The organism is Stutzerimonas stutzeri RCH2 (genome assembly GCF_000327065.1).
In the GTDB taxonomy this organism is placed as follows: Bacteria; Pseudomonadota; Gammaproteobacteria; order Pseudomonadales; family Pseudomonadaceae; genus Stutzerimonas; species Stutzerimonas stutzeri_AE.
The window spans coordinates 3,723,392-4,575,057 of record NC_019936.1; the positions used below are offsets into that span (position 1 = coordinate 3,723,392).

814 protein-coding genes, 10 tRNA genes, 3 rRNA genes, 9 pseudogenes and 1 riboswitch (1 of these 837 cut by a window edge) are annotated in these 851,666 nt (G+C 63.5%); of the genes and pseudogenes, 387 read left to right on the forward strand and 449 right to left on the reverse strand.

Annotated elements, in window-relative coordinates:
- Positions 1–130, forward strand: partial view of a TonB-dependent receptor domain-containing protein gene (locus tag PSEST_RS17200; RefSeq protein WP_015278250.1) — the final stretch only. The gene continues 1,733 nt to the left of window position 1, outside the view; only the last 130 of its 1,863 coding nucleotides appear in the window; the start codon falls outside the window, past its left edge; its stop codon occupies positions 128–130.
- Positions 131–152: 22 nt separating this feature from the next.
- On the opposite strand, the gene PSEST_RS17205 is transcribed toward PSEST_RS17200, so the two are convergent.
- The 12 genes from PSEST_RS17205 to nrdR all read right to left on the reverse strand — a co-directional run bounded on the left by PSEST_RS17205 (position 153) and on the right by nrdR (position 9,077).
- The gene (locus PSEST_RS17205; protein WP_015278251.1) at positions 153–953 is read right to left on the reverse strand and encodes a cobalamin-binding protein; all 801 of its coding nucleotides are present in this window, start codon (positions 951–953) and stop codon (positions 153–155) included.
- Positions 953–1,360 carry a hypothetical protein gene (locus PSEST_RS17210; RefSeq protein ID WP_015278252.1) on the reverse strand — a complete coding sequence of 136 codons (408 nt, stop codon included), beginning with the start codon at positions 1,358–1,360 and terminating at the stop codon, positions 953–955. Before PSEST_RS17210 ends, PSEST_RS17205 begins: the two co-directional genes overlap by 1 nt.
- On the reverse strand, positions 1,357–1,974 hold the full coding sequence (ribA, locus tag PSEST_RS17215; protein WP_015278253.1) for a GTP cyclohydrolase II: 618 nt from the start codon (positions 1,972–1,974) through the stop codon (positions 1,357–1,359). The genes PSEST_RS17210 and ribA overlap by 4 nt, the downstream gene beginning before the upstream one ends.
- Positions 1,975–2,095: 121 nt before the next feature.
- Positions 2,096–2,743, reverse strand: coding sequence for a retropepsin-like aspartic protease family protein (locus PSEST_RS17220; protein ID WP_015278254.1), 648 nt, complete (start codon positions 2,741–2,743; stop codon positions 2,096–2,098).
- Positions 2,744–2,829: 86 nt separating this feature from the next.
- Complete coding sequence (locus PSEST_RS17225) at positions 2,830–3,327, reverse strand: phosphatidylglycerophosphatase A (protein WP_015278255.1); 498 nt, start codon at positions 3,325–3,327, stop codon at positions 2,830–2,832.
- 52 nt (positions 3,328–3,379) lie between these two features.
- A complete protein-coding gene (thiL, locus tag PSEST_RS17230) occupies positions 3,380–4,342 on the reverse strand; it encodes a thiamine-phosphate kinase (RefSeq protein WP_015278256.1) in 963 nt (320 codons plus the stop codon).
- A gap of 12 nt (positions 4,343–4,354) precedes the next feature.
- Positions 4,355–4,840: a transcription antitermination factor NusB gene (gene nusB / locus PSEST_RS17235; RefSeq protein WP_003281759.1), complete on the reverse strand. Its 486-nt coding sequence runs from the start codon at positions 4,838–4,840 to the stop codon at positions 4,355–4,357.
- Positions 4,837–5,313 (reverse strand): 6,7-dimethyl-8-ribityllumazine synthase, encoded by a 477-nt coding sequence (gene ribE, locus PSEST_RS17240; protein ID WP_003289143.1) that lies wholly within the window; start codon positions 5,311–5,313, stop codon positions 4,837–4,839. Before ribE ends, nusB begins: the two co-directional genes overlap by 4 nt.
- 59 nt (positions 5,314–5,372) lie before the next feature.
- Positions 5,373–6,452 carry a bifunctional 3,4-dihydroxy-2-butanone-4-phosphate synthase/GTP cyclohydrolase II gene (ribBA, locus tag PSEST_RS17245; RefSeq protein ID WP_015278257.1) on the reverse strand — a complete coding sequence of 360 codons (1,080 nt, stop codon included), beginning with the start codon at positions 6,450–6,452 and terminating at the stop codon, positions 5,373–5,375.
- 11 nt (positions 6,453–6,463) lie between these two features.
- A complete protein-coding gene (locus tag PSEST_RS17250) occupies positions 6,464–7,126 on the reverse strand; it encodes a riboflavin synthase (RefSeq protein WP_015278258.1) in 663 nt (220 codons plus the stop codon).
- Between the two features lie 120 nt (positions 7,127–7,246).
- Positions 7,247–7,385: riboswitch (FMN riboswitch) on the reverse strand.
- Positions 7,386–7,512: 127 nt separating this feature from the next.
- Positions 7,513–8,613: a bifunctional diaminohydroxyphosphoribosylaminopyrimidine deaminase/5-amino-6-(5-phosphoribosylamino)uracil reductase RibD gene (ribD, locus tag PSEST_RS17255; RefSeq protein ID WP_015278259.1), complete on the reverse strand. Its 1,101-nt coding sequence runs from the start codon at positions 8,611–8,613 to the stop codon at positions 7,513–7,515.
- Positions 8,610–9,077, reverse strand: coding sequence for a transcriptional regulator NrdR (gene nrdR, locus PSEST_RS17260; RefSeq protein ID WP_003281766.1), 468 nt, complete (start codon positions 9,075–9,077; stop codon positions 8,610–8,612). The genes ribD and nrdR overlap by 4 nt, the downstream gene beginning before the upstream one ends.
- 112 nt (positions 9,078–9,189) lie before the next feature.
- Between nrdR and PSEST_RS17265 the strand changes: the two genes are divergently transcribed.
- Genes PSEST_RS17265 through thpR form a run of 3 tightly spaced genes read left to right on the forward strand, consistent with a single transcriptional unit; the run spans position 9,190 to position 10,803 of the window.
- A complete protein-coding gene (locus tag PSEST_RS17265; RefSeq protein WP_015278260.1) occupies positions 9,190–9,615 on the forward strand; it encodes a YbaY family lipoprotein in 426 nt (141 codons plus the stop codon).
- Positions 9,612–10,265, forward strand: a complete 654-nt coding sequence (locus PSEST_RS17270) for a class I SAM-dependent methyltransferase (RefSeq protein WP_015278261.1) — start codon at positions 9,612–9,614, stop codon at positions 10,263–10,265. Before PSEST_RS17265 ends, PSEST_RS17270 begins: the two co-directional genes overlap by 4 nt.
- A gap of 16 nt (positions 10,266–10,281) precedes the next feature.
- Complete coding sequence (gene thpR / locus PSEST_RS17275) at positions 10,282–10,803, forward strand: RNA 2',3'-cyclic phosphodiesterase (RefSeq protein WP_015278262.1); 522 nt, start codon at positions 10,282–10,284, stop codon at positions 10,801–10,803.
- 29 nt (positions 10,804–10,832) lie between these two features.
- Here thpR and yedF read toward each other — a convergent pair whose 3' ends face one another.
- Positions 10,833–11,072, reverse strand: coding sequence for a sulfurtransferase-like selenium metabolism protein YedF (gene yedF / locus PSEST_RS17280; protein WP_015278263.1), 240 nt, complete (start codon positions 11,070–11,072; stop codon positions 10,833–10,835).
- Entirely contained in the window at positions 11,041–12,267 is a 1,227-nt protein-coding gene (yedE, locus tag PSEST_RS17285) for a selenium metabolism membrane protein YedE/FdhT (RefSeq protein ID WP_015278264.1), read from the reverse strand. Before yedE ends, yedF begins: the two co-directional genes overlap by 32 nt.
- A 207-nt stretch (positions 12,268–12,474) precedes the next feature.
- Between yedE and trxA (PSEST_RS17290) the strand changes: the two genes are divergently transcribed.
- Positions 12,475–13,344, forward strand: coding sequence for a thioredoxin (gene trxA, locus PSEST_RS17290; protein ID WP_015278265.1), 870 nt, complete (start codon positions 12,475–12,477; stop codon positions 13,342–13,344).
- Positions 13,345–13,369: 25 nt separating this feature from the next.
- Here trxA (PSEST_RS17290) and PSEST_RS17295 read toward each other — a convergent pair whose 3' ends face one another.
- The gene (locus PSEST_RS17295) at positions 13,370–13,720 is read right to left on the reverse strand and encodes a hypothetical protein (RefSeq protein WP_015278266.1); all 351 of its coding nucleotides are present in this window, start codon (positions 13,718–13,720) and stop codon (positions 13,370–13,372) included.
- Positions 13,721–13,815: 95 nt separating this feature from the next.
- Here PSEST_RS17295 and PSEST_RS17300 point away from each other — a divergent pair, with 95 nt between their 5' ends.
- The 4 genes from PSEST_RS17300 to PSEST_RS17315 are packed head-to-tail and all read left to right on the forward strand — an operon-like array spanning position 13,816 to position 16,959.
- Positions 13,816–14,445 carry a DUF2796 domain-containing protein gene (locus tag PSEST_RS17300; RefSeq protein ID WP_041756767.1) on the forward strand — a complete coding sequence of 210 codons (630 nt, stop codon included), beginning with the start codon at positions 13,816–13,818 and terminating at the stop codon, positions 14,443–14,445.
- A gap of 16 nt (positions 14,446–14,461) precedes the next feature.
- A complete protein-coding gene (locus tag PSEST_RS17305; protein ID WP_015278268.1) occupies positions 14,462–15,169 on the forward strand; it encodes an ABC transporter ATP-binding protein in 708 nt (235 codons plus the stop codon).
- A 3-nt stretch (positions 15,170–15,172) separates the two neighbouring features.
- Positions 15,173–16,438 (forward strand): ABC transporter permease, encoded by a 1,266-nt coding sequence (locus PSEST_RS17310; RefSeq protein WP_015278269.1) that lies wholly within the window; start codon positions 15,173–15,175, stop codon positions 16,436–16,438.
- Between the two features lie 8 nt (positions 16,439–16,446).
- The gene (locus tag PSEST_RS17315) at positions 16,447–16,959 is read left to right on the forward strand and encodes a DUF3299 domain-containing protein (RefSeq protein WP_015278270.1); all 513 of its coding nucleotides are present in this window, start codon (positions 16,447–16,449) and stop codon (positions 16,957–16,959) included.
- Positions 16,960–17,004: 45 nt separating this feature from the next.
- Here PSEST_RS17315 and PSEST_RS17320 read toward each other — a convergent pair whose 3' ends face one another.
- From PSEST_RS17320 to PSEST_RS17345, 6 genes are read right to left on the reverse strand one after another with little or no spacing between them, the layout of a single operon-like run.
- The gene (locus tag PSEST_RS17320; RefSeq protein WP_015278271.1) at positions 17,005–18,096 is read right to left on the reverse strand and encodes a tetratricopeptide repeat protein; all 1,092 of its coding nucleotides are present in this window, start codon (positions 18,094–18,096) and stop codon (positions 17,005–17,007) included.
- Position 18,097: 1 nt separating this feature from the next.
- Complete coding sequence (locus tag PSEST_RS17325) at positions 18,098–18,811, reverse strand: energy transducer TonB (RefSeq protein WP_015278272.1); 714 nt, start codon at positions 18,809–18,811, stop codon at positions 18,098–18,100.
- Positions 18,811–19,224, reverse strand: a complete 414-nt coding sequence (locus PSEST_RS17330) for an ExbD/TolR family protein (protein WP_015278273.1) — start codon at positions 19,222–19,224, stop codon at positions 18,811–18,813. The genes PSEST_RS17325 and PSEST_RS17330 overlap by 1 nt, the downstream gene beginning before the upstream one ends.
- Positions 19,225–19,235: 11 nt before the next feature.
- Positions 19,236–19,781, reverse strand: coding sequence for a MotA/TolQ/ExbB proton channel family protein (locus tag PSEST_RS17335; RefSeq protein ID WP_015278274.1), 546 nt, complete (start codon positions 19,779–19,781; stop codon positions 19,236–19,238).
- Complete coding sequence (locus tag PSEST_RS17340; RefSeq protein WP_015278275.1) at positions 19,774–21,120, reverse strand: MotA/TolQ/ExbB proton channel family protein; 1,347 nt, start codon at positions 21,118–21,120, stop codon at positions 19,774–19,776. Before PSEST_RS17340 ends, PSEST_RS17335 begins: the two co-directional genes overlap by 8 nt.
- Positions 21,117–21,902, reverse strand: a complete 786-nt coding sequence (locus PSEST_RS17345) for a DUF3450 domain-containing protein (RefSeq protein WP_015278276.1) — start codon at positions 21,900–21,902, stop codon at positions 21,117–21,119. The genes PSEST_RS17340 and PSEST_RS17345 overlap by 4 nt, the downstream gene beginning before the upstream one ends.
- Positions 21,903–22,085: 183 nt before the next feature.
- Here PSEST_RS17345 and PSEST_RS17350 point away from each other — a divergent pair, with 183 nt between their 5' ends.
- A complete protein-coding gene (locus tag PSEST_RS17350; protein WP_015278277.1) occupies positions 22,086–22,763 on the forward strand; it encodes an OmpW/AlkL family protein in 678 nt (225 codons plus the stop codon).
- Positions 22,764–22,834: 71 nt separating this feature from the next.
- On the opposite strand, the gene PSEST_RS17355 is transcribed toward PSEST_RS17350, so the two are convergent.
- From PSEST_RS17355 to PSEST_RS17370, 4 genes are all read right to left on the reverse strand, one after another.
- Positions 22,835–23,758 carry an NAD-dependent epimerase/dehydratase family protein gene (locus PSEST_RS17355; RefSeq protein ID WP_015278278.1) on the reverse strand — a complete coding sequence of 308 codons (924 nt, stop codon included), beginning with the start codon at positions 23,756–23,758 and terminating at the stop codon, positions 22,835–22,837.
- Positions 23,751–24,635, reverse strand: coding sequence for a sugar nucleotide-binding protein (locus PSEST_RS17360; protein ID WP_015278279.1), 885 nt, complete (start codon positions 24,633–24,635; stop codon positions 23,751–23,753). The genes PSEST_RS17355 and PSEST_RS17360 overlap by 8 nt, the downstream gene beginning before the upstream one ends.
- 10 nt (positions 24,636–24,645) lie before the next feature.
- Complete coding sequence (locus tag PSEST_RS17365) at positions 24,646–25,140, reverse strand: single-stranded DNA-binding protein (protein ID WP_015278280.1); 495 nt, start codon at positions 25,138–25,140, stop codon at positions 24,646–24,648.
- A 164-nt stretch (positions 25,141–25,304) separates the two neighbouring features.
- The gene (locus tag PSEST_RS17370) at positions 25,305–26,672 is read right to left on the reverse strand and encodes an MFS transporter (protein WP_015278281.1); all 1,368 of its coding nucleotides are present in this window, start codon (positions 26,670–26,672) and stop codon (positions 25,305–25,307) included.
- A 131-nt stretch (positions 26,673–26,803) separates the two neighbouring features.
- Here PSEST_RS17370 and uvrA point away from each other — a divergent pair, with 131 nt between their 5' ends.
- Together uvrA and PSEST_RS17380 are read left to right on the forward strand one after the other, a co-directional pair.
- On the forward strand, positions 26,804–29,647 hold the full coding sequence (gene uvrA / locus PSEST_RS17375; protein WP_015278282.1) for an excinuclease ABC subunit UvrA: 2,844 nt from the start codon (positions 26,804–26,806) through the stop codon (positions 29,645–29,647).
- Between the two features lie 97 nt (positions 29,648–29,744).
- On the forward strand, positions 29,745–31,010 hold the full coding sequence (locus tag PSEST_RS17380; RefSeq protein ID WP_015278283.1) for a M14 family zinc carboxypeptidase: 1,266 nt from the start codon (positions 29,745–29,747) through the stop codon (positions 31,008–31,010).
- 69 nt (positions 31,011–31,079) lie between these two features.
- Here the strand turns inward: PSEST_RS17380 and PSEST_RS17385 are convergent, their stop codons facing one another.
- The 55 genes from PSEST_RS17385 to tyrS form a co-directional block, all read right to left on the reverse strand.
- Entirely contained in the window at positions 31,080–32,540 is a 1,461-nt protein-coding gene (locus PSEST_RS17385; RefSeq protein WP_015278284.1) for a catalase, read from the reverse strand.
- A gap of 194 nt (positions 32,541–32,734) precedes the next feature.
- Positions 32,735–33,121, reverse strand: coding sequence for a 50S ribosomal protein L17 (gene rplQ, locus PSEST_RS17390; RefSeq protein ID WP_003304056.1), 387 nt, complete (start codon positions 33,119–33,121; stop codon positions 32,735–32,737).
- Positions 33,122–33,166: 45 nt separating this feature from the next.
- Positions 33,167–34,168 (reverse strand): DNA-directed RNA polymerase subunit alpha, encoded by a 1,002-nt coding sequence (locus PSEST_RS17395; RefSeq protein WP_014821626.1) that lies wholly within the window; start codon positions 34,166–34,168, stop codon positions 33,167–33,169.
- A gap of 22 nt (positions 34,169–34,190) precedes the next feature.
- Positions 34,191–34,811: a 30S ribosomal protein S4 gene (rpsD, locus tag PSEST_RS17400; protein ID WP_003293044.1), complete on the reverse strand. Its 621-nt coding sequence runs from the start codon at positions 34,809–34,811 to the stop codon at positions 34,191–34,193.
- Positions 34,812–34,828: 17 nt separating this feature from the next.
- Positions 34,829–35,218 (reverse strand): 30S ribosomal protein S11, encoded by a 390-nt coding sequence (gene rpsK / locus PSEST_RS17405; protein WP_003281811.1) that lies wholly within the window; start codon positions 35,216–35,218, stop codon positions 34,829–34,831.
- A gap of 30 nt (positions 35,219–35,248) precedes the next feature.
- The gene (rpsM, locus tag PSEST_RS17410; protein ID WP_003289190.1) at positions 35,249–35,605 is read right to left on the reverse strand and encodes a 30S ribosomal protein S13; all 357 of its coding nucleotides are present in this window, start codon (positions 35,603–35,605) and stop codon (positions 35,249–35,251) included.
- Positions 35,606–35,734: 129 nt separating this feature from the next.
- Positions 35,735–35,851, reverse strand: coding sequence for a 50S ribosomal protein L36 (gene rpmJ, locus PSEST_RS17415; RefSeq protein ID WP_003281814.1), 117 nt, complete (start codon positions 35,849–35,851; stop codon positions 35,735–35,737).
- 29 nt (positions 35,852–35,880) lie between these two features.
- Positions 35,881–37,209, reverse strand: a complete 1,329-nt coding sequence (gene secY / locus PSEST_RS17420) for a preprotein translocase subunit SecY (protein ID WP_015278285.1) — start codon at positions 37,207–37,209, stop codon at positions 35,881–35,883.
- Positions 37,210–37,644, reverse strand: a complete 435-nt coding sequence (gene rplO / locus PSEST_RS17425; RefSeq protein ID WP_003293041.1) for a 50S ribosomal protein L15 — start codon at positions 37,642–37,644, stop codon at positions 37,210–37,212.
- Between the two features lie 3 nt (positions 37,645–37,647).
- On the reverse strand, positions 37,648–37,827 hold the full coding sequence (gene rpmD, locus PSEST_RS17430) for a 50S ribosomal protein L30 (protein ID WP_003281818.1): 180 nt from the start codon (positions 37,825–37,827) through the stop codon (positions 37,648–37,650).
- A gap of 2 nt (positions 37,828–37,829) precedes the next feature.
- Positions 37,830–38,330, reverse strand: coding sequence for a 30S ribosomal protein S5 (gene rpsE / locus PSEST_RS17435; protein ID WP_015278286.1), 501 nt, complete (start codon positions 38,328–38,330; stop codon positions 37,830–37,832).
- Between the two features lie 3 nt (positions 38,331–38,333).
- Positions 38,334–38,684, reverse strand: a complete 351-nt coding sequence (rplR, locus tag PSEST_RS17440) for a 50S ribosomal protein L18 (protein WP_003281822.1) — start codon at positions 38,682–38,684, stop codon at positions 38,334–38,336.
- Between the two features lie 10 nt (positions 38,685–38,694).
- On the reverse strand, positions 38,695–39,228 hold the full coding sequence (rplF, locus tag PSEST_RS17445) for a 50S ribosomal protein L6 (protein ID WP_014821628.1): 534 nt from the start codon (positions 39,226–39,228) through the stop codon (positions 38,695–38,697).
- 12 nt (positions 39,229–39,240) lie between these two features.
- Positions 39,241–39,633 (reverse strand): 30S ribosomal protein S8, encoded by a 393-nt coding sequence (rpsH, locus tag PSEST_RS17450; RefSeq protein WP_003293036.1) that lies wholly within the window; start codon positions 39,631–39,633, stop codon positions 39,241–39,243.
- A 179-nt stretch (positions 39,634–39,812) separates the two neighbouring features.
- Entirely contained in the window at positions 39,813–40,118 is a 306-nt protein-coding gene (rpsN, locus tag PSEST_RS17455) for a 30S ribosomal protein S14 (protein ID WP_015278287.1), read from the reverse strand.
- Positions 40,119–40,131: 13 nt separating this feature from the next.
- A complete protein-coding gene (gene rplE / locus PSEST_RS17460) occupies positions 40,132–40,671 on the reverse strand; it encodes a 50S ribosomal protein L5 (protein ID WP_015278288.1) in 540 nt (179 codons plus the stop codon).
- A gap of 19 nt (positions 40,672–40,690) precedes the next feature.
- Positions 40,691–41,005, reverse strand: coding sequence for a 50S ribosomal protein L24 (gene rplX / locus PSEST_RS17465; RefSeq protein WP_003304067.1), 315 nt, complete (start codon positions 41,003–41,005; stop codon positions 40,691–40,693).
- 11 nt (positions 41,006–41,016) lie between these two features.
- Complete coding sequence (gene rplN, locus PSEST_RS17470; RefSeq protein ID WP_003281831.1) at positions 41,017–41,385, reverse strand: 50S ribosomal protein L14; 369 nt, start codon at positions 41,383–41,385, stop codon at positions 41,017–41,019.
- A gap of 23 nt (positions 41,386–41,408) precedes the next feature.
- Positions 41,409–41,675 carry a 30S ribosomal protein S17 gene (gene rpsQ / locus PSEST_RS17475; RefSeq protein ID WP_003293030.1) on the reverse strand — a complete coding sequence of 89 codons (267 nt, stop codon included), beginning with the start codon at positions 41,673–41,675 and terminating at the stop codon, positions 41,409–41,411.
- Positions 41,676–41,677: 2 nt separating this feature from the next.
- Complete coding sequence (rpmC, locus tag PSEST_RS17480) at positions 41,678–41,869, reverse strand: 50S ribosomal protein L29 (protein WP_003281834.1); 192 nt, start codon at positions 41,867–41,869, stop codon at positions 41,678–41,680.
- A complete protein-coding gene (rplP, locus tag PSEST_RS17485) occupies positions 41,869–42,282 on the reverse strand; it encodes a 50S ribosomal protein L16 (RefSeq protein ID WP_003281836.1) in 414 nt (137 codons plus the stop codon). Before rplP ends, rpmC begins: the two co-directional genes overlap by 1 nt.
- 12 nt (positions 42,283–42,294) lie before the next feature.
- Positions 42,295–42,981 carry a 30S ribosomal protein S3 gene (rpsC, locus tag PSEST_RS17490; RefSeq protein ID WP_003289210.1) on the reverse strand — a complete coding sequence of 229 codons (687 nt, stop codon included), beginning with the start codon at positions 42,979–42,981 and terminating at the stop codon, positions 42,295–42,297.
- A 13-nt stretch (positions 42,982–42,994) separates the two neighbouring features.
- Entirely contained in the window at positions 42,995–43,327 is a 333-nt protein-coding gene (rplV, locus tag PSEST_RS17495; RefSeq protein ID WP_003103908.1) for a 50S ribosomal protein L22, read from the reverse strand.
- A gap of 13 nt (positions 43,328–43,340) precedes the next feature.
- Positions 43,341–43,616, reverse strand: a complete 276-nt coding sequence (gene rpsS, locus PSEST_RS17500; protein WP_003293029.1) for a 30S ribosomal protein S19 — start codon at positions 43,614–43,616, stop codon at positions 43,341–43,343.
- A gap of 16 nt (positions 43,617–43,632) precedes the next feature.
- Positions 43,633–44,454 carry a 50S ribosomal protein L2 gene (gene rplB, locus PSEST_RS17505; RefSeq protein ID WP_015278289.1) on the reverse strand — a complete coding sequence of 274 codons (822 nt, stop codon included), beginning with the start codon at positions 44,452–44,454 and terminating at the stop codon, positions 43,633–43,635.
- Between the two features lie 14 nt (positions 44,455–44,468).
- Positions 44,469–44,768, reverse strand: coding sequence for a 50S ribosomal protein L23 (rplW, locus tag PSEST_RS17510; RefSeq protein WP_003281842.1), 300 nt, complete (start codon positions 44,766–44,768; stop codon positions 44,469–44,471).
- Positions 44,765–45,367 carry a 50S ribosomal protein L4 gene (rplD, locus tag PSEST_RS17515; protein ID WP_015278290.1) on the reverse strand — a complete coding sequence of 201 codons (603 nt, stop codon included), beginning with the start codon at positions 45,365–45,367 and terminating at the stop codon, positions 44,765–44,767. Before rplD ends, rplW begins: the two co-directional genes overlap by 4 nt.
- 12 nt (positions 45,368–45,379) lie before the next feature.
- Positions 45,380–46,015, reverse strand: coding sequence for a 50S ribosomal protein L3 (rplC, locus tag PSEST_RS17520; protein WP_003304073.1), 636 nt, complete (start codon positions 46,013–46,015; stop codon positions 45,380–45,382).
- 82 nt (positions 46,016–46,097) lie between these two features.
- Positions 46,098–46,409, reverse strand: a complete 312-nt coding sequence (rpsJ, locus tag PSEST_RS17525; RefSeq protein ID WP_003186070.1) for a 30S ribosomal protein S10 — start codon at positions 46,407–46,409, stop codon at positions 46,098–46,100.
- A 150-nt stretch (positions 46,410–46,559) separates the two neighbouring features.
- Positions 46,560–47,753: an elongation factor Tu gene (gene tuf / locus PSEST_RS17530; RefSeq protein WP_015278291.1), complete on the reverse strand. Its 1,194-nt coding sequence runs from the start codon at positions 47,751–47,753 to the stop codon at positions 46,560–46,562.
- Between the two features lie 30 nt (positions 47,754–47,783).
- A complete protein-coding gene (fusA, locus tag PSEST_RS17535) occupies positions 47,784–49,904 on the reverse strand; it encodes an elongation factor G (RefSeq protein WP_015278292.1) in 2,121 nt (706 codons plus the stop codon).
- A gap of 30 nt (positions 49,905–49,934) precedes the next feature.
- Positions 49,935–50,405: a 30S ribosomal protein S7 gene (rpsG, locus tag PSEST_RS17540; protein WP_003280834.1), complete on the reverse strand. Its 471-nt coding sequence runs from the start codon at positions 50,403–50,405 to the stop codon at positions 49,935–49,937.
- Positions 50,406–50,503: 98 nt separating this feature from the next.
- Positions 50,504–50,875 carry a 30S ribosomal protein S12 gene (rpsL, locus tag PSEST_RS17545; protein WP_003280832.1) on the reverse strand — a complete coding sequence of 124 codons (372 nt, stop codon included), beginning with the start codon at positions 50,873–50,875 and terminating at the stop codon, positions 50,504–50,506.
- 139 nt (positions 50,876–51,014) lie between these two features.
- The gene (gene rpoC, locus PSEST_RS17550; protein WP_015278293.1) at positions 51,015–55,214 is read right to left on the reverse strand and encodes a DNA-directed RNA polymerase subunit beta'; all 4,200 of its coding nucleotides are present in this window, start codon (positions 55,212–55,214) and stop codon (positions 51,015–51,017) included.
- A gap of 65 nt (positions 55,215–55,279) precedes the next feature.
- The gene (rpoB, locus tag PSEST_RS17555) at positions 55,280–59,350 is read right to left on the reverse strand and encodes a DNA-directed RNA polymerase subunit beta (protein ID WP_015278294.1); all 4,071 of its coding nucleotides are present in this window, start codon (positions 59,348–59,350) and stop codon (positions 55,280–55,282) included.
- A gap of 213 nt (positions 59,351–59,563) precedes the next feature.
- Positions 59,564–59,932 (reverse strand): 50S ribosomal protein L7/L12, encoded by a 369-nt coding sequence (gene rplL / locus PSEST_RS17560; RefSeq protein WP_015278295.1) that lies wholly within the window; start codon positions 59,930–59,932, stop codon positions 59,564–59,566.
- A gap of 75 nt (positions 59,933–60,007) precedes the next feature.
- Positions 60,008–60,508: a 50S ribosomal protein L10 gene (gene rplJ / locus PSEST_RS17565; protein WP_003280824.1), complete on the reverse strand. Its 501-nt coding sequence runs from the start codon at positions 60,506–60,508 to the stop codon at positions 60,008–60,010.
- 192 nt (positions 60,509–60,700) lie between these two features.
- Positions 60,701–61,396 (reverse strand): 50S ribosomal protein L1, encoded by a 696-nt coding sequence (gene rplA, locus PSEST_RS17570; RefSeq protein ID WP_015278296.1) that lies wholly within the window; start codon positions 61,394–61,396, stop codon positions 60,701–60,703.
- Positions 61,396–61,827 carry a 50S ribosomal protein L11 gene (rplK, locus tag PSEST_RS17575; RefSeq protein WP_003280820.1) on the reverse strand — a complete coding sequence of 144 codons (432 nt, stop codon included), beginning with the start codon at positions 61,825–61,827 and terminating at the stop codon, positions 61,396–61,398. Before rplK ends, rplA begins: the two co-directional genes overlap by 1 nt.
- Positions 61,828–61,936: 109 nt before the next feature.
- Positions 61,937–62,470 (reverse strand): transcription termination/antitermination protein NusG, encoded by a 534-nt coding sequence (gene nusG / locus PSEST_RS17580; protein WP_015278297.1) that lies wholly within the window; start codon positions 62,468–62,470, stop codon positions 61,937–61,939.
- Positions 62,471–62,479: 9 nt separating this feature from the next.
- Positions 62,480–62,848 carry a preprotein translocase subunit SecE gene (secE, locus tag PSEST_RS17585; protein ID WP_015278298.1) on the reverse strand — a complete coding sequence of 123 codons (369 nt, stop codon included), beginning with the start codon at positions 62,846–62,848 and terminating at the stop codon, positions 62,480–62,482.
- A 42-nt stretch (positions 62,849–62,890) separates the two neighbouring features.
- Positions 62,891–62,966 (reverse strand) — tRNA-Trp (locus PSEST_RS17590).
- 51 nt (positions 62,967–63,017) lie between these two features.
- Positions 63,018–64,211 (reverse strand): elongation factor Tu, encoded by a 1,194-nt coding sequence (tuf, locus tag PSEST_RS17595; RefSeq protein ID WP_015278291.1) that lies wholly within the window; start codon positions 64,209–64,211, stop codon positions 63,018–63,020.
- An 84-nt stretch (positions 64,212–64,295) separates the two neighbouring features.
- Positions 64,296–64,371: transfer RNA gene (locus PSEST_RS17600), tRNA-Thr, on the reverse strand.
- A gap of 26 nt (positions 64,372–64,397) precedes the next feature.
- Positions 64,398–64,471, reverse strand: a tRNA-Gly gene (locus PSEST_RS17605).
- Between the two features lie 25 nt (positions 64,472–64,496).
- A tRNA-Tyr gene (locus tag PSEST_RS17610) sits at positions 64,497–64,581 on the reverse strand.
- A gap of 141 nt (positions 64,582–64,722) precedes the next feature.
- Positions 64,723–65,400, reverse strand: coding sequence for an SPOR domain-containing protein (locus PSEST_RS17615; protein WP_015278299.1), 678 nt, complete (start codon positions 65,398–65,400; stop codon positions 64,723–64,725).
- 25 nt (positions 65,401–65,425) lie between these two features.
- Positions 65,426–66,166, reverse strand: coding sequence for a type III pantothenate kinase (locus PSEST_RS17620; RefSeq protein ID WP_015278300.1), 741 nt, complete (start codon positions 66,164–66,166; stop codon positions 65,426–65,428).
- Positions 66,163–67,110, reverse strand: coding sequence for a bifunctional biotin--[acetyl-CoA-carboxylase] ligase/biotin operon repressor BirA (birA, locus tag PSEST_RS17625; protein ID WP_015278301.1), 948 nt, complete (start codon positions 67,108–67,110; stop codon positions 66,163–66,165). The genes PSEST_RS17620 and birA overlap by 4 nt, the downstream gene beginning before the upstream one ends.
- 119 nt (positions 67,111–67,229) lie before the next feature.
- Positions 67,230–67,345, reverse strand: a 5S ribosomal RNA gene (gene rrf, locus PSEST_RS17630).
- A 134-nt stretch (positions 67,346–67,479) separates the two neighbouring features.
- Positions 67,480–70,370: ribosomal RNA gene (locus PSEST_RS17635) — 23S ribosomal RNA — on the reverse strand.
- 253 nt (positions 70,371–70,623) lie between these two features.
- Positions 70,624–70,698: transfer RNA gene (locus PSEST_RS17640), tRNA-Ala, on the reverse strand.
- Between the two features lie 30 nt (positions 70,699–70,728).
- Positions 70,729–70,805 (reverse strand) — tRNA-Ile (locus PSEST_RS17645).
- 91 nt (positions 70,806–70,896) lie between these two features.
- A 16S ribosomal RNA gene (locus PSEST_RS17650) occupies positions 70,897–72,433 on the reverse strand.
- Together the 16S, 23S and 5S rRNA genes with 2 tRNA genes alongside form the textbook arrangement of a ribosomal RNA operon.
- Before the next feature lie 564 nt (positions 72,434–72,997).
- The gene (tyrS, locus tag PSEST_RS17660) at positions 72,998–74,203 is read right to left on the reverse strand and encodes a tyrosine--tRNA ligase (RefSeq protein ID WP_015278303.1); all 1,206 of its coding nucleotides are present in this window, start codon (positions 74,201–74,203) and stop codon (positions 72,998–73,000) included.
- Between the two features lie 167 nt (positions 74,204–74,370).
- On the opposite strand from tyrS, the gene PSEST_RS17665 reads away from it, so the two are divergent.
- Together PSEST_RS17665 and PSEST_RS17670 are read left to right on the forward strand one after the other, a co-directional pair.
- Positions 74,371–75,783 (forward strand): peptidoglycan DD-metalloendopeptidase family protein, encoded by a 1,413-nt coding sequence (locus tag PSEST_RS17665; protein WP_051035506.1) that lies wholly within the window; start codon positions 74,371–74,373, stop codon positions 75,781–75,783.
- Positions 75,784–75,785: 2 nt separating this feature from the next.
- Positions 75,786–76,877, forward strand: a complete 1,092-nt coding sequence (locus PSEST_RS17670; RefSeq protein ID WP_015278305.1) for an anhydro-N-acetylmuramic acid kinase — start codon at positions 75,786–75,788, stop codon at positions 76,875–76,877.
- A gap of 46 nt (positions 76,878–76,923) precedes the next feature.
- Here the strand turns inward: PSEST_RS17670 and erpA are convergent, their stop codons facing one another.
- Together erpA and argC are read right to left on the reverse strand one after the other, a co-directional pair.
- Complete coding sequence (erpA, locus tag PSEST_RS17675) at positions 76,924–77,274, reverse strand: iron-sulfur cluster insertion protein ErpA (RefSeq protein WP_003285497.1); 351 nt, start codon at positions 77,272–77,274, stop codon at positions 76,924–76,926.
- 103 nt (positions 77,275–77,377) lie between these two features.
- Positions 77,378–78,412: an N-acetyl-gamma-glutamyl-phosphate reductase gene (gene argC, locus PSEST_RS17680; RefSeq protein ID WP_015278306.1), complete on the reverse strand. Its 1,035-nt coding sequence runs from the start codon at positions 78,410–78,412 to the stop codon at positions 77,378–77,380.
- Positions 78,413–78,540: 128 nt separating this feature from the next.
- Between argC and hemJ the strand changes: the two genes are divergently transcribed.
- Together hemJ and PSEST_RS17690 are read left to right on the forward strand one after the other, a co-directional pair.
- Entirely contained in the window at positions 78,541–78,969 is a 429-nt protein-coding gene (gene hemJ / locus PSEST_RS17685; protein ID WP_015278307.1) for a protoporphyrinogen oxidase HemJ, read from the forward strand.
- Between the two features lie 131 nt (positions 78,970–79,100).
- The gene (locus PSEST_RS17690; RefSeq protein WP_015278308.1) at positions 79,101–80,057 is read left to right on the forward strand and encodes a DUF805 domain-containing protein; all 957 of its coding nucleotides are present in this window, start codon (positions 79,101–79,103) and stop codon (positions 80,055–80,057) included.
- A 16-nt stretch (positions 80,058–80,073) separates the two neighbouring features.
- Here PSEST_RS17690 and PSEST_RS17695 read toward each other — a convergent pair whose 3' ends face one another.
- On the reverse strand, positions 80,074–81,552 hold the full coding sequence (locus PSEST_RS17695) for an AAA family ATPase (protein ID WP_015278309.1): 1,479 nt from the start codon (positions 81,550–81,552) through the stop codon (positions 80,074–80,076).
- A 76-nt stretch (positions 81,553–81,628) separates the two neighbouring features.
- Here PSEST_RS17695 and PSEST_RS17700 point away from each other — a divergent pair, with 76 nt between their 5' ends.
- Complete coding sequence (locus tag PSEST_RS17700) at positions 81,629–81,970, forward strand: histidine triad nucleotide-binding protein (protein ID WP_015278310.1); 342 nt, start codon at positions 81,629–81,631, stop codon at positions 81,968–81,970.
- Between the two features lie 64 nt (positions 81,971–82,034).
- Positions 82,035–82,682 (forward strand): 2-polyprenyl-3-methyl-6-methoxy-1,4-benzoquinone monooxygenase, encoded by a 648-nt coding sequence (coq7, locus tag PSEST_RS17705; RefSeq protein WP_015278311.1) that lies wholly within the window; start codon positions 82,035–82,037, stop codon positions 82,680–82,682.
- An 89-nt stretch (positions 82,683–82,771) separates the two neighbouring features.
- Here coq7 and PSEST_RS17710 read toward each other — a convergent pair whose 3' ends face one another.
- Positions 82,772–83,194 (reverse strand): OsmC family protein, encoded by a 423-nt coding sequence (locus PSEST_RS17710; RefSeq protein ID WP_015278312.1) that lies wholly within the window; start codon positions 83,192–83,194, stop codon positions 82,772–82,774.
- Positions 83,195–83,406: 212 nt separating this feature from the next.
- On the opposite strand from PSEST_RS17710, the gene crp reads away from it, so the two are divergent.
- Positions 83,407–84,051 carry a cAMP-activated global transcriptional regulator CRP gene (crp, locus tag PSEST_RS17715; RefSeq protein ID WP_015278313.1) on the forward strand — a complete coding sequence of 215 codons (645 nt, stop codon included), beginning with the start codon at positions 83,407–83,409 and terminating at the stop codon, positions 84,049–84,051.
- Between the two features lie 45 nt (positions 84,052–84,096).
- Here crp and trpC read toward each other — a convergent pair whose 3' ends face one another.
- The 14 genes from trpC to PSEST_RS17785 all read right to left on the reverse strand — a co-directional run bounded on the left by trpC (position 84,097) and on the right by PSEST_RS17785 (position 100,224).
- A complete protein-coding gene (trpC, locus tag PSEST_RS17720; RefSeq protein WP_015278314.1) occupies positions 84,097–84,939 on the reverse strand; it encodes an indole-3-glycerol phosphate synthase TrpC in 843 nt (280 codons plus the stop codon).
- Complete coding sequence (gene trpD, locus PSEST_RS17725; protein ID WP_015278315.1) at positions 84,936–85,982, reverse strand: anthranilate phosphoribosyltransferase; 1,047 nt, start codon at positions 85,980–85,982, stop codon at positions 84,936–84,938. Before trpD ends, trpC begins: the two co-directional genes overlap by 4 nt.
- Complete coding sequence (locus PSEST_RS17730; RefSeq protein ID WP_015278316.1) at positions 85,982–86,575, reverse strand: aminodeoxychorismate/anthranilate synthase component II; 594 nt, start codon at positions 86,573–86,575, stop codon at positions 85,982–85,984. The genes trpD and PSEST_RS17730 overlap by 1 nt, the downstream gene beginning before the upstream one ends.
- A gap of 2 nt (positions 86,576–86,577) precedes the next feature.
- Positions 86,578–88,062 carry an anthranilate synthase component I gene (gene trpE, locus PSEST_RS17735; RefSeq protein ID WP_015278317.1) on the reverse strand — a complete coding sequence of 495 codons (1,485 nt, stop codon included), beginning with the start codon at positions 88,060–88,062 and terminating at the stop codon, positions 86,578–86,580.
- A gap of 179 nt (positions 88,063–88,241) precedes the next feature.
- Complete coding sequence (locus PSEST_RS17740) at positions 88,242–88,943, reverse strand: phosphoglycolate phosphatase (protein ID WP_015278318.1); 702 nt, start codon at positions 88,941–88,943, stop codon at positions 88,242–88,244.
- On the reverse strand, positions 88,940–89,614 hold the full coding sequence (gene rpe, locus PSEST_RS17745; RefSeq protein ID WP_015278319.1) for a ribulose-phosphate 3-epimerase: 675 nt from the start codon (positions 89,612–89,614) through the stop codon (positions 88,940–88,942). Before rpe ends, PSEST_RS17740 begins: the two co-directional genes overlap by 4 nt.
- Before the next feature lie 104 nt (positions 89,615–89,718).
- Complete coding sequence (gene gabT / locus PSEST_RS17750) at positions 89,719–90,999, reverse strand: 4-aminobutyrate--2-oxoglutarate transaminase (protein WP_015278320.1); 1,281 nt, start codon at positions 90,997–90,999, stop codon at positions 89,719–89,721.
- Positions 91,000–91,157: 158 nt separating this feature from the next.
- A complete protein-coding gene (gabD, locus tag PSEST_RS17755) occupies positions 91,158–92,624 on the reverse strand; it encodes an NADP-dependent succinate-semialdehyde dehydrogenase (RefSeq protein ID WP_015278321.1) in 1,467 nt (488 codons plus the stop codon).
- A 12-nt stretch (positions 92,625–92,636) separates the two neighbouring features.
- Positions 92,637–93,464, reverse strand: coding sequence for an ABC transporter permease (locus PSEST_RS17760; protein ID WP_015278322.1), 828 nt, complete (start codon positions 93,462–93,464; stop codon positions 92,637–92,639).
- Between the two features lie 60 nt (positions 93,465–93,524).
- A complete protein-coding gene (locus PSEST_RS17765; protein WP_015278323.1) occupies positions 93,525–94,778 on the reverse strand; it encodes an ABC transporter permease in 1,254 nt (417 codons plus the stop codon).
- Positions 94,779–94,841: 63 nt separating this feature from the next.
- Positions 94,842–95,873 (reverse strand): ABC transporter substrate-binding protein, encoded by a 1,032-nt coding sequence (locus PSEST_RS17770; protein ID WP_015278324.1) that lies wholly within the window; start codon positions 95,871–95,873, stop codon positions 94,842–94,844.
- Between the two features lie 49 nt (positions 95,874–95,922).
- The gene (locus tag PSEST_RS17775; RefSeq protein ID WP_015278325.1) at positions 95,923–97,032 is read right to left on the reverse strand and encodes an ABC transporter ATP-binding protein; all 1,110 of its coding nucleotides are present in this window, start codon (positions 97,030–97,032) and stop codon (positions 95,923–95,925) included.
- 148 nt (positions 97,033–97,180) lie between these two features.
- A complete protein-coding gene (locus tag PSEST_RS17780) occupies positions 97,181–97,810 on the reverse strand; it encodes a response regulator transcription factor (RefSeq protein ID WP_015278326.1) in 630 nt (209 codons plus the stop codon).
- Positions 97,807–100,224 carry a PAS domain-containing sensor histidine kinase gene (locus PSEST_RS17785; protein ID WP_015278327.1) on the reverse strand — a complete coding sequence of 806 codons (2,418 nt, stop codon included), beginning with the start codon at positions 100,222–100,224 and terminating at the stop codon, positions 97,807–97,809. Before PSEST_RS17785 ends, PSEST_RS17780 begins: the two co-directional genes overlap by 4 nt.
- Positions 100,225–100,320: 96 nt before the next feature.
- Between PSEST_RS17785 and PSEST_RS17790 the strand changes: the two genes are divergently transcribed.
- Positions 100,321–101,334 carry an alpha/beta hydrolase family protein gene (locus tag PSEST_RS17790; RefSeq protein ID WP_015278328.1) on the forward strand — a complete coding sequence of 338 codons (1,014 nt, stop codon included), beginning with the start codon at positions 100,321–100,323 and terminating at the stop codon, positions 101,332–101,334.
- A gap of 7 nt (positions 101,335–101,341) precedes the next feature.
- Here PSEST_RS17790 and PSEST_RS17795 read toward each other — a convergent pair whose 3' ends face one another.
- Genes PSEST_RS17795 through PSEST_RS17805 form a run of 3 tightly spaced genes read right to left on the reverse strand, consistent with a single transcriptional unit; the run spans position 101,342 to position 103,798 of the window.
- Positions 101,342–102,109: a TerB family tellurite resistance protein gene (locus tag PSEST_RS17795; RefSeq protein ID WP_015278329.1), complete on the reverse strand. Its 768-nt coding sequence runs from the start codon at positions 102,107–102,109 to the stop codon at positions 101,342–101,344.
- 1 nt (position 102,110) lies between these two features.
- Positions 102,111–102,782 carry an N-acetylmuramate alpha-1-phosphate uridylyltransferase MurU gene (murU, locus tag PSEST_RS17800; protein WP_015278330.1) on the reverse strand — a complete coding sequence of 224 codons (672 nt, stop codon included), beginning with the start codon at positions 102,780–102,782 and terminating at the stop codon, positions 102,111–102,113.
- Complete coding sequence (locus PSEST_RS17805) at positions 102,779–103,798, reverse strand: aminoglycoside phosphotransferase family protein (RefSeq protein ID WP_041756773.1); 1,020 nt, start codon at positions 103,796–103,798, stop codon at positions 102,779–102,781. Before PSEST_RS17805 ends, murU begins: the two co-directional genes overlap by 4 nt.
- 129 nt (positions 103,799–103,927) lie before the next feature.
- On the opposite strand from PSEST_RS17805, the gene PSEST_RS17810 reads away from it, so the two are divergent.
- From PSEST_RS17810 to PSEST_RS17860, 11 genes are all read left to right on the forward strand, one after another.
- A complete protein-coding gene (locus PSEST_RS17810) occupies positions 103,928–106,720 on the forward strand; it encodes an LPS-assembly protein LptD (protein ID WP_015278332.1) in 2,793 nt (930 codons plus the stop codon).
- The gene (locus PSEST_RS17815; protein ID WP_041757084.1) at positions 106,701–108,008 is read left to right on the forward strand and encodes a peptidylprolyl isomerase; all 1,308 of its coding nucleotides are present in this window, start codon (positions 106,701–106,703) and stop codon (positions 108,006–108,008) included. The genes PSEST_RS17810 and PSEST_RS17815 overlap by 20 nt, the downstream gene beginning before the upstream one ends.
- Positions 108,009–108,118: 110 nt before the next feature.
- On the forward strand, positions 108,119–109,111 hold the full coding sequence (pdxA, locus tag PSEST_RS17820; RefSeq protein WP_015278334.1) for a 4-hydroxythreonine-4-phosphate dehydrogenase PdxA: 993 nt from the start codon (positions 108,119–108,121) through the stop codon (positions 109,109–109,111).
- A 114-nt stretch (positions 109,112–109,225) separates the two neighbouring features.
- On the forward strand, positions 109,226–110,020 hold the full coding sequence (rsmA, locus tag PSEST_RS17825; protein ID WP_015278335.1) for a 16S rRNA (adenine(1518)-N(6)/adenine(1519)-N(6))-dimethyltransferase RsmA: 795 nt from the start codon (positions 109,226–109,228) through the stop codon (positions 110,018–110,020).
- 33 nt (positions 110,021–110,053) lie between these two features.
- Positions 110,054–110,437, forward strand: coding sequence for a Co2+/Mg2+ efflux protein ApaG (gene apaG / locus PSEST_RS17830; RefSeq protein ID WP_015278336.1), 384 nt, complete (start codon positions 110,054–110,056; stop codon positions 110,435–110,437).
- Positions 110,434–111,261: a symmetrical bis(5'-nucleosyl)-tetraphosphatase gene (locus tag PSEST_RS17835; RefSeq protein ID WP_015278337.1), complete on the forward strand. Its 828-nt coding sequence runs from the start codon at positions 110,434–110,436 to the stop codon at positions 111,259–111,261. Before apaG ends, PSEST_RS17835 begins: the two co-directional genes overlap by 4 nt.
- The gene (gene glpE / locus PSEST_RS17840) at positions 111,258–111,587 is read left to right on the forward strand and encodes a thiosulfate sulfurtransferase GlpE (RefSeq protein ID WP_015278338.1); all 330 of its coding nucleotides are present in this window, start codon (positions 111,258–111,260) and stop codon (positions 111,585–111,587) included. Before PSEST_RS17835 ends, glpE begins: the two co-directional genes overlap by 4 nt.
- 270 nt (positions 111,588–111,857) lie before the next feature.
- The gene (locus PSEST_RS17845) at positions 111,858–113,780 is read left to right on the forward strand and encodes a PrkA family serine protein kinase (RefSeq protein WP_015278339.1); all 1,923 of its coding nucleotides are present in this window, start codon (positions 111,858–111,860) and stop codon (positions 113,778–113,780) included.
- 81 nt (positions 113,781–113,861) lie between these two features.
- Positions 113,862–115,133 (forward strand): YeaH/YhbH family protein, encoded by a 1,272-nt coding sequence (locus tag PSEST_RS17850; protein ID WP_015278340.1) that lies wholly within the window; start codon positions 113,862–113,864, stop codon positions 115,131–115,133.
- A 10-nt stretch (positions 115,134–115,143) separates the two neighbouring features.
- Positions 115,144–116,691 carry a SpoVR family protein gene (locus PSEST_RS17855; RefSeq protein WP_015278341.1) on the forward strand — a complete coding sequence of 516 codons (1,548 nt, stop codon included), beginning with the start codon at positions 115,144–115,146 and terminating at the stop codon, positions 116,689–116,691.
- Between the two features lie 95 nt (positions 116,692–116,786).
- The gene (locus tag PSEST_RS17860; RefSeq protein WP_015278342.1) at positions 116,787–117,956 is read left to right on the forward strand and encodes a multifunctional CCA addition/repair protein; all 1,170 of its coding nucleotides are present in this window, start codon (positions 116,787–116,789) and stop codon (positions 117,954–117,956) included.
- A 6-nt stretch (positions 117,957–117,962) separates the two neighbouring features.
- Here the strand turns inward: PSEST_RS17860 and folK are convergent, their stop codons facing one another.
- Both folK and folB read right to left on the reverse strand, forming a co-directional pair.
- Positions 117,963–118,505 carry a 2-amino-4-hydroxy-6-hydroxymethyldihydropteridine diphosphokinase gene (folK, locus tag PSEST_RS17865; protein ID WP_015278343.1) on the reverse strand — a complete coding sequence of 181 codons (543 nt, stop codon included), beginning with the start codon at positions 118,503–118,505 and terminating at the stop codon, positions 117,963–117,965.
- Positions 118,496–118,849 carry a dihydroneopterin aldolase gene (gene folB / locus PSEST_RS17870; protein WP_015278344.1) on the reverse strand — a complete coding sequence of 118 codons (354 nt, stop codon included), beginning with the start codon at positions 118,847–118,849 and terminating at the stop codon, positions 118,496–118,498. Before folB ends, folK begins: the two co-directional genes overlap by 10 nt.
- A gap of 75 nt (positions 118,850–118,924) precedes the next feature.
- Between folB and plsY the strand changes: the two genes are divergently transcribed.
- The gene (plsY, locus tag PSEST_RS17875) at positions 118,925–119,494 is read left to right on the forward strand and encodes a glycerol-3-phosphate 1-O-acyltransferase PlsY (protein ID WP_015278345.1); all 570 of its coding nucleotides are present in this window, start codon (positions 118,925–118,927) and stop codon (positions 119,492–119,494) included.
- A gap of 14 nt (positions 119,495–119,508) precedes the next feature.
- Here the strand turns inward: plsY and tsaD are convergent, their stop codons facing one another.
- Positions 119,509–120,534 (reverse strand): tRNA (adenosine(37)-N6)-threonylcarbamoyltransferase complex transferase subunit TsaD, encoded by a 1,026-nt coding sequence (gene tsaD, locus PSEST_RS17880; RefSeq protein WP_015278346.1) that lies wholly within the window; start codon positions 120,532–120,534, stop codon positions 119,509–119,511.
- Between the two features lie 196 nt (positions 120,535–120,730).
- Between tsaD and rpsU the strand changes: the two genes are divergently transcribed.
- From rpsU to PSEST_RS18015, 27 genes are all read left to right on the forward strand, one after another.
- Entirely contained in the window at positions 120,731–120,946 is a 216-nt protein-coding gene (gene rpsU / locus PSEST_RS17885; RefSeq protein WP_003296736.1) for a 30S ribosomal protein S21, read from the forward strand.
- Between the two features lie 138 nt (positions 120,947–121,084).
- Positions 121,085–123,028 (forward strand): DNA primase, encoded by a 1,944-nt coding sequence (gene dnaG / locus PSEST_RS17890; RefSeq protein WP_015278347.1) that lies wholly within the window; start codon positions 121,085–121,087, stop codon positions 123,026–123,028.
- Between the two features lie 67 nt (positions 123,029–123,095).
- Positions 123,096–124,949 (forward strand): RNA polymerase sigma factor RpoD, encoded by a 1,854-nt coding sequence (gene rpoD, locus PSEST_RS17895; RefSeq protein WP_015278348.1) that lies wholly within the window; start codon positions 123,096–123,098, stop codon positions 124,947–124,949.
- A gap of 156 nt (positions 124,950–125,105) precedes the next feature.
- A tRNA-Ile gene (locus tag PSEST_RS17900) sits at positions 125,106–125,182 on the forward strand.
- Between the two features lie 231 nt (positions 125,183–125,413).
- Positions 125,414–127,204 (forward strand): SLC13 family permease, encoded by a 1,791-nt coding sequence (locus PSEST_RS17905; RefSeq protein WP_015278349.1) that lies wholly within the window; start codon positions 125,414–125,416, stop codon positions 127,202–127,204.
- A 91-nt stretch (positions 127,205–127,295) separates the two neighbouring features.
- Positions 127,296–128,573, forward strand: a complete 1,278-nt coding sequence (locus tag PSEST_RS17910; RefSeq protein WP_015278350.1) for a bifunctional O-acetylhomoserine aminocarboxypropyltransferase/cysteine synthase — start codon at positions 127,296–127,298, stop codon at positions 128,571–128,573.
- A gap of 68 nt (positions 128,574–128,641) precedes the next feature.
- A complete protein-coding gene (trxC, locus tag PSEST_RS17915; protein WP_015278351.1) occupies positions 128,642–129,079 on the forward strand; it encodes a thioredoxin TrxC in 438 nt (145 codons plus the stop codon).
- Positions 129,080–129,276: 197 nt separating this feature from the next.
- A complete protein-coding gene (locus PSEST_RS17920) occupies positions 129,277–130,005 on the forward strand; it encodes a beta-ketoacyl synthase chain length factor (RefSeq protein WP_015278352.1) in 729 nt (242 codons plus the stop codon).
- Entirely contained in the window at positions 129,981–130,787 is an 807-nt protein-coding gene (locus PSEST_RS17925) for a lysophospholipid acyltransferase family protein (RefSeq protein ID WP_015278353.1), read from the forward strand. Before PSEST_RS17920 ends, PSEST_RS17925 begins: the two co-directional genes overlap by 25 nt.
- Entirely contained in the window at positions 130,768–131,031 is a 264-nt protein-coding gene (locus PSEST_RS17930; RefSeq protein ID WP_015278354.1) for a phosphopantetheine-binding protein, read from the forward strand. Before PSEST_RS17925 ends, PSEST_RS17930 begins: the two co-directional genes overlap by 20 nt.
- 12 nt (positions 131,032–131,043) lie before the next feature.
- Positions 131,044–131,301, forward strand: coding sequence for an acyl carrier protein (locus PSEST_RS17935; RefSeq protein ID WP_015278355.1), 258 nt, complete (start codon positions 131,044–131,046; stop codon positions 131,299–131,301).
- Between the two features lie 49 nt (positions 131,302–131,350).
- Complete coding sequence (locus PSEST_RS17940) at positions 131,351–131,926, forward strand: hypothetical protein (protein WP_015278356.1); 576 nt, start codon at positions 131,351–131,353, stop codon at positions 131,924–131,926.
- Positions 131,923–133,599 (forward strand): acyl-CoA synthetase family protein, encoded by a 1,677-nt coding sequence (locus PSEST_RS17945; protein ID WP_015278357.1) that lies wholly within the window; start codon positions 131,923–131,925, stop codon positions 133,597–133,599. Before PSEST_RS17940 ends, PSEST_RS17945 begins: the two co-directional genes overlap by 4 nt.
- Before the next feature lie 50 nt (positions 133,600–133,649).
- On the forward strand, positions 133,650–134,411 hold the full coding sequence (locus PSEST_RS17950) for a glycosyltransferase family 2 protein (RefSeq protein ID WP_041757086.1): 762 nt from the start codon (positions 133,650–133,652) through the stop codon (positions 134,409–134,411).
- A complete protein-coding gene (locus tag PSEST_RS17955; RefSeq protein ID WP_015278359.1) occupies positions 134,408–135,352 on the forward strand; it encodes an acyltransferase in 945 nt (314 codons plus the stop codon). Before PSEST_RS17950 ends, PSEST_RS17955 begins: the two co-directional genes overlap by 4 nt.
- A complete protein-coding gene (locus PSEST_RS17960) occupies positions 135,345–136,877 on the forward strand; it encodes an HAL/PAL/TAL family ammonia-lyase (RefSeq protein ID WP_015278360.1) in 1,533 nt (510 codons plus the stop codon). Before PSEST_RS17955 ends, PSEST_RS17960 begins: the two co-directional genes overlap by 8 nt.
- Complete coding sequence (locus PSEST_RS17965; RefSeq protein WP_015278361.1) at positions 136,870–137,295, forward strand: acyl-CoA thioesterase; 426 nt, start codon at positions 136,870–136,872, stop codon at positions 137,293–137,295. The genes PSEST_RS17960 and PSEST_RS17965 overlap by 8 nt, the downstream gene beginning before the upstream one ends.
- Positions 137,292–137,903 carry an outer membrane lipoprotein carrier protein LolA gene (locus PSEST_RS17970; protein ID WP_015278362.1) on the forward strand — a complete coding sequence of 204 codons (612 nt, stop codon included), beginning with the start codon at positions 137,292–137,294 and terminating at the stop codon, positions 137,901–137,903. The genes PSEST_RS17965 and PSEST_RS17970 overlap by 4 nt, the downstream gene beginning before the upstream one ends.
- Entirely contained in the window at positions 137,893–140,241 is a 2,349-nt protein-coding gene (locus PSEST_RS17975) for an MMPL family transporter (RefSeq protein WP_015278363.1), read from the forward strand. The genes PSEST_RS17970 and PSEST_RS17975 overlap by 11 nt, the downstream gene beginning before the upstream one ends.
- Positions 140,228–141,478 (forward strand): NAD(P)/FAD-dependent oxidoreductase, encoded by a 1,251-nt coding sequence (locus PSEST_RS17980; RefSeq protein ID WP_015278364.1) that lies wholly within the window; start codon positions 140,228–140,230, stop codon positions 141,476–141,478. The genes PSEST_RS17975 and PSEST_RS17980 overlap by 14 nt, the downstream gene beginning before the upstream one ends.
- 10 nt (positions 141,479–141,488) lie before the next feature.
- The gene (locus tag PSEST_RS17985) at positions 141,489–141,995 is read left to right on the forward strand and encodes a DUF3261 domain-containing protein (RefSeq protein WP_015278365.1); all 507 of its coding nucleotides are present in this window, start codon (positions 141,489–141,491) and stop codon (positions 141,993–141,995) included.
- Positions 141,992–143,185 (forward strand): beta-ketoacyl-[acyl-carrier-protein] synthase family protein, encoded by a 1,194-nt coding sequence (locus tag PSEST_RS17990; RefSeq protein ID WP_015278366.1) that lies wholly within the window; start codon positions 141,992–141,994, stop codon positions 143,183–143,185. Before PSEST_RS17985 ends, PSEST_RS17990 begins: the two co-directional genes overlap by 4 nt.
- Positions 143,182–143,634, forward strand: coding sequence for a hotdog family protein (locus PSEST_RS17995; protein ID WP_015278367.1), 453 nt, complete (start codon positions 143,182–143,184; stop codon positions 143,632–143,634). Before PSEST_RS17990 ends, PSEST_RS17995 begins: the two co-directional genes overlap by 4 nt.
- Positions 143,631–144,359 (forward strand): 3-oxoacyl-ACP reductase FabG, encoded by a 729-nt coding sequence (fabG, locus tag PSEST_RS18000; RefSeq protein WP_015278368.1) that lies wholly within the window; start codon positions 143,631–143,633, stop codon positions 144,357–144,359. The genes PSEST_RS17995 and fabG overlap by 4 nt, the downstream gene beginning before the upstream one ends.
- A complete protein-coding gene (locus tag PSEST_RS18005; protein WP_015278369.1) occupies positions 144,359–145,591 on the forward strand; it encodes a beta-ketoacyl-ACP synthase in 1,233 nt (410 codons plus the stop codon). The genes fabG and PSEST_RS18005 overlap by 1 nt, the downstream gene beginning before the upstream one ends.
- A gap of 32 nt (positions 145,592–145,623) precedes the next feature.
- Entirely contained in the window at positions 145,624–146,064 is a 441-nt protein-coding gene (locus PSEST_RS18010) for a hypothetical protein (RefSeq protein WP_015278370.1), read from the forward strand.
- A gap of 116 nt (positions 146,065–146,180) precedes the next feature.
- On the forward strand, positions 146,181–146,471 hold the full coding sequence (locus PSEST_RS18015; protein WP_015278371.1) for a hypothetical protein: 291 nt from the start codon (positions 146,181–146,183) through the stop codon (positions 146,469–146,471).
- Positions 146,472–146,480: 9 nt separating this feature from the next.
- Here PSEST_RS18015 and PSEST_RS18020 read toward each other — a convergent pair whose 3' ends face one another.
- Positions 146,481–147,380, reverse strand: coding sequence for a LysR family transcriptional regulator (locus PSEST_RS18020; RefSeq protein WP_015278372.1), 900 nt, complete (start codon positions 147,378–147,380; stop codon positions 146,481–146,483).
- Positions 147,381–147,633: 253 nt separating this feature from the next.
- Between PSEST_RS18020 and PSEST_RS18025 the strand changes: the two genes are divergently transcribed.
- On the forward strand, positions 147,634–148,839 hold the full coding sequence (locus PSEST_RS18025) for an MFS transporter (RefSeq protein ID WP_232422586.1): 1,206 nt from the start codon (positions 147,634–147,636) through the stop codon (positions 148,837–148,839).
- Positions 148,840–148,896: 57 nt separating this feature from the next.
- On the opposite strand, the gene hemE is transcribed toward PSEST_RS18025, so the two are convergent.
- The 11 genes from hemE to PSEST_RS18080 all read right to left on the reverse strand — a co-directional run bounded on the left by hemE (position 148,897) and on the right by PSEST_RS18080 (position 164,395).
- Entirely contained in the window at positions 148,897–149,961 is a 1,065-nt protein-coding gene (gene hemE, locus PSEST_RS18030; protein ID WP_015278374.1) for a uroporphyrinogen decarboxylase, read from the reverse strand.
- A 139-nt stretch (positions 149,962–150,100) separates the two neighbouring features.
- Positions 150,101–151,519: an FAD-dependent oxidoreductase gene (locus tag PSEST_RS18035; RefSeq protein WP_015278375.1), complete on the reverse strand. Its 1,419-nt coding sequence runs from the start codon at positions 151,517–151,519 to the stop codon at positions 150,101–150,103.
- Positions 151,520–151,626: 107 nt separating this feature from the next.
- Entirely contained in the window at positions 151,627–156,075 is a 4,449-nt protein-coding gene (gene gltB / locus PSEST_RS18040; RefSeq protein WP_015278376.1) for a glutamate synthase large subunit, read from the reverse strand.
- A gap of 173 nt (positions 156,076–156,248) precedes the next feature.
- The gene (locus tag PSEST_RS18045) at positions 156,249–157,790 is read right to left on the reverse strand and encodes an AAA family ATPase (RefSeq protein ID WP_015278377.1); all 1,542 of its coding nucleotides are present in this window, start codon (positions 157,788–157,790) and stop codon (positions 156,249–156,251) included.
- Between the two features lie 10 nt (positions 157,791–157,800).
- The gene (gene aroB / locus PSEST_RS18050) at positions 157,801–158,904 is read right to left on the reverse strand and encodes a 3-dehydroquinate synthase (protein WP_015278378.1); all 1,104 of its coding nucleotides are present in this window, start codon (positions 158,902–158,904) and stop codon (positions 157,801–157,803) included.
- A 23-nt stretch (positions 158,905–158,927) separates the two neighbouring features.
- The gene (gene aroK, locus PSEST_RS18055) at positions 158,928–159,473 is read right to left on the reverse strand and encodes a shikimate kinase AroK (protein ID WP_041757088.1); all 546 of its coding nucleotides are present in this window, start codon (positions 159,471–159,473) and stop codon (positions 158,928–158,930) included.
- A 5-nt stretch (positions 159,474–159,478) separates the two neighbouring features.
- Positions 159,479–161,560, reverse strand: a complete 2,082-nt coding sequence (pilQ, locus tag PSEST_RS18060; protein ID WP_015278380.1) for a type IV pilus secretin PilQ — start codon at positions 161,558–161,560, stop codon at positions 159,479–159,481.
- Positions 161,561–161,614: 54 nt separating this feature from the next.
- Positions 161,615–162,142 (reverse strand): type 4a pilus biogenesis lipoprotein PilP, encoded by a 528-nt coding sequence (gene pilP, locus PSEST_RS18065; RefSeq protein ID WP_015278381.1) that lies wholly within the window; start codon positions 162,140–162,142, stop codon positions 161,615–161,617.
- Positions 162,139–162,762, reverse strand: a complete 624-nt coding sequence (gene pilO / locus PSEST_RS18070; protein ID WP_015278382.1) for a type 4a pilus biogenesis protein PilO — start codon at positions 162,760–162,762, stop codon at positions 162,139–162,141. Before pilO ends, pilP begins: the two co-directional genes overlap by 4 nt.
- A complete protein-coding gene (gene pilN, locus PSEST_RS18075; protein WP_015278383.1) occupies positions 162,759–163,331 on the reverse strand; it encodes a type 4a pilus biogenesis protein PilN in 573 nt (190 codons plus the stop codon). Before pilN ends, pilO begins: the two co-directional genes overlap by 4 nt.
- Positions 163,331–164,395 (reverse strand): pilus assembly protein PilM, encoded by a 1,065-nt coding sequence (locus PSEST_RS18080; RefSeq protein WP_015278384.1) that lies wholly within the window; start codon positions 164,393–164,395, stop codon positions 163,331–163,333. Before PSEST_RS18080 ends, pilN begins: the two co-directional genes overlap by 1 nt.
- A 180-nt stretch (positions 164,396–164,575) precedes the next feature.
- On the opposite strand from PSEST_RS18080, the gene PSEST_RS18085 reads away from it, so the two are divergent.
- A complete protein-coding gene (locus tag PSEST_RS18085; protein ID WP_015278385.1) occupies positions 164,576–167,005 on the forward strand; it encodes a penicillin-binding protein 1A in 2,430 nt (809 codons plus the stop codon).
- Positions 167,006–167,070: 65 nt separating this feature from the next.
- Here PSEST_RS18085 and PSEST_RS18090 read toward each other — a convergent pair whose 3' ends face one another.
- From PSEST_RS18090 to rpmE, 3 genes are all read right to left on the reverse strand, one after another.
- Positions 167,071–168,339: a malic enzyme-like NAD(P)-binding protein gene (locus PSEST_RS18090; RefSeq protein WP_015278386.1), complete on the reverse strand. Its 1,269-nt coding sequence runs from the start codon at positions 168,337–168,339 to the stop codon at positions 167,071–167,073.
- 156 nt (positions 168,340–168,495) lie between these two features.
- Complete coding sequence (locus PSEST_RS18095; protein WP_015278387.1) at positions 168,496–169,293, reverse strand: thermonuclease family protein; 798 nt, start codon at positions 169,291–169,293, stop codon at positions 168,496–168,498.
- 20 nt (positions 169,294–169,313) lie between these two features.
- Positions 169,314–169,526, reverse strand: coding sequence for a 50S ribosomal protein L31 (rpmE, locus tag PSEST_RS18100; protein WP_014821726.1), 213 nt, complete (start codon positions 169,524–169,526; stop codon positions 169,314–169,316).
- A gap of 196 nt (positions 169,527–169,722) precedes the next feature.
- Here rpmE and PSEST_RS18105 point away from each other — a divergent pair, with 196 nt between their 5' ends.
- The 3 genes from PSEST_RS18105 to PSEST_RS18115 all read left to right on the forward strand — a co-directional run bounded on the left by PSEST_RS18105 (position 169,723) and on the right by PSEST_RS18115 (position 174,463).
- Positions 169,723–171,945 (forward strand): primosomal protein N', encoded by a 2,223-nt coding sequence (locus PSEST_RS18105; protein ID WP_015278388.1) that lies wholly within the window; start codon positions 169,723–169,725, stop codon positions 171,943–171,945.
- A gap of 112 nt (positions 171,946–172,057) precedes the next feature.
- Complete coding sequence (argS, locus tag PSEST_RS18110) at positions 172,058–173,797, forward strand: arginine--tRNA ligase (protein ID WP_015278389.1); 1,740 nt, start codon at positions 172,058–172,060, stop codon at positions 173,795–173,797.
- Positions 173,798–174,463 (forward strand): SPOR domain-containing protein, encoded by a 666-nt coding sequence (locus PSEST_RS18115; RefSeq protein ID WP_015278390.1) that lies wholly within the window; start codon positions 173,798–173,800, stop codon positions 174,461–174,463.
- A 55-nt stretch (positions 174,464–174,518) separates the two neighbouring features.
- Here the strand turns inward: PSEST_RS18115 and PSEST_RS18120 are convergent, their stop codons facing one another.
- From PSEST_RS18120 to trxA (PSEST_RS18135), 4 genes are all read right to left on the reverse strand, one after another.
- On the reverse strand, positions 174,519–175,490 hold the full coding sequence (locus tag PSEST_RS18120; protein ID WP_015278391.1) for a CDP-6-deoxy-delta-3,4-glucoseen reductase: 972 nt from the start codon (positions 175,488–175,490) through the stop codon (positions 174,519–174,521).
- Positions 175,491–175,563: 73 nt separating this feature from the next.
- Positions 175,564–177,030: a 4-hydroxy-3-polyprenylbenzoate decarboxylase gene (ubiD, locus tag PSEST_RS18125; protein WP_015278392.1), complete on the reverse strand. Its 1,467-nt coding sequence runs from the start codon at positions 177,028–177,030 to the stop codon at positions 175,564–175,566.
- 123 nt (positions 177,031–177,153) lie between these two features.
- A complete protein-coding gene (gene rho / locus PSEST_RS18130; RefSeq protein WP_014821732.1) occupies positions 177,154–178,413 on the reverse strand; it encodes a transcription termination factor Rho in 1,260 nt (419 codons plus the stop codon).
- 231 nt (positions 178,414–178,644) lie between these two features.
- On the reverse strand, positions 178,645–178,971 hold the full coding sequence (trxA, locus tag PSEST_RS18135) for a thioredoxin TrxA (RefSeq protein WP_015278393.1): 327 nt from the start codon (positions 178,969–178,971) through the stop codon (positions 178,645–178,647).
- Positions 178,972–179,154: 183 nt separating this feature from the next.
- Here trxA (PSEST_RS18135) and ppx point away from each other — a divergent pair, with 183 nt between their 5' ends.
- Positions 179,155–180,657 carry an exopolyphosphatase gene (gene ppx / locus PSEST_RS18140; RefSeq protein WP_015278394.1) on the forward strand — a complete coding sequence of 501 codons (1,503 nt, stop codon included), beginning with the start codon at positions 179,155–179,157 and terminating at the stop codon, positions 180,655–180,657.
- Positions 180,658–180,762: 105 nt separating this feature from the next.
- Here ppx and ppk1 read toward each other — a convergent pair whose 3' ends face one another.
- Together ppk1 and hemB are read right to left on the reverse strand one after the other, a co-directional pair.
- Positions 180,763–182,979 carry a polyphosphate kinase 1 gene (ppk1, locus tag PSEST_RS18145; RefSeq protein ID WP_015278395.1) on the reverse strand — a complete coding sequence of 739 codons (2,217 nt, stop codon included), beginning with the start codon at positions 182,977–182,979 and terminating at the stop codon, positions 180,763–180,765.
- Positions 182,980–182,998: 19 nt separating this feature from the next.
- Positions 182,999–184,012, reverse strand: a complete 1,014-nt coding sequence (gene hemB, locus PSEST_RS18150; RefSeq protein WP_015278396.1) for a porphobilinogen synthase — start codon at positions 184,010–184,012, stop codon at positions 182,999–183,001.
- Between the two features lie 301 nt (positions 184,013–184,313).
- Here hemB and elbB point away from each other — a divergent pair, with 301 nt between their 5' ends.
- Together elbB and PSEST_RS18160 are read left to right on the forward strand one after the other, a co-directional pair.
- A complete protein-coding gene (gene elbB / locus PSEST_RS18155; protein WP_015278397.1) occupies positions 184,314–184,979 on the forward strand; it encodes an isoprenoid biosynthesis glyoxalase ElbB in 666 nt (221 codons plus the stop codon).
- Positions 184,980–185,126: 147 nt separating this feature from the next.
- On the forward strand, positions 185,127–185,594 hold the full coding sequence (locus PSEST_RS18160; protein ID WP_015278398.1) for a thioesterase family protein: 468 nt from the start codon (positions 185,127–185,129) through the stop codon (positions 185,592–185,594).
- A 4-nt stretch (positions 185,595–185,598) separates the two neighbouring features.
- On the opposite strand, the gene PSEST_RS18165 is transcribed toward PSEST_RS18160, so the two are convergent.
- The 5 genes and pseudogenes from PSEST_RS18165 to PSEST_RS18180 form a co-directional block, all read right to left on the reverse strand.
- Positions 185,599–186,054: a YaiI/YqxD family protein gene (locus PSEST_RS18165; protein WP_015278399.1), complete on the reverse strand. Its 456-nt coding sequence runs from the start codon at positions 186,052–186,054 to the stop codon at positions 185,599–185,601.
- Between the two features lie 14 nt (positions 186,055–186,068).
- Entirely contained in the window at positions 186,069–186,701 is a 633-nt protein-coding gene (locus PSEST_RS18170) for a LysE family translocator (protein WP_015278400.1), read from the reverse strand.
- A 46-nt stretch (positions 186,702–186,747) separates the two neighbouring features.
- Positions 186,748–186,998: pseudogene (locus PSEST_RS21915) on the reverse strand (TerC family protein); the annotation flags it as partial.
- Positions 186,999–187,013: 15 nt separating this feature from the next.
- Positions 187,014–187,595 carry a mechanosensitive ion channel domain-containing protein gene (locus tag PSEST_RS18175; RefSeq protein ID WP_015278401.1) on the reverse strand — a complete coding sequence of 194 codons (582 nt, stop codon included), beginning with the start codon at positions 187,593–187,595 and terminating at the stop codon, positions 187,014–187,016.
- Complete coding sequence (locus PSEST_RS18180; protein ID WP_015278402.1) at positions 187,592–189,502, reverse strand: ATP-binding cassette domain-containing protein; 1,911 nt, start codon at positions 189,500–189,502, stop codon at positions 187,592–187,594. Before PSEST_RS18180 ends, PSEST_RS18175 begins: the two co-directional genes overlap by 4 nt.
- Positions 189,503–189,570: 68 nt before the next feature.
- On the opposite strand from PSEST_RS18180, the gene PSEST_RS18185 reads away from it, so the two are divergent.
- On the forward strand, positions 189,571–190,047 hold the full coding sequence (locus PSEST_RS18185) for a TIGR02444 family protein (RefSeq protein WP_015278403.1): 477 nt from the start codon (positions 189,571–189,573) through the stop codon (positions 190,045–190,047).
- Here the strand turns inward: PSEST_RS18185 and PSEST_RS18190 are convergent.
- The 9 genes from PSEST_RS18190 to PSEST_RS18230 all read right to left on the reverse strand — a co-directional run bounded on the left by PSEST_RS18190 (position 190,023) and on the right by PSEST_RS18230 (position 198,366).
- Positions 190,023–190,853 (reverse strand): AlgP family protein, encoded by an 831-nt coding sequence (locus PSEST_RS18190; RefSeq protein ID WP_015278404.1) that lies wholly within the window; start codon positions 190,851–190,853, stop codon positions 190,023–190,025. The genes PSEST_RS18185 and PSEST_RS18190 overlap by 25 nt on opposite strands.
- Positions 190,854–190,957: 104 nt before the next feature.
- Positions 190,958–191,425 (reverse strand): Rsd/AlgQ family anti-sigma factor, encoded by a 468-nt coding sequence (locus PSEST_RS18195; protein WP_015278405.1) that lies wholly within the window; start codon positions 191,423–191,425, stop codon positions 190,958–190,960.
- 257 nt (positions 191,426–191,682) lie between these two features.
- A complete protein-coding gene (locus PSEST_RS18200; protein WP_015278406.1) occupies positions 191,683–192,174 on the reverse strand; it encodes a disulfide bond formation protein B in 492 nt (163 codons plus the stop codon).
- Between the two features lie 117 nt (positions 192,175–192,291).
- A complete protein-coding gene (locus PSEST_RS18205) occupies positions 192,292–193,512 on the reverse strand; it encodes a heme biosynthesis HemY N-terminal domain-containing protein (RefSeq protein WP_015278407.1) in 1,221 nt (406 codons plus the stop codon).
- Positions 193,509–194,687, reverse strand: a complete 1,179-nt coding sequence (locus PSEST_RS18210) for a uroporphyrinogen-III C-methyltransferase (RefSeq protein WP_015278408.1) — start codon at positions 194,685–194,687, stop codon at positions 193,509–193,511. Before PSEST_RS18210 ends, PSEST_RS18205 begins: the two co-directional genes overlap by 4 nt.
- Before the next feature lie 16 nt (positions 194,688–194,703).
- A complete protein-coding gene (locus PSEST_RS18215) occupies positions 194,704–195,474 on the reverse strand; it encodes a uroporphyrinogen-III synthase (RefSeq protein WP_015278409.1) in 771 nt (256 codons plus the stop codon).
- The gene (gene hemC, locus PSEST_RS18220) at positions 195,471–196,409 is read right to left on the reverse strand and encodes a hydroxymethylbilane synthase (RefSeq protein WP_015278410.1); all 939 of its coding nucleotides are present in this window, start codon (positions 196,407–196,409) and stop codon (positions 195,471–195,473) included. The genes PSEST_RS18215 and hemC overlap by 4 nt, the downstream gene beginning before the upstream one ends.
- A gap of 155 nt (positions 196,410–196,564) precedes the next feature.
- Entirely contained in the window at positions 196,565–197,311 is a 747-nt protein-coding gene (locus PSEST_RS18225; RefSeq protein WP_015278411.1) for a LytR/AlgR family response regulator transcription factor, read from the reverse strand.
- Positions 197,308–198,366, reverse strand: coding sequence for a sensor histidine kinase (locus PSEST_RS18230; protein WP_015278412.1), 1,059 nt, complete (start codon positions 198,364–198,366; stop codon positions 197,308–197,310). The genes PSEST_RS18225 and PSEST_RS18230 overlap by 4 nt, the downstream gene beginning before the upstream one ends.
- Before the next feature lie 207 nt (positions 198,367–198,573).
- On the opposite strand from PSEST_RS18230, the gene argH reads away from it, so the two are divergent.
- The 10 genes from argH (at position 198,574) to PSEST_RS18280 (ending at position 207,209) form a co-directional block, all read left to right on the forward strand.
- Positions 198,574–199,968 carry an argininosuccinate lyase gene (gene argH / locus PSEST_RS18235; protein WP_015278413.1) on the forward strand — a complete coding sequence of 465 codons (1,395 nt, stop codon included), beginning with the start codon at positions 198,574–198,576 and terminating at the stop codon, positions 199,966–199,968.
- A gap of 24 nt (positions 199,969–199,992) precedes the next feature.
- The gene (locus PSEST_RS18240; RefSeq protein WP_015278414.1) at positions 199,993–200,235 is read left to right on the forward strand and encodes a hypothetical protein; all 243 of its coding nucleotides are present in this window, start codon (positions 199,993–199,995) and stop codon (positions 200,233–200,235) included.
- A gap of 21 nt (positions 200,236–200,256) precedes the next feature.
- A complete protein-coding gene (locus PSEST_RS18245) occupies positions 200,257–200,736 on the forward strand; it encodes a GNAT family N-acetyltransferase (RefSeq protein WP_015278415.1) in 480 nt (159 codons plus the stop codon).
- Positions 200,737–200,777: 41 nt separating this feature from the next.
- The gene (locus PSEST_RS18250) at positions 200,778–201,926 is read left to right on the forward strand and encodes an NnrS family protein (RefSeq protein WP_015278416.1); all 1,149 of its coding nucleotides are present in this window, start codon (positions 200,778–200,780) and stop codon (positions 201,924–201,926) included.
- Positions 201,927–202,018: 92 nt separating this feature from the next.
- On the forward strand, positions 202,019–202,546 hold the full coding sequence (locus PSEST_RS18255; RefSeq protein WP_015278417.1) for a hypothetical protein: 528 nt from the start codon (positions 202,019–202,021) through the stop codon (positions 202,544–202,546).
- A 68-nt stretch (positions 202,547–202,614) separates the two neighbouring features.
- Entirely contained in the window at positions 202,615–203,058 is a 444-nt protein-coding gene (locus PSEST_RS21920; RefSeq protein WP_015278418.1) for a hypothetical protein, read from the forward strand.
- 78 nt (positions 203,059–203,136) lie between these two features.
- Positions 203,137–203,382: a TIGR02647 family protein gene (locus tag PSEST_RS18265; RefSeq protein WP_015278419.1), complete on the forward strand. Its 246-nt coding sequence runs from the start codon at positions 203,137–203,139 to the stop codon at positions 203,380–203,382.
- A gap of 139 nt (positions 203,383–203,521) precedes the next feature.
- On the forward strand, positions 203,522–206,347 hold the full coding sequence (locus tag PSEST_RS18270; RefSeq protein WP_015278420.1) for a class I adenylate cyclase: 2,826 nt from the start codon (positions 203,522–203,524) through the stop codon (positions 206,345–206,347).
- An 85-nt stretch (positions 206,348–206,432) separates the two neighbouring features.
- Positions 206,433–206,900 (forward strand): sigma factor-like helix-turn-helix DNA-binding protein, encoded by a 468-nt coding sequence (locus PSEST_RS18275; RefSeq protein WP_015278421.1) that lies wholly within the window; start codon positions 206,433–206,435, stop codon positions 206,898–206,900.
- 78 nt (positions 206,901–206,978) lie between these two features.
- The gene (locus PSEST_RS18280; RefSeq protein WP_041756778.1) at positions 206,979–207,209 is read left to right on the forward strand and encodes a FecR/PupR family sigma factor regulator; all 231 of its coding nucleotides are present in this window, start codon (positions 206,979–206,981) and stop codon (positions 207,207–207,209) included.
- 83 nt (positions 207,210–207,292) lie between these two features.
- Here the strand turns inward: PSEST_RS18280 and rnk are convergent, their stop codons facing one another.
- The gene (rnk, locus tag PSEST_RS18285; RefSeq protein ID WP_015278422.1) at positions 207,293–207,697 is read right to left on the reverse strand and encodes a nucleoside diphosphate kinase regulator; all 405 of its coding nucleotides are present in this window, start codon (positions 207,695–207,697) and stop codon (positions 207,293–207,295) included.
- Between the two features lie 160 nt (positions 207,698–207,857).
- Positions 207,858–208,190: an iron donor protein CyaY gene (gene cyaY / locus PSEST_RS18290; RefSeq protein ID WP_015278423.1), complete on the reverse strand. Its 333-nt coding sequence runs from the start codon at positions 208,188–208,190 to the stop codon at positions 207,858–207,860.
- A gap of 188 nt (positions 208,191–208,378) precedes the next feature.
- Between cyaY and lptM the strand changes: the two genes are divergently transcribed.
- From lptM to PSEST_RS18320, 6 genes are all read left to right on the forward strand, one after another.
- Complete coding sequence (gene lptM, locus PSEST_RS18295) at positions 208,379–208,519, forward strand: LPS translocon maturation chaperone LptM (RefSeq protein ID WP_003283423.1); 141 nt, start codon at positions 208,379–208,381, stop codon at positions 208,517–208,519.
- A gap of 12 nt (positions 208,520–208,531) precedes the next feature.
- A complete protein-coding gene (gene lysA / locus PSEST_RS18300) occupies positions 208,532–209,779 on the forward strand; it encodes a diaminopimelate decarboxylase (protein ID WP_015278424.1) in 1,248 nt (415 codons plus the stop codon).
- Between the two features lie 10 nt (positions 209,780–209,789).
- Positions 209,790–210,620 carry a diaminopimelate epimerase gene (gene dapF, locus PSEST_RS18305; protein ID WP_015278425.1) on the forward strand — a complete coding sequence of 277 codons (831 nt, stop codon included), beginning with the start codon at positions 209,790–209,792 and terminating at the stop codon, positions 210,618–210,620.
- Positions 210,617–211,309: a DUF484 family protein gene (locus tag PSEST_RS18310; RefSeq protein ID WP_015278426.1), complete on the forward strand. Its 693-nt coding sequence runs from the start codon at positions 210,617–210,619 to the stop codon at positions 211,307–211,309. The genes dapF and PSEST_RS18310 overlap by 4 nt, the downstream gene beginning before the upstream one ends.
- A gap of 66 nt (positions 211,310–211,375) precedes the next feature.
- A complete protein-coding gene (gene xerC, locus PSEST_RS18315) occupies positions 211,376–212,275 on the forward strand; it encodes a tyrosine recombinase XerC (RefSeq protein WP_015278427.1) in 900 nt (299 codons plus the stop codon).
- On the forward strand, positions 212,272–212,973 hold the full coding sequence (locus tag PSEST_RS18320) for an HAD family hydrolase (RefSeq protein WP_015278428.1): 702 nt from the start codon (positions 212,272–212,274) through the stop codon (positions 212,971–212,973). The genes xerC and PSEST_RS18320 overlap by 4 nt, the downstream gene beginning before the upstream one ends.
- 67 nt (positions 212,974–213,040) lie before the next feature.
- Here the strand turns inward: PSEST_RS18320 and sutA are convergent, their stop codons facing one another.
- From sutA to glnK, 5 genes are all read right to left on the reverse strand, one after another.
- Positions 213,041–213,370 (reverse strand): transcriptional regulator SutA, encoded by a 330-nt coding sequence (sutA, locus tag PSEST_RS18325; RefSeq protein WP_015278429.1) that lies wholly within the window; start codon positions 213,368–213,370, stop codon positions 213,041–213,043.
- Positions 213,371–213,448: 78 nt separating this feature from the next.
- Positions 213,449–213,874: a secondary thiamine-phosphate synthase enzyme YjbQ gene (locus PSEST_RS18330; RefSeq protein ID WP_015278430.1), complete on the reverse strand. Its 426-nt coding sequence runs from the start codon at positions 213,872–213,874 to the stop codon at positions 213,449–213,451.
- Between the two features lie 103 nt (positions 213,875–213,977).
- The gene (locus PSEST_RS18335; RefSeq protein ID WP_015278431.1) at positions 213,978–215,228 is read right to left on the reverse strand and encodes an ammonium transporter; all 1,251 of its coding nucleotides are present in this window, start codon (positions 215,226–215,228) and stop codon (positions 213,978–213,980) included.
- A 115-nt stretch (positions 215,229–215,343) separates the two neighbouring features.
- The gene (locus PSEST_RS18340) at positions 215,344–216,660 is read right to left on the reverse strand and encodes an ammonium transporter (protein ID WP_015278432.1); all 1,317 of its coding nucleotides are present in this window, start codon (positions 216,658–216,660) and stop codon (positions 215,344–215,346) included.
- 38 nt (positions 216,661–216,698) lie between these two features.
- Entirely contained in the window at positions 216,699–217,037 is a 339-nt protein-coding gene (gene glnK / locus PSEST_RS18345) for a P-II family nitrogen regulator (RefSeq protein ID WP_003096476.1), read from the reverse strand.
- 396 nt (positions 217,038–217,433) lie between these two features.
- Between glnK and PSEST_RS18350 the strand changes: the two genes are divergently transcribed.
- The 3 genes from PSEST_RS18350 to betT all read left to right on the forward strand — a co-directional run bounded on the left by PSEST_RS18350 (position 217,434) and on the right by betT (position 221,331).
- On the forward strand, positions 217,434–217,694 hold the full coding sequence (locus PSEST_RS18350; RefSeq protein WP_013981620.1) for an accessory factor UbiK family protein: 261 nt from the start codon (positions 217,434–217,436) through the stop codon (positions 217,692–217,694).
- Positions 217,695–217,730: 36 nt separating this feature from the next.
- Positions 217,731–219,227 carry a YifB family Mg chelatase-like AAA ATPase gene (locus tag PSEST_RS18355; RefSeq protein ID WP_015278433.1) on the forward strand — a complete coding sequence of 499 codons (1,497 nt, stop codon included), beginning with the start codon at positions 217,731–217,733 and terminating at the stop codon, positions 219,225–219,227.
- A 130-nt stretch (positions 219,228–219,357) separates the two neighbouring features.
- The gene (betT, locus tag PSEST_RS18360; RefSeq protein WP_015278434.1) at positions 219,358–221,331 is read left to right on the forward strand and encodes a choline BCCT transporter BetT; all 1,974 of its coding nucleotides are present in this window, start codon (positions 219,358–219,360) and stop codon (positions 221,329–221,331) included.
- Positions 221,332–221,369: 38 nt separating this feature from the next.
- Here the strand turns inward: betT and PSEST_RS18365 are convergent, their stop codons facing one another.
- Positions 221,370–223,007 carry a putative bifunctional diguanylate cyclase/phosphodiesterase gene (locus PSEST_RS18365; protein ID WP_041756780.1) on the reverse strand — a complete coding sequence of 546 codons (1,638 nt, stop codon included), beginning with the start codon at positions 223,005–223,007 and terminating at the stop codon, positions 221,370–221,372.
- 245 nt (positions 223,008–223,252) lie between these two features.
- Between PSEST_RS18365 and rep the strand changes: the two genes are divergently transcribed.
- Positions 223,253–225,262 (forward strand): DNA helicase Rep, encoded by a 2,010-nt coding sequence (rep, locus tag PSEST_RS18370; RefSeq protein ID WP_015278436.1) that lies wholly within the window; start codon positions 223,253–223,255, stop codon positions 225,260–225,262.
- A gap of 97 nt (positions 225,263–225,359) precedes the next feature.
- Positions 225,360–225,977 (forward strand): PAQR family membrane homeostasis protein TrhA, encoded by a 618-nt coding sequence (trhA, locus tag PSEST_RS18375; RefSeq protein ID WP_015278437.1) that lies wholly within the window; start codon positions 225,360–225,362, stop codon positions 225,975–225,977.
- Between the two features lies 1 nt (position 225,978).
- On the opposite strand, the gene PSEST_RS18380 is transcribed toward trhA, so the two are convergent.
- The 5 genes from PSEST_RS18380 to gap form a co-directional block, all read right to left on the reverse strand.
- Entirely contained in the window at positions 225,979–226,767 is a 789-nt protein-coding gene (locus PSEST_RS18380) for an IclR family transcriptional regulator (protein ID WP_015278438.1), read from the reverse strand.
- A 90-nt stretch (positions 226,768–226,857) separates the two neighbouring features.
- Positions 226,858–228,360: a CoA-acylating methylmalonate-semialdehyde dehydrogenase gene (locus PSEST_RS18385; RefSeq protein WP_015278439.1), complete on the reverse strand. Its 1,503-nt coding sequence runs from the start codon at positions 228,358–228,360 to the stop codon at positions 226,858–226,860.
- Between the two features lie 4 nt (positions 228,361–228,364).
- Positions 228,365–229,531 (reverse strand): iron-containing alcohol dehydrogenase, encoded by a 1,167-nt coding sequence (locus PSEST_RS18390; RefSeq protein ID WP_015278440.1) that lies wholly within the window; start codon positions 229,529–229,531, stop codon positions 228,365–228,367.
- A 160-nt stretch (positions 229,532–229,691) separates the two neighbouring features.
- Entirely contained in the window at positions 229,692–230,273 is a 582-nt protein-coding gene (locus PSEST_RS18395; protein ID WP_015278441.1) for a cyclodeaminase/cyclohydrolase family protein, read from the reverse strand.
- Positions 230,273–231,283: a type I glyceraldehyde-3-phosphate dehydrogenase gene (gene gap, locus PSEST_RS18400; RefSeq protein WP_015278442.1), complete on the reverse strand. Its 1,011-nt coding sequence runs from the start codon at positions 231,281–231,283 to the stop codon at positions 230,273–230,275. Before gap ends, PSEST_RS18395 begins: the two co-directional genes overlap by 1 nt.
- 186 nt (positions 231,284–231,469) lie before the next feature.
- Here gap and PSEST_RS18405 point away from each other — a divergent pair, with 186 nt between their 5' ends.
- The 4 genes from PSEST_RS18405 to PSEST_RS18420 all read left to right on the forward strand — a co-directional run bounded on the left by PSEST_RS18405 (position 231,470) and on the right by PSEST_RS18420 (position 235,931).
- Positions 231,470–233,005: an alpha-amylase family glycosyl hydrolase gene (locus PSEST_RS18405; protein ID WP_015278443.1), complete on the forward strand. Its 1,536-nt coding sequence runs from the start codon at positions 231,470–231,472 to the stop codon at positions 233,003–233,005.
- 2 nt (positions 233,006–233,007) lie between these two features.
- Positions 233,008–234,627, forward strand: coding sequence for an alpha-amylase family protein (locus PSEST_RS18410; RefSeq protein WP_015278444.1), 1,620 nt, complete (start codon positions 233,008–233,010; stop codon positions 234,625–234,627).
- Positions 234,628–234,637: 10 nt separating this feature from the next.
- Entirely contained in the window at positions 234,638–235,222 is a 585-nt protein-coding gene (locus PSEST_RS18415) for a 3-keto-disaccharide hydrolase (RefSeq protein WP_015278445.1), read from the forward strand.
- Between the two features lie 136 nt (positions 235,223–235,358).
- On the forward strand, positions 235,359–235,931 hold the full coding sequence (locus PSEST_RS18420; protein WP_015278446.1) for a xanthine phosphoribosyltransferase: 573 nt from the start codon (positions 235,359–235,361) through the stop codon (positions 235,929–235,931).
- Positions 235,932–235,938: 7 nt separating this feature from the next.
- Here PSEST_RS18420 and PSEST_RS18425 read toward each other — a convergent pair.
- The 5 genes and pseudogenes from PSEST_RS18425 to dadA all read right to left on the reverse strand — a co-directional run bounded on the left by PSEST_RS18425 (position 235,939) and on the right by dadA (position 239,509).
- A pseudogene (locus tag PSEST_RS18425) lies at positions 235,939–236,473 on the reverse strand (cupin domain-containing protein).
- A gap of 134 nt (positions 236,474–236,607) precedes the next feature.
- Positions 236,608–237,033 carry a c-type cytochrome gene (locus PSEST_RS18430; RefSeq protein WP_015278448.1) on the reverse strand — a complete coding sequence of 142 codons (426 nt, stop codon included), beginning with the start codon at positions 237,031–237,033 and terminating at the stop codon, positions 236,608–236,610.
- 161 nt (positions 237,034–237,194) lie between these two features.
- Positions 237,195–237,743, reverse strand: a complete 549-nt coding sequence (locus PSEST_RS18435; RefSeq protein ID WP_015278449.1) for a cupin domain-containing protein — start codon at positions 237,741–237,743, stop codon at positions 237,195–237,197.
- Positions 237,744–237,861: 118 nt separating this feature from the next.
- Entirely contained in the window at positions 237,862–238,236 is a 375-nt protein-coding gene (locus tag PSEST_RS18440) for a RidA family protein (protein ID WP_015278450.1), read from the reverse strand.
- Positions 238,211–239,509 carry a D-amino acid dehydrogenase gene (dadA, locus tag PSEST_RS18445; RefSeq protein ID WP_015278451.1) on the reverse strand — a complete coding sequence of 433 codons (1,299 nt, stop codon included), beginning with the start codon at positions 239,507–239,509 and terminating at the stop codon, positions 238,211–238,213. Before dadA ends, PSEST_RS18440 begins: the two co-directional genes overlap by 26 nt.
- Positions 239,510–239,655: 146 nt before the next feature.
- Here dadA and PSEST_RS18450 point away from each other — a divergent pair, with 146 nt between their 5' ends.
- The 4 genes from PSEST_RS18450 (at position 239,656) to PSEST_RS18465 (ending at position 244,089) form a co-directional block, all read left to right on the forward strand.
- A complete protein-coding gene (locus tag PSEST_RS18450) occupies positions 239,656–240,144 on the forward strand; it encodes an Lrp/AsnC ligand binding domain-containing protein (protein WP_003295466.1) in 489 nt (162 codons plus the stop codon).
- A gap of 103 nt (positions 240,145–240,247) precedes the next feature.
- The gene (locus PSEST_RS18455; protein ID WP_015278452.1) at positions 240,248–241,582 is read left to right on the forward strand and encodes an NAD(P)/FAD-dependent oxidoreductase; all 1,335 of its coding nucleotides are present in this window, start codon (positions 240,248–240,250) and stop codon (positions 241,580–241,582) included.
- 58 nt (positions 241,583–241,640) lie between these two features.
- On the forward strand, positions 241,641–243,188 hold the full coding sequence (locus tag PSEST_RS18460) for a phospholipase D family protein (protein WP_015278453.1): 1,548 nt from the start codon (positions 241,641–241,643) through the stop codon (positions 243,186–243,188).
- Between the two features lie 157 nt (positions 243,189–243,345).
- On the forward strand, positions 243,346–244,089 hold the full coding sequence (locus PSEST_RS18465; protein WP_015278454.1) for a hypothetical protein: 744 nt from the start codon (positions 243,346–243,348) through the stop codon (positions 244,087–244,089).
- A 6-nt stretch (positions 244,090–244,095) separates the two neighbouring features.
- On the opposite strand, the gene PSEST_RS18470 is transcribed toward PSEST_RS18465, so the two are convergent.
- The 3 genes from PSEST_RS18470 to PSEST_RS18480 all read right to left on the reverse strand — a co-directional run bounded on the left by PSEST_RS18470 (position 244,096) and on the right by PSEST_RS18480 (position 247,987).
- Positions 244,096–244,620, reverse strand: coding sequence for a DUF962 domain-containing protein (locus tag PSEST_RS18470; RefSeq protein WP_015278455.1), 525 nt, complete (start codon positions 244,618–244,620; stop codon positions 244,096–244,098).
- A 103-nt stretch (positions 244,621–244,723) separates the two neighbouring features.
- On the reverse strand, positions 244,724–246,289 hold the full coding sequence (locus PSEST_RS18475; protein WP_015278456.1) for a methyl-accepting chemotaxis protein: 1,566 nt from the start codon (positions 246,287–246,289) through the stop codon (positions 244,724–244,726).
- A gap of 171 nt (positions 246,290–246,460) precedes the next feature.
- Positions 246,461–247,987, reverse strand: coding sequence for a 3-hydroxyacyl-CoA dehydrogenase (locus PSEST_RS18480; RefSeq protein WP_015278457.1), 1,527 nt, complete (start codon positions 247,985–247,987; stop codon positions 246,461–246,463).
- Positions 247,988–248,105: 118 nt separating this feature from the next.
- On the opposite strand from PSEST_RS18480, the gene PSEST_RS18485 reads away from it, so the two are divergent.
- Both PSEST_RS18485 and PSEST_RS18490 read left to right on the forward strand, forming a co-directional pair.
- Entirely contained in the window at positions 248,106–248,549 is a 444-nt protein-coding gene (locus PSEST_RS18485) for a PaaI family thioesterase (RefSeq protein WP_041756783.1), read from the forward strand.
- 3 nt (positions 248,550–248,552) lie between these two features.
- A complete protein-coding gene (locus PSEST_RS18490) occupies positions 248,553–249,896 on the forward strand; it encodes a hypothetical protein (RefSeq protein WP_015278459.1) in 1,344 nt (447 codons plus the stop codon).
- A 3-nt stretch (positions 249,897–249,899) separates the two neighbouring features.
- On the opposite strand, the gene radC is transcribed toward PSEST_RS18490, so the two are convergent.
- Positions 249,900–250,574 (reverse strand): RadC family protein, encoded by a 675-nt coding sequence (gene radC, locus PSEST_RS18495; protein ID WP_015278460.1) that lies wholly within the window; start codon positions 250,572–250,574, stop codon positions 249,900–249,902.
- A 138-nt stretch (positions 250,575–250,712) separates the two neighbouring features.
- Here radC and coaBC point away from each other — a divergent pair, with 138 nt between their 5' ends.
- From coaBC to argB, 4 genes are read left to right on the forward strand one after another with little or no spacing between them, the layout of a single operon-like run.
- On the forward strand, positions 250,713–251,921 hold the full coding sequence (gene coaBC / locus PSEST_RS18500; RefSeq protein ID WP_015278461.1) for a bifunctional phosphopantothenoylcysteine decarboxylase/phosphopantothenate--cysteine ligase CoaBC: 1,209 nt from the start codon (positions 250,713–250,715) through the stop codon (positions 251,919–251,921).
- Between the two features lies 1 nt (position 251,922).
- On the forward strand, positions 251,923–252,378 hold the full coding sequence (gene dut, locus PSEST_RS18505) for a dUTP diphosphatase (RefSeq protein WP_015278462.1): 456 nt from the start codon (positions 251,923–251,925) through the stop codon (positions 252,376–252,378).
- 41 nt (positions 252,379–252,419) lie between these two features.
- The gene (locus PSEST_RS22535) at positions 252,420–254,993 is read left to right on the forward strand and encodes a phosphomannomutase/phosphoglucomutase (RefSeq protein WP_015278463.1); all 2,574 of its coding nucleotides are present in this window, start codon (positions 252,420–252,422) and stop codon (positions 254,991–254,993) included.
- Positions 254,994–255,008: 15 nt separating this feature from the next.
- Positions 255,009–255,911, forward strand: coding sequence for an acetylglutamate kinase (gene argB, locus PSEST_RS18515; protein WP_015278464.1), 903 nt, complete (start codon positions 255,009–255,011; stop codon positions 255,909–255,911).
- A gap of 57 nt (positions 255,912–255,968) precedes the next feature.
- Here argB and PSEST_RS18520 read toward each other — a convergent pair whose 3' ends face one another.
- The 3 genes from PSEST_RS18520 to pyrE all read right to left on the reverse strand — a co-directional run bounded on the left by PSEST_RS18520 (position 255,969) and on the right by pyrE (position 258,901).
- Positions 255,969–257,444: a DUF3360 family protein gene (locus PSEST_RS18520; protein WP_015278465.1), complete on the reverse strand. Its 1,476-nt coding sequence runs from the start codon at positions 257,442–257,444 to the stop codon at positions 255,969–255,971.
- A 201-nt stretch (positions 257,445–257,645) separates the two neighbouring features.
- Positions 257,646–258,239 (reverse strand): DUF4124 domain-containing protein, encoded by a 594-nt coding sequence (locus PSEST_RS18525; RefSeq protein ID WP_015278466.1) that lies wholly within the window; start codon positions 258,237–258,239, stop codon positions 257,646–257,648.
- A gap of 20 nt (positions 258,240–258,259) precedes the next feature.
- Positions 258,260–258,901, reverse strand: a complete 642-nt coding sequence (gene pyrE / locus PSEST_RS18530) for an orotate phosphoribosyltransferase (RefSeq protein ID WP_015278467.1) — start codon at positions 258,899–258,901, stop codon at positions 258,260–258,262.
- A gap of 85 nt (positions 258,902–258,986) precedes the next feature.
- Here pyrE and PSEST_RS18535 point away from each other — a divergent pair, with 85 nt between their 5' ends.
- Positions 258,987–259,766, forward strand: coding sequence for an exodeoxyribonuclease III (locus tag PSEST_RS18535; protein WP_015278468.1), 780 nt, complete (start codon positions 258,987–258,989; stop codon positions 259,764–259,766).
- 70 nt (positions 259,767–259,836) lie between these two features.
- Here the strand turns inward: PSEST_RS18535 and PSEST_RS18540 are convergent, their stop codons facing one another.
- Entirely contained in the window at positions 259,837–260,205 is a 369-nt protein-coding gene (locus PSEST_RS18540; RefSeq protein WP_015278469.1) for a DUF4870 domain-containing protein, read from the reverse strand.
- 17 nt (positions 260,206–260,222) lie between these two features.
- Positions 260,223–260,945 carry a ribonuclease PH gene (rph, locus tag PSEST_RS18545; RefSeq protein ID WP_015278470.1) on the reverse strand — a complete coding sequence of 241 codons (723 nt, stop codon included), beginning with the start codon at positions 260,943–260,945 and terminating at the stop codon, positions 260,223–260,225.
- Positions 260,946–261,096: 151 nt separating this feature from the next.
- On the opposite strand from rph, the gene PSEST_RS18550 reads away from it, so the two are divergent.
- The 5 genes from PSEST_RS18550 to PSEST_RS18570 all read left to right on the forward strand — a co-directional run bounded on the left by PSEST_RS18550 (position 261,097) and on the right by PSEST_RS18570 (position 265,683).
- Positions 261,097–261,960 (forward strand): YicC/YloC family endoribonuclease, encoded by an 864-nt coding sequence (locus PSEST_RS18550; protein ID WP_015278471.1) that lies wholly within the window; start codon positions 261,097–261,099, stop codon positions 261,958–261,960.
- 69 nt (positions 261,961–262,029) lie between these two features.
- Positions 262,030–262,650, forward strand: a complete 621-nt coding sequence (gmk, locus tag PSEST_RS18555; RefSeq protein ID WP_015278472.1) for a guanylate kinase — start codon at positions 262,030–262,032, stop codon at positions 262,648–262,650.
- A gap of 115 nt (positions 262,651–262,765) precedes the next feature.
- Positions 262,766–263,029 carry a DNA-directed RNA polymerase subunit omega gene (gene rpoZ / locus PSEST_RS18560; RefSeq protein ID WP_015278473.1) on the forward strand — a complete coding sequence of 88 codons (264 nt, stop codon included), beginning with the start codon at positions 262,766–262,768 and terminating at the stop codon, positions 263,027–263,029.
- Positions 263,030–263,089: 60 nt separating this feature from the next.
- Positions 263,090–265,198 carry a bifunctional GTP diphosphokinase/guanosine-3',5'-bis pyrophosphate 3'-pyrophosphohydrolase gene (gene spoT, locus PSEST_RS18565; protein ID WP_015278474.1) on the forward strand — a complete coding sequence of 703 codons (2,109 nt, stop codon included), beginning with the start codon at positions 263,090–263,092 and terminating at the stop codon, positions 265,196–265,198.
- A gap of 104 nt (positions 265,199–265,302) precedes the next feature.
- Positions 265,303–265,683, forward strand: coding sequence for a RidA family protein (locus PSEST_RS18570; RefSeq protein WP_015278475.1), 381 nt, complete (start codon positions 265,303–265,305; stop codon positions 265,681–265,683).
- 43 nt (positions 265,684–265,726) lie between these two features.
- On the opposite strand, the gene PSEST_RS18575 is transcribed toward PSEST_RS18570, so the two are convergent.
- Together PSEST_RS18575 and PSEST_RS18580 are read right to left on the reverse strand one after the other, a co-directional pair.
- A complete protein-coding gene (locus PSEST_RS18575) occupies positions 265,727–266,299 on the reverse strand; it encodes an OmpA family protein (protein ID WP_015278476.1) in 573 nt (190 codons plus the stop codon).
- A 5-nt stretch (positions 266,300–266,304) separates the two neighbouring features.
- The gene (locus PSEST_RS18580) at positions 266,305–266,766 is read right to left on the reverse strand and encodes a FecR domain-containing protein (RefSeq protein ID WP_041756790.1); all 462 of its coding nucleotides are present in this window, start codon (positions 266,764–266,766) and stop codon (positions 266,305–266,307) included.
- A 408-nt stretch (positions 266,767–267,174) separates the two neighbouring features.
- Here PSEST_RS18580 and PSEST_RS18585 point away from each other — a divergent pair, with 408 nt between their 5' ends.
- Complete coding sequence (locus PSEST_RS18585) at positions 267,175–269,148, forward strand: AAA family ATPase (RefSeq protein ID WP_015278478.1); 1,974 nt, start codon at positions 267,175–267,177, stop codon at positions 269,146–269,148.
- Positions 269,149–269,191: 43 nt separating this feature from the next.
- On the opposite strand, the gene PSEST_RS18590 is transcribed toward PSEST_RS18585, so the two are convergent.
- Positions 269,192–270,268, reverse strand: coding sequence for a GlxA family transcriptional regulator (locus PSEST_RS18590; RefSeq protein ID WP_015278479.1), 1,077 nt, complete (start codon positions 270,266–270,268; stop codon positions 269,192–269,194).
- Between the two features lie 111 nt (positions 270,269–270,379).
- Between PSEST_RS18590 and PSEST_RS18595 the strand changes: the two genes are divergently transcribed.
- A complete protein-coding gene (locus PSEST_RS18595) occupies positions 270,380–271,657 on the forward strand; it encodes a tetratricopeptide repeat protein (protein ID WP_015278480.1) in 1,278 nt (425 codons plus the stop codon).
- A 31-nt stretch (positions 271,658–271,688) separates the two neighbouring features.
- Here PSEST_RS18595 and PSEST_RS18600 read toward each other — a convergent pair whose 3' ends face one another.
- From PSEST_RS18600 to PSEST_RS18615, 4 genes are all read right to left on the reverse strand, one after another.
- Positions 271,689–272,306, reverse strand: a complete 618-nt coding sequence (locus PSEST_RS18600) for a TPM domain-containing protein (protein ID WP_015278481.1) — start codon at positions 272,304–272,306, stop codon at positions 271,689–271,691.
- Positions 272,307–272,324: 18 nt separating this feature from the next.
- Entirely contained in the window at positions 272,325–273,077 is a 753-nt protein-coding gene (locus PSEST_RS18605; protein ID WP_015278482.1) for a TPM domain-containing protein, read from the reverse strand.
- Complete coding sequence (locus tag PSEST_RS18610) at positions 273,074–273,682, reverse strand: LemA family protein (RefSeq protein ID WP_015278483.1); 609 nt, start codon at positions 273,680–273,682, stop codon at positions 273,074–273,076. The genes PSEST_RS18605 and PSEST_RS18610 overlap by 4 nt, the downstream gene beginning before the upstream one ends.
- Positions 273,683–273,768: 86 nt before the next feature.
- Complete coding sequence (locus PSEST_RS18615) at positions 273,769–274,689, reverse strand: LysR family transcriptional regulator (protein WP_015278484.1); 921 nt, start codon at positions 274,687–274,689, stop codon at positions 273,769–273,771.
- A 101-nt stretch (positions 274,690–274,790) separates the two neighbouring features.
- Between PSEST_RS18615 and PSEST_RS18620 the strand changes: the two genes are divergently transcribed.
- Positions 274,791–275,804, forward strand: a complete 1,014-nt coding sequence (locus PSEST_RS18620; protein ID WP_015278485.1) for a zinc-binding alcohol dehydrogenase family protein — start codon at positions 274,791–274,793, stop codon at positions 275,802–275,804.
- A 1-nt stretch (position 275,805) separates the two neighbouring features.
- Here PSEST_RS18620 and PSEST_RS18625 read toward each other — a convergent pair whose 3' ends face one another.
- Complete coding sequence (locus PSEST_RS18625; RefSeq protein ID WP_015278486.1) at positions 275,806–277,029, reverse strand: CaiB/BaiF CoA transferase family protein; 1,224 nt, start codon at positions 277,027–277,029, stop codon at positions 275,806–275,808.
- 121 nt (positions 277,030–277,150) lie between these two features.
- A complete protein-coding gene (locus PSEST_RS18630; RefSeq protein WP_015278487.1) occupies positions 277,151–278,332 on the reverse strand; it encodes an acyl-CoA dehydrogenase in 1,182 nt (393 codons plus the stop codon).
- A gap of 175 nt (positions 278,333–278,507) precedes the next feature.
- On the opposite strand from PSEST_RS18630, the gene PSEST_RS18635 reads away from it, so the two are divergent.
- Positions 278,508–279,410, forward strand: coding sequence for a LysR family transcriptional regulator (locus tag PSEST_RS18635; protein WP_015278488.1), 903 nt, complete (start codon positions 278,508–278,510; stop codon positions 279,408–279,410).
- A 140-nt stretch (positions 279,411–279,550) separates the two neighbouring features.
- Here PSEST_RS18635 and PSEST_RS18640 read toward each other — a convergent pair whose 3' ends face one another.
- The 10 genes from PSEST_RS18640 to glcD all read right to left on the reverse strand — a co-directional run bounded on the left by PSEST_RS18640 (position 279,551) and on the right by glcD (position 290,372).
- Positions 279,551–279,925, reverse strand: a complete 375-nt coding sequence (locus tag PSEST_RS18640) for an SCP2 sterol-binding domain-containing protein (protein ID WP_015278489.1) — start codon at positions 279,923–279,925, stop codon at positions 279,551–279,553.
- Positions 279,926–280,064: 139 nt separating this feature from the next.
- Positions 280,065–280,337, reverse strand: coding sequence for an HU family DNA-binding protein (locus PSEST_RS18645; RefSeq protein WP_003283322.1), 273 nt, complete (start codon positions 280,335–280,337; stop codon positions 280,065–280,067).
- Between the two features lie 149 nt (positions 280,338–280,486).
- A complete protein-coding gene (locus PSEST_RS18650; RefSeq protein WP_015278490.1) occupies positions 280,487–281,671 on the reverse strand; it encodes an NAD(P)/FAD-dependent oxidoreductase in 1,185 nt (394 codons plus the stop codon).
- Between the two features lie 34 nt (positions 281,672–281,705).
- Positions 281,706–281,873, reverse strand: a complete 168-nt coding sequence (locus PSEST_RS18655; protein ID WP_015278491.1) for a rubredoxin — start codon at positions 281,871–281,873, stop codon at positions 281,706–281,708.
- A 114-nt stretch (positions 281,874–281,987) separates the two neighbouring features.
- Entirely contained in the window at positions 281,988–283,691 is a 1,704-nt protein-coding gene (locus PSEST_RS18660) for an L-lactate permease (RefSeq protein ID WP_015278492.1), read from the reverse strand.
- 217 nt (positions 283,692–283,908) lie between these two features.
- Entirely contained in the window at positions 283,909–286,089 is a 2,181-nt protein-coding gene (locus PSEST_RS18665; RefSeq protein ID WP_015278493.1) for a malate synthase G, read from the reverse strand.
- 20 nt (positions 286,090–286,109) lie between these two features.
- On the reverse strand, positions 286,110–286,514 hold the full coding sequence (locus PSEST_RS18670; protein WP_015278494.1) for a heme-binding protein: 405 nt from the start codon (positions 286,512–286,514) through the stop codon (positions 286,110–286,112).
- A 73-nt stretch (positions 286,515–286,587) separates the two neighbouring features.
- On the reverse strand, positions 286,588–287,805 hold the full coding sequence (gene glcF / locus PSEST_RS18675; RefSeq protein ID WP_015278495.1) for a glycolate oxidase subunit GlcF: 1,218 nt from the start codon (positions 287,803–287,805) through the stop codon (positions 286,588–286,590).
- Positions 287,806–287,811: 6 nt separating this feature from the next.
- On the reverse strand, positions 287,812–288,873 hold the full coding sequence (glcE, locus tag PSEST_RS18680; protein ID WP_015278496.1) for a glycolate oxidase subunit GlcE: 1,062 nt from the start codon (positions 288,871–288,873) through the stop codon (positions 287,812–287,814).
- Positions 288,873–290,372: a glycolate oxidase subunit GlcD gene (gene glcD, locus PSEST_RS18685; protein WP_015278497.1), complete on the reverse strand. Its 1,500-nt coding sequence runs from the start codon at positions 290,370–290,372 to the stop codon at positions 288,873–288,875. Before glcD ends, glcE begins: the two co-directional genes overlap by 1 nt.
- Positions 290,373–290,609: 237 nt before the next feature.
- On the opposite strand from glcD, the gene glcC reads away from it, so the two are divergent.
- The 7 genes from glcC to PSEST_RS18720 all read left to right on the forward strand — a co-directional run bounded on the left by glcC (position 290,610) and on the right by PSEST_RS18720 (position 297,561).
- Positions 290,610–291,383: a transcriptional regulator GlcC gene (gene glcC, locus PSEST_RS18690; protein ID WP_015278498.1), complete on the forward strand. Its 774-nt coding sequence runs from the start codon at positions 290,610–290,612 to the stop codon at positions 291,381–291,383.
- Between the two features lie 108 nt (positions 291,384–291,491).
- The gene (locus PSEST_RS18695; RefSeq protein ID WP_015278499.1) at positions 291,492–292,046 is read left to right on the forward strand and encodes a chorismate--pyruvate lyase family protein; all 555 of its coding nucleotides are present in this window, start codon (positions 291,492–291,494) and stop codon (positions 292,044–292,046) included.
- Between the two features lie 43 nt (positions 292,047–292,089).
- The gene (ubiA, locus tag PSEST_RS18700; RefSeq protein ID WP_015278500.1) at positions 292,090–292,983 is read left to right on the forward strand and encodes a 4-hydroxybenzoate octaprenyltransferase; all 894 of its coding nucleotides are present in this window, start codon (positions 292,090–292,092) and stop codon (positions 292,981–292,983) included.
- Positions 292,984–293,103: 120 nt separating this feature from the next.
- On the forward strand, positions 293,104–293,793 hold the full coding sequence (phoB, locus tag PSEST_RS18705) for a phosphate regulon transcriptional regulator PhoB (RefSeq protein ID WP_003283304.1): 690 nt from the start codon (positions 293,104–293,106) through the stop codon (positions 293,791–293,793).
- Between the two features lie 68 nt (positions 293,794–293,861).
- Entirely contained in the window at positions 293,862–295,163 is a 1,302-nt protein-coding gene (phoR, locus tag PSEST_RS18710) for a phosphate regulon sensor histidine kinase PhoR (RefSeq protein ID WP_015278501.1), read from the forward strand.
- Positions 295,164–295,263: 100 nt separating this feature from the next.
- The gene (locus tag PSEST_RS18715) at positions 295,264–296,607 is read left to right on the forward strand and encodes a hemolysin family protein (RefSeq protein ID WP_015278502.1); all 1,344 of its coding nucleotides are present in this window, start codon (positions 295,264–295,266) and stop codon (positions 296,605–296,607) included.
- Between the two features lie 192 nt (positions 296,608–296,799).
- A complete protein-coding gene (locus PSEST_RS18720; RefSeq protein WP_015278503.1) occupies positions 296,800–297,561 on the forward strand; it encodes an outer membrane beta-barrel protein in 762 nt (253 codons plus the stop codon).
- 51 nt (positions 297,562–297,612) lie between these two features.
- Here PSEST_RS18720 and PSEST_RS18725 read toward each other — a convergent pair whose 3' ends face one another.
- Both PSEST_RS18725 and PSEST_RS18730 read right to left on the reverse strand, forming a co-directional pair.
- Complete coding sequence (locus tag PSEST_RS18725) at positions 297,613–298,509, reverse strand: peptidoglycan DD-metalloendopeptidase family protein (protein ID WP_015278504.1); 897 nt, start codon at positions 298,507–298,509, stop codon at positions 297,613–297,615.
- 142 nt (positions 298,510–298,651) lie between these two features.
- The gene (locus PSEST_RS18730; protein ID WP_015278505.1) at positions 298,652–299,569 is read right to left on the reverse strand and encodes a response regulator; all 918 of its coding nucleotides are present in this window, start codon (positions 299,567–299,569) and stop codon (positions 298,652–298,654) included.
- Positions 299,570–299,747: 178 nt separating this feature from the next.
- Between PSEST_RS18730 and PSEST_RS18735 the strand changes: the two genes are divergently transcribed.
- The 6 genes from PSEST_RS18735 to PSEST_RS18760 all read left to right on the forward strand — a co-directional run bounded on the left by PSEST_RS18735 (position 299,748) and on the right by PSEST_RS18760 (position 305,520).
- Positions 299,748–300,560 (forward strand): universal stress protein, encoded by an 813-nt coding sequence (locus tag PSEST_RS18735; RefSeq protein WP_015278506.1) that lies wholly within the window; start codon positions 299,748–299,750, stop codon positions 300,558–300,560.
- Positions 300,561–300,947: 387 nt separating this feature from the next.
- On the forward strand, positions 300,948–302,153 hold the full coding sequence (locus PSEST_RS18740; RefSeq protein WP_015278507.1) for an ABC transporter substrate-binding protein: 1,206 nt from the start codon (positions 300,948–300,950) through the stop codon (positions 302,151–302,153).
- Positions 302,150–302,950, forward strand: a complete 801-nt coding sequence (locus PSEST_RS18745) for an ABC transporter ATP-binding protein (protein WP_015278508.1) — start codon at positions 302,150–302,152, stop codon at positions 302,948–302,950. Before PSEST_RS18740 ends, PSEST_RS18745 begins: the two co-directional genes overlap by 4 nt.
- Positions 302,943–303,647 (forward strand): ABC transporter ATP-binding protein, encoded by a 705-nt coding sequence (locus PSEST_RS18750; protein WP_015278509.1) that lies wholly within the window; start codon positions 302,943–302,945, stop codon positions 303,645–303,647. The genes PSEST_RS18745 and PSEST_RS18750 overlap by 8 nt, the downstream gene beginning before the upstream one ends.
- Positions 303,647–304,534: a branched-chain amino acid ABC transporter permease gene (locus tag PSEST_RS18755; RefSeq protein WP_013981555.1), complete on the forward strand. Its 888-nt coding sequence runs from the start codon at positions 303,647–303,649 to the stop codon at positions 304,532–304,534. The genes PSEST_RS18750 and PSEST_RS18755 overlap by 1 nt, the downstream gene beginning before the upstream one ends.
- Positions 304,534–305,520, forward strand: coding sequence for a branched-chain amino acid ABC transporter permease (locus tag PSEST_RS18760; protein WP_015278510.1), 987 nt, complete (start codon positions 304,534–304,536; stop codon positions 305,518–305,520). Before PSEST_RS18755 ends, PSEST_RS18760 begins: the two co-directional genes overlap by 1 nt.
- A gap of 27 nt (positions 305,521–305,547) precedes the next feature.
- Here the strand turns inward: PSEST_RS18760 and PSEST_RS18765 are convergent, their stop codons facing one another.
- The 4 genes from PSEST_RS18765 to PSEST_RS18780 all read right to left on the reverse strand — a co-directional run bounded on the left by PSEST_RS18765 (position 305,548) and on the right by PSEST_RS18780 (position 308,899).
- Positions 305,548–306,321: a ParA family protein gene (locus tag PSEST_RS18765; protein ID WP_015278511.1), complete on the reverse strand. Its 774-nt coding sequence runs from the start codon at positions 306,319–306,321 to the stop codon at positions 305,548–305,550.
- Between the two features lie 86 nt (positions 306,322–306,407).
- The gene (locus tag PSEST_RS18770; protein ID WP_015278512.1) at positions 306,408–307,202 is read right to left on the reverse strand and encodes a thymidylate synthase; all 795 of its coding nucleotides are present in this window, start codon (positions 307,200–307,202) and stop codon (positions 306,408–306,410) included.
- A gap of 103 nt (positions 307,203–307,305) precedes the next feature.
- Entirely contained in the window at positions 307,306–308,106 is an 801-nt protein-coding gene (gene lgt / locus PSEST_RS18775; protein WP_015278513.1) for a prolipoprotein diacylglyceryl transferase, read from the reverse strand.
- Positions 308,107–308,116: 10 nt separating this feature from the next.
- Positions 308,117–308,899, reverse strand: a complete 783-nt coding sequence (locus tag PSEST_RS18780; protein WP_015278514.1) for a sulfite exporter TauE/SafE family protein — start codon at positions 308,897–308,899, stop codon at positions 308,117–308,119.
- Positions 308,900–309,058: 159 nt separating this feature from the next.
- Between PSEST_RS18780 and PSEST_RS18785 the strand changes: the two are divergent.
- Positions 309,059–309,815, forward strand: a pseudogene (locus PSEST_RS18785) (NRDE family protein).
- A gap of 6 nt (positions 309,816–309,821) precedes the next feature.
- Here the strand turns inward: PSEST_RS18785 and ptsP are convergent.
- Both ptsP and PSEST_RS18795 read right to left on the reverse strand, forming a co-directional pair.
- Entirely contained in the window at positions 309,822–312,095 is a 2,274-nt protein-coding gene (gene ptsP / locus PSEST_RS18790) for a phosphoenolpyruvate--protein phosphotransferase (protein ID WP_015278516.1), read from the reverse strand.
- A 24-nt stretch (positions 312,096–312,119) separates the two neighbouring features.
- Positions 312,120–312,599, reverse strand: a complete 480-nt coding sequence (locus PSEST_RS18795) for an RNA pyrophosphohydrolase (protein ID WP_015278517.1) — start codon at positions 312,597–312,599, stop codon at positions 312,120–312,122.
- A gap of 181 nt (positions 312,600–312,780) precedes the next feature.
- Here PSEST_RS18795 and PSEST_RS18800 point away from each other — a divergent pair, with 181 nt between their 5' ends.
- Entirely contained in the window at positions 312,781–313,434 is a 654-nt protein-coding gene (locus PSEST_RS18800; protein ID WP_015278518.1) for an HAD family hydrolase, read from the forward strand.
- A gap of 33 nt (positions 313,435–313,467) precedes the next feature.
- Here the strand turns inward: PSEST_RS18800 and PSEST_RS18805 are convergent, their stop codons facing one another.
- Positions 313,468–313,896, reverse strand: a complete 429-nt coding sequence (locus tag PSEST_RS18805; protein WP_015278519.1) for a DUF2269 family protein — start codon at positions 313,894–313,896, stop codon at positions 313,468–313,470.
- Between the two features lie 20 nt (positions 313,897–313,916).
- A complete protein-coding gene (gene ilvA, locus PSEST_RS18810; protein WP_015278520.1) occupies positions 313,917–315,431 on the reverse strand; it encodes a threonine ammonia-lyase, biosynthetic in 1,515 nt (504 codons plus the stop codon).
- Positions 315,432–315,595: 164 nt separating this feature from the next.
- On the opposite strand from ilvA, the gene rpiA reads away from it, so the two are divergent.
- Positions 315,596–316,267, forward strand: coding sequence for a ribose-5-phosphate isomerase RpiA (rpiA, locus tag PSEST_RS18815; protein WP_015278521.1), 672 nt, complete (start codon positions 315,596–315,598; stop codon positions 316,265–316,267).
- A gap of 98 nt (positions 316,268–316,365) precedes the next feature.
- A complete protein-coding gene (locus tag PSEST_RS18820) occupies positions 316,366–316,713 on the forward strand; it encodes a YegP family protein (protein WP_015278522.1) in 348 nt (115 codons plus the stop codon).
- Positions 316,714–316,746: 33 nt separating this feature from the next.
- Here the strand turns inward: PSEST_RS18820 and PSEST_RS18825 are convergent, their stop codons facing one another.
- The 4 genes from PSEST_RS18825 to PSEST_RS18840 all read right to left on the reverse strand — a co-directional run bounded on the left by PSEST_RS18825 (position 316,747) and on the right by PSEST_RS18840 (position 320,809).
- Positions 316,747–317,643 carry an SdiA-regulated domain-containing protein gene (locus PSEST_RS18825; protein ID WP_015278523.1) on the reverse strand — a complete coding sequence of 299 codons (897 nt, stop codon included), beginning with the start codon at positions 317,641–317,643 and terminating at the stop codon, positions 316,747–316,749.
- A 59-nt stretch (positions 317,644–317,702) separates the two neighbouring features.
- A complete protein-coding gene (locus PSEST_RS18830) occupies positions 317,703–318,623 on the reverse strand; it encodes an SdiA-regulated domain-containing protein (RefSeq protein ID WP_015278524.1) in 921 nt (306 codons plus the stop codon).
- Positions 318,624–318,720: 97 nt separating this feature from the next.
- A complete protein-coding gene (locus PSEST_RS18835) occupies positions 318,721–319,386 on the reverse strand; it encodes a fumarylacetoacetate hydrolase family protein (RefSeq protein WP_015278525.1) in 666 nt (221 codons plus the stop codon).
- Positions 319,387–319,414: 28 nt separating this feature from the next.
- On the reverse strand, positions 319,415–320,809 hold the full coding sequence (locus tag PSEST_RS18840) for an FAD-binding oxidoreductase (protein ID WP_041756794.1): 1,395 nt from the start codon (positions 320,807–320,809) through the stop codon (positions 319,415–319,417).
- A gap of 199 nt (positions 320,810–321,008) precedes the next feature.
- Here PSEST_RS18840 and serA point away from each other — a divergent pair, with 199 nt between their 5' ends.
- A complete protein-coding gene (gene serA, locus PSEST_RS18845; RefSeq protein WP_038665977.1) occupies positions 321,009–322,238 on the forward strand; it encodes a phosphoglycerate dehydrogenase in 1,230 nt (409 codons plus the stop codon).
- Between the two features lie 78 nt (positions 322,239–322,316).
- On the opposite strand, the gene PSEST_RS18850 is transcribed toward serA, so the two are convergent.
- From PSEST_RS18850 to PSEST_RS18865, 4 genes are all read right to left on the reverse strand, one after another.
- Positions 322,317–322,610 (reverse strand): hypothetical protein, encoded by a 294-nt coding sequence (locus tag PSEST_RS18850; RefSeq protein ID WP_015278528.1) that lies wholly within the window; start codon positions 322,608–322,610, stop codon positions 322,317–322,319.
- 152 nt (positions 322,611–322,762) lie between these two features.
- A complete protein-coding gene (locus PSEST_RS18855) occupies positions 322,763–323,140 on the reverse strand; it encodes a hypothetical protein (RefSeq protein WP_015278529.1) in 378 nt (125 codons plus the stop codon).
- 116 nt (positions 323,141–323,256) lie between these two features.
- Positions 323,257–324,330: an AI-2E family transporter gene (locus PSEST_RS18860; RefSeq protein WP_015278530.1), complete on the reverse strand. Its 1,074-nt coding sequence runs from the start codon at positions 324,328–324,330 to the stop codon at positions 323,257–323,259.
- Between the two features lie 69 nt (positions 324,331–324,399).
- A complete protein-coding gene (locus PSEST_RS18865; RefSeq protein WP_015278531.1) occupies positions 324,400–326,115 on the reverse strand; it encodes an OPT family oligopeptide transporter in 1,716 nt (571 codons plus the stop codon).
- Positions 326,116–326,378: 263 nt separating this feature from the next.
- Between PSEST_RS18865 and PSEST_RS18870 the strand changes: the two genes are divergently transcribed.
- From PSEST_RS18870 to PSEST_RS18905, 8 genes are all read left to right on the forward strand, one after another.
- Positions 326,379–326,963: a helix-turn-helix transcriptional regulator gene (locus tag PSEST_RS18870; protein WP_041757095.1), complete on the forward strand. Its 585-nt coding sequence runs from the start codon at positions 326,379–326,381 to the stop codon at positions 326,961–326,963.
- Between the two features lie 197 nt (positions 326,964–327,160).
- Positions 327,161–327,655, forward strand: coding sequence for a curlin associated repeat-containing protein (locus PSEST_RS18875; RefSeq protein WP_015278533.1), 495 nt, complete (start codon positions 327,161–327,163; stop codon positions 327,653–327,655).
- Between the two features lie 24 nt (positions 327,656–327,679).
- Positions 327,680–328,561 (forward strand): hypothetical protein, encoded by an 882-nt coding sequence (locus PSEST_RS18880; protein ID WP_015278534.1) that lies wholly within the window; start codon positions 327,680–327,682, stop codon positions 328,559–328,561.
- Positions 328,562–328,609: 48 nt separating this feature from the next.
- Positions 328,610–329,002, forward strand: coding sequence for a hypothetical protein (locus PSEST_RS18885; protein ID WP_015278535.1), 393 nt, complete (start codon positions 328,610–328,612; stop codon positions 329,000–329,002).
- A gap of 134 nt (positions 329,003–329,136) precedes the next feature.
- Positions 329,137–329,742, forward strand: a complete 606-nt coding sequence (locus PSEST_RS18890; RefSeq protein ID WP_015278536.1) for an outer membrane beta-barrel protein — start codon at positions 329,137–329,139, stop codon at positions 329,740–329,742.
- Between the two features lie 70 nt (positions 329,743–329,812).
- Positions 329,813–330,490 (forward strand): response regulator transcription factor, encoded by a 678-nt coding sequence (locus PSEST_RS18895; protein WP_015278537.1) that lies wholly within the window; start codon positions 329,813–329,815, stop codon positions 330,488–330,490.
- Positions 330,487–331,884, forward strand: a complete 1,398-nt coding sequence (locus PSEST_RS18900; protein WP_015278538.1) for an ATP-binding protein — start codon at positions 330,487–330,489, stop codon at positions 331,882–331,884. The genes PSEST_RS18895 and PSEST_RS18900 overlap by 4 nt, the downstream gene beginning before the upstream one ends.
- A gap of 76 nt (positions 331,885–331,960) precedes the next feature.
- Positions 331,961–332,404: a ketosteroid isomerase-related protein gene (locus tag PSEST_RS18905; RefSeq protein WP_015278539.1), complete on the forward strand. Its 444-nt coding sequence runs from the start codon at positions 331,961–331,963 to the stop codon at positions 332,402–332,404.
- A gap of 12 nt (positions 332,405–332,416) precedes the next feature.
- Here PSEST_RS18905 and PSEST_RS18910 read toward each other — a convergent pair whose 3' ends face one another.
- From PSEST_RS18910 to PSEST_RS18945, 8 genes are read right to left on the reverse strand one after another with little or no spacing between them, the layout of a single operon-like run.
- Positions 332,417–334,066, reverse strand: a complete 1,650-nt coding sequence (locus PSEST_RS18910; protein WP_015278540.1) for a complex I subunit 5 family protein — start codon at positions 334,064–334,066, stop codon at positions 332,417–332,419.
- The gene (locus PSEST_RS18915; RefSeq protein ID WP_015278541.1) at positions 334,063–335,559 is read right to left on the reverse strand and encodes a complex I subunit 5 family protein; all 1,497 of its coding nucleotides are present in this window, start codon (positions 335,557–335,559) and stop codon (positions 334,063–334,065) included. Before PSEST_RS18915 ends, PSEST_RS18910 begins: the two co-directional genes overlap by 4 nt.
- Positions 335,556–336,980, reverse strand: a complete 1,425-nt coding sequence (locus tag PSEST_RS18920) for a complex I subunit 5 family protein (protein WP_015278542.1) — start codon at positions 336,978–336,980, stop codon at positions 335,556–335,558. Before PSEST_RS18920 ends, PSEST_RS18915 begins: the two co-directional genes overlap by 4 nt.
- Positions 336,977–337,258, reverse strand: coding sequence for an NADH-quinone oxidoreductase subunit K (locus tag PSEST_RS18925; RefSeq protein WP_003283241.1), 282 nt, complete (start codon positions 337,256–337,258; stop codon positions 336,977–336,979). The genes PSEST_RS18920 and PSEST_RS18925 overlap by 4 nt, the downstream gene beginning before the upstream one ends.
- On the reverse strand, positions 337,255–338,163 hold the full coding sequence (locus PSEST_RS18930) for a hydrogenase subunit MbhD domain-containing protein (RefSeq protein WP_015278543.1): 909 nt from the start codon (positions 338,161–338,163) through the stop codon (positions 337,255–337,257). Before PSEST_RS18930 ends, PSEST_RS18925 begins: the two co-directional genes overlap by 4 nt.
- A complete protein-coding gene (locus PSEST_RS18935) occupies positions 338,156–338,449 on the reverse strand; it encodes a cation:proton antiporter (RefSeq protein ID WP_015278544.1) in 294 nt (97 codons plus the stop codon). The genes PSEST_RS18930 and PSEST_RS18935 overlap by 8 nt, the downstream gene beginning before the upstream one ends.
- The gene (locus PSEST_RS18940; protein ID WP_015278545.1) at positions 338,442–338,693 is read right to left on the reverse strand and encodes a monovalent cation/H+ antiporter complex subunit F; all 252 of its coding nucleotides are present in this window, start codon (positions 338,691–338,693) and stop codon (positions 338,442–338,444) included. The genes PSEST_RS18935 and PSEST_RS18940 overlap by 8 nt, the downstream gene beginning before the upstream one ends.
- A complete protein-coding gene (locus PSEST_RS18945) occupies positions 338,693–339,184 on the reverse strand; it encodes a Na+/H+ antiporter subunit E (protein ID WP_015278546.1) in 492 nt (163 codons plus the stop codon). The genes PSEST_RS18940 and PSEST_RS18945 overlap by 1 nt, the downstream gene beginning before the upstream one ends.
- A gap of 262 nt (positions 339,185–339,446) precedes the next feature.
- Between PSEST_RS18945 and PSEST_RS18950 the strand changes: the two genes are divergently transcribed.
- The 3 genes from PSEST_RS18950 to PSEST_RS18960 are packed head-to-tail and all read left to right on the forward strand — an operon-like array spanning position 339,447 to position 342,402.
- On the forward strand, positions 339,447–341,123 hold the full coding sequence (locus PSEST_RS18950) for a carbon starvation protein A (protein WP_015278547.1): 1,677 nt from the start codon (positions 339,447–339,449) through the stop codon (positions 341,121–341,123).
- A complete protein-coding gene (locus PSEST_RS18955; RefSeq protein WP_015278548.1) occupies positions 341,120–341,386 on the forward strand; it encodes a cory-CC-star protein in 267 nt (88 codons plus the stop codon). The genes PSEST_RS18950 and PSEST_RS18955 overlap by 4 nt, the downstream gene beginning before the upstream one ends.
- Positions 341,377–342,402: an ArsA family ATPase gene (locus tag PSEST_RS18960; protein ID WP_015278549.1), complete on the forward strand. Its 1,026-nt coding sequence runs from the start codon at positions 341,377–341,379 to the stop codon at positions 342,400–342,402. The genes PSEST_RS18955 and PSEST_RS18960 overlap by 10 nt, the downstream gene beginning before the upstream one ends.
- Here the strand turns inward: PSEST_RS18960 and PSEST_RS18965 are convergent.
- The 3 genes from PSEST_RS18965 to PSEST_RS18975 all read right to left on the reverse strand — a co-directional run bounded on the left by PSEST_RS18965 (position 342,397) and on the right by PSEST_RS18975 (position 344,258).
- A complete protein-coding gene (locus tag PSEST_RS18965) occupies positions 342,397–342,825 on the reverse strand; it encodes a DUF2628 domain-containing protein (RefSeq protein ID WP_015278550.1) in 429 nt (142 codons plus the stop codon). The two genes, PSEST_RS18960 and PSEST_RS18965, sit on opposite strands and share 6 nt — an antisense overlap.
- 114 nt (positions 342,826–342,939) lie before the next feature.
- On the reverse strand, positions 342,940–343,593 hold the full coding sequence (locus PSEST_RS18970) for a dienelactone hydrolase family protein (protein WP_015278551.1): 654 nt from the start codon (positions 343,591–343,593) through the stop codon (positions 342,940–342,942).
- Complete coding sequence (locus tag PSEST_RS18975) at positions 343,590–344,258, reverse strand: phosphoribosyltransferase (protein WP_015278552.1); 669 nt, start codon at positions 344,256–344,258, stop codon at positions 343,590–343,592. Before PSEST_RS18975 ends, PSEST_RS18970 begins: the two co-directional genes overlap by 4 nt.
- A 201-nt stretch (positions 344,259–344,459) precedes the next feature.
- On the opposite strand from PSEST_RS18975, the gene PSEST_RS18980 reads away from it, so the two are divergent.
- The 3 genes from PSEST_RS18980 (at position 344,460) to PSEST_RS18990 (ending at position 348,548) form a co-directional block, all read left to right on the forward strand.
- Positions 344,460–345,545 (forward strand): ABC transporter substrate-binding protein, encoded by a 1,086-nt coding sequence (locus PSEST_RS18980; RefSeq protein WP_015278553.1) that lies wholly within the window; start codon positions 344,460–344,462, stop codon positions 345,543–345,545.
- Positions 345,532–347,904, forward strand: coding sequence for a putative bifunctional diguanylate cyclase/phosphodiesterase (locus tag PSEST_RS18985; protein ID WP_015278554.1), 2,373 nt, complete (start codon positions 345,532–345,534; stop codon positions 347,902–347,904). Before PSEST_RS18980 ends, PSEST_RS18985 begins: the two co-directional genes overlap by 14 nt.
- A gap of 164 nt (positions 347,905–348,068) precedes the next feature.
- Positions 348,069–348,548, forward strand: a complete 480-nt coding sequence (locus PSEST_RS18990) for a BCAM0308 family protein (protein WP_015278555.1) — start codon at positions 348,069–348,071, stop codon at positions 348,546–348,548.
- A gap of 31 nt (positions 348,549–348,579) precedes the next feature.
- On the opposite strand, the gene PSEST_RS18995 is transcribed toward PSEST_RS18990, so the two are convergent.
- The 10 genes from PSEST_RS18995 to PSEST_RS19040 form a co-directional block, all read right to left on the reverse strand.
- Positions 348,580–349,407 carry an FAD/NAD(P)-binding protein gene (locus tag PSEST_RS18995; RefSeq protein ID WP_015278556.1) on the reverse strand — a complete coding sequence of 276 codons (828 nt, stop codon included), beginning with the start codon at positions 349,405–349,407 and terminating at the stop codon, positions 348,580–348,582.
- The gene (locus PSEST_RS19000; RefSeq protein ID WP_015278557.1) at positions 349,404–350,411 is read right to left on the reverse strand and encodes a 4Fe-4S dicluster domain-containing protein; all 1,008 of its coding nucleotides are present in this window, start codon (positions 350,409–350,411) and stop codon (positions 349,404–349,406) included. Before PSEST_RS19000 ends, PSEST_RS18995 begins: the two co-directional genes overlap by 4 nt.
- Positions 350,398–352,494, reverse strand: coding sequence for a formate dehydrogenase subunit alpha (gene fdhF, locus PSEST_RS19005; RefSeq protein WP_015278558.1), 2,097 nt, complete (start codon positions 352,492–352,494; stop codon positions 350,398–350,400). The genes PSEST_RS19000 and fdhF overlap by 14 nt, the downstream gene beginning before the upstream one ends.
- Positions 352,495–352,540: 46 nt before the next feature.
- Complete coding sequence (locus PSEST_RS19010; protein ID WP_015278559.1) at positions 352,541–353,068, reverse strand: hypothetical protein; 528 nt, start codon at positions 353,066–353,068, stop codon at positions 352,541–352,543.
- Between the two features lie 176 nt (positions 353,069–353,244).
- Positions 353,245–353,919 (reverse strand): DUF1028 domain-containing protein, encoded by a 675-nt coding sequence (locus PSEST_RS19015; protein ID WP_015278560.1) that lies wholly within the window; start codon positions 353,917–353,919, stop codon positions 353,245–353,247.
- A 67-nt stretch (positions 353,920–353,986) separates the two neighbouring features.
- Positions 353,987–354,325 carry a c-type cytochrome gene (locus PSEST_RS19020; RefSeq protein WP_015278561.1) on the reverse strand — a complete coding sequence of 113 codons (339 nt, stop codon included), beginning with the start codon at positions 354,323–354,325 and terminating at the stop codon, positions 353,987–353,989.
- A gap of 54 nt (positions 354,326–354,379) precedes the next feature.
- On the reverse strand, positions 354,380–355,648 hold the full coding sequence (locus PSEST_RS19025; RefSeq protein ID WP_015278562.1) for a PQQ-dependent sugar dehydrogenase: 1,269 nt from the start codon (positions 355,646–355,648) through the stop codon (positions 354,380–354,382).
- Positions 355,649–355,800: 152 nt separating this feature from the next.
- Positions 355,801–356,259, reverse strand: coding sequence for a DUF1456 family protein (locus tag PSEST_RS19030; protein WP_015278563.1), 459 nt, complete (start codon positions 356,257–356,259; stop codon positions 355,801–355,803).
- Positions 356,260–356,322: 63 nt separating this feature from the next.
- On the reverse strand, positions 356,323–357,711 hold the full coding sequence (locus PSEST_RS19035; RefSeq protein WP_015278564.1) for a sigma-54-dependent transcriptional regulator: 1,389 nt from the start codon (positions 357,709–357,711) through the stop codon (positions 356,323–356,325).
- Positions 357,704–359,185, reverse strand: a complete 1,482-nt coding sequence (locus PSEST_RS19040; RefSeq protein ID WP_015278565.1) for an ATP-binding protein — start codon at positions 359,183–359,185, stop codon at positions 357,704–357,706. The genes PSEST_RS19035 and PSEST_RS19040 overlap by 8 nt, the downstream gene beginning before the upstream one ends.
- Before the next feature lie 149 nt (positions 359,186–359,334).
- Between PSEST_RS19040 and PSEST_RS19045 the strand changes: the two genes are divergently transcribed.
- Complete coding sequence (locus tag PSEST_RS19045) at positions 359,335–359,727, forward strand: DUF4168 domain-containing protein (RefSeq protein ID WP_015278566.1); 393 nt, start codon at positions 359,335–359,337, stop codon at positions 359,725–359,727.
- A gap of 307 nt (positions 359,728–360,034) precedes the next feature.
- Here PSEST_RS19045 and PSEST_RS19050 read toward each other — a convergent pair whose 3' ends face one another.
- The 6 genes and pseudogenes from PSEST_RS19050 to PSEST_RS19070 form a co-directional block, all read right to left on the reverse strand.
- Positions 360,035–360,928 carry an alpha/beta fold hydrolase gene (locus tag PSEST_RS19050; RefSeq protein ID WP_015278567.1) on the reverse strand — a complete coding sequence of 298 codons (894 nt, stop codon included), beginning with the start codon at positions 360,926–360,928 and terminating at the stop codon, positions 360,035–360,037.
- 218 nt (positions 360,929–361,146) lie between these two features.
- Entirely contained in the window at positions 361,147–361,536 is a 390-nt protein-coding gene (locus tag PSEST_RS19055; protein WP_015278568.1) for a hypothetical protein, read from the reverse strand.
- A 108-nt stretch (positions 361,537–361,644) separates the two neighbouring features.
- Positions 361,645–362,190, reverse strand: coding sequence for a hypothetical protein (locus PSEST_RS19060; protein WP_232422564.1), 546 nt, complete (start codon positions 362,188–362,190; stop codon positions 361,645–361,647).
- A 326-nt stretch (positions 362,191–362,516) separates the two neighbouring features.
- Positions 362,517–362,906, reverse strand: a pseudogene (locus PSEST_RS21925) (transposase); the annotation flags it as partial.
- Between the two features lie 113 nt (positions 362,907–363,019).
- A complete protein-coding gene (locus tag PSEST_RS22180; RefSeq protein WP_015278570.1) occupies positions 363,020–363,358 on the reverse strand; it encodes a hypothetical protein in 339 nt (112 codons plus the stop codon).
- Positions 363,359–363,594: 236 nt separating this feature from the next.
- Positions 363,595–364,500, reverse strand: a complete 906-nt coding sequence (locus tag PSEST_RS19070; RefSeq protein WP_015278571.1) for a LysR family transcriptional regulator — start codon at positions 364,498–364,500, stop codon at positions 363,595–363,597.
- Positions 364,501–364,587: 87 nt separating this feature from the next.
- On the opposite strand from PSEST_RS19070, the gene PSEST_RS19075 reads away from it, so the two are divergent.
- A complete protein-coding gene (locus tag PSEST_RS19075) occupies positions 364,588–365,748 on the forward strand; it encodes a sterol desaturase/SRPBCC family protein (protein WP_015278572.1) in 1,161 nt (386 codons plus the stop codon).
- A 325-nt stretch (positions 365,749–366,073) separates the two neighbouring features.
- Complete coding sequence (locus PSEST_RS19080) at positions 366,074–366,520, forward strand: DUF2147 domain-containing protein (protein ID WP_015278573.1); 447 nt, start codon at positions 366,074–366,076, stop codon at positions 366,518–366,520.
- Between the two features lie 87 nt (positions 366,521–366,607).
- Here PSEST_RS19080 and PSEST_RS19085 read toward each other — a convergent pair whose 3' ends face one another.
- Positions 366,608–367,333: a response regulator gene (locus PSEST_RS19085; protein ID WP_015278574.1), complete on the reverse strand. Its 726-nt coding sequence runs from the start codon at positions 367,331–367,333 to the stop codon at positions 366,608–366,610.
- Positions 367,330–368,934 (reverse strand): DcuS/MalK family sensor histidine kinase, encoded by a 1,605-nt coding sequence (dcuS, locus tag PSEST_RS19090; protein WP_015278575.1) that lies wholly within the window; start codon positions 368,932–368,934, stop codon positions 367,330–367,332. The genes PSEST_RS19085 and dcuS overlap by 4 nt, the downstream gene beginning before the upstream one ends.
- Before the next feature lie 250 nt (positions 368,935–369,184).
- On the opposite strand from dcuS, the gene PSEST_RS19095 reads away from it, so the two are divergent.
- Positions 369,185–370,498 (forward strand): 2-hydroxycarboxylate transporter family protein, encoded by a 1,314-nt coding sequence (locus PSEST_RS19095; protein WP_015278576.1) that lies wholly within the window; start codon positions 369,185–369,187, stop codon positions 370,496–370,498.
- 75 nt (positions 370,499–370,573) lie between these two features.
- On the opposite strand, the gene PSEST_RS19100 is transcribed toward PSEST_RS19095, so the two are convergent.
- The 3 genes from PSEST_RS19100 to thiI all read right to left on the reverse strand — a co-directional run bounded on the left by PSEST_RS19100 (position 370,574) and on the right by thiI (position 376,008).
- Positions 370,574–372,211: a methyl-accepting chemotaxis protein gene (locus tag PSEST_RS19100; protein ID WP_015278577.1), complete on the reverse strand. Its 1,638-nt coding sequence runs from the start codon at positions 372,209–372,211 to the stop codon at positions 370,574–370,576.
- Between the two features lie 354 nt (positions 372,212–372,565).
- Complete coding sequence (gene typA / locus PSEST_RS19105; RefSeq protein WP_015278578.1) at positions 372,566–374,386, reverse strand: translational GTPase TypA; 1,821 nt, start codon at positions 374,384–374,386, stop codon at positions 372,566–372,568.
- A gap of 167 nt (positions 374,387–374,553) precedes the next feature.
- Positions 374,554–376,008: a tRNA uracil 4-sulfurtransferase ThiI gene (gene thiI, locus PSEST_RS19110; protein WP_015278579.1), complete on the reverse strand. Its 1,455-nt coding sequence runs from the start codon at positions 376,006–376,008 to the stop codon at positions 374,554–374,556.
- A 338-nt stretch (positions 376,009–376,346) separates the two neighbouring features.
- On the opposite strand from thiI, the gene glnA reads away from it, so the two are divergent.
- The 5 genes from glnA to ntrC all read left to right on the forward strand — a co-directional run bounded on the left by glnA (position 376,347) and on the right by ntrC (position 381,780).
- Entirely contained in the window at positions 376,347–377,753 is a 1,407-nt protein-coding gene (glnA, locus tag PSEST_RS19115; RefSeq protein WP_015278580.1) for a glutamate--ammonia ligase, read from the forward strand.
- Between the two features lie 161 nt (positions 377,754–377,914).
- Positions 377,915–378,469 carry a DUF4124 domain-containing protein gene (locus tag PSEST_RS19120; RefSeq protein WP_015278581.1) on the forward strand — a complete coding sequence of 185 codons (555 nt, stop codon included), beginning with the start codon at positions 377,915–377,917 and terminating at the stop codon, positions 378,467–378,469.
- Between the two features lie 2 nt (positions 378,470–378,471).
- Complete coding sequence (locus PSEST_RS19125) at positions 378,472–379,095, forward strand: DUF4124 domain-containing protein (RefSeq protein WP_419184898.1); 624 nt, start codon at positions 378,472–378,474, stop codon at positions 379,093–379,095.
- A 169-nt stretch (positions 379,096–379,264) separates the two neighbouring features.
- A complete protein-coding gene (gene glnL / locus PSEST_RS19130) occupies positions 379,265–380,347 on the forward strand; it encodes a nitrogen regulation protein NR(II) (protein ID WP_015278583.1) in 1,083 nt (360 codons plus the stop codon).
- Entirely contained in the window at positions 380,344–381,780 is a 1,437-nt protein-coding gene (gene ntrC / locus PSEST_RS19135) for a nitrogen regulation protein NR(I) (protein WP_015278584.1), read from the forward strand. Before glnL ends, ntrC begins: the two co-directional genes overlap by 4 nt.
- Before the next feature lie 88 nt (positions 381,781–381,868).
- Here the strand turns inward: ntrC and PSEST_RS19140 are convergent, their stop codons facing one another.
- Positions 381,869–382,318: a hypothetical protein gene (locus PSEST_RS19140; RefSeq protein ID WP_041756799.1), complete on the reverse strand. Its 450-nt coding sequence runs from the start codon at positions 382,316–382,318 to the stop codon at positions 381,869–381,871.
- On the opposite strand from PSEST_RS19140, the gene trmL reads away from it, so the two are divergent.
- From trmL to PSEST_RS19165, 5 genes are all read left to right on the forward strand, one after another.
- The gene (gene trmL / locus PSEST_RS19145) at positions 382,317–382,799 is read left to right on the forward strand and encodes a tRNA (uridine(34)/cytosine(34)/5-carboxymethylaminomethyluridine(34)-2'-O)-methyltransferase TrmL (protein ID WP_015278586.1); all 483 of its coding nucleotides are present in this window, start codon (positions 382,317–382,319) and stop codon (positions 382,797–382,799) included. The genes PSEST_RS19140 and trmL overlap by 2 nt on opposite strands.
- A gap of 90 nt (positions 382,800–382,889) precedes the next feature.
- Complete coding sequence (locus PSEST_RS19150; RefSeq protein ID WP_015278587.1) at positions 382,890–385,262, forward strand: FdhF/YdeP family oxidoreductase; 2,373 nt, start codon at positions 382,890–382,892, stop codon at positions 385,260–385,262.
- Between the two features lie 137 nt (positions 385,263–385,399).
- Positions 385,400–385,936, forward strand: a complete 537-nt coding sequence (gene hslV / locus PSEST_RS19155) for an ATP-dependent protease subunit HslV (protein ID WP_011911583.1) — start codon at positions 385,400–385,402, stop codon at positions 385,934–385,936.
- A gap of 90 nt (positions 385,937–386,026) precedes the next feature.
- Positions 386,027–387,370: an ATP-dependent protease ATPase subunit HslU gene (gene hslU / locus PSEST_RS19160; RefSeq protein WP_015278588.1), complete on the forward strand. Its 1,344-nt coding sequence runs from the start codon at positions 386,027–386,029 to the stop codon at positions 387,368–387,370.
- A gap of 47 nt (positions 387,371–387,417) precedes the next feature.
- The gene (locus PSEST_RS19165) at positions 387,418–387,792 is read left to right on the forward strand and encodes a gamma-butyrobetaine hydroxylase-like domain-containing protein (RefSeq protein WP_015278589.1); all 375 of its coding nucleotides are present in this window, start codon (positions 387,418–387,420) and stop codon (positions 387,790–387,792) included.
- Between the two features lie 155 nt (positions 387,793–387,947).
- Here the strand turns inward: PSEST_RS19165 and PSEST_RS19170 are convergent, their stop codons facing one another.
- Positions 387,948–388,223, reverse strand: a complete 276-nt coding sequence (locus PSEST_RS19170; RefSeq protein WP_015278590.1) for a polyhydroxyalkanoic acid system family protein — start codon at positions 388,221–388,223, stop codon at positions 387,948–387,950.
- A gap of 245 nt (positions 388,224–388,468) precedes the next feature.
- Between PSEST_RS19170 and ubiE the strand changes: the two genes are divergently transcribed.
- From ubiE to PSEST_RS19220, 10 genes are all read left to right on the forward strand, one after another.
- The gene (ubiE, locus tag PSEST_RS19175; protein WP_015278591.1) at positions 388,469–389,239 is read left to right on the forward strand and encodes a bifunctional demethylmenaquinone methyltransferase/2-methoxy-6-polyprenyl-1,4-benzoquinol methylase UbiE; all 771 of its coding nucleotides are present in this window, start codon (positions 388,469–388,471) and stop codon (positions 389,237–389,239) included.
- A complete protein-coding gene (locus tag PSEST_RS19180) occupies positions 389,239–389,862 on the forward strand; it encodes a ubiquinone biosynthesis accessory factor UbiJ (RefSeq protein WP_015278592.1) in 624 nt (207 codons plus the stop codon). The genes ubiE and PSEST_RS19180 overlap by 1 nt, the downstream gene beginning before the upstream one ends.
- Entirely contained in the window at positions 389,859–391,469 is a 1,611-nt protein-coding gene (gene ubiB / locus PSEST_RS19185; RefSeq protein ID WP_015278593.1) for a ubiquinone biosynthesis regulatory protein kinase UbiB, read from the forward strand. Before PSEST_RS19180 ends, ubiB begins: the two co-directional genes overlap by 4 nt.
- A gap of 50 nt (positions 391,470–391,519) precedes the next feature.
- Positions 391,520–391,915: a phosphoribosyl-AMP cyclohydrolase gene (hisI, locus tag PSEST_RS19190; protein ID WP_015278594.1), complete on the forward strand. Its 396-nt coding sequence runs from the start codon at positions 391,520–391,522 to the stop codon at positions 391,913–391,915.
- On the forward strand, positions 391,908–392,240 hold the full coding sequence (locus PSEST_RS19195) for a phosphoribosyl-ATP diphosphatase (protein ID WP_015278595.1): 333 nt from the start codon (positions 391,908–391,910) through the stop codon (positions 392,238–392,240). Before hisI ends, PSEST_RS19195 begins: the two co-directional genes overlap by 8 nt.
- Positions 392,241–392,260: 20 nt before the next feature.
- On the forward strand, positions 392,261–392,491 hold the full coding sequence (gene tatA / locus PSEST_RS19200) for a twin-arginine translocase TatA/TatE family subunit (RefSeq protein WP_015278596.1): 231 nt from the start codon (positions 392,261–392,263) through the stop codon (positions 392,489–392,491).
- A 66-nt stretch (positions 392,492–392,557) separates the two neighbouring features.
- Positions 392,558–392,986 carry a Sec-independent protein translocase protein TatB gene (gene tatB / locus PSEST_RS19205; RefSeq protein ID WP_015278597.1) on the forward strand — a complete coding sequence of 143 codons (429 nt, stop codon included), beginning with the start codon at positions 392,558–392,560 and terminating at the stop codon, positions 392,984–392,986.
- Entirely contained in the window at positions 392,983–393,786 is an 804-nt protein-coding gene (gene tatC / locus PSEST_RS19210) for a twin-arginine translocase subunit TatC (protein ID WP_015278598.1), read from the forward strand. The genes tatB and tatC overlap by 4 nt, the downstream gene beginning before the upstream one ends.
- A complete protein-coding gene (locus PSEST_RS19215; RefSeq protein WP_015278599.1) occupies positions 393,783–394,490 on the forward strand; it encodes a 16S rRNA (uracil(1498)-N(3))-methyltransferase in 708 nt (235 codons plus the stop codon). The genes tatC and PSEST_RS19215 overlap by 4 nt, the downstream gene beginning before the upstream one ends.
- 173 nt (positions 394,491–394,663) lie before the next feature.
- Positions 394,664–395,089, forward strand: coding sequence for a UPF0158 family protein (locus tag PSEST_RS19220; protein WP_015278600.1), 426 nt, complete (start codon positions 394,664–394,666; stop codon positions 395,087–395,089).
- Between the two features lie 8 nt (positions 395,090–395,097).
- Here the strand turns inward: PSEST_RS19220 and dtd are convergent, their stop codons facing one another.
- Together dtd and pip are read right to left on the reverse strand one after the other, a co-directional pair.
- A complete protein-coding gene (gene dtd / locus PSEST_RS19225; protein ID WP_015278601.1) occupies positions 395,098–395,535 on the reverse strand; it encodes a D-aminoacyl-tRNA deacylase in 438 nt (145 codons plus the stop codon).
- On the reverse strand, positions 395,532–396,506 hold the full coding sequence (pip, locus tag PSEST_RS19230) for a prolyl aminopeptidase (RefSeq protein WP_015278602.1): 975 nt from the start codon (positions 396,504–396,506) through the stop codon (positions 395,532–395,534). Before pip ends, dtd begins: the two co-directional genes overlap by 4 nt.
- Positions 396,507–396,584: 78 nt before the next feature.
- On the opposite strand from pip, the gene PSEST_RS19235 reads away from it, so the two are divergent.
- Entirely contained in the window at positions 396,585–397,010 is a 426-nt protein-coding gene (locus PSEST_RS19235) for a hypothetical protein (RefSeq protein ID WP_015278603.1), read from the forward strand.
- Positions 397,011–397,022: 12 nt separating this feature from the next.
- Here the strand turns inward: PSEST_RS19235 and PSEST_RS19240 are convergent, their stop codons facing one another.
- The 5 genes from PSEST_RS19240 to PSEST_RS19260 form a co-directional block, all read right to left on the reverse strand.
- Positions 397,023–397,556: a lipocalin family protein gene (locus tag PSEST_RS19240; RefSeq protein ID WP_015278604.1), complete on the reverse strand. Its 534-nt coding sequence runs from the start codon at positions 397,554–397,556 to the stop codon at positions 397,023–397,025.
- 25 nt (positions 397,557–397,581) lie between these two features.
- Positions 397,582–397,836: an outer membrane protein assembly factor BamE domain-containing protein gene (gene bamE / locus PSEST_RS19245; protein ID WP_015278605.1), complete on the reverse strand. Its 255-nt coding sequence runs from the start codon at positions 397,834–397,836 to the stop codon at positions 397,582–397,584.
- A 77-nt stretch (positions 397,837–397,913) separates the two neighbouring features.
- Positions 397,914–398,516 carry a DUF924 family protein gene (locus PSEST_RS19250; protein ID WP_015278606.1) on the reverse strand — a complete coding sequence of 201 codons (603 nt, stop codon included), beginning with the start codon at positions 398,514–398,516 and terminating at the stop codon, positions 397,914–397,916.
- Positions 398,517–398,519: 3 nt separating this feature from the next.
- Entirely contained in the window at positions 398,520–399,530 is a 1,011-nt protein-coding gene (locus tag PSEST_RS19255) for a class 1 fructose-bisphosphatase (protein ID WP_015278607.1), read from the reverse strand.
- A 180-nt stretch (positions 399,531–399,710) separates the two neighbouring features.
- On the reverse strand, positions 399,711–402,161 hold the full coding sequence (locus PSEST_RS19260; RefSeq protein WP_015278608.1) for a glycogen/starch/alpha-glucan phosphorylase: 2,451 nt from the start codon (positions 402,159–402,161) through the stop codon (positions 399,711–399,713).
- 185 nt (positions 402,162–402,346) lie between these two features.
- Here PSEST_RS19260 and PSEST_RS19265 point away from each other — a divergent pair.
- Positions 402,347–402,767, forward strand: a pseudogene (locus tag PSEST_RS19265) (YkgJ family cysteine cluster protein).
- A gap of 183 nt (positions 402,768–402,950) precedes the next feature.
- A complete protein-coding gene (locus PSEST_RS19270; protein WP_015278610.1) occupies positions 402,951–403,403 on the forward strand; it encodes a thioesterase domain-containing protein in 453 nt (150 codons plus the stop codon).
- A gap of 65 nt (positions 403,404–403,468) precedes the next feature.
- On the opposite strand, the gene cysQ is transcribed toward PSEST_RS19270, so the two are convergent.
- The gene (gene cysQ, locus PSEST_RS19275; RefSeq protein WP_015278611.1) at positions 403,469–404,287 is read right to left on the reverse strand and encodes a 3'(2'),5'-bisphosphate nucleotidase CysQ; all 819 of its coding nucleotides are present in this window, start codon (positions 404,285–404,287) and stop codon (positions 403,469–403,471) included.
- Entirely contained in the window at positions 404,284–404,850 is a 567-nt protein-coding gene (gene nudE, locus PSEST_RS19280; RefSeq protein WP_015278612.1) for an ADP compounds hydrolase NudE, read from the reverse strand. Before nudE ends, cysQ begins: the two co-directional genes overlap by 4 nt.
- 117 nt (positions 404,851–404,967) lie before the next feature.
- Between nudE and yrfG the strand changes: the two genes are divergently transcribed.
- The 4 genes from yrfG (at position 404,968) to PSEST_RS19300 (ending at position 409,976) form a co-directional block, all read left to right on the forward strand.
- Positions 404,968–405,648: a GMP/IMP nucleotidase gene (gene yrfG, locus PSEST_RS19285; RefSeq protein ID WP_015278613.1), complete on the forward strand. Its 681-nt coding sequence runs from the start codon at positions 404,968–404,970 to the stop codon at positions 405,646–405,648.
- Between the two features lie 169 nt (positions 405,649–405,817).
- Positions 405,818–408,379 carry a PAS domain-containing protein gene (locus PSEST_RS19290; protein ID WP_015278614.1) on the forward strand — a complete coding sequence of 854 codons (2,562 nt, stop codon included), beginning with the start codon at positions 405,818–405,820 and terminating at the stop codon, positions 408,377–408,379.
- An 87-nt stretch (positions 408,380–408,466) separates the two neighbouring features.
- Positions 408,467–409,315 (forward strand): formate dehydrogenase accessory sulfurtransferase FdhD, encoded by an 849-nt coding sequence (gene fdhD / locus PSEST_RS19295; protein ID WP_015278615.1) that lies wholly within the window; start codon positions 408,467–408,469, stop codon positions 409,313–409,315.
- A gap of 202 nt (positions 409,316–409,517) precedes the next feature.
- Positions 409,518–409,976: a hypothetical protein gene (locus PSEST_RS19300; RefSeq protein WP_015278616.1), complete on the forward strand. Its 459-nt coding sequence runs from the start codon at positions 409,518–409,520 to the stop codon at positions 409,974–409,976.
- Between the two features lie 118 nt (positions 409,977–410,094).
- Here the strand turns inward: PSEST_RS19300 and PSEST_RS19305 are convergent, their stop codons facing one another.
- The 4 genes from PSEST_RS19305 to PSEST_RS19320 are packed head-to-tail and all read right to left on the reverse strand — an operon-like array spanning position 410,095 to position 414,783.
- Entirely contained in the window at positions 410,095–410,526 is a 432-nt protein-coding gene (locus PSEST_RS19305; protein ID WP_015278617.1) for an acyl-CoA thioesterase, read from the reverse strand.
- 36 nt (positions 410,527–410,562) lie between these two features.
- On the reverse strand, positions 410,563–411,726 hold the full coding sequence (locus PSEST_RS19310) for an iron-containing alcohol dehydrogenase (protein WP_015278618.1): 1,164 nt from the start codon (positions 411,724–411,726) through the stop codon (positions 410,563–410,565).
- 25 nt (positions 411,727–411,751) lie between these two features.
- The gene (locus tag PSEST_RS19315; RefSeq protein ID WP_015278619.1) at positions 411,752–413,542 is read right to left on the reverse strand and encodes an acyl-CoA dehydrogenase C-terminal domain-containing protein; all 1,791 of its coding nucleotides are present in this window, start codon (positions 413,540–413,542) and stop codon (positions 411,752–411,754) included.
- Positions 413,543–413,544: 2 nt separating this feature from the next.
- Positions 413,545–414,783: a 3-hydroxyacyl-CoA dehydrogenase gene (locus PSEST_RS19320; RefSeq protein WP_015278620.1), complete on the reverse strand. Its 1,239-nt coding sequence runs from the start codon at positions 414,781–414,783 to the stop codon at positions 413,545–413,547.
- A gap of 102 nt (positions 414,784–414,885) precedes the next feature.
- Between PSEST_RS19320 and PSEST_RS19325 the strand changes: the two genes are divergently transcribed.
- The 8 genes from PSEST_RS19325 to PSEST_RS19360 all read left to right on the forward strand — a co-directional run bounded on the left by PSEST_RS19325 (position 414,886) and on the right by PSEST_RS19360 (position 422,254).
- The gene (locus PSEST_RS19325) at positions 414,886–415,785 is read left to right on the forward strand and encodes a LysR family transcriptional regulator (RefSeq protein ID WP_015278621.1); all 900 of its coding nucleotides are present in this window, start codon (positions 414,886–414,888) and stop codon (positions 415,783–415,785) included.
- Between the two features lie 191 nt (positions 415,786–415,976).
- A complete protein-coding gene (locus tag PSEST_RS19330; RefSeq protein ID WP_015278622.1) occupies positions 415,977–416,825 on the forward strand; it encodes an STAS domain-containing protein in 849 nt (282 codons plus the stop codon).
- Positions 416,825–417,187 (forward strand): STAS domain-containing protein, encoded by a 363-nt coding sequence (locus PSEST_RS19335; protein WP_015278623.1) that lies wholly within the window; start codon positions 416,825–416,827, stop codon positions 417,185–417,187. Before PSEST_RS19330 ends, PSEST_RS19335 begins: the two co-directional genes overlap by 1 nt.
- On the forward strand, positions 417,184–417,588 hold the full coding sequence (locus PSEST_RS19340) for an ATP-binding protein (protein ID WP_015278624.1): 405 nt from the start codon (positions 417,184–417,186) through the stop codon (positions 417,586–417,588). The genes PSEST_RS19335 and PSEST_RS19340 overlap by 4 nt, the downstream gene beginning before the upstream one ends.
- Positions 417,585–418,595 carry an ATP-binding protein gene (locus PSEST_RS19345; RefSeq protein WP_015278625.1) on the forward strand — a complete coding sequence of 337 codons (1,011 nt, stop codon included), beginning with the start codon at positions 417,585–417,587 and terminating at the stop codon, positions 418,593–418,595. The genes PSEST_RS19340 and PSEST_RS19345 overlap by 4 nt, the downstream gene beginning before the upstream one ends.
- Positions 418,588–419,460, forward strand: coding sequence for a sensor histidine kinase (locus tag PSEST_RS19350; protein WP_015278626.1), 873 nt, complete (start codon positions 418,588–418,590; stop codon positions 419,458–419,460). The genes PSEST_RS19345 and PSEST_RS19350 overlap by 8 nt, the downstream gene beginning before the upstream one ends.
- Positions 419,450–421,396 (forward strand): response regulator, encoded by a 1,947-nt coding sequence (locus PSEST_RS19355; protein ID WP_015278627.1) that lies wholly within the window; start codon positions 419,450–419,452, stop codon positions 421,394–421,396. The genes PSEST_RS19350 and PSEST_RS19355 overlap by 11 nt, the downstream gene beginning before the upstream one ends.
- Positions 421,397–422,041: 645 nt before the next feature.
- On the forward strand, positions 422,042–422,254 hold the full coding sequence (locus tag PSEST_RS19360) for a cold-shock protein (protein ID WP_015278628.1): 213 nt from the start codon (positions 422,042–422,044) through the stop codon (positions 422,252–422,254).
- A gap of 499 nt (positions 422,255–422,753) precedes the next feature.
- Here the strand turns inward: PSEST_RS19360 and PSEST_RS19365 are convergent, their stop codons facing one another.
- The 6 genes from PSEST_RS19365 to PSEST_RS19390 all read right to left on the reverse strand — a co-directional run bounded on the left by PSEST_RS19365 (position 422,754) and on the right by PSEST_RS19390 (position 428,205).
- Positions 422,754–423,965, reverse strand: a complete 1,212-nt coding sequence (locus PSEST_RS19365; protein ID WP_015278629.1) for an aldose 1-epimerase family protein — start codon at positions 423,963–423,965, stop codon at positions 422,754–422,756.
- 125 nt (positions 423,966–424,090) lie between these two features.
- Positions 424,091–424,651 (reverse strand): phosphoglycerate mutase family protein, encoded by a 561-nt coding sequence (locus PSEST_RS19370; RefSeq protein WP_015278630.1) that lies wholly within the window; start codon positions 424,649–424,651, stop codon positions 424,091–424,093.
- A gap of 120 nt (positions 424,652–424,771) precedes the next feature.
- Positions 424,772–425,194, reverse strand: a complete 423-nt coding sequence (locus PSEST_RS19375) for an HPF/RaiA family ribosome-associated protein (RefSeq protein ID WP_015278631.1) — start codon at positions 425,192–425,194, stop codon at positions 424,772–424,774.
- A 130-nt stretch (positions 425,195–425,324) separates the two neighbouring features.
- Entirely contained in the window at positions 425,325–425,903 is a 579-nt protein-coding gene (locus PSEST_RS19380; RefSeq protein ID WP_015278632.1) for an Sbal_3080 family lipoprotein, read from the reverse strand.
- A gap of 42 nt (positions 425,904–425,945) precedes the next feature.
- Positions 425,946–427,256 (reverse strand): NTP/NDP exchange transporter, encoded by a 1,311-nt coding sequence (locus tag PSEST_RS19385; protein WP_015278633.1) that lies wholly within the window; start codon positions 427,254–427,256, stop codon positions 425,946–425,948.
- A 31-nt stretch (positions 427,257–427,287) separates the two neighbouring features.
- Positions 427,288–428,205, reverse strand: coding sequence for an aldo/keto reductase (locus tag PSEST_RS19390; protein ID WP_015278634.1), 918 nt, complete (start codon positions 428,203–428,205; stop codon positions 427,288–427,290).
- Between the two features lie 366 nt (positions 428,206–428,571).
- On the opposite strand from PSEST_RS19390, the gene PSEST_RS19395 reads away from it, so the two are divergent.
- Positions 428,572–430,593, forward strand: coding sequence for an FIST N-terminal domain-containing protein (locus PSEST_RS19395; RefSeq protein WP_015278635.1), 2,022 nt, complete (start codon positions 428,572–428,574; stop codon positions 430,591–430,593).
- 8 nt (positions 430,594–430,601) lie between these two features.
- Here PSEST_RS19395 and PSEST_RS19400 read toward each other — a convergent pair whose 3' ends face one another.
- Entirely contained in the window at positions 430,602–432,527 is a 1,926-nt protein-coding gene (locus tag PSEST_RS19400) for a RecQ family ATP-dependent DNA helicase (RefSeq protein ID WP_015278636.1), read from the reverse strand.
- A 300-nt stretch (positions 432,528–432,827) separates the two neighbouring features.
- Between PSEST_RS19400 and PSEST_RS19405 the strand changes: the two genes are divergently transcribed.
- The gene (locus tag PSEST_RS19405) at positions 432,828–433,070 is read left to right on the forward strand and encodes a DUF2790 domain-containing protein (protein ID WP_015278637.1); all 243 of its coding nucleotides are present in this window, start codon (positions 432,828–432,830) and stop codon (positions 433,068–433,070) included.
- A gap of 90 nt (positions 433,071–433,160) precedes the next feature.
- Here PSEST_RS19405 and PSEST_RS19410 read toward each other — a convergent pair whose 3' ends face one another.
- The 3 genes from PSEST_RS19410 to hslO form a co-directional block, all read right to left on the reverse strand.
- Positions 433,161–433,763 carry a nitroreductase family protein gene (locus PSEST_RS19410; RefSeq protein ID WP_015278638.1) on the reverse strand — a complete coding sequence of 201 codons (603 nt, stop codon included), beginning with the start codon at positions 433,761–433,763 and terminating at the stop codon, positions 433,161–433,163.
- Positions 433,764–433,929: 166 nt separating this feature from the next.
- Positions 433,930–435,474: a phosphoenolpyruvate carboxykinase gene (locus PSEST_RS19415; protein ID WP_015278639.1), complete on the reverse strand. Its 1,545-nt coding sequence runs from the start codon at positions 435,472–435,474 to the stop codon at positions 433,930–433,932.
- Between the two features lie 214 nt (positions 435,475–435,688).
- Complete coding sequence (gene hslO, locus PSEST_RS19420) at positions 435,689–436,576, reverse strand: Hsp33 family molecular chaperone HslO (RefSeq protein WP_015278640.1); 888 nt, start codon at positions 436,574–436,576, stop codon at positions 435,689–435,691.
- A 196-nt stretch (positions 436,577–436,772) separates the two neighbouring features.
- Here hslO and PSEST_RS19425 point away from each other — a divergent pair, with 196 nt between their 5' ends.
- Positions 436,773–437,564, forward strand: coding sequence for a phosphatase PAP2 family protein (locus PSEST_RS19425; protein WP_015278641.1), 792 nt, complete (start codon positions 436,773–436,775; stop codon positions 437,562–437,564).
- Here the strand turns inward: PSEST_RS19425 and PSEST_RS19430 are convergent.
- Positions 437,561–437,959, reverse strand: coding sequence for an RNA-binding S4 domain-containing protein (locus tag PSEST_RS19430; RefSeq protein ID WP_015278642.1), 399 nt, complete (start codon positions 437,957–437,959; stop codon positions 437,561–437,563). The two genes, PSEST_RS19425 and PSEST_RS19430, sit on opposite strands and share 4 nt — an antisense overlap.
- Positions 437,960–438,060: 101 nt before the next feature.
- Between PSEST_RS19430 and PSEST_RS19435 the strand changes: the two genes are divergently transcribed.
- Positions 438,061–438,528: an ATP-dependent zinc protease gene (locus PSEST_RS19435; RefSeq protein ID WP_015278643.1), complete on the forward strand. Its 468-nt coding sequence runs from the start codon at positions 438,061–438,063 to the stop codon at positions 438,526–438,528.
- Entirely contained in the window at positions 438,525–439,430 is a 906-nt protein-coding gene (gene rimK, locus PSEST_RS19440) for a 30S ribosomal protein S6--L-glutamate ligase (RefSeq protein ID WP_015278644.1), read from the forward strand. Before PSEST_RS19435 ends, rimK begins: the two co-directional genes overlap by 4 nt.
- Before the next feature lie 21 nt (positions 439,431–439,451).
- On the opposite strand, the gene PSEST_RS19445 is transcribed toward rimK, so the two are convergent.
- Together PSEST_RS19445 and ompR are read right to left on the reverse strand one after the other, a co-directional pair.
- A complete protein-coding gene (locus PSEST_RS19445; protein WP_015278645.1) occupies positions 439,452–440,783 on the reverse strand; it encodes an ATP-binding protein in 1,332 nt (443 codons plus the stop codon).
- Positions 440,784–440,859: 76 nt separating this feature from the next.
- Complete coding sequence (gene ompR, locus PSEST_RS19450; RefSeq protein ID WP_015278646.1) at positions 440,860–441,594, reverse strand: two-component system response regulator OmpR; 735 nt, start codon at positions 441,592–441,594, stop codon at positions 440,860–440,862.
- Between the two features lie 225 nt (positions 441,595–441,819).
- Between ompR and PSEST_RS19455 the strand changes: the two genes are divergently transcribed.
- The 4 genes from PSEST_RS19455 to PSEST_RS19470 all read left to right on the forward strand — a co-directional run bounded on the left by PSEST_RS19455 (position 441,820) and on the right by PSEST_RS19470 (position 448,179).
- Complete coding sequence (locus tag PSEST_RS19455; RefSeq protein WP_015278647.1) at positions 441,820–444,153, forward strand: Tex family protein; 2,334 nt, start codon at positions 441,820–441,822, stop codon at positions 444,151–444,153.
- Positions 444,154–444,155: 2 nt separating this feature from the next.
- Complete coding sequence (locus PSEST_RS19460) at positions 444,156–444,545, forward strand: PaaI family thioesterase (RefSeq protein ID WP_015278648.1); 390 nt, start codon at positions 444,156–444,158, stop codon at positions 444,543–444,545.
- 110 nt (positions 444,546–444,655) lie between these two features.
- Positions 444,656–446,233 (forward strand): glutamate--cysteine ligase, encoded by a 1,578-nt coding sequence (gshA, locus tag PSEST_RS19465; protein ID WP_015278649.1) that lies wholly within the window; start codon positions 444,656–444,658, stop codon positions 446,231–446,233.
- 209 nt (positions 446,234–446,442) lie between these two features.
- Positions 446,443–448,179: an alpha/beta hydrolase gene (locus tag PSEST_RS19470; protein WP_015278650.1), complete on the forward strand. Its 1,737-nt coding sequence runs from the start codon at positions 446,443–446,445 to the stop codon at positions 448,177–448,179.
- A 34-nt stretch (positions 448,180–448,213) separates the two neighbouring features.
- Here the strand turns inward: PSEST_RS19470 and argA are convergent, their stop codons facing one another.
- The 4 genes from argA to PSEST_RS19490 all read right to left on the reverse strand — a co-directional run bounded on the left by argA (position 448,214) and on the right by PSEST_RS19490 (position 452,823).
- Positions 448,214–449,512 carry an amino-acid N-acetyltransferase gene (gene argA, locus PSEST_RS19475; RefSeq protein WP_015278651.1) on the reverse strand — a complete coding sequence of 433 codons (1,299 nt, stop codon included), beginning with the start codon at positions 449,510–449,512 and terminating at the stop codon, positions 448,214–448,216.
- 39 nt (positions 449,513–449,551) lie between these two features.
- Positions 449,552–450,712 (reverse strand): acetylornithine deacetylase, encoded by a 1,161-nt coding sequence (gene argE, locus PSEST_RS19480; protein ID WP_015278652.1) that lies wholly within the window; start codon positions 450,710–450,712, stop codon positions 449,552–449,554.
- Positions 450,713–450,841: 129 nt separating this feature from the next.
- On the reverse strand, positions 450,842–452,107 hold the full coding sequence (locus PSEST_RS19485; protein WP_015278653.1) for an inorganic phosphate transporter: 1,266 nt from the start codon (positions 452,105–452,107) through the stop codon (positions 450,842–450,844).
- 38 nt (positions 452,108–452,145) lie between these two features.
- The gene (locus tag PSEST_RS19490) at positions 452,146–452,823 is read right to left on the reverse strand and encodes a TIGR00153 family protein (protein WP_015278654.1); all 678 of its coding nucleotides are present in this window, start codon (positions 452,821–452,823) and stop codon (positions 452,146–452,148) included.
- Positions 452,824–452,936: 113 nt separating this feature from the next.
- On the opposite strand from PSEST_RS19490, the gene PSEST_RS19495 reads away from it, so the two are divergent.
- The gene (locus tag PSEST_RS19495) at positions 452,937–454,301 is read left to right on the forward strand and encodes an inorganic triphosphatase (RefSeq protein ID WP_015278655.1); all 1,365 of its coding nucleotides are present in this window, start codon (positions 452,937–452,939) and stop codon (positions 454,299–454,301) included.
- A 105-nt stretch (positions 454,302–454,406) separates the two neighbouring features.
- Positions 454,407–456,191: a GspE/PulE family protein gene (locus PSEST_RS19500; RefSeq protein ID WP_015278656.1), complete on the forward strand. Its 1,785-nt coding sequence runs from the start codon at positions 454,407–454,409 to the stop codon at positions 456,189–456,191.
- A gap of 186 nt (positions 456,192–456,377) precedes the next feature.
- Here PSEST_RS19500 and PSEST_RS19505 read toward each other — a convergent pair whose 3' ends face one another.
- The gene (locus tag PSEST_RS19505; protein ID WP_015278657.1) at positions 456,378–457,091 is read right to left on the reverse strand and encodes a murein L,D-transpeptidase catalytic domain family protein; all 714 of its coding nucleotides are present in this window, start codon (positions 457,089–457,091) and stop codon (positions 456,378–456,380) included.
- 218 nt (positions 457,092–457,309) lie between these two features.
- Here PSEST_RS19505 and PSEST_RS19510 point away from each other — a divergent pair, with 218 nt between their 5' ends.
- The 4 genes from PSEST_RS19510 to PSEST_RS19525 all read left to right on the forward strand — a co-directional run bounded on the left by PSEST_RS19510 (position 457,310) and on the right by PSEST_RS19525 (position 464,632).
- Positions 457,310–458,902 (forward strand): L,D-transpeptidase family protein, encoded by a 1,593-nt coding sequence (locus tag PSEST_RS19510; RefSeq protein WP_015278658.1) that lies wholly within the window; start codon positions 457,310–457,312, stop codon positions 458,900–458,902.
- A 187-nt stretch (positions 458,903–459,089) separates the two neighbouring features.
- Entirely contained in the window at positions 459,090–463,787 is a 4,698-nt protein-coding gene (locus PSEST_RS19515; RefSeq protein ID WP_041756804.1) for a PAS domain S-box protein, read from the forward strand.
- Between the two features lie 66 nt (positions 463,788–463,853).
- Positions 463,854–464,162 (forward strand): DUF2388 domain-containing protein, encoded by a 309-nt coding sequence (locus tag PSEST_RS19520; protein WP_015278660.1) that lies wholly within the window; start codon positions 463,854–463,856, stop codon positions 464,160–464,162.
- Between the two features lie 44 nt (positions 464,163–464,206).
- On the forward strand, positions 464,207–464,632 hold the full coding sequence (locus PSEST_RS19525; RefSeq protein ID WP_015278661.1) for an OsmC family protein: 426 nt from the start codon (positions 464,207–464,209) through the stop codon (positions 464,630–464,632).
- Between the two features lie 89 nt (positions 464,633–464,721).
- Here PSEST_RS19525 and PSEST_RS19530 read toward each other — a convergent pair whose 3' ends face one another.
- Entirely contained in the window at positions 464,722–465,825 is a 1,104-nt protein-coding gene (locus PSEST_RS19530; RefSeq protein WP_015278662.1) for a TRAP transporter substrate-binding protein, read from the reverse strand.
- 294 nt (positions 465,826–466,119) lie between these two features.
- Between PSEST_RS19530 and PSEST_RS19535 the strand changes: the two genes are divergently transcribed.
- The 8 genes from PSEST_RS19535 (at position 466,120) to PSEST_RS19570 (ending at position 472,792) form a co-directional block, all read left to right on the forward strand.
- Positions 466,120–466,665, forward strand: coding sequence for a TRAP transporter small permease subunit (locus PSEST_RS19535; RefSeq protein ID WP_015278663.1), 546 nt, complete (start codon positions 466,120–466,122; stop codon positions 466,663–466,665).
- A complete protein-coding gene (locus PSEST_RS19540) occupies positions 466,658–468,034 on the forward strand; it encodes a TRAP transporter large permease (RefSeq protein WP_015278664.1) in 1,377 nt (458 codons plus the stop codon). Before PSEST_RS19535 ends, PSEST_RS19540 begins: the two co-directional genes overlap by 8 nt.
- A 91-nt stretch (positions 468,035–468,125) precedes the next feature.
- Positions 468,126–469,328 carry a methyltransferase gene (locus PSEST_RS19545; protein WP_041757103.1) on the forward strand — a complete coding sequence of 401 codons (1,203 nt, stop codon included), beginning with the start codon at positions 468,126–468,128 and terminating at the stop codon, positions 469,326–469,328.
- Between the two features lie 100 nt (positions 469,329–469,428).
- Positions 469,429–469,504, forward strand: a tRNA-Thr gene (locus PSEST_RS19550).
- A 166-nt stretch (positions 469,505–469,670) separates the two neighbouring features.
- Complete coding sequence (locus PSEST_RS19555; protein ID WP_015278666.1) at positions 469,671–470,846, forward strand: tyrosine-type recombinase/integrase; 1,176 nt, start codon at positions 469,671–469,673, stop codon at positions 470,844–470,846.
- Complete coding sequence (locus PSEST_RS19560) at positions 470,839–471,588, forward strand: hypothetical protein (protein ID WP_015278667.1); 750 nt, start codon at positions 470,839–470,841, stop codon at positions 471,586–471,588. Before PSEST_RS19555 ends, PSEST_RS19560 begins: the two co-directional genes overlap by 8 nt.
- Before the next feature lie 92 nt (positions 471,589–471,680).
- Positions 471,681–471,896, forward strand: coding sequence for a helix-turn-helix transcriptional regulator (locus PSEST_RS21930; protein WP_041756806.1), 216 nt, complete (start codon positions 471,681–471,683; stop codon positions 471,894–471,896).
- A complete protein-coding gene (locus tag PSEST_RS19570) occupies positions 471,896–472,792 on the forward strand; it encodes a hypothetical protein (protein ID WP_232422566.1) in 897 nt (298 codons plus the stop codon). The genes PSEST_RS21930 and PSEST_RS19570 overlap by 1 nt, the downstream gene beginning before the upstream one ends.
- A 252-nt stretch (positions 472,793–473,044) precedes the next feature.
- On the opposite strand, the gene PSEST_RS19575 is transcribed toward PSEST_RS19570, so the two are convergent.
- The gene (locus tag PSEST_RS19575; RefSeq protein ID WP_015278669.1) at positions 473,045–473,263 is read right to left on the reverse strand and encodes a hypothetical protein; all 219 of its coding nucleotides are present in this window, start codon (positions 473,261–473,263) and stop codon (positions 473,045–473,047) included.
- A 402-nt stretch (positions 473,264–473,665) separates the two neighbouring features.
- On the opposite strand from PSEST_RS19575, the gene PSEST_RS19580 reads away from it, so the two are divergent.
- The 6 genes from PSEST_RS19580 to PSEST_RS19605 all read left to right on the forward strand — a co-directional run bounded on the left by PSEST_RS19580 (position 473,666) and on the right by PSEST_RS19605 (position 479,599).
- Complete coding sequence (locus tag PSEST_RS19580; RefSeq protein ID WP_015278671.1) at positions 473,666–474,034, forward strand: hypothetical protein; 369 nt, start codon at positions 473,666–473,668, stop codon at positions 474,032–474,034.
- Positions 474,035–474,077: 43 nt separating this feature from the next.
- Positions 474,078–475,565 carry a hypothetical protein gene (locus PSEST_RS19585; RefSeq protein ID WP_015278672.1) on the forward strand — a complete coding sequence of 496 codons (1,488 nt, stop codon included), beginning with the start codon at positions 474,078–474,080 and terminating at the stop codon, positions 475,563–475,565.
- 90 nt (positions 475,566–475,655) lie between these two features.
- Positions 475,656–476,183, forward strand: a complete 528-nt coding sequence (locus tag PSEST_RS19590) for a hypothetical protein (protein ID WP_157372411.1) — start codon at positions 475,656–475,658, stop codon at positions 476,181–476,183.
- A 784-nt stretch (positions 476,184–476,967) separates the two neighbouring features.
- Positions 476,968–477,912, forward strand: coding sequence for a chromate resistance protein ChrB domain-containing protein (locus PSEST_RS19595; protein WP_015275859.1), 945 nt, complete (start codon positions 476,968–476,970; stop codon positions 477,910–477,912).
- Complete coding sequence (gene chrA / locus PSEST_RS19600) at positions 477,905–479,266, forward strand: chromate efflux transporter (RefSeq protein ID WP_015275858.1); 1,362 nt, start codon at positions 477,905–477,907, stop codon at positions 479,264–479,266. Before PSEST_RS19595 ends, chrA begins: the two co-directional genes overlap by 8 nt.
- A 9-nt stretch (positions 479,267–479,275) precedes the next feature.
- A complete protein-coding gene (locus tag PSEST_RS19605; protein WP_015275857.1) occupies positions 479,276–479,599 on the forward strand; it encodes a rhodanese-like domain-containing protein in 324 nt (107 codons plus the stop codon).
- 47 nt (positions 479,600–479,646) lie between these two features.
- Here the strand turns inward: PSEST_RS19605 and PSEST_RS22185 are convergent, their stop codons facing one another.
- The 5 genes from PSEST_RS22185 to PSEST_RS19625 form a co-directional block, all read right to left on the reverse strand.
- Entirely contained in the window at positions 479,647–479,781 is a 135-nt protein-coding gene (locus tag PSEST_RS22185) for a YHYH domain-containing protein (protein WP_015275856.1), read from the reverse strand.
- A 99-nt stretch (positions 479,782–479,880) separates the two neighbouring features.
- On the reverse strand, positions 479,881–480,582 hold the full coding sequence (locus tag PSEST_RS19610) for a TraX family protein (protein WP_015275855.1): 702 nt from the start codon (positions 480,580–480,582) through the stop codon (positions 479,881–479,883).
- Positions 480,582–481,022: a YqaA family protein gene (locus PSEST_RS19615; RefSeq protein ID WP_015275854.1), complete on the reverse strand. Its 441-nt coding sequence runs from the start codon at positions 481,020–481,022 to the stop codon at positions 480,582–480,584. Before PSEST_RS19615 ends, PSEST_RS19610 begins: the two co-directional genes overlap by 1 nt.
- Entirely contained in the window at positions 481,023–482,144 is a 1,122-nt protein-coding gene (locus PSEST_RS19620; RefSeq protein ID WP_015275853.1) for a nickel/cobalt efflux protein RcnA, read from the reverse strand. It abuts the gene before it with no gap.
- 8 nt (positions 482,145–482,152) lie between these two features.
- Positions 482,153–482,446, reverse strand: a complete 294-nt coding sequence (locus PSEST_RS19625) for a metal-sensing transcriptional repressor (RefSeq protein ID WP_015275852.1) — start codon at positions 482,444–482,446, stop codon at positions 482,153–482,155.
- 106 nt (positions 482,447–482,552) lie between these two features.
- Between PSEST_RS19625 and PSEST_RS21935 the strand changes: the two genes are divergently transcribed.
- From PSEST_RS21935 to PSEST_RS19635, 3 genes are read left to right on the forward strand one after another with little or no spacing between them, the layout of a single operon-like run.
- Positions 482,553–482,930: a hypothetical protein gene (locus PSEST_RS21935; RefSeq protein WP_080602188.1), complete on the forward strand. Its 378-nt coding sequence runs from the start codon at positions 482,553–482,555 to the stop codon at positions 482,928–482,930.
- Between the two features lie 9 nt (positions 482,931–482,939).
- A complete protein-coding gene (locus PSEST_RS19630; protein WP_015275851.1) occupies positions 482,940–483,677 on the forward strand; it encodes a HupE/UreJ family protein in 738 nt (245 codons plus the stop codon).
- 12 nt (positions 483,678–483,689) lie between these two features.
- A complete protein-coding gene (locus tag PSEST_RS19635) occupies positions 483,690–484,370 on the forward strand; it encodes a hypothetical protein (RefSeq protein WP_015275850.1) in 681 nt (226 codons plus the stop codon).
- Positions 484,371–484,438: 68 nt separating this feature from the next.
- Here PSEST_RS19635 and PSEST_RS19640 read toward each other — a convergent pair whose 3' ends face one another.
- The gene (locus PSEST_RS19640) at positions 484,439–484,678 is read right to left on the reverse strand and encodes a hypothetical protein (RefSeq protein ID WP_041756808.1); all 240 of its coding nucleotides are present in this window, start codon (positions 484,676–484,678) and stop codon (positions 484,439–484,441) included.
- A gap of 105 nt (positions 484,679–484,783) precedes the next feature.
- On the opposite strand from PSEST_RS19640, the pseudogene istA reads away from it, so the two are divergent.
- The 3 genes and pseudogenes from istA to PSEST_RS22430 all read left to right on the forward strand — a co-directional run.
- Positions 484,784–486,055, forward strand: a pseudogene (gene istA, locus PSEST_RS19645) (IS21 family transposase); the annotation flags it as partial.
- A 22-nt stretch (positions 486,056–486,077) separates the two neighbouring features.
- A pseudogene (gene istB, locus PSEST_RS22425) lies at positions 486,078–486,806 on the forward strand (IS21-like element helper ATPase IstB).
- Complete coding sequence (locus tag PSEST_RS22430; protein ID WP_232422567.1) at positions 486,803–486,973, forward strand: hypothetical protein; 171 nt, start codon at positions 486,803–486,805, stop codon at positions 486,971–486,973. The pseudogene istB and the gene PSEST_RS22430 overlap by 4 nt, the downstream one beginning before the upstream one ends.
- Positions 486,974–487,009: 36 nt before the next feature.
- Here the strand turns inward: PSEST_RS22430 and PSEST_RS19655 are convergent, their stop codons facing one another.
- From PSEST_RS19655 to PSEST_RS19710, 12 genes are all read right to left on the reverse strand, one after another.
- Positions 487,010–487,627, reverse strand: coding sequence for an HAD family hydrolase (locus PSEST_RS19655; RefSeq protein WP_015278674.1), 618 nt, complete (start codon positions 487,625–487,627; stop codon positions 487,010–487,012).
- A gap of 22 nt (positions 487,628–487,649) precedes the next feature.
- The gene (locus PSEST_RS19660; protein WP_015278675.1) at positions 487,650–488,117 is read right to left on the reverse strand and encodes an HAD domain-containing protein; all 468 of its coding nucleotides are present in this window, start codon (positions 488,115–488,117) and stop codon (positions 487,650–487,652) included.
- 595 nt (positions 488,118–488,712) lie between these two features.
- A complete protein-coding gene (locus tag PSEST_RS19665; RefSeq protein WP_232422568.1) occupies positions 488,713–489,093 on the reverse strand; it encodes an antitoxin Xre/MbcA/ParS toxin-binding domain-containing protein in 381 nt (126 codons plus the stop codon).
- Between the two features lie 92 nt (positions 489,094–489,185).
- Entirely contained in the window at positions 489,186–489,569 is a 384-nt protein-coding gene (locus tag PSEST_RS19670; protein WP_041015364.1) for a hypothetical protein, read from the reverse strand.
- 77 nt (positions 489,570–489,646) lie between these two features.
- On the reverse strand, positions 489,647–489,898 hold the full coding sequence (locus PSEST_RS19675; protein ID WP_015278678.1) for a hypothetical protein: 252 nt from the start codon (positions 489,896–489,898) through the stop codon (positions 489,647–489,649).
- Complete coding sequence (locus tag PSEST_RS19680) at positions 489,891–490,160, reverse strand: hypothetical protein (RefSeq protein ID WP_015278679.1); 270 nt, start codon at positions 490,158–490,160, stop codon at positions 489,891–489,893. Before PSEST_RS19680 ends, PSEST_RS19675 begins: the two co-directional genes overlap by 8 nt.
- A 14-nt stretch (positions 490,161–490,174) precedes the next feature.
- Complete coding sequence (locus PSEST_RS19685) at positions 490,175–490,714, reverse strand: recombinase family protein (protein WP_015278680.1); 540 nt, start codon at positions 490,712–490,714, stop codon at positions 490,175–490,177.
- A 303-nt stretch (positions 490,715–491,017) separates the two neighbouring features.
- Positions 491,018–494,167 carry a type I restriction endonuclease subunit R gene (locus PSEST_RS19690; RefSeq protein WP_015278681.1) on the reverse strand — a complete coding sequence of 1,050 codons (3,150 nt, stop codon included), beginning with the start codon at positions 494,165–494,167 and terminating at the stop codon, positions 491,018–491,020.
- Between the two features lie 128 nt (positions 494,168–494,295).
- Positions 494,296–495,705 carry an ATP-binding protein gene (locus PSEST_RS19695; RefSeq protein WP_015278682.1) on the reverse strand — a complete coding sequence of 470 codons (1,410 nt, stop codon included), beginning with the start codon at positions 495,703–495,705 and terminating at the stop codon, positions 494,296–494,298.
- The gene (locus tag PSEST_RS19700; RefSeq protein WP_015278683.1) at positions 495,702–496,871 is read right to left on the reverse strand and encodes an SIR2 family protein; all 1,170 of its coding nucleotides are present in this window, start codon (positions 496,869–496,871) and stop codon (positions 495,702–495,704) included. Before PSEST_RS19700 ends, PSEST_RS19695 begins: the two co-directional genes overlap by 4 nt.
- Positions 496,871–498,292: a restriction endonuclease subunit S gene (locus tag PSEST_RS19705; protein ID WP_015278684.1), complete on the reverse strand. Its 1,422-nt coding sequence runs from the start codon at positions 498,290–498,292 to the stop codon at positions 496,871–496,873. The genes PSEST_RS19700 and PSEST_RS19705 overlap by 1 nt, the downstream gene beginning before the upstream one ends.
- Entirely contained in the window at positions 498,282–499,997 is a 1,716-nt protein-coding gene (locus tag PSEST_RS19710) for a type I restriction-modification system subunit M (RefSeq protein ID WP_015278685.1), read from the reverse strand. The genes PSEST_RS19705 and PSEST_RS19710 overlap by 11 nt, the downstream gene beginning before the upstream one ends.
- 506 nt (positions 499,998–500,503) lie before the next feature.
- Here PSEST_RS19710 and PSEST_RS19715 point away from each other — a divergent pair.
- Both PSEST_RS19715 and PSEST_RS19720 read left to right on the forward strand, forming a co-directional pair.
- Positions 500,504–500,932, forward strand: coding sequence for a hypothetical protein (locus PSEST_RS19715; protein ID WP_015278686.1), 429 nt, complete (start codon positions 500,504–500,506; stop codon positions 500,930–500,932).
- Between the two features lie 278 nt (positions 500,933–501,210).
- On the forward strand, positions 501,211–501,435 hold the full coding sequence (locus tag PSEST_RS19720; RefSeq protein WP_015278687.1) for a DUF2188 domain-containing protein: 225 nt from the start codon (positions 501,211–501,213) through the stop codon (positions 501,433–501,435).
- A 120-nt stretch (positions 501,436–501,555) separates the two neighbouring features.
- On the opposite strand, the gene PSEST_RS19725 is transcribed toward PSEST_RS19720, so the two are convergent.
- From PSEST_RS19725 to PSEST_RS19760, 8 genes and pseudogenes are all read right to left on the reverse strand, one after another.
- On the reverse strand, positions 501,556–501,771 hold the full coding sequence (locus PSEST_RS19725) for a TOBE domain-containing protein (RefSeq protein ID WP_014595507.1): 216 nt from the start codon (positions 501,769–501,771) through the stop codon (positions 501,556–501,558).
- Positions 501,772–501,791: 20 nt separating this feature from the next.
- Positions 501,792–502,592, reverse strand: a complete 801-nt coding sequence (gene ssuB / locus PSEST_RS19730; protein ID WP_015278688.1) for an aliphatic sulfonates ABC transporter ATP-binding protein — start codon at positions 502,590–502,592, stop codon at positions 501,792–501,794.
- Positions 502,589–503,373, reverse strand: a pseudogene (ssuC, locus tag PSEST_RS19735) (aliphatic sulfonate ABC transporter permease SsuC). The gene ssuB and the pseudogene ssuC overlap by 4 nt, the downstream one beginning before the upstream one ends.
- A 115-nt stretch (positions 503,374–503,488) precedes the next feature.
- Complete coding sequence (gene ssuD, locus PSEST_RS19740; RefSeq protein WP_015278690.1) at positions 503,489–504,637, reverse strand: FMNH2-dependent alkanesulfonate monooxygenase; 1,149 nt, start codon at positions 504,635–504,637, stop codon at positions 503,489–503,491.
- Between the two features lie 46 nt (positions 504,638–504,683).
- Positions 504,684–505,649 carry a sulfonate ABC transporter substrate-binding protein gene (locus tag PSEST_RS19745; protein WP_015278691.1) on the reverse strand — a complete coding sequence of 322 codons (966 nt, stop codon included), beginning with the start codon at positions 505,647–505,649 and terminating at the stop codon, positions 504,684–504,686.
- A gap of 100 nt (positions 505,650–505,749) precedes the next feature.
- Positions 505,750–506,341: pseudogene (gene ssuE, locus PSEST_RS19750) on the reverse strand (NADPH-dependent FMN reductase).
- 16 nt (positions 506,342–506,357) lie between these two features.
- Complete coding sequence (locus PSEST_RS19755; RefSeq protein WP_003284022.1) at positions 506,358–506,996, reverse strand: peroxiredoxin; 639 nt, start codon at positions 506,994–506,996, stop codon at positions 506,358–506,360.
- Positions 506,997–507,043: 47 nt separating this feature from the next.
- On the reverse strand, positions 507,044–507,619 hold the full coding sequence (locus PSEST_RS19760) for an RBBP9/YdeN family alpha/beta hydrolase (RefSeq protein WP_015278693.1): 576 nt from the start codon (positions 507,617–507,619) through the stop codon (positions 507,044–507,046).
- A gap of 257 nt (positions 507,620–507,876) precedes the next feature.
- On the opposite strand from PSEST_RS19760, the gene oscA reads away from it, so the two are divergent.
- From oscA to PSEST_RS19790, 6 genes are all read left to right on the forward strand, one after another.
- The gene (gene oscA / locus PSEST_RS19765; RefSeq protein WP_015278694.1) at positions 507,877–508,056 is read left to right on the forward strand and encodes a sulfur starvation response protein OscA; all 180 of its coding nucleotides are present in this window, start codon (positions 507,877–507,879) and stop codon (positions 508,054–508,056) included.
- A 265-nt stretch (positions 508,057–508,321) separates the two neighbouring features.
- A complete protein-coding gene (locus PSEST_RS19770) occupies positions 508,322–509,320 on the forward strand; it encodes a sulfate ABC transporter substrate-binding protein (RefSeq protein ID WP_015278695.1) in 999 nt (332 codons plus the stop codon).
- 258 nt (positions 509,321–509,578) lie between these two features.
- Positions 509,579–510,394: a sulfate ABC transporter permease subunit CysT gene (cysT, locus tag PSEST_RS19775; RefSeq protein WP_015278696.1), complete on the forward strand. Its 816-nt coding sequence runs from the start codon at positions 509,579–509,581 to the stop codon at positions 510,392–510,394.
- Positions 510,395–510,407: 13 nt separating this feature from the next.
- Complete coding sequence (gene cysW, locus PSEST_RS19780) at positions 510,408–511,283, forward strand: sulfate ABC transporter permease subunit CysW (RefSeq protein WP_015278697.1); 876 nt, start codon at positions 510,408–510,410, stop codon at positions 511,281–511,283.
- A 2-nt stretch (positions 511,284–511,285) separates the two neighbouring features.
- Positions 511,286–512,290 (forward strand): sulfate/molybdate ABC transporter ATP-binding protein, encoded by a 1,005-nt coding sequence (locus PSEST_RS19785; protein ID WP_015278698.1) that lies wholly within the window; start codon positions 511,286–511,288, stop codon positions 512,288–512,290.
- Between the two features lie 106 nt (positions 512,291–512,396).
- Positions 512,397–513,386 (forward strand): 2-hydroxyacid dehydrogenase, encoded by a 990-nt coding sequence (locus tag PSEST_RS19790; protein ID WP_015278699.1) that lies wholly within the window; start codon positions 512,397–512,399, stop codon positions 513,384–513,386.
- Here PSEST_RS19790 and PSEST_RS19795 read toward each other — a convergent pair.
- From PSEST_RS19795 to PSEST_RS19835, 9 genes are all read right to left on the reverse strand, one after another.
- Positions 513,383–514,066, reverse strand: a complete 684-nt coding sequence (locus PSEST_RS19795) for a uracil-DNA glycosylase family protein (protein ID WP_015278700.1) — start codon at positions 514,064–514,066, stop codon at positions 513,383–513,385. The genes PSEST_RS19790 and PSEST_RS19795 overlap by 4 nt on opposite strands.
- 9 nt (positions 514,067–514,075) lie before the next feature.
- Positions 514,076–514,612, reverse strand: a complete 537-nt coding sequence (locus PSEST_RS19800) for a DUF3299 domain-containing protein (RefSeq protein ID WP_015278701.1) — start codon at positions 514,610–514,612, stop codon at positions 514,076–514,078.
- A gap of 52 nt (positions 514,613–514,664) precedes the next feature.
- Entirely contained in the window at positions 514,665–514,916 is a 252-nt protein-coding gene (locus PSEST_RS19805) for a GlsB/YeaQ/YmgE family stress response membrane protein (RefSeq protein ID WP_003297756.1), read from the reverse strand.
- Positions 514,917–515,000: 84 nt separating this feature from the next.
- Entirely contained in the window at positions 515,001–516,086 is a 1,086-nt protein-coding gene (locus PSEST_RS19810) for a 5-(carboxyamino)imidazole ribonucleotide synthase (RefSeq protein ID WP_015278702.1), read from the reverse strand.
- Between the two features lie 103 nt (positions 516,087–516,189).
- Positions 516,190–516,678, reverse strand: coding sequence for a 5-(carboxyamino)imidazole ribonucleotide mutase (gene purE, locus PSEST_RS19815; protein WP_015278703.1), 489 nt, complete (start codon positions 516,676–516,678; stop codon positions 516,190–516,192).
- Positions 516,679–516,836: 158 nt separating this feature from the next.
- Entirely contained in the window at positions 516,837–519,329 is a 2,493-nt protein-coding gene (locus PSEST_RS19820) for a sensor histidine kinase (RefSeq protein WP_015278704.1), read from the reverse strand.
- Positions 519,330–519,447: 118 nt separating this feature from the next.
- Entirely contained in the window at positions 519,448–521,373 is a 1,926-nt protein-coding gene (locus tag PSEST_RS19825) for a bifunctional sugar phosphate isomerase/epimerase/4-hydroxyphenylpyruvate dioxygenase family protein (protein WP_015278705.1), read from the reverse strand.
- 69 nt (positions 521,374–521,442) lie between these two features.
- Positions 521,443–524,175 carry an AMP-binding protein gene (locus PSEST_RS19830; protein WP_015278706.1) on the reverse strand — a complete coding sequence of 911 codons (2,733 nt, stop codon included), beginning with the start codon at positions 524,173–524,175 and terminating at the stop codon, positions 521,443–521,445.
- Between the two features lie 146 nt (positions 524,176–524,321).
- Complete coding sequence (locus tag PSEST_RS19835; protein ID WP_015278707.1) at positions 524,322–525,254, reverse strand: LysR substrate-binding domain-containing protein; 933 nt, start codon at positions 525,252–525,254, stop codon at positions 524,322–524,324.
- 162 nt (positions 525,255–525,416) lie between these two features.
- Between PSEST_RS19835 and PSEST_RS19840 the strand changes: the two genes are divergently transcribed.
- Positions 525,417–526,841: an aspartate ammonia-lyase gene (locus PSEST_RS19840; RefSeq protein ID WP_015278708.1), complete on the forward strand. Its 1,425-nt coding sequence runs from the start codon at positions 525,417–525,419 to the stop codon at positions 526,839–526,841.
- Positions 526,842–526,929: 88 nt separating this feature from the next.
- Positions 526,930–528,189, forward strand: a complete 1,260-nt coding sequence (locus PSEST_RS19845; RefSeq protein ID WP_015278709.1) for a dicarboxylate/amino acid:cation symporter — start codon at positions 526,930–526,932, stop codon at positions 528,187–528,189.
- A 9-nt stretch (positions 528,190–528,198) separates the two neighbouring features.
- On the opposite strand, the gene PSEST_RS19850 is transcribed toward PSEST_RS19845, so the two are convergent.
- Entirely contained in the window at positions 528,199–529,017 is an 819-nt protein-coding gene (locus tag PSEST_RS19850) for a helix-turn-helix domain-containing protein (protein WP_015278710.1), read from the reverse strand.
- Between the two features lie 169 nt (positions 529,018–529,186).
- Between PSEST_RS19850 and PSEST_RS19855 the strand changes: the two genes are divergently transcribed.
- From PSEST_RS19855 to PSEST_RS19865, 3 genes are all read left to right on the forward strand, one after another.
- Positions 529,187–530,608, forward strand: coding sequence for an alanine/glycine:cation symporter family protein (locus PSEST_RS19855; protein ID WP_015278711.1), 1,422 nt, complete (start codon positions 529,187–529,189; stop codon positions 530,606–530,608).
- Between the two features lie 100 nt (positions 530,609–530,708).
- Positions 530,709–531,692, forward strand: a complete 984-nt coding sequence (locus PSEST_RS19860) for an asparaginase (protein WP_015278712.1) — start codon at positions 530,709–530,711, stop codon at positions 531,690–531,692.
- A gap of 124 nt (positions 531,693–531,816) precedes the next feature.
- Positions 531,817–532,626, forward strand: coding sequence for a substrate-binding periplasmic protein (locus PSEST_RS19865; protein ID WP_015278713.1), 810 nt, complete (start codon positions 531,817–531,819; stop codon positions 532,624–532,626).
- Between the two features lie 16 nt (positions 532,627–532,642).
- Here the strand turns inward: PSEST_RS19865 and PSEST_RS19870 are convergent, their stop codons facing one another.
- From PSEST_RS19870 to PSEST_RS19895, 6 genes are all read right to left on the reverse strand, one after another.
- A complete protein-coding gene (locus tag PSEST_RS19870) occupies positions 532,643–533,341 on the reverse strand; it encodes a carbonic anhydrase (RefSeq protein WP_015278714.1) in 699 nt (232 codons plus the stop codon).
- Positions 533,342–533,380: 39 nt separating this feature from the next.
- A complete protein-coding gene (gene glsB / locus PSEST_RS19875; RefSeq protein ID WP_015278715.1) occupies positions 533,381–534,289 on the reverse strand; it encodes a glutaminase B in 909 nt (302 codons plus the stop codon).
- Between the two features lie 64 nt (positions 534,290–534,353).
- A complete protein-coding gene (locus PSEST_RS19880; RefSeq protein WP_015278716.1) occupies positions 534,354–534,656 on the reverse strand; it encodes a DUF3240 family protein in 303 nt (100 codons plus the stop codon).
- Position 534,657: 1 nt separating this feature from the next.
- Positions 534,658–535,599 carry a sodium-dependent bicarbonate transport family permease gene (locus tag PSEST_RS19885; RefSeq protein WP_015278717.1) on the reverse strand — a complete coding sequence of 314 codons (942 nt, stop codon included), beginning with the start codon at positions 535,597–535,599 and terminating at the stop codon, positions 534,658–534,660.
- 196 nt (positions 535,600–535,795) lie between these two features.
- On the reverse strand, positions 535,796–537,604 hold the full coding sequence (gene oadA / locus PSEST_RS19890; RefSeq protein ID WP_015278718.1) for a sodium-extruding oxaloacetate decarboxylase subunit alpha: 1,809 nt from the start codon (positions 537,602–537,604) through the stop codon (positions 535,796–535,798).
- Between the two features lie 10 nt (positions 537,605–537,614).
- Positions 537,615–539,030 carry an acetyl-CoA carboxylase biotin carboxylase subunit gene (locus tag PSEST_RS19895; RefSeq protein ID WP_015278719.1) on the reverse strand — a complete coding sequence of 472 codons (1,416 nt, stop codon included), beginning with the start codon at positions 539,028–539,030 and terminating at the stop codon, positions 537,615–537,617.
- 239 nt (positions 539,031–539,269) lie between these two features.
- Between PSEST_RS19895 and PSEST_RS19900 the strand changes: the two genes are divergently transcribed.
- Positions 539,270–540,229 (forward strand): LysR family transcriptional regulator, encoded by a 960-nt coding sequence (locus PSEST_RS19900; RefSeq protein WP_015278720.1) that lies wholly within the window; start codon positions 539,270–539,272, stop codon positions 540,227–540,229.
- Here the strand turns inward: PSEST_RS19900 and PSEST_RS19905 are convergent.
- Both PSEST_RS19905 and hexR read right to left on the reverse strand, forming a co-directional pair.
- Entirely contained in the window at positions 540,174–540,386 is a 213-nt protein-coding gene (locus PSEST_RS19905; protein WP_015278721.1) for a PA3496 family putative envelope integrity protein, read from the reverse strand. The two genes, PSEST_RS19900 and PSEST_RS19905, sit on opposite strands and share 56 nt — an antisense overlap.
- Positions 540,387–540,487: 101 nt before the next feature.
- On the reverse strand, positions 540,488–541,354 hold the full coding sequence (gene hexR / locus PSEST_RS19910; RefSeq protein ID WP_015278722.1) for a transcriptional regulator HexR: 867 nt from the start codon (positions 541,352–541,354) through the stop codon (positions 540,488–540,490).
- A gap of 141 nt (positions 541,355–541,495) precedes the next feature.
- Between hexR and zwf the strand changes: the two genes are divergently transcribed.
- The 8 genes from zwf to yegQ all read left to right on the forward strand — a co-directional run bounded on the left by zwf (position 541,496) and on the right by yegQ (position 550,202).
- Positions 541,496–542,938, forward strand: coding sequence for a glucose-6-phosphate dehydrogenase (zwf, locus tag PSEST_RS19915; protein WP_015278723.1), 1,443 nt, complete (start codon positions 541,496–541,498; stop codon positions 542,936–542,938).
- Positions 542,939–543,555: 617 nt separating this feature from the next.
- On the forward strand, positions 543,556–544,071 hold the full coding sequence (ectA, locus tag PSEST_RS19920) for a diaminobutyrate acetyltransferase (RefSeq protein ID WP_041756813.1): 516 nt from the start codon (positions 543,556–543,558) through the stop codon (positions 544,069–544,071).
- A complete protein-coding gene (ectB, locus tag PSEST_RS19925; RefSeq protein ID WP_015278725.1) occupies positions 544,068–545,345 on the forward strand; it encodes a diaminobutyrate--2-oxoglutarate transaminase in 1,278 nt (425 codons plus the stop codon). The genes ectA and ectB overlap by 4 nt, the downstream gene beginning before the upstream one ends.
- A 10-nt stretch (positions 545,346–545,355) precedes the next feature.
- Positions 545,356–545,757 (forward strand): ectoine synthase, encoded by a 402-nt coding sequence (locus tag PSEST_RS19930; RefSeq protein ID WP_015278726.1) that lies wholly within the window; start codon positions 545,356–545,358, stop codon positions 545,755–545,757.
- Positions 545,758–545,825: 68 nt separating this feature from the next.
- Positions 545,826–546,734 carry an ectoine hydroxylase gene (thpD, locus tag PSEST_RS19935; protein ID WP_041756814.1) on the forward strand — a complete coding sequence of 303 codons (909 nt, stop codon included), beginning with the start codon at positions 545,826–545,828 and terminating at the stop codon, positions 546,732–546,734.
- Positions 546,735–546,889: 155 nt separating this feature from the next.
- Complete coding sequence (locus tag PSEST_RS19940) at positions 546,890–548,320, forward strand: aspartate kinase (protein WP_015278728.1); 1,431 nt, start codon at positions 546,890–546,892, stop codon at positions 548,318–548,320.
- Positions 548,321–548,484: 164 nt separating this feature from the next.
- Positions 548,485–548,703, forward strand: a complete 219-nt coding sequence (locus tag PSEST_RS19945) for a YdcH family protein (RefSeq protein ID WP_015278729.1) — start codon at positions 548,485–548,487, stop codon at positions 548,701–548,703.
- Positions 548,704–548,828: 125 nt separating this feature from the next.
- On the forward strand, positions 548,829–550,202 hold the full coding sequence (gene yegQ, locus PSEST_RS19950) for a tRNA 5-hydroxyuridine modification protein YegQ (RefSeq protein ID WP_015278730.1): 1,374 nt from the start codon (positions 548,829–548,831) through the stop codon (positions 550,200–550,202).
- A 33-nt stretch (positions 550,203–550,235) separates the two neighbouring features.
- Here yegQ and PSEST_RS19955 read toward each other — a convergent pair whose 3' ends face one another.
- A complete protein-coding gene (locus PSEST_RS19955) occupies positions 550,236–553,088 on the reverse strand; it encodes an EAL domain-containing protein (protein WP_015278731.1) in 2,853 nt (950 codons plus the stop codon).
- A gap of 251 nt (positions 553,089–553,339) precedes the next feature.
- Here PSEST_RS19955 and uvrD point away from each other — a divergent pair, with 251 nt between their 5' ends.
- The 3 genes from uvrD (at position 553,340) to PSEST_RS19970 (ending at position 557,713) form a co-directional block, all read left to right on the forward strand.
- Complete coding sequence (uvrD, locus tag PSEST_RS19960; protein WP_015278732.1) at positions 553,340–555,529, forward strand: DNA helicase II; 2,190 nt, start codon at positions 553,340–553,342, stop codon at positions 555,527–555,529.
- A 56-nt stretch (positions 555,530–555,585) separates the two neighbouring features.
- Positions 555,586–556,689, forward strand: a complete 1,104-nt coding sequence (locus PSEST_RS19965) for a TRAP transporter substrate-binding protein (RefSeq protein ID WP_015278733.1) — start codon at positions 555,586–555,588, stop codon at positions 556,687–556,689.
- A 181-nt stretch (positions 556,690–556,870) separates the two neighbouring features.
- The gene (locus PSEST_RS19970) at positions 556,871–557,713 is read left to right on the forward strand and encodes a Tim44 domain-containing protein (RefSeq protein ID WP_015278734.1); all 843 of its coding nucleotides are present in this window, start codon (positions 556,871–556,873) and stop codon (positions 557,711–557,713) included.
- 113 nt (positions 557,714–557,826) lie between these two features.
- On the opposite strand, the gene PSEST_RS19975 is transcribed toward PSEST_RS19970, so the two are convergent.
- Together PSEST_RS19975 and PSEST_RS19980 are read right to left on the reverse strand one after the other, a co-directional pair.
- Positions 557,827–558,777, reverse strand: a complete 951-nt coding sequence (locus PSEST_RS19975; protein ID WP_015278735.1) for an alpha/beta fold hydrolase — start codon at positions 558,775–558,777, stop codon at positions 557,827–557,829.
- Between the two features lie 40 nt (positions 558,778–558,817).
- Complete coding sequence (locus tag PSEST_RS19980) at positions 558,818–559,246, reverse strand: organic hydroperoxide resistance protein (RefSeq protein WP_015278736.1); 429 nt, start codon at positions 559,244–559,246, stop codon at positions 558,818–558,820.
- A gap of 119 nt (positions 559,247–559,365) precedes the next feature.
- On the opposite strand from PSEST_RS19980, the gene PSEST_RS19985 reads away from it, so the two are divergent.
- From PSEST_RS19985 to PSEST_RS20025, 9 genes are all read left to right on the forward strand, one after another.
- Entirely contained in the window at positions 559,366–560,202 is an 837-nt protein-coding gene (locus tag PSEST_RS19985) for an AraC family transcriptional regulator (protein ID WP_015278737.1), read from the forward strand.
- Positions 560,203–560,354: 152 nt separating this feature from the next.
- On the forward strand, positions 560,355–563,429 hold the full coding sequence (gene fdnG / locus PSEST_RS19995; RefSeq protein ID WP_015278738.1) for a formate dehydrogenase-N subunit alpha: 3,075 nt from the start codon (positions 560,355–560,357) through the stop codon (positions 563,427–563,429).
- On the forward strand, positions 563,429–564,367 hold the full coding sequence (fdxH, locus tag PSEST_RS20000; RefSeq protein ID WP_015278739.1) for a formate dehydrogenase subunit beta: 939 nt from the start codon (positions 563,429–563,431) through the stop codon (positions 564,365–564,367). Before fdnG ends, fdxH begins: the two co-directional genes overlap by 1 nt.
- A 57-nt stretch (positions 564,368–564,424) precedes the next feature.
- Positions 564,425–565,048, forward strand: a complete 624-nt coding sequence (locus PSEST_RS20005) for a formate dehydrogenase subunit gamma (protein WP_015278740.1) — start codon at positions 564,425–564,427, stop codon at positions 565,046–565,048.
- A gap of 130 nt (positions 565,049–565,178) precedes the next feature.
- Positions 565,179–566,096: a formate dehydrogenase accessory protein FdhE gene (gene fdhE / locus PSEST_RS20010; RefSeq protein ID WP_015278741.1), complete on the forward strand. Its 918-nt coding sequence runs from the start codon at positions 565,179–565,181 to the stop codon at positions 566,094–566,096.
- Complete coding sequence (gene selA / locus PSEST_RS20015; protein WP_015278742.1) at positions 566,093–567,502, forward strand: L-seryl-tRNA(Sec) selenium transferase; 1,410 nt, start codon at positions 566,093–566,095, stop codon at positions 567,500–567,502. The genes fdhE and selA overlap by 4 nt, the downstream gene beginning before the upstream one ends.
- Entirely contained in the window at positions 567,499–569,415 is a 1,917-nt protein-coding gene (gene selB, locus PSEST_RS20020) for a selenocysteine-specific translation elongation factor (RefSeq protein ID WP_015278743.1), read from the forward strand. The genes selA and selB overlap by 4 nt, the downstream gene beginning before the upstream one ends.
- A 469-nt stretch (positions 569,416–569,884) precedes the next feature.
- A complete protein-coding gene (locus tag PSEST_RS22205) occupies positions 569,885–570,058 on the forward strand; it encodes a hypothetical protein (RefSeq protein ID WP_157372419.1) in 174 nt (57 codons plus the stop codon).
- Between the two features lie 34 nt (positions 570,059–570,092).
- On the forward strand, positions 570,093–571,688 hold the full coding sequence (locus PSEST_RS20025) for an anti-phage dCTP deaminase (protein WP_015278744.1): 1,596 nt from the start codon (positions 570,093–570,095) through the stop codon (positions 571,686–571,688).
- Between the two features lie 36 nt (positions 571,689–571,724).
- Here PSEST_RS20025 and PSEST_RS20030 read toward each other — a convergent pair whose 3' ends face one another.
- A complete protein-coding gene (locus PSEST_RS20030) occupies positions 571,725–572,276 on the reverse strand; it encodes a hypothetical protein (protein WP_015278745.1) in 552 nt (183 codons plus the stop codon).
- A 57-nt stretch (positions 572,277–572,333) separates the two neighbouring features.
- Positions 572,334–572,603, reverse strand: coding sequence for a hypothetical protein (locus tag PSEST_RS22435; protein WP_015278746.1), 270 nt, complete (start codon positions 572,601–572,603; stop codon positions 572,334–572,336).
- A gap of 142 nt (positions 572,604–572,745) precedes the next feature.
- Here PSEST_RS22435 and PSEST_RS20040 point away from each other — a divergent pair, with 142 nt between their 5' ends.
- The 13 genes from PSEST_RS20040 (at position 572,746) to PSEST_RS20095 (ending at position 580,915) form a co-directional block, all read left to right on the forward strand.
- On the forward strand, positions 572,746–572,961 hold the full coding sequence (locus PSEST_RS20040; RefSeq protein ID WP_015278747.1) for a hypothetical protein: 216 nt from the start codon (positions 572,746–572,748) through the stop codon (positions 572,959–572,961).
- A 39-nt stretch (positions 572,962–573,000) separates the two neighbouring features.
- The gene (gene pflM / locus PSEST_RS22345; RefSeq protein WP_015278748.1) at positions 573,001–573,339 is read left to right on the forward strand and encodes a lysogeny maintenance protein PflM; all 339 of its coding nucleotides are present in this window, start codon (positions 573,001–573,003) and stop codon (positions 573,337–573,339) included.
- 375 nt (positions 573,340–573,714) lie between these two features.
- Positions 573,715–574,086: a hypothetical protein gene (locus PSEST_RS20045; protein WP_015278749.1), complete on the forward strand. Its 372-nt coding sequence runs from the start codon at positions 573,715–573,717 to the stop codon at positions 574,084–574,086.
- 15 nt (positions 574,087–574,101) lie between these two features.
- The gene (locus PSEST_RS20050; RefSeq protein WP_015278750.1) at positions 574,102–574,281 is read left to right on the forward strand and encodes a hypothetical protein; all 180 of its coding nucleotides are present in this window, start codon (positions 574,102–574,104) and stop codon (positions 574,279–574,281) included.
- A complete protein-coding gene (locus PSEST_RS20055; RefSeq protein ID WP_015277797.1) occupies positions 574,278–574,493 on the forward strand; it encodes a hypothetical protein in 216 nt (71 codons plus the stop codon). Before PSEST_RS20050 ends, PSEST_RS20055 begins: the two co-directional genes overlap by 4 nt.
- Before the next feature lie 10 nt (positions 574,494–574,503).
- The gene (locus PSEST_RS20060; RefSeq protein WP_015278751.1) at positions 574,504–574,713 is read left to right on the forward strand and encodes a major capsid protein; all 210 of its coding nucleotides are present in this window, start codon (positions 574,504–574,506) and stop codon (positions 574,711–574,713) included.
- A gap of 151 nt (positions 574,714–574,864) precedes the next feature.
- The gene (locus tag PSEST_RS22440; protein WP_015278752.1) at positions 574,865–576,358 is read left to right on the forward strand and encodes a virulence factor TspB C-terminal domain-related protein; all 1,494 of its coding nucleotides are present in this window, start codon (positions 574,865–574,867) and stop codon (positions 576,356–576,358) included.
- A complete protein-coding gene (locus PSEST_RS20070) occupies positions 576,358–576,684 on the forward strand; it encodes a DUF2523 domain-containing protein (protein WP_015277794.1) in 327 nt (108 codons plus the stop codon). Before PSEST_RS22440 ends, PSEST_RS20070 begins: the two co-directional genes overlap by 1 nt.
- Before the next feature lie 12 nt (positions 576,685–576,696).
- Entirely contained in the window at positions 576,697–577,881 is a 1,185-nt protein-coding gene (locus PSEST_RS20075) for a zonular occludens toxin domain-containing protein (protein WP_015278753.1), read from the forward strand.
- A 147-nt stretch (positions 577,882–578,028) separates the two neighbouring features.
- Positions 578,029–579,309 carry a hypothetical protein gene (locus tag PSEST_RS20080; protein WP_015278754.1) on the forward strand — a complete coding sequence of 427 codons (1,281 nt, stop codon included), beginning with the start codon at positions 578,029–578,031 and terminating at the stop codon, positions 579,307–579,309.
- Positions 579,309–580,349 carry a tyrosine-type recombinase/integrase gene (locus PSEST_RS20085; RefSeq protein WP_041757108.1) on the forward strand — a complete coding sequence of 347 codons (1,041 nt, stop codon included), beginning with the start codon at positions 579,309–579,311 and terminating at the stop codon, positions 580,347–580,349. The genes PSEST_RS20080 and PSEST_RS20085 overlap by 1 nt, the downstream gene beginning before the upstream one ends.
- An 8-nt stretch (positions 580,350–580,357) precedes the next feature.
- Positions 580,358–580,453 (forward strand) — tRNA-Sec (locus PSEST_RS20090).
- 144 nt (positions 580,454–580,597) lie between these two features.
- Entirely contained in the window at positions 580,598–580,915 is a 318-nt protein-coding gene (locus PSEST_RS20095) for a hypothetical protein (RefSeq protein WP_015278756.1), read from the forward strand.
- A 78-nt stretch (positions 580,916–580,993) separates the two neighbouring features.
- On the opposite strand, the gene PSEST_RS20100 is transcribed toward PSEST_RS20095, so the two are convergent.
- Both PSEST_RS20100 and PSEST_RS20105 read right to left on the reverse strand, forming a co-directional pair.
- Complete coding sequence (locus tag PSEST_RS20100; protein WP_015278757.1) at positions 580,994–581,458, reverse strand: glycine cleavage system protein H; 465 nt, start codon at positions 581,456–581,458, stop codon at positions 580,994–580,996.
- Positions 581,455–581,829 carry a DsrE family protein gene (locus tag PSEST_RS20105; protein WP_015278758.1) on the reverse strand — a complete coding sequence of 125 codons (375 nt, stop codon included), beginning with the start codon at positions 581,827–581,829 and terminating at the stop codon, positions 581,455–581,457. Before PSEST_RS20105 ends, PSEST_RS20100 begins: the two co-directional genes overlap by 4 nt.
- A gap of 147 nt (positions 581,830–581,976) precedes the next feature.
- Here PSEST_RS20105 and cfaB point away from each other — a divergent pair, with 147 nt between their 5' ends.
- Positions 581,977–583,158, forward strand: a complete 1,182-nt coding sequence (cfaB, locus tag PSEST_RS20110) for a C17 cyclopropane fatty acid synthase CfaB (RefSeq protein WP_015278759.1) — start codon at positions 581,977–581,979, stop codon at positions 583,156–583,158.
- A gap of 41 nt (positions 583,159–583,199) precedes the next feature.
- Here the strand turns inward: cfaB and PSEST_RS20115 are convergent, their stop codons facing one another.
- The 3 genes from PSEST_RS20115 to PSEST_RS20125 form a co-directional block, all read right to left on the reverse strand.
- Positions 583,200–584,051, reverse strand: coding sequence for a universal stress protein (locus PSEST_RS20115; protein ID WP_015278760.1), 852 nt, complete (start codon positions 584,049–584,051; stop codon positions 583,200–583,202).
- 14 nt (positions 584,052–584,065) lie between these two features.
- Positions 584,066–585,553 (reverse strand): SulP family inorganic anion transporter, encoded by a 1,488-nt coding sequence (locus tag PSEST_RS20120; protein ID WP_015278761.1) that lies wholly within the window; start codon positions 585,551–585,553, stop codon positions 584,066–584,068.
- Between the two features lie 292 nt (positions 585,554–585,845).
- Positions 585,846–587,060: an HD-GYP domain-containing protein gene (locus tag PSEST_RS20125; RefSeq protein WP_015278762.1), complete on the reverse strand. Its 1,215-nt coding sequence runs from the start codon at positions 587,058–587,060 to the stop codon at positions 585,846–585,848.
- Positions 587,061–587,265: 205 nt separating this feature from the next.
- On the opposite strand from PSEST_RS20125, the gene PSEST_RS20130 reads away from it, so the two are divergent.
- Entirely contained in the window at positions 587,266–589,029 is a 1,764-nt protein-coding gene (locus PSEST_RS20130; protein ID WP_015278763.1) for a sensor histidine kinase, read from the forward strand.
- Positions 589,030–589,060: 31 nt separating this feature from the next.
- Positions 589,061–590,404 (forward strand): sigma-54-dependent transcriptional regulator, encoded by a 1,344-nt coding sequence (locus PSEST_RS20135; protein ID WP_015278764.1) that lies wholly within the window; start codon positions 589,061–589,063, stop codon positions 590,402–590,404.
- Positions 590,405–590,447: 43 nt separating this feature from the next.
- Here PSEST_RS20135 and PSEST_RS22210 read toward each other — a convergent pair whose 3' ends face one another.
- The 4 genes from PSEST_RS22210 to PSEST_RS20150 all read right to left on the reverse strand — a co-directional run bounded on the left by PSEST_RS22210 (position 590,448) and on the right by PSEST_RS20150 (position 592,867).
- Positions 590,448–590,723, reverse strand: a complete 276-nt coding sequence (locus tag PSEST_RS22210) for a hypothetical protein (RefSeq protein ID WP_157372421.1) — start codon at positions 590,721–590,723, stop codon at positions 590,448–590,450.
- Positions 590,720–591,961, reverse strand: a complete 1,242-nt coding sequence (locus tag PSEST_RS20140; RefSeq protein ID WP_015278765.1) for an RNA polymerase sigma factor — start codon at positions 591,959–591,961, stop codon at positions 590,720–590,722. The genes PSEST_RS22210 and PSEST_RS20140 overlap by 4 nt, the downstream gene beginning before the upstream one ends.
- Before the next feature lie 2 nt (positions 591,962–591,963).
- The gene (locus PSEST_RS20145; RefSeq protein ID WP_015278766.1) at positions 591,964–592,320 is read right to left on the reverse strand and encodes a YciI family protein; all 357 of its coding nucleotides are present in this window, start codon (positions 592,318–592,320) and stop codon (positions 591,964–591,966) included.
- Between the two features lie 88 nt (positions 592,321–592,408).
- A complete protein-coding gene (locus tag PSEST_RS20150) occupies positions 592,409–592,867 on the reverse strand; it encodes a YybH family protein (protein WP_015278767.1) in 459 nt (152 codons plus the stop codon).
- Between the two features lie 292 nt (positions 592,868–593,159).
- On the opposite strand from PSEST_RS20150, the gene PSEST_RS20155 reads away from it, so the two are divergent.
- The 3 genes from PSEST_RS20155 to PSEST_RS20165 are packed head-to-tail and all read left to right on the forward strand — an operon-like array spanning position 593,160 to position 596,718.
- The gene (locus PSEST_RS20155) at positions 593,160–595,373 is read left to right on the forward strand and encodes a TonB-dependent receptor (RefSeq protein ID WP_015278768.1); all 2,214 of its coding nucleotides are present in this window, start codon (positions 593,160–593,162) and stop codon (positions 595,371–595,373) included.
- Positions 595,373–596,500, forward strand: a complete 1,128-nt coding sequence (locus tag PSEST_RS20160) for a PepSY-associated TM helix domain-containing protein (protein WP_015278769.1) — start codon at positions 595,373–595,375, stop codon at positions 596,498–596,500. Before PSEST_RS20155 ends, PSEST_RS20160 begins: the two co-directional genes overlap by 1 nt.
- Positions 596,497–596,718 carry a hypothetical protein gene (locus PSEST_RS20165; RefSeq protein WP_015278770.1) on the forward strand — a complete coding sequence of 74 codons (222 nt, stop codon included), beginning with the start codon at positions 596,497–596,499 and terminating at the stop codon, positions 596,716–596,718. The genes PSEST_RS20160 and PSEST_RS20165 overlap by 4 nt, the downstream gene beginning before the upstream one ends.
- Here the strand turns inward: PSEST_RS20165 and PSEST_RS20170 are convergent.
- Entirely contained in the window at positions 596,681–599,467 is a 2,787-nt protein-coding gene (locus PSEST_RS20170; RefSeq protein WP_015278771.1) for a response regulator, read from the reverse strand. The genes PSEST_RS20165 and PSEST_RS20170 overlap by 38 nt on opposite strands.
- A complete protein-coding gene (locus PSEST_RS20175) occupies positions 599,464–600,621 on the reverse strand; it encodes an acyl-CoA dehydrogenase family protein (protein WP_015278772.1) in 1,158 nt (385 codons plus the stop codon). Before PSEST_RS20175 ends, PSEST_RS20170 begins: the two co-directional genes overlap by 4 nt.
- 122 nt (positions 600,622–600,743) lie before the next feature.
- Between PSEST_RS20175 and PSEST_RS20180 the strand changes: the two genes are divergently transcribed.
- The gene (locus PSEST_RS20180) at positions 600,744–601,937 is read left to right on the forward strand and encodes a lactonase family protein (RefSeq protein WP_015278773.1); all 1,194 of its coding nucleotides are present in this window, start codon (positions 600,744–600,746) and stop codon (positions 601,935–601,937) included.
- Positions 601,938–601,948: 11 nt separating this feature from the next.
- Here the strand turns inward: PSEST_RS20180 and PSEST_RS20185 are convergent, their stop codons facing one another.
- The 12 genes from PSEST_RS20185 to flgB are packed head-to-tail and all read right to left on the reverse strand — an operon-like array spanning position 601,949 to position 612,476.
- A complete protein-coding gene (locus PSEST_RS20185; protein WP_015278774.1) occupies positions 601,949–602,986 on the reverse strand; it encodes a hypothetical protein in 1,038 nt (345 codons plus the stop codon).
- 16 nt (positions 602,987–603,002) lie between these two features.
- Positions 603,003–603,911 (reverse strand): flagellar hook-associated protein FlgL, encoded by a 909-nt coding sequence (gene flgL, locus PSEST_RS20190; protein WP_015278775.1) that lies wholly within the window; start codon positions 603,909–603,911, stop codon positions 603,003–603,005.
- A gap of 37 nt (positions 603,912–603,948) precedes the next feature.
- The gene (gene flgK / locus PSEST_RS20195; protein ID WP_015278776.1) at positions 603,949–605,328 is read right to left on the reverse strand and encodes a flagellar hook-associated protein FlgK; all 1,380 of its coding nucleotides are present in this window, start codon (positions 605,326–605,328) and stop codon (positions 603,949–603,951) included.
- Positions 605,325–606,437: a transglycosylase SLT domain-containing protein gene (locus PSEST_RS20200; protein ID WP_015278777.1), complete on the reverse strand. Its 1,113-nt coding sequence runs from the start codon at positions 606,435–606,437 to the stop codon at positions 605,325–605,327. Before PSEST_RS20200 ends, flgK begins: the two co-directional genes overlap by 4 nt.
- 8 nt (positions 606,438–606,445) lie before the next feature.
- A complete protein-coding gene (locus PSEST_RS20205; RefSeq protein ID WP_015278778.1) occupies positions 606,446–607,558 on the reverse strand; it encodes a flagellar basal body P-ring protein FlgI in 1,113 nt (370 codons plus the stop codon).
- A 12-nt stretch (positions 607,559–607,570) separates the two neighbouring features.
- On the reverse strand, positions 607,571–608,239 hold the full coding sequence (gene flgH, locus PSEST_RS20210; RefSeq protein WP_015278779.1) for a flagellar basal body L-ring protein FlgH: 669 nt from the start codon (positions 608,237–608,239) through the stop codon (positions 607,571–607,573).
- Complete coding sequence (flgG, locus tag PSEST_RS20215) at positions 608,239–609,024, reverse strand: flagellar basal-body rod protein FlgG (protein ID WP_014595446.1); 786 nt, start codon at positions 609,022–609,024, stop codon at positions 608,239–608,241. The genes flgH and flgG overlap by 1 nt, the downstream gene beginning before the upstream one ends.
- Before the next feature lie 14 nt (positions 609,025–609,038).
- Complete coding sequence (locus PSEST_RS20220) at positions 609,039–609,767, reverse strand: flagellar basal body rod protein FlgF (RefSeq protein WP_015278780.1); 729 nt, start codon at positions 609,765–609,767, stop codon at positions 609,039–609,041.
- 9 nt (positions 609,768–609,776) lie between these two features.
- The gene (gene flgE / locus PSEST_RS20225; RefSeq protein WP_015278781.1) at positions 609,777–610,967 is read right to left on the reverse strand and encodes a flagellar hook protein FlgE; all 1,191 of its coding nucleotides are present in this window, start codon (positions 610,965–610,967) and stop codon (positions 609,777–609,779) included.
- 50 nt (positions 610,968–611,017) lie between these two features.
- On the reverse strand, positions 611,018–611,683 hold the full coding sequence (locus tag PSEST_RS20230; RefSeq protein ID WP_015278782.1) for a flagellar hook capping FlgD N-terminal domain-containing protein: 666 nt from the start codon (positions 611,681–611,683) through the stop codon (positions 611,018–611,020).
- Positions 611,683–612,111, reverse strand: a complete 429-nt coding sequence (gene flgC, locus PSEST_RS20235) for a flagellar basal body rod protein FlgC (RefSeq protein WP_015278783.1) — start codon at positions 612,109–612,111, stop codon at positions 611,683–611,685. Before flgC ends, PSEST_RS20230 begins: the two co-directional genes overlap by 1 nt.
- Entirely contained in the window at positions 612,111–612,476 is a 366-nt protein-coding gene (flgB, locus tag PSEST_RS20240) for a flagellar basal body rod protein FlgB (protein WP_015278784.1), read from the reverse strand. Before flgB ends, flgC begins: the two co-directional genes overlap by 1 nt.
- Before the next feature lie 98 nt (positions 612,477–612,574).
- On the opposite strand from flgB, the gene flgA reads away from it, so the two are divergent.
- The 4 genes from flgA to PSEST_RS20260 all read left to right on the forward strand — a co-directional run bounded on the left by flgA (position 612,575) and on the right by PSEST_RS20260 (position 616,051).
- Positions 612,575–613,363, forward strand: coding sequence for a flagellar basal body P-ring formation chaperone FlgA (gene flgA / locus PSEST_RS20245; protein ID WP_015278785.1), 789 nt, complete (start codon positions 612,575–612,577; stop codon positions 613,361–613,363).
- A gap of 172 nt (positions 613,364–613,535) precedes the next feature.
- Complete coding sequence (gene lafA, locus PSEST_RS20250) at positions 613,536–614,372, forward strand: lateral flagellin LafA (RefSeq protein ID WP_015278786.1); 837 nt, start codon at positions 613,536–613,538, stop codon at positions 614,370–614,372.
- A 369-nt stretch (positions 614,373–614,741) separates the two neighbouring features.
- Positions 614,742–615,572, forward strand: a complete 831-nt coding sequence (locus tag PSEST_RS20255) for a winged helix-turn-helix domain-containing protein (protein ID WP_015278787.1) — start codon at positions 614,742–614,744, stop codon at positions 615,570–615,572.
- Complete coding sequence (locus tag PSEST_RS20260) at positions 615,569–616,051, forward strand: hypothetical protein (RefSeq protein WP_015278788.1); 483 nt, start codon at positions 615,569–615,571, stop codon at positions 616,049–616,051. Before PSEST_RS20255 ends, PSEST_RS20260 begins: the two co-directional genes overlap by 4 nt.
- A 54-nt stretch (positions 616,052–616,105) precedes the next feature.
- Here the strand turns inward: PSEST_RS20260 and PSEST_RS20265 are convergent, their stop codons facing one another.
- The 17 genes from PSEST_RS20265 to PSEST_RS20345 form a co-directional block, all read right to left on the reverse strand.
- On the reverse strand, positions 616,106–617,044 hold the full coding sequence (locus tag PSEST_RS20265; RefSeq protein ID WP_015278789.1) for an OmpA family protein: 939 nt from the start codon (positions 617,042–617,044) through the stop codon (positions 616,106–616,108).
- Positions 617,041–617,913: a flagellar motor stator protein MotA gene (motA, locus tag PSEST_RS20270; RefSeq protein ID WP_015278790.1), complete on the reverse strand. Its 873-nt coding sequence runs from the start codon at positions 617,911–617,913 to the stop codon at positions 617,041–617,043. Before motA ends, PSEST_RS20265 begins: the two co-directional genes overlap by 4 nt.
- 4 nt (positions 617,914–617,917) lie before the next feature.
- Positions 617,918–618,652 carry a FliA/WhiG family RNA polymerase sigma factor gene (locus tag PSEST_RS20275; RefSeq protein WP_015278791.1) on the reverse strand — a complete coding sequence of 245 codons (735 nt, stop codon included), beginning with the start codon at positions 618,650–618,652 and terminating at the stop codon, positions 617,918–617,920.
- Positions 618,653–618,663: 11 nt separating this feature from the next.
- Positions 618,664–619,113: a flagellar basal body-associated FliL family protein gene (locus tag PSEST_RS20280; protein WP_015278792.1), complete on the reverse strand. Its 450-nt coding sequence runs from the start codon at positions 619,111–619,113 to the stop codon at positions 618,664–618,666.
- Positions 619,114–619,149: 36 nt separating this feature from the next.
- Complete coding sequence (locus PSEST_RS20285; protein WP_015278793.1) at positions 619,150–620,298, reverse strand: flagellar hook-length control protein FliK; 1,149 nt, start codon at positions 620,296–620,298, stop codon at positions 619,150–619,152.
- Positions 620,295–620,612 (reverse strand): hypothetical protein, encoded by a 318-nt coding sequence (locus PSEST_RS20290; protein WP_015278794.1) that lies wholly within the window; start codon positions 620,610–620,612, stop codon positions 620,295–620,297. The genes PSEST_RS20285 and PSEST_RS20290 overlap by 4 nt, the downstream gene beginning before the upstream one ends.
- Positions 620,596–620,991, reverse strand: a complete 396-nt coding sequence (gene fliS / locus PSEST_RS20295; protein WP_015278795.1) for a flagellar export chaperone FliS — start codon at positions 620,989–620,991, stop codon at positions 620,596–620,598. The genes PSEST_RS20290 and fliS overlap by 17 nt, the downstream gene beginning before the upstream one ends.
- Positions 620,991–622,259: a flagellar filament capping protein FliD gene (gene fliD, locus PSEST_RS20300; protein WP_015278796.1), complete on the reverse strand. Its 1,269-nt coding sequence runs from the start codon at positions 622,257–622,259 to the stop codon at positions 620,991–620,993. The genes fliS and fliD overlap by 1 nt, the downstream gene beginning before the upstream one ends.
- A gap of 471 nt (positions 622,260–622,730) precedes the next feature.
- On the reverse strand, positions 622,731–623,171 hold the full coding sequence (locus PSEST_RS20305) for a flagella synthesis protein FlgN (RefSeq protein ID WP_015278797.1): 441 nt from the start codon (positions 623,169–623,171) through the stop codon (positions 622,731–622,733).
- Positions 623,168–623,443: a flagellar biosynthesis anti-sigma factor FlgM gene (gene flgM, locus PSEST_RS20310; protein ID WP_015278798.1), complete on the reverse strand. Its 276-nt coding sequence runs from the start codon at positions 623,441–623,443 to the stop codon at positions 623,168–623,170. Before flgM ends, PSEST_RS20305 begins: the two co-directional genes overlap by 4 nt.
- Positions 623,444–623,575: 132 nt before the next feature.
- Positions 623,576–623,998 carry a flagellar FliJ family protein gene (locus tag PSEST_RS20315; protein ID WP_015278799.1) on the reverse strand — a complete coding sequence of 141 codons (423 nt, stop codon included), beginning with the start codon at positions 623,996–623,998 and terminating at the stop codon, positions 623,576–623,578.
- Positions 623,995–625,329, reverse strand: coding sequence for a flagellar protein export ATPase FliI (gene fliI, locus PSEST_RS20320; RefSeq protein WP_014595425.1), 1,335 nt, complete (start codon positions 625,327–625,329; stop codon positions 623,995–623,997). The genes PSEST_RS20315 and fliI overlap by 4 nt, the downstream gene beginning before the upstream one ends.
- Positions 625,330–625,332: 3 nt before the next feature.
- On the reverse strand, positions 625,333–626,031 hold the full coding sequence (fliH, locus tag PSEST_RS20325) for a flagellar assembly protein FliH (protein WP_015278800.1): 699 nt from the start codon (positions 626,029–626,031) through the stop codon (positions 625,333–625,335).
- A gap of 1 nt (position 626,032) precedes the next feature.
- Complete coding sequence (locus tag PSEST_RS20330) at positions 626,033–627,100, reverse strand: FliG C-terminal domain-containing protein (protein ID WP_015278801.1); 1,068 nt, start codon at positions 627,098–627,100, stop codon at positions 626,033–626,035.
- Positions 627,072–628,748 carry a flagellar basal-body MS-ring/collar protein FliF gene (gene fliF / locus PSEST_RS20335; RefSeq protein ID WP_015278802.1) on the reverse strand — a complete coding sequence of 559 codons (1,677 nt, stop codon included), beginning with the start codon at positions 628,746–628,748 and terminating at the stop codon, positions 627,072–627,074. Before fliF ends, PSEST_RS20330 begins: the two co-directional genes overlap by 29 nt.
- A gap of 20 nt (positions 628,749–628,768) precedes the next feature.
- Positions 628,769–629,089, reverse strand: a complete 321-nt coding sequence (gene fliE / locus PSEST_RS20340; RefSeq protein ID WP_015278803.1) for a flagellar hook-basal body complex protein FliE — start codon at positions 629,087–629,089, stop codon at positions 628,769–628,771.
- Positions 629,090–629,109: 20 nt separating this feature from the next.
- Entirely contained in the window at positions 629,110–630,492 is a 1,383-nt protein-coding gene (locus PSEST_RS20345) for a sigma-54-dependent transcriptional regulator (RefSeq protein ID WP_041756824.1), read from the reverse strand.
- Between the two features lie 437 nt (positions 630,493–630,929).
- Here PSEST_RS20345 and PSEST_RS20350 point away from each other — a divergent pair, with 437 nt between their 5' ends.
- The 7 genes from PSEST_RS20350 (at position 630,930) to PSEST_RS20385 (ending at position 637,973) form a co-directional block, all read left to right on the forward strand.
- A complete protein-coding gene (locus tag PSEST_RS20350; protein WP_015278805.1) occupies positions 630,930–631,769 on the forward strand; it encodes a FliM/FliN family flagellar motor switch protein in 840 nt (279 codons plus the stop codon).
- A complete protein-coding gene (fliN, locus tag PSEST_RS20355; protein WP_015278806.1) occupies positions 631,766–632,137 on the forward strand; it encodes a flagellar motor switch protein FliN in 372 nt (123 codons plus the stop codon). Before PSEST_RS20350 ends, fliN begins: the two co-directional genes overlap by 4 nt.
- Complete coding sequence (fliP, locus tag PSEST_RS20360) at positions 632,134–632,889, forward strand: flagellar type III secretion system pore protein FliP (RefSeq protein ID WP_015278807.1); 756 nt, start codon at positions 632,134–632,136, stop codon at positions 632,887–632,889. Before fliN ends, fliP begins: the two co-directional genes overlap by 4 nt.
- A gap of 875 nt (positions 632,890–633,764) precedes the next feature.
- The gene (locus tag PSEST_RS20370) at positions 633,765–634,037 is read left to right on the forward strand and encodes a flagellar biosynthetic protein FliQ (protein ID WP_014595416.1); all 273 of its coding nucleotides are present in this window, start codon (positions 633,765–633,767) and stop codon (positions 634,035–634,037) included.
- 21 nt (positions 634,038–634,058) lie between these two features.
- Positions 634,059–634,745 (forward strand): flagellar biosynthetic protein FliR, encoded by a 687-nt coding sequence (locus PSEST_RS20375; RefSeq protein WP_015278809.1) that lies wholly within the window; start codon positions 634,059–634,061, stop codon positions 634,743–634,745.
- Positions 634,738–635,880, forward strand: a complete 1,143-nt coding sequence (flhB, locus tag PSEST_RS20380; RefSeq protein WP_015278810.1) for a flagellar type III secretion system protein FlhB — start codon at positions 634,738–634,740, stop codon at positions 635,878–635,880. Before PSEST_RS20375 ends, flhB begins: the two co-directional genes overlap by 8 nt.
- Complete coding sequence (locus tag PSEST_RS20385; protein WP_015278811.1) at positions 635,877–637,973, forward strand: flagellar biosynthesis protein FlhA; 2,097 nt, start codon at positions 635,877–635,879, stop codon at positions 637,971–637,973. The genes flhB and PSEST_RS20385 overlap by 4 nt, the downstream gene beginning before the upstream one ends.
- A gap of 27 nt (positions 637,974–638,000) precedes the next feature.
- On the opposite strand, the gene PSEST_RS20390 is transcribed toward PSEST_RS20385, so the two are convergent.
- Positions 638,001–638,342 carry a PilZ domain-containing protein gene (locus tag PSEST_RS20390; protein ID WP_015278812.1) on the reverse strand — a complete coding sequence of 114 codons (342 nt, stop codon included), beginning with the start codon at positions 638,340–638,342 and terminating at the stop codon, positions 638,001–638,003.
- A 166-nt stretch (positions 638,343–638,508) separates the two neighbouring features.
- On the reverse strand, positions 638,509–638,715 hold the full coding sequence (locus PSEST_RS20395; RefSeq protein ID WP_015278813.1) for a hypothetical protein: 207 nt from the start codon (positions 638,713–638,715) through the stop codon (positions 638,509–638,511).
- Between the two features lie 184 nt (positions 638,716–638,899).
- On the opposite strand from PSEST_RS20395, the gene PSEST_RS20400 reads away from it, so the two are divergent.
- Positions 638,900–640,321: an iron-containing redox enzyme family protein gene (locus tag PSEST_RS20400; RefSeq protein WP_015278814.1), complete on the forward strand. Its 1,422-nt coding sequence runs from the start codon at positions 638,900–638,902 to the stop codon at positions 640,319–640,321.
- A 23-nt stretch (positions 640,322–640,344) separates the two neighbouring features.
- Positions 640,345–641,292 (forward strand): methyltransferase, encoded by a 948-nt coding sequence (locus PSEST_RS20405; RefSeq protein ID WP_015278815.1) that lies wholly within the window; start codon positions 640,345–640,347, stop codon positions 641,290–641,292.
- Positions 641,293–641,394: 102 nt separating this feature from the next.
- On the opposite strand, the gene PSEST_RS20410 is transcribed toward PSEST_RS20405, so the two are convergent.
- From PSEST_RS20410 to PSEST_RS20425, 4 genes are all read right to left on the reverse strand, one after another.
- On the reverse strand, positions 641,395–642,327 hold the full coding sequence (locus PSEST_RS20410) for an AEC family transporter (RefSeq protein ID WP_015278816.1): 933 nt from the start codon (positions 642,325–642,327) through the stop codon (positions 641,395–641,397).
- 128 nt (positions 642,328–642,455) lie between these two features.
- Complete coding sequence (locus PSEST_RS20415) at positions 642,456–642,974, reverse strand: hypothetical protein (RefSeq protein ID WP_015278817.1); 519 nt, start codon at positions 642,972–642,974, stop codon at positions 642,456–642,458.
- Positions 642,975–643,035: 61 nt separating this feature from the next.
- Positions 643,036–644,208, reverse strand: a complete 1,173-nt coding sequence (locus PSEST_RS20420) for a zinc-dependent alcohol dehydrogenase (RefSeq protein WP_015278818.1) — start codon at positions 644,206–644,208, stop codon at positions 643,036–643,038.
- A 149-nt stretch (positions 644,209–644,357) separates the two neighbouring features.
- Positions 644,358–645,218, reverse strand: coding sequence for an NAD-dependent epimerase/dehydratase family protein (locus PSEST_RS20425; protein ID WP_015278819.1), 861 nt, complete (start codon positions 645,216–645,218; stop codon positions 644,358–644,360).
- Positions 645,219–645,352: 134 nt separating this feature from the next.
- Between PSEST_RS20425 and PSEST_RS20430 the strand changes: the two genes are divergently transcribed.
- The 3 genes from PSEST_RS20430 to PSEST_RS20440 all read left to right on the forward strand — a co-directional run bounded on the left by PSEST_RS20430 (position 645,353) and on the right by PSEST_RS20440 (position 649,828).
- A complete protein-coding gene (locus PSEST_RS20430; RefSeq protein ID WP_015278820.1) occupies positions 645,353–646,273 on the forward strand; it encodes a hydrogen peroxide-inducible genes activator in 921 nt (306 codons plus the stop codon).
- Positions 646,274–646,277: 4 nt separating this feature from the next.
- Positions 646,278–648,350, forward strand: a complete 2,073-nt coding sequence (gene recG / locus PSEST_RS20435) for an ATP-dependent DNA helicase RecG (protein ID WP_015278821.1) — start codon at positions 646,278–646,280, stop codon at positions 648,348–648,350.
- A 74-nt stretch (positions 648,351–648,424) separates the two neighbouring features.
- Entirely contained in the window at positions 648,425–649,828 is a 1,404-nt protein-coding gene (locus PSEST_RS20440) for an aminoacyl-tRNA deacylase and HDOD domain-containing protein (protein WP_015278822.1), read from the forward strand.
- 66 nt (positions 649,829–649,894) lie between these two features.
- On the opposite strand, the gene PSEST_RS20445 is transcribed toward PSEST_RS20440, so the two are convergent.
- From PSEST_RS20445 to gspE, 9 genes are all read right to left on the reverse strand, one after another.
- On the reverse strand, positions 649,895–650,410 hold the full coding sequence (locus PSEST_RS20445) for a type II secretion system protein M (protein ID WP_041756827.1): 516 nt from the start codon (positions 650,408–650,410) through the stop codon (positions 649,895–649,897).
- A complete protein-coding gene (gene gspL / locus PSEST_RS20450) occupies positions 650,410–651,543 on the reverse strand; it encodes a type II secretion system protein GspL (RefSeq protein ID WP_015278824.1) in 1,134 nt (377 codons plus the stop codon). The genes PSEST_RS20445 and gspL overlap by 1 nt, the downstream gene beginning before the upstream one ends.
- A gap of 3 nt (positions 651,544–651,546) precedes the next feature.
- Positions 651,547–652,536, reverse strand: coding sequence for a type II secretion system minor pseudopilin GspK (gene gspK, locus PSEST_RS20455; protein ID WP_015278825.1), 990 nt, complete (start codon positions 652,534–652,536; stop codon positions 651,547–651,549).
- The gene (gene gspJ, locus PSEST_RS20460; protein ID WP_015278826.1) at positions 652,533–653,246 is read right to left on the reverse strand and encodes a type II secretion system minor pseudopilin GspJ; all 714 of its coding nucleotides are present in this window, start codon (positions 653,244–653,246) and stop codon (positions 652,533–652,535) included. Before gspJ ends, gspK begins: the two co-directional genes overlap by 4 nt.
- Positions 653,243–653,662 carry a type II secretion system minor pseudopilin GspI gene (gene gspI / locus PSEST_RS20465; protein ID WP_015278827.1) on the reverse strand — a complete coding sequence of 140 codons (420 nt, stop codon included), beginning with the start codon at positions 653,660–653,662 and terminating at the stop codon, positions 653,243–653,245. The genes gspJ and gspI overlap by 4 nt, the downstream gene beginning before the upstream one ends.
- Entirely contained in the window at positions 653,659–654,228 is a 570-nt protein-coding gene (gspH, locus tag PSEST_RS20470) for a type II secretion system minor pseudopilin GspH (protein WP_015278828.1), read from the reverse strand. The genes gspI and gspH overlap by 4 nt, the downstream gene beginning before the upstream one ends.
- A gap of 3 nt (positions 654,229–654,231) precedes the next feature.
- Positions 654,232–654,672 (reverse strand): type II secretion system major pseudopilin GspG, encoded by a 441-nt coding sequence (gene gspG / locus PSEST_RS20475; RefSeq protein WP_015278829.1) that lies wholly within the window; start codon positions 654,670–654,672, stop codon positions 654,232–654,234.
- Positions 654,672–655,886 carry a GspF family T2SS innner membrane protein variant XcpS gene (xcpS, locus tag PSEST_RS20480; protein ID WP_015278830.1) on the reverse strand — a complete coding sequence of 405 codons (1,215 nt, stop codon included), beginning with the start codon at positions 655,884–655,886 and terminating at the stop codon, positions 654,672–654,674. The genes gspG and xcpS overlap by 1 nt, the downstream gene beginning before the upstream one ends.
- Positions 655,887–656,042: 156 nt before the next feature.
- Positions 656,043–657,557, reverse strand: coding sequence for a type II secretion system ATPase GspE (gspE, locus tag PSEST_RS20485; RefSeq protein ID WP_015278831.1), 1,515 nt, complete (start codon positions 657,555–657,557; stop codon positions 656,043–656,045).
- 521 nt (positions 657,558–658,078) lie between these two features.
- Between gspE and PSEST_RS20490 the strand changes: the two genes are divergently transcribed.
- From PSEST_RS20490 to PSEST_RS20500, 3 genes are read left to right on the forward strand one after another with little or no spacing between them, the layout of a single operon-like run.
- Positions 658,079–659,200 carry a Re/Si-specific NAD(P)(+) transhydrogenase subunit alpha gene (locus PSEST_RS20490; protein ID WP_015278832.1) on the forward strand — a complete coding sequence of 374 codons (1,122 nt, stop codon included), beginning with the start codon at positions 658,079–658,081 and terminating at the stop codon, positions 659,198–659,200.
- 13 nt (positions 659,201–659,213) lie between these two features.
- The gene (locus tag PSEST_RS20495) at positions 659,214–659,531 is read left to right on the forward strand and encodes an NAD(P) transhydrogenase subunit alpha (protein ID WP_003284152.1); all 318 of its coding nucleotides are present in this window, start codon (positions 659,214–659,216) and stop codon (positions 659,529–659,531) included.
- Positions 659,532–659,534: 3 nt separating this feature from the next.
- Positions 659,535–660,971 carry an NAD(P)(+) transhydrogenase (Re/Si-specific) subunit beta gene (locus PSEST_RS20500; RefSeq protein ID WP_015278833.1) on the forward strand — a complete coding sequence of 479 codons (1,437 nt, stop codon included), beginning with the start codon at positions 659,535–659,537 and terminating at the stop codon, positions 660,969–660,971.
- A gap of 72 nt (positions 660,972–661,043) precedes the next feature.
- On the opposite strand, the gene PSEST_RS20505 is transcribed toward PSEST_RS20500, so the two are convergent.
- Both PSEST_RS20505 and PSEST_RS20510 read right to left on the reverse strand, forming a co-directional pair.
- On the reverse strand, positions 661,044–661,634 hold the full coding sequence (locus tag PSEST_RS20505; protein WP_015278834.1) for an NAD(P)H-dependent oxidoreductase: 591 nt from the start codon (positions 661,632–661,634) through the stop codon (positions 661,044–661,046).
- Between the two features lie 120 nt (positions 661,635–661,754).
- Positions 661,755–662,744, reverse strand: coding sequence for a bile acid:sodium symporter family protein (locus tag PSEST_RS20510; RefSeq protein WP_015278835.1), 990 nt, complete (start codon positions 662,742–662,744; stop codon positions 661,755–661,757).
- A gap of 88 nt (positions 662,745–662,832) precedes the next feature.
- On the opposite strand from PSEST_RS20510, the gene PSEST_RS20515 reads away from it, so the two are divergent.
- The 6 genes from PSEST_RS20515 (at position 662,833) to PSEST_RS20540 (ending at position 667,140) form a co-directional block, all read left to right on the forward strand.
- A complete protein-coding gene (locus PSEST_RS20515) occupies positions 662,833–663,633 on the forward strand; it encodes an AraC family transcriptional regulator (RefSeq protein WP_015278836.1) in 801 nt (266 codons plus the stop codon).
- Positions 663,634–663,786: 153 nt separating this feature from the next.
- Positions 663,787–663,987 (forward strand): DUF1127 domain-containing protein, encoded by a 201-nt coding sequence (locus PSEST_RS20520; protein WP_015278837.1) that lies wholly within the window; start codon positions 663,787–663,789, stop codon positions 663,985–663,987.
- A gap of 114 nt (positions 663,988–664,101) precedes the next feature.
- Positions 664,102–664,419 carry a DUF2388 domain-containing protein gene (locus PSEST_RS20525; protein WP_015278838.1) on the forward strand — a complete coding sequence of 106 codons (318 nt, stop codon included), beginning with the start codon at positions 664,102–664,104 and terminating at the stop codon, positions 664,417–664,419.
- A 108-nt stretch (positions 664,420–664,527) separates the two neighbouring features.
- A complete protein-coding gene (locus PSEST_RS20530) occupies positions 664,528–664,824 on the forward strand; it encodes a DUF2388 domain-containing protein (protein WP_015278839.1) in 297 nt (98 codons plus the stop codon).
- Positions 664,825–664,867: 43 nt separating this feature from the next.
- Positions 664,868–665,188 (forward strand): DUF2388 domain-containing protein, encoded by a 321-nt coding sequence (locus PSEST_RS20535; RefSeq protein WP_013981319.1) that lies wholly within the window; start codon positions 664,868–664,870, stop codon positions 665,186–665,188.
- Positions 665,185–667,140, forward strand: coding sequence for a DUF4105 domain-containing protein (locus tag PSEST_RS20540; protein ID WP_015278840.1), 1,956 nt, complete (start codon positions 665,185–665,187; stop codon positions 667,138–667,140). The genes PSEST_RS20535 and PSEST_RS20540 overlap by 4 nt, the downstream gene beginning before the upstream one ends.
- A 90-nt stretch (positions 667,141–667,230) precedes the next feature.
- On the opposite strand, the gene PSEST_RS22445 is transcribed toward PSEST_RS20540, so the two are convergent.
- The 6 genes from PSEST_RS22445 to polA all read right to left on the reverse strand — a co-directional run bounded on the left by PSEST_RS22445 (position 667,231) and on the right by polA (position 677,458).
- Positions 667,231–668,187, reverse strand: a complete 957-nt coding sequence (locus PSEST_RS22445) for a hypothetical protein (RefSeq protein ID WP_015278841.1) — start codon at positions 668,185–668,187, stop codon at positions 667,231–667,233.
- Positions 668,178–670,859, reverse strand: coding sequence for a toxin VasX (locus PSEST_RS20550; RefSeq protein WP_015278842.1), 2,682 nt, complete (start codon positions 670,857–670,859; stop codon positions 668,178–668,180). The genes PSEST_RS22445 and PSEST_RS20550 overlap by 10 nt, the downstream gene beginning before the upstream one ends.
- Positions 670,856–671,431, reverse strand: coding sequence for a DUF4123 domain-containing protein (locus tag PSEST_RS20555; protein ID WP_015278843.1), 576 nt, complete (start codon positions 671,429–671,431; stop codon positions 670,856–670,858). Before PSEST_RS20555 ends, PSEST_RS20550 begins: the two co-directional genes overlap by 4 nt.
- Positions 671,428–673,482 (reverse strand): type VI secretion system tip protein TssI/VgrG, encoded by a 2,055-nt coding sequence (gene tssI / locus PSEST_RS20560; protein ID WP_015278844.1) that lies wholly within the window; start codon positions 673,480–673,482, stop codon positions 671,428–671,430. The genes PSEST_RS20555 and tssI (PSEST_RS20560) overlap by 4 nt, the downstream gene beginning before the upstream one ends.
- 184 nt (positions 673,483–673,666) lie before the next feature.
- Complete coding sequence (locus PSEST_RS20565) at positions 673,667–674,185, reverse strand: Hcp family type VI secretion system effector (RefSeq protein WP_003286458.1); 519 nt, start codon at positions 674,183–674,185, stop codon at positions 673,667–673,669.
- Positions 674,186–674,713: 528 nt separating this feature from the next.
- The gene (gene polA / locus PSEST_RS20570; RefSeq protein WP_015278845.1) at positions 674,714–677,458 is read right to left on the reverse strand and encodes a DNA polymerase I; all 2,745 of its coding nucleotides are present in this window, start codon (positions 677,456–677,458) and stop codon (positions 674,714–674,716) included.
- Positions 677,459–677,534: 76 nt separating this feature from the next.
- Here polA and PSEST_RS20575 point away from each other — a divergent pair, with 76 nt between their 5' ends.
- The 3 genes from PSEST_RS20575 to ppnN all read left to right on the forward strand — a co-directional run bounded on the left by PSEST_RS20575 (position 677,535) and on the right by ppnN (position 680,409).
- Entirely contained in the window at positions 677,535–677,819 is a 285-nt protein-coding gene (locus PSEST_RS20575; protein ID WP_015278846.1) for a DUF2782 domain-containing protein, read from the forward strand.
- A 24-nt stretch (positions 677,820–677,843) separates the two neighbouring features.
- Entirely contained in the window at positions 677,844–678,797 is a 954-nt protein-coding gene (locus PSEST_RS20580) for a homoserine kinase (RefSeq protein ID WP_015278847.1), read from the forward strand.
- Between the two features lie 238 nt (positions 678,798–679,035).
- Positions 679,036–680,409, forward strand: coding sequence for a nucleotide 5'-monophosphate nucleosidase PpnN (gene ppnN, locus PSEST_RS20585; protein ID WP_015278848.1), 1,374 nt, complete (start codon positions 679,036–679,038; stop codon positions 680,407–680,409).
- Between the two features lie 39 nt (positions 680,410–680,448).
- On the opposite strand, the gene PSEST_RS20590 is transcribed toward ppnN, so the two are convergent.
- The 6 genes from PSEST_RS20590 to PSEST_RS20615 form a co-directional block, all read right to left on the reverse strand.
- Positions 680,449–681,321 carry a DMT family transporter gene (locus tag PSEST_RS20590; RefSeq protein WP_015278849.1) on the reverse strand — a complete coding sequence of 291 codons (873 nt, stop codon included), beginning with the start codon at positions 681,319–681,321 and terminating at the stop codon, positions 680,449–680,451.
- Positions 681,322–681,677: 356 nt separating this feature from the next.
- Positions 681,678–682,385 carry a hypothetical protein gene (locus PSEST_RS20595; RefSeq protein WP_015278850.1) on the reverse strand — a complete coding sequence of 236 codons (708 nt, stop codon included), beginning with the start codon at positions 682,383–682,385 and terminating at the stop codon, positions 681,678–681,680.
- Positions 682,386–682,446: 61 nt separating this feature from the next.
- A complete protein-coding gene (locus tag PSEST_RS20600) occupies positions 682,447–684,594 on the reverse strand; it encodes an adenosylcobalamin-dependent ribonucleoside-diphosphate reductase (RefSeq protein WP_015278851.1) in 2,148 nt (715 codons plus the stop codon).
- A gap of 177 nt (positions 684,595–684,771) precedes the next feature.
- Entirely contained in the window at positions 684,772–684,927 is a 156-nt protein-coding gene (gene rpmG, locus PSEST_RS20605) for a 50S ribosomal protein L33 (protein ID WP_003284185.1), read from the reverse strand.
- 11 nt (positions 684,928–684,938) lie between these two features.
- Positions 684,939–685,175 (reverse strand): 50S ribosomal protein L28, encoded by a 237-nt coding sequence (gene rpmB / locus PSEST_RS20610; protein WP_015278852.1) that lies wholly within the window; start codon positions 685,173–685,175, stop codon positions 684,939–684,941.
- A 297-nt stretch (positions 685,176–685,472) separates the two neighbouring features.
- The gene (locus tag PSEST_RS20615) at positions 685,473–687,098 is read right to left on the reverse strand and encodes an AMP-binding protein (protein ID WP_015278853.1); all 1,626 of its coding nucleotides are present in this window, start codon (positions 687,096–687,098) and stop codon (positions 685,473–685,475) included.
- Positions 687,099–687,268: 170 nt separating this feature from the next.
- Here PSEST_RS20615 and PSEST_RS20620 point away from each other — a divergent pair, with 170 nt between their 5' ends.
- Positions 687,269–688,054, forward strand: a complete 786-nt coding sequence (locus PSEST_RS20620) for an IclR family transcriptional regulator (RefSeq protein WP_015278854.1) — start codon at positions 687,269–687,271, stop codon at positions 688,052–688,054.
- 3 nt (positions 688,055–688,057) lie between these two features.
- Here the strand turns inward: PSEST_RS20620 and PSEST_RS20625 are convergent, their stop codons facing one another.
- The gene (locus PSEST_RS20625; RefSeq protein ID WP_015278855.1) at positions 688,058–688,636 is read right to left on the reverse strand and encodes a TetR/AcrR family transcriptional regulator; all 579 of its coding nucleotides are present in this window, start codon (positions 688,634–688,636) and stop codon (positions 688,058–688,060) included.
- A gap of 100 nt (positions 688,637–688,736) precedes the next feature.
- Between PSEST_RS20625 and PSEST_RS20630 the strand changes: the two genes are divergently transcribed.
- Both PSEST_RS20630 and PSEST_RS20635 read left to right on the forward strand, forming a co-directional pair.
- Entirely contained in the window at positions 688,737–689,621 is an 885-nt protein-coding gene (locus PSEST_RS20630) for an alpha/beta fold hydrolase (protein ID WP_015278856.1), read from the forward strand.
- A gap of 145 nt (positions 689,622–689,766) precedes the next feature.
- Positions 689,767–691,125, forward strand: a complete 1,359-nt coding sequence (locus PSEST_RS20635; protein WP_015278857.1) for a spinster family MFS transporter — start codon at positions 689,767–689,769, stop codon at positions 691,123–691,125.
- A gap of 350 nt (positions 691,126–691,475) precedes the next feature.
- Here the strand turns inward: PSEST_RS20635 and PSEST_RS20640 are convergent, their stop codons facing one another.
- The 5 genes from PSEST_RS20640 to gabD (PSEST_RS20660) form a co-directional block, all read right to left on the reverse strand.
- The gene (locus PSEST_RS20640) at positions 691,476–692,618 is read right to left on the reverse strand and encodes an acyl-CoA dehydrogenase family protein (RefSeq protein WP_015278858.1); all 1,143 of its coding nucleotides are present in this window, start codon (positions 692,616–692,618) and stop codon (positions 691,476–691,478) included.
- Between the two features lie 12 nt (positions 692,619–692,630).
- Positions 692,631–693,827 carry an acyl-CoA dehydrogenase family protein gene (locus tag PSEST_RS20645; RefSeq protein WP_015278859.1) on the reverse strand — a complete coding sequence of 399 codons (1,197 nt, stop codon included), beginning with the start codon at positions 693,825–693,827 and terminating at the stop codon, positions 692,631–692,633.
- Positions 693,828–693,870: 43 nt separating this feature from the next.
- Complete coding sequence (locus tag PSEST_RS20650; RefSeq protein ID WP_015278860.1) at positions 693,871–695,976, reverse strand: 3-hydroxyacyl-CoA dehydrogenase NAD-binding domain-containing protein; 2,106 nt, start codon at positions 695,974–695,976, stop codon at positions 693,871–693,873.
- Between the two features lie 231 nt (positions 695,977–696,207).
- Positions 696,208–697,416: an HDOD domain-containing protein gene (locus PSEST_RS20655; RefSeq protein WP_015278861.1), complete on the reverse strand. Its 1,209-nt coding sequence runs from the start codon at positions 697,414–697,416 to the stop codon at positions 696,208–696,210.
- A 147-nt stretch (positions 697,417–697,563) separates the two neighbouring features.
- Entirely contained in the window at positions 697,564–699,012 is a 1,449-nt protein-coding gene (gene gabD / locus PSEST_RS20660; protein WP_015278862.1) for an NADP-dependent succinate-semialdehyde dehydrogenase, read from the reverse strand.
- Between the two features lie 313 nt (positions 699,013–699,325).
- Here gabD (PSEST_RS20660) and PSEST_RS20665 point away from each other — a divergent pair, with 313 nt between their 5' ends.
- Positions 699,326–699,778, forward strand: a complete 453-nt coding sequence (locus PSEST_RS20665; RefSeq protein WP_041756833.1) for a c-type cytochrome — start codon at positions 699,326–699,328, stop codon at positions 699,776–699,778.
- Between the two features lie 37 nt (positions 699,779–699,815).
- Here the strand turns inward: PSEST_RS20665 and PSEST_RS20670 are convergent, their stop codons facing one another.
- On the reverse strand, positions 699,816–700,517 hold the full coding sequence (locus tag PSEST_RS20670) for a cytochrome b/b6 domain-containing protein (protein ID WP_080602190.1): 702 nt from the start codon (positions 700,515–700,517) through the stop codon (positions 699,816–699,818).
- A 161-nt stretch (positions 700,518–700,678) separates the two neighbouring features.
- Between PSEST_RS20670 and PSEST_RS20675 the strand changes: the two genes are divergently transcribed.
- From PSEST_RS20675 to dctM, 31 genes are all read left to right on the forward strand, one after another.
- Positions 700,679–700,755 (forward strand) — tRNA-Arg (locus PSEST_RS20675).
- Positions 700,756–701,095: 340 nt separating this feature from the next.
- Positions 701,096–701,197 carry a type VI secretion protein gene (locus PSEST_RS20680; protein ID WP_373278835.1) on the forward strand — a complete coding sequence of 34 codons (102 nt, stop codon included), beginning with the start codon at positions 701,096–701,098 and terminating at the stop codon, positions 701,195–701,197.
- A gap of 20 nt (positions 701,198–701,217) precedes the next feature.
- The gene (gene tagH, locus PSEST_RS20685; protein ID WP_015278866.1) at positions 701,218–702,414 is read left to right on the forward strand and encodes a type VI secretion system-associated FHA domain protein TagH; all 1,197 of its coding nucleotides are present in this window, start codon (positions 701,218–701,220) and stop codon (positions 702,412–702,414) included.
- Between the two features lie 4 nt (positions 702,415–702,418).
- Positions 702,419–702,901: a type VI secretion system lipoprotein TssJ gene (tssJ, locus tag PSEST_RS20690; protein WP_015278867.1), complete on the forward strand. Its 483-nt coding sequence runs from the start codon at positions 702,419–702,421 to the stop codon at positions 702,899–702,901.
- 2 nt (positions 702,902–702,903) lie between these two features.
- Complete coding sequence (gene tssK / locus PSEST_RS20695; RefSeq protein ID WP_015278868.1) at positions 702,904–704,235, forward strand: type VI secretion system baseplate subunit TssK; 1,332 nt, start codon at positions 702,904–702,906, stop codon at positions 704,233–704,235.
- Positions 704,236–704,240: 5 nt separating this feature from the next.
- The gene (gene icmH, locus PSEST_RS20700) at positions 704,241–705,122 is read left to right on the forward strand and encodes a type IVB secretion system protein IcmH/DotU (RefSeq protein ID WP_015278869.1); all 882 of its coding nucleotides are present in this window, start codon (positions 704,241–704,243) and stop codon (positions 705,120–705,122) included.
- Between the two features lies 1 nt (position 705,123).
- Positions 705,124–708,663: a type VI secretion system membrane subunit TssM gene (gene tssM / locus PSEST_RS20705; protein ID WP_015278870.1), complete on the forward strand. Its 3,540-nt coding sequence runs from the start codon at positions 705,124–705,126 to the stop codon at positions 708,661–708,663.
- Entirely contained in the window at positions 708,663–709,394 is a 732-nt protein-coding gene (locus PSEST_RS20710; protein ID WP_015278871.1) for a PP2C family protein-serine/threonine phosphatase, read from the forward strand. Before tssM ends, PSEST_RS20710 begins: the two co-directional genes overlap by 1 nt.
- A complete protein-coding gene (locus PSEST_RS20715; protein ID WP_015278872.1) occupies positions 709,391–710,362 on the forward strand; it encodes a serine/threonine-protein kinase in 972 nt (323 codons plus the stop codon). The genes PSEST_RS20710 and PSEST_RS20715 overlap by 4 nt, the downstream gene beginning before the upstream one ends.
- Before the next feature lie 20 nt (positions 710,363–710,382).
- Positions 710,383–712,428 carry a type VI secretion system tip protein TssI/VgrG gene (tssI, locus tag PSEST_RS20720; RefSeq protein WP_015278873.1) on the forward strand — a complete coding sequence of 682 codons (2,046 nt, stop codon included), beginning with the start codon at positions 710,383–710,385 and terminating at the stop codon, positions 712,426–712,428.
- An 8-nt stretch (positions 712,429–712,436) separates the two neighbouring features.
- On the forward strand, positions 712,437–712,913 hold the full coding sequence (locus tag PSEST_RS20725) for a hypothetical protein (protein ID WP_015278874.1): 477 nt from the start codon (positions 712,437–712,439) through the stop codon (positions 712,911–712,913).
- Between the two features lie 27 nt (positions 712,914–712,940).
- Positions 712,941–715,781, forward strand: coding sequence for a hypothetical protein (locus PSEST_RS22450; RefSeq protein WP_015278875.1), 2,841 nt, complete (start codon positions 712,941–712,943; stop codon positions 715,779–715,781).
- Complete coding sequence (locus PSEST_RS20735) at positions 715,782–716,192, forward strand: lysozyme inhibitor LprI family protein (protein WP_015278876.1); 411 nt, start codon at positions 715,782–715,784, stop codon at positions 716,190–716,192.
- 164 nt (positions 716,193–716,356) lie between these two features.
- Positions 716,357–718,228, forward strand: a complete 1,872-nt coding sequence (locus tag PSEST_RS20740; protein ID WP_015278877.1) for a di-heme-cytochrome C peroxidase — start codon at positions 716,357–716,359, stop codon at positions 718,226–718,228.
- A gap of 27 nt (positions 718,229–718,255) precedes the next feature.
- Positions 718,256–719,392, forward strand: a complete 1,137-nt coding sequence (locus PSEST_RS20745) for a catalase family protein (RefSeq protein ID WP_015278878.1) — start codon at positions 718,256–718,258, stop codon at positions 719,390–719,392.
- Between the two features lie 144 nt (positions 719,393–719,536).
- Positions 719,537–720,685, forward strand: a complete 1,149-nt coding sequence (locus PSEST_RS20750; RefSeq protein ID WP_015278879.1) for an MlaE family ABC transporter permease — start codon at positions 719,537–719,539, stop codon at positions 720,683–720,685.
- A complete protein-coding gene (locus PSEST_RS20755; protein WP_015278880.1) occupies positions 720,682–721,467 on the forward strand; it encodes an ABC transporter ATP-binding protein in 786 nt (261 codons plus the stop codon). The genes PSEST_RS20750 and PSEST_RS20755 overlap by 4 nt, the downstream gene beginning before the upstream one ends.
- A 2-nt stretch (positions 721,468–721,469) precedes the next feature.
- Positions 721,470–722,408: an MlaD family protein gene (locus PSEST_RS20760; protein ID WP_015278881.1), complete on the forward strand. Its 939-nt coding sequence runs from the start codon at positions 721,470–721,472 to the stop codon at positions 722,406–722,408.
- Positions 722,405–723,028, forward strand: a complete 624-nt coding sequence (locus PSEST_RS20765; protein WP_015278882.1) for an ABC-type transport auxiliary lipoprotein family protein — start codon at positions 722,405–722,407, stop codon at positions 723,026–723,028. The genes PSEST_RS20760 and PSEST_RS20765 overlap by 4 nt, the downstream gene beginning before the upstream one ends.
- Positions 723,029–723,145: 117 nt before the next feature.
- Positions 723,146–724,222: an HlyD family secretion protein gene (locus PSEST_RS20770; protein WP_015278883.1), complete on the forward strand. Its 1,077-nt coding sequence runs from the start codon at positions 723,146–723,148 to the stop codon at positions 724,220–724,222.
- A complete protein-coding gene (gene rbbA, locus PSEST_RS20775; RefSeq protein WP_015278884.1) occupies positions 724,219–726,960 on the forward strand; it encodes a ribosome-associated ATPase/putative transporter RbbA in 2,742 nt (913 codons plus the stop codon). Before PSEST_RS20770 ends, rbbA begins: the two co-directional genes overlap by 4 nt.
- A 1-nt stretch (position 726,961) precedes the next feature.
- Complete coding sequence (locus PSEST_RS20780; RefSeq protein WP_015278885.1) at positions 726,962–728,089, forward strand: ABC transporter permease; 1,128 nt, start codon at positions 726,962–726,964, stop codon at positions 728,087–728,089.
- A gap of 201 nt (positions 728,090–728,290) precedes the next feature.
- Positions 728,291–729,361 (forward strand): dTDP-glucose 4,6-dehydratase, encoded by a 1,071-nt coding sequence (rfbB, locus tag PSEST_RS20785; protein WP_015278886.1) that lies wholly within the window; start codon positions 728,291–728,293, stop codon positions 729,359–729,361.
- Positions 729,358–730,230 carry a glucose-1-phosphate thymidylyltransferase RfbA gene (rfbA, locus tag PSEST_RS20790; protein ID WP_003303536.1) on the forward strand — a complete coding sequence of 291 codons (873 nt, stop codon included), beginning with the start codon at positions 729,358–729,360 and terminating at the stop codon, positions 730,228–730,230. The genes rfbB and rfbA overlap by 4 nt, the downstream gene beginning before the upstream one ends.
- Positions 730,227–730,772 (forward strand): dTDP-4-dehydrorhamnose 3,5-epimerase, encoded by a 546-nt coding sequence (gene rfbC / locus PSEST_RS20795; protein WP_015278887.1) that lies wholly within the window; start codon positions 730,227–730,229, stop codon positions 730,770–730,772. The genes rfbA and rfbC overlap by 4 nt, the downstream gene beginning before the upstream one ends.
- Complete coding sequence (gene rfbD / locus PSEST_RS20800; RefSeq protein ID WP_015278888.1) at positions 730,769–731,677, forward strand: dTDP-4-dehydrorhamnose reductase; 909 nt, start codon at positions 730,769–730,771, stop codon at positions 731,675–731,677. Before rfbC ends, rfbD begins: the two co-directional genes overlap by 4 nt.
- A 127-nt stretch (positions 731,678–731,804) precedes the next feature.
- Positions 731,805–733,610 carry a sensor histidine kinase gene (locus tag PSEST_RS20805; protein WP_015278889.1) on the forward strand — a complete coding sequence of 602 codons (1,806 nt, stop codon included), beginning with the start codon at positions 731,805–731,807 and terminating at the stop codon, positions 733,608–733,610.
- Entirely contained in the window at positions 733,607–735,001 is a 1,395-nt protein-coding gene (locus PSEST_RS20810) for a sigma-54-dependent transcriptional regulator (RefSeq protein ID WP_015278890.1), read from the forward strand. Before PSEST_RS20805 ends, PSEST_RS20810 begins: the two co-directional genes overlap by 4 nt.
- Before the next feature lie 344 nt (positions 735,002–735,345).
- Positions 735,346–736,341: a C4-dicarboxylate TRAP substrate-binding protein DctP gene (gene dctP, locus PSEST_RS20820; RefSeq protein WP_015278891.1), complete on the forward strand. Its 996-nt coding sequence runs from the start codon at positions 735,346–735,348 to the stop codon at positions 736,339–736,341.
- A 261-nt stretch (positions 736,342–736,602) separates the two neighbouring features.
- Complete coding sequence (locus PSEST_RS20825) at positions 736,603–737,229, forward strand: TRAP transporter small permease (protein ID WP_015278892.1); 627 nt, start codon at positions 736,603–736,605, stop codon at positions 737,227–737,229.
- On the forward strand, positions 737,229–738,509 hold the full coding sequence (gene dctM, locus PSEST_RS20830) for a C4-dicarboxylate TRAP transporter large permease protein DctM (RefSeq protein WP_015278893.1): 1,281 nt from the start codon (positions 737,229–737,231) through the stop codon (positions 738,507–738,509). The genes PSEST_RS20825 and dctM overlap by 1 nt, the downstream gene beginning before the upstream one ends.
- A 67-nt stretch (positions 738,510–738,576) precedes the next feature.
- On the opposite strand, the gene PSEST_RS20835 is transcribed toward dctM, so the two are convergent.
- Complete coding sequence (locus PSEST_RS20835; RefSeq protein ID WP_015278894.1) at positions 738,577–739,185, reverse strand: 2OG-Fe(II) oxygenase; 609 nt, start codon at positions 739,183–739,185, stop codon at positions 738,577–738,579.
- A 154-nt stretch (positions 739,186–739,339) separates the two neighbouring features.
- Here PSEST_RS20835 and PSEST_RS20840 point away from each other — a divergent pair, with 154 nt between their 5' ends.
- Positions 739,340–740,104, forward strand: a complete 765-nt coding sequence (locus tag PSEST_RS20840; protein WP_015278895.1) for a hypothetical protein — start codon at positions 739,340–739,342, stop codon at positions 740,102–740,104.
- Positions 740,105–740,110: 6 nt separating this feature from the next.
- Here PSEST_RS20840 and PSEST_RS20845 read toward each other — a convergent pair whose 3' ends face one another.
- Positions 740,111–741,049: an alpha/beta hydrolase gene (locus PSEST_RS20845; protein WP_015278896.1), complete on the reverse strand. Its 939-nt coding sequence runs from the start codon at positions 741,047–741,049 to the stop codon at positions 740,111–740,113.
- 85 nt (positions 741,050–741,134) lie between these two features.
- Here PSEST_RS20845 and PSEST_RS20850 point away from each other — a divergent pair, with 85 nt between their 5' ends.
- From PSEST_RS20850 to PSEST_RS20875, 6 genes are all read left to right on the forward strand, one after another.
- The gene (locus PSEST_RS20850) at positions 741,135–741,704 is read left to right on the forward strand and encodes a DUF6436 domain-containing protein (RefSeq protein ID WP_015278897.1); all 570 of its coding nucleotides are present in this window, start codon (positions 741,135–741,137) and stop codon (positions 741,702–741,704) included.
- 111 nt (positions 741,705–741,815) lie between these two features.
- A complete protein-coding gene (locus PSEST_RS20855; protein ID WP_015278898.1) occupies positions 741,816–743,879 on the forward strand; it encodes a TonB-dependent receptor plug domain-containing protein in 2,064 nt (687 codons plus the stop codon).
- Entirely contained in the window at positions 743,879–744,871 is a 993-nt protein-coding gene (locus PSEST_RS20860) for an ABC transporter substrate-binding protein (protein ID WP_015278899.1), read from the forward strand. The genes PSEST_RS20855 and PSEST_RS20860 overlap by 1 nt, the downstream gene beginning before the upstream one ends.
- A complete protein-coding gene (locus PSEST_RS20865; protein WP_015278900.1) occupies positions 744,868–745,659 on the forward strand; it encodes an ABC transporter permease in 792 nt (263 codons plus the stop codon). The genes PSEST_RS20860 and PSEST_RS20865 overlap by 4 nt, the downstream gene beginning before the upstream one ends.
- A complete protein-coding gene (locus tag PSEST_RS20870) occupies positions 745,656–746,480 on the forward strand; it encodes an ABC transporter ATP-binding protein (protein WP_015278901.1) in 825 nt (274 codons plus the stop codon). Before PSEST_RS20865 ends, PSEST_RS20870 begins: the two co-directional genes overlap by 4 nt.
- The gene (locus PSEST_RS20875) at positions 746,474–747,730 is read left to right on the forward strand and encodes an NnrS family protein (RefSeq protein ID WP_015278902.1); all 1,257 of its coding nucleotides are present in this window, start codon (positions 746,474–746,476) and stop codon (positions 747,728–747,730) included. The genes PSEST_RS20870 and PSEST_RS20875 overlap by 7 nt, the downstream gene beginning before the upstream one ends.
- A gap of 202 nt (positions 747,731–747,932) precedes the next feature.
- On the opposite strand, the gene PSEST_RS20880 is transcribed toward PSEST_RS20875, so the two are convergent.
- The 8 genes from PSEST_RS20880 to PSEST_RS20915 form a co-directional block, all read right to left on the reverse strand.
- Positions 747,933–748,835: an ABC transporter permease subunit gene (locus PSEST_RS20880; protein ID WP_015278903.1), complete on the reverse strand. Its 903-nt coding sequence runs from the start codon at positions 748,833–748,835 to the stop codon at positions 747,933–747,935.
- On the reverse strand, positions 748,832–749,728 hold the full coding sequence (locus tag PSEST_RS20885) for an ABC transporter permease subunit (protein ID WP_015278904.1): 897 nt from the start codon (positions 749,726–749,728) through the stop codon (positions 748,832–748,834). Before PSEST_RS20885 ends, PSEST_RS20880 begins: the two co-directional genes overlap by 4 nt.
- Positions 749,725–750,876, reverse strand: a complete 1,152-nt coding sequence (potA, locus tag PSEST_RS20890) for a polyamine ABC transporter ATP-binding protein (RefSeq protein ID WP_015278905.1) — start codon at positions 750,874–750,876, stop codon at positions 749,725–749,727. The genes PSEST_RS20885 and potA overlap by 4 nt, the downstream gene beginning before the upstream one ends.
- A 150-nt stretch (positions 750,877–751,026) precedes the next feature.
- On the reverse strand, positions 751,027–752,112 hold the full coding sequence (locus PSEST_RS20895; RefSeq protein WP_015278906.1) for a polyamine ABC transporter substrate-binding protein: 1,086 nt from the start codon (positions 752,110–752,112) through the stop codon (positions 751,027–751,029).
- A gap of 264 nt (positions 752,113–752,376) precedes the next feature.
- On the reverse strand, positions 752,377–753,474 hold the full coding sequence (locus PSEST_RS20900; protein WP_015278907.1) for a polyamine ABC transporter substrate-binding protein: 1,098 nt from the start codon (positions 753,472–753,474) through the stop codon (positions 752,377–752,379).
- 219 nt (positions 753,475–753,693) lie between these two features.
- The gene (locus PSEST_RS20905) at positions 753,694–755,052 is read right to left on the reverse strand and encodes an aspartate aminotransferase family protein (RefSeq protein ID WP_015278908.1); all 1,359 of its coding nucleotides are present in this window, start codon (positions 755,050–755,052) and stop codon (positions 753,694–753,696) included.
- Between the two features lie 85 nt (positions 755,053–755,137).
- Positions 755,138–756,496, reverse strand: a complete 1,359-nt coding sequence (locus PSEST_RS20910; protein WP_015278909.1) for a glutamine synthetase family protein — start codon at positions 756,494–756,496, stop codon at positions 755,138–755,140.
- 41 nt (positions 756,497–756,537) lie between these two features.
- Positions 756,538–757,284: a gamma-glutamyl-gamma-aminobutyrate hydrolase family protein gene (locus PSEST_RS20915; protein WP_015278910.1), complete on the reverse strand. Its 747-nt coding sequence runs from the start codon at positions 757,282–757,284 to the stop codon at positions 756,538–756,540.
- Between the two features lie 240 nt (positions 757,285–757,524).
- On the opposite strand from PSEST_RS20915, the gene PSEST_RS20920 reads away from it, so the two are divergent.
- The 5 genes from PSEST_RS20920 (at position 757,525) to PSEST_RS20940 (ending at position 762,238) form a co-directional block, all read left to right on the forward strand.
- Positions 757,525–758,898 (forward strand): glutamine synthetase family protein, encoded by a 1,374-nt coding sequence (locus PSEST_RS20920; RefSeq protein ID WP_015278911.1) that lies wholly within the window; start codon positions 757,525–757,527, stop codon positions 758,896–758,898.
- A gap of 58 nt (positions 758,899–758,956) precedes the next feature.
- A complete protein-coding gene (locus PSEST_RS20925; protein ID WP_015278912.1) occupies positions 758,957–759,607 on the forward strand; it encodes a TetR/AcrR family transcriptional regulator in 651 nt (216 codons plus the stop codon).
- A 132-nt stretch (positions 759,608–759,739) separates the two neighbouring features.
- Complete coding sequence (gene aguB / locus PSEST_RS20930; protein WP_015278913.1) at positions 759,740–760,621, forward strand: N-carbamoylputrescine amidase; 882 nt, start codon at positions 759,740–759,742, stop codon at positions 760,619–760,621.
- 62 nt (positions 760,622–760,683) lie between these two features.
- Positions 760,684–761,790, forward strand: coding sequence for an agmatine deiminase (gene aguA, locus PSEST_RS20935; protein ID WP_015278914.1), 1,107 nt, complete (start codon positions 760,684–760,686; stop codon positions 761,788–761,790).
- Positions 761,791–761,833: 43 nt separating this feature from the next.
- Positions 761,834–762,238, forward strand: coding sequence for a VOC family protein (locus tag PSEST_RS20940; protein ID WP_015278915.1), 405 nt, complete (start codon positions 761,834–761,836; stop codon positions 762,236–762,238).
- A gap of 20 nt (positions 762,239–762,258) precedes the next feature.
- On the opposite strand, the gene PSEST_RS20945 is transcribed toward PSEST_RS20940, so the two are convergent.
- Both PSEST_RS20945 and desA read right to left on the reverse strand, forming a co-directional pair.
- On the reverse strand, positions 762,259–763,257 hold the full coding sequence (locus tag PSEST_RS20945; RefSeq protein ID WP_015278916.1) for a GGDEF domain-containing protein: 999 nt from the start codon (positions 763,255–763,257) through the stop codon (positions 762,259–762,261).
- Between the two features lie 127 nt (positions 763,258–763,384).
- Positions 763,385–764,575 (reverse strand): delta-9 fatty acid desaturase DesA, encoded by a 1,191-nt coding sequence (gene desA, locus PSEST_RS20950; RefSeq protein ID WP_015278917.1) that lies wholly within the window; start codon positions 764,573–764,575, stop codon positions 763,385–763,387.
- 354 nt (positions 764,576–764,929) lie between these two features.
- On the opposite strand from desA, the gene PSEST_RS20955 reads away from it, so the two are divergent.
- From PSEST_RS20955 to PSEST_RS21000, 10 genes are all read left to right on the forward strand, one after another.
- Complete coding sequence (locus PSEST_RS20955; RefSeq protein WP_015278918.1) at positions 764,930–767,890, forward strand: PAS domain S-box protein; 2,961 nt, start codon at positions 764,930–764,932, stop codon at positions 767,888–767,890.
- 48 nt (positions 767,891–767,938) lie between these two features.
- Positions 767,939–768,325 carry a response regulator gene (locus PSEST_RS20960; RefSeq protein ID WP_015278919.1) on the forward strand — a complete coding sequence of 129 codons (387 nt, stop codon included), beginning with the start codon at positions 767,939–767,941 and terminating at the stop codon, positions 768,323–768,325.
- 75 nt (positions 768,326–768,400) lie between these two features.
- Entirely contained in the window at positions 768,401–770,812 is a 2,412-nt protein-coding gene (locus PSEST_RS20965) for an ATP-binding protein (protein ID WP_015278920.1), read from the forward strand.
- Positions 770,813–771,199, forward strand: coding sequence for a response regulator (locus PSEST_RS20970; RefSeq protein WP_015278921.1), 387 nt, complete (start codon positions 770,813–770,815; stop codon positions 771,197–771,199).
- Complete coding sequence (locus PSEST_RS20975; protein ID WP_015278922.1) at positions 771,192–772,829, forward strand: diguanylate cyclase; 1,638 nt, start codon at positions 771,192–771,194, stop codon at positions 772,827–772,829. The genes PSEST_RS20970 and PSEST_RS20975 overlap by 8 nt, the downstream gene beginning before the upstream one ends.
- A gap of 128 nt (positions 772,830–772,957) precedes the next feature.
- On the forward strand, positions 772,958–775,828 hold the full coding sequence (locus PSEST_RS20980; RefSeq protein WP_015278923.1) for a CHASE3 domain-containing protein: 2,871 nt from the start codon (positions 772,958–772,960) through the stop codon (positions 775,826–775,828).
- The gene (locus PSEST_RS20985) at positions 775,825–776,214 is read left to right on the forward strand and encodes a response regulator transcription factor (protein ID WP_011911301.1); all 390 of its coding nucleotides are present in this window, start codon (positions 775,825–775,827) and stop codon (positions 776,212–776,214) included. The genes PSEST_RS20980 and PSEST_RS20985 overlap by 4 nt, the downstream gene beginning before the upstream one ends.
- Positions 776,211–777,347 carry a YaiO family outer membrane beta-barrel protein gene (locus PSEST_RS20990; protein ID WP_015278924.1) on the forward strand — a complete coding sequence of 379 codons (1,137 nt, stop codon included), beginning with the start codon at positions 776,211–776,213 and terminating at the stop codon, positions 777,345–777,347. Before PSEST_RS20985 ends, PSEST_RS20990 begins: the two co-directional genes overlap by 4 nt.
- A complete protein-coding gene (locus tag PSEST_RS20995) occupies positions 777,337–778,461 on the forward strand; it encodes a HEAT repeat domain-containing protein (protein WP_041756841.1) in 1,125 nt (374 codons plus the stop codon). The genes PSEST_RS20990 and PSEST_RS20995 overlap by 11 nt, the downstream gene beginning before the upstream one ends.
- The gene (locus PSEST_RS21000) at positions 778,458–779,858 is read left to right on the forward strand and encodes a glycosyltransferase family 2 protein (protein WP_015278926.1); all 1,401 of its coding nucleotides are present in this window, start codon (positions 778,458–778,460) and stop codon (positions 779,856–779,858) included. The genes PSEST_RS20995 and PSEST_RS21000 overlap by 4 nt, the downstream gene beginning before the upstream one ends.
- A gap of 192 nt (positions 779,859–780,050) precedes the next feature.
- Here the strand turns inward: PSEST_RS21000 and PSEST_RS21005 are convergent, their stop codons facing one another.
- A complete protein-coding gene (locus tag PSEST_RS21005) occupies positions 780,051–781,544 on the reverse strand; it encodes an aldehyde dehydrogenase (protein ID WP_015278927.1) in 1,494 nt (497 codons plus the stop codon).
- A gap of 185 nt (positions 781,545–781,729) precedes the next feature.
- Between PSEST_RS21005 and PSEST_RS21010 the strand changes: the two genes are divergently transcribed.
- Positions 781,730–783,055 carry an aspartate aminotransferase family protein gene (locus tag PSEST_RS21010; RefSeq protein ID WP_015278928.1) on the forward strand — a complete coding sequence of 442 codons (1,326 nt, stop codon included), beginning with the start codon at positions 781,730–781,732 and terminating at the stop codon, positions 783,053–783,055.
- Positions 783,056–783,108: 53 nt separating this feature from the next.
- Here PSEST_RS21010 and znuA read toward each other — a convergent pair whose 3' ends face one another.
- The gene (gene znuA / locus PSEST_RS21015; protein ID WP_041756843.1) at positions 783,109–784,134 is read right to left on the reverse strand and encodes a zinc ABC transporter substrate-binding protein ZnuA; all 1,026 of its coding nucleotides are present in this window, start codon (positions 784,132–784,134) and stop codon (positions 783,109–783,111) included.
- Between the two features lie 64 nt (positions 784,135–784,198).
- Here znuA and zur point away from each other — a divergent pair, with 64 nt between their 5' ends.
- Genes zur through PSEST_RS21035 form a run of 4 tightly spaced genes read left to right on the forward strand, consistent with a single transcriptional unit; the run spans position 784,199 to position 786,770 of the window.
- Complete coding sequence (gene zur / locus PSEST_RS21020) at positions 784,199–784,684, forward strand: zinc uptake transcriptional repressor Zur (protein ID WP_015278930.1); 486 nt, start codon at positions 784,199–784,201, stop codon at positions 784,682–784,684.
- On the forward strand, positions 784,681–785,451 hold the full coding sequence (znuC, locus tag PSEST_RS21025) for a zinc ABC transporter ATP-binding protein ZnuC (protein ID WP_015278931.1): 771 nt from the start codon (positions 784,681–784,683) through the stop codon (positions 785,449–785,451). Before zur ends, znuC begins: the two co-directional genes overlap by 4 nt.
- A 12-nt stretch (positions 785,452–785,463) precedes the next feature.
- Entirely contained in the window at positions 785,464–786,249 is a 786-nt protein-coding gene (gene znuB, locus PSEST_RS21030) for a zinc ABC transporter permease subunit ZnuB (RefSeq protein WP_015278932.1), read from the forward strand.
- On the forward strand, positions 786,249–786,770 hold the full coding sequence (locus PSEST_RS21035; RefSeq protein ID WP_015278933.1) for a YgjP-like metallopeptidase domain-containing protein: 522 nt from the start codon (positions 786,249–786,251) through the stop codon (positions 786,768–786,770). The genes znuB and PSEST_RS21035 overlap by 1 nt, the downstream gene beginning before the upstream one ends.
- Positions 786,771–786,814: 44 nt before the next feature.
- Here PSEST_RS21035 and PSEST_RS21040 read toward each other — a convergent pair whose 3' ends face one another.
- Together PSEST_RS21040 and katE are read right to left on the reverse strand one after the other, a co-directional pair.
- Positions 786,815–788,302 (reverse strand): DASS family sodium-coupled anion symporter, encoded by a 1,488-nt coding sequence (locus tag PSEST_RS21040; RefSeq protein ID WP_015278934.1) that lies wholly within the window; start codon positions 788,300–788,302, stop codon positions 786,815–786,817.
- 200 nt (positions 788,303–788,502) lie between these two features.
- Complete coding sequence (gene katE, locus PSEST_RS21045; protein WP_015278935.1) at positions 788,503–790,638, reverse strand: catalase HPII; 2,136 nt, start codon at positions 790,636–790,638, stop codon at positions 788,503–788,505.
- Positions 790,639–790,902: 264 nt separating this feature from the next.
- On the opposite strand from katE, the gene PSEST_RS21050 reads away from it, so the two are divergent.
- From PSEST_RS21050 to PSEST_RS21060, 3 genes are read left to right on the forward strand one after another with little or no spacing between them, the layout of a single operon-like run.
- Positions 790,903–791,910, forward strand: a complete 1,008-nt coding sequence (locus tag PSEST_RS21050; protein WP_015278936.1) for a methionine ABC transporter ATP-binding protein — start codon at positions 790,903–790,905, stop codon at positions 791,908–791,910.
- Complete coding sequence (locus PSEST_RS21055) at positions 791,910–792,587, forward strand: methionine ABC transporter permease (RefSeq protein WP_014822197.1); 678 nt, start codon at positions 791,910–791,912, stop codon at positions 792,585–792,587. Before PSEST_RS21050 ends, PSEST_RS21055 begins: the two co-directional genes overlap by 1 nt.
- Before the next feature lie 58 nt (positions 792,588–792,645).
- Complete coding sequence (locus PSEST_RS21060; protein WP_015278937.1) at positions 792,646–793,416, forward strand: MetQ/NlpA family ABC transporter substrate-binding protein; 771 nt, start codon at positions 792,646–792,648, stop codon at positions 793,414–793,416.
- 354 nt (positions 793,417–793,770) lie between these two features.
- Here PSEST_RS21060 and PSEST_RS21065 read toward each other — a convergent pair whose 3' ends face one another.
- Entirely contained in the window at positions 793,771–794,754 is a 984-nt protein-coding gene (locus tag PSEST_RS21065) for a zinc-dependent alcohol dehydrogenase family protein (protein WP_015278938.1), read from the reverse strand.
- A 97-nt stretch (positions 794,755–794,851) separates the two neighbouring features.
- Here PSEST_RS21065 and PSEST_RS21070 point away from each other — a divergent pair, with 97 nt between their 5' ends.
- Positions 794,852–795,277, forward strand: a complete 426-nt coding sequence (locus PSEST_RS21070) for a VOC family protein (protein WP_015278939.1) — start codon at positions 794,852–794,854, stop codon at positions 795,275–795,277.
- A gap of 6 nt (positions 795,278–795,283) precedes the next feature.
- Here PSEST_RS21070 and PSEST_RS21075 read toward each other — a convergent pair whose 3' ends face one another.
- On the reverse strand, positions 795,284–795,820 hold the full coding sequence (locus tag PSEST_RS21075; protein ID WP_015278940.1) for a gamma carbonic anhydrase family protein: 537 nt from the start codon (positions 795,818–795,820) through the stop codon (positions 795,284–795,286).
- Positions 795,821–796,078: 258 nt separating this feature from the next.
- Between PSEST_RS21075 and prlC the strand changes: the two genes are divergently transcribed.
- The 3 genes from prlC to PSEST_RS21090 are packed head-to-tail and all read left to right on the forward strand — an operon-like array spanning position 796,079 to position 799,187.
- Positions 796,079–798,130 carry an oligopeptidase A gene (prlC, locus tag PSEST_RS21080; RefSeq protein ID WP_015278941.1) on the forward strand — a complete coding sequence of 684 codons (2,052 nt, stop codon included), beginning with the start codon at positions 796,079–796,081 and terminating at the stop codon, positions 798,128–798,130.
- On the forward strand, positions 798,127–798,405 hold the full coding sequence (locus tag PSEST_RS21085; RefSeq protein WP_015278942.1) for a YheV family putative zinc ribbon protein: 279 nt from the start codon (positions 798,127–798,129) through the stop codon (positions 798,403–798,405). The genes prlC and PSEST_RS21085 overlap by 4 nt, the downstream gene beginning before the upstream one ends.
- Before the next feature lie 5 nt (positions 798,406–798,410).
- Positions 798,411–799,187, forward strand: coding sequence for a DUF1835 domain-containing protein (locus PSEST_RS21090; RefSeq protein ID WP_015278943.1), 777 nt, complete (start codon positions 798,411–798,413; stop codon positions 799,185–799,187).
- A 155-nt stretch (positions 799,188–799,342) separates the two neighbouring features.
- Here PSEST_RS21090 and PSEST_RS21095 read toward each other — a convergent pair whose 3' ends face one another.
- Complete coding sequence (locus PSEST_RS21095; RefSeq protein WP_015278944.1) at positions 799,343–800,413, reverse strand: acyltransferase family protein; 1,071 nt, start codon at positions 800,411–800,413, stop codon at positions 799,343–799,345.
- 298 nt (positions 800,414–800,711) lie between these two features.
- Between PSEST_RS21095 and PSEST_RS21100 the strand changes: the two genes are divergently transcribed.
- From PSEST_RS21100 to PSEST_RS21125, 6 genes are all read left to right on the forward strand, one after another.
- A complete protein-coding gene (locus tag PSEST_RS21100; protein ID WP_015278945.1) occupies positions 800,712–801,776 on the forward strand; it encodes a PA0069 family radical SAM protein in 1,065 nt (354 codons plus the stop codon).
- Positions 801,777–802,208: 432 nt separating this feature from the next.
- A complete protein-coding gene (locus PSEST_RS21105; protein WP_305119417.1) occupies positions 802,209–802,439 on the forward strand; it encodes a hypothetical protein in 231 nt (76 codons plus the stop codon).
- 232 nt (positions 802,440–802,671) lie between these two features.
- The gene (coxB, locus tag PSEST_RS21110; RefSeq protein ID WP_015278947.1) at positions 802,672–803,805 is read left to right on the forward strand and encodes a cytochrome c oxidase subunit II; all 1,134 of its coding nucleotides are present in this window, start codon (positions 802,672–802,674) and stop codon (positions 803,803–803,805) included.
- Between the two features lie 12 nt (positions 803,806–803,817).
- On the forward strand, positions 803,818–805,455 hold the full coding sequence (gene ctaD, locus PSEST_RS21115) for a cytochrome c oxidase subunit I (RefSeq protein ID WP_015278948.1): 1,638 nt from the start codon (positions 803,818–803,820) through the stop codon (positions 805,453–805,455).
- Between the two features lie 88 nt (positions 805,456–805,543).
- Positions 805,544–806,119: a cytochrome c oxidase assembly protein gene (locus PSEST_RS21120; RefSeq protein ID WP_015278949.1), complete on the forward strand. Its 576-nt coding sequence runs from the start codon at positions 805,544–805,546 to the stop codon at positions 806,117–806,119.
- On the forward strand, positions 806,116–807,012 hold the full coding sequence (locus PSEST_RS21125; protein ID WP_015278950.1) for a cytochrome c oxidase subunit 3: 897 nt from the start codon (positions 806,116–806,118) through the stop codon (positions 807,010–807,012). Before PSEST_RS21120 ends, PSEST_RS21125 begins: the two co-directional genes overlap by 4 nt.
- A 4-nt stretch (positions 807,013–807,016) precedes the next feature.
- Here PSEST_RS21125 and PSEST_RS21130 read toward each other — a convergent pair whose 3' ends face one another.
- Complete coding sequence (locus PSEST_RS21130; RefSeq protein ID WP_015278951.1) at positions 807,017–807,220, reverse strand: twin transmembrane helix small protein; 204 nt, start codon at positions 807,218–807,220, stop codon at positions 807,017–807,019.
- Positions 807,221–807,290: 70 nt separating this feature from the next.
- Between PSEST_RS21130 and PSEST_RS21135 the strand changes: the two genes are divergently transcribed.
- Genes PSEST_RS21135 through PSEST_RS21155 form a run of 5 tightly spaced genes read left to right on the forward strand, consistent with a single transcriptional unit; the run spans position 807,291 to position 811,263 of the window.
- Positions 807,291–808,028 carry an SURF1 family protein gene (locus PSEST_RS21135; RefSeq protein WP_015278952.1) on the forward strand — a complete coding sequence of 246 codons (738 nt, stop codon included), beginning with the start codon at positions 807,291–807,293 and terminating at the stop codon, positions 808,026–808,028.
- Entirely contained in the window at positions 808,003–808,581 is a 579-nt protein-coding gene (locus PSEST_RS21140) for a hypothetical protein (protein ID WP_015278953.1), read from the forward strand. The genes PSEST_RS21135 and PSEST_RS21140 overlap by 26 nt, the downstream gene beginning before the upstream one ends.
- Before the next feature lie 52 nt (positions 808,582–808,633).
- The gene (locus PSEST_RS21145) at positions 808,634–809,689 is read left to right on the forward strand and encodes a COX15/CtaA family protein (protein ID WP_015278954.1); all 1,056 of its coding nucleotides are present in this window, start codon (positions 808,634–808,636) and stop codon (positions 809,687–809,689) included.
- A gap of 17 nt (positions 809,690–809,706) precedes the next feature.
- The gene (gene cyoE / locus PSEST_RS21150; RefSeq protein WP_015278955.1) at positions 809,707–810,606 is read left to right on the forward strand and encodes a heme o synthase; all 900 of its coding nucleotides are present in this window, start codon (positions 809,707–809,709) and stop codon (positions 810,604–810,606) included.
- Between the two features lie 21 nt (positions 810,607–810,627).
- Positions 810,628–811,263, forward strand: a complete 636-nt coding sequence (locus PSEST_RS21155) for an SCO family protein (RefSeq protein ID WP_015278956.1) — start codon at positions 810,628–810,630, stop codon at positions 811,261–811,263.
- Positions 811,264–811,346: 83 nt separating this feature from the next.
- On the opposite strand, the gene PSEST_RS21160 is transcribed toward PSEST_RS21155, so the two are convergent.
- The 4 genes from PSEST_RS21160 to PSEST_RS21175 form a co-directional block, all read right to left on the reverse strand.
- Complete coding sequence (locus PSEST_RS21160) at positions 811,347–812,534, reverse strand: PepSY-associated TM helix domain-containing protein (protein WP_015278957.1); 1,188 nt, start codon at positions 812,532–812,534, stop codon at positions 811,347–811,349.
- A 69-nt stretch (positions 812,535–812,603) separates the two neighbouring features.
- Positions 812,604–815,096: a TonB-dependent siderophore receptor gene (locus PSEST_RS21165; protein WP_015278958.1), complete on the reverse strand. Its 2,493-nt coding sequence runs from the start codon at positions 815,094–815,096 to the stop codon at positions 812,604–812,606.
- A gap of 100 nt (positions 815,097–815,196) precedes the next feature.
- Positions 815,197–816,159, reverse strand: a complete 963-nt coding sequence (locus PSEST_RS21170; protein ID WP_015278959.1) for a FecR domain-containing protein — start codon at positions 816,157–816,159, stop codon at positions 815,197–815,199.
- The gene (locus PSEST_RS21175; RefSeq protein WP_015278960.1) at positions 816,159–816,674 is read right to left on the reverse strand and encodes a sigma-70 family RNA polymerase sigma factor; all 516 of its coding nucleotides are present in this window, start codon (positions 816,672–816,674) and stop codon (positions 816,159–816,161) included. The genes PSEST_RS21170 and PSEST_RS21175 overlap by 1 nt, the downstream gene beginning before the upstream one ends.
- Before the next feature lie 166 nt (positions 816,675–816,840).
- On the opposite strand from PSEST_RS21175, the gene PSEST_RS21180 reads away from it, so the two are divergent.
- On the forward strand, positions 816,841–817,368 hold the full coding sequence (locus tag PSEST_RS21180) for a DUF3617 domain-containing protein (RefSeq protein WP_015278961.1): 528 nt from the start codon (positions 816,841–816,843) through the stop codon (positions 817,366–817,368).
- Positions 817,369–817,420: 52 nt separating this feature from the next.
- On the opposite strand, the gene PSEST_RS21185 is transcribed toward PSEST_RS21180, so the two are convergent.
- Entirely contained in the window at positions 817,421–817,783 is a 363-nt protein-coding gene (locus PSEST_RS21185; protein WP_015278962.1) for a hypothetical protein, read from the reverse strand.
- Between the two features lie 71 nt (positions 817,784–817,854).
- On the opposite strand from PSEST_RS21185, the gene PSEST_RS21190 reads away from it, so the two are divergent.
- Complete coding sequence (locus PSEST_RS21190; protein WP_015278963.1) at positions 817,855–818,841, forward strand: CobW family GTP-binding protein; 987 nt, start codon at positions 817,855–817,857, stop codon at positions 818,839–818,841.
- 2 nt (positions 818,842–818,843) lie between these two features.
- Here PSEST_RS21190 and PSEST_RS21195 read toward each other — a convergent pair whose 3' ends face one another.
- Together PSEST_RS21195 and PSEST_RS21200 are read right to left on the reverse strand one after the other, a co-directional pair.
- Positions 818,844–819,218, reverse strand: coding sequence for a DUF3301 domain-containing protein (locus PSEST_RS21195; protein WP_015278964.1), 375 nt, complete (start codon positions 819,216–819,218; stop codon positions 818,844–818,846).
- An 82-nt stretch (positions 819,219–819,300) separates the two neighbouring features.
- Positions 819,301–819,708 (reverse strand): SMI1/KNR4 family protein, encoded by a 408-nt coding sequence (locus PSEST_RS21200; RefSeq protein ID WP_015278965.1) that lies wholly within the window; start codon positions 819,706–819,708, stop codon positions 819,301–819,303.
- 228 nt (positions 819,709–819,936) lie between these two features.
- On the opposite strand from PSEST_RS21200, the gene PSEST_RS21205 reads away from it, so the two are divergent.
- From PSEST_RS21205 to PSEST_RS21220, 4 genes are all read left to right on the forward strand, one after another.
- On the forward strand, positions 819,937–822,207 hold the full coding sequence (locus PSEST_RS21205) for an ATP-binding protein (RefSeq protein ID WP_015278966.1): 2,271 nt from the start codon (positions 819,937–819,939) through the stop codon (positions 822,205–822,207).
- Positions 822,207–822,680, forward strand: coding sequence for a response regulator (locus PSEST_RS21210; protein ID WP_015278967.1), 474 nt, complete (start codon positions 822,207–822,209; stop codon positions 822,678–822,680). The genes PSEST_RS21205 and PSEST_RS21210 overlap by 1 nt, the downstream gene beginning before the upstream one ends.
- Positions 822,681–822,747: 67 nt before the next feature.
- A complete protein-coding gene (locus tag PSEST_RS21215) occupies positions 822,748–825,153 on the forward strand; it encodes a response regulator (RefSeq protein WP_015278968.1) in 2,406 nt (801 codons plus the stop codon).
- Positions 825,146–825,700 carry a biliverdin-producing heme oxygenase gene (locus tag PSEST_RS21220; RefSeq protein ID WP_015278969.1) on the forward strand — a complete coding sequence of 185 codons (555 nt, stop codon included), beginning with the start codon at positions 825,146–825,148 and terminating at the stop codon, positions 825,698–825,700. The genes PSEST_RS21215 and PSEST_RS21220 overlap by 8 nt, the downstream gene beginning before the upstream one ends.
- Before the next feature lie 61 nt (positions 825,701–825,761).
- Here PSEST_RS21220 and glmS read toward each other — a convergent pair whose 3' ends face one another.
- From glmS to rnpA, 27 genes are all read right to left on the reverse strand, one after another.
- Positions 825,762–827,612: a glutamine--fructose-6-phosphate transaminase (isomerizing) gene (gene glmS / locus PSEST_RS21225; RefSeq protein WP_015278970.1), complete on the reverse strand. Its 1,851-nt coding sequence runs from the start codon at positions 827,610–827,612 to the stop codon at positions 825,762–825,764.
- A gap of 2 nt (positions 827,613–827,614) precedes the next feature.
- Entirely contained in the window at positions 827,615–828,397 is a 783-nt protein-coding gene (locus PSEST_RS21230) for a DeoR/GlpR family DNA-binding transcription regulator (protein WP_015278971.1), read from the reverse strand.
- A 293-nt stretch (positions 828,398–828,690) separates the two neighbouring features.
- Positions 828,691–830,049 carry a bifunctional UDP-N-acetylglucosamine diphosphorylase/glucosamine-1-phosphate N-acetyltransferase GlmU gene (gene glmU, locus PSEST_RS21235; protein WP_015278972.1) on the reverse strand — a complete coding sequence of 453 codons (1,359 nt, stop codon included), beginning with the start codon at positions 830,047–830,049 and terminating at the stop codon, positions 828,691–828,693.
- 147 nt (positions 830,050–830,196) lie between these two features.
- Positions 830,197–830,625 carry a F0F1 ATP synthase subunit epsilon gene (locus PSEST_RS21240; protein ID WP_003303687.1) on the reverse strand — a complete coding sequence of 143 codons (429 nt, stop codon included), beginning with the start codon at positions 830,623–830,625 and terminating at the stop codon, positions 830,197–830,199.
- A 74-nt stretch (positions 830,626–830,699) separates the two neighbouring features.
- The gene (atpD, locus tag PSEST_RS21245; protein ID WP_015278973.1) at positions 830,700–832,076 is read right to left on the reverse strand and encodes a F0F1 ATP synthase subunit beta; all 1,377 of its coding nucleotides are present in this window, start codon (positions 832,074–832,076) and stop codon (positions 830,700–830,702) included.
- A 30-nt stretch (positions 832,077–832,106) separates the two neighbouring features.
- Positions 832,107–832,973, reverse strand: coding sequence for a F0F1 ATP synthase subunit gamma (gene atpG / locus PSEST_RS21250; RefSeq protein ID WP_015278974.1), 867 nt, complete (start codon positions 832,971–832,973; stop codon positions 832,107–832,109).
- 50 nt (positions 832,974–833,023) lie between these two features.
- Positions 833,024–834,568: a F0F1 ATP synthase subunit alpha gene (gene atpA / locus PSEST_RS21255; RefSeq protein WP_015278975.1), complete on the reverse strand. Its 1,545-nt coding sequence runs from the start codon at positions 834,566–834,568 to the stop codon at positions 833,024–833,026.
- Between the two features lie 15 nt (positions 834,569–834,583).
- Positions 834,584–835,120, reverse strand: a complete 537-nt coding sequence (locus PSEST_RS21260; RefSeq protein ID WP_015278976.1) for a F0F1 ATP synthase subunit delta — start codon at positions 835,118–835,120, stop codon at positions 834,584–834,586.
- Between the two features lie 12 nt (positions 835,121–835,132).
- The gene (locus PSEST_RS21265) at positions 835,133–835,603 is read right to left on the reverse strand and encodes a F0F1 ATP synthase subunit B (protein WP_015278977.1); all 471 of its coding nucleotides are present in this window, start codon (positions 835,601–835,603) and stop codon (positions 835,133–835,135) included.
- 92 nt (positions 835,604–835,695) lie between these two features.
- Positions 835,696–835,923 (reverse strand): F0F1 ATP synthase subunit C, encoded by a 228-nt coding sequence (atpE, locus tag PSEST_RS21270; RefSeq protein ID WP_003290909.1) that lies wholly within the window; start codon positions 835,921–835,923, stop codon positions 835,696–835,698.
- Between the two features lie 57 nt (positions 835,924–835,980).
- A complete protein-coding gene (gene atpB / locus PSEST_RS21275) occupies positions 835,981–836,835 on the reverse strand; it encodes a F0F1 ATP synthase subunit A (protein WP_015278978.1) in 855 nt (284 codons plus the stop codon).
- 14 nt (positions 836,836–836,849) lie between these two features.
- Positions 836,850–837,248: a F0F1 ATP synthase subunit I gene (locus PSEST_RS21280; protein ID WP_080602191.1), complete on the reverse strand. Its 399-nt coding sequence runs from the start codon at positions 837,246–837,248 to the stop codon at positions 836,850–836,852.
- A gap of 133 nt (positions 837,249–837,381) precedes the next feature.
- A complete protein-coding gene (locus tag PSEST_RS21285; RefSeq protein WP_015278980.1) occupies positions 837,382–838,254 on the reverse strand; it encodes a ParB/RepB/Spo0J family partition protein in 873 nt (290 codons plus the stop codon).
- A 9-nt stretch (positions 838,255–838,263) separates the two neighbouring features.
- The gene (locus tag PSEST_RS21290) at positions 838,264–839,052 is read right to left on the reverse strand and encodes a ParA family protein (protein ID WP_015278981.1); all 789 of its coding nucleotides are present in this window, start codon (positions 839,050–839,052) and stop codon (positions 838,264–838,266) included.
- Positions 839,053–839,071: 19 nt separating this feature from the next.
- Positions 839,072–839,719 (reverse strand): 16S rRNA (guanine(527)-N(7))-methyltransferase RsmG, encoded by a 648-nt coding sequence (gene rsmG, locus PSEST_RS21295; protein WP_015278982.1) that lies wholly within the window; start codon positions 839,717–839,719, stop codon positions 839,072–839,074.
- Positions 839,719–841,611, reverse strand: coding sequence for a tRNA uridine-5-carboxymethylaminomethyl(34) synthesis enzyme MnmG (gene mnmG / locus PSEST_RS21300; protein ID WP_015278983.1), 1,893 nt, complete (start codon positions 841,609–841,611; stop codon positions 839,719–839,721). The genes rsmG and mnmG overlap by 1 nt, the downstream gene beginning before the upstream one ends.
- A gap of 354 nt (positions 841,612–841,965) precedes the next feature.
- Positions 841,966–842,433 (reverse strand): monovalent cation/H(+) antiporter subunit G, encoded by a 468-nt coding sequence (gene mnhG / locus PSEST_RS21305; RefSeq protein ID WP_015278984.1) that lies wholly within the window; start codon positions 842,431–842,433, stop codon positions 841,966–841,968.
- A complete protein-coding gene (locus PSEST_RS21310; protein WP_015278985.1) occupies positions 842,430–842,690 on the reverse strand; it encodes a monovalent cation/H+ antiporter complex subunit F in 261 nt (86 codons plus the stop codon). The genes mnhG and PSEST_RS21310 overlap by 4 nt, the downstream gene beginning before the upstream one ends.
- A gap of 2 nt (positions 842,691–842,692) precedes the next feature.
- Positions 842,693–843,034 carry a Na+/H+ antiporter subunit E gene (locus PSEST_RS21315; RefSeq protein ID WP_015278986.1) on the reverse strand — a complete coding sequence of 114 codons (342 nt, stop codon included), beginning with the start codon at positions 843,032–843,034 and terminating at the stop codon, positions 842,693–842,695.
- On the reverse strand, positions 843,031–844,551 hold the full coding sequence (locus tag PSEST_RS21320) for a proton-conducting transporter membrane subunit (RefSeq protein ID WP_015278987.1): 1,521 nt from the start codon (positions 844,549–844,551) through the stop codon (positions 843,031–843,033). The genes PSEST_RS21315 and PSEST_RS21320 overlap by 4 nt, the downstream gene beginning before the upstream one ends.
- Positions 844,548–844,931 (reverse strand): NADH-quinone oxidoreductase subunit K, encoded by a 384-nt coding sequence (locus tag PSEST_RS21325; RefSeq protein ID WP_015278988.1) that lies wholly within the window; start codon positions 844,929–844,931, stop codon positions 844,548–844,550. Before PSEST_RS21325 ends, PSEST_RS21320 begins: the two co-directional genes overlap by 4 nt.
- 2 nt (positions 844,932–844,933) lie before the next feature.
- Positions 844,934–845,335 (reverse strand): Na(+)/H(+) antiporter subunit B, encoded by a 402-nt coding sequence (locus PSEST_RS21330; RefSeq protein WP_015278989.1) that lies wholly within the window; start codon positions 845,333–845,335, stop codon positions 844,934–844,936.
- A complete protein-coding gene (gene mbhE / locus PSEST_RS21335) occupies positions 845,332–847,641 on the reverse strand; it encodes a hydrogen gas-evolving membrane-bound hydrogenase subunit E (protein WP_015278990.1) in 2,310 nt (769 codons plus the stop codon). The genes PSEST_RS21330 and mbhE overlap by 4 nt, the downstream gene beginning before the upstream one ends.
- 274 nt (positions 847,642–847,915) lie before the next feature.
- The gene (mnmE, locus tag PSEST_RS21340) at positions 847,916–849,283 is read right to left on the reverse strand and encodes a tRNA uridine-5-carboxymethylaminomethyl(34) synthesis GTPase MnmE (protein WP_015278991.1); all 1,368 of its coding nucleotides are present in this window, start codon (positions 849,281–849,283) and stop codon (positions 847,916–847,918) included.
- Between the two features lie 73 nt (positions 849,284–849,356).
- Positions 849,357–851,027, reverse strand: a complete 1,671-nt coding sequence (gene yidC, locus PSEST_RS21345) for a membrane protein insertase YidC (protein WP_015278992.1) — start codon at positions 851,025–851,027, stop codon at positions 849,357–849,359.
- A 2-nt stretch (positions 851,028–851,029) separates the two neighbouring features.
- A complete protein-coding gene (gene yidD / locus PSEST_RS21350) occupies positions 851,030–851,275 on the reverse strand; it encodes a membrane protein insertion efficiency factor YidD (protein WP_015278993.1) in 246 nt (81 codons plus the stop codon).
- The gene (gene rnpA, locus PSEST_RS21355) at positions 851,268–851,663 is read right to left on the reverse strand and encodes a ribonuclease P protein component (protein ID WP_015278994.1); all 396 of its coding nucleotides are present in this window, start codon (positions 851,661–851,663) and stop codon (positions 851,268–851,270) included. The genes yidD and rnpA overlap by 8 nt, the downstream gene beginning before the upstream one ends.
- Positions 851,664–851,666 lie beyond the last annotated feature (3 nt).

Consider the following 851,666-nt stretch of genomic DNA (forward strand, 5'->3'; position numbering starts at 1 on the left):
CCGCGACTACGCGCTGGCGACCTACAACCGCCCAGACGGAACTAATTGGTGGGATCCGTCGCAGAATTACGGCTATCGCGAAGCGGGCCGCACCGCGCTGTTCGCCGTCACCTGGACTCCGTCACTGTAGTCGCGTTAACCGGCGCGCCCGCTCAGGGCGCTGCCGCCATCACTTCGCAGAGCTTCCCGATCGCCCCCAGCATCTGGAAGCTCGGCCGCTCCAGCCCCTTGTCGGGGACTTCCAGTAATCGCCCATCGCGCACAGCACTGAGCTGCGGCCAGGCCTGCCACTCATCCAGCTGCGCACCACTGCCGGCCAGAATGACTTCAGGATCGCGAGCAAGCACGGCTTCGATGCTGACCTGAGGCGCCGCCAGGGTCAGATCGGCGAAGACATTCTGCCCACCACACACCTCGATCGCTTCGCTGATGATCTGCTGTCCGCCGAGGGTATACAGCGGGCGATTCCAGATCTGATAGAACACCCGCAGCGGTTGCTCACGTACATACTTCCGGCGCAGCTCGACCAAGCCCTGGCGAAAACGCTCGGCCAGTCTCTCCCCTTCCTCGGCTCGATTGACGGCATTGCCGACCACGACGAATTGTTCGGCCAGCCTTTCGAGACGGGTTTGCTCGACGACCAGAACAGGAATACCGAACTGCTGCAGCTGCTCTCGCTGGCTACGCGGCACGCTGTCCGGCCAGAGCAGGACGAGATCAGGACGCAGGCTGAGCAGGGTTTCCATCTCCACCTGGCCGTAGCGCCCAACCGAAGGTACCGACTGCAGCGCGGCTGGACGCTCGCCACCATCCAGGACGCCAACCAGCCGGTCGGCAGCATCGAGTTCGAGCATGATCTCGCTGAGCGATGGCGCCAGGCTCACTACTCGCTCGGCAGCCAACGCAGGCAATGACGCCAGGGAAACCAGCGCGGCGAGTAGCAGACGTCGCATCAATGCAATTGCCGCGGAATGCGGTAGAGCACCAGCAACACCAGGCTGCCAAATACCAGCAACAGGCGAGCAACCGGCTCCATGCCGAATAGCGCACCCGCAGCGCCGAACCATGCCGGTAATGAGGCGATCAGCAGACCGCGACGGCGCACACGACGCAGATCGCTCCAAGCATCGTCCTCCACCGGGCCGTTCAGCGCCTGTTCGGTGGCGATCAGTGCATGTTTGAAGCGGGTGAAGGCTCGCAGGCTGAAGAACAGCGAAACCAGGCCGGCAGCGAAGAGCGGCAGACCCCAATCGGCAAACACCACCGATGTGCGCCCAAGCACCAGCACAGGCAGCACCATCAGCAGCGTATGCAGCCAGCCATCACGTGCGAGCTGGCGAAGGGCGGCGGCTCGCGTCACGACTGCTCGGCTTCGCCCTGGTGAATCTCGCCGAGCATGTGGCCGAGCTTGCCGGCCTTGGTGGCGAGGTATTTGCGGTTATGCGGATTGTGCGCGATCTGCAGCGGCTTGCGCTCGGCGACGCGAATGCCGAAGCCCTGCAGCGCCTTGACCTTGCGCGGGTTGTTGGTCATCAGCTTGATTTCGGCGATGCCCAGATGCTCGAGCATCGGCAGGCAGATGCCGTAGTCGCGCATGTCAGGCGCGAAGCCCAGGCGCTCGTTGGCCTCAACGGTATCGGCGCCGGCGTCCTGCAACTCGTAGGCGCGGATCTTGTTCAGCAGGCCGATGCCGCGGCCTTCCTGGCGCAGATAGAGCAGCACGCCGCGGCCCTCGTCGGCAATCGCCCGCAGGGCCGCTTCCAGCTGGAAGCCGCAATCACAGCGCAGGCTGAACAACGCATCGCCGGTCAGGCACTCGGAATGCAGACGGCCCAGCACCGGCTTGCCATCGGCCACATCGCCCAGCGTCAGCGCGACATGCTCCTTGCCAGTGTCCTGGTCGAGAAAACCATGCATGGTGAACACACCGAACGGCGTCGGCAGTTGGGAAGCGGCGACGAACACGACAGACACGGGCGGAAATCCCAGAGGCGGAAAAGCGGACATTGTAACACCAACAAAAGACGAATCAGGCCGCAGAGTTTTGCCAGCGTAAGCGCCAATCGTGCCGCTCAGCGAGCTTGGCGACCGGTTGCTAGGACGTCTTCGACTCCAGCACCAGCACGCCCTGCTCCTCGCGCCAGCTGACGCGACCGAGAAAACTCATGCCGAGCAGCGCTTCGGTGGGCGAGCCCCCCTCGACGACTACCGCTTCCACGCCGATCACTTCGATCGCACCGACCTTCACACTGTTGAGATGGACGCGCCAGGCCTTGGCAGTACCGCTGGCGGTACTCACCACCATCGGCCGGCCGTTGACCCGGTAGTCGATGCCCAACCGGCGCGCCTGATGTTCGTTGATCGCCACCGAGGTAGCGCCGGTATCGACGAGAAACTGGATCGGCTGACCATTGATCGCCCCGGCGATCCAGTAATGGCCGCCGGTGCCCTTGGCGACGCTCAGCTGAGTCTTGCTTGGAGTGGCGTAGGCGCCGCTGTACTCGCGGCTCAGGTTGTAGTGACGCTCGACGCCATCGACCCGCAGCACCGCGCCACTGGCATCGGCACTGATCACCTGAACGCCGCCCGGCCCGGTCTGGCCGACCTTGACCAGCTTGCGCTGGCCGTCGACATTGACCACCGCAGCCCCCGGAAACAGCCCGACCACCTGCACCATGGATGCGGCCTGCGCCAGAGCGGGAAGCAGCAACAGGCTGGCGAACACGATGGGGATGCTACGCATGACTATCTCCTCGAAACCAGGCCGCCCGGGCCGGAACGGCCGATCATCCATTAACCGCCGGCACGCTGCAGCGACCGGACGCACAATCAAACCAGCAGCGCCACCAGCCCCTGCATGACGACCCAGGCCGCGACGCCGGCAAGGATGTCATCGAGCATGATCCCGAAGCCGCCATGGATATGCCGATCTACCCAGCTGATCGGCCAGGGCTTGGCGATATCCATCACGCGGAAGATGACGAAACCAAGCAGCATCCAGTACCAGCCTTCCGGCACCAGCCAGAAGGTGATCCAGATGCCGACGAACTCATCCCAGACGATACCTTCGTGGTCGTGCACACCGAGTTCGCGCGCCACCTTGCCGCACAGCCAGACGCCGAACAGCATGGTCAGCCCGAGCATCAGCAGATAACCCCAGCCCGGCAGCAGTTGCCACAGCGGCACGAACGGCAGTGCTACCAGCGAACCCCAGGTGCCCGGCGCCTTGGGCATCAGCCCGGAACCGAAGCCGAACGCCAGGTTGTGCCAGGGATTGGACCAGACCAGGGTTTGCGGCTTGGCCGCGACCGGCGAGGAGTCAGTCAAAACAGCGTTCCTTATCGGGTCGGAGCAAGCGCCTGCTGGCTCGCAGCGGCGCTTACGCATTGAAATGGTTGTAGCCGCGTTCGGACACGGGCACTTCGTTGCCCGCCGCATCGAGCAGTTGCACAGCCTGGCCAGCCACCACTTGACCGATGACGTGTACCGACCAGCCCGCGTCGAGCAGCGCCGGTAATTCAGCGGGCGGCAGCGTAAAAGCGAGCAGGTAGTCATCGCCACCGGCCAGCGCGCAGCGCAACGCTTCTGCCTCACCAGCGAAACGCCGCAATGGTTCGGACAACGGCAGCCGATCGCGCTCGATCCGCAGCGCGACGCCCGAAGCCTTGGCGATATGCCCGCAGTCGGCCAGCAGACCGTCGGAGATATCCAGCGCCGCCGTGGCCTTGCCTCGCAGCGCTTCACCCAGGGCCAACTGCGGTTGCGGCGACCAGTAGCGCGCCAGCAGGTGTTCGGCGACATCCGCATCGGTTTCGGCCTGACCGAGCACCAGCGGCAACGCGCCGGCCGCTTCACCAAGCACGCCGCCGACGCAGAGCAGATCGCCGACCTGCGCGCCGGAACGAGCCAGCGCCTGGCCGGCCGGCACCCGGCCGAACACGGTGACGGTCAGGCTCAGCGGGCCACGGGTGGTGTCGCCGCCAATCAAACGCAGGCTGCAATCAAGCGCCATCGAATCCAGGCCACGGGCAAGTTCCGCCAGCCAGAGTGGATCGCCAGCAGGCAAGGTCAGGGCGAGAGTGAAGCCGATGGGCGTGGCGCCCATGGCGGCAAGATCACTGGCCGCCACGGCCAACGCGCGTTGGCCGAGCAGGAAAGGATCGCAGGGATCGGGGAAATGCACCCCGGCGACCAGGGTATCGGTGGAAACAGCCAGCTGTTCGCCGACCGGAAGCTGCAGCAGGGCACAATCATCGCCAATGCCGAGAACGACTTCGCCGCCAGCCCTGGCACAAGCGGCGGCGGCGAAGTAGTGACGGATCAGCTCGAACTCACCCAGCAAGGCGAGCAGCCCTCAGCGCTTGTGGTTGCGCACTTCGGCGCTGCGCAGCGTGGGGGCCAGCTTGTCCAGCACGCCGTTGACGAACTTGTGCCCGTCGGTGGCGCCATAGACCTTGGCCAGCTCGATGCCTTCGTTGATGACCACGCGGTAAGGCACGTCGATGCGCTGCATCAGCTCGTAGGTGGACAACCGCAGGATCGCCAGCTCCACCGGATCGAGCTCGTCCAGCGGACGGTCGAGATTCGGCGCGATGGCACCGTCGACTTCGCTTTTGCTGCGCGCGACACCGGTCAGCAGCTCATGGAAGTAGCTGCCATCAACGCCGGAGAAATCGTTGTCGACGCGAAACTGCGCCTCGATTTCGTTGAGGCTCTGACCGGCCATGTGCCACTGATACAGCGCCTGCATCGCCAGGCTGCGGGCAACCCGGCGCGTGGCGATCTTGCCCTTGGCCTTGGGCTGCGGAGCGTCCTGGCTATCGTCGTGATTCAGGCTCACTTCGCCTCCAGCTGCGACAGCAGGCTCACCATTTCCAGTGCGGAAAGTGCGGCTTCGGCGCCCTTGTTGCCGGCCTTGGTGCCGGAACGCTCGATGGCCTGTTCGATGGAATCGACGGTCAGTACGCCGAAGGCGACCGGTACACCGAATTCCATGGAGACCTGGGCCAGGCCCTTGGTGCACTCACCGGCGACGTATTCGAAATGCGGCGTGCCGCCACGAATGACCGCGCCGAGGGCGACGATGGCGTCGTATTCACCCTGCTGGGCAACCTTCTGCGCGACCAGCGGAATCTCGAAGGCACCCGGTGCGCGGATGATGGTGATGTCGTTCTCGCTGACGCCGTGGCGAACCAGCGCGTCGACCGCGCCGCTGACCAGGCTCTCGACGACGAAACTGTTGAAGCGGCCTACGACCAGGGCGTATTTGCCCTGCGGGGCGATGAAGGTTCCTTCGATGGTCTTCAGGGGCATGGGTGCTTTCTCATCTCTTTAAAGAACGAAGGCGCCGCGGACTGCGCGGCGCCTCTGATTTATTCGGCCGGCAGGTATTCTACAACTTCCAGATCGAAGCCGGATATCGCGTTGAACTTCATCGGCGCACTCATCAGGCGCATCTTGCGCACACCCAGATCACGCAAAATCTGCGAACCGGCGCCGACGGTGCTGTAAGTGGCCGGTGTCGGCGGTTGCTGACGGGTCAGCTGCGCCAGCAGCTGCGGACCGGTCAGCGGATTGCCGAGCAGCAGCACCACGCCCTTGCCCGCCTTGGCCACTTCACTCATCGCCGCGCGCAGGCTCCAGCGACCCGGTACGGTGACCAGCAGCAGATCACGCAGCGGCTCCATGTTGTGCACACGCACCAACGTCGGCTCCTCCGGGGAGATTTCGCCGCGGGTCAGCGCCATGTGCACGGTGTCCTCGACGCCGTCGCGATAGGTAACCAGGTTGAACTGGCCCAGCTCGGTTTCCAGCGGCTGCTCGGAAACCCGCTCGACGGTGCGCTCGTGGATCATGCGGTAATGGATCAGGTCGGCGATGGTGCCGATCTTGAGCCCGTGCTGCTCGGCGAACAGCTCGAGCTCCGGGCGGCGCGCCATGGTGCCGTCGTCGTTCATGATTTCGCAGATCACGCCGCTGGCCTCGAACCCGGCCATGCGCGCCAGATCGCAGGCGGCTTCGGTATGACCGGCACGCGCCAGTACCCCGCCTGGTTGCGCCATCAGCGGGAAGATGTGGCCCGGGCTGACGATGTCTTCGGCTTTCGCAGCACGCGCCACAGCAGCCTGCACGGTACGGGCGCGGTCTGCCGCGGAAATGCCGGTGGTCACGCCTTCAGCCGCCTCGATGGAAACGGTGAACTTGGTGCCGAAACCGGAACCATTGCGCGGCGCCATCAGCGGCAGTTTGAGCAATTCGCAGCGCTCGCGGGTCATCGGCATGCAGATCAGGCCGCGGGCGAAGCGCGCCATGAAGTTGATGTGCTCGGCGGTGACGCATTCGGAGGCGACGATGATGTCGCCCTCGTTCTCGCGGTCTTCGTCATCCATGAGGATGACCATCTTGCCGGCGCGGATGTCTTCGATCAGTTCTTCAGCGGTATTGAGCGCCATGGGGCGTCTCCTCAATTCTTCAGGTAGCCGTGCTCGGCGAGAAAACCTTCGGTAAGCCCCGAGGCCTTGGGTTCGGCGGCCTTGTCGCCCATCATCAGGCGCTCCAGGTAACGTGCCAGCAGGTCGACTTCCAGGTTCACCTGCCGCCCGGGGCGGTAGTCGGCCATGATGGTTTCGCCGAGGGTGTGCGGCACGATGGTCAGCTCGAACTCGGCGCCATTGACCGCGTTGACCGTGAGGCTGGTGCCATCGACGGTGATCGAGCCCTTGAGCGCGATGTACTTGGCCAGCTCGCGCGGCGCGCGGATGCGGAACTGCACGGCGCGGGCGTTATCTTCCCGCGCCACGACTTCGCCGACCCCGTCGACGTGACCGCTGACCAGATGGCCGCCAAGACGGCTGGTAGGCGTCAGGGCCTTTTCCAGGTTGACCCGGCTACCGGCCTTGAGATCGATAAAGGCGGTGCGCGCCAGGGTTTCGCGGCTGACGTCGGCCCAGAAGCCGTTGCCCGGCAGCTCGACCGCGGTCAGGCAGACGCCGTTGACGGCGATGCTGTCGCCCAGCTTGACGTCGCCCAGATCCAACTTGCCGGTGTCGACCAGCACGCGGACATCACCGCCCTTGGGCGTGAGCGCACGAATGGTGCCAATGGATTCGATTATTCCGGTGAACATGTGGCCTCCCGTGGAAGGCGGGTAAAACGCTGCATACGACGAACTCCTGTTTTTGAAAAACAGGGCGCTACAGATCGATAGGGATGCATGACGGATGCACGGACGGCGCCCATCGGGATATCCCGCTCTCTCTCATCCGGACTATACCGTCGGCCCCGGAATCACACCGAGTCTGCTGACCTTGCCGAAGCAAGCGCTCGCGGGCTAGGCCGTGGCCATTACCGCCGGTGGGGAATCGCACCCCGCCCTGAGAACGTTGGGCCGCTTGCGGCCCGGCAGCGTTTTTAACACAAATAGCGGCGCGGGGCAGCCCGATATCGCCCGATAGCAGCTATGAGGGTGCAAGACGAACGCTATCGGCAGACGCAGCCGGCATGCGTTGCCGATCAGTTGGCCGGGCGCGCCACGATCTTCCAGTCGTCGCCCACCGCACGGATGTCGACGATTTTGAGCTCGCGCGCCTCGCTCATGCGCTCGAGCGGCAGCTCCAGCAACGGCCGCGCCGAGGAGCCGAGAAACTTGGCGGCCATGAATATCTGGTATTCGTCGATCAAACCAAGACTGGCGAAGGCGCCGACCAGCCGCGGGCCGGCTTCGACCAGCACCTCGTTGGCACCACGCGCGCCCAGCTCACGCAACAATGCAGTTAGATCGACCCGCTCCTGGCCCAACACCAGCAACTCATGCCCCGCAGCAGCGAACGCACCCTCATGGCCAGCGACAGTGGTGGCGACCAGCGCCGGACCTGCCTGAAAGAACGGTGCATCCAGCGGCACGCGCAGCTGCCCATCGACCAGCACCCGCAGAGGCGGACGCTGCAGCGCCAGTGCCGTGGTTTCCGCATCCAGCCCCAGCTCATCGCCACGCACGGTCAGCCGCGCGGCGTCCATCAGCACGGTATCGGCGCCGGTCAGCACCACGCTGGAGCGGGCGCGCAAGCGCTGCACCTCGGCACGGGCGGCCGGGCCGGTGATCCACTGGCTTTCGCCGCTGGCCATCGCGGTGCGCCCGTCCAGGCTCATCGCGAGTTTGGCGCGAACGAACGGCAGGCCGCTTTCCATACGCTTGATAAAGCCGCAGTTGATCTCGCGCGCCTCGGCTTCCAGCACACCGCTGACGACTTCGATGCCGGCGCTGCGCAGTAATTGCAGGCCACGCCCAGCGACCTGCGGGTTGGGGTCCTGCATGGCCGCCACCACGCGCCCGACGCCGGCCTTGACCAGCGCTTCGGCACAGGGCGGTGTACGCCCGTAGTGGCTGCAGGGTTCGAGGGTGACGTAGGCGGTGGCGCCGCGGGCGCGCTCACCCGCCTGGCGCAGCGCATGGACTTCGGCATGCGGCTCGCCGGCGCGTACATGCCAGCCTTCGCCGACCAGCTCGCCAGCGGCGACGATCACGCAACCGACCCGCGGGTTCGGATGGGTCGAATACAGGCCTTTGCGCGCCAGCTGCAGCGCGCGGGCCATCCAGGCGTGATCGGTAGTCATTCGGGCTTCGCGGGCTCGCGGGACAGCCGCTCGATTTCCTCACGGAATTCGTTGAGGTCCTGGAAGCGGCGGTAGACCGAGGCGAAGCGGATATAGGCGACCTCGTCGAGCTTCTGCAGCTCGGCCATCACCAGTTCGCCGAGCACCCGCGACTTGATTTCGCGCTCGCCGGTGGCGCGTAGCTGATGCTTGATATGGGCGATCGCAGCTTCCAGGCGCTCGACGCTGACCGGGCGTTTCTCCAGCGCGCGCTGCATGCCGGCGCGCAGCTTCTGCTCGTCGAACGGCTGGCGGCTGCCGTCGGACTTGATCAGGCGCGGCATCACCAGCTCGGCGGTTTCGAAGGTGGTGAAACGCTCACCACAGGCCAGGCACTCGCGGCGACGGCGCACCTGATCGCCCTCGGCAACCAGGCGGGAATCGATGACCTTGGTATCGTTGGCAGCACAGAAGGGACAATGCATGGGGCTGAAATCGGTCGTACGTCGGGACGGCCATGGTAGCGCATCCGACCCGCAAGACAAGGCGACGGCTTTGCTGCTATACAACCCGCAATCGTCGTTCAGGAGGCTGTCCGTGCCGCCACGTTTTTTCGTTCTACCTGCCTTCCTGGCCCTGCTCGCCGGCTGCAGCAGTCAGCCAAGCGAAGCGCCGACCGCACCGGTCGAGCTGAGCACCGCCCCGCACTCCAAACTGCTCAACGAACTGAGCGGTAGCCTGATCGGCGCGCCGGCTGGCAGCGATGTCGAACTCGCCTTGCTGGAAGTCGATCGTCGCGACCAGCCGGACCGCCTGCTCAGCAACGTCCAGCTCAAGGGCCGCGATAGCCAACTGCCCTTCATCCTGCAGTTCAACCCCGACGCCTTCCCCACCGGCCAGCGTGTCGAGCTGCGCGGCCGGGTCACCCAGGCCGGTCAGCTGATCATGCGGCTGCCGCCGCGGACTATTTCCAGCCCAGCCAGTCAGGCGCTCGGCCCGCTGCAGCTGGTTCCTGCGCCGTGACAGCGCCGGCACCCTTACAGGCGGCACTGAACGAGCTGCTGGGCGATGCGCGTCTGGTCGTAGAGCCGCTGCCGGACACCGACCTGCGCCTCTGGCTGATCGACGCAGCCAATATGGACCGCGCCTTCAGCGCCGAGGAAACCCGACGGATTCTCGAAGACCCGCCGTACTGGAGCTTCTGCTGGGCCAGCGGCCTCGTGCTGGCGCGCTGGTTGGCCGAACGGCCGGAGTGGGTGCGCGGCAAGCGCGTGCTGGATTTCGGTGCCGGCTCAGGTGTCGCCGCCATCGCCGCCGCCAAGGCCGGCGCTGCCGAAGTGGTGGCCTGCGATCTGGACCCGCTGGCGCTCGCCGCCTGCCAGGCCAACGCCGCGCTGAATGAGGTCGAGCTACGCTATTCGCAAGACTTCTTCGGCGAGGCGGATCGCTACGACCTGATCATCGTCGCCGATGTGCTCTACGACCGCGCCAATCTGCCGCTGCTGGATCACTTCCTCAGTCGTGGACGCGAAGCGCTGGTGGCCGATTCGCGGGTGCGCGATTTCGCCCACCCGCTGTACCGGCGCCTGGACGTGCTGGATGCCTGCACCTGGCCGGATCTGGCCGAGCCGGCAGAGTTTCGCCAGGTCAGCCTCTATCACGCGACGCGCTAGTCGCACGGAGACCACCATGAGCGAGGAAAACCTGCGGCTGTTCTTCGCGCTGCCCTGCCCGCCCGAGCAGGCGGCTGCGATCTGCGCGTGGCGGGACGACCAGGCAATCGATGGCCGAGCGGTACCGCGCGACAACCTGCACCTGACCCTGGCATTTCTCGGCGCACAGCCGAAGGATCATCTCGACGCCCTTTTGCAGATGGCGGCGACGGTGCAGACCGATTCATTCAGCCTCACCCTCGACCGCCTGACCACGATCGGAAAAGGTTTCATCTGCCTGCAGCCCAGCAATACAAACCCCGCACTACTGCAGCTTGTCGAAGCGCTGAGCGAGCGGCTGGCGGCGCTTGGCGTAATTCTCGACTGCCGCCCGTTCCTGCCGCACCTGACGTTGAGCCGCCAGGCCCGGAGCCGACCGCAGCAACCGGCTCCGGACTTCAGCTGGCACGTCGATCGCTTCGTGCTCTACCGCTCACGCAATACCGAGGATGGTGTGCACTACGACGAACTGGGCAGCTGGCCGCTGGCTGCGCCATAGCAACCCAAAGGCTGCAATGGCGCTGTCGCTCAACGCGGTACTTCGATCAGAAAGCGAAACAGCGCGCCGTGCTGCTCCACCGCCAGACAATTGTAGCCCTTGGCCTTGGCATCTTCGGGAATGCCATGTACCGACTGCGAGCAATCGGTCACCACCTCGAGCAACTGCCCCGGCTGCATGGTTTCCAGGGTTTCCAGCGTAGCGATAGCGTTATACGGGCAGTGCTCGCCACGTAGATCAAGCGAGAGATTCGGTTTGGCCTGGCTCACGGGCAGGACTCCTTTTCGGTTGGAAACGACGGGCATTGAGGTGCACCAGCAACATGGCGATGGCTAGGCCGGCGAAGGTCAGCAGCAAGCCACTGGCCGGGCCGAAGCTCTCCAGCAGATTGATCTTCGGATAGGGCAGCGCCAGCGACGTGCCGAGTTCGTCCCAGTAGACCGCCACCAGCGTGCCGCCGATGACATTGCCGACGCCGACCACCCAGAAGTGCACCTGCCCTTCCATGGCGCGATACATCCAGCCGGTTTCGCAGCCGCCGGCAACGACGATACCGATGCCAAACAGCACGCCACCGATGATTGCGTTCGGCCCCATCCAGAAAATCTTCGGGCTTGCCCCTAGCGCGATGGCGCCGAAAGTACCGACGCAGGCCACAGCCATGCCCAGCAGGATGCCGTAGGCAGCGCGGGTTCGGCCGGTGGTCCAGAGATCGCGCGCGGCACTGGTAAAGCAGATCTGTGCACGCTCGATTAGCCCGCCGAACAGGAGGCCGAACAGCACCGCCATGCCGAGCACCAGCGAGGCATCGAAACGCCAGGCGGCGAAGGCGACCGCAAGCACCGCGACCGCCGTGCCGATCCGGGCCTGCACCGTGGCCCGCCGCCGCGTGCCTTCCGCATCGCCGAACAGCGAACTGGCCTGGCTACCGACCTTCAGCGGCGTGCGCAACCAGGGCAACAGGCAGATCTTCACGCCAATCCAGGCGCCACCCACGGTGGCCAGCATGAACGCCCAGGCGTGCAGCGAGAACATCGGAATGCCGGTGAAGAAAGCCGCCAGGTTGCAACCCATTGCCAGGCGCGCGCCGAAGCCGGCGACTACCCCACCGATCAGCCCCTGCAACAAGCGGCGCTTGCTGGTCGGCCAGCGCAGGCTGACGTTGTTTGCCCACAACGCCGCACACAGTGCGCCAAATAACATTCCGATGATCATCACGCCATCCACGCGATCGAGCGGAGTGCCGGACAAGCCGATCAGCTTGAAGTAACTCCACTCCTCAGGTGCGTAGCCGAACCAGGAAATGACGTGTCCACCCCAGCGAGTGAACTCGCCGGTAACGGCCCAGAAGGTGCCGGTTATGGCGAAGTAGTAAGCGGAAGCGACGCCCAGCGCGACAAGCGCGGGCAGCGGCGACCAGAAGCGCACGAGGTAGCGCTCCCGGAAGTCGGAGAGAACGGACATGTGAAACTCCTTATGACGCGCGACTGCAAACGCCGCACCGGTCTAGGAAAAGGGTTGCGCCACGATGCGCCGGCAAGAAGCCTGCGCCACCTGGCGGGCGCAACCATAGACCAATGGCAACCGCCATGCGAGCCCTTGCTTCCCGTGGCGAGCGCCCCCACATACCATGCACAGCCTTTCAGTCATTCGTCGCCCACGAGAATCCCGATGAGCCAGACGCCCTATATCTTCGATGTCACCACCGCCAGCTTCGAACAGCTGGTGCTCGAGAACTCGTTTCACAAGCCGGTACTGGTCGACTTCTGGGCCGAATGGTGCGCGCCATGCAAGGCGCTGATGCCAATGCTGGCGAAGATCGCCGAGGAGTATCAGGGCGAGCTGCTGCTGGCCAAGGTCAACTGCGACATCGAGCAGGAAGTCGTCGCCCGCTTCGGCATTCGCAGCCTGCCGACCGTGGTGCTGTTCAAGGACGGTCAGCCGGTGGACGGCTTTGCCGGTGCGCAGCCGGAATCGGCCATTCGCGCCATGCTCGAGCCCCATGTGCAGGCACCGGCGACGCCGCAGGGCAACTTGCTGGAAAGCGCCCAGGCTGCCTTCGCCGAAGGCCGTTTCGCCGAGGCCGAGACTCAGTTGCAGCAACTGCTGAGTGAAGACAACGAGAACGCTGCTGGCCTGATCCTCTATGCCCGCTGCCTGGCCGAACGTGGTGAGCTGGCCGAAGCCGAAACGGTGCTTGATGCCGTGAAAGGCGACGAGCACAAGCAGGCCCTGGCCGGTGCGCGCGCTCAGCTGACGTTTTTGCGTCAGGCCACCGACCTGCCCGAGGTAGCCACGCTGAAGAGCCGGCTGGCACAAAACGGCGAGGACGATGAAGCGGCTTATCAGCTGGCCATCCAGCAGCTGGCGCGCCAGCAATATGAGGCGGCGCTCGACGGCCTGCTCAAGCTGTTCGTGCGCAATCGCAACTATGCCGACGGGCAACCGCACAAGACGCTGCTGCAAGTCTTCGATCTGCTGGGCAACGACCATCCGCTGGTGACGCTGTACCGCCGCAAGCTCTATCAGGCGATCTATTGATCGTTCGCAACAGCAGGCGAGCCGTTCAGGACGGCTCGCCGACCCAGTGGTAGCAGGGCGAGTCGGCACCGTGCTCGACTTTCACGTCGTCGCAATGCCGCAGCCGCACCAATAGCCGCTTAGCCAGCTGTGCGTTGCCGGTCAGGGCTTCCAGTTCGGCGAGCAGCTCGGGGCCGTCCAATTTGCCAGCGCGGCGCAAACGCTCGCGAGCGCTGTGCCACAGCGCATCGACGGGCGGCGCTGCGGTCGCCGGAGCGCTACCGGTTACCACGCCGACATCGGCTAAGCCACGGGCCAGCTGCGACCAGTCCCGCTCACCAAGCTCGATTTCAAGATCGACCGGCCAATCGCCTATACGTCCGCGAATTCGAATCATGCTGCGCCTCCTGATTGATGCACGCATGCTCACACGACGGCAGCGGACTGGCCAGCGGCGCAGCAAAGTTGTTATAAGGTAACAACCCCTTTTCGATGGAGCTGACCATGCGCCACCTATTGCTTGCCGTGCCTGTGCTTCTGCTGCCTCTGAGCTACAGCCACGCCCAGGAAGAACACCATCACCATGCACATGAAGAGGCCTCCAGCCTGGGCGCGCATGAGCACGGCGCGGCGCGACTGAATGTGGCGCTGGATGGCAAGCGGCTGGAGCTGGAGCTGTTCAGCCCGGCGATGAATCTGCTGGGTTTCGAGCACGCACCGGCCAATGCAGCGGATGAAGCGAAGATCGCCAGTGCCCGCTCGCAACTGGAACAACCCCAGGCCCTGTTCGGCCTACCGGCGGCGGCAGGCTGCAGCTTGAGTGAACAGCAGTTTGCCGGCGAACTGCTCGGCTCGGCCCATGCAGGCTATCAGCGCGGTGATCAACATGATCACAAGCAGGAACATAAGCACGGTCACGACGACCATGAGGCCGCTGGCCATAGCGATATCGAAGCGCACTACCAGTTCGACTGCAGCAAACCTGACGCGCTGCAGGCCTTGGATCTGAAAGGCCTGTTCGAAAGCTTCCCCGGCACGGAAAAGATTCAGGTACAACTGATCGGCCCTAACGGCCAGCAGGGCGTGGAACTGACTCCGGCACGCTCGCAACTGCCCTTCTGAAACATTCTGGACCTCGATGACTGCTCCACTACTTGCAATCGACAGTCTCGGCTTCGCCTGGCCTCGCCAGGCCGAGTTGCTGGATATTCCAACGTTTCGCCTCGAACGTGGCGAAAGTCTCTTTCTCAAGGGCCCTTCAGGCAGTGGCAAGACCACCCTGCTGGGGCTGATCGGCGGCGTGCAGAAAGCCGGCCGCGGCAGCATTCGCCTGCTCGACCATGATCTTGGCCGCCTTTCGGCCGGTGCCCGGGATCGCTTCCGCGTCGATCACACCGGCTACATCTTCCAGCAGTTCAACCTGCTGCCTTTTCTTTCGGTGCGTGAAAACGTCGGTCTGCCCTGCCATTTTTCGCGGCTGCGTGCCGAACGTGCGCGCAAGCGTCACGGCAGCACCGATGCCGCGGCGGCGAGCCTGCTGGAGCATCTGGGACTGTCCCCGGAGCTGTTCGAGCGGCGCGCCGACGCACTCTCGATCGGCCAGCAGCAGCGCGTTGCGGCCGCTCGCGCCCTGATCGGCCAACCGGAACTGGTCATCGCCGACGAGCCGACCTCGGCGCTGGATGCAGATAGCCGCGAAGCCTTCCTGCACCTGCTGTTCTCCGAATGTCGCGCGGCCGGCGCGAGCCTGCTGTTCGTCAGCCATGACCAGAGCCTGGCGCCGTTGTTCGACCGCAGCCTGTCACTGGCCGAGCTGAACCGCGCAGCCAGCAATCCGGAGCTTTAGCCGATGTATCTCCTGCGCCTGGCCCTGGCGAGCCTGAACAATCGCCGTTTCACTGCCCTGCTGACGGTATTCGCCATCGCCCTGTCGGTGTGCCTGCTGCTCGCCGTTGAACGGGTGCGCAATGAAACCCGCGCGAGCTTCGCCAACACCATCAGCGGTACCGATCTGGTGGTCGGCGCCCGTTCCGGTTCGGTAAACCTGCTGCTGTACTCGGTGTTTCGCATCGGCAATGCGACCAACAATATTCGCTGGGACAGTTACCAACGCTTCGCCGAGCACCCGCGGGTCGACTGGGCAATCCCGATTTCCCTCGGCGACTCCCATCGCGGTTATCGCGTGATGGGCACCAGCACCAATTACTTCGAGCACTACCGTTACGGCCGCAAACAGCCACTGCAGCTGGCCGAAGGCCGCGCCTTCGAAAGCGACCCGTTCGAGGTTGTACTGGGCGCGGAAGTGGCCAGCGCGCTGGGCTACCAGCTGGATGACAGCATCGTCCTCGCCCACGGCGTAGCACGGGTCAGCCTGGTTCAACATGAGGACAAGCCGTTCCGTGTGGTCGGCGTGCTGCAGCGCACCGGTACGCCGGTCGATCGCACGCTGCACATCAGCCTTGAAGGCATGGAAGCGCTGCATGTCGACTGGCAGAACGGTATGCCGGCCCGCGGCGCGGCGCGTATCGACGCCGAGCAGGCGCGCCAGCTCGATCTTCAGCCACAGCAGATCACAGCGTTCCTACTCGGCCTCAACAGCAAGATCGCGACGTTCACCCTGCAGCGGGAAATCAACGAGTACCGCGGCGAGCCGCTGCTGGCGATTCTGCCCGGCGTCGCCCTGCAGGAACTGTGGAGCCTGATGGGTACGGCCGAGAAGGCGCTGTTCGTGGTTTCACTGTTCGTCGTGCTGACCGGCCTGATCGGCATGCTCACGGCGATCCTCACCAGCCTGAACGAGCGCCGCCGCGAGATGGCGATCCTGCGCTCAGTTGGTGCCCGTCCCTGGCATATCGCCGCGCTGCTGATCATCGAGGCGTTCGGCTTGGCATTGGCTGGAACACTGCTGGGCCTGGCACTGCTCTATCTCGGCATCGCCGTGGCGCAGTCACCGCTGCAGAGCCTCTACGGGCTGTACCTGCCGCTTGCCTGGCCGAGCAGCTATGAGTGGAGTCTGCTCGGCGCTATCCTGCTGGCGGCACTGCTGATGGGCAGCGTGCCGGCCTGGCGTGCCTATCGCCAATCGCTGGCCGATGGCCTGTCGATTCGACTGTGAGGAACCCGATGTCGCGCCTGTTGATCGCCCTGCTCCTAGCCTGCGTGCTGCCCGTGCACGCAGCCGAAGTCCGTCTGCTGCAGTGGGCAGAGCTGATCCCCGAAGGCGCGCCGCCACCACCGCCGCCGCTGGCGATACATGACATGTCGCAGCTCGCCGATGCGCTGGCTGCCGAGGCAGGGCCAGCCGCCGCGCAGCAATCACCGGCCGCGCCTGTCGTCGAAGCACTCGATGGTCAGATGGTGAAGTTGCCGGGCTATATCGTGCCGCTGGACATGACCGACGAAGGTCGCGTTACCGAATTCCTGCTGGTGCCGTATTTCGGCGCCTGCATCCATGTGCCGCCACCGCCGTCCAACCAGATCGTGCATGCCACCAGCGAACTGGGCGTGCGGGTGGATGCGCTATACGAGCCGTTCTGGATCGAGGGCCCCCTCAGCGTCGAACATGCCAGCAGCGAGCTGGCGGAGGCGGGTTACCGCATGCAGGCACAGAAGATCTATCCCTACGAGCTGCAGTAACCGCCAGTCGGCCAACGCGGCGGCGATTACGTTTTGCCAGTCTGATCAGTGTGCGCTGGCGACCTGCCGTTCGCGCTCGAAGCTGAGCTCGCCTTCGGCCCACTCGCGCCATTCGCGCACCCGACGACGCTCTGCGCCCGCCCGCTCGGCCTGCTTCAAGGCCTCGAGGCCGGCCTGCCAGCGCGCCTGTTCCAGCTCGAGCTGGGCGACGTTCATCCAGAACTTGGCGCTGCCCGTCTGGGTCGCCAACTGGCGGTAGATCTTCGAAGCTTCGGTACGCTCGCGTGCCTGCCACCAGAGCATACCCATGCGCTCCTGGCGCGTCGCGTTGCTCGGCAGCAAGCGCGATGCCAGCATGCCTTCGAGCAGCTTGGCGCCTTGCCACGGCTGGCCGGCGGCACTGGCGAGAGCGACGAGGTTGTCCAGCTCCGCTTCGCTGAAGCGCAAGCCCTTTGCATGTGCCGCGCGCAGCGTTGCCAGCGCACGATCTTCCGCACCAGCCAGCTGCTGCAGACCGGCCAGCTGACGCCAGGCCTTGGCCTGATCGGGATGGCGCAGCAACAGCTTTTTCTGCCAGCCTTCAGCCGCTTGATAGCGCTTCAGCTCGGCGTTACCGGCAACCAGAAACTGCAACCAGGTATCGCCGGCTTTCGGATTGGCCTGCACATAGCGCTCGGCCAGCGGCAGCGCCTTGGCGTGCTGGCCGAGGCCCTGATAGGACTGCACCAGCATCTGCAGCACTTCTTCGTTGGCCTGATTGGCCGAGCCCAGCAGGCTGACCACCTTGGCATAGCGACCCTCGACCAGATTCAGACGTGCCAGATTGAGCCGTTCGCCGGCGAGTAGCTCTTCATCCAGCTTGCCGCTGGCTACGGCTTTATCCAACCACTCCAGTGCCTGGCGATTGTTGCCCTCGGCCCAGGCCAGATAACCACGGCTGCGCCAGAGCAACGCCTCTTCACCGCTACCGGCCTTGGCGGTCACAGCCTCGAGCGCCTTGCGTGCTGTCGCGTAGTCGCCTTTGCTCTGCGCGGTCTGTGCGCGCTCAAGGGCCATGAACACGGCCGGGTCGATGGCCTGGGCAGCCTGGACCGAAGCAGCGAGGGAAAAGGTGAGCACAAGCAGCTGACGAAGCATCTCAGCGTTCTCCTTGCAGGCGGAAGTGCAGGGTTTTCACGGCTTCACGGGATACCGCCGCACCGTTTTCGGTACGCGGTGCGAAACGCCAACGGGCCGCGGCACGCCGAGCCTCGCGGTCAAATACGTTACGTGGCGAAGCCTCCAGCACACGAATGTTCTCCACGCGACCCTGCGGGTTGATGGTGAAGGCCAGCTTGATATGCCCTTCGATGCCCTGCTGCCGCGCACGATAGGGGTACTCGGGGCGCACATCATTGAGCGGCATCACTTCCTGCTCTGGGCCACCCGGGTTACCCGCCGCTTCCACTGCCGCAGTGGCCGGCGCTGGGGCGGCTGCAGGGGCGCTCGGCGCGGCCGTCAGACCGGACAGGCTAGGAGCCGGCGCGGTGGCGACGGAAATACCGGCGTTGATGCTCGGCAGATCGAGATCGAGCTTCGGCAGGTTGGCGTCCGGCGTCGCCATGTTCGGCGTCGGCGGTGTCGGTGGTTGCGGCGTCTTGGGTTGCGGCGGCTGCGGCGCCTGCTGGCGAGAACGCGTGGCGCTGTCTTCGTTGCGCCCGTCCATGCGCACGAAGTTGGCGATCGCCAGCGGGTCTTCCTGAATCTTGCTGCGCGGCGGATTGACCATGCTCAGCATCAGAGCGAACAGCAGCAGCGCCACCACGCAGGCGGCGACGAAGGCCAGACTGAAGCGCACCAGCCGCGGTTGCATCAACGCGCCCCCGTGCTGGCAGCCAGCGCGACGTCCTGCACGCCGGCCTGACGCGCCTGATCCATGACCTGCACCACCAGCCCGGTGCGCGCATCCTGGTCGGCCTGTACCACCACCGCGCCTTCCGGTTGATCCACACGCAGCCGCTCGACATGCGCGCGCACGCTGCGCACGTCCACTGCCTGCTTGTCGATCCAGACCTGGCCGTCGGCGGTGACGGCGATAAGAATATTGCCCTTGTCCTGCGCACTGGCGGTATCCGCCTGCGGACGATGGACCTCCACACCGGACTCCTTGATGAAGGAGCTGGTGACGATGAAGAAGATCAGCATGATGAAGACCACATCGAGCATCGGCGTAAGGTCGATGCCGGTGTCCTCTTCCTGCTGGTAATGATGACGACGCATACGCATCCCGCTAATCCTCAGTCGTGACGCAGCTGGTCAGCCAGCCGGTCGAGAGACTGGCGCGCGATACGCTCAAGGCGCGCCAGACTGAACAATCCTGTGATGGCCAGCACCATGCCGGCCATGGTTGGCAGGGTCGCCTGCCAGACACCCGCGGCCATACCGCGCGGGTTGCCGGAGCCACTCAGCGCCAGCACGTCGAATACCGCGATCATGCCGCTGACCGTGCCGAGAAGCCCGAGCAGCGGATACATCGCAACCAGGGTCTTGCTTAGCCGTAGAGGTCCGGACAATTGCTGCTGCGCTTGCGCCAGCCAGGCCGAGCGCACCGCACGCTGCCAGCTGCCAGGCTCGTCGGCCATCTGCGCCCAGGCCTGCCGGCGTGACTCCACCCAATGCGGGAAGACCCGCCGCATGAACCACAGGCGCTCGAAAACCAGCGTCCAATACAGCACGCACAGGCCTGCCAGCGCCCACATCACCACCCCGCCTGCAGTCATGAAATCGAGCAGTGCATGACCGCTATCGACCAGACTCAGCCAGTGGGCACGCAGATCAGTCACGGCGTGACGCCCCCGACAGATGCAGTGCAATCAAACCGGCACTCTGCTGTTCCAGGAGCTGGATCAGCGCTTTGCTGCGACTGGCCAGCAGGCTGTGCAGGAACAGCAGCGGGATCGCTACCACCAGGCCCAGCACGGTGGTCACCAGTGCCTGGGAGATACCGTCGGCCATCAGCCGCGAATCGCCACCACCGCTCTGAGTGATCGCCTGGAAGGTGATGATCATGCCAGTCACGGTACCGAGCAGACCGAGCAGCGGTGCGACGGCTGCAAGCAGCTTGAGCAGCGGCTGGCCGCGCTCCAGTGGCGGAGTCTCCTGGAGAATCGCCTCGTCCAGCTTGAGCTCCAGCGTCTCAAGATCCGACAACTGGGGCTTCGGCCCAAGCACGCCAATGATGCGCCCGAGCGGATTGTCGTCGCGCGGATGATTGAGCTCACGCATCTGGCTACCGACCTTGCGACCGATGCCGCCGAGATAAACCATGCGCCAGATTGCCAGCAGCAGGCCGATGGCGCCGAGCACCAGAATCACGCCACCAACCAGACCGCCTTGTTTGACGCGATCCCAGAGGTCCGGCTGGCGCTGCAATTGCGCGATCAGGGTGCCACGGCTCGGGTCCAGCGGCAGAGTGGCGAGCGCATCGGAGCTTTTCAGGTAATCACCGATCAGCCCTTGCCCCGATGGCTGGCGCGTCGGCACCAGCAGTTCGCCAGCATCGGCGTCATAGCGCAGGAAGGCATTGTCAGTAAACGCAGAGAAGCTGCCGACTCGCAGCACCGGCTGCTCACTACGTGCGCCATCGGTGCCCACCACGGGCAGTTGGATGCGCTCGACACGTCCGCTGGCAGCCAGATCTTCCAGCAGAGTCATCCAGAAGGCATCCAGATCATCGGCTGACGGCAGGGCGCGGCTTTCCGCCAGGCTGCGCAGCTGGGTCAGGCGCTCGGGATACTGGGCATTGAGCATGCTGTCCTGCCACTGACCCGCAATATCACCGGCACTTTGGCGGACCACCCCGAACAACTCACCAAGATGGCCAACGCGCTGTGCCAGAAGCTTCTCCTGCTCGGCCAGTTCGGCTTCCTGCCGGTCGAAATCGGCCTTCTGTCGTTCGGCCTCGGCCTTCTGCTCGGCCAGGGCGGCACGTGCACGGGCGAGTAGCTGCTGCTGTTCGCCGCGGTCGCGGACGAAGGCCTGTTCACGCGCCTGCATGGCGCTGACTTCCGCTGCTCGATCGCTGCGAATACGTTCGAGCAGCTGATCAGGGCTGAGCGGTTCTGCCGCATGAGCCGCAAGGGGCAACAGCGCGACCAGGAAAAGGGAAAACAGACGACTCATTGCGAGGCCTCCTCGGCCAGGGTCTTCACGGGCAGTTGCAGGTAGGCAGGTGCCTGCTGCTGACGGGCAATGGCAATGGCCTGCGTCAGCGGACGGCGGGCGCTGCCATCGAGCACTTCCCAGCTGCGCGTCTGCGCGTTCCACCAGCCGCTCTCGTGAGCATCGAGGGTCTGGTAATAGAGCATCACCCGGCCCAGCCGCAGGAACTCCACGCTGCGCGAGTCGCCGTCTCCAGGCAGCTCGCCACGCCAGGCCTCCAGCGTGCGCCCATAGTCGCTTTCGATCTGATACGCCTCGAGGATGCGGCGATACTTTTCAGCCAGGCTGACATCGGCTCGCGGGAGCAAGTCCTGCAAGCCAGCGAGACGGTCCGCGCGCTCGTCGGGCAGGAATGGCACGTCGGCAGCGATGAACTCACCCAGCACCTCGACCATACGGCTCATCTGCGGGGTTACCGCTTCCTGCGTGCGCTCGATGCTGTCCAGCTGGCGCTGAAAGCCGACCAGCTCCTTGCGCTGCGCCGCCGTCAGTTCCTGCAACTGCTTGTTGTAAGCCTTCAGCGCCTCGGTCTGCTGCAACGCACTGCGGTACTCGTTGAGCATTTCACGGGTGGCGTCGTCGAGCTGATCGATCCGCGCTTGCGAAGCCTTGGCCTCGGCAGACAGACGCTCGCTCTCATCCAGCGCAGCGTCCAGCGGAGCCGCGGACAGCGACCCGGCGTAAAGCTGCAGACAGCATGGCAGCACGGCAACCGCCAGCAGGCGGGGGATGAAGGAAGGCATTGAAGGATCCTTGGGACGGGCGTTAACTCAAAAGAGAAACATTATCATCTGTGAATTGACGCAAAGCAACCCGGGCGTTTCGTCGCAGTAGCCGACGCCCCTTTCATTGAGCTGGATCAAAAAGCGCCCGCGCTCACTCCCTACCATGGCCCCCAATCGCATTCCAACAAACGGAGCATCATCATGCGCAAGACCCTGTTCACCGCTTCCGCGCTGGCCCTGGCGCTGGCCGCCCCCTTCGCCCAGGCTTTCGAGGCCGGGGACATCATCGTTCGCGCTGGTGCGATTACCGTTGATCCGCGTGAAGATAGCAGCACTATTGCTACCGCAGTCACCGGCCCACTGGCCGGAACAAAGGCCACACTCGACAGCGACACTCAGCTCGGCCTGAACTTCGCCTACATGGTTACCGACAAGGTCGGTATTGAACTACTCGCAGCAACTCCGTTCAGCCACGACGTCGGCGTGAAGGGACTGCCAGGAAACATGGACGGCAAGTTCGGCAGCATCAAGCACCTGCCACCGACCCTGAGCGTCATCTACTACCCGCTCGATAAGACATCCGCGTTCCAGCCCTACGTCGGAGCAGGCGTTAACTACACTTGGTTCTTCGACGACAAGCTGAGCAGCCACGCCGAAGGCAATGGCTTCAATGGCTTGGACTTGAAAGATTCTTGGGGCTTGGCCGCCCAGGTAGGCATGGATTACATGCTGACCGACAACATCATGCTCAACGCTCAGGTTCGCTATATCGACATCGATACCGAAGCCACTTCCAACCATGCAGTACTGGGCAAGGTTAAAGTCGACGTCGATGTAGACCCCTTCGTCTACATGGTCGGCCTCGGCTACAAGTTCTGACGAAACCGGCCTAGCCGAATCGCAGACAAACAAAAGGCGCCTAGGGCGCCTTTTGTGTTTACGGCATCCGCTTACAGACCCAACAACCTGGCTAATCCTTCGCGCATGCTGGTTGGCGGTTCTGGCAGGCGATAGCGCTGCACCAGCCGGGCATTGTTCGCTCGCGAATGACGAATATCCCCGGACCGCGACGCCTGATAGCTCACCTCCGGCAGTCCGCCCAGCACATCACCGATCGCCTCCAGCAATTGATTCAGCGATGTAGCCTGATTAAGCCCAACATTCACCGCGCCTTCCGCCGCCTCAGGCGACTCCAGCGCCTGCACCAGCACCTCAACCAGATCGCCAACATAGACGAAATCGCGCGTCTGCTCGCCATCGCCAAACACTGCAATCGGCAAGCCCTTCTGCGCCCGCTCGGTGAAGATGCTGATCACCCCGGAATACGGTGACGAGGGATCCTGGCGCGGCCCAAAGATATTGAAGAAGCGGAACACCACCGGCTCCAGGCCATGCTGGCGACGGTAGAAATCCAGGTAATGCTCGCTGGCCAGCTTGTCCGCAGCATAAGGCGTCAGCGGCGCCTTCGGCGTGTCTTCGTCGATGGCCTGGCCTTCGCCATTGTTGCCATAGACCGCGGCACTCGAGGCGAACAGCACCCGCTTCACGCCCGCTTCACGCATCGCCTCGCACAGGTTCAGCGTGCCGACCAGATTGCTCTGATGCGTGCCAATCGGATCGTCCACCGACGCCTGCACCGATGCCACCGCCGCCAGATGCACCACTGCCCGACAACCCTGCACGGCACGACGCACGCAGTCCGCATCGGCCACGTCACCAACGATCAGCTCGACGTCCTGCGGCAGATTCTCGCGTTTGCCGGTTGAAAGATTGTCCAGCACACGAACGGCGTAGCCGCGCGCCAGCAACGCATCGACCAGGTTCGAGCCAATGAACCCGGCACCGCCGGTAACCAGAATCGGGGCATCAACCATGGCGGTAGTAGCGCTCCAGCAGGCTCGGCAGCCCCGTGCGCCAGGCGCGCGGCTTGACGCCGAAAGTGGTGAAAATCTTCTTGCAGGCAAGCACGCCATGCTGCGGCTCGGCAGCGGCATCCGAGCAATCGGCATGGGCCACGGCGGTAAGATTCGCGCTCGTTACGTCACGGTACTTGCCGGCCTCGCCGAGCAGCGCTTGTGCGACCAGCAAAGGGGTGGAGGCTTCATGCCCGCCGTAGTGATACGTCCCCCACAGCGGTGCCTGGCAGTCGAGCTGCTTCAACACAGCCAGGATAACCCGCGCGGCATCGTCCACTGGCGTTGGGTTCCCCCTGCGATCATCCGCGAGCAGTATCGGTTCGCTCTGCTCGAGCCGCTGCAGCACGCGCCCCAACACGCCGTCGCGACTGTCATCGAGCAGCCAGCCAAAGCGCAGCAGCACGTGGCGCGGACATAGCGAGCGCACGCTCTGCTCGATGCGCCAGAGCGCATGCCCCCGGGCATCCAGCGGCGCGACTTCATCCTTTTCGCTGTAGGCAGTGGTGCGCGCGCCATCGAACACGCGGTAGCTCGATGGCTGCAACAGGACGAAGTCATGATGCTGACAAAGCTCGGCGAGACGCTCGACTGCCCGCTCCTGCGCTGCGAGCGCCGGCTCGTTGGGCTGCCCGCTCTGGAACCAGTCGTAATAGTAGGCAAGGTTGACCACGACATCCGGACGGTTGTCATCGAGCAACTGGGTGAGACTGGCGGCATCCCAACCCTGGGCGGGCGGGCGCGGCGCGAGAAAGCCGATGTCTTCCTCGGCACCGAGGCGGATGAGCGCCTGGCCCAGGGCATTGCCGCCACCCAACAGCATCAGGCGCATTCGCATTCAGAGAACTCTAGAAGGGGATGTCGTCGTCGAAGCTGTCGTAGTCCGGCGCAGGCTGTTGCCGTGCAGCGGGCTGCTGCGGCTGAGCCTGCTGACGCGGCGCCTGCTGCGGCTCGCGCTGCTGCGGACGAGCTTGACGCGGGGCATCATCGGAACTGCCGCCACGACCGCCCAGCAACTGCATGCTGCCGTTCATGTCGACGACGATTTCCGTGGTGTAGCGCTTGACGCCGTCCTTCTCCCACTCACGGGTCTGCAGACGGCCTTCGATGTAGCACTGCGAACCCTTGCGCAGGTACTCGCCGGCGATCTCCGCAACCTTGCCGAACAGCACCACACGGTGCCACTCGGTGCGCTCCTGGAGCTGGCCGGTCTGCTTGTCCTTCCAGCTGTCGGTGGTTGCCAGCGTGATGTTGGTCACCGCATTGCCATTGGGCATGTAGCGGGTTTCCGGGTCGCCGCCGACATTGCCGATCAAGATGACTTTATTCACCCCTCTGGCCATGGGTAACTCCTCTTGGAACATTGAAATTAAATGGGCTCGCCGATGGCGATCCTGCTACCAGCAAACCCGATGACCGCGAATCTTACCTCAGCCACCCCTGACAACCAACCGACGCACCGTCAAGTTGCGCCGGCTTCCGCACCTGCCCGGGCAAGCGCACGGTTTCAGGCGACGAGACGATCCAGCGCTTCACGATCCAGCTGCTGAGTATCGACCTTGATGTACGCCGCTGCCTCTTCGATAACGATCAGCACATCGCTGACCCCCGTCACCTGCAACAGGTCGTCACCAAGCCCGGCGTTGGCCAGCGCACCGGTGGAGAGCGGCAAGCGCAGACTAGTCACATAAGGAGGCTCGCGCATACTGAAGGCCACCAGAAACCACAGCGCGCAGAGCGCAGCGCAACCGGCAAAGACCAACGCCAGCCCACCCTGCTGATAGAGCACGCCGCCCAGCACGCCCCCCAGGCCGGCACCGAGAAACTGGCTGGTGGAATAGACCCCCATCGCGGTGCCCTTGCCGCCGGCCGGGGCTACCTTGCTGATCAATGAAGGCAGCGATGCTTCCAGCAGATTGAACGCGATGAAGAAGCCGACCATGCCGACGACCAACATCCACAGCCCGTTACCGAACCACCAGAAGAACAGCTCGCAAATTAGCAACGCGGTAACCGCGCCCAACAGCACGCGACGCATCTGCCGCTTCTTCTCGCCATAAATAATGAAGGGAATCATCCCGAAGAAGCCCACCAGCAGTGCCGTGAGATAGACCCACCAGTGCTCTTCCTTGGGTAATGCGCCCTGCTCCACCAGCGCCAGCGGCAGCGCAACGAAGCTGGCCATCAGGATCGCGTGCAGCGCCAGAATGCTGAAATCCAGGCGCAGCAGATCGGGATGGCGCAGCGTCAGGCCGAGCGCCTGCTTGGCAACGCCCGATTCACGATGGCGCACATGGGCCTCGGCCTTCGGCAGCACGGCAACGATCACACCACCAAGCACGGCCATGCCGGCGGTTACCCAGAACAGTCCGGACAGCCCGAAGGCGCGGGTCAGCAAGGGCCCGACGATCATCGCCACGGCGAAAGAGAAACCGATGCTAACGCCGATCAGCGCCATCGCCTTGGTCCGATGCTGTTCGCGGGTGAGGTCCGAGAGCAGCGCCATAACTGCCGCAGAAATCGCCCCGGCGCCCTGCAGGATGCGCCCGGCAACTACGCCCCAGATGCTGTCCGACATCGCCGCCAGCGCCGCGCCGGCTGCGAAGATCAGCAAACCGAAATAGATGATGGGTAGGCGACCAATACGATCAGAAAGAATGCCGAAGGGAATTTGCAGCAGCGCCTGGGTCAAACCATAGGCACCTATCGCAAGACCGATAAGGGTCGGCGTAGCGCCTTCCAGGTCCATGCCGTAGGTTGCCAGCACAGGCAAAACCATGAACATGCCGAGCATGCGAAAAGCGAACACCAGTGCCAGCCCGGAAGCTGCGCGTTTTTCGCTGGCGCTCATGCGCTCGCTGTAAGGGTCCTGCATGGAGGGTCTCGCTTGTATGAACCGGCGGCGATTCTAGCAGCCCAACCCTGTTCGGCACAGGCGCGCGGTTTTGCCGCGACCATCACCCCGGCCGTATACTTTCGGGTTTCCGCCCGCCACGCGAGGCTGTTTTGGACAAGATTCTGATTCGTGGGGCCCGCACCCACAACCTGAAGAACATCGACCTCACCCTGCCGCGCGACAAGCTGATCGTCATCACTGGCCTCTCCGGCTCCGGCAAGTCCTCGCTGGCCTTCGACACGCTGTACGCCGAAGGCCAGCGCCGTTACGTCGAATCGCTTTCGGCCTATGCTCGGCAGTTCCTCTCGATGATGGAAAAGCCCGATGTCGACACCATCGAAGGGCTCTCGCCGGCGATCTCCATCGAGCAGAAATCCACGTCGCACAACCCTCGCTCCACCGTCGGCACCATCACCGAGATCTACGATTACCTGCGCCTGCTCTATGCACGAGTCGGCACGCCACGCTGTCCGGATCACGATGCGCCGCTGGAAGCGCAGACGGTCAGTCAGATGGTCGATCAGGTACTGGCACTGCCGGAAGGTCGCAAGCTGATGCTGCTGGCACCGGTCATCCGCGAACGCAAGGGCGAGCATCTGGCCGTGTTTGACGAACTGCGCGCCCAGGGTTTCGTGCGCGCCCGCGTCAACGGGCGGCTGTATGAGCTCGACGAACTACCCAAGCTGGATAAGCAGAAGAAGCACTCCATCGATGTGGTAGTCGACCGCTTCAAGGTCCGCGGCGATCTGCAGCAACGCCTGGCCGAATCCTTCGAGACCGCGCTCAAGCTGGCCGATGGCATCGCCCTGGTCGCTTCCATGGAAGAGGAAGACGAAAGCGAAGAGATGATCTTCTCCGCGCGCTTCGCCTGTCCGATCTGCGGCCACTCGATCAGCGAGCTGGAACCCAAGCTCTTCTCCTTCAACAACCCGGCCGGCGCCTGCCCAACCTGTGACGGCCTGGGCGTGAAGCAGTTCTTCGACGCCAAGCGCCTGGTCAATGGCGAACTGACCCTGGCCGAAGGCGCCATCCGTGGCTGGGACCGGCGCAACGTCTACTACTTCCAGATGCTCGGCTCGCTCGCCTCGCATTACGGGTTCAGTCTGGACGAGCCTTTCGACTCGCTGGCAGCCGATCACCAGAAGTCCATCCTGCGCGGCAGCGGCCGCGAGAGCGTCGAGTTCCGCTACCTCAACGACCGCGGCGACATCGTCAAGCGCTCGCACCCGTTCGAAGGAATCATTCCCAACCTGGAACGCCGCTACCGCGAAACCGAATCCAATTCGGTGCGTGAAGAACTGGCCAAGTACCTCAGCACCCAGCCCTGCCCAGACTGTCGCGGCACCCGCCTGCGCCGCGAGGCTCGCCACGTATGGGTTGGCGACAGGACTTTGCCGGCGGTCACGGCCATGCCCATCGGCGACGCCACTGATTATTTCGGCGGACTCTCGCTCAGCGGTCGACGGGGCGAAATCGCCGACAAGATTCTCAAGGAAATCCGCGAACGCCTGCAGTTCCTGGTCAACGTCGGCCTGGATTACCTGACCCTCGACCGCAGCGCCGACACCCTGTCCGGCGGCGAAGCCCAGCGCATCCGCCTGGCCAGCCAGATTGGCGCAGGCCTGGTCGGCGTGATGTACATCCTCGACGAGCCTTCGATCGGCCTGCACCAACGCGACAACGAGCGCCTGCTTGGCACCCTGCGTCACCTGCGCGATATCGGCAACACGGTGATCGTGGTGGAGCACGACGAGGACGCAATCCGCCTCGCCGACTACGTGGTGGATATCGGCCCAGGGGCCGGCGTGCACGGCGGGCGCATCGTTGCCGAAGGCACGCCGGACGAAGTAATGGCACACCCGGACTCGCTGACCGGCAAGTACCTCTCTGGCCGGGTGAAGATCAACTACCGACCCGAACGCACCCGCCGTGATCCGAAGAAGCTGCTCAAACTCAAGGGCGCGCGTGGCAACAATCTGCGCAATGTGGACCTGGAAATCCCGGTGGGCCTGCTCACCTGCATCACCGGCGTTTCCGGCTCGGGCAAGTCGACGCTGATCAACAACACGCTGTTTCCGATTACGGCCACCGCGCTCAACGGTGCGTCCACACTGGAAGTGGCCCCGCACGACAGCTTCGATGGCCTGCAGCATCTGGACAAGGTAGTGGACATCGATCAGAGCCCGATCGGCCGCACCCCCCGCTCCAACCCGGCAACCTATACCGGACTGTTCACGCCGATTCGCGAACTGTTCGCCGGTGTGCCGGAAGCACGTTCGCGCGGCTATGGCCCGGGACGCTTCTCCTTCAACGTCAAGGGCGGCCGCTGCGAAGCCTGCCAGGGCGATGGCGTGATCAAGGTGGAGATGCACTTTCTGCCGGACATCTACGTGCCCTGCGACGTCTGCAAGGGCAAGCGCTACAACCGCGAAACGCTTGAAGTGAAATACAAGGGCAAGAGCATCACTGAGGTGCTCGACATGACCATCGAGGAAGCCCGTGAATTCTTCGACCCGGTTCCGGCCGTTGCGCGCAAGCTGCAGACGTTGATGGATGTGGGGCTTTCATACATCAAGCTGGGGCAGAGTGCGACTACCCTCTCCGGCGGTGAGGCGCAGCGCGTCAAGCTGTCCCGCGAGCTGTCCAAGCGCGATACCGGCAAGACGCTGTATATCCTCGACGAACCCACCACCGGCTTGCACTTCGCCGACATCCAGCAATTGCTCGACGTGCTGCATCGCCTGCGCGACCACGGCAATACCGTCGTGGTGATCGAGCACAATCTTGACGTGATCAAGACCGCTGACTGGCTGGTGGATCTGGGTCCGGAAGGTGGCTCCAAGGGCGGCCAGATCATCGCCTGCGGCACACCGGAAGAAGTCGCGGGGATGGCGCAGTCACATACCGGCCATTTCCTCAAGCCATTGCTGGAACGCGACCGCTCGGCGGGTTGATCGCCGCTGCGGCAACAAGGGCAAGCGCAACGGGGTCCACTGCGGACCCCGCCGGGCAGTTGGGCGGGACATCCCAGCCTGATAAGGAGAAATCCTCATGCGTATTGCGCTCGCTGCCTGCCTGGTTGGCGCCGGCCTGTTATCTGGCCTCGCTACCGCCGCTCAACCCAACGGCCCCTGGATCACGGATGAACAGAACGTCTCGCTCGAGGCGTTCATGAGCAACCAACAGCTGTACGATCAGCTCAGCGCCATGTCGCGGCGCTTTCCCGATGCGCTGCGCCTGGAACAGGCCGGCAGCAGCAACGAAGGCCGCCCCATCTGGCTGGCCAGGCTGGGTAATGCGGACAAACCCGCGGTGATGATCATCACCCAACAGCACGGCAATGAGCCCCACGGTACCGAGGCCGCAGTCAACCTGATACAACGTCTCGCTTCGGGTGGCGCGCTGTCGCGGCGGGTGCTGGACAATCTGCAGGTGTTGATCGTACCGAGGGTCAACCCGGACGGAGCGGAGCGCTTCAGCCGCGGCAACATGGATTTCAGCGCGCCGCAGACCAGCGCTGACTGCCTGCGTGACGACGGCACGCTGGATCCCGCCAAGCTGGATCAGCGCTTGGGCGCCAACGTGACAGCCTACACCTTGGCCGACGGCCAGCGTCGCTGGAGCTATGACATCAACCGTTACCACTGGACGGACTGGAGCGACAGCACGCAGATTCGCTGCAATCCAGGCCTGGCCAGTGAGCGTCACTTCAATCCGGGGCAGAACCCAGTTCCTGAAGCGGTAGCGGTGCGCAGCATCTATGACCGTTACCGTCCCATCTGGCTGGTGGATGTACACAACCAGAACCCCGCCGTGGTACTCGACGATGTCGACCCTGAAGTGAACCGCCCCGGACGCCAGGTGACAGGCTCCATCACCTGGCCGACCCACCCTGATGTTGCGCCGGAAGCGGTAGCGCTGTCGAAACAGCTGGCAATTGTGATGAAGCAGCGCTCCCTGCAGCTTGGCTTCATGGAAATCACCAACTACTACTATGAGCACCCCAACGGCGATGTCCGCCGCGGCGGCGGCGATCCGGGCATTGCCCGAAACGCCTACGGCCTGCTGGGGACCGAGCGACTGGCCGCCGGCGAAACAGGCCCATTGGGCGGCAGCGTGCTCATGGAAATCGGCGGATTGAACAGCCGCGGCCAGAAGTCTGTCGGCATGCTGCGCAACAATGTGCGTGAAATGCTTGAGGCCGTGCTTGTCGCAACTGCCGACGGCAGCCTGACGGATATCGATCCGGCAGAGGCCGATCGCCTTCTGCCACCCGGACAGGAGAGCGATAAGCCTCTGAGCACCCCCCACGAATAGCACTGAAGAAACAAGAAAGCCCGCAGCAGTCGCTGCGGGCTTCTCGATCTTGCGTATAGCGCGATTCGCTTATACCGGCACTTCCGACAGCGGAATATCCACGGCGGCGGCAATACCTGCTCCGTAGGCCGGATCAGCCTTCAGGCAGTGGCTGATGTGGCGCATCTTGATATGACGCGCTACTCCCTGCATCGACCGAGCGGTGTTTTCGAACAACCGCTGCTGCTCATCGGCCGTCATCAAGCGGAACAGGTTGCCCGGCTGAGTGAAGTAATCAGCGTCGTCGGCACGGTAGTCGTAACGGTCCGCCGCCCCCTCGAGAGCTAGCGGTGGCTCGCTGAAGTCAGGCTGTTCCTGCCACTCGCCATAGGTATTCGGCTCGTAATGCAGACGACCGCCCTGATTGCCGTCCACGCGCATCGCACCATCGCGATGGTAGCTGTGGACCGGGCAACGCGGAGCGTTGACCGGAATCTGATGGTGATTTACCCCCAGCCGGTAGCGTTGCGCATCCCCGTAGGAGAACAGGCGGCCCTGCAACATACGGTCCGGGGAGAAGCTGATGCCCGGAACGACATTCGCCGGCGTGAATGCCGCCTGCTCGACATCCTGAAAGTAGTTGTCGGGATTGCGGTTGAGCTCGTAGTAGCCGACCTCGATCAGCGGATAGTCGGCATGCGGCCAAACCTTGGTCAGGTCGAACGGATGGTACGGCACCTTCGCGGCGTCGGCCTCCGGCATTACCTGCACATACATCGTCCAGCGCGGATATTCGCCACGCTCGATGGCCTCGAATAGATCGCGCTGCGAACTCTCACGGTCATTGCCGACGATGGCTGCCGCCTCGGCATCGGTGAGATTCTTGATGCCCTGCTGGGTCCGAAAGTGAAACTTCACCCAGAAACGTTCGTTGCTCGGACTGATGAAGCTGTAGGTGTGCGAACCGAAACCGTGCATATGACGGTAAGACGCCGGGATGCCGCGATCGCCCATGACATAGGTGATCTGGTGCAAGGCTTCAGGCAGCCCGGTCCAGAAGTCCCAGTTGTTGTTCGCGCTGCGCATGTTGGTGCGCGGATCGCGTTTTACTGCGTGGTTGAGGTCCGGAAACTTCAGCGGATCACGGAAAAAGAACACAGGGGTGTTATTGCCCACCATGTCCCAGTTGCCTTGCTCGGTGTAGAACTTCAGGGCGTAACCACGAATGTCGCGCTCGGCATCGGCGGCACCACGCTCGCCTGCGACGGTCGAGAAGCGCGCGAACAGTGGAGTGCGTTTGCCGATCTCGGAAAACAGCTTGGCTTTGGTGTAGCGGGTGATGTCATGGGTGACGACGAATTCTCCGAACGCCCCCGAGCCCTTCGCATGCATGCGCCGCTCCGGAATGACTTCCCGATCGAAATGAGCGAGCTTCTCCAGAAACCATACGTCCTGAAGCAGCATGGGACCCCGGCGGCCCGCAGTCATGGAGTTCTGGTTTTCGGATACCGGCGCACCGGCAACGGTTGTGAGCTTCGGCTTGTCAGTCATGGTTGCAGCTCCTTGGTATTCAATAGCGTCCAGGGTCTTGGTAAGTACCTGCTGGTCGAGTGCCATCATAGGAAGCAAGCGCAACGGCGACTAATGATGAAGATCAACGCCCCTTATAGAGCCAGTCTCTCAGAAATCTTGGGGCATAAAAAAACCGAGCCAAAAGGCTCGGTTTTTAATTGCTACTACCGATCTTACTCGGCGGCTTCCACTTCACCAGTGACCGGACGGTCAACCAGCTCGACGTAAGCCATAGGTGCGTTGTCACCGGCGCGGAAGCCGCACTTGAGGATACGCAGATAGCCGCCCTGACGGGTGGCGTAACGCTTGCCCAGATCGTTGAACAGCTTGCCTACGGCAGCCTTCGAACGAGTACGGTCGAAAGCCAGACGACGGTTGGCGACGCTGTCTTCCTTAGCCAGGGTGATCAGCGGCTCGGCAACGCGACGCAGTTCCTTGGCCTTGGGCAGGGTGGTCTTGATCAGTTCGTGCTCGAACAGCGACACCGCCATGTTTTGAAACATGGCCTTGCGGTGGGCGCTGGTGCGGCTCAGGTGACGGCCACTTTTACGATGACGCATGATTGAAATTCCTTACCAAACGTTCAGTTCGGTTACTGGGGGCGATCAGGCAGTGGCCTTATCGTCCTTCTTGAGACTTGCCGGCGGCCAGTTATCCAGACGCATACCGAGGGACAAACCACGCGAAGCCAGAACGTCCTTGATCTCAGTCAGGGACTTCTTGCCCAGATTCGGCGTCTTCAACAGCTCTACTTCGGTGCGCTGAATCAGATCACCAATGTAGTAGATGTTTTCCGCCTTCAGGCAGTTGGCCGAACGTACGGTCAGCTCCAGGTCGTCAACCGGACGCAACAGGATCGGATCGATCTCGTCTTCCTGCTCGATTACAACCGGCTCGCTGTCGCCCTTGAGGTCGACGAACGCAGCCAGCTGCTGCTGCAGGATGGTCGCTGCACGACGGATCGCCTCTTCGGGATCCAGGGTGCCGTTGGTTTCCAGGTCAATGACCAGTTTGTCCAGGTTGGTGCGCTGCTCGACACGAGCATTCTCGACCACGTAAGCCACGCGACGAACCGGGCTGAAAGTGGCGTCGAGCTGCAGACGACCGATGCTACGGCTTTCGTCTTCATCGCTCTGACGCGCATCAGCAGGCTCGTAACCGCGGCCGCGAGCGACCTTGAGCTTCATGTTGAGCGAGCCGTTGGCCGCCAGATTGGCGATCAGGTGATCGCCATTGACGATTTCGACATCGTGATCCAGCTGGATATCGGCAGCGGTAACAGCGCCCGCGCCCTTCTTCACCAGGCTCAAGGTCACTTCATCACGGCCGTGCAGCTTGATGGCGATACCTTTGAGGTTGAGCAGGATTTCGATGACATCTTCCTGCACGCCCTCGATGGCGCTGTACTCGTGGAGCACACCGTCGATCTCAGCCTCGACCACAGCGCAGCCGGGCATGGAGGACAACAGGATACGACGCAGCGCGTTGCCCAGGGTGTGGCCAAAACCACGCTCGAGGGGCTCGAGAGTGATCTTGGCACGGGTCGGACTGACCACCTGCACATCGATATGGCGGGGGGTCAGGAACTCATTTACCGAACTCTGCATGGATACACCTATTTTCTAGCCCTTACTTGGAGTAGAGCTCGACAATCAGGTTTTCGTTGATGTCGGCGGACAGATCGCTGCGAGCCGGAACATTCTTGAAAACACCGGATTTCTTGTCGGCATCTACTTCGACCCATTCAACGCGACCGCGCTGAGCGCACAGTTCGAGGGCCTGGGCGATACGCAGCTGGTTACGGCACTTCTCACGAACAGCCACAACGTCACCGGCCTTGACCTGGTACGAAGGGATGTTCACGGTCTGACCGTTGACGCTGATCGACTTGTGAGAAACCAGCTGACGCGATTCGGCACGCGTGGAGCCGAAGCCCATGCGATACACGACGTTGTCCAGACGGCACTCGAGCAGTTGCAGCAGGTTTTCGCCGGTAGCGCCCTTACGGCTGGCAGCTTCCTTGTAGTAACCGCTGAACTGACGCTCCAGCACACCGTAGATGCGGCGTACTTTCTGCTTTTCACGCAGCTGGGTGCCGTAGTCGGACAGACGGCCACGGCGCTGGCCATGAACACCTGGCGGAGTTTCGATGTTGCACTTGGATTCGAGCGCGCGCGCACCACTCTTCAGGAAGAGATCGGTGCCTTCACGACGAGACAGTTTGCACTTGGGACCAATATAACGAGCCATTCTTCACTGTCTCCTGATTACACGCGGCGCTTCTTCGGCGGACGGCACCCGTTATGCGGGATAGGCGTCACGTCGGTGATGCTGGCGATTTTATAACCACATGCGTTCAAAGCACGCACGGCGGACTCACGACCCGGACCTGGGCCCTTGACGTTGACGTCGAGGTTCTTTAGGCCGTACTCCAGAGCAGCCTGACCAGCGCGCTCTGCAGCGATCTGGGCAGCGAACGGAGTGCTCTTACGCGAGCCGCGGAAACCGGAACCACCGGAAGTAGCCCAGGACAATGCGTTGCCCTGACGATCGGTGATGGTCACGATGGTGTTGTTGAAAGACGCGTGGATATGGGCGATCCCATCAACCACTGTCTTTTTGACTTTTTTACGAGGACGAGCAGCAGGTTTTGCCATGACTAAATTCCTGTCGATTCGCTAACGCGATTACTTGCGGATCGGCTTGCGCGGGCCCTTACGGGTACGTGCGTTGGTCTTGGTACGCTGACCGCGAACCGGCAGACCACGACGATGACGCAGGCCGCGATAGCAACCCAGGTCCATCAAGCGCTTGATTTTCATGTTGACTTCGCGACGCAGGTCGCCTTCAACAATGAACTTGCCGACTTCGCCACGCAGCAGTTCGACCTGCTCGTCGGAAAGATCCTTGATCTTTGCTGCCGGATTCACACCGGTAGCGGCACAGATTTCCTGCGCACGGGTGCGACCAACACCGTAGATGTAGGTCAGCGAGATAACAGTGTGCTTGTTATCCGGAATGTTGACGCCTGCAATACGGGCCATTCAGTGAAACTCCAATTGACAGCTACCTACGCCCCGGAAGCCAAGAAAAGGGCGCGAGATATTAACGCTGTAATAACAAATATTCAACCCGGCAGCGCACTAGCTGCCGGGTTATAACGCCTTACACAATCAGCCTTGGCGCTGCTTGTGACGCGGCTCTGCGCTGCAGATCACGCGCACGACACCGTCGCGACGGATGATCTTGCAGTTACGGCACAGCTTTTTAACCGATGCACGAACTTTCATCACCAACTCCTAGAACCTTACGAACCACCTCAGCGGAGCATTCCGCTGCCGTAGCCCTTCAGGTTGGCTTTCTTCATCAGGGAATCGTACTGGTGCGACATGAGGTGTGATTGCACTTGAGACATGAAGTCCATGACAACCACAACAACGATCAGCAACGAGGTCCCACCAAGGTAGAACGGCACATTGGCCGCGACCACAAGGAACTGCGGCAGCAGGCAGACAGCCGTCATGTACAGGGCGCCGAACATGGTCAAACGGGTCAGCACACCATCGATGTAGCGCGCCGACTGCTCGCCCGGACGAATCCCAGGAATAAACGCACCGGACTTCTTCAGATTCTCCGCCACGTCCTTCGGATTGAACATCAATGCCGTATAGAAGAAGCAGAAGAAAATGATCCCGGCACTGAACAGCAAGATGTTCAACGGCTGACCGGGAGCGATTGCCTGCGATACGTCAGCCAACCACCCCATGCTCTCCGACTGGCCGAACCACTGCCCTAGAGAGGCAGGGAACAGCAGGATGCTGCTGGCGAAAATAGCCGGGATCACACCCGCCATATTCACCTTCAACGGCAAGTGGCTAGTCTGCGCAGCAAATACCTTACGACCCTGCTGACGCTTGGCGTAGTGCACCGCGATACGACGCTGGCCACGCTCGATGAAAACCACGAAACCGATGATCGCAACAGCCAGCAGCCCAACAGCCAGCAAAGCGATAATGTTGATGTCACCCTGCCGAGCAGACTCGAACGACTGGCCGAGCGCACCCGGCAAGCCGGCGACGATACCAGCGAAGATCAGCATCGAAATACCGTTGCCAACCCCACGCTCGGTAATCTGCTCACCCAGCCACATCATGAACATCGCGCCGGAAACGAAGGTAGTGATGGCCACGAAGTAGAAGCCGAAATCATTGCTGAACGCGACACCTTGCCCAGCCAGACCGACCGACATCCCGACAGCCTGCACGATCGCCAACACCAGCGTTCCATAACGCGTGTACTGACTGATCTTGCGCCGCCCGGCCTCACCTTCCTTCTTCAACTGCTCCAGCTGTGGGCTGACAGCGGTCATGAGCTGCATGATGATCGAGGCCGAAATGTACGGCATGATCCCCAATGCAAAAATGCTCATGCGCTCCAGCGCACCGCCGGAAAACATGTTGAACAAGCTAAGGATGGTCCCCTCGTTCTGACGAAACAGCTCAGCCAGCCGATCGGGATTGATCCCGGGAACCGGGATGTGCGCGCCAATCCGATAGACGATGATCGCCATGAACAGAAAGCGCAGACGAGCCCAGAGTTCGGACAGACCACCATTACTCAGCGCGGAGAGAGCACCTTGCTTAGCCATTTATTCCTCGAACTTGCCGCCAGCTGCTTCGATAGCCGCACGCGCACCCTTGGTGGCTGCGATACCCTTGAGAGTAACCGCGCGACCAACCTCGCCCGACAGCATGATTTTCACGCGCTGTACGTTCTGGTTGATGACGTTGGCGTCTTTCAGGCTCTGTACGGTGACAACGTCACCCTCCACCTTGGCCAGCTCGGACGTACGCACTTCAGCGCGATCCATGGCTTTCAGCGAAACGAAGCCGAACTTCGGCAGACGACGGTGCAGAGGCTGCTGACCGCCCTCGAAACCGGGAGCAATCTTGCCGCCGGAGCGGGAAGTCTGACCCTTGTGACCACGGCCACCGGTCTTGCCCAGGCCGCTACCGATACCACGACCAGGACGCAGCTTTTCGCGACGGGCACCCGGCGCAGAACGCAGATCGTTCAGTTGCATGGCTTAGCCCTCCACACGGAGCATGTAATAAGCCTTGTTGATCATGCCGCGGTTCTCAGGAGTGTCCTGAACCTCGACGGTATGACCAATGCGACGCAGGCCGAGACCCTTGACGCACAGCTTGTGATTGGGGATACGACCGCTGACACTCTTGATCAGCGTGACCTTGACGGTATTAGCCATGATCAGGAAATCTCCTCGACGCTCTTGCCGCGCTTGGCAGCAATCGACTCAGGCGACTGCATCGCCTTCAAACCCTTGAAAGTGGCGTGAACCACGTTGACTGGGTTAGTAGAGCCGTAGCACTTGGCCAGGACGTTATGCACGCCAGCGACTTCCAGGATGGCGCGCATGGCACCACCAGCGATAACGCCGGTACCTTCAGAAGCAGGCTGCATGTACACCTTGGAAGCACCATGCGCAGCCTTGGTGGCGTACTGCAAAGTAGTACCATTCAGATCGACTTGAATCATGTTGCGGCGAGCCGCCTCCATGGCCTTCTGAATAGCAGCCGGAACCTCACGGGACTTGCCACGACCGAAGCCGACACGACCCTTGCCATCACCCACTACGGTCAGTGCGGTGAAGGTGAAGATACGACCACCCTTAACAGTTTTTGCGACGCGGTTAACTTGAACCAGCTTCTCGATGTAGCCTTCGTCGCGCTTTTGCTCGTTATTTGCCATAACTTAGAACTCCAGCCCGCCTTCACGAGCAGCATCAGCCAGTGCCTTCACACGACCGTGGTACTTGAAGCCAGAACGGTCGAATGCCACCTGAGTGACACCTGCGGCTTTCGCACGCTCAGCGACCAGCTGACCGACTTTCTTGGCAGCGTCGACGTTGCCGGTGGCAGCATCACGCAGTTCTTTGTCCAGAGTCGAGGCGCTGGCCAGGACCTTGCCGCCGTCGGCCGAAAGGACCTGGGCGTAGATGTGCTGGGAAGAGCGGTACACGCAAAGGCGTACGGTTTCCAGCTCGCGCATCTTCAGGCGTGCCTTGCGAGCGCGACGCAGACGAGTTTCTTTCTTTACGCTCATTTGCTATGCCCTACTTCTTCTTAGCTTCTTTGCGACGGACTACTTCATCCGAGTACCGCACGCCTTTGCCCTTGTAAGGCTCAGGACGACGGAAATCACGGATCTCAGCAGCCACCTGACCGACCAGTTGCTTGTCGACACCCTTGATCAGGATATCGGTCTGGCTGGGGGTCTCAGCGGTAACGCCTTGCGGCAGTTCATAATCCACCGGATGCGAGAAACCGAGAGCCAGGGACAGCACTTGACCTTTGGCTTGCGCCTTGTAACCAACACCAACCAGCTGGAGCTTACGCTCGAAGCCTTGGCTGACGCCGATCACCATGTTGTTGACCAGAGCACGAGTGGTGCCGGCCATAGCACGGGTCTGCTGATCGCCATTACGACCGGCGAAACGCAGCTCACCAGATTCCTGGATGACTTCCACGGACGGATGGACATTCAGTTCGAGAGCGCCTTTTGCGCCCTTCACCGAAAGCTGCTGACCGGACATCTTGATTTCGACGCCAGCAGGCAGCTTGACGGGGTTCTTAGCAACGCGAGACATGCTTATCCCCCCTTAGAACACAGTGCAAAGCACTTCGCCGCCAACGCCGGCAGCCCGAGCAGCTCGATCAGTCATCACACCCTTGTTGGTGGAGACGATCGACACACCCAAACCACCGCGCACTTTCGGCAACTGGTCAACGGATTTGTACTGGCGAAGGCCAGGACGGCTTACGCGCTTCAGCTCTTCGATGACCGGACGGCCTTCGAAATACTTCAGCTCGATGGACAGCTGCGGCTTGGCATCGCCACTGACCTGGTATCCCGCGATATAGCCTTCACCTTGAAGAACGTTGGCCACAGCCACCTTCAGCGTGGAAGACGGCATGCTTACGACGGACTTTTCGGCCATCTGGGCATTACGGATACGAGTTAGCATGTCCGCTAACGGGTCCTGCATACTCATGGGCTCTTAGCTCCTAATACAAAAAAATAAGCCTTAAACGGCTCGTGTCGCCAACGGGCAAGCCTACAAAATTCGAGGCTCAGGCGAGCCGGGCATTCTAGAGCGTTGCCATAAACGAATCAAGCCCCATATGGGGCTTGATCGAAAAACAAACAGGACCCGAAGGTCCTGTTAGCTTATTACCAGCTGGCCTTGACCAGTCCTGGTACGTCACCACGCATTGCAGCCTGACGCAGCATGTTGCGCGACAGACCAAACTTGCGGTAAACGCCATGCGGACGACCGGTCAGACGGCAGCGGTTCCGCAGGCGCGAAGCGCTTGCATCACGGGGCTGCTTCTGCAGTGCAACCTGAGCTTCCCAACGCGCTTCCGGAGTAGATTCCGGGCTGGCGATGATAGCCTTCAGTGCAGCACGCTTCTGGGCGAACTTGGCAACCGTTTGCTGACGCTTCAGCTCACGGTTCTTCATGCTTTGCTTAGCCATGTGCCTACTCCAATCAGTTACGGAACGGGAAGTTGAAGGCACGCAGTAGAGCGCGACCTTCTTCATCCGTCCGAGCAGTAGTGGTCAGAGTGATATCCAGACCACGCAGAGCATCGATCTTGTCGTAATCGATTTCCGGGAAAATGATCTGCTCTTTGACACCCATGCTGTAGTTGCCGCGACCATCAAAGGACTTGGCATTCAGGCCGCGGAAGTCACGCACGCGCGGCAGGGAGATCGAAAGCAGACGATCCAGGAACTCGTACATACGATCGCTACGCAGGGTGACCTTGACGCCAATCGGCCAGCCTTCGCGGACTTTGAAGCCTGCAATGGACTTGCGAGCGTGGGTCACTACAACTTTCTGACCGGTGATCTTTTCCAGATCGGCAACCGCGTTGTCGATGATCTTTTTGTCACCGATCGCTTCGCCGATACCCATGTTAAGGGTGATCTTGGTAATGCGCGGAACTTCCATCACGTTCTTGAGCTGAAGTTCTTCCATCAGCTTCGGCGCGATTTCCTTCCGATAAACTTCTTTTAGTCGTGCCATGGTTATCTACCTAGCAGTCTCAAGCGTCAACCGGCTTCTGGGTCGACTTGAAGACACGAATTTTCTTGCCTTCTTCAACCTTGAAGCCAACGCGGTCTGCCTTGTTGGTCTCGCCGTTGAAAATGGCGACGTTAGAGACGTGCAAAGGCGCCTCTTTCTCGACGATACCGCCCTGAACGCCGGACATCGGGTTCGGCTTGGTATGGCGCTTGACCAGGTTGATCCCGCCAACGACCAGACGGTCGTCAGCGAGAACCTTGAGCACCTTACCGCGCTTGCCCTTGTCTTTGCCGGCGATGACGATGATCTCGTCGTTGCGACGAATCTTTTGCATGCGGCTACTCCTTACAGCACTTCAGGGGCGAGCGAGACGATCTTCATGAACTTCTCGGTACGAAGCTCACGCGTCACTGGCCCAAAGATACGGGTGCCGATAGGCTCCTGCTTGTTGTTCAGCAGAACAGCAGCATTGCCATCGAAGCGAATGATTGAACCATCGGGACGACGAACGCCGTGACGAGTGCGAACCACAACAGCGGTCATCACCTGGCCTTTCTTGACCTTGCCACGAGGAATCGCTTCCTTCACGGTTACCTTGATAATATCGCCGATGCCGGCGTAACGGCGGTGGGAACCGCCGAGCACCTTGATACACATGACGCGACGAGCGCCACTGTTATCAGCCACATCGAGCATGGATTGAGTCTGAATCATATAATTTCTCCGACCCCTAGCCCTTAGACTTCGACGGCGCGTTCAACGACGTCAACCAGCATCCAGGACTTGGTCTTTGCCAGCGGACGAGTCTCGCGGATGGTGACCTTGTCGCCGATACGGCACTGGTTGGTTTCGTCGTGGGCGTGCAGTTTGGTCGAACGCTTCACGTATTTACCGTAGATCGGGTGCTTGACGCGACGCTCGATCAGAACGGTGATGGTCTTGTCCATCTTGTCGCTGACGACGCGGCCGGTCAGCGTGCGGACGGTTTTCTGAGCTTCAGCCATGATCACTTACCTGCCTGCTGGTTGAGCACAGTCTTGACACGAGCGATGTCGCGCTTGACTTGCGAGAGCAGGTGAGACTGCCCCAACTGGCCAGTCGCCTTCTGCATGCGCAGATTGAACTGGTCCCGCAGCAGCTCGAGCAGTTGCTCGTTCAGCTGCTCAACGGATTTTTCACGAAGTTCATTCGCTTTCATCACATCACCGTCCGCTTAACAAAGGAGGTGGCGAGCGGCAGCTTTGCAGCGGCCAAGGCGAAAGCCTCACGCGCCAGCTCTTCGGAAACACCCTCGATCTCGTAGAGCACCTTGCCCGGCTGAATCTGGGCTACCCAGTACTCGACGCTACCCTTACCTTTACCCATACGAACTTCGAGGGGCTTCTTGGTAACGGGCTTGTCGGGGAACACGCGGATCCAGATCTTGCCGCCACGCTTTACGTGACGAGTGAGCGCACGACGTGCAGCCTCGATCTGGCGCGCAGTCAGACGACCACGGGAAACAGACTTCAGCGCGAACTCGCCGAAGCTGACCTTGCTACCGCGCTGAGCCAGACCACGGTTGTGGCCGGTCATCTGCTTGCGGAATTTTGTACGCTTGGGTTGCAACATTTGGCGTACCCCTTACTTAGCAGCTTTTTTACGAGGAGCAGGCGCTTGAGGTTTGAGCTCTTCATGGCGACCACCAATCACTTCGCCCTTGAAGATCCACACCTTCACGCCGATCACACCGTAAGTGGTGTGCGCTTCGTAAGTGTTGTAATCGATATCGGCACGCAGGGTGTGCAGAGGCACACGACCTTCGCGATACCACTCGGTACGGGCAATTTCAGCCCCACCCAGACGACCACTGACCTGGATTTTGATGCCTTTGGCACCAATACGCATGGCGTTCTGCACGGCGCGCTTCATGGCACGACGGAACATTACGCGGCGCTCCAGCTGCTGAGCTACGCTCTGTGCAACCAGCATGGCGTCGAGCTCCGGCTTGCGGATCTCTTCGATGTTGATGTGCACCGGCACACCCATTTGCTTGGTCAGGTCCTGACGCAGCTTCTCAACATCCTCACCCTTCTTGCCGATCACGATGCCGGGACGAGCGGTGTGGATGGTGATGCGTGCGGTTTGAGCCGGGCGATGGATATCGATACGGCTTACGGACGCGCTTTTTAGTTTGTCTTGGAGGTACTCACGCACGTTCAGATCTGCAAGCAGATAGTCTGCATACGTACGGCCGTCTGCGTACCAGACGGAGGTGTGCTCCTTGACGATTCCCAGGCGAATGCCAGTGGGATGTACTTTCTGACCCATCTGATCGACTCCGTTACTTGTCCGCAACCTTGACAGTGATATGGCAAGACCGCTTGACGATGCGATCAGCGCGGCCTTTGGCACGCGGCATGATGCGCTTAAGCGAACGCCCCTCGTTGACGAAGACGGTGGAGACCTTCAGGTCGTCCACATCAGCGCCTTCGTTGTGCTCGGCGTTGGCAACGGCCGACTCCAGCACTTTCTTCATGATCTCGGCGGCTTTCTTGCTACTGAAAGCCAGGAGGTTGAGCGCTTCGCCCACCTTCTTCCCGCGGATCTGGTCGGCGACCAGGCGGGCTTTCTGGGCGGAGATGCGAGCGCCCGACAACTTAGCGGCTACTTCCATCTTTCCTTACCCCTTAGCGCTTGCCTTTCTTGTCCGCCACATGCCCGCGATAAGTGCGGGTAGCAGCGAACTCGCCGAGTTTATGACCGACCATGTCTTCGGACACGAGGACCGGGACATGCTGACGACCGTTATGTACAGCGATGGTCAGACCGACCATTTGCGGCAGGATCATCGAACGACGCGACCAGGTTTTAACCGGCTTGCGATCATTCTTTTCCACCGCCGCTTCGACCTTCTTCAGTAGGTGAAGATCGATAAAAGGACCTTTTTTCAGAGAACGCGGCACTGTCGTATCCCTCTAGTTACTTGCGACGACGGACGATCATGTTATCGGTGCGCTTGTTAGTGCGGGTCTTCGCGCCCTTAGTCGGGAAGCCCCATGGCGACACCGGATGACGACCACCGGAGGTACGACCTTCACCACCACCGTGTGGGTGATCGACCGGGTTCATCGCGACACCACGAACGGTAGGACGAATGCCCTTCCAGCGCTTGGAGCCAGCCTTGCCCAGCGAACGCAGGCTGTGCTCGGAGTTCGAGACTTCGCCCAGGGTCGCACGGCACTCGGCCAGCACTTTACGCATCTCGCCGGAGCGCAGACGCAGCGTCACGTAGGAACCCTCACGAGCGACCAGCTGAGCCGAAGCACCAGCAGAGCGAGCGATCTGAGCACCCTTGCCCGGCTTGAGCTCGACACCGTGAACGGTAGAACCCAGCGGGATGTTGCGCAGCGGCAGGCTGTTACCAGCCTTGATCGGAGCATTGACGCCCGAAACCAGCTGATCGCCAGCGCTTACGCCCTTCGGCGCGATGATGTAGCGACGCTCACCGTCGGCATACTTCAGCAGCGCGATGTGTGCAGTACGGTTCGGGTCGTATTCGATACGCTCAACGATGGCAGGAATGCCATCCTTGTTGCGACGAAAATCGACCAGACGATAGTGCTGCTTGTGACCACCACCAATATGGCGAGTGGTAATGCGACCGTTGTTGTTACGGCCACCAGTCTTCGACTTCTTCTCGAGCAGCGGTGCGTACGGAGCGCCTTTATGCAGCTCCTGATTGACCACCTTGACCACAAAACGGCGGCCCGCGGAAGTCGGTTTGCATTTAACGATTGCCATGATGCACCCCTTCCTTACTCAGCACTGCCGGAGAAATCGAGATCCTGGCCCGGCTGAAGAGCGATATACGCCTTCTTCCAGTCGTTGCGCTTGCCCAAACCGCGAGCGGTACGCTTGGTCTTGCCCTGAACGTTCAGGGTGTTGACGGCGGCGACCTTCACGTCGAACAGGCTTTCAACAGCCTTCTTGATTTCCAGCTTGGTTGCGTCGGTCGCAACCTTGAAAACGAATTGCTTCTTGCTGTCAGCCAGCACGGTAGCCTTCTCAGAGACGTGCGGACCAAGCAGGACTTTGAATACGCGTTCCTGGTTCATCCCAGCAGCTCCTCGAATTTCTTCACAGCCGACACGGTGATCAACACCTTGTCATAGGCGATCAGGCTGACCGGATCGGAACCCTGGACATCGCGTACATCGACATGCGGCAGATTGCGCGCAGCGAGGTACAGGTTCTGATCTACAGCATCGGAAACGATCAGCACGTCGTTCAGACCCATGTCATTGAGCTTGCTAGCAAGCACCTTGGTCTTCGGGGCGTCGACGGCGAAATCTTCTACGACTACCAGACGCTCGGAGCGAACCAGCTCAGCAAGAATGGAGCGCAACGCAGCGCGATACATCTTCTTGTTCAGCTTCTGCTCATGGTTCTGCGGACGAGCGGCAAAAGTCACACCACCGCCACGCCAGATCGGACCACGACTGGTACCAGCACGAGCGCGACCGGTGCCCTTCTGGCGCCACGGACGCTTGCCACCACCAGACACATCGGAACGGGTTTTCTGCTGCTTGCTACCCTGACGACCGCCAGCCATGTAGGCGACGACAGCCTGGTGCACCAGCGTCTCGTTGAACTCACCACCAAAGGTGCGATCGGAGACTTCGATGGCCTGTGCGCCATTTACATTCAATTGCATGTGAACTCCCCCTTAACCGCGAGCCTTGGCGGCCGGACGCACGAGCACGTCACCACCAGTGGCGCCGGGCACTGCGCCCTTCACCAAAAGCAGGTTCCGCTCAGCATCGACACGCACGATTTCCAGAGACTGCACGGTTACGCGCTCGGCGCCCATGTGCCCGGACATCTTCTTGCCCTTGAATACACGACCTGGAGTCTGGCACTGACCGATAGAGCCCGGGACGCGGTGGGATACGGAGTTACCGTGGGTATTGTCCTGACCACGGAAATTCCAGCGCTTGATGGTACCGGCAAAGCCTTTACCCTTGGACTGACCGGTGACATCCACCATCTGTCCAGCCTGGAAAATCTCAGCATTGATCTGGTCACCAACCTGGAACTCCTCGCCATCAAGGCGGAATTCCCAGACGCCACGACCTGCAGCTACATTCGCCTTGGCGAAGTGACCGGCCTGAGCCTTGGTAACACGGGACGCGCGACGCTCACCAACAGTGACTTGCACTGCACGATAGCCATCGCTCTCTTCATTCTTGAACTGAGTGACGCGATTCGGCTCGATCTCGATGACCGTAACCGGAATAGAGACACCATCCTCGGTGAAAACGCGGGTCATACCGCATTTGCGACCGACTACACCAATAGTCATTTTGAAACCTCTTGAGTGTACGGGGCTTTCACCCGCTATGGCCGCCCATTTCAGAGCGTTACACGACTAAAACTCTCAGGTTTTAGCCGAGGCTGATCTGCACTTCCACACCAGCCGCAAGATCGAGCTTCATCAGCGCGTCGACGGTTTTGTCCGTCGGCTGAACGATGTCCAGCACACGCTTGTGGGTTCGAATTTCATACTGATCGCGCGCGTCTTTATTGACGTGCGGAGAAACCAGCACAGTGAACCGCTCTTTGCGGGTTGGCAGCGGAATCGGACCACGCACCTGAGCACCAGTACGTTTCGCGGTTTCCACGATTTCCTGGGTTGATTGATCGATCAGGCGATGGTCAAAAGCCTTCAACCGAATACGGATTTGTTGGTTTTGCATTTTGACCTCAGACTCCAAGTAGCCACCCTACCAGGCGCAATACCCCCGGTAAAAGGAGGCGCAATTGTACGGATGGGCCCATAGGGTGTCAATAAATGATCAACAATAGAAAAAGGCCCCCGAAGGGGCCTTCCTCATCATCGACAAATATTACTCGACGATCTTGGCAACCACGCCAGCACCAACGGTACGACCACCTTCGCGAATCGCGAAGCGCAGGCCGTCTTCCATGGCGATCGGCTTGATCAGGGTAACAACCATTTTCACGTTGTCGCCCGGCATTACCATCTCAACGCCTTCCGGCAGCTCGCACGAACCGGTAACGTCAGTGGTACGGAAGTAGAACTGCGGACGGTAGCCCTTGAAGAACGGAGTGTGACGACCACCTTCTTCCTTGGACAGAACGTACACTTCAGCTTCGAACTTGGTGTGCGGCTTGATGGTGCCCGGCTTAGCCAGAACCTGGCCACGCTCGACGTCATCACGCTTGGTGCCACGCAGCAGCACGCCGCAGTTCTCACCCGCACGACCTTCGTCGAGCAGCTTGCGGAACATCTCGACACCGGTACAGGTGGTCTTGGTGGTGTCACGCAGACCAACGATCTCGATTTCTTCCTGGATCTTGACGATGCCGCGCTCCACACGACCGGTAACCACGGTACCGCGGCCGGAGATGGAGAACACGTCTTCGATCGGCATCAGGAACGGCTTGTCGATGGCACGAACCGGCTCAGGGATGTAGGTATCCAGAGTCTCGACCAGCTTCTTGACGGCAGTGGTGCCCATCTCGTTGTCGTCTTGACCGTTCAGAGCCATCAGCGCGGAGCCGATGATGATCGGAGTATCGTCGCCCGGGAAATCGTAGGTGCTGAGCAGATCACGCACTTCCATTTCCACCAGCTCGAGCAGCTCGGCGTCGTCAACCATGTCGGCCTTGTTCAGGAACACGACGATGTACGGAACACCTACCTGACGGGACAGCAGGATGTGCTCGCGAGTCTGCGGCATGGGGCCGTCAGCAGCCGAGCAAACCAGGATCGCGCCGTCCATCTGGGCAGCACCGGTGATCATGTTCTTCACATAGTCAGCGTGACCCGGGCAATCAACGTGCGCGTAGTGACGAATGTTGGAGTCGTACTCTACGTGAGCGGTGTTGATGGTAATACCGCGAGCCTTCTCTTCCGGGGCGCTATCGATCTTGTCGAAGTCGACACGAGCGGAACCGAATACCTCGGAGCACACGCGAGTCAGAGCAGCCGTCAGAGTGGTCTTGCCATGGTCGACGTGACCAATGGTGCCGACGTTGACGTGCGGTTTGTTACGTTCGAATTTTTCCTTAGCCACGACAGTAAACCTCTTACTTAAAGGGCTGAATCAACCTTGTTTTTTAACGAGTGTTTCGACGATATTCGCCGGAGCCTCAGCGTATTTGGAGAATTCCACGGAGTAGCTCGCGCGACCCTGAGACATGGAACGGACGTCGGTCGCATAACCGAACATCTCTCCGAGCGGAACCTCGGCACGGATAACCTTGCCGGATACCGAGTCTTCCATACCCTGGATCAGACCGCGACGACGGTTCAGGTCACCCATCACGTCGCCCATGTAGTCTTCAGGGGTCACTACTTCGACCTTCATGATCGGCTCAAGCACCTTGCCGCCGCCCTTGCTGGCCAGCTGCTTGGTAGCCATGGAAGCCGCTACCTTGAACGCCATCTCGTTGGAGTCGACGTCGTGGTAGGAACCATCGAATACGGTAGCCTTCAGGCCGATCAGCGGATAGCCGGCAACGACGCCGTTCTTCATCTGCTCTTCGATGCCTTTCTGGATCGCCGGGATATATTCCTTCGGAACCACACCACCGACCACCTCGTTGGTGAATACCAGACCTTCGGTGATATTGCCCTTCTCGTCCACATCCGGAGTGGAGAAACGAATCCAGCAATGACCGAACTGACCGCGACCACCAGACTGACGGACGAACTTACCTTCGATCTCGACGTTGTCCTTGGTAATGGTTTCGCGATAGGAAACCTGCGGCTTGCCAATATTCGCCTCGACGTTGAATTCGCGACGCATACGATCGACAAGAATGTCGAGGTGCAACTCGCCCATACCCGAGATGATGGTCTGACCGGTTTCTTCGTCGGTCTGAACACGGAACGACGGATCTTCCTGAGCCAACTTACCCAGGGCAATACCCATCTTCTCTTGGTCAGCCTTGGTTTTCGGCTCCACAGCAACCGAAATCACAGGCTCCGGGAAGTCCATACGCTCGAGAATGATCGGCTTCTCGATCGAGCACAGGGTGTCACCAGTGGTGACGTCCTTCATGCCGATCAGAGCGGCGATATCACCCGCGCGACATTCCTTGATTTCTTCACGCTGGTTGGCGTGCATCTGCACCATCCGACCCACGCGCTCTTTCTTGCCCTTGACCGAGTTGATCACCGAGTCACCGGAAGACAGAACGCCCGAATAAACACGAGTGAAGGTCAGCGTACCCACGAATGGGTCGGTGGCGATCTTGAATGCCAGCGCAGAGAAAGGCTCGTCGTCGCGCGCATGACGCTCGTCGACCTGCTCTTCGTTGTCCGGATTGACACCCTGAATCGGCGGAATCTCGGTCGGCGCAGGCAGGAAGTCGATGACGGCGTCGAGAACCAGGGGCACGCCCTTGTTCTTGAAGGACGAGCCACAGACAGCCGGAACGATTTCGCAGGCAATGGTGCGCTGACGCAGACCAGCCTTGATTTCGTCAACGGTGAGCTCACCGCCCTCGAGATACTTGTTCATCAGCTCTTCGTTGGCCTCGGCCGCAGCCTCGATCATGTTGGAGCGATACTCTTCAGCCAGATCCATCAGCTCTGCCGGAATCTCTTCCTCGCGATAGCTGGTGCCCTTGTCTTCATCGTTCCAGTAGATGGCCTTCATCTTGATCAGATCGATCTGACCTTCGAAGTTCTCTTCGGAGCCGATAGCAAGCTGGACCGGGACCGGGGTGTGACCCAGTCGCTGCTTGATCTGACCAACTACGCGCAGGAAGTTGGCTCCCTGGCGGTCCATCTTGTTCACGTAGACGATACGCGGAACACCGTACTTGTTGGCCTGACGCCATACGGTCTCGGACTGCGGCTCAACGCCGGAAGTACCGCAGAATACAACCACAGCACCATCGAGAACGCGAAGCGAGCGCTCCACCTCAATGGTGAAGTCAACGTGCCCGGGAGTATCGATGACGTTGACGCGATAGTTGTCGTACTGACCGCGCGAACCCTGCCAGAAGGTTGTTACAGCAGCAGAGGTAATGGTAATACCACGCTCCTGCTCCTGAACCATCCAGTCGGTAGTCGCTGCGCCGTCGTGCACTTCACCCATCTTATGGCTGAGGCCGGTGTAGAACAGAATCCGCTCCGTCGTGGTGGTCTTGCCCGCGTCGACGTGGGCACAGATACCGATGTTACGGTAGCGGTTGATAGGGGTAGTACGGGCCACAATAAGGTCCTCGTAAAAGTTGCGCTTGATTTAGAAGCGGTAGTGCGAGAAGGCCTTGTTGGCTTCAGCCATACGGTGCACGTCTTCACGCTTCTTGACTGCAGCGCCTTTACCTTCAAAAGCATCCATCAGCTCGCCAGCAAGGCGCAGCGCCATGGATTTCTCGCCACGCTTGCGCGCAGCGTCTACCAGCCAGCGCATGGCCAGGGCATTGCGACGGGAAGGACGAACTTCGACCGGAACCTGGTAGGTAGCACCGCCAACACGGCGGGATTTAACTTCGACCAGCGGAGCGATGGCATCGAGTGCTTTTTCGAAGATTTCCAGGGGATCGCTGTTCTTGCGCTCCTTCACCTTGTCCAGTGCGCCATAAACAATACGCTCGGCAACGGCTTTCTTGCCGCTCTCCATCACGTGGTTCATGAACTTGGCCAGGATCAGACTTCCGTACTTCGGATCGTCAAGGATCTCGCGCTTGGCTGCTACACGACGTCTTGGCATTGATAAGCCCTCAAACGGTCTTCAGGTTAGCTCGGAACGGTAACTTTCAAGTCACGCCCGACCTTACTCTTATCGACTCAAATAAATAGAAATACTGCTTATTTCGGGCGCTTGGCGCCGTACTTGGAACGACCCTGCTTACGGTCTTTAACGCCGGAAGTATCCAGCGAACCGCGCACAGTGTGGTAGCGCACACCCGGAAGGTCTTTTACACGACCGCCACGGATCAGCACTACGCTGTGCTCTTGCAGGTTGTGGCCTTCACCGCCGATGTACGAGGCGACTTCATAGCCGTTGGTCAGGCGAACGCGGCACACTTTACGCAGTGCAGAGTTCGGTTTCTTCGGCGTGGTGGTGTACACACGAGTGCACACGCCACGACGTTGCGGGCAGTTTTGCAGCGCAGGGACGTCGCTTTTCTCGACGACCCGCTTACGCGGCTGACGTACCAGCTGGTTGATAGTTGCCATCTACTAGCTCCACTGTTGTCTTTCGACACAAACGAAAAATGGCAGGGCACGAAGCCCCGCCAAATTAGGGGTACGAGAGTCTAAAGAGCTTCTCGCCCACCGTCAAGGCGGACCCCGGCTCGCCGCCGGGGCCGCGCACTTAGTTACCGCTGGAGTTCAGCGCCTCGGTCAGAGCCGCTTCGACTTCATCGGCGCTTACGCGAACCGGCTTGTCAGCATCACGCTTGCGCTTGCGCTCGCTGTGATAGGCCAAGCCAGTACCAGCCGGGATCAGGCGACCCACGACCACGTTCTCCTTCAGGCCACGCAGGTAGTCGCGCTTGCCAGTCACGGCCGCCTCGGTCAGTACGCGCGTGGTCTCCTGGAAGGAGGCGGCTGAAATGAACGACTCGGTCGACAGCGAAGCCTTGGTGATACCCAGCAGGACGCGCACGTACTTGGCGACGAACTTGTCCTCTTCGCTCAGGCGCTCGTTCTCCTCCAGCACCTGAGTCAGCTCCATCTGGTCACCCTTGATGAAGCTGGAATCGCCCGACTCGGTGATTTCAACCTTGCGCAGCATCTGACGCAGAATGGTCTCGATGTGCTTGTCGTTGATCTTCACGCCCTGCAGGCGGTACACGTCCTGGATCTCGTTGACGATGTACTTGGCCAGCGCGCTGACACCCAGCAGACGCAGGATATCGTGCGGATTGCTCGGACCGTCGGAGATCACTTCACCCTTGTTTACCTGCTCGCCTTCGAAAACGTTCAGATGGCGCCACTTCGGGATCAGCTCTTCGTACGGATCGCTACCGTCGGTCGGAGTGATGACCAGGCGACGCTTGCCCTTGGTTTCCTTGCCGAAGGAAATCGTACCGCTGATTTCCGCCAGGATGGATGGCTCCTTCGGACGACGCGCCTCGAACAGGTCGGCAACGCGCGGCAGACCACCGGTAATGTCGCGGGTCTTCGAGGTTTCCTGCGGGATACGTGCGATAACGTCACCCACATTGATCTCGGCACCGTCAGCCACACCCACCAGAGCGTTAGCCGGCAGGAAGTACTGGGCCGGCACGTCGGTGCCCGGCAGCAGCAATTCCTTGCCATTGGCGTCGACCATCTTGATCGCCGGACGGATGTCCTTGCCCGATGCCGGACGGTCCTTAGGATCCATCACCTCGATGTTGGTCAGGCCGGTGAGTTCATCGGTCTGGCGCTTGATGGTGATGTTCTCTTCCATGCCGACGAAGGTCACGACACCCTTCATCTCGGTGACGATCGGGTGAGTGTGCGGATCCCACTTGGCCACCACAGCACCAGCATCAACCTTGTCGCCTTCCTTCACGGAAATGACCGCACCGTACGGCAGCTTGTAGCGCTCGCGCTCACGACCGAAATCGTCCGCAACCGCCAGCTCACCGGAACGTGAAACCGCGACCAGCGCGCCATCGGCACGTTCGACGTGCTTCAGGTTGTGCAGGCGAATGGTACCGCCGTTCTTGACCATGACGTTGTCGACAGCCGACGTCCGGCTCGCCGCACCACCAATGTGGAAGGTACGCATGGTCAGCTGGGTACCCGGCTCACCGATCGACTGCGCAGCGATTACACCTACTGCTTCACCAATGTTGACCTGATGCCCACGGGCCAGATCACGGCCGTAGCACTTGGCGCAGATACCGTAGCGGGTTTCACAGGAAATCGGCGAACGCACGACCACTTCGTCGATGCTGTTCAGCTCGATGAAGTCGACCCACTGCTCATCAACCAGCGTACCGGCAGGCACGAGCACATCGTCTGTGCCAGGCTTGAGTACGTCACGCGCGATCACGCGGCCGAGGACGCGCTCACCCAGGGGCTCGACCACGTCGCCACCCTCGATGTGCGGGGTCATGAACAGACCCTGCTCGGTGCCGCAATCGACCTCGGTGACCACCAGATCCTGCGCGACGTCGACCAGACGACGGGTCAGGTAACCGGAGTTCGCGGTTTTCAGTGCGGTATCCGCCAGACCCTTACGAGCACCGTGCGTGGAGATGAAGTACTGGAGTACGTTCAGACCTTCACGGAAGTTCGCAGTGATCGGCGTTTCGATGATCGAGCCATCCGGCTTGGCCATCAGGCCGCGCATACCGGCCAGCTGGCGAATCTGCGCAGCCGAACCCCGCGCACCCGAGTCAGCCATCATGTACATCGAGTTGAACGAATCCTGCTCGGCTTCCTTACCATCGCGATCAATGACCTTCTCTTTGGAGAGGTTGGCCATCATCGCCTTGGAAACTTCGTCGTTGGCCTTGGACCAGAGGTCGATCACCTTGTTGTACTTCTCGCCCTGAGTTACCAGGCCCGACGCGTACTGGCTTTCGATCTCCTTAACTTCCTCGGTTGCCGCATCGATGATGCGTGCTTTCTCATCCGGAATGACGAAGTCATTCACGCCGATGGAAACGCCGGAGATAGTCGAGTAGGCGAAACCGGTGTACATCAGCTGGTCGGCGAAGATCACAGTGTCCTTCAGACCAACAGTGCGGTAGCACAGGTTGATCAGCTTGGAGATTGCCTTCTTCTTCATCGGCTGGTTGACGACGTCGTAGGCCATGCCGTCCGGGACGATCTGGAACAGCAGCGCGCGGCCAACGGTGGTGTCGACGATGCGGGTGTTCTTGGTGATGCTGCCGTCGCGATCCTTGATCACTTCGTTGATGCGCACCTTCACCCGGGCGTGCAGCGAGGCTTCGCCGGCGCGGAATACGCGGTCGACTTCCTGCAGGTCAGCGAACACGCGACCCTCGCCCTTCGCGTTGATGGCTTCACGGGTCATGTAGTAGAGACCCAGAACCACGTCCTGCGACGGCACAATGATCGGCTCGCCGTTGGCTGGCGACAGGATGTTGTTGGTCGACATCATCAGCGCGCGCGCTTCCAGCTGGGCTTCCAGCGTCAGCGGCACGTGCACGGCCATCTGGTCACCGTCGAAGTCGGCGTTGTACGCAGCACAGACCAGCGGGTGCAGCTGAATCGCCTTGCCTTCGATGAGCACCGGCTCGAATGCCTGGATACCCAGACGGTGCAGAGTCGGCGCGCGGTTGAGCAGCACGGGATGCTCGCGAATCACTTCGGCGAGAACGTCCCAGACCTCGGGCAGCTCGCGCTCGACCATTTTCTTGGCCGCCTTGATGGTGGTGGCCATGCCGCGCATTTCCAGCTTGCCGAAAATGAACGGCTTAAACAGCTCGAGGGCCATCTTCTTCGGCAGACCGCACTGGTGCAGACGCAGGGTCGGGCCCACGGTGATGACGGAACGACCGGAGTAGTCCACGCGCTTACCGAGCAGGTTCTGACGGAAGCGACCCTGCTTGCCCTTGATCATGTCGGCCAGGGACTTCAGCGGGCGCTTGTTCGAACCGGTGATGGCACGACCACGACGGCCGTTGTCCAGCAGTGCATCGACGGCCTCTTGCAGCATGCGCTTTTCGTTGCGCACGATGATGTCCGGCGCCGACAGGTCGAGCAGGCGCTTCAGACGGTTGTTACGGTTGATCACGCGGCGATACAGATCATTGAGATCCGAAGTCGCGAAGCGACCGCCATCCAGCGGAACCAACGGACGCAGATCCGGCGGCAGTACCGGTAGCACGGTGAGGATCATCCACTCCGGCAGGTTGCCCGAGCCATAGAAGGCTTCCATCAGCTTCAGACGCTTGGAGAGCTTCTTGATCTTGGTTTCGGAGTTGGTCTGCGGGATTTCCTCGCGCAGACGACCGATTTCGTGCTCCAGATCGATCTGGATCAGCAGCTCGCGCACGGCCTCGGCACCCATGCGGGCGTCGAAGTCGTCACCGAACTCTTCCAGCGCTTCGAAGTACTGCTCGTCATTCAGCAGCTGACCCTTTTCCAGGGTGGTCATGCCCGGATCGATAACGACGTAGCTCTCGAAATAGAGCACGCGCTCGATGTCACGCAGGGTCATGTCCAGCAGCAGGCCGATGCGGGACGGCAGCGATTTCAGGAACCAAATGTGGGCGACCGGCGAAGCCAGCTCGATGTGCGCCATGCGCTCGCGACGCACTTTGGCCAGTGCGACTTCAACACCACACTTCTCGCAGATCACGCCGCGATGCTTGAGGCGCTTGTACTTGCCGCACAGGCACTCGTAGTCCTTTACCGGGCCAAAGATCTTGGCGCAGAACAGGCCGTCACGCTCTGGCTTGAACGTACGGTAGTTGATGGTTTCCGGCTTCTTTACTTCACCGAAGGACCAGGAACGGATCATCTCGGGCGAAGCCAGGGCAATCTTGATGGCATCGAACTCTTCGATTTGACCCTGGTTTTTCAACAGATTCAGCAAGTCTTTCAAGGCCTTTCCTCCTCACGGACCTGCGGCAACCGGCTAGTGCCGGATGCCGCGCAGGCGGTGCGTGGTTATTCGGTTTCCAGATCGATATCGATACCGAGCGAGCGGATTTCTTTGATCAACACGTTGAAGGATTCCGGCATGCCGGCCTCCATGCGGTGATCGCCGTCCACGATGTTCTTGTACATCTTGGTCCGCCCGTTCACGTCGTCCGACTTGACCGTGAGCATTTCCTGCAGGGTGTACGCGGCGCCATAGGCTTCCAGTGCCCAGACCTCCATCTCCCCGAAGCGCTGACCACCGAACTGCGCCTTACCACCCAGCGGCTGCTGGGTAACCAGGCTGTAGGAACCGGTGGAACGCGCGTGCATCTTGTCGTCGACCAGGTGGTTCAGCTTGAGCATGTACATGTAGCCGACAGTGGTGGTGCGCTCGAACTTGTTACCGGTGCGCCCATCGAACAGCTGCATCTGACCGCTTTCCGGCAGATCGGCCAGTTTGAGCATGGCCTTGATCTCGCGCTCCTTGGCTCCGTCGAATACCGGAGTAGCCATCGGAACGCCCTTACGCAGGTTGTTCGCCAGGTCCAGGACTTCCTGATCGCTCAGGTCGTCCAGGCTTTCCTGACGACCGCCGATCTCGTTATAGATCTCGTGCAGGAACTTGCGCAGCTCGGCAACCTTGCGCTGCTCTTCCAGCATCAGGTTGATCTTCTCACCCAGACCCTTGGCCGCAAGACCCAGGTGGGTTTCGAGGATCTGACCGACGTTCATACGCGACGGCACACCCAGCGGGTTGAGCACGATGTCGACCGGCGTACCGTTGGCATCATGCGGCATGTCTTCGACCGGCATGATCACCGAGACGACACCCTTGTTACCGTGACGACCGGCCATCTTGTCGCCCGGCTGGATGCGACGCTTGATCGCCAGGTAAACCTTGACGATCTTCAGTACGCCAGGCGCCAGATCATCGCCTTGCTGCAGCTTGCGCTTCTTGTCTTCGAACTTGTCGTCGAGCAGCTGACGGCGGTCGGACAGGTAAGCCTGGGCCTTCTCCAACTGCTCGTTCAGTGCGTCTTCGGCCATGCGCAGCTTGAACCACTGCCCATGCTCCAGACCGTCGAGGATCTCGTCGGTGATTACCGCGCCTTTCTTCAGGCCAGCACCGCCCTCGGCAGTCGCGCCCACCAGAGCCGAGCGCAGACGCTCGAAAGTCGCGCCTTCGACAATGCGGAACTCTTCGTTGAGGTCCTTGCGAATCTCGTCGAGCTGCATCTTCTCGATCGCCAGCGCACGAGAGTCACGCTCGACGCCGTCACGGATGAACACCTGCACGTCGATAACGGTGCCCTTGGTGCCAGTCGGCACCCGCAGCGAGGTGTCCTTAACATCGGACGCCTTCTCACCAAAGATCGCACGCAGCAGCTTTTCTTCCGGAGTCAGCTGGGTCTCACCTTTCGGGGTGACCTTGCCGACCAGGATATCGCCCGGGCCGACTTCGGCACCGACGTAGACGATGCCCGCTTCGTCCAGCTTGTTCAGCGCAGCCTCACCCACGTTGGGGATGTCCGCGGTGATTTCCTCTGGGCCAAGCTTGGTGTCACGCGACACACAGGTCAGCTCTTGGATATGGATAGTGGTGAAACGGTCTTCCTGAACCACACGCTCCGAGAGGAGGATGGAGTCTTCGAAGTTGTAACCGTTCCAGGGCATGAACGCGACGCGCATGTTCTGCCCGAGCGCCAGCTCACCCATATCGGTGGACGGACCATCAGCCATGATGTCGCCGCGCTCCACCACGTCACCCTTGCGAACCAGCGGACGCTGGTTGATGCAGGTGTTCTGGTTGGAACGGGTGTACTTGGTCAGGTTGTAGATGTCGACACCCGCTTCGCCGGTCTCGACCTCAGCATCATGGACGCGCACGACCACGCGGCTGGCGTCGACCGAATCGATCACACCGCCACGACGAGCAACCACGCAGACGCCGGAGTCGCGCGCCACGTTGCGCTCCATGCCGGTACCGACGAGAGGCTTGTCCGAACGCAGGGTCGGCACGGCCTGACGCTGCATGTTCGAACCCATCAGGGCGCGGTTGGCGTCGTCGTGCTCAAGGAACGGAATCAGCGAGGCAGCGACAGAGACGACCTGTTTTGGCGACACGTCCATCAGGGTTACGTCTTCCGGCGCCTTGACGGTGAACTCATTCAGGTGACGCACGGCAACCAGTTCGTCGACCAGTTTGCGGCCGTCCAGCTTGGCGCTGGCCTGGGCGATCACGTGGTCAGCTTCCTCGATTGCCGAGAGGAAGACGATCTCATCGGTAACTTCGCCTTCCTTGACCACACGATACGGGCTTTCCAGGAAGCCGTACTGGTTGGTGCGGGCATAAGCGGCCAGCGAGTTGATCAGGCCGATGTTCGGACCTTCCGGCGTTTCGATCGGGCACACGCGGCCGTAGTGGGTCGGGTGTACGTCACGAACTTCGAAGCCGGCACGCTCACGGGTCAGACCACCCGGGCCAAGAGCTGAAACACGGCGCTTGTGAGTGATCTCGGAGAGCGGGTTGTTCTGGTCCATGAACTGCGAGAGCTGGCTGGAACCGAAGAACTCCTTCACCGCCGCCGCAACCGGCTTGGCGTTGATCAGATCTTGCGGCATCAGGCCTTCGCTTTCGGCCATCGACAGTCGCTCTTTGACCGCACGCTCAACACGTACCAGGCCAACACGGAACTGATTCTCGGCCATCTCGCCGACACAACGGACACGGCGGTTACCCAGGTGATCGATGTCGTCGACAATGCCTTTGCCGTTACGGATATCGACCAGCGTCTTGAGGACCGCAACGATGTCTTCGCGGCTCAGCACACCGGAACCTTCGATCTCGGTGCGACCGATACGACGGTTGAACTTCATCCGACCGACTGCAGACAGGTCGTAACGCTCCGAGGCGAAGAACAGGTTATTGAACAGCGTCTCTGCTGCATCCTTGGTTGGCGGCTCGCCAGGACGCATCATCCGGTAGATCTCCACCAGAGCTTCGAGCTGGTTGGTGGTCGAATCGATCTTCAGCGTGTCGGAAATGAACGGACCACAATCGATGTCGTTGGTGTACAGGGTCTCGAAGCGGACAACCTGCGCCTTGACGATCTTCGCCATGACATCGACGGTCAACTCGGTGTTGCACTCGGCAATGATTTCGCCGGTGGCCGGATGCACGATCGCCTTGGCAACGGTGCGGCCCAGCACGTAGTCCATCGGCATCTCGAGCTCTTTGATGCCGGACTTGTCGAGCTGATTGATGTGGCGAGCGGTGATACGGCGACCTTGTTCGACGATGACCTTGCCGTTTTCGTCCTTGATATCGAAACTGGCGATTTCACCACGCAGACGCTGCGGCACCAATTCCAGCGAAAGGGTCTCGCCCTTCACATGGAAGACATTGGTGTCGTAGAAGGCATCCAGGATCTCTTCGGTGCTGTAATTCAGCGCACGCAAAAGCACCGATGCCGGCAGCTTGCGACGACGGTCGATACGAACGAAGACGGCGTCCTTCGGATCGAACTCGAAGTCCAGCCAAGAGCCACGGTAAGGAATGATGCGCGCCGAGTACAGCAGCTTGCCGGAGCTGTGAGTCTTGCCGCGGTCGTGGTCGAAGAATACGCCTGGCGAGCGGTGCAGCTGGGAAACGATGACGCGCTCGGTACCGTTGATGATAAAGGTACCGTTCTCGGTCATCAGGGGGATCTCCCCCATGTAAACTTCCTGTTCCTTGATGTCCTTGATGGCCTTGTTCGACGATTCTTTGTCGAAAATGATCAGGCGCACTTTTACACGCAGCGGGACAGCAAATGTCACGCCGCGCAGGACACATTCCTTGACATCGAAAGCCGGCTCACCAAGGCGATAGCCGACGTATTCCAGCGCTGCATTGCCGGAATAGCTAATGATCGGGAAAACGGATTTGAAGGCTGCATGCAAGCCAATGTCGCGGAACTGATCTTTGGTCGCTCCCGCCTGCAGGAATTCGCGATACGAATCCAGCTGGATGGCCAAAAGATACGGCACGTCCATCACGTGCGGTAACTTGCTAAAGTCCTTGCGGATACGTTTTTTCTCAGTGTATGAGTAAGCCATCAGCGTTCCCCAGCTTGGTCACCTGCTTGTTGGCTTCTCCCGACGGGAGCAGCCAGAAAATCTTGCGAATCCCTTGATTCGCACCACCCTGAGGTGGCTTTCCGAGGAACAGCCAGCGTGGCTGGCTTTCCATAACGGAAAAAGGCCGGTGGCAAGAGCCACCAGCCATCAGCCTTTCGCGAGTCGCTCGGGCTGTAGACGCAAGGTCGTCGCTTACTTGAGCTCGACTTTGGCGCCTGCTTCTTCCAGAACCTTCTTGGCAGCTTCGGCTTCTTCCTTCGAAACGCCTTCCTTGACCACGCCCGGGGCGCCGTCAACGACAGCCTTGGCTTCTTTCAGGCCCAGACCGGTCAGCTCGCGAACTGCCTTGATCACGTTGACCTTCTTCTCGCCAGCTTCGGCCAGAACGATGGTGAACTCGGTTTGCTCTTCGACAGCAGCGGCAGCCGGGCCGGCAGCGGCTACGGTAGCAGCAGCAGCGGTAACGCCGAACTTCTCTTCCATTGCCTTGATCAGTTCAACAACCTGCATCACGGACATTTCGGAAACGGCGTTGATGATGTCTTCGTTGGTCAGAGCCATGACTCTAGTTCCTGTATTTAGGTGACGGCCTGCGGCCATCTAATTCAAAAAGTGATTGCGAAAGTAGCCAACCGCTTAAGCAGCAGCAGCTTCTTTCTGGTCGCGAACGGCCGCCAATGTACGAGCCAGCTTGCTGGTAGCGCCTTGGATAACGCTCATCAGCTGAGAAATGGCTTCGTCGTAAGTCGGCAGAGTTGCCAGCACGTCGATCTGATTGGCTGCGAGGAACTGACCCTCGAACGCAGCGGCCTTGATCTCGAACTTGTCCTGACCCTTGGAGAACTCCTTGAAGATACGAGCAGCAGCGCCCGGATGTTCATTGGAGAACGCAATCAGGGTCGGGCCTTTGAACACGTCGTTGAGCACTTCGAACTGAGTGCCATCAACAGCGCGGCGCAGCAGGGTATTACGTACAACGCGCACGTAAACGCCAGCTTCGCGGGCCTCTTTACGGAGTCCGGTCATGGCCCCCACGGTCACGCCACGGGCATCAGCCACGACAGCGGACAGGGCAGCTTTGGCAGCCTCGTTGACTTCAGCGACGATGGCCTTCTTGTCTTCGAGTTTGATTGCCACGGGTTACACTCCTGGATGTTACCGGTTCATCCGGTCGAAACCGGACGGGATTTGGTGTCTGATTCGGTACGAATCGGGAGCACCTCTGCGTAGGCTTTTGGTTTAAGGCTTGCGCCGCCTACGGTCTTGGATAGCCCCCGCCAGGCAGGGACCCCAATCTTTCAAACGCCCCGCGAGCGGGGCGCTGCTGTCTTACGCTTCCAGGGAAGCCTGATCAATGACCAGTCCCGGACCCATAGTGGTGCTCAGGGTCACGCGCTTGACGTAAATACCTTTTGAAGTGGAAGGCTTCAGACGCTTCAGATCCGAGAGCAACGCTTCAACGTTCTGCTTCAGCTGACCAGCTTCGAAACCAACCTTGCCCACAGAGGTGTGGATAATGCCGTTCTTGTCAGTACGGAAACGTACTTGACCGGCCTTAGCGTTCTTGACCGCAGTAGCAACGTCCGGAGTCACGGTACCGACCTTCGGGTTCGGCATCAGGCCGCGCGGACCGAGAATCTGACCCAACTGACCGACCACGCGCATGGCATCCGGGGACGCGATCACTACGTCGTAATTCAGATCGCCGCCTTTCATTTCAGCAGCCAGCTCGTCCATGCCAACACGATCAGCACCAGCGGCCAGAGCGGCTTCGGCGCCTGGACCTTGGGTGAACACGGCAACGCGGACAGTCTTGCCAGTACCGTTCGGCAGAACGGTGGCACCGCGAACAACCTGGTCTGATTTGCGCGGATCCACACCAAGGTTGATCGCGATATCGAACGACTCGGTGAACTTGACTGCAGAGACTTCCGCCAGCAATTTGGCAGCGTCTTCGAAAGCATACTGTTTGCCGGTCTCGATCTTCTCGGCGATAGCCTTCTGGCGCTTGGTCAACTTAGCCATTACACACCCTCCACATTCAGGCCCATGCTGCGAGCCGAACCTGCGATGGTTCGTACGGCAGCTTCCATTTCGGCAGCAGTCAGATCAGCCTGCTTGGTTTTGGCGATCTCTTCCAACTGTGCACGAGTAACGGTGCCGACCTTCTGGGTGTTGGGACGAGCGGAACCGCTGGTGATTCCAGCAGCCTTCTTAAGCAGCACCGCAGCCGGAGTACTCTTGGTTTCAAAAGTGAAGCTGCGATCGCTGTAAACGGTAATGATCACGGGAGTCGGCAGACCTGGCTCCTGGCCCTGGGTCCGAGCATTAAATGCCTTGCAGAATTCCATGATGTTCACGCCATGCTGACCCAGAGCAGGACCAACGGGCGGCGACGGGTTAGCCTGACCGGCCTTTACCTGAAGCTTGATGTAAGCTTGAATCTTCTTAGCCATAGTTACTCCGTTACGGGTTATAACGCCTTGCGGCTCCCCATTGCTGATTTATCCCGATGACGACAAAACCCCGCAGCCTTTAGCTGCGGGGTCGGGATGCTTCGTCCAGTTAAACCTTTTCGACCTGACTGAACTCCAACTCTACCGGCGTAGAGCGGCCGAAGATCAGGACCGCGACTTGGATCCGACTCTTCTCGTAATTGACTTCTTCAACCACACCATTGAAGTCTGCGAACGGACCATCCGCCACACGCACCACCTCACCCGGCTCGAAGAGCGTCTTAGGCTTCGGCTTATCACTTCCGTCAGCAACGCGACGCAGGATAGCTTCTGCTTCTTTATCGGTAATGGGCGCCGGCTTGTCCGCCGTACCACCAATGAAGCCCATTACACGAGGCGTATCCTTGACGAGGTGCCAAGTACCCTCGTTCATTTCCATCTGGACGAGAACGTAGCCAGGAAAGAACTTGCGCTCACTCTTGCGCTTCTGCCCATTACGCATCTCGACCACTTCTTCGGTCGGAACAAGAATCTCACCGAACTCATCTTCCATGCCGGCAAGCTTGACGCGCTCAACCAGGGAGCGCATGACGTGCTTCTCGTAACCCGAGTAAGCATGCACAACATACCAACGCTTAGCCACGAGACACCCTTAACCAACAACCATGGAAACCAACCAGCCGAGAAGGGAATCAAGCCCCCACAACAGCAGCGCCATCACAAGCACCACAACGACAACGATCAACGTAGTCTGAGTGGTCTCCTGACGGGTCGGCCAAACGACCTTGCGAATCTCGCCGCGCGCCTCTTTCAGCAGCACCGCGAAAGATCGACCCTTGGAGGTCTGCAACGCGACAAACGCAGCAACCACACCAATTGCCAGAACCGCAAGGACACGATAAAGAATCGGCTCAGCGGAGTAATATTGGTTACCGACAACGGCAACCACCACCAAAGCAGCCACAACAAACCACTTCACCAGATCGAAGCGCGCGTCATTGGCTTCAGCTTTGATATTCATCTGCTAGAACCTTGTAAAGACTGCCAATTTCGTTATTGAAAATGGCAGGCCAGGAGGGAATCGAACCCCCAACCTGCGGTTTTGGAGACCGCCGCTCTGCCAATTGAGCTACTGGCCTAGAAAGAGTCAGGCCGACTATTATGCCGACCTGCTTCAAACAGATCAATCGTTATTCGACGATCTTGGCAACCACGCCAGCACCAACGGTACGACCACCTTCGCGAATCGCGAAGCGCAGGCCGTCTTCCATGGCGATCGGCTTGATCAGGGTAACAACCATTTTCACGTTGTCGCCCGGCATTACCATCTCAACGCCTTCCGGCAGCTCGCACGAACCGGTAACGTCAGTGGTACGGAAGTAGAACTGCGGACGGTAGCCCTTGAAGAACGGAGTGTGACGACCACCTTCTTCCTTGGACAGAACGTACACTTCAGCTTCGAACTTGGTGTGCGGCTTGATGGTGCCCGGCTTAGCCAGAACCTGGCCACGCTCGACGTCATCACGCTTGGTGCCACGCAGCAGCACGCCGCAGTTCTCACCCGCACGACCTTCGTCGAGCAGCTTGCGGAACATCTCGACACCGGTACAGGTGGTCTTGGTGGTGTCACGCAGACCAACGATCTCGATTTCTTCCTGGATCTTGACGATGCCGCGCTCCACACGACCGGTAACCACGGTACCGCGGCCGGAGATGGAGAACACGTCTTCGATCGGCATCAGGAACGGCTTGTCGATGGCACGAACCGGCTCAGGGATGTAGGTATCCAGAGTCTCGACCAGCTTCTTGACGGCAGTGGTGCCCATCTCGTTGTCGTCTTGACCGTTCAGAGCCATCAGCGCGGAGCCGATGATGATCGGAGTATCGTCGCCCGGGAAATCGTAGGTGCTGAGCAGATCACGCACTTCCATTTCCACCAGCTCGAGCAGCTCGGCGTCGTCAACCATGTCGGCCTTGTTCAGGAACACGACGATGTACGGAACACCTACCTGACGGGACAGCAGGATGTGCTCGCGAGTCTGCGGCATGGGGCCGTCAGCAGCCGAGCAAACCAGGATCGCGCCGTCCATCTGGGCAGCACCGGTGATCATGTTCTTCACATAGTCAGCGTGACCCGGGCAATCAACGTGCGCGTAGTGACGAATGTTGGAGTCGTACTCTACGTGAGCGGTGTTGATGGTAATACCGCGAGCCTTCTCTTCCGGGGCGCTATCGATCTTGTCGAAGTCGACACGAGCGGAACCGAATACCTCGGAGCACACGCGAGTCAGAGCAGCCGTCAGAGTGGTCTTGCCATGGTCGACGTGACCAATGGTGCCGACGTTGACGTGCGGTTTGTTACGTTCGAACTTTTCTTTAGCCATCGAGACCGTCTCCCATCGTTGAATTGAGCTAGTCACGCCACCATTAAAACAAAGGCAGATATTTACATATCTGCCTTTGGGGTTTGGAGCTCATGAGCGGATTTGAACCGCTGACCTCACCCTTACCAAGGGTGTGCTCTACCAACTGAGCTACATGAGCGAAGCATATTTCGTAACCATCGAAGCTGGAGCGGGTAGCGGGAATCGAACCCGCATCATCAGCTTGGAAGGCTGAGGTTCTACCACTAAACTATACCCGCGAACGCCGAAGCTTACGCTTGAATCTGGTGGAGGGGGAAGGATTCGAACCTTCGAAGTCTATGACGTCAGATTTACAGTCTGATCCCTTTGGCCGCTCGGGAACCCCTCCAAAGTGAGGCGGCATTTTCATCACTTGCCACCCTACTGTCAAGCTTTTTCTCATATAAATCTTGAGCTTAGCTACATTGACAGCCGCTTCGCCGAGTAACAACACAACCCCCACGGCGAAGCGGGCGCCATTCTATGCAAACTATTCGGAAGATGCAACGCCTGCGCAGGGCATTTGGCGATGCTGCAATGCCGGCATATCTTTCTTGAGAGCCTCCAAGATTTCACCATCCAGTTGATGACGACTAGCAGCGGCAATCCGCACCCAATATTTGCTGTGCATCCTCGGCAACTCTCTGACCAAGGCTGAGTAATCCACCTCGCGCAAGCGTGCCACGACTCCTTCTGCCGAGTCTTTCCGAGAGAAAATCCCCAGGGAAATGCCGTTAGCGAGATCTCCCACAGTGATGATGTAGCTATCTATGTTGCGGCTTTGCAATTCGCGCAGCTGTCGCAGCGACGCCTGCCTGGAAGCTAAAGGCGGCAGGTATACCCAATAATCCACGCCGACAGCCACGTCTAGGCGCTGCATGTCGGACTGAATGTCCAGACTCAACAGTCGCTGCTCCAGGGACTGCGCTTGTAGCTCCTCATCGAAGCCACCAAGGAACAGACAGGCGTCACCAACCGGTTCAACAGGCGTTAACTGTGACTGCCTTCTCTCTGGACTAGCAGACTCACTCAGGAGCGTGATGTTTTGCTGCGGGCGGCTATACGTGGCAAGCGGGCCGATCTCTTTGACTCGCACCGGTGCTTGGTATTGTTGCTGCCCCCAAAAGAAAACGTTCAACAGCACTAATAGTAAGAATAACCAACGCATGCAGACTCGACCTTAACTAATGCCGCTAGGGGCAAGCGACCGCCAATCCCCGGAATACCAAGTCTGGCACGTATTGGATTTGCGCAATATCGTCGATCAACGCTGCATCCCCGCCCGTGGAGTAAATAGAGAAGTCTGTCCCCAGATAAGCGCTGGCTTGCTGAATCTGGGAGCTAACAAAACTACGCAACATCAAGTAGCAACCCCGTTCTACCGCCTCAACCGTGCTGCGCCCGGGGGCATATGCGCATCGCGCCGCTGTAGCCTCCTCCATCTCGTAATTGATACGCCGCGTATGGCTATGCAACTGCTGCCGAAGCAGTGAAGCGCCCGGGCAGATATACCCCCCCAGATGCATGCCATGGCCATCGACGAAATCAACGGTGATTGCTGTTCCAAGATCCAGCACGAGCATGGCACCCGGCTTCATTTGAAAGGCGCCAACAATAGCCAGCCAACGATCCAGGCCGAGACGCGAGTAATCTACATACCCATTTACCACGCCGCCAAGCCGGGCCGAAGGGGCTGCCTGCTGCACATCAATTTGTAAGGTACCGGAAAGACGAGAACACAAATCAGCTGTCTCGGCATCACTCCTCACGCTGACCAGCCGCGCGCGGGCGATATTGGAGACAGCGGAGCCAGCAAGTACATCTAGCAACTCCGCCACCGATGCTGATGCGCCTTGCGCTACAACGTCGCCGGAGCCAGCTTGCAAAACGCGCCACTTGATCAAGCTGTTACCGCAGTCCAGCTCAAGAATCATCGGTCCAGCCTCAAGCTAAGCTCCCCACCATTGAATACGCGCTCGCTCCCTTCGATCATGAGCCTCAGGCCGCCCTGCTGATCGACCCCCACGACCACACCCGAATAGTCATGGGCTCCGGTACTGAGCGTACATTTTTGTCCCTGCCAGATATGACTGGCTTCCCATTCGTCCTTCAGCGCCGAGAACCCCATGCTGGCATGCCGTTCTAGATAGCGCTTCAGCGCCTCAGCCAACGTAACCACCAGCGCGTTCCGATCGACCATACCGATATGCTCTTTCATTGACGTCCAACGCTGGTCTATCCCCTCGGCACTGCTCATATTCACGTTGATACCAATACCGACCACTACATGGCATACGTCCGCCGGATCACCAGTCAGCTCCAGCAGGATCCCGGCAATTTTTCGGCCGTCTGCGTATACGTCGTTTGGCCATTTCAAACCTACCTGCGTAACCCCTGCGAGACGCAATGCACGCATGACCGCCAAGCCAACCGCCAGACTCATGCCGGAAAGCTGCCGCGCCCCTCCGTGGACCTTGAACGCCAAACTGCAGTACAGATTTTGCCCAAAGGGACTAACCCAGAGGCGTCCCCTCCTTCCCCTTCCCGCGGTCTGGGTCTCAGCCATTACTAGGAAGGGCGTGCGTTCCAGCGGCAATAGACGCAAAGCCTCGGCATTGGTGGAGTCTATGGCGTCGTAAAGATGCAAAGTCCAACCGAACCGCACCAGCTGTGGCGTAAGCTCTTCGCCGTTCAGCAGGGATAGCGGCTCAGCTAGGCGGTAGCCGCGACCTGGAACCTTGTAGAGCGAAAGGGATGTTTCCTCCTGCAGACGCTGTACATGCTTCCATACCGCGCTACGGCTTACGCCCAAGGCATCACCCAGCTCCTGACCAGAATGAAAGCGACCATCTTGGAGTAACTTCAACAGCCTATTCATGCCACCCCCATAACGAGGCCCGAATAATAGCGGCACCAACTCCAAGTGCCTACAGTGATTTCCAGAGCCCAAAAGCAAACCCCCGACCCGCTTGCGCGGATCGGGGGTTTGGGAAAGGAGCTTGACGATGACCTACTCTCACATGGGGAAACCCCACACTACCATCGGCGATGCGTCGTTTCACTACTGAGTTCGGGATGGGATCAGGTGGTTCCAACGCTCTATGGTCGTCAAGCAATTCAGTTGCTGCCTCGGGGTTTAGCCGCTGCAGCCAATTGGGTATGTGATTGAATCGGTATTGCGTGTTCGTGCAGATTTTCGGCTTTACTGTCGACTTACCGTCTAACAGCCAAATTGTTTGGGTGTTATATGGTCAAGCCTCACGGGCAATTAGTATTGGTTAGCTCAACGCCTCACAGCGCTTACACACCCAACCTATCAACGTCGTAGTCTTCGACGGCCCTTCAGGGAGCTCAAGGCTCCAGTGAGATCTCATCTTGAGGCAAGTTTCCCGCTTAGATGCTTTCAGCGGTTATCTCTTCCGAACGTAGCTACCCGGCAATGCCACTGGCGTGACAACCGGAACACCAGAGGTTCGTCCACTCCGGTCCTCTCGTACTAGGAGCAGCCCCTCTCAAATCTCAAACGTCCACGGCAGATAGGGACCGAACTGTCTCACGACGTTCTAAACCCAGCTCGCGTACCACTTTAAATGGCGAACAGCCATACCCTTGGGACCGGCTTCAGCCCCAGGATGTGATGAGCCGACATCGAGGTGCCAAACACCGCCGTCGATATGAACTCTTGGGCGGTATCAGCCTGTTATCCCCGGAGTACCTTTTATCCGTTGAGCGATGGCCCTTCCATACAGAACCACCGGATCACTAAGACCTACTTTCGTACCTGCTCGACGTGTCTGTCTCGCAGTCAAGCGCGCTTTTGCCTTTATACTCTACGACCGATTTCCGACCGGTCTGAGCGCACCTTCGTACTCCTCCGTTACTCTTTAGGAGGAGACCGCCCCAGTCAAACTACCCACCATACACTGTCCTCGATCCGGATAACGGACCAGAGTTAGAACCTCAAAGTTGCCAGGGTGGTATTTCAAGGATGGCTCCACGCGAACTGGCGTCCACGCTTCAAAGCCTCCCACCTATCCTACACAAGCAAATTCAAAGTCCAGTGCAAAGCTATAGTAAAGGTTCACGGGGTCTTTCCGTCTAGCCGCGGATACACTGCATCTTCACAGCGATTTCAATTTCACTGAGTCTCGGGTGGAGACAGCGCCGCCATCGTTACGCCATTCGTGCAGGTCGGAACTTACCCGACAAGGAATTTCGCTACCTTAGGACCGTTATAGTTACGGCCGCCGTTTACCGGGGCTTCGATCAAGAGCTTCGCTTGCGCTAACCCCATCAATTAACCTTCCGGCACCGGGCAGGCGTCACACCCTATACGTCCACTTTCGTGTTTGCAGAGTGCTGTGTTTTTAATAAACAGTCGCAGCGGCCTGGTATCTTCGACCGGCATGGGCTTACGTAGTAAATACTTCACCCTCACCGGCGCACCTTCTCCCGAAGTTACGGTGCCATTTTGCCTAGTTCCTTCACCCGAGTTCTCTCAAGCGCCTTGGTATTCTCTACCCAACCACCTGTGTCGGTTTGGGGTACGGTTCCTAGTTACCTGAAGCTTAGAGGCTTTTCCTGGAAGCATGGCATCAACCACTTCGCTTTCTAAAAGAAAGCTCGTCATCAGCTCTCGGCATTAAGATCCCGGATTTACCTAAGATCTCTGCCTACCACCTTAAACAAGGACAACCAACGCCTTGCTGGCCTAGCCTTCTCCGTCCCCCCATCGCAGTAACTAGAAGTACGGGAATATTAACCCGTTTCCCATCGACTACGCTCTTCAGCCTCGCCTTAGGGACCGACTCACCCTGCGTCGATTAACGTTGCGCAGGAACCCTTGGTCTTTCGGCGTGCGAGTTTTTCACTCGCATTGTCGTTACTCATGTCAGCATTCGCACTTCTGATACCTCCAGCCAGCTTCTCAACTGACCTTCACAGGCTTACAGAACGCTCCTCTACCGCTCAACTTGCGTTGAACCCGTAGCTTCGGTACCTGGTTTGAGCCCCGTTACATCTTCCGCGCAGGCCGACTCGACTAGTGAGCTATTACGCTTTCTTTAAAGGGTGGCTGCTTCTAAGCCAACCTCCTAGCTGTCTAAGCCTTCCCACATCGTTTCCCACTTAACCAGGATTTTGGGACCTTAGCTGACGGTCTGGGTTGTTTCCCTTTTCACGACGGACGTTAGCACCCGCCGTGTGTCTCCCGTGCTGACACTTGCTGGTATTCGGAGTTTGCATCGGTTTGGTAAGTCGGGATGACCCCCTAGCCGAAACAGTGCTCTACCCCCAGCAGTGATACACGAGGCGCTACCTAAATAGCTTTCGAGGAGAACCAGCTATCTCCGAGCTTGATTAGCCTTTCACTCCGATCCACAGGTCATCCGCTAACTTTTCAACGGTAGTCGGTTCGGTCCTCCAGTCAGTGTTACCTAACCTTCAACCTGCCCATGGATAGATCGCCCGGTTTCGGGTCTATTCCCAGCGACTAGACGCCCTATTAAGACTCGCTTTCGCTACGCCTCCCCTATTCGGTTAAGCTCGCCACTGAAAATAAGTCGCTGACCCATTATACAAAAGGTACGCAGTCACCTAACAAAGTAGGCTCCCACTGCTTGTACGCATACGGTTTCAGGTTCTATTTCACTCCCCTCTCCGGGGTTCTTTTCGCCTTTCCCTCACGGTACTGGTTCACTATCGGTCAGTCAGTAGTATTTAGCCTTGGAGGATGGTCCCCCCATATTCAGACAAAGTTTCTCGTGCTCCGTCCTACTCGATTTCACTTCTAAGATCCTTTCGCGTACAGGGCTATCACCCACTATGGCCGCACTTTCCAGAGCGTTCCGCTAAAATCAAAGAAGCTTAAGGGCTAATCCCCGTTCGCTCGCCACTACTAAGGGAATCTCGGTTGATTTCTTTTCCTCAGGGTACTTAGATGTTTCAGTTCCCCTGGTTCGCCTCACACACCTATGTATTCAGTGTGTGATAACCATCTTATGATGGCTGGGTTCCCCCATTCAGACATCTCCGGATCAAAGTCTGTTTGCCGACTCCCCGAAGCTTTTCGCAGGCTACCACGTCTTTCATCGCCTCTGACTGCCAAGGCATCCACCGTATGCGCTTCTTCACTTGACCATATAACCCCAAGCAATCTGGTTACTGTCTATAACGTGAAGACGACATTCGCCGAAAATTTGCATAGAGAACACGCAAATTTTACCTTGACTTGAATAACCACCAGTGAAAGTGATCACTCAAATCTACTTCTATCACATACCCAAATTTTTAAAGAACAGTTCTGGCGCAAAGACCAGAAATCAATACCCTCACCCATCATCAGATGCGCAAGCAGCACTCATTTCTGAGCTTTCAGCGATTATCGAGTTAATGGTGAGCCAAGGAGGATCGAACTCCTGACCTCCTGCGTGCAAAGCAGGCGCTCTCCCAGCTGAGCTATGGCCCCATCTACAGATCGGCCACATCCCATGACAATTGGTGGGTCTGGGCAGATTCGAACTGCCGACCTCACCCTTATCAGGGGTGCGCTCTAACCAACTGAGCTACAGACCCAATCGTCTCTCTCGGGTCGAAACCCAATCGCTTTTCGCTAGTGAATCAAGCAATTCGTGTGGGAGCTTATGAAGAAGCTGAAGTCTTCGATTAAGGAGGTGATCCAGCCGCAGGTTCCCCTACGGCTACCTTGTTACGACTTCACCCCAGTCATGAATCACTCCGTGGTAACCGTCCCCCCGAAGGTTAGACTAGCTACTTCTGGAGCAACCCACTCCCATGGTGTGACGGGCGGTGTGTACAAGGCCCGGGAACGTATTCACCGTGACATTCTGATTCACGATTACTAGCGATTCCGACTTCACGCAGTCGAGTTGCAGACTGCGATCCGGACTACGATCGGTTTTATGGGATTAGCTCCACCTCGCGGCTTGGCAACCCTTTGTACCGACCATTGTAGCACGTGTGTAGCCCAGGCCGTAAGGGCCATGATGACTTGACGTCATCCCCACCTTCCTCCGGTTTGTCACCGGCAGTCTCCTTAGAGTGCCCACCTTAACGTGCTGGTAACTAAGGACAAGGGTTGCGCTCGTTACGGGACTTAACCCAACATCTCACGACACGAGCTGACGACAGCCATGCAGCACCTGTGTCAGAGTTCCCGAAGGCACCAATCCATCTCTGGAAAGTTCTCTGCATGTCAAGGCCTGGTAAGGTTCTTCGCGTTGCTTCGAATTAAACCACATGCTCCACCGCTTGTGCGGGCCCCCGTCAATTCATTTGAGTTTTAACCTTGCGGCCGTACTCCCCAGGCGGTCGACTTAATGCGTTAGCTGCGCCACTAAGATCTCAAGGATCCCAACGGCTAGTCGACATCGTTTACGGCGTGGACTACCAGGGTATCTAATCCTGTTTGCTCCCCACGCTTTCGCACCTCAGTGTCAGTATTAGCCCAGGTGGTCGCCTTCGCCACTGGTGTTCCTTCCTATATCTACGCATTTCACCGCTACACAGGAAATTCCACCACCCTCTGCCATACTCTAGCTCGCCAGTTTTGGATGCAGTTCCCAGGTTGAGCCCGGGGCTTTCACATCCAACTTAACGAACCACCTACGCGCGCTTTACGCCCAGTAATTCCGATTAACGCTTGCACCCTTCGTATTACCGCGGCTGCTGGCACGAAGTTAGCCGGTGCTTATTCTGTCGGTAACGTCAAAACAGCAAGGTATTAACTTACTGCCCTTCCTCCCAACTTAAAGTGCTTTACAATCCGAAGACCTTCTTCACACACGCGGCATGGCTGGATCAGGCTTTCGCCCATTGTCCAATATTCCCCACTGCTGCCTCCCGTAGGAGTCTGGACCGTGTCTCAGTTCCAGTGTGACTGATCATCCTCTCAGACCAGTTACGGATCGTCGCCTTGGTGAGCCTTTACCTCACCAACTAGCTAATCCGACCTAGGCTCATCTGATAGCGCAAGGCCCGAAGGTCCCCTGCTTTCTCCCGTAGGACGTATGCGGTATTAGCGTTCCTTTCGAAACGTTGTCCCCCACTACCAGGCAGATTCCTAGGCATTACTCACCCGTCCGCCGCTGAATCAGAGAGCAAGCTCTCTTCATCCGCTCGACTTGCATGTGTTAGGCCTGCCGCCAGCGTTCAATCTGAGCCATGATCAAACTCTTCAGTTCAATACTGCTTGGGTTTTGAGAAAACCCTAAACTTGGCTCAGCAATCGCAAATCTCTTTACAAGTAAAGAGTAACTCTCGAATAAACGAGTGTTGCTTTGTGATGCTGATAATCTATCTGACCATCAGTCTTACATTCACAAGCACCCACACGAATTGCTTGATTCAGTTGTTAAAGAGCGTTTCGATCAAGTCTTTCGTCTCAACCGAGGCCGCGCATTCTACAGCAGCCTTGTTACCTGTCAAGCTGTTTTTGAAGAATTTTTCGTTTCTTCTCAACCGCTTGCGCTTTCGATCAACTCTCATCTCTCGTCAGCGGGAGGCGAATCATACAGCGTTCAAAACCGCTGTCAACCACCTCTTTCAACCGCCTCCGATCAACCTGACCGAAGCCACCAACAGGACTCAACCGCCACCCTGCCAGCCCGGCGCATTCTACTCGAATCCGCCATCCGTGCAACCCTTTTATTTCGCTAACCTTTTGATTTACAAGAGGTTTTGCTTAAGGACTGCGCCGGAAGTGGTGCGCATTATAGGAGCCTGAAAACTAACGTCAACCGTTTATTTCAGTTTTGTTCGGGCTTCAGCGTTACACGAGCAAACGCCTTCTTGCCAGCCTGGCAAACGTGCGTTGCACCGAGCTGGAATATAAAGCCACGATCCACGACTTGGCCGTCAACACGTACACCACCAGAACCCAACAAGTCACGAGCCACAGCGGCATTCTTAACAAGCGCAGCCTTATTAAGCACCGACGCGATAGGCATACCCTGATCGGATGTCAGCTCGATTTCCGGAAGATCCTCCGGCAATTCTCCATCCTTCATACGATTGCCCGCCGAGCGATGCGCCGCAGCCGCAGCTTCTTCACCGTGGAATCGCGCGACTATCTCCTCCGCCAGCTTGATCTTGATGTCGCGAGGGTTGGCCCCACGCTCAACATCCAAACGAAGCTCGTCGATCTCTGCTTGCGCGCGGAAGCTGAGCAGCTCGAAGTAGCGCCACATAAGCGCATCAGGAATGGATACCAATTTGCTGTACATGACGCCCGGCAGCTCCTGGATACCCACATAGTTGCCGAGAGACTTGGACATCTTCTTCACGCCGTCCAACCCTTCAAGCAACGGCATCGTCACCACGCACTGGGACGCCTGCCCGTATGCCCGCTGCAGCTCACGCCCCATGAGGAGATTAAACTTCTGATCGGTTCCACCCAGCTCGATATCGGCCTTGAGCGCCACCGAGTCATATCCCTGCACCAACGGATACAAAAACTCATGGATCGCGATTGGCTGATTAGTCGAGTAACGCTTATGGAAGTCGTCCCGCTCGAGCATACGTGCAACGGTGTACTGAGAGGCCAGGCGGATGAAGTCAGCTGGAGTCAGCTTGTCCATCCATGTCGAGTTGAAGGCCACCTCGGTTCGAGCAGGATCAAGAATCTTAAAAACCTGCGCCTTATACGTCTCGGCGTTTTCAAGAACCTGGTCCCGTGTCAGCGGTGGCCTCGTAGCACTTTTGCCACTTGGGTCACCAATCATCCCTGTGAAATCCCCTATAAGGAAGATCACTTGGTGCCCCAGCTCCTGCAGCTGCCGCATCTTATTAATGAGCACAGTGTGCCCGAGGTGAAGGTCCGGAGCGGTAGGATCGAAGCCAGCCTTGACGCGCAGAGGCTCGCCCCGCTCGAGCTTAGCGACCAGCTCCGACTCGACGAGCACCTCATCAGCGCCCCGTTTGATCACCGACAGTTGCTCTTCAACCGACTTCATGGCAAGCCCTATACCATTATGAAAGGGCGACAACCTTACAAGATCGCTGGGCGATTACAAGCCACAGCGTACCGGCCAGCAGATCAGCCTCAGCGAGGGTTGCCTCCGATGGGCTTTGCTTATATTTTAGACAGTTATTTCCCGTACAAAATAATGCCAGAAGCCCAATGATGCCTTCCAAATCAAAAGCTCCGAACTACCCCAAGAGCCATCTCCTGGCTGCGAGTGGTGTAGCTGCGCTGCTGAGCCTGGCGCTCCTCGTATTTCCATCACGTGAAGTCGAGGCCAAGAAGACTTTCATCGATCTGAAGCTTGAGACTTCTTCTGGGCAGATCATCATCGAGCCCGACCAGAAGGAGTCCACCCTAGCCCAGTCTCCGTTCTCCTCCGCAAGCCAGCTGGAACCTTCCGCTGAAGCCCAGCATGAGATGCTGCCAGAAGCGGATGCCGGCCAGGAAACCAGCGCTGCAGAGGATCCTCTGACAAAAACGGTTGTGGTAGCCAATGGGGATACGCTATCGACCGTATTCGCCAAAGTGGGCTTGTCACCGTCGGTAATGCACGCGGTACTTGCGAGCAGTCAGGATGCGAAGCAACTTTCACGGTTGAAGATCGGCCAGGCCTTGGAGTTCAAGCTGACCGAGAATGGCGAGCTGGCCAACCTACGCAGCAAACTCAACAGCCTGGAAACCTTGGCGCTTGAGAAAACGGCCGATGGATATGCATTCAAGAAAGAGCAGGTCAAACCAGAGGTGACCTCTGTTTATGCCCGGGGCGAGATTGACAGCAGTCTGTTCCTCGCAGCAAAGCGCGCGGGCCTTAGCCACAACCTGACGATGGACCTGGCCAACGTGTTCGGTTACGACATCGACTTCGCCCTAGACATTCGAAAGGGCGATAGTTTCGAGGTCATCTACGAAGAGAAAACTGTTGAAGGCGAACGGGTCGGGACGGGCAATATTCTCGCCGCTCGTTTTACCAACCGAGGCAAGACCTACTCCGCCGTTCGTTACACCAGCAAGGACGGTGCTACCAGTTACTACAATGCCGATGGCACCAGCATGCGCAAGGCGTTTATTCGTACGCCAGTGGATTTTGCGCGGATCAGCTCGCGCTTTTCCAACGGACGCAAACACCCGATTCTGAACAAGATTCGCGCGCACAAAGGCGTCGACTATGCGGCACCGCATGGAACACCGATCAAAAGCGCCGGTGACGGCAAGGTTCTGCTCGCCGGACGCAAAGGCGGCTATGGCAACACTGTGATCATCCAGCACGGCCAACGCTACCGCACCCTTTACGCACATATGCAGGGCTTCGCCAAAGGCGTGCGTAATGGCTCCACGGTGAAGCAGGGACAGATCATTGGCTATATCGGCACAACGGGTCTATCCACCGGCCCGCATCTGCATTACGAGTTCCAGGTTGATGGCGTGCATGTTGATCCGCTGGGGTTGAAACTACCAATGGCCGATCCGATTGCGCAGAATGAGAAACAGCGTTTCATGCAGCTGAGCCAACCGCTAATGGCACGGATGGATGAAGAGAAGGCCACCATGCTGGCCCTGAACCAGCAGTAAGCATGACTCTTTATCTGGGAGTGATGTCTGGTACCAGTCTCGACGGTCTGGACATCGCTCTCATAGAGCAGCATACCCACACCCGACTGATCGCTACGCGCTTTCAGGAAATGCCAGCCACACTTCGGCAAGAGCTGTTGGCGCTCTGCTCGACCGGAGCGGATGAGTTGGCACGGGCGGCGATTGCCGAACAACGCTGGGCTACATTAGCCGCCGAAACGATCAACCAGCTACTCTCCGACCAGCAACTGTTTCCTCAAGCAGTGCGCGCCATTGGCAGCCACGGGCAAACCGTACGCCATGAGCCTCATCTTGGCTTCACCATTCAGATTGGCAACCCAGCACTTTTGGCCGAGCTTACCGGCATCAGCGTCGTCAGTGATTTTCGCCGACGCGACGTTGCGGCCGGGGGCCAGGGCGCACCGCTCGTTCCTGCGTTCCACGAATCCGTTTTTGGCGACAAAGAGCGCATCCGCGCTGTTCTCAATATCGGTGGATTCAGCAACCTGAGCCTCCTGTGTCACGGCAGTCCCACCAACGGCTTCGATTGTGGTCCCGGCAATGTGCTCATGGATGCCTGGATCCAGCGCCATCGGAACCAGGCGTTCGACCGCAATGGCGACTGGGCGGCAAGTGGCTCGGTCGATGAGGAACTGCTAGCTGCGCTGCTGAGCGAGGAATTCTTCACGACTCAAGGACCAAAGAGCACCGGACGAGAGCTCTTCAATCTGAGCTGGCTGGACAAACACCTTGCCGAGCATGGCCACCTAAGTCCCGAGAATATCCAGGCGACGCTGCTAGAGCTGACCGCGAAGAGCATCGCCGATTCCCTGATGACGACCCAAGCAGAGACACAAGACCTTCTGGTATGTGGCGGCGGAGCGCATAACGTTGCCTTGATGCGACGACTGCAAGCATTGCTCCCCAGCTGCGACGTACGAAGTACGGAGAGTGAGGGTGTACCGCCGGACTGGGTAGAGGCGATGGCGTTCGCGTGGCTGGCGCACTGCTGCCTGGAGCGCATACCCGCTAATCGCCCAGCGGTTACTGGCGCGCGAGGTGATCGGATCCTGGGCGCGATCTATCCGGCCTAAAATGAAAACGCCGTGCATTGCACGGCGTTTCTGAAAGCGGCAAACCTCAGATCGAAAATGACTGACCACATCCACACGTGGTCGTAGCGTTCGGATTCTTGATTACAAAACGGGAGCCTTCCAGGCCTTCCTGATAATCAACTTCCGCGCCGGCCAGGTACTGATAGCTCATCGGATCGACCACGAGACTGACTCCCTCTCGCTCGATAATCGTATCGTCGTCGGCCACGTCCTCGTCGAACGTGAAGCCATACTGGAAACCCGAGCAGCCGCCTCCAGTGACGAAGACACGCAACTTCAAGCGAGGGTTGCCCTCCTCATCGACCAGGCTCTTCACCTTGCTCGCTGCCCCCTGACTGAACTGGATGGCGGTGGGCGTGAAGGATTCGACACTCATTCGGTTCTCCTGGCGTGAAACGCCCTACTGCGTTGACGGTGCATTATCGGCTTTCCTGACAAAACCGGTCAACTATTAGACCGGTAGCTCTTATTAACACCGATCAGGGCAGCAACGCCACGTTGCCAAGCCCCAGCCTTTCGTCAAGGTCGAATAGGATATTCATGTTCTGAATTGCCTGACCAGATGCGCCTTTCACAAGATTGTCGATTACCGACAACACCACAACCAGATTGCCACCTTGCGGACGATGCACGGCGATGCGGCAAACGTTGGCGCCACGAACGCTGCGTGTTTCGGGGTGACTACCTGCCGGCATCACGTCTACAAAGGGCTCGTTGGCATAACGTTGCTCGTAGAGGCGTTGAAGGTCCACGGACTTGTCTTCGACAGTGGCATACAGAGTCGCGTGAATACCGCGAATCATCGGGGTCAAGTGAGGAACGAAAGTCAGGCCGATATCGCCGCGGGCGGCACGACGCAGCCCCTGGCTGATCTCTGGCAAGTGGCGATGCCCTTTTACTGCATACGCCATCATGCTTTCGCCCGCCTCGGTAAACAACGAACCGATCTTAGCCGCACGCCCAGCACCGCTTACCCCGGACTTGCAATCTGCAATCAAGCGCGAGGCATCGGCCAATCCGTTCTCGAGCAGCGGCAGGAAACCGAGCTGCGTGGCAGTGGGATAGCAACCGGGAACGGCGATCAAGCGTGCCTTTCTGATCTGCTCGCGATTGACCTCCGGCAAGCCGTAGACGGCTTCAGGAAGCAGCTCGGGAGCACCATGGGCCTGGCCATACCACGTGGCCCATTCATCGGCATCCTGCAGACGAAAATCGGCAGACAGGTCAATGACCCGTGTTCCGGCAGCCAGCAACTCACCGGCCAATGCATGCGCGACGCCATGGGGCGTGGCGAAGAACACGACATCGCACGCGCCCAGCGTTGCAGCATCCGGGACGCTGAATGCGAGATTGTCATAGTGGCCGCGCAGATTCGGATACATGTCGGTGACTTTGACGCCATCCTCGGAGCGAGAGGTGATAACCGCCACCTCGGCCTGCGGATGCTGGGCAAGCAGGCGTAACAACTCGACGCCCGTATAGCCTGTGCCGCCAACGATACCGACCTTGATCATGACCTGCCCTCGAATGAACGTGTAAAAGCGCGATGATAAAGCTGCTTGGCGCCGGGGCCAACCGGCGGGATGACGGAGGCGATCCCAGCCACTACTATCGACGCACTCTTCTTCCCAGGATTCAACCAATGCTCTATCTGTGGCTCAAAGCCTTGCACATCATCGCCATCGTCTGCTGGTTTGCCGGCCTGTTCTATCTCCCTCGTTTGTTTGTCTATCACGCAATGAGTGAGGATCAGCCTAGCCGTGAGCGTTTCAAGGTAATGGAACGCAAGCTTTACCGCGGCATTATGCTCCCATCGATGATCGCAACCCTCGTGTTCGGGATCTGGATGGTCATTCTCAACCCCGGCCTGTTCAGCACAGGTGGCTGGCTGCATGCCAAGCTGGCCTTGGTGTTGGTGCTGGTCGGTTACCACCATATGTGCGGCGCGCAACTGAAGCGCTTTGCACGAGATGAGAACGTCCGGGGGCACGTCTTCTACCGGTGGTTCAACGAAGTACCTGTGCTCTTTCTGCTGGCCATCGTGATTCTCGTCGTCGTCAAGCCGTTCTGAGGCCAACGGCCTTTGGCCAGGCCGCCAACAAGCATTGTGTTATCCGCGTCCGAGTCCCGATTGATCGCAGTTGTGTCGAGCCGGCCAGGCTTCTAATCTGCACCATCATTTATTTGTGACACGGACGCCACATGCAAGAAGCCCACTTCAAGATCGTCTTCAATGGCGAACTGATGCCCGACATGCCAGTCGAGACGGTCAAGTCGAACCTGGCAAGGCTGTTCAAGACAGACGCAAGCAAGGTCGAACGCCTCTTCGGCGGTCAGGACGCGGTAATCAAAACAAGGCTCAGCCAACAGGACGCCGATAAGTACCTTGCCGCGCTCCACCGTGCGGGGGCGAAAGCCCGTAAGGAGCCGGAGCGCGCGGTGCCTGCGCTGAGCCTGGTGCAAACGGAGGAAGAGCGCTCAGCTGCGGAGTCGGAAAGAGCTGCAGCCAGCGTCATGACCTGTCCTAAATGCGGGCACATACAAAGCCAGTCCAGCGAATGCACGGCGTGCGGCATCATTATTGAAAAGTACCTGGCCCGTCAGGCACAGCTTCGCGACGCCTCTGCAATGCAAGGCAAAAGCACAATCCAGTCTCCTTACGCGCCGCCATCCGCAGACGTTAATGAAACCATGCCACTCCATGGCGAGCTAAAACCGCTTTCCATCTCTGGACGCATCGGTCGACTGCGCTACCTGGCATGGTCGCTGGTAGTCATGCTTACAGCGACGGGCTTGTTCGCGATAGCGGCATTGCTCATGCCGATATCCAGCACGCTCGGATTTGTTTGTGTGGCCGTGGTCGGCATCGGGATGCTGGTAGTGAGCGTCCAGATTGGTGTGCAGCGCTTGCATGACTTTGGCTGGTCCGGCTGGCTGATCCTGCTCAATCTGGTTCCGCTACTGGGCAGCCTTTTTCCGTTCTTCATGCTGCTTATGCCGGGAAATCGGGAGGTCAACCGCTACGGCTCACCTCCACCGCCCAACAGCCGCTCGGTAAAGGTGCTCGCCGCGTTGTGGCTGGTGCTGATCATCTTCGGCTTGGTAGCGGCATTGACCGTCCCGGCGCTGGTGGACATGCGCCGCGGAGCCGCCCTCTAACTTCTCCGAGCCCGGCTCAATCGGCTTGCACGGTTCGCCCTTGAGCCCATGCGCGTAATGCCTCCAAACGCTCGGCCATGACGATCGACAGCGGAGATGTCGCGCGGATGCACTCGAGCAACATTGGCTGATCGACCTGCCGCTGCTGAGCCTGGGCGGCATACACGGCACTCACAACGACCTGCTCGATTTCGGCACCAGAGAAACCACTGGACGCCTCGGCCAACAACGTCACGCCCAGATCATCAGGCCGTAGCTCGCGACGAGCCAGGTGAATACGGAAGATTTCCTCACGCGTCGCATCGTCTGGCAAGTCGACAAAGAACAGCTCGTCAAAACGGCCCTTGCGCAACAGCTCCGGCGGCAGCCGATCAATCGCATTCGCGGTGGCAACCATGAATACCGGAGCCGAACGCTCGGCCATCCAGGTCAGCAGCGTACCGAGCACCCGCTGACTGACTCCACCATCCATATCGCCTGTCGCCAGGCCTTTTTCGATCTCGTCCATCCACAGCACACAAGGCGCTATCTGCTCAGCCAACGTCAGCGCCTCGCGCAGATTGCGCTCGGTTTCGCCGAAATACTTGTTGTAGAGACAGGCAAAGTCGAGCCGCAGCAATGGTAAACCCCACAGCCCTGCTACGGCCTTGGCGGCGAGACTCTTGCCGCCGCCCTGCACACCAACCAGCATCACGCCACGCGGCAGATCATCGCCCCTCCCGCCCAGGAATGCGCCCTGCCGCTCCGCCAGCCAACGCTTGAAATTGGCCAGTCCGCCCACCTCGGCAAAACGAGCGGTCTGATACTCGAAGCTCAGCACGCCTTCGAGATCCAGCATCTGGAATTTCGCTCGATTAAGCTCGGGCAGATCCTCCTGGGTAATGGCGCCGTCATCGCAGATCACGTTGCGCGCCAGCGCCCGCGCTTCAGCATGACTGAGGCCGCGCAGGTTTTTTACAACCTGCTGCAGGGTTCGATTGTCCGTGCGTACACGGGCGCCGCGGTTGCGCTCGCTCCATAAAGTGGCTTCTTCACGAACGATGGCAAGCAGCTCCTCCTCTGCTGGTAGCGAAAGGCTGAAGCGTGCCGCATAACGCTGGACCTCTGGCGGAAGCTTGAGCGCATGCGAGACCAGCACCAGGGTCGGCGCAGTAGATGCTTCTCGCATCGCAACGTCCTTGAGTAGCCGCACCAGCTTGGGCTCGCTGAGAAACGGATGGAGATCGCAGAACACATACAGGTTTGCTCGGAGGTCATGCTTGACCAGCTTCAGCGCAACCTCAGGGGAACAACTGTCCTCACCGGCCTGCTGCTCGCCATCGAACCCTAGGTGCCGCAGCCCGTCAGTCGCAGACCACACGTACAAGCCCAGCCCCTGGCGTACGGCGAGCCCGGTCAGCGTCTCAAGCACTCTGCGCTCATCCCATGATTCGACCATCACCAGCTTGACCCGCGAATCCAGGACCAATGCGAGATCATGTATATCGTTCTTCACCCAACCTCCCTGTACGCTCACTGGCGCGTAACCGCCCTGATACACTACGTGACCGAGTCTCTCCTGGAGAACAGTCATGGATTGCTTGTTCTGCAAGATCGTGTGTGGGGATATTCCCGCACACAAGTTCTATGAGGATGATCAGGTTATCGCTTTCCATGACATTTCGGCGCAGGCACCGGTGCACTTTCTGGTAATTCCGAAGAAGCACATCGCCACACTGAATGATCTGAGCGAGGAGAACGACAAACTGCTGGCCGGGCATATCCTCTTCACCGCCCAGAGGCTGGCGCAAGAACAAGGCTGCCAGGACGGCTTCCGCGTGGTGATGAATTGCAACGACCTCGGAGGCCAGACCGTCCATCACATACACATGCACGTACTCGGGCAGCGACAGATGCATTGGCCGCCGGGCTGAGCTACCACTCCAGCCCCTGCAGCCCCAGCAACCGCTAGCGGTCTAATCTTGTTCCGGAGGACATATGACCAGCCAACGCCACTACTCCCCAGCCGACCGCCTGCTGATGCAGGCCGATGCGGCTTTGCGAACCCTGCTGCCCTTCAGCGGGCAGCCCGCACGGCCATCGCCGGCCGTGCTGAAGAACGAGAGCGAACTGAGCGAGAGCGAAACCCGTCACGTGGCAGGTTTGATGCGCATCAACCACACCGGCGAAGTCTGCGCCCAGGCGCTGTATCAGGGGCAGGCTCTGACGGCCCGCCTGCCTCAGGTGCGTCAGGCAATGGAGCAGGCCGCGGATGAGGAGATCGACCACCTTGCATGGTGCGAACAGCGCATTCGTCAACTAGGCAGCCATACCAGCGTGCTCAATCCTCTGTTCTACGGACTGTCGTTCGGTATCGGGGCGTCCGCGGGACTCATCAGCGATCGCATCAGCCTGGGCTTCGTCGCCGCGACCGAAGACCAGGTATGCAAGCACCTGGACGATCACCTCGGCCAATTGCCAGCAGAAGATGAAAAATCCCGTGCCATTCTCGAGCAAATGCGTGAGGACGAAGCACAGCACTCGACCGCAGCCATCGCGGCTGGCGGCCTGCGCTTTCCTGCGCCGATCAAGTTCGGCATGAGCCTGGTATCAAAGGTCATGACCAAGGCGACATATCGCATCTGACCATTGAAAAGGGCGCTAAGGCGCCCTTTCTGGTGATCTCGCGATGCCTGGTGACGGCTTGGCGAAATGCGCGACAGTCTGTACGTCGCTTAGCCGAGTTCGACAATCTCGTAGGCGTGGGTAATGTCGATCCCGGCACGACCAAGCATGATGGACGCCGAACAGTACTTCTCGGCCGACAGCTCGACGGCGCGCTTCACTTGCGCATCCTTCAGCGCCCGACCTTTGACGACGAAACGCAAGTGGATCTTGGTAAATACCTTGGGGTCCTCGGTAGCGCGTTCGGCCTCAACGAAGACTTCGCAACTATCCACAGCCTGCCGCGACTTTTTCAGAATGCTCACTACATCGAAGTTACTGCAGCCACCCAGGCCAAGTAGCAGCATCTCCATGGGGCGTACGCCAAGGTTACGTCCGCCGTTCTCGGGCGGGCCATCCATCACCACGACATGTCCGCTGCCGGACTCGCCAAGGAACATCGCACCGTCGACCCATTGAATGCGCGCTTTCATCGCCAGCTCCAATAAAAACAGGGCGGCTAGCTTAGCATGGGCCTTTAAATCGACAGCGTCACATACGCGACTAAAGGTGCGTTGACCCACACGTTTCGCCTGTCGCAACTTTGCAACTGCTCCGCCTTGGTCTGTTAAGCTCACGAAAGCTGAATGACAGCCACATATAACAATAATCAGTCTTTATTGAATACTTATCCGGGACCCACAGCATGGTAGCTATCTCTCTTACGCCCAAGATAAAGAATATCGACAAGTTGCTCGCCCATTGCCATAGACGGCGATACACGGCGAAGAGCACGATCATTTACGCAGGCGACCGTTGCGAGTCGCTTTTTTTCATCGTCAAAGGCTCGGTCACCATTCTTATCGAGGATGACGACGGTCGCGAGATGATCATCGCCTATTTGAATGCAGGCGACTTTTTCGGAGAGATGGGGCTTTTCGAGAAGGAAGGAACGGAAAAGGAACGCAGCGCCTGGGTCCGCGCAAAGACCGAATGCGAAGTTGCCGAACTGAGCTATGCGAAGTTTCGCGAGCTGACCCAGCAGGATCCGGACATCCTCTATGCCCTCGGCAGTCAGATGGCCGAGCGTCTGCGCAACACCACACGCAAGGTCGGCGACTTGGCCTTCCTCGACGTTACCGGCCGTGTCGCGCGCACCTTGCTCGACCTGTGCAAGCAGCCCGACGCCATGACTCATCCGGACGGCATGCAGATCAAGATCACCCGCCAGGAAATCGGCCGTATCGTCGGTTGCTCCCGCGAGATGGTCGGTCGGGTGCTCAAGAGCCTGGAAGCCCAGGGTCTCGTCTATGTCAAAGGCAAGACCATGGTGGTATTCGGCACTCGCTGATCCTTCAGACCGCTACCTGCCAGCGCGCAATGCGCGGGCAGGCGGTCACTCCGGATCGGCAGCGACAGGGGCCGCACGGCCGCGCGAACGATCAGGGTAGAACAGGCGCTGCAGCTCTACGCCAGGTTGCTCGGCGCGCATGAACGCCTCGCCCACCAGGAATGCGTAGACCTGGTTTATTTCCATCAGCTCGACATCGGCACGATTGAAGATCCCGCTCTCGGTCACCACCAGACGATCCTTTGGAATCCGCGGCAGCAGATCCAGCGTGGTTTCCAGATTGACCTCGAAGGTATGCAGGTTGCGGTTGTTGATGCCCACCAGCGGCGTTTCCAGACGCAGCGCACGTTCGAGTTCGGTAGCGTCGTGCACCTCTACCAGCACGTCCAGCCCCTGCTGCTTGGCCACCGCTGCCAGCTCGTGCATACGCGCATCGTCCAGTGCCGCGACGATCAGTAGAATGCAGTCGGCGCCAAGCGCGCGCGCTTCGATCACCTGATACGGGTCGATCATGAAATCCTTGCGGATAACCGGCAGCGAGCAAGCCGCCCGCGCCTGCTGCAGATATTCATCGGCGCCCTGAAAGAAATCGATGTCGGTCAACACCGACAGGCAAGCAGCGCCCCCGGTCTCGTAGCTGGCGGCAATCTCGGCGGGCAGGAAGGGATCGCGAATGACCCCTTTGCTCGGCGATGCCTTCTTCACCTCAGCGATAACCGCAGGCTCCTTGCTGCGCACCCGGCGCTCAAGCGCGGCAGCGAAGCCACGCACCGGATCGGCAGCTGCGGCACGCTGCTCCAGCTCACCCAGCCCGACCTGGCGACTGCGCTGCGCAACCTCCTCGAACTTGCGGGCGATGATCTTCTCCAGAACGGTCGGCACGCTCACTTTTGATTCTCCTGCTTGAATACCGCGGTGAAGGAAACCAGCTCCTCCAGCTTGTCGCGCGCCAACCCGGTGCTGAGGGCATCATGCGCCATCTCAACACCCTGCTTCAGGCTGCTCGCCAGATCGGCTGCGTAAAGCGCAGCGCCAGCGTTGAGCACGATCATGTCGGCAGCCTTCTGCCCGTTCTCGCTCTGCCGGCGCCCCAGCGCATCGCGGATCAAGGCCAGCGAGCCCTGAGCGTCCTCTACGTTCAGGCCGATCAAACTCTGGCTCTTGATGCCAAAGTCCTCGGGCTGAATGCTGTATTCACGGATCTCACCATCCTTCAGCTCGGCAACATGCGTCGGCGCGGCCAGACTGATCTCGTCCAGCCCATCCTGCGCATGCACCACCAGCACATGCTTGCTGCCCAGACGCGCCAGCACTTCGGCCATCGGCCGGCACAATGCCTTGCTGAACACGCCAAGCACCTGATGGCGGACGCCGGCCGGGTTGGCCATGGGGCCGAGGATATTGAACAGCGTACGTAGGCCGAGTTCGCGGCGCGGGCCGGCCGCGTGCTTCATGGCGCCATGATGGGCCGGGGCGAACATGAAGCCGACGCCGACCGTATCGACACTGCGCGCCACCTGCTCGGGCGTCAGGTCGAGGAAGACCCCGGCCGCCTCGAGCAGATCGGCGCTGCCGCTCTTGCCGGATACTGCGCGGTTACCGTGCTTGGCGACCTTGCCGCCAGCGGCCGCAACGACGAACGAGGCGGCAGTGGACACGTTGAAGATATTCATGCCGTCGCCACCGGTGCCACAGGTGTCGACAAGCTTGTCGGTGTCGAAACGCACCGGAGCGGCAAGCTCACGCATGACCTGCACGGCGCCGACGATCTCGTCGATGGTTTCGCTCTTCATGCGCATGCCCATGAGGAACGCACCGACCTGCGCGTCTGTGCACTGACCGGTCATGATCTGGCGCATCACCGCCTGCATTTCTTCGGTGCTCAGATCGAGCTGCCCGACGATGCGGTTGAGGGCTTCCTTGATATCCATCAGCGCATGCCTCCGGTCTGCTTCAGAAAATTCGCGAACAGCTCGTGGCCCTGTTCGGTAAGGATCGATTCGGGGTGGAACTGCACGCCCTCTATATTCAGCGTTTTGTGCCGCAAGCCCATGATCTCGTCGACCGAGCCATCCTCCAGCTGGGTCCAGGCGGTGATCTCCAGGGACTCGGGCAACGTCTCGCGCTTGACGACCAGCGAGTGGTAACGGGTGACGGTCAGGGGATTATTGAGCCCGGCGAACACACCCTGGTCATGGTGAAACACCGGGCTGGTCTTGCCGTGCATGGCCTGCCGAGCACGTACCACATCGCCACCGAAGGCCTGACCGATGCTCTGGTGGCCGAGGCAAACGCCGAGAATGGGCAACTTGCCGGCGAAATGACGGATCAGCTCCAGCGACACGCCGGCCTCGTTCGGCGTGCACGGGCCCGGCGAGACGACGATGCGCTCCGGATTCAGCGCTTCGATCTCGGCCACGCTCAGCTCGTCGTTGCGCACCACCTTGACGTCGGCACCAAGCTCGCCGAGGTACTGCACGACGTTGTAGGTAAAGGAATCGTAGTTATCCAGCATCAACAGCATGATCAGTTCTCCTGCTGGTCGCGTTCGGCCAGGGCCACCGCACGGAACATGGCGCGGCGCTTGTTCAGCGTCTCTTCCCATTCGAGTGCCGGCTGCGAGTCGGCAACGATGCCGGCACCGGCCTGCACGTGCAGCTCGCCGTCCTTGATCACCGCGGTACGAATTGCGATGGCGGTATCCATGTTGCCGTTCCAGGCGAGGTAGCCGACCGCGCCGCCGTAGACGCCACGCTTGACCGGCTCGAGTTCGTCGATGATTTCCATGGCGCGAATCTTCGGTGCACCTGAGAGCGTGCCGGCCGGCAGGATCGCGCGCAGCGCATCCATCGCCGTCAATGGCGCCTTGAGCTGGCCGGTGACGTTGGAAACGATGTGCATGACATTCGAATAGCGCTCGATGACCATCTTCTCGGTCAGCCGCACCGTGCCGGTCTCGGCGACACGACCGACGTCGTTGCGGCCCAGGTCGATCAGCATCAGGTGTTCGGCAAGCTCCTTGGCATCGCTGAGCAGGTCCTGCTCCAACGCCAGATCAGCTTCTTCGCTGGCACCGCGTGGACGCGTGCCGGCGATGGGGCGGACCGTGACCAGGCCTTCCTCGACCCGCACCAGCACTTCTGGCGACGACCCCACCACGTGGAAGTCACCGAAGTTGAAGAAGTACATGTAGGGCGTCGGGTTGAAGCAACGCAGCGCGCGGTACAGATCGATGGGTGCGGCCTTGAACGGGATCGACATGCGCTGGGAAATCACCACCTGCATGCAGTCGCCGGCGAGGATGTAGTCCTTGATGCGGTTGACCGCCTGCTCGTAATCCTCGCGGCTGAAGCTGGAACGGAAGGTCGGCTCGGCACCGTTGCTCTTTTCGAAATCCAGGCCCAGGCGCGGCGTGATCGACTGACGCAGCTTCGCCCGTAACGCTTGCAGGCGAGCCTGACCTGCCTCGTAGGCTTCCGGCTGCGACGGGTCGACCAGCACGATGCAATGCAGCTTGCCGGCGAGGTTGTCGAACACCACCACGGCGTCGGAAACCATCAGCAAGATATCCGGTGTGCCCAGCGGATCCGGGTTGGGGCAATTGCCAAGTTTGCGCTCGACATAGCGCACGCTGTCGTAGCCGAAATAGCCGACCAGCCCGCCGTTGAAGCGCGGCAGGCCTTCGACCGGCGCGACGCGGTAGCGCTGCTGGAAGGATTCGACGAAGGCCAGCGGATCCTCGACCTCACAGGCCTCGGTCTCGATGCCATCGGTGGTCACGCTGATGCGGTGATCCCGCACGCGCAGCACGGTGCGGCACGGCAGACCGATGATTGAGTAACGCCCCCACTTCTCGCCGCCCTGAACGGACTCAAGCAGATACGAGTTCGGCGCATCGGCCAGTTTCAGGTATAGCGACAACGGGGTGTCGAAGTCGGCAAGGGTTTCGAACGACAGGGGAATGCGGTTATGGCCTTCGGCGGCCAAACGCAGGAATTCTTCGCGGGTCATGTCAGCCTCGTGGTCTGAGGAGGGTTCGAACGAACAACGGCAAACGCGCCGGCCTGGCCGGCAGGAAAAGTCAGGCGCGCCAGCGCCAACGGGCCAGGGCCTTGATGACTTTCATCCATTGTCTGCGGGTGAGCACCACGAGCTGATCTCTTCGGTGGGTCAAAAAGAGTCCGGCCACACTAGCGCAGCCCCGGAGCCGAAGCAACCAGCTCACGCAGGTCGTCGAGCACCAAAGCCGGATGCTCATCAGCGATGGGCTCGCCGTGGTTGTAGCCGTAGGTAAGCGCGACACACGGGACTGTCGCGGCCTTGGCAGCCCGCACGTCATTGCGCGAATCACCCACGAACAGCGATTCGCCGGACGCAACGCCCGCCTTGTCCATAACCCAGAACAGCGCCGCCGGATCGGGCTTTTGCTGCGGCAAGGTATCACCGCCGACCAGCCAATCGAAGTAACCGGCCAGCCCCTTCTCCTCCAGCAGCGGTTCGATGAACTGCGCCGGCTTGTTTGTGATGATCGCCAGCTTCACCTCGCGCTCGCGCAGCCAGTCCAGGCATTCGCGAACGCCCGGATAGACAGCCGTCAGCTCGTGGCCGCCGGCGTACGCCTGCATGAACAGCGCCAGCGCCTCGTCGGCCAACTCGTCGGCCACACCGTCATGGTTCAGCCCACCGGCCAATGCGCGACGTACCAGCACGCGCGAGCCGTTGCCGACCCAGTCGCGCACCCGCTCGATGCCGGCGGGCTCGCGGCCGAGCAGCATCAGCATCTTGTCCACCGCCGCGGCCAGGTCCGGTACCGAATCCATCAGGGTACCGTCGAGATCGAACATCACCAGCCGTGGCAGCGTGCCGTCGAACAGTTGCTCCAGGCGAGTCATGGCCGGGCAAGCGCCAGCTCGGCGCGCATCTGGTCGATCACCGCCTTGTAGTCCGGCTGATTGAAGATCGCCGAGCCGGCGACGAAGGTATCGGCGCCCGCCGCAGCGATTTCGCGGATGTTCTTCGGATTGACGCCGCCGTCGATCTCCAGACGAATCTCGCGACCGCTGGCATCGATCAGCGCACGCGCTTCACGCAGCTTGTCCAGTGTGTTGGGAATGAACTTCTGCCCGCCGAAACCAGGGTTGACGCTCATCAGCAGGACCATGTCGACCTTGTCCATCACGTACTTGAGCACGTCCAGCGGCGTGGCCGGGTTGAACACCAGACCGGCCTTGGCGCCGCCGTCCTTGATCAGCTGCAGCGAGCGATCGATGTGCTCGGAGGCTTCCGGGTGAAAGGTGATGTAGCTGGCACCGGCTTCGAGGAAGTCGCCGATCATGCGATCCACCGGCTTGACCATCAGGTGTACGTCGATGGGCGCGGTCACGCCATGCTTGCGCAGCGCTGAGCAGACCATCGGGCCGATGGTCAGGTTGGGTACGTAGTGGTTGTCCATCACATCGAAATGGACGATGTCGGCGCCGGCGGCCAGCACGTTGTCCACTTCCTCACCCAGACGGGCGAAATTGGCGGAAAGAATCGAAGGGGCGATAGCGAACGGCTGCATGACGACCTCGGGTAGCACGGCGGAATGCCGCGCATTGTACCCGAGGGTCAGGGTTGCGGCGCGCCTGACATCCATTGCGGATGCCGGCGAGCCGCTAGGTCGGATCAGGTCAGCTCATCGAAGCACTCACCGATGATGGCCAGGCCACGGTCGAGCAGTTCGTCTTCGGCAGTCAGCGGCACCAGCACACGAAGCACGTTGTAGTAGGTGCCGCAGGACAGCAGGATCAGGCCCTTGTCCCGCGCACGGGCGACGATCTGCGAGGTCAGGGCGGCAGCCGGCCGCGCATGATCGCCGTCCTCGAACAGCTCGATTGCGATCATCGCGCCCAAACCGCGCACCTCGCCGATCTCCTTGTGCTTGGTCTGGATTGCCTTGAGGCCTGTGGTCAGCCTCTCGGCTACCGCCTTGCAGCGGTCGAGCAGCTTCTCTTCCTCGAAGACTTCCAACACCGCCAGCGCGGCTGCACAGGACAGCGGATTGCCGGCGTAGGTGCCGCCCAGCCCGCCGGGCGCAATGGCATCCATGATCTCGGCTTTGCCGCACACGCCGGCAATCGGGAAACCACCGCCAACAGACTTGGCAAAGGTGGTCAGGTCGGCGACCACACCCATCTGTTCCATGGCGAAGAAGGTGCCGGTACGCCCGGCGCCGGTCTGCACTTCGTCGGCGATCAGCAGGATGCCGTGTTCGTCGCACAGTGCGCGCAGGCGAGCCATGAAATCCTTCGGCGCGACGTTGAAGCCGCCCTCGCCCTGCACCGGTTCGATGATAATTGCGGCGATATCGCGCGGCTCGGCGTCGTTCTTGAAGATGCGCTCGATGCTGGCGATCGAGTCATCGACGCTGACGCCATAAATGGCGCAGGGGTACAGCGCACGGAAGATACCGCCGGGCATCAGGCCCATTCCAGCGGAGTACGGCGCGACCTTGCCGGTCAGCCCCAGGGTCATCATGGTGCGGCCATGGTAGGCGCCGGTGAAGGCGATCACGCCGGCACGCCCGGTGGCGGCGCGGGCGATCTTCACCGCGTTTTCCACCGCCTCGGAGCCGGTAGTGACAAGCAGGGTCTTCTTGGCGAAATCACCCGGCACCCGCGCGTTGATCTTCTCGCACAGCTCGACGTAGGGCTCGTAGGCCAGCACCTGGAAGCAGGTGTGGGTCAGCTTGTGCAGCTGGTCCTCGACCGCCTTGATGATTTTCGGGTGCAGGTGACCGGTATTCAGCACGGCGATGCCACCGGCGAAATCGATGAACTCGCGGCCTTCGACGTCGACCACGCTGCTGTTCTTCGCGTGATCGGCAAATATCGGATGGATCTGGCCGACGCCACGGGGAACGGCGGCGACACGGCGTTGCATCAGGGATTCGTTGGTCTTGCTCATAAGCTCCTCGGTAGCCGCTCATCGTCGGCACGGGTCGGAAAGAACGCCAGGAAGCGAGCGCGGCAGCATACGATGATCGACTGCCGCGCCATCCGAGGCGTTCGGATTACAGTAAAACTCCGTGCATTATTTTGCACGCCTGTTTTAGGCCGCTGGCGTCAGATGCCGCCCAGGCACAGGTATTTGATTTCCACGTATTCATCCAGGCCGTACTTTGAGCCTTCACGGCCGAGGCCGGATGCCTTCATGCCGCCGAACGGCGCCACCTCGGTGGAGATCACCCCGGTGTTGATGCCGACCATGCCGTACTCCAATGCCTCAGCGACGCGGAACACCCGGCTCAGGTCGCGGGCGTAGAAATAGGCGGCGAGGCCGAACTCGGTGTCGTTGGCCTGGCGGATCACCTCGTCCTCGTCGCGGAAGCGAAACAGCGGCGCCAGCGGACCGAAGGTTTCCTCGCGCGCCACGGCCATCTCGGACGTGACGCCGCCCACCAGCGTCGGCTCGAAGAAGTTGCCGCCCAGTGCATGGGGTTTGCCGCCGGCCAGCAGGGTGGCGCCCTTGTCGAGGGCGTCCTGCAGATGGCGCTGCACCTTGGCTACGGCCGCGGCGTCGATCAGCGGACCGGTGGTCACGCCCTCCTCCGCACCGTTGCCGACCTTCAGCCGCGCCACCGCAGCGGAAAGCTTGTCGACGAAGGCGTCGTAGATGCCGTCCTGTACGTAGATGCGGTTGGCACAGACGCAGGTCTGCCCGGCGTTGCGGTACTTGGAGATCATCGCGCCCTCGACCGCCGCATCCAGATCGGCGTCGTCGAAGACGATAAAGGGTGCGTTGCCGCCCAGCTCCAGTGAGAGTTTCTTCAGCGTCGGCGCGCACTGCTGCATCAGCTTGATGCCCACCGCGGTCGAGCCGGTGAACGAGAGCTTGCGCACGATTGGGTTTTCGCAGAGCTCGGCGCCTACCTCGCGGGAGGTCGCGGCGTCGGCGGTAATCACACTAAGCAGCCCAGCCGGAATTCCCGCACGCTCGGCCAATGCAGCCAGCGCCAGTGCGGAAAACGGTGTTTGTGGTGCCGGCTTGAGGACCATGGCACAACCGGCCGCCAGCGCCGGGCCGGCCTTGCGGGTGATCATGGCGCTGGGAAAATTCCACGGAGTGATCGCCGCGGTGACGCCGACCGGCTCCTTCTGCACTAGGATGCGCTTGTCGCCGGCATGGGCGGGAATCACATCGCCATACAGGCGCTTACCCTCCTCGGCGAACCATTCGAGAAAGGATGCCGCATAGGCCACCTCCCCCCGGGCCTCGGCCAGTGGTTTGCCCTGTTCGGCGGTCATGATCCGCGCCAGGTCTTCCTGATTCTCCAGCATCAGTTCGTACCAGCGCCGCAGGCGCGCCGCGCGCTCCTTCGCGGTCAGCGCGCGCCAGGCCGGTTGGGCTGCCTGCGCGGCTTCGATGGCGCGGCGGGTTTCGCCGCGGCCCATGTTCGGCACGGCGCCAATCAGCTCGCCGGTGGCCGGATTGAAGATTTCGGTGCGCGCGCCACTGTCGGCCTCGCACCACTCACCGTTGAGATAGGCGGTTTGGCGCAACAAATCGGGTTGCCCAAGTTGCAGAGTCATGTGCGTATTCCGTCAGGCAGGTTGTTGAGTGCGCAGCTTCTCGGCGCGGCCACGCAGCCACTCCAGAGTCAGCAGAAGGGCGATGGAGAAGCCGATCAGCAGAGTCGCCGCGGCGGCGATGGTCGGGCTGAGGTTTTCCCGTATACCGCTGAACATCTGCCGCGGCAGGGTGATCTGCTCCGGGCCGGCGAGGAACAACGTCACCACCACTTCATCGAACGAGGTGGCGAAGGCGAACAGCGCGCCGGAAATTACCCCCGGCGCGATCAGCGGCAGTGTCACGCGGAAGAACGCGGTCAGCGGTGACGCGCCGAGACTGGCCGCAGCGCGCACCAGGTTGTAGTTGAAGCCCTGCAGCGTCGCGGAGACCGTGATGATCACGAAGGGCACGCCGAGCACCGCGTGCACGAGGATCAGCGACAGGTAGCTGTTGCCCATGCCCAGCGGTGCGAAGAACAGGTAGCTGGCCACACCGATGATCACCACCGGCACCACCATCGGCGAGATCAGTATGGTCATCAGCAGCGCCTTGCCGCGAAATTCCGCGCGGGTCAGGCCGACCGCCGCCAGGGTGCCGAGCACCACGGCGAGAAAGGTCGCGGCGGGCGCGATGAGCATGCTGTTCTTCAGCGAGCGCATCCAGTCGGCCGAGCTGAACAGCGCCTCGTACCAACGCATGGAAAAGCCCTGCAGCGGATAGACGAGGAACGAGCCGGAATTGAACGACAGCGGCACGATGACCAGCACCGGCACGATCAGAAACAGCAGCACCAGGGCGCAGAGGATGCGCAGCGCGTAGTACCAGGCCCGTTCGACGGGCGACATGTAGGGGCTCAGCATGAAAGGTTCTCCTGCCCATGAAGACTCTGAAAAGGCGGCTGCACCGCGACGTGCGTCATCTCAACCCAGCCGCAGGCGGCTGGCACCGACCAGCCAGCTGTAGATGACGTACAGCAGCATGGTGGCGAGCAGCAGCAGGCCGCCCAGCGCCGTGGCCATGCCCCAGTTGATGGTGGTGTTGGTGTAGAAGGCTACGAAGTAGCTGACCATCTGATCGTTCGGGCTGCCGAGCAGCGCCGGGGTGATGTAGTAGCCGATGGAGATGATGAACACCAACAGGCAACCGGCACCGACGCCGGCAAGGGTCTGCGGGAAGTACACCCGCCAGAAGCTGGCGAACGGATGACAGCCCAAGGACACCGCGGCGCGCATGTAGCTCGGCGAGATGTTCTTCATCACGCTGTAAATCGGCAGGATCATGAACGGCAGCAGGATGTGCACCATGGCGATGTAGACGCCGGTGCGGTTGAACACCAGCTGCAGCGGCTCGTCGATCAGGCCCATCTTCAGCAACGCACCATTAATGAGACCGCCAGACTGCAGTAACACTATCCACGCCGCCACGCGCACCAGAATCGAGGTCCAGAACGGCAGCAGCACCAGGATCATCAGCAGGTTGCTCTGCCGCGCCGGCAGGTTGGCCAACAGATAGGCCAGCGGATAGGCCAGCAGCAGGCAGATCACCGTGATCACCAGGCCCATCCAGAACGTACGAGCGAAGATGTCCAGATACACCGCCTGATCCGGCGAGACCTTGGCCAGCTCACCCAGCTCGTCGATGCGGTGATCCAGCGCGGCCAGCAGGTAGTAGCCGGTCACCGCACTGTCGTTGCGCTGGATCACCTGCCAGAACGCCGGATCGCCCCAACGCTCGTCGAGCGCCTCCAGCGCCTCCTGATAGGACGCCGGCGTCTCGCGAAACGGCATCGCCCGCGCAGTCTTGGTCAGCAGGCTGCGATAGCCCGCGAGCTCCATGTTCAACCGCTTGGACAGATCGCCCAGGCTCTGTTCACGGCGCGCCTGATACAGATCCTCGGCCAGCGCCTGATAGGCCGGATCCGCTGGCAGCCCACGACCATCCCATTCGGCCAGCGCCGCCAGCGTGCGTGGCAGCGTGTTCACCACCTCGGGGTTCTCGACGCTGCGCCAGAGCAGCGAGGCGATGGGCACCAGAAAGGTCAGCAGCACGAACAGCAGCAGCGGCAGGATCAGCGCCTGCGACTTGAGCTTGTTCACCCGTTCGGCCCGTGCCAGACGCTGTTTCAGATTGGGCTCGGCGATCTCGTTCGCCGGCAGGGATATTGCTGTGGCCATGAAGACTCCGCGATTCGTTCCGATAGCTGGGACCGGCCCCGCCAATGCGGCGGGGCGCTCAGGTCAGCGTGCTGCCCAGGCGTTGAAACGCTGTTCGAGCTGCTCGCCGTAGTCGGCCCAGAAGGTCACGTCCATCGCCACCTGGTCGGCGATGTTCTCCGGCGCGGTGGGCATCTGCGCCAGGCGCTTTTCATCCAGCAACGACACGGCCTGGGTGTTCGCCGGGCCGTAGGCGATGTTCTCGGCATAGGCCTTCTGCTGCTGCGGCTCGACCGTGAAGGCGATGAATTTGCGTGCCTGCTCCTGACTCTTCGCGCCCTTGGGGATGGCCCAGGAATCGAAGTCGTAAATACCGCCGCTCCAGACGATCTGCAGATTGCTCTCGTTCTGCACGGCGGCGATGCGGCCGTTGTAGGCGCTGCTCATCACGACGTCGCCGGAAGCGAGGAACTGCGGCGGCTGCGCGCCGGCTTCCCACCACTGGATGTTCGGCTTGAGCTGATCGAGCTTTCTGAAGGCGCGGTTCTGTCCGTCCTTGGTGGCCAGCACCTTGTAGACGTCCTTGACCGGCACACCGTCGGCCATCAGTGCGAACTCGAGGGTGTACTTGGCGCCCTTGCGCAGGCCGCGCTTGCCGGGAAATTTCTCGGTATCCCAGAAATCCGCCCAGCTGGCCGGCGCGCTTTTCAGCTTGTCGGCGTTGTAGGCGAGCACAGTCGACCAGACGAAGAAGCCGACGCCGCACGGCTGGATTGCACCTTCGACGAAATCGTCCGAGTTGCCGACGATGCTCGGGTCGAGTTCCTCGAAAAGCCCCTCGTCACAGCCGCGGGACAGTTCCGGAGACTCCACTTCCACCAGGTTCCACGACACGCTGTTGGTGTCGACCATCGCCTTGACCTTGGCCATTTCGCCGTTGTACTCACCCGCGACGATGCGGCCATGCCCGGCGGCTTCCCAAGGCTGATAGAAGGCCTTGACCTGGGCCTGCTTGTTGGCGCCGCCGAAGCTCACCGCGGTGAGGCTGTTGGCAGTGGCTTGACCGGCACAGACGAGCCCGAGCGCCAGCGCGGACAGTTTCAGGTAGTTGCTCATACCAGTTCGCTCCATGATGCAGTTGTTTGGGTTTCTTGTAGGTTTCGCTTCAAGCCGCCTGCAGCGGGTCGAGTGCACGGACGTGCTCGACATGCCAGCCGATCGGCACCACGTCACCGACCCGCAGGGCGCTGTCGAACTCGGCGATCGGCTGCTTGACGAAGAAATCGCTGACCCCGCAGACCTCGAGACGGATACGGATATGGTCGCCGAGGTAGATGAACTCGGCGACGCGCCCGGTGAAGCGGTTCGGGCAATTGGCGCTGGCGCCGTTGAGCAGCACCCGCTCCGGGCGAATCGACAGGCTGACCGGCGTTCCCGCCGCACCGACGTTGACCGCCAGCGCCTCGACGGTTTCGCCACGGCCGAGCTTGACCGTGCAGCTATCACCACGCCGGTCGAGCAGATGCGCCGGCAGGCGGTTGTTCTCGCCAAGGAAGTTGGCGACGAAGGTGTTCACCGGCTTTTCGTAGAGGGTGCGCGGGTCTTCGATCTGCTGGATCTGGCCCTGATGGAACACCGCTACCCGATCGGACATGGTCAGCGCTTCGCCCTGATCGTGGGTGACGTACACCACGGTGACGCCGAGGCGTTCGTGCAGATGCTTGATCTCCATCTGCATCTGCTCGCGCAACTGCTTGTCCAGCGCGCCCAGGGGTTCGTCCATCAGCACCAGCTGCGGCTCGAAGACCAGCGCGCGAGCCAGTGCCACGCGCTGTTGCTGGCCGCCGGAGAGCTGCGCCGGATAGCGATTGCGGAAACCCTCCAGCTGGACCATCGCCAGCGCGCGCTTGACCCGCTCCTTGATGTCCGGCTTGGCCATGCCGCGCACGCTGAGCGGAAACGCCAGGTTTTCCGACACCGTCATGTGCGGAAATAGCGCGTAGTTCTGGAACACCATGCCCATGTCGCGCTTGTGCGGCGGCACGTTGTTGATCGCCCGGCCATCGAGGAGGATTTCCCCCGCCGTGGGCGTTTCGAAGCCGGCCAGCATCATCAGGCTGGTGGTTTTACCCGAGCCGGACGGCCCGAGCAGGGTGAGGAATTCGCCGCGGCGGATGTCCAGATTGAGATCCCTGACGATCAGCGACTCACCGTCATAGCTCTTCTGGATGCCGCGAAAGCTCACCAGGATATCGTTCGCCGTTGACTCGACCATGCTGCTGCACCTGCGTAACCGTTGAACCGTGGCCACAGCGTAGAAGCGCAGCGGCGGCGGAAAAATCGGTACAGCGGAGCGATTGGCCTAGGCGTGAGGGAGAGTCGCGTGTAGGGAACGCCCTACACGGCGGGTCGGTGGCTGGCGCTCAGACCAGCTTGTGTTCCATGGCGTAGCGCACCAGATCGGCCACTGAATGCGCCGCCAGCTTCTGCATCAGGCGGGCCTTGTGGGTGCTGATGGTCTTGCTGCTCAGCGCCAGCTTGCCGGCGATGTCGTTTACCGAATCGCCCTGCACCAGCCGTTCGAACACCGAGTACTCGCGTTCGGAAAGCAGCGCGTGGGGCGGCCGCGAATCGGTCAGGCCAACCTCGAAGACCATCCGGTCGGCCAGCGCCGGGTCGATGTAGCGCCCGCCACCGGCGACCTTGCGCAGTGCAGTCAGCAGCAGCGCCGGCTCGCTGTCCTTGGTCGCGTAGCCGGCCGCGCCGATCTTCAGCGCCCGCGCTGCCATCTGCGCCTCGTCGTGCATCGACAGCACGAGCACCGCCGGCGGCTGGTTCAGCGCGCGGATCCGTGGAATCGCTTCGAGGCCGTTGACGCCGGGCATGGAGATATCCAGCAGCACCACATCGCAACTGATCTGGCGCAACTGGTCGAGCAGCTGCTGGCCGCTGGCGGCCTCGCCGACCACCTGCATGTCGCGCGCCATACCGATCAACTGTTTGATGCCCTCACGGACGATGGTGTGATCCTCGGCGACCATGACCCTGATCATGACGGCAGTGCTCCAGTGCTTGCAGGTGAAGGAAGTGGCAGCGGGTCCAGCGGGACCCGTGCCGTGATGGTGGTGCCCTCGCCGGGCTGGCTGTCGATGCAGAGCTGGCCGCCGAGCATCTGGATGCGCTCGCGCATGCCCACCAGGCCGAACGAGCTGCCCGCGCTGCGCCCCGCGTCGGCGAAGCCACAGCCGTCATCGCTGACGCGCAGGCAGAGTAGGTCGCCCTCGAGCTGCAGCTGCACGCTGACCGTTTGCGCGCGGGCATGGCGCATCACGTTGGTCAACGACTCCTGAAGGATACGGAACAGGCCGATGGCCTTGGCGTTGCCCAGCGCGGGCGGGCACTCAGGCACCTCGACCAGGCAGGCCACGCCGCTGCGCTCCTCGAAGCGCCGCGCCTGCCACTCCACCGCCGAAGCGATGCCGGCGTCGAGGATCGGCGGGCGTAGCGCCGTGGCCACGTCGCGTACCCGCTGGAACAGCTGCGCGATGAGCCGCTTCATGCTTTCCAGCCGCTGCGCCAGGGCCGGGTCGAGGTCGGCGAAGCCCAGCTCGCACATCGAGGTTTCCAGCTTCAGCACGGTCAGCACCTGGCCTAGCTCGTCGTGCACCTCGCGGGCGATATGCGCCTTTTCCTCCTCGCGCACGGTCTCCAGGTGCGCGGCCAGCTCGCGCAACTGCGCGCGCGAGGCGTCCAGTTCCAGCTCGATGCGCTTGTTGTCGGTGATGTCCCAGACGATGCCGTCCCATACCTGGCGGCCATCCGGCTGGCCGCGCACGGAGGCGCGGATATCGGCCCAGCGCACCTCGCCATTGCGGTTGAGAATGCGCCCCTGCCAGCGCCAGTCCTGGCTTTTCTCAAGTGCCAGCTGCTGGCTGGCCCAGTAGCCCGCCTCGTCATCGGCGTGCACCAGGCTGCGGATGCCCTGCCCCGGCTGCAGCAGGCGCTCGGCGGAATAGCCCACCAGGCGCTGGCTGGCTTCGCTGATATAGGCGACCCGTACCGGCGCCTGCGGCCCGTCGCGCTCCAGACGGAACACCAGCCCCGGCACGTTGCCGGCCATGGCCTTCAGGCGCGCCTCGCTCTCCTGCAGTTGGGCGCTGGCGCGGCGCCGCTCGGTGATATCGGCAAGAAATACCACTAGGTATTCGCGGCTGCCGAAACGCAGAAAACTGTAGGTGACCGCCGCCGGAAAGCGCTGGCCGTCGGCGCGCAGCCATTCGCATTCGTGTACCTGGCGATCATCCTCGCCCGTGCGGGCAGCGCGCCAGCGCGCCAGCCAGGCATCCATGCCCAGCGCCGGGTCGAATCTTTCCAGCGGCTGATCCAGCAATCCGCCGGAGGAATGCCCGAGCAGCACCTCGGCGGCTTGGTTGGCGTAACGCACGCGGCTGTCCCAGTTGAGCCAGAGGATGCCGACGGTGCTGTGATCCAGACAAAACTGCGTCAAACGCTGCGCTTCTTCGGCCGCCTCGCGCAGCTCGATATCGCGCCGGGCAGTCTTCAGCCGGCTTTCCAGCACGCCATGCTGGCGCCGCTGCCAGGCCAGCATCAGCAGACAGGCCAGGAGCAGGACGCCGAGCAGCAGGCTGAGACTGCGCCAGTAGCTGACCTCGCGACCGAGATCAATGCTGCGGGTCTTGAGCCACTGTTCCTGCAACTGACTGAATTCCCGCGCCGGAAATTGCCGCAGCGCCGTATCGAGCACGGCAGCGAGTTCGGCGCTGTCACGCCGCGAAGCGATACGCAGCAGCTGCGGGTTGCCCAGATCACCGACCACCGCCAGCGAGTCGTACTCCACCTGCTGCGACAGCCGCGCGAACACCGGCTCGTCGATGACGGCATAACTGGCCTTGGCTTCCAGCACCTGACGCAGCGCATCGGCCTGGCTGGTCGCGGTCAGCACGGTGATATTGGGATAGTTGCTGGCAAGAAACTCGGTGACTGGACCCGGCCCGACGGCGGAAACCAGTTCGCTCGGATGCAGATACTCCAGGTCGATGGCGCGCGGGCCGCCACGGTCGCCGACGAGCAAGCGCGGAATGCGCAGGAAGGGATCGCTGTAATGCCACAGACGCAGGCCGGCCGGCGTCTGACGCAGGCCCGGCGCCACATCGATCAGGCCTTCGCGGGCGGCCTTCTCCAGCGCAGCCTCGTCACTGAAGCGGCGCCATTGCAGGCGCACCCCGAGGTCGTCGGCAAGATGCTCCATCAGCTGCACATGAAAGCCTGACAGGCGCCGCTGGCGCTGGTCATACTCGGCGTAGGGCGCGCCCATCACCACCCCGACGCGCCACTCCGGATGCTGCTCCAGCCAGGCACGGCTGTCGTCGTCGAGCGTCACGGCGCCAGCCGCGAACGGCAGCGCCAGGCTGATGAGAAGAACGAAACGCAGGGATAAGGCGAGCATATATTCACGCAATTGATGGGCGTGCCGACATGCTGTTGTAATGCATAACCCCTGCCGGCGCCAGCGTGGTGCCGACACCCATAGCGGAGACAATCCATGCGCTGCCTGCCTGCTTTCGTGCTTCTGTTCGGCGTCGCGCTTGGCGGCGGCGTGCCGTACATGGCCGCGGCGCAGGAGCCCGAGGCGGTTCAGGAAGCACCAGTGGATGAACCCAAGGTGCAGCGCCCGGCACCGCAAATGCGCAGCGAAGCGCTGGCCGCAGGGCTGCAACGGCAGCTCGACGCCGTCGCCCAGCTGCAACTGGGCGAGGAGGACAGGTTCCTTGCGCTCTGGCAGCCGGCGAACACGGCAAAGGCCCGCGGCGTGCTGGTCATCGTGCCCAGCGAAGGCGAAACCGCCGACTGGCCACGCGCAATCGGCCCGCTACGGCGCGGCCTTCCCGAACATGGCTGGCACACCCTGAGCCTGACGCCCGCCGATGCTGCCCTGACGCCCGGCCCGCGCATTCCCACACCACCAGCAGCGACCGAAGCGCCTGATACGCAAGAAGCACCGGACGCAGACGAGACAGGCCTGCCGTCCGAGCCCGGCAGCGCCGGTTATCTACCCGAGCAGACAGCTCCAGCGGACAGCGACGGGCCAGCGACGGAGCCGCCGCAAGCGAATGAGAATGTAGAGCAACCAAGCCATGCCGAGCGGATGCAGGCGCGTATCGATGCCGCGATCGAGCACGCCCGTACGCTGCAGGCACCGACGATCGTCCTGGTCGGCCATGGCACCGGTGCCTACTGGGCCAGCCAGTACATGGCACAGCTTCAGCCGAAGGATGTCGGCCAACTGGTGGTGATCGATCCACGTACGCCTCCGATGCCGGAGCAGCCATTGGAGGCCTATCTTGCGACGCTCGCCGTCGACGTAGGCGACTTCTATATGAACGATCGGCCGGCTGCACAGGAGCAGGCCATGCAACGACGCAACGCGGCGCGCCGTGCCGGCCACAGAGATTACCGACAGGTCGCACTGACCAATCTGACCGGCGACCGGCACTACGAACAGGAACAACTGGTGCGCCGCGTACGGGGCTGGCTGGACCGTAAGCCAGCCCGGTAGGTTGGTATCAGCGAAAGCCGCGGCGCTCGCGGATCAGGGCGTAGGCGCTATGCAGCTCGCGGGTGCGCTCGGTGGCGTCGCGCACCTGAGCGGCGTTCGCACCGGCTCCGGCCTGCTTATCGGGATGATGCTTACTCAGCAGGCGGCGGTAGGCCCGCTTGATCAGCTGCGGATCGGTATCCGCACGCACGCCCAGCAACTGCATGGCCTGCTCGTAAGCGCCACCCCGACCGGCCGGTGCCTCCTTGCGCCGAGTCGCGCCCGGATCCAGCGCCGCGACCTCGGCCGCATCCCAGCCCAACCACTTGCCCCAGAGCAGCACCAGCTCATGTTCGCGAGCGCCGATTTGCCCCTGCGCACGCGCCATGCGCCAGCAGGCCTGGATCAGACGACGATTCTCTTCACGTTGGCCGCGCAGCCGCTGCAGGGTGTCACGCAGGCCATCACCGCTGGCCTTGCCGCGATTGAACGCAGCGATGGCTTGCCGCTGCGCCGCAGCATCAAGACTCTGGCGGCGCATTTCGTCACGGGCGGCCTGGATATGTGCCGGGCTCACGCGTCCGCCACTCTTGGCCAAACGCCCCAATAGGAAGAACAGCAAATCCTGGCCTTGCAGCACTGGCTTACCGGCCAGGCGCGCACGCAGGCTGGCCCAGGAATCGAGCCCTAGCCGGCGATCCAGCACCTGCCCCAGCAGACCGCCGAGCAAAGCGCCCGGAATGCTCGCCAGCAACCAGCCGATCAGCAGCCCCAACAGCGTGATGGGCCAGAACATGTCAGCGTCGCGCCTCCAGTAGTTGCTCGACTTCAGCCAGGCGCTCGTGGGTGCCTACGTCCACCCAGAGCCCGGCATGGCACTCGCCACTCACCTGTCCATCAGCCATGGCACGTCGCAGCAACGGCGCCAGTTTGAAGGCTCCCGGCTGGCAGCCTTCGAACAGCGCCGGATGCAAAACGGAGATGCCGCTGTAGGTCAGCGCGTCGCCACTGACCTCGGGTTCCGTGACGGCCGATTCGGCCAGACTGAAATCACCCTTGGGGTGGTGTGGAGGATTATCCACCAGCACCAGATGCGCGAGCCCCGCCAGAGGGCGCCGCAGTTGGGCGAAGTCGTAGTCGGTCCAGATATCCCCGTTGACTACGAGGAACGGCTCATCGCCCAGCAGCCCCAATGCCCGATGAATTCCGCCGCCGGTCTCCAGTGGCTCGCCTTCGGCCGAATAGCGGATCGCCACGCCGAAACGCTGACCATCGCCGAGGTAGTCTTCGATCTGCTGACCGAGCCAGGCGTGGTTGATCACCAGTTCGTCGAAGCCGGCGGCCGCCAGCGCACGAACGTGGTACTCGATCAGCGGCACGCCAGCGGCGCGAACCAATGGTTTGGGCGTATGCAGTGTCAGCGGGCGCAGCCGCTCGCCCTTGCCGGCGGCCAGAATCATCGCCTTCATGCGTGCGGCGCCTGCGGCAGCTCGGCCAGCAGCTGTTGCAGCTCGGCCAGCTCTGGCCGCCGCGCCAGCACCGCCTCGATGTACGCGAAGAAGCGCGGCACGTCGGCCAGATAACGTGGCTTGCCGTCACGATGGCAGATTCGGGCGAAGATGCCGATCACCTTCAAGTGACGCTGCAGCCCCATCAGGTCACTGGCACGCAAGAACTCTTCGAGCGAATCAGGCAGCGCGACGCCGGCTGCACGCGCCTTGTGCCAGTAGCCTTTGAGCCAGGTCTGAACCTGCACTTCGGGCCAGCTGAGAAAGGCATCCTTGAACAACGAGGTGATGTCGTAGCTGACCGGACCGAGCACGGCGTCCTGAAAGTCCAGCACGCCGGGGTTCGGCTCGCTGATCATCAGATTGCGCGGCATGTAATCGCGATGCACCAGCACCCGCGGCTGCGCCAGCGCCGAGTCGATCAGCTTCTGGCAGATACGCTCCCAGGCAGCCTGCTGCGCGTCAGTGAACGTATGGCCAAGGTGGCGCTGCACATACCACTCAGGGAAGAGCTGCAACTCGCGGCGCAGCAACGCTTCGTCGTATGCCGGCATCGGCTGCGAGACAGGCTGTAACTGGAATTTCAGCAGGGCTTCGATGGCATCATCGAACAGCGCGTTGGCATTACCCTGATCGATCACGTCCAGGTATGTCTGGCGTCCCAGGTCGGAGAGCAGCAGAAAGCCGCGCTCGAGGTCGGCCGCGAGCACCTGCGGAACATGCACGCCGGCTTCATCCAGCATCTGCGCCACCTTGACGAAGGGCCGGCAGTCTTCCTGGGGCGGCGGCGCATCCATCACGATCAGGCTGCGCTCGCCGCCCTGCCAGCGGAAGTAACGGCGAAAACTGGCGTCACTACTCGCCGCTGTAAGCTGTGCGGCCGGCACTTCGCCCCAGCCGCAACGGGCGATGACTTCAGGTAGTTGCTGGTCCAGCCAGGCGCTCAGGTCCAGCAGACGTTGATCTTGATGCGGCATCCAGGGGGTCTCCACGGCGCTAGCCGATAGGCGGGTCATGCTTTATTATCCTGCATCTTTCTCAGCCCATCGAGAGGCGTGCGGCCCAGCCGGCCGATGGCTCGCCGCAAGCACGGACCAAAAAACAAGATGGCAGTCAAATACCCCGCGTTTCGTAAAAAATTCCCTCTACTGGTTACTGGCGGTCTGCTTGCATTGCAACCGGTAGCTGTACCTTTTGTCTTCGCAGCCGAACAGTTTGCCTGCCAACCCGATGCGACCGGTGGCTGGAATTGCGCTTCCAATGTGCCGAGCCAGACACTGCCGCCGCGCCCGGCGCAAAGCGGTAGCGTTGCGACCACGCCGAGCACCAGCAAGTCGACAACCGCCAAGGCGCAGGCGCCGACGGCAACCACCAAGCTGGTCACCGAAAGCAAAGGCCGCGCCCTTGCCTCGCGCAGCGCTGACTTCAGCCACCTCGACTGGGTGCCGCGCGATCAGCTGACCCCAGCCCAGCTCGCCGAAACCGGTCCGTACTGCGCCGGCACCTATGTCGAGCCGGATCGTCCTGGCAAGTTCGACACCACGCCGATGAGCGAAGCGCCGACCTATGTGTCGGCCAAGGCGACACGCTACGAGCAGGAGCAGGAAATCGCCACCCTCGCCGGCGAGGTGGTCCTGCGTCAGGGCAGCATCCAGGTCGAGGCGGACGAAGCCAGCCTGCACCAGCTGGAAAATCGCGGCGAGCTGACCGGCAACGTGCGCTTCCGCGACCGTGACGCACTGCTGGTCGGCGATCGCGCCGAAATCTTCCTCGACAGCGGCGAAGCCAAGGTGGAAAACGCCGAGTACGTCGTGCATTCCGGCAAGGTCCGCGGCAGCGCGCAATACGCCAAGCGCGAAGAGACCGCGATCATCCGCCTCAAGGATGGCACCTATACGAGCTGCGAACCGGGTGAAAACACCTGGCACCTGAAGGGCAACAACGTCACGCTGAACCCGGCCACCGGCTTTGGTTCGGCAACCAACGTCACGCTGCGGGTCAAGGATATTCCGGTGTTCTACACACCCTATATCCACTTCCCCATCGATGACCGTCGCCAGTCGGGCTTCCTCGCGCCGAGCATCGGTTCCTCCAGCGATACCGGTCTTTCGCTGCAGACGCCCTATTACTTCAACCTGGCGCCGAACTTCGACGCGACCCTGTATCCGCACCTGATGACCGACCGCGGGCTGCTGATGGAAGGCGAGTTCCGCTACCTGACCCGCAGCAGCGAAGGCCAGTTCGGCGCAGCCTACTTGGACGACAGCAACGACGACCGCAAGCTGCAGTCCGAGTACGAAGACCAGCGCTGGATGTACAGCTGGCAGAACCGTACCGGGCTGGATTCGCGCTGGCTCGCCGAGGTGGACTACACCGATATCAGCGATCCGTACTACTTCCAGGATCTGAGCACCAACCTGGATATAAATCAGCCTGATCACCTTGATCAGCGCGGCACGCTCACCTATCGCGGCAACACCTACACAGCGCGCCTGAACATGCACGCCTATGAGCGCGCCACGGTCACTGACATCACGCCTTACGAGCGATTGCCGCAGCTCACCCTGGACGGGCGCCTGCCTTTCCAGCCGGGCGGCCTGAATTTCGCTTACAAGACCGAGTTCGTCAGCTTCCAGCGCAGCCTGCGCAGCGGCAACTTCATCAACGAGGATGGGGGCGAAGAAACGTGGTACGACGAGAACCTAAGAGGTCTTAACCGCGCGGAAGGCGAACGTCTTCACTTAGAGCCCGGAGTTAGCTTACCCCTGAACTGGTCGTGGGGCTTCATCAAGCCTTCGCTGAAATACGCATATACCAAGTACGACGTGACACTCGACAACAAGGGTAAGTTTGGTGCTGGCGGCGTTGGAGCGAACTTCAACGACACACCCGACCGCAGCGTGCCAATCCTGAGTGTCGACAGCGGCTTGTACTTCGACCGCGACACCCAGTGGTTCGGCAAGGACTATCGCCAGACCCTCGAGCCGCGCATGTTCTATCTCTACGTACCGGAAGAGGATCAGGACGACATCCCGATCTTCGATACCGGCGAGAGCAGCTTCAGCTATTCATCGCTATGGCGCGAGAACCGCTTCTCTGGAAAAGATCGCATTGGCGACGCCAATCAGGTTTCGCTCGGCGTGACCAATCGCTGGGTAGAGCCCAACGGCTTCGAGCGTCAGCGCTTCAGCATCGGCCAGGCGTTTTACTTCAAAGATCGCGAGGTGCAACTCCGCGGCATCGACTACCGCACACGCGCCAGCGCCACTTCCGACGTATCGCCGTATGCGCTGGAATACATGTACCGCTACAACCGCGACTGGCGCTTCACCTCGACCTTCAACTGGGATCCGGACAGCCACAGCACGCGCTCCGGCAGTGCCATGTGGCATTACCAGCCGGAAGACAACCCAGGCAAGATCGTCAACCTCGGCTATCGCTACCGCAACGACACCATGCGTTTCGACCAAGCATCCGGAGAGTGGACCTATGGAGGGGATTACGGTCGAGAGGAATACGAAAACGACGGAAACCCAAACACCGTTTTCATCAAGGACTACTACAAGATCAACCAGCATGACTTCTCGGTCATCTGGCCGGTCGTCCCGCAATGGAGCGTCATCGCCCGCTGGCAGCATGACTACAGCCGCAGCCGCACGCTGGAAGCCTTCGGTGGCTTCGAGTACGACAGCTGCTGCTGGAAGCTGCGCCTGATCAATCGCTACTGGGTCGACTACGACGAGACCAGCCTCAACCCCGACCGCAACGACGAGCCGGACCGCGGCATCTTCCTGCAGATCGTCCTCAAGGGACTCGGCGGCGTAGTTGGCAATGCGACCGAAACTTTCCTCGACGAAGGCATCCAAGGCTACCGTGAACGTGAAGATCAAGCTTTCTGAAGTACTGCGCCCGCTCGCGCTCGGCGCTCTGCTGCTGAGCGGTGCGACTCTCGCGCCTGCGGCCCTCGCTCAGGTGAAACCATTGGACCGCGTGGTGGCGATTGTCGATAACGACGTCATCATGCAGAGCCAGCTGCAGCAGCGGATTCGTGAAGTCCAGCAGACCATCGAGAAGCGTGGTGCCGATGCACCACCGATGGATGTGTTGCAGCAGCAGGTACTGGAACGCCTGATCACCGAGAATCTGCAGTTGCAGATTGGTGAGCGCTCCGGCATTCGCATCGCCGACGAAGAACTCAACCAGGCCATGGGTACCATTGCCCAGCGCAACAACATGTCGCTGGAGCAGTTCCGCGAGGCGTTGTCGCGTGATGGTCTGAGCCTGGAAAGCGCGCGCGAGCAGATCCGCCGCGAAATGGTCATCAGCCGCGTGCGTCAGCGTCGGGTGGCCGAGCGCATCCAGGTATCCAACCAGGAGGTGCAGAACTTCCTGGCTTCCGACCTCGGCAAGCTGCAACTGTCCGAGGAGTATCACCTGGCGAACATCCTCATCCCGGTTCCAGAAGCGGCTGATTCGGCAACCATCCAGGCTGCCGAACGTACCGCGATGGATACCTACCAGCAGTTGCAACAGGGCGCCGACTTTGCCCGCCTTGCCGTGTCTCGTTCCGGCAGCGAGAACGCACTGGAAGGCGGCGACATGGGCTGGCGCAAGGCGGCTCAACTACCGCCGCCCTTCGATGCCGTAGTACGCGAGCTGTCGATCGGTGAAGTGACCGAGCCGGTGCGCACGCCGCCGGGCTTCATCATGCTGAAGCTGCTGGAAAAACGTGGCGGCGAGACGCAGGTGCGTGACGAAGTGCATGTCCGTCACATCCTGATCAAGCCCAGCGCGATCCGCAGTGAAGAGGAAGCGCGCCTGCTGGTGCAACGCCTGCGCGACCGCATCAGTGCTGGCGAAGACTTCGCCCAGTTGGCCAAGAGCTTCTCCGAAGATCCGGGCTCGGCGCTCAACGGCGGCGACCTGAACTGGATCGACCCAGCCTCGCTGGTACCCGAGTTCCGCGAAGTCATGGCGAACACGGCGAGCGGCGAACTCTCTCCGGTGTTCAAGTCGCCCTACGGCTGGCATATCCTCGAAGTGCTCGGCCGCCGTGCCACCGACGCCAGCGAGCAGTTCCGCGAGCAACAGGCGCTGAGCCTGCTGCGCAACCGCAAGTACGATGAGGAGTTGCAGGCCTGGCTGCGCCAGATCCGCGACGAAGCCTACGTCGAGATCAAGCTCTAAGCTTCAAGTAGAAGTCATACGTTAGACAGGAATGCGGGGTGTTGGCCGAAGGGTCGCCACCCCGTTTTTCATTCCGGCGGCAACCACCACCCCAATCCGAGAGTGCCTCGATGTCTGTTTCCTGCCCCTTCGTTCTCACGCCCGGCGAACCGGCCGGCATCGGTCCGGATCTCTGCCTGCTGCTTGCGCGTGAGGCCCAGCCTCAGACCCTGATAGCCATTGCCAGTCGCGCGCTGCTGGCCGAGCGCGCTGCGCAGCTCGGGTTGGCGATCGAGCTGCGTTCAGTCGACCCGCATAGCTGGCCAAGCGAACCGGCACCAGCCAACAGCCTGTACGTCTGGGACACGCCACTCGATGCACCAGTGACGGCAGGCCAGCTCGATTCGCGCAATGGTCGCTACGTTCTGGAGACGCTGACACGCGCTGGAAAAGGGTGTCTGGACGGCAGCTTCGCCGGCATGATTACCGCGCCTGTACACAAGGGCGTGATCAATGAGGCCGGCATCCCCTTTTCCGGCCACACGGAGTTTCTCGCCGAGCTGACCCACACCGAGCAGGTGGTGATGATGCTTGCCACACGCGGCTTGCGCGTCGCACTGGTGACCACGCATCTGCCGCTCAAGGATGTCGCGGCAGCAGTTACACCGGAGCGTCTGGAGCGGGTTACGCGGATACTGCACAACGATCTGGTCAGCAAGTTCGGTATTGCCCGACCGCGCATTCTGGTCTGCGGGCTGAACCCGCATGCCGGTGAGGGTGGACACCTGGGCCGCGAAGAGATCGAAATCATCGAGCCGGCGCTTGCCAGGCTGCGCGAAGAAGGCATCGATCTGGTCGGTCCGCTACCGGCCGACACACTGTTCACGCCAAAGCATCTCGAGCGTTGTGATGCCGTGCTGGCGATGTACCACGACCAGGGCTTGCCAGTGCTGAAGTACAAAGGCTTCGGTGCCGCGGTCAATGTCACGCTCGGCCTGCCGATCGTGCGCACCTCGGTCGATCACGGCACCGCGCTGGACCTGGCCGGCAGCGGCAGGATCGACACCGGCAGCCTGCAAGTCGCGCTGGAAACGGCGTACCAGATGGCCGCCAGCCAGCGCTAGCGAGCACCGCACGCGGCTCGAACGATCTTCTTGCTGCCCTCGCCTGCTAAAATACGCGCCTTATCCGTTTCTCAGCTTCAAGCTTCAGGCTTCAAGCTGCTCCCTGGAGCCCCGATGTCCGATTACCAGCACCGCGCGCGCAAGCGCTTTGGCCAGAACTTCCTGCACGACGCCGGCGTCATCCACCGTATCCTGCGGGCGATTCATGCCAAGCCGGGTGAGCGACTGGTGGAAATCGGCCCAGGCCAGGGTGCCCTCACCGAGGGACTGCTCGACAGCGGTGCACATCTGGATGTGGTCGAACTCGACCTCGACCTGATCCCGATCCTGCAGGGCAAGTTTGCCGAACGCGACAACTTCACTCTGCATCAGGGCGACGCATTGAAGTTCGACTTCAGCCGCCTGAGTGCGGAGCCGAACAGCCTGCGCATCGTCGGCAACCTGCCCTACAACATTTCCACGCCGCTGATCTTCCATCTGCTCGCCCATGCGCACCTCATTCGCGACATGCACTTCATGCTGCAGAAGGAAGTGGTGGAGCGCCTTGCGGCCACGCCGGGCGGTGGCGACTGGGGCCGTCTTTCCATCATGGTGCAGTACCACTGCCGCGTGGAGCACCTGTTCAACGTCGGGCCAGGTGCGTTCAACCCGGCGCCAAAGGTCGATTCGGCGATCGTTCGCCTGGTGCCCCACGAAACGTTGCCGCATCCAGCGCGCGACCATCGTCAACTCGAGCGCGTGGTACGCGAGGCGTTCAACCAGCGGCGCAAGACCTTGCGCAACACCCTCAAGGGCCTGCTGGATGCCGATGCCATCGCAGCAGCGGACGTGGATGGCAGCCTGCGCCCCGAGCAGCTGGACCTCGCCGCCTTCGTTCGCCTTTCCGATCAACTGACCGAGCGTAGCTAGGGCCGAGCCCTACTGCCCTCCAGCGAGCAGGCCATGTCCGAAGATAAACGTTATTGCATCGACGTCAGCGTCACGCCCCGCTATCTGGCCGCGCAATCGGAGCCGGAACAAAACCGCTATGCCTTTGCCTACACCGTAACCATCGAGAACAAAGGAGAGGTGGCAGCGCAGTTGCTGTCGCGGCACTGGATCATCACCGACGGCGATGGCCAGGTGCAGGAAGTGCGCGGCGCCGGAGTGATCGGCGAGCAGCCGCTGATCGCGCCTGGTGAACATCACGTCTATACCAGCGGGACACTGCTGGCGACCTGTGTCGGCAGCATGCAAGGCAGCTACGAGATGTTGGCCGAGGATGGTCACAGCTTCGATGCGCTCATTGCACCGTTCCGCCTGGCCGTACCCGGAGCATTGCATTGACGACCTATGCCGTCGGCGACCTGCAAGGTTGCCTCGAACCACTGACATGCCTGCTGGAGCGCGTGGACTTCAGCCCCTCGCGCGACTGCCTATGGCTGGCTGGCGATCTGGTCAACCGCGGCCCGCAATCGCTGGAGGCGCTGCGCTTCGTACGCGAACTCGGGTCGTCCGCGATCACCGTCCTCGGCAATCACGATTTGCACCTGCTGGCGGTGGCTCACAACATCGAAAGGATGCGCAAATCCGATACCCTGCAATCGATCCTGGAGGCACCGGATCGGACCGATCTGATCGACTGGCTGCGCCAGCAGAAGCTCATCCATTACGATGCCCCGCGCCACACCGCCATGGTGCATGCCGGCATTCCGCCGCAGTGGTCACTGGAAAAGGCGCTCAAGCGTGCCACCGAGGTTGAGCAGGCGCTACAGGACGATGCACTGCTGATGCCCTTCCTCGATGGCATGTATGGCAATCAACCGTCGAAATGGAACAAGGAGCTGCACGGTGTGCCGCGGCTGCGCCTGATCACCAACTATTTCACCCGTATGCGCTTCTGCAAGGCCGACGGCACCCTCGATCTGGAAGCGAAAGAAGGCGCCGATAGCGCTCCGGCCGGCTATGCACCCTGGTTCAGCCATGCCAATCGCAAGACCCGCAACGTCAAGCTGATCTTCGGCCACTGGGCCGCATTGGAAGGCCAGTGCGACGAACCGAACGTCTTCGCGCTGGACACCGGCTGCGTCTGGGGCAACGCCATGACCCTCATGAACCTCGACAGCGGCGAAATGCATCGCTGCGAATGTGAACACGGTAAACCCGCATGACCGACTTCAAACGCATCCCGCCGGAACAGGCACAGACCATGCGCAGCAGTGGCGCCGTGGTCGTGGATATTCGCGACCCGCACAGCTATGCCAACGGCCATATCAGTGGCTCGCTGCATCTGGATAACCACTCGCTGCCGGATTTCATCGCCGCGGCCGATCTCGACCAGCCATTGATCGTGACCTGCTATCACGGCCACTCCAGCCAGAGCGCAGCGGCGTATCTGGCCAATCAGGGTTTCTCGGATGTCTACAGCCTCGACGGTGGCTTCGAGCTATGGCGACATACCTATCCCAGCGAAGTCGAGCGCGACGAACAAGCGTAAAAAAATATTTCCCTTCGATCGCCCGCCACCCGCGGGCTAGGCGCCTTTAACAGCCGAACGGCAGTGCCTAAAGTCCCTCCCCGCCCTTGATCTTGCTGAATCCGAACTATCCTTGAGTTCAGGCCATCCAAATAAACGAAGCCGGGAAACGGCTGACGGATTTCAGGGTTACGACCATTAGGTGTTCGGGGGAACTCCACTGGCCGCCACTTCGGCCGGGCCCAGAGTGCCTGATGACGCGCCTATTCGTGCATCGATCGAGGTGAAGTCATGAGCATTTTCAGCCACTTCCAACAACGTTTCGAAGCGACCCGCCAGGAGGAATATTCCCTCCAGGAATATCTCGATCTGTGCAAGGCGGATCCGGGCACCTATGCCAGCGCCGCCGAGCGCCTGCTGATGGCGATCGGCGAACCCGAGCTGGTCGATACCTCAGTGGACTCGCGACTGTCGCGCATCTTCTCCAACAAGGTGATCCGCCGTTATCCGGCTTTCGAGGATTTCCATGGCATGGAGGAGTGCATCGATCAGATCGTCTCCTACTTCCGCCATGCCGCGCAGGGGCTGGAGGAGAAGAAGCAGATCCTCTATCTCCTCGGGCCGGTCGGTGGCGGCAAGTCTTCGCTGGCCGAGAAGCTCAAGCAACTGATGGAGCGTGTGCCCTTCTACGCCATCAAGGGTTCACCGGTGTTCGAATCGCCGCTGGGGCTGTTCAACCCGGTCGAGGATGCGCAGATCCTCGAGGAGGACTACGGCATCCCGCGCCGTTACCTGAGTTCTATCATGTCGCCATGGGCCACCAAGCGTCTGCAGGAATTCGGTGGTGACATTTCCAAGTTCCGCGTGGTCAAGCTGTATCCATCGATCCTCAACCAGATCGCCGTGGCCAAGACCGAACCGGGCGACGAGAACAACCAGGACATTTCCTCGCTGGTGGGCAAGGTGGATATCCGCAAGCTGGAAGAATTCCCGCAAAACGATGCGGACGCCTACAGCTATTCGGGTGCGCTGTGCCGGGCCAACCAGGGTCTGATGGAATTCGTCGAGATGTTCAAGGCGCCGATCAAGGTGCTGCACCCGCTGCTGACGGCCACCCAGGAAGGCAACTACAACAGCACCGAAGGCCTCGGCGCGATTCCTTACAGTGGCATCCTGCTGGCCCACTCCAACGAGTCGGAATGGCACAGCTTCCGCAACAACAAGAACAACGAAGCCTTCATCGACCGCATCTACATCGTCAAGGTGCCGTACTGCCTGCGCGTCAGTGATGAGATCAAGATCTACGACAAGCTGCTGACCAACAGCTCGCTGGCCCATGCCCATTGCGCGCCGGACACCCTGAAGATGCTCGCGCAGTTCTCCGTGCTGTCGCGCCTGAAGGAGCCGGAGAACTCCAACATCTACTCGAAGATGCGTGTGTACGATGGCGAGAACCTGAAGGACACCGACCCCAAGGCCAAGTCGATTCAGGAGTACCGCGACACCGCTGGCGTCGACGAAGGCATGAACGGCCTCTCCACCCGCTTCGCCTTCAAGATTCTCTCCAAAGTCTTCAACTTCGACCCGCACGAGATCGCCGCCAACCCGGTGCACCTGCTCTACGTGCTGGAGCAGCAGATCGAGCAGGAACAGTTCCCGGCAGAAGTGCGCGAGCGCTACCTGCGCTTCATCAAGGAGTACCTGGCGCCGCGCTACATCGAGTTCATCGGCAAGGAGATCCAGACCGCCTACCTCGAGTCCTACAGCGAGTATGGGCAGAACATCTTCGACCGCTACGTGCTGTACGCGGACTTCTGGATTCAGGATCAGGAATACCGCGATCCGGAAACCGGCGAGATCCTCAACCGCGTGGCGCTCAACGAGGAGCTGGAGAAGATCGAGAAGCCGGCCGGCATCAGCAACCCGAAGGATTTCCGCAACGAGATCGTCAACTTCGTGCTGCGCGCCCGCGCCAACAACAACGGCAAGAATCCGTCGTGGCTGTCCTACGAGAAGCTGCGCGTGGTGATCGAGAAGAAGATGTTCTCCAACACCGAGGATCTGCTGCCGGTCATCAGCTTCAACGCCAAGGCGAGCAAGGAAGACCAGAAGAAGCACAACGACTTCGTCGTGCGCATGGTCGAGCGTGGCTACACCGAGAAGCAGGTTCGCCTGCTGTCCGAGTGGTATCTGCGGGTGCGTAAATCGCAGTAAGCGGCTGGACGCCTGAAGTTGGAAGCACCGCGCCACGCTTCCAGCTTCAGGCCTATGGTTTCAGCCTAGCCCGGAGGGCCTATGAGCTACGTGATCGATCGTCGCCTGAATGGCAAGAACAAGAGCACGGTGAACCGCCAGCGCTTCCTGCAGCGCTACCGTGGGCATATCAAGAAAGCGGTGGAGGAAGCCGTAGGCCGGCGCTCCATCACCGACATGGAGCATGGCGAGCAGATCAGCATTCCCGGTCGTGATATCGACGAGCCGGTGCTTCACCACGGCCGCGGCGGTCGCCAGACCATCGTGCACCCCGGCAACAAGGAGTTCGTCGCCGGCGAGCGCATTCCCAGGCCGCAGGGCGGCGGCGGAGGCCAAGGCGCCGGCCAGGCCAGCAACAGCGGCGACGGCATGGACGACTTCGTCTTCCAGATCACCCAGGAGGAATTCCTCGACTTCATGTTCGAGGACCTGGAGCTGCCCAATCTGGTCAAGCGCCACCTCACCGGCACCGATACCTTCAAGACGGTGCGCGCCGGCATCGCCAACGAAGGCAACCCCTCGCGTATCAACATCGTGCGCACGCTGCGCTCGGCACACGCCCGGCGTATCGCGCTCTCAGGCAGCAGCCGCTCGCAGCTAAGGGCATTGAAGGCGGAGCTGGAGCGGCTGCGTCTGGAGGAACCGAACAACTTCGGCGACATCAAGGCCACCGAAGAGGAGATCGAACGGCTGAAAGCGCGCATCAACCGCGTGCCGTTCCTCGACACCTTCGACCTCAAGTACAACCTGCTGGTCAAGCACCCCAACCCCAGCTCCAAGGCGGTAATGTTCTGCCTGATGGACGTTTCCGGCTCCATGACCCAGGCCACCAAGGACATCGCCAAGCGCTTCTTTATCCTGTTGTATCTGTTCCTCAAGCGGAACTACGACAAGATCGATGTGGTGTTCATCCGCCACCACACCAGCGCCAAGGAAGTCGATGAAGAGGAGTTCTTCTACTCGCGGGAAACCGGCGGCACCATCGTTTCCAGCGCGCTGAAGATGATGCAGGAGATCATGGCCGAGCGTTACCCGGCCAACGAGTGGAACATCTACGCCGCGCAGGCCTCGGACGGCGACAACTGGAACGACGACTCGCCGCTGTGCCGCGACATCCTGATCAACCAGATCATGCCGTTCGTGCAGTACTTCACCTACGTCGAAATCACCCCGCGCGAACACCAGGCGCTCTGGTACGAGTACAACCAGGTCGCCGAAGCCTTCTCCGATGCGTTCGCCCAACAACAACTGGTGAGCGCCGCGGACATCTACCCGGTGTTCCGCGAACTCTTCCAGCGGCGCATGACCAGCTGAGGTGTGCAGCATGAAACGACAGCCCATTTCCACCGGCTCGGAATGGACCTTCGACCTGATTCGGCAGTACGACCGCGAGATAGGCCGCATCGCCGAACGCTACGCGCTGGACACCTATCCGAACCAGATCGAGGTGATCACCGCCGAGCAGATGATGGATGCCTACGCCTCGGTCGGCATGCCGCTGGGTTACCACCACTGGTCCTACGGCAAGCAGTTCCTGCATACCGAAAAACACTACAAGCGCGGGCAGATGGGCCTGGCCTACGAGATCGTGATCAATTCCGATCCCTGCATCGCCTACCTGATGGAAGAAAACACCATGTGCATGCAGGCACTGGTTATCGCTCATGCCAGTTACGGCCACAACAGCTTCTTCAAGGGTAACTACCTGTTCCGCACCTGGACTGACGCCAGCTCGATCATCGACTATCTGGTGTTCGCCAAGCAGTACATCATGCAATGCGAGGAACGCCACGGCATCGACGCGGTGGAAGACTTGCTGGACTCCTGCCACGCGCTGATGAACTACGGCGTAGACCGCTACAAGCGGCCGTACCCCATTTCCGCGGAAGAAGAGCGCCGCCGGCAGAAGGATCGCGAAGAGCACTTGCAGCGGCAGATCAATGACCTCTGGCGCACCATTCCCAAGGGTGCGGACAAGGGCGACGGGCAGGCCGACAGCCAACGCTTCCCGGCCGAGCCGCAGGAAAACATCCTCTACTTCATCGAGAAGCACGCCCCGTTGCTGGAGCCCTGGCAGCGCGAGGTGGTGCGTATCGTGCGCAAGATCGCGCAGTACTTCTATCCACAGCGCCAGACCCAGGTGATGAACGAAGGCTGGGCCACCTTCTGGCACTACACCCTGCTCAACGACCTCTACGACGAGGGCCTGGTCACCGACGGCTTCATGATGGAGTTCCTGCAATCGCACACCAGTGTGATCTACCAGCCCGGCTTCGACAGTCCCTACTACAGCGGCATCAACCCCTACACCTTGGGCTTCGCCATGTACCAGGACATCCGCCGGATCTGCGAGCACCCCACGGAGGAGGACAAACGCTGGTTCCCGGACATCGCCGGCAGCGACTGGCTCACTACCGTCAAGTTCGCCATGAACAACTTCAAGGACGAGAGCTTTATCCTGCAGTTTCTCTCGCCCAAGGTGATCCGCGACCTCAAGCTGTTCAGCATTCTCGACGATGACCGCAAGGACGAGCTGTTGGTCCCGGCGATTCATGATGAAAGTGGCTACCACACCATTCGCGAACTGCTCGCCGCGCAATACAACCTCGGCAACCGCGAGCCCAACGTGCAGGTGTGGAACGTCGACCGTCGCGGCGATCGCTCGCTGACCCTGCGTCACACCCAGCACGACCGCAAGCCACTTGGCGGGTCCACCGAGGAGGTACTCAAGCACCTGCACCGGCTGTGGGGCTTCGATGTGCACCTGCAATCGATACAGGACGACAAACTGGTCAACACCCATCACATGCCGCCGCGCCCAAGCAGCGAACCGGAAGCCGACAGTCGCTTTCCGGGCATGAACTTCGCCTGATCCAGACCGCGGATACGTTCCGCGCCCGCTCCCCACGCACCGCGCTGTAGCCTCAGCGCGGATATCCTTTATCCTCCGCGCCAACGGAGGTGGATATGCAAATCTATAAAGTCGGCGGCGCAGTGCGCGATCGCTTGTTGGGGCGCACGGTCAGCGAGGTGGACTGGCTGGTGGTCGGCGCCACGCCGGAAGAAATGCAGGCGCGCGGCTTTCGTCCGGTCGGCGCAGACTTTCCGGTGTTTCTGCATCCGCAGACCGGCGAGGAATACGCCTTGGCGCGCACCGAGCGCAAAAGCGGTCGTGGCTATGGCGGGTTCACTTTCCACGCCAGCCCGGACGTCACCCTCGAGGAAGACCTGCAGCGGCGCGACCTCACCATCAACGCCATCGCCGAAGACCACAGTGGCCAGCTGATCGATCCCTACGGTGGCCAGAGCGATCTACAGGCGCGCCTGCTACGCCACGTCTCCCCGGCCTTCGCCGAAGACCCGCTGCGCGTGCTGCGCGTGGCGCGCTTCGCTGCACGCTACGCCGAACTCGGTTTCCGTATCGCCGGCGAAACCCTTGAGCTAATGCGGCAGCTGGCCCGCTCCGGCGAACTATCGGCGCTGACAGCGGAGCGTAGCTGGAAGGAAATCTCCCGCGCACTGATGGAGCCACGGCCGGACGTATTCATCCAGGTGCTTCAGGACTGCGAAGCGTTGGCCGAGCTGTTCCCGGAACTCGCCGCGACCTTCGCCATGGGCAACGCCACGGGTGAGCACCTGCTCCGTGCACTTCGCCGCTGCGCCGAACATGCCCAACCACTGCCGGTACGCTGGGCCTGCCTGTTGCTCGGCGGCGCAACGCCGGACGCTGCACCGCAAGCACGCCTGCCCGCCATCGACGCACTCAACCAGCGCTGCAAGGCGCCGAGGGACTGCCAAGAGCTGGCGATGCTGCTCGGCAGGTATCACGATGACGCGCTCAACGCCAAGAAGCTGCAAGCGGATGCATTGCTCGACATGCTGCAGCACTTCGACATCTACCGCCGCCCCGAGCGCTTCGAACAGTTCGTCGCGGCGTGTGAAATGCACGCCCAGGCAGGTTCGCCGGGCAAGTTGCTCTTCGACGCCGATTATCTGCACGGCGCGGCCAACGCGGCGCGGGCCGTCGCGGTCAAACCGCTGCTGGATCAGGGGTACAAAGGCGCCGAGCTCGGCAAGGCACTCAGCGCTGCGCGCCTCGATGCCCTGCGCGCCTACTGCCGGGAAAATTCGAAGTAAGGCGATTCAGGCGCGCTGTGGAGGATAGCGGCGGATCAGATCGACAGGTGTCAGCTCGCTGCCGCGCCACTGAAACGGCACCGGCCAGAGCTGCTGGTTGATGGATGATTGCGCCCATAGATCAGCGAAGGGTTCGCCTGCAGCGGGATGCTTCACGGTCGGCGCCAGCAGCGCCAGCGGCCAGAGCACGAAGGCGTTCTTCAGAATCTCTGCCCGCGGCAACTGCAAGCCATGGAAATTGCCAACCAGCTCGCCATACAGCAGCACGTCGATATCCAGCGGCAGCCCCCTGCGATCCGGCGCGTAGCGGCCGTTGTCCGCCTCGATGAACTTGAGCCGGCGATCCAGCTCGGTCAGCGGCAGATCGGTATAGCCGGCCACCACCAGGTTGTAGAAATTGTCGCCCTTGTAGCCCACCGCGAGGCTCTCGAACACCGGCGAGCAACGCATATCCTGCAGCAGCTCGGCCAGCGCATCGAGCCCGGCATGCAGCCGCAGTTCGCGCTGCACATTGCTACCCAGGCCGAGCATGACGGGGGTCAGCGACATCCGCGTTCGATCTCCACACCCAGCGCCCGGGCACGCGCATTGACGCCGGGCTTGGTCACGCGCAGGCGCAGCCAGACGATGCCGAACTCGCTCATCAGGCGCTGCGCCAGGCGTTCGGCAAAGGTCTCGACCAGCTCGAAACGTGCCTCGGAGGCGAACTGATCGATGACGGCAGCGACCTTGGCATAGTCCAAGGCCTTGTCCAACTCATCATTCTCGGCGGCGGGACGAATGTCCCAGCCCAACGTCAGGTCCAGGTGCAGGCACTGGCGAATGCCCCGCTCCCAGTCATAGGCGCCGATTACCGTATCCACTTCCAGGCCTTCGATGAAGACTGTGTCCACGCAACATTCTCCTACGGCACGACAAGCTCGAAACGCGCCGTTAGACTCAGGGACTCCCTGCCCCGGATGGATTCCATGTTCTGGCTGCTGACATTGCTCGCGTACCTGACCGGCTCGCTGTCATTTGCCATACTGCTCAGCCGCCTGGCCGGAATGCCCGACCCGCGCGCCGGCGGCTCCGGCAATCCCGGCGCCACCAATATGCTTCGTCTGGCAGGCAAGCGATTGGCGATCTGCACGCTGTTCGGCGATCTGCTCAAGGGCCTGCTGCCCGTACTGCTGGCTGCGTCGCTGGACATGTCCGTCCAGCAACAGGCCTGGATCGGACTTGCCGCCGTCTGCGGCCACCTCTATCCGTTGTATTTCCGCTTCCGCGGCGGCAAGGGTGTCGCCACTGCTGCCGGCACCCTGCTCGCGCTCTATCCGCCGGCCGCACTGCTGGCCATCGTCGCCTGGCTGCTGGTGTTCCGCCTGACCCGGACCAGCTCGCTGGCCGCCCTCATCGCGCTGCCACTGTGCCTGCCATTGCTGGCCTGGCAGCAACCGGGCGCCCTGCTGCCGATGAGCCTGCTCGCCACACTTATCGTCTGGCGGCACCGCAGCAACGTGCGCGACCTGTTCGCGGGCCGCGAGCGGCATTTCTGACCGCCCAACGTTCATCAGATCGCCGGCAGTGTCTCCATTGACCAGCGCGGCTGCACGGTGATCGCCGGACCATCATGCTGCCCGGCGAGCAGACGCTGACAGCCAGCGTAGGCGATCATCGCGCCATTGTCGGTGCAGAAGCGTGGGCGCGCATAGAACACCTGGCCCTTGAGCTCGCCGAGCATCCGCTCCAGAGACTCGCGCAGTGACTGATTCGCGCTGACCCCACCGGCGATGACCAATGACTTCAGACCCGTCTGCTTGAGCGCCCGACGACACTTGATGGTCAGTGTTTCGACCACCGCCTGCTGGAAGGCCAGCGCGATATCGCAGCGGGTTTGTTCGGACTCATCGCCCGCGGCACGGCACTGCTGCCAGGTATTTAGGGTGAAGGTCTTCAGGCCGCTGAAGCTGAAATCCAGACCGGGCCGATCGGTCATCGGCCGCGGAAAGACGAAGCGGCCGGGGGTGCCCTGCTCGGCGAGGCGAGCGATTTCCGGCCCACCAGGGTAGCGCAAGCCCATCAGCTTGGCGGTCTTGTCGAAAGCCTCACCGGCGGCATCGTCGACCGACTCGCCGAGCAGCTCGTACTGACCAATGCCATCCACTCGGACCAACTGCGTATGGCCACCCGAGACCAGCAAGGCGACGAACGGGAATGCCGGCGGCTGCGCTTCGAGCATCGGCGCCAGCAGATGGCCTTCCATATGATGCACACCGACCGCCGGCACGCCCCAGGCCATAGCCAACGCCTGGGCACAGGAGGCCCCAACCAGCAGCGCACCGACCAGCCCCGGGCCCGCCGTATACGCCACCGCATCGATCTGGCCAGCCTCGCGACCAGCCTCATCCAGCACCTGGCGAATCAGCGGCAGCATACGCTTCACGTGGTCGCGCGAGGCGAGCTCGGGCACCACGCCGCCGTAGACGCGATGCAGGTCGATCTGGCTGAATAGCGCGTCGGCCAGCAGGCGCTGTTCGCTATCGTAAAGCGCGACACCAGTCTCGTCGCAGGACGTTTCCAACCCCAGCACCAGCATGGGTTCAACCTTTCCGGAGGGCGAATGAAGCCGTGCATATTAATCGTCGGGCCCTCCGACCGACCAGCGCTTTTCGATCAGGGGCTTTGCATTCCGCAATTGGAGCGGGTAACATCCGCAACCCTTAAAACCAGCGTGCTTGCGAGTCATTGCCGAAGCGCGTTGCCACCGGTAATCAAGTGAAGGTAAGTCCTGGATGCCCGCTGTCAAAGTTAAAGAGAATGAACCCTTCGACGTAGCACTGCGTCGTTTCAAGCGTTCCTGCGAGAAAGCAGGCGTTCTGGCCGAAGTCCGCTCGCGCGAGTTCTACGAGAAGCCGACTTCCGAGCGCAAGCGCAAGGCTGCCGCTGCAGTCAAGCGTCACGCCAAGAAAGTGCAGCGCGAGCAGCGCCGCAGCGTCCGCCTGTACTGATCCAGTACAGCTGACGCCGCATCAAGCCCGGCTCAGGCCGGGCTTTGCATTGCATGCATACTCCGCTTCGCCAGCCGGCGAATGGCCGGAGTTTTTTCATTTCCGGCTCATGCAATGCGAGCGTAATCTGACACCCTTATGGCCGGCCTGATCCCGCAATCTTTCATCGATGATTTGCTCAACCGCTCCGACATCGTCGAAGTGGTGGGTTCACGCATCCAGCTGAAAAAAGCCGGCAAGAACTACAGCGCCCTCTGTCCTTTTCATAAGGAAAAGACGCCCTCCTTCAGCGTCAGCCCGGACAAGCAGTTCTACTACTGCTTCGGCTGCGGCGCCGGCGGCAACGCGCTCGGCTTCGTCATGGACCACGACCAACTGGATTTCCCCCAGGCGGTCGAGGAACTGGCCAAGCGCGCCGGCATGGAAGTCCCCCACGAGGATAGCGGGCGCAAACACAAGCCGCGCCAACCGGTCGACTCGCCGCTCTACCCGCTACTCGCTGCTGCGGCCGACTACTACCGCCAGGCACTGAAGAGCCACCCGACCCGCAAATCGGCCGTCGAGTACCTCAAGGGCCGCGGCCTCTCCGGCGTGATCGCCCGAGACTTCGGCCTGGGCTTTGCTCCGCCCGGCTGGGACAACCTGATGAAGCATCTCGGTGGCGATGCCCTGCAGCAGAAGGCACTGATCGATGCCGGCCTGCTGATCGAGAACGCCGAGAACGGCAAACGCTACGACCGCTTCCGCGACCGCGTGATGTTTCCCATCCGCGACAGCCGCGGCCGGGTCATCGCCTTCGGCGGCCGCGTCCTGGGCGACGACAAGCCCAAGTACCTGAACTCCCCGGAAACCCCGGTATTCCACAAAGGCCAGGAACTCTACGGCCTCTACGAAGCACGCCAGACCAACCGCGATCTCGACGAAATCATGGTGGTTGAAGGCTATATGGACGTCATTGCTCTGGCCCAGCAAGGCTTGCGCAACGCCGTCGCCACTCTCGGCACCGCGACCAGCGAAGAGCATCTCAAGCGCCTGTTCCGCATCGTACCGAGCGTGCTGTTCTGCTTCGACGGCGACGCCGCCGGACGCAAGGCCGCCTGGCGAGCCCTGGAGGCGACCCTACCGAACCTGCAAGACGGCCGTCGCGCACGCTTTCTGTTCCTGCCGGACGGGGAAGACCCCGACACCCTGGTCCGCGCCGAGGGCACCGATGCGTTTCGCGCGCGCATTCAGCAGCATTCGCAGCCACTGGCAGACTATTTCTTCCAGCAACTGAGCGATGAAGCCGATCCGCGCTCACTGGAAGGCAAGGCCCACCTGGCTACGCTTGCAGCGCCGCTCATCGAAAAGATTCCAGGCTCCAACCTGCGCACACTGATGCGCCAACGCCTGGCCGAGATCACCGGCCTCAACGGCGAAGCCCTGCAGCACATGGCGGCCGCACCCGCACCGAGTCCCGGCAACAGCACACCCGAATACGACGACTCGGCGTACTACGAAACCGGCGCACACTATGCCGAAACGGACTACTTCGAGCCTCCGGAAACGCCGAAACAGCAACGCAGCGGCAAGAAGGAATGGAAGAAAGACTGGAAAAAATCCGGACAGCGACCAGACTTCAAGCCTCGCGGACCTCGCACCCCAGCCACGGTCGAACCACCGACCCTGACCACACTGCGCACACTGCTGCACCATCCCGAACTGGCGCAGAAAGTCGAAGACGTCAGCCACTTCGCAGCCGAGGACGACACCTACGCACAGTTGCTGGTTGCGCTGCTCGGCGCGCTGCAGAAGAACCCGAAGCTGCGCAGCCTGCAATTGATCGCCCGCTGGCATGGAACCGACCAAGGGCGACTTTTACGTGCACTTGCAGAGAAAGAATGGCTGATATCTGCCGATAACCTTGAACAGCAGTTTTTCGACACCATTAATAGCCTTGCCGCCCGACAGCGGGAACGCCGACTCGAGAACCTGCTGCGCAAGGCTCGCCAGGGTGAACTCAGCGCAGAGGAAAAAGACCAACTGCGTAACCTACTGAGCCGCAACGCAATACCCACGACACCGACCTCAACTGGCGCGTGAGGTCTTAGCTCAGCTATAATGCTCAGCTTGTTTTCAGCCCGCCAGAACCTTCAGTGGATAGGGTTATATGTCCGGAAAAGCGCAACAGCAGTCCCGCCTCAAAGAGTTGATCCAGCGTGGCCGTGAGCAGGGTTACCTGACTTACGCCGAGGTCAACGACCACCTACCGGAGGATATTTCCGATCCGGAACAGGTGGAAGACATCATTCGCATGATCAACGACATGGGCATCAATGTATTCGAGGTTGCCCCGGATGCCGATGCCCTGTTGTTGGCCGAAGCCGATACCGATGAAGCCGCTGCCGAAGAGGCCGCCGCCGCACTCGCTGCGGTCGAGACCGACATCGGCCGCACCACCGACCCGGTGCGCATGTACATGCGCGAAATGGGCACCGTCGAACTGCTGACCCGCGAAGGCGAGATCGAAATCGCCAAACGCATCGAGGAAGGCATTCGCGAGGTGATGAGCGCCATCGCTCACTTCCCCGGCACCGTCGACAGCATCCTCGCCGATTACGAGCGAGTAACGACCGAAGGTGGCCGCCTGTCCGACATCCTCAGCGGCTATATCGACCCCGACGATGACGGCGCTGCCGCACCTCAGGAAGTCGAACCGGAAGCTCCGCAGACCGCGGCGAAACCGGCAGCTGACGACAAGGACGACGAGGACGAGGAAGACTCCGACACCGAGGAAGAAGAAGGCGACGGCGGGCCGGATCCAGAAGTTGCACGCCTGCGTTTCGGCGCGGTCGCGGAGCAGCTGGAAAAAGCCAACAAAGCGCTGAAGAAGCATGGCCGTGCCAGCCAGCAGGCTGTCGAGGAACTCGAAGCCCTCGCCATCCTGTTCATGCCGATCAAGCTCGTGCCCAAGCAGTACGATGCACTGGTCGAGCGTGTGCGCAACGCGCTGAACCAGATCCGTGCTCAGGAACGCGCCATCATGCAGCTGTGCGTGCGTGATGCCCGCATGCCGCGCGCCGACTTCCTGCGTCAGTTCCCGAGCAACGAGACAAACCTGGACTGGGCTGAGCAACTGGCCTCAGGCAAGGGCAAGTACGCCGAAGCCATCGGCAACCGCAAGGAAGACATCCAGCGCTGCCAGCAGATGCTGATCGAACTGGAGCAGGAATGCAGCCTGGCGATCGCGGACATCAAGGACATCAACCGTCGCATGTCCATCGGTGAGGCCAAGGCCCGCCGGGCGAAGAAAGAGATGGTCGAGGCCAACCTGCGCCTGGTGATCTCCATCGCCAAGAAGTACACCAACCGCGGCCTGCAATTCCTCGACCTGATTCAGGAAGGCAACATCGGCCTGATGAAGGCGGTGGACAAGTTCGAATACCGCCGCGGCTACAAGTTCTCGACCTACGCTACCTGGTGGATTCGCCAGGCGATCACTCGTTCTATTGCCGACCAGGCGCGGACCATCCGTATCCCGGTGCACATGATCGAGACGATCAACAAGCTCAACCGCATCTCCCGTCAGATGCTGCAGGAAATGGGTCGCGAACCCACTCCTGAGGAGCTTGGCGAGCGCATGGAAATGCCCGAGGACAAGATCCGCAAGGTACTGAAGATCGCCAAGGAGCCGATCTCCATGGAAACGCCGATCGGTGACGACGAAGACTCGCACCTGGGCGACTTCATCGAAGACTCGGCCATGCAGTCGCCGATCGACGTGGCCACCGTGGAAAGCCTCAAGGAAGCGACTCGCGAAGTGCTCTCCGGCCTCACCGCCCGTGAAGCCAAGGTACTGCGCATGCGCTTCGGCATCGACATGAATACCGATCACACCCTCGAGGAAGTCGGCAAACAGTTCGATGTTACCCGCGAGCGGATCCGCCAAATCGAAGCCAAGGCACTGCGCAAGCTGCGCCACCCGACGAGAAGCGAGCACCTACGCTCCTTCCTCGACGAGTAAGACCAACAACCCCGGCTCATGCCGGGGTTGTCGTTTCTGCGGCATTGCTACCAGGCGCCGGAGCTGCCTGCGCCCGTAATGCATCAGAACAGCACGCAACGGCCACAAACCTTGGCGCATGACAAAGCCCATCGGTATAATCCGCCGGCCTTCTGGGGGCCTATAGCTCAGTTGGTTAGAGCAGAGGACTCATAATCCTTTGGTCCACGGTTCGAGTCCGTGTGGGCCCACCACCTTCAAAGCCGCGCATTGCGCGGCTTTTTCGTTTATCCCCCTTGTTGATGAGCTTTGCTCGGCAATGCCGCCATTCCGGCCCTCGCGCGGCGGTCACGCCGATTCAGCGCTAATAACCAGAACGAATATAAACATCAGGAAAGGTTTCTGGACTCTCTAAGCTGACGTCTCTATCGTGCGCCGCGGGGTCGTTGTTTCGACCTGACTACTCGCTACCCTTAAGGACGTCCATGCTTCCAGAATCGCTGCCGCTGTTGTTCGTCTGCGCCTTGCTGATCTGGGTGTTGGTGGCGTTCGTAAGGGAGAGCTGGAGCCCGGATATCGTCGTAGCGATTGCTGTGGCGGTGCTGCTGGCGACGCAGCTGCTGACGCCCGGCGAGGTGCTCGGCGTGCTGTCCAACTCGGCTCCGGTCACCATCGCCTGCATGTTCATCATTTCCGCGGCACTGGAACGTACCGGCTGCATCGATGCGCTGGGCAATTGGCTTGGCAATCTGGTGGGCACCAGCCCTACGCGGGTGCTGTTCGGCCTGACGATCACTGCGCTGGTGATTTCCGCCTGCCTGAACAACACGCCGGTGGTGGCGATCCTTACACCTGTGGCGATTTCGCTGGCCAAGCGCGCCGGCACCACGCCTTCCAAGCTGCTGATTCCGCTGTCGTACGCGACCATTCTCGGCGGCACGCTGACGATGATCGGCACCTCGACCAACATCCTCGTCGACGGGGTGGCACGCAAGGCGGGCCTGGAGCCGTTCGGCATGTTCGAGATCACCGGGGCGGGCTTGATCATGGCCGCCGCGGGCATGGTCTACCTGCTGACCATCGGCAAGCATCTGCTGCCGGAACGCGACACGCTGTCCAAGCTGCTCGGCCCGCGCTTGGATCGCAACTTCATGACCGAGCTGCGCGTGCCACCGAACTCGCCAGTGATCGGCAAGACCATCGCCGAGGCCAACCTCAACGGCGGCAGCGGCCTGCAAGTGCTGCAGGTGAATCGCGACACCCAGCTGTTCAGCCGACCGGAGCATGACTTCACCCTGACCGCCGGCGATCTGCTGATGATCCATGGCCAGGTAAAGGACGTGGTGGAGCTGCGCGAAAGTGGCCATTTGACCTTCAACCGTGGCGACGCCTTCGAAACCATCAGCAGCGAAGACGTGATTCTCGCCGAGGCCATCGTCGGCCGCGGCTCGCGCTACAGTCACCGACCGATGCGCGACCTCGACCTGTCCGCGCGCTATGGCATCAGCGTGCTCGCCGTGCACCGCCAGGACGAGAACATCCAAGGCAACTTCGACGACTTCCAGCTGCAGTTCGGCGATGTGATGCTGGTCGAGGGCACGCCGGCGCAGATCAAGCGTTTCGCCGACAACGGCGAGCTGATCAGCCTGAATGCGGTGCAGGAGCGCGCCTTCCGCCGCGACAAGGCGCCAATTGCGATCATCGCCACGCTGGCGGTCATGGTACTGGCAGCCTTCGGCGTGATGCCGATCGAAGGCCTGGCGATCATCGGTGCGGCGTCGGTACTGGCGACCCGCTGCCTGGATGTCGAGGATGCCTATAAAGCGGTGGACTGGAAGATCCTCAGCCTGATCTTCGGCATGCTGGCGATCAGCATAGCCATGGACAAGGTGGGCCTTGTGCAGCTGATCGTGCAGAACGTAACGACGCTGACGCCCTGGGCCGGGCCGCTGTTCATGCTGTCTTTCATCTACCTGCTGACCTCGCTGCTCACCGAGATGCTGTCGAACAACGCAGTGGCGGTACTGATCACGCCGATCGCCATCGGTCTGGCCCAGCATATGGGTGTCGATCCCCGGGCGTTCGTGGTCGCGGTAATGTTCGCCGCCAGCGCCAGCTTCGCCACGCCGATCGGTTACCAGACCAACACCTTCGTCTATAACGCCGGCGGTTATCGCTTCACCGACTTTCTCAAGATCGGCATTCCGCTGAACCTGCTGCTGTGGATGGTCGGCACGCTGGTGATCCCGTTGTTCTGGCCGCTTACGCCGCTTTGACGGCAAGGCTTGCCCTGGATCATTGACCGAGTAGGCGTTGGGTTTCATGCTCTCGGCCTTTGCCCCGACCAACAAGAAGAAAGGAGCGCGCATGAAACTGGAAACCCTCGCCATCCACGCTGGCTACAGCCCTGATCCCACCACCCGAGCGGTGGCGGTGCCGATCTACCAGACCACCTCCTATGCCTTCGACGACACCCAGCACGGTGCGGACCTGTTCGATCTGAAGGTACCGGGCAACATCTATACGCGCATCATGAACCCCACCACCGACGTGCTCGAACAGCGCGTCGCGGCATTGGAAGGTGGTGTCGCGGCACTCGCCGTGGCTTCGGGCATGGCGGCGATCACCTATGCCATCCAGACCATTGCCGAAGTCGGCGACAATATTGTCTCGGTGGCCAAACTCTATGGCGGCACCTACAACCTGTTCGCCCACACCCTGCCGCGCCAGGGCATCGAGGTGCGTTTCGCCGCCCACGATGACATCGCCGCGCTGGAGTCGCTGATCGACGAGCGCACCAAGGCGGTGTTCTGCGAATCCATCGGCAACCCGGCGGGCAACGTCATCGACCTCGCCGCCCTGGCCGAAGCCGCACACCGCCACGGTGTGCCGCTGATCGTCGACAACACCGTCGCCACGCCGATGCTCTGCCGGCCGTTCGAGCATGGCGCCGACATCGTGGTGCATTCGCTGACCAAGTACATGGGCGGCCACGGCACCAGCATCGGCGGCATCGTGGTCGACTCCGGCAAGTTTCCCTGGGCGCAGCACAAGAAGCGCTTTGCGCTGCTGAACACTCCCGATGTGTCCTATCACGGCGTCACCTACACCGAAGCGTTCGGCCCGGCCGCCTTCATCGGCCGCTGCCGTGTGGTGCCGCTGCGCAACATGGGCGCGGCGATTTCGCCGTTCAACTCGTTCCTTATCCTGCAGGGGCTGGAAACCCTGGCATTGCGCATGGAGCGCCACTGCGAGAATGCACTGAAGGTCGCCGAATTCCTGCAGGCCCACCCGCAGGTGGCCTGGGTGAAGTACGCCGGACTGCCGGACCACCCCGAGCATGAGCTGGCGCGGCGCTATATGGGTGGCACGCCGGCGTCGATCCTCTGCTTCGGTATCGAGGGCGGCATCGAAGCTGGTGCGCGCTTTATCGACGCACTCAAATTGGTGGTGCGCCTGGTCAATATCGGCGACGCCAAGTCCCTGGCCTGCCATCCGGCCAGCACCACGCACCGTCAACTGAATGCAGACGAACTCGCCCGCGCCGGTGTCTCCCAGGACCTGATCCGGCTGTCCATCGGCATCGAGCATATCGACGACATCCTTGCCGATCTGGCGCAGGCGCTGAGCGCTTCCAAGGGTTGAGGCAGCACGCGCCTTGATATCCGCCAGCGAGGCTCCACATTAACGGCATACCGCTGTGGAGCCTCGCCATGACCGAATCGCTGATCATCCCTTGCGCGCACTGCGCCAGCCTCAACCGCATCCCCGTAGACCGGCTACAGGACGCGCCACGCTGCGGTCGCTGCAAGGCCGAGGCGCTGCCGAACGCGCCGTTCGATCTGCAACAGAGCCAGTTTGCCAACCAGATCAAGGGCGACCTGCCGTTATTGGTGGACGTCTGGGCCAGCTGGTGCGGCCCCTGCCGCAGCTTCGCCCCGACCTTCGCCCAGGCAGCCAGCCAGCTGCATGGTCGTTGCCGCCTGGCCAAGCTCGACAGCGAGGCCAACGCGCAGCTGTCGACGCAACTCGGCATCCGCTCGATTCCCAGCCTAATCCTGTTCCGCAACGGCCGCGAAGTCGCACGACAGAGCGGAGCCATGCCGCTGCCGCAGCTAATGGCCTGGCTGGCGCAGCAGGGGATTAGATAACCAGCTGCCGGCACGCCCAGACACTCTGCAAAGCGGCGAGTTCCACAACTATTGCGACCTCCCATCAGGATATGTATCGCAATGTTTGCGTAGCCTTCATGGCACTTGGATAATGCCCGCACTTTTCGAGCGGCACTTTCAATGCAAGCAACACACGGACGTCTGTACGCCGGCCTCGTCACGGGAGCCGCGCGAGCATGAGCGCAATACGCTTCGACATCGACCAATGGCAGGCCTGGGCTCCGGGCCGTACCTGCCAGGACGACTGGTCGCGCTGGGCGTGTGCTAGCCAATGGCAGGACGATCCAGAGGCGCAGCCGGATGTATCCTTCCTACCGGCGATGCAGCGCAGGCGCTTGAGCCGACTGGCGCGAATGGTATTTGCTGTTGCCCATCCACTGGCCGAAGGCCAGCCTCCGATGCCGTTTGTGTACGCGTCGCGCCATGGCGAAACCACGCGCAATTTCGCCCTGCTCAGCGATCTGGCGGATACGCAACCGCTGTCGCCAACCCAGTTCAGCCTCTCCGTGCACAATGCCATCGTCGGGCTCTGGTCAATATTCCAGAGCGATACCAGTGAGATGACCGCTATTGCTGCGGAGGGCGACGGGCTGGAACACGCGGTGCTCGAGGCCAGTCTGCTGCTGAAGGAAGGCGCGCCCGCTGTCCTGCTGGTGATCGCCGAAGAGTCGCCCCCCGAAGCCTATCGCCCATGGATCGACGAATGCACGCCTTATGCGCTGGCCTTGCGGCTGACCAAAGGCGACAGCTGGCAACTGCAACTGCAACTGCAGGCTGCCGATGATCCAACGCCGCAGCGGCACCAGCCCCATGCCCTGCAACTGATCCGGGCCTTGCTTGGCGACGATTCCCAATTCACGCATCACTGGAAGACGCGCAAATGGAACTGGCAGCGGACTCGCTGAAGCGGCCCAACGCGCCCTGGCTATGGCGCCTCGTCGCCACCGGCCTGTCGTTCGTCCTGTTCGGCATTGGCGGTCTTTGCCTGCGGCTGATCGTATTCCCGCTGCTTTCGCTGCTTCCGGGCGATGCGGACACACATCGTCGCCGCGCGCGGCAGACGGTCAGCCGGCTGTTCTGGCTGTTCGTGCAGTTCATGTACCGCAGCGGCGTGCTCACCTATGAGGTCGAGGGCGCCGAGCGGCTGGGGCGCCCGGGTCAGCTGATCATTGCCAATCATCCCTCGCTGATCGACGTTGTGGTGCTGATCGCACTGATCCGCGACGCCAACTGCGTGGTCAAGCAGAGCCTATGGGACAATCCCTTCACCCGCGGTCCGATCCGGGCCGCGCAGTACATCAGCAACGACGGCAGCGCCGAGATGCTCGACGAAGCCGCCGAAGCCCTGCAGCAGGGCCAGACGCTGATCATCTTTCCCGAGGGCACCCGCACCACGCCCGGCCAGGCTCCACAGTTTCATCGCGGGGCGGCGGCCATTGCCTTGCGCGGCGCGCGACTGGTGACGCCGGTGGTGATCAGCGTGACACCGACCACGCTGACCAAGGCCGAGCCCTGGTACCGCATTCCCTCGCGGCGCTTCCACTTCCATCTGCGCGTCGGTGAAGACATCGACCCACAAACGTTCGCTGCCCAAGGCGCGGCGCCGATTGCCTCGCGCCGCCTCAACGACCATCTGCACCGACACTTCATAAAGGAGCTCGCATTCGATGAGCCAACTCAAGCTTGAAATCAAGCAACTGATCATCGACGCCCTGGGTCTGGAAGACCTCGGCCCGGACGACATCGTCGCCGACCAGCCACTGTTCGGCGAAGGCCTTGGCCTCGACTCGGTGGACGCCCTGGAACTCGGTCTGGCGATCCAGAAGCGCTTCGGCATCAAGATCGACGCCGACGCCAAGGACACCCGCAAACATTTCGCCAGCGTCGACAGCCTGGCAGCCTTCGTCAGCGCCAGCCGCGCCATCGCCTGAGGAGCATCTGCCGTGAACAGCCGTAACGAGATTTTCCAGACCCTGCGCGACGCCCTGGTGGAACTGTTCGAACTCGAACCCGAGCGCATCACTCTCGAGGCCAACCTCTATCAGGACCTGGAGATCGACAGTATCGACGCCGTCGACCTGATCGACCATATCAAGCGCCAGACCGGCAAGAAGATTGCCGCCGAGGAGTTCAAGGCCGTGCGCACCGTCGGTGACGTAGTGGAGGCGGTCTATCGCCTGACCAGCGCGGAAACCGCCTGACCGGCATCGCGCCAGCCCCGCAGCACAACCACGGTTTTTCGGACTCCTGATGCTTCCACGCTCATCCACCATCCCGCCCGGCCTGGCCCGCATAGCAGGCCTCGCCTTGCTGCTCGCCGGGCTGGCCTATCCGTTCGCCGTCTACTTCGGCATCGAGCACCTCTCGCCGCGGGTATTCGCTGCGCTGCTCGGGGCGCTCTGGCTTGCCCGCCTGCTGAGCAGCGAGCGCGCCGCCAGCCGCGGCACGGCCGCTGTCGCGCTGCTGTTCTGCCTTGCCCTGGCGCTACTTGATGACGGTGTCCTGCTGCGCTGGTATCCGGTCCTGATCAACGCCGCCATGCTTGCGCTGTTCGCCGGCAGCCTGTTCGTCGGCATGCCAGTGATCGAGCGTCTGGCGCGGCTGCAGGAGCCCGATCTGGCGGAAGCCGGCGTGCGCTATACGCGGCAAGTGACCAAGGTCTGGGTGGGCTTTTTTATCTTCAACGGCACCATCGCCGCCGCCCTGACGCTGTGGGCGCCGCTGGCCTGGTGGACGCTGTACAACGGCCTGATCGCCTACGGCCTGATGGGCCTGCTGTTCGCCGGCGAGTGGCTGGTGCGCCAGCGGGTCAGAGGCCGCCCATGAGCTGGATCGCCCTGTGTGAACTACTGACTTCAGGCGAATCGCGCCCGGTAACCGATGCCCCGTCGTTGTCGCTCGCCCAGGTGCAACAGCAGGCGCTGCAGCTGGCCGGTGGGCTGCAGCGACGCAACGTGCGCAGCCTGGCCGTGCACCTGGAGGATGCCGCGCAGCTGGCGATCGCCCTGCTCGGCACCTGGCGCGCCGGGGCCCGTGTGCTACTGCCGGCAGACCTGCAGCCGGCGAACCGTGAGCGCCTGGATGCACAGGCCGAGCTGTGGCTGACCGATCTGCCTGGCGATCACAGCCTGACGGACCTGTTGGGCGAGCCTTTGGGCGCCGTCGAGCTCGATCCACAACTGCTCGGCCTGACGCTCTGCACCTCCGGCTCCAGCGGCCAGCCCAAACTGATCGACAAGCGCCTGGTGCAGCTCGCCCATGAGGTCGAGACGCTGGAAGCGCTGTGGGGCGCCGACCTCGGAGCTGCCAGCGTGATCGGCAGCGTCGCCACGCAACACATCTACGGCCTGCTGTTCCGTGTGCTCTGGCCGCTGTGCGCCGGCCGTCCCATGCTGCGCCGCACCCTGCCATTCGCCGAGGACATGCAGCGGGCCAGCCGTGAACACCCGGCGTTCTGCTGGGTGGCCAGTCCCGCCCTGCTCAAGCGCATGGGCGACAACCTCGACTGGCCGGCATTGCGCCAGGTGCGCCGGGTGTTCTCCTCCGGCGGCCCATTGCCAATCGAAGCCGCGGAGCTGCTGCAACAGCGCCTTGGCCAGTGGCCTACCGAGATCTACGGCAGTTCGGAAACCGGCGGCATCGCCTGGCGCCAGGGCGGCGAGCTGTGGCAGCCGCTGCCGGGCGTCGAGCTCGGCCAGGACGATCACGGCGCGCTACGCGTGGCCTCGCCCTGGCTCGCCGGCGGGCACGTTGAACAGACCGCCGATGGCGCCAAGTTGCACGCCGATGGCCGTTTCGCCCTGTGTGGCCGGCTGGATCGCATCGTCAAGCTGGAAGAGAAGCGCGTTTCGCTGCCGATGCTGGAAAGCGCGCTGGCCGAGCACGCCTTCGTCAGCGAGGCGCGCCTGGGCGTCATCCAGGAGCAGCGGGCCTATCTCGGCGCGTTGGTGGCGCTGAGCGAGGCTGGCATATTCGCCCTGCGCAACCAGGGGCGGCGCGCCGTCACCCAGGCTCTGCGCCAACATCTGAACGACCACTGCGAAGCATTGGCCCTGCCGCGACGCTGGCGCCTGCTGCATCAGCTACCGGGCAATGCCCAAGGCAAACTGCCCCAGGCCGAACTCGACGGCCTGCTGCTGGCGCCGCGCCCGCGCGAACCGGAGCGCCTGCAGCAGCAGTGGCAGAACGACCACTGGCAGATCGAGCTGCGCGTGCCGCTGGACCTGGCGCACTTCAGCGGCCATTTCCCGCGTACGCCGGTGCTGCCGGGCGTGGTGCAGATCGAATGGGCGATGGACCTCGCGCGCGAATTGTTCAACGACTTGCCGCCCCGCTTCGCCGGCATGGAAGTGCTGAAATTCCAGCAGCTGGCTCGCCCGGGTGATCGTCTGGAGCTAAGCCTGCGTTTCGATCATGAGCGCGGAAAGCTGTACTTCGCCTATCACAACGCCGGCAAGCCCTGCTCGTCCGGCCGCATCCTGCTGGGAGTTCGTCCATGACCACGCTGAATCCCCTGCCGCCTGTAGTGGGCCAGCCGTGCACCAGCGCGATGCTCGCGCCGCCGGTCGAAGACGACTGGTTCAAGCCCTGCGCGGTGATTCCGGTCTACAACCACGAGCGCAGCCTGCCCGCTGTGGTCGCCGCACTGCGCGCGGCGGATCTGCCCTGCGTGCTGGTGGATGACGGCTCCTGCCCAGCCGCTGCAGCGGTTATCGACGAGCTGGCGGAGCAGGCAAGCGTCTTCCTGCTCCGCCATCCGCGCAATCAGGGCAAGGGTGGCGCAGTGATCAGCGGCCTGCGCGAGGCGCAGCGACTGGGCTTCAGCCATGCGCTGCAGGTCGACGCCGACGGCCAGCACGACCTGTCCGGTGTCGAGCTGTTCCTCGACCGCGCCAGCCAGGCGCCGGACGCGGTGATCTGCGGCTATCCGCGATACGACGCCAGCGTGCCCAAGGGGCGCCTGTATGCCCGCTACCTGACCCATGTCTGGGTCTGGATCAACACCCTGTCGCTGGCGATCCGCGACTCCATGTGCGGCTTCCGTGTCTACCCGCTGGAGCCGACGTTGGCGTTGCTCGACCGCGTGCGCCTGGGCCGGCGCATGGATTTCGACACCGAGATCCTGGTGCGCCTGCACTGGCAGCAGCAGCCGATGGTCTGGCTGCCGACGCGGGTGCATTACCCGGCCGATGGCGTCTCGCACTTCCGCCTCTGGCTGGACAACGCACTGATCTCCGCCATGCATGCCCGGCTGTTCTTCGGCATGCTGCTGCGCGCGCCAAAACTGCTCGCCCGGCGTCTGCAACGATGAGCGAAGCCCCAGTGCCCTCGCATTGGGCGGCGCAGCGCGAGCGCGGCAGTTTCGCGCTGATGCGCCTGACCGCCTGGGCGGTACGGGTCCTGGGTCGGCGCACCATGGCGCCGCTGCTGTATCTGATCGTGCTGTATTTCTACCTGTTCGGCCGCAGCGCCCGGAACAGCGCGCGCCAGTATCAGGGCTATCTGGCGCGCTGGAGCGGTCGCGCCGAACTGCAGCCGAGCACGCGCTCGGTCTATCGCCAGTTCATGAGTTTCGCCGAAGCGCTGTTGGACAAGCTGGATGTCTGGAGCGGGCGCGTCGGGCGGGAACGCCTGGTGATCCACGACCCGACCAACCTGCACGCCAGCCTCGCCGGGCCGCGCGGTCAGCTGCTGGTCGGCTCGCACCTGGGCAATCTGGAGATCTGCCGGGCACTGGCCGAGATCGGCGGCGAAGTAAGGATGAACGTGCTGGTACACACCCGTCACGCCGAGCAGTTCAATCGGCTACTGGACCAGTCCGGCGCCGACAACCTGCGGCTGATCCAGGTCAGCGAGCTGGTCCCGGCGACCATGCTGCAGCTGTCCCAGCGCCTGGAGCGCGGCGAGTGGCTGGCCATCGCCGGTGATCGGGTGCCGCTGCACGGCGGACGCACCGCCATGGCCGACTTCCTCGGTCAGGCGGCAGCTTTTCCCCAGGGCCCCTGGCTGCTCGCCGGCCTGCTGGAGTGCCCGGTGAATCTGCTGTTCTGTCTCAAGCAGGACGAGCACTTCCATGTGCATCTCGAACCCTTCGCCGAACGCATCCGCTGGCGCCGCGCCGACCGCGACGCGGTGATCGCGCAAGCAGTGCAGCGCTACGCCGACCGCCTCGCCGCGCGCTGCCTGGAGGCGCCCCTGCAATGGTTCAACTTCTATCCCTTCTGGAACACACAGGACCCGCGTCGTGACTGAGCCCGTGATCTTTGGCGAAAACCTTCTGCGCATCGAGGACGTGCTGGCCGTGGCGCAGCGCCGAGCGCCGGCACGGCTGCAGGCGGACGAGGCCTTTCGCAGCCGCATAGCCCGCGGCGCACAGTTTCTCGACACCCTGCTGGACCGCGAAGGCGTGATCTATGGTGTCACCACCGGCTATGGCGACTCCTGCGTGGTGGCGGTGCCGCTGCATCAGGTCGAAGCGTTGCCGCAGCACCTGTTCACCTTTCACGGCTGCGGCCTGGGCAAGCTGCTGGAGGCCGAGGCCACCCGCGCGGTGCTCGCCGCGCGCCTGCGCTCGCTGACCCATGGCATGTCCGGCGTACGCATCGAGCTGCTGGAACGCATGCAGGCATTTCTCGAGCACGACGTGCTGCCGCTGATTCCTGAGGAAGGCTCGGTTGGCGCCAGCGGCGACCTGACGCCGCTGTCCTATGTCGCCGCCGCTCTCGCCGGCGAGCGCGAGGTGCTGTATCGCGGCGAGCGCCGCAGCGCCGCCGAGGTTCACCGCCAGCTAGGCTGGACGCCGTTGACGCTGCGCCCCAAGGAGGCGCTGGCACTGATGAACGGCACCGCGGTAATGACCGGTCTCGCCTGCCTGGCCTACGCCCGCGCCGATTATCTGTTGCAGCTGGCAACCCGTATCACCGCGCTGAACGTGATCGCCCTGCAGGGCAACCCGGAGCATTTCGACGAGCGCCTGTTCGCCGCCAAGCCGCACCCGGGTCAGACCCAGGTCGCCGCCTGGATTCGTCAGGACCTGGCAATCGATGCTCCCGCTGCGCCGCTGCATCGATTGCAGGACCGCTACTCCATCCGCTGCGCACCGCATGTGCTCGGCGTGCTGGCCGACAGCCTGGGCCTGCTGCGCCAGTTCATCGAAACCGAACTGAACAGCGCCAACGACAACCCGATCATCGATGCCGACAACGAGCGCGTGCTGCACGGCGGACACTTCTACGGCGGGCATATCGCCTTCGCCATGGACAGCCTGAAGAATCTGGTGGCCAATGTCGCCGACCTGCTCGACCGCCAGCTCGCCCTGCTGGTCGACACACGCTACAACCACGGTCTGCCGAGCAACCTCTCCGGCGCGCCGGCCGCCACGGCGATGATCAACCATGGCTTCAAGGCGGTGCAGATCGGCACCAGCGCCTGGACTGCCGAGGCGCTGAAGAACAGCATGCCGGCCAGCGTCTTCTCGCGCTCCACCGAATGCCATAACCAGGACAAGGTGAGCATGGGCACCATCGCCGCCCGCGACGCGCTGCGCAGCCTGGAGCTGAGCGAGCAGGTCGCCGCGGCCACGCTGCTCGCCGCCCAGCAGGGCGTCTGGCTGCGCCAGCGCCAGGAAGACGCGCGGCCGCTGCCCGCACCACTGGCGGCCATGCACAGCGAACTGGCGGAGACCTTCCCGCCGCTGATCGAAGACCGCGCGCTGGAAGGCGAACTGCGCCTGTGTCTCGCGCAGATCCGCAACCGGCACTGGAGGCTTTATGCGTAAGGACGGCGTACTGCAGGCCGAGGTCGAGATGCTCGTGCCGTTCTTCGACGTCGACTCCATGGACGTGGTCTGGCACGGCCATTACGTCAAGTACTTCGAGGTCGCCCGCTGTGCGCTGCTCGAGCGTATCGGCCACAACTATCAGCAGATGCGCGACGCCGGCTATGCCTGGCCGATCATCGACGTACAGCTGCGCTACATGCGCGGCGCCCGCTTCAACCAGCGCATCGTGGTACGCGCCGACCTGGTGGAGTGGGAGAACCGCCTGAAGATCAACTACCTGATCCGCGATGCCGAAACCGGCGAGCGCATGACCCGCGGCAGCACCGTGCAGGTCGCCGTGGAGATCGCCAGCCGCGAGATGCTGCTGGCCTCACCACGAGTCTTCGTCGACGCGGTGGAGCGCGCACTGGCATGACGCCGTCCTTCAAGAAATGGCTGGCCGCCACCGTCCTGCTGATGGTTGCCAACACCGCCATGGCGCAGCCCTTCGACCTGCCGCAGCTCGCCGAACAGCTGAGCGGGCCGGCCGTGATACGTGGCGACTTCATTCAGGAAAAGCATCTCCGTGCCCTGCCGCAGCCGCTGACCAGTCACGGCCAGTTCGCCCTCTCCCGCGACCACGGCCTGCTCTGGCTGCTGCAACAGCCGATCCGCCAGGACTATCGCATCACGCCTCAGGGGATCGCGCGGCGCAGTGAGAATGGCTGGCAGGCGGTTGACCCGCAGGGCGGTTCGGCCCGGCAGAATCAGCTGTTCCTCGCCGTGCTGAGCGGGGACACCCGGGCCCTGCAGCGCGACTTTCAACTCGAGCTTAGCGGTGCAGCCACGGCCTGGCGGTTGCAACTGACGCCACGCGGCGCGCTGCTCAGGCAGATCTTCGCTGACATCGAGATCCACGGCGGTGAGACGGTGACTCAGATCGAGCTACACGAAGCCCAGGGTGATCGCACGCTGATCCGTCTGCTCGACAGCCAGACCGACGTCGCTCTCACGGCCAGCGAGCAGCGCGATCTTGCCGACTGAGCCGCTGCAGCCCCAGCGCTGGCCGGCCGCGCTGTTCTGCCTGGCGCTGCTCGGCCTGCTGGCGCTGAGCGCCTGGCAATGGCGCGATGGTCCGCCGCTGACCGCCAACCTGCTGCAGCTGCTGCCCAGCGACAGCCACGACGTGCTGGAACAGCTGGCGACCGAGCGCATGCAGGAGCCGCTCAAGCGCGACCTGATGCTGCTGATCCGGCATGACGACGAGCGTGAAGCCCAGCGCCTGACTGAAAGCCTGGCAGCCGAACTGCGTGGCAGCGGCCTGTTCGCCCAGGTGCGCGAGCGGGTACAGCCCGATCTGCCGGCGGTCGCCCGCCAGCTGCGCGAGCAGTCCCTCGGATTACTCGACGATACCGAGCGCCAGCAGCTCATCGAACATCCCGCGCGGTTCGTCCAGCAGCGCATCAAGCGCCTCTACGACCCGTTCGCCGCCAGCCCGCTGCCGCTCGAACAGGACTGGTTCGGCATCGCCGGCCTGGCCCTGCAACGGTTGCCGCAGCTGGGCAACCTTCGCACCGGTGGCGATGGCCATCTGATTGCCGAGCACGCCGGCCAACGCTGGGCCGTCGTGCACGCGCGCGCGCAGGGCGATGCGTTCGACGAGCGCCTGCCGCAACAGGTAGCGGCACTCGTCGAGACCGCCCGCAGCGCTGTCGAAACCGCCGGCGGCGAACTGCTCGCTGCCGGCGGTGTGCTGCATGCCGCCCATGGTCAACGCTCGGCCCGCGCCGAGGCGAGCCTGATCGGCAGCCTGTCGCTGGGTGCCACGCTGCTGCTGTTGCTCTGGCTGTTCCGCACGCCGCGCATCCTGCTCGCCGCGTTGCCGGTACTGGTCGGTGCGCTGGCGGGGGCGGCCGCCTGCGTCGCGCTGTTCGGCCAGATGCACGTACTGACGCTGGTGCTCGGCGCCAGCCTGATCGGCGTCAGCCTGGACTTCCCGCTGCACTACCTGTCCAAGAGCTGGACGCTGCAGCCCTGGCACGGCCGGCGCGCACTTGGTCTGATCCTGCCGGGACTGGCGCTGGCCCTGTTAACCAACCTGATCGGCTATCTGGCGCTGGCTTTCACGCCCTTCCCGGCACTGACCCAGGTGGCAGTGTTCTCTGCCGCCGGATTGCTCGGCGCCTTCCTCTGCACAACTTGCCTGCTGCCCGTGCTGTTCAGCGGCCATCTGACTCCTTGGCCGCACCCGCTGGGCTGGGCGCAGCGCTGGCTGCAGCTGAGGCAGGCGTTACTGGCGCGCATCGCCACGCCCTGGCTGCTGGCCGGCCTGGGACTGTTTTGTCTCGGCGGCGTACTGCAGCTGTCGTTCAAGGATGACCTGCGCCAGTGGGTCAGCCGCGCGCCACTACTGCAACAGCAAGCCGAGCGTATCGGCACGATCACCGGCTTCCAGCCCACCAGTCAGTATTTCCTCGTGCGTGCCGCCGATGCCGACGCCCTGCTCGAGCGTCAGGCCGAGCTGAGCCGCCGCCTGGACGCTCTGCAGACTGAGCAGCGGCTGGGTGGCTACCTCGCCCTGAGCCAGCTGGTTGCACCGACTGCCGAACAGGCCCGCCTGCGCCCCGCCCTGGCGCAACTGCTCGCCGCCAGCCAGCCGCTAACGGCGCTTGGCGTCGACGTCCACGCCCTGCGGACCGAAATCGAGCGCCTGCAGGCACAACCACCGGTGACCCTCGAGGCGGCGCTGACTGGCCCGTTGGGCGAACCCTGGCGCGCGCTCTGGCTTGGCAAAACGGACGACGGCGTCGCCGGGCTGATCAGCCTGCAGGGGCTGCGCGACGGTGCTGCCCTGGAGCAGATCGCCGAAGGCGTGCCCGGCACGACACTGGTCGACCAGCCGGCCCGGCTCAACCAGCTGTTTGCCGCGACCAAGCTGCAGGCCGGCGAACTCAAGCTGCTCGCCAGCCTGCTGATCTTTGCCCTGCTCTGCATCCCCTTCGGGCCGGGCGGCGCCCTGCGCTGCCTGGCCGTGCCGCTGCTGGCCGCCCTGGCGAGCCTGGCCAGCCTCGGCTGGCTCGGTCAATCACTGACCCTGTTCGGCCTGTTCGGCCTGTTGCTGGTCACCGCGATCGGCGTGGATTACGCCATTCTGATGCGCGAGCAGGTCGGCGGCGCCGCGGTCAGCCTGGTCGGCACCCTGCTGGCGGCCACCACCACCTGGCTGTCGTTCGGCCTGCTGGCCGTGTCCAGCACGCCGGCAGTGAGCAACTTCGGCCTCACCGTCAGCCTCGGGCTGGCATTCAGTTTCTTCCTGGCCCCCTGGGCCATCCATCAGCAAGACACACCAGCACAGGCAGGGAGGCCGTATGGCGCCGCTTGAGACGCAACACCGTGAAGTCGTGATCATCGGAGCCGGCCCGTCCGGCGCAATCGCCGGCGCGCTGCTCAAGCGCCAGGGCCACGACGTGCTGATCATCGAACGCCAGCGCTTTCCGCGCTTCTCCATCGGCGAGAGCCTGCTTTCGCACTGCCTGGACTTCATCGAGGAAGCCGGCATGCTCGAGGCGGTGCGCGCGGCGGGCTTCCAGACCAAGCACGGCGCGGCCTTCGGCTGGGGCGAGCGCTACACGGAATTCGATTTCCGCGACAAGTTCACCGCCGGCCATGGCAGCACCTATCAGGTCCAGCGCGCCGATTTCGACAAGCTGCTGGCCGACCAGGCCGAGCTGCAGGGTGTGGAAATCCGCTACGAGGAAGAAGTCACCGCGGCGGATTTCAGCGGCGCGCAGCCCTGGCTGCAGATTCGTCGGGCCGATGGCAGCGAATACCGCGTCGATGCCGCCTTCGTGCTCGATGCCAGCGGCTATGGCCGGGTACTGCCGCAGCTGCTGGACCTGGAAGCGCCGTCGGGCTTCCCGGTGCGCCGGGCGATCTTCACCCATATCGAGGACCGCATCGACGATCCGCGCTTCGACCGCGAGAAGATCCTCATCACCACCCATCCCGAGCTGCGCGATGTCTGGTACTGGACCATCCCGTTCAGCAACGGCCGCTGCTCGCTGGGCGTGGTCGCCAGTGCCGAGCGCTACGAAGGCCGGCCGGTGAACCTCGATGCCTGCCTGCGCGAATTCGTCCAGGAGGCACCGAACCTCAAACGCATTCTGCAGAACGCCGAATGGGACACCCCGGCGCGCCTGATCGGCGGCTACTCGGCCAACGTCAAGAGTTTGCACGGTCCGGGCTTCGCCCTGCTGGGCAACGCCGCCGAGTTCCTCGACCCGGTGTTCTCCTCCGGCGTGACCATCGCCATGCGCTCGGCGCACATGGCCGCCGCCGTGCTGCATCGCCAGCTGAGCGGTGAAACAGTGGACTGGGAGCGCGAGTTCGCCGCGCCGCTCAAGCGCGGCGTCGATACCTTCCGGACCTACGTGGAGGGTTGGTACGATTGCAGCTTCCAGGACGTGATCTACTACGAACACGCCCAGCCGGAGATCCGCCGGATGATCAGCTCGATCCTCGCCGGCTATGCCTGGGACGAAAAGAACCCCTATGTCGCCGAACCCAAACGCCGTCTGCGCGTACTGGCCGAACTCTGCTCGGCCGGTGCCGACGCGTGAGCGGATTGCAATGAGGCGACTGCTGCTCGGCCTGTGCTTCGTGCTGCTGGCGGGCTGCGCGGCGCGCGCACCGCTGCCGGTAACCACGCTAGCGCTGGATGTTCCGCTGCAGCTGCATGTGCAGCGCCGGGGCAGCGAGCCAGCCGACTGGCTGCTGGTGATCCAGCGCGAAGGGACGTCGCTGCGCTGGTCGCTGCTCGACCCGCTGGGCATTCCGCTGGCGCGCCAGCAGTTGCACAACGGCGCCTGGCACGCCGACGGGCTGCTGCGACCCAATCCGGAGGCGCGCGAGCTGTTCGCCGCCCTGCTGTTCGCCCTGACCGACCGCGACCAGCTGGCCGAGCTGTATGGCACCGCGGCCGAACAGCCCGGCGCGGGCGAGCGCCGGCTGCGCCAGGGCGACGGCCTGCGCTGGCAGGTGCACTATGGATCCGCACAGAGCTTCGAACTCGACGTGGCGCCGGGGCTGACCTATCGTGTCGCCCCCTTGCCCGACTCGACCGGAAGCCAACGATGACCGCCTACCTCGACGCCCTTGGCGTGATCTGCGCGCTCGGCAGCGGCAAGGCCGAGGTAGCCGGACGCCTGTTCGCCGGCGACACCTCCGGCATGCAGCCCCATCCGCAGCCGGTGGCCGGTCGACGCTTGCCGGTGGGCGCGGTCCGCTGCGCACTGCCGGCATTGCCCGGCGACGATCCACGTCATGCGACCCGCAACAACCAGCTGTTGCTGGCTGCCGCGCAGGAAATCGAAAGGGATATCCGTACGGCAATCGCCCGTTACGGCCAGAGTCGTATCGGCGTGGTCCTGGGCACCAGTACCACCGGCATCCAGGAAGCCGCGCAAGGTATCGCCGGCCTGCTGCAAAACGGCGCCTTTCCACCCGGCTATCACTACGGGCACCAGGAACTGGCGGCGCCGGCGAGTTTTCTCGGCGAATGGCTGCAACTGGCCGGCCCCTGCTATGCCATCTCCACCGCCTGCACTTCCAGCGCCCGCGCCCTGCTCAGCGCCAAACGTCTGCTCGACGCCGGCATTTGCGATGCGGTGCTCTGCGGCGGTGTCGACAGCCTGAGCGACCTGACCTTGCAAGGCTTCACCGCGCTGGAGGCCACCAGCGAGTCGCTGTGCAATCCCTTCTCGCGCAACCGCAACGGCATCAACATCGGGGAGGCGGCGGCGCTGTTTCTGATGACCCGCGAGCCCGGTGAGGGCGCCATCGCCCTGCTTGGCGGCGGCGCGAGCTCCGATGCCTACCATATCTCCGCCCCCGAACCACAAGGTCGCGGCGCGCTGGCCGCCATGCGCCAGGCGCTGGCCACTGCCGGCTGCACACCGGAAGAGATCGATTACCTCAACCTGCACGGCACCGCCACCGCGCACAACGACGCCATGGAAAGCCTGGCCGTCGCCACGCTGTTTCCTCAGGGTGTCGCCTGTTCTTCGAGCAAGCCGCTGACCGGCCATACCCTCGGCGCCGCCGGCGCGCTGGAGGCGGCATTCTGCTGGCTGGCGCTGTCGCGCTTCAACGCCGACCGGCAGCTGCCACCGCACCGCTGGGACGGCCAGCCGGACCCGGACCTGCCGCCGCTGCGCCTGGTCACGGCCGAGCTGCGGATGGATAGAGCCGCGCCGCGACGGCTGATGAGCAACTCCTTCGCCTTCGGTGGCAACAATATCAGCCTGATCCTGGGAGACGCGCCGTGATCGATTGGCCCCTCGCCGAACTGCTACCCCATGCCGGCGACATGATTCTGCTCGACGCTGTCGAGCGCTTCGATGAAGACTGCGTGGACACTCACCTGCTGGTACGCGCCGACGGCCTGCTCAGCGCGGCCGACGGCAGCCTGCCGGCCTGGGTCGGTGTCGAGATCATGGCGCAGAGCGTCGCCGCCTTCGCCGGCTGCCATGCACGCCAGGCCGGCGAGCCGGTCGCCCTCGGCTTCCTGCTCGGTACGCGCAACTACCAGTGCAATGTCGAAACCTTCCCGGTCGGCGCCCGGCTACGCGTCCGTGCCACCCGGTCGCTGCAGGACGACAACGGCATGGGCGTCTTCGAATGTCATCTCGACGGCCCCGGCATCCATGCCGAAGCGCGTCTGAACGTGTTCCGCCCGCCCGAAGTGGCGAGCTACCTACAAGAGTCTGCCCCATGAGTGAAACCGTCCTCGTCACCGGCTCCAGCCGCGGCATTGGCCGCGCCATCGCGCTGCGCCTGGCCCGTGCCGGCCATGACATCGTGCTGCACTGCCGCTCACGCCGCGACCAGGCCGAAGCGGTCCAGGCCGAAATACAGGGGATGGGTCGCAGCGCACGCATCCTGCAGTTCGACATCGCCGACCGTGTCGCCTGCCGTCACGAGTTGGAAGCCGATGTCGAAACCCATGGCGCCTATTACGGCGTGGTCTGCAACGCTGGTCTGACCCGCGACGGTGCCTTCCCGGCGCTGAGCGACGACGACTGGGACCAGGTGCTGCGCACCAACCTGGACGGCTTCTATAACGTGCTGCACCCCCTGACCATGCCGATGATTCGCCGTCGCCAGCCGGGGCGAATCGTCTGCATCACCTCCGTATCCGGCCTGATCGGCAACCGCGGCCAGGTCAACTACAGCGCGTCCAAGGCCGGCGTCATCGGCGCCGCGAAAGCGCTGGCGGTGGAGCTGGGCAAGCGCAGAATCACCGTCAACTGCGTTGCGCCGGGGTTGATCGATACCGAGATGCTCGACGCCGAACTGCCTATCGAAGAAATGCTGAAGATGGTTCCGGCACAGCGCATGGGCACGCCGGAAGAGGTCGCCGGTGCGGTTAATTTCCTCATGTCCGCCGAGGCGGCGTACATCACCCGGCAGGTCATCGCCGTCAACGGAGGGCTGTGCTGATGAGCGGCAGACGTGTAGTCGTCACCGGCATGGCCGGCATTACCTCGCTGGGCAGCGACTGGGCAAGCATCGAGGCCAATTTCAGCGCCAACCGCAGCGGTATTCGCCGTATGCATGAATGGGATCGCTTCACCGAGCTGAACACCCGCCTGGCGGGTCCTGTGGATGATTTCGCCGTGCCGACGCACTGGACGCGCAAACAGCTGCGCAGCATGGGCCGCGTGTCGCGGCTGTCGGTGCGGGCTGCCGAGCGGGCACTGGCCGATGCCGGCCTGCTAGACGATGCTTCGATCCGCGATGGTCGCATGGGTGTCGCCTGCGGTTCCTCCACCGGCAGTACCGAGGAGATCAAGGCCTTCGGCAACATGCTGCTGAATTCAGTGGCCGACGGGCTGAACGCCAACTCCTACATCCGCATGATGCCGCACACCACGGCGGCCAATGTCAGCATCTTCTTCGGCCTCACTGGCCGGGTGATCCCCACCTCCAGCGCCTGTACCAGCGGCAGCCAGGGCATCGGCTACGCCTACGAGGCGATCAAGTTCGGCCGCCTGCCACTGATGCTGGCCGGCGGTGCGGAGGAGCTGTGCGCCACCGAGGCCATGGTCTTCGATGCGCTCTACGCCACCAGCCTGAAGAACGACGCACCGCATACCTCGCCGCGCCCCTACGACAGCGGACGTGATGGCCTGGTGATCGGCGAAGGCGCCGGCATGCTGGTGCTCGAGGAGCTGGAACACGCACTGGCGCGCGGCGCGACGATTCATGCCGAGCTGGTCGGCTTCGGCAGCAATGCCGACGGCCAGCACGCGACCAAGCCCGAGCAGCTGACCATGCGCCGGGCCATGGAGCTGGCCCTGGAAGATGCCGGCCTCGCACCGGCGGCCATCGGCTACGTCAACGGTCATGGCACCGCCACCGAGCAGGGCGACATCGCCGAAACCCAGGCGACCCAGGCATTGTTCGGCAGCGGCATGCCGATCAGCTCGCAGAAATCCTTTCTCGGCCACACCCTGGGCGCGTGCGGTGCCCTGGAATCCTGGTTCAGCATCGAGATGATGAACCGCGACCGCTATATCCACACGCTCAACCTGGACGAGGTCGACCGGCGCTGTGGCGATCTCGACTACCTGCGGGATGCGCCGCGTGCCATGCAGCACGAGTACGTGATGAACAACAATTTCGCCTTTGGCGGGATCAACACCTCGCTGATCTTCCGTCGCTGGGCCTAGCGCTTCACCCACCAACCGCAAGGAAAAAGCCGATGAAAACAACCGCATGGATAGGCGCAGCGCTGGCGCTTCTGATGCTACCCGGCATCAGCCAGGCCCGTGACACCACCCACTACCTACCCTTCGACGCCGTGGTGGCTGAAGCCACCCAGGCCGGCCGCCTGGATGGCAGCGTCAAGTTCTACCTGGCCGGCAAGACGCCGGGCAATGCCAAGGTCGTGCGCAGCGGCGTGAGCACCAGCAAGAAGACCAACGCTTTCAACAAGACCGACGAAGGCGCCTGCAGCTGGGCCCTGCAATCGGCACTGATCGCCATGCAGCAAGCCGCCAAGGCCGCCGGCGCCAATGCGGTGGTGAACATCGCCAGCAACTACAAGCATGTCGAGTACAAGGACAGCGCCAAGTACGAATGCCATGCCGGTGCCATCATGGCTGGCGTCGCGATCAAAGGCGATCTGGCCAACGTCAAGTAAGCGTCCCCTGCCGATGCGCTGGGCAAGGCATCGGCTCCACGCGGCGACCGCCTGCTGGAACGTTTGCCGGGGCCTCCGAGTCCACTGAACATCAGTCACCTCGACAGGAGCGCCTCATGTTCGGCAAGTCCTCGCACACCTTCGAAATCAACTACATCTACCAGAACGACCCGCGCGCCGAGACCTACGACGCCGATGTCGACAGCCTGTCCCAGGGCGAAGCGGCGCGTCATCTGATCCAGCTGCACAACGCCGACGCCGAGAACAGCCTGGTGATGCCGAAGGCCGGTGCCGACGAGGCGCAGCTGCTGGAGCAGGCCGAAGTCATGGGCATCACCGACATCCGCGTCACCCGCGTGCACAAGCACGAGAAAGGCGATACACCCGGCCACTACAAGCAGCCCTGAGCGTGAGCATCAGCGCTGCGCCGACGCCTCGCTCGTCACCAGCTCCATGAAGGCCTGTGCCAGCGGTGACTGCTCCTGCCGGCGCTTGACCAGCCAGACGGCGGTGGTCGCATCCTTGTCCAGCAGGGTGCGAAAGCGCACACCGTCGATGCGGATGCGCTGGAACGACGCCGGCAGCACCGAAACCCCGAGCCCGGCGGCGACCAGGCCGATGATGGTCAGCGCCTCGTTCGCTTCCTGGGCGATGCGTGGATTGAAACCCGCGCGACGCGCCAGGCTGAGCAGCTGGTCGTACAGGCCCGTACCGTAGCTGCGCGGGAAGAACACGAAGGGCTCGTCGGCCAGATCGGCCAATGTCAGTCCTTCGTCCCCGGCATCCGCCAGCCGGTGTCCCGCATGCATCAGCGCGACCAGGGGCTCGCTGAACAGCTCAACCGTCTGCAGGCCAGCCGGCAACGCAAAGGGGCGAATCATGCCGACCTGCAGCGTCTCGTCCTGCACGGCATCGACCACCTGCTTGCTGGTCATCTCCTGCAAATCCAGATGCACCGCTGGAAAGGTGCGGCGGAAGGCCAGGATCGCCCGCGGCAGAATCGAGGTGAACGGTGCCGATGAGGTGAACCCCACCTTGAGCTCGCCAATCTCGCCCTGCTCGGCGCGCCGCGCCACGTCCACCGACTTGTCGACCTGCGCGAGCGTGCGCCGGGTTTCCTCGAGAAACAGCCGCCCCGCGTCGGTCAGCGCCACCCGCCGGTTGGTCCGATCGAACAGCCGCACGCCTAGTTCCTGTTCCAACGCCTGGATCTGCTGGCTCAACGGCGGCTGAGAGATGCGCAGCTGCTCGGCGGCGCGGCCGAAGTGAAGCTCCTCGGCGACCGCCACGAAGTAGCGCAGATGACGCAGCTCCATCAAGCCTCCTTATGAGTCGAAAAACATATCATTCAGGTCGAATAATATATTGGAAAGCTTAAACAAAGCTTCCTATCCTTTCGCCCATAAAGCCAAACAACAGCACATCCGCGCCTCCGATCAAAAAATGCGATCACAGGCGTAACGGGCCGCTTTTGGCCGGAAAAAAGCGAAACGGATAGAGGTCATCATCGTGAGCAGTACCCAGAGCGCCAGCGACGCGCCAGCAGCGACACCCGCGCCTTGCGCGCCCATCAGCCATACCGAGAAAGGCACGCCGCGCTTCGCGCGCACCGCCCTGGCCCTGTTCGCCGGCGGCTTCGCCACCTTCGCCCTGCTCTACTGCGTACAGCCGATGATGCCCATGCTGTCGCAGGCGTTCGGCATCAACGCAGCTCAGAGCAGCCTGATCCTATCGCTCTCGACGCTGACCCTGGCTGTCGGATTGCTGATCACCGGGCCGATCTCCGATGCTATCGGCCGCAAGCAGGTACTGGTCGTCTCCCTGCTCGCCGCCGCCGTGTTCACCGTCGGCAGTGCGCTGGCGCCCAGCTGGCACGGCGTGCTGCTGATGCGCGCACTGGTCGGTTTGGCACTCAGCGGGGTGGCGGCCGTCGCCATGACCTACCTGAGCGAGGAAATCCATCCACACCACCTGGGCCTGGCGATGGGGCTGTATATCGGCGGCAATGCCATCGGCGGCATGAGCGGACGGCTGCTCAGCGGGGTGCTGGTGGACTATCTGTCCTGGCACAGCGTGCTGGGGCTGATGGGTGGTCTGGCGCTGCTGGCAGCGCTGCTGCTCTGGCGCTTTCTTCCGGAATCGCGGCACTTCCGCCCGCGGCCGCTGCGCCTGCAGGGACTGTTGCAAGGCTACAGCCTGCACTTCCGCGATGCCGGACTGCCCTGGCTGTTCCTGCAGGGCTTCCTGCTGATGGGCAGCTTCGTCACGCTGTACAACTACATCGGCTATCGGCTGATCGCCGAGCCGTTCCACCTTAGCCAGACCATGATCGGCCTGCTGGCAGTGCTCTATCTGTCCGGCATCTACAGCTCGGCTCAGGTTGGCGCACTGGCCGACCGCTTCGGCCGGCGCCGGGTATTCTGGCTGGTGATCGCCCTGATGCTGGCAGGCGTAGGCCTGACCCTGTTCGACCGGCTGCCGCTGGTTCTGCTGGGCATGCTGCTGTTCACCTTCGGCTTCTTCGGCGCCCATTCGGTCGCCAGCAGCTGGATTGGCCGCCGAGCCCGGCAGGCGCGCGGCCAGGCCTCTTCGCTCTATCTGTTCAGCTACTACCTGGGGTCCAGCATCGCCGGAACGCTGGGCGGTGTGTTCTGGCATGCCGCCGGCTGGGATGGCGTCGGCCTGTTCATCGCCTCGCTGCTACTGATCGCCTTCGCCGTGGCGCTGCACTTGGCGCGTCTTCGTCCGTTGCCGGAGCCGCAGACGGTGCACTGAGCCCCTAACGCAAAACGCCCCGCTGCTGCGGGGCGTTTGCATCCAGCGGGTGAACAGTCAGCCGTGGTATCGCGCCGACAGTTCGTGCACCGACTCGATAAAGGCGCCGGCATGGGCTGGATCGACTTCCGGCGTGATGCCGTGGCCCAGGTTGAACACGTGGCCATTGCCATGACCGAAGCTGGCCAGGATGCGCCCCACCTCGGCGCGGATGGCGTCAGGCTTGGCATAGAGCACACTTGGGTCCATGTTGCCCTGCAGCGCCACCTTGTCACCGACACGGCGACGCGCCTCGCCGATATCACAGGTCCAGTCCAGGCCCAGCGCCTCGACGCCCGAGTCGGCCATCGATTCCAGCCAGAGGCCACCACCCTTGGTGAACATGATGACCGGCACGCGGCGGCCGTCATGCTCACGAATCAGACCGTCGACGATCTTGCGCATGTAGGCCAGGGAGAACTCCTGATAGGCCGCCGCCGACAGGCTGCCACCCCAGGAATCGAAGATCTGCACCGCCTGGGCGCCGGCGAGAATCTGGCCGTTGAGGTAGCTGGTGACCGACTGCGCCAGCTTGTCCAGCAGTGCGTGCATCGCCTGCGGGTTCTCGTAGAGCATCGCCTTGGACTTGCGGAAATCCTTCGACGAGCCGCCCTCGACCATGTAGGTCGCCAGGGTCCAGGGGCTGCCGGAGAAACCGATCAGCGGCACGCGGCCATTGAGTTCGCGGCGGATGGTACGCACCGCATCCATTACATAGCCCAGATCCTTCTCAGGATCGGGAATTGGCAGCGCCTCGATGTCCGCAACGCTACTCACCACCTTTTTGAAGCGCGGCCCTTCGCCGGTCTCGAAGTACAAACCCAGGCCCATGGCGTCCGGCACGGTAAGGATGTCGGAGAACAGGATCGCCGCATCCAGCGGGTAGCGGTCCAGCGGCTGCAGGGTGACCTCGCAGGCGAGTTCGGGGTTCATGCACAGGCTCATGAAGTCACCGGCCTTGGCGCGGCTGGCCCGGTATTCGGGCAGGTAGCGGCCGGCTTGGCGCATCATCCACACCGGGGTGACGTCGACAGGCTGCTTGAGCAGGGCACGAAGGAAACGGTCGTTCTTCAGGGCAGTCATGGTAGGGTTCCAGCGTAAAAGTGCCGTGCATTGTCGCAAAGCGGAAAAAAAAAGGCACGGCGAGCGCCGTGCCATTTAGCTCTGGGCTTGATTCAAATCAGGCCGCGCCGGGTGCCTGTCGACACCCGGCAGCATCGGATCAAACGCCGAGATAGTCCATGATGCCTTCGGCAGCCTGGCGCCCCTCGAAGATCGCCGTCACCACAAGATCGGAACCGCGGACCATGTCGCCGCCAGCGAAGATCTTCGGGTTGCTGGTCTGGTGCTTGAACTTACCCTGCTCGGGTGCAACAACGCGACCCTGGTTATCGATCTGAATGCCCTGAGCTTCGAACCAGGGCGCCGGGCTCGGACGGAAACCGAAGGCGATGACCACGGCATCGGCCGGCAGCACCTGCTCGGAACCCGGAATCGGCTCGGGGCTGCGGCGACCGCGGGCATCCGGGGCGCCGAGACGCGTCTCGACCACCTTCACACCTTCCACTTTGCCTTCGCCGACGATGGCGATGGGCTGGCGGTTGAAGAGGAACTTCACGCCCTCCTCCTTAGCATTCTTCACTTCACGACGTGAGCCCGGCATGTTCGCCGCATCACGACGGTAGGCGCAGGTCACGCTCTTGGCACCCTGGCGGATGGAGGTGCGGTTGCAGTCCATCGCGGTATCACCGCCGCCGAGTACCACGACCTTCTTGCCCTTCATGTCGATGAAGTCTTCGGCGGACTTCTCGAAGCCAAGGTTGCGGTTGACGTTGGCGATGAGGAAATCCAGCGCGTCGTAGACGCCCGGCAGGTCCTCACCCGGGAAGCCACCCTTCATGTAGGTATAGGTGCCCATGCCCATGAAAACGGCGTCGTAATCGGCCAGCAGCTGATCGATCGCGATGTCCTTGCCCACTTCGGTGTTCAGACGGAACTCGATGCCCATGCCGCCGAAGATTTCGCGACGACGGCTGAGTACAGTCTTTTCCAGTTTGAATTCGGGGATGCCGAAAGTCAGCAGGCCGCCGATCTCGGGGTTCTTGTCGAACACCACCGGGGTTACGCCGTTGCGCACGAGGATATCGGCACAACCCAGGCCCGCCGGGCCAGCACCGATGATCGCGACCTTCTTGCCGGTCGGCTTGACCTTGGACATGTCCGGCCGCCAGCCCATCGCGAAGGCGGTATCGGCGATGTACTTCTCAACAGAGCCAATGGTCACTGCGCCAAAGCCGTCATTCAGCGTGCAGGCGCCCTCGCAGAGACGGTCCTGCGGGCAGACGCGACCGCAGACTTCCGGCAGGGTGTTGGTCTGGTGCGCCAGCTCGGCAGCGGCGAGGATGTTGCCCTCGGAAACCAGCTTGAGCCAGTTGGGAATGTAGTTGTGGACCGGGCACTTCCACTCGCAATAGGGGTTACCGCAACCCAGGCAGCGATGAGCCTGTTCGCACGCCTGCTGCGGCTTGAAGGGTTCGTAAATCTCGACGAACTCCTTCTTGCGCTGGCGCAGCAGCTTCTTCTTCGGATCCTTGCGCCCGACCTCGATGAACTGGAAGTCGTTATTCAGACGTTCAGTCATTTCAAAACCTCTCAACAGCAGCCGTAGGCAATACATACGGCCGCAAGACAATCAGGGTAAGCGGCGGCCCCGCCAGGGCTGGGGCCGCCGCCTGAAGCGGCTTCTTGTTATTGCGGGTTGGCCCGGGTGCTCGACAGCAGCGAGGCCAGGTTGGCCGCCTTGGGCTTGACCAGCCAGAACCGACGCAGGTAGTCGTCGAGATTATCCAGCAGTTCAGCCCCCCACTCACTCGCGGTTTCAGCAACATATTCGCGCAGCACATCCTGCAGATGGCTGCGATAGGCTTCCATTGCCTCACCGGTGATGCGCTGCAGGTTGACCAGCTCGTTGTTCACCCGATCGACGAAACTGTTGTCCATGTCCAGCACATAGGCGAAACCACCGGTCATGCCCGAGCCAAAGTTGTGCCCGGTCTTGCCCAGCACGCAGACAAAGCCGCCAGTCATGTACTCGCAGCAATGATCGCCCGTGCCCTCGACGACCGCATGGGCGCCGGAGTTGCGCACCGCAAACCGCTCACCTGCGGTGCCGGCGGCGAACAGTTTGCCGCCAGTGGCGCCATATAGACAGGTGTTACCGATGATCGCCGAATCCTGCGAGCGGTAGGCCGCGCCCTGCGGCGGCGTGACGACCAGCTTGCCGCCGGTCATGCCTTTGCCGACGTAATCGTTGGCGTCGCCTTCCAGATACAGGTTGAGGCCGCCGGCGTTCCAGACGCCGAAGCTCTGGCCAGCCGTTCCCTTGAAGCGGAAGGTGATCGGCGCGCCAGCCATGCCTTGGTTGCCATGTTGACGAGCGATCTCGCCGGACACACGGGCACCGATGGAACGGTCACAGTTGCAGATCTCCAGCTCGAACTCGCCACCGCTCTTGGTATCGATGGCGGCCTTGGCCAACTTGACCATTTCTTCGGCCAGCAGCCCTTGGTCGAACGGCGGGTTCTTTTCCACCTGGCAGAACTGCGGCTTGTCGGCCGGGATATTGCTGCCACCAAGTAGCGGCGAAAGATCCAGACTGTTCTGCTTCGCCGTTTCACCTGGCAGCAGCTCGAGCAGGTCGGTCCGACCGATCAGCTCGCCGAGGCTGCGCACGCCCAGCTTGGCCAGCCACTCGCGGGTTTCTTCGGCAACGAACTGGAAGAAGTTGACCACCATGTCGACGGTGCCGATGAAGTGATCCTTGCGCAGCTGCTCGTTCTGGGTGGCGACGCCGGTGGCACAGTTGTTCAGGTGGCAGATGCGCAGGTACTTGCAGCCCAGCGCGATCATCGGCGCAGTACCGAAGCCGAAGCTTTCGGCGCCAAGGATCGCAGCCTTGATCACATCCAGACCGGTCTTCAAACCACCATCGGTCTGCACCCGGACCTTGCCACGCAGGTCATTGCCGCGCAGGGTCTGGTGGGTTTCGGCGAGACCGAGCTCCCACGGCGAACCGGCGTAGCGGATCGAGGTCAACGGCGAAGCGCCGGTACCGCCGTCGTAGCCGGAAATGGTAATCAGGTCGGCATAGGCCTTGGCCACGCCGGCGGCGATGGTGCCGACGCCCGGCTCGGCCACCAGCTTGACCGACACCAGCGCCTGCGGGTTGACCTGCTTGAGGTCGAAGATCAGCTGCGCCAGATCCTCGATGGAGTAGATGTCATGGTGTGGCGGCGGGGAGATCAGCGTCACCCCCGGCACGGCGTAACGCAGCCGCGCGATCAGACCGTTGACCTTGCCACCGGGCAGCTGGCCGCCTTCACCGGGCTTGGCGCCCTGGGCGACCTTGATCTGCAGCACTTCGGCGTTGACCAGGTATTCCGGCGTGACACCGAAACGACCGGTCGCGACCTGCTTGATCTTCGAGCTGCGCTCGGTGCCGTAGCGGGCCGGATCTTCGCCACCCTCACCGGAGTTCGAACGCGCACCGATGCGATTCATCGCCGCGGCGATCGCTTCGTGGGCCTCCGGCGACAAGGCGCCGAGCGAGATACCAGCGGAGTCGAAACGCTTGAGGATCGCATCCAGCGGCTCGACCTCTTCCAGCGCCAGTGGCTGATCGGCCAGCTTGACCTTGAGCAGGTCGCGCAGCATCGCCACCGGGCGCTGGTCGACCAGCGCGGTGTACTCCTTGAAGCGGCTGTAATCGCCGCTCTGCACCGCCATCTGCAGTGCGCTGACCACATCGGGGTTGTAGGCGTGGTACTCACCGCCGTAGACGAACTTCAACAGGCCACCCTGCTGGATCGGCTTGCGGCTGCTCCAGGCCTCGGCGGCGAGCGCCTTCTGTTCGGCCTCGAGATCCTCGAAGCGAGCCCCCTTGATACGGCTGGCGACGCCACGGAAGCTGAGCTCGACGATCTCATCGGACAGACCAACGGCCTCGAACAGTTGCGCGCCACGGTAGGACGCGATGGTCGAGATGCCCATCTTGGAGATGATTTTCATCAGCCCCTTGGAGATGCCCTTGCGATAGTGCTTGAACACTTCGTAGAGATCGCCCAGCACTTCGCCGGTGCGGATCAGGTCACCCAGCACCTCGTAGGCAAGGAACGGGTACACCGCCGTGGCACCAAAGCCGATCAAGACCGCGAAATGATGCGGGTCGCGTGCGGTGGCGGTTTCCACCAGGATGTTGCAGCTGCAGCGCAGGCCGGTGTCGACCAGACGGTGGTGAACTGCGCCCACGGCCAGCGAAGCATGCACCGGCAGCTTGCCCGGGCCGATATGACGGTCACTGAGTACCAGCAGGACCTTGCCGCCGCGTACGGCTTCCTCGGCCTGATCGGCAATATTGCGAATCGCCGCTTCGAGACCGATGCTCTCGTCGTAGTTCAGGTCGATGACCAGGCGCTCGAAGCCCGGGCGCTCCAGGTTCATGATCGTGCGCCACTTCGCTGGCGAGATCACCGGAGTGGTCAGGATCGCCCGGTTGGCGTGCTCGGCGGTTTCCTCGAAGACATTGCGCTCGGCACCCAGACAGGTTTCCAGCGACATCACGATGGCTTCGCGCAGCGGGTCGATCGGCGGGTTGGTAACCTGCGCGAACTGCTGACGGAAGTAGTCGTAGGGCGAACGCACGCGGCGCGACAGCACCGCCATGGGCGTATCGTCGCCCATCGAGCCGACCGCTTCCTGGCCCTGCTCGGCCAGCGGGCGCAGCACCTGGTCACGCTCCTCGAAGGTAACCTGGTACATCTTCATGTACTGCTTGAGCTGGTCGGCATCGTAGAAGGCCGAACCGTGGTCGTTGTCATCCAGGGTCGACTGGATGCGCAACGCGTTCTGGCGCAGCCACTTCTTATAGGGCTGCTGCGCCTTCAAATGATTGTCGATGTCGTCGGTGTGCAGCACCTTGCCAGTGAGGGTATCGACGGCAAGGATCTGGCCTGGGCCGACGCGGCCCTTGGCGAGAACGTCCTCGGGTTTGTAGTCCCAGACGCCAACTTCGGACGCGAGGGTGATATAGCCATTCTTGGTGGTCACCCAACGTGCCGGACGCAGGCCGTTGCGATCGAGCAGGCAGACCGCATGGCGGCCATCGGTCAACACCACGCCAGCCGGGCCATCCCAAGGCTCCATGTGCATGGAGTTGAACTCGTAGAACGCCCGAAGATCGGGGTCCATGGTTTCGACGTTTTGCCAGGCCGGCGGAATGATCATGCGCAGACCGCGGAACAGATCCATTCCGCCGGTGACCAAGAGTTCAAGCATGTTGTCCATGCTCGAGGAGTCGGAGCCGGTGCGGTTGATCAGCGGCGACAGGCTCTCGAGGTCGGGCAGCAACTCGTTGGCGAATTTCAGGCGACGCGCCTGGGCCCAGTTGCGGTTACCGGTGATGGTGTTGATTTCGCCGTTGTGGGCAAGAAAGCGGAACGGCTGAGCCAGCCGCCACTGCGGCATGGTGTTGGTGGAGAAACGCTGGTGAAACACGCAGATAGCAGTCGCGAGGCGCTCGTCACCCAGATCCGGGTAAAACTGGGCCAGGTCGGCCGGCATCATCAGGCCTTTGTAGATGATGTCTTTGTCGGAGAGGCTGCAGACGTAAAAGGCGCTGTCGTCGGCCAGTGCGACTTCGGCACGGCGGCGGGCGAAGAACAGCTTGATGCCGAACTCTCGCTCTTCCAGGCCTTCACCGGAAACGAATACCTGCTCGATCCGTGGCAACCGCTCGAGCGCAAGCTGGCCCAGCACGCTGGTATCGACCGGCACTTCGCGCCAGCCAACAAGGGCCAAGCCCTGTGCGGCGATTTCTTCGCTCAGACGAGCCCGAGCACGATCAGCCTTGCTGGCGTCAGGATCGAGGAAAATCATCCCGACGGCGTACTGCGCCGGCAGCTCGGTGCCAAAATGCTCAAGCGCTTTGGCGCGCAGGAAGGCATCCGGCTTCTGCATCAGCAAACCGCAGCCGTCACCGGTTTTGCCATCGGCGTTGATGCCGCCACGGTGAGTCATGCAGGTCAGGGACTGAATGGCAGTCTTTAGAAGGTGATGGCTTGCCTCGCCCTGCATGTGGGCAATCAGACCGAAGCCGCAGTTATCCTTGAACTCTTCAGGACGAAACAGACCTGCTCTCATAGGCACTCCACCAGCTAAATGCGTTGTAAATCAACCCCTTATTGACGGCGCAGCGACTCACCCCGTCATTCACGTGGGCAAAAGGGGGAGCAGTTTACAAAGCCCGCTAGATCGGCACAATTTATTTTTGCAAGCCCCAAAAAGGTGCATTGCGCACTTTTTTGGGGCGTTTTTTATCGAGACTGCGTCATTTCCTGCTGAACACTTGCAAGACTCCGCACCCATGGCTTGCCAGCCTGCAGCGAAGCGGGCAGCGACTTGACCGCCGCGACGGCAGCCGCTCGATTGGCAAAATTGCCGTAGGTAACGACGTAGAGCGGCTTGCCTTCATGTTGCTTGGCAAAATAGCGGTAGCTACCACCATGCTGCTGAACAAGCGCCTGGGCATTCTTCTCGACGCGCGTACCCAAGATCTGAACCAGATAGTTGCTTCCCGGCTGGCTCGCATACCACGCGCCATGACCTGAGCTGGCCGGTGCGGCGGCTGGCGCCGGGGGGCGCTCCGCGACATTCGGCCGCACCGGCGCCGCGAGCGCAGGAGTCGGAGCGGCGACGGGCGGTGCAGGAACCGGCTGAGCACGCTCGACCGGTGCAGGTGCAGGTGCAGGTGCAGGTGCAGGTGCAGGCATCATCGGTGCAGTCGCCCCACGAACGGAAGCTTCGCGGTCGTCCTCACCCCCGGCGGCCGCCGCGAGCGGCTCACGGATCACGGGCTGCGCATCGCCACCTAACGGCAACGACAGCGGACGCTCCTCGCCATCGAACTCGATTGCCGTCTGTCGATCCTGGCCCGCAGCGCCATCAGCCGACGAGCTATCGAGGGGCAGACTGGTAACTGCCGGCGGAAGCGGTGCCTGAGTGTCGCCGCCACGCAGCGCGAGATAGCCAACCGCAACAACCACAATCACCGCGACAGCTGCCAGCAGGTGTCGTCTAGGCAGCGGAAAGGCAATTCCGCCCGTCTTGCGGCTGCCACGGCGACTCTGCATTGCAGCAAGCAACTCGTCTCGCGCCATCTGATTGATTGCGCCAGGCCAGCCACCCGACTGCTCATGGACGCGGACGATCTGCTCCTCATTCAGGCACTCGATTCCGCTGCCAGCACCCTCGAGCCGCAGCGCAAGGTATTCCCGCGTCTCGTCTTCTTCATAGGGTTGCAAAGCGATGGCGTGATAACGCTCTTCCCCCTCGCTCAAGGCCTCCAGACGCCCAGCAAGCGCTGGCTCACCGAACAGGAATACGTGCGGGCGCGCCTCGGGACTGCCAGCAGCCAGGCGCAACAGGGTCTCAACTGCGGCCCCGGTCAGACACTCGGCGTCATCGACCAGCAGATAGACTTCCTGGCCAGTCAGGGCCAGCTGCGTCACTTGCGTCATGATGCCGTCGAAGTCGGCGGCTGGACTGCTCAACGCCTGGGCGATCTGCGAGAGCAACGCGCTGGCATCCATAGTGCCTTGAGGCGTGATGACCACGCTCTGCACCGACTGCTTGTTGCTGCTGGCCACCAAGGCCTGACGCAGCAGGGTTTTGCCACTGCCTTCCGGCCCGGTTACCAGCAGCAGTAACTGGCTATACCGAGCAAGATGATGAAGCTGCCCAAGCACCGGTTTGCGCTGCGCAGGGAAGAACTTGAAGCCCGGAACACGAGCAGCGAAGGGATCATGGCTGAAGCCATAGTGATTCAGAAACGCGTCGTCCGCAGACAAACTGGTCATGGAAATCTTCTTATGCTCCCAAAGGTTCCGTCATTGCGCCGTAATTGGCATTCAAGGTCGTCTCTAGCACATCGCGCGGGAAGTCACCGGTCACAACCGCCTCGCCGAGTTGTCGCAGCAGAACAAGACGCAGCCGGCCATCCAGCACCTTCTTGTCGACGGCCATGTGCTCGAGGAAGTCCTGCGGCCGCATTTGCGCCGGCGGAACGACGGGCAGCGCCGCGCGCTGCAGTAACCGGATAGCGCGATCGCGTTCTGCCTCTCCTATCCAGCCAAGCTGACATGACATCTCCAATGCCATCACGGTTCCCGCCGCGACGGCCTCACCATGCAGCCATACGCCATAGCCCATGTGAGTTTCGATCGCGTGACCAAAAGTGTGACCCAGGTTCAGGATGGCTCGCACCCCGGATTCGCGCTCATCGGCATTGACCACCTTCGCTTTGGCGGCACAGGAACGCTGGATAGCCTCAGTCAGCGCCGCGGAATCAAGCGCTCGAATCAGGTCGATATTGGTTTCGAGCCAGCCAAGAAACGGCTCGTCGCAGATCAATCCGTACTTGATCACTTCGGCCAGCCCTGCCGACAACTCGCGCGCAGGCAGCGTCGCCAGCGTGGTTGTATCGATAACAACCGCACGGGGCTGGTAGAACGCACCGATCATGTTCTTGCCCAGCGGATGGTTGATGCCGGTCTTACCACCGACCGAAGAGTCCACCTGCGATAACAACGTAGTGGGCACTTGAATGAAGTCGACGCCACGTTGATAGCTGGCCGCCGCGTAACCAGCCATGTCGCCGACCACGCCACCACCCAGCGCAATGATCGTGGTGTTGCGGTCATGCCTCGCCCCGAGCAGAGCGTCGAAGATGAGCTGGAGGGTCTGCCAGTTCTTGTGCTCTTCTCCGTCAGGGAGAATCACTGGAGTGACAGCGTGATTGGAAAGAGTGCGAGTCAAACGGTCGAGATACAGCGGCGCAACCGTCTCATTAGTGACAATGGCGACCTGCCGACCGCGAATCTTGTCGCTGAATAGCTCCGGGCGATCCAGCAACCTTTCGCCAATATGGATGGGATAGCTACGCTCGCCGAGATCGACCTGAAGAGTGTGCATGGGGCCCCCAAGAATAAAGGGGGCTAGGATAGCGCAGTTTCATCCTGGCTTTCACGGGGCGGTAGTGACGCAAGCCGATCGAGAATTTCCATAACCACAAGCCTCGGCGGGCGCTCGTCGGTCTCGATGATGATGTCCGCAATGGATCGATATAAAGGATCGCGAACGGCCATCAAAGCAGTCAGCACGCTGCGAGGATCGTCAGCTTGCAACAACGGCCGATTGCGATCGCGCGAGGTACGCTCGAGTTGCTGATCAACCGACGTACAGAGATATATGACCCGACCGCCCGCACGAAGCGCCTGCCGATTCTCGTCCCGCAACACCGCACCACCACCCGTGGCAAGCACCACACCCTCAAGCTGACAAAGTTCTGCAATAGCCGCTCGCTCACGCTCACGGAAGCCTGCCTCCCCTTCGACATCAAATATCAGCGGGATGCTGGCCCCGGTCCGCTGCTCGATCTCCTTGTCGGAGTCCTTGAACGGCAGACGCAGCTCTTTGGCAAGCAAACGCCCGATGGTGCTTTTTCCAGCACCCATCGGGCCTATGAGAATGATGTTCTTCAACGACGTCAACGACTCACAGCGACAGCCTGATGATTGAGAATCTTGGGAGTGAGGAAGATCAGCAGCTCGGATTTCGAGTCAGCCACAATGTCTCTCCGGAACAGGCGGCCAAGATAAGGCAGATCGCCAAGGAAAGGAACCTTGTCAACGGAACGACTCTGGGTGTTAGAGAAAACCCCGCCAATCACCACCGTCTCGCCATCATTGACCAGGATCTTGGCGTTCACCTCGTTCTTACGAATCGTAGGAGTGCCGTTCACATCGTTGGCAAAATCGGGCTCATCCTTGGTGACCTTCACCTCCATGATGATTCGGTTGTCGGGAGTGATCTGAGGGGTAACCTCTAGCGAAAGCGCCGCCTCTACGAACGTAGTCGACGTAGCACCACTGGAACTTGCCTCCTGATATGGGATTTCCGAGCCTTTCAGGATTTTCGCTGTTTCCTTGTCGGCCGTCATGACCTTTGGCTGGGATACAACCTCCCCATTGCCCGACTTTTCCATCGCGGACAGCTCAAGATCAAGGATAAGATTATCGGTTATGTATCCGATACCGATCCCAGCCGTGCGATTGGTCACACCCATGTCGACGAAAGGAAAATTACCGCTGCTTTCGTCACCGGAGTTTCCACCCTCGTCACCGAGGTCATCGTTACCGTAAACCGCACCACGCCCGTTTGCGAACAGCTGCGTTCCGCCCCACCGTACCCCAAGCGCCTTGTCGTAGTCGACGTTAGCCTCAACGATACGAGCTTCAATCATTACCTGCCTTACTGGAATGTCTAACTGCGCCACTATGCGCCGCAGCTCATCCAGCCGCTCCTGGGTCTGATAGGCGATGATATTGTTCGTCCGATCATCAACAGCCATAGAGCCGCGCTCGTCGGTCTGCCCTTGCGTATTGGTCACCGACTGGAACAACCGCGCAATATCGGCCGCCTTGGCGTAATTAACCTGAACGACTTCCCGACGCAGCGGCGCGAGCTCAGCGATCTGGCGTTGCGATTCCAGCTCCTGGCGCTCGCGCGCAGCGATTTCGTCAGCAGGCGCCACCAGCAGCACGTTTCCGACCTGACGTTTATCCAGCCCCTTGGTCTTCAGCACCAGATCCAGCGCCTGATCCCATGGCACGTTCTGCAGACGCAAAGTGATATTGCCGCTGACTGTGTCGCTCGCCACCAGGTTCAGATCAGTGAAGTCGGCGATCAGCTGCAACACGGAGCGGACGTCAATATCCTGAAAGTTGAGCGAGAGTTTTTCACCCGAATAGGCAAAACGATCTGCTTTGCGCTTATCTGCCTCATCTTCGGTGAGAGGCTTGATACTAATGGTCAGCTTGTTATCAGTCTGATACGCCAGATAGTCGTACCGCCCAGTCGGCTCGATAGCGATGCTAGCCTTGCCTGATTGAGCTGTTGAGTCAACGAACCGTACTGGGGTTGCAAAATCCTGGACGTCGAGACGAACCCGCAACGATTCGGGCAACTGCGTCTTGTCGAAAATGACGCGAATCTTGCCGCCCTGCTCTTCGATGGTGGGACTTATCGACGGATCCGAAAGACTGATAATGACGTTTCCGGCACCGTCGTCACCGCGGCGAAAGTCGATGTTCTCGATTGCCTTACCGGCTGGCGCGACCTTAACAGGCGCGGACACCGCAACGGGCGCCGCAGTCGCCGGCGACACAGCTGTACCCCCGCCAGCCCCGGCGCTTTCGCCAAGAACCACAAAAAGGTTATTGCCATCCACTCGCGTGGAGTAAGGCACAAGAGACGTCAGATTAACAATGAGCCGCGTGCGTCCTTGAGCCTCGACTACCGTCACGCTTCGTGCATTACCAACCCCTAGCTCGCGATTCTTGGCACCCAGGTTATTCGAAACGCCGGGAAGATCTAGCGCAATGCGCGCAGGCTGATCCAGTGTGTAGCCGCGCGGCGACGCCACAGGCTCGTCAAAAGCGAGCTTCAACTCAACACGATCACCAGGCAGTGCAGCGACATCAAGGGCATTGAGCTTGGCTGCAAGCAGTGCAGGCGAAATAAACGCCGCCAGCAGAGAAACGCCCAGACGTGAAAGGGTAGTGTTCATAAATTGCTTCCGTTGTGCAGACCGGTAAAGGTTTTCCATGCTTTTTGCCCCGCGCTAGGCGCGCTCTTTCAAAGTCAGACTGCGCGGGCGCTCAAGCCACCCACCCTCTCCATCAGGAACGATTTCCACTACGTCCACCCCGGCTTCGCTGATCTCGACTATCCGGCCGTGATTGCGCCCCAGATAGTCACCAATCTTGACGCGATGAACCCCGTCACCACCCTTGATAAGCGCGTACCGTCCCCCTCCATTGGTAAGCGTACCGACCATGGTGAAATTCTCGATATTGAAACCTTCAAGGAACTGCTTAACTCGAGCCTCGTCAGGCTGGATATCCTTTGATCCTCTTTGTCGCTGAGCCAGATCGAGCTTTACCGGCGGCTGAAAAGGATGACGCAAGGCCGCCGCACTATAGGTAAAGGCCTCGTACGGTATAAATGCGGGGAGCGGTTCGATAGTGCCCTTTGGCTTAGCCCTCACCTCATCCATGTACTGCTGAAGGTCGTTGAAATCGGTACCGCCGCCGCAGCCCGAAAGCAGTGCCAGGCTTAAACCCAGCGCAGTGAGTAGCCCGCCCCTCATTTCTGCAGCCCCTTGTCGTTATAGCGATAAGTCTTGGCAACAATACTCATCCGCAGCTTCGATGTAGTTTCATTCTTTTCCGGAATAATCTCGAAATCGTGCAGCGTAACAATACGAGGAAGACTTGAAACTCCGCTCACAAAAGTAGCTAAATCGTGATAACCACCTACGACTTTGATGTTTATTGGTAATTCGATATAAAACTGCTGCGCCACTTCCGGCTGAAGCTTGATTTCTTCAAACTCCAACCCACTCCCCAAGCCCGTACGAGTAATGTCCTCCAACAACCCCGGGACTTCAGTGTCGCTTGGCAGTTGCCGAAGCAAGGCTCCGAACGAAGTCTCCATCTCGGCCATCTGTTCCTTGTAAGCTTCCAGATTGGCCGCCTGGAATGCTTTAGTAGAGAACTGCTGCTTTAACGACACTTCCTGAGCGCGCTGCTGCTCCAACTGAAGCTGCATATCCTGCAGATGAAAGTAGTAACCCAGGGCAAGTACTGCAGCGAGCAAAAAAGCTCCTGCAATAAATTTAACCGGCCCTGGCCAAGAGCCGAGGTTATTTAGGTCAAGGTCCGCAAAGTCGACTTTACGAAGACTATCCAGCGAATCAGCTAGACTCATGGTTTCGCTCCTTCCGTAGAGACACCCGGCTGCGTTTGCTGCACCGTCAGCTGGAACACATTCTCTTGATCCACAGCACCAGCGGTGACTGCTTTAACTTCGTTCAGGTTGGGCGCCTGGAGCCAATCGGAAGCGTCGAGGTTTCGCATCAGATTTGAAACGCGATTATTGGATTCAGCAGCGCCGACGATTGCAATATTGCTGCCAGCCATCTTCAGCGACGTGAAATAAACCCCGTCAGGCAACGTTCTGACAAGCTGATCAAATACCCGCCCAATAATTGGCCGGTTACCTTGAAGGTCCTGAATGATCTTCATGCGCTCCAAGAGCTGTTGCCTGCGCTCTTTAAGCTCCTTGATCTCGTTTATCCGCGCATCGAGAACCGCAATTTCCTTTTTGACGAACTCATTTCGAGCGTTTTGATTCTCTATAGCACCTTGGTAATAGCGGTCACCGAGGAACACTAATCCCGCCGCGACAACAAGCACGCCGACGAGAGATGCGAGAAAACGCTGCTTTCGCTCTTCCCGTAGCTGTTCACGCCACGGGAGTAAGTTGATTTGCGCCATCAGTCGAAGCTCCTCAGCGCCAAGCCACAGGCGATCATCAATGCAGGTGCATCACTGGCCAGCGCCCCCGCGTTGACCTTGCTACTCAAAGCCATATCGGCGAAGGGATTAGCCACTAGAGTGTGGGTACCGATCTTCTGCTGAATCATGTGATCTAGACCGGGGATGGATGCGGTCCCCCCTGCAAGCAGGATGCAATCGACATCATGGAATTGCCCAGCAGCGAAGAAGAATTGCAATGAGCGGGAAACCTGCTGTACGACAGCCTCTTTGAACGGAAGAAGCACCTCGCTGTCATAGTCATCTGGAAGACCACCCTGCTTCTTGGCAAGGCCAGCCTCCTCCTGGGACAAACCGTAGCGTCTCTGTATTTCCTCGGTCAGCTGCCGCCCACCGAAAAGCTGCTCGCGCGTGTAGATTGTGCGACCGTTGTGCAAAACGCTGAGCGTGGTCATCGTCGCGCCAATATCTACAACAGCCACAGTCAACTCACCATGCCCTGAGCCCAATTGAGAGGCGAGCAGGCCGTACGACCGCTCCAGGGCATAGGCTTCGACGTCCACCACTTTCGCCGTGAGCCCAGCCAGCGCTAGCGCAGCTTCTCGAATCTCGACGTTTTCTTTACGACAGGCAGCCAGAAGCACCTCAACCCTGCCCGGGGCACGAGGAGCAGGGCCCTGAACCTCGAAGTCGATTGCGACTTCTTCAAGCGGGTATGGGATGTACTGGTCGGCCTCAATCTTAAGCTGATTTTCCAGCTCTTCGTCGGACAGCCCAGCATCCATCTCGATCATCTTGGTGATGACCGCAGAACCCGAAACAGCCACAACGGCCGACTTGCATCCTGTCTTAGCCTTGGCAACTACGCGTTGCAGAGCCTGACCAACACCCTCAAGTTCGGCGATGTTCTTTTCGACCACGGCATTCGGCGGGAGCGGCTCGACGGCATAGGCCTCGACACGATACCGATTACCCGATCGACTTAATTCGAGGAGCTTGACTGAGGTCGAACTGATATCGATCCCAAGCAGCGTGTTCGCTTTCTTAGTGAAGAGCCCTAGCACGACCGATTTCCTATCTTTATCCGCAACTTACGGATTAATTATGTTTATCCACATTAGATAACAGCCTTGACAGAAGCGCAAATGGCTACCCGGCAAAAAAAGCGCATATAATGTGAACGGTTTTCCCTTTCAGCATCGCCGCCGCTCCTCCCCTCAAAATCCTGGATTCCAAGAACCCCGATGCGTTTTTTGAAATTTCTTCTCTGGTCGTGCTTCGCAGTTTTTTGCGCCCTGTTGCTCAGCATCAGCGGTGCTTTTCTCTACCTCAGTCCGAACCTTCCCTCGGTCGACTCACTTCGCAGCATACAGCTACAGATCCCGCTACGCGTCTACAGCGCTGACGACAAGCTGATCGCAGAGTTCGGCGAGATGCGACGCTCGCCGATTCGTTTCGAAGACATTCCCCAGGAGTTCATCCAGGCGTTGCTCGCCGCGGAGGATGACAATTTCGCTAATCATTATGGCGTCGACATAACCGGCCTGATGCGCGCTGCCACGCAATTATTGAAAAGCGGACAGATTCAGACCGGTGGCAGCACCATCACGATGCAGGTGGCGAAGAACTACTTCCTCACCAGCGAACGAAGCTTCTCACGCAAAATCAACGAGATCCTCCTAGCGCTGCAAATCGAACGCGAACTCAGCAAAAACGAGATTCTCGAGCTGTACGTCAACAAGATCTACCTTGGTAATCGGGCCTACGGTATCGAGGCAGCCTCCCAGGTCTACTACGGCAAATCCATTTCTGAACTGAGCGTTGCACAGCTCGCGATGATCGCAGGACTTCCCAAGGCCCCCTCCGCATTCAACCCAGTGGTCAACCCAGCCCGCAGCAAAGAGCGGCGCGACTGGATCCTGGGGCGCATGTTCAGATTGGGCTCACTGGATGAATCTAGTTATCGGCAGGCGCTGGCTGAACCTGAGACCGCGCGATACCACGGAGCCGCTCCCGAACTGGATGCATCGTATATTGCCGAAATGGCCCGCGCAGAAATGGTCGGACGCTTCGGCAGCGCTGCATACACTGACGGGTTCAGGGTACAGACCACCGTTTCGAGCGAGCGCCAGGTAGCCGCAAACAACGCGCTCAACAGCGGACTCATTGAATACGACCAGCGTCATGGTTATCGCGGACCGGAGGCTCGCCTTGCCGATGTGCCGCGCGAGAACTGGGCGCAAGAATTGGCCAAGTATCGCGGCCTATCCGGCCTGCAACCGGCCGTAGTGACGCAAGTCGACACTGCCGGCATCCTTGCCCTAACCAGGGACGGCAAAGAACAAACGGTGAGTTGGGACAGCATGAAGTGGGCCCGCCCGCATCTCGGGATCAACAGCATGGGACCCAGACCACAGCGCCCGGCAGACGTGGTCAAGGTAGGCGATGTCATACGCATTCGCTGGCAGGATGAGGCCGCGCTGTTCAGCCAAGTACCCCAGGCACAGGCAGCTCTGGTTTCCCTCGACCCGCAAGATGGCTCGATCGAAGCCTTGGCGGGCGGATTCTCTTTTGGCCAGAGCAACTACAACCGCGCCATTCAAGCCAAGCGCCAGCCTGGCTCGAGCTTCAAACCCTTCATCTATAGCGCGGCACTGGACGCCGGTTACACCGCCGCGAGCCTGGTCAACGACTCCCCCATCGTCTTCGTCGAGCAAGGCATGGATCGCATCTGGCGCCCGAAGAACGACAACAACACCTTCCTCGGCCCGATCAGGATGCGGGAGGCACTATACAAATCGAGAAACCTGGTTTCGATCCGCCTGCTGCAGACAATGGGCATCGACCATACCGTCGATTACATCAGCCGCTTCGGCTTCAATCTGCAGGACCTGCCGCGCAACCTTTCGCTGGCTCTGGGCACTGCGACCCTGACGCCAATGGAGATCGCCACTGGCTGGACCACCTTCGCCAATGGCGGCTACAAGATCGAGCCGTACCTGATCCAACGCATCGAAGACCGCGAGGGTAATCTGGTATTCGAGGCCAATCCGGCAAGAGTCCCACCACCCGATGATCAGCCTGCGGCTGCGGTCGCCGACACCTTTGCTGCGCCGCCTAGCCGAGCGCTCGACACAGACGAGTCGACAGACGCGGGACCGCGCTATGCCGAGCAAGTGCTGGATGAGCGTACCGCCTACATCATGACCAGCATGCTGCAGGACGTTATCAAGCGAGGCACGGGGCGTCGCGCGCTGGCCATGGGCCGAAATGACATTGCTGGCAAAACCGGTACCACCAACGACTCGATAGACAGCTGGTTCTCCGGCTATAACGCCGACATCGTCACCACGGTGTGGGCCGGCTTCGACCAACCGCAGAGTCTCGGGCGCAACGAGTATGGCGGCACGGTCGCACTGCCGATCTGGATGACCTTTATGAGCGCCGTGCTCAAGGACATGCCCGAGCATCCACCGGCGGAGCCGAACGGATTGCTCAAATTGCGTATCGACCCGGTTAGTGGCCGAGCGGCCACGCCGGGCACACCCGACGCCTACTTCGAGGTGTTCAAAAGCGAAGATTCGCCGCCGCCGATGGGCGAGGTCGATCCGGGCTATCAGGCACCTGGCAGTCCGCTGCCCGCCGACGAAGCGGCGCCGCTCGATCTGTTCTGATCGCCTATCCAGTTATTCGGATCATAAAAAACCCCGCCAAGGCGGGGTTTTTTATTCAACGCTGATCAGCCGTTGAATACGTCGTGCACCGACTGCAGCGGGTAGTGCGACGGATAAGGCAGCGTTGCAACGCCGCTTTCAATCGCCGCCTTGGCCACTGCGTCGGACACCAGCGTAATCAGACGCGGGTCCATGGGCTTCGGGATAATGTACTCGCGACCGAACTCCAGGCTGTCCACTCCATAAGCGGCAGCCACTTCAGCCGGCACCGGCAGCTTGGCAAGATCGCGCAACGCGATGGCCGCTGCGATTTTCATCTCCTCGTTAATGCGCTTGGCGCGCACGTCCAGCGCGCCACGGAAGATGAACGGGAAGCCAAGCACGTTATTGACCTGGTTCGGATAGTCAGAACGACCGGTGGCCATGATCACGTCGGAACGCGTTGCATGGGCCAGCTCGGGACTGATCTCCGGATCAGGATTGGAACAGGCGAAAACAACCGGGTTGGCCGCCATGCGCTTGAGCCCGTCAGGACTCAGCAGGTTGGCACCGGACAGGCCGACGAAAACGTCGGCGCCTTCGAGGGCATCGTCCAGGGTGCGCTTGTCGGTTTCGTGGGCGAACACAGCCTTGTACTGATTCAGATCGTCACGACCGGCGTGGATCACGCCCTTGCGGTCGATCATGAAGATATTTTCGATTTTGGCACCCATGCTGACCAGCAGCTTCATGCACGAAGTCGCAGCCGCACCAGCGCCGAGGCAGACGATCTTCGCCTGCTCCAATGTCTTGCCGGCAATTTCCAGCGCGTTGAGCATGCCTGCGGCGGTGACGATGGCGGTGCCATGCTGGTCGTCGTGAAACACCGGAATGTCGCACTGTTCGATCAGCGCACGCTCGATTTCAAAGCACTCGGGCGCCTTGATGTCCTCGAGGTTGATGCCACCGAAAGTGATGGAGATACGCTTGACGGTATCGATGAAAGCCTGAGGACTTTCGGCATCGACTTCGATGTCGAAGACGTCGACACCGGCGAATCGCTTGAACAGCACGCCTTTGCCTTCCATCACCGGCTTGGATGCCAGTGGGCCGAGGTTGCCCAGGCCGAGAATAGCGGTGCCATCGGAGATAACCGCCACCAGGTTGCCTTTGCCGGTGTAACGGTAAGCCAGCTCCGCATCGCGCGCGATTTCGCGCACAGGCTCGGCGACACCCGGGCTGTACGCCAGAGACAGATCACGAGCGGTAGCGGTGGGCTTGGTCAGCTCGACGCTCAGTTTTCCCGGACGGGGTTGGGCATGGTATTCGAGCGCGGCAGTTTTCAGGTCAGTCATGTGGCATTTCCGCTTATTTTACTGGGACAGACAGGCGGTCGAGCATACGCCAAGAACAAGCGCAGTCACAAGCCAGTCGGCAAGCTGGCTGTCAAGCCCGCGCCAATACGACTTTCCGGGTAGACTCACGCCGCGCTCGGCGGAGAAACAGAGAGCTCAGCGAGACTGGCCAAGCATGGCCGGATGGGTAACCCGCAGCATCCAGCGAGCCTGGCCAGCCGCCGCCCGTCCGCGGCGATCGACTACCCAACCTCTCGGCTCGAGTCGCTTACCGGCGAGCGCATCCAGAGCGCGAAGATCGAACGCGTCGAATGCCTGCACAGGTATATGCACGACCAGCGGGCCCTCCATCTCTAGCCAGTAGCCGCCGCGATTGCGCTCTACCCGCGCCACCTTGGCTTCGATCAGCGCAAAACCTCCCTGCCTGAGTGACTGCGGGGAGCGCGGAGTCAGCTTGCGCCAGACACCCAGACGCTCATACCGCCCATGCTGCTCCGCCCGCTGATGGCAGGCCACCAATGCGGTGTTTGGCGCAATCGCGACCATGAGTCCGAGGCCCTCGGCAAGCAGCGACGCCTCGAGATTGATGCCATTGGCGTCATAGGCGTGAGCCAGGATGCGCCCGTAGCGATCCTGACGCTCACGCCCCACGACCAGCCCAACTCGGCCATCGCTGGCTTTCACCAATGCCTGCAGCCTTCGCTGTGCCGCTACAGCGTACGGCTCCGCCTTGCGCCCCTCACGCCCCAGCTCCGGCGTATTGATACCGATCAGCCGAACGCTGCGACCATCGCCCAGGCGCAGCGTGTCGCCATCGATCACCCGCGCCACATCCACCAGCGGCAGGCGCCCTGGAGACGGGCAGAAGAACGCCAGCGTTGACGCGTGCCAGAAGACGGAAACGAAAAAGGCGCCCACAAGGGACGCCTTTTTTATGTGCTCGGAAAACCTCATCGGATTCCCGGTACGCCAGCTTACTTGGCGCCGAACACACCGAAACGCTGCTTGAAGCGATCGATACGGCCGCCGGTATCCAGTACCTTCTGCTTGCCGGTGTAGAACGGGTGGCACTCGGAGCACACGTCGAGGCTCAGGTTCTTGCCCAGCGTGGAACGGGTCTTGATGACGTTGCCACAGCTGCAGGTGGCCTCGATTTCTACGTAATTCGGATGGATATCGGCTTTCATGGTGAATCCTCTAGGATTGTGTGCCGCCACCCGACCCTATGTCGAGTACCGCACGAAGTAGGGCGCGAATCATACCAGAGCGCTAGGGTGATGCAAGCGCAGGCGACAGGCGCACCGGCCCGCCGAAGATATGCTTACCATCGGCGCCAAACCGTACGATCGTTTACCATCTGCGCTCTTTGCCAAGGAACACCGCTTGCCTTCCTGCATCCTCCGCCTGGCGCTGCCCTCGCCCTTGCGCCGCCTGTTCGATTATCTGCCGCCGGCTGGCGTGTCGCGCGCCGCGCTGCAACCAGGCGTGCGCCTGCGCGTGCCCTTCGGTCGACGCGAGGTTGTCGGCATTCTGGTCGAGCTGAGCGACCAGAGCGAAGTACCGGTGGAAAAGCTCAAGCCGGCGCTGGAATTGCTGGACGCGAAACCACCGCTGCCCGCGCCGCTGTTCAAGCTCTGCCTGTGGACCGCGCAGTACTACCAGCACAGCCTGGGCGACACCCTCAGCTGGGCACTGCCGGTACTGCTGCGCCAGGGCGAACCCGCCGAGGCGCGCCAGGAGCGCTACTGGCGCCTGGCCGAAGGCGCCAGCCCCGAAGACCCGCGACTGGCTCGCGCACCCAAGCAGCGCGAAGCGCTGAAAGCCATCGCCCAGCATGCTCACGGCCTGCCGCATGCGCTGCTCAGCAAACTGCAGCTGAACAAGGACAGCCTCGACCTGCTGCTGGAAAAGGGCCTGGTACATATCGAATCACGCCGCAGCAAGCCGTCTCGCGGGCACAGTGGCAGCTGGCTGCTGCAGGCCGAACTCACCTTGAACGCACAGCAGCGCGCGGCCTTCGAAGCGGTGAGCGCCGGCCTTGGAGGATTTCAGGCGTTCCTGCTGGCCGGGGTGACCGGCAGTGGCAAGACCGAGGTCTATCTGCAACTGATTCATCGCGTACTGGAAGCCGGCAAGCAGGCCCTGGTGCTAATCCCCGAGATCAACCTGGGACCACAGACGCTCGCTCGCTTCGAGCAGCGCTTCAATGCACGGATCGCCCTGCTGCATTCCAACGTCAATGATCGTGACCGGCTCGATGCCTGGCTCGCCGCCCGCGACGGTGAAGCGGACATCATCATCGGCACCCGCTCGGCGCTGTTCACGCCGATGAAGAATCCGGGACTGATCATCATCGATGAAGAGCACGACGCCTCATATAAACAGCAAGAGGGCCTGCGTTATCACGCGCGCGATCTAGCCCTGGTGCGTGCACGGCAGGAAAACCTACCGATTGTGCTCGGCTCCGCCACACCTTCGCTGGAGAGTCTGCACAACGCCCACAGCGGGCGCTATGCGCTGCTCAAACTGACCCAACGCGCCGGCAACGCCCAGTCACCGCGCTTCCTGCGCCTGGACGTCAAGAGCCGCCCACTGGATGCCGGTATTTCCGGCCCGCTGCAACAGGCCATCGGCCAGACCCTTGCGGCTGGCCAGCAGGTGCTGATCTACCTCAACCGACGCGGCTTCGCCCCCACCCTGCTCTGCCATGACTGCGGCTGGCTCAGTCAGTGTCCACGCTGCGACGCACGGATGACCCTGCATCAACGCCACAATGAACTGCGCTGCCACCATTGCGGGCATGTCGAGCGGCCACCGCGCAATTGCCCGGACTGCGGCAAGGTGGACCTGCGCCCAGTTGGTGCCGGAACGGAACGTGCCGAAGAGCGCCTGGGCATCCTCTTTCCGGATTATCCGGTGCTGCGCATCGACCGCGACAGCACCGCACGCAAGGGTGCGATGGAGCAGATGATCGGCACCATCAATCGCGGCGAGCCCTGCCTGCTGGTCGGCACGCAGATGCTCGCCAAGGGCCATCATTTTCCGCGCGTCACGCTGGTGGCAATTCTCGATGCAGACGGAGGACTGTTTTCTGCCGACTTTCGCGCCAGCGAGCGCATGGCCCAGCTCATCGTCCAGGTCGCCGGGCGCGCCGGGCGGGCGGAAGAACCTGGCAAGGTCATCATCCAGACGCATCTGGCCGACCATCCGCTGCTGGTGCAGCTGACCGAGCAGGGCTATTTCGCCTTCGCCGAGCAGGCGCTATCCGAACGCCGCGCCGCCGGCCTGCCACCGTTCAGCCACCTGGCGCTGCTGCGCGCCGAAGCGCAGAAGCCGGGCCAGGCCGAAGCCTTCCTCGATGACGCCTGCAGCCTCGCCGAACAGCTGCTCGAGCAACTGCAACTCAACGGCGTCGAACTGCTCGGACCGGTTCCCGCACCAATGGAGCGACGCGCCGGACGCTATCGAGCTCAGTTGCTGCTTCAGGGCAACGCCAGGGCGACGCTGCACCGCCTGATGGACATCTGGACCCCCACGCTCGAACAGCTGCCCGGTAGCCGAGCGGTACGCTGGAGTCTGGATGTCGACCCGATCGACCTCTTCTGAGCGCCCGGATTAACGGCACTTTTCCCGGCCCGGGCGCTACGCACCTTGAAGCGATACCCATCGCACCCCGATAATGCCGGGTTTTCGCGCACTCTTGCGGACCGAGCCGACCATGAAAGACAGCATTCGCCACCTGATCCAGCAAGCCCTTGTTCGTCTGACCAGCGAAGGCGTGCTGCCCGATGGGCTGACACCTGCTATTCAGGTGGAGAACACCAAGGACAAGAGTCATGGTGATTTCGCCAGCAATATCGCCCTGATGCTGGCCAAGCCTGCCGGCCTGAAACCGCGCGATCTGGCCGAGAAGCTGATCGCCGCACTGCCGCAGGATGCCCAGGTCAGCAAGGTAGAAATCGCCGGACCGGGCTTTCTGAATTTCTTCCAGAACAGCGACGCCCTGGCCGGGCGCCTCGAAACGGCCCTGTCCGACGCACAGCTGGCAGTGCGTAAGGCAAGTGCTACCCAACGCGTGGTGGTTGACCTGTCATCGCCAAACCTGGCCAAGGAGATGCACGTCGGCCACCTGCGCTCGACCATCATTGGTGATGCAGTGGGCCGTGTTCTGGAGTTCCTCGGCGACGAGGTGATCCGGCAGAACCACGTCGGCGACTGGGGCACCCAGTTCGGCATGCTGCTCGCCTATCTCGAAGAAAAGCCGGCCGCCGCCGAGAGCGAACTGGCCGACCTCGAGCAGTTCTATCGCGCCGCCAAGCAGCGCTTCGACGAGTCCGCCGAATTTGCCGACCGCGCCCGTGAGCTGGTGGTCAAGCTGCAGGCTGGCGACGCACAGTGCCTGAGCCTCTGGACCCGCTTCAACGACATCTCGCTGTCGCACTGCCAGAAGCTCTACGACCGCCTCAACGTCAAACTGACCCCGGCCGATGTGAAGGGTGAAAGCGCCTATAACTCCGAGCTGCTAGGCATTGTCGATGCGCTGCGCGAGAAGGGCCTGCTTACCGAGGACAACGGCGCGCAGTGTGTCTTCCTCGACGAGTTCAAGAACGCCGAAGGCAACCCGCTGCCGGTAATCGTGCAGAAGGCCGGCGGCGGCTATCTCTATGCCACCACCGACCTGGCCGCCATGCGTTACCGCAGCCAGGTGCTGCATGCCGATCGTGCGCTGTATTTCGTCGACCAGCGTCAGGCGCTGCACTTCCAGATGGCCTTCGAAGTGGCCCGCCGCGCCGGCTTCGTTCATGAAAGCATGCAGCTGGAACACATGGGCTTCGGCACCATGAACGGCGCCGACGGACGTCCGTTCAAGACCCGCGACGGCGGCACGGTGAAGCTGATCGATCTGCTCGACGAGGCCGAGCAGCGCGCCTATGCCCTGGTCAAAGGCAAGAACCCCGAGCTCGACGAGGCCGAGCTGCGCCAGATCGCCCGGGCGGTGGGCATCAGCGCGGTCAAGTACGCCGACCTGTCCAAGCACCGTACCAGCGATTACCGCTTCAACTTCGAACTGATGCTGAGCTTCGAAGGCAACACTGCACCCTACCTGCTCTATGCCTACACCCGCGTGGCCAGTGTGTTCCGCAAGCTAGGCAAAGGCATCGACGAAAGCACCGGGCGCATCCGACTGGAAGCCGAGCAGGAACTCGCCCTGGCTGCCAAGCTCGCGCAGTTCGGTGAGGTGCTCAACAGCGTCGGCGAGAAAGGCGAACCGCACCTGTTGTGCGCCTACCTGTACGATCTGGCCGGGCTGTTCTCTAGCTTCTACGAACACTGCCCGATTCTCAGCGCCGAGCAGGAAGACCAGAAACAGAGCCGACTGCGCCTGGCCGCCCTGACCGGCAAGACCCTCAAGCAGGGCCTGGAACTTCTCGGCCTGGAAACTCTGGAGCGCATGTAAGTGGCTGCAAGGAAGAAAGCCGCGCCCAAGCGGGGCGCCAGCCGCTATCAAGCGCCAGCCAAGCAGGCCGTACCAGGCTGGATCTGGCTAGTCTGTGGCTTGGTGATCGGCGGCTTCATCGTGTTTCTGATGAGCCTCGAGCCGGGGGGCGAAGAGGTCAAACGCGTCAAGGAAGCCCCGAAGACCGCGATCAAGGAACAGCCCAAGCGCACCCCAAGCAGTGGGCAGCCAGCCAAGCCGAAATACGACTTCTATACGTTGCTGCCCGAGTCGGAGGTAATTCTGCCGCCCGAGGCCAAGCAGCCGGAACCACCAAGCACGCCGGTTACGCCGGAGGAAGCGGCGAAGATCGACGAAGCCCGCGCGCAGGCCGCCCTCAACGGCCAGGTGCCGCCACCACCGCCCACCGTGGCCAAGGCTCCGGTGACCCAGTTCTTCCTGCAGGCGGGTTCGTTCCGCCAGCAGGCGGAAGCCGATCGCGTGCGCGCGCAGATCATCCTGCTCGGCCAGGATGTGCGGGTGGAAAGCGTCAAGGTGCGTAACGAGCCCTGGTATCGCGTGCTGGTCGGGCCCTTCGGCAGCCGCGAGCAACTAAACGCCGCACAGAAGACACTCGCCGCCAGTGGCTACAAGAACCTGCTGCTGCAACAGCGGCAGACGCGCTGAACGAAAAACGCCGGGTTTCGACCCGGCGTTTTTCATTTATCCGACCACTGCAGCCTTAGTCCTCACGCGGCGCGTAGGCGAACACGTCCGCACGCATCTGATGCGGATCCATCCCCGCCTCCACCAGCGCATCGAGCGTGCCATAGACCATCGACGGCGAGCCGCTGGCATAGACATGCAGCGCTTTGAGATCGCTGAAGTCCTCTCGAATCGCTTCGTGCAGCATGCCGCAGCGCCCTTCCCAGCCACAGACGTCACTGACCACCCGATGCAGATGCAGATTGCCCATGCCCTGCCATTCATCCCAGTGCGGCAGCTGGTAGAAATCTTCCGGCCGCCGCACGCCCCAGTACAGATGCACCGGATGCACGAAGCCCGCGGCGCGGCAGTACTCGATCAGGCTGTGCATCTGCGCCATGCCGGTGCCGGCAGCGACCAGCACCAGCGGGCCATCCGGTAGCTCGGCCAGATGCGTATCGCCGAACGGTAACTGAACCCGGGCGAAGCCTTGTCGCTGCAGGAACGCCAGCAGCTCGATGGCGGACTCCTCGCGAGCCAGCACGTGCAGTTCGAGCTCCCGACCGCTCCCTGGCGCCGAGGCGAGAGAGAACGCCGACCACTCGCCATCCTCCCGCTGCAGCAGCAGATATTGGCCAGCGTGATAGCGCGGTTGCCGGCCAGCGGGCAGACGCAGACGCAGACGCACTACGTCGCCGCCGACCTCTTCGTAGCCGCTCAGCTGGCAGCTCAGCTCGCGCACCGGCAGTTCGCCGGGCGCCAGCACGCCATCCCAGAGCAGCACGCAGTCTTCCAGCGGCTCGGCCAGGCAGGCAAGCAGCTCGCCGTGATCGCGCACTTCGCCGGCCTGGCGCACACGTCCTTCGACCAGCAGCGAGGCACAGATATGGCAATTGCCGTTGCGACAGCTCTGCGGGCATTCGTAGCCCAGACGCCTGGCGGCATCGAGGAATCGTTCGCCGGGCCGCACGTCGAGCACGGCGCCGGATGGCTGCAAGGTAACTTTCATGTGCACGTCTTATCAGTGAACGGGATGACCCGCCAAGGCTTCGGGCGGGCTCGGGCCCGCCTCTTCGGTTATGTCAGTCGATACCCAGCTGCGACCAGAGTTCATCGACCCGCTGCTTCACCGCCGGATCCTGGACTATGGCGCGTCCCCATTCGCGGTTAGTCTCGCCCGGCCATTTGTGGGTGGCATCCAGGCCCATCTTCGAGCCCAGCCCGGAGATCGGTGAGGCGAAATCCAGGTAATCGATGGGCGTGTTGTCGATCATCACCGTGTCGCGCTTGGGGTCCATGCGCGTGGTGATGGCCCAGATCACATCGTTCCAGTCGCGAGCATTAATGTCGTCGTCGGTGACGATGACGAACTTGGTGTACATGAACTGACGCAGGAAGCTCCACACCCCCAGCATGACCCGCTTGGCGTGACCGGGATACTGCTTCTTCATGGTCACCACTGCCATGCGGTAGGAACAGCCTTCCGGCGGCAGGTAGAAGTCGACGATCTCCGGGAACTGCTTCTGCAGAATCGGCACGAACACTTCATTCAGCGCCACACCAAGAATCGCCGGCTCATCTGGCGGTCGGCCAGTGTAGGTGCTGTGGTAGATCGGATTCTTGCGCTGAGTGATGCGCTCGACGGTGAACACCGGGAAACGATCCACTTCGTTGTAGTAGCCGGTGTGATCGCCGTAGGGGCCTTCGTCGGCCATCTCGCCTGGGTAGATATGCCCTTCCAAGACGATCTCGGCATAGGCCGGCACCTGCAGGTCGGAACCGATCGCCTTGACCAGCTCGGTGCGCGAGCCGCGCAGCAAACCGGCGAAGGCGTATTCGGAGAGCGTATCGGGCACAGGCGTCACCGCACCGAGGATCGTCGCCGGATCGGCGCCCAGCGCCACTGCCACCGGGTACGGCCGCTCAGGATACTTCTCGCACCATTCGCGGAAATCCAGCGCACCGCCACGATGGCTGAGCCAGCGCATGATCACCTTGTTACGGCCGATCACCTGCTGGCGGTAGATACCGAGGTTCTGTCGCTCCTTGTTCGGCCCCTTGGTAATGGTCAGCCCCCAAGTGATCAGCGGTGCGGCGTCGCCCGGCCAGCAGTGCTGGACCGGGATCTTCCCCAAGTCGACGTCATCGCCCTCGATGATCACCTCGTGACAAGGTGCGTCCTTGAGCACCTTCGGCGCCATGCTGATGACCTTCTTGTAGATCGGCAGCTTGCTCCAGGCGTCCTTCAGGCCCTTGGGTGGCTCCGGCTCCTTGAGGAACGCCAGCAGCTTGCCGATTTCGCGCAGCTCGGAGACATCCTCGGCGCCCATGCCCAGGGCGACCCGTTGCGGCGTGCCGAACAGGTTGCCGAGCACCGGCATGTCGAAACCGGTCGGATTCTCGAACAGCAGCGCCGGGCCCTGCTTGCGCAGGGTGCGGTCGCAGATCTCGGTCATTTCCAGAACGGGAGAGACGGCAGTGGTGATGCGCTTGAGCTCGCCACGTTTTTCCAGGCCGCTGATAAAGTCGCGCAGATCGCGATACTGCATGCTTGAGCCTCGCATGGGCCGGCAGGGTCGGGGCGCAAAGTTTAGCCCCAGCGCCGGATTTTCCAAAACCTGCAGACAGACGAAGGCCGGGTTTCCCCGGCCTTGTGGGTAACGACGAGTCGCTTACTTGCGCTTCATGGACATGAAGAATTCGTCGTTGGTCTTGGTGTCCTTGAGCTTGTCGAGCAGGAATTCGATGGCGGCGCTTTCATCCATCGGGTGCAGCAGCTTGCGCAGAATCCAGATGCGCTGCAGCTCTTCTTCGCTGGTCAGCAACTCTTCGCGGCGGGTACCCGAGCGATTGATGTTGATGGCCGGGAACACGCGCTTCTCGGCGATGCGGCGATCGAGCTGAAGCTCCAGGTTGCCGGTGCCCTTGAATTCCTCGTAGATCACCTCGTCCATCTTCGAGCCGGTTTCGACCAGCGCGGTGGCGAGAATGGTCAGCGAACCGCCTTCCTCGATATTGCGCGCGGCACCGAAGAAACGCTTGGGCTTCTCCAGCGCATGGGCGTCGACACCACCGGTCAGGACCTTGCCGGAGCTCGGGATCACGGTGTTGTAAGCGCGCGCTAGGCGGGTGATGGAATCCAGCAGGATGACCACGTCCTTCTTGTGCTCGACCAGGCGCTTTGCCTTCTCGATCACCATCTCGGCGACCTGCACGTGGCGGGTCGGCGGCTCGTCGAAGGTGGAGGCGACCACTTCGCCGCGCACGGTGCGCTGCATTTCGGTCACTTCTTCCGGGCGCTCGTCGATCAGCAGCACGATCAGGTGGCACTCGGGGTTGTTACGGGTGATGTTGCTGGCAATGTTCTGCAGCATGATCGTCTTGCCCGCTTTCGGCGGAGCAACGATGAGGCCACGCTGGCCCTTGCCGATCGGTGCACAGAGGTCGATCACGCGGCCAGTGAGGTCTTCGGTGGAGCCGTTGCCGGCCTCCATCTTCAGACGCTCGTTGGCGAACAGCGGGGTCAGGTTTTCGAAGAGGATCTTGTTCTTCGCGTTCTCCGGCCGATCGTAGTTGATCGAGTCGACCTTGAGCAGGGCGAAGTAACGCTCGCCTTCCTTGGGCGGGCGAATCTTACCGATGATGGTGTCACCGGTACGCAGATTGAAGCGACGAATCTGGCTGGGCGAGACGTAGATGTCGTCCGGGCCGGCCAGATAGGAAGAATCCGCGGAGCGCAGGAAGCCGAAACCGTCCTGGAGAATCTCCAGCACGCCATCACCGGAAATTTCCTCGCCGCTTTTAGCGTGCTTCTTCAGCAGGGAGAAAATCACGTCCTGCTTGCGCGAACGGGCCATGTTGTCGATGCCCATCTGTTCGGCCATTTCCAGCAGTTCGGTGATGGGCTTTTGCTTGAGTTCAGTCAGATTCATAGAGAGAGTCAGGAAGGATGTAGAAAGCGATTAGCTTGAGAAGCCGCGCAGCAAGAGACGAACAGGTTCGTTGTGCTTTATGAGGCTGAAGTGCGTCGGCGACGGCGTGCAGAGGGCGACGGAAGAATGCGTCGCGAGGCCGAATTTAGCACCGTGCAGGCGAAGCGTCCACCCTGCCGATAAAAAAAGCCCCCGCGTCTGCGGGGGCTTTGGAAGAGAACGTTGGCGAACTCAGATGTTGCTGTCGAGGAAAGCTGCCAGCTGCGACTTGGACAGCGCGCCAACCTTGGTGGCTTCGACGTTGCCGTTCTTGAACAGCATCAGTGTCGGGATGCCACGCACGCCATACTTCGGCGGCGTTTCCTGGTTCTCGTCGATGTTGAGCTTGCAGACCTTCAGACGGCCTTCGTATTCCTTGGCGATCTCGTCGAGTACCGGCGCGATCATCTTGCAGGGGCCACACCATTCAGCCCAGTAGTCGACCAGTACGGGACCGTCGGCCTGGAGGACGTCCTGCTCGAAACTGCTGTCGCTGACATTGTTGATGTAGTCGCTCATGGATTTTCTCCAGGGTCGGAACGGAAAGGTCGCCATCATAGCCCTACTGTGAGCGGATCGAAAGCCGCAGACCCGCCAGCAGGCGACGAGCGCCCGCCCGCAGCAGGCCGCTGCGGCGATGACTGCGTTGGCGGATGGGGGCGATCGTGTCAGGATGTCGGGGTTTTGCATCGAGACCGCCCAATGCGCCAGAACACCGCCGATACCTTCCCCATGATCGCCGCCCTGGATCTGGGCTCGAACAGCTTTCATATGGTGCTCGCTCGCACCGCCAACGGCGAAATGCGCATCCTCGAACGGCTCGGCGAGAAGGTCCAGCTGGCTGCGGGCATTGACGAGAACCGCCTGCTCGACGAGGCTGCCATGCAGCGCGGACTGGACTGTCTGCGGCGCTTCGCGCAGATGGTCAACCACCTGCCCCAGGGCGCTGTGCGCATCGTCGGCACCAACGCCCTGCGCGAGGCGCGCAACCGCGCTACCTTCATCCGCCGCGCCGAAGAGATCATCGACCACCAGGTGGAAGTCATTTCCGGCCGCGAAGAAGCGCGACTGATCTACCTCGGCGTGTCGCACACCGTTCCGGCGAGCCAGGGCCGACGCCTGGTCGCCGATATCGGCGGCGGCAGCACCGAATTCATCATCGGTGAAGGCTTCGAGTCGCAGTTGCGTGAAAGCCTGCAGATGGGCTGCGTGAGTTATACCCAGCGCTTCTTCCGCGACGGCAAGATCACCCCGGCGCGCTACGCCCAGGCTTACACCGCTGCGCGTGTCGAGCTGATGGGCATCGAGCACGGCCTGCGCCGACTCGGCTGGCAGGAATCTATTGGTGCATCCGGCACCATCCGCGCCGTGGGGCTGGCCATCAAGAGCGGCGGCTTCGGCAACGGCGAAGTCAATCTCGAAGGGCTCGGCTGGCTCAAGCGCAAGCTGTTCAAGCTCGGCGACGTGGAAAAGATCGATATCGATGGCATCAAGCCGGATCGCCGCGGAGTATTCCCGGCGGGCCTGGCGATTCTCGAGGCGATCTTCGATGCGCTCGAGATCAGCAGCATGACTCACTCCGAAGGCGCGTTGCGCGAAGGGGTGCTTTACGACCTGCTCGGCCGTCATCACGACGAGGACATCCGCGACCGCTCGCTGAGCTTCCTGATGGAGCGCTACCACGTCGACATGGAGCAGGCCGCACGGGTCGAAGCCAAGGCGCTGGAGGCCTTCGACCAGGTCGCCGAGGCGTGGAACCTCGACCAGGACTGGCACCGCGAGCTGCTCGCCTGGGCCGCGCGCGTGCATGAAGTGGGGCTCGACATCGCGCATTACCATTACCACAAGCACGGCGCCTATCTGATCGAGCACTCCGACCTGCCGGGCTTTTCCCGTCAGGATCAGTTGATGCTGGCGCTGCTGGTGCGCGGCCACCGGCGCAATATTCCGCAGGATAAGTTCGGTGAAACCGGGGCCGACGCCGATGCCCTGGTGCGCCTGTGCATCCTGCTGCGCTTTGCGATTCTGTTTCACCACATCCGCGGCGCCAATGCCGTCTCCGAAGTACAACTGAAGGCCGACGAGCGCAGCCTTGAGCTGATCTTCCCGGCCGGCTGGCTCGGCGCCAACCCGCTGACCCGCGCCGACTTCGAGGCCGAAGCCGCCTGGCTCGCGCGCGTGGGATATGAACTGCGGATGAAATGAAACAAGGGCCCGCTGGGGCCCTTGTCGATTCAGGAATCCGGTTTTTGTCTCACCAGCCGGGCCGGCGCCACATGCCTGAAAACGAACCGTGCACGATGGCCAGTCTCAGCGCGCCGCGACCTGCGGGCCGGTGAGGCGCTCGAGCAAGGTGCTCTGCACATTGCGCGGGTTCTGATTGCCGGTGGGGCTGTTGCGCAGGTAGCTGCCGTCCGGCTGCAGGATCCAGCTCTGGGTGTTGTCGCTGAGGAAGCCTTCCAGCTCCTTCTTCACCCGCATCAACAGCTTCTTGCCCTCCACCGGAAAACAGGTCTCCACCCGACGATCGAGGTTGCGCTCCATCCAGTCGGCACTGGAGAGGTAGAGCTTCTCGTCGCCATCGTTCTGGAAGTAGAACACCCGGCTGTGCTCGAGGAAGCGGCCGATGATCGAGCGCACATGGATATTGTGCGAGACCCCGGCGATGCCCGGGCGCAGGCAGCACATGCCACGCACGATGAGATCGACGCGCACGCCCGTCTGGCTGGCCTTGTACAGCGCCTTGATCATCTTCGGGTCGGTCAGCGCGTTGATCTTCAGGATGATATGCGCCGGCCGCCCCTCGGCAGCGTGCTGCGTCTCTTGCGCGATCAGGTCGAGCAGCGTCTTCTTCAGCGTGAACGGCGCATGCAGCAGCTTCTTCATGCGCATGGTCTTGCCCATGCCGATCAGCTGACTGAACAGTTTGGAAACGTCCTCGCACAGCGCGTCATCCGAAGTCAGCAGGCTGTAGTCGGTGTACAGCCTGGCGTTGGCTGCGTGGTAATTGCCGGTGCCCAGATGCGCGTAGCGGCACAGCTCGCCGTTTTCGCGGCGCAGGATCAGCATCATCTTGGCGTGGGTCTTGTAGCCGACCACGCCGTAGATCACCACCGCACCGGCCTGTTGCAGGCGGCTGGCGAGCTGCAGGTTGGACTCCTCGTCGAAACGCGCTCGCAGCTCGATCACCGCAGTGACTTCCTTGCCGCTACGGGCCGCATCGACCAGCGCATCGACGATTTCCGAATTGGCGCCGGAGCGGTACAGCGTCTGCTTGATCGCCAGCACGCACGGGTCCTTCGCCGCCTCGCGCAGCAGGTCGACCACCGGCGTGAAGGACTCGAAGGGGTGCAGCAGCAGGATGTCCTGCTTGTTGATCACACTGAAGATCTTGTCGCTGTTCTGTAGCAGCTTCGGAATCGACGGGGTGAACGGGCTGTATTGCAGCTCCGGGTGGCTGTCCAGGCCGGTGATGCTGAACAGCCGGGTCAGGTTGACCGGGCCGTTGACCCGGTACATCTCGCTCTCGCCGAGGCTGAACTGCTTGAGCAGGAAGTCGGCCAGATGCTGCGGGCAGGTGTCGGCCACCTCGAGACGCACAGCATCACCGTAACGCCGGGAGATCAGCTCGCCGCGTAACGCGCGGGCCAGGTCCTCGACGTCCTCAGTGTCCACCGAGAGGTCGGCGTTACGGGTGAGGCGGAACTGGTAGCAGCCCTTGACGCGCATGCCGTGGAACAGGTCGTCGGCGTGGGCGTGGATCATCGATGAGAGGAAGACGAAGTTGTCGCCCGGACCACCGACCGACTCCGGCACACGAATCACCCGCGGCAGCAGCCGTGGCGCCGGGATGATGGCCAGACCGGAGTCGCGACCGAAGGCATCGACACCTTCCAGTTCGACGATGAAGTTCAGGCTCTTGTTCACCAGCAGCGGGAACGGATGGGTCGGGTCCAGGCCGATCGGCGTGACGATCGGCGCGATCTCGTCGCGGAAATAGCGGCGCACCCAGGTCTTGAGCTTGGCCGTCCAGTGCCGGCGCCGGATGAAGCGGATCTGATGCTCGGCCAGTGCCGGCAGCAACACGTCATTGAGGATCGCGTACTGGCGGTCGACCTGTTCATGCACCAGCTCGGAAATGCGTGCCAGCGCCTGGTGCGGCTGCAGGCCGTCGGCGCCGGCCTGCTCGCGGGCGAAGGTGACGCGCTTCTTCAGCCCGGCGACGCGAATCTCGAAGAACTCATCGAGGTTGCTGGAAAAGATCAGCAGGAACTTCAGCCGCTCGAGCAGCGGATAGGACTCGTCCAGCGCCTGTTCCAGCACGCGGATGTTGAACTGCAGCTGGGAAAGCTCGCGATGGATGTACAGCACGCTGTCATCCAGATTGGTCACCGGTGCGACCGGCGCTTCCTCGATGACTTCCGGCGGCGCGGAAGGCACCGCCACCGCTTCAGGCACGACCGGCTCCAGCACCTCGCTGACGACGGCGTCCTGCAGATCCTTTTCGCTGAGTCCCTGGTTGATCATCGCTTTGCCTCGAAAGGGCTCACTGGCCCCGTTTTAATTGTTGTGCCGCCTGTTTGGCGAAGTAAGTGAGGATGCCATCGGCCCCGGCCCGCTTGAAGCCGACCAAAGACTCAAGGATGACGGCCTCGCTCAGCCAGCCGTTCTGGATGGCGGCCATGTGCATCGCATACTCACCACTGACCTGATAGACGAAGGTCGGCGCCTTGAAGGCATCCTTCACGCGCCAGACGATATCCAGATAAGGCAGGCCGGGCTTGACCATCACCATGTCCGCGCCCTCGGCCAGGTCGGCGGCGACTTCATGCAGGGCCTCGTCGCCGTTGGCCGGGTCCATCTGGTAGGTGTTCTTGTTGCTCTTGCCGAGGTTGGCCGCCGAACCGACCGCATCGCGGAACGGGCCGTAGTAGGCACTGGCGTACTTGGCCGAGTAGGCCATGATGCGCACGTTGTGATGCTCGGCCACTTCCAGCGCCTCGCGGATCGCCTGGATGCGACCGTCCATCATGTCTGACGGTGCGACCACCTGGGCACCGGCTTCGGCGTGGGACAGCGCCTGGCGGACCAGCGCGTCGACCGTGACATCGTTCTGCACGTAGCCGTTGTCGTCGAGGATGCCGTCCTGGCCATGGGTGGTGAAGGGATCGAGCGCGACGTCGGTGATGATCCCCAGCTCCGGGAAGCGCGCACGCAGCGCGCGAGTGGCACGCTGGGCGATGCCGTCGGGGTTCCAGGCTTCGGCGGCATCCAGGGATTTCTTCTCCAGCGGCGTCACCGGGAACAGCGCCAGCGCCGGAATGCCCAGCGCCACCAGCTCCTCGGCTTCCTCGAGCAGCAGGTCGATGGACAGGCGCTCCACTCCCGGCATCGACGGCACCGCCTCACGGCGATTTTCGCCATCGAGCACGAACACCGGCAGGATCAGGTCATCGACCGTCAGCACGTTCTCGCGCACCAAGCGGCGGGAAAAATCATCGCGACGGTTGCGACGCAGGCGAGTAGCAGGGAACAACCGGCTGGCAGGAACGAAACTCACGACGGACTCCTGGCCCGCAAAACGGGCGAATATGACGTTTATAGGCCTGGCGCATGACGAAATGATGACAACGGCACGCCGCCGGGCCTGCGAAATCACCCCATTGTCGCCAGCCATGCCGGTGACTGCCAGTCCTTTGATCAAGCGCAAACCGGCGTGCCAGACCCGCGGCAATGAACACCGACAGCTCCGACGCATCCAACAAACATGCGGGGCTTACCTGAAGCCGTCTCAGGCATTAGCATCGAACGCATCCGCAGCGCCCACCGCAGGGCCGTTGAACTTGACCAGGAGTATCGCTATGAACAAGAAAGTCGCCGTGATCCTATCCGGCTGTGGCGTCTACGACGGCTCGGAGATCTATGAGAGCGTCATCACGCTGTTGCGCCTGGACCAGCGTGGCGTCAAGGTGCAGTGCTTCGCACCGAACATCCCGCAGATGCACGTGATCAATCACCTGAGCGGCGACGAGATGCCGGAATCGCGCAACGTGTTGACCGAATCGGCCCGCCTGGCCCGTGGCGAAATCAAGGACCTGCGCGAAGCCCGCGCCGAGGATTTCGATGCATTGATCATCCCCGGCGGCTTTGGCGCCGCGAAGAACCTGTCGACCTTTGCCACCGAAGGCGCCGCCAGCAAGGCGCTGCCTGAAGTGATCGCACTGGCCCAGGCCTTCGCCGAAGCGCGCAAGCCAATCGGCATGATGTGCATCGCACCGACCATGGCCGCGCAGATTTTCGGGGCCGGCGTGGTCTGCACCTTGGGCAGCGACGACGCCGATGCGGCCAAGGCGGTCGGCCAGATGGGCGCCGAGCATCAGGCATGCGAAGTCAGCGATATCGTCGTGGATGACAAGCACCGACTGGTCACCACCCCGGCATACATGCTGGCGCAGTCCATCAGCGAGGCCGCATCGGGCATCTACAAGCTGGTCGATCGCGTTCTGGAAATGACCACCGAGAGCTGATCTGCTCCGCAGTGCTGATAAAAATCCCGGGCCAGCCCGGGATTTTTTTGCGCGAAAGCCGCCAAAGCCGCGGCTGCTCATGCCGCTGCCCTGTTCAGCGAAGGCAGGGTCGGGCAGCTTGGTCGCTCAGCCACAGGAATGCCGATCATGAATCAAGACGATGAACTGCTCGCCGAGCAGGCCCAGGCGGTACGCCAGATGTTCGAACGCATCCCGTTCAATCAGGCACTGGGCATCGAACTCGACGAAATCTCCACTAGCCGGGTGGTGATGCACCTGCCGATGAAGCCCGAGCTGGTAGGCAATTTTGTCCACGGCATCCTCCACGGCGGGGTCATCGCCTCGCTGCTGGACGTCGCCGGCGGGGCCATGGCGATGCTCGGCGCCTTCGACAAGCATCGTCACCTGACCACGCAGGAGCGCGCCGCGCGACTATCCCGGCTGGGCACCATCGACCTGCGCATCGATTACCTGCGGCCAGGCCGCGGCACGCGCTTCATTGCCAGCGCCATGTTGCTGCGCTCGGGCAACAAGGTCGCAGTGGTGCGCTCGGAGTTGCATAACGAAACCGGTGTGCTGGTAGCCGTAGGCACCGGGACCTACCTCTGCGGCTGATCGCTCAGCGGCCTCTGGAGAGCTGCGTCAGCAAGCGGTCCAGTGCATTGGCGAAGGCCTGCCGATCGCGCTCGCTGTAGGCCGCCTGGCCGCCACCCATCTGGCCCTGGTCACGCAGGTCGGTGAACAGATTGCGCACTGCCAGGCGTTCACCCATGTTGCGCTCGTCGAACTCGCGACCGCGCGGGTCCAACGCCGCGACGCCCTTCTTCACCAGTCGATCGGCCAGCGGAACGTCGCTGCAGATCACCAGATCGCCAGGCTCGGCATGGTCGACCAGGTAGTCGTCAGCCGCATCCGGACCGCTCGGCACCACGATTAGACGCACGCAGGCGAACGCCGGCTTGACCTGACTCTGCCCGGCGACCAGCAGCACCTCGAACTTGCGCTTGAGCGCGAACTTGATCACCTGATCCTTCGCCGCCCGCGGACAGGCATCAGCGTCGATCCAGACGCGCATTGAAGTCGACTCGCTCATACGACAGCGCGCCGCACCGTTGCCAGCAGCGCCGCCGCACCGGCAAAGGCCGCGGCAAAACTGCGATTGATCAGGCGCTGCTGACGCGGCGTGCGCAATAACCGCAGTACTTTCGCCGCCAGCCCGGTGTATGCAGCCATAACGATCAGATCGACCACCACCATGGTTGCGGCCATTTCGCTGTATTGCAGCAGCAACGGCCGCTGCGGGTCGAGGAACTGTGGCAGGACTGCAAGAATGAAGACGATCGCCTTGGGGTTGCTGGCATTGACGACGAACCCGCGCAGCACCAGGCTCAGCGGCCTGCCAATGGGTCGCGGCGCGGCGGAGTCGTCCAGCGCCTGCGGTTGCGCCTGCCACTGCTTCCAGGCCAGCCACAGCAGATAGCCGACGCCGAACCACTTGATCAAGCCAAACGCCAACTCTGAGGTCGCCAGCACCGCACCGACACCCGCAGCCACCACTGCGATCTGCAGCACCAATGCCAGCTGCAGGCCGATGGCATTCCAGTAGCCACGCCAGAAGCCGTACTGCAAGCCGCAGGACATCGATGCGATGGCACCGGCGCCCGGCGACAGGCTGATCACCCAACAGGCGACGAAGAAAGCGAGCCAGGTTTCCAGTGACATTTGAATTCCTCCGTTCAGACGATTGTGCCGCAGCCGGCACTTCGATTCAGTCCGGCAAGCCCTTGCCCAGCTTCACCGGCTCCTTGAGCTTGCGCTTCATGGCGTTGCGCATGCGGATGTTCAGCGCCTCGACGCCCAGCGAGAAGGCCATGGCGAAGTAGACGTAGCCCTCGGCACATGCACACCGAAGGCTTCGGCAATCAGCAGCGTACCGACCACGATAAGGAAGGCAGCGCGACAATCTTCAGCCATGAAGTCGCTGATGGTGTCCGTAGCCAGCTTCATCACCAACACGGCATTCCATGAGAGTTGTTACTCGTTGGGGTTACGGTGGTAGAGCTGGACTTCGCTGCCACGCCAGCGGCGCACAGCCTTCTGGAAAAACAGACTGTTGGGCACCTGGACGATGGCGCCGGTGCCCGCTTCGGCCACCTCTTCGAGAGTGGTGTAGACCAAATTGATATCGATCACCCGGCCTTTGACGATCGGCTTGTCGAACGCCTCGACGATTTCCACGACGTCGCCCAGCCGGAACGGCCCTACGGTGAGAATCAGCACCGCACAAAGCAGGTTGGACAGCACGCTCCAGATCGCGAAGAAGGCGATCGCTGCCACCGCGACGAACCCGGAAATGGCCGTCCACAGCACCGTGGCAGAAACACCAAAGCGCTCCAACACCATGATCAGCGCACCGCCGATGATGAACCAGCGGATGCCGCCGCGCACCGGAATCAGCAGCTCCGGCGGCAATGGATAGCGCGACGACAGACGCGTCAGGCCGCGGGCCACAAGCCGTTGCAGTACATAGGCCACCAGCAGGATGAGCAGCACCTGCAGGCCGAGCATCCACTGCAACCGCCACTCTTCGACCATGCTCAGCCAGGGTTCGCTCATGCGCTGGCCTCCAGTTGCGCCTGCAAGGCTTCCAGCGTTTCCAGCGCTTCCAGCCAGGCCTCCTCAAGCTCGCCTTCGCGAACCTTCAACTCGGCCTGCTTGGCCAGCAGCTGGCGCAGCTCATCCTTGCGCGCCACTTCGTAAAGCGCGCTGTCGCCCAGGCTCGTTTCGAGCTCGGCCAGTTTTTCGTGCACCGTCGCCAGATCCTTCTCCAGCTTGTCCGCCTGACGCTTGTGCGGCGCCAACTGCTGACGCAAAGCGGCGGCGGCCTGACGCTGGGCGCGCTTGTCGGTCTTGTCCGCCGCGGGCTCGCCGCTGGCGACGGGCTGCTGGCGCGCCCGGTAATCAACCAGCCAGCGCGCATAATCCTCGAGATCGCCGTCGAAACTCTGCACCTGCCCGTCGGCGACCAGCAGGAACTCGTCGGTGGTGCTCTTGAGCAGATGCCGGTCGTGGGACACCACCAGCACCGCACCTTCGAAATCCTGCAGGGCCATGGTCAGTGCCAGGCGCATTTCCAGATCGAGGTGGTTGGTCGGCTCATCGAGCAACAACAGATTGGGCTTGCCCCAGGCGATCAGCGCCAACGCCAGGCGCGCCTTCTCGCCACCAGAGAAATTCAGCACCGGCTCGTCGCAGCGCACACCACGGAAGTCGAAGCCACCGAGAAAATCACGCAATGTCTGCTCACGCTCGCTGGGGGCGATGCGTTGCAGGTGCAGCAGCGGGCTGGCCTTGGGATCGAGCGAATCGAGCTGATGCTGGGCGAAGTAGCCGACGGCCAGATTCTCGCCGCGCTGCAGGCGGCCACTCAGCGGTGTGAGCTCGGCCGCAAGCGTCTTGATCAGCGTCGACTTGCCCGCGCCGTTCGGTCCCAGCAGACCAATACGTGCACCGGGCACCAGCTGCAGCTTGACCTTCTCCAGGACGACCTTTTCGCCGTAACCGAGGCGCGCTTCGGCGAGGTCCAGCAACGGACTGGATACCTTGTCCGCCTCACGGAAGCGGAAGTCGAATGGCGAGTCGACATGCGCCGGCGCCAGCTCCTCGAGCCGCTCCAGCGCCTTGATCCGGCTCTGGGCCTGGCGTGCCTTGGTCGCCTGAGCCTTGAAGCGGCGGATATAGCTTTCCATGTGCGCGCGCTGCGCCTGCTGCTTCTCGAAGGCCTGCTGCTGCTGCGCCAGGCGTTCGGCACGGGTGCGCTCGAACGCCGAGTAGCCACCACGATAGAGCGTCAGTTTGCGCTGTTCGAGGTGGATAACGTGATCGACCACCGCGTCGAGGAAGTCGCGGTCGTGGGAAATCAACAGCAAGGTGCCGGGATAGCCCTTGAGCCAATCCTCCAGCCAGAGAATCGCATCGAGATCGAGGTGGTTGGTCGGTTCGTCCAGCAACAGCAGATCCGACGGACACATGAGCGCCTGCGCGAGGTTAAGACGCATACGCCAGCCACCGGAGAAACTGCTGACCGGCAGCGTCATCTGCTCGTTGGCAAAGCCCAGCCCGGCGAGCAACTTGCGCGCACGGGCATCGGCGCTATAGCCGTCGAGGTTGTCCAGCTCAGTATGCAACCGCGCCAGAGCGTTGCCATCGTGCGCCTGCTCGGCGGCGGCCAGCTCACGCTGGACGCGGCGCAGCTCGACGTCGCCATCGAGGACGTAATCCACCGCCAGGCGATCGAGGGTATCGATCTCCTGACGCATGTGCGCGATGCGCCAGTCCGGTGGCAGCTGGCAATCGCCACCATCGGGCACCATTTCACCGCGTAGCAATGCGAAGAGGGTGGATTTGCCGGCGCCATTGGCGCCGATCAGGCCGGCCTTCTGGCCGGGGTGCAGGGTCAGCTCGGCGCCTTCCAGCAAACGCTGCGGGCCACGCTGTAGAGTGAGGTTCTGAAGTCGGATCATAATGTCGGCGAGTTTATCAGTTCGCCTGGAAAGCCAGCCGAGCTAGCCGCAAAAAAAGGCGATTGCCAATGCCTGACCTGAACCTGTGGGATTTCGCTGTGCGTTGCTACGCACAACCCGGCGTCGAGAGTGTCTGTCTGGAGCTGCAGAGCCAGGGCGCCGATGTGTGTGTGCTGCTTTGCGCTGCCTGGCTGGAAGCACGAGGGGTGGCCTGCAACGAAGAGCGGCTGCACGCGCTGCAGGAGGTCGCTGCACCCTGGCAACGGGATATCGTCGAGCCGTTGCGCGCACTGCGCCAGGCATGGCGACCAACGGCCCAGAGCGACGAAGCGTTGCGCGAACTGCGCGAGACGCTGAAGACAATGGAGCTGCAGGCAGAGCGCCACTTGCTGGCGCGGCTACAGACAACAAGCGATGACTGGGCCGCGTCTTGCGAACCCAACTTGTGGTTGAAGACGCTGGCGCCGTCGAACCACTGCCGCGCAGGCCTGGAAACTCTGCGCAGCGCGGCGTATCGGATTCAGCGGGAGCTGGACGACTTTTGAGGGCTGGCGGCTGGCTTGCGCGGAGCGGGCTTCTTCGCGGCGGGTTTGCTGGCTGGCTTGCTGGCGGCAGGCTGAGCCGATGCCTGCGCGGCGGGTGCCACTTTCTCGGCAGCCGCAGGAGCGACCACAGGCTTGGCCGTGGCGGCAGGTCGGGTACGGGCTGGTGCCTTTCCAGCAGTCGGGCGTGCTGCGGCGGGCTTGGAAGCGGCAGCACTGGCTGAAGTCTTTGCCGGCGCTTTGGCCGGAGCCTTGGCTGGGGCTTTGGCTGCTGGTTTTACCGCTGCTTCGGCGGCTTGGGTTCTGGCTGGCGTGGCCGCGGTTTTCGCAGCAGTTTTAGCGGCTGGAGCCGGCTTGCGCGCGGCCTGCCGAGGCGCTGCAGCTTTGCCGGTGGTAGCGGTCGCCTGCTGACGACTCAGTAATTCCTTGTCCGCGGCATCGGCAACCTGTCGGATGCCCTGCGCCAGTTTCAGACTCTGTTCGGCGTCGCGCTTGAGCTCGGCAAGATAGGTCAGCGTTTCGCTCTGACGACTCTGCAGCAGCGCGAGAGAGTCCTCGAGTTCAGTGAGCCGGGTGCGCGCTTTGGTCTGCGCCTTGGCTTTGCCAGCACTGCCCGCTTCGTCCAGCTTGGCGCGGGCCTTGGTCAGTTTCTCCTGCGCTTTGCCGCGCTGCTTCTGCAGCTTGGCGAGCGCACTTTCGGCATCCTTGACTGCCTGGCTGCAGGCTTTGTCCAGATGCTCGATAAGGCTGTGCGAGAGTTGTTGCAGCAGATGCAGCGGTGTAGTGACTGACTTCTTCTTCGCGGGCATGAAGGTGCCTCCTGGCGGGAACGATGCAGCCATACTAGACGGCCCGCAAGGTGGCCGCCAGCGGCCAGGAAGCGCTGCATCTGCCGCAGCGCCTGGCGCGTTGTTCAGGCCGGCGTAGCAGCTTGCTTGTGCGCGGTATGCAGCACTTCGATCAGGCAATCTTCCAGCTCGAAACGCTCATGCAACAGCTGACCAAGCTTCTTCAGCTCATCGGCCAGGCCTGGGCTGCCCAGACAGTCGCCCTTTTCGCAGCGATCATTGAAGCCCAGCGCGACCTGGGTGATGGTCTCGATACGCGGATAGATCTGCTTGGCAAGCTCGATGGCGCGCGCGTCGCCGAAGGCTTCAGCCTCGGCGAGCAATTGTTCGTAGATTTCAAAGTGGCCAGCCGAGACGTAGTCGACCAGATATTCGCAGAACTGCTGCAGACCCTGACGAGCAGCGGCGTCGTCGCGCTCGGTGTGCAAACCGTCGTACGCGTTGATCAAAGCGTGGCGCTCGTGCAGCCAACGGTCGATCAGTAGATGTACACCACCCCAGCGTTCCTGGGCATTCCGACAGCTCTCGAGCATGATGACCTCACTTCCCTAATCGATGATGCTTTACGCCATCCCGAGACGTTTTTGTCTTTCGGTATCGGCCTTTGGGTGAGTGGCGGCAGCGAATGGCAGGAATCCGTCACCGCACGAGCAGACTATGCCGCGACGCTCGATGCATCAAGCAAAATGCCGATGAATCTCGCGAGCGCACAGCGGCCCCCACGGGCCGCGCGTCCATGAGAAGACCGTGCAAGCGCAACGGGAGTTCGACAGGAAGGTAAAAGATCTGCTCAGTCGCGACGCAGCAGTTGCCACAGGCAGAGGATCGCCATGCCGATAAAGCCCAGCAGGCTCCACTCCGGGATGCTCATGCCCAGCATCGTCCAGCTCACCTCGGCGCACTCGGCGGTGCCGTGTAGCACCAGGCGGGCGATTTCCTGGAACGGCAATGCCTCCATCATGTATTCCAGGCTCGGCAGGCAGCTTGGCAGCTGGTCGGCCGGCACGCTCTGCAGCCAGATCTGCCGGATTGCCGTGGCAGCGCCGGCCAGCACGAATAGCAGGGCAAAGCCCGAGTAGATGCGGCGTCCGGTCTTGGCTGGCCCGTGAATCGCCGCGATGAGGCAGACCAGGCCGAAACCGATCACGCAGACGCGCTGAACAATGCACAGCGGACACGGCGCAAGCCCCATCACGTGCTCCATGTAGAGCGCAATAGCGATCAACAGGGCGCTGCCCAGAAAAGCGATGACGAACAGGGAACGAGGGCTGGCCAGGCGCATGGTGGCTCCGCTAGCTGGAAAAGTTCGCTACGGTAGTGGAAACCCCAGCGGCCTTACAAGCGGCGGACAGCCTCGGGGATGCGTCAGGCCCGCGCGATAGCGGACCTGACGAGCCGATCACAGAGTGGCGGGAAGATTGCGACCGAGCAGACCGACGCCCTGCTGAAACAAGCGGTTGCTGTTCTCGGTGTCACCCAACTGCGCCAGCAGACGCGCCAGCTCGGCGCAGGTTTCCGGACGATGATCGAAACGCAGGCTCGCCTCGAGATAATCGCGCGCCTTGCCCCACAGTTCGTTACGCAGGCTCAGACGCCCCAGTGCAAGCAACAACACCGGGTTTTGCGGATGATCCTTGAGCCAGCCTTCGGCGTGCGCGAGCTGACGCGCCGGATCACGGCCCTGCACCCGTCCGTAACGCTCCACCAGCCGATCATCGAACTGCCGTTTGATCGCTGCGTAGAGCACTTCTTCGGCCTTGGGTTGCGCACCCAGCCGGGACAACCCGTCGGCATAAGCGCGTACTACCAGCGGCTCGCTGCGCAGCGCGCTGGGAACGGTCTGCCAACGCTGATTCAGCGCTTCGATGCCTGCCTCGGCGGCCACTTCGGACGGCTGCCCGGCCTGCTCGACCGCTGCCGTCCAGGCCAGCACTTCGAGTTCGCTCAGGCGCGCCGGCGGCAGCACACGATGCTTGCGCAGCTCCGGCAGCAAGCGGCACAGCGCCGCCCAGTCTTCCAGCTGCACGTAGAGCTGCTGCAGCAGCGTAAGCACATAGGGGTGACGCGGATGGTCGTTCTGCAATTCGCTGAGCGAAGCACGGGCTTCGACATACTGGCCACGGGCAATCTGCAGCTGCGCCTGGGTCAAGCCGATCGCCAGCGCCGCCTCCGGCTCGCGCTCACGCGCCTTGTGCAGCAGCTCGTCGCTCTGGGCATATTCGCCCAGCTCGTTGGCTGCCCGCGCCGCGCCCAGGTAATGCACCAGCGGCTGGCGATCCTTCTCTGCCGCCAGCTGCAGGTGCGCCAACGCCGGGCCCCACTGGCCCTCGGCGAGCTCACGCAGCCCCTTGCGGGAGGCATTTTCCACACGCCGTGCGCGGTGCCGCCGCGACCATGGATTGACCAGCGCCCCCGACACCTGCAGTACGCCCAGCAACCAGTGCACGACCATGGCCAGCAACCACAGACAGCCAACCAGCGCGAGAAATATCCAGAAGCTCGATTCGTAACGGAACTGGTCGTAGGTGATCAGCACATAGCCTGCGCTCTGACTGATCGCCCAACCGAGAAAGCCTGCAATCGCAAGCAGAAGGATGAATACCAGGGCCAGGCGTTTCATGTGCGCTCTGCCTCCTGCGCCTCGGTCTGCGTTTCAGGCTGAGACGAAGCCTCGCTCGCCGGGCCTTCGTCGCGACGTTCGCGCTTCTGCACATAGGCCTGCAGAGCCTGCAACGCAGGCGCCAGATCAGGCAGGGTCACCTCTACTTCGCGCAGGGACAATGCTTCGAGGCGCTCGCGCAGACCACGCGCCTGACCGTTGTCTTCGCTGAAATGGTCCTTGAGCACTGCACTCGCCTGCTCCAGCGACTGGCGGTAGACCTTGGTGTTGCCGTTGAGCACTGCCCATTGCGCCTGCTCGATGGCCAGCGACAGCGCCAGACGCACCTGCCCCAGCGTCTGGCCGGCCAGCAGCGGCTTGACGTCGCCACCGGCATCGAAATCCACCCGCACGTAGCGAGTCAGCTCGTTGAGCCAGCGCTGCCAGCGGCTGTCCTGCGCGTTTTCCGGCACGGCCTCGCCATTGACGAACTCGGGCGCGAGCGCACTGAGCTGGTTGCTCTGTCCACGCAGCGCACCGAGCTGCAGGAACAAGCCAGTGCGATCAAGCTCCGGCAGGCTGCGCAGCGCCTCAAGGCCCTCCAGCAGTTTCTGCCGCGTGCCGTAGGCGCCGGGGTCATCCTGTTTCTGCAGGATCAGATCGGCCTCGTGCACCAGCATTTCGGCGCTCTTGATGTCCTGCATCGCCGACAGCTGCAACATCGCCATACGCAACAGATGTTCGGCCTCGGCCAGGCGCCATTCTTCGCGACTGGCGCCCAGCACCTGCTCGACACGCCCGGAAAGCCGCTGCTGATCGCTCTGCAACGTTGCCAGCAATCGACGACGTTCCTCCAGCTCGCTGGCCGACGGCAGCTGCTCCAGACGGCCCAGGCGTGCTGCCAGCTCGCGTTCGCGTTCAGCAAGCTGGCGAGTCTGCTCACCGGTGCTCTGCAACGCTTCGAGCTGGCGATCCTCGCTGGCACCAAGCTGTTTCAGCTGCCAGAGGCCATAACCGCCGAGCGCCACGCCACCCAAGCCGACCAGCAGCGCCAGTGCCGCCAGCGATTTGCCACCCGCATTGGCGCTGGCAGGTCTGGATGGAGCTGGCTTGGCGGGCTTTGCAGTCTCGACGGCTGGGGTCGGCTCACTGGCGGGGGGTTGCAGCGGTTCTTTCTTGGAATCTGCTTCGCTCACGTTTCCATCCTTTGCTTCAGGAGGCAGTCACTGCGGTTTCCCGCAACGCCGCCAGCAATGCCGCAACGCTTGCGCCACGGCAATCCACAATTCGTTTGGCGCCCAACTGCCGAGCCATCTCCGCGACCCGCGGACTGGGTACGAACAAGGTTAGCTCAAGCAATTCAGGCCAGGTATCGGCCGCCAGCTCATGCAGCGACAGCAAACCCTGCCCACTGCTGACCACCAGGCCGTTGAGCCGTTCCGAACGGACCGTAGCGGCCAGCGTGCCCGGCGGGTAAGCAGGAAGCCTACGCCGGTAGAGTTCGAGGATATCCACCTGCACGCCACGCCCGCGCAACGTCTCGGCGAGCAACTCACGCCCACCCTCACCACGCAGGATCACCACCTTCGGATCAGGTCTGGCCAGTGCCGCGTCGAGGCGCGGCAGCGCCAGCAGCGCCTCGCTGTCGTCGCCGCGCTCCGGCCAGCAGGTGTCCAGACCGTAGTCGGCGAGTATCGCGCCAGTGGCAGCACCGACGCTGAACCAGGCCTGGCCAAGCGGTGGTTGCGGCCAATAGCGGTCGAGCAGCTCGATGCCCAGCCGCGCCGCCGGTTTGCTCACCACGATGACCGCGCAGTAGCGATCCAGGTCGAGAATCGTCGCGCGCTGCTCGGCGGTTTCCGGCAAAGGCTCGATCGCCAGCAGCGGCAGGCTCGCAGTGTGAATGTCGTCTTCAGCCAATGATGCCGCGACCGGACCGCACTCCTCGGCCGGCCGGGTCAGCAGCAGACGCCAGTCATTCACTCGTGGCCAGCCTCACCGTAAACCGCCTGGAGGATCTGCTCAGCGCCCTGGTCCAGCAACTGTTCGGCAACACGCACACCCAATGCCTCGGCGTCGGCGGCCGGCGCACGCCCCTCGGCGCGCAGCAGCAGAGTGCCGTCCGGCTGCCCGACCAGCCCGCGCAGCCACAGCTGCTCGCCTTCGAGCACCGCGTAACAGGCAATCGGCACCTGGCAGCCGCCGTTCAAGCGCTTGTTCAAGGCACGCTCGGCGACGACGCGGGTAGCAGTCTGCGGATGGTTCAGGCACTCCAACAGCGCATGCAGCTCGCTGTCGCCGGTGCGGCACTCGATGCCGACCGCACCCTGACCGCCGGCCGGCAGGCTCTCATCGACGCTGATACTGGAGCGGATGCGCTCGCCGAAGCCAAGGCGGATCAGCCCGGCGGCGGCGAGGATGATGGCGTCGTACTCGCCGGCATCGAGCTTGGCCAGTCGGGTATTGACGTTACCGCGCAGGAACTGGATTTTCAGGTCCGGCCGACGCGCCAGCAGTTGGGCCTGGCGGCGCAGCGACGAGGTGCCGACCACGCTGCCGGGCGGCAGCGCATCGAGGTCGTCGTAGTGATTGGAGACGAAGGCGTCGCGTGGGTCTTCGCGCTCGCAGATGCAGTACAGGCCCAGCCCTTCGGGAAACTCCATCGGCACATCCTTCATGGAGTGCACGGCGATGTCCGCTTCGTTCTCCATCAGCGCCGTTTCCAGCTCCTTGACGAACAGGCCTTTGCCGCCAATTTTCGCCAGGGGCGCGTCGAGTAGCTTGTCGCCGCGGCTGACCATCGGCACCAAGGTGACCTTCAGCCCCGGGTGCGACGCTTCCAGGCGCGCCTTGACGTATTCGGCCTGCCACAGGGCCAGGGCACTCTTGCGGGTGGCGATGCGAATTTCGCGAGACATGGGCAATTCCAGAACAGTGAATTGCCGGCGATGATAACAGGCCGGACAACCAGCCTGGGTTGGCCGGAATCAAGTAAAGGGTGGTGTCACGCCACTGTGCCGGGGCCCGCCAGCTGCTGGAGCTGACGGTCACCGACGCCGCGAACCGTACTGGTTCAGAGGTTCTGCATCAGCTTGCGCACACCGGCCACATGCCGACGGCTCACCGTCAGCGCCTCGCCTTCGAGCCCCTTGAGGAACAGCTGGAAGTGCCCGAGCGGCGTGCGTTGCAGGCGCTCGATGCGGTCACGGAACACCAGCGCGTTGCGGTGGATACGCACGAAGCGCTCACCGAACTCGTCTTCCAGGGACTTCAACGGCTCGTCCAGCAACACTTCGCCGCCTATGTGGCGCAAGGTGACGTACTTGTGATCGGCAATGAAGTAGATCACGTGGTCCAGCGGGATCAGCTCGATGCCCTTGCGGGTACGCGCGCTGATGTGACTGCGCGGTCCGGCACCGGAAACCGCCGCCGGCCGGGTCAACGCGGCGAGCTGCACCCGGTTCGGCCGTTCCGCCTTCTTCAATGCCTCGGTGAGGTGTTCCGGGCGTACCGGTTTGACCAGGTAGCCAACCGCGCTGACCTGGAACGCTTCCAAAGCGAATTCATCATGGGCAGTACAAAAGATCACGGCCGGCGGCGCATCCGTCTCGCAGAGCTTGGCGGCAACCTGCAGGCCATCGAGCCCGGGCATGCGGATATCCAGCAGCACGACATCAGGGCGCAGTTCCTCGATCAGCGTCAATGCTTCTTCGCCATTGCTGGCAGCGGGCTCGAGGACACGATAGCCGTCGAGGTCACCTACCAGTCGGCTGAGGCGCTCGCGGGCTAGAGGTTCGTCATCGACAATCAGGACATTCATATAGATCTGGCTTCCTGCGTTTGTCTCGCACATGGATAGCGTAGACATGTGTAATGGCGGCCTTCACGGCGCTCCACGCTGAGACTCGCTAGCGGACCGAAAAGTGCCGCTAATCGTGCGTCGATGTTCTGCAAACCCTGACGTGTCCCGCGTGAAGCCTGCGTTTGAGCGACTTCGTCGAAGGGGTTGCTGACCACCAACTGAAACGTGCCATCGACATAATCGGCGGTTACGCTCACCACACCTCCCTCGATACGGGGCTGGATGCCATACACCAGTGCATTCTCCAGCAACGGTTGCAGCGTGAGCTGCGGAATCGGCAGATCGTCCGGTACGCCGTCGACCTGCCAGTCCATCTGTAGACGGTCACCCAGGCGATATTGTTCGATCGACAGATAGCGCCGCGACAGCTCCAGCTCTTCGCTCCAGGCCACCAACGTGCCGGGACGCGCCAGGCTCGCGCGAAACAGATCGGATAGATCCAACACCGCCTGCTCGGCCTTCACCGGATCGCTGGCCACCAGCGCCGCGATGCTGTTGAGGCTGTTGAACAGGAAATGCGGGCGGATACGCGCCTGCAGCGATTCGATCCGCGCGCGCAGTTCAGCCTGCTCCTGACGGCGCCATTGGCTCTGCAGATAGAAATAGCGTAGCAGCAGCCCCGACATGATCAGGCTGATCAACGCATGGCGCAGGTAGAGATTGACCTCGCCGTCGCGTGAAAGCGGCCCGCCGAGCTGGTAGATATCGGCCACCGCCGTGCAAGCCAGGGTCAAGCCGACCACCAGCGCGCAGCAGGCAAGCCCCGCGAAGGCCGCGCGGAGGCGCGCCAGCAGAGGCCGCAGCAGGCACATGGTGCCGGCCGAGAGCAGTACGATCCACTGCACGAACAGCGAGGTCAGCGCCAGACGCATCCAGTTGAAGCTGGGCTGCATCGGCTCGGCCAGCACCAGCACGAACACCAGCAGTTCGGCAAGCAGGACGAGACCGAGCAAGGCCTCGGGCTGGCACAGCTCGGGCACGAAGAAGTCGTCGGTTAGGGCAGTGGATTTCACGCGATTCGGCCTGATGGTTATCTGGTGGGCGAGTTTCCTTGGCCGCCCCGGCAACGGCAAGACGATCGCTCGTCGCCATGCTGGGATTAGTCGGGATTTGCCAGCCAGCTCACCCTTCACGGCGAGGTTCCGACGTGCCCGATCGCAGCGCCATCCCTGTTATCATCGCCGCCTTTCCTCAGCCTTCGGATTTCAGCGAGCGCATTCATGAGCACCGACAAGACCAACCAGTCCTGGGGCGGCCGTTTCAGCGAGCCCGTCGACGCCTTCGTCGCCCGATTCACCGCCTCCGTCGAGTTCGACAAGCGCCTCTACCGCCACGACATCATGGGCTCGATCGCCCACGCCACCATGCTGGAAAAGGCCGGCGTGCTGAGCGCCGATGAGCGCGACCAGATCATCGCCAACCTGAAGGACATCCAGGGCGAGATCGAAGCCGGCACCTTCGACTGGCGCGTGGATCTGGAAGACGTGCACATGAACATCGAGGCGCGCCTGACCGACCGCATCGGCGTGACCGGCAAGAAGCTGCACACCGGGCGTAGCCGCAACGATCAGGTGGCCACCGACATCCGCCTCTGGCTGCGCGACGAGATCGACATCATCCTCGCCGAGATCACCCGTCTGCAGCAGGGTCTGCTGGGCCTGGCAGAAGCCGAAGCGGACACCATCATGCCCGGCTTCACCCATCTACAGACCGCGCAGCCGGTGACCTTCGGCCATCACCTGCTGGCCTGGTTCGAGATGCTCAGCCGTGATTACGAGCGCCTGGTCGACTGCCGCAAGCGCACCAACCGCATGCCGCTGGGCTCGGCCGCACTGGCTGGCACCACCTACCCGATCCAGCGCGAGATCACCTGCGAGCTGCTGGGCTTCGAAGCGATCTCCGGCAACTCGCTGGACGGCGTTTCCGATCGCGACTTCGCCATCGAGTTCTGTGCGGCCGCCTCGCTGGCGATGATGCACCTGTCGCGCTTCTCCGAAGAGCTGGTGCTCTGGACCAGCGCGCAGTTCCAGTTCATCGACCTGCCCGATCGCTTCTGCACCGGCTCCTCGATCATGCCGCAGAAGAAGAACCCGGACGTACCCGAGCTGGTGCGCGGCAAGACTGGTCGTGTGTTCGGCGCGCTCGCCGGCCTGCTGGTGCTGATGAAGGGCCAGCCGCTGGCCTACAACAAGGACAACCAGGAGGACAAGGAGCCGCTGTTCGACGCCGCCGACACTCTGCGTGACAGCCTGCGCGCCTTTGCCGACATGGTTCCGGCGATCAAACCCAAGCGCGAAATCATGCGCGAAGCGGCGCTGCGCGGCTTCTCCACCGCGACGGATCTCGCCGACTATCTGGTGCGCAAGGGCCTGCCATTCCGCGACTGCCACGAGATCGTCGGTCACGCGGTGAAGTATGGCGTGCAGACCGGCAAGGACCTGGCCGAAATGAGCCTGGACGAGCTGCGCCAGTTCAGCGATCAGATCAGCGACGACGTGTTCGCCGTGCTGACCCTGGAAGGCTCGGTGAACGCCCGCGATCATATCGGCGGAACGGCACCGGCGCAGGTGCGCGCTGCGGTCAAGCGCGGCCAGGAGCTGCTCGCCAGCCGCTAAGCGCAAACCCGGGAAAGGACTCCCATGTTCGAACTGCTGCTACGCGGGTTAGCGTTTCTGGCCGGGGTGATCGCCGAGATCGCGCTGGCCTATCTTTTCTACACTACTGGCTGGTTTGCCTTACGGCTGCTAACGCTGGGCCGCTACCCAGATCTGCCGCTACGCGTAGCCGACCCGATGAACTCACGTAGTGCCTGGGTTGCGGCGTTTGGTTTTCTTTGCCTGATGGGCTTGCCGTTGACGTGGCTGACCTTCATCTATGGCTGATCTTCTCCGCGAGACAATTCAATGCCCCTCACCATCCGCCCCGCCACCCCAGACGACGCCGCGCTGATCCTGCGCTTCATCACTGACCTGGCGATCTACGAAAAGGCTGAGCACGAGGTCAAGACCGACGTCGCCGGCATCGAGAACAGCCTGTTCGCTGACGGCAGCACCGCTCACGGGTTGATCTGCGAGCTGGACGGCGAGCCGATCGGCTATGCGGTGTATTTCTTCAACTACTCGACCTGGCTGGGCAAGCACGGCCTGTACTTGGAAGACCTCTACGTCACCCCGCAACAGCGTGGCGTCGGTGCCGGCAAGGCAGTGCTGCGTTATCTGGCCAAACTGGCGGTGGCACGCGGCTGCGGGCGCTTCGAGTGGTCGGTACTGGACTGGAATCAGCCAGCCATCGACTTCTACGAATCCATCGGCGCCAGGCCACAGAGCGAGTGGATCAGCTACCGCCTTGCCGGCGACGCACTGTCAGAGTTCGCAGCGGGTTGATCAATCGCTCGAACGCGGCCGCGCCAGATTCCGCAACTGCGATGCCGCCGCGCAAGCCTCGCCTGCCCTTTGCCAACGCCTGGTTCTTTCCTGCTGCCGCGCTCTATGCAGCGCTCATCCTGCCGAGCTCGGTCATTGCTCTCCTCGGCCTGATTCCTGCGCTGCCCGGATTGGTTACGCCCGCCGGCCACGCTCATGAAATGATCTTCGGTTTCGCCCTCGCGGTGATCGCCGGCTACCTGCTAGGCCCGCAACCGCTACGTTTTACCCTGACCCTGCTTGGCTGCTGGCTTCTCGCGCGGGTGAGCTTTCTGCTCTGGCCGGGCTCCTGGCTGGCGCTGGCGAGCGCAGCACTCTTCGCCGCCGGGCTTGCCTGGAAGGTACTGCCGCGCTTTCTTGGCGCTGCGAAGAAGTGGCGCAACCAGACAGTCGCACCCATCGTGGCCGGGCTGGGGCTGCTCAGCGCGGCGGCCAGCGGGGGGTTAGGCGCCACCCTTGATCGATTGGCATTGCTCGAAGCGCTGCTGCTACTCGCGACGCTGATGTTCTTCATGGGCGGCCGCATCATCGCGCCCGCTGTCGCCGGCTATGCACAGAGCCAGGGTCGGCAGCTGGCTGCGCGAGTCCAGCCGAATCTCGAGGGCGCCGTGCTGATCCTGCTGGGCCTCGCCCTTGTGCTCAACCTCCTGCCCTGGTCACTGGCCCGGCAATTGACCGGAGCAGTGCTGATCAGCGCCGGCGTGCTCACGATCATCCGTCTGCTGCGCTGGCAGCCTTGGCATTGCACGCGTCCGGACCTGTTGATCCTGCTGCTCGGCTATGCCTGGCTCGCGCTCGGGTTGCTGCTGTTTGGCCTAGGCACTCTGCTGCCGCGGCTGCCGCTCAACGCAACGCTACACGCGCTGAGCGTCGGCGCACTGGGCAGCCTGACCTTCGCCGTGATGGCACGAACGCAACTGATCTACCGCTTTCGCGATCCGGCTGCGCAACCGTGGATTCAGGCCGCCGCGCTGCTGATCAGTCTGGCGGCCCTGGCCCGTGTGGTGCCCGCACTGCTTGACCAGTCCAGACCGGGCTGGTTGCTGCTGGCGGCAATAACCTGGTCGCTAGCCTTTCTTGCCCTGACGCTGCTGCTCTGGCGCTGCCGCCACGCGCACTCGGATAGCCCGCGCCGCGCCGCCGACCGCTGAGTCATTTGCCAGGAACTCTCGCAGCTTGCGCTTGACCTACATGCAGCCGGCGGCTAATTCCAGCCGCAGCGGCCGTACTCATCGAGGCCTGCATGACCGACTTGCGCACCCTGCTGCTGAACGAGGACACCCAGGGCGCCGAGCTCTTCGACTCGCCCAAGGAGCGGCTGCTGTTCTACCGTTCGGAAATCCACTTCGAATCGTCATTGCTGGCCGAGCGGACGAGCGCATACCTATCGTCGCAGTCCTTTCTGATGATCGCCTTCGCCTCATCGATGGCCAACAGCAATCCCGAGTGGGGCGATCTGTTCCGCCTGGTCGTACCGGCCATTCTCTCGGTACTCGGACTGATCACCTCGATTCACGCCATGCCCGGCATCAAGGCCAATTTCGAGGTCATTGAGCGCTGGCATCAGAAACAGGGCGAACTGCTACAGATCGAAGGTCGCGTGGGCATACTGCCGAACAACGAGTCGGCGCTGTTCGGCGAGGGCAACAGCCCGCCCGGCGGACGTCGCTACAAACGCACGCTGCTATTTTCTCTACGTACACCCATCATTTTTTCGCTGGTGTGGAGCGCATTCGGCCTGCTTTGCCTGGCATTGAGCTTTATGGACTGACACTGTCGTATGTTGCCGCGCATACTCGCATCTGCTTAGCTGCAAAACATGCAAACGGAGAAGTACCCATGTCCGAGCCCGACCGCCCACGCTTTCGCGTCGATGCCGATCGCCAGGCCGCCCATCGACGGGTACGCTACGCTGAAACCAACCGTCCGGATGACGGCAGCTGTACGATCTGTCAGCTCGATGAGGAAAATCCGGCACCGCTCGACGAGACCCCCACCATGGTGCAAGACACCCCTGAGAACGAAGAAGACGAAACCTTCGCCGAATCCCATCTGATCCAGGCCATCGAGAACCAGATCGAAGCAGGCGAGCCGGCAGCCACTCAAGCCACACTGAACAAGCTCACCCTGGTCGGCTACGAGCGCGACGAATGCCTGCAGATGATGGCGGTGGTTCTGGCACACGAAATCCGCAGCATGCTGGCCGAAGACCGACCCTTCGACGCCAACGCCTACGAGGTCATGCTACGCAAACTGCCAGAGCTGCCGGAAGCGACCGAATAAGACCTGGATCAAGGCAGGGCCACTGACAGCATCTACACTCAGCAAACAGGGCACGAGCCCACCATCCGAGGAGCGAGCATGTCGTACACCCCTGAGTTGGTCGCCGAACTGGACGTACTTCGACAGTTCAATCTGGAAAACCTGCAGGAAGGCCTGAAGGTTCATCACGACGCCAGTCCTTCGACTATCGCCGCCTTTTCACGTCTGCACGCCAAGGGCCTGATCACCCAGGCCGACGGCGGTTACCTCACCAGCCTCGGCCGTGACGCCGCCGAACAGGCACAAACGCTGCTCACCATCCTTTCGGAAACGGCCACGGCCTGAACAACCCCGTTTTACTGCGCTGCCCGGGCCGGATAATGCCGCCCCGGGCTTCGGTCGGTCGCCGCCAAGCTCCGAGCCAGCCTCAAGCCCTGCGCCTGTTGGCCGATGAACAAGGTTAGCCAGGCCTGCAAGACCCACCATGATCCGCACTCACCACCCTATCCAGCCGATTCTCGAAGACGGCATCGATCGCAAGGTCCTGACGACCCTGCGTGCGCGCTTTCTCGCAGTGAACGATGCACGGTTGAATCGTGCACTGGCCGCCATGTCGACCCGCCAGCAGCAGGTGCTCAAGCTGTTGCCGCTGCTGTTCCACGTCAATCATCCGATGCTTCCCGGCTACGTGTCGACGAACACGCCGGCGGGGCTCGCCCACTTCGAGCCGGACAGCGAACACCTGGCCGAAGCGCAGCGCCTGAGCCGTTCATTTGCCTACAGGCCCGTGCGCGGCAAGGCACCGCGACCGATCCAAGGCCTGTTCCTCATGGGCAGCCTGGGCACCGTAGCGCAGGACGAACACAGCGATCTGGACGTCTGGGTCTGTCACGATCCAGCGCTGGACGCCCAGGGACTCGACGAACTGCGCCGCAAGTGCGAACTGCTGCAAGCCTGGGCTGCGACCCAGGGCAGCGAAGCGCATTTCTTCCTGGTCGATCCGCAGCGTTTCACCCAGGGCCAGCGCGAGGCCCGGCTGACTTCCGATGACTGCGGCACCACTCAACATTATCTGCTGCTCGATGAGTTCTACCGCACCGCGCTCTGGCTCGGTGGCTGCACACCGCTGTGGTGGCTGGTGCCGGACTACGAGGAACATCGCTACGACGATTATGTGAGAACGCTGCTGGCCAAGCGCTTCGTCCGTGCCGATGAGGTTCTCGATCTCGGTCATCTCGGCCAGGTGCCGCCCGGGGAGTTCGTCGGTGCCGGGCTCTGGCAGCTCTACAAAGCCATCGCCTCGCCATACAAGTCGCTGTTCAAGCTGCTATTGGTCGAGGTGTATGCCAGCCAGTACCCGCAACTGCGCTGCCTGGCGCTGGACTTCAAACGGGCTATCTATCAAGGCCACATCGAGCTGGACGAGCTTGATCCATATATCGCTGCCTACCATGCCATCGAACGCTACCTGAGCGAACGCGGCGACCAGGAGCGCCTGGAGCTGGCACGACGCTGCCTGTACCTGAAGATCAATCGCCCGCTCAGCCGGCCGCCCGTCCATCGCAACAAGAGCTGGCAGCGAACCTTGCTCGAAAGCATGACGCGCAGCTGGCACTGGGATGAACGCCAGTTCGCCCTGCTCGATAATCGCAGCCAGTGGAAGGTGCGCCAGGTCAGTCAGGAGCGGCGCGCGCTGGTCAACGAACTGACCTATGGCTATCGCTTCCTCAGCGACTTCACCCGCCGCCTGCAGGCCGTCAGCCCGCTCACCAGTCGCGACCTGGGCGTACTTGGCCGGCGTCTCTACGCCGCCATCGAGCGCAAGGCCGGCAAGATCGAGGTGGTCAACCTCGGCATATCCCCCGACATGGCCGAGGACAGCCTGACCCTGGTGCACGGCTATGACGCAGCGGGCGACGTGCACTGGTCGCTCTACCAGGGCCAGCTCACGGCGCCGGAACTCTCCAATTTCGCGCCGCTGAAGCGCGCCCGCGAACTGCTCGCGCTGCTCGCCTGGTGCCATCGCAACGGCATTGTCGATACCGGCACCCACCTTTCGCTGTTTCCGGGCGATAGCGGCTTGAGCGAGGCGGAACTGTTCGCCCTGCTCAGCGACCTGCGTCGGGCGATGCCAATGCCACTGCCTCAGGTCGACGAAGAGGCACTGCTGGCGGCGTGCACCCCCAGTCGCGTGCTGCTGCTGATCAACGTTGGCCTGGACCCCACGCTTCAGAACGCAGCCGGGCTTGCAGGTAGCGAGGCGGTGCTTCCGAGCGCTGCGGCGGAAAGCCTTGTGCTCAGTATCGACCAGGTCACCCTCAACAGCTGGAACGAGATGCTGGTCAGCCGCTACGAAGGACCAAAGGCGCTGCCCTCGTGCCTGCGCGATTATCTGGAGAATCTCGCGCAGAGGGCGGAGTTACCGCAGCTCCAGGTATTCTGCTTCGCGCGCAACCGCGGGCAGCTCATCGCCCGCCGGGTTGAGCAGCTCTTCGATGACGCCTGCCAAAGCCTCGCCGGCGAGGCTCAAGGGCGCTACCTGTTGAAGATCCGCCAACATTTCCACGTGTTGCAACGCGATGCAGGCGAGCTGCGCCTGATCAATCTTGTCGACCGCTCAGCACTGATCGAACATCTCGGCGAAGCGCATCATGCGTACCTGCCACTGCAGCTCGACCGTGCGGCGCTGGAAGGCGACGACCTGGCGCTGATCCTCGCCCAGCAGCGGGCAGGCTGCCTGCAGCTGTTCTACCGCACGGCGGGCGAGCTTGCCGAAATCAGCGTACTGGACGAATACAACGCGCTGTGGCGCCAGCACCTGCCCTATCGCGACGAACGCTCGCTGTTGCGCCCGCTGATGCGTTTTCTCGAGTCGATGCGCTATCGACGCAAGGCGCAACAGGAGAATCAGGCCCAGCTGCTGGCTGATGCGCCCATCATCTTTTACCGCATCCATCCCGAACAGGGTTCGCAACCCGCACGACTGGAGCGCCGCCCTGCGCCACTGGAAGAAATCAACGACCCATTCTATGACGTGCAGGCCATTGTCGAATCCGGCGAGAACGGTCGGTCGCAGGTCACGCTGTACTGTAACCAGCAGGAGTTCTCCGGCCTGGAGTACGGAGCCGGGCTGTTCGCCGCGGTGGCCCGCGCCATCATCTCCCGCCGCCGTGATGGCGAGCGCTACCCTTGCTACATCACCGATCTCGACCTCACCGGCCTGCACGGCGGCGGGCGCAGCCAGACCGTGCAGTACCTGCGCTACAAGGCGCGGCTGGAGGCTGCACTGAACGCCGCCATGGACGGCTAAATGATATAGCTTCCCGCTTGATGTCATTTTGCCCTCAAGCTAGGATGCCGGGGCCATCCGCGCATTTCTTCGAGAGCGCACCATCGTGAACGAGCAAAACAACAAAACCGATCTGTTCGCGGCTGATCACAGCATCTACGTCGGCTCACCGCCGGTGAAACGAGCGCTGACAAGCCAAACCGCCATGGATGGCCACAAGACTTCGCACCGGGTCGCTCAAACCCGCGTCTGGCTGAGCAAGGCCGTGACCATCCTCCTGCATATCGTGACCAAGCCCGCGCTCGCCAAAGCGGACGACCACGCGTCTCGCTTAAGGGAGCACCGTGCCGAGCAGGTATGTGCGCATCCGGGCGAGCTCACGCTGATCGCCGCCGCTCTGGCACAGCTGCCGACGCGCACCCGTACGGCCTTCGAACTGCATCGCCTGCGTGGCTATACGCTGGAGCAGGTCGCAAGGGAACTGGACATCACTGCCGGCATGGCCCACCAGGCGATACGCACGGCACTCAGTCGCTGCGCGGCTGCGCTGGACGGAGCGACAAAGCAGCCGTAACAAGCCAAATCTGGGTTTATTCCAACTGTCGGTGATCTCTAAATGAGTGAAATTCCCGCACCCCAATGGAATTGCGCCATGGAATGGCTTATCTGGCTGCAGGCTTCGCCCGACGACCAGGAACTGCGTGCTGCCTGCGAGGCCTGGCAACGGGCCTCGCCTGTAAATGCCAGCGCCTGGCAACGAGCGGAGCAGATATGGCAGCTGACTGGGCAGCTTCCGACGGAAGTTCAACGGCAGCGGCGTCCTGGCAAAAATGCCGGCGCCTGGATTGTCAACGTCATCTGCCGTCGCCCTCGGCGAGTCTGATACGCCCGCCGTTGCAGCAGGCGCCGCCCCGCGTCAACGGAAACCCCGGCGGGATACCGATCCGATAGAACGCCAAGGCTGGGTCAGAACGGATCGCCAGCCGCCTCGGGCTGATACTCGATGGCGAGCAGGGTGAGCTTGATGATCTTGCCGGCAGGGGTTGGCCAGTCGATGTGCTGGCCGACGCTCATGCCCAGCAGCGCCGTGCCCACCGGCGCCAGGACGGAAACAGTACCTTCCTTGCCAGCGTCGTGGGGGTAGACCAGCGTCAGGTGATATTCCTTGCCGGTTCCCTCATCCAGGCAATGCACCCGCGAGTTCATGGTGACGACACCGGCAGGCATTTCGCTGCGCTCCACAATCTGCGCCCGCGACAGTTCCTGCTCGAGCGCTTCGGCAGCCGGACCGTAGTCGTCGAGGCTGTCGAGCAGCCGCTCAAGGCGCTGCAGATCGAGTTGGGTAAGGATGATCGGCGGTGCACTGGTCATGGGTTCTGGCAAGCTCCTGCGAAAAATCAAAAGACGAAAAAAGCAAAACCCCGCCCGAAGGCGGGGTTTTGTTGACCTGCGAAAGACACTATCACAGCAGCCCGAATAAGCAAGGCCCCTGCCTGCAGGCCCCGGAAAACGGGGCCTGCGCGCCGATGGCTTAGATGTCCTCGAACTCTAACGCTTCGCCGCCCTGCTCCAGCGTCACTCGCGTCAGCAGCTCACCGAGGCGCTCGCCGCTGGCATCGCACAACCACAGCTGGCCGCCCTCGTCGTAGTCGAAATGAAAGCCGCCGGAGCGCGCCGCGACCCACAACTGGCGCAACACCGGCTGACGACTGAGGATCAGCTGGCTGCCGTTGGCGAAACGCACGGTCAGCACACCCCCGGAATTTTCCAGATCGACGTCCATGCTGGTGTCATCGAATACGTCCTCGACGCTCTCCTGCACAGCATCGACCAGATCGTGATAACGGGCTTCGCTCAGGCTCATGCAACATTTCCTCGGATTGTGCTGCGCGCGACCCTGCCGCACGCGATGGCGGCGAGCTTAGCAGGGGGCGGTCGAATCAAGCGAGCCGCCAGCCAGCAATGCCGCCGGGTGACGTGCGGCTCGCATAGGCAATCCGACGGGTGCTGGGTATACTCCGGCGATTAGATTTTTCAAGGATTCCAGCCCCCATGAAGCGTCTCCTGCTTCCCTTCATCGCCCTCGCCGTCTTCGCCGCCGCGCTCAGCGGCTGCGGCCAGAAAGGCCCGCTGTATCTGCCGGATGACGAGCAGACCGTCAAAGAACGTTCCAAAGATCGTTTCGAACTCTAAAGGAGGCTGTTCATGGAGGCCTTCTCGTACCGCGACGGTCAACTCTTCGCGGAAGGCGTGGCACTGCCCGCACTTGCGCAACGCTTCGGCACCCCGACCTATGTCTATTCCCGCGCGCACATCGAGGCCCAGTACCGGGCCTATGCCGATGCGCTGGATGGCATGCCGCATCTGGTCTGCTTCGCCGTCAAAGCCAATTCGAACCTCGGCGTGCTGAACGTGCTGGCGCGCCTCGGTGCCGGCTTCGATATAGTTTCGCGCGGTGAGCTGGAGCGCGTACTGGCCGCTGGCGGCCAGCCGGACCGTATCGTCTTCTCCGGCGTCGGCAAGACCCGTGACGACATGCGTCGCGCGCTGGAAGTCGGTGTGCACTGCTTCAACGTGGAATCCACCGACGAGCTGGAGCGCCTGCAGCAGGTCGCCGCCGAGCTTGGCAAAAAGGCACCGGTATCGCTGCGGGTCAATCCGGACGTCGATGCCGGCACCCACCCGTACATTTCCACCGGTCTGAAAGAGAACAAGTTCGGCATCGATATCGACAACGCCGAGGCGGTCTATGCCCGCGCAGCCGAGCTGCCGAACCTGGAAGTGGTCGGCGTCGACTGCCATATCGGTTCGCAGCTGACCAGCCTGCCGCCCTTCCTCGATGCGCTCGATCGCCTGCTCGCCCTGACCGACCGCCTCGCCGCACGCGGCATCCAGATTCGTCACCTTGACCTCGGTGGCGGCCTCGGCGTGCGTTACCGCGACGAGCAGCCACCGCTGGCCGGCGACTACATCCAGGCCGTACGCCAGCGCATCGAAGGCCGCGGGCTGGCACTGGTGTTCGAGCCAGGCCGCTCCATCGTCGCCAACGCCGGCGTGCTGCTGACACGCGTGGAATACCTCAAGCACACCGCGCACAAGGATTTCGCCATCGTCGATGCGGCGATGAACGATCTGATCCGTCCGGCGCTGTATCAGGCCTGGATGAACGTCATCGCGGTGCAGCCGCACGAAGGCGATACGCGTCGCTACGACATCGTCGGACCGATCTGCGAGACCGGCGATTTCCTCGCCAAGGATCGTGAGCTGGCGCTGGTCGAGGGCGACCTGCTGGCGGTGTGTTCGGCCGGTGCCTACGGCTTCGTCATGAGCTCCAATTACAACACCCGCGGTCGCGCCGCCGAGGTGCTGGTGGACGGTGACCAGGCCTTCGAAGTGCGCCGTCGCGAGAGCGTTCAGGAGCTATACGCCGGCGAAAGCCTGCTGCCCACTTGAGGCCAAGATCATGCTTCTGCGCTTTACCAAGATGCACGGTCTGGGCAATGACTTCATGGTCATCGACCTGGTCAGCCAGCACGCGCACATCCAGCCCAAGCACGCCAAGCAGTGGGGCGATCGCCATACCGGCGTCGGTTTCGATCAGCTGCTGATCGTCGAGCCACCGCAGAATCCGGACGTCGATTTCCGCTACCGCATCTTCAACTCCGACGGTTCGGAAGTGGAGCAGTGCGGCAACGGCGCGCGCTGCTTCGCCCGCTTCGTGGTCGACAAGCGCCTGACCGTCAAACGCAAGATCAAGGTCGAAACCAAGGGCGGCATCATCGAGCTGGATATCCGCCCGGATGGACAGATCCGCGTCGACATGGGCCCGCCACGCCTGGTGCCGGCCGAGATTCCGTTCCAGGCCGAGCAGGAAGCCCTGTGTTATCCGCTCGAAGTCGATGGCCAGCGCGTCGAGCTGGCCGCCGTGTCGATGGGCAACCCCCACGCGGTGCTGCGCGTCGATAGCGTCGAGCAGGCACCCGTGCATGAGCTCGGACCGAAGATTGAGCATCACCCGCGCTTTCCACAACGGGTCAACGTTGGCTTCCTGCAGATCGTCGACCGCCGTCAGGCACGTCTGCGCGTCTGGGAGCGCGGTGCCGGTGAGACCCAGGCCTGTGGCACCGGCGCCTGCGCGGCCGCGGTAGCCGCCATCCGCCAGGGCTGGATGGACTCGCCGGTGCAGATCGATCTGCCGGGTGGCCGCCTGTCCATCGAATGGGCAGGTCCCGGACAGCCGGTTATGATGACCGGCCCCGCCGTTCGCGTATTTGAAGGACAGGTTCGCCTATGACCGACCAGACCCAGGGCAGCACCCCGCTTCCCGACGCCGAAGCCGTCGCCGCCTACCTGCGCGCCCATCCGGAGTTCTTCGTCGACCACGACGAGCTGATCCCGGAGTTGCGCATTCCCCATCAGCCAGGCACCGCCGTGTCACTGGTCGAACGCCAGGTCAAACTGCTGCGCGAGCGCAATATCGAGATGCGCCATCGCCTGTCACAACTGATGGATGTGGCTCGCGACAACGACCGCCTGTTCGACAAGACCCGCCGCCTGGTGCTCGACCTGCTCGACGCCAGCAGCCTGGAAGAAGTGGTCAGCGCAGTCGAAGACAGCCTGCGCCATGAATTCCAGGTCCCCTACGTCAGCCTGATCCTGTTCAGCGAAGCCACGCTGCCGGTCGGCCGCTGCGTCAGCACCGGCGAGGCGCAGCAGAGCATCGGCGGGCTGCTCGACGGCGGCAAGACCATCTGCGGCGTACTGCGCCCGCATGAACTGAACTTCCTCTTCGGCGAGGATGGTGGCAGCGTTGGCTCTGCCGCGGTGGTCAGCCTGAACAACCAGCTCGGCGTGCTGGCCATCGGCAGCCCGGATCCACAGCACTACAAGAGCTCGCTGGGCACGCTGTTCCTCGGTTATATCGCCGAAGTGCTGACCCGCGTGCTGCCGCGCTTCGGTACGCCGCTGCGCTCGGTACGCTGAGCGCAATTGCCGGCCAACGCCACGCACCACACGCGCCCGCTCGCGGCCTGAGGCTGGAGCCTGTTCATGCAGAACGAACTCGACGCCTACTTCGAACACCTGCGCAGCGCCCGGCAACTGTCGGGCCATTCGTTGGAAGGCTACCGCCGCGACCTGAACAAGCTGCTGGCCCATTGCGAGCGCGAGCAGATAGCCGACTGGCGCGGGCTACAGGGCCGCCACCTGCGCCAGCTGATCGCTGAGCTGCATCGTCAGGGCCAATCCAGCCGCAGCCTGGCACGCCTGCTGTCATCGGTGCGCGGCCTGTATCGCTATCTCAATCAGGAAGGCATCTGCCAACACGACCCGGCCGCCGGTCTGTCGGCGCCGAAAGGCGAACGGCGTCTACCGAAGCTGCTGGATACCGACCGAGCCATGCAGTTGCTCGATGGTGGCGTCGAGGACGACTTCATCGCCCTGCGTGACCAGGCGATGCTCGAGCTGTTCTATTCATCCGGTCTGCGCCTGTCGGAACTGGTTGGCCTGAACCTCGACCAGCTCGACCTGCCGGCGGGGCTGGTGCGGGTGCTCGGCAAGGGCAACAAGGTGCGCGAGCTGCCCGTCGGGCGCAAGGCGCGCGAGGCGTTGCAGGCCTGGTTGCCAATACGCGCGCTGGCCAACCCAGCCGATGGTGCGGTATTCATCGGCCAGCAGGGCCGTCGCCTCGGTGCCCGCGCCGTGCAAATGCGGGTGCGTCAGGCCGGTGTGCGCGAGCTCGGCCAGCATCTGCACCCACATATGCTGCGCCATAGCTTCGCCAGCCACCTGCTAGAGTCGTCCCAGGACCTGCGCTCGGTGCAGGAGCTGCTCGGCCATGCCGACATCGGCACCACGCAGATCTATACCCACCTGGATTTTCAGCACCTGGCCAAGGTCTACGATCAGGCGCATCCGCGCGCCAAGCGCAAGCAGGACACCGACACATGAGCATTCGCCTGATCACCTTCGACCTGGACGATACCTTCTGGGAAACCACGCCGGCCATCCAGAGCGCCGAGACCGCGCTGCGCGACTGGCTGGCGGTACATGCACCGCGCCTGGGCGAATTTCCCGTCGAGGCGCTGGGCGCTATCCGCCGCATGCTGATCGAACGGGACCCGGCGCTGCGCCACCGCATAAGCGAGCTGCGCCGACGCATCCTGCAGCACGCGTTACACGATGCCGGTTATCCCGCCGATGAAGCGGACGGGCTGGCCGAACAGGCGTTTCAGGTATTTCTCGATGCGCGCCATGAGGTGCAGATTTTCCCTGACGTGCAACCAACCCTGGAGTTTCTCGCCAATCACTACACCCTTGGCGTGATCACCAACGGCAATGCCGACGTGCGCCGCCTGGGCCTGGCCGACTATTTCCAGTTCACCCTGTGCGCCGAGGAGCTGGGCGTCGGCAAGCCGGACCCGCACCCGTTCCAGCAGGCCTTGCGACTGGGCGATGCGCGCCCGGAGCAAGCCGTGCACATCGGCGACCACGCCCTCGACGACATCGCCGGGGCGCAGCAGGCCGGCCTGCGGGCGATCTGGTTCAATCCAAAGCGCGCCGTCTGGCCGCACGACTACCATCCCGACGCGGAGATCCAGAGCCTGGCGGGGCTGCCAAAACTGCTGCATGGCTGGCGCGGCGACTGAACAACGATCCATACGCCAGACGCGAAAAAGCCCGCCGTGATGCGGGCTTTTTTGCAATTCGGCCGACTCAGATAGGACGGCTGCCGTACTTGCTGTCCGGCTTCTTCGGCGGGTCGGCGACCACATTGGGTTCGACCTCCTGCACCTGACCGCCACGGGCGAGGAACTCTTCCATGGCTCGCGCCAGCGCTTCGCGCTCTTTCTGCTTGGCTTCCAGGCTCGGCAGCTCGTCGGGCTCGACGGCCTTGGCCTTGGTCTTTTTCGCCGGCGTGGCACGCTCGCTGTCGGTGCCCTCGTCGTCGAGGCTGTCGTCGCCCTCGTCGGCGGCGCTCAGCTCCTCCCCGTCCTCCTCGTCGCTAACGTCCAGATCGTCTTGTTCTAGTTCTTCGTCGCTCATGTTCAACCTCATGGCCATGCCAAAGCGGAGTAAGTTATAGCCCAGCGATGCGGAAAGACCGACACCGCCAAAAAAAATTCAACTTGCCGTCCCGTGCAGCGTTGCCACTATCTGCCGCGCCCCACCCTGGTCGCGGTGTTCCCCGAGATAGATCCCCTGCCAGGTGCCGAGGGCCAGACGCCCCTCACTGACCGGCAGGCTCAACTGGCAGCCGAGCAGGCTGGCCTTGAAATGCGCCGGCAGATCATCCGGCCCTTCGTAGTCATGCTCGTAGCCTCCCTCACCCTGCGGCACCAGGCGATTGAAGAAGCGCTCGAAGTCACGCCGAACCGCTGCATCGGCATTCTCGTTGATCGTCAGCGACGCCGAGGTATGCCGCAGCCACAGGTGTAACAGACCGACCTGACATTGCCGCAGTTCCGGCAATGCGGCGAGCAGCTCGTCGGTGATCAGGTGGAAGCCACGTGGTCGCGCGCGCAAGGTGATCAGGGTCTGTTGCCACATGTTCGCAAAGCTCATGTTCAACGGCTGGTCGCGCGCATTCTAGCGTGGCGCCAAAAAAAACAAAGGGCGCCAAAAGGCGCCCTTGTCATGTACCACCGAATCGTTACTGACGAGTGAACTCCGGATAGGCTTCCAGACCGCACTCGACCACGTCCACACCTTCGTATTCCTCTTCCTCGCTGACGCGCAGGCCCATCACTGCCTTGATGATGCCCCAGACGATCAGGCTGGCGATGAATACCCAGAGGAAGATCGACACCAGACCCAGCAGCTGCGCACCAAAGGTGGCATCGGCATTGGTCAGCGGCACGGCCAGCAGGCCCCACATACCGGCAACGCCATGCACGGAAATGGCACCGACCGGGTCATCGAGCTTGAGCTTGTCCAGGCCGAGGATGCTGAACACCACCAGCACGCCACCCACACCGCCGATCAGCGTCGCCTGCAGGGCGCTCGGGGTCAGCGGCTCGGCGGTGATCGCCACCAGGCCAGCCAGGGCGCCGTTGAGCACCATGGTCAGGTCGGACTTGCCAAACAGCAGGCGCGCGGTGATCAGTGCTGCGATCAGGCCACCGGCGGCGCCCATGTTGGTGTTGACGAAGACCTGGGCCACCGCGTTGGCGTCCTCGATGGTGCTCATCTTCAGCTGCGAGCCGCCGTTGAAGCCGAACCAGCCCATCCACAGAATGAAGGCACCGAGGGTCGCCAGCGGCATGTTGGCACCCGGAATGGCGTTGATCTGGCCGTTCGGGCCATACTTGCCCTTACGCGCACCGAGCAGCAGAACACCCGCCAGAGCAGCAGCCGCACCGGCCATGTGCACCACACCGGAACCGGCGAAGTCGAGGAAGCCAGCAGCGTCGAGGAAACCGCCGCCCCACTTCCAGAAACCCTGAATCGGGTAGATGAAGCCGGTCATCACCACCGCGAAGGCAATGAAGGCCCACAGCTTCATGCGCTCGGCCACCGCACCGGAAACCACCGACATGCAGGTCGCGGCGAAGACGATCTGGAAGAAGAAGTCAGCGCGGGCCGAGTAGTACGGTGCATCCTCGCCACCGGCGGCGACCAGGTCGACCGCATGCTCGTCACCGATCAGGAAGCCCAGACTCGGGAAGATGCCGCCTTCCGGGCTGGAGTACATGATGTAGTAACCGACCAGCAGATACATGATCGAGGCCAGCGAGTAGAGCACGATGTTCTTGGTGAGGATCTCGGCGGTGTTCTTGGCTCGCACCAGACCGGCTTCGAGCATGGCGAAACCCGCCGCCATCCACATCACCAGCGCTCCGCAGATCACGAAGTAGAAGGTATCGAGTCCGTACTGGACGGGTATCAATGCAGTGCTATCCATGTGTCACCTCTTGCTGTCGCGCTGTGTGCGCTATTCGGTCCGCAGGCCGCCGCACGCTGCTCCGGCGGTCCTGCCCTGACCCCGGGTTGGCTCCGGGGTACTGCGCTGAAATGGGTTACAGGTTGTAGCCGCGCTCGTTGTGCAGGCTGAGGTCGAGGCCGATGGTCTCCTGCTCCTCGTTCACCCGCAGGCCCATCACCAGATCGATCGCCTTGAGGATCAGGTAAGTGACGATGCCGGTGTAGACGACGGTGAAGAGCACGCCCTTGAACTGAATCCACAGTTGCAGGCCGATGTTCTCCACTTCGCCGAAACCACCCAGCATGGGCGCGGCGAAGATGCCGGTGAGCAGCGCACCGACGATGCCGCCCACGCCGTGCACGCCGAAGGCATCCAGCGAATCGTCGTAGCCGAGCTTGCGTTTCAGGCTGGTGGCGCAGAAGAAGCAGACCACCCCGGAGACCAGGCCGATGACCAGCGCGCCCATCGGGCCGACAGTGCCGGCAGCCGGCGTGATGGCGACCAGACCGGCGACCACGCCCGAGGCAATGCCCAGCGCGCTGGGTTTGCCGTGACCGATCCACTCGGCGAACATCCAGCCCAGTGCCGCCGCCGCGGTGGCGATCTGGGTAACCAGCATGGCCATGCCGGCAGTACCGTTGGCAGCGACGGCCGAGCCGGCGTTGAAGCCGAACCAGCCGACCCAGAGCATCGCGGCGCCGATCAGGGTCAGACCCAGGTTATGCGGTGCCATCGGCGTGGTCGGGTAACCCTTGCGCTTGCCCAGCACCAGGCAGGCCACCAGACCAGCGATACCGGCATTGATGTGCACCACGGTGCCACCGGCGAAGTCGAGCACGCCCCAGTCCCACATCAGGCCGCCGTCACCGCCCCAGACCATGTGCGCGATCGGTGCATAGACCAGGGTGAACCAGATGCCCATGAACACCAGCATCGCGGAGAACTTCATGCGTTCGGCGAAGGCGCCGACGATGAGCGCCGGGGTGATGATGGCGAAGGTCATCTGGAAGGTGATGAAGACGCTTTCCGGGAAGGCACCGACCAGGCTGTCGGGCGTCAGGCCGCTGAGAAACGCGCGATCCAGACCGCCGACGAAGGAATTGAAATTGGTAACGCCCGCTTCCATTCCGGTGGTGTCGAAAGCGAGGCTGTAGCCGTAGACCATCCAGAGGATGCTCATCAGGCCGGTGACGGCAAAGCACTGCATCATCACCGAGAGAATGTTCTTCGAGCGGACCATGCCGCCGTAGAACAGCGCCAGCCCAGGGATGGTCATGAACAGCACCAGCGCAGTGGCCGTCAGCATCCATGCCGTGTCGCCTGAATCCAGCGTTGTCTCCTGCGCCAGGGCCAGGCCTGGACTTATCAGAGACAAAAGGGCTCCTAGCCCTGCGAATCTTCGCAGAGTCATGGTTTTACTCCTGGGGCGTGGGGGTTCGGAGGTGCTGCTTAAATCGCGTCGGTATCGGTTTCGCCGGTACGGATGCGGATGGCCTGTTCCAGGTTGACCACGAAGATCTTGCCGTCGCCGATCTTGCCGGTGTTGGCCGCCTTGGTGATGGCCTCGATGACGCGATCGAGCTGATCGTCAGCGATGGCTACATCGATCTTTACCTTCGGCAGGAAGTCGACGACGTATTCGGCACCGCGATACAGCTCGGTGTGCCCCTTCTGACGACCGAAGCCTTTGACTTCGGTGACGGTGATGCCCTGTACGCCAATTTCCGACAGCGACTCGCGCACGTCGTCCAGCTTGAACGGCTTGATGATGGCAGTGACTAGTTTCATGAAAACTTCTCCCGTTTAGGTGGACTTGCCCCAGAAGTACGAACCCGGCTCAAGTCTAAGCTCAGTGTCTGGCTCTTGTAACGCTCCGGCTGTTGCCGAGCCTCTGTCCGACACCACCAATCTCTCCGACGAAGCGTCGCGAATCACCGATGCACCGCAACCGGCTGGTGCATGCGTCGCTGAGGACAAAGCAGAATCGATGCCAGTTTTGCTCAAGCCCCAGGTTTGCGGGCCCGGAGATCGAAAGAGCACGCCCGACGGACGGTTCAGCCGCAGCGGCGCATCTTTTTGGTGCGCGCGTGCACCATGTGCTGCTCATTTTCTGTGCACTGCTCGCCGCAAAGGCTCAAAAAGCCGCGTGCTACACTGCGCCCCGTTCAATGAAAGGTGTTTTCCATGTTGCCGCCAAAAGCTTTTCTAGATGCCATCGGCTCCCAGGCCTCGCGCCTGTTCAACGGCGAGACGCCGCTGCCGCGTGGCGAATTCGAAGCCCAGCTCAAGGGCGTGGTACAGGGTGCGCTGAACAAGCTCGACGTCGTCAGCCGCGATGAGTTCGACAGCCAGATGGTGGTGCTCGCCCGTACCCGCGCCCGCCTGGAAGCGCTAGAGGCGAAGGTCGCCGAACTGGAAGAAAAGCTAACGCCGCCCGCGTCCTGACAGACCGGGCCGCGACACGATCAAAGGAGTGATCGAATGTCCCTGGCCATAGTTCATAGCCGCGCCCAGATCGGCGTCGAGGCACCGTCGGTGACCGTCGAAGCCCATCTGGCCAACGGTCTGCCGGCGCTGACACTGGTCGGCTTACCGGAAACCGCCGTGAAGGAGAGCAAGGACCGCGTGCGCAGCGCCATCCTCACCTCCGGCTTCGACTTTCCGCCCCGCCGTATCACCCTCAATCTCGCACCGGCCGATCTGCCCAAGGATGGCGGCCGTTTCGACCTGTCCATCGCCCTCGGCATTCTCGCCGCCAGCGGTCAGCTGCCAGCCGAACGCCTGACAAGCCTCGAATGCCTGGGCGAACTGGCGCTGTCCGGCGCCCTGCGCCCGGTCCAGGGCGTGTTGCCGGCAGCCCTTGCAGCTCGGGCTGCCGGACGCGCATTGCTGGTGCCGCGAGCCAACGCCGAGGAAGCCAGCCTGGCCTCAGGGCTCATCGTCTATGCCGCCGAGCACCTGCTCGAGGTCGCCGCGCACTTCAACGGTGTCACGCCGCTCGAACCCTACGTCGCCCAGGGCCTGCTGCGACAGGTTCAGCCCTACCCGGACCTGGCCGACGTGCAAGGCCAGCAGGCCGCCAAGCGCGGCCTGCTGATCGCCGCGGCTGGCGCCCACAACCTCTTGTTTTCCGGACCGCCCGGCACCGGCAAGACGCTGCTGGCCAGCCGTCTGCCCGGCCTGCTCCCACCGCTGGACGAGCAGGAAGCGCTGGAAGTCGCCGCCATCCATTCGGTGGCCAGCCACAGCCCACTTGAACATTGGCCACAGCGTCCCTTTCGCCAGCCCCATCACAGTGCATCGGGCCCGGCGCTGGTCGGTGGCGGCAGCCGGCCGCAGCCGGGCGAGATCACCCTGGCGCATCAGGGCGTGCTGTTTCTCGACGAGCTGCCGGAGTTCGATCGCAAGGTACTCGAGGTCCTGCGCGAGCCGCTGGAATCGGGCCATATCGTCATCGCCCGGGCGCGCGACAAGGTGCGCTTTCCGGCACGCTTCCAGTTGGTGGCGGCGATGAACCCCTGCCCGTGCGGCTATCTGGGCGATCCGAACGGGCGCTGCCGCTGCACGCCGGATCAGATCCAGCGCTACCGCAACAAACTTTCCGGGCCGCTGCTCGACCGCATCGACCTGCACCTGACCGTGGCGCGCGAAGCCACGGCGCTCAATGCGCCACCGCAAACCGGGCAGAGCAGCGCCGTGCTCGCCGCGCAGGTGGCCCAGGCCAGGCAGCTGCAACTGGCCCGCCAAGGCTGCGCCAATGCGTTCCTCGACCTCGCCGGTCTGCGCAGCCATTGCCAGCTGACGGCCGAGGACCAGGCCTGGCTGGAGCGCGCCTGCGAGCGTCTGGCGCTATCGCTGCGCGCCGCGCACCGCTTGCTCAAGGTGGCACGCACCCTCGCCGATCTGGAGCAAGCGGCGAGCATCAGTCGCCAGCACCTCGCCGAAGCGCTGCAATACCGCCCCGGCAGCCAGGCCTGAGCCGCTCTGGCGCGGGCTCTGGCTCGCGCAATCGGCCGCGGACGACCGCCGCCTTTCGCGGTCTGTGTTAAGTTGGCTGGCTTTCGCCACAGGCGGCCACTCCCCCAGACACAATCCGAAGGAGCGCAGCATGGAGGCAAAACAGCCCTCGTCTTCCCACCTCAACGCCCCGGTCTTCTATGGCTCGGCGGTTATCATCCTGGCGCTGGTGATCTACAGCGTCGCGTTCCAGAGCCACGCACAAACCCTGTTTGGCGACACCCAGGCCTGGATCATCGCCAACGTCAGCTGGCTCTACATCCTTGCCGTCGCACTCATCCTGCTGATGGTGGTGCTGCTGGCATTCAGTCGCTATGGCGACATCAAGCTCGGCCCGGACCACAGCGAGCCGGACTACAGCGCGCTGACCTGGTTCGCCATGCTGTTCTCCGCCGGCATGGGCATCGGCCTGATGTTCTTCGGCGTCGCCGAACCGGTGATGCACTTCCTCTCGCCGCCGACCGGCGAAGGCGGCACCACGCTCGCCGCGCGCGAGGCGATGAAGATCACCTTCTTCCACTGGGGCCTGCACGCCTGGTCGATCTACGCCATCGTGGCGATGATCCTGGCCTACTTCGCCTACCGCCATGGCCTGCCGCTGACGCTGCGCTCGGCGCTCTATCCACTGATCGGCGAGCGCATCTACGGGCCAATCGGCCATGCCGTGGACATCTTCGCCATCATCGGCACCGTACTCGGGGTCGCCACCTCGCTGGGTCTGGGCGTCACCCAGATCAACACCGGCCTGAACCACCTCTATGGCCTGCCGATCTCGGTGCCGGTGCAGATCGGCCTGATCATCGCCACCACGCTGTTGGCCACGGTTTCGGTGGTTACCGGGCTGGACAAGGGCGTGCGCCGCTTGTCCGAGCTGAACCTGACACTGGCAGCACTGCTGTTGCTGATGGTGCTCGTTGCCGGGCCGACGGTGTTCATCCTGCAGACTTTCGTGCAGAACACCGGTAGCTACCTGTCGGACATCGTCGACAAGACCTTCAACCTCTACGCCTACGAGCCGAACGACTGGATCGGCGGCTGGACGCTGTTCTACTGGGGCTGGTGGCTGGCCTGGTCGCCCTTCGTCGGGCTGTTCATCGCGCGTATCTCGCGAGGCCGGACGATTCGCGAGTTCGTCGCCGGCGTGCTGCTGGTGCCGACCGCCTTCACCCTGCTGTGGATGACCGTATTCGGTGACACCGCGATTCACATGATCCTCTGGGAGCACGTGACCAGCCTCGGCGATGCCATCGAACAGGACAGCTCGCTGGCGCTGTTCGCCTTCCTCGAGCACTTCCCGTTCTCCGCGCTCATCTCGCTGATCGCCATCATCATGGTGGTGGTGTTCTTCGTCACCTCGGCGGATTCCGGTGCACTGGTGGTGGACATGCTCGCCTCCGGCGGCAAACAGGGCACGCCGGTCTGGCAGCGGATCTTCTGGGCGATGTCCATGGGCGGCGTGGCCATCGCACTGCTACTGGCCGATGGCCTGACCGCCCTGCAGACCGCGACCATCGCCAGCGCCCTGCCCTTCACCATCGCGCTGCTCTGTTCGATGTGGGGCCTGCTCAAGGCGCTGCGCCTGGATGCCACCAAGCAGGGGCTGCGCTACCAGGCGCTGAGCACCTCGCCCAGCGCGCCGCGCACAGCGGGAGGCTGGCAGCGCCGACTGCGCACGCTGATGCTGTTTCCGCGGCGCGCCCATGTGGTGCGCTTCATCACCGAAGTGGTGCGCCCGGCCTACGAGGACATCGCCGAGGAAATGCGCAAGCAGGGCTATGTGGTCGAGATCAGCGAAGGCGAAGACCGTCGCCTGCGCTTCGAAATCACCCATGACGGCGAGCCGGATTTCATCTACGAGGTTCGCCCCCGCGCCTACGCCATGCCGAGCTTCGTCGCCACCAGCGATGACGACGAACGCGAGGAGCGCAAGTACTTCCGTGCCGAGGTGCACCTGAAGGAAGGCGGTCAGGATTACGACGTGATGGGCTGGAGCCGCGAGGACGTCATCAGCGACATCCTCGGCCAGTACGAGAAACACATGCACTTCCTGCACATGGTCCGCTGAATCGCTCCGGCGTCCTGGCACGGCCAGGACGCCCCCGATCAGTGCGCCACACCTGCGGACAGACGTTCGGCACTCATGAAGCTAACCAGCTCGGCCAATGGCAGCGGCTGGCTGACCAGATAGCCCTGCACCTGCTGCGCGCCGAACTGGCGCAGCAGCTCAAGCTGTTCAGCCGTCTCGACGCCTTCGGCAACCACCTCCAGGTCGAGGTTGTGCGCCAGCCCGACCATCGCCTGCACCAGCTGCAGTTTCTCCGGCCGCAGGATCATGCCGGCGACAAAGCTCTTGTCGATCTTCAGCAGCGTGATCGGCAGGCTGGACAGGTGCACGAACGACGAAAAGCCGGTGCCGAAATCATCCAGCGAGAAACGCACGCCCAGCTCGCCCAGCGCATTCATGGCGCTCTGTACCTGATCGCTACGACGCATCACCGCGGTTTCGGTGAGTTCGAATTCCAGCCAGTGCGGATCGATGCCACGCTCGTCGATCAGGCGGTTGAGGGTCGGCAGCAGCTGGCTGTCCTGGAACTGGCGAAACGACAGGTTGATCGCCATGTGCAGCGCATCGGCGCCGCCATCCTGCAGGCTTTGCAGATCACGCAGCGCCCGGGCGATTACCCAGTAGCCGAGCGGCACGATCAGCCCGCTCTCCTCGGCCATGGGTATGAATGCGTCCGGGGCCAGCAGGCCTCTTTCCGGATGCAGCCAGCGCACCAGCGCCTCCAGCCCGACGATGCGCCCGCTCTCCAGGCACAGACGCGGCTGATAGTGCAGCTCCAGCTCGCCGCGACGCAGGGCGCGGCGCAGCTCACCTTCCTGATCGGCCAGGCTGCGCGCGCTGCGGCTGACCTGCTCGTCATAGAAACACCAGGTGCAGCCTTGGCTCGCCTTGGCCTGGCGCATGGCGATCTGCGCGTGCCAGAGCAGCGGATCGGCCTTGATGCCCGCGCTGGCCCGCGCCAGACCGATGCTGCAGCCAAGCATCAGGCTCTCGCCTTCCACCCAGTAGGGTTCTGCCAATGCCTCGACGATACGATCGGCTACCGCCTCGGCGCGCTGCGGATCACCGCGGGTATCGAGCAACAGCGCGAACTCGTCGCCGCCCAGCCGCGCCAGCATGTCGCCGACCTCCAGCTGCGCCTTGAGCCGCGCCACCACCTGCAGGATCAGCCGGTCCCCGGCCTCGTGGCCCAGGGCATCGTTGACGTGGCGAAAGTTGTCCAGATCCAGATAACCCAGCACCAGGCCCTGCTCCTGGTGTTCGGCCAGGGCATCGAACAGCAGCGTCTGGAAGCCCTGGCGGTTGACGATACCGGTGTGCGGGTCCTGCTCGGCGAGCTTCTGCAGGGTGCCCTGCAGGTTGCAGCGCTCACGCACGTAGCGCAGGCAACGGCGCAGCACCTCGGGGCTCAGCTGATCGGCTACCAGCCAGTCCACCGCACCCTCCGGAGAGTCCGCTGGTTCTTCGTCGAGCAGCAGGATCAGCGGCCAGGGATAGCGCCCGACCGGCGGCCGGCATTGAGGGGTCGCCAGCAGCAGGCAGGGCGATGCGAGCAGCTCGCCGGCTGATTCGCAGCTCGCCGCGATGACCAACCGCTCCGTGCAATGCGAAGCCTGCAGGCAGTCACGCAGCCGCGTCGCCCATTCGGGACGATCGGCAAGTAACAGCAGCGGCATGGTTTGCACGGGCGCTGACAAGCGGCCTCCAGACTCGATGGGTTTGTAGACGAGCGACACGCACCCGATTCCCGCACAGTCCTTTGCAAATGCCCTGCCTCCTGCAGCGCGCACAAGACTAATCCATTATTTCGTTCAGCCAAGCCCCATGCGCGACGATCGGTGATTTATTGAGCATGCAACGGGCCAGCATCGGCGCATCAGCCTGTTAAACTCCCGCCCCCGCTTCGAATGACCTGAACTCCATGTCCCGACTCAATCCTCGGCAGCAGGAAGCCGTGAACTACGTCGGCGGCCCCCTGCTGGTGCTCGCCGGCGCCGGCTCCGGCAAGACCAGCGTGATCACCCGCAAGATTGCCTATCTGGTGCAGCAGTGCGGCATCCAGGCCCGCCATATCGTCGCCATGACCTTCACCAACAAGGCCGCGCGCGAAATGAAGGAGCGCGTCGGCAGCCTGCTCAAGGGCGCCGAGGCGCGCGGCCTGACCGTGTCCACCTTCCACAACCTGGGCATGAACATCATCCGCAAGGAATACGCGCGGATGGGCTACAAGCCCGGTTTCTCGATCTTCGATGACGGCGACATCAAGGCGCTGCTCACCGACATCATGCAGAAGGAGTATTCCGGCGACGACGGCGCCGATGAGATCAAGAACTACATCGACAGCTGGAAGAACGATCTGATCCTGCCCGACGAGGCCCTGGCCAACGCGCGCAATCCCAAGGAGCAGACCGCCGCCATCGTCTATCTGCACTACCAGCGTACGCTCAAGGCGTACAACGCGGTGGACTTCAACGACCTGATCCTGCTGCCGGTGAAACTCTTTCAAGAGCACGCCGACATCCTGGAGAAGTGGCAGAACCGCATCCGCTACCTGTTAGTCGACGAATACCAGGACACCAACGCCAGCCAGTATCTGCTGGTCAAGCTGCTGGTGGGCATGCGCAACCAGTTCACCGTGGTCGGCGACGACGACCAGTCGATCTACGCCTGGCGTGGCGCGCGGCCGGAAAACCTGATGCTGCTCAAAGAGGATTACCCCTCGCTGAAGGTGGTGATGCTGGAGCAGAACTACCGCTCCACCAGCCGCATCCTCAAGTGCGCCAACATCCTCATCGCCAACAACCCGCACGTGTTCGAGAAGCAGCTGTGGTCGGAGATGGGCCACGGCGACGAGATCCGGGTGATCCGCACGCGCAACGAGGATGCCGAGTGCGAGCGGGTGGCGCTGGAGATCCTCACCGAACACCTGCGTACCCAGCGCCCCTACAGCGACTTCGCCATCCTCTACCGCGGCAACTACCAGGCCAAGCTGATGGAGCTGAAGCTGCAGCACCACCAGATTCCCTATCGGCTGTCCGGCGGCACCAGCTTCTTCGCCCGCCAGGAAGTGAAGGATCTGATGAGCTACTTCCGCCTGCTGGTCAACCCGGACGACGACAACGCCTTCCTGCGGGTGATCAATGTGCCGCGCCGCGAGATCGGCTCCACCACCCTGGAAAAGCTCGGCAACTATGCCAGCGAGCGCGGCATCTCGATGTACGCCGCCGCTGACGAGATCGGCCTCGGCGCGCATCTGGACAGCCGCTATGCCGAGCGCCTGGCGCGCTTCAAGCACTGGATGGACAACGTCCGCCAGCAATGCGTGGTCAACGAGCCGATCGCCGCCATCCGCAGCATGGTGATGGACATCGACTACGAGAACTGGCTGCGCCAGAACGCCTCCAGCGACAAGGTGGCCGACGCACGCATGGGCAACGTCTGGTTCCTCGTCGATGCGCTGAAAAACACGCTGGATAAAGACGAAGATGGCGACATGACCATCGAGGACGCCATCGGCAAGCTGGTGCTGCGCGACATGCTCGAGCGTCAGCAGGAAGAGGAAGAAGGCGCCGAGGGCGTGCAGATGATGACCATGCACGCCTCCAAGGGCCTGGAATTCCCCTCGGTGTACATCATCGGCTTCGAGGAAGAGATTCTGCCGCACCGCTCCAGCATCGAGTCCGACACCATCGAGGAAGAGCGGCGCCTGGCCTACGTCGGCATCACCCGCGCCAAGCGCAACCTGGCACTGACCTTCGCCGCCAAGCGCAAGCAGTATGGCGAGGTGATCGACTGCACGCCGAGCCGCTTCCTCGACGAACTGCCGCCCGAGGACCTGGTCTGGGAAGGCCAGGAGGATGCGCCGGTGGAGGTCAAGGCCGCGCGCGGCAACGACGCCCTGGCGGCGATGCGGGCGATGCTCAAGCGCTGACGCCACGCCCTTCTTTTCGAGGGGCATTCAGCACCGGTTTGTATCCCGTAACCCAACCGCGGCATGCTTTGCCGATTGCGGCTTCTGGAGGGATTCGATGTACCACGGTGAACGCTTCAATGCCTGGACGCACCTGGTCGGTGCGCTGCTGGCCTGTCTGGGCGCCATTTGGCTGCTGGTGCTGGCGGCGCTCGACGGCGAGCTGGCGAAGATCGTCAGTGCCGCGATCTACGGCCTCAGCCTGATCCTGCTCTACAGCATCTCGACGCTGTACCACAGCCTGCGCGGGCGGGCGAAGGTGGTCATGCGCAAGCTCGATCACCTGTCGATCTATCTGCTGATCGCCGGCAGCTACACGCCGTTCTGCCTGGTCACTCTGGCCGGCCCCTGGGGCTGGACGCTGTTCGGCATCGTCTGGGGCCTGGCGGTGATCGGCATGCTGCAGGAGATCAAGCCGCGCTCCGAGGCGCGGGTGCTGTCACTGGTGATCTACGCGGTGATGGGCTGGATCGTGCTGGTGGCGGTCAAGCCGCTGCTGGCGGCGCTCGGCGGTGCCGGCTTCGCCTGGCTGCTGACCGGCGGCATCTGCTACACGGTAGGCATCGTGTTCTTCGTCTTCGACGACCGTTTCCGCCACTGGCACGGCATCTGGCACATCTTCGTGATGGTTGGCAGCCTGCTGCACTTCATTGCGATTCTGTTCTACGTGATCTGACTCAGCGTTGTTCGTCCAGCGCCGCCGCGCTGCCGAGCACGGCTTCCAGCTCGCGCGCCGCGGCGCGCAGCCGCGGCACGAACTCCAGCAGCTGCGCCATCGAGCAGCGAATCACCGGTGCATGGCTGAACAGGCAGGCCAGCAGCTCGCCGTCGGCATCCCGCACCGGCACCGCACAGGCGACCATGCCGTCGATGAACTCCTCGCAATCGGTGCCGAGCTGTTCTTCACGCACCCGCGCCAGATCGTCACGCAGCGCGCTGAGGTCAGTCAGCGTGTTGCGCGCCATCCGTTGTAGCGGCAAGCGCGGCAGCACCCGCTCCAGTTGCTCCGGCGGCAGCGAGGCCAGATAGAGCTTGCCACTGGCGGTGCACCAGAGCGGCGTGTGGCTGCCAATGGGCAGGTTGATCTGCAGCGGCCAGTTGGTCTGCACCCGGTCGAAATAGAGCATGTCCAGCCCATCCGGGATGGCCAGCCCGCAGGTTTCACCGATGGCTTCGGAGAGCTGGCGCAGGATCGCCTGGCGCAGCGCGTTGTGCCGGCTGCTGCGCAGGATGTTCAGCGCCGCGACGTGCAGGCGCTCGCCCGGTAACAGCCCACCGCGCAGGCCGAACTGCAGGAAGCCTTCCTTTTCCAGCGTCTGCACCAGCCGGTGCGCGCTGGCCTTGGGAATGTCCAGCCGTTCGGCCAGGGCCGTCGGGCTGAGCGGCTCCTTCGCCGCCGCAACCGCCTCGATGATTTCCAGCACGCGGGTGATGGAGGAGCCTTTCTCGCGGGGAATGCTGCGCATCGTCTGCCTTGTCGTTCGATGAGATGAGCGCCCCGCAGGGCGCGCACGAGTGTAGCGACCGGCACCATCTGTGCAACGGTGCCGCGCGGGTTACTTCATGGTCGGCATGGCGAACTCGGCACCGGCGCGGATACCGGTGGGCCAGCGCCGGGTCACGGTCTTCATCCGGGTGAAGAAGCGCACCCCATCCGGGCCGTGCATGTTCAGCGGGCCGAACACCGAGCGCTTCCAACCGCCGAAGCAGTGGAAGGCCATCGGCACCGGGATCGGCACGTTGACGCCGACCATGCCGACCTTGACGTTTTCCTCGAACTGCCGCGCGGTGTCGCCGTCGCGGGTGAAGATCGAGGTGCCATTGCCGTATTCATGGTCGTTGATCAGTTGCAGCGCCTCGTCGAAGCTCTTCACCCGCACCACTGCCAGCACCGGACCGAAGATTTCCTCGCGGTAGATGCGCATGCTCGGCGTGACACGGTCGAACAGCGTCGGGCCGACATAGAAGCCGTTCTCATGGCCCTCGACCTTGATGCCACGACCGTCGCAGACCAGCGTCGCGCCCTCTTCCACGCCCAGATCGATGTAGCCGCTGACCTTCTGCTGGTGCTCACGGGTCACCAGCGGGCCCATGTGCGGCTCGGGCTCGATGCCCAGGCCCGGGCCGGTGCGCATCTGGCCGATCTCGTCTTGCAGCATGCCGACCAGCTTGTCGGCCACCTCGTCACCGACGCACACCGCCACCGAAATGGCCATGCAGCGCTCGCCTGCCGAGCCATAAGCCGCGCCGATCAGCGAGCTGACCACCTGCTGCGGATCGGCATCGGGCATCACCACCATGTGGTTCTTCGCCCCGCCCAGCGCCTGGCAACGCTTGCCGTGGGCCGAGGCGGTGGCATAGATGTATTCGGCGATGGGCGTCGAGCCGACAAAGCTGACCGACTGCACCCGCTCATCGGTGAGCAGCACGTCCACCGCTTCCTTGTCGCCGTTGACGATGTTCAGCACACCGGCCGGCAGCCCGGCTTCGGCCAGCAGCTCGCCGAGCAGCATGGTCGCGCTGGGGTCCTTTTCCGAGGGCTTGAGCACGAAGGTATTCCCGCAGGCGATGGCCACCGGCAGCATCCACAGCGGCACCATGGCCGGGAAGTTGAACGGGGTGATGCCGACGCAGACGCCCAGCGGCTGCATCAGCGAGTTGGAATCGATGTCGCGACCGACATTGGAGGAGAACTCGCCCTTGAGCAGGTGCGGGATGCCGCAGGCGAACTCGACCACTTCCAGCCCGCGGGTGACTTCGCCCTGGGCGTCGGAAAAGACCTTGCCGTGCTCGCTGGTGATCAGCCGGGCGACGTCGTCACGGCGACGTTCGAGCAGTTCCTTGAAGCGGAACATGACCCGCGCGCGCACCAGCGGCGGCGTCTTCGACCAGCCGTCGAAGGCGGCCTGGGCGGCGGCAATCGCTTCGCGGGTTTCATCCGCCGAGGACAGCGAGACATACAGGCGTGGCTCGCCGTTGGCCGGGTTGTAGACAGTGGCGTGGCGCTCGGAGCGGCCGGCGACGGCCTCGTTGTTGATCAGGTTGCCGAGGGTCTGCATGGCTTCACTCCTGGTTCCAGACGGTTTTGTAGAGGTCGATGATTTCCGCTTCGGTAGGCACGCGCGGGTTGTTGCCCGGCGAGCCAGAGGCCAGCGCCTGGCGCGCCATGGTCTCGCGCAGCTCGAAGAAGCGCTCGCGGCTGATGCCGAACTGCTCGGGGCTCGGCACTTGCAGTTCCTGATTGATTGCACGCAGCTCGGCGAGCAGCTTGTCGTTCGCCACCCCGACACTGTCGGTTTGCGCCGCAACGCCCATCGCCCGCGCGCAGTCGGCGTAGCGCTCGGGCGCGGCGGGAATCGAGAAGGCGGTGATCGCCGGCAGCAGCATGGCGTTGGACAGCCCGTGCGGCACATGAAAGAAGGCACCGATCGGCCGGCTCATGCCGTGCACCAGCGCCACCGAGGCGTTGGAGAAGGCGATCCCGGCCAACGTCGCGCCGAGCATCATCGCCTCGCGCGCGGCGCGGTTGCCCGGCTCGTGGAAGGCTGCGCGCAGGTTCGGTGCCAGCAGACGCATGGCTTCCAGCGCCTGGGCATCGCTGTAGAGGCTGGCCTTGCGGCTGACATAGGCCTCGATGGCGTGGGTCAGCGCATCGATGCCGGTGTCGGCGGTGACCCGCGGCGGCAGCGAGAGGGTCAGCTCGTAATCGATCAGCGCGGCGATGGGCATGAAGCCGAGGCCGGCGCAGAGCATTTTCTCGTCGCTGGTCTCGTCGGTGATGATGGTGAAACGCGTCGCCTCCGAGCCAGTTCCGGCGGTGGTGGGGATGGCGATCAGCGGCAGGCCGGCTTCGCTGACATCGCGCGGGAAGCGGTAGTCGCGCATCTCGCCGCCGAACTTGCCGAGGATGCCGATGGCCTTGGCCGAATCGATCGGGCTGCCGCCACCGAGGGCGACGATGGAATCAAAATCGCCCTGGCGGACCATTTCCACACCCGCTCGAATCGAAGCAGCGGTCGGTTCGGGCAGGGTATCGGCGAAGCACTGGCTGGCGATGCCGGCCTCTCCCAGCTGACCGGCGATACGGGCGACATAGCCCAGTTCGACCATCATGCGGTCGGTGACGATCAGCGGGCGATTGCAGCCCAGCTCCTTCAGCACGCGGGCGAGTTGCTGGCTGGCGCCGGCGCCGACTTCCATCAGGCGCGGCAGAACGATGCGATGACTCATGGGCACTCTCCGAATGTGGACTGCCTGACGAAGCGGCAGCTTCTTATTTTGAGACCCTACGTCTCACTATGAATCGGAGAGTAGGTAGAGCAGGCAGCTGCCGTCAACCTGAAACGAGACCTTTCGTCTCAGGATTAGGGGTGTGCTTAGGGAAACAGGATCAGCGAGTGCTCAGACGATCACGGAGTTGATTCGATTGCTCCCGCAGGCGATCACGCGCGGACAGCACATCGGCCCGCGCCTGCGCATCCAGCTCGTCCATATCAGCCTCGACGTTGAGCAGTACGGCATCGACGCAGGCGCTCAGCAACAACACCGCTGCCTCGACATCACAGCGCAACGCCGGCTCGACCATCGGCAAGGCGCGCTCGGCGATGCCCAGCGCCTCGACGCAGGCATGTGCCGTAGCCAGCGGCACTGCACAGGCCTGTCGCGACAGTTCGGGCGCCAGCCCCTCGTCGCTCTTCAGAAACTTCGAGAAGACCGCCACATCGTCATCGGCGAAGGCACCGGGACGCCCCAGCAACGAGCGGGCTTCGGCCAGCAGCGCCTCGCAAGAAGCGCCGCCATGCGCCGCGCTGACCCGCAGCGCCTTGATGATCAGCGCCACGGCCAAGTCAGCCGTGACTGCGGTAACCGCACCGCAACCGGGCAACGCACGCTCGGCCACGGATTGGCGAAACTGCGCGAGGCTCAGCTGCCAGAGCCCCTGCCCCACGCCCGGCCGGTCGGCTTCGGCCATCAGGCCGACTTGGCTCCGTCCCAATGCAGCAACACATCGAGCATGCGGTTGGAGAAGCCCCACTCGTTGTCGTACCAGGCCATCACCTTGACCAGCTCGCCCTGCACACGGGTCTGGCTGAGGTCGGCAACGCAGGACGCCGGGTAGCCGTTGAAGTCGCAGGACACCAGCGCTTCCTCATTGCACTCCATGACGCCGGCCGGCAGCTTCTGCGCCCCGGCACGCAGGATGTCGTTGATTGCCTCGACGCTTGCCGGCGCGTTCTCGGCGATGAAGGTCAGATCGACCAGCGAGACGTTCGGCGTCGGCACCCGCACCGAGAGCCCGTCCAGACGCCCGGCCAGCTCCGGCAGCACCAGGCCGATGGCCTTGGCCGCACCGGTGGTGGACGGAATCATCGACAACGCCGCGGCACGCGCGCGGTAGAGATCGCTGTGCGCCTTGTCCAGCAGGTTCTGGTCGTTGGTGTAGGAGTGCACGGTGTTGAGCAGGCCCTGACGGATGCCGACCGCCTCGTGCAGCACCTTGGCCAGCGGCGCCAGGCAGTTGGTGGTGCACGAGGCGTTGGAGACGACGCGCTGATCGCCCAGCAGCTGGTGATTCACGCCGTAGACCACGGTCAGGTCGCCGCCATCCAGCGGATGCGAGGCGAATACGCGACTGGCTCCGGCCTGCAGGTGCTGCTCGATCATCGCGCGCTTCTTGAACTTGCCGGTGCACTCGAGCACCACATCGACATTCAGCTCCTTCCACGGCAGCTGGGTCGCATCGCGTTCGGCCAGCAGGCGGATCGCCTGGCCGCGCACCACCATCGACTCGCCCTGCAGCTCAACCGGCTCGGGAAAACGACCAAAGGTCGAATCGAAGCGGGTCAGATGCACCAGCGTCTTGTGGTCGCTGAGATCGTTGATCGCGACCACCTGTACCCGATCCTGCAACCCACGCTCGAACAGCGCTCGTACGACGGCGCGACCGATACGTCCATACCCGTTGATGGCAATACGTAGCATGCAAATCTCCTCGGAGGGGGGGGAAAGTCTGTCGTTAGCTTAGGCGGAGTATCCACCCTTGCGTTCATCGCGGACCGACCAGGATCAATTAACTAACGAACCCATGTGCCGTTGACCAGTCGTAAACCTGACAGAGCGGTCGTGCAGCATCGGCCGCGACCTGAGACGAATCAGGGGGTACATGGCATGAGCGAGACAACCCGAACACCGTGGTGGAAGGGCGCGACCGTTTATCAGATCTACCCGCGGTCGTTTGCCGACAGCAATGGCGACGGCATCGGCGACCTCAACGGCGTACTGCGCCATCTCGATCATCTGCAGCAGCTGGGCGTCGACGCCCTCTGGCTGTCGCCGATCTTCCGCTCGCCCATGGCCGATGCCGGCTACGACATCAGCGACTATTGCGATATCGACCCGCTGTTCGGCTCGCTGGCCGACATCGACCGGCTGATCGCCGAAGCCCATGCCCGCAATATCCGCGTGCTGCTGGATTTCGTGCCCAATCACACCTCGGATGAGCATCCCTGGTTCGTCGAGTCGCGCAGCTCGCGGGACAACCCCAAGCGCGACTGGTACATCTGGCGTGACCAGCCGAATAACTGGCGTGCCGCGCTCGGCGCCGGCAGCGCCTGGACCTGGGACGAGCACACCCAGCAGTACTACCTGCACCTGTTCCTCGCCAAGCAACCGGACCTCAACTGGCGCAACCCCGAGGTGGTCGAGGCGATGCACGACGTGCTGCGCTTCTGGCTCGACCGCGGCATCGATGGCTTCCGTATCGACGTCATCCACTGCACCGGCAAGGACTTAAGCTTCGCCGACGACCCGCGCTGCCAGGCCGGCCAACCGCTGTCGGACTTCAACGATCAGCCTTACAGCCACGAAGTGCTGCGCGGTCTACGCAAGCTGGTCGACAGCTATCCCGGCGACCGCATGCTGGTGGGCGAGGTGAACATCCGCTCCACCGAGCGCGTGTTGCAGTACTACGGCGCCGGCGATGAGCTGCACCTGGCGTTCAATTTCAACCCACTCGACGCGCCCTGGGACCCGGTGCTGTTTCGCACCTGCATCCGCGAGGTCGAACACTGGCTGCAACCCGCCGGCGCCTGGCCGACCTGGGTGCTGTCGAATCACGACAACGTGCGCCAGCGCAGCCGTTACCGGGGCTCCGAGCGCGCCGCACGGGCGGCTGCGGTGCTGCTGCTGACGTTGCGCGGCACGCCGTTCATCTACCAGGGCGAAGAATTGGGCCTGGAGGATGCGCATATCCGCGACGAGGCGCGCATCGACCCGGGCGGCCGCGACGGCTGCCGCGCGCCGATCCCCTGGCAGGCCGAACCGCCCCACGGCTGGCAAGGTGCGGAACCCTGGCTACCCTTCCCGCCTGATGCCGCTGAACTGGCTGCGGAACGGCAGACCGGCGCAGCGAATTCGATATTCGCGCTCTACCAGCGCCTGCTCGCCGCACGCAAAGCCAGCCCGGCGCTGCATCACGGCGACTTCGAAGAATTGGCCTCGCACCCCGAGGTACTGGCCTATCGCAGGCAGCACGGCGATGACTGCCGACTGGTCTGCATCAACTTCTCCGAGCAGCCCCATGCCCACCCGCACGCAGGCGACTGGCACGTCGAGATCGCCAGTGACGGGGTCGGAGAGAACGCGCCTTACAACGGCACCCTTAACCCGGGGCAGGCCGTTGTGCTGCGCCCAATGGAGAACTGAGCATGCGTCCACTCTGGTACCGCAACGCGGCGATCTATCAGATCGACCCCACGCTGTTTCGTGACAGCAATGGCGACGGTTGCGGCGATCTGCGCGGCATCACCGAACGGCTCGACTACATTCGCGGCCTCGGCTGCACCGCCGTATGGCTCATGCCGTTCTATCAGTCGCCGTTCGAGGATGCCGGCTACGACATCAGCGATCACCTGCAGGTGGACGAACGCTTCGGTGATCTGGCGGACATCGTCGCGCTGCTGGAAAAGGCCGAGGAACTGGGCCTGCACGTCATCATCGAGCTGGTGGTGCAGCACACCTCCATCCAGCACAAGTGGTTTCAGGAGGCGCGCCGCGACCGCAACTCGCCCTATCGCGACTACTACATCTGGGCCGACGAGCCCGACGACTTCATGGAGCCGATTTTCCCGACCGTCGAAGACAGCATCTGGACCTGGGACGAGGAAGCCGGCCAGTACTACCGCCACCTGTTCTACAAGCATGAGCCGGACCTCGACCTGACCAACCCGCGGGTCATCCACGAGATCGAGCGGATCATGTCGTTCTGGCTGCGCCTGGGCGTTTCCGGTTTTCGCATCGACGCCGCGGTGCATATGGTGCGCCAGGCTGGCGGTGGTGAACTGGAGAAGGGTTACTGGCTGCTCGAGCACATGCGCGATTTCGTCACCATGCGCCGCCCGGAAACCGTGCTGCTCGGCGAGATCGATACCGATCCGGACAAATACGTCGAATACTTCGGCGACGAAGCCGACCGCGTCACCCTGCTGCTGGATTTCTGGACCAACAATCACCTGTTCCTTTCCCTGGCGCGGCAGCAGGCCGAGCCGCTGGTGCGGGCACTGAACAGCCAACCGCTGCCGCCCAGCCATTCGCAATATGCGCTGTGGATTCGCAACCACGACGAGCTGAGCCTCGACCGCCTGGAAGAGGATGAACGCAACGAGGTGATGGACACCTTCGCCCCCGACGAGAACATGCGTGCCTACAACCGCGGTATTCGTCGACGCCTCGCGCCGATGCTCGATGGCGATGAGCGTCGCATCGCCGCTACCCATGCCCTGCTCTTCTCCCTGCCTGGTACGCCGATCATCCGCTACGGTGAGGAAATCGGCATGGGTGACGACCTCGATCGCCCTGAGCGGTTGGCCGTACGCACGCCGATGCAATGGTCCAACGAGCCCAACGCCGGCTTTTCCTGCACCAAAGGTGAACTAGCCGCGCCGGTGATCGACGAAGGCCCCTTCACCTACGAGAAGATCAACGTGTTCGCCCAGACCCTGCGTAGCGACTCGCTGATGGCGCGCACCGGCAACATGATCCGTACGCGCATCGGCCTGCGCGAAATAGGCATCGGCAAGCGCACGACCGTCGAGGTGAACGACCCGGCGGTGTTCGCCATTCGCCACGACAACGGCTCGACCGTACTCATGCTGGTCAATCTGGCGGATCAGGAAACCACAGTGGAGATCACTGACGACGACCTGCAGGACATGGTCGATGTGCTCGCCGACTGCGACTATGACCAGCCGGAAGGCACGCCGCTGAAAATCCGCCTTGGCCCGTATGGCTACCGCTGGCTGCGGCGCAAACAGCAACTGTTCGGATGAGGGCTGCAGGATGATTCTCGACGCTACGCAGTGGCGCGCCTGGCATGGCGACGAATTTCCCGAGAACAGCTGGTATCGCGACGATGAACAGCTGTGCGCCATCGTCGGCGCACCCAGGGTCGATCTGATTTCACGCGAGCGCTATGGCGATTTCATCCTACGCTTCGAATACGCCCTGCCGGTGGGAGGGAATTCCGGGGTGTTCTACCGCGTCGACGAGAGCGCCGACCTCGCCTGGCACAGCGGACCGGAGATGCAGCTGCTCGATGATGAAGTTCATCCCGACGGTGCCGAGCCGACCACGCGCAACGGCGCCCTGTACGGGCTACTCGCCACGCAGCAGGCAACCCCGATCGAACCGGGCAGTTTCATGGAAGGTGCGCTGAAGCTACGCGGTGCGGACGTCGAGCACTGGCTAGGCAATCGTATGGTGCTGAGTTATCGCCTGGACGACCCAGCCTTGCACACGCGAATCGAATCCAGCAAGTTCGCCGACAAGCCGCTGTTCGCCCAGGCGCAGACCGGACATATCGTGCTCCAGCACCACGGCGAGGCGGTGCGCTTTCGCCGCCTGTCGATCGAACCGCTGAGCTGAACGCCGACCTTGGATCGCCGCCGCGAATTGAGCGAGAATGCGCGGCTTTCCCAGGCTGCGAAACGCAGTGACGGCAGAAGCGCCCCGGCGCCTAGCGTCAGGCAAGCCGCGGCCGCCCACGCTTGAGGTAGCGTTCGTGGAACAGCTGAAAGATAAGATTCGCAGTCAGGGCATCGTGCTTTCCGACCGGGTACTGAAGGTCGACGCGTTCCTCAACCATCAGATCGACCCGGTGCTGATGCAGGCGATCGGCAAGGAATTCGCCCGCCTGTTCCGCGACGAAGGCATTACCAAGATCGTCACCATCGAGGCCTCCGGCATCGCACCGGCGGTCATGGCCGGCCTGGAGCTGGGCGTGCCGGTGATCTTCGCGCGCAAACACCAGTCGCTGACCCTGCAGGACAACCTGCTCACCGCCACGGTCTATTCGTTCACCAAGCAGGTGGAGAGCACCATCGCGGTTTCGACCCAGCATCTGTCTTCGAACGACCGCGTGCTGATCATCGATGACTTCCTCGCCAACGGCAAAGCCGCCAAGGGGCTGATCTCGATCATCAACCAGGCTGGTGCCTGCATCGCCGGCCTCGGTATCGTCATCGAAAAAGCCTTCCAGGCCGGTCGCCAGGAGCTGGAAGAAGCCGGCTACCGCGTCGAGTCGCTGGCCCGGGTCGCCTCGCTGGCCGATGGCCAAGTGCAATTCATAGACTGAGTGCAATTCATCGACTGAGCGGCGCCGCCTCGCCGCGCCATAGCGGCACCAACGCGCCCCGTGCCTGCCAGCGGATCGCTGATGGGCACGCCGACCCGGGCGATTTGCTCGCGCGCCGCGTCGTGGGTGGCCGCGTCCGGCCGCTGCATATCGTACTGCTGATCGACCGGATAGCCGGCCACTACCTGAAAGTCCTCACTCGCCTGCAGCGCGCAGTGCCCGGTCCCGGCCGGAAGCACCACGGCATCGCCAGCTTTCAGCTCGACCTCCTGTCCATGCTCACCGCCCAGCATGACCCGCGCCCAGCCGCTGGCCACGCCGAGCACCTCGTGGGCGGTGGAGTGATAGTGATGGTAGTCGTAAACCGTCCCGCGCCAGGCGGAAGGCCAGAGATGACTGTCGAACAGCCGTTCGAAGGCTTCGGCCGGAGTCGGGCCGGCCAACGGCAACTGACGATAGATCAATACGGGGTGCGGGCTGTTGGGCGTGCGTCCGTCACTGGCTAGGCGCAGCTGCTCGGGTTGTGGTGCGGAACTGGGCATGCGGGACTCCTCCGTCGCCATGGAATCCGACCGGTCGGCCGTACCGAGTTCGACTCAAGCCCTACTCACTTTGCTCCCCGCAGAAACGACAAAGCCGCCCGAAGGCGGCTTTGCTGGTGACGCTTGGCGCTCGATCAGAGGCCGGACATGTGCTGGATGGCGGCCTTCAGCTCGTCATCGGAGCAGTCGCCACAGGTGCCCTTCGGCGGCATGGCGTTGATACCACTGATCGCGTGCTTGAGCAGACCGTCCAGACCACCGGCGGCATCGGCACGCGCCGACCAGGCAGCGTTGTCACCGGTCTTCGGTGCGTTCAGCAGACCCGAACCGTGGCAGGCAGTGCAGAACTTGCCGTACACGTCGGAACCGCTACGAGCGGCACCACCAGCGGCTACGGCAGCGCCGGCACCAGCAGCGGCACACTCTTCACCTTGAATACATACGCTACCCACCGGCTTGAGGCGCTCGGCGATTGCTTCGTCGGTCGCAGCCTGGGCGCTCATTGCCCACAGGGCCAATACGGCAGTCTGTGCTACCAGGATCTTCTTAATCAGGTTCACCTTACACCCTCATTGTGGCTAGACACGCCCGCGGCCACGGTATCGCGAGCGGCGGTCAGTATAACGGCAAGCCATGCCGGCCGAAACAATACGAAAGGCCCGGCGATTCTCCGCGACGCTTTGTCGCATCGCAACTTTCGTACAAATCGAGGCCGATACGGTTAAAAGTTCGCCGGCGTCGTTGCACTGATCAACCTGGCTGGCGCGTCGAACGGATTGCGAAAACGATGCGGCTTGCTGCTCTCGAAGTAGTAGCTGTCGCCGCTTTCCAGCACATATACCTGACCGTTCACGGTCAGTTCCAGGCGGCCCTCGACCAGCATTCCGGCCTCCTCGCCCTGGTGCGAGAGCATGTCCGTCCCGGTATCCGAGCCAGGCGGATAGGTTTCGGCGAGAAAGGCAATGGCGCGCCCGGGATGCGCCTTGCCAACCAGCTTCATGCTCACCGCGCCGTCGGAGATGTCGATCAGCTCGCTGCCCTTGTAGACCACCTGGGTGTCGCTGTCCTGATCGAAGTCGGGCGAGAAGAATTCGACCAGCGACATCGGGATGCCGCTGAGCACCTTCTTCAGCGAACTGATCGAAGGGCTGACGCTGTTCTTCTCGATCATGGAAATCGTGCTGTTGGTAACGCCGGCGCGCTTGGCGAGTTCACGCTGGGACAGACCCTTGAGCTTGCGGATGGTTTGCAGTCGAACGCCAACGTCCAATACGGGAGCCCCCTTTCAAGAGCGATGCGAAGAGGGGGCTATCATGGCTACAGCGTTCAGAATTTACAACACCGCCTCCGGACGTCTGGTCGCCCGGCACACGCGGCTTAGCCGGCCTTCAAAGCACCGGGCCAGCAAGGTCGGGCATGGCAGCGATGACGGTGATCTCCACCCGCACATCCGGCGAATACATCAATGCCTGGACGGTAGTGCGTGCCGGCGCGGTACCCGGCGTAATCCAAGCGTCCCACACCTCGTTCATCCCGGCGTAATCGGCGGCGATATCCTTGAGGTGGATGGTTGCCGAAAGCAGACGGGCCTTGCTGGTTCCCGCCTCCGCAAGCAGGCGCTCGATGCTCGATAGCGTTTCGCGGGTCTGCTCGCGGATATCGCCGCTCAGGTCGTCAGCCAGTTGCCCGGACAGATAAACCGCGCCGTTGTGGATCACCGCCTCGCTGTAGCGGGTTTCAGTGTGCAGCCGCCGGATGGGCATGTTTACGTGTCTCCTTGTGCTTGCCGTAACGGAAGATATCCAGCCCGTCGGTACTGATTTGCGGACGCTTGGACGCGAGCAGATCAGCCAAAACCCGGCCGGAGCCGCAGGCCATGGTCCAGCCCAGCGTGCCGTGACCGGTATTGAGGTACAGGTTGCGATACGCGGTGGCGCCTATGATCGGTGTGCCATCGGGCGTGGCCGGTCGCAGGCCGGTCCAGAATACTGCTTCCGCCGGATCGCCGCCTTGCGGATAAAGATCACCGACGACCATTTCAAGTGTTTCCCGACGGCGCGGGTTGAGCGACAGGTCGTGCCCGGCGATCTCCGCCATGCCACCGACACGGATGCGCTGATCGAAACGGGTAATGGCGACTTTGTAGGTCTCGTCGAGCACGGTCGACTGCGGCGCCATTGCCGGGTCGCTGATCGGCACGGTCAGCGAATAGCCCTTGAGCGGGTAGACCGGCGCGCGAATGCCCAGCGGCTTGAGCATCTGCGGGCTGTAGCTGCCGAGCGCCAGCACGTAGCGGTCCGCGGTTTCCAGCTTGCCGTCGATCCAGACCCCGGCGATGCGGTCACCGGCATGCTCCAGGCGCTGGATGTTCTGCCCGAAGCGGAACTCGACACCCAGTGCCAGCGCCATCTCGGCCAGCCGTGAGGTGAACATCTGGCAGTCGCCGGTCTGGTCGTTGGGCAGGCGCAGGGCTCCGCTCAGCTTGTGCGCGACCTTCGCCAGGGCCGGTTCGACACGACCGATGGCGGCGCGATCGAGCAACTCATAGGGCACGCCGGAACGCTCCAGTACGGCAATGTCCTTCGCCGCGGCATCCAGCTGGGCCTGGGTGCGGAACAGCTGCGTGGTACCGAGCTGACGGCCCTCATAGGCGATACCGGTTTCGGCGCGCAGTTCGTCGAGGCAGTCGCGACTGTACTCGGACAGCCGCACCATGCGCTCCTTGTTCACCGCATAGCGCGCCGCGGTGCAATTGCGCAGCATCTGCGCCATCCACAGATACTGGTCGACGTCACCGGTGAGCTTGATCGCCAGCGGTGCATGGCGCTGCAACAGCCACTTCATGGCCTTGAGCGGCACGCCGGGCGCGGCCCAGGGCGAGGCATAACCCGGCGAGACCTGACCGGCATTGGCAAAACTGGTTTCCATCGCGACGGCTGGTTGCCGATCGACCACCACCACCTCGAAACCGGCTCGCGCCAGATAGTAGGCGCTGGCCGTACCGACCACCCCGCTACCCAATACCAGTACACGCATTGCAGCCTCCCGCCCGCTCGAACGGACTTTTCCGGATCACTATTGAAGCGGAGTATAAAAAGGCAGAGGCAGTGTTATTCACCATATAAAAAGCTATCTTTGGCCTTTATTCACGCCAAACGCGCTTTATTCGGAGGGCATATCCCTTGAGAACCCGCCATCAGACACGCCGCGAACTGGACAAGATCGACCGCCATATCCTGCGTATTCTGCAAGCCGAAGGGCGCCTGCCTTTCACCGAATTGGGTGAGCGCGTCGGCCTGTCGACCACGCCCTGCACGGAGCGGGTGCGACGGCTGGAGCGCGAGGGCATCATCATGGGCTACTCCGCGCGGCTGAACCCGCAGCATCTGAAGGCGGGCCTGCTGGTCTTCGTCGAGATCAGCCTGGCGTACAAATCGGGCGACATCTTCGAGGAGTTTCGCCGCGCCGTGCTCAAGTTGCCGCACGTGCTCGAATGCCACCTGGTTTCCGGTGACTTCGATTACCTGGTCAAGGCGCGGATCTCGGAAATGGCCTCCTACCGCAAATTGCTCGGCGACATCCTGCTGAAGCTGCCCCATGTGCGCGAGTCGAAGAGCTATATCGTGATGGAGGAGATCAAGGAGTCGCTTGACCTGCCGGTGCCGGACTAGAGCGTCCGGGTGCGTATCCGGACGTACCGCGAGAAGCCAGTCGCGCCACCGTCGGTCCAGCTCGCCTTTGCCCCGCGGCACCGCTCCGGTCTACCCTAGAAAGATGCAGACCTTTCATGACACTTCAGTGAATCATCGTGCATCCGCTTCGAACACCAGCGACCATGCACCTTCCTACTATGCCGCGAGCGTCAACCGCGAGCTATCCTTCGAGCCCCTGCAGGGCGAACAGCGAGCCGACGTGTGCATCGTCGGTGGCGGCTTCTCCGGCCTAAATACCGCCATCGAACTGGCCGAACGCGGGCTCAGCGTCATCCTGCTGGAAGCGCACCGCATCGGCTGGGGCGCCAGCGGGCGCAATGGCGGCCAGCTGATCCGCGGCGTCGGCCATGACGTCGAGCAGTTCACCAACATCCTCGGTGAAGAAGGTGTCGACGAGCTCAAGCGCATGGGCTTCGAAGCCGTGGACATCGTTCGCCAGCGCATCGAGCGCTACGCCATCGACTGCGACCTGACCTGGGGCTACTGCGACCTCGCCACCAAGCCGCGACACCTGAAAGGCTTCGACGAGGAATACTCCGACCTGCTGCGCCTCGGCTATCCACACCCGCTGCAGCGCGTGTCGCGTCCCAACCTGGCCACGGTGGTGGGCTCGCAGCGCTATCTCGGCGGTCTGCTGGACATGGGCTCGGGACACCTGCACCCGTTGAACCTGGCGCTCGGCGAGGCCGCTGCGGCGCAATCGCTAGGCGTGCGCCTGTTCGAACAATCGGCGGTCGAGCGCATCGAGTACGGCCCGCAAGTAGCGCTGCATACCGCCCAGGGCGTGGTGCACGCGGACAACCTCGTGCTGGCCTGCAATGCCTACCTCAATGGCCTGCAGCCGAAGCTGGCGGGCAAGGTGCTGCCAGCCGGCAGCTATATCATCGCCACCGAGCGACTGCCGGAACCGCTGCAGCGTGAACTGCTGCCGCAGAACATGGCGGTATGCGATCAGCGGGTGGCACTCGACTACTTCCGTCTCAGCGCCGATGGCCGATTGCTGTTCGGCGGTGCCTGCCACTACTCCGGCCGTGATCCGAAAGATATCGCCGCTTACATGCAGCCGAAGATGCTCGAAGTATTCCCGCAGCTGATCGGCATCGGCATCGACTACCAGTGGGGCGGCATGATCGGCATCGGCGCCAACCGGCTGCCGCAGATCGGCCGGCTGCCAGAGCAGCCCAACGTGTTCTATGCCCAGGCCTATTCCGGACACGGTCTGAATGCCACGCACCTGGCCGGGCACTTGCTGGCCGAAGCGATCGCCACCCAGGAAAGTCATGGCTTCGACCTGTTCGCCCAGGTGCCGCATCCGACCTTCCCCGGTGGCCGGGCATTGCGTTCGCCGCTGCTGGCCCTGGGCATGCTCTGGTATCGGCTGAAAGACCGTTTCTGAATTTTCCGACGAAGCGCAGCGTCCAAGCCTTGATGAACGGACGCATATCGGAGAGACCTTGCGCGCTTACCTGACGCTTCTGCTGGCTCTGCTGCTGGTCGGCTGTGCCAGCCACCCTGCACCCAGTGAGTCCTATTCGGTGGCGCCGGATGCATCGCCGCTCGGACGACGCATCCAGCAGCTCGCTGCAGAGCAGCCGCACGGCTACTCCGGTTATCGTCTGCTAGCGGAAAGCACCGAGGCATTCACCGCCCGCACCGAAATGATTCGCGCGGCGCAGCTCAGCCTGGACGTGCAGTACTACATAGTGCATGACGGCATGACCACCCGCGCGCTGATCGAGGAGCTGCTGCAGGCTGCCGACCGCGGCGTGCGAGTGCGCCTGCTGCTGGATGACACCACCAGCGATGGCCACGACTACCGCATTGGCACCCTCGCAGCACACCCCAATGTCCAGATCCGCGTCTTCAATCCGCTGCACCTTGGCCGCAGCACCGGCATTACCCGCACCATGGGGCGACTGCTGCACCTGTCGTTGCAGCATCGACGGATGCACAACAAGCTGATGCTGGTCGATGGCAGCCTGGCTATCGTCGGCGGCCGCAACCTGGGCGACGAGTATTTCGACGCCGATCAGGCCTTCAACTTCACCGATATCGATCTGCTCAGTGCTGGCCCGGTCGCCGAGCAACTGGCACAGAGTTTCGATCAGTACTGGAACAATCAGTTGAGCGTGCCCATCCAGCGATTTCTCTGGTGGCAGCCGAAACCCAGCCGGCTGGACAAGGCACGCAAACAGCTGCGTGACTACCTGCAGCAGGCGCGTCACGACAACAGCGAGCAGTACCAGCGGCTGATGCAGTACAAGCAGGATCCGCAACTGCAGCAATGGCTGGACGACCTCATCTGGGCGCCCGGCGAGGCGATGTGGGACGCGCCGGAGAAGCTGCTGGCCGAAGGCATACCGGCCACCTCACTGCTGCTGACGACCCAACTCGCACCGACCATGCAGACGGTAAGTCGCGAGCTGACCCTGGTATCGGCCTACTTCGTGCCCACGGACAGCGGCGTCGAGTATCTGGCTGATCGCACCGGCGCCGGCGTCACCGTGCGTATTCTCACCAACTCCCTGGAGGCCACCGACGTCCCGGCCGTGCACGGTGGCTACGCGCCCTATCGCGAGGCGATGCTGGAGCTCGGCGTACGCCTGTTCGAACTGCGCCGGCAACCGGAGCAGGAGCCGTCCTACAGCTTTCTCGGTGAGTCGGAGTCGAGCCTGCACAGCAAGGCGGCAGTGTTCGACCAGAATAAGGTCTTCATCGGCTCGTTGAACCTCGACCCGCGCTCCGTGCTGTGGAACAGCGAGGTGGGCGTTCTGGTGGAAAGCCAGGAGCTGGCCCGCGAGGTTCAGCGGCTTACGCTGGAGGGCATGTCGCCAGCGCTCAGCTACGAGGTACGCCTGGAGGAACGCGACGGCCGCAAGCAGCTGGTATGGATCGCCGAGGATGAGGGGCGGTTGCGCGTGATCGACAAGGAACCGGGCGGGCTCTGGCGCCGCTTCAATGCCTGGTTCGCCGAGATCATCGGCCTGGAGAAGATGCTCTAGCGTTCGCGTCCGAACACCGCACGATTGCACCGTGGCGCATTCGCTTCGGCATAAATCATTCTTTGGGGTGATACCACTTGGCCAGCGGTCCGTTAGGCTCAGGAACGCTGCTGCCACGCACGCATAGCTTCTATAAAAATAAAAAAGGAGCACGACAATGGACCGTTCCACTCGCCTCTGGCTATTGCTGATCCTCGCAATACTGCCCGGCTTCACCGAAGCGGCTCAGGCCGAACCGACCTCACCTCTGCAGAGCATGCAGATCCATGCCAACCGCGCCACCAGCAGCTTGCTGCTCTACCGCGGCGAAGGCTTCCAGAAAGCCCATCTGCTGCGCCTGGAGGAAGATATCCGCGCGCTGAACGCTGCCTTGCTGAAGGTCGCCAATCCCACCAGCGCGCTTCGCGAAAGCCACCTGGAACTGCAGACCCGGCTGCGGGAGGGTGCCAGCTTCGGCTACAAGGAAGACGACATGCCCTGGGGCTGGCCGCTGCAGATGAGCAAGGCATTGCGCGACTTTCTTACGGCCGCCCGCGCGCAGCAGGGCGCCGATACCGAGGCGGAACTGCCGGCGAAAGTGGAGTACCTGGCCGTGCAATACCTCAGCCGCGCTTATATCGGCTCGTTCGAGATCGCCCGTGAACAGCCGGACACCTACCTCGGGCAGGACGAACGCAATCTGGTGCCGGCCATCGACGCGCAGCTAGCCGGGCTGGACGGCAAGCGCGATCCCGCTCTGGCCAAGCTCAAGACCCGCTGGGATTTTCTCAAGGTAGCGCTCGAGGACATGAACAGCGCCAGCAACAACCTCACCACCGCCTCCGGCCGACCCTTCGCGCCGATCATGGTCGACCGTCATGCCCGCAGCCTCAGCGACCAGTGGATGGCCGCCAGACCCTGACCACGGTCAGCCGTGGGCGGCCGACTCGCGCAGACGCACCGGACCGACGCGCGCTTCGATGGCGAGGCGCAACGGTTCGCGCAGGCCAAGCATGAAACCGAGTTCAGCCGCGACGAACAGCGGGCCGATGATCAGTCCGGTAAGGTCATCGACGAAGGCCGGCTTGCGCCCCTCGAAATAGTGCCCGACGAACTGGATCACCCAGCCGAGCACGAACAATCCCAGCCCAACGCCCAGCCACAACGCCGTCGTCGCGCTGGCAAGGCGCGCGCCCAGCCATACGCTCAGCAGCAACACCGCGCCCATCAGCAGGCCATAACGCAGATCGAGACGTAGATAGAACAGCGCCGCCGCGAGCGAGACCAGTGCGGCCGGGCTGAGCCATAGTCCAGCCACGTCGATGCCAGGCCGCGACAGCAACACGGCAACCGCCAGCACGATCAGCGGAATGCCGATGAAATGGGTGAGCAGGTTGCGCGGGTCACGATGATAGGCCGCGTACTGCGCCAGGTGATCGGTGAGGGTTTTCATTGGCGGCATCTCCAGATTTCGCGTCCGCCAAGCTTAGTCGGTCGGTGCGCTGCCGCCCTCGTCAGCAGCCAAGGCAATCACGCCAAGATCGAGGTTGGCTGCGCTATTCCTCGGGTCGATAACCCAGTCGCAGCCCGCCCCAGTGCCGACCATTGACCATGATCGGTACCGACAGATCGTGCATCAGCTCGCCGGTATCGCGGCTGTAGGTCTGCAGCAATACCCGGCGCTGATGACTGCCACAACGCCCGCCGGTGCGATCGTTGAACAGGCGCTTGCTGCGGCTCTTGACCCGGTCGATTTCCGGATTGCCCACCGGCGGCTGGCTGAATGCACGATTGTGCGTCGGCACGTAACCTTCGGGCGTGGTGGCGATGGCATAGACCATCGCCGAATGCTGCTGCAGCAGCGGCTCCTGAACCGCCGGCAGCACCTCGTCGGCGTAGCGGTCGAAGCGGGTCTGGTATTTGACCGGATTGGTATTGGGCTGCGCCCGATAATTGCGATCGAACAGGTCATCGAGACTGACGCGTCCGGCGGCAATATCCGCCTCGAACCGTGCGGCAATCGCTGCCGCCCCCTGGCGAGCCAGATCGAACATCGCCTGGTGGTAGTCGTCGAGCTGCACCTCGGCCAGCTGTTCGCTGGCACTCTCGGCCTGCGCCACCAGTCGTTCCGCAGCCTGCTCGAGCTGCCGGGTCTGCTTTTCGCTGTCCAGCGCGTCGGCGCGCAACTGATCGAGGGCGACGAACTGACCGGTTAGGCGCTGATGGTTGTCGGCGGTGCCGGTGGTGATCTGCTCGACCTGGCTTTCGACGCTGCCGGCCAGGCCGGCGATGCCACTGAGCTGCTCGCCGGTGGCGGCAATCTGTTCGGCAGCGGCATCCAGCTCGCTGCCCTGGCGCTGGATATAGCTGACTACCGCCTCGCTCTGCTGACGAATGTCGCCCACCATGCGACCGACTTCCTCGGTAGCACTGGAGGTACGCGCCGCCAGGCTGCGAACCTCATCGGCGACCACGGCGAAACCACGCCCGGCCTCACCGGCGCGCGCAGCCTCGATGGCCGCATTCAGGGCAAGCAGGTTGGTCTGACTGGCAATGGACTGGATCACGTCGGTGATCCGGCGGATCTCTTCAGTGCGTGCCGAAAGCCCGTCGATCAACTCGCGGCTGGCGTGGGTCTGCGCACTGAGCTGCTGCATGCGCTCGATCGCCTTCTGCAACTCCGCCTGCCCGGCATCGCTGCGCTGGCGTACCGCCTGCGCAGCGTCCAGCGTATGGCGGGCGCGCTCTGCGCTGTCCTGCTCGGTAGCGGCGATGGCCTGCGCGCCGTTGGCAATTTCGCTCACGGCCTGCAGTTGCGATTGCAGCCGACTGGCCAGCTGCTCGGCGCTGTAGGCGACCTGGGCAGCCGACAAGGCGTTGTGACAGGTGTTGCGCGAGAGGTTCTTGCTCAGTTCGGCGAAGGCACGCGGCGTATCGTCAGCGCTCGCTGCGTCAGCATTCGCCGCCAGCGATGCACTGAACCAGGGCCAGAGCGCTGCGGCGAGCAACAATATCGCCGTCACTGCCAGCGGCGGAGCCAGCCAGTAATGCACAAGCAACAAACCTATGATCAACGCGGCGTGGAACGCCACGAGCTTGGGATGGCGGTAGGCGGGGCTCATGGACGGCCTCTTGTTCTTGTCGGATCGATCCGACGTTGTACCCATAGCCCCGGATAAAGAACAGTAGTGCCTTAGTAGCAACGTGCCGTCATCGGAGGCTCACTTCAGGCTTAGCGGCCGCTCCCGCACAAACTGAAGCCGTCCAGCCCCCACCGCCGGTCGGGACATCCGTCAGCGCAGCGCGGCGGGCTGATCGGCTGCGGTCAGCGGCAGCGATAGCTGCACGCGTCGACGCAACCAGGGGCTAGGACGGTAACGCGCCTCGCCGCCATAGCAGCCCTGCATGGCTTGCAGGATGGCAAGGATTCGCGCCGCACCGTAGTGCTCGGCGAATCCCAGCGGGCCTTTCGGATAACCCAGCGCCAGGGTGACCGCGCGGTCCAGCGTCTGAGGGTCGGCGATGCCCTTCTGGGCGATCTCGCAGCCCAGATTGACGATGCTCGCAACCACGCGCTGGCTGACGAAGCCGGGCGAGTCGTTGATCACCTCGACCGGCACACCATCGCTACCCAGCGCTTGCCGTGCCTGCGCTTCAATCGCCGCAGCAAGCGCTGGCTGACGCATCAGCACCCGACGTCGGTCGAAATCGCAGAACTGGTCGAGCGCGACAGAGCGCTCCGCTGGCAAACCAAGCCGGGCGATCATGCTGCTGGCATCCTCGCCCAAGGGAGTGATCAGGCAAATGGCGCGCGCCGATGGCACCTCGCCCGATTCAAGCTGCGCACCGGCCGCTTGCAACAAGGCTGCCAGCTGCGAACGCAACGCCGGATCCTGACTGTCCAACCAGAACGGCCGCTCGATGCGAACCGGCGAGAACTGTGGCTCCGGCGTACGGATCTGCTGACCGTTCTCGTAGCGGTAGTAGCCCTGCCCGGTCTTGCGTCCGAGCAACCCTGCGGCAACCCGCTGCGCCGCCTGATACGACGGCGTATAGCGCGGATCCTGATAGAACTGCTGGTACACCGACTCCATCACCGCATGGGAAATATCCAGCCCGGTGAGATCGAACAGCTCGAAAGGCCCCATGCGAAAGCCCGGCCCGTCGCGGAGGATGCGGTCGATCTGCTCGGCATCGGCGATGCCCTCGGCGAGAATGCGCTGGGCCTCGGTGCTGTAGGCGCGACCGGCGTGATTGACCAGGAAACCGGGGGTATCCGGGGTGATCGCCGGAAAATGCCCGGCGTCTTCGGCCAGCTTTACCAGCCGCTGGATGACCTGCGGATCGCTGCGCTCGCCGCGCACCACTTCGACCAGCTTCATCAGCGGCACCGGGTTGAAGAAATGAAAACCCGCCACCCGCCCCGGAAGCCGACAGGCAGCGGCAATACGCGTGACCGAAAGCGAGGAGGTATTGGTGGCAAGGACCGCGTCCTCGGCGAGCAGTGCTTCCAGTTCGACGAACAACGCCTGCTTGATCTCGAGATTCTCGACGATCGCCTCGATCACCAGATCGCAACCGGACAGATCGGCCAGCGCGGGTGCCGCCTGCATGCGCGCAAGCGTGGCGTCCAGCTCGGCAACGCTCAGCCGCCCCTTGGCCACGCCACGTTCGAGCAGCTCGCGGTTGAAGCGCAGCGCGTCACTGATCGACTCACTGCGTGAATCGTGCAGCCACACCTGCTTGCCGGCGCCGGCGAACAGTTGCGCGATCCCGCGACCCATGGCCCCTGCGCCGACGACGCCGATACGCTCAAACATGCAAACCTCCTCACGAGCAATGCGATATTTCGCAGTGCGGAACAAGATTCCATCGAATTGACCGTGAGCGTAAAGACTGCCAATCTCCAGCGCAAGTCAGCCAGCGAACCGCTCGTTCATGTCAGATCAGCCCTATCCCGCCGCCACACTTCAGCAGGTTGAAAGCTCGTTGACCGGGTTCTTCCAGGACCTCGGCTGCCGCCTGAGGGAGTACGGCCCGGAGCGCGTGGTGGTCGAGCTGCTGTTGTTGCCGCGCCACCTGAACAACGCCAGCAACCTGCACGGCGGCGTCACGGCTACCCTGCTGGACGTGGCCATGGGCCTTTGCGGGACCTGGGTGGCACAGCCGGAGCAGCGCCGTGTGGCGACTACGCTGTCGATGAGCGTCAACTTCAGCGCACCGGCTCCGGTCGGCAGCCGCATCCGCGCCGTGGCCGTCTGTCGCTCCGCGGGCCACAAGGTATTTATGGCCAGTTGCGACCTGCTCGATGAACAGGATCGGTTGCTGGCGTTCGGTGAAGGCGTCTACAAGCGCGGCAAACTGCGCAACGAGCTGCCCTGAACGATGCTCGCTCTGCTGCCACTGGCACTCGTCTGCGAGCTGCTTGCCCTGGCCACCCATCTGTCGCTACTGAGCGTGATCAGCGGTGCGCTGCTAGTACTGTTCTTCGTCTGGCACTGGTGCTCGCTGATGCCCTACCCGCGCCGGCTCGGACTGGTCACCCTGGGACTGCTCGGCTACTGGATGCTGTTCGGCCAACCCGACTGGCAGCAGGCCCAGCGAATGCTCTCGTCAGCAGCCTACTACGCCGCCTTTATCGGTGCGCTCGGCCTTGCACACTGCGCAGTCAGGCGGCTGCCACAGCTCGGTGAGCTGCATCGGCTATTGTTGCGGCTGCCCCGCGCCAGTCTTTATCCGAGCTATCTGTTCAGCACTTTTGCGATCAGCTCGGTGCTGAGCTTCGGCATGCTCAATCTCGTCTGCGGTTCGCTGGAACGCTATCTCGAGCGGCAGCCGTACAACCAGCAACAGCGCCGCGAAGGTGCCAGGGGCGTAATGGTTACGGCGCTCCGTGGTTTCGCCCTGGTGCCATTGCTGGCACCGACCAGCGTGGCCGTGGCAATCCTCACCCGCGAATTGCCCGGCCTGAGCTGGAGCGCCCTGCTACCGTTCGGCCTGCTCTGCGGCGCCATCCTTCTGGTCGTTGGCTGGCCAATGGAAAACCGCCGCTTGCGGCAGTTGCAGCCAACCGCTGAGTCGGCGCAAACGACGGCGCCAGCCGACACGGCCGACGGACTGCGCGGCCTGCTCTGCGGCAGCTTGGTCGGCGTCCTGCTGATCGCCCTGCTGGCCAACCTGACTTGGCTGTCGGCAACCCAGGCGGCCATGCTGCTGGTGCCGCTCGCTGTGACAGGGATGCTGCTGTCTCAGGGTGGAGCACCGAAGGCTGTTTATAGCGAAGTGCGCGACACCCTCGCCGGCATACGCAACGAGACCTTCATCTTCGCCTGCTCGGCCCTGCTCGGCGGACTCACTGCGGTACTGATCCCGGTCGAACGCCTGGCCAGCCACTTCAGCAGCACACCGCTGGCGCTGTTCGGACTCGGCAGCGCCGGCATGCTCGCGATCATTGCCCTGGCTCTGCTCGGCGTCGCCCCGATCATCTCTCTGAGTCTGTGTGCCGCATTGCTGGCGCAGCTGGCCGGACATGGGGTGGCGATCATGCAGCCCGCAGTGGCGCTGCTGGTCGGCTTCTCCCTGGCCATGCTGCTGTCGCCCTATGGGCCTTCCGCGCTGATGCTGGCGCGCCACGCGCAATTGTCGCCGTGGCGCATCGCCTTTGGTTGGAACGGCCGTTTCGTGCTGCTGGTGCTCGGCCCGCTGCTGTTGGTGCCATTGCTGGCGTAGCGTTCACATCCAGCCGTATTCGGCCATCGACAATGGCTCGCCGTCACCGACGATGAAGTGATCGAGCACCCGCACGTCGATCAGCGCCAGCGCCTCTTTCAAGCGCTGAGTCAGCTGACGATCGGCCTGGCTCGGCTCGGCCACACCGGACGGGTGATTATGCGTGAGGATCACCGCCGCCGCATTCTGCGCAAGGGCGCGCTTGACCACCTGCCGTGGGTAGACGCTGGCGCCATCGATGGTGCCGTGGAACAGCACCTCGAAGGCCAACACGCGATGCTTGGAATCGAGAAACAGGCAGCCGAACAGCTCGTGCGGCTCGTGGCGCAGGCGCGCCTTGAGATAGTCGCGCACCGCCTGCGGCGACTCCAGCGCCGAATCGCGGCGCAGTCGTTCGGCCAGATGCCGGCGCGCCATCTCCAATACCGCCTGCAACTGGGCGAACTTCGCCGGCCCAAGCCCCAGGTGTGCGCTGAATTGATCGAGGTCCGCCTCCAGCAGCGCGCGCAGGCTGCCGAACTCGGCGAGCAGGTTCCGCGCCAGATCCACCGCACTCTTGCCGGCGACTCCGGTGCGCAGGAATATCGCCAGCAATTCGGCGTCGGAAAGCGCGGCGGCGCCCTGTTCCAGTAGCTTTTCCCGCGGCCGCTCCGCCGCCGGCCAGTCACGTATGCTCATGTCCTCTCCCTGTCGAGCAAGCCCACTTTTCCGCTGTGGGCGCTGTGCTATCTTAGCCCGTCATTTTTCCGGGGTATCGGGCGTGTTCTGACCTGGTTCTCACTCCGGACAGTCCCTACAAGTCAACAAGGCAGGCCTATGCAGCGGCTGTATCGTAAACGCATCGTCCTGGGCGTCGGCGGCGGCATCGCCGCCTACAAGAGCGCCGAACTGGTCCGCCGGCTGCGCGACCACGGAGCTGAAGTCCGGGTGGTGATGACCCAGGGCGGGCGCGAGTTCATCACGCCCCTCACCCTGCAGGCACTCTCCGGTCACCCGGTCCATCTGGACCTGCTCGACCCCGCCGCCGAAGCGGCCATGGGGCACATCGAACTGGCGCGCTGGGCCGACCTGATATTGATCGCCCCGGCCACCGCCGACCTCATGGCCCGCCTCGCCCAGGGCATCGCCAATGACCTGCTGACCACCGTGGTGCTGGCGACCAACGCCCCGGTCGCGCTGGCACCGGCCATGAACCAGGCGATGTGGGCCGATCCCGCCACGCAGGCCAATCGTGAACTGCTGCTGGAGCGCGGTATTCGCCTGTTCGGCCCCGGTTCCGGCAGCCAGGCCTGCGGCGATGTCGGCATGGGCCGCATGCTCGAGGCGGACGAACTCGCTCAGGCCGCCGCGGACTGCTTTGCAACCGGGCTGCTGACCGGCAAACACCTGCTGATCACTGCCGGGCCGACCCAGGAAAACATCGATCCGGTGCGTTACATCACCAACCACAGCTCCGGCAAGATGGGCTTCGCCCTGGCCGAGGCGGCCGCCGAAGCCGGCGCCCGGGTCACACTGGTGACCGGCCCGGTATTCCTGCCGACGCCCGATCGCGTGCAGCGCATCGACGTGGTCAGCGCGCGCGACATGCTCGCCGCGTGCGAGGCGGCGATACCCTGCGACATCCTCGTCGCCGCCGCCGCTGTCGCCGACTACCGTCCCGAAGTGGTGGCTCCGCACAAGCTGAAGAAAGATCCCAGCACCGGTGACGGCCTGCTGCTGCAGATGGTACGCAACCCGGACATCCTCGCCACCCTGGCCAGCCGCCCGGACCGCCCGTTCTGTGTTGGTTTCGCCGCAGAGACCGAGAACCTGCTGGAGTACGCCACGCGCAAGCTGCGCGACAAGAATCTCGACCTGATCGTCGCCAACGATGTGGCCAACCCCAGCATCGGCTTCAACAGCGAAGACAATGCGGTCAGCGTGATCGACCGCCAGCAACATGAAACCCGCTTCGGCCAGGCCAGCAAGGGACACATTGCCCGCGCGCTGGTGGCCTTTATCGCCGACCGCTACAAAGAGTCCTGACATGCACGCACTCCAAGCCAAGATTCTCGACCCTCGCCTCGGCCAGGACTTCCCCCTTCCCGAATATGCGACACCGGGCTCGGCTGGGCTCGACCTGCGCGCCATGCTGCAGCAGGACACCGTCCTCGAACCGGGCCAGACGCTGCTGATTCCAACCGGACTGGCCATTCACATCGGCGATCCCGGACTCGCAGCACTGATCCTGCCGCGGTCGGGCCTGGGCCATAAGCACGGCATCGTGCTCGGCAACCTGGTCGGGCTGATCGACTCGGACTACCAGGGCGAGCTGATGGTGTCCTGCTGGAACCGCGGCCAGAGCGCCTTCACCATCGCCGTTGGCGAACGCATCGCACAGCTGATGCTGGTGCCGGTGGTGCAGGCCCGCTTCGAGCTGGTCGACAGTTTCGACAGCAGTGATCGCGGCGCCGGCGGCTTTGGGCACTCCGGCAGTCACTGAGTAACGCACCGCTTACCTTTCAGGATGATCCGAGGAGCTTCATGGCACTCTTCAAGCGCACCGCCAAGGATTCAGGCGTACTGAACCCGGCCAGTACCCGTACCAAGCCCGCCGGCGTCACCATCAAACCACTGCTAGGCGGCCTTGCCAGCGGCCTGATCGGCCTGGGCGCAGCCGCGGCGCTACTGTGGCTGGGCCTGCAAAACGCGCAACAGCAACAACAGGCGCAACTTTCCCAAGCCTGGGGCCAGAGCCAGGCCGGTGCGCTGCAGCAGGCACTGCGGCAACAGCGGGCCGAGACTCAGGCCTTGGTGGACCGCCAGCAACTGGCCGATGTGCTGCGCGGCGATGCCGAGCGCCGACGCGATGCCGAAGAGCGTCTGCTGCAGCTGCCCGGCGTTGTCGATGCCCACCTGAACATACGAGGCAGAGCCGTACCGGATACCAATCGCCCGGGGCCGCTTAACTTCGCAGCGCTCGACCTGCTACAACGCGTCGAAGCCGGCCAGTCACCGGCGCCGGAAGCCTACAAGGTCGACAACCGCTGGCTGCTGTACAGCGCCGTGCCGCTGCGTGCGGAGGGTCAGCAAGCGATACGCGGCACCCTGCTGCTGGTCAGCGACCTCGAGCGTCTTTTCGCGACGCTGCCGGCGCTGCCCGCCGAGGCTGGCCAGTTGCGCCTGACTCAGCAGTTTTCCGGCACACAGGAACAGTTGCTGCTGCAACGCGGCGCGCCGGCGGAGGGTGCCACAGCAGTGACCCTTTCCAGCGGCAACGCCAACTGGAAACTGGTCTACCTCCCCGGCAGCGAAGCCGCGCAGGCGACGCTCTCACCGCTGTTGCTGATTGGAGCCGCGCTGCTGGCACTCGCCGGCATGCTCATCGGCCTGCAACTGGTGCTTGGCAGTCAGCAACGCAAGCTGCGCGAAGACGTAATGCAGATCAGCCGCCTGTTGCAGGAACTCTCTACCGGCAAGACCATCCAAGTACCGGCCTTGAGCCTGCCGGTCCTCGACGCACTGGCCAGGAACATGGTCCGACTGCCCGTCCGCCCCGCCGGACCGGCTCCGACCCAGGCACCCGCCGCGGCTCCCGCCGTTCGGCCCGCCAAACCTACCGAGTACGTCGATCCGCGCTTGCCGGAGACCGATATTCTCGACATCGATATTCTCGACGAGGACCAGGACATTTTTGGCCTCGACACCAAGGAGCGAGAAACCGCAATGAGCAGCGCCAAAGCCCCGAACTTGCCAGCCAGTATCTTCCGCGCCTATGACATCCGCGGCGTCGTCGGCGACAGCCTGACCACCGAAACCGCCTACTGGGTCGGCCGCGCCATCGGGTCCGAAAGCCTCGCCAAGGGTGAACCCAATGTGTCGGTTGGCCGCGACGGACGGCTGTCCGGTCCCGAACTGGTCCAGCACCTTATCCAGGGCCTGCTCGACAGCGGCTGCGACGTCAGCGATATCGGCATGGTGCCGACTCCGGTGCTCTATTACGCAGCGAACATCCTCGCCGGCAAGTCCGGTGTGATGCTTACCGGCAGCCACAACCCGCCGGATTACAACGGTTTCAAGATCGTCATCGCCGGCGACACCCTGGCCAACGAACAGATCCAGACCCTGCGCAAACGCATCGAGAACAACGATCTCTCCAGCGGTGTCGGCAAGGTCGAGCAGGTCGACGTGCTTGAACGCTACTTCCAGCAGATTCGCAGCGACATCGCCATGGCCAAGCCGATGAAGGTGGTGGTCGACTGCGGCAACGGCGTCGCTGGCGTCATCGCCCCGCGCATGATCGAGGCGCTGGGCTGCACCGTGATCCCGCTGTACTGCGATGTCGACGGCAACTTCCCCAACCACCATCCGGACCCGGGCAAGCCCGAGAACCTGGTCGATCTGATCGCCAAGGTGAAGTCGGAGAAGGCCGATCTAGGTCTGGCTTTCGACGGCGATGGCGACCGCGTAGGGGTGGTGACCAACGCCGGCACCATGATCTATGCCGACCGCCTGCTGATGCTGTTCGCCAAGGACGTCGTTTCACGCAATCCCGGCGCCGACATCATCTTCGACGTCAAATGCACCCGCCGCCTGACCCCGCTGATCAGCGGCTACGGCGGTCGCCCGGTGATGTGGAAAACCGGTCACTCGCTGATCAAGAAGAAGATGAAGGAATCCGGCGCGCTGCTGGCTGGCGAAATGAGCGGCCATATCTTCTTCAAGGAGCGCTGGTTCGGCTTCGACGATGGCATCTACAGTGCCGCGCGCCTGCTGGAGATCCTCAGCCAGGACAAGCGTGACGCCGAGCAGGTGTTCGCTGCGTTCCCCTGCGATATCTCGACACCGGAGATCAACATCACGGTGACAGAGGAAAGCAAATTCACCATCATGGACGCCCTGCAACGCGACGCTCAGTGGGGCGAAGCCAACCTGATCACCCTCGACGGTGTGCGGGTCGACTATCCCAAGGGCTGGGGCCTGATTCGCGCATCGAACACCACACCGGTCCTGGTGTTGCGCTTCGAGGCCGACAGCGAGGAAGAACTCAGCCGTATTCAGGATGTTTTCCGCGCACAGCTGCTCAACGTTGCACCCGACCTCAAACTGCCGTTCTGATTTGCGGAGCCCTGCATGACCCTCAGCCGTGAAGCTGCCACCCAATTCGCCAAGGTACTGTCCGAGGCGCTGCCCTACATCCGCCGGTTCGTCGGCAAGACGCTGGTCATCAAGTACGGCGGCAATGCGATGGAAAGCGAGGAGCTGAAGACCGGCTTCGCGCGGGACATCGTGCTGATGAAGGCGGTAGGCATCAACCCGGTGGTGGTGCACGGCGGCGGTCCGCAGATCGGCGACCTGCTCAAGCGCCTGAACATCGAAAGCCACTTCATCGACGGCATGCGCGTCACCGACAGCCAGACCATGGACGTGGTGGAGATGGTCCTCGGCGGCCAGGTTAACAAGAGCATCGTCAGCCTGATCAACCAGCATGGCGGCAGCGCCATCGGCCTGACCGGCAAGGACGCCGGCCTGATCCGCGCGAAAAAGCTCAAGGCGACCCGTCAGACGCCGGAGATGACCAAGCCGGAAATCATCGATATCGGCCATGTCGGCGAAGTTACCGGGGTCAACGCGGAACTGCTGGAGATGCTGGTCAAAGGCAACTTCATCCCGGTGATCGCACCGATCGGCGTGGGCGAGAACGGCGAGTCCTACAACATCAACGCCGACCTGGTCGCCGGCAAGGTGGCTGAGGCGCTGAAAGCCGAGAAGCTGATGTTGTTGACCAATATCGCCGGCCTCATGGACAAGCAGGGCAGCGTCCTGACCGGACTGTCTACTGCGCAGGTCGACGCGCTGATCGCTGACGGCACGATCTACGGCGGCATGCTGCCGAAGATCCGCTGCGCCCTGGAAGCGGTGCAGGGTGGCGTCAATAGCGCGCACATCATCGACGGTCGCGTGCCCAACGCAGTGCTGCTGGAGATCTTCACCGACGTCGGAGTCGGCACGCTGATCACCAACGGCCAGCGCTGACAGCAACGCAACGAAAAAGGGGAGCCTGGGCTCCCCTTTTTATCGCGCGTTCGAAACTCAGAGATCGATGCGGAAGGACTCGAGCATCGCCGGGATACCCGGGAACATGCCGATACCCAGCATCACCGCGCACAGCACGATGAACACGATCGTCGGGATCACCCAACGATGCAGGTGGCTCAGCGACTGACCGCGCTCCTTGTCACCGATCAGCCCGAGGTTGTCGAGCAGCACGGTCAGCGACCAGCCGAACACCGGGTTAACCAGCGCCGAGGAAAAGATCACGATGGCCGCCGACTGCGAGGTCTTGCCTTCACGGGTCATCTGCATGCCGGCTTCCAGCAGTGGCAGGAACACGCCGACCATCAGCGCCACACTCAGCACCGGCGGCCAGATGGCCAGATCCATCGGATAGCCCCACAACGCCGCGACCACGCAGAGCAGGCCGGTGAGCAATGCACCGGCGGGAATCGGCCGCTTGGCGATCGCGGCCGGCACCATGAAAGTACCCCAGGACGACGCGAGGTTGCCGCCACCCAACGAGGTGCCGACGATCTGCCGCGCGGCCGCCACACACATGGTGTCGTCGATATTCATCAGCACTTTCTTCGCCTTCGGCGGATAGTTGAGCTGCTGAAACACGCGATGGCCGAGGAAGTCCGGCGACCACATCGCTACCGCCAACACGGCAAACGGCGCGACGGCGATGAAATGATGCAGGTCCGGCAGGCCAATCTGCCAGCCCGTGGTCTCGCCCCACCAGTACATCGGATTCAGATTGGGTATGCCCGGCTCGGTGGTAAATTCGAACGGGGCGCCCATCACGAACGCGATCAGCGCAGCCAGGGCCGAGCCCAGCGGAATCGCCAGCCAACGCATGCGGATATGCTCGAGATAGGCGTACATCACAATGGTCGCGAAGACCACGACGAAGGCGATGTAGCCCATGTCGAAGCTGTCAGCCCAGCCGAACAGCTTCTTGATCTGCGACGTGATGCCGATGAAACCTAGGTAGAGCAACAGGCCGCCGCACACACCATCACTGGTCAGCCGCGCCAGCAGACTGCCACCCTTGAACACCCCCAGGGTGAAGCCGAGCACCCCGACCATGATGCCCAACGCCATCGGGTGTCCGCCCGAAGCGACGATCAACGGAATCAATGGAATCAGCGGGCCGTGGGTACCGGCCAGGTTGGCGGTGGGATTGAGAAAGCCGGAGAACAGCACCACGAACAGCACCGCGGCGATCAGCATCTCGTAGCGGGCGTTCTCGATGACGAACTCGTTGGACAGGCCCATCGGCCCGGCGAACGCAGCGACTACCGCTGCCACCATGACGATTTTGCCGATGGTCGCCGCCATGGCTGGCACCCAGTCTTCGTACTCGAAACGATAGTCGCGAAACGGCAGGTTTATGCCCCAACGTTTCGGCGCCATGATCTCCAGTTCGTGCTCCAGGTACTCAGAGCGAGTTGCGAAATTTCCCTTCGGCTTGTGAAGCTCCTGATAACTGCGTAGGTCCCTATCATTCATGCTAGTCAGCCATACCGAAAAATTTGCGCAACGGTACAGACTGCCCCTCTTGAACTCATCCCTACCTTGAAACTATTGAGATAGAGCGGCCGTTGTGATAGCAAGCAAGCTACACATTAGGTTCCGAAAGATGGCGCTTGGCCATAAGGAATGGAAGAAACAGCTTCTACAGCCTGGACTAGAGCAGAGCCAAACGCTCGCTTATCGAGCCCGGCCAAGTAGCTCAGCGATGCGCTGGCGGTCATCAGCGAAGCTTACCTTGGCCTCGGTGCGAGCCTTCTCGAAGCGCTGGAGATCGCGCAACAGACCATGTTCTTCCTTCTCCAGATTCGATATTTGCGCCATCAGATTGTCGGGCACCTTGCGCCCGGCTCGCTCGTGATTGGCAGCCTGCTTCTGCAGGCTGCTGCGCTGGTTGCGGATTGACTGCAGGTTCCCCTGAGACAAGCCAATCACGCTGTCCAGTTCGGCAAGTTTGCGCGTTTCAGCCCGCTCTACATCCTCGACGCTGGCATACAGCCGCAGCAATTGCGCATCCGACGCATCGCGCGCCTTCTGCGCCTGCAACCGGGCAAATTCCTCGGCAGTGGGCGCCGGCGGCACCTCACGCACCACCCGCCCCTGCTCATTGAGCACCTGGTAGCCGCGGGAGATATGCTGCGGCGGCACGCCGTGGCGATCGAGCACGACTACCCCACGCTCATCAACATAGCGATACAACTCGGCAGCCGAGGCCAATACCGGGGACATGATACCCAGCAGGAGCAGCGAACGACCGGCTACCGAAATACGCATGAATGAATACCTATCCTAGTTCAGATTCCATACTGCTCGCGGTAAGCCTGTACCGCCGGCAGGTATTGTTTTAGTTGAACGTCATCGGCGAGATATTCCAGTACTTGTTCCAGGGACACAATACTGATTACCGGCATTCGATAATCACGTTCAACTTCCTGAATCGCCGACAGTTCGCCCTGCCCTTTTTCCTGGCGGTTCAAGGCAATGAGCACACCGGCCGCCTCGGCGTTTTGTGCCTGGATGATCTGCATGACCTCACGGATCGCGGTGCCTGCGGTGATCACGTCATCGACGATAAGCACACGACCAGCCAACGGCGCACCGACCAGCGTGCCGCCCTCGCCGTGATCCTTCGCTTCCTTGCGGTTAAAGCACCACGGCAGGTCGCGCTGATGCTGCTCGGCAAGCGCAATGGCGGTCGCGGCACCCAACGGAATTCCCTTGTAGGCCGGACCGAAGATCACATCGAAATCCAGACCGCTCTGCATCACTGCCGAAGCGTAGAAACGCCCGAGCTGAGCCAGCGCGCCACCGCTGTTGAATAGGCCGGCATTGAAGAAATATGGGCTGGTGCGGCCCGACTTGAGAGTGAACTCACCGAACCGCAGCACGCCGCGCTCGATGGCGAAGCGGATGAACTCGCGCTGGTACGCCTGCATGAAGAAATTTCCCGGAAAACCACTGTTTTAGCTAATTGCGGAGAGCTTGGGTTATCATACACGCACGTGTTTTTAGGGGCCATTTATGCGGATCATCAGTGTCAACGTGAATGGCATTCAAGCGGCGGCACAGCGAGGATTGCTCAGCTGGCTGCAAGCGCAGAATGCCGATGTCATCTGCCTGCAGGATACCCGCGCCTCTGCCTTGGAACTCGACGATCCGGCCTATCAGCTGGACGGTTATTTTCTCTATGCCTGCGATGCCGAGATTCCGGAGCAGGGAGGCGTGGCGCTCTACTCCCGGCTGCAGCCGAAAGCGGTTATTACCGGACTGGGCTTCGAAACTGCCGATCGCTACGGGCGCTATCTGCAGGCGGACTTCGACAAGGTCAGCATTGCCAGCCTGCTGGTGCCGTCCGGCCATGGCGGCGACGCCAATCTGAACCACAAGCTCAAGTTCATGGACGACTTCGCCCATTATCTGGACAAGCAGCGCCGCAAGCGCCGCGAGTACATTTACTGCGGCTCCCTATACGTCGCCCATCAGAAGCTCGATGTGAAAAACTGGCGCGACTGCCAGCAGGATCCGGGTTTTCTCGCGCCCGAGCGCGCCTGGCTGGACGAGATCTTCGGCAACATGGGCTATATCGACGCGCTGCGCGAGGTCAATCGCGAGGGTGATCTGTTCAGCTGGTGGCCGGATACCGAGCAAGCCGAAATGCTCAACCTCGGCTGGCGCTTCGACTATCAGATCCTCACCTCCGGCCTGCGCCGCTTCGTACGCAGCGCGCGCCTGCCGCGCCAGCCGCGCTTCTCCCAGCACGCGCCGTTGATCGTCGATTACGACTGGACGCTGAGCCTGTAAGCCCGCATTGGCGACCGGCGCGAAATGTGTCGGCCGCCGTTCAGCTGTCAACCAAAGGGCCGAAGCAGTCCTATTTGACGATCCGCCAACAGAACGGATAGCGGTAGGGCTTGCCCTCGTTGGCGCGAATGCCGGCGATCACCACCAGCACCAGCGCCACCACGCTCACCAACACCATTAGCGGAAAGCCGATGAGGATCCAGGCCAGCACTCCGCAGATCATCATCGCGATGCTGAAGGTCAGCTGAAAATTCAGCGCCTCCCTACCCTGCTGATCGACGAAGGGATCCATCTCCTTCTTCAGCTGCCAGACGATGAGCGGACCGATCACGTTGCCGATCATCGGCGCCAGAAACCAGAAGAACGCCGAATAGTGGCAGAACATCGCCCACTGGCGCGCTTCGCGACTGGGTAACGGCACAAGATCCTGATCGGTCATTTCGCGCTACCTCTTGCTCAGTCCGCCAGCGCCGCGCGCTGTAGCTCGAACAGCTGGCGCACGCCATCATGGGCCAGAGCCAGCATCGCATTGAGTTCCTCAGGATGGAACGGTGCCCCCTCGGCCGTGCCCTGCACCTCGATAAAGCCGCCCGCGTCGGTCATCACGACGTTCAGATCGGTTTCGGCCGCCGAATCTTCCAGATAATCCAGATCCAGCACCGGCTCGCCCTGATAGATACCAACCGAAACCGCCGCGATCATCTGCTTGATCGGGTCGCCCGACTTCAGACCGCCACGTTTCTTCAGCGCCTTGAGCGCATCGATCAGCGCGACCATGGCACCGGTGATCGATGCGGTGCGGGTACCGCCGTCGGCCTGGATCACATCGCAATCGACGAACAGCGTGTTTTCGCCAAGCTTGCTCATATCCAGAGCGGCGCGCAGCGAGCGACCGATCAGACGCTGGATCTCCAGCGTGCGTCCACCCTGCTTGCCTCGCGAAGCCTCACGCTGGTTCCGCTCACCGGTAGCGCGGGGAAGCATGCCGTACTCCGCAGTCAACCAGCCCTGACCCTGCCCTTTCAGGAAGCGCGGAACGCCGGTTTCGATGCTGACCGTGCAGATCACTTTGGTATCGCCGAACTCAACGAGCACCGAACCCTCGGCGTGCTTGGTGTAGTTGCGGGTGATGCGGATCGAGCGCAGCTGATCGGCGGCACGGCCACTGGGTCGCTTCATGGATACGTCCTGCTAGAGAAGAAAGTGAACGGCATTATAGAGCCCATTACCACGGAAAAGGGTCGCGGCCGTCTGGCCATCGCTGCAGTGATGGCTGGTTTTACTTTACAATCCTCCGCCTTTCGCAGCCCCCATTCGAGAGGTATCCCCGATGGTCCACAGCATGACGGCCTTTGCCCGCAGCGAGCAGGCCGGCACCCACGGCACCCTCAGCTGGGAAATCCGCTCGGTCAACCATCGCTATCTGGAGCCGCACCTGCGCCTGCCGGAAGCCTTCCGCGACCTCGAAGGCGCGGTCCGCGATGCCCTGCGCAAAGGCCTCTCGCGCGGCAAGGTCGAATGCACCCTGCGCTTCGCCGAAGAAAACAACCGCACCGCGCTGCAGGTCGACCGCGAACGCGCCAGTCAATTGATCGCGGCCGCCGAAAGCGTTGCTGCGCTGATCAGCCAACCCGCGGCCATCGATCCCCTGCAGGTGCTTAGCTGGCCAGGCGTGCTGGTTGGCGATGCGCTCGACCCGCAGGCGCTCAACCAGAGTGCTCTGCAACTGTTCCACGACGCCCTCGAACAGCTGAAGGAAGGCCGCCGCCGCGAGGGTGAGGAACTGGCCAAGCTGCTCAACGAGCGCCTGGACAGCATCCTCGAAGAAGTCGCCACGCTGCGCGAGCAGGTGCCGCAGATGCTTGCAGCCCAGCGTCAGAAGGTTCTCGACCGCTTCGCCGAGATGCGCGCCGAACTCGAGCCGCAGCGTCTCGAACAGGAAATGGTACTGCTGGCGCAGAAGAGTGATGTCGCCGAAGAGCTCGACCGCCTCAGCACCCATGTGACGGAAGTGCGCCGGGTGCTCAAGACCGGAGGTGCGGCCGGACGACGCCTCGACTTCCTCATGCAGGAACTCAACCGCGAAGCCAACACCCTCGGCTCGAAGGCATTCGACCCGCGCAGCACCCAGGCCGCGGTCAACCTCAAGGTGTTGATCGAGCAGATGCGCGAGCAGGTGCAGAACCTCGAATAACCATCAGCCGCCTTGGCGGCTGGTCTATTTTTGTCCCACAGCATTCATAGCGCTTTCCAGGAACCCGTCATGTCCGCCACCACCGGTACGCTCTATATCGTTTCCGCGCCTTCCGGGGCCGGCAAGACCAGCCTGGTCAAGGCGCTGGTCGATGCACAACCGCAGGTGCGGGTGTCGGTTTCCCACACCACCCGCGCCATGCGCCCGGGCGAGGTTGACGGGGTCAACTACCACTTCGTCAGTCGTGAGGATTTTGTCACCCGGCTGGAGCGCAACGAATTCCTAGAGCATGCCGAAGTATTCGGCAACCTGTACGGCACCTCGCAGCGCTGGCTGGAAGACACCCTCGCCGAAGGCTTCGACCTGATCCTGGAAATCGACTGGCAGGGCGCGCAGCAGGTGCGTCGATTGATGCCAAAGGCCAAGTCGATCTTCATCCTGCCACCGACCCAGGAAGCCCTGCGTCAACGTCTTAACAACCGCGGTCAGGACAGCGACGAGATCATCGAGAAGCGCATGCGCGAAGCGGTCAGCGAGATGAGCCACTACGTCGAGTACGACTACCTGGTGATCAACGACGACTTCGCGCACGCGCTGATCGACCTGCAATCGATCTTCCGCGCCAACCAGCTGATACAGACGACCCAGCAGCAACGCCATGCCCGCCTGCTCGGCGAACTGCTGGCGTAGCTCGGTTGGCGCACAGCCCGCAGAAACAGCGCTTCCATTAAGGCTGGTGATTTTTTAGACTACTCCGTCCGCTCGCCCATTCGGGCACGCTCTACCGCTACTGATGAGGAACACCATGGCCCGCGTTACCGTTGAAGATTGCCTGGACAACGTCGATAACCGCTTCGAGCTGGTCATGCTCGCTACCAAGCGCTCGCGCCAGTTGGCCACCGGTGGCAAGGAGCCCAAGGTCCCATGGGAAAATGACAAGCCGACCGTCGTCGCCCTGCGCGAAATCGCTTCCGGCCTGGTCGACTACGATGTCATTGCACAGGACGAGATCGTCGACGACGAACCGCTCTTCACCCAGTACGAGGAAGAGCCGAACGAGGCCATCTGAATAAATGCCAGGTCGAAGTCGAACCGATAACATCGAAGCCTGCTGGCAAGGAGCATTGTCTTGCCAGCCATAGACGCGCTTGCGGATCGCCTATCGACCTACCTAGGCCCGGACCAGGTGAACCTGGTTCGCCGCGCCTACTTCTATGCCGAGCAGGCCCACGACGGGCAGCGCCGGCGCAGCGGTGAAGCCTACGTCACCCATCCCCTCGCGGTAGCCAACATCCTCGCCGACATGCATATGGACCATCAGAGCCTGATGGCCGCGATGCTGCATGACGTCATCGAAGACACCGGCATTCCCAAGGAAGCCCTGGTCGCGCAGTTCGGCGAAACCGTGGCCGAGCTGGTTGACGGGGTCAGCAAACTGACCCAGATGAACTTCGAGACCAAGGCTGAAGCCCAGGCCGAGAACTTCCAGAAAATGGCCATGGCCATGGCCCGCGACATTCGCGTGATCCTGGTCAAGCTCGCCGACCGCCTGCACAACATGCGCACGCTGGAAGTGCTGGCCGGGGAAAAGCGCCGGCGCATCGCCAAGGAAACCCTGGAGATCTACGCGCCCATCGCCAACCGGCTGGGCATGCACACCATGCGCGTGGAGTTCGAGGATCTGGGGTTCAAGGCCATGCATCCGATGCGCTCGGAGCGCATCCGCGCCGCCGTACGCCGCGCCCGCGGCAACCGCAACGAGATCGTCGAGAAGATCGAACAGTCGCTGATCCACTGCCTCGAGCGCGAAGGTCTGGACGGCGAGGTGCTGGGGCGCGAGAAGCACCTGTACAGCATCTACAAGAAGATGCGCGGCAAACGCAAGGCGTTCCACGAGATCATGGACGTCTACGCCTTCCGCATCGTGGTGGACAAGGCCGACACCTGCTATCGCGTGCTCGGCGCGGTCCACAGCCTGTACAAGCCGCTGCCGGGCCGTTTCAAGGACTACATCGCGATCCCCAAGGCCAACGGCTACCAATCCCTGCACACCACCCTGTTCGGCATGCACGGCGTTCCCATTGAGATCCAGATCCGCACCCGCGAGATGGAAGAGATGGCCAACAACGGCATCGCCGCGCACTGGCTGTACAAGTCCCCCGAGGACGAAGTACCCAAGGGCACCCATGCCCGCGCCCGGCAATGGGTCAAGGGTGTGCTGGAGCTGCAACAGCGCGCCGGCAACTCGCTGGAATTCATCGAGAGCGTGAAGATCGACCTGTTCCCCGACGAGGTCTACGTCTTCACCCCCAAGGGCCGCATCATGGAGATGCCCAAGGGTTCCACCGCCGTCGACTTCGCCTATGCCGTGCACACCGATGTCGGCAATACCTGCATCGCCTGTCGCGTCAACCGCCGTCTGGCGCCGCTGTCACAACCGTTGGAAAGCGGCTCGACGGTGGAAATCGTCACCGCACCGGGCGCGCGGCCGAATCCGGCCTGGCTGAACTTCGTCGTCACCGGCAAGGCGCGCACGCATATCCGCCACGCACTGAAACTGCAGCGCCGCTCGGAGTCGATCAACCTCGGCGAGCGCCTGTTGAGCAAGGCGCTAAGCGGCTTCGAGACCAGCCTGGAAAAGATCAGTCCCGAACGCATCCAGCAGGTACTCACCGAGTACCACATGGAATACGTCGAGGATCTGCTGGAAGACATCGGCCTGGGCAACCGCATGGCCTATGTGATCGCGCGCCGGCTGATCCTGCGCGACGACGAGCAGGCGCCAGCGCTCGAAGGCCCGCTGGCGATTCGCGGTACCGAAGGGCTGGTGCTCAACTACGCCAAGTGCTGTACACCGATCCCGGGCGACCCCATCGTCGGGCACCTGTCGGCTGGCAAGGGCATGGTCGTGCACCTGGAAACCTGCCGGAACATCGCCGATGTGCGCCACAACCCGGACAAGTGCATCCAGCTGTCGTGGTCGAAGGATGTCACCGGCGAGTTCAATGTCGAGCTGCGCGTCGAGCTGGAGCACCAGCGCGGCCTGATCGCGCTGCTGGCCGGCAGCGTCAATGCTGCCGATGGCAACATCGAGAAGATCGGCATGGACGAGCGCGACGGCCGCATCAGCGTCGTCCAGCTGGTGGTCAGCGTGCATGATCGCGTGCATCTGGCCCGGGTGATCAAGAAGCTGCGCGCCATCAAGGGCGTCACCCGCATCACCCGCGTCAAGGCCTGACCTCCCCCGTCGACTTCGACCCATCAGCAAAACGCCACGGCTGGCCGCTCCTGCCGCCAGCCATTATGCTGGCGGCCCGTTGCGCAATTTCCAGAGGAGTTTCCATGAGCAAGACCGTGATCAACACCGACAAGGCCCCGGCCGCCATTGGCACTTACTCCCAGGCCATCAAAGCCGGCAATACCGTCTATCTGTCCGGGCAGATCCCGCTGGATCCGCAGAGCATGGAGCTGGTGGAAGGTTTCGAAGCGCAGGCCGTGCAGGTGTTCGAAAACCTCAAGGCAGTGGCCGAAGCAGCAGGCGGCTCGCTGAAGGACATCGTCAAGCTCAACATCTTCCTCACCGACCTCGGCAACTTCGCCACCGTCAACGAGGTGATGAGCCGCTACTGCCAGCAGCCGTACCCGGCTCGTGCCGCGATCGGTGTCGCCGCGCTGCCGAAGGGCGCGCAGGTGGAAATGGACGCGGTTCTGGTCATCGACTGATCGGATCGTATGTCGACGCGGCGCCAGCCGCCGCGTCGCTGAATCAACGCACCAGGATCTCGACCCGTCTATTGCGCGGCTCGGCAGTGGCGTCCGGCGTCGCCACCAGCAGATTGCGCTCACCGTGGGACTCCACCCGCAACTCCATCGCCTCCAGCCCCTTGGCGCGCAGTAGCTCGGCGACCGCCTGGGCGCGGCGCAGACCAACCTGTTCGTTCGCCGCACGATGCCCGAGGGTATCGGTATGGCCGATCACCGTTACCACGGGGTAATCCCGACGGCGGGCCGCCAGCAGAACGCTGTCCAGCAGCTGCTCGGCGGCGCTGTCCAGCTGACCGGATGGCGCAAGATGCAGGGTGAATCGCTCCGGCAGAGCTGGTTGAGCCGCCAGCGCGCGGTCGAAATCCGCCTTGCGCCGCACATCCGACACGGCGAATGCCTGCCCCGCGGCGATCGCGATGCCCTGTCCGGATGCGTCCAGCCGCCGCTCGCCTTCCTCGCCGAGCATCACGCCACCGAGCCCACCACCATTGTCCGCCAGCATCACGTAGGACTGCTGGGCGCAGCCAGCTAGAGACGCCATCACCAGCAGTGCCATTGTTTTCTTCAGCGACATCGGCTTCACGGCGCCACCTTCATCAGCACCTGGCCGCCGCGCACGCCGATCCGGCCGTCCGGCGTCTCGACGGAGATCGCCTGCGGATCGAGGCGGGCCATGTCGCCCGCGATCAGATTGAGGGTGCCCCGCTTGAGCGTCGCGCGCAGCCGCAGCTCATCCGCAGCCGGGGCGAAGCGATAGTCGTCCAGCGTCAGCTCGCTGTGCGGGCCGAACGACAACACGCTGCCGTCGCCGAGTATCACTCCCAGCGCGCCTTCCGCACCGGTACTCAATGCCACGCCTGGAACGATCGCCTGGCCGACCTTGGCCGCGTTGGTATAGCCACGGCTGCTGATATAGGCGGCACCTTCCACCCGCGCCACATGCCCTATGGGCTCGGGCAGGTTCTCTGCCAAGGCAGGCCCGCTCAAGAGGGCGGCGACCATACAGGAGGCTCGCAATAGGTAGTTGTGAGGACAGATCATCGAAGCTCTCATCAGAAAGGCAGTGGGAGCGATGCCGTTCGGCTCCACCGGAGTAAGGCAGTGCAAACCGGCAAAAAATCCCTCGACCGTTTCGTTTTCATGAATCGATGTATTTCAACGCAGCTTTACGAGCGCGCCCATCGGTTCCGTCGGCAACCGGTCATTCGTCGAAAACCCCCTCGCCGTTCGTCGCGCAACCATTCAGGGAGCCCCGCTTGCCGTATCCTCGCCGCTGTCGGTTGATCAATAACTGACCAGCGGTCTGGCACAGAACAGCATCCATAAGCTAGCGACCGCACGCACCTTTGCCTTGTGCGCCAGCGGGTACTCCCCGCGCCAGAAAACTGTGGTCTGCCCACTCCGGGCAGTGTTTATCGATGCGTCGGGTCTGGCCCGATTGGATGTGAAATGAAGAAACCACGCCTAATCCAGGGTCGCCGCGGCCTTGTGTTGTCCGTTCTTTCCCTGCTGCTGCTCGCGGCTGTCGCCCTCTGGCTGGTACAACCCAGCGCACCGACCGACAGCCCCGCCGCCGGCTCGGCTGCCGCCATGCTCGGCGAGCTGCAGAGCTCGCGCGAAAGCTGGGAAGCCAACCGCGGTGACCTGTCGCGGCTGATGGGTGACTTGCGCGGCGGCGCCATTGCCAGCGCCGCGCTGGGTGCCGAAGCGGTTTACGTCACCACCACCGGCGAGCAACGTTACTGGGTACCGGACCAGTCCGGGCGGGTCGCCGCTCTGCTGCTCGATCAGTACGCCGTTAGCGGCGCGGAGTTGTTCCCGCTGGCGATGTTCCAGACCGACGCGGAGAAGCCGTTCTACAAATACCTGCTGCCCTACTCGCCGATCGCCCTGCTGCTGATCGGCGCAGCGATCTTCTTCGCCATGAAGACCCGCGGCTTCGACGTGCAGCGCAAGGGCAGCGGCGTGACCTTCGCCGATGTCATCGGCGCCGCGGAGGCCAAGCAGGCCCTCAGTGACGTCACCGCCTACCTGCGCGACCCGGCCGCCTATGCGCGCCTGGGTGCCCGACCACCCAAGGGTGTGCTGCTGACCGGCGAACCCGGCACCGGCAAGACCCAGCTGGCCAAGGCGCTGGCGAGCGAATCGAATGCCAGCTTCATCCAGGTGACCGGCAGCGACTTTTCGTCGATGTACTTCGGTGTCGGCATCCAGAAGGTCAAGTCGCTGTTCCGCACCGCGCGCAAGCAGGCGCCGTGCATCATCTTCATCGACGAGATCGACGGCATCGGCAAGCGTGCCGAGCAGACGCGCTCGAGCGACGCCGAGAGCAACCGCATCATCAACCAGTTCCTCGCCGAGATGGACGGCTTCGATGGTGCCGCCGGCGTGCTGGTGCTCGGCGCCACCAACTTCCCCAACTCGCTCGACCCGGCGCTGGTGCGTGAAGGCCGTTTCGACCGTTCCATCGCCGTCGGCCTGCCCGGCCTCGATGACCGCGAAGCGCTGTTCCGCCTGTACGCCGGCAAGATCACTGCCGCGGCGGATCTGGACTTCCCGCAACTGGCACGCAACACCGTCGGCCTGACGCCGGCCGCGATCGCCTACATCGTCAACCATGCCGCCCTGCTGGCAGCCCGCGCAGGCGCCAAACAGGTCGATATGGCGCACTTCGTCGACGCGGTGGAAACCTGCCGCATCGGCGAGCAGCCGTCCGGCGTGACGCCGATGTCGCCGACCGATCGCAAGCGCATTGCCGTACACGAAGCTGGCCACGCACTGGTGGCGGCGGCACTGAATGTCGGCCGGGTGGAAAAGGTCACCATCCTGCCGCGCGGCCAGGCACTGGGCGTGACCCTGGTGACGCCGGTGGAAGACAAGCGCCTGCACATGTACTCCGAGCTGCGCAATCGCATCCAGATGCTGCTGGCCGGGCGCGGTGCCGAACAGCTGTACTTCCACGAGGTGTCCTCGGGGGCCGGACAGGATTTGCAGGAAGCCTCGAAGATCGCTCTCTCCATGGTCGGCGCGCTGGGCATGGGCCCGCGCGGCTCGCTGCTGAGCCTGCAGGCCGTGCGCGACGCGCATCTGGACAGCGATCCGCGCGAAGCGCTGGAAGCAGCCGATGAGCTGCTGCAGCAGCTCAATCAGGAGTGCCTGGCGCTGCTGCAGCGGTTGAAACCGGCGCTCGACCACATCACCGAACGCCTGCTCGCGGTGGAAACCGTGCCCGGGGAAGAGGTGCTGGCGGCCATCGAACGGTTGCCGGTGCAACATCACGAAGCCAGCGTCAGCTCGATCATCGGCCACGCGCTGAACAGCATCGACCGCGTCGCGGCCAGCGCCATGGACAGCACCGACAGCTTCGAACTGTCGCCGGTCGTATCCAGCGAGCCGGAAGACGACGGTCCGACCCGGCTCTAAGCCGGGGGCGTAACGGTCCCGGCGGGCGGCACACCCGCCGGGATCAGTGCACGGCCGGCGCCGCCTGCTGCAGGGTGGCGATGCCGGCCAGGCGCCGCGACAGTACGCCGAAGCGGCGCCGGTACTGCGCCGGCGTGAGGCCGACCTTGCGCCGGAACAGTCGACCGAAGAAGCCGGCGTCCTGATAACCGACCTCCCAGGCAATCGCCTCCACCGACAACTCACCGCTTTCCAGCAGCTGCTTGGCCTCTTCCAGGCGCAGCGTATGGATGTAATCCAGCGGCGTCAGCCCGGTGGCCAGGGCGAAGCGGCGCTGGAAGGTTCGTTCCGGCAGGCCGCTGATGCGCACCATGGCGCTCACCGGCGCCTCCTCCTCGTAGTGCTGCGCCGCCCATTCCTGACACCGCGCGATCACCGGATCGGCCAGCTGCCCAGTGCGCATCATCGCGGCGTAGGCCAGCGGACTGGTCGCGTCCCAGTCGAACAGGTTCATCCGCGCCACCTCCATCGCCTCCCGCGCACCGACGAAACGGGCAATGAGAAACAGCCCCAGCGCATGCCAGCTGCTGCCGCTGCCGGACATCACCAGGCGCTGACCGACGCCGGTACTGACCAATGCCTTGTCCGGGTGCCAGTGCACGTCCGGGTATTCGCGTCGCAAGCAATCGCAGTAGCCCCAGTGCGAAGTCCCTTCGCAGCCGGCCAAGAGCCCGGTACGCGCCAACAGCATCGCCCCGGAGCAGGCTGCGGCCAGCGTCGCCCCAGCCGCGTAGCGCTCGCACAGCCACTGCGCCTCGGGCGCATAGCGATCGTCCAGCGGCTCCCAGGGGCTGACCGCCAGGTTGCTGACGATCACCACATCGGTCGGCGGCGCATCGTCCAGACTGGTGTGAGGGTGGACCGGAATATCGTTGTAGACCCGCAGCGAGCGGCCGTCGCGGCTGACGATCAGCGGCAGGAAGGGCGACGCCACGTCGGCGCGGTGCAGCAGTTGCTGCCAGTCGCGACGGGCACCCAGCAGCAGATCGTAGAGACCGAACAGCGTCGAGGCCGTACTGTCCGGCGTCGCCAGCAGAGCGACGGTCAATGGCGGACGTTCGGCGATCTCTGAGCGGGCCATGGCGGAAATAGCCGGTTTGTTTCCAGGATGACTGGGGTCCAACGCAGACGTAACCCCGAGTATGGGCGCGTTGGCCGATGCCAACGAACCGGACTCATGGAGCATAGAACAATGAAAGACGCACACGGGTACCAACTGACCGGCTGCAACAGCGAGGCGCAGGCCCTGCTCGATCAGGCGCTCGCACAGTTCCGCTGCCTGCACGCCGACTCGCTGGCGACCACCGAAGCCACACTGCAGGCGTCGCCGGAACTGGTCATGGGCCATGTCCTGCACGCCTGGCTCTACCTGCTCGGCACCGAGGCGGCCGCGCTACCGGTGGCTCGCGCCTCGTACGAACGCGCCCTGGAGCTGCCGCACAATGATCGCGAGGGCCGTCACCTCAAGGCGCTGGGGCAACTGCTGGATGGCCGCTGGCACGCCGCCGGGCGCGTGCTGGAAGACCTCAGCATCGACTACCCCCACGACATGCTGGCGTTGCAGGCCGGGCAGCAGATCGACTTCTTCACCGGCGACGCACGCATGCTGCGCGACCGCATCGCCCGCGCCCTGCCGGACTGGTCACTGCAGCTGCCTGGCTATCACGCGCTGCTCGGCCTGTACGCGTTCGGGCTGGAAGAATGCGGCGACTATCGGCTCGCCGAACGCTATGGCCGTGAAGCGATCGCCCTGCAACCCGCCGACGCCTGGGCCCAGCACGCAGTCGCCCACGTCCTGGAGATGCAGGGACGGCGCGAGGAAGGCATCGCCTGGATGCGCGGTAATCCGGCCTGGCAGCAGGACAGCATGCTGGCGGTGCACAACTGGTGGCACCTGGCGTTGCACCACATCGAGCTCGACGATTGCGGCGCGGCCCTGGACCTGTTCGACGGCCCGGTGAATGGCCATCAGAGCACCCTGGCGCTGGAGCTGATCGACGCCAGCGCACTGCTCTGGCGGCTGCAACTGCGTGGCGTGGATGTCGGCGACCGCTGGTCCGGCGTGGCCGAGCGCTGGGCAGCGATGGCGGCGGATGGCAACTATGCGTTCAACGACTTTCACGCCGCCATGGCCTTCGCCTGCGCCGGCCGCGACGACCTGCTGGGCCTACTGCGCTCAGCCCAGCAACGGGCCTGCGCGCGGGACGACGACAACGCACGCTTCACCGGCCAGATCGGCGCTCCGGGCGTCGAGGCGGTAGTGGCGTTCGTCGAAGGCAACCAAGGGCGATGTGTGGAGCTGCTGCGCTCGATCCGCAATCAGGCGCAGCTGTTTGGCGGCAGTCATGCTCAGCGCGATCTGGTCGACCAGACGCTGATCGCCGCCGCCGAGCGCAGCGGTCAGCAACGTCTTGCGCGGGCCCTGCAGCGCGAGCGGCAACTACTCGCCGAACAACGCCGCATGCAGTGATCGGATGGCGCCCACGGGCGCCTTTCGGACGTTACGGCAGCACCACCAGGCGGTTGGGCAGCTCGTTGCGCTCATGGGTCTTCGGCACATGCTGCGCCAGCAGCGCGCCGCTGGCCTCGATGCAACCGAGAAAGCCTTCCAGCACCTGGCCCTGTTTCACCCGCTCGGTGAAACAGGCGACGATGGATTCCCAGGCGGCGTTGTCGATGCGGCTGGATATGCCGCGGTCGACGAGAATCTCCACATAACGCTCAGCTTCGGAAACGAAGATCAGGATGCCGGTATCGGCATCGGTGTGATGCAGATTGAGCTCGATAAACTGGCGCCGCGCCAGATTGCAGGCGCGCCAGCAGCGTACGGAGCGCGGGATCAGGCGGCTGGTCAGTCCCGGCATGCGAAACAGCACCGCCAGCACGATAAAGGTCGCCCACTGCACCAGCAGCAACTGCCAGGCGCCGAGCCAGCCACTGAAGAACAGCAGCGCGCCGGGTAGCAGCAGCGCGATCAGGCTGGCCCAGAGCAGCGGAATGTAGCGGTAGTCGTCTGCCTGCGCAGCCAGCACCGTTACCAGTTCGGCATCGGTATTGCGCTCGACCTGCTCGATCGCCGCGGCCACCTGTTGCAGTTCGCTTTCGCTGAGTAAGGTCATCGTTCATCCATCATTGAATTACCAGCCACCGGAAGCACCACCGCCGCCGAAGCCCCCACCGCCACCACCGAAGCCGCCACCGCCAAAACCACCACCGCCGAAGCCGCCACCACGGCCCATGCCGCCGAGCAAAGCGCCGAGCAGCAAGGCACGACGACCACCGCCGCGGCCGCCTCGCCCGCCGCCGATAACGAAGATCGCGACCAGCATGAGGAAGAAACCGAGAATCCCGAGGCCGCCGGGTTGCTCCTGCCCCAATGGCATCACCGGACGCAATTCGGCCGGCAACGGGTCGCCGCCGAGCACGGTGACAATCGCCTCCGCCCCTTCGATGATCCCGGCAGTGAAGTCACCGCGCTGGAACGCCGGCGCGATGATGCGGTTGATGATCACCGAGGACTGCGCGTCGGTGAGCCGACCTTCCAGCCCATAACCGACCTCGATGCGAATCTTGCGGTCATCGCGGGCGATGATCAGCAGCGCGCCGTTGTCCTCGTCCTTTTGGCCGATGCCCCAGGTGCGGCCGAGCTCCAGCCCGAATTCCTCGATGCTGCGCCCGCCCAGATCCGGCACCGTCACGACCACGACCTGTTCGCCCGTGGCCTGCTCGTGCCCGGCCAGCATGCTGGTCAGGCGGGCCTCGGCCTGGGTATCAAGCAGCTCGGCGCGGTCGACCACACGGCCGGTCAGCGCCGGCAGCTCGCTCTCCTGAGCGACGAGGCCAGCAGCCCAGAGCAGCAGGACCAGCAGTAGCGGGAACCTGGAGGTCATTGAAACTGCACTTGCGGCGCTTGCTCGGCGTTCTCGGCCGTGGCCTCGAAGTTCTCGCGGATCGGCATGTCGCTGTACATCACCTTGTGCCAGATGCGGCCCGGGAAGGTCCGAATCTCGGTGTTGTAGCGCTCGACCGCGGCGATGAAGTCGCGGCGTGCCACCGCAATGCGGTTCTCGGTGCCTTCAAGCTGCGACTGCAGGGCGAGGAAGTTCTGGTTTGACTTGAGATCCGGATAGCGTTCGGACACCGCCATCAACCGGCTCAGCGCTCCGGTCAGCTGATTCTGCGCCTGCTGAAACTGCTGCAGCTTCTGCGGATCATCCAGGGTGCTGGCATCGACCTGAATCGAGGTGGCCTTGGCCCGCGCTTCGACCACTGCGGTGAGGGTTTCCTGCTCCTGACGGGCGAAGCCCTTCACCGTCTCGACCAGATTGGGAATCAGGTCGGCACGCCGCTGATACTGGTTCTCGACCTGCGACCAGGCGGCCTTCACCTGCTCGTCATAGCGGGGGATGTTGTTGATACCGCAGCCGGCCAGCAGCCAGGACATGAAGACGACAACGGTCAGTTGCCAGGTGTAGCGAAAACGCTGCGTATGCATGGTGCGCTCGTCCATTCTGTTAACCAGTACGCAGATAAGAATAGCCAAGGGCCATAAGAGTTCAGGTGAAGATCAACTCCTCTGCGCTAGCTGCCCTGCCATGGCGCCCGCAGCAGTAGCCGCGCGCAACGCACCTGCAGGTGCTCATGCAGCAGCCGCACCGGCTTGCTCAGCTGCGCACGGTGCGCGCAAAGCAGGTTCAGCGGCGCGGCTTCACCGAGGCAATCGGAGAGCAGCACCTGCAGACGCCCGGCGGCGACATCATCGGCAATATCCAGCCAGGACTTGTAGGCCAGCCCGGCGCCAGCCAGCGCCCAGCGCCGTACCACATCGGCGTCATCGCTGACCCGGTCGCCGCTTACCTGCATGGTGAGCGCCCGGCGTCCTTCCTGAAAACACCAGCGGTCATGCACGCGGCCGGCGAGCATGAAGCGCAGGCAGTTGTGCCCCGCCAATTCGTCCAGCCGCTGCGGCGCGCCATGGCGCTGCAGATAGGCCGGCGAGGCGCAGAGCACCCGGCGATTGGCGGCAGCCACCGGCAGCGCCACCAGGCTGGAGTCCTCCGGCGCGCCATAGCGCAGGACGATGTCCACCGGCTGGCGAAACAGATCGGTCAGGCCGTCGCCCAGCAGCAGGCGCAGCTGCAATTGCGGATGACTCGCCTGGAATTCGTCGAGCCACGGCAGCAGCACATTGCGGCCGAAGTCGGACGGTGCCGACAGCTGCAGCACGCCGCTGATCGCCTCGCGCCCGCCAGCGAGCGCCTGGGCGCCCTCGTGCAGGCTGGCCAGTGCCGCCCGGGCATGCAGCAGATACGCCTCGCCCTCGGCGGTCAGGCGCAGGCTGCGGGTGGAGCGCACGAACAGTCGCGCACCCAGGCTCGCCTCCAGGCGCTTCAAGGCCGCGCTGGCCACTGCCGGCGACACGTCGAGCCCGCGCGCGGCCGCGGAAAGGCTGCCGCTGTCGGCCGTACGCACGAACAGCTGCAGGTCATCGATACGCAGCATTTTCAAAATCCTGTTGAAAGAGCCTCGCTTATTACCCCGTTTTTCGGCCGCGTCAAATAGCTGAGCATGCGCTTCCCGCCGAATCCATACGGAGCAACAGCATGAAAGCGGTCGCCTACTTCGAATCCCTCGCCATCGACGATCCCCGCGCCCTGCAGGACGTGGAGCTGCCCCAGCCGGTGCCCGGCCCGCGTGACCTGCTGGTGGAGGTGCGCGCCATCTCGGTCAACCCGGTGGACACCAAGGTACGCCGCAACACCCAGCCCGAGGTCGGCCAGCCGAAGGTGCTGGGCTGGGACGTGGCTGGCGTGGTCGTCGGTGTGGGCAGCGAAGTCAGCCTGTTCAAGGTCGGCGACGAGGTGTTCTACGCCGGCTCCATCGCCCGCGCCGGCGGCAACAGCGAACGCCATCTGGTGGACGAGCGGATCGTCGGGCGCAAGCCGCGGAGCCTGAGCTTCGCCGAAGCCGCCGCGCTGCCGCTGACCGCCATCACCGCCTGGGAACTGCTGTTCGAGCGCCTGCAACTGGTCGAAGGCCAGGGCGCCGGGCAGCAGTTGCTTATCGTTGGCGCTGCCGGCGGTGTCGGCTCGATCATGCTGCAGCTGGCCCGCCAGCTCACCAAGGTCAGCGTGATCGCCACCGCCTCGCGCCCGGAAACCCAGGCCTGGGCCCGCGAACTCGGCGCCCATCATGTCATCGACCATAGCCAGCCGCTGCACGCCGAGCTGCAGCGCGCCGGTTTCGCCAGCGTCAGCCATGTCGCCAGCCTGACGCAAACCGATCAGCACTTCGACCAGCTGGTCGAGGCACTGACGCCGCAGGGCCGCCTGGCGCTGATCGACGATCCAGCCCAGCCGCTGGACGTGATGAAGCTCAAGCGCAAAAGCCTGTCGCTGCACTGGGAACTGATGTTCACCCGCTCACTGTTCGAGACGCCGGATATGATCGAGCAACATCACCTGCTGCAGCGCGTCAGCCAGCTGGTTGATCTGGGCGTGCTGCGCTCTACCCTAGGCGAGCACTTCGGCACCATCAACGCGGCCAACCTGCGCCGCGCCCATGCCCTGCTGGAAAGCGGTAAGGCCAAGGGCAAGATCGTGCTGGAAGGTTTCTGAGCTAGATGACGCCGGCCGCGCGCAGGCCAGCAATCTGCTCGTCATTCATGCCCAGCAGGCGCTGCAACAGCGCCTCGCTGTGCTCGCCGAGCAGTGGCGGCGGGTTGCGGTACGCCACTGGCGAAGCAGACAGCCGCAGCGGGCTGGCCACCTGCGGCACACGGCCGGCCAGCGGGTGCGGCATCTCGACGTTCAGCCCGCGATGCTGCACCTGCGGGTCGGCGAACACCTGGGCCAGGTCGTTGATCGGCCCGCAAGGCACGCCGGCCTGCTCCAGCGCACTGACCCATTCGGCCGTGGTGCGGAACACCGTGACCTGGCGAATCAGCGGAATCAGCTCGGCGCGATGGGCGACCCGCGCGCGGTTCGTGGCGAAGCGCGGATCGGTCGCCCACTCGGGACGCCCGGCCACCTCGCAGAACTTGCGGAACTGACCGTCGTTGCCGACGGTGAGGATGATGTCGCCGTCGGCAGTGGGGAAATCCTGATAGGGCACGATGTTCGGATGGGCATTGCCCATGCGTTTGGGCGCCACGCCGGTGGCGAGGTAGTTGAGCGCCTGGTTGCCGAGGCAGGCGACCTGCACGTCGAGCAGCGCCGTATCGATATGCTGGCCTTCGCCGCTGCGTTCGCGATGTGCCAACGCGGCAAGCACGCCGACGGTGGCGTACAGGCCGGTGAGGATATCGGTCAGCGCCACACCGACCTTCACCGGCCCGGCGCCCTCCTCCGCATCGCTGCGGCCGGTCAGGCTCATCAGCCCACCGAGGCCCTGAATCATGAAGTCGTAGCCGGCGCGAGTGGCATAAGGCCCGTCCTGGCCGAAGCCGGTGATCGAGCAATAGATCAGCCGCGGGTTGAGCGCCTTCAGGCTTTCATAATCCAGCCCGTAGGCGGCCAGCCCGCCGACCTTGAAGTTCTCCAGCAGCACATCGCACTGCGCCACCAGCTCGCGGATGATGCGCTGGCCCTCGGGCCGGGTGAAGTCGACGGTCAACGACTGCTTGTTGCGGTTGGCGGTCAGGTAATACGCCGCCTCCGAGGTGTTCTCGCCGTGCTGATCCTTGAGATAGGGCGGGCCCCAATGACGGGTATCGTCGCCGGTGCCGGGGCGCTCGACCTTGATCACCTCGGCGCCGAGGTCGCCGAGGATCTGCCCGCACCAGGGTCCGGCGAGCACGCGGGACAGATCGAGAACGCGGATATGGGACAGGGCGCCGGGCATGGGCGAAACCTCGAAACTCAAGTGAACGTAGGGTGGATCGGGGCGCGTAGCTGATGCGTCACCCATCCACCGCGCGTAGCCAACGGTGGATGAAGAGAGCGTCATCCACCCTACGGCGGCGTCAGAAGAACGCCTGGATGCCGGTCTGGGCGCGGCCGAGGATCAGCGCATGCACGTCATGGGTGCCCTCGTAGGTGTTCACCACCTCCAGGTTGACCAGGTGCCGGGCCACGCCGAATTCGTCGCTGATGCCGTTGCCGCCCAGCATGTCGCGGGCCATGCGCGCGATATCCAGCGCCTTGCCACAGCTGTTGCGCTTCATGATCGAGGTGATCTCCACGGCGGCGGTGCCTTCGTCCTTCATCCGGCCGAGGCGCAGGCAGCCTTGCAGGGCCAGGGTGATCTCGGTCTGCATGTCGGCGAGCTTCTTCTGAATCAGCTGGTTGGCGGCCAGCGGACGGCCGAACTGCTGACGGTCCAGGGTGTACTGGCGTGCGGTGTGCCAGCAGAACTCGGCGGCACCCAGCGCGCCCCAGCTGATGCCGTAGCGGGCGCTGTTCAGGCAGGTGAACGGCCCCTTCAGCCCGCGCACGTCGGGGAAGGCGTTCTCTTCCGGGCAGAACACGTTGTCCATGACGATCTCGCCGGTGATCGAGGCGCGCAGGCCGACCTTGCCGTGGATCGTCGGGGCGGACAGCCCTTCCCAGCCCTTCTCCAGCACGAAGCCGCGGATCTCGCCGGCGTCGTCCTTGGCCCAGACCACGAATACATCGGCGATCGGGCTGTTGGTGATCCACATCTTGCTGCCGGACAGGCGATAGCCGCCGTCGACCTTCTTCGCCCGGGTGACCATGCTGCCCGGGTCGGAACCGTGGTTCGGTTCGGTGAGGCCGAAGCAGCCGATATATTCGCCGCTGGCGAGCTTGGGCAGGTACTTCTGTCGGGTCGCCTCGTTGCCGAACTCATAAATCGGCACCATCACCAGCGAGGACTGCACACTCATCATCGAGCGGTAGCCCGAATCGATGCGCTCGACCTCGCGGGCGATCAGGCCGTAGCACACGTAGTTGAGCCCGCTGCCGCCGTAAGCTTCGGGAATGGTCGCACCGAGCAGGCCGGTTTCGCCCATCTCGCGGAAGATCGCCGGATCGGTCTGTTCATGGCGGAAGGCTTCCAGCACCCGCGGCGCCAGCTTGTCGGCGGCGAACTGCGCGGCGCTGCCCTGCACCATGCGCTCTTCTTCAGTCAGCTGCTGATCGAGCAGCAGCGGGTCGATCCAGTTGAAGCTTGCTTTGCCGGCCATTCGGGAGGCTCCTCTTGTTGTCTTCGGCACCGCGGTCACGCGGGCGGGATAAGCTGATCCTAGGCGCAGCGACGGTGCGTCGCAAACGAGGATTTCGCACCAAACTGTGCGCTTTGATCACTTCGAGATAAGCTCTCGGCTGATTGTCAGGCTTATCCCGTGAGGTCTTTGCATAATGCGCCGCAAGATTCCCAGCACCGCCGCGCTGATCGCCTTCGAGGCCGCCGCCCGCCATGAGAGCTTCACCCGCGCGGCCGACGAGCTGGCACTGACCCAGAGCGCGATCTGCCGGCAGATCGGCGGGCTGGAGGAGTTTCTCGGCCTGGCGCTGTTCCGCCGTTCGCGGCGCGGCGTAAAGCTGACCGCGGCCGGCCAGTCCTACGCCCGCCGCATCGCCACGCAGCTGGACGCGGTGGAGCGCGATACGCTGTCGGTAATGGGCCAGCAGGGCGCGATGAGCCTGGAGCTTGCGGTGGTGCCGACCTTCGGCACCCAATGGCTGGTGCCGCGCCTCAGGCATTTCCAGGCACTGCATCCGGAAATCACGGTGAACCTGACCAACCGCACCCGGCCCTTTCTCTTCGCCGATACCGAGTTCGATGCCGCCATCTACTTCGGCGACGCCGACTGGTCCGGTACCGAGGCGCACTATCTGATGCCCGAGGACCTGCAGCCCGTCTGCAGCCCCGCCTTGCTGCACGACGGTCAGCCGTTTACCGCGCAGACGCTGGCGGACATGCCGCTGCTGCAGCAGACCACCCGACCCTATGCCTGGCGGCAGTGGTTCGACTCGTTGGGGCTGAAAGTCGCCCGCGACATGACCGGTCCGCGGCTGGAGCTGTTCTCCATGCTGGCGCAGGCGGCCGAGCATGGCATGGGTGTAGCGCTGATCCCGCCGTTCCTGATCCAGCGGGAACTGGCCGAGGGGCGGCTGGTGCTGGCGCATCCGCACGCCTACCGCAGCGAGACGCGGGCGTACTACCTGATGATTCCGGAGCGCAAGGTGGAGTCGGCGGGGCTGGTGGCGTTTCGGGATTGGTTGAAGGAGGAGGCGAGGGTTTGGCGGGAGGGGGCGTAGGGCCGGGTAGGGATGCCCAGCCGTAGGGTGGAAAACCGCGCAGCGTTTTCCACCACAGGTGGCGTGCAGGTTTGGGTCTGACGAGCCAGGTGCCAGGACATCCAGAAATGAGCGCGCCGAATCGCGGGCTCAGGGCGAAACTACTTCTTCTTTTTCGGCTTCAGGTATTTGGTCAGCCCCTGAAACCACATCACCAGCGCCGGATTCCCCTGGATCTGGATGTCCTTGTTCTGAATCCCCTGCATGAACGCCAGCTGCTTGTTCTTCGCCGTCATGGTGGCGAAACCATAGGCGGCATCCTTGAAGCCAAGCGAGAACGCCGGTTCGCTCGCCGGGCCGCGCTTGCTGGTGACGCGCTGGTTCTGCACGACGAAGTGCCGGGCGACCTTGCCGTCCAGGGTACGCAGCTGAAAGGTCAGATCCTTGTCTCCCAGCTGCTGCTGGAACTCGGGATTGGTGCGGCTGGCCTTGGCCATCAGGCGGCCAAGCATCCAAAGCAGAAAACGGAATTTCATGGTGAGGTCCCGACCGGTACGAGAAAAGGCCGCATTGTAGTGGCTTGGTCGGCTGGGGAAAGGATGGGTACGAATGGGTCCGAGGCGGACCGGGCAGTCAGGTTGACCCGGAGCCCGCTGGCTCCGGGTTGGCGCAGCGTCAGTTGACCGCGTCTTTGAGCATCTTGCCCGGCTTGAAGGCAACGGTGTTGCTGGCCTTGATGGTCACCGGTTGCCCGGTTTGCGGGTTTTTCCCGGTGCGGGCGCCGCGGTGGCGCTGAACGAAGGTGCCGAAACCAACCAGGGTCACGCTGTCCTTGCGGTTCAGCGCGTTGGTGATTTCATCCAGCACGGCGTTGAGTACCCGATTGGCCTGATCCTTGGACAGGTCAGCCTTCTCGGCAATGGCTGCGGCGAGTTCCGGTTTACGCATGGGAAGCCTCTGAGACGTTTTTGTTGTTGTGTCCGTACTGTTCACAAGAACAGCGCTAAAGGCGCTGCAACAGCTCTAGGCTGGGGCAGACTCATGGAGAATGGCACGGCGCTAGCACCTGCGCCAGTCCCTCCGGACGCCCCGCAGGCTCAGCTGGGGGACTTTAACGACAGAATTTGCGGTAGTTCCGCCAGCACCGGCGGCAGCTGCTTGTTCAGCGCCAGACGCTCCTGTACCGCCGCGCCGGTCAGGGCATAGCCGAGCAGCTGCCCAGAAGTACCGAGATAGAGCGCTTTGACATCATTACCCTGGGCTTCGACAGTCCAGTTGCCGGCACTCCCAACCGCAGGCAGGGAAACCACTACCGGGCATGCCGGGGTCTTCACTGTGACCGGCATGGGGCCGTAACTGACAAAGGTAGGATTGCCAAACAGCGTTTTAGCCAGGGCCCGCGCCCCAGCCATCAGCGGCATCACGTAGAGCAGGTTCAGCCCTTCGACTTCGGCGCAGTCGCCGACGGCATAGACGTGTTCCGCCGAGGTTTGCAGCAGGCGATCGACGACGATGCCGCGCTTGACCTCGAGCCCCGCCTCGGCAGCCAACTCGGTGCGCGGGCGCAGACCGACGGCACTGACCACCAGATCGCAGCTCCGCTGCGAGCCGTCGGACAGGGTCGCCTGCAGACCGTCGGTGCTGCGCTGCAGGCGCTCCAGCGTGGCCCCGAGGTGAAAGCGTGCGCCGATGCCCTCCAGGCCGTTGCGAACCGCCTCGGCGGCCTGTAGCGGCAGCAGACCGGGCATGACCTGCTCGCTGGGGGCGACCAGATCGACCTCGTGGCCACCGAGCAGCAGGTCGTTGGCAAATTCACAGCCGATCAGCCCGGCACCGAGGATCAGCACCCGACGCTTGCCGGCGACGGCGTCGCGGAAGCGGCCGTAATCGTGCAGGTCGTTGATCGGAAAAACAGCGTCGGCAGCATCGCCCGCAACCGGCACCTGAATCGTCTGCGCACCCCAGGCCAGTACCAGGTCGCGGTAGGGCACCGGCTCGTTGCCAATCCACACGCGCCGATTCGCCGGATCGAGACGGGTGACGCGGGTATGGATGCGAATCTCGGCATTCAGCTGTTCGGCCATGGCGCCGGCGGTGGCCATGCCCAGGTTTTCCGCATTCTTGTTGGCGGCGAAGCCGGTGGAAAGCAGCGGTTTGGAGTAGGAGCGCCCATCATCGGCGGTAATCAGCAACAACGGCGTCTGGGTGTCCAGCTTGCGGAATTCCCGGGCCAGGTTATAGCCGGCCAGGCCGGTGCCGATGATGACTACAGGTGCGCTCACGATCTTGTCCTCCAGAGAAGCGTTGCGAAAGAGATCAGCCGATGGCGATCATTTCGAAGTCCATCTTGCCGACGCCGCAGTCCGGGCACATCCAGTCTTCCGGCACATCTTCCCATGCCGTCCCAGGCGCGATGCCCTCGTCCGGTACGCCCAGCGCTTCGTCATAGATATAGCCGCACACCACACATTGCCATTTCTTCATCGCTAACCTCGATGTTCCGTCGACTGCGACGCACGCTATACCAGAACGGCGCGTCGCACCAAACCCACAAATGAAAACGGGCGGCCTAGGCCGCCCGTCACGCTACCGTCAGGCTTAGCCTGCGGCAGCCACCAGCGGATCGCTGATGCCCAGCACGTAAAACCCGATCAGGCCGATGGCGCCGGCCAGGATGAGGTAATACAGCGTCGGCAGCATGGTCTTGCGCAGGGTGATCCCTTCGCGACCAAGCAGGCCTACCGTGGCCGAAGCCGCCACTACGTTGTGAATGGCGATCATGTTGCCCGCCGCCGCACCCACCGACTGCAGCGCCACCATCAGCGCACCGGACAGGCCGAGCAGGCCTGCGGTGTTGAACTGGAACTGCGACAGCATCAGGTTGGACACCGTGTTGGAACCGGCGATGAACGCGCCCAGCGCCCCGACCGCCGGCGCGAAGAACGGATAAACCGAGCCCACGCTGTTAGCGACGAGCTGCGCCATGGCCACCGGCATGGACACCAGGTCGGAGCCATTAACGCCCGAGTTGATCAGGATCCGCACCATCGGAATGGTGAAGATCAGCACGAAGCCCGCGCCGAGCAGGGTCTTGCTCGATTCGGAAATCGCCGCGCCCAGCTCGCTGGCCTTCATCCGATGCAGGAAGAAGGTGATCAGCACCACCATGCAGAGAATCCCGCCCGGCAGGTACAGCGGCTCCAGCGTACCGGAAACGCCCGTTTCGCCGAGGATGTCCTTCCAGCCGAAGCTGAGCGACATCAGCAGCGCCTTGAAGTCCGGGAAGACCCGCGAGGCGACCAGCAAACCAGCCAGCAGCAAGTAAGGAGCCCAAGCCATCGGCACGGAGATCGGCGTCTTGCCGGCTACGTCCTCGATCTTCATCTCGATCTTGCCCATCCACTCGGACGGCCATTCCTTCGCCGGCGCGAAATCCCAGGTGTCCTTCGGCAGCAGGAAGCCGGCCTTGGCCGCCGGTACGACAATGGCCAGACCAACCAGCGCACCGATCATCGACGGGAATTCCGGACCGAGGAACACACCGGCCGCAGCATACGGAATGACGAAGGCGAGACCGGTAAAGACCGCGAACGGCGCGACTGCCAGACCTTCGGTCCAGGATTTGTTGCGACCGAAGTAGCGGGTCATGATGCTGACCATGATCAGCGGCATGAGAATCCCGCACAGCGCATGGATGATCGCGACGCGCGAGAAGATCAAGTGGAAGAACACCTCCCAGTTACTGCCCACCGCAGCCAGCTGCTCGCTGATGCCAGTCTTGTCCAGACCCGCACCGACACCGACCAGAATCGGCGTGCCCACCGCACCGAAGGACACCGGCGTGGACTGCACCATCATCCCCATGACCACCGCCGCCAGCGCCGGGAAGCCCAGCGCGACCATCAGCGGTGCCGCCACCGCCGCCGGTGTGCCGAAGCCCGACGCCCCCTCGATGAAGCAACCGAACAGCCAGGCGACGATCAGCACCTGAACGCGACGGTCAGGACTGACATTGGAGAAGCCACGCCGAATCGAACTGATCCCCCCGGAATGTTTCAGCGTGTTGAGCAGCAGAATCGCACCGAAGATGATCCAGAGGATCGCCGCGGTGAGGATCAGGCCCTGCAAGGTGGAAGCGATGACCCGGTTGAGGGTCATGTCCCAGGCCAGCAGGCCGATCAGCGCAGTGAGGACGAAAACCAGCGGCATGGCGTACTTGGCCGGCCAGCGAAAGCCGATCAGCAGCACACCCGCCAGCACCAGCGGCACGAAGGCCAGGATGGACAGTAGTGTTTGACTCATTTGTTGGGTCCCTGCGTTTTTTGTTGTGAACCGCTTCTATTGTGTCCGGGCACGCCCGGTGCTTCGCATGAAACGCCCCCACGCGGTGCGCTTCCCGACGGCCCGGCCGAAACCGTGCCGCTCATGCTCGAAAGCCCCGGACGCCAACTCGACGCCTGGGGCTGCTGTCCTGCACCGCGTGCGCCGAGCTTCCGGCAGCACGCAGTTCCCGGCCCTGTCAGGCCTGGCTGGCCTTGTAGCGCTGACGCCAGGCATGCAGCAGCGGCTCGGTGTAGCCCGCCGGCTGCTCGCGGCCCTTGAACACCAGATCCGACGCCGCCTGGAAGGCGATCGACTGAGTGTAGTCGCTGGACATGGCGCGATAGAGCGGATCGCCAGCGTTCTGCTGGTCGACCACCTTGGCCATGCGCTGCAGGGTTTCCTGCACCTGCTCGCGGCTGACCACACCGTGGTGCAGCCAGTTGGCAATGTGCTGGCTGGAGATACGCAGGGTGGCGCGGTCTTCCATCAGGCCGACGTTGTGGATGTCCGGTACCTTGGAGCAGCCGACGCCCTGCTCGACCCAGCGCACCACGTAGCCGAGGATGCCCTGGCAGTTGTTGTCCAGCTCCTGCTGCTTCTCTTCGGCGCTCCACTTGTCTTCGGCGACCACCGGGATGCTCAGCAGGTCGTTGAGCAGCTGATCGCGCTCGGCCGCCAGGTCGATCTTCTCCAGCTCGCTCTGCACGGCCTGCACGTTCACCTGGTGGTAGTGCAGCGCGTGCAGGGTGGCGCCGGTCGGCGACGGCACCCAGGCGGTGTTGGCGCCGGATTTCGGATGGCCGATCTTCTGCTCGAGCATGGCTGCCATCAGGTCCGGCATGGCCCACATGCCCTTGCCGATCTGCGCCTTGCCGCGCAGGCCGCAGGCCAGGCCGACCAGCACGTTGTTGCGCTCGTAGGACTGGATCCACGGGGTGGACTTCATGTCACCCTTGCGCAGCACCGGGCCGGCTTCCATGCAGGTGTGCATCTCGTCGCCGGTACGGTCGAGGAAGCCGGTGTTGATGAAGGCCACGCGGTGCTTGGCCGCAGCGATGCAGGCCTTGAGGTTGGCGCTGGTGCGGCGCTCCTCGTCCATGATGCCCATCTTCAGGGTGTAGCGCGGCACACCGATCAGCTCCTCGACGCGACCGAACAGCTCATCGGCGAAGGCGACTTCCTTCGGTCCGTGCATCTTCGGCTTGACGATGTAGACGCTGCCGGTGCGCGAGTTGCCCTTGCGCTGGAGGTCGTGCTTGGCGATCAGGCTGGTGAACACACCGTCCATGATGCCTTCCGGAATCTCGCGGCCGTCTTCCAGCAGGATCGCCGGGTTGGTCATCAGGTGACCGACGTTGCGGATGAACAGCAGCGAACGACCATGCAGCTTCAGCTCGCCGCCGTTGGGTGCGCTGTATTCGCGGTCCGGGTTCAGGCGGCGGACGAAGCTCGAGCTGCCCTTGGCGACTTCCTCGCTGAGGGTGCCCTGCACGATGCCCAGCCAGTTGCGGTAGGCCAGCACCTTGTCATCGGCATCCACCGCAGCAACCGAGTCTTCGCAGTCGAGGATGGTGGAAACCGCGGACTCGACCAGCAGGTCCTTAACGCCAGCAGCATCGGTCTGGCCGATCGGGCTGTTCGGATCGATCTGGATCTCGACGTGCAGGCCGTTGTTCTTCAGCAGCACGGCCTTCGGCTCGACCGCTTCACCCTGGAAGCCGACGAATTTTTCCGGCTGCGCCAGCCCGGTGACGCTGCCGTTCTCCAGGGTGACCTTCAGCTGGCCATCCTGCACGCGATAGGCGGTGGCGTCGGCGTGGCTGCCTTCGGCCAGCGGCGCGGCCTGATCGAGGAAATTGCGCGCGTAGGCGATGACCTTGGCGCCACGGACTTCGTTGTAGCCCGGGCCCTTCTGCGCGCCGCCCTCTTCGGAGATGGCGTCGGTGCCGTAGAGCGCGTCGTACAGCGAGCCCCAGCGGGCGTTCGCGGCGTTCAGCGCATAACGCGCGTTCATGATCGGCACCACCAGCTGCGGGCCGGCCTGGGTGGCGATCTCGCTGTCGACGTTGGCGGTTTCGATCTTCACCTCGCCGGGCACCGGCAGCAGGTAGCCGATGGATTCGAGGAAGGCGCGGTAGGCGGCCATGTCCTTGATCGGACCGGGATTGGCTTTGTGCCATGTGTCCAGCTCGACCTGCATGCGGTCGCGCTCGGCGAGCAGTTCACGGTTCTTCGGCGCCAGGTCATGGACCAGGGCGTCCAGGCCCTGCCAGAAGGCGGCGGCTTCGATACCGCTGCCCGGCAGGACTTCGTCTTCGATGAAACGCTGCAGATTGGCCGCGACTTGCAGGCGGCCCAGGGTTACGCGCTCAGTCATCTGTCGTTCTCCTTGTCTGTTCAGTTGGCCAGGGCGGCAACGCCGGCCTTGGCGATCTGGGCGTCCTGCGCGGCGGTCACGCCGGAGACGCCAACCGAACCGATGACCTGACCGTCAACCACTACCGGCACGCCGCCTTCCAGCGAGCAGACCACCGGCGCGGAGAGGAAGGCGCTGCGGCCGCCGTTGACCATGTCTTCGTAACCCTTGGTTTCACGACGGCCGAGGGCCGAGCTGCGGGCCTTCTCGGTGGCGATGTAGGAGGCGATCGGCGCGCAGCCGTCCAGACGCTCCAGCGCCAGCGGATGGCCGCCGTCGTCGGCGACGACGATGGTCACGGCCCAGCCATTAGCCTGCGCTTCGGCGCGAGCAGCGGCGAGGATGGTGGCGACTTCGGTCTGGCTCAGTACGGCTTTGCTTTTCATCTCGATTCTCCTGTCTTCGTATTTCGGTTGTTCGCTGGCCGCCCTGACTGGGCGACCGAACCATGAGGCGTTGCTACTGCATCGATTCCTCGACCACTTCGATCCAGTGCTTGACCGGCGTGCGGCCGGCGCCGTCGAGGTGAGTCTGGCAGCCGATGTTGGCGGTGACGATCACTTCCGGCTTGCCGCTCTCCAGCGCGTTGAGCTTGTTGTCGCGCAGCTGGTGGGAAATCTCCGGCTGGGTGATCGAATAGCTGCCGGCCGAGCCACAGCACAGGTGCGCATCTGGCACCGCGGTGAGCTGGTAGCCCAGGCGGGTGAGCACGTCTTCGACCGCGCCGCCGAGCTTCTGTGCGTGCTGCAGGGTGCACGGGCAATGGAAGGCCATGCGCTTGTCGGCGCGCACATTGAGCTTTTCCAGCTCGGCGCTGCGCAGCACTTCGACCAGATCCTTGGCCAGCTCGCTGACCCGCGCGGCCTTGGCGGCGTAGGCCGGGTCATCCTTGAGCAGATGACCGTATTCCTTGACGAAGGCACCGCAGCCGCTGGCGGTCTGCACGATGGCTTCGGCACCGGCTTCGATGGCCGGCCACCAGGCGTCGATGTTGCGCCGTGCGCGGTCCAGGCCGGCATCCTGCGCGTTGAGGTGGTAATCCACCGCGCCGCAGCAGCCGGCTTCGCGCGCCGGACTGACGCTGATGCCCAGGCGGTCGAGCACGCGCGCGGCGGCGGCGTTGGTGCTCGGCGACAGGCTCGGCTGCACGCAGCCTTCGAGTATCAGCACGCGACGGCTGTGCATGACCTGCGGGCGCGGCTTGGCCGGGCGGATCTCGCGCGGCAGGTGGTCCTTCAACGAGGCCGGCATCAGCGGCTTCAGCGCATTGCCGGCGCCCAGCAGTGCCTTGAACAGGCCCGGACGCGGGATCACCGTGCGCAGGCCGCCGCGCACGACGCGCTCGCCCAACGGGCGCTGCACCTGCTGCTCGATGAAGTCGCGGCCGATGTCCAGCAGGTTGTGGTACTTCACCCCGGACGGACAGGTGGTTTCGCAGTTGCGGCAGGTCAGGCAGCGGTCCAGGTGCAGCTGGGTGCTTTCGGTCACCTCGCCGCCTTCGAACATCTGCTTCATCAGGTAGATGCGCCCGCGCGGGCCGTCCAGCTCGTCGCCGAGCAGCTGGTAGGTCGGGCAGGTGGCATTGCAGAAGCCGCAATGCACGCAGGAGCGCAGGATGCTTTCAGCTTCTTCGGCGCGCGGCAGCTTTTTCGCCGCTTCGCTCAGATTGGTTTGCATACGTCGTCAGACCTCGGAATACATGCGGCCGGGGTTGAAGATCCCCTGCGGGTCCAGCGCGGCCTTGAGCTGGCGGTGATAACGCAGCAGCGGTGCGGCCAGCGGCTGGAACGGATTGGTTGTGGCGCCTGCGGTAAAGCAGGTGGCGTGGCCGCCGACCTCAATGGCGATACCGCGGATGGTCACCGCGTCGGCGTCGGACTTCAGCCAGCGCTGGGCACCGGCCCAGTCCACCAGCTGATCGCCCGGCAGACCCAGCGCCGGCGTGTTGTTCGGCAGCGACAGGCGCCACAGCGGGCGCGGATCGGCAAAGAACGCCAGGCGCTGTTCGCGCAGGTCGTTCCAGTAGCCGGGGTCGAGATCCTCGCCACCGATACGCTCGCGGGCCGCACCAACAGAGCCTTCGCCGCCTTCCAGACGCAGGTGCAGCGCCTGGCCGTCATGGCTAGCGGCGCTGATCGGGATCGGCTGCTGGCCCCACTCGGCAAGCTTCAGCAGTGCACGTTCGAGATCGATCTCCAGGCGTAGGCTGGTGCACAGGCGCGGCTTGGGCAGAACTTTGAGCGAGACTTCGGTGAGTACGCCGAGGCAACCGAAGCTGCCGGCCATCAGGCGCGACAGATCGTAGCCGGCAACGTTCTTCATCACCTCGCCACCAAAACGCAGGTGCTTGCCCTGGCCGGTGATGACCCGCGAGCCGAGCACAAAATCGCGCACCGAACCGCTCCACGGACGACGCGGGCCGGACAGCCCGGCAGCGATCATGCCGCCGACGGTGGCGCCCTCGCCGAAGTGTGGCGGCTCGCAAGGCAGCATCTGCCCAGCTTCATCCAGCGCGGTTTCCAGCTCCGTCAGCGGCGTGCCGGCGCGAACGGTGACCACCAGTTCGGTAGGGTCATAGCTGACGATGCCGCGGTGCTCGCGGGTATCGAGCAGTACACCGTCGGCCTGCAGCCCGAGAAAGCTCTTGCTGCCGCTGCCCTGGATGCGCAGCGGCGTGTTGGCGGCGAGCGCCTGGTTGACCTGGTCCAGCAACTGCGCGCTGGCGTCGTTGGCGATTACGGACATCAGAAACGCTCCAGTTCGGGGAAAGGCAGCTGGCCGTTATGGATGTGCATGCGGCCGAATTCGGCGCAGCGATGCAGGGTCGGGATGTTCTTGCCCGGGTTGAGCAGGCCGCTCGGGTCAAAGGCCGCCTTGACCGCGTGGAACAGCGTCAGCTCGTCGGCATTGAACTGCGAGCACATCTGATTGATCTTCTCGCGGCCGACGCCGTGTTCGCCGGTAATGCTGCCGCCCACCTTCACGCAGAGTTCGAGGATCTTGCCGCCCAGGTCTTCGGCGCGCTCCAGCTCACCGGGCTGGTTGGCATCGAAGAGGATCAGCGGGTGCATGTTGCCGTCGCCGGCATGGAACACGTTCGCCACGCGCAGGCCGAACTGCTCGGAGAGGTCGGAAATGCCCTTGAGCACACCCGGCAGCTCGCGCCGCGGAATGGTGCCGTCCATGCAGTAGTAGTCCGGCGAGATGCGCCCGACCGCCGGGAAGGCGTTCTTGCGCCCGGCCCAGAAACGCACGCGCTCGGCTTCGTCCTTGGCCAGGCGCACTTCGGTGGCACCGGCCAGCTTCAACACTTCGCTGACTCGCGCACAGTCGTCATGCACATCAGCTTCGACGCCGTCGAGTTCGCAGAGCAGGATCGCCTCGGCATCCACCGGATAACCGGCGTGGATGAAGTCTTCGGCAGCGCGGATCGACAGGTTGTCCATCATTTCCAGGCCACCGGGGATGATGCCGGCGGCGATGATGTCGCCCACCGCACGACCGGCCTTCTCCACCGAGTCGAAGGCAGCGAGCAGCACCTTGGCCACCTGCGGCTTGGGCAGCAGCTTGACCGTCACCTCGGTGACGATGCCGAGCATGCCTTCGGAGCCGGTGAACAGCGCCAGCAGGTCGAAGCCCGGCGAATCCAGTGCGTCGGAGCCGAGCGTCATGCGCTCGCCTTCGACGGTGAGGATGTCCACCTTGAGCAGGTTGTGCACGGTCAGGCCGTACTTCAGGCAGTGCACGCCGCCGGCATTCTCGGCGACGTTACCGCCGATGGAGCAGGCGATCTGCGACGAAGGGTCCGGCGCGTAGTACAGCTCATAGGGTGCGGCAGCCTGGGAGATCGCCAGGTTACGCACGCCGGGCTGGACGCGGGCGAAGCGGCCGGCCGGATCGACTTCGAGAATCTTGTTGAAGCGCGCCATGACCAGCAGGATGCCCTGCTCGAGCGGCAGCGCACCGCCGGACAGACCGGTGCCGGCACCGCGGGCGACCACTGGAACGCCGCGCTGATGACAGAGCTTGAGCAGCGTCTCGACCTGCTCGATACGCTCGGGCAGCACGACCAGCAGCGGCGTGGTGCGATAGGCGGATAGCCCGTCGCACTCGTAGGGCTTGAGGTCTTCGCTGCGATGGAGGATGTCCAGGTCAGGCAGCTGTGCCTGCAGTTCGGCCAGCAGGGCAGCCTTGTCGACCTTGGGCAACGCACCATCGACGCGTTCGTCGTAGAGAATGTTCATGGCAGGTTCCAGTTCTCGTGGGGCCACAGCCAGCGCGCACGGCTGCGGTGGAATGACGCATCTTTAACGTCGAAGGTGGGCGCCCGTCCATGCCCCAGACAACTGGTCCTACCAGTTTTTTGTAGTCAGCCGATGAAAGGCACTACCAAACGGCCTTCCAAGCGGCGCTGTTTCTGCTATCCAGCCATTCAGGGTAAACTCGCCTCAAACTGGTCCTACCAGTGGAGAACGAAGGACATGCAGAACGAAAAGCACAATGACCGTCGTCAAGTCGCCGATGTCGTCGCCGAACGCATCGAACGGCTGATCGTCGACGGCGTATTGAAAGTCGGCCAGGCGCTGCCATCGGAGCGCCGCCTGTGCGAGAAGCTCGGCATTTCCCGCTCGGCGTTGCGTGAGGGTCTGCGCGTATTGCGCGGGCGCCGCATCATCGAGACCTCTCAGGGCCGTGGCTCCTTCGTTGCCGAACTGTCCGGCAACCATGACGCCAGCCCACTGATGCACCTGTTCAACTCGCAACCGCGCACGCTCTATGACCTGCTGGAGGTGCGTGCGCTGCTGGAAAGCGAATCGGCGCGGCTGGCGGCCTTGCGCGGCACCGACGCGGATTTCGTGCTGCTACGTCGCCGCTACGAGGAAATGCTCGCCGCCCACGCCAGCGAAGAGGGTGCCGACCCTCGCGAACATGCCCGCCTCGATCATGCCTTCCACCTGGCCATCTGCGAGGCCTCGCACAACCCGGTGCTGGTGCACACCTTGCAGTCGCTGACCGACCTGATGCTGAGCACCGTGTTCGCCTCGGTGAACAACCTCTACCACCGCCCGGCGCAGAAGCGCCAGATCGACCGCCAGCACTCGCGGCTTTACCACGCGGTAATCGAGCGCCTGCCCGAACAGGCCCAGCGCGCGGCGCGCGACCATATCCACGGCATTCGCGACAATCTCAAGGAGATCGAGCAGGAAGAGCAGCGCCTGGTGCGTGCCACCATGCGCCTGGAAGGCTGGACCTGATCATTCTGTAGCGCCGCCGGCGCGACCCTACAGCCGCCGCAGGCGCCGCGTTGTCGCCTGCGTCCTGCAGCAGCCGGGACGCATGCTAGACTCGCCGCTCTTTCCGCTATGCCCGAACGCGCCGTGTCCGAATTCCTTGACTGGCTAACTGCCGACCGCCTGCCCTCCCCCCTCGATCCCGCCCTGCATGACTGGCTCTACGTCGACAAAGGCTCGCTGACCCGCCGTCTGACGGAGCTGGCCGATGGCGCGTTCAGCGTGAAGCCGCTGCACGAAGCCTGGCAGCCCCTGCGCGCCGACGAGTGTGCCGCGCTCGGCGTGCCGGCAGAGAGTGAAGGCTGGGTGCGCGAGGTGTATCTGTGCGGCCACGGCCAGCCCTGGGTGTTCGCCCGCAGCGTCGCGGCGCGCGCGCAACTGGAAGAATCCGGCCTCGATCTGCAACGCCTGGGCAATCGTTCTTTGGGCGAGCTGCTGTTCAGCGATCCGGCCTTTGCCCGCGGCACGCTTGAGGCCTGTCATTACCCCGCGCGCGGGCTACCGGATGCGTGCCGTGTCGACGGCCTCTGGGCGCGGCGCTCGTGCTTCCGCCAGAATCGACTCGGCGTGCTGGTCGCCGAAGTATTCCTCCCCGAACTGTGGCAGGCCGCCGCCGTCACGCCCTGAGCGCGCAGCTCTGCACGTCCCCTTCCGCCAAGGAGAGCCGCTGATGTATCTGAAACTGCTGCAATCGTGCAATCGCCTGCACCCGCGCGCCTGGGACTTCATCCAGCTGATGCGCCTGGACAAGCCGATCGGCACCTACCTGCTGCTGTGGCCGACGCTGTGGGCACTGTGGATCGCCGCCGAAGGCGTGCCCAGCGCGAAGAACCTGTTCATCTTCATCGCCGGCGTGATCCTGATGCGTGCCGCCGGCTGCGTGGTCAACGATTTCGCCGACCGCAACTTCGACGGCCACGTGCAGCGCACCCAGGCACGTCCGATGGCTGCTGGGCGGGTCAGCTCGCGCGAGGCCTGGACGCTGTTCGCCGTGCTGGTGGGCCTGAGCTTCGGCCTAGTACTGCTGACCAACGCGACAACCGTCTACCTGTCCTTCGGCGCTCTGGCGCTGGCGGCCTGCTACCCGTTCATGAAGCGCTACACCTTCTACCCGCAGGTGGTGCTCGGTGCGGCGTTCTCCTGGGGCATGCCGATGGCCTTCACCGCCGAAACCGGCAGTCTGCCACCGGAAGCCTGGCTGCTGTTCATCGCCAACCTGCTGTGGACGGTGGCCTACGACACCTACTACGCCATGGCCGACCGCGACGACGACCTGAAGATCGGCATCAAGTCCACCGCGATCCTCTTCGGCGAAGCGGACCGCGTCATCATTGTCACCCTGCAGGGCCTTGCGCTGTTCTGCCTGCTGCTCGCTGGCGTGCGTTTCGAACTCGGCCAGTGGTTTCACCTCGGCCTGGTGGTCGCCGCCAGCTGCTTCGCCTGGGAGTTCTGGAAGACCCAGTCGCGCAAACCACAGATCTGCTTCAAGGCCTTCCTGCACAACCACTGGGCAGGGCTGGCTATCCTCGCGGGCGTCGTGCTGGATTACGCCACCAAGGCTTAAGCCCAGGCGCGCCGAGCTAGAGCGCCGGAGCACGACAGCCGGCTGCCGTCTGCCTGTCACATGGCTGCAATAATTCCGTTATCTAATGCCGGACGACAAGAACAGACCCGAGGCTTGACCATGAACGGCAAGAGCATACTGATCGTCGATGACGAGGCGCCGATCCGGGAGATGATCGTCGTCGCCCTGGAAATGGCCGGCTATGACTGTCTCGAAGCAGAGAACACCCAGCAGGCCCACGCGCTGATCATCGACCGCAAGCCGGACCTGATCCTGCTCGACTGGATGCTGCCCGGCACCTCCGGCATCGAACTGGCCCGCCGCCTCAAACGCGACGAGCTGACCGCCGACACGCCGATCATCATGCTCACCGCCAAGGGTGAAGAGGACAACAAGATCCAGGGCCTGGAAGTCGGCGCCGACGACTACATCACCAAACCGTTCTCGCCGCGCGAGCTGGTGGCCCGCCTGAAGGCCGTGCTGCGCCGCGCGACGCCGGTGGACAGCGAATCGCCGATCGAGATCGGTGGCCTGCTGCTCGACCCGGTCAGCCACCGCGTCACCATCGATGGCAAGCCGGCCGAGATGGGCCCCACCGAATACCGCCTGCTGCAGTTCTTCATGACCCACCAGGAGCGCGCCTATACCCGCAGCCAGCTGCTCGATCAGGTCTGGGGCGGCAATGTCTATGTCGAGGAGCGCACTGTCGATGTGCATATCCGTCGGCTGCGCAAAGCGCTCGGTGAGGCCTACGAGAACCTGGTGCAGACGGTACGCGGCACCGGTTATCGTTTCTCCAGCAAAAGCTGAGCGCGCCGGGTGAGCATGCGTCCCGGCGTCTTCCATCCCATCATCGCCACCTCTCTGGAGTGCATCGGTTGAATCAGGACTGGCAAGGAGCCCTCATTCGTCGTCTGCTGCTCCTGCTCGGCGGCTGCCTGCTGCTGGGGCTGATCACCGGCGAGTACGCCTGGATACTGGTGATCGGTCTGAGCGGCTATCTGATCTGGACCCTGCGCCAGCTGCTGCGTCTGCAACGCTGGCTGCACCGTGCCGATCCCGACGAGCCGCCGCCGGACTCGGCCGGAATCTGGGGCGATGTGTTCGACAATCTCTACCAGATGCAGCGTCGCGACCTGCGCCTGCGGGGCGAGCTGCAGGGCATCATCGATCGTGCCCAGGGCTCTACCGCCGCACTCAAGGACGCGGTGATCATGCTCGACAGCGACGGCAACCTGGAATGGTGGAACCCCGCCGCCAACCGCCTGCTGGGGCTGAAGAAGCCGCAGGACGCCGGCCACCCCATCGGCAATCTGGTGCGCCATCCGGCCTTCAAGGAGTACTTCGACAAAGGCAACTACGACCAGCCGCTGGAGCTGGCCTCGCCGGTCGACGATCGCCTGCGCCTGCAGTTCAACATCACCCGCTACGGCAACCGCGAGCACTTGCTGCTGGTGCGGGACGTGACTCGCCTGCATCAGCTCGAACAAATGCGCAAAGACTTCGTCGCCAACGTCTCCCACGAGCTGCGTACGCCGCTCACCGTGATCGCCGGCTACCTGGAAACGCTGCTGGAAAATGCCGAAGCGGTGAACCCGCGCTGGCTTCGCGCCCTGCAGCAGATGAACCAGCAGGCCGGCCGCATGCAGCACCTGCTCAACGACCTGCTATTGCTGGCGCGGCTGGAAACCAGCAGCCGCCCGACCGAAAACCAGCCAGTGGCGGTGGGGCTGCTACTGCAGTCGATCATCAGCGATGCCCGCGCACTGTCCGGCAACCGCGGCCACCTGATCAGCCTCGATGCCGATCCGGCACTGCAGCTCAAGGGCAGCGAGACGGAGCTGCGCAGCGCCTTCTCCAACCTGGTGTTCAACGCCGTGAAGTACACCCCGGATGGCGGCAGCGTGCATGTGCGCTGGTGGGGCGACGAGGTCGGCGCGCACCTCAGCGTCGAGGACAGCGGCATTGGCATCGAGCAGAAACATCTGCCACGGCTGACCGAGCGCTTCTACCGGGTAGACTCCAGCCGCGCCAGCAGCACCGGCGGCACGGGGCTCGGCCTGGCGATCGTCAAGCACGTGCTGCTGCGCCACCAGGGGCGCCTGGACATCAGCAGCACTCCCGGCCGGGGCAGTCGCTTTTCCTGTCACTTCCAGAACAGCCAGGTGCCCGGCCGCTGACTGGGAATATCCGCGAGCAGCAGGAAAAATCCCGCTGCTCGCTTGAAAAGCCGGCTCGCCGCCGCCATCCTGTCGCGATCATTGGCTACCCGAACCCTTCATGGACCCCTCCCCCAGTTACGCCGCTTCTTCCTACTTCGCCGATTTCGGCCTGATTCTCTTCGCTCTGTTCCTCGTGCTGCTCAACGGCTTCTTCGTCGCCGCCGAGTTCGCCATGGTCAAGCTGCGCGCCACCAAGGTGGAAGCCATCGCCAGCCGGCATGGCTGGCGCGGACACATTCTGCGTACCGTGCACAATCAGCTCGATGCTTACCTGTCCGCCTGTCAACTCGGCATCACCCTCGCATCGCTGGGTCTCGGCTGGGTCGGCGAGCCGGCGTTCGCGCACCTGCTCGAGCCGCTGCTGGCCGGCATCGGTATCCAGTCGCCGGCGCTGGTGCATGGCATCGCCTTCTTCACAGCGTTCTTCATCATTTCCTACCTGCATATCGTCATCGGCGAGCTGGCGCCGAAGTCCTGGGCGATCCGCAAGCCGGAACTGCTGTCGCTGTGGACGGCAGTACCGCTGTACCTGTTCTACTGGCTGATGTACCCGGCGATCTACCTGCTCAACGCCAGCGCCAACGCCATCCTGCGCATCGCCGGCCAGGGCGAGCCGGGCATGCATCACGATCATCACTACAGCCGCGAGGAGCTCAAGCTGATCCTGCACTCCAACCGCGCCCGCGACCCGAGCAACCCGCAGATCCAGGTGCTGGCCTCGGCGGTGGAGATGAGCGAACTGGAAGTGGTGGACTGGGCCAACTCCCGAGAGGACCTGCTGCAGCTCGAGCACGACGCACCGCTGGCTGAGATTCTGGAAATCATCCGTCGCCACAAGTACAGCCGTTATCCGGTCTACGACAGCGCCAAGGGCGAGTATGTCGGGCTGCTGCACATCAAGGACCTGCTCCTGGCGCTGGCCGCCAATGGCGCGCTCGCCGAGGACTTCTGCCTGGGCGAGCTGCTGCGTCCGCTGGAGCGGGTGTCCAAGCACATGCCGCTGGCCAGCCTGCTGGAGCAGTTCCGCCAGGGCGGCGCACATTTCGTGCTGGTGGAAGAAGGCGACCACAAGGTGATCGGCTTCCTGACCATGGAAGACGTGCTGGAAGTGCTGGTCGGCGATATTCAGGACGAGCACCGCAAGACCGAACGCGGCGTGCTCGCCTATCAGCCGGGCAAGCTGCTGGTGCGCGGCGACACGCCGCTGTTCAAACTCGAGCGCCTGTTGGGCATCGATCTCGACCACGTCGAGGCGGAAACGCTTGCAGGGCTGGTTTACGAAACCCTCAAGCGCGTACCGGACGAGAACGAAGTGCTTCAGGTCGACGGTCTGCAGATCGTCATCAAGAAGATGCGCGGCCCGAAGATCGTGCTCGCGAAGGTGCTCCTGTTCAAGGACTAACCCGTAGCGGTAACAGACAGCTCGCGACTTACATTTTCGTTTACATACCTGCCGCTAATCTTTGATTTACAAAGAAATACGACCGCCCGTCGTGCTTGGCAGAATTAATCGCAAGTAGTTCCAGTCCACGCCATAGGCGGCTCGCTCGAGCCGCCACCGATTTCTCAATCGAATGACGATGGAGCTACCCGCATGCGCATCAATGCTTTGACCACTGCAACCGCCCTGGCCCTCGGCCTGACAGCGACCTCCCAGGCGTTCGCCCAGTCCGCCAGCGGCCCAATCTCGAATTTCGGCGTCATTGGCTCGCACAATCAGTACAAGCTGACCGTGAACGACGAAAGCGACAAGGAACGCCTCAACCAGGGCGGGCTGTACTACAACTTCGGCAACAAGATGACCGGCCAGGAAGGTTTCATCTACCAGGCAGGCATCGAAGGTCAGTACCGGGAAAAGGACGACGTGGAATACATGTCCGCCCGCGCCGATATCGACCTGGGCCTGCGCGCTGCGCTGAGCAGCAACAACTATGTCGACGTGATCGTCGGTGGCGGCTACGACTGGGGCCGCATCGAGCAGGACGACGTCGATTTCGGCCTGTTCGAGGAAGACGTCAAGCTGACCACCCGCTCGCCGTTCGCCAAGGCCGGGGTTGGCTACAACTACCTGACGCCCGATTACACCGTACGCCTGGAAGTCGGCGCCCGTTACTCCATCGAAGCGGACAGCAAGCTGAAGGTTGGCGGTGAAAGCGACACCGTCGATCTGAAGGACAAGGTCAACCCCTACGGCGAGCTGAGCGTGCTGTGGAACAAGGGCATCAACAACATGCCCATCAGCACCAGCCTGTACTACACCCAGACCCGCTACGAAATCGACAGCAACAGTGAGTTCGCCGAGAACAGCAAGCTCAAGCAGGAGCAGGTCGGCCTGAAGGTCGGCCTAGCGTTCTAAGCCTCTACGCGATACCAGCCTGCCGGATCATGCTCTGGGGGTAGCCGACGGCTACTCCCCACCCACCGCGAAGTTCGGCAGGCTGTTCACCGGCTGGGAGAAGTCGAACGGAATCGACTCGATGGCCAGGCCCACGTTGCGCTGTACCACGAAGTGCAGGTGCGGGCCGGTGCTGTTGCCGGTGTTGCCGGAACGCGCGATGCGGCTGCCGGTTTCGACCCGCTGGCCTTCGCGCACGGCCACCGAGCCTTTCATCAGGTGCAGATAGACGCCCATGGTGCCGTCGTCATGCAGGATGCGCACGAAGTTGCCGGCCGGGTTGTTGCCGCGCCCGCTCTGCTCGTTTTCGATCTTCACCACCATGCCGCCGCGCGCCGCGACGATGGGCGTGCCCTCGGGCATGGCGATATCCACCGCGTAACGGCCCTTTGGCGTGAAGTGACTGTACTGGCCGTTGGCACCCTGGGTCAGGCGAAACGGACCACCCTGCCAGGGCAGCGGGTATTTGTAGGGCTTGGGAATCAGCCGCGGATCGCCCAGCGCATGGCGCAGCTTGGGCGTGTACTTCAGCGGCCTGGAAGCATCGCGCGGTGCCAGGGTCGCCAGACGGATCTGGCTGCGCGGCGGCAATACCCAGCGGATCGGCTTGGCCGGCGCGCCAATGGCGTTCTCGACGTTTTCCAGTTTCAGCTCGATATCCACCGGCGCGAACAGGTCGTTGCGCACCAGCAGCGTCTCGCCCGCGTCATGCTTGCGGGTTTCCAGTTTCACCTGGGTGTCGAGCTTTTCCACCATGCGATCACGGAAGACGAACACCTGCGCGCCAGCCGCAGCCTGATCGCTGTAGGTCACGACGCCATTGGCGTCAGTGTATTTGTAGATGGTCAGGGCCAACGCCGGCGTGGCCAGCAGCGGCAGCCCGAGCAACAAGAGAATGCGCCCCAGCATAACGGCAGTTTCTAATGGTTATAGTGTTGGAGCGGGAAGACTAGCAGTGGCGAGCGGCCTGTGCGAGCCACCGACCGTCGGGGTGTGATGCTTGTCAGTTTGTAGAGACTGGCGGGTGCCGAACGGTCGCCCGCCGGATTGCTCAGGCACCCGGAACGAAGTGCCGCTGTGCCGTGCCGCGGGCGATCAGGCGCGACAGGTAATCCATCTTCTGCGGATCGCGATCGACGAAGCGGAACGACAGCTGCAGCCATTCGCTATCGGGCTTGGGTTCGAACGCCGCGACGGCGTGCAGATAGCCATTGAGACGGGCAACCTCGCCACCTTCGCCCTGTTCGAGGTCGAGCACGGCGCTTTCCAGTACCTGCGGCAACTGCTCGCCACGCTTGACCACCAGCAAAGCCTCCTTGAGGCTCAACGCCTTGATCACGCAGGCAACACTGCCGTTGGCCAGGCGCAGCTGGCCCTGCCCACGACCTGAAGCGGCGCCGGCCGGGGCGCTGGCAGGCGCTGCGCTGGGTTGGATCAGCGGAGAGGTCTTGGCTTCGGTCGCAGGCGCGGTAGGCGCCGCGGGGCGCACCACCTCAGCCTTGCCACCGGTCAGTGCGGCCAGCGAATCATTGGCCATGCCGGTCGCCATGCTTCTGATCGGCGCACTGGCTGCCAGCGCGTCCAGCTTGCCGGCACGACCGAGAGCCTTGCGCACCTTGCTGGTGAGCTGTTCATTGGAAAATGGCTTGCCGATGAAGTCCGATACGCCGGCCTGGATGGCCTGCACCACATTCTCCTTGTCGCCACGGCTGGTGACCATGATGAAAGGCGTGGTCTTCAGCGCATCCTGAGTGCGGCACCAGGTCAGCAGCTCCAGCCCCGACATCTCCGGCATTTCCCAATCACAGAGAATCAGATCGAAACGCTCGCGGCTGAGCATTTGTTGAGCCTTGCGCCCGTTGACCGCATCCTCGATGCGAATGCCCGGAAAGTGACTACGGAGCGCCTTCTTTACCAGATCCCGGATAAAGGGCGCGTCATCCACTACCAGTACACTGACCTTGCTCATCCTTAACTCCTGCTCGAATGGCGGCAAGCATAGCCGCAGGATCAGATCGACAAAAGCACGAGCGACCATCGTCAGCAAAGTTGTTGCGCCCGATCAACGCAGCGCACCGGCCATGGGCAGGACATGGCGCTGCCGTCGCGGCATACTTGCGGCTTTCGCCAGCTCCGCGAGGCCGCCCATGTTTCAGCAAAATCGGGTTCAGCACATTCTCGTCGCCCACGATCTCAGCTCGGACGCCGACCTCGCGCTGCAGCGTGCCGCCGGCCTGGCGCGCCAGATTGGTGCTCGCATCAGCCTGCTTTACGTGCTGGACGAGCGCGATACGGCGAGCGATGAGCAAACCGCGCGGGCGCTGCTGCAGCAACGCCTGCAGGATAACGGGCTGGAACAGCTCGAACCCTGGATTCGTCGCGGCCAGCCGGTGGAGGAAATACTCACGCAGGCCGAAGGTCTGGAGGCCGATCTGCTGGTGATGGGCCGCCACCACAAGGGCTCGAGCCAGGGATTCGCCGGCACCACGCTGGAGCGCATCATGCTTGAAAGCCTGGCGCCGTTGCTGCTGGTGATCTCCCCGGCGGACGCTCCGTATCAACGTGCCATGGCCGCGCTGGACTTCTCCCGTTGCGCCAGCCTGGCCATGCAATGCGCCTGGGAGCTGCTCGGCGATGGCGCCGAACTGCACGCGCTGCACGTCCATGAAATGGCCGAAGTGCATGGCCCCGATCCGGAAGGCCTGGCGCTGCAGCAGGAACTGTTCGATCAGCTGGTCGCGGATATCCAGCAGCAGTTGCCGGACAACGGGGCACTGCTGAGCTACAGCCTCTACCAGGGCGAACGCAGCAACTGCATGGAGGCCGCCTTGCGCGACCTGCAACCGCAACTGCTGGCACTGGGTAGTCACAGCCGCGGCGAGATGAGCAGCGCGCTGCTCGGCAGCCTGGCCCGGCAGTTTCTCGACAACCCGCCCTGTGATCTTCTGATCGCCCGCTAAGCCCCTCCCCTCAAGGCCTGCGCGCCTCGTCCCAGGAGCGCGTCAGACTTTACTGCGCGACCGCCAGGTTGCGCCCCGGCAAACCCCTGCTACGTTTAGAGCCAGAACAACAATAAGAAGAAGACGCCCATGTGCCTCGCTTCGACTCGTTTCTGGTTCAGCCTTTCAACGTCCACTCATCTGCCTTGCCGCGACCTGACGCGGGTGCCACGCACCACGCATCCGCCGCGGCACGGCGCAGTCCGCCATACCATCGCTGCCGCTATGCATTCGGCGCCTCTGGGTTCAGCGCAAACACCAACCTGCCCGGTTTTTCCCTAACCGCCCATACGGCTCGCCGCGCATGGCGCGCGTTCGTATGCCGAGCAAAACGTGAAGGAGACACGCATGAAGCTTTCAGCAATCGCAGCGGCAACTCTTACAGCAGCGGTGGCCCTACCCGCCTCGGCCGAGATTTCCGACGGCAAGGTGAAAATCGGCATCCTCAACGACCAGTCCGGCGTGTATGCCGACTTCGGTGGCAAATGGTCGTTCGAGGCGGCGAAGATGGCCGCCGAGGACTTTGGCGGCAAGGTGCTGGACGCGCCGATCGAGATCGTCACCGCTGACCATCAGAACAAGCCGGACATTGCCTCCAACATCTCGCGGCAGTGGTATGACCGCGAGCAGGTCGACTCGATCATGGAGCTGACCACTTCCTCGGTGGCGCTGGCGGTACAGGGCATTTCCAAGAGCAAGAAGAAGATCAATCTGGTAACCGGCGCCGCCACCACTGAACTGACCGGCAAGCAGTGCTCACCCTACGGCTTCCACTGGGCCTATGACACCCATGCGCTGGCAGTCGGCACCGGCGGTGCGCTGGTCTCCCAAGGTGGCGACAGCTGGTACTTCCTCACTGCCGACTACGCCTTCGGCTATTCCCTGGAAGAGCAGACCGGCAAGTTCGTCAAATCCAAGGGCGGCGAGATCAAGGGCGCAGTGCGTCATCCGCTGGCGAGTACCGATTACTCCTCGTTCCTCTTGCAGGCGCAGTCCTCCGGCGCCAAGGTGATCGGCCTGGCCAATGCCGGCCTGGATACCGCCAACAGCATCAAGCAGGCCGCCGAGTTCGGCATCGTCGCCGGCGGCCAGCGCCTCGCCGCGCTGCTCTTCACCCTCGCCGAAGTGCACGGCCTGGGCCTCGACGCCGCCCAGGGCCTGACCCTGACCGAGAGTTTCTACTGGGACCGCGACGACAAATCCCGTGAGTTCGGCGAGCGCTTCTTCAAACGCACCGGGCGTATGCCGAACATGGTCCATGCCGGCACCTACTCCGGCGTCATGCAGTACCTCAAGGCCATCGAGAAGGCCGGCACCGACGCCACCGAGCCGGTGGCCAAGGCGATGCACGAGATGCCGGTGGATGACGTCTTCGCACGCAACGCCAAGGTCGGTGCCAACGGCCGGCTGATCAGCGACGTCTACCTGATGGAGGTGAAGAAGCCCGAGGAAAGCAAACGCGCCTGGGACTACTACAAGGTGCTGGCCACCGTGCCGGGCGACGAAGCCTATATCAAGCCGGCCGACAGCGGCTGCGAGCTGGTTGGGCAATGAGCATGGCCGCCGTTCATCCCAACCCGACCGGCAACGCCGGGCGGGACGCAACCGTGATGCTCTCGGCGCGCGGTCTGCGCAAGGAGTTCGGCGGCTTCGTCGCGGTCAACAATGTCGATCTGGATGTGCGCCATGCCCAGGTGCATGCCCTGATCGGCCCCAACGGGGCGGGCAAGACCACGGTGTTCAACCTGCTGACCAAGTTCCTCCAACCCAGCGCCGGCAGCATCCGCCTGCTCGACCATGACATCACCCGCACCGACCCGGCCAAGGTGGCGCGCATGGGCCTGGTGCGCTCGTTCCAGATTTCCGCGGTGTTTCCGCACTTGACCGTACTGGATAACGTGCGCGTCGCCCTGCAGCGGCCGGGCGGGCTGGCCACGCAATTCTGGTTGCCGATGCGCTCGCTGAACCGCCTCAACGAGCGCGCCCTGCAGCTGATCGAGTCGGTCGGCCTGGCCGACAAGCGCCACGAACTGGCCGCCGATCTCTCCTACGGGCGCAAGCGCGTGCTGGAGATCGCCACCACCCTGGCGCTGGAGCCCAAGGTGCTGCTGCTCGACGAACCCATGGCCGGCATGGGCCACGAAGACGTGCACGTAGTGGCCGAGATCATCCGCGAGGTCGCCACCCAGCGCGCGGTACTGATGGTCGAGCACAATCTCAAGGTGGTCGCCGATCTTTGCCATCAGGTGACCGTGCTGCAGCGCGGCGAAATCCTGACCTCCGGCGATTACCGCACGGTCAGCCAGGATGAGCGAGTGCGCGTGGCCTACATGGGGACCGACGATGACTGAACCGCTGCTCAGCGTGCGCGACCTCAACGCCTGGTATGGCGAAAGCCATGCCCTGCACGGCATCGATCTGGACGTCCATGCGGGCGAGACGGTGACCCTGCTCGGGCGCAACGGGGTGGGCAAGACGACCGCGCTGCGCGCCATCGTCGGCATCATCCGCAAGCGCAGCGGCAGCATCCGCTTCGACGGCAAGGACATGCTGCGCGTGCCGCTGCACCGTACCGCCCGCCACGGCATCGGCTATGTGCCGGAGGAGCGCGGCATCTTCTCGACCCTTACCGTCGAGGAAAACCTCACCCTGCCGCCGGTGGTCGCCAAAGGCGGCATGACCCTGGCGGAGATCTATCAGCTGTTCCCCAATCTCGAGGAACGCCGCAAGAGCCCCGGCACCAAGCTTTCCGGCGGCGAACAGCAGATGCTCGCCATGGCGCGCATCCTGCGCACCGGCGCCAAGCTGCTGCTGCTCGACGAGCCCACCGAAGGCCTGGCACCGGTGATCATCCAGCGCATCGGCGAGGTGCTGCAGACGCTCAAGCAACGCGGCATGACCATCCTGCTGGTGGAGCAGAACTTCCGCTTCGCCAGCAAGGTGGCCGACCGCTTCTACGTGGTGGACCACGGCCAGGTCATCGACCACTTCGCCGTCGACGAACTGCCTGATCGCATGAGCATGCTCAACGAAGCCCTGGGGGTCTGATGACGACGATTTTCGATGTGCCGATCCAGGCGTTTCTCGGGCAATTGCTGATCGGCCTGATCAACGGCTCGTTCTACGCCATGCTCAGCCTGGGCCTGGCGATCATCTTCGGCATGCTGAAGATCATCAACTTCGCGCACGGCGCGCAGTACATGATCGGCGCCTTCGCCGGCTACCTGCTGCTGGCCACCCTGGGCATTGGCTACTGGCCGGCGCTGATCCTCGCGCCGATCATCGTCGGCCTGTGCAGCGCGGTGATCGAGCGCCTGGCGCTGTCGCGGCTGTACAACCTCGACCACCTCTACAGCCTGCTCTTCACGTTCGGCCTGGCGCTCGCCCTGGAAGGCGCGTTCCGCTACTTCTACGGCTCCTCCGGGCAGCCCTACGCGGTGCCCAAGGAGCTGGCCGGTGGCTACAACCTGGGTTTCATGTTTCTGCCCAAGTACCGCGCCTGGGTCGTGCTGGCCTCGCTGGTGATCTGCATCGCCAGCTGGTTGCTGATCGAGAAGACCAAGCTCGGCGCCTACCTGCGTGCCGCCACCGAGAACCCGACGCTGGTGCGCACCTTCGGCATCAACGTACCGCTGCTGCTGACCTTCACCTACGGCATGGGCGCGGCGCTGGCCGGGCTGGCCGGCATGCTTGCCGCGCCGATCTACCAGGTCAGCCCGCTGATGGGCTCGAACCTGATCATCGTGGTGTTCGCCGTGGTAGTGGTCGGCGGTATGGGCTCGATTCTCGGCGCCATCATTACCGGCTACATGCTCGGCATTCTCGAGGGCCTGACCAAGGTGTTCTATCCAGAGGCTTCCAACATCGTGATCTTCGTGATCATGGCGATCGTGCTGCTGGTGCGCCCCGCCGGCCTGATGGGGAGGGATGCCTGATGAACAGCCAGCTGAGCGTCACCCCTGCCACCAAACGGCCGCTGCTGCGCCTGGAAACCGTGCTGATCCTGATCGGCGTGATTGCCCTGGCCCTGGCGCCGTTCTACTTCTACCCGATCTTCCTGATGAAGGTGCTGTGCTTCGCGCTGTTCGCCTGCGCCTTCAACCTGCTGCTCGGCTATACCGGCATTCTCTCCTTCGGCCATGCGGCGTTCTTCGGCGGCGCCGCCTATTTCACCGCACATGCGGTGAAGGAATGGGGGCTGACGCCGGAGCTGGGCATTCTCGTCGGAGTTGCCGGCGCGGCATTTCTCGGGCTGATCATCGGCTTCCTGGCGATCCGCCGGCAGGGCATCTACTCGACGATGATCACCTTGGCGCTGTCGCAGATGTTCTTTTTCTTCTGCCTGCAGGCTTCATTCACCCACGGCGAAGACGGCATCCAGAACATCCCGCGCGGCCATCTGTTCGGCCTGATCGATCTCGAGGAACCGCTGTACATGTACTTCTTCGTACTGTCGGTGTTTCTCGCCGGCATGCTGCTGATCTGGCGGGTGATCCACTCGCCGTACGGCATGATCCTGCGCTCGATCCGCGAGAACGAGAACCGCGCCATCTCGTTGGGCTATTCGGTGTCGCGCTACAAGCTGGGCGCCTTCGTCATGTCCGCCGCGCTGGCGGGACTGGCCGGCGGGCTGAAGGCACTGGTGTTCCAGTTCGCCACGCTGACCGATGTCAGCTGGCAGATGTCCGGCGAGGTGGTGCTGATGACCCTGCTCGGCGGCATCGGCACGCTGGTCGGGCCGGTCTTCGGCGCCGCACTGGTGACCACGCTGGGCAACTACTTCGCCACCTCGGAGCTGCCGGTGACGCTGGTCACCGGGATCATCTTCATGGTCTGCGTGCTGGTGTTCCGCCGCGGGATGATCGGCGAGCTCTATGCCTCCCGGCTGGGCAAGAAGCTGGAACGCCGCGCCGACGACTGAGGCCGCCAGGCGCAGCCCCGAACAGGCTCAGCCGTTCGCTTCGAGCAGCTCGTGCAGCTCGACGAACTGCTGGCTCAGCTTGTGCCGCGGGTCCAGATAGACCAGCGGCATACAGGCCTGATGCGATTCGCGCATCTTCACCGAACTCATCAGGTTGACCGGCAGTACCGGCAGCCCTTCGCTCAGCAGTTCATCGATCATCTGCTGCGGCAGCGCAGCCCGCGGCTGAAACTGGTTGACCACGATGCCCTCCACTTCGAGTGCCTCATTGTGGTCGTCCTTCATGTCTTCGATTTCGTCCAGCAGGCTGTACAGCGCCTGACGGGAAAAGCTGTCGCAGTCGAAGGGGATCAGGCAGCGGTCGGCAGCGATCAGCGCGGAAACGGTATAGAAGTTCAGCGCCGGCGGAGTGTCGAGGTAGATGCGGTCATAGTCTTCAGCAAGGCCGTCGAGCAGTTTGCGCAGCTTGTTGATCTTGTGCTTTGCCTCCAGCTTGGGCTGCAGGTCGGCCAGTTCGGCCGTGGCGCTGATCAGGTGCAGGTTGTCGAAGGCCGTCTCGAGGATCGGCGGGCGCGCCTTCTTGCCAGCCGTACCCCCAGCGAGGATCTGCTTGAAGAAGTCAGCGATACCGGTGGGAATGTCATCGCCGGTCAACCCGGTCAGGTAATGCGTGGAGTTGGCCTGGGCGTCCAGATCCACCAGCAGTGTGCGGTAACCCTGCGATGCGCTGACCGCCGCCAGGTTGCAGGCGATGCTGGACTTGCCGACACCGCCCTTCTGATTGAACACGACCCTGCGCATGACTCGATCCTCGATAACCCTGAGCGGTCGAGTCTATACGGCAAATGTGACGCTCAGGTTATCCGCGACGGCGAACCCGACCAAAGTCAGACCGCGACGGGCGCCTTGATATGCGGGTGCGCTTCGTAACCGACCAGTTCGAAGTCTTCGAAGCGGAAGGCGAACAGGTCCTTCACCTGCGGATTGAGCTGCATGGTCGGCAGCGGCAGTGGCTCGCGGGTCAGCTGCAGGTCGGCCTGTTCCAGGTGATTGGCGTACAGATGGCAGTCGCCGCCACTCCAGATGAACTCGCCCGGTTGCAAGTCGCAGACCTGCGCCACCATCAGCGTCAGCAGCGCGTAGCTGGCGATGTTGAATGGCACCCCGAGGAAGATATCCGCCGAGCGCTGGTACAGCTGGCAGCTGAGCTTGCCGTCGGCGACGTAGAACTGGAACAGCGCGTGGCACGGCGGCAGCGCCATCTGCTCGACCAGCGCCGGGTTCCAGGCCGAGACGATCAGCCGGCGCGAATCCGGATTCTTCTTGATCATCGCCAGCAGGTTCGAAATCTGGTCGATGGATTCACCATTCGGCGCCGGCCAGGAACGCCACTGATAGCCGTAGACCGGGCCCAGCTCGCCGTTCTCGTCGGCCCACTCGTCCCAGATGCGCACACCGTTTTCCTTCAGGTACTTGATATTGGTGTCGCCCTGAAGGAACCACAGCAGCTCGTGAATGATGGATTTGAGGTGGCACTTCTTGGTGGTGACCAGCGGAAAGCCTTCGGCCAGATCGAAACGCATCTGATGGCCGAACACGCTGTAGGTGCCGGTGCCAGTGCGGTCCGTCTTGAAGGTGCCGTGTTCGCGCACGTGGCGCATCAGGTCGAGATACTGTTTCATCGATTGACTCGAAGCAGGCGCCGAAGCGCGGTGAAAAGGCTGCGCGAATAGTAAAAGCCCGGGGCCCGCTTGTCGCCTTCGCGGCGACAGGCAGACCTTCGGATCAGGCCGGAGCCCGACCAGCGTCGCGTCGGTAACCCCACGCGATCATCCCGGCACCGAGCAGCACCATCGGCACGCAGAGTACCTGGCCCATGGTCAGCCAGCCGAAGGCGAGATAGCCCAGCTGGGCATCCGGCACACGGACGAACTCGACGATGAAGCGGAAGATGCCGTAGCACACCGCGAACAGCCCGGACACCGCCATGGTCGGCCGTGGCTTGCGCGAATAGAGCCAGAGGATGACGAACAGCGCGACACCTTCCAGGGCGAACTGATAGAGCTGCGACGGGTGCCGCGCCAGCTGCTGCGGATCGGTCGGAAAAACCATCGCCCAGGGCACATCGGTGGCCTTGCCCCACAGTTCGGCATTGATGAAATTGCCGATACGGCCGGCGCCCAGGCCGATCGGCACGAACGGCGCGATGAAGTCCATCAGCTCGAAGAAGCTCTTGCCGTTGCGCCGGGCGAAGATCCAGCTGCACAGCAGCACGCCGATCAAGCCGCCATGGAACGACATGCCGCCCTTCCACACCTGCAGGATCAGGCTCGGCTGATTGAGGTAGGCGGCCAGATCATAGAACAGCACATAGCCCAGACGGCCGCCGACGATCACGCCCATGGCTACCCAGAACACCAGGTCGGAGAGTTTGTCCTTCGGCCATTCCGGTGCGAAACGCTGCACCCGCAGCGAGGCCAGCCACCAGGCGCCGCCGATGCCGATCAGGTACATCAGGCCGTACCAGTGAATCTGCAAGGGGCCGATGGCGATGGCCACCGGATCGATCTGCGGATAGGGCAGCATCCGTTACTCCTCAAACCAGAAAATTGATGCCGACGCTCAGCAGCAGCAGAGCGAACAGCCGTTTCAAAACCTTTGCCGACAACCGATGCGCCAGCTTCGCACCCAGTCTGGCGAAAAACATGCTGGTTGCCGCGATGCCGAGCATCGCCGGCAGATAGACGAAGCCCAGGCTCCAGTCCGGCAGCTGCGTCTCGTGCCAGCCGACCACCATGAAACTCAACGCCCCGGCGATGGCGATCGGCAAGCCGCACGCCGCGGAAGTCGCCACCGCCTGCTGCATCGGCACGCTGCGCCAGGTCAGATACGGCACCGACAACGAGCCGCCGCCGATGCCGAAAATCGCCGAAGCCCAGCCGATCACTACGCCGACCAGCGACAGTTCCGGCCGCCCGGGTGCTCGACCAGTGGCCTTGGGTCGCAAGTCGAAACCCATCTGTACCGCCATCGCCAGGGCGAACACACCGATGATCTTCTGCAGCATCGGCCCCTGGATCGCCGCCGCGGTCAGGCTGCCAAGAGCGGCGCCGACGAGGATGCCGAAGGTCATCCACAGCACCGTCGGCCAACGCACCGCACCCTTGCGATGGTGCGTGAGAATTGAATTGATCGAGGTGAAGACGATGGTGGCCAGCGACGTCCCGACGGCGAGGTGAGTGAGGATATCCGCGGAAAACCCCTGAGCGCTGAAACTGAACACCAGCACCGGCACGATGATCAGTCCGCCGCCCACGCCGAACAGGCCGGCCAGCACGCCTGCGAAGCCACCCAGCAGCAGATACAGCAGAAACTCCATGTGCCCCGTCCTGGCGAAATAAAGCGGCATGTTAGCGGAAAACCCGCGCCGCACGCTCGCCCGCACGCGAGCGCGCGCAGACGCACGCCCAGCCGGAGAGTGGCTCCCGGGTGCGCTGCGCCTGTACTCTTGGGGTCCGGCCGGAGAGTAGGATTGCCCATGTGCCTGATCGTCTTTGCCTGGCGCCCGGACCACAACCAGCCATTGGTGGTGGCCGCCAACCGCGACGAATTTTACGCCCGCCCCAGCCTGCCGCTGGGCCACTGGGAGGACGCCCCCCGGGATCATCGCCGGGCGCGACCTGCAGGCCGGCGGCACCTGGATGGGCATCACCGCCCATGGGCGCTTCGCCGCCGTGACCAACATCCGCGCACCTGGCCAGCCTGTCGGCCTGCGTTCACGTGGTGAACTGCCGGCACAGTACCTGCGCGCAGAGCTGTCACCCGCCGATTACCTGACTGAACTGACCGCGCGCCGCCATGACTATGCCGGCTTCAATTTGCTGGTCGGCGATCATCAGAGCCTGTGGCATCTGAACTCCCGTAGCGGCGAAGCAACGCGGCTCGGAGCGGGCGTCTACGGCCTGTCCAACGCGGGTCTGGATACGCCCTGGCCGAAGCTGCAGAAAGCTCGCGCGGCGCTGGCGGCAGGACTCGACCGGGCCGACACCGAGCGTCTGCTGGCCCTGCTCGCCGATCCGCAACAAGCCGCCGAACATGAGCTGCCGCAGACAGGCGTTCCGCTGGAGTGGGAGCGGCGACTGTCGAGCATCTTCATTAGCAGCCCAGACTACGGCACGCGCGCCAGCACAGCGCTGATCCGCCATGCGGACGGCGCCCTGGATATCCTGGAGCGGAGTTTCGGCCCGGACGGGCCGTTGAGCGAAGTGCGCTACCGCCATCCGCCGCGCGACTGAGCGGGCTCAGACGGCGGCGGACGGGTTGATCAGCTTGTCCAGCCCCAGATTGCGCAAGGTCAGCTGGACCGTACTCTGGATGACCTGCGGGCTATCGAGAAGCATGACCCGCGCCAGCAGCTGCTGGGCGGTATCCATGCTGATCTGGCGCAGCAGCCATTTCACCTTGGGCAGGTTGGTGGCGTTCATCGACAGGCTGTCGAAGCCCATCGCCAGCAGCAGCACGGCCGCAGCCGGGTCGCCCGCCATCTCGCCGCAGATGCTCACCGGTTTGCCTTCGCTGTGCGCTTCCTTGACCACCCGCTGCAGCGCTTCAAGCACGGCGGGGTGCAGATAATCGTAGAGATCGGCCACACGCGGATTGTTGCGATCGACCGCCAGCAGATACTGGGTCAGGTCGTTGGAGCCAACCGAGATGAAGTCGACCTGGCGTGCCAGCTCGCGGGTGAGATAAACCGCCGCTGGCACTTCGATCATCACGCCCACCGGCGGCATGTGCACATCAAGCCCCTCGTCGCGCACTTCGCACCAGGCGCGATGGATCAGGTGCAGTGCCTCTTCCAGTTCGCCGATGCCGGAAATCATCGGCAGCAGGATGCGCAGGTTGTTCAGCCCGGCGCTGGCCTTGAGCATGGCGCGGGTCTGCAGCAGGAAGATTTCGGGATGGTCGAGCGTGACGCGGATACCGCGCCAACCGAGGAACGGGTTCTCTTCCTTGATCGGGAAGTACGGCAGGCACTTGTCGCCACCGATATCGAGACTGCGCATGGTCACCGGCAGCGGATGGAAAGCCTCCAGCTGCTCACGGTAGATCGCCATCTGCTCCTTCTCGCTGGGGAAGCGCTCCTTGATCATGAACGGCACTTCGGTGCGATACAGCCCTACGCCTTCGGCGCCACGCTCCTGCGCACGCACCACATCGGCGAGCAGCCCGGTATTCACCCACAGCGGGATGCGATGGCCGTCGATGGTCTCGCACGGCAGTTCACGCAATACATCGAGACCTTCGGAGAGCTGGCGCTCCTGCTCGGCCAGCACTTCGTACTGCTCACGCAGCACCTTGCCCGGATTGGTGATGATCTCGCCGCGGTAACCGTCGACGATCAGTTCGATGCCGTCGACCTTCGAGTACGGCAGGTCGACCGCGCCCATCACGGTGGGAATACCCATGGCACGGGCGAGAATGGCGACGTGCGAGTTGCTCGAACCAAGCACGGAAACCATGCCCACCAGCTTGCCTTCGGGTACTTCGCCGAGCATCGCCGGCGACAGCTCCTCACTGACCAGGATCGTCTTGTCAGGATAGGTCAGGGTCTGCTGCCGGGCTTCCTGCAGGTAGGAGAGCAGGCGCCGGCCGATATCCTTGACGTCCGAGGCGCGCTCACGCAGATAGGCGTCGTCCATCATCTCGAAGCGCCGCACGTGCTCCCTGACCACCTGACGCAACGCGCCTTGCGCCCATTGTCCGGTGCGGATCACCTTGGTCACCTCACCACCGAGGGCCGAATCGTCGAGCATCATCAGGTACACATCGAACAGTGCGCGCTCTTCCTTGCGCATCTGCGTAGCGAGCTTTTCCGACAGGTTGCGCATGTCCGCGCGTACGGCTTCCAGTGCGGCTTCGAACAACGTCAGCTCGGCATCGATGTTATCGATGTGCTTGTCCGGCACCACATCCAGATCGGCCGGCGGCAGCACCACCAGGGCGGTGCCCACACCGGCGCCCGGCGCACCCGGGATGCCGATGAAGCGGGTTTCCTGGATGCCCTTGCCCTGCCGGCCAAGACCACGGATCGAGCCGGTCGCCTCGGCATGAGCAATAACACCGGCGAGCTGGGCGCTCATGGTCACCAGGAAGGCTTCTTCACCTTCATCGAACTGACGGCGTTCCTTCTGTTGGATGACCAGTACGCCCATCACCCGACGGTGGTGGATGATCGGCGCACCGAGAAAGGAGGCGTAGCGCTCCTCGCCGGTCTCGGCGAAATAGCGATAGCGCGGGTGTTCGGAGGCGTGTTCGAGGTTGAGCGGTTCTTCGCGGGTGCCCACCAGGCCGACCAGGCCTTCGTTGGGCGCCATGCTGACCTTGCCGATGGCGCGCTTGTTGAGACCTTCGGTGGCCATCAGGACGAAGCGTTCGGTTTCCGGATCGAGCAGATAGACCGAGCAGACCTGGCTACCCATGGCCTCCCTGACTCTCAGCACGATGATGCCCAACGCCGCCTTGAGGTCCTTGGCGGCATTCACTTCCTGGACAATCTTGCGCAGCGTGCCGAGCATGCTCAGAGGCTTTCTCCCCGAATCTCAGTCCCGCACCGGTAGACGCGGTGCAAGTTCTTTAAGTGCGCGACGATAGACCTCGCGCTTGAAGGTGACCACCTGCCCCAGCGGATACCAGTAGCTGACCCAGCGCCAGCCGTCGAACTCCGGCTTGCCGGTCAGGTCCATGCGCACACGCTCTTCGGCGCTGGTCAGGCGCAGCAGGAACCACTTCTGTTTCTGCCCGATGCACAGCGGCTGGCTGTGGGTACGCACCAATCGCTGCGGCAGACGATAGCGCAACCAGCCGCGGGTGCAGGCGAGGATTTTCACATCCTGCTCTTCCAGGCCAACTTCTTCGTTGAGTTCGCGAAACAGCGCTTCTTCCGGCGTTTCACGAGCATTGATCCCGCCTTGCGGGAACTGCCAGGCGTCCTGATTGATCCGCCTGGCCCACAGCACCTGACCGACATCGTTAGTCAGGATGATGCCGACATTCGGGCGAAAACCATCGGAATCGATCACGGCATACAACCTCGCAGACGCATGTCGCGGCATTGTTCCACAAAACGGCAATAAGCCGAAAGCGCGGCAAGCCGCCATTCGGCTCGTGCCTGCCGCGCGGATAAAGGCTGGTGAAGGCTGCGCCGGGAACGCTCTAGCCGTTATGCTTGGCGCTGCCCTGTCCATCCCGAGGAAAACAACCGTGCGCCTGGCTCTATTCGATCTCGACAACACCCTGCTGGCCGGTGACAGCGACCACGCCTGGGGCGAATACCTCTGCCAGCGCGGCATCGTCGATGCAAGCCAGTACAAGGCACGCAACGATGCCTTCTATCAGGACTACCTGGCCGGCAACCTCGACGTGCACGCCTACCAGAACTTCTGCCAGGAACTGCTTGGGCGCAGCGAAATGCCGCAGCTGCAGCAGTGGCATGACGAATTCATGCGCGACTTCATCGAACCCATCGTGCTGAGCAAGGGCGAGGCGTTGCTGCGCCAACATCTGGAGGCCGGCGACAAGGTGGTGATCATCACCGCCACCAACCGTTTCATCACCGGCCCGATCGCCGCACGCCTGGGCGTCGATACTCTGCTGGCGACCGAATGCGAGATGCGCGACGGCCGCTACACCGGCCGTCTGACCGACATTCCCTGCTTCCAGGAAGGCAAGGTCCAGCGGATCGAGCGCTGGCTCGCCGAAACCGAGCAGAGCCTGGAAGACAGCTACTTCTATAGCGATTCGCGTAATGACCTGCCGCTGCTGCAGCGCGTGACCCATCCGGTGGCAGTGGACCCCGATCCGCTACTGCGCCAGATCGCCACCGAGCGCGGCTGGCAGATCATCTCGCTGCGCTGAGCCCGCGCAGCAGCCATGCCCGAGCCGGTCGGATCAGACCGGCTTGGCGCCCATCAGGGCGGTGATCGCGATCAGCACGACCAGCACCAGCACCGCATAGATACCGGCGTTACGTGCCGCGGTGGGGCTGCCCGGCGCCTGCCAGACGCTGAGACGGCCAGCCAGCAGCAACACCAGGGGAATCAGCACGAGGAACAGCACGGAACTGGCCAGCAGCCAGAACTGGCCCAGCGGCCAGCCGGCCAGATGCGTCAGCCACCAGCCTGTCACCGGCAGCGACAGGCCGATTACCGCGAGCAGCGGCAGCGACAACCGCCGGGTGCGCTGCAGTTTGCGTTGCAGCACGGCCTCGTCGCCGCCGCGGCCGGCTTTCCACAGCATGATCAGGTGCACGATCACACCCAGCAGCAACAGCACCGCGGTGGCGCCATGCACGATTCGTAGGGTCAGATAGTGTTCCATTCGCGATCCTTTAAGTCAGTTCAGCCGAGAAACAGCTTGTAAGCCGGATTCTCGCTTTCGTCCCAGTAGCGGTAGCCGATCTTGTCCAGCGCGGCCGGTACCAGATGGCGCTCGTCGGCCGGCACCTGCAGCCCCGCAACTACCCGGCCGTCGGCGGCACCATGGTTGCGGTAATGGAACATCGAGATGTTCCAGCGCCCGCCGAGCTTGTTGAGAAAGTTGAACAATGCACCGGGCCGCTCGGGAAACTCGAAGCGCAGCACCATCTCGTTGCTGACCCCGACCGCATGGCCGCCGACCATGTGCCGCGTGTGCAGCTTGGCCAGTTCGTTATCGGTCAGATCGAGCACCGGGAAGCCCTTGTCGCGCAGCCCCTGCACCAGCGCGGCGCGCGGGTCGTTTTCCGGATGCGTTTGCACACCGACGAAGATGTGCGCCTCGCGGTCGGTGTGGTAGCGATAGTTGAACTCGGTGATCTGGCGCTTGCCGATCGCCTCGCAGAAAGCCTTGAAGCTGCCCGGCTGCTCGGGAATGGTGACGGCGATGATCGCCTCGCGCTTCTCGCCCAGCTCGGCGCGCTCGGCGACGTGGCGCAGACGGTCGAAATTGACGTTGGCGCCGGAATCGATGCCGACCAGCACCTGGCCACTGACACCCTCGCGCTCGACGTACTTCTTGATGCCCGCGACGGACAACGCACCGGCCGGTTCGGTGATCGAGCGGGTGTCGTCGTAGATATCCTTGATCGCCGCGCAGATCTCGTCGGTGCTGACGGTGATGACCTCATCGACATAGTGCCGGCAGATCTCGAAGGTGTGCTGACCGATCTGCGCTACCGCCACGCCGTCGGCGAACAGCCCGACCTGCTCCAGCACCACCCGCTCACCCGCCGCCATCGCCGCCTGCAGGCAGTTGGAGTCGTCCGGCTCGACGCCGATCACCTTGGTCTGCGGATAGAGGTATTTCACGTAGGCGGCGATACCGGCCACCAGACCACCACCGCCGACCGGGACAAAGATCGCGTCGATCGGCCCCTGGTGCTGACGAAGGATTTCCATTGCCACGGTGCCCTGTCCGGCGATCACATCGGGATCATCGTAAGGGTGGATATAAACGTAGCCCTTCTCTTCCACCAGCTTCAGCGAATAGGCCAGCGCCTCGGGGAAGGCATCACCGTGCAGCACCACCTTGCCGCCGCGGGCGCGTACGCCCTGCACCTTCAGCTCCGGCGTGGTGCGTGGCATGACGATGGTGGCCTTGATGCCCAACTGCTTGGCCGCCAGCGCAACGCCCTGGGCGTGATTGCCCGCCGATGCCGTGACCACGCCACGCGCCAGTTCCTCGGCCGACAGCTGCGCCAGCTTGTTGTAGGCGCCGCGAACCTTGAAGGAGAACACCGGCTGCAGATCCTCGCGCTTGAGCAGAATCTGGTTGCCGATTCGCTCGGAGAGCTGGCGGGCGGGCTGCAGCGGGGTTTCGATGGCAACGTCGTAGACGCGGGAGGTGAGGATCTTCTTGACGTAATGTTCGAGCATTCTGGCTGTCTTGGCGGGCAGTGCGGGAGAACGACGAGTCTACCCCCGCACCGCCCCTGGCGACCACCGGCAATCCGCGACGCCCTCCGCAGCGGCGGCGCACAAGACCCGCCGCCGGCAGAGGGCTATAATCCGCGCCTCGTCTCTCCCGCCCGGATTTCCTCATGACCCAGGATCAGCTCAAGCAGGCCGTCGCCCAGGCCGCCGTCGACCATATCGTCCCGCACCTCAGCGATCGCAGCATCGTCGGCGTGGGCACCGGCTCCACTGCCAACTTCTTCATCGACCTGCTGGCCAAGCACAAGGGCTTTTTCGATGGCGCCGTGGCCAGTTCCGAAGCCACCGCCGAGCGCCTGAAGCAGCATGGCATTCCGGTCTACGACCTCAACTCGGTGAGCGAACTGGAGTTCTATGTCGACGGCGCCGACGAAGCCAACAAGCACCTCGAGCTGATCAAGGGCGGTGGCGCTGCGTTGACCCGCGAGAAAATCGTCGCCGCGGTGGCCAAGACCTTCATCTGCATCGCCGACGGCAGCAAGCTGGTCGAACAGCTGGGCGCCTTCCCGCTGCCGGTGGAAGTCATCCCGATGGCACGCAGTCACGTGGCGCGCGAACTGGTCAAGCTGGGCGGCGACCCGGTCTACCGCGACGGCGTGGTGACCGACAACGGCAACGTCATCCTCGATGTGCACAACCTGATGATCGGCTTCGCCCCAGAACTGGAAGGCAAGATCAACGATATCGTCGGCGTGGTCTGCAACGGCCTGTTCGCCATGCGCCCGGCCGACCTGTTGCTGCTCGGCACCAAGGACGGCGTGCAGACCCTCAAGCGCTGACCTGCCCGAGCGAAGCGCACCAGCGCCGCATCAGGTTGGCGGCTACGCTTTGAAGTGCTGCGTCGTGTCCGACGCAGCTCATCACAGGAGGTGTCGCCATGTCCGGCAAGTTCCACTTGAAGCGAGCCAGCAACGGCCAGTTCCATTTCAACCTGCTGGCCGGTAACGGCCAGGTTGTGCTGTCCAGCGAGCAGTACAAAGCCCACGCTTCGGCGCTGAACGGCATCGATTCGGTACGCAAGAACGCAGTGCGCGAGGATGCCTTCGAGGTCAAGGAGTCCAGCAACGACAAGTTCTATTTCGTGCTCAAGGCAAGCAATGGCCAGGTCATTGGCCAGAGCCAGATGTACGCCAGCCTGCATAGCGCCGAACAGGGCTGCGATTCGGTTCGCCGTCACGCCCCGGATGCCGCCCTGCAGGACGAAAGTGCCGCGCCGGTCGCCTGATCGCTGGTGCCAGGTGACCGGCTGGTAGTCCGATCACCTGGCCGGTTTGCGAAACACGTAGAACAGATTCGGTTCGCTGACCACATACAAGGTGCCGTCCGGCCCCATCGCGATGCCCTCCGCCTGCGGCACATTTCTTTGCAGCCCATGCTTGCCCGCACTCAGCGACAGACTGCTCAGTGGCTGACCCTTGCTATCCAGTTCCACCACCAGCCGCGACTCGTCGGATAGCGCCAGCAGATGCCCGGTCTGTTCGTCGAACTGCAGGCTGGACAGGTCGCGCACGAACAGCCGGGCGTCGTGTTCGTTGATATGCACCGATGGCGTCGGTTCGGCAAAGGGAAAGCCGGAAATTTCATAGATGCGCACCGGGTCGCGCTCCTTGGCGACGAACAGGCGTTTGCCGGCCGTATCGTAGGCCAGCCCCTCGAAGCCCTTGTTGCCGTTGAGATCAATGCCCAGCGAAAGCTGCTGGGCCTGCGCCGCATCGATTAGCGTGGTCTGCTCGTTGACCTCGATACGCAGCAGGCGCTGCAGGCGCTCGTCACTGATCACGTAGACGCCCTCGGAAATGTATTCGATGGCCTCCGGATCACCGAACCCCACCAGCGGGATCGCGCGCAGCAGATCACCCTCCAGGCTGATTTCCAGCCAGTGCGGCTTGCCGTTGGTAACGGCGATCAGGCTGTTACGGTCGGGGTCGAAGGTCAGTGCCGAGAGATCGTCATCGATGCCACTGACCACTTTGCGCTGAATGGTCGCCTGGTAATCGGGCAGCCACAGCGAAGCTTCCTGAGCCTGCTCGCCCTGATGCCACTGATTGAGATGGAACCAGCCCCGCTCGAACAGGCGGTAATGAACGCCAGCGGCAACCGCCAGCAGCAACGCCACGCCCAGCAGCGCAGCCAGGAGAATTTTCAACGCACGCATAACGCCCACTTTCTTCTGATTAGAGACCGCGATTGTGCTCGGCACGGCTTACACCAAGCTTAACGGCGGCCCATGTCTCCGCGCTTGCGGCTGAAGACGTAGAAGCGGTTGGGCTCGCCGACCACATAGATGTTGCCTTCGCCATCCATCGCCACGCCCTCGGCCTGCTCGACGCCTTGCACCAGGCCGTGCAGACCGCCAAACAGCGCGATGAAGCTGCGCGGCTGACCCTGCCGATCGAGCTCAACCAGCAAGCGCGACTCGTCGGAGAGCAGCAGCGTATGACCACTGCGTGGATCGATCGTCACCGAGGACAGATCGCGAACTAGCAGCGGCTGGCTGGGCAGCGCCTCGAGCGCGCCGACTGCGCCGTCCTCACCCGGAAACGGCAGCTCGAAAAGGCCCTGCGGATCGCGCTCCTTGGCCAGCAACAGGCGTTGCGTATGCGGATTCCAGGCCAGGCCCTCGAAGCCCTTGTTGCCGGCATCGGCGAAGCCCAGCGCATAACTAGCCAGGGCGTCCAGATCGAGGCTCTCGACATCCGGTTCGAGGAAGAACACCGCCACCAGCCGGCGACGCTCATCGACGATGGCCAGACGGCCGTCACCCAGCGCTTCCACCGCTTCCGGATCGGAAAAGCCGGTCAGTGCGATACGCCGCAATACGACGCCGGCGGGGGTGAACTCGACCAGCTGCGGATGCTTGCCGGTGACGGTGAACAGCGTGCCGGTCAGCGGGTTCCAGGTCAGGCCGGAGGTCTCGTCATTCTCGAGGCCGGCCAGCGTGGTTTCCAGCGCCAGTTCGTAATCCGGCAACCAGATGCCGGCGGCGCGCTGCTCTGCAGTGACCGAGCGCTCGCCCCAGTACAGCCGCAGCTGATCGTCCCAGTGCAACAGGCGACCGGTGACGAGCAGCGCGACGAACAACAGCAACAGAGCGGCGGCGACGATCAAGCGCCAACGGGAATAACGGACGGGCATGAAGAGAGCGTTCCAGCGGGAAGGTGCCGGATTACATCACGAGAGAGGATTGCAAAAAAAGCGGCAAACGCGGCGGGTGTGTCCCGCCGCGCGGGGGTCAGAGCACGCGGCTATCGAAGCGCGACAGGCCGACCAGTTCCAGCACTAGCTGATCGCCCTGCTTGAGCGGGCCGACGCCGGCCGGCGTGCCGGTCAGCACCACGTCACCCGGCTGCAGGCTGAAATGTCCGGCGATGTGCTGCAGCAGCGGCAGGATGGCATTGAGCATCTGGCTGCTGTTGCCGTCCTGGCGGACTTCGCCGTTGATGGTCAGGCGGATGCCGATGTCGCCCAGATCCTCGACCGCGTCGCCCGGCACGAACGGCGCCAGCACGCAGGCGCCATCGAAGCTCTTGGCGATTTCCCACGGGTGGCCCTTTTCCTTCAGCTTCGCCTGCACGTCGCGCAGGGTGAGGTCGAGCGCCGGGGCGAAACCGGAGATGGCATCGCGCACCTCTTCCTCGTTCGGCTTGCGCGACAGCGGCTTGCCGATCAGCACGGCGATTTCCGCTTCGTAATGCACGGCGCCGCGGTCGCTCGGAATGCTGAAGCCGTCGTCCAGCGGTACGCTGCAGCTGCCGGCCTTGATGAACAGCAGCGGCTCGGTCGGCACCGGGTTGTTCAGTTCCTTGGCGTGCTCGGCATAGTTGCGGCCGATGCAGACCACCTTACCCAGCGGATAGTGGATCGGCGTGCCATCGGTGTAGTGGTGCTGGTAGCTCATCGAAGACTCCTGATAATCCGTGGGCCGTTCAGGCCGCGAAAATCTTGCCCGGGTTCATGATCCCGTTGGGGTCGAACACCGCCTTGACTGCCTTCATGTACTCGATTTCTGCCGGCGAGCGGCTGTACTCGAGGTAGTCACGCTTGGTCATGCCGACGCCGTGCTCGGCGGAGATCGAGCCGTTGTACTTTTGCACGGTTTCGAATACCCACTTGTTCACCGTGGCGCACTTGCCGAAGAACTCGTCCTTGTCCATCGCATCCGGTTTGAGGATGTTCAGGTGCAGGTTGCCGTCGCCGATATGGCCGAACCAGACGATCTCGAAGTCCGGGTAGTGCTCACCGACGATGGTGTCGATTTCCTTGAGGAAGGCCGGCACCTTGGCGACGGTGACGGAGATGTCGTTCTTGTACGGCGTCCAGTGACTGATGGTTTCGGAGATATACTCGCGCAGCTTCCACAGGTTCTGCAGCTGCTGCTCGCTCTGGCTCATCACGCCATCGAGCACCCAGCCCTGCTCGACGCAATGCTCGAAGGTCGCCAGCGCCTGGTCGGCACGCTCCTCGGTGGTGGCCTCGAATTCCAGCAGCGCGTAGAACGGACAGTCGGTTTCGAACGGCGCCGGCACGTCGCCGCGACCGAGCACCTTGGCCAGCGCCTTGTCGGAGAAGAACTCGAAGGCGGTCAGGTCCAGCTTGTCCTGGAAGGCGTGCAGCACCGGCATGATCGAATCGAAATCGGGGGTGCCCAGCACCAGCGCAGTGAGGTTGGTCGGCTGGCGCTCCAGGCGCATGGTCGCCTCGACGACGAAGCCCAGCGTGCCCTCGGCGCCGATGAACAGCTGGCGCAGATCGTAGCCGGTGGCGTTCTTGATCAGGTCCTTGTTCAGCTCGAGCACGTCGCCCTTGCCGGTCACCACCTTCATGCCGGCAACCCAGTTGCGGGTCATGCCGTAGCGAATCACCTTGATGCCACCGGCGTTGGTGCCGATGTTGCCGCCGATCTGGCTGGAGCCGGCGGAGGCGAAGTCCACCGGGTAGTACAGGCCCTTGTCCTCGGCGAACTGCTGCAGCTGCGCGGTGACCACGCCGGGCTGGCAGACGGCGGTGCGATCCATCTCGTTGAACTCGAGAATCTGGTTCATGTAGTCGAACGACACCACCACCTCGCCATTGGCGGCGACAGCGGCAGCGGACAGCCCGGTGCGACCGCCCGAGGGCACCAGCGCGACCTTGCGCTCGTTGGCCCAACGCACGATGGCCTGGACCTGCTCGATGCTCTTGGGGAAGACGATGGCCGAGGGCGCCGGAGCGAAATGCTTGGTCCAGTCCTTGCCGTAGGCATTCAGCGAATCGGCGTCGGTCAGCACTTTGCCGGGCTCGACCAGGGTTTTCAGCTCATCGATCAGGGCGGGGTCGGTCATCACGGGAACTCTCATACGATTCATGGTCACCCTGAGCACGCTTCAGCACAGGGGTGGGGGTGTTTCGCGGGGCTCGTATGCTAGCATACGCACCCCTTTGAAACGTGCCTCGGCAGACTCCCGACACCGCTAATGACGGGTCGGCCAGCCTTCGCTGGACACTTCAGTCCTATCCTTCGGCCTTAAGGTTTTAATGCAGATGAGCCAGACCTCTCTCGACAAGAGCAAGATCAAGTTTCTTCTTCTCGAAGGCGTGCACCAGAACGCCGTCGACACCCTCAAGGCGGCCGGCTACACCAACATCGAGTACCTCAAGGGCGCGCTGTCCACCGAGGAGCTGAAGGAGAAGATCGCCGACGTCCACTTCATCGGCATCCGCTCGCGCACCCAGCTCACCGAAGAGGTCTTCGATGCGGCCAAGAAACTGATCGCCGTTGGCTGCTTCTGCATCGGTACCAACCAGGTCAACCTGAATGCCGCCCGCGAGCGTGGTATCGCGGTATTCAACGCGCCCTACTCCAACACCCGTTCGGTGGCCGAACTGGTGCTCGCCGAAGCCATCCTGCTGCTGCGCGGCATCCCGGAGAAGAACGCCTCCTGCCATCGCGGCGGCTGGATCAAGTCGGCGGCCAACTCCTTCGAGATCCGCGGCAAGAAGCTCGGCATCATCGGTTACGGCTCCATCGGTACCCAGCTGTCGGTACTCGCCGAAGCGCTGGGCATGCAGGTCTTCTTCTATGACGTGGTGACCAAGCTGCCGCTGGGCAACGCCACGCAGATCGGCTCGCTGTACGAGCTGCTGGGCATGTGCGACATCGTCTCGCTGCACGTCCCCGAGCTGCCGTCCACCCAGTGGATGATCGGCGAGAAGGAAATCCGCGCGATGAAAAAAGGCGCCATCCTGATCAACGCTGCCCGCGGCACCGTGGTCGAGCTGGACCACCTGGCCGCCGCGATCAAGGACGAGCACCTGATCGGCGCCGCGATCGACGTGTTCCCGGTCGAGCCGAAGTCCAACGACGAGGAATTCGAAAGCCCGCTGCGTGGCCTGGACCGCGTGATCCTGACCCCGCACATCGGTGGTTCGACCGCCGAAGCGCAGGCCAACATCGGTCTGGAAGTCGCCGAGAAGCTGGTCAAGTACAGCGACAACGGCACCTCGGTGTCCTCGGTCAACTTCCCGGAAGTCGCCCTGCCGTCGCACCCGGGCAAGCACCGTTTGCTGCACATCCACCAGAACATTCCGGGTGTGATGAGCGAGATCAACAAGGTCTTCGCCGACAACGGCATCAACATCTGCGGCCAGTTCCTGCAGACCAACGAGAAGGTCGGTTACGTCGTCATCGACGTGGACAAGGAATACTCCGACCTGGCGCTGGAAAAGCTGCAGCACGTCAACGGCACCATCCGCAGCCGCGTGCTGTTCTGATGCGTTGAGCAGGCAGCACTGCCAAAAGGGAGGCTTCGGCCTCCCTTTTTCGTTTGCGCGCCTCGCCCGATCGGCTCGCTAGCTGCGCAGCACCCGGTTGCCCGCGGCGTCCACATCCGAGCCGGGTTGCTCATCACGCGGTTCGGGCATCGGCGGCACGTCCGTCTCGATCGGTGCCTGACGCGGCTGCAACACCGGTGCCTCGAGCTGCTCCGCCTCCTGCGGCTGCTCGCCCGTCTCGCCACGCGGTTCGCTGCTATCCAGCGGATGCTGGCGCGCCTTGTCCGGATGGGTGGGCCCGGTGCCGTCAGCCATGACGACCGAGGCGCCAGCCAGCGAAACCAGCAGAATGCTCAAGCGCAGCATGCTCATCGTGCACCTCCGATCAGGGTTGGTCCGCTTTCGGCATATGCGCGTCGGCAAAGGTTTCCCTAGCTGCGCCACGAGCAGCCGAGCGGTCGATGCCAGACGCGAAACGGCCCGGCAAGCGTTGCCTGCCGGGCCGTTATTGAGCACCGTTGCGATCAATAGGCGCCGCGTGCACCACCTTCGCCGCCGGTGCCCGTAGTGCCCTGCTCACCGGAGGCACCATCGCCGCCGGCATCGACGCCGGTGCCGCGATCACTCCCGGGCGTGGTCGCCGGGCGATCGCCGGAGCCCGGCATATGGCCGGTACCCGTGCCGGCGCCGCTGTCCATTCCGCTACCCGTGCCAGTTCCGCCAGTACCCATGCCGGTGCCTGTTCCGCTGCCGCCCATGGTGCCTTGCTCATGGGTACCGTGGCCCATCGAGTCATGGGTGCCGGTACCCGCATCGGTGCCAGTGCCGGTATTGCCCGCTGCGAACGCCGCGCCAGAGATCAGCCCAGCCAGAGTGAATGCGGCAATCTTGTGTATGGTCATGATGTTCTCCTGCATATCTTCAGGGGTTCACAGGTTCCGGCAGCAGGGCGCAGCAGGGGTTTCCTCGGCAGCCTTTACAAAACATGACAGAGCCCGCGAGGCCTGTTGCAGAGCGGCTATGGAGAAGAACCGTCGGTCGCGTCGCTGCGGTCGCCGAGCAGATCCTCCACATACAGCATGCGCACCAGCACCATTCCAACCGCGGCCAGCGGTGTCGCCAGCAGAAGCCCGAGCGTGCCGGCGAGCAAGCCGAACAGCAGCTGCACAGCGATAGTCAGCGCGGGCGGGATCGAAACGATGCGTTGCTGCATCAGCGGCGTGAAGACGTAGCTCTCCAGCGCCTGGACGAACAGATAGAGCCCGGCGACATAGAGCACCGTACGACCACCCTCCAGAGAGGCCAGCAGCAGCGCCGGAATCACCGCCAGCACCGGGCCGATATTGGGTATGAACGACAGCAACCCGGCAATCAGCCCGAGCACCAGGGCCAACTCGATACCCAGCAGCCAGAGACCAAGGGTGGTCAACACGCCGATCAGCAGCATTTCCAGCAGCTTGGCCAGCAGCCACGCGCGCAAGGTCGCACCGCTTTCATCGAGAATCTCGCCGGCGCGTGGGCGATAGCCGAGCGGAACCAGCTTCAGCAGCCCCCGGACATAGATCTGCGGATTGATGGCAAGGCAGATGCCGATGGCGAACGCGATGACGAAACTGCTCAGCGCGCCCGCCACCGAGCCCATCACCTTGGTCACCACGCTGAACGCGCTGGAGCCGTCAGGGAGAGAGTCTTCGAGGCGATCGCCCTGCTGCATCAGTTCGTTCGCCCAGGGCAGCTGCTCGGCACGCTCGCGCAGCTGCTCGACGGCCTGTGGCAGGGAATCGGACAACGCATCGGCCTGCTCGGCGATGTTTGGCGCGACCCACCAGCCACCGCCGCCAAGGGCGAGCAGCATCACCACGAAGAACGCCGGCATGGCAGCCTTGTAGGGCATGGAGGTGTGGTCGCTGATCCACTGGCTTACGCCGTGAATCAGTACGCCGAACAGAATCGAGGCGAACAGCAGCAGCAGAAAATCGAAGGCCAGCCAGGCGACTATGCAGAACAGCACGACTGCGGCGAGCACGGCAGCCTGCACCATGGCGCGATTGGCCAACTTCTTGGCGTCGTTCTGCGACGTGGGTGTGGACATGGTTCTCCCCCTGATGAGTACAAGGGGTACGACAGGCCACCCGGCGCTTTAATTCAGGCTCGGAGCCAATCAGCGCAGCAGTTGCCAGAGCGATGCGCCGACGCCGGCCATGCTTTCACCGGCGACCAGCCCGGCTGCGGCGACGATCACGAAACGCTCGCCAAGGCTGCGCCAACGCGAGGCGAACGCCCAGGCCAGCACTGCACCGAGAGTCATCATCAGCGAAATCGACGCCGGAATGATGAATGCCAGGCCGAGCGCCGCGGAACTCGGCAACCAGCGCAGGCGGCGCTCCGGCAGCAAGCCCTCGAGCGTCCCGAGCAGCACGCCACAGAGCGCACCAGCCAGCATCGCCCAGCGCACATCCGCAGCCAGCGCGCCGAGGCCACCGGTCAATGCTTCGGCGACCGCCTTCCAGGTGGCGACTGCCGGGGCCGGCCACTCCGGGGTGATCAGCATGCTCTGCGGGTTGGGAATCAGCAGCTGATAGGCCAGCACGCCGACCACGCTGCCCAACAGAATGCCGCAGCACTGCGCCACCGCCTGCCGCCCCGGCGCCGCACCGATGACGTGGCCGACCTTGAAGTCATTAAGCAGATCGGTGCACTGCCCCGCCGCGCCACCAGCGGTGTTGGCGCTCATCAGATTGACCGGCACCTGGCCCGGCGCGAACACACCGAAACCCAGCTGCGACAGCTGGCCGATGGCACCGATTGGCGGAATCCCGGTGGCGCCGACCACCCGCGCGGCGACCATCGCCAGCATCAGCGCCAGCGGAATCGACAGCAACGCCAGCCAGAGATCGATGCCGAACAGGCTGACCTGCAACACCAGTACCAGGAGCACCGCCAGCACGAAACCCCCGATTGGCCAACCATTTGGGCGCCGCGACTTCGGCTGTCGGGGTACCGCTGACGAGCGCGAACGCAGCAGGCGCAACCCCAGCGAAGTCAGCGTGGCGCAGACCATCAGGCTCACGCCGGGCCACAGCAGCCATTCGATCAATAAGGCGAACTGCGGCCCCTGCGCACCGGCCGGCAGGCGCACCAGGCCTTCGGCCAGCAGCCAGGGCGCGATCAACCCCCAGGCCAGCACGGCACCGAGCAACAGCGACAGGCCGACACGCAGGCCGATGATGCCGCCAAAACCGAGCAACAGCAGCGAGGGTTCGAAGCTGAACGTCAGGCGCTCCAGCTGCGCCGAAGGTGCCCAGCGCGGCAGCGTCCAGAAGAAGGCATCGATCAGCTTGCTCGCCGCCGCCAGCAGCGCCGCACTGCCCAGCACCCAGAGTCTTCGACCGGCTTCGGCGCCATGGCTGTAGATCTGCTGCAGCGTCGCCAGGGTTGCCATGCCTTCGGGAAAGCGCAGCCCCGACTCGACGATCAACGACGGCCGCAGATACCAGGCGACCCAGATGCCGAGAAAGCTCACCGAGAACACCCAGGCCATCAGCGGCAGGCTGTCCAGCTGCTGACCGGTGAGCAGCGTGTAAGCCGGAATCGGCGCCACCAGCCCGCCGGAGATGATCGACGCGCAGGACGAAGCGGTGGTCTGGTTGATGTTGCTTTCCAGCAATGACCAGCGCGGACGGCCGAACGCAACGGACATGCTCTGCCAAAAAGCGAAGCCGATCAGCAGCGCGATGATCGACATATTGAACGACCAGCCGATTTTGAGGCCGGAGTACACATTGGACGGCGCCAATAGCGCACCGAGCAACAGCCCGGTAAGCAAAGCACGCGCAGTCAGTTCCCGAGGCGAAACGGCAAGGTTGGTCGCGATCATGCGGTTACTTTAGCAGCCACTGCGGTGCAAAAACGCGCGCCCTTCCAAGCGGCTCACCCGCCCCTTGGCCGAGTTGCGCACGTGCTGGCGGGATAATGCCCGTTCGCCATCGCTCGGCTGAACTTCGCTGCAAGGTGCTGGTCGTTTAGTAACTTTTTAATCAATCACGCCCGACTGACTAGGTACCGAACATGGACGCGGAGCTTACACGGGATACTTCCTCCCCAACTGTCACGCTGCTAACCGGCAATGAGCTGCTGGGGCTGTTTTTTCGTCACTTTCTCGGCGAGCAGGCGCAAGTCGAGGTTTCGCTGGCCGGACTGGAATCGGCTGAGCACACGGGTGCCGATCTGTTTCTGGTGGACGCCGGCCATAGCGAGGCTGAACAGATTTCCAGCCTGATCGATCAGCTGGACGAGCAGACACCGGTGGCGCTGGTGAACATTGTCCCCGAACAGGCCGAACAGCTGGTGGAAAAGCACCCGGTGATTCGCGGTGTCTTCTACAGCCACGCCACCCGCGAACATCTGCTCGAAGGTATCCGCGTGCTGTTGCAGGGCGGCGACTGGCTGCCGCGCGTGCTGACCGAGCGTTTGTTGGGACAATGGCGGCGGATGCGCCAGCTAGCCGAAACCAAATCGAGCCTGACGCTGCGTGAGCGGGAGATCCTCAGCCTGGCGGGCAAGGGGCTGTCGAATGCGGAGATCGCCGAGCAGTTGTGCCTGAGCCCGCATACGATCAAGAGCCATATCCACAACCTGCTACGCAAGATCGGCGCCTCCAACCGAGCCGAGGCGGCCTACCTGCTGCGCAGTCATCTGGATTGGGACAAGACCTGCAGCGCCTGAGGACGTCACCGCGAGTGGCCGTCCGCACCGCGGATGGCACTGCAGGCGGCGCGCTCGACGCCGGCGTGTCGGTGAGATCGGCCAGGCATTAATCCCTGAATGCCGAAAATCGCTGCCTTTTTTAAATCATCGGATGGATGTTCAAAGGCTCATGTGGCGTTCAAGAATCGCGCCCACTGTCATCCGGTACAACACCAATGACCCATCCTGCCCTGCCCCGCATCACGCTCGTATTTGCACTCATTGCCGGCTCGATCGGCGCGCCGCTGCACGCTGCCGACCTGATGGATAACGGCGACCTTTCGCCGGTCGGCATTTCGAGCGCGGTTTCCGCTGCGCAGCGGGCGGTCCCGCTGTCCTCCTCACAGGCGGCCTATGTGCAGCAGATGGGCCAAGGCAACCTGGCCGACCTGCGCCAGAGCGGCCAGGCCCTGAATGCCCAGATACTGCAGCAGGGTTCGGACCAGGAAGCCTTCATCCTTCAGCACGGCGACAATCTGCTGGCCATCGTCGAACAGGTCGGCCAGGGCAACTTCGCCGACATCCGCCAGACCGGCAGCGACAACCAGGCCAGCATCAGCCAGTACGGCGCCTATAACGACGCACGCATCGAACAGACCGGGAGCGGGCTGCGCAGCACCGTCACCCAGTTCGGCATCGGCCAGCAGATCAACATCGTGCAGGGTCGATAACCGCCAGGGACCAAGGAGAAACACATGTTCAAGCCCGTCGCGATAGCCAGCTTGCTTGCCCTCGGCGCCACCCAGGCCTTGGCCGAGAACAGCATCGAACTGGAGCAACGTGGCGCGGACAACGTTGCCGAGCTGCAACAGCTCGGTCTGGTCGAATCCAGCACAATCGATGTCAGCCAGATCGGCAACCTCAATGAGGCCAGCGTCACCCAGGTCGGCGAGGCCTACTTCAAGGTCGCCAACCTCCAGCAGATCGGCAATGCAAACCTCGCCACGGTCGAGCAGACCGGACGCACCAGTACCCTGAACGCCAGCAGCGTCGGCAACGGCAACCGGATCGATGCCAGCCAGACCAGCTTCGTCAGCGCCCAGGTCGATCAGCGTGGCGACGACAACCAGCTGACCTTCCGCCAGGAGGGCTTCTTCGAAGGCGCCCAGCTGAGCGTGTCCCAGGACGGCCTGGGCAACATGGCCGATATTTTTCAGGGCGACGGCAATCGTATGACGCTCGCTCAGATCGGCAGCTACAACACGGCGGATATCCACCAGAGCGACTACCACAACGAGCTGGACTTCACCCAGAACGGCGACAGCAACCGACTGACGGTCGAACAGAACGGTTTCGGCGGCCGCATCAGCGGTTCGTCGACCGGCAGTGGCAACAGCGTCGACATCGCACAGCGCTTCATGTCCAACCAGGCCACGGTAATCCAGAACGGCAACGACAACCTGGCGAGCATCGAGCAGGGTAACTACAGCCATCAGGCAACCATCACGCAGATGGGCAGCGCCAACGAGGCGATCATTCGCCAGAGTCTGCCGACCAACGATTACACCCGTTTGCCGAGCGCCGCAGCGATCCACCAGAGCGGCATCGGCAACAGCGCGACCATCGTCCAGCAGTAACCCAGCGCCCACTCCAGCCACGGACCGGCTTCAACGGAAACAGAACGGATGCTGACCATGACCCTCGCCACCTGGCTGCTCGCCGCCGCCGCACCAACTGACGCGGCGGTAAATGCCAGCCTCGACCTGCAACCCGTCGCGGACGATCGGCTGTCCCTGGCCCTGTGCTTCAAGGGCAGCGGCCAGCAGGTCCGCTTCCGCCTCAAGGTCCGCTCCAGCGGCAAGGCTGGCAGTGCCCAGACTGCGCAGAGCGGCACGCTGATCGCCAGCCCCACGGAGCAATGCCCGCTGAACAACCGGCTCGGCATCGCGGACGACACCCGTGTCGAGGCCGAGCTGCAGTGGTGGATCGACGACGCCGAGCAGCCGCCGATGCTGCGCAGCTACCCATCAGATGAGGTCGAGGTGGACGATAACGACGGGCCACAGCAGATCGCCTAAGCGCGTGCGCCGGACCAACGGTGGCGCATGGGCCAGTCGTTCAGCGCAGGTTCAGGCTGGGTTCAGGAAGGGTTCAGTGACAACCGTTCAGGCTAGGGGCCGTCAGTATCCCGCTGCCTGAAAAGGAGTCACCGATGAAAAAACTTAGCACTCTGGCCCTCGCCACCACCCTCGGCATCTTCAGCTTCGGCGCCCACGCCGCGGAGAACTTCGCCGGTTTCACCTGGGGCAAAAGCACCGTCAACACCGACCGCTCCAGCTCGCTGAAGCAGAACATGGACGGCAAGAATCGCTTCGATGACGTGATCAAGAACAGCGGCACCTGGGGCGTGCGCGCCGGTCAGATGACCGACGAAGGCCGCTACTACATGACCTATGAAAATGTCTCCGACGATTACGGCAGCAGCCTCAAGCTGCGTCAGCAGAACCTGATCGGCAGCTACGACATGTTCGTCCCGCTGGGCGACACCACTCGCCTGTTCGGCGGTGCCAGCGCCGGTCTGACCAAGCTGGAAAACGAGTCCAAGGGCTACACCCGTGACAGCGACATCGGCTACCTGGTCGGCCTGCAGGCCGGTATCCTGCAGAAGCTCGGCGACAACACCTCGGTCGAAGCCGGCTACCGCTACCTGCGCAGCAACGCCGGTACCGAAGTCTCCGAGCGTGGCGTCGGCAAGCTGGGCTCGATCGACGTACACAGCAGCAAGCAGGCCTATCTGGGTCTGAACTATCACTTCTGATGGCCTTACGCTGACAGAACGTTGAACAACGGCCGGGCATTGCCCGGCCGTTTGCCCAGGGAGCAGAAAAATGAAAGTGCTGGTGGTGGAAGACGAGGCGCTGCTGCGCCACCACTTGCTGACGCGGCTCGGTGAAAGCGGGCATATCGTCGATGCCGTGCCCAACGCCGAAGAAGCGCTGTATCAGACCCACGAATTCAATCACGACCTTGCCGTCATCGATCTCGGCCTGCCAGGTATCAGCGGGCTGGACCTGATCCGCCAGCTGCGCAGCCGCGGCAAGGTCTTCCCCATTCTTATCCTCACCGCCCGCGGCAACTGGCAGGACAAGGTCGAAGGCCTGGCCGCCGGCGCCGACGACTATGTGGTCAAGCCGTTCCAGTTCGAGGAATTGGAAGCCCGGCTGAACGCGCTGCTGCGCCGCTCCAGCGGCTTCACCCAGGCCACCATCGAAGCCGGCCCGCTGCTGCTTGATCTCAATCGCAAGCAGGCCATGGCCAATGGCGAGCCGCTGGCGCTGACCGCTTATGAATATCGCATTCTCGAATACCTGATGCGTCATCAGCAGCAGGTGGTGGCCAAGGAGCGGTTGATGGAGCAGCTCTACAGCGGCGACGAGGAGCGCGATCCGAACGTGATCGAGGTACTCGTCGGGCGGCTGCGGCGCAAGCTCGAAGCGCAGTGCGCGATGAAGCCCATCGAAACCGTGCGCGGGCTCGGCTATCTGTTCACCGAGCGCTGCCGATGAGTCGACGCTGGCGCCGCCTCCAGGCGCGCGCTCGCAATCGACTGACCGGCGCGATGTCGCTGCGCCTGCGGCTGATGTTTGGCGCGGCGAGCCTTGCCGTGCTGTTCATGTTGGCCCTGCTACCGGCGCTGCAAGGCGCGTTTAGTCTTTCCTTCGAAAAAGTCATCGAACAGCGCCTGGCCGCCGATGCCAGCACGCTGATCACCGCCGCCCAGGTCGAAGGCGGCCGACTGCAGATGCCCGAGCGCCTGCCGGACGAGGAATTCGACCTGCCAGATGCACAGCTGCTCGGCTTCATCTACGACCGCCGCGGCGAGCTGGTCTGGCATTCGCGCTCGGCCGCCGACGAGCGCATCGACTATCGTCCGCGTTACGAGGGTGGCAGCACCGAATTCCTCCGCGTACGCGATGCGGACGGGATGGAGTACTTCGTCTATGACGTCGAGCTGCAGCTGGCTGGCAGCCGCGACAACGCCTTCAGCTTCGTCACCATGCAGCCGACCAGCGAGTACCTGAGCCTGTTCGATGAATTTCGCCGGCAACTCTATCTGTGGCTGGGCAGTGGTTTGCTGGTGCTGCTGGCCCTGCTCTGGCTCGGCCTGACCTGGGGCTTCCGTACGCTCAAGCGGGTCAGCGCCGAACTCGACCAGGTCGAAGCCAGCCAGCGCGAACGACTGAGCGATGACCACCCGCGCGAACTGCTGCGCCTGACCCGCTCGCTGAACCGCCTGCTGGACAGCGAACGGCGCCAGCGCGAGCAGTACCGCAACTCGTTGGGCGACCTCGCACACAGTCTGAAAACACCGCTCAGCGTGCTGCAGGGCGTCGGCGAAACCCTTGCGGCGCAGGCACAGAGCCGCGAGCAGGCGCAGGTGATGCAGGCGCAGATCGAACGCATGAGCCAGCAGATCGGCTATCAGCTGCAGCGCGCCAGTCTCGGCAAGAGCGGTCTGGTGCGTCACCGGGTCCAGCTGCGGCCATTGCTCGACAGCCTGTGCAGCACCCTGGACAAGGTCTATCGCGATAAACACGTGCAGGTCGACATGCAGCTCGCCGAGTCCTGCCTGGTGCCGATGGAACAGGGTGCGCTGATGGAGCTGCTCGGCAACCTGCTGGAAAACGCCTATCGGCTCTGCCTCGGCCAGATCCGCATCAGCGCCCTGCCCGATGGCGACAACCTGCTCCTGCTGGTGGAGGACGACGGCCCTGGCGTACCGGTCGACCAGCGCGCACGGATCATCCGCCGCGGTGAACGCCTCGACGGCCAGCACCCCGGCCAGGGCATCGGCCTGGCGGTGGTCAAGGACATCCTCGACAGCTACGGCGGCGAGCTCAGCCTCGGCGAGTCGCAGCTTGGCGGTGCAGCGTTTCAGATTCGCCTGCGCGCCGACTGAGCGAACGGCACTCCCGTTGCCTCCCGGCCGCTGCTAGAGTTCGCTGCCGAGCCACCTGCAGCCCTACGGAGCGCGCATGTCACTGGATGACCGCAAGAAACTCGTCCGCCAGCATATCGACCTGACCTGGAATCGCGGGCATCTGGCGCTCGCCGAGCACCTGCACAGCAAGGATTTTCTCTACAAGAGCTCGTTTATCGGCCGGCCGCTGGTCAGCGCTGAGTTCCTCGACATGGTTCGGCAGATTCGCCACGCCATGCCAGAGCTGGAAGTGGTCGTTGAGGAGTGCATCGCCGAAGGCAACCGCGTGGTCACCTGGAGCACGCTGATTGGCACCATCGAACATTCCGCATTTGGCTATCCGCCCAGCGACAAGGTGCTGAGCATTTCCGCCATGGCCTTCTGGAGCATCACGCCGACGCAGCAGGTGCAGGAGATCTGCACCATGTTCGACATGGAAAGCTTCCGTGCCCAGCTGGGGCTGGATACCCGGCCCTACGCCGAAAAATCCCAGCCCTGAGCCAGCAGCGGTTCACCAGAGCCAGCCAAGCCAGAGCAGCGCCACCAGCAGCCAGGCACTGAGTGTCAGTGCACCGCGCTCCCATTGCCGATTCCAGCGTCGCTCGCGCTGACGCCAGCGATTGCGCTTGAGGTGGATCGCGGGAACAGGCAGCGGCGGCTGGCGCAGCACCCGGGTGACATATAGCGATCCCCACAGCGCCGGATTCGGCAACCTGGCCAGGCGTGGCGGCACTCGCCAGCCACGGTGCAGCGCCCACCCGGTCAGCGTCAGAGCAGCCAGCAGCGGCCAAAGCGCTGCCCATAAGCCAGCCGGATAGAGGCCGTCCAGCAGGGGTTCACGCAGCGCCGGCCAGAGCCAGGGCAGCAGCAGCGATGCCACGCTGAGCGCCGCCCACGGCAGCCATTGACCGGCCGGCGGGCGGGCGCTGGCATGTTGCTGATCGCGCCACATCAGCCAGAGTGCACGCAACAGCAGCAGCGCGGTGGCGAAGCTGGCCAGCGTCAGCCAGGGCGCCCAGGCGGCGAAGGCGCTGTCATGCCAGGCGTCCTTGAGCAGGTACTTCACCGCCGCGCCGCTGCTCAGCGGCGCGCCCATGATCGCCAGCGCGGGCACGAGCAGCAGAAGCCAGGCCAGCCGTGGCAGACGCCCTTCGTGGACCATTCCCGCCGCGAGAAATAGCGCGCCCTTGGCCAGGCCGTGATGCACGCCGAACAGCAGTAGCACCGCGAGCAGCGCGGCCGATGGCTCCTCCAGGCTCCAGGCCAGCGCCAGAATCATCAGCATCCAGCCCATCTGGCTCACCGAAGAATAGGCCAGCACCGCCTTCGACTTGCCCGCACACAGCCCCAACGCAGCCGCATAGAACGCGCCGAAAATCCCGGCGACCAGCAGCGGCGTGCTCCAGGCCGTCAGCGTCGGATCGGCCTCCGGTACGCAACGCCAGATACCGAGGATGCCCGCCTTGAGCATCGCCCCGGAGAGCACCGCACTGGCCGGCGCCGGTGCCTCCGGATGGGCCAGCGGCAGCCAGACGTGCAGCGGCCAGAAGCCAGCCTTCAGGCCAAGGCCGAGTAGCAGTAAGGCGAGGGTCAGATGGTCGATCGGTTGCGCCTGCCAGCTGGCGAAGTCGAAGGCCTGGCCGGCGGCATGGGTGCGCAACAGCAGCCCGGCGAGCAACAGCATCTCGCCGCAGATCGCCAGCTGCAGATACAAGCGCCCCGCTCGCCGTGGCCCCGGCCCGCCGCGGTGCACGATCAGCCCGTAGGCCGACAGGCTCATGGCACTGAAGCCGAGGTAGAAACTCAGCGCGTCGGTGGCGACGATCAGCAACAGATTGCCGGCCAGCGCCAGCTGCCAGAACGCCCAGAAGCGCAACCGACGCGGGTCCCGGCGCAGGCTGCTATTGGCAAAAACCGCTGCGCAGCCCCAGAGCACGGCGGTAAAACCCAGCCAGGCGCGGGTCAGCGTGTCGTCGGCGCCCCAGCGCACTCCTTCCCACAGCCAGGGCAGCTCCAGTGCCGGCTGTGATTGCAGCGCCGCCAGCAGCGCCGGCACACACGCCAGCCACAGCCATGGCAGGCAACGCTCGCGCAGCCACAGCAGCAACGCGCCGCCAAGCAACGGTGCGAAGGGCACCAGCAACCACAGCCAGGCGCTCATATGGCGAACTCCCGCTCGACGATCAGCTGGCTCCAGCCCAGCGGGCTCAGCGCCGTCGCCGCCAACAGGCCAACCAGCAGCGACAGCAGCGCGGTAATCACCGGCGGCAGCAGCAACATCCAGTGGGTCTCGAAGCGCTCCTCGGCCCAACGATTCTCATGCCAGTCGGCCGGCTCGGCGAACCAGCCGCGCCAGAGCAGCGGCAGGAAATAGGCCGCGTTGAGCAGCGCCGAGCCGAGCAGCACCAGCAGCACCCAGTCCTGACCGACTTCCAGCGCGCCGAGGCCGAGCGTCCATTTGCTGATAAAGCCGGCAATCGGCGGAATGCCGATCATGCCCAGCGCGCCGATGGAAAAGGCCGTCATGGTCCAGGGCATGCGCCGGCCGACGCCGTCCATCTCGCGGATGCGGTGAATCCCCAAGGTTTCGGCGAAGTTGCCCGCGCAGTAGAACAGCGTGACCTTCATCAGCCCCTGATGCACCAGATGCACCAGCCCGCCCACCGCAGCGATCGGCCCGAGCAGCGCGACGCCAAGCGTCACGTACGACACCTGGCTGATGGTCGAGTAGGCCAGACGCTTCTTCAGCTCCTGCTGCTGCAAGGCGCGCAACGAGCCATAGAGGATGGTCGCCGCGGCCAGCCAGAGCAGCGGCTTGGTGAGATCCAACTGCGTCAGCGCCTCGGCGCCGAACACGTCGTAGACCACCCGCACGATGCCGAACGCCCCCGCCTTCACCACCGCAACCGCATGCAGCAACGCACTGACCGGCGCCGGCGCAACCATCGCCTGCGGCAGCCAACCATGCAATGGAATCAGCGCGGCCTTCACGCCGAGGCCGAGAATCAGCAACGCAAAGGCTACCCGCAGTCCGACGTCATGCTCGCCGACCTGCTCCAACAGATAGCCGGCGGCCTGGAAATCCGGTGTGCCGGCCAGGCTATGCAGCAGCGCCACGCCCATCAACACCAGGGTGCCGCCACCCACCGTATACGCCAGGTAGACCCGCCCGGCCCGCAGCGACTCGGGCGTACCGCGATGCACCACCAGCGGAAAGGTGGCCAGGGTCAGCAGCTCGTAGAACAGCAGGAAGCTGACCAGGTTGCCGGCCAGCGCCAGGCCCACGGTGGCGCTGACGCACAGGCTGAAGTAACCGAAGAAGCGTGAGCGCAGCGGCGAATCTTCCAGATAGCCGATGGCGTAGATCGTCGTCAGCGCCCAGAGCAGCGACGACAGCGCAACGAACAGCAGTGCCAGGGCATCGGCCTGCAGCACCAGCGGCGCGCCCGGCAGCAGCGGCACGCTGAAGCGGTACTCGCTGCCCTGGCTGACGCCGTAGAGCATGCCGCCGACCAGCAGCAGCTTGAGCGTTACGCCGAGCAGGTTGAGCGTCACGCGCAGACGCTGCTGATCCTCGCGCAGGGCGAAGATCACCAGGCCCGGCAGCAGCGAGCTGAGCACGATGCCGAGCGGCAGCAGGCCGTGCCAGTTCATCGTCCGAGCCCTCCGAGCCAGAGCAGCAGCGGCTCGCTGATCAGCGCCAGGCCCCAGACCAGCAGCGCCGGCAGCAGCGCCAACCATTGCGCCAGACGATCGGGATGGATGCTCGGCGGGTTCGGCCGGGCGCGGTCGAAACCGTGGGCGACGACGCGGAACACATAGGCAGCCGACATCAGCGTGCCGAGCAACACGCCCAGCGCCCATGGCCAGTGCTGCGGCTGTTCGAACAACGGCTGCAGCAGTAGCCACTTGGCCAGAAAGCCACCGCTGGGTGGTAGGCCGACCAGGCTGCCACCGGCCACAGCGAATGCCGCCAAGGCGATCGGCACGTTCTGGCTGGCGCCGCGCATGCCGGTCACGCGCTTGCTGCCGAGAATGCTCTGCAATTCACCGGCGGCGAGAAACATCGAGACCTTGGCCAAGCCGTGGGCCAGCACGAACAGCCACAGGGCGGCGTGCAAACGTGGTTCATTGAGGTGCAGCAGCAGCCCCAGCGCCAGCAGCGCGTAACCGAGTTGAGCCACGGTGGAATATGCCACCAGGGTCTTCAGGCGTGGCGCACGCAGTGCCGACCAGCCGCCGGCGAGCAGCGCCAGCACACCGGCGGCGCCGAACATCAGGCCGGCGTCGCGGCCGAATTCAGCCGGGGCAATCTCGCTCCAGATCAGCCAGAGGATGTACAGCGGCCCCTTGACCACCAACGCCGAGAGCAGCGCGCTGACCGCAGTCGGCGCCGCGGCGTGAGCTGGCGGCAGCCACAGGTGCAGCGGCCACAGCGCGGCCTTGAGCATCAGCCCGAGGGTCATCAGCAGCAGCGCCAGATGCGTCACCCCATCGGCTTCGCTCAGCTGCGCGAGCATGGCCAGATCGAGCACGCCGTAACGTCCGTAGATCAAGGCCACGCCCAGCAAATAGGCCAGCGATCCGGCGAGCGACAGCAACAGGTAATTCAGCGCCGGTTTCCAGGCCTTGCGTCCGGCCAGCGACACCAGCGCCACGGCGACCAGGCTGAGCAGCTCCAGCGTGACGTAGAGGTTGAACAGGTCCGCCGACAGCCACAACGCAGCCAAGGCTGCATGCAGCAGGCAGGACAGCGGCCAGTAATCTTCCTTGCCAGCAGCATGAGGGATGCGCGCCGCGTATAGCGCCACCAGCAGGTGCAACCCGGCGGTGAACACCAGTAACAGCGCCGCCAGCGGCGTCAGTCGGAAACGGATCGCCAGCCCCGCCTCCCAGCCACCGACAAGCAGGCTGCGCTCACCGTGATCGAGCACCACCTGCAGCGCCATGATCGCCGCCACCAGCGCGCCCAGGCTCAACGCGATCACCCAACGCCCGCTGCGTGCCGGGCGCAGCAGGATCAGCAGCAAGGCGCCGGCTAATGGCAGCAGCAGGCTGACCAGGGCGGCATTCATCGCTCGTGCTCCGTCGATGAAGCCAGCGCACTGCTCAGGCGCAAGGCCAGCGCCGTCGCGCTCACCGCCACCACCAGCCCGGTGACCACCAGCGCCACCAGCAACGGATCGCTCGGGTCGTGGCGCGCCGCCAGGGCGATCATCACCAGGAACACGCCGCTGCCCATCAGGTTGATCGCAATGATGCGTCGCAGGGCATGGCGCAGCGTCAGCAGCCCATGCAGGCCGAGCAGCCAGAGGGCGAAGCCGATGGCAATCCAGAACAGCGTGGCGCTCATGACTGCGCCTCCGGTTCGTCGCCGATCACCAGCAGACTCAGACTGGCGGCGATGGACAGCGTGGCCGCCGCCTCGACGAGCAGAATCAGCGGCTTGGCCCAGCCGGCCGGATACTGCAGCCAGCCATCGCCAAACCAGGCGCAGGCGGCGGCCACGCCGATGAACAGCAGCAAGCCGACCAGTACCAGCAGGCGCAGCGGCCAGAAACTCCAGTGCAAGGCCGGCAGCGCCCCCGCCAGGCGCAGCAGGACGATGCCCGCCGCCAGCAATGCGCCGGCCTGGAAGGCGCCGCCCGGCGAAGCCGCCCCGCGCCAGAGCACATAGCCGCCAGCCAGCACCAGCAGCGGCGCCAGAGTGCGGGCCCAGGCCTGCAGTAGCGGCCAGGGTTCGCTCAATCGCGGCTGCAGCGGTCCGAGCTGGCGGGCGCCGAGCAGCGCCAGTAGCAGCACCGCCAGCTCCAGCAGCGTGTCCCAGGCGCGGAAGTTGAGCAGCACCGCCGTCACCGGATGCTCGACGCCGCTTTGCGCCAGCGCCGCGTCGATCTGCGCCGGTACCGTCGGTTGCAGCTCGGCCAGCGGAGCCAGTTGTGGCAACAGCAGCATCAGCAACGGCAACACCACCAGCAGCGCGGCCAGGCGACGGCGCCGCGACAGGCGCGGTTCGCTGCCGGCCTGGGGTTGCCGCGCCAATGCGGCGAACAGCAATACGCCGGTCAGGCCGGCACCGATGGCAGCCTCGGCCAGTGCCAGATCGACGGCCCCCAGCCGCGCCCAGACCAGCGCCAGCACCAGGCCGAAGGCAATGAACAGCAGCACGCCGGCATACAGCTGGCGCACATGCAGCGCACCGCCGGCCAGCCCCAGCAGCAACAGACCGAGCACCCCATCGAGCAGCCACTCACTCATCGCCACCCTCCTCGTCAGCCTGGCGTGCCAGCAGCTGACAGGCGGTGGCACCGGAAGCCAGCACCAGCAGCCAGATCAGCAGCATCTGCGCGACCTCCAGCAGACTGCCGGCGCGCAGGGAAAGGCCAGCGACCACCAGACCGAGGCCGAGGGTGTCGGCCTTGGTCAGCGCGTGCAGGCGACTGAGGGTGTCAGGGAAGCGCAGCAGGCCGATGCTGCCGGCGGCGAAGAACAGCAGGCCGCCGCCCAGCAGTAGCCAGCTGAAGATGCTCAGCAGCTCACTCATGGCGACTGCGCCGCAACAGCTGCACCAGAGCGGCGCTGATCATCGCCGCCAATAGCGCCAGCACCAGCGCCGCATCACGCAAGCCGGGGGCGCCCTGCCACTGCGCCATGACCAGCAGCAGCGCGGCACCGGTGGTGCCGAACAGCTGCACCGCGAGCAGCCGGTCGACCCGCCCCGGCCCGCGCAGCACGCGCCACAGGCCGATGATCAGGGTCAGCAGCAACAGGGCCGAGAACAGTGCCATCAGCGCACCTCCCGGCTACCGAGCAGGCGCTCCAGACGCTGTTCGAGATCGGCGACCGTAGCCTGCCAGGGCAACCGCTCATCCAGCACATGCACACGCATCTGGTCATCCTCGATGCGCGAAGCCAGCGTGCCGGGCAGCAGCCCGACCAGGGCCGACAGCAGCAGGCGCACCCGCGGCGACTGGCTGGCGAGCGGATACGCATGCCACGCCGGCTGCAACGGGCAACGCGGTTGCAGCGCGCGGCGCGCCACGTCCCAGCCGCCGAGCAGCATGTGCTTGAGGAAAAAACCGAGGAATGCCGGCAGCGCGCCCAGGCGCATGCCCAACGGGCGCAATCCCAGCCACAGGCTCAGGGCAACGGCCAGCGCAACGGTCGGCACGCCCAGCAGCCAGCCCTGCCCGGCAGCGAACAGCGCCCAGAGAGCGGCATAGATCAGTGACCAGAAGAGCGCGTCGGTGGCTCCGCGACGCAGTGTGGCCTGTGTCATCACATCCTCCTTGGCATTCCGATCTTTGTATCAAGTCGAGGCGAAGAGTTCGCCGCTGTCCACATCCCGCAGCCAAATGCCTTGTATCAGCAGATTGCCGTTCGGCCTGGCCCGAGCGCACCCGGAACTCGGGCGGAACGTCCGTGCGCGAGGCTGGTCTGTCCTCCCTGAGGCCGCGGTGTGGACGCCCGGTCATAACAATCACCCCACGAGGGCAAAACAGGGCTGAGCTGCCGGCGAGCGGCACGCCGAGGAATCCGAGATGAGTGCAATTGCGTTGTTGCTGGTAGGCCTGATCGCCATGGCGCTGGGCTACGTTTTCTACTCGAAGTTCATCGCCGAACGGATCTACCGTCTCGATCCCCACTACCTGACGCCGGCGCATACCATGCGCGACGGCGTGGATTACGTGCCCACCAACAAGTTCGTGCTCTGGGGCCACCACTTCACCTCCGTGGCGGGTGCCGCGCCCATCGTCGGCCCGGCGATCGCGGTGATCTGGGGCTGGGGCCCGGCCTTCGCCTGGGTGATCTTCGGCACCATTTTCTTCGCTGGCGTGCATGACTTCGGCGCACTCTGGGCCAGCGCCCGCAGCCGCGGCCAATCGGTGGGCATGCTCAGTGGCCGGCTGATCGGCGCTCGCGGGCGCAGCCTGTTTCTGGTGGTGATCTTCCTCGTGCTGCTGATGGTCAACGGCGCCTTCGCCGCGGTGATCTCCAACCTGCTGGTGTCCACGCCGACCTCGGTGATCCCGGTGTGGGGCGCGATTCTGGTGGCGCTGGTGATCGGGCAGATGATCTACCGCTACAACATGAAGCTGCTCTGGCCGTCGCTCGGCGGGGTAATCGTGCTCTACGCGCTGATCCTGCTGGGCAACCAGTACCCGGTCGCCCTGCCGGACGAGATCATGGGCCTGTCGGCGAAGTCGGTGTGGATCCTGCTCTTGTTCGTCTACGCCGCCATCGCCTCGCTGCTGCCGGTGTGGGTGCTGCTGCAGCCGCGCGACTACATCAATGGCCTGCAGCTGTTCGTCGGCCTCGGCCTGCTCTATCTGGCCGTGCTGTTCGGCGCACCGGAGCTGGTGGCTCCGGCGTTCAACCAGGAACTGCCGGCCGACACGCCGAGCATCGTGCCGCTGCTGTTCGTCACCATCGCCTGCGGCGCGATCTCCGGCTTCCACGGCCTGGTCGCCTCCGGCACCACCTCCAAGCAGCTGGATAAAGAAACCGACGCCCGCTTCGTCGGCTACTTCGGCGCCATGGGCGAAGGCATGCTGTCGCTGGCGGCGATTATCTGCTGCACCGCCGGCTTCGCCACGCTGACCGACTGGCAGCAGGTCTACACCGCCTTCGGCAGTGGCGGCGTCACCGCCTTCGTGCAGGGCGGCGGCACGCTGCTGGCCAACGGCCTGGGCCTGCCGGCCGAGCTCGGCGGAACCATTCTCGCGGTGATGGCGATCCTCTTTGCCGGCACCACCATGGACACCGGCCTGCGCCTGCAGCGCTTCGTCATCCAGGAAGCCGGTGAACTGGCCGGAATGAAGGTCAATACCCTGATCGGTACGCTGATCGCCGTCGGCGTGTGCATGGCGCTGGCCTTTGGCGCCGGCTCCGATGGCACCGGCGGCATGGTCATCTGGCCGCTGTTCGGCACCACCAATCAGCTGCTGGCCGGCCTGACCCTGGCGGTGATCACCGTCATCCTGATCAAGCTGGGCCGCTCGCCGCTGTACACCCTGGTGCCGCTGGTGTTCCTGCTGGCCATGTCGATCTACGCGCTGCTGGTGCAGATGGGCCAGTTCTACCGCGCCGAAAACTGGCTGCTGCTGGGCATGGACGTGATCATCCTGATCGCCGCGCTGTGGGTGACCCTGGAAGCGGTAATTGCCATGCGCAAGGGCCGCGACCCGGCCGAGCAGGCCTTCGAGGCGCAGCCGTGAGCGAGCCGCTGAGCATTCTCGGCAAGGTTTCGGCGGGGTTGCGCGAGTTCTACGTCGCGCCCTACCGGCGCACCTTCGCCCGCGCCCGACGCGACGAGGACAACCTTTTCATGCTGCTGGTATTCAGCGAAACCCTCGGCGTGCCGAACCCGGCCGCCTGGTACACCCTGGAGCTGATGCCGGCGCTTTACGAGCGTTTCCATGACTGGCACCGGCGCATGGGCATGGAGCAGTCGCCGCTGGACCATATCGCATGCTGTTAGAGCTCGCTGCCGAGCGGCGCGTGCTGTTCTTCGGCGGCAAGGGCGGCGTCGGCAAGACCACCGTGGCTGCCGCCGCCGCGCTCGCCCAGGCCCAGGCCGGTCGCCGCGTGCTGCTGGTCTCCACCGATCCGGCGCACAACCTCGGTCACCTTTGGCACCGCCCGGTGGGCCCGCAGAAGGTGCGCCTCGCGCCCGGGCTGGACGGGCTGGAGCTGGACCCGGAGCTCACCGTGCAACAGCACCTCGATGAGGTCGGCGCCGCTCTGCGCAAGCTGATGCCGGCGCACCTGGCCGGCGAAGTGGACAAACACATGGCGCTCTCGCGCGATGCCCCGGGCATGCACGAGGCGGCGCTGCTGGAACGCATCGCTGAAACCGTCGACCAGGGCCTGGCCGAATACGACCTGCTGGTGTTCGACACTGCGCCGTCCGGGCACACCGCGCGGCTGATGGCCCTGCCGGAGATGATGGCGGCCTGGACCGAAGGCCTGCTGCGGCGCCAGGAGCGCGGCTCACGCTTTGCCCAGGTGCTGAAGAATCTCGGCCAGGATGATCGCGGCTTCGGCGAATCCATCCTCGGTCACGGCGGCGAAAATAAAGAGCAGGACCGCGACAGCCGCATCCGCATCCGCATCCGCATCCGCAGCATCCTCGACCGCCGCCGCGAGCGCTTCAACCGGTTGCGCGAGGTGCTTGGCGACGCCGAACGGTGCGCCTTCGTCATCGTCCTCGCCGCCGAGCGTCTACCCGTGCTGGAAACCATCGAGCTGCACGCACAGCTGCAGCGCGCCGGCACGCCGGTCGGCGCGCTGGTGGTGAACAAGCGCTCGCCGGCCGACGCCGGCAGCTTTCTCGCCGAACGCCACGCCCTGGAGGAACAGCATCTCGCCACCCTGCGCCAGGCACTGGGGCAGCTGCCGCTGCTCGAACTGCCGCTGCTGCCCGGCGATGTGGTCGGCGAAGCGGCACTGGCGGCCTTCGCCCATAGGCTGGGTGGTGCAACGGCCGCGCTATAGCCAGCCGTTGTCGCCCAGCACCTGGCTCTTGTAGAAATCGAGATTGGCGCGCATGGCGAACACGCCGGCGACACCATAGGCAAGGAAGCGGGCGAAGTCGCCGTAGCCCACAACGTCGAGCCCCATGATGATCAGGGTGACCGCGCCCAGCGCCAGCAGCGTATAGCTGAGCGCCCTGCGCCACATGCCCTTGGCCAGGTAGTACAGCGGCCCGAACAGAAACGCGAGGATGTTGAAGGCCATGGCTTGGCGCCGCTCGGCTGCGGACAGGCTCTTGAACGCGGGCAGGCGCGGGCCGCCAGCCTGCGCGATGGCCTGGAAACGTCGCTTCCAGCTGTCGGAAACGGGCAGCGCTTCGATCCGGCCCGCCTCAGCACCGGTCAGCGGGGCAAGCGGGGGTGCGTAGGGATTCTGGGTACTCATGAAACCTCCTTGTTTTCGAGCGCCCATGATCGCGCCCGCCGCTGGCCAGTGCCAATCCGACGTGCCCGCCACGTGCTGCGCCGCAAGTTTCCGGGCGCTGACCCGCTGCAACGGTCACACCAGATGCCGCACGAACCAGTCACCGGCCAGCCGCGCCACCTGTTCCAGAGTGCCGTGCTCCTCGAACAGATGGGTCGCGCCGGGCACCACCTGCAGCTGATGCACGCAGTGCAGCCGCGCCGCGGCCTCGCGATTGAGCTCCAGCACTTCCAGATCGCGACTACCGACGAGGAACAGCGAAGCGGCCTTGACCCGAGCCAGCGATTGGTCGGCCAGATCGACGCGACCGCCACGCGACACCACCGCGGCGACATCCGCCGGGCGCGACGCCGCGGTGATCAATGCCGCGGCGGCACCGGTACTGGCGCCGAACAGACCGATACGCAATTCGCGCAGGTCCGCCTCGTTGCCCAGCTGATCGACCACGCCGCTCAAACGCTGGCTGAGCAACGGAATGTCGAAACGCAGCTGGCGGGTAATCTCGTCGATCGCCTGCTCATCGGCGGTAAGCAGATCGAACAGCAACGTGGCCAGGCCCAGCTCGTTGAAATAGCGCGCCACGCTCTGGTTGCGCGGGCTGTGCCGGCTGCTGCCGCTGCCGTGCACGAAGACCACCAGGCCAGCGGCGTCAGGCGGTACGCAGAGGTCGCCATGCAGGCGCGCCTTGCCCAGGGTGAAGCGCATCGGTGTCGAGGTCGGTTGGCTCATGCGGGCTGCTCTCCCCGGTTCCAGGCACGCTGCAGCAGCTCGACGACCAGCCGGTCCGGCGTCTGATCGAAGTTCTCGTACCAGCGGCCGATGGCATACAGATCATGAGGCTGATGCAGACAGACGATGCGGTCGGCCAGCGGCTCCAGCTGCGTGACGCTGTCCGGCGCAGCCACGGGTACGGCGACGGTGATGCTGCTCGCGCCACACTGACGCGCTGCCTGCACCGCGGCGCGCATGGTCGCGCCGGTGGCAAGCCCGTCGTCGACCAGGATCACCGCACGCCCGACGATGGCCGGCGGTGCCCGATCACCACGGTAGGCCCGCTCGCGGCGCTGCAACTCATGGGTCTCCTGGGCGACGGTTCCATCTATTTCGGCCTTGGAGACGTGCACGTAGCGCAGGATGTCCTCGTTCATCACCCGTACGCCGCCACTGGCGATGGCGCCCATGGCGAGCTCGCGATTGCCCGGCGTGCCGAGCTTGCGCACCACCAGAATGTCCAGTTCCAGCCCAAGGCGTTGCGCCACCTCGAAAGCCACCGGCACGCCGCCACGCGGCAGCGCCAGGACCAGCGCGTTTTCCCAGCTGCCCTCCTGTGCCAGGCGCTCTGCCAGCGCCGCACCAGCCTGCGTTCGATCGGGGAAAGGAATCTTCAGGGTCATGGCAGGCTCCTCGGCGTAACTGCTGACTGTTAGGAGTCTGGCTCAATAATCGGCCAACGGTAGGCCACCTGCGGCGAAACAACCCAGGGCCGCTCCACCGTCGATCGGACGAATAAAGCGGGGAACGACAAAAGCGTTGCCGCCGACTATATGGCGCCATTAAAGTGCCACTATCCTGTGCCAGCCGATGGATAGATGCCGATGCCCCACAACAACAAGAAACCGGCGCTTTGGCGTGCCCGCACCCTGCTCGTGATGCTGCTTGGCCTGTTATCGCCGTCCACCTCGCTCCATGCAGGCGAAACCCTGACGCTGCTCACCTGGGAGGAATATCTCAGCGAAGCGGTGATCAAGCGCTGGCAGGCCGAAACCGGTGTCGAGATCAGACAGGTCTATTTCGACAGCGGCGACAAGCGCGACGAAATTCTCGCCAAACCCGACCACCAGATCGATATAGCGCTGACCGAGCTGATCAGCTCGACCCGCTTCGGCGCCCGCGGCCTGTTGCAACCGCTCGACGAGCCCAGCCTGGCCGAGCTGCACCGTGCAGCGCCGCGCTGGCGCGACAGCTGCGGGCGCTACAGCGTGCCTTACCTGTGGGGCACGCTGGGCATTGCCTATCGCAGCGACCGTCTGGATTTCGTACCGCACTCCTGGGCCGACCTGCTGAGACCGGCACGCCCGGACGAACCGCACATCATCATGATGGAAGACCACGAGGACATCCTCGCCAGTCCGCTGCTCCTGCTGAAGCACTCGATCAACACCTCGGACAATGACGAGCTGAAGGCGGCGTTCGAACTGCTGGTCAGCCAATCCGAGGCGGTGCTGACCTACGAGTACGTGATTACCGCGCTGCGTAGTCAGCGCCATCTCGAGCGTGCCGATATGGCGCTGGCCTACAGCGGCGACCAGCAAGTGCTCAACCAGGTCGAGGGGGTGGAGGGCGAGCCCTGGCGCTACGTAGTGCCCGAAGAAGGCACCCTGCTCTGGGTCGACTGCCTGTCGGTGCCGAGCATCGCCCGCAACAAGCCCCTGGCCTATCGCTTCCTCAACTTCCTCAACCGGCCGGATATCGCTGTGCTGAACGCTGCCGAGCTGGGTGTCGCCACACCGAACGCCGCCGCTCAGGCGCTGCTGCCCGAGGAGATCCGCAATGATCTGACGATTTACCCGGCGGAGAAGGTGCTGGCGCGCAGCCAGGTCTACGAGATGCGGCCGCTGGAAGCCACGCAGACCCGCAGACGCATCATCAGCGCCTTGATCAACGCCCATGACGCTCGGTAAACGCGCGCTGCTGGTGATCTTCCCGGTCATTCTGATCATCCAGCTGCTCGCATCGACCACCGCCTACCTGACCCAGCGCGCCTCGCTGCTGGGCCTGGAACAGGCGCGCCTGGAGCAGCAGCTGCTGGCATTGCAGTCGGCCTATCTCGACTACGAGGCGTTCAGTCGCAGCGTGCTCTACTCGATCATGGATAGCGAGGCGTTGCTGCTGTTCCTGCGCGAATCCGACACCGCTTTTCGCAACGACACGCTCGGGCTGCGTATTCAGCAGAGCATCCGTTCACTGTCCAACACCGAGCTCTCGTTCGTCTCCTTTGCCGTGCTGCAGCCCGATGGCGAGCCGGCCTACTATTTCGAGAGCAGCCTGTCGCCATTCGCTTCGATGGATGAGACCCAGCGACAGATCGTGGGTGAAGCCAGACGCTCGTCCCGCCCCGGTGCGACTCGCTATGTCGCGCACGCCGACGGCGGACCGCTGTTGCTCGACACCGATTTCATCCTGCCGGCCAGCAGCAGCCGCCCGCTGCCGAGTCAGCGCAGCGAAGCCTTTGCCGTGCAGCTGGCGGTGCGCCCGGAGCGTTTTCTCAAGCTCAAGCGCAGCCTGGAGGAGGAATACGGCGCCGCGGTCGAGATCGAGCTGCACCAGCTGCCGGTCGAGTCGGGCCTGTCTGCTGCAATCGAGCTGTCACCGGCATTGCATGCACGGCTGACGCCGGCGGCGAGCTATACCGCCGAGCGCCTGCAGACTCTGGCGCTGGCCTTTATCGCCGGCGGTTCGCTGATCTGCCTGGTGTCCATCGGTCTGTTGCTGTGGCTGATTCGCCGTTACGTCACCGGCCCCATCAGCCAGCTGGACGACCAGCTCACCGACCTGCTGCAAAGCAAGCGCACCGCACTCGACGAGCCCACCGACGGCGGCGAGATTGGTCGCCTGACGGTCAACATGAAGACGCTGCACGAGCGCAACACCGAAGCGCTGGAGCGCATCCAGGTCATCTCCTGGACCGACAGCCTGACGCAGATCAGCAATCGCGCGCACTTCGGCGTGCTCGCCAGCGCCATGTACGAGCGCTGCCTGCAATCCCACAGGCGCCTGGCGCTGCTGTTCCTCGATCTGGACAACTTCAAGCAGGTCAACGACCAGCACGGTCACGATGCCGGCGACACGCTGCTGCGAATCTTCGCCCAGCGCGTCCGCGGCCTGCTCAAGCGCCATCAGCTGGACCATCCGCAAACGGACGTGGCCTTTGCGCGGCTGTCCGGTGACGAGTTCGCCATCCTGCTGCTGACCGATGCCGGCGACGGCGGGGTCGATGAGTTGTGCGCGGCACTGCTCGATCTTTGCCGCGGCGGCTTTCGCCTGGAAGACCGGCTCTACCCGGTTGGTGTCAGCATTGGCACCGCGCGCTACCCGGACGATGCGGACTCGATCACCCAGCTGCTGACCCGCGCCGACACCGCCATGTACCAGGCCAAGGCCGAGGGCAAGAGCACCGCGGTGGCATTCAGCCGCGAGCTGGAGCAGCGCAACGAGCGCATCCGCCTGATCGAAGAACAACTGCGGGCGCTGGATGGCGACGACCAGCTGCGGCTGGTCTATATGCCGGCGCTGAATCGCGAAGGCACCGTGGTCAGCTGCGAAGTGTTGCTGCGCTGGCATTCGCCAATTCTGGGCACGGTATCGCCTGGCGAGTTCATTCCCATCGCCGAGCGCGCCGGGCTTCATTCACGGATCGACAACTGGGTCATCGACCGTGCCCTCACCGAGTATCCCAAGCTGGTCGAGCTGTTCGGCGCCGAGGTCATCCTGGCGATCAACGTCTCGTCCGCGCAGCTCGCGGATGACCGCATCTGCAGTTACCTGCTCGAGCGGGCCGCGCATCACGGCGTCGCGCCGGGCAGGATCGAAATCGAGCTGACCGAAACCTACGCCGCCGAACTCTGCGCCGGCACCATGGACGTGGTGCAGGCGATCCGGCGCGCCGGCTTCCGCGTCGCCATCGACGACTTCGGCGTTGGCTACACCTCGATCCAGCAGCTGCTCGAATACCCAGCCGACACCATCAAGCTGGACATGGCGATCATCACCCGCCTGACACAGCCGGACATGCAGCAGAGCCTGAGCGCCCTGGTCGCGTTCTGCCATGCGCAAGGCAAGCGGGTGAATGCCGAGGGCGTGGACACGATGGACAAACAGTCGGCGCTGCTGCAGGCCGGCTGTGACCTGTTCCAGGGTTACCTGATCTCGCCACCGCGCTCGCTCGCTGCACTGGAGGACTGGATGGCGGTGCGCAACCGTACCCAGGCTGCGCTGCGCCTGGAACAGCGGGCGCCGCGCGTGGCGTCGCAACCCATCTGAACGACCAGCGCCGCGGCGCTCCGGCCGCACATCCACGCCATCACAGCCTGGCGCCATGCGCGACAAATCATCGCAACCGACAATCCCAAGCCTGGAACGGCGGAAGAGCGGACCGGGCTGATCTACGCTGCAAGGGCACCCTCCACTCATCGAGTGCCTTCGCCATGGACAAGACGCGCGACAAGCTTCTCCAACCCGAACATCACGACCCCTATCTCAAGGCCTGGCATCAGCGCAGCGACACCCTCTGCCCGCAGTGCGGCGCCGCCTACCAGGCCGGACGCTGGACCTGGCACGGCCTGGTGGACGCCAGCACTGCCCAGGAAGCGGTATGCCCGGCCTGCCAGCGCATCGCCGAAAACGTCCCGGCAGGGACGATCAGCCTGCGCGGTGCCTTCGTCAAAGCCCACGCCGACGACCTCTGCGGGCTGATCCGCAACACCGAGGAAAAGGAGAAAAGCGAACACCCCCTCGAGCGTCTGATGACCATCAGCGACGAATCCGATGGCTTGCGGGTGACCACCACCGGCCTGCATCTGGCGCAGCGCATCGGCCACGCGCTGGAAGCGGCCTATGACGGCGATCTGAAAATCCATTACGACGGCGAGGAGTATTACGTCGACGTGCAGTGGCAGCGTGGCTGAGCCGACGCTGCGGCAGTAGCCGGTCCTTGCCTCAGCAAGGCTGCGGCGGCATGCAGGTCGCCGCAGCCTGCCCGCTGGCCGCCAGCAGGTGCAGGTATTCGTCGTAGCGATAGGTCGGCCCGTCGATGCAGGCGTAGCTGCTGCCGATGTAGCAATGCCCACACAACCCCACCCCACAATGCATGCGCCGCTCCAGTGACAGCCAGACCCGGCTGGCCGGCAGACCATGGTCAATGGAGCGGCGTGCTACCGCCAACATCAGCGGCTCCGGTCCACAACAGAACACCCGTGACGGCGCCGCACCCGAGGTCAGTGCCTGCTCCAGCGCGCCCAGCGGATTGCCCTGCGGCCGGCCGTCATCGCCCTGGTCCAGCGTCTCGACCAGCGTCAGCTTCCCGCGCCAGCGCGCCCGTTCCTGCGCCAGCACCTGGTAGGCGCGGTTGCGCGCGGCATAGATCAGCTGCACTTCGCCGGCAGCCGCGTCGATCAGCCCGGCCAGTGGCGCCAGCCCGCAGCCACCGGCCACCAGCAGCAATCGCTCGCCGGGTTCGGGCAGCGACCAGCCGCGGCCGAACGGCCCGCGATAGCCGAGCACGGCCCCCGGTTCAAGCTCGAACAGCGCCGCGGTGAGCGTGCCGGTCTGGCGGATCAGTGCACTGAAGCGTCCCTCGGCATCCGGCGGGCTGACATAGGTGAACGCCGCTTCGCCAACACCGGGCACGGCGAGCATGAAGAACTGCCCGGGCTGCACCACCGGCTCGTCGGCCAGCGGCTCGACGGCAAAGCTGAAATGCCGCGCCGCCTCGCCATCGTCGTAGCACTCCAGCAGGCGCATGGGCCGTGGGGTCAGGTCGATCATGGCTGGCCGATCCTCTTCATCACCTGGTGCACGCCGATGCCGCCGGGGCACACCGCATCGCATCGCCCACAACCGACGCAGCCGTCGCGGCCGAAGCGCTGGCGAAAGTCGTCACCGAACTTGTGGTACCAGAAGCGCTGCACGCGCTGGCCCGGTGTGGCGCTGGGGTTGTGCCCGCTGGCCTCCTTCTGGAAACCCTGGTACAGGCAGGAATCCCAGACCCGCTCCTGCACACTGGCGCCGTCAGGCTGCGCCTGCACGAAGGGCGCGAAGCAGGAACAGGTCGGGCACACCGAGGTGCAGCCGGAGCAGCCCAGGCAGCGCAGGCCGAAGGCTTCCCAGGTCTGGCTGTCGACGGTTTCGCCATTGAGCGCCGCGCAACCGAGGGCGATCTCGGCCTGCTCGCCCTGCTCGGCGGCCACCTGCAGCGCCTGGGCGTCGCGCTGCTGCGCCCAGTCCGCCGGCGCCTGAGCCAGCGTCAATCCGGCCAGTGCGGCGGCGCCGCGCTCGGACGCAACGAGCAACAGCCAGCGTCGTCCCAGCGGGCAGAGGATCAGGTCGGCGGTCTGCGGCCGCACTTCCGGGCCGCTATCCATAATCGCGCAGAAGCCTTGCCGACAGCTCTGCGCGCAATCGAGGCCGACCAGCAGGGTCGCGGCGCGGCGCGCCTGGTAATGCGGGTCGGCGGCGAAAAAACGGTCCTGGTAGGCCAGCGCGGTGAGGTCGCAGGCGGCCAGGCCGAACAGCACCTGCGGGCGCACCTGCGGCAGCAGCGGGATGAACTGGCCGTTCTCGTAGCGAAACTGCGCCTCGCGCTCGGCGAAGAAGAACGCCTTGGCGGAGAACAGCGGCGGCTCGGCCGGCACCGCGAAGGGCTGCGCCGGGTCCGCAAGCGGCTGCCAGCGCAATGCGCCCTGCCCGTCCGGCTGTGGCTGGTAGAGCTGTCGCGCGCGCGCCAGGTGGTTGCGCAGCCGCTCGGGGCTGTCCAGTTCATGGGCCTGCATGTTCGGCCTCCTGCGGGCGTTCCAGCTCGCTATGCGGTGCCTGGCCGGGCGCCAGCGGGGTCAGCGCCACCGCGCAGGCCTTGAGCTCCGGCATATGGCTGATCGGGTCCTGGGCGCTGTTGGTCAGGCGGTTACAGGGCGCCTCGCGGAAGTGGTAGGGCATGGCGACGGTGCCTGGCGGCACGTCGTCGGTGAGGTGCGCGCGGGTCTCAAGCGCGCCGCGGCGCGACGCCACGCGCACGCCCTGCGCCTCGGCCAGGCCCAGCCGGGCGGCATCCTGCGGATGGATGAACAGCAGGCCGGCGGGAGTCTCCCGTTCGAGCAGCGGCGACTTGCGCGTCATCGCCCCGCCGCCGTAGTGGAAATGCAGGCGCTGGGTGGTGAAGCAGAACGGATAGTCGGCATCCGGACACTCGTCCGGCTCGACCTGCGACACCGGAATCAGCTGCGCGCGGCCGCGCGGAAAACACTGCCGATGGAGGATCGCCGTGCCAGCCGGATGCGCAGCGTCGCATGGCCATTGCAGCCCGCCGCCTTGCTCGAGACGCGCGTGGCTGATGGCGCTGAACGGCGGCGCCAGCGCGGCCATCTCGGCGAACACCTCCTCGGCGCTGGCCCAGCGCATGCCGTCGTAACCCATGCACTCGGCCAGTGCGGCGAGAATCTGCCAGTCCGCGCGCGCCTGCCCGGGTGGCTCGACGGCCTTGTGCAGCAGCTGCATGCGCCGCTCGCAGTTGCTGAAGGTGCCGTCCTTCTCGGCGAACGACGCGGCGGGCAGCACCACGTCGGCGAAGCGCGCGGTCTCGCTGAGGGTCAGCTCGACCACCACGAGAAAGTCCAGCGCGGCCAGCGCGCGGGCCAGCTTGTGCTGGTCCGGGTCGGTCACCACCAGTTCCTCGCCGAGCACCAGCAGCGCGCGGAATTCGCCGCGCAGCGCCGCCTCGCTCATGCCCAGCGAGGTCAGCCCCGGCGCCGGCGGCTGCGCGACGCCCCAGGCACGGGCGAACTTGGCGCGCACCTGGGCGTCGGCGACCTTCTGGTAGCCGGGGTAGACGTCCGGCAGGCAGCCCATGTCGCAGGCGCCCTGCACGTTGTTCTGCCCGCGCAACGGGTTGACACCGGTGCCGGGCCGGCCGAGCTGGCCGCAGACCAGCGCCAGGTTGGCCACTGCGATGACGTTATGGGTGCCGCTCTGAAACTGGGTGATGCCCATGCCGTAGGCGATGAAGGCGCGCCGCGCCTGGCTGTAGGCGCGCGCCAGCTCGATCAGCGCCAGCACCGGCACGCCGGTCTGCGCGCTGGTGAGTTCCGGGGTCAGCTCGCGCACATGGGCGCGCAGCGCCGCTTCGTTGTCGCAGCGGCAGGCGAGGAAGTCGCGGTCCTCCCAGGCGTTGGCGAAGATGATGTGCAGCAGCCCGTTGAGCAGTGCGATGTTGCTGCCCACGCGCAGCTGCACGTGCTGGTCAGCCAGCCGCGCCAGCCGGGTGCGCCGCGGATCGACGACGATCAGCCGGGCGCCACGGGCCTGCGCCCGCAGCATGCGCGCGCCGATCATCGCGTGGTTCTCGGTGACGTCGGCGCCGATCACCAGGATCAGCTCGGCCTCGTCGATGTCGGCGATGGAATTGGTCATCGCCCCCGAGCCCAGGCTGCGGCCGAGGCCCGCCACCGAAGGGCTGTGGCAGATGCGCGCGCAGTGGTCGATATTGGCGGTGCCAAGCACCGCGCGAGCGAATTTCTGCGCGGCGTAGTTATCCTCGTTGGTGGCGTGGGCGCAGCTGATCACCCCGACGCTGCTCGGCCCAGCGGTATCCAGCGCGGCGCGAAACTCGCTGGCCACCAGCGCCAGCGCCTCGTCCCAGCTGGCTTCGCGGAACCGCCCGTGCTCCTTGATCAGCGGCGTGCGCAGGCGGTTGCCGACATCGACGGCGAAGCTGCTGGCCCAGCCCTTGACGCATAGCTGCCCGGCACTGACCGGATGCCCCGGCTGCGGCTCCACACCCACCACGCGGCCACCTTCGACGCGCAGGCCGAGCCCGCAGCCGACGCCGCAGAACGTGCATATGCTCGGCACCACCTGCATGAGAATCCTCCCTGGCTACCCCTGGCGGCGAAACCGCATCCGCCGATCAGTAGCGCACCTCGGAAACACGATAGACGCGCCGCGGCGGCCCGAACACCTCGTCCATCTGCGCACGGCTGAGCGGCAGGGTCTGCAGCTCGGTCGCAGCGGGCGCGGCGACCTGCGGGTGGAAGCGTTCATCGCGCAACCGCGAGACCAGGCTGACATACACCAGCCGTCCCTGACGGAAACTCACGTAGATGCCGCCGCCCTGGTAATTGTCATCCTGGCGCGCCTTCTCTCTGACGATCTCCGGCCACTGCGGCGGAGGTTCCCACGCCGGCAGGTAGCGGGCGACGACTTCCGGGCGCAGCGCGCCTATCGCCACCAGCGGCGCCTGCTCGGCCAGCTTGATCTGCGCGGCGAGCACACGGGCATCGGTCTTCTTCTGCAGATCGATCCAGACCATGGTGTAACGCGGCTCTGACGACTCGCGCAGCGATTCGCTGAAGGCGGTCAGCGGACCGTTCTCCATACGCCAGATATTGGCGCAGCCGCTCAGAACGAGACACAGAAGAATCAGCGCGATCCGCATAGCATGCACCCTCACCGCCCGACCACCCGCGCCGGCGCAGTCGACCGACAAGCGGCGCCGCGCACGAACAGCGTGTTACTGCCTGGAGCATAGCCAACCGCCAGCATTTGACGGAGTCGAGCTCTGCGCTCCGCAGTCGCAGCCGGCCAGCCCCGCGCTGCAAGCCGGTTCAGCGATCAGATGATTTCTTCTCCAGCCGCACCCGCCGGATTGGCGCGCGTCGGCATGGCGAGGATCTCCGGCACCACCTCGCGGGCGAACACATCGTGCAGCCGGTGCAGCTCGGCGAACGGATCAGGATGATGATCGACGCGGATGTCCCACAGCGGATATTGCTCCTGGTCGACCACATACACCGTTGCCGACGACTCGCCATGGCGATCGCCGCCCTGCGCATCGCCGGCCGCGAGCGCGGCCATCAGGCGCTCCACCAGTGGCAGATGCGCGCTGCCGACATAGGCCTCGCAGGCGGCCTCCAGCACCTCGCGCCCCTTCAGCCGGTTGCCCTGCACGCAGAACTGCTCGCCGGCGATGGAGCCGGCCCAGGGCAGACAGCGCTCACCGGTCCAGCAGGCGGTACGGCCCTGGTTGTCGACGACCGCGCACTGGCGCAGCTCCATACAGGGGTCGGTGCGCCGCAGCCGTTCCAGCACCTCTGCCGCCGGGCTGAATTCACGCAGGAAGCGCAGGCCATCAATACCGAGGTACGGATTGATCTGCGCCTGAGTCGCCACAGCGCCGACATGCGCCGCCGCGTGGGTCAGCAACTTGCCCACAGCGGGCATGGCGGTGGCAGCGGCCACGCCGAACTGGCCGGTGCGCGGGCAGCGGGCGACGATGGAAAAGGTCATGGGCGTGCTCTCTGGATTCGTCAGAGCTTAGGCCCGGGCCGAGCGGCAAACGTTCAGAGCGGGCGGCTCACTCCGGCAATTCGACACTGACCTTGATCGCCGAGTACCAGGCCGTGACCGCCGCGATGTCCTCGTCGCTCAGCCCGGAGGCGATGACACTCATCTGCGGATGCTTGCGCTCACCGGAGCGGAAGGCCTGCAGCTGCCGCGCCAGGTACAGCTCGCCGTTGCCGGCCAGATTCGGTGCATCGGCAACCTTGGCGATGCCATCGATGCCATGGCACGCCGCGCACGTCTTGGCCTTGGCCTTGGCAGCGGTCAGATCGGCCGCCAGCGCCGGAAGGCAGGCGCTGCCCAGCAGCAGTGCAAGCACCAGACACAGCCACCGCTTGAAATCCATCGACATGCAGGAATCCTCCAATAGCGCCGGCCCGCGCGAACGGCAGGCCGGCGCGACGGCTCACTTGCCCTGGTAGGAGATGCGGTAGATGGCCCCGGCGGTGTCGTCGCTGACCAGCAGCGAGCCGTCCTTGAGCTGCGCGACATCGACGATGCGGCCGTAGTACTCGCCGGTTTCCTCGTCCAGCCAGCCTTCGGCGAAGGGCACCGTCTCGCCGGACGGACCGCTGCCATCAGCGGCAAACGGCGTGAACATCACCCGTGCGCCAGCCGGCACGGTGCGGTTCCAGCTGCCGCGCTGGGCGCTGAACAGGCCGCCGCGGTACTGCTCGGGAAACTGCTTGCCGGTGTAGAAGGTCAGGCCCATGTCCGCGGCGTGGGCGGTGGTTTCCACCACCGGCGGGGTCAGGCCCTCGGGCGGGGTCTCGTCGGCGTACTCGTTGGTACGCACCTGGCCGCCGCCATACCAGGGCATGCCGAATTTCATTCCGGCCTTGGGCGCATGATTGATCTCGCCCGGCGGTGTGTCGTCGCCCATGCCATCGACCTGGTTATCGGTGAACCACAGCTCCTTCGTCGTTGGGTGATAGGTGACGCCCACCGAGTTGCGCACACCGGTGGCGTAGACCTCACGCTTGCTGCCGTCACGCTCCATGCGCACGATGCCGCCGATACCGTGCTGCTCGTACAGCTCGCGCTTTTCCTTGGGCTGCACGTTGTGTGGCTGGCCGAGGGAGATGGTCAGTTTGTTGCCCGGGCTGATGGCACAGACCCGCGCGCCGTGGTTGTAGCTCTCCTCGTCCTTGGGGATCAGCTCGCCGGTCGGCACCACGATGTCGGCCGCCACGTCCGGTCCCTCGTAGAAGAATTCGGCGGCCGGGAACACCAGCACACGGTTGTGCTCGGCAACGAAGAGAAAGCCGTCCGGGCTGAAACAGGGGCCAGGCTGGGTGAAGGAGATCGCCGGAGCGAAGCGCTTCACTTCGTCGGCGGTGCGATTCTTGGTGCGATCGGTGACCGCCCACAGGTCGGTCTTGCGGGTGCCGACGAAGACCACTCCGCTGGACGGCCCGACTGCCATATGGCGGGCATCGGGGACCACGGCGTAGAGATCGATGCGAAAACCCTCGGGCAGCTTGATGCGCTTGAGGTTGTCGCGAATGGCATCGGCGGTGGGGCCGTCCTGGGCAATGGTCTTCATGTCCAGCGACTGGCCGGTGGTCTTCATCGAGCGCATGCGCTCAAGGGCTTCGTCACTGGTCGGCGCCGCAATCGCAGCGGCGCAGCTCAGCGTGAGCAGGGCGCTCAGGGTCAGGCAGGGAATCTTCATGGCACGCACCTCATGGCACCGCCACGCGGGGCGGTCATCTTGTTGTTATGGCGTTCCCGGCGACGAGCTGCGCACCGGGCATGCGGCTAGCTGCCTGCTTCAGCGTAGCGGCCGCCTGGCCATTTACCACTTGAGGTGCCGTGCGGTGTGGATCAGCCCTGGCGCAGCGAAAGGCCCTTGAGGAAATTGCGCAGCAGCTGGTCGCCGCAGGCGCGGTAGTTGCTGTGGCCCGGCTTGCGGAACAGCGCGCCGAGTTCGGATTTCGACAGCTGCAGGTCGGCGGCCTGCAGGATCGCCTGCAGGTCTTCGTCGCGCAGCTCGAAGGCTACACGCAGTTTTTTCAGGATCTGGTTGTTGCTGACCGGCAGCTCCAGCGGCGGCGCCGGGCGGCTGTCGTCCTTGCCGCGTTTGAAATAGATCAGCCCGTCGAGAAAACGCGCCATCGCCTCGTCAGGGCACTCCTGATAGCCGTCCTCGTCCTCGCGGCTGAGCCAGGCGCGAACATCGGCCTCGGCAACCGTGCAGCCGCCCAGCGCGGCGATTTCGGCCATCTGTGCATCGCTGACCTTCAGGGTATAGCGCAGGCTGCGCAGGACGTCATTGTTGAGCATGTTCGCTCCTCACTGAGAAAAGGCCGGCAGTGTGCGCTTTCGGGCGCCCTGCGGCGAGTCCGATCAACCGTCCTCGCGCTCGCCGAGGCGGCGGTACAGCGTGCGCCGGCCGATGCCGAGCAAGGCCGCCGCGCGGCGCTTGTTGCCGTCCACCAGCTTCAGCACATGCTCGATATAGCGCAGTTCCAGCTCTTCCAGGGTCGGCAGCAGCGGGCCATCGCTAAGCTGGGCAAGCAGTTCGGCGCCGGCACTGCGGGCGTTGTCGTCACGATAGTCGGCAATGCGGCTGGGCAGGTGCTCCAGCTCGATGCTGCGCCCGTGGCAGAAGGTCACCGCGCGCTCGATGGCGTTTTGCAGTTCGCGCACGTTGCCGGGGAAGGGATAGCGCCGCAGTTGCGCCAGCACCGCCGGTGCCAGGCCGCGCACCGGCCGCCCGCTGCGCGCGGCGAAATGGGCGACGAAACCGGCCGCGAGCAGCTCGAGGTCCTCCTCCCGATCCCGCAGCGGCGGCACCTGCAGGATGAAGGTCTCCAGACGGAAGAACAGGTCCTCGCGGAAGGCCTCACGACCGGCCTCGGTTTCCAACGGGCGGTTGCTGGCGGCGATGATGCGTACGTCCACGGTCAGCTCACGTTCGGCACCCACCGGGCGGATCGTGCCTTCCTGCAGCACACGCAGGAGTTTGGCCTGCAGCGGCAGCGGCATCTCGCCGATCTCGTCGAGGAACAGCGTGCCGCCGTCGGCCTGCTGGAACAGCCCCTTGTGCGCGCGGTTGGCACCAGTAAAGGCGCCGGCGACATGGCCGAAGAACTCGCTTTCCAGCAATTCGGCCGGCAGCCCGGCGCAGTTGATTGCCAGAAACGGCCGGTTCGCACGTTCACTTTCCGCGTGTACGGCACGGGCGACGAGTTCCTTGCCGGTGCCGCTCTCGCCAATCACCAGCACCGGCCCTTCGGCACGGGCGAGCTGGCGGATCTGGTCGAACAAGCCGCGCATCACCCGGCTGCGGCCGAGCATGCCGTGGAAGCGATCGTCGCTGAGCAGCTGCTGGAAGCGCCGCACCTCGTCGCGCAAGCGTCGCGTCTCCAGCGCGCGGGCCACCGCCAGGCCAAAATGTTCGAGGTCCAGCGGCTTGGTAAGGAACTCGTCGGCGCCCTCCTTAAGCGCCGCCACCGCCTGCTGGATGCTGCCGAACGCGGTGATCACCAGAAACGCCGGTGCCGCCTGCATGCTCTTCACCCGCCGCAGCAGCGCCATGCCATCGGCACCGGGCAGGCGCAGGTCGCTGACCACCAGCGCCGGCTCCCAGCTTTCCAGCGAACCCACCGCCTCCTCCGCGCTGGCCAGCGCACGCACTTGCAAGCCGCGGTCTTCCAGCTCCTCGACCAGCAACTGGCGCAGACTGTCATCGTCTTCGACCAGCAGCACCCGCTCCTGCGTCACTTCAGTCATGCCCGACCTCCTCGTCGATCAATGGCAGAGCAATACGGAAGGCCGCGCCCGGCAGGCTGCCGTCGACCAGTTCGAGGCGTCCGCCGCACTCGCTGACCACGCCATGCGCCACTGCCAGACCCAGTCCACTGCCCTCGCCCACCGCTTTGGTGGTGAAAAACGGCTCGAACAGCGCCGCGCGATTTGCTTCGGCTACACCCGGACCGTCGTCTTCCACCTGCAGCAGCAGCTCGTTGCCGTCTTGCCACCAGCTCAGCCGCACCAGCCCGCCAGGGCTCGCCTGAGCGGCATTGCGCAGCAGATTGGTCAGTGCCTGCTCGAAACGCGGCGGGTCGACACGGCAATAAACTGTTTGCGCCGGCGCCAGCAGTTCCAGCCGAACCTGTAGCGCGGCGAGCTCGTCAGCCACCGCGGCGGCAGCCGAGTGCGCCAGCACCTCAGCGGGCACGCTGCGCGGGGGCGAACCGGCGGCACGACCGAAATCCAGCAGCTGACGGACGATGGCGCTGAGCCGCGCCACTTGCTGACGAATCTGCAACAGCGCGCGGCGATGGGTTTCGCCCAGCTCGTCGTCGCGCAACACCCGCTGCGCCTTGCCGTCGATCACGCTGAGCGGACTGCCGAGCTCATGCGCCACGCCGGCCGCCAGCCGTCCTACCGCCGCCAGCTGCTGGCTCTGGCGTAGACGCGCCTGCAGCTGCTCCTCGCGGGTCTGCTGCTCGGCCACCTGGCGCTCGGCGGCGGCGATGCTGTCGAGCATCTGGTTCAACGCGCCGGACAGCACGACGATTTCCTGCGGCCCGCTGCGTGGCGCTCGATGCTCGCGCTCCCCCGCCGCGACCCGCTCCATGCTGCGCGCCAGCTGCTGCAGATGCTTGCCCACCGCCGAGCGGTGGCCGAGCAGGATCACCACCAGCGCCACCCCGGCCAACAAGCCACCCAGGCCCGCGGCGATCAGGCGCAGGCGGCGGATGTCCTGCTCGAAATCGCCCCAGCGTCGGGTCACCTGCAGCAGGCCGTTGATCTGCCCACCGCTCTCTTCCAGCGGGACGAAATAGGAATAAACCGGGCGGCCGTTGATGCGCTGATAGGTGCCGGTCAGCTCGCCACCGGCGGTGAGCTGCTGGATCGCCGACTCGTCCTGATCCGGCTCCGCCGCACCGGCATAGGCCGCGAGCTTGCCGTCACGATCATAGACATAGGCGCCATACACACGACCGACGCCGAGCACCGATTCGAGCACCTGTTGCAGGGTGCGCTCATGGTTCTTCTCCAGGCTGGCACTGAGCGGCAGACGTACTGCCCGCGCCACCAGCTCGACCTCCGCCTGCAAGCGTCGCTCGCTGTTGCGCTCGACCGTCCAGAGCACCACCGAACTGAAGCCGAACATGATCGCCATCAGCGGCACGACGACCTTGAGCAAGAGTGCGCCGCGTAAGCTGGATGGACGCTGCCAGATTGATACATGTGTCATATAGGCACACTACAGACGCCTAACATATGGGTCCACCCCGCCCCGACGAAACGGGAAAGCCTTTAAACAACAATGGCTTAGCTATTCAAGAGAAAGCTGGCACGGCTGCTGCAATAACCAATCCGTCTTTAACCGAAGCAGGAATGAACATGACCCAGCACAACGCTCGTCTCGCCTTCGCCGGAATTTTCTCGCTGTTCCTCGGCTTGGCCGCTCCCCTTGCATCGGCGCAATCAGCCAGCCCAGCCCCCACTGCTCAGCCGGCAACTGGCGCTCAGGCGCAGCAGTTCAGTGAAAAGAAACTGGAGAACTTTGCCGAATCACTGGGCGAGATCATGGAGATTCGCGAGGAGTTCACCGGCAAGCTGCAGAAGACCGAAGACGCCGACAAGGCCCGTGAGCTTCAGCAGCAAGCCAACGAGAAAATGCTCGGTGTGATCGAGGAAAATGACATCAGCATCGACGAGTACAACGCCATCAACGAAGCCGTGCAGACCGACCCGGAACTGCGCAACCGCGTGATTGCGATGATGCAGCAGTGATTGCACCACTGACACCGCGCGGCGCTGTCTGAGGCGCTCGCGCTGGGTGACAAGCAAGCCCCGCCTGGCCGATGCCGGCGGGGCTTCTTGCGTTTGGGTGCCAGAATCCAGCAAGCGCCCGATTCCAAACGGATATCTGACAAGAAGCAGTCGGTCGGGCGGCCATCCTCCAGATTCGTATTCAGCGCTATCCACCGCGCTTGGAGCCCTCCACAAGAACCCTACCTCGCAGTTTTGCCAGCGACGCAAAGCCTGAACCCCACGCGACCGCACCGCTCACCGAAGAGGCGATAACGCGCCACCCGACTCAATGACCACACGCCCCGGGCGCAAGGCGCGTGCGAAAGTCGAAGTAGTGTTCAAGCACCTGCTCCGGAGCCTCGACCTGCGGGTAGTGGCCGATGCCCTCCAGCAGCACGGTATCGGGCGCAGGAATCAGCTCACGGTAGCGGGCGACCATGTGGGCACCAGAAATCGGATCGGCTGCGCCGTCGATCACCCGCAGCGGCACGTTGCAGCGCTGCATCGCCGTTACCCAGCGCTCGCGTTGCCTGACGCGCTCCGGCATGTAGCGGATCAGCCGGTGCATCACCGCTGGTCCGTTGCCCTCGGCGATCAGTCGCCAGTAATCGTCCAGCTCGGCGTCGCTCGGCTGCGTCTGCGCACCGAACACGCGGCCGAAGGTCGCCCCTAGCGAACGCCGCGAGAACAGCCTGCCCAGCAGAAAGCCGAACGGGCCGAGCAGCAGCTTCTGCACCCGTACCGGATGATGGGTTTCAGGGAACAGCCCGCCATTGAGAAACACGCAACTGGCCAGCGCGATGCGCCCTTCGCAATGCCGCGCGAGTAACTCCTGAGCGACGCTGTCGCCATAGTCATGGGCCAGCACATGGATCGCGCCGCCGATACCTAGCTCGGCCAGCAGCGCCTGCTGCAGATCGGCCTGCTCGATCAGGCTGTAGGCGTGCCCGCGCGGCTTGGCCGAATAGCCGAAGCCGAGCATGTCGCAGGCAATCAACCGATAGCGCGCCGCCAGCGACTGCCAGACCTTGTGCCAGTCCCAGCTGGCGGTGGGAAAGCCATGAATCAACAGCAGCGGCTCACCGTCGCCGGCCATCCAGTAGCGAATGCGCTTACCGCCAAAATCGAACTCGCGAGCGCTAGCGCGCCAGGTATCCAGCGCTATGTCGGTGCTACTCATTAGCCTTTCTTGTTTTCGTGAAGACGAAGACAGTCTAGCGGGCGGGTGTGGCATGACGATTTGCCCTGCCGGCCAGGTTAATGGCTCGGCGAGTCAGGCAAGCGCGGAGGCTCAGCTGTTGCCAGTTAGCTGGCGGCAGGGCATGGCGCCTTTTCCCTTATTGAGGAGGCGGCTCTCACGGAAGCTCAGGTCGTAGACGGCCAGTCCGAGCTGGGCGATCAGCGCCGCATCCGCTCGGCCAATCGCAACTGGCGGTAGTCCTCGTGTGTACAGGTACTGGGTTCATCGCCGGTGAGGTCATAGCAGCGTTGGCCGTAGCCCATCGGCCAATATGCGATGCCTACCGGCGGCCAGAAAATCGAAGCCACCCTAAAGCGGCTTCGCAGCTTGCCGCTCTTGACCGTCATTGATTGACGATCTACCAGCCGGTAGGGAATACCGCCCGCCGCGCCCCATGAGAACGGACGGCTGCGCACAAGCCCCTGATCGAAACTGGCGGGGCGTTCGTTGACGAGGAGTCGAGTTTCATCCGGCAATTTGAACCAAGCCCCGGTCGAACAACCAGTGACGAACAAAACGAGGGGAAACAACAGGGTACGGGCTTGCATACACAATCCTTGAAAAGAAAGGCGACATTCCTTTGCGCGGTGGGCGCGCGCAGCCGCTCAGAGGGTCAAATGATCAGATCCGCCAGCAAAAACGAATAACTGCAGCCGTCAATAAACGCCATCACGACCAAAGCGGGGGATGAACAGCTCGGCAGCAGCTTTACGTACCGGCTCAGACTGGACTGGCTCACCTTGGGCCGTATTGATCACCACATCGCCACCGAGCGCCTGCACGACCGTCGGCTGCGCCAGCAAGGAGGCAAGTGCGTTCCGACCCGCCTGGGTGTAGTCATAGATGCGGTCGGACCCGCGGGCATGTGCCACTGCCAGCTGCTGACCTGTTTGATCGATCAACTCGGCACGCAACGAATAAGTAAGAATCTCGCCAATAGCGGCCTCACTTTTCCATTCCTGAATGGAAACGTCGAGCAACAGCACACCCGGTTTCGATGCTGCTTTCGCGCCGACATCAGCCACGCGCGCAGCGACGTCTTCACGTTCAAAGCCACCGATAAGCGCTGCTTGCAGATCGCTGGCCAAGGGGCGGCCAGAGCGGGTATTTACGTCATAGGGAATGTAGTAACTGCCTCGAACAAGCCCTACGAACGTACCTTTCTTGTTGCCAGATACCACGTAGGGTCGGGCGTCGGACACTCTCACTTCCACCGACTGGGGAGGGACGCTCGGCATTGAAGGAAAACTGTGTGGGTAATCGACCTTCCTGCCATAGGCACACCCGGTGAGCATGAGACAAATGATTGCAAACCAAACAAAGCGAGGCATATCCGGCATCCATTCCAGTTGAGCAGGGTTTCACATACACATAGGTATCACCTCATCACCAACGTCGATCGTTAGGCGATGTGGCGATAGCGAAAGCACGCATGATACTTAATTGCCAGCATCCAAAAACAGGGCAGTCTGTTTATTGGCGAATCCAGCGAAAAACGGCGTTCCCTTTTCGCTTTTTCCTTTTTCCTTTTTCGCTTTGCTGGGTTCAGTTCGATAAAGCGAGAACATGCAAGTAGATAGGTTTCAGTTTGTACGACGCTCGATTTATAGGGACTTTCCCAAAGCGTTCCAGACCGGCCTTCCAATCAATTTCGATACCGAGTGGCTCGTGCAGCGAGTGCTTTCATCAACTGACCTAGCTCTGCTATCGCCTCACCCGGAGCCAGCAGCAAATGCACATGGTTCGTCATCAAGCAGTACGCATAGATCGTGACGCCAAAGGCATCCTTCAGCTCACGCAGATCAGCCAGGTATCGCTGGTAATCTTCGTCAGCGGCGAATACGACCTGGCGGTTGTGGCCTCGCTGGACGACATGGTGCGGGTAGTTCGCTAAAACAAGACGGCCCGTCCTGGGCATAGTGGTGTTCTCCGCTCCGTGGGTAAGGCGTCAGAGTAGTGAAGACCCGAAAAGCGGTCTGGAGCACATGTCACATAGGGCTGAAAATAAATCTGCTCCTTTTCCTTTTTCACTTATTCATCATAATCCTTGGGTTTATTGTAATCATACTCAATATTAAACCGGCCATCAGGGTAAAGAATAAATACCAACCCCCAAATACGACGCCCATCCTTTTTCAGCAGATCATCCCGAAGGAAAAGAGCGGCACCAAGCCCCTCCCAAAGGGACTCCGGAGTCGTCTCAAATCCACCCTCCTCATATTTCTTGCCTTGATACATAAGCCACTGGGAGCCTGAAGCCATTTTGCAAAATATCTGTACACGGCAACCAGCGCTGTCCCATGAGCGCCCATCTATAAAACCTAAAACATATTCCGCCAACCGCTCATATGCTTCTTCCACAGCATTCATTACAGACCTCACTGCTCAAACCGAAAAGGCGCCAACTTACATCTATAGTCGCCAGAACTCTAAACTCACTCGGTCTAACGCCATCACCTGACGGATACTTAACTTCTGAAAAAGGGGACAGATTTATTTATTTGCGCATCACCAGTCAAAAAATAAATCTGTCCCCTTTTCCGCTTGAGTCGACGGGGAAGTTCAGGCCAGTAACCTGACTCCCGAACGCTGTCAGCCTGCTCGTTTCATTCACCACTTGCCGCCGCACAAAGCTGCCTGCGCAGCCACCGCAGTCCGACCGAGGCATCCTGCTGCCGATGCCAGATCAAGCTGACCTGCACCGGTGCCATGGCCATCGGTAGCGGGAACACCTGCAAGGCGTACTGCTCGGCGAAATGCTCAGCCAGTGCCTTGGGTACGGTGCCGAGCAAACGGGTCTGCGATACCACCGAGGGAATCGCCAGATAGTGGGGCACCAGCAGTTGCACCTTGCGCTGCACCTTGGACGACCCCAGCACTATCTCCAGCGGTGAGCCGCGCCCGGCACGCGGATGCACCGAAACATGACTGGCGTTCTGGTACTGCGCCAGCGTCAGTTGCTGCTGTATCGCCGGGTGGTCGGCACTGGCAATCACCGCCAGCTCTTCTTCGCGCAGCGGCTCGTATCTCAACTCGTCGTCGAAGTGCAGATAGTCGATCGCTAGATCCAGCTCGCCGGTCCTCAGGCGCTTGACCAGGGTGTCGGCATCATCGGATTGCACCGACAGCACCAGACGCGGTGCCAGTGCCTGCAGCCGGGACAGCGCGACCGGCAGGAATACCGCCTGCGCATAGTCATTCATCGACACCCGGAAGGTCAGTTCGCTGCCGGTATCAATCCCGGCCTGCGGCGCAAGGCCTGTGCGCAGCAAATGCAGGGCTTCGCGTACCGGCCCATACAGGGCCTGGGCCTGTGGCGTCGGCAGCATGCCGCGTGCGGTGCGCTGGAACAGCGGCTCGCCGAGTTGCTTGCGCAGGCGAGCCAGGGCGTTGCTGACGGTTGACTGGCTGAGGTGCAGGCGCACGGCGGCGCGTGACAGGTTCTGCTCCTGCATCAGGGCATCGAATACCAGCAGCAGGTTGAGGTCGAGCTGGCGCAAATTCGTAATCATCAATAACTATCTTTTCAAATATCCATTTGAAAAATAATGATGCCCGCCCTTATCGTCCAGTCAATAAACAGACTGGACGGGCGCGAAATGCAGTTCGATACAACCAGCTTTCGGGCGCGCTATCGCGCCAGTATCAAGCCCGGCTACAACGCCTGGCTGCATGGCGGCTTTGTGTTGCTGTTCGGTGCGCTGTGCATCGGCTTCCTGTTGAGCCGGGTTGCCGCCCCATCACCCTGGGAGTGGCTGACGGTGCCGCTGGCGCTGATCTTCTACAACTGGGGCGAGTACAAGATTCACAAGAATCTGGGGCACGTCAAACACGGCTTCAGCAAGCTGTTCTATCAGCGCCATACCGGTGATCACCACAGTTTCTTCGCCTATGGGCAGATGAACTACGAAACCCCCAGGGACTGGCGGGTGATTTTCTTCCCGGCCTGGCTGATTGCGGTGTACGCCACCATCAACCTCACGCTCTTCTGGGTACTCAGTCAGTGGAACAGCAATGTGGCGGCGCTGTTCTGCGCCACCCTGCTGCTGGGTTACCTCGCCTACGAGACCATGCATGCCAGCGAGCACCTGCCGGAACAGCACCCGCTGCTGAAAATGCCAGGCCTGCGCCGCATGCGCCGGCTGCACGAGCTGCACCATGCCCGCGAGCTGATGCACAACTTCAATTTCAATATCGTGTTCCCGCTCTGGGACTGGCTGTATGGAACGTTGTACTGGGAAGCTGAGGGCGCTGAATCAGACCAGCCAATGACCCGTATACAGCAGCATGTGGATATCCAGCGCTCGCCGGATCTGCTGCTGGCCTATCTTGCTACGCCGACACGCTGGCACGAGTGGCATCACTACCCGGTGTCGATCAAAGGCCCCAGCGGCACCCTGGGCGCCGGCAGCCGGTTTGAATACAGCAGCGAGCGCGCCAGCTATCTGCTGTGGGATGTGCTTGAGTATCTGCCGGGGCAGCGCTGGACCGCACGGGCACGCGGCAACTACGGCCTGCAGATGCGGGTCACCTATGAATGCAGCCCGCAGGGCACCGGCAGCCGCTTCACCCGCAGCATGGAGTATCGCTTTGACCACCTGTTCGGCCGCCTGGCCAACCGGCTGTTTTTGCACAGACGCCTGCAGCAGGATTCCGCTGATTTGCTCAAGCATCTGGGGATTGTCGCCGAGCACGTGATCCCCTCCGCAGGCACGGCTTCCATGAACGGCTTACAGGCTGGTGGAACCCGGGTCAGATGAGCATTCAGCGATGAAGATTCAGCCCGCCTCACCGCCCTCCCCCAACCACCGCACCGCCCACGCAATACGGAAAAGGGGACAGATTTATTTTTCCGTGAACGCTCGCGGCTTGCCTTGCCCTTTGTCGCCCGCTATCGCGGGACATTCAGTTGACGATGGCGGCATCGCTTTCGCGCCAATTTGGCCTCAGCCATACCAAATGCAGCCGAAACAGGACGACTAAAAGGGCGTATATGACGAGAACCGACCGGTCAGCCGGCAAGCGACAACCAGGCTATATCGCCGGTGATAGAGTCGGCCACCCCATTTGATCACTGGAGAAACCATGCGCCCACTGTTCAACGCCATGCTGCTGGCCCTGCCGCTCGCACTCTCTTCGCTGGCCTCAGCCGCCGACTCGCCTGCTGGGCGCTGGCAGACCATCGACGACGAGACCGGCAAGCCCAAGTCCATCGTCGAGATCCAGCAGGCGGCCGACGGCACCCTGACCGGCAAGGTCGCGCAGATTCTCAAGTCGGATCAGGGCGCCAATCCGGTGTGCAGCCAATGCGAAGGCGAGCGCAAGGACCAGCCCATTACCGGCATGACCATCCTGCAGGACCTCAAGCCGAACGGCGAGCAGGTGTGGAGCGACGGCACCATCCTTGACCCGGCGAAGGGCAAGACCTACCGCGCCAAGGCGAAACTGCTGGAAGGCGGCGACAAGCTGGAAGTGCGTGGTTACATCGGCATCGAGGCGTTGGGCCGAACGCAGACCTGGGTGCGCCAGTAAGGCCACCCTCGCCACGGCAGGTCATGCCGCACGTCATGCTGCGTCAATGACCCTAGCCGTGCTGGTATGGGGCGGCGACAGACACCGTCAGCCTTGTGCCAGCCGCTGCAGCGCGGCGCGATCCAGGCAGCGATAACGGAACGACGGCCGGCCGATCTGCCCGTAGTGAAAGGATTCTTCCAACAGCTGCATATCGTTCAGGTGCTTGAGGTATTTGCGCACCGAGACGCGCGACATGCCGGTGGCCGAGAGCAGGGTTTCGCTGGTGAAACTCTCGTCCTCCAGCGCGAGGATCGCCTGTGCCACCTGCGCCAGCGACGCCGGGGTCAGCCCCTTGGGCAGGTCGCCGGGGCGACGCGCATCTGCCGCAGCAGGTTGACTGAACAGCCGATCGATATCGCCCTGGCCGAGCTGATCCGGCAGGCGAGCCAGCGACTCACGGGCGCGACGGCACGCCTCGATGGCATCGCGAAAGCGCTCGAAACTGAACGGCTTGACCAGGTAATCCCGCGCGCCGAGACGCTGCGCCGCGCGTACCGTTTCGATCTCCGAAGCCGCGGTGATCAGCACCGCATCGGTATTGCGGTCCTGCGCGCGCAGGTGACGGAGCACCTCGAGGCCGGAGCGATTGCGCAGGTAGACATCAAGCAGCAGCAGGTCCACCGGCTCACGTTCGAGCAGCTCCAGCGCAGCTGGCACGCTCTCGCACTGGCCGACCAACTCGATGCCGTCGAGACGGGCGAGGTAGTCGACATTCAGGCGCATGACCATCGGGTCGTCCTCGACGATCAGCACGCGCATGGTGTTTTTCATGGTGCCTCACCTTCCGCGGCGGTCCGATAGGACAATTCGACCTCGAACAGGCTGCCGCGGCCCGCTTCGGAATAGACCGCCAGGCTGCCACCCCAGGCCTCGACCTGCTCCTGCACAGCAGCCAAGCCGATGCCGCGCCGCTCGCCCTTGGTCGACACGCCGCGCTCGAATATCTGCCCGCGCACGGTGGCCTCGATACCGCCACCGCTGTCCTGCACATGCAGCGAGAGCAGCGCTTCGTCGTAGTTCAGCGTCAGGTTGACGCGTCGCTCGTCCTGCTCGGCCACCGCCTCGAAGGCGTTTTCCAGCAGATTGCCGAGGATGGTAACCAGACCATGAATCTGCTCGGGCGCGGCGGCCGGCAGGGGATGTTCGACGTCGACCTGAAAATCGATGCCACGTTCGCGGGCCTCGCTCTGCTTGCCGAGCAGAAAGCCCGCCAGCACCGGCTCACCGATCCCCTCGACCAGGGACGTCGCCGGCGCCAGCTGGTGATCGGCAAGGTCGCGCAGATAGGCGCGCAGGGCATCCAGATCACCCATCTGTGCCAGGCCGAGCAGCACGTGCAGCTTGTTCTTGAATTCGTGGGTCGCCGCCCGCAGCGCTTCGGCATAGCGGCTGACACCGGTCAGCTGCTCGGCCAGCGCGTTGACTTCGCTCTTGTCGCGGAAGGTCGCGATGGCACCGATCACCCGGCCCTGATGACGGATCGGCGCACGATTGGCGAGGATCGCCCGACCGTTGAGGCTGAACTCACGGTCCCGCTGCTCGGTTGCGCTGGCCAGCACCTCGGGCAGGCCACTGTTGGGCAGGTATTCGGCGATCGGCCGGCCCAGCGGTGGTTTGCCGAGGCCGGTGCTGGCCAGCAGGCGCTCGGCGGCGGGGTTGACCAGGGTGATGCGCGCCTGGTCGTCAACCGCCAGAACGCCTTCGCGCACCGAGGCCAGCATCGCCTGACGCTCCTCCACCAGCCAGGTGATCTCGTAGGGTTCCAGCCCCAGCAGCACGCGCTTGATATAGCGTGCCAGCATGTGCGCACCGAGGGCGGTGACCAGCATCAACGCCAGTACACCGAGCACCACGCCGCGCTGATGAGCCTTGAGCAGTTCGCCGAGCGAAGCCAGGGTGACCCCCACAGAGACGGCACCGAGCACCGCTCCCTCGTCGTTCAGCACCGGAGCGAAACCGCGAATACTGCGCCCCAGGCTGCCATCGGCACGCGAGGCATAGGTCTCGCCGGCCAGCACCGGGCCTTCGTCGTCGCCGCGAAAGGCCTGCCCGATGAGGGTCGGCTGCGGGTGCGTCAGGCGCAGGGCGCGCGGATTCATCACCACGATGAAGTCCACACCCAGACGCTGACGCAACCCGTCGATCTCCCGCTGCAACGAGTTATCCGCGTTGAAATCGGCGGGGCCGGCAAGGGCCAGCTGCACGTCGTCACGCGCGGCAACGCTCTGCGCCAGGTTGGTGACCCGCGAAGCCTGGCCTTCCTCCAGGGTGTCCTGCAGCTGCACATTGAACAGCCAGAGGGCCAGCGCCAGGGCCAGCACCACCATGACGGCGACCAGCAGCGAGATCAGCGTGTTCAGGCGCAAGCGCAAAGCCATCACTCCATTTCATGTGGCGGACGCTCGATGCGCCGCGCTAGAGGGCCGGATCGAGCCAGCCCGGCAATCGCGGGTCAAGCTCGGCTCTGCTTTTTTTAGTTTCGTAATGGTTTTTTAACTTCGCCAAACATTGGCGGCGAAGCAACTCTGCTTAAGGTAGCCCCGCCGCGGTTGTCCGACCGCGTCTTCGCAACCATCACCCGTGCGTGCGCCACCCGGCTGCCACGTTCGAAGGAGTACAACAATGAATCGGACCACGCTGAGCCCTGCCGTGCCTGAAGGCACCCCGAACGTTTCGCTGCTTTCCCAACGCATCTTCAATCTTCCGCTGCCGCTGTTCGCCATCGCCCTGCTCGTCATGGCCGCCGCCATCGTCACCGATACCCTGCCCACCGGCATGATCGGCGCGTTGCTGGTGATGATGCTGCTGGGCGAGCTGCTCGGTTTCGCCGGCGACCGTCTACCCATCATCAGGACCTACCTCGGCGGCGGCGCGATCATGGCGCTGTTCGGCGCCGCGTCCATGGTCTATTTCGGCTGGCTACCCGCCGCGGTGGCCGATGATGTCGCCAGTTTCATGAAGGGCGGCGGCTTTCTCGACTTCTATATCGCCGCGCTGATCACCGGCAGCATCCTCGGCATGGATGCCAAGGTGCTGGTGAAAGTCGGCTCGCGCTACGCGTTGCCGCTGCTGTGCTCGGTGCTGTTCGCCGCGCTGTTCGCCATGGCCGTGGGCGCGCTGCTCGGTTTCTCGCCGCAGGATGCGGTGGTGGTCATCGCCATGCCGATCATGGGCGGTGGCATGGGTGCCGGCGCGGTGCCGATGAGCCAGATCTACGAGCAGCTGCTCGGCCAGCCGGCCAGCTACTACATCTCGATCCTGGTGCCGGCCCTGGCCCTGGGCAATGTCTTCGCGATCATCATCGCCGGATTGCTCAACGGCCTGGGTAATCGCTACCCGTCACTGACCGGCAACGGCCAGATGATGCCGGGCGTGGATGTCAGCGACAAGGAAGGTCCGATCACCCTGCCCGCCCTGGGCATCGGCCTGGTTGCCGCGCTGAGCTTCTTCATTGCCGGGCAGATCCTCGGCAAGTTCGTGCCGTTGCATCCCTATGCCTTGATGATCGTGCTGGTGGCGCTGCTCAAGGTGAGCAATCTGGTGCCCGAGTCGATCAACGACGCTGCTTCCCAGTGGTTCCGCTTTGTTGCGCGCAACTGGACCTTCGCGCTGCTGTTCGGCATCGGCGTGGCCTTCACCGACCTCGGCCAGGTGCTCGACGCCATCTCGCTGACCTACGTGCTGATCGTCTTCGCCGTGGTCGCCGGCGCCGCCTTCGGCGCGGGCCTGGTAGGCCGCCTGGTCGGCTTCTACCCCATCGAATCGGCGATCACCGCCGGGCTGTGCATGGCCAACATGGGCGGCACCGGCGACGTCGCGGTGCTCTCCGCGGCGCGGCGCATGTCGCTGATGCCGTTCGCGCAGATCTCCTCGCGCCTGGGCGGCGCGCTGATCCTGCTGATCTCCAGCGTGGTGGTGCCGTTGTTCTTTACCTGACCGACGTTTTCAGTCATCCGGAAGTGAAAAAGCCCCGACCTTGCGGTCGGGGCTTTTCGTTTGGCTGCGGCGCCATCAGCCGCGGAAGTAATTCACCCGCCGGTTCAGCTCCTGCGCCAGGGTGGTCAGATCCTGACTGGAGGCTGCGACCTGATTCGATGCCGCCGAGCTGGTCACCGTCGAGTCGTGAATGCGCGTTACGCTCTGGTTGACCTCCTCGGCCACCGCGCTCTGCTCCTCCGAAGCGGTCGCAATCTGTGCATTCATCTCGTTGATCGCGCCTACTTCCTGACGAATCTTGGCCAGGGCGTTCTCTGCCTGCAGGGTCTGTTCCACGGTCTGCTGTGCCAGCTGCTTGCTCGATTGCATTACCTCCACCGCCCTGCCGGCGCCCGCCTGCAGCGAGGCGATCATCTCGCTGATCTCGCTGGACGACTGCTGCGTGCGGTTGGCCAGCGAGCGCACCTCGTCGGCCACCACCGCGAAGCCACGACCATGGTCGCCGGCGCGCGCCGCCTCGATGGCTGCGTTGAGCGCCAGCAGGTTGGTCTGTTCGGCGATGGCAGTAATCACCTGCAGAATCTTCTCGATATCCCCGCTCTGTGCCGAGACCTGATTGACGGTATCGGTGGCGCTTTCCAGCACCTTGGCCAGGTTGTGGATCGACACGGCCGTCTCACCGACGATGCGGGTGCCGGTCTCGACCTGCTCGTCGGCGCTTTTCGCTGCAGTCGCGGCATTGGCGGCGAAACTGGCTACCTCGCTCACGGTGGCAGCCATCTGGTTGATCGCCGTAGCCACCTGCTCGGCCTCGGCCGACTGCCGCTGAATCTGCTGATTGCTGCTCGCCGAGGAGGTCAGCAACTCGCTCGATGCCGTGCCGACGCCATCGGCTGCGGTGCGCACCTCGGCGATGATCGAGGTGAGCCGGCTGGCCATCTTCGCCGTCGCCCCCATGACGCTATCCGGGTATGGCGTGACGATCCGCTGTCCCAGGTCGCCGTTGGCCAGATTGCCGATCACCCGCGCCACCTCGTCGGGCTCGGCCCCGAGGGTCGAACGCAGCTTGCGGATGATCACCACCGCGATCGCCACACCCAGCAGCACCGCCACGCCGGTCACCGCGACGATGAGCGCGAGGAAGCCGCTGGCGGTCTCGCGGACCACGGTCACGTCCTGATTGATGCTCGATTCCTGGTGATCGATGAACGCGTTGATCAGCCGCAGCCATTCGCTATAGGCCCCGGCGACGTTTTCCAGGAGAAATTCGTAGGCGCGATCCGACCCCTCGTTGAAGCGCAACTCGACCACCTGGCGGGTCAACGCGTTGGTCTTCGCCTCGATGGTTTCGATCTGCCCCATCAGTTGCCGCTCGAGGGCATCGGCAGAGGGCTGTGCGAGCATCGACTTCATCGGTACGGCGGACTCGGCATACAGCTGCGCCAATCGTTCGATTTCCGCCACCTGCTGCCGGGCGAACGCGGGATCGGCCGCACTGACCGCGTCCCGCACGGCAATCGCGCGGTCATGCACGCTGCCGCGGAAGTTGATCGCATAGCGCTGCTTCAGGCCGGCCTGCGAGCTGATCTGGCTCATGCTGCGGTCGATGATGTCGACTTTGAGCGCACTGACCACGGCGACCGCCACCATCAGCCCCAGGATCACCAGAAACCCCAGGCCCAGGCGCATGGATACCGACATCTGCTTGTTCATCGAACACTCCTCTAGCCAGACTGCGAGGCAGCCATTCAGTCAGTCGTTGATGCTCCGAGCGATACTCGCAGCGGGAAAACTTGTACAACATAATGTCATCTTGACATTACTTGTACAAGTTTGATCGACGGACTATCGGCCGCAAGCGGCTGAATATGGCTGATTCGGTGTTCGCGCTGAGATATCGCAGTCTCAAGGACGGGGGCTTGCAGAGCTTTTGTACAACTTTTCGGACTCGACTGCCGACCGGTTGTAACAACCGTGCCAATCGGCACACCGGAGCAACTCGGCCCGGCAATCGCCAGACAGCAAAAAGGCGCCCGAAGGCGCCTTTCTGTTGTCTCGCAACGGGTGTCAGACCTTGCTGCGCTCGAAGCGCTTGCGGTCGTTCTCGTTGAGATACTTCTTGCGCAGGCGGATCGACTTCGGCGTCACTTCAACCAGCTCGTCGTCGGCGATGAATTCCAGCGCCTGCTCGAGGGTGAACTTGATCGGCGGAACCAGGGCGATGACTTCGTCCTTGCCGGAAGCGCGCATGTTGTCGAGCTTCTTGCCCTTGGTGGGGTTGAGCACCAGGTCGTTGTCACGGCTGTTGATGCCGCACAGCTGGCCTTCGTAGATCTCGTCGCCCGGCGCCAGGAACAGCTTGCCGCGCGCCTGCAGGGTTTCCAGCGAGTAGGTCAGCGCGGTACCGGTGGCCATCGAGACCAGCACGCCGTTCTGGCGGTTGGTCACTTCACCGGCCTTGATCGCGCCGTAGTGGCTGAAGGTCGAGGTCAGGATGCCCGAGCCCGAAGTCAGGGTCAGGAAGTTGTTACGGAAGCCGATCAGGCCACGCGCCGGGATGGTGTATTCCAGGCGCACACGGCCCTTGCCATCCGGAACCATGTTGCTCAGGTCGCCCTTGCGCAGACCCATCTGCTCCATTACCGGACCCTGATGCTGCTCTTCGATGTCGATGGTGACGTTCTCGTACGGTTCCTGCTTCTCGCCGGCCTCGTTCTCGATGATCACCACTTCCGGACGGCCAACGGCCAGCTCGAAGCCTTCACGACGCATGGTTTCGATCAGCACCGACAGGTGCAGCTCGCCACGGCCGGAAACCTTGAACTTCTCAGGGCTGTCGCCCGGCTCGACGCGCAGGGCGACGTTGTGCAGCAGCTCCTTCTCCAGACGGTCCTTGATGTTGCGGCTGGTGACGAACTTGCCTTCCTTGCCGGCGAACGGCGAGTCGTTGACCTGGAAGGTCATGCTCACGGTCGGCTGGTCGACGGTCAGCGGCGGCAGGGCCTCGACGTTGTTCTGGTCGCACAGGGTGTCGGAGATGTACAGCTCGTCCATGCCAGACACGCAGACGATGTCGCCCGCTTCGGCTTCCTGCACTTCAACGCGCTGCAGACCGGAGTGACCCATGATCTTCAGGATGCGGCCGTTGCGCTTCTTGCCATCGGCACCGATAGCGGTGACCGGGCTGTTGGCCTTGATGGTGCCGCGGGCGATGCGGCCGATGCCGATCACGCCGAGGAAACTGTTGTAGTCCAGCTGCGAGATCTGCATCTGGAAAGGACCGTCGAGGTCGACTTTCGGCGACGGAACGTGGTCGATGATGGCCTGGAACAGGGCATCCATGTTGTCGTCCATCTTCTCGTGGTCCATGCCGGCGATGCCGTTCAGGGCGCTGGCGTAGACGATCGGGAAGTCCAACTGCTCGTCGGTGGCGCCGAGGTTGTCGAACAGGTCGAAGATCTGGTCGATAACCCAGTCAGGACGCGCGCCCGGACGGTCGATCTTGTTCACCACGACGATCGGACGCAGGCCGGCCTTGAAGGCCTTCTGAGTCACGAAGCGGGTCTGCGGCATCGGGCCATCCTGGGCGTCGACCACCAGCAGTACGGAGTCGACCATGCTCATGACGCGCTCGACTTCACCGCCGAAGTCAGCGTGGCCGGGGGTGTCGACGATGTTGATGTTGTAGCCATTCCACTTCAGCGCGGTGTTCTTCGCCAGGATGGTGATGCCGCGTTCCTTTTCCTGGTCGTTGGAGTCCATCACGCGCTCGTTTTCCAGCTCCTTGCGGTCCAGGGTGCCGGACAGACGCAGCAGCTTGTCGACGAGGGTGGTCTTGCCATGGTCAACGTGGGCGATGATGGCGATGTTGCGTAGATTCTCGATCACTGATTCTTTTCTCTGTAGATAGCTTCGAGCTGAGGCTGGAAGCTGGAAGTAGTCCGGACGAAGACAGTCTGTCCGAGGGTTGTATGGCCTGGCCTTGCGATCAGTGCCGGTCGGGAGGGCGGTGGCGGATGCTGCCGCCAAGCAGCCCCGGCTGTTTCACCGATGAGTCAGGCCGGACGATAGACGCGTACATTGACATGCCCCTCGCTCAGCAGATGGTGAGCATGCAGGCGGCTCATGACACCTTTGTCGCAATACAGCAGGTACTGGCGGTTTTCATCCAGTTCCTTGAAGCGGTTGTTCAGCGCATAGAACGGCAGCGTCTGTACTTCGATGCCAGCCAGTTCGAGCGGTTCGTCCTCGGCGGCATCGGGGTGACGAATGTCGATGATCACCTGGCCGGCGCTCGGCTCGACGACTTCTTCGACCTGCAGATCCTGGCCCAGCTCGTCGATCACGCGGTCGATGGCGACCTGGCGGGCGTTGGCCAGGGCGCGTTCGAGAATCGCCATGTCGAACTGCTTTTCTTCGTGTTCGATGCGGTAGCGCTTGGCCTTGGTGGTCGGGTTCACCGAAATCACGCCGCAGTACTCGGGCATGTTCTTGGCGAACTCGGCGGTGCCGATCTCGAAGGCGGTGTCGATGATGTCCTGCTTGTGGCTGGCGATCAGCGGGCGCAGCACCAGCATGTCGGTGGCCGAATCGATTACCGAGAGGTTCGGCAGCGTCTGGCTGGAGACCTGGGAGATCGCCTCGCCGGTGACCAGCGCATCGATGTGCAGGCGCTCGGCGATCTGCGTGGACACGCGCAGCATCATGCGCTTGAGGACCACGCCCATCTGGCTGTTGTCGACCTTCTGCAGGATCTCGCCGACCACTTCCTCGAACGGCACGCTGATGAACAGCACGCGGTGCGAGCTGCCGTATTTCTTCCACAGATAATGCGCCACTTCCATCACGCCCAGCTCGTGGGCACGGCCGCCGAGGTTGAAGAAGCAGAAATGCGTCATCAGCCCGCGGCGCATCATCTGATAGGCGGCGACGGTGGAATCGAAGCCGCCGGACATCAGCACCAGGGTCTGTTCCAGCGCGCCCAGCGGGTAGCCGCCGATGCCGTCATGCTGCTCGTGCACGACGAACAGGCGCTGGTCGCGGATCTCCATGCGCACTTCGACTTCCGGTTTTTTCAGCGAAATCCCGGCGGCGGCGCACTGCTGGCGCAGCTGGCTGCCAACGTGGCGCTCGACGTCCATGGAGCTGAACGGATGCTTGCCGGCACGCTTGCAGCGCACGGCGAAGATCTTGCCCGGCAGGCGCTCGGCGTAGTGCGCCTTGCATCTGGCGACAATGTCGTCGAGATCGCCCAGCGGGTACTCGTGCACTTCCAGGCAGTGCGCGATACCGGGCGTGCAGCGCAGGCGCTCGATCATCTCGCGCAGCAGCTTGGGTTCGCTGAGCGCGGTTTCCACTTCGATGTTGTCCCACACGCCCTCGACCCGCAGGTCGGGATCGAGCTCGCGCAGCACGGTACGGATATTCTTCGCCAACTGACGAATGAAGCCCTTGCGCACCGGCGGACTCTTGATGGTGATTTCGGGGAAAACCTTGACGATCAGCTTCATGGAAACAGCGCGGCGCCGACGTGGCAGGAAAAGAGGGGCGCGGAGTATAGCGGAAACTGCTCAACATTTAACCGCTTTATTCAAATGCACCAGGACGCACCAAAACAAGGCGAAAAATCCTCAGCGCGCACCAACAAAGAGCATCATTTGTCCAGGATAGCTACGCTTTAGCCCGCAAAAACGCGGCGGCAGCGTCACTACAGGCCTGCGGTACCAATACGGAGCACTGGCATGCAATTTGCTCCCTTGTGAGGCAGGTCGCCTTGGCGGAACATCGCCGCCCGGCTTCACCCTGATTCGGAAGCTCACTGTCATGCTTCCACCACTTGGAGAACACCATGTCGAAGTCGCTTCAACTGATCAAAGATTACGATGTGAAGTGGATTGATCTGCGCTTCACCGATACCAAAGGCAAGCAGCACCACGTCACCGTTCCGGCTCGTGATGCCCAGGATGAAGACTTCTTCGAGCACGGCAAGATGTTCGACGGTTCTTCCATCCATGGCTGGAAAGGCATCGAAGCCTCCGACATGATCCTGATGCCGGTCGACGAAACCGCCGTGCTCGATCCGTTCACCGAAGAGCCGACCCTGATTCTGGTCTGCGACATCGTCGAGCCGAGCACCATGCAGGGCTACGACCGCGACCCTCGCTCCATCGCCAAGCGCGCCGAGGAGTTCCTCAAGACCACCGGCATCGGCGACACCGTATTCGTCGGCCCGGAGCCGGAGTTCTTCATCTTCGACCAGGTCAAGTTCAAGTCGGACATCTCCGGCTCGATGTTCAAGATCTACTCCGAGCAAGGCTCCTGGATGACCGACCAGGACGTCGAAGGCGGCAACAAGGGCCATCGCCCGGCTGTCAAGGGCGGTTACTTCCCGGTTCCGCCGTGCGACCACGACCACGAAATCCGTACTGCCATGTGCAACGCCATGGAAGACATGGGTCTGGTCGTCGAAGTGCACCACCACGAAGTGGCTACCGCCGGTCAGAACGAGATCGGTGTGAAGTTCAACACCCTGGTCGCCAAGGCTGACGAAGTTCAGACCCTGAAGTACTGCGTGCACAACGTCGCCGACGCCTATGGCAAGACCGCGACCTTCATGCCGAAGCCGCTGTATGGCGACAACGGTTCGGGTATGCACGTACACATGTCCATCTCCAAGGATGGCAAGAACACCTTCGCTGGCGAAGGCTATGCCGGCCTGTCCGAAACCGCCCTGTACTTCATCGGCGGCATCATCAAGCACGGCAAGGCCCTGAACGGCTTCACCAACCCGGCAACCAACTCCTACAAGCGTCTGGTCCCGGGCTTCGAAGCACCGGTCATGCTGGCCTACTCGGCCCGCAACCGTTCCGCCTCGATCCGTATTCCGTACGTTTCCAGCCCGAAAGCCCGTCGTATCGAAGCGCGCTTCCCGGACCCGGCTGCCAACCCGTACCTGTGCTTCGCTGCACTGCTGATGGCTGGCCTGGACGGTATCCAGAACAAGATCCACCCTGGCGATGCGGCCGACAAGAACCTGTACGATCTGCCGCCGGAAGAAGGCAAGCTGATCCCGCAGGTGTGCGGCAGCCTGAAGGAAGCCCTGGAAGAGCTGGACAAGGGCCGCGCGTTCCTGACCAAGGGCGGCGTGTTCTCCGACGAGTTCATCGATGCCTACATCGAGCTGAAGTCCGAGGAAGAGATCAAGGTGCGCACCTTCGTGCACCCGCTGGAATACGACCTGTACTACAGCGTCTGATCCAGCTCGCGTGACAGGAAGGCCACCCTCGGGTGGCCTTCTTCGTTTCTACTCCATGCCGACCCGCGCAGCTTGTACCGCCTCGCAAATCACACCGATGGTGCTTGCCTGCAGGCCGGCGCGGTGCAAGGCTTCCGCAGTCCAACTCCGCGGAGTCTCCCATGCGTAGCGCACTGCTCAGCCTGCTATTGATCATCAGCCTCCCGGCGCTCGCCGAGATCTACAAGTACACCGACGCACAAGGCAACACGGTATTCACCAACCAGCCGCCGGAAGGCGTGCAGGCCGATACGGTAGACCTGCCGCCGGCCAACACGGTGAACATCCGCACGCCTGAGCCGCCACCACCGCTGCCGGACCGTCAGCAGAACCAGCAGACGCCCTACCAGACCCTGATGCTGAGCGGCATTCCGGATGCCGAGGCGCTGCGCGCCAACAACGGCACCTTCGTCGTCAGCGCGGTACTGGAACCTTCGCTGCAACCCGGCCATACCCTGCGCTTCCTGCTCGATGGCATTCCTCAGGCCGCGCCCAGCCCGGCGACCTCGCTGCAACTGAACAACGTCGAACGCGGCGACCACCGCCTGCAGGTCGAGGTGCTCGCCGGCCAGCGCGTGATCCAGCGCAGCGAGGCGGTGCCCTTCACTGTGCAGCGCGTGAACACTTCGAGCCCCGCGCTGCGTCCGCCACCACCCAAGCCGAAGCCGGCTTCTTGAGCATCGTTCGCCAAGCGGCGGCCATCCTGCTGCTGGCCACCGCCCTGCCAGCCCTTGGCGGCATCTATTCCTATATAGATGCCGAGGGCAACCGGGTCTTCACCGACCGCCCCACCGGACAGGTGGTGGAGGAAGTCCAGCTGAATCCCTCCAACAGCATGGCGGCGCAGCCGACACCCGCCCCGCGCGCGGTCCAACCACCGAAGCAGCAGGCAGCCGCCGTCCATTATCAGCTGCAGATCCTCAGCCCGGCGGCAGACGAGACGATCCGCAACAACGCCGGCACGGTGAGCGTTACTGTGCAGGCGGAGCCCGCATTGCAAGCCGGCCATGCCTATCAGGTCCTGCTCGACGGGCAGCCTTTCGGCGCGCCCGGTGAAGAGACGAGCTTCGAGCTCAGCAATGTCGATCGCGGTACCCACCAACTGGCAGTCGCGGTGGTGGATGAAGCGGAACGCGTCCTGCAACGCACCGAGAACCAGCCCTTTCATCTGATTCGCACCTCCCTGGCTCAGCGACGGATGGTCAATCCGTGCAAAAAAGGTGATTACGGTGTGCGCCCGGAATGCCCGCTGAAGGACAAGCCGGTAGAAAAACGCGACATTCCGTTCGTGCCCTTTCTATGATCACTGGATGCACCTGTTTGGTGCGCCCAGCAGATGAACTGATTGCTCATCACCAATTTGGGTCACCGGACAGCCCGTAGGGCTGCAGCATCACGCCAATCCGCGCCGCAATGGCGCGTTTGGTTTGGTTCTTGCATTTCCTGCCAGAACTTCCGGACGCAGACCTGCCATGATCAACGAAGCCCTGCAACGCCTGCTGATCGAGAATCTGACCACCGCGACGCTGCTGCTCAACTCGCGCTTGCGCCTGGAGTACATGAACCCGGCTGCCGAGATGCTGTTGGCCGTAAGCGGCCAGCGCAGCCACGGCCAGTTCATCAGCGAGCTGTTCACCGAGTCGCCGGAAGCCCTGGCCGCACTGCGTCAGGCGGTTGAAGAAGCCCACCCCTTTACCAAACGCGAAGCCACCCTGACCTCTGCTACCGGCCAGTCGCTGACCGTCGACTACGCCGTGACCCCGGTGCTGACCCGTCAGGAGACCATGCTGCTGCTGGAAGTACTGCCGCGCGACCGGCTGCTGCGCATCACCAAGGAAGAAGCCCAGCTGTCCAAGCAGGAAACCACCAAGATGCTGGTGCGCGGCCTCGCCCACGAGATCAAGAACCCTCTGGGCGGTATCCGCGGCGCCGCGCAACTGCTGGCCCGCGAGCTGCCGGAAGAACACCTGAAGGACTACACCGAGGTCATCATCGAGGAAGCCGACCGCCTGCGAAATCTGGTCGACCGCATGCTCGGTTCGAACAAGCTGCCGTCGCTGGCGATGACCAACATCCATGAAGTGCTCGAACATGTCGCCAGCCTGATCGAGGCCGAATGCCAGGGAAGCATCATTTTGGTGCGCGACTACGACCCGAGCATTCCCGAGGTCCTGATGGACCGTGAACAGATGATCCAGGCCGTGCTCAATATCATGCGCAACGCCATGCAGGCGCTGGCCGGGCAGAACGATCTCGGCCTCGGCCGCCTCACCCTGCGCACCCGCACGCTGCGCCAGTTCACCATCGGTCATATCCGTCATCGCCTGGTGGCACGCATCGAGATCATCGACAACGGTCCGGGCATCCCTGCCGAACTGCAGAACACGCTCTTCTACCCGATGGTCAGCGGTCGTCCGGACGGAACCGGGCTGGGCCTGGCCATCACCCAGAACATCATCAGTCAGCACCAGGGCCTGATCGAATGCGAGAGCCATCCTGGCCACACCGTGTTCTCGATCTTCCTACCGCTGGAACAAGGAGCCACATCAGCATGAGCCGAAGCGAAAACGTCTGGATCGTCGACGACGACCGCTCCATCCGCTGGGTCCTGGAAAAAGCCCTGCAACAGGAAGGCATGGCCACGCAGAGCTTCGACAGCGCCGACGGCGTGCTGGCCCGCCTCGCCCGCCAGCAGCCGGATGTGATCATCTCCGATATCCGCATGCCCGGCCTCAGCGGCCTGGACATGCTCTCGCAGATCCGCGAGCAGTACCCGCGCCTGCCGGTGATCATCATGACCGCGCACTCGGACCTGGACAGCGCCGTGGCGTCCTATCAGGGCGGTGCCTTCGAATACCTGCCCAAGCCGTTCGACGTCGATGACGCGGTCTCGCTGGTCAAGCGCGCCAACCAGCACGCCCAGGAGCAGCAGAACCAGCAGGAGCCCGCCAACCGCCACCACACGCCGGAGATCATCGGCGAGGCGCCAGCGATGCAGGAGGTGTTCCGCGCCATCGGCCGCCTCAGCCATTCCAACATCACCGTGCTGATCAATGGCGAGTCGGGTACCGGCAAGGAGCTGGTGGCCCACGCCCTGCACCGCCACAGCCCGCGCTCGGCCTCGCCGTTCATCGCGCTGAACATGGCGGCAATCCCCAAGGATCTGATGGAGTCGGAGCTGTTCGGCCACGAGAAAGGTGCCTTCACCGGTGCGGCCAATCAGCGCCGCGGCCGCTTCGAGCAAGCCGACGGCGGCACGCTGTTTCTCGACGAGATCGGCGACATGCCGGCCGACACGCAGACGCGCCTGCTGCGCGTACTGGCCGATGGCGAGTTCTACCGGGTCGGCGGCCACACGCCGGTGCGCGTCGATGTGCGCATCATCGCCGCCACGCACCAGGACCTGGAAACGCTGGTGCAGGCCGGCAAGTTCCGTGAGGACCTGTTCCACCGTCTGAACGTCATCCGCATTCATATTCCCAGGCTGTCCGATCGCCGCGAGGACATCCCGGCGCTGGCCGAGCACTTCCTCGCCAGCGCCGCGCAGGAGCTTTCGGTGGAAACCAAGGTGCTCAAGCCGGAAACCAAGGAATACCTGCAACACCTGCCATGGCCGGGCAACGTGCGCCAATTGGAGAACACCTGCCGCTGGATCACGGTGATGGCATCCGGGCGCGAAGTGCATGTCGACGACCTGCCGCCGGAGCTGCTCAACCAGCAGGCCGAGGCACAGCCGGCGCACAACTGGGAACAGGCGCTGCGCAACTGGTCCGACCAAGCCCTGGCGCGCGGCCAGAGCAACCTGCTCGACGAGGCGGTGCCGGCCTTCGAACGGATCATGATCGAGACGGCACTCAAGCACACCGCCGGCCGCCGCCGCGATGCCGCGCTGCTGCTCGGATGGGGTCGCAACACCCTGACGCGCAAGATCAAGGAGCTGGGGATGCGCGTCGATGGCGCCGACGACGATGAAGGAGACGACAGCTGACCTACCCGTGGGCGGCGAGATATAGAGAGTGACCACGAACCCCGCTGCCGGCGGGGTTCATTATTTCTGACGCAGCGATTCTTTCAGCTCACGGTCGCTTGGCCGCCACCACCTTTACCGCGAGGCGCCAGCCGCCATCGCGACGTTCTCCACGCCACTGCCCCTGCAACGGCCGCGCCGCGACCAGATGCAGCAACAGACCTTTCTCGGTCTGCTGTAGGCGCCACGCCACCGGCATGCCGTCTATCTGCAACTGTCCGGCCTGCGGCTCGCCCTCGGCCTGGAACAGCAGGGCGAACGCCCCTTCGAGGTGCTCGTCATATATCTCGGGCTCGCGGTCGAACTGCAACGAAAGGCCTTGCGGTTGCGACTCCAGCACCTCGAGCTGGACCGGCCCCGGCGCGGTGAGGCGACCGATCATCAGCCCGATCAGCAGACCGATCAGCACCAGCGAGCCGAAAAAGCGCCGCCGCAGCCGCGGCATCGGGTCCTGCTCCCCGGTAGAATGCCGCCGATCCTCAACCTCGGTGCTGCGCATGTTTCACGTGATCCTGTTCCAACCGGAAATTCCGCCCAATACCGGCAACATTATCAGGCTCTGCGCCAATACCGGCTGCCACCTGCACCTGATCGAGCCGCTGGGTTACGAGCTGGACGACAAGCGCCTGCGCCGCGCCGGCCTCGACTACCACGAGTACGCCACGCTGGAGCGTCACGCCGACCTGCCGAGCTGCCTCGCGCGGATCGGCATCGACGCCGCAAACCCCGACGGCCCGCGACTGTTCGCCTTTACCACCAAGGGCTCGCAGCCCTTTCATGAAGTGTCCTATCGACGCGGCGATGCGCTGCTGTTCGGCCCGGAGAGTCGCGGCCTGCCGGCGGAGATCCGTGACGCCCTGCCCAACGAGCAACGCCTGCGCCTGCCGATGCGGCCCGACAGCCGCAGCCTGAACCTGTCGAACACCGTGGCCGTCGCGGTGTACGAGGCCTGGCGCCAGCACGGCTTCGCCATGGAGTGAGCGGTACAACCTTGTGACAACGGGTCCTGAACGATCCGCCGTGGTCCCCGTCGTAAACAGACAAGCTCCCTTGGCAGCAGGAGAAACGACGTGTCCCAGACCAAGTTCAGGCCCTACCACGCGCCCGCGGGCGGCTGGGGATCAGCCTACTCCGTCGCCAATATCCTGCTGCGTGAGCGCGTCTCGCCGGCCGGTATCGGCCTGCTGCTCAAGCAGAACAAACCGATCGACGGTTTCGCCTGTGTCAGTTGCGCCTGGGCCAAGCCGCATCCGTCACGACCACTGTCGTTCTGCGAGAACGGCGCCAAGGCGACTGCGTGGGAAACCACGTCGCTGCGCTGCGGCCCGGAATTCTTTGCCAGGCACAGCGTCAGCGAGCTGCTCAACTGGAGCGACTACGATCTCGAGCAGCAGGGCCGGCTGACCCATCCGCTGCGCTACGACGCTGCCAGCGATCACTATCAGCCGGTCAGCTGGGATGAAGCCTTCGCCGAGATCGGTGCCGAGCTCAAGGCCATGGCCGATCCCGACCAGGTGGTGTTCTACATGTCCGGCCGCGCGGCGCTGGAAACGGCCTACATGTATGGTCTGCTGGCGCGGCTGTACGGCACCAACAACCTGCCGGACAGCTCCAACATGTGCCACGAGAGCACCTCGGTGGCGCTGCCGGAGAGCATCGGCGTGCCGGTGGCGACCGTCACCCTGAACGATTTCGAGCACACCGACGGGCTGTTCTTCTTCGGCCACAACACCGGCACCTCCAGCCCGCGGATGCTGCATCAGCTGCAGGAAGCCCGTGAACGCGGCGCTCAGATCGTCACCTTCAATCCGCTGCGCGAGCGCGGGCTGGAGCGCTTCGTCAATCCGCAGTCGCCGCGCGAGATGCTCACACCGGACAGCACGGTGATCAGCACCCAGTACCACCAGCTCGCCATCGGCGGCGACATGGCCGCCATCGCCGGCATGTGCAAGGCGCTGTTCGCCATGGACGACCAGGCCGTCGCCGAGGGCCGCAAGCGCGTGCTCGATATGGCTTTCATCGAGCAGCACACCCACGGCTTCGAAGCCTTCGAGCAACGCATCCGCAGCTACAGCTGGGGACATCTGGAACGCCGCTCGGGCTTGAGCCGTACCGCCATGGAGGCCGTGGCCACCGTTTATGCCAGCTGTGAACGGGTTATCGCGCCATACGGCATGGGCCTGACCCAGCACCGCTACGGCGTACAGACCATCCAGATGCTGGTCAACCTGCTGCTGTTGCGCGGCAACATCGGCAAGGAAGGCGCAGGCATCCTGCCGGTGCGCGGTCATTCCAACGTGCAGGGCCAGCGCACCGTCGGCATCACCGAAAAGGCGGCAAAGGTGCCGGCGGACAATCTGCGCCGACAGTTCGGCTTCGAGCCGCCGGGCGATGACGGCGTGAACACCGTGGAGGCCTGCGAAGGCATTCTCGACGGCAGCATCCGCGGCTTCATCGGCCTGGGCGGCAACTTCGTCCGCGCCATTCCCGACACCCTGCAGATGGAGCCGGCGTGGCGCAAGCTGCGGCTGTCGGTACAGGTATCGACCAAGCTCAATCGCAATCACCTGATCACCGGTGAGGTGTCCTATATCCTGCCCTGCCTGGGACGGACCGAGATCGACCGCCAGGCCACCGGCGAGCAGCGTCACACCACCGAGGACAGCACCGGCTGCATCCGCGCCTGGCGCGGCGCCGCCCAGCCTGCCGGCGAGCTACTGCTGTCGGAACCGGCAATCATCGCGCGGCTGGCCAAGGCCACGCTGGCGCCCAACCCGATGCTGGACTGGGATGCCTGGGTCGCGGACTACAGCCTGATCCGCGACGCCATTGCCGAGAGTTACCCGGAGATCTTCCACGACTTCAACGTGCGCATGATGGAGCCCGGCGGCTTCCACCGCCCGCTCGGTGCGAGCGAACGACGCTGGGATACCGAGTCGGGCAAGGCCAACTTCATCAATCCGCCATCGCTGTCCGCCGACCCGGATACCGAAGAAAACGGCCACGAGCAGCACGACGTACTGCAGATGATGACGCTGCGCAGCAATGACCAATTCAACACCACTGTCTACGGCTACGACGACCGCTTCCGCGGCATTCATGGCACCCGCGCGGTGATCCTGATGAACCGCAACGACATCGCCCGCCTGGGCCTGGCCGAGAACGATCGCATCGAAGCGATCACCGTGGTCGACGATGGCGTGCATCGCGCAGTCAGCCCGTTGCGGGTGACGCCCTACAACATTCCCGAGGGCTGCTGCGCCGGCTATTACCCGGAATGCAACGCGCTGTTACCGGTCTGGCACCACGCCGAACGCAGCAAGGTGCCGGCGGCCAAGTCGATCCCGGTGCGCCTGCGCAAGCTGATCGCCGCGGCGGTTGCCGGCGACGTGCCGCGCCAGCCCAGTCGCCCGCAGCGCGGCGAAGAGCCCGGACCGGCCTGAGCGACTGAGCGCTGCAAAGCAAAGCGCTGTAACACGGCTGTCGATGAACCTCATCGACAGCCGTTGAAAAGCGGCCAGCAGTCCCCCATATCAACCGCATTCGGGCATTCATCGCCCCGCAGTGTGGAGATTTTCCTTTGACCACCATCGTTTCAGTGCGCCGCAACGGCAAAGTCGTCATGGGCGGCGACGGCCAGGTTTCCCTGGGCAACACCGTCATGAAAGGCAACGCCAAGAAGGTCCGCCGCCTCTATCACGGCCAGGTACTGGCGGGCTTCGCCGGTGCCACCGCCGACGCCTTCACCCTCTTCGAACGCTTCGAAGGCCAGCTGGAGAAACATCAGGGCCACCTGGTTCGCGCCGCCGTCGAGCTGGCCAAGGACTGGCGTACCGACCGTTCGCTGAGTCGCCTGGAAGCCATGCTGGCGGTGGCCAACAAGGATGCCTCGCTGATCATCACCGGCAACGGCGACGTGGTGCAGCCCGAGGACGACCTGATCGCCATGGGCTCTGGCGGCGGTTTCGCCCAGGCCGCGGCCAAGGCACTGCTGCTCAAGGCCGGCGCCGACATGTCGGCCCAGGAAATCGCCGAAACGGCGCTGAACATCGCCGGCAGCATCTGCGTGTTCACCAACCAGAATCTGACCATAGAGGAGCTGGACAGCGCGGTCTGACAGGCCGATGAAAAACTAGCCGCGTTGCCTCGCCTAGGTTTTTCAAGCCGCCTGTTTGGTACCCCGCCCAGCTTCCGGAGTAATGAAGAAATGTCCATGACGCCCCGCGAGATCGTCCACGAACTCAACCGCCACATCATCGGCCAGGACGACGCCAAGCGTGCCGTGGCTATCGCTCTGCGCAACCGCTGGCGGCGCATGCAGCTGCCGGCTGAACTGCGCCAGGAAGTCACCCCGAAGAACATCCTGATGATCGGCCCGACCGGTGTCGGCAAGACCGAAATCGCCCGCCGCCTGGCCAAGCTGGCCAATGCGCCCTTCCTGAAAGTGGAAGCGACCAAGTTCACCGAGGTCGGCTATGTCGGCCGTGACGTCGAATCGATCATTCGCGACTTGGCCGACGCCGCGCTGAAGATGCTGCGCGAGCAGGAGGTGCACAAGATGCGCCACCGCGCCGAAGACGCCGCCGAAGAGCGCATTCTCGATGCGCTGCTGCCGCCAGCGCGCCCGGTGGGCTTCTCCGAGGAGCCAATGCAGGCGAGCGATTCCAACACCCGCCAGCTGTTCCGCAAGCGCCTGCGCGAGGGGCAGCTGGACGACAAGGAAATCGACATCGAAGTGGCCGAAAGCCCGGCCGGCGTGGAGATCATGGCCCCACCCGGCATGGAGGAGATGACCAACCAGCTGCAGAACCTCTTCGCCAACATGGGCAAGGGCAAGAAGAAGAGCCGCAAGCTGAAGATCAAGGAAGCCTTCAAGCTGATCCGCGACGAGGAGGCCGCGCGCCTGGTCAATGAAGAAGACCTCAAGGCCCGCGCCCTGGAAGCGGTTGAGCAGAACGGTATCGTCTTCATCGACGAGATCGACAAGGTGGCCAAGCGCGGCAATACCAGCGGCGCCGACGTCTCCCGCGAGGGCGTGCAGCGCGACCTGCTGCCGCTGATCGAAGGCAGCACGGTCAACACCAAGCTGGGCATGGTCAAGACCGACCACATCCTCTTCATCGCCTCCGGCGCTTTCCACCTGTCCAAGCCCAGCGACCTGGTGCCGGAACTGCAGGGTCGCCTGCCGATCCGCGTCGAGCTCAAGGCGCTGTCACCGCAGGACTTCGAGCGCATCCTCACCGAGCCGCATGCGGCGCTCACCGAGCAATACCGTGAACTGCTGAAAACCGAGGGCCTGCACATCGAGTTTCTCGAAGACGGCATCAAGCGCATCGCCGAGATCGCCTGGCAGGTCAACGAGAAGACCGAGAACATCGGCGCGCGTCGCCTGCACACGCTGCTCGAGCGGCTGCTGGAAGAGGTTTCCTTCAGTGCTGGCGATATCGCAGCCAAGCAGGACGGCGAAGCGATCCGCATCGACGCTGCCTACGTCAACGAGCACCTCGGCGAACTGGCGCAGGACGAAGACCTGTCGCGCTACATTCTCTAACCGTCGCGGCCGTGGCGATCGCCGCGGCCGGTTTTCCGGAGCGTTGCATGCGCATCCCCACCGCAATCAAGCTGCACAAGGCATCGAAAACGCTGGAGCTGGAGTACGGCGCCGACGAGCGCTACGTGCTGTCCGCCGAGTTCCTGCGTGTGCATTCGCCCTCGGCGGAAGTCCAGGGCCACGGCAATCCGGTGCTGCAGACCGGCAAGCTGAACGTCGGCCTGGAGCAGATCGAGCCGGCCGGCCAGTACGCACTGAAGCTGACCTTCAGCGACGGCCACGACAGCGGCCTGTTTACCTGGGACTATCTGGAACGCCTGGCGCTGAATCAGCAAGCGCTGTGGGATGACTATCTCGCGGCGCTGGCGGCCGCTGGCAAGTCACGCGACCCGAATGAATCGGTCGTCAAGCTGATGTTGTGAGGACGAACCCGTAGGGTGGATCACGCTTCATCGATCCACCGGGTGACGGCACACCGGATGGCGCTCCACCCATTGGAGTCGCGGTGGATGTAAAAAGCGACATCCACCCTACGTCCCCGCACCTATTCGAGGCGCCCGTTAAGCTGGGCGCCAGCTCAGACCAGCGCCTTGTCCAACGCCCGCTCGATCTGGCCCTTGATGCTGCCGCCCATGGCCGAGAGCAGCAGGCCGAGGTTGAGCAGCACCTTGACGCTGTCCTCGTAGACTTCGATGCGCCCGTCCGCACCGCTGCGCTTGACGGCCAGCACATCGCCCTGCCACTGACAGCTCACGCCGAACTCGCGAGCTAGGCGCGCGGCCAGCTCGTCGGCCTTCTCGCGTGCGGCCTCGCGGCCAAGATTGTGGGTACGTTCGACGATGATCTGGGCCATTACGACTCCTGGCTGCGCCCGAAAAGGCGCGCACTATAGCAAAGCAGCGACGAACGGCGGAGGGAGCCATAGCGTGCCCACAAGAGGCTGCAGGCGCGCACGGCGACTTCCCTTCTCGGCGACCGGCCTCCCCAACCCTGCGACATGTCGCCGCTAGACCTTTTGCCGGCCGCGGCCAGCTCGACGCTTATCAGCCGGCCATTTAGGTTTAGAATGCCGGGCACATTCTTCTCGGCGAAAGTGACATGACCGACCCTCGCAAAGCGCATGACGCAGAACCGACCACCCATTTCGGCTACAAGAACGTGCCGGAAAGCCAGAAGGCGCAGAAGGTGGCCGAGGTGTTCCACTCCGTGGCCGCCAAGTACGACCTGATGAACGACCTGATGTCCGGTGGCGTGCATCGCCTGTGGAAGCGCTTCACCATCGAGCTGTCCGGCGCCCGCCACGGTAACCGCGTGCTGGATATCGCCGGCGGCACCGGTGACCTGACCCGCCAGTTCTCGCGCATCGTCGGCCCTACCGGCGAGGTGGTGCTGGCCGACATCAATGCTTCGATGCTCAAGGTCGGCCGCGACAAGCTGCTGGACAAGGGCGTGGCCGGCAACGTCAAGTTCGTCCAGGCCGATGCCGAGAAGCTGCCCTTCCCGGACAACCACTTCGACGTGGTCACCATCGCTTTCGGCCTGCGCAACGTGACGCACAAGGAAGACGCCATCGCTTCCATGCTGCGCGTGCTGAAGCCGGGCGGCCGTCTGCTGGTGCTGGAATTCTCCAAACCGACCAATCAGCTGTTCTCCAAGGCCTATGACGCCTACTCGTTCAGCCTGTTGCCGATGATGGGCAAGCTGATCACCAACGACGCCGAGAGCTATCGCTACCTGGCCGAGTCGATCCGCATGCACCCGGATCAGGAAACCCTCAAGAGCATGATGGAGACCGCCGGTTTCGAGCGCGTCAGCTATCACAACATGACCGGCGGCATCGTCGCCCTGCACCGCGGCATCAAGCCCTGATGTTGCGCACTGCCCTGCTGGCCGGTGCCGAGCGCGGCATCAATCGCGTCCTGCGCCTGGACCCCACCGCACTGCCGCGACTGGCACGCCTGAACGGCCGGATCATCGAGATCGACTGCACCGCGCCGGCCTGGCGCCTGTTCATTCTCGCCGATGACGAAGGTCTGCGCCTGGCCAGCAACTGGGGCGCGGAGGCCGATTGCCGCCTGCGCGCGCCAGCGAGCAGCCTGCTGCGCCTGGCCGTCAGCCGCAACAAGACCGCGGTGCTGCATGGCCCCGAGGTCGAGATCGACGGTGACAGCGGACTGCTGATGAACCTCGCCGAAGTGCTGCAGGATCTGGAGCTGGACTGGGAATACGAAGTTTCCCGCTGGCTCGGCCCGGTCGGCGCACAACTGCTCGGTTCCAGCCTGCGTAGCCCAGTGGACTGGGTACGCGACAGCGCCGACTCGCTGCGTCAGGATCTTGCCGACTACCTCAGCGAGGAGTCGCGGATGCTGGTCGGCCAGGCCGAAGCCCAGGCACGTTTCGACGAGCTGGATGACATGAAACTTGCCCTCGACCGACTCGAAGCCCGCATCGAGCGCCTCGCCCTCAACCTGAATCCAGATCGCCCCGAATGAAGCTGTTCGCCGCCGCACGCCGCCTGTTTCGCATCCTGCTGGTGGTGATCCGCTACCGCCTCGATGACATCATTCTCGACCTGCCGATGCCCTGGTGGCTGCGCGCGACCAGCTATCTGCTGCCCTGGCGCTGGATTCCGCGTCGGCGCAGCGAGTTGTCCCGTGGCGCACGGCTGCGCCTGGCGCTGGAAGGTCTGGGGCCGATCTTCATCAAGTTCGGGCAGATCCTCTCCACCCGCCGCGACCTGCTGCCGCCGGATATCGCCGAAGAGCTGGCGATGCTGCAGGACCGCGTGCCGCCATTCGATTCAGCCGTCGCCACAGCGCTGATCGAGCGCCAACTGGGTGCGTCGGTGGGGGAGATCTTTGCCCGCTTCGACAGCAAGCCGCTGGCCTCCGCCTCGGTGGCTCAGGTGCATGCGGCCAAGCTGCGTTCCGGCGAGGAAGTGGTGGTCAAGGTGGTGCGCCCGAACCTCAAGCCGATCATCAGTCAGGATCTGGCCTGGCTGTTCATGCTGGCCAACAGCGCCGAGCGCATCTCCATCGACGCGCGCCGTCTGCACCTGGTGGAAGTCGTCGACGACTACGCCAAGACCATCTACGACGAGCTGGACCTGTTGCGCGAAGCGGCCAACGCCAGCCAGCTCAAGCGCAATTTCGAAGGCTCGCCGCTGCTCTACGTGCCGCAGATCTACTGGGACTATTGCCGCCCGCAGGTGCTGGTGATGGAGCGCATCTACGGCGTCCCGGTGACCGACATGGCCGGGCTGGCGCGGCAGAACACCGATATGCGCCAGCTCGCCGAGCGCGGCGTGGAGATCTTCTTCACCCAGGTGTTTCGCGACAGCTTCTTCCATGCCGACATGCACCCCGGCAACATCTTCGTCAGCAGCCATCAGCCGTGGAGCCCGCAGTACATCGCGGTGGACTTCGGCATCGTCGGCAGCCTGACGCCCGAGGATCAGGACTACCTGGCGCGCAACCTGATGGCCTTCTTCAAGCGCGACTACCGCAAGGTCGCCCAGCTGCATATCGATTCGGGCTGGGTGCCGGCGGAAACCAAGGTCAACGAGTTCGAGGCGGCAATCCGCACCGTCTGCGAGCCGATCTTCGAGAAGCCGCTGAAGGACATCTCCTTCGGCCAGCTGCTGGTGCGTCTGTTCCAGGTGGCGCGGCGCTTCAACATGGAAGTGCAGCCACAACTGGTGCTGCTGCAGAAGACACTGCTCAACATCGAAGGCCTCGGTCGCGAGCTGTACCCGGATCTCGACCTCTGGAGCACCGGGCAGCCTTATCTCGAGCGCTGGATGCGCGAACGCATGAGCCCCAAGCAGCTGATCAAGAATGTGCACGCACAGATCGAGCAACTGCCGCATCTGGCACACATGACCCGCGAGCTGCTCGAGCGTATGTCGCACCCCCATGCGAACAACCCGCCGCCGCCCTGGCGCGAGCGCCATCGCGGCTGGCCGCTGCGCCTGATCGGCGCGCTGCTGCTTGGCAGTGGCGCCACACTGGCGGCCAGCGCCGAGAATCTTGCTGCCATCACCGCATGGCCGGCCTGGGTCATGCTGGTGGCCGGCGTCTTCATCGTGGTACGCCGATAGCCATCGCTGGTGCGGGCTGGCACACTTGGGCGCATTGAGTGGAGAACCGGATGAACTGGCTGGACGAAATCAACTGGAACGCCGACGGCATGGTCCCGGCGATCGCGCAGGACTACCAGAGCGGTCGCGTGCTGATGATGGCCTGGATGAACCGCGAGGCGCTGGCGCTGACCGCGCAGGAAGGCCGCGCCATCTATTGGTCACGTTCGCGTGGCAAGCTGTGGCGCAAGGGCGAGGAGTCCGGGCATGTGCAGCGGCTGCATGAGCTGCGCCTGGATTGCGACGCCGACGTGATCATCCTGATGGTCGAGCAGATCGGCGGCATCGCCTGCCATACTGGCCGGGAAAGCTGCTTCTACCGTGTCTTCGAAAATGGCAGCTGGAAAGTCGTCGAGCCGGTTCTCAAGGACCCGCACGCCATCTATGCGGAGCACAAGCATGAGTGACACCCTGACCCGTCTGGCCGAGGTGCTGGAGGCCCGCAAGGGTGCGGCGCCGGACAGCTCCTACGTTGCCAGCCTGTATCACAAGGGCCTGAACAAGATTCTCGAGAAGGTCGGTGAGGAATCGGTGGAAACCATCCTCGCCGCCAAGGACGCCGCCGTGAGTGGCGACGCCAGCGACCTGATCTACGAAACCGCCGATCTGTGGTTCCACAGCATGGTCATGCTCGCCGCGCTCGGCCAGCACCCGCAGGCAGTGCTGGATGAACTGGATCGACGCTTCGGTCTCTCCGGACACGCGGAAAAAGCCGCGCGTCCGCAAACCTGATTCACATCGGAGATATCACCATGGGTTTTGGCGGCATCAGCATCTGGCAACTCCTGATCATTCTGCTCATCGTCATCATGTTGTTCGGCACCAAGCGCCTCAAGGGCCTGGGCTCCGACCTCGGTGATGCGATCAAGGGCTTCCGCAAATCCATGGGCACCGACGAGGAAAAGCCCGGCGTCGAAGACAAGCAGAACCACACCATCGATGCGCAAGCGCGCAAGGTCGAAGAACCGACCAAGAAAGACTAGTCCCTGGCTCGACGCGGTCACGCAGTGCTGCGCGACCGCTCTCTCTATTGATGTGAGCACGTCCTGATGTTCGATATCGGTTTCACCGAACTGCTACTGGTCGGCCTGGTGGCGCTGATGGTGCTCGGCCCGGAGCGCCTGCCGGGTGCGGTGCGAACCACCGGCCTGTGGGTTGGCAGGCTGAAGCGCAGCTTCAGCAACATCAAGGCCGAAGTGGAGCGCGAAATCGGCGCCGACGAGATCCGTCGCCAGCTGCATAACGAGCGCATCCTCGACCTTGAGCGGGAGATGAAGCAGAGCATCATGCCGCCAGCGCCATCCAGCCCCTCGACTGCCGCCACGCCGCCAGCGGCGGGCAACGCGACCGAGGTCGCCGCCAGCGCTGGCAGCAGCGCAGCCGACGTCGGCAGCACGCTAGCGCCACCTGCGGAATCGTCTGCCTCCAGCGCCGAAGCCGTGCCCACTCCTCGCCCCGACAGATCACCCGAACCATGAGCCAGTCTTCCATCGACGACCAGGAAATGCCGCTGGTCGCGCATCTGACCGAGCTGCGCAAGCGCCTGCTGCGTTGCGTCGTGGCCATCGCCCTGCTGTTCGGCGGGCTGTTCTATTTCTCGCAGCAGATCTACGCACTGGTCGCCGCACCGCTGCGCGCCTATCTGCCCGAAGGCGCGACGATGATTGCCACTGGCGTCGCCTCGCCCTTCCTGACACCGTTCAAACTGACGCTGATGGTTGCGCTGTTCCTGTCGATGCCGGTAATCCTGCACCAGATCTGGGGCTTCATCGCGCCCGGGCTGTACAAGCACGAAAAGCGCATCGCCGTGCCGCTGCTGGTGTCGAGCATCTTCCTGTTTTACGCCGGCATGGCATTCGCCTACTTCGTGGTGTTCCCGATCATGTTCGGCTTCTTCGCCAGCGTGACACCGGAAGGCGTGGCGATGATGACCGACATCGGCCAATACCTCGACTTCGTGCTTACGCTGTTCTTCGCCTTCGGCGTGGCGTTCGAGATTCCGGTGGCGACGTTCCTGCTGATCTGGGTCGGTATCGTCGATGTCGCCACCCTGCGCAAGAGCCGCCCGTACGTGATCGTTGGCTGCTTCGCCGTCGGCATGGTGCTCACACCGCCCGACGTGTTCTCCCAGGCGCTGCTGGCCGTGCCGATGTGGCTGCTGTTCGAGGCTGGGGTGATCTGCGGCAGCCTGGTGAAGAAACGCGACCCGCATTTCCGCGGCGACGCCGAGGACGAAGCGCCGGAAACCGGTGACCAGCCCCCCGCTCCACGCCCGTGAACCTGCTACTGCTCGAGCAGGCAGACTTCGTCGCCGATGACCATGTTCTGTTGCGTGATCGGCGCCTGACACACCTGCAACAGGTTCATCGCGCGGAAGTCGGCGAGAGCCTCAAGGTCGGCCTGCTTGGCGGCGACATGGGTAGTGGCCGCCTGTTGCGTCTGGATGCCGGCGAAGCGGAACTGCAGGTCAGCTTCGACCAACCGCCACCGGCCAAGCTGCCGCTGACTCTGCTGCTGGCACTTCCGCGGCCGAAAATGCTCCGCCGCGTACTGCAGACCGTCGCGACCATGGGCGTGCCGCAACTGGTGCTGCTGAACAGCTATCGGGTGGAGAAAAGCTTCTGGCAGACGCCCTTCCTTGAACCGGCCGCGATCCATGAACAGCTGATTCTTGGCCTGGAGCAGGCGCGCGACACCGTGCTGCCGGAAGTCATCATCGAAAAGCGCTTCAAGCCCTTCGTTGAGGATCGCCTACCGCAACTCAGCGCGGGCACCCTGGGCCTGGTCGGTCATCCCGGCGACTATCCGCACTGTCCACGCGCTGTCGTTGGGCCTGTCACGCTGGCGATTGGCCCGGAAGGCGGCTGGATTCCCTACGAGGTGGAAAAGCTCGCCGCCGCGGGGCTGCAGCCGGTACAGCTGGGCGAGCGCATCCTGCGCGTCGAGACGGCAGTCAGCGCCCTGCTGGCCAGGCTGTTTTAAGCCCGCGCCATAGCACAGCCAGGCCTTCGTTCGCCGCGCGAGCCATGGCGCCCCGATGAACGTAACGCACCCACCCGGTGCCAGGGAGTCAGAGGCTAAGACTGCTCATGTTTCCGTGCGACCGCACGGGGACTCTGACCTATGCCCTAATCCAATAAAGAGCCGTTCTTGCCATGCGACCATTGACCATAGACATGCACCGTCTGGAGTACGCTCTGGATGGACGCGACAGCGCCGAGTACTACCTGGATCTAGAGAACGGCGAGATCCGCGCCGTCTTCCCGAGCGAGCCAGCACCCGGCGTCATGGAGAAATACGACGTACAGCAGGATCGCTACCTTCACATCGAACCGCTGGAGCTGGCGCAATCGATCGCCATGCGTGAAGCCTTCCTCTTCACCCAGCATGACCCCATCGCCCATGCAGTACTGAGCAATGCGCTCAAGGGCCGCAAGCCGCTACGCACATTCGATTTCAAGCTGGAGGACTTTCCAGAGGTCAGGGAGGCCTGGCTGCACTACCAGACCGTGCAGCTGCGCGAATATGCGGTCACCTGGTTGCGCGATAACGATTTGGAGCCAGTGCCGGTGCGGCACTGACATCCTGATCAGCTTTCGAGGAGAAAGGTCACCGGTCCGTCGTTGACCAGATGCACCTGCATATCGGCGCCGAAACGCCCGCAGGCTACCTGCGGGTGCTGGGCGCGCGCTTGCGCCAGCAGATAGTCATATAGCGCTTCGCCCTGCGCGGGTGGCGCCGCGCTGGAAAAGCTCGGCCGCAAGCCGCTGCGGGTGTCAGCCGCCAGGGTGAACTGGGAAACCAGCAGCAGACCGCCGCCGATATCCTTCAGCGAGCGATTCATCTTGCCCTGCTCGTCGCTGAAGACCCGGTAGTTGAGCAGCTTGTGCAGCAGCTTGTCGGCCCGCGCGTGGTCGTCTTCGCGCTCGACACCGACCAAGACGAGCAAACCCTGGTCGATGGACCCGACAACCTCGCCCGCTACCTCGACGCGTGCCTGGCGCACGCGCTGAATCAGCCCCTTCATTCGGCATCCGCCGGCGGCAGATCGAGCAGACGATGGGCGATCTCGCCGGCAGCACGCACCAGGGCATCGGCAATACCCAGCTCCGCCGCCGAATGCCCGGCATCACGGATGATCTGCAACTCGCTGTTCGGCCACGCCTGATGCAGCGCCCAGGCATTGTCCAACGGGCAGATCGCATCGTAGCGGCCATGCACGATGATGCCCGGCAGGTGGGCGATCTTCGGCATGTCGCGCAAGAGCTGATCCGGTTCGAGAAAGGCCTGATTGACGAAGTAATGGCATTCGATACGGGCCATCGACAGCGCCCGGTGGGTATCAGCAAAGCGATCGACCACCTGATTGTTCGGGCGCAGCGTCGCGGTACGCCCTTCCCAGCAGGACCAGGCCTTCGCGGCATGCATCTGGGCGATCTGGTCGGTCCCGGTGAGGCGTCGATGGAACGCCTGCATCAGGTCGTCACGCTCTTCGGGCGGAATCGGTGAGAGGAAATCCTGCCAATAGTCAGGGAACAGCCGACTGGCGCCCTCCTGATAGAACCAGGCGAGATCCTGTGGCCGGCAGAGGAAGATGCCGCGCAGGATCAGGGCGTGCACGTGTTCCGGGTAGGTCTGCGCATAGGCCAGCGAGAGCGTCGAGCCCCAGGAGCCACCGAACAGCACCCATTTGTCGATGCCCAGATGCTCGCGGATACGCTGCATGTCGGCGATCAGATGCGCTGTGGTGTTGTTTTCCAGGCTGGCATGAGGTGTCGAGCGGCCACAGCCGCGCTGATCGAAGGTGATGATGCGGTACAGGCTCGGATCGAAGAAGCGCCGGCTCATGGCGTCACAGCCACCGCCGGGGCCACCATGGACGAACAGCACGGGCAGACCATCCGGCGACCCACTCTCGTCGACATAGAGCACATGCGGTTCTTCTACCGCCAGCTCGTGCCGGGCGTAGGGTTTGATCTCCGGATACAAGGTCTGCATGGCACACTCCTGATCTGCGGCGGGCCGGCCGGCCCCCATGACGTTAGCGGCATCATAACGAGGTTAACGGAGTTGAGCATGTCAGCATGGAAAATAGCGGCGCTGGCGGTGCTGCTGGCACTCGTCGGCTGCGGTGGCAACACCCCGGAAGCGGCATTGCAGCTGGCGGTAGAGCAGTTGCAGGCAAAGCTGGAGAGCAAGCAGACCGGGGCACTGATGGAGCTATTGCATGCCGATTTCCAGGCCCAGCGCCAATACGACCGCGAGTGGGCAAGACGCACCGCAACGCTGATGTTCCTGCGTCATCGCAATGTTCGGGTAATCGCCCTCAGCCAGCGCAGCTGGGTCGATCCGACCTATCCTGATCGCGGCCATACCGAGGCGCAGGTAGCGCTCACTGGCGCCGAGGCACTGCTGCCGCAGCAGGCGGGGCATTATCAGGTCAGGCTCGAGTGGCGCCAGGAGCAGGGTGAATGGCAGCTGGCGCGCCTGGAATGGGACTGACAGGCCAGACGATCACTGCCGCCAGAGCAGCTCGCTGGTGTCATAACCGCGTCGCTCAGCCTCGTGGAGCAGACGCTTGCGTGTCGCCTGGTCGACTTCGGTATCGCGTGCCAGCAACCAGAGGTACTTGCGATCCGGGCTGCCGACCAGCGCCGTGCTATAGCCCTCATCCAGATAAAGCACCCAGTAGTGCCCCTTGGTCAGATCGGGAAAGAGCCGGCTGAACCAGTTATCGAAGCGTACCCAGAGCCGGTCGGTGCTGCCGGCTTGCTGCGGCACCGCTTCGCCTTTGGCTTCCTGCCAGTCGCCGTCTTCGGTTTCGCAGCGGTTGGTCACTGCCACGCTGCCGTCGGCCTGCAACTGGTAATGCGCTTCGGAGCGCACGCAATCACGCTGAAAGAACATCGGCAAGCGCGCCAGCTCGTACCAGGTTCCCTGATAGCGCTGGAGGTCCACCTCGCCTACGGTCTCGGGGGGCTGTTCGCGGCTACCACCCACGCATCCGCTCAACAGCGTCAGGCACAGCAGGACCACACTCGCACGCATCGGACTCTCCAAGCTACGTTGATAGCTACTTCAGGCCCTTGCCGGAAAACATCATCACTTGGTCGCCGGCGAACTGGACGCTGATGAAACGGTTCTTCTCACCCCAAGTGCAGCTGGACATACCCAGCGCACCCGCGCATTCGGAGGGCTTACCGAGCAGCTTTTCCACTTCCACCCGTTCCATGCCGGGCTTGAGCTTGGCGAAGTTCTCCTGGGTGACCGGACTGCAGGCAACCAGCAACACGGCGCAGGCAAGCAGAAATGGGGTACGCAATGACATATCGAGCTCCTTGCTTGTTCTAAGGTTCAATGCCCAGCGCAAAGGCGCCACAGGCGTTGCCCGAGTAGTAGCCGACCTCAGAAGGACGAGCCCGGCTGTTCCAGAAATAATTGCTCGGTGTCGCTGGATTCACGACCGAGAATGGCGTTGCGATGGGGGAAGCGGCCGAAGCGCGAGATCACTTCGCGGTGGCGCTCGGCGTAGTCGAGGAAGCCGAGGAACAGCGGCTGTTCCTGCTCATCGGCAATATCACGCAGAGCACTGAAGTGCGCGACCGCCAGGTCCTGCACCGCCAGGTTTTCCGCGTGCTCCAGCACCAGGTAGATGAACACGCGCTGGATCGGCGCCAGCAGCATGTCACCGCCATGCGCCAGACCGTCGCGAACAAGCTGTTGCGCGCGTTCGTCGCCGGCGAAGGCTCGTGGCGTTTGGCGATGGATCATGCGTGGTAGCTGATCGAGCAGCAGGATCAGCGCCAGCCAACCCTCGGGCAGCTCCGCCCAATCCTGCAGTTCACCGTTCAGCGCCTGCTCGACCAGTTCGCCGAAGCGCTCGCGCGCCTCGGCATCCTGCTGTGCTCGGTAACCGAACCAGAGCTGCTGCTTCTCGGCAGCGATCCCGGTTGCACTGGAGCCCTGGCCGAACCACCAATTCAGCAACTCCTGCCAGGGCGCCTGCATCGATCAGCCCTGATGGTAGCCGGTGACGCGCTCGACTTCTTCCTTCGAGCCGAGGAACACCGGCACCCGCTGGTGCAGCGATTCAGGCTGGATTTCCAGAATACGCTGCGTGCCGTTGGTAGCGGCACCGCCGGCCTGCTCGACGATCATCGCCATCGGATTGGCTTCGTACATCAGGCGCAGCTTGCCGGCCATGGACGGATCGCGGTTGTCGCGCGGGTACATGAACAGCCCGCCGCGGGTGAGGATGCGGTGCACGTCGGCGACCATAGAGGCGATCCAGCGCATGTTGTAGTTCTTGCCCAGCGGGCCTTCCTTGCCAGCCAGCAACTCGCCGACATAGCGCTTGACCGGCTCTTCCCAGTGGCGCTGGTTGGACATGTTGATGGCGAATTCGGCGGTGCTCTGCGGCACGCGTAGGTGCTCGTGGGTCAGCACAAAGCTGCCCAGCTCGCGGTCCAGAGTGAAGCCCATCACGCCGTGACCGAGAGTCAGGATCAGCATGGTCTGCGGACCGTAGATGGCATAACCGGCGGCCACCTGCTCGGTGCCCGGCTGCAGGAAGGCCTCCTCGCCGAGGCTGTCGTTCTGCGAGAAGCACTGGTTGGGGCAACGCAGCACCGAGAAGATGGTGCCGACCGAGACGTTGACGTCGATGTTGCTGGAGCCGTCCAGCGGATCGAAGACCAGCAGATAGGCACCCTTCGGGTACTTGCCGGGAATCTGGTAGGCGTTGTCCATTTCCTCGGAGGCCATGCCGGCCAGGTGGCCGCCCCACTCGTTGGCCTCCAGCAGAATCTCGTTGGACAGGACGTCGAGCTTCTTCTGCACTTCGCCCTGGATGTTCTCGCTGTCGGCGCTGCCGAGTACGCCGCCGAGGGCGCCCTTGGAGACCGCATGGCTGATTTCCTTGCACGCTCGCGCCACGACCTCGATGAGAAAGCGCAGATCAGCAGGCGTGTTGTTACTGCGAGTCTGCTCGATGAGGTAGCGGCTGAGGGTTACGCGTGACATGGAAATGACTCCGGAGGAAGGATAAACCCGCGCAGTTTAGCAGGCCGTAGGAAAACTAACTCCCCTCAGACCGGTCGCGCCCCCACAGAGTTCAGCGCAGCGGCAACCAGTTTGCCAGCACCGGTAGCGCCGCGTGCGAAGTGACCGCGCGCCGGGAACGGTGTCCCGGCGCGCGTGCCGTCACATCACTTTCCAGATCTCCCGGGCGTATTCGCGAATGGTGCGGTCCGAGGAGAACCAGCCGGTACGCGCCGTGTTCAGCACCGAGGAACGCCACCAGCGCTCAGGGTCGCGCCAGCGCGCTTCGACATCCAGCTGCGCCTGCCAATAGGCCTCGAAGTCGGCGCAGACCATGAAGGTGTCGTGCCAGCTGATGCCGTCCACCAGCCCGCTATAGCGCCCCGCGTCGCCGGGCGAGAACGCGCCGCCGCGAATCGCCGAGAGCACCTCGCTGAGCCGCGGCGAAGCGCCGATGATGGCTTCGGCGTTGTATTCGTTGGCCTGTTTGCGCGCGTTCACCTGCTGCGCGGTCAGGCCGAAGATGAACATGTGCTCCAGGCCGATCTGCTCACTCATCTCCACGTTGGCGCCATCCAGCGTGCCAATGGTCAGCGCGCCGTTGAGGGCGAACTTCATATTGCTGGTGCCCGAAGCCTCCAACCCGGCGGTGGATATCTGCTCGGATAGATCGGCCGCCGGAATGATGTCCTCGGCCAGACTGACGTTGTAGTTGGGCAGGAACACCACCTTGAGCAGGCCGCGCACGGTGGGGTCGGCGTTGATCGTATTGGCGATGTCGTTGGTCAGCTTGATGATCAGCTTGGCCTGGTGGTAGCTGGCTGCCGCCTTGCCGGCGAAGATCTTCACCCGCGGCACCCAGTTGCCGCCCGGATCGGAGCGAATCGCCTGGTACAGCGCGACGGTGTGCAGCAGGTTGAGCAACTGGCGCTTGTATTCGTGGATGCGCTTCACGTGCACATCGAACAGCGCGTTCGGGTCGACGCTGATGCCCAGCCGCTCCTGAATCACGTTGGCCAGATGACGCTTGTTGGCCAACCGCTGTTCGGCGAAGCGCCGGCGGAACGCGGCCTGTTCGGCAAAGGGCTCGAGCTCGCGCAGGCGGGTTTCCGGCTGATCGAGGACTTCCTCGCCGAGGTGCTCCACCAGCAACTGGGTCAGCTGCGGATTGGCCTGATAGAGCCAGCGGCGAAAGGTGATGCCATTGGTCTTGCTGTTGATGCGCTGCGGGTACAAGCCGTGCAGATCGGTGAATACGGTCTTGCGCATCAGCTGCGTGTGCAGCGCGGAAACGCCGTTGGTGCTGTGCGAACCCAGGAATGCCAGGTTGCCCATGCGCACCCGACGACCATGATCCTCTTCGATCAGCGACACCGAGCGCAGCAGCTCGGCATCGTGAATGCCCCGCTCGCGCAGGCAGTCCAGATGATGAGCGTTGATCAGGTAGATGATCTGCATGTGCCGCGGCAACAGGCGCTCCATCAGCCCAACCGGCCAGGTTTCCAGGGCTTCGGGCAGCAGCGTGTGATTGGTATAGGACAGCGTCGCCGTGGTCAGGCGCCAGGCCTGCTGCCACTCATAGCTGTGCACGTCGACCAGCTGGCGCATCAGCTCGGCCACGGCGATGGCCGGGTGGGTGTCGTTGAGCTGGATGGCCGTGTACTCGGGCAGGCTGTCCAACGAGCCGCGCTGCTTGATGTGGCGGCGCAGCAAGTCCTGCAGCGAGGCGGCAACGAAGAAATATTCCTGGCGCAGGCGCAGCTCCTGGCCCGCCTCGGTGCTGTCGGCCGGATAGAGCACGCGCGAAATGCTCTCGGCGCGAGCCTCTTCCGCCGCGGCGCCGATATGGTCGCCCGCGTTGAAACGTGCCAGGTGGAAATCCGCCTCCGGACGGGCACGCCACAGGCGCAGCGTGTTCACCCCGGCACCGCGCCAGCCGACGATCGGCGTGTCATAGGCGATCGCCCGCACGCCTTCGGCCCAGTGCCAGAAATGTTGCACCTCGCCCTTGTCGTTGGTGGTCGCGGTGACGCTGCCACCAAAGCCGATCAGGTACTTGACCTCCGAACGCTCGAACTCCCAGGGGTTGCCGAAGTCCAGCCAGGTCTCGGTCTGCTCGTGCTGCCAGCCGTCGACGATCGCCTGACGGAACAGACCGTGGTCGTAGCGAATGCCGTAGCCATGGGAGACCACACCGAGGGTCGCCATGCTTTCCATGAAGCAGGCCGCGAGCCGCCCCAGGCCGCCATTGCCCAGCGCCGCATCCGGCTCCAGCAGGCGGATGCGGTCGATATCCACATCGAGCCCGGCCAGCGCCTCGCGCGCCACTTCGAACAAGCCAAGGTTGCTCAGACTGTCGACCAGCAGCCGACCGATGAGGAATTCCAGCGAGAGGTAGTAGACCCGCTTCTGTCCGCTGTTGTAGGCCTCACGGGTGCAATCCATCCAGCGGTCGATGGTGCTGTCGCGGGTGGCCAGGGCTACCGCATGGAACCAGTCGTAATCGGAAGCGTTCTCCGGGTCCTTGCCCACCGAATAGGTGAGCTTGCGCAACACCCGCTCCCGGAAAGCGGCAACTTCTTCGGCGGTGGCAATGGCTGTTTCCTGCGTCATGGACAGACCTCGGTTAGCGAAGACACACAAGAGGGACTCGCGGCAGCCGTGCCCGTTCACCTCCGTTCGACGTTCCAGAAAAAGCGTTGCAGGTTTCCTTTACATCTGCGCTACCGCCCGTCCGGTCGCCGCTGTCGGACAGCGCTGGCAATCGCCGTGCGGCTCGCTATGATGCGCGCGCCCGAATGCCCCGAAAGACTGCCCGTGAAGACAAGACTGATCGCCTCCGCCGACCCCGAGCGCCTGGAAACCTGGGTGCGCTACAGCGCCGGCCTGTGCCGCGACTGTCATGCCACCTGCTGCACGCTGCCGGTGGAGGTGCGCATCGACGACCTGATTCGCCTGGAGCTGGTCGATGCCTTCGAGCGCGACGAGCCGGCAAAGAACATCGCCAAGCGACTGAGCAAGGCGGGCATCGTCGAGCACTTCAACCACAAGCATGAAATCTTCACGCTGACGCGCCTGACCAACGGCGATTGCCTCTATCTGGATCGCAAAAGCAGACTCTGCACGGTCTATGCCAAGCGCCCGGACACCTGCCGCAACCACCCGCGCATCGGCCCGCGCCCCGGGTACTGTGCCTATCGCAGCAAGACAGCCGGCTGAGCGGCGCACCATCGAACGTCGCCGCCGACACCTGCAGCACCAAAACCGGAACACCTGCAACGCAGCTGAAGAGCCGCTTTTACGCGCCCCGGCAAATGCCGTGAACGGACTGGCCAAACCGTGACTCAAGAGTCATGCTTGGCGTCTGTCTGTATCTTCGCAACGTTTAGGAACCTACCCGGCATGAGCCGCGATAGCCGCTACCTGGAAGCCATTCTCCACCACGACATCCCGCTGACCCGCTCGCTAGGGCTGCGCGTCGAACAGTGGGAAAATCACGAGTTGCGCCTGCAGGTACCGCTGCAGCCGAACATCAATCACAAGAGCAGCATGTTCGGCGGCAGTCTGTATTGCGCCGCCGTGCTGGCAGGCTGGGGCTGGTTGCACCTGCGGCTGCGCGAAGCCGGTATCGAAGACGGCCATATCGTCATCCACGAAGGCAAGATCGAGTACCCGTTGCCGGTAGTGGACGATGCGATGGCCATCTGCTCGGCACCAAGCCCCGAAGCCTGGGAGCGTTTCGAGTCGATCTACCGCCGCCGGGGCCGTTCGCGCCTGGAACTCAACAGCCGCATCCTCGCCGCCGACGGTCGTGACGCTGTGCGTTTCACCGGGCAGTTCGTCCTGCACAAGTAGGCCATCAGCATGGAACCGCTGTTGCGGCGGTTCCGCTCAGGCGCTAGATGGCAGCCACGCCAGGTTCAGCCGCGGTTGGCCAGCTCGATCAGCCAGTCACGCCAGTCGACGTCTTTGGGCAACGCCAGGAATGACGGATTGAGGTAGCTCGCGCGCGCCTCGTAGCGCAGCGGAACGCCGCTGACGTCCAGCACTTCACCGCCTGCCCCCTCCAGCACGCCTTGCGCCGCTGCGGTGTCCCACTGCGAGGTCGGCGCCAGACGCGGATAGCAGTCGGCGGCACCCTCGGCGAGCAGGCAGAACTTCAGCGAGCTGCCCACATTGGCCAGCGCCAGCTCACCGAATCGTTCGCCCAGACGGCCCAGCAACTGCTCCTGTGCCGGACTGCTGTGGCGTCGACTGGCCACCACGGTGAACGCGTCGACAGGCTGCCTGCGCACACGCAAGGGCTCTGCCGCGCCGTCCGCCTCGCTGCGCCACGCACCGAAGTCCTCGCCGCCGTAATAGCAGCGCCCGGATGCCGGGATGCCGACCACACCGAAACGCACCTTGCCCTCTTCGATCAGCGCGACATTGACGGTGAACTCCTCGCTGCCGGCGATGAACTCCTTGGTGCCATCCAGCGGATCGACCAACCACCAGCGCGTCCAGCTGGCGCGCTCGGCCAGCGACAGCTCGCAGTCCTCTTCGGAGAGCACCGGGATTGCGCCATCCAGCGCTCTCAGCCCGTCCGCCAGCACGCGATGTGCAGCCATGTCGGCAGCGGTTACCGGCGAGTCATCGGCCTTCGCCTGCACCGCCAGCTCGCTGCGCCAGTGCGGCAGGATCACCGCGCCGGCCTGGCGCACCAGATCGATTACCGACGACAGATACGGATGGTTCATTGGCCGAACTCTCCGCGCTGGGTGAGAAGATCGCGCGCCAGATAGAGCGCCGCCAGTGCACGCCCTTCGCTGAACTGCGGATGCTGCACCAGGCTCGACAGCTCGTGCAGGCTGACCTTGTCGAGCCGCATCGGCTCGGGCTCGTCGCCAGGCAGCTGTTCGGGATACAGATCGCGCGCCAGCACCACCTGGATCTTCTGGCTCATGTAGCCCGGCGACAACGACAGCTCGGTGAGCAGCTCCAGACGCCGCGCACCGAACCCGGCCTCCTCCTTGAGCTCCCTATTGGCAGCCTCGAGCACGTCTTCACCCGGCTCGATCAGTCCCTTGGGCAGCGACAGTTCGTAACTGTCGGTGCCGCCGCAGTATTCCTCGATCAGCAGCGCATTCTCCGCGTCGGCCAGCGCCACGATCATCACCGCGCCATAGCCGCTACCCCTGCCGACCAGGCGTTCATAGGTGCGCTCGACACCATTGGAAAAACGCAGCTGCAGTTCTTCGACACGGAACAGGCGGCTGCTGGCGACGATCTCACGGGCAAGTACTGTGGGTTTCTGGCGCATGGGAAACTCCTGGAAACGCGAGCGGCTATCATAACCCGGCTTATTGCACCGGCCGCGAACGCTTTGCGACCAGTTGACCGCAGCCGTCATTCCCTCCACCGCCGACCGAGCCCGCCAATGACCGCCAACCTGCCCTGGTCCGACATCGATACCGTCCTGCTCGACATGGACGGCACGCTGCTGGACCTCCACTTCGACAACCACTTCTGGCTCGAACTGCTGCCGCAGCGCTACGCCGAACTGCACGGCATCAGCCGCGCCATGGCCGAGCTGGAACTCGCGCCGCTGTTCAACGAACACGTCGGCAAGCTGACCTGGTACTGCCTGGATTACTGGACCCGCGAGCTGAACCTGCCGATTCGTGAAATGAAACGCGAGATCGCCGAACTGATCGCGCTGCGTCCCTCGGCCGACGATTTTCTCGCCGCGCTGCGCGAAGCCGGCAAACGTGTGGTGCTGATTACCAATGCGCACCGCGACTCGTTGTCACTCAAGCTCGAGAAAGTCGAACTGGCGCCCTGGTTCGACCGCCTGATCAGCTCCCACGACTACGGCTACCCGAAGGAAGAGCCACAGTTCTGGCACGCGCTGCGTCAGGATCTGGACTTCGATCCGGCACGTGCGCTGTTCATCGATGACAGCCTGCCGATCCTGCGCAGCGCCGGGCGTTTCGGCATCGCTCATCTGCTTGCGGTCCGCGAGCCGGATAGCCGGCGCCCGGCCAAGGACACCGAAGAATTCGCCGCGGTCGGCGACTATCGGGAGCTGGTGCGCAACCTGCTCGGCGAGCAAGCGTGACGGCAGGCGCTGCCACTGACGTCTGAAGGCCTTACACTAGGTCGGGAGTTGCCGTCGGCAGCAAACCCGCTCAGGACGAGCCGGGCCGACACGCATCGAAACAGCGAACGGAAAGGCAGCAGACGCCTTGCGCTCGTAGTTCAGCCACGGATGATCGATAGGAAGCAACATGGCAGCAGTAGGCGCCGAACTCTGGCCCCACAGTCACAGTGAGATGAGCGAGCGCATTCGCCGGTTCGACTGGGGAGCGACCGTGCTCGGCGCGCCGGACACCTGGCCGCCGGCGCTGCGACTGCTGCTGGACACCCTGCTCGAAGCGCCGCTGCCGATGTGCATTCTCTGGGGCGAGCAGGCGCTGCAGCTGTACAACGATGCCCATGCAGCGCTGATCGGCGACCGCCATCCAGCCGAACTCGGCCAGCCAGCCTGCCACCGCTGGGGTGCGACCTGGGAACTGCTCAACCCGGCTTGCGACACCGCCCGCCGCGGCGAGCCACGGGTATTGCGCAACCAGCAGCTGGCGATCGAGCGTGAAGGCGTGCTGGAGCAAGCCTGGTTCGACCTCGCCCTCAGCCCCATCCGCGACACCCCGCGCAGCATCGGCGGCCTGCTGCTGTGCCTGAGCGAAACCAGCGAGCGTGTGCGCACCGAAACCCGCCTGTCGCAAACCGCCCTGCACTACAAGCTCAGCGCCGAAGTCCACCGAGCCAGCGAGCAGCGCCTGCAATTGGCACTCGAAGCCAGCGACCTGATCGGCATCTGGGACTGGGCCATCCAATCGAGCGAAATACCGCCTGGCGCTGAGCTATCGCGCATTCTGCCGGTGGCACAGTCCGGGCCCAAGGGCCTGAGCAGCGAAGCCTTTTTCGATCATGTGCATCCCGACGACGTGCCACGGTTGCGCGCCGCACTGCAACGCTGCATCACCGAGCGCGGCAATCTCGACGAGCGCTACAGGCTACGCGGCGAAAATGGCGCCACGCGCTGGGCGCTGGCCCGCGGCCGCTGCCATTGCGACGAGCAGGGCCGGCCATTGCGCTTCCCCGGCGCGGTGATGAACATCACCAGCCAGCAGGCCAGCGAAGATGCGCTGCGCCAGCGCGAGGCCGAACTCAAGATGATCACCGATGCCCTGCCGGTGCTGATCGGCTACATCGACTCCGAGGAACGCTTCCGCTTCAATAACCGCTATTACACCGAGTGGTTTGGCCATTCGACCGAATGGCTGCTGGGCAAGACTGCGCGCGAAGTGCTCGGCGAGCGCGGTTATGCCGAGCGACAGGTGAACATCCGCGCCGCGCTTGCCGGCCAGGACGTGACCTTCGAGGCCTATAGCCCGCATCGCGACGGCCAGCCTCGTCGAATGCTGGTGCATTACCTGCCCCGTCGCGACTGCCACGCAAACGTGCTCGGTTTCTTCGTCATGGCGCTGGACGTAACCGAACGCTGGCGTGCCGAACAGGCCCTGCGCGAACTCAACGAGACGCTGGAGAGCCGCATCCAGGAGCGCACTCAGGCGCTGGCGGAAGTCTACGAGCGCCTGCTCAAGGAAATGGCCAGCCGCGAGCAGGCGCAGGAGGCGCTGCGTCAGGCGCAGAAGATGGAGGCGGTGGGCCAACTGACCGGCGGCATCGCCCATGACTTCAACAACATGCTGACCGGCATAATCGGCGGGCTTGACCTGATCCAGCGCTATATCCAGTCCGGGCGCCATGGCGAGACCCAGCGCTTCATCGATGCCGCGGTGACCTCGGCCAATCGCGCTGCAGCGCTCACGCACCGCCTGCTCGCCTTTGCCCGGCGCCAGCCCTTGAACCTAAAGCGGGTCGAGCTGAACCAGCTGATCGAATCGATGCACGACCTGCTCAGCCGCACCCTGGGTCGCCACATCCACATCGATAATCGCCTGCAGCAGGGCCTTTGGCCGGTCTCCAGCGACGAAAACCAGTTGGAAAGCGCCCTGCTCAACCTGGTGATCAATGCCCGTGACGCCATGCCAGACGGCGGCAGCCTGCTGCTGGAAACCCGCAACGTCGAGCTGTACAGCCAAGGCGAGGTGGGTGATCTGGCCGCTGGTCGCTATGTCATCCTCCGCCTGACCGACAGCGGCTGCGGAATGAGCGCCAAGGTACTCGCCAGTGTCTTCGAGCCGTTCTTCACCACCAAGCCCATCGGGCAGGGGACCGGGCTCGGCCTGTCCATGGTCTACGGCTTCACTCGGCAGGCGGGCGGCCATATTCAGATCGCCAGCGAACCCGGCGAAGGCACCCAGGTCAGCCTCTACCTGCCGGTGTATGAAGAAGAGGGCGTCGCAGCGCTACCGGCTAAAGAGATCGAAGGCCCGCTGCGAGCCAAGCAGGGCGAAACGGTCCTGGTAGTCGAAGATGATCCAGCGGTGCGCCTGCTGGTGATCGACGTCCTGGAGATGCTCGGCTACCAGGCGCTGGAGGCTGCCGACGGCAATGCGGCGATACGCATCCTCGAAAGCAGCGCGGCCGTGGATATGCTGGTCACCGATGTCGGCCTGCCAGGCATGAACGGCCGCCAGCTCGCCGATGCCGCGCGGCAGCAGCGCCCTGGCCTGCCGGTGCTGTTCATGACGGGTTATGCCAAGCAGGCGGCCAGCTCGGACTTCCTCGAACCGGGCATGGACATGATCAGCAAGCCATTCAATCTGGATGCCCTGGCCAAGCGCGTCTGCGACATGCTGATGGAGAACGACCAACGGTGAATCGTCCGCGGCCGGATGGGGTCATAACCCTATCCGCCGGACTGCCCCAGCGCACCGGCCCTGCACCATTCAGGAACCCAGCTGCCGATGAATGCTCCGTCTCGCCTGACCGCTGCCTTCGCCGGTGCCGTGCAATCGCCCGCCGGCGCCAGCCAGCGCTATTGCTATCAGCCAATCGACGAGCCCGAGCAGCGCTCGGTCGATCTTGCCGAAGAATGCGCGCTGGCCATTGCCTATAACGGCCTCAGCCAGGCGGTGATGATGATTTCCCCGGCCGACCTCGAGGATTTCGTGGTGGGTTTCAGCCTGGCCAACGGCTTCGTCGACAGCCTCGACGACATCTATGACATCCGCGTGCATGGTTGCGGCAGCGCCCGTCGCGCCGAGGTCGACATCGCCAGTCGCGCCTTCTGGCGGCTAAAGCAACAACGCCGCCAGCTGCCCGGCAACAGCAGCTGCGGGCTTTGCGGCGTCGAGGCGCTTGAACAGGCATTACCCAGGTTGCCGGCGCTGGCGCCGTCAGCGTTGCCGCCTTCGCACTGGCTGCAGGACCTACGGCAACGTATCGGCGAGTTTCAGCCATTGGGTCGAGACTGCGGTGCCGTCCACGCTGCGCTGTTCATGGATGCCAATGGCGAGATCCGTCTGGGCCGTGAGGACATTGGCCGACATAACGCGCTGGACAAGCTGATCGGCGCCCTGGCCCGCGCGAATCAAGCTGCGGAGGGCGGCCTGGCCATCGTCACCAGCCGCTGCAGTCTGGAATTGGTGCACAAGGTACAGCGAGCCGGCATTCCGACTCTGGTGAGCCTGTCGTCCCCCACCGGCCTCGCCGCCAAGTGGGCACAGCGGCACAACCTGAATCTCATCCACCTGCCGCACCACAGCCCGCCACGCGTCTACAGCCCGGCAGTGCCGACACTCAATGCTCGCTGAACGGTCGAGCCGCAACGAGCACTTACAGCTGTCGTCTAGCGGGCCCCAAGCAGATCGAGACAGCCCAAACAAATGAAAGTTCCGCCGTAAAATCAATTAGTTAACAAACAGGAACTGCATCACGCATTTCATCGGGAAGCCCTTGCCGGAAGCGAAGCGGCGAGTAAGGATCACGGCGCAATTCCTCATATGGGATCACACCATGAAGTACGCCTCGATTTTCCTGTTGTCTGCCAGCCTGCTGAGCGGTGTTGCCGTTGCCGGTAGCAACACCGAAGCAGCCGTCGGCGGTGCGCTCGGCGGCGCGCTGGGCTCCGTAGTTGGAGAACATCTGGGTGGCTCTACCGGTGCCACCATCGGTGCCGGTGTCGGCGGCGCAGCCGGCGGCATGGTCGGCGCAGACAAACGCAGCCGCACCGAAGCGGCGATCGGCGGCGGTCTGGGCGCAGCCGGCGGCAATGTCATTGGCCAGAAAGTAGGCGGTAGTACCGGCGGCCTGATCGGCGCGGCTGTGGGTGGTGGTGCCGGTGGCGCAATCGGTAATGCCTACGGCGACGATGATGACCGCTACCGCGGCGACCGCCGCTATCGCGATAGCCATTACTATGGCCCGCCCGGCAAGGCCAAGGGGCACTACAAGCATCGCCACAAGCACCATTAAGCGCTTGAGCCATCAGCGCACAGCGACCTGCTGAAAGCGAAGCCACACCCATCGCCCGGATTCGGCCCTGCCGCCTCCGGGCGATTTGCTTGTCACGCATCGACCGTCAGGATGACCCCTACGCCAACGCCTCCAGCGCCGCACGCAAGCGGCCCGGAATCGGCGTCGGCCGATTGCTTGCCCGCTCGACGAACACATGCACGAAGCGCCCCGCCGCACTGGCCTCCTGCTCGCCCTCGCGGAAGATTGCCAGCTCGTACTGCACCGAGGAGTTACCGAGCTTCGCCACCCGTACGCCGACCTCGATGAGGTCCGGGTAGGCGATCGAGGCGAAGTAATCGCAGGCCGAACTGACCACGAAGCCGACGATGTCGCCATCTCGGATATCCAGTCCGCCCTGCTGGATCAGGTAGTTGTTCACCGCCGTGTCGAAAAAGCCGTAATAGACGACGTTGTTCACGTGGCCGTAGATATCGTTGTCATGCCAGCGCGTAGTGATCGGCTGGAAATGCTTGTAATCACGGCGCAGGTGCTTGGGCTGCTCGGGCATGGTGGTCTCCAGGTGCGCAGATTGATGGACAGCCGCTCAATAGGCGGCCTGGTAGATCGCCAGCGCATCGGCCTCAGTCACTTCACGCGGATTGTTGACCAACAGGCGCTGTTGCAGCATCGCTTCCTTGGCCAGCTGCGGCAGCATCGCCTCCGGCACACCGGCGTCGCGCAGGCGGGTCGGCAGGCCGACGCGGGCGCTCATCTGCTCGAACTCCTCGATCAGCTGTCCGGCGTAGGTCGACGGGTCACCCGTGCGCAGCCGGTCGCCGAGGATGATCGGCGCCAGCTCGCCATAATGCGTGCTCGCCGCGCTGACGTTGAAGCGCAGCACCTGCGGCAGCACCAGCGCGTTCGACAGACCATGCGGGATATGGAAGTTGCCGCCCAATGGATAGGCCAGCGCATGCACAGCCGCCACCGGCGCGTTGGCGAATGCCTGCCCGGCCAGGCATGCGCCGAGCAGCATCGCCTGGCGCGCCTCGCGGTTGCTGCCGTTATGCACCGCCTCATCGAGGTTGGCGGCCAGCAGGCGCAGCGCCTCGCGGGCCAGCAGATCGGACATGGGGTTCTTCTTCAACGCACTGGTGTAGGCCTCGATGGCGTGCACCATGGCATCGATACCGGTGGCTGCGGTCACCGCTGGGGGCAGGCCAAGGGTGAGGTCGGCATCGAGCAGCGCCAGATCTGGCAGCAGCAGTGGCGATACCACACCCATCTTGGTGGTTTCGCCAGTGGTGATGATGGCGATCTGCGTCACCTCGGAGCCGGTGCCGGCGGTGGTTGGCACCTGGATCAGCGGCAGCCGCCGGCCCTTGGCATTGCCGACGCCGTAGATGTCCTGCAGCGACTGCGCGCAGCTCGGATGCGCCAGCAAGGCGACCAGCTTGGCGACGTCCATCGAGCTGCCGCCACCGAAGCCGATGATCAGATCGGCTTCCAGTGCCCTGGCCTGCTCCACCGCCGCCATGACGATGTGCTCCGGCGGATCGGCGATTACCTGGTCGTAGATCGCAACTGCCAGGCCTTCGTTTTCGAAGCCAGGCAGCACCTCATTGAGCAGGCCGAAACGGGTAATCCCCGGATCGGTGACGACCAGTACGGAACGCGCGCCGCGCTCCTTGCATAGACCGGCCAAACGGCGGGAAGAGCCGGGCTCGCAGATCAATTGCGCGGTTGTGGCAAAGCTGAACGGATGCATCGGTGCCTCCTGTGATCGGATTAGCTCAAAACGCGAAATCGCTTTCCGGCAGCGCCATCAGGCACGCGGCCCCACCCTGAATCGCTTCCCGATGCGCACTCGCCCGCGGCAGTACGCGGCGCAGGTAGAAGTCCGCACTGGCCAGCTTGGCCTGGTAGAACGCCTCTTCAGCGCTGCCCTGCTCGAGCGCGTCCTGCGCACGACCGGCTGCCTGCAGCCACAGCCCGGCCAACAGGACATAGGCCGAGTACTGCAGGAAATCCACCGACACCGCGCCGATCTCCTGCGGATCGCGGCCGGTGGCAGCGATGATCTCGGCAGTCAGCTCGCGCCACTCGCCGATCCGCGCCTGCACCTTGCTGGCCATGTCATGCAGCGCCGGGCGGTCGATCTGCCGATCACAGATTTCGCTGAATTCCGCCTGCAGCGCCGAAAGCTCTGCACCGCCATCGCCGAGCAGCTTGCGACGGATGTAGTCCAGCGCCTGGATGCCGTTGGTGCCCTCGTAGAGCTGGGTGATGCGGCTGTCGCGCATCAGCTGCTCCATGCCCCACTCGCGGATATAGCCGTGGCCGCCGTAGACCTGCACGCCCAGGCTCGCGACTTCCTGGCCCATGTCGGTGAAGAAGGCCTTGACGATGGGGATCAGCAACGCCGCACGCGTGCTCGCAGCCTTGCGATGGCTCGGCTCGGGATGGCCATGTTCGAGATCCAGCTGCCGGGCGCAGTAAGCCGCCAGCATGCGGCTGCCTTCTACCAGCGTCTTCTGGGTGAGCAGCATGCGCCGCACATCGGGGTGCACGATGATCGGGTCGGCCGGTTTGTCCGGGTGCTGCACGCCAGCCAGTCCGCGCGATTGCAAACGCTCGCGGGCGTAGGCCAGCGAGCCCTGATACGCCTGCTCGGCGATCCCGAGGCCCTGCAGCCCGACCTGGAAACGCGCGTCATTCATCATGGTGAACATGCACGCCAGGCCCTGGTTGGGCGCGCCGACGACCCAGCCGGTGGCGCCGTCGAAGTTCATCACGCAGGTAGCCGCGCCCTTGATGCCCATCTTGTGCTCGACGGCGCCGCAGCTCAGGGCGTTACGCTCGCCCAGCGTACCGTCGGCATTGGCGATGAACTTGGGCACCAAGAGCAGGCTGATGCCTTTCACCCCGGCCGGTGCATCCGGCAGGCGTGCCAGCACCAGATGCACGATGTTCTCGCTCATATCGTGCTCGCCGCCGGAGATGAAGATCTTGCTGCCGCTGACCTTGTAGCTGCCGTCCGCTTGCGGCTCCGCCCGGGTGCGCAGCAGCGCCAGGTCGGTGCCCGCCTGCGGCTCGGTGAGGCACATGGTGCCGCTCCAGCTGCCGCTGACCAGCTTCTCTAGATAGGCGTTCTTCAACTCGTCGCTGCCGTGCTTGTACAGCGCCAGCACCGCGCCCTCGGTCAGGCCGGAGTAGATGCGGAAGGACAGCGACGCGCCCATCAGCATTTCGTGGAAGTTGCAGGCGACCAATTGCGGAAAACCCTGGCCGCCGTACTCGGTCGGCCCGGTCATGCTCGCCCAGCCGTTGTCGACGTACTGCCTGTACGCCTCGACGAAGCCCTGCGGGGTGCGGACTTCGCCGTTTTCCAGGGTCACGCCCTCTTCGTCGCTGTTGCGATTGAGCGGCGCGATCTCGCCGCCGGTGTAGCGCGCGGCTTCTTCCAGCACGCCGTCGATCAGCTCGCGATCCAGGCCATTGCCGAGCAATTCGCAATGGGCCGTGGCATCGAATAGCTCGTGCAACACGAAGCGCATGTCACGCAGGGGAGCCTTGTATTCCATGCTCAAGCCTCCTTCTTGTGGTCGGCGAAACGGCCGCCGAGCGTGGCCAGGCTGTCGATCAGCTCGGCTGGCTGCCAGTGCGCACCGTGGCGCTCGGCCAGCGCGTTGAGGCGATCACGAATGGCCGGCAGACCCTGGCGATCGGCCCAGGTCATCGGGCCGCCAACTTCGGCCGGGAAGCCGTAACCGTAGAGGTAGACGGTGTCGATATCGGCGCTGGACTCGGCCATGCCTTCCTCGAGGATCTTCGCACCCTCGTTGACCAGCGCCAGCAGGCAGCGCTCGAGGATTTCTTCACTGCCGATCTCGCGACGCTGAAAGCCGAGCCGCTCGGACTCGCGCTGCACCAGCGCATCCACTTCGGGGTCATGCTCGGCCTGACGGCTGCCCTCGGCATAGCGGTAGTAGCCCATGCGCGACTTCTGGCCGAAGCGGCCGAGCTCGCAGAGGCGATTGTCGACCTGCACTTCCACTTCATCCTGGCCCTTGCCAGCCAGCTCACGAGCGCGCCACTCCAGATCGATGCCGACCACGTCGTACATGCGGAACGGCCCCATGGCAAAACCGAAGCCCTGCAGCGCAGCGTCGACCTGATGTGGATAGGCGCCTTCGAGCAGCATCATCCGCGCCTCGCGCACATAGGTGGCGAGCATGCGGTTGCCGATAAAGCCCTGACAGTTGCCGGCGATCACGCTGACCTTGCCCATGCGCTTGCCGAGCTCAGTGGACGCGTCGAGCACCGCTTTCGAAGTCTTCGCGCCGCGGACGATCTCCAGCAGCTTCATGATGTGCGCCGGGCTGAAGAAGTGCAGGCCCACGACCTGCTCCGGACGCTTGGTGACGGCGGCAATGGCGTCGAGGTCCAGCGCCGAGGTGTTGCTGGCGAGGATGCCGGCCGGCTTCACGATGCCGTCCAGCTCGCGGAAAATCTTCTGCTTCAGTTCGAGGTTCTCGTAGACCGCCTCGATCACCAGGTCGACATCGGCCAGTGCCTGGTAATCCGCCGCCTTGCTGATACAGGCACGTCGTGCAGCCGCCTGAGCCTCGTCGATCCGGCCCTGGCGCACGTTATGCGCATAGGTGTCAGCCACCGTACCCAGCGCCCGTTCCAGCATCTCGGGATTGTTGTCCAGCCAGCGCACCTGCACGCCGGCGTTGGCCAGGCTCATGACGATACCGCGGCCCATGGTGCCCGCGCCGATCACGGCGGCGGTCTGGATATCGAAGCGGGTTTGGCTCATTGCAGCTGTCCTCGTTGCAAGGCTGGAAAAACTGGAGACCAACCATAGACGAAGACGCTACTATTTTTGAAATTTAGTCTTGTGATGTTTCGGATTCACCGAATGAATATCTACAACTTCGACCTCAACCTGCTCCGCGTGCTGGATGCCCTGCTGCGCGAGCGCAACGTTTCGCGTGCCGCCGAGCGCCTGTCGCTCAGCCAGCCAGCGGTCAGCAACGCGCTCAATCGCCTGCGCGAACTGCTCGACGACCCGTTGCTGGTGCGCGCCGGCCGCGCCATGCAGCCGACGCCAAGGGCGCTGGCACTGGAAGCACCGATCCGCCATGCGCTGCAGCAGATCGAACACAGTCTGATCGCCGGCGAGGCCTTCGATCCGGCGCGCAGCCATCAGCGTTTCCGCATCGCGGTGACCGACTATGTCGAGCTGGTCTGCATGCCGGCACTGATGCGGCGGCTGGCCGAGCATGCGCCCGGCATCCAGCTGGCGATCCAGCACCTGACGCCGACGCTACCGGTCGAAGCGCTGGACAACGGCGAGGTCGACCTGGTGCTCGGCCGCTTTCTCGATGTGCCCTCGCGCTTTCATGTACGCCGCTGGGCCAGCGAGACATTGCAGGTAGCGCTGCGGCGTGAGCATCCACTGGTCAAGGCGGGGCTGGATCTGGATGCCTTTCTGCGCCTGCGTCATCTGTGGGTGCATGGCGGCCAGACTCGCGGAATGGTCGATCAATGGCTGGAAGCTCAGGGGCTTGAACGCAAGGTGGTCTACACCACACCGAATTACCTGCAGGCCGCCCATATCGTCGCCAGCAGCGACCTCGCCGCGGTATTGCCGACCCAGCTGGCGCGCTATTTCGCCACCCTGCTGCCCCTGCAGACCTTCGATCTGCCGTTCGATCTCGGCACCTTCGCCTTGGATATCGTCAGCGTCGCGCAACGGCAGAACGACGCCGCACTGCAATGGCTGATCCAGCAGATCGATGCCGTGGCACCCGCCTGAGTGAGCACATCGAATCGAATGTGCTGCGGTTAATACCTATTTGCTACCATCTCCCAGCTTCTTTGTCGGAAATACCCGCAAAGCAACCGAGCTTCGCCCGCTGCGCGGAACAACCCAGCAAGGCGGATATCTACTCTTGCTAATGCGCCATGGTGAACATGGACGATCAAATCAAATCTGGAGCTAGACCTATGGCGGCCCTGCTGCAACGCACCCTCGACACCATCACTCGCAATCAGTCAGAACTGCTCAGCAGCTGGAAGTCCGACCTGCAGAATCTGGGCGGCTATCACAACGTCAAACCGGAAGAACTGGCCCAGCAGACCGTTGATCTGATCCGCCAGCTGATCAGCGGAACGGCAGACGGCTCGGCCGACATCAACGGCCCGGCCTGGGACGGCATGCGCCTGTATCTGGAAAAGCTTTCGCGCAGCCGCGCGCTGCTCGGCATGGATTCGCAACAGACCGCCGGCTTCATCTTCGCCATCAAGCGTCCGCTGATGACCCTGCTGCAGAGCGAATACGCCAACGAGCCGGCGGTATTCGCCGAGCAGCTGTGGGCGGTGTCCGAGCTGATCGACAGCCTCGGACTGTACACCGTGCGCACCTTCCAAAAGTCCCGCGAAGAGGTGATCAAGCGCCAGCAGGAAGAGCTGCTGGAGCTGTCGACCCCGGTGGTCAAGCTGTGGGACGGCGTACTCGCCCTGCCGATGATCGGCACCCTCGACTCGCAGCGCACCCAAGTGGTGATGGAGTCGCTGCTGCAGCGCATCGTCGATACCGGATCGGAAATCGCCATCATCGATATCACCGGCGTGCCGACGGTCGACACCCTGGTCGCCCAGCACCTGCTGAAGACGGTCACCGCGATTCGCCTGATGGGCGCCGACTGCATCATCAGCGGTGTACGCCCGCAGATCGCGCAAACCATCGTGCACCTTGGCCTGGACCTGCAGGGTATCGTCACCAAGGCCAACCTGGCTGATGCTCTCGCCCTGGCCCTGCGCCGTTCGGGCCTCACCGTGACGAAGGCCGTCTAATGGATCGCATACCCATTCTGCGGATGGGCGAGTTTCTGCTCGTCACCATCCAGGTCGACATGCACGACCAGCTGGCGCTGACCCTGCAGGACGACCTGGCCGAGCGCATCAGTGCGACCTCGGCAAAGGCCGTGCTGATCGACATTTCCGCGCTGGACATGGTCGACTCCTTTATCGGCCGCATGATCGGCACCATCTCCGGCCTCTCGCGGATCATGGATGCCGAGACTGTGGTAGTCGGCATGCAGCCAGCCGTGGCGATCACCCTGGTCGAGCTCGGTCTCGAGCTGCCCGGGGTCAGCACCGCGCTGAACGTCGAGCGCGGCATGCAGTTGCTGCGTGCCCGCGTGGCCGCGCAATGATCGTGCGCAGCAGCGGCAGCCAGCCGGTGCGCCTCGAACAGGACGTCGTGCTGGCGCGGCAGACCGTGCGCAAGCTGACTCAGGAATGCGCGATGCGCCTGATCGACCAGACCAAGCTGGTCACCGCAGTCAGCGAGCTGGCGCGTAACACCGTGGTCTACGGGGGCGGTGGCGACATGGACTGGCAGCTGATCGAGGACGGCACCCGCGTCGGCGTGCGCCTGACCTTCCGCGACGAGGGCCCGGGCATCGCCGACATCAAGCTGGCCATGACCGATGGCTGGACGTCGGGCAGCGGGCTTGGCCTCGGCCTGACGGGGGCCAAGCGGCTGGTCGACGAGTTCGAACTCGACAGCACGGTCGGCGTGGGCACCCGTATCACCATCACGCGGTGGACATGAACGTTCAGGGAAGCGTCACCCAGGTCCTGCTGATCGAAGACAACAGCCAGATCGGTCATGCGCGCCGGTTCGCCCAGCGCCTGGCCGAGCAACACGGCTTCGATGAAACCGATGCCGGGCGGGTCGCCCTGCTGGTCACCGAGCTGGCGAGCAACGTGCTCAAGCATGCCGGACGCGGTGAGCTGCATCTGCGCGCGGTTCAGGGCCAGGATGGCGTCGGGGTCGAGATCATCGCAGTGGATCGCGGGCCCGGCTTCGATCTCAATCAATGCCTGGCCGACGGCTATTCAACCTGTGGCACCCAGGGCATCGGTCTCGGTGCCCTGGCACGGCAGGCCCAGGTGTTCGATGCCTATGCCGATGCCCGCGGCTCGGTTGTGCTGGCCCAGCTGTTCCCACGCACGGTGCAACCACCGCGGTGGCGCTACGGCGTCAGCCAGCAGCCGTTTCCTGGTGAAAGCGCATGTGGCGACGACTGGCGCCTGGCCTTCGACGAGCAACGCTGCAGTGTGCTGGTGATCGATGGCATCGGCCACGGAGAGCTTGCGCAACAGGCGGCACGCACCGGTGCAACCGCCTTTGGCGAGAATCCATTCGCTTCACCGTCCGCGCTGTTCGACAGCATGCACCGCGCCATGAATGGCAGCCGTGGTGGCGCTGCGGCTATTGCGCAGTTCGACAGCCAGCGGCAGGCACTCAGTTTCGCCGGCATCGGTAATATCGGCGCCAGTCTGATCGGCAACGACGGCTCACGCGGCCTGGCTTCGCACCCTGGCATCGTCGGCGTACGCTTTCGCAAAGCGCATGTCTTCGACTACCCGCGGGGCGATGCGCTGCTGCTGGTGCTATACAGCGACGGACTGCAGTCGCGCTGGAATCTGCGCGACTATCCCGGCCTGGTACACCGACATCCGGCCATCATCGCCACGCTGTTGCAGCGCGACTTCTGCCGCGGCCGCGACGACGTGACCGTACTGGCTCTCAACCTGGAGGTCGCTCGTGGCTGACCCTATGCTCCCGGAAACCGGCGATGCAGCCCGCATCGAACTGTTGCGTCAGGAAAACGAGTTGCTGCGTGCCGAGCTTGAGGAAACCAACCAGGGTGTGCTGGCGCTCTATGCCGAGCTCGACACCCAGGCCGATCAGCTGCGCCAGGCTTCGGAACTGAAAAGCCGTTTCCTCTCGTACATGAGCCACGAGTTCCGCACGCCACTGGGTTCCATACTCAGCATCACCCGTCTGCTCAGCGACGAGCTGGACGGTCCGCTGAGCCCGGAGCAGCACAAGCAGGTGCGCTTCGTCAGCTCGGCCGCCAGCGAGCTGAGCGAGATGGTCGACGATCTGCTCGATCTGGCGAAGATCGAGGCCGGTCGCGTGAGCATTTCGCCGGCCTGGTTCGACATGCTCGACCTGTTCTCGGCATTGCGCGGGATGTTTCGCCCGATCGTCGAGGGCTCGCCGGTGGACCTTATCTTCGAGGAACCGGTAGGCCTGCCGCGCTTCTACACAGACGACAAGAAGCTCGCGCAGATCCTGCGTAACTTCATCTCCAATGCCCTGAAATTCACTCCGCAGGGCGAAGTGCGCGTGTCGGCGCGAATGGAGAATCCGCAGCAGGTGCGGTTCGCCGTCAGCGACACCGGCATCGGCATCGCCGCCGAACTGCACGACCGCCTCTTTGAAGATTTCGCCCAGGTCGACTCGCCGCTGCAGAAGCGCCTGCGTGGTACCGGCCTTGGCCTGGCGCTGTGCAAACGCTTTGCCGAATTGCTCGGCGGTCGGGTCGGCGTGGAAAGCACGCCGGGCAAGGGTTCCGAGTTCTATGTGATCATCCCGTTTGCCATCCAGGCGGAGGAGCCCGATGGAGCGTGACAGCCGTCTGCTGATCGTCGATGACAACGCGACCACGCGCTACGCGATGCGCCGGGTGCTGGAGCGCCACGGCTATCAGGTACTGGAAGCAGGTACCGGCAGCGAAGGCTTGGCGCTGGTCGCCGGTGCCGATGCGCTGATCCTCGACGTCAACCTGCCGGACATGAGCGGCTTCGACATCGCCCGCCAACTGCGCGCCGATCCGAACACCGCGCTGCTGCCGCTGATTCATGTCTCTGCCGCCTCCATCGAGACCAACGACATCATTACCGGCCTCGATGCCGGCGGCGATGCCTACCTGATCCACCCGGTCGATCCCGATGTGCTGCTGGCGACCCTGCGCACACTGCTGCGGGTACGTGACACCGAGCGTGCCTTGCGCGACAGCGAAGCGCGCTTCCGCGAGATTTTCATCCACGTTGCCGCTCCCATCGCCGTGCTCGACGCCGATCTGGGGCTACACGAATGCAATCACGCGTTCGAACTGCTGATCGGCGCTGCCAGCCCTGCCGCCGCGCTGTTGAGCGAAGTCTTCGCACCCGGCCAGGAAGCGCTGGTCGCCGAACTGCGCGCGCATCTGCAAGCCGGCGAGCGCTGGCGCACGCCGCTGCAGATGCGGGTCAATGGCGAAACGCGTGAAACCGAATGGCAGATATCCCCTTACCGCACGCCGGGTCTCGGGCTGGTATTCGTCGAGGACGTGACTGAGCAACGCCACCGCGAGCGCGCCCAGCGTCAGGAAATCGCCAATACCACGAGCAAGCTCGCTCATGAAGTGGCCGAGCGCGCGCGCACCGAGGAGCAGCTGCTGCAGGCGCAGAAGATGGACGCCCTGGGCAAGCTCACCGGTGGTATCGCCCACGATTTCAACAACCTGCTCACCGGCATCATCACCGGTATCGAGCTGATGAAGCAGCGCATCATCGAAGGTCGCGCCGACAGCGTACTGCGATTCGCCGATGCCTCGCTCAGCTCGGCGCGCAGTGCAGCGTCGCTGACCAACCGCCTGCTGGCATTCGCCCGCAAACAGCCGCTGGATGCCCGCGCACTGAACATCAACGAGCGCATCCGTTCGCTGGAAGATCTGTTGCGCCGCACGATTGGCGAGCGCATCACGCTCACCTTCGATTTCACCGACGAGCCCGCCGTCGCCCGTGTGGACGTCAGCCAGTTCGAAAGTGCGCTGCTCAACCTGGTGATCAACGCGCGTGACGCGCTGCCTGAAGGCGGACATATCCGCATCAGCACGTTCCTCTCGGATGGCAGCCAGACGCAGGAGCTGGCCGCTGGCCGCTATATCGGTCTATGCGTGGGCGATGACGGTACGGGCATCGAGCCGGGCGTTCTGGATAAGGTGTTCGACCCCTTTTTCACTACGAAGCCGCAAGGGCGCGGTACCGGACTCGGGCTGTCGAGCATCTACGGCTTCGCCTTGCAATCGGGGGGCGATGCGAGCATTCGCAGCACGCTCGGTGTCGGCACCGAAGTCACCCTGCTGCTACCCGCCGCCAGCGGCGAGGCAATAGTCGCGTCGCCCATCGGGGCTGACTCGTCGGCCCGCCTGGCGGGCCATGAGCATGTGCTGGTGGTTGAAGACATGCCCAGCGTGCGCATGCTGGTCGCGGAAACGCTGATCGAGGCGGGTTATCGCTGCAGCCAGGCGGGCGATGTTGAAACGGCCCAGGCGCTGCTGGAGGCCGACACCTCGATCGAGCTGCTGCTCACCGATGTCGGACTGCCTCGCCTCTCCGGGCGGCAACTTGCGCAATGGGCACGCCGGGCCAGGCCGGGGCTGCCGGTGATTCTCATCACCGGCTATGCGGAAAACGCCGCCAGCCGCGAAGGCTTTATCGACGAGCGCATGGACCTCGTGCTCAAGCCGTTCGAAGCCGCTGACCTGCTGAGCAAGATCCGCGGCCTGCTCGACGAAGCCTGATGTTGTCGAGCGGCCATCCGCCGCCGTATCTCGACCTGCGCTTGGCGCATTTCGCGCCGGGCAACAAAAAACCCGCCGAAGCGGGTTCTTTCTGACCATTCCGAATCCTTCCGGCTGCCTTCCTGGCGTGGTCGATCATCCTGATCCTGAGCGCGTCCTGCACATCAGAGTGGGGCTAGATTAATCACATCGATGCAGACGCTAAAGAGCCGAAAACTGGGATTCTTGTAAGCCTTTTGCCATAGTGACGTCAGACACCGTTCCGGACATCGGCTAGCTGGTGCGGCGGAGTCGCCGGTGGGGTACTCCGCGCTTGGGCTTGTATTTCGGCAAGCCGTGTTCCAGATGCTGATACTTATTTCAAGCTATCTGAATAATTGCCGCACCAACTCAATAGCATTGATAAATAACAGTTAATTAAGCTCGACCGTCTGAGAAAACAGATTCACAGCTGTTTAATCTTGAGAAAAGTCTGTACATATAATTATATGCGCGTATATTCGCCCCACTGCTTCGCAATTAACACTTCGACACCCGGCATGATGTTTCTCTGTTTCATCTCCTCGGTTCGTTTTGATTCTCGCTTCTCAGTCTCGGCCCTGAATGCTTCAGCGCTGCAGCCTTAAAAACACCCTGGAGATACTCATGTCTACTCGTCAAAATGGCACAGTTAAGTGGTTCAACGATGAAAAAGGTTTCGGCTTTATTACGCCGGCCAATGGTAGCGAAGATCTTTTCGTCCATTATCGTTCAATCGAAAGCACAGGCTTCAAAAGCCTGAGCGAAGGCCAAGCGGTTTCTTTCATGGCTACCAAAGGCCAGAAAGGAATGCAGGCCGATCAGGTTCAAGTCTGCTAAGACGCCTGATATAAAAAAGCCCCGCTTCGGCGGGGCTTTTTTTCGTCCGTGATAAAAGGCACGGCGATGGGTTCGGCTGATTGAAAGGATGATAAGTGGCCGATCAACAGTGGGAACTGGACAAGCCCAGCCGCGCTTACGCACGTGACACGGCCAAAAAGCAAAAACCCGCCGAAGCGGGTTTTTTCTGACCTTTCCGAAGTCCCTTCGAGTGCCGTCCTGGCAATGGTCGATCTTCCTGATCCTGAGCGCTTCCTGCGCTTCAGAGTGGGTGTAGATTAACTACATGCCGCGCTTGGCAGAAGTGGAGAACGTCGCACCGCCTTGTAAGCCTTTCGCTACACCTATGCACCACGATGCCCTTGCGCACTGGCTATCGGCTCTTCAGCAGCGCCGGGACCCCTGCAGTAGAGCCATCGACAGCCATTCGCGTAGATTTTTCCTGGCACCCGATCCCCCGACGAGGGACCGGCAGGATGAAGGTCCGGCTGAGGGCGTATTAGTCCTTGTTGAGATCAACCAACGGGGCCTTGCGTGTCTCCGTATCGCGCCCGGCCTGCAACGCTTCGATCCGTTTGCGTGCCTTGTCCACTGCGGCGCTGTCGACCAGCAGTTCATAGTTCACCCGGAAGTGCTTCTGCTCGCCCGGCTCGATCGTCGGCACCAGCCCGAGCGGCCGCTGATAACGGCGGTTGTAGGAATAGCTGGTACCCGGCTCCAGCCCGGTCACGTAGCCCTGCCGCTCGGTATCGGTGTTTTTCCATAGCGAGAACACCGGCAGCTCGCCAGTATTGAAGCCGACGCTGACGCCCAGGCTGCCTGCACGATTATGCAGCATGGTCAGGGTCTCACCTTGCGCGTCCGCGTAAGGCACCACGTTGAACACCGTCTCGTCGTAGTCCCTGGTCGGCCCGCGGTAGCGCTGCCAGTCACCCAGCTCCTTCGCCGCCCGGGGGTTGAAGGGTGAGACCTGTTTAACCGGCGCAACGAAGCGCGCACCCTCCTCCAGCAGCGGCGTACCGAAATTGGTGTGGTACAGCGCCTGGTACTCCTTGGCGTAATCACCCTGATTGGTCAGCGTGTCGTGCAGCGAGAAACCCGCGCGGCCCGGCTCGGTGCTGAGTTCGGTGAGAACCGCGAAATCGAGCTTCTTGAAGGCCTTTTCCTGCAACTCGCCCCGTAGGCGAATGGCATAGGGCGGTTTTTCGTCGATCTGCAGCACCACGCGCGAGGCCGGAATGTTGGCCGCACGGCCATGCAGCGTGAGCAGTTCGCCGTTGTCCTCACCGGGATGGCCGACCCATTCGAAGCCACAACGGGTGACCAGCTCGTTGAAACCTTCCAGCCAGCCCAGACCGCCGCGCCCGTTGAGTTCGATGAAGGCCGGGTTGACCACCTCGTCGACCGGAGAATCCCAGCCCAGGCGCACCTCTCCCGCTACAGCCTCCAGCACGTTCATGCCGCGCGTGGGGACAACGGTAATTTGCATCGTGCCGTTATCGATTTCGATCAGGCTGACCCCTTCCTGACGACCGCCGTGCAACGTACGCATGCTGACCGAGAACGGCATCGGCGAATCGATGCCCAGCTCCTCGCTGGTGACACGCCAGTTTTGCGCAGGTTTGTCGTGGTCGATCAGCACCTGTTCCCAGGCCATGGCCGGAGTGGCCAGGCAAACGCCCAGGCCCAAAAGAAGCTGCAAACGTTTCATGGAGATTCCCTTTGTTGTTATGAGCTCCTGCACAAGGTAGCTGAAACGTTTCATCTAGCAAGCCAAAGCGCTTCTCGATGACGAAAGGTGGTTACGGGCATGGACGCCAAGATGAGGGTCAGGCGCTACGCCTTGGTGTAACGGCTCGGCTGCCAGTAGCCGGTGAGCAGCGGCAACGCGGGACCACGCCAGCCGCGCTGGCGAAGCTGGCGGGCGATCAACGCATTCATGACCCTGTGCCCCATCAGCAGCACGCTTTCATTGGTCTCGGCCAGTCCGATCAAGCGATCTGCCGCTGCGCTGGCACGCCTGGTGGACTCCCGGATGTGCTCGGTATGGCTGGCAAAGCCGAGGAACCAGGCCGAACGAAACGCCAGTCGCCAGAACCGTGAAGGCAACAAGGGCAAACCCCAGTCCGGATACGGCAGGTGCGGCTCGGCGAACAGCGGATCAGGCAGCTCGCAGCAGTCGCATTCCAGATACGCGCGCGATTCGATGCAGCGCTGCAGGGAGCTGCACACCACGATGCCAACAGAGCCGGCCAGCGCGACCAGACGGTCCGGGCGCTCGGCAGCGACGACATCGGCAGCGTTGTAGCGCTCGACCCAGGTCTTCATGCCTCTGGGCGTGCTCCATCGCGCGGCGCCATGGTCGGGTCTGCCGTGCCGCACGAGAATGATCTGCATGAGTGTCAACCGAATAGGAAACGAGCTGGCCAAGCGAGCTTGCTTCCGCTACGGCTTGGAGAGGATGTCGGCAGGAAAATTTGAAATGAATCGCCCCGGCAAACAGCCGGGGCGAGGGCATCACTTGTCCAGCTCGTTCTGCTTTTCCAGGAACTCTTCTTCGAGCATCGCATCCTTGACGGCCTGCGGCTGCTCGTCGAGCAGCGGATCGTTCAGCTCTCCACTGGACAGCACGCGGGTGTCCAGCTTGCCCACCAGATGCTCCAGCGCATGCTGCATCTTGTCCGCTGCGCCGTCGACCGCAAGCTGCAGCGACTCGGCCTTGTGCGTCACCGACACGGCCTGATGCCCCTTGGGCCGCGCCTCGATCTGGCAACGCTTGTCATCGGCGCCGGCCTTCTGCGCGTTCTCGTCGCTGATATGGACCTCGACCCGAGTAAGGAAATCGTCGAAGCGCTCGAGCCGATCCTCTACGGTCGTACCGACCCACTCGTGCAGCTCGACGCTGCCGGGAATATGGTTGCTATTGACCTGAACATGCATACGACTACTCCTGATAGATGACGTACCTACTAGGGTTCGAGGCGTGCGCGCCGACGAGGTTCAGCTGCTTCGTCCGGTTGCCGGACTTGGCGAGTCGACTGGCTGGTCGCCAGGGACGCGTCTAAGTCCTTCATTCCTGCATCAGCGCGCGATAGCGCTGCTGGTATTGATCGTATGGAAGGTTCTCGTTCATCAGCTGCTTGAGTTGATGCTGCAGATAGGCATCTTTGCTCAGCGGCGCATCGACAGTCTTCTCTGCAACGACACCGAGGCTCTGGGCTCCGCTGGGAAACAGTTGATGGGTCAGTTCCGCGATCTTGTCCTCGGCGCTGATGAATTTGTCTGGTCGGCCGCTGCCCCAGCGAGCGTCATACTCGGCCTGACCGACCTGGCGGCCATTTTCATAGACACGAATGTCGGCATAGCTCATATACAACAGCAGGTCCCAACGCCACGTACCGGTATAGGTCGTACTTAACGGACAACGAGTCGGGCTGCTGCCCGCGGCAAGCTGACGGGTCTTGAAGCCCTTGTCCCGAAGAAGTTGCTGATAGGTGGTATTGAAGCCAGCACGGAGCCCGACAGCCGGTATCGTGCAGATCTCGGGCGCGAGCTCAGCCGATAGATTGGCGGGAGTGACGGTCTGCTTGATACTGCAGCCGGTCATGAAAAGCATGGCGAAAAGTACGGGCAGCGGCGCGGCGCGCATGTTGACGTCCTGTCTAGAAAGCAAAGAGACGGCATTGTGCCATCAAGCGGCCTGACGAGTCGTGTCGGTTCGCTTGCTGGCCAGGTCCGCTCGCCCGCCGAGGAACCAGCCCACCGCCCCCCACACTGCTGCGCATATGGCACCGACCAGGGCAACCAGCCAGGCGCCATGCCCGAGGCTGTCGAGCAGGCTCTTGGCCCAGCCGCTCAAGGCATCGCCGCCGCGGTAGACCACCGTATCGATGAAGTTCTTCGCCTTGTACTTGCTCTCGGCATCCAACGGCGCGAAGAGCATTTCCCGACCGGGGCGAACGAAGGCGTACTCACCGATGCGGCGGACGATCATCAGCGCGGCCAGTACGGCAAAGGTCGGTGCCAGTGCCAAGCCGATGAAGCCCAGGCAGACCAGCGCCGGCACCGCGGCGAGCAGCACACGGACACCCAAGCGCTGGGCGACCCGGCCGGTGATGAACAGCTGGGATAACAGCGCGCCGGCCTGCACCACGAAATCGATCGCACCAAACACGCGTACCTGCTCGGCGCGATCAGGAAACAGCTCAGCCACCAGCCGTGCCTGCTCGAAGTAGAGAAAGGTACTCGCGGTGGTCAGCAGCAGCACGAATGCGGCTACGCCAAGCAGGTAGCCCGAGCCCAGCACGCGGGTCAGGCCACTGAATGGATTGCCGGCAACCGGGCGGTTCGGACTTTCCGCATGCTCGGCACCGGGCCGCCCGGCACCCAGCAGTTCGCGCCACGCCATCAGGTAGTGCTTGATCGCCACCGCGACGGCCAGCAGCAGCGCGGCCAGCAGCATCAGCCCGAACTGCCCGAGTACGCCCACCAGCAAGGCACTCAGCGCTGGACCGACCAGCCCGCCCACGCTGGCGCCGGCCGCGATGAAAGCGAACAGCCGGCGTGCCTGGGGCGCGTCAAACACGTCGGCCATCAGGCTCCAGGCCACCGACACCACGAACAGGTTGTAGACCGATATCCACACGTAGAACACGCGCGCCAGCCAGATGCTGTCGCGCAGCAGGAAGAACAATCCGGCAAAAAACAGCAGGTTGAGGCAGAAGAAGCCGTAGACCCAGTCGATGTAATGGATACGCGCCACGCGAGAGTTGAGCCAGGCGAACAGAGGCACCGCCACCAGCATGGCGAAGAAGGTCGCGGTGAACAGCCACTGCAGGTTCTCGACGCCGCCCTGAATGCCCATCGACTCGCGAATCGGCCGCAGCATGAAATAGCCGGCAAACAGGCAGAAGAACAGGCCGAAACCGGCCAGCGCCGCGCGCAGTTCGCCGGGACGGGCATTGATCAGGGCGGCGGCGCGTGTGGCTAGCGATGCGAGCATGCGCCCTCCAACAGCTGACTAGAGGTCAGGCTCAGCGGAACGCTTCGACGATCAGTTGCCGCTGGCGCTGATCCGGCAGCCGGCCTTGCCCCGCTAGAAGGTTGTCGGCCATGTAGCGCGGGTTCGAGGTGGCTGGAATGACCGCCGTCACCGCCGGCTCGGCGAGGATGAACTTGAGCAGCAGCTGCGCCCATGAGCTGGCATCGATCTCCGCAGCCCAGGCCGGCAGCGGCTTGTCCTTGACGCGGGAGAGCAGGTTGCCACGGGTGAACGGCCGGTTGATCAGCGTGGCGATGCCGTTGTCGGCACAGTACGGCAGCAACTGTTTCTCGGCGTTGCGCTCGCTGACCGAGTAGTTGAACTGGACGAAATCGACCGGCTCCTGCTTCAGCGTTTCCAGCAGACGGTCATGGGCGGACTCCAGATAATGCGTCACGCCGATGTAGCGCACCCGCCCTTCCTGCTTGAGTTCACGCAGCAGGCCGAGCTGGGTGCTGGTGTCCTGCAGGTTGTGCACCTGGATCAGGTCGATGGTGTCGGTCTGCAGTGCCTGGAAGCTCGCCTCGATCTGCGCCATGCCGCGCTCACGCCCGGTCGACGATACCTTGCTGGCAAGAAAGACCTTGTCGCGCTGGCTGTGACGCTTGACCAACTCGCCGACGACACGCTCGGCATTACCGTAGCTCGGCGCGGTGTCGATCAGCGAGGCACCGCCCTCGACCAGCACGCGCAACACCTCGAGCAGGCGCTCCATCTGCGGGTCGTCCAGGCTCGTGTTGTGGGTGATCGAGGTGCCAAGTCCGATGACCGGAAGCGCCTCACCACTGCTGGGGATAGTTCTCCTCAGCACGCCCTGCGCGGCAAAGCTGAGCGCCGGCAACAACGGACCGAGCGCCGCAATGGCCATGCAGACGGCCGAACCTTGCAGAAACTGACGACGGCGATACATGGGCGTCCTCCTGTAACCAAGTCGATGGGCAGCCTAACGGCATGAGCCCAACGAGTATGGCCCTGGCTGCAGCAATCGGTTGCGGGCGCGACGGCTAACCCTTTTCCTGATGTTGCTGACATGGGGCGCGGCAGGCTGCATGTGTACTCGACTGCGCTGCGCAGTGGCGTCGCGTCCTCCAGCCCCTACTTTCGTACAGCAACCATTGAGGCATGGTCACGCCGGCTGACACTCGCTACGGTCTTCTTTCCTGCGGCAAGGCGCCAGACGGTATTGCTGCACTGCCGGTCGCTGCCGATAGCTCTTCTATCCGATAGACCACGCGCGACGCTGCGCTACCCGCCGACCAGCATGAGAGTGATGACCATGTCCCTGTTTTCCCGTCTCAAGGCCGGCACCGGTGCCGGCGAAGGTGTTCTCGGTCTGCACGTCAGTGCTCGGCAGCTGGCAGCAGAATTGGCCGGGCTCCGCTTCGAGCCGACCTATATCGCCGGCTTCGTCTCACCCCATGTCGACATCGATTCGGTGGCCCAGCAGCTGCGGCAGCGTTTTCCGCGCGCGACGATAAGTTTGTGCAGTACCGCCGGCGAGCTTTCGAGCGAGAGTCGCCAGCTGTATTGCGCCACCAGCGGGCAGTGGGATGGCGTGGTGCTACAGCTGTTCGATGCGAGCGTCATCGCGGCGGCCGAGATCATCCTGGTGCCGCTGGAGTGCGAGGACATTCGCGGGCAGGGCCAACGGCTATCCATGGGCGAACGCATCGCGCGCCTGACCGCCTCGATCAAACGCGTGCAGGTGTCGATGAAGATCGACTATCGCGACACCCTGGCGAACATCTTCTTCGACGGCCTGTCCGCATCGGAATCATTCTTCATGGAGGCGCTGTACGAATCCGGGCGGTTCCCCTGCCTGTTCGTCGGCGGCTCGGCCGGTGGCAAGCTGGATTTCCAGAAAACCCAGCTGCATGACGGCAAGCGCAGCTACCAGAACCATGCGCTGATCGTCTTCCTCAAGTGCGCACGCGATGTGCGCTTCGGCGTGTTCAAGAGTCAGAACTTCGAGCCGACGGCGCTGAGCCTGAACGTGCTCAGCGCCTCCCTGGAAGACCGCTACATCAGCCAGGTGGTCGACGCCCGCGGCAACATTCGCACGATGGTGCAGGCCCTCTGCGAGGCGCTCAAGTGTGCGCCACAGGAGCTCGAGCAACGGCTGGCCGACTACTCGTTCGCCATCCGCGTCGGCCAGGAGGTGTTTGTTCGTTCGATCTCGCAGATCGACTTCGCCAACGAGCGCGTGCACCTGTTCTGCGATGTCGCGCCGGGGGAGGAGCTGATCATGGTCAAGCGCACGCCGCTGGCCGAAACCACCCGCCGTGACTATCAGCAGTTCATGCGCAACAAGCCCGGCAAGCCGCTGGTGGGCATCCTCAACGACTGCATCCTGCGCCGGCTGAACAACGAGCAAGCACTGGGCGGCATGGACCCAGTGTTCGATGACGTGCCGGTGGCTGGTTACTCGACCTTCGGCGAGATCCTCGGCCTCAATCTCAACCAGACGCTGACCGCGGTGTTCTTCTTCCGCACCAACGGCAAGGACGACTTCCACGACGAATACACCGACAACTTCATCGCCTACCACGGTGAGTTCAAGGCGTTCTTCCTGCGCCGGCAGATCAAGAAGCTCACCGGCCTGAGCCAGGTGGTGGTCAAGCAGATCGAGCAGTTTAAGCGCCAGGACTACAGCAGCGCGGTGGACATCAACGGCCTCGACGAACACATCCGCCCGGTGTTCCGTGGTTTGGCCGACCTTGGCCAGGTGCTGTCCCAGGCCGACCATGAACGGCAGTCCATGTCCGAGCAGCTGAGCCAGTGCGCCAACGAGCTGCACGGCTCGATGGACGACCTGACGCTGAACATCAACCAGCAGGGCACCGTCATCGAACAGGCCGGCAGCTCGGTCAAGCAGATGGTCCATCAGGCCGACGAGGTGGTCAGCAGCGCCCGCGATCTGGCGCAGTCAAGCCAGCGCATCCAGTCGGTGGTGCAGACCATCCAGCAGATCGCCGGGCAGACCAATCTGCTGGCACTCAATGCGGCTATCGAGGCTGCGCGTGCAGGCGAGATGGGCCGCGGCTTTGCGGTGGTCGCCGACGAAGTGCGCAAACTGGCCGAGATCACCGGCAAGAACGCCGAGGAAATCGGCACCGATATCGACCGCCTGGCCAGCGAGATTCGGGCGGTGGCGCAACACATCGAGACCCAGTCGGCCGGTGTCGGCTCGCTGACCGGACTGCTCGATGCGCTGGAAAATTCGAGCAACCTCACCGCCGGCACCTCACGCCAGACCAAGGGCGTCGCTGACCGACTGATCGGCCTGACCGCACGCTGAGACGATGGCTACCGCGTCAGCCGCGCGCGAACCTCGGCGTAGGGATAGGCCTCCAGCGAGGCGAAACCAGGGAGCTGCCGCGCCTTGAGCCTGGTGAACACCGGTACGCTGATGCCGCAGAGAAAACGTGTCAGGCATTCGGTGCTGGGCGCGCTGCCCTTTAGCTGCATGTAGCGCTGACTGAATTCGACGCAGCGGCCGGCCAGGTCCGTTTGATCCAGTGGCGCCAGCGTCGGCGGTTCCGGCAGGTGCGCGACCTGTCCACGACAGACCGAGCAATGCCCGCAGTGCTGTGGTGCCTGGCGATCACCGAAATAGGCGGCCAGCCGCTGGCTCAGGCATTCGGCGGATTCGAACAGCGCCAGCATGTTGTCGATGCGGGTGATTTCACTGGCTTCGTGCTGCTTGAAATAGGCGTGCAGCTCGGCGCTCAGAGCTTCGGCATCGAAGCCCGTGTCGAGCAGCGCATAGACCTCGGTCATCTGCTTGCTCTCCAGCTCGATCCAGCCCTTTTCCTGGAAGTACTCCAACGCCTTGACCACCCGCGCGCGGTCGGCGCCGTGTTGCTGATAAAGCGCGTCGAAATCCAGCGTGCACCAGGTCCGTGCCCGCGCCGAGCTGTGCACGATGGCCTCGACGAACTGCCGCCGCTCGCCTTCGAACTTCGCCACCAGCGCCTCGGGTTCGAGCAGGTACTTGAAGCGGTATTCGGCGAAGTAGGCGAAGCGTGGCGCGATGATGCCGCGCAGCTCCAGTTGCACCAGCAGGGTTTTCAGCGGCAGCTGGCGAATATTGCTCTGGTCCGATAGCTGATTGAGCATCAGCTCCCACTGCCCGCCGGCGCCGGCCTGCAGCAGCTCGTCGAGCACACAGCGGATGCCCTCGCGCTCCGGCGTATCGCCGTAGACGAAGTTCTGCAGCACGCTGAGGCTGTCGCGATTGGCCAGTACCAGGCAGTCGGACGGCTGTCCGTCGCGCCCGGCTCGGCCGATCTCCTGGCTGTAGTTCTCCACCGACTTGGGCAGGTCGTAGTGCACCACGTTGCGGATGTCCGCCTTGTCGATGCCCATGCCGAAGGCGATGGTGGCGACGATGCAGTTCAGCTCGCCGGCCATGAAGCGGCGCTGGATCGATTCGCGCAGCTCGTGCGCCATACCCGCGTGATAGGCGCTGGCCGGAAAACCGCGCTGCGCCAAGTGCTCGGCAATCTGTTCGGCGGTCTTCTGCTGGGTGACGTAGACGATGGTGGGCTGGCCGCTCTTGTCGCCCAGCCATTCCACCAGCCGGCGCTGCTTGTTGAAGCCGCTGACCGGCTCCACCAGCAGATTGAGGTTGGGCCGGTAGAAGCCGGTGGTGACCACGTCATCCGCGGCAATCGCGAATTTGCCCTGCATGTCGGCGATCACCGGCGGCGTCGCCGTGGCGGTCAGCAGCAGCACCTGGGGAATGTTGAACTGACGCTGGTAGTCGGGGAGCTTGAGGTAATCCGGCCGGAAGTTGTGCCCCCACTCGGAGATGCAGTGCGCCTCGTCCACTACCAGCAGCGAGATCGGCACCTGGCTGATGAAATTGCGAAAGCGCTCGTTCTTCAACCGCTCCACCGAAATCATCAGGATCTTCAGCTCGCCGGACTTGGCGCGCGCCATGGTCTCGCTGGCCTGCTCGCGGCTCTGCGCCGAGTCGATGCTGGCGGCGGCAATGCCGTGCCGGTGCAGGAACGCCAGCTGGTCCTGCATCAGTGCCAACAAGGGTGAGACCACCAGGGTCAGATGCGGCAACAGCAGCGCCGGCAGCTGGTAGCACAGGGATTTTCCGGAGCCGGTTGGAAAGATCGCCGCCACCGAGCGGCCGGCCACCACAGCGCGAATGGCCTGCTCCTGGCCGGTACGGAAGCGGTCGTAGCCGAATGTCTGGACGAGGGTCTGCTCGATCATGCGGAGTCACTCCTTTGACTGGAGGCCGGAAGGTAGCAAAAGGAGGGAGACGGTACTGCAAAGCGACCAACAAGTGGGGCCAGCCGTCTGGAAACACCGGGATCGGCGTGCGAGAAGGACTGGTCGCAGCGAAGCGGCGAGCCATTTCAGTCAATCGGCAGGATTGGAATCGACAATTACCGTTAGGTGGCTACCTAGTCCTACGATGGCCGGGCTCCTGAGAACAAGCACAAGCGCGCCCGATCAGGTGATCAGGCACGTGAACAGGACGGACCTATGACTAGAACAGGATGCCCTGCCATGCGTACATCCCTTATCGCCACTGCCCTGCTGCTTTCCTCTCTCGCCCAGGCCAATGACGTCAAAGCCACGCCCTATACCTACGGCACCCAGCTGGACGTCGCCGCGGTCCTTTCGCTGGAGCTCAAGCCGACTCCGTACTGCGAAGTAACCGACGCGGTGATGACCTATCGCGATTCGACCGGAGCCGAGCGCAAGCTGGCTTACCGGACGCTGGCAGAAGCCTGCAGATATCAGAACTGATCACCAGCCGAGCCGGGCGGAAACGCAGCGGGCCCGAGCGCGACTGAGGCGCCGGGCCCAACGCAGGCGCGTGTCGGACTCGGTAGAGCGTCAGAAGCGATCGCGGATCACTACTTCATCGAATGGCAGCTTGCCGATGCGCGGCTTGGGCTCGGCGGCACGCTTGCCCACCGCGACCATCAAGGCGATCACATGGTTGTCTGGCAGGTTGATCAGTTTGCCGACCGCATCGAAATCGAAGCCATCCATGGGGCACGAGTCGAGGCCCTTGGCCCGCGCGGCGAGCATCAAGGTCTGCGCCATCAGCCCGCAGCTGCGCATGGTTTCGTCACGCTGGACCTGCGGTTTGCCACGGTAATAGGCGTCAATGGCGCCGGCCATGAAATCCTGCACCTCGCTTGGTGCACCGTCCCAGACGCGGCGGACATCCTTTTCCCAGCTATCGATCTGGGCGCAGATCACCACCAGCATCGAGGCGTCGGTCATCTGCGCCTGGTTCCAGCCCACTTCGCGAATCTGCGCACGCAGTGCCGGGTCGCTAACTTCGACCAGTCGTACGTGTTGCAGGTTGAAGGCAGACGGTGCCAGCAGCGCCAGCTGCAGCAGCTCGTCCTTTTCTTCACGGCTCAGCTGAAAGCTCGGGTCGTAGGCCTTGACGGCGCGACGGCTGCGGATGGCTTCTTCGGTATTCATGGCGGTGCCCCTCATAGAAAAACAGTGGCGCCATGCTAAGGGTGCCAATCGATCGAATCCATGCGCCTAAACCGATAAGAATCATCGACCCATTTGATCCGAGGCGCACCTGACGCAAACGAAAAAGCCGCCCGAAGGCGGCTTTTTCAAGGACGCGGCGGGCAGCTTAGAGCTGCGGGCCGGCGTTGCGGATGGCGTCGGAGACGTCGAACTTCTTGAAGTTCTCGACGAACTTGGCTGCCAGTTCCTTTGCGGCCTGATCGTAGGCGCTCTTGTCGGCCCAGGTGTTGCGCGGGTTCAGCAGCTGGGTGTCGACGCCGGCGACGGCCTTCGGCACGTCCAGGTTGATGATCGGCAGATGCTCGGTCTCGGCACCGATCAGCGCACCGCTCTGGATCGCAGCGATCACCGCACGGGTGGTCGGAATGTTGAAGCGCTTGCCAACGCCGTAGCCACCGCCGGTCCAGCCGGTGTTGACCAGGTAGACCTTGGAGCCGAAGCCGTTGATACGCTTGATCAGCAGCTCGGCATACTCGCCAGCCGGACGCGGGAAGAACGGCGCGCCGAAGCAGGTGGAGAAGGTCGACTTGATACCGCTGCCCGAACCCATCTCGGTGGAGCCGACCAGCGCGGTGTAGCCGGAGAGGAAGTGGTAGGCAGCCTGCTCGTTGTTCAGGATCGACACCGGCGGCAGTACGCCGGTCAGGTCGCAGGTCAGGAAGATGACCGCATTCGGCTCACCGCCGAGGTTCTTCTCGGAGCGCTTCTCGACGTGCTGCAGCGGGTAGGCGGCGCGGCTGTTCTGGGTCAGGCTGGCATCGGCGTAGTCAGGCAGACGGGTACGCTCGTCGAGCACCACGTTCTCCAGCACGGCGCCGAACTTGATGGCCTTCCAGATTACCGGCTCGTTCTTCTCGGACAGATCGATGCACTTGGCGTAGCAACCGCCCTCGATGTTGAACACGCGGCCAACGCCCCAGCCATGCTCGTCGTCACCGATCAGGTAGCGGCTTTCGTCCGCCGACAGGGTGGTCTTGCCGGTGCCGGACAGGCCGAAGAACAGTGTGGTGTCGCCGTCTTCGCCGATGTTGGCCGCGCAGTGCATCGGCAGCACGTCGACGTCCGGCAGCAGGAAGTTCTGCACGGAGAACATGGCTTTCTTCATTTCACCGGCGTACTGCATGCCGGCGATCAGCACTTTCTTCTCGGCGAAGTTGATGATCACGCAGCCATCGGAATTGGTGCCGTCACGCTCGGGAACGCACTGGAAGAACGGTGCGTTGAGAATGCGCCACTCGCTCAGGCTGGCCTGATTGAACTGCTCGGGGGTGATGAACAGGCAACGGCCGAACAGGTTGTGCCAGGCGGTCTCGGTGGTCATCTTGACCGGCAGGTAGTGCTCGGGATCGGCGCCGACATGGACATGGGAAACGAAGCTGTCACGCTCGGCGACGTAGGCTTCGACGCGATTCCACAGCGCTTCGAAGTTGCCAGCCGGGAACGGACGGTTGATCGGGCCCCAGGCGATCTTGTGCTGGGTGCTGGGCTCTTCGACGATAAAGCGGTCAGCCGGAGAACGACCCGTGCGGTGCCCGGTCTTCACCACCAGAGAGCCATTGGCGGACAGTTCGCCCTCTCCGCGCTTGACGGCTTCTTCAATCAGTTGAGCGGTGCTGATGTCGGTGTACACGGCGTTGGTGGCTTGCGTCATGAGTGTTCCCGTCGGCCCTGGGCCGATTCCTCCATGCTGTTGTAGCCCGCCAAAGAGCGAACTACATCGAAAAAAGTGCGCGCGATTATGCCAGATAATGCGCCGCGCTGGGTATGAGGCCGTGATGGCCAAATAGTTCATTGCCTGGCTACTGATCCATCCTCGCCTCGCTACCCACCGTATCGAACGGCCGACTGCCGCGCAGCCGATGAAGTCAGTGACGAGTATCCGATGGGCTGTCGCTGCCACCGCCGGCGAACAGCTGAGCCACATCGGCGGCGTCGTAGGTATATTTCTCGTTGCAGAACTGGCAATCGATAGTCACCGCCCCGCCCTGCTCGGTGACGAGCTGCTGCGCATCTTCCTCACCCAGGCTGATCAATGCACGAGCCGAACGCTCGCGCGAACAGCTGCAGCGGAAACGGATCGGCAGTGCATCGAACAGACGCAGCTGCTCTTCGTGATACAGACGGTGCAACACCGTCTCGCCATCTAGCCCGAGCAACTCTTCTGCGGTAAGGGTATCAGCCAGGGTACGCAGGTGCTGCCAGCTGGCGTCGCGCTCCTCGGCATCCTTGATGCGGTCGGCCGGCAGCTGCTGCAACAGCAAGCCACAGGCGCGACGGCTGTCGGCGTTCAGCCAGAAGCGCGTCGGCAGTTGTTCGGAAGTGGCGAAGTAGTTGGTCAGGCACTCAGCCAGATTGATGCCATCCAGATCGACGATGCCTTGATAGCGCTGACCATTGGCGGGGTCGACGGTGATCGCCAGCATGCCTTCGGGCATCAGCTCGCCCAGGGTAGCGCCCGCCTGGATCTGCTCGGCATGGTAGCGGGCGATGCCGCGCACATCACGGGCGCTGGAACACTCGACCATCAGCAGCGGCACGGCACCGCTGGAGCGGGCCTGGAGAATCAGCAGCCCGTCGAATTTGAGCGTGCCGACCAGCAACGCAGCGGCAGCCAGCAATTCGCCGAGCAGCTGGGCGACGGGTTCCGGGTAGCTGTGCTTGGCCAGGACATGCTGGAAGCTGTGGTCTAGCGTGGCGATCTCGCCGCGAACATCGGAATCATCGAAGAGAAAACGCTGGGTCTGGTCGGACATGCCGGGGCTCGCAGGAAACGGCGGAGGAAGCGGCGATTTTAGGCGCAAAGCCAGCGCGGACCAAGGGCGGCCGCCGGGTGGCTGCCCCGAACACGGCGAAGCTGAACCGCGGCTGAACGGCTGGCAGATGGCCAGGACAGGCGCAATGACGCGCACTACCATCGCGCGCCATCGAAATCCGCGGTGGAAATTAGCCATGTCCATGAATACCCCGCAGGCCCGCTGGCGGCCGCTGCCATTGCTGGTCTCGCAGCTATTTGCCGGGCTGCTGTTGCTCAGCTGGCTATGGCCGACCACTCGGGCGCTATGGGATGCAGTCGACCACGCAGTGTTTCGGCTGCTCAACGGCTCGCTGGGGGCCGTCGGATGGTGGGACTGGCTGTGGGCGCTGAGCAGTATTCGCGTGTTCGACATTCTCGTCGGTGCGCTGCTGTTGACCTTGCTGATTCGCCGCGATTGGCTGTTTGCCCAACACCAACTGCGCCCGGCGCTGTTCACCTTTATCGGCTTGTTGCTGGTACTGCTGGTCATCCGTGTGCTGGTGACCAAACTGGCCAGCCACTTCGGCTGGCAGCACGCCAGCCCTTCGCTCGAGATCCCTGGCGCCTACCACCTGAGCGATCACTTCCCGCTGCTCGAGCGAGTGTTCGAGCTCAAGGATCGCTCCAGCCGCAGCTTCCCTGGCGACCACGCCTCGGTGTTGCTGATCTGGGGGCTGTTCATGGCGCTGTTCGCCCGTGGCAGCCGGCTGGCCGTGATACTAGGCGTCACGCTGCTGTTCATGCTGCCGCGCCTGGTCGCCGGCGCGCACTGGTTCAGCGATGACTTCGTCGGCGGCCTGCTGATCGCCGCGCTGGCACTCGGCTGGGGTTACTGCACGCCGGTCGCCGCGCACATCGCGGCACTGCTGCAATGGATCGTCCGTCCGCCGATGCAGCTTGCCGGCAAACTACCGCTGCTACGACGGATGGCTGTGCTGCGTGACTAGCCAGGTTTGAAGTCGCGCAGCAGCTGGATCTGCCGGCGCTGCTTCTTGCTCGGCCGGCCATCCGTCTGCATGCCCAGCGCACCTGCCTTGCGCTGGGCCGCCGCGTTCTCGCGCGCCGCCAGGCTTTGTGGCGTTTCCTCATAGAGCGTCTGCGCCTCGGGCGCGCCGCGGCGAACAGCGGACAGCGCACGAATGACCACCGTGCGCTCGTCAAAACCGATGCGAATCACCAGCTCGTCGCCTAGCTTGGGCTCCTTGCTGGGCTTGCAGCGCTCGCCGCGACAGTGCACCTTGCCACCCTCGATGGCAGCCTTGGCCAAGGCGCGGGTCTTGAAGAAGCGCGCGGCCCACAACCACTTGTCCAGGCGCACCTTGTCGTCGTCTTTTTCAGCCATCGTCCAGCTCTATCTCCTACACGTCGTTCTAGGGTGTTACAGACGGATGCAGATGTCATGCGCGCCGACTAGAATGCCGGCAAAATCTTCGGACGCTCCCATTGAAGAGACTCGACCCCCATACCGTGATCGGTCTGCGTGAGTGGATCGCCCTGCCGGATCTCGGTGTGGTGGGCCTGCGCGCGAAGGTCGATACCGGCGCCAGTACCTCGGCACTGCATGCTACCGAGATCAGCGAATTCGAACGCGACGGGCAGCGCTGGGTTCGCTTCACCGCGCATCTGGGCACGCTGGTGCAGCGCCGTCATCGCTGCGAGGCGCCGCTGGTCACCCGCAAGCTGATCAAGAGTTCCAACGGCCAGGTGCAGACACGCTACGTGGTGCGCACTTTGCTGGCGCTCGGCAGCCACGTGTGGCCGGTGGAGTTCACCCTCACCTGCCGCAAGACCATGCGCTACCGGCTGCTGCTCGGCTCGAAGGCACTGATCGACGGGCAATGGCTGATCGATCCGTCGCGAACCTATATCCAGGACAAACCCCAGATCCTCACTTCCTCCGGTGCCCAATGAAAATCGCCGTGCTGTCGCGCAATCCGCGCCTGTATTCCACCCGACGCCTGGTCGAAGCCGGTCAGCAACGGGGCCATGAGGTGGTGGTGATCGATACGCTGCGCGCGTACATGAACATTGCCAGCCACAAGCCGCAGATCCACTACCGCGGCAAGCCGCTGGAGGGCTTCGACGCGGTGATCCCGCGCATCGGCGCCTCGGTGACCTTCTATGGCTGCGCCGTACTGCGCCAGTTCGAGATGCAGGGTGTGTTCCCGCTCAACGAATCGGTCGCCATCGCTCGCTCGCGCGACAAGCTGCGCGCGCTGCAATTGCTATCGCGACGTGGCGTCGGTCTGCCGGTGACCGGCTTCGCCCACTCGCCGGATGACATCCCCGACCTGATCCGCATGGTCAATGGCGCGCCGCTGGTGATCAAGGTGCTCGAAGGCACCCAGGGCATCGGCGTGGTGCTCTGCGAAACCGAGAAAGCCGCCGAGTCGGTGATCGAAGCGTTCATGGGCCTGAAGCAGGACATCATGGTGCAGGAGTACATCAAGGAAGCCGGCGGCGCCGATATCCGCTGCTTCGTGGTCGGCGACAAGGTCATCGCCGCGATGAAACGCCAGGCCAAGCCCGGCGAATTCCGCTCCAACCTGCACCGCGGGGGCTCCGCCAGCCTGATCAAGATCACCCCGGAAGAACGCATGACCGCCATCCGCGCGGCCAAGGTGATGGGCCTGAACGTCGCCGGCGTCGACATCCTGCGTTCCAACCACGGCCCGCTGGTGATGGAAGTGAACTCCTCGCCGGGCCTGGCCGGCATCGAGGAAACCACCGGCAAGGACGTCGCCGGGCTGATCATCCAGTACCTGGAAAAGAACGGCGGCCCGCACCTGACCCGCACCAAGGGCAAGGGCTGATCGAGCAGCCCTGAGAGCCGGCTATTCCGCCGGCTTGCCCTGCACCGCATCGCGCGGCAACAGCAAGCCCAGCGGCAGGCTGACCCGGGCCTCCAGACCGCCGCCCTCGCGGTTGCGCAGTTCGACGATGCCGCCGTGCTGCGAGGCGATGCGCTTGACGATCGCCAACCCCAGCCCGGCGCCCTGCCCGCCACGGGCACGATCGCCGCGAATGAAAGGATTGAAGATGCCTTCCAGCTCGGCCGGATCGACCCCCGGGCCGCGGTCCAGCACGCTGAGCACCACGTACGGCGCGTGCTGGTCGCCAGAGACATAGGCTGCCACCTCCACCCCACCACCGGCGTAGCGCAGGGCGTTCTCGATCAGATTGACCAGCAGACGCTTGATCGACACCCGGCGCAGGGCGAACGGCGGCATCGGCTCGACGCACAGCCGCACGGTTTCCTGCTGCTGATTGTAGGGTGCCACCACTTCGCGGATCAGCTCGCCGAGGTCGGTGGTTTCCACCGGCTCGTCGCTGCCGTCGCGCACGAAGGCGAGGAACTGGTCGAGGATGGCGTTCATATCCTCGACATCGCGGATCATGTCCTCGGTCAGCTCGTCGTCGCTGCTCATCAGCTCCAGCGACAGGCGCAAGCGCGTCAGCGGCGTGCGCAGGTCGTGGGACACGCCGGCGAGCATCAGCTCGCGCTCGCGGCCGGCCTGCTCGACGTCCTCGGCCATCTGGTTGAAGGCGCGATAGACCTCGGTCATCTCGCTCGGCGTGTCACTGATCGGCAGCCGCACCCGTCGGCCCTTGCCGATCTGCCGTGCAGCGAAGACCAGCCGCTTGAGCGGCAGGTTGAGCTGGCTGACGAAGATCCAGGCCGCGCCGGTGGACAGCAGGCCGATACCGAGGAACCAGCCGAGCACGCTCCAGATGCGCTGGCCGCGCAGCGGATAGGCATAGAGCGGCACCTGCACCCAGTCCGGGCCGAGGTTTGGCGCGCGCACCCAGATCGCCGTGGATGGCTGGATACGCACGCGCACCTCGGTGTCGTCGCCCAGCTCGTCGCGCATCTGCCGCTGGAAGATTTCGGTGTAGGGCCAGTGATATTCGCTGCGCGGCACGTTCTGCTCGGCCACCGGCAGCAGGCCGGCGGCGCGGCCGATGCGATCGCGGTCCTCGAGATCGGCGGCCCAGTAGGCGCGCAGCGTCAGCGCCGCGCCGTGGCTGTACTGGCGGTCCACCAGCACGTCCTCGTTGGTCATCAGATAGACCAGCGTCAGGACCTTGGAGAACAGCACCACGATCAGCACCATCCACAGGGTGCGGGCGAAGAAGCTTTGTGGGAACCAGAGCGGAGTCTTCATGAAAAAGCCGCGGCACGCCTCAGGCTGCGGGCAAGGCGCCGAACGCGCCCGGAGCCTGCGACATGCCGTGGTCGACTCACTTGTTGCCGTCCGGCACGAACACGTAGCCGACACCCCAGACGGTCTGGATGTAGCGCGGCTTGGACGGGTCCGGCTCGATCAGCCGGCGCAGGCGGGAAATCTGCACGTCGATAGAACGCTCCAGCGCATCCCACTCGCGGCCACGGGCAAGATTCATCAGCTTGTCCCGGGTCAGCGGCTCACGGGCGTGCTGCACCAGCGCCTTGAGCACGGCGAACTCGCCGGTGGTGAGCATGTGCACCTCGTTGCCCTTCTTCAGTTCGCGGGTGGCCAGCGACAGCTCGTACTCGCCGAAGGTGACGGTCTCGTCTTCGCTGGCCGGCGCGCCGGGCACCTGCGGCGCCTGCCGACGCAGCACCGCACGGATGCGCGCGAGCAGCTCGCGAGGGTTGAAGGGCTTGGCCAGGTAATCATCGGCGCCCTGCTCCAGGCCCTGGATACGGCTGGCTTCGTCGCCCTTGGCGGTGAGCATGATGATCGGGATCTGATTGTTGCCCTCGCGCAACCGACGGCAGGCGGACAAACCGTCCTCGCCCGGCATCATCAGATCGAGCACCACCAACTGGAACAGCTCACGGCTGAGCAGGCGGTCCATCTGCTCGGTGTTTTCCACGGTACGGACGCGGTAACCCTGCTCATCGAGAAAACGCTCGAGCAGACGCCGCAGACGGGCATCGTCATCGACGATGAGGATCTTTTCGCCTTCGTTGGCTTGCGCAGTGCTGCTCATGGGAACTCCCGGATGGTCGACGGCGCATTATTGCGCAGTGTGGATCGGCCCTACTGCGAGCCATTGTTAGCAGATTTTTCGCCGCGCAGCAGGCCTACGCGGCATTCGATCACGGCTGACGACCGCTCACCGGCAATCGGTTGAGGCCAGCCGCCGCAGTTCCCCTATAATCGCCGGCTTTCGCGCAGGCACGGCCTGCATGGTTTGACTGACCCAGGTAGGTTCATGGACAGCATCAATTCCCGTATCGCCAACGAGCTGGGCGTGCGCCCGCAACAAGTCGCCGCCGCCGTGGCGCTGCTCGACGAAGGCTCCACCGTTCCCTTCATCGCCCGTTACCGCAAGGAAGTCACCGGCAGCCTCGACGATACCCAGCTGCGCAACCTGGAAGAACGTCTGCGCTACCTGCGCGAGCTGGACGAGCGCCGCGCCTCGATCCTCGCCAGCATCGAGGAACAGGGCAAGCTGACCCCCGAACTCAAGCGCGAGATCGACCTCGCCGACACCAAGACCCGCCTCGAAGACCTCTACCTGCCTTATAAGCAGAAGCGCCGCACCAAGGGCCAGATCGCCCTCGAAGCCGGTCTCGGTGAGCTGGCCGATGCGCTGTTCGGCAACCCGGACCTCACACCAGAGCAGGAAGCCGAGCGCTTCATCGACGCCGAGAAGGGCTTCGCCGATGTGAAGGCCGTGCTCGAAGGCGCCAAGTACATCCTCATGGAGCGCTTCGCCGAAGACGCCGACCTGCTGGCCAAGCTGCGCGACTTCCTCAAGCACAACGCCACCCTCAGCGCCCGTGTGGTGCCGGGCAAGGAGAACGAGGGCGCCAAGTTCAGCGACTACTTCGAGCATGACGAAGTGCTGAAGAACACCCCTTCGCACCGCGCGCTGGCGATCTTCCGTGGCCGTAACGAAGGCATCCTCAGCGTCAGCCTCAAGGTCGGCGATGAGACGCCGGGCAGCATGCACCCCGGCGAAGGCATGATCGGCGAACGCTTCGGCATCGCCAACCGGGGCCGCGCCGCCGACAAGTGGCTGGGCGAAGTGGTGCGCTGGACCTGGAAGGTCAAGCTCTACACCCATCTGGAAACCGATCTGCTCGGCGAGCTGCGCGACAAGGCCGAGGATGATGCGATCGGCGTCTTCGCCCGCAACCTGCATGACCTGCTGTTGGCCGCCCCGGCCGGCCCGCGCGCGACGCTGGCGCTCGATCCGGGCCTGCGCACCGGCTGCAAGGTCGCGGTGGTCGACGCCACCGGCAAGCTGCTGGAAACCGCCACGGTCTACCCGCACGCGCCACGCAACGACTGGGACGGCACCCTGGCGATCCTCGCCAAGCTCTGCGCCAAGCATGCCGTCGACCTGATCGCCATCGGCAACGGCACCGCCAGCCGCGAGTCGGACAAGCTGGCCGGCGAGCTGATCCAGAAAGTGCCCGGTCTCAAGCTCACCAAGATCATGGTCAGCGAAGCCGGCGCCTCGGTGTACTCGGCCTCGGAACTGGCCGCCAAGGAATTCCCCGATCTGGACGTATCCCTGCGTGGCGCCGTGTCCATCGCCCGCCGCCTGCAGGACCCGCTGGCCGAGCTGGTGAAGATCGACCCGAAATCCATCGGCGTCGGCCAGTACCAGCACGACGTGTCCCAGCTCAAGCTGGCGCGCTCGCTGGATGCAGTGGTCGAGGATTGCGTGAACGCCGTCGGCGTCGATGTGAATACCGCTTCCGCCGCGCTGCTGGCGCGCATCTCCGGCCTCAACTCGACATTGGCGCAGAACATCGTGCAGTTCCGCGATGCCAACGGGGCGTTCAAGTCGCGCAGCGAGCTGAAGAAGGTGCCGCGCCTGGGCGAGAAGACCTTCGAGCAGGCCGCCGGCTTCCTCCGCGTGATGAATGGCGAGAACCCGCTGGACGCCTCGGCGGTGCACCCGGAAACCTATCCACTGGTCAAGCGCATCGCCCAGGACACCGGGCGCGATATCCGCTCGCTGATCGGCGACTCGGCGTTCCTCAAGCGTCTAGACCCCAAGCAGTTCACCGATGAAGGCTTCGGCCTGGTGACCGTCAGCGACATCCTTCAGGAATTGGAAAAACCCGGCCGCGACCCGCGCCCCGAATTCAAGACCGCCGAGTTCCAGGAAGGCGTCGAGAAGCTCAGCGATCTCGAGCCGGGCATGGTGCTCGAAGGCGTGGTGACCAACGTGACCAACTTCGGTGCCTTCGTCGACATCGGCGTGCATCAGGACGGTCTGGTGCACATCAGCGCGTTGTCGGAGAAGTTCGTCAAGGACCCCTACGAGGTGGTCAAGGCCGGTGACATCGTCAAGGTCAAGGTCATGGAAGTGGACATCCCGCGTCAGCGCGTCGGCCTGTCGATGCGCATGAGCGATACGCCCGGTGCCAAGACCGACGGACCACGCGGTGGCCAGGCGCGCGGCAGCGCCGGCAAGCCGCAGGGCAACACGCCGCGCAGCGAGCGCCATGCCAAGGAAGACAAGCCGGCACCGGCCAACGCCGCCATGGCCGCGCTGTTCGCCAACGCCAAGCAGCTGAGGAAGTAAGCATGAGCATTCAAGTCGAGGCGGTGGGCAGCTCCAGCGCCTTCGGCCGCCTGCTCGGCCTGGAGATTCACCAGGTCGGCAACGGCGAGGCGGTGCTCGGCCTGAGCATGCACGATGGCCTGCGCAACCTGCACGGCAAGCTGCACGGTGGCGCGTTGTTCTCGCTGATCGACACCGCCATGGGTCAGGCCAGCCACAGCCTCGGCGACGGCTCACCGAACAGCGTCACGCTCGAATGCAAGGTCAACTACATCCGCCCGGTGAGCGACGGCGAGCTGCGTTGCCGCGCCTGGGTGGTGCATGGCGGCCGGCGCACCCAGGTGCTGGAAGCCGAGGTACATCAGGGCGACAAGCTGATCGCCAAGGCCCAGGCGACCTTCGCCTGTCTCTAGCCACCCAAGGAGTCGGCATGCGTCGACAGCGGTCGAAGCAACGTCGCCTCTTGTGAAGCGGCGTTTCCATCCCCATATTGGGGCGACTGTCGCGTGAAGGAATCCACAAGTTGAGCGCACTTCTCTCCCACCGCCTGGCATTGCTGGCCGAGTCCACCCACCTGCCACTGCTCAGCCAATGCCTGCACGGGATCGAACGCGAGTGCCTGCGCGTCGACGCTCGCGGCCAGCTGGCGATGACGCCGCACCCCGCTGCACTGGGCTCGGCGCTGACTCACCCGCAGATCACCACCGATTATTCGGAGGCGCTGCTGGAGTTCATCACCGGTACCGACCAAGACCCGCAGAACACGCTTGCCGAGCTCGAAGCGATCCACCGCTTCAGCTATGCCAAGCTCGGCGACGAATTCCTCTGGAGCCCTTCGATGCCCTGCCCGCTACCGAGCGAGGCGGACATTCCGATCGCCGAATACGGCAGCTCCAACATCGGTCGGCTCAAGCACGTCTACCGCCAGGGCCTGGCCCTGCGCTACGGCAAGACCATGCAGTGCATCGCCGGCATCCACTACAACTTCTCGCTGCCCGAGGCGCTGTGGCCGGTGTTGCAGGCCGATGACGGCGACGCAAGTTCGGCGCAGGACTACCGTTCGACGCGCTACATCGCGGTGATCCGCAACTTCCGCCGTTACAGCTGGCTGCTGATGTACCTGTTCGGCGCCTCGCCGGCGCTGGATGCCGGCTTCCTGCGTGGCCGCCAGCACCAGCTCGAAACGCTCGGCGCCGACACCCTGTACCTGCCGTACGCCACCAGCCTGCGCATGAGCGACCTGGGCTACCAGAACAACGCCCAGGCCGGCCTCACGCCCTGCTATGACAATCTGGACAGCTATACCGAAAGCCTCTTCCGCGCCGTCTCCACGCCCTACGCTCCCTACGAGACGATGGGCATCAAGGATGCCGCCGGCAACTGGCAGCAGCTCAACACCAACGTGCTGCAGATCGAAAACGAGTACTACTCGAACATTCGCCCGAAACGCGTCACCGCCACTGGCGAACGGCCGTTGCAGGCGCTGCGCGCGCGCGGCATCCAGTACATCGAAGTACGCTGCCTGGACATCAATCCATTCCTGCCGCTGGGCATCGATGCCAGCGAAGCGCATTTCCTCGATGCCTTCCTGCTGTTCTGCGCCCTGAACGACAGTCCCTGCCTGGCCGACGGCGAATGCAGCGTGGCCACCGAGAATTTCCTCAAAGTGGTCAAGGACGGTCGTCGGCCGGGACTCGAACTGCAACGCTGCGGCGAGAACGTGCAGCTGAGCGACTGGGCCGAGCAGTTGCTTGATGAGATCGCCCAGGTCGCCGCTCTCCTCGATCGCAGCCATGGCGACGCGCGCCACGCCACGGCGCTGGCCGAGCAACGGGCCAAGGTCGCCGACAGCAGCCTGACGCCGTCAGCGCGGGTGCTCGACGAGCTGCGCCGCAGCGGCGAAAGCTTCAGCCAGTTCTCCATGCGCCAAACCCAGGCGCATGCCGACTACTTCCGCAGCCGGGCACCGAGCCCCGCCGAGTTGGCGCAGTTCGAAGCCGCCGCACAGCAATCCCTGGAGCGACAGGCGGCTATGGAAGCCGGGGACGAGCTGGATTTCGACAGTTTCGTCGCCGAATACCAACGCAGCCTCAGCCTCTGACTGCCAGCCATCATCGACCAGACTTATAGGGCGTCATAGACGCTCTAGCTTCTAGTGCCGCGTGGGCTGCCCCGCGCGGCGATGCCGCTCGACGAAATTTTCCCCGCCCCGCCTCGCTCTAAATCCCGGTCACGCGTGCATCCGCTGCGTTTCGCCGCGCCTGCCTGATCGACCGAACAAGCCAGAACAACAACAAAAGAGGTGCATCCATGTCTCTGAAATCAATGCTGCGCCGCTTGCGTGGCGTATCCGTTGCCGTGCTGTTTGGCAGCCTGCTGGGTTTGAGCCAGCCTGCAACCGTCGACGCCGCCAGCCCACCGATCGCCGGTGCGATCAGTGGCGGCGGGCCGGCTCTGTCGGCCCTGCGCTACGACCTGACCATCACATCCTTCGATGGCACCCCGATAGCCGTTACCGTCTTCCAGCCCGCACTGAGCAAAGGCCAGGCCGCGCCGCTGCTGATGTACAGCCATGGTTGGGGCGGCAGTCGTTCCACCGATCTCAGCGAAAGCGATTCGCTCACCGCCACGGCACGCAAGGCCTGGGAGAACGGCTACTTCGTCATGACTTTCGACCAGCGCGGTTTCGGCGAAAGCGGCGGGCGGGCCAACGTTCAGGATCCACAGATCGAAGGACGCGACATCAAGACCCTGCTCGACTGGGCCGAGGGCGCGCTGACGCCCCACTTGGCCTATCTGCGGGGTGATCCGCTGGTGGGTGGCATCGGCCTGAGCTACGGCGGCGGCTTCCAGCTGATCGGCGCAAGTGTCGATCCACGCTTCGATGCGCTGGTCCCGATGATCACCTGGAATGACCTGTCCTACAGCCTGACGCCCGGCACCGTGCCGAAAACCCTCTGGCTGACCTTCCTCAGCGCCATCGCGATCAACGACCAGGCGCCCTGGGTCACCCAGGCCTACGCCCAGTCGCTGGGCGGCAGCGTCGACGAAAGCACCCGCCAGCGCCTGGCCGGACATGGTCTCGGGGCATTCTGTGGCGCGAACGCGCCGCGGGTGGATGCCTTCATCATTCAGGGCATCAACGACACCCTGTTCAACGGCAACGAGGCGGTGTGGAACTACAACTGCCTGCGCGAGGCCGGCAATGATGCCTATCTGCTGATGTCCGACGGCGGCCACGTGCTGCCGGGCCTGCAGATCGGCCAGATCGGCTCGGTGGCCGCCCAGGTACGCTGCGGCGAGCAGGACTATCAGGTCGCTGATCTGGCGTATGGCTTCCTCGACGGCAAGCTGCGCAAGCTGCAACAACGCATCGAGATGCCGCGGGTCTGCTTCACCCAAGGCAACGAGCACGGCGTGGTAGGTGATGAGGTCATGCGCGGCGGCCAGCGCTTCGCCGCGCAGAGCGGCAGTCTGCTGGTCGGTCCGCCGTCCATCGATCTGGTGCTGAACCTGCTGCGCAAGCTAGACCCGGTGACGCTGTCGGACGTCCTCAGCCGCATCTCGGCAGACGCGGTGCGCGTGCTGCTCGGTGCGCTGAGCGGCATCGGTTCCGGCAGCCCGGATCAGGTCACCAAGATCCTCACCGAGTTGGTCACCACACTGCCGCCGCATCTGATCGCCGAACTCGGCACGGCACCGCGCTTCGTACCGTTGTACCAGGCCAGCGGCGAACAGACTCTGGCAGGCATTCCCCTGGCAGATCTCAAAGTGGAGGGTCTGGGCAAGCTCGACCCACGACTGTTCGTCGGCATCGGTGTGAAGCGCATGGGCAGCGGCCGCACCGAATTGCTGAACGATCAGGTGTTGCCGCTGCGCGGGGTTGGCAGCCGGCAGACCGAGCTGATCGCTGTCAGCACGCGGCTCAACCACGGCGATCAGGTGGGGCTGATGCTCTACGGCTTCCATCCGCAGTACACGCTGAGCTTCTCCCGTGTACCGAGCGCGGTGCAGCTGAGCGGGACGGTCGAACTGCCGCTGCGATGACGAAAAAGGCGGGGCCATGGGCCCCGCCTTCGGTTCAGAGCGGCTTCTCGAAGATCTTCGAGTTGCGCTGGAAGTTGTACAGCGAGGCGCGCGCTGCTGGCAGGCGATCGACGCTGATCGGCTCGAAGCCGCGCTCGCGGAACCAGTGGGCGGTACGGGTGGTGAGGACGATGAGTTTCTTCAACCCGAGCTTGCGTGCGCGCTCCTCGATGCGTTCGAGCAGCTCGTCGCCGCGACCACCGTGGCGGTACTCGGGATTGACTGCCAGACAGGCCAGCTCGCCAGCGTCCGAGTCGGCGATCGGATAGAGCGCCGCGCAGGCGATGATCAACCCGTCACGCTCGACGATGCTGAACTGCTCGACTTCCCGCTCCAGCACCTCGCGCGAACGCCGCACCAGAATGCCCTGCTCTTCCAGCGGAGTGATCAGGTCGATCAGCCCGCCGACGTCCTCGATGGTGGCCTCGCGCAGCTGTTCGAACTGCTCCTGGGTCACCAGCGTGCCGCCGCCGTCGCGGGTGAACAGCTCGTTGAGCAGCGCACCGTCATCGGCATAGCTGACCACATGACTGCGCCGCACACCGCCGCGGCAGGCCTGCGCAGCGGCATCGAGCAACTCGGCCTGGTACTGGCTGCCGAGGCGCTCGACATAGGCCGGAATCTGCTGCGGTCGCAGTTCGCGGACCAGCTTGCCGCTTTCGTCAAGCAAGCCCGGCTCGGCACCGTATAGCACCAGCTTGTCGGCCTGCAGATCGATGGCCGCACGGGTGGCGACGTCTTCGCAGGCCAGGTTGAAGATCTCGCCGGTCGGCGAATAACCCAGTGGCGAGAGCAGCACGATGGTGCGCTCGTCCAGCAGCCGGCCGATGCCCTTGCGGTCGATACGGCGCACCTCGCCAGTGTGGTGCAGGTCGACGCCATCGAGCACGCCGATCGGCCGCGCGGTAACGAAGTTGCCACCAGCCACGCGCAGCCGCGCGCCCTGCATCGGCGAGGCCGCCATGTCCATCGACAGGCGCGCTTCCAGGGCAATGCGCAGCTGGCCGACCGCGTCGATCACGCATTCCATGGTCGGCGCATCGGTGACGCGCAGATCGCGATGGAAGCGTGGCTCGATGCCTCGCGCGGCCAGGCGCGCCTCGATCTGCGGCCGCGAGCCGAACACCAGCACCAGGCGCACGCCGAGGCTGTGCAGCAGCACCAGGTCGTGGACGATGTTGGCGAAATTGGCATGCTCCAGGCCATCGCCCGGCAGCATGACGACGAAGGTGCGGTCACGGTGCGAATTGATGTAGGGCGAGGAGTCGCGAAGCCAGGTGACGTAGTCGTGCATGGAAAAGCCTTCGTGGCGGTCTTGTTCGTCTGAAAGTAATCAGTTCGGGGCGGTCTGCGGCTGCAGGCAGTAGTGCTCGATCATCCGGCGCAGCAGCTGCAGGGTCGGCTCGATGCGGTCGAGCTGCAGGTACTCGTCGGGCTGGTGCGCGCAGGCGATGTCACCCGGGCCCAGCACCAGCGTTTCGCAGCCGAGCTGCTGAAGATAAGGCGCTTCGGTGGCAAACGCCACCGCCTCGGCACGGTGGCCGGTCAGGCGCTCGGCGAGGCGCACCAGTTCGCTTTCCGCGGCCTGCTCGAACGGCGGCACGGCCGGGAACAGCGGCGCCAGGTCGATCTTCACCTGGTGCTGCTCGGCCAGTGGCTGCAGGCGCTGACGGATGATCGTTCGCAGCTGCTGCGGATCCATGCCCGGCAGCGGGCGCAGGTCGAACTCCAGCGAACACTGGCCGCAGATACGGTTGGGGTTGTCGCCGCCATGGATGCAGCCGAAATTGAGCGTCGGCTTGGGTACGTCGAACAGCGGATTATCGTATTCGCCCTGCCACTGCCGGCGCAGCGTCATCATCTCGCCCATCACGCCATGCATCGCTTCCAGAGCGCTGTGGCCGTAGGCCGGATTCGACGAATGGCCGCTCTGCCCAAGGATGTCGATACGCTCCATCATGATGCCCTTGTGCAGACGCACCGGGCGCAGGCCGGTGGGCTCGCCAATCACCGCCGCACGGCCGAGCGGCTGGCCGGCTTCGGCCAGGGCACGGGCCCCGGACATCGAGCTCTCTTCATCGCAGGTAGCGAGAATCAGCAACGGACGGCGGAACGGCTGCTCCAACAGCGGCCGCACTGCCTCGATGATCAGGGCAAAGAAACCCTTCATGTCGCAACTGCCCAGGCCGTACCAGCGGCCGTCGGCCTCGCGCAGCTTGAGCGGATCGGAGGTCCACAGCCCGGCATCGAACGGCACGGTGTCGCTGTGCCCGGCCAGCACCAGACCGCCCGGACCGCTGCCGTAGCTGGCCAGCAGGTTGAACTTGCCAGGCGCCACTTCCGGCGTCTCGCAGGCAAAGCCCAGCTCACCGAGCCAGGCCGCGAGCAGCTCGATCACCGGACGATTGCTCTGGTCCCAGCCGGGCTGTGTGCAGCTGACCGAAGGTGCCGCGAGGAGCTGCGCGAACTGCTCCTTGAACGAGGGAATAGGCACCGCTTACCTCCGTGATGCAATCGTAACGAGCCTGCAGTGAAGCATGAAACGCGCCACGGCGGGACCCGCAAACGAAAACGCCCCGTCAGATCGACGGGGCGTTTCGGCAGTTACGAGCGGCGCGAGGCGTCAGGTGAAGATGGCGCGCAGAATGAGGAAGAACACGATGGCCAGGCCTGCCCCCACTGGCAGGGTCACCAGCCAGGACATGAATATCTTGCCGACCACGCCCAGATTCAGCGCACCGATACCGCGAGCGATGCCCACACCGAGCACCGCACCGACCAGCGTATGGGTGGTGGAAACCGGCAGGCCGATGGCCGAGGCGCCGACTACGGTGGTGGCGGTGGCCAGTTCGGCGGCAAAACCACGGCTCGGCGTCAGCTCGGTGATCTGTTTGCCGATGGTGGCGATCACCTTGTAGCCATAAGTCGCCAGGCCGATGACGATACCGACGGCGCCCAACAGCAGCACCCAACCCGGTACTGCCGCCTTGGCACCGATGACAGCAGCGCCTTCCGATTGCAGCACACCAACCACCGCCGCCAGCGGGCCAACCGCGTTGGCCACGTCATTGGAGCCATGGGCGAAGGCCATGGAACAGGCGGTGAAGATCATCAGTACGGCAAAGACCTTCTCCACGCTGGAGAAGTGGAACGCCTTGTCGGCTTCCACGTCGACCTTGATCCGCGTCAGCAAGGCGACACCGATCAGCATCACCAGTGCACCGACGCCCACTGCCAGCATGAAGCTCTGCCCGCTGCTCAGATCCAGCCCGATGTGCTTGAGGCCCTTGGAAAGCGTCATCAGCGCGACCATGAAACCGGTGAGAAACATGTACAGCGGGACGAAGCGCTTGGCGTTCTGGAACGGCTCATCGGTATCGATGATCAGGCGCTGCACGCTGATGAACAGACCGAAGGCGATGGTGCCCGAGAGCATGGGCGAGACGACCCAGCTGGCGACGATCGGGCCGACCCCGCTCCAATGCACCGCATCCACGGAAATGCCGACGGCGGCGAAGCCGATCACCGCACCGACAATGGAGTGCGTGGTTGATACCGGCCAGCCCTTGATCGAGGCGATCAGCAGCCAGGTACCGGCTGCCAGCAGTGCCGACATCATGCCCAGCACCATCAGTTCCGGCGGAATGGCCGAAGCGTCGACGATGCCGCTCTTGATCGTTTCGGTGACCTGGCCGCCGGCCAGATACGCACCGCAGAACTCGAAGACCATCGCCACGACGATCGCCTGCTTGATGGTCAGCGCGCGGGAGCCTACCGAGGTGCCCATGGCATTGGCCACGTCGTTGGCGCCCACGCCCCAGGCCATGAAAAAACCGAACATGCAGGCGAGCACCAGGAGTACGAAGCCGTAATCCGCGATAAAGGACATAAGAATTACCTGTTGAACCCAGAAAGGACGCTGGCGCCTTAGCGCGCCAGCAATTGTTCCAGACGGTTGCCGACGCGCTCGGCGCGGTCGGCTACATCACCGATCCATTCGATGATCTTGTAGAGAAAGATCACGTCGACTGCTGGCAAATCCTTTTCCAGATTGAACAGCGCACGGCGAACCGTGATCTGCATGCGGTCGGTTTCACGCTCGATTTCCTCGAGCTCCTCGACCATTTTTTCGACGAGAGTGGCTTCGCGGCCGCTGAAGCCGGTTTCCAGCAGCGAGTCCAGCTCCTTGAGCGCCTTGAGCGCCTGAGCGCTGGCGTCGACGGTGCGTTGCACATAGGCCAGCATCTGCGGTTGCAGCGGCTGCGGAATGGTCATGCAGCGACCCAGCATCAGGCCGGCGATGTCCTTGGCACGGTTGGCGATCTTGTCCTGTACACTCAGCAGATCAAGCAGATCGGAACGCGGCACCGGCAGAAACAGGCTTTTCGGCAGGTGCTGGCGGACGCTCTTCTTCAGCTTGTCGGCCTCGTTTTCCAGCTGCGCCATCTGCTGCTGGATCTGCTCGACCTTCTCCCAGTCTTCGGCCATGACCGCCTGGAACAGCGGTACCAGGTTCGCCGCACACTCATGCGACTTGGCCATATGCTGCTGCATCGGGCCGATTGGCGAACGTCCGAACAAGCTGACGAAAGGATTGACTGGCATAGGGTAAAGCCCCGGCTTGAAAGAGGCGGCAAGTATACGGACAGGCCATCACGCCTGCTACCGTGTGTCATCAGGCGGCAACACCAACACATCATAGGCACCCAGTCGGCATCATGCAGAAAGAAACCGAAATCAAGCTACGCGCCAGCCGCGAAACCCTGCTCGCCCTGCGCGAACACCCGTTGCTGAAGAAGCGCAACAAGAGCGGCTGGTCGCGCCATGAGCTGTTCAACCAGTACTACGACACTGCAGACCGCGCGCTCGCCCAGGCCCGCGTCGCGTTGCGCTTGCGTCGCGATGGCGAGCAGTTCATCCAGACTCTGAAGAGCCGCGGTCAAAGTGTCGCAGGCCTTTCCGAGCGCAACGAATGGGACTGGTATCTGGACAAGGCCAAGCTCGATATCAAGAAGCTCGGCGACGACTGCTGGCCGGCCAGCCTCGCCGAACTGGACAAGAAGACCCTGAAACCGATCTTCACCACCGATTTCGTTCGCGAGAAGGCCGAGATCGCCTGGGGCCGTGGCAAGACCAAGGTGATCATCGAGGCCGCGCTGGACCTGGGCCAGGTCAAGGCCGGCAAACAGTCCGAGGAAATCTGCGAGCTGGAACTGGAGCTGCGCCAGGGCGATCCCGAAGCGCTGCTGGAGCTGGCTGCCGAGCTGGCTGCCGACCTGCCGCTGATGCCCTGCGATATCAGCAAGGCTGAACGCGGCTATCGCCTGCACGACGCCGATGGCTACAACCTCCAGCTGCCGGCGCCGGAACTCGATGTCGTTATGCCGCTGGACGACGCGGTGGTCGCGCTGGGCTGGCAGCTGCTGGGCAACAGCCAGCGCCTGGCCGAACAGTACCGTTTCAATGGCCGCTGGAAACTGCTCGGCGAGTGGCTGCAGCAGCTGATCGAACTGCGCGCGCTGCTCGGCAGCCTCGGCCAGGCCGCCCCGCGCGCCAGCAGCCGTGAACTGCGCGAGCTCCTCGACGCGCTGATCCAGGACTGGCGCCCACGAGTCGAAGCCGGCCAGGACGACGAGGGCGTGCGCAAGGCGGCGCCGGAACAGTTCGCCGAAGAACTGCGCCAGACCCGTTGGGGCCTGCTGTCGCTGAAAACCTCGCTGTGGCTGCTGCAACGCAGCTGGACCGAAGGCCGCAACGCCCGCGGCGATCGTCAGGGTGCGGCCGAACTGGGCAAGTGGCTGCTGCATCTGCTGGCCGAAGAAGCCAAGGCGCTGCAACTGCCGCGTTACCAGCAGCAGCCCGAAGACCTCGCCGAACAGAGCCCGCGCATGGAGCGTCTGCTGGTCTGGCTGCACCTCGCCCGCGGCGTGCTGGAGCTGCCTGAGGTCGATCGTCTGTACGGCGAGCTGGCCAAACTGCACGAACTGGCCCGGCAACCGCTGGGCGAGGACGCGCTGGAGCGGCGCGTCGAGCAGGCGCACCTGGTCTGGACGCTCAAGGCCTGGAAGCTGCTGGAGAAATAAACGGCAGGACCGAGCAGGCTGCACAAAGTTGAATCCCGGCGGCAGACAACGCCGGGCATTTAGCGGCAAGCTTGGATTTTCCCGTCGCCGCATCGAAGGAATCCCATGTCCGTGTTGAACGCCCCCGCCCAGGACCGTCCACTCGATCTCAACGATCTGTTGCGCGAGCTGGTCGCCCAGGGGCGGGTTGCACAGGACAGCGCCGAGCAATGCCTGACGGTCCGCCGCAGCGCGGTGGCCAACCAGCAGCATCCGCTGGAATTCCTCGCCGCGCAGCAACTCGACGATCTGCAGCGGCCCGGCAAGAAGCTCGATCTGGAAACACTGACCGTCTGGCTCGCAGAGCGCGCCGGCCAGCCGTACCTGCGCATCGACCCGCTGAAGATCGACGTCGCCGCGGTCACGCCGCTGATGTCCTACGCCTTCGCCCAACGCCACAGCATCCTCGCCGTGGCGGTGGACAGCAGCGCCGTGACCATCGCCAGCAGCCAGCCCTTCATGCATGGCTGGGAAGCCAACCTGACCCACGTGCTCAAGCGCCCGATCAAGCGCGTGGTGGCCAACCCGAGCGACATCCAGCGCTTCACCGTCGAGTTCTATCGCCTGGCCAAGTCGGTCAGCGGGGCCAGCGGCACCGACCAGAAGATCAGCGGCGCCGGCAACTTCGAGCAGCTGCTCAACCTCGGCGCCAGCGACCAGGAGCCGGACGCCAACGACTCGCACATCGTCAACATCGTCGACTGGTTGTTCCAGTACGCCTTTCAGCAGCGCGCCAGCGATATCCACATTGAACCCCGACGCGAGCAGGGCTCCGTGCGCTTTCGCATCGATGGCGTGCTGCACAACGTCTACCAGTTTCCACCGCAGGTCACGATGGCGGTGGTCAGCCGGCTGAAGTCCCTCGGCCGGATGAACGTCGCCGAGAAGCGCAAGCCGCAGGACGGCCGGGTCAAGACCAAGACGCCGGATGGCGGCGAAGTCGAGCTGCGCCTGTCGACGCTGCCCACCGCCTTCGGCGAAAAGATGGTGATGCGCATCTTCGACCCCGAGGTGCTGCTCAAGGGCTTCGACCAGCTGGGCTTTTCCGCCGACGACCTGCGCCGCTGGCAGAGCATGACCAGCCAGCCCAACGGCATCATCCTGGTCACCGGGCCGACCGGTTCGGGCAAGACCACCACGCTCTACACCACGCTCAAGCAGCTGGCGACGCCGGAGGTGAACGTCTGCACCATCGAGGACCCGATCGAGATGATCGAGGGCGCCTTCAACCAGATGCAGGTGCAGCACAATATCGAGCTGACCTTCGCCAGCGGCGTGCGCGCGCTGATGCGTCAGGACCCGGACATCATCATGGTCGGCGAGATTCGCGACCTGGAGACCGCGGAGATGGCCATCCAGGCCGCGCTGACCGGCCACCTGGTGCTCTCCACCCTGCACACCAACGATGCCCCCAGCGCGATTACCCGCCTCTTGGAGCTGGGCGTGCCGCACTACCTGCTCAAGGCCACGCTGCTCGGGGTCATGGCCCAGCGCCTGGTGCGCACGCTTTGCCCGCACTGCAAAGCGCCGATGCAGCTCGATGCAGACGACTGGAGCGCGTTGACCAAACCCTGGAATGCCCCGCTACCGACCACGGCACAGCAGGCTGTGGGTTGCCTGGAGTGCCGCGACACGGGCTTCCGCGGGCGTGCCGGTGTTTACGAAATCATGCTGCTCAACGATGCGATCAAGCCGCTGATCACTGCCGACACCGACATCGTCGCCCTGCGCCGTCAGGCCTTCAAGGACGGTATGCGCAGCCTGCGTCTGTCCGGCGCGCAGAAAATCGCCGCCGGCCTGACTACCGTCGAAGAAGTGCTACGGGTGACGCCGCAAAGCGAGCAGAAATAGCCGAAGGCTCAAGGCGTTTGTAGGGTGGATGGCGCTTTTTACGTCCACCACAACACCGTCCGGTGGATCGGTGGATCGGTGGATCGGTGGATCGGTGCAGCGTGCTCCACCCTACGCCAGCTCGCGCCGCGCCTGCCTCAGCGCGCGCAGTTGTGCGGATGCCCTTGCGACGGGCTGAGCGCTGAATCAGCCGCCCGAGCGTACCGCGAGAATGCTCGCCACCTGATTGGGCTTGCAGTTGAGGTAGGCCGAAGACTGCAACCATTGCTGGTCGGGGTACCAGGAGAACATGAACTGGCCGCCCTTAAGGCTATCGACCACCATCCGCGCCACTTCCGGCCGTACCGCCGGACAACCCTGGCTGCGACCGATACGGCCCTGGGTGGCGATCCAGGACGGATTCACGTAGTCGGCCGGATGAATGACGATGGCCCGTTCGCGGGCGCGATCATTGATGCCCGGTTCCAGTCCATCCATACGCAGCGAGTAGCCGTGCTTGCCGCTGTAGCTTTCAGCGGTGCGGAACAGACCGATGCTGGACTGATGACTGCCCACTGCGTTGGAAAAGCTGGTGGCGTGGTTATCGCCAGATTTCTGTCCATGCGCGACCAGGTCCTCGAGCAGCAGTTGCTCCTTCTCCAGATCAAATATCCATAGCCGGCGTTCGCTGGATGGCAGCGAGAAGTCGATCACCGCCAGGCGCTGGGCGGCACTCGCGCCATTGTTGACCGCACACTGCATGGCAGCGACCGCGTGGGTCAGCACCTGCTTATCGAGTTTCGGTGCCAGCCGGGCGAGGCTGTCGACCATCGGCTGATACGTGGCGTTGGCCGCCCATACAGGCGAGGCGAAGACGAAAAGACCTGCAGCCAGGCAGGCGCGTCGAAGCATGGACATCATGAGCAAGCAACCTCATCGGGCACGGCGTGACGACTTCCTGTCCGGCCGGCGCCTTATACTCGCCGCAGCAGCAGCGCACACGAAGCCGGGCGGGACGAACGAGCACCCCATATCCGGCGCGATATGTTTTTATGATTCGCGCGGCCAGCGGCGCTGCCGCGGCCACAGCCTCACAAGGGCGCAGTCTAGCAGCCACCGGAACGGTCTGGAGCGAAACGTTGGTTAAAAAATGTGCACCCCGTCTGGCCATCTGGCTCTGCCTCATCGCGGGCACAGCCGTCGCCGAGCCAGTCGCTACCCAGCCGACGCCACTGGCTGACGCGCTGCAAAGCCTGCCGCAGAGCTGCCCTTCACTGCCGAGCAAGCTCGAACCGGCCGCGCTGCAGCGGCTCTCGGCGTTCTACCAAGCAGTGCACCACCAGCCGGTGTGGAATGCCTACGCCATGCTCGACGGCCTGCTGCAGCAACTCGCAGCACTGGCGGACGATGGCTTGGAACCCGCCCAGTATCAGCCGGAACGCATTCGCGCGCAGTTGCAGCGCCCCTCCCCCGCGCTACTGCAGCGCGAGTGCAGCGATATCCTTGCCAGCCATGCCTACCTTGAAGCGCTTTATCACCTGTCCCATGGCCGCCTGCGGCAGGCGGCCGTCGAGCCGATCTGGCGCAGTCCCGACCTGCCGGAGCCTGATGATACCGGGCCGCTGGTGCAGATCGCCGTACAAGGCCTCAGCGACCTGCCGAGTGCCTTCGAGCGTGCCCGCCCGGAGCATGCGCTCTACCGCGATCTGCGTGCCGCTTATGCGGCGGCACGTCAGAACTCGCTGCCCGCCTGGCGACCCATGCCGGCCGGCCCGACGCTACGACCGGGGATGAGCGATGCGCGGGTGCCGCTGCTGCGCGAACTGCTGCTCGCCGGCGCCGGCAGTACGCCCGCCATGGAGCTGCGTTACGACGACGAGCTGGTCGAGGCGGTGAAGGGCTTCCAGTTGCAGCACGGACTCGAGGATGACGGCATCGTCGGAGCCGCCACGCTGGCCGCGCTGAACGTCAGCCCGGCCAGCCGTCTGGACCAGCTGCGCATCAACCTCGAGCGGCTGCGCTGGATCACTCGTGACCTCGAGCCGCAGTCGCTGCTGGTGGATATCGCCGGCGCGCGATTGATCTATTTCCGCGACAGCTGCCCCTTCTGGCAGACCCGTACCCAGGTCGGCCGCGAGGCACGCCAGACTCCGCCACTCAAATCACGAGTCACGCGCCTGACGCTGAACCCCACCTGGACGGTGCCACCGACTATCCTGCGTCAGGACAAGCTGCCCCTGATCCGTCAGGACGTCGGCTACCTGGCGCGCCACCAGATGCGCGTCCTCGACGCACAGGGCAACAGCCTGGACCCGCATAGCGTCGACTGGAACAACCCGCACGGCATCCTCCTGCGCCAGGATGCCGGCCCGGACAATCCGCTTGGCCAGGTCGCAATCCGTTTCGCCAACCCGTTCTCCGTGTACCTGCACGACACACCGAGCCAACCGTTGTTCGGTCGTGCCTCGCGGGCGTTCAGCTCCGGCTGCGTAAGGGTTGAAGCCGCCATGCAGCTGGCTGACCTGCTGCTCGAGCCCGGCGAACGGGAAACCGTTGCCACACTGCTGCAGACCGGCAAGACGCACGAATATCGACTGGCGCGCCCGACGCCGATCCTGATGGCCTACTGGACAGCCGACACCGACGAAAATGGCCGCCCTGTATACCGCCCGGACATCTACAAGCGCGATGCCGCGCTGCTGCAGGCATTGAACGCCGCCCGGCGGCTTTGATCGGAAAACAGCCTACTGGTCGACCAAAGACCGCGCCGTTCGTCGGGGATTTTCTCGCCTGCCGTCTGAACCTCGTGCCCTCGGCGTAGTCTTTTGCTGACCCCTCGACAGCGGCTCTCGCTGCCGAGGGTTCTCTTTCGTGACCCGTCTGAATTACTCAGCGCCATGGACAGCCGAGCAGGACATTTTGAACGCCGATTACAGCGCCCCCGCAGCGACCTGGAACGAAGCTGAACGGCTGGCCGCACTGGCTCGCTATCCCGCGCTGGACGACGCCTCCGACGCGGATTTTGCCGAGCTCGCCGCCATGGCTGCGCAGCTGTGTGCCTGTCCGGCTGCGGCTATTCATTTCATCGATGCGCAGTTTCAGCATTGCAAGGCCGCCATCGGCCTGGCGCAGCAACCGCTGGCGCGCGAACGTGCGCTGTGCGCCGAGGCCATTCTGCAAGCCGGACCGCTGGTGGTGCATTGCGCCAACGACACGTCCACCCAACTGGAATTGCCACGTTTTGGCGATGGAGAGATTGCCGGCTTCTATGCCGCGGCCATCTTGCGTGACGACGACGGCCTGGCGCTGGGCACCCTTTGCGTCTGCGATCATCAGCCTCGCGAGCTGACGGCGCGCCAGGCCGCACAGCTGCAGGCCGTGGCACGGCAGGTGATGGCATTGCTGGAGTTGCGCCGGCTCCGCGCCGAGGAGGAGCGCAGCCGGCAGATCATCGACAGCGCCCAGGATTACGCCATCCTCGCTACCGACCCGAACGGCTACATCACCAGCTGGAACAGCGGTGCACAGTTGCTGCTCGGCTGGTCCGCCGAAGAAGCCATCGGCCAGCACGCCAGCATGATCTTCACCGACGAGGACCGCGCACGTAGCGTCGACGAACAGGAAATGCGCACAGCGCTCGAGCAAGGCAGAGCCATCGATGAGCGCTGGCACCAGCGCAGCGACGGCTCACGCTTCTGGGGCAGCGGCATCCTCACCCCGCTACTGGCCAATGGCCGCCCGCGGGGGTTCGTGAAGATTCTGCGCGACCTCACCGAGAGCCGCTTGCAACAGGCTCGCGCGCGCCAAACCGAAGAGCGCTACCGCACCCTGGTCGATCTGAGCCCACAGATGGTCTGGCAGTGCGACGCGCAGGGACAGTTGAGTTTCTGTAACAGCTACTGGTGCGAGTTCACCGGACTCGACGAGGAGCAATCGCTCGGTGAAGGCTGGCTGGCGGCGATTGCCGCCAGCGAGCGCGAGGCGACCGTCGAACAATGGCGGCAGGCCATGGGTCGCGAATTGCCGTGTCGGCTCGAGCTGCCGCTACAAGATGTCGATGGCAGCCTGCGCTGGTTTCAGGCCAACGCCGCACCCGTCTACGACGCGGACGGCAGCCTGCTGCACTGGATCTGTGTGGCGCAGGACGTCGACAGTCGCCGGCGATCGGAAATGCAGCGTCTGGAAAGCGAAGCCTTTACCCGCCTGCTGCTCGACTCGGCCAACGAAGGCTTCTACTCCATCGACCGCAGCGGGGCGGTGACCCTGTGCAACGATGCATTTCTCAACCTGCTCGGCTTCACCAGCCGGGACGAGGTACTTGGCCGCCAACTGCACCAACTGATCCACCACAGCCATGCCGACGGCAGCCCCTACCCGGTCCAGGACTGCCCGATCCAGCATACGGCGATCACCGGCGAACCTCGCCATGTCGAACACGAGCTGTTCTTTCGCGTCGATGGCAGCAGCCTGCCGGTGGAGTATCGCGTCGCGCCGATCTACCGCGACGGCGAACTGCAGGGCGCGATCTGCACGTTCAGCGACATCAGCGAGCGTACCCAGCATCAGGCGCTGCAGGCCTTTCTGCTGGAGTTGAGCGACTGCCTGCAAGCCGAAAATGAACGTGTCGATCTCTGCTGCGTGCTCGACGAACGCTTGGCGCGCCTGACCCGTTGCGACTGCATCGCCTGGGGGCATGTCGAGAATGACGAGCTGATCGTGCAGCAGGAGTGGCTTGCGGCGGATGCCCCAAGCCGTCTGGGTCATCACATGCTGCAGGCGGACGCTGTGCAGCTGCTCGCCCGGCTGCCGCATGAGCACATCATCGTGCCCGACGCCGCACAGGCCCTGCACCAGAGCCTGACCAGCGCCACGCTGCTGATCAGCGAGCTGCCGACCATCGAGGCTACCAAGCCGCACGCAGTGCTCATCTTCGCCCGCAGCCAGGCACAGCCCTGGAGCCCGGACGACATCGCCCTGGCCCGCGAAGTGCTGGAACGTCTGCGCGGTGCCGCCGAGCGCATACGGGCGAACAAGGCACTGCGCGACGCGGAGCAGCGCATCAGCCTGGCCAACGAGATCGCCTCGATTGGCGTCTGGGAATACCGCGACAGTCATCATTCATTGCACTGGGATACCCAGCTCAAGGCCATGGCCGGGATACCGCCGGACCAGCCAGGACTGGACGTGCACGAAATCCTCGCCCGGGTGCACCCGGACGATCGCGGCAAGTTGCTCAAGGCGCTGGGCGACACCCTGGCCGGAAAAGGCGACGGCGAGTTCCAGCTCGACTACCGGATCTTCGATACCCGCATCAACGAGTTCGTCTGGCTGGCCAATCGTGGTCGCCGGCTGTTCGACGCCAGCGGTGCGGTGCGCATTCTCGGCACCGCGCGCAACATCACCGCCGAGCGCAATGCCGCCGAGCGCATGCTGCGCATGAACGAGATGCTCGAAGAGCAGATCAGGGACCGCCAGCAGGCCGAGCAACGGCAAACGGCACTGATCGAACTGGGTGACCTGCTGCGCGAGCAGCATGACAGCCAGACCATTGCCCATGCCGCGGTCAGCGTGATCGGGCGCACCACCGGTGTCTCGCGCGTGCTGTTCGCCAGCGTCGACGCCTCCAGCCAGCGCGCCACCATCGAACGCTACTGGAGCGACGGCAGCTCGGACAGCAGCACCGAGGTGGTCAATTTCGCCGATTACGGAGATTTTTTTTACGATCTTCAGGAAAACGAACTGGTGGTGATTGAGGACGTGCTGCACGACGCCCGCACCGCCAGTCACGCCGAGAACTTCGCCGAAAGCCAGATTCGCAGCCTCGTCTGCGTGCCGCTGTTCGAGCAGGGACGCCTTTCCGCCGTGTTCATGCTGCTGGAGGAACAGCCGCGCGGCTGGTTCGACGACGACATCTCGTTCATCCGCGAAGTCGCCGACCGCGCCTGGACCGCCGACGAGCGCATGCGCGCCGAGCGCGCCCTGCGCGAAAGCGAGGAGCAGTTCCGTACCCTGGCCGACAACATGAGCCAGTTCGCCTGGATGGCCGATCCCGGCGGGCGCATCTACTGGTACAACAAGCGCTGGTACGACTACACCGGCACCACCAGCGAGGCCATGCGCGCCCTGGGCTGGCGTGCCGTGAACCACCCTGATCACCATGAGCGGGTCAGCGCGTCGATGAAGCGCGCCTTCGCCATCGGCTCGATCTGGGAAGAAACCTTTCCGTTGCGCGGCAAGGATGGCAAATACCGCTGGTTCCTCTCACGCGCGTTGCCGATTCGCGATGACTTCGGCCAGGTTACCCACTGGTTCGGCACCAATACCGACGTTACTGCCCAAGTCGCCGCCGAAGAGGCGCTGCGCGAACTCAACGACAGCCTCGAGCGCCGCGTAGCCGAGCGGACCCGCGAGCTGGCCGCGATCAATAGCCGTCTGCATATCGAAATGGCCGAACGCGAGCGAGCCGAGGATGCGCTGCGCCACGCGCAGAAGATGGAAGCCATCGGTCAGCTCACCGGTGGCTTGGCGCATGATTTCAACAACATGCTGACTGGCGTACTCGGCGCCCTCGACCTGATCCAGCGGCGCGTCGCCAACGGTGTGACCGGTGATCTGGACCGCTACATCGACGCCGCCACCACATCGGCCAACCGCGCTGCCGCCCTTACGCATCGCCTGCTGGCATTTGCGCGGCGGCAGTCGCTGGACCCCAAGCCTGTCGATGTGAATCTGCTGGTGGTGTCGATGGAAGACATGCTGCGTCGCACCATGGGCGAGCATATCCAGCTGGAAGTCGAACTGCAGTCCGATGCCTGGATCGCCTATACCGACGGCCATCAGCTGGAGAATGCGCTGCTCAATCTGGTGATCAATGCCAGGGACGCGATGCCTGACGGTGGGCGGCTCGGCGTCAACACCTGCAATGTGCGCATCCAGCATCACCAACCGGACGCACCGGAGCCAGGCGATTACGTGGTGCTCAGCGTCACCGACAATGGCTCCGGCATGTCCGCGCAGACTATCGCCAAGGCGTTCGATCCGTTCTTCACCACCAAGCCGATCGGCCAGGGCACCGGCCTCGGTCTATCCATGGTCTACGGCTTCGCCAAGCAGACCGGCGGCCATGTGCGCATCGACAGCAGGCTGGGCGAAGGCACCCAGGTCATCCTCTACCTGCCGCGCAACCAGGCAGAAGATGCCCCGCCACCCGGGCCGCAACAGCAAACGGAGGTGCCCAGCGCCATGCACGGCGAGACCGTGCTGGTGGTGGAGGATGAAGCGGCAGTGCGCATGCTCGTCGTGGAAGTTCTGAACGAGCTTGGCTATCAGGTGCTGGAAGCCTGTGATGCCGGCAGCGCGCTGCCTCATCTGCACAGCGAGCAGCACCTCGATCTGCTGATTACCGATTTCGGCCTGCCGGGCCTCAATGGACGGCAGCTGGTGGAAAGTGCCCGCCAGCACCGTCCTGAGCTAAAGGTGCTGTTCATCACCGGCTACGTGCCCGACGAGGAGATGCGCAACGACTTCCTCGGCCCGGGCATGGACATCCTGCCCAAGCCGTTCAGCATCGACATTCTGGCTGCGCGCATTCGCAAACTCATCGACGGCGCAAGCTGAGCGGCAACCGGAACTCTCGTCCGCGCATCGCACTCTCAGAAGTACGACAGCACGGAGGTTCCGCTCATGCGCAAGACACTTTTGGTGGCGTGCACCCTGGCCCTGGCCCCCATCGGCAGCGTCATGGCCGATGGCCTGGTACGTGACATCCTGTCCTCAGGGGCGACCACCGCATCGACTTACCTGACGTTCAAGGACAACAAGCTGGTGATCCCGGCGCGCGAAGAAGCGGGCAGCTTCGTCGCCAGCAACGGTGAAATCCGCGGTCCGTATCTGGAAGCCATGCTCAAGCAATTGCGCAGCGAACAGCCGCAACTGCAGGCAACCGACATGGAGCTGGCGAGCGCCATTCTGGCAGCCGAGCAGTCCCACTGACCGGCACGCACTGAACCATCCACCCACCTACGCGAGGACAGTTCATGAAGAAGAGCGCTTCCGCCGTCTGGCAAGGCGGCCTGAAAGACGGCAAAGGCACGATCACCACCGAAAGCGGTGCGCTGAAGGACAATCCCTACGGGTTCAACACCCGTTTCGAAGGCGCGCCCGGCACCAATCCGGAAGAGCTGATCGGTGCCGCTCATGCCGGCTGCTTCTCCATGGCGTTGTCGATGATGCTCGGCCAGGCCGGGCTCACTGCCGAACGCATCGACACCCGCGCCGAGGTCACGCTCGACAAAGATGGCGAAGGGTTCAGCATCACGGCGGTCGACCTTACCCTCAAGGCACGAATCCCGGGGGCGGACGAGGCGCAGTTCCAGCAGATCGCCAACCAGGCGAAGGAAGGCTGCCCGGTGTCCAAGGTGCTCAACGCCCGCATCAGCCTGAACGCCACGTTGGAAAGCTGATCGACGGAACCCGCACATCAACCGATTCCGCTAGCGCATAAAAAAACGCCACCCCGTTGCCGGGGTGGCGTTTTTGCATCCAGCAGAAATCAGCCGCGGATGTTGTAGATGTCTTTCTCGTTCAGCTCGGCATAGTCATACAGCCGCTTGAGATAGGCACTCTGCTGCTCCCACACCTTGGACGCGACCGGGTCGGCCTTGGCGGAAGCATCGACCACTTCGGCGGCAACTTCCTTCAGGCGCGCCAGCACCTCATCCGGCAGACGACGCACTTCCACGCCCTGCTCGCGCAGTTGCTCCAGCGCTTCCATGTTCTTAGCGTTGTAGTCGTCGAGCATGTCGCCGTTGACGTCGCGGGCGGCGGCACGAACGATGGCTTTCAGATCATCCGGCAGCGTGTCCCAGGCCTTGAGATTCACGTCCAGTTCGAACGTGACGTTCGGTTCCTGCCAGCCCGGCGTGTAGTAGTACTTGGACGCCTTGTGCAGACCCAGCGCCAGGTCGTTGTACGGTCCGATCCACTCGGTGGCGTCGATCGCGCCGGTCTGCAGGGCAGTGAAGATTTCACCGGCCGGCATGTTCACCACGGTCCCGCCCATCTTGGTCAGCACTTCGCCGCCCAGGCCGGGGGTACGCATCTTCAGGCCCTTGAAATCATCAACCGAGTTGATTTCCTTGTTGAACCAGCCCGCGGTCTGCACGCCAGTGGCGCCACAGGCCATCGGCAGCACGCCGTAGGGCTTGTAGACCTCTTCCCAGAGCTGCATGCCGCCGCCACGATGCAGCCAGGCATTCATTTCCTGGGCGTTCGGGCCGAACGGCAGGGCGCAGAAGAACTGCGCGGCCGGCACCTTGCCCTTCCAGTAGTACGGCGCGCCATGGCCCATTTCGGCCGTGCCACGCGATACCGCGTCGAATACTTCCAGCGCCGGAACCAGTTCGCCTGCGGCATAGACCTTGATCTTCAGCCGGCCACCGCTCATCTCGTTGACCAGATTGGCGAAGCGCTCGGCGCCTACGCCGACGCCGGGGAAGTTCTTCGGCCAGGAGGTGACCATCTTCCAGTTGAATGTCTGCTGCTCGGCCTGCTTGCTTTCGCCCGCTACCGGCTTGTCGCTCTTGTCATTGCAGCCAGCCAGAGCGGTGGCCGCCAGGCCTACGCCAGCGGCGGTGAGAATGTCACGACGTTTCATGCGGTTACTCCTTGTTATTTGTTCTTATTGCGCAACGGCAAGGCCACGCTTTTTTTGCCGGACCGCCGCGTTCTTTTCATTCCGTGTACGCCCAATGCCACGCTGGCTGACGGGCGCATGCGGCGAAACCTGCGCCGGATACGCAGACGGCACTCCGGGCTCGACTAACATTAGAGCCTCCGGCGTCTCAAGCCTAGCGTATAAGCTAAAAGTCGTAGGCCGATTGCTGCCAAGCGCCAGTGCTGCAAGAATCGCCGCTCCCGCCAACCTTGCGTCTACTAAGAAGGACTACAAATGTCCCACAGCCCCTCGCCTCTGCTGCGCGTGGCTGGCCTCATCGATGCGTGCAACATGCGCCTCGGCCAGTTATGTGCCTGGATCACCCTGTTTCTTGTCATCGGCACCACCATCGTGGTGGTGCTGCGCTACGGTTTCGGCATTGGCGCAATCGCCCTGCAGGAAGCGGTAATGTACGGCCATGCGCTGGTGTTCATGGGCGCTGCTGCATGGACCCTGCAGCGCAACGGCCACGTCCGCGTCGACATTTTCTACCAGAAGTTCAGCGGCCGCCGGCAGGCGACTGTCGACGGCCTGGGCCATCTGCTGTTCCTGCTGCCGGTATGCCTGTTCCTCGGCTGGAACAGCTGGGATTACGTCAGTAATTCCTGGTCGACGCTCGAGGGCTCGAACGAATCCGGCGGGCTTAAGTTCGTCTACCTGCAGAAGAGCATCATCCTGCTGCTGGTCGGCAGCCTCGCGCTCCAGGCGGTTTCCGATCTGATCAAGGCGGGCTATCGCATCGCCGGTCGCCTGCCGGAAGCGGAGGTGAAGCATGGGTGAGTTCATGGCCATCCTGCTGTTCATCAGCATCTGCTTCGCCCTGATGTCGGGCTACCCGGTCGCCTTTACCCTCGGCGGCATGGCGTTGCTGTTCGCCGGCGTCGGCGTGGTCACCGGCTCGTTTGATGTCGGTTACCTGCACGCGCTGCCCAATCGCATCTTCGGCATCATGAACAACCAGACGATGCTGGCGGTGCCGCTGTTCGTCTTCATGGGCGTGATGCTGGAGAAATCACGCGTTGCCGAAGACCTGCTGGAATCGATGTCGCGACTGTTCGGCACCATGCGTGGCGGCCTGGCCATCTCGGTCTGCGTGGTCGGTGCGCTGCTCGCGGCCAGTACCGGTATCGTCGGTGCCACCGTAGTCACCATGGGTTTGCTGGCGCTGCCGACCATGCTGCGTCGCGGCTACGACCCGGCTATCGCCACCGGCACTCTCGCAGCTACCGGCACGCTCGGACAGATCATCCCGCCTTCGATCATCCTGGTTCTGCTCGGCGACGTGATGTCCAGCGCCTTCCAGCAGGCGCAGCTGAAGATGGGCATCTTTTCGCCCAAGACCGTCTCGGTCGGGGACCTGTTCGTCGGCGCGCTGATTCCCGGTCTGTTGCTGGTCGGCATGTACATCCTCTACCTGATCGCCGTGGCGATCTTTCAGCCGAAGAAGCTGCCCGCATTGCCGCAGGAAGAGCTTGGGCCGATCGAGTGGGGCAAGCTGATCGGCTCGCTGCTGCCACCGCTGGCGCTGATCACTGCCGTACTCGGCTCGATCCTCGCTGGCTACGCCACGCCCACCGAGGCCGCCGCGATCGGTGCGCTGGGCGCTACGCTGCTGTCGATCGCCAAGGGACAGCTGAACTTCACCCAACTCAAGCAAGTGGCGTTCGGCACCACCGAGATCACCTCGATGGTGTTCCTGATCCTCATTGGCGCATCGCTGTTCTCGCTGGTGTTCCGCGGCTTTGGCGGTGAAGTGCTCATCGAAGACGCTCTGCATTCGCTGCCGGGGGGCGTGCTAGGCGCGTTCCTGGTGGTGATGCTGGTCATCTTCCTGCTGGGCTTCATCCTCGATTTCATCGAGATCATCTTCGTGGTAGTGCCTATCGTCGGCCCGATCCTGCTGGCCATGGGTCTCGACCCGGTCTGGCTCGGCGTGATGTTCGCTATCAACCTGCAGACGTCGTTCCTCACCCCGCCGTTCGGCTTCTCGCTGTTCTACCTGCGCGGCGTTACACCCCGCAGCGTACCCACCAGCGTGATGTACAAAGGCGTGCTGCCCTTCATCGCGATTCAGATCGGCATGCTGGTAGTGGCTTACATGTGGCCGGGCATCGTCACCTGGCTGCCGGAGCAGGTGTACGGCAAGTAACTGAGCCCGCAACGCCCGTTTCGACGGGCGTTGTGCTTCCTGCGCCATCATCCCGCTACAATCGGCACCCGCCTGCATGCCCGGCCCGCCGATGCCAGCTTCCCCAACTCTGCACGAGCGCTTCCTTGCGCTGGACCGTTTCCTCACCGAGCACCAGTCGCTATGGCGGCCGCGCCCGTTCGTCTGCCGGACACTGCCCTGGGAAGCCGACTTCCCCGAACTCGCCGCCTGGCTCCGCGCTCGCTCGCTGGCCGATGCCGAAGCTGCGCATAACCAGCCAGCTGCGCTCACCGCCCCCGAACCTTTCCCGCAACTGGCCGCCATCGCCAGGCAGCTGAGCCAGATTGACGAGTTGCCCGCCAACCATTGCCACCCCACCGACCATCGGCAGAGCGTCGATGTACCGGGGCGCAAGTCGCTGCAAATTCAGGCATTCGGCGCGCGTTTGCAGTTTAGCGAAAAGCCCCGTCACTGGTTGGATTGGTGCGCCGGCAAAGGCCACCTCGGACGCCATCTGGCCCGCGACGGAGCCGCCCTGACTTGTCTGGAATGGGACGAAACCCTGGTCGAAGCGGGCACGCGACTCAGCCATCGGCTGGGCATTGCGGCGATTCACCATTGCCAGGACGTTTTGGCTGCCAGCGCTACCGATCAGCTGCAAGCCGTCCATACGCCAGTCGCGCTACATGCCTGTGGCGATCTGCATATCCGACTACTGCAACTGGCCATCACCAAACAATGCCGTCAGCTCGCCGTGGCGCCCTGCTGCTACAACCGCATCGCCGATGAGCGCTATGCCCCGCTTTCGCAGGCGGCCAAGGCTTCGTCACTAGCGCTTAGCCGCGACGATCTCGGCTTGCCGCTGAGCGAAACCGTCACCGCCGGCGCCCGTGAACGGCGCAATCGCGATCAGTCCATGGCCTGGCGGCTGGCTTTCGACATTCTGCAGCGGCGCCTGCGCCAGCAGGACGATTACCTGCCGACACCCTCGCTGCCCAGCGCCTGGTTGAAAAAGGACTTCGCTGACTATTGCCGCGACCTGGCCGCGCTCAAGCAACTGCCTGAGCCGGGCAGCGAGGATTGGACAACGCTAGAACGCACCGGCTGGCAGCGCCTGGCCGAGGTCCGCAACCTGGAACTGGTACGCGGCCTGTTCCGCCGGCCGCTGGAGCTCTGGCTGCTGCTCGATCGCGCATTGCTACTGGATGAGAAGGGCTACCGGGTTCGCCTGGGCACGTTCTGCACAAGCGAACTGACCCCGCGGAACCTGCTGCTGCTCGCCGAGCGCGATTGAGCCACGAAGAATGTGAAGCGGCCTGAATAAGGGCCTGCAAGTCACCGTAATCAAACGGTTTACTCGCCGCGCGCAATGGATATAATGGCGACCCTCAATTGCCGGTATAGCTCAGCTGGTAGAGCAACTGACTTGTAATCAGTAGGTCCCGGGTTCGACTCCTGGTGCCGGCACCATCTAAACGTTTCATGCAGTGCCAAGCAGTGTCATGAAACCCCCACAAAGCCCGCCTCGTGCGGGCTTTGTGTTTCATGCAGTGCCATCCAGCTTCATCCAAGCGCTTGCATTCTGAGTACCCGTGTAAGTACCTTTAGGCTGTTCAACTAACCTTGGGTACTCAGCATGCCTCTGACGGCCTTGCAGGTGAAGAGCGCCGCACCACGCAAAAGTGACTACGGCCTTGCTGATGGAGGCGGTTTATTCCTCTGGATTCGCGCAGCAGGCGGCAAGTCTTGGCGCTTCCGATTCCGCCTGGATGGCAAGCAGTCTCATATTTCCCTTGGCACCATCGACAAGGTAACGCTCGCGCAGGCTCGACAGCTGGCATCGGATGCACGCCAGCTTGTGGCGCAGGGCCGGCACCCCGGGCTTGAGCGCAAGGTAATGCGAGCTCAGGCGGCAATGTCTCGCGCCAATACCTTCAAAAGCCTTGCGCTGGAGTGGCATCAGCATAAGGCTCCACGCTGGTCGGTCGGGTACGCCGGCGACGTAGTGGAAGCCTTCGAGCTGGATGTTTTCCCTCAAGTGGGAAGCCTGCCGCTAACTGACATCAAGCCAATGCAGTGGCTGCAGGTATTCCGCCGCATTGAATCACGAGGCGCTCTGGAGAAGCTGCGCAAGGTTCGACAGCGCTGCCAGGAGGTGTACCGTTTCGCAATTGCTACCGGTCGCGCCGAGTACAACCCTATTGCCGACATTGGCGGAGCACTGCAGACGCCTACCTCACGGCATTACCCTTTCTTGCCCATTGCTGAAATCCCGGCACTGATACGCAGCATTCAGGCATGTCCGGGACATGACGTCGTGAAGATCGCCACTCGCCTTCTGATTCTGACCGGAGTGCGTACAGCTGAATTGCGTGGAGTCCCCTGGTCGGAGTTTGACCTCGACAAAGCGCTCTGGCTGATTCCGGCTGCGCGCATGAAGATGCGCCGCGCCCACCTTGTTCCACTCTCCCAGCAGGCTGTGGCTGTACTGCGCGAACTGGAACGCATTACTGGTGGCTACACGCTCGCATTCCCCGGCCGTAACGACCCGGCAAAGCCCATGAGCGAAGCCGCCATCAACCAACTGCTGAAGCGCTCCGGTTACGACGGACGCGCCACTGGCCATGGATTCCGCCACACGATGTCCACCACCCTGCACGAACAGGGGTACCCCAGCGAGTGGGTCGAAACCCAGTTGGCGCATGTGGACAAGAACAGCATTCGCGGCACCTACAACCATGCCCAGTATTTGGAGGGGCGGCGAGAGATGCTTCAGTGGTATGCCAACCATGTGGATGAACTACATGACTAACCCTCAAACCGCCCCCGTTAAACGCCGCATACTTGTCACACGTTTTGACCCGCTTCGACTGTGCGATTTCATTGGCGGCTACAGACAGGAGCTGGGCTGCAGCCATGAGGAGGCAGCATTTGCATCTGCAGACATCTTTCGGAAAATCGAGGCTAGATCTTCGCAATTGAGCGCCGACACATGCTGGGCTGCAGAGGTGCTCGACCAAACCGCTCGACGCAACATCCGTGGCGTTCAAACCGCTAGGCTCATCATGTACTTTGAGCGTCAGGCTCTTAGCAAAAGCAAGCGTGAGCCGTTCATCTTGATCGAAGACGATCTGGGCGGGGAGCTCCTTGCCTCTGATGCAGCAGTCTACTTTTCACCATCGGCGTTGACCGGGCTAATCGAGAAGTATTGGAGCAGGGATCGGATACCCCGCTTCATTCACTCGGATATATCAGGCAGTAAGCAAGGTGATAGCGCCCAGCCAGCAGCAAGAGAGCACCTGAAAGCCCGAGAGCTGCTCACTGTACAGCGACTCACCGGAGCTCTCATGGCGATGCTTACTACATGCGCCAACAAGGAGAATGCGCGTCGCACGATCTTGAGCTCGACGCTTTGCACAAAAGGAGCCCAGAAGCAGGGTCCTTTCTCAGCTGCTCAAGGCCTTACATACATTGCTGATCGACTGGGTATTAGCGACTTCCCCGACACCGATACGGTAGCGAAATATCTTCCACCGAAACAGGACGAGGCATAAAACCTCGCATCTGTTTTCCCGAATTCGGTTTTTATTGCCAGCGCGTGCCATTCAATCCAGAGCCATCGAAACAGGACTCATGGAGACCTCGAATGGCACTGGTATCACCCGTAACTCCTGCACTTCTGCGTTTGCCCGGTGTTTGCACCCAGGTTGGCTTGAGCAAGTCGCAGATCTACCGACTCATCCGTAGTGGCGAGTTCCCGCCCCCGGTACGGCTTGGTCCGAATTCGGTCGCTTGGCCTGCCGAACATGTCCATGCCTGGATCGCAGACAAGATTCTCGCGTCAGTTGGGCAAATGTCTTGATGAATCGTAGTGAGGAACGCATTTGGGAGATTCGGCGCGGGCCTGGAAGCACTGCCAAATCGACGCCGGCAGCACCACCCGCCCGCAAGGAGAACTCGCGTGGCGGAAAGGGTAAAGCTACTTCCCGCCACATGTTCTTACCCGGTTTTGCCATCGGGGCCTTTCCAAACCACCTCAATCGGTCGAGCCTGATTGCTCCGATCGCTCGCAATGAGCGCAAACAGCACTCGAAGACCAAGATGGTGACACGCCGAGATTGCGTCTTGGAGTACAGCGGTGAGCAGCTGGACGAAGCCGACGGGGACCTGATCATGGCGCTGATCGCGTTCGCGCAACCGTTTCCGCTAGGAGACCCAGTTCAGCTCAACCGCAAACAGCTGCTCAGGAAGATCAAGCGCGGAACCATCGGCAGCTCGCAATACGAGTGGCTTTATCGAAGCATGAAACGTTTGCGCGAGGCGACGCTGTTCCTCGAAGCGTTTAAGCCAGATGGATCTACCCGCTACACAGTGGGGAGGATGGAGTCATTCAACATCCTGAAAAACCTCAGCTATGACAACGAGACCTTCCGCTACACGCTCGACCCACATTGGATTTTGATGTTCGGAAATCGGGAGTACAGCCTGATTGACTGGGGAAAGCGCTTGCAGATCCGACGCGGGCGGGACATGGCCAAAACTCTGCAGCGGCTGATCGCCACATCGTCAGATCGAGTGCAGCGTTACGCACTGGAGGGGCTGAAGGCCCAGATGACATATGGAGGGCGTATGCGTGATTTCCATCACAGCCTTTGTCGAGCCGTCAGCGAGCTGGAGCGCCTGGAAATCATCACCAGAGCCAGCATTCAGGAAAGCAGTAGGGGCAAGCCGCAGCTGGTTCTTTGGCTTACTCCGTAATGTTGTGCCGCGGTGGCATAGCGTCGCGCTGTTGATGGCATAGCGTCGCTCTTTGGTGGCATAGCACCGCGCCGCAGTGGCATAGCATTGCAGCAACAACATGCAACCAATTGATTTTGTTATAAAAAATAAAGACAGACATGCTTCTACCTTATATCTACCGTATTTCTACGCGCAGAGCCTGTGAATAACCCACTGAGCCTTCAGTTCCATGCTTACCCAACGCGCAACGATAGGTTTACAAGCATGCGGCTATTCGCGCCGCACCTTATCCAGCAGGGCCACGACCTGCTCTTCCGTCATTTCTGCCAGGGCCGCAACACCGGCACGGACAACGTCTGAGCGAGAGGCCCGAAATCCGCGCGGAATCAGGCTAAGGCGATCAATCTCCTCACTGATTTGGTCTGTCAGCGAGAAGGTGACGCGCTTAAAAACTGCCGCGCTCTGTGCTGGGGTATTCGGCTTGAGCATCGTTTGCCCTAGTTTGGTTTGTTATTTAAGAGTTGTAACTTACGTAATAGAGGCGCGCTTTTCAACCCGTGAAGGCTTTGCGCGATTTATCGAACTGCGGGCGGGCTTCAGACCAGAAGGACCTCAGGTTGATAACCAGAATTACGTAAGTTGCTTAATTTAAGCTACCGTACTATGATCTCCTCATAGCAGGCCTCGTCGTGTCTAGCGAGCTGCCGATCCTAGATGAGGGTGAGTCAATCACTTTCCGTCGGTGTAGCTACAGAGGTCAGGCCTCCCTGCTCATCGAGATCGTGAGTAATGGCCGTGTGGCAGATGCGATTGTCTTTCCGGGGTTGGTCTCCGGCCGCTTGCCGATAGAGCTGGTCCAGCTGTAGGCACGTTGGCCAGTTGGAGTAGGCGGTGGCCCTAAATTCGCAGTTTCATGACCTCTACCTGTCCATGCCGATGGAAGCGAGCTTGCTGCCCGAACTTCGGGGCTTGCCGTTTTGGGGGCGGACAGTTCACGAGATTCTTCAAGAGGTAAACCCGCTCCTCATGCGCCGGCTGGCGGAAGGCCAGAGGCTGCAGGCCTACATCAAGCGGAAGCAGGGCTATCTCCAGAGGGAGGCTACTCGGCTTGAACGGGAGTGGCGACGGCTGCACCCGTTGAGTATTGATGCTGGGTACCTGTCGCGTGCCAGTTGGCAACGGCACTGCAAGCTGGCGGTGCGAGAGGTGCTGATTGATGAGCTCGCCAAGAGCCTGATGGGCAGCACAGCAGATCTGTAGGAATCGAGCGTTCAAATCCAGTGATGGCAAAGGAGTTGCGGCTATGTCAGCAGTCAGATCTTTCCTCGGGGCCGTTTGGTCGTATGGCGTTTCTCTGCCCCTGTACGTGATGTGGAGCGTTGCCCTCAGTTCCGTAAGGGCCGCTCTCGATTTCTTCTATCCGCGTGGCTACAGGCCGTGCAATGAACTGGCAGATGCGTTCGTTGAGGAATGCGCCAATCGCCCTGCCGGGCAGTCCGTCCGCCTGCCTTGGGTGGATAGCTCGGCAACCCATTCGCTGGTGATGAACAACACTGGCCGCCTGCTTTCCTATGTGGCCATCGCCAGCGGCTGGTTCGGGGTGACGGTGAAGAACTCCGGCACCAAGTACCGGCCTAAGCGCAGCTATCGCTACTACTACCGCCGCAGTCTGACCGGCAACTGGCTTGCCGAGATCTGGTCGGTACCAAAGTCCGGCTTCATTGCTGCAGCGCTGGCCATCCCGTTCGTGGATATGGCTCGGGACGTGATGAAGGGGCGCACCTACGCTAACGGTGAGTTTGTGGCTCTGCCAGGGCATGAAGGACTGATGCTGCTAATGGCAGGTCTGCTGCTAGTGGCCTGCTTCCTTCCCCGTGCCATCCTGGGGCGCCGCACTCATTTCGTGGCGATAGCACCGATCAATGGCGGCGCTTTCGGTGGCTATGGCTGTGCCCAGGTCATCAACTGGGCTGCAGCAATGGCAGGTCTTTCCTACCTGTGGCTGGCGATGGGCGCCGAGTGGAATGTGGGTGCGGTGGTGAGCTTCATCACCAGCGGCTTCTCGGCCCTCGTGGGCGAGCTGATGGGGAGCATGGTAGATCCGGGGCCGCAGGTTCTGTTGATGATTCCCGTCGTAGTTGCGGTAGGAATTCTGTTCGGCATGGCTTGGACGGTGATCCCAGCAGCGGCTTTCTGGTACGTCTCCCTGCGTTTCATCGCCGCGCGCAAAGCCAAGGCACAGCTCGAAGCGCTGCCGTTCAATTCGACTCAGACTGCCATGTACCTGGGCAGTGATTTCGAGAAGGTCGCCGAGCTGCGCGCCCCACAGGTTTTCCTTGGATTCGTAGTCTATGTCGGTGTGCTGCTGGGGATCGTTCTGTACCCAATCGCCACCGGCATCGCTGGGCAGGCCTGGGCTAAGCAAGGTGAGATTGAGCCGGCCAGATGGGATGATCGCGCCTCGACGTACTTCAATCAGAACGTGCCGACCATGAATATCCGGCCCGGCCAGGAGTATCACCTGCAGGTGATGGAAGGAGACAGCAAGAACGGCCGAAGGGTCTGCGAAGTCCGGGCATTCATGAGTGGCCGGGAGATTGCCTTTCGCGAGACCAGAGGAAATGGCCCTTTTCATGACGGGTTCAATGCGTGTGACTACCGCGGCGTCCACATTCGCTACTCCAAGGCGGACGGGTACAAAGTCGCTATCAACTCAATGACAATGCTGGGGGTAGACGTTCTCGCTATGGCGAAGTCCTTGGGCGACACGTTCTTCACCATCTACCTGTAACTAACTCGCCGCCTGGAAAGGAATCCGATTATGCGCCTTATCCTCATCGCCTCCCTCGCCCTTCTCAGCGCCTGCTCCAGCATGAGCGACATGCAGCAGTCTCTCTCCGACCTCACCACCTCCAGCCTGGTCGGCACCTGGGCCGGTGAGTTCCACTGCATGAACCGCAACGACCAGCAGCAGGCTCTCCTGTCCTTCAAGCAGAGCGACCTCCCACTGATCGCCCAAGGTCAGATTTACTCCAAAGCTACCAACGGCAACACCGTCGAGTACCTGGCAGCCCAGATCGAAGGCGAAATGTCCCTGACGGGCACCGCCAACATCACCGAGAAGGCCTGGATCGTGAAGCCTTCCAGCCGCTGGAGCCTCACCCCGTGGCACGGCAACCGCACCTCGCCCACCACTATCCGCATGAAAACCTGCGGCACCGAACTGGTACTCACCAGGGTCAGCGACGAATTCATCACCGAGCTGCGCCCAAATCCGTGTTCCAGCAGTACGGACATCTGCTTCAGGCCAAGAGCGCTGGCAAGTAATCCGGCAATCCATGCCAGACCGTGGCATTACGTGGCACGTAATGCCACGAAATCGGCGCAAGCGAAACCGGGCAGCGCTTGATACTTGCCATTTCATGCCACGGAATGGCAGCAAACTGGCGCTATGGCGCCGATCCACTAGCCGACGCCTATACCCATACGAATACTCGTCCCAACCGTGAGCTCCTCCGAGCTGCCGAGCACTGCATTTCAAACCTCACGGACATGGCTTAACAGGTTGCACGCTTAAAAATCAGTGCGAGACTATTACGGGTAGGCAAATTAGGGTGATACACCGCGATTTGATGCGGATTTCGGAGCATCGTGACCGGCCATTTCGGTTGATCGCTCATTTCGGTAGCAGCGTGACCTATTTCCCGCGCTCTCCGAAACAGGCGGTACGGCTTACCTGCGGATTCCGCGGCCATTCGGCCACCGACTCAACGCTGATCCGGCCACCCGTTCCACATGCATCCGGCCACTGATTCCACGGCCATCCGGCCACCCTTGAGTATTCGCATTGGTTCCGACACTAATTCGCATGCCTAACCAACACTGATTCGCACGCAAAACCGACACAACGCGTTTTTCAAAATCGACAGCCTTTCGCACACATCGACACCTATTCGCATCCTCCGACAGCCATTCGCACGCCCCGACACCTATTCGCATCCCTCCGGCAGCCATTCGCACGCCACCGACACCTATTCGCATCCCTCCGACAGTCATTCGCACCACACCGACAGTTCGCTTTGCCGGTGCCCGGAGATAAGCAGTCACTGACGCTGCAGAGCCCATATCGCAGTTCCAAATAGAGCAGCCGCAGAGTAATGTAGAGATCGAACATATTTGGTGAGATCGTTACATTGATTAATTGGCTATGTCTCGTGATGGCACTGCCTACGGCAAATGCCGCCGAGCGAATGCGGGCTTGGCGGACGCTGAAGAGTGCAGGAGCTGCCGTTCTTCGCGACGGCGTGTACCTATTGCCGGATGGCTCGGCTAGTCGTGAGGTACTGGAGTCCGTCGAGCGTGACGTGCTGGATAGTGGTGGCTCGGCGTCGCTCCTGCCGGTCACTGATCCCCAGGGTGAGCGCTTCATACCTCTCTTTGACCGTGGCGACGACTACACCAGGTTGCGCTCGGAGGTTGAGCCCCAACTGGCCCAGCTGACGCCCGAGAACGCACTGGCGACTGCTCGCCAGGCCCGCAAGCTGCGCAAGTCGTTCGCGCAGATCCAAGCCATCGACTTCTTTCCGGGCGCAGCTCTGCAACAGGCAGACGCGCTGCTGCGTGACCTCGAAGTGGCCATCAACCGCGCGCTTTCCAAGGATGAGCCCACCAGCCACGAGCAAATCATCGAGCAACTCGACCCGCGGGACTACCAAGGGCGAACCTGGGCGACTCGCCAGCGCCCCTGGGTGGACCGCCTGGCCAGCGCCTGGCTGATCCGCCGCTTCATCGATCCAGGTGCCAGCATCCTCTGGCTTCCCTCTCTTGATGCGTGCCCTGCGGAAGCACTTGGGTTCGATTTCGATGGTGCCCAGTTCAGCCATGTCGGCAACAAGGTCACCTTCGAAACCCTGCAGGCCAGCTTCGGGCTGGAGGCTCCAGGGCTTCAGCGCGTAGGGGCTCTAGTTCACTACCTGGACGTGGGGGGCGCGCAACCCACAGAAGCAACGGGTGTAGAGCGCGTACTGGCCGGACTGCGAGCCAGCATCGAAAACGACGATCAGTTATTGGCTGCGGCCTGCGCCATCTTCGATGGGCTGCTGGCTGCATTCGGCAAGGAAGGACAGAGTGATGAGTGAGACAGCCATGCAAGCGACAGAGCAAGACCAGGACAGGGTAGAAAAAATTGGCCTACTCGAGGCATTTCTGTTCTGGCTGAAACTCGGTTTCATCAGCTTCGGTGGCCCAGCCGGGCAGATCTCGATCATGCACCAGGAGCTGGTGGAGCGGCGGCGCTGGATCTCGGAGCGCCGTTTCCTGCATGCGTTGAACTACTGCATGCTCCTGCCAGGCCCGGAGGCTCAGCAACTGGCCACCTATATCGGCTGGCTCATGCATCGCACTTGGGGTGGGGTGATCGCCGGCGTACTGTTTGTGCTGCCCTCACTGTTCATCCTGATCGCCCTGTCCTGGGTCTACATCGCTTTCGGCGAAGTGCCGGTGGTGGCGGGATTGTTTTACGGCATCAAACCCGCCGTCACCGCCATCGTTGTTCAGGCTGCCCACCGTATCGGTTCACGCGCGCTGAAAAACAACTGGTTGTGGGCGATCGCTGCTGCCTCCTTCGTGGCGATCTTCGCCCTCAATATCCCGTTCCCGCTGATCGTTCTAGGGGCGGCCATGATTGGCTACCTGGGCGGACGCTATGCCCCGGACAAGTTCAGCGTCGGTGGTGGGCATGGGGCATCCAAACAGTCCTATGGGCCGGCATTGATCGACGATGACACGCCACCGCCGGCGCATGCGCGCTTCCGCTGGTCGCGCTTGGCTCTGTTGGTCGCCGTAGGAGCTGTGCTGTGGGCCTTGCCGATGGGGCTACTGACCGCCCTATATGGTTGGGAGGGCACCCTGACTCAAATGGGCTGGTTCTTCACCAAGGCTGCTCTACTCACCTTCGGCGGCGCCTATGCGGTATTGCCGTATGTCTATCAGGGCGCGGTAGGCCATTACGGCTGGCTGACCCCCACCCAGATGATCGATGGCCTGGCGCTGGGCGAGACCACCCCAGGGCCGCTGATCATGGTGGTGGCCTTCGTGGGCTTCGTTGGTGCCTATGTGCATCAGGTCTTCGGGCCAGAACAGGCATTCCTTGCCGGCGCTGTAGCAGCCAGCCTCGTCACCTGGTTTACCTTCCTGCCCTCGTTCCTGTTCATCCTCGCCGGCGGGCCGCTGGTGGAATCCACCCACAACGAACTGAAGTTCACCGCGCCGCTGACCGGCATTACTGCTGCGGTGGTTGGCGTCATCCTCAACCTGGCGCTGTTCTTCGGCTATCACGTGCTGTGGCCTGAGGGTTTTGCTGGCAGCTTCGATTGGCTCTCGGCGTTGATCGCTGTCGGTGCCGCAGTCGCACTTTTCCGCTTCAAGCGTGGAGTCATCCAGGTGTTGGTGGGATGTGCTCTTGTGGGTTTGGCTATCCACCTGTTGCGTTAGGGAGAGGTTATGGAGCGCATATCGATTCGCGAGCTCGCTGAGTGGCAGGCTTCAGGTCGCTGCTTTGAGTTACTCGATGTGCGCCGAGCTATCGCACGCAACGCTGACGGAGCACAGATCGCTGAGGCGAAATGGTATGACCCCGAACAGCTTTTCTCTTGGAAGGATCAAGTGCCACGGGATCGCCCCGTGATTCTTTACTGCGCTCATGGGCATGAGATCAGCCAGGGGTGTGCCGCTACTCTCTGGGCAATGGGACTGGATGCGCGGTATCTCGTCGACGGCTTTGCAGGTTGGCGTGAAGCCAAGCAGCCGGTGTGCGATTTGGTCTAGCCATCTGGTTCTGGCCGCCTCACGAGAGGCGGCCAGCACTGCCTAAATCAATGGCAGTGGTACTCGCCCGTGGAGTGGTTGGTATGGCAGCCCTTCGAGTCGGTGCCTCCGCTATGGGCAACTGCGACAGCAGAGGACAGGGCAATCACGGTGGCGATCAGGGCGGCAGAAAGCTTCTTCATGTTCAAACTCCGTTTCGATTGGCTCTTATATGTGATCTAGGTCACACTCCGGATTATGGCAAAAGGCCTGCATTGAGCAAGGGGATTTTGATCGACCGGTCAGAGAGCCGCACGAAACAACGCCAGCACCGCTAGATGGCCGGGGTAGAAGTAGTAACCCCAGCGCCCCACTGGCCATATGTGTTGGGTGATTTTCTGGCGCAATAGCCACAGGCCAACCAGCGGAGCCGCAAAGGTCGTGGCCATGGCCCACCAGGTGCCAAAGGGACCAGCTCCGATCCAACCGTCACGGCTATTGGCCAACACGCTGATGACTGCGGGTATGAGCCAGGTGACCCCGGGGCGCTGCACTGCCAACACCATGGTGGCCGGCAGCAGGACTCCAAACGCGCCGTACATCAGCCGATCATGAAGCACTGTCGCAACGGTCAACGTGAATAGCCCCAGCATCAAGCCTGCACGATCGCTGTGATGGACACTCCAAGCAACTATGAGCCCCAACATCAGTGTCGGCATGACATTCAGCGTATTGCTCATCTCGGACAACGCCCGATACGGCAGCTCGGATATGAGGCTAAAAGCCAGTAGCCAGCTCAGATAACGAAAGTTGTTATCGCTGTACAGATCTCCTGGGCGTGAACGTGACACGTTGGCGGCAATACCCACGCAGAACAGTGGGAAGGCGAAGCGTCCAACCACGAACAGCCAGGCTGTCTCTTCAGGCCAGAGATAGCGCAGGTGGTCTATGACCATCGTCAGCATGGCGAGCCATTTGACGAGATCCAGGCTGGTCGAGCGCATTACCCCATGATCCCGAGGGTCACCACGGTGAGCACCAAGTATCGAGCAGCCTTGGCCAGCAGCACGATCAATAAGAAGCTCCAAAAGGGTTCGCGCATGACGCCGGCAATCAGGGTCAGCGGGTCGCCAATGATCGGCACCCAGCTCAGCAGCAGTGACCAACGACCGTAGCGGTGGTAGGCCCGCTGCGCGCGGGCCAGCTTGTCGTCACTGACTGGAAACCAGCGCTTGTGCCGGTAACGCTCAATGTAGAGACCGAGCAGCCAGTTGAGCGCGGAACCCAGAACGTTTCCTGCTGTAGCCACCACCAACAGCATGACCACCGAGTAGTTGCCACTTATCAGCAGGCCGGTGAGCACTGCCTCGGACTGTGCAGGGATCAAAGTCGCGGCACTGAAGGCCGCGAGGAATAGGCCCAGGTAGCCTGATAGCTCCCACATTTAGGCGGTCAGACCGATCCAGCCATGAACGCCGACATAGATACCGACACCAATGATGAGCACGCTCGAGAGGTAGGGCGCGCGACGCGCGACTGCCCCCAGCCATGGCCAACGATTAGAGGCCTGGCGAGCGCCTACTGCGGCAGCTGCGCCGACGGACACCAGCGTCAGCGCCAGACCGACACTAAAGCACAGCACCAGAACAGCCCCGAGTGCGACTTCCTTCACCTGCAGGCACAGCAACAACACCGTGATTGCGGCGGGACAAGGGATCAGTCCCCCGGTCAGGCCGAATAGGATGATCTGCCCAGTGGTGACGTTGCGGTTATTGAAGCGGTTGCGGATGTCGTTGGCGTGGGCTCGCTCATGAGCATCCTGATACCCCTCCACCGACAGCTCCAGGCCCTGCAGATCGGAATGGTCGTGGCCGTGGTCGTGCTCATGGAAATCGAGGTCGTAATCGTGCGAATGGCCCACGTGACCAAGGCTCAGGCGCGCGGTGAACTGATGGGGTTCGGGGATCTCTGACTCCGACTCCAGGTATTCGCCGCACTGCACAAAGCGGAATAGCTGAGCTGTTCCGTCTGGGCGTGTCGTCGACAGGCTCACGTCCTCTGCCGGCCAGGAATGGCCACTCAGGGTGCGCAAGCGCCAGCGCGGGGGAACACCTTCTTCAAAGATCGAAAGCTCGATGCGCCCGTGTCCGGTATCGATTCGGCGGGTCTCATCGTGATGGTGATCATGCGCGTGATCACCTTCTTCGAAACGCCACATCTGCTCCCCACGCCAGGTGCGCCAGAGCATCCACAACGCGATGGTGATGATGATCGCGGCAGAAGCGAGCTGGAAGTACGGCTCTGTCGTTTCGGCATTCAGGTTCTGGCCCAGATACATGCCACCCATGGCCACCAGCCAGACCACTGCTGTGTGCGAGATTGTCGCTGCCAAACCCAGCAGGATTGCCTGCTTTACGGTGCCCCGGATGGCGACGATGAAGGCCGCCATCATGGTCTTCGAGTGGCCCGGCTCCAGGCCATGCAATGCCCCCAGGAGGATAGCGCTGGGGAAGTACAGCCAAGCGTGGGACGCACCCTGCTGCAGTAATTCGGCAAAGCTCGACATAGGGAGACCTACAGGTACTTCGTGATCTGCTTGAAGTCTTCAAGGGAGGTGCGCTCGCCAGTGGCGAGAGCGTCCATCGTGTGCTCCAGACAGTGATCGATGTGATCTTGAATCAGGGTGCGCTTGGCCTGGCACACGGCCTTCTCAACGGCATGCAGCTGCTGCGCGATATCAACGCACTCACGACCATCCTCGATCATGGTGATGATGCTGCGCAGATGACCCTCAGCGCGTTTCAGGCGCTTCACGACATCGCTGTGGCTCTGGTGCCGATGGCCATGGCTGTGCTCGTGATCGCTCATGCCTTGAGTCCTATGTCTCGATGATTTACGCTCGCATCCTATCCCCCTGGGGGGGATACGGTCAAACGACCCTATTCGCTCATCGCGAGATGCAAGACATAGAAAAATGGCTAGTCGTAGCGCCTCGAAGAAACCCGTTATCGCATTGATACTGGCCTTGCTATTGGCCTGGGTAGGGCATTCGCTGGCCGCCATCAAGACTCCGCTGATACCGGGTGATTACTCTGGCGCTGTGCCCCATGGTCATTCCCATGATGTGGACGCGCCGGCGTTCCCGAGCCACAAACATGCGGCTGACCATAGCCATGAGATCCCTTATCTCGGGTCGGCGCTGACACTGCTGTCACGCCCCGAGCGGGAAACCCCTCCCAACTCGTTGCGGGCAACTGTCCCTGAAGTGCCGATCTACCTGATCGAACGGCCACCACGCTCTAGGTTGTGTTCTGAAACCGGCCGCCTTGCGGCCCAGACCACTACAACCTAGGAAATCGTTATGAATTCGCTTCCCCTGAGCGGGGCAACGGCGCTGATCGCACGCCTGCGTCGACCGCTTTTTCTGCCCCTGCTTGCCATCGCTCTACTGATGGCAGTCATGCCTGAGGCGCTGGCCCACGGTGTGCCCGAAGGAGACAAGGGCTTCATCCAGGAAAGTACCGGCGTGATGTTGATGCCCTTCATCTATATGGGCGCCAAACACATGATCACCGGCTACGACCACCTGCTGTTCCTGTTCGGTGTGATCTTCTTCCTCTACCGCCTGAAGGACGTAGGGCTGTACGTCACGCTGTTCGCGCTTGGTCACTCCATCACCCTGCTCTTTGGGGTGCTGAGCAACATCAGCATCAGCTCTTATGTGATCGACGCCATCATCGGCTTTTCGGTCGTCTACAAGGCCCTGGATAACCTCGGCGCCTTCCAGCGCTGGTTTGGCTATCAACCCGACACCCGCGCAGCAACGCTGATCTTCGGCCTGCTTCATGGCTTCGGTCTGGCTACCAAGATCCAGGAGTTCGAGATCTCTTCTGACGGCCTGATCGCCAACCTGATTGCCTTCAACGTAGGTGTCGAGATCGGCCAGCTACTGGCTCTCGGCGGCATTCTAATTCTGATGGGCTACTGGCGACGTACCGCCAGCTTCTGGCGCCACGCCTATACCGCCAACGTCGCCATGATGAGCGCCGGCTTCTTGCTCATGGGCTACCAGATCACCGGCCTGATCGTCTCTCAGTAAGGAATTCTTTCTATGTTCAATACCAAGCTTCCGACCCTTAACGAACTCCCCTCGACAGCACAGCTACTGCGCTCCACGATCATCGCGGCAATCATTGCCTGCGTGCTTCTGGTTACTGTGGTAATGCCTTCGGAATATGCGATCGACCCCACTGGCGTGGGCCGAGCACTTGGACTCACCCAGATGGGTGAGGTGAAGATCCAGCTGGCTGACGAGGCCCGCGCCGATGAGGTCGCAGCTCAGACTCCAACTCCGCCGCCAGCTGAAGCTATCGCCGTAGCACCTACCGCCCCGGCAACTTCCCCATCAGCTCCTGTCGAGGTCATTCCCGCTCCAGAGCAACCGACTGCGCCTGAGCAGGCAGCTGGTCTGCAGCATGAAATGAGCATCACCTTGAGCCCGAACCAGGGCGCCGAAGTGAAGCTGGAAATGAAGCAGGGAGCCAAGGTGAACTACCTCTGGACTGCCAATGGCGGCGTCGTTAACTACGACACCCACGGCGATCCTTACAACGCGCCGCGCGACTTCTACCACGGCTATGGGAAAGGACGTTCAACCGCGGAAGACTCGGGTGTTCTGGAGGCTGCATTCGATGGCAAGCACGGTTGGTTCTGGCGCAATCGAACTAGCAAACCGGTGACAGTTACCCTGCGCACTCAGGGCGATTACATCAGCATCAAGCGCGTAATCTGACTTCACCAGGCAGCCCTGAATGGGGCTGCCATCAATGCCTGCAGGCCATACGGCTAGAGCTCTGCGTGCTATTCCACAGAGTGCATTTGTTCAGCCATCTGACTGCACTGTCGTAAAAGAGCACCTAGCACGATTCGTAGCTTGCTCACGTCGTACTCATTGGCGGCGATAGCCTCTGCACTCGCTTTGTAGAACGCATCGGCATAGCTTTCCTTGAAGTCAAGTGAGCCTTGATAGACATCCAATTTCTCTTTGTAGTTCGTCCAAGTCACTTGCGGTGGATTGCGGTCTTTCAGTCGCAGATCCAAATAGCATTCGATCGCCGCAGCTCGACATTGAGATCAGCGTTGGATACCCCATCAGGGCCTCGTGCGGGAAAACTGCGCAGCTCCTCTAGGTCAGGAAGGACCATCGCTGAGCTACGCCGGCCGGGCGTGACCTTGGCGCTGCTCTGGCAGGAATACAAGGCGGCTCAGCCACACGGCTTCCAGTACAGCTGGTTCTGCGACCACTACCGGGCCTGGCAGGGCAAGCTGGATGTGGTGATGCGCCAGGAGCACCGTGTCGGCGAGAAGCTGTTCGTCGATACGCCGGCCAGACGGTGCCGGTGATCGACCGCCACAGCGGCGAGATCCGCCAGGCGCAGGTATTTGTCGCGGTGCTCGGCGCCTCCAGCTACACCTTCGCCGAAGCCACCTGGTCGCAGCAGTTGCCGGACTGGCTGGGCTCCCACGCCCGCTGCTTCGCCTTCCTCGGCGGGGTGCCGGAGATCGTGGTGCCAGACAACCTGCGCAGCGCGGTGAGCAAGGCGCATCGCTACGAGCCGGACATCAACCCCAGCTACCGCGACCTGGCCGAGCACTACGCTGTGGCGGTGGTGCCAACACGCGCGCGCAAGCCGCGCGACAAGGCCAAGGCCGAAGTCGGCGTGCAGGTGGTCGAACGCTGGATCCTCGCCGCCCTGCGCCATCGCCAGTTCTTCTCCCTGAAAGAACTCAACACGGCCATCGTGGCGCTGCTGGAGCGACTCAACCGCCGACCGTTTCGCAAGCTACCAGGCTCCCGGCAGTCGGCCTTCGACATCCTGGATCGACCCGCCCTGCGACCGCTGCCGGAACAGCCCTACGTCTACACCGAGTGGAAGAAGGCGCGGGCGCACATCCATTACCACGTCGAGGTGAATGGCAGCTTCTACAGCGTGCCCTCGGCCCTGGCCCAGCAGAGCGTCGAAGTGCGGCTGACGGCGCGCACCCTGGAAGTGCTGCATGGCAACCGGCGGGTGGCCAGCCATGTGCTGCTGGGTCGCCGTGGCGCCTACAGCACGCAGCGCGAGCACATGCCCGCCGCGCACCAAGCGCACCGCGAATAGACACCACAACGGTTGCTCGACTGGGGTGCGCGCATCGGCCCCTAGACGCGCCAACTGATCGACCACCAGCTGACCCACAATTCCCACCCGGAGATGGGCTATCGCGCCTGTCTCGGCCTGCTCTCGCTGGCCCGCCGCTATGGCAATGCACGATTGGAGGACGCGGCCGAACGGGCCGTCCAGCTGCGTGCCTTCACCGGGCGCAGCGTGCGCAACTTGCTCCAGCAAGGCCTGGATCGGCAGCCACTGCCCAAGCGTGCCGCCGAGACAACGCTCCCCGAGCACCACGAAAACCCGTGGCGCCGACTACTACCACCCCCCGCAACAGGAGCTGTTCGATGATGCCCCAATACACCCTGAATCAACTGCACCAGCTACGCCTGGACGGCATGCCCCGCGCCTGGAAGAGCAATGGACGATGCCGGCCAGCCACAGCCTGAGCTTCGATGAACGCCTTGGCCTACTGCTCGACCGCGAGCTGGCCTGGCGTGATAACCAGCGCCTGGTGCGGCTGCGCAAGAAGGCCAAGCTCAAGTACGCCAGCGCTTGCCTGGAAGATCTCGACCGCCGTTCCGGCCGCGCCCTGGACGAGCGCCTGATCGCCACCCTGGCCTGCGGCGACTAGATCCGCCAGCAACTCAACCTGCTGTTGACCGGCCCGACCGGTGCTGGCAAAACCTGGCTGGCCTGCGCGCTGGGCAACTAGGCCTGCCGCCTGGGCTACAGCACCTTGTACTTGCGCACGCCACGCCTGCTGGAGCAACTGCGCATCGCCCATGGCGACGGCAGCTTCGGTCGCACCCTGCAACAGCTGGCCAAGGTCGATGTGCTGGTTTTGGACTGGGCCTTGCTGGAAGAAGGCGCCCGGCATGACCTGCTGGAAGTGATCGACGACCTTGCCGGCAGCCGCTCAACCATCCTGACCAGCCAACTGCCCATCGAGCACTGGCATGGCTGGATCAACGATCCCGACCCTGGCCGACGCCACCCTCGACCGCCTGGTGCACAGCGCCTACCGACTGACGATGAAGGGCGAATCACTGCGCCGGAAAAAAGCCGCATCGTGACCGATGCGATTACAACCCAGAACCCGCGCAACCGGAGCAAAAGCACCGGTCACATATTAGCGGAACGCTCGGTCACGTTCTCCGAAATCCGCAGACCTGAAATGGGCGAAGGCTTTCATGTAGCGCAGCACCTGCGTCCAGATGAGCTTGAGCAGGCTGCAGTATGACTTCCGTCTTCGACTCTCAGTAACCCTTCGCTTTCTTCAGCCTCGCAAAACATCTTGGGCGAAACTGAGAAGATCCGCGTAGTCACCGGCATCATCCACTCTGTCGAGAAGATGGCCCTTGATGCCAGCGCTGCTAGGCCCATCTTTGTCACAGGGTTGCGAGTCTCCGATCATTTGCGTTAGGGCCGGCCGTGCTCCAAGGAGCTCGCAAGTCGTACGGTAGATTTCAGTGGTTGGCTTGATCACTCCGAGCTCACAGCTGAATGCATAGGTATCTAGGTTCGGGTAGTGCCTCAAGATGGCTTCTCGGTAAGGGAAGGCCAGGTTCGAACAAACGCCTACCCGAATCCCCTGTTGCTTCAGTAGTGCAACCGCTTCTAGCCCATCCTCAAATGGCTCTATTTCTGCCACCTCATCAGCCAATAGCTGCTCTAGGTCGGCCAGCTCGTTACGTGTGACTCTGATGCCCAACCGAGTAGCGGCCTGGGAGAAAGTCAGCGGCTCCTGCATGAGTACATGTGCGTCATTTGGGCGCGGTCTGCGACCATTCCTCTGACCGAGCTTCAGCAGACTGCGATATGGGTGCCGGCCACCTTGGATTTTTAGCAAAGTGCCGAACGCATCGAAAATGACAGCTCGACTTGCAAGGATCATTCGGTGGCTCCAAATTTGCGGATCAGCTCATCCATGGCGTTGGAATCAGCAAGCCCGCGGTGAGGAGCTGTGAGAACCAGCCGCTCGCGGTCTGCATTCGCCAGCCCCTAGCGTCGTCATCGATAGCTAACCAGCTTACAGGTTCAGTGCGGCGCGCCAGGTACGCCGCGATCTGCTGATACCGGGTCTGGTTGTCCCAGGCTATGTAGTCGGTCGAACTTCTGGACATGGCTGAGTGCCACGTCGCACCGATGACCCGCTGATGCAGCTGGGCCGGCAGAGCCTTGCGAGCCCTATGAAAGCCAAGGTTCCGCACCCAACTGGTCGATAGCACGATACTCACGTCCGGGTGCCCTGCCAGAGCCTCGACCAGCAGCGACGCCCACATGAACAGCCCACCCTCGGCGCGCAGTGCGACTCCACGTCGTGTCCGGTATACGGCGTCGGGGTGTAGTACGCCGTCGAAATCGAGGAACAGTAGTCGCCTCATGATGGGTTAATGCAGCGTGCATCCATCCTGGCTGGTCCATGGGGCATTCAAACGGCATTCCATGCCATTTAATGCCTTTAAATGGCATGGAATGCCACTGAATGGAGCAATCACGATAGCTGCGCTCGGTTAATACGTGGCATTCCATGGCATAGCGTGGCAATACGTGGCATAAGTTGGCATAACTTGGCATTCAGTGCCTGGAATGCCATGGTTAAGCCGCTTTGGCGCTTCGAAGCCTTGGTCTGGCGAATCTGGACTGAAATTCCCGTATAGGCCCGTACTAGCGAGTCTCGATAGTGGCGTATTTGCCGTATTTTTCTGGCAGAAATACCTCTGTATCACAGGTTGCACGCTTTACGTGTATCACACGCTGCACGCCCACCCTGTATCACACGCTGCACGCCTAAAAATCAGTGCGAGACTATTACGGGTAGACGAATAGGGTGATACACCGCGACCTAAAAATGGCTGCTTGGCGTGCCGATAAGATCAAGTTTACGTGTCGAGCCCGACTCCAGAGTTTGCGATGCCGACAGCGAGGCGAAATCCGAACATCGTTGGTGTGCCCGCTCACGGTTCGGCAGCCCGATGACTAAAGAACGAAGCCCTCTGCCAGCTGAGTCATCAGCTCCTCGACGAGCCGGGCTCCTGCCGTAGATGTCAGCATTTGCAGTGGTGAGCTGCCGTGGAGGCGATCCTTCGGCTTCGAGAGCCAGCGTCTCGCTTTTTCATGAGAACCAAACAGAAGCTCGGCCACCACGAGGGTATGCACGACCCGAAAGAGCCGGTCGCTCTCATCCACAGACAGTCGATCACCAGGTGAGACGCCTGGAATAGTCATCATGTCAGCCAGGTGCTCCTTCGGCGCAGGGCCTGGCGTGATCTGCTCGCACGCATGGGCATCGATGTCCCCGTGCCTGAGCAGCTTTGCCAACTGAGCCACAGGGATGCCTTTCATGATGTGCGTATGCATGTCTGCATCAGTTGCGTTCTCGGGCAGGCCTAGCAGCCTCGCCCTGCGACGGCGGTAATCATCCGCTTGGTTCCCTACAAGCATGGAGCACCTCAGATGGCAGAAATCACGCGTCCTACGTAAGCCAGCTCGTTGAGCTGGATATCAAGAGGCTCGTGCAAGTCGTGCAGTAGCGGGTGCATCAGCTGTTGAGATTCACCCGCCTGCTCGACCCTTCCGATATAGGCTGTGCCAGCCTTGTGGCTGAGGTAGCAATGAATCTGATCCCGGTGCTCGTAGAAGTCGTCTACGTTCATCGCGTACACATCTGTGCTGATCAAGAAGAGCATCGCCGTGTGGTGCATGCGATAGCCAGAATTCAGCCAAAATCCACGCTTGCGCACTACCTTGCCAGGTGGAACCTCCAGATATTCCGCGTTGCCCGGGACGGCCCCGTGATCCAGGTAGGGGGCAATCTGTGTCGCCAGGGTCAGCACAGGGCATCCGCTATAGGTGCGCTCTCGGTTTCGCATGAGTCCCTCGCTATATGAGCCTTGGTTGAGTTGCTACACGGTTACCGCTGGCTGTCAGGGGCGTGCTCCAGGTATTCAGGCATGATCAGCAGGTGAGTAAGCAGCTTGTGGTGTGGGTAGCGACCCTGAAACCTGCCGGCCAATGCCTCGAAAGCTTCGCGTGCGGCTGGGGTTCCGGCGATTCGGGGGATCAGATAGCTAGCTATGGCCACGTGCACCTCAATCTCCGCCCTGGACATCCCATCAAACAGCAGCACCGCTGCATCCTCTGTAGTACTCGGGTTCTTATCCATGGGCTGTCTCGCGGTCACGGGGTTCGAGAGATTTCGCTTTCATCCAGGCAATCACCCCGCCGATGACGATGCTGGCCATTGCGGCCAGAGCAAACGGCATCACTCTGGTGCTCAGCACAAGAGCGAGTGCGCCGGCAGTGCCGCCACCAGCGACAGCTCCAAGCACAGGAGTTCTGCGAGACGCGGCGATGAGGCAACAAATGCAGTCAACCAAGAGCAGCAGCGCGCCGAGGTAGAGCACTTCGAGTTCGGTTTCGATCACGATTTGCTGGCCTGTTAGCGATACTTGTAGAGGGTGCTTCGGCTGATCTTCAGCGCCTTGCATATCTCGTCGGGCGTACGATTCTGATCACCTGCCAGAGCTTGTATCGCAGCTATCGTTTCTGGCGGCACCCCAGGCCGCCCTCCTTGCCGCCCCCTGGCACGCGCCGCTTCGAGACCGGCAAATGTGCGTTCTCGAATCAGGTTTCTTTCGAACTCCGCCATCGCAGCGAACACATGAAAAACCAGGCGGCCGGCAGCACTGGTGGTGTCAATCTGTTCCTTCAGGCTTTCCAGGCCCACGCCACTGGCTTCGAGGTTGGCAGTGAGGCGCAGCAACTCGGACATTGAGCGGCCGAGGCGGTCAAGCCGCCAGACAACCAGAACATCGCCAGGCCTGGCAAATGCCAGCGCTTCATCAAGACCCGGGCGCGATGCTTTGGCACCACTCATCTTGTCGCTGAAGATCCGCTCGCAACCGGCAGCAGTCAGCGCGTCATGCTGAAGATCGAGCTGCTGATCATCCCGTGATACTCGCGCATACCCAATCTTCATTTGTCCGAATTCTCGTCAGCATGGAAGGTTTGCGCATTTTGATTTAAAGACGAATTTAAATCAATCGTGAGCGCTGATTATCGGGGCTGCGGGGAGGTAGCTGGCCGCGACCGCAAAACAACCGTTATGCGGATAGCACTGGATTTATATTGCTAGCCGCTGACTGGGATAGGCCCATGCAAAAAGGCCCGCAGAATGCGGGCCTTTATTGAGTGGCATCACGCAAGAGAAGTGACGCGCAGCTGGGAAAAGACCACCCAACAGCGTGGCAGCCCTATGCGATTTGCATAGTGATCACTCGACTCACAGTGACCACTCATTCGACAGCGACTCTGCCTGCTTCAGCACCAACTCCACTGCATCTGATTGCTGGTCTGGCGGGTACTTCCACCGCTGCAAACAGCGACGCACCAAAATGCGCAGTTTCGCCCGGACGCTCTCACGAACCTGCCAATCGATAGTCGTACTGGCGCGCAGCTTCTCGGTAAGCTCCGCTGCGATTTTCTTCAGCGTCTCGTCACCCAACTCGCGCACCGCGCTTTCGTTGTTGGCCAATGCATCGTAGAAGGCAATTTCATCGTGACTCAGACCCAGCGCGGCTTCCCGCTCAAGCGCGGCCTTGAACTCCTTGGCCATCTGGATCAGTTCTTCAATGACCTGTGCCGTTTCGATCGCGCGGTTGTGATACCTGCGCAACGTTTCCAGCAAGCGGTCGCCGTACTTCTTCTCCTGGACCACGTTATTGCGCGCGCGCGCCTTAACTTCGTCACGCAACAGTTTTTCCAGCAGCTCCACGGCAAGGTTGCGGCTTTCCATCTGCCGCACGTCCTCCAGGAACTCATCCGAGAGCAGGCCGATGTTGGGCTTATCCAGCCCGGCCAACGCAAAAATATCGTCCACGCCATCCGAGGTGATGGCATTGTCCAAAATCTGCTTGAGCGCGCTGTTCTTCTCAGCATCGCTGCGCTTCTTATCGACAGTGGTGAACTTGGTAATGGCCGCCTTGATGGCCGAGAAGAAAGCAATCTCCTTACGCAGTGGCGCTGCTTCGTCCAACGTACCGCACAAGGAAAAAGCCTTCGTCACCGCCAACATGGTGTCGAGGAAGCGCGTTTTCCCGTCCTTTAGGCCCAGAATATGGTTGGAAACGGGCACCAGTAGTTCGAGTGGCTGGGTTTCAAACGCGCTGTAGTCAAAGCCGTGCATCATTCCTCGCACGATATCCATCTTCTCTAACAGCACAGCCAATGCTTCAGCAGAGTTGTGCGTGGGGTCACCCTTACCTTTGGCGTCGGTATAAGTCTTTAGCGCCGCTTTCAGCTCGTTGGCGATGCCGATGTAGTCCACCACCAGCCCGCCAGGCTTGTTCTTAAACACCCGGTTGACGCGAGCAATGGCCTGCATCAGGTTGTGCCCTTTCATGGGCTTATCGATGTACATGGTGTGGCAACACGGCGCGTCAAAGCCTGTCAGCCACATGTCGCGCACAATCACCAGCTTCAACGGGTCTTTCACGTCTTTAAAGCGAGTTTCCAGCCGTTTCTTCACCTGCTTGCTGTAAAGGTGCGGCTGCAGCAGAGCCTTGTCAGCAGCCGAGCCCGTCATCACGATCTTGATAGCCCCTTGCTCGGGGTCATCGCTGTGCCAGTCCGGGCGCAAACTTACGATGGCGTTATAGAGATGAGCGCAAATGTCGCGACTCATGCACACGATCATGGCCTTGCCGTCTGCCACAGATACGCGCGCCTCAAAGTGCTCGATCAGGTCACGCGCCACCTGCTGCAGGCGAGGTTCTGAACCCACAAGCTTTTCCAGCGCGGCCCACTCGCCTTTGGTTTTTTCTCGGCTGACGATGTCTTCTTCGTCTTCAACAACCTCTTCAACCTGCTCATTGAGCGTGTCGATTTCGGCTTGGTTCACATCCAGCTTGGCCAGCCGGCTTTCGTAGAAAATAGGCACTGTTGCGCCATCGTCCACGGCATCTTGAATGTCGTAGATGCTGACGTAGTCACCAAACACTTCGCGGGTATCACGGTCTTCCAAGGCAATGGGTGTGCCTGTAAAGCCGAGGAAGGTGGCGTTTTTCAGTGCATCGTGCAGATGTTTGGCATAGCCAAACACATACTTGCCGGTCTTGGTGTCCAACCGGCCTTTGCTGCCGTACTGGCTGCGATGGGCCTCATCGGAAATCACCACGATATTGGTGCGATCTGAGAGCAACGGATGCTTCTCTTCATCCTCCTGCAGCGCGAATTTTTGCACCGTGGTGAAGATGATGCCGCCCGCCTCGCGTGAGGCCAGCATCTCGCGCAACTCATCGCGGTCACCGGCTTGCTGTGGGGTTGTCTTGAGCAAGTCACTGGCGGCGCAGAAGGTGGCGAATAACTGGCCGTCTAGGTCGTTGCGGTCGGTCACGACGACCAATGTGGGGTTCTTCATCTCGGACTGTTGCAACAGCTTGCCCGCATAGCAGGCCATGGTGATGCTCTTGCCCGAACCCTGCGTGTGCCACACCACACCCGCTTTGCGTGAGCCCGGCTTCACCTCTTTGGCATAGGTCGCACGCTCTTCGTGGATCGCCAGCACGCCTTTATCCGCATGTTGGGAGGCAATCACCGTGGCGCGCACAGCCTCACGTACCGCATGAAACTGGTGATAGCCGGCAATCTTTTTGACGATGCTGTCGCCATCCTGCTCGAACAGCACGAAGTGCCGCACGTAATCCAGAAACAGCTCAGGCTTGAAGAAGCCACGCACCACCGTCTCCAGCTCCATCTGCAGACGCGGTCGGTCGTCTTCGTTGAGGACGGTGCGCCAGGGCAGCATACGTTCGGCATTCGCCGTGAGCGAACCGACCCGCGCCGTCCAGCCATCACTCACCACCAAGGCGGCGTTGCTGTTGAACAGGTCGCTGATTTCGTCCTTGTATGTTTGCAGCTGATTAAAAGCGTCCCAGACGTCCGTTTGTTCGTTGGCGGGGTTCTTCAGCTCCACCACGGCCAGCGGTAAGCCATTGACGAAGGCGATCAAGTCTGGCCGGCGTGGCTGCCTTGTGCCTGTTATGGTGAACTGGTTCACCACCAGAAAGTCGTTGTTGCTAGGTTGGGCAAAGTCGATGAAGTACACCCAGTCCTGCTTCTTCTGCTCACCGATTTCAAACTGCACCGCCACACCGCTGAGCAACAAACGGTGCACGCTGCGGTTGCGCACCACCATCTGCGGCTCACTCACCGTTTGCAGCGCGTGCACAGCCTGTTCAAGGGCGGCAGCTGGAATCTGCGGATTAATCCGTGCCAATGCGGCCAACAGGCGTTCTCGCAGAACCACCTGGCGGTAGTCGGTCCGCTCGGGGGCGCTGCTATCCGGTGCGATGTCCGGGCCGTGGGCGAATCGCCAGCCAACCTGCTGGAACCAGTTCAGGCACAGTTCTTCGAGTTGCTGTTCGTTCAACATGTGAAACCCTTACGCCTTCCTGGGCTAGCTGGCCAACGCCCCGGTTTGTGATGAAATAAGAAAACCCATATAAATCAATGATTTAATTGCAATCCGGCAACCAAGGCCGATTTGCGATGAAATGGCGGCTATGCCCATGCCGGGATATACCGCGCATAGCGTCTTGAATCTGGCGCGTTCGGGTCGCTCTTGACCAACCCCTGTTCCATGGTTGCGGTAATGATCTGCGAAATCGTGTTGCTACTGCCCTCAGGCAAGCCAAAGCGCTCACGCAGAGACTGATTGGTCATCTGCTTGCGCAGCACATACTGCAAAACACAGTGCTGGAAGCAGGCGCGAACGCGGTCGCTGCCATTCATCTCACGGAAAGAACGGGGGCCGTGAATCACCACAATCGTGCGGCGGTGGCTGGTTAAAAACTCGGGGGCCGGCAGCTGCATCAACTCAGCTGCTTCGATCACCCGATCAATGCCGCTACTCTTTTCTTCGCAAATCCCGAAACGTCGCATCAAGTCGGCCAACCGCTCATTGCGGGACTGGTAGCCGTCGATAAAGCGCTCAACCGGTACGATGGGCTCTCCCGGGTTGGAGATCTCCACGCGGTTGCTGAAAACCTCCACCACGGGAGAGGTGCCGCCCATATCAAAATCCTGGTGGATCAGCGCATTGGCGAGCAGCTCTCGCACCACCACTTCGGGCAGCAGCTTGACCTCTTTGCGAATCGCCCCTTCGATCACCTCGTTCTGCGGCAACTTACCCATCACATACTGCACTAGCCCGGCAAAGCCTACGGCATAGCCCTTTTCGCCGGTCACATCCGAGACAGTTTGCATCTTGGATTCGCCGGCATACAGGATCACACGCGCCGCCTTGCGGCTGATGTCGGGGAACTGCCGCATGTTCTTGGCCAGCAGCACAGCGCCAATATGCAGGATATTGAAGCCGGCCGAGGTGCGCTCGATTAAGCGCTCATCCAGCAAGCGAGTCAGCACACCCTCCTGATCGGTGGGGTAAGGCAAGCGCATCAAATCGAAGAAGGTCTGGGTATCGAGCAACTGCACCACATCTTGCGCAGACACATCCTTGAGCGAGGGGTTCTCCAGCCAGCTGGGCTGCCCTTCCGCGAAAATCTTGCGCAGCTGATCCTCGCTCATCGGCACCAACTCCTCACCGGAGCGCATCAGGTAGGCACCATCATGGTGGTAGGCCGTACCCTTGGGCCGCGCCGGAATACTGAACACCACAACCCGCCCCTCCGGGTGAGCAACGGCCTCGACGTCCACGCGAAAACCTACCCAGTGAAACAGCTTCTCGGCGATATCCTGAGTGTCAGGGAACGCTTGGCTGCCCACCACGGCGCGCGGTGGTTTATCAGCAATACCGAGCACCAGATGCCCGCCGCCTTCGTTGGCAATGGCTACGCAGTAGCGGCACAACTTGCGCGTGTCGTACTGGTTGCCAGCCTCTTTGAATTCGAGATTCTGGGTTTCGGAGGCGATGCCGCGCCAGATATCGATTTGTTCGGCTGACGTGCTCATGCAAATACCACCTGTCTACGCGCCACTGCGATGGCCAGCCTGAGAATCTGCTCCAACAGGCTGTGATCCGGCTTACCCTCAGCATCGTGGGGCGTTGTGTACCAGAGCGGCCGAATTTTTAGCTGTAACAGGCGAGCTTCCTTGCGGGCTCGCTCTTGCTGTGTAGCGGGCTCATTGAGCAGGGCAAAGTGATCCGGAATTTCAAATGCCGCTTCATCGACCACTGATTTAAACAGATCGAGCGTCTTGTCTTGCTCCAGGCTGCAACCTAGAAATAGCAGTGAGTGGCTGATAAAGATTTGCCGCAGCGCCCGAGGCAACTGGTTTTGGAACGCGAACGGCGCGCCGGCGGCGCCACCGTAGGCCTCCTGATATTGCCCCTGAGTGAAGACATGGGTGTTGGCCTGCCCGGCGTCGCCATGCAGCTTGAGGATGCAACGCTCGCCGCGCAACAGTCGCTGCACGAAGTTATTACCCGCCTGCATACCGTGCATATAGCCATCCAGCGGCTGAGCCTTTTCTCGAAACAGGTCTTCGATGACCGTATCGAAGTTGGTGGTGACAATGCAGCCGATGGCGAGCTCGGGCAGCAGCGTGACCGGCCCGGTGATCGCCCCCCGCTGGCGAAACTCGGTCTTGATAAAATGCTGCACCTGCTCCGCCGCAGCCTCATGTAGTACTTGCGCGGCTTGTAGGTAGTCGTAGCGCGCCATCAGTGGCTCGATGTCCTGCACATCCAGGCCACCCAGCTTTTGTGCGATCTTGCGCAGCGCCTCGCCCCACATTGGATAACCGCAGGGCTTAGAAAGCCCCGCACCAATAAAGGGAGCGATGCGCCCGAAGCGAATGGCATCTACCAGGTCAAGGAAAACGGCTTGCTGGTCTGAGTCTTTGATAAAGGCCGTCGCCGCTTCATGCTGATTGACCTGGCACTGGCCTTCCCAATGATCCAACTCATCCAGATAGGCGTCACGCTCTACCCAGTACAGGGCATCACTTACCTTCACCAGATATTCATGCTCCGGGTCGCGCAGGCTTTTAAATGACAGCGGCTCGGCCTCATCCAGCACCGCGTTGAACGCCTGGTTCGATGAATACGCCGCCTGCAAGGCTTCCTCGACCTTGTCCACGATCAGCTTGTTTTCGCGCAGCTTCTTTATATCCATCAAGCGGTCCCTGCTTGTTCGGCGAGCGCTTCGACAGACAACTCGCCGGAGAGCAGTTTGGGGAGGAGGATGTCACGGGCACTCGCTAACGCTCGAGTTTCACTTTGAAGAGCGCGGTACTCGCGAATCAATGGAAAGGCCAATAAATTAAATCTGCCAATAATGTCATCCCCTGGCAACGTTACTGGTATATCGCCAATGTTTGCCAGGCTTGCGTTAGCCTGCACTGCCTGCACCACCTTCGAGGCTATGAAATTTTGCGTTTCGCAACTACGTAATGCCAACCAGCACAACGGGAAGTGGCTGCGCTTATTACGCAACCGAATGAAGGCAACAGCCTGGTTGGTGTTAGCCCCATGCATGTCGTTGTCAACAAAGGCAGTCCGTCCAATAGTTCCGGCGATGGAAAACAAGAGATCATCCTCTTTTAATATTGATCTCTTGAGTGAACTCTCGTGAATTGATTTTGCAATGAGTTCCAGTCCGCCGCGATTTACTTCACCACTTACCGAAATATCTTTGACTTTGATAAATGGGATTTTTGGCTTGTCCTCAGCATTGGCAAGATCCAATTTGCTGGGTGTCGTCCCCTTCGAAATCACCTCAGCAAGTGACCGCATATTCGATACTTCCCACCCCTTCGGGATCTCCCCTGACTCCAATTTTTCCATTTCATCCGGGAATAGTTCGGCAGTGGCGGCAAGTTGTTCGAGTTGTTCCTGCGGCAGCGCATCGAGTTCGGCGCCGAGCTTGCCGCTGATGGCGCTCATCGCGGCGCGCAGCGGGTCGCTGCCTTCAGCGAGGGCAGCGATCTTGGCTTTGACCGGATCGAAATCGACAAACCACGATTTGAAGAGGGCTTGCGCCATGGTTTCGAGGGTTTGGTTAATGCTGCGATTGAGATCGGCTTTGTCGTCAATCGATCTTGCTATTTGGGCAATCGCTTTTTGTAGGTGCATAGGCGGTAGCTGCATTGGCAGCGCCTGCATTCTCTTGGTGTCAAGCTTACCTGCACCAATGCCCGTCTCTTCGACGACTTCATTAAGGAGAAAACGCTCATTGCCGATGAGCCAATAAAGCAAGAACCAAGGGTCCAACTTGCTCGGATCAGCAATCAATGCCTTTACATCCTGATTGAAGGCCAAATTGCGACAAGCCATGCCAACAGGAAGTCGGTTATGCAGTGCTCCACCTCGTACTAGAAGCATAACGCTGTAAGCTGGGGCCAAGCGTGAGCCTGCGCTCAACCCACTTTCAGTGATTCGAAGGCCAGAATCATAAAAGCGACTCCCATACATTGAATTCGCGCTAATCCAAGGGATGTCACCATTCCAATACGACGTCGTTGCCTTATTCGGTGTTCCGCCCGACAACCATGTCGTTACCGAACCAAGTGGGACTTCCAGCCAATCAGATGCCATATCCCAACCCCGCCAAATTCTTCCTGATTTCCCCCTCCAGTTTGGCGCTTTCCTCGAACTGCTCCGCCAATTGCGCTGTCAACCGCGTCATCTTGTCCGCAAAGACTTCGCCGTCATCCTCCTGCTCCTTCGCACCTACATAGCGCCCCGGCGTTAGCACGTGCTCGTGCTTGCGGATTTCATTCAGCGAGGTCGAACAACAGAAGCCCGCAACGTCTTCATAGCCCTCATCGTGCTGCCAGGCATGGAAGGTGTCGGCCACCTTCTTGATATCGTTCAGGGTGAAGTCGCGCAGTACGCGGTCTTTCATATAGCCGAGCTGGCGGGCGTCGATGAAGAGGAACTGGCCGCGGCGGTCGCGCTTCTTCTTGTCGAGGTTGAAGCCGTTGGCCTTATCTTTGGTCAGGAACCAGATGCAAGCCGGAATCTGCGTGTTGGTAAAGAGCTGACCGGGCAGTGCCACCATGCATTCCACATAGTCTTGCTCGATCAGTTGCTTGCGGATTTCGCCTTCGTTGTTGGTGTTGCTGCTCATCGAACCATTGGCCAGCAGCAGCGCCATACTGCCAGTGGGGGCCAGGTGGTAGAGCATATGCTGCAGCCAGGCGAAGTTGGCGTTGCCCTGCGGGGGCGTGCCCACCAGCCAGCGGGGGTCTTGTTCCAACTTGGCGTTCCACCACTCCTTCATATTGAAGGGCGGGTTGGCCATCACGTAGTCGGCGCGCAGATCGGGGTGCAGGTCGTTTTGCAGGGTGTCGCCGGGTTGGCCACCAAAGTTGAAGTCAAGGCCACGAATGGCCATGTTCATGGCCGCCAGTTTCCAGGTGGTGGGGTTGCTTTCCTGGCCATAGACGCTGATCTGGCCGGTTTTACCGTTGACCACCTTGCCGCCGTGCTCGGCGATAAATTCCTCGCTTTGCACGAAGAAACCACCCGAACCCATGGCGGGGTCGTACACGCGGCCCTTGAAGGGCTGCAGCATCTCGACGATCAGCGTGACGATGCTTTTGGGCGTGTAGTACTGGCCGCCCTTTTTGCCCTCCGCCAGTGCGAACTGGCCGAGGAAGTATTCGTAGACGTGGCCGAGGATGTCTTTGCTCTTTAGATTCAGCGGCTGACCGTTATAGCTAGGCTGGCTAAAGTTGGTGTCAGAGAAGTGGGCGATCAGATCAGCCAACTTGTGGCTGTCGAGCTGGGTGCGGGAAAACTCCTTGTTAAGCACGTTCTTGAGTTTGACGTTCTCGCGCTCAATGGCCTCCATGGCATTGTCGATCAGCCAGCCGACGGTACGCATCTTTTCTGCCGTGTCTTTACCCGGCGCGTTCCAGGGCAAAGGCTCTCCGGGCGGCAGCTGCGCTAACTCTCGCAGGGTTTGCCAGCGTGCTTCCATCGGCACCCAGAAGACGTTTTTCTCAGTGTAGTAGTCGCGTACTTCTAGCTCGGCGGCGATATTTTCTTCGTACTCTTCGCTGCCGAGGTCGCCATAATCCTCGGGGTCCATAAAGTAATCGTCAGCGGGATTGGTGAGTTGCGCGCGCAGCTCGCGCTGGCGTTCCTCGAAGGCATCGGAGACATACTTGAGAAAGATCAGACCGAGCACCACATGCTTGTAAACCGATGCATCCAGCGCAGAACGCAGCTTGTCAGCGGCCGTCCAGAGCTTCTTTTCAAGCTCGGTAAAAAATTGTTGTTCGATGGGGTTCATCTGATCATTCCCTAATAGCTAGGCCCCGGGCTTTCAGCAGGGCACTTCCGGCGAAATGCGTGCTCAGCGCCGCGCGAAAGGCTGGGCAGTTATAGTGCGCGGGAAGATACACAGCATGCCCCTGTGGTCGCCACAGTAAAGGGTCTATTTCGCGGGAAAGAAACGTTTGCATGCTGTGCTTTAAAGAACGCCGGAGCCCTCAAGCACTGACGAACCGCGCATTCTGCAGAAGCACCCTCAAGCGGATTGTAAGGCATGATATTTGAGTACCCTAGCGAGTACCCTAATCGTTAAAATTTTTAAACAACCCAATACAATCAATAGCCTACTATGATTGGTTTCATTCCTGGTGCCGGCACCACGATTTAAAGGCTCGCAGAAATGCGGGCCTTTTTCGTTTCTGCGCCGTGCTTCGGCATCGTCCTCCTGCAAGTTTTCACCCGGCGCGTTGCCTGAGTGAACTGAGCGTGTAGAATCCCGCGCCCCGAAATTCAGGAGACAGAACGTTGGTGATTCATTACTCCGCCTCCAATGGCAATGTCGCATGTGGGCGCACGGGTTCGAGCCTGAACAGTTCGGCGGACGCCACTCAGGTTTCATGCAAGCTCTGCCTGCGCAGCGTGGAAAAGGCGGTAAGCGAGCCGGTGCGCAAGACCCCTAGCCTCGCTGAACTGCGGGCTGCGGCAAAGGCGGCGAAAACTGCGGCGGCCGCACCCGAAGTGGCGGCAAAAACTGCACCGATGGCTCCTGCAGCGGTAGCGAAGATTGCAACGCGTACACCTCCAGCGGCAGTCAAAGCCGCTCCGACTGCGCCCGAAACGGCGGCGAAGCCGACTTCCGTCCTCTCCGCGCGCGCCGAATGGCTGAAACGTCTGGAGCAGCTGCCGGGGCGCAATCGCCTGCCGCGTGGCGTATCGCGGCAGGCGTTCATCTAGCGCGTCAGCCGAGCAGGATGGCGCATCGGCCAGGGGTGGTGTTCAAGCCATCCAAGGCCGACCCGATGCCTCGCGATAACCCGCGGGCGGCAGGACGATTCAGTCGAAGGGTCGTTCCGCCAGTTTTCAGCTGTGTCCCCTCCCCCGCTCTCTGCGATAGACGCCCATTGAATCAGCTGCTGGTCAGCATCACGTCGCTGGTCAACGCATCAGCTGCCTCACCGAACCGCTCCTCTGCACAGCACTCTAAAAACGCAACCCATACAGAGGAGCCGCACATGAACAACTATCACATCAGTGCCACCGAGTCGGGTTGGGAGCTGCGCAAGGAGGGGGCAACGCGCGCCTCGAAGAGCGCCGCGACCAAGGATGAAATGCTGCAAGTGACCGCTGCGTTTCTTGAGGGCAAGATGGCGTCGGTGAAGATCCACAAGAAGGACGGCAGCATTCAGGAAGAGCGCACCTACCCGCGCAGCGCCGATCCTCATGAGAGCAAAGGCTGAGACGACCGTAGCAGCGATGGCATTGCTACATGGCTGCTGGCAATGCCGCCAACGCGATACGCTTCGCCGTTTCGCAGCGGGCCCGGCTTATCGCCACCGCTTTCCCGCGGGCAGCCGCCGCTAGAGCTTGGCGATCGACACTTCGGTGGATTTGACGAAGGCGATCACCTCGCTGCCGACCTGCAGTTCCAGCTCGCGTACCGAGCGCGTGGTGATTACCGAAGTGACGATGCCGGCGGCGGTCTGTACGTCGATCTCCGAGAGCACGTCGCCCTGGACGATTTCCTTGATGGTGCCCTTGAACTGGTTGCGCACGTTGATGGCTTTGATGGTCATGGCGTTGCTCCTGGGTGTGGTTAAAGCGCCCAACGCAACTGCGTGGGCAAGGGATTGATGGGTTCGGGGCGCTCGGCTAGCGACGGGCGTTGCAATACGCGGTCGAGTACCTGGGCTTCCAGCGCGGCGAGTGCAGCCGAACCGCGACTGCGCGGTCGCGGCAGCTCCACGGCGAGGTCCAGGCCGATGGCACCGTCTTCGATGAGGATTACCCGGTCGGCCACCGCCACCGCTTCGCTGACATCGTGGGTGACCAGCAGCACGGTAAAACCATGCCGCTGCCAGAGCCGCTCGATCAGTTGCTGCATCTCTATGCGCGTCAGCGCATCCAGCGCGCCCAGGGGTTCGTCGAGCAGCAACAACCGTGGTTGGTGTATCAGCGCGCGCGCCAGCGCGACGCGTTGCTTCTGTCCGCCGGACAGCGCTGCCGGCCACTCATGGGCGCGCTCGGCCAGCCCCACTGCGGCCAGTGCCTGTTCGGCCCGCGCTCGCCAGTTGCCGGAAAGGCCCAGGCCGACGTTGTCGATCACGCGCTTCCACGGCAGCAGACGCGCATCCTGGAACATCAATCTCACCTCGTCGCGGTGATCCGCCAGGCGCACACCGGCGCTGGCAATCCCGCCGCGGCTCGGTTGATCCAGCCCTGCCAGCAGACGCAGCAGGGTGCTCTTGCCGCAGCCGCTGCGGCCGACTACGGCGACGAATTGCCCTTCTGGAATCTGCAAGTCGATGCCCTTGAGTACCTCGCGCCGGGCGAAGGACTTGGTGACACCTTCGATAGTTAGCGGAACGCCATGGGGAATGGTCTTCAGCAGCGTCATTGCGCACCTGCCTTGACCTGATAGGCCGGATGCCAGCGCAGCCAGGCACGCTCCAGGCTTCGCGCAGCAAGGTCGGCCAACTTGCCGAGCAGCGCATAAAGCAGGATCGCCAGCACCACCACGTCGGTCTGCAGGAACTCGCGGGCGTTCATCGCCAGGTAGCCGATGCCGGCACTCGCGGAGATCGTCTCGGCGACGATCAGGGTCAGCCACATGAAGCCGAGGGCGAAGCGCACGCCAACCAGAATCGAGGGCAGCGCGCCGGGCAGGATCACCTGGCGAAACAGGGCGAAGCCGCTGAGTCCGTAGCTGCGTGCCATTTCCACCAGCGCCGGGTCGACGTTGCGGATGCCGTGGTAGGTGTTCAGATAGATGGGAAACAGCGTGCCCAGCGCGACGAGAAAGATCTTCGCGCTCTCATCGATGCCGAACCAGAGGATCACCAGCGGAATCAGCGCCAGGTGCGGCACGTTGCGGATCATCTGCACCGAGCTGTCGAGCAGGCGTTCGCCCCAGGTCGACAACCCGGTGATGAAACCGAGCAGCAGGCCGATGCCACCGCCAATGGCGAAGCCGATGCCGGCGCGCCAGCCGCTGATGGTCAAATGTGTCCAGAGCTCGCCGCTGCCGAGCAAGTCCCAGCCGGCCGCAAGCACAGCGCTGGGCCCGGCAGGATGCGGGTGGACAGCAGCCCGAAGACCACCGCGCCCTGCCAGGCCGCCAGCAGCGCGACCGGCAAGGCCCACGGTGCCAGGCGTTGCCCAAGAGAATTGAAGGTCATGTTTTTTTGCTCCGCTATTTCGAATTCCGCTGACGTAACGTTTGCAGTCGGTCTCACCGGACCGACGGCAACGGACGGGGCATCCACCCCGCGGGCTTTCGCCCACCCTGCGTAATCAGCTCGCCGCAGCCGCCTTCGGCAGGATGTCACTGGAGATCATCTCGCCGAACGGGCTGACATAGCCGCGGCTCGCCGGGCGCTCGGGCTGGGCGATATCCAGGTGCGGGAACAGCAGCTCGGCGACCCGGTAGCTCTCCTCCAGATGCGGGTAGCCGGAAAAGATGAAGGTGTCGATACCAAGGTCCGCGTATTCCTTGACCCTTGCCGCCACGGTCGGGCCATCGCCGACCAGTGCGGTGCCCGCGCCGCCACGCACCAGTCCGACGCCTGCCCAGAGATTGGGGGCGACCTCCAGATTGTCCTTGCGTCCGCCATGCAGCGCGCTCATCCGCTGCTGCCCCACCGAGTCGAAACGCGCCAGGGAGGCCTGGGCGCGAGCGATGGTGTCGTCGTCCAGGTGGCTGATCAGCCGGTCGGCGGCGGCCCAGGCCTGGTCATCCGTTTCCCGCACGATCACATGCAGGCGGATGCCGAAGCGCACCTGGCGCCCGTACTGAGCAGCCTTCTCGCGCACCTGAGCGATCTTTTCCGCGACCGCGTCCAGCGGCTCGCCCCAGGTCAGGTACAGCTCGACCTGCTCGGCAGCCAGATCCTGCGCCGCGTCGGATGAACCGCCGAAATACAGCGCTGGGCGTGGCTGCTGGATCGGCGGGTAGAGCAGCTTGGCGCCTTTGACCTGCAGGTGCTTGCCGTCATAGTCGACGGTGCCGCCTTCCAGCACGCGGCGCCAGATGCGGGTGAATTCCACCGAAGCCTCGTAGCGCTCGGCATGGCTCAGGTGCAGGCCGTCGCCGGCCAGTTCGTCCGGGTCGCCGCCGGTGACCAGGTTGAACAGCGCGCGACCACCCGAGAGCCGATCCAGCGTCGCCGCCTGGCGTGCCGCCACGGTCGGCGAAATGATGCCCGGGCGCAGTGCGACGAGGAATTTCAGGCGCTGGGTGAGCGGAATCAGCGAGGCGGCCACCAGCCAGGAGTCCTCGCAGGAGCGGCCGGTGGGAATCAGCACGCCGCCATAGCCGAGGCGGTCGGCGGCCTGGGCGATCTGGCCGAGGTAGCTGTGGTCGACGGCGCGGGCGCCTTCGCTGGTGCCGAGGTACTTGCCGTCGCCATGGGTGGGCAGGAACCAGAAGATATTCAGACTCATGGGTAGAACTCCGTTTGTCCGCCAAGCGGACTGCATGCAATGAGGGTTATTCCGGGTACTGGGCGATGCTCTTCGGCGCCGCCCAGACCGCGTCCTGGATGACCAGCTTTCGTGGAATCAGCCTGAGTTCGGCGAAGGTGTCGGCGATGCGCTGCTGGGCACGGACCACCTCAGGCGTGATCGGCCGGGCGCCGTAGCCCTGGCGGATCACTGCCTTGCGGGTGATTTCGCGGGACAGGCCGAGCAGCGGCGCCACCTGCTTGGTGGCCTGATCCGGATTGGCCTCGACCCAGCGACCGATGTCGCGGATTTCGCCGATCAGGGTGCTGATCACCGCGGGATTGCGGTCGGCGAACGGGCGCGCCGCGAGGTAGAACTGATGGTTGCTGACCAGTCCCTGGCCATCGCGCAGGGTGCGCGCCTGTAGCTGTTCCTCGGCGGCGGCCTGGAACGGGTCCCAGATCACCCAGGCATCGACGCTGCCGCGCTCGAAGGCGGCGCGGGCATCGGCCGGTGGCAGGTACACCGGCTGGATGTCGCTGTATTGCAAGCCGGCCGATTCCAGCGCGCGGACCAGCAGGTAGTGCACGTTGGAGCCCTTGTTCAGCGCGATCTTCTTGCCATTGAGTTCGGTCAGCGAGCGGATCGGTGAGTCCTCGGGAACCAGAATCGCCTCGCCGCTGGGCGCCGGCGGCTCATGGGCGACGTAGAGCAGGTCGGCGCCGGCCGCCTGGGCGAAGACCGGCGGCGTCTCGCCGGTCACGCCAAAGTCGATGGAGCCGACGTTGAGCCCCTCGAGCAGCTGCGGGCCACCGGGAAACTCCGTCCACTGGACGGCGAAGCCCTGCCCCGCCAGCCGCTGTTCCAGCGTGCCGCGGGCCTTGAGCAGCACCAGGGTGCCGTATTTCTGGTAGCCGATCCGTAAGGTTTCGGCCTGGACATGGAAAGCGCCGATGGACAGGGTCGCGGCAAGCAGGGCGACCAGTCCTCGACGCAGGTTGCGAGTGCTCATGGGCACGCTCCTCTGCGATCGGATTGGGAAGCGACCTGCTCACCCGTTGGCGGGGGAGTAAGGCGGGGGTGTTGCGTTCAGGGGGCCGGAGCCAGGGTTTTCAGATACTCCAGCGGGCGTTGGCCAGCCGGTCGTTCAACAGCCGCGGATCGAGGGCGCGGACATCGCGCCAGCGCCGCGAGCAGCTGCGACGCGGCGGCTTCGAGGCGCTCACGCAGCTCGTCCTCCAGCCGCGCCGGCTGGTTGCCCTCGGCATAGGCGATCTGCCGGTCCACGGCGTACACGCCCTGCAGGATCTCCTGCGCCTTGAGCGCCGCCAGCACGGGCTTGAGCGCGTAGTCCAGCGCCAGCATGTGCGCCGCGCTGCCACCGCTGGCCAGCGGCAGCACCGCCTTGTTCGCCAGCGCCCGCTCCGGCAGCAGGTCCAGCAGCGTCTTGAGCGCGCCGGCGAACGATGCCTTGTACACCGGCGTGGCCACCAGCAGACCATCGGCCTGCTCGACGTGCTCGGCGAAACGCTGCACCACCGGGCTGTCGAAGCGGGCGTGGATCAGGTCGGCCGGCTCGAAATCGCGTACGGCGTAGCGCACCACCTCCACGCCGTGGCGCTGCAGCCAGTCACCCGCCGCATCCAGCAGCACGCCGGAGCGCGAGCGCTGGCTGGGGCTGCCGGCCAGGGAAACGACCATCATTGGGGGTCATCCTCGCTCAGCGGTTAGGTTGTGGCGTCAGGCGCAGGTACGGCTTGACCGCGCGATAGCCCTTGGGAAAGCGCTGCTTGATTTCCTCCTCGTCCTTGAGCGAGGGCACGATCACCACCTCATCGCCGTCCTGCCAGTTGGCCGGGGTGGCAACCTTGTGGTTGTCGGTCAGCTGCAGCGAATCGATAACCCGCAGGATCTCGTGGAAGTTGCGCCCGGTGCTCGCCGGGTAGGTGATGGTCAGACGCACCTTCTTGTTCGGGTCGATGACGAACAGCGAACGCACCGTCAGGGTGTCGTTGGCGTTCGGGTGGATCAGGTCATACAGCTCGGAGACCTTGCGGTCGGCGTCAGCCAGGATCGGGAAGTTGACGCGGGTGTTCTGCGTCTCGTTGATGTCGTCGATCCACTTGATGTGCGAATCCACCGGGTCCACGGACAAGGCGATGGCCTTGACGTTGCGCTTGGCGAACTCGTCCTTTAGCTTGGCGGTGAAGCCCAGTTCAGTGGTGCACACCGGGGTGAAGTCAGCCGGGTGCGAGAACAGCACACCCCAGCTGTCACCCAGCCACTCGTGGAAGCGGATGCGGCCTTCGCTGGAATCCTGTTCAAAATCGGGCGCGATGTCGCCGAGGCGGATGCTCATCTTCGTTCTCCTGTCTTGCGTGGGTTGCTGCGTTGGTTGATAGCGATTCAGGCGCGCCGTTGCGCCTGTCGCTCGATCCGGCTCTGCAAGCGGTACAGGCTGGCGAAGCCCTGCTCCCAGCGCCGATGTCCGGAGGCCACATTGATATGCCCGGCGCCGGCCAGGATCGTGGTCTCGCTGCCCCAGGCGTGGCCCATCTCGACGGCACGCGCGGCACTGGCGGCAGTGTCGTTGTCCGAGCCGATCAGCAGGCTGGCGAATGGCAAAGGCTGGCGGGGGATCGGCGCGAAGTTGCGCAACGCTTCCGGGCAGCCGCTGCGTTCGACATCCGCGGGTGCCACCAGCAAGGCACCGCGCACCCGTTGCAGCAGCGGCGCAGGCGCCTGCGCCGCCCAGTGCGCAACCGTGATGCAGCCCAGGCTGTGCGCCACCAGAATGACCGGCTCGGCACTGGCAGCGATGCTGCGTTGCAGTTCAGCGACCCAGTCTTCGCGGCGCGGCAGGAGCCAGTCCTGCTGCTCCACCCGTGCGCTGCCCGGCAGGGTTCGATGCCAATGGCTCTGCCAGTGCTCATCGGGCGAGCCGTGCCAGCCCGGCACGATCAGATAACGGATGCTGCGCATATCGGCGCCTCCTGTGATTCATGATGGCCAGTCTAGGCAGACGCAGAGCCAACTGAAAAAGAATAAGAAATTCTTTAGTTATTCTATATCAGCATATAGAGCACGCCTCTCGGCTGCACCCGCTTTATTCCTTAAAGATCTATAAATGTTCTTAAACAATATTTTTAAGAATATTTCGGCTATCCCTATTATCCGCTCCACGCCTTGCTGGCTACGGCCGTTTCGGCCGTCACGAAAGGCTTTCACGGAGAACAGAAATGACCGCGACCATTCGCAACCTCGAGGGGCAGGACGAAGCCAGCATCCTGCGCGAGATCCACAGTGCCTTGCACGGCCTCAAGTTCGGCTCGGTGGAAATCACCGTGCACAACGGCCAGGTGGTGCAGATCGAGCGCAAGGAGAAGTTTCGCCTGCAGCCGACCACCAAGAACGCCTGACTCTACCTACCCCATCCATCAGCCCGACTGGACCACCGGAGGGCGTGACCATGAAACGAGCCGAGACCATGAACACGCACCGGTACTGCAGCTGTCGTCCGCGAATGCGGAGCTAATCGGATCGCTGAAAACCACCTGACACAGGCAATCCACGTAGCAACCAGCTCAGGCTGGCTTCTGCCTCGTCCTGCCTGTCCCCCAGCGTTACTTCAGCGACCGCACCTGAAGCGCCAATACCAAATTTAGTTTTTTCAGGAGCTGCACCATGTCCATTCGTCGCTTCGCCCTCGCCGCCCTGGCGAGCGCGCTGATCGGCAGCCACGCGCTGGCCGCCGACACCCTGCTCAACGTGTCCTACGACCCGACGCGCGAGCTTTATGTGGAATTCAACGCAGCCTTCAACAAGCACTGGCAGGCCCAGGGCCATGAGCCGGTCAAGGTTCAACAGTCCCACGGCGGCTCGGGCAAGCAGGCCCGTGCGGTAATCGATGGCCTGCGTGCCGACGTGGTGACGCTGGCGCTGGCCGGCGACATCGATGAACTGCACCGCCTCGGCAAACTGATCCCCGAGGACTGGCAGACGCGCTTGCCGGACGCCAGCACGCCCTATACCTCGACCATCGTGTTCCTGGTGCGCAAGGGCAACCCGAAGGGCATCAAGGATTGGGATGATCTGGTCAAGCCGGGCGTCGAGGTGATCACGCCGAACCCGAAGACCTCCGGCGGCGCACGCTGGAATTTCCTGGCCGCCTGGGCCTATGCGCAGCAGAAATTCGGCACAGAAGAGCAGGCGCAAGAATTTGTCGGGACGCTGTACAAGAACGTGCCCGTACTGGACACCGGCGCCCGCGGCTCGACCGTCACCTTCGTCAACAACGGCATCGGCGACGTGCTGCTGGCCTGGGAAAACGAAGCCTTCCTGGCCCTGAAGGAACAGGGCGGCGAAAACTTCGAGATCATCGCGCCTTCGCTGTCGATCCTCGCCGAGCCGCCGGTAGCCGTGGTCGACAAGAACGTCGAGCGCAAGGGCACCCGTGAAGTCGCCGAGGCCTACCTGAACTATCTGTACAGCGAGGAAGGCCAGCGCATCGCGGCGAAGAATTTCTACCGGCCGCGCAACGCGAGCGTGGCCGCCGAGTTCAAGGACCAGTTCCCGGCGCTGAAGCTGGTCACCATCGACCGGGACTTCGGCGGCTGGAAGACCGCGCAGCCGAAGTTCTTCAATGATGGCGGGGTTTTCGACCAGATCTACCAGACGCAGTAAGCCGTGGCTTCGTAGGGTGGATCGCGCTTCATCGATCCACCATCGACTCCCGCCAGGGCGCCGCTGGTGGAAGTGAAAAGCGACTTCCACCCTACACGCTTCGCTTCAGCTGACACCTTGCTCGGCAGTTCGTAGGGTGGATCGCGCTTCACCGATCCACCATCGCTCCCACCCGGAGGGCGATGGTGGAAGTGAAAGGCGACTTGCACCCTGCAGGCTGCGCTCGTCACGCCAGTCGCTCGAATAAAGGCAACTTCCATGTCCCGATCTACCTCCGTCATACCCGGCTTCGGGCTGACGCTGGGCTACACCCTGGTGTACCTCAGCCTGTTGGTGCTGATTCCCCTGGGTGCGCTGTTTCTCAAGACCACCGAACTCTCCTGGGCGCAGTTCATCGCCATCGTCAGTGCGCCGCGTGTACTGGCGGCACTGAAGCTGAGCTTCGGCACCGCCTTCGTCGCCGCTGTACTCAACGGCATCATCGGCACGCTGCTGGCCTGGGTGCTGGTGCGCTATCGCTTTGCCGGCCGCAAGATCATCGAGGCGATGATCGACCTGCCCTTCGCCCTGCCCACCGCGGTGGCCGGCATTGCGCTGACCGCGCTGTACGCACCGAACGGGCCGATCGGTCAGTTCGCTACCGACCTGGGCTTCAAGATTGCCTACACCCCGCTGGGCATCACCCTCGCGCTGACCTTCGTCACCCTGCCCTTCGTGGTGCGCACCATCCAGCCGGTGCTGGCCGACATCCCGCGTGAAGTCGAGGAAGCCGCAGCCTGCCTCGGCGCGCGTCCGCTACAGGTGGTTCGTCACGTGCTGCTACCGGCGTTGCTTCCCGCCTGGCTCACCGGCTTCGCGCTGGCCTTTGCTCGCGGGGTCGGCGAGTACGGCTCGGTGATCTTCATCGCCGGCAACATGCCGATGAAGACCGAGATCCTGCCGCTGCTGATCATGGTCAAGCTGGATCAGTACGACTACGCCGGTGCCACGGCCATCGGCGTGCTGATGCTGGTGGTGTCGTTCGTCCTGCTGCTGCTCATCAACCTGCTGCAGCGCCGCATCGCGCGCTCCTGAAGAGGCCACCAACATGACTACCGCTTCCCTATCGGTGACCGCAAACAGCACGGCCAATGCCACACGACGCGGCAACGCCCTTGGCCGTCGGCTATTGATCGTCGCTGCCTGGCTGGTCTTCGCGCTGTTCTTGCTGCTGCCGCTGCTGATCGTCGTCAGCGAGGCATTGAAGCAGGGCTTCGGTACCTTTTTCAGCGCGATCTTCGAGCCCGACGCGTTCGCCGCGCTGAAGCTGACCTTGCTCGCCGTGGGCATCTCGGTGCCGCTGAACCTGGTGTTCGGCGTCGCCGCCGCCTGGTGCGTGAGCAAGTACGAGTTCCGCGGCAAGAGCCTGCTGGTCACGCTGATCGACCTGCCGTTCTCGGTCTCGCCGGTGATCGCCGGGCTGATCTACGTGCTCTTGTTCGGCGCCCAGGGCTATTTCGGCGAATGGCTGAGTGATCGCGACATCCAGATCATCTTCGCCGTGCCCGGCATCGTGCTGGCGACGCTGTTCGTCACCGTGCCCTTCGTCGCCCGCGAGCTGATCCCGCTGATGCAGGAACAGGGCAGCACCGAGGAGGAAGCCGCGCGGCTGCTCGGCGCCAGCGGCTGGCAGATGTTCTGGCATATCACCCTGCCGAACATCAAATGGGGGCTGATCTACGGCGTGGTGCTCTGCACCGCGCGAGCCATGGGCGAGTTCGGCGCGGTGTCGGTGGTCTCCGGGCATATCCGCGGGCTGACCAACACGCTGCCGCTGCACGTCGAGATTCTCTACAACGAATACAACCATGTCGCCGCGTTCAGCGTGGCCAGCCTGCTGCTGGGCCTGGCGCTGGTGATCCTGCTGCTCAAGCAGTGGAGCGAGTCGCGTATCGCCCGCCTGCACGCCAAAGCCGAGGAATGACCATGTCGATCGAAATCAGCCACATCAACAAGCGCTTCGGCCAGTTCCAGGCATTGAACACGATCAACCTGCATATCCAGAGCGGCGAGCTGGTCGCCCTGCTCGGCCCGTCCGGCTGCGGCAAGACCAGCCTGCTGCGCATCATCGCCGGGCTGGAAACGCCGGACAGCGGCAGCATCGTCTTCCATGGCGAAGACGTCTCAAGCCGTGATGTGCGCGACCGCAACGTCGGCTTCGTCTTCCAGCACTACGCGCTGTTCCGCCACATGACGGTATTCGAAAACGTCGCTTTCGGCCTGCGCATGAAGCCGAAAAAGCAGCGGCCGAGCGAAGCGGTAATCGCCGAGAAGGTGCACGAACTGCTCGGCCTGGTGCAGCTCGACTGGCTCGCCGACCGCTATCCCGAGCAGCTCTCCGGCGGCCAGCGCCAGCGCATCGCCCTGGCCCGCGCGCTGGCGGTCGAGCCCAAGGTGCTGCTGCTCGACGAACCCTTCGGTGCGCTGGATGCCAAGGTGCGCAAGGAGCTGCGCCGCTGGCTGGCCCGCCTGCACGAGGACGTGCATCTGACCAGCGTTTTCGTCACCCACGATCAGGAAGAAGCGATGGAAGTCGCCGACCGCATCGTGGTGATGAACAAGGGCGTGATCGAGCAGATCGGCACGCCGGCGGAGGTCTACGCCAACCCGGCCAGCGAGTTCGTCTATGACTTTCTCGGCGACGCCAATCGGCTGCAGCTGGACGATCAGCGCAGCGTGCTGTTCCGCCCGCACGAGGTTGCCCTGAGTCGCGAAGCGGTGGCCGAGCACCTGGCTGGCGAGGTACGCGATATCCGCCCGCTTGGTGCGCTGACCCGGGTCACGCTCAAGGTGGCCGGTCAGGCCGAGCCAATCGAGGCGGAAGTCGGCAACGACCACGCCAGCCTGGTCGGTGTGCAGCGTGGTGCGACGCTGTACTTTCAACCCAAGGGGCAGGCGGTACGACCCGCTGCCGCACAGCAGACCGGCTGATGCGATGCTACACAAGCTGAAACAGGCCGAGCGACGGAAGTTACTTGGCCTTGATGGGCAACTGCCGCACCCTGTCGGCAGTCGTCCTTCCCAGCGAGGCATCCCGATGCGCATCACCCTGTTCAGCAGCAAGGCCTACGACCGCGACAGCTTCCTGGCCGCCAATCAGGCGCATGGCTTCGATCTGCATTTCCTCGAGACGCGCCTCGACCCGGATACCGCCGCCCTGGCGGCGGGCGCCGAGGTGGTCTGTCCGTTCGTCAATGACGTGCTCTCGGCCCCCGTGCTGGAGAGGCTCGCGGCCGGCGGCACGCGGCTGATCGCGCTGCGTTCGGCCGGCTACAACCATGTCGACCTGCCGTGTGCCAAACGCCTCGGCCTGCCGGTGGTGCGGGTGCCCGCCTATTCGCCGCATGCGGTGGCGGAGCACACCGTAGCGTTGATCCTGGCGCTCAATCGGCGCCTGCCACGCGCCTACAACCGTATCCGCGAAGGCAATTTCTCGCTGCAGGGGCTGACCGGTTTCGATCTGGTGGGCAAGCGTGTCGGCGTGGTTGGCAGCGGGCAGATCGGCGCCGTGTTCGCGCGGATCATGCTTGGTTTCGGTTGCGAGGTGCAGCTCTACGACCCCTACCCGAACCCGGAGCTGGAGCGCCTCGGCATGCGTTACGTGGCGCTCGACGAGCTGCTCGCCAGCAGTGATATCGTCAGCCTGCACTGCCCTCTCACCGCGCAGACCCACCATCTGATCAATCAGCAAAGCCTGGCGACCATGAAACCACGCGCCATGCTGATCAACACCGGCCGCGGCGCGCTGATCGACACACCAGCACTGATCGGCGCGCTGAAAAGCGGCCAGCTCGGCTATCTGGGTCTGGATGTCTACGAGGAAGAAGCCGGGCTGTTCTTCGAGGATCACTCCGGCCTGCCGCTGCAGGACGACGTGCTGGCGCGGCTCCTGTCGTTCCCCAACGTGATCGTCACCGCGCACCAGGCGTTTCTTACCGAGGAGGCACTATCCGCCATCGCTGGGACCACGCTGGGCAACGTCGCGGCCTGGCAGGCCGGGCAGACCAGCAATCAGGTCAGCGACTAAGGTTTTAGCTGCCCGTCGAGTTGGCACAGGCGCGCCTCGAGCAGTGCGGGGAAGCGCTTGAACCAGGTCTGGTTCAATGGCGAGGGATGCGGCAGCGGGTGCAAGGTGAAGCTTCGCGCATGGCCTTGCGCGTCCTGCAGCTCGACATCGAGGCTGGCCGTGAAGCGATCCTCACGCTGCCAGAAAGCCTCCAGGCGCCGGCGCTCCGCGGGCGGCTGGTCGATGCCGAACCAGAGAAATGCCTCGCGGCCGAGCGTGACGATCTGGCGGCCGTGCCAGCTATCCACCAGCAGCTGACGCACCAGCGGATGGAAACGGCGCTTCACCGCCATCGACCAGGCCTTGTTACCAACCGGCTTGTACGGCACGGTGTTGATCCAGAAGTAGTGCCGGCCCAGCGCCCGTCCGGCCGCGAAGTCCGGCATCTCCTCGCCATGCAGATGGCGATAGAGCACGCGCCGGACGATCTGCCCGCCAGCGCCGATGAAGGGCTCGCCATGGCGGACCTCCTCGCGGCCTGGGTCACGACCGAAAAAGCAGAGCGGCGCATCGGCATCGCCAAGCCCGATGATTGGCTCCAGTGGATCACGCTCGAATGCCTGATAGATCGGCAGATCGATGCCATCGGTGTGCGCGGCGAGCTCGCGCAGCGCCTGGCGTATCTCGGTCGGTAGCGTCATCGCTGCGGCTCAGAAGTCGCTTTCGTCGACCAGCTCGACTGCCGCGGCTTCCAGCGCATAGGCGGCATCGGCCATATCGTTGCTGACCGGCTCGATGTTCAGGCGACCGTCAACCCACAGCGGCGCGTAGATGTCCTCCAAGGCGATGCCCTTCGGGTAGCGCACCAGCACGATCTGATTCGGCGGCGGCGGCGGTACGTGGATGCAGGCCCCCGGATACGGCACCAGGAAGAATTCAGTACTGCGCCCGCGCTCGTCGCTCTCCAGCGGCACCGGATAGCCACCGAGGCGGATCTCGCGGCCGTTCAGCTCAGCGACGGTCTTGGCGGAGTACATCACCGCCGGCAACCCGGCCTCCTGCTTGAGCCCTCCCTGGTCGCTGAAGCCCAGATCCTCGGGCGTCGCGTGGTCGATCTCGGGCATTTCCTCCAGCGCCTGGCGATCCTCGGGCGGCATCAGTTCGAGCCAGTCGAGCTCCGCCGGTGCGGCATGAACGGTGGACGCGAATGCAAGACAGCAGAACAGTGAAAGGAGGGATTTGCGCATAGGGCAACTACATGAGAGAGAACGGGGCCGCCGGGCGCGGCCCCGCGGTGCATCAATGCTTGCGACTGGTGACCATGCCGTAGATGACCAGCAGGATGATCGCACCGACCACGGCGCCGATAAAGCCTGCGCCCTCACCCGCCTGGTAGAGGCCGAGCGCCTGGCCACCGTAGGTCGCCAGCAGCGAGCCGCCGATACCCAGCAGGATGGTCATGATCCAGCCCATGCTGTCGTCGCCGGGTTTCAGGAAGCGTGCGATCAGGCCGACGATCAAGCCGATGATGATGGTGCCGATGATGCCCATGGATAATCTCCTCAGGTCCGAAAGGTGGGTAACCAATGGACCCGAGGGCTCTGCGGCGGTTCGCCGAAGCCTGACGGCCGGGCGTCAGGAATGCGGGATCAGCGTCTCGACCGCGGTGATCTGACGGTCCAGCGTGGCGCGGTCAGGGCAGCGCAAGGTCGCGTGGCCGACCTTGCGTCCGGCCTTGAAGGCCTTGCCGTAGTGGTGCAGGTGGCAGTCCTGAATGGCGATCACCTTCTCCACCGGCGGCACTTCACCGATGAAGTTGAGCATCGCGCTTTCGCCCAGCTTGGCAGTCGAGCCCAGCGGCAGACCGGCGACGGCACGCAAGTGGTTCTCGAACTGGCTGCACTCGGCGCCTTCGATGGTCCAGTGCCCGGAGTTGTGCACGCGCGGCGCGATCTCGTTGGCCTTCAGGCCACCATCGACTTCGAAGAACTCGAAGGCCAGCACGCCGACATAGTCGAGTTGCTTGAGCACGCGACCGACGTAGTCCTCGGCCAGCGCCTGCAGCGGATGGTTGCTGCTGGCAACCGACAGCCGCAGGATGCCGCTCTCGTGGCTGTTGTGTACCAGCGGATAGAAGCAGGTCTCGCCATCACGCCCGCGCACGGCGATCAGCGAGACTTCGCCGGTGAAGGGTACGAAGCCCTCGAGGATGCACGGCACGCTACCCAGCTCGGCGAAGGCGTTGCTCACATCGGCCGGCTTGCGCAGCAGCTTCTGGCCCTTGCCGTCGTAACCCAGGGTGCGGGTCTTGAGCACGGCTGGCAGGCCGATGCTGGCCACCGCGGCGTCGAGGTCGGCCTGGGACTGGATATCGGCGAACTCCGGGGTGGGAATGCCGAGCTCCTTGAACATGGATTTCTCGAACCAGCGATCACGGGCGATGCGCAGCGATTCGGCGCTCGGGTAGACCGGCACGAACTGCGAGAGAAAGGCCACCGTCTCGGCCGGCACGCTCTCGAACTCGAAGGTCACCAGATCCACTTCATCGGCCAGCCGGCGCAGGTGATCCTTGTCGTCATAGTCGGCGCGGATGTGCTCGCCGAGGGCCTGGGCGCAGGCATCCGGGGCCGGGTCGAGGAAGGCGAAGTTCATGCCCAGCGGGGTGCCCGCCAGCGCCAGCATGCGGCCGAGCTGGCCGCCACCGATCACACCAATTTTCATATCAACGGCCCTTCAGTAGGCGGCAGATCAAGCGCGCGCGTTACGGCGCAGGAAAGCAAGTTTATACCCGCCAGCCGCGTCGCCGGGACTGGCGAAGGGCGGCTCAGAGGCGCGGGTCTGGGCAGTCCAGTACAGTCTGGGTCTGCTCGTCGCGGAATTTCTTCAACGCCTGGTGATACTCAGGGAATTCATGCCCGATGATGCTTGCCGACAGCAGCGCGGCGTTGATCGCGCCGGCCTTGCCGATGGCCAGCGTGGCAACCGGAACACCAGCCGGCATCTGCACGATCGACAAGAGCGAATCGACACCGGAGAGCATCGACGACTGCACCGGCACGCCAAGCACCGGCAGGTGCGTCTTGGCCGCGCACATGCCCGGCAGGTGGGCAGCGCCGCCGGCGCCGGCGATGATCACACGCAGGCCGCGGGCTTCGGCCTGTTCGGCGTACTGGAAGAGCAGGTCCGGGGTGCGGTGGGCGGAAACCACCGTCACTTCGTGGGGGATGCCCAGCTTTTCCAGCATATCGGCGGTGTGGCTCAGGGTGGACCAGTCGGACTTGGAGCCCATGATCACGCCTACCAGTGCGCTCATCGTCGTGCCTCTCATCGGGCGCCCGCGGGCGCGTCAAGAACAACAAACCACGCAAAAGAGCGTGGCCTGGATGGTCGGCAAACGGCCTCGGCCGCTCGCGCGAAAGCCGCGCAGTATAGCGCAAGGCGTGACCGGCCAGTACCCCAGCAGTCGGGCCGCTACTGCGGTTGCAGTGGCGCCACCCGCGGCAGCTCGATCCAGAAACGGCTGCCCACGCCCGGTTCGCTGTGCAGCCCCAGCTGACCGTTCATCAGCCGGGCGAACTCCAGGCACAGCGACAGACCGATACCGGTGCCCTGGATCATGCTGTTCTCGCGCCCGAGCCGCTGGAACGGCTCGAACACCTGCGCCTGCTGCGCCTGATCGATGCCCAGGCCGGTGTCCTCGACCAGGATGCGCACATGACCGGGGCTGGTTTCGGCGCGCAGGCTGATGTGGCCGTTGGGTACGTTGTATTTCATCGCGTTGGACAGCAAGTTCAGCAGCACCTGGCGCAGGCGCCGCGGTTCGGCGAGCACCAGCAGGCCGTCGTCCGGCAGGCTCAGATCGAGTTGCAGGCCCCGCTGCTGCACTTCCAGCGCGATCAGCTCGGCGCATTCGCGCATCAGGCTGCACACATCCACCGGCTGCAGTTCCAGCTGTGGGCGCTCTTTCTGCAGACTGGACCATTCGAGGATCTCGCCCAGCAGCTGGTTGAGATGACGGCTGGCCAGAAGGATTTCATCAAGGTACTCGGCCGCTTCGGACTGACTGCTGTCATCACAGTCCATGCGCATCAGCTGGGCGAAGCCGAGGATCGCATTGAGCGGCGTGCGCAACTCGTGGCTGATACCCGAGAGCAGGCGTCCCTTCGCTTCACTGGCAGCCTGGGCCTGCAGCGTTGCCGCGCGCAATTCGGCCTCGACGCGCTTGAGCGCATCGATATCCACATGAGTGCCGGCCAGCACCCGCGCCATGCCGGTTTCTGGGTCCTGCTCCAGAACGCGGCCACGGCTGAGCAGCCAGTGGTACTCGCCTAGCGCATCGGCAAAACGGTATTCAGCTTCGTAGCGCTGCTGCAGACCCTGCTGTATCCGCTCAACCTGCGCCACCGCCTGGGGTAGGTCGTCCGGATGGATGCGCTGGCGGAACTCGCGGTCGCTGAGCTGGCCGGTGGGCAGACCGAAGCGGCCCAGCATGCTGCCTCGCACGCGCAGCGTGTGATTGGGAATATCGTATTCCCAGAGACTCTCGGTCGCGCTCTCCAGCACCAGCTCCAGCCGCCGTTGCGCTTCCCAGCGCTCGGACTCACTGTGGGACAGACGGCTGCCGATGTCCTGAGTGTGGCGAGACATCTCGTCGAGCTCGCGGATCTGCGCACGCACCGGCTCTGGACGCCAGCGGCCCAAGCCGATATCGCCGAGCATCCGCGAGATGCCGGCGATAGGCGCCAGCAGTGCCTGGCTAAGCTGCCGCGCGCGCAGCCACATGACGGCAAAGAAGCCGATGTAGAACAGCACCAGGCCGGCGATCAGCAGATAACCGATTTGCTGGTAGCGGCTGGCCAGGATATTGGTCTGACGAAACACCGCCGTTTCGTCCACCACCGCCAGCAGATGCCAGCCGGTCTGCGCCACGGTGGTCCAGGCCACCAGCTGCGGGCGGCCACCGAGCATCACCTGTTGCACGCCGTTGCTGGTGCTGGAAATGGCGGCGGCCAGTTCCGCGGTTTCAGCCCGGCTGTCGAGCTGGAAATCTTCCGGCTTGAACATCTCGCTGCGGATCGCCTGCTGGTAGGAATGATCGGTCAGCTCGGCGAGGCCGAAATCATCCTCGCCCGGCTCCGGCAGCGCCATGATCGTCAGGTCATCGCTGACCAGCATGGCATAGCCACCCCAGGGCACCTGCAGCTGACCGATCTGATCGAGGATGACGCTGACGGTGATGTCGATACCGACCACCCCTTCGAGGAAGTCATCACGGTAGACCGGCGCAATCGCCGACATCATCCAGCCATGACCGGCCGGATCGAGGTAGACATCGGTCCACACCACGCCGCGTGACGGGTTGTGCTCGGCGTCAGCCAGGTAATAGAAGTTGTACCGAGGAATATCCATATCCGCCGGGTACTGATCGAGGGTGAAGAACCATGGATAGATGTGGTTGAAGCTGTCCCAGCTGTTGAAATACAGGCTGGCAATCAACGGATTGCGCGCCTCGATCTCCTTCATCAACGGCTCCAGCTGGCGCAGCCTGGCGATCTTCTGCAGATCATGCTGCTCAGCCGGCGTCGCACCGGAGTAGAACACCGCTGCGCCGCCATCGTCGTCGGGGCTGTAGCGCACGCCGTCGGCGCTCAGTGCCAGCTCCGGCAGCGCGACCGGGTCGCCACCCTGCAGCGCCTGAGCAGTGAGGTTGCGATACAGCTGGGTCAGCGAGCCGACCTGGGCAAGCTGCTCGCTGATCAGGCGCGACTCCAGGCTGGCCGAGGCCTGCAGGTCATTGAGCGCGGTCTGGCGTAGATGGTCGATCTGCGCGTCGCGGATCGCGCCGTTGGTCAGCAGATAGATCGCGATCAGCGCGGTTTCCACCAAGACCAGCGGAATCAGCGCGCTGCGAACGAAGGCTCGCCAGATCCATTGACGCAAGCCGATTGGTTTTGGGATGGGCACGATCGGGCTCCAGCAACCGCGCAAGGCACGCCATCAGCAGTAGGCGCGGCAGGGTCGCGATCATAGCACCCCAGTCGCGGCGGCAAACCATCACCTTAGCCGCATGCACCGCCGCGATTCAGGAGGCGCTGGCCAGAGCGGTCGCGGCGGGCGCAGTGCGGCGACACTGCTTGGCCATGGCGGCCAGGCGTACCGCCACGTTGGGCGTGCCGTAGCCGGCGTAGCCGTTGCAGCGCTGCAGAATCTCGAAGAAGAAGCGCCCCTCGAACGGCTCGGTATAGACGTGGAACAGCTCGCCACCCTCGGCGTCGCGGTCGTACAGCACGTTGTAGCGCGCCAGTTCGGCGAGCAGCGAGTCATCGAAGTCGAAACGCGCGGCCAGATCGTCGTAATAGTTGCGCGGAATCTGCAACAGCGGCACGCCGGCCGCCTGTGCGCGGGCCACCTCGGCAAAGATGTCGTCACAGGCGAACGCCACATGGTGCACGCCGGCGCCGCGGTAGCTGGATAGCGCCTGGGCGATCACCGTGTCGCGATCCTGCGACGTGTTCAGCGGCAGGCGGACCCGGCCGCAAGGGCTGCGCATGGCACGGCATTTCATCAGGCCATAGGGATCGGGCAGCAGCAGCTCGTCGTCGGCCTCGAAATCGAACAGGCTACGGTAGAACAGCACCCAGCTGGCCAGGCTCTCGGCCGGCAGTGCGGTGGCCATGTGATCGATCCGCTGCAGGCCGGCGCCCGCTGGGGTCACGGCGTGCAGGCGGAAATCGATATCGTAGTTGCTCTGTCCTGGCGCCCCGGATTCGAGCAGGTAGATCAGTCCGCCGTCCGGCGCGCGCACCGCCGGAATCTGCCGCTCGTTCGGCCCGATAAGCCCGCGATAGGGCTGCCCGCCGAAGGCGCAGGCACGCGCCAGCGCCGATGCTTCGTCATCGATCTTCAGCGCCATGGCGCACACCGAAGGACCGTGTGCCTCGAAGTAGTTGTGCGCGAAGGAATAGGGTTCAGCGTTGAGCACGATGTTGATTTCGCCCTGACGAAACAGCTGCACATCTTTCGAGCGGTGCTGGCCGACGTGGGCAAAGCCGAGCTGCTGCAGCCAACTGCCGAGGCGCACCGCGTGCGGTTCGTCCACCGCGAACTCGAGAAAATCGATGCCCTCGTAGCGCGGTGCCGCTGGCGCCGTGAACAGCGACGGTACGACGGCTGCGGACGGCGCCGAAGCGCTCAGTCGCTGGCCGGTCTTTTCTTCCAGGTGCCGCAGCGCACGCAAGCCATCGGCCGCGATGCCACGCGGCGGTGCGGCACGGAAGCCGTCGTTGAATACCTCCAACGACAACGGACCGCTGTAGCCGGCCTGCAGCACCGGCGCGAGGAAGCCCGCCAGATCGAACTCGCCCTGGCCGGGGAAGCAGCGGAAATGCCGGCTCCACTCCAGCACGTCCATGGCCAGCACCGGCGCATCAGCCAGCTGCACGAAGAAGATCCGCTCACCGGGAATCTCGACGATACCGCTCGGATCGTCGCCCAGGGCCAGGGTATGGAAGCTGTCGAGAATCACGCCCAGTGCCGGATGGTCGACCTGCTGCACCAGCGTCCAGACATCACGCCAGGTCTTCACGTGGCGACCCCAGGCCAGCGCCTCGTAGCCGACCCGCAGACCACGTGCGCCAGCCCGCTCGGCGATGAGGCCGAGGTCGCCGAGCAGCGTCTCGCGATCGCCCAGCGCATCGGCCTGCACGTTGCTGCACAACAGCATCAGCTCGGCGCCAAGTTCCTGCATCAGATCGAACTTGCGTTCGGCACGGTCGAGATTGCGCTGCAGCCGCTCGCGCGGGCAGCCCTCGAAGTCTCGGAATGGCTGGAACAGCGTCACGGCCAGCCCCAGCTCCTCGCAGCGCCGGCGGACGTCCAGCGGGCTGCCGGAGTGGTACAGCAGATCGTTCTCGAACAGTTCGATACCGTCGAACCCCGCGGCCGCTGCGGCCTCGAGCTTTTCCGGCAGAGTACCGCTGAGAGACACGGTGGCGATGGAGCGCTTCATGCGGTTAATCCTGTTACCGGGGGCTTCGGCCGTGCAGGCCGCCGACGGATATGCGAGGCCAGGGTCATGTCAGGGCACCAGGCCGTCACGCTTGACCGGATCGGTCAGCGGCAGCCTCAGACCGCTCTGGGCTGGCATCGGCGCTGCCGAATCCTCCAGCAGTGCGCGCAGCGGAGTGGCGATCGAGGCGGTGTAATCCTTGACGCAGCGGTGGTGACCGCCGAGGACGTCGTAGCTTTCGAAGCTCGCGCCCATGTTGCGCCAGGCCCGGCTGGTGTAATCGGCAGAGAAATAGACCACCGGCGCATCGATGCGCTGCGGCAGGTAGCGCGCCATCACCAGCGAGTACTGCAGGAAGCGCACGCGCACTTCGCGGTCCCGCGCCGTGGGGGGCGGTGCCACCTCGCCGGCCAGCCGCTGCTGCACCATGCGCGTACCGCGGTGCGTGAGCTTCCAGGCCAGGTTGGCCAGGCGCTTCGGGTAGGGCCATTTGCTGGTTTCGCCGAAGCGGCTCAGCGCCTCGTAGGCACGGGCGAGATAGCTATCCGGCAACACGCGGTCGAGGGTGCGCAGGATCGCTCGCGACCAGGGCCGCACATTGGCGGTGGGCGGGTCGATCAGCGCGACGATTTCCACGCGGTGTCCGGCTTCCACGAGCAGGCGAGCCGCTTCGAAGGCCACCAGCGCGCCGTTGCAGTAGCCGCCAATGCGATACGGCCCTTCGGGCTGACGCTCGAGGATCAGCGGCAGGCGCTCGCGGGCCATCTGTTGCACCGATTCGGGAATCGGCTCGTCGCCCATGCCGTGCGGCGCAATGGCGGTCAGCGGCTGCTGAGAGCCGAGCAGCCTGGCCAGGCGGCGGATGTAGTAACCGCCATGGGCGAAATCGCCGTGGAACCAGAACAACGCCGTCCGCCCCGGCTGCGCGTTAAAGTCGATGACGGGGATGACGTGCGCCGCGAGATTTTCCAGGCGCTCGGCCAGCTCACGTGCGGTCTCGGCCTCCACCAGTACTGACTCGGGAATCACCCGGCCGAGCATCTGCTCCAGTTCGGTCAGCATCTCGGTGGCCAGCAGCGAATCGCCGCCGCAATCGAGGAAGTTGTCCTGCGGGCCTACCGCTTCGGTTTTCAGCAGGCGGCGCCAGAGCGCCAGCACTTGCTGCTCCAGCGGCGAGGCGGCCTCGCTGGCCTCGGCCTGACGGGCTCGCTCGCTGCGCTGCTCGACATACGCATCCGCCAGGTGATGGCGCAGTACCTTGCCCGTCAGCCCGCGCGGCAAGGCGTCGACGACCTGTACGCGCCGCGGCACCTTGAAATACACCAGCTCACCACGCAGGAAGTTCTGCAATTCACTGGGCGAGACGCTCATCTGCGGATGCAGCACGACCGCCGCGGCTACGTCCTGGCCGAGACGCGGATGCGGCACGGCGAACGCGGCGGCATCCGCCACCGCCGGATGGCGCAGCAAGGCGGCGTCGACTTCCGGCAGGCTGACCTTTTCACCACCGCGGTTGATGACTTCGCGCAGGCGCCCGTGCAGGTAGAGGAAGCCGTGCTCGTCGAGGCTGCCGATGTCGCCGGTGTGGAACCAACCCTCTCGCAGCACCTCATTCAGCGCGGGATCGCCGAGATAGCCGGGCATGACCGTTGCGCCGCGGACGCGGATTTCACCGCGCTGGCCGGTCGGCACCGGCAGGCCATCCTCATCGACGATGCTCAGCGTTTCCGGCCAGGGTCGGCCTACGCTGCCATTCTTGCGCTCCCCGGGGGTATTGACGGCGATCTGCGCTGCCTCGCTGGAACCGTAATGCTCCAGCAGCGGGAAGCCCATGGCCTGCTCGAAGGCGTCGATGATGTCCTGTCCCAGCGGCGCGCCGCCGGAAGAGGCGAAGCGCGGTCGGTGCGCGCCAAGGCCTTCGGGATGGGTAGTGGCGGCCTCGAGGACTGCGCGATGCAGCGCCGGGCCGGCGGAATACCAGCTCGGGCGCAGGGCTTCGAACCACTCGTGCAGGTCCACCACCGCAGGGCTGAGCGGAAAGGCGACACTGCCGCCTGCGAGCAAGGGTGTCAGGATGGTGACCTTCAGCCCGTGGGAATAATAGGGCGCCGACACGCACAGGCAGCGGTCGCCGGCATCCAGGCCGAACCAGCGCTGCCACTTGCGCGCAGCGGTCAGCATGTTGCGATGGGTGAAGGGAATCAGCTTGGGCAGGGCGGTGGTGCCGGAGCTGCGCAGGATGAATGCCGGAGCGTCAGGCAGCGGCAGCTCGTCGGCGGCCGGCTGCGCGGCGACCGGCATGTCGAGCAGCAACGCCGGCGTGCCGTCTTCGGCCGCTTCGGCGCTGATCAGCGTCAGCCCATGGCGCTCGGCTGCGGCTCGGCCCTGCTGATCGCCATCGCTGCCGATCAGCAGGGCATCGAGCGGCAACTGCTTGAGAAACTGGTCCAGCTCGGCCGGGCCGAGGCGCGGATCGAGCGGTACGGCAACCGCCGAACAGGCGATGGCAATGATCGCGACCGCCGCCTGCGGGGCTTCCGGCAGCAATACACCGATCCGCGCATCGCGGCCGAAGCCGGCCAGGCGCAACTGGCGACGGGTCTGCTCGATCATCTGCTGCAGGCCGCGATGGTCCAGCGGCGCGAAGCGGGTCGAAAGCACCGCCAGTCGATCGGGCGCGCCTTGCGCAATTCGGGTCAGCGCGGCATGCAGCGTGACGGGCGCGATGCTGCCGGTCGCCGGGTCGGGTATAGCAAAGACCGCGTCCGTAGCGGGCACGGTGGCGTCGGAGTCGTGGTTCACGGCTGTCTGTCCTAGGCTGGGTCCGGCCTGGCCACGGCTCGGATTGCTCAGCTAAGACAGTGCCGCCAGAAAAAGTTGCCCTGCACGACGCAACAAAATGTGTGCAATTAGCCGCTTGATACGCTCATTTGGCTGCGCAGAACGCTTTAACCCGCCGCTTCGCCCGCCTGTCGCTGGGCTTCCGCGGCACGGTTTTCCAACCTTCGCCAGAGCAATCGCACCGCGCCCTTGCGCATCAGCGAGCAGCGATACAGGCGGATCTCCAGTGGCACGCGCCATTGCTCGCTACCGCAGACCGCCAGCTCGCCGCGCTGCAGTTCGGGTTCGACACTGAGCCGCGGCACCCAGGCAATGCCCAGCCCCTGCAGCGCCATGCTTTTCAGGCTGTCGGCCATGGCCGTCTCGTAAACGGTGGTCGAACGCAGCGCGCGCTGGCGCAGCAGCAGGTTCACCGAACGACCGAGAAAGGCGCCGGCGCTGTAGGCCAGCAGCGGCACCGTCTGCCCGCTGTCGACGTCGTACAGCGGGACGCCGTCGGCACCCGCCGCGCAAACCGGCAGCATCTCGGTGCGGCCCAGGTGCAGCGAGGGAAACAGCTCCGGGTCGAGCTGCAGCGCGGCGTCCGGGTCGTAGTAGGCGAGGATCAGGTCGCAGCCACCTTCGCGCAGCACATGCACGGCTTCGCCGACGTTGGTGGCGATCAGCCGGGTGGCGAGGTTCAGTCCTTCGTGGCGCAGCCCGGCGATCCAGGCGGGGAAGAAGCCCAGCGCCAGTGAGTGCGCGGCGGAAATCTGCAGCACCTCGCCCTGCTGGCCCTCGACGTGGTGCAGATGGCGCACCACTTCGCCGAGCTGTTCGACCATGTTGCGCGCACTGACAAGAAACAGCTGACCGGCCTCGGTCAGCTCGATCGGCGTGCGCGAACGATTGATCAACTGCAGACCGAGAGCCTCTTCCAGCGAACGGATCCGCCGGCTGAAGGCAGGCTGGGTGACGAAGCGGCGTTGCGCGGCCTGGGAGAAGCTGCGGGTCGCTGCCAGGGCGATGAAGTCCTCCAGCCACTTGGTTTCCAGATTCAACTGAACATCCCTCGATACGATTGCGGCCAGTACAAAGTCACAGCCACATTATGCCGTTTCGGCATAGGGCAGCCAGCAACGGCATTGGCCGCAAAACCTCTGAAAGCCTTACTTTAGGCGCACTGCAGCACTGCCTGCGCCTACCGAAGCCACATTACCATCATGTCCGAAGTTGCATCATCGCGAGTCGAAAAAGACCTGCTTGGCACCCTCCCCGTTCCTTCCGACGCCTATTACGGCATCCAGACCCTGCGCGCACTGCACAACTTCCGCCTCTCCGGCGTGCCGCTGTCGCATTACCCCAAACTGATCGTCGCTCTGGCGATGGTCAAGCAGGCGGCGGCAGACGCCAACCGCGAGCTGGGCTACCTGCCCGAGACCAAGCACGTGGCGATCAGCCAGGGCTGTGCGCGGCTGATCCGCGGCGAATTCCACGAGCAGTTCGTAGTGGACATGATCCAGGGCGGCGCCGGCACTTCGACCAACATGAATGCCAACGAGGTGATCGCCAACCTCGGCCTGGAAGCCATGGGCCACGCCAAAGGCGAGTACCAGTACTTGCACCCGAACAACGACGTGAACATGGCGCAGTCGACCAACGACGCCTACCCCACCGCGATCCGCCTCGGCCTGCTGCTCGGCCACGACACCCTTCTGGCCAGCCTGGAAAGCCTCTGCCAGTCGCTGACCGGCAAGGGCCATGCCTTCGCCCACGTGCTGAAGATGGGCCGTACCCAGCTGCAGGACGCCGTGCCGATGACCCTCGGCCAGGAATTCCACGCCTTCGCCACCACCCTCGGCGAGGACCTGCAGCATCTGCGCGGTTTCGCCCCGCAACTGCTGCTGGAAGTGAACCTCGGCGGCACCGCGATCGGCACCGGCATCAATGCCGACCCGCGCTACCAAGCCATCGCCGTGCAGCGCCTGGCCCAGATCAGCGGCCAGCCGCTGCGCCAGGCCGCGGACCTGATCGAAGCCACGTCGGACATGGGCTCGTTCGTGCTGTTCTCCGGCATGCTCAAGCGCCTGGCGGTGAAGCTGTCGAAGATCTGCAACGACCTGCGCCTGCTCTCCAGCGGCCCGCGCACCGGCTTTAACGAGATCAACCTGCCACCGCGCCAGCCGGGCAGCTCGATCATGCCGGGCAAGGTCAATCCGGTGATTCCGGAAGCGGTCAACCAGGTCGCCTTCGAAGTGATCGGCAACGACCTGGCGCTGACCATGGCGGCCGAAGGCGGGCAGCTGCAGCTCAACGTCATGGAGCCGCTGATTGCCTACAAGCTGTTCGATTCGATCCGTCTACTGCAGCGCGCCATGGACATGCTGCGCGAGCATTGCATCGAAGGCATCACCGCCAACGAAGACCGTTGCCGCGAGCTGATGGAAAGCTCCATCGGCCTGATCACCGCGCTGAACCCCTACATCGGCTACGACAACAGCACCCGCCTGGCCCGCGAGGCGCTGCTCGGCGGCCGCAGCGTGCTGGAGCTGGTGCGCGAAGAGCGGTTGCTGGACGACGCCATGCTGGCCGAGATCCTGCGCCCGGAAAACATGATCGCGCCACGCCTGGCACCGCTGGCGGTCTGATCATCCCTGCGCCCGGCACATAGCCGGGCGCTTGCTTTACGGGCCGCCAGTCCGGCCCGTTCGCACAATAAAAACAACAGGAAAACCCATGACTCAGAGTACGACCCTCTCCGCTCCCCTGCGCCTGCTCGTCCGCCTGCCGCTCTGGCAGCAGATCCTCATTGGCCTCGCCCTCGGCGTCGCCGCCGGCATGGCCTTCGGCGCAGACGCGCAGCTGCTGGCACCCATCGGCACGCTGTTTCTCAATGCGATCAAGATGCTCATCGTGCCGCTGGTGTTCGTCTCGCTGGTGGCCGGCATCACCTCGATGCAGGACAGCGCCAAGCTTGGCCGTATCAGCCTGAAAACCATCGCCATCTATCTGGTGACCACCGCCTTCGCGGTCAGCATCGGCCTGCTGTTCGGCGCGCTGTTCAGCCCCGGCGAAGGGATGAACATGGTCGCCAGTGGCAACGAACAGGCCAAGCAGGCGCCCTCGCTGGTGTCGATCCTGGTCGGCCTGGTGCCGGCCAATCCGGTCACCGCCTTTGCCGAAGGCAACATCCTGCAGATCATCGTTTTCGCTATCGCGCTGGGCGTGAGCATCAACCTGATCGGCGAGCGCGGCGCGCCGGCGGTGCGCCTGTTCGATGCGCTGGCCGAAACCTTCTACAAGCTCACCGACCTGGTGATGCGCGTCGCGCCCATCGGCGTCTTCGCGCTGACCGCCGGCGTGGTCGGCAGCCATGGTGCAGAAGTGCTGCTGCCGCTGGCGGGTGTGATCGGCGTGATCTACCTGGCCAGCATCGCCCATGTACTGCTGGTCTACGGCGGCCTGCTCGGCCTGCTGGCGCGGCTCAACCCGCTGCGTTTCTTCCAGGGCATCGCCCCGGCGCTGGCGGTCGCGTTCAGCACTTCCAGCAGCTCCGGCACGCTGCCGGTGTCCATCGAATGCGCACGCAAGAACCTCGGCGTATCGGAAGGTGTGGCCGGCTTCGTGCTGCCGGTGGGCGCGACCATCAACATGGACGGCACCGCGATCTATCAGGGCGTGCTCGCGCTGTTCATCGCCCAGGCCTTCGGCATCGACCTCAGTGCCGGGCAGTACGCGATGATCATCCTCACCGCGACGCTGGCGTCGATCGGCACCGCCGGCATCCCCGGCGCCGGGCTGATCATGCTCGGGCTGGTGCTCACCGCCGCCGGCCTGCCGCTCGAAGGCGTGGCGCTGATCGCCGGTATCGACCGCATCCTCGACATGGCCCGCACCACGGTGAACGTCGCCGGCGACCTGATGACCACCACGCTGGTCGGTCGCAGCGAACAGGAACTCGACCGAGCGATCTACGACAGCAGCAACAAGGAGTGAAGGCGCGTGTCACTCGATGCCGAACAGGCCGTTCTCCAGATGCGGCGTCGCCAGCCGCTCACGGATTTCCGGGTCAATGCGCGGGTCGTCCGGGCTGTAGAGCATCACCTGGCGATAGGCACTGACCCGGTTGATCTCGCGGCCCAGGTATTCCCACACCACCGAGGTGCACGCCGGCGTTCGCCGGTCGCCCGAGGAAACGCCGGTCTTAAGGCCGTTGAGGCGGGTGATGCGGCTCTTGAAGCTGGGAATGAGGATGGTCTGGCTCATCTCGTTGAGCGTCAGCGACTCGTAGTCGATCAGAAACAGCCGGTCCTGCAGGCCGAACGCGGCGCCGAGGTAGCGACAACGCACCCAGTCCTCGGCCTGGCCAAGGGTGGGGCTGGCACGCTCCTGGCGCTCCTGACGCTCGAACAGGTACAGGCCATTTTCTTCACGCAGGTGCACCAGCGAGATGAGGATGCTGCCCGGTACCGACATGCAGTTGGCGTATTCGAAGTAGTAGCCGCAATAGCGCGCCAAGCTGGTCGCGTGCTCGCGAAGCGGCTGCAGCAACGCCAGCAGTGGATCGGTACGCGGCACCGCCTGCGCCTCTGGATGGCGCGCGCCGACCAGCCGGGCGAACTGTTCCGGCGGCATTTCCAGCTCGTAGCCCTCGACTCCGAAGAAGTCGCCGATGCGCTTGAGATTGAACGGTGTCGGCCGGCTTTGCCCACCCAGGTACTTGTTGAACTGCGCTCGATTGATGGCCAGCTTGCGGCACACCTCGGCAATCGAACGGTAATGACTGCAGAGCAACTTGAGATTTTCGGCGAGATGGGAGGTCACGGTTGCCCCTGGAGATTGGCGCGAGTGCAGCCATTCTAGCATCAGGTCGCGTCACATCGCGGCCAACCGCGAAATTGCCCTACACGCCACACTGTTGAAACATCCCCCGCTTGCACGGCGCAGCGGCGTGCGCCGGCACTCAAACAACGACAACAAGGTGAACATTGCCATGCTCGACCTTCTGAATGACCTCATTTGGAGCAAGCTGCTGATCGTCATGCTGATTGGCCTCGGTCTGCTCTTCACGATTCGCTCTGGCTTCGTCCAGTTCCGCTATTTCGGCAACATGTTCACGATCTTCGGCCACGCCTTCGAGCGTCAGCCGGGACAGCTCTCCTCCTTCCAGGCCCTGATGCTCTCGGTGGCCGGCCGGGTCGGTGCGGGCAACATCGCCGGCGTCTCCGTGGCGATCATGCTCGGCGGCCCGGGCGCGATCTTCTGGATGTGGGTGGTGGCGCTGGTGGGCATGGCGACCAGCTACTTCGAGTGTTCGCTGGCGCAGCTGTACAAGCGTCGCGAGCCGGACGGCACCTACCGCGGCGGCCCGGCGTTCTACATCCAGCATGGCCTCGGTCAGCGCTGGTTGGGCATCGTGGTGTCGATCCTGCTGCTGATGACCTTCGGCTTCGGCTTCAACGCCGTGCAGTCGTTCACCGTCGCCAGCTCGCTGCATGACACCTTCGGCGTACCGACCGTGGCCAGCGGCATCGCGCTGACGCTGGTGATCGCCGGCATCATCTTCGGCGGCATCCGCCGTATCGCCAAGTGGGCGGACGTGCTGGTACCCGTCATGGCGTTCTCCTACCTGGCCATGGCGCTGTTCGTCATCGGCAGCAATTTCAGCGCGATTCCGGAAACCTTCGGCCTGATCTTCCGTAGCGCCTTCGGTCTGGAGCAGGCGTTCGCCGGCGGCATTGGCGCGGCGATCCTGATGGGCGTCAAGCGTGGCCTGTTCTCCAACGAGGCGGGCCTGGGCAGCGCGCCAAACGTCGCCGCGGTCGCCGAGGTCAAGCACCCGGTGGCGCAGGGCATCGTGCAGTCGCTCTCGGTGTTCATCGACACCATCATCCTGTGCAGCTGCACCGCGCTGATCATCCTGCTCTCCGGTGTCTACGAGCCGGGCATGGACCAGGCCGGCGTGGTGCTGACCCAGACCGCCGTGGCCGCCGTAGTCGGCGAATGGGGCCGGGTGTTCGTCAGCGTCGCGCTGCTGCTGTTCGTGTTCACTACGCTGATCTACAACTACTACCTCGGCGAGAACGCGCTGGGCTTCTTCACCGAGAAGCGCATGCCGGTGGTGATCTATCGCATCCTGGTGGTCATCCTCGTGCTCTGGGGTTCGGTGCAGGACCTGGGCACGGTGTTCGCCTTCGCCGACGTGACCATGGGCCTGCTGGCGATCGCCAACCTGATCGCAGTGGCCCTGCTGTTCAAGGTCGGCCTGCGTCTGATGCGCGACTACGACCGGCAGATCCGCGCCGGTATCGAACAGCCCGTGCTCGATCCGAAGGACTTCGCCGACCTGGATCTCGACCCGGCCGTGTGGAAGGCGAACATGCCTGCCGCGCCCGACGCCACCGAGCGCCGCTAAACGCTCCGCCGCGACCGGCCAGCCCCGTGCGCAACTGCGTACGGGCTGGCCCATCCGCCTGATTTCCTGATGGCCTGCGCCGAACGAGCGAGGTACGCGTGTGAACCAACCAATCGAACGCCTGCTGGTGCTCTACACCGGGGGCACCATCGGCATGCAACAGAGCGCCGCCGGCTTGATGCCGGCCTCCGGTTTCGAAGCCCGCCTGCGGGCGCAGCAAGCGCTGGAAACCGGGCCGCTGCCGAGCTGGACCTTCCGCGAACTGCAGCCACTGCTGGACAGCGCCAACATGCAACCGAGTCACTGGCTGCAGATGGCGACCGCCGTCCGCGAAGCCGTGGCGCAGAGCGACTGCGATGCGGTGCTGTTGCTGCACGGCACCGATACCCTGGCCTACAGCGCCGCTGCGTTGTCCTTCCTGCTGCTCGATCTTGAGATACCCGTTCTGCTTACCGGCGCCATGCTGCCGGCGGGAAGCCCGGGCAGCGATGCCTGGCCCAACCTGTTCGGTGCCATGCGCGCATTGCAGGCGGGTCGCGTTGAGGGCGTGCGGCTGTTCTTCAACGGCGTCCTGCTGCACGGCGCGCGAGTCAGCAAACTGCGCAGCGATGCGTTCGATGCCTTTGCCGAAGCACCGCGCAAACGCTCGGCTACAGTGGTCGGCGAACGCCCGCCCATGCTGCTGCCGCAGCAGCCGGCCCAGGTCGTGGTATTGCCACTGTATCCCGGCGTCGGCGCCGCGCAGGTCCAGGCGCTGGTCGCCAGTGGAGCTCAGGCGCTGCTGCTGGAATGCTATGGCAGCGGTACCGGTCCGGCCGGCGACGCCCCGTTCATCGAAGCGCTGCGCCAGGCGCATCGACAGGGCGTGGTGCTGGCGGCGATCAGCCAGTGCCCGGGCGGCCATGTCGACTTTGGGGTATATGCCACCGGCAGCGGCCTGCGCGATGCCGGCCTGGTCTCCGGCGGTGGCATGACCCGCGAAGCGGCACTGGGCAAGCTGTTTGCGCTGCTCACGGCGGGGCTGAACCAGGCCCAGGTGGAACACTGGTTCTGCCGCGACCTCTGCGGCGAAATGGCCAACTGAAACCCTCCGCCGCGGCAGAATGCGCGCTGTCCCGCAGCGCGGGTTCTGCCAACTGGCGGCAGGCGCCTGGCACCGCTACCCTTGCATACGCCAACAATAAAAAAAGCGTCAAGGAGCCGATGCCATGGCCAGATCCCGAACTGCCGGGGCGCTGTTCGCCCTGCTCATCAGCGCTGTATGCACCGCCCAGGCTGACCTGCCTGCCAACTACCAGATCACCCTACAAACCGACAGCTTCCCGCCCTTCAACATGGGTCCCAACAGCAAGGGTTTCGCCCGCGGCGACGATGTGCAAGGCATCGATGCCGATACGGTGCGCGATATCTTTCGCCGCGCCGGCATCGCCTACAACCTGACCCTGCGCGGCCCGTGGAACCGGCTCTACGAGCAGACCCAGCAGCAGCCGGCCCACGGCCTGTTTTCGGTGGCGCGCACGCCGCAGAACGCCGGCCAGTTCAAGTGGGTCGGGCCCTTGGCCCACCACGCCAGCGTGCTGCTGGCACCGGCCGACAGTGGCTTGAAGTTCGACAGCCTGGCACAGGCGCAGGGCTACCAGATCGGCGGCCACGCCAACGGCAGTGTCAGCCTGTTCCTGAAAAGCCAGGGCATCCGCACCAGCAACAGCCTCAACGACGCCGAAAACCTGCGCAAACTGCTGACCGGGCGCATCGACCTGTGGGCGGTGGCCGATCCGGTGTGGCGCCATTACGCGCGGTTGCAGGGCGTCGATGAAAGCCAGCTGCGCATAGCGCTGAGCTATCGCAGCGAGCCGCTGTATCTGGCGCTGAGCCCTGATACACCGGACGAGGTCGTCAGTCGCCTGCAGCAGGCGCTCGACGAAGTGATCGCCGAAGGCTACGCCGGCTGCAGCAAGACACCGGATCTGTGTTACCTGATCCAGAACCGCAGCAAAACCCTCGCCGGCAGCCGCTGAGGCCTGCGGCTGCGCCTCAGCTCTGCTGGTAGCGCGGCCGCGGCGTGGCCATTGGCAACGGACCGTCACCGATCACGCGCCATTCGCCGCGCTCGGCATCGTAGGCACGGATGGCGCTGGTTTCGATGTCGTACAGCCAGCCGTGGATGAACAGCTGACCACTGGCCAGCCGCGCCGCTACTGACGGATGGGTGCGCAGATGATCGAGCTGGGCCACCACGTTCTCCGCGGTGAGGATGCCGAGAGTGTTGTGGTCGGCGCAGCCACAGTTCTGCTCGACGACGATCTTCGCCACCTCGGCATGGCGCAGCCAGGCCTTCACGGTCGGCATGCGCTTCAGCTCGGCGGGGTTGAGCACGGCCTTCATCGCGCCGCAATCGGAATGGCCACAGACAATGATGTGCTGCACGCCGAGGGCCATCACGGCGAACTCGATGGCCGTCGAAACACCGCCGTTCATCTGCCCGTAGGGCGGCACCACATTGCCGACATTGCGCGTGACGAACAGGTCGCCAGGCGAACTCTGGGTGATCAGCTCGGGGATGATCCGTGAATCGGCACAGGTAATGAACATGGCCCTGGGCGTCTGTTCGTGGGCGAGCTTCTTGAACAGCTCGCGCTGCTCGGGGTAGACCTCTTCACGAAACCGTCGGACTCCGGAAACGATCTGCTCCAGGGCCTCCTGAGCGGTTTCGCTCCTCCTGTCGTCACTCATTGCTCGGTTCTCTCCATAGGGTTAACGGGTTGCGGCGCATCAGAACACCGACCAGCCGATGCGCTGCGAAAGCGCCTCGAGCGCGGCCATGCCGATCAGCGAATTGCCGGCAGCGTTCAGCTCCGGCGACCACACACAAACGGTGAAGCGCCCCGGCACCACCGCAACGATGCCGCCACCAACGCCGCTCTTGCCGGGCAGGCCGACGCGGTAGGCAAAGTTGCCGGCCTCGTCGTACAGACCGCTGGTGGCCATGATGGCGTTGACCTGCTTGGCCTGACGCGGCGCCAGGATCACCTCACCGCTCTGCGGGCAGCTGCCCTCGCGGGCGAGGAAGGCGAAGGCCCGGGCCAGGTCGATGCAGTTCATGCGCAGCGCACAATGATGAAAGTAGCTGCGCAGCACCGCCTCCACGTCGTTGTGGAAATTGCCGAAGGCCTGCATCAGGTAAGCCATGGCGGCGTTGCGTGCACGGTGCTGGTATTCGGACTCGGCAACGCGTGTGTCCGAGACGATCTGCCGGTTGCCGGACAGATGCCGGACGAAATCGCGCATCGACAGTTCAGGGGTGGCGAAGCGCGACTGATTGACGTCGCAGATCACCAGCGCACCGGCGTTGATGAACGGATTGCGCGGCCGGCCGCGTTCGAACTCAAGCTGCACCAGCGAATTGAACGGCTGGCCGGACGGCTCGTGGCCGAGGCGTTCCCACAGTGATTCACCGCGGTGTCCGATGGCCTGCACCAGGCTGAAGACCTTGGAGATGCTCTGGATCGAAAACGGCGTTTGCGCGTCGCCGGCCTCGAACACTTCGCCATCGGCACTGCACACGGCGATACCGAGCTGCTCGGCCGGGACGTCCGCCAGCGCCGGGATGTAACTGGCCACGCGCCCCTGCCCGAGCAGCGGGCGCACCTCGTCGAGAATCTCCTGCAGCAGGGCTTGCATCGGCAGCTCCATCGGTCCTGGGTCGAAGGTGGACGTCCGCCGGTCGAGGGGCATCACAGACGATTCAGAACTTCTCGGGGCGCAAAACGGCAACCTCGGCGAGGTAGCAGACCATGGCGAAATGTTCGTAGTAGCGGGCCTGCAGGTGCTCGGCAATGCGCTCGGCGATCTCGCGGCTGCAGATCACCTCCACGCGGATATTGCCGTCGGTGTCCCAGCCTGCACTGCGCACGCCGCGGCTGCCGCTACCGCGGGCATCCGACAGCGTCCAGCCGGGCGCGCCAAGGGTTTTCAGGTCGGCGACCAGTTTGTGTTCCAGCGCGGCTTCGCAGATCACGGTCAGCAGCGTTCGATTGTGCGCGTTCATCTCAGAACCCCCAGGCGATCAGCCGCTCGGCCAGGGCCAGGTAGAGCGGTATGCCGATCAGGATGTTGAACGGAAAGGTGATGCCCAGCGAAGCAGTCAGCGACAGAGACGGATTGGCCTCCGGCACCGCCAGACGCATCGCCGCCGGCACCGCGATGTAGGACGCACTCGCCGCCAGGGTGGCGAGCATCGCCGTACCGCCGAGCGACAGGCCCATGAAGCGCGCCAGCATGGCACCGATCAGCGCGCCGATCAGCGGCATGATCAGGGCGAAAGCGGCGAGCTTGATGCCGTAACGCTTGAGCGAACCCAGCTGGCCAGAAGCGATCAGGCCCATCTCCAGCAGGAAGAACGCCAGCACCGGTTTGAACATGCTGGTGTACAGGGGTTCGAGCGGCTTGATCGCCTCCTTGCCGGCAATCGCGCCGATCAGCAGGCCGCCAAGCAGCAGCATGATGCTCTTGCCAAGGAAGATTTCGCGGCCCAGCTCCTTCCAGTCGGTTTCGCGCGAGACGCCCTTGGCCAGCAGGATGCCGACCAGGATCGCCGGGATTTCGAGGATCGCCACGAACAGCGGCATATAGCTCTCGAAGAAGATCTCCCGCGCAGCCAGATAGGCCACCACCACCGCGAAGGTACCGGCACTCACCGAACCATAGTGCGCCGCTACCGCCGCTGCGTTGACCCGGTCGAAGCGCAGGCCGCGCAGCAGGACGAAGGCCAGGATCGGCAACAGCACACCGAGCGCCAGCACCAGCAGCGACTGGCCGAGCAACGCGGCACTGGCCTGCTCGGCCAGTTCCACCCCGCCGTGCAGACCGATGGCCAGCAAGAGCACGATAGACAGCGTCTCGTAGAGCGCCGGGGGCAATTTCAACTCGCTCTTCACCAGCCCGGCGAACAGGCCGAAGACGAAGAACAGCACTACCGGGTCGATACCCATCTACATTCTCCACAGCTCGGAAATTGAACCGCTCCCTGGTAGACATTGGCTCGAAAAAAAGGAGCCACCCGGGCTCCCAAAGGGGACCTGCTGCCAGCGCCGATCAGCTCGTCGCGCCGTGCGGCTCGCACGGCACGGCTCGATAGCCCGGATCAGCCCTGACCTGGCGCGATCGCAACGCCAGGCAACCCTTCATTCAGGCCTCGATCTCTATCAAGACTTCTCCCGGGTTCACCCGGTCACCTTTGGCGACGTGAATCGCCTTCACCGTGCCGGCGATCGGTGCCTGGATCTCGGTTTCCATCTTCATCGCCTCGCTGACCAGCACCGTCTGCCCGGCCTTCACCTGATCGCCAACGGCGACCAGCACATCGACCACGTTGCCGGGCATGGTGGTGCTCACATCACCGGGCGCACTGGCCTGTTTGCGCTGACTGCCGCCGCCACCGACGAAGGCGTTGAGTGGCTCGAAGACCACCTCTTCCGGCATACCGTCGATGGACAGGTAGAAGTGTCGCTTGCCCTCGGCCTTGACGCCGACACCGGTGATGTCGACCCGATAGGTCTCACCATGGACATCGATGACGAACTCGGTGGGCACACCACCCTGAGCCGGCGCCGCGGCGGTGCCGGGAATCGGCAACAGCACCTCGGGCTGCAGCGTACCGGCTTCACGCTCCTCGAGGAATTTGCGCCCGATGTCCGGGAACATCGCGTAGGTCAGTACGTCCTCTTCATTCTTGGCCAGCGCGCCAACCTCGTTGCGCAGCTTGTCCAGCTCGGGCGCGATCAGATCAGCCGGACGGCATTCGATCACTTCCTCACTGCCGATGGCCTGGAAGCGCAGGTGCTCGCTGACCGCGGCCGGCGCCTTGCCGTAACGGCCCTGCAGGTAGTACTTCACCTCGGTGGTGATGGTCTTGTAGCGCTCGCCGGCGAGCACGTTGAAGAACGCCTGGGTGCCGACGATCTGCGAAGTCGGCGTGACCAGCGGCGGGTAGCCGAGGTCCTTGCGCACCTTGGGAATCTCCGCCAGCACTTCGTCCATGCGGTGCAGCGCGCCTTGTTCCTTGAGCTGGTTGGCGAGGTTGGAAATCATCCCGCCCGGCACCTGGTTGACCTGCACGCGAGTGTCGACGCCGGTGAATTCGCTTTCGAACTGGTGGTACTTCTTGCGCACGGCATAGAAGTACAGGCCGATCTCCTGCAGCAACTCAAGGTCCAGGCCCGTGTCGTAGGGCGTACCGCGCAGCGCGGCGACCATCGACTCGGTGCCAGGATGGCTGGTGCCCCAGGCCATGGAGGAAATGGCGGTGTCGATATGGTCGGCGCCGCTCTCGATGGCCTTGAGCTGACACATGCTGGCGACACCGGCGGTGTCGTGGGAATGAATGAACACCGGCAGGTCGATCTCGGCCTTCAGTGCACGGACCAGATCGCCGGTGGCGAACGGGGTCAGCAGGCCGGCCATGTCCTTGATCGCGATGGAGTCGACGCCCATGTCGCGCATGGCCCGCGCCTGCTCGACGAACAGCTCGACGGTGTGCACCGGGCTGGTGGTGTAGGCAATGGTGCCCTGGGCGTGCTTGCCGCTTTTCTTCACCGCACGGATCGCAGTTTCCAGGTTACGCACATCGTTCATCGCATCGAAGATGCGGAACACGTCGATGCCATTCGCCGCCGCCTTGGCGACGAAGGCTTCAACCACATCATCGCTGTAGTGACGGTAGCCGAGCAGGTTCTGTCCGCGCAGCAGCATCTGCAGGCGGGTATTGGGCAGTGCGGCCTTGAGCTGGCGCAGACGCTCCCAGGGATCTTCCTTGAGAAAGCGCACACAGGCGTCGAAGGTGGCGCCGCCCCAGACTTCCAGCGACCAGTAGCCGACGCGGTCGAGCTTGTCGCAGATCGGCAGCATGTCTTCGGTACGCATGCGGGTGGCCAGCAGGGACTGGTGGGCGTCACGCAGGATGGTGTCGGTAACGGTGATTTTCTTCTGGGCAGTCATGGTGCGTTCCTCACAGGCCTGCGTGGGCAGCGATGGCGGCGGCGATGGCCAGGGCCAGTTCGCCCGGCTTGCGTTTGATCGAGTAGTTCAGCAGTTCCGGATGGTTGTCGACGAAGCTGGTGTTGAACTGGCCGCTGCGGAAATCCGGGTTGGCGAGAATCTGCTGGTAGTAGGTGGCGGTGGTCTTCACGCCCTGCACGCGCATGTCGTCCAGCGCGCGTGAGCCGCGGGCCAGCGCCTCCTCCCAGGTCAGCGCCCAGACCACCAGCTTCAGGCACATCGAGTCGTAGTACGGCGGAATGGTGTAGCCGGTGTAGATCGCCGTGTCGGTGCGCACGCCGGGGCCGCCGGGGGCGTAGTAGCGGGTGATCTTGCCGAAGCAGGGCAGGAAGTTGTTGCGCGGGTCCTCGGCATTGATGCGGAACTGCAGGGAGAAGCCGCGATGCTGGATGTCTTCCTGCTTGACCGACAGCGGCTGGCCGGAAGCGATGCGGATCTGCTCGCGGACGATGTCGATGCCGGTGATTTCCTCGGTGATGGTGTGCTCCACCTGCACCCGGGTGTTCATCTCCATGAAGTACACCTCGCCATCGGCGAGCAGGAACTCCACGGTGCCGGCGTTCTCGTAGCCGACCGCCTTGGCCGCGCGCACCGCCAGATCGCCGATGTAGGCGCGCTGTTCGGGGGTCAGCTGCGGGCTGGGAGCGATCTCGATGAGCTTCTGGTTGCGCCGCTGGATCGAGCAGTCGCGCTCGAACAGGTGCACGGTGTTGCCGAACGAGTCGGCGAGAATCTGCGCCTCGATATGCTTGGGCTCGACGATGCACTTCTCGAGGAACACTTCCGCGCTGCCGAAGGCCTTGGTCGCCTCGGAAATGACTCGCGGGTAGGCCGATTCCAGCTCCGCTTGAGAGTTGCAGCGGCGAATACCACGACCGCCGCCGCCCGAGGTGGCCTTGAGCATCACCGGATAGCCGATGCGCTCGGCTTCGCGCAACGCCTCGGCGAGGTCCCTGACGTTGCCTTCGGTGCCCGGCGTGACCGGCACGCCGGCCTTGATCATGCTGCGCCGCGCCTCGGTCTTGTCGCCCATGCGGCGGATGACTTCTGCCGAAGGACCGACGAACTTGATTCCACGTTCGGCGCAGATATCTGCAAGTTCGGCGTTTTCGGAGAGGAAACCGTAGCCCGGATGCAGTGCATCACAGCCGGTTTCCACCGCTAGGTTCACCAGCTTGCGCGGGTTCAGGTAACCGGCCAGCGGGTCCTCGCCGATGAAATGTGCCTCATCGGCACGTTTGACATGCAGGGCATGGCGGTCGGCTTCGGAAAATACCGCCACCGAGCGGACACCCATTTCGGCACAGGCGCGAACGATGCGCACCGCGATTTCCCCGCGGTTGGCGATCAGCAGCTTCTTGATCACGCTGTCTTCCCTCGGATCGTTGAGCAGGCGACCCGCGTGCGGGTCATGATCACTCGCATTTGCAACGAGCCGCTTCACCCTACGCCCCAGGGGGTGATTACTGAAAATGAATAATTGTTTGCCTGATAATAAGTAATTACTTATACATAGCGACACACAAGCCTTTACCTGGCCGAGCGGTCAACACTCCCGCAGCGACCGGGCGCCGTTTGGAAATTCAATAAAACGCAGAGAGCGTGATGCGAAAATCACTGATGCGCATGACATTGCGCCAGCTTCAGGTATTCCGCGCCGTCTGTGAGACGCTCTCCTACAGTCGCGCCGCCGAAGAAATGGCACTGACCCAGCCGGCCGTCAGCCTGCAGATCAGACAGCTGGAAGAACTGGTTGGGCAACCGCTGTTCGAGTACGTCGGCAAGAAGCTCTACCTCACCGATGCCGCCGACGCGCTGCAGCGGGCCAGCACCGATATCTTCGGCCGGCTGGACAGCCTCGACATGCAGCTGTCGGATCTGCAGGGTTCGTTGCAGGGCCAGCTCAACCTCGCCGTGGAGTCCAGCGCCAAGTACGTCACGCCGCATCTGTTCGCCGCCTTCAAGCGCCTGCACCCGGAGGTAAGCCTGCAACTGGTGGTGGTGAACCATGCTCAGGCGGTCAAGCGCCTGTCGGTCAGCCGTGACGACCTGCTGATCATGTCCCAGGTGCCCACCGACATGGATCTGGAGTTCATGCCCTTTCTGAACAACCCGATCATCGCCGTGGCGCCACCCGGACATCCGCTGTGCCACGCCGCCACGCTTTCCCTGCAGGACCTCACCGGCTATCCGCTGCTGGTGCGCGAGCCTGGCTCAGGCACACGGCGGGCCGGCGAAGACTATCTGCGCCAGAAGCGCGCGCATTTCGCCCAGACCATCCAGGTCGCGTCGCTGGACGCGCTGCGTGAGTGCGTGGTGGCAGGCCTTGGCCTAGCACTGTTGCCGCGGCACGCCGTGCACCTCGAACTGGCCAGCGGGCTGTTGCGCGAGCTGCCGGTGGCGGAGCTGCCGCTGTATCGCAGCTGGTGCGTGGTGCATCCGCGCAGCAAACGCCTGAGCCCGGTAGCTCAGGCGTTCTTCACCTTCCTCCGTGAAGAGCGCGCGCAGATCAGTGTGCTGGCGGAGCGCTTCGCCGGCTCGCCGACGACTGCCGCAACGAGCTGAGCACCAGCGCATCGGCGTAGTCGTTCAGCTCGGCATGCAGCTGGCGTTGCTCGGTATAGCTCTCGATGGCGCGGCGAAACCGCATGCGGCGTTCATCCTGCTGCTTGCGGCGGGACTTGCTGTCGAGCTGGCTGGTGTCGTCGGTGTGCCGGAGCATGAGTGATCTCCCAGAACAGGTAACGGGAGATCAGCATCGACGCCAGGAATGACAGCCTGAAGTCAGCGCCATGACGCGCCGATGAAAAAGCGCGGCGCCGCTCAGTCGTCGTGCGACTTGACCTTCTGCGGCGACAGACGAAGGCTGCGCAGGCTGCGCTTCACGCTCTTGAGGTGGTTGACCAGGCTCGGCCCGCGCGCCATCGCGACCCCCATCGCCAGCACGTCGATCACCACCAGATGGGCGATACGCGAGGTCAGCGGGGTGTAGATCTCGGTGTCTTCCTGCACATCGATGGCCAGGTTGATGGTGGCCAGCTCGGCCAGCGGTGTCTGGCTCGGGCAGAGGGTGATCAGCGTCGCACCGGACTCACGCACCACGTTGGCGGTGATCAGCAGATCCTTCGAGCGCCCCGACTGCGAGATGCAGATCGCCACATCGGTGGGCTTGAGCGTCACCGCCGACATGGCCTGCATGTGCGGGTCGGAATAGGCGGCGGCCGACAGCAGCAGGCGGAAGAATTTGTGCTGGGCATCGGTGGCCACCGCGCCGGATGCGCCGAAGCCGTAGAACTCGACACGCTCGGCCTTGGCCATCGCCGCAATGGCGCGCTGCAGCGCTTCGGGGTCGAGCCGCTCGCGCACTTCCATCAGCGTGTGCAGGGTGGTGTCGAAGATCTTCAAGGCAAAGTCGGCCACCGAGTCGTTCTCGCTGATGGCGAACTGACCGAAACTGGCACCGGCAGCCAGGCTTTGCGCCAGCTTGAGTTTCAGATCCTGGAAGCCCAGACAACCGATGGCGCGGCAGAAGCGCACGATGGTCGGCTCGCTGACCCCGACCACATGGGCCAGGTCAGCCATGGAACTGTGCATCACCGACGCCGGATCGAGCAGGACATGGTCGGCCACCTTCAGCTCCGACTTCCGTAGCAGGCTTCTCGACTGGGCGATGTGTTGCAGCAGATTCACGTTGCGGACTCGCTATGCTCACTCTGAGGGCCGATTCAGGCGCGACAGGCGCCGCTCGGTCGTCAGCGGGTTGTAGTGGGGCGGTAGTTATACTACAAGCCTCGCCATGCCGCCCATTTTTTGGCCTCTAGGAGTGCTTCTGTGTCGATTTCCTGTGACATGCTCGTGTTCGGCGGAACCGGTGACCTGACTCTGCACAAACTGCTGCCGGCGCTCTACCACCTGCACCGCGACGGCCGCCTGCACGCCGACGTGCGCATCCTCGCCCTGGCGCGCAAGAAGCTCGATCGCGACGGCTACCTGGCCCTGGCCGAACGCCACTGCCGCGCCCAGGTCGCTCGTGCCGACTTCAGCCCGGACACCTGGCAGGCCTTCGCCCAGCGCCTCGACTATTTCGCCATGGACGCCTCCCAGCGCGGCGACTACGTGCGCCTGGCCCAGTACCTGGGCAAGGCTGAAGGTCGTGTCCGCGTGTATTACCTGGCCACCGCGCCGGATCTGTTCGAACCGATTGCCGCCAATCTGGAAAGCGCAGGGCTGGCCGGCGACAATGCACGCATCGTGCTGGAAAAACCCATCGGCCACTCGCTGGATTCGGCGCTGGAGATCAACGAAGCGATCGGTGCGGTGTTCCCCGAGTCGCGCATCTACCGGATCGACCACTACCTGGGCAAGGAGACGGTGCAGAACCTCATGGCGCTGCGCTTCGCCAACGCGCTGTTCGAGCCGATCTGGCGCGCCGGGCATATCGACCACGTGCAGATCACCGTCGCCGAAACCCTCGGCGTGGAGAACCGCGGCGGCTACTACGACAACGCCGGCGCCATGCGCGACATGCTGCAGAACCACCTCTTGCAGCTGCTCTGCCTGGTGGCGATGGAAGCGCCGGTGCGTTTCGACGCCAAACACATCCGTGGCGAGAAGGTGAAGGTGCTCGAAGCGCTCAAGCCGATCACCGGCAACGACGTGCTGGACAAGACCGTGCGCGGCCAATACGGCGCCGGTCGCATCGGCGGCCACGACGTGCAGGCCTACTACTTCGAGCCCAACATCGACAACGACAGTGACACCGAAACCTTCGTCGCGGTGAAGGCCGAGATCGACAACTGGCGCTGGGCCGGCGTGCCCTTCTACCTGCGTACCGGCAAGCGCATGGCGCGCAAGCGCTCGGAAATCATCATCACCTTCAAGCAGGTGCCACATCTGCTGTTCAGCAAGGGCGAAGTGAATCGCCTGGTGATCAGTCTGCAACCGGAAGAAAGCATCAGCCTGCAGCTCATGGCCAAGGCGCCAGGCAAAGGCATGCAGCTTGAGCCGGTGGAGCTGGACCTGAACCTGGCGCATGCCTTCAGCAGCACGCGGCGCTGGGAAGCCTACGAGCGGCTGCTGCTGGATGTGATCGAAGGCGATTCGACGCTGTTCATGCGTCGCGACGAGGTTGAGGCGGCCTGGAATTGGGTCGACCCGATTCTGCGCGGCTGGGGCAGCTACTACCGCAAACCGCGGCCGTATCCCGCTGGCGAAGACGGCCCGGAACAGGCCCATCAGTTCATCGAGCGGCAGGGTCATCGCTGGTGGCAGTGAAGGCGGCCTGAGCAACTCGCTCGCAACTTCGCCACAGCGCCCGTATTACGCGGGATAGAGCGGATATAGGCACTTTCCGAAAGCCGGTGAATATGACAGCGGCAACTAGCCTGAGCAACTAGCATTGCCGCGTCATTATCGGCCTTCATATTCACGACATATCTCCTGAATATAATCGGCCGCGCACCGTGCGTAATTAGCAGCGCTCAGGAGCCGATTACTCACCGATATAGAGCACTGCACTCCGTCGCTCTCGAGCTACCAATGACTGCTCGTACCGACGGGACATTCGCGGCGCCAGCCTGAAGGCGAAACCCAGCAAGAATGCAGCCTCCAGCGGCATCAGCTCGTTTTTCGAAGAACTTCTGCAGTTCTCCGCCATCGAACTTCCCGGGCCATCCCAGCAAGTATCAGAGCAACTCCGATGCAGCAAAAAGAAACAGACTGAAACAGTCTCCTCGCCATCGCCGCTATCACGCGGGCTGCAGCGATATATACACGCCTTCGCACTTCGCATATTGGGAAGTTCGGGTTGAGAATATTTCCGTGATATGCCTACCCTAAAAAGGAATTCAATCAACAACCCCAAAGGCATTGTTTTGAGTTTCCCTACCGTAGTGCTCCGTCGCCCAACCGACGGCGACGGTTACAACCTGCATCAGCTGGTGGCGCGCTGCCAGCCCCTCGATACCAATTCGGTCTACTGCAACCTGCTGCAGTGTTCGGATTTCGCCGATACCGCCATCGCCGCGGAGAACGCTCAGGGCGAACTGGTTGGTTTCATCTCGGGTTACCGCCCCCCTGCCCGCCCGGACACCCTGTTCGTCTGGCAGGTCGCCGTCGACAGTTCGATGCGCGGTCAGGGCCTGGCCCTGCGCATGCTGCTGGCGCTGACCGCTCGGGTCGCCCGTGAGCACGACGTGCGCTTCATGGAAACCACCATCTCGCCGGACAACGCGGCATCCCAGGCGCTGTTCAAGCGGGCCTTCGATCGCCTGCATGCCGAGTGCACCACGCGCACGCTGTTTTCCCGCGCCGCGCATTTTGGCGGCCAGCACGAGGACGAGGTGCTCTACCGCGCCGGCCCGTTCACCGTTTCCCATCTAGAAGAAGAGCTCAAGGAGCACGCATGAAAACTTTTGAACTGAACGAATCCAAGGTTCGTAGCTACTGCCGTTCCTTCCCCGTGGTCTTCAACCAGGCCCAGGGCGCCGAACTGGTCACCCAGGACGGCAAGCGATACATCGACTTCCTCGCCGGTGCCGGCACGCTCAACTACGGGCACAACCACCCGGTACTCAAGCAGGCGCTGCTCGAGTACATCGAGAACGACGGCATCACCCATGGCCTGGACATGTACACCGCGGCCAAGGAGCGTTTCCTCGAAACCTTCAACCGCCTGATCCTCGAACCGCGCGGCATGGGCGACTACCGCATGCAGTTCACCGGCCCGACCGGCACCAACGCGGTGGAAGCGGCGATGAAGCTGGCGCGCAAGGTCACCGGGCGCAACAACATCATCAGCTTCACCAACGGCTTCCACGGCTGCAGCATCGGCGCGCTGGCCGCGACCGGCAACCAGCATCACCGTGGTGGCTCCGGCATCAGCCTCACCGATGTCAGCCGCATGCCCTACGCCAACTATTTCGGCGACAAGACCAACACCATCGGCATGATGGACAAGCTGCTCTCCGACCCGTCCAGCGGCATCGACAAGCCGGCCGCGGTGATCGTCGAGGTGGTGCAGGGCGAAGGCGGCCTGAACACCGCGTCGACCGAGTGGATGCGCAAGCTCGAGAAGCTCTGCCGCAAGCACGAAATGCTGCTGATCGTCGATGACATCCAGGCCGGTTGCGGCCGCACCGGCACCTTCTTCAGCTTCGAGGAGATGGGCATCCAGCCGGACATCGTCACCCTGTCCAAGTCGCTGTCCGGCTACGGCCTGCCGTTCGCCATGGTGCTGCTGCGCCAGGAGCTGGACCAGTGGAAGCCGGGCGAGCACAACGGCACCTTCCGGGGTAACAACCATGCCTTCGTCACCGCGGCCGCGGCCGTCGAGCACTTCTGGCAGAACGACGCGTTCGCCAACAGCGTGAAGGCCAAGGGCAAGCGCATCGCCGACGGCATGCAGCGCATCATCCGTCGCCACGGCCCGGATTCGCTGTACCTCAAGGGCCGCGGAATGATGATCGGCATCAGCTGCCCGGATGGCGAGATCGCCGCCGCGGTCTGCCGCCACGCCTTCGAAAACGGCCTGGTGATCGAGACCAGCGGCGCCCACAGCGAAGTGGTCAAGTGTCTCTGCCCGCTGATCATCAGCGAAGAACAGATCGACAAGGCGCTCGCCATCCTCGACAAGGCCTTCGCCGCCGTGATGAGCGAGCAGACCGAAAACCAGGCTTCCTGAGGTATTCGCAATGATTGTCAGAACCCTCGCCGAGTGCGAAAAGACCGACCGCAAGGTCCACAGCCAGACCGGCACCTGGGACAGCACGCGCATGCTGCTCAAGGACGACAAGGTGGGCTTCTCGTTCCACATCACCACCATCTACGCCGGCAGCGAGACGCACATCCACTACCAGAACCACTTCGAGTCGGTGTACTGCATCAGCGGCAATGGCGAGATCGAGACCATTGCCGACGGCAAGATCTACAAGATCGAGCCCGGCACGCTGTATGTGCTGGACAAGCACGACGAGCACCTGCTGCGTGGCGGCAGCGAAGACATGAAGCTGGCCTGCGTGTTCAACCCGCCGCTCAACGGCCGCGAAGTGCATGACGAAAGCGGCGTCTATCCGCTGGAGGCCGAAATCGTCTGATAGCGGTCAACCGGGGCGGCCGCCGCGCCGCCCCGCCATTACAAGAAAAGGAGGTATGCGTGAACCCTATGCAAGCCGACCTGTATCCCTCGCGCCAGGAAGACCAGCCCAGCTGGCAGGAACGCCTGGATCCGGTCGTCTACCGCAGCGACCTGGAGAATGCGCCGATCGCGGCAGAGCTGATCGAGCGTTTCGAGCGCGACGGCTACCTGGTCATCCCCAATCTGTTCAGCGCCGACGAAGTCGCGCTGTTTCGCGCCGAACTCGAGCGCATGCGCCAGGACCCGGCCGTCGCCGGCTCCGGCAAGACCATCAAGGAACCCGACAGCGGCGCGATCCGCTCGGTGTTCGACATCCACAGCGACAACGAACTGTTTGCCCGCGTGGCCGCTGACGAGCGCACCGCCGGCATCGCCCGCTTCATCCTCGGCGGCGACCTTTACGTGCATCAGTCGCGGATGAACTTCAAACCCGGCTTCACCGGCAAGGAGTTCTACTGGCACTCGGACTTCGAGACCTGGCACGTCGAGGACGGCATGCCGCGCATGCGCTGCCTGTCCTGCTCGATCCTCTTGACCGACAACGAGCCGCACAACGGCCCGCTGATGCTCATGCCCGGTTCGCACAAGCACTACGTGCGCTGCGTCGGTGCCACGCCGGAAAATCACTACGAGAAATCCCTGCGCAAGCAGGAGATCGGCATCCCCGACCAGAACAGCCTGAGCGAGCTGGCCAGCCGCTTCGGCATCGACTGCGCCACCGGCCCGGCCGGCAGCGTGGTGTTCTTCGACTGCAACACCATGCACGGCTCTAACGGCAACATCACTCCCAGCGCCCGCAGCAATCTGTTCTACGTCTACAACCACGTGGATAATGCCGTGCTGGCGCCATTCTGCGAGCAGAAACCCCGTCCGGCCTTCGTCGCCGAGCGCGAGAAATTCAAGCCGCTGGAAATTCAGCCGCAACAGTATCTCTGAGGCGATCGGGCGCGTCTGATGACGGGCCCGTTTCCCCGGTTAGGCCGACGCTCATACCGGCCCAGGGATGAATTCATTTTCAGCTCGTTGATCGACAGGTGCGCCAGCCGCGCCGGGCCCGTCAACGGCCTGCCAGATTCGGACGCAATATAACGATGCATACCGTAGAAAAGATCGGCGGCACGTCGATGAGCCGCTTCGAGGAAGTCCTCGACAATATCTTCATTGGCCGCCGGGAAGGCGCGGCGCTGTATCAGCGCATCTTCGTCGTGTCGGCCTACAGTGGCATGACCAACCTGCTGCTGGAACACAAGAAGACCGGCGAGCCCGGTGTCTACCAGCGCTTTGCCGATGCGCAGAACGAAGGCGCCTGGCGCGAAGCGCTGGAACAGGTGCGCCAGCGCATGCTGGAAAAGAACGCCGAGCTGTTCAGCTCCGAGTACGAACTGCACGCCGCCAACCAGTTCATCAACTCGCGCATCGACGATGCCAGCGAGTGCATGCACAGCCTGCAGAAGCTCTGTGCCTACGGCCACTTCCAGCTCTCCGAGCACCTGATGAAGGTGCGCGAGATGCTTGCCTCCCTTGGTGAAGCACACAGCGCCTTCAACTCGGTGCTGGCGCTCAAGCAGCGCGGCGTCAACGCGCGCCTGGCCGACCTTACCGGTTGGCAGCAGGAAGCACCGCTGCCGTTCGAGGAGATGATCGCCAGCCATTTCGCCGGCTTCGATCTGAGCCGCGAACTGGTGGTCGCCACCGGCTATACGCATTGTGCCGAAGGCCTGATGAACACCTACGATCGCGGCTACAGCGAGATCACCTTCGCCCAGATCGCCGCCGCCACCGGCGCCCATGAAGCGATCATCCACAAGGAATTCCACCTCTCTTCCGCCGACCCGAACCTGGTCGGTGCCGACAAGGTGGTGACCATCGGCCGCACCAACTACGACGTCGCCGACCAGCTGTCGAACCTCGGCATGGAAGCGATCCACCCGCGTGCGGCCAAGACCCTGCGCCGTGCCGGTGTCGAGCTGCGCATCAAGAATGCCTTCGAGCCCGAGCACGGCGGCACGCTGATCAGCCAGGACTACAAGTCCGAGAAGCCCTGCGTGGAAATCATCGCCGGGCGCAAGGACGTCTTTGGCATCGAGGTGTTCGACCAGGACATGCTCGGCGACATCAGCCACGACATGGAAATCAGCAAGCTGCTCAAGCAGCTCAAGCTCTACGTGGTGAACAAGGACTCCGACGCCAACAGCATCACCTACTACGCCTCCGGCTCGCGCAAGCTGATCAACCGCGCCGCCCGGCTGATCGAGGAGCACTACCCGGCCGCCGAGGTCACGGTGCACAACCTGGCCATCGTCTCGGCGATCGGCTCGGACCTCAAGGTCAAGGGCATCCTCGCCAAGACCGTGGCCGCCCTGGCCGAGGCCGGCATCAGCATCCAGGCGATCCACCAGTCGATCCGTCAGGTGGAGATGCAGTGCGTGGTCAATGAAGAGGACTACGATGCCGCCATCGCCGCGCTGCACCGCGCGCTGATCGAGCCGGAAAACCACGGCGACGTGATCGCCGCAGCCTAAGCGCAGCGTCACCCGAAACGCCGGGCTCGTCCCGGCGTTTTGCTGTCCGGCGCATGACGCCGATCAATACCGCAGCGCCCGCGCAGAATGACTATGGAGACAAGAAGCAGGTCACGCTTTACGCCTGATCTGCTCACCGGCTCATCCATAAAACAGGAGTTGCCATGTTTCCCGAGTACCGCGACCTGATCACCCGTCTAAAGGCCGACAACAAGACCTTTGCCCGCCTGTTCGATGAGCACAACGAGCTCGACCAACGCGTCAAGAACATCGAAGCGCACATCGTGCCCGGCACCGACAGCGAGGTGGAAAACCTGAAGAAGGAGAAACTGCAGCTCAAGGACCGTCTCTATCAGATGCTCAAGGAAGCGTCTGCCGCCTGACCCTCGGTGCCCCGCCCAGGCGGGGCACCCTCGCCGCGTTCCAAATATCGCGGACGACGCGCAATCGGTTGGCAAGCGCAGTAAAATGCCGCGCTTCTCCGATGCCCTCCTGCGAGTCACGCGCCATGAGCACCCCCTACCGCACCGAGCTGCTGTCGCCCGCCGGCACGCTGAAATCCATGCGCTACGCCTTCGCCTACGGCGCCGATGCGGTATACGCCGGGCAGCCGCGCTACAGCCTGCGCGTGCGCAACAACGAGTTCGACCACGCCAACCTCAAGCTCGGCATCGACGAAGCGCATGCGCTGGGCAAGCAGTTCTATGTAGTGGTCAACATCGCCCCGCACAACGCCAAGCTGAAGACCTTCATCAAGGATCTGGAGCCCGTGGTGGCGATGGGGCCGGATGCGCTGATCATGTCCGATCCCGGCCTGATCATGCTGGTTCGTCAGCACTTCCCGCAGATGACCATTCACCTCTCGGTGCAGGCCAACGCGGTGAACTGGGCGACGGTGAAGTTCTGGGAAAGCCAGGGCGTCAGCCGCGTGATCCTCTCCCGCGAGCTGTCGCTGGAGGAGATCGGCGAGATCCGCGAGCAGGTACCGGGCATGGAGCTGGAAGTGTTCGTCCACGGCGCGCTGTGCATGGCTTATTCCGGCCGTTGTCTGCTGTCGGGCTACATCAACAAGCGCGACCCCAACCAGGGCAGCTGCACCAACGCCTGCCGCTGGGAGTACAAGACCCACGAAGCGAAGGAGAACGAGATCGGCGACATCGTGCACAAGTACGAGCCGATCGCCGTGCAGCCAGCCGAGCCGGTCCGCAGCGAACCGACTCTCGGCGTCGGCGCGCCGACCGATGAAGTGTTCCTGCTCGAGGACAGCAGCCGTCCGGGCGAATTCATGTCCGCCTTCGAGGACGAGCACGGCACCTACATCATGAATTCCAAGGACCTGCGCGCCGTGCAGCACGTCGAGCGCCTGGTGCAGATGGGCGTGCACTCGCTGAAGATCGAGGGCCGCACCAAGAGCCACTACTACGTGGCGCGCACCGCGCAGGTCTACCGCAAGGCCATCGACGATGCGCTCGCCGGCCGGCCATTCGACAAGTCGCTGATGGATACCCTCGAATCCCTCGCCCACCGTGGCTACACCGAGGGCTTCCTGCGCCGCCATGTGCATGACGAATACCAGAACTACGAACGCGGCTTCTCGCTCTCCGAGCGCCAGCAGTTCGTTGGCGAGCTGACCGGCGAGCGGCGCAACGGCCTGGCTGAAGTGACGGTGAAGAACCGTTTCGCCGTTGGCGACAAGCTGGAGCTGATGACGCCGCAGGGCAACCTGAACCTGCGCCTGGAGCAACTGGAGAACAAGCGCGGCGAAGCCATCGAGGTAGCCCCGGGCGACGGTCACACCGTCTACCTGGCGGTGCCGGAAGATGTGGACCTGCGCTACGCGCTGCTGATGCGCGAGCTGGAAGGCAGCACCACCCGCGGCTGACGCCGCTACGGGCGGCGCGTTACCGCGTCGCCGCTAGCGCAGCAACTCGGCGAACTGCAGGGCCGGCACCGGCGGGCTGAGCAGGTAGCCCTGAATCTCGTCGCAGTGGTTGGCCTTGAGGAAGTCCATCTGCGCCTGGGTTTCAACCCCCTCGGCCACCACCTTGCGTTCCAGGCTGTGAACCATGGCGATGATCGCCCGGGTAATCGCTGCGTCCTGGCTGGAATGCTCCAGCTCGCTGATGAAGGAACGGTCGATCTTCACGTAGTCCACCGGGAAGCGCTTGAGGTAGCTCAGCGACGAGAAACCGGTGCCGAAGTCGTCGATGGCCAACTTCACACCCAGCGCGCGCAGCTGTTCGCTGATGCTGATGGCATTGTCGATGTCGTCGAGCAGCTGGCTCTCGGTCAGCTCCAGTTCCAGCATCGTCGCCGGCAGCCCGGTTTCCTCCAGCACCTGACGCACCAGGCTGACGAAGTTGCCCTGGCGTAGCTGCTTGACCGACAGATTCACCGATACGCGGATCGCGGCCAGCCCGTCCTGCTGCCACTGGCGCGCCTGACGGCAGGCCTCGCGCAACACGAACTCGCCAAGCGGAATGATCAGCCCGGTTTCTTCGGCCAGCGGAATGAATTGCGCCGGCGCCACCAGCCCCAGCTCCGGGTGACGCCAGCGCACCAGCGCCTCGGCCGCTTCCAGACTGTCGTCGGCAAGACTCAGCCGCGGCTGGTAGAAGACCTCCAGCTGCCCGACCTCCAGCGCCTTGCGCAGCTGATTTTCCAGCTGCAGGTAGTGCATGCTCGAGGCCTGTGGCCGATCGGTGAAGAACTGCAAGGTGTTGCCGCCCAGGTGCTTGGCCTGCTGCATGGCGATATTCGCCTGGCGCAGCAGCGCCTCGGCGTCGCGGCTGTTATCCGGCAAAAGGCTGACGCCGATGGACGCACTGATCACCAGCTCCTGCTCATCAATGACCATCGGCTTGCGGATTCGCTGCAGCAGCCGGCTACCCAGGTGCGCCAGGCTGCTGAGGCTGCCATAGGCATCCAGCAGTACGACGAACTCGTCACCAGAAAGCCGTGCGATGGTGTCGGCTTCAGCCAGGGTCGTGGAAAGTCGGCGCGAGACTTCGCGCAACAACGCATCCGCCGCCTCATGACCAAGGCTCTCATTGAGCAACTTGAAACGATCCAGGTCGATGTACAGCACCGCCATGTTGCGTCCGTTACGCCGTACGCGCTGGCAGGCCTCGTGCAGACGCTCCTTGAACAGACCGCGGTTGGCCAGTCCGGTGAGGTCGTCGTAGTGGGTCAGGTAGCGCAGGCGTTCCTCGATCTTGCGCCGTACGCTGAGATCGGAGATGAAGGCGACCACGTGGGTCACGCTGTCGTCGCTATCACGCACCTCGCGCAGCTGCACCCACTGCGGGTAGACCTCGCCGCTCTTGCGCTTCTCGATCAGCTCGCCCTGCCAGTGGCCATGGCGCTCCAGCGCGTCGCGCATCGCCTCGTACTGGCGCTGGCTTTCCGGCGTGCCGGCGATTCGCGCGATGCTGCGGCCGAGCAGTTCCTCGCGCTCATAGCCGGAGAGCGCGCAGCACGCGTCATTGACGGCCAGCACCCGGTAAGTGGCGTCCATGATCACCATGCCTTCGCTGGCCGCCTCGAACACCGTGGCGGCCAGGCGTTGCTGCTCGGCCTGGCGGCGGACGTCACTGATGTCGCGACGGGTGCCGATCATGCGCAGCGCGCGGCCGGAGGCATCGCGCTGGATCACTCGACCGCGGTCCTCGATACAGATCTCACTGCCGTCGGCACGCACCGCCCGGTACTCGACGGCGAACTGTTCGCTTTCGCCCTTCAGGTGCGCGATCAGCGTGGCGTGCACGATCGGCAGATCCTGCGGGTGAATGTCCGGCAGCAGCGAGCCGTCCTCGGCGTGGCGTTTCTCCAGCCCCACGCCAAACACCACCTCGAGCCGGGAGTGATGTACGCGGTTGTGTTGCAGGTCCCAGTCCCACAAGCCCAGCCCGCTCGCATCCAACGCCAGATTCAGCCGGGCCTCGCTCTCGCCGAGCTCTTCGGCGGCCCGGGCCAGCTCTGCGGTTCGCTCGACAACCCGTTGCTCGAGGCCATCATAAGCACGTTGCAGTTGCTGCTCGGCGCGACGACGCTGCTCGACCTCATTGGCCAGCCTGACGTTCAGCCGCTCGGAATCGCGCCCGACCTTCTCCAGCCGCTCGATCAGCTGCAGCTTGTCCCAGCGCTGCTCCAGGCCGTCGCTGAGCAGACGGCTGATCTGCCAGGCAATCAGGCTGAGCGTCGCCAGCACGATCAGCGCAAAAAGGCCCCAACCCTGCTGTAGCGGATGACCGCTGTTGATCAGCAGCAAACCGGTCGGCAACAGGCTCGGCACGGCGAAACTGAAGAAAGCCGGCAGGCTGACGCCATAAGCGACACTGGCAGCCACCACCACCGAGCCGATCAGACCATAGAGCAATGCCTGGGTAACGAACGCATCGGCTGGAACCAGCGCGACCATGGCGTAACAGAGACTCAGGGCAGACGCCGCACTGCCCAGCATGAAGCGCCAGCGCCAGTGCGGCGCGGCCTGCAGCTCGGGGCTGGCGCGGTTGAACGCCATGACCTGCTGCAGTCGCAACAGACCCAAGCCGAGCATCCATACCAGCCAGACACCTAGCTCGACACCGGCCTGCTCGCCCCACAACACGACGCCGCAGACCAGAGTGGTCAGCAACAGCAGTACGGCGGGGATGCGGGAACCGCGATAGAGCAGACGCGTACGCTCGGCGGTCTGGTCGCAGAGGGCTTGCGCATCTGGCAAAGGCTGGGCCGATGCAGGGCAAGCGGCTCGAATGGAATCGGTCATGACTGTTGTTCTAATAGTGACTGCACCCGAATGAAGCTCCTCGGAACCACGAGCGATAATGGCACGTTGCTAGCGTTGCGTCATACGGCGACACGTCGGAAAAAGTGTTGAACATCACATTCGCCGACCGGCGGACGCAGGCCGATGCATGCCTCTCAGCCGCCCAAAGAGTGCGCTCTGCAGACCTGAAAACGGCGTGACAACAGACCACAGGGCGAGCGCAGCGCAGGCATTTCCAATAGAATGCCGCGATGCACGACGATCTCTCTCTCCTCCTGAATTCCCTCAACGATGCTCAGCGCCAGGCCGTGGCCGCGCCGCTGGGACGTCAACTGGTATTGGCTGGCGCTGGCTCGGGCAAGACCCGCGTGCTGGTGCACCGGATCGCCTGGCTGAATCAGGTCGAACGCGCCTCGCTGCACTCGATCCTGTCGGTGACCTTCACCAACAAGGCTGCCGCCGAAATGCGCCAGCGTATTGAGCAGTTGCTGCACGTGAACCCGCAGGGCATGTGGGTCGGCACCTTCCACGGCCTGGCCCACCGCCTGTTGCGCGCGCACTGGCAGGAAGCCAAGCTGGCGCAGAACTTCCAGATTCTCGACTCCGACGACCAGCAACGCCTGGTCAAGCGGGTGATCCGCGAACTCGGCCTCGACGAGCAGCGCTGGCCGGCACGCCAGGCGCAGTGGTGGATCAACGCGCAGAAGGACGAAGGCCTGCGCCCACGCAACATCCAGCCCGGCGGTGATCTGTTCCTCGCCACACAGCTGAAGATCTACGAAGCCTATGAAGAGGCCTGCGCCCGCGCTGGCGTCATCGACTTCTCCGAGCTGCTGCTGCGTGCGCTGGATCTGTGGCGCGACCACCCCGGCCTGCTCGAGCACTATCAGCGGCGCTTCCGCCATGTGCTGGTCGACGAGTTTCAGGACACCAACGCCGTGCAGTACGCCTGGCTGCGCCTGCTGGCCAAGGGCGGCGAAAGCCTGATGGTGGTCGGCGACGACGACCAGTCGATCTACGGCTGGCGTGGCGCGCGCATCGAGAACCTGCATCAGTTCAGCCAGGACTTCCCCGACGCCGAAACCATCCGCCTGGAGCAGAACTACCGCTCCACCGCCTGCATCCTCAAGGCCGCCAACGCGCTGATCGCCAACAACCAGGGCCGTCTCGGCAAGGAACTCTGGACCTCCGGTTGCGAGGGCGAGCCGATCAGCCTGTATGCCGCCTTCAACGAGCACGACGAAGCGCGCTACGTGGTCGAGAGCATCGAGAAGGCCATTCGCGACGGCATGAGCCGCAGCGAGATCGCCATCCTCTACCGCTCCAACGCCCAGTCGCGGGTGCTGGAAGAGGCGCTGCTGCGCGAGAAGATTCCCTACCGCATCTATGGCGGCCAGCGCTTCTTCGAGCGCGCCGAAATCAAGAACGCCATGGCCTACCTGCGCCTGATCCAGACCCGCGACAACGACGCGGCGCTGGAGCGGGTGATCAACGTGCCGGCCCGTGGCATCGGTGAAAAGACCGTCGAATGCCTGCGCCAGCTGGCGCGCGAGCAAGGCTTGTCGATGTGGGCGGCGCTGCATCAGGCGGTCGGCACCAAGGCGGTTTCCGGCCGCGCAGCCAGCGCGCTGAACGGCTTCGTCGAGCTGGTCGATACCCTGGCGCTGAAAGTCGAAGGCATGCAGCTGCACAACATGGCACAGCTGGTCATCGAGCAGTCCGGGCTGCTGGCCTACCACCGCGACGAAAAGGGTGAAAAAGCCCAGGCGCGGGTGGAAAACCTTGAGGAACTGGTCTCCGCTGCACGCGCCTTCGACAGCTACAGCGAAGAGGATGACGACATCCAGTCACCGCTGGCCGCCTTTCTCGACCACGCCTCGCTGGAGGCCGGCGAACAGCAGGCCGGCGACCACGAGGACAGCGTGCAGCTGATGACCCTGCACAGTGCCAAGGGTCTGGAGTTTCCGCTGGTGTTCCTGGTCGGCATGGAAGAAGGCCTGTTCCCGCACAAGATGAGCCTGGAGGAGTCCGGCCGTCTGGAAGAAGAACGTCGCCTGGCCTATGTCGGCATCACCCGCGCCATGCAGCAGCTGGTGATCACCTACGCCGAGACCCGCCGGCTCTACGGCAGCGAGACCTATAACAAGATCTCGCGCTTCGTCCGCGAAATCCCGCCGGCGCTGGTGCAGGAAGTCCGCCTGAGCAACACCGTAACGCGCTCCTTCAACGGCAAGAGCATGAGCGGCTCGTCGCTGTTCGACGGTGCCGGCGTGCCGGAAACACCGTTCAGCCTCGGCCAGCGCGTGCGTCATTCGCTGTTCGGCGAAGGCACCATCCTCAACTTCGAAGGCTCCGGCGCCCAGGCGCGGGTGCAGGTGAATTTCGAGGATGAGGGCAGCAAATGGCTGATGCTCAGTTACGCAAAACTTGAAGCCCTATGAGGTTGACGCTAACGTCAACGCCTCATACCAACAAGAAAGACCAAGGAAACCGACCCATGAAACGCCGCCATCTGTTCGGTGCTGCCGCTGCCTTGCTTGCGACCCTCGGCCTTGCCGGCTGCAATGACGACAAGAAAGTCGAAAACGCCGGCCAACAAGCCGCCAGCGAACCCGCCAAGACCTACACCTGGAAAATGGTCACCGCCTGGCCGAAGAACTACCCGGGCCTGGGCACCGCCGCCGAACGCCTGGCCGACCGCGTCAAGGTGATGAGCGACGGCCGCCTGACCATCAAGGTCTATGCCGCCGGCGAGCTGGTCCCGGCGCTGGAAGTGTTCGATGCCGTCTCCCGCGGCACCGCAGAACTGGGCCACGGCGCCGCCTATTACTGGAAAGGCAAGGTGCCGACCGCACAGTTCTTCACTTCGGTACCGTTCGGCCTGTCGGCCATCGAGATGAACGCCTGGTTGAGCCGCGGCGAAGGCCAGAAGTTCTGGGAAGAGGCCTATGCACCCTTCGGCGTGAAGCCGATGGTGGTCGGCAACACCGGGATGCAGATGGGCGGCTGGTACAACAAGGAAATCAATGCGCTGGGCGACCTGCGCGGGCTGAAGATTCGTATGCCGGGCCTGGGCGGCGAAGTGCTGGCGCGCCTCGGTGCCACCACCGTGAACCTGCCCGGCGGCGAAGTGTTCACTGCACTGCAGACCGGCGCCATCGACGCCACCGACTGGGTCAGCCCGTACAACGACTTGGCCTTCGGTCTGCACAAGGCAGCCAAGTACTACTACTACCCGGGCTGGCAGGAACCGCAGGCGGTGCTGGAGCTGCTGGTCAACCAGAAGGCGATGGACACCCTGCCCGAGGACCTGCAGGCCATCCTCACCGAGGCGACCCGCGCGGCCAGCCGCGACATGATGGATGACTATGTCTACAACAACGCCCTGGCACTGGAGCAGCTCAAGCAGCAGGGCGTCGAGCTCAAGCGCTTCCCCGACGAAGTGCTCGACGCCATGCAGGAGCAATCGGAACTGGTGCTTGGCGAGCTGGCCGCGCAGAGCGAGCTGAACGGTCGCATCTGGGCCTCGATGAAGGCCTTCCAGGAGCAAGTCAAGCCGATGCACGAGATCTCCGAGAAGGAGCTGTACAACTGGCGTTGATCCAGCGGCCGGAAGAACGGAGCCGCGAGGCTCCGTTTTCGCAACCGCACCACCCCATCTGGCCATTCCAGGCGCGACCAACGGTCGCAAGCAAAAGCCGGTAACATACTGCCCCTGGCCAACCCCTGCCCGCCTCGGCAGGATGGCGCGCGTACTCCACTCTTTTCAGCGGGAACACTCAATGCAACGTGTGCTTAGCATTTTCATGGCGCTGTGTATCAGCCTGACCTTCGCGCTCGACGCCCACGCCAAGCGCTTCGGCGGCGGCAAGAGCTTCGGCTCGGCGCCCAGCCACCAAACCCGCCAGGCGCCCCAGCAGACTCAGGCCGCGCCGAATCAGGCAGGCCGTCAGACGCCCGCCGCCGCCAGCGGTGCTTCGCGCTGGCTCGGTCCGTTGGCCGGTCTGGCCGCCGGTGGCCTGCTCGCCTCGATGTTCATGGGCGACGGCTTCGAAGGCATCCAGTTCATGGATATCCTGATCTTCGGCGTGATCGCGTTCCTGCTGTTCCGCTTCCTCGCCGCTCGCCGTCGCCAGCAGCAGCCGGCCATGGCCGGCCATGCGCCGATGCAACGTGAAATGCCGCAGCAGCCGGCAACCTCCATCTTCGGTGGCAGCGCCGCCCCGGTTGCCGCCGCTCCGGTGATCAACGCCCCGGCCTGGTTCAACGAGCAGAGCTTCGTCGCTGCGGCCCGCGAGCACTTCCTCTCGCTGCAGCAGCACTGGGACGCCAACGAGATGGACAAGATCTCCGAGTTCGTCACTCCGCAGCTGTTGGGCTTCCTCAAGCAGGAACGCGCCGAGATCGGTGATGCCTATCAGTCGACCTACATCGACGATCTGCAGATCCAGCTCGACGGCGTCGACGATGATGCCGAGAAGACCACTGCCACCCTGACCTTCAGCGGTGTGTCGAAGACCTCGCGCTTCGACCAGGGCGAGCCGTTCAGCGAAAGCTGGCGCATGGAACGTGCCCAGGGCGAGAACCAGCCCTGGCTGGTCGCTGGTATCCGCCAGAACGCCTGATCGACGTAACGCAGGAAACGGTCTGCCCCGGCAGACCACAGACAAACCCCGCCACTCGGCGGGGTTTGTCGTTTCTGAGCGGCAAGCGGCGCGGTGCTGCGAGCCGCTCCACATCACTCCTTGAGAAAGGCCAGCAGATCGTTGTTGAAGCGCTCCTTGTGGGTGTCGGTCAGGCCGTGCGGTGCACCGGGATAGACGATCAGCTTCGCGCCCTTAACCAGTGCGGCAGACGCCTTGCCCGAGCTGTCCAGCGGCACGATCTGGTCATCGTCGCCGTGGATCACCAGCGTCGGCACATCGAACTTCTTCAGGTCGCCGCGAAAGTCCGTGGCCGAGAATGCAGCGATGGAGTCGTAGGTGTTCTTGTGCCCGGCCTGCAGGCCCTGGGCACGCCAGTTGTCGATCAGCCCCTGGGAAACCTTGGCGCCTGAACGATTGAAGCCGTAGAACGGGCCGGAGGCGAGGTCCAGATACAGCTGCGCGCGATCCTCCAGCGAGGCCTTGCGGATGCCGTCGAAGACTTCCAGCGGCAGGCCACCCGGGTTATCCGCCGTTTTCAGCATCATCGGTGGCACGGCGCTGACCAGCACGGCCTTCTTTATCCGTTCGGTGCCTTGGCGGCCGATGTAGCGGGCCACCTCGCCACCACCGGTGGAGAAGCCCACCAGGGTGACGTCCTTCAAATCGAGCGCTTCGATCACCGCGGCTAGGTCGTCGGCGTAGTGATCCATGTCGTTGCCTTCCCACGGCTGACTGGAACGGCCATGACCGCGGCGGTCATGGGCGACCACCCGATAGCCCTCGGATGCGAGGAACAGCATCTGCGATTCCCAGCTGTCCGAGTTGAGCGGCCAGCCGTGGCTGAAGGTCACCACCGGACCGTCCTTCGGACCCCAGTCCTTGTAGTAGAGCTGCACGCCGTCGGCCGTGGTGATGGTGCTGGCAGTGCGGGCACTGGCGACACCGGATGTCGGTTGCGTGGCCTGTTCCGGTTGTGCGGCGAAAACTGGCTGCATCGCGATGGCCAGCAGCGGGAGGGTGAAGGTGCGAATGATGGCATTCATGGCGTGAGTCTCCTGTTCGTAGGTTTGGGGGCGGTCTGGATCAGTCAGCGATGAGCAGCGTTACGTCGATGTTGCCGCGGGTGGCGTTGGAGTACGGGCAGACCACGTGGGCCTGTTCGACCAGCCCCTGCAACACGTCGCGGGCAATGCCGGGCGCGGCGATGGTCAGCTCGGCCTCGATGCCGAAGCCGGTAGGGATCTGGCCAATGCCGACCTTGCCGGTGATGCGGGTGTCGGCCGGCAGTGCGACCTTCTGCTTGCCGGCGACGAACTTCAAAGCACCGAGGAAGCAGGCTGAGTAGCCGGCAGCGAAGAGCTGCTCGGGGTTGGTGCCGGGGCCGCCGGCGCCACCCAGTTCACGCGGCGTGGACAGCTGTACGTCGAGCGCCTGGTCGGAGGAGCTGGCGCGACCTTCACGGCCGCCGGTGGCGGTTGCAGTGGCGGTGTAGAGAATCTTTTCGATGGTCATGGCTACGGTTCCTGTTCTGTCGGTAGGCCAGGGCGTTGTTGCCCGGTGAGAGCTATTCTGCTCACCACGGAAAACTATTGGTGACGTAAAATCCGGAAAACATGATCAGGAGTACGAAGATGGCTGACAGGCTCGCCGCTCTGATGACGCATTTCCCGATGAGCGCACAGGTGTTCAATACCGGGCCGCTGTGCGGCATCAACACGCTGCAAAGCGATGGTGTGCATGGGCAGCTGCATCTGGTGCGCAGCGGTGCCGTCGAGGTGCATTACGGCAGGGACAAGCTGCAAGTCGAGCGCCCCAGCCTGCTGCTGTTTCCGCGACCACTGACGCATCGCTTCGTTGTCGCCGCCGGGCAGCAGGCAGACATGGTCTGCGCGAACCTGTCGTTCGAGGGCGGCGCCAGCAACCCAATCGCGTCAGGCCTGGCCGATGTCGTCTGCCTGCCGCTCGACGAGGTCTGGGGCACCGAGCCGGTGCTGACGCTGCTGTTCGAAGAAGCCTTCGAGCAGCGCTGCGGGCGTGTGGCGATGGTCGAGCGCCTGCTCGAAGTGGTGATGATCCAGGTGTTGCGCCAGCTGATGGAAAGCGACGCGGTGAATGGCGGCCTGCTCTCCGGGCTGGCGCACCCGCGGCTGCGCAATGCCTTGGTGGCGATGCACGAGGCGCCAGCGCAGGACTGGACGCTCGAGGAACTGGCCAGTGTCGCCGGGATGTCGCGCAGCGTGTTCGCCACGGCCTTTCGCGAGACGGTCGGCACCACGCCGGGACAGTACCTGCAGGGCTGGCGCGTGCGGCTGGCGCAGAAGGCACTGCGCCGTGGCCGCCCACTGAAGATGATCTCGGCCGAGGTCGGCTACGGCAGCGAAGCTGCGTTCTCGCGGGCGTTCAAGGCGCACTCCGGCCTGTCGCCGCGGGACTGGAAGAACCAGTTGTCCATGCCGGCCAACCCCTGACAGCAGGACCTCGCGCCGAACCAAACTCCGCGCGGAGTGGCTAGAAGCGAAAGACCGAATTAATCCTTCGCTTCTTCCAATGTTGACTAAGCTCCTTGGCAGACGCCGGCAAAGCATCGGCGTTCCAGCCTGATAAGAAAGGAGAACCACCGATGGATATGAACCGTCGACAGTTCTTCAAGGTCTGCGGTGTGGGCCTTGGGGCGTCGAGCATGGCGGCATTGGGCATGGCCCCACCGACGGCGTATGCCGAATCAATCCGGCATTTCAAACTGACCAACACCCGTGAAACCCGCAACACCTGCCCCTACTGCTCCGTCGGTTGCGGGCTGATCCTCTACAGCCAGGGCAGCGGCGGCAAGAATGTCGCGCAGAACATCATCCACATCGAAGGCGACTCCGATCACCCGGTCAACCGCGGCACCCTCTGCCCGAAAGGCGCGGGCCTGCTCGACTTCGTCCACAGCCCCAACCGCCTGACCCATCCGGAAGTCCGCGAAGCCGGCACCAACGAGTGGAAGCGCATCGAGTGGAGCGAAGCCCTCGACCGCATCGCCCGACTGATGAAGGACGACCGCGATGCCAACTTCATCGAGCGCAACGACAAGGGCCAGACGGTCAATCGCTGGCTGACTACCGGTTTCCTCGCCGCCTCGGCTTCATCCAATGAGGCCGGCTATATCACCCACAAGGTGGTTCGATCACTCGGCATACTGGCGTTCGACAACCAGGCACGTGTCTGACACGGCCCGACGGTGGCAAGTCTTGCCCCGACGTTTGGCCGTGGAGCCATGACCAATCACTGGAGTGATATCCAGAACGCCGATCTGGTCCTGATCATGGGCGGTAACGCCGCCGAAGCGCACCCGTGCGGCTTCAAGTGGGTCACCGAAGCCAAGGCGCGCAACAAGGCGCGGTTGGTGGTGGTCGATCCGCGCTTCACCCGTTCGGCCTCGGTGGCCGACATGTATGCACCGATCCGCACCGGCACCGACATCGCCTTTCTCGGCGGGCTGATCAACTACCTGCTGGAAAACGACAAGATCCAGCACGAGTACGTGGTCAACTACACCGACGTCTCGTTCATCGTGAAGGAAGGCTTCGGCTTCGAGGATGGCCTGTTCAACGGCTACGACGCCGAGAAACGCAGCTATCCAGACAAGTCCGCCTGGAGCTACGAGCTGGACGAGGACGGCTTTGCCCGCGTCGACAAGAGCCTCACCCACCCGCGCTGCGTGTTCAATCTGCTCAAGCAGCACTACAGCCGCTATACACCGGAGGTGGTCAGCAACATCTGCGGCACGCCGCAGGACAAGATGTTGCAGGTCTGGGAAACCATTGCCGAGACCTCGGCGCCGGGCAAGGTCATGACCATCATGTACGCCCTGGGCTGGACGCAGCATTCGGTCGGTTCGCAGATGATCCGCACCGGCGCCATGGTGCAGCTGCTGCTCGGCAACATCGGCATGCCTGGCGGCGGCATGAACGCCCTGCGCGGGCACTCCAACATCCAGGGGCTGACCGACCTGGGCCTGCTCTCCAACCTGCTGCCGGGCTACATGACCCTGCCGCTGGAAGCCGAGCAGGATTACACCGCTTACATCACCAAGCGCACCGCCAAGCCGCTACGGCCGGGGCAGCTGTCCTACTGGCAGCACTACGAGAAATTCCACGTCAGCCTGATGAAGGCCTGGTACGGCAGGAACGCCACGGCGGAGAACAACTGGGGCTACGACTGGCTGCCGAAGCTGGATATCCCTGGCTACGACGTGCTCAAGGTGTTCGACATGATGTATCAGGGGCAGGTGAACGGCTATTTCTGCCAGGGCTTCAACCCCATCGCCTCGTTCCCCAACAAGGCCAAGGTCAGCGCCGCGCTGGCCAAGCTCAAGTACCTGGTGATCATGGACCCGCTGGCCACCGAGACCTCGGAGTTCTGGCGCAATGCCGGCGAGTACAACGACGTCGACACCGCCAGCATCCAGACCACGGTGTTCCGCCTACCGACCACCTGCTTCGCCGAGGAGGATGGCTCGCTGGTCAACAGCGGGCGCTGGCTGCAATGGCACTGGAAGGCCGCCGAGCCGCCAGGGCAGGCGCAGACCGACGTGGTGATCATGGGCGGGCTGTTCCATCGGCTGCGCGAGCTGTACCGCAAGGAAGGTGGCGCCTATGCCGAACCGCTGCTCAACATTGACTGGGGCTATCGTCAGCCGGAAGAACCGAGCGCCGAGGAAATTGCCCAGGAGTACAACGGCAAGGCCCTGAGCGACGTCTTCGATCTGCAAACCGGCGCACAGGTGGCCAAGGCCGGCGAGCTGCTACCCGGCTTCGGCCTGCTGCGCGCCGACGGCACGACCTCCAGCGGTTGCTGGATCTTCTGCGGCTCCTGGACCCAGGCCGGCAACCAGATGGCCCGGCGCGACAACGCCGACCCCTACGGCATGGGCCAGACGCTGGGTTGGGCCTGGGCCTGGCCGGCCAACCGGCGCATCCTCTACAACCGCGCCTCGGCCGACCCCGCGGGCAATCCGTGGGATAAGCAGAAGAAACGCCTGGTCTGGTGGGACGGCGGCAAGTGGGGCGGCACCGACGTGCCGGACTTCAAGGTCGACTCGCGGCCCGAGGACGGCATGAACCCGTTCATCATGAACCCCGAAGGGGTGGCGCGGCTGTTCGCCGTGGACAAGATGAACGAGGGGCCATTCCCCGAGCACTACGAGCCGTTCGAGACGCCGATCGGGCGCAACCCGCTGCACCCAGGCAACGCGCTGGCGATCAGCAACCCCGCGGCGCGAGTGTTCAAGAACGACATGGAGCTGTTCGGCACGGCGGAGGACTTCCCCTACGCCGCCACCACCTACCGGCTCACCGAGCACTTCCACTTCTGGACCAAGCATTGCCGGCTCAACGCGATCACCCAACCCGAGCAGTTCGTCGAGATTGGCGAGGTGCTGGCCAAGGAACTGGGCATCGTCGCCGGCGAGCGGGTCAAGGTGTCGTCCAACCGCGGCTATATCAAGGCGGTAGCGGTGGTGACCAAGCGCATCAAGCCGCTGACGGTGGACGGGCAAACGGTGCACCAGATCGGCATCCCGCTGCACTGGGGCTTCGCCGGGGTGGCGCGCAATGGCTACCTGACCAACACGCTGACGCCGTTCGTCGGTGACGCCAACACCCAGACGCCGGAGTTCAAGTCGTTCCTGGTCAACGTGGAGAAGGCATGATGGCTACTCAAGACGTGATTGCCCGCTCCGCCACAACCACCGAGCGGCCGTCGATCCGCGAGATCGGCGAAGTGGCGAAACTGATCGACACCTCCAAGTGCATCGGCTGCAAGGCGTGCCAGGTGGCGTGCTCGGAATGGAACGACCTGCGTGACGATGTCGGCACCAGCAATGGGACCTACGACAACCCGATCGACCTCACCGCCGAGTCCTGGACGGTGATGAAGTTCGCCGAGTACGAGAACCCCGGCAGCGGCAACCTCGAATGGCTGATCCGCAAAGACGGCTGCATGCACTGCGCCGATCCGGGCTGCCTAAAGGCCTGCCCAGCGCCGGGGGCGATCGTGAAGTACGCCAACGGCATCGTCGACTTCAACCAGGACCACTGTATCGGCTGCGGCTACTGCATCACCGGTTGCCCGTTCGACATCCCGCGCATCTCCGAGAAGGACAAGAAAGCCTACAAGTGCACGCTCTGTTCCGACCGTGTTTCAGTCGGGTTGGAGCCGGCCTGCGTGAAGACCTGCCCCACCGGGGCGATCGTCTTCGGCAGCAAGGAGGACATGAAGGAGCATGCCGCCGGGCGCATTGCCGATCTCAAGGAGCGCGGTTTCGACCAGGCCGGCCTGTACGACCCCGATGGCGTCGGCGGTACGCACGTGATGTACGTGCTGCACCATGCCGATCAGCCCTCGCTGTACAGCGACCTGCCGAACGAGCCGACCATCAGCCCGCTGGTCAGCCTGTGGAAAGGCGTGACCAAGCCCCTCGCCCTGCTGGGCATGGGCGCGGCGGTGCTGGCCGGCTTCTTCCATTACACGCGGGTCGGCCCGATCCGCGTCGAGGAAGACGAGAACAAGACCGAACTCAGCGAGCCCGTGGTGCACCAGGTCGATCCTTCGGTGCATGTGGTCGATCCCAAGGAGCCGCGACCCTGACCGAGCGGCCCCGTTCGCGGGGCCGCCCTCGGAGTCCGCTCGCTCAAGGAGTCAACGATGAACAACAACGAGATCGAACGCTACAACCCCTCGCAACGGACCAACCACTGGATCGTTGCGATTCTCTTCGTGCTCGCCGCGCTGTCCGGCCTGGCGCTGTTCCATCCGGCGCTTTTCGGCCTCTCCGGGCTGTTCGGCGGCGGCACCTGGACGCGCATCCTGCACCCCTTCATCGGGGTCGCGATGTTCGTCTTCTTCCTCTGGCTGGCGATCCGCTTCGCCGGGCACAACCGCATCGAGGCGCGGGATCGCCAGTGGCTCAGGCAGATCAACGACGTGGTGCACAACCGCGAAGACAGACTACCGGAAGTCGGCCGCTACAACGCCGGGCAGAAGGTGCTGTTCTGGGTGCTGATCCTCAGCATGCTGGTGCTGCTGCTCAGCGGCATCGTCATCTGGCGCGAGTACTTCAGCAGCTTCTTCGGCATCGTCTCGCTGCGCTGGGCCAGCCTGCTGCATGCCATCGCCGCCTTCGTGCTGATCGTCAGCATCATCGTGCACATCTACGCCGCCATCTGGATCAAGGGTTCGATGGGTTCGATGCTCTACGGCACCGTCAGCCGCGCTTGGGCACGCAAGCACCATCCAGCCTGGTACCGGGAGATCACCGAACGCAAATAAGCGGCACTGCTGTTCAACCGGAGATTCCCGCGCCGCGCGGGAATCTTCGGCGACGCGCACCATCGAAAGCCGAGCGACAACCGCTGACGGACTATGCTGTTCGGCATAACCACAAGAAAAGGAGTCCTGCGTGGCAGGCACCATTCTAGAGCCCGGGCAGATCGAAGCCGCGGCCAGCAAACCACCCTTCACCAACCTGCCGCCGCGCGATCTGTTCGCTCTGCGCAGCGAACGTTTCAGCAAGCTCGCTGAAGGCCACCCATTCGCCGACTACCTGCGCCTGCTGGCCGCGGTCTGCCAGGCGCAACAGCAGGTGCTGGACAACCCGCCGGCAATGCCGCCGCTGGACGAACACCGCACCCGTGAAAGCCTCAAACACAACCTGCCGCCGCTGGCTGCCGACACCCTGGTCCGCGACGATGCCTGGCTGACGATGCTGGATGCCTGGCTGGATGCCTTCGTGGCGCCGGAAAATCCCGCGGTAGTCGCGGCCATCAGGCAACTGCGCGACGCCGAGAACGGCCAGCGCAAGGCCTGGGCCGTGGCACTGGTCAGCGGCCAGTACGACAGCCTGCCGCCGGCGCTGGTGCCTTTTCTCGGCGCCGCCCTGCAACTGGCCTGGAGCCACCAGCTGCTGCAGCTCGACCTCTCCGACCTGCGCGAGCGCGAAGACCAGACCCACTGCCCCTGCTGCGGCGCGCCGCCCATGGCCGGCATCATCCGCCATCGCGGCCAACTCAACGGCCTGCGCTATCTGGTCTGCTCGCTGTGTGCCTGCGAGTGGCATTACGTGCGGGTCAAATGCAGCCAATGCCGCAGCACCAAGAAGCTCGACTACCTGCACTTCGAAGGCTCGCCTCAGGGCGTCAAGGCCGAGGTCTGCCCCGAGTGCAACAGCTACCTCAAGCAGCTCTATCTCGACCTGGCGCCGGATGGTGAAAGCCTCTCGGCCGACCTCGCCACTCTGGACCTGGACATGCTGCTGGCCGAGCAGGGCTTCCAGCGTCACGCGCCCAATCTGCTGCTGGCACCGGGGGACGATGCATGAGCAGCAGCCACCTGCCCTCGGTCGACAAGCTGCTGCGTGACCCGGCCTGCCAACCGCTGCAGCAGCGCTACGGCCGCCAGGCATTGCTGAGCACCCTGCGCGACCTGCTCGATGAATTGCGCGAACCGGCCCGCCATGGCCAGCTGGCCGCGCTGGAACTGTCCGAAGCGGTGCTCGCCGGGCGCGCCGGCGAACGCCTGGCCAACCAGCACCGCAGCCGCGTACGCCGGGTGTTCAACCTCACCGGCACGGTGCTGCACACCAACCTCGGGCGCGCTCTGCTGCCGGATGAAGCCATCGAGGCGATCACCCTTGCCGCGCGCTATCCGCTCAATCTGGAATTCGATCTCGCCACCGGCAAGCGCGGCGATCGCGACGACCTCATCGAAGGGCTGATCCGCGAGCTGACCGGCGCCGAGGCCGTCACCGTGGTCAACAACAATGCCGCCGCCGTGCTGCTGGCCTTGAACAGCCTCGGCGCACGCAAGGAAGGCATCATTTCCCGCGGCGAGCTGATCGAGATCGGCGGTGCCTTCCGCATCCCCGACATCATGGCCCGCGCCGGCGTGAAGCTGCATGAAGTCGGCACCACCAATCGCACCCACGCCAAGGATTACGAAGCGGCGATCAACCCGCGCTCGGGCCTGCTGATGCGCGTGCACACCAGCAACTACAGCGTGCAGGGCTTCACCGCCAGCGTCGCCACCGCCGAACTGGCGCGCATCGCCCATGCCCACGATCTGCCGCTACTGGAAGACCTCGGCAGCGGCAGCCTGCTCGACCTCTCGCGTTGGGGTCTGCCGAAGGAGCCGACCGTGCAGGAAGCCCTGCGCGATGGCGCCGATATCGTCACCTTCAGCGGCGACAAGCTGCTCGGCGGCCCGCAGGCCGGGCTGATCGTCGGCAGCAAGGCACTGATCCAGAAGATCAAGAACAACCCGCTCAAGCGCACCCTGCGCGTCGACAAGCTGACCCTCGCCGCGCTGGAAGCGGTACTCAACCTCTATCGCGACCCCGACCGCCTGGCCGAGCGCCTCACCAGCCTGCGCCTGCTCAGCCGCCCGCAGGCGGAGATCCGCACCCAGGCCGAACGTATCGCCCCGGCGCTGACCGCCGTGCTCGGCGAAACCTGGCAAGTCGCCGTAACCGATGCGCTGGGCATGATCGGCAGCGGCGCGCAGCCGGTGGCACGCCTGCCCAGCGCCGCGCTGTGCATCCGTCCGCAGCAGCCCAAGCGCTTGCGCGGCCGCAGCCTGCGCCAACTGGAAGAAGCCCTGCGCTGCCTGCCGATTCCGGTGCTCGGGCGCATCGACGACGACGCCTTCTGGCTCGACCTGCGCCAGCTCGACGACGAGCCGACCTTCCTCGAATTGCTGCCACATCTGCAAGAGGAACTCGCCCGTTGATCGTCGGTACCGCCGGCCATATCGACCATGGCAAGACCGCACTGCTGCAAGCCCTTACCGGGCAACAGGGCGACCGCCGCCGCGAGGAGCGCGAGCGCGGCATCACCATCGACCTCGGCTACGTCTACGCCGACCTCGGTGAAGGCAGCCTCACCGGCTTTATCGACGTGCCGGGCCATGAGCGTTTCGTACACAACATGCTGGCCGGCGCCAGCGGCATCGATTGCGTGCTGCTGGTGGTCGCCGCTGACGATGGCGTGATGCCGCAGACTCGCGAGCACCTGGCCATCGTCGAGCTGCTCGGCATCCGCCGCGCGCTGGTAGCGCTGACCAAGATCGACCGCGTCGAGACGGCGCGCATCGCTGAAGTGCAGCGGCAGATCGAAAACCTGCTGGTCACCGGGCCACTGGCCGGCGCGCCGATCTTCCCGGTCTCCAGCATTCGCGGCGATGGCGTCGACGCCCTGCGCACCGCGCTGATCGAAGAAGCCGCCCGCACCGCCGCACGCAGCGCCAGCGGCCACTTCAGGCTGGCCATCGACCGCGCCTTCAGTGTCACTGGCGCCGGGGTGGTGGTTACCGGCACCGCCTTTGCCGGGCGCGTGCGAATCGGCGACGAACTATTACTCGGTCCCACCGGCAAACGCGTGCGCGTACGCGGCCTGCACGCGCAGAACCGGGAAGCGGACGAAGCCCATGCCGGCCAGCGCGTGGCGCTGAATCTTGCCGGCGAGCGACTGGCCGTCGAGCAGATCCATCGCGGCGACTGGCTACTGCACCCCCTGCTGCATACCCCAACCCAACGCATCGATATCGACTTCAAGCTGCTGCCCGGCGAAGCCCACGAGCTCAAGCACTGGGCGCCGGTGCACGTGCATCTCGGCGCCCAGGACGTCACCGCGCGCGTCGCCCTGCTCGAAGATGCGAGCCTGGCGCCGGGCGAACACGCCTTTGCGCAGCTCCTGCTGAACGCACCGAGCCACGCCGTGCATGGCGATCGCATCGTCCTGCGCGATCAATCCGCCCAGCGCACCCTTGGTGGCGGCCGCGTGCTCGATCCGTACGCACCACCGCGCAATCGCCGCCGCGCCGCACGGCTGGAACAACTTCGCGCCCTCGACCAGCCGAGCCTGGAGCAGGCGTTGCCGCAACTGCTCGCCAGCGCCACCAACGGCATTGACCCACAAAGCCTGGCACGCCAGTTCAACCGCCCACGCGAAGGCTGGCAGCTGCCGCACGGCGTAGTGGAAGTCGGCACCCGGCTCGGCCCGCGCATGTTCGATCAGGCCCGCTGGAGCGAACTCGACACCACCCTGCTCGCGGCCCTGCAACGTTTTCACGAAGAACAACCCGACGAACTCGGCCCCGACCGCGACCGCCTGCGGCGCTACGCCCTGCCGCAGCTGGAACGACCGGTATTTATCGCCCTGCTGGAACAGGCACTGGCCGCCGGCCGCATCGAAACCAGCGGCCCGTGGCTGCACCGCCCCGATCACCGGGTGCGCCTGAGCGATGCGGAAGAAGGTTTGAAGGAACGCCTGTGGCCGCTGCTCGAAGCCGGCCAGTTCGACCCACCCTGGGTCCGCGACCTGGCCCGCGACCTCGGCGTCGACGAAACGCAGATGCGCAACCTGCTACGCAAACTCGCCCGCCTCGGCCTGCTGCAACAGGTGGTGAAAGATTTGTTCTACCCCGAGTTCACCATTCGCCAACTCGCGGGGCATGTACTGCAACTGGAAGCACAAAGCGGCGTGATCCGCGCCGCCGCCTTCCGCGACCGCATCCAGCTCGGCCGCAAACGCAGCATCCAACTGCTCGAACACTTCGACCGCATCGGCCTCACCCGCCGCTTCGGCAACGAACGCAAAGTCCGCCCCGACAGCGCCTTGGCGATCCAGTCAGCCCTGGGTTAGGCTGGTCGCCGCTTCCTCTTCGGCGTCTCGACAAGATAAGGAAGGCAATCGCACCCGGTGGTGCGGCCGGGCTTCAAATCCTGTTTAGCGTGAGTCATCAATGGACTACGTTGGTCAAAACCGGTGTTCTGCGAATTTTGAGCGACTCGTTGCGGTCTATGTTGGCGATTGATGGCCATAGCTTTCGACACTTTTTCGACACCATGAGAATGCTGCTAAACAGCTCAGCTGGTGCAATTGGTGCGACTAATGGCCAGCTTCTACAACCAGCCAAATGCTAAGCTCAACCATGATAGCAGCGCACCAATAGGTTTAATGCTATTAAGATACACCGGCCGATAGAAAATTAATTATAGACACAGCTTTAGGTGCTCTATGTTAAAGACTGTCAAGCCGTTTTTTTTTATGTTTCAAGCTGTAGAATGCGCCCAATTTTGCGCCTCCAGCTTCATGGAGGAAGGAGAGCAAGGTGAAAATCGTAGATTTTCATAAGTCCAAATGTGAAAGGGCATCATCTAAAAACCGCAACGGTTTAGATGCAAATGTTGTTGCATTTTCTTCGCTCAGAGAGCGAAAGAAAGAAGATGAACACAAAAAAGCATTGAATAATATTCTTGCCAGAGCACAAGAGCTGGATTGGTAAATAGTTACAACCTGCTCCTAAAAGGATGTTGAGCATGGCCAATGTAAGCACAGCTGCAAGAACACTCACCAGTCTTGGCAGCGCCAAGGGAGATATTCTAGAACGAGTCGAAGGGCGCCGTAGCGACGAAATAGTTGCTGCATTCTGTGGCGCGGTCGGATGTAATCTCTCAGATGTTATTAGAAACATGAGACACCAGTTCGAGGACTATGGATATGTCGTCGAACACATCAAAATTAGCGACATCATAAAGCAGCACTTCCAAGACAATCCTTTACCGCCTGACCTTGCATCAGAAGACCTTAGCTCCTTAACTGGAATCAAGCGCTATTCTGTCCTGCAAGACCTGGGTAATCACTTGCGGCAGAAACATGGAACGAGAGTCCTTGCAGCTCTCGCAATGTCTAGAATTGCCACGCATCGGAATATACAAACTAAAGACGGCAAGATAAAAGCCCCAAAAACTGTATACATCATAGATCAGCTCAAGCATCACCATGAGGTTGAGCTTTTCAGGCTTGTATACGAAGATCTATTTTATCTTATAGGGGTTTTCAGCCCCCAACGGGTTAGGTTCAATCATTTAACTAAGATTGAGCAAATGTCAGGCCCGGATGCGCTCTCCTTAATTGAGCGAGACAGAAACGAGTCTGCGTCAACGCACGGTCAAAAGCTTGAAAAAACTATTCAGCTTTCGGATTATTTTGTTTGCAACGGGCAAGATAACTCCTCTAACTTAGTTGAACCCGCTCAGCGTTTTTTAGGTTTAGTCCACGGAAAAAATGGCATAACCCCTACTAAAGATGAAGCGGGGATGTACGCGGCTTACTCTGCGTCGCTGAAATCTGCCTGCCTAAGCCGGCAAGTCGGCGCGGCCATCGCGAACAAGGATGGCAACATCATATCCGTTGGTTGGAACGATGTTCCACGGTCGGGCGGCGGGCTTTATACATCAGACTCTCCTAATGATCAGCGTTGCTTTCATCATCGTGGATTTTGCTACAACGACTTTCATAAAGATCGCCTCATTTCGAGCATCGTTGACATCGTAGGCGCGCAATTAAGCGTAACCCCGGAAATAAAAGACAAATTAGCTGATCTAATTCAGAAAGAAACCCGCGCCGGCTCCATTATCGAATATTCGCGAGCCATTCACGCAGAAATGGAAGCTATTTTGGGGCTAGCACGCGCTCAAGGTGGCTCGACTGAGTCCTCCACGCTATATACAACAACTTTCCCCTGTCACAATTGCGCCCGGCACATTATTGCTGCGGGAATAAAAAGAGTTGTTTATATCGAGCCCTACGAAAAAAGCCTAGCTTTAGATTTACATGATGACGCGATAACCCTCGAAGAAGGCCGTACTGATATGACCCTCTTTGAAAACTTTAGCGGTGTTTCTCCCGCACGCTATGCCTCGTTCTTCTTAGCAAAAGGCAAAAGAAAAGACGATAAAGGACATGCCGTAGATATAATTAAAGGCGACGCCAAACATATAGCAATCAAGTATCTCGACCCCTATCAAATGATCGAGACTAAGGTCGTAGCTGATACTTTAGAAAAAATGGCAGGATCTGAATTTAGTCCGCCCCATCCTGAAGACGACTTCACGCCTCCTGGTGCTGCCTAGGAAACGTTTTTTAGCTAGCTGGTTGAAAACCCAATGCTAATTTCTAGTATTTAGGTTTACGCTGGCTTTGCAATTTCGGCGTTCAATACTTCCTTCCCCACCAGGGCAGAAGTCGCTTATCCGTGACTCTTTGCCTACAACCACAATTTCTTTTTGGCGGGCTGGGATCGTTACAGCCGGCTCCGGGATAACCCGTGTGGCAGGAACGATATTCGCCGCCCCCTGGGGAACGTAGTTCTTGTCGTTGAATACGGTTTGCTTGGGTGGTGTCTCTGTCGTAGCAGCTTGGGGCTGGGGTGTTTGCGGCTGAGGCGTTGCACCTCTCGCGGCCACTTCTTCTACTACCCTGTCCCAATCCTTGGTCGCTGCTGGCTCTGCTCGCTTGATTTCGGCCACGGGGGCTGGCTTGGGTTGGATGCGCTTATCGGCGATGCCCTGGGCGGTGCCTTTGAGGAATGACGAACTCGCCATCTGTAGGCCGGCTAGCATGATCGCGGTGCCGATCAGCCCTGGTATCAGCCATGCTACGGCTCCCTTGCGCGGGCGCCTTCTGATGTAGTCCGGGGCGTCGTGCCATTCAGCCTTCATATCTCCCTCTCCCTGTCCTTCGGGCGTACCAGCGCCTAGTCACTTCCTTGGTGATCGCTATCCCGCGTCTTGACCGGTCAAGTTTCGGTTGGCCTCGTCGTAATCGGGACTCGTCTGCCCGCACTCCGGAGCGATCTCACCGCTTGCGACCCATAAGGCGTACTGCGGATAGAGCTTCACCAGGACCTCGACCTCCTCTGTACTCAACCGCGCCTTCTTGTGGCGTAGGTTTTTCCATCGGCTGTAGTTGATCTCCGACTTGCGGACCAGATCGTCTAGGCCAGCCTTATAGATCAGAGCAATAGCTCTATCCTGCATCGATTCCATAAAGGTCTAAGAATCTCTGAGTTCACTATTTGAACTCTAGGAATACACTGTTATTCTTTGCCTGTCAGTTCACTATTTACACTCTAAAGCTGCACTGACGTAGCCCTATAAAGACCAACATAGTGCAACAAAGGCCAAGGACATGGAAGGAAACCTACCGCCGATAGACCTGCTCAACGCGCCCCCTGTCATGCCGTGGCGCCAGTTCGCGGACTGGATTCGCATGAATGATGAACACGACGTGGTGTGGGGCTGGATTCGCAACGGCTACATCCCGTCGCACAAGGTTGGCAAGTACGTGATGGTCAACGTGGCGCTGCTGGTTAAGCAGCTCATGGAAAAGGAGTGGGACTCATGATCCGCGCCGCCTACGGAAAGCCAGGGGAAGGGATGACCTATGTCGAAGCTGACCAGCTATCAACGCCTTCCGCACGCCCAGGACTGCGACTGCTCTGTCTGCTGGTCCAGACGCGAAATGGCGAAACACGCTCCCTCCCCGTCCACACGCTGCGCCCAATGCCGCCCCGCCTCTGCGCGGCCGATTCGCACGCTGCAAATGGGCCGCGTCGGTGGTGCCTGGAAGCCTCTGGTCTCGGAGTGGACAGTGGAACCGGCCTTTATCTGCGAGAAGCACACGCCGCCCGACCGCCCCACGAAGTGGTGGAGCGTTATCTACGACTCGGGCAAGCCCACGCCCTACGTACCGATTCACGAACCGTTCGAACTGGTGGGCTAAAGCCAACCGCCCCCGCCGAAGCCGAACAGGTCCAGGGCCGCGCTCCCGGCTCGTCGGATCACGCTTCACCGATCCGGCGAACGGAAGCACGGGCGCAGCGCACCCTTGACCCGGCACAAACCGAAACAGCCTCCGCTCGTGAGTGTGGGGCAGCTTCACCGCCCCGCGCTCCCGAGCCCTCGGCGGCAAGAGTGGGATGACAAGGGCAAAGCCCTTGGTGTTAACCAACTAGAGAACACGCACAACGCGACGTTTTAACCGGTAGGCCAAGTAACAGATCACCTCGGCGAACTTGCGAGTTCACCGGTTCGGGATCGCTCGGCCTGCAGAAAGCAAAGCAGCGCAATAAAGCGCAACTAGAGAGAGGAAACACAAATGGCACGTTCGATCATGGAAGTTGCATTTCTCAGCGCCGAGAAAGTCGAGTTCGACAACGTGAAGCTGGTGAAGCTGTTTGTTGGTGACGAGCCAGACGGCAAGCGTGACCTCGGCATTTCCATCCTGTCGATGAATGTCTCCGAAGAAGCCCTGGACGAAGTGTGGTCCGCCTGCGAAAGCCTCGATGTGCTTGAGCCGATCCGCGTCACCACCGAGATCGAGCGAGGCTCCAAGAACGCCGGCAAGTTCATCGTCCTGCACGTTGAGCCTGTGAAAGCCGCCGCTGCTCAAGCCACCAAGCCGACCCAGCAACCGACCCCAACCGCCAAGCCAGCCGGCACCCAGCCGGAACCGGCGAAGGCCAACTAACCGGGAGGGGCGGCCATGCTGATTGATGACCGGGTGTACTGCGACTGCTGCGGAAACGACATGGGCAAGCTCATGGCGCTGCCCGCGCCGCAAAGCGACCTGCTGCCCGACCTCAGCCTGCCGCCCCATTTCGCCGTCTGCCCTGACTGCGAACCCTCCGAACAAACCACCGACCTCGAGCAGGCCGGCGAATGAATTTCCTCGCCTGTGACGGTGACTGGCTACAAGGCGCCGATGGCTCGCCCATCTGCTCCGGCTCGCTGGTCGCCCTCACGGTCGAGGAAATGCAAAGCCTCTACGGCTCTGCACTGACCTGGGACCAAGTCTCCGAGCTGCAAGGCGAAGCGATTGTTCTGTTCGCCACCGTGTTCGGCTTCCTGGTCCTGAAAAAAGCCCTGAAACAGTGAGGTATCACCCATGCAACTGAACAAGCACTTCATCAAGAAAATCGGCGTTGGCGCTGCTGTCGCGCTCTCCACCCTGGCCGGCTCCGTCTACGCGGCAGTCCCGGCCGAAGCCACCGCGGCGCTGGATACCGCCGGCACCGACGTCGGCACCATCGGCTGGGCGGTGTTCGCCGTGATCATCGCCGCGATGGCGTTCAAGTACATGCGCCGCGCCCTGTAACCGGGGTTTTGCGCACTGCATGTGCCGAAGCAAACAAACCCCGCTCCGGCGGGGTTTTCTCTTCCAGGGAAACGCCAATGAGCTACGAACTGTACGTCCTGATCCTCACCACCCTGGCGTTTTATCTCGTGTTTTTTGGGCGGGTGTGATTATGAAAAGGATTTTTGCGGTTTTTTTGCCTTTGCTGCTCTGGCACTTGTCCGCTAGCGCCGAAGATTATTATTGGACCATTCAATTTCCGGACCCGCTAATAAGATATTCCAGCGGTGTCGCCGCCTGTAATGCAAACCATGCCTACTACAAGCAACTAAACTCCGGGCAATATGTTTCGTTTGAGCAGGAGATTGAAAAAGGTACGGCGTCTTTTACCTGTCGTACATATGGATTAAATATCAATCCCTATTCCGGGAAGCTTGAGCGTTACGGTTCTTGGTACAACGCAGCAGCTAGACGCGGCGATTCTTGCGCCCCTGATTCCACTTACGACCCTTCGACTGGCGAGTGTGTCGCCCCTGAACCCGACCAGTGCGCCACCGCAACCGGCGAGTTCGTCCACGAGTACAACGCCGGCTCGCTGGATCCGTCCGTTCCGCCTTCCCTGCCGCCGTCCTCCATCTGCGAAAGCGGCTGCCTCTACAACCGCACCGCCACGGTCAAAGGCTGCAACCGCTTTCTGGAAGACACCACCGGCAAGGACCTGAACTCCGTTTATTGCAAGGTGGTTTACCAAGGCGCCGGATCTCAATGCACCTCAAACAGCCCACCTCCCGGCAGTGTCTTTGATCAGCCACCGTCCAAGCCCCCGGCCGACAGCACACCGCAATTCACCAGCGAAAGCCAATGCGGTGACTGGGTGACCAACGCGGACGGCTCGCAATCGCGCAACTGCACCAGTAGCGAAAAGCTGAAAGAGCCCGGCCAGCTCAATTGCGACAACGCCGGGGATTACCTGCACTGCACCACCGGCAAGCCCGCGCCACGGCTTGAAGACACTACAAAAACCGAGGAAACCACCAAGACCACCAATCCGGACGGCTCCACGAAGACGGAAACCAACACCACCACCGACAAGACCGTCTGCGTTGGCACCAAGCCCTGTACCTCCACCACGGCTGAAGAAAAGTCCACCTCTGGCACCAACCCTGATGGCACTCCAGGCGATGAGAGCAAGGAATGCAAAGGGTCTGGCTGTAAGGAAAGCCAGGAGGGTGAAGAAGACGGCGAAGAAGGCCCGGAGCGTTTGGCTTCTGCCGGCTCCTGCGATGCGGCGTTCTCGTGCAGTGGTGACCCTATTGATTGCGAAGTGCTCCGGCAGCAGAAGGAACAGCTTTGCCTTGCTGAGGAAATGGCCGATTTCCCCAAACAGCAGTCCGCCATCGAGGCGGCTGTTACCGGTGACCGATTCCAGCTGGATGAAGGTAACGGCGTCATCGACGTGCCTTCGTTCATCAACCAGGGCACCCGCTTTCTGCCGTCCGCCTGTCCCGCCGCCGAGAGCTTCAGCCTGACCACAGCAGGCGGTCGCACTTTCCAGCTCAGCTACGAACCGCTTTGCCGCGCCGCCAGTGACCTGAGCGGCCTCTTCGTGGCCGTGGCCACCGTTCTTGCCGCCCTGTATGTGGGCCGCGCCGTAGGAGGTCAGTGATGCAGTTTCTATTCATCGTCCAGATGCTCGTGATCATCGTCGGGCCGCTGGTGAAGATGGTGCTGAAGATGATCGGTTTCGGTTTTGTCTCCTACATGGGCTTCAACCTCATCATTGGCCAGGCGCAGGACTACCTGTTCGGGCTGATGGGCGATGTCGGGCCGGTCATCCAAGGGATTCTCGGACTGGCGAAGTTCGATGTGGTGGTGAACCTGTATTTCGCCGCGATCTCCACGCGCTTCATCCTCGCCGGCATCGACAAGGCCACCGACCGCAAACGTAATCAGGTCTGGCATAAGCCGGGCGGCACCTCTATCGACGCATAAGGAGGCGCCGTCATGCTCGTTATCCGCACCGGCAAGCCCGGCCATGGCAAGACCCTGAACACCATCCGCGAGGTCGACCAGAAGGCTCACGCCGAAGGCCGGGTCGTCTACTTCCATAACATCAACGGTCTCAAGCCCGATCAGCTGCAAGCGCAGTGGTTCGAGTTCGAAGATCCCGAGAAGTGGTTCGAGCTGCCCAACGATTCGATCATCGTGGTCGACGAAGCGCAGGGCTGGTTTGGCTCGCGCGATCCCAGGGCGCGGCCACCGGAGCACATCACCCGCTTCGAGACCATGCGCCACCAGGGCCACGAAGTGCACCTCGTCACACAGGACCCGCGCTATCTCGATGTGCATCTGCGCCGGCTGTGTAACACCCACATTCACTACTGGCGCGTCTTCAAGTCCGCCCAGCTGCTGCGCTTCGAGTCGGAAGTCGTCGTAGAAAAGGTCGAGCTGAAAACCAGCTTCAAGGATGCTGACAAGAAGTCACTGCGCCTGGATAAGCGCTACTTCGGTGCCTACACCAGCAGCAACGCCAAGCACCACTTTCAGGCCAAGGTGCCGACCAAGTTCATCTTGGCCATCTGCGTGCTGGTCGGTGCCGGCATCCTCGTTTATCGCGCCTATGAACGCTATGCAGCCGAAAAAGCTCAAGCCGCGACGGCTACCAGCGCGCCGGCCGGGAGCATGGTCGATCAAGTGAGGGATACGGTCGGCGCATTCATCAAGCCGGTAGGCGAGGCGAAAACCGATGCGCCGGAAAGCGCCGCCAGCTACATCGGGCGGCGCGTGCCTCGGATACCGCAAGTCCCATCGTCGGCGCCGATCTACGACGAGCTTACGCGGCCCGTGTCGTTTCCCCGACTCTACTGCATGTCCAGCACGGACCCTGCGACCTATGCCCGCGAGTTCGGGCGAATGGCGCATGCGGTAGTCAACGGCACGCCCACCGTCTGCCAGTGCTACACGCAGCAGAGCACGCGGGTCGAAACCGACTTCGCATTCTGCATGCGCGTGGTCGAAAACGGCTTCTTCGATCCGACCCTTCCTGATCGCTCCGCTGGCGAGCGAACGCAGCAAGTCCAGAACAGCCAGCCTCCGGCAATGCAGGGGCCACGCCCTGGACCAGCACAGCCAGCCAGTGGCACGAACATGACTGTCGTGCCGTACCAGAAGGGGCAATTCCTGTGGTGATGACCGTCAGCGCGCGTGCGCTCCGCGCTCTTTGCACGCACGGCGAGGCACGAGCCGGCGTGCAAACGCGCGCGCTGACGTCCCTGTAACACGTCAGATAGATCGAGTTGAAACCGTCCGTTATTGGACATTGTTGGAGATTCAAGAATGAGCGTTAAAGACCAAGCAAGACTGGACCACATCACGGGCAATCCGACCAAGCGTGGACGGTTGTTCGTTGACCCTGGTACTGCGGCAATCACCGATCTGTCGAAGGTCCGTCTGCTGCGTTGCGGCGTCGATACGGTTCGCCAGTTGTATCGCGGGCTGATCCGTCCAGAGATCATGGCGCTGTTCGAGAAAACGGGCGCGATGGTGGAGTTTGCTGGCGAAGTCTGGCACTCGGGACGGGTTGGCCGGGACTCTGGCTACCAATACAAGCTCCAGAACGCTGACCTTGGGTTCATCCTGCTCATCAAGAATTTCAACGCCAAGCTGGAGAACATCGGGCCGCACCTGAAAATCGAGGTGTCGCCGCACGCCATCGACGCGCTGTCGCCTGAGCGTCTGCAAGAGCGGATGGATTACTACGCGGCGGCAGTCATGACCAACCGCGAACGTAACCAGTGCGCCGTCCATTTGGCGTTGGACCTCCAGGGCTGGAAGCCTCCAGTCGATCTGGTAGCCCGCCTGCACTGCCGCGCGCGAACGCATCGCGATATTTCCGGAATCAAGGAAATTCAGTGGGCCACCAAGTCCAGTGTTTACGGTCGGGGCGAAACGTCCATGTTCGGCTCGGCCAGCGGCGTGCAGCTCTGCATCTACAACAAGACCGAGCAGGCCCGCGCAACCGACAAGCTCGACTACTGGGAAAGCGTGTGGCGTCGCCGTGACTCCTTCGACCCGACCGACCCTGACAACTACGATCCAGGCGCTGACGTGTGGCGCGTTGAGTTGCGCTATCACCACTCGGTCATCCAGCAGTTCGCCAGCGGCTCGATCAGTGCGAAGACCGGTGAGGCCATCGATACGGATTCGTTTTCGGCCTTCTCGGCTCATCTGGACGGCCTGTGGCGCTATGGCCTGAGCCAATTCAAGCTGATCGCCCGCCCCGGCTATTACGAGCCGATCTGGACGCTAATGCGTGATGACGCGAGGGTCGATCTACCGGTCGATTCCCTGGTCGAGGAAACGGAGTACAAGCGCTATTACAAGACCTCAAGGGGCTTCTCGGGCAAGAACGTCGAGCTGTTCCTGGGAAACTTCGTAAGCCTGCTGGCACGGGAGCGAGTGGGCGCTAAGACCGCATTTGATCGATTGAAGCAATGGGAATGCTGGCCAGTGATCCGCGACCACTACGCCGCCAAGGACATGAGCGAGCGCGACCTCTACAAGCACATCAAGAACCTGTTACAGGAACGACACGTGCGATGGGGGCGTGCCGTCTGATGGCGATACTGGCACTGCCTGACGGTCGCTGGCGGGTCGATGTTGAACCGATCAAGGGCAAGCGATTCCGCAAGACCTTCAAGACCAAGGGCGAAGCCCAGCGGTTCGAGGCTACCTGTCGATCCAAGCTGATCGAAAGCCCGCAATGGTCACCAAAACCGAAGGATCGTCGTCGCCTGTCTCAACTGGTGGACTGCTGGGGGCGTCTGCACGGTCAGTCGCTGTCCGACTATGAGGGTCGGCGCGTCATCATGGATCGCATGGTCGAACGCCTGAAAGACCCTGTCGCCATAGCCTTCACTGCTACCGATTTCGCGGAGTACCGCGCCAAGCGCCTCTCGTCCGGCATCAGCCCGAAAACGCTGAACAATGAGCTGTCTTACCTGCGGGCCATGTTCAATGAGCTACGGCGACTTGGTGAGATCGAGTTCGAGAATCCGCTTTCGATGCTCAGGGCGATTCGTGTGCAGGAAAGGGAACTGTCCTGCCTCGACAGCCATCAGATCGAACGGCTGTTCCAGGTACTGCGCAGCATGGTTCACCCACACGTGGAGCTGATCGCCACGATCTGTCTGGTGACCGGTTGCCGATGGGGTGAAGCGCAAGGGCTCACGATCAGTCGGGTGGGCGATGGCATGCTCCAGTTTGTGAACACGAAGTCGAAGCGTCGCCGTGTGGTGCCGATCGATCAGAAGCTAGCGGAGCGGATACGCCAGCACCTTCGGCAACACGGTGCGTTCACCAACTGCCGGGATCGGTTCGATGAAGCTGTGGTGCGTGCGGGGCTGGGTCTACCTGCGGGACAAAAGTCGCATGTGTTGCGGCATACCTTCGCCTCACACTTCATCGCGAACGGTGGCAATATCCTGACCTTGCAGAAGATACTCGGGCACTCGTCCCTGGCGATGACAATGCGGTACGCGCACCTTGCGCCCGATCATCTGCAAGACGTGTTAGCGTTTGGGCCTGCTAGGGATTTTCGACACTTCTTCGACACTCCCGCCTCTGAGCGACAGTCGGGGCAGGAAATTCCTTTGTAAATCAATAAGGAAGGCAATCGCACCCGGTGGTGCGGCCGGGCTTCAAACCCGGTTGGGGACGGCAGCCGTTCCCGGGTGAGTTCGACTCTCACTGCCTTCCGCCATTTCGACTCACACGCCCGACTCCCAAACCCTCGACACCTACCCCGCGACAGCCCGTCCCACCTCGCAATATCAAAAAGCCATCGCACTTCAACGCGAAGCGCGTCACAATCGCGGCTTTTCTTTCCAGGGATAGGAGAGACGTCGTGGGTAACTCGCCAGACGAGCGCCGTGCGTTGCACGCGCTGCGTGACCATATCGATTGCCTACTGGCCGAAGGAGCGTCCGTTGTCGGTCGCGACCCGGTGCAGCTGAGTTTTCAGGGCCGGACGTTGACGGTGCAGCACGGGATACTGCTCAACGAGAACGGCCATCAGGACCTGATCGAGACGCTTGCCGAGCTGGAGTGGACGAACAAGCGCACTCGCGATCTAGCCATCGATATCTGCATCCGCCAGCTAGACCATGCGATCAAGGCGAGCTGCTTCGACGCGCTGGAAAGCTCAAAGCCCGACAAGCCCTGACAGGCCAAGCGCAACGCGGTGATTCTCTTTGCGCGGTGTGTGGGATGGCTGCAGTCTTCTACCGCGCTTCCAGTACCGCTACTTCCACTGCAACGCCTGCACATGGGCGTTGGCTGGGTCGAAGTTGTCCAGCCGCATACGTTCGGCGATGGCGGCTTCGGCGGCCTTGCCCAGCGGGAACTCCTCGCGCACGGCGCCCCAGTCTTCCGGCCTCAGGCGGACCAGCCAGCCATCACCGTAACAATCCTGATTGATCAGCGCCGGCCGCTCGAGTAGCGCTTCGTTGACGGCCAGCAGCTCACCGGCGAGGGGGCTGCGCGCTGAGGATGCGGCCTTGGCGAACTCGACCACACCGAAGCTGCGCTCGCGCTCGATACGGGCGCCGACGCGTTTGGGAGTGAAGGCGAATATCTGGCCGTAGAGTGCGCAGCCGTAGGCGGTCAGGCCAAGGGTGACACTGCCATCTACCTCTTCACGCAGCCACAGACTGTGCTCCGGCGCGTAACGCAGCGCGTCGGGGAAGTCGAGACCCTGCACATTCATAACGTCAGCACCCGGTCGTACTCGAGGATCATCTGCGCCAGCTCGCCGCCGCTGGAAATTTCGTCCAGTTCGGCGATCAGCGTCGCAGGGTCGACCTGCACGCCCGGCTGCCGGCACATCAGCAGGCGCGCGCCGGCCTGCTTGGCGTTGCGGATGAAGTGCAGTACCGGCTCGCCGCCTTCCACCGCGCGCAGCGATTCGGCCACCTCGCGCCGCGCCAGCTGCACACCCTCGCCGGTGAGATAAAGGGTTACTTCGGCGTCCATGCAGGCCAACAGCGTGGCGATATGAAAAGGCGCGGCGCAGCGCGCCGGTGTGCTGCGGCCGCTGGCGACAAGGATCAGCACGCGTTGTGAACCGTTGTGTTCCATAAGCCCTCATGCCCAAGCCGGCGAGCTAAGTCGTCATAAGCACGTTCGCCGTCGTTCGAACCATAGCGCGAAACTATCATCACCATAGCCTACAGTTCTGTATTGATGGTCTAGGATTTTCACGGATGCACTAAAAGGAGATGGAGCATGCTGGCGACATTGCTACCGGCCCTGAAAGAACTCGCCTTGCCGCTGAAGCTGCAACTGTGGGACGGCAAAGAGATCGACATCGGGCCCGCCCCCTGCGTCACCTTGGTTATCAAGGACCCGAACCTGGTAACCCGATTGGCGCAGCCGAGCCTGGTCGTGTTCGGTGCGGCCTACGTCGAGGGGCAGATCGACCTGCTCGGGCCGGTGCATGAGGTGATCCGCATCGGCGATGTGATCACCCGGGCGCTGGGCGAGGACGACTTTCCGCTGCCGTCACGCGAGGCGCACGACAAGACGACCGATGCAGAAGCCATTTCCTATCACTACGACCTGTCCAACGATTTCTACCGGCTCTGGCTGGACAAGGACATGGTCTATTCCTGCGCCTATTTCGAAACCGGCAGCGAGGACCTCGAGCAGGCGCAGCAGGCCAAGCTGCGCCACCTGTGCCGCAAGCTGCGGCTCAAGCCAGGCGAGCGTCTGCTGGATGTCGGCTGCGGCTGGGGCGGCCTGGCTCGCTACGCCGCGCGTGAGTTCGGCGCGAAGGTTTTCGGCATCACCCTCAGCCGCGAACAGCTCGAGCTGGCGCGCGAACGGGTAGCCGCCGAAGGCCTGCAAAAGCAGATCACCCTGGAGCTGATGGACTATCGCGATCTGCCGCAGGATGGCCGTTTCGACAAGGTCGTCAGCGTCGGCATGTTCGAGCATGTCGGCCACGCCAACCTGTCGCTGTACTGCCAGCGGCTGTTCGACGCCGTGCGCCCGGGCGGGCTGGTGATGAACCACGGCATCACCGCCCGACACATCGACGGCCGCCCGGTCGGGCACGGTGCGGGCGAGTTTATTGACCGCTACGTATTCCCCCACGGCGAACTGCCGCATCTGGTGAACATCAGCAGCTGCATCAGCGAGGCCGGGCTGGAAATCGTCGATGTGGAAAGCCTGCGCCTGCACTACGCGCGCACGCTGGACTTCTGGAGTGAGCGGCTGGAAGCGCAGCTGGAGCAGGCAAAACAGATGGTCCCCGAACGCGCGCTGCGCATCTGGCGCCTCTATCTGGCCGGTTGCGCCTACGGCTTCCGCCACAACTGGATCAACCTGCACCAGATCCTCGCCAGCAAGCCGCTGGCGGATGGCTCCCACGAGCTGCCGTGGAGTCGGGCGGACCTTTATAGCTGACTGCCGCCGCGCCCGGGACGGGGGGGCGCAGCGGATAGCGATCAGCGCAGCAACAGCAGCGGCGTCGAGGTGGTGCGGATCATGTTGGTGGTGGTGCTGCCAACGAAGAACTGGCGAATGCGCGAGTGCCCGTAGGCGCCCATCACCAGCAGGTCGATACCGTGCTCGGCCTGATAGGCATGCAGGGTCGGCTCGACTTCACCGGCACGAATGGCGATTTCCACGTTGAAGCCGGCGGCGGTCAGCACGCCACGGGCATTTTCCAGCTGCGCCTGGTTGTCGGCGGTGTCCGCCGCGACCATCACCAGATGAATCGGCATGTCCTTGAACAGCGGGCTGCCGGCGAGCATCTCCACACCCTTGCGGCTGGTGGCGCTGCCGTCGAAGGCGAGCATCACGCTTTGCGGTTCGCTGAAATCGCCAGGGGCAACCAAGATCGGCCGCTGCATGGTGCGGATGACGTTTTCCAGCTGGCTGCCGATGTGCTGGATGGCGTCGCCGCTGTCCTCGCCCTGGCGACCGATGACCAGCAGGCGCGTCTCGCTTTGCAGATCACGCAGGGATTCGACCAGATCACCGTGGCGCTGCCGGCACTCGGGCTGGGCGACGCCGGCGGAGATCGCCCGCTGGCGTGCCGAATCGAGCATCATCCGGCCCTCTTCCAGCGCCAGCTTGGCGCGCTTCTCGTCCAGCGTCGCCAGTTCCTGCAGGAGGAATTCACGGCTGCCGAGGCCAATGATGCCGCTCAGGTCGCCCGACACCGGATACTGCTGGCGGTCGAGCACATGCAGCAGCGTCAGGGGCGCGTCCAGGCGCTTGCTGGCCCAGGCCGAATAGTCGCAAACCGCCGCAGCCTGCGGTGATCCGTCGATACACGCCATTACGTGGGTCATTGTCGTTCTCCTGGTCAGTGGCTCATGAGCTTGTCGATGGCCTCGGGTTTGTCATGCACACCGAAGCGGTCGACGATGGTGGCGCTGGCTTCGTTCAGACCCAGCACTTCGACCTCGGTGCCTTCGCGGCGGAACTTGATGACCACCTTGTCCAGCGCCGCCACGGCAGTGATGTCCCAGAAATGTGCGCGGGACAGGTCGATGGTGACCTTGCCGAGCGCTTCCTTGAAATCGAACGCACCGGTGAATTTATCCGATGAGCTGAAGAATACCTGCCCGATGACCTTGTAGGTGCGCTGATTGCCGGTGGCGTCTAGCTCCGAGCCGATGTGCAGGTAATGGCCGACCTTGTTGGCAAAGAACATCGCCGCCAGCAGCACGCCCGCCAGAACACCGTAGGCCAGGTTGTGAGTGAAGACCACCACCACCACGGTGACGACCATGACGATGTTGGTGGAAAGCGGATAGCGCTTGAGGTTGCGCAGCGAATCCCAGCTGAAGGTGCCGATCGACACCATGATCATCACCGCAACCAGCGCGGCCATGGGGATCTGCCCGACCCAATCGCTGAGGAACACCACCATTAGCAACAGCACCACGCCGGCGATCAGCGTCGACAGGCGGGTACGGCCGCCGGATTTCACGTTGATCACCGACTGGCCGATCATCGCGCAGCCGGCCATGCCGCCGAACAGGCCGGAGACGATGTTGGAAACGCCCTGCCCTTTGCATTCGCGGTTCTTGTCGCTGGAGGTGTCAGTGAGGTCGTCGACGATGGTCGCGGTCATCAGCGATTCGAGCAGGCCGACCACCGCCAGCGCGGCGGAATACGGAAAGATGATCGCCAGGGTTTCGAAGGTCAGCGGCACTTCCGGCCAGAGGAAGACCGGCAGCGTGTCGGGCAGGTCGCCCATGTCGGCGACGGTGCGGATATCCAGGCCGAAGTAGACGGCCACCGCAGTCATCGAGAGGATGCAGACCAGCGGCGAGGGAATGACCTTGCCGAGCTTCGGCACATAGGGGAACAGGTAGATGATGCCCAGGCCCGCAGCGGTCATGGCGTAGACGTGCCAGGTGACGTTCGTCAGCTCCGGCAGCTGCGCCATGAAGATCAGGATCGCCAGCGCGTTGACGAAGCCGGTGACTACCGAGCGCGAGACGAAGCGCATCAGCGAGCCGAGGCGCAGATAGCCGGCGCCGATCTGCAGCAGGCCGCAGAGCAACGTCGCCGCCAGCAGGTACTGCAGGCCGTGCTCGCGCACCAGCGTCACCATCAGCAGCGCCATCGCACCGGTGGCCGCGGAAATCATCCCCGGGCGGCCGCCGACGAAAGCGATCACCACGGCGATACAGAAGGAGGCGTACAGGCCGACCCGCGGATCGACCCCGGCGATGATGGAGAAGGCAATGGCTTCGGGAATCAGCGCCAGCGCGACGACGAGGCCGGACAGCACATCGCCGCGGATATTGGAGAACCAGTTTTGTTTGATCGATTGCAGCATCGGACTATCCAGAGCAAAAGCACCACCATGCAGACCACGGGCGGCCGGCAGCGATACAAGGCGAGTTTTTTGGTGTGATTGATTCGGCTGTCAGTCGACGAAACGCACGGACAGCAGCGTACGACCGCCCCATGACAGGCAGTCGCAAAGTGACGCGAGGGGGCGGAGCGCTATGGCGGACTAGGCAGCCAGGTCATGGGCATCAGGAGCTCTTTTCTGAGCGACTCGCCGCGCGAGCCGCGTTTGGGGGGCGACATTCTAGTCGCATGGCCCCGGTTTTACGACCGCCAATCTAGGTCCAGAGCGCATCGAGGTTGGTGAAGCCCCAGGCAGCGGGGTCTTCGCGGCCGACGATGCGGTCGCCGCACTGCGGATTGGACAGGTCCATTTCCACCGGGACGATAGCCGCGCGGGCGCGTGTGGAATAGAACAGCTTCACGCGCGGCGCCGTCAGCTGCTGCGGGTGATGCTCGGTCACCACGCCCAGCCGCCCCGACTGCAGCCGCACCAGCGAGCCCAATGGATAGATGCCCACCGTACGCACGAAGGCATGCAGCAGCTGGGTATCGAAATGCCCGTGCCACTGCGCCATGCGTGCCAGCGAACCGGACGCATCCCAGGCCGTCTTGTACGGGCGGTTCGAGGTGATGGCGTCATACACGTCGCAGATCGCCCCCATGCGCGCCAACCGGCTGATCTGCTCGCCCTCCAGCCGGTGCGGATAACCGGTGCCGTTCACCTTTTCATGGTGATGCAGGCAGACATCCAGCACCGCATCGGACACCGCGGTCTGCGCCGCCAGCAACATGGCGTGTCCGCGCTCGGGGTGGCTGCGCATGACCATGTATTCATCATCGCTGAGCTTGCCGGGTTTGTTCAGCACATCCAGCGGCATGGCCATCTTGCCGATGTCGTGCAGCAGCCCGGCCATGCCGGCCTCGTGCACCTGGTCTTCGGGCAGCCCGAGCTGACGTGCCAGCGCCACCATCAGCGCGCAGACCGCCACCGAGTGCATGTAGGTGTATTCGTCCTTGGTCTTCAGCCGCGCCAGGCTGAGCAATGCCGAGCCGTTGCGCGCGAGGGAGGCGGAAATCTGTTCCACCAGCGGCTGACACTGCTGTGGATCGACGGCTTTGCCGAGCCGCGCCTCGTTGAACAGCAAGGTGACCTGCTCTCTGGAGCGCTTGAGCAGCGCGGTGGCGCGCTGCATTTCCTCCCTGGCGCTGCACTGCTGTGTTGGCGGGGTGACGGAAATCGACACGACGGGGATGGTGTCAGCCCCGAGGAGCGGAGCCTCTGCCGCCGGCGGCGTTGCCGTCTCCACATCGACACCCCTGCCCGCATCGATCCAGACGGCCTTGATACCACTGGCGTGCAGCGCTTGCAGGTCAGCGGGGTCGGTCAGCAGAAACTTGCTGCGCCAGAACGGATGGTCGAACCAGCTGCCCTCCAGCGCGTGTACGTACATGCCGAAGCGCAATTGGCTGACAAGGACTTTTCTAAGCAAGGCTGACCTCGACTGAATGGAGCGGCCAGGCCGTTCCGTACCAGCGATCCCTGCTGAAATTGAAGGTAACCCCCGCAGTATATGTGTGATGGCATATTGCCTCCACAGCGCCAGATCACGACTTTGGTGCTACGCCGCGCCCCGGCAATGCACCATGTGCGCTGGCTATCGCTTACCATCGGCGCGTCCCGTCGCGAGCGCCATCATGCCTGCCCTGCCCAACCGCCTGCGTGTAACCCTGATCGTTGCGCTGATACTCGTCGGCCTGCTGCTGAGCATGCACTGGGCCGGGCGCCTGGCCGAACAACGCGCCTGGGCCGAGCGCAGTCAGGAGTCCCAGGGCCAGCTTGAACTCTATGCCCAGGCAATCCATACCCAGGTCGAGCGCTTCCGCTCGGTGCCAGCATTGCTGGCGCTGGACAGCGACATCCAGGGGCTCCTTGCCGACCCGGGCAACCGTGCCTTGCGCCGCGAACTGAACCAGCGCCTGGAACAGCAGAACCACGCCGCCGGGTCCTCGGTGCTGTACCTGCTCGACCGCAACGGCGAGACCATCGCCGCCAGCAACTGGCGCGACTGGAGCAGCTTCGTCGGCAACAACTACGCCTTCCGCCCGTACTTTCGCGATGCCGTAGCCCATGACAGCGGGCGTTATTTCGCGGTCGGCGTCACCACCGGAATTCCCGGCTATTTCCTCTCCAGTTCGGTGAAGAGCGCCACCGGCGAAGTGCTTGGCGTGCTGGTGGTCAAGTTGGAGCTGGAAGACATGCAGCGCGACTGGGTCGGCCAGCCAGGCATTCTGCTGATCGCCGATTCGCTGGATATCGTCATTCTCACCAACCGCCCGGCCTGGCGCTTCCGCTACCTGCGGCCGCTGAGCGACGAGGTGCGCAGCCGCCTGATCGATGTGCGCCGCTATGCCGAGCAAACCCTGCAGCCGTTGCAGAGCAGCCGCGTGCAACAACTTTCCGAAAGCAGCGAGCGGCGTCTGGTGGATGGCCCGGACGGCCGCCGCGAGTACCTCTGGCAACGCCTGGCACTGCCAGAAGAAGACTGGACGCTACACCTGCTGCACGATCCGCAGATGGTCGTCGCCAGCGTGCGCAGCTACCGCCTGGCCGCGGCCGGGGTGTGGATGACCCTCGCCTTCCTGCTGCTCTACCTGGCGCAGCGGCGCAAGACGCGGCGCGTGGAAATGCGCAGCCGCAGCGAACTGGAACATCTGGTGCACGAGCGCACCCGCGAGCTGCACACCGCCCAGGACGAGCTGGTGCATGCCGCGCGCATGGCCGCGCTGGGGCAGATGTCTGCCGCCCTCGCCCATGAGATCAACCAGCCGCTGACGGCGCTGCGCATGCAGCTCGCCAGTCTGCGTCTGCTGCTCGACAGCGGCCGCGACGGCGAGGTGCGCGAAGGCCTCGGGCATGTCGAAGGCCTGCTCGAACGCATGGCGGCACTCACCGGTCATCTGAAGACCTTTGCCCGCAAGAGCCCGGCCGGGCTGCGCCAGCGCCTGAGCCTGGCCGAGGTACTGGAGCAGGCCCTGCAGCTGCTGTCGCCACGCATTCGCAGCGAGCAGGTCGAGGTGTTCCGCCAGGTCCCAGCCGAAGCCATGGTCAGTGGCGATGCCATCCGCCTCGAGCAGGTGCTGATCAATCTGCTGCACAACGCGCTGGATGCCATGGCCGGACGTCCGCAACGCCGCCTGCGCATTCTTTGTCAGCTCAACGGCGACAGCTGGCAGCTCAGCGTCGGCGACAACGGTGGCGGTATCGCCAGCGAGCATCTGGATCAGGTGTTCGAGCCGTTCTTCACCACCAAACCGGTCGGCCAGGGCCTCGGCCTTGGTCTGGCGGTGTCCTACGGCATCGTCCGTGACATGGGCGGCACACTGGAAGTCAGCAACGACGCGCACGGCGCGGTGTTCACCCTTACGCTGCTGGCTGTCGAAGGGCACGCCGCCGAGTAAACTGCCACGACGCGACCGCGAGGAGCAGGCAATGAGCGGGCAGGTAATCTTCATCGACGACGAGGCGGCGATCCGCCAGGCCGTGCAGCAGTGGCTGGAGCTGTCCGGCTTTCAGGTGCGCACCTTCTCCCGCGCCCGCGAGGCGCTGACGGCGCTGGATCGGGACTTTCCCGGCGTGCTGATCAGCGACGTGCGCATGCCCGATCTCGATGGCCTCGGCCTGCTCGAACAGCTGGTGGCGCTGGACGCCGACCTGCCGGTGATCATGGTCACCGGCCACGGCGACGTGCCCATGGCGGTGCAGGCGCTGCGCCAGGGCGCCTACGACTTCATCGAAAAGCCCTTCACCCCCGAACGCCTGCTCGACAGCGTGCGCCGCGCCATGGACAAGCGCCGGCTGGTCTGCGAGAACCGTCAGCTGCGCGAGCAGTTCGCCCGCAAGGGGCGTATCGAGTCGCAGCTGCTGGGCGTGTCCCGTGCCATGGATAATCTGCGCCGCCAGGTGCTGGAGCTGGCCGGGACCGACGTCAACGTGCTGATCCGCGGCGAAACCGGCAGCGGCAAGGAGCAGGTCGCGCGCTGCCTGCACGACTTCAGCCCACGCGCGGGCGGACCCTTCGTCGCGCTGAACTGCGCGGCGATCCCGGAAACCATCTTCGAAAGCGAGCTGTTCGGTCACGAGAGCGGCGCCTTTACCGGCGCCCAGGGCAAGCGCATCGGTCGCATCGAGCACGCCGCCGGCGGCACGTTGTTCCTCGACGAGATCGAGAGCATGCCGCTGGCGCAACAGGTCAAGCTGCTGCGCGTGCTGCAGGAAAAGACCCTGGAACGGCTAGGTTCGAACCGCAGCATCGAGGTCGACCTGCGGGTGATCAGCGCGGCCAAGCCGGACCTGCTGGAAGAGGTGCGCGGCGGCCGCTTCCGCGAGGACCTGCTGTACCGGCTGAACGTCGCCGAGCTGCATATTCCGCCACTGCGCGAGCGCCGCGAGGACATTCCGCTGCTGTTCGAACACTTCGCCAGCCAGGCCGCCCAGCGCCACGGCCGCGCCGCGCCGCCGGTGACACCCGGAGAACTGACGCAACTGCTCGCCCATGACTGGCCGGGCAACGTGCGCGAACTGATCAACGCCGCCGAACGCCACGCCCTCGGCCTCAGCGCCCCAGCCCCGGCAAGCAGCGGTGGCCAGTCGCTGGCCGAACAGATGGAAGCCTTCGAGGCGCAATGCCTGCACAACGCCCTGCAGCAATGCAAAGGCAACATCACCGAGGTCATGACCCAGCTGCAGCTGCCGCGCCGCACCCTCAACGAGAAGATGCAGCGCCATGGGCTGAGCCGCAGCGATTACTTGCCGGCAGGCAGTGCGGATAGCTGAGCGATCGGCCCGAAACGCTGAGAGTCCCGCAGTATCGGAACGCTCAGCGCAACTGCCACATCGGCGTTGACCTGCAGGCTTTCGGCGGCCAGGCCGTCAATGGCCAAGCGGCCTTGAACTTCAGCATCCACTTCGCTCCCGGCGCAAACCGAGAGAGCTGCAGGCCGTGAAGCCTTTTGCGCAGGCGGAACGCTTTGCCCACGCTGGAGCCACCATCGACTGATTTATCGAGCCCTTCGCGACCAGATACCGCTTCTACACCGGCTTGAGGCTCACCATCGGCATGACATTCGGCAAGCACCTGAACAGCTTTGATCACCCGCCCAGGCTAGCCAGTTGCCTCTGCAGAAAACGCCGTTCCGGCTCCAGCTGCACCAGGCGCAGCGCCCTGCGATAGGCCTCACGCGCTTCGTCTGTACGTGCCAGGCGGCGCAGCAGATCGGCACGTGTCGCATGGCTGAGGTGATAGTCCTGCAGATCACCACGCTCCAGCAGTTGATCCACCAACAGCAGACCGGCCTCGGCACCGTCACGCATGGCCACGGCCACCGCACGGTTCAACTCCACCACCGGCGACGGGCTCAACTGCAGCAGCACATCGTAAAGCCGCACGATCTGCGCCCAGTCGGTCTGCGCGGCACTCGGCGCTTCGGCATGCACGGCGACGATGGCGGCCTGCAGCGCGTAGGCGCCGAACGCGCGACTGGTCAGCGCCAGCTGCACCAGCTGCGCTCCTTCGGCGATCTGCTGACGGTTCCACAGGCTGCGGTCCTGTTCGTCTAAGCGCACCAGCTCCCCGGCCGCATCGGTACGCGCAGCCCGGCGGGCATCGTGCAGCAGCATCAGCGCCAGCAGCCCCATCACTTCGGCGTTGGGCAGCAATTCGAGGAGCAAGCGGCCCAGCCGAATCGCCTCGGCACAAAGATCGGCGCGGGTCAGCTCGCCGCCGGCCGATGCCGTATAGCCCTCGTTGAACACCAGATAGACCACCCGCAGCACGCTCTCCAGCCGCGCGGGCAGCTCGTCGCGCTCAGGCACGCGATAGGGCAACCGGGCGTCACGGATCTTCGCCTTGGCGCGCACGATACGCTGGGCAATGGTGGCCGGCGGAGCGAGAAAGGCGCGGGCGATTTCCTCGGTGGTCAGGTCGCAGACCTCACGCAGGGTCAGTGCCACGCGACCATCAGCCGGCAGGGCGGGATGGCAGCAAGTGAAGATCAGCCGCAGGCGATCGTCTTCCATCTCGTCCACCTCCGCTGCCTCGGCTGCGTCTTCCAGCTGTTCGGCCAGCAGCCGCAACGAGGCATCGAAGCGCGCCCGCCGGCGCAGGGCATCGATGGCCTTGAAGCGACCGGTGGACACCAGCCAGGCGCGCGGATTGTCCGGTACGCCGTCGCGCGGCCACTGCTGCAAGGCCGCGGCGAAGGCATCGTGCAAGGCCTCTTCGGCACGATCGAAATCGCCCAGCAGACGGATCAGCGTGGCCAGCACGCGGCGCGATTCGCTGCGATAGACCGCTTCGACCCGCGCCGCAGTGAAGTGCCCGGTCAGCGGCATGCTCAGCGCTGCGGCAGCTGGCGCAACGGTCGGATCTCGACGCAGCCAAGGATGGCCGGCGGGATCTTCGCCGCGATAGCCTCAGCCTCGCGCATGTCGGCCGCCTCGATCAGGTAAAAGCCCGCCAGCTGCTCGCGGGTTTCGGCGAAGGGGCCGTCGACCACCGAGGTGACGCCGTCACGCACGCGCACCGTGCGCGCGGTACGCACCGACTGCAGCGGTTCGCCGGCGAGCATGTGGCCGCTGGCACGCAGCTCCTCGGCACAACTCAGGCAGCGCGCGACCAGCGCATGCCACTGCTCATCGGTCATCGAGTCCACACGCTGTTCGTCGTAATAGATCAGGCACAGGTAGTTCATGGCGGGGCTCCGTCTGCCGGCAACGCAGCAAAGCTAGCAGCCGATGACGAAGTGCGCCCGATCAGGTGACGAAGATTGCCAGCCAGCCTCACCCGGCCTGTTGCTGCGACGGTGCCTGATCCATGCACACCTGGCCGGTCTGCATATCGAAGGGCATCGAGAAATGCTCGTGGATCACCTTCCACTCGCCATCGCGCCGCGCCCAGACCCGCGTGCCGCGCATCCAGGCGGTCTGCATCTCACCTTCGGCATTGGGTCCACCACAGTGGGTGAGCATGCGGCTGCAGGCCAGCTCGCCACCGACATCCACATGCAGCTCGTGGCTCTCGAAGAAACCTTCGCCCTGGCAGAACTCGAAGCAGCGCTGCCAATGCGCCCGGTACTCGTCAACGCCCTTGAATTGCAGCGCGCCAACCGCATCGAAGGCCACTATGTCGTCGGCGTACTGCGCCATGATCCGGTCGAGATCCTTGGCCTTGGTGGCCTGTTCGAACGTTTCATGCAGCTGGCGAATTGCGAGTTCGTCTTGGTGGGTTTCGGTCTTCATGTCCGTCTCCTGGCATCTGATTGAACGAGGGTTCACCAACTAGTCGTCCGGCGTTTCCCTCAATCGACAGACCAGGAAAAATCTTTTCTGCAAAGACGCTTGGGAACGACAGGCCGCGCGCCAGACAGCCTGGGCGGTTGGCGCGTCAATGCGGCACGGTACCGCCAGACGGAATAATGTTGCGAAGCGTTATCTTTTAGATACGATAGTGGCTCTCAGATGGCACTGGTTCTCAATGCTCCGTCTCGCCGTCATCCGCCACCCTCACAGCTCAACGTCCGGTCAGGTCACCATGTCCACTCTTCGCTTCCCGCGTAAATCCGCACTGTTGCCCGTTTGTCTTGCAGCCAGTTTTGCTGGCTCGCCGCTCATGGCGCAGGAGCGCCAGCCGACCCAAAGCGCCCCGGCGTCGAGCCAGGTCTCCGAGCCGGTAGAACTGGAGTCGGTGGAAATCACGGCCAGCGCAGACGCCTCCGCCGAAGGCCTGACCCAGCCCTATGCCGGTGAGCAGGTAGCTCGTGGCGGGCGGGTCGGGATTCTGGGCAATCGCGACTACATGGAAACCCCGTTCACCTCGACCTCCTACACCTCGCAGCTGATCCAGGACCAGCAGGCGCGCAGCGTGTCGGACGTGCTGCAGAACGACCCCTCGGTGCGCGTCGCCCGCGGCTTCGGCAACTTCCAGGAGCTGTATGTGGTACGCGGTTTTCCGGTGTATTCCGACGACATCTCCTATAACGGTCTCTACGGCCTGCTGCCGCGCCAGTACGTAGCCGCCGAGTTCATCGAGCGCGTGGAAGTGTTCCGCGGCGCCAACACCTTCCTCAACGGCGCAGCCCCAGGTGGTAGTGGCATTGGCGGTGCGATCAACATCCTGCCCAAGCGCGCGCCGAACGAGCCACTGACGCGCCTGACCGTCGGTGCCGAAAACGGTGGCCAGCCGATGACACACGCCGATATCGGCCGCCGTTTCGGCGAAGAGGAGCGCTTCGGTGTGCGCCTGAACGCGGCCAAGCGCGCCGGCGAGACCACGGTCGAGGACGAGGATCGCACCCTCGACATGTTCGCCCTCGGCCTCGATTACCAGGGCGATAATTTCCGCCTCTCCAGTGACATCGGTCACCAGTATCACTTCATCGACAACCCGCGGCCGAGCGTCACTCCCAGCGGCGGTATTCCCAGCGCGCCGGATGCCGACGACAACTTCGCCCAACCCTGGACCTATTCGAAAGAGAAGCAGACCTTCGGTACCTTCCGCGCCGAATATGATTTCTCCGATGCGGTGACCGGCTGGCTCGCAGCCGGCGTACGTGAAGGCGAGGAGAAGAATCGGTTTGCCAGCATGACCGCAGGCAGTTCGGGCGCCGGCACCTTCTACCGCTTCGACAACGTGCGTGAGGAGGAGGTATTCACCAGCGAAGTGGGCCTGCGCGCCCGCGGCCGGACTGGCGACGTCTCCCATGAATGGGTGATGTCGGCGGCTATGTTCGATCTGGAGGCTCGCAACGCCTATGCCATGTCGGGCAGCTATGCAGCTGATATCTACCAACCGTTCGCCGCTGCAATGCCGGATGCTGTCTGGGTTGGCGGTTCGATGTCCAACCCCAACGTCACCGAGCGCACTCAAACCCAGAGCCTGGCCATCGCCGATACCCTGGGCTTCATGGATGACCGCCTGCTGGTCACCTTGGGCGCTCGCCGCCAGGGCATCGAGGCCAAGAGCTACGACTACAACAGCGGTGACCGTTTGTCTTCCTACAACCGCTACAAGAACAGCCCGGTCGCTGGCGTGGTGTATCAGCTGACCGATGAGGTTTCGGTCTATGCCAACTACATCGAGGGCCTGGTCAAGGGCGATATAGCGCCGGCCACCAGCGGCGGCGTCAGCATCATCAATGCCGGCGAGGCATTGGAGCCCTATGTTTCGGAGCAGACCGAGATCGGCATCAAGTACGACGGTGGCAGCCTCGGCGGCAGCTTGGCGCTGTTCACTACCGAGCGTCCATTCAGCACTCTGGAAAATGGCGTGTTCACCGACGGCGGCGAGCAGCGCAACCGTGGTATCGAGCTGTCAGTGTTCGGTGAACCGACCTATGGTGTACGCCTGCTGGGCGGTGTGACCCTGCTCGATGCCGAGCTGACCAGCACCCAGGACGGCATCAACGAGGGCAACCGCGCGATCGGTGTGCCTCGTACTCAGGCCAATGTCGGCGGCGAATGGGATGTGCCCGGCACCAATGGCCTGACCCTAACCAGTCGCGTCGTCTATACCAGCAGCCAGTACACCGACCTCGACAACAGCCGAGAAATTCCCTCCTGGACCCGTCTGGATCTTGGCGCACGCTACGGACTGCGAGTGCAGGACCGCGACGTGACCCTTCGCGCCCGCCTCGACAACGCCACTGGCCGTGACTATTGGGCATCGACTGGCGGCTACGCCAACGAAAACTACCTCGTCCTCGGCGCCCCGCGCACGCTCTCGGTCAGCGCTACGGTCGACTTCTGATGCAGGCAGTCACCCTGCGGCGGTGGGGCTGGGTCCATAAGTGGTCCAGCCTCGTCTCTACGCTGTTTATCCTGATGCTCTGCCTGACCGGCTTGCCGCTGGTCTTCTCGCACGAGATCGATCACCTCACCGGCAACGAGATCGAAGCGCCGGCGATGCCCGAAGGGACGCCGCGCGCTGCGGTCGACCGGGTTGCGGCCGAGGCGGTGAAGGCCTATCCGGGCCTGGTGCCGCTGTACTTCTTCGCCGAGGAAGACGATCCGGATGTCTGGTACGTCAAGCTCGATACCCGCGTCGATACCGACGAGAGCGCATCAACGCTGATCCTCTCCGACGCCCGTACTGCCGAGGTGCTCGGCGCGCCGAACATCGACGAAGGCTTCATGAACGTGATGTACCGCCTGCACGTTGACCTCTATGCAGGGCTGGCTGGCAAGCTGTTTCTCGGCTTCATGGGGCTGCTGCTGATGGTGGCGATCGTCTCCGGCGTAGTGCTCTATGCGCCGTTCATGCGCAAGCTGCGCTTTGGCGAGGTGCGCCAGGAGCGCACCGCCCGCACCCGCTGGCTGGATCTGCACAATCTGCTCGGCATCGTCACCCTGGTGTGGGCCCTGGCGGTTGGCTTTACCGGGGTGATCAATACCTGGGCGGACCTGATCTTTCAGGCCTGGCAGGCCGAGCAGGTCGCCGCGCTGCAGGCGGGGAAAACGCGCGTACTGCTCACCGCCGAAGCCAGCGGTGCGCCAGCGGCAGACGGCTCGCTGCAGACGGCGGTCGATCGCGTACTGGCCGCTGCGCCGGGCATGGCGGTGGCGATGATCGCCTACCCCGGCACGCTGCGCGCCACGCCGGAGCATGTCGCGGTGATCCTGCGTGGCGACACGCCGCTGACGTCACGCCTGACCCAGGCGCTGCTGGTCGACCCGGCCGATGGAGCGGTGCTGGAGGCCGGCCCCCGACCCTGGTACGTCACCGCGCTGCAGCTGTCCGAGCCGCTGCACTTCGGTGATTACGGCGGGCTGCCGCTGAAAATGCTCTGGGCGCTGCTGGACGTTCTCACCATCGTCGTGCTCGCCAGCGGCCTGTATCTGTGGCTCAAGCGCGGCGCGACGGAGGTGCGGACATGATGCGCATCTGGTTATGGCCGGTGCTGATCGGCGTCGCGTCCATGCTCGGACTGATCGCCGGGCTGGTCTCCGAAGGCGCAGGCGACTGGCTGAGCTGGCTGGCCCTGGCGGCACCCGTGGTTATCGGCGTTCATGGCCTGACCCGCTGCGGCGCCCGCCCAGTAGGGCGCCGCAGCGACGTTACGCCTGCAGGATCTCGGCGAGCTGGTCGAAGCTGAAGGGTTTGGGCAGTGAACGCGCCGGCAGTTTGCTTTCAATACGCCCCTCACCAGAGACGAACACCAGCCGTAGCCACGGCTGGGTGGCCAGGGCCTCGGCGGCGAATTCCGGCCCGGAGCGGCCCGGCAGGTTGACGTCGAGCAGCAGCTGATCGAAGCGCTGTTCGTGCAGCGCCTGCGCGGCCAGCTCCGCGTTGGCATAACCGCAGGCGCGATGGCCCAGTTCCTCGACCATCTCGCAGGTCAGGGCAAGCAGCTGCGGCTGATCCTCCACCACCATCACCCATTGCTGTGGGGCGGCTCGCTCCTCGCTGTGCGTCGCGCCCAGCAGCTGGCGCACCTTGCGCGCCAGGTCTTCCTGGCGGTAAGGCTTGCTCAGCAGCTCCACGCCCGGATCGAGCCGGCCGCCATGGACGACCGCATTGCGCGTGTAGCCGGAGGTGAACAGCACCGCGATATCCGGCAGCAGCAGTCGCGCCTGGCGCGCCAGTTCGGTGCTGCTCAGCGGCCCGGGCATGACCACGTCGGTGAACAGAAGATCAATCGGAAGGCCGCTCTGCAGGATGCTCAAAGCGCTCTGCGCATCGTTGGCGCGCAGCACCGAATAGCCGAGGCCGGTGAGCAGCTCGATCACCGTGGCCTGCACCGGCAGGTCATCCTCCACCACCAGGATGGTTTCGCTGCCGCCGACCACCGGGCCAACGGTGGATGGCTGGGCCTGTACTTCTGGCTGCTCGGTACGCGGCAGGTAGAGCTTCACCGTAGTGCCGGTGCCCTCCTCGCTGTAAAGGCGGATATGCCCACCGCTCTGTTTGGCGAAGCCGTAGGCCATGCTCAACCCGAGCCCGGTGCCGTGACCCTCGGGCTTGGTGCTGAAGAACGGCTCGAAGGCCTGCTCGATGATCTCGGCAGGCATGCCGACGCCGGTGTCGGATACGGCCAGCAGCACATACTGACCGGGCGTGACATCGCTCTGGGTCTCGGCGTAATGCTCGTCGAGCATGGAATTGCCGAGTTCCAGGGTCAGCTTGCCGCCGTCAGGCATGGCATCACGGGCATTGATCGCCAGGTTCAGCACGACCTGCTCAAGCTGATTGGGATCGACCATGGTGGTCCACAGCCCACCCGCCACCACGGTTTCGATCTCGATGCGCTCGCCGAGGGCCTGGCGCAGCAGCTCGTCGAGATCACGCAACAACCGGCCGAGATTGGTCGGCTGCGGGCGCAGCGGCTGCCGGCGGGCGAAGGCGAGCAGTTGGCGCGCCAGCTTGGCACCGCGCTCGACAGCCGAGCCCGCGGCATCGACCCGCTTGGCGGCGGTGCGGTTGTCGTCTACCAGCGGCTGCAGCAATTGCAGGTTACCGGCGATCACTTGCAGCACGTTGTTGAAGTCGTGGGCGACACCACCGGTCAGCTTGCCGATGGCCTCAAGCTTCTGCGACTGATACAGCGCCTGACGGCTGAGTTCGAGTTCGCGGGTGCGCTCCTCGACCAGCTCCTGCAGGCGCTCGCTGGAGCGCTGCAGTTCCTGCTGCGCCAGCACCTGGGCGGTGACGTCATGGCCCTGGCAGAAGATCCCGCTGACCTGCTCGTCCTCCCTGAATACCGGCTGGAAGATGAAGTTCACGTAGCGCCGCTCGGCCTTGCCGCCCGCCTGCGGCCGCACGCGCACCGCAATGTCGCGACCAATATAGGGCCGCCCGGTGACGTAGACCTGCTGCAGCAGCTCGGATAGGGCCCGGCTCTCCAGCTGCGGAAATACTTTGAAGGCTGGCCGGCCAAGCAGCTCGCGGGCACCAACCAGTTGATGGAATGCCCGGTTGGCGATTTTCAGCTGATGCTGCGGCCCTTCGGTGATGGCGATGAAGCCCGGTGCCTGGTCGAACAGGCGCTGCAGGTGGGTGCGCTCCTCGCTGAGCTGATGCCCTTGCAGTTCGCTGGCGCGGCGCTCGGCAACCAGTGCCGATACATCACGCACGGTCAGCGCCGCGCCCACCACTGCGCCACTCGCCGCGCAGACGGCTGCCACTACGATCTCCAGCGTCCGCCCACCGCCTACGTCGTCGTGCTGCAGGGTCAGCGTCTCATCGCAGTCCTGCACACGCGCCAAGGCCTGGGCCAGTTCGGCGCTCCAGAACGGCAGTCCGCTCGCAGGGCGCCCCAACACCTCGGCACGCGGCAAGCCGAACAGTTCGGCAGCGCCGGCACTCCAGTACAGCACCGCGCCCGCGTGATCGAGGCCGACGATGGCGTCGCGCGCCGCGTCGATGAAGTGATGCAGATAGAGTTCCGCCGCAGGCAGCGGTCGCCGGCTCGCGTGGGTGCCATCAACCGTGACGTTGGCCCGCGCCAGGGTCGTGCGCAGGCGCATGCGCCGGTGCACGCTCGCCAGCGCCTCGTCGAGTTGTTGCAGCAGTTTGGTGTCGAGCGTGACGATGGACCAGTAAGGCCCCAGCAAAGGCGCCGGCCCCAACTCCCGATGCAGCGCGTCGACACTCGCATCCTCGCTGAGGAACAGCAGTTGCGTGGCCTTCCAGCGACTACGCAATTGGCGGGCCAGGGCCACCGGGCGCGCCAGCCCTGCCGCCAACAGCACCAACGCGGGTTGTTCGTCTTCGGACGGCAATGCGCCCACATCCACAGTGCGCAGGTGCAACCCATGCGCCGCGGCCCAGCTAGCTATCCGCTCGCGCAGCTGCACGTCGCCTGCCTCCAGCAGTGCGATCTGGTTGAGCAGCACCTCGCTCATAACAGCGGCAGCCCCAGCAGGCTGCGACCTGTCCAGAGTTTGAGCAGGCCCGTTGTGGGAGTCATCACATGGCCGGCGCGGGCGTCGCGCAGCAGACGCGCCGCGCGACTGTTTTCGCGGTACGCGGCACCGCCACACAGGGTCATCGCCTCGTTCGCCAGGCGCACCGCGGTTTCCGCGGCTTCCGCCTTGCACGCCAGAATGAACGGCAGCGCCTCGGGATGTGCGGCATCGCCGCGGCGCGCCGCTTCGCGCACCAGGGCACGCGTCTTGACCAGATCGGTCCAGAGTTCGCCGTAGCGAATTTGCAGGCTTTCCACATCCCGCAGGGCCTCGCCGGAATGGCTGTAGCGCCGCGAGCGCAGCTGCAGGCTGGCTTCATCAAGCGCCGCCTGGGCAACGCCGAGATAGGTGCCGGCCATGGCCATCAAAAAGAACGGCGCGACCACCTCGAACACATACCAGACCTGATCGCCCGGTTCGCCGAGCAGGTTGCGCGCCGGCACCCGAACCTGATCCAGCCGCAACGGTCGCGAGGAGTTGCCGCGCATGCCGAAGCCGGCCCAGGCGTCGAGCCACTGCATGCCGGCGCTGCCCTTGTCGACGATCAGGCAGCTGAAATCTCCGGCTTCGGCGCCCGCGGCCACCGTGGAGATGACGTAGGAATCGGCGTGCCCACCATTGGTGACGAACTGCTTGGTGCCGTCGACCACGAAGTCTTCACCATCAGCGTCAAGGCGGGTTTCCGGCAGGTAGAAATGCGCGCCGGTGCCGTGCTCGGACAATGCCAGGGTGGTGATATGGCGTCCCTGGGCGATCTCGCGCAAATAATGATCACGCTGATGCTCGGTAGCCTTGGCGGCGATGACCGCGGTGGCCACGCAATGCATGCCGTAGCACAGCGCCGACGACGGGCAGGCGCGGGCGATCGCCTCGGTGAGCACACACAGGCCCAGCAGCCCCTGACCCAGCCCGCCGAGTTCGCTCGGAACCTGCAGCCCAAGCAGACCAGCATCAGCGAAAGCCTGCATCGAGTGGGCAGGCCAGCGGCATTCGGCGTCGACCTCGGCAGCCAGCGGCGCGATGACATTTTCAGCCAGATCGGTGGCGACGCTCTGCAATTCGACGAGCTGAACGGGTAGCAAATGGTCCATTAATCTTCCTGAAATCAAGGGAGGCCGGCATCCGCCCGGGTGGATATCAGACCGTAACAGTCAGGTAATGTTCGGCCGCGCTTCTTGCGGGAGCGTTGTGCAACACCGGCGGTCATAGTCGCATGACTACATTGACCAGGGGCAATTGGCCCACACTGCTTCGCCTCGTTTTCGCCCTGCTGGTCGGTGCGTTGCTGGCGGGCGGTGCGCGAGCCGAGACAGACGATATGCACATTCTCATCGGCAGCTACACGCACGATAGCGACAGCCCGGGCATCCTGCGTCTGCGCTTCGATCCCGCGACCGGGCAGATCGACCCGAAGCCCGTGCAAACGCTCACCAGCGACAACCCGTCCTGGCTGGTGCTGGATGACAAGCGCGGCCGGCTCTACGCCACCAATGAGAACGGTCCGGCACATGCTGACCCGGTCGGTCGTGTCAGTGCCTGGCAGCTCGACAGTAGCAGCGAGCACCAGCTGATCGGGCAGAACATCAGCCTGGGCGATGAGCCGACCCATGCCAGCCTGAGCCATGACGGCCGCTACCTGTTCATCAGCAACTACGGTTCGCGGCCCAACCCTGGCGGAAGTCTGGCGGTGATGCCGCTGGCCGAGGATGGCCACCCGCTGCCTGTCACACAGATCCTTGCCCATCAGTCGAGCGGCGTGCATCCCGAACGCCAGCGCTCGGCACATGTGCATTCCGCCGTACCGAGCCCGGACGGCAAGCGTCTGCTGGTCAGCGACCTGGGTGCCGATCGGGTGTTCGTCTACCGCTACGACCCGCAGAACGCGGAGCGCCCGCTGCAGGCCGACGAGCCGGCAAGCATCGAACTGCCGCCTGGCAGCGGCCCACGCCATCTGGTCTTCCACCCCAATGGCAAACACGCCTATCTCGCCCTCGAGCTGAGCGCCCAAGTGGCGAGCTTCGACTACACGAACGGCACCTTGACCCGCCGGCAACTGCTGGACCTGAAAGATGCCGGTAACGACGTGCGGCATTCACCAGGGGCGATCCATAGCTCTGCCGATGGCCGCTTCCTCTATGTCAGCGACCGTGGCGACTACAACCACATCATTGTCTTCGCCATCGAGGCCGACGGCACGCTGCGTGAAATCCAGCGCCGTTCCAGCGAAGGCCGCGAACCGCGGGAATTCGCCATCACCGCGGACGGGCGCTTCATGCTGATCGCCAATCAGTTGAGCGATGAGCTGGTGGTGATCCGGCGCGATCCAGATAGTGGGCAGCTCGGCGAGAAGCTGCAGACCCTGACGGTTGGACGGCCGTCGGATATCAAGCTGCTAGCGCCGAACTGAGTGGGAAGGGATCAGGACAACAGGCTGACCACCGCGAAGCGGCTGATATTGGCCTGCGCCACCACCGTCTGGGTGACGGCCGCGTAGCTGGAGGGGCTGCGCTGCATCAGGTTGAACACCGAGTGGGAGAAGTCCTTTGCCCACTGCTGCTCATCGACATCGGCCTGTTGCGCCAGGAACTCGCGGATCTCGCGCTGACGCTGGCCTAGCTGCTCGCGCAGCGCGCCGACCTTCTCCAGCCCGGCCACCACGGTATCGAGCATGCGCCGCAGTTCGCGCAGCGAGTCCAGTGCCGGCTCTTCGGGAAACTTCAGCAGCTGCTCTTCCTGGCTCGGCAGACGCTGAAAGCGGCCCTTGGCGAAGAGCTTGTCCTCGCCCTGCACCGCCAGCTGGTCCTTGAGCTGCTGCCAGTCGCTTTCCCGCGCCGAGAACCTGAGCCGGCCACTGTCATCGAGTTCGGCACGGATACCGGACTGCCCGAGGCTGCCGTTGAAGCGGCGCAGGATCTGCTCGTCGCTCATGTCGTCGTCGAGCACCACCGCGACCGGCTCGGCCAGCTGGCGACCACCACTGAACAGCAGCGTCTCGCGACCCGACTGGCGGATGGCTTCGAGCGATTCCAAGCCCTGCAGGCTGAAGCGGCTGCGCACCGGCTCGCTCAGGCGCAGCTTCAGCGTCGCGTCCAGAGAATTGGCCGAGCGCTTGCTGCGCTCGCGCAACAGCTGCTCCACCTCCTGCATGGCATGCCTAATCGCATCCGGCCCGCTACTCGAGGTCGGCGAGCTGATTTCGCGACTGAGGCTGAGCTTGAGCTGCGAAAGACGCCCGTGCAGGTCGTTCAGATAGCTTTCTGCCGACTGCATGGAAGACAGCTGCTGATTGAGCTGCAGGCTAAAGCTGGTGCTCTTCTTGTTGGCGACTTCCGCATGCGCGGTATCGCCCGGCACCGGCAGACGGCGCGATGGCGTCGGCACGTCGGCAAGCAGTGCCTGTCGGCGCTCATGGGGGTTGATGGCGGAAACGGCGGGTAGCGGCTTGCCGATCTTCATTCAAGCGTTCCTCGCCTTAGAGCATGCCGAACAGCGACAGGCCGTTGATCTTCAGATAGGTCTTCTGAGTGGCCTGCAGCGACAGCTGGTAATTGTTCAGGTCGATGCTCGCACCGGCATAGTCCAGGCGCGACAGCTCACCTTCGATCTTCTGGTTCACCAGCGAGACATCCTCGTTGCTGCTGCTGAGCAGGGTCAGAGTGTTCTGCCGGCCACCGAGATCGGTCACCGCCCCGAGCAGGCGGGCATGGGTGGCGTCCAGGTTATCCATGGTCGCGGTGATCTGTGCGCGTACGGCGGGGTCGGTGGAATCCAGCGCCGGGTCCTTGAGCACCTGCACCAGCGCACGCAGCTCGTTGAGCATGCCGACGTCGGCGCCAAAGACCTGCGCTGCAGTGACGTTCTCCTCCACCAGCACGCCGTTGGCCACCGCCGCCTGGCGATGCTGATCGTTGCCCTGCAGCACGTAAATACCACCGATCAGGGCGATCGCCGGCTGGTTGGAACGGGTGCCGGAGAACAGGTAACGGCCTTCCTCGTCACGCACGTTGGCGAAGCTCAGCACGGTGTTTTCCAGCGCCTCCAGCTCATTGGCGATGGCCGACAGATCCTCGTCGGTGTTGCTGCCGTTGGCCGCCCACAACAGCAGGTCACGAATGCTCAGCATGCTGTCGGAGGCGGCTTTCAGATTGGCTTCCTGCTTGGACAGGTTGCCAGAAACGTTGGCTATGTTGGTGCGGTACTGCGTCAGGCTGGCTTCCTCGCGCTGGATGCGCAGCACGCGGACCGCCGAGATCGGGTCGTCGGACGGCACCAGCATGCGCTCGCCGCTGGCCATCTGCTGCATCAGCTTGCCGAGCTTCTCGGAGCTGTTGTTCAGCGAGCCGTGCATCATCGCGGTGATCTGGGCGTTGGAAATGCGCATGGTGTCTTTCTCGTCAGTCGAATCGGGCGGCGAGCGCTCAGAACATCGCCAATACGGCGTTGAACAGGTCGTTGGAGGTGCTGATTACTTTCATGTTGGCCTGATAGGCCTGTTCGTAAGCCATCAGGTTGACCGCTTCCTCGTCCAGGTTCACTGCGCTGACGCTGTCGCGCTGGGCCTGGGCCTGCTCGGCGACAACCGTGGCGGCGGCGAGGTCGGCCTTGTTCTGGCGGCTGGCGCTGCCGACGCGGCCGACCAGGCCGGCGTAGGCATCGTTCAGCGGAACATCGCTGCCGGCCACGTTGACCTTGGCCGACTTGAGTTCCAGCAGGGCCAACAGATTCTCGTTGTTGCCGACTTCGCCGGTGCCGCTCTGGCCGGCAGAAGAGAACGCCAGTTGTTCGGGCGTCAGCGCGGTCACCGCGAGCATGCCGCTGGTGCTGCCGGGGGTGTAGACGAACAGCGGCTGGCCCGGATTGCCATTGAGGTCGAAGCCACCGGCCAGGGTGTCGTTGACCATCTGCGCCAGGGCAGCGGCCATGTCGTGCAGGTCGGCCTGGGCCGGACGCAACGCGCCGTATTCCATGTCGTAGAGCGCGCCCAGCGAACCGCCGAGGCCTTCCTGCACCAGCGGGAAAGTGGTCTTGGCGAACACCAGGGTCAGTTCCTGTTCGCCGGCCAGGTTCTGCTCCACGCGCAGCTGGCCGGCCGTGGTACCCGCCACCAGCGGCTGGCCGTTGGCCAGGGACACGGTTAGCGTACCGTCGGCGACTTCCTGCACGCGGATGCCGGCGTACTGGCTGAGGTCCTTGATCAGGTTCTCGCGGTAGTCGCGCAGCGTGGCGGTATCGCGCCCGGCCGACTCCATCTTGAGGATTTCCGCATTCAGCTCGGCGATGTTGCCGGACAGCCCGTTGATCTCGGCGACCATCGCCACGCGCTGGCCCTGCAGGGCGTTGAGCTGGGTGCCGATGTTGCCGTTCAGGCCGTTGAAGCGCTGCGCCAGCTGCTTGGCCTCGCCGATGATCTGCTGGCGCAGGGCGATGGACTCCGGTGTGGAGCTGGCCTCGCTGAGCGCGGCGAAGAAGTTGTCCAGGCCGACGCTGACGCTGGAGCCTTCGCTGTGGATCAGGCCTTCCAGCGCGGTCAGGTACTGCTGACTGGTGCCGTAGTAGTTCTTGTCGGTGCTGGCGCGCCAGAGCTGCTGGTTCTGGAAATCGTTGGACAGCCGGCGGATGCTGCTGACCTGCACGCCGCCACCGATACTGCTGGCGGTCTGCCCGCCGACCGAATGCATCTCCGGCGCCAGGCGGCTGAAGCCGGGCGTGTTGACGTTGGCGATGTTCTGCCCGGTCGCGGTTAGGGCGATCTGCGAGGCGCGTACGCCGCTATAGCCAATCTGACTCAAGACACTCACGACAGGGCTTCCTTCGAATCGATGCGGATCGGTTGAGCGAACGCCACGGAAAGATGGCGCGCGGCAACCGGCTGTTGTCTATCCAAGGCGACTGCGGCGGGCGCGCTATTAAACGCGGCGGACGCTGGCTGCTGCTCGGCGATGCGCTTGCCCTCCACCACCGCCAGCAACTGCCCACGGGACAGGCGCTCGGCAGTGGCCAGGCTGGCCTGTGCCGCCTGCGGCCAGCCAGACGATTGCACGGCAGCCTGCGGCTCGCGTGGCTGGCTGTTGGCAGCCTGCAGGTCCTTGAGGATGTTGCGCGTGTAGTCGCGAGTCTCCTGGTACGGGATCTTGTGGATCCAGCTGGCCGCATCGATCTCGCCGCGGCGCGGGTCGCCATGGTTCTTCAGCCACTCGTCGACCTTGCCGGGGCCGGCGTTGTAGGCGGCCAGCGCCAGCGCCTGGTGGCCGTCGTAGCGCTCGAGCATCTTGTTCAGGTAGGCGCTGCCCAGACGCTTGTTGTATTCGGCATCGCTGGTCAGCCGCGCTTCATCGAATGGCAGGCCGAGTTCGGCGGCCATGTCGCGGGCAGTACCCGGCATCAGCTGCATCAGGCCGCGGGCACCCTTGGGCGAAACGGCGGCGACGTTGCCGCTGGATTCCTGCTTGATGACGCTATCCACCAGCGCGCGGAAGCCCGCCTTGCCCGCCGCCCAGGCGTTGTCCAGCGCATCGACGCCGCGCTGCCAGGTACCACGCAGCGCATGCTGGCCGCCCTGCCCGGCACTGGCCAGACCGAGCGCGGCAGGCGCCGGCGCGGTGCCGTCGAGACCGCCGGAGAGCTGCTGCACCAGCATGTCGGCAATCCCGGTCTGGCGCTTTCCGGCCAGGGTCTCGGCGAGCACCTCGTCGTAGAAGTCGCGCATGGTGTCCAGCTCGCGGCTGCGCATCGGATTGCCGGCCGAGAGCACGTCGCCGGCCTTGCGCATCTGCTTGAGGATCTGCTGCAGGAACATGGCCTCGAACTGCTCGGAAACCATCTCCAGCTGCTGGCGGCGCGCGGCGCTCGGGCCGTCATGGCGCGCGCGCATGGCATTGAGGTGTTGCGGTAGGGAAACGATGCTCATGGGCGGCCTTACATCACGATCAGTTCGGCGTTCAGCGCGCCGGCGCGTTCCAGCGACTGGAGAATGCTCATCACGTCATCCGGGGTCGCGCCCAGGCTGTTGATGGTGTTGATGATGCTTTCCAGGCTGGCACCTTCGGGCCACTTGAACATGGCATTGCGGTCCTGCTCGACAGCGACGTCCGATTGCGGCACCACCGCGGTCTGGCCCTGGGAAAAGGGACCGGGCTGGCTGACCTGCGGCCGCTCGCTGATGGTGACGGTGAGCGAACCATGGGCCACCGCGGCGGCCTTCACCCGCACGCCCTCGCCGACCACCACGGTGCCGGTGCGGCTGTTGAACACCACCTTCGGCCGCACGCGGCCTTCTTCAACGTCCAGGCGTTCGAGCATGGCCATGAAGCTCATGCGCTGGGTGCTGGTGACCGGTGCACGAATCGAGATCTTGGTGGCATTGAGCGCGGTGGCGGTGCCCTTGCCGAAGTAGGCATCGACCGCATCGACCACGCGGGTGACGGTCTGGAAGCTCGGCTGGCGCACGTTGAGCATCACGTCCGGGCGCTCGGTGAAGTCGGTGGGAATCATCCGTTCCACCGTCGCGCCGTTGGGGATCAGGCCGCTGTTGGAGGTGTTGATCGCCACCTTCGAGCCGCTGGCGCCTTCGGCATTCACCCCACCGACCACCAGCGCACCCTGCGCCACGGCATAGATTTCGCCGTCGACGCCCTGCAGCGGGGTCATCAGCAGCTGGCCGCCGCGCAGGCTCTTGGCGTCGCCCAGCGAGGACACGGTGACGTCGACGCTCTGACCAGGGCTGTAGGACGGCGGCACCGTGGCGGTGACGGTCACCGCGGCGACGTTCTTCAGCTTGGGGTCGACATTGGCCGGCAGGTTGATGCCGAACTGCTTGATCATGTTGGCCACCGAGTGGCTGGTGAACTTCACCTGGTTCTTGTCGCCGGTGCCATCGAGGCCGACCACCAGACCGTAGCCGATCAGCTGGTTGCCGCGGATGCCCTCGATATCCACCAGGTCCATCAACGGTACGGCCTGCGCCGGCAGCTGCCAGCACAGAACAAGAGAGGCGAGGAACAGCTTCACGGAGCGCAAGGGGCTAGTCATTGGAGTTACCGCTTAAAGGGGGAACAGCGGCGATGCGAAGAATCGCGTCAGCCAGCCAGCCGAGTTGCTGTCGTTGAGCACGCCACGACCCGCGTAGGAAATCTTGGCGTTGGCCACACTCTGCGAAGAAACCTGGTTGTAGCGGTTGATGTCATCGATGCGCACCAGGCCGGTCAGGCGGATGTACTCGTCGCCCTGGTTCAGGCGCAGCGCCTTCTCGCCTTTGATCAGCAAGGTCCCGTTCGGCAACACGCGGTGCACGCTGACGGCGATCGAGCCGCGCAGGGTGTTCTGCTGTGAGCTCTTGGCCGAGCCCTTGAACTCACGCTCGCCGGAGGCCGAGGTTTCCACGTCGGGGTAGGTCTTGCCCAGCACGGTGGGCACGCCGATGCCGACGCTCGATTCCTTGCCGAAGCTGGTGCCGGCGCTCTTGCTCGACTGGGTGGATTCGTCCAGCACCACGGTGAGAATGTCGCCGACCCGCACCGCGCGCCGGTCGCTGACCAGCGAGCCGCCGTAGCCGGAGCGGAACAGACCGCCGCCAGTGGTCGGTGGCAGGCTGTAGTCGAGCTCCAGCGGCTCGTATTCGCTGGAATCCTCGTCCGGCAGCAGCTCGTCGAAGCTGGCGCAGCCGCCGAGCAGCAGAAAGGCGAACAGGAGGGCGATCGGCTTCATCGGCATCACACGGTCTGGTTGAGGAACTGCTGCATGCCGCTGGCGGCATCAAGGACCTTGGCGTTGGCCTCGTAGGCGCGCTGGATGGCGATCATCGCCACCATGGCTTCCACCACCTGCACGTTGGAGCCTTCCAGCACGCCCTGCTTGAGCTGGCCAAGGCCCTCCTCGCCCGGCACACCTTCCACCGGCTCGCCGCTGGCGACGGTTTCGCGGTAGAGGTTGCCGCCCAGCGCTTCCAGCCCGCCGGGGTTGGTGAAGTTGACCAGGGTGATCTGCCCCAGCTCGGACGGCAGGGTGTCGCCGGCCAGCACCGCGGTGACGATGCCGTCGCTGCCGACGGTGAAGCCGGTGCTGCCCTCAGGCACTTCGATCGCCGGGTTCAGCGGCAGGCCCTGGGCGTTGACCATCATGCCTTCAGCGTTGAGCTGGAACTGGCCGTTCTCGGTGTAGAAGATGTCGCCGTTGGGCGCCTCGACCTGGAAGAAGCCGCGGCCGACGATGGCCAGATCCATCGGCTGGCCGGTGGTCTGGATGCTGCCTTCGGTGAACACCTTCTGCGTGCCGGCGACGCGCACGCCGCTGCCCAGCTGGATGCCCGAGGGCACGGTGTTGATCTCGTCGGCCTGAGCGCCCGGCTGCTTTTCGATGACGTAGAACAGGTCCTCGAAGACCGCGCGGTCGCTCTTGAAGCCGTTGGTGTTGACGTTGGCCAGGTTGTTGGCGACGGTGGCCATTGCCTTGTCCTGGGCGGCCAGGCCGGTCTTGCTGACCCAAAGTGCGGAATTCATGCGTTATCTCCCGATCAGCTGCCGCGGATCATTCGGTTGCCGGCGTCGGAGAGGTCCTCGGCGGCTTTCATCATCTTTACCTGGGTTTCGAACAGGCGGTTCAGGCTCATGGTCGAGGCCAACTCGTCGATCGCCGAGACGTTGCTCGACTCGAGAAAGCCGCTGGCCAGCCGTACGTCCTCGCTGGGCTGCGCCGGCTCGCCGTCGCGGGTCACCAGCAGGCCGGCCTGGTTCTTCATCAGGTTGGCCGCCGGCACGTCGACCAGGCGGATGCGATCGACCTCGGCCATCATCCAGTCACCGGGGGCCATGACCGACACGGTGCCGTCATTGCCGATCTCCATGCGGTCGTACTCCGGCAGGACGATGGGGCCGCCCTCGCCGAGCACGGCACGGCCGTTGAGCGTCAGGCGCCCTTCGGCATCGACCTGCATGCTGCCCTGGCGGGTGTAGGCCTCGCCCTCGCCGTCCTGCAGCACGATCAGGCCGGTGCCCTTGACGGCGAAGTCCAGCTCGCGACCGGTGGCCACCATCGGACCGGCGGCCAGGCTGACGCCGTTGTTCTCGATCAACGCCATGTGCCGGCTGTCGTAGCCGTAGCCTTCCACCGCCACGGCCTGGGCGCGTTCGAGGTCGGCGCGAAAGCCGGGGGTGTTGACGTTGGCCAGGTTGTTCGAGCGCACCTGCAGCGACATCATCGTGCGGCTGGCGGCCGTCATCGCGGTGTATCCCAAGCGGTCCATGGGTCAGCCTCAGATTGCGTTGAACAGGACCTGGGTCAGTTCCTTGTTGGTGGAAATGACCTGGGTATTGGCCTGGTAGTTACGCTGGCCTTCCATCAGGCCTACCAGCTGCTGCGTGAGGTCGACGTTGGAGCTTTCCAGCGCGCCGGAGGCCAGGGTGCCGTACTGGCCGACGCCCGGAGCGCCGAGCATCGCCGCGCCGGAGGCGGCGGTTTCGGTCCAGGCGGTGCCGCTGATGTTCTTCAGGCCTTCGGCGTTGACGAAGCTGGCCAGCACCACCTGGCCCTGCAGCATGCGTTCGCCATTGGAATAGCTGGCGTAGACCTTGCCGTCCTTCTCCACGCTCATGCCGGTCTGCTCGCCAGCCGCGTAGCCGGTAGCGCGGTTGTTGGTGACGCTGAATTCCGAGCCGTACTGGCTGGTGCCGCTGTAGTCGAGCTGGATGGCCAGGGGGGCGACGCCACCGGTCAATGGGGCGGCCAGGGCGACCGTGCCGATCGGGGTGGCGAGCACGCCGGAGGTGTCGAAGGTCAGTGCCTGCGGCGCACCAGCGAGGGCGGCGCCGTCGACGTAGTAGTGGGCATTCCAGTTGTTGTCCGCGGTCTTGACGAAGTACTGGGTCAGGGTGTGTTCCTTGCCCTGGGAGTCGTACAGCTTGGTGGTGTAGGTGGAGTTGTAGCTGTCCGCCGCCAGCGGGTCGAAGGCCACGGTCGGCACTTCCTGATTGGCGTCCAGATTGGCGACGAAGCTCAGCGCATCGGTGGCGCGAGCCGGGATGCCGCCGGAGCGCAGCTGCAGGTCACCGACGGTGCCGGTCTGCAGGTTGCCGGTGGCATCGGCCGGGTAACCCTGCAGGCGCTGGCCGAGGCTGTTGGTGATGTAGCTGTCCTTGTCGGTGCCGAAGATGCCGGCACGGGTGTAGCCGACGTCTCCATTACTGGCGCGGGTAACGAAGAAGCCGCCGCCGGAAATGGCCAGGTCCAGGGTGCGGTTGGTCGAGGTCAGTGCGCCGCCCTGGCTGATGCTCTGGGTGGTGCCGATCACTTCCACGCCCATGGCCTGGGTTTCGGCATACAGGCTGCCGAAGTTGGTACGCGAGGACTTGAAGCCCACGGTGCCGGAGTTGGCGATGTTGTTGCCGATGGTGTTGAGTTGTTCGTTGACGGCGGACAGGCCGGTCAGGGCGATATTGAAGCTCATGGTTGCGTCTCGACTCTGCTGGATGAAGGTTCGGTGGCTGGCCGCCGCGCTCAGGCGCGGCCGGCACCGAACTCGAGAATGTTGTAGAACGGCACCGAGCCGACGCCGTCGATCTGCAGCACCGGGCCCTCGGCGCTGACGCGCACGTTGCCGACCAGACCGGCGACTTCCACCTGCGGGAACTCGCCGTTGTCCGACTCGATCACCACGCTGTACTGGCCGGCCGGTAGGCCAAGGCGCTGCGGATCGATGTCGAACGGCACCTGGCCCGGCGCGCGGGCGCCGAGCTCGACGGTGGTCTTCAGGCCGTTGGAATCGGTCAGTACCACGGCCGTGCGATTGGAGGCGTGGGCCAGGGTGAATTGCCCCTGCAGCGGCTGCGTGCCCAGCTGCAGGCTGTCCACCGCCACCCGCACCTGCTGACCAACCAGGCCGGCGGCGGTCAGGGTCTGCAGGTTGTCCATCAACACCAGGTTGTTCTGCGCCAGGCTGGTCATGTTTTCCATGCTCTTGACCTGGGACATCGCCGAGAACTGGTTGAGGAACTCGGTGCTGTCGACCGGCTTGGTCGGGTCCTGGTACTTGATCTGCGCGACCATCAGGCTGATGAAGTTGTTCTCCATCGTCGTGGCGTCGCTCACATTCACGGCGCGCTTGACCTGATCGATGCTGTTGCCGGCCAGGCTGGCGTCCAGCGCGGAATTGACGCTACTCATCAGACTTCTCCCAGGCGCAGCAGGCTCTGCTGCATGCTCTTGACGCGGTTGAGCACCTCGACACCGGTCTCGAAGCTGCGGGTGGCCGACATCATGTCGGTCATTTCCTCGATCTCGTTGATGTCGGGGTAGTAGACGTAGCCCTCGCCGTCGGCCAGCGGATTGCCCGGCTCGTAGCGGCGCTTGGGTTCGGCCCCGGAGGTGACCACGTCTAGCACCTGCACATGGGCGCCGCCCAGGCCGACGCCGCGGGTCAGCGAGTTGTTCTCGTACACCGCGGCGAACATCGGCTTGCGCGCCTGGTAGACGTCCGCCGGGTTATTTGCCGCCGAGTCGGTGTTGGCCAGGTTGCTGGCCACGGTGTTCAGCCGCACGGTCTGCGCGTTCATCGACGAACCGGCGATGCGGTAGATGGAATCAAAAGACATCAGCGGCCCTCGATGGCCTGCTTCAGGCCACGGAATTTCATGGTCAGGAAGGTCAGGCTGGTCTGGAAATCCATGGAGTTGCGCGAGAACTGCGCCTGCTCGACCGAGAGCTCGACGGTGTTGCCGTCCTGCGAAGCCTGGGTCGGTACGCGATAGAGCATGCTCGGATCGCTGCCGGCGATGCTCAGGCGCGACGAGGCGTTATCGTCCAGACGCTGCATTTCGGCGCCGAAGTCGATGTCGCGGGCCTGGAAGCCCGGGGTGTCCTCGTTGGCCAGGTTCGCCGCGAGGATCTCGCTGCGCTGCATGCGCAAGCCCAGCGCCCGTTCGTGAACGCCGATTGCGTCTTCAATCCGTATACTCATTCGCCGATACCCTTGAAGCATGAGCGGTGTGATAACCGACCATCGCTTTTGCAGCATTCGTGCCGGCCCGCAAACACATAGGTAACCCGTTGTTTTCAATGAACAAAAGCGCAAAGCACAGGCCCCGCTTCAACACCCTGCTTCCGCATCGGGCGCAGCGTGAGGACAGAAGCGGAAAACGTACTTCCGCCTGGGCAGCGCTGCTGTTGCTGCCAGGGTTGGTGTGGGCGCAAGGCGGTGCCGATGAGCAGATTCGCCAGGCGGTCGACCGGCATCTGAACGATGCGCTGCTGCGCGAAGCGAAGCGCCAGGGTTGGCAGGGCGCCCGCCTGAGCCACGACACCAGCCTGCCGGCCAGCACCGCGCGACTGCCCCGCTGCGCCCATCCGCTGCAGGTTCGCGATGCAAGCGGCAGCGAGTCGCTGCTGGACCGTCAGCGGCTGACGATCAGCTGCCCCGATGCGAACGGCTGGACCTTGGATATCAATAGCCAGCCCAGCGTGTGGCTGCCGGCGGTGCACGCCCAGGGCATCATCGAACGCGGGCAGACGCTGGGGCGCGACGACCTCAAGCTTGAGCCGATCAATATCGGCAAGGCCCAGCGTGGCTATTTCAATCGCCTGGAAGAGGTGCAGGGCATGGCCGCGAAACGACGCATCCGCGCCGGCCAGACCCTCACGCCGTCGCTGCTGGCGCAGCCCTTGGCAGTCAAGCGCGGCCAGCCGGTAAGGATCGTTGCCAGCCACGACGGTATCGAAGCCTCCACCAGTGGCGAAGCGTTGGCAGACGGACAGCCGGGCGAGGTGATCCGCGTGCGCAACGTACGCAGCGGCAAGGTGATCGATGCGAAGGTGGTGGAAGAAGGGGTGGTGACCAGTACGTTCTAACAGGCGAGCGTGCGTGGATAGGAGCCGTGCAAAGGTGCTGGAAGCGCCAATTGGGAGCAATCCAAAAAATTTTGGCGCCAGGATTTAATCCTTCTTCCTGGGCTGTCGCCTTACCCTTTCAGCAGGCAGTCAAGCCAGCTCCTACAGCCCACTTAGCACGAAGGATTTTCACATGGCCCTGTCCATTCATACCAACTATTCCTCGCTGATCACCCAGACCAACCTGAGCAAGACAAACAACACCCTGGGCACCAACCAGCAGCGCCTGGGCACCGGCCTGCGCATCAACAGCGCCGCCGACGACGCTGCTGGCCTGCAGATCGCCACCCGTCTGAACGCAGGCGTCCGCGGCATGGCCGTGGCCATACGCAACACCAACGATGCCGTATCGATGCTGCAAACTGCCGAGGGCGCGTTCAACGAAGCGACCGATATCCTGCAGCGCATGAAAGACCTGGCCACCCAATCGGCTAACGGCACCAATACTCAGAAAGACCGCGACGCCCTGGAAGCTGAATTCGTGGAGCTCGGCAAAGAGCTGAACAATATCGCAACCAATACCAAATATGCGGGTGATGCGCTGCTAGACGGCGGCACCTTGGCTGCCGACATCAATTTTCAGATCGGTGCTAGTTCTGCAGAAGTGATGACAGTGGCTATAGCCGATACCAAGATTGCTGCCGCACTGACCCAGATGACCACCACTGTGCCGGGCCTTTCAGTTGCAGCCGGTGCCGTTGCTACCATCGATGCGCTTGAGACCGCCCTTGACGATCTTGGCGCCACTCGTGGTGCTCTGGGCGCCAACATCAACCGCCTGAATCACACCGCCAACAACCTGGCCAACATGAAGGACAACACCGAAATGGCCAAGGGTCGCATCATGGATGCCGACTTCGCCTCGGAAAGCGCCAACATGACCAAGAACAGCATGCTGATGCAGTCCGGCATCTCCATGCTCAAGCAAGCCGGCCAAATGCCGAGCATGGTCATGGGCCTGCTGGGCTGATGACTGCCGGGTTGGCCCTTGGCTGACCCAACCGATACATGCAAAAAGCCCCGACTGGTTCGGGGCTTTTTGTTGTTCAGGTTTTTCCTCCTGTCTATCCGACTAACGGCTATTGATATCATTTTGAGGTCATATGGCCATCTCAAAATAACCTTAACCCCTTCTAGAATAGGCCTTTCAGCACCAGCCGTCGCTCCATGAGCCATCACTTTCAATGCAAATGATGGCACATAGCCATTATTCATGACCTCTATCGCCCTGATTAGTTCCCTTATAAGTTCAAAAAAACGGCGTCAACATACTGCCAACTAGTTCACGGTAAACCTTTGCCTCCTATCACAGAAACCCTCATTCGCTTCTCAGGGCACCATGACTTCATCTCTGACCATGAAGGCCACCGATGGCACCGTCTATCCGCTCCTGAAGAGTGGCCGCGACAACTGCCTGGTTCGCTTCGATCGCTCGCTCTACCAGCTCTCGCTTTGCAGCGGCGATAACGTAGAAAAAGTTGACCTTGGCTTTTCCGGAAGCCGGGTTCTGGAGCGCCTGCTGCAAATGCCCGGCGAGGTCGTTTCGCGCGAGGAGCTGCTGAGCTACGCCTGGCAGGATCGAGTGGTCGGGCAAGGTAGCCTGAACCAGCAGATCTACACGCTGCGCCAGGTTCTCGGCGATGCCGACAGCCAGATCATTCAGACCCTGCCGCGTCGGGGCTATCTGTTCAACCCGAACTACCTGGTCAACATCGAGAAGGCCGCGCTGCCGCCGGTCCCGACTGCGGTCGAACAGCCGATCACGGAGCTGGCACAGCTCCCACCTCAAATGCCGCGGCGCTCTGCCTGGTTTGCCCCGACGATGCTTGGCACTGCGGTAGCACTGCTCTTGGCATGTGTCGCCCTGGGTTACCGCTTCATGCATGCGCCCAAGAGTTCGCTGACCTATACCCATTCCATCGGCCAGCTCGAAGTGCTGTACGTGGAAAAAAGCCAGCAGATGCTCGACCGGATGATGCAGGAAACCCGCCTGTTGGTAGCCAGCGTTGCCGGCATGAGTTCGCGGCCGGGTCGCCTGATCGTGAACATGTCACCCGGCTTCTATGAGCTTCGCTGCCTGCAAAACGATGGCCGGATCAACTGGCTGAAGGTTCACCGCAGCCAGGTGAACGCCATTCCGAATGAAACACTGCAAGGATGTCTGCGATGAATGCTTCTTTCGAGACCGGCACGGCAAGCAAGCGCCTGCTGCGCGTCATGGTGCCGACTGCTCTGGCGTTATGGGCCTTCGTTGCGATGGGCACCACCACCAACTACAGCGCCAACCTTGACGGTCGATATTCCTCGACTGGCCAGGTGCTGCTTAGCAACGGCCAACTGGTGCAGGTCAGTCAGAGCGTGGTGTTCAATGATGGGCGCTTCTATGCGATGACACGCAACAGCCCGGCCATCGTCGAAGCGTCTGGCCGGGTCGAAACCGACTTTCTCGGCCGTGCCCGGCTGGTGGTGGAAGAAGGCCAGATCAGCGGAATTGCCGGCGCCGACGAACTGGACGAAGAGCTGATCTTCAATCTGTTCTACGGCAAGCACAAAGGCGCCCGCATCACCCTGGAGGAAGTGGGCGCCTGCCTCTACGGCGTCGAGACCCAGCAGGTCTACTGCGCCGAACCGGCGGTGGCCCAGCTCTGACAACCCCGCTGCGCCAGACAGCCTGCAGCGGGCGCGCAGCCACACGCGTTGCAATCAGATTTCGTCGGACTCCGGAGCGCTGTAGCTCGCGCCCTTCTCGGTGAAGCGAACCTTGCCGTAGCTGTCGCCGAACAATTCCTTGTACAGGTTCTCCGCCGAGTCGGTCAGCAAGAGAATCTCCACCCGTCGATTGGCTCCATCTTCCGGCGCATCGGGGCGTAGTGGCATCACGTCCGCCTGCGCAGTCACTTGCAGCACTGAGCGCCCCGGCAGGCCGGCACTCACCAGCACATTGCGCGCACGCAAGGCGCGATCACCGGAGAGATTCCAGTTGTCATAGCCCGATTGCAGCCGGTAAGGCGTGGCATCGGTGTGGCCGCTGATGATCAGCTTGTTCTCGACCTTGGCCAGCACGCCGGCCAGCACACCGAGCAGGCGGGCGAAGTGCGGATTGAGCACGGCGCTGCCGCGCTGGAACATGAAGCGCTGCTGGTCGTCCTTGATCAGGATGCGCAGGCCCTGGGGCACCACGTCCACTTCCAGATTCGCCAGCGCATCGACCTGCCCGGCCACCTCCTGCATCAACGCTGCCAACGCCTGCAACTCGGCCGTCGAGGCATAGCGGCGGCTGCCATCCTCGGGCAACTCCCCCTCTGCGCGGTCGCTCTCGACACGCCGACGCTCGGGTTCGTCCTCATTGCGCGCCTGCCGTACCGGTACGCCATCAAGCTCCAGTGGCGAGGTGCTGGTGCCGTCGAAAATACCGGCACCGCCATCGACCAGGGGATTGCTTTCCTCATCGCCGAATGCGGGATTGGTCAGGTTCATCTGCGGCTGGATGATCCACAGCACCATGAACAGCGCCATCATCGCCAGGGTGAAGTCGGCGAAAGCCACCTTCCAGGCGCCGCCGTGCTCGTCGCCGTGACCCTTCTTGGTTCGGCGGCGAACGATGATTTCGTGCTCGTTACCGCTCTTGCCTCGGCTCTTCATGCCGCGTCCCTTTCTTCCTCGTACTGGTTGACCCAGACCTCGAGTTGACGGAAGGCCGGCTTGACGTCCTGCTCGATCAGCTTGCGGCCAGCGTCGACTGCCAGCAGCGTCGGCTTGCCAGCCAGATGCGCAACCAAGGTGGTACGTACGCATTCCAGCGCCGACAGCTCGGTCTTGACCCGTTGCCCCATCGCGTTGGAGAGCGGCTCCATCAGGCAGTAGCAGAAGAAGATGCCGAGAAAGGTACCGACCAGCGCCGCGGCCACATGGGCGCCGATCTCGGCGACGCTACCGCCGATGCTGCCCATGGTGATGATGATGCCCATGATCGCCGCCAGGATGCCGAAACCCGGCATCGCCTCGCCGATCTTGAACAGCGAACGCGACGGCTGCAGCAATGCATGCTCCATCGCCTCGAGTTCCTGCTCGAGAAAACCCTCGAGCTCGTGGGCGCTGATCTTGCCCATGGCCATCAGGCGGAAATTGTCGGCGATGAACGCCATCAGGTTCTTTTCCTTGAGGATCAGCGGGTAGCGTGCAAACAGCTCGCTCTGCTCTGGCTCCTCGATGTGCGAGTCGAGCACCTTGAGACCGCCCACATCGACCATTTCCAACAGCTCATAGAGCAGCATCAGCAGCTGGCGCTGGAACTCCTCGCCACGGCGTTCGTAGATGAACACGCCGCGGATCTGCGAAAGCATTTCCACCAGCACTTCCTTGGGATTGCCGACCACCAGGCTGCCGATCGCGGCGCCGAGGATGATCACGATCTCCGCGGGCTGCCAGAGCACCCGCATGTCGCCGTTGGCCATGGCGTAGCCGCCCAGCACGCAACCGATGATGATGAACGCACCTAATACTTTCTGCATGACGTTACTGACTTCTCTCGGTTAAAAAGCGACAGGCCTTGCCGATCGCCTGCTTGCTCAACTGACAGACCCTGGCGTCGCTGACTTCCAGCACCAGGGCGATTTCCTTGAGGCTCAATTCGTGCTGGTAGTACAGCGTCAGCACCAGTCGCTCGCGCTCGTCCAGCCGGCTCAACGCCTGCTCCAGCAAACGCTCCTTGAGCAGCCGCTCCTCGAACAGCTCGGCCGTGTCGGGAAAGTGCTCATGGCCGCTCTGCAGCAGCTCGTCGAGGCTCTCGATGGCCTCGGACGAATCGGCCCAGAGGAAGGCCTGATAATCCTTCTCGTCCAGCCCGGTGAATGTCTTGATCTCCTCGTCGCTTGGGCTGTGGCCCAGCTGGCGGGTGAGTTCACGAATCGCGTCGCGCACCTTGTGCGCCTGCTGCCGGACCTGACGCGGGCGCCAGTCCTGCCGGCGCAGCTCGTCGAGGATCGCACCGCGAATACGCAACGCGGCGAAGCGCCCGAACTGCTCGTCCGGTTCGCCGTAGCGACGCAGGCCTTCGAGCAGACCGATCATGCCGATCTGCTCCATGTCCTCGCGGTCAAGCACCTGATTCGCCTGCAACGAAAGCTGTCGCACGATGCGCTTGACCAGCGGCAGGTACTGCATCAGCCAGCGCTGCTCGGCACCCGGTGCAAATAGCGCAGGGCTGGCCGGGCTGGCGCCGTAGTAGTCGACGGAACAGGTGGCGTTCATGGCGCGGGCCTTTACTGAACGATCATCTTGTTGACCAGTACGTGCCGGAACGGCACCACTGCGTTCTTGCTGGCGAAGTCGGCAAACAGCGCTTCCTCCAGACGGGTCTGCAACTCGCCGATCGGCATGGCACGCAGGTCGGCGAAGTCGAGCCCGGAGAGGTAGCTGACCACCGAATTGCGCACCAGCGGTTCAACCTGCTCGAAGTTCTTCGGCTCGTCCGAGGCTTCGGCCTGCAGTGCCAGGTCGAGCACGAAATAGCGCTCACGGCCCTCTCCGCGCAGGCTGACGATCACCTTGGTGACCGGATAGAACTGGTACTCCACCGGCTCGATGGTTTCCGTAACCACCTCACCACCGCTCATGCCCGGCTTGAGCAGCCAGTAGGCGGCACCGACCCCACCGGCAACGGTGACGACATTGAGCAGCAGCATCAGAAGAACCAGACGTGGCGTCGACATAACCTATTCACAATCCTGTAGTTGAAGTTGAGCCGGTCAGACCGTGACCAGCACATCGCTGCTGCGACCAGCCGAACGTGCGCCGCCATCCTCTACCGCGGCTGCGCGCGCAGGCGTGGTTGCGGCGAGAACCGCATCGCCGTCATGCGCCTGCTGCGACTGACCCTGACGGCCCGACTGGCCGTCGGCGCCGACCTGTACATTGACCTGCACGAAATGCTGCGCCACCAGTTCCTGGCGTAGACGGTCGCTGGTCTGCTGCAGCAGCCGCGCCACATCGGCATTGGCTGCGCTGAGCTGCACGCTGAGACGACCGGACTCATGGCTGAGATGAATTTCCAGGCTGCCCAGCTCCGGCGGATCCAGCCGAATGCTGGCGCTCTGCTGACGTTGCTGCAGCTGGATCTCGACGTGCTCGCGCAGGGCATGCAGCATCTGCTCGCCCCACTTGGCTTCGGGGCCCTGCAGCTTGAGCAGGCGCTCGGCCCCCTGAGCGACGCTACTAGTCGGGCGTTCAGCCAAGAGCGGCGCCGACTGGCTGCCCTCATCGATAGGGGCGAGTTCCTTCAACTGCTCCACCGGCAGTTCTGCGCCGAGATCGCTTCCCGCTGCACCGGTTGCCAGCAGACTCAACACAGCACCCGGTTCAACGACTGGACGTATGGCCTGAGCAGCGGGCATCGGCCGATCAGCGACCGGATCAGCCATCTGCCGACCGGATAGTTCGAGGGGCAACGGAGCTACCTGGCCCTGCAGCCGTGCTTCGGCAACGCCAGCGGCTTCACCTTCCGTTTCAGCGCCTGCCGGCTGTGGTGCCGCTGGCCAACCCGGCTGAACCGCCGCCTCCCGCGCCTGAACCTGCACCTGCTGCTGATCGAGCATCCCCAGCAGCCACTGCTCGACCGGACCTTGCTCGGCCGCTTCGTCGCTGCTCGCCTGGGCAACGGGTTCCGCTAGCGCGGACGGCGACAGCTCTGCCTGCTCGGCCACGGGCTGCTGCAGCGTGTCCATGTCCAGCTCGACGGCAGCAGTCAGCATGCGCGCGCTGAAATCCGCGCCGAGACCGGGCTGGCCCTCGGCCGCTCGCGCGGCCGCATGGCCACTCAGCGAGGCCGGACGCAGCGGTTGCGTCAACGCTTGTGCCGTTCCGGCAGCTGAGGCCGAAGCCGGGATCAACTGGATCACTCGCCATTCCTCGCCTGATACATGTCGACTCGTTGATAAGCCGAGCGCCCTTCGGCGTACTCGAGGTGATTCACCAGCAGCAGGCGCAAGCGCTCGCATTCCTCGGCGCAGGCCTTCAAGGCCTGGCCATGCAAACGCTTGAGCTGCTGTCTGGCGCTCTGCACGGATGCGTGTGCATCTCGCGGCAACTGTTCCAGGCACTGCCGGATCGCCTGATCGGTTTCACCGACGGCGCGCCAGTCCTGGCTTTGCAATGCCGCCGCCAGCCTCTCGTGCAAGGCTTGCAGGCGCTGCTCGTCACTTGCGTGCGGCACTGACGCCCTCCCAACCTTCACGCAGCGTGCCGAGCAGGTTCACCACCTCGTCCAGGCCTTCCAGCGAGAGCGTCACGCTGACGTCGGAGAGGCGATAGATGCAGTATTCGTAGAGCCGCGCCAGGCCTTGCACTACCTCACCGCCGCCTTCCTCATCCAGTGCACCGTTGAGTCCGTTGAGGATGTTCATGCACTTTTCCAGCGAGGCGCCCTTCTGCTGATAGCGCTTGTGCTCGATGTGGCCACGCGCACGGGCCAGCTCGTCGAGCAGGCCATCCATCAGCACCAGCACCAGCTCATAGGGCGATGCCGAAGCGGCGCGCGCCTCGAGGTCCACCGAGCGGTAGCTGTCGTAACTGTCGTTGGGAAGGTAGGTCATCAGAACATTCCGAAGGTCTGCTCCATGTTCTGCATGGTCTGCATCATGGAGGTGAACTGCTTGAGGTAGCGGGAGTAATGGCTGTCGTACTGCTGTTGCAGCTTGTCGAACTGCTCGTTGGTGCGTCGCAGGTTCATGTCCAGCGTGTCCATGCGGTTCTTCAGCATGCCGTTGGTGCTGCTGGTGTAGCTGGCGACGGTCTTGTCGATGCTGTCGAGCAGGTTGTCCTTGCCGGTGAACAGCGCCTCGAACCCGGCCGGGTCCTTCGCCACGGCGGCCTCGAAGCGCGCGGTGTCGATGGTCAGCTTGCCGTTGCGGTCGGCACTGATACCGAAATTGATCAGACTGTTGCCGCCGAAGTCGGTACGCAGCAGGGTGTTCAGGCGGCCTTCGATGGCGCGCACGCTGGAGTCGCCCGCCAGCGCACCACGGGCACTGCTGTCGCTGCCGCTGGCGGTCAGCGAGTCGAAGCTGGTCATCAGGGCGTTGAAGGCGTCGACAAAGCTCTGCGCCTTGCCTTTGGTGGCGCTCTTGTCCTGGTCAATGGTCAGCGTCAGTGCCGGATCACCGTCCTTGTGCACCTTGTTGACCGACAGGCTGACGCCCTCGATGACGTTGTCGAAGGTGTTGCTCGAACTGGTCAGCTCGATACCACCAACACCGAAACTGCCGCCCATGCGAATACGCGCATCGGCCGCGGTCGACAGCGTAGTCGTGGTAGCAGCGGTGCCGGTCAGCGAATGTGCGAAGGCATTGGCCGTGCCACTTTCGGTGCTGGTCAATACCAGACTGACTTCACCGTTGCTGCGCACCAGCGTCGCCTGCACACCGAGATCGGCGCTGGCATTGATCGCCTTCGCGGCGTCTTCGAGGGTCGCGTAGGCACCCAGGTTGAATGTCTGATCCTTGAGATTCAGCGTTCCGCTGAGGGCGCCATCGACCAACCCCTGCACCGCCACCTGCTGTTTGCTGGCCAGCTGCTCGACATAGAACTGATAGCTGCCGGCTTGCGCCTTGGCACCGACCGTGGCACTGACGTAGCCCTCCTGACTGGTGGTGGCGCTGTTGACCAGCATGGTCGCCTTGCCGGTCTTCAACCCGGAGACGGCGGACTTGAAGGTCGTCAGCGAGGTGCGCAACTTGCTCAGCGCATCACGCTGAGTCTTGTAGTTGCTTTCGTTGCGATTGAGCCGGTCCAGCGAAGACTGAACTTCGTAGGTCGCCAGCTGCGTCGACATCTGCTTTATGTAATTCGAATCTATCGCCATTACCGATCCCCTTCCTGTGCTCTGTAGAGCAAGTTGAGTGCCAATTCACAAATCATTGATTTACAAGCGCTTTATGCCAAGTGGCGCAGAAGAAGCGCTTCCGCCTGGCGGCCTTATGAGGAAACGGGGAAATGCCGTTTCCGCCTGACCGAATGGCGCAATCTCTCTGGTTAAAGGCGACGAATACGGAGCCAACGCTAAGGCGCGCCGAAAATATCGATGGGAAGATCGCCCGACTGCCCCGCTCGCGAGCGGCGCTCATGTGCGGCAACCCAGGCAAGGCGCTGCAGGCATGCGCCGCGGAGCGGGCGCAATTCAGGAACCGAGGTGCCCGTGGCTTCCCACAGGTGCCAGCGCCTGGCGAACCGGCCGGCCGCAGCTCCAATGGCATCCGCGAGCAAGCTCACCGAGCAGGGAAGGCAGACCGATCAGCGGGAAACGGAGAAACGCGGGGATTACGCCGCGCGGGGATCAGTACATCTGCGGCTGATAGAGCCGCGCGTCATGACTGCCGGCCAGCAGCTGACCGAGGATCTCGTGATGCATGGCCAGCAGCTTGCCGTTGCGCTCGTTGATCTGCTGGCACTGGCTGGCCAGCACGCCGAGCTGCTGCCAGGACTGACGCAGACGCACCGCCTGCTCGTCAGGGTAAGAACCGAGGAGGCGCTGCATGCCATCGGCATCGGCCTGCAGGCGGAAGGCACTCAGCACCTTTGCCCGGCGCTGGGCCCGCGCACCGATGGTTTCGACGCGAGTGGTGATCTGCAGATTGAGTCGATCGATCTCTACACTGTCGCGTTCGAGCAGGAATGCGTAGAGCGCCTGCATCAGGTCACGCAGGGCCAGGTAGTCATCGCAATCCTGCTCAAGGTCGATGGCAACGACCGCGAGCAGCTTGTCGCGCTGGTTCACGCATCGCTTCCGCGATGGTAGGCGAGCATGCTCCCGGCCAGCTCCGCAGGATCGCTGGAGATCTCGCCGCGCTGCAGGGCCTGCTTGATCGCCGCAACCCGGTCGAGGTCGATTTCCGGCATAGCGCGCAGGGCGTCATGCATCTGCTCCAGCGGAAGGCTGGCAGGTTGGCGCACCAGCGCTTCAGCCGCAGGGCGTGCAGCGGGCTGGCGATTGGTGCTGGCCTCGGCGGCCGGTGTCAGGGCGGGCTTGAAATGCCGGCTGATTTCCATGATTTCATTCCAACTCGGTGGTTACAGCCAAACAGGCGACCATCATCGGCAAGTTATTAAATCGACTTTCACCTGCATCACGCAGGCGTGCGCGTGCAGTCTACCGGGCCGACCTGCGCGGCGTCGCCTGCCTCAATGCGTGGCGCGCCAATGGGCCTGCGCCGCCAGTCCGTCCTGGATTTTCTGTTCCTGTTGCGCAAGCAGCTGCTGCCATTGCTGCATCTTGTCATCGATCATGTGCTCGACCACTTTCTCGCTGCGCATGGCCTGCAGCAGCTCGCGCTGAATACGCTCCAGAGCCTGCTCGGCAACCGCCAGCTCACGGCGCTGCAGCGCCACCATCTTGTACAGGGTGGCCTTGTAACGTTGCTGGTTGTCGCGCTGAAGTGGTGTGTTCATCGGCACGGAAAAGCCGCACAGGCGGCTCAGGCCGGTGATGTTGTTGCGGTAGCGCTGGCAGAGGTTCTGCTGGTACTGCACGCGGCCGAGCATCTGCCGCACACGGTGGCTGCGCAGGCTGGCCAGGCGGCCGAGGGTCTCGATCTGCTGTTTCATCGCGGTTTCCCGAGGATGTTCTGCAAGGTGGCGACGCTGGTTTCCAGTTCGGCGGCTTCGCCGACGTCCTGACGCAGGAAGCGCTCGATGGTCGGCGCCAGCTGCACCGCACGATCGGTCTTGATGTCCGCGCCCGGCGTGTAGCCGCCGAGCGGAATCAGTTCCTTGATCTTCTCGAAGGTGCTGTAGCACTCCTTGAGCTGGCGCGCCGCGCCCAGGTGCGCCGGCTGGCCGACCTGACTCATGCAGCGGCTGACCGAGGCGCAGACGTCGATGGCCGGGTAGTGTCCGGCTTCGGCCAGGCGCCGCGAGAGCACGATGTGGCCGTCGAGAATCGCCCGCGCGCAGTCGACGATGGGATCCTGCTGGTCATCGCCCTCGGCCAGCACCGTATAGATAGCGCTCAGGCTGCCATTGTCGCTGGCACCGTTGCCGGCACTTTCCACCAGCTCCGGCAGCATGCCGAACACCGACGGTGGATAGCCCTTGGTCGCCGGCGGCTCGCCAAGGGCCAGGGCGATCTCGCGCTGGGCCATGGCGTAGCGGGTCAGCGAATCCACCAGCAGCAGCACGTCATGCCCCTGATCGCGGAAATAGGCGGCGATGCTGTGACAGAGCTCGGTGGCCTTCAGCCGCATCAGCGGCGATTCGTTGGCCGGCGCGACCACCACCACGGCCTTCTTCAGGCCCTCCTCGCCCAGCGAATGCAGCAGGAACTCCTGCACCTCGCGGCCCCGCTCACCGATCAGCCCGACCACCACCACATCGGCCTTGGTCTGCCGGGTGATCATGCCCAGCAGCACGCTCTTGCCGACACCGGAGCCGGCGAATAGGCCGACACGCTGGCCCTTGCCCAGGGTGAGGGTGGCGTTGATCGCACGCACGCCGACATCCAGCGCTTCGCTGACTGGCTTGCGCTTGAGCGGATTGACCGAGGGCAGCTCGGTCGGCAACGGGTCGCGCCCGCCGAGCTTGCCCAGTTCGTCCAGCGGTTCGCCGAGGCCGTTGACTACGCGGCCGAGCCAGGATTCGTCGATATGCAGCTTGGCGTCATCCGGCGCCGGGAATACCCGCGAACCGGCGGTCAGGCCGACCGGTTTCTTGAACGGCATCAGGTAGGTGATATCGCGGTTGAAGCCGACCACCTGCGCTTCCAGCATGCTGCCATCGCCCTGCTCGACATAGCAGCGCTGGCCGGTCATGCGCTGGCAGCCGAGGCTTTCCAGCAGCATGCCGGAGACCCGCACCAGCCGCCCGCTGACCTTGGCCAGCTGCACGTTGTCCAGCGAGCGCAGGGCCTCGTCGAGGCGGAAGCTGTCGCGCAGGGCCATCGGTCAGCCCTGCGCCGTGATGTGTTCGGCGAGGGTTTCCATGCACGAGTCCAGCCGCTGCTGGCAGCCGATATCAGCCTCGGCCTGGGCGGTGAGCACACGGCATTCGCCGAGCGCGAGCTTCTCGTCCGGCACCAGCCGCCAGGCGGCGGCGCGTTCCGGCGCCAGCTCGCGGATGCGCGCGCATTCTTCCGGATTGAGCTGGATACGCACGTCTTCCTGATCGCCCGGCATGGCGTTCAGCGCTTCCTCAGCCAGGGTCAGCAGCTGGGTCGGATGCAGGGTCAGCTCGCAGCGGATCACCTGCCGCGCGACCTTCTGCACCAGCTCCAGCAACTCCTCGCGACGCGCCTGCTCGTATTCCTGACGAAAACCTTCGAATGCCTCGATCAGGCGATCCAGCGGCCGACCGGCCTCGTCAAAGGCGCGACGACCCTGCTGGCGGCCCTCTTCCAGACCGAGCGCCTTGCCATCCTCGACGCCGCGCTGAAAGCCTTCGCGGTGCCCTGCTTCGCGGCCCTGCTCCAGGCCTTCGCGATAGCCCTTGTCGATGCCCTCCTGAAAGCCATCGGCCACCGCACGCTGCAGCGCTGCCGGGTCGCCGGCGAAACCAGCCGCCGCCTGTGCCGGGGTCTTCACCCTTGGCGGAAAGCGGAACGGCCGCCAGCTGCGGTCGGCACCCTTGATCACCTTGATCGTCATGTCATTCCACCGTCTGCTCGCGGAACAGCTGGACCTGCAGCTCGCCATCGGCGGACATCTCGCGCACCACGGCCATGATGTCCTTGCGTACCTGCTCGACACGGCTCAGCGGCACCGGACCCTGGCGCCGGTTGATCGACTCCATCTGCTGCGCCTGGCGCTTGGGCATGGCGCCCTGGATGGCCTTGACCAGCTCTGGTTCGGCGCCCTTCAGCGCGACCACCCACTCATCCAGCGGGATGACCTCCAACAGGGTCTGCAGCACGTCCTGGTTCTGCCGCGAAAGGATGAAGAAGTCATACATCTCATCCTCGATCTTGCCGACCAGCTCCTCGTTGTGCGCGCGCAGCAGCTCGAACATCTGGTCGCGATTGCCCTTGAAGCGGTTCATGATGTCGGCCGCCTGCTTGACGCCGCGAACCTGCGAACCCTGGGTGCTGAGCACCTTGAGGCTGCGGTCAATCAGCTGCTCCAGCTCGGCGATCACATCGCTGTTGACCTCCGACAGGTTGGCGATGCGGTAGAGCAGCTCGTCCTGGCGCTCGGCCGGCATGCACTCGAGCACCTCGGTAGCCATGCCCGGCGGCAGGAAGGCGAGGAAAACCGCCTGCATCTGCGCGTGCTCCTTGGCGATCAGCGCGGCGAACTGCTTGGGATCGAGCCATTCCATCTTGGCCATCTTGGCGCGGATCTCCTCGCCATAGATGGAGTCCAGCAGCGAGCGGGTGATGTCGCCGCCGAGCGCCTTGCCGAGCATCCCGGCCAGGTAGGAACGCGAGGCGCCCTTGATGCTGCTCTGCTCCTTGTAGTCGTCGAAGAAGCGGCTGATCACGTCGGAAACCATCGGCTGCTTGACGTTGGACAGTCGCGCCATCGCCTGGCTGATGCTGATGATTTCCTCGCGGGAGAAGTTGCGCAGGATGCCCGCGGAAATCTCGTCGCCCATGCTCAGCATGAGGATTGCCGCCTGATCCAGCGAACTGACCGAGCGCAGCTGCACCGGCCGCGGCTTGATCTCGCGGGACGACGCCTGGCTTTCTTCAGCCGGCTGGGTTGAGATCTCTTTCATTGCGCCCTATCCAATGCTTGATGACTTCCGAGACCCGCTCGGGATCGTTCTTGGCGAGCATCTGCAAATGCTCGATCTGCAGCTCCAACCCCGAACCCGGCGCCGGCAGGCGGATCTCCGAGAGCGGGTTGAGCTCGCCGAAAATATGCGGCCCGTTCGATTCGCGCGGGCTGGCCAGCGCCGGCCTGGCGTCGCCTTCCAATGCGGCCGGCGCACTCGGCTCGACCAGACTGCCTTCCAGTCCCTCGCCCTGCGGCAGCGCCTGGACGTTGCGCTGGGTCAGGTTGCGTACCGCCGGGCGCACCACGATCAGCAGCAGCAACAGGGCGATCAGTCCGGCCACGCCGACCTTGGCCAGCGCATGGATCTGGCTGTTCTCCCACCAGGGCACGACCTGCTCGATCTGCTCGACGGCGGCGAACGGCAACACGCTGAGGCTGAGCAGATCGCCGCGCTCCTGCTTGAAGCCGACGGCATTGCGCACCATTGCCTCCATTTCGGCACGGGCCTCGTCTGTCCAGCCACCCTTCGGCGCCGCCGCAGAGTTGAGGACCACCGCCACGCTTTGCTGACGCAGAGCGAAGCCGGCGTGCTTGACGTGCACGACGCTCTGGTCGTAATCCATCTGCCGGGTCGATTCCTCGCGCAGCGACGTCGCCCCCTTGTTCTCGGTGGCCAGCTGCTGCGCTTCCTCGCCGTCAGGCTCAGGCGGCAGCGGCCTGTTGCTCAGCGAGCCGGGCACGCCAAGCGCCAGACGGTCCAGCGCGCTTTCGTTGCGCAGGACTTCGTTGCGCAGCCGCGGCGTGTCGCCGTAGGACTGGAAGGTCTCTTCCTTCTGGCTGAAATCGATATCCGCCGCCACGCTGATGCGGAAGTTGCCCAGGCCCAGCACGGGTGCCAGCACCTGCTCGATGTTGCCCGCGGCCTTCTGCTGGTAGTCCTCCACCGCCTGCCAGTTCTGCGCCGGCCCGCCGCCAACGTTAAGCCCGCGCGAGAGCAACGCGCCGTACTGGTCGACCACGCCGACATCTTCCGGCTTGAGATTGGGCACGCTGTTGGCTACCAGATTGACGATGGCACCGACCTGGTCGCTGCTCAGCTTGTAGCCGGGCTCCAGCTGCAGCATCACCGACGCCTTGCTCGGCGCACGCTTGCTGACCACGAAGGAGCTGTTCTCCTCCTGCGCCAGATGCACCCGCGCCTGCTGTACGCCCTTGAGCGCCATCACTGTGCGCGCCAGCTCACCTTCCAGGCTGCGCTTGAGGCGCACGTCCTGAACGAACTGGCTGGTGCCAAGCGGCTCTTCCTTGTCGAACAGTTCGTAACCGGCCGGCTGCGCCACCTTCACGCCCTTGGCGTTGAGCAGCAGCCGCGCCTGTGCCAGCTGATCCTCACGGACCAGGATCTGCCCGCTCTGCGGATGGATGCGGTACTGCAGCGCTTCGCCGTCGAGTATCTGCATCACCTCGGCGGCAGGAAACGACTCACCGGCGCCGTGCAGCGGGCGGAACGAGCCGTTGTCACGCCACAGATAGAAGGCCACGGCCACGGCCAGCGCGGCGGCGATCACCGCCATGCCGGCCAGCGTCACGCGCGGATCGAGTTGCAGCCCACCTGCGGGCAACCTGGATTTGATTTTCTGCAGCACGTCTTAGCTCTCTGGGCCGATCAAAGCGGCATTCGCATGACGTCGTCGAACGCCGTCGTCAGTTTGTTGCGCACCTGCAGCAGGGCGGAGAACGACACGCTGGCCTTCTGACTGTCGATCATCGCGCCGACCAGATCGTCGCTCTTGCCGCTGTCGACCGCCGCCATCGCCGCGCTGGCCTGGCGCTGCTCGGCATCCACCGAACGCAGCGCCGCCTCGAACGAGCCGCTGATGGCGTTAGCCGCCATGCTCGACGGCCGGATCGGCTGCCCTTCGGCGGCCCCGGCCAGCTGTTGCATGCGGCCCAGCAGATCCTGCTGCACCTGAGTGATGGAACTCATGGTTGCTCTCCCCCGATCATTCAGAAATTCAGCTCGATGCCCTGCTCGCGCATCGCATTGAGGCGGTAGCGCAAGGCGCGCGAGGTCATGCCGAGGCTCGCGGCGGCCTTGGTCTTGTGGCCGTCGAAGCGGCGAATGGTGTCGATCACGTGCTGGTACTCGGCCCACTTGCCGCTGGCGCGCAGCGCTGCCTTGCCGTTCTCGGCCGCGAGCGTCAGCGGCTTTTCGACTCGGACCGATGCGGCCGCAGGTGCCGCCAGGCCGAGGTCCTGCGGCTGGATGAACAGGCCATTGCGCAGCACCAGCGCACGCTGCACCGTGTTTTCCAGCTCACGGGCATTGCCCGGCCAGTCGTGCTGCAGCAGCGCGCGGCAGGCATCCTCGGTGAGCAGCTCATCATGGGCCTCCTGCGGCGCGTACTTGCCGATGAAGCGGCGCGCCAGCGGCAACACATCTTCCTTGCGTTCGCGCAGCGGGCTGATGTGCAGCGGCAGCACGTCGAGGCGGAACATCAGGTCGGCACGGAAGCGGCCCTCGGCCACCTCCTGCTGCAGATCGCGGTTGGTCGCGGCGATGATGCGCACGTTCAGCTCGATCTCGCGCCGGCCACCCAGACGCTCCACACGCTGCTCCTGCAGCACCCGCAGCAGCTTGGCCTGCAGCCCCAGCGGCAGCTCGCCGATCTCGTCGAGCAGCAGGGTGCCGCCGTTGGCCAGCTCGAACTTGCCGGGCTGGGCACTCACCGCACCGGTGAAGGCGCCCTTTTCATGACCGAAGAGAATGGATTCGAGCATCTGCTCGGGAATTGCCGCGCAGTTGACCGCAATGAACGGAGCATCCGGACTGGCGGAGAAGCGATGGATGTAGCGCGCCATCAGCTCCTTGCCGGTACCGGTCTCGCCAGTGATGAGGATCGGCGCGCGAGTCAGCGAAACGCGCTGAGCCATGGCCAGCAGCCGGCGGCCGGCCTGGGAACAGGAGACGAAGCTTTCCTGGGCGGTCTCGGCGCAGACCTGGCGGCGCAGCAATGCAGCCAACTGGGCTTCACTGAAAGGCGACAGCAAGTAATCGACGCAACCGATCTCGAGCAGCGCTGCCGCCTTTTCCTGATCGGCGTATTCAACCACCGGGATGACACTTACATTGCGTGCCCGACGTGTCAGCGCCTCCACCTGTGCATATAAGGAGCGCGCCGGCAAACTTCCGACCACAACGAATATCAGGGAGAACTGATCGATCGCGGCTTTAACCAGTCCATCCAGATCGTCGTAGCGCTCAACTTTGCAGCCCTGCCGGCGCAAGCCAACCTGGAGAAAATCGCAAGCCGCCTCATGGGCACTTCCGATGATGGCGATCTTCTTCGCCGGCAATTCATCGAATAGCTCGTCGCATGAGTAATTCATTGCCTGACTGATACTCTTCAATGTGACCACCTTGCCCTTCCAGTATTGGCCGCGCTGGCGATGAGCGCGACACCAGAAACAAGCAAAAGAAAAAAAAAGATTTAATTTTCCGGAACCGAACGTCGTCTTCTGCATGGCAACTTCGCTGCCGAAGCGATCTACCCAACGGCACTTCCCGGACAAGTGCGCGCACGCTATCAGGACGCTGGATCAATCCCCCAATCAGTTCTGCTTAATTGAAATCAACCGATGCCTGATGAGCTCAAAAAAGCTCATTTGATATCTCTTGATTTAACCCCCTCACGCGCCCAGGCCTAGGATGGCGGCACGCTAGAGCCGTGCCCGGAAAACACCGGTGCCTGCCAGCCAACCATCTGCATGCACGGCCAGCGGCAACGCCGCCGTGTTAACCGACCCCAGGAAATACAGTTCACAACATGACTGGCAATTCAAAAGTCCACCATGGCGTGCCCGCCCAAAGCCTGACTGTATTGAAACCGCAGAAGCTGGGACGGCATCACCACAAGATTCCGCAGTACATAAAGGAAAGCACCAACAAGAACCCGCGCCTGATCGGCGACTACTTCCTGCGCAACTACCGGATCAACCTCGAGCTGAACAAGATCGATGTTCAGGAAGAGCGCAGCGAAGAGCCGGACGGCATTTATCGCTCGGCCATGGGCAAAGTTGGTTTTTCAATTGATCGCGCACTGCTTACAGAAGCCCTGGAGTGTTATTACGGCGGCACCGTAGTAGCCAGTCAGGACACCCCACCGATCAGTACGTCCGAGCAACGGATGCGCAATCGTCTGGGCATGGACATCACCGATATATTTGCGCGCTCGATATTGTCCGGCGAGACATTCGGCAAACTCGACAGTTATCGCAATGACTACGAGGAAACCAGCTGGGAATATGTGGCCGAGTACGAGTACATCAGCCATATCACCGGTAGCCGCTCCTCGATCTACATCTATCTGGATACCGACCTGGTCGACGAACTGACCAGCCGTCTCGCCGGCCCGGCCCCGGCGCGCTTGCCCGGCAACCCCATCGATCACATCAAGCATCTGCCGGTGCGCCTCGACTGCGTGGTCGCGGCGGCGCAGATGCCGCTGGCGCAGGTACTCGCGCTGCAGCTCGACGACATCCTGATGCTGCGCCCGCTGGACCGCTACGAAGTGCGCATCAACCAGCAGAAGCTCTATCGCGGCACCATCTTCGAAGAGGACGGGGCCCTGTTCCTTACTTCACTTGAAAGCGTGAACCCCCAATGAACGGCCATCTTTCCGACAACGAATTCGAAAACCTCATCAACGAAGGCGACCTCAGCCTGGATGCGGTCGACGCTCCGGCGCTCGAGGCTCCGGCCGCCGCACCTGCACCGCGCCAGGATCTGAGCTTCTTCGGCAAGATCCCGGTGAACGTCACCCTCGAGGTTGCCTCCGCGGAAATCTCCCTCAAGGAGCTGATGGAGTGCGATACCAGCAGCGTGATCGTGCTCGACAAGCTGGCCGGCGAACCGCTGGACGTGAAGGTCAACGGTACCCTGTTCGCCAAGGCCGAGGTGGTGGTGATGAACGGCAACTACGGCCTGCGCATCGTCGAGCTGTCCGGCACCAGCCTGGACGCCTTCGCCCCATGAACCTGCGTCGCGGCCTGAGCCTGTTGGGCCTGCTGCTGATCGGGCTGATGCCTCTGGCAGCCCAGGCCGCCGGCGGCGAGATCACCCTGTTCAACCTGAACGATACCGAGAACGGCCAGGAATTCTCGGTGAAGCTGCAGATCCTCATCATCATGACCCTGCTCGGCTTCCTGCCGGCGATGCTGATGATGATGACCTGCTTCACCCGCTTCATCATCGTACTGGCCATCCTGCGCCAGGCCATCGGCTTGCAGCAGAGCCCGCCGAACCAGGTACTGATCGGCATCGCCCTGATCGTCACCCTGCTGGTGATGCGTCCGGTCTGGCAGGAAATCCACAGCCAGGCCTACGAGCCGTTCCAGAACGACGAGATCACCCTTGAACAGGCACTCGATTCGGCCAAGGGCAGCTTGGCCGGTTTCATGCTGGCGCAGACCAACAAGAACTCCCTGGAAACCATGGTGGCCCTGGCCGGCGAACAGCTGCCGGAAAACCTCGACGAGCTGGATTTCTCGCTGCTGCTGCCGGCGTTCGTGCTGAGCGAGCTGAAGACCGCGTTCCAGCTGGGCTTCATGATCTTCGTGCCGTTTCTGGTGATCGATCTGGTGGTGGCCAGCGTGCTGATGGCGATGGGCATGATGATGCTCTCACCGATGATGATTTCGTTGCCGTTCAAGCTGATGGTGTTCGTGCTGGTCGATGGCTGGGCGCTGTTGATGGGGACGTTGACCACCAGTATCCAGCCGTTTTAGGTGACGGGGATGAAAGCGTTGGCCGGGTGGTGGGGTTTGGAGAGTGGGCACCTTTGCCGCGAAGTGTTTGGGCTTGGGGCTCTTCGAGTACAGCCCATTGGCGCAGTTGGTCGACGCATTGGTTTCGCCCTGCTGGGCGACTCACTTTTTTCAGTCGCGAAAAAAGTAAGCAAAAACGCTTGCCCCTCCATACGGCCCCGGCTGCGCCGGAGTTCCCTCGCTCCGGTGACGCTCCAGGGGCCCGCCGCGAAGGGTCATCCCTGGCCCATCGCGGCTCTCACGGCATCCATGCCGCTCAACCCCTTCCACGCCACCTGCGCTCGGCCTCCTGAAAGGGGCGACTCGGTCGTGCCTGAAAGCTCTTGCAACGAAGTGGATGTGCGGGCTTCAAGGGATCGTAGGGTGGGTAACGCAAAGCTTACCCACCGATATTCAAAGGCAAATTTCTATACCGCCGATTGCGGTGGAAAATGCTTCGCAGTTTTCCACCCTACGGAGCCTGCCTGCGGGCAAAGCTGCTTTTCCATTGCACGAACTGCCAGACGACGCCAAACGCCCCTTTCAGAAGGCCGAATGGAATCCGCGTGGAGGGGAGCGAGCGGCATGGATGCCGCGAGAGGCGTAAAGGGCCATGGATGGCCCTTGTACGCCGGCCCCCGGAGCGTGGATGGAATGAGGGAAGTCGAGCGCAGCGAGACCCGGATGCAGGGGCAAGACTTTTTGGTTCCTTTTGGGGCGACTGCCAAAAGGGACTCGCCCAGCAGGGCGAAACCACTGCCTCAGCCAACCACAACAAAGAGCCATTACACCCGAGGCCAAAGCCGCTACCGGCTCGCCGCGACCTATAGCGGCTGTATCACCTTCCAGGTGCCCCAATGCTAACTCCCGACACTGCCGTCCATATCGTCTCCAACGCCATCCACGTGATCGTCCTGGTGGTTTGCGTACTGATCGTCCCGAGCCTGCTCGGCGGCCTCCTGATCAGCATTTTCCAGGCCGCCACCCAGATCAACGAACAGATGCTGAGCTTCCTCCCGCGCCTGCTGATCACCCTCGGCATGCTGGTGTTCGCCGGGCACTGGATCCTGCGCACGCTGAGCGACCTGTTCATCGAAACCTTCCAGCAGGCGGGTCGCCTGGTCGGCTGAATCATGCCCAACGAGCCCCTCATGCACGCCGGCCAATACCTGCAATCGCTGCTCGCCTACTGGTGGCCGTTCTGCCGGATCATGGCCGTGTTCAGCCTGGCGCCGATGTTCAATCACAAGGCGATCAGCGTACGCGTGCGCATCCTCCTGGCATTGGCGCTGACCCTGGTGCTGGGCCTGGCGCTGCTGCTGGTGTTCACCGTGTTCACCCTGATCGGTGACGTGGTCTCGACTCAGCTCGGCCTGTCCATGGCGGTATTCAACGACCCCATGAACGGCGTCTCCTCGGCCTCGATCATCTACCAGCTGTACTTCATCCTGCTGGCGCTGCTGTTCTTCGCCGTCGACGGGCATCTGGTCACGGTAAGCATCATCTACCAGAGCTTCGTCTACTGGCCGATCGGCAGCGGGCTGTTCTACGACGGCCTGCAGACTATCGCCTGGTCGATGGCCTGGGTGATCTCGGCGGCGTTGCTGATCGCGCTGCCGATCGTCTTCTGCATGACCCTGGTGCAGTTCTGCTTCGGCCTGCTGAATCGCATCTCGCCGGCGATGAACCTCTTCTCGCTGGGCTTTCCCATGGCGATCCTGGCCGGGCTGTCGCTGATCTACCTGACCCTGCCAAACTTCGCCGAGGCCTACCTGCACCTGACCCGCGACCTGCTGGACAAGATCGGCGTACTGCTCAGGAGCAGCGGCCATGTCTGAGCAGAACAGCAGCCAGGAAAAGACCGAAGAGGCCTCCGAGCAGAAACTCAAGAAGAGTCGCGACGATGGCCAGGTCACCCGCTCCAAGGACGTTGCCACCACCGTGTCGCTGCTTGCCACGCTGCTGCTGCTCAAGCTCAGCGCCGGGGTGTTCCTCGACGGCATGCAGCAGAGCTTCAGCTACTCCTATATCAACTTCCAGCAGAGCGAGATCGGCATCGATGACGTGCAGGTGATTCTGCTGCACAACCTGCTGGTGTTCGTCAGCGTGCTGCTGCCGCTGCTGCTGACGCCGATCCTGGTCATCGCCTTTGCCCTGGTGCCGGGCGGCTGGGTATTCGCCTCGAAGAATTTCGCGCCGAACTTCGGCAAGCTCAACCCCATCACCGGCCTGGGACGGATGGTCGGTGCGCAGAACTGGAGCGAGCTGGCCAAGTCGCTGCTGAAGATCTCCGCGCTGCTCGGCATCGCCGGCTGGCAGCTGTACTACGCGGCGCCACGGCTGATCGCACTGCAGCGCACGGACATCTTCAACGCCATCGGTGGCGCCTTCTCGCTGACCTTCGATCTGGCGTTTTCGCTGCTGCTGGTGTTCGTCCTGTTCTCCTTCATCGACATCCCGCTGCAGCGCTTCTTCTTCCTGAAGAAGATGCGCATGACCAAGCAGGAGCGCAAGGAAGAGCACAAGAACCAGGAAGGCCGCCCCGAGGTGAAGGCACGCATCAAGCAGCTGCAACGCCAGCTCGCGCAGCGGCAGATCACCAAGGTGATCAAGGAGGCCGATGTGGTGATCGTCAACCCGACCCACTATGCCGTGGCGCTCAAGTACGACCCGAAGAAGGCCGAAACGCCCTTCGTCATCGCCCGCGGCGTCGACGAGATGGCGCTGTACATCCGCAAGATGGCCCAGGCCAATGCGCTGGAAGTGATCGAGCTGCCGCCGTTGGCCCGCGCGATCTACTACAGCACCCAGGTCAACCAGCAGATTCCGGCACCGCTCTATACCGCCGTGGCCCACGTGCTGACCTACATCCTCCAGCTCAAGGCCTGGAAACAGGGCCGTCGCCAGGGCAAACCGGCGCTGGCCAGCAACATCCACATCCCCGAAGAATTGTTCAACCGAGCACGCTCATGAGCCTGATGCAGAAACTGACGCCGACCTTCCGCAGTGGCCGGATCGGCATTCCGCTGATCATCCTGTCGATTCTGGCGATGATCATCCTGCCGCTGCCGCCGCAGCTGCTGGATATCCTGTTCACCTTCAACATCGCCATGGCGGTGCTGGTGCTGCTGGTCAGCGTATCGTCCAAGAGCCCGCTGGATTTCTCGCTGTTCCCCACGGTGATTCTGGTCACCACGCTGATGCGTCTGACCTTGAACGTCGCCTCGACGCGGGTGGTGCTGCTCGAGGGCCATACCGGCACCGGCGCGGCGGGCAAGGTGATCGAGGCCTTCGGCGAGGTGGTGATCGGCGGCAACTTCATCGTCGGCCTGGTGGTGTTCGTGATTCTGATGATCATCAACTTCATCGTCATCACCAAGGGCGGCGAGCGCATCTCCGAAGTCACCGCGCGCTTCACCCTCGACGCCCTGCCGGGCAAGCAGATGGCCATCGACGCCGATCTCAATGCCGGCCTGCTGACCCAGGAAGATGCCAAGGCACGGCGCCAGGAAGTGGCCAAGGAAGCCGACTTCTACGGTGCGATGGACGGTGCCTCGAAGTTCGTCCGCGGCGATGCCATCGCCGGCATCCTGATCCTGCTGATCAACCTGTTCGGCGGTTTCGCCATCGGTGTATTCGTCCACGATCTCGGCGCTGGCGAGGCCTTCAAGCAGTACGCCCTGCTGACCATCGGTGACGGTCTGGTGGCGCAGATTCCGGCGTTGCTCCTGTCCACCGCGGCGGCGATCATCGTCACCCGCATCAATGAATCCAGCGACATCACCAGCCAGGTCCAGCGCCAGCTGCTGGCCAACCCGGCCTCGCTGTACACCGTCGCCGGCATCCTCTTCGTACTCGGCATGGTCCCGGGCATGCCGCACCTGGCGTTTCTCGGCTTCGCTGCGCTGATCGGCTTCATCGCCTGGCGCGTCTCGCTGCGCGAGCCGCCGGCGGCCGGCGCCGACCTCAAGGAGATTCAGCAGCTCGGCCAGGCGATGGACAAGGAAAAGGCGCAGAGCCTGGCCTGGGAAGACATTCCGCTGGTCGAGCGGCTGTCGGTATCGCTCGGCTACAAGCTGGTCGGGCTGGTCAACGAGGCCTCCGGCGCGCCACTGCCGGCGCGGGTACGCGGTGTGCGCCAGACACTCTCCGAGCACCTGGGCTTTCTGCTGCCGGAAGTGCAGATCCGCGATAGCCTCAGGCTCAAGGCCTCGCAGTACGACATCTACATCAATGGCGAGAAGATCGACGGCGCCGAGCTGCATGCCGACCGCCTGATGGCGATCCCCTCGCCGGAGCTGTATGGCGAAATCGACGGCATCCTCGGCACCGACCCGGCCTATCGCATGCAGGTGGTGTGGATCCAGCCGACCGACAAGTCGCGGGCGCTGAACCTCGGCTATCAGGTGATCGACTGCGCCAGCGTCATCGCTACGCACCTGAACAAGGTGATCCGCGAGCATCTGCCGGACCTGTTCAAGCACGACGACGTCGAGCACCTGATGCAGCGCCTGACCGTGCAGGCGCCGAAACTTGCCGAAAGCCTGAAGAACGCCCTGAGCTATACCCAGCAGATGCGCGTGTACCGTCAGCTGTTGCTGGAAGAAGTGCCGCTGCGCGACATCGAGACCATCGCCAGCACCCTGCTCGAATGCAGCGAAACCACCAAGGACCCGGTACTGCTCGCCGCTGACGTGCGCTATGCGCTGCGCCGCAGCATCGTTTCGATGGTCGCCGGTGACCGTCGTGAATTGGGCGTGTTCGTTCTGGAAAATGCGCTGGAAAACACCTTGCTCAACGCCCTGGCGATCGCCCAGCAGGCCGGACCGGTGAGTCTGGACAACATTCCGGTGGAACCAAGCCTGCTCAACCAGCTGCAGAACAGCATGCCGGTGGTGAAGGAAAAATTGCGCAAGGACGGCCACCCGCCGATCCTCACCGTGATGCCGCAGCTGCGCCCGCTATTGGCGCGTTACGCGCGGGTGTTCAGCCCGGGGCTGCACGTGCTGTCGCAGAACGAGATTCCCGACCGCGTCGGTGTGAACATCCTCGGCACGCTGGGCTGAGGGCAACCAGCCGCGGCAGCACAGGCCCTAGAAGACCTTGCGCCGCCGCGGCAGCTGTTGCGCGACCATGGCGGTGAATTCCGCCGACGGCCGATCGAGGGCGAAGCCCATCTCGAAGCTGTCGCGCCGTGAATCCTTGCGCGACCACTGACAGATCACCACCGCCTCGATCTGTCGCACCCGTTCACCCTGTTCCGGCACGTGCAGCACCATCTCGTAGCAACCGCCCACTGCCAGCGGCTGTTTGGCGACCAGGCGCAGCCCGCCGAGCGACAGATCGGCGACATAACCCATCGGCTCGCCGTTCAGCCGATTGGTGACCTGGATGCTGCTGATGTGGCGGAAGCTGAAGCGGCTGTGCTGGCGCATGTCCGTTGCTCGGGCAGATGGATCGGTACTGCGGCACGGAAGGCTCCGCTACCGCAATCGCTGGCAGTGTATAGAGGCAGCAGGCGACCCGATCACCGCTGCAGTTAAACGCAACCCGCCATCCCAATCATCCTCGTGATATCCATCACACCGTCGCCCACTGCGCCTAGCGCTTCAACTCGCCCTGGGCCGGCTCGTCGCTGACTTCATCGGCCAATCCTGGCGGCACGTTGTAGGCACCGCCTGGCACGTCACTTTCGTCACCGCCGGCGACCTCGCCCTGGGTCGAGGTGGTCTCCGGATTCTGCTCGTGGGCATCGCCGCTCTGGTCGATGGACTCGATACTTTCGCGGCCCTGTTCGTTCTCGCTCATCACGCGCTCCTCGTTCGTCGCAGCACCCCGGCCGATCCGGGGCCCTCTCGCTTAGGAAGGGCCGGGCCGGCGGAAGTTGCAGGGTCGAGCCGGCTTTCTGGACCAATGCCGCTCGGCGGGGCAGCTGAACTAAACCCGCGACCGGGCAGCCAAAACTCCACTAGAACTGCCATAGAACAGAATCATGCAACTGACTTCTCGCAGCCTGCCGATCGCCCCTGCCCTCAATGCGCAGCCGGACCAGTCGTCCCGGGCGCTGTACTTCACCCTCGCTCGCGAAGTCGATCAGCACGCGCGCGACAGTGCGGCGGATTACCTGCGCCTGCAGCTCGAAGCTGCTGCCGCCTTGCCCTGCGACCTGCCGGAAGACCCGGCCGATCTGCACGCCTGGGTTGTTCAGCGCACCGAAACGGTTGGCCGCCAGTACCAGGCCTATCTCGATCAGCGCCGGGCCGGCGGAGCGCGTCGCTATTTCTCCAGCAAGGCCCATGCGTTGCACTTCCTCCGTGGGGTCGCGCCGACCAAGCTGGTGGATGGCGCCTGGCTCTACGGCCTGCTGCAGCGCTGGGACGATGCGCGTTTCACCGCACTGATCCAGACCTATCTGGAAGAGCTCGGCGAAGGTCTGCCGGAAAAGAATCATGTGGTGCTCTATCGCAAGTTGCTCGCCAGTCAGGGCTGCGACGACTGGCAGGAGCTGGACGATGAGCACTTCGTTCAGGGTGCCATTCAGCTGGCGCTGGCCGAGCATGCCGAGCAGTTCCTGCCGGAGGTGATCGGTTTCAACCTGGGCTACGAACAACTGCCGCTGCACCTGCTGATCACCTCCTACGAGCTGACCGAACTGGGCATCGACCCCTACTACTTCACCCTGCACGTCACCGTGGACAACGCCGACAACGGTCACGCGAAGAAGGCCGTGCAGGGCCTGCTGGACGCCTTGCCGCAAGTCGGCGACAGCGCGGAGTTCTATCGACGGGTGCGCGACGGCTACCGGCTCAACGACCTCGGCGCCAGCACTGTCTCGGTGATCGGCGACTTCGATCTGCCCCGCGAGGTGCAGCGCATCTTCGAGAAGAAGGCCGCGGTCGGTCAGTTCGTGCATTCCGACTATTGCCGCTTCGAAGGTCGCACGGTCAACCAGTGGCTGGCCGAGGACGTCGAGCAATTCCTCACCGTGCTGGACAAGCGCGGCTGGATCAAGCGCGGCCATGACCCGCAGGAAAGTCGCTTCTGGCAACTCATCGTCGGTGAACAGGCACCGATGTTCGGGGTCTTCAGCTCCTATGAGCAGCAGATGATCCATGACTGGATCGCCGCCGACTGGCAGCCAGACGGCAAGCGCAGCCCGCGCGGTGCGCTGCTGCAGCGGCAGGCACTGTTCAACAGCCGCCGCGTGCCGCAGGTGCCGAGTGCAGTGCAACCGGCTGCGGCTGCTGCCGGCAACGATTTCGACGAAGAACTGCAGCTGCTCGAGCAGCAGGTGGCGCGCCTGCCCGATCGCGCCGCACGCATGCGCCTGCTGCTGCCGCTGCTCGCTCCGCAACGCCACCACACTGCCGCCGGGCTGCTCGCCACGCGGCTGTTCAACGGACTTTTCAACTGACGGCACCATCAAGGAAAGCGACGATGACCATGGAAAACGCGCAGGACCGCGCGCTGCTGCATCTGGGCCAGGCGCTGCGCGATCGCGGCTATCACTTCATCACCCCCACGCCGCTGACCCATGAACGGGTCAATCTGCGTCCGGAAAACGCGCTCGCCGAGGACCTGCCAGGGGTGTTCGGCTGGAGCCGCCCGTTCCAGCACGAACTGCTGCCACCACCGCTGTTCAGCCTGATGGATCAGGCCGCCGTGCTGGAAGCCCACGGCTCGCGCTGGCGCTCCAAGGTGCGCCTGTCCAGCCTCGACGGTCAGCTATTCCTGCACTCGGCCTTTCCCACCGAAGCCAGCGATGCGGTGTTCTTCGGGCCGGACACCTACCGTTTCGCCAGCGCCATCCGCTGCCACCTGAATCAGCATGCCGGCGAGATCCGCCGCGTGGTGGACATCGGCTGCGGCTCGGGCGCCGGCGCGATTCTCACCGCCCTGGCGCGACCGCAAGCCGAAGTGCTGGCGGTGGATATCAACCCGCAGGCGCTGCGCCTGACCCGCATCAACGCGGCACTGGCGCGTGTGGACAACTTGCGCACCGAACACAGTGACCTGCTGAGCAACGCGCAAGGCGAGTTCGATCTGGTCCTGGCCAACCCACCCTATCTGGTCGACGCCGATCAGCGCGCCTACCGCCACGGCGGCGGCCCGCTGGGGGCTGGTCTGTCGCTGGCAATTCTCGATGCCGCGCTCGGCCGGCTGGCACCGGGCGGCACGCTGCTGCTGTACACCGGGGTCGCCATGATCGACAACCAGGACCCGTTCCTGGCCGAGGTGCGCCAGCGCCTGGAGCGTACCGACCTGCAGTGGGGCTACCGTGAAATCGACCCGGACGTATTCGGCGAGGAGCTGCTTGGCGGCGCCTATACCCAGTGCGATCGCATCGCTGCCGTGGTGCTGGAAGTGACGCGGGCGGCGAGCTGAACGTTCCCGCGTGGAACACGCTTCGCGGTTTTCACCCTGCGATCGGCCAGGCGTAGGGTAGATAACGCCGCAGGCTTATCCACGCGCAAGTGAGCGCGCTTATCAGACCGGCAATAGCACCAAGATCAGTGACAGAGTGATCAGCGAGCCCAGCGTCGAGAGCAGCACCACCCGCGACACCCGCGAGCCTTCGCGTCCATAAAATTCCGCAAGCATGTACGGCCCGGTCCCGGTCGGTAACGCGCTGAGCAGCAGCGCCGAATAGGCCCACAGGGTCGGCAGCTCGAACACCTGAAAAGCCAGATACCAGGTGATCAGCGGCTGCACCACCAGCTTCAGCCCCACCAGCGGCCACACCCCCTGTACCTTGCCTCCCGGCTGCGGCTGGGCGAGGAACAGCCCCAGCGAAACCAGCGCACAAGGCGCCGCGGCCGCACCCAGCAGCTTGAGCAGCGTCGCCAGCGGCACCGGCAATTGCAGGCCACTCGCCGCCCAGAGCGCACCGAGCAGCGGCGCAATCACCAGCGGATTGCGTACCAGTGCACTGCTTACCTTACCGAGCGTGCGCAGCAAGCCCTGCCCGGCATGCAGGCCGGTCTCGACGCAGGCCAGGGCAATGGCGAACAGCACGCAGACCACCACGATTGAGGCGACCATCGCCGGCTGCAGCGCGTCGTCGCCGAGCACCAGCATGCACAGCGGAATGCCGACATAGCCGGTGTTGGCGTAGGAGGCTCCCAGCGCATCCAGGCTGGCGTCGACCAGCGGCTGCTTCTGCAACATGCGATACGCAAGAGTGAAGGCAAATACGCCAAGGCAGCCGATGGCGAACGCGGCGATAAAGCCGGGCTGCCAGAGCTGCTCCCAGGTCGAGGTGGCGACGACGCTGAACAGCAGCGCCGGCAGGCCCAGCCAGACCACGAAACGGTTGAGTTCGGAGGCGCCGGTCGGCCCCATCCTGCCGCTACGGCGGCACAGGTAACCGAGCAGGATCAGCGCAAAGACGGGCAGGACGACATTGACGACCGAAGACATGGACTCTCATCTGCAAACTGGCGGCGCGGCACTAGGCCTGGACCAAAACGGCCGGCCACCATAGCAAATGCGGCGGATCGTCGCGCACAGAGTCGACCAGGCTGTGCCCGGCCGACCCGGACTTCAGCTCAATGAAGCGATGGCGAATAGCCGTTGGGTTCGGCTCGTGCGGCAGCGAACTCGGCTTCGACGCTGCCACGAACCTGCGCAGTGCCACCGGGAAAACCGCTGCGGTCGCTGTAGTCCCATTCGACTGCCGGAACCCGCTCGGCATCCAGTGCCTTGGCGCAGCTCAGGTCTAGCGCGGTAATACCGGCTACCGCACCGGCGGCGATGGCCGCATTGGCTGGCTCGTGGCCGTGCTCGATGCTCCAGCCGAGACCGGCCAGGTCCAGGGCATCGCCGCCGATACGGCCGTAGATCCAGGGCTTGGGATCATCCGCCAGCAGGATGCCGACCCCAGTGGCGATCTCGCGCAGCCCGCAGGCGCGGACCAGTCCGTCGCTGCCGGGCATGCCGATAAAGCGTGCGACCTGCCGCGGCGCCACCAGCTGGACGACGCCCAGACCGATGCTGAACCAGCCCAATCCACGCGCCAGCGTGCGCGCGGAATGATTGGGCCGGGTGACTTGACGTGGAATGCTCATAAAGACTCCTCGCTCGATAGCTTGGCTCGGCCAATCCCTACTTTAGGGATCGGCGACCGGTTCATGGCTTGAGGACCACCTTGATGCAGCCGTCATGCTTGTCGCGGAAGGTCTTGTACATCTCCGGACCCTGCTCGAGGCTGACGCTGTGGGTGATGACGAAGCTCGGATCGATCTCGCCTTCCTGGATCCGCCTGAGCAGGTCATCGGTCCAGCGGTTGACGTGGGTCTGGCCCATGCGGAAGGTCAGGCCCTTGTTCATCGCCGCGCCAAACGGGATCTTGTCGATCAGCCCGCCGTAGACGCCGGGAATCGAGATGATGCCGGCCGGGCGGCAGACGTAGATCATCTCGCGCAGCACGTGCGGCCGATCGCTCTCGAGCATCAGCGCCTGCTTGGCGCGGTCGTACATCGAATCGATCGAGCGGGCCGCGTGCGCCTCCATGCCCACCGAGTCGATGCACTTCTCCGGCCCCTTGCCACGGGTCAGTTCCTTGAGCCGCTCGAGTACGCTCTCTTCATCGAAGTTGATGGTGATGGCGCCGCCAGCGCGGGCCATCGACAGCCGCTCGGGCACGTTGTCGATGCAGATGACCTGCTCGGCGCCCATCATCACCGCGCTGCGGATGGCGAACTGGCCAACCGGCCCTGCGCCCCATATCGCCACCGTGTCGGTGGGCTGGATGTCGCATTGCGCCGCGGCCTGCCAGCCGGTGGGCAGAATGTCGCCGAGGAACAGCACCTGCTCATCGGTCAGGCCATTGGGAATCACCACCGGCCCGACATCGGCATAGGGCACGCGCACGTACTCGGCCTGGCCGCCGGCATAGCCGCCGGTGAGGTGGGTGTAGCCGTAAAGACCAGCCGTGGTGTGGCCGAACACCTTGTCGGCGATGTCCTTGTTGCGATTGGTGCGCTCGCACACCGAGAAGTTGCCGCGCCGGCACTGGTCGCACTCGCCGCAGACGATGGTGAAGGGCACCACCACGCGGTCGCCGACCTTGAGCTTCTTGTTCGCCGAGCCGACCTCCATCACCTCGCCCATGAACTCGTGGCCCATGATGTCGCCATGCTGCATGCCGGGCATGAAGCCGTCGTAGAGGTGTAGGTCGGAGCCGCAGATGGCGCAGGACGACACCTTGATGATGGCGTCGCGCGGGTCTTCGATGGAGGGATCGGGGACGTGGTTGTCGCAACGGATGTCGTGCTTGCCGTGCCAGCGGAGGGCTCTCATGGACAATCTCCTGGTCGGGTTTCGGAAACGCCGTCTCGGTGATTCTCCTTTGCTGCCTCGCTGTAGCTCCTCTGTGGCCGGTGCGGCGTGCTGTCAGGGATTTAGTAAGCAGCGCCGCAGCAGAGTTGCCCGTTTACCGACGGGCTGCACTAATGCCGATTGCGACCCAGCGAGGCGTAGCCGTCGCGATAGCTGGGAAACCTGGGTTTCCAGCCCAGCGCACGGGCGCGGGCATTGCTGCAGCGCTTGCTGCCGGCGCGGCGAGTCATGCTCTGCTCGGCCCAGTGGGTGATACCCAGCTGTTCGCGCAGCCAGTCGACGACTTCGTGCAGCGGCGCCGGATCGTCGTCGACCCCGAGGTAGCAGGATTCGAGCGCAACGCCGCTGGCGTCGGCCTGCAGCAGAAAGGCCAGCAGCGCGGCGGCATCGTCGCGATGAATGCGGTTGCTGTACTGCGGCGGATCACGCTCGACGCGCAAGCCGGCACGCACCTGGTTCTGCAGCCAGGGCCGCGTTGGGTCGTAGAGGCCACCCATGCGCACACAGGTGGCCGGTACGCCACAGCCCAGGGCGAGCTGTTCGGCCTCGAGCATCACCTTTCCGGTGAAGCCGCCGGGCTCGGTGGCCGAGGCCTCGTCGATCCATTCGCCGTCGCGCTGGGCGTACACGCCGGTGCTGGAGACGAACAGCACGCGTCGAGGCTGCTGACCATGCTGCTGCAGCCAGCCGAGTACATTGCGCAATCCTTCGACATAGGCCTGGCGGTAGCCAGCCTCATCATGCTCGGTGGCAGAGGCGGCATAGACCAGATAGTCCAGTCCGCCGTTGGGCCAGCTGCGCGGACAGGCCGCATCGGCAAGGTCACCCTTGATCGGCAGGATCGGCACCGGCAGCTCGGCGGCGTTGCGCCGCAGGCCATAGACGGTCCAGCCGGCACGACTCATTTGCAGGCCGAGACGACTGCCAAGGTCGCCGCAACCTGCGATCAATACGCTCAGGCGCTTGCCCATGTTCTGCTCCCTAAGTTGCACCCGCTACGCAGGCCGTATGTGCTGGAGTGTACCGACTTTCACACCACGGCCGACTGGTTGGTTCTGCGCTGCGCAAAAGGCTATGCTTGCAGGCACTTTGATGGATGCTGACTATGACTCTGACCGAACTGCGCTACATCGTCACGCTTGCCCAGGAACAGCACTTCGGCCGTGCCGCCGAACGCTGTCATGTCAGCCAGCCGACCCTCTCGGTCGGCGTGAAAAAGCTCGAGGACGAGCTCGGCGTACTGATCTTCGAACGCACCAAGAGCGCGGTGCGCCTGACCCCGGTCGGCGAAGGCATCGTGACCCAGGCGCAGAAGGTGCTGGAGCAGGCGCAGAGCATCCGCGAGCTGGCCCAGGTCGGCAAGAATCAGCTCGCCGCACCACTCAAGGTCGGCGCCATCTACACCGTCGGCCCTTACATGTTCCCGCACCTGATTCCGCAGCTGCATCGCGTGGCGCCGGACATGCCGCTGTACATCGAAGAGAACTTCACCCACATCCTGCGCGACAAGCTGCGCACCGGCGAGCTGGACGCGATCATCGTCGCGCTGCCGTTCCAGGAAGCCGACGTGCTGACCAAGCCACTCTACGACGAGCCCTTCTACGTGCTGATGCCGGCCGACCATCCGTGGACTGCCAAGGAAACCATCGACGCCGAGATGCTCAACGACAAGAGCCTGCTGCTGCTCGGCGAAGGCCACTGCTTCCGCGATCAGGTGCTCGAAGCCTGCCCGACCACCCGCAAGGGCGAAGCACCGAGCCACACCACGGTCGAATCCAGCTCGCTGGAAACCATCCGCCACATGGTCGCCTCGGGGCTGGGCGTATCGATCCTGCCGCTGTCGGCGGTGGAGAGCCACCACTACTCCCCCGGCGTGCTGGAAATCCGCCCGCTGACGCCGCCGGTACCGTTCCGTACCGTGGCGATCGCCTGGCGCGCCAGCTTCCCGCGGCCGAAGGCCATCGAAATCCTCGCCGACTCGATTCGCCTGTGCTCGGTAGGCAAACCGACGGCGGCGAAATCCTGAGGCCATGAGCGAACTGGCGACCGTTCCGGTCACCGCACTCAAGGGCGTCGGCGCCGCACTGGCCGAGAAGCTCGCTAGGGTCGGCCTGGAAACCCTGCAGGACGTGCTCTTCCACCTGCCGCTGCGCTACCAGGACCGCACCCGCGTGGTGCCGATTGGTGCACTGCGACCGGGGCAGGACGCGGTGATCGAAGGCGTCGTATCCGGCGCCGATATCGTCATGGGCCGCCGCCGCAGCCTGCTGGTGCGCCTGCAGGATGGCAGCGGCACCCTCAGCCTGCGCTTCTACCACTTCAGCCAGGCGCAGAAGGAAGCCATGAAGCGCGGCACCCAGCTGCGCTGCTACGGCGAGGCGCGTCCCGGGGCCTCGGGGCTGGAGATCTACCACCCGGAATACCGCGCGCTGACCGGCGAGCCGGCGCCGGTGGAACAGACCCTGACGCCGATCTACCCGACCACCGAAGGCCTGACCCAGCAGCGCCTGCGCAACCTCAGCGAGCAGGCGCTGGCGCGGCTCGGGCCGCACAGCCTGCCGGACTGGCTGCCCGCCGAGCTGGCGCGCGACTACCAGCTCGGTCCGCTGGATCAGGCGCTGCGCTATCTGCACCGGCCGCCGGCCGACGCCAATCTGGAAGAACTCGCCGAAGGCCGGCACTGGGCGCAGCATCGCCTGGCATTCGAGGAGTTGCTGACCCATCAGTTGTCGCTGCAGCGCCTGCGCGAGCGGGTACGCGCCCAGCAGGCGCCCGCGCTGCCGCCGGCGAAAACCCTGCCGCAGCAATTTCTCGCCAACCTCGGCTTTGCCCCAACCGGTGCGCAGCAGCGCGTCGGCGCCGAGATCGCCTATGACCTGGCCCAGGACGAGCCCATGCTGCGCCTGGTGCAGGGCGACGTGGGCGCCGGCAAGACGGTGGTCGCCGCCCTTGCGGCGCTGCAGGCGCTGGAAGCCGGCTACCAGGTCGCGCTGATGGCGCCGACCGAGATCCTCGCCGAGCAGCACTTTCTCAACTTCAGCAAGTGGCTCGAACCGCTCGGCATCGAGGTTGCCTGGCTCGCCGGCAAGCTCAAGGGCAAGGCGCGCGCCGCATCGCTGGAGCAGATCGCTGGCGGCTGCCCGATGGTGGTCGGCACCCACGCGCTGTTTCAGGACGAGGTGGTGTTCAAGCGCCTGGCGCTGGTGATCATCGACGAGCAGCACCGCTTCGGCGTGCAGCAGCGCCTGGCGCTGCGGCAGAAAGGCATCGACGGTCGACTCTGCCCGCATCAGCTGATCATGACTGCCACGCCGATCCCGCGCACCCTGGCGATGAGCGCCTACGCCGATCTCGATACCTCGATCCTCGACGAGCTGCCACCGGGACGCACCCCGGTGAACACCCTGGTGATCGCCGACAGCCGCCGCCTGGAAGTGATCGAGCGGGTACGCATCGCCTGCAACGAGGGGCGCCAGGCCTACTGGGTGTGCACGTTGATCGAGGAATCCGAGGAACTGACCTGCCAGGCCGCGGAAACCACGTTCGAGGACCTCTCCGCGGCGCTGGTCGGCTTGCGCGTCGGGCTGATCCACGGGCGCATGAAGCCGGTCGAGAAAGCCGCGGTGATGGAGCAGTTCAAGCGCGGCGAATTGCAGCTGCTGGTCGCCACCACCGTCATCGAGGTGGGCGTGGACGTGCCCAATGCCAGCCTGATGATCATCGAGAACCCGGAACGTCTGGGCCTGGCGCAGCTGCACCAGCTGCGCGGACGGGTCGGCCGTGGCAGCGCGGCAAGTCATTGCGTGCTGCTGTACCATCCGCCGCTGTCGCAACTGGGCCGCGAGCGGCTGGCGATCATGCGCGAGACCTGCGACGGCTTCCTGATTGCCGAAAAGGACCTGGAACTGCGCGGCCCCGGCGAGATGCTCGGCACCCGTCAGACCGGTCTCTTGCAATTCAAGGTCGCCGACCTGATGCGCGACGCCGAGCTGCTGCCGGCGGTGCGCGACGCCGCGCAGGAACTGCTGGCGCGCTGGCCGCAACATGTCAGCCCGCTGCTCGAACGCTGGCTGCGTCATGGCCAGGAATACGGCCAGGTCTGACAACCATCCGTCGCCGCAACGCCCGCGCCCGGCGGCTTCGCTATACTCGGCAGGTCACCACAACAGGTCCGCTCATGAATACTGCTGTCGACACCGAAAGCTGCTCCGAACTGCCCCTGCTGATCACCAAGCTGTTGAAAGACCTCGGTGTGAGTTACCAGATTCAGCGCGATCGCCCCAATTTCCCGGCCGCACAACGGGTCCAGGCGGTGCTGCTGGACGACAGCATCGGCGCCATGCTGGTGCTCTTCCCGCAGGATCATCTGCTCGACCTGGCGCGATTGGCCGAACTCACCGGTCGCGAACTGGCTGCAGTGAAACCAGAACGACTGGCGCGCATGCTCGCCAAGCACGAGCTGACTCGACTGCCCGGCCTGCCGCCATTGACCAGTTCGCCCTGCCTGTACGAAGAGCAGCTGCTGCAGCAACCGCGCCTGCTGGTGGAATCCGGCCAGCCGGGGCTGTTGGTGGAAGTCGCCGGTGGCGAGTTCAAGCGCATGCTGAGCAAAGCCACGGCAGGCAGCTTCGCCGTGCCGCTGAACAATATCCGGCCCAATCTGAACCGCCCGAACGATGACCGTGCGGAAATTACCCAGGCGGTGCAGAGCTTCACCGCGCGGCGCATACAGAAGCGCCTGGAAGAAACCATCGAAATCCCGCCGCTGCCGCACACAGCGCAGAAGATCATCAAGCTGCGGGTCAACCCCGAAGCCACGGTCGACGACATCACCGGTGTGGTGGAAACCGATCCCGCCCTGGCCGCACAGGTGATCAGCTGGGCAGCTTCGCCGTACTACGCGGCGCCCGGGCGTATCCGCTCGGTAGAGGACGCCATCGTCCGCGTGCTGGGCTTCGATCTGGTGATCAACCTCGCCCTCGGTCTGGCACTGGGCAAAACCATCAGCCTGCCAAACGACAAACCACAGGACGCCACGCCCTACTGGCAGCAGGCGATCTATACCGCGGCGGTGATCGAGGGGCTGACCCGCGCGATTCCCCGTGAACAGCGCCCGGAGCCCGGCCTGAGCTACCTCGCCGGCCTGCTGCACAACTTCGGCTATCTGGTGCTGGCGCACGTCTTTCCGCCGCATTTCTCGCTGATCTGTCGGCATCTGGAAGCCAACCCGCACCTGTCGCACAGCCATGTCGAGCAGCATCTGCTGGGCATCACCCGTGAGCAGATCGGTGCCTGGCTGATGCGTCTTTGGGGCATGCCCGAGGAACTGGCCGCCGCCCTGCGCTTCCAGAACGACCCGAGCTACGACGGCGAGGATGCGGCCTATCCAAACCTGGTCTGCCTGGCGGTGCGCATGCTGCGCAACCGCGGTATCGGCAGCGGGCCGGATGCCGAAGTACCGCAGGAACTGTTCGATCGCCTGGGTATTACCCGCGAAAAAGCCAACGATGCCGTGGCCAAGGTGCTTGCCGCCGAAGCTGCGCTACGTGCGCTGGCGATGCAGTTCAATACGCCACACTGACGACCGATGCCGTCGGGTCTGCGCCAAAGGCTGCAGGCCCGACGAAAGCTCCGGATTCAGGCACCCTCAAGTGCTGGCGCGAAAGCTCACCCGCGCATTCACCAACCCTTCTCCGGCGCGTTCCAGGCTGACTTCGGTAACGCTCACGCCCTGGCCCTGCAGCGCGTCGAACCAGCGCAGCAGCAGCGCATAAGAGGCACCTGGAAGGCTCACCTGCAGGCTACCGTCGCTGCCGTTGTCGAAACTCTCGATCGACAGATTGCCCTGCTGCGCGCTTTCGGTGATCACGCCCTGCAGCTGCTCCGGCGCCAATTCGACCTGATTGCTGCGCTCCATCTGCCGCGCCAGTTCGGTGTTCTGCTCCATGTAAGCGTGCAGCTCGCGCTGCGCCTGGTAGTACTCGCGAGCGTCGGCGGCCTGGCGCTGGGCCGGCAGCCACAGCCAGAGGTAGAACAGCACCGCGAGCAGAAAGGCGCCAAGCAGGCTCAGCGAGGTGCGCTCGCGTGGGGCCAGCCGTTGCCAGCGCTGCCACAGTGGTGAATCGGCGAGGCGCACGGCCAGTTGTTGCTTGAGATTCATCATCAGCCTCCGATCACCACGCGCGCACTGACGCCGTCGCCTTCACGACTGGCCGAGCCCAGCTGCACGCTCTGCCCCGCTTCACCCAGACGCCGGCGCAGGGTTTCCAGCGTGGCAAAGTCCATCGCCTGTACCTGCAGCGCCAGATCACCGCGATCCTGGTTGTAGTCGAGCTGGCCGATGGTCACCGGAATGCCATCTTCCAGCGCTGCGGCAGCATGGTCGAGCAGACGCAGGAAGCCCGCCTGACCACCGCTGCCACGGGCGAGGTGATCGTCGAACTGCGCGCGCATGTTGACGATGCGAATGTCCTCGGGGAACAGCTCGCGGTACAGCGCCAGGCTGGCGTCGGCATAGGCATCGCCCTGACGCTGGAAATACCAGGCCTGGCTCAGGTTGAAACCCAGCTGCACCAGCAGAATCAGCCCGGCGACCGCAAACAGTGGTTTCCAGTAACCGAGGCCGGTGTTGCCGACCTCCACGGCGAAGTCGCCCTGGGCAAGGTTGATCGCCGCCGCGCGCTGGCTGACTAGAAAGGCGTAGGGGTCCTCCACCTGTCGATAACCCTCCACCACTGCCGGCGCTTCGGCCGCATCGCCCTGCGCATGCCAGGGCACCGGGCAAAAGGCGGAGAGCTGTGGCCAGTCTTCGCTGGCGAAGGCCATTCGCGTTTCACCGATGCCACCAAGCAGGCCACGCTCGCCGACGAACAGTAGCTGCGTGTCCTCGCGCGGCAGCAGGTCGGCATCGACATGGATCGCCACGATCAGCAGACCCAGCTCACGAAGCTGCTCCAGCCAGCCGGCCAGCAGCTGGCGACGGATCGCCACGACGCGCTGGCGGCCATCGGGCAGCGTTTCGCCCAACGCCAGGTGCAGATCATCGACGTTTTCGGCGAGCAGCTCCTCGGCGGCGTAGGCCAGCGCCTGCTGCATCCAGCGCGCCTTGCGGGTCGGCAAGCTGATCGCGAAGAAGCTGCAGACTTCGGCCGGCAGAATCAGGCTGATCGCGCCGCTGCCACCGCCGCAGTCGGCCAGGGGCTGCCAGCGGCCAGGGCCGTCCTTGGGCAGCCAATAGACACGCGTAGCGCCATCGAGCCTGGCAGGGCTGTCGGCAGGCAGAAAAAGGCAATCCATGATCTAGCGTTCTCCATCGGATGAGCGGGCTAACCGGGCAGGCTGGCCAAGATTTCGCGCGAGCACGCGCACGCTGCCGTCCTGCTCGCGTTGCAACAGGCTGACCAGCGCCAGCCGGCGATCGCCCAGGCGCACTTCGCTGGTGGCCTGGAAGAATTGACTGCCAACCGCCAGCGCAGTGCCCTGCAGCGTAGTGCCGGCCATGGCCGGCTGCGCGAGGAAGGCCGCGCTGTTGCGAAACGGTGCGACGCGGCGCAGCTCCACCAGCGACTCGGCCGCACCGAGGCTGAGGTTGTCGCTCAGGCTGGAGAGCACCATCGCGCTGGCCGTGTTCACGTTCAGCGGCACGTTGGGCGGCAATGCGGCGACATAGGGCGCCAGCCGCTGGAAATCCTCTTCGCGCATGTCCAGCAGCAGGCGCAGCTCGGACAAATCATGCAGCCGACGCCCGGCATTGCGGTACGGCGGGTCCAGCGCGAGATAGGCGTTGTCTTCGGCGCCGAATTCGCCACTCGGCTGCTGGTCGGGATCGAGCCAGTCGACCAAGCGCTCGGCGTAGGGCGCGCTGATCTGCAGGCGCAGCAAGAGGCGGCGAAACTGCTCGACCGCTGCAGTATTGGGCTGCTGGTCGCGGAGCAGGTCGTTGAGATTGAAGCGCCCGGCCAGATCCTCGATACGCACCAGGATTTCGCCCTGATCGATCTCGAACGCCGGCAGCGGCTGCGCCCAGGGTTCGAGCAGATGATCGACCGCCGCGGCCTCACCACTGGCGCCCGGCTCGCCAGTCGCGCCGGTCCGCAGATCGCGAGCGAGGATGGCCTGCGCCAGCGCCTCGCCGCCCAGCGCGTAATGCCAGGCCTGGCGCGCCTGAAGCTGGTTGCTGCTGGCACGGATGCTGAGCTGCTGACGCGCGACCATCGCCGCGCTGACCACGGTGACGATGGCCACCACCAGCAGCACGGTAATCAGGGCCACGCCGCGCTGACGCTTCATTGCGGCAGCTCCCCTTCGAACGGCTCGGGCACGCCTTCGGCGCCGGGCAATGCCTGCTGCGTCGTCTGCTCGGCGGCATCCGGCAGCCGCAGCACGCGCGTAACTCGGCCGTAGCGGGCATGTTCGATGCTCAGTTCCAGCCCGACCGGCAAGCGCTCGGCAGCGTCTTCCGGGCTGCCGCGACCGAAATCGAATGGCGGCCATTCCTCGTGCCACACGGCTTCCTCGTCCAGATAGCGCAACTGCAGGCCCTGCACGTTCTCCAGCACCCGCTGCACCCGCGGCTCGCTGTCGAGATCGCGGTCGAGCACCACCCAGTAGACACGTTCGAGATTCTGCCCGGCCAGCCGCCAGCGCACCCGCTGCAGATTGGCGCGGCGCAGTCCGGTGGGGTTGCGCCAGCCGGCACGGGTCAATTCCAGCACCGGCGCGCCGTCGTCGCCGCCGAGCTGGCCGATAAAGGCATTGCGCTCGTCGCCGAAGCCGTCGCGAATCGGCCGTCCGACTACCTGTTGCAGGTCGCGCTCGAAGGCCCACACCGCACGGCTGAGCTCCCGCAGTTGCAGCTCCTGCGCGCGCACGGCCTCGTCGCTTTGCAACACCGCTTCGAGCATGCGGTAGGTACCCAGGCCAAGCAGCGCGAACAGGGCGATGGCAATCAGCAGCTCGAGCAGGGTAAAACCGGCGCTGGTGCGCGCGTGGGCGTTCATTGGCGCGCCACTCCCGGGCCAACCGCAATGAAGCCGGTGAGGCTGGTCACCGCACGCTCTGATAAGGGGCCGCTGCGCGCGCGCGGCGTCTGCAGCGCGACCCAGACGGTGACGCGCAGCAGGCCAGGGTCGGCGCTGGCCTCGATTTCGCTGAGCGTTTGCCACTTGCGGCTGCCGTAATCCAGCTCCTGGGTTTCGCGGCCGATGGCAGGCGGCGTCTGCTGCAATTGCAGTTCGCTGATGCGGTTGTCGGCGATCCAGCCCGCCAGGGTCAGTTCTTCCAAACGCCCTGCGTTAGTCAGACTTCGTCCGGCAGCGGTAAGCACCACCGCCGACACGCTGGCGAAGATGGCCAATGCCACTAGCACTTCGAGCAGGGTGAAGCCACGGCCGACCCTGGCCAAGTGTCTGCTCATCGCTTGTCCTCGATGACTTGCGCCTCAGGCAGACGAAAACCGTCGCTGGCGATAAGCCAGGCACCGCCGCGCGGCTTGCGTTCGGACAACCGCAGGCTGAACGGCGATAGCTCGCCGCTGGAAAGGATCAATAGTTGCGGTTCCAGTCGCGGTGCCCGCCGTGCCGTGCGCTCATCATCGCGGGACAGCCCGGCGCGGTCGTCTTCGCGCTGGGTCGGGGCCAGTAGTTCCAGCGGCGTGCCGTCCAGTTCCAGATCCAGGCGCATCCACTCCGGCACCTTGTGCACCTTGCGTCGCTCGACTTCCAGCCAGCGTGTGGCCGCCTCGTCGTAGCGCAGTACGCGATAGCCCTCGCTGTTGACCAGCAGGCCGTATTCGCGACTGTCGAGCACTGCCTCATCGCTGAGCACGCCGATCAGCGCCGCCAGGCGCCGCGCCTCGTCACGCAGCTCGCGCGAGGTGCTCGAACCGCCGACGCTGAGCACCGCCACGCTGACCAGAATGCCCAGCAGGACGATGACCACCAGCAGCTCGATCAGCGTGAAAGCGCGGGCGCGCTGCCACATCGATTACAGGTCCCAGTTACCGATATCGGCGTTGAGGTCGCTGCCGCCGGGCTTGCCGTCGGCGCCGAAGGAGTACAGGTCGAACTGGCCCTGGGTACCTGGCGACAGGTATTGGTAGTCGTTACCCCATGGGTCCTTGGGCAGGCGCTTGAGGTAGCCGTCGCGGTTCCAGTTCTTCGGTTGCGGATTGCCGGAAGGCTTTTTCACCAGCGCATCCAGGCCCTGCTGGGTGCTGGGGTAGGTGAAGTTGTCCAGCTTGTACATATCCAGCGCGGCGCCGATGGCCTTGATGTCGCCTTTGGCCACGGTGACCTTGGCCTGATCCGGCCGGCTCATCACCTGCGGCACCACCAGCGCGGCAAGGATGCCGAGGATGACCACCACCACCATGATTTCGATGAGGGTGAAGCCCCCTTGCGTGCGTCGTTGCAACTTCATTGTCATTACCCCACCAGTTGGTTGAGAGAGAGGATCGGCATCAGGATCGCCAGCACGATGACCAGCACCACAGCCCCCATGAACACCAGCATGAACGGTTCGAACAGACCGACCAGCAAAGACACCTGGGCAGCGAGGTCGTTCTCCTGATTGCGTGCGGTTCGCGCCAGCATCTGATCCAGTTCACCGGATTTCTCGCCGCTGGCGATCATGTGCAGCATCATCGGCGGAAATTCGCCGGTGGCGTCGAGTGCGCGGGTCAGGCTGCTGCCCTCGCGCACCTTCTGCGCGGCCTCGACCACCCGTTCGCGGATGCGCAGGTTAGCGATCACCGCAGCAGCGATGGACAACGCCTCCACCAGCGGCACGCCGCTCTTGGTCAGGATCGCCAGGGTCGAGGCGAAGCGCGCGGTGTTGGTCGCCCGGCTCAGCCGACCGATCAGCGGTATCCGCAGGATGAACGCGTGCCAACGCAGGCGCAGCGCCGGATCGCGCAATGCCGCACGCATGGCCAGCACGCCGGCGATGATGCCGAGCACGATCAGCCAGCCCCAGTTCTTCACCACGTCACTGGTGGCGATCAAACCGCGGGTCAGCGCCGGCAGCTCCTGGCCGGTGTTGACGAAGACCTTGACCACGTCCGGCACCACGTAGCCCAGCAGCAGCACGACGATGGCCAGCGAGGCGACCATCAGGATCACCGGATAGAGCAGCGCCAGCTGAATTTTCTGCCGCGACTGCTGACGCTGGTCGGTGTAGTCGGCCAGCTGGTCGAGCACCAGCCCAAGATGGCCGGCATGCTCACCGGCCGCCACCGTAGCGCGGTAGAGCTCGGGAAATGCCGATGGATATTCGCGCAGCGCGGCGGCCAGGCTGTGGCCTTCCATCACCCGCGCGCGCACCGCCAGCAGCATCGATTTGATCTTCGCCGAGGTGGACTGTGCCGCTGCCGCGCGCAGGGCTTCCTCGATCGGCAGCGCGGCCTGCACCAGCGTCGCCAGCTGGCGGGTGACCAAGGCCAGATCGCGCGCCGACAGGCCACGACCGAAGCTGAAACCGCCGCGGCTGACGTCTTCCTTGGACTTGGCCTGCTTCACCTCCAGCGGTGCCCACTGCTTCTCGCGCAGCAGCTGGCGCGCCTGACGCGGGCTGTCGGCCTCGATCAGACCTTTCTGCTCACGGCCGCGGGGGTCGAGGGCAAGGTATTCGAAGGCAGCCATCAGGCGGTCTCCAACACAGGCGATTCGCGGTCACGGCCGCTTCCACCTGGGCTGCTTGGGTGCATGGAAGTGGCCCTGGCCGCGAATGGCGCCATGACACACCACCTGCCGCACCGCAGATGCCTCACCAGGCGAGCCTGAAACAACCTCATCCCCTCACTCCTCACGCGTCACCCGCAGCACTTCCTCGATGGTGGTCACGCCTTCGCGCACCTTGCGCAGGCCGTCGTCGCGGATGCTCGGCCCCAGCACCCGCGCGTGGCGCAGCATGTCCTGCTCGCTGGCGCGGGTGTGTACCATGGTGCGCAGGGCATCGTCGAACAGCACCAGTTCGTAAATGCCGGTACGCCCGCGGTACCCGAGCCCGCGACACTGCTCGCAGCCTTCGTCGTGATACAGCGTGGGTGCGTTGTCCGGACTCACACCGAGCAGCGCGCACTCGGCGGCATCGGCGACGTAGGCACGTTTGCAGTCATTGCACAGCACCCGCACGAGGCGCTGGGCCAGCACACCGAGCAGCGAGGAGGAAATCAGGAACGGCTCGACACCCATGTCCACCAGGCGCGTGACGGCGCCGATGGCGCTGTTGGTGTGCAGCGTGGAGAGCACCAAGTGGCCGGTCAACGAGGCCTGCACGGCCATGTCGGCGGTTTCCTGATCGCGGATCTCGCCGACCATCACCACGTCGGGGTCCTGGCGCAGGATGGCGCGCAGGCCGCGGGCGAAGGTCATGTCGACCTTGGTGTTGACCTGCGTCTGGCCGATGCCTTCGAGGTGGTATTCGATGGGGTCCTCGACGGTGAGGATATTGCGCGTGCGGTCATTGAGCGTGGTCAGCGCGGCATATAGCGTGGTGGTCTTGCCTGAGCCGGTAGGGCCGGTGACCAGAATGATGCCGTGGGGCTTCTTCACCGCCTGTTCCAGGTGGTCGCGGTCCTGCTCGTTCATGCCCAGGTGACGCAGGGTCAGGCGCCCGGCCTGCTTGTCGAGCAGACGCAACACCACCCGCTCGCCATTGGCCGAAGGCAAGGTGGAAACGCGGATGTCGACCTCACGCCCGCCGACCCTAAGCGAGATGCGCCCATCCTGCGGGATGCGCTTCTCGGCGATATCCAGCTTGGCCATGACCTTGATCCGCGAAACCAGCAGCGCCGCCAGCTCGCGCTTGGGCTGCACCACTTCACGGAGGATGCCGTCGACGCGAAAGCGGATCACCAGGCGCTTCTCGAAGGTTTCGATATGGATATCCGAGGCGTTCTCGGCGATCGCCTCGCCGAGAATGGCGTTGATCAGGCGGATGATCGGCGCGTCGTCCTCCTGCTCCAGCAGGTCCTCGGTTTCCTGGATCTGGTCGGCCAGGCTGGCCAGGTCGAGGTCGTTGCCCAGCCCCTCGACCATCAGCATCGCCGCCGAGGAATCGTGCTGATAGGCCGCGCCAAGCGCCTGCTCGAAATCCGCCTGCGGCAGCCATTGCATCGGCAAGCGCATACCGACCACCCGCTGCGCCTCCTGCACCGCAGTCAGCGCGGCACCTTCGCGCAGGCCCAGACGCAGCTCACTGCCGCGCTCCAGCAGGATCACGCCGTGGCGGCGGGCAAAGGCGAACGGCAGACGGCGCTGGGCCGACTGTTCGAGCAGCGTGGTGACTTCGTTTACATCGAGTTCGGGCATCGTGCAGCTCCACCAGCGATACGCAGCGACCCGACGTCACTGCGTTCGAAACACTCCAATCGGGTCCAACCAGCCTAGTTGGACTACAAGGATTGAATGACATTTCAACGTGCGCGCGTTTTTCCTGCATATCGACTTAACCCGACACCAAGGTCGGAGGCGCTTGGCACCGCTGACGAATACCCCGTCAATGGCGCGTCATTCATGATGCGGCCGTGTCGTGTGCCTGGCGCGGACGACTTGGACGTACGCAGAGCCAAACAGGACGCAATCTGCAGCGAAGCGCGGAAAACAGGCAGTCATCCTGCGACCGACGCGTCAAATACAATCGTTTGATTGAAACAGTTGTTTGATTTTTTCAAGGCTTGCAGAATGCCGCGCCGGGCGATCCGTTTTTGCGCTTCGCCCGGCTGGCTTCACCTGTTCCATACCCCGTCCGCCAGAGCAGCGGGCGGGTGAAAAGCACGTCGGTGCGCGGCTCGCCGCAGCACCGGTCATGATCACGCAGGAGAACAACAACAATGCACATCGGTGTTCCTCTCGAAACCCACTCCGGGGAAACGCGCGTCGCCGCGACCCCGGAAACCGTCAAGAAACTGATCGGCCAAGGGCACCGGGTGACGCTGCAAAGCGGCGCCGGGTTGCTTTCCAGCGTGCCGGACAGCGCCTATGAAGCGGTCGGCGCAACCATCGGCGATGCCGCCGCGGCGTTCGCTGCTGAGCTGGTGCTGAAGGTCAATGCGCCGGACGATGCCGAACTGGCGCAGATGCAATCCGGCAGCGTGCTGCTGGGCATGCTCAACCCGTTCGACAATGCCTGCATTGCGCGCATGGCTGCCCGCGGCATCACCGCCTTCGCGCTGGAGGCCGCGCCGCGTACTTCCCGCGCGCAGAGCCTGGACGTACTGTCGTCGCAGGCCAACATCGCCGGCTACAAGGCGGTGCTGGTCGGCGCCCATCACTACCCGCGCTTCATGCCGATGCTGATGACCGCCGCCGGTACCGTGAAGGCCGCGCGCGTGCTGATCCTCGGTGCCGGTGTCGCCGGGCTGCAGGCCATCGCCACGGCCAAGCGCCTGGGTGCGGTGGTCGAGGCTTCGGACGTGCGTCCGGCGGTGAAGGAGCAGATCGAATCGCTCGGCGCCAAGTTCGTCGACGTGCCGCTGGAGACCGACGAGGAGCGCGAATGCGCCGAAGGCGTCGGTGGCTATGCGCGGCCGATGCCCGCTTCGTGGATGGCGCGTCAGGCGCAGGCGGTGCACGAGCGTGCGCTGCAGTCGGACATCGTCATCACCACCGCGCTGATCCCGGGCCGCAAGGCGCCGACGCTGCTGCAGGAAGCCACCGTCGAGCAGATGAAGCCCGGCTCGGTGATCGTCGACCTGGCGGCCGGCCACGGCGGCAACTGCCCGCTCACCGAGATCGATCAGGTGGTGGTGCGCCACGGCGTGACCATCGTCGGCCACGCCAACCTGGCGACGCTGGTGCCGGCGGACGCCTCGGCGCTGTACGCCCGCAACCTGCTGGATTTCCTCAAGCTGGTCACCGACAAGGACGGCCAGTTCCAGCTCAACCTCGAAGACGACATCGTCGCCGCGTGCCTGATGTGCCGCGACGGCCAGGTCGTGCGGACCAACGGTTAAGGGAGACGCGAACATGGATCTGATTTCAGACGGCATCTACAACCTGATCATCTTCGTGCTGGCGATCTACGTCGGCTACCACGTGGTCTGGAACGTCACCCCGGCCCTGCACACCCCGCTGATGGCGGTTACCAACGCGATCTCGGCGATCGTCATCGTCGGCGCCATGCTGGCCGCCGCGCTCACCGTCACCCCGCTGGGCAAGGCCATGGGCACCCTGGCCGTGGCGCTGGCCGCGGTCAACGTGTTCGGGGGCTTCCTGGTCACCCGTCGCATGCTGGAAATGTTCAAGAAGAAGGACCGCAGCGCGGCCAAGGCGGAGGGCAAGTAAGCCATGAGCATGAACCTGATCACCCTGCTCTATCTGGTCGCCTCGGTGTGCTTCATCCAGGCACTGAAGGGCCTGTCCCACCCCACCACCTCACGTCGCGGCAACCTGTTCGGCATGATTGGCATGGGCCTGGCCGTACTGACCACGGTCGGCCTGATCTTCAAGCTTGGCAGCGAGCTGGCCACCGCCGGCATCGGCTACGTGATCGTCGGCCTGCTGATCGGCGGCAGCGTCGGCACCGTCATGGCCAAGCGCGTCGAGATGACCAAGATGCCCGAGCTGGTCGCCTTCATGCACAGCATGATCGGCCTGGCCGCGGTATTCATCGCCATCGCGGCGGTGGTCGAGCCGCAGTCGCTGGGCATTGTCGAGCAGATCGGCTACGCCATTCCGGTGGGCAACCGCCTGGAGCTGTTCCTTGGTGCGGCCATCGGTGCCATCACCTTCTCCGGTTCGGTGATCGCCTTCGGCAAGCTGTCGGGCAAGTACAAGTTCCGCCTGTTCCAGGGCGCCCCGGTGGTGTTCAAGGGCCAGCACATGGTCAACCTGGCCGTGGGCCTTGCGATCGTCGGCCTGGGTCTGGTCTACACCTTCACCGGCAACCTGACCGCCTTCGCGATCGTGGTGGCGCTGGCCTTCGTCATCGGCGTGCTGATCATCATCCCCATCGGCGGCGCCGACATGCCGGTGGTGGTGTCGATGCTCAACAGCTACTCGGGCTGGGCGGCGGCCGGTATCGGCTTCTCGCTGAACAACTCGATGCTGATCATCGCCGGCTCGCTGGTGGGCTCGAGCGGCGCGATCCTCTCGTACATCATGTGCAAGGCGATGAACCGCTCGTTCTTCAACGTGATCCTCGGCGGCTTCGGTGCCGACGCCGATGCCGGCGGCCCGGCGGGCGCGCAGTTGGAGCGCAACGTGAAGTCCGGTTCGGCCGACGACGCGGCCTTCCTGCTGACCAACGCCGACACCGTGATCATCGTCCCGGGCTACGGCCTGGCGGTGGCCCGCGCGCAGCACGCGCTGATGGAGCTGGCCGAGAAGCTGACGCACATGGGCGTAACCGTGAAGTACGCGATCCACCCGGTCGCCGGACGCATGCCGGGGCACATGAACGTACTGCTGGCCGAGGCCGAAGTGCCTTACGAGCAAGTGTTCGAGATGGATGACATCAACTCCGAGTTCGGCCAGGCCGACGTGGTGCTGGTGCTCGGCGCCAACGACGTGGTCAACCCGGCGGCGAAGACCGATCCGAAATCGGCGATCGCCGGCATGCCGATCCTTGAGGCCTACAAGGCCAAGACGGTCATCGTCAACAAGCGCTCCATGGCCAGCGGCTATGCCGGCCTCGACAACGAGCTGTTCTACATGGACAAGACCATGATGGTCTTCGGCGACGCGAAGAAAGTCGTCGAGGACATGGTCAAGGCCGTGGAATGATCGCCTCGCGCTGAAGCGAAAAACCCCTCCCGGCCCACGCCGCGAGGGGTTTTTTTCTTTGCCCGCCGAAGCTCAGACGTTGAAGCCAAACACCTCGCCCAGATGCCGGCGGTAGCGTTCGACATCCGCCTCGATCCGCGGCCGCTTCATCACATCGACGCAGAGGAAGGTCGGCAGGCCCTGCAGGCCGAGAAACTCGTGGGCCTTGTGAAACGGCAGGTAGACGGCATCCACGCCCTTGCCGGCGAAGAAATCGCTGGGGTCGTCGAAGGCCTGCTGTGGCGCGTTCCAGGTGGCGGAAATCATGTAGCGCTTGCCCTGCAACAGACCGCCGCTACCGTATTTCTGCGAGGCATCGGAGCGGGTGCGGCCGTCGTTGGCGTAGAGGCTGCCGTGGCCGGCGGTGAACACCTCGTCGAGGTACTTCTTCACCGTCCAGGGCGCGCCCATCCACCAGCCAGGCATCTGGTAGATCAGCGCATCGGCCCAGAGAATCTTTTCGACCTCCTGCTGCACGTCGTAGCCGGCGTCGATCTCGGTGGTGCGCACCTCGAAGCCGGCCGCCGTCAGGGTTTCGTTGGCGGCCTGGTGCAGCGTGGCGTTGTACTGGCCGGCCGAGTGGGCGAAGGCCTTGCCGCCGTTGAGTAGCAGAATCTTCTTCATGGGAATGCCTCAGCAACAGAATGGCGCGCAGCTTATCCACGGTCGGGCATGACACCCAGGCCAGGGCGAGCAAATCATCTTTGCGCGCCAGTCATGAATCTGCTGTGTATTGACTTCAGATCAGCTCGCTTTTGCCACCGAAGTCGTCTCCGGTCGCGACGCGTACCGCTGCGCCAGCACCGCGCAGACCATCAGTTGAATCTGGTGGAACAGCATCAGCGGCAGGATCAGCGTGCCCAGCGCGCCGCCAGCGAACAGCACCTGCGCCATGGGGATGCCGGTGGCCAGACTCTTCTTCGACCCGGCGAAGAGGATGGTGATGCGATCTTCCAGATCGAAGCCCAGCCAGCGCGCCACCAGCCAGGTGATCAGCAGGGCCAGCGCCAGCAGCAGGCAGCAGGCCAGCACCAGGCCGAGCAGCTGCGGCAGCGGCACCTGCTGCCAGATGCCCTCGACCACCGCGTGGCTGAACGCGGTGTAGACCACCAGCAGGATCGAGCTCTGGTCGACGTTCTTCAGCCAGCCCTTGTTGCGCGCCACCCAGTCGCCGATCCAGCGCCGCGCGATCTGCCCGGCGATGAACGGCAGCAGCAGCTGCACGACGATCTTGCCGATGGCATCCAGCGTCGAGCCGCCTTCACCCTGCGCGCCCATCAGCAGCAGCACCAGCAGCGGCGTGAGGAAGATGCCGATCAGGCTGGAGGCTGCCGCGCTACACACCGCCGCCGGGATATTGCCGCGCGCCAGGGAGGTGAAGGCGATGGCCGACTGCACCGTAGCCGGCAGGGCGCAGAGATAGAGGATGCCGAGATACAGCTCCGGCCCGACCATCGGCGTCAGCACCGGACGCAGCGCCAGGCCGAGCAGCGGGAACAGCACGAAGGTGCAGCTGAACACCAACAAATGCAGGCGCCAGTGGCCCATGCCTGCGAGGATCGCGCTACCCGACAGTTTGGCGCCGTGCATGAAGAACAGCAGGCCGATGGCCAGATTGGTGATCCACTCGAACACTACTACGCCCTGCCCGCGTGCCGGCAGCAGCGTGGCGATCGCCACCGCGCCGAGCAGAGCGAGGGTGAAATTGTCCGGTAGCAGGCGGGGTCTGGCCATGGGCGCTCCTGATGCGTGTGGCTTGCAGCGAATGGCTCAGGAGTCTACTGTCGGCGCGAACATCCGACTAACGCCATTGGCCAGACAAATGTCGAGAAAAGGACAGGCCGGCCTCACCCAACGCAGCATTCCGGTCATGGATGCGCTGCCGCGACCGCTGTTCGCCCGCAGCGAATCCCTGGCCGAACGGACCACCACACCCCGCCACAACCACCCCTGGGCGCAGCTGTCCTACGCCATCAGCGGTGTGTTGCGCGTGCATACCGAGCGCGGGCGCTTTCTCGCTCCGCCGCAGCGCGCCATCCTGATTCCGCCCGGCTTGCTGCATGAGGTAATCAGCTCGCCGCAGACCGAGATGCGCAGCCTGTACATCGACCAGCGTGTGGTACCCTGGGCGCCTGCGCATTGCCAGGTGCTGGCCGTGAGCCCGTTGCTGCGCGAGCTGATCCGGACGTTCGGCACGCTGCCGGTGGACTACGACGAACAGGGCGCCGACGGCCGCCTGGCCGCGGTCATCCTCGACCAGCTGCGCGCCGCCCCGGAGCTTAGCTATTCGCTGCCCTGGCCCGACGATGCACGCCTGCGCGGCATTTGCGAGGCGCTGTACGAACAGCCGGACCTTTCCCTCAGCCTGGCGCAGTGGAGCGAGCGGCTGCACATATCCGAGAAGACCCTGACCCGCCAGTTCCAGCGCGACACCGGCCTCAGCTTTCGCGCCTGGCGTCAGCGTCTGCGCCTGCTCAGCGCCCTGCCGTTGCTGGAACGGGGCCAGCCCGTTACCGACGTCGCGCTGGCGTGCGGCTACGAGTCCACCTCGGCGTTTATCGCCGCGTTCGGCCAGCAGTTCGGCACCACCCCGGGGGCGCTGGCAAGGGCGCCGCGTCCCTAGCGAACAGTTGCTCGTCGCGCGAGCAGTACAGTCGCGATGGTTATCGAACTGCACCGGCACAATTGAAATCCCCTGTGGCTGTAACAGCAGCTGGCTGCGCGCGATCCTGTCTGCCCATAACCCGCACCCGGTTTGCCGGGAAGGAACGCGCTCATGGACCGCTCGCTGACTCGTCCATACCAAGCCACCCTCCATAGCCGCAGCTGGCAGCAGCTGTTGCGCCTGCTGCAGCGCTGGCAACGCAACTACCGTACCCGGCAGCAACTGGCGCAGCTCGATGACCGCCAACTGGCCGATATCGGCATCAGCCACAGCGAGCGTGTCAGCGAACTGGACAAGCCGTTCTGGCGTTGAGGCGGCTCGCACTATCACGTCTACCGATCCCCGCCTAAGCTGATCGGCACGGCCGTGGCGGCGGGAACGCAACGCCCATGGTACGGTCTAGAGCCTCACTACTGGAGATCTGCCATGTCCCGAATCCTGCTTCCCTTCTTCGCTGCCGGCTTGCTGCTGAGCGGCGCTGCCTCGGCAGCCAGCTTCACCGCCACCACCGACATGGTGGTCGGCGGCCTGATCAATACCGTCGATGCCACCTCGGACCTGACCTCGTCCCTGCGCGACGACAAGCTGGTACTCGACGCCCGTGACGATGCTGCGCGCTTCGTTGCCAGCCGTGGTGATCTGCGCGGCGCCCATCTCGAGGCGGCGCTGCAGCACATTCGCAGCCAGCAGCCGCATTTGCAGGCCAGCGACCTGCAGCTGGCCGAGGCGATACTCGCGCTTTGATGAGCCAGGCAGCGGACGCTGCCGAAACCTGCGGATGCAACCGGGCACTGGCTCTGGGACAGGCGTTTCGCTAGCCTTGGCGCCGTTTTACTCGGCAACAGGGTTCCCATGCGTTCGTTTTCCATCGCCATTCTGCTTATCGCTTTCGCCACCGGCTCGGCGTACGCCTTCGATGTCACCACCGCAGGTGTCGTGCAGACCAGCTACGTCAGCAGCCAACTGACCAGCGCCCCCTTCGACAACAAGCTGATCGCCGAGGCCCGCGAAGACGCGGCGGGCTTCGTCGCCAGCGAAGGGCAGCTCTCCGCGGCTCGCCTGCAGGCCGCCCTATCGCGTCTGCGCCAGGAACACCCGGAGCTTGCCGCCAGCGACCTGGAACTGGCCGAAGCGATCCTCGTCCAATAATCGCACCGGCCTGCCGGTGCCCCGACCCGTGAGAGATTCATCGATGAACAAGCTATTGCTCGCCGCCCCGCTGGCGCTGGCCGTCGCCGCGGGCGCTGCCCAGGCGCAGACCCTCGTCGCCACCAGCAACATCGTGGTACGTGCCCTGGACCGCAGCATCAACTTCACCTCCGACGTGACCAGCCGCATCAGTGACATGAAGGTCGTCGTCGAAGCGCGTGAAGACGCTGCCAGCTTCGTCGCCAGCGCCGGCGAGATCCGCGGTGCGCACCTGGAAGCCGCGATCGGCACCCTGCGCAGTGAATTCCCCGCGGCGCGCAATGCCAGCGACCTGCAACTGGCCGAAGCCATCCTCGCGCTGTGATTCGCCTCGGCGCCTGGCTGCTGGCGAGCTGCCTGAGCCTGGCCAGCATCGCGGCTCATGCCGAGCTGCGCCTGGTTCTCGACTCACGCACGCTGGACGCCGAGCAACGCGCCGCCAGCCAGGCGCTGCTGGACGAAGCCATGGCCGCCCTGCCACCACGCCTGCTGCGGAGCCTCGACCGCGAAGTTCGCGTCCAGTGGCGTGACAACCTGCCGGAACAGGCCTATGGCCGCGCTGGCGGCAAACAACTGGACCTCAACCGGCGCTTGCTGCCGGCGCTGACCGACGGCAGCGCTGCCAGCGAGAAGACCAATCGTCCCCACGGCACGGTACGCCGCGAGCTGCTCGCCACCGTCATTCACGAAGTGGCGCATCTTTATGACCGCGCGCGCCTGTGGTCGCCCGAGCAGCACCTGCTGCAGGGCCAGTGCCGTCAGCGCGCCAGCAATCTCGGCCTGATTGGCCTGCCGGACCACTGCCGCGGGCAGACCGGCCGCCGCTTCACCCTGAGCGATGAGCCGCGCCTGCTCGATCTCGCCGGCTGGCCGCAGCGCGTCGGCAAGCGTGGCCTGCGCGAGCAGGACAACGCGCAGCTGGCGCGCAGCCCAGATCCGTATGAGCTGACCAGCCCGCTGGAATTCGTCGCAGTGAATCTCGAATACTTTCTGCTCGACCCCAGCTACGCCTGCCGGCGCCCGTCCCTGTACCGCTACTTCAGCGAACACTTCGGTTGGGCGCCGGGCACCGCTGCCGATTGCACCGCAGGCTATACGTTTCTCAACGCCGGTCGCGAGTTCGGCCGCACGCCCCTGTTGAGCCTCGACCCCGCGCGTGTCTACGAAGTCGACTACCTGTTCGCCGAAGCCAACGATGCCTGGGTCAGCCGCTGGGGCCACAGCATGCTACGCTTGGTGATCTGCGCGCCCGGCCGCGAGCCCGGTCCCGATTGCCGACTGGATCTGGATCATCACCTGGTGCTGTCCTTCCGCGCCTTCGTCGACGATGTACAGCTGTCCAGCTGGGACGGCCTTACCGGCGTCTACCCCTCGCGGTTGTTCATCCTGCCGCTGGGTCAGGTGATCGACGAGTACACCAAGGTAGAGCTGCGCGGGCTGGCCTCGGTGCCGCTGAAGCTACAGCACGACGAGATCCGCGCACTGGTCGAGCGCAGCGCCGAGCTGCACTGGAGCTACGACGGCGACTACTACTTCCTGTCCAACAACTGCGCGGTGGAAACCCTGAAACTGCTGCGCAGCGGCACGGCGCGCAGCGATCTGGTGGCACTGGACAGCATCATGCCCAACGGGCTGCTGGAAGTGCTGATCCACCGCGGTCTGGCCGGCGCCAGCGTGCTCGACGATCCGCGTGAAGCGCTGCGCATGGGTTATCGCTTCGACTCCTACCGCGACCGCTACCAGGCCATGTTCGCCGTACTCAAGGAACGCCTGGGCCTGCCGCAGGGCAGCGTCGAACAGTGGCTGGAACTCAGCGCCGCCGAGCGCCAACCCTGGATCGACCGCGCCGACCTACGCGCCTCTGCGGCCCTACTGCTAGTCGAGCAGGCCGCCCTGCGCCGCCAGCTACTCCTCGCCCAGGACGAACTGAAGAACCGCTACCTCGGCGGCCGCGGCCGCGACGCCAGCCTGAACAAGGCCGACGGCGCCCTGCAGGAAATCCTCGCCAACAGCGGCTACCTCAGCCGCCCCGCCGAACTGCTCGACGGCCAAGGCTACGGCCTGCCACAACCCAGCGAATGGACCCGCCTCGAACGCGAGAGCGAACAACGCCAACTGCGCCTGAATCAACTGAGCGAAGAGCTGGACCAGGAAGTGCGCGTGCTGCTGGGGGACGAGCGGCGGGAGGAGCTCGAAGCGATCGAAGTGAACCTCGCGCAGATCGGCGAGCATCTGCGCGGGCTGCATAAGGCTGGGGGTGGGTTGGAGTTGCCGTGACAAGTTACGTTTCGGTAGTAATCCGATTAGCCAAACAACTCAATGGCAGTATTCGGACAACTACCTCTTGCGTCGGGTACGAGGGTTGACTCACACGTCCAATCCCCGCTCTCGCTCCAGGTCGAGCAAACGTGTAGTCGGGCCATTGGGTTGCAGACGTTCGGTGACAATCCGTGGCCAGCGGTTACGAGAACGGCGTTTGGCGATGTTATACGTGAACTCCTGCAACCAGTTCATCGGAAAGAAGAGCAAATGTCCCAGGTACAGTACCGTATCCGTCCATTCCAAGTAGTTCTTGCCCTCGTTGGCTGCTTTTTTCTCGGCAATCCTTTGCCGCCGGTAGGCAAGAAACCCGGTGGGGTTGGTATGGGCAGAAAGCATTTTCTTGACGTAGGTGTCTGACGCGCTGTGCTGGCCGTTTTCATCGAACCAAGGACCATTGTCCATATAGGCACGTAGCCATTCCCAAAAACCCTTCTGCATTTGAAGAGTTTTACCCATTGGTAAACCGAGGCTTACCAGCAAGGCATTGTCGGGCTCGCCCAGGCGGCGTACGAGGATTTCCAGTGAGGCATTTCGCATTCCACCTGTGTGCGGGCCTACCATAAGGAACTCTCCCGCCAGCGCTTGTATACCGTCCCAAGGGCTGTGGTAGAGCTTGCCCTCATGATCGAAATAAACTTCGCGTGTGCGGCGATTGAAGAGGATTGGCAGGGGAAGTGGACGGCATGTTTCCCAAGTAAAAGGAATAACAAATAGAACGACAGCCAAGCTAAAACCTATCCAAATACCATCTGTATTTCCGCTAAGGATAAGGATGGCAAGCATCATAAAGGTGGTTACGCCACCGATTCCCCCGATTGCTCCTGTTAGCATGCCCCTGTCTGTGTCCCCGCCGGCCTTTAGTGCCAGATAGTGTTCGGTATGTTCGTCGGTAACGAACATTTCCCAAGGCTTTTCTCCTGTGGGTTCGTCGGCGTGCAAGAGCACGCAAGGGGCCAGCCCGAAGCGAGTGCGGGCCTGTTGGATCAGGTCGCTTACAGCCATGCGAGCTCCTTGATTTCTACGGGAGGGAGGGTTAGTCCCTCAACGGGCGAATAGCTCAGTTCGCCACGTATGGCATCGAACTTCTCACCGTTATTTTCGTGATAAACGCGACGGTAGATAGCCACACCAGGTTCGGGTCTGACTCGTGTGCCGCCATGATGGTCGAAGTCTTTGCCTGTCCATTCCACGGCCTTGCGTGTGCCGCCGAAACCGAAGAAGCTGCCCCAGGTTTCGTGCCCCTTGAAATGGATCATATCGTCGGTCAACGCGCTCTTTCCCGGTAGTCGCAGCAGCACATAGGTAATGGTTTGCATGCCTCGATATGGATTCAATTCGTTGATTCGGTAAGCCTCGAAGCTGATAGGGAAGACAACCTTGTAGAACTCAGTCATCGACTTTCCGTAGCTGCTCGACCAGTCGGCAGGTCGGGTGCCGAATCGGGTACCTTTGACCCAGGTTTCAAGAGGTGTGTCCTGGGTATATTGCCGCGCAATTACTCCGCCGACGATCAGGATCGTCCATCCCAGAGCGCGGGCTGCCAAGTGCGGTGCCACGCTGACACCGCGGCTTATGACGGCAGCTTCGCCAGCGATGACTGCGGCACGGGCGGCGCGTATGGCCCTAAAGCTCTGCACGTAAAGTTGCAGATTGGCGGTGGAAGCCAAGGTCAATCCGGCATTGATGGCGGCAGTATCCACATCGCCGACTTTATAGGCTTCGAATGCTTCGATTCCGTAGACCAATACGTCGAAGCCAGAGGTCACCGATTGTAGGATTGACGCTTTTGCGCCTACGCCCAGTGCATCAGCCAAAGCCTTCTGCGAAGCTATATGTCCGGCCCCATTGATCTTGACTGTCGCCTCCCAGTCGACTTCAGCAACCTTTTGTAAGGTCGCTGCTATTGCAGTAGAAGCCCCAAAACTTCCTCCCACAAAGCTCAGCCAATTTTTCCCTGACTGCTTGTCGGTTAGCTGTAGCCCACCCCATATAAAATTCACCCCTGCCACAAGTGCTACTACACATTTAATCGGTGCTTTTTCCAGAGCTCCCTTTCCAAGATCGAGCATCCCTTTGAGGTTGACATCCGAAGTCAGGTAGGTGGGCAGAGGCGGCAAGTCCTTGGCTGGTAGGAGACGGAAGAAAGGCAGAGCATCGCTGATCGCAACACTGAGTATTGTGGGTTTAAGGCCGGCTGGCAGCTTAGGACGCGTGCCCATCAGGTCGCTCATCCATTCGCCAAGCTGCCGCTGACTGACAGCCTCGACAGCCAGACGCTGTTGGCTGCGCGCCAGGGCAGCGGCGAGATAGAGGCGTCCGGCAGCCTTGGAACCATCGTCTGCTTTCTGCAGGCCCAGACCGACAACGGGAGCGAGGGCTGTAAACAGCGCTTCCAACGGCGAAGCCAAAATATGCCGGCCCAGCTTATCGGCTGCCTGATTCAGCAACTGCGCCAGTTTGTGCGCCTCGTTCAACGCGCCTGCACCGTTGTCTCTTACGCCGTCAGCCAGCGCTACCAGGGAATTGATTTCGCCGACACCGAGGCGTTTGCCCAAGCCCAACAACGCCCAAACCAGCCAGGGTTTTCCCTCTCGCTGCTGGAGTGTCAGAGCGTTGGCTGTGGCATTGGCTCCGGGGCCGGTTGACGCCGGCCCCAGGCAGGCAGCCGCGAAGTGGAGTTCCAGCTCTGCACGTGGCTCGGGTTGGGTGATGTCGAAGTGGCCGCAGGCCGTATCCAAGCTGGCAGGACCACGTTGCCCCAGGGTATTTAGCCAGGCCGACCAAAGTACGCTGAGGCGGCGCACGTCGCCACTATAGGCTTCTTCCTCTTGCGTCTGTTGCTGCCAGGTCGCCTGCAGCTTGCGGTAATTGGTGATGCTGCGCAGTTGGCCGCCGATTTGCGGGTCGCCTTCTGCCAGAGATTTGAGCACTCCTGCAACGGCCCAGTCTTCGCCGTGCACTTCCCGGATGACCTTGAATGACTGTTGCCGTGCACGAAGCAGATTGGCCAGGTCCAGCAATATGCCCCACGGATCGTCGATTAAGGCGTACGCCTGTTGCTCGCAGCGCTGCATGTCATCCAGCAGCTTTGGCCATGCCGGTCGATGACTGGTAGAGGGTTCACAACTCCAGCCATACCAGTCGGAGTCCATGTAATCGCCGATACGCTCGTGGATCGTTCGGGCTGGACCACTGAATGGTGCTGTTCCAGGGGTGATGGTGCGCATCACGCGTTGACGCACCTCTCCTTTTCCCTTGGCTGCGGCGTACTGGCTATCGCTCCACTGGCAAGGCGACCACGCCAGCATGGCCGGTACGCCAGCCGGAAGAAGCAAATAGGGCAGACTGCGGCTGTCGATGACTTTTCCGCCGCGGGCTGTTTGGGTAAAGGCCGCCGCCCTGACACGGTACTCGATCAGTTGTCTTTGGCCACTCTGCCAAACGTACAACCAGCCATCGCGCAACAGGCGGGCGGTGTAATTCAGCGAACGGCCCTTGAGTGACTCGAAGTAATCGCCTATTGCAGGAAAGTCTCCCTGTACAGGTGGCAAGGAATAAGCGCTCGTATCCACTGTCAGGGTCGGGCCTAGAGCATAGCGTAGCGGGAGTACAGCACTGAGCAGGGGGCATCCAGCGACCGTCAAACTGGGTGGGGCGGAAGTTTGACCAGTCATGGAAGAGCCTCCTGTGCCGTGTCGTCCTGTTCGGCAAGTGCTTCCAGCAGTCGCCAGTCGAGCGTCATTTGCGCGGCGAGATCGAGCTTGGCTGGCGCGCCGTCTTTCTCTGGTTGTTCGTTTTGCCAGGCACAAAAAATTGTGCCTTCGTGATGAAGCCAGATGCGTGAGATCCGGTGCCAGAATCCCTCCGGCCATTGCCCTTCGCGCTGCCATGCCTGATACAGAGGCCGGGCGTCACCCAGGCGTAGCCAGAGTTCGCTATGTTCTGGGGTGAAGATGCGCAGGCGACGCAGCAGTATGCGTTGCAGATCGTCCATCGAAGCATCGCTTTCCAGCCAGAGACCATCCTTGATTTCGGTCCCGTTTCTCCATGCTTCATAGGCAATGCTGCCAACCGGAGCATCCAACAAAATAGGACCAGCGTCTGCTATGGGCTCATAGGCCGTACTGAGCAATAACGGCCTTGGTTGATGGCTAGGGAAACACTGATAAAGCCACGCCGTCGCGCTCTCGTAACGAGCTCCGTCGAGCAGAACTGCACCGTTTCCATCGGGCATTGGGGTGCTCATGCCTCATCTTCCTTTGACGCCTTAGCTGCTTCGCACACCTCACATACGCCAGTGCGGGTGCTGCGAAACAGCATGTTTTGTTTTACCAAGGCTTCCAGTGAAATCCCTGGCACATCCGCATCCGCGGCCTTCACCTGCCCTGGCAATATCGGTGCCGCGCCCGATCCATTCCCCGGACTTCCCCCCGAGTTCATCCGGATCAAAGGCCCGACCATGGTGATGCCGCTGGCATCGAGCTTGATAAAGCTGCCACCAGCCTTGAAGGTCAGTTCACTGCCGGCTTCCAGTACAACCTTGAGGCCGCTGGAGAGGTGGATTTCCTGGCCCGCTTCGACGAACTGCCCGGTGCCGATCTTGAGCTGTTGGCTGTTACCCACGGTGAGGTGGTCGTTGGCGCGGATTTCGGTCTTGCGGTCGGCGTGGGTGGTGCGGTGTTCCTCGGCGCGGTATTCGCTGTAGCTGTTGGCGTCCACCGTATCGTGGCGCTCGTGACCGACGCGGACTTTCTGGTCGTGCTCGATGTTCTCGTCCCAGTCGCGTTGGGCGTGGATATAAATCTGTTCCTGGCCCTTACGGTCTTCGATGCGCAGCTCGTTGTAGCCGCCGCCACCCGGTGAGCTCAAGGTCTTGAGCACCGTGCGGGTCTTGTTCGCCGGCAAGTCGTAGGGGACCTGATGTTCCTTGTGATACAAGCAGCCGGTGACCAGCGGTTGATCGGGATCGCCTTCGAGGAAGGTCACCAGCACTTCCATGCCGACCCGCGGGATGGCGATACCGCCGTAGCGGTCGCCGGCCCAGCTGGAGGAGACGCGCAGCCAGCAGCTGGTCTTGTCGTCGGCCTGGCCTTCGCGGTCCCAGTGGAACTGGACGCGTACTCGGCCGTACTCGTCGCAGTGGATTTCTTCGCCGGCCGGGCCGGTGACCACGGCGGTCTGGCTGCCGAGCACCTTCGGTTTCGGATGGCGAAGGGCCGGGCGGAAAGGGATATCCCAGGGCGTGGCGGTGAAGTGGTTGCGGTAGCCCTGAGTGAAGCCGTCACGTGACTGGCTATCGCTCGTGACCGACTCCTCCAACACCTGCGGCTGTTTGCCTTCATGCAGCACCTCGGTCAGCAGCCAGAGCTGGTTCCAGTCGCTGCGGGGGTGTTCGCCGAGCGGGAGGAAGTGCCCGCTCGCAAGTTGCGGCTGGTCGCTTTCGCCTTCGGCCAGTTCGTAGTCGTGGCGGTGGCGCTCCAGGGCGCGTTGCGACAGGTGCTTGCCGCGGGCGCGCTCGGTGAAGCGGCCGGGGTAATCGTAGTCTTCAAGGTCGGGCTGGAAGTCGCTATGGAACGCGGCCTCCATGCTCAGACGTGGCTTCTCAAAATCGTAATCGCGGCGCGTGACGTGGCTGGGGCGGGTTTCCAGACGCAGGCCGAAGCGCTTGATCACCGGTTGGTCGGCGACCAGACCGCTGTCCTGTTGATAGGCGGTGGCGGCGAGTCTGGCGAAGACGGTCTGGTCATCGCCGAAGACCAGCACATGACCGCTCGCACCGTGCTGGAAGTGATAGTGAATACCCTCTTCCTCGCACAGGCGCTGGATGAAGTGCAGGTCGGTTTCGTCGTACTGCACGCAGTATTCACGCGCGGGGTAGATCACCGGGCCGAGCTGAAAACGGTAGGCATCGGCCTGGATGCCGTGTTCCTCGAGCACCTGGGCGATGATCTGCGGCACCGTCAGGTGCTGGAAGATGCGCTGGTTGATGCGATGGGCGAGGTAGGCCAGTTGCGGCACCAGCGTGAGCCGATAGCGGGTCAGGCGTTGACCGGATTCACCCTGGGCCGCCTGATGCACCAGCCCGTGGATGCCGCTGCCGACCGGCGCCAAGGCGAGGAAGGCCGGGCGATGCAGGAGGCTTTCCAGATCCAGGTCGGAGCGCTCGCTGACCAGTTCCAGGTCGAAGCGATAGGGCTGGCTGATAGCCTCGCGGCCCTGGAGTTCGAGCACCTTGAAGTCGTGCTCGATGCCTTCGAGGGAAAGCGTGAAGTGGGCCTGGTTGGCTGGGGCGAACATCCATGTTCCTCCTGTTCAGTCCATGTATCAGCGCATGGGCGCTTGCGGAGCCCCGTGTAACACAGGCCGGCCGCTCTAGAAGGCATGGTTCGCGCATTCCCGAGCGACGATGGCGCAATCTGTTCAGTGCTTCGCAAAAAAGCGTTCGGCCAGGCGAGCCTGGCCGAAGCGGGACCGCGGCGAATCAGCCGGCGATAGGGGTGCGCCAGTCGTCGGAGCCGGAGGTGCCGGAAACCTCGTGGGTCCAAACGATCTTGCGGTAGGTGAAGTACACGTCTTCCAGATGGGTGAAGTGGGACATGTTCGGGTCCTGGCAGTTGGGCATGCGCGACTGCACGTCGACGATCACCGCATCTTCCAGCTCGATGGTGAAGTAGTGTTCCTGGGTGCCGGTGGACGAGGTGCGGTACCACTCCAGACGGCACTTGTTCAGGCGCTCGCCGGAAGTCAGGGCGTTGAAGATCAGCGGCGACGACTTGTCGAACACCTTGGTAATCATCAGTGGCTTGTGCACGCGCTGGCCTGTCGGCTGGCCAGACTGCGGGTCACGCGGAATGATGACCTGATGCTGGAAGGCCTGCACCAGGATCTGGTCCTCATGGCCTTCCTGGAAGATGTTGCCAACCGAGTCCTCGGTGAAGGTGCCGGCGGTGATCAGGCCTTGCTTGGTGCCTTCGAGGGACAGATACGCGGGTGTTGGCATGGGTGCTCTCCTTGTCTGATATGAGTGCCGAATGGCCATCTCATAACAACAAGCAGCGTGCCAGATAACAAAACCTCTTATTTTTCAAATAGATATGAAATTAACAGCATGCAGCCCGACTAGCAGAAGTGATCGCTAACACAGAAAGCTGCGCAAGTTCCTGCGCAGCCGCGGCAACAAGTTGCGCAACACTGCCGCAACGCGCGGCTGATCGCACTGCGAACAGCTTACCCACAAGGTTATCCACAGAAGGCCTGCGCAAGAAACTGCGCAGGTCATTGTCGCTGCCGCGGCGTCCACGCCACTTTTCTGCAGGCAAAAAAAACCTCGAACTTCATTGGGGGAGGGGGAAGTTCGAGGTCCAAATCCGGACCGCTAGGGCGGGGTCCAGAGATCTGCCAACACTTAACACAACAAGGAGCATCGAAGGGCTTTTACACCCTTCGCATGCTCTGACCGAATCGTTGCAGAGAAAGTTCAACGCGGACGAAAAATTTCGTCGACTAGCGACATTTTTCGGCAGATCGGTCAGTGCGCCTCGTCCCAGTTATTGCCAACGCCTGCTTCGACCAGCAGCGGCACGTCCAGCTGGGCGGCACCGCTCATCAGCGGGCAGATGGCTTCGCGGACCTGCTCGACCAGGTCTTCGCGCACTTCCAGCACCAATTCATCGTGGACCTGCAGGATCACCCGTGCATCTAGCCCGCTGTCCTGCAGCCAGCCGTCCACGGCGATCATGGCGCGCTTGATGATGTCCGCTGCGGTGCCCTGCATCGGCGCGTTGATCGCGGTGCGCTCGGCGCCCTTGCGCATGGCGCCGTTCTTCGAATTGATCTCCGGCAGGTACAGCCGACGGCCGAACAGCGTTTCAACATAGCCCTGCTCGGCGGCCTGGGTACGGGTGCGCTCCATATAGGCGAGCACGCCGGGATAGCGGGCGAAATAGCGGTCGATGTACTCCTGCGCTTCCTTGCGGCCAACGTCAATCTGCTTGGCCAGGCCGAAGGCGCTCATGCCGTAGATCAGGCCGAAGTTGATCGCCTTCGCGCTGCGGCGCTGGTCGTTGCTGACCTGCTCCAGCGGTACACCGAACACCTCGGCGGCGGTGGCGCGGTGCACGTCGAGGTCGTTCTGGAAGGCGTGCAACAGGCCGGCATCCTGTGCCAGGTGGGCCATGATGCGCAGCTCGATCTGCGAGTAGTCGGCAGCCAGCAGCTTGTAGCCCGGCGCTGCGACGAAAGCCTGGCGAATGCGCCGCCCCTCGGCGGTGCGGATCGGGATGTTCTGCAGGTTCGGGTCGCTGGAGGACAGCCGGCCGGTGGCGGTTACCGCCTGATGGTAGCTGGTGTGGATGCGCCCGGTACGCGGGTTGATCTGCTGCGGCAGCTTGTCGGTGTAGGTGCCCTTAAGCTTGCTCAGGCTGCGGTGCTGCATGATCACCTTGGGCAGCGGGTAATCCTGCTCGGCCAGTTCGGCCAGCACGCTTTCCGCGGTAGACGGCTGGCCGCCGGCGGTCTTGGAAATCACCGGGCAACCGAGCTTGTCGTAGAGGATCGCGCAGAGCTGCTTGGGCGAGCCGAGGTTGAACTCCTCGCCGGCAATCTCGAAGGCCTCGCGTTCCAGCTGCACCAGCTTGTCGCCCAGTTCGACGCTCTGCTGGCCGAGCAGCTGCGCATCGACCAGCGCGCCGTTGCGCTCGATGCGCGCCAGCACCGGCACCAGCGGCATCTCGATCTCGGTCAGCACCTTGAGCAGCGATGGCGTCTGCTCCAGCTTGCCGAGCAACGTCTGGTGCAGGCGCAGGGTGACATCGGCGTCCTCGGCGGCGTAGGGGCCGGCCTGCTCGATGGCGATCTGGTCGAAGGTCAGCTGCTTGGCGCCCTTGCCGGCGATGTCCTCAAAACGGATGGTGCCGCGGCCGAGATACTTGAGCGCCAGGCTGTCCATGTCGTGGCGGGTGGCGGTGGCGTCGAGCACATAGGATTCGAGCATGGTGTCGAAGGTCATGCCGCGCATCTCGATGCCGTAATGCATCAGCACGTTCATGTCGTACTTGCCGTGCTGGCAGATCTTGGTCTTCGCCGGATCTTCCAGCAGCGGCTTGAGCGCGGCGAGCACGGCATCCAGCTCGAGCTGCTGCGGCACCCCCATATAGGAATGACGCAGCGGCACGTAGGCCGCCTGGCCCGGCTCGATGGCGAAGGACACGCCAACCAGCTCGGCACGCTGGGCATCGATGCTGGTGGTTTCGGTATCGAAGGCGAAGCATTCGGCTGTCTTCAGGCGATCCAACCAACGCTCGAAATCAGCCTGCTCCAGCAGGGTTTCGTACTGTGCCTCGGCCTGGATCGAGCAGCCTTCGGGCTGCACCTCACAGTTCTCGCCCGCGGCCTTGGCCTCGCGCAGCAGGTCGTCCAGCCAGTTCTTGAATTCCAGCTCGCGGTACAGCGCAATCAGCGCCTCGCGGTGCGGCTCGCCGGGCATCAGGTCGCCGACCTCGACATCCAGCGGCACGTCGATCTTGATCGTCGCCAGCTCGTAGGACATGAAGGCGGCATCGCGGTGTTCGGCGAGCTTGGCACCCAGTGACTTGGCGCCGCGGATCGGCAGGCCGGCGACCTGGTCGAGGTTGTCGTAAAGCCCCTTGAGGCCGCCTGGGATGCCGTTGAGCAGGCCACATGCCGTCTTCTCGCCCACGCCTGGCACGCCAGGAATGTTGTCGACCTTGTCGCCCATCAGCGCGAGGAAATCGATGATCAGCTCCGGGCCAACGCCGAACTTGGTCTTCACGCCTTCGATGTCATAGACGCTGCCGGTCATGGTGTTGACCAGGGTGACGTGCGGGCAGACCAGCTGGGCCATGTCCTTGTCGCCGGTGGAGATCACCACATCGCGGCCCAGCGCCGCGCACTGCCGGGCCAGGGTGCCGATGACGTCGTCGGCCTCGACCCCTTCCACGCACAGCAGCGGCATGCCGAGGGCGCGAACGCTGGCGTGCAGCGGCTCGACCTGCGAGCGCAGATCATCCGGCATCGGCGGGCGGTGCGACTTGTAGTTCTCGAACAGCGCGTCGCGAAAGGTCGGCCCCTTGGCGTCGAAAACCACGGCGAACGGGCTGTCCGGATACTGCCGGCGCAGGCTGAGCAACATGTTCAGCACACCCTTGACCGCGCCGGTCGGCTTGCCGGTGGAGGTGGTCAATGGAGGCAGGGCATGAAAGGCGCGATAGAGGTAGGACGAACCGTCCACCAGGATGAGGGGAGCTTGGCTCATGAGCGGAATCAACCTTTTCGGCGGGCCCGGAGCTAGAATGCCAAGGACCACTTATCGACAAAGGGACAAGGTTACCATGCGCGCTCTCAAACACCTGATGCTGGCCAGCCTGCTGGCGTGCGCTCCCCTGGCCGGTTTCGCCCAGGAATCGGTCGACGGCGAGCCCGACGTAACCATCCGTCAGGAAGGCGATCGCACTGTCGAGGAATACCGCGTCAATGGCTTCCTCTATGCCGTGAAAGTCACGCCCAAGCACGGCAAGCCGTATTTCCTGGTGCGCGCAGACGGCAACGACGGCAACTTCGTCCGCGCCGATCAGCCGGACATGCTGATCCCCTCCTGGAAGATCTTCAGCTGGTAATCCATCAGTCACCAGGAGCACAGCATGTCGGTATTCACGCCCCTGCAACGCGATGAACTGGAAGCCTTCCTGGCGCCGTACCGGCTCGGCCGGCTGCGCGACTTCCAGGGCATCGTCGCAGGCAGCGAGAACAGCAATTTCTTCGTCAGCCTCGAACAGGGCGAATATGTGCTGACCCTGATCGAGCGCGGCCCGCGCCAGGATTTGCCGTTCTTCATCGAGCTGCTCGACGTGCTGCACCGCGCCGGCCTGCCGGTGCCCTACGCGCTGCGCAGCGAGGATGGCGACGCACTGCGCGAACTGGCGGAGAAGCCCGCTTTGCTGCAACCGCGCCTGCCGGGCAAGCATGTGGTGGAGCCCAATCCACACCAGTGCGCCGAAGTCGGCCGGCTGCTGGCGCGGCTGCACCTGGCCACTCGCGAACACATCCTCGAGCGCGCCAGCGACCGCGGCCTGGACTGGATGCAGGAACAGGGGCCGAGCCTGGCACTGAGCCTGTCCGAGGACCAGCTGCCACTGTTGCGCGATGGCCTGGCGGAAATCGCCGAGCTACGGCCGAAACTCCTCGCCCTGCCGCGCGCCAACCTGCATGCCGATCTGTTCCGCGACAACGTGCTGTTCGAAGGCAGCCACCTGACTGGCGTGATCGACTTCTACAACGCCTGCTCCGGGCCGATGCTCTACGACCTGGCCATTGCGGTGAATGACTGGTGCTCGCACCCCAACGGCGAGATCGACGGCGAGCGCAGCGAACCCTTGCTGGCGGCCTACTCCGCACTGCGCCGCTTCACCCCGGCCGAAGCCGAACTCTGGCAGCCGATGCTGCGCGTGGCCTGCGTGCGCTTTTGGCTTTCCCGGCTGATCGCGGCGCAGCGTCACGAAGGCAAGACGGACGTGCAGGTGAAAGATCCCGACGAATTTCATCGGCTGCTCTCCGCACGCCAGCACCCACAGAGTGTCTTACCTTTTGCATTCTGACAGCCGCGGCCCTGCGGCCAGAGCGAACGCTGCCGGCCATCCGCGGATGCAATGCACGATCGAGCGCCAGCCTGCGTTCCACGATGGCAGGTAAGATGGCGCACCTTTACCCTGCCGCGTTCACGAGCTCTTGCGAAGCCAGCGTCTTCGACACGCCTTGAACCGGCGGCCCCGGGATTTCCCCCGCGGGCTCACCATCGCAATGCGGCCGAAACGGCGGTATTTCAGGGAACGACGAATGACCCAACGCAACGTAATCAACGCCTCGGTTAGCCCCAAAGGCAGCCTGGAAACCCTCTCGCAACGCGAAGTACAGCAACTGAGCGAAGTCGGCTCCGGCAGCACGCACAAGCTGTTCCGCCAGTGTGCCCTGGCGATCCTCAACACCGGCACGCGCATCGACAACGCCAAGACCATCCTCGAAGCTTACGAGGACTTCGAGGTGCGCATCCTGCAGCAGGATCGCGGCGTACGCCTGGAGCTGTTCAACGCGCCGGCCGATGCCTTCGTCGATGGCGAGATGATCGCCAGCACCCGCGAGATGCTCTTCAGCGCCCTGCGCGACATTGTCTATACCGAAAGCGAGCTAAGCAGCGCACGCATCGATCTGAGCACTTCGCAGGGCATCACCGATTATGTGTTCCACCTGCTGCGCAACGCCCGCACGCTGCGCCCTGGCATCGAGCCGAACATGGTGGTGTGCTGGGGCGGTCACTCGATCAGCACTGAGGAATACAAGTACAGCAAGCGCGTCGGCCATGAGCTCGGCCTGCGCAGCCTGGACGTCTGTACCGGCTGCGGCCCGGGTGTGATGAAGGGCCCGATGAAAGGCGCCACCATCGCCCATGCCAAGCAGCGCCGCAACGGCAGCCGCTATCTGGGCCTGACCGAGCCCGGCATCATCGCCGCCGAGGCACCGAACCCGATCGTCAACGAACTGGTCATCCTGCCGGACATCGAGAAACGCCTGGAAGCCTTCGTCCGTGTCGGTCACGGCATCATCATCTTCCCCGGCGGCGTCGGCACGGCCGAGGAATTCCTCTACCTGCTCGGCATCCTGCTGCACCCGGCCAATTGCGACGTGCCCTTCCCGGTCATCCTCACCGGCCCGAGCGATGCCGCAGACTATCTGCAGCAGCTGCACGATTTCGTCGGCGCGACCCTTGGCGAAGAAGCGCAGAAGCGCTACCAGATCGTCTTCAACGACCCCACCGAAGTGGCCCGGCAGATGACCGAAGGATTGCGCGAAGTCCGCCGCTTCCGCCGCGAGCGCAACGATGCGTTCCACTTCAACTGGTTGCTGAAGATCGAGGAAGGCTTCCAGCGCCCCTTCGACCCGACCCACGAGGCCATGGCCAGCCTGCCGCTGCGCCGCGACCTGCCACCGCACGAACTCGCCGCCAATCTGCGCCGCGCGTTCTCCGGCATCGTCGCCGGCAACGTCAAGGACAAGGGCATCCGCCGCATCGAGCAGTACGGCCGTTACGAGATCCACGGCGACGCGGCGATCATGCAGCCGCTGGACAAGCTGCTGCAGGCCTTCGTCGAGCAGCACCGCATGAAGCTGCCCGGCGGGGTGCCCTACACGCCGTGCTACCGCGTGGTCAGCTGAAGCTGCCGAAAGGCCGGGCGGCAACCGCCCGGCCTTTACTCATCCGCGATGCGGCTGCGGCGCGGCCCTGAACACCAGCGCCAGCCCCAGCAGAATCGCGCCCATCCCGAGCAGTCCGATGCGCGACAGCTGATTGCCGAGGAACAGGTAATCCATCCCCACGGTCACCACCGGCACCAGGTAGAACAGGCTGGTGACATTGACCAGATTGCCGGTCTGGATCATGCGGTACAGCAGCAGTTGCGCCGCCACCGAGATCACCAGGCCCAGCCACAGCACCGGAATGATGAAGCCTGTCACCGCTTCCAGCTGGATCGGCTGCAACGGCACGAACGCCAGGCATAGCAGCAGGCTGACCGCGTACTGCAGCGGCATGACCTCCAGCGGGCTCTGGCGAACACGTTGCTGCAGGATCGCACCCACGGTCATGCACAGCAGCGCGCCGAGGGCGAAGAGCATCCCGGCGAGCGAGAAACGCACCAGTACCAGACTCTGAAAGACCACCGCGGCCAGCCCGGCCAGTGCCACCAGCAATCCGAGCAGGCGCAGCGGCGAGAAGCGCCTTTCGAGAAGCAGCAGGGTGAGAATCGGCTGCACGCCGAGCAGCGTCGCGATCACGCCTGGGGTCACGCCATGGGCCATGGCCTGGAAATAGCAGATCGAATAACAGCCGATCATCAGCAGCCCGGTCGCCGCCGTCTGCCAAGCAGTGCCGGGCGCTGGCCGCCAGCGTCTACGATAGAGGCCGATAAGCAGAACCGCAGTCAGCGCCAGAGCAAAGCGCACGATCAGCAGGGCGAAGGGCGTGCCGTGGTCCAGTCCCCAGCGGGTGAAGATGGCCGCACTGCCCCACAGCAGGACGAACACAGTCATGACGCCATAGGACGTCCACAACGATTTGTTGAAAGTCATCAGTGATTACCTGTCGAAGCCAAACAGGCTCCAGCGAACGCCGAAAGCGTGCGCGCACCGACCCGGAAGGATCGGAAGCGAAAACCGGAGCTGCGAAATGTGGGCGGATCAGCCCAGCGCAACCGCCTGCGGAGGTGGTGGCGCGATTGCCAGATCGGCAACGACAGAGGGAGGTGGAGCGATTGCGCACAGCCGGGCCGCGCCGAGATCGGCTGGCTTCATGGGGAACAGGCTGTGAGCAGTGGAAGACATTTGGCCAAAAACCGGAAAGCTGTATACAGGCCCAAAGCTAGCAGAGCCAGGCCCGCCGGGTAAAGCGGGCCTGACGAGCAGCAGGCGAAATCAGCGCAAGCCGTTTAGCCGCACTTGGAGTTGCCGCAGTTCAGACAGGTAGCGCAGCCGTCCATCTGCACCACGGCCTGGGTGTTGCACTTGTTGCACAGCTGCGCGCCGGCCGGAAAGCCCTCGCCCGGCTCGACAGCCACCGCACCCTGGCTGGCTTCGTAGGCGGCGCGCTTTTCGGCCAGGTACTTGAGCTGGGTTTCGTCCAGCGCATGGCCTTCAAGCATGCCGATGGCGATCAGATGGCGCTCCAGCACCGCGCCGATCTCGGCCACGATCGACGGCATGTAGACGCCACCCTTCTTCAGATAGCCGCCGCGCGGGTCGAACACCGCCTTCAGCTCCTCGACGAGGAAAGTGCAGTCGCCGCCCTTGCGGAACACCGCGGACATGATGCGGGTAAGCGCAACGATCCACTGGAAGTGGTCCATGTTCTTCGAATTGATGAAGATCTCGAACGGCCGCCGTTGCTCATGCGGGGTGCCGGCGTTGAGCACGATGTCATTCACGGTAACGTACAGCGCGTGCTCGAACAGCGGCGACTTGATCTTGTAGGTCATGCCGATGAGGGTTTCCGGACGTTGCAGGCTCTCGTCCATTTCCACCACGTTGACGGCCTTGCTCGTCTTGCTCTCGATGCTGGCCGCAGCGGCCGCGGGGCGCTCGAGGGCCTCGTCGACGACCTTGAAGCCCTTGATGCGCTGGGTGATCTTTACGGTCATTGTGCAGATTCTCCTGCCGGGCACAGCGATGGCCCGGCGCTTATACGATTGGCAGTCCGGTTCAGTACTTGCCGTAATAGCCTTCTTTGAGGGCGTCGAACAGGTTGGCGGCGGTGTTCACCTCGCCGTCGTACTCGACTTCCTGGTTGCCCTTGAGCTCGACCACGCTGCCGTCCTCGAGGGTGAAGCGGTACAGCGTCTTCTCCAGATCGGACTCCTTGACCAGCACGCCCTGGAACGCCGCCGGGTTGAAGCGGAAGGTGGTGCAGCCCTTGAGGCCCTGGCGCCAGGCGTAGCGGTAGATGTCCTTGAACGCCTCGAACGGATAATCGGTCGGCACGTTGGCGGTCTTGGAGATCGACGAGTCGACCCACTTCTGCGCGGCGGCCTGGATGTCCACGTGCTGGGTCGGGCTGACGTCATCGGCGGTGATGAAGTAGTCCGGCAGCTTCTCGCCCGGCTCGTCGGAACCCGGCTTGGCGCGCTCGTTGATCAACGTGCGGTAGGCCAGCAGCTCGTAGCTGAACACCTCGATCTTCTCCTTGGCCTTGCGGCCCGGGCGGATCAGGTTGCGCGAGTAGTGGTGGGCAAAGCTCGGTTCGATGCCATTAGAAGCATTGTTGGCCAGGCTCAGGCTGATGGTGCCGGTGGGCGCGATGGAGCTGTGGTGGGTGAAGCGCGCGCCCTGTTCGGCCAGCGCCTCGATCAGTTCCGGTGCGTACTCGGCGATCTTCTGCATGTAGCGTGAATACTTGGCGTGCAGCACGCGACCGGCAATCTGGTCACCGACCTTGTAGCCGTCCTTGGCCATCTCCGGACGCTTGCGCAGCATCTCGGCGGTGACTTCGAAGGTCTGGCTCAGCAGCGGTGCTGCGCCCTTCTCCTTGGACAGCTCCAGCGCCTGCTCCCAGCCGACCAGCGCCATCTCGCGGGCGACTTCCTCGGTAAACACGCAGGCTTCCGGGCTGCCATAGCGCAGCTTGAGCAGCGTCAGCGTCGAGCCGAGGCCGAGGAAGCCCATGCCGTGGCGGCGCTTGCTCTCGATCTCGTGGCGCTGCTGCTCCAGCGGCAGGCCGTTGATCTCCACCACGTTGTCCAGCATGCGGGTGAAGATGCGCACCACTTCGCGGTACTTGTCCCAGTCGAAGCGCGCATCGGCGCCGAACGGGTCGATGACGAAGTTGGTCAGGTTGATCGAGCCCAGCAGGCACGAGCCGTACGGCGGCAGCGGCTGCTCGCCGCAGGGGTTGGTGGCGCGGATCGCTTCGCACCACCAGTTGTTGTTCAGCTGGTTGACGCGGTCGATGAGGATGAAGCCCGGCTCGGCGTAATCGTAGGTGGACACCATGATCATGTCCCACAGATGCCGCGCCTTGACCCGCCCGTAGATCTTGCAGGCGACCAGGCCGTCGTCGCGCACGATGTAGCCGTCATGCACTGGCCATTCGCGCCAGAGCACATGCTCGGCGTCTGCCAGGTCGAGCTCGCCGGCTTCCTTGGCGTGTACCGGGAAGATGAGCGGCCACTCGCCATCGGCTTCCACCGCCTGCATGAATTCGTCGGTGATCAACAGGCTCAGGTTGAACTGGCGCAGCCGGCCGTCTTCGCGCTTGGCGCGGATGAACTCGCGCACGTCCGGATGGCCGACATCGAAGGTGCCCATCTGCGCGCCGCGGCGGCCGCCGGCGGAGCTCACGGTGAAGCACATCTTGTCGAAGATATCCATGAACGACAGCGGCCCGCTGGTGTGCGCGCCGGCACCCGAGACAAAGGAGCCGCGCGGACGCAGGGTGCTGAACTCGTAGCCGATGCCGCAGCCGGCCTTGAGCGTCAGGCCCGCCTCGTGGACCTTACCGAGAATGTCGTCCATCGAGTCGGTGATCGAACCCGAGACAGTGCAGTTGATGGTCGAGGTGGCCGGCTTGTAATCCTGCGCGCCGGCGTTGGAGATGATCCGCCCGGCCGGGATGGCGCCATTACGCAGCGCCCAGAGGAAGCGCTCATACCAGTGCTCGCGCTGCTTGGCCGGCTCGACATCGGCCAGGGCACGGGCGACGCGCTGCCAGGTGTCATCGACGCTCTGGTCGATCGGTGTGCCGTCCTTGCTGGTGAGCCGGTATTTCTGCGCCCAGATATCTTCGGAAGCCGCCTGCAGGGCGATGGAAGTGCTCTTGCTGTCTGCCGCGATGGGCCCGTCCGTCTTCGCCATGCGCTACGCATCCTCGTGCCGAAAGTGGGTAAACGAAAAGCTCGTACGATAGCGAATTTCCGGCCGAAGCATATGACTCTTGTCAAATTACCCGGAGCGGTGACGAACGGCGCTGACCATGTACCAAAAACGAAAAAACCCGCCGAGAGGCGGGTTCTTTCTTCAAGGGCCGATCAATTACTTGATCTTGGCTTCCTTGTAGATAACGTGCTTGCGTACGACCGGATCGAATTTCTTGATTTCGATCTTGTCGGGGGTGGTGCGCTTGTTCTTGTCGGTGGTGTAGAAGTGGCCGGTACCGGCGCTGGACACCAAACGGATCAGGTCACGCATGATTGCTCTCCTTAAACCTTTTCGCCGCGGGCGCGCAGCTCGGACAGAACGACGTCAATGCCGCGCTTGTCGATGATGCGCATGCCTTTGGCACTCAGGCGCAGACGGACGAAGCGGTTCTCCGACTCGACCCAGAAGCGATGATGCTGCAGGTTCGGCAGGAAACGACGACGGGTTTTGTTGTTTGCGTGGGAAACGTTGTTCCCGGTTACCGGACCCTTACCGGTAACTTGACAGACTCTCGACATGCCTCAGCCCTCTAAAACCACATGCCCAACCCGGCATGGGTTGGCCGCTTGAATTCACTTGTCAGTTCGGCGCTCAGCGCCACGTTTCATGGGGGTCTTACCGGCCACGTTGCGAACGAAGATACCGGGCCCCTAGAAAAGAGCGCTGCTTTATATCAGAAACCCCCCAGAGCAACAAGCGCGGATTGATATTTCCGCCCGGCTGCCGTGGACCCGAACCCCTTCGCCCGGCTCATCCGGTGGGTTGCGCGACCCGGCAGATCCGCCCGTCGCTTCGTACATATATATAGCTAGCGATCAGCTTGCAGCGGCGCGCGCCTCGTCACGCAGCTGCCGACGCAGCAACTTGCCGACCGCGGTCTTCGGCAGCTCGTCGCGCAGCTCGAGAAAGCTCGGCATCTTGTAGCCGGTGAGGTATTGCCGGCAATGTTCGAGCAAGGCCCGCTCATCAACCGTATCGTCCTTGAGGCTGACGAAGACCTTCACCGCCTCGCCCTTGCGCGCATCCGGCACGCCCACCGCCACGCATTCACGCACGGATGGATGCTGCATCAGCACATCCTCGATCTCGTTGGGGAACACATTGAAGCCGGACACCAGGATCATGTCCTTCTTGCGGTCGACGATCTTCACGAAGCCATCAACATCCAGCAGTGCGATATCGCCGGTCTTCAGCCAGCCATCGGGCGTGAGCACCTTGGCCGTCTCGTCCGGACGTTGCCAGTAGCCCTGCATGACCTGCGGACCACGCAGCCACAGTTCGCCCGGCGTTTCCGGCGGCACGTCGTTGCCCTCGTCATCCACGGTGCGCAGCTCGGTCTCGATCAGCGCCTGGCCGATGTAGCCTTCACGGTAGGGGCTCAGCTGAGTGCCGGTTGCGACCACCGGCGACGCCTCGGTCAGGCCGAAACCTTCGCGAATCGGCGCGCCGGTCAGCGCCTGCCAGCGGCGGCCGACCTCACTGTTGAGCGGCGCGCCGCCGGACGTCGCCCACTTCAGATGGGAGAAATCGATGCTGCGAAATTCCGGATGATTCATCAGCCCGACGAACAGCGTGTTGATGCCGCTGAGCAGACTGAACGGATGACGCTGCATGGCACCGATGGTTTCGTCCAGATTGCGCCCGTCGCGGATGAATACGGTATGCAGGCCCATGCCCACCGAACTCAGGCAGTTCGTGGCGAAAGCCATGATGTGATACAGCGGCAACGGGGCGATACGCACGTCCTTTTCCGGCTCGAGCAGACCAGGCTGGTCGAACAGCTCGATGGTCTGCAGCACGTTGGCCAGCAGGTTGCGGTGTGTGAGCATCGCCCCCTTGGACACACCAGTCGTACCGCCGGTGTACTGCAACAACGCCAGCCGGTCGAGACCTGCCTCGCGCTGCACCGGCGATCTCTGTTCGCCCAGGCGCAGCGCCTGCATGAAGCGCAGCGTTCCGTCCTCCTGGCTTTCGTAGATTGGCTGTTGCAGGTCATCGACGCTGGTCAGGATGATCTGCCGCAGCGCGGTGTCCGCCTGCACCGCACGGACCTGTGGCAACAGGCGATCGAGCACGAGGATCGCCTTGGCGCCGGAATCGTGGAACTGATGCCGGGCTTCGGCGGCGGTGTACTGCGGATTGGTGTTGACGATCACCAGCCCGGCCTTGAGCGCCCCGAACACGGCGATCGGATACTGCAAGCAGTTGGGTAGCTGTAGCGCCAGCCGGTCACCCGGTTGCAGACCCGCGTGATACCGCAGGTAGCGCGCGAAGGCGTCGGCACGACTGCCCAGCTCGGCGTACGTGAGGTGGTCGTCACCACAGGAAAATGCCGTGCGCTGCGGATGCGTCGCGCAGGCTCGAGAGAGCAGGTCATGGACGTTCTGGTAGCTGCCACGGGCGAGTTCGGCAGCCACGTAGCCTTGCACGGAAGCGGACATCGACATTCTCCAAAATGACTTATTGTTTTACTGTGCGAAACTTGATGTCGAATCCGATAGTAGTGGAACAGTTTTTCTCCCGCAATGATCGCCAATGGCCGCACTGCCCGGCATCGGGCGATCTGCTATCGTTCGCCACCGCTGCCCACTAGCCAGACAGACCGAGACCAATGAGCGACGACATCGAAGACACCGGCACACCCAAGGATCGCAAGTTCGTCGAAGCCCTCGCCCGCGGGCTGGACGTGCTGCGTGCCTTTACCCATGGCTCGGTGGTGATGGGCAACCAGGACATCGCACGCATCACCGGGCTGCCCAAGCCCACCGTGTCGCGCATGACCTACACGCTGACCAAGCTCGGCTACCTCAGCTATTCGCAACAGCTGGAGAAGTACCAGCTCGACTCCGGCGTGCTGGCGCTCGGCTACGCCTACGTATCCAACCTGCGCGTGCGCCAGCTGGCCAAGCCGTACATGGATGAATTCGCCCGCCGCACCAACACCACGGTGGGCCTGACCTGCCGCGACCGGCTGTCGATGATCTACGTGGAAAACTGCCGCCCGGCCGAAGTCACTACCCTGCGCATGGACGCCGGCGTGCGCCTGCCGCTGGCCACCACCGCCGCCGGTCGCGCCTTTCTCGCCGCCACGCCGGAAAAGGAACGCGAGCATCTGATGGCGGCGCTGGCGGCCAAGTATGGGGATGGCTGGGCCGCCATCGAGGCGTCACTGCACGCCTCGTTCGAGGAGTTCGTACAGCACGGCTTCTGCCTGTCGCTCGGCGACTGGGACCGCAACGTGATGGCCGCCGGTGTGCCGCTGCACCTGGCCGACGGCAGCATCATGGCGCTGACCTGCGGTGCGCCGTCATTCCAGCTCAGCGAGGACACCCTGAAGAACTCGCTGGCCCACCAGCTGGAAATGCTCGCCCGCGATATCGAAAGCCTCGGCGTCTGACCGTCAGGCCCTGACGCTGGCCCAGGCGATATCCGCGAGCAGCTCGCGGCAGTCGGCCAGCGCGGTACGGGAACGTCCCGCCAGCCAGTTGCGCGCCATGTCATGGCAGGGTCCGATCACCACCGCGAGAAAGCAGTCGCCGGGCATTCGCCGAAAGGCTCCGCTTTCCCGATGGCGGCGAAGGATCGCCCCAACCCGCTCGCCGTGGGTGCGATTGACCTCGCGCAGCTGCTCGCCCATCTCCCCCGCCTCGACCCGCCCGCGGTTGTGCAAGACGAAGCGCGCCCAGTCCGGGTTCGCCACCACCCAGTCGATGTAGCTGGTGACGAACAGCCGGACGCAGGCCTCGGCATCGAGCGTCTCGATCAGTCCGGCTTCCAGCAGCGCGGCGTACTCGCCGATGCCTTCCAGATACAGCGCAGCGATGATCCGCTCACGATTGCCGAAATGGTGATAGAGGCTGCCGATGCTGGCGCCGGAACGGTCGCGGATCATCTCGATGGTGGTCGCCTCCACACCGAACTCGGTGAAACAGGCGAGTGCGGCCTGAAGGATTTCCTGCTTGCGGCTACTACGGGCCATCCGGCCTCCAGTCTGAACTAGAATATTTTTCTAGAATTATCTTCTACCCTTCGTATACTGCACCGATCGCAGCAATCGCAGAAGCGCGGAGAACAACAAGATGGCGACGATACAGGTTGAAGAACGCTCCATCGACAATGGCAACGGCCATGCCCTGTCCAGCTACTGGTATCAGCCGAGCAGCGTGCCATGCGGCGTCGTGCTGATCGCGCCGGCGATGGGCGTGCCGCAGCGCTTCTACACTGACTTCGCCAACTGGCTCGCCGAGCGCGGCTATCAGGTGGTGACCTTCGATTACCTGGGGATGGGCCGCTCGCGGCGAATGCCGCTTCGCCAGTTGAACGTGGACATCCTCGACTGGGCGCGCCATGACTGCAGCGCGGTGCTCGCCGTGGCCGCTGAAGCCGCCGGCGAATTGCCGCTGTACTGGATCGGCCACAGCGTCGGCGCGCAGATTCTGCCGCTGGTCAAAGGCCATGAGCGCCTGACCCGCATCGTCACCATCGCCGCCGGCAGCGGCTACTGGCGCGAGAACAGCCCGCAGATCCGCAACAAGGCCTGGCTGCTCTGGCATGGCCTGGCGCCGGTATTGACTGCGGTGGCGGGCTACTTCCCGGGCGCTCGCATCGGGGCGGTCGGCGACCTGCCGGCTGGGGTGATTCGCCAGTGGCGGCGCTGGTGCCTGCATCCGGAGTATCTGGTCGGTGTCGAAGGCGAGCCCGTGCGTCAGGCCTTCGCAGCGGTACGCACACCGCTGACCTCGCTGTCCTTCAGCGACGACGAAATGATGTCGGCGCGCAACACCGAATCCCTGCATGGCTTCTACAGCTCGGCGCCGAAGATCATGCAGCGCATCGCGCCAGCGGAAATCGGCGCCACGCGGATCGGCCACTTCGGCTTCTTCCGTCGCGGTTTCGCCGACAACCTCTGGACGCCGCATCTGTTGCCAGAGCTGATGCCGGGTCAACCACAAACTGTGGCGTGACTCCAAGCGCGCTAATTTCGCAGAGCGGAACACTGCTAGTATATTTCGAAACATATGCAGGAGTTATTCACCTTGCCGGATGGCGGATCTCCGACAAAAGTGAGGATGGGTTGGTTACAGCCCTCCTTGCCAATGGAGCCTTGCCATGCACAACAACAATAACGGCTACCCCTCGCAAACCCGCGCCTGGGTCACGGTCGCCATCCTCATGCTCGCCTACGTGCTGTCCTTCGTCGATCGGCAGATCCTCAACCTACTGGTCGAGCCGATCCGCCGTGATCTGGACATCACCGACACCCACATGAGTCTGCTCATGGGCTTCTCCTTCGCGGTGTTCTACACCATCTGCGGCGTGCCCATCGGACGCCTGGCCGACCGCAAGAGCCGACGCGGCATCATCGCCATCGGCGTGCTGGTGTGGAGCCTGATGACCGCGCTGTGCGGCACCGCGCGAACCTTCTGGCAGTTTCTCGTGTTCCGCATCGGCGTCGGTGTCGGCGAGGCCGCGCTATCGCCCTCGGCCTACTCGCTGATCGCCGACAGCTTCCCGCCCAAACTGCGCGGCACCGCGATGAGCGTCTATTCGATGGGCATCTACATCGGCTCCGGCCTGGCCTTTCTGCTCGGCGGGCTGGTGGTCAAGTTCGCCTCGGCCCAAGGTGATGTGGAGCTGCCGGTGCTCGGCATGGTGCGCCCCTGGCAGCTGATCTTCCTCGTACTTGGCGCGGCCGGCGTGCTGTTCACTGCCGTGCTCTTGCTGATCCGCGAGCCGTCACGCAAGGGCGTCGGCGCGGGCGTCGAGGTACCGCTGAGCGAGGTGGCCGGCTACATTCGCCAGAACCGCCGTACCGTGCTCTGCCACAACTTCGGCTTCGCCTGCCTGGCATTCGCCGCCTACGGCAGTTCGGCGTGGATTCCGACGTTCTTCATCCGCACCTACGGCTGGTCGGCCAGCGACGTCGGCGTGCTCTACGGCTCGGTGGTGGCGGTGGCCGGCTCGATCGGCATTATCGCCGGCGGGCGGCTGTCGGACCTGCTGCACCGCCGCGGTTATCGCGACGCACCGCTGCGCGTCGGCATCATCTCCGCCGCGCTGACCCTGCCACTCAACCTCGCCTACCTGGCCGGCACCGGCGAGCTGGCACTGGCGCTGATCGCCCTGCACGTTTTCACCATCGCCATGCCCTTCGGCGTCGGCCCGGCGGCGATTCAGGAGATCATGCCCAACTCCATGCGCGGCCAGGCCTCCGCGGTGTACCTGTTCGTCATCACCATGGTCGGCCTCGGCATCGGCCCGACTGCGGTGGCGCTGGGCACCGACTTCGTCTTCGGCGACGACAACGCCCTGCGCTACTCGCTATTGATCGTCACCGGCGTTGCGCTGGTCGGCGCCATGATCCTGCTCGGCATGGGGCTCAAGCACTACCGTGGCAGCCTGGATCGCCTGCAGGAGTGGAAGCCGCAGGGTGCAGCACCAGTCGAGGCACAGGCCAATCCGGCCTGAGCGGACGCGGGACCTCAGGCGTAGGGTGGATCACGCTTTATCGATCCACCGATCCACGGGTACCGACCCAACCGCGTGGATGTGAAAAGCGACATCCACCCTACGAACCCGAACCGACAGCGTAGGGTGGATCACGCTCCACCGCCCAGCCCAGCCACCGTGCCGCCCCGCCGCGCGAGGTGGAAACGCGCCAACCGCCCTACCGGACTGTTCGCGTACCCGGCCTAGCACCGGAGCCAAGAAACGTCGCGGATAAGTCCACTCCCACAGCACAATCACCGCAACGGTATCCACCGCCCACAAAAAACCCGCTCCTGAGAGCGGGTTCTTTATGTCTCGCGATCAACCGATCACGCCACCTGCATCAGCTTCGCATAAGCCTTCAAATGATGGTCGTCATCACCGAACTGGTGGGCGATCATCACCAGACGCTTGGCGTGGTGGGCGAGGTTGTATTCCCAGGTCATGCCGATGCCGCCGTGCAGCTGAATCGCTTCCTCGGCCACCTTGCGCGCGGCGCGGGCGCAGATGTATTTGGCGGCGGCGATGATACGGCTGCGCTCGTCGTTGTCTTCGCCATCGGCAAAGGTCGCGGCGAGGATCGCCATGCTGGTGGCCTGCTCCAGCTCGGTCTGCATGTCGACCATGCGGTGCTGCAGGACCTGGAACTTGCCGATCGGCACGCCGAACTGCTTGCGCGTCTTCAGGTAGTCGAGGGTCAGCTTGCAGGCCTCGTCCATGCTGCCGAGGGCATCGGCGCACTGCGCGGCGATGGCGCGGCCCTGCTGGTAGCGAATCGCGGGTAAGGCATTGCCAATCTCGCCAAGCAGCGCATCGGCTCCGACCTGCACGTTGTCGAGGAACAGCTCGCAGCCCTTGCGCCCATCGATGGTCGGGTAAACGCGGCGGCTGACGCCCTGGGCGTTGGGGTCAACCAGAAACAGACTGACGCCGGCTTCGTCGCGGCTGTCGCCAGCGCTGCGCGCGGAGACGATGATCCGTCCGGCGCTGTGCCCGCCGATCACCACGGCCTTGCGTCCGGATAGACGATAGCCGCCGTCCGCCGCCTCGGCTTTGGTCAGTACGTCGTTGAGATTGTAGTGACTCTGCGGCTCGTCGAGCGCCACCGCCAGTTGCAGCGAACCGGCCGCAACCTGCGGCAGCAGCTCCTCTTTCTGCGCATCGCTGCCCAATTGAGTGAGCAGTCCGCCAGCGAAGATCACCGATTGCAGGTAGGGCTCCAGGGTCAGGCCGCGACCCAGCTCGGTCATCACCAGCATGGTTTCCACGCCGCCGCCGCCGAAGCCGCCGATCTCCTCGGCGAACGGCACGGCTGTCAGGCCCAGCTCGCCCAGCTGCGCCCAGAACTCGGCGGAAAAGCCCAGCTCCGACTCGCTGAATTTCTCGCGCTGTTCGAACGGGTAGGCGTCGCGCACCAGACGCGCCGCGGTGTCTTGCAGCATTTGCTGCTCTTCAGTCAGTTTGAAGTCCATTGCGGTGCCCCCTTACAGCTCGAGAATCATCTTCGAGACGATGTTCTTCTGGATTTCGTTGGAGCCGCCGAAGATCGACAGCTTGCGCATGTTGAAGTAGTCACCGGCCAGCGACGCGCTGTAGTCGGCGTGCAACAGCTCGCCGTCGTAGTCCAGCTGCATCTCCTCTTCGAGGAACGGCAACGCGTAGGGGCCGATGACCTTGCGCAAAAGGTGAGTAATCGCCTGGCGAATCTCGGTGCCCTTGACCTTGAGGATCGAGGACTCCGCGCCGGGCACGCCGCCCTCCTTCGCCGCGGCGAGGATGCGCAGGGTGCTCATCTCGATGGCCATCAGCTGCATTTCCACTTCCGCGACCTGGGCGCGGAACAGCGGGTCTTCGAGCATTGGCTTGCCATCGCAGACTTCCTTCATCGCGATGCGCTTCAGATGCGCCAACACCGCCTTGGACGAGCCGATGCCGGCGAGGCCCGTGCGTTCGTGGGTCAGCAGGTACTTGGCGCAGGTCCAGCCCTGGTTTTCCTCGCCGACCAGGTTCTCCACCGGCACGCGGACGTTGTCGAAGAAGACCTCGTTGACCTCATGATCGCCGTCCAGGGTGATGATCGGCCGCACGCTGATGCCGGGGCTCTTCATGTCGATCAACAGAAAGCTGATGCCGCGCTGCTGCTGGGCCTCGGGGTCGGTGCGCACCAGGCAGAAGATCATGTTGGCGTGCTGACCAAGAGTGGTCCAGGTCTTCTGGCCGTTGACCACGTAGTGGTCGCCGTCGCGCACGGCGCGGGTCTTCAAGCTCGCCAGGTCAGAGCCGGCACCCGGCTCGGAATAGCCCTGGCACCACCAGTCCTCGCCAGAAAGAATACGCGGCAGGTAATGGTCGATCTGCTGCTGGGTGCCGAACTTGATGATCACCGGGGCGACCATGTTGACCCCAAAGGGCACGGTACGCGGCGCGCCGAAGGCCGAGCACTCCTCATCGAAGATGTGCTTCTCGACCGGGCCCCAGGTGGTGCCGCCCAGTTCCACCGGCCAGCCCGGCGCGTACCAGCCGCGCTTGACCAGAATCTGCTGCCAGCGCTCGTGATCCTGTTTGGACATGTGCTTGCCGAGCTTGACCTTGGCGGCGATGTCCGCCGGCAGCTCGCTTTTCAGGAAGGCGCGCACTTCATCGCGAAAGGCGAGCTCTTCGGCCGTGTAGTTGACGTTCATGGGAAAGTCCTCATGCTGCGTTCGGTTTGCAGGCGGGCGGCACTTATTGCCCGGCCTGCCAGTCGGTGAAGGTGCGGCCTTCGGCGGCCAGTTTTTCCAGCAGCGGCGCTGGCTTCCACCAGTCGCCGCAACGTGCGTGCAGTTCCTTGACCCGCGCCAGCACCCGGTCCAGGCCGACGCTGTCGGCATAGAACATCGGGCCACCACGGAAGGCCGGGAAGCCGTAGCCGTTCAGGTAGATGACGTCGATATCGCTGGAACGCTGGGCGATGCCCTCTTCGAGAATCTTCGCGCCTTCGTTGACCAGCGCGAAGATGCAGCGCTCGACGATGTACTGCTCGTCCAGCGCCTTTCGCTCGATGCCCTTTTCCAGCGACGCTGCCTCCAGCATAGGCGCGAGGTCGGGGTTTTCCTGCGGGGTGCGGTTGCCTGGCTCGTAGCGGTAATAGCCGGCGCCGGTCTTCTGCCCGAGCATGCCGGCGGCGCAGAGCTTGTCGGAGACGGTGGGGAAATCCAGGTGCGCCGGCAGCGTCGCGCGCTGACGCTTGCGGATCGCCTGGCCGATGTCCAGGCCCGACAGGTCACGCATGGCGAACGGTCCCATGGCCATGCCGAAGTTGCGCAGCGCAGCGTCGACCTGCTGTGGCGTGGCGCCCTCCTCCAGCAGGAACTCTGCCTCGCGGCCGTACTGGAAAACCATGCGGTTGCCGACGAAGCCATCGCAGACGCCGACCACCACCGAGACCTTCTTCAGCTGTTTGCCGATCGCCATGGCAGTGGCAAGCACTTCATCGCTGGTCTTCGCGCCGCGCACCACTTCCAGCAGGCGCATGACGTTGGCCGGGCTGAAGAAATGCAGGCCGACCACATCTTCCGGGCGCTTGGTGAAAGCCGCGATGGCGTCCAGATCAAGCGAGGAAGTGTTGGAGGCGAGAATCGCGCCGGGCTTGCAAATGGCATCCAGCTGCTCGAACACCTGCTGCTTGACGCCCATTTCCTCGAAGACCGCTTCGACCACCACGTCGGCATCAGCCAGCGCGGCGTACTCGGTCACGCCCTCGATCAGCGCGAGGCGCTGCTCCATCGCGTCTTCGGTCAGGCTGCCGCGCTTGACGCTCGCCGCGTAGGTGTCGCGGGCGCGCTGCAAGCCGCGTTGCAGCGCCTCCTCATTGATTTCCAGCAGCTTCACCGGCACGCCGGCATTGGCGAAGCTCAGCGCAATACCGACACCCATGGTGCCGCCGCCGATCACCGCGGCGGAGTTGATCGACCGCGGCTTCGTATCGGATGGCAGATCGTTGATCTTGCCCGCCTGGCGCTCGGCGAAGAATGAATGAACCAATGCACCACGCTGAGGCGAGTTCAGGCACTCGGCAAACAGCTCACGCTCGCGCTTGAGGCCTTCGGCCAGCGGCAGCTTCGTCGCAGCCTCGACCGCCGCGATGCAACGCAGCGGCGAGAACAGCCCGGGCATGCGCTTGGCCACCTCGGCATGCTTGGCGCGAATCAGCGCCTCGTTGTCGGCGCCCTCCAGGCCTTGGGTCTGCTCGCCAGTACGTCGCGGTGTGCGGCCTTCCTCGACCATGCGACGGACATAGGCCAGGCCAGCTTCCACCAGATCACCCTCGAACAGCTCGTCGACGATGTTGTGCTCGACCGCCTCGGCCGCACTGATCGGCTGGCCGCTGACGATCATCTCCAGCGCCTTCTCGACACCGGCCAGACGCGGCAGCCGCTGGGTGCCACCGGCGCCCGGCAACAAACCCAGCTTCACTTCCGGCAGGCCGACCTTGGCGTCCTTGCGCGCGATGCGGTAATGGCAGCCCAGCGCGACTTCAAGCCCGCCACCGAGCGCGGTGCCATGAATGACCGCAACGCTCGACTTGTTGCAGGCTTCGATGATTTCGATCACCTCGGGCAGGCTCGGCGCCTGCGGCGGCTTGCCGAATTCCTTGATGTCGGCCCCGGCGATAAAGGTGTTGCCCTCGCAGACCAGCGCCACCGCACGTACCTGCGGGTCCGCTTCGGCGCTCTGAAAGGCCTTCTGCAGCCCCTCACGCACCGCCTGGCCAAGGGCATTGACTGGTGGATTGTTGACCGTGATCAGCGCGATCTCGCCCTGAACTTCGAGCCGTACGACATCTGTCATGACTGGCCTCCGCTGTGTGAAATGCTGATTGGAATTGTAATTTCACGGAATCATGTTTCGCACAGCAGAATAATGGAGTCACGTTACGCGTGTCGATAGGCCTGCTGTTGGGAGCGGTTTAGCCGATGCAGAAGGCGTAATGCCCAGCAGGTGTGATGTTGCGGGTAATGGGTCCGGCGCCGGAGAGCATTATCAATCAGCGGAATAATGCCGCCAAAGCGCGCGGCGGCTTCAGCCTGGAACGGCGTGCCGCGGAGCGCGAAGCAACAGGTCGGGGTCGATGCGCAGCAAACGTACCGTACGTTCGTTGGCCAGAGAGGTAGGTTCAGTGCCTTCAGGCAGCTCCACCAGCAGGCGTGTCAGATTGAGTATCAGCGCTTCGCGGCGCAGCACACCGGCACCTAACGTGTAGTAGGCGCTGATTACCTGACGCAACTCCAATGGCAGCGCCCATTGCGCCCGCAACGCTGAGCCGAAGCCGGCCGCACGCTCGCGCAGACAGCGCTGCAGCTCTGCCTCATCGAGCGCGCCGCCGCTGTCGAGCCATTCCTGCAGGCTGCGCAACAGCGCCAGCTCACCGATGTTCTGCAGCAGTCCGGCGCTGAAGCACAGCTCGGCATCCAGCTTCAGCTGGCGCGCCAGCCAGCTCGCCAGACGCGCCGTGCGCAGCGCCTGGGCACTGAGCTGCGCCGCCAGCTCGGCGAGGCGCGGTTCGACCAGCCGGGCGTTGTGCTGCAAGGCCAGCTCGGTGACCAGTTGCAGACTGCGCGCGGCGCCCAGCTGTCGTTGCGCCTGCGCCAGGCTCACGCAGGATGCCGCCGACGTTGCCGCACTGCTGCTGGCAACGCTGATCAGCCGGGCGCTGACCTGCGGATCGCGCGACAGCAGCTCCTCCAGCTCGGCGAAATCCTGGTCGCCGCCCTGCAAACGCTGCAACGCCGTCAGTACGCTGTCCAGCAGCGGCGCTCCCCGATTATGCGGACGCATGCGTTCGAGAAAACTGTCGAGGTCATCGACCACGGCCAGGCGCGCCGCGCCAGCGTGGCCGGCCGACCGCGGCAGCAGCTTGTCCAGCCGCTGGCGCAGGTCAGCGAGATCATAGGGTTTGCCGAGATAGGCGGCCGGCGCGAGCGGCAGCACGGTGCGCACGCTGGCGGTATCGGTACGGGCACTGATCAGCACGCAGGGCAGGCGCTGGGTCGGACCATGGCGACGCAGCTCGCGCAGCAGCTGGCGCCCGTCGAGCCCGTCCAGTTCGCCATCCACGATCAGCAGGCTGGGCGCCTGCCGCTTGCACGTCGCCAGGGCGGCATGGCCATCGGCCGCCGGTTGCACACGCATGCCGGGCCTCAGCTGGCGCACCAGCTGACAAAGTTGGTCCGCACGCCACGGTTCGTTGTAGGCGACCAGTACGAAGGAGACTTGGGCCGAGATGCTCACCGTGGTACTCGCTGGGGAGACGACTGCTACCGGATGGCAGGTCGACAATTGCAGCGCGTCGACTAATGCGACGCGCTGCGGGGGCGAGCGATTCTGACCGGAGGAGAACGCGACAGCCAGCCCCTGAGACCGACTGTCGCAGGGGCATCAAATGCCCATGCAGAGGTACTTGATCTCCAGGTAGTCCTCGATGCCGTACTTGGAGCCCTCGCGGCCGAGGCCGGACGACTTGACCCCGCCGAACGGCGCCACCTCGGTGGAAATCAGCCCGGTGTTGATGCCGACCATGCCGTACTCCAGCGCCTCGGCGACGCGGAACACGCGGCCCAGATCGCGCGCGTAGAAGTAGGAGGCCAGGCCGAACTCGGTGTCATTGGCCTTGGCGATCGCGTCGGCCTCGTCCTTGAAGCGGAACAGCGGCGCCAGCGGGCCGAAGGTCTCTTCCTTGGCCACCTTGGCACTGTCCGGCACGTTAACCAGCACGGTCGGCTCGAAATAGCTGCCGCCCAGCGCATGGGCCTGGCCACCTGCCACCAGCCGCGCGCCCTGGGCCACCGCGTCCTCGATATGCTCGCGGACCTTGGCGGCAGCGCGATCGTCGATCAGCGGACCGAGATCGGTACCCTCCTCCAGGCCATTGCCAACCCGCAGCTTGGCCACGGCCGCCTGGAATTTCTCGGCGAAGGTGTCGTACACGCCGTCCTGCACATAGATGCGGTTGACGCAGACGCAGGTCTGCCCGGCATTGCGGTACTTGGACTGCACGGCACCCTTCACCGCCTCGTCCAGATCGGCATCGTCGAAGACAATGAACGGCGCGTTGCCGCCGAGCTCCAGCGAGACCTTCTTGATGCCCGGCGCGCACTGCTCCATCAGCTTGGCGCCGACCTCGGTGGAGCCGGTGAAGGAGATCTTGCGTACCTTGGGGTTGGCGGTCAGCTCGTTGCCGATGTCGCCGGCCGAGCCAGTCACCACGCTGAGCACGCCCTTGGGAATGCCGGCGCGCTCGGCCAACTCGACCATCGCCAGCGCCGAGAACGGCGTCTGCGAAGCGGGCTTGATCACCATGGTGCAGCCGGCTGCGAGCGCGGGGCCGGCCTTGCGGGTGATCATCGCCGCCGGGAAATTCCACGGGGTGATCGCCGCGGTCACGCCGATCGGCTGCTTGATGACGATGATGCGTTTGTCTTTCTGGTGCCCGGGAATGGTGTCGCCGTAGATGCGCTTGGCTTCCTCGGCGAACCACTCGATGAACGAGGCGGCGTAGGCGATCTCGCCCTTGGCTTCGGCCAGTGGCTTGCCCTGCTCCAGCGTCATCAGCCGGCCGAGGTCGTCCTGGTTCTCCATCAGCAGCTCGAACCAGCGACGCAGCTTCTGCGAACGCTCCTTGGCGGTCAGATCACGCCAGGCCGGCAGCGCGCGCTCGGCGGCATCGATGGCGCGGCGGGTTTCCGCAGCGCCCATCTTCGGCACCGTGCCGAGCGTTTCGCCGGTGGCCGGGTTGTTCACGCTGATGGTCTGGCCGCTGTCGGCATCCAGCCAGGCACCATCGATATAGGCCTGCTGACGGAACAGAGCGGTGTCTTTGAGTTGCATGGCAGTCTCCTCGGGCATCGTAGCGGCAGGCCCGCTGCGGAAAGTTTGGCTGATACGACGCTCATCTGAACCGTCCTTCGCCGCCCGGTTCCTGTCGCCGCATTGCACTGCGAACGGCCATGCTAGGACCGCAGCCACTGGCCCGGCAAGCTCATGACGCATGACGTTGTCGCGCCATTGACCAGCCTGATACATCGCACGGCCTGTCACGCCTTGTTACCCAAACCCTACTACTGGCCGGGGTATAGTTGCGCGCGAGCGGCCTCGGCCGCCGATAACCAAGGATCGATAAGGAGTTACCGTGAAAGCATTGATGACAGGCGCCGTGGCCGCCGTCCTGCTGGCCAGCACTGCCGTCCAGGCGCAGATGAAACCGGAAGAGATGGTCGAAACCCGCCAGGCCGGCTACCAGTTCATGTCGTGGAACATGGGCAAGATCAAGGCCCAGGTAATCGACGGCAAGGAGCCCTACGATCAGGCCAAGGTGGCTGCGGCCGCCAATGCCATCGCCGCCATCGCCAACGCCGGCATGGGCAGCCTGTACAGCCCGGACACCACCACCGAGCAGCTGGGCAAGGCGACTCGCCTGAAGCCTGAGTTCTTCCAGAACCTCGGCGAAGCCGGGCAGATCGGTCGCAACTTCACCGCCGCCGCCAACCAGCTCGCCAAGGTGGCCGCAGAAGGCGATCAGGCCGCGATCAAGAAGGCCTTCGGCGACGTCGGCGGTAGCTGCAAGTCCTGCCACGACAAGTTCCGCGCCGACTGATCAGGCGCAGCCAGCCGACACCTGCCGGTCGGCTGGCTTACCAGTCCAGGCTGGGCGCCACCGCCGCCGGCTCAGGCCGCAGCCAATCCCCCACCGCCTGCACGCCCCAGACGCAAGCCGCTCCCAGCGCGATCGCCAGAACCGCCGCGGGCAGCGAGCCACCCCGCGCATTCTGCTGGGACGGATGCTCGCGCTGCGTCCGCCCCGCGATCATCGCCCGCACCAATGGCCGGCGCATCACCAGCGTGTAATAGATGATGGCTGCGATGTGCATGCCGATCAGCACCAGCAGCAGCCACTTCGCCTGCCGATGCAGGCCGCTCAGCGCGCTGCCGGTCTCGCTGCTGATCAACGCATGGAGCGGGCCCTGAAAGGCGATGTCATCGGTTGCCATCAATCCGCTGGTCACCTGAAAGGCCACCAGCAGCAGCATGGCCAGCACCGAGAACGCGCCGAGCGGATTGTGCCCGGCTTCGCGCCAGTTGCCCTGTAGATAGTCCTTCACGCCAACCGTGGCAGCGAAGATCCGCGACCAGCGGGCGTACGTCGAACCGACGAAGCCCCAGATCAGGCGGAACACCAGTAGCCCCAGCACCAGCAGGCCGAGCCGGCCATGCCAGGGCATCAGACTGCCGCCGACCCAGCCCGAGACGATGGCCGCGATAACCGCCCCGGCGAACAGCCAGTGAAACAGCCGCAGCGGCGCGTCCCAGAGTTTGATATGGCCCGACATCTCCATCCCCTCGCCATCCGAACACCCACGGCCCCCGGCCGCGACACGCAAGGGTACCAGCCGGCCCAGTGACAGGCAGCTGCGAAAAAGCCGCACCTGGGCGTATCCGCCCGGCCGCACCAGCATGGACGCCCGTCAACGACATGCGTATGATTGCGCCCCGCAACGCATCCGTAGCTCAGCTGGATAGAGTACTGCCCTCCGAAGGCAGGGGTCGTGGGTTCGAATCCCGCCGGATGCGCCATATATAGTCGTTTCGAGTGCCGCTCGAAGCGCTCCGCAAAAGCCCGCTCGCTGCGGGCTTTTGCGTTTCTGCAGGTCCGTCAGCGATCAGCAGATCACCTGCCAGCAACGATCGGCCGGCGCAAGGCAAACCTGCCGCGCGACGTCACCGAGCCGCCTCAACCTGACCTCACGCTCGTTTTAGACGCATCCGTCGGGTGTTCTGTGAACCCGTTCACCGAGCCTGCACGACAACTGAACTTCAATGCCTCGCTCAGGTCGCGCCATGCGCACCTTGCCCCCACACACGACTTCAAGGAGGAAATCGCGTGCCCGTGCGCTATTACGCCCTCGTTTCGCTCATCGCCGCCGCGCTGCTCGCCGGTTGCACCGGCAACTACAAATTCGACGATGACCACTATCGCCCGCTGGGTGATCCGCAAGCCTTGAATCGCGGCAAGTAACCGCAAGGAGCGACACGACCATGGAACTGGTCTTCGATATGGTGGGCGCCCAGCAATTCGTGCCCGGGCTGCTGACCACCAAAACCTTCAAGCAGGCCGGCGGCGTGATCGGCCGGGCCGAAGGCTGCGATTGGGTGATCCCCGACCGCAAGCGCGTCCTCTCCGGGCGTCACGCGGTGATCAGCTACCGCGACGGCGGCTTCTTTCTCACCGATACCAGCAGTAACGGCATCCAGCTCAAGGACAGCGGTGCCAGCCTGGTCAAGGGCCAGCCGCAGCGCATCGAGCATGGCAGCGTCTATTGCCTGGGCGACTTCGAGATCCGCGCCCGGCTGATCCAGGACCCGGCGCTGTTCGAAGGCGACATCGGCCGCCCGCAACCTGCCGGCACCATCATTCCCGACGATGCCTTCCTCGACCTCGATCCACTGGTCGCGATGGATCAGCAGGAGCGCATCTATGCCGAAGTCGACGACCTCGACCTGACGCTGGTGGCACCGCAACGCCAGGCCCAGCAGCGCGACTACGCCCGCATCGACACCGAAAGCCTGCCGCTGCCGGAGCTGGTCATGCCGCAGGTGGCAACCGAACCCAAGCGCGAACCGGAGCCCGAACGCCTGCCTCCCGGCTTCTGGCAGCGCTTCGGCGACGCGCTGGGTGTCGATCTCAAGGATATGGACGAGGACCAGCGTCAGGCGCTGGCACTGAATGCCGCGCGCCTGCTCAAGCAGAGCATCGGCGGTTTGCAGCAGAGCCTGCGCACCCGTAGCGAGCTGAAGAACGAGCTGCGCCTGGCACTGACCACCGTACAGAGCGCCGGCAACAACCCGCTCAAGCACAGCGCCGATACTGGCGAGGCCATGAGCGCCCTGCTGCGCGGTGGCAAGCCTGGCCAGCTCACGGCCGAGCAGGCCGTCGGTCGCGCCTTCCGCGACCTGCAGGCGCATCAGGTGGCACTGCTGGCCGCCAGCCGCGCAGCGGTGCAGGCGATGTTCGAACAACTGGCCCCGGAGCAGCTGGCGCTGCGTTTCGAACGCGAAGGCCGCAAACCGCTGCTCGCCACCGCCGGCAGTCGCTGGCGCGCCTATCGCCGGCTGCATCACAGCCTCGGCCAGGACGCCGACTGGAGCGAACGGCTGTTCGCCCGCGATTTCGCCAAGACCTATGAGGAGCAGGTGCGCCTGATCGCCACGCTCGATTCCACCCATCAAGGATGATCCCATGCCTCGTCGCATCACCCTGGCCATGCTGGCCTCGCTGCTCGTGCTGGGCGGCTGCTCGGCGCTGTCGCCGTACTCCAAGCTGACCAAGCTGGATCTCGAACTGCACGGCAGCGACCGTCTCAATCCCGACCTCAACGGCCGACCGTCGCCGATCGTGCTGCGCCTGCTGGAGCTCAAGCATCCGGTGGCGTTCGAGAGCGGCGACTTCTTCGCCCTCTACCAGCGGCCCAAGGAAGCCCTGGCGCCGGACCTGGTGACCTCCGAGGAACTGGAACTGCGTCCCGGCGAGAGCCGCGAGCTGAAGCTGTCGGTGCAGGACGGCAGTCGCTACGTCGGCGTGCTGGCCGCCTACCGCGACCTGCCGGAAGCCAGCTGGCGCTACGTCATCGCCGTGCCGCCGCAAGAGCGCACCCGCGTCGCCCTGAGCCTGGATGAGCGCGGCATCGCGCTGTTCGACCCGCTCGCCGAAGAAGGAAAATAAGCATGAGCCTGCACAAGGTTGTCTGGCAGGAAGGCATGCTGCTGCGTCCGCAGCACTTCCAGCAGAGCGATCGCTACTACGATCACCAACTCAAGGCGCGTACCCAGAAGCTGGGCAGCTACGCCTGGGGCTTCTTCAACCTGGAGATCGACCGCCAGTTCCTCAACATGGGCAAGCTGGTACTCAGCCAGGCCAGCGGCATCCTCCCGGACGGTACGCTGTTCGAGCTGGGCAGCGAGCGCGAGCCACTGGCGCTGGACATCCCGCCGAACACAGGCAGCACACCGGTCTATCTCGCGTTGCCGCTGGTCACCGGCAACCACATCGAGACCCGCCGGCCCGAACAGAAGGACGTGCTGGCGCGTTATACCGCCCACGAACTGGAGGTCGCCGATTCCAATGCCGGCGACAGCAGCACCAGCCAGGTGAGCACCGGCCTGCCGGATTTCCGCCTGCTGCTGGGCGAGCAGCAGAGCGACCAGGCCTACGTGAAGCTGCAGCTGTGCGAGGTACTGGACACCACGCCGGACGGGGTCATCAGCCTCGACCCCGAGTTCATCCCCACCTATGTCAACTTCCAGGCTTCCGGCTACCTGCTGTCGTGCCTGAAGGAAGTGATCAGCATGCTCGCCCACCGCGGCGACACCCTCGCCGAGCGCATCAGCGCCACCGGCAAGGTGGGTGGCGCCGAGGTCGGCGACTTCATGATGCTGCAGCTGATCAACCGTCACGAACCAGTGCTGCGCCACTACCTGGGCGTGGAGCAGGTGCATCCGGAGCAGATCTACCGCGACCTGCTTGGCCTGCTCGGCGAGCTGGCGACCTTCTCCAGCGAGAGCAAGCGCCCGCGCCTGGATGGCCGTTACCAGCACAGCGACCAGGGCGCGAGCTTCCGCAAGCTGATGGACGCGATTCGCCAGGTGTTGTCGATGGTGCTCGAACAGCATGCCATCGAGCTGCTGCTGCAGCAGCGTCAGTACGGCATCCAGGTATCGCCGCTGCATGACCACAAGCTGCTCGGCACGGCGTCTTTCGTGCTCGCCGCCAGCGCCCAGTGCGACTCGGAAACCCTGCGCACGCGGCTGCCGGCGCACCTGAAGATCGGCCCGGTGGAGCGTATCCGCCAGCTGGTCAACCTGCATCTGCCGGGCATCCGCCTCAAGCCGCTGCCGGTGGCGCCGCGGCAAATCCCCTTCCATGCCGGCAAAACCTATTTCGCCCTGGAGCTCAGCGCCGAGGACCAGGCGCAGCTGGAGCGCTCCGGCGGCTTTGCCTTCCATGTGTCCGGTGACTTCACCGGGCTCGAACTGAAATTCTGGGCGGTCAGGGACTGAGCGACATGATCAAGGAAATGGATTACGGACAGGACGACCGCACGGTCATCGTCAATCGAGCGGGAGAGACCCCGGCGCAGAGCCCGCTGACCGACTTCGACACCCCGCCGCGCTTCGAGCAGCTGGAGGAGCGGATGATCTACGCCGCGCGTCTGCGCCCGGCGGAAACCTTCAACATCAGCCTCAATCCGCTGGTAGCTGCCGCCTCGCCGCTGCTGTCGGAAGTGGTGCGCTTCAAGCACAGCCTGGAAAGCGAAGACTTGCAGGCCCTGCATGGCCAGTTGAGCAGCGCGATCAAGCTGTTCGAACATCGCGCGCTGCATGACGGCGCCGAAAGCAGCCAGGTGATGGCGGCGCGCTACGTGCTCTGCACCGTGCTCGACGAGGCCGTGGTAACCACGCCCTGGGGCAACGAGAGCGAATGGTCGCAGATGAGCCTGCTGTCCTCCTTCCACAACGAGACCTTCGGCGGCGAGAAGTTCTTCCAGCTGCTCGAGCGGCTGTCGCGCAACCCGGTCAAGCACCTGCCGATGCTCGAGCTGATGTACCTCTGCCTGTCCCTCGGCTTCGAGGGCAAGTACCGCGTGCTGCCGCGCGGCATGCTCGAACTGGAGGCCGTGCGCGACAGCCTCTACCGGCAGATCCGCCAGATGCGTGGCGACATCCCGCGCGAGCTTTCGCCGCACTGGGAAGGCCTCAAGGACACCCGCCGGCGCCTGGTGCGCATCGTGCCCTGGTGGATGGTCGCGCTGTTCACCCTGATGTGCCTCGGGGTGATCTACGGCGGTTTCGCCTGGGTGCTGGGCGAACAACGCGAGAGCGTGCTGCAACCCTATCGCTCGCTGGACATGGATGCCGGCGATTCCACCTTTTCAGGGATGAGATGAAATGAAGACGTTCTTTGGCAAGCTCGGCGCCGTACTGCGCCGGACCTGGGTCTGGAGCCTGCTGCTGGTCCTGCTGCTGGCAGTCGTGGTGTGGTTCGTCGGGCCGCTGCTGGCGGTCGACGACTACCGCTTCTGGGAAGCGTCGACCGCACGCCTGCTGAGCATCAGCGTGCTGTTTCTCGGCTGGGGCCTGGCCATGGTCTTCACCAGCTGGCGCGCCAGCGCGCGCAGGAAGCGCGACGCGGAAGACCAGGACGTTCAGGAGCAGCTGCGCCGCGACGGCCTGATCGGCGAAGAGCAACAGGAGTTGCGCCATCGTTTCAAGCAGGCGCTACGCACCCTGAAGACCTCCAGCCTCTATCGCGGGCGCAGCGAGAAATGGCGCAGCGAGCTGCCCTGGTACCTGTTGATCGGTCCGCAGGGCAGCGGCAAGACCAGCCTGCTGGACTTCTCCGGGCTGGATTTCCCACTCAACCGCAGCGAACAGCAGCGCCTGACCAAGGACGTCTCCGGCACCCGCTATGCCGACTGGTACTTCGCCGATCATGCCGTGCTGATCGACACCGCCGGCCGCTACTTGACCCAGCCCGATGCAGCTGTCGACGGCAGCGTCTGGGACACCCTGCTCGGCCTGCTGCGCAAGCGCCGCGCGCGTCCGCTCAACGGCGTGCTGGTCAACCTGCCGGTGGACCAGCTGCAAGGCGGCAGTGAACTGGAGCTGGAGAACCTGGCCCGCCAGACCCGTCAGCGCCTGCACGAGATCCATCAGCGTCTGAACGTGGACGTGCCGGTCTACCTAGTGCTGAGCAAGGCCGACCGGATTCTCGGTTTCGACGACTTCTTCGAGCAGCTGTCCCGCGAGGAAAGCGACCAGGTGCTCGGCGCGAGTTTCCGCAAGGAGCAGAACGGCAGCGATGCGCAGGTGGTGCGCCAGGAGTTCGAGGAACTGCTGCGCCGGCTGAACAGCCAGGTGATCCTGCGCATGCATCAAGAGCGCGATACACAGCGCCGTGGCCGGATCCTCGACTTCCCGCATCAGCTGGGGCAGATCGGCGAGCGCCTGAGCCTGTTCATCGAACTCGCGTTTGCCGGCAACCGCTACCAGCGTGCCAGCCAGCTGCGTGGCTTCTACCTGACCAGCGCGCCGCAGCTACGCGAAACGCTCGACCCGCTCACCGCCGGCATCGGCCGCCAGCTCGGCCTGTCCAGCAGTGCGCTGCCGACCTTCCGCAGCGGTCGTGCGCGCTTTATCAATCAGTTGCTCAGCCGGGTGATTTTCCCCGAAGCCGAACTGGCCGGCCTCGACCAGCGCGAAGTGCGCCGCATCGACTGGGGCCAGCGTGCCCTCTATGCCGGCGCCTTCGGCTGTCTGCTGCTGTTCGGCGCTGCCTGGGCTCTGAACTTCTCCGGCAACCATGAACGCCTGGAACAGCTGCGCGACATCGCCCAGCGACTCGGCAGCGAGCGCAAGACCATCGAGGCGGGAGACGAGGCACTGCGCACCCTCAAGGCTCTGGACGCGAGCTATGCGGCGACGCAGGTGTTCCCGCCGAAAGACGAGGTGTCCTGGCTGCGCCGGGGCGGCCTGTATCAGGGCGAAGCGGTCGACCCGACGCTGCACGAGGCCTACCGCCGCGATCTGGAGAACCTGCTGCTGCCACGTGTCGCCCGGCAGCTGGAAGCGCAGATTCGCGCCAACCTGAACGACCGCGAGCAGCTGCTCGGCAGCCTGCGCGCCTATCTCATGCTCAACCTGGCCGAACGCCGTGAAGCGGCCTTCCTCAAGGACTGGCTGGCCGCCGACTGGTCGCTGCGCCATTCGGGCAATGCCGTGGCGCAGCAGGGGCTCAACACACACTTTGCGCGGCTGCTGGAAGAATCCTTCGCTGCATACCAGCTGAACGACAATCTGGTGGCCAAGGCCCGCGCTCAGCTGCGCAGCGAATCGCTGGCGGCAGTGGTGTACCGCATGCTGCGCGACCAGGCACGCAACCTTCCCGACTATCGGCTGAATACGCAGCTCGGCCCGCAGGCATCCCTGTTCGTCGGCGGCGACTATACGATTCCCGGCTTCTACACCCAGCGCGGCTACCAAAAACTGTTCGTCGCCCAGGGCGCCGATCTGGTCAGCGAGATCCTGCGCGACAACTGGGTACTGGGCGAAGGCGACAGCCTCAGCGCCAAGGACCTCGGCCGTCTGCTGGTGGAAATGGAGCAGCTGTACTTCCGCGACTATGCCGCGCACTGGAGCGAAGCGATCGCCCAACTGAACATCCTCCCCGCAGGTAGTGCGGCGCAGGGTGCCGCGCAGCTCGCTGGGCTCACCGCCGCCAACTCACCGCTGCTGCAACTGCTGCTGGAAGTACGCGAGAACACCCGCTTCGCCGGTCTGGCCGAAGCGACCGCCGGGGCTGGCGAGCTGGCCGAAGCGGCGCAAGGCGCCGGCGGCAAGCTCGGCAAGGCGGCCAAGCTGGCCACCGCAGCTGCCGAGCAGGCCCAGGCAGCACTGCTGAAGAACACGCCGGACACCGCGCGCAAGACCCTGGAGCGTCGCTTTGCACCGCTGCACCAGCTGCTCGACGAAAACGGCGCGGCCGGCCCCGAGTTGAGTGCCAGTCTGCAGGCCCTCGACGCCCTGCAGCTGCAGCTGGCTTCCCTGGCCCATGCCAGCGCACCGGAACAGGCCGCCTTCGAAATGGCCAAGGCACGCATGGGCGGCCAGCGCGACGCCATCAACCAGCTGCGCAGCAGCGCTGCACGCCTGCCACAACCGGTCGGCAAGTGGCTGGGGCTGCTGGCCGAAGACAGCTGGTCGCTGGTGCTCACCGATGCCTACCACTACCTCAACCAGCGCTATCGCAACGAGCTCTACGCCAGCTACCGCGGCTCGCTGCGCGAGCGTTATCCGTTCAGCGCGCACAGCGCCAGCGACGTCGCCCTCGCCGACTTCCGCGAGTTCTTCAAGGCCCAGGGCCTGGCGGACAGCTTTTTCGAGCGCTACCTCAAGCCCTTCGTCAGCGGCAGCGCTGGCCAGTATCAACTGCGCCGGGTCGACGGTCGCGGCCTGCCGCTGTCCGAGCACTTTCTGGCGCAGATGAGCAGGGCGCAGACCATTCGCCGCAGCTTCTTCGCCGAGAACCCCAACGAGCCGCAGATCCTGTTCAAGCTCGAGCCCTATTCGCTGGATTCGAGCCTCGGTCGCGCCGACTTCCGCTTCGGCAACCAGCAGCTGGAGTATCGCCACGGGCCGATCGTGCAGACTGCGTTCCGCTGGCCGGCCGAAGCCGACGACGGTCGCACCAGCCTGGTGGTGGAAGAACTCGGCGGCCGTCGTGTCGGTATCGAGAAGAACACCGGGCCCTGGTCGCTGTTCCGCCTGATCGACCTGATGCAGGTCGACTACCACAGCGGCCGCGACGTGCTGATGCTCAAGGCCGATCTCGGCGGCCTGCGCGCCAACTACCTGCTGCACGCGCAGCGCTCGCCGAATCCGTTCGACCTCGCGCTGCTGCGCGGCTTCAAGCTGCCGGCGACGCTGTGATGGACGCAACGGCATGCAGCTGGCGCAGCGCCGCGCGCACCGACACCGGCAAGGTGCGGGCGCGCAACGAGGATGCCTTCCTCGATCTGCCGCAGGCCGGGCTCTGGGCCGTGGCGGACGGCATGGGCGGACACCAGAACGGTGCTCTGGCCAGTCGCCTGATCATCGAGCAGCTGGCCGATCTATCCACTACGGGCGATCTGCCTGAGCGGCTGCTGGCGCTGCGGCGCTGCCTGCATGAGCTGAATCGCCGGCTCAGCCAGGAACTGACGGTCACCGCCGAACGCCCCGATCCGGTGATCGGCAGCACCGTGGTCGCCCTGCTCATGGAGGGTGACCACGCCGCCTGCATCTGGGCTGGCGACAGCCGCTGCTACCTGTGGCGCAGCGGCCGTCTCTATCAGCTGTCACGCGACCACTCGCTGTTGCAGCAACTGATCGACGAGCAGCAGCTCAGCCCCGAGGTTGCCGCCAAACATCCGGCCGCTCACGCGCTGACCCGCGCCATCGGCGCCAGCGAGAAGCTGGAGCTGGATATCCTCGAGTTCGTCGTGCTGCCTGGCGACACGCTGCTGCTGTGCAGCGATGGGCTCTACCAGAGCATGTCCGCCGACGCGCTTGGCGCCGCCCTCAGTCTGCCGTCCACGCAGTTGGCGCTGGAGCGGCTGTTTCGCCAGGCGCTCAAGGGCCCGGCGCGCGACAATCTCAGTGCCGTGGTGATCCGCCGATGAATGCCCAGCCCGCCTGCGATCTCACCTATTTTGCGCTGGCGTCCACCGCGGCCACGCCGGTGCCGGTGGTGCCGAAGACACCTGCCGGCGAGCTTCCGGACGTACTCGGCGGCCGCTATCGGATCGAGCGGCTGCTCGGCGTCGGCGGAATGGGCGCGGTCTATCGAGCGCGTGACCTGCTGCGCGAACAGTTCGGCGATCCGGAACCCTACGTGGCGCTGAAGACGCTCAGCGAGGATTTCGCCGAATACCCCGATGCCAGCGCCCTGCTCTACAGCGAATACGCACTGACCACGCGCCTCAGCCACCGCCATGTGGTGCGCCTGTACAACTTCGAGATCGACCCAAGCAGCCAGCGCGCCTTCATCACCCTGGAGCTGCTCAAGGGGCCAACCCTCGACCAGCTGCTCTGCGAACGCCTACAGGGCATGCCTTGGAGCGAACTGCAGGGCATCGCGTTACCCCTGCTGGAAGCGCTGACCTACTCCCATAGCTTGGGCGTACTGCATGGCGACCTGAAACCGAGCAACGTGATGCTCGCCGATGACGGCCTGCGACTGTTCGACTATGGCCTCGGCCAGCCGCTGGAAGGCCTGCTGCCCGGTCTGCCGCGCCTGTGCCGCACGCGCTTCGCCGCCTGGACACCGCGTTATGCCGCGCTGGAACTGCTCGACGGTGGCGAGCTGACCGCCAGCGCCGACATCTACGCACTGGCCTGCGTGCTCTATGAACTGGCCAGTGGCAGCCACCCTTATCGCCGGCTCAGCGCCCGCCAGGCCAAGGCGATGGAGCTGGATCGCACCCTGCAACGGCCGCCGCAGCTGCCCGCGCATTGCTGGCCGGCGCTGCGTCTGGCGCTGGCATTCGACGAAGCGCAGCGCAGCATCGATGCGGCGGGCCTGTTGCACGCCTTCAGCCGCCCCGCACCGAACCGTTGGCAGCGCTGGTTCGGCCACTCCCACGGATGACATCAGGACAAGGACAGCCCATGTTCAACGCGGCCAACGAAACCCACTTCAGCATGACCCTGGAGGGCGTCGATCACGACTTCCAGGTGCTCGAATTCCGGGGCCGCGAGGCCATCAGCCAGCCCTACCGCTTCGACCTGGAACTGGTCAGCGAGCGCCCCGACCTCGATCTGCAGGCACTGCTGCATAAGCCCGCCTTTCTCACCTTCGACCCCGCCGGCATGGGCATACACGGCCTGGTCCACCGTATCGCCCAGGGCGAATCCGGCAAGCGCCTGACCCGCTATCGGCTCACGCTCGTGCCGCAGCTGGCCTACCTCGCCCATCGCACCAACCAGCGCATATTCCAGCACCTCAGCGTGCCGCAGATCATCGCCCAGGTGCTCGAAGAGCACGGTATCCAGGCCGACGCCTACCGCTTCCAGCTCGGCCCGGTGCTCTACCCGCCACGCGAGTACTGCGTGCAGTACGACGAATCGGACCTGCACTTCGTTCAGCGCCTGTGCGAGGAAGAAGGTATCCATTACCACTTCGAGCACAGCACCAGAGGTCATGTGCTGGTCTTCGGCGATGGCCAGACCAGCTTCGCCCGACTCGGCCAGCCGACCGCCTATCTGCAGGACAACGGCATGACGGCTGACGAGCCGGTGATCAAGCGCTTCGCCGTGCGCGTCGCGACACGCACCAGCCGGGTCGGCCGTCGTGATTACGACTTCGAACAACCCAGGCTGCTGATGGAGGCAACCCACCGCGGCGAGCCAGCGGCGAACGCCATGCCGCAACCCGACCTGGAGGACTACGACTACCCGGGCCGCTTCACCGAGCGCGCCCGCGGCAAACACCTGTCGCAACGCGCGCTGGAGCGCCACCGCCACGACTACCGCCTGGCCGAGGGCAACAGCGACCAGCCGCGGCTGGTCAGCGGCCATCTGCTGGAAATCTCCGACCACCCGCGCCGCGAATGGAACGACCTCTGGCTGCTGACCGAAGTGCTGCATGAAGGCAAGCAGCCGCAGGTGTTGGAGGAGTCAGTCACCAGCCATGTCGAAACTGGCGACGGCTTCATCCAGGGCTACCGCAACCACTTCACCGCTACGCCCTGGGATATCCCTTTCCGCCCGGCCCTTCGCCATCCGAAACCGAAGGTCCTCGGCAGCCAGACCGCCGTGGTTACCGGGCCCGCTGGCGAAGAAATCCACTGCGACGAGTACGGCCGCGTGCGCGTTCAATTCCACTGGGATCGCGAAGGCCAGGCCGACGACAAGACCAGCTGCTGGCTGCGCGTCAGCTCAAGCTGGGCCGGCGACCGCTACGGCGGCATCGCGATCCCGCGCGTTGGCATGGAAGTGCTGGTGACCTTCCTCGAAGGCGATCCCGATCAACCGCTGGTCACCGGCTGCCTGTATCACAAGGAGCATCAGGTCCCCTACGACCTGCCGGCCAACAAGACCCGCACGGTGTTCAAGACCTTGAGTAGCCCGGGCGGTGGCGGCTACAACGAACTGCGCATCGAAGACCGTAAGGGCCAGGAACAGATTTATATCCACGCCCAACGCGACTGGGACGAAAACATCGAGCACGACCAGAAGAGCCGCGTCGGTAATGAACGCCACGACACCGTGGACGCCAACAGCTACAGCGAATTCCGCGCCGAGGAACACCAGACCGTTGCCGGCGACCGCAAAGTGGAAGTCAAACCTGACGACCACCTCACCATCGGCCAGACCCAGCACATCAAGCTCGGCACCGCCCAGCTGACCAAGGCCGGCCGCGAGATCCACCTCAAGGCCGGCCAGAAGATGGTCATCGAAGCCGGCGTCGAACTCACGCTTAAAGCCGGAGGCAGCTTCATTAAGCTCGACCCAGGCGGCATCACCGTCTCTGGCCCGCTAGCGCGAATCAACGCCGGGGGCGCGCCGGGCAAGGGATCGGGAATCAAGATCAAGCCGCCGGTGCTGCCGGGGATGGCTGATAGGGATAAGGCGGGGAGTTTGTTGGAGCAAGTTTCCGCCAGTCCGCTCAACCGAAAAAAGAAAGTCAAAAGAATGATGAATTTTTCAGGCTGAACCAAACGATGAATATCAACCTCAAGAGCCGTCGCCCCTTTCACCACCCTGCACGCCAGATCTTGCTGTTCGTTCTGTCCTGCGGGTACCTGGCTGGCTGCGCCGCCCTCCAACTCGAACCCATCACTTATCAAGAAGCCGTCAGTCGGTATCAGGAAACAGGCGGTATCGAGAATTATCGCTGCGCACTGGTTGCAGCCGATGACCAATATCGGGCCATACGTGACGCCCAACCGATTGCCGTCGAGATAGATGAAGTGTTGTTCATAAAAACTGCCGGCACCGTCCAAGAGCTGCAACAGACCGATATAACCGAAACCCTTACGGCCTACGCTGCTGATGGCATGACCGTCACGCTCACCATGGTCCAGCAGTTCAATTTTTCAGAGTACAACGAGTCGGACGACCGGAACGTTGACCTCGTCATCGAAGTGGAAGGCAAGACAGAGATCTACAAGACCTTCGGAGCGGCCTGCGGCCTCTAAGCACACGACTACAGCCCAGGAACGGACATGACAGGACGTCGCTACAAAATTGTTGAAAGTGTCGGAAACCGCATCGAGGATGTGTTTCGCTACGAAGACCTCGCCAAACATCACCCTTCTTTAGGGCGTGAGCCAAACCGAGAATACGAGACCATCAACGGACAGCTCGAAGAGGTGCGCCATGTTGGTAGCCGCACACTCATCAAGAAGGATTTCGTGTTGCTCGTCGAAGGCAGCAACCAATCCATCCCTGTTCCCAGCCCATTGGCCGGCTATGCCAAGATCAACCGGGCTTACGGCACGCTGCAGATTTATGACGCCCCGAGCAATGGACAGCTGCTCGGGCAGATCTTGCATCTTCACCCGGCATTCAAAGTCAACGATGGAGATGCAATCACATACGGTCAGCATATTGGCCTTCAAGCCGGAACGGACAGGGCGGGCGGGCAGAGCTACGCCATTCACGTCCATGCCGAATTCGAGGAAAGCGTTTTCAAGCGTTATATCGCGGACATAGTCGACGGCACCCTGAGCCCGGATGACGAAAAGCCAAAAGCCGCCGTTAGTGGCAGCGAAAACGGCGCCAAGGGAGATTGGTGCTACCCATGCAAACCAGTAGAAGGCCGCTCGTTGCAACCGCTGACCGCACTATGCAAGGCCCAGACAGGCTTCTATCCCATCGGCGGGAATGGGCTGTGGCATGGCGGCATTCATTTCGACAGGGGCACATCCGGAGCCTTCGATCAGAGCCGCGTCAACTGCATCACCCATGGCGAAGTGGTCGCTTATCGGATCGATGACGAATATCCCATCAGCACCTACACCGGCAAACCGCCGCTTCAGATACAGGCTCCGTTTTCCACGGGTTTCGTGCTGGTCAAACATACGCTTCAGGCCAAAGCATCCATTACTGAGAGTGACCCGAAAGCAAATCCGCCGGCGCTGGCAATCTTCAGCCTGTACATGCACCTCAAGTGCTGGAAAGACTATCGCCAAGACGAGAAGCTGGAGCGACCGTCATTCTGGGCTTCAGGGTTGTATACCGTTAGCACCAGCAGCGGCGAGCTCAACGTCAGAGCCGAAGCCCGAATGAACTCACCTGTCGTGGGCAAGCTCAGTAGAGGCGCCCAGATCCGCGCATCGGGCGAAGGTGCGTTTCTCAAGCTCGAACAGGTGATTAGCGGCAACAACGAGCCGGTGCTGACGCCACAGGTAGATGGGTCTATGCCTGGCTATGTCTCTTCTTCCTTTCTGACGGCCCAATCAAAACCCAAGGCGCTGGGCTCCGTGGTGCTTCTTAATCCACCGGTGCCCATCAAGGCCGGTGATCTGATCGGCCATCTAGGCAAGTACCAGAATCAAAGCGACGGTTTACCTCAGGAACTGTTGCATCTGGAGGTCTTCAGTTGTGAGGACGTGCCATCGTTCATAAGCGAAAGCCGCAAGTGGGCACATAATCTGCCGGCGGAGAAAAAGAGTTTGCTAAAGGTCCATGCGGGTGCCAGCAAGTTGATCCGTCACCGGGGTGACATCAATAGCGAAAACCCTCCTAAGCAGAGCGATGAGGGATCCGAGATCGGCGTCGACCTGATCCTGCCGCAAAGTCTGCTGGACGCGCTTCCAAACGAAGCCAAGATCAGGCTTCCTGCCAACAACACGGCTTACAGCCATTCAGGCGAGACTATTTGGTGGCGACTTGATGATCTGTTAGCCGACAAGGAAGGCCAGCCCATCAGCGGCTGGCTACCGGAACAGGAGTTGATCACTACCCGCCACAGTCCCTGGGAGTGGGAAGGCTTCGAATGCCTTGAGGATGCTGATCCGCCAAGTGCAGGACTCGCCTACTACCTCAACGCGGCGCTTCGCCTGTCCGATGACGAGAAAGCCAGCTACCAGGGTGTCGTCGACCTGGCCGACAAAGGTCCGGTGCGCAGCCGCCTCTACGACATCATCGACACCAACCGCGACGGCAAGATGACCTCCCGAGAGATCCAAGGGGCGCTGGAAAAGCCTTGGCACGCCCAGTCCATCTCGCAGCTCATCACGCGGCATGAAAGTGAATGGTTTTGGAATGCGGCGCACTGGGACGAACTCGATGAGCTGATGGGCCACCGCTCCGATGATCCCAATCAGGATTGGGCCGAAGAGAAGAACCGTATCAAAACTCTGAGCTGGTGGGGCGATATCGCCGGGAACTACTCTATTCGCGCAGATGGGAAAGCTTGGCACTTCCAACCACTCGCCCTTATCGGCGTATTCAGTGCTGTAGCGAAGGCCCGCCCTACGATTAGCGAAGGGCGAATAACATTTGACGCCGAAGGAAATAATATCCCCACATCTCCATTCTTCAGCCGGGTCGTTCATTGGCCTGGAAACGATCTATCGGGAGTCACGCTCGGTCGTGGTTATGACATGGGCTCCCGGCCCGAAATAGAAATCTACGATCATATGACAAGTGCCGGAATTGCACACGACCAGGCAACCAAGATTGCTCAGGCGCACGGAAAGAAAGGCGTGATTGCTCAGCAATTTGTTAGAGAGAACAGAGCTTCCATTGGGCAAATAACTCCCGAGCAGGAAATAGTCCTTTTCAACATTATCCATCCGAACTACGTAGCTCGTGCCATCAGAAACTATGACCACTGGACCGCGAGCGAGCCTGAAAGAACCGAGTGGAACGCCCTAGATCAGGTCATCAGGGATGTGCTGGTTGACTTCGTCTATCAAGGCTTTACCAAGGGGCCCAACCCGATGAAGGCTGGAATGAGGAATGATAAAGCCGAACTGATACGCTACATAGAAAATACGCCTGCCATTAGGCAGTATGAGCCAGGGCGAAACAGAGCTCGTTACCTTAGGAATAACTAAATGTTCAATAGCCGGACAATAAGTCTAATTTTCTTAATTCTATTTGTACGTACAGCATTAAGCGATGATGTTAGTAATCCATGCAAAGAGATTGAAGCCTCTTCTCAGATAGCACTGTGCGCGCAGTATAACAAAGAGCAATCGGACGCTCTTCTTAACTCATCATACAAGGCTACCTTGAATCGGATCAGACTTCAGTATCGAAATTCCCCTTTACTAGCAGACCAATACATTTCCCTATTAAAAACGGCGCAGCGAGAGTGGATCGATCTGCGAGACGCAGATTGCAAGCTTGAAGCCTTTGAAATAGAGGAGACCGCAGAGGCTTACCAAGTAACGATTGATAATTGTATCGCTAAAATGAGTGATGACAGGGCGGACTATCTGAATCGCATCGCCCCTGACATATGAGGACTATGGAAACAATCGGCTATAGGCTTCGCTCAAGATTTTAAAGTATGGGGTGGACCGCACCGACACTAATGTCCGTCACGCAAAAAGATGCCGCCGTATTGCCATCACCCCACAACCCTGCCATAAACGCGCACTCGCCATGACGCTACAAGGATGTAACGATGCGATTGCTGCGCCGAGCCCTGGGGGCTGTCTTGTTGTTGGCCGTGCTGGTCGTGGGGGTCGGGCTGTATTTCGTGGCCTACCCGAACCTTCCAGACTACGAAGCGCCCGAAGCGCTGCATTATCTGGAGCAGTGGGACACCACGCAGCGGCAGGCCTATTACTACACGCCGCAAGGCACCCAGGTTAAAGGGCTGGAGTACGACTGGTTCCGCGCGCTGGAGCTGCCCTTCGGCCGGGACAGGTTCGCCACACCAGACTACCTCTCCCGCTTCGGCTTTCTGGTCGATCCCGCGCAAAAAGCCACCGCGCTGAACCCCGGCAACCTGCCGGTCGGCTTTGCCCGCCATGAAGATGACGAGACCGGTCGCGCCTATCTGGATGTGACCTGCGCGGCGTGCCACACCGGCGAGCTGCGCTACGGGGGTCAGGCCATCCGCATCGACGGAGGCGCGGCGATGCATTCGCTGGCCTCCACCGTGCCGACCCTGCGCGGTGGCGCCTTTGGCCAGGCGCTGGGCATGAGCATGGCCTTCACCTATTACAACCCGCTCAAGTTCCGTCGCTTCGCCGAGCAGGTGCTGGGCGAGCGCTACGAGCAGGACCGCGCGCAGTTGCGCCACGATTTCAAGCAGGTGCTCGACCGCCTGCTCGGCACCGCCTACAACGACTGGCACCGCGGGCTCTACCCCACCGAAGAAGGCTTCGGCCGTACCGATGCGTTTGGCCGCATCGCCAACAGCGTGTTCGGCGACACCATCGATCCGGCAAACTACCGCGTGGCCAACGCGCCGGTGAGCTACCCGCATCTGTGGGATATCTGGAAGTTCGACTGGGTGCAGTGGAACGGCTCGGCCATGCAGCCGATGGCGCGCAATATCGGCGAGGCGCTGGGTGTTGGCGCCACGCTGCGGCTGCTGCACGAGAACGGCCAGCCCGTCGCCGAAGCCGAGCGCTACGCATCGGGCGTTCGTGTACGCGACCTGCACAGGCTGGAAACCACCCTCATGCAGCTGGCCCCGCCCCGGTGGCCCGAAGACGTGCTGGGCGCGATCGATCTCAAGCAGGCCAGCCACGGTCGCGCGCTGTACAAGGAAAACTGTGCGCATTGCCACGATGCCAGGCCCAAGCCGGTCGACAAGCGCTTCGCTGCCGAGCGCGACCCCGAGTGGCGCATGAAGGTGATCCCCACCTCCTTCGTCGGTACCGATCCGACCACGGCCGACAATATTGCCGACCATCGCTTCGACCTGACCCGCCTGGGCTGGACTCAGGACGAGCTGGATCGTCTGGATGTGCAGCTGTATGGCGCGTCATCCAGCCCGCTCGATCTCGCCAGCCTGTCCAGCGCCAAGGGGCTGGCCTATATCACCGCCTATGTCGAAGAGCGCGCCTACCGTGACGCCGGCATCGGCGAGGCCGAGCGAGCGGAATTCGACGGCTTCGGCCTGCCGATCGGCGTGCAGGAACTGCGCGGCTACAAGGCACGTCCGTTGGACGGCATCTGGGCGACGCCGCCGTTCCTGCATAACGGCTCGGTCCCCACTCTGTTCCAGCTGCTGTCGCCGGTGGCCGAACGGCAGAAACAGTTCTGGGTCGGCAGCCGCGAATACGATCCGCAGCACCTGGGCATTCGCACCGAGCGCTTCGACGGCGGCTTTCTGCTGAATACCGAGATCACCGGCAACAGCAACCGCGGCCACGAATTCCGCGCCGGCTGCCGCGGCAATGGCGTGATCGGCCGGGCATTGGCGCCGCATGAGCGCTGGGCGCTGGTCGAGTACCTCAAGGTGCTCGGCGACCCCCGCTTCGAACCGCGCCTCGAGGAACTGCCGGCGCGCCCCGACACCCCCGGCCCACGCTGCCCCTGAACTGCCCTTCGCACAAGGATCTGCCTCATGCTGACAAGACTCTGGCTCTGGATCGGCCGCCTGCTGGGCCGGCTGCTGCTTGCCGTCACCGCCGTGGGCCTGGCCGGCTGGGCGATTGCCGCCGTGCACTTTCACCTCACCCATCGCGGCCCCGTCTCCAGCGAAGAGGTCGTCTCCCCGAGCGAAGCGGCCGACACCCAGGCGATCATCGCCGACGCCATCGCTGTGGTCGAACAGCACAGCGAGAACACCCGTGTGCTGCGCGACGCCCATGCCAAGGCCCACGGCTGCGTGCGCGCCGAAGTCAGCGTGCGCGCCGACCTGGAACCCACACTGCGCCAGGGTGTGTTCAGCGAGCCCGGCAAGACCTGGCAAGCCTGGGTGCGGCTGTCCAACGGCAACGCCTATCCGCAGTTCGACCGCATCCGGGACGCCCGCGGCATGGCGATCAAGCTGCTCGATGTGCCGGGAGAAAAGCTCACGCGTGACCCGCGCCACGCCAGCGAGCAGGATTTCGTGATGTTCAACCACCCGGTGTTTTTCGTCCGTGACGTTGCCGAATATCGCAGCAACTTCGCTGCCCAGGCGCAGGGCAAGAAGGCGCTGGCGTTCTTCCCGAGCATCGATCCGCGCAGCTGGGAGCTGCGGCACCTGTTCATCGCGCTGCAGACCCTGGCGCCCGCGCCCCAGAGCCCGGTTGCCACCACTTACAGCTCCGTGGCGCCGTACAAGCTCGGCCCGCACAACATCAAGTACCGGGTCGTCCCGACGCCGGAAAACTGCCCGAGCTACAAGCTGCCCGAGCAGAACCGCGACCTGCCGAATTTCCTCCGCAGCGCGCTCTACCAGCAGCTGTCCCTCGACCGTGCGCCCGCCTGCTTCGCCCTGCAGGTGCAGCGGCAGAACGCCGAGCACTACATGCCCGTCGAGGACACCAGCATCGAGTGGGACGAGGCCATCGCGCCATTCGAGACGGTCGCCGACATCCGCCTGCCGCCGCAGGACTTCGACAGCCCCGAGCAGAACCTCGCCTGCGACAACCTCAGCTTCAATCCTTGGCACGCACTGCCGGAGCATCGCCCCATCGGCGGCATCAATCGGCTGCGCAAGGCGGTGTACGAGGCGATCAGCAGCTACCGGCTCGAGCGTAACGGCGCACTTTGACGCGTCCCTGGTGGTCCATGGATCAACAGCCGGCACCTGCCGCCGATTGCCGACCCAGGGCGACCCGGTCCTGTCTTGCCGGGCAGAGCCCTGCTAGCATCAATCAGGACCCCATCGCCCGACATAGGCACCCGTTTGCAGCAGATGAGCGCCACCCTGTCCTCGTCTCCCGGTTCGGTGACCCTCGATCAAGGGGCTTCACCGTTGCGGGCGCGTATCCTCGGTGACTGGACGCTCGCCCATTACGCGGCATTGCGACGTGAGGTACAGCGGCTCAGGACGCGGATCGACGAGCGCAGTCAGATCGAGCTGAGCGGGCTCGGTGCGCTGGACACGGCAGGCGCCGGTCTGCTGGTGGAGCTGCTGGGTCGCGAGCGCATCGCCGCCATCGAGGCCTGGGCGCCGCAATTGCCGGCCGAGCGCCTGGCGCTGCTGCGCACCGTCGCCACCGCCCTGGATCAACCGGATGCCGCCGAGCTGCCGCGCGGGTATGAATTCGGCGATCTGCTGGCGCATATCGGCCGCACGGTCACGTCGGTATGGAAGCAGCAGCGCGAGCTGCTCGGCTTCACTGGCCTGACCCTGCAGACGCTGCTGCTGACCCTGCCGCGACCGCGGCGCTGGCGGTTGACCTCACTGGCCGTGCATATCGAGCAGACCGGGCTGGACGCGGTGCCGATCGTCGCACTGCTGACCTTTCTGGTCGGTGCGGTGGTGGCCTTTCTTGGCGCGACCGTGCTCGCCGACTTCGGCGCAACCATCTACACCGTCAACCTGGTGGGCTTTTCCTTCCTGCGCGAGTTCGGCGTGCTGCTGGCGGCGATTCTGCTGGCCGGGCGCAGCGCCAGCGCCTTCGCCGCGCAGATCGGCTCGATGAAATCCAATGAAGAGATCGACGCGATCCGCACCCTTGGCCTGAGCCCGATCGAGCTATTGGTACTGCCGCGGGTGCTGGCGATGCTGATCACCCTGCCGATCCTGACCTTCGTCGGCATGCTCAGCGGCATCGCCGGCGGGCTGGTGGTCTGCGTGCTGGCGCTGGACATCTCACCGACGATGTTCTTCACCATCATGGCGCGCGACATTGCCGTCAGCCATTTCCTCGTCGGCCTGGCCAAGGCGCCGGTGTTCGCCTTCGTCATCGCGGTGATCGGCTGCCTGGAGGGCTTCAAGGTCAGTGGCAGCGCGCAGTCGGTGGGTGAGCACACCACCTCCAGCGTGGTTCAGGCGATCTTCATGGTCATCCTGCTGGATGCCATCGCCGCGCTGTTCTTCATGGAGATGGGCTGGTGACGAGCAACGACGCGCTGATTCAGGTACGCGGGCTGGTCAATCGTTTTGGCAGCCAGACCGTGCACGAGAATCTCGACCTGGACATCCGCCGTGGCGAGATTCTCGGCGTGGTCGGTGGCTCGGGCACCGGCAAGTCGGTGCTGCTGCGCAGCATCGTCGGCCTGCGCCGACCAAATGCCGGCAGCGTCAGCGTGTTCGGCGAGAACCTGCTGGAGCTATCGGCCGAGCGCCGCTCGCAGGTGGAACGGCGCTTCGGCGTGCTGTTCCAGCGCGGCGCGCTGTTCACCTCGCTGAATCTGCAGGAGAACGTGGCCCTGCCGCTGATCGAGCACGCCGGCCTCGAACGCAAAGATGCCGAGCACCTGGCGCGGCTGAAGCTGGCGCTGGCCGGGCTACCGGTTGACGCCGCCTGCAAGTACCCCGACGAACTATCCGGCGGCATGGTCAAGCGCGCCGCCCTGGCCCGGGCGCTGGCGCTCGACCCGGAGGTGCTGTTTCTCGACGAACCCACCGCGGGCCTCGACCCCATTGGCGCGGCGGCCTTCGACCAGCTGATCCTGACCTTGCGCGATGCCTTGGGTCTGAGCGTGTTTCTGGTGACCCACGATCTGGATACGCTCTACACCATCTGCGACCGGGTCGCCGTGCTATCGCGCAAGCGCGTGCTGGTGGCCGATCGACTGGCGGTGGTGGAAGCCACCGACGATGCCTGGATTCGCGACTACTTCCATGGCCCGCGTGGCCGGGCGGCGCAACAGGCCGCTGACTTGTTGGAGAGCTGAAAATGGAAACCCGCGCCCATCACGTGCTGATTGGCCTGTTCACCGTACTGGCAGTCGGCGGCGCCCTGCTGTTCGCCCTCTGGCTGGGCAAGTCGAGCATGGACCGCGAGTACAACTACTACGAGATCAGCTTCAATCGCGCGGTCAGCGGGCTGTCCAATGGCAGCTCGGTGGAGTACAGCGGCATCAAGGTCGGTGACGTCGAAGCGCTGTGGCTGGAGCCGGACGACCCACGCAAGGTGCGGGCGCGCATCCGCGTGTATTCCGGCACGCCGATCAAGCAGGACACCCGCGCCCGCCTTGCGCTGGCCAACATCACCGGCAGCATGATCATCCAGCTGCACAGCGGCACGCCACAGAGCCCGCCACTGGAAGGCACGCGCGGCGAGCCGCCACTGATCATCGCCGACCCATCGCCGCTGAGCGCGCTCTTGGAGAACGGCGAAGACCTGATGACCAACATCAACAACCTGCTGCGCAGCGCCAACCTGATGCTCTCCGAAGACAATGCCGGTCGCATCGGCCGCACCCTGGCCAATCTGGAGCAGGCGACCAGCGTGCTGGCCGAGCAACGCGGCGATCTCAGCGAAGCGCTGACCCAGCTCGGCCAACTGGGGCAACAGACCAACACCGCACTGGCGGAAATCACTCGGCTGACGCAGAACGCCAACGGCCTGATCGACGATGAAGGTCGCCAGCTGCTGAGCAATGCCGGCGCGTCAATGGCCGCACTGGAGCGCGCCACCTCGCGCCTGGACGCACTGCTGAGCGACAACCAGGGCGCGCTGAACAACGGCCTGCAGGGCTTCAGCGACCTCGGTCCGGCAATCAATGAGCTGCGCGGCACGCTCGGCGCGCTGCGCCGCGTCACCCAGCGCCTCGAAGACAACCCGAGCGGCTTCCTGCTCGGCCGCGAAAAGATTCAGGAGTTCACCCCATGAGCCGTCCTGCGCTGCTCCGCCCGTTCGTCCTCGCGACGCTGCTCGGCGCTCTCTCCGCCTGCACGCTGCTGCCAGAGGCGGAGCCGATCCGGGTCTATCTGCTGCCGACCACCGAGGCGTCGGCCGGCCAGCAAGGAGAGCCGCTGCAGCAGGCGCTGCGCATCCATACCCCGCATGCCAGTCGTATCCTTGCCGGACCGCGCATCGCCGTGGTGCCGGACGGCAGTCAGATCAGCAGCTACCAAGGCGCGCGCTGGGGCGATGCCGCGCCGACCTTGCTACGCGATCGGCTGATCGAGCAGTTCCGCCGGAGCGGACCGGTGGCGGTGAGCAATGAGGACAGCAACCTGTTCGCGGAGCTGGAGCTGTTCAGCGATTTGCGCGCCTTCCAGAGCGAATACGTCGATGGCCAGCCGCGGGTGCTGGTCCGCCTGGACGCCCAGCTGGTATCCGCTGTCGATCAACGCATCCTCGCCAGCCGCCACTTCGAAATCCGTCAGCCCAGCGCGAGCCCACAACTGGAAAGCGTGGTGGATGCATTCGGCCAGGCCAGCGACGAGCTCAGCCGCCAGCTGCAACGCTGGACGATCGAGGTAGCGAAAAGCCAGCCCGCGCAGTGAAGTCCGGCGAAACGGTCAGAAAAAATCGTTAAACAGCAGTTTTATTGACTCAGGCTAAGCGTAACCTTCAGGGCAATCGCTTAGCATGCGAACTATCGCTTCACGTAAGGAAAGTTCATGAAAGCGCCAGCCCAGAAAACTCTTCGCCGGGTGCTGTTCGTGCTCGTCGCGCTCGTGGTCATCGGCCTGCTGGCCTGGTCGGAGCTGCGCACCGATGGCCTGGGCGAGGGATTCGCCAGCGGTAATGGCCGCATCGAGGCCACCGAGATCGATGTGGCGACCAAGCTCGGCGGGCGCATTCGCGAGATCAGTGTCGACGAGGGTGATTTCGTCCAGCCCGGCCAGGTCATCGCCCGTATGGATACCGAGGTGCTGGACGCCCAGCTCAACCAGGCCCGCGCCCAGGTGCGCCAGGCGGAAAATGCCATCCTTACCGCCCAGGCGCTGGTCACCCAACGCGAGAGCGAGAAGGCCACGGCCGAAGCAGTGGTGCTGCAGCGCCGCGCCGAACTGACCGCCGCACAAAAACGCCATCAGCGCACCGAAACCCTGGTCGGCCGTAATGCGCTGCCACGCCAGCAGCTGGACGACGACCTCGCCGCCATGCAGAGCGCGCAGGCTGCTCTGGCCGCTTCGCGCTCGCAGGTGCTCTCGGCCGATGCCGGCATCGCCGCCGCCAGGTCCCAGGTCATCGAAGCGCAATCGGCGCTGGAGGCGGCCCAGGCCAGCGTGGTGCGGCTGCAGGCGGACATCACGGATAGCGAACTGAAGACCGATCGCGTGGCGCGCGTGCAGTACCGCGTGGCGCAGCCGGGCGAGGTGCTCGGCGCCGGCGGCAAGCTGCTCAATCTGGTCGACCTGGCCGACGTCTACATGACCTTCTTCCTTCCCGAGCGCCAGGCCGGCCGGGTGGCGATGGGCAGCGAGGTGCGCCTGGTGATCGATGCAGCGCCGCAGTACGTGATTCCCGCCAAGGTCACCTATGTCGCCAGTGTCGCGCAATTCACGCCGAAAACCGTGGAAACCGAGAGCGAGCGCGAGAAGCTGATGTTCCGGGTCAAGGCGCGGATCGACCCGGAATTGCTGAGAAAACACATGGAGCAGGTCAAGACCGGGCTGCCCGGCATGGCTTATCTGAAGCTCGACGCTGACGCCGAGTGGCCGGCACACCTGCAGATCAATGTCGGCAAATGAACACTTCCCCTGCCCCGGTCGCCGAGATCAGCGGCGTCAGCCTGCGGTACGGCAAGACCCGCGCGCTGGATGACCTCAGCCTGAGCCTGCCGGCGCGCTGCATGGTCGGCCTGATCGGCCCCGACGGGGTCGGCAAGTCGAGCCTGCTGGCGCTGATCGCCGGTGCGCGCAAGTTGCAGCAGGGCCATGTGCAGGTGCTCGACGGCGACATGGGCGATGCCGGCCACCGCCGCGCGGTCTGCCCGCGCATCGCCTACATGCCGCAGGGGCTGGGCAAGAACCTCTACCCCACGCTGACGGTGTTCGAGAACCTTGAGTTCTTCGGCCGGCTGTTCGGTCAGGACGCCGAAGAGCGCCACTGGCGCATCGCCGAATTGACCCGTAGCACGGGTCTCGCGCCCTTCGTCGAGCGCCCGGCGGGTAAGCTCTCCGGCGGCATGAAGCAAAAGCTCGGCCTCTGCTGCGCGCTGATCCACGACCCCGACCTGCTGATCCTCGATGAGCCCACCACCGGCGTCGACCCGCTGTCGCGCGCGCAGTTCTGGGAACTGATCGAACGCATCCGCAGCGAGCGCCCACAGATGAGCGTGCTGGTCGCCACCGCCTATATGGACGAAGCGCAGCGCTTCGACCATCTGGTGGCGATGGACGCCGGCCGCATACTTGCCACCGGCACGCCAGCCGAGCTGCTGGCGCGCACCAACAGCGACTCGCTGGAGCAGGCCTTCATCCGCCTGCTGCCGGAAGCCAAGCGCAGCCAGCATCGTGAACTGGTCATCCCGCCGCAGCCGCACAGTGACAGCATCGCCATCGAGGCTCACGGCCTGACCATGCGTTTCGGCGATTTCGTCGCGGTGGATCAGGTCAATTTCCGCATCGCCCGCGGCGAGATATTCGGCTTCCTCGGCTCCAATGGCTGCGGCAAGACCACCACCATGAAGATGCTCACCGGCCTGCTGCCAGCCAGCGAGGGCGACGCCCTGCTGTTCGGCAAACCGGTGGACCCGCACGACATGCAGACCCGTCAGCGGGTCGGCTACATGTCCCAGGCATTCTCGCTGTACAGCGAGCTGACGGTGCGGCAGAACCTCGACCTGCATGCACGACTGTTCCACCTGCCGGCCGAACGACGCGGGCCGCGCGTGCAGGAGATGCTCACCCGCTTCGACCTCACCGGCGATGCCGAAAGCCTGCCCAGCAGCCTGCCGCTGGGCGTGCGCCAGCGCCTGTCGCTGGCGGTGGCGGTGATCCACAACCCGGAGATCCTCATCCTCGACGAACCCACCTCGGGGGTCGATCCGGTAGCCCGCGACGGCTTCTGGGAGCTCTTGGTGCAGCTGTCGCGCGAAGACGGCGTGACCATCTTCATCTCCACCCACTTCATGAACGAGGCGCTGCGCTGCGATCGCATCTCGCTGATGCACGCCGGGCGCGTGCTCGACAGCGACACGCCGCAGGCGCTGATGGCCAAGCGCGGCCTGCCGACGCTGGAACAGACCTTTATCGCCTACCTGGAGGAAGCTGCCGCCGCACATGCCGCCGAACAGCCAGCAGCGCCTCCTGCCGCCACGCGCAACCCGGTCCAACCGGCCGGCAACAATGGCCGTCAGGCCCGCTTCAGCCTGCGCCGCCTGCTCAGCTACACCCGCCGCGAGGCCATGGAGCTGCGCCGCGACCCGATCCGCGCAACGCTGGCCATGCTCGGCAGCGTGCTGCTGATGTTCATCATGGGTTACGGGGTCAGTTTCGATGTGGAGAACCTGACCTACGCCGTGCTCGACCGCGATCAGACCACCACCAGTCAGCATTACCTGCTGAACATGTCCGGCTCGCGCTACTTCATCGAGAAAGCGCCGCTGGCCAACCATGCCGAGCTCGACCAGCGCATGCGCAGCAACGACATCAGCCTGGCGGTGGAAATCCCGCCGAACTTCGGCCGCGACCTCAAGCGCGGCGCGGTGCCGCAAGTAGCGTTCTGGATCGATGGGGCCATGCCGATGCGCGCCGACACCATCAAGGGCTACGTGCAGGGCATTCACCTGACGTATCTGCAGCAGCTGGCCCGCGAAGCAGGTGTCAATGGGCAGCTGGCGCCAGCCGACGTGGCCATCCGTTACCGCTACAACCCAGACGTGCAGAGCCTGCCGGCGATGGCGCCGGCAATGATCCCGCTACTGCTGATGATGATCCCGGCGATGCTCACCGCCCTTGGTGTGGTGCGCGAGAAGGAGCTGGGTTCGATCACCAACTTCTATGTCACCCCGACCACCCGCCTGGAATTCCTGCTCGGCAAGCAGCTGCCCTACATCGCGCTGGGCATGTTCAATTTCGCCACCCTGGCGCTGCTGGCGGTGTTCGTCTTCGGCATCCCGATCAAGGGCAGCATTCTCACCCTCTGCCTCGGCGCGCTGCTCTACGTGACCTGCGCCACCGGCCTTGGCCTGCTGATGTCGTCGATCCTGAACAGCCAGATCGCGGCGATCTTCGGCACCACCATCGTCACCCTGCTGCCGGCCATCCAGTTCTCCGGGCTGATCCACCCGGTCTCGGCGATGGAGGGCGCTGGCGCCTTCATCGGCAAGCTCTACCCGACCAGCCACTTCCTCATCATCAGTCGCGGGGTGTTCTCCAAGGCACTCGGACTGGCAGAGCTGTATCCCTATTTCATCCCCATGCTGCTGGCCATCCCGCTGCTGACCCTGCTCAGCGTCGCCGGTCTGCGCAAGCAGGAGAAATGACATGGGCGGCCTGCGACGCAAACTCGGCAACATCTTCCAGCTCGGCCTCAAGGAACTGCGCAGCCTCTACCGCGACCCGGCGATGCTGGTGCTGATCATCTATTCGTTCACCCTGGCCATCTACGAAGGCGCCACGGCGATTCCCGAGGCGCCGCACCGGGCGAGCATCGCGGTGGTCGACGAGGACCGCTCGCAAGCCTCGCTGCGCATCATCAACGCCTTCCAGCTGCCCTACTTCATCGAGCCGAAAGCCATCACCCTGCAGAAGATGGACAGCGGCATGGACGACGGCCTCTACACCTTCACCCTGAACATTCCGCCGCGCTTCCAGCAGGACCTGCTCGCCGGCCGCCAGCCGACCATCCAGCTCAACGTCGATGCGACCCAGGTCAGCCAGGCCTTCACCGGCGCCGGGCACATCCAGCAGATCATCGCCAGCGAGACCGCCGAGTTCGTCCGCCGCTACCGCAGCAGCGACGCGCTGCCCGTCGAAGCGGTGGTGCGCACCGCGTTCAACCCCAACCTCAGCCGCGCCTGGTTCGGCGCAGTGAACGAGGTGATCAACCAGATCACCATGCTGGCAATCATCCTCACCGGCGCAGCGCTGATCCGCGAGCGCGAGCACGGCACCATCGAGCACCTCCTGGTGATGCCGGTGACGCCATTCGAAATCATGGTCGGCAAGGTCTGGGCGATGGGCCTGGTAGTGCTGGCCGCAGCAGCCTTCGCCCTGCGCTTCGTCGTCGAGGGCTGGCTGAACATCCCGATCCAGGGCTCGCTGTGGCTGTTCGCCGGCGGCGCGGCGCTGCACCTGTTCGCCGCCACTTCGATGGGCATCTTCTTCGGCACGGTTGCGCGTTCCATGCCGCAGCTGGGCCTGCTGGTGATCCTCACGCTGATCCCGCTGCAGATCCTCTCCGGTGGGGTAACGCCGCGCGAGAGCATGCCGGAGCTGGTGCAGAACATCATGCTGGTGGCACCGACCACGCATTTCGTCGAGCTGGCCCAGGCAATCCTGTTCCGCAGCGCCGGCCCATCCATCGTCTGGCCGCAACTGCTGGCGTTGGCAGTGATCGGTACGGTGTTCTTTCTTGGCGCACTGTCGCGACTGCGTGTGTCGCTGCGTTAGTGCCAGGCACATCAGTAGCCGAACCAGCCTCTCTGCTTCCGAGCCTTAAGCCTCACGCCAGCGTGCTGTACTTATGTCGGTAACCAAACGGTTACCCGATACCCCCGAAGCGCTCGGGAATTTTTGCATCGACGGCCGGTCTATCGTGCCGACATGCTAAGAGCCTGATGCTCGACAGCGCGCCAAGGAAGCCTCATCACTATGCGCATTCTCGTAACTGGCGGTGCCGGATTCATCGGCTCCGCACTGATCCGTCACCTCATCCTCGATACCGAGCACAGCGTGCTCAACCTGGACAAACTGACCTATGCCGGCAACCTGGAGTCGCTGGCATCCGTGGAAGACAACCCGCGCTATCAGTTCCTCCAGGCCGACATCGCCGATCGTGAGCGGGTCAGCGAGGCGCTGCTGGAGTTCCAGCCGGACGCCATCATGCATCTGGCCGCCGAGTCCCACGTCGACCGCTCCATCGACGGCCCGGCCGAGTTCATCCAGACCAACATCGTCGGCACCTATCAGCTGCTCGAGGCGACCCGCGCCTACTGGCAGAGCCTGCCGGCCGAGCGCCGCGAGGCGTTCCGCTTCCACCACATTTCCACCGACGAGGTGTACGGCGACCTGCACGGCGTCGATGACCTGTTCACCGAGACCACGCCCTACGCGCCCAGCTCGCCCTATTCGGCCAGCAAGGCCTCGTCGGATCACCTGGTCCGCGCCTGGCAGCGTACCTACGGCCTGCCGGTGCTGATCACCAACTGCTCGAACAACTACGGGCCGTTCCACTTCCCCGAGAAGCTGATCCCGCTGGTGATTCTCAACGCGCTGGATGGCAAGCCGCTGCCGGTCTATGGCGACGGCTCGCAGATCCGCGACTGGCTGTTCGTCGAGGACCATGCCCGTGCGCTGTTCAAGGTAGTCAGCGAAGGGGTGGTCGGTGAGACCTACAACATCGGCGGCCACAACGAGCAGAAGAACATCGAGGTGGTGCGTGGTATCTGCGCGCTGCTGGAAGAGCTGGCACCGAGCAAGCCGGCCGGCCTGGCCCGCTATGAAGACCTGATCACTTTCGTCAAGGATCGCCCGGGCCACGACCTGCGCTACGCCATCGACGCCAGCAAGATCGAGCGTGAGCTCGGCTGGGTGCCGCAGGAAACCTTCCAGACCGGCCTGCGCAAGACCGTGCAGTGGTATCTGGACAACCTCGAATGGTGTCGTCGCGTTCAGGACGGCAGCTATCAACGCGAGCGCCTAGGCGCACTGGAGAACGCATGAAAGGAATCATCCTCGCCGGAGGCTCCGGCACCCGTCTGCACCCCATCACCCTTGGCGTATCCAAGCAGCTGCTGCCGATCTACGACAAGCCGATGGCCTACTACCCGATTTCGGTGCTGATGCTTGCGGGCATCCGCGACATCCTGGTCATTTCCACGCCGCAGGACCTGCCGCAGTACAAGAATCTGCTCGGTGATGGCAGCCAGTTCGGCGTCAATTTCAGCTATGCCGAACAGCCCTCGCCGGACGGCCTGGCCCAGGCTTTCCTGATCGGTGAAGAGTTCATCGGCGACGATTCGGTGTGCCTGATCCTCGGCGACAACATCTTCCACGGCCAGCACTTCACCGAGAAGCTGCAGCGCGCCGCGGCCCAGCCGAGCGGCGCCACCGTGTTCGGCTACTGGGTCAAGGACCCGGAGCGCTTCGGCGTGATCGACTTCGACGAGAGCGGCAAAGCGCTGTCCATCGAAGAGAAGCCGAAGAAGCCCAAGTCCAGCTATGCGGTGACCGGTCTGTACTTCTACGACAACGACGTGATCGAGATCGCCAAGTCGATCAAGCCATCGCCACGCGGCGAGTTGGAGATCACCGACGTCAACATGGCCTACCTCGAGCGTGGTGACCTCAATGTCGAACGCTTCGGCCGTGGCTTCGCCTGGCTGGATACCGGCACCCACGACAGCCTGCTGGAGGCCTCGCAGTACGTGCAGACCATCGAGCACCGCCAGGGCCTGAAAGTCGCCTGCCTGGAAGAAATCGCCTACCAGAACAAGTGGATCGATCGCGAGCAGCTACTGCGCCGCGCCGATGCGCTGGGCAAGACCGGCTACGGCCAGTACCTGTTCAAGCTGGCGGGTGAAGACGCATGAAGGTCGTCGAAACCAGCATTCCCGACGTACTGATCATCGAGCCCAAGGTCTTCGGCGACGAACGCGGTTTCTTCTACGAGAGCTTCAACGCGGCCGCTTTCGAAGCGGCCACGGGGCTCAAGCGTCAGTTCGTCCAGGACAACCACTCCAAGTCCCAGCGCGGCGTGCTGCGTGGCCTGCACTACCAGATCCAGCAGCCGCAGGGAAAACTGGTGCGCGTGGTGGCCGGCGAGGTATTCGACGTCGCTGTCGACCTGCGCAAGAGTTCGCCAAGCTTCGGCCGCTGGTTCGGCACCCACCTGAGTGCACAGAACCAGCGCCAGCTGTGGATTCCCGAAGGCTTCGCGCATGGTTTCGTGGTGCTCAGCGAAAGCGCTGAGTTCCTCTACAAGACCACCGACTACTACGCGCCGGAGCACGAGCGCAGCCTGTTGTGGAACGATCCGGCGCTCGGCATCGAATGGCCGTTCGACGAGTCGCCACAGCTGTCCGCCAAGGACCAGGCTGGCAAGCGCCTCAGCGATGCGGAGCTGTTTCCATGAAGATCCTGATCACCGGCAGCCAGGGGCAGCTTGCCCGCGAGCTGCAGTTGGAGCTGGCGGGCAAGCTGCTGGCCCTTGGGCACAACGCCCTGAACCTCGCCGATCCGGAGCAGATCCGCGAGCAGGTGCGTCTGGTGCGGCCGGACCTGATCATCAATGCCGCGGCCTATACGGCCGTGGACCCGGCAGAAACCCACCGTGAGCAGGCCTTCGCAGTCAATGCACGCGGACCGCAAGTGCTGGCCGAAGAAGCCGCACGTCTGGGCGTGCCGCTGATTCACTACTCCACCGACTACGTGTTCGACGGCCGCAAGGGCGAACCCTACACCGAAGCGGACGTGCCGCAGCCGCTGAGCGTATACGGCGCCAGCAAGCTGGCCGGAGAACAGGCGATTCAGGCGGTCGGAGGGGAATACCTGATCCTGCGGACCAGCTGGGTCTATTCACAGCACGGCAAGAATTTCCTGCTGACCATGCAGCGTCTGCTGCAGGAGCGTGATGCGCTATCGGTGGTCAGCGACGAGATCGGCGCACCGACCTGGGCGGCGACCATCGCCCGCACCACCGCGGAAATGGTGCGCAAGCGCAGCGCTGGCGAAGCCGGGCCGAGTGGCCTTTACCACCTCACCGCGGGCGGCGAAACCTCTTGGTATGGCTTCGCCTGCAGCATCGCCGAGCACCTGCGCCAGCAGGGCCGCTTGCGCGCCGAGATCACCCCGATCCTGTCCAAGGATTACCCCACCGCTGCGCAGCGCCCGCTCAATTCGCGGCTCAATTGCGCACGACTGCAGCAGGACTGGGGCATCCGTCTGCCGGACTGGGAAACCGCTCTGCATGAATGCCTTGTTCAGAGCGATGAGCAGGCTGTCGCCAGCGCGCCGCGGACCGCCACAGTCGGCCGCTGAGCTGGCCGGCAGTGGCTGCGTCCTGGCCACTCCAAACCAGAGGTTCCGCCTGACCGGCCAGCGCTATCGACGCTGAACGCCGGTACGCTCTGCGTGCATAATGCGCCGGACATCCAGGCGCCCACGCATGACCGCACTGCAACCTCACCGTCGCCCTCGCTGGCGCAACCTCGCCCTTCTGGCCTTGCTGCTGGCGCCTCTGCTCTGGCCGCTGCAGCAACTCGCCGAGCGTTATTACCGCAACGAGCTGACCGAACAGAACCGCCAGACCCTGGATCTGTACGTTGCCAACCTGCTCGGCACACTGAATCGCTATGAAGTGCTGCCGCGCATCCTCGGCGACTTGCCGGCCCTGCGCGCCGTGCTGCAGCAGGACTCGCCCCAGGTGCGCGACAACGCCAACCGGCTGCTTAAGCGCCTGCGCAACCAGACCGGTGCCGATGTGATCTACCTCATGGGAACCGACGGCAACACCCTCGCCGCTTCCAACTGGGACGAGGAAGACAGTTTCGTCGATCGCAATTTCGCCTTCCGCCCCTACTTCCGCCAGGCCATGGAAGGGCGCCTCGGCCGCTTCTTTGGCCTCGGCACCACCTCCGGCAAGCGCGGCTACTACTTCGGCGCGGCGGTACGCGATGGCGACCAGGTGCTCGGTGTGCTGGTGGTCAAGGTCGATCTCGACCACACCGAGACGCTCTGGGGCAGCACGCCCGAGCAGCTGCTGGTGACCGACAACTTCGGTGTGGTGATCCTCACCTCGCGTCCGGAATGGCGATTTCGCGCGACCCGCGGGCTGGGCGTCGACGAACGCGAGCAGATCGCCTTCGATCAGCCCTATCCCACCCTGTACCCACAGGACCTGACCCTGAACATCGATGCCTGGCTGATCCAGAGCCGCGAGCTCAAGGAAACCGGCTGGACGGTACGCATCCTAGCCCCGGTCAACCTGGTCGAGCGCCCGGTACGCACCGTGGTCGCCATCGGTGCCGCGACGCTGCTGGCGCTGCTGCTCTGGCTCGGCCTGCTGATGCAGCGCCGCCGGCATTTCCTCGAACGGCTGGCGCTGGATGCCCAGGCGCGCCAGCAGCTGGAACAGCGCGTGCTGGAACGCACCCGTGACCTGGAGGCGCTGAACAGCCGGCTCAAGGTCGAGGTGCTCGAGCGCGAGCAGGCCCAGCAGGAACTGGTCCGCGCGCAGGACGAGCTGCTGCAGGCCGGCAAGCTGTCGGCGCTGGGCACCATGTCGGCGAGCATCAGCCACGAACTCAACCAACCGCTGGCGGCGATCCGCAGCTATGCCGATAACGCCGGGGTGCTGCTCGACCACCAGCGCAACGCCGAAGCACGCGACAACCTGCGACTGATCAGCGAACTGACCGCGCGCATGGCCTCGATCATCGCCCACCTGCGCGCCTTTGCCCGCCGTGATCAGCATGCGCCGGAGCGGGTGGCGCTGCAGCCGGCGCTGGATGATGCCCTCGCGCTGCTGGCCAAGCGTCGGCAGGCCATGGGCGTCGAGCTGATCCGCGATCTGCCGGAGGCGACGCTGTGGGTGCAGGCTGGCGAAACCCGGCTGCGGCAGATTCTCGCCAACCTGCTGGCCAACGCCCTCGACGCACTGACCGAGCGACCACCGCCGCGGCGCATCTGGCTGCGCGCCGAACAGCAGGGCGACGGCGTGCTGCTCAGCCTGCGCGACAACGGCCCCGGCTTCAGCGATGAAGCTCTGCAGCGCGCTCGCGAACCGTTCTTCACCACCAAGACCAGCGCCCAGGGCCTGGGATTGGGTCTGGCGATCTGCGATACCCTCACCCGCGCCCTTGGCGGCGAGCTGCGCATGAGCAACCATCCCGAGGGCGGCGCACAGCTTAGCCTGTTTCTGCGCAGTGCCGAGCCGGGCATCGCCTTCCCCACCGAGGACCATTTCCAATGAGCAGCGAGCATTCGATCAGCGCCCAGACCCAGGTGCTGTTGATCGACGACGATCCGCACCTGCGCCAGGCGCTGAGCCAGACACTCGACCTCGCAGGGCTCAAAGTGGCCAGCCTGGGCGACGCTCGTGAGCTGGCCGCGCGCCTGCCGGCCGACTGGCCGGGAGTGGTGGTCAGCGACATCCGCATGCCGGGAATCGACGGTCTGGAACTGCTGCAGCAACTGCGCGCACGCGACAGCGAACTGCCGGTGATCCTCATCACCGGGCATGGCGACATCCAGCTGGCGGTGCAGGCCATGCGCGCCGGTGCCTACGATTTCCTGGAAAAGCCCTTCCCCAGCGAGGCGCTGCTGGACAGCGTGCGCCGTGCTCTGGCGCTGCGCCAACTGGTCCTGGACAACCGCTCGCTGCGCCTGGCGCTGGCCGACCGTCAGCAGCTGTCGGCGCGCCTGCTCGGCCAATCCAAGGCGATGCTGCGCCTGCGCGAGCAGATCGGCGCGTTGGCCGGAACCCAGGCCGACGTGCTGATCCTCGGCGAAACCGGTGCCGGCAAGGAGGTGGTGGCGCGCGCCCTGCATGACCTCTCCAACCGGCGAAACGGTCCGTTCGTCGCGATCAACGCCGGTGCGCTGGCCGAGTCGGTGGTGGAAAGCGAGCTGTTCGGCCACGAGCCCGGTGCCTTCACCGGCGCGCAGAAACGGCGCATCGGCAAGTTCGAGTTCGCCAACGGCGGCACGCTGTTCCTCGACGAGATCGAAAGCATGAGCCTGGACGTGCAGGTCAAGCTGCTGCGGCTGCTGCAGGAACGGGTGGTCGAACGGCTCGGCGGCAACCAGTCGATCGCGCTGGACATTCGCGTCATCGCGGCAACCAAGGAGGATCTGCGCGTGGCCGCCGACCAGGGTCGGTTCCGCGCTGACCTGTACTACCGCCTCAACGTGGCACCGCTGGGAATTCCGCCGCTGCGCGAGCGCAACGAGGACATCCTCCTGCTCTTCCAGCACTTTGCCGAGGCTGGTGCCCAGCGCCACGGCCTGCCGATCCGCGAACTGCAGCCGGAACAGCGGGCTGCCCTGCTGCGCCACGCCTGGCCGGGCAACGTGCGCGAGCTGCAGAATACTGCCGAGCGCTTCGCCCTGGGTCTCGGGCTCGGGTTGGATCAGCCAGGCGCCGAACCGACCAGCAGTGTTGCCGGCACTGGCAACCTGAGCGAACAGGTCGAGGCGTTCGAGCGCGCGCTGATCGCCGCCGAGTTGAACCGCCCCCACGGCTCGCTGCGCAGCGTCGCCGAGGCGCTCGGCGTGCCGCGCAAGACGCTGCACGACAAGCTGCGCAAGCATGGTCTGAATTTCAGCGATGCTGGCGGAAGCTCGCCGGATGAAAACGACTAGATGGCGGAAACCCGCCATTTCGATCCTCGGCTGGAGCATCTGACTGCCGCGTCCTGCGCTGGCCTCTGGCGTACCCATCCAGCGCAGGGCGAACCCCGCAAAGGTGCGACCTAGACGCGCTTGTTGGCAATCTGCCATTCAAACCTTCATCTGTTGCTGGGTAAACTCCCTGCCCACAGGTTGCTCTGCCGGCGGTTGGCACAGGCATTGCTCCTGAAACTCAATGAACCGGACGGAACGAGTGGCGATCATCCATCGCAACCTGGCCATTGCGCCTAGACTTGCCCAGCTGGTTACTGCCGGGATGCCCTGCGGCCTCCCACCCACAACAAGAGGAAACATCAATGTTCAAACTGACTGCCAAGGCGCTGGCATGCGCCCTGTCGCTGAGCATCGCCGGTCTGGCCCACGCGGCTGACCCGATCACCATCAAGTTCTCCCACGTCGTCGCCGAGAACACGCCGAAAGGCCAGGGCGCGCTGATGTTCAAGAAACTGGTGGAAGAGCGTCTGGCCGGCAAGGTCGAGGTACAGGTTTACCCGAACTCCTCGCTGTTCGGCGATGGCAAGGAAATGGAAGCCCTGCTGCTGGGCGACGTTCAGCTGATCGCACCGTCGCTGGCCAAGTTCGAACACTACTCCAAGGGCGTTCAGGTTTATGACCTGCCGTTCCTGTTCGACGATATCGCGGCAGTCGACCGCTTCCAGAAAGGCGAAGCCGGCCAGAGCCTGCTGCGCTCCATGGAAGACAAGAACATCACCGGCCTGGGCTACTGGCACAACGGCATGAAGCAGCTGTCGGCCAACAAGCCGCTGCGCGAGCCGAAGGATGCCCGTGGTCTGAAATTCCGCGTACAGGCTTCCGCCGTACTGGACGAGCAGTTCAAGGCCGTGCGCGCCAACCCGCGCAAGATGAGCTTCGCCGAGGTCTACCAGGGCCTGCAGACTGGCGTGGTGAATGGTGCCGAGAACCCCTACTCGAACATCTACTCGCAGAAGATGCACGAAGTGCAGAAGTACATCACCGAGTCCAACCACGGCCTGCTGGACTACATGGTGATCACCAACACCAAGTTCTGGAACGGTCTGCCGGCTGACGTTCGCAGCGAGCTGGAAAGCATCCTGAACGAAGTGACCGTCGCGGTGAACAAGCAGGCTGACGAGCTGAACCAGGCCGACAAGCAGCGCATCGTCGACGCTGGCACCACCGAGATCATCAACCTGACTCCGGAGCAGCGCGAAATGTGGCGTGAAGCCATGAAGCCGGTCTGGAAGAAGTTCGAAGGCGAGATCGGTGCTGACCTGATCAAGGCCGCCGAAGCAGCCAACCAGGCTAACTAAGCCTTGCCGAGGGGCGGGTACTCCGCCCCTTTGCTGCACCACCCGAAACACCCGACAGCTCAGTGAAAAAACATAGCAGCTGACGAAGGCGAAGCCCGCACCAAGGGCAGACAGGCCAGGCCAAGGTGACCCCCCGGCTACGCCGCTTCGACAGTGACAACAAGAGTTTTTCATTGCTCTGTCTGCCAGCCCGCCCCGGCTGGTTCACGGCGCACCTCGTGCTGCCTTCGCACAACAGCAGTCCATCGGGAGATGTCATCCATGAACGCCCTCTGGCGCGTCTGGGACCACTTCGAGGAAGGTTTTATCGCCTTTCTGTTGGCCGCCATGACACTGGTGACCTTCGTCTACGTGATCCTCAACAACCTTTACACGCTCTTCTACAACCTGGGCGACCGCTTCGAAGGCAGCGCCGACTTCTGGTTCGCTATCGGTGATTTCATCATCGGCCTGGCCCAGGCCATGACCTGGAGCACCGCGCTGACCAAGGCGCTGTTCGCCTGGCTGATCTTCTCCGGCCTCGCCTATGGCGTGCGCACCGCTGGCCACATCGGTGTCGATGCACTGGTCAAGCTGGCACCGCGACACATCCAGCGCATCATCGGCATCATCGCCTGCCTGCTCTGCCTGGGCTACGCCGGCCTGCTTACCGTCGCCAGTTTCGAATGGATCCAGACCCTGTTCATCGCCAACATCGGCGCGGAAGATCTGGGCCACATCGGCGTCAAGCAATGGCATATCGGCATGATCGTGCCGTTCGGCTTCGCCATGGTGTTCATCCGTTTCGCCGAAATCTTCGTGCGTATCCTGCGCAACGAGCAGACCGGCCTCGGCCTCGCCGATGAAGCGGCCGATGCGCTCAAGCACGGCGAAGAGGAGCCCAAGTAATGACCATTCTGTTCCTGTTCGCCGCCCTCTTCGTGCTGATGTTCATCGGCGTGCCGGTGGCCGTATCCCTCGGCCTGGCCGGTTCGCTGACCATCATGATCTTCAGTCAGGACTCGGTGCGCTCGCTGGCGATCAAGCTGTTCGAGACCTCCGAGCACTACACCCTGCTGGCCATCCCGTTCTTCCTCCTCGCCGGTGCCTTCATGACCACCGGCGGCGTGGCGCGGCGCCTGATCGACTTCGCCAACGCCTGCGTCGGCCACATCCGTGGCGGCCTGGCGATCGGCGCGGTACTGGCATGCATGCTGTTCGCCGCACTCTCCGGTTCGTCGCCAGCCACCGTGGCCGCGGTCGGCTCCATTGCCATCGCCGGCATGGTGCGCTCCGGTTACCCGCAGGCGTTCGGTGCCGGCATCGTCTGTAACGCCGGTACACTGGGCATCCTGATTCCACCGTCGGTGGTCATGGTGGTCTACGCCGCCGCAACCGAGACCTCGGTGGGCAAGCTGTTCATGGCCGGTGTTGTGCCAGGCATCCTGCTCGGCGGCGCGCTGATGATCGCGATCTACATCATCGCGGTGAAAAAGAACCTGCCGGCCCTGCCGCGGGCGAGCTTCCGCGAGTGGCTGTCCGCTGCGCGCAAGGCAATCTGGGGCCTGCTGCTGATGGTGATCATCCTCGGCGGTATCTACTCCGGCATGTTCACCCCGACCGAAGCGGCGGCGGTGGCGGCGGTGTATTCGGCCTTCGTCGCGCTATTCGTCTACAAGGACATCTCCCTGCGCGACTGCCCGAAGGTGCTGCTGGAATCCGGCAAGCTGTCGATCATGCTGATGTTCATCATCGCCAACGCCATGCTGTTCGCCCACGTGCTGACCACCGAACAGATTCCACAGGCGATTACCGCCTGGGTCATCGAGGCCGGCCTGCAGCCGTGGATGTTCCTGCTGGTGGTGAACATCGTGCTGCTGATCGCCGGTGCCTTCATGGAGCCTTCGGCAATCATCCTGATCCTCGCGCCGATCCTGTTCCCGATCGCCATTCAGCTGGGCATCGACCCGATCCACCTGGGCATCATCATGGTGGTCAACATGGAAATCGGCCTGATCACGCCACCGGTGGGGTTGAACCTGTTCGTCGCCTCGGCGGTGACGGGCATGCCGGTCACCCAGGTGATCCGCGCAGTGCTGCCATGGCTGGCGCTGATGCTGAGCTTCCTGGTGATCATCACCTACGTACCGTCGATTTCGCTGGCGCTGCCAAACATGCTTGGCATGTAGCGCGGAGCAATTACTTCCCTTTAGCCCGGCCCGTGCCGGGCTTTTTTTTGCCGGAAGAACGGCTGCGTCAGAGGGCGAGAACGTCCGCCGGGCGCCGGCGGAACCAGCCGGTCAGGGACAGGCGATCAGCCTGGGTGACCAGCACCTCGTGAGGAAAATCGCCGGAGAGAAACACCACCAGATTGCCGGCCAGCGGCGGTACGTCCAGCTGCGAGCCATCGGGCATGTGCATGCGCAACTCGCCGGCATGGGCCGCCTGCCAGTCCGGGTTGAGGTAGAGCACCGCGGTCACCGAACGGCTGTCATCGTCGCGAAAGCGGTCCAGATGGGTCTGGTAGAAGGCGCCGGGCGGGTAGAAGGCGAAATGGCATTCGAACTCTTCCAGGCCGAGATACAGCTCGCGGTTGAGCTGCTGACGCAACTCGTCCATTACCCCGAGATACTGATCGCAGACCGCCGCCTGACCAGGCTCCAACCACTGGATATGGTCGCTGCGAATGCCTTCGCGCACCGCCTGCGCCTCGCCGCGGCCGACGCCGGCCGGTGCCAGGGCACCCTCGGCCTCGCGCCTGCGGCACTCGTCGGCCAGCTTGTGGGTCACATCACTGGGAAGAAAAGAACTCTGCAGCGACCAGCCGCGCTCGGCCAGGTCATCGATGATCGAAGAAAACTGCAAGGAAGTGACTCCGAAGGGATACTGAACGAGTCTAGGGGCTGTACAGACTCCGCTACAAGCCAAGGCACTGCGCCATATCGCAGCAGCGCTCGCGCGCCTCGACAAGCATGCGTCGGGGCACCGAAAATGAACCGCCCGCCAGACAGGAGCTTCCATGCGCGCCCTTTTAGCCTGTGTACTGCTGACCTTCAGCTTCGCCAGCTTCGCCGACACCTATCAAGAGCTGTACGAAACCGCTGGCTGGACCGAACAGCGGGCCAATTTCGCCGATGCGCTGACCGCCGCCCAGCAGCGCTACAAAGACACCCTGCCGCCAGCGGTATTCCAGGCGCTGGTGACCAATAGCAACCGCCGCTTCGCCGCCCATGCCATCGACCAGCGTGCACAGCAGGCGCTGCGCGAGCATCTACCGCAGCCGCAACCGGCGCTGGAGTTCTTCCAGTCGACGCTCGGCCGCAAGATCGTCTCTGCCGAAGTGCTGGCGGCACGCCGCGAGCAGCTGGCACGCCATACCAAAGGCTTGCCGCGGGTGACGGCCGAAAGCAACCGTCAGCTGCTGATTCGCCATCTGGCCCAGGCCATCCCGGCCAGCGAGGCTGGGGCGGAGGTCAGCCTGGCGCTCGCCGGTGTCGCCGCCGACAGCCTGAGCCAGATGATTCCCGGCCTGCTTGGTGGCAACCAGGCGCAGAGCCTGTTGAGCAGCCAGCGCACGCGGATGATCGAGCAGATCGAGGCCGATCTCGACAACACGCTGCTCTTCGTCTATCGCGATCTGTCCGACGCCGAGCTGGAAGAATACGTGCAGTTCGCCCAATCGGACGCAGGCAAGGCCTACTATCAGGCTGCGCTGCAGGCGCTGCGAGCCGGGCTGGCGGTGGGCATGAGCGGCGCCGATCTGGAGCCGCAGCAAGGCATCTGAGCGGCGCTACTTCAGCCGCTCGCGCAGGAAATCGAAGTAGGCACGGCGCAGCTCCTCGCGCTCGTTCACCAGATGGTGGCGCGCCTCGGGCAGACGCAAGATCTCGGCGCCAGCGAACTTGCGTTCGAGGATCGGCAGGTTGTACTGCCAGTCCACCGTCATGTCCGCCTCACCCTGGATGATCAGCGGCGAATGCGTGCTGCCCGCCGCCCCTTCGATACGCGGAATCCAGCGTGACAGCGCGCCGACCCAGGCCGTGGGCAGGATGTCCGGCTGCAGCGGATCCTGGCTCTGAACGAACTCCAGAAAGCTCGGATCGCCGGAATTCTCGCTGAACGTGCGCGGTATCTGCTGCACGAAGCGTCGCAGCAATTCGTAGCTGATGCGCGAGCGCAACCAGGCACGCGGCCGAATCAACGGCGCCAGCAGGATGGTGCGGCCCAGATCCGGGTTGTCGGCCTGGTGCAGCAGGTGATCCAGCGCGATGGCACCGCCGGTGCTCTGCCCGAGCAGATGCCAGGGTCGTGGCAGATCGAGCTGACGCGCCTGTTCGAACAGCCCGCTGAGCACCGCCTGGTATTCATCGAACTCGTTGATGCTGGCCCGCGGACCGCTGGACAGACCGTGGCCCGGCAGGTCGCAGGCGAGCACGGCGAAACCCATCTCCAGCCCCCAATCGACCACGTGCCGGTACAGGCCCATATGGTCGTAGTAGCCATGCAGGATCAGCAGGCTGGCGTGAGGCTGTTCGGGCCACCAGGCCTGCGCAACCACGTCATAATCGTGCACGCGAAAGCGCCCCAGGCGGCGCTGCACATTGCGCCGGTGCGGCATGTCCAGGCCGTAATAAGCCTGGTAGTGCAGCGTTTCGGCGGAGATGTCAGCTGCATCCGCCAGGGCAGGCAGACTGTTGCGCAGTCGATCAGGCTGGATACGCGAAGGCATGGACTTTCTTTAAGCGGTTGGGACCCGGGATATTCAGCTCTGCGCCGCGTCATGGCAAGCTTGCGCACCCACATCGGAGCCTGCCATGAGCGCACGCCGTAAATACCTGATCGCCGCCCTGATCGCCCTGCTCTGGGGCGGCGCCATGCTGGCCGCGTTCTGGTGGTTCGAGGCACGTTACCTGCGCACCTTCGAGGGCGAGCGCGCCGAGCTGTTCTCTGGCGACGCGTTGCGCCTGCCCGCCGAACTGCAGGGCCCGGGGCCGGTGCGCTTCGTCCACTTCTGGGACCCGAGCTGCCCGTGCAACGTCGGCAACCAGCAGCATCTGGAGGAGTTGCTCAAGCGCTTCGCCGGGCAACCGGTCGAGTTCTACGAAGTGCGCAAGCCCGGCAGCAAAGGCCGTCTGCCGGCGCCCCTGGCTTCGCTGAAGCCGCTGAACGATCTGGCCGGCGCCGAGCAATTGCCGGCCAGCCCGGCTGTAGGCATCTGGGACCAGAGCGGTGAACTGGTCTATATCGGCCCCTACAGCGAGGGCGCGGTGTGCAGTTCGGATAACAGCTTCGTCGAGCCGATCCTCGATGCGGTGCTCGCCGGGCGCAAGGTCCGCGCCACCCATTCGCTGGCGGTAGCCTGTTTCTGCGACTGGCAAGAGTAGCGGCATGTCCCGCAAACTTGATCATGGTCAAATGATAATTATTATCAACTAAACGAGAATGCTCCCATTCAAGTCGGCATCGTTGCCGACGCACCATTCGGGAGCCGTTCGATGATCCTCCGCCTTCACCCGCTTGCCCTGGCCTGCCTGGCCGTCAGCACCACCTCCGCCCTCGCCGCTCCGCTGGAATTGCAGGAAACCGTCGTCACTGCCAAGGGCTACGAGGCCGCGACGCAGGACATTCCGCAAGCCATCGAAGTCCTGCAAGCACAGCCGACTGAAACGGCCGCGCCGGCCGGCAGCCTGTTCCGTGGCAAGCCGGGCCTGGCCGTGCACAGCGATGGCGCTTGGGGCCAGAACCCGGTCCTGCGCGGCATGAAGAAGGAAAGCGTGGTGCTGATGGTCGACGGCGTGCGGGTCAATTCCGGCCAGCCGCAAGGCTCGCTGGCATCCATGCTCGATCTCGGTCTGCTGGAACGCGCCGAGGTGGTCAAGGGTCCGGGCTCGGTGCTCTACGGCAGCGGCGCCATGGGCGGGGTGGTCAACCTGATCACGCCACAACCACGCTTCACCGAACAAGACGAACGCAGCGGACATTTCTCCAGCAGCGCCAGCAGCGTCGACAAGGGCTTCACCGGCGCTACGCTGCTGCGCGACTCCAGCAGCGATCATGCGCTGGTGCTGGGCGTTGCCGGGCGCAAGGTCAACGACTACAAAAGCCCCAACGGTACCGAAGAGAACACCGGCTACAGCTCCGATACCCTGCTGTTCAAGTACAAGCAGCGCCTGGCCGAGGATGTCAGCGTCAACCTGAACGTCCAGCGCCACACCGATCGTGACGTCTGGTACCCGGGCTCGGCGCGTACCGGTGGCCAGCCGGGCGGCGCCGGCATCCCGGCACCGCTCGGCACCGCGACCATCCATTCGCCGGAACAACAGCGCGAGCTATTCCAGATCGGCCTGGAGAACGGCCTCGGTGAAGGTACTCTGACCACCGAGCTCTATCGTCAGGAGGTCTACCGGGAGATCCGTGCCTACTCGGAGCGCCTCGACCGCGACTATGTACGCAACAACGTCAGCTTCATCACCCACGGACTGCGCTCGAGCTGGGTAGTACCGGTCGCCGATCACCTGCTGACGGTGGGCGTCGACGGCTGGAAGATGACCGGCGATCCGGAGCGCTATGTGGATGGCCCGCCGGCCTTCAACAACAACCAGCGCAACGACCCCTTCAAGGATGCCGAGATCGAGTCCTACGGACTGTTCGTGCAGGACGAATTCGACCTCGGTCAGACGCGCCTCACCGCCGGCGCCCGTTACGACCGCATCAGCGCAGACGCCCGCGCTAAAGGCAATGGTCCTTCATTTACAACCAGCGGCCTGGACAGCACCGACCACAACCTGTCGTGGTCGCTGGGCGCGCTGCATCCGTTGACTGACACCCTCAACCTCTACGCCAACGTCGGCCAGGCCTACCGCGCCGCCGACATGCGCGAGCGCTACGACGACGCCCCGCGCGGCGACGGCTACTTCCACGTCGGCAACCCGCAGCTGGACCCGGAGCGTTCCACCAGCTTCGAGCTTGGCCTCAAGGGTAACGATGGCGATTTCACCTATCAACTGGCGGCCTTCCACACCCGCATCGACGACTACATCGCCGGCCGCGTGACCGGCACCAACGCGCCCAACGGGCTGCCGATCAAGCGCACCGAAAACCTCGACAAAGTGGTGATCTACGGCCTCGAAGGCAGCGCCAGCAAGGGCGTCGGCGCCTTCGTGGTGGACGGCAGCTTCACCTGGCTGCGCGGCGAGAACAAACAGGACGACGAACCACTGCACCAGATGCCGGCCCACGAGTTGACCCTGGGCATCGGCCAGCCAGCCGAGCGCGGCCTCTACTGGCATGCCCAGCTGCGCGCGGTCGCCGAGCAGGATCGTGTGGCGACCGAGTTCACCCGCGGTGGCGAGGACCGCACCGCAGGCTTCGTTACCGCCGATGCCAGCCTCGGCTGGGGCTTCGGCAAGATCGGCGTGCTGCAGACCGCCAATCTAGACACGCGCCTGAGCAACCTGTTCGACAAGGCCTACCACGAGCATCTGACTGACGGCATCAGCGGCAACGAACTGCAAGCGCCTGGGCGCGGCATCACCGTCGCGCTGAGCGGGAGCTTCTGATGCTGCGCCACCTACTGATGGCCGTTCTGCTGGTGGCTGGAGCACCAGCGCTGGCGGACAAGCTGCCGCGCCTGGTCCTGGCCGGCCCATCGTCATCGGTGTCTAACCCGCTGATCCACATGGTCGAATCCGGCGCGCTGGACGACCTGGCGGACAAGGTGGAATTCGTCAGCTGGCGCGATCCCGACCAGCTGCGTCTGCTGGCGCTGAACGAGCAGGCAGACGTGCTGGCCATGCCGGTCAACGTCGCCGCCAACCTGTACAACCGCGGCGCCAAGCTGCGCATGCTCAACGTTTCGACCTGGGGCTTGCTCTGGCTGGTATCCCGCGAGCAGGGCCTGAGCACCCTCGACGACCTGCGCGGCAAGGAAATCGCCATGCCGTTCCGCGGCGACATGCCGGACATCCTCTTCGGCCTGCTGGCCGAGCGTGCCGGCATTGATGTGCGCAAGGACCTGCGTTTGCGCTACGTCGCCACCCCGATCGACGCCATGCAGCTATTGCTGATGCGTCGTACCGACCATGCCCTGCTGGCCGAGCCGGCCATCTCCATGGCCCTGCGCAAGGCCAGCGAAGGACCGCTGGGGCTGGTTGCGCCGGATCTGTATCGCAGTGTCGACCTGCAACAGGAGTGGGGCCGCCTGCTGCAACGCGAAGCACGCATCCCGCAGGCTGGCATCGCGCTGATGGCCAGCGTGAAGGACCAGCCGCAGATCGCCGCACGGATTGCCCAGGCCTACGCCGACTCGCTGCAATGGTGCAGCGCCAACGCCGAACGCTGCGGGCAGCTGGTCGCCAAGCATCTGCCGATGCTCAGCGCCGAAGCGGTAACCGACTCATTGGCCGTGGCGCAGATGGACGCAGTGCCCGCCGCCGACGCACGGGTGGAAGTCGAGTATCTGTTCGAGCTGCTGTTGCAAAAGAATCCAGCGCTGATCGGCGGCAAGCTGCCGGCCGATGACTTCTACTCGCCAGTCAGCGATCAGCCATGAGCCTCCTGCGCAGCTGGCTGGCCGGCCTGCCCGGCTATCTGTGGAGCGGCTGGGGCGCACTGGCCAGCCTGTTTCTGCTGCTGGCGGGCTGGGAGGCAGTGGCCAGTCAATATGGCGCGCTGGTGCTGCCTACGCCGCTGGAGACCTTTGTCCGCCTGCTCCAGCTGATCGATGAAGGTGCCGCCTGGCCGGAGTTGCTGGCCACCAGTCGCCGGGCTCTGCTCGGTTTTACCTTGTCCGTAGTGGTCGGCAGCGTGCTCGGGCTCGCCGCCGGTGTCTCCATGACCGCCTCGATGATGGCGCGGCCGCTGGTCACCGTGCTCATGGGCATGCCACCAATCGCGTGGCTGGTACTGGCGATGCTCTGGTTCGGCGCCAGTGACGGCACCCCGGTGTTCACCGTGTTCATCGCCAGCTTTCCGCTGGTGTTCGTCGGCGCACTGCAAGGCACCCGCACGCTGGACAACCAGCTCAAGGACATGGCCCTGGCATTCCGCCTGCCGCGGCGGATGCTGTTGCTCGATGTCTATCTGCCGCACGTCGTTTCCTACCTGTTCCCCGCCTGGATCACCGCGCTCGCCATGGCCTGGAAGATCGTGGTGATGGCCGAACTGCTCGCCACCCAGGACGGCGTCGGCGCCGCGCTGGCGGTGTCGCGCTCGCACCTCGATACCAGCGCGACCATGGCCTGGATCACCGCGGTGGTCGGCCTGCTGCTGGCGGTGGAGTATCTGCTGCTGGAACCGATCAAGCGCGAAGTCGAGCGCTGGCGCGAGGTGTCTTCATGACGCAATTGCACATCCACGGCCTGGCCCACGCGTTCGGCCGCGACGAGATCTTCAGCGGCATCGACTTCAACCTGGCGGCGGGTGAAGTGGTCGCCCTGGTCGGCCCCTCCGGCTGCGGCAAGACCACCCTGCTGCACCTCTGTGCCGGGCTGCTGGACGTGCAGGAAGGACGCATCGACAACGGCTTCGGCAACCCCGCCAGCATGTTCCAGCAACCGCGGCTGCTGCCGTGGAAAACCACGCTCGACAACATCGCCCTGGGGCTCAAGGCGGCAGGCATGCCGCGGCAGCAACGCCTGCAGCAGGCCAGCTCCCTCGCGCTGCGCCTGGGCTTGGCTACTGGCGATCTCGGCAAGTTTCCGCACCAGCTTTCCGGCGGCATGCAGAGCCGCGTGTCCCTGGCGCGGGCGCTGGTGCTGCAACCGGATCTGCTGCTGCTTGACGAACCCTTTGCCGCGCTGGATATCGGCCTCAAGGAAGACCTTTATGCCCTGCTGCTGGCCGAGCAGGCCGCACGCGGCATGGGCGTGCTGATGGTCACCCACGACCTGATGGAAGCCGTGCGCCTGGCCGACCGCATTCTGGTCATGGCAGCGGCACCAGGGCGCATCGTCAGCCATCTGGAACTGGATCTGCCATCCGTGCAGCGCAGCGATATCTGGATCTATCAGCACACCGCCGAACTGCTGCAGTTGCCGGCGGTGCGAGAGAGCTTCGGCCTGGCCAGCCGCGCGCCGCAGACCTTGCCGCACAGCAACAGGGCAACCCTGCAAGAGACGACGGTTCCCCTCACCGCCAGCAGAGCGCGCTCACGATGCTGAAGTCCTTATCACCGCGACTCACCGCCTGGCCGTTGCTGCTATGCAGCTTCCGTCCGCTGTTTCTCTCCACCGTACTGCTGGCCGTGGCCGGCATCGCACTCTGGCTGGGCTTTCTCGGGTTCGGGTTGCCGCTGCCAAGCGTGCCGGGTGGGCCAATGGTCTGGCATGCCCACGAGATGCTGCTCGGCTTTGGCCTTGCGGCAGTCGCCGGCTTCGTCCTCACCGCGGTGCCGGAATTTACCTCCACCGCGGCATTCGGTAGGCAGGTAGGTTTCGGCTTTCTACTGCTGTGGCTAGCGGCTCGGCTGAGCTTCTGGCTTTCCGGCGTCCTCGGGCCGTGGCCGTCGGCGCTGTTCAACAGTGCCTTCGCCATCGCCCTGCTTGTGCTGCTCGCACCGCGCCTACTCGGTGATCCGTTGCGCCGGCAGTACGGCTTCTTCGGCGGACTCGTCGCGCTGGCGCTGGTGACTGTCGGCTTCAATATCGATGCCGTCAGCGGCCAGTACCCGATGCGCTGGCTGCATGCGACGGTCGGCGTGATGATGGTGCTGATCGTGGTGGCCATGAGCCGAATCTCCATGCGCATCCTCAACGATGCCATCCAGGCACGCCGGGATGCCGGCCATGAAGTGGACGAGGACTACCGCGCGCGGCCGCCACGGCGCAACCTGGCGATCTTCTGCATCAGCCTGTTCAGCCTTGCCGAATGGCTGGCTCTGCCGGCCCCGCTGAACGGCTGGCTGGCCCTGGCCGCAACCGCCGCCATGTTCAACCTGCTCAACGACTGGCACATCGGCCGCGCGTTGCTGGAACGCTGGGCGCTGATGCTCTACAGCGTCTACTGGCTGATGGCGCTGGGCTATGGCGCGCTGGGCGTATCACTGCTCGTCGACGGTTACGCCAGCAGCGCGGGTCGTCATCTGCTGACAGTCGGGGCCATGGGCGTGTCGATTCTCGCGGTGCTGTGCATCGCCGGGCGTACCCACAGCGGTTATGCGCTGGATCAACGGCCATGGGTGCCGATCGCCACCGGCCTGCTGGTACTTGCTGCGCTGCTGCGTGCCAGTGCGGGGCTGCCGGGCGCGCCCGTGCCGCTGCTGAACATGCTCGCCGGGCTCGGTTGGCTGACTGCCTTTGCCCTGGCGTTACGCTACCTGGCACCGATCTGGCTGCGCCCGCGCCCGGATGGTGGTGCGGGATGCGACGAGCCACAGGACGAACACAGCATGGGGTCGGGTTGCCGGACCTGAGCGGTGATCGGCGCCTTACGAGATATTCATTGCAGGAGAGCAGCCAACCGAGCCATGAATGCGCACTCGGCGCCGGAAAGGCACGGCGGTGGATAAGCTTCGCGTTATCCACCCTACGGCTCCAGCGCAATTGCGGGACGGACTACCTGAAACGAAAAGGGCGCATCAATGCGCCCTTTTCGTTTTGCGGCTCAGACCATCCTCAACTATGCGCCGAGGGCGGTATCAGCACCTTGCGGCTGTCGATCACCTGACGCCAGGTGGACTTGCCAGTGGTTTCATCCATCGCCTGCTGCATCGCGCGGACGCGGCGCTTCTCGGCGCGGCGGGTGAGGTACCAGGCCAGGAAGGTCGCCAGCGACACGCTGAGCAGGATCAGGCTGGCCACCGCGTTGATCTCCGGTTTCACGCCCAGGCGCACGGCGGAGAAGATCTCCATCGGCAGGGTGGTCGAGCCGGGACCGGAGACGAAGCTCGCCAGCACCAGATCGTCCAGCGACAGGGCGAAGGAGAGCATGCCGCCAGCGGCCAGCGACGGCGCGATCATCGGCATGGTGATCAGGAAGAACACCTTCCACGGCCGTGCGCCGAGGTCCATCGCCGCTTCCTCGATGGACAGGTCCAGCTCACGCAGGCGCGCCATCACCACCACCGCGACGTAGGCCGAGCAGAAGGTGGTGTGCGCGATCCAGATCGTCACCAGGCCGCGCTGGGCCGGCCAGCCGACCAGTTGCGCCATGGCGACGAACAACAGCAGCAAGGACAGACCGGTGATCACCTCGGGCATTACCAGCGGTGCGGTAACCAGACCACCGAACAGCGTGCGGCCGCGAAACACCGGGATACGCGTGAGCACGAAAGCCGCCATGGTGCCCAGCGCCACCGCGGCGACCGCGGTATAGGCCGCGACTTCCAGCGAACGCATCACCGCACCCATCAGCTGCGAGTTGTCGAGCAGCCCGGCGTACCACTTCAGCGACCAGCCACCCCATACCGTCACCAGCCGCGAGGCGTTGAACGAGTAGATGACCAGAATCACCATTGGGAGGTAGATGAACAGCAACCCGAGCACCAGGATCAGATTGGAAAAGCTCCAGCGCCTCATAGCTTGCCCTCCAGTTCCTTGGCTTGGTTGCGGTTGAACAGGATGATCGGGATCAGCAGGATCGCCAGCATCACCACCGCCAGCGCCGAGGCCACCGGCCAGTCACGGTTGTTGAAGAACTCCTGCCACAGCACTTTGCCGATCATCAGTGTCTCCGGGCCGCCGAGCAGCTCGGGGATGACGAACTCGCCCACCACCGGGATGAACACCAGCATGCAGCCGGCGATGATGCCGTTCTTCGACAGCGGCACGGTGATCTTCCAGAAGCTGGTGAGGTTGCGCGCGCCCAGGTCGGAGGCAGCCTCCAGCAGGCTCGGGTCGTGCTTCACCAGGTTGGCGTAGAGCGGCAGGATCATGAACGGCAGGTAGGAATAGACCACTCCGATATACACGGCGATATCGGTGTTGAGGATCTGCAGCGGTGTGTCGATCAGCCCCATGCCGAGCAGCAGGCTATTGAGCAGGCCGTTGCTGCTGAGGATGCCCATCCAGGCGTAAACGCGGATCAGGATGGCGGTCCAGGTCGGCATCATGATCAGCAGCAGGAACACCGTCTGCAGATCCTTGCGCGCCCGGGCGATCGCATAGGCCATGGGATAGCCGATCAGCAGGCAGAGCAGCGTGCTGAAGAAGGCGATCCTCAGCGAGCCCAGATACGCCGCCAGATACAACTCGTCTTCACTGAGGAAGATGTAGTTGCCGAGATTGATCAGTACCTGCAGCTGCTGGTCGGCGTAGGCGAAGATGTCGGTATATGGCGGTATCGCCACATCGGCTTCGGCGAAGCTGATCTTCAGCACGATGGCGAACGGCAGCAGGAAGAAAAGGAACAGCCAGAGGAAGGGCACGCCGATGACCAGTCGGCGCCCGCTATTCAACGGCGAGCGCTTCATGCCTGCAGCACCACGCCGCTGTCATCCCACCAGTAGACGTACACCTCTTCCTCCCAGGTTGGCAGCTTCACGTGGCGCTCGGTGTTGGCCATGAAGGCCTGCAGCACACCGCCGGACGGCAGCTTGATGTAGTACACCGAATGGCCGCCAAGATAGGCGATGTCGTGGACGACGCCCTTGGCCCAGTTGTAGCCAGGGCGCTCCAGTTCCGGCAGTTCGGTGCCGATCAGTAGCTTTTCCGGGCGAATCGCGTAGGTGATCTGCTTGTCTTCGGCACGGGTGCTGATGCCGTGACCGACATAGATCGGATTTTCCAGGCCTGGGCTGGCGATGACGGCGTGGTCGCCCATGTCTTCGATCAGCTCGCCATCGAACAGGTTGACGTTGCCGATGAACTCGCAGACCAGCCGGCTCGCCGGGGTTTCGTAGATGTCCATCGGGCTGCCGACCTGGGCGATCCAGCCGAGATGCATGATGGCGATGCGTTCGGCCATGGTCATGGCCTCCTCCTGGTCGTGGGTGACCATCACGCAGGTCACGCCAACGCGCTCGATGATCTGCACCAGCTCCAGCTGCATCTGCGAGCGCAGCTTCTTGTCCAGAGCGCCCATCGGCTCGTCGAGCAGCAGCAGCTTCGGGCGCTTGGCCAGCGAGCGCGCCAGGGCGACGCGCTGGCGCTGCCCGCCCGACAGCTGATGCGGCTTGCGCTTGGCGTACTGGGTCATCTGCACCAGGCCGAGCATTTCCTTGACCCGCTCCTCGATCTCCGCCTTGGGCAGACCGTCCTGCTTGAGGCCGAAGGCGATGTTCTGCTCCACGGTCATGTGCGGGAACAGCGCGTAGGATTGGAACATCATGTTGATCGGCCGCTCGTAGGGCGGCATGTCGGTGATGTCCTGGCCATCGAGGAAGATGCGCCCCTCGGTGGGCCGCTCGAAGCCGGCGAGCATACGCAGCAGGGTCGACTTGCCCGAGCCGGAGCCGCCGAGCAGCGCGAAGATCTCGCCCTGATGGATGCTCAGCGACACGTCATCGACCGCCACCGTTTCGTCGAACTTCTTGGTGACCCGGTCGATCTTGAGCAGCACCTGCTTGTTCTTGCTCTGGCCACTGAGGGCTTTCTTGTAGGCGCTGGAGGCAACGGCCATGCGCGAACTCCCGAAATGAAAAAGGTTGGCCGGCCTGAGCCGGGTATCTAGTGGTCGTTGCAACGAGCGCGTCACCGGACGCGCCCCTCGTTCAGCCCGCCCCGCTTCGTCCTCGCAGCACCGTGGACGCAATGGGACGGACTGCGGGATTCACTTGCCGGACTTCACCTTGGTCCAGGTACGCGTCATCAGCCGCTGGATCTTCGGCGGCAGCTCGGCCGAGACATACAGGCGATCCAGCACCTCCTGCGGCGGATACACCGAAGCGTCCTCGCGCACCTCTTGGTCCATCAGCTCGCCTGCCTTGAGATTGGGGTTGGCGTAACCGACATAGTCGCTCACCGCGGCGATTACTTCGGGGCGCAGCAGATAGTTGATGAACGCATGGGCTTCCTCGACGTTGCTGGCATCGGCGGGGATGGCCAGCATGTCGAACCAGAGGTTGGCACCCTCCGCAGGAATGGCGTAGGCGATCTCGATGCCCTTGCCCGCTTCCTCGGCGCGGGCCGCAGCCTGGAACACATCGCCGGAGAACCCGGCGGCGACGCAGATATTGCCATTGGCGAGATCGGAAATGTACTTGGAGGAGTGGAAATAACGCACATGCGGACGCACTGCCAGGAGCTTTTCTTCGGCCTTCTGGTAATCCGCGGCGTTCTCGCTGTTGGGGTCCAGGCCGAGGTAGTTGAGCATGGCAGGGATCATCTCATCGGCCGAGTCGAGAAAGGCGATGCCGCAGCTGGCCAGCTTTGCCGCGTTCTCCGGCTCGAAAATCACTGACCAGGAGTCGATTTCATCGACGCCAAGGGCTGCCTTGACCTTCTCGACGTTATAGCCGATGCCATTGGTGCCCCACAGATAGGGCGCGGCATGCGCGTTGCCGGGATCGTTCTTCTGCAGTTGCTTGAGCAGTGCCGGGTCGAGGTGTTCCCAGTTCGGCAGCTTGCTCTTGTCCAGTGCCTGGAACGCACCGGCACGGATCTGCTTGCCGAGGAAATGGTTGGAAGGCACCACCACGTCGTAGCCGCTGCGGCCGGCGAGCAGTTTGCCTTCGAGGGTTTCGTTGGAATCGAAGACGTCGTAGACGGGCTTGATGCCGGTCTCCTTCTCGAACTCCTCCAGCGTCGTTTCGCCGATGTAATCCGACCAGTTGTAGATGTGCACGGAGGCAGCCTGGGCGGTCGCGGCACCGGTCATGGCAGCGGCGACGAGCAGCGACTTGAGGGTCGAGCGCATGGGATGAGTCCTCTTGTTACAGGCCGCGCGTGATCCCGGCGGGAAAGGCGGGCTGTTTATTGGAAAAACCTCTGAAAATCAACAGATTTGGTGTAATTGCCGGTGCAGTGGCGGGAATGAGCGGGAAACCTGAACCGCCGCCGGACGCTTTCGCATTGCCATTCCGCGCAACGCCCGCCCCGGCACGCAACCGGGACGGTGGTGGTTGACCGGCCTCCCCTGTCGGGTACGCATGCCTGATGCGACCCGACACGAGCGGCTGAATCAACGCCCGGATTTGATCTTGGTCCAGCTGCGGGTCATGGCGCGCTGGGTCTTCGGATCGAGATCGGGGAAGGTGTAGAGCTTTTGCAGCACCGCCTGGCTCGGGTAGATGCCCTCGTCGGTACGGATGGCTTCATCCAGCAGCGGGGTGGCCGCGGCGTTGCCGTTGGGGAACTGCACGTAGTTGGTGATCGAGGCCATCACGTCCGGCTTCATCAGGTAGTTGATGAAGGCATGGGCGCTTTCGACGTTCTTGGCATCGGCTGGCACCGCCAGCATGTCGAAGAAGCTGCCGGCACCTTCTTTCGGAATCTTGTAGCCGACGTTGACACCGTTGGCCGCTTCCTCGGCGCGCGACTTGCCCTGGTAGATATCGCCGGAGTAACCGATGGCCACGCAGATGTTGCCGTTGGCCAGGTCGGAGATGTACTTGGAGGAGTGAAAGTAGGCGACATGCGGACGGATCTGCATGAACAGGTCTTCGGCCTTCTTCAGCTCGTCAGCCTTGCCGCTGTCCGGCGCATAACCCAGATAGTGCAGCGCGGCCGGCAGCATCTCGGTCGGCGAGTCGAGGAAAGCGACGCCGCAGGACTTCAGCTTCTCGATGTTTTCCGGCTTGAACACCAGATCCCAGGAGTCCACCGGTGCGTTGTCGCCCAGCACGGCCTTGACCTTGTCGACGTTGTAGCCGATGCCGATGGTGCCCCACATGTAGGGGATCGAGTACTGGTTGCCCGGGTCGCTCGGCTCCAGCGCCTTGAGCAGATCCTTGTCGAGATTTTCCCAGTTCGGCAGCTTGGACTTGTCCAGCTTCTGGAACACGCCAGCCTTGATCTGCTTGGCCAGGAACGGGTTGGACGGCACCACCACGTCATAACCGGAGCTGCCGGCCAGCAGCTTGGCTTCCAGCACTTCGTTGCTGTCGAAGACGTCGTAGACGACCTTGATGCCGGTTTCCTTGGTGAAGTTCTCCAGGGTGTCTTCGGCGATGTAGTCGGACCAGTTGTAGACGTGCAGTACCTTTTCCTGGGCCTGCGCAGCCCCGGCAACGGTGCCGGCCAGCGTCATGGCAAGTAGGGTCTTGGCGAAGGGATTCATCCGTGCAGCTCCTGTTGTCATCATTAATGTCGGGGCAGTGGAACAGGCCATGAACAGCGCGGCGGCCTGGAGGTGTGCCGGCATCGACACACCCCTTGGTAGGTCTGGCTTCCAGCACGCGCGCAGTCTGGCAAGGTCAGAGGCTTTTTTTCAACAAGCCGAACGCATAGCCGTGTGCAATCGACAACCTTAGCTCAGCTGCCGCCAACTGCCGCACGCTCAGCCCAGCGCATCCTTGGCCGTTGCATCCAGACACAGACGCACCTTGCCGATCAGCTCGTCGATCTGCTCCTCGCTGATCACCAGCGGCGGCGAGATGATCATGGTGTCGCCAACCGCGCGCATGACCAGGCCGTTGCGGAAGCAGTGCTCGCGACAGAGCATGCCTACGCCGGGGTCGGCAAAGCGTTCGCGGGTCTTCTTGTTCTTGACCAGTTCCAGCGCGCCGAGCAGGCCGACGCCACGCGCCTCACCCACCAACGGATGGTCAAGCAGCTCCTGCCAGCGAGACTGCAAATAGGGTGCCGTCTTGGTCTTCACCCGCTCGACGATCTTCTCCTCGCGCAGGATGCGGATGTTCTCCAGCGCCACCGCGGCGGCCACCGGGTGCCCCGAGTAGGTGAAGCCGTGGTAGAACTCGCCGCCTTCGTTGAGCGTCTGCACCACTTCGTCGCGCACGATGACGCCGCCCATGGGGATGTAGCCCGAAGTCAGGCCCTTGGCGATCGGCATCAGGTCCGGCTCGAGGCCGTAGTAGTCGCTGCCGAACCACTCACCGGTACGGCCGAAGCCGCAGATGACCTCGTCGGCGATGAACAGGATGTCGTAGCGCGCGAGGATTTCCTTGATCCGCGGCCAGTACGTTTCCGGCGGGATGATCACGCCACCGGCGCCCTGGATCGGCTCGGCGATGAAGGCGGCGACCTTGTCCTCACCAACTTCGAGGATCTTCTGCTCCAGCTGGTCGGCAATGCGCACGCCGAACTCTTCCGGGCTCATGTCGCCGCCTTCACCGAACCAGTAGGGCTGATCGATATGCTCGATGCCGGGAATCGGGCCGTCACTCTGCTCGTGCATGGCCTTCATGCCACCAAGGCTGGCGCCGGCGATGGTCGAGCCGTGGTAGCCATTCCAGCGGCCGATGACAACCTTCTTCGCCGGCTGGCCCTTGATCGCCCAGTAATGGCGCACCATGCGCAGCACGGTGTCGTTGGCTTCCGAGCCGGAGCCAGTGAAGAACACATGGTTCATCCCGGCCGGCGCGATGTCGGCGATCGCCTTGGCCAGCGCCACGGCCGGCGGATGGGCGGTCTGGAAGAACAGGTTGTAGTACGGCAGCTCACGCATCTGCCTGGTCGCGGCCTCGACCAGCTCCTCGCGACCGTAGCCGAGGTTGACGCACCAGAGCCCGGCCATGGCGTCGAGGATCTTGTGCCCTTCGCTGTCCCACAGGTAGACGCCGGAGGCCTTGGTGATGATGCGCGTGCCTTTGGCATTCAGCGCCTTGTAATCGGTGAACGGCGGCAGATGATGGTCGCGGCTCAGCGCTTGCCAGTGCAGGGTTTGCGAATCGCTCATCAGTCACCTCTCGATAAAGTTCGTGCATGTTCGGTGGACGAGAAAAGCGTCATCCACCCTACGACCGGCTCCGGCGGAAGCGGCCCTACACCGACAGCATCAGGAATTCACGCTCCCATGAGCTGATCACCCGGTGGTAGTTCTCCTGCTCGGCGCGTTTGACCGCGACATAGCCGGTGATGAATTTCGGGCTCAGGTATTTCTCCAGCTCGCGGCAGGTTTCCATCCGTTCCAGCGCCGCTTCCAGGGTCAGCGGCAGGCGCAGGTTGCGCCGCTCGTAACCGCGGCCCTTGACCGGCTGGCTCGGCGGCAGCTGCTCGACCATGCCGATGTAGCCGCACAGCAGGCTTGCGGCGATGGCCAGGTAGGGGTTGGCATCGGCGCCGGCCAGGCGGTTCTCGACGCGACGATTCTGCGGATCGGAATCCGGCACGCGCAGACCCACGGTGCGGTTCTCTTCGCCCCACTCGACGTTCACCGGCGCCGAGGTATCCGGCAGGAAGCGGCGGAACGAATTGACGTTGGGCGCGAACATCGGCAGCAGTTCGGGGATGTACTTCTGCAGGCCGCCGACGTGGTGCAGGAACAGCTGGCTCATGGAGCCGTCTTCGTTGGAGAAGATGTTGCGCCCGGTGTTGCGGTCGATGACGCTCTGGTGCAGGTGCATCGCACTGCCCGGCTCGCCGGTCATCGGCTTGGCCATGAAGGTGGCGGCGACGTTGTGCTTGAGCGCTGCCTCGCGCATGGTGCGTTTGAACACCAGGATCTGGTCGGCCAGGTGCAGCGCCTCGCCGTGACGGAAGTTGATCTCCATCTGCGCGGTGCCTTCTTCGTGGATCAGGGTATCCAGGTCCAGGCCCTGAGCCTCGCACCAGTCGTACATGTCCTCGAACAGCGGGTCGAATTCGTTAGCGGCATCGATGGAGAACGACTGGCGACCCGTCTCCTGGCGGCCGGAGCGGCCGATCGGCGGCTGGAACGGCAGGTCCGGGTCTTCGCAGCGCTTGGTCAGGTAGAACTCCATCTCCGGCGCGACGATGGGTTGCCAGCCGCGATCGGCGTACATCTTCAGTACGCGCTTCAAGATGTTGCGCGGCGACAGCTCGATGGGGTTACCCATCTTGTCGTAGGTGTCGTGGATCACCTGGGCGGTCGGCTCGATGGCCCAGGGCACGAGGAATACGGCGTTCGGGTCGGGCCGGCAGAACATGTCGATGTCTGCCGGGTCGAGCAGCTCGTAGTAGATGTCATCCTCGACGTAATCACCGGTCACGGTCTGCAGCAGCACGCTTTCCGGCAGGCGCATGCCCTTCTCGCCGAGGAATTTGTTGGTCGGTGAAATCTTGCCGCGGGCGATCCCGGTCAGGTCGCTGATCAGGCATTCCACTTCGGTGATCTTGTGTTCTTTCAGCCAGCCGGTGAGCTGGTCGAGCTGGATACTCATATTGACCTCAATTTGCTGGGGAGAGCCGCCAGGGTCGGCCGTCAGCGTTGCCGGGCGCGGGCCTCGCACGCCTCGGCGAAGCCCCTGAACAGCGCCAGATAATGCGGGTGCTCGTGAACCTGCCATTCCGGATGCCACTGTACGCCGAGGGCGAAGCTGCGTGCCTGCTCGACGGAAAATGCCTCGATCAGCCCGTCCGGTGCCAGGGCTTCGATGCGCAGGCCACCGCCGAGTCGCTCGACACCCTGACCGTGCACGGAATTGACTTGGATCTGCGCCGGCAAGCCGAGTCGCTCGAGCAGGCCGCCGGGCTGCACATGCAGCGCATGGCTGAGGCCGTATTGCACGTCCAGCGGATCATCGGGGCGCTCGCGGTGGTCTTGGTAAGGCCCGGCTTCGTGAACCTTCTGATGCAGGCTGCCACCAAAGGCCACGTTCATTTCCTGGAAGCCACGACAGATACCGAACACCGGAATGCCGGCCTCGACTGCGGCACGGATCAGCGGCAGGGTCAGGCGATCGCGCAACGGATCGTGATGGGTGCCGGCGTCGCTCGCCGGCCCGCCATAATGATGGGGTTCGACGTTCGACGGCGAGCCGGTGAACAACAGGCCGTCGAAGCTTTCCAGCAGCGTCGCCGGGTCGATCAGCTCATCCAGCGCCGGAATCACCAGCGGCACGCCGGCGATCGCTGCAGCACGCAGGTACTTGTCACCGGCGATGTGAAAGCTGTGGTGGCCGATCTGCCTGGTACAGGCGGAAACGCCGATCAGAGGCTTGCGCGACATGGGATACTCGTCGTTCGGATAAGGCATACCGGAGAGTAGTCTTGTTCATTTTTATAGACAATAGCCCGAGCATTAGCTCGGCGAGCTATAACTTCAGCGCGCTGTAGATGCCCCAAAAAAGGCCTGTTGTGGGCATTCATGGGGCGCTGGCGGGCTACTCTTGACAGTGAACCGGCTTTTCGATTGACTCCAAGACAAGCATCTGATGATTGAAATTTTTAACAATTAAGGTAATTCATCATGGCCCCGCCGCGTGCCGTTCAGCTCAACGAAGCTAACGCATTTCTCAAGGAACATCCGGAGGTTCAGTACGTCGATCTGCTGATCACCGACATGAATGGAGTCGTGCGCGGCAAGCGCATCGAGCGCGCCAGCCTGCACAAGGTGTACGAAAAAGGCATCAACCTCCCCGCTTCGCTGTTCGCCCTCGACATCAACGGCATCACCGTTGAAAGCAGCGGGCTGGGCATGGACATCGGCGACTCCGACCGCACCTGCTTCCCGATCCCCAACACGCTGTGCAAGGAGCCCTGGCAGAAGCGGCCCACCGCTCAGCTGCTGATGACCATGCACGAGCGTGACGGCGATCCGTTCTTCGCCGACCCCCGCGAAGTGCTGCGCCAGGTGGTGAGCAAGTTCGACGAACTCGGCCTGACCATTTGCGCCGCCTTCGAGCTCGAGTTCTATCTGATCGATCAGGAGAACATCAACGGCCGCCCGCAGCCGCCTCGCTCGCCGATTTCCGGCAAACGCCCGCACTCGACCCAGGTCTACCTGATCGATGATCTCGACGAGTACGTCGACTGCCTGCAGGACATTCTCGAGGGGGCCAAGGAGCAAGGTATTCCAGCCGACGCCATCGTCAAGGAAAGCGCCCCGGCGCAGTTTGAAGTCAACCTCCACCACGTCGCCGACCCGATCAAGGCCTGCGACTACGCGGTGTTGCTCAAGCGGCTGATCAAGAACATCGCCTACGACCACGAGATGGACACAACGTTCATGGCCAAACCCTATCCGGGCCAGGCCGGTAATGGGTTGCACGTGCACATCTCGCTGCTCGACAAGAATGGCAACAATATATTCGCCACCGAGAATCCGCTGGAAAGCGCGCCATTGCGCCACGCCATCGGTGGTCTGCAGGAAACCATGGCGGCCTCGATGGCCTTCCTCTGTCCGAACGTGAACTCCTATCGTCGCTTCGGTGCGCAGTTCTACGTGCCGAATGCGCCGTGCTGGGGCATGGACAACCGCACCGTGGCGCTGCGTGTGCCGACCGACAGCCCTGACGCCGTGCGTGTCGAGCATCGCGTTGCCGGCGCCGACGCCAACCCCTATCTGATGCTGGCGAGCATTCTTGCCGGGGTGCATCACGGCCTGACCAACAAGATCGAGCCGGACGCGCCCATCGAGGGCAACTCCTACGAGCAGGTCGAGCAGAGCCTGCCGACCAACCTGCGCGACGCGCTGCGCGAGCTGGACGACAGCGAGATCATGGCGCGCTACATCAGCCCGGATTACATCGACATCTTCGTCGCCTGCAAGGAGAGCGAACTGGCCGAGTTCGAGCACTCGATCTCGGACCTGGAATACAACTGGTATCTGCACACCGTCTAGCGCCAAGCATCCGGCACGGCGGTTTGCATCCGCCGCCGTGCTGGCTTCAAATAGGCCGATGACCAAGCCCAGCCCCGCGACGCCCAGTCGCCGCCCGCGCGCCAGCAGCCAGACGCGCATTCGCCAGATTCTCGCCAGCGCCCGCGAACTGCTCGCCGAGCAGGGCGCCACGACGTTATCCGTATATGCCGTGGCCGAGCGCGCCGGCATTCCGCCTTCTTCCGTCTATCACTTCTTCTCCGGTGTGCCGGCGCTGCTCGCAGCACTGACGGCGGACGTCCACGCGACCTTCAGGGCCAGCCTCGAACAGCCCATCGATCATCAAAGCCTGACCAGCTGGCGCGACCTCTCACGACTGATCGAGCAGCGCATGCTGGCGATATACGAGCAGGACAGCGCCGCCCGCCAGCTGATCCTGGTGCAGCACGGCCTCGGCGAAGTCACCCAGACCGACCAGCGTCTGGACCTGGAACTCGGTCAGGCGATGCAGACGGTGTTCGAACGCCACTTCGCCCTGCCGCCGCTGCCGCAGGACATCGATGTCTTTGCGTTAGCCGTGGAACTCGGCGACCGCGTCTATGCTCGATCCATACAGCTGTACGGCAGCCTGACGCCGCGGATGGCCGAGGAAGGCATGCGGGTGTTCGACGCCTACCTCGGGCTGTATCTGCCGCCTTACCTGCCGAAGCGGGAGCAAGTCGAAAGCTGATCGATAAATATCGACAAATGGTCGTTATTCATCGGCGTGAAGATCATGTATGCCCTATCAATCCGGATAACTATCGAATAAATTTGCGCCTTCGATAGCCGCCGTCCCTTCAACCGCAGCCGCGAGGTTTCCATGTCCCGAGTCGTTACCGTTGCCGCCACCCAGATGGCCTGTTCCTGGGATCGCCAGGCCAACATCGCCAATGCCGACAAGCTGGTACGCGAGGCCGCCGCCAAGGGCGCGCAGATCATCCTTATTCAGGAGCTGTTCGAGACACCCTACTTCTGCCAGAAGCCGAATGCCGAGTACCTGCAACTGGCCACGCCGGTCGAGGAAAATCCGGCCATCCAGCATTTCCAGAAGGTTGCTGCCGAGCTGCAGGTGGTGCTGCCGATCAGCTTCTTCGAGCTCGCCGGCCGTGCGCGCTTCAATTCCATCGCCATCATCGATGCAGACGGCAAGCTGCTCGGCGTCTACCGCAAGAGCCACATCCCGGACGGCCCCGGCTACCACGAGAAGTACTACTTCAACCCGGGCGATACCGGCTTCAAGGTGTGGAATACCCGCTACGCGAAGATCGGCGTGGCCATCTGCTGGGACCAATGGTTCCCCGAGACCGCCCGCAGCATGGCGCTGATGGGCGCCGAACTGCTGTTCTACCCGACCGCCATCGGCAGCGAGCCGCATGACCCGAACATCACCTCGCGCGACCACTGGCAGCGCGTGCAGCAAGGCCATGCCGGCGCCAACCTGATGCCGCTGATCGCCAGCAATCGCATCGGCCGCGAAGAGCAGGATGGCTACGACATCACCTTCTACGGCTCGTCGTTCATCGCCGACCAGTTCGGCGCCAAGGTCGAGGAAATGGACGAAACCAGCGAAGGCGTGCTGGTGCATCAGTTCGATCTCGATCAGCTCGAGCATATCCGCAGCGCCTGGGGCGTGTTCCGCGATCGCCGGCCGAACCTCTACGGCTCGATCCGGACCCTGGACGGCTCGCAGCCGTCCGAATGAGCTCCCGCTGACGCAAACGGCGGGAGGGGCCTGTGCCCTTCCCGCCTCATGAGAGATACGCTATGACCACCCTGACTACCACCCCGCGTACCGATGGCTACTTCATGCCCGCTGAATGGGCACCGCACAGCCAGACCTGGATGGTCTGGCCACAGCGCCCGGACAACTGGCGAGACAACGGCAGTCCCGCGCAGGCGGCTTTCACTGCGGTCGCCAAGGCCATCGCCCGCTTCGAACCGGTCACCGTCTGCGCCAGCGCCGAGGAGTACCTCGCCGCCCGCGCGGCACTGAATGACCCACGCATCCGCGTGGTGGAAATCAGCACGGACGATGCCTGGGTGCGCGACACCGGGCCGACCTTCATTGTCGACGACAACGGTGGGCTGCGCGGCGTGGACTGGACGTTCAACGCCTGGGGCGGTGAAGACGGTGGTCTTTATGCCGACTGGCAGCGCGACGACGAAGTGGCGCGCAAGATCCTCGAGATCGAGTACTGCGACCGCTACCGCACCGAGGGCTTCGTGCTCGAGGGCGGCTCGATTCATGTCGACGGCCAAGGCACGCTGATCACCACCGAGGAATGCCTGCTCAATCGCAACCGCAACCCGCAGCTGACCCGCGAGCAGATCGAGGCGGTGCTACGCGAGCACCTGGCGGTCGACAGCATCATCTGGCTGCCCCACGGCCTGTTCAATGATGAAACCGACGGCCACGTCGACAACTTCTGCTGCTTCGTGCGCCCCGGTGAAGTGCTGCTGGCCTGGACCGACGATGCGAACGACCCCAACTTCGAGCGCTGCCAGGCGGCCATGGCTGTGCTGCAGAACGCCCGCGATGCCAAGGGCCGCGCGCTGACAGTGCATAAGATGCCAATCCCCGGCCCGCTGCACGCAACCGCCGAGGAATGCGCCGGCGTCGTCGCGCTGGATGGCAGCCAGCCGCGCGATCCATCGGTTCGCCTGGCCGGCAGCTACGTGAATTTCCTTATCGTCAACGGCGGCATCATCGCGCCGGCCTTCGGTGACCCGCTGGATGCCGAAGCCGAACGCATCCTGGCGCAGGTGTTTCCGGAGCATCAGGTGGTGATGGCGCCGGGTCGCGAGATTCTCCTTGGCGGCGGCAATATCCATTGCATCACCCAGCAGCAGCCGGCACCGCTGTTACGCTGACGCGGTTGCCTTCAGCCTGCCCTGGCAGGTACGAGGAGATTCGATGGAGTTTCTGGTGAACCTGGATGTCGACGATCTGGAGCGGGCCGTCGATTTCTACCAGTCGGTGTTCGACCTTCGTGAAGGCCGCCGCCTCGGCAGCTTTGCGGTGGAGATGCTCGGCGGTCCGACACCGATCTATCTGTTGCTCAAGGGCGCGGGCAGCGCCGCAACCCCGGGAAGAACCCAGCAGCGCAGTTATGAGCGCCACTGGACGCCGATCCATCTGGATTTCGTCGTGACCGATATCGAAGCCGCCGCGGCCAGGGCCATCGCCCATGGCGCACGCCTGGAACAACCGATTACCGCTCAGGTCGGGCACAAGCAGGCGCTGATGGCCGATCCGTTCGGCCATGGTTTCTGCCTGTTGCAGTTCACCGGCGGAGGTTACGACGAGCTGGCCAATTGACCGGCATCCCCGGCAGGGTCTCAGCCGACGATCACCTGGTTCTTGCCCAGGCGCTTGGCGGTATACATCGCCGCGTCGGCACGGGCGAATACCGTGCTCAGCTCGGCGTCGTTGGCCCTGAGGTAGGTCAGACCGAGACTGGCGGTAACGCGGAAACGCTCGCCATTTTCGGCGGTGAACACCACGCGTTCGATTTCGCGCTGCAGGCGCTCGGCGATCTGCTCGGCCAGATCCGGCTGGCAGCCCGGCAGCACGGCGGCGAATTCCTCGCCACCGATGCGGCCGAACAGGTCGCTCTGGCGCAGCACCGATGCGCCACAGCGGGCGACCTTCTGCAGCACCTGATCGCCCATCTGGTGGCCGTGGGTGTCGTTGATACGCTTGAAGTCATCGATATCCAGCAGCAGGAACGCCAACGAAGAAGCGAACTGCCGCGCCCGTTCGAACTCGATGCGGGCGCATTCGAAGAAGTGCCGGCGGTTGCTGCTCTGGGTTAGCACATCGGTGGTCGCCAGACGCTGCAGTTCGCCCTCGAGCTGCTTCTTCTCGGTGATGTCCTCGGCGATGCCGACGATGATCGGGCCCTGGCCGCGATCGGCGCCGCGGCCGATGAAGCACTTGTCGCTTAACCAGCGCAGCTGCCCGTCACCACGGATGATGCGGTACTCGCGGGTTTCCACGGCACCCTCGTCGAGCACGGCGAGCATGCTCTTCTGCGCGAACTCGACGTCATCCGGATAGATCGCGTTGCGCCACTCGCCGTAATCGGCCAGCAGCAGGGCCGGCGAGCGGCCGAAGATACGTTCGTAAGCCGGGCTGACGTAGATCATGCGCTGCGCCTGCCAGTCGAATGCCCAGAGAACGGCATTGACGCCACCCAGCAGGGTGCTGAAAAGCTGCTCACGCTCGCCCAGACGGGCCGCTTCGGCCCGTGCGTGGATCAGCGCCAGCAACGTCTGCGCGTCGCCGCCCGGTGGCATCCTCATTCCCGAATCACTCTGATTGCTCGCCAGCCGCATAGCCATTCTTCCTGAAACGACCGCCGCGCATGGCGGCGGTACTGCATAGTTTAGAGTGCAGTTCAGAAAGTCGGCGCGGCGCAAAGTTCCGGGGCCGCAGACGCCTGCCGCTCGAGCCGATCGAAGGTCAGGCCGGGGCGACGGATGGGCGCAGCGAGTAGGTCCGCAGGTGCTCGGCGAACTCGCGCAGCGACTGAATACCGCTGGCCTCGGCCTCGTGCACCCACTGCTTGATGGCGGCAAGCATGTCGTGGCCGTTCGAGCTGGTCCGGGTCCAGATCTGCTGCAGCGCCAGACGCTTCTCGTAGATCACCTTGAGTGCCTGGCTCTGCGCCAGCATGTCGTCGATATGCGCCTGCTGTTCCTGCTGCAACAGGCTCGGCTCACGGGCCAGCAGGCGCTTGGCACGACGCAGCTGGTGACGCACTGAGGCGTCGGCGCGGCCCAGTTCCTGGCGCACCAGCGGCACGATGACCAGCTTGCGGTACTGCGCCATGATCTGGAAACGGTTGTTGAGGATCGCCATGGCGCTGTCCATGTCCAGCTGCTGCTTGCCTTCGATGCGATGGGCAATCGGCGCGGTGCGGTTGACCTTGGCCAGCCCGAGCAGGCTGAACAGGCGTATCCAGGCCCAGCCCATGTCGAACTCCCATTTGCGCACCGAGAGCTTGGCCGAGTTCGGGTAGGTGTGATGGTTGTTGTGCAGCTCTTCGCCACCGATGAGGATGCCCCAGGGCACCAGGTTGGTCGCCGCATCGCGGCATTCGAAGTTGCGATAGCCGACCGCATGGCCGAGGCCGTTGACCACGCCGGCGGCCCAGAACGGAATCCAGATCATCTGCACCGCCCAGACGGTCAGGCCGAGGACACCAAACAGGGCCAGGTCGATCAGCAGCATGAACACGATGCCGGCATTCGGGAAACGCGAATAGAGGTTGCGCTCGATCCAGTCATCCGGGCAGTTCTTGCCATAGATACGCAGGGTTTCTTCGTTCTTCGCCTCTTCCATGTACAGCTCGGCGCCCTTGCGCACGACCGTCGAAAGGCCCTTGTGCACCGGGCTGTGCGGATCGTCAGGCGTTTCGCATTTGGCGTGGTGCTTGCGGTGGATGGCGGTCCACTCGCGGGTGTTCATCGCCGTGGTCAGCCACAGCCAGAAACGAAAGAAATGCTTGAGCGCCGGGTGCAGTTCTAGCGAGCGGTGCGCCGAATAGCGGTGCAGGTAGACCGTAACGCTGACGATGGTGACGTGAGTCAGCAGCAGCGTGGTCGCGATGAGTTGCCAGACCGAAAGGTCGAGTAAACCGGTGTGCCACATAGTAACGGGGTGCCTCTTGGATTAGCCGCACCGACGACCTCCGCCGCTGCTGAACTGTCTGCAGCCTATCACTCCCCCGGGATAGGACGAACACGACGGTCGACCGACCGTCGCAATTCTGGTGATTTTTTGACCAGCCTCGGCTGCAATCAATCACCCGCGGCAAACTGCGGGTGCCGGCCGCGCCGGCAATGCTCGCTACCGGCCAGTACTGGCATAGAGCTATCATTGCTCCTTTTCCCTCAGGATGGTGCGGCACATGCATAGGTCAAACGCCCGCGACAGCGCAGAGCATGCTTATCGCTGCGTACGTGCGATGCAGGCTGACCATCCTCAGCGGCGGTCGGCACGTCGATGAACAACGTCGGCACCACACCGCACTGGACCTTCGCGCTTGGCAGCCTGCTGCTCGTGCTGCTGTTCGGCAGCCTGGCGTTCAACGATTACCGCGCCCGCGATGCCGCCTGGCAGCTGGAGATCGAGACCCATGGCGAGCTGCAGAGCCTGGCCCTACGCAGTGCGCAGTCCAATCAGCAACGCCAGGCCGACATGGTCGCCAGCGCGCTGGCCGGCAATGTGGAAGTCCAGCGCCAGATGCGGCGTATCGACAGCGCGCTGCGCGCCGGCGCGACGCTGGACGACGCGCGCATCGAACTGGCCCGCCAGCGCCTGCAAGCAGCCCTGACGCCCGCCTGGTCGTCGATGCAACGCTACCAGGGTATGCAGCTGCAGCTGTTCTGGGGCGATAGCGGACTCACCCTGCTGCGCATGCAGCAGCCTGAACGGTTCGGCGACGCGCAGGCGGCCCGCCGGCCGATGCTGCAACAGGCGCTGCGCGACGGCGTCATGCAGACCGGGGTGGAGGTCGACCTCCGCGGCGCCAGCAGCCGGGCAATCGTCCCGCTGTATGCCGAGGATGAGCGCGCCGGCGAGCCTATCGGCGCGCTGGAAGTGGGTTACAACGTTCTGCCGGACCTGGCCGAGCTGAGCGATCAGCTCGCCGCCGGACTGGCGCTGGTGGTCAACCGCGCCGCCTTGCAGGCAGCCGGACTGGACGCGCCCAGCGGCGTTCAACTGCACTCCGGTAGCGACTGGCGGCTCACTGGCCACTCGGCAACGCAGATCCTGCACTGGGCGCAGGCCGGGATGCTGCCGGAACCGGAGAGCGGCATGGTGCTGCGCCTGCTGAGCGCTGATGGGCGCATCTACATGCTCAACCAGATTCCGCTACCGACCGATAACCAGGCCCGACCTACTCCTGCGCCGCTGGCAGTGGCGCTGGTCTGGCGTGACATCAGCAGCATGCAAGCCGAGCACCAGCGCGCCGAGCGCCGGCTGTTGGTCAAATGGAGCCTGGCCTGGTTCATCGCCGAAGCCCTGCTGCTGACATTGGCGTTCCTGCTGCTAAGGCGCCTCAGCGTGCAACGGCAGCATCGGTTCGCCCAGCAGCAACAGAGCCGCCGCCAGCAACGCCTGTACGACCGTGCCCAGAAGATCGCCAGCCTGCTGCCGGGAATGGTGTTTCAGCTCAAGCGCTTCGCCAACGGCCGTTACGCGTTCATCTATGTCAGCGAGGGTGCTCGCGAACTCTATGGCACCGATCCGCAGCGTCTGCTGGACGATGCCGCCCAGGCGCTATGCCGTGTGCACCCGCAGGACCTGTCCCGCTTGAAGCTTGCGTTGCTGCGCCTGGCCGCGCGTCCGGGTACTGGCGCGGTGCAGTTCCGCATCTACCATCCGCAACGAGGTCTGCTCTGGGCCGAAGGCCGCGCCACCGCCGAGCGGCTGCCTGACGGTTCGGTGCTGTGGCACGGCTTCGTCACCGAAATCACCGAACTGATGGAAACCACCCGCGCGCTGCAGAAAAGCGAGAGTCGCTTTCGCGCCATGGTCGGCAACCTGCCCGGAGTGGTCTACCGCTGCCGCAACGATGGCGAACGCAACATGAGCTATCTGAGCAATGGCATCGAGCGACTGACCGGCTATCCGGCCAGCGACTTCGTCGGCGATCCGGTACGCAGCTATGCCAGCCTGATCCATCCAGACGACCTGGCCTTGGCGCGCCAGCATCCCGAGCAGGACAGCTTCGAAGGCATCTACCGGCTTATCAACGCCGAAGGTCGAACCGTCTTCGTGCGGGAAAGAGCCCGCGTGTTGCATGAGCGTGACGACCCGATCGGCTGGTGCGACGGTTTCATCTGGGACGTCACCGACCAGGCCCTGGCCAAGGCCGAGATGCTGGAGCGCGAGCGCTACCTGAGCATGCTGCTCGACAACGTGATCGACGCGATCATCATCATCGATGCCCGCGGCATCATCGAAACCTTCAACCACGCCGCCGAGCAAATGTTCGGCTACAGCAGCGCGGAGGTTCTGGGCCAGAACCTGTCGATGCTGATGCCCGAGCCGGACCGCTCCGCCCACGACGGCTATCTCGATCACTACACGCAGCGCGGCACCTCGCGCGCGCTGGAGCAGAACCGCGAACTCACCGCGCTGCGGCGCAACGGTGACACCTTCACCATCGAGCTGCGCGTGTCGCAGATCAGCCACCACGGCGAGCGCAAGTTCATCGGGCTGGTGCGCGACATCACCGAACGCAAGCGCATCGAGCGGATGAAGAGCGAGCTGGTGTCCATCGTCAGCCACGAACTGCGCACCCCGCTGACCTCGATCTCCGGTGCACTCGGGTTGATCGTCGGCGGCGCGCTGGGCGAGCCGTCGCCGAGCATGCGCCAGATGCTCGACATCGCCCACCAGAACAGCCTGCGCCTTGGCCGCCTGGTCGACGATCTGCTCGACATGGACAAGCTGGTCGCGGGGAAGATGGCGCTCGCCTTGCGCGCGCACTCGCTGCAGGTACAGCTGCAACTGGCAGTCGGTGCCAATCAGGGCTACGCCGCGCAGCACCGCGTGCAGCTCGAACTGCTGCCGACACCCTCGCTGCAGCTGATGGCAGACGACGACCGGTTGCAGCAGGTACTGGCTAATCTCATCTCCAATGCGGTCAAATTCTCGCCGCAGGATGGCACCGTCCGGCTGGGTGGTGAGCGCCGCGGCGACTGGGTTCGCATCTGGGTGCGCGACCAGGGCCCGGGCATCGCGCCGGAGTTTCGCGCGCGGATTTTCCAGAAGTTCTCCCAAGCCGACTCTTCCGACACGCGCCAGAAGGGCGGCACCGGGCTGGGCCTGGCCATCAGCAAGGAGCTGATCGAACACATGCACGGCCGGATCGGCTTCGATTCCGAACCCGGCCATGGCGCCTGTTTCTGGTGCGAGCTGCCGCTCGTGCCGGCCGCGGCCGAACTATCCTGATGCTTCCGTTGATGCGGACGCCCATGCAAACCGACCCACGGAGGCACAATGGCCGAGCTCCGGCGCATCCTGCACGTTGAAGACGACCCCTCCATCCAGGCGGTGACCAAGCTGGCCCTGGAGGCCATTGGCGGCTACCAGGTGCTGTCCTGCTCCTCGGGCGCCCAGGCGCTGGAAGAGGTCGAAGCCTTCGCTCCGGAATTCATCCTGCTCGACGTGATGATGCCCGGCATGGATGGACCGCAGACGCTGCTCAACCTGCGCGAGCGCATCGACCTGGAGCGGATTCCGGTAACATTCATGACGGCCAAGGTGCAGCCCGGCGAGATCGAACACCTGCGCAAGCTGGGCGCCCGCGATGTGATCATCAAACCATTCGACCCGATGCAGCTGGCCGAGCAGATTCGCAGCATCTGGCTGGCTGACCGATACTAGCCGGATGCAGCCGACGTCCAGCCGCGACTCGTGAGCCGGCCGGACGACATTCACCGAAGATACAAGGCATCGACGATGGAGTTACCGCAAGCAAACCCGGCGTCGACGCTACCCATGACGCCGGTGCGCGAGCTTTCACGCCTGGCGGCATTGCTGCGCTATGAAATCCTCGACACGCCCGAGGAGAGCGCCTTCGATGATTTCACCGAGCTCGCTGCACGCCTGTGCGAGACGCCCATCGCGCTGATCTCCCTGGTCGACGACCGTCGCCAGTGGTTCAAGAGCCGCGTTGGCCTGGAGGTCAGCGAAACCCCGCGGGAAATCTCCTTCTGCACCTACACCATCCTCGGCGAGGAAATCTTCGAAGTCCCCGATGCGCTGCAGGATCCGCGGTTTTGCCATAACCCGCTGGTGGTCGGCGATCCACATATCCGCTTCTACGCCGGCACCCCGCTGACGTCGCCGGATGGCTATAACCTCGGCACGCTGTGCGTGATCGACCGGGAACCGCGCCGGCTGAGTGCCGAGCAGCGCGACACGCTCGAACGCCTCGGCCGCCAGGTGATCCGCCTGTTCGAGCAGCATCTGCTGGCGCACCGTTATGCCGAGCAGGCGGCGCTGCAACAGGCCATGCTCGACAGCGCCTCCAGCGCGGTGCTGGTGACCCGCCCAGATGGTGTGGTGACCAGCGTCAACCCGACTGCCGAGCGCATGCTGGGCCACAGCGAACAGGAGCTGGTTGGCCATCAGCTGACCTCGGCGCTGTTCCGCCGGGAAGCGCTGCAGCGGCGTGCCACCCTGCTGGCCAATGAGCTGCAGACACCGATCGAGCCCGACTTCGCGGTGCTGACCGCGCCGCTGCATCGCGGCCGCCGGGAAATGTCGGAGTGGCGCCTGCGCCATCGCAGCGGTGCCGATGTGCCTGTGCTGGTCGGGGTCACCGCGATCCACGATGAGCAGGAAGAGCTGCGCGGCTATCTGGTCAACGCCTACGACCTGGCCTATCAGGAACAGCTGCAGCTGCGCTTGCAGCAGATCGCCGCCCAGGTGCCGGGCATGCTGTTCCAGTTCCACTGGCGGCCCGATGGCGCGTCCTGCTTTCCCTATGTCAGCGAAGGTGTCGAACAGATCTACGGACTGAGCCCCGGCCAGCTCGCCGGCAGCTTCGCGCCGATCATTGCGCGGGTCTATGCCCTCGACCGCAGCGCCCTGCTCGGCAGCATCCGCGAGGCAGCCGCCGAACTGGCGCCCTGGCACATCGAGCATCGTGTCGAGCATCCGCGCAAAGGGCTGATCTGGGTCGAAGCCCGTGCCACCCCGCTGCAGCAGGTCGACGGCTCGGTGCTCTGGCATGGCTTCGTCACCGACATCACCGTGCGCAAGGCCGAGCAGCTGGAGCTGGAGCGTCAGCAGGAAATGAACCGGCGCCTGCTTGAGGCACTCAGCGAAGCGGTCATTGCCTGCGATGCCGACGGCTGTCTGACCCTGTTCAATGAGAAAGCCAAGCAGTGGCACGGTACCGATGTCGCCCCGGTGCCGCCCGACGAATGGCCGACCCGCTATCAGCTCTACCACCCGGACGGCGTCACGCCGCTGCGCCCGGAGGAAATACCACTGCTGCGGGCACTGCATGGCGAGCACGTCTGCGATCACGAAATGGTGCTGCTCGGCCAGGGTGAGCCGCGTCATGTGCTGTCCAATGCCGACCCGCTGTACACCTCCGATGGCCAGCCGATGGGCGCGGTGGCGGTGCTGCACGACATCACCGAACGCAAGCGCATCGAGCGGCTGCAGCGCGAGTTCATCTCCACCGTCAGCCACGAGCTGCGCACCCCGCTGACCTCGATCACCGGCGCCCTCGGCCTGATCTGCTCGAACGTCATGGGCGAAGTGCCCGAAGCGATGCACGAGCTGCTCGACATCGCCCAGCAGAACAGCCAGCGCCTGAATGCGCTGATCGACGACCTGCTGGACATGGACAAGCTGCACGCCGGGAAGATGCGCTTCGCCCTGCTCCGCCAGCCGCTGCAACCGCAGCTGGAACTGGCCCTGCGCAGCAACCGCAACTACGCCGAACAGCATGGCGTGGTGCTGCAGCTGGGCGCCTGCCCGGCCGTAACGGTAGAGATCGACGCCATGCGCCTGCAGCAGGTGCTGAGCAACCTGCTGTCCAACGCGGCAAAATTTTCCCCGGCCGGGGAGCAGGTCGAGCTCTCGGCGACCCTCAGTGACGGGCGGGTACGCATCAGCGTCCGAGACCGCGGACCGGGGATTTCCGCCGATTTCCGTGAGCGGGTATTCCAGAAGTTTGCCCAAGCCGACTCGTCCGACAGCCGTCAGCAAGGCGGCACGGGACTTGGCCTGGCGATCAGCAAGGAGCTGATCGAACGCATGGGCGGGCAGATCGGTTTCGAATCCGAGCCCGGCCATGGCGCCTGCTTCTGGTTCGAGTTGCCCAGTGAAGGGCTGGCCAAGGAGAGTCCATAGATGAAACAGCTCAAACGCATTCTGCATGTCGAGGACGTGCCCTCGATCCAGGTCGTGACCCGCATTGCCCTGGAAAAGATCGGTGGCTTCGAAGTCCTCAGCTGTCCGTCGGGACAGGCTGCGCTGGAGCAGGTGCAGGCCTTCGCCCCGGACCTGATTCTGCTCGACGTGATGCTGCCGCAGATGGACGGCATCGAGCTCGTCCGCCAGCTCGGTCAACTGATCGACCTGCAGCAGATACCCGTGGTGTTTCTCACCGGGCACCTGCAGCCCGAGCGGCTGCATGAACTGCGTCAGCTCGGCGTGCGCCAGGTACTCAGCAAACCCTTCGACCCGCTACAGCTCGCTGCCCAGCTGCAGCAGGTCTGGGAGGCCGAACATGGATGAGCAGGTACGGTTTGCGCTGCAGGAACAGCTGGCCCAGCTCGAACAGCAGTTCGGCGAACGCCTGCAGGGCGATCTGGCAGACCTCGGCACGCTGGCCACAGAACTGCAGCACAACCGCGCACCCGGCAACCGCCGCCAGCTGATGCTCGGCATTCGCGAGCGCCTGCATCGGCTTGCCGGAGCCGCCGGCACCTTCGGCTTCGCCAAGCTTGGCGAACGCGCCAGACAGCTCGAACAGCGCGCCGATCGCTGGCTGGATTCGGCGAAACCCGGCAGCCGTGCGGTGGAGTCGTTCTCCCGTGCGCTGCAACAGCTGGCCAGCCAGACGCCCGGCCAGGAACGCGCGGCGGCGGAGTTGCCCGACCACCATGACGAGCCAGCCCCCGGCTGCCGCATCTATCTGCTGGAAGCCGATCCGGTCGCCGGTTGCAGCATGGCACTGACGCTGCGCAACTTCGGCTACCTGGTCAGCCAGTGGCAGGATTTCGCCGCCTTGCAGCAGGCTGTGGCAACCGAGCCGCCCGACGCGTTGATCGTCAGCGTGCAGCACGATAGCGAGCTCGAATCCGTCGCCTCGCTGCAGCAGGGCCTGGACCATCCGCTGCCACTGCTGGTGATCCACGAGCGTATCGATTTCACCAGCCAGCTGGCCGCCGTACGCGCCGGCGCCCAGGGGTTCTTCAGCCGCCCACTGGACATCACCCAGCTGGAGAACAGCCTGGAACGCTGCCTCGATCGCCAGCAGGGCGAGCCGTTCCGTGTGCTGATCGTCGATGACGATGCCGAGCTGGCGGCACGCTACAGCCTGGTGCTGCGCAATTCCCAGATGCAGGTGCAGACCCTTACCGAGCCGACTCAGGTGCTGGAGACCATGCGCAGCTTCAATCCCGAGGTGCTGCTGCTGGACGTCAACATGCCTGGCTGTTCCGGCCCGGAGCTGGCGCAGATGATCCGACTGCACGACGAGTGGCTGCGGGTGACCATCATCTACCTCTCGGCCGAAACGGATATCCAGCGGCAGATGGCGGCACTGCTCAAGGCCGGCGATGACTTCATCACCAAGCCGATCAGCGATACGGCATTGGTCGCGTCGGTATATTCCCATGCGCAACGCGCGCGCTCGCTGAGCACGGCGCTGGCGCGCGACAGCCTGACCGGGCTGCTCAAGCACGCCGACATCAAGGAGCAGCTGGCGCTGGAAGTGCAACGCGCGACGCGCAGCGGCAAGCCGGCCAGCGTGGTGATGCTCGACCTCGACCACTTCAAGCACGTCAACGATACCTACGGCCACGCCGCCGGCGACAACGTGCTCCGCGCCCTGGCCAACCTGCTGCGTCAGCGCCTGCGCCGCATCGACAGCCTCGGCCGCTATGGCGGCGAAGAGTTCGTCGCAGTGCTGCCAGAATGCACGGCGCTGCAGGCCCGGCGCATTTTCGACGAAATTCGCGTGCGCTTCGCCGCCTTGAGCTTCTACGGCGGCGACAGCAAAGAGTTCTACGTGACCTTCAGCGCCGGCATCTGCCAGACCGATGGACGCACCGCTTCCGGAGTACTCCTGGAACGCGCCGATCAGGCTCTCTACGTGGCCAAGCACAAGGGCCGCAATCAGGTACAGGTCGCCGAGCACTAAACCGCGCCCTGTATTGCGAACCGTTCCCAGTTCGTCAGGTCTGACTATATTGCGCCTATTCCGGCGAGCCGCACCGATGCGCAGCGGCCGGGATAACAAGCAGTATTTCCCGGCGAAAGGAGTTCGGTTTGCCCGCAAGACTCGCGATCGGTTGGCATTCAATCGCATTCCTGGCTGCATTCGTGCTGCTCGCCGCCCTTGGCTGGCAGGGCGCGCGAACCCAGGAAGCGCTGCTGCAGACCAATCGGTCGGTCAGCCACAGCCTGGAAGTCATCACCTCGGTCCAGGCCATCCTCACGTCCCTGCAGGACATCGAAACCGGCTCGCGCGGCTTCATTCTGACCGGCGATGCCAGCTACCTCGAACCCTACGAGCGCGGCCTGAAGCAGCTGGAAGGCTATAGGCGCAGCCTGGAACAGCTGGTCGAGGGCCGCAGCTACCCCGATGTGCGCTGGTTCCGCACGCTGGATGCGACCATTGCTGAACGCCTGCAGGTGGCAGCTGGCAATGTCCAGGCACGCCGCGATGCCGGGCTGCAGGCAGCGGCCGATCATTTGCGCGACGCTGGCGGCAACCTGCTGATGGACAGACTGCGGGCACTGCTCAACGCGGTGGAACAACAGGAGCGGCGGCAGCTGGCGGCAGCCAGCAGTGCGGTGACACAGACCACCGAGCGCGCCCAGCGTCTGGTCCTGATCGGCAGCCTGGTGGTGGTCGCGCTGTTTCTCATCGCCTTCTGGGCGGTACACCGTAATCTGCGCATCCGCCAGCAACTGGCCGGCGCGGCGCAGGCAGGCGAGGCTCGGCTCGGCGCGCTGCTGCAGGCCATTCCGGACTACCTCTATGCGGTCGACCACCAACAGCAGGTATCCAGCCTGGCGGCGGGAACGGCGCGCCGTGCGCCCCCGCCCGCGGCCATCGAACCCCTGCTGCACGACCTGCTCCAGCAGCGCGAGGACAGCGGACTGCGGCAGACCACCTGGTGCGAGCTGCAGACCCGGCGCACCTTCGAGGTCCGTTTGATGCCCACCGGGCTGGGCGACCACCTGGCGATCGCTCGGGACATCAGCGAGCTGCAGCGCAGCCGCGACAGCCTGCACGACCAGCAGTTGTTCCTGCGCCGGGTGGTGGACACCGACGACAACCTCATCTTCGTCCGCGACGCCCAGGGCCGCTTCCTGCTCTGCAACACCGCACTCTCCGCCCTGCTCGACGTGCGCCCGCAGGATATCGAGCAGCGGCATCCCGACGAGGTGCCTTCCGCTCGCCTGTTGCGGCCGCTGCTGCTGGACGACGACGAACTGGCCGCGCTGGCAAGCGGCAGCGGGGAGCTGCGCACCACCGAGGTCGCCCTGACCGACGCCCTCGGCACCGAGCATTGGTTTCAGGTGATCAAGCGGCCGCTGCGCACCTCCGCGCGCACCTGCCACGTGGTCACCGTGGCGGTGGACGTCTCCCTGCGCCGCCGGATGGAGCAGATGAAGACCGAATTCATTTCCACTGTCAGCCACGAGCTGCGCACCCCGCTGACCGCCATTCGCGGCGCGCTCGGCATGCTGATCGGCGGTATCGCCGGGCAGGTCAGCGATGAGGCCCGTCCACTGCTGGGCATCGCCCACAAGAACAGCGAGCGGCTGGTGCGCCTGATCAACGACATCCTCGACATCGAGAAGCTGGAAGCGGGCCGCCTGACGTTCAACTTCGGCCGTCACGACGTTCGCCCGCTGGTGCAGCAGGCCCTGTCGGACATCACGCCATACGGGCAGGACTACGGTGTCAGCCTGGAGTTTCTCGATGCGCCCGAACTGACGTCGAGCGAGGCGACCCTCGACCCCGACCGCTTCGCCCAGGTGATGGCCAATCTGCTGTCCAACGCGATCAAGCATTCCCCCGCTGGCGGCTGCGTGACGGTCGACCTACGGCGCCGCGGCAAGTTGCTCGAGATCGGCGTGCAGGATCGCGGGCCCGGCATTCCGGAAGCCTTCCGCTCGCGCATCTTCGAGCGTTTCGCCCAGGCCGATTCGTCCGACGCCCGCCAACGCGGCGGTACCGGGCTGGGGCTGGCCATCACCCGATCGCTAGTCCAGCAGATGCACGGCAAGATCGGCTTCGACTGCCAGCCTGATCAGGGCACGCGCTTCTGGCTGCAACTGCCGCTGGAAGAACACCCCCAGCAGGTCCAGGCGCCGGCGCAACCGCTCATACACGGCTCGGCACCCCAGCAGACGCCCTTGATCCTTATTCTCGAACCCGACAGCCACGCCGCCGAGCAGCTGGCCGAGGCGCTGCACCAGCACGGCTATGCCACACTGATCGCCCATGCTGCCGCCGAAGCACGCGAACTGCTCGGCCAGCACCGTGTCCAGGCGCTGACACTCAGCCCGGCACTGGACGACGAGAACAGCGTGGCCTTCCTGCAGAGCCTGCGCAGCCAACAGCACTACCGCAGCCTGCCGGTGCTGATCGTCAGCCTGCAGCCGCAGCGCCGGGACGAGGATGACGGCCTACTGCGTGGCGGTGCGGTCGGCGTGATCGACTGGCTGCACAAGCCCATCGACCCGTCCCGGGTCATGGAAGTGATCCGCGCCTGCCTACAGATCGGCGGGTTGAAACCGCGCATCCTGCACGTGGAGGACGACGACGACCTGCGCGTACTGCTGGCCAAGCAGATCGCCTCCCTGGACGTCGAGCTGGCCGGAGCCGCCACCCTGCACGAGGCGCGTCAGCTGATCAGCGCGCAGCCGTTCGATCTCGCCATCATCGACCTGATGCTGCCCGACGGCGATGGCAGCGAGCTGTTCGACCAGCTGGCGCAGAGCATTCCGCCCCCACCGGTAATCATCTTTTCCGCACTCGACACCCCGATCCAGGACAACCGCCTGGCGCTGCGCCAGCTGGTGAAATCCCGCCACGACGGCGACGAGCTCGCCAAGTTGATCCAGCAACTGTTGCAGCACTGGCCACCGGGCCACACTCACTCTGACGAGGTTCATGCATGAGCGAATCCGCCAGCAAGCGCATCCTCATGGTGGAAGACGAAGAAGACATCGCCTTCCTCATCCGTTACATGCTCGAACGCCACGGCTTTGTCGTCGACCATGCCGCCGATGGCCGCCAGGCGCTCGATCACTTTGCCCAGGCCGCACCGCCGGACCTGACCCTGATGGACATCATGCTGCCCTATCACGACGGCCTGGAGCTGATCGAACGGCTACGAGCGCAGGCCGGCTGGGAAAGCGTGCCGGTGCTGATGCTGACCGCCAAGGCACGCGAGGTGGACATCGTTCGCGCGCTGGAACTGGGCGCGGACGACTACGTGACCAAACCCTTCCAGCCGGAGGAACTGCTGGCGCGCATTCGCCGCCTGCTGAGGGGGCGCCGATGAAGCGCGCGCTGCTGCTGCTCGCCCTGGCAATGCCCTGCACCACGGCTTTTGCGGATACCGCCACAGCCGAGGGACAGGTGCAGGCGCAACAACTGGACGCTGCCGAAGCGACCCTGCGCATGCACCTGGCGCAGCACCCAGGTGACGCCGATGCGCAGTTCCTGCTGGCCCGGGTGTTGAGCTGGCAGGGCCGGCCGCAGCAGGCCTTGCCAATCTACCAGCGCTTGCTGAGCCAGCAGCCAGACAATGCCGACTACCTGCTCGGCGAGGGCCAGGCGCTGCTCTGGGCCGGGCGACCGCAACGCGCGTTGGCGTCGCTGGAGCGGGCCGCCAGGATCGCGCCGGACTACGCCGAAGTGCAGCAGGTGATCCAGCAGGCACGCGCCGCGCTGACCGTGCCCACCACGGCGACGGCCCCGGTACCGGTGACGGCCGCCGCGACCAAGCGCCGTCACGAGCTGGAGATCTCGGCGCGTCAGGACTGGCTGGACAGCGGCTTCGACAACTGGCGCAGCCAGCGCCTGGACTACACCTCGACCCGGCCGGAAAGCCTTGGTTGGTACGGCGCGCTGCTGCGTGAGCAGCGCTTCGGCGAATGGGACGAAGGGGTCGAGGCCGGCGCGGTGATTCCTCTCGACGACAACTGGACGCTGCAGTCGGAGGTCGGCTATCAGCCTTCACCTTATTTCCTTCCCGAGTGGCATGCCGATCTGCGCCTGCAACGGCGCCTACCGGACGGCTACCTCGGCGCCGTCAGCGTCCGCCGCACCGAGTACGAGACCACCCGCGTCGACCGCCTCGCGCTGAGCGCCGAGCGTTACTGGAACGCCTGGCGCGCCGGCTACACCCTGAACGTGACCGATGTGGCCAACGCCGGCACGCCAATCGGCCACGACCTCGCGCTGGACTACTACTACCGGGGCCTGAGCTACGCCGGCCTGCGCCTGACCGTGGGCGAGGAAGAGGCGGTGGAAGAGCAGCAGCTGATCACCAGCGACGTGCGTGCCATCAGCCTGCAGGGTCGCCACTGGTTCGACAACCGCTGGGCGCTGAGCTGGGAAATCGGCCATCACCAGCAGGGCAGCTACTACGACCGGCAGTGGCTGCAGCTCGGCCTGCGTCATGCGTTCTGAATGGCTGGCGCGCTGTCCCCCCTGGCTGTGCGAAGCACCAGCAAACGCCTGGGCGCAGCTCTGGCCAGAAGACCGCATGCTGCAACTGGCGCTGTACTGTGCCTTCGGTCTTGGCGCTCTAACCTTGCTGGTACTGCTGCAGGTACTGCTGCTTGGTGAGGTCTCTCGGCGGCGCGCCGTACGCCGCCAGCAGTTCAACGAACAGTGGCGCCCCTATTTCGCATTCTGCAGCCTCAGCGATGAAGCACCGACTTCCCATGCGTCGCTGCCGCGGCGGCACCAGCTCTGGTTTCTGCTGCAGTGGAACCGCACCCAGCTGCAGTTGCGCGGCGCCGCCCGCGAGCGCATGAATCGCGCCCTGGTCGCCCTGGGCATGCATCGTCAGGCACTGATCCTGTTGCGCGGGCGGGTGCGCAGCAAGCTGATCGGCCTGACCTGCCTGCGCCATCTGGCCGACCCGGCACACTGGGACGCGGTGCTGCCGCTATTGCTCAGCCGCAACGCTATCGTCGCCCTGGCGGCCGCGCAGACGCTGGTGGCCATGGACCCCGCAAGGGCCATGCAGCTGATCCTGCCAGCGGCGGTGGAGCGCCCCGACTGGGCGTTACCGCGCCTGGTCAGCCTGTGCCAGCAGGCCGGTGAGCAGGCGGTGACCACGCCGCTGCTGATCGTGCTGGCGAGCTCGCCGGACCCGCGCCGTGAGCGGCTGGTCGGCCTGCTGGTGCATGGTGATCCGCGCCATGCCGCGCCCTGGGCCCGGGCACGCCTGGACCAGGGGGCGCCTGCCGAGCAGCTGCAGGTGGCGCTGCGCTGTCTCAGCGAGCTCGGCGACCCACGCGACCGCCCGCGCCTGCTGCGTGGCCTCGAGCACGAGCAGGAGGGTGTGCGCCTGGCCACCCTGCTGGCGCTGCACAAACAGGCGCGCCGGGAAGACAGCGAGCTGTTCCTGCCGCTGCTCGCCGACAGCAGTTGGTGGGTTCGCCAGGCCGCCGCCGACAGCCTGGCGACGCTGCCCGGTGCATCATCCGAAGCGCTGCAGCATCTGCTCGATCAGGTGCACGATCGCTACGGCAGAGACGCCCTGCGCCGCGCCATCGCGGAGGTGCGCCGGTGACGGTCGACTGGCTGTGGTGGCTGCAGGTCGCCTTCATCCTCTATTTCCTGCTGCTCAACGGCATGTATCTGCTGCTCAACCTGCTGTCGATGGGCAGCCTGATGGGCTACATCCGCCAGCGCGCGGAAACCGGCGAGCTGGCGCCCTATCTCGGCGTCGAACCGCCGGTGTCGGTGCTAATGCCGGCTTTCAACGAAGAGGCGACGATCCGCACCTCGGTGCGCTCGATGCTGCAGCTGCAGTACCCCGAATTCGAGATCGTGGTGATCAACGACGGCTCGAAGGACCGCACCCTGGCCGTGCTCATCGAGGAATTCGACCTGGTGCCGCACCCCGAGCCGTTGCGCCAGGCCGTGGCCCACCAACCGGTGCAGGCCATCTATCGCTCGCGGCGCTACGCCAACCTGCGCGTGGTGGACAAGGCCAACGGCGGCAAGGCCGATGCACTGAATGCCGGCATCAATGCCGCGCGTTACGGCTTGTTCTGTGGCGTCGACGCCGACTCCATCCTGCAGCGCGACAGCCTGCTGCGCGTAGTGCAGCCCTTTCTCGAGGATGAACGCACCATCGCCGCTGGCGGCACCGTGCGCATCGCCAATGGCTCGCAGGTACGCGGCGGCTTCCTGATCAAGGCCGGGCTGCCACGCAACTGGCTGGCGCGCTTCCAGATCGTCGAGTACCTGCGCGCCTTTCTGTTCGGCCGCCTCGGCTGGTCGCCGCTCAATGCCGTGCTGATCATCTCCGGCGCCTTCGGCCTGTTCGATCGCGAGCGGGTGATGGCGGTCGGCGGCTATCGCACCGATACGGTCGGCGAGGACATGGAACTGGTGGTGCGACTGCACCGCTATCACCGCGAGAAGCGCATCCCCTACCGCATCCGCTACCTGCCGGACCCGATCTGCTGGACCGAATGCCCGGAAGACCTCGGTACCCTCGGCCGTCAGCGCAGCCGCTGGCAGCGCGGCCTGGCCGAAAGCCTCGGCCGCCATGCCCGCCTGGCCTTCAGCCTGCGCGGCGGCACGCCCGGCTGGCTGGCCTGGCCGTTCATGGCGCTGTTCGAGTGGATCGGCCCGCTGATCGAACTGGTGGGCTACGGCTTCATGCTGGCGGGCTTTGCCTTCGGCGCGGTTTCCTATGCGGCGCTGGCCACCTTCCTGCTGGTGGCCATCGGCATGGGCATCCTGCTGTCGGTCAACGGTCTGCTGCTGGAGACCATGTCCTTCCGCGTCTACAGCCGTCGGCGCGACATGCTGCAGCTGTTCCTGATGGCCGTGCTGGAGAACTTCGGCTACCGCCAGCTCAACACCGCCTGGCGCTGCCGTGGGCTCTGGCAGTGGTTCTCCCGGCGCAAACACCAGTGGGGCGCCATGCGCCGCAGCGGCAGCTGGGGGCAGTAGGCAAGCGCGGCGAGGCAATGCCCGCGTGGTGCCATCAGAGGCGGATGAAAAAAGCGTCATCCAGCCTATGGCACGGCGGCTCTAGCGAAGCTTCGTTGAAGCTCGGACCGCGTAGGGTGGATCGCGCTTCACCGATCCACCATGGCGGCGCAGGAGGTGGAGGTGAACTCGCCATCCACCCACGCACTGTCGTCAGAGCTGAATCCAGGTCGCCTTCAGCTCGGTGTACTTGTCGAAGGCGTGCAGCGACTTGTCGCGGCCGTTGCCGGACTGCTTGAAGCCGCCGAACGGCGCGGTCATGTCGCCGCCGTCGTACTGATTGACCCACACGCTGCCAGCGCGCAGCGCCCGCGCGGTGCGGTGTGCCTTGGACAGGTCGGCGGTCCACACGGCCGCGGCCAGGCCGTAGGGCGTGTCGTTGGCGATCGCCACTGCTTCCTCGGCGCTGTCGAAGGTGATCACCGACAGCACCGGGCCGAAGATTTCTTCCTGGGCGATCCTCATCGCATTGTCGACGCCATCGAAGATGGTCGGCTCGACATACAGCCCGCCGGTTTCCTCCAGCGTACGCTGGCCGCCGATCAGCACCTGCGCGCCGGCCTGACGCCCGGCGTCGATGTAGCCAAGCACGGTATTCAGCTGCTGGGTATCCACCAGCGCGCCGACGTTGGTCGCCGGGTCCAGTGGATTGCCCGGTTTCCAGCCTTTGAGCGCCTCGACCACCATGGGCAGGAAGCGCTCCCTGATCGATCGCTCCACCAGCAGCCGCGAGCCGGCGGTGCAGACCTCGCCCTGGTTAAAGGCGATGGCGCCAGCCGCGGCTTGCGCTGCGGCCTGCAGGTCGGGCGCGTCGGCGAAGACGATGTTCGGGCTCTTGCCGCCCGCTTCCAGCCAGACGCGCTTCATGTTCGATTCGCCGGCATAGATCATCAGCTGCTTGGCGACCCGGGTGGAGCCGGTGAAGACCAGGGTATCGACATCCATGTGCAGCGCCAGCGCCTTGCCGACGGTATGGCCGTAGCCCGGCAGCACGTTAAGCACGCCGGCCGGAATGCCGGCGTCGATCGCCAGCTGGGCGATGCGGATGGCGGTCAGCGGGGACTTCTCGGATGGCTTTAGCACCACCGAGTTGCCGGTGGCCAGTGCCGGGCCGAGCTTCCAGCAGGCCATCATCAGCGGGAAGTTCCACGGCACTATGGCCGCCACCACGCCGACCGGCTCGCGGGTGACCAGGCCCAGCTGGTCATGCGGCGTGGCCGCCACCTCGTCGTAGATCTTGTCGATCGCCTCGCCACTCCAGCGCAGCGCCCGCGCGGCGCCGGGGATGTCGACCGCCAGCGAATCGCCGATCGGCTTGCCCATGTCGAGGGTTTCCAGCAGCGCCAGCTCCTCGCGGTTGGCTTCCAGCAGATCGGCGAAGCGAATCAGCACCGCCTTGCGCTTGGCCGGTGCCAGGCGCGACCAGCTGCCGGCATCGAATGCGGCACGGGCGCTGGCCACGGCGCGCTCGGCATCGGCCTGCTCGCAGCTGGCGACCTGCGCCAGCACGCGCCCGTCCACCGGGCTGATGCAGTCGAACTGGCCGCCGTCCGCCGCGGCGCAATACTCACCCTGGATAAAGGCGCGACCTTCGATGTGCAGGTCACGGGCACGCTGTTGCCAGTCGGCGAGGGTCAGGGTGGGCATGGTGCATCCTCTCTCAGGTCTTCGGGCTGTGGAAAAGGCACCCTAAACCAGCGGCGCGGACCCTATCAATATTTTTTACGAACGGCCGGTCAATCGCCTTGTTTTGTTCGTTTTATTAAACATAGACTCGATCAAAACGCTGCGGCGCCGCTGCAGCATAGTCGCTCGTCGCCGGAGCCCGCCCCATGTCACAGGATTTCCATCCCAGCGCCTCACCTGATCATTTCTGGATGCCCTTCACCGCCAACCGCCAGTTCAAGGCCAGCCCGCGCCTGCTGGAGAGCGCCGAGGGCATGTACTACACCGCCAGCGATGGCCGCCAGGTGCTCGACGGCACGGCCGGTCTGTGGTGCTGCAATGCCGGCCACGGGCGCCGCGAGATCAGCGAAGCGGTAAGCAAGCAGATCGCCAAGATGGATTTCGCCCCGACCTTCCAGATGGGCCATCCGTTGCCTTTCGAGCTGGCGGAAAAACTCGCCGCCATCAGCCCCGAAGGTCTGAACCGGGTGTTCTTCACCAACTCCGGATCGGAGTCGGCGGATACCGCATTGAAGATCGCCCTCGCCTACCAGCGCGCCATCGGCCAGGGCAGCCGCACCCGCCTGATCGGCCGCGAGCTGGCCTACCACGGCGTCGGGTTCGGCGGCATGTCGGTGGGCGGCATGGCCAACAACCGCCGCGCCTTCGGTCCGATGCTGCCAGGCGTCGATCACCTGCCGCATACCCTCGATTTGCAGCGCAACGCCTTCAGCCGGGGCCTGCCGCAGCATGGCGTGGAGCGCGCCGATGAGCTGGAGCGGCTGGTAACGCTGCACGGCGCGGAGAACATCGCCGCGGTGATCGTCGAACCGATGTCCGGCTCGGCCGGGGTGATCCTGCCGCCGGTGGGCTATCTGCAGCGGCTGCGCGAGATCACCGCCAAGCACGGCATCCTGCTGATCTTCGACGAGGTCATCACCGGCTTCGGCCGTGTCGGCGAGGCGTTCGCCGCGCAACGCTGGGGCGTGACGCCGGACATCCTCACCTGCGCCAAGGGCCTGACCAACGGCGCGATCCCCATGGGCGCGGTACTGGCCGCCGACCACCTGTTCGATGCGTTCATGAAGGGCCCGGAAAGCGTCATCGAGTTCTTTCACGGCTACACCTACTCCGGCCATCCGGTGGCCTGCGCGGCGGCGCTGGCGACCCAGCAGATCTATCAGCAGGAAAACCTGTTCCAGAAGGCCATCGACCTCGAACCCTACTGGCAGGAAGCACTGTTCAGCCTCAGGGATCTGCCCAACGTGATCGACATCCGCACGGTCGGGCTGGTCGCGGGTATTCAGTTCGCCGCCCATGCCGATGGCGTCGGCAAGCGCGGTTACGAGGTGTTCCGGGAGTGTTTCGAGAAGGGTCTGCTGGTACGCGCCAGCGGCGACACCATCGCCCTGTCGCCGGCGCTGATCGTCGAGAAGGCCGAGATCGACCAGATGATGGCGCTGCTCGCCGACGGTATTCGCAAGGCTGGCTGACGCAGCGCCCCGAGAGGCGTGGCCCGGCCTGACGGATCAGGCCGGGCGCTGGATCAGAGCGATTCCAGGCAGCCGGCCAGGGTGTCGCCGAGGCCTTCCAGCAACTTTTCGTAGCCCTGCGCATCGGTCGCCAGGCCGACACCGAGCACATCCAGTTCCTCCATCTTCACCGGCAAGCCGGCGGTCAGCGTTTCGGCCAGTCGCGGACGCGCCGGCGGTTCGCTGAACACGCAGCTTGGCCCGGCCTGCTGCAAGCGCTCACGCATCGCCGCGACATGCCGCGCACCAGGCTGAGCTTCGCCGCCGGCAGTGAACACGCCAGCGTGGCGCAGGCCGTAGGCCGCTTCGAAATAGTCGTAGGCTTCGTGGAAAACGAAGAACGGCTTGTTCTGCACTTTGGCAAAGCGCTGCTTGAGACGTGCGTCGAGTGCCGCGACACGCTGGGTGAAGGCCGAGGCGTTGGCCTGATAGCGCTGGGCATTGGCCGGATCGGCGGTGGCCAGGTCCGCAGCCATGCGCTCGGCGATCACCAGTGCGTTGGCCGGCAGCAGCCACAGGTGCGCATCGAGCGCACCCGGGCGATGGTCATGGTCATGTTCGTCGGCATGGGCGGTCTCGCCATGCGCAGCCTCTTCGTGCCCGTGAGCATCATGCTCATGGCCGTCGTGATCGTCGTGATCGTCGTGATCGTCGTGATCGTCGTGATCGTGATGCTCATCCTCGTCATGCGCGTGTGCATCGCCGAAGCGGCGCAGGCTCAGCTGCGGCAGGTCCTGCACGGCCACGGTCGTACCTTCACGAGCGCTGAGCGGCCGCGGCAGGAAGCTCTCCAGATCCGGGCCGATCCAGTAGAACAGTTCGGCTTCGCGAATGCGCCGTACGTCGGACGGACGCAGCGAGTAATGGTGAGCCGAGGCGCTGGCCGGCAGCAGCACATCCGGCGTGCCGACGCCATCCTGCACGGCTGCGGCGATCAGCTGCAGCGGCTTGATGCTGGTCAGTACGCGGACTTCAGCCTGGACGGAGGCGGCGCCAGCGAGCAGCGCCGCCAGCAACGGAAGGGAGTAAAGACGATTCACGGGCATCACTCGAAGGGCTTGGATTGGTACATAATAACGTCTCGCCCCCAACACGTCGCCGCCCATGTCCAAGACCCCACTGGCCTGCACGCCTCACGACCACGACCACTGCGTCAGCCACGCGCTGGCCGAAGCCGACAGCCTCTGTGCGCGCCAGGGCGTGCGCCTGACCGCCCTGCGCAAGCGGGTATTGGAGCTGGTCTGGCAAAGCCATCGGCCGCTCGGCGCCTATGACATCCTCGCCGTGCTGAGCGAGCAGGACGGTCGTCGCGCGGCGCCGCCCACCGTCTACCGTGCGCTGGACTTCCTGCTGGAAAACGGCCTGGTGCATCGCATCGCCTCGCTCAACGCCTTCATGGGTTGCAACCACCCGGAGCACCCGCACCAGGGCCAGTTCCTCATCTGCCGCAATTGCCACACCGCCATCGAGCTGGAGCAGCCGGCCATCGCCGCCGCCATCGACAGCGCCGCCTGCAGCGTCGGCTTTGCCGTCGAGGGCCAGACCGTCGAAGTCGTCGGGCTCTGCTCGAACTGCCGGAAAGCCGCATGAGCGAGGTACTGCTGCGGCTGGATGACATCCACGTGCGCTTCGCCAACCAGAACGTGCTGGAAGGCGCGCAACTGCAGGTGCATCGCGGCGAGATCGTCACCCTGATCGGCCCCAACGGTGCCGGTAAGACCACCCTGGTGCGCGCCGTGCTCGGCCTGCTGAAACCCGATCGCGGGCAGGTCTGGCGCAAGCCGAAGCTGCGCGTCGGCTACATGCCGCAGAAGCTGCATGTCGACCCCACCCTGCCCTTGTCGGTACTGCGCTTCCTGCGCCTGGTGCCCGGCGTCGATCGCGCCCGCGCCCTGGCGGCACTGGGTGAAGTCGGTGCCGAACACGTTATCGACAGCCCGCTGCAGAAGATTTCCGGCGGCGAGATGCAGCGCGTGCTGCTGGCCCGCGCCCTGCTGCGCGAACCGGAGCTGCTGGTGCTCGACGAACCGGTGCAGGGTGTCGACGTGTCTGGCCAGGCCGAGCTGTACCGCTTGATCGGCGTGCTGCGCGACCGCTACGGCTGCGGCGTGCTGATGGTTTCCCACGATCTGCATCTGGTGATGAGCGCCACCGACCAGGTGGTCTGCCTCAATCGCCACGTCTGCTGCTCGGGTCACCCGGAGCAGGTCAGCAGCGACCCGGCCTTCGTCGAGCTGTTCGGCCAGGATGCGCGCAGCCTGGCGATCTACCATCACCAGCACGACCACAGCCACGACCTGCACGGCAGCGTGGTGATCGGCAAACCCCATGTCCACGGCCCGAACTGCAAGCACTAGACAGAGCCTCCGATGCCCGATTTCCTCCTCAACGCCCTGCTCGCCGGCCTCGCCCTGGCATTGGTCGCCGGCCCGCTCGGCTCTTTCGTCGTCTGGCGGCGCATGGCCTATTTCGGCGACACCCTGTCCCACGCCGCGCTGTTCGGCGTCGCCCTCGGCTTGATGCTCGACGTCAACCTGACCCTGGCGGTGACCGTCGGCTGCGTGCTGCTCGCCCTGCTGCTGGTCACCTTGCAGCAGCGCCAGCCGCTGGCTTCGGACACGCTGCTCGGCATCCTTGCGCACAGCACGCTGTCGCTCGGGCTGGTCTCGCTGAGCTTCATGAAGGACGTGCGCGTCGACCTGATGGGCTATCTGTTCGGTGATCTGCTCGCCGTCGGGCCGAGCGATCTGGCCTGGATCATGGGCGGCAGCGCGCTGGTACTGCTGATGCTGATACCGCTGTGGCGGCCGCTCTTGGCGATTACCGTGCACGAGGAGCTGGCCAAGGTCGAAGGCCTGCCGGTGGCCGGCATCCGCCTGGCGCTGATGCTGCTGATCGCCGTGGTGATTGCCGTGGCGATGAAAATCGTTGGTGTGCTGCTGATCACCTCGCTGCTGATCATTCCTGCTGCGGCGGCGCAGCGCCATGCGCGTACCCCGGAGCAGATGGCCTTCGGCGCGAGCCTGCTGGGCATTGTCGCGGTGTGTCTGGGGCTGACGCTGTCCTGGTACGAAGACACCCCGGCCGGGCCGTCCATCGTAGTCAGCGCCGCCGCGCTGTTTCTGCTCAGCTTCGCCTGGCCGAAGCGCAGCTGATGACCGATCTCAAGTACCTGCGCGGCTACCCGGAGCCGCTGCTGGCGCAGGTGCGCCAGCTGATCGCCGAGGACCGTCTGGGCGACTACCTGCAGCGGCGTTACCCGGCACGGCATGAGGTGCAGAGCGACAAGGCGCTGTATGGCTATGTGCAGGCGCTCAAGCAGGAATACCTGAAAAGCACACCGCCGATCGACAAGGTGCTCTATGACGGCCGGCTGGACCTGACCCATCGTGCCCTTGGCCTGCATACCGCGGTGTCACGGGTGCAGGGTGGCAAGCTCAAGGCAAAGAAGGAGATTCGCGTCGCCGCACTGTTTCGCGAGGCAGCGCCGGAATTCCTCAGGATGATCGTGGTGCATGAGCTCGCCCACCTGCGCGAAAGCGAGCACAACCGCGCCTTCTACAAGCTCTGCGAACACATGCTGCCGGGCTATGGGCAGATCGAGTTCGACCTGCGCCTGTTCCTGCACTGGCGCGAGCTGCGGGCACAGGAGGCCGGCTCCGGCGACGACGCCTAGCGCACGAATGGCGCCAGGCCTCGCCTCGTATGCTGGCAGCGCGCTCAGATCCAGCCCAGCCAGCGCCACCAGGTCACAGCGAACAGCAGCATGCTCAGATAACCGATCAGCGTCACCAGCACGCCGACCTTGGCGAACTGCCGCGCGCTGAAGGTTTCGGTGCCCAAGCAGACCATGTTCTGCGGTGCGTTGATCGGCAGGATGAAACCGTAACTGACGACGAAGCCGAGCAGCATGGTCATCCCCAGCCGGCTGAAGTCCCCTGGCAGGCTGAGCAACACCGAGATCAGGATCGGCAGCATGGCCGAGGTCAGCGCCGTGGCACTGGCAAAGCCCAGATGGATCACGATGAGAAAGGCGCCGAGGATGGCGAAGATGCCCAGCGGCCCCACCACGCCAAGCCCGGTGTGGGCGACCACCTGCGCGCCGAGCCACTGTCCGGCCTGGGTCGTGAGCAATACCGTGCCGAGGCTGATCCCGACGCCGAAGACGATCACCGTGCCCCAGGGCACTCGCGTCTGAACCTCCTTCCAGTTCATCACGCCGATGCGCGGCAGCATCAGGATCACCAGGCCGGCATAGGTGGTACTGGTGGTGTCGAAGCTGTGCAACTTGCCCTCGGTGGCCCAGCACAGCAACAGCCCGATGGACACGGCGAGCAGGCGCTTCTGCGCCGAGGTCATCGGCCCGAGTTCGGCGAGCGAGCGCGCCACGGCTTCCTTGCCACCGGCTATCCGCTCGGTTTCCGGTGGCAGCAGCTTGAGCACGATGAACAGCAGCACGAAAGACATCAGCACGGCCCAAGGCGCGCCGGCGATGAGCCAGTCGATCCAGCTGACCCGCTCTCCCAGCAGCTTGTCCATGAAGCCCACCAACAGCAGGTTTTGCGCCGCGGCGGTCTGGATGCCGATGTTCCAGATGCTGGTGCCCTGGGCGACGATGATCATCATGCCCGCGGCAAAGTTGGAACGTTTGTCGATGCCGAACGCGGTGATGATGCCGAGCATGATCGGCACCACGCAGGCGGCGCGCGCCGTGGCGCTGGGTACCACCAGACTGAGCAGGACGATGACCACCAGCGTGCCGCCGAGGATATGCCGCGAACTGGTGCCGACCCTGGAGAGGGTCATCAAGGCAATGCGCCGGTCGAGCCCGGTCAGGGTCATCGCCGCAGCGATGAACAGGGCTCCGGCTACCAGCGCCAATGCAGGATTGGCGAAACCGGAAAGCCCCATGCCTATCGCCTTCGAGGTGCCGTAGACCACCTCGGGGTTCTCCAGCGTAGGCGCCGTGCCCACGAGGAACGCCAGCAGTGCGGTGATCATGATCGCGCTGACCTCGTAGGACACCGCTTCGGTGATCCACACCACCACTGCGAACACCAGGATGGCCAAGACACGCTGACCAGCCACGGGCAGATCGGCCGGCAACGGCATCAGCAGCACGCCAATCAGTGCCAGTAGGGCCACCAACAGACCGATCGGGATGCCGAGCAGACCTTGGCGAAGGACTACGTTAGGGGTATCGCTCATGGTAAGGCTCCATCCGCTGACAGACGCCTTCAGCATGGGCAAGCCAGACCACCACAACCATGACCTGCGTCTATTGCGGGCCTTTGCGGCGAGTTAACCAAGTAAAAAAAGCAGAACGCCGGCATGCGCCGGCGTTCTGTGCTCGATGACTCGCCGCCAGGTTCAAGCGGGCTGGTGCTCGCTCGAACCTCGCGCAAACCTCAAGCGGGGATGGCCTCCGCGGCGGCCTCGCGCGCCCAGACGCGATGCTGACCGAGTGCCTGGGCAAAGTTGCCAAACACCCCAGCCACGTCATCGCCTTCCAGCAGACCGGCGTCGGGTTGCAGACCGAGCGATGCCAACAGCGGACGCGCCGCGCCGAGCACTACGATGGGTTTCAGGTGCTTGTAGGCCTCCAGCACGTAGTGCTTGGCCTCGCCGGATTTGGCCATGGCCGCCGCCGCATCGGCGCCGCCGGGGACGAACACGGCGTCGAACATCACCGAAGGCATGCCATCCATCGCCGCGTCGACGACGAGCATCTGCCCCTCGGCGGTCTTCACCGGCGCGGGTGACGGACCGATGATCTTGGCCAGCGCCCCCTCCGAAGCCAGTTTGGCCTTGAACGCATCGATCGCCGCACCATCGACGCCGTTGGCTACCAGAATCGCCACCTTGCGCGACTTGATGTTGCCGGGCGCGTGGTTCATCAGGCTCAGTGCCGGCGAGCTTTGCACGCTGGACGCCTTGGTGGTGACGGTCGGTGCGCTCGGCGCCGGCAGCCCCAGGTTTTCGGCGACGCGGCGGGCCAGCTCCAAATCGATATTGGCGAGGATCTCGTTGACCTGGCGCTCGCGGATGAACACCCGCTCGACTTTGCCCAGCTCGAAGGTATAGGCGCCGACGATGTGCTCCTTCTCCGGACCGCTCATGCTGTTCCAGAACAGCGTGGCCTGGGAGAAGTGGTCGCCGAAGGATTCGCTGCGGTTGCGGATCTTGTGACCCTCGACCCGCTCCGGATAGCTCTCGAAGCCACCACCCTGAGCTGCTGGCGGGGTTTCCTTGGGCCAGCCACTGTCGATCGAGTTGGGCTCGTAGTTGGCGCGGCCCTTGTGGATGGTCTGGCGATGGAAAGCGTCGCGCTGGTTGTTGTGGAACGGACAGACCGGGCGGTTGATCGGGATCTCGTGGAAGTTCGGCCCACCGAGACGCAGCAGCTGGGTGTCGGTGTAGGAGAACAGCCGGCCCTGCAGCAGCGGGTCGTTGGTGAAGTCGATGCCCGGCACGATATGGCCAATGTGGAAGGCGGCCTGCTCGGTTTCGGCGAAGAAGTTGTCCGGGTTGCGGTTGAGGGTCATCTTGCCGAGCTTCTGCACCGGCACCAGCTCCTCGGGAATGAGCTTGGTTGGGTCGAGCAGGTCGAAATCGAATTTGTGCTCGTCGGCCTCTTCCACCACCTGCACGCCCAGCTCCCACTCGAAGTAGTCGCCCATCTCGATGGACTCCCACATGTCGCGGCGGTTGAAGTCCGGGTCCTTGCCGGCGATCTTCAGCGTCTCGTCCCAGACCAGCGAGAAGGCGCCGGCGACCGGCTTCCAGTGGAACTTGACGAAGCGGCTGACGCCCTCGGCGTTGATAAGGCGGAACGTATGCACGCCAAAGCCTTCCATCGCCCGGAAGCTGCGCGGCAGGGCGCGGTCGGACATGGTCCAGAGCACCATGTGCGCGGATTCCGGAGTCAGCGAGACGAAGTCCCAGAAGCTGTCGTGAGCCGATTGCGCCTGCGGGATTTCGTTGTGCGGCTCGGGTTTGACCGCATGCACGAAGTCCGGAAACTTGATCGCATCCTGGATGAAGAACACCGGCATGTTGTTGCCGACCAGGTCGAAGTTGCCCTCGTCGGTGTAGAACTTGGTGGCGAAGCCGCGCACGTCGCGCACGGTGTCGGCCGAGCCGCGCGAGCCCTGCACGGTGGAGAAGCGCGTGAAGACCGGGGTTTCCTTGCCTTCGGCGGCGAGGAACGAGGCCTTGGTCAGCCAGCTGTGGTCGGCGTAGCTGACGAACACACCGTGCGCCGCCGAACCGCGCGCATGCACGATGCGCTCGGGGATGCGCTCGTGGTCGAAGTGGGTGAGCTTCTCGCGCATGATGAAGTCTTCGAGCAGCGAGGGCCCACGGTCGCCGGCCTTGAGGGTGTTCTGGTTGTCGGCGATCTTCACGCCCTGGTTGGTGCGCAACGCCGCGCCGGTGGCGTCGCTGCGAAATTCTTCCAGTTGGTCGAGCTTGGCGTTGTGATTGGCACGGTCGACGGTATCGGTGCCGGCCAGCTCGCTCTGTTTAGGGGTCTTTTCGGTCATGATGGGCCTCCATTAGCGGTGAGCTGAACCGCGAACGATCGGGCCACGGTCTGGACCTGATGCGTGATCAATTCACGGCGTACCGGTTAGTGACCCCCATAGCGGCTACATGGTTGCCGGCCGAACCGATTTGCTTTGGCTATAAGCCCGATGGATTTGCTCAATCGAAGCGGCACAGACAAGCGACCTCGCCGGCAAACGGGTAGAATGCCCGGCTTTCGCCGAATATCCCGGCAACGAACGCCGCACCCACAAGGTTCGCCCGTGATCGAATTCCATCAAGTCCACAAAACCTATCGGACCGGCGGCAGAGACGTCCCCGCCCTGCAGCCGACGCAGCTGGAGATCGCCTCCGGTGAAGTCTTCGGCCTGATCGGCCACTCCGGCGCCGGCAAGAGCACGCTGCTGCGCCTGATCAACCGCCTCGAGGAACCCTCCGGCGGGCGCATCCTGGTCAACGGCGAAGATGTCACCGCGCTGGATGCCGATGGCCTGCGGCGCTTCCGCCAGCGCGTCGGGATGATCTTCCAGCACTTCAACCTGCTGATGTCCAAGACCGTGGCGGACAACGTCGCCATGCCGCTGCGCCTTGCCGGCATCCGCTCGCGCCGCGAGATCGACGCCCGCGTCGCCGCCCTGCTCGAGCGCGTCGGCCTCAAGGAGCACGCGCGCAAATATCCGGCGCAGCTCTCCGGCGGGCAGAAGCAGCGCGTCGGTATCGCCCGTGCGCTGGCCACGGAGCCGAGCATCCTGCTCTGCGACGAGGCCACCAGCGCCCTCGACCCACAGACCACCGCCTCGGTGCTGCAGCTGCTGGCCGAGATCAATCGCGAACTGAAGCTGACCATCGTGCTGATCACCCACGAGATGGACGTGATCCGTCGCGTCTGCGACCGCGTGGCGGTAATGGATGCCGGTGCCATCGTCGAACAGGGTCCGGTCACCGAGGTGTTCCTGCATCCCAAGCACCCGACCACCCAGCGCTTCGTGCTGGAAGACGAAGCCATGGACGAGAGCGAACTGCACGACGATTTCGCCCACGTGCCGGGCCGCATCCTGCGCCTGACCTTCCAGGGCGACTCCACCTACAAGCCGCTGCTGGGCACCGTCGCCCGCGAGACCGGGGTCGACTACAGCATCCTGTCCGGGCGCATCGACCGCATCAAGGACACGCCCTACGGCCAGCTCACCCTGGCGCTGATCGGCGGTGACATGACTGCAGCAATGACCCGTCTGCAGGCGGCGGACGTGCATGTGGAGGTGCTGCGCTGATGGAAGCCTTGTTTAGCTCCCTGTTGGGCAATGTCGACTGGTACGAGATCTGGCTGGCCACGCTGGACACCCTGCTGATGCTCGGCGGCTCGCTGCTGTTCACCATCCTGCTCGGCCTGCCGCTGGGCGTGCTGCTGTTTCTCTGCGGCCCGCGTCAGCTGTTCGAAAATGCCCCGCTGTATGCCGCGCTGTCCTTCGTGGTCAATGTGCTGCGCTCGCTGCCGTTCATCATTCTGCTGATCGTGATGATTCCGTTCACCGTGCTGATCACCGGCACCTCGCTGGGCGTCGCTGGGGCGATTCCACCGCTGGTGGTGGGCGCCGCGCCGTTCTTCGCCCGCCTGGTGGAAACCGCGCTGCGCGAAGTAGACCGCGGCATCATCGAGGCGACCCAGGCCATGGGTGCGACGACGCGGCAGATCATCTTCAGCGCATTGCTGCCGGAAGCGCGTCCGGGCATCATCGCCGCCATTACCGTCACCGCCATCACCTTGGTGTCCTACACCGCGATGGCCGGTGTAGTGGGTGCCGGCGGCCTCGGCGACCTGGCCATCCGCTTCGGCTACCAGCGTTTCCAGACCGACGTGATGGTCGTCACCGTGGTCCTGCTGCTGGTGCTGGTGCAGGTGCTGCAAAGCGTCGGCGACAGGCTGGTCACCCACTTTTCGCGCAAATAAACCGCAACCAGGGCGAGCGAACCTTCGCACCCCGCTCAACTCCTGAAGGAACCGAACGATGAAGAAACTGATTGTCGCCCTGGCCGCCGTTGCCGCGTTTTCCGCGCAGGCCGAAACCCTGAACGTGGCCGCTACCGCTGTGCCGCACGCCGAGCTGCTGGAGTTCGTCAAACCGCAACTCGCCGAGCAGGGCGTGACGCTGAACGTCAAGGTCTTCACCGACTACGTGCAGCCGAACATCCAGGTCGCCGAGAAGCGCCTGGACGCCAACTTCTTCCAGCACCAGCCGTACCTGGATGAGTTCAACAAGGGCAAGGGCACCGATCTGGTCAGCGTCGCCGGCGTGCATATCGAGCCCTTCGGTGCCTATTCCAGCAAGCACAAGTCGGTGGAGGCGCTGCCCAATGGCGCCAATGTGGTCATCCCCAACGACGCCACCAACGGCGGCCGCGCCCTGCTGCTGCTGGCCAAGGCCGGCGTGATCAGCCTCAAGGATGGCGCCGGCATCACCGCCACGCCGAAGGACATCGCCGACAACCCCAAGCGCATCAAGGTGCGTGAGCTGGAAGCCGCGACCCTGCCGCGCGTACTGACCCAGGTCGACCTGGCGCTGATCAACACCAACTACGCGCTGGAAGCCAAGCTGAACCCGACCCAGGATGCCCTGGTCATCGAAGGCAGCGACTCGCCCTACGTGAACATCCTGGTTGCCCGTCCGGACAACAAGGACAGCGACGCCATGCAGAAACTGGCCGCCGCGCTGCACAGCGAAGAAGTGCGCAAGTTCATCGAGGAAAAGTACAAGGGTGCCGTGGTTCCGGCCTTCTGACCGTGACCGCTCCGCTCTGAAGAAACCCCGCCTCGGCGGGGTTTTTCGTTTTCGCTGCGCTGGTACGGGTGCCTCCGGCCACAATCCCGCAAATTTGCTGCGTAGACCCCGGCGAATGATTTCGATGGATGGCCACCCGTGGATCGCCACCCGGTGGATCGATGAAGCGCGATCCACCCTACGGCCGAGCCACTTCGTTACGTAGGGTGGATGTCGTCATTTACATCCACCGCGGCGCCGCTCAGCGATGGCCAGCCGGTGGAGGCCACGCCGTATATCGATAAAGCGCGATCCACCCTACGTCCGAATCAGATCAGAACGCGGGCCGCTGATATGTCTCGCGCAGCATGCTCTTCACGGCACCAGCACCGCAGCACCCTGAAAGCGCCCATGGCGCAGGTCATCCAGCGCCTGGTTGGCCTGTTCCAGCGGGTAGGCATGGGTCTCGGTATGGATGCCGACCTGGGCGGCGACCGGGAAGAACTCCAGGCCGTCCTGGCGGGTCAGGTTGGCCACCGAGACCAGTTCGCGCTCCTGCCAGAGGATGTCGTAGGGGAAGCTCGGAATATCACTCATGTGGATGCCGGCGCAGACCACCCGGCCGCCCTTGCGCACGGCTCGCAGCGCCGCCGGCACCAGCTCACCGGCCGGTGCATAGATGATCGCCGCATCCAGCGGCACCGGTGGCAGCTCCCCTGAATCCCCGGCCCAAACCGCACCCAGCGAACGGGCGAAGTCCTGCGCGGCCACATCGCCCGGGCGGCTGAAGGCGTAGACATCACGCCCCTGCCAGCGCGCCACCTGCATGACGATATGCGCCGCGGCGCCGAAGCCGTACAGCCCGAGACGCTTGCCGTCGCCGGCCTTGACCAATGAGCGCCAGCCGATCAGCCCGGCGCAGAGCAGCGGCGCCAGTGCCACGGCATCGCCTTGCTCGCCAAGGTCGAAGGCGAAGCGCGCGTCGGCCACCACGTATTCGGCATAGCCGCCGGGCCGGGTGTAACCAGTGAACTGCGGCGCGTCGCAGAGGTTTTCCTCGGCGTGCTGGCAGTAGCTGCAGGTGCCGCAGGTATGCCCGAGCCAGGGAATGCCGACCCGCTGGCCCAGCTCGAAACCGCTGACGCCTTCGCCCAGCGCATCGACGCGGCCAACGATTTCGTGGCCGGGAATGATCGGCAGCGGCGCCGCCGGCAGCTCGCCATCCACCACGTGCAGGTCGGTGCGACAGACGCCGCAGGCCAGCACTCTGACCCGCAGCTCCCCAGGGCCGGGTTGCGGCTCGGGAATGTCACGCAAGTGCAGCGGTTCGCCCGTTATTTCCAGCAACATGGCACGCATCGACGGCTCTCCTTTCGTCTCCGGTCTGCTGCAGGGTAGGCCGATCGGCGAAAAAAGGCTCTAGACTCGAAGCGTCCCATGCCCAGGAGTGCCACCTATGACGCTTTCGCCCTTTCATCTCGCCATTCCCGTCTACGACCTGGCCGCCGCGCGCGCCTTCTATGGCGAGGCGTTCGGCTGCGCCGAGGGCCGCAGCAGCGAGCACTGGGTGGATTTCGATTTCTTCGGTCACCAGCTAGTGATCCACGAAGCACCGAAGATGCCGCATCAGGAAGCAGCCCACAGCAACCCGGTGGATGGCCACGACGTACCGGTGCCACATTTCGGCGTGGTGCTTGGCTGGGAGCAATGGGAGGCGCTGGCCGAGCGGCTGCAGGCGCGGGGCACGCGCTTCGTCATCGAGCCCTACGTGCGCTTCCAGGGCCAGGTCGGCGAACAGGCGACCATGTTCCTGCTCGACCCCTGCGGCAATGCGCTGGAGTTCAAGGCGTTCAAGGACATGAGTCAGCTGTTCGCCAAGTGAGCAGGATCAGCCGCGCTCAGCGATGTGCTGATCCTTGAGCTTCACGTAGTTGCCGGCGGTGTAACTGAAGAAGCTGCGCTCTTTTTCGGTCAGCGGACGGGCCTGCTTTACCGGGCTGCCAACGTAGAGATAGCCGCTTTCCAACGTCTTGCCCGGCGGCACCAGGCTGCCGGCACCGATGATCACTTCGTCCTCGACCACCACGCCGTCCATCACGATCGAACCCATGCCCACCAGAATGCGATTGCCCAAGGTGCAACCGTGCAGCGTGACCTTGTGCCCGACGGTGACTTCGTCGCCGATGGTCAGCGGAAAGCCGCCCGGGTTGTACGGCCCGGCATGGGTGATGTGCAGCACGCTGCCGTCCTGAACACTCGAGCGCGCGCCGATGCGGATGCGGTGCATGTCGCCGCGGATCACCGTCAGCGGCCAAACCGAGCTGTCGGCGCCGATCTCGATATCGCCGATAAGCACCGCGGAGTCGTCGACGAACACGCGCTCGCCCAGTGTCGGAGTGCTGTTTTGGAAGCTGCGTATCGCCACGATAGAAACCTCTTTGGCTGCGGGAAGGGCCGATTGTAATTAAGATGGCCGCCATTGCCGCTGCGGACCAATGCTGAGCAGCATGCCGCCTGCCGTGGTCAGAGTTAACTACCGGCTGCTTGCCCGGCGGCCCGTTTCGTCGCCCGGCGTTGAAAAAGCGCGGCAGCGCGTCCATCTAGGACATCTGCCTGCGCGCTGGCCTGTCCAGCCTCGCTCCAGTGAGCGGCCTGCAATCCTCTTCGTCACAAGGTGTCCCCCGTGAGCGCGAACAATCCCCTGCTGCAAGATTTCGACCTGCCGCCCTACTCCGAGATTCGCCCGGAGCACGTCGAGCCGGCCATCGACACCATCCTCGGTGACAACCGCGTGGCGATCCAGGAACTGCTTAGCCGCCCGGCCGACAGCCTCGACTGGCAGACCCTGGTGGTCGGCCTCGACGAACTGAACGATCGCCTCGCGCGCGCCTGGGGGCCGGTCAGCCACCTCAACTCCGTGTGCAACAGCCCGGAGCTGCGTACCGCCTATGAGGCCTGCCTGCCCAAGCTGTCGGCCTACTACACCGAACTCGGACAGAACCGCGCGCTGTTCGAGGCCTACCAGGCATTGGCCGCGAGCCCCGCGGCGGCTGGCTTCGAGGTGGCGCAGAAGACCATCCTTGAGCATTCGCTGCGTGACTTCCGCCTGTCCGGCATCGACCTGCCGCCGGTCGAGCAGCAACGCTTCGGCGCCATCCAGATGAAGCTCGCCGAACTCGGCAGCAAGTTCTCCAACCAGCTGCTGGACGCCACCCAGGGCTGGACCCGGCACATCACCGACGAAAGCCTGCTGGCCGGCATCACCGACTCGGCCAAGGCGCAGATGGCCGAGGCAGCCAAGGCGAAGGATCTGGACGGCTGGCTGATCACCCTGGAATTCCCCAGCTACTACGCGGTGATGACCTACGCCGACAACCGCGACCTGCGCGAGGAGGTCTACGCCGCCTACTGCACCCGCGCCTCGGACCAGGGCCCGAATGCCGGGCAGTTCGACAACGGCCCGGTAATGGCCGAGATCCTCGAGCTGCGCCACGAGCTGGCCGGGCTACTCGGCTACGGCAACTTCGCCGAGCTGTCGCTGGCGACCAAGATGGCCGAATCCACCGAGCAGGTGCTGAGCTTCCTGCGTGACCTGGCGGTGCGCAGCAAGCCGTTCGCCGAGCGCGACCTGGCCGAACTGCGCGCCTTCGCCGCCGAGCAGGGCCTAGACGATCTGCAGAGCTGGGACCTCGGTTACTACGCCGAGAAGCTGCGCCAGCAGCGCTACAGCCTGAACCAGGAAGAGCTGCGCGCCTACTTCCCGATCGACAAGGTGCTGTCCGGGCTGTTCTGCATCGTCCAGCGCCTGTACGGCATCGATATCCACGAGCTGGAGCAGTTCGACGGCTGGCATCCCGAGGTGCGCCTGTTCGAGATCAGCGAGAACGGCCAGCACGTTGGGCGCTTCTTCTTCGACCTCTACGCGCGGCCGAACAAGCGCGGTGGCGCCTGGATGGACGGCGCCCGCGACAAGCGCCGCACCGCCCTCGGCACCCTGCAGACGCCAGTGGCCAACCTGGTCTGCAACTTCACCCCGCCGGTGGGTGAGCGCCCGGCGCTGCTGACCCACGATGAAGTCACCACGCTGTTCCACGAATTCGGCCATGGCCTGCATCACCTGCTGACCCAGGTCGAACATGCCGGTGCCTCGGGCATCAATGGCGTGGCCTGGGACGCGGTGGAGCTGCCGAGCCAGTTCATGGAGAACTGGTGCTGGGATCCCGAAGGCCTGGCGCACATCTCCGGTCATTACCAGACCGGCGAGCGCCTGCCGCAGGACAAGCTGGACATGATGTTGGCGGCGAAGAACTTCCAGTCCGGCATGATGATGGCGCGCCAGCTGGAGTTCTCCCTGTTCGACTTCGAACTGCACGCCACCCACGGCGACGGCCGCAGTGTGCTGCAGGTGCTCGAACACATCCGCGACGAGGTCTCGGTGATGCGCCCGCCGGCCTACAACCGTTTCCCCAACAGCTTCGCGCACATCTTCTCCGGCGGTTACGCGGCCGGTTACTACAGCTACAAGTGGGCCGAAGTGCTGTCGTCCGATGCCTTCTCGCGCTTCGAGGAAGAAGGCGTGTTCAACTCCGAGACCGGGCGCGCCTTCCGCGAGGCGATTCTCGCCCGTGGCGGCTCGCAGGAGCCGATGGTACTGTTCGTCGATTTCCGAGGCCGCGAGCCGTCCATCGACGCCCTGCTGCGCCACCTCGGGCTGGTAGCGGAGGCTGCGGCATGAGCAACGAAGTATCCCGAGTCACTCCCAAACGCTTCATCGCCGGGGCCGTGTGCCCCGCGTGCAGCGGCACGGACTGCATCAAGATGTGGGACGTCGACGGCGTGCCGCATCGCGAGTGCGTGATCTGCGGCTACGCCGATACCCTCAACGCCCAGGGCATCTCGGTACCCATGGAGCTCGGCACGCGGGTCAACAAGGTCCAGCCCAAGCCGGCCGACCCGCAGGTGCAGTCGGTGCAGTTTTTCCCTAATCCGAAGTTGAAGAAGCCGGAATAGCCGCCGTGCTGCACCTGACCTGCGGCGATCTGGCTGGCGACAGCGTGCGTGCGCTGCTGGCCGAGCATGAGCCCCAAGCGCAGGTGCGGGTGTTACGCGATGACCTAGCCGTCGGACCACTGATTGACGTGGATCGTGCGCCTTGCGCTGCTCGCGCAGCCTTCTGGGAGCGGGTGTGGCCCGCTGAGGTGACTCCGCGCCCGGCCCTCGCCAACGATCTGGCGGCTGATGCACTCTGGCTGGCCGAGCTATCCAACCACGCCCAGGCCGTGACCGTCTGGCACGGCGACAGTGCATCCGAGCAGCTACTGCTGGCTCGAGTCGCCGCGGCGCTGCAGGGCTCAAGCTGCATGCTGAACGAAGTTGCCTGTGGTACGGGCGACAGTAGCGTCAGCCGGCGCAAGGCCGTGTCCATGCATTCGCCCGAAGCGCTGGCCGAGCTGTATAAGCCGCAGGCTATTTCGGCATCGCGCCGAGGCGAGCTCGCGGTGGCCTGGCATCAGCAATGCGCCAGCCCGTATGACATTCGGCGCTGGCGCGATGGGACTTTTCAGGGTGAAGACTATCGGACAATCGATGTGGCGCTCGTCGCTGCCTGTTCCAGTGCTTTCGGTCCGCTCGCGCGTGCAATGGCCGAGGTCATGGGCCATTGCGATGGTTTCTTCGCCACCGATTTCTTTCTCTACTGGCGCGCTCGCGAGCTGGCCGCTGCTGCGCAGCTGGAATTACTGGGCGATCCCGTAGCCGGCTACCGTGACCTGCAGGTACGCCGCCTCGGCTAAAAGCTTGCTGTTCGAGGACTGGGCAGGCCTACGGCCCGCTTCGCCGCGAGGGCGCGCCTCCCACAGGTTGTGGTGTGCACATGCTGCTTTGGTGGGAGGCCCGCCCCCGGGGCGATGCTTTCAGCTTCTGGCTGTTGCGGGGTCGATATGGCCTTTCAGCCCTCGACCTTCGGCGTCGCCCGTCCCGGCTGCGGTGGCGAAGCAAACAGGCGCTTGAGCTTCATCGCTGGCGCTTCGATCAGGTGCCAGGACAGCGCAGCGAGGATCAGCGTCGGCGCGAAGGCGATCAGCGTCAGACCAAGCACTCCGACCTGCGGACCGAACAGATAGACCGTCAGCTGCTGGAACGGGAAGGCGTAGATGTACAGGCCATAGGAGAAATCGCCGTACTTGCCGAAACGCGAGATCAGCGGCAGCGGCGCGTAGGCCAGATAGAGCACCAGATACGGCAGTGCGATGAAGTACACCAGCGGGCCGATGTCGGTACGGAAGGTTGCCACCAGCGCGGCGAACAGCAGCGCCGCGATCCAGCCGCGCCAGGGGATGTCGTCCCGATAGAGGAACAGTGCCGAGCCGCTGTAGTAGAGCAGGCCGAGCTTGAAGATGTTCTTGATGAAGTAGGACTCGATGCCCAGCTTGCCCAGCAGCCAGAAATGCCCGAACGCGAGCACGGCGATCGGCAGGAAGATCAGCCGGCGCTTGAGGAAACCGGTCAGCCCGAGAATCATCACGCCGATATACATCAGCACTTCCAGCGGCAACGTCCACAGCGAGCCGTTGACCACATCCGGATAGAGGTTGCCGGTGAACACGCCAGGCAGTTCGTAGCGCGTCACCAGCAGGATGTTCTGCAGGTAGGTCCAGGTACCGTCGGCGGCCAGATAGCGACCGAGGTCGAACTGCGTGACCAGTGGCCCGATGACGAAGGCCGAGAGCAACACCGCGACGATCAGCGCCGGAAAGATGCGTAGCGCTCGCTTTATCAGAAAGCTTTTCGGACTGCTGCTGGCCAGCCACGACGAGGCGATCAGGTAGCCACTCATGACGAAGAAGACGCCGACGGCGATCGAGCCGCCCTTTTCGTACCCTGTCAGCAGAGTCAGCGGCTCGTCTTCGCGACGGCCAACCAGCGGATAGCTATGGGCGAATAGCACCAGAGCGGCGGCAAAGAAGCGCAGGAAATCGAAATTGTTTTCCCGAGCGTGAAAGGAACCGGTTGGATGCATGGTCTGCTCCTGGCGGACGGCGGTGGCTTGAACGCTGGAACGCACGGGGTCCATTCTAGTAATGCCGGATCGAGCGCTACGTCGCGCTTCGATCATCCTTGTCCTCTGCCGGCCGGCTCCATCCTGAGCATCGCCGCTCTGAGCGGCGCTACCCAATCAGCCCCTTTGTCCGAAGCATGAAGCAAATGTTCCCGGGCCACCCGACGGGCGGTAGCAAGCACCATTGCTCGGCTGGGCTGGCCCGGGGTCAAAGGACCGTTTACTGTATATCAAAACAGTAATTAGCCGACGACCTACCATGACCCATCACCCTGTCACCCCTCGCGGCCGCGGCACTGCGGTCAATCCGGACAATCGTTTTGCGCCAACGCGTAGCGAGGTCTGTGACGACGGCTGGGAGCAGGACGTGCCGCCAACCCGCGCCACTGAAGTACGCCAGGAAATCGCCAAATCAGTGCTGACGCGCAACCAGTCGCCGGACGTTGGCTTCGATCGCTCGGTAAATCCCTATCGCGGCTGCGAACATGGTTGCATCTACTGTTTCGCACGGCCGACGCACGCGTACTGGGATCTCTCGCCCGGCATCGATTTCGAAACGAAACTGATCGCCAAGACCAACCTCGCCGAGCGGCTGGAGGCCGAGCTGAGCAAGCCCGGCTACGTGCCGCAACCGATCGCGCTGGGGGTGAACACCGATGCCTATCAGCCACTCGAGCGCGAGCAGCAGCTGACGCGCCAGGCGCTGGAAGTCCTGCTGCGTTTCAAGCACCCCGTGCACATCATCACCAAGGGTTCGCTGGTGTTGCGCGATCTCGATCTGCTGGTACCGCTGGCCGAGCAGCGGCTGGTGAGCGTGTCGGTCAGCCTCACGACCCTGGACGACGAGCTCAAACGCATCATGGAGCCACGCGCGGCCTCACCGACGGCGCGCCTACGGGTATTGCGCACGCTGCACGAAGCCGGCGTGCCGGTCAGCGTGATGTGTGCGCCGATGATTCCGATGATCAACGACATGGAGCTGGAGCGGATGCTCGAAGCCGCCCGCGAAGCCGGTGCGCGCTCCGCGGGCTACGTGCTGCTGCGCCTGCCGCATGAGGTGGCCGCGCTGTTCGAAGGTTGGCTGCAGGAGCATTTTCCGCAGCGCGCCGCCCATGTCATGAGCCTGGTACGCCAGTCGCGTGGCGGCAAGGATTACGACAGCCGCTTCGGCAGTCGCATGCGCGGTGAAGGCCAGTTCGCCCAGCTGCTGGCCCAGCGTTTTCAGCTGGCCTGCAAGCGCCTGGGTTTCAACCGACGGGATCAGAACTACGGCCTGGATTGCAGTCTTTTCGCGCCGCCCGGGCAGCAGCTAAGCCTGATCTGACTCTTTGTCCGACGGTAGGGACCTAAGGTGGATGACGCGTCATCCATCCACCGTGACGCATACTGCCACGCATCGTGCTGGGGGCAGGCACGGGCTGCGCGCGGGGGCCATCAGACGCGTGGAAAATGCTTCGCAGTTTTCCACCCTACGTTCGAGCCTGTGTCGCGAGGATCCGCCGCATTCGGTGAGCGGCCCCTCGGATGGGCTGACGCGCAGTCGTACGGTGGATGGCGCTTCACCCATCCACCGCAACGCAGCCACGCAAGCGTCGCGAAAGCAGGCAGGTCCATGACTCAGGCGATTGCCGTCAGTCATCGCACCCTTCACTCAGACAAGGCGCGCCGGAACTATCCCCCGCCGCTGTCGCACCAATCCCTGTATCCCCGCACCGGAGGCAACGTGGACTGGATCGATCTTTTGCAATGGCCGGCCATGGTGGTCACGGTGATCGCCGCCTGGCTGATCGGCTCGCTACAACCTGGCCGGCGTTTCGTCGGCTTCTGCTGTTTTCTGCTAAGCAATCTGCTGTGGGTGATCTGGGGCTGGCACGCCGAGGCCTGGGCGCTGATTACGCTGCAGGTCTGCCTGGCGCTGATGAACCTGCGCGGCGTGAAGAAGAACGATGCCCCCGCACAGCCCGAGCCAGACACTCCCCGCGCTTAAATTGCGAGAGTGCGATCGCTGTCTATACTCCGAATCGTAGGCGTACCTGATTGAGTTCCGACTGCGCGTGCAAGCGTCCAGCTCAACCCCGAGCGTTTCGGTGGTCGTGCTGGGCAGAATCGGACTGATCGAAAACGTAGCTGGCATGACGGGAATGGTTTCCCCGGCCAGCCGATTTTCGGCGGTGCGATGGCGGTCGGCGGGATAACAAGAATCATAAGGGGAACCCGCAATGTCTCGACATCCATGCATCTGGATGGGGCTTGGGCTTTGGGCAATATTTGGCCAGGCTCAGGCGGCCTGGGACGTGAACATGCGCTCCGGTGCCACCGACGTCAGTCGGTCGGTGTTCGATCTGCACATGGCGATTTTCTGGATCTGCGTGGTCATCGGCGTGCTGGTGTTCGGCGTGATGATCTATTCGATGATCGCGCACCGCCGCTCCAAGCGTCAGCATTCCGCTCACTTCCATGAGAACACCCGCGTCGAGGTGCTCTGGACGGTCATCCCGCTGCTGATTCTGGTGGGTATGGCGGTCCCGGCGACGCGCACGCTGATCCACATCTACGACTCCAGCGAATCCGACGTCGACGTGCAGATCACCGGCTACCAGTGGAAGTGGCACTACAAGTATCTGGGCGAGGATGTGGAATTCTTCAGCAACCTCACCACGCCGCGCGAACAGATCAACAACCAGGCGCCCAAGGGCGAGCACTACCTGCTGGAAGTCGACGAGCCGCTGGTTATCCCTGTCGGCGCCAAGGTGCGCTTCCTGATCACCGCGGCCGACGTCATCCACTCCTGGTGGGTGCCGGATCTGGCGGTGAAAAAGGACGCCATCCCCGGCTTCATCAACGAATCCTGGACCCGCGTCGAGCAGCCCGGCATCTACCGCGGCCAGTGCACCGAGCTGTGCGGCAAGGACCACGGCTTCATGCCGGTGGTGGTAGAGGTCAAGTCGCAGGAGGACTACGCCACCTGGCTCGGCGAGAAGAAGGCAGAAGCGGCCAAGCTGGCCGAGCTGACCAGCAAGGAATGGACGCTGGAAGAGCTCAACGAGCGCGGCCAGAAGGTCTACCAGACCGCCTGTGCCTCCTGCCACCAGGCTGGCGGTGAGGGCATTCCGCCGATGTTCCCGGCACTCAAGGGCTCGGCCATCGCGACCGGCGACATTGAGGCGCACATCAACATTGTCGTCAACGGCAAGCCGGGCACCGCGATGGCGGCCTTCGGCAAGCAGCTGTCGGAAGTCGATCTGGCCGCGGTCATCACCTACGAGCGCAACGCCTGGGGCAACAAGACCGGCGACATGGTCACGCCGAAAGACGTGCTCGACTTCAAACAGGCCGAAGAAGCCACCCAGTAAGAGGATTCGGTGATGAGTGCAGTGATCGACGATCATGGTCATGCCGGACATGACCACCACCACGGCCCGGCCAAGGGCCTCTCGCGCTGGCTGCTGACCACCAATCACAAGGACATCGGCTCGATGTACCTGTGGTTCAGCTTCTGCGCCTTTCTGCTCGGCGGCTCGATGGCCATGGTGATCCGCGCCGAGCTTTTCCAGCCGGGCCTGCAGATCGTGCAGCCGGAATTCTTCAACCAGATGACCACTATGCATGGCCTGATCATGGTCTTCGGCGCGGTGATGCCGGCCTTCGTCGGCCTGGCCAACTGGATGATCCCGCTGATGATCGGCGCGCCGGACATGGCGCTGCCGCGGATGAACAACTTCAGTTTCTGGCTGCTGCCGGCGGCCTTCGGCCTGCTGGTCTCGACCCTGTTCATGGAAGGCGGCGGGCCCAACTTCGGCTGGACCTTCTATGCGCCGCTGTCGACGACCTACGCGCCGGAGTCGGTGACCTTCTTCATCTTCGCCATCCACCTGATGGGCATCAGCTCGATCATGGGCGCGATCAACGTGATCGCCACCATCCTCAACCTGCGCGCCCCGGGCATGACGCTGATGAAGATGCCGCTGTTCGTCTGGACCTGGCTGATCACCGCCTTCCTCCTGATCGCGGTGATGCCGGTGCTGGCCGGCGTGGTGACCATGATGCTGATGGACATCCACTTCGGAACCAGCTTCTTCAGCGCCGCCGGTGGCGGCGACCCGGTGCTGTTCCAGCACGTATTCTGGTTCTTCGGCCATCCCGAGGTGTACATCATGATCCTGCCGGCGTTCGGCGCGGTCAGCTCGATCATCCCGGCGTTCAGCCGCAAGCCGCTGTTCGGCTACACCTCGATGGTCTACGCCACAGGGGCAATCGCCTTCCTCTCCTTCATCGTCTGGGCGCACCACATGTTCACCGTCGGCATTCCGCTGACCGGCGAGCTGTTTTTCATGTACGCGACCATGCTGATTGCCGTGCCCACCGGGGTGAAGGTGTTCAACTGGGTGTCGACGATGTGGCGCGGCTCGCTGACCTTCGAGGCGCCGATGCTGTTCGCCGTGGCCTTCGTCATCCTCTTCACCATCGGCGGCTTCTCCGGGCTGATGCTGGCCATCGCCCCGGCGGACTTCCAGTACCACGACACCTACTTCGTGGTCGCGCACTTCCACTACGTGCTGGTGCCGGGGGCGATCTTCGGCATCTTCGCCTCGGCCTACTACTGGCTGCCCAAGTGGACCGGGCACATGTACGACGAGACCCTGGCCAAGCTGCATTTCTGGATGAGCTTCATCGGCATGAACCTGGCGTTCTTCCCGATGCACTTCGTCGGCCTGGCCGGCATGCCGCGGCGCATCCCCGACTACAACATGATGTTCGCCAACTTCAACATGGTCTCCAGCGTCGGCGCCTTTATGTTCGGCGCCACCCAGCTCTTGTTCCTGTTCATCGTCATCAAGTGCATCCGCGGTGGTGTGCCAGCACGGGCCAAGCCCTGGGACGGCGCCGAGGGGCTGGAGTGGAGCGTGCCGTCGCCGGCGCCCTACCACACCTTCCAGACACCACCGGACATGAGCGATGTGCATGAGCACCGTAAGGGCACCGGCGGGGAGCTGACGCCGTGAGCGCGCAACAGGGCCTCGCTTGCAGGCTCGGCCGGGGTTGCCAGGCTGACCGCGAAAAGGCCCGCTACCGTCAATCCGGGAGGCTCCCATGAACGAGTCGCTGCCCACTCGGCGCCTGGTCCGCCGCCTGCTGTTCGTGGTGGTCGGCATGTTCGGCTTCGGCTTTCTGCTGGTGCCGATCTACGACGTGATGTGCCAGGCCTTCGGCATCAACGGCAAGACCGCCGGCGCCTACACCGGCGTGCAGAGCGCCGACGAAGCGCGAGCAGTGCGGGTGCAGTTTCTCGCCACCAACGCTGCCGGGATGCGCTGGGAGTTCGGTCCGCAAGCCGACCAAATCAGCGTGCACCCGGGCGCCAGCCAGGAAATCCGCTTCGTCGCCTACAACCCGACCGACAAGCCGATGACAGCCCAGGCGATTCCCAGTGTGTCGCCCTCTCGGGCCGCCGCGTACTTCCACAAGACCGAATGCTTCTGCTTTACCCAGCAGGTGTTGCAGCCGGGCGAACGCATCGAGATGCCGGTGCGTTTCATCGTCGATCGCGATCTGCCCGCCGACGTGCACAACCTGACCCTCGCCTACACGCTGTTCGACATCACGTCCCGCCAGCCGCCGGTGGCCGTCAACGCCACATCGGCCCCGGCCAAGGAGAGTCTGCAATGAGCCAACAGACCACCCACGAGCAGTATTACGTACCTGATCAAAGCAAATGGCCGATCATCGCCACCGTTGCCCTGCTGGTGACCTTCTACGGCCTGGGCAGTTGGTTCAACGACCTCAAGGCCGGGCGCGATGAATCCAGCGGACCGATGATCTTCTTCGTCGGCGCGTTGCTGATCGCCTACATGATGTTCGGCTGGTTCGGTGCGGTGGTGAAGGAAAGTCGCGCCGGGCTGTACAGCGCACAGATGGATCGTTCGTTCCGCTGGGGCATGAGCTGGTTCATCTTCTCGGAGGTGATGTTCTTCCTCGCGTTCTTCGGCGCGCTGTTCTACATCCGCTACTGGGCCGGCCCCTGGCTCGCCGGCGAAGGCGACAAGGGCGTCAGCAACATGCTCTGGCCCGGCTTCGAGTACAGCTGGCCGCTGCTGAACAACCCCGATCCCAAGCTCTATCCGGCGCCAGAGGGCACCATCAGTGCCTGGGGGTTGCCGTTGATCAACACCATCCTGCTGGTCAGCTCCAGCTTCACCCTGACCTGGGCGCACCACGCACTGCGCAAGAACAACCGCCAGCATCTGAAGATCGGCCTGGCGCTGACCGTACTGCTCGGCGCGGCATTCCTGATCCTGCAGATCGAGGAGTACGTGCATGCCTACACCGAACTCGGACTGACGCTGGGCTCGGGCATCTACGGCGCGACCTTCTTCATGCTCACCGGCTTCCACGGCGCTCACGTGACCATGGGCGCGATCATCCTCACGGTGATGCTGGTGCGCATCCTGCGCGGGCACTTCAGCCCGGAGCAGCACTTCGGTTTCGAGGCGGCGGCCTGGTACTGGCACTTCGTCGACGTGGTGTGGATTGCGTTGTTCGTCTTCGTCTATGTGATCTAGCGCTTCAGAAACCGAAGGCGGGGCGCAGTTGCCCCGTATAGAAACCCCAGCCGATGAGCGCAACGGTCAGTGCGCTGAGGCTGACCCGGATGAACAGGGCCGTAACGACACGGGAGGTGCGGCCCTCGTCCCTGACCAGGAAGAACATCCCACTGAACAGACTGACCAGCGTGGCCACTAACAACAGAACGATCGCCGCCTTGAGCATGAGCGATTCCACGACAGGGGTATTGGGGGTGGAGTATAGCCAGCCGTATCGATACATCAGGCTGCCGGCCATGAGCGGCTTCAGGCCCGGGCTGCTGCCTACCCTGCTGGTACTGGCCATGCTGCCGGTACTGGTGTGGCTGGGCTTCTGGCAACTGGAGCGCGGCGAGCAGAAGCGCGATCTGCTGGCCCGTCAGGAAGCCCGTCAGCAGGCGGCACCGTTGGCCCCTAACGAAATCGAACGACTCAACGATCCAGCATTCGCCCGCATCCATCTGCAGGGTCGCTTCGATGCCGAACACAGCTTTCTGCTCGACAGCCGCACCCGCGACGGCCAGGTCGGCGTCGAGCTGCTGCAACCCTTCCGTGACGAACTCAGCGGCCGCTGGGTGATGGTCAACCGCGGCTGGATTCCCTGGCCAGACCGCCGCATAGCGCCGGCCTTCGACACGCCGGCACAGCCGTTGAAGCTCGCCGCCTGGGTCTATGTACCGCCGGGCAAGCCGTTCGTCTTCAGCCATCGCACGGCCGAGGGCTGGCCGCGGCTGATCAACCATGTGGACATCGAGGCGATGTGGCAGCAGGCCGGCCGCGAAGGCTTGATCCATGAATTGCGCCTGGAGCCCGGGCCTAGCGCGTACCGCGCCGACTGGGTGGTGACCAGCATGAGCCCGTCGCAACACCTGGGCTATGCCGTGCAATGGTTCGCGCTGGCCGCCGCGCTGCTGGCACTGTTTATCTACTTCGGCGTGCATCAGGCACGGGGGAAGCACAGTGGAAACGATGAATCCAACCCTTGCCGGCCATGAGCCGAAACGTGGTCGCGGCCGGCTGCAACTGTTGCTGATCATCGGCGTGGTTTTGGGGCCGATGCTGCTGGCCTCGGCGATGTATCGCTTCGGTTTCTGGGTACCGCAAACCCGCAGCTATGACGGTGTACTGATCGCCAACGGCCAGGACCGTGCTGCCATCGGCGTCACCGCGGCAGCCGCCGAGCGGCGCTGGGAACTGTTGGTCACCGCACCGCAGGGCTGCGAAGCGCAATGCCAGCAACTGGTCTACCTCGCCCGGCAGATCAATATCGGCCTGGCCCGTGAGGCAGCCCGCGCCAGCCACGCCCTGGCCAGCGCGACGGTCCTGGACGAGGCCTACGAGCAGCGCCTGGGCCGCGAATATCCACAGCTGCAGCGCCATGCGCTCGACGCCAGCGTGTATGCACGCAACCCCGACGCACCGGCAACACCGCAGCTATGGATCGTCGACCCACACGGCAACCTGGTGCTGCGCTACGACGCCGAAGCCGACGGCAAAGCGATTCTCGACGACCTGAAATACCTGCTGAAGATCTCGCAGATCGGCTGACGCACTCTGCCGTTTCGCTGCGGTCCCAAACTGGCCGCCCAAGGAGAAACCGATGGCCAAACCCGGATACCGCCTCGCCCTGATCGCCACGCTGCTGGCGGTGGTGGTCGTGCTGCTCGGCGCCTATACGCGGTTGACCCACGCCGGCCTCGGCTGCCCGGACTGGCCGGGTTGCTATGGTTTTCTCGCCGTGCCGATGAGCGAGCACAAGCAGAGTCTTGCTGCGCTGCGCTTTCCCGAGGCTCCACTGGAAGTGGCCAAGGGCTGGAACGAGATGATCCATCGTTACTTCGCCGGTGCCCTGGGGCTGGTGATTCTCGCCATGGCGGTGCAGGCCGTTCGCCGCCGGACCGAACCCGGCCAACCGATGAAATTGCCGCTGCTGCTGCTCGCCGTGGTGATTGCCCAGGCCATATTCGGTATGTGGACGGTGACCCTGCAGCTCTGGCCGCAGGTAGTCACCGCGCACCTGCTCGGTGGCTTCACCACACTCAGCCTGCTGTTCCTGCTGTGCCTGAGGCTGTCCGGCGTATTTGCTCCGTTGCCAGCCATCGACAGTCGCCTGCGTAAATTCGCCGGCTTCGCCATGCTCGCGGTGATTCTGCAGATCGCCCTCGGTGGCTGGGTCAGCAGCAACTATGCAGCGGTGGCGTGCACCGATTTCCCCACCTGCCACGGCGAATGGTGGCCGCAGATGGACTTCGCCAACGCTTTCAACCTGACCCATCACGACATCGGGCCGAACTACCTCGGCGGCCTGCTCTACGGCGAGGCACGCACCGCCATCCACCTTACCCACCGGATCGGCGCGCTGTGCGTGACGCTGGTGTTGCTCTTGCTCGCCGCCCTGCTCTGGCGCCGCGGCCTCGGCCGGCTGGCCGGGTTGCTCGTCGCCGCGCTGGCGCTGCAGGTCGGCCTCGGTATCAGCAACGTACTGCTCAATCTGCCGCTGGCGGTCGCCGTAGCGCACAACGGTGGCGGTGCAGCGCTGCTGCTGGTGCTGGTGCTGGTCAATTACCGGCTGCGCCAGCCCGCGCATGCGGCTCGACAGACCAAGGCGGCGACGATTTCGAACACGACGGGACAGCTCGATCTGCCCCGCGCATGACCACAAGGAGAACCCCCATGGCGACTCTACTCAGCGAACGCAGCGCCCAGGCCAGCTGGCGCGACTATCTGGAGCTGACCAAGCCGAAGGTGGTGCTACTGATGCTCATCACCTCGCTGGTAGGCATGTTCCTCGCCACCCGCGCCGGCGTGCCCTGGACGGTGCTGTTGTTCGGCAACCTGGGTATCGCCCTGTGTGCCGGCGGCGCGGCGGCGGTGAACCATGTGGTGGACCGGCAGATCGACTCGGTGATGGCCCGCACCCACAAGCGGCCACTGGCCGAAGGCCGGGTCTCGCCAGCGGCGGCACTGACCTTCGCCTTCGTCCTCGGCGTCAGCGGGCTGGCCCTGCTGCTGACCTTCACCAATGCCCTCGCCGCCTGGCTGACGCTGGCCTCGCTGATCGGCTACGCGGTGATCTATACCGGCTTTCTCAAACGCGCCACCCCGCAGAACATCGTCATCGGCGGCCTCGCCGGCGCCGCACCGCCGCTGCTCGGCTGGGTGGCGGTGACTGGCCAGGTCACCGCCGAGCCGCTGCTGCTGGTGCTGATCATCTTCGCCTGGACGCCGCCGCACTTCTGGGCCCTGGCCATCCATCGCAAGGACGAGTACGCCAAGGTCAACGTACCGATGCTGCCGGTCACCCACGGCGTGCACTACACCAAGGTGCACATCCTGCTCTACACGGTGATGCTGCTAGCGGTCAGCTTCATGCCGTTCGCCATTCACATGAGCGGCCCGCTGTACCTGGCAGCAGCGACAGTTCTGGGGGCGCGCTTCCTCTACTGGGCTATCGCGCTGTACCGCGACAGCCGGCCACATGCGGCAATCAAGACGTTCAAATTCAGCATCTGGTACCTGTTCGCGCTGTTCATCGCGCTGCTGGTTGATCATTATCTGCTGCTCGATTTCTAAGCAGCTGCACTAAGGACATCCATGACCCGCATCCAGAAAACCGTCTTCATCCTCGTGGCGCTGATCGCGCTGGTCGTCGGGCTGACGGTTTCCAAGGTGCTCAACAGCCAGCGTCAGCTCGACCCCACGCAGCTGCTGGATGCCGGCATCGTCCTGCTGCCGCAGAGCCGCACGGTGCCGGCGCTGAGCCTGACGGATCAGAACGGCGAAGCGGTAAAACTGGACGAACTGGACGGGCAGTGGACGCTGCTGTTCTTCGGCTACACCTTCTGCCCGGACATCTGCCCCACTACCCTCGCCGAGCTGCGCCAGCTCAACGGCATGCTGCCGGACGCCGTGCGCGACCAGCTGCGCATCATCCTCGTCAGTGTCGATCCGAACCGCGACACACCGGCCCAGCTCAAGGAATATCTCGGCTACTTCAACGCCGGGTTTCAGGGCCTGACCGGCCCGCTGGATGATATCCAGACCCTGGCCAACGGCGTCGGCATTCCCTTCATTCCGGGGGATACCAGCAAGGAAAACTACACCGTCGACCACAGCGGCAACCTGGTGCTGATCGGCCCGGACGGTCGCCAGCAGGGCTTTATCCGCTCGCCGCTGCGGGTGCAGAAGCTGGCCGAGCAACTACCTGAGCTGCTCAAGCGCCAGCCCTGAACGTTACCTGAGGCCGCCACCGCGCAGGGCGGAGCCTGCATCCGGCTCTCGGGAAGGGCCCCTCGGTAATTGTCACGGGTTTGCTACGACGCTTCAGCCTCCATTACCGCATCACGCCTCGCTGCTGCCGACCGTCGCGCCGACCGCTTGCGCCACCAGATCACTACGCCGGTGACCGAAAGCACCGCGATTGCCACGCCCAGCACGGCGATCAGGATGCGCCCTGGCAATCCAAGGATGCGCCCGCCGTGGATCGCCGGTTGCAACAGGTGGAACTGCTGTCCCAGCGTGCCCTGCCCAGGAATCTCCTGCCCCAGCAAACGCCCATCAGTACCGTGGAAGAACAGCCAGGCGTTGCCCTGATTGCTGTCGTGCTCGCCGAAACCGGCGCCATAGAAGTTGTACTCGAAGCTGTAGTACAGCTCGGTGATCGCTTCGGTCAGGCCCAGATCGGCGGCGTGCTGCATGGCGTAGTCGTACGCCTGGTGGAAGTCGTAAGCGGTAGTGCCCAGCTGCTCGTTCGGCATCCGGCCGCGGGCCTCGTAGACGCTCGCCTCAACGGGGGAGAACAGAGAGACCACCGGCTTGAACACCTGCTCCGGCAGGTTCATCGCCACGCTGCTGACCGCCACCGGTGTGAGCAGCAGCCATAGCCAAAGGCCGCCGGCGCGATGCACGTCGTGATTCATGCGCTGGCGTTTGATCTTCCAGGCCGTCCACCACTTGGAAAGGAACGGTCGCCCACGGGGAAAGGTCAGCACCAGCGAGACGAGGCAGTCGATCACCCAGGCAATCGCCACGATACCCATCAGCCACAGCCCCCAGTTGCCCGGCAGCGACAGGTTGTAGTGAAACTCGAGAATGAAGGGCACGAAGTTCTTGCGCGAGAAGCAGCATTCGCCCCAATAGCGCGTACCCACTGGCTCACCGCTCACCGCATCGAGGTAGTGCACTACCGGGCGCTCGTCATAGGGTTTGCCGGTGGCCGGATCGTTGCGCGGCACCAGCGCCATCAACGCGGCATGGCCCGGCTCGCTGGGGAACTCCATGTACCAGACCTGCATGCGCGGGTTGGCCTGCTCGACGCGCTCGACCAGCGTCCCCGGCGCCAGCACCGGCCCCTCGCTGGTGGTGTGGTAGAACTCGGGGTTGAGCCATTCGTCCAGTTCGTGGTGGAAGGCCAGGATGCTGCCGGTGATACCAGCAAGGAACAGGAATACCGCGGTGGCCAGGCCGATATAGCGGTGCACAAGCACAAGAATCGAACGCATCGTCGGTTGTCCGTATTTCAGAAAGCACAAAGCCGCCGGCCTTTGGGGCCGGCGGCAGCTCAGCGTTGATCAGAAGTCGTAGGTCACGGTAGCCATGACATTGCGCGACTCGCCGTAATAGCACTGGCTCAGACTGTTGCACGCGGCGACGTATTTCTCGTCGGTGAGGTTGTTCAGGTTCAGGCGCACGCCAACCCCCTGCAGCCCTACGCGGGACAGGTCGTAGCCGAGCATCGCGTCATACAAGGTGTAGGACGGGATGCGGAGGGTGTTCTCTGCGTCCGCCCAGCTCTTGCCAAAGTAACGCGCACCACCACCCACCTGCAGACCGGCCAGCGGCCCCTGATCGAAGGTGTAGTCGGTCCACAGCGAAGCCATGTTGCGCGCCACCGCATTCGGCGTATTGCCGCGGTTGTTGACGCCGGCGGCACCGGTGAAGTCCTTGGAGTACTCGACGTCCATGTAGGTGTAGCTGGCGATCAGGTTGACCTGCTCGATGGGCCGCAGGCGCGCTTCGACTTCCACACCCTTGGAGGTGAGCTCGCCGACCGCACGGTAGAAGTTCTCGTTGGAATCCTTGTTCGCCAGGTTGGATTGCTTCAGGTCGAAGTAGGAGATGGTGTAGAGATCGTCGGTGCCCAACGGCTGATACTTCACACCCACTTCGTATTGCTCACCCTCGGTAGGATCGAGCAAGGTAATGTCGAAGCCGCCGCTGCCGTTGGCGTTGTAGGCCGCAGTGGCATTGGGATTGAACGACTCGGAATAGCTGGCGTAGGGCGACAGGCCGTTGTCGAAGGCGTAGAGCACGCCGACACGACCAGTGAACTGCTCGAGTTTCGCGCTATCGGACTGATCGCCGTAGCTCGCGTCATTGGTATGGTCGAAGGACACATCCACCCAGTCCTGGCGAACCCCCAGGGAGAAGCGCCAGTTGTCCAAGCTGATCAGATCCTGCACATAAAGACCGGTCTGCTCCAGCTCGCGCGTTTCGTCGTACTGGTGATAGAACACCGGGCTGCCCGCACCTACGGCACCGCTGTAGGGATTGACCGAGGGCAGGCCGTAGGCTGCGTCGTAAACCACCTTGGCCTTGCGCCGCTGGTAGTCGAGGCCGGTCACCAGGGTGTGGCTGAGTGCGCCGGTATCGAAGAGGAACTGCAACTGGTTGTCGATAGTCCAGGCGTGAAGCGCTTCGTCGGCCCCCGTGTAGTAGCGCACCAGTTCATCGGAACCTGGGGCCACGTAGCCGTACTGATAAACCTGCCCCGAGTCCACGGTGGAGTCCAGGTACTGGAAGTTCTGCCGCGCCGAAACGACATCGTTGAAACGGTGCTCGAGCTGATAGCCAATCATCTGCTGGTCGCGCTCGAACTTCTCGTAGTCCTCGTCGCCCTCGAAGAAGCTGCGCGAGATGCGCTGACCGTTGTGCGAGGTGACCGTGCCATCGGCCGGCAAGCCACCGTGGTAGCCGCTCTCCGGATCGCGCTGCAGCATCGCCAGCAGGGTCAGGCGGGTGTCATCGGTGAAATCGATGCTTACCGAGGGCATCACTGCATAGCGCTGCTCCTCAATGCCATCAACCTGGGTATCGGCATCCTTGGCCACGCCCACCAATCGATAGCTGATGCGTTCGTCGTCCAGCGGGCCGGTGAAGTCGAACGCGGCCTGCTTGTAGTCGTGGCTACCGTAGGAGAACTGCAGCTGGCGGCTGGCTTCCTTTTGTGGCTTCTTGCTGGTCATCGCCACCAGGCCGCCGGGCAGGCTGCGGCCATAGAGCACCGAGGACGGTCCCTTGAGGATGTCGATGCGCTCGATGAAGTAAGGATCGACCTGCAGGCTGCTGTAGGTGCCGCTGTCGCCGAGCAGCTTCTGCCCATCGAGGTAAAGGTTGTCCACTGAGCCATCGGTGATGCCGCGCATGGCGACATAATCGTAGCGGGTGGTGGCGCCATACGGAGTGCTCATCAGGCCCGGCGTGTAGCGCACCGCCTGGGCGATGGAGCGCGACCCCTGATCCTCGATCTGCTGGCGGGTAACCACCGATACGGTCTGCGAGGTCTCCGCCAGCGGCATGCTGGTCTTGGTCGCCACGCTGCTGTGGGTGGCGTTGTAGCCTTCCATCGAGCCCAGCGCGTTGCCCAGGGCAAAGCCTTCGACGGTCATCGGTTGCAGCTCGACGGCACCGCTCTGCTCGGTGCGACGGCTCAGCGAGTAGTTGCCCTGGCTGTCACGCACGGCCTGCAGGCCGCTGCCCTGCAGCAGCGCGGCGAAACCGTCGTCGACGCCGAACTGGCCTTGCAGCCCTTTGCTTTGCAGGTCCTGTAGCAGGCTGCCGTCCACCGAGAGCAACACCCCCGCCTCGCCAGCAAAACGGCTCAATGCACTGGATAGCGGGCCGGCGGGAATGTCGTAGCTGCGTACTGCCTGCTGGATCGCGGACTGCGCCAGAGCAGCCGCGGGCAGGACGCTAGCCAGCGGCAGGCAGAGCAGCGCGGCGCGAATGCCGAGTGCCAGGGCACGAGAGCGATTGGGACTGAACGGCAAGGCGGTCGAGCGCATGGGTGTTCCTGTTCGAATGGATGGATTTAGCCCTATGCCCAACCAGATTCGAGAAAGGGAACTGCGGATGAGAATATTTTTTATTCGTGTCCGTATCGCATCATGCGTCGACTCGTTTTGCGGCGGGTTCAAGGCTGACCCACCAGGTCATGCGCCGCTCGATGCGCACCGGCAGGGTCGCCGCCAGCGCATCCAGAACGCGTTCGGTGTCGCCCAGGGGAAAAGCTCCGACTACCCGCAGATCGGCGATCCGCGGGTCACAACCGAGGTAGCCGTGGCGATAACGCGAAAGCTCGGCAAGAAAGTCCTCCAGGCGCTGATTGTCGGCGAGCAAGACGCCAGTGGCCCAGGCCTGGTGCTCGGCACGGGCAGCCACCAGCGGCGCAACATGACGGCGGTCGAATTCGGCCTGCTGCCCTGCGCCAACGCTGGCGATGGCGAAACCATCTAGCTGGATATCCACCACACCGGTGAATACGCTCAGACGCGTCCGGCCATCCTCCTGGCGCAGCGAGAAGCGCGCTGCCTGCTCGCTGCGCACACGCCCTTCGCGACTGCTCAGCAGCAGCGGTCGCGCACGACGGCTGGCCGGAGCATCGATCAAAAGCTCACCGCGATAGAGCGCCAGCGACCGCGCGTTCGCATCGAAGGCGATATCCACTGCCGTATCGGTGTTCAGCCACAGCTGTGAGCCATCGGCCAGACGCAGATCGCGCACCTCACCCACGGCAGTGCGCTCATCAGCGGCCCACTGCCGCCACGGCAGCGAGCCACCGGCCAGACTGAGCGCGGCGCCGCCACAGAGGACGGACAGCACTTTCAGCGCCTGGCGCCGATTCGGCTGACGGCTGTGCAGCATGGCGCCGGCGCTTCGTCCAATGGCATCGCTAGCCAGCGGCTGGAACTGACCACTGATGCGCTCGACCCTGGCCCAGGCCTGGGCATGGTCCGGCTGCTGCAACCATGCCGCCCAGGCCTGGCGCTCACCTGGGCTGGCCGCGCCGGACTGCAGCACGGCAAACCACTTCGCCGCTTCCTGCAGCACACGGTAGTCGACGCCCATCAGTCCTCCGCCACCAGCAACAGGCAATGCAGCATCGCCTGCGCCATGTACTTCTTCACCATGCGTTCGGAAACGCCGAGTTCGGCAGCGATGGCCGCATAGGTCATGCCCTGCAGTTGCGACATGAGAAACGCCCTGCGCACCTTGGCTGGCAGCTGGGCCAGCATGGCGTCGATCTGCAGCAGGGTTTCGACGATCAGCGCCTGCGATTCCGGCGAGGGCGCCACCAGCTCGGGTTGCAGCGCCAACGCATCGAGATAGGCCTGCTCGATCTGCCGACGGCGCCAGTGGTTGATCAACAGGCCTTTGGCGATGGTGTGCAGGTAGGCTCGGGGCTCACGAATGGCGCCCATGTCTTCGTCCTTGGTCATCACCCGCACGAAAGTATCCTGTGCGAGATCGGCAGCCCGCTGACTGCAGCCCAGCTGACGCCGCAGCCAGCCATTCAGCCAGCCGTGATGATCGCTGTAGAGCCGATGCAGCATCTGCTGCCGAACCATACCTTCAGTTGCCATGCTGCCTCCCATGAGCGCTGCAGCCCTTAATGCTAACGCTTCTCAACAACATAAATCCACGAGCAATCGCGCCACCTGACCAAACGGATCACTGGGCTCGATCCTGGCGCCACGCTGTCGAAGCTCGGCTAGGCTTGAAAAACGATTGATTGCCGGAGAAAGAACCATGACTCAGCTGCCCCGTTTGGCCCTTTTTGCGGCCTTGTTACTGACCCTGCTTCCCGCTCACGCACAGAAAATCCTGCCCGGCCTCTGGGAGTTCAGCAGTGGCGATATTCAGGTGGATGGACAGCAGATGCCGGGCATGGACGCGATGCTTGCGCAGATGCAGAACCTGCCTGCCGAGCAACGCCGGATGATGGAAGAGATGCTCGCCGCGCAGGGGGTAAAGCTCGGCGGCAAGGGCGTACAGATCTGCCTGAGCAAGGCGCAAGTCGAAGCGGACGAGCTACCGTTTCAGGATGACCCGGCCTGTACCCAGGAAATCACCGAGCGCAGCGAGAAGCTATGGAAGTTCCGCTTCGAATGCCCTGACGCGCGCGGCCAGGGCGAAACGCGCTTTATCAGTGACAAGGAGTTCGTCAGTACCGTAAACAGCGAATACCGTCAGGGCGCCGAAACCGGCAGTTCAAGAATCGAATCCCATGCGCGCTGGGTCGCCGACGACTGCGGCACGCTGAAACCGGCACGCTGAGAAGCCGATGGCCGAGGTTCCACGTGAAACCCCCATGGCGGCTGGGTTCCAGCTACTGACTTACCCAGGCGCCTTGGCTGTTTTGCTCACAGGCTGGCTGCAGATAGCGCGCGTCGCTGGCGACACCGTAGTAATGGATGTCCTGGCGATAGGGCAGATTGGAAACCTGGGCATTGCGGCAGATGCCGAACGCGCCATCCGGGCACTGCTCGACGAACTCGACCTTGACCTCCTGATCCTTCAGCTGCGGCTGGCAGAAGCCGCTGCGAAACAGCTCGGCGGGAATGTTGATGTTCGCCTGACACAGCTTCACTTCCACCCGCTCGTCGTGGCTGTGGATGATGCAGGCCTCGGCCATGACGTCGCCAGCAATGAGTACGCCGCAAACGGCTGTCAGCAAGAACGGTAATCGCACGATTTAATCCCTCGTCGAATCGCGGCGACTTTATCACGGGCGGGCTTTTCCCCTTCCAGCCGCTTCGCAAAATGCGCACCATAGCCGCCATGCTCGAACATATCCCGACCCATCTCATCGCCGGCCCGCTGGGCGCCGGCAAAACCAGCCTGATCCGTGATCTGCTGAGCCAGAAGCCGGCCGATGAACGCTGGGCAGTACTGATCAATGAGTTCGGCCAGATCGGTCTGGATGCCGCGCTGCTGAGCACCGGCGCGGACGGTATTACCCTCGCGGAAATCCCCGGCGGCTGCCTGTGCTGCGTCAACGGCGTGCCGTTTCAGGTCGGTCTCGGCCGGCTGCTGCGCCAGGCACGTCCGGACCGGCTGCTGATCGAGCCCTCTGGCCTGGGGCACCCCGCCGAGCTGCTGCGCCAGCTCAGCCAGGCACCATGGCAGACAGTCCTGGCCGTTCAGCCGACCGTGCTGGTGCTGGATGCCGATGGCCTGAGCCGCGGCTTGCCGCTGCCCGACAGCCAGCAGCAGGCGTTGGCTGACGCCGGTCTGCTGTTGATGAATAAAAGCGAATCGCTCGACGAGGCGGCACGGGCAGCACTGAGTGGTCGCCTGCCACGGTGCCCGCTGTTCTGGACCCGCCACGGTCGGCTGCCTATCGCGAAATTGCCGGGAATCGAGGTGCGCGCCAGCGAACAATCGCAGGCGGTTGTGCTGCCGACAGGAGCTGCCTCGCTGCCACAGGTATGGCTCGATCCGACCAGAGCGATCTGCCAGGTGCAGGCGACGCCGGAAAACTGGAGCATCGGGTGGCGCTGGCACCCAAGCCAGCGCTTCGACCTCGAGGCAATTGCGCAGTGGCTGGCGCAGTGGCCATGGCGCCGCGCCAAACTGGTCGTCCAGGGCTGCAGCGGCTGGCAGTCGGCCAATGCCCTGGATGGCGAGGCGCTGGTCTTCAGCCCCAGCGAGTGGCGCCGCGATTCGCGGATCGAGCTGATCTTTGCCGAGCCCCAGCCACAGGCCGAGCTGGAAAGCGCCATGGAGGGCTGTCGTATCCGCGCTTGAGCTCAGTCGCGCGGCCGGCGCCAATCGTCCAGCTGAATCACCCGACCCGGCTCGTCGGCGGGCTGGAAAGGATGGGCAGCCAGCTCGATCCGTCCGACCTGAGCGCCGAACATGACGATGGTGCCCGGATGCCGTTGCTCACCGGTCACGGTGAACTCGAAACCGTAGATTCGGGCCAGCCGGCGCTGGCCGCGTGCGTCGGCCAGCAAGGTCAGTTTGCGAAAGGCGACATTGCCGTCGAGCAACTCGACATCGAGCTTCTTGCAATGCCGTCGCACCGCCTGCAGCGCCCGCTCGCGAATGCCATGGGAATGCCACAGCCAGGCGCCGGCCGCGGCCAGCAGCATGAAGAGGAATAGATTGCTCAGAGTCAGCATGGAGTTTCGGAAAGTAACCGGCGGGCGTACAGCTTAGCAGGCCGCGGCCCTGCTGCCGTGTCGATGCAGGCGCCTATCCGCCTCAGCTTTCCAGCCAGACGTCGCGGGCCCAGTGCCATACCGTTTCCCAGGTTTCCTCGGTCAGCTCGGCCTCGTCGCCGTCCCATAGCGTGACTTCGCCGTCCAGATCGACCACGTAGTAATCGCGCCCATCCTGGCAGATCGGGATCAGGTCGCGCGGTACGCCCGCGTCCCAGGCGTTGGCCGCAACTTCCGGCAAGTAGGTATGCGACTGCGGATCGGTGGCAGTGACCGGCTCCAAGTGCCCGTAGATGACATCGCTGACCTGCAGCAGAAACTCGCGCAAGCCGAACGGCAGGTTGATCAGCAGCTGCTCCTCGATTTCCACCAGCAGATCATCGTCCGGCAACTCCAGCGGTACCGGCACTGGCTCGTTGAGCTCGCGCAGCTGTTCGATGACTTCTTCCACATCCACCTCCTGTCGTATGCCCCTGGGCAAGGCCCCGTTTATACAGTCCGCCGAATTGGCGAGCCAGTTCTGTCGCGTTAAAGTGCGGGGCCAAGCGAAACACTCGGTTAAGACTTTCCCCACAACTCCCACGCTCAACCTGCACAATCGCAGACCTTAGGTAGCAACTTGCATTGGTGCCTGCCCGCCACCTCCGGTCCGTACCGGGCCTGAACAAGGACACACACAATGGCCACTACCGAAGCTCGGGACCTGCTCGCGGCGATCGACCGATGCGCCGATGAACCCATCCATATACCTGGCAGCATCCAGCCCCACGGGTTTCTGCTGGTGGTCAGCGAGCCGGAACTGCACGTGCAGCAGGCCAGCGAGAACGTCCAGCAGTGGCTTGGCGTCGAGGCGCAGTCACTGCTCGGTCAACCGCTATCGAACCTGCTGCCGACGGCGCGCCTCGAAGCGGGTCTGGCAGCACTGACCGAGGACGACCACAACCCGTTTCATCTGAGCGATGTCTGCATCCGCGTCCACGGCACCGTGGACCAGACCTTCGCCCTGCTCGGGCATCGCCACGGCGGTCACCTGATTCTTGAATTCGAGCGTGCGGACAACGCGCACCAGGCCTACGACGCCCTGTACCCCCTGATGCGCACCTTCGTCGTTCAGTTGCAGGAGACGCGCGAGCTTGAAGCGCTGTGCCAACTGGCGGTGCGCGAGGTCAAGCGCATCACCGGTTTCGGCCGCGTCAAGGCTTACCGTTTCGATGCCGAAGACAATGGGCTGGTGCTGGCTGAGGTCGCTGATCCCGGCTATCCGAGCTATCTGGGACTGTGCTTTCCCGCCGCGGACATACCGCCACAGGCACGCCGCCTGTACCGGGAGAACCTGATCCGCGTGATTCAGGACGCCAACTACACGCCCTCCCCTCTGGTGCCTGCACTGAACCCGGTTTCGGGAGCGCCGCTGGACCTGAGCTTTGCCGCATTGCGCAGCGTCTCCCCGGTGCATCTGCAATACATGCGCAATATGGGCACGCTGGCGTCGATGTCGATCTCCATCGTCATTCGCGACCGCCTCTGGGGCCTGATCTCCTGCCATGATGCCGAACCGCGCGCGGTCAGCTACCAGACCCGCACCGCCTGCGAACTGCTCGGCCGCATCCTTTCGCTGCAGATCGAAGCGCGGGAAACGGAAACCCTGGCCCAGCGCAAACTGGAACTGCGCCACCAGATCGTGCATCTGCTCTCGGCCATGGCCGACCGTGACAGCGTGGTCGAGGGCTTCCGCCACCTGCCGGACGTCGTGCTGGGTTTCGCTGCAGCCGACGGTGCGGCGATCATTTCCGCGGACAAATGCGAAACCGTCGGCAATACACCCGACCACCTGCAGATCCTGCGGTTGACCGAATGGCTGGGCGAACGACGCGACCAGCTGATCTTTCATAGCGACTGCATCAGCGGGGACATTCCCGAGATGCCGGAGCTGGCCGGCCACTGCGCCGGCGTCATGGCGATTTCCATCTCGCGCTTGCACGCGCATTACCTCATCTGGTTCCGCCAGGAGCAGATCAAGACGGTCAATTGGGCAGGCGCGCCGGAAAAACAGGTCGACCGCCAGAGCGGTGCACTCAGCCCGCGGCACAGCTTCGCGCGCTGGCAGGAAACCTTGCGCGGCTATGCGCAGCCCTGGGACCCGGTGGTCATCGAAGGGGCGCTGGAGCTGCGCAACGCGGTGCTTGGCATCGTCTTGCGCAAGGCCGAGGAAATGGCTCAGCTGGCCGGCGAACTGCGCGCCAGCAACAAGGAACTGGAGGCCTTTTCCTACAGCGTGTCCCACGATCTGCGCGCGCCGTTACGGCATATCGCCGGCTACACCGAACTGCTCAGCGAGATGGAAAGCAGCCAGCTGAGCGAACGCGGTATGCGCTTTCTCGACAACATTGCCGACGCCGCGCGCTTTGCCGGCACGCTGGTGGACAACCTGCTGAGCTTTTCACAGATGGGTCGCGCGGCGCTGCGCCTGACGGATGTGGATCTGGAAGCGCTGGTCGCCTCGATCCGCGAGGAGCTGGCGCCTGATTGCGAGGGCCGTCAGATCGAGTGGCACCTGTTGCCGATGCCGATCGTCGTGGCTGATGCGGCCTTCCTCCATATGGTGTTGCGCAACCTCATCGACAACGCGGTCAAGTACAGCCGTACCCGTGAGGTCGCCGTGATCGAAGTGGGTGCCGAGCAACGCGCCGGCGAAGTCGTGGTCTACGTGCGCGACAACGGCGTCGGCTTCGACATGCAGTACGCCGGCAAGCTGTTCGGCGTATTCCAGCGACTGCACCGCATGGAGGAGTTCGAGGGCACCGGTATCGGCCTGGCCAGCGTACACCGGATCATCGAGCGCCACGATGGCCGGGTCTGGGCCGAAGGCCAGCTGGACAAGGGCGCCACCTTCTATTTCTCTCTACCCAAACTGACCTATACGTCCTCCCTCTTGGACCGAGACATCTGATGCTGAAACCGATACTGCTGGTGGAAGACAACCCCCACGACCTGGAACTCACGCTGATCGCGCTGGAGCGCAGCCAGCTGGCCAACGAAGTGGTGATCATGCGTGACGGCGCCGAAGCGCTGAGCTACCTGCAGCGCACCGGTGCCTACGCCGAGCGAGTCGACGGCAACCCTGCCGTGCTGTTGCTGGACCTCAAACTGCCCAAGGTCGACGGACTGGAAGTGCTCAAGACGGTGCGCGAGACCGCCGAGTTGCGCAGCATTCCGGTGGTCATGCTGACTTCCTCGCGGGAGGAGCCCGACCTGCTGAAAGCCTATGAACTCGGGGTGAACGCTTACGTGGTCAAACCGGTCGAATTCAAGGATTTCGTCGCCGCAATCTCCGATCTCGGTATTTTCTGGGCAGTACTCAACGAGCCGCCACCTGGTTCGCTGCGACTCAAGCGTGTACGCAACAAAGAAGAAAAGCACTGAACGAGCCTCTGCCCGCCAATGCCTGGCGGGCCGTCACGACGACTCCTGCATCCTCGACAGGATAGATATGCCAGCGTCAAAGAACATCAGCGTCCTGTTCATCGAGGACAGCCCGCACGACGCCGAACTGGCCCAGCTGGCCCTGGAGCGCAGTGGCTACACGCTGCACACCGAGCTGGTCTACAGCCACGCCGGGGTCGTCGAAGCGCTGCAGCGGCGATCCTTCGACCTGATCCTGGCGGACTTCATTCTGCCCGGCTTCTCCGGTAGCCAGGCGTTGCAGGAAGCACAGCGGCTGGCGCCACAGACGCCTTTCATCTTTCTCTCCGGCGTATTCGGCGAAGAGCACGCAGTCAACATGATGCGCTCCGGCGCCGTCGACTATGTGCTCAAGCAGAAACTCGGCTTCCTGCCCAAGGCCGTCGAACGGGCGCTAGCGGAGGTCAACGAGCGCCGTCGCCGGCTACAGGCCGAGCAGGCGCTGCGTGAAGTGGAAGTGCGCGCGCGCCTGGCCATCGACGCGGCGCGCCTGGGCATGTGGGACTACGAGCCGCAGAGCGACACGCTGATCTGGGACGAGCGCTGCCGGGCCATGCTAGAAGTCGATACACAGACCCCGGTCGACATGCCGCTGTTCGAGAGCCTCTGCCATCCGGACGATCGCGAACGGATACGCGACCAGGTCGCCGGTGCCATTTCCGGTGAGAATGCCGGCGAGTTCTGTACCACCTACCGCGTGCTTTTCAAAGACGGCAGCCTGCGCTGGATGGAAACCCGCGGCCAGGCCTTCTTCGAAGGCGGCCAGTGCACCCGCTTCGTCGGCGTGGTGATGGACATCACCGAGCAGCAACTGGCGACACAGACGCTCAAGCAGCAGAACGAAACCCTCGGCGAGCGAGTGCAGCAGCGCACGCGCGAACGCGACCGTACCTGGGAGCTGTCACGCGACCTGCTGGCCGTTACCGATCTCGAGATGATGCCGGTTGCGCTCAACCCCATGTGGGAGCTGGCTTTCGACTTCCCCCTCGAGCAGTTGATGCAGCATTCGCTGACCTGGCTGGTGCACCCGGACGATCTGCAAGCGACACGGGAAGAAAACACGCGCGTCAGCCGCGGCAGGGTCGCCAATCGCTTCGTCAACCGCATGCGCCATCGCGACGGCAGCTATCGCTGGCTGTCCTGGTCGTTGGTGGCCGATGGCGGTCGTATTTATTCCGCGGCGCGGGACATCACCAGCGAAATCGCCGCGGTCGACAAACTGGCCGAAGCCAACCGCGAGCTGCGCGCGCAGATTCAGGAACGCGAGCGTGTCGAGGCCACATTGCAGCAGATGCAGCGCCTCGAAGCGGTCGGCCAGCTGACTGCAGGCGTCGCCCATGACTTCAACAACCTGCTCACCGTCATTCTGACCAGCGCCAGCTTCCTGCAGAACGATCTGGAGCAAGGCGCGCCGGCAGAGCGCAGCCTGCGGCGGCTGCAATACATCCGCGAATCCGGCGAACGTGGCGCGACGCTGACCAGCCAGTTGCTTGCCTTCGCCCGTCGTCAGCAGTTGACACCCACGGCGATCGACCTCAACGACACCCTGGTCAGTCTGCTCAGCCTGCTGAAAAGCACCCTGGGCGGCAGTGTCAGCATCGAAACCGACACGCAGGCCAACATCTGGCATGCGCTGGTGGATCCAACGCAGATCGAGATGATCATCCTCAACCTGGCGATCAACGCCCGCGACGCCATGGGCGATAGCGGGCGATTGACGCTGGGTACACGCAATGTGGTGATCACCGAACCGGCGCTGCGCGCCGAGGACCCGAGCCCCGGGGAATATGTCGTACTTTCGGTCACCGATACCGGCACCGGCATGAGCGAAGAGGTGCTGAGCAAGGCGTTCGAGCCGTTCTTCACCACCAAGGAGGTCGGCAAGGGCTCGGGGCTGGGCCTGGCTCAGGTATTCGGTTTCGCCAAGCAGTCCGGCGGTGGTGCACGCATCGAAAGCCGTCCGGGCGCCGGGACCACGGTAAAGGTATTCCTGCCGCGTACCGAGCCACCGGCAGCAACGGAGCCGACCGCTGCCCTGAGCGCCGGCAGCCAGGAAGACAACAGTCAGCATCGCATTCTGCTGGTCGATGACGATCACGCCGTGCGCGAAGTGACCGCGCAGATGCTGCAGAACCTTGGTTTCGCAGTCATCGAAGCAGACAGCGGCGAGCATGCCTTGCAGCTGCTCGGAGAAGGCATCGAAGTCGATCTGCTGCTGGCGGATTTCGCCATGCCCGGAATGAATGGCGGCGAACTGGCACGGGCGGTACGGGTGGGCCAGCCCGAGCTGCCGGTGATATTCGTGACGGGCTATGCCGAGCTGTGTGAATTGGGCCTGGTTGGTTACTCGATCATCCAGAAGCCGTTTCGTGAAGATCAGCTGGCCAACAAGATTCACCTCGCATTGCGCGAAGGCAGCCTGACCGATGGCTGAGCTAAGGACACGTCTCAGACAGGCGACAGCTGCTCTGCACGAGCAAGTCGATACCGCCTACTCAGGCTTCGCTCTGGTCCAGCCGGACGACTATCGGCGCTTCCTGCGTGCTCACGCCCGGGTGCTGAGCGCCACGGAAATTGCGCTGGAACAGGCCGGCGTCGCCGAGCTGCTCGACGACTGGCCGATGCGCGCGCGCCGGCACGCGCTGCTGGCCGATCTGGCTGAACTGGGCTGCCCTGCTCCCGCGCCGCTGCAGGCGCCGCGAATAAACGACATAGCCAGCTGCTGGGGCGCGGTCTACGTGCTCGAAGGATCGCGCCTGGGCGGGCGGGTACTGGCCCGACGCATACGCCTGGGCGACCCGACAGCACCGGTTCGCTTCCTTGAGCATGGTGACGTCGCGAGGCTCTGGCCGGCCTTTCTCACGCGGCTGGAACAGGCCGCTCCCGACTGTGCCTGGGCGCCGATGCTGGCCGCCGCCGAAGCGACGTTCGGCTTATTCGCCGCCGCTGCTACAGTCGAGCGGGACTACGACTACAGCTGAACAGAAAAGGCCCCGCAGGGCCTTTTCCTTTTTGCACACGCTCAGCTGCCCACAACGGCCGTCACTCGACGGTTACGGACTTGGCCAGGTTGCGCGGCTGGTCGACGTCGGTGCCGCGCAGCACGGCGACGTAGTACGACAGCAACTGCAGCGGCAGGGTGTAGAGGATTGGCGCCAGGGCGTCATGGATGTGCGGCATGTTCACCACGAAGATGCCTTCAGCGTTGTCGAACCCGGCCTCGCGATCGGCAAAGACGATCAGTTCGCCGCCACGAGCGCGAACTTCCTGCAGGTTCGACTTGAGCTTCTCCAGCAGCTCGTTGTTTGGCGCCACGGTGACCACCGGCATGTCGGCATCCACCAGCGCCAGCGGGCCGTGCTTGAGCTCCCCGGCCGGGTAGGCTTCGGCATGGATGTAGGAGATTTCCTTGAGCTTGAGCGCGCCTTCCATCGCCACCGGATACTGCGCGCCGCGGCCGAGGAACAGCGTGTGGTGCTTCTCGGCGAAGTGCTCGGAAATCTTCTCCACCGTAGTGTCCATCGCCAGCGCCTCGCCCAGACGCGTCGGCAGTCGGCGCAGTTCCTCCACCAGTTCGGCTTCACTGGCCGCGCTCAGCGTGCCGCGAACATGCCCCAGCGACAGGGTCAGCAGCATCAGGCCGACCAGCTGGGTGGTGAAGGCTTTGGTCGAGGCAACGCCGATTTCGGGACCGGCCTGGGTCAGCAGGGTCAGGTCCGACTCGCGCACCAGCGAGCTGATGCCGACGTTGCAGATCGCCAGGCTGGCGAGATAGCCGCCTTCTTCCGTGGAACGCTGTTTGGCGTTGCGCAGCGCTGCGAGCGTATCGGCCGTCTCGCCGGACTGGGAAATGGTGACGAACAGGGTGTCCGGCTGCACCACCACCTTGCGGTAGCGGAACTCACTGGCCACTTCGACCTGGCAGGGGATGCCGGCCAGCTCTTCCAGCCAGTACCGCGCCACCATGCCGGCGTGATAGCTGGTGCCACAGGCGACGATCTGCACGTTGCGCACCTTGGCGAACAGTTCGCCGGCCTGCGGGCCGAACGCTTCCACCAGCACCTGACGGTCGCCGAGGCGGCCTTCCAGGGTGCGCTGCACCACCTTGGGCTGCTCATGAATTTCCTTGAGCATGAAGTGGCGATACGCGCCCTTGTCGGCCGCCTCGGCGCCTTCGTGATACTGCACCGCCTCGCGCTGCACCGGCTCGCCATCGACATCCCAGATCTGCACGGAGTCGCGACGGATCTCGGCGATATCGCCTTCTTCCAGATACATGAAGCGGTCGGTGACCTGACGCAGGGCCAGCTGGTCGGAAGCGAGAAAGTTTTCGCCCAGCCCGAGGCCGATCACCAGCGGGCTGCCGCTGCGCGCGGCGAGCAGACGATCCGGCTGCTTGGCACTGATTACCGCCAAGCCATAGGCGCCATGCAGCTCCTTGACCGCTGCCTTGAGCGCTGCAGTGAGATCGCCCAGCGATTCCAGCTTGTGGTGCAGCAGGTGCACGATGACTTCGGTATCGGTGTCGGAAACGAACACGTAGCCCATGTCCTTGAGCTGGGCGCGCAACGCCTCGTGATTCTCGATGATGCCGTTGTGCACCACAGCCAGTTCGTCGCCGGAGAAATGCGGATGGGCATTGCGCTCACAGGGCGCGCCGTGCGTCGCCCAGCGAGTGTGGGCAATGCCCAGGCGGCCAACCAGCGGCGTCTGCTGCTGAGCCTGCTCCAGCTCAGCGACCTTGCCGTTGCGGCGCAGACGCTCCAGCGTGCCGCTGTCATCCAGCACGGCCACACCGGCGCTATCGTAGCCACGGTATTCGAGGCGTTTGAGGCCTTCGAGAAGGATCGCGGTGATGTTGCGTTCGGCGACGGCGCCAACGATGCCACACATAATCAGGTCTCCAGATTGGGTTCGACGGCCACGCAGATCAGTTTCACGCCACGGGCCAGGATGCTGGTGCGCGCCTCGTCGCTGAGACGCTCATCGGTAATCAGGGTGTGCACGCTGCTCCACGGCAGCTCGAGATTGGGAATGCGCCGGCCGATCTTGTCGGCCTCGGCGAGCACGATGACTTCACGCGCGACATCGGCCATCACGCGCGACAACCCCAATAGCTCGTTGAACGTCGTAGTGCCGCGCTCCAGGTCGATGCCATCGGCGCCGATGAACAGCTGGTCGAAATCATACGAACGCAGTACCTGCTCGGCGACCTGCCCTTGAAAAGACTCCGAATGCGGATCCCAGGTGCCGCCAGTCATCAGCAGCACCGGCTCGTGCTCCAGCTCGCGCAACGCATTGACCACGTTCAGCGAGTTGGTCATGACCACCAGCCCGTGCTTGTGACCCAGCTGCGGAATCATCGCCGCGGTCGTGGTGCCGCTGTCAATGATGATGCGCGCATGCTCGCGGATGCAGCCTACCGCGGCGCCGGCAATCGCCTGCTTGTAAGGCGAGACGGGCTGTACGTTGTCGCCGATCAGTTCCTGAGGCAGCGGCACCGCACCGCCGTACCGACGCAGCAGCAAGCCGTTCTTCTCCAGCGCCGCGAGGTCCTTGCGAATGGTGACTTCCGAGGTCTCGAAGCGCCGGGACAACTCGTCGACGCTGACTTCGCCACGCTCATTGAGCAGAGCGAGAATGGCGTGGCGACGTTGCGGTGTGTTGCGCTTCGACATTGATATGTTTCGATTCGAAAGTTAATAGCGCGAATCAAAACATAAGCATTCGTCAGCTGCAAGCGCGGTATTCGCCGAAGCGAAGAGCGGCAAGCCCATTCAGTTGAGTGTCAGCTTGACGCAGCAGCCGAGCAGAAACAGCCCGGCAAGCTTCTCCAGCCCGCGCGCAATGTGGATTGGCCCACATGCGCTCGGCGAGACGATGGACCCTTTGCCGAACCCTGGCCGGGCTTCGAAACCCCGCGCCAGGCCGCGGCGAGCCCGGCTATCAGCGTGGCCGAGCCGGGCTTGCTTCACTTCTTGGTCGGCCGTTGCCAGCCGTCGATATTGCGCTGACGCCCACGACCGAGCCCGAGAGTGTGTGCCGGCACGTCTTCGGTGATGGTCGAGCCAGCACCGGTCGTGGCGCCGTCGCCCAGATGCAGCGGCGCCACCAGCGAGCTGTTGGAGCCGATAAAGACGTCCTCGCCCATTACTGTCTTGAACTTGTTGGCGCCATCGTAATTGCAGGTGATGGTGCCGGCGCCGATGTTGGTCCGCGCGCCGATCTCGGCATCACCGAGATAGCTGAGGTGACCGGCCTTGGCACCGTCGCCCAGCGTCGCGTTCTTCAGCTCGACGAAGTTACCGACATGGGCCTTCTTGCCCAGTACCGCGCCCGGACGCAGACGCGCGAACGGCCCGCAATCCGCGCCCTCGCCGACTACCGCACCCTCCAGATGGGAGTTGGCCTTGATGATCGCGCCGCGGCGCAGGGTGCTGTCCTTGATCACGCAGTTCGGCCCGATCTGCACATCGTCTTCGATGACCACTGTGCCTTCCAGCACCACGTTCACATCGATCAGCACATCACGACCGACACTGAGCTCCCCACGCACGTCGAAGCGCGCCGGATCGCGCAGCGTTACGCCTTGCGCCATCAGGCGCCGGGCTGCGCGCTGCTGGTAGTGGCGCTCCAGTTCGGCCAGCTGGATGCGGTCGTTGGCGCCCTGCACTTCCATTGCATCCAGCGGCTGCTCGGTGGCCACGCGCAGGCCATCGGCGACGGCCATGGCGATCACATCCGTCAGGTAATACTCGCCCTGGGCGTTACTGTTGGACAGGCGGCCAAGCCATTCGCCGATACGACTGCCCGGAACCGCGAGAATCCCCGTATTGCCTTCGCGGATCGCCTTCTGCTCGTCGCTGGCATCCTTATGCTCGACGATGGCCTGCACTTCGCCGCGCGCGTCACGGACGATTCGGCCATAGCCGGTCGGGTCATCCAGCGTAACCGTCAGCAGCGCCAGCTGCTCCGGCCCGACCTTCTGCAGCAGGCGCTGTAGCGTTTCGGCTTCGATCAGCGGCACATCGCCATAGAGGATCAGCACACGCTCTGCCGAGAGATTCGGCAACGCCTGGGCCACTGCATGCCCGGTACCCAGCTGCTCGGCTTGAACCACGTAGTCAAGGTCATCACCGGCCAGCCGCAGGCGCACCTGCTCGGCACCGTGGCCGATGACCACCTGAATGCTCTGCGGCTGCAGCGCGCGGGCCGTATCGATGACGTGCCCGAGCATGGATTTTCCGGCAACCGGGTGCAGCACCTTGGGCAGGGCCGAGCGCATACGGGTGCCCTGGCCAGCGGCGAGAATGACGATATCGAGAGACATGCAGCGATTCCTGAACGGTATCGGCCCGGCAGCTCACCCGTGCGTCTTTCCCGGGTGCAGCTGGCGTCGGTGCCGTCAAATGACAGAAAAAGAAAAAGGGTAGCCAAGGCTACCCTTTTACTCGTGCGCGATGAAGTCGCGAGTCGATCAGTGCCGACCGTACTTCTTGCGCATTGCCTCGATGGTTCGCAGCTGGGCTGCGGCCTCGGCCAGGCGAGCGGCGGCGGAGCCGTAATCGAACTCCGCGCCCTTCTCGTGCAGGGCCTTCTCGGCAGCTTTGACGGCAGCCTGAGCGGCGGCTTCGTCGATGTCCTTGGCGCGCGTAGCGGTATCGGCGAGAACCTTCACCATGTTCGGCTGCACTTCGATGAAGCCGCCGGAGATGTAGAAGATCTCCTCGTCACCACCCTGCTTGATCACTCGAACCGGACCCGGCTTGAGATCGGTCAGCAGCGGCGCGTGACCCGGCAGAACGCCGATGTCACCCAGGTTGCCGTGGGCGACGACCATTTCCACCAGCCCCGAGAACAGCTCTTCTTCCGCACTGACGATGTCGCAATGCACTGTCATAGCCATGTTCATGCCTCGGTAATCAGCCTGACCAACAGCTGCCGGTCAGGCTGGTTGGCGCCCGCGAACGGGCGCGCCAGTTACAGTTTCTTGGCTTTCTCGATGGCTTCGTCGATGCTGCCGACCATGTAGAACGCCTGCTCCGGCAGGTGGTCGTACTCGCCACTGAGGATGCCGGAGAAACCACGGATGGTTTCCTTGAGCGGAACGTACTTGCCTGGCGAGCCAGTGAAGACTTCGGCCACGAAGAACGGCTGGGACAGGAAGCGCTGGATCTTACGAGCACGGGATACCAGCTGCTTGTCGGTTTCGGACAGTTCGTCCATACCGAGGATCGCGATGATGTCCTTCAGCTCCTTGTAGCGCTGCAGCACGTACTGAACGCCGCGAGCGGTGTCGTAGTGCTCCTGGCCGATGACCAGCGGATCCAGCTGACGCGAAGTCGAGTCGAGCGGATCGACCGCCGGGTAGATACCCAGGGAGGCGATGTCACGCGACAGTACGACGGTGGCGTCGAGGTGGGCGAAGGTGGTCGCCGGGCTCGGGTCGGTCAGGTCGTCCGCAGGTACGTATACGGCCTGTACCGAGGTGATCGAGCCGTTCTTGGTGGAGGTGATGCGCTCCTGCAGAACGCCCATCTCTTCGGCCAGAGTCGGCTGGTAACCTACCGCGGAAGGCATACGGCCCAGCAGTGCGGATACTTCGGTACCGGCGAGGGTGTAACGGTAGATGTTGTCGACGAACAACAGTACGTCACGGCCTTCGTCACGGAACTTCTCGGCCATGGTCAGGCCGGTCAGTGCCACGCGCAGACGGTTTCCTGGCGGCTCGTTCATCTGGCCGTAAACCAGGGCAACCTTGTCCAGAACGTTGGAGTCCTTCATCTCGTGATAGAAGTCGTTACCTTCACGAGTACGCTCACCCACACCGGCGAACACGGAGTAACCGCTGTGCTCCATCGCGATGTTACGGATCAGCTCCATCATGTTTACGGTCTTGCCGACACCGGCACCACCGAACAGACCGACCTTACCGCCCTTGGCGAACGGGCAAACCAGGTCGATAACCTTGATGCCGGTTTCCAGCAGCTCGTTGCCGCCAGCCTGTTCGGCATAGGACGGCGCAGCGCGGTGGATGGTCCAGCGCTCTTCTTCGCCGATCGGGCCGGCTTCGTCGATGGGGTTACCCAGGACGTCCATGATGCGACCCAGGGTCTGCTTGCCGACCGGTACGGAGATACCGGTGCCGGTGTTGACGACGTCCAGGCCACGCTTGAGGCCTTCGGTCGAACCCATGGCGATAGTACGGACAATGCCGTCGCCCAGCTGCTGCTGGACTTCCAGGGTGGTCTCGGCGCCTTGAACTTTCAGCGCGTCATAGACGTTCGGTACCAGATCGCGCGGAAATTCCACGTCGATAACGGCGCCGATGATTTGAACGATACGTCCGCTACTCATGTTTGGTTCCTCTGAATATTTGAACCGTTCTTAAACCGCGGCAGCGCCGCCGACGATTTCCGAAATTTCCTGAGTGATCGCAGCCTGACGGGCCTTGTTGTAGACCAGTTGCAGGTCGCTGATCAGCTCACCGGCGTTGTCGGTTGCGTTCTTCATGGCAATCATCCGCGCGGCCTGTTCGGCTGCGCCGTTCTCAACCACGGCCTGATAGACCTGGGACTCGATGAAACGAACCAGCAGAGCATCCAGCAGCTGCTGGGCGTCCGGCTCGTAGAGGTAGTCCCACTGACCTTTCTTCACCGGCTCGGCACTCTCGTCTGCAGCCAGAGGCAGCAGCTGATCGAGCGTCGGCTTTTGGGTCATGGTGTTGATGAACTTGTTGGATACCAGGTACAAGCGATCGATACGGCCGTTGTGGAAGCCGTCCAGCATGACCTTGACGCTGCCGATCAGATCGTTGATCGACGGCTCTTCGCCGAGGTTGCCGATCGCTGCGACGACGTTGCCGCCGAAGCTGCGGAAAAAGCTCGCGCCCTTGTTGCCGATCACGCAGAGGTCGACTTCGACCTTCTGATCGTGCCACTCCTTCATGTTCTTGATCAGGACCTTGAACAGGTTGATGTTCAGGCCACCGCACAGACCACGATCAGTAGACACGACGATATAGCCGACACGCTTGACCGGACGCTCCACCATGAACGGGTGACGGTATTCCGGATTGGCAAAGGCCAGATGGCCGATAACCTGCCGGATCCGCTCCGCATAAGGGCGGCTGGCAGCCATGCGCATCTGTGCCTTGCGCATCTTGCTGACGGCCACCTTTTCCATGGCGCTGGTGATCTTCTGCGTGCTTTTGATGCTCGCAATCTTGCTGCGAATCTCTTTTGCGCCTGCCATTTGACACCTATCGGGTTAGCAGGCGGGAGCCTCTCGGCTCCCGCTGCGGCTTACCAGCTTTGAGTGGCCTTGAACTTCTCGATACCAGCCTTGAGGCCAGCGTCGATTTCGTCATTGAAGTCACCCTTCACGTTGATCTTCGCCATCAGATCGGCGAACTCGCGGTTGAAGAAGGCGATCAGGGCCTGCTCGAAGGCGCCAACCTTGGCCACGTCCACGTCAGTCAGGAAGCCACGCTCGGCGGCGTACAGGGACAGGGACATGTCGGCGATGGACATCGGCGCGTACTGCTTCTGCTTCATCAGCTCGGTAACACGCTGACCATGCTCGAGCTGCTTGCGGGTAGCTTCGTCGAGGTCGGAAGCGAACTGCGCAAACGCAGCCAGTTCACGGTACTGAGCCAGAGCGGTACGGATACCACCGGACAGCTTCTTGACGATTTTGGTCTGCGCAGCACCACCCACGCGGGATACCGAGATACCGGCGTTGACGGCCGGACGGATGCCTGCGTTGAACATGGCCGATTCCAGGAAGATCTGACCGTCGGTGATGGAAATCACGTTGGTCGGAACGAACGCGGAAACGTCGCCAGCCTGGGTTTCGATGATCGGCAGAGCGGTCAGCGAGCCAGTCTTGCCAGTCACGGCACCGTTGGTGAACTTCTCGACGTACTCTTCGGAAACACGCGAAGCGCGCTCCAGCAGACGGCTGTGGAGATAGAACACGTCGCCCGGGTAGGCTTCACGTCCCGGCGGACGGCGCAGCAGCAGGGAGATCTGGCGGTAAGCCACAGCCTGCTTGGACAGATCGTCATACACGATCAGCGCGTCTTCACCGCGGTCGCGGAAGTACTCGCCCATGGTGCAACCAGCATACGGAGCCAGGAACTGCAGCGCAGCGGATTCGGAAGCCGACGCAGCCACAACGATGGTGTTGTGCATGGCGCCGTGCTCTTCCAGCTTGCGCACCACGTTGGCGATGGTCGACTGCTTCTGACCGATGGCTACGTAGACGCAGCGGATGCCGCTGTTCTTCTGGTTGATGATGGCGTCGATGGCCAGGGCGGTCTTACCGATCTGACGGTCACCGATGATCAGCTCGCGCTGGCCACGGCCTACCGGGATCATGGCGTCGACCGACTTGTAACCGGTCTGCACCGGCTGGTCGACGGACTTACGCCAGATCACGCCAGGCGCGACCTTCTCGACCGCGTCAGTTGCCTGGGCATTGATCGGGCCTTTGCCGTCGATCGGGTTACCCAGTGCGTCGACTACGCGACCCAGCAGTTCCGGACCAACCGGAACTTCGAGGATGCGGCCGGTGCACTTGGCGCTCATGCCTTCGGTCAGGCCCAGGTAGTTACCCAGAACCACGGCACCTACGGAGTCCTGCTCCAGGTTCAGTGCCATACCAAAGACGCCGCCAGGGAACTCGATCATTTCGCCGTACATGACGTCGGCCAGACCGTAGATACGTACGATACCGTCAGAAACGCTGACGACGGTGCCCTCATTACGGGCTTGAGCAGCGACATTCGATTTCTCGATGCGCTGCTTGATGATTTCACTAATCTCGGAAGGATTCAGTTGCTGCATGCCATGACCCTCAAATCAGGATTTCAACGATTCGGCCAACTGGCTCAGTTTGCCGCGGACCGAACCGTCGACAACCACATCACCGGCGCGAATCAACACGCCACCGATCAGAGCAGGATTCACGGCCTGCTGGAGGTTGACGGTGCGATCTAGCCGCTTCGACAGGGCGGCAGCCAAAGTTTGGAGTTGCTCGTTGCTGAGCTCGAAGGCGGTTTCAACTTCTGCCTCGAGCGTTTTCTCGGCTTGCGCCTTGATGTCCTCGTACAGCTCCCATACGGTCGGCAGAACCGACAGGCGATCATTTTCGCCAAGGGTCTGGACGTAGTTGCGGAAAGCTTCGTCGGCATCGTCACCGAGTAGACGCACCAGCCCCTGGACCTTGCTTTCGCTGGTCAGGCGGGGGTCGTTCAGCAACGCTGCGACTTCTGGGACTTCAACAGCGATGGCGGCCAGGTTCAGCATTTTCGACCAGGAATCGGTCTGTCCTGCGGCGCTGGCGAACTCGAAAGCGGCTTTCGCGTAAGGCCGAGCAAGCGTCTGGGTATTGATCATCGCTTGCCTCGCTTAGAGTTGGGAGGCCAGTTTTTCGACCAGCTCGTTGTGCACCTTGGCGTCCACCTGGGACTCCAGGATCTTCTCTGCACCGGCGACGGCAAGAGCCGCTACCTGACTGCGCAGTTGGTCCCTGGCACGGTTCACTTCCTGTTCGATCTCGGCGCGGGCGCCGGCGACCAGTCGCTCGCCTTCGGTACGTGCCTGCTGCTTGGCTTCCTCGATGATCGCGTTAGCGTGCTTGTTCGCCTGCTCGATGATCTGGGCTGCCTGCTCCTTGGTCTCGCGGAGGGTGTTGGACACCTTGTCCTGAGCCAGTTTCAGGTCTTGCTGCGCACGGCCTGCCGCATCCAGTCCTTCAGCGATCTTCTTCTGGCGCGCTGCCATGGCTGCCGTAATTGGCGGCCACACGAGCTTCATGCAGAACCAGACGAAGATAGCGAAGGCGAGCGTTTGACCGAACAGCGTCAAGTTAATGTTCACAGCGATTTACCTCGTGCTATCTCGTTCAACGCGGGAGTCATTCCACGGCGACGGGGCTCGCCCGGCGAACCCCATCTCAAACCGGAAAGTGATTAGCCGGCGACAACGAAGATGAGGTACATCGCGATACCAACGCCGATCATCGGTACGGCGTCGAGCAGGCCGGCCATCAGGAAGGTCTTGGTTTGCAGCTGAGGAGCCAGCTCAGGCTGACGAGCAGTGGATTCCAGCAGCTTGCCGCCCAGCAGGGCGAAGCCAATACCGGTGCCCAGGGCACCCAGACCGATCATGATGGAGGCGGCGATGTAGACGAGTTCCATGTAAAGCTCCTGAAGCTAAGGGGGGTTAAGGTTTTTCGGTTAAAGCGTTAGCGCGTTTCAGTGATGTTCTTCATGGGCAGAGCTCAGGTACACCACCGTCAGTACCATGAAGATGAAGGCCTGAAGCGGAATCACCAGAATATGGAAGATCGCCCAAGGCACATTCAGGGTCCACTGCACGTAGAACGGCAGCAGAGCGATGAGGATGAACACCACCTCACCGGCGTACATGTTGCCGAACAGACGCAGTGCGAGGCTGAGCGGCTTGGTCAGCAGGCCGAGAATCTCGAGGAACAGGTTGAACGGCACCAGCGACCAGTGATTGAACGGGGTGAACGCCAGCTCCTTGCTGAAGCCACCGAAGCCCTTGACCTTGACGCTGTAGAACAGGATCAGGATGAACACGCCGAGCGACAGGCCAAAGGTACCGTTCGGGTCGGCAGTCGGAACGATCTTGAACGCCGGCAGGCCGAGCAGACTGGCCAGACCCGGGATGTAGTCGACCGGAATCCACTTCAGGCTGTTCATCAGGAACACCCAGACGAAGATGGTCAGAGCCAGCGGGGCGATCAACGTGTTACGGCCGTGGAAGGTGTCCTTGACCACGCCTTCGACGAACTCTACGCACATCTCGACGAAGTTCTGCAGCTTGCCCGGTACCCCGGCAGTGGCAGACTTGGCGGCGCTGCGGAACAGCAGAATGAAGATGGCGCCCATCAGCAGAGACCAGCCGAGGGTATCCAGGTGGAATGCCATGAAGCCCATGTCGCGCGCTTCGAGACCAGTCTGAGCGATGGTCCAGGTGGCCTGATCGAGAACGGAGCCATCAGCACGCTCGTAACCTGCCGGCAATTTGCCGTAGGTCAGGTTTTGCAGGTGGTGCTGGATATATTCAGCGGGGGTACTCGCCATAAACGCCTCAATGCTCAATGCTTCGGATTGTTTTTCATCAGCAGGAGCGCGCTTGCTCCGACTCCCAGCACCAGCAGATAGCCGGCAAACAAGGCGATCGGTTCCAGCGGTTTCACTCCCACGAACACCAACGCAAACAGCGCTGCTGCCAGAATCTGTTTACCCATCTCGCCAGACCAGAAGGACTGGATGATCGCCCGGGTCGAACGTGCGCCAAAGTAACGAAAGGCCTTGTACGCGAAATACACGTTCGCCGACAGCGCAATCAGACCACCGCACAGCGCGGAGTAGCCGGCGACAATACCAAAAACCAGGCCACATGAGACAGCGGTCACTACTACGACCATCGCCTGCATCAGCAATACGCGAAAAGCCGGTAGACGATGGAAGGGTGTTCTGTTGCGTATGTTCACCTGATTTCCATCATTGCAGCAGGCCGCGTAAATAATTGTCCGCAGTCAAAAAAGCGCGGCGAGTATAGGAGCAGGCCAGCCGGGGTTCAACACTCCGGTAGTATTTTCCGACCGGCACTACAAACAATTTGTATCAGCGGATGTGTGCCAATACGCCCTGCAATTCGTCGAGCGAACTGTAGCGGATAACCAGCTGCCCCTTGCCCTTCTGGCCATGCTTGATCTGCACCGGCGAGCCCAGGCGTTCCGCCAGGCGTTGTTCCAGACGGCTGATGTCGGGATCAACCTTCACTTCGACTTTGGGCGCTTCCTTGCTGCTCAGCCACTGGCGCACCATCGCTTCGGTCTGGCGTACGGTCAGGCCACGTGCGACAACATGCCGCGCGCCTTCGACCTGTTGTTCGGCCGGCAAGCCGAGCAAGGCGCGTGCATGGCCCATTTCCAGATCACCATGGGACAGCAGGGTCTTGATCTCTTCCGGCAGCGCAATCAGGCGCAGCAGATTGCTGACCGAGACGCGGGACTTGCCGACCGCGTCGGCCACCTGCTGTTGAGTCAGCTGGAATTCCTGCTGCAGGCGCTGCAGCGCGACAGCCTCTTCGATCGGATTGAGATCTTCGCGCTGGATGTTCTCGATCAGTGCCATGGCGATGGCGGCTTCGTCCGGCACTTCGCGAACCAGCGCCGGTACGCTTTCCAGTCCGGCCTGCTGGCTGGCCCGCCAGCGACGCTCACCGGCGATGATCTCGAAACGGCCGCCACTGATCGGGCGCACGACGATGGGCTGCATCACGCCGTGGTTCTTGATCGACTGCGCCAGCTCTTCGAGCGCCTGCGGATCCATGTCGCGGCGTGGCTGGTACTTGCCGCGCTGAACCAGGTCCAACGGCAGATGCTGGAGTTCACGGGTATCGACCTTGGCGGCCTCTTCCTGCATCGCCGAGACACTGGCGCCGCCGAGCAGGGCGTCGAGTCCCCGTCCTAGACCTCTTTTCTTGGTCGCCATGAATAGTCCTTATGCGAGGGCACCGCGGGCAGACTGGCGCTGGCGTCGCGACAGTTCGCCGGCCAGGGCCAGATAGGCCAGAGCGCCCTTGGATTGCTTGTCGTAGACCAGCGCCGGCATACCGTGGCTGGGGGCCTCGGCAAGCCGGACGTTGCGCGGAATTACGGTGTCATAGAGCTTGTCGCCGAAATGCGCCTTGAGCTGTTCGGATACGTCGTTGGTCAGGCTGCTGCGCGGGTCGTACATGGTGCGCAACAGGCCTTCGATCTTCAGACTCGGATTCAGTGCCTGGCCGATGCGCTGGATCGAGTTGACCAGATCGGTCAGCCCTTCGAGTGCGTAGTATTCGCACTGCATGGGAATGATCACGCCATCGGCGGCAGATAATGCATTGATGGTCAGCATCGACAGCGACGGCGGACAGTCGATGAGAATGTAATCGTAGTTCTCGCGGACCGGCGCCAGCGCCTCGCGCAGGCGTTTCTCCTTGGCCGGCAGATTCAGCAACGCCACTTCGGCCGCGGTCAGATCGCGGTTGGCCGGCAACAGCTGGTAGCCGCCGTGCTCGGAGAACTGCATGGCGTCCACCAGGCTGCATTCACCGATCAGCACGTCGTAGATCGAGTACTCCAGGCCGAGTTTATCCACACCGCTACCGGTGGTGGCGTTGCCCTGAGGATCGAGGTCGATCAGCAGCACCCGCCGGCGTGTGGCAACCAGCGATGCCGCCAGGTTGATGCAGGTGGTGGTCTTGGCGACACCGCCCTTCTGGTTGGCGATGGCGAAAACTTTAGCCATGGTCAGTGTCTGTCCGGGGTCATGAAGTGCGGCGCAGTATCAGCAGATGGCGCTGGCCTTGGCAACCGGGAACCTTGAGTACGTGACAGGCATCGAGACGGAAGTCGTCGGGCAGGCGCTGCAGCTCGTCGTCCGGCTGCACGCCCTTCATGGCCAGCCAGCGGGTTTCGGCATTGCCCAGATGGCGCGTCCAGCTGGTGAAGTCGTCCAGCGAGCTGAAAGCGCGCGAGGTGATGCCTTCGAAGGGTATGGCCGGCTGGTACTGCTCGACGCGACTGTGCACCACCTCGAGGTTGGCCAGTTTCAGTTCCAGCTTCACCTGTGTCAGAAAGCGCGTCTTCTTGCCGTTCGAATCGAGCAGCGTGAAGGCCCGCTCGGGGAACATGATTGCCAACGGTACGCCAGGCATGCCCCCACCGCTGCCAACGTCCAGCCAGGTACGGCCAGCCTCGGCAACGAAGGGCACTACGCTCAGGCTGTCGAGCAAGTGTCGCGAGACCATTTCGTCGGGATCGCGCACGGCCGTCAGGTTGTAGGCCTTGTTCCACTTGATCAGCAGCGCCAGATAGGCAAGCAATTGCTGCTGTTGTCGCTCGCTCAGTTCGATCCCGAGTTCCTGGGCGCCACGGACGAGCTCAGCGGCATGCGACTCACTGACCAGACTCATCAAGCGCTCTGCTCCAACCGCTGGCCGGCGTTGCGTTTCTTCAGGTGGATCATCAACAGCGAGACGGCCGCCGGAGTGACGCCCGGGATGCGCGATGCCTGGCCAAGCGTCTCGGGCCGTGCCTGGCCGAGCTTGTGCTGAATCTCCTTCGACAGTCCCGGAATCGTGGTGTAGTCGAGATCAACCGGCAGCGCGATGTTTTCACTGGCGCGCAGGCGCTCGATCTCGTCCTGCTGCCGTTCGATGTAGCCGGCGTACTTGGTCTTGATCTCGACCTGCTCGGCGACCTGCGGATCCTGCGCACCGTCACCGGTCAGTTCGACCAGGCTCTGGTAATCGATTTCCGGACGGGCCAGCAGATTGAGCAGGTTGTACTCGCGAGCCAGCGGGCTGCCGAAACGTTCGGCGATGGCATCGCCTTGCGGCGTACCGGGACGGACCCAGCTGCTCTTCAGGCGCTGCTCCTCGAGCTCGATACCTTCGCGCTTGGCGCAGAACGCGGCCCAGCGGGCGTCATCCACCAGCCCCAGCTCGCGGCCCTTCTCGGTGAGGCGCAGATCAGCATTGTCCTCGCGCAGGATCAGCCGATACTCGGCGCGCGAAGTGAACATGCGATAGGGCTCCTGCGTGCCAAGAGTGATCAGGTCATCGACCAGCACGCCGAGGTACGCCTCATCGCGGCGCGGACACCAGCTGTCCTTGCCCTGAGCACGCAGCGCCGCATTGGCGCCGGCGAGCAGGCCCTGGGCGCCGGCCTCTTCGTAACCGGTGGTGCCGTTGATCTGGCCGGCGAAGAACAACCCGCCGATGACCTTGGTTTCCAGGCTGTACTTGAGATCGCGCGGATCGAAGTAGTCGTACTCGATGGCATAGCCGGGCCGCACGATGTGCGCGTTCTCCATGCCGCGGATGCTCTGCACGATCTGCAGCTGCACGTCGAACGGCAGCGAGGTGGAGATGCCGTTGGGATACAGCTCATGGGTGGTCAGGCCCTCCGGCTCGAGGAAGACCTGGTGGCTGTCCTTGTCGGCAAAACGATGAATCTTGTCTTCGATGGACGGGCAGTAGCGCGGGCCCACACCTTCGATCACACCGGAGTACATCGGCGAGCGATCGAGGTTGGCGGCGATGATTTCGTGGGTTCGCGCGTTGGTGTGGGTGATCCAGCAGCTGACCTGCGGCGGATGCTGCTCACGACTGCCCATGAACGACATTACCGGCAGCGGGGTATCGCCTGGCTGTTCGGTCATCAGCGAAAAGTCCACGGTCCGGCCATCGATGCGCGGCGGGGTTCCGGTCTTCAAGCGTCCAACACGCAGCGGTAGCTCACGCAGCCGATTGGCCAGAGCGATCGAAGGCGGATCGCCTGCACGGCCGCCTGAATAATTCTGCAGGCCAATGTGGATAAGTCCGCCGAGGAAGGTTCCTGTAGTCAGTACCACGCAATCGGCAAGGAAACGCAGGCCCATTTGCGTCACGACACCCCGGACCTGGTCCTGCTCGACGATGAGGTCGTCCGCCGCCTGCTGAAATATCCACAGGTTGGCCTGGTTCTCCAGGGTTTCGCGGATAGCCGCCTTGTACAGCACGCGATCAGCCTGCGCACGAGTTGCGCGGACCGCCGGGCCCTTGCGGCTGTTGAGCACGCGGAACTGAATGCCACCCTTGTCGGTTGCCATGGCCATGGCACCGCCCAGGGCATCGATTTCCTTGACCAGATGGCTCTTGCCGATGCCGCCGATAGCCGGGTTGCAGCTCATCTGGCCGAGGGTTTCCACATTGTGGCTGAGCAGCAGGGTCTTCACGCCCATGCGTGCCGCTGCCAGCGCAGCCTCGGTACCGGCATGGCCGCCACCGATAACGATCACGTCAAAACGGGAAGGGAAGTCCACCACGCACCTCGTGCCTGTTCAGATTGGATTTCGGGAAACCGCGAAGTATAGGGACTAAGGCTGCGCTAAAGAAGGGCTTTGGACAAAAAATGACCAGCCGAACGCTGAGCGGTTGGATTACGCATAAATAGAAAAATAGAGAAGAAATATATAAAGAGCTTGTAGATATGTTTACTAATGGTGAAGGCAATTTCTGTGGATAAGGTTCTGTAGCCTAGAGCCTACGAAGGGTCCAGCGTTGCAAAAGGTTGTGCTGCGCCTGGGCTCTACCGGTGTAGATCGCGTGCGCTACCTGTTGATAGATTGTTTACTTATACACAGCGGTGTTATCCATAGGGTTCAGGCTAGGGTTATCTACTTGGCTGAACCTAGGTTATCAACAGGGCTCCTCGGCTCATCTACGTTGGTCCGCAGGTCTTCTCTGCCAGGTTCTGGATTTCGCTGGGGAGGGCTTTTCTCGGTCTGTGCGAGATATTCGTCGAGCGTTAGCGGGCTGCGTTCGAGTACGCCATCCAGCGCATCATCTCCATGCAGGCCGTCGAGCCGAGCCCCCGAAACATAGGCAGCCCGCCCAAGCAGGTGACCAGCGATAGGAATGGTCAGCATCAGAAAGATCACCGTGGCGGTGCCGATGAATGTGGCCTGGGCATCGCCCATCTCGATCATCACCCCGACGAGGATGAGTCCTGCACCAACCGTACCGGACTTGGTCGTGGCATGGATTCGCTGCAGGGGATCGGCAAAGCGCAGCAGGCCGAACATCGCGGCGAACAGAAAGATCACACCGACCAGCATGAAAGCCACTGCCAGGATTTCGATCATTGCTCGCTCCTCCCCTTGCGCATGATGAAGACGGCGAAGGCGCAGGTCCCGACGAAACCGATCAGTCCGAGACCGAAGCCCACGTCGAGAAACTCCCGGCGTCCGGTCATTGCAGCGACCAGCGCGGCGATGGCAACCCCAACGCCGGTCAGCATGTCCAGCGCGACCACGCGGTCGACCAGTGTCTTCGCGACGATCATTCGCCAGAGGGTCAAGGCCAGCGGCAGCATGACCAGGATCAGCAGCGTCGTGATCATGCTCACCATCTCTCGATGCGCGCGATGCGTCGCTCGAAGACTTGCCTGATCGACGCGATGATCTGCTCCGGCGCGCGGCCATCCAGCGCATGCACGTAGAGCAGGCGACGATCCTCGCTGACGTGCAATGCGCAATTGCCCGGAGTCAGCGAAACCAGACTGGCGAGCACCGCGACGCCGAGGTCGGTGCGCAGCTCGATGGGTACCGCGATGATCGAACTCTGCATGTTCGGCGCTGGCGAAAAGGCAGCGGCAGCCACTGCAACAGACGAGACGATCAGCTCATAGAGGTAGATGCCGAGCAGCTCGACCACATCGAGTACTCGGCGCAGCAGGCTGGTCATGGGCGAGGCTCCAGGATCGGGTTAGCCGGCAGCACGGCCGACAGGTAAGCGCTGGGCTCCAGCAGTGCCGCGGCGGCGGTTTGCGAAAAGAGGATCAACGGTTGCGGCATGAAACCGATCACCAGGGTCAGCGCACCGAGCGAGGCGATCGCCAGCAGCATGGGCAGCGGTATCCGGCGGGCCTCGGCGCGCGGCAGTACCGGCTTCTTCCAAAAGGCTTCCATCCAGATCTTGCTCATCGAATAGAGGGTCAACAGGCCGACGAACAGCGCCAGCCCGGCCAACCAGTGCTCGCCGGCACGGAAGGTTGCGTCGATCACGAGGAACTTCGCCCAGAAGCCGGACAGCGGCGGCAAGCCGGCCAGGGACAAAGCCGGTACCAGAAACAGCGCGGCCAGTAGAGGGTTGCGATACATCAGGCCGCCGCTCTTGCGCAGATCGAAGGTGCCGGAGGCCCGGTGAATGGCGCCGGCAAGCAGGAACAGGTTCGCCTTCACGATGATGTGATGAATGATGTAGAAGATGGCCCCGGCGAGCGCCGCCTGGGTGGATATGGCCAAGCCAAGCAGCATGTAGCCGATCTGGCTGACGATGTGGAACGAGAGGATTCGCCGTACGTCCCACTGCACCGCCGCGCCGAAGACCCCGAACAGCATGGTGCCGGCCGCCAGCACCGCGACGATCTCACGGATACCGCTGTCTTCGACGCTGAAGATCAGGGTGAACACGCGGAAACAGGCATACACGCCGACCTTGGTCAGCAGCCCGGCGAAGATTGCCGAAACCGTGATCGAGGCCGTGTGATACGACGCCGGCAGCCAGAAGAACAACGGGAAATAGCCGGCCTTGATGCCGAAGCCACAGAGCAGTAGCAGCGCCGACAGCGTCAGGTTGATCGACGGTTCGGTCTCGGGCAGCACCCGGGCGAGATCCGCCATGTTCAGCGTTCCGGTCGCGCCGTAGAGCAGTGCAACCCCGGTCAGAAACAGCAGCGTGGAGAACAGGTTGAGCACCGCATAGCGCACCGTCGCATCGAGCCGGGCGCGATTGCGGCCGATCGACAGCAGGCCCATCGCGGTGATCAGCATCACCTCGAACCAGACGTACAGGTTGAAGATATCGCCGGTGAGGAAGGCACCGTTTACGCCGGCCAGCATGCCCAGCATCAATGGATGGAAGCCTGCCTGTTCCTCGCGGCGGCGGATATCGGCGAGACCGAAGGTCATCACCGCGGCGGCAAGGATACCGGTAATGGCCACCATGGCGGCGGACAGTGCATCGGCGACGAATACCACGCCGAAGGGAGCATCCCAGCCGCCAAAGCGGATCGCCAGCACGCCCTGCTGGTAAACCGCAGCGAGCAGCAGTAGCGAAGATGCCAACAGCAGAGTTATGCACAGGCCGGTGACCAAGCGTTGCGCGCGGCGATGTTCCCACAGGCAGGTCGCCAGACCCGCACCAAGAATCGGCAGCAGTACCGGCCAGAGCGGCGCATGCAGGATCAGGAATTCGGTCACGGGCGATCCTTAGTGGCCGAGAATGGCGAACCCAGGCGCTCGGCTGCATCGATATCGCGCGTATCGACGCTGCCCGCGCTGCGGTAGGTCTGCAATGCCAGGGCAGCGAAGAACGCGGTCAGTGAAAAGCCAATGACGATTGCGGTCAGCACCAGCGCCTGGGGCAGCGGGTTGGCGGCATCGGCGGCCAGGCTGGTCTCGCCTGCGCGGATGACGGCGGGGACGTTCGTTACGATCCGCCCGGAGAGGAAGATCACCAGGTTGATCGCCGCCGAGAGCATGGTCACCCCCAGCAGGATCCGCACGATATGGCGGGAGAGGATGAGGTACAGGCTGCAGCCAGCCACGATGGCGATGGCGAATGCAAAGAGCAGATGCATATTCAGAGGCCCTCGCAGAAACGCAGGATCAGAGAAAGGATGCCGCCCAGCACGACGAGGTAGACCCCGATATCGAACAGCAGGGTGGTACCGATATGGACGCTGCCGAGAATCGCCCACTGGTGAGCCAGGAACGAGTCGTCCAGCCAGAGGCCCGGCAACCCGCCAAGCAGCGCAGCGAGGATGCCGCAACCGATCACTGTCATCGGATCGAAGCGCAGCGTGGCGCGGGCGACGTCCACGCCGCGGGCAAGTGCCAGCGTCGCGAACCCGGCCGCGGCGATCAGCCCGCCGACGAAACCGCCACCCGGCTCGTTGTGTCCGCGGTAGAGCACGTAGAGCGACACCGCCAGCATCAGAATGAAGAGAGTCCGCGAGAAGGCGGCGAAAATCAGAGAATTCATGGCGCGGCCCTCCTGCGGGGCAGCGCCCGTAGCAGCCCCCACACGCTCATCGCGGCGAAGGCCACCACGACCACCTCACCCAACGTGTCGATGGCGCGGTAGTCCACCAGCACCACATTCACCACGTTGCGACCATGGGCCTCGAGGTAGCTGGTTGCTGCGTAGAACTCGGAGATCCGTCCATCCAGAGGCAATGCCACCGTGGCAGCCAGCGCGACAAAGACCACCAGCGCGAAGCCGGCCGAGATCAGGATGTCCAGGCGCTTTTCCCGCGGCTCGCGGGTCGAGGCTGCGCGCTCCGGCACCCGCAGCAGCAGCGCGACCAGGATCAGCACCAGCAGCACTTCGACCGAGAATTGGGTGAGCGCAACGTCTGGCGCGCCATTGAGCAGGAAGATCAGCGCCGAGCCGAACCCCACCACGCCAACCGCGATCATGGCGCGCAGTAGCGATGGGGTGCGGGTGGCGGCAAAGGCACCCAGGCACATCAGCAGCAGCACGATGATCGAGGGCGCATCGAAGCGCCCGCCGGTCATGGCGATCAGCGGACGCGTACCGCTGGCCAACACGCCATAGCCGATGATCAGCAACACCGCTGCCGCGACCGTGGAGGTGTAGCGGTGCTGATCACCGTTCTGCAGAAACCGGGTGCAGCGTTCGGCCAGGCGCAGGAGGCCGGCGAATGCTGCGTTGAAGCCGAAATCGCCAAGCACCCGGGCCAACCCCTTGTTCAGTGACAGCGCATAGTGGATGCGATGCCAGTAGGCGATCAGCCCGCCGGCGAAGGCGACCACGGTGGCGCTCAGCGCAAGCATCGGCGTAAAGCCGTGCCAGAGCGAGAAGGACAGGTCCACGGTATGTCCGACCAGCACATCATTGGCCGGCTGGATCAGCCCGCGCACGAGAAAGTCAGGCGCCAGACCGAACAGGAAACCCAGCCCTCCCAGTACCAGCGGTCCGAGGTACAGGCCCAGGGTTTCCGGATGCTTGATCTCGCTGCGTGTCTTGCCGAGGTAATAGGGACGAATGGCCGCCACCCCGGCGATCGCAGCGAAAACCGCATTCACCAGAACCGCCACGGCGACCACGACCCAGCCTGAGGATGCGTTGAGCTGGCTCTCGAACAGGTATTCCTTGGTGATGAAGCCCAGCGTCGGCGGCAGTCCGGCCATCGAGATCGCCGCCATGCCGGCCGCCAGGGTGGTCATCGGCAGGCGTCGGGCCAGCCCGCCGATCTTGCTCAGCCGCCCCTCGCCAACCGCATGGATGGTGGTTCCGGCGCAGAAGAACAGCGCCGCCTTGTACAGCGCATGGGCGATGATGAAGGCAATCAGCGCGGTCACCGAGTAATCGCCGTCCAGCCCGATCAGCATCACCAGCACCCCCAGCGAGCCCACGGTGGAATGCGCCAGGACCTCCTTGAAGCCATCAGTGGATAGCGCCCGTACCGCGGCCACCAACATGGTCAGGCTACCGACGATCACCAGGGTCGAGCCAAAAGCGGGGATGCCCTCGAAGATGAGATCGAAGCGGGCCAGCAGGTACACCCCCAACTTGACCATGGTCGCCGAGTGCAAAAAGGCCGAGGCTGGCGCTGGCGCTTCCATGGCCTGCGGCAGCCAGAAATGAAACGGCAGCTGTGCCGACTTGGTGAAGGCGCCGAGCATGATCAGGATCATCGCCGGCACGGCCAGAGGACTGGCCAGCAACTCCGGCGCACGCTGCGCCACTTCAGAGAGTGAGAAGGTACCTAGCGTTATGCCGATCAAGAGGATGCCGCCGAACAGTGCCAGCCCGCCGCCGCCGGTCACGATCAGCGATTGCAGCGCGGCTTTGCGTGCTTGCGCGCGGTGCGAGTTGAAGCCGATCAGCATGAACGACAACAGGCTGGTCGCCTCCCAGAACACGAACATGACGATGAGGTTGTCGGACAGCACGGTCCCCAGCATGGCGGTCATGAACAACAGGATCAGGGTGAGGAAACGTGCAGCCTCCTCCTTCGGCGAATGCGAGAAGTAGGCGCCTGCGTAGATCGTCACCAGGGTGCCGATGCCGGTGATCAGGAGCACGAACAGCAGGGCGAAGCCATCAAGCCTCAGGGTCAGCGAGATGCCCAGTGCTGGCACCCACTCGAGGGTTTCGGTGATGGCACCGACCTCGGGAAGACTGGCGCCTTTCGCCAGAAAGAACAGGAACAGCCCGGCTGGCAACAGCGCAGCGACCCATCCCCCATGGGGAAAGGTACGGCTGACGATGAACCTGGCGAGGATCGCCCCCAGGAATGAAACGAGTAATGCAGCAAGCACGGCGCCATCCTCTTGTCGGGGATTGCTGGAAACGGCTGCGTGTTTTGATAACAAAGGTAGTTCAAAGGATGCGCCGACGGCTGTTACCAGCTATGTCAGGCGCAGCGGCAGGCGGGGTACAAAGGCCGCGAGAGAAGGATGGCTGGCGGGGCCCTGACGGGTCGCCAGCTCAGTGTTAACGGCGCTTGCAGCGGGGTAGGCGAAGACTGCCAGCGTGCCGGTCGGCACATCGAAACGCCGCCCGGGCGGGGTTGCCCGAACGCTTTTTCAATTGTTACTTGCCTATGCAGAAGCTCGAGAAGATGCGCCCGAGCAGGTCATCGGAGCTGAATGCGCCAGTGATCTCGCCCAGTGCCTGTTGTGCCAGACGCAGGTCCTCGGCGAGCAGCTCACCGGCGCCGGCCAGCGTCAGCTGGTCGTAACCGTGCCGCAGATGCTCGTCGGCCAGGCGCAGTGCATCGAGGTGCCGGCGCCGCGCGCTGAAGCTGCTTTCGGCGGTCTGCTCGTACCCCATGCACTGCTTCAGGTGTTCACGCAGCAGCTCGATGCCTTCGCCTGAACGCGCGCAAAGGCTTAGCGTCACATGCCCATCGGCGCTGACGCTCAGAGCAATCGCCTCTCCGCTGAGGTCGGCCTTGTTGCGGATCAGCGTTACCCTGCTCGGCTCCGGGCTGAAGTCCAGGAACTCGGGCCACAGCGCGAGCGGATCCTCAGCCTCTGGTGCGCTGGCGTCGACCATCAGCAAGATACGGTCCGCCTCGCCGATAGCGCTGAGGGCGCGCTGCACGCCGATGCGCTCGACCTGATCCTCGGTATCACGCAGGCCGGCGGTATCGACCACGTGCAAGGGCATGCCATCGATGAGGATGTGTTCGCGCAGCACGTCACGGGTGGTTCCGGCGATATCGGTAACGATGGCCGCCTCACGGCCTGCCAGCGCATTGAGCAGGCTGGACTTGCCGGCATTGGGCCGACCGGCGATGACCACGGTCATCCCGTCACGCAGCAAGGCGCCCTGCCCTGCCTCACGCAACACTGTGGATAACTCTTCGCGCACGCCGTTGAGCTGTTCCAGCACGTGGCCATCGGCGAGAAAGTCGATTTCTTCTTCAGGAAAATCGATCGCTGCCTCAACGTAGATGCGCAGCTGAATCAGCTTTTCGGTCAGTTGATGCACCCGTCGCGAGAATTCGCCTTGCAGCGAGCGCACCGCATTGCGCGCCGCCTGGGTGGAGCTGGCTTCGATAAGGTCGGCAATGGCTTCGGCCTGGGCGAGATCGAGCTTGTCGTTGAGAAAGGCGCGCTCGCTGAACTCTCCGGGCCGCGCGAGTCGCACGCCGAGCTCGACACAACGTTGCAGCAGCATATCCAACACAACCGGGCCGCCATGCCCCTGCAGTTCGAGCACGTCTTCGCCGGTAAACGAATGCGGTCCCGGAAAGAACAACAGCAGGCCTTCGTCGATCACTTCGCCGTCGTCAGCATGAAACGCGCCGTAGTGCGCATGCCGTGGCGTTGGCTCGCGGCCGCTCAGGGTAATCGCGATCGCTCTGGCACGCGGACCGGATACACGGACGATGCCGACGCCTCCGCGGCCAGGAGCTGTGGCGACAGCGGCGATGGTGTCGCGAACTGGATTCATGCGGCCTCCTTTCTGGATGGCAGATAGCAAAACGCCCCAATCAAGGGGCGTTCTGCATTTGGCTGTTGAGACGTCAGGCTGTCTTCGCCGCCGCCTCGATCTGCCGGGTAATGTACCACTGCTGGGCGATGGACAGGACGTTGTTGACGACCCAGTACAGCACCAGACCAGCTGGGAACCAGAGGAAGAAGAAGGTGAAGATGATCGGCAACAGCTTCATCACCCGCGCCTGCATCGGATCCGGTGGCGTCGGGTTGAGCTGCTGCTGGATGAACATGGTCACGCCCATGATGATCGGCAGGATGAAGAACGGATCCTTGATCGACAGGTCGGTGATCCAGAACATCCAGGGCGCCTGGCGCATCTCGACGCTTTCCAAGAGTACCCAGTACAGCGCAAGGAAGACCGGCATCTGCACCAGAATCGGCAGGCAGCCGCCCAGCGGATTGATCTTCTCCTTCTTGTACAGCTCCATCATCGCCTGGGACATCTTCTGGCGATCATCACCGAACTGTTCCTTCAAAGCCTGCATCTTCGGCGAAACGGCACGCATGCGTGCCATCGAACGATAGCTGGCGGCGGAGAGCGGGAAGAAGGCAAGCTTGATGATGATCGTCAGGACGATGATCGACCAACCCCAGTTGCCCAGCAGTGCGTGGATGTTTTCCAGCAGCCAGAAGATCGGCTGGGCGATGAACCAGAGGATGCCGTAGTCGACGGTCAGACGCAGACCGGGCGACAGTTCTTCCAGTTTGTCCTGGCTCTTCGGACCGGCATACAGCGTGGCACCGGTTTCACCCTGAGCGCCTGCCGCTACGGTGACCGCCGGGCCGGTGAAGCCAATGATGTAGTTGCCCTGGCTGTCCTTGCGGGTCTGCACCTGGTTGGTGTCTTCGGCCTGAGGGATCCAGGCGGTGACGAAATAGTGCTGCAGCCAGGCGATCCAGCCGCCCTGCACGGTTTCACGCAGGTTCTTGTCGTCCATGTCGCCCATGGAAACCTTGCGATACGGCTCGTCCTTGGTCCACAGAGCCGCACCCAGGTAGGTGGCGGTACCAGTGGCGGTGCTCGAAGACGGGTCGCCACTCTTGTCGCGCTTGAGCTGACCGAACAGATAACCGGTCCAGGGCTGTTCGCTCTGGTTGTCGATCAGGTAGTTCACTTTCAGCGCGTAGTTGCCGCGCTCGAGAGTGAAACGCTTGATGTAGTTGACGCCGTCAGCGCTGTAGTTGAGATCGACGACCAGCTGGTCCTGACCCTCGGCCAGCTGGTACTCGGTCTTCTCGCTGCTGTACTGAGGGCGGCCGCTGGCCTGGTCCGGACCATCCCCGATCAGGCCGCTCTGGGCCTCATAGGTACGCTCGCCGCTGCGTTCGAACAGCTGAAACGGTACATCCGGACGATCCTGACGACGCGGGAACTGCGGCAGGTGCAGCTCGACGATGTCACCACCACGTGGGTCGATGGCCACATCCAGCACATCGGTACGCACGCGGATCAGCTGGCTGCTCGGCGCCGTGGCCGGCAGGGCACTGGCCTGTTGCTGACCAGCCACTGCTGGCACGTCATCGGCATTGCCTTCGCTGGTAGCGCTGGGACTATCCGGAAGGGTTGGAACGCCAGGCTGGCTTTGCGCGGTTTCGGCAGGCAACGCTGCCTGACCGTAGTCCTGATTCCATTGAAGAACCATCAGGTAGGCAACGACTGCTAGTGCTACGAGCAGTATCGAGCGTTTGATATCCATGGTTACTCGGCCATCGGAGATGAATTGGAAGTGTTAGGGGAAGGCACGGGATCGTAGCCACCGGGATTCCACGGGTGGCAGCGTCCCAACCTGCGCAGACTCAGCCAGCCGCCACGCAGCAGACCATGATTTTCGATGGCCTCGAGCGCATAGCAGGAGCAGCTTGGATAGAAACGACAGTGACTGGCCATCATGGGACTGATGGCGTACTGGTAGACCTTGATCGAAGCGATGGCCAATTTACGCATGGGTGCTGTTGGCGGCTCCAGGTTCGACGGCGGTCTTGGATGGGCTGCGTGACAGTCGCTTCCAGAGCTTGGCGAATTGCTTCGCCAGTTCGGGATTGTCCAGATCAGCCAATCCCTTGCGGGCGACGATCACGATGTCCCAGCCCGCCAGTTCCAGTTGATGATGGCGAAAGGTCTCACGTATCTGCCGCTTGATGCGGTTACGTTCAACCGAAAGCTTGACGCTTTTCTTGCCGATCACCAGCCCGAGGCGGGGATGCTGCAGATCGTTCTCTCGTGCCAGCAGCAGGACGTTCCTGCCCGGCACCTTACCGGAAGGGGAGTCGAAGACTGCCTTGAATTGGCGGGGAGTAAGCAGTCGCTTTTCCCGGCCGAAGCCCCGACTCACTAC

Excerpts from the sequence above, each read along its gene's own strand:
- PSEST_RS17205 (WP_015278251.1), bottom strand. The coding sequence starts at position 953 with ATGCGACGTCTGCTACTCGCCGCGCTGGTTTCCCTGGCGTCATTGCCT.
- PSEST_RS17220 (WP_015278254.1), bottom strand. The coding sequence starts at position 2,743 with ATGCGTAGCATCCCCATCGTGTTCGCCAGCCTGTTGCTGCTTCCCGCT.
- ribE (WP_003289143.1), bottom strand. The coding sequence starts at position 5,313 with ATGCCCCTGAAGACCATCGAAGGAACCTTCATCGCCCCGCAGGGCAAA.
- ribBA (WP_015278257.1), bottom strand. The coding sequence starts at position 6,452 with ATGGCGCTCAATACCGCTGAAGAACTGATCGAAGACATCCGCGCCGGC.
- PSEST_RS17250 (WP_015278258.1), bottom strand. The coding sequence starts at position 7,126 with ATGTTCACCGGAATAATCGAATCCATTGGCACCATTCGTGCGCTCACG.
- ribD (WP_015278259.1), bottom strand. The coding sequence starts at position 8,613 with ATGACTACCGATCACGCCTGGATGGCCCGCGCGCTGCAGCTGGCGCGC.
- nrdR (WP_003281766.1), bottom strand. The coding sequence starts at position 9,077 with ATGCATTGTCCCTTCTGTGCTGCCAACGATACCAAGGTCATCGATTCC.
- thpR (WP_015278262.1), top strand. The coding sequence starts at position 10,282 with ATGAGCGAGGAAAACCTGCGGCTGTTCTTCGCGCTGCCCTGCCCGCCC.
- yedE (WP_015278264.1), bottom strand. The coding sequence starts at position 12,267 with ATGTCCGTTCTCTCCGACTTCCGGGAGCGCTACCTCGTGCGCTTCTGG.
- trxA (WP_015278265.1), top strand. The coding sequence starts at position 12,475 with ATGAGCCAGACGCCCTATATCTTCGATGTCACCACCGCCAGCTTCGAA.
- PSEST_RS17295 (WP_015278266.1), bottom strand. The coding sequence starts at position 13,720 with ATGATTCGAATTCGCGGACGTATAGGCGATTGGCCGGTCGATCTTGAA.
- PSEST_RS17300 (WP_041756767.1), top strand. The coding sequence starts at position 13,816 with ATGGAGCTGACCATGCGCCACCTATTGCTTGCCGTGCCTGTGCTTCTG.
- PSEST_RS17305 (WP_015278268.1), top strand. The coding sequence starts at position 14,462 with ATGACTGCTCCACTACTTGCAATCGACAGTCTCGGCTTCGCCTGGCCT.
- PSEST_RS17310 (WP_015278269.1), top strand. The coding sequence starts at position 15,173 with ATGTATCTCCTGCGCCTGGCCCTGGCGAGCCTGAACAATCGCCGTTTC.
- PSEST_RS17315 (WP_015278270.1), top strand. The coding sequence starts at position 16,447 with ATGTCGCGCCTGTTGATCGCCCTGCTCCTAGCCTGCGTGCTGCCCGTG.
- PSEST_RS17320 (WP_015278271.1), bottom strand. The coding sequence starts at position 18,096 with ATGCTTCGTCAGCTGCTTGTGCTCACCTTTTCCCTCGCTGCTTCGGTC.
- PSEST_RS17325 (WP_015278272.1), bottom strand. The coding sequence starts at position 18,811 with ATGCAACCGCGGCTGGTGCGCTTCAGTCTGGCCTTCGTCGCCGCCTGC.
- PSEST_RS17330 (WP_015278273.1), bottom strand. The coding sequence starts at position 19,224 with ATGCGTATGCGTCGTCATCATTACCAGCAGGAAGAGGACACCGGCATC.
- PSEST_RS17340 (WP_015278275.1), bottom strand. The coding sequence starts at position 21,120 with ATGAGTCGTCTGTTTTCCCTTTTCCTGGTCGCGCTGTTGCCCCTTGCG.
- PSEST_RS17345 (WP_015278276.1), bottom strand. The coding sequence starts at position 21,902 with ATGCCTTCCTTCATCCCCCGCCTGCTGGCGGTTGCCGTGCTGCCATGC.
- PSEST_RS17350 (WP_015278277.1), top strand. The coding sequence starts at position 22,086 with ATGCGCAAGACCCTGTTCACCGCTTCCGCGCTGGCCCTGGCGCTGGCC.
- PSEST_RS17355 (WP_015278278.1), bottom strand. The coding sequence starts at position 23,758 with ATGGTTGATGCCCCGATTCTGGTTACCGGCGGTGCCGGGTTCATTGGC.
- PSEST_RS17360 (WP_015278279.1), bottom strand. The coding sequence starts at position 24,635 with ATGCGAATGCGCCTGATGCTGTTGGGTGGCGGCAATGCCCTGGGCCAG.
- PSEST_RS17365 (WP_015278280.1), bottom strand. The coding sequence starts at position 25,140 with ATGGCCAGAGGGGTGAATAAAGTCATCTTGATCGGCAATGTCGGCGGC.
- PSEST_RS17370 (WP_015278281.1), bottom strand. The coding sequence starts at position 26,672 with ATGCAGGACCCTTACAGCGAGCGCATGAGCGCCAGCGAAAAACGCGCA.
- PSEST_RS17380 (WP_015278283.1), top strand. The coding sequence starts at position 29,745 with ATGCGTATTGCGCTCGCTGCCTGCCTGGTTGGCGCCGGCCTGTTATCT.
- PSEST_RS17385 (WP_015278284.1), bottom strand. The coding sequence starts at position 32,540 with ATGACTGACAAGCCGAAGCTCACAACCGTTGCCGGTGCGCCGGTATCC.
- rplQ (WP_003304056.1), bottom strand. The coding sequence starts at position 33,121 with ATGCGTCATCGTAAAAGTGGCCGTCACCTGAGCCGCACCAGCGCCCAC.
- PSEST_RS17395 (WP_014821626.1), bottom strand. The coding sequence starts at position 34,168 with ATGCAGAGTTCGGTAAATGAGTTCCTGACCCCCCGCCATATCGATGTG.
- rpsD (WP_003293044.1), bottom strand. The coding sequence starts at position 34,811 with ATGGCTCGTTATATTGGTCCCAAGTGCAAACTGTCTCGTCGTGAAGGC.
- rpsK (WP_003281811.1), bottom strand. The coding sequence starts at position 35,218 with ATGGCAAAACCTGCTGCTCGTCCTCGTAAAAAAGTCAAAAAGACAGTG.
- rpsM (WP_003289190.1), bottom strand. The coding sequence starts at position 35,605 with ATGGCCCGTATTGCAGGCGTCAACATTCCGGATAACAAGCACACTGTT.
- rpmJ (WP_003281814.1), bottom strand. The coding sequence starts at position 35,851 with ATGAAAGTTCGTGCATCGGTTAAAAAGCTGTGCCGTAACTGCAAGATC.
- secY (WP_015278285.1), bottom strand. The coding sequence starts at position 37,209 with ATGGCTAAGCAAGGTGCTCTCTCCGCGCTGAGTAATGGTGGTCTGTCC.
- rplO (WP_003293041.1), bottom strand. The coding sequence starts at position 37,644 with ATGCAACTGAACGATCTGCGTTCTGCGCCGGGTGCCCGTCGCGAAAAG.
- rpmD (WP_003281818.1), bottom strand. The coding sequence starts at position 37,827 with ATGGCTAATACCGTCAAGGTCACGCTGATCAAGAGTGTCAGCGGTCGT.
- rpsE (WP_015278286.1), bottom strand. The coding sequence starts at position 38,330 with ATGGCAAATAACGAGCAAAAGCGCGACGAAGGCTACATCGAGAAGCTG.
- rplR (WP_003281822.1), bottom strand. The coding sequence starts at position 38,684 with ATGAGCGTAAAGAAAGAAACTCGTCTGCGTCGCGCTCGCAAGGCACGC.
- rplF (WP_014821628.1), bottom strand. The coding sequence starts at position 39,228 with ATGTCTCGCGTTGCTAAGAACCCCGTCAAGCTGCCTGCTGGCGTCGAA.
- rpsH (WP_003293036.1), bottom strand. The coding sequence starts at position 39,633 with ATGAGTATGCAGGACCCGTTAGCGGACATGCTAACTCGTATCCGTAAT.
- rpsN (WP_015278287.1), bottom strand. The coding sequence starts at position 40,118 with ATGGCTAAGCAAAGCATGAAGAACCGTGAGCTGAAGCGTCAGCAAACG.
- rplE (WP_015278288.1), bottom strand. The coding sequence starts at position 40,671 with ATGGCACGACTAAAAGAAGTTTATCGGAAGGAAATCGCGCCGAAGCTG.
- rplX (WP_003304067.1), bottom strand. The coding sequence starts at position 41,005 with ATGCAAAAGATTCGTCGCAACGACGAGATCATCGTCATCGCCGGCAAA.
- rplN (WP_003281831.1), bottom strand. The coding sequence starts at position 41,385 with ATGATTCAGACTCAATCCATGCTCGATGTGGCTGATAACAGTGGCGCT.
- rpsQ (WP_003293030.1), bottom strand. The coding sequence starts at position 41,675 with ATGGCTGAAGCTCAGAAAACCGTCCGCACGCTGACCGGCCGCGTCGTC.
- rpmC (WP_003281834.1), bottom strand. The coding sequence starts at position 41,869 with ATGAAAGCGAATGAACTTCGTGAAAAATCCGTTGAGCAGCTGAACGAG.
- rplP (WP_003281836.1), bottom strand. The coding sequence starts at position 42,282 with ATGTTGCAACCCAAGCGTACAAAATTCCGCAAGCAGATGACCGGCCAC.
- rpsC (WP_003289210.1), bottom strand. The coding sequence starts at position 42,981 with ATGGGTCAGAAAGTACATCCCACTGGCATTCGCCTGGGAATCGTCAAG.
- rplV (WP_003103908.1), bottom strand. The coding sequence starts at position 43,327 with ATGGAAGTAGCCGCTAAGTTGTCGGGCGCTCGCATCTCCGCCCAGAAA.
- rplB (WP_015278289.1), bottom strand. The coding sequence starts at position 44,454 with ATGGCAATCGTTAAATGCAAACCGACTTCCGCGGGCCGCCGTTTTGTG.
- rplW (WP_003281842.1), bottom strand. The coding sequence starts at position 44,768 with ATGAACCAGGAACGCGTATTCAAAGTCCTGCTTGGTCCGCACGTCTCT.
- rplD (WP_015278290.1), bottom strand. The coding sequence starts at position 45,367 with ATGCAATTGAATGTAAATGGCGCACAGGCCATCGAAGTCTCCGATCGC.
- rplC (WP_003304073.1), bottom strand. The coding sequence starts at position 46,015 with ATGACTATTGGTGTAGTCGGTCGCAAATGCGGTATGACCCGCGTTTTC.
- rpsJ (WP_003186070.1), bottom strand. The coding sequence starts at position 46,409 with ATGCAAAACCAACAAATCCGTATTCGGTTGAAGGCTTTTGACCATCGC.
- rpsG (WP_003280834.1), bottom strand. The coding sequence starts at position 50,405 with ATGCCAAGACGTCGTGTAGCAGCCAAGCGCGAGATCCTTGACGATCCG.
- rpsL (WP_003280832.1), bottom strand. The coding sequence starts at position 50,875 with ATGGCAACTATCAACCAGCTGGTACGTCAGCCGCGTAAGCGGGTCGTC.
- rpoB (WP_015278294.1), bottom strand. The coding sequence starts at position 59,350 with ATGGCTTACTCATACACTGAGAAAAAACGTATCCGCAAGGACTTTAGC.
- rplL (WP_015278295.1), bottom strand. The coding sequence starts at position 59,932 with ATGGCTCTGACCAACGAAGACATCATCAACGCCGTTTCCGAAATGTCC.
- rplA (WP_015278296.1), bottom strand. The coding sequence starts at position 61,396 with ATGGCTAAGTTGACCAAGCGCCAGAAGGCTATCGCCGAGAAGATCGAG.
- rplK (WP_003280820.1), bottom strand. The coding sequence starts at position 61,827 with ATGGCTAAGAAGATTCAAGCTTACATCAAGCTTCAGGTAAAGGCCGGT.
- secE (WP_015278298.1), bottom strand. The coding sequence starts at position 62,848 with ATGAATATCAAAGCTGAAGCCAATGACGCGCGCTTCGATCTGGTGAAG.
- tuf (WP_015278291.1), bottom strand. The coding sequence starts at position 64,211 with ATGGCTAAAGAAAAGTTCGAACGTAACAAACCGCACGTCAACGTCGGC.
- PSEST_RS17615 (WP_015278299.1), bottom strand. The coding sequence starts at position 65,400 with ATGCGTTGGTTATTCTTACTATTAGTGCTGTTGAACGTTTTCTTTTGG.
- PSEST_RS17620 (WP_015278300.1), bottom strand. The coding sequence starts at position 66,166 with ATGATTCTTGAGCTGGACTGCGGTAACAGCTTGATCAAGTGGCGCGTT.
- birA (WP_015278301.1), bottom strand. The coding sequence starts at position 67,110 with ATGAATAGGCTGTTGAAGTTACTCCAAGATGGTCGCTTTCATTCTGGT.
- tyrS (WP_015278303.1), bottom strand. The coding sequence starts at position 74,203 with ATGAAGTCGGTTGAAGAGCAACTGTCGGTGATCAAACGGGGCGCTGAT.
- PSEST_RS17665 (WP_051035506.1), top strand. The coding sequence starts at position 74,371 with ATGATGCCTTCCAAATCAAAAGCTCCGAACTACCCCAAGAGCCATCTC.
- PSEST_RS17670 (WP_015278305.1), top strand. The coding sequence starts at position 75,786 with ATGACTCTTTATCTGGGAGTGATGTCTGGTACCAGTCTCGACGGTCTG.
- erpA (WP_003285497.1), bottom strand. The coding sequence starts at position 77,274 with ATGAGTGTCGAATCCTTCACGCCCACCGCCATCCAGTTCAGTCAGGGG.
- argC (WP_015278306.1), bottom strand. The coding sequence starts at position 78,412 with ATGATCAAGGTCGGTATCGTTGGCGGCACAGGCTATACGGGCGTCGAG.
- hemJ (WP_015278307.1), top strand. The coding sequence starts at position 78,541 with ATGCTCTATCTGTGGCTCAAAGCCTTGCACATCATCGCCATCGTCTGC.
- PSEST_RS17690 (WP_015278308.1), top strand. The coding sequence starts at position 79,101 with ATGCAAGAAGCCCACTTCAAGATCGTCTTCAATGGCGAACTGATGCCC.
- PSEST_RS17700 (WP_015278310.1), top strand. The coding sequence starts at position 81,629 with ATGGATTGCTTGTTCTGCAAGATCGTGTGTGGGGATATTCCCGCACAC.
- coq7 (WP_015278311.1), top strand. The coding sequence starts at position 82,035 with ATGACCAGCCAACGCCACTACTCCCCAGCCGACCGCCTGCTGATGCAG.
- PSEST_RS17710 (WP_015278312.1), bottom strand. The coding sequence starts at position 83,194 with ATGAAAGCGCGCATTCAATGGGTCGACGGTGCGATGTTCCTTGGCGAG.
- crp (WP_015278313.1), top strand. The coding sequence starts at position 83,407 with ATGGTAGCTATCTCTCTTACGCCCAAGATAAAGAATATCGACAAGTTG.
- trpD (WP_015278315.1), bottom strand. The coding sequence starts at position 85,982 with ATGGATATCAAGGAAGCCCTCAACCGCATCGTCGGGCAGCTCGATCTG.
- PSEST_RS17730 (WP_015278316.1), bottom strand. The coding sequence starts at position 86,575 with ATGCTGTTGATGCTGGATAACTACGATTCCTTTACCTACAACGTCGTG.
- trpE (WP_015278317.1), bottom strand. The coding sequence starts at position 88,062 with ATGACCCGCGAAGAATTCCTGCGTTTGGCCGCCGAAGGCCATAACCGC.
- PSEST_RS17740 (WP_015278318.1), bottom strand. The coding sequence starts at position 88,943 with ATGACTCGCCTGGAGCAACTGTTCGACGGCACGCTGCCACGGCTGGTG.
- rpe (WP_015278319.1), bottom strand. The coding sequence starts at position 89,614 with ATGCAGCCGTTCGCTATCGCCCCTTCGATTCTTTCCGCCAATTTCGCC.
- gabT (WP_015278320.1), bottom strand. The coding sequence starts at position 90,999 with ATGAGCAAGACCAACGAATCCCTGATGCAACGCCGTGTCGCCGCCGTT.
- gabD (WP_015278321.1), bottom strand. The coding sequence starts at position 92,624 with ATGACTCTGCAACTTGGGCAACCCGATTTGTTGCGCCAAACCGCCTAT.
- PSEST_RS17760 (WP_015278322.1), bottom strand. The coding sequence starts at position 93,464 with ATGCTGAGCCCCTACATGTCGCCCGTCGAACGGGCCTGGTACTACGCG.
- PSEST_RS17765 (WP_015278323.1), bottom strand. The coding sequence starts at position 94,778 with ATGGCCACAGCAATATCCCTGCCGGCGAACGAGATCGCCGAGCCCAAT.
- PSEST_RS17770 (WP_015278324.1), bottom strand. The coding sequence starts at position 95,873 with ATGAGCAACTACCTGAAACTGTCCGCGCTGGCGCTCGGGCTCGTCTGT.
- PSEST_RS17775 (WP_015278325.1), bottom strand. The coding sequence starts at position 97,032 with ATGGTCGAGTCAACGGCGAACGATATCCTGGTGAGCTTTCGCGGCATC.
- PSEST_RS17780 (WP_015278326.1), bottom strand. The coding sequence starts at position 97,810 with ATGATCAGGGTCATGGTCGCCGAGGATCACACCATCGTCCGTGAGGGC.
- PSEST_RS17785 (WP_015278327.1), bottom strand. The coding sequence starts at position 100,224 with ATGCTCGCCTTATCCCTGCGTTTCGTTCTTCTCATCAGCCTGGCGCTG.
- PSEST_RS17790 (WP_015278328.1), top strand. The coding sequence starts at position 100,321 with ATGCGCTGCCTGCCTGCTTTCGTGCTTCTGTTCGGCGTCGCGCTTGGC.
- PSEST_RS17795 (WP_015278329.1), bottom strand. The coding sequence starts at position 102,109 with ATGTTCTGGCCCATCACGCTGTTGGGGCTGCTGATCGGCTGGTTGCTG.
- murU (WP_015278330.1), bottom strand. The coding sequence starts at position 102,782 with ATGAAGGCGATGATTCTGGCCGCCGGCAAGGGCGAGCGGCTGCGCCCG.
- PSEST_RS17805 (WP_041756773.1), bottom strand. The coding sequence starts at position 103,798 with ATGCCGCATCAAGATCAACGTCTGCTGGACCTGAGCGCCTGGCTGGAC.
- PSEST_RS17810 (WP_015278332.1), top strand. The coding sequence starts at position 103,928 with ATGGCAGTCAAATACCCCGCGTTTCGTAAAAAATTCCCTCTACTGGTT.
- pdxA (WP_015278334.1), top strand. The coding sequence starts at position 108,119 with ATGTCTGTTTCCTGCCCCTTCGTTCTCACGCCCGGCGAACCGGCCGGC.
- rsmA (WP_015278335.1), top strand. The coding sequence starts at position 109,226 with ATGTCCGATTACCAGCACCGCGCGCGCAAGCGCTTTGGCCAGAACTTC.
- apaG (WP_015278336.1), top strand. The coding sequence starts at position 110,054 with ATGTCCGAAGATAAACGTTATTGCATCGACGTCAGCGTCACGCCCCGC.
- glpE (WP_015278338.1), top strand. The coding sequence starts at position 111,258 with ATGACCGACTTCAAACGCATCCCGCCGGAACAGGCACAGACCATGCGC.
- PSEST_RS17845 (WP_015278339.1), top strand. The coding sequence starts at position 111,858 with ATGAGCATTTTCAGCCACTTCCAACAACGTTTCGAAGCGACCCGCCAG.
- PSEST_RS17850 (WP_015278340.1), top strand. The coding sequence starts at position 113,862 with ATGAGCTACGTGATCGATCGTCGCCTGAATGGCAAGAACAAGAGCACG.
- PSEST_RS17855 (WP_015278341.1), top strand. The coding sequence starts at position 115,144 with ATGAAACGACAGCCCATTTCCACCGGCTCGGAATGGACCTTCGACCTG.
- PSEST_RS17860 (WP_015278342.1), top strand. The coding sequence starts at position 116,787 with ATGCAAATCTATAAAGTCGGCGGCGCAGTGCGCGATCGCTTGTTGGGG.
- folK (WP_015278343.1), bottom strand. The coding sequence starts at position 118,505 with ATGTCGCTGACCCCCGTCATGCTCGGCCTGGGTAGCAATGTGCAGCGC.
- plsY (WP_015278345.1), top strand. The coding sequence starts at position 118,925 with ATGTTCTGGCTGCTGACATTGCTCGCGTACCTGACCGGCTCGCTGTCA.
- tsaD (WP_015278346.1), bottom strand. The coding sequence starts at position 120,534 with ATGCTGGTGCTGGGGTTGGAAACGTCCTGCGACGAGACTGGTGTCGCG.
- rpsU (WP_003296736.1), top strand. The coding sequence starts at position 120,731 with ATGCCCGCTGTCAAAGTTAAAGAGAATGAACCCTTCGACGTAGCACTG.
- dnaG (WP_015278347.1), top strand. The coding sequence starts at position 121,085 with ATGGCCGGCCTGATCCCGCAATCTTTCATCGATGATTTGCTCAACCGC.
- rpoD (WP_015278348.1), top strand. The coding sequence starts at position 123,096 with ATGTCCGGAAAAGCGCAACAGCAGTCCCGCCTCAAAGAGTTGATCCAG.
- PSEST_RS17905 (WP_015278349.1), top strand. The coding sequence starts at position 125,414 with ATGCTTCCAGAATCGCTGCCGCTGTTGTTCGTCTGCGCCTTGCTGATC.
- PSEST_RS17910 (WP_015278350.1), top strand. The coding sequence starts at position 127,296 with ATGAAACTGGAAACCCTCGCCATCCACGCTGGCTACAGCCCTGATCCC.
- trxC (WP_015278351.1), top strand. The coding sequence starts at position 128,642 with ATGACCGAATCGCTGATCATCCCTTGCGCGCACTGCGCCAGCCTCAAC.
- PSEST_RS17920 (WP_015278352.1), top strand. The coding sequence starts at position 129,277 with ATGAGCGCAATACGCTTCGACATCGACCAATGGCAGGCCTGGGCTCCG.
- PSEST_RS17925 (WP_015278353.1), top strand. The coding sequence starts at position 129,981 with ATGGAACTGGCAGCGGACTCGCTGAAGCGGCCCAACGCGCCCTGGCTA.
- PSEST_RS17930 (WP_015278354.1), top strand. The coding sequence starts at position 130,768 with ATGAGCCAACTCAAGCTTGAAATCAAGCAACTGATCATCGACGCCCTG.
- PSEST_RS17940 (WP_015278356.1), top strand. The coding sequence starts at position 131,351 with ATGCTTCCACGCTCATCCACCATCCCGCCCGGCCTGGCCCGCATAGCA.
- PSEST_RS17945 (WP_015278357.1), top strand. The coding sequence starts at position 131,923 with ATGAGCTGGATCGCCCTGTGTGAACTACTGACTTCAGGCGAATCGCGC.
- PSEST_RS17950 (WP_041757086.1), top strand. The coding sequence starts at position 133,650 with ATGCTCGCGCCGCCGGTCGAAGACGACTGGTTCAAGCCCTGCGCGGTG.
- PSEST_RS17955 (WP_015278359.1), top strand. The coding sequence starts at position 134,408 with ATGAGCGAAGCCCCAGTGCCCTCGCATTGGGCGGCGCAGCGCGAGCGC.
- PSEST_RS17965 (WP_015278361.1), top strand. The coding sequence starts at position 136,870 with ATGCGTAAGGACGGCGTACTGCAGGCCGAGGTCGAGATGCTCGTGCCG.
- PSEST_RS17970 (WP_015278362.1), top strand. The coding sequence starts at position 137,292 with ATGACGCCGTCCTTCAAGAAATGGCTGGCCGCCACCGTCCTGCTGATG.
- PSEST_RS17980 (WP_015278364.1), top strand. The coding sequence starts at position 140,228 with ATGGCGCCGCTTGAGACGCAACACCGTGAAGTCGTGATCATCGGAGCC.
- PSEST_RS17985 (WP_015278365.1), top strand. The coding sequence starts at position 141,489 with ATGAGGCGACTGCTGCTCGGCCTGTGCTTCGTGCTGCTGGCGGGCTGC.
- PSEST_RS17990 (WP_015278366.1), top strand. The coding sequence starts at position 141,992 with ATGACCGCCTACCTCGACGCCCTTGGCGTGATCTGCGCGCTCGGCAGC.
- fabG (WP_015278368.1), top strand. The coding sequence starts at position 143,631 with ATGAGTGAAACCGTCCTCGTCACCGGCTCCAGCCGCGGCATTGGCCGC.
- PSEST_RS18005 (WP_015278369.1), top strand. The coding sequence starts at position 144,359 with ATGAGCGGCAGACGTGTAGTCGTCACCGGCATGGCCGGCATTACCTCG.
- PSEST_RS18010 (WP_015278370.1), top strand. The coding sequence starts at position 145,624 with ATGAAAACAACCGCATGGATAGGCGCAGCGCTGGCGCTTCTGATGCTA.
- PSEST_RS18015 (WP_015278371.1), top strand. The coding sequence starts at position 146,181 with ATGTTCGGCAAGTCCTCGCACACCTTCGAAATCAACTACATCTACCAG.
- PSEST_RS18020 (WP_015278372.1), bottom strand. The coding sequence starts at position 147,380 with ATGGAGCTGCGTCATCTGCGCTACTTCGTGGCGGTCGCCGAGGAGCTT.
- hemE (WP_015278374.1), bottom strand. The coding sequence starts at position 149,961 with ATGACTGCCCTGAAGAACGACCGTTTCCTTCGTGCCCTGCTCAAGCAG.
- PSEST_RS18035 (WP_015278375.1), bottom strand. The coding sequence starts at position 151,519 with ATGACTGAACGTCTGAATAACGACTTCCAGTTCATCGAGGTCGGGCGC.
- gltB (WP_015278376.1), bottom strand. The coding sequence starts at position 156,075 with ATGAGAGCAGGTCTGTTTCGTCCTGAAGAGTTCAAGGATAACTGCGGC.
- PSEST_RS18045 (WP_015278377.1), bottom strand. The coding sequence starts at position 157,790 with ATGACCAGTTTGTCTGCGGACGACGCGTTTCTGAATCACTATGGCTTC.
- aroB (WP_015278378.1), bottom strand. The coding sequence starts at position 158,904 with ATGCACACTCTTCAGGTCGATCTCGGCGAGCGTAGCTATCCCATCCAT.
- pilQ (WP_015278380.1), bottom strand. The coding sequence starts at position 161,560 with ATGAACACTACCCTTTCACGTCTGGGCGTTTCTCTGCTGGCGGCGTTT.
- pilP (WP_015278381.1), bottom strand. The coding sequence starts at position 162,142 with ATGAGGGGCGGGCTACTCACTGCGCTGGGTTTAAGCCTGGCACTGCTT.
- pilO (WP_015278382.1), bottom strand. The coding sequence starts at position 162,762 with ATGAGTCTAGCTGATTCGCTGGATAGTCTTCGTAAAGTCGACTTTGCG.
- pilN (WP_015278383.1), bottom strand. The coding sequence starts at position 163,331 with ATGGCGCAAATCAACTTACTCCCGTGGCGTGAACAGCTACGGGAAGAG.
- PSEST_RS18085 (WP_015278385.1), top strand. The coding sequence starts at position 164,576 with ATGCGTTTTTTGAAATTTCTTCTCTGGTCGTGCTTCGCAGTTTTTTGC.
- PSEST_RS18090 (WP_015278386.1), bottom strand. The coding sequence starts at position 168,339 with ATGACTGACCTGAAAACTGCCGCGCTCGAATACCATGCCCAACCCCGT.
- PSEST_RS18095 (WP_015278387.1), bottom strand. The coding sequence starts at position 169,293 with ATGAGGTTTTCCGAGCACATAAAAAAGGCGTCCCTTGTGGGCGCCTTT.
- rpmE (WP_014821726.1), bottom strand. The coding sequence starts at position 169,526 with ATGAAAGCCGATATCCATCCGAATTACGTAGAAATCGAGGCCACCTGC.
- argS (WP_015278389.1), top strand. The coding sequence starts at position 172,058 with ATGAAAGACAGCATTCGCCACCTGATCCAGCAAGCCCTTGTTCGTCTG.
- PSEST_RS18120 (WP_015278391.1), bottom strand. The coding sequence starts at position 175,490 with ATGAAAGTTACCTTGCAGCCATCCGGCGCCGTGCTCGACGTGCGGCCC.
- ubiD (WP_015278392.1), bottom strand. The coding sequence starts at position 177,030 with ATGCAGTATCGCGATCTGCGCGACTTTATCAGCGGCCTGGAAAAACGT.
- rho (WP_014821732.1), bottom strand. The coding sequence starts at position 178,413 with ATGAATCTGACTGAACTCAAGCAAAAGCCCATCACCGAACTGCTGGAA.
- trxA (WP_015278393.1), bottom strand. The coding sequence starts at position 178,971 with ATGAGCGACTACATCAACAATGTCAGCGACAGCAGTTTCGAGCAGGAC.
- ppx (WP_015278394.1), top strand. The coding sequence starts at position 179,155 with ATGCGCCAGAACACCGCCGATACCTTCCCCATGATCGCCGCCCTGGAT.
- ppk1 (WP_015278395.1), bottom strand. The coding sequence starts at position 182,979 with ATGATCAACCAGGGACTCAGCGAAAAGGATCTGCAGGACGCCGTCGTC.
- elbB (WP_015278397.1), top strand. The coding sequence starts at position 184,314 with ATGAACAAGAAAGTCGCCGTGATCCTATCCGGCTGTGGCGTCTACGAC.
- PSEST_RS18160 (WP_015278398.1), top strand. The coding sequence starts at position 185,127 with ATGAATCAAGACGATGAACTGCTCGCCGAGCAGGCCCAGGCGGTACGC.
- PSEST_RS18165 (WP_015278399.1), bottom strand. The coding sequence starts at position 186,054 with ATGCGCGTCTGGATCGACGCTGATGCCTGTCCGCGGGCGGCGAAGGAT.
- PSEST_RS18170 (WP_015278400.1), bottom strand. The coding sequence starts at position 186,701 with ATGTCACTGGAAACCTGGCTCGCTTTCTTCGTCGCCTGTTGGGTGATC.
- PSEST_RS18175 (WP_015278401.1), bottom strand. The coding sequence starts at position 187,595 with ATGAGCGAACCCTGGCTGAGCATGGTCGAAGAGTGGCGGTTGCAGTGG.
- PSEST_RS18180 (WP_015278402.1), bottom strand. The coding sequence starts at position 189,502 with ATGATCCGACTTCAGAACCTCACTCTACAGCGTGGCCCGCAGCGTTTG.
- PSEST_RS18185 (WP_015278403.1), top strand. The coding sequence starts at position 189,571 with ATGCCTGACCTGAACCTGTGGGATTTCGCTGTGCGTTGCTACGCACAA.
- PSEST_RS18190 (WP_015278404.1), bottom strand. The coding sequence starts at position 190,853 with ATGCCCGCGAAGAAGAAGTCAGTCACTACACCGCTGCATCTGCTGCAA.
- PSEST_RS18195 (WP_015278405.1), bottom strand. The coding sequence starts at position 191,425 with ATGCTCGAGAGCTGTCGGAATGCCCAGGAACGCTGGGGTGGTGTACAT.
- PSEST_RS18200 (WP_015278406.1), bottom strand. The coding sequence starts at position 192,174 with ATGCGCCTGGCCAGCCCTCGTTCCCTGTTCGTCATCGCTTTTCTGGGC.
- PSEST_RS18205 (WP_015278407.1), bottom strand. The coding sequence starts at position 193,512 with ATGAAACGCCTGGCCCTGGTATTCATCCTTCTGCTTGCGATTGCAGGC.
- hemC (WP_015278410.1), bottom strand. The coding sequence starts at position 196,409 with ATGTCTCGCGAAATTCGCATCGCCACCCGCAAGAGTGCCCTGGCCCTG.
- PSEST_RS18225 (WP_015278411.1), bottom strand. The coding sequence starts at position 197,311 with ATGAATGTCCTGATTGTCGATGACGAACCTCTAGCCCGCGAGCGCCTC.
- argH (WP_015278413.1), top strand. The coding sequence starts at position 198,574 with ATGAGCACCGACAAGACCAACCAGTCCTGGGGCGGCCGTTTCAGCGAG.
- PSEST_RS18240 (WP_015278414.1), top strand. The coding sequence starts at position 199,993 with ATGTTCGAACTGCTGCTACGCGGGTTAGCGTTTCTGGCCGGGGTGATC.
- PSEST_RS18245 (WP_015278415.1), top strand. The coding sequence starts at position 200,257 with ATGCCCCTCACCATCCGCCCCGCCACCCCAGACGACGCCGCGCTGATC.
- PSEST_RS18250 (WP_015278416.1), top strand. The coding sequence starts at position 200,778 with ATGCCGCCGCGCAAGCCTCGCCTGCCCTTTGCCAACGCCTGGTTCTTT.
- PSEST_RS18255 (WP_015278417.1), top strand. The coding sequence starts at position 202,019 with ATGACCGACTTGCGCACCCTGCTGCTGAACGAGGACACCCAGGGCGCC.
- PSEST_RS21920 (WP_015278418.1), top strand. The coding sequence starts at position 202,615 with ATGTCCGAGCCCGACCGCCCACGCTTTCGCGTCGATGCCGATCGCCAG.
- PSEST_RS18265 (WP_015278419.1), top strand. The coding sequence starts at position 203,137 with ATGTCGTACACCCCTGAGTTGGTCGCCGAACTGGACGTACTTCGACAG.
- PSEST_RS18270 (WP_015278420.1), top strand. The coding sequence starts at position 203,522 with ATGATCCGCACTCACCACCCTATCCAGCCGATTCTCGAAGACGGCATC.
- PSEST_RS18280 (WP_041756778.1), top strand. The coding sequence starts at position 206,979 with ATGGAATGGCTTATCTGGCTGCAGGCTTCGCCCGACGACCAGGAACTG.
- rnk (WP_015278422.1), bottom strand. The coding sequence starts at position 207,697 with ATGACCAGTGCACCGCCGATCATCCTTACCCAACTCGATCTGCAGCGC.
- cyaY (WP_015278423.1), bottom strand. The coding sequence starts at position 208,190 with ATGAGCCTGAGCGAAGCCCGTTATCACGATCTGGTCGATGCTGTGCAG.
- lptM (WP_003283423.1), top strand. The coding sequence starts at position 208,379 with ATGAAGCGTCTCCTGCTTCCCTTCATCGCCCTCGCCGTCTTCGCCGCC.
- lysA (WP_015278424.1), top strand. The coding sequence starts at position 208,532 with ATGGAGGCCTTCTCGTACCGCGACGGTCAACTCTTCGCGGAAGGCGTG.
- dapF (WP_015278425.1), top strand. The coding sequence starts at position 209,790 with ATGCTTCTGCGCTTTACCAAGATGCACGGTCTGGGCAATGACTTCATG.
- PSEST_RS18310 (WP_015278426.1), top strand. The coding sequence starts at position 210,617 with ATGACCGACCAGACCCAGGGCAGCACCCCGCTTCCCGACGCCGAAGCC.
- xerC (WP_015278427.1), top strand. The coding sequence starts at position 211,376 with ATGCAGAACGAACTCGACGCCTACTTCGAACACCTGCGCAGCGCCCGG.
- PSEST_RS18320 (WP_015278428.1), top strand. The coding sequence starts at position 212,272 with ATGAGCATTCGCCTGATCACCTTCGACCTGGACGATACCTTCTGGGAA.
- sutA (WP_015278429.1), bottom strand. The coding sequence starts at position 213,370 with ATGAGCGACGAAGAACTAGAACAAGACGATCTGGACGTTAGCGACGAG.
- PSEST_RS18330 (WP_015278430.1), bottom strand. The coding sequence starts at position 213,874 with ATGTGGCAACAGACCCTGATCACCTTGCGCGCGCGACCACGTGGCTTC.
- PSEST_RS18335 (WP_015278431.1), bottom strand. The coding sequence starts at position 215,228 with ATGGATAGCACTGCATTGATACCCGTCCAGTACGGACTCGATACCTTC.
- PSEST_RS18340 (WP_015278432.1), bottom strand. The coding sequence starts at position 216,660 with ATGACTCTGCGAAGATTCGCAGGGCTAGGAGCCCTTTTGTCTCTGATA.
- glnK (WP_003096476.1), bottom strand. The coding sequence starts at position 217,037 with ATGAAACTAGTCACTGCCATCATCAAGCCGTTCAAGCTGGACGACGTG.
- PSEST_RS18350 (WP_013981620.1), top strand. The coding sequence starts at position 217,434 with ATGTTGCCGCCAAAAGCTTTTCTAGATGCCATCGGCTCCCAGGCCTCG.
- PSEST_RS18355 (WP_015278433.1), top strand. The coding sequence starts at position 217,731 with ATGTCCCTGGCCATAGTTCATAGCCGCGCCCAGATCGGCGTCGAGGCA.
- betT (WP_015278434.1), top strand. The coding sequence starts at position 219,358 with ATGGAGGCAAAACAGCCCTCGTCTTCCCACCTCAACGCCCCGGTCTTC.
- PSEST_RS18365 (WP_041756780.1), bottom strand. The coding sequence starts at position 223,007 with ATGCCGCTGCTGTTACTTGCCGATCGTCCCGAATGGGCGACGCGGCTG.
- rep (WP_015278436.1), top strand. The coding sequence starts at position 223,253 with ATGTCCCGACTCAATCCTCGGCAGCAGGAAGCCGTGAACTACGTCGGC.
- trhA (WP_015278437.1), top strand. The coding sequence starts at position 225,360 with ATGTACCACGGTGAACGCTTCAATGCCTGGACGCACCTGGTCGGTGCG.
- PSEST_RS18380 (WP_015278438.1), bottom strand. The coding sequence starts at position 226,767 with ATGCGCAGCATTCCCCGCGAGAAAGGCTCCTCCATCACCCGCGTGCTG.
- PSEST_RS18385 (WP_015278439.1), bottom strand. The coding sequence starts at position 228,360 with ATGCAGACCCTCGGCAACCTGATCAACAACGAGGCCGTCGCCGGCCGC.
- PSEST_RS18390 (WP_015278440.1), bottom strand. The coding sequence starts at position 229,531 with ATGAGTCATCGCATCGTTCTGCCGCGCCTGATGGAAGTCGGCGCCGGC.
- PSEST_RS18395 (WP_015278441.1), bottom strand. The coding sequence starts at position 230,273 with ATGGCCGAAGCCGACCGGCCGGGCGTGGGGCAGGGGCTCTGGCAGCTG.
- gap (WP_015278442.1), bottom strand. The coding sequence starts at position 231,283 with ATGCTACGTATTGCCATCAACGGGTATGGACGTATCGGTCGCGCCGTC.
- PSEST_RS18405 (WP_015278443.1), top strand. The coding sequence starts at position 231,470 with ATGAGCGAGACAACCCGAACACCGTGGTGGAAGGGCGCGACCGTTTAT.
- PSEST_RS18410 (WP_015278444.1), top strand. The coding sequence starts at position 233,008 with ATGCGTCCACTCTGGTACCGCAACGCGGCGATCTATCAGATCGACCCC.
- PSEST_RS18415 (WP_015278445.1), top strand. The coding sequence starts at position 234,638 with ATGATTCTCGACGCTACGCAGTGGCGCGCCTGGCATGGCGACGAATTT.
- PSEST_RS18440 (WP_015278450.1), bottom strand. The coding sequence starts at position 238,236 with ATGCCCATCCGGCGGCTGCACACTGAAACCCGCTACAGCGAGGCGGTG.
- dadA (WP_015278451.1), bottom strand. The coding sequence starts at position 239,509 with ATGCGTGTACTGGTATTGGGTAGCGGGGTGGTCGGTACGGCCAGCGCC.
- PSEST_RS18455 (WP_015278452.1), top strand. The coding sequence starts at position 240,248 with ATGCAGACCTTTCATGACACTTCAGTGAATCATCGTGCATCCGCTTCG.
- PSEST_RS18465 (WP_015278454.1), top strand. The coding sequence starts at position 243,346 with ATGGACCGTTCCACTCGCCTCTGGCTATTGCTGATCCTCGCAATACTG.
- PSEST_RS18470 (WP_015278455.1), bottom strand. The coding sequence starts at position 244,620 with ATGAAAACCCTCACCGATCACCTGGCGCAGTACGCGGCCTATCATCGT.
- PSEST_RS18475 (WP_015278456.1), bottom strand. The coding sequence starts at position 246,289 with ATGAGCCCCGCCTACCGCCATCCCAAGCTCGTGGCGTTCCACGCCGCG.
- PSEST_RS18480 (WP_015278457.1), bottom strand. The coding sequence starts at position 247,987 with ATGTTTGAGCGTATCGGCGTCGTCGGCGCAGGGGCCATGGGTCGCGGG.
- PSEST_RS18485 (WP_041756783.1), top strand. The coding sequence starts at position 248,106 with ATGTCAGATCAGCCCTATCCCGCCGCCACACTTCAGCAGGTTGAAAGC.
- PSEST_RS18490 (WP_015278459.1), top strand. The coding sequence starts at position 248,553 with ATGCTCGCTCTGCTGCCACTGGCACTCGTCTGCGAGCTGCTTGCCCTG.
- radC (WP_015278460.1), bottom strand. The coding sequence starts at position 250,574 with ATGAGCATACGTGACTGGCCGGCGGCGGAGCGGCCGCGGGAAAAGCTA.
- coaBC (WP_015278461.1), top strand. The coding sequence starts at position 250,713 with ATGCAGCGGCTGTATCGTAAACGCATCGTCCTGGGCGTCGGCGGCGGC.
- dut (WP_015278462.1), top strand. The coding sequence starts at position 251,923 with ATGCACGCACTCCAAGCCAAGATTCTCGACCCTCGCCTCGGCCAGGAC.
- PSEST_RS22535 (WP_015278463.1), top strand. The coding sequence starts at position 252,420 with ATGGCACTCTTCAAGCGCACCGCCAAGGATTCAGGCGTACTGAACCCG.
- argB (WP_015278464.1), top strand. The coding sequence starts at position 255,009 with ATGACCCTCAGCCGTGAAGCTGCCACCCAATTCGCCAAGGTACTGTCC.
- PSEST_RS18520 (WP_015278465.1), bottom strand. The coding sequence starts at position 257,444 with ATGAATGATAGGGACCTACGCAGTTATCAGGAGCTTCACAAGCCGAAG.
- PSEST_RS18525 (WP_015278466.1), bottom strand. The coding sequence starts at position 258,239 with ATGCGTATTTCGGTAGCCGGTCGTTCGCTGCTCCTGCTGGGTATCATG.
- pyrE (WP_015278467.1), bottom strand. The coding sequence starts at position 258,901 with ATGCAGGCGTACCAGCGCGAGTTCATCCGCTTCGCCATCGAGCGCGGC.
- PSEST_RS18535 (WP_015278468.1), top strand. The coding sequence starts at position 258,987 with ATGCGGATCATCAGTGTCAACGTGAATGGCATTCAAGCGGCGGCACAG.
- PSEST_RS18540 (WP_015278469.1), bottom strand. The coding sequence starts at position 260,205 with ATGACCGATCAGGATCTTGTGCCGTTACCCAGTCGCGAAGCGCGCCAG.
- rph (WP_015278470.1), bottom strand. The coding sequence starts at position 260,945 with ATGAAGCGACCCAGTGGCCGTGCCGCCGATCAGCTGCGCTCGATCCGC.
- PSEST_RS18550 (WP_015278471.1), top strand. The coding sequence starts at position 261,097 with ATGGTCCACAGCATGACGGCCTTTGCCCGCAGCGAGCAGGCCGGCACC.
- gmk (WP_015278472.1), top strand. The coding sequence starts at position 262,030 with ATGTCCGCCACCACCGGTACGCTCTATATCGTTTCCGCGCCTTCCGGG.
- rpoZ (WP_015278473.1), top strand. The coding sequence starts at position 262,766 with ATGGCCCGCGTTACCGTTGAAGATTGCCTGGACAACGTCGATAACCGC.
- PSEST_RS18570 (WP_015278475.1), top strand. The coding sequence starts at position 265,303 with ATGAGCAAGACCGTGATCAACACCGACAAGGCCCCGGCCGCCATTGGC.
- PSEST_RS18575 (WP_015278476.1), bottom strand. The coding sequence starts at position 266,299 with ATGTCGCTGAAGAAAACAATGGCACTGCTGGTGATGGCGTCTCTAGCT.
- PSEST_RS18580 (WP_041756790.1), bottom strand. The coding sequence starts at position 266,766 with ATGATCTGTCCTCACAACTACCTATTGCGAGCCTCCTGTATGGTCGCC.
- PSEST_RS18585 (WP_015278478.1), top strand. The coding sequence starts at position 267,175 with ATGAAGAAACCACGCCTAATCCAGGGTCGCCGCGGCCTTGTGTTGTCC.
- PSEST_RS18590 (WP_015278479.1), bottom strand. The coding sequence starts at position 270,268 with ATGGCCCGCTCAGAGATCGCCGAACGTCCGCCATTGACCGTCGCTCTG.
- PSEST_RS18595 (WP_015278480.1), top strand. The coding sequence starts at position 270,380 with ATGAAAGACGCACACGGGTACCAACTGACCGGCTGCAACAGCGAGGCG.
- PSEST_RS18600 (WP_015278481.1), bottom strand. The coding sequence starts at position 272,306 with ATGACCTTACTCAGCGAAAGCGAACTGCAACAGGTGGCCGCGGCGATC.
- PSEST_RS18605 (WP_015278482.1), bottom strand. The coding sequence starts at position 273,077 with ATGACCTCCAGGTTCCCGCTACTGCTGGTCCTGCTGCTCTGGGCTGCT.
- PSEST_RS18610 (WP_015278483.1), bottom strand. The coding sequence starts at position 273,682 with ATGCATACGCAGCGTTTTCGCTACACCTGGCAACTGACCGTTGTCGTC.
- PSEST_RS18615 (WP_015278484.1), bottom strand. The coding sequence starts at position 274,689 with ATGCTGCGTATCGATGACCTGCAGCTGTTCGTGCGTACGGCCGACAGC.
- PSEST_RS18620 (WP_015278485.1), top strand. The coding sequence starts at position 274,791 with ATGAAAGCGGTCGCCTACTTCGAATCCCTCGCCATCGACGATCCCCGC.
- PSEST_RS18625 (WP_015278486.1), bottom strand. The coding sequence starts at position 277,029 with ATGCCCGGCGCCCTGTCCCATATCCGCGTTCTCGATCTGTCCCGCGTG.
- PSEST_RS18630 (WP_015278487.1), bottom strand. The coding sequence starts at position 278,332 with ATGGCCGGCAAAGCAAGCTTCAACTGGATCGACCCGCTGCTGCTCGAT.
- PSEST_RS18635 (WP_015278488.1), top strand. The coding sequence starts at position 278,508 with ATGCGCCGCAAGATTCCCAGCACCGCCGCGCTGATCGCCTTCGAGGCC.
- PSEST_RS18640 (WP_015278489.1), bottom strand. The coding sequence starts at position 279,925 with ATGAAATTCCGTTTTCTGCTTTGGATGCTTGGCCGCCTGATGGCCAAG.
- PSEST_RS18645 (WP_003283322.1), bottom strand. The coding sequence starts at position 280,337 with ATGCGTAAACCGGAACTCGCCGCAGCCATTGCCGAGAAGGCTGACCTG.
- PSEST_RS18655 (WP_015278491.1), bottom strand. The coding sequence starts at position 281,873 with ATGAAGAAATGGCAATGTGTGGTGTGCGGCTATATCTATGACGAAGCG.
- PSEST_RS18660 (WP_015278492.1), bottom strand. The coding sequence starts at position 283,691 with ATGAGTCAAACACTACTGTCCATCCTGGCCTTCGTGCCGCTGGTGCTG.
- PSEST_RS18665 (WP_015278493.1), bottom strand. The coding sequence starts at position 286,089 with ATGACTGAGCGCGTAACCCTGGGCCGCCTGCAAGTCGCGGCCAATCTG.
- PSEST_RS18670 (WP_015278494.1), bottom strand. The coding sequence starts at position 286,514 with ATGAAAAGCAAAGCCGTACTGAGCCAGACCGAAGTCGCCACCATCCTC.
- glcF (WP_015278495.1), bottom strand. The coding sequence starts at position 287,805 with ATGCAAACCAATCTGAGCGAAGCGGCGAAAAAGCTGCCGCGCGCCGAA.
- glcE (WP_015278496.1), bottom strand. The coding sequence starts at position 288,873 with ATGTCCGTAATCGCCAACGACGCCAGCGCGCAGTTGCTGGACCAGGTC.
- glcD (WP_015278497.1), bottom strand. The coding sequence starts at position 290,372 with ATGAACATTCTCTACGACGAACGCGTCGATGGTGCGTTGCCCAAGGTC.
- glcC (WP_015278498.1), top strand. The coding sequence starts at position 290,610 with ATGCAGAACGAAAAGCACAATGACCGTCGTCAAGTCGCCGATGTCGTC.
- PSEST_RS18695 (WP_015278499.1), top strand. The coding sequence starts at position 291,492 with ATGCCCGAACGCGCCGTGTCCGAATTCCTTGACTGGCTAACTGCCGAC.
- ubiA (WP_015278500.1), top strand. The coding sequence starts at position 292,090 with ATGTATCTGAAACTGCTGCAATCGTGCAATCGCCTGCACCCGCGCGCC.
- phoB (WP_003283304.1), top strand. The coding sequence starts at position 293,104 with ATGAACGGCAAGAGCATACTGATCGTCGATGACGAGGCGCCGATCCGG.
- PSEST_RS18715 (WP_015278502.1), top strand. The coding sequence starts at position 295,264 with ATGGACCCCTCCCCCAGTTACGCCGCTTCTTCCTACTTCGCCGATTTC.
- PSEST_RS18720 (WP_015278503.1), top strand. The coding sequence starts at position 296,800 with ATGCGCATCAATGCTTTGACCACTGCAACCGCCCTGGCCCTCGGCCTG.
- PSEST_RS18725 (WP_015278504.1), bottom strand. The coding sequence starts at position 298,509 with ATGCTGGGGCGCATTCTCTTGTTGCTCGGGCTGCCGCTGCTGGCCACG.
- PSEST_RS18730 (WP_015278505.1), bottom strand. The coding sequence starts at position 299,569 with ATGAGCAAGGTCAGTGTACTGGTAGTGGATGACGCGCCCTTTATCCGG.
- PSEST_RS18735 (WP_015278506.1), top strand. The coding sequence starts at position 299,748 with ATGTTTCAGCAAAATCGGGTTCAGCACATTCTCGTCGCCCACGATCTC.
- PSEST_RS18740 (WP_015278507.1), top strand. The coding sequence starts at position 300,948 with ATGAAGCTTTCAGCAATCGCAGCGGCAACTCTTACAGCAGCGGTGGCC.
- PSEST_RS18745 (WP_015278508.1), top strand. The coding sequence starts at position 302,150 with ATGAGCATGGCCGCCGTTCATCCCAACCCGACCGGCAACGCCGGGCGG.
- PSEST_RS18750 (WP_015278509.1), top strand. The coding sequence starts at position 302,943 with ATGACTGAACCGCTGCTCAGCGTGCGCGACCTCAACGCCTGGTATGGC.
- PSEST_RS18755 (WP_013981555.1), top strand. The coding sequence starts at position 303,647 with ATGACGACGATTTTCGATGTGCCGATCCAGGCGTTTCTCGGGCAATTG.
- PSEST_RS18760 (WP_015278510.1), top strand. The coding sequence starts at position 304,534 with ATGAACAGCCAGCTGAGCGTCACCCCTGCCACCAAACGGCCGCTGCTG.
- PSEST_RS18765 (WP_015278511.1), bottom strand. The coding sequence starts at position 306,321 with ATGCGCAGGGTCGTGTTCAATCAGAAGGGCGGTGTCGGCAAGTCCAGC.
- PSEST_RS18770 (WP_015278512.1), bottom strand. The coding sequence starts at position 307,202 with ATGAAACAGTATCTCGACCTGATGCGCCACGTGCGCGAACACGGCACC.
- lgt (WP_015278513.1), bottom strand. The coding sequence starts at position 308,106 with ATGCTGCCCTATCCGCAGATCGATCCGGTGGCCATCGCCATCGGCCCC.
- PSEST_RS18780 (WP_015278514.1), bottom strand. The coding sequence starts at position 308,899 with ATGGAGTTTCTGCTGTATCTGCTGCTGGGTGGCTTCGCAGGCGTGCTG.
- ptsP (WP_015278516.1), bottom strand. The coding sequence starts at position 312,095 with ATGCTCGGCACGCTGCGCAAGATTGTCCAGGAAGTGAATGCCGCCAAG.
- PSEST_RS18805 (WP_015278519.1), bottom strand. The coding sequence starts at position 313,896 with ATGGAACACTATCTGACCCTACGAATCGTGCATGGCGCCACCGCGGTG.
- ilvA (WP_015278520.1), bottom strand. The coding sequence starts at position 315,431 with ATGCTCGAACATTACGTCAAGAAGATCCTCACCTCCCGCGTCTACGAC.
- rpiA (WP_015278521.1), top strand. The coding sequence starts at position 315,596 with ATGACCCAGGATCAGCTCAAGCAGGCCGTCGCCCAGGCCGCCGTCGAC.
- PSEST_RS18820 (WP_015278522.1), top strand. The coding sequence starts at position 316,366 with ATGTCCGGCAAGTTCCACTTGAAGCGAGCCAGCAACGGCCAGTTCCAT.
- PSEST_RS18825 (WP_015278523.1), bottom strand. The coding sequence starts at position 317,643 with ATGCGTGCGTTGAAAATTCTCCTGGCTGCGCTGCTGGGCGTGGCGTTG.
- PSEST_RS18830 (WP_015278524.1), bottom strand. The coding sequence starts at position 318,623 with ATGCCCGTCCGTTATTCCCGTTGGCGCTTGATCGTCGCCGCCGCTCTG.
- PSEST_RS18835 (WP_015278525.1), bottom strand. The coding sequence starts at position 319,386 with ATGAGCTACCAGCACCACTACACCGATGGCACGCCGATCCACTATCCG.
- PSEST_RS18840 (WP_041756794.1), bottom strand. The coding sequence starts at position 320,809 with ATGACCGACCCCGCCCTGATCGATGAGCTGAAAACCCTGGTCGAGCCC.
- serA (WP_038665977.1), top strand. The coding sequence starts at position 321,009 with ATGAGCCAGACCTCTCTCGACAAGAGCAAGATCAAGTTTCTTCTTCTC.
- PSEST_RS18850 (WP_015278528.1), bottom strand. The coding sequence starts at position 322,610 with ATGAGCATGCTGCGCTTGAGCATTCTGCTGGTTTCGCTGGCTGGCGCC.
- PSEST_RS18855 (WP_015278529.1), bottom strand. The coding sequence starts at position 323,140 with ATGACCATACACAAGATTGCCGCATTCACTCTGGCTGGGCTGATCTCT.
- PSEST_RS18860 (WP_015278530.1), bottom strand. The coding sequence starts at position 324,330 with ATGTCCACACCCACGTCGCAGAACGACGCCAAGAAGTTGGCCAATCGC.
- PSEST_RS18865 (WP_015278531.1), bottom strand. The coding sequence starts at position 326,115 with ATGATCGCGACCAACCTTGCCGTTTCGCCTCGGGAACTGACTGCGCGT.
- PSEST_RS18875 (WP_015278533.1), top strand. The coding sequence starts at position 327,161 with ATGACCCATCCTGCCCTGCCCCGCATCACGCTCGTATTTGCACTCATT.
- PSEST_RS18880 (WP_015278534.1), top strand. The coding sequence starts at position 327,680 with ATGTTCAAGCCCGTCGCGATAGCCAGCTTGCTTGCCCTCGGCGCCACC.
- PSEST_RS18885 (WP_015278535.1), top strand. The coding sequence starts at position 328,610 with ATGCTGACCATGACCCTCGCCACCTGGCTGCTCGCCGCCGCCGCACCA.
- PSEST_RS18890 (WP_015278536.1), top strand. The coding sequence starts at position 329,137 with ATGAAAAAACTTAGCACTCTGGCCCTCGCCACCACCCTCGGCATCTTC.
- PSEST_RS18895 (WP_015278537.1), top strand. The coding sequence starts at position 329,813 with ATGAAAGTGCTGGTGGTGGAAGACGAGGCGCTGCTGCGCCACCACTTG.
- PSEST_RS18900 (WP_015278538.1), top strand. The coding sequence starts at position 330,487 with ATGAGTCGACGCTGGCGCCGCCTCCAGGCGCGCGCTCGCAATCGACTG.
- PSEST_RS18905 (WP_015278539.1), top strand. The coding sequence starts at position 331,961 with ATGTCACTGGATGACCGCAAGAAACTCGTCCGCCAGCATATCGACCTG.
- PSEST_RS18910 (WP_015278540.1), bottom strand. The coding sequence starts at position 334,066 with ATGAGCGCCTGGCTGTGGTTGCTGGTGCCCTTCGCACCGTTGCTTGGC.
- PSEST_RS18915 (WP_015278541.1), bottom strand. The coding sequence starts at position 335,559 with ATGAACTGGCACGGCCTGCTGCCGCTCGGCATCGTGCTCAGCTCGCTG.
- PSEST_RS18920 (WP_015278542.1), bottom strand. The coding sequence starts at position 336,980 with ATGAATGCCGCCCTGGTCAGCCTGCTGCTGCCATTAGCCGGCGCCTTG.
- PSEST_RS18925 (WP_003283241.1), bottom strand. The coding sequence starts at position 337,258 with ATGAGCGCCACGCTGTTCTGGATTGCCATCGGCTTCGCCCTCTGGCTG.
- PSEST_RS18930 (WP_015278543.1), bottom strand. The coding sequence starts at position 338,163 with ATGAGTGAGTGGCTGCTCGATGGGGTGCTCGGTCTGTTGCTGCTGGGG.
- PSEST_RS18935 (WP_015278544.1), bottom strand. The coding sequence starts at position 338,449 with ATGAGTGAGCTGCTGAGCATCTTCAGCTGGCTACTGCTGGGCGGCGGC.
- PSEST_RS18940 (WP_015278545.1), bottom strand. The coding sequence starts at position 338,693 with ATGGCACTGTTCTCGGCCCTGTTGCTGCTGACCCTGATCATCGGCCTG.
- PSEST_RS18945 (WP_015278546.1), bottom strand. The coding sequence starts at position 339,184 with ATGACACAGGCCACACTGCGTCGCGGAGCCACCGACGCGCTCTTCTGG.
- PSEST_RS18950 (WP_015278547.1), top strand. The coding sequence starts at position 339,447 with ATGAGTGCAATTGCGTTGTTGCTGGTAGGCCTGATCGCCATGGCGCTG.
- PSEST_RS18960 (WP_015278549.1), top strand. The coding sequence starts at position 341,377 with ATGCTGTTAGAGCTCGCTGCCGAGCGGCGCGTGCTGTTCTTCGGCGGC.
- PSEST_RS18965 (WP_015278550.1), bottom strand. The coding sequence starts at position 342,825 with ATGAGTACCCAGAATCCCTACGCACCCCCGCTTGCCCCGCTGACCGGT.
- PSEST_RS18970 (WP_015278551.1), bottom strand. The coding sequence starts at position 343,593 with ATGAGCCAACCGACCTCGACACCGATGCGCTTCACCCTGGGCAAGGCG.
- PSEST_RS18975 (WP_015278552.1), bottom strand. The coding sequence starts at position 344,258 with ATGACCCTGAAGATTCCTTTCCCCGATCGAACGCAGGCTGGTGCGGCG.
- PSEST_RS18980 (WP_015278553.1), top strand. The coding sequence starts at position 344,460 with ATGCCCCACAACAACAAGAAACCGGCGCTTTGGCGTGCCCGCACCCTG.
- PSEST_RS18985 (WP_015278554.1), top strand. The coding sequence starts at position 345,532 with ATGACGCTCGGTAAACGCGCGCTGCTGGTGATCTTCCCGGTCATTCTG.
- PSEST_RS18990 (WP_015278555.1), top strand. The coding sequence starts at position 348,069 with ATGGACAAGACGCGCGACAAGCTTCTCCAACCCGAACATCACGACCCC.
- PSEST_RS18995 (WP_015278556.1), bottom strand. The coding sequence starts at position 349,407 with ATGATCGACCTGACCCCACGGCCCATGCGCCTGCTGGAGTGCTACGAC.
- PSEST_RS19000 (WP_015278557.1), bottom strand. The coding sequence starts at position 350,411 with ATGCAGGCCCATGAACTGGACAGCCCCGAGCGGCTGCGCAACCACCTG.
- fdhF (WP_015278558.1), bottom strand. The coding sequence starts at position 352,494 with ATGCAGGTGGTGCCGAGCATATGCACGTTCTGCGGCGTCGGCTGCGGG.
- PSEST_RS19010 (WP_015278559.1), bottom strand. The coding sequence starts at position 353,068 with ATGCGGATCGCGCTGATTCTTCTGTGTCTCGTTCTGAGCGGCTGCGCC.
- PSEST_RS19015 (WP_015278560.1), bottom strand. The coding sequence starts at position 353,919 with ATGACCTTTTCCATCGTCGCCCGCTGCCCGCGCACCGGCCAGTTCGGC.
- PSEST_RS19020 (WP_015278561.1), bottom strand. The coding sequence starts at position 354,325 with ATGTCGATGGATTTCAAGCGGTGGCTGTGTCTGGTGCTTGCACTGCTG.
- PSEST_RS19025 (WP_015278562.1), bottom strand. The coding sequence starts at position 355,648 with ATGAAGATTCCCTGCCTGACCCTGAGCGCCCTGCTCACGCTGAGCTGC.
- PSEST_RS19030 (WP_015278563.1), bottom strand. The coding sequence starts at position 356,259 with ATGCTCAACAATGACGTCCTGCGCAGCCTGCGCTATACCCTGAAGGTC.
- PSEST_RS19035 (WP_015278564.1), bottom strand. The coding sequence starts at position 357,711 with ATGACTGAAGTGACGCAGGAGCGGGTGCTGCTGGTCGAAGACGATGAC.
- PSEST_RS19040 (WP_015278565.1), bottom strand. The coding sequence starts at position 359,185 with ATGACACATGTATCAATCTGGCAGCGTCCATCCAGCTTACGCGGCGCA.
- PSEST_RS19045 (WP_015278566.1), top strand. The coding sequence starts at position 359,335 with ATGACCCAGCACAACGCTCGTCTCGCCTTCGCCGGAATTTTCTCGCTG.
- PSEST_RS19050 (WP_015278567.1), bottom strand. The coding sequence starts at position 360,928 with ATGAGTAGCACCGACATAGCGCTGGATACCTGGCGCGCTAGCGCTCGC.
- PSEST_RS19055 (WP_015278568.1), bottom strand. The coding sequence starts at position 361,536 with ATGCAAGCCCGTACCCTGTTGTTTCCCCTCGTTTTGTTCGTCACTGGT.
- PSEST_RS22180 (WP_015278570.1), bottom strand. The coding sequence starts at position 363,358 with ATGAATGCTGTGGAAGAAGCATATGAGCGGTTGGCGGAATATGTTTTA.
- PSEST_RS19070 (WP_015278571.1), bottom strand. The coding sequence starts at position 364,500 with ATGATTACGAATTTGCGCCAGCTCGACCTCAACCTGCTGCTGGTATTC.
- PSEST_RS19075 (WP_015278572.1), top strand. The coding sequence starts at position 364,588 with ATGCAGTTCGATACAACCAGCTTTCGGGCGCGCTATCGCGCCAGTATC.
- PSEST_RS19080 (WP_015278573.1), top strand. The coding sequence starts at position 366,074 with ATGCGCCCACTGTTCAACGCCATGCTGCTGGCCCTGCCGCTCGCACTC.
- PSEST_RS19085 (WP_015278574.1), bottom strand. The coding sequence starts at position 367,333 with ATGAAAAACACCATGCGCGTGCTGATCGTCGAGGACGACCCGATGGTC.
- PSEST_RS19095 (WP_015278576.1), top strand. The coding sequence starts at position 369,185 with ATGAATCGGACCACGCTGAGCCCTGCCGTGCCTGAAGGCACCCCGAAC.
- PSEST_RS19100 (WP_015278577.1), bottom strand. The coding sequence starts at position 372,211 with ATGAACAAGCAGATGTCGGTATCCATGCGCCTGGGCCTGGGGTTTCTG.
- thiI (WP_015278579.1), bottom strand. The coding sequence starts at position 376,008 with ATGAAGCTGATCGTCAAGGTTTTCCCCGAAATCACCATCAAGAGTCCG.
- glnA (WP_015278580.1), top strand. The coding sequence starts at position 376,347 with ATGTCGAAGTCGCTTCAACTGATCAAAGATTACGATGTGAAGTGGATT.
- PSEST_RS19120 (WP_015278581.1), top strand. The coding sequence starts at position 377,915 with ATGCGTAGCGCACTGCTCAGCCTGCTATTGATCATCAGCCTCCCGGCG.
- glnL (WP_015278583.1), top strand. The coding sequence starts at position 379,265 with ATGATCAACGAAGCCCTGCAACGCCTGCTGATCGAGAATCTGACCACC.
- ntrC (WP_015278584.1), top strand. The coding sequence starts at position 380,344 with ATGAGCCGAAGCGAAAACGTCTGGATCGTCGACGACGACCGCTCCATC.
- trmL (WP_015278586.1), top strand. The coding sequence starts at position 382,317 with ATGTTTCACGTGATCCTGTTCCAACCGGAAATTCCGCCCAATACCGGC.
- PSEST_RS19140 (WP_041756799.1), bottom strand. The coding sequence starts at position 382,318 with ATGCGCAGCACCGAGGTTGAGGATCGGCGGCATTCTACCGGGGAGCAG.
- hslU (WP_015278588.1), top strand. The coding sequence starts at position 386,027 with ATGTCCATGACGCCCCGCGAGATCGTCCACGAACTCAACCGCCACATC.
- PSEST_RS19165 (WP_015278589.1), top strand. The coding sequence starts at position 387,418 with ATGCGCATCCCCACCGCAATCAAGCTGCACAAGGCATCGAAAACGCTG.
- PSEST_RS19170 (WP_015278590.1), bottom strand. The coding sequence starts at position 388,223 with ATGGCCCAGATCATCGTCGAACGTACCCACAATCTTGGCCGCGAGGCC.
- ubiE (WP_015278591.1), top strand. The coding sequence starts at position 388,469 with ATGACCGACCCTCGCAAAGCGCATGACGCAGAACCGACCACCCATTTC.
- PSEST_RS19180 (WP_015278592.1), top strand. The coding sequence starts at position 389,239 with ATGTTGCGCACTGCCCTGCTGGCCGGTGCCGAGCGCGGCATCAATCGC.
- ubiB (WP_015278593.1), top strand. The coding sequence starts at position 389,859 with ATGAAGCTGTTCGCCGCCGCACGCCGCCTGTTTCGCATCCTGCTGGTG.
- hisI (WP_015278594.1), top strand. The coding sequence starts at position 391,520 with ATGAACTGGCTGGACGAAATCAACTGGAACGCCGACGGCATGGTCCCG.
- PSEST_RS19195 (WP_015278595.1), top strand. The coding sequence starts at position 391,908 with ATGAGTGACACCCTGACCCGTCTGGCCGAGGTGCTGGAGGCCCGCAAG.
- tatA (WP_015278596.1), top strand. The coding sequence starts at position 392,261 with ATGGGTTTTGGCGGCATCAGCATCTGGCAACTCCTGATCATTCTGCTC.
- tatB (WP_015278597.1), top strand. The coding sequence starts at position 392,558 with ATGTTCGATATCGGTTTCACCGAACTGCTACTGGTCGGCCTGGTGGCG.
- tatC (WP_015278598.1), top strand. The coding sequence starts at position 392,983 with ATGAGCCAGTCTTCCATCGACGACCAGGAAATGCCGCTGGTCGCGCAT.
- PSEST_RS19220 (WP_015278600.1), top strand. The coding sequence starts at position 394,664 with ATGCGACCATTGACCATAGACATGCACCGTCTGGAGTACGCTCTGGAT.
- dtd (WP_015278601.1), bottom strand. The coding sequence starts at position 395,535 with ATGAAGGGGCTGATTCAGCGCGTGCGCCAGGCACGCGTCGAGGTAGCG.
- pip (WP_015278602.1), bottom strand. The coding sequence starts at position 396,506 with ATGCAGACCTTGTATCCGGAGATCAAACCCTACGCCCGGCACGAGCTG.
- PSEST_RS19235 (WP_015278603.1), top strand. The coding sequence starts at position 396,585 with ATGTCAGCATGGAAAATAGCGGCGCTGGCGGTGCTGCTGGCACTCGTC.
- PSEST_RS19240 (WP_015278604.1), bottom strand. The coding sequence starts at position 397,556 with ATGCGTGCGAGTGTGGTCCTGCTGTGCCTGACGCTGTTGAGCGGATGC.
- bamE (WP_015278605.1), bottom strand. The coding sequence starts at position 397,836 with ATGTCATTGCGTACCCCATTTCTGCTTGCCTGCGCCGTGTTGCTGGTT.
- PSEST_RS19250 (WP_015278606.1), bottom strand. The coding sequence starts at position 398,516 with ATGCAGGCGCCCTGGCAGGAGTTGCTGAATTGGTGGTTCGGCCAGGGC.
- PSEST_RS19255 (WP_015278607.1), bottom strand. The coding sequence starts at position 399,530 with ATGTCACGCGTAACCCTCAGCCGCTACCTCATCGAGCAGACTCGCAGT.
- PSEST_RS19260 (WP_015278608.1), bottom strand. The coding sequence starts at position 402,161 with ATGACGCAGGAAACAGCCATTGCCACCGCCGAAGAAGTTGCCGCTTTC.
- PSEST_RS19270 (WP_015278610.1), top strand. The coding sequence starts at position 402,951 with ATGAGCCGCGATAGCCGCTACCTGGAAGCCATTCTCCACCACGACATC.
- cysQ (WP_015278611.1), bottom strand. The coding sequence starts at position 404,287 with ATGAACCATCCGTATCTGTCGTCGGTAATCGATCTGGTGCGCCAGGCC.
- nudE (WP_015278612.1), bottom strand. The coding sequence starts at position 404,850 with ATGCGCCAGAAACCCACAGTACTTGCCCGTGAGATCGTCGCCAGCAGC.
- yrfG (WP_015278613.1), top strand. The coding sequence starts at position 404,968 with ATGACCGCCAACCTGCCCTGGTCCGACATCGATACCGTCCTGCTCGAC.
- PSEST_RS19290 (WP_015278614.1), top strand. The coding sequence starts at position 405,818 with ATGGCAGCAGTAGGCGCCGAACTCTGGCCCCACAGTCACAGTGAGATG.
- fdhD (WP_015278615.1), top strand. The coding sequence starts at position 408,467 with ATGAATGCTCCGTCTCGCCTGACCGCTGCCTTCGCCGGTGCCGTGCAA.
- PSEST_RS19300 (WP_015278616.1), top strand. The coding sequence starts at position 409,518 with ATGAAGTACGCCTCGATTTTCCTGTTGTCTGCCAGCCTGCTGAGCGGT.
- PSEST_RS19305 (WP_015278617.1), bottom strand. The coding sequence starts at position 410,526 with ATGCCCGAGCAGCCCAAGCACCTGCGCCGTGATTACAAGCATTTCCAG.
- PSEST_RS19310 (WP_015278618.1), bottom strand. The coding sequence starts at position 411,726 with ATGCATCCGTTCAGCTTTGCCACAACCGCGCAATTGATCTGCGAGCCC.
- PSEST_RS19315 (WP_015278619.1), bottom strand. The coding sequence starts at position 413,542 with ATGGAATACAAGGCTCCCCTGCGTGACATGCGCTTCGTGTTGCACGAG.
- PSEST_RS19320 (WP_015278620.1), bottom strand. The coding sequence starts at position 414,783 with ATGAGCCAAACCCGCTTCGATATCCAGACCGCCGCCGTGATCGGCGCG.
- PSEST_RS19325 (WP_015278621.1), top strand. The coding sequence starts at position 414,886 with ATGAATATCTACAACTTCGACCTCAACCTGCTCCGCGTGCTGGATGCC.
- PSEST_RS19330 (WP_015278622.1), top strand. The coding sequence starts at position 415,977 with ATGGCGGCCCTGCTGCAACGCACCCTCGACACCATCACTCGCAATCAG.
- PSEST_RS19335 (WP_015278623.1), top strand. The coding sequence starts at position 416,825 with ATGGATCGCATACCCATTCTGCGGATGGGCGAGTTTCTGCTCGTCACC.
- PSEST_RS19340 (WP_015278624.1), top strand. The coding sequence starts at position 417,184 with ATGATCGTGCGCAGCAGCGGCAGCCAGCCGGTGCGCCTCGAACAGGAC.
- PSEST_RS19345 (WP_015278625.1), top strand. The coding sequence starts at position 417,585 with ATGAACGTTCAGGGAAGCGTCACCCAGGTCCTGCTGATCGAAGACAAC.
- PSEST_RS19355 (WP_015278627.1), top strand. The coding sequence starts at position 419,450 with ATGGAGCGTGACAGCCGTCTGCTGATCGTCGATGACAACGCGACCACG.
- PSEST_RS19360 (WP_015278628.1), top strand. The coding sequence starts at position 422,042 with ATGTCTACTCGTCAAAATGGCACAGTTAAGTGGTTCAACGATGAAAAA.
- PSEST_RS19365 (WP_015278629.1), bottom strand. The coding sequence starts at position 423,965 with ATGAAACGTTTGCAGCTTCTTTTGGGCCTGGGCGTTTGCCTGGCCACT.
- PSEST_RS19370 (WP_015278630.1), bottom strand. The coding sequence starts at position 424,651 with ATGCAGATCATTCTCGTGCGGCACGGCAGACCCGACCATGGCGCCGCG.
- PSEST_RS19375 (WP_015278631.1), bottom strand. The coding sequence starts at position 425,194 with ATGCATGTTCAGGTCAATAGCAACCATATTCCCGGCAGCGTCGAGCTG.
- PSEST_RS19380 (WP_015278632.1), bottom strand. The coding sequence starts at position 425,903 with ATGCGCGCCGCGCCGCTGCCCGTACTTTTCGCCATGCTTTTCATGACC.
- PSEST_RS19385 (WP_015278633.1), bottom strand. The coding sequence starts at position 427,256 with ATGCTCGCATCGCTAGCCACACGCGCCGCCGCCCTGATCAATGCCCGT.
- PSEST_RS19390 (WP_015278634.1), bottom strand. The coding sequence starts at position 428,205 with ATGTATCGCCGTCGTCAGTTTCTGCAAGGTTCGGCCGTCTGCATGGCC.
- PSEST_RS19395 (WP_015278635.1), top strand. The coding sequence starts at position 428,572 with ATGTCCCTGTTTTCCCGTCTCAAGGCCGGCACCGGTGCCGGCGAAGGT.
- PSEST_RS19400 (WP_015278636.1), bottom strand. The coding sequence starts at position 432,527 with ATGATCGAGCAGACCCTCGTCCAGACATTCGGCTACGACCGCTTCCGT.
- PSEST_RS19405 (WP_015278637.1), top strand. The coding sequence starts at position 432,828 with ATGCGTACATCCCTTATCGCCACTGCCCTGCTGCTTTCCTCTCTCGCC.
- PSEST_RS19410 (WP_015278638.1), bottom strand. The coding sequence starts at position 433,763 with ATGAATACCGAAGAAGCCATCCGCAGCCGTCGCGCCGTCAAGGCCTAC.
- PSEST_RS19415 (WP_015278639.1), bottom strand. The coding sequence starts at position 435,474 with ATGACGCAAGCCACCAACGCCGTGTACACCGACATCAGCACCGCTCAA.
- hslO (WP_015278640.1), bottom strand. The coding sequence starts at position 436,576 with ATGTCCGACCAGACCCAGCGTTTTCTCTTCGATGATTCCGATGTTCGC.
- PSEST_RS19425 (WP_015278641.1), top strand. The coding sequence starts at position 436,773 with ATGTCCATGAATACCCCGCAGGCCCGCTGGCGGCCGCTGCCATTGCTG.
- PSEST_RS19430 (WP_015278642.1), bottom strand. The coding sequence starts at position 437,959 with ATGGCTGAAAAAGACGACGACAAGGTGCGCCTGGACAAGTGGTTGTGG.
- rimK (WP_015278644.1), top strand. The coding sequence starts at position 438,525 with ATGAAAATCGCCGTGCTGTCGCGCAATCCGCGCCTGTATTCCACCCGA.
- PSEST_RS19445 (WP_015278645.1), bottom strand. The coding sequence starts at position 440,783 with ATGAAGACTCCGCTCTGGTTCCCACAAAGCTTCTTCGCCCGCACCCTG.
- ompR (WP_015278646.1), bottom strand. The coding sequence starts at position 441,594 with ATGAGCAGCACTGCGCAAGCCAACGAAGGCGAAAAGATCCTCATCGTC.
- PSEST_RS19455 (WP_015278647.1), top strand. The coding sequence starts at position 441,820 with ATGGACAGCATCAATTCCCGTATCGCCAACGAGCTGGGCGTGCGCCCG.
- PSEST_RS19460 (WP_015278648.1), top strand. The coding sequence starts at position 444,156 with ATGAGCATTCAAGTCGAGGCGGTGGGCAGCTCCAGCGCCTTCGGCCGC.
- PSEST_RS19470 (WP_015278650.1), top strand. The coding sequence starts at position 446,443 with ATGTCTCTGAAATCAATGCTGCGCCGCTTGCGTGGCGTATCCGTTGCC.
- argA (WP_015278651.1), bottom strand. The coding sequence starts at position 449,512 with ATGCACGACTACGTCACCTGGCTTCGCGACTCCTCGCCCTACATCAAT.
- PSEST_RS19485 (WP_015278653.1), bottom strand. The coding sequence starts at position 452,107 with ATGTCCTTTATCGCGGATTACGGCTTCGTACTCCTGGTGCTCGCCTGC.
- PSEST_RS19490 (WP_015278654.1), bottom strand. The coding sequence starts at position 452,823 with ATGCCAGTCAATCCTTTCGTCAGCTTGTTCGGACGTTCGCCAATCGGC.
- PSEST_RS19495 (WP_015278655.1), top strand. The coding sequence starts at position 452,937 with ATGCAGAAAGAAACCGAAATCAAGCTACGCGCCAGCCGCGAAACCCTG.
- PSEST_RS19500 (WP_015278656.1), top strand. The coding sequence starts at position 454,407 with ATGTCCGTGTTGAACGCCCCCGCCCAGGACCGTCCACTCGATCTCAAC.
- PSEST_RS19505 (WP_015278657.1), bottom strand. The coding sequence starts at position 457,091 with ATGATGTCCATGCTTCGACGCGCCTGCCTGGCTGCAGGTCTTTTCGTC.
- PSEST_RS19520 (WP_015278660.1), top strand. The coding sequence starts at position 463,854 with ATGCGCAAGACACTTTTGGTGGCGTGCACCCTGGCCCTGGCCCCCATC.
- PSEST_RS19525 (WP_015278661.1), top strand. The coding sequence starts at position 464,207 with ATGAAGAAGAGCGCTTCCGCCGTCTGGCAAGGCGGCCTGAAAGACGGC.
- PSEST_RS19530 (WP_015278662.1), bottom strand. The coding sequence starts at position 465,825 with ATGAAACGTCGTGACATTCTCACCGCCGCTGGCGTAGGCCTGGCGGCC.
- PSEST_RS19535 (WP_015278663.1), top strand. The coding sequence starts at position 466,120 with ATGTCCCACAGCCCCTCGCCTCTGCTGCGCGTGGCTGGCCTCATCGAT.
- PSEST_RS19540 (WP_015278664.1), top strand. The coding sequence starts at position 466,658 with ATGGGTGAGTTCATGGCCATCCTGCTGTTCATCAGCATCTGCTTCGCC.
- PSEST_RS19545 (WP_041757103.1), top strand. The coding sequence starts at position 468,126 with ATGCCAGCTTCCCCAACTCTGCACGAGCGCTTCCTTGCGCTGGACCGT.
- PSEST_RS19555 (WP_015278666.1), top strand. The coding sequence starts at position 469,671 with ATGCCTCTGACGGCCTTGCAGGTGAAGAGCGCCGCACCACGCAAAAGT.
- PSEST_RS19560 (WP_015278667.1), top strand. The coding sequence starts at position 470,839 with ATGACTAACCCTCAAACCGCCCCCGTTAAACGCCGCATACTTGTCACA.
- PSEST_RS21930 (WP_041756806.1), top strand. The coding sequence starts at position 471,681 with ATGGCACTGGTATCACCCGTAACTCCTGCACTTCTGCGTTTGCCCGGT.
- PSEST_RS19570 (WP_232422566.1), top strand. The coding sequence starts at position 471,896 with ATGAATCGTAGTGAGGAACGCATTTGGGAGATTCGGCGCGGGCCTGGA.
- PSEST_RS19575 (WP_015278669.1), bottom strand. The coding sequence starts at position 473,263 with ATGCTCAAGCCGAATACCCCAGCACAGAGCGCGGCAGTTTTTAAGCGC.
- PSEST_RS19585 (WP_015278672.1), top strand. The coding sequence starts at position 474,078 with ATGTCAGCAGTCAGATCTTTCCTCGGGGCCGTTTGGTCGTATGGCGTT.
- PSEST_RS19590 (WP_157372411.1), top strand. The coding sequence starts at position 475,656 with ATGCAGCAGTCTCTCTCCGACCTCACCACCTCCAGCCTGGTCGGCACC.
- chrA (WP_015275858.1), top strand. The coding sequence starts at position 477,905 with ATGAGTGAGACAGCCATGCAAGCGACAGAGCAAGACCAGGACAGGGTA.
- PSEST_RS19605 (WP_015275857.1), top strand. The coding sequence starts at position 479,276 with ATGGAGCGCATATCGATTCGCGAGCTCGCTGAGTGGCAGGCTTCAGGT.
- PSEST_RS22185 (WP_015275856.1), bottom strand. The coding sequence starts at position 479,781 with ATGAAGAAGCTTTCTGCCGCCCTGATCGCCACCGTGATTGCCCTGTCC.
- PSEST_RS19610 (WP_015275855.1), bottom strand. The coding sequence starts at position 480,582 with ATGCGCTCGACCAGCCTGGATCTCGTCAAATGGCTCGCCATGCTGACG.
- PSEST_RS19615 (WP_015275854.1), bottom strand. The coding sequence starts at position 481,022 with ATGTGGGAGCTATCAGGCTACCTGGGCCTATTCCTCGCGGCCTTCAGT.
- PSEST_RS19620 (WP_015275853.1), bottom strand. The coding sequence starts at position 482,144 with ATGTCGAGCTTTGCCGAATTACTGCAGCAGGGTGCGTCCCACGCTTGG.
- PSEST_RS19625 (WP_015275852.1), bottom strand. The coding sequence starts at position 482,446 with ATGAGCGATCACGAGCACAGCCATGGCCATCGGCACCAGAGCCACAGC.
- PSEST_RS21935 (WP_080602188.1), top strand. The coding sequence starts at position 482,553 with ATGGCTAGTCGTAGCGCCTCGAAGAAACCCGTTATCGCATTGATACTG.
- PSEST_RS19630 (WP_015275851.1), top strand. The coding sequence starts at position 482,940 with ATGAATTCGCTTCCCCTGAGCGGGGCAACGGCGCTGATCGCACGCCTG.
- PSEST_RS19635 (WP_015275850.1), top strand. The coding sequence starts at position 483,690 with ATGTTCAATACCAAGCTTCCGACCCTTAACGAACTCCCCTCGACAGCA.
- PSEST_RS19655 (WP_015278674.1), bottom strand. The coding sequence starts at position 487,627 with ATGATCCTTGCAAGTCGAGCTGTCATTTTCGATGCGTTCGGCACTTTG.
- PSEST_RS19660 (WP_015278675.1), bottom strand. The coding sequence starts at position 488,117 with ATGAGGCGACTACTGTTCCTCGATTTCGACGGCGTACTACACCCCGAC.
- PSEST_RS19665 (WP_232422568.1), bottom strand. The coding sequence starts at position 489,093 with ATGCATACGCACATCATGAAAGGCATCCCTGTGGCTCAGTTGGCAAAG.
- PSEST_RS19675 (WP_015278678.1), bottom strand. The coding sequence starts at position 489,898 with ATGGATAAGAACCCGAGTACTACAGAGGATGCAGCGGTGCTGCTGTTT.
- PSEST_RS19685 (WP_015278680.1), bottom strand. The coding sequence starts at position 490,714 with ATGAAGATTGGGTATGCGCGAGTATCACGGGATGATCAGCAGCTCGAT.
- PSEST_RS19690 (WP_015278681.1), bottom strand. The coding sequence starts at position 494,167 with ATGTTGAACGAACAGCAACTCGAAGAACTGTGCCTGAACTGGTTCCAG.
- PSEST_RS19695 (WP_015278682.1), bottom strand. The coding sequence starts at position 495,705 with ATGAGCACGTCAGCCGAACAAATCGATATCTGGCGCGGCATCGCCTCC.
- PSEST_RS19700 (WP_015278683.1), bottom strand. The coding sequence starts at position 496,871 with ATGGATATAAAGAAGCTGCGCGAAAACAAGCTGATCGTGGACAAGGTC.
- PSEST_RS19705 (WP_015278684.1), bottom strand. The coding sequence starts at position 498,292 with ATGGCATCTGATTGGCTGGAAGTCCCACTTGGTTCGGTAACGACATGG.
- PSEST_RS19710 (WP_015278685.1), bottom strand. The coding sequence starts at position 499,997 with ATGAACCCCATCGAACAACAATTTTTTACCGAGCTTGAAAAGAAGCTC.
- PSEST_RS19720 (WP_015278687.1), top strand. The coding sequence starts at position 501,211 with ATGAACAACTATCACATCAGTGCCACCGAGTCGGGTTGGGAGCTGCGC.
- PSEST_RS19725 (WP_014595507.1), bottom strand. The coding sequence starts at position 501,771 with ATGACCATCAAAGCCATCAACGTGCGCAACCAGTTCAAGGGCACCATC.
- ssuB (WP_015278688.1), bottom strand. The coding sequence starts at position 502,592 with ATGACGCTGCTGAAGACCATTCCCCATGGCGTTCCGCTAACTATCGAA.
- ssuD (WP_015278690.1), bottom strand. The coding sequence starts at position 504,637 with ATGAGTCTGAATATCTTCTGGTTCCTGCCCACCCATGGCGACGGCAAG.
- PSEST_RS19745 (WP_015278691.1), bottom strand. The coding sequence starts at position 505,649 with ATGAGCACTCGCAACCTGCGTCGAGGACTGGTCGCCCTGCTTGCCGCG.
- PSEST_RS19755 (WP_003284022.1), bottom strand. The coding sequence starts at position 506,996 with ATGAGCATCCGCCTCGGCGACATCGCGCCCGATTTTGAACAGGATTCC.
- PSEST_RS19760 (WP_015278693.1), bottom strand. The coding sequence starts at position 507,619 with ATGCGCAGCATCCGTTATCTGATCGTGCCGGGCTGGCACGGCTCGCCC.
- oscA (WP_015278694.1), top strand. The coding sequence starts at position 507,877 with ATGACCGCGACCATTCGCAACCTCGAGGGGCAGGACGAAGCCAGCATC.
- PSEST_RS19770 (WP_015278695.1), top strand. The coding sequence starts at position 508,322 with ATGTCCATTCGTCGCTTCGCCCTCGCCGCCCTGGCGAGCGCGCTGATC.
- cysT (WP_015278696.1), top strand. The coding sequence starts at position 509,579 with ATGTCCCGATCTACCTCCGTCATACCCGGCTTCGGGCTGACGCTGGGC.
- cysW (WP_015278697.1), top strand. The coding sequence starts at position 510,408 with ATGACTACCGCTTCCCTATCGGTGACCGCAAACAGCACGGCCAATGCC.
- PSEST_RS19785 (WP_015278698.1), top strand. The coding sequence starts at position 511,286 with ATGTCGATCGAAATCAGCCACATCAACAAGCGCTTCGGCCAGTTCCAG.
- PSEST_RS19790 (WP_015278699.1), top strand. The coding sequence starts at position 512,397 with ATGCGCATCACCCTGTTCAGCAGCAAGGCCTACGACCGCGACAGCTTC.
- PSEST_RS19795 (WP_015278700.1), bottom strand. The coding sequence starts at position 514,066 with ATGACGCTACCGACCGAGATACGCCAGGCGCTGCGCGAGCTCGCCGCG.
- PSEST_RS19800 (WP_015278701.1), bottom strand. The coding sequence starts at position 514,612 with ATGCGCAAATCCCTCCTTTCACTGTTCTGCTGTCTTGCATTCGCGTCC.
- PSEST_RS19805 (WP_003297756.1), bottom strand. The coding sequence starts at position 514,916 with ATGGGCATCATCGGCACCATCATCATCGGCTTGATCGTCGGCCTGATC.
- PSEST_RS19810 (WP_015278702.1), bottom strand. The coding sequence starts at position 516,086 with ATGAAAATTGGTGTGATCGGTGGCGGCCAGCTCGGCCGCATGCTGGCG.
- purE (WP_015278703.1), bottom strand. The coding sequence starts at position 516,678 with ATGAGCGCACTGGTAGGCGTGATCATGGGCTCCAAGTCCGACTGGTCC.
- PSEST_RS19825 (WP_015278705.1), bottom strand. The coding sequence starts at position 521,373 with ATGAAGCGCTCCATCGCCACCGTGTCTCTCAGCGGTACTCTGCCGGAA.
- PSEST_RS19840 (WP_015278708.1), top strand. The coding sequence starts at position 525,417 with ATGTCCGAAGTTGCATCATCGCGAGTCGAAAAAGACCTGCTTGGCACC.
- PSEST_RS19845 (WP_015278709.1), top strand. The coding sequence starts at position 526,930 with ATGACTCAGAGTACGACCCTCTCCGCTCCCCTGCGCCTGCTCGTCCGC.
- PSEST_RS19855 (WP_015278711.1), top strand. The coding sequence starts at position 529,187 with ATGCTCGACCTTCTGAATGACCTCATTTGGAGCAAGCTGCTGATCGTC.
- PSEST_RS19865 (WP_015278713.1), top strand. The coding sequence starts at position 531,817 with ATGGCCAGATCCCGAACTGCCGGGGCGCTGTTCGCCCTGCTCATCAGC.
- PSEST_RS19870 (WP_015278714.1), bottom strand. The coding sequence starts at position 533,341 with ATGAGTGACGACAGGAGGAGCGAAACCGCTCAGGAGGCCCTGGAGCAG.
- glsB (WP_015278715.1), bottom strand. The coding sequence starts at position 534,289 with ATGCAAGCCCTGCTGCAGGAGATTCTCGACGAGGTGCGCCCGCTGCTC.
- PSEST_RS19880 (WP_015278716.1), bottom strand. The coding sequence starts at position 534,656 with ATGAACGCGCACAATCGAACGCTGCTGACCGTGATCTGCGAAGCCGCG.
- PSEST_RS19885 (WP_015278717.1), bottom strand. The coding sequence starts at position 535,599 with ATGGGTATCGACCCGGTAGTGCTGTTCTTCGTCTTCGGCCTGTTCGCC.
- oadA (WP_015278718.1), bottom strand. The coding sequence starts at position 537,604 with ATGACTGCCCAGAAGAAAATCACCGTTACCGACACCATCCTGCGTGAC.
- PSEST_RS19900 (WP_015278720.1), top strand. The coding sequence starts at position 539,270 with ATGCGAAAATCACTGATGCGCATGACATTGCGCCAGCTTCAGGTATTC.
- PSEST_RS19905 (WP_015278721.1), bottom strand. The coding sequence starts at position 540,386 with ATGCTCCGGCACACCGACGACACCAGCCAGCTCGACAGCAAGTCCCGC.
- ectB (WP_015278725.1), top strand. The coding sequence starts at position 544,068 with ATGAAAACTTTTGAACTGAACGAATCCAAGGTTCGTAGCTACTGCCGT.
- PSEST_RS19930 (WP_015278726.1), top strand. The coding sequence starts at position 545,356 with ATGATTGTCAGAACCCTCGCCGAGTGCGAAAAGACCGACCGCAAGGTC.
- thpD (WP_041756814.1), top strand. The coding sequence starts at position 545,826 with ATGCAAGCCGACCTGTATCCCTCGCGCCAGGAAGACCAGCCCAGCTGG.
- PSEST_RS19940 (WP_015278728.1), top strand. The coding sequence starts at position 546,890 with ATGCATACCGTAGAAAAGATCGGCGGCACGTCGATGAGCCGCTTCGAG.
- PSEST_RS19945 (WP_015278729.1), top strand. The coding sequence starts at position 548,485 with ATGTTTCCCGAGTACCGCGACCTGATCACCCGTCTAAAGGCCGACAAC.
- yegQ (WP_015278730.1), top strand. The coding sequence starts at position 548,829 with ATGAGCACCCCCTACCGCACCGAGCTGCTGTCGCCCGCCGGCACGCTG.
- PSEST_RS19955 (WP_015278731.1), bottom strand. The coding sequence starts at position 553,088 with ATGACCGATTCCATTCGAGCCGCTTGCCCTGCATCGGCCCAGCCTTTG.
- uvrD (WP_015278732.1), top strand. The coding sequence starts at position 553,340 with ATGCACGACGATCTCTCTCTCCTCCTGAATTCCCTCAACGATGCTCAG.
- PSEST_RS19965 (WP_015278733.1), top strand. The coding sequence starts at position 555,586 with ATGAAACGCCGCCATCTGTTCGGTGCTGCCGCTGCCTTGCTTGCGACC.
- PSEST_RS19970 (WP_015278734.1), top strand. The coding sequence starts at position 556,871 with ATGCAACGTGTGCTTAGCATTTTCATGGCGCTGTGTATCAGCCTGACC.
- PSEST_RS19975 (WP_015278735.1), bottom strand. The coding sequence starts at position 558,777 with ATGAATGCCATCATTCGCACCTTCACCCTCCCGCTGCTGGCCATCGCG.
- PSEST_RS19980 (WP_015278736.1), bottom strand. The coding sequence starts at position 559,246 with ATGACCATCGAAAAGATTCTCTACACCGCCACTGCAACCGCCACCGGC.
- PSEST_RS19985 (WP_015278737.1), top strand. The coding sequence starts at position 559,366 with ATGGCTGACAGGCTCGCCGCTCTGATGACGCATTTCCCGATGAGCGCA.
- fdxH (WP_015278739.1), top strand. The coding sequence starts at position 563,429 with ATGGCTACTCAAGACGTGATTGCCCGCTCCGCCACAACCACCGAGCGG.
- PSEST_RS20005 (WP_015278740.1), top strand. The coding sequence starts at position 564,425 with ATGAACAACAACGAGATCGAACGCTACAACCCCTCGCAACGGACCAAC.
- selA (WP_015278742.1), top strand. The coding sequence starts at position 566,093 with ATGAGCAGCAGCCACCTGCCCTCGGTCGACAAGCTGCTGCGTGACCCG.
- PSEST_RS20025 (WP_015278744.1), top strand. The coding sequence starts at position 570,093 with ATGGCCAATGTAAGCACAGCTGCAAGAACACTCACCAGTCTTGGCAGC.
- PSEST_RS20030 (WP_015278745.1), bottom strand. The coding sequence starts at position 572,276 with ATGAAGGCTGAATGGCACGACGCCCCGGACTACATCAGAAGGCGCCCG.
- PSEST_RS22435 (WP_015278746.1), bottom strand. The coding sequence starts at position 572,603 with ATGGAATCGATGCAGGATAGAGCTATTGCTCTGATCTATAAGGCTGGC.
- PSEST_RS20040 (WP_015278747.1), top strand. The coding sequence starts at position 572,746 with ATGGAAGGAAACCTACCGCCGATAGACCTGCTCAACGCGCCCCCTGTC.
- pflM (WP_015278748.1), top strand. The coding sequence starts at position 573,001 with ATGTCGAAGCTGACCAGCTATCAACGCCTTCCGCACGCCCAGGACTGC.
- PSEST_RS20045 (WP_015278749.1), top strand. The coding sequence starts at position 573,715 with ATGGCACGTTCGATCATGGAAGTTGCATTTCTCAGCGCCGAGAAAGTC.
- PSEST_RS20050 (WP_015278750.1), top strand. The coding sequence starts at position 574,102 with ATGCTGATTGATGACCGGGTGTACTGCGACTGCTGCGGAAACGACATG.
- PSEST_RS20055 (WP_015277797.1), top strand. The coding sequence starts at position 574,278 with ATGAATTTCCTCGCCTGTGACGGTGACTGGCTACAAGGCGCCGATGGC.
- PSEST_RS20060 (WP_015278751.1), top strand. The coding sequence starts at position 574,504 with ATGCAACTGAACAAGCACTTCATCAAGAAAATCGGCGTTGGCGCTGCT.
- PSEST_RS22440 (WP_015278752.1), top strand. The coding sequence starts at position 574,865 with ATGAAAAGGATTTTTGCGGTTTTTTTGCCTTTGCTGCTCTGGCACTTG.
- PSEST_RS20070 (WP_015277794.1), top strand. The coding sequence starts at position 576,358 with ATGCAGTTTCTATTCATCGTCCAGATGCTCGTGATCATCGTCGGGCCG.
- PSEST_RS20075 (WP_015278753.1), top strand. The coding sequence starts at position 576,697 with ATGCTCGTTATCCGCACCGGCAAGCCCGGCCATGGCAAGACCCTGAAC.
- PSEST_RS20080 (WP_015278754.1), top strand. The coding sequence starts at position 578,029 with ATGAGCGTTAAAGACCAAGCAAGACTGGACCACATCACGGGCAATCCG.
- PSEST_RS20085 (WP_041757108.1), top strand. The coding sequence starts at position 579,309 with ATGGCGATACTGGCACTGCCTGACGGTCGCTGGCGGGTCGATGTTGAA.
- PSEST_RS20100 (WP_015278757.1), bottom strand. The coding sequence starts at position 581,458 with ATGAATGTGCAGGGTCTCGACTTCCCCGACGCGCTGCGTTACGCGCCG.
- PSEST_RS20105 (WP_015278758.1), bottom strand. The coding sequence starts at position 581,829 with ATGGAACACAACGGTTCACAACGCGTGCTGATCCTTGTCGCCAGCGGC.
- cfaB (WP_015278759.1), top strand. The coding sequence starts at position 581,977 with ATGCTGGCGACATTGCTACCGGCCCTGAAAGAACTCGCCTTGCCGCTG.
- PSEST_RS20115 (WP_015278760.1), bottom strand. The coding sequence starts at position 584,051 with ATGACCCACGTAATGGCGTGTATCGACGGATCACCGCAGGCTGCGGCG.
- PSEST_RS20120 (WP_015278761.1), bottom strand. The coding sequence starts at position 585,553 with ATGCTGCAATCGATCAAACAAAACTGGTTCTCCAATATCCGCGGCGAT.
- PSEST_RS20130 (WP_015278763.1), top strand. The coding sequence starts at position 587,266 with ATGCCTGCCCTGCCCAACCGCCTGCGTGTAACCCTGATCGTTGCGCTG.
- PSEST_RS20135 (WP_015278764.1), top strand. The coding sequence starts at position 589,061 with ATGAGCGGGCAGGTAATCTTCATCGACGACGAGGCGGCGATCCGCCAG.
- PSEST_RS20140 (WP_015278765.1), bottom strand. The coding sequence starts at position 591,961 with ATGCCGCTGACCGGGCACTTCACTGCGGCGCGGGTCGAAGCGGTCTAT.
- PSEST_RS20145 (WP_015278766.1), bottom strand. The coding sequence starts at position 592,320 with ATGAACTACCTGTGCCTGATCTATTACGACGAACAGCGTGTGGACTCG.
- PSEST_RS20150 (WP_015278767.1), bottom strand. The coding sequence starts at position 592,867 with ATGAAGACCGAAACCCACCAAGACGAACTCGCAATTCGCCAGCTGCAT.
- PSEST_RS20155 (WP_015278768.1), top strand. The coding sequence starts at position 593,160 with ATGTCCACTCTTCGCTTCCCGCGTAAATCCGCACTGTTGCCCGTTTGT.
- PSEST_RS20160 (WP_015278769.1), top strand. The coding sequence starts at position 595,373 with ATGCAGGCAGTCACCCTGCGGCGGTGGGGCTGGGTCCATAAGTGGTCC.
- PSEST_RS20165 (WP_015278770.1), top strand. The coding sequence starts at position 596,497 with ATGATGCGCATCTGGTTATGGCCGGTGCTGATCGGCGTCGCGTCCATG.
- PSEST_RS20170 (WP_015278771.1), bottom strand. The coding sequence starts at position 599,467 with ATGAGCGAGGTGCTGCTCAACCAGATCGCACTGCTGGAGGCAGGCGAC.
- PSEST_RS20175 (WP_015278772.1), bottom strand. The coding sequence starts at position 600,621 with ATGGACCATTTGCTACCCGTTCAGCTCGTCGAATTGCAGAGCGTCGCC.
- PSEST_RS20180 (WP_015278773.1), top strand. The coding sequence starts at position 600,744 with ATGACTACATTGACCAGGGGCAATTGGCCCACACTGCTTCGCCTCGTT.
- PSEST_RS20185 (WP_015278774.1), bottom strand. The coding sequence starts at position 602,986 with ATGAAGATCGGCAAGCCGCTACCCGCCGTTTCCGCCATCAACCCCCAT.
- flgL (WP_015278775.1), bottom strand. The coding sequence starts at position 603,911 with ATGCGCATTTCCAACGCCCAGATCACCGCGATGATGCACGGCTCGCTG.
- PSEST_RS20200 (WP_015278777.1), bottom strand. The coding sequence starts at position 606,437 with ATGAGCATCGTTTCCCTACCGCAACACCTCAATGCCATGCGCGCGCGC.
- PSEST_RS20205 (WP_015278778.1), bottom strand. The coding sequence starts at position 607,558 with ATGACTAGCCCCTTGCGCTCCGTGAAGCTGTTCCTCGCCTCTCTTGTT.
- flgH (WP_015278779.1), bottom strand. The coding sequence starts at position 608,239 with ATGCCGATGAAGCCGATCGCCCTCCTGTTCGCCTTTCTGCTGCTCGGC.
- flgG (WP_014595446.1), bottom strand. The coding sequence starts at position 609,024 with ATGAATTCCGCACTTTGGGTCAGCAAGACCGGCCTGGCCGCCCAGGAC.
- PSEST_RS20220 (WP_015278780.1), bottom strand. The coding sequence starts at position 609,767 with ATGGACCGCTTGGGATACACCGCGATGACGGCCGCCAGCCGCACGATG.
- flgE (WP_015278781.1), bottom strand. The coding sequence starts at position 610,967 with ATGAGCTTCAATATCGCCCTGACCGGCCTGTCCGCCGTCAACGAACAA.
- PSEST_RS20230 (WP_015278782.1), bottom strand. The coding sequence starts at position 611,683 with ATGAGTAGCGTCAATTCCGCGCTGGACGCCAGCCTGGCCGGCAACAGC.
- flgC (WP_015278783.1), bottom strand. The coding sequence starts at position 612,111 with ATGTCTTTTGATTCCATCTACCGCATCGCCGGTTCGTCGATGAACGCG.
- flgB (WP_015278784.1), bottom strand. The coding sequence starts at position 612,476 with ATGAGTATACGGATTGAAGACGCAATCGGCGTTCACGAACGGGCGCTG.
- flgA (WP_015278785.1), top strand. The coding sequence starts at position 612,575 with ATGAACAAAAGCGCAAAGCACAGGCCCCGCTTCAACACCCTGCTTCCG.
- lafA (WP_015278786.1), top strand. The coding sequence starts at position 613,536 with ATGGCCCTGTCCATTCATACCAACTATTCCTCGCTGATCACCCAGACC.
- PSEST_RS20255 (WP_015278787.1), top strand. The coding sequence starts at position 614,742 with ATGACTTCATCTCTGACCATGAAGGCCACCGATGGCACCGTCTATCCG.
- PSEST_RS20260 (WP_015278788.1), top strand. The coding sequence starts at position 615,569 with ATGAATGCTTCTTTCGAGACCGGCACGGCAAGCAAGCGCCTGCTGCGC.
- PSEST_RS20265 (WP_015278789.1), bottom strand. The coding sequence starts at position 617,044 with ATGAAGAGCCGAGGCAAGAGCGGTAACGAGCACGAAATCATCGTTCGC.
- motA (WP_015278790.1), bottom strand. The coding sequence starts at position 617,913 with ATGCAGAAAGTATTAGGTGCGTTCATCATCATCGGTTGCGTGCTGGGC.
- PSEST_RS20275 (WP_015278791.1), bottom strand. The coding sequence starts at position 618,652 with ATGAACGCCACCTGTTCCGTCGACTACTACGGCGCCAGCCCGGCCAGC.
- PSEST_RS20280 (WP_015278792.1), bottom strand. The coding sequence starts at position 619,113 with ATGTCGACGCCACGTCTGGTTCTTCTGATGCTGCTGCTCAATGTCGTC.
- fliS (WP_015278795.1), bottom strand. The coding sequence starts at position 620,991 with ATGACCTACCTTCCCAACGACAGTTACGACAGCTACCGCTCGGTGGAC.
- fliD (WP_015278796.1), bottom strand. The coding sequence starts at position 622,259 with ATGGCGATAGATTCGAATTACATAAAGCAGATGTCGACGCAGCTGGCG.
- flgM (WP_015278798.1), bottom strand. The coding sequence starts at position 623,443 with ATGGAAATCAGCCGGCATTTCAAGCCCGCCCTGACACCGGCCGCCGAG.
- PSEST_RS20315 (WP_015278799.1), bottom strand. The coding sequence starts at position 623,998 with ATGAAACAGCAGATCGAGACCCTCGGCCGCCTGGCCAGCCTGCGCAGC.
- fliI (WP_014595425.1), bottom strand. The coding sequence starts at position 625,329 with ATGGCCCTGCGCGACAGCTTCCGCCTCGACGAGGCCCTGCGCTCGCTG.
- fliH (WP_015278800.1), bottom strand. The coding sequence starts at position 626,031 with ATGACGATCAAGGTGATCAAGGGTGCCGACCGCAGCTGGCGGCCGTTC.
- PSEST_RS20330 (WP_015278801.1), bottom strand. The coding sequence starts at position 627,100 with ATGAAAGAGATCTCAACCCAGCCGGCTGAAGAAAGCCAGGCGTCGTCC.
- fliE (WP_015278803.1), bottom strand. The coding sequence starts at position 629,089 with ATGAGTTCCATCACTCAGGTGCAGCAGGATCTGCTGGGCCGCATGCAA.
- PSEST_RS20345 (WP_041756824.1), bottom strand. The coding sequence starts at position 630,492 with ATGAATTACTCATGCGACGAGCTATTCGATGAATTGCCGGCGAAGAAG.
- PSEST_RS20350 (WP_015278805.1), top strand. The coding sequence starts at position 630,930 with ATGACTGGCAATTCAAAAGTCCACCATGGCGTGCCCGCCCAAAGCCTG.
- fliN (WP_015278806.1), top strand. The coding sequence starts at position 631,766 with ATGAACGGCCATCTTTCCGACAACGAATTCGAAAACCTCATCAACGAA.
- fliP (WP_015278807.1), top strand. The coding sequence starts at position 632,134 with ATGAACCTGCGTCGCGGCCTGAGCCTGTTGGGCCTGCTGCTGATCGGG.
- PSEST_RS20370 (WP_014595416.1), top strand. The coding sequence starts at position 633,765 with ATGCTAACTCCCGACACTGCCGTCCATATCGTCTCCAACGCCATCCAC.
- PSEST_RS20375 (WP_015278809.1), top strand. The coding sequence starts at position 634,059 with ATGCACGCCGGCCAATACCTGCAATCGCTGCTCGCCTACTGGTGGCCG.
- flhB (WP_015278810.1), top strand. The coding sequence starts at position 634,738 with ATGTCTGAGCAGAACAGCAGCCAGGAAAAGACCGAAGAGGCCTCCGAG.
- PSEST_RS20385 (WP_015278811.1), top strand. The coding sequence starts at position 635,877 with ATGAGCCTGATGCAGAAACTGACGCCGACCTTCCGCAGTGGCCGGATC.
- PSEST_RS20390 (WP_015278812.1), bottom strand. The coding sequence starts at position 638,342 with ATGCGCCAGCACAGCCGCTTCAGCTTCCGCCACATCAGCAGCATCCAG.
- PSEST_RS20395 (WP_015278813.1), bottom strand. The coding sequence starts at position 638,715 with ATGAGCGAGAACGAACAGGGCCGCGAAAGTATCGAGTCCATCGACCAG.
- PSEST_RS20400 (WP_015278814.1), top strand. The coding sequence starts at position 638,900 with ATGCAACTGACTTCTCGCAGCCTGCCGATCGCCCCTGCCCTCAATGCG.
- PSEST_RS20405 (WP_015278815.1), top strand. The coding sequence starts at position 640,345 with ATGACCATGGAAAACGCGCAGGACCGCGCGCTGCTGCATCTGGGCCAG.
- PSEST_RS20410 (WP_015278816.1), bottom strand. The coding sequence starts at position 642,327 with ATGTCTTCGGTCGTCAATGTCGTCCTGCCCGTCTTTGCGCTGATCCTG.
- PSEST_RS20415 (WP_015278817.1), bottom strand. The coding sequence starts at position 642,974 with ATGAGCATTCCACGTCAAGTCACCCGGCCCAATCATTCCGCGCGCACG.
- PSEST_RS20420 (WP_015278818.1), bottom strand. The coding sequence starts at position 644,208 with ATGAGAGCCCTCCGCTGGCACGGCAAGCACGACATCCGTTGCGACAAC.
- PSEST_RS20425 (WP_015278819.1), bottom strand. The coding sequence starts at position 645,218 with ATGGGCAAGCGCCTGAGCGTATTGATCGCAGGTTGCGGCGACCTTGGC.
- PSEST_RS20430 (WP_015278820.1), top strand. The coding sequence starts at position 645,353 with ATGACTCTGACCGAACTGCGCTACATCGTCACGCTTGCCCAGGAACAG.
- recG (WP_015278821.1), top strand. The coding sequence starts at position 646,278 with ATGAGCGAACTGGCGACCGTTCCGGTCACCGCACTCAAGGGCGTCGGC.
- PSEST_RS20440 (WP_015278822.1), top strand. The coding sequence starts at position 648,425 with ATGAATACTGCTGTCGACACCGAAAGCTGCTCCGAACTGCCCCTGCTG.
- PSEST_RS20445 (WP_041756827.1), bottom strand. The coding sequence starts at position 650,410 with ATGATGAATCTCAAGCAACAACTGGCCGTGCGCCTCGCCGATTCACCA.
- gspL (WP_015278824.1), bottom strand. The coding sequence starts at position 651,543 with ATGGATTGCCTTTTTCTGCCTGCCGACAGCCCTGCCAGGCTCGATGGC.
- gspK (WP_015278825.1), bottom strand. The coding sequence starts at position 652,536 with ATGAAGCGTCAGCGCGGCGTGGCCCTGATTACCGTGCTGCTGGTGGTG.
- gspJ (WP_015278826.1), bottom strand. The coding sequence starts at position 653,246 with ATGAACGCCCACGCGCGCACCAGCGCCGGTTTTACCCTGCTCGAGCTG.
- gspI (WP_015278827.1), bottom strand. The coding sequence starts at position 653,662 with ATGAGCAGACACTTGGCCAGGGTCGGCCGTGGCTTCACCCTGCTCGAA.
- gspH (WP_015278828.1), bottom strand. The coding sequence starts at position 654,228 with ATGTGGCAGCGCGCCCGCGCTTTCACGCTGATCGAGCTGCTGGTGGTC.
- gspG (WP_015278829.1), bottom strand. The coding sequence starts at position 654,672 with ATGACAATGAAGTTGCAACGACGCACGCAAGGGGGCTTCACCCTCATC.
- xcpS (WP_015278830.1), bottom strand. The coding sequence starts at position 655,886 with ATGGCTGCCTTCGAATACCTTGCCCTCGACCCCCGCGGCCGTGAGCAG.
- gspE (WP_015278831.1), bottom strand. The coding sequence starts at position 657,557 with ATGCCCGAACTCGATGTAAACGAAGTCACCACGCTGCTCGAACAGTCG.
- PSEST_RS20490 (WP_015278832.1), top strand. The coding sequence starts at position 658,079 with ATGCACATCGGTGTTCCTCTCGAAACCCACTCCGGGGAAACGCGCGTC.
- PSEST_RS20495 (WP_003284152.1), top strand. The coding sequence starts at position 659,214 with ATGGATCTGATTTCAGACGGCATCTACAACCTGATCATCTTCGTGCTG.
- PSEST_RS20500 (WP_015278833.1), top strand. The coding sequence starts at position 659,535 with ATGAGCATGAACCTGATCACCCTGCTCTATCTGGTCGCCTCGGTGTGC.
- PSEST_RS20505 (WP_015278834.1), bottom strand. The coding sequence starts at position 661,634 with ATGAAGAAGATTCTGCTACTCAACGGCGGCAAGGCCTTCGCCCACTCG.
- PSEST_RS20510 (WP_015278835.1), bottom strand. The coding sequence starts at position 662,744 with ATGGCCAGACCCCGCCTGCTACCGGACAATTTCACCCTCGCTCTGCTC.
- PSEST_RS20515 (WP_015278836.1), top strand. The coding sequence starts at position 662,833 with ATGTCGAGAAAAGGACAGGCCGGCCTCACCCAACGCAGCATTCCGGTC.
- PSEST_RS20520 (WP_015278837.1), top strand. The coding sequence starts at position 663,787 with ATGGACCGCTCGCTGACTCGTCCATACCAAGCCACCCTCCATAGCCGC.
- PSEST_RS20525 (WP_015278838.1), top strand. The coding sequence starts at position 664,102 with ATGTCCCGAATCCTGCTTCCCTTCTTCGCTGCCGGCTTGCTGCTGAGC.
- PSEST_RS20530 (WP_015278839.1), top strand. The coding sequence starts at position 664,528 with ATGCGTTCGTTTTCCATCGCCATTCTGCTTATCGCTTTCGCCACCGGC.
- PSEST_RS20535 (WP_013981319.1), top strand. The coding sequence starts at position 664,868 with ATGAACAAGCTATTGCTCGCCGCCCCGCTGGCGCTGGCCGTCGCCGCG.
- PSEST_RS22445 (WP_015278841.1), bottom strand. The coding sequence starts at position 668,187 with ATGGCTGTAAGCGACCTGATCCAACAGGCCCGCACTCGCTTCGGGCTG.
- PSEST_RS20550 (WP_015278842.1), bottom strand. The coding sequence starts at position 670,859 with ATGACTGGTCAAACTTCCGCCCCACCCAGTTTGACGGTCGCTGGATGC.
- PSEST_RS20555 (WP_015278843.1), bottom strand. The coding sequence starts at position 671,431 with ATGAGCACCCCAATGCCCGATGGAAACGGTGCAGTTCTGCTCGACGGA.
- tssI (WP_015278844.1), bottom strand. The coding sequence starts at position 673,482 with ATGTTCGCCCCAGCCAACCAGGCCCACTTCACGCTTTCCCTCGAAGGC.
- PSEST_RS20565 (WP_003286458.1), bottom strand. The coding sequence starts at position 674,185 with ATGCCAACACCCGCGTATCTGTCCCTCGAAGGCACCAAGCAAGGCCTG.
- polA (WP_015278845.1), bottom strand. The coding sequence starts at position 677,458 with ATGAGCCAAGCTCCCCTCATCCTGGTGGACGGTTCGTCCTACCTCTAT.
- PSEST_RS20575 (WP_015278846.1), top strand. The coding sequence starts at position 677,535 with ATGCGCGCTCTCAAACACCTGATGCTGGCCAGCCTGCTGGCGTGCGCT.
- PSEST_RS20580 (WP_015278847.1), top strand. The coding sequence starts at position 677,844 with ATGTCGGTATTCACGCCCCTGCAACGCGATGAACTGGAAGCCTTCCTG.
- ppnN (WP_015278848.1), top strand. The coding sequence starts at position 679,036 with ATGACCCAACGCAACGTAATCAACGCCTCGGTTAGCCCCAAAGGCAGC.
- PSEST_RS20590 (WP_015278849.1), bottom strand. The coding sequence starts at position 681,321 with ATGACTTTCAACAAATCGTTGTGGACGTCCTATGGCGTCATGACTGTG.
- PSEST_RS20595 (WP_015278850.1), bottom strand. The coding sequence starts at position 682,385 with ATGACCGTAAAGATCACCCAGCGCATCAAGGGCTTCAAGGTCGTCGAC.
- PSEST_RS20600 (WP_015278851.1), bottom strand. The coding sequence starts at position 684,594 with ATGGCGAAGACGGACGGGCCCATCGCGGCAGACAGCAAGAGCACTTCC.
- rpmG (WP_003284185.1), bottom strand. The coding sequence starts at position 684,927 with ATGCGTGACCTGATCCGTTTGGTGTCCAGCGCCGGTACCGGCCACTTC.
- rpmB (WP_015278852.1), bottom strand. The coding sequence starts at position 685,175 with ATGTCGAGAGTCTGTCAAGTTACCGGTAAGGGTCCGGTAACCGGGAAC.
- PSEST_RS20615 (WP_015278853.1), bottom strand. The coding sequence starts at position 687,098 with ATGTCCGCTTCCGTGCAAGGCTACGTGGCTGCCGAACTCGCCCGTGGC.
- PSEST_RS20620 (WP_015278854.1), top strand. The coding sequence starts at position 687,269 with ATGAGCGACGACATCGAAGACACCGGCACACCCAAGGATCGCAAGTTC.
- PSEST_RS20625 (WP_015278855.1), bottom strand. The coding sequence starts at position 688,636 with ATGGCCCGTAGTAGCCGCAAGCAGGAAATCCTTCAGGCCGCACTCGCC.
- PSEST_RS20630 (WP_015278856.1), top strand. The coding sequence starts at position 688,737 with ATGGCGACGATACAGGTTGAAGAACGCTCCATCGACAATGGCAACGGC.
- PSEST_RS20635 (WP_015278857.1), top strand. The coding sequence starts at position 689,767 with ATGCACAACAACAATAACGGCTACCCCTCGCAAACCCGCGCCTGGGTC.
- PSEST_RS20640 (WP_015278858.1), bottom strand. The coding sequence starts at position 692,618 with ATGGACTTCAAACTGACTGAAGAGCAGCAAATGCTGCAAGACACCGCG.
- PSEST_RS20645 (WP_015278859.1), bottom strand. The coding sequence starts at position 693,827 with ATGAACGTCAACTACACGGCCGAAGAGCTCGCCTTTCGCGATGAAGTG.
- PSEST_RS20650 (WP_015278860.1), bottom strand. The coding sequence starts at position 695,976 with ATGACAGATGTCGTACGGCTCGAAGTTCAGGGCGAGATCGCGCTGATC.
- gabD (WP_015278862.1), bottom strand. The coding sequence starts at position 699,012 with ATGCAACTCAAAGACACCGCTCTGTTCCGTCAGCAGGCCTATATCGAT.
- PSEST_RS20665 (WP_041756833.1), top strand. The coding sequence starts at position 699,326 with ATGACAGGCGCCGTGGCCGCCGTCCTGCTGGCCAGCACTGCCGTCCAG.
- PSEST_RS20670 (WP_080602190.1), bottom strand. The coding sequence starts at position 700,517 with ATGGAGATGTCGGGCCATATCAAACTCTGGGACGCGCCGCTGCGGCTG.
- tagH (WP_015278866.1), top strand. The coding sequence starts at position 701,218 with ATGGAACTGGTCTTCGATATGGTGGGCGCCCAGCAATTCGTGCCCGGG.
- tssJ (WP_015278867.1), top strand. The coding sequence starts at position 702,419 with ATGCCTCGTCGCATCACCCTGGCCATGCTGGCCTCGCTGCTCGTGCTG.
- tssK (WP_015278868.1), top strand. The coding sequence starts at position 702,904 with ATGAGCCTGCACAAGGTTGTCTGGCAGGAAGGCATGCTGCTGCGTCCG.
- icmH (WP_015278869.1), top strand. The coding sequence starts at position 704,241 with ATGATCAAGGAAATGGATTACGGACAGGACGACCGCACGGTCATCGTC.
- tssM (WP_015278870.1), top strand. The coding sequence starts at position 705,124 with ATGAAGACGTTCTTTGGCAAGCTCGGCGCCGTACTGCGCCGGACCTGG.
- PSEST_RS20710 (WP_015278871.1), top strand. The coding sequence starts at position 708,663 with ATGGACGCAACGGCATGCAGCTGGCGCAGCGCCGCGCGCACCGACACC.
- PSEST_RS20715 (WP_015278872.1), top strand. The coding sequence starts at position 709,391 with ATGAATGCCCAGCCCGCCTGCGATCTCACCTATTTTGCGCTGGCGTCC.
- tssI (WP_015278873.1), top strand. The coding sequence starts at position 710,383 with ATGTTCAACGCGGCCAACGAAACCCACTTCAGCATGACCCTGGAGGGC.
- PSEST_RS20725 (WP_015278874.1), top strand. The coding sequence starts at position 712,437 with ATGAATATCAACCTCAAGAGCCGTCGCCCCTTTCACCACCCTGCACGC.
- PSEST_RS22450 (WP_015278875.1), top strand. The coding sequence starts at position 712,941 with ATGACAGGACGTCGCTACAAAATTGTTGAAAGTGTCGGAAACCGCATC.
- PSEST_RS20735 (WP_015278876.1), top strand. The coding sequence starts at position 715,782 with ATGTTCAATAGCCGGACAATAAGTCTAATTTTCTTAATTCTATTTGTA.
- PSEST_RS20740 (WP_015278877.1), top strand. The coding sequence starts at position 716,357 with ATGCGATTGCTGCGCCGAGCCCTGGGGGCTGTCTTGTTGTTGGCCGTG.
- PSEST_RS20745 (WP_015278878.1), top strand. The coding sequence starts at position 718,256 with ATGCTGACAAGACTCTGGCTCTGGATCGGCCGCCTGCTGGGCCGGCTG.
- PSEST_RS20750 (WP_015278879.1), top strand. The coding sequence starts at position 719,537 with ATGAGCGCCACCCTGTCCTCGTCTCCCGGTTCGGTGACCCTCGATCAA.
- PSEST_RS20760 (WP_015278881.1), top strand. The coding sequence starts at position 721,470 with ATGGAAACCCGCGCCCATCACGTGCTGATTGGCCTGTTCACCGTACTG.
- PSEST_RS20765 (WP_015278882.1), top strand. The coding sequence starts at position 722,405 with ATGAGCCGTCCTGCGCTGCTCCGCCCGTTCGTCCTCGCGACGCTGCTC.
- PSEST_RS20770 (WP_015278883.1), top strand. The coding sequence starts at position 723,146 with ATGAAAGCGCCAGCCCAGAAAACTCTTCGCCGGGTGCTGTTCGTGCTC.
- rbbA (WP_015278884.1), top strand. The coding sequence starts at position 724,219 with ATGAACACTTCCCCTGCCCCGGTCGCCGAGATCAGCGGCGTCAGCCTG.
- PSEST_RS20780 (WP_015278885.1), top strand. The coding sequence starts at position 726,962 with ATGGGCGGCCTGCGACGCAAACTCGGCAACATCTTCCAGCTCGGCCTC.
- rfbB (WP_015278886.1), top strand. The coding sequence starts at position 728,291 with ATGCGCATTCTCGTAACTGGCGGTGCCGGATTCATCGGCTCCGCACTG.
- rfbA (WP_003303536.1), top strand. The coding sequence starts at position 729,358 with ATGAAAGGAATCATCCTCGCCGGAGGCTCCGGCACCCGTCTGCACCCC.
- rfbC (WP_015278887.1), top strand. The coding sequence starts at position 730,227 with ATGAAGGTCGTCGAAACCAGCATTCCCGACGTACTGATCATCGAGCCC.
- rfbD (WP_015278888.1), top strand. The coding sequence starts at position 730,769 with ATGAAGATCCTGATCACCGGCAGCCAGGGGCAGCTTGCCCGCGAGCTG.
- PSEST_RS20805 (WP_015278889.1), top strand. The coding sequence starts at position 731,805 with ATGACCGCACTGCAACCTCACCGTCGCCCTCGCTGGCGCAACCTCGCC.
- PSEST_RS20810 (WP_015278890.1), top strand. The coding sequence starts at position 733,607 with ATGAGCAGCGAGCATTCGATCAGCGCCCAGACCCAGGTGCTGTTGATC.
- dctP (WP_015278891.1), top strand. The coding sequence starts at position 735,346 with ATGTTCAAACTGACTGCCAAGGCGCTGGCATGCGCCCTGTCGCTGAGC.
- PSEST_RS20825 (WP_015278892.1), top strand. The coding sequence starts at position 736,603 with ATGAACGCCCTCTGGCGCGTCTGGGACCACTTCGAGGAAGGTTTTATC.
- dctM (WP_015278893.1), top strand. The coding sequence starts at position 737,229 with ATGACCATTCTGTTCCTGTTCGCCGCCCTCTTCGTGCTGATGTTCATC.
- PSEST_RS20840 (WP_015278895.1), top strand. The coding sequence starts at position 739,340 with ATGCGCGCCCTTTTAGCCTGTGTACTGCTGACCTTCAGCTTCGCCAGC.
- PSEST_RS20845 (WP_015278896.1), bottom strand. The coding sequence starts at position 741,049 with ATGCCTTCGCGTATCCAGCCTGATCGACTGCGCAACAGTCTGCCTGCC.
- PSEST_RS20850 (WP_015278897.1), top strand. The coding sequence starts at position 741,135 with ATGAGCGCACGCCGTAAATACCTGATCGCCGCCCTGATCGCCCTGCTC.
- PSEST_RS20855 (WP_015278898.1), top strand. The coding sequence starts at position 741,816 with ATGATCCTCCGCCTTCACCCGCTTGCCCTGGCCTGCCTGGCCGTCAGC.
- PSEST_RS20860 (WP_015278899.1), top strand. The coding sequence starts at position 743,879 with ATGCTGCGCCACCTACTGATGGCCGTTCTGCTGGTGGCTGGAGCACCA.
- PSEST_RS20865 (WP_015278900.1), top strand. The coding sequence starts at position 744,868 with ATGAGCCTCCTGCGCAGCTGGCTGGCCGGCCTGCCCGGCTATCTGTGG.
- PSEST_RS20870 (WP_015278901.1), top strand. The coding sequence starts at position 745,656 with ATGACGCAATTGCACATCCACGGCCTGGCCCACGCGTTCGGCCGCGAC.
- PSEST_RS20875 (WP_015278902.1), top strand. The coding sequence starts at position 746,474 with ATGCTGAAGTCCTTATCACCGCGACTCACCGCCTGGCCGTTGCTGCTA.
- PSEST_RS20880 (WP_015278903.1), bottom strand. The coding sequence starts at position 748,835 with ATGAGGCGCTGGAGCTTTTCCAATCTGATCCTGGTGCTCGGGTTGCTG.
- PSEST_RS20885 (WP_015278904.1), bottom strand. The coding sequence starts at position 749,728 with ATGAAGCGCTCGCCGTTGAATAGCGGGCGCCGACTGGTCATCGGCGTG.
- potA (WP_015278905.1), bottom strand. The coding sequence starts at position 750,876 with ATGGCCGTTGCCTCCAGCGCCTACAAGAAAGCCCTCAGTGGCCAGAGC.
- PSEST_RS20895 (WP_015278906.1), bottom strand. The coding sequence starts at position 752,112 with ATGCGCTCGACCCTCAAGTCGCTGCTCGTCGCCGCTGCCATGACCGGT.
- PSEST_RS20900 (WP_015278907.1), bottom strand. The coding sequence starts at position 753,474 with ATGAATCCCTTCGCCAAGACCCTACTTGCCATGACGCTGGCCGGCACC.
- PSEST_RS20905 (WP_015278908.1), bottom strand. The coding sequence starts at position 755,052 with ATGAGCGATTCGCAAACCCTGCACTGGCAAGCGCTGAGCCGCGACCAT.
- PSEST_RS20910 (WP_015278909.1), bottom strand. The coding sequence starts at position 756,496 with ATGAGTATCCAGCTCGACCAGCTCACCGGCTGGCTGAAAGAACACAAG.
- PSEST_RS20915 (WP_015278910.1), bottom strand. The coding sequence starts at position 757,284 with ATGTCGCGCAAGCCTCTGATCGGCGTTTCCGCCTGTACCAGGCAGATC.
- PSEST_RS20920 (WP_015278911.1), top strand. The coding sequence starts at position 757,525 with ATGGCCCCGCCGCGTGCCGTTCAGCTCAACGAAGCTAACGCATTTCTC.
- PSEST_RS20925 (WP_015278912.1), top strand. The coding sequence starts at position 758,957 with ATGACCAAGCCCAGCCCCGCGACGCCCAGTCGCCGCCCGCGCGCCAGC.
- aguB (WP_015278913.1), top strand. The coding sequence starts at position 759,740 with ATGTCCCGAGTCGTTACCGTTGCCGCCACCCAGATGGCCTGTTCCTGG.
- aguA (WP_015278914.1), top strand. The coding sequence starts at position 760,684 with ATGACCACCCTGACTACCACCCCGCGTACCGATGGCTACTTCATGCCC.
- PSEST_RS20940 (WP_015278915.1), top strand. The coding sequence starts at position 761,834 with ATGGAGTTTCTGGTGAACCTGGATGTCGACGATCTGGAGCGGGCCGTC.
- PSEST_RS20945 (WP_015278916.1), bottom strand. The coding sequence starts at position 763,257 with ATGCGGCTGGCGAGCAATCAGAGTGATTCGGGAATGAGGATGCCACCG.
- desA (WP_015278917.1), bottom strand. The coding sequence starts at position 764,575 with ATGTGGCACACCGGTTTACTCGACCTTTCGGTCTGGCAACTCATCGCG.
- PSEST_RS20955 (WP_015278918.1), top strand. The coding sequence starts at position 764,930 with ATGAACAACGTCGGCACCACACCGCACTGGACCTTCGCGCTTGGCAGC.
- PSEST_RS20960 (WP_015278919.1), top strand. The coding sequence starts at position 767,939 with ATGGCCGAGCTCCGGCGCATCCTGCACGTTGAAGACGACCCCTCCATC.
- PSEST_RS20965 (WP_015278920.1), top strand. The coding sequence starts at position 768,401 with ATGGAGTTACCGCAAGCAAACCCGGCGTCGACGCTACCCATGACGCCG.
- PSEST_RS20970 (WP_015278921.1), top strand. The coding sequence starts at position 770,813 with ATGAAACAGCTCAAACGCATTCTGCATGTCGAGGACGTGCCCTCGATC.
- PSEST_RS20975 (WP_015278922.1), top strand. The coding sequence starts at position 771,192 with ATGGATGAGCAGGTACGGTTTGCGCTGCAGGAACAGCTGGCCCAGCTC.
- PSEST_RS20985 (WP_011911301.1), top strand. The coding sequence starts at position 775,825 with ATGAGCGAATCCGCCAGCAAGCGCATCCTCATGGTGGAAGACGAAGAA.
- PSEST_RS20990 (WP_015278924.1), top strand. The coding sequence starts at position 776,211 with ATGAAGCGCGCGCTGCTGCTGCTCGCCCTGGCAATGCCCTGCACCACG.
- PSEST_RS20995 (WP_041756841.1), top strand. The coding sequence starts at position 777,337 with ATGCGTTCTGAATGGCTGGCGCGCTGTCCCCCCTGGCTGTGCGAAGCA.
- PSEST_RS21005 (WP_015278927.1), bottom strand. The coding sequence starts at position 781,544 with ATGCCCACCCTGACCCTCGCCGACTGGCAACAGCGTGCCCGTGACCTG.
- PSEST_RS21010 (WP_015278928.1), top strand. The coding sequence starts at position 781,730 with ATGTCACAGGATTTCCATCCCAGCGCCTCACCTGATCATTTCTGGATG.
- zur (WP_015278930.1), top strand. The coding sequence starts at position 784,199 with ATGTCCAAGACCCCACTGGCCTGCACGCCTCACGACCACGACCACTGC.
- znuC (WP_015278931.1), top strand. The coding sequence starts at position 784,681 with ATGAGCGAGGTACTGCTGCGGCTGGATGACATCCACGTGCGCTTCGCC.
- znuB (WP_015278932.1), top strand. The coding sequence starts at position 785,464 with ATGCCCGATTTCCTCCTCAACGCCCTGCTCGCCGGCCTCGCCCTGGCA.
- PSEST_RS21035 (WP_015278933.1), top strand. The coding sequence starts at position 786,249 with ATGACCGATCTCAAGTACCTGCGCGGCTACCCGGAGCCGCTGCTGGCG.
- PSEST_RS21040 (WP_015278934.1), bottom strand. The coding sequence starts at position 788,302 with ATGAGCGATACCCCTAACGTAGTCCTTCGCCAAGGTCTGCTCGGCATC.
- katE (WP_015278935.1), bottom strand. The coding sequence starts at position 790,638 with ATGACCGAAAAGACCCCTAAACAGAGCGAGCTGGCCGGCACCGATACC.
- PSEST_RS21055 (WP_014822197.1), top strand. The coding sequence starts at position 791,910 with ATGGAAGCCTTGTTTAGCTCCCTGTTGGGCAATGTCGACTGGTACGAG.
- PSEST_RS21060 (WP_015278937.1), top strand. The coding sequence starts at position 792,646 with ATGAAGAAACTGATTGTCGCCCTGGCCGCCGTTGCCGCGTTTTCCGCG.
- PSEST_RS21065 (WP_015278938.1), bottom strand. The coding sequence starts at position 794,754 with ATGCGTGCCATGTTGCTGGAAATAACGGGCGAACCGCTGCACTTGCGT.
- PSEST_RS21070 (WP_015278939.1), top strand. The coding sequence starts at position 794,852 with ATGACGCTTTCGCCCTTTCATCTCGCCATTCCCGTCTACGACCTGGCC.
- PSEST_RS21085 (WP_015278942.1), top strand. The coding sequence starts at position 798,127 with ATGAGCAACGAAGTATCCCGAGTCACTCCCAAACGCTTCATCGCCGGG.
- PSEST_RS21095 (WP_015278944.1), bottom strand. The coding sequence starts at position 800,413 with ATGCATCCAACCGGTTCCTTTCACGCTCGGGAAAACAATTTCGATTTC.
- PSEST_RS21100 (WP_015278945.1), top strand. The coding sequence starts at position 800,712 with ATGACCCATCACCCTGTCACCCCTCGCGGCCGCGGCACTGCGGTCAAT.
- PSEST_RS21105 (WP_305119417.1), top strand. The coding sequence starts at position 802,209 with ATGGTGGTCACGGTGATCGCCGCCTGGCTGATCGGCTCGCTACAACCT.
- coxB (WP_015278947.1), top strand. The coding sequence starts at position 802,672 with ATGTCTCGACATCCATGCATCTGGATGGGGCTTGGGCTTTGGGCAATA.
- ctaD (WP_015278948.1), top strand. The coding sequence starts at position 803,818 with ATGAGTGCAGTGATCGACGATCATGGTCATGCCGGACATGACCACCAC.
- PSEST_RS21120 (WP_015278949.1), top strand. The coding sequence starts at position 805,544 with ATGAACGAGTCGCTGCCCACTCGGCGCCTGGTCCGCCGCCTGCTGTTC.
- PSEST_RS21125 (WP_015278950.1), top strand. The coding sequence starts at position 806,116 with ATGAGCCAACAGACCACCCACGAGCAGTATTACGTACCTGATCAAAGC.
- PSEST_RS21130 (WP_015278951.1), bottom strand. The coding sequence starts at position 807,220 with ATGCTCAAGGCGGCGATCGTTCTGTTGTTAGTGGCCACGCTGGTCAGT.
- PSEST_RS21135 (WP_015278952.1), top strand. The coding sequence starts at position 807,291 with ATGAGCGGCTTCAGGCCCGGGCTGCTGCCTACCCTGCTGGTACTGGCC.
- PSEST_RS21140 (WP_015278953.1), top strand. The coding sequence starts at position 808,003 with ATGAATCCAACCCTTGCCGGCCATGAGCCGAAACGTGGTCGCGGCCGG.
- PSEST_RS21145 (WP_015278954.1), top strand. The coding sequence starts at position 808,634 with ATGGCCAAACCCGGATACCGCCTCGCCCTGATCGCCACGCTGCTGGCG.
- cyoE (WP_015278955.1), top strand. The coding sequence starts at position 809,707 with ATGGCGACTCTACTCAGCGAACGCAGCGCCCAGGCCAGCTGGCGCGAC.
- PSEST_RS21155 (WP_015278956.1), top strand. The coding sequence starts at position 810,628 with ATGACCCGCATCCAGAAAACCGTCTTCATCCTCGTGGCGCTGATCGCG.
- PSEST_RS21160 (WP_015278957.1), bottom strand. The coding sequence starts at position 812,534 with ATGCGTTCGATTCTTGTGCTTGTGCACCGCTATATCGGCCTGGCCACC.
- PSEST_RS21165 (WP_015278958.1), bottom strand. The coding sequence starts at position 815,096 with ATGCGCTCGACCGCCTTGCCGTTCAGTCCCAATCGCTCTCGTGCCCTG.
- PSEST_RS21170 (WP_015278959.1), bottom strand. The coding sequence starts at position 816,159 with ATGGGCGTCGACTACCGTGTGCTGCAGGAAGCGGCGAAGTGGTTTGCC.
- PSEST_RS21175 (WP_015278960.1), bottom strand. The coding sequence starts at position 816,674 with ATGGCAACTGAAGGTATGGTTCGGCAGCAGATGCTGCATCGGCTCTAC.
- PSEST_RS21180 (WP_015278961.1), top strand. The coding sequence starts at position 816,841 with ATGACTCAGCTGCCCCGTTTGGCCCTTTTTGCGGCCTTGTTACTGACC.
- PSEST_RS21190 (WP_015278963.1), top strand. The coding sequence starts at position 817,855 with ATGCGCACCATAGCCGCCATGCTCGAACATATCCCGACCCATCTCATC.
- PSEST_RS21195 (WP_015278964.1), bottom strand. The coding sequence starts at position 819,218 with ATGCTGACTCTGAGCAATCTATTCCTCTTCATGCTGCTGGCCGCGGCC.
- PSEST_RS21205 (WP_015278966.1), top strand. The coding sequence starts at position 819,937 with ATGGCCACTACCGAAGCTCGGGACCTGCTCGCGGCGATCGACCGATGC.
- PSEST_RS21210 (WP_015278967.1), top strand. The coding sequence starts at position 822,207 with ATGCTGAAACCGATACTGCTGGTGGAAGACAACCCCCACGACCTGGAA.
- PSEST_RS21215 (WP_015278968.1), top strand. The coding sequence starts at position 822,748 with ATGCCAGCGTCAAAGAACATCAGCGTCCTGTTCATCGAGGACAGCCCG.
- PSEST_RS21220 (WP_015278969.1), top strand. The coding sequence starts at position 825,146 with ATGGCTGAGCTAAGGACACGTCTCAGACAGGCGACAGCTGCTCTGCAC.
- glmS (WP_015278970.1), bottom strand. The coding sequence starts at position 827,612 with ATGTGTGGCATCGTTGGCGCCGTCGCCGAACGCAACATCACCGCGATC.
- PSEST_RS21230 (WP_015278971.1), bottom strand. The coding sequence starts at position 828,397 with ATGTCGAAGCGCAACACACCGCAACGTCGCCACGCCATTCTCGCTCTG.
- glmU (WP_015278972.1), bottom strand. The coding sequence starts at position 830,049 with ATGTCTCTCGATATCGTCATTCTCGCCGCTGGCCAGGGCACCCGTATG.
- PSEST_RS21240 (WP_003303687.1), bottom strand. The coding sequence starts at position 830,625 with ATGGCTATGACAGTGCATTGCGACATCGTCAGTGCGGAAGAAGAGCTG.
- atpD (WP_015278973.1), bottom strand. The coding sequence starts at position 832,076 with ATGAGTAGCGGACGTATCGTTCAAATCATCGGCGCCGTTATCGACGTG.
- atpG (WP_015278974.1), bottom strand. The coding sequence starts at position 832,973 with ATGGCAGGCGCAAAAGAGATTCGCAGCAAGATTGCGAGCATCAAAAGC.
- atpA (WP_015278975.1), bottom strand. The coding sequence starts at position 834,568 with ATGCAGCAACTGAATCCTTCCGAGATTAGTGAAATCATCAAGCAGCGC.
- PSEST_RS21260 (WP_015278976.1), bottom strand. The coding sequence starts at position 835,120 with ATGATCAATACCCAGACGCTTGCTCGGCCTTACGCGAAAGCCGCTTTC.
- atpE (WP_003290909.1), bottom strand. The coding sequence starts at position 835,923 with ATGGAACTCGTCTACATCGCCGCCTCCATCATGATCGGTCTGGGTGCC.
- atpB (WP_015278978.1), bottom strand. The coding sequence starts at position 836,835 with ATGGCGAGTACCCCCGCTGAATATATCCAGCACCACCTGCAAAACCTG.
- PSEST_RS21285 (WP_015278980.1), bottom strand. The coding sequence starts at position 838,254 with ATGGCGACCAAGAAAAGAGGTCTAGGACGGGGACTCGACGCCCTGCTC.
- PSEST_RS21290 (WP_015278981.1), bottom strand. The coding sequence starts at position 839,052 with ATGGCTAAAGTTTTCGCCATCGCCAACCAGAAGGGCGGTGTCGCCAAG.
- rsmG (WP_015278982.1), bottom strand. The coding sequence starts at position 839,719 with ATGAGTCTGGTCAGTGAGTCGCATGCCGCTGAGCTCGTCCGTGGCGCC.
- mnhG (WP_015278984.1), bottom strand. The coding sequence starts at position 842,433 with ATGATCGAAATCCTGGCAGTGGCTTTCATGCTGGTCGGTGTGATCTTT.
- PSEST_RS21310 (WP_015278985.1), bottom strand. The coding sequence starts at position 842,690 with ATGATCACGACGCTGCTGATCCTGGTCATGCTGCCGCTGGCCTTGACC.
- PSEST_RS21315 (WP_015278986.1), bottom strand. The coding sequence starts at position 843,034 with ATGACCAGCCTGCTGCGCCGAGTACTCGATGTGGTCGAGCTGCTCGGC.
- PSEST_RS21325 (WP_015278988.1), bottom strand. The coding sequence starts at position 844,931 with ATGCATCTGCTCTTTGCATTCGCCATCGCCATCGTGGCTGGCTGCAGC.
- PSEST_RS21330 (WP_015278989.1), bottom strand. The coding sequence starts at position 845,335 with ATGAATTCTCTGATTTTCGCCGCCTTCTCGCGGACTCTCTTCATTCTG.
- mnmE (WP_015278991.1), bottom strand. The coding sequence starts at position 849,283 with ATGAATCCAGTTCGCGACACCATCGCCGCTGTCGCCACAGCTCCTGGC.
- yidC (WP_015278992.1), bottom strand. The coding sequence starts at position 851,027 with ATGGATATCAAACGCTCGATACTGCTCGTAGCACTAGCAGTCGTTGCC.
- yidD (WP_015278993.1), bottom strand. The coding sequence starts at position 851,275 with ATGCGTAAATTGGCCATCGCTTCGATCAAGGTCTACCAGTACGCCATC.